The 898,069-nt window shown below is 70.1% G+C and carries 859 protein-coding genes, 5 tRNA genes, 44 pseudogenes and 3 riboswitches (1 of these 911 only partly in view); of the genes and pseudogenes, 416 read left to right on the plus strand and 492 right to left on the minus strand.

Translation table 11 applies throughout. The features are described 5' to 3' along the window. On the minus strand, positions 1-388 hold the 5' end (the start) of the coding sequence (locus tag QM699_RS06645; RefSeq protein WP_415010382.1) for a hypothetical protein. Its footprint begins 1,151 nt before the window's first position; the window shows 388 of its 1,539 coding nt (coding positions 1-388); its start codon is at positions 386-388; the stop codon falls past the left edge of the window. On the opposite strand from QM699_RS06645, the gene QM699_RS06650 reads away from it, so the two are divergent. Beyond that, positions 354-1,103, plus strand: coding sequence for a CpsD/CapB family tyrosine-protein kinase (locus QM699_RS06650; protein ID WP_415010383.1), 750 nt, complete (start codon positions 354-356; stop codon positions 1,101-1,103). The two genes, QM699_RS06645 and QM699_RS06650, sit on opposite strands and share 35 nt — an antisense overlap. Positions 1,104-1,122: 19 nt before the next feature. Here the strand turns inward: QM699_RS06650 and QM699_RS06655 are convergent, their stop codons facing one another. Further along, a complete protein-coding gene (locus tag QM699_RS06655; protein WP_415010384.1) occupies positions 1,123-1,617 on the minus strand; it encodes a hypothetical protein in 495 nt (164 codons plus the stop codon). Positions 1,618-1,915: 298 nt separating this feature from the next. Between QM699_RS06655 and QM699_RS06660 the strand changes: the two genes are divergently transcribed. Further along, positions 1,916-2,182 carry a DUF2282 domain-containing protein gene (locus QM699_RS06660; RefSeq protein ID WP_415010385.1) on the plus strand — a complete coding sequence of 89 codons (267 nt, stop codon included), beginning with the start codon at positions 1,916-1,918 and terminating at the stop codon, positions 2,180-2,182. 18 nt (positions 2,183-2,200) lie between these two features. Here the strand turns inward: QM699_RS06660 and QM699_RS06665 are convergent, their stop codons facing one another. Then, positions 2,201-2,989: a neutral zinc metallopeptidase gene (locus QM699_RS06665; RefSeq protein WP_415010386.1), complete on the minus strand. Its 789-nt coding sequence runs from the start codon at positions 2,987-2,989 to the stop codon at positions 2,201-2,203. Between the two features lie 104 nt (positions 2,990-3,093). Between QM699_RS06665 and QM699_RS06670 the strand changes: the two genes are divergently transcribed. Next, the gene (locus QM699_RS06670; RefSeq protein ID WP_415010387.1) at positions 3,094-3,675 is read left to right on the plus strand and encodes a YqaA family protein; all 582 of its coding nucleotides are present in this window, start codon (positions 3,094-3,096) and stop codon (positions 3,673-3,675) included. Beyond that, positions 3,672-4,145 carry a disulfide bond formation protein B gene (locus QM699_RS06675; RefSeq protein WP_415010388.1) on the plus strand — a complete coding sequence of 158 codons (474 nt, stop codon included), beginning with the start codon at positions 3,672-3,674 and terminating at the stop codon, positions 4,143-4,145. The genes QM699_RS06670 and QM699_RS06675 overlap by 4 nt, the downstream gene beginning before the upstream one ends. Here the strand turns inward: QM699_RS06675 and QM699_RS06680 are convergent. After that, positions 4,118-4,705 carry an HNH endonuclease gene (locus QM699_RS06680; RefSeq protein ID WP_415010389.1) on the minus strand — a complete coding sequence of 196 codons (588 nt, stop codon included), beginning with the start codon at positions 4,703-4,705 and terminating at the stop codon, positions 4,118-4,120. The genes QM699_RS06675 and QM699_RS06680 overlap by 28 nt on opposite strands. A 256-nt stretch (positions 4,706-4,961) precedes the next feature. Between QM699_RS06680 and QM699_RS06685 the strand changes: the two genes are divergently transcribed. Further along, positions 4,962-5,957 carry an aldo/keto reductase gene (locus QM699_RS06685; protein ID WP_415010390.1) on the plus strand — a complete coding sequence of 332 codons (996 nt, stop codon included), beginning with the start codon at positions 4,962-4,964 and terminating at the stop codon, positions 5,955-5,957. Here the strand turns inward: QM699_RS06685 and QM699_RS06690 are convergent. Then, positions 5,948-6,175, minus strand: coding sequence for a DUF3329 domain-containing protein (locus tag QM699_RS06690; protein WP_415010391.1), 228 nt, complete (start codon positions 6,173-6,175; stop codon positions 5,948-5,950). The two genes, QM699_RS06685 and QM699_RS06690, sit on opposite strands and share 10 nt — an antisense overlap. A gap of 113 nt (positions 6,176-6,288) precedes the next feature. Between QM699_RS06690 and QM699_RS06695 the strand changes: the two genes are divergently transcribed. Together QM699_RS06695 and QM699_RS06700 are read left to right on the plus strand one after the other, a co-directional pair. Further along, a complete protein-coding gene (locus QM699_RS06695) occupies positions 6,289-7,221 on the plus strand; it encodes a DnaJ C-terminal domain-containing protein (protein WP_415010392.1) in 933 nt (310 codons plus the stop codon). Further along, a complete protein-coding gene (locus QM699_RS06700; protein WP_415010393.1) occupies positions 7,218-7,556 on the plus strand; it encodes a hypothetical protein in 339 nt (112 codons plus the stop codon). Before QM699_RS06695 ends, QM699_RS06700 begins: the two co-directional genes overlap by 4 nt. Here QM699_RS06700 and QM699_RS06705 read toward each other — a convergent pair whose 3' ends face one another. The 8 genes and pseudogenes from QM699_RS06705 to QM699_RS06740 all read right to left on the minus strand — a co-directional run bounded on the left by QM699_RS06705 (position 7,557) and on the right by QM699_RS06740 (position 14,103). Beyond that, complete coding sequence (locus tag QM699_RS06705) at positions 7,557-8,213, minus strand: CPBP family intramembrane glutamic endopeptidase (protein WP_415010394.1); 657 nt, start codon at positions 8,211-8,213, stop codon at positions 7,557-7,559. It abuts the gene before it with no gap. Positions 8,214-8,266: 53 nt separating this feature from the next. Continuing rightward, positions 8,267-8,593: pseudogene (locus tag QM699_RS06710) on the minus strand (HesB/IscA family protein); the annotation flags it as partial. A 57-nt stretch (positions 8,594-8,650) separates the two neighbouring features. Continuing rightward, positions 8,651-9,382, minus strand: a complete 732-nt coding sequence (locus QM699_RS06715) for a DUF3307 domain-containing protein (protein WP_415010395.1) — start codon at positions 9,380-9,382, stop codon at positions 8,651-8,653. 63 nt (positions 9,383-9,445) lie between these two features. Next, a complete protein-coding gene (locus tag QM699_RS06720; RefSeq protein ID WP_415010396.1) occupies positions 9,446-10,108 on the minus strand; it encodes a hypothetical protein in 663 nt (220 codons plus the stop codon). Between the two features lie 17 nt (positions 10,109-10,125). Continuing rightward, the gene (locus QM699_RS06725) at positions 10,126-10,491 is read right to left on the minus strand and encodes an SUF system Fe-S cluster assembly protein (RefSeq protein WP_415010397.1); all 366 of its coding nucleotides are present in this window, start codon (positions 10,489-10,491) and stop codon (positions 10,126-10,128) included. Positions 10,492-10,572: 81 nt separating this feature from the next. Next, positions 10,573-11,418 (minus strand): 3-deoxy-8-phosphooctulonate synthase, encoded by an 846-nt coding sequence (gene kdsA, locus QM699_RS06730; RefSeq protein ID WP_415010398.1) that lies wholly within the window; start codon positions 11,416-11,418, stop codon positions 10,573-10,575. A 141-nt stretch (positions 11,419-11,559) separates the two neighbouring features. Continuing rightward, positions 11,560-13,005: an alkaline phosphatase gene (phoA, locus tag QM699_RS06735; RefSeq protein WP_415010399.1), complete on the minus strand. Its 1,446-nt coding sequence runs from the start codon at positions 13,003-13,005 to the stop codon at positions 11,560-11,562. A gap of 222 nt (positions 13,006-13,227) precedes the next feature. After that, positions 13,228-14,103, minus strand: a complete 876-nt coding sequence (locus tag QM699_RS06740; RefSeq protein WP_415010400.1) for a LysR family transcriptional regulator — start codon at positions 14,101-14,103, stop codon at positions 13,228-13,230. Positions 14,104-14,339: 236 nt separating this feature from the next. On the opposite strand from QM699_RS06740, the gene QM699_RS06745 reads away from it, so the two are divergent. Further along, positions 14,340-14,558 (plus strand): DUF1127 domain-containing protein, encoded by a 219-nt coding sequence (locus QM699_RS06745; protein WP_415010401.1) that lies wholly within the window; start codon positions 14,340-14,342, stop codon positions 14,556-14,558. A 25-nt stretch (positions 14,559-14,583) separates the two neighbouring features. On the opposite strand, the gene betC is transcribed toward QM699_RS06745, so the two are convergent. From betC to QM699_RS06770, 5 genes are all read right to left on the minus strand, one after another. Further along, complete coding sequence (gene betC, locus QM699_RS06750; protein WP_415010402.1) at positions 14,584-16,086, minus strand: choline-sulfatase; 1,503 nt, start codon at positions 16,084-16,086, stop codon at positions 14,584-14,586. A gap of 76 nt (positions 16,087-16,162) precedes the next feature. Beyond that, the gene (gene choX / locus QM699_RS06755; protein ID WP_415010403.1) at positions 16,163-17,098 is read right to left on the minus strand and encodes a choline ABC transporter substrate-binding protein; all 936 of its coding nucleotides are present in this window, start codon (positions 17,096-17,098) and stop codon (positions 16,163-16,165) included. A 262-nt stretch (positions 17,099-17,360) separates the two neighbouring features. Beyond that, a complete protein-coding gene (locus QM699_RS06760; protein WP_415010404.1) occupies positions 17,361-17,687 on the minus strand; it encodes an SHOCT domain-containing protein in 327 nt (108 codons plus the stop codon). Between the two features lie 13 nt (positions 17,688-17,700). Next, positions 17,701-18,159 (minus strand): DUF6325 family protein, encoded by a 459-nt coding sequence (locus QM699_RS06765; protein ID WP_415010405.1) that lies wholly within the window; start codon positions 18,157-18,159, stop codon positions 17,701-17,703. 133 nt (positions 18,160-18,292) lie between these two features. Next, on the minus strand, positions 18,293-19,270 hold the full coding sequence (locus QM699_RS06770; protein ID WP_415010406.1) for a GlxA family transcriptional regulator: 978 nt from the start codon (positions 19,268-19,270) through the stop codon (positions 18,293-18,295). A 108-nt stretch (positions 19,271-19,378) separates the two neighbouring features. Here QM699_RS06770 and QM699_RS06775 point away from each other — a divergent pair, with 108 nt between their 5' ends. Then, positions 19,379-20,749 carry a class II 3-deoxy-7-phosphoheptulonate synthase gene (locus QM699_RS06775; RefSeq protein WP_415010407.1) on the plus strand — a complete coding sequence of 457 codons (1,371 nt, stop codon included), beginning with the start codon at positions 19,379-19,381 and terminating at the stop codon, positions 20,747-20,749. A 3-nt stretch (positions 20,750-20,752) separates the two neighbouring features. After that, complete coding sequence (serB, locus tag QM699_RS06780; RefSeq protein WP_415010408.1) at positions 20,753-21,586, plus strand: phosphoserine phosphatase SerB; 834 nt, start codon at positions 20,753-20,755, stop codon at positions 21,584-21,586. A 247-nt stretch (positions 21,587-21,833) separates the two neighbouring features. Here serB and QM699_RS06785 read toward each other — a convergent pair whose 3' ends face one another. After that, entirely contained in the window at positions 21,834-23,102 is a 1,269-nt protein-coding gene (locus QM699_RS06785) for a serine hydrolase (RefSeq protein WP_415010409.1), read from the minus strand. A 273-nt stretch (positions 23,103-23,375) separates the two neighbouring features. After that, a complete protein-coding gene (gene ilvC / locus QM699_RS06790) occupies positions 23,376-24,398 on the minus strand; it encodes a ketol-acid reductoisomerase (RefSeq protein ID WP_415010410.1) in 1,023 nt (340 codons plus the stop codon). Positions 24,399-24,531: 133 nt separating this feature from the next. Here ilvC and QM699_RS06795 point away from each other — a divergent pair, with 133 nt between their 5' ends. The 3 genes from QM699_RS06795 to QM699_RS06805 are packed head-to-tail and all read left to right on the plus strand — an operon-like array spanning position 24,532 to position 26,332. Further along, on the plus strand, positions 24,532-24,993 hold the full coding sequence (locus QM699_RS06795; RefSeq protein WP_415010411.1) for an Lrp/AsnC family transcriptional regulator: 462 nt from the start codon (positions 24,532-24,534) through the stop codon (positions 24,991-24,993). Beyond that, a complete protein-coding gene (locus tag QM699_RS06800) occupies positions 24,990-25,448 on the plus strand; it encodes an Lrp/AsnC family transcriptional regulator (protein WP_415010412.1) in 459 nt (152 codons plus the stop codon). The genes QM699_RS06795 and QM699_RS06800 overlap by 4 nt, the downstream gene beginning before the upstream one ends. Before the next feature lie 41 nt (positions 25,449-25,489). After that, a complete protein-coding gene (locus tag QM699_RS06805) occupies positions 25,490-26,332 on the plus strand; it encodes an urea carboxylase-associated family protein (protein ID WP_415010413.1) in 843 nt (280 codons plus the stop codon). A 53-nt stretch (positions 26,333-26,385) separates the two neighbouring features. Here QM699_RS06805 and QM699_RS06810 read toward each other — a convergent pair whose 3' ends face one another. After that, entirely contained in the window at positions 26,386-27,615 is a 1,230-nt protein-coding gene (locus QM699_RS06810) for an FAD-dependent monooxygenase (RefSeq protein WP_415010414.1), read from the minus strand. Next, a complete protein-coding gene (locus tag QM699_RS06815; protein WP_415010415.1) occupies positions 27,612-28,265 on the minus strand; it encodes a pyrimidine 5'-nucleotidase in 654 nt (217 codons plus the stop codon). The genes QM699_RS06810 and QM699_RS06815 overlap by 4 nt, the downstream gene beginning before the upstream one ends. Positions 28,266-28,477: 212 nt before the next feature. Here QM699_RS06815 and carA point away from each other — a divergent pair, with 212 nt between their 5' ends. Then, complete coding sequence (carA, locus tag QM699_RS06820) at positions 28,478-29,674, plus strand: glutamine-hydrolyzing carbamoyl-phosphate synthase small subunit (protein ID WP_415010416.1); 1,197 nt, start codon at positions 28,478-28,480, stop codon at positions 29,672-29,674. Positions 29,675-29,754: 80 nt separating this feature from the next. Then, positions 29,755-31,620, plus strand: a complete 1,866-nt coding sequence (locus QM699_RS06825) for a glycosyltransferase family 2 protein (protein ID WP_415010417.1) — start codon at positions 29,755-29,757, stop codon at positions 31,618-31,620. Positions 31,621-31,627: 7 nt separating this feature from the next. Here the strand turns inward: QM699_RS06825 and QM699_RS06830 are convergent, their stop codons facing one another. Beyond that, a complete protein-coding gene (locus QM699_RS06830) occupies positions 31,628-32,254 on the minus strand; it encodes a GntR family transcriptional regulator (RefSeq protein WP_415010418.1) in 627 nt (208 codons plus the stop codon). A 323-nt stretch (positions 32,255-32,577) separates the two neighbouring features. Beyond that, positions 32,578-32,776: riboswitch (cobalamin riboswitch) on the plus strand. 41 nt (positions 32,777-32,817) lie between these two features. On the opposite strand from QM699_RS06830, the gene QM699_RS06835 reads away from it, so the two are divergent. The 7 genes from QM699_RS06835 to QM699_RS06865 are packed head-to-tail and all read left to right on the plus strand — an operon-like array spanning position 32,818 to position 40,878. Then, positions 32,818-33,300 (plus strand): DUF1636 family protein, encoded by a 483-nt coding sequence (locus tag QM699_RS06835; RefSeq protein ID WP_415010419.1) that lies wholly within the window; start codon positions 32,818-32,820, stop codon positions 33,298-33,300. Further along, a complete protein-coding gene (gene cobW / locus QM699_RS06840; RefSeq protein WP_415010420.1) occupies positions 33,297-34,340 on the plus strand; it encodes a cobalamin biosynthesis protein CobW in 1,044 nt (347 codons plus the stop codon). Before QM699_RS06835 ends, cobW begins: the two co-directional genes overlap by 4 nt. Then, entirely contained in the window at positions 34,340-37,645 is a 3,306-nt protein-coding gene (gene cobN / locus QM699_RS06845; protein ID WP_415010421.1) for a cobaltochelatase subunit CobN, read from the plus strand. The genes cobW and cobN overlap by 1 nt, the downstream gene beginning before the upstream one ends. Further along, positions 37,642-38,760 carry a hypothetical protein gene (locus QM699_RS06850; RefSeq protein ID WP_415010422.1) on the plus strand — a complete coding sequence of 373 codons (1,119 nt, stop codon included), beginning with the start codon at positions 37,642-37,644 and terminating at the stop codon, positions 38,758-38,760. Before cobN ends, QM699_RS06850 begins: the two co-directional genes overlap by 4 nt. Beyond that, a complete protein-coding gene (locus QM699_RS06855; protein ID WP_415010423.1) occupies positions 38,754-39,380 on the plus strand; it encodes a precorrin-8X methylmutase in 627 nt (208 codons plus the stop codon). Before QM699_RS06850 ends, QM699_RS06855 begins: the two co-directional genes overlap by 7 nt. Then, positions 39,377-40,129: a precorrin-2 C(20)-methyltransferase gene (locus QM699_RS06860; RefSeq protein ID WP_415010424.1), complete on the plus strand. Its 753-nt coding sequence runs from the start codon at positions 39,377-39,379 to the stop codon at positions 40,127-40,129. The genes QM699_RS06855 and QM699_RS06860 overlap by 4 nt, the downstream gene beginning before the upstream one ends. Continuing rightward, positions 40,126-40,878, plus strand: a complete 753-nt coding sequence (locus tag QM699_RS06865) for a precorrin-3B C(17)-methyltransferase (RefSeq protein ID WP_415010425.1) — start codon at positions 40,126-40,128, stop codon at positions 40,876-40,878. The genes QM699_RS06860 and QM699_RS06865 overlap by 4 nt, the downstream gene beginning before the upstream one ends. On the opposite strand, the gene QM699_RS06870 is transcribed toward QM699_RS06865, so the two are convergent. Further along, positions 40,854-41,603, minus strand: a complete 750-nt coding sequence (locus QM699_RS06870; RefSeq protein WP_415010426.1) for a cobalt-precorrin-6A reductase — start codon at positions 41,601-41,603, stop codon at positions 40,854-40,856. The genes QM699_RS06865 and QM699_RS06870 overlap by 25 nt on opposite strands. On the opposite strand from QM699_RS06870, the gene cbiE reads away from it, so the two are divergent. From cbiE to cobF, 5 genes are read left to right on the plus strand one after another with little or no spacing between them, the layout of a single operon-like run. Continuing rightward, positions 41,602-42,852 (plus strand): precorrin-6y C5,15-methyltransferase (decarboxylating) subunit CbiE, encoded by a 1,251-nt coding sequence (gene cbiE / locus QM699_RS06875; RefSeq protein WP_415010427.1) that lies wholly within the window; start codon positions 41,602-41,604, stop codon positions 42,850-42,852. The two genes, QM699_RS06870 and cbiE, sit on opposite strands and share 2 nt — an antisense overlap. Beyond that, positions 42,831-43,235, plus strand: coding sequence for a cobalamin biosynthesis protein (locus QM699_RS06880; protein ID WP_415010428.1), 405 nt, complete (start codon positions 42,831-42,833; stop codon positions 43,233-43,235). The genes cbiE and QM699_RS06880 overlap by 22 nt, the downstream gene beginning before the upstream one ends. Further along, a complete protein-coding gene (cobM, locus tag QM699_RS06885) occupies positions 43,232-43,996 on the plus strand; it encodes a precorrin-4 C(11)-methyltransferase (protein ID WP_415010429.1) in 765 nt (254 codons plus the stop codon). Before QM699_RS06880 ends, cobM begins: the two co-directional genes overlap by 4 nt. 10 nt (positions 43,997-44,006) lie before the next feature. After that, positions 44,007-45,326 carry a cobyrinate a,c-diamide synthase gene (locus QM699_RS06890; protein WP_415010430.1) on the plus strand — a complete coding sequence of 440 codons (1,320 nt, stop codon included), beginning with the start codon at positions 44,007-44,009 and terminating at the stop codon, positions 45,324-45,326. A 4-nt stretch (positions 45,327-45,330) separates the two neighbouring features. Continuing rightward, entirely contained in the window at positions 45,331-46,164 is an 834-nt protein-coding gene (gene cobF, locus QM699_RS06895) for a precorrin-6A synthase (deacetylating) (RefSeq protein WP_415010431.1), read from the plus strand. Here the strand turns inward: cobF and cobD are convergent. From cobD to QM699_RS06925, 6 genes are all read right to left on the minus strand, one after another. After that, positions 46,062-47,054 (minus strand): threonine-phosphate decarboxylase CobD, encoded by a 993-nt coding sequence (cobD, locus tag QM699_RS06900; RefSeq protein WP_415010432.1) that lies wholly within the window; start codon positions 47,052-47,054, stop codon positions 46,062-46,064. The two genes, cobF and cobD, sit on opposite strands and share 103 nt — an antisense overlap. Positions 47,055-47,088: 34 nt before the next feature. Continuing rightward, on the minus strand, positions 47,089-47,934 hold the full coding sequence (locus tag QM699_RS06905) for a propanediol utilization protein (RefSeq protein ID WP_415010433.1): 846 nt from the start codon (positions 47,932-47,934) through the stop codon (positions 47,089-47,091). Positions 47,935-48,199: 265 nt separating this feature from the next. Continuing rightward, positions 48,200-48,276: transfer RNA gene (locus tag QM699_RS06910), tRNA-Asp, on the minus strand. A 307-nt stretch (positions 48,277-48,583) separates the two neighbouring features. Beyond that, positions 48,584-49,228: a cob(I)yrinic acid a,c-diamide adenosyltransferase gene (gene cobO, locus QM699_RS06915; protein WP_415010434.1), complete on the minus strand. Its 645-nt coding sequence runs from the start codon at positions 49,226-49,228 to the stop codon at positions 48,584-48,586. Between the two features lie 16 nt (positions 49,229-49,244). Beyond that, positions 49,245-49,982 (minus strand): CbtA family protein, encoded by a 738-nt coding sequence (locus QM699_RS06920; RefSeq protein ID WP_415010435.1) that lies wholly within the window; start codon positions 49,980-49,982, stop codon positions 49,245-49,247. 9 nt (positions 49,983-49,991) lie between these two features. Next, a complete protein-coding gene (locus tag QM699_RS06925) occupies positions 49,992-50,168 on the minus strand; it encodes a CbtB domain-containing protein (protein ID WP_415010436.1) in 177 nt (58 codons plus the stop codon). 34 nt (positions 50,169-50,202) lie between these two features. After that, positions 50,203-50,387: riboswitch (cobalamin riboswitch) on the minus strand. Between the two features lie 149 nt (positions 50,388-50,536). On the opposite strand from QM699_RS06925, the gene QM699_RS06930 reads away from it, so the two are divergent. Together QM699_RS06930 and QM699_RS06935 are read left to right on the plus strand one after the other, a co-directional pair. After that, complete coding sequence (locus QM699_RS06930) at positions 50,537-50,794, plus strand: hypothetical protein (protein WP_415010437.1); 258 nt, start codon at positions 50,537-50,539, stop codon at positions 50,792-50,794. Between the two features lie 132 nt (positions 50,795-50,926). After that, positions 50,927-51,847 carry a Gfo/Idh/MocA family protein gene (locus QM699_RS06935; RefSeq protein WP_415010438.1) on the plus strand — a complete coding sequence of 307 codons (921 nt, stop codon included), beginning with the start codon at positions 50,927-50,929 and terminating at the stop codon, positions 51,845-51,847. A 35-nt stretch (positions 51,848-51,882) separates the two neighbouring features. On the opposite strand, the gene dusA is transcribed toward QM699_RS06935, so the two are convergent. Then, the gene (dusA, locus tag QM699_RS06940; RefSeq protein WP_415010439.1) at positions 51,883-52,884 is read right to left on the minus strand and encodes a tRNA dihydrouridine(20/20a) synthase DusA; all 1,002 of its coding nucleotides are present in this window, start codon (positions 52,882-52,884) and stop codon (positions 51,883-51,885) included. Positions 52,885-52,953: 69 nt separating this feature from the next. Between dusA and QM699_RS06945 the strand changes: the two genes are divergently transcribed. Both QM699_RS06945 and QM699_RS06950 read left to right on the plus strand, forming a co-directional pair. Next, positions 52,954-54,003, plus strand: coding sequence for a tyrosine-type recombinase/integrase (locus QM699_RS06945; RefSeq protein WP_415010440.1), 1,050 nt, complete (start codon positions 52,954-52,956; stop codon positions 54,001-54,003). Between the two features lie 94 nt (positions 54,004-54,097). Next, complete coding sequence (locus QM699_RS06950) at positions 54,098-54,448, plus strand: hypothetical protein (RefSeq protein WP_415010441.1); 351 nt, start codon at positions 54,098-54,100, stop codon at positions 54,446-54,448. 18 nt (positions 54,449-54,466) lie between these two features. On the opposite strand, the gene QM699_RS06955 is transcribed toward QM699_RS06950, so the two are convergent. The 17 genes and pseudogenes from QM699_RS06955 to QM699_RS07035 all read right to left on the minus strand — a co-directional run bounded on the left by QM699_RS06955 (position 54,467) and on the right by QM699_RS07035 (position 72,596). Continuing rightward, positions 54,467-56,062, minus strand: a complete 1,596-nt coding sequence (locus tag QM699_RS06955; protein WP_415010442.1) for a hypothetical protein — start codon at positions 56,060-56,062, stop codon at positions 54,467-54,469. Then, entirely contained in the window at positions 56,062-57,255 is a 1,194-nt protein-coding gene (locus QM699_RS06960; protein ID WP_415010443.1) for a hypothetical protein, read from the minus strand. Before QM699_RS06960 ends, QM699_RS06955 begins: the two co-directional genes overlap by 1 nt. Before the next feature lie 6 nt (positions 57,256-57,261). After that, a complete protein-coding gene (locus tag QM699_RS06965) occupies positions 57,262-58,017 on the minus strand; it encodes a hypothetical protein (protein ID WP_415010444.1) in 756 nt (251 codons plus the stop codon). A 562-nt stretch (positions 58,018-58,579) separates the two neighbouring features. After that, on the minus strand, positions 58,580-60,121 hold the full coding sequence (locus QM699_RS06970) for a hypothetical protein (protein WP_415010445.1): 1,542 nt from the start codon (positions 60,119-60,121) through the stop codon (positions 58,580-58,582). 1 nt (position 60,122) lies between these two features. Then, the gene (locus QM699_RS06975) at positions 60,123-60,986 is read right to left on the minus strand and encodes a tail fiber domain-containing protein (protein WP_415010446.1); all 864 of its coding nucleotides are present in this window, start codon (positions 60,984-60,986) and stop codon (positions 60,123-60,125) included. A gap of 24 nt (positions 60,987-61,010) precedes the next feature. Continuing rightward, the gene (locus QM699_RS06980) at positions 61,011-61,343 is read right to left on the minus strand and encodes a hypothetical protein (protein ID WP_415010447.1); all 333 of its coding nucleotides are present in this window, start codon (positions 61,341-61,343) and stop codon (positions 61,011-61,013) included. Positions 61,344-61,566: 223 nt separating this feature from the next. Then, complete coding sequence (locus tag QM699_RS06985; protein ID WP_415010448.1) at positions 61,567-61,743, minus strand: hypothetical protein; 177 nt, start codon at positions 61,741-61,743, stop codon at positions 61,567-61,569. 222 nt (positions 61,744-61,965) lie between these two features. Beyond that, entirely contained in the window at positions 61,966-63,051 is a 1,086-nt protein-coding gene (locus QM699_RS06990; RefSeq protein WP_415010449.1) for a DUF5309 family protein, read from the minus strand. Between the two features lie 6 nt (positions 63,052-63,057). Next, on the minus strand, positions 63,058-63,969 hold the full coding sequence (locus tag QM699_RS06995) for a hypothetical protein (RefSeq protein WP_415010450.1): 912 nt from the start codon (positions 63,967-63,969) through the stop codon (positions 63,058-63,060). Positions 63,970-63,971: 2 nt separating this feature from the next. Next, entirely contained in the window at positions 63,972-65,138 is a 1,167-nt protein-coding gene (locus QM699_RS07000) for a hypothetical protein (protein WP_415010451.1), read from the minus strand. Between the two features lie 143 nt (positions 65,139-65,281). After that, positions 65,282-66,013: an IS21-like element helper ATPase IstB gene (gene istB, locus QM699_RS07005; RefSeq protein WP_415009310.1), complete on the minus strand. Its 732-nt coding sequence runs from the start codon at positions 66,011-66,013 to the stop codon at positions 65,282-65,284. Positions 66,014-66,018: 5 nt separating this feature from the next. Then, a pseudogene (gene istA / locus QM699_RS07010) lies at positions 66,019-67,512 on the minus strand (IS21 family transposase); the annotation flags it as partial. A 75-nt stretch (positions 67,513-67,587) separates the two neighbouring features. Then, the gene (locus QM699_RS07015) at positions 67,588-68,508 is read right to left on the minus strand and encodes a hypothetical protein (protein WP_415010452.1); all 921 of its coding nucleotides are present in this window, start codon (positions 68,506-68,508) and stop codon (positions 67,588-67,590) included. Continuing rightward, positions 68,505-69,788 (minus strand): terminase large subunit domain-containing protein, encoded by a 1,284-nt coding sequence (locus QM699_RS07020; RefSeq protein WP_415010453.1) that lies wholly within the window; start codon positions 69,786-69,788, stop codon positions 68,505-68,507. The genes QM699_RS07015 and QM699_RS07020 overlap by 4 nt, the downstream gene beginning before the upstream one ends. Continuing rightward, on the minus strand, positions 69,781-70,104 hold the full coding sequence (locus QM699_RS07025) for a hypothetical protein (RefSeq protein ID WP_415010454.1): 324 nt from the start codon (positions 70,102-70,104) through the stop codon (positions 69,781-69,783). The genes QM699_RS07020 and QM699_RS07025 overlap by 8 nt, the downstream gene beginning before the upstream one ends. A gap of 1,118 nt (positions 70,105-71,222) precedes the next feature. Then, positions 71,223-72,107 (minus strand): hypothetical protein, encoded by an 885-nt coding sequence (locus QM699_RS07030; protein WP_415010455.1) that lies wholly within the window; start codon positions 72,105-72,107, stop codon positions 71,223-71,225. A gap of 297 nt (positions 72,108-72,404) precedes the next feature. Beyond that, positions 72,405-72,596 carry a hypothetical protein gene (locus tag QM699_RS07035; RefSeq protein ID WP_415010456.1) on the minus strand — a complete coding sequence of 64 codons (192 nt, stop codon included), beginning with the start codon at positions 72,594-72,596 and terminating at the stop codon, positions 72,405-72,407. Positions 72,597-73,201: 605 nt separating this feature from the next. On the opposite strand from QM699_RS07035, the gene QM699_RS07040 reads away from it, so the two are divergent. After that, the gene (locus tag QM699_RS07040; protein ID WP_415010457.1) at positions 73,202-74,170 is read left to right on the plus strand and encodes a magnesium transporter CorA family protein; all 969 of its coding nucleotides are present in this window, start codon (positions 73,202-73,204) and stop codon (positions 74,168-74,170) included. A gap of 4 nt (positions 74,171-74,174) precedes the next feature. Here the strand turns inward: QM699_RS07040 and QM699_RS07045 are convergent, their stop codons facing one another. Next, complete coding sequence (locus tag QM699_RS07045) at positions 74,175-74,327, minus strand: hypothetical protein (protein WP_415010458.1); 153 nt, start codon at positions 74,325-74,327, stop codon at positions 74,175-74,177. A 126-nt stretch (positions 74,328-74,453) separates the two neighbouring features. Further along, a complete protein-coding gene (locus QM699_RS07050) occupies positions 74,454-74,660 on the minus strand; it encodes a SlyX family protein (protein ID WP_415010459.1) in 207 nt (68 codons plus the stop codon). Between the two features lie 97 nt (positions 74,661-74,757). Here QM699_RS07050 and QM699_RS07055 point away from each other — a divergent pair, with 97 nt between their 5' ends. From QM699_RS07055 to hisG, 4 genes and pseudogenes are all read left to right on the plus strand, one after another. Next, positions 74,758-75,234, plus strand: a complete 477-nt coding sequence (locus tag QM699_RS07055) for a flavin reductase family protein (RefSeq protein ID WP_415010460.1) — start codon at positions 74,758-74,760, stop codon at positions 75,232-75,234. A gap of 66 nt (positions 75,235-75,300) precedes the next feature. Then, positions 75,301-76,805 (plus strand): annotated as a pseudogene (hisS, locus tag QM699_RS07060) (histidine--tRNA ligase). Continuing rightward, positions 76,805-77,950, plus strand: coding sequence for an ATP phosphoribosyltransferase regulatory subunit (locus QM699_RS07065; protein ID WP_415010461.1), 1,146 nt, complete (start codon positions 76,805-76,807; stop codon positions 77,948-77,950). The pseudogene hisS and the gene QM699_RS07065 overlap by 1 nt, the downstream one beginning before the upstream one ends. Continuing rightward, entirely contained in the window at positions 77,944-78,657 is a 714-nt protein-coding gene (hisG, locus tag QM699_RS07070; RefSeq protein ID WP_415010462.1) for an ATP phosphoribosyltransferase, read from the plus strand. The genes QM699_RS07065 and hisG overlap by 7 nt, the downstream gene beginning before the upstream one ends. A 330-nt stretch (positions 78,658-78,987) precedes the next feature. On the opposite strand, the gene lpxK is transcribed toward hisG, so the two are convergent. The 6 genes from lpxK to QM699_RS07100 form a co-directional block, all read right to left on the minus strand. Then, positions 78,988-79,998 carry a tetraacyldisaccharide 4'-kinase gene (gene lpxK / locus QM699_RS07075; RefSeq protein ID WP_415010463.1) on the minus strand — a complete coding sequence of 337 codons (1,011 nt, stop codon included), beginning with the start codon at positions 79,996-79,998 and terminating at the stop codon, positions 78,988-78,990. Beyond that, complete coding sequence (locus tag QM699_RS07080; RefSeq protein WP_415010464.1) at positions 79,998-81,299, minus strand: 3-deoxy-D-manno-octulosonic acid transferase; 1,302 nt, start codon at positions 81,297-81,299, stop codon at positions 79,998-80,000. The genes lpxK and QM699_RS07080 overlap by 1 nt, the downstream gene beginning before the upstream one ends. Before the next feature lie 43 nt (positions 81,300-81,342). Further along, positions 81,343-81,576 (minus strand): DUF4170 domain-containing protein, encoded by a 234-nt coding sequence (locus QM699_RS07085; protein WP_415010465.1) that lies wholly within the window; start codon positions 81,574-81,576, stop codon positions 81,343-81,345. Positions 81,577-81,775: 199 nt separating this feature from the next. Continuing rightward, positions 81,776-83,182: a phosphomannomutase gene (locus QM699_RS07090; protein ID WP_415010466.1), complete on the minus strand. Its 1,407-nt coding sequence runs from the start codon at positions 83,180-83,182 to the stop codon at positions 81,776-81,778. Positions 83,183-83,210: 28 nt separating this feature from the next. Then, a complete protein-coding gene (locus tag QM699_RS07095; RefSeq protein WP_415010467.1) occupies positions 83,211-84,659 on the minus strand; it encodes a mannose-1-phosphate guanylyltransferase/mannose-6-phosphate isomerase in 1,449 nt (482 codons plus the stop codon). 231 nt (positions 84,660-84,890) lie between these two features. Beyond that, positions 84,891-86,657: a hypothetical protein gene (locus tag QM699_RS07100; protein ID WP_415010468.1), complete on the minus strand. Its 1,767-nt coding sequence runs from the start codon at positions 86,655-86,657 to the stop codon at positions 84,891-84,893. 252 nt (positions 86,658-86,909) lie between these two features. On the opposite strand from QM699_RS07100, the gene QM699_RS07105 reads away from it, so the two are divergent. The 4 genes from QM699_RS07105 to QM699_RS07120 all read left to right on the plus strand — a co-directional run bounded on the left by QM699_RS07105 (position 86,910) and on the right by QM699_RS07120 (position 90,057). Continuing rightward, positions 86,910-87,617: an SIMPL domain-containing protein gene (locus tag QM699_RS07105; protein ID WP_415010469.1), complete on the plus strand. Its 708-nt coding sequence runs from the start codon at positions 86,910-86,912 to the stop codon at positions 87,615-87,617. A 75-nt stretch (positions 87,618-87,692) separates the two neighbouring features. After that, positions 87,693-88,382, plus strand: coding sequence for a response regulator transcription factor (locus QM699_RS07110; protein WP_415010470.1), 690 nt, complete (start codon positions 87,693-87,695; stop codon positions 88,380-88,382). Between the two features lie 212 nt (positions 88,383-88,594). Continuing rightward, entirely contained in the window at positions 88,595-89,257 is a 663-nt protein-coding gene (locus tag QM699_RS07115) for a hypothetical protein (RefSeq protein ID WP_415010471.1), read from the plus strand. Between the two features lie 11 nt (positions 89,258-89,268). After that, positions 89,269-90,057: a TerC family protein gene (locus tag QM699_RS07120; RefSeq protein WP_415010472.1), complete on the plus strand. Its 789-nt coding sequence runs from the start codon at positions 89,269-89,271 to the stop codon at positions 90,055-90,057. A gap of 13 nt (positions 90,058-90,070) precedes the next feature. On the opposite strand, the gene QM699_RS07125 is transcribed toward QM699_RS07120, so the two are convergent. Both QM699_RS07125 and QM699_RS07130 read right to left on the minus strand, forming a co-directional pair. Continuing rightward, the gene (locus QM699_RS07125) at positions 90,071-91,126 is read right to left on the minus strand and encodes an ABC transporter substrate-binding protein (RefSeq protein WP_415010473.1); all 1,056 of its coding nucleotides are present in this window, start codon (positions 91,124-91,126) and stop codon (positions 90,071-90,073) included. Further along, positions 91,123-92,490 (minus strand): sensor histidine kinase, encoded by a 1,368-nt coding sequence (locus QM699_RS07130; protein ID WP_415010474.1) that lies wholly within the window; start codon positions 92,488-92,490, stop codon positions 91,123-91,125. The genes QM699_RS07125 and QM699_RS07130 overlap by 4 nt, the downstream gene beginning before the upstream one ends. Positions 92,491-92,687: 197 nt before the next feature. Here QM699_RS07130 and QM699_RS07135 point away from each other — a divergent pair, with 197 nt between their 5' ends. From QM699_RS07135 to QM699_RS07145, 3 genes are read left to right on the plus strand one after another with little or no spacing between them, the layout of a single operon-like run. Continuing rightward, the gene (locus tag QM699_RS07135; protein ID WP_415010475.1) at positions 92,688-93,626 is read left to right on the plus strand and encodes a Bug family tripartite tricarboxylate transporter substrate binding protein; all 939 of its coding nucleotides are present in this window, start codon (positions 92,688-92,690) and stop codon (positions 93,624-93,626) included. Further along, positions 93,623-94,105 carry a tripartite tricarboxylate transporter TctB family protein gene (locus QM699_RS07140; protein ID WP_415010476.1) on the plus strand — a complete coding sequence of 161 codons (483 nt, stop codon included), beginning with the start codon at positions 93,623-93,625 and terminating at the stop codon, positions 94,103-94,105. The genes QM699_RS07135 and QM699_RS07140 overlap by 4 nt, the downstream gene beginning before the upstream one ends. Positions 94,106-94,121: 16 nt before the next feature. Beyond that, positions 94,122-95,639, plus strand: coding sequence for a tripartite tricarboxylate transporter permease (locus tag QM699_RS07145; RefSeq protein ID WP_415010477.1), 1,518 nt, complete (start codon positions 94,122-94,124; stop codon positions 95,637-95,639). Between the two features lie 61 nt (positions 95,640-95,700). Here the strand turns inward: QM699_RS07145 and QM699_RS07150 are convergent, their stop codons facing one another. Then, entirely contained in the window at positions 95,701-96,792 is a 1,092-nt protein-coding gene (locus QM699_RS07150) for an App1 family protein (protein WP_415010478.1), read from the minus strand. Positions 96,793-96,906: 114 nt separating this feature from the next. Here QM699_RS07150 and QM699_RS07155 point away from each other — a divergent pair, with 114 nt between their 5' ends. Then, positions 96,907-98,196 (plus strand): O-acetylhomoserine aminocarboxypropyltransferase/cysteine synthase family protein, encoded by a 1,290-nt coding sequence (locus QM699_RS07155; protein ID WP_415010479.1) that lies wholly within the window; start codon positions 96,907-96,909, stop codon positions 98,194-98,196. Positions 98,197-98,253: 57 nt separating this feature from the next. On the opposite strand, the gene miaA is transcribed toward QM699_RS07155, so the two are convergent. Then, positions 98,254-99,132: a tRNA (adenosine(37)-N6)-dimethylallyltransferase MiaA gene (miaA, locus tag QM699_RS07160; RefSeq protein ID WP_415010480.1), complete on the minus strand. Its 879-nt coding sequence runs from the start codon at positions 99,130-99,132 to the stop codon at positions 98,254-98,256. Between the two features lie 157 nt (positions 99,133-99,289). Here miaA and QM699_RS07165 point away from each other — a divergent pair, with 157 nt between their 5' ends. Next, a complete protein-coding gene (locus QM699_RS07165; protein ID WP_415010481.1) occupies positions 99,290-101,020 on the plus strand; it encodes an ABC transporter substrate-binding protein in 1,731 nt (576 codons plus the stop codon). A 48-nt stretch (positions 101,021-101,068) separates the two neighbouring features. Here the strand turns inward: QM699_RS07165 and QM699_RS07170 are convergent, their stop codons facing one another. From QM699_RS07170 to aceE, 4 genes and pseudogenes are all read right to left on the minus strand, one after another. Further along, the gene (locus QM699_RS07170) at positions 101,069-103,360 is read right to left on the minus strand and encodes an NADP-dependent malic enzyme (protein WP_415010482.1); all 2,292 of its coding nucleotides are present in this window, start codon (positions 103,358-103,360) and stop codon (positions 101,069-101,071) included. Positions 103,361-103,416: 56 nt separating this feature from the next. Further along, a pseudogene (gene lpdA, locus QM699_RS07175) lies at positions 103,417-105,154 on the minus strand (dihydrolipoyl dehydrogenase). Positions 105,155-105,167: 13 nt separating this feature from the next. Then, positions 105,168-106,745 (minus strand): dihydrolipoyllysine-residue acetyltransferase, encoded by a 1,578-nt coding sequence (gene aceF / locus QM699_RS07180; protein WP_415010483.1) that lies wholly within the window; start codon positions 106,743-106,745, stop codon positions 105,168-105,170. 21 nt (positions 106,746-106,766) lie between these two features. After that, complete coding sequence (gene aceE / locus QM699_RS07185) at positions 106,767-109,421, minus strand: pyruvate dehydrogenase (acetyl-transferring), homodimeric type (protein WP_415010484.1); 2,655 nt, start codon at positions 109,419-109,421, stop codon at positions 106,767-106,769. A 483-nt stretch (positions 109,422-109,904) separates the two neighbouring features. On the opposite strand from aceE, the gene QM699_RS07190 reads away from it, so the two are divergent. Then, positions 109,905-110,918 (plus strand): LGFP repeat-containing protein, encoded by a 1,014-nt coding sequence (locus QM699_RS07190; protein WP_415010485.1) that lies wholly within the window; start codon positions 109,905-109,907, stop codon positions 110,916-110,918. Positions 110,919-110,967: 49 nt separating this feature from the next. Here QM699_RS07190 and QM699_RS07195 read toward each other — a convergent pair whose 3' ends face one another. Both QM699_RS07195 and QM699_RS07200 read right to left on the minus strand, forming a co-directional pair. Further along, positions 110,968-111,840 carry a dienelactone hydrolase family protein gene (locus QM699_RS07195; protein WP_415010486.1) on the minus strand — a complete coding sequence of 291 codons (873 nt, stop codon included), beginning with the start codon at positions 111,838-111,840 and terminating at the stop codon, positions 110,968-110,970. Beyond that, positions 111,837-113,546 carry an alpha/beta hydrolase gene (locus tag QM699_RS07200; protein ID WP_415010487.1) on the minus strand — a complete coding sequence of 570 codons (1,710 nt, stop codon included), beginning with the start codon at positions 113,544-113,546 and terminating at the stop codon, positions 111,837-111,839. The genes QM699_RS07195 and QM699_RS07200 overlap by 4 nt, the downstream gene beginning before the upstream one ends. Positions 113,547-113,744: 198 nt before the next feature. On the opposite strand from QM699_RS07200, the gene tpiA reads away from it, so the two are divergent. After that, positions 113,745-114,476, plus strand: coding sequence for a triose-phosphate isomerase (tpiA, locus tag QM699_RS07205; protein WP_415010488.1), 732 nt, complete (start codon positions 113,745-113,747; stop codon positions 114,474-114,476). A 61-nt stretch (positions 114,477-114,537) separates the two neighbouring features. Here the strand turns inward: tpiA and QM699_RS07210 are convergent, their stop codons facing one another. After that, positions 114,538-115,698, minus strand: coding sequence for a DUF6456 domain-containing protein (locus QM699_RS07210; protein WP_415010489.1), 1,161 nt, complete (start codon positions 115,696-115,698; stop codon positions 114,538-114,540). Positions 115,699-115,890: 192 nt separating this feature from the next. On the opposite strand from QM699_RS07210, the gene QM699_RS07215 reads away from it, so the two are divergent. The 3 genes from QM699_RS07215 (at position 115,891) to otsB (ending at position 118,348) form a co-directional block, all read left to right on the plus strand. Beyond that, on the plus strand, positions 115,891-116,169 hold the full coding sequence (locus QM699_RS07215) for a DUF6477 family protein (protein WP_415010490.1): 279 nt from the start codon (positions 115,891-115,893) through the stop codon (positions 116,167-116,169). 74 nt (positions 116,170-116,243) lie between these two features. Further along, complete coding sequence (locus tag QM699_RS07220) at positions 116,244-117,614, plus strand: alpha,alpha-trehalose-phosphate synthase (UDP-forming) (RefSeq protein ID WP_415010491.1); 1,371 nt, start codon at positions 116,244-116,246, stop codon at positions 117,612-117,614. After that, positions 117,611-118,348 (plus strand): trehalose-phosphatase, encoded by a 738-nt coding sequence (otsB, locus tag QM699_RS07225; protein ID WP_415010492.1) that lies wholly within the window; start codon positions 117,611-117,613, stop codon positions 118,346-118,348. The genes QM699_RS07220 and otsB overlap by 4 nt, the downstream gene beginning before the upstream one ends. A 3-nt stretch (positions 118,349-118,351) precedes the next feature. On the opposite strand, the gene QM699_RS07230 is transcribed toward otsB, so the two are convergent. From QM699_RS07230 to QM699_RS07255, 6 genes are read right to left on the minus strand one after another with little or no spacing between them, the layout of a single operon-like run. After that, complete coding sequence (locus tag QM699_RS07230; RefSeq protein WP_415010493.1) at positions 118,352-118,627, minus strand: hypothetical protein; 276 nt, start codon at positions 118,625-118,627, stop codon at positions 118,352-118,354. Continuing rightward, positions 118,620-119,315: a hypothetical protein gene (locus tag QM699_RS07235; RefSeq protein ID WP_415010494.1), complete on the minus strand. Its 696-nt coding sequence runs from the start codon at positions 119,313-119,315 to the stop codon at positions 118,620-118,622. The genes QM699_RS07230 and QM699_RS07235 overlap by 8 nt, the downstream gene beginning before the upstream one ends. A 46-nt stretch (positions 119,316-119,361) precedes the next feature. Next, positions 119,362-120,801: an APC family permease gene (locus QM699_RS07240; RefSeq protein WP_415010495.1), complete on the minus strand. Its 1,440-nt coding sequence runs from the start codon at positions 120,799-120,801 to the stop codon at positions 119,362-119,364. Then, a complete protein-coding gene (locus QM699_RS07245; protein WP_415010496.1) occupies positions 120,801-120,971 on the minus strand; it encodes a hypothetical protein in 171 nt (56 codons plus the stop codon). The genes QM699_RS07240 and QM699_RS07245 overlap by 1 nt, the downstream gene beginning before the upstream one ends. Beyond that, the gene (locus tag QM699_RS07250; protein WP_415010497.1) at positions 120,968-121,375 is read right to left on the minus strand and encodes a hypothetical protein; all 408 of its coding nucleotides are present in this window, start codon (positions 121,373-121,375) and stop codon (positions 120,968-120,970) included. Before QM699_RS07250 ends, QM699_RS07245 begins: the two co-directional genes overlap by 4 nt. 3 nt (positions 121,376-121,378) lie before the next feature. Continuing rightward, positions 121,379-121,675 carry a hypothetical protein gene (locus tag QM699_RS07255; RefSeq protein WP_415010498.1) on the minus strand — a complete coding sequence of 99 codons (297 nt, stop codon included), beginning with the start codon at positions 121,673-121,675 and terminating at the stop codon, positions 121,379-121,381. Positions 121,676-121,885: 210 nt separating this feature from the next. Between QM699_RS07255 and QM699_RS07260 the strand changes: the two genes are divergently transcribed. The 3 genes and pseudogenes from QM699_RS07260 to QM699_RS07270 all read left to right on the plus strand — a co-directional run bounded on the left by QM699_RS07260 (position 121,886) and on the right by QM699_RS07270 (position 125,783). Further along, entirely contained in the window at positions 121,886-123,004 is a 1,119-nt protein-coding gene (locus QM699_RS07260) for an ISAs1 family transposase (RefSeq protein WP_415010499.1), read from the plus strand. Positions 123,005-123,171: 167 nt separating this feature from the next. Next, positions 123,172-124,671, plus strand: a complete 1,500-nt coding sequence (locus QM699_RS07265) for a CoA-acylating methylmalonate-semialdehyde dehydrogenase (protein WP_415010500.1) — start codon at positions 123,172-123,174, stop codon at positions 124,669-124,671. A gap of 85 nt (positions 124,672-124,756) precedes the next feature. Next, positions 124,757-125,783: pseudogene (locus tag QM699_RS07270) on the plus strand (enoyl-CoA hydratase/isomerase family protein). Between the two features lie 97 nt (positions 125,784-125,880). Here QM699_RS07270 and QM699_RS07275 read toward each other — a convergent pair. The 3 genes from QM699_RS07275 to QM699_RS07285 are packed head-to-tail and all read right to left on the minus strand — an operon-like array spanning position 125,881 to position 127,957. Next, positions 125,881-126,510, minus strand: a complete 630-nt coding sequence (locus QM699_RS07275; RefSeq protein ID WP_415010501.1) for a class I SAM-dependent methyltransferase — start codon at positions 126,508-126,510, stop codon at positions 125,881-125,883. A gap of 9 nt (positions 126,511-126,519) precedes the next feature. Continuing rightward, positions 126,520-127,254: a CDP-alcohol phosphatidyltransferase family protein gene (locus QM699_RS07280; protein ID WP_415010502.1), complete on the minus strand. Its 735-nt coding sequence runs from the start codon at positions 127,252-127,254 to the stop codon at positions 126,520-126,522. A 1-nt stretch (position 127,255) separates the two neighbouring features. Beyond that, complete coding sequence (locus tag QM699_RS07285) at positions 127,256-127,957, minus strand: phosphatidylserine decarboxylase (protein WP_415010503.1); 702 nt, start codon at positions 127,955-127,957, stop codon at positions 127,256-127,258. A 153-nt stretch (positions 127,958-128,110) separates the two neighbouring features. Here QM699_RS07285 and tgt point away from each other — a divergent pair, with 153 nt between their 5' ends. Together tgt and QM699_RS07295 are read left to right on the plus strand one after the other, a co-directional pair. Next, positions 128,111-129,235 (plus strand): tRNA guanosine(34) transglycosylase Tgt, encoded by a 1,125-nt coding sequence (gene tgt / locus QM699_RS07290; protein ID WP_415010504.1) that lies wholly within the window; start codon positions 128,111-128,113, stop codon positions 129,233-129,235. A 120-nt stretch (positions 129,236-129,355) separates the two neighbouring features. Beyond that, complete coding sequence (locus tag QM699_RS07295; protein ID WP_415010505.1) at positions 129,356-129,730, plus strand: hypothetical protein; 375 nt, start codon at positions 129,356-129,358, stop codon at positions 129,728-129,730. 23 nt (positions 129,731-129,753) lie between these two features. On the opposite strand, the gene QM699_RS07300 is transcribed toward QM699_RS07295, so the two are convergent. Beyond that, entirely contained in the window at positions 129,754-130,281 is a 528-nt protein-coding gene (locus QM699_RS07300; protein ID WP_415010506.1) for a hypothetical protein, read from the minus strand. After that, positions 130,278-131,042 carry a 16S rRNA (uracil(1498)-N(3))-methyltransferase gene (locus QM699_RS07305; RefSeq protein ID WP_415010507.1) on the minus strand — a complete coding sequence of 255 codons (765 nt, stop codon included), beginning with the start codon at positions 131,040-131,042 and terminating at the stop codon, positions 130,278-130,280. Before QM699_RS07305 ends, QM699_RS07300 begins: the two co-directional genes overlap by 4 nt. Positions 131,043-131,107: 65 nt before the next feature. Here QM699_RS07305 and ubiA point away from each other — a divergent pair, with 65 nt between their 5' ends. The 8 genes from ubiA to QM699_RS07345 all read left to right on the plus strand — a co-directional run bounded on the left by ubiA (position 131,108) and on the right by QM699_RS07345 (position 141,564). Further along, positions 131,108-132,091, plus strand: coding sequence for a 4-hydroxybenzoate octaprenyltransferase (gene ubiA, locus QM699_RS07310; RefSeq protein WP_415010508.1), 984 nt, complete (start codon positions 131,108-131,110; stop codon positions 132,089-132,091). A gap of 95 nt (positions 132,092-132,186) precedes the next feature. Beyond that, complete coding sequence (locus QM699_RS07315; RefSeq protein WP_415010509.1) at positions 132,187-135,078, plus strand: OmpA family protein; 2,892 nt, start codon at positions 132,187-132,189, stop codon at positions 135,076-135,078. Beyond that, a complete protein-coding gene (locus QM699_RS07320) occupies positions 135,065-135,373 on the plus strand; it encodes a hypothetical protein (protein WP_415010510.1) in 309 nt (102 codons plus the stop codon). The genes QM699_RS07315 and QM699_RS07320 overlap by 14 nt, the downstream gene beginning before the upstream one ends. A gap of 125 nt (positions 135,374-135,498) precedes the next feature. After that, positions 135,499-137,058 carry a cytochrome c oxidase accessory protein CcoG gene (ccoG, locus tag QM699_RS07325; protein WP_415010511.1) on the plus strand — a complete coding sequence of 520 codons (1,560 nt, stop codon included), beginning with the start codon at positions 135,499-135,501 and terminating at the stop codon, positions 137,056-137,058. Then, a complete protein-coding gene (locus tag QM699_RS07330) occupies positions 137,055-137,564 on the plus strand; it encodes a FixH family protein (RefSeq protein WP_415010512.1) in 510 nt (169 codons plus the stop codon). The genes ccoG and QM699_RS07330 overlap by 4 nt, the downstream gene beginning before the upstream one ends. Further along, positions 137,561-139,780: a heavy metal translocating P-type ATPase gene (locus QM699_RS07335; protein WP_415010513.1), complete on the plus strand. Its 2,220-nt coding sequence runs from the start codon at positions 137,561-137,563 to the stop codon at positions 139,778-139,780. The genes QM699_RS07330 and QM699_RS07335 overlap by 4 nt, the downstream gene beginning before the upstream one ends. 10 nt (positions 139,781-139,790) lie before the next feature. Further along, on the plus strand, positions 139,791-140,003 hold the full coding sequence (gene ccoS / locus QM699_RS07340; RefSeq protein WP_415010514.1) for a cbb3-type cytochrome oxidase assembly protein CcoS: 213 nt from the start codon (positions 139,791-139,793) through the stop codon (positions 140,001-140,003). Positions 140,004-140,100: 97 nt separating this feature from the next. Continuing rightward, positions 140,101-141,564 (plus strand): cobyric acid synthase, encoded by a 1,464-nt coding sequence (locus QM699_RS07345; protein ID WP_415010515.1) that lies wholly within the window; start codon positions 140,101-140,103, stop codon positions 141,562-141,564. On the opposite strand, the gene cbiB is transcribed toward QM699_RS07345, so the two are convergent. From cbiB to denD, 5 genes and pseudogenes are all read right to left on the minus strand, one after another. Then, positions 141,548-142,501 carry an adenosylcobinamide-phosphate synthase CbiB gene (gene cbiB, locus QM699_RS07350; RefSeq protein WP_415010516.1) on the minus strand — a complete coding sequence of 318 codons (954 nt, stop codon included), beginning with the start codon at positions 142,499-142,501 and terminating at the stop codon, positions 141,548-141,550. The genes QM699_RS07345 and cbiB overlap by 17 nt on opposite strands. A gap of 214 nt (positions 142,502-142,715) precedes the next feature. Next, the gene (locus QM699_RS07355; RefSeq protein WP_415010517.1) at positions 142,716-143,624 is read right to left on the minus strand and encodes a lytic transglycosylase domain-containing protein; all 909 of its coding nucleotides are present in this window, start codon (positions 143,622-143,624) and stop codon (positions 142,716-142,718) included. Positions 143,625-143,690: 66 nt separating this feature from the next. Beyond that, on the minus strand, positions 143,691-144,650 hold the full coding sequence (locus QM699_RS07360; protein ID WP_415010518.1) for a FliM/FliN family flagellar motor switch protein: 960 nt from the start codon (positions 144,648-144,650) through the stop codon (positions 143,691-143,693). 176 nt (positions 144,651-144,826) lie between these two features. After that, a pseudogene (locus QM699_RS07365) lies at positions 144,827-145,098 on the minus strand (oxidoreductase); the annotation flags it as partial. A gap of 90 nt (positions 145,099-145,188) precedes the next feature. After that, positions 145,189-146,172 (minus strand): D-erythronate dehydrogenase, encoded by a 984-nt coding sequence (gene denD, locus QM699_RS07370; RefSeq protein ID WP_415010519.1) that lies wholly within the window; start codon positions 146,170-146,172, stop codon positions 145,189-145,191. 304 nt (positions 146,173-146,476) lie between these two features. Between denD and QM699_RS07375 the strand changes: the two are divergent. Both QM699_RS07375 and QM699_RS07380 read left to right on the plus strand, forming a co-directional pair. Beyond that, positions 146,477-147,409 (plus strand): annotated as a pseudogene (locus QM699_RS07375) (AGE family epimerase/isomerase); the annotation flags it as partial. A 106-nt stretch (positions 147,410-147,515) separates the two neighbouring features. Then, a complete protein-coding gene (locus QM699_RS07380; RefSeq protein WP_415012711.1) occupies positions 147,516-147,689 on the plus strand; it encodes a hypothetical protein in 174 nt (57 codons plus the stop codon). On the opposite strand, the gene QM699_RS07385 is transcribed toward QM699_RS07380, so the two are convergent. Then, positions 147,682-148,578: a PfkB family carbohydrate kinase gene (locus QM699_RS07385; RefSeq protein WP_415010520.1), complete on the minus strand. Its 897-nt coding sequence runs from the start codon at positions 148,576-148,578 to the stop codon at positions 147,682-147,684. The two genes, QM699_RS07380 and QM699_RS07385, sit on opposite strands and share 8 nt — an antisense overlap. Positions 148,579-148,623: 45 nt before the next feature. Further along, positions 148,624-149,619: an aldose epimerase family protein gene (locus tag QM699_RS07390; protein ID WP_415010521.1), complete on the minus strand. Its 996-nt coding sequence runs from the start codon at positions 149,617-149,619 to the stop codon at positions 148,624-148,626. Positions 149,620-149,783: 164 nt separating this feature from the next. Between QM699_RS07390 and QM699_RS07395 the strand changes: the two genes are divergently transcribed. Further along, entirely contained in the window at positions 149,784-150,251 is a 468-nt protein-coding gene (locus QM699_RS07395) for a hypothetical protein (RefSeq protein ID WP_415010522.1), read from the plus strand. Between the two features lie 36 nt (positions 150,252-150,287). On the opposite strand, the gene QM699_RS07400 is transcribed toward QM699_RS07395, so the two are convergent. The 4 genes from QM699_RS07400 to QM699_RS07415 form a co-directional block, all read right to left on the minus strand. Further along, positions 150,288-150,743 carry a GatB/YqeY domain-containing protein gene (locus QM699_RS07400; RefSeq protein ID WP_415010523.1) on the minus strand — a complete coding sequence of 152 codons (456 nt, stop codon included), beginning with the start codon at positions 150,741-150,743 and terminating at the stop codon, positions 150,288-150,290. Between the two features lie 100 nt (positions 150,744-150,843). Beyond that, positions 150,844-152,586 (minus strand): ABC transporter ATP-binding protein/permease, encoded by a 1,743-nt coding sequence (locus tag QM699_RS07405; protein WP_415010524.1) that lies wholly within the window; start codon positions 152,584-152,586, stop codon positions 150,844-150,846. A 199-nt stretch (positions 152,587-152,785) separates the two neighbouring features. After that, complete coding sequence (locus QM699_RS07410) at positions 152,786-153,505, minus strand: sialate O-acetylesterase (protein WP_415010525.1); 720 nt, start codon at positions 153,503-153,505, stop codon at positions 152,786-152,788. A 1-nt stretch (position 153,506) separates the two neighbouring features. Further along, positions 153,507-155,741, minus strand: a complete 2,235-nt coding sequence (locus tag QM699_RS07415; protein ID WP_415010526.1) for a glycoside hydrolase family 3 C-terminal domain-containing protein — start codon at positions 155,739-155,741, stop codon at positions 153,507-153,509. 212 nt (positions 155,742-155,953) lie between these two features. Here QM699_RS07415 and QM699_RS07420 point away from each other — a divergent pair, with 212 nt between their 5' ends. After that, positions 155,954-157,912: an ATP-binding cassette domain-containing protein gene (locus QM699_RS07420; RefSeq protein ID WP_415010527.1), complete on the plus strand. Its 1,959-nt coding sequence runs from the start codon at positions 155,954-155,956 to the stop codon at positions 157,910-157,912. 56 nt (positions 157,913-157,968) lie between these two features. After that, positions 157,969-159,255, plus strand: coding sequence for a glucoamylase family protein (locus QM699_RS07425; protein ID WP_415010528.1), 1,287 nt, complete (start codon positions 157,969-157,971; stop codon positions 159,253-159,255). Here the strand turns inward: QM699_RS07425 and QM699_RS07430 are convergent. The 4 genes from QM699_RS07430 to QM699_RS07445 all read right to left on the minus strand — a co-directional run bounded on the left by QM699_RS07430 (position 159,252) and on the right by QM699_RS07445 (position 167,091). Next, positions 159,252-162,524: a hypothetical protein gene (locus QM699_RS07430; protein ID WP_415010529.1), complete on the minus strand. Its 3,273-nt coding sequence runs from the start codon at positions 162,522-162,524 to the stop codon at positions 159,252-159,254. The genes QM699_RS07425 and QM699_RS07430 overlap by 4 nt on opposite strands. A 108-nt stretch (positions 162,525-162,632) precedes the next feature. Then, on the minus strand, positions 162,633-165,107 hold the full coding sequence (locus tag QM699_RS07435) for an ATP-binding protein (protein WP_415010530.1): 2,475 nt from the start codon (positions 165,105-165,107) through the stop codon (positions 162,633-162,635). Positions 165,108-165,290: 183 nt separating this feature from the next. Next, positions 165,291-166,379 (minus strand): polyamine ABC transporter substrate-binding protein, encoded by a 1,089-nt coding sequence (locus tag QM699_RS07440; RefSeq protein ID WP_415010531.1) that lies wholly within the window; start codon positions 166,377-166,379, stop codon positions 165,291-165,293. An 88-nt stretch (positions 166,380-166,467) separates the two neighbouring features. Continuing rightward, the gene (locus QM699_RS07445; RefSeq protein ID WP_415010532.1) at positions 166,468-167,091 is read right to left on the minus strand and encodes a DUF1638 domain-containing protein; all 624 of its coding nucleotides are present in this window, start codon (positions 167,089-167,091) and stop codon (positions 166,468-166,470) included. A gap of 199 nt (positions 167,092-167,290) precedes the next feature. Between QM699_RS07445 and QM699_RS07450 the strand changes: the two genes are divergently transcribed. Then, a complete protein-coding gene (locus QM699_RS07450; RefSeq protein WP_415010533.1) occupies positions 167,291-167,950 on the plus strand; it encodes a c-type cytochrome in 660 nt (219 codons plus the stop codon). Here QM699_RS07450 and QM699_RS07455 read toward each other — a convergent pair. After that, positions 167,913-168,620, minus strand: coding sequence for a corrinoid protein (locus QM699_RS07455; RefSeq protein WP_415012712.1), 708 nt, complete (start codon positions 168,618-168,620; stop codon positions 167,913-167,915). The genes QM699_RS07450 and QM699_RS07455 overlap by 38 nt on opposite strands. A 164-nt stretch (positions 168,621-168,784) precedes the next feature. Between QM699_RS07455 and QM699_RS07460 the strand changes: the two genes are divergently transcribed. Both QM699_RS07460 and QM699_RS07465 read left to right on the plus strand, forming a co-directional pair. After that, entirely contained in the window at positions 168,785-169,873 is a 1,089-nt protein-coding gene (locus QM699_RS07460; protein ID WP_415010534.1) for a PA0069 family radical SAM protein, read from the plus strand. Positions 169,874-170,010: 137 nt separating this feature from the next. After that, positions 170,011-170,382 (plus strand): TerB family tellurite resistance protein, encoded by a 372-nt coding sequence (locus QM699_RS07465; protein ID WP_415010535.1) that lies wholly within the window; start codon positions 170,011-170,013, stop codon positions 170,380-170,382. A 4-nt stretch (positions 170,383-170,386) separates the two neighbouring features. Here QM699_RS07465 and QM699_RS07470 read toward each other — a convergent pair whose 3' ends face one another. The 3 genes from QM699_RS07470 to QM699_RS07480 form a co-directional block, all read right to left on the minus strand. After that, a complete protein-coding gene (locus tag QM699_RS07470) occupies positions 170,387-171,250 on the minus strand; it encodes a MipA/OmpV family protein (protein ID WP_415010536.1) in 864 nt (287 codons plus the stop codon). A 272-nt stretch (positions 171,251-171,522) separates the two neighbouring features. Next, positions 171,523-172,662 (minus strand): 3-dehydroquinate synthase, encoded by a 1,140-nt coding sequence (aroB, locus tag QM699_RS07475; protein WP_415010537.1) that lies wholly within the window; start codon positions 172,660-172,662, stop codon positions 171,523-171,525. Continuing rightward, entirely contained in the window at positions 172,659-173,270 is a 612-nt protein-coding gene (locus tag QM699_RS07480; protein WP_415010538.1) for a shikimate kinase, read from the minus strand. Before QM699_RS07480 ends, aroB begins: the two co-directional genes overlap by 4 nt. A 122-nt stretch (positions 173,271-173,392) precedes the next feature. Between QM699_RS07480 and QM699_RS07485 the strand changes: the two genes are divergently transcribed. From QM699_RS07485 to QM699_RS07510, 6 genes are all read left to right on the plus strand, one after another. Continuing rightward, on the plus strand, positions 173,393-173,521 hold the full coding sequence (locus tag QM699_RS07485; protein ID WP_415010539.1) for a hypothetical protein: 129 nt from the start codon (positions 173,393-173,395) through the stop codon (positions 173,519-173,521). After that, a complete protein-coding gene (locus QM699_RS07490) occupies positions 173,518-175,191 on the plus strand; it encodes a hypothetical protein (RefSeq protein ID WP_415010540.1) in 1,674 nt (557 codons plus the stop codon). The genes QM699_RS07485 and QM699_RS07490 overlap by 4 nt, the downstream gene beginning before the upstream one ends. Then, complete coding sequence (locus QM699_RS07495) at positions 175,188-176,129, plus strand: site-specific tyrosine recombinase XerD (protein WP_415010541.1); 942 nt, start codon at positions 175,188-175,190, stop codon at positions 176,127-176,129. Before QM699_RS07490 ends, QM699_RS07495 begins: the two co-directional genes overlap by 4 nt. Before the next feature lie 73 nt (positions 176,130-176,202). Further along, a complete protein-coding gene (locus QM699_RS07500) occupies positions 176,203-177,465 on the plus strand; it encodes an HlyC/CorC family transporter (RefSeq protein ID WP_415010542.1) in 1,263 nt (420 codons plus the stop codon). 15 nt (positions 177,466-177,480) lie between these two features. Beyond that, the gene (locus QM699_RS07505; RefSeq protein ID WP_415010543.1) at positions 177,481-178,053 is read left to right on the plus strand and encodes a hypothetical protein; all 573 of its coding nucleotides are present in this window, start codon (positions 177,481-177,483) and stop codon (positions 178,051-178,053) included. 32 nt (positions 178,054-178,085) lie between these two features. Then, positions 178,086-178,697 carry an HAD family hydrolase gene (locus QM699_RS07510; RefSeq protein ID WP_415010544.1) on the plus strand — a complete coding sequence of 204 codons (612 nt, stop codon included), beginning with the start codon at positions 178,086-178,088 and terminating at the stop codon, positions 178,695-178,697. A gap of 177 nt (positions 178,698-178,874) precedes the next feature. Here the strand turns inward: QM699_RS07510 and QM699_RS07515 are convergent, their stop codons facing one another. Next, positions 178,875-179,906, minus strand: coding sequence for a LacI family DNA-binding transcriptional regulator (locus QM699_RS07515; RefSeq protein WP_415010545.1), 1,032 nt, complete (start codon positions 179,904-179,906; stop codon positions 178,875-178,877). 126 nt (positions 179,907-180,032) lie between these two features. Between QM699_RS07515 and QM699_RS07520 the strand changes: the two genes are divergently transcribed. Beyond that, positions 180,033-181,160, plus strand: coding sequence for a fatty acid desaturase family protein (locus QM699_RS07520; protein ID WP_415010546.1), 1,128 nt, complete (start codon positions 180,033-180,035; stop codon positions 181,158-181,160). A 24-nt stretch (positions 181,161-181,184) separates the two neighbouring features. On the opposite strand, the gene QM699_RS07525 is transcribed toward QM699_RS07520, so the two are convergent. The 10 genes and pseudogenes from QM699_RS07525 to QM699_RS07570 form a co-directional block, all read right to left on the minus strand. Then, positions 181,185-181,796 (minus strand): TPM domain-containing protein, encoded by a 612-nt coding sequence (locus QM699_RS07525; RefSeq protein ID WP_415010547.1) that lies wholly within the window; start codon positions 181,794-181,796, stop codon positions 181,185-181,187. Beyond that, on the minus strand, positions 181,796-182,602 hold the full coding sequence (locus QM699_RS07530) for a TPM domain-containing protein (protein WP_415010548.1): 807 nt from the start codon (positions 182,600-182,602) through the stop codon (positions 181,796-181,798). The genes QM699_RS07525 and QM699_RS07530 overlap by 1 nt, the downstream gene beginning before the upstream one ends. 4 nt (positions 182,603-182,606) lie before the next feature. Further along, positions 182,607-183,209 carry a LemA family protein gene (locus QM699_RS07535; protein ID WP_415010549.1) on the minus strand — a complete coding sequence of 201 codons (603 nt, stop codon included), beginning with the start codon at positions 183,207-183,209 and terminating at the stop codon, positions 182,607-182,609. Between the two features lie 151 nt (positions 183,210-183,360). Then, positions 183,361-183,813 (minus strand): Hsp20 family protein, encoded by a 453-nt coding sequence (locus QM699_RS07540; RefSeq protein WP_415010550.1) that lies wholly within the window; start codon positions 183,811-183,813, stop codon positions 183,361-183,363. Positions 183,814-183,935: 122 nt separating this feature from the next. Continuing rightward, positions 183,936-184,655, minus strand: a complete 720-nt coding sequence (locus tag QM699_RS07545; protein WP_415010551.1) for a trypsin-like serine peptidase — start codon at positions 184,653-184,655, stop codon at positions 183,936-183,938. Beyond that, positions 184,655-185,957, minus strand: a pseudogene (glcF, locus tag QM699_RS07550) (glycolate oxidase subunit GlcF). The gene QM699_RS07545 and the pseudogene glcF overlap by 1 nt, the downstream one beginning before the upstream one ends. Further along, positions 185,957-187,093 (minus strand): FAD-binding protein, encoded by a 1,137-nt coding sequence (locus tag QM699_RS07555; protein ID WP_415010552.1) that lies wholly within the window; start codon positions 187,091-187,093, stop codon positions 185,957-185,959. Before QM699_RS07555 ends, glcF begins: the two are co-directional and overlap by 1 nt. Before the next feature lie 262 nt (positions 187,094-187,355). Next, positions 187,356-188,789 (minus strand): FAD-linked oxidase C-terminal domain-containing protein, encoded by a 1,434-nt coding sequence (locus QM699_RS07560; RefSeq protein ID WP_415010553.1) that lies wholly within the window; start codon positions 188,787-188,789, stop codon positions 187,356-187,358. Between the two features lie 94 nt (positions 188,790-188,883). Beyond that, positions 188,884-189,444 carry an acetolactate synthase small subunit gene (gene ilvN, locus QM699_RS07565; RefSeq protein WP_415010554.1) on the minus strand — a complete coding sequence of 187 codons (561 nt, stop codon included), beginning with the start codon at positions 189,442-189,444 and terminating at the stop codon, positions 188,884-188,886. A 10-nt stretch (positions 189,445-189,454) separates the two neighbouring features. Further along, positions 189,455-191,209 carry an acetolactate synthase 3 large subunit gene (locus QM699_RS07570; RefSeq protein ID WP_415010555.1) on the minus strand — a complete coding sequence of 585 codons (1,755 nt, stop codon included), beginning with the start codon at positions 191,207-191,209 and terminating at the stop codon, positions 189,455-189,457. A gap of 451 nt (positions 191,210-191,660) precedes the next feature. Here QM699_RS07570 and QM699_RS07575 point away from each other — a divergent pair, with 451 nt between their 5' ends. Next, positions 191,661-192,149, plus strand: coding sequence for a TRAP transporter small permease subunit (locus tag QM699_RS07575; RefSeq protein WP_415010556.1), 489 nt, complete (start codon positions 191,661-191,663; stop codon positions 192,147-192,149). 209 nt (positions 192,150-192,358) lie between these two features. On the opposite strand, the gene QM699_RS07580 is transcribed toward QM699_RS07575, so the two are convergent. From QM699_RS07580 to QM699_RS07605, 6 genes are all read right to left on the minus strand, one after another. After that, positions 192,359-193,180, minus strand: coding sequence for an arginyltransferase (locus QM699_RS07580; protein WP_415010557.1), 822 nt, complete (start codon positions 193,178-193,180; stop codon positions 192,359-192,361). Between the two features lie 107 nt (positions 193,181-193,287). Next, a complete protein-coding gene (locus QM699_RS07585; RefSeq protein WP_415010558.1) occupies positions 193,288-193,761 on the minus strand; it encodes an RDD family protein in 474 nt (157 codons plus the stop codon). Positions 193,762-193,899: 138 nt separating this feature from the next. Beyond that, complete coding sequence (gene ppk2, locus QM699_RS07590) at positions 193,900-194,793, minus strand: polyphosphate kinase 2 (RefSeq protein ID WP_415010559.1); 894 nt, start codon at positions 194,791-194,793, stop codon at positions 193,900-193,902. Between the two features lie 189 nt (positions 194,794-194,982). Beyond that, the gene (locus QM699_RS07595) at positions 194,983-195,900 is read right to left on the minus strand and encodes a homoserine O-succinyltransferase (RefSeq protein WP_415010560.1); all 918 of its coding nucleotides are present in this window, start codon (positions 195,898-195,900) and stop codon (positions 194,983-194,985) included. A gap of 27 nt (positions 195,901-195,927) precedes the next feature. Beyond that, positions 195,928-196,962 carry a cation diffusion facilitator family transporter gene (locus QM699_RS07600; protein WP_415010561.1) on the minus strand — a complete coding sequence of 345 codons (1,035 nt, stop codon included), beginning with the start codon at positions 196,960-196,962 and terminating at the stop codon, positions 195,928-195,930. Continuing rightward, positions 196,959-197,825 carry an ATPase gene (locus tag QM699_RS07605; protein WP_415010562.1) on the minus strand — a complete coding sequence of 289 codons (867 nt, stop codon included), beginning with the start codon at positions 197,823-197,825 and terminating at the stop codon, positions 196,959-196,961. The genes QM699_RS07600 and QM699_RS07605 overlap by 4 nt, the downstream gene beginning before the upstream one ends. Positions 197,826-198,025: 200 nt before the next feature. Here QM699_RS07605 and sbmA point away from each other — a divergent pair, with 200 nt between their 5' ends. Then, complete coding sequence (sbmA, locus tag QM699_RS07610) at positions 198,026-199,303, plus strand: peptide antibiotic transporter SbmA (protein WP_415010563.1); 1,278 nt, start codon at positions 198,026-198,028, stop codon at positions 199,301-199,303. Between the two features lie 4 nt (positions 199,304-199,307). Here the strand turns inward: sbmA and QM699_RS07615 are convergent, their stop codons facing one another. Continuing rightward, positions 199,308-200,489, minus strand: a complete 1,182-nt coding sequence (locus QM699_RS07615) for an MFS transporter (RefSeq protein WP_415010564.1) — start codon at positions 200,487-200,489, stop codon at positions 199,308-199,310. A 99-nt stretch (positions 200,490-200,588) separates the two neighbouring features. On the opposite strand from QM699_RS07615, the gene QM699_RS07620 reads away from it, so the two are divergent. Next, positions 200,589-201,341: a DeoR/GlpR family DNA-binding transcription regulator gene (locus QM699_RS07620; RefSeq protein ID WP_415010565.1), complete on the plus strand. Its 753-nt coding sequence runs from the start codon at positions 200,589-200,591 to the stop codon at positions 201,339-201,341. A gap of 22 nt (positions 201,342-201,363) precedes the next feature. Here the strand turns inward: QM699_RS07620 and QM699_RS07625 are convergent, their stop codons facing one another. The 3 genes from QM699_RS07625 to QM699_RS07635 form a co-directional block, all read right to left on the minus strand. Then, positions 201,364-201,768, minus strand: a complete 405-nt coding sequence (locus QM699_RS07625) for a protease inhibitor I42 family protein (protein WP_415010566.1) — start codon at positions 201,766-201,768, stop codon at positions 201,364-201,366. Positions 201,769-201,816: 48 nt separating this feature from the next. Continuing rightward, entirely contained in the window at positions 201,817-202,629 is an 813-nt protein-coding gene (locus QM699_RS07630) for a DUF533 domain-containing protein (protein WP_415010567.1), read from the minus strand. A gap of 85 nt (positions 202,630-202,714) precedes the next feature. After that, complete coding sequence (locus QM699_RS07635; protein WP_415010568.1) at positions 202,715-203,728, minus strand: GlxA family transcriptional regulator; 1,014 nt, start codon at positions 203,726-203,728, stop codon at positions 202,715-202,717. A gap of 322 nt (positions 203,729-204,050) precedes the next feature. Between QM699_RS07635 and QM699_RS07640 the strand changes: the two genes are divergently transcribed. Next, positions 204,051-204,127, plus strand: a tRNA-Met gene (locus tag QM699_RS07640). 215 nt (positions 204,128-204,342) lie between these two features. Here the strand turns inward: QM699_RS07640 and QM699_RS07645 are convergent. The 16 genes and pseudogenes from QM699_RS07645 to QM699_RS07720 all read right to left on the minus strand — a co-directional run bounded on the left by QM699_RS07645 (position 204,343) and on the right by QM699_RS07720 (position 212,241). Further along, a complete protein-coding gene (locus tag QM699_RS07645) occupies positions 204,343-205,320 on the minus strand; it encodes a recombinase family protein (protein ID WP_415010569.1) in 978 nt (325 codons plus the stop codon). 112 nt (positions 205,321-205,432) lie between these two features. Beyond that, positions 205,433-205,699, minus strand: a pseudogene (locus QM699_RS07650) (recombinase family protein); the annotation flags it as partial. Between the two features lie 112 nt (positions 205,700-205,811). Next, a complete protein-coding gene (locus QM699_RS07655) occupies positions 205,812-206,021 on the minus strand; it encodes a hypothetical protein (protein WP_415010570.1) in 210 nt (69 codons plus the stop codon). Continuing rightward, positions 206,021-207,844, minus strand: a complete 1,824-nt coding sequence (locus QM699_RS07660; RefSeq protein ID WP_415010571.1) for a DNA cytosine methyltransferase — start codon at positions 207,842-207,844, stop codon at positions 206,021-206,023. The genes QM699_RS07655 and QM699_RS07660 overlap by 1 nt, the downstream gene beginning before the upstream one ends. After that, entirely contained in the window at positions 207,841-208,077 is a 237-nt protein-coding gene (locus QM699_RS07665) for a hypothetical protein (RefSeq protein ID WP_415010572.1), read from the minus strand. Before QM699_RS07665 ends, QM699_RS07660 begins: the two co-directional genes overlap by 4 nt. Continuing rightward, positions 208,074-208,526, minus strand: a complete 453-nt coding sequence (locus QM699_RS07670) for a hypothetical protein (protein ID WP_415010573.1) — start codon at positions 208,524-208,526, stop codon at positions 208,074-208,076. The genes QM699_RS07665 and QM699_RS07670 overlap by 4 nt, the downstream gene beginning before the upstream one ends. Then, positions 208,523-209,590, minus strand: coding sequence for a DUF5131 family protein (locus tag QM699_RS07675; protein WP_415010574.1), 1,068 nt, complete (start codon positions 209,588-209,590; stop codon positions 208,523-208,525). The genes QM699_RS07670 and QM699_RS07675 overlap by 4 nt, the downstream gene beginning before the upstream one ends. Further along, complete coding sequence (locus tag QM699_RS07680; RefSeq protein ID WP_415010575.1) at positions 209,590-209,799, minus strand: hypothetical protein; 210 nt, start codon at positions 209,797-209,799, stop codon at positions 209,590-209,592. The genes QM699_RS07675 and QM699_RS07680 overlap by 1 nt, the downstream gene beginning before the upstream one ends. Beyond that, positions 209,796-209,927, minus strand: coding sequence for a hypothetical protein (locus tag QM699_RS07685; RefSeq protein ID WP_415010576.1), 132 nt, complete (start codon positions 209,925-209,927; stop codon positions 209,796-209,798). Before QM699_RS07685 ends, QM699_RS07680 begins: the two co-directional genes overlap by 4 nt. Before the next feature lie 119 nt (positions 209,928-210,046). Next, a complete protein-coding gene (locus QM699_RS07690; protein WP_415010577.1) occupies positions 210,047-210,196 on the minus strand; it encodes a hypothetical protein in 150 nt (49 codons plus the stop codon). 2 nt (positions 210,197-210,198) lie between these two features. Beyond that, positions 210,199-210,453 carry a hypothetical protein gene (locus QM699_RS07695; RefSeq protein ID WP_415010578.1) on the minus strand — a complete coding sequence of 85 codons (255 nt, stop codon included), beginning with the start codon at positions 210,451-210,453 and terminating at the stop codon, positions 210,199-210,201. 2 nt (positions 210,454-210,455) lie between these two features. Further along, positions 210,456-211,025, minus strand: coding sequence for a hypothetical protein (locus QM699_RS07700; RefSeq protein WP_415010579.1), 570 nt, complete (start codon positions 211,023-211,025; stop codon positions 210,456-210,458). Between the two features lie 59 nt (positions 211,026-211,084). Then, on the minus strand, positions 211,085-211,399 hold the full coding sequence (locus tag QM699_RS07705) for a hypothetical protein (RefSeq protein ID WP_415010580.1): 315 nt from the start codon (positions 211,397-211,399) through the stop codon (positions 211,085-211,087). Continuing rightward, positions 211,383-211,673, minus strand: a complete 291-nt coding sequence (locus QM699_RS07710; protein ID WP_415010581.1) for a DUF6948 domain-containing protein — start codon at positions 211,671-211,673, stop codon at positions 211,383-211,385. Before QM699_RS07710 ends, QM699_RS07705 begins: the two co-directional genes overlap by 17 nt. Positions 211,674-211,768: 95 nt before the next feature. Next, positions 211,769-211,966, minus strand: a complete 198-nt coding sequence (locus QM699_RS07715; RefSeq protein WP_415010582.1) for a hypothetical protein — start codon at positions 211,964-211,966, stop codon at positions 211,769-211,771. Further along, positions 211,966-212,241: a hypothetical protein gene (locus QM699_RS07720; protein WP_415010583.1), complete on the minus strand. Its 276-nt coding sequence runs from the start codon at positions 212,239-212,241 to the stop codon at positions 211,966-211,968. Before QM699_RS07720 ends, QM699_RS07715 begins: the two co-directional genes overlap by 1 nt. Positions 212,242-213,177: 936 nt before the next feature. Between QM699_RS07720 and QM699_RS07725 the strand changes: the two genes are divergently transcribed. Both QM699_RS07725 and QM699_RS07730 read left to right on the plus strand, forming a co-directional pair. Further along, on the plus strand, positions 213,178-213,522 hold the full coding sequence (locus tag QM699_RS07725) for a hypothetical protein (protein ID WP_415010584.1): 345 nt from the start codon (positions 213,178-213,180) through the stop codon (positions 213,520-213,522). Beyond that, a pseudogene (locus QM699_RS07730) lies at positions 213,519-213,758 on the plus strand (YkgJ family cysteine cluster protein); the annotation flags it as partial. The gene QM699_RS07725 and the pseudogene QM699_RS07730, both read left to right, overlap by 4 nt. A gap of 164 nt (positions 213,759-213,922) precedes the next feature. On the opposite strand, the gene QM699_RS07735 reads toward QM699_RS07730, so the two are convergent. Both QM699_RS07735 and QM699_RS07740 read right to left on the minus strand, forming a co-directional pair. Beyond that, the gene (locus QM699_RS07735; protein ID WP_415010585.1) at positions 213,923-214,144 is read right to left on the minus strand and encodes a hypothetical protein; all 222 of its coding nucleotides are present in this window, start codon (positions 214,142-214,144) and stop codon (positions 213,923-213,925) included. Then, a complete protein-coding gene (locus QM699_RS07740; RefSeq protein WP_415010586.1) occupies positions 214,131-214,397 on the minus strand; it encodes a BrnT family toxin in 267 nt (88 codons plus the stop codon). The genes QM699_RS07735 and QM699_RS07740 overlap by 14 nt, the downstream gene beginning before the upstream one ends. Positions 214,398-214,834: 437 nt before the next feature. Here QM699_RS07740 and QM699_RS07745 point away from each other — a divergent pair, with 437 nt between their 5' ends. From QM699_RS07745 to QM699_RS07915, 35 genes are all read left to right on the plus strand, one after another. Next, positions 214,835-215,056 carry a hypothetical protein gene (locus QM699_RS07745; RefSeq protein ID WP_415010587.1) on the plus strand — a complete coding sequence of 74 codons (222 nt, stop codon included), beginning with the start codon at positions 214,835-214,837 and terminating at the stop codon, positions 215,054-215,056. After that, positions 215,053-215,349 (plus strand): hypothetical protein, encoded by a 297-nt coding sequence (locus QM699_RS07750; protein ID WP_415010588.1) that lies wholly within the window; start codon positions 215,053-215,055, stop codon positions 215,347-215,349. Before QM699_RS07745 ends, QM699_RS07750 begins: the two co-directional genes overlap by 4 nt. A gap of 25 nt (positions 215,350-215,374) precedes the next feature. Then, positions 215,375-215,878 carry a cupin domain-containing protein gene (locus QM699_RS07755; RefSeq protein WP_415010589.1) on the plus strand — a complete coding sequence of 168 codons (504 nt, stop codon included), beginning with the start codon at positions 215,375-215,377 and terminating at the stop codon, positions 215,876-215,878. Between the two features lie 203 nt (positions 215,879-216,081). Continuing rightward, the gene (locus QM699_RS07760) at positions 216,082-219,093 is read left to right on the plus strand and encodes a DNA methyltransferase (RefSeq protein WP_415010590.1); all 3,012 of its coding nucleotides are present in this window, start codon (positions 216,082-216,084) and stop codon (positions 219,091-219,093) included. Between the two features lie 20 nt (positions 219,094-219,113). Beyond that, complete coding sequence (locus QM699_RS07765) at positions 219,114-219,548, plus strand: hypothetical protein (protein WP_415010591.1); 435 nt, start codon at positions 219,114-219,116, stop codon at positions 219,546-219,548. Positions 219,549-219,561: 13 nt separating this feature from the next. Further along, positions 219,562-221,322 (plus strand): DNA primase family protein, encoded by a 1,761-nt coding sequence (locus QM699_RS07770; RefSeq protein WP_415010592.1) that lies wholly within the window; start codon positions 219,562-219,564, stop codon positions 221,320-221,322. Positions 221,323-221,353: 31 nt separating this feature from the next. Then, on the plus strand, positions 221,354-221,584 hold the full coding sequence (locus QM699_RS07775; RefSeq protein WP_415010593.1) for a hypothetical protein: 231 nt from the start codon (positions 221,354-221,356) through the stop codon (positions 221,582-221,584). Beyond that, positions 221,584-221,949, plus strand: a complete 366-nt coding sequence (locus tag QM699_RS07780) for a hypothetical protein (protein WP_415010594.1) — start codon at positions 221,584-221,586, stop codon at positions 221,947-221,949. The genes QM699_RS07775 and QM699_RS07780 overlap by 1 nt, the downstream gene beginning before the upstream one ends. Next, positions 221,949-222,896, plus strand: a complete 948-nt coding sequence (locus QM699_RS07785) for an SNF2-related protein (RefSeq protein ID WP_415010595.1) — start codon at positions 221,949-221,951, stop codon at positions 222,894-222,896. Before QM699_RS07780 ends, QM699_RS07785 begins: the two co-directional genes overlap by 1 nt. Further along, the gene (locus QM699_RS07790; protein WP_415010596.1) at positions 222,787-223,614 is read left to right on the plus strand and encodes a C-terminal helicase domain-containing protein; all 828 of its coding nucleotides are present in this window, start codon (positions 222,787-222,789) and stop codon (positions 223,612-223,614) included. The genes QM699_RS07785 and QM699_RS07790 overlap by 110 nt, the downstream gene beginning before the upstream one ends. Beyond that, positions 223,611-223,886: a hypothetical protein gene (locus QM699_RS07795; RefSeq protein ID WP_415010597.1), complete on the plus strand. Its 276-nt coding sequence runs from the start codon at positions 223,611-223,613 to the stop codon at positions 223,884-223,886. The genes QM699_RS07790 and QM699_RS07795 overlap by 4 nt, the downstream gene beginning before the upstream one ends. 540 nt (positions 223,887-224,426) lie before the next feature. Then, positions 224,427-225,050, plus strand: a complete 624-nt coding sequence (locus tag QM699_RS07800) for a hypothetical protein (protein ID WP_415010598.1) — start codon at positions 224,427-224,429, stop codon at positions 225,048-225,050. Positions 225,051-225,145: 95 nt separating this feature from the next. Further along, the gene (locus QM699_RS07805) at positions 225,146-225,727 is read left to right on the plus strand and encodes a hypothetical protein (protein ID WP_415010599.1); all 582 of its coding nucleotides are present in this window, start codon (positions 225,146-225,148) and stop codon (positions 225,725-225,727) included. Between the two features lie 133 nt (positions 225,728-225,860). Beyond that, the gene (locus tag QM699_RS07810) at positions 225,861-226,478 is read left to right on the plus strand and encodes a hypothetical protein (RefSeq protein WP_415010600.1); all 618 of its coding nucleotides are present in this window, start codon (positions 225,861-225,863) and stop codon (positions 226,476-226,478) included. Beyond that, on the plus strand, positions 226,478-228,475 hold the full coding sequence (locus QM699_RS07815; RefSeq protein ID WP_415010601.1) for a phage terminase large subunit family protein: 1,998 nt from the start codon (positions 226,478-226,480) through the stop codon (positions 228,473-228,475). Before QM699_RS07810 ends, QM699_RS07815 begins: the two co-directional genes overlap by 1 nt. Beyond that, positions 228,472-229,920, plus strand: a complete 1,449-nt coding sequence (locus tag QM699_RS07820; RefSeq protein ID WP_415010602.1) for a phage portal protein — start codon at positions 228,472-228,474, stop codon at positions 229,918-229,920. The genes QM699_RS07815 and QM699_RS07820 overlap by 4 nt, the downstream gene beginning before the upstream one ends. Before the next feature lie 149 nt (positions 229,921-230,069). Next, positions 230,070-230,309 (plus strand): gpW family head-tail joining protein, encoded by a 240-nt coding sequence (gene gpW, locus QM699_RS07825; protein ID WP_415010603.1) that lies wholly within the window; start codon positions 230,070-230,072, stop codon positions 230,307-230,309. Positions 230,310-230,395: 86 nt separating this feature from the next. Next, positions 230,396-231,385, plus strand: coding sequence for a head maturation protease, ClpP-related (locus tag QM699_RS07830; RefSeq protein ID WP_415010604.1), 990 nt, complete (start codon positions 230,396-230,398; stop codon positions 231,383-231,385). A gap of 10 nt (positions 231,386-231,395) precedes the next feature. Next, positions 231,396-231,767 carry a head decoration protein gene (locus QM699_RS07835; protein WP_415010605.1) on the plus strand — a complete coding sequence of 124 codons (372 nt, stop codon included), beginning with the start codon at positions 231,396-231,398 and terminating at the stop codon, positions 231,765-231,767. A 15-nt stretch (positions 231,768-231,782) separates the two neighbouring features. Continuing rightward, on the plus strand, positions 231,783-232,802 hold the full coding sequence (locus QM699_RS07840) for a major capsid protein (RefSeq protein WP_415010606.1): 1,020 nt from the start codon (positions 231,783-231,785) through the stop codon (positions 232,800-232,802). Positions 232,803-232,806: 4 nt separating this feature from the next. Then, complete coding sequence (locus QM699_RS07845) at positions 232,807-233,184, plus strand: hypothetical protein (RefSeq protein WP_415010607.1); 378 nt, start codon at positions 232,807-232,809, stop codon at positions 233,182-233,184. Next, the gene (locus QM699_RS07850) at positions 233,181-233,951 is read left to right on the plus strand and encodes a hypothetical protein (protein WP_415010608.1); all 771 of its coding nucleotides are present in this window, start codon (positions 233,181-233,183) and stop codon (positions 233,949-233,951) included. The genes QM699_RS07845 and QM699_RS07850 overlap by 4 nt, the downstream gene beginning before the upstream one ends. After that, complete coding sequence (locus QM699_RS07855) at positions 233,935-234,402, plus strand: phage baseplate assembly protein V (RefSeq protein WP_415010609.1); 468 nt, start codon at positions 233,935-233,937, stop codon at positions 234,400-234,402. The genes QM699_RS07850 and QM699_RS07855 overlap by 17 nt, the downstream gene beginning before the upstream one ends. Positions 234,403-234,522: 120 nt before the next feature. Beyond that, positions 234,523-234,696, plus strand: a complete 174-nt coding sequence (locus QM699_RS07860) for a PAAR domain-containing protein (protein WP_415010610.1) — start codon at positions 234,523-234,525, stop codon at positions 234,694-234,696. 2 nt (positions 234,697-234,698) lie between these two features. Then, positions 234,699-234,878: a hypothetical protein gene (locus QM699_RS07865; protein ID WP_415010611.1), complete on the plus strand. Its 180-nt coding sequence runs from the start codon at positions 234,699-234,701 to the stop codon at positions 234,876-234,878. After that, positions 234,878-235,210 carry a GPW/gp25 family protein gene (locus QM699_RS07870; protein WP_415010612.1) on the plus strand — a complete coding sequence of 111 codons (333 nt, stop codon included), beginning with the start codon at positions 234,878-234,880 and terminating at the stop codon, positions 235,208-235,210. Before QM699_RS07865 ends, QM699_RS07870 begins: the two co-directional genes overlap by 1 nt. Next, positions 235,207-236,091 (plus strand): baseplate J/gp47 family protein, encoded by an 885-nt coding sequence (locus QM699_RS07875; protein ID WP_415010613.1) that lies wholly within the window; start codon positions 235,207-235,209, stop codon positions 236,089-236,091. Before QM699_RS07870 ends, QM699_RS07875 begins: the two co-directional genes overlap by 4 nt. Then, positions 236,084-236,641 carry a phage tail protein I gene (locus QM699_RS07880; RefSeq protein WP_415010614.1) on the plus strand — a complete coding sequence of 186 codons (558 nt, stop codon included), beginning with the start codon at positions 236,084-236,086 and terminating at the stop codon, positions 236,639-236,641. Before QM699_RS07875 ends, QM699_RS07880 begins: the two co-directional genes overlap by 8 nt. Beyond that, positions 236,641-237,225, plus strand: a complete 585-nt coding sequence (locus QM699_RS07885; RefSeq protein ID WP_415010615.1) for a gp53-like domain-containing protein — start codon at positions 236,641-236,643, stop codon at positions 237,223-237,225. The genes QM699_RS07880 and QM699_RS07885 overlap by 1 nt, the downstream gene beginning before the upstream one ends. An 88-nt stretch (positions 237,226-237,313) precedes the next feature. Next, entirely contained in the window at positions 237,314-237,730 is a 417-nt protein-coding gene (locus QM699_RS07890; RefSeq protein ID WP_415010616.1) for a hypothetical protein, read from the plus strand. A gap of 46 nt (positions 237,731-237,776) precedes the next feature. Then, a complete protein-coding gene (locus tag QM699_RS07895; RefSeq protein WP_415010617.1) occupies positions 237,777-239,369 on the plus strand; it encodes a hypothetical protein in 1,593 nt (530 codons plus the stop codon). Between the two features lie 10 nt (positions 239,370-239,379). Beyond that, positions 239,380-243,552: a phage tail sheath subtilisin-like domain-containing protein gene (locus QM699_RS07900; protein WP_415010618.1), complete on the plus strand. Its 4,173-nt coding sequence runs from the start codon at positions 239,380-239,382 to the stop codon at positions 243,550-243,552. Positions 243,553-243,567: 15 nt separating this feature from the next. Next, the gene (locus QM699_RS07905) at positions 243,568-244,080 is read left to right on the plus strand and encodes a phage major tail tube protein (protein WP_415010619.1); all 513 of its coding nucleotides are present in this window, start codon (positions 243,568-243,570) and stop codon (positions 244,078-244,080) included. Next, on the plus strand, positions 244,080-244,400 hold the full coding sequence (locus tag QM699_RS07910) for a phage tail assembly protein (protein ID WP_415010620.1): 321 nt from the start codon (positions 244,080-244,082) through the stop codon (positions 244,398-244,400). Before QM699_RS07905 ends, QM699_RS07910 begins: the two co-directional genes overlap by 1 nt. Next, positions 244,400-244,528, plus strand: coding sequence for a hypothetical protein (locus QM699_RS07915; RefSeq protein WP_415010621.1), 129 nt, complete (start codon positions 244,400-244,402; stop codon positions 244,526-244,528). The genes QM699_RS07910 and QM699_RS07915 overlap by 1 nt, the downstream gene beginning before the upstream one ends. A 1-nt stretch (position 244,529) precedes the next feature. Here QM699_RS07915 and QM699_RS07920 read toward each other — a convergent pair whose 3' ends face one another. Beyond that, positions 244,530-245,099 (minus strand): hypothetical protein, encoded by a 570-nt coding sequence (locus tag QM699_RS07920; RefSeq protein WP_415010622.1) that lies wholly within the window; start codon positions 245,097-245,099, stop codon positions 244,530-244,532. Between the two features lie 174 nt (positions 245,100-245,273). Between QM699_RS07920 and QM699_RS07925 the strand changes: the two genes are divergently transcribed. The 12 genes from QM699_RS07925 (at position 245,274) to QM699_RS07980 (ending at position 255,579) form a co-directional block, all read left to right on the plus strand. Next, positions 245,274-247,469 carry a phage tail tape measure protein gene (locus tag QM699_RS07925; protein ID WP_415010623.1) on the plus strand — a complete coding sequence of 732 codons (2,196 nt, stop codon included), beginning with the start codon at positions 245,274-245,276 and terminating at the stop codon, positions 247,467-247,469. Then, on the plus strand, positions 247,469-247,906 hold the full coding sequence (locus tag QM699_RS07930) for a phage tail protein (protein WP_415010624.1): 438 nt from the start codon (positions 247,469-247,471) through the stop codon (positions 247,904-247,906). Before QM699_RS07925 ends, QM699_RS07930 begins: the two co-directional genes overlap by 1 nt. Continuing rightward, positions 247,903-248,112 (plus strand): tail protein X, encoded by a 210-nt coding sequence (locus QM699_RS07935; RefSeq protein ID WP_415010625.1) that lies wholly within the window; start codon positions 247,903-247,905, stop codon positions 248,110-248,112. The genes QM699_RS07930 and QM699_RS07935 overlap by 4 nt, the downstream gene beginning before the upstream one ends. A 79-nt stretch (positions 248,113-248,191) precedes the next feature. Next, the gene (locus QM699_RS07940; protein ID WP_415010626.1) at positions 248,192-249,094 is read left to right on the plus strand and encodes a phage late control D family protein; all 903 of its coding nucleotides are present in this window, start codon (positions 248,192-248,194) and stop codon (positions 249,092-249,094) included. 2 nt (positions 249,095-249,096) lie between these two features. After that, the gene (locus QM699_RS07945; protein WP_415010627.1) at positions 249,097-249,762 is read left to right on the plus strand and encodes a hypothetical protein; all 666 of its coding nucleotides are present in this window, start codon (positions 249,097-249,099) and stop codon (positions 249,760-249,762) included. Beyond that, positions 249,763-250,965 (plus strand): pyocin knob domain-containing protein, encoded by a 1,203-nt coding sequence (locus QM699_RS07950; protein ID WP_415010628.1) that lies wholly within the window; start codon positions 249,763-249,765, stop codon positions 250,963-250,965. Positions 250,966-251,014: 49 nt separating this feature from the next. Then, the gene (locus QM699_RS07955; RefSeq protein ID WP_415010629.1) at positions 251,015-251,641 is read left to right on the plus strand and encodes a hypothetical protein; all 627 of its coding nucleotides are present in this window, start codon (positions 251,015-251,017) and stop codon (positions 251,639-251,641) included. Positions 251,642-251,643: 2 nt separating this feature from the next. Beyond that, entirely contained in the window at positions 251,644-253,872 is a 2,229-nt protein-coding gene (locus tag QM699_RS07960) for a right-handed parallel beta-helix repeat-containing protein (RefSeq protein ID WP_415010630.1), read from the plus strand. A 23-nt stretch (positions 253,873-253,895) separates the two neighbouring features. Next, positions 253,896-254,345 carry a hypothetical protein gene (locus QM699_RS07965; protein ID WP_415010631.1) on the plus strand — a complete coding sequence of 150 codons (450 nt, stop codon included), beginning with the start codon at positions 253,896-253,898 and terminating at the stop codon, positions 254,343-254,345. A gap of 32 nt (positions 254,346-254,377) precedes the next feature. After that, the gene (locus tag QM699_RS07970; protein WP_415010632.1) at positions 254,378-255,019 is read left to right on the plus strand and encodes a hypothetical protein; all 642 of its coding nucleotides are present in this window, start codon (positions 254,378-254,380) and stop codon (positions 255,017-255,019) included. Further along, positions 255,016-255,201, plus strand: a complete 186-nt coding sequence (locus tag QM699_RS07975) for a hypothetical protein (RefSeq protein WP_415010633.1) — start codon at positions 255,016-255,018, stop codon at positions 255,199-255,201. Before QM699_RS07970 ends, QM699_RS07975 begins: the two co-directional genes overlap by 4 nt. A gap of 180 nt (positions 255,202-255,381) precedes the next feature. Beyond that, the gene (locus QM699_RS07980; RefSeq protein ID WP_415010634.1) at positions 255,382-255,579 is read left to right on the plus strand and encodes a hypothetical protein; all 198 of its coding nucleotides are present in this window, start codon (positions 255,382-255,384) and stop codon (positions 255,577-255,579) included. A 57-nt stretch (positions 255,580-255,636) separates the two neighbouring features. Here the strand turns inward: QM699_RS07980 and QM699_RS07985 are convergent, their stop codons facing one another. Continuing rightward, complete coding sequence (locus tag QM699_RS07985; protein ID WP_415010635.1) at positions 255,637-255,822, minus strand: hypothetical protein; 186 nt, start codon at positions 255,820-255,822, stop codon at positions 255,637-255,639. Between the two features lie 176 nt (positions 255,823-255,998). Here QM699_RS07985 and QM699_RS07990 point away from each other — a divergent pair, with 176 nt between their 5' ends. Beyond that, complete coding sequence (locus tag QM699_RS07990; RefSeq protein ID WP_415010636.1) at positions 255,999-256,211, plus strand: hypothetical protein; 213 nt, start codon at positions 255,999-256,001, stop codon at positions 256,209-256,211. Between the two features lie 453 nt (positions 256,212-256,664). On the opposite strand, the gene QM699_RS07995 is transcribed toward QM699_RS07990, so the two are convergent. From QM699_RS07995 to QM699_RS08005, 3 genes are read right to left on the minus strand one after another with little or no spacing between them, the layout of a single operon-like run. Then, complete coding sequence (locus tag QM699_RS07995; protein ID WP_415010637.1) at positions 256,665-257,666, minus strand: rhamnose ABC transporter substrate-binding protein; 1,002 nt, start codon at positions 257,664-257,666, stop codon at positions 256,665-256,667. Between the two features lie 48 nt (positions 257,667-257,714). Continuing rightward, positions 257,715-258,701: an ABC transporter permease gene (locus tag QM699_RS08000; RefSeq protein WP_415010638.1), complete on the minus strand. Its 987-nt coding sequence runs from the start codon at positions 258,699-258,701 to the stop codon at positions 257,715-257,717. Further along, on the minus strand, positions 258,698-261,250 hold the full coding sequence (locus QM699_RS08005) for an ATP-binding cassette domain-containing protein (protein WP_415010639.1): 2,553 nt from the start codon (positions 261,248-261,250) through the stop codon (positions 258,698-258,700). The genes QM699_RS08000 and QM699_RS08005 overlap by 4 nt, the downstream gene beginning before the upstream one ends. A 472-nt stretch (positions 261,251-261,722) precedes the next feature. On the opposite strand from QM699_RS08005, the gene QM699_RS08010 reads away from it, so the two are divergent. The 6 genes from QM699_RS08010 (at position 261,723) to QM699_RS08035 (ending at position 267,854) form a co-directional block, all read left to right on the plus strand. After that, the gene (locus QM699_RS08010) at positions 261,723-262,445 is read left to right on the plus strand and encodes a FadR/GntR family transcriptional regulator (RefSeq protein ID WP_415010640.1); all 723 of its coding nucleotides are present in this window, start codon (positions 261,723-261,725) and stop codon (positions 262,443-262,445) included. Next, complete coding sequence (locus QM699_RS08015) at positions 262,442-263,608, plus strand: PLP-dependent transferase (protein ID WP_415010641.1); 1,167 nt, start codon at positions 262,442-262,444, stop codon at positions 263,606-263,608. Before QM699_RS08010 ends, QM699_RS08015 begins: the two co-directional genes overlap by 4 nt. Positions 263,609-263,628: 20 nt before the next feature. After that, the gene (locus QM699_RS08020; RefSeq protein WP_415010642.1) at positions 263,629-264,897 is read left to right on the plus strand and encodes an ABC transporter substrate-binding protein; all 1,269 of its coding nucleotides are present in this window, start codon (positions 263,629-263,631) and stop codon (positions 264,895-264,897) included. Between the two features lie 146 nt (positions 264,898-265,043). Further along, positions 265,044-265,964 (plus strand): carbohydrate ABC transporter permease, encoded by a 921-nt coding sequence (locus QM699_RS08025; protein WP_415010643.1) that lies wholly within the window; start codon positions 265,044-265,046, stop codon positions 265,962-265,964. Then, the gene (locus QM699_RS08030) at positions 265,964-266,788 is read left to right on the plus strand and encodes a carbohydrate ABC transporter permease (protein ID WP_415010644.1); all 825 of its coding nucleotides are present in this window, start codon (positions 265,964-265,966) and stop codon (positions 266,786-266,788) included. The genes QM699_RS08025 and QM699_RS08030 overlap by 1 nt, the downstream gene beginning before the upstream one ends. 4 nt (positions 266,789-266,792) lie before the next feature. Further along, on the plus strand, positions 266,793-267,854 hold the full coding sequence (locus tag QM699_RS08035) for an ABC transporter ATP-binding protein (protein WP_415010645.1): 1,062 nt from the start codon (positions 266,793-266,795) through the stop codon (positions 267,852-267,854). A gap of 44 nt (positions 267,855-267,898) precedes the next feature. Here QM699_RS08035 and QM699_RS08040 read toward each other — a convergent pair whose 3' ends face one another. Next, entirely contained in the window at positions 267,899-269,083 is a 1,185-nt protein-coding gene (locus QM699_RS08040) for an acyl-CoA dehydrogenase (protein WP_415010646.1), read from the minus strand. Positions 269,084-269,172: 89 nt separating this feature from the next. Then, positions 269,173-270,345, minus strand: a complete 1,173-nt coding sequence (locus QM699_RS08045; RefSeq protein WP_415010647.1) for a sialidase family protein — start codon at positions 270,343-270,345, stop codon at positions 269,173-269,175. A 438-nt stretch (positions 270,346-270,783) separates the two neighbouring features. Here QM699_RS08045 and QM699_RS08050 point away from each other — a divergent pair. The 9 genes and pseudogenes from QM699_RS08050 to QM699_RS08090 form a co-directional block, all read left to right on the plus strand. Beyond that, positions 270,784-271,350: pseudogene (locus QM699_RS08050) on the plus strand (ABC transporter substrate-binding protein); the annotation flags it as partial. A gap of 94 nt (positions 271,351-271,444) precedes the next feature. After that, on the plus strand, positions 271,445-272,131 hold the full coding sequence (locus QM699_RS08055) for an ABC transporter substrate-binding protein (protein ID WP_415010648.1): 687 nt from the start codon (positions 271,445-271,447) through the stop codon (positions 272,129-272,131). Between the two features lie 434 nt (positions 272,132-272,565). Continuing rightward, a pseudogene (locus tag QM699_RS08060) lies at positions 272,566-272,982 on the plus strand (ABC transporter permease); the annotation flags it as partial. A 190-nt stretch (positions 272,983-273,172) separates the two neighbouring features. Further along, the gene (locus QM699_RS08065; RefSeq protein WP_415012713.1) at positions 273,173-274,093 is read left to right on the plus strand and encodes an ABC transporter permease; all 921 of its coding nucleotides are present in this window, start codon (positions 273,173-273,175) and stop codon (positions 274,091-274,093) included. Next, positions 274,090-275,694: a dipeptide ABC transporter ATP-binding protein gene (locus QM699_RS08070; protein WP_415012714.1), complete on the plus strand. Its 1,605-nt coding sequence runs from the start codon at positions 274,090-274,092 to the stop codon at positions 275,692-275,694. The genes QM699_RS08065 and QM699_RS08070 overlap by 4 nt, the downstream gene beginning before the upstream one ends. 12 nt (positions 275,695-275,706) lie before the next feature. After that, the gene (locus QM699_RS08075; RefSeq protein ID WP_415010649.1) at positions 275,707-276,831 is read left to right on the plus strand and encodes an iron-containing alcohol dehydrogenase; all 1,125 of its coding nucleotides are present in this window, start codon (positions 275,707-275,709) and stop codon (positions 276,829-276,831) included. A gap of 1 nt (position 276,832) precedes the next feature. Beyond that, positions 276,833-277,738 (plus strand): dihydrodipicolinate synthase family protein, encoded by a 906-nt coding sequence (locus tag QM699_RS08080; RefSeq protein ID WP_415010650.1) that lies wholly within the window; start codon positions 276,833-276,835, stop codon positions 277,736-277,738. Continuing rightward, positions 277,735-278,178, plus strand: a pseudogene (locus QM699_RS08085) (NAD(P)-dependent oxidoreductase); the annotation flags it as partial. The gene QM699_RS08080 and the pseudogene QM699_RS08085, both read left to right, overlap by 4 nt. 43 nt (positions 278,179-278,221) lie before the next feature. Further along, on the plus strand, positions 278,222-279,148 hold the full coding sequence (locus tag QM699_RS08090; RefSeq protein ID WP_415010651.1) for an Ldh family oxidoreductase: 927 nt from the start codon (positions 278,222-278,224) through the stop codon (positions 279,146-279,148). A 110-nt stretch (positions 279,149-279,258) separates the two neighbouring features. Here the strand turns inward: QM699_RS08090 and QM699_RS08095 are convergent, their stop codons facing one another. Continuing rightward, positions 279,259-280,008: a FadR/GntR family transcriptional regulator gene (locus tag QM699_RS08095; RefSeq protein WP_415010652.1), complete on the minus strand. Its 750-nt coding sequence runs from the start codon at positions 280,006-280,008 to the stop codon at positions 279,259-279,261. Then, entirely contained in the window at positions 280,005-281,063 is a 1,059-nt protein-coding gene (locus tag QM699_RS08100; protein ID WP_415010653.1) for a four-carbon acid sugar kinase family protein, read from the minus strand. Before QM699_RS08100 ends, QM699_RS08095 begins: the two co-directional genes overlap by 4 nt. A gap of 186 nt (positions 281,064-281,249) precedes the next feature. Between QM699_RS08100 and pdxA the strand changes: the two genes are divergently transcribed. After that, complete coding sequence (pdxA, locus tag QM699_RS08105; protein ID WP_415010654.1) at positions 281,250-282,242, plus strand: 4-hydroxythreonine-4-phosphate dehydrogenase PdxA; 993 nt, start codon at positions 281,250-281,252, stop codon at positions 282,240-282,242. A gap of 5 nt (positions 282,243-282,247) precedes the next feature. On the opposite strand, the gene QM699_RS08110 is transcribed toward pdxA, so the two are convergent. Further along, the gene (locus QM699_RS08110; protein WP_415010655.1) at positions 282,248-285,106 is read right to left on the minus strand and encodes an adenosylcobalamin-dependent ribonucleoside-diphosphate reductase; all 2,859 of its coding nucleotides are present in this window, start codon (positions 285,104-285,106) and stop codon (positions 282,248-282,250) included. Between the two features lie 135 nt (positions 285,107-285,241). Here QM699_RS08110 and QM699_RS08115 point away from each other — a divergent pair, with 135 nt between their 5' ends. The 3 genes from QM699_RS08115 (at position 285,242) to QM699_RS08125 (ending at position 286,933) form a co-directional block, all read left to right on the plus strand. Continuing rightward, a complete protein-coding gene (locus QM699_RS08115) occupies positions 285,242-285,688 on the plus strand; it encodes a DUF1489 family protein (protein WP_415010656.1) in 447 nt (148 codons plus the stop codon). 2 nt (positions 285,689-285,690) lie between these two features. Next, a complete protein-coding gene (locus tag QM699_RS08120; RefSeq protein WP_415010657.1) occupies positions 285,691-286,131 on the plus strand; it encodes a hypothetical protein in 441 nt (146 codons plus the stop codon). Positions 286,132-286,228: 97 nt separating this feature from the next. Continuing rightward, positions 286,229-286,933 carry a TerB family tellurite resistance protein gene (locus tag QM699_RS08125; protein ID WP_415010658.1) on the plus strand — a complete coding sequence of 235 codons (705 nt, stop codon included), beginning with the start codon at positions 286,229-286,231 and terminating at the stop codon, positions 286,931-286,933. Between the two features lie 10 nt (positions 286,934-286,943). Here the strand turns inward: QM699_RS08125 and QM699_RS08130 are convergent, their stop codons facing one another. After that, a complete protein-coding gene (locus tag QM699_RS08130; protein ID WP_415010659.1) occupies positions 286,944-288,035 on the minus strand; it encodes a zinc-binding dehydrogenase in 1,092 nt (363 codons plus the stop codon). Positions 288,036-288,245: 210 nt separating this feature from the next. Between QM699_RS08130 and QM699_RS08135 the strand changes: the two genes are divergently transcribed. The 11 genes and pseudogenes from QM699_RS08135 to QM699_RS08185 all read left to right on the plus strand — a co-directional run bounded on the left by QM699_RS08135 (position 288,246) and on the right by QM699_RS08185 (position 299,415). After that, positions 288,246-289,184: a sugar kinase gene (locus QM699_RS08135; protein WP_415010660.1), complete on the plus strand. Its 939-nt coding sequence runs from the start codon at positions 288,246-288,248 to the stop codon at positions 289,182-289,184. Then, complete coding sequence (locus QM699_RS08140; RefSeq protein WP_415010661.1) at positions 289,181-290,446, plus strand: D-tagatose-bisphosphate aldolase, class II, non-catalytic subunit; 1,266 nt, start codon at positions 289,181-289,183, stop codon at positions 290,444-290,446. The genes QM699_RS08135 and QM699_RS08140 overlap by 4 nt, the downstream gene beginning before the upstream one ends. A 63-nt stretch (positions 290,447-290,509) precedes the next feature. Beyond that, positions 290,510-290,725: pseudogene (locus QM699_RS08145) on the plus strand (type II toxin-antitoxin system CcdA family antitoxin); the annotation flags it as partial. 19 nt (positions 290,726-290,744) lie between these two features. Further along, positions 290,745-291,044: a CcdB family protein gene (locus QM699_RS08150; protein ID WP_415012715.1), complete on the plus strand. Its 300-nt coding sequence runs from the start codon at positions 290,745-290,747 to the stop codon at positions 291,042-291,044. A 113-nt stretch (positions 291,045-291,157) separates the two neighbouring features. Then, positions 291,158-292,171 carry an ABC transporter substrate-binding protein gene (locus tag QM699_RS08155; protein ID WP_415012716.1) on the plus strand — a complete coding sequence of 338 codons (1,014 nt, stop codon included), beginning with the start codon at positions 291,158-291,160 and terminating at the stop codon, positions 292,169-292,171. Further along, on the plus strand, positions 292,171-293,637 hold the full coding sequence (locus QM699_RS08160) for a sugar ABC transporter ATP-binding protein (protein ID WP_415010662.1): 1,467 nt from the start codon (positions 292,171-292,173) through the stop codon (positions 293,635-293,637). The genes QM699_RS08155 and QM699_RS08160 overlap by 1 nt, the downstream gene beginning before the upstream one ends. A gap of 238 nt (positions 293,638-293,875) precedes the next feature. Continuing rightward, a complete protein-coding gene (locus tag QM699_RS08165) occupies positions 293,876-294,802 on the plus strand; it encodes an ABC transporter permease (protein WP_415010663.1) in 927 nt (308 codons plus the stop codon). Next, positions 294,799-295,737 carry an ABC transporter permease gene (locus QM699_RS08170; protein ID WP_415010664.1) on the plus strand — a complete coding sequence of 313 codons (939 nt, stop codon included), beginning with the start codon at positions 294,799-294,801 and terminating at the stop codon, positions 295,735-295,737. Before QM699_RS08165 ends, QM699_RS08170 begins: the two co-directional genes overlap by 4 nt. Positions 295,738-295,932: 195 nt before the next feature. Continuing rightward, positions 295,933-296,406: a hypothetical protein gene (locus tag QM699_RS08175; protein ID WP_415010665.1), complete on the plus strand. Its 474-nt coding sequence runs from the start codon at positions 295,933-295,935 to the stop codon at positions 296,404-296,406. Positions 296,407-296,525: 119 nt separating this feature from the next. Continuing rightward, the gene (locus tag QM699_RS08180; protein WP_415010666.1) at positions 296,526-298,475 is read left to right on the plus strand and encodes a sigma-54-dependent Fis family transcriptional regulator; all 1,950 of its coding nucleotides are present in this window, start codon (positions 296,526-296,528) and stop codon (positions 298,473-298,475) included. A gap of 127 nt (positions 298,476-298,602) precedes the next feature. Continuing rightward, positions 298,603-299,415 (plus strand): TIM barrel protein, encoded by an 813-nt coding sequence (locus tag QM699_RS08185; RefSeq protein ID WP_415010667.1) that lies wholly within the window; start codon positions 298,603-298,605, stop codon positions 299,413-299,415. 61 nt (positions 299,416-299,476) lie between these two features. Here the strand turns inward: QM699_RS08185 and QM699_RS08190 are convergent, their stop codons facing one another. The 8 genes from QM699_RS08190 to QM699_RS08225 form a co-directional block, all read right to left on the minus strand. Next, complete coding sequence (locus QM699_RS08190) at positions 299,477-301,105, minus strand: molecular chaperone GroEL (RefSeq protein ID WP_415010668.1); 1,629 nt, start codon at positions 301,103-301,105, stop codon at positions 299,477-299,479. Positions 301,106-301,355: 250 nt separating this feature from the next. Next, on the minus strand, positions 301,356-302,174 hold the full coding sequence (locus tag QM699_RS08195) for an iron-sulfur cluster assembly protein (RefSeq protein ID WP_415010669.1): 819 nt from the start codon (positions 302,172-302,174) through the stop codon (positions 301,356-301,358). Between the two features lie 5 nt (positions 302,175-302,179). Then, positions 302,180-303,202 (minus strand): amidohydrolase family protein, encoded by a 1,023-nt coding sequence (locus QM699_RS08200; protein ID WP_415010670.1) that lies wholly within the window; start codon positions 303,200-303,202, stop codon positions 302,180-302,182. A gap of 35 nt (positions 303,203-303,237) precedes the next feature. Then, positions 303,238-304,353 carry an NAD(P)-dependent alcohol dehydrogenase gene (locus tag QM699_RS08205; RefSeq protein ID WP_415010671.1) on the minus strand — a complete coding sequence of 372 codons (1,116 nt, stop codon included), beginning with the start codon at positions 304,351-304,353 and terminating at the stop codon, positions 303,238-303,240. A 69-nt stretch (positions 304,354-304,422) separates the two neighbouring features. Then, positions 304,423-304,806: an MmoB/DmpM family protein gene (locus QM699_RS08210; RefSeq protein ID WP_415010672.1), complete on the minus strand. Its 384-nt coding sequence runs from the start codon at positions 304,804-304,806 to the stop codon at positions 304,423-304,425. A gap of 11 nt (positions 304,807-304,817) precedes the next feature. Continuing rightward, a complete protein-coding gene (locus tag QM699_RS08215; protein WP_415010673.1) occupies positions 304,818-305,873 on the minus strand; it encodes an aromatic/alkene monooxygenase hydroxylase subunit beta in 1,056 nt (351 codons plus the stop codon). 33 nt (positions 305,874-305,906) lie between these two features. Next, positions 305,907-306,977, minus strand: coding sequence for an NADH:ubiquinone reductase (Na(+)-transporting) subunit F (locus QM699_RS08220; RefSeq protein ID WP_415010674.1), 1,071 nt, complete (start codon positions 306,975-306,977; stop codon positions 305,907-305,909). Between the two features lie 106 nt (positions 306,978-307,083). Further along, the gene (locus tag QM699_RS08225) at positions 307,084-308,754 is read right to left on the minus strand and encodes an aromatic/alkene/methane monooxygenase hydroxylase/oxygenase subunit alpha (RefSeq protein ID WP_415010675.1); all 1,671 of its coding nucleotides are present in this window, start codon (positions 308,752-308,754) and stop codon (positions 307,084-307,086) included. A 492-nt stretch (positions 308,755-309,246) separates the two neighbouring features. Here QM699_RS08225 and QM699_RS08230 point away from each other — a divergent pair, with 492 nt between their 5' ends. Then, entirely contained in the window at positions 309,247-309,681 is a 435-nt protein-coding gene (locus QM699_RS08230) for a hypothetical protein (RefSeq protein WP_415010676.1), read from the plus strand. Here QM699_RS08230 and QM699_RS08235 read toward each other — a convergent pair. Further along, positions 309,675-309,938: a hypothetical protein gene (locus tag QM699_RS08235; protein WP_415010677.1), complete on the minus strand. Its 264-nt coding sequence runs from the start codon at positions 309,936-309,938 to the stop codon at positions 309,675-309,677. The genes QM699_RS08230 and QM699_RS08235 overlap by 7 nt on opposite strands. A gap of 79 nt (positions 309,939-310,017) precedes the next feature. On the opposite strand from QM699_RS08235, the gene QM699_RS08240 reads away from it, so the two are divergent. Both QM699_RS08240 and QM699_RS08245 read left to right on the plus strand, forming a co-directional pair. Then, positions 310,018-311,094 (plus strand): WD40 repeat domain-containing protein, encoded by a 1,077-nt coding sequence (locus tag QM699_RS08240; RefSeq protein ID WP_415010678.1) that lies wholly within the window; start codon positions 310,018-310,020, stop codon positions 311,092-311,094. A gap of 12 nt (positions 311,095-311,106) precedes the next feature. Then, complete coding sequence (locus QM699_RS08245) at positions 311,107-311,298, plus strand: hypothetical protein (protein WP_415010679.1); 192 nt, start codon at positions 311,107-311,109, stop codon at positions 311,296-311,298. A gap of 7 nt (positions 311,299-311,305) precedes the next feature. Here the strand turns inward: QM699_RS08245 and QM699_RS08250 are convergent, their stop codons facing one another. The 3 genes from QM699_RS08250 to QM699_RS08260 form a co-directional block, all read right to left on the minus strand. Then, entirely contained in the window at positions 311,306-311,566 is a 261-nt protein-coding gene (locus QM699_RS08250; RefSeq protein ID WP_415010680.1) for a ribbon-helix-helix domain-containing protein, read from the minus strand. A gap of 77 nt (positions 311,567-311,643) precedes the next feature. Then, entirely contained in the window at positions 311,644-312,018 is a 375-nt protein-coding gene (locus tag QM699_RS08255; protein ID WP_415010681.1) for a zinc-binding dehydrogenase, read from the minus strand. A gap of 7 nt (positions 312,019-312,025) precedes the next feature. Further along, positions 312,026-312,697 carry an alcohol dehydrogenase catalytic domain-containing protein gene (locus QM699_RS08260; RefSeq protein WP_415010682.1) on the minus strand — a complete coding sequence of 224 codons (672 nt, stop codon included), beginning with the start codon at positions 312,695-312,697 and terminating at the stop codon, positions 312,026-312,028. A 144-nt stretch (positions 312,698-312,841) separates the two neighbouring features. On the opposite strand from QM699_RS08260, the gene QM699_RS08265 reads away from it, so the two are divergent. Together QM699_RS08265 and QM699_RS08270 are read left to right on the plus strand one after the other, a co-directional pair. Continuing rightward, entirely contained in the window at positions 312,842-313,249 is a 408-nt protein-coding gene (locus QM699_RS08265) for a hypothetical protein (protein ID WP_415010683.1), read from the plus strand. A 366-nt stretch (positions 313,250-313,615) separates the two neighbouring features. Further along, positions 313,616-314,038, plus strand: coding sequence for a DUF3072 domain-containing protein (locus QM699_RS08270; protein WP_415010684.1), 423 nt, complete (start codon positions 313,616-313,618; stop codon positions 314,036-314,038). A gap of 66 nt (positions 314,039-314,104) precedes the next feature. On the opposite strand, the pseudogene QM699_RS08275 reads toward QM699_RS08270, so the two are convergent. Both QM699_RS08275 and QM699_RS08280 read right to left on the minus strand, forming a co-directional pair. Further along, positions 314,105-314,581 (minus strand): annotated as a pseudogene (locus tag QM699_RS08275) (flagellar hook capping FlgD N-terminal domain-containing protein); the annotation flags it as partial. A gap of 24 nt (positions 314,582-314,605) precedes the next feature. Then, a complete protein-coding gene (locus QM699_RS08280) occupies positions 314,606-315,934 on the minus strand; it encodes a flagellar hook-length control protein FliK (RefSeq protein ID WP_415010685.1) in 1,329 nt (442 codons plus the stop codon). Between the two features lie 22 nt (positions 315,935-315,956). Between QM699_RS08280 and QM699_RS08285 the strand changes: the two genes are divergently transcribed. Further along, on the plus strand, positions 315,957-316,433 hold the full coding sequence (locus tag QM699_RS08285; protein ID WP_415010686.1) for a rod-binding protein: 477 nt from the start codon (positions 315,957-315,959) through the stop codon (positions 316,431-316,433). Next, positions 316,430-316,792 carry a hypothetical protein gene (locus tag QM699_RS08290; protein WP_415010687.1) on the plus strand — a complete coding sequence of 121 codons (363 nt, stop codon included), beginning with the start codon at positions 316,430-316,432 and terminating at the stop codon, positions 316,790-316,792. Before QM699_RS08285 ends, QM699_RS08290 begins: the two co-directional genes overlap by 4 nt. Before the next feature lie 158 nt (positions 316,793-316,950). Here the strand turns inward: QM699_RS08290 and QM699_RS08295 are convergent. From QM699_RS08295 to QM699_RS08305, 3 genes are all read right to left on the minus strand, one after another. Further along, a protein-coding gene (locus QM699_RS08295) for an IS630 family transposase (protein WP_415009400.1) occupies positions 316,951-318,008 on the minus strand; the annotation gives its coding sequence in 2 pieces (ribosomal slippage) (positions 316,951-317,528 and positions 317,528-318,008; 1,059 coding nt in all). 102 nt (positions 318,009-318,110) lie between these two features. Beyond that, on the minus strand, positions 318,111-320,018 hold the full coding sequence (locus QM699_RS08300) for a DUF262 domain-containing protein (protein WP_415010688.1): 1,908 nt from the start codon (positions 320,016-320,018) through the stop codon (positions 318,111-318,113). Between the two features lie 141 nt (positions 320,019-320,159). Further along, a complete protein-coding gene (locus QM699_RS08305; protein ID WP_415010689.1) occupies positions 320,160-320,390 on the minus strand; it encodes a hypothetical protein in 231 nt (76 codons plus the stop codon). Between the two features lie 99 nt (positions 320,391-320,489). Here QM699_RS08305 and QM699_RS08310 point away from each other — a divergent pair. Next, positions 320,490-321,484: pseudogene (locus QM699_RS08310) on the plus strand (IS3 family transposase); the annotation flags it as partial. A gap of 87 nt (positions 321,485-321,571) precedes the next feature. Here the strand turns inward: QM699_RS08310 and QM699_RS08315 are convergent. Continuing rightward, entirely contained in the window at positions 321,572-321,913 is a 342-nt protein-coding gene (locus tag QM699_RS08315) for an integrase core domain-containing protein (protein WP_415012717.1), read from the minus strand. Here QM699_RS08315 and QM699_RS08320 point away from each other — a divergent pair. The 6 genes and pseudogenes from QM699_RS08320 to QM699_RS08345 form a co-directional block, all read left to right on the plus strand. Then, positions 321,896-322,366 (plus strand): hypothetical protein, encoded by a 471-nt coding sequence (locus tag QM699_RS08320; protein WP_415010690.1) that lies wholly within the window; start codon positions 321,896-321,898, stop codon positions 322,364-322,366. The two genes, QM699_RS08315 and QM699_RS08320, sit on opposite strands and share 18 nt — an antisense overlap. A gap of 254 nt (positions 322,367-322,620) precedes the next feature. After that, a complete protein-coding gene (locus tag QM699_RS08325) occupies positions 322,621-322,848 on the plus strand; it encodes a helix-turn-helix transcriptional regulator (RefSeq protein ID WP_415010691.1) in 228 nt (75 codons plus the stop codon). Then, positions 322,838-323,155 (plus strand): hypothetical protein, encoded by a 318-nt coding sequence (locus QM699_RS08330; RefSeq protein ID WP_415010692.1) that lies wholly within the window; start codon positions 322,838-322,840, stop codon positions 323,153-323,155. Before QM699_RS08325 ends, QM699_RS08330 begins: the two co-directional genes overlap by 11 nt. A 13-nt stretch (positions 323,156-323,168) precedes the next feature. After that, positions 323,169-323,423: a type II toxin-antitoxin system HicA family toxin gene (locus tag QM699_RS08335; protein WP_415010693.1), complete on the plus strand. Its 255-nt coding sequence runs from the start codon at positions 323,169-323,171 to the stop codon at positions 323,421-323,423. Continuing rightward, entirely contained in the window at positions 323,420-323,752 is a 333-nt protein-coding gene (locus tag QM699_RS08340; protein ID WP_012090880.1) for a type II toxin-antitoxin system HicB family antitoxin, read from the plus strand. Before QM699_RS08335 ends, QM699_RS08340 begins: the two co-directional genes overlap by 4 nt. Positions 323,753-323,793: 41 nt before the next feature. After that, positions 323,794-324,657, plus strand: a pseudogene (locus tag QM699_RS08345) (recombinase family protein); the annotation flags it as partial. 199 nt (positions 324,658-324,856) lie between these two features. Here the strand turns inward: QM699_RS08345 and QM699_RS08350 are convergent. Next, positions 324,857-325,108, minus strand: a pseudogene (locus QM699_RS08350) (transposase); the annotation flags it as partial. Between the two features lie 159 nt (positions 325,109-325,267). Here QM699_RS08350 and QM699_RS08355 point away from each other — a divergent pair. From QM699_RS08355 to QM699_RS08385, 7 genes are all read left to right on the plus strand, one after another. After that, positions 325,268-326,325 (plus strand): IS630 family transposase gene (locus QM699_RS08355; protein WP_415009400.1). Its coding sequence is split into 2 segments (ribosomal slippage): positions 325,268-325,748 and positions 325,748-326,325, totalling 1,059 coding nucleotides; the frame shifts between segments, so codons are not numbered across the junction. Between the two features lie 279 nt (positions 326,326-326,604). Then, positions 326,605-328,050, plus strand: coding sequence for an AAA family ATPase (locus QM699_RS08360; RefSeq protein WP_415010694.1), 1,446 nt, complete (start codon positions 326,605-326,607; stop codon positions 328,048-328,050). A 102-nt stretch (positions 328,051-328,152) separates the two neighbouring features. Continuing rightward, positions 328,153-328,800, plus strand: coding sequence for a hypothetical protein (locus QM699_RS08365; RefSeq protein WP_415010695.1), 648 nt, complete (start codon positions 328,153-328,155; stop codon positions 328,798-328,800). A 466-nt stretch (positions 328,801-329,266) separates the two neighbouring features. Continuing rightward, positions 329,267-329,515, plus strand: a complete 249-nt coding sequence (locus tag QM699_RS08370; RefSeq protein WP_415010696.1) for a hypothetical protein — start codon at positions 329,267-329,269, stop codon at positions 329,513-329,515. Continuing rightward, on the plus strand, positions 329,512-329,754 hold the full coding sequence (locus tag QM699_RS08375) for a hypothetical protein (RefSeq protein WP_415010697.1): 243 nt from the start codon (positions 329,512-329,514) through the stop codon (positions 329,752-329,754). Before QM699_RS08370 ends, QM699_RS08375 begins: the two co-directional genes overlap by 4 nt. Beyond that, positions 329,751-330,443, plus strand: a complete 693-nt coding sequence (locus QM699_RS08380) for a hypothetical protein (RefSeq protein ID WP_415010698.1) — start codon at positions 329,751-329,753, stop codon at positions 330,441-330,443. Before QM699_RS08375 ends, QM699_RS08380 begins: the two co-directional genes overlap by 4 nt. Further along, a complete protein-coding gene (locus QM699_RS08385) occupies positions 330,443-330,751 on the plus strand; it encodes a hypothetical protein (protein ID WP_415010699.1) in 309 nt (102 codons plus the stop codon). The genes QM699_RS08380 and QM699_RS08385 overlap by 1 nt, the downstream gene beginning before the upstream one ends. A gap of 156 nt (positions 330,752-330,907) precedes the next feature. Here the strand turns inward: QM699_RS08385 and QM699_RS08390 are convergent, their stop codons facing one another. From QM699_RS08390 to QM699_RS08400, 3 genes are all read right to left on the minus strand, one after another. Beyond that, positions 330,908-331,330 (minus strand): hypothetical protein, encoded by a 423-nt coding sequence (locus tag QM699_RS08390; protein WP_415010700.1) that lies wholly within the window; start codon positions 331,328-331,330, stop codon positions 330,908-330,910. Next, on the minus strand, positions 331,327-332,037 hold the full coding sequence (locus QM699_RS08395) for a GIY-YIG nuclease family protein (RefSeq protein ID WP_415010701.1): 711 nt from the start codon (positions 332,035-332,037) through the stop codon (positions 331,327-331,329). Before QM699_RS08395 ends, QM699_RS08390 begins: the two co-directional genes overlap by 4 nt. A gap of 188 nt (positions 332,038-332,225) precedes the next feature. Next, positions 332,226-332,315: transfer RNA gene (locus QM699_RS08400), tRNA-Ser, on the minus strand. 126 nt (positions 332,316-332,441) lie between these two features. Here QM699_RS08400 and QM699_RS08405 point away from each other — a divergent pair. From QM699_RS08405 to QM699_RS08445, 9 genes are all read left to right on the plus strand, one after another. Next, positions 332,442-332,885: a hypothetical protein gene (locus QM699_RS08405; protein WP_415010702.1), complete on the plus strand. Its 444-nt coding sequence runs from the start codon at positions 332,442-332,444 to the stop codon at positions 332,883-332,885. Positions 332,886-332,980: 95 nt separating this feature from the next. Next, on the plus strand, positions 332,981-334,132 hold the full coding sequence (locus tag QM699_RS08410) for a D-alanyl-D-alanine carboxypeptidase family protein (RefSeq protein WP_415010703.1): 1,152 nt from the start codon (positions 332,981-332,983) through the stop codon (positions 334,130-334,132). Beyond that, positions 334,132-334,752, plus strand: coding sequence for a dTMP kinase (gene tmk, locus QM699_RS08415; protein WP_415010704.1), 621 nt, complete (start codon positions 334,132-334,134; stop codon positions 334,750-334,752). Before QM699_RS08410 ends, tmk begins: the two co-directional genes overlap by 1 nt. Continuing rightward, positions 334,749-335,834: a DNA polymerase III subunit delta' gene (locus tag QM699_RS08420; protein WP_415010705.1), complete on the plus strand. Its 1,086-nt coding sequence runs from the start codon at positions 334,749-334,751 to the stop codon at positions 335,832-335,834. The genes tmk and QM699_RS08420 overlap by 4 nt, the downstream gene beginning before the upstream one ends. 19 nt (positions 335,835-335,853) lie before the next feature. Further along, on the plus strand, positions 335,854-336,654 hold the full coding sequence (locus QM699_RS08425) for a TatD family hydrolase (RefSeq protein WP_415010706.1): 801 nt from the start codon (positions 335,854-335,856) through the stop codon (positions 336,652-336,654). Further along, positions 336,651-337,451, plus strand: coding sequence for an MBL fold metallo-hydrolase (locus QM699_RS08430; RefSeq protein ID WP_415010707.1), 801 nt, complete (start codon positions 336,651-336,653; stop codon positions 337,449-337,451). The genes QM699_RS08425 and QM699_RS08430 overlap by 4 nt, the downstream gene beginning before the upstream one ends. Further along, positions 337,448-338,392, plus strand: a complete 945-nt coding sequence (locus QM699_RS08435; protein ID WP_415010708.1) for an AEC family transporter — start codon at positions 337,448-337,450, stop codon at positions 338,390-338,392. Before QM699_RS08430 ends, QM699_RS08435 begins: the two co-directional genes overlap by 4 nt. Before the next feature lie 270 nt (positions 338,393-338,662). Next, positions 338,663-339,907, plus strand: coding sequence for an aromatic ring-hydroxylating oxygenase subunit alpha (locus QM699_RS08440; RefSeq protein ID WP_415010709.1), 1,245 nt, complete (start codon positions 338,663-338,665; stop codon positions 339,905-339,907). Between the two features lie 4 nt (positions 339,908-339,911). Beyond that, entirely contained in the window at positions 339,912-340,994 is a 1,083-nt protein-coding gene (locus QM699_RS08445) for a 2Fe-2S iron-sulfur cluster-binding protein (protein ID WP_415010710.1), read from the plus strand. Between the two features lie 3 nt (positions 340,995-340,997). Here QM699_RS08445 and QM699_RS08450 read toward each other — a convergent pair whose 3' ends face one another. The 9 genes and pseudogenes from QM699_RS08450 to acs form a co-directional block, all read right to left on the minus strand. Then, positions 340,998-341,729 (minus strand): 3-keto-5-aminohexanoate cleavage protein, encoded by a 732-nt coding sequence (locus QM699_RS08450; protein ID WP_415010711.1) that lies wholly within the window; start codon positions 341,727-341,729, stop codon positions 340,998-341,000. A gap of 75 nt (positions 341,730-341,804) precedes the next feature. After that, positions 341,805-343,946: an exonuclease domain-containing protein gene (locus QM699_RS08455; RefSeq protein ID WP_415010712.1), complete on the minus strand. Its 2,142-nt coding sequence runs from the start codon at positions 343,944-343,946 to the stop codon at positions 341,805-341,807. Then, positions 343,943-344,308 carry a response regulator transcription factor gene (locus tag QM699_RS08460; protein WP_415010713.1) on the minus strand — a complete coding sequence of 122 codons (366 nt, stop codon included), beginning with the start codon at positions 344,306-344,308 and terminating at the stop codon, positions 343,943-343,945. Before QM699_RS08460 ends, QM699_RS08455 begins: the two co-directional genes overlap by 4 nt. After that, positions 344,290-346,980, minus strand: a complete 2,691-nt coding sequence (locus tag QM699_RS08465; protein WP_415010714.1) for an ATP-binding protein — start codon at positions 346,978-346,980, stop codon at positions 344,290-344,292. The genes QM699_RS08460 and QM699_RS08465 overlap by 19 nt, the downstream gene beginning before the upstream one ends. Further along, positions 346,980-347,168 (minus strand): hypothetical protein, encoded by a 189-nt coding sequence (locus tag QM699_RS08470; RefSeq protein WP_415010715.1) that lies wholly within the window; start codon positions 347,166-347,168, stop codon positions 346,980-346,982. The genes QM699_RS08465 and QM699_RS08470 overlap by 1 nt, the downstream gene beginning before the upstream one ends. Beyond that, on the minus strand, positions 347,165-348,667 hold the full coding sequence (locus QM699_RS08475) for a putative nucleotidyltransferase substrate binding domain-containing protein (protein ID WP_415010716.1): 1,503 nt from the start codon (positions 348,665-348,667) through the stop codon (positions 347,165-347,167). Before QM699_RS08475 ends, QM699_RS08470 begins: the two co-directional genes overlap by 4 nt. A 16-nt stretch (positions 348,668-348,683) precedes the next feature. Beyond that, positions 348,684-350,403, minus strand: a pseudogene (locus QM699_RS08480) (cation acetate symporter). Then, a complete protein-coding gene (locus tag QM699_RS08485; RefSeq protein WP_415010717.1) occupies positions 350,400-350,708 on the minus strand; it encodes a DUF485 domain-containing protein in 309 nt (102 codons plus the stop codon). Before QM699_RS08485 ends, QM699_RS08480 begins: the two are co-directional and overlap by 4 nt. 180 nt (positions 350,709-350,888) lie before the next feature. Then, a complete protein-coding gene (gene acs / locus QM699_RS08490) occupies positions 350,889-352,841 on the minus strand; it encodes an acetate--CoA ligase (RefSeq protein WP_415010718.1) in 1,953 nt (650 codons plus the stop codon). A gap of 184 nt (positions 352,842-353,025) precedes the next feature. On the opposite strand from acs, the gene QM699_RS08495 reads away from it, so the two are divergent. Then, a complete protein-coding gene (locus tag QM699_RS08495; protein ID WP_415010719.1) occupies positions 353,026-354,390 on the plus strand; it encodes a short-chain fatty acyl-CoA regulator family protein in 1,365 nt (454 codons plus the stop codon). A gap of 39 nt (positions 354,391-354,429) precedes the next feature. Here QM699_RS08495 and fcl read toward each other — a convergent pair whose 3' ends face one another. From fcl to QM699_RS08535, 8 genes are read right to left on the minus strand one after another with little or no spacing between them, the layout of a single operon-like run. Next, on the minus strand, positions 354,430-355,389 hold the full coding sequence (gene fcl, locus QM699_RS08500; protein WP_415010720.1) for a GDP-L-fucose synthase: 960 nt from the start codon (positions 355,387-355,389) through the stop codon (positions 354,430-354,432). Continuing rightward, positions 355,382-356,449 (minus strand): GDP-mannose 4,6-dehydratase, encoded by a 1,068-nt coding sequence (gmd, locus tag QM699_RS08505; RefSeq protein ID WP_415010721.1) that lies wholly within the window; start codon positions 356,447-356,449, stop codon positions 355,382-355,384. The genes fcl and gmd overlap by 8 nt, the downstream gene beginning before the upstream one ends. A 47-nt stretch (positions 356,450-356,496) precedes the next feature. Further along, on the minus strand, positions 356,497-357,516 hold the full coding sequence (locus tag QM699_RS08510; RefSeq protein ID WP_415010722.1) for a hypothetical protein: 1,020 nt from the start codon (positions 357,514-357,516) through the stop codon (positions 356,497-356,499). After that, on the minus strand, positions 357,513-358,679 hold the full coding sequence (locus tag QM699_RS08515; protein WP_415010723.1) for a DegT/DnrJ/EryC1/StrS family aminotransferase: 1,167 nt from the start codon (positions 358,677-358,679) through the stop codon (positions 357,513-357,515). Before QM699_RS08515 ends, QM699_RS08510 begins: the two co-directional genes overlap by 4 nt. Then, positions 358,676-359,683 carry an NAD-dependent epimerase/dehydratase family protein gene (locus QM699_RS08520; protein ID WP_415010724.1) on the minus strand — a complete coding sequence of 336 codons (1,008 nt, stop codon included), beginning with the start codon at positions 359,681-359,683 and terminating at the stop codon, positions 358,676-358,678. The genes QM699_RS08515 and QM699_RS08520 overlap by 4 nt, the downstream gene beginning before the upstream one ends. Next, entirely contained in the window at positions 359,680-360,792 is a 1,113-nt protein-coding gene (locus QM699_RS08525) for a DegT/DnrJ/EryC1/StrS family aminotransferase (RefSeq protein ID WP_415010725.1), read from the minus strand. Before QM699_RS08525 ends, QM699_RS08520 begins: the two co-directional genes overlap by 4 nt. Beyond that, on the minus strand, positions 360,789-361,817 hold the full coding sequence (locus QM699_RS08530) for a Gfo/Idh/MocA family protein (protein WP_415010726.1): 1,029 nt from the start codon (positions 361,815-361,817) through the stop codon (positions 360,789-360,791). The genes QM699_RS08525 and QM699_RS08530 overlap by 4 nt, the downstream gene beginning before the upstream one ends. Beyond that, positions 361,814-362,329 carry an acyltransferase gene (locus tag QM699_RS08535; RefSeq protein ID WP_415010727.1) on the minus strand — a complete coding sequence of 172 codons (516 nt, stop codon included), beginning with the start codon at positions 362,327-362,329 and terminating at the stop codon, positions 361,814-361,816. The genes QM699_RS08530 and QM699_RS08535 overlap by 4 nt, the downstream gene beginning before the upstream one ends. Before the next feature lie 104 nt (positions 362,330-362,433). Here QM699_RS08535 and QM699_RS08540 point away from each other — a divergent pair, with 104 nt between their 5' ends. Then, complete coding sequence (locus QM699_RS08540; RefSeq protein ID WP_415010728.1) at positions 362,434-363,447, plus strand: N-acyl homoserine lactonase family protein; 1,014 nt, start codon at positions 362,434-362,436, stop codon at positions 363,445-363,447. A 38-nt stretch (positions 363,448-363,485) separates the two neighbouring features. On the opposite strand, the gene QM699_RS08545 is transcribed toward QM699_RS08540, so the two are convergent. Next, positions 363,486-364,232, minus strand: a complete 747-nt coding sequence (locus tag QM699_RS08545; protein ID WP_415010729.1) for an SDR family oxidoreductase — start codon at positions 364,230-364,232, stop codon at positions 363,486-363,488. Positions 364,233-364,430: 198 nt separating this feature from the next. On the opposite strand from QM699_RS08545, the gene QM699_RS08550 reads away from it, so the two are divergent. Next, positions 364,431-365,210 (plus strand): lytic transglycosylase domain-containing protein, encoded by a 780-nt coding sequence (locus tag QM699_RS08550; protein WP_415010730.1) that lies wholly within the window; start codon positions 364,431-364,433, stop codon positions 365,208-365,210. Between the two features lie 30 nt (positions 365,211-365,240). On the opposite strand, the gene ychF is transcribed toward QM699_RS08550, so the two are convergent. After that, positions 365,241-366,338 carry a redox-regulated ATPase YchF gene (gene ychF, locus QM699_RS08555; RefSeq protein WP_415010731.1) on the minus strand — a complete coding sequence of 366 codons (1,098 nt, stop codon included), beginning with the start codon at positions 366,336-366,338 and terminating at the stop codon, positions 365,241-365,243. A gap of 115 nt (positions 366,339-366,453) precedes the next feature. Beyond that, positions 366,454-366,762, minus strand: a complete 309-nt coding sequence (locus QM699_RS08560; RefSeq protein WP_415010732.1) for a hypothetical protein — start codon at positions 366,760-366,762, stop codon at positions 366,454-366,456. 474 nt (positions 366,763-367,236) lie between these two features. Here QM699_RS08560 and trpA point away from each other — a divergent pair, with 474 nt between their 5' ends. The 3 genes from trpA (at position 367,237) to pth (ending at position 369,585) form a co-directional block, all read left to right on the plus strand. Then, complete coding sequence (gene trpA, locus QM699_RS08565) at positions 367,237-368,031, plus strand: tryptophan synthase subunit alpha (RefSeq protein ID WP_415010733.1); 795 nt, start codon at positions 367,237-367,239, stop codon at positions 368,029-368,031. 115 nt (positions 368,032-368,146) lie between these two features. Next, positions 368,147-368,758 (plus strand): 50S ribosomal protein L25/general stress protein Ctc, encoded by a 612-nt coding sequence (locus QM699_RS08570; protein ID WP_415010734.1) that lies wholly within the window; start codon positions 368,147-368,149, stop codon positions 368,756-368,758. Between the two features lie 128 nt (positions 368,759-368,886). Further along, the gene (gene pth, locus QM699_RS08575; RefSeq protein WP_415010735.1) at positions 368,887-369,585 is read left to right on the plus strand and encodes an aminoacyl-tRNA hydrolase; all 699 of its coding nucleotides are present in this window, start codon (positions 368,887-368,889) and stop codon (positions 369,583-369,585) included. 139 nt (positions 369,586-369,724) lie between these two features. Here the strand turns inward: pth and QM699_RS08580 are convergent, their stop codons facing one another. The 3 genes from QM699_RS08580 to QM699_RS08590 form a co-directional block, all read right to left on the minus strand. Next, positions 369,725-369,961 carry a Fic family protein gene (locus tag QM699_RS08580; protein ID WP_415010736.1) on the minus strand — a complete coding sequence of 79 codons (237 nt, stop codon included), beginning with the start codon at positions 369,959-369,961 and terminating at the stop codon, positions 369,725-369,727. Between the two features lie 375 nt (positions 369,962-370,336). Further along, entirely contained in the window at positions 370,337-371,560 is a 1,224-nt protein-coding gene (locus QM699_RS08585; RefSeq protein WP_415010737.1) for an alpha/beta hydrolase, read from the minus strand. Positions 371,561-371,601: 41 nt separating this feature from the next. Then, a complete protein-coding gene (locus tag QM699_RS08590) occupies positions 371,602-371,865 on the minus strand; it encodes a DUF6324 family protein (protein ID WP_415010738.1) in 264 nt (87 codons plus the stop codon). A 112-nt stretch (positions 371,866-371,977) separates the two neighbouring features. Further along, positions 371,978-372,080, plus strand: a riboswitch (TPP riboswitch). 42 nt (positions 372,081-372,122) lie between these two features. On the opposite strand from QM699_RS08590, the gene thiD reads away from it, so the two are divergent. The 12 genes from thiD (at position 372,123) to QM699_RS08650 (ending at position 382,120) form a co-directional block, all read left to right on the plus strand. Further along, a complete protein-coding gene (gene thiD, locus QM699_RS08595; RefSeq protein ID WP_415010739.1) occupies positions 372,123-372,929 on the plus strand; it encodes a bifunctional hydroxymethylpyrimidine kinase/phosphomethylpyrimidine kinase in 807 nt (268 codons plus the stop codon). Continuing rightward, positions 372,926-373,903 carry an FAD-dependent oxidoreductase gene (locus tag QM699_RS08600; RefSeq protein ID WP_415010740.1) on the plus strand — a complete coding sequence of 326 codons (978 nt, stop codon included), beginning with the start codon at positions 372,926-372,928 and terminating at the stop codon, positions 373,901-373,903. Before thiD ends, QM699_RS08600 begins: the two co-directional genes overlap by 4 nt. Next, a complete protein-coding gene (thiS, locus tag QM699_RS08605; RefSeq protein WP_415010741.1) occupies positions 373,881-374,078 on the plus strand; it encodes a sulfur carrier protein ThiS in 198 nt (65 codons plus the stop codon). The genes QM699_RS08600 and thiS overlap by 23 nt, the downstream gene beginning before the upstream one ends. A gap of 4 nt (positions 374,079-374,082) precedes the next feature. Then, entirely contained in the window at positions 374,083-374,856 is a 774-nt protein-coding gene (locus QM699_RS08610; protein WP_415010742.1) for a thiazole synthase, read from the plus strand. Between the two features lie 196 nt (positions 374,857-375,052). Next, positions 375,053-375,649 (plus strand): thiamine phosphate synthase, encoded by a 597-nt coding sequence (locus QM699_RS08615; RefSeq protein ID WP_415010743.1) that lies wholly within the window; start codon positions 375,053-375,055, stop codon positions 375,647-375,649. After that, positions 375,646-376,623 carry a HesA/MoeB/ThiF family protein gene (locus QM699_RS08620; RefSeq protein WP_415010744.1) on the plus strand — a complete coding sequence of 326 codons (978 nt, stop codon included), beginning with the start codon at positions 375,646-375,648 and terminating at the stop codon, positions 376,621-376,623. Before QM699_RS08615 ends, QM699_RS08620 begins: the two co-directional genes overlap by 4 nt. 9 nt (positions 376,624-376,632) lie before the next feature. Further along, a complete protein-coding gene (locus QM699_RS08625; RefSeq protein WP_415010745.1) occupies positions 376,633-377,580 on the plus strand; it encodes an ABC transporter substrate-binding protein in 948 nt (315 codons plus the stop codon). Next, a complete protein-coding gene (gene tenA, locus QM699_RS08630; protein ID WP_415010746.1) occupies positions 377,577-378,275 on the plus strand; it encodes a thiaminase II in 699 nt (232 codons plus the stop codon). Before QM699_RS08625 ends, tenA begins: the two co-directional genes overlap by 4 nt. Then, complete coding sequence (locus QM699_RS08635; protein WP_415010747.1) at positions 378,272-379,024, plus strand: ABC transporter ATP-binding protein; 753 nt, start codon at positions 378,272-378,274, stop codon at positions 379,022-379,024. Before tenA ends, QM699_RS08635 begins: the two co-directional genes overlap by 4 nt. Beyond that, positions 379,021-379,755 (plus strand): ABC transporter permease, encoded by a 735-nt coding sequence (locus QM699_RS08640; protein ID WP_415010748.1) that lies wholly within the window; start codon positions 379,021-379,023, stop codon positions 379,753-379,755. The genes QM699_RS08635 and QM699_RS08640 overlap by 4 nt, the downstream gene beginning before the upstream one ends. A gap of 507 nt (positions 379,756-380,262) precedes the next feature. Continuing rightward, positions 380,263-381,012 carry a LuxR C-terminal-related transcriptional regulator gene (locus QM699_RS08645; RefSeq protein WP_415012718.1) on the plus strand — a complete coding sequence of 250 codons (750 nt, stop codon included), beginning with the start codon at positions 380,263-380,265 and terminating at the stop codon, positions 381,010-381,012. A gap of 136 nt (positions 381,013-381,148) precedes the next feature. Further along, on the plus strand, positions 381,149-382,120 hold the full coding sequence (locus QM699_RS08650; RefSeq protein ID WP_415010749.1) for a UDP-glucuronic acid decarboxylase family protein: 972 nt from the start codon (positions 381,149-381,151) through the stop codon (positions 382,118-382,120). Positions 382,121-382,150: 30 nt separating this feature from the next. On the opposite strand, the gene QM699_RS08655 is transcribed toward QM699_RS08650, so the two are convergent. Both QM699_RS08655 and QM699_RS08660 read right to left on the minus strand, forming a co-directional pair. Then, entirely contained in the window at positions 382,151-383,533 is a 1,383-nt protein-coding gene (locus QM699_RS08655; RefSeq protein ID WP_415010750.1) for a M20/M25/M40 family metallo-hydrolase, read from the minus strand. Between the two features lie 29 nt (positions 383,534-383,562). Further along, positions 383,563-385,068, minus strand: coding sequence for an AbgT family transporter (locus tag QM699_RS08660; RefSeq protein WP_415010751.1), 1,506 nt, complete (start codon positions 385,066-385,068; stop codon positions 383,563-383,565). Between the two features lie 204 nt (positions 385,069-385,272). On the opposite strand from QM699_RS08660, the gene QM699_RS08665 reads away from it, so the two are divergent. Next, positions 385,273-387,078 carry an SLC13 family permease gene (locus QM699_RS08665; protein ID WP_415010752.1) on the plus strand — a complete coding sequence of 602 codons (1,806 nt, stop codon included), beginning with the start codon at positions 385,273-385,275 and terminating at the stop codon, positions 387,076-387,078. A gap of 81 nt (positions 387,079-387,159) precedes the next feature. Here the strand turns inward: QM699_RS08665 and QM699_RS08670 are convergent, their stop codons facing one another. The 3 genes from QM699_RS08670 to dapD form a co-directional block, all read right to left on the minus strand. Continuing rightward, positions 387,160-387,879, minus strand: coding sequence for a peptidase (locus QM699_RS08670; protein WP_415010753.1), 720 nt, complete (start codon positions 387,877-387,879; stop codon positions 387,160-387,162). Between the two features lie 132 nt (positions 387,880-388,011). Then, positions 388,012-388,359 carry a hypothetical protein gene (locus tag QM699_RS08675; RefSeq protein ID WP_415010754.1) on the minus strand — a complete coding sequence of 116 codons (348 nt, stop codon included), beginning with the start codon at positions 388,357-388,359 and terminating at the stop codon, positions 388,012-388,014. After that, positions 388,340-389,209, minus strand: a complete 870-nt coding sequence (gene dapD, locus QM699_RS08680; protein ID WP_415010755.1) for a 2,3,4,5-tetrahydropyridine-2,6-dicarboxylate N-succinyltransferase — start codon at positions 389,207-389,209, stop codon at positions 388,340-388,342. Before dapD ends, QM699_RS08675 begins: the two co-directional genes overlap by 20 nt. A gap of 124 nt (positions 389,210-389,333) precedes the next feature. Between dapD and QM699_RS08685 the strand changes: the two genes are divergently transcribed. Beyond that, a complete protein-coding gene (locus QM699_RS08685) occupies positions 389,334-390,149 on the plus strand; it encodes an LOG family protein (protein WP_415010756.1) in 816 nt (271 codons plus the stop codon). A gap of 220 nt (positions 390,150-390,369) precedes the next feature. On the opposite strand, the gene QM699_RS08690 is transcribed toward QM699_RS08685, so the two are convergent. The 5 genes and pseudogenes from QM699_RS08690 to QM699_RS08710 all read right to left on the minus strand — a co-directional run bounded on the left by QM699_RS08690 (position 390,370) and on the right by QM699_RS08710 (position 399,081). Next, positions 390,370-392,091 (minus strand): hypothetical protein, encoded by a 1,722-nt coding sequence (locus QM699_RS08690; protein ID WP_415010757.1) that lies wholly within the window; start codon positions 392,089-392,091, stop codon positions 390,370-390,372. Positions 392,092-392,315: 224 nt separating this feature from the next. Continuing rightward, positions 392,316-393,713, minus strand: coding sequence for a sigma-54-dependent transcriptional regulator (locus QM699_RS08695; RefSeq protein WP_415010758.1), 1,398 nt, complete (start codon positions 393,711-393,713; stop codon positions 392,316-392,318). Next, the gene (locus QM699_RS08700) at positions 393,713-395,998 is read right to left on the minus strand and encodes an ATP-binding protein (RefSeq protein ID WP_415010759.1); all 2,286 of its coding nucleotides are present in this window, start codon (positions 395,996-395,998) and stop codon (positions 393,713-393,715) included. Before QM699_RS08700 ends, QM699_RS08695 begins: the two co-directional genes overlap by 1 nt. Before the next feature lie 516 nt (positions 395,999-396,514). Then, positions 396,515-397,967: pseudogene (ntrC, locus tag QM699_RS08705) on the minus strand (nitrogen regulation protein NR(I)). 4 nt (positions 397,968-397,971) lie between these two features. Then, on the minus strand, positions 397,972-399,081 hold the full coding sequence (locus tag QM699_RS08710; protein WP_415010760.1) for a two-component system sensor histidine kinase NtrB: 1,110 nt from the start codon (positions 399,079-399,081) through the stop codon (positions 397,972-397,974). Positions 399,082-399,360: 279 nt separating this feature from the next. On the opposite strand from QM699_RS08710, the gene QM699_RS08715 reads away from it, so the two are divergent. Genes QM699_RS08715 through QM699_RS08725 form a run of 3 tightly spaced genes read left to right on the plus strand, consistent with a single transcriptional unit; the run spans position 399,361 to position 401,503 of the window. After that, on the plus strand, positions 399,361-400,524 hold the full coding sequence (locus QM699_RS08715) for a bifunctional 2-C-methyl-D-erythritol 4-phosphate cytidylyltransferase/2-C-methyl-D-erythritol 2,4-cyclodiphosphate synthase (protein ID WP_415010761.1): 1,164 nt from the start codon (positions 399,361-399,363) through the stop codon (positions 400,522-400,524). Positions 400,525-400,535: 11 nt separating this feature from the next. Continuing rightward, a complete protein-coding gene (locus tag QM699_RS08720; protein ID WP_415010762.1) occupies positions 400,536-401,027 on the plus strand; it encodes a phosphatidylglycerophosphatase A in 492 nt (163 codons plus the stop codon). Next, entirely contained in the window at positions 401,024-401,503 is a 480-nt protein-coding gene (locus QM699_RS08725) for a CinA family protein (protein ID WP_415010763.1), read from the plus strand. Before QM699_RS08720 ends, QM699_RS08725 begins: the two co-directional genes overlap by 4 nt. Before the next feature lie 317 nt (positions 401,504-401,820). Here the strand turns inward: QM699_RS08725 and QM699_RS08730 are convergent, their stop codons facing one another. The 15 genes and pseudogenes from QM699_RS08730 to QM699_RS08800 form a co-directional block, all read right to left on the minus strand. Further along, positions 401,821-405,468 carry a vitamin B12-dependent ribonucleotide reductase gene (locus tag QM699_RS08730; RefSeq protein ID WP_415010764.1) on the minus strand — a complete coding sequence of 1,216 codons (3,648 nt, stop codon included), beginning with the start codon at positions 405,466-405,468 and terminating at the stop codon, positions 401,821-401,823. A 223-nt stretch (positions 405,469-405,691) separates the two neighbouring features. Then, on the minus strand, positions 405,692-407,827 hold the full coding sequence (locus QM699_RS08735) for a hypothetical protein (RefSeq protein ID WP_415010765.1): 2,136 nt from the start codon (positions 407,825-407,827) through the stop codon (positions 405,692-405,694). Between the two features lie 302 nt (positions 407,828-408,129). Then, entirely contained in the window at positions 408,130-409,392 is a 1,263-nt protein-coding gene (gene hflX, locus QM699_RS08740) for a GTPase HflX (RefSeq protein WP_415010766.1), read from the minus strand. A 13-nt stretch (positions 409,393-409,405) separates the two neighbouring features. Next, positions 409,406-409,642, minus strand: a complete 237-nt coding sequence (gene hfq / locus QM699_RS08745) for an RNA chaperone Hfq (RefSeq protein ID WP_184148633.1) — start codon at positions 409,640-409,642, stop codon at positions 409,406-409,408. A 300-nt stretch (positions 409,643-409,942) separates the two neighbouring features. Next, the gene (locus QM699_RS08750) at positions 409,943-411,442 is read right to left on the minus strand and encodes a TrkH family potassium uptake protein (protein WP_415010767.1); all 1,500 of its coding nucleotides are present in this window, start codon (positions 411,440-411,442) and stop codon (positions 409,943-409,945) included. Continuing rightward, positions 411,442-412,824, minus strand: a complete 1,383-nt coding sequence (trkA, locus tag QM699_RS08755; RefSeq protein ID WP_415010768.1) for a Trk system potassium transporter TrkA — start codon at positions 412,822-412,824, stop codon at positions 411,442-411,444. The genes QM699_RS08750 and trkA overlap by 1 nt, the downstream gene beginning before the upstream one ends. A 166-nt stretch (positions 412,825-412,990) precedes the next feature. Next, a complete protein-coding gene (locus tag QM699_RS08760) occupies positions 412,991-414,052 on the minus strand; it encodes a patatin-like phospholipase family protein (RefSeq protein ID WP_415010769.1) in 1,062 nt (353 codons plus the stop codon). After that, on the minus strand, positions 414,049-414,834 hold the full coding sequence (locus QM699_RS08765) for a 3-hydroxybutyrate dehydrogenase (RefSeq protein WP_415010770.1): 786 nt from the start codon (positions 414,832-414,834) through the stop codon (positions 414,049-414,051). The genes QM699_RS08760 and QM699_RS08765 overlap by 4 nt, the downstream gene beginning before the upstream one ends. 93 nt (positions 414,835-414,927) lie before the next feature. Further along, positions 414,928-415,143 (minus strand): formate dehydrogenase subunit delta, encoded by a 216-nt coding sequence (locus QM699_RS08770; RefSeq protein WP_415010771.1) that lies wholly within the window; start codon positions 415,141-415,143, stop codon positions 414,928-414,930. Position 415,144: 1 nt separating this feature from the next. Further along, positions 415,145-415,954: a formate dehydrogenase accessory sulfurtransferase FdhD gene (gene fdhD, locus QM699_RS08775; protein WP_415010772.1), complete on the minus strand. Its 810-nt coding sequence runs from the start codon at positions 415,952-415,954 to the stop codon at positions 415,145-415,147. A 296-nt stretch (positions 415,955-416,250) separates the two neighbouring features. After that, positions 416,251-419,152, minus strand: a pseudogene (fdhF, locus tag QM699_RS08780) (formate dehydrogenase subunit alpha). 14 nt (positions 419,153-419,166) lie between these two features. Further along, positions 419,167-420,219: a DMT family transporter gene (locus QM699_RS08785; protein ID WP_415010773.1), complete on the minus strand. Its 1,053-nt coding sequence runs from the start codon at positions 420,217-420,219 to the stop codon at positions 419,167-419,169. Then, positions 420,216-421,757, minus strand: coding sequence for a formate dehydrogenase beta subunit (locus tag QM699_RS08790; protein WP_415010774.1), 1,542 nt, complete (start codon positions 421,755-421,757; stop codon positions 420,216-420,218). Before QM699_RS08790 ends, QM699_RS08785 begins: the two co-directional genes overlap by 4 nt. Then, positions 421,754-422,227, minus strand: coding sequence for an NAD(P)H-dependent oxidoreductase subunit E (locus QM699_RS08795; RefSeq protein ID WP_415010775.1), 474 nt, complete (start codon positions 422,225-422,227; stop codon positions 421,754-421,756). Before QM699_RS08795 ends, QM699_RS08790 begins: the two co-directional genes overlap by 4 nt. A 53-nt stretch (positions 422,228-422,280) precedes the next feature. Beyond that, a complete protein-coding gene (locus QM699_RS08800; RefSeq protein WP_415010776.1) occupies positions 422,281-423,213 on the minus strand; it encodes a LysR family transcriptional regulator in 933 nt (310 codons plus the stop codon). A 192-nt stretch (positions 423,214-423,405) separates the two neighbouring features. Here QM699_RS08800 and QM699_RS08805 point away from each other — a divergent pair, with 192 nt between their 5' ends. Further along, complete coding sequence (locus QM699_RS08805) at positions 423,406-424,908, plus strand: GMC oxidoreductase (RefSeq protein WP_415010777.1); 1,503 nt, start codon at positions 423,406-423,408, stop codon at positions 424,906-424,908. 60 nt (positions 424,909-424,968) lie between these two features. On the opposite strand, the gene QM699_RS08810 is transcribed toward QM699_RS08805, so the two are convergent. Beyond that, positions 424,969-425,733 carry a DeoR/GlpR family DNA-binding transcription regulator gene (locus QM699_RS08810; RefSeq protein WP_415010778.1) on the minus strand — a complete coding sequence of 255 codons (765 nt, stop codon included), beginning with the start codon at positions 425,731-425,733 and terminating at the stop codon, positions 424,969-424,971. Positions 425,734-425,958: 225 nt separating this feature from the next. Between QM699_RS08810 and glpD the strand changes: the two genes are divergently transcribed. From glpD to glpK, 4 genes and pseudogenes are all read left to right on the plus strand, one after another. After that, positions 425,959-427,554, plus strand: coding sequence for a glycerol-3-phosphate dehydrogenase (gene glpD / locus QM699_RS08815; RefSeq protein ID WP_415010779.1), 1,596 nt, complete (start codon positions 425,959-425,961; stop codon positions 427,552-427,554). A 50-nt stretch (positions 427,555-427,604) separates the two neighbouring features. Continuing rightward, entirely contained in the window at positions 427,605-428,708 is a 1,104-nt protein-coding gene (locus QM699_RS08820; protein WP_415010780.1) for an ABC transporter ATP-binding protein, read from the plus strand. Positions 428,709-428,711: 3 nt separating this feature from the next. Then, positions 428,712-428,912 (plus strand): annotated as a pseudogene (locus QM699_RS08825) (ATP-binding cassette domain-containing protein); the annotation flags it as partial. 201 nt (positions 428,913-429,113) lie between these two features. Then, positions 429,114-430,611, plus strand: a pseudogene (gene glpK / locus QM699_RS08830) (glycerol kinase GlpK). A gap of 73 nt (positions 430,612-430,684) precedes the next feature. On the opposite strand, the gene QM699_RS08835 reads toward glpK, so the two are convergent. Next, positions 430,685-431,212 (minus strand): holin family protein, encoded by a 528-nt coding sequence (locus tag QM699_RS08835; RefSeq protein ID WP_415010781.1) that lies wholly within the window; start codon positions 431,210-431,212, stop codon positions 430,685-430,687. Then, positions 431,212-431,823: a holin-associated N-acetylmuramidase gene (locus tag QM699_RS08840; protein WP_415010782.1), complete on the minus strand. Its 612-nt coding sequence runs from the start codon at positions 431,821-431,823 to the stop codon at positions 431,212-431,214. The genes QM699_RS08835 and QM699_RS08840 overlap by 1 nt, the downstream gene beginning before the upstream one ends. A gap of 267 nt (positions 431,824-432,090) precedes the next feature. Between QM699_RS08840 and pdeM the strand changes: the two genes are divergently transcribed. Then, complete coding sequence (gene pdeM / locus QM699_RS08845) at positions 432,091-432,792, plus strand: ligase-associated DNA damage response endonuclease PdeM (protein ID WP_415010783.1); 702 nt, start codon at positions 432,091-432,093, stop codon at positions 432,790-432,792. On the opposite strand, the gene QM699_RS08850 is transcribed toward pdeM, so the two are convergent. Further along, on the minus strand, positions 432,779-433,831 hold the full coding sequence (locus tag QM699_RS08850; protein WP_415010784.1) for a patatin-like phospholipase family protein: 1,053 nt from the start codon (positions 433,829-433,831) through the stop codon (positions 432,779-432,781). The two genes, pdeM and QM699_RS08850, sit on opposite strands and share 14 nt — an antisense overlap. Before the next feature lie 151 nt (positions 433,832-433,982). Here QM699_RS08850 and QM699_RS08855 point away from each other — a divergent pair, with 151 nt between their 5' ends. The 14 genes and pseudogenes from QM699_RS08855 to QM699_RS08920 all read left to right on the plus strand — a co-directional run bounded on the left by QM699_RS08855 (position 433,983) and on the right by QM699_RS08920 (position 446,686). Then, complete coding sequence (locus tag QM699_RS08855) at positions 433,983-434,486, plus strand: c-type cytochrome (protein ID WP_415010785.1); 504 nt, start codon at positions 433,983-433,985, stop codon at positions 434,484-434,486. Positions 434,487-434,698: 212 nt separating this feature from the next. Then, positions 434,699-436,636, plus strand: coding sequence for an extracellular solute-binding protein (locus QM699_RS08860; protein ID WP_415010786.1), 1,938 nt, complete (start codon positions 434,699-434,701; stop codon positions 436,634-436,636). Between the two features lie 61 nt (positions 436,637-436,697). Next, positions 436,698-437,771, plus strand: a complete 1,074-nt coding sequence (locus QM699_RS08865) for a microcin C ABC transporter permease YejB (protein WP_415010787.1) — start codon at positions 436,698-436,700, stop codon at positions 437,769-437,771. Beyond that, on the plus strand, positions 437,771-438,883 hold the full coding sequence (locus tag QM699_RS08870) for an ABC transporter permease (protein WP_415010788.1): 1,113 nt from the start codon (positions 437,771-437,773) through the stop codon (positions 438,881-438,883). The genes QM699_RS08865 and QM699_RS08870 overlap by 1 nt, the downstream gene beginning before the upstream one ends. Next, the gene (locus QM699_RS08875) at positions 438,880-439,434 is read left to right on the plus strand and encodes a GNAT family N-acetyltransferase (protein ID WP_415010789.1); all 555 of its coding nucleotides are present in this window, start codon (positions 438,880-438,882) and stop codon (positions 439,432-439,434) included. Before QM699_RS08870 ends, QM699_RS08875 begins: the two co-directional genes overlap by 4 nt. Then, on the plus strand, positions 439,434-441,050 hold the full coding sequence (locus QM699_RS08880) for an ABC transporter ATP-binding protein (RefSeq protein WP_415012719.1): 1,617 nt from the start codon (positions 439,434-439,436) through the stop codon (positions 441,048-441,050). The genes QM699_RS08875 and QM699_RS08880 overlap by 1 nt, the downstream gene beginning before the upstream one ends. 115 nt (positions 441,051-441,165) lie before the next feature. Continuing rightward, positions 441,166-441,564: pseudogene (locus QM699_RS08885) on the plus strand (DNA polymerase ligase N-terminal domain-containing protein); the annotation flags it as partial. Between the two features lie 254 nt (positions 441,565-441,818). Beyond that, positions 441,819-442,328, plus strand: a complete 510-nt coding sequence (locus QM699_RS08890) for a tetratricopeptide repeat protein (RefSeq protein ID WP_415012720.1) — start codon at positions 441,819-441,821, stop codon at positions 442,326-442,328. Positions 442,329-442,335: 7 nt separating this feature from the next. Further along, positions 442,336-442,965 carry an alpha/beta family hydrolase gene (locus tag QM699_RS08895; protein WP_415010790.1) on the plus strand — a complete coding sequence of 210 codons (630 nt, stop codon included), beginning with the start codon at positions 442,336-442,338 and terminating at the stop codon, positions 442,963-442,965. A 4-nt stretch (positions 442,966-442,969) separates the two neighbouring features. Continuing rightward, positions 442,970-443,743 carry an exodeoxyribonuclease III gene (locus QM699_RS08900; protein ID WP_415010791.1) on the plus strand — a complete coding sequence of 258 codons (774 nt, stop codon included), beginning with the start codon at positions 442,970-442,972 and terminating at the stop codon, positions 443,741-443,743. Between the two features lie 127 nt (positions 443,744-443,870). Beyond that, positions 443,871-444,617, plus strand: a complete 747-nt coding sequence (locus QM699_RS08905) for an ATP-binding cassette domain-containing protein (RefSeq protein ID WP_415010792.1) — start codon at positions 443,871-443,873, stop codon at positions 444,615-444,617. Continuing rightward, complete coding sequence (locus QM699_RS08910; protein ID WP_415010793.1) at positions 444,614-445,426, plus strand: ABC transporter permease; 813 nt, start codon at positions 444,614-444,616, stop codon at positions 445,424-445,426. The genes QM699_RS08905 and QM699_RS08910 overlap by 4 nt, the downstream gene beginning before the upstream one ends. A gap of 46 nt (positions 445,427-445,472) precedes the next feature. Continuing rightward, complete coding sequence (gene mazG / locus QM699_RS08915; RefSeq protein WP_415012721.1) at positions 445,473-446,279, plus strand: nucleoside triphosphate pyrophosphohydrolase; 807 nt, start codon at positions 445,473-445,475, stop codon at positions 446,277-446,279. Then, positions 446,276-446,686, plus strand: coding sequence for a lysozyme inhibitor LprI family protein (locus tag QM699_RS08920; protein WP_415010794.1), 411 nt, complete (start codon positions 446,276-446,278; stop codon positions 446,684-446,686). The genes mazG and QM699_RS08920 overlap by 4 nt, the downstream gene beginning before the upstream one ends. A gap of 249 nt (positions 446,687-446,935) precedes the next feature. Here the strand turns inward: QM699_RS08920 and gfa are convergent. From gfa to QM699_RS08960, 8 genes and pseudogenes are all read right to left on the minus strand, one after another. Beyond that, a pseudogene (gene gfa, locus QM699_RS08925) lies at positions 446,936-447,512 on the minus strand (S-(hydroxymethyl)glutathione synthase). A gap of 86 nt (positions 447,513-447,598) precedes the next feature. Beyond that, positions 447,599-448,153, minus strand: coding sequence for a hypothetical protein (locus tag QM699_RS08930; RefSeq protein ID WP_415010795.1), 555 nt, complete (start codon positions 448,151-448,153; stop codon positions 447,599-447,601). 30 nt (positions 448,154-448,183) lie between these two features. Beyond that, positions 448,184-449,167 carry a YVTN family beta-propeller repeat protein gene (locus tag QM699_RS08935; protein WP_415010796.1) on the minus strand — a complete coding sequence of 328 codons (984 nt, stop codon included), beginning with the start codon at positions 449,165-449,167 and terminating at the stop codon, positions 448,184-448,186. Between the two features lie 12 nt (positions 449,168-449,179). Then, the gene (locus tag QM699_RS08940; protein WP_415012722.1) at positions 449,180-450,355 is read right to left on the minus strand and encodes an ABC transporter substrate-binding protein; all 1,176 of its coding nucleotides are present in this window, start codon (positions 450,353-450,355) and stop codon (positions 449,180-449,182) included. 101 nt (positions 450,356-450,456) lie between these two features. Next, positions 450,457-450,999, minus strand: coding sequence for a PQQ-dependent catabolism-associated CXXCW motif protein (locus tag QM699_RS08945; protein WP_415010797.1), 543 nt, complete (start codon positions 450,997-450,999; stop codon positions 450,457-450,459). After that, on the minus strand, positions 450,996-451,856 hold the full coding sequence (locus QM699_RS08950; protein WP_415010798.1) for a quinoprotein dehydrogenase-associated putative ABC transporter substrate-binding protein: 861 nt from the start codon (positions 451,854-451,856) through the stop codon (positions 450,996-450,998). Before QM699_RS08950 ends, QM699_RS08945 begins: the two co-directional genes overlap by 4 nt. Continuing rightward, positions 451,840-452,346, minus strand: a complete 507-nt coding sequence (locus tag QM699_RS08955) for a c-type cytochrome, methanol metabolism-related (RefSeq protein ID WP_415010799.1) — start codon at positions 452,344-452,346, stop codon at positions 451,840-451,842. The genes QM699_RS08950 and QM699_RS08955 overlap by 17 nt, the downstream gene beginning before the upstream one ends. A gap of 167 nt (positions 452,347-452,513) precedes the next feature. After that, positions 452,514-454,322: a methanol/ethanol family PQQ-dependent dehydrogenase gene (locus QM699_RS08960; RefSeq protein ID WP_415010800.1), complete on the minus strand. Its 1,809-nt coding sequence runs from the start codon at positions 454,320-454,322 to the stop codon at positions 452,514-452,516. 294 nt (positions 454,323-454,616) lie between these two features. Here QM699_RS08960 and QM699_RS08965 point away from each other — a divergent pair, with 294 nt between their 5' ends. Continuing rightward, positions 454,617-456,863, plus strand: coding sequence for a hypothetical protein (locus QM699_RS08965; protein WP_415010801.1), 2,247 nt, complete (start codon positions 454,617-454,619; stop codon positions 456,861-456,863). Between the two features lie 156 nt (positions 456,864-457,019). Here the strand turns inward: QM699_RS08965 and QM699_RS08970 are convergent, their stop codons facing one another. Together QM699_RS08970 and QM699_RS08975 are read right to left on the minus strand one after the other, a co-directional pair. Further along, entirely contained in the window at positions 457,020-458,147 is a 1,128-nt protein-coding gene (locus QM699_RS08970) for an S-(hydroxymethyl)glutathione dehydrogenase/class III alcohol dehydrogenase (RefSeq protein WP_415010802.1), read from the minus strand. A 195-nt stretch (positions 458,148-458,342) separates the two neighbouring features. Beyond that, positions 458,343-458,555: a hypothetical protein gene (locus QM699_RS08975; RefSeq protein ID WP_415010803.1), complete on the minus strand. Its 213-nt coding sequence runs from the start codon at positions 458,553-458,555 to the stop codon at positions 458,343-458,345. Between the two features lie 120 nt (positions 458,556-458,675). Here QM699_RS08975 and QM699_RS08980 point away from each other — a divergent pair, with 120 nt between their 5' ends. Next, positions 458,676-459,311, plus strand: a complete 636-nt coding sequence (locus QM699_RS08980; protein ID WP_415010804.1) for a hypothetical protein — start codon at positions 458,676-458,678, stop codon at positions 459,309-459,311. A 42-nt stretch (positions 459,312-459,353) separates the two neighbouring features. Here the strand turns inward: QM699_RS08980 and QM699_RS08985 are convergent, their stop codons facing one another. Further along, a complete protein-coding gene (locus QM699_RS08985) occupies positions 459,354-460,361 on the minus strand; it encodes a quinoprotein relay system zinc metallohydrolase 2 (protein ID WP_415010805.1) in 1,008 nt (335 codons plus the stop codon). Positions 460,362-460,448: 87 nt separating this feature from the next. On the opposite strand from QM699_RS08985, the gene QM699_RS08990 reads away from it, so the two are divergent. Beyond that, the gene (locus tag QM699_RS08990; RefSeq protein WP_415010806.1) at positions 460,449-461,249 is read left to right on the plus strand and encodes a quinoprotein dehydrogenase-associated SoxYZ-like carrier; all 801 of its coding nucleotides are present in this window, start codon (positions 460,449-460,451) and stop codon (positions 461,247-461,249) included. An 8-nt stretch (positions 461,250-461,257) separates the two neighbouring features. Here QM699_RS08990 and QM699_RS08995 read toward each other — a convergent pair whose 3' ends face one another. The 29 genes from QM699_RS08995 to QM699_RS09135 form a co-directional block, all read right to left on the minus strand. Further along, on the minus strand, positions 461,258-461,716 hold the full coding sequence (locus QM699_RS08995) for a hypothetical protein (protein WP_415010807.1): 459 nt from the start codon (positions 461,714-461,716) through the stop codon (positions 461,258-461,260). A 129-nt stretch (positions 461,717-461,845) separates the two neighbouring features. Then, positions 461,846-463,513, minus strand: coding sequence for a Na/Pi cotransporter family protein (locus QM699_RS09000; RefSeq protein WP_415010808.1), 1,668 nt, complete (start codon positions 463,511-463,513; stop codon positions 461,846-461,848). Between the two features lie 208 nt (positions 463,514-463,721). Next, positions 463,722-464,744 (minus strand): LLM class flavin-dependent oxidoreductase, encoded by a 1,023-nt coding sequence (locus QM699_RS09005; RefSeq protein ID WP_415010809.1) that lies wholly within the window; start codon positions 464,742-464,744, stop codon positions 463,722-463,724. Between the two features lie 91 nt (positions 464,745-464,835). Continuing rightward, positions 464,836-465,459 (minus strand): CAP domain-containing protein, encoded by a 624-nt coding sequence (locus tag QM699_RS09010; protein WP_415010810.1) that lies wholly within the window; start codon positions 465,457-465,459, stop codon positions 464,836-464,838. Between the two features lie 127 nt (positions 465,460-465,586). After that, positions 465,587-467,491 (minus strand): acyl-CoA synthetase, encoded by a 1,905-nt coding sequence (locus QM699_RS09015; protein WP_415012723.1) that lies wholly within the window; start codon positions 467,489-467,491, stop codon positions 465,587-465,589. A 67-nt stretch (positions 467,492-467,558) separates the two neighbouring features. Further along, positions 467,559-467,804, minus strand: coding sequence for a hypothetical protein (locus tag QM699_RS09020; protein WP_415010811.1), 246 nt, complete (start codon positions 467,802-467,804; stop codon positions 467,559-467,561). Positions 467,805-467,821: 17 nt separating this feature from the next. Continuing rightward, positions 467,822-468,382: a peptidylprolyl isomerase gene (locus QM699_RS09025; protein ID WP_415010812.1), complete on the minus strand. Its 561-nt coding sequence runs from the start codon at positions 468,380-468,382 to the stop codon at positions 467,822-467,824. Then, positions 468,379-468,879, minus strand: a complete 501-nt coding sequence (locus QM699_RS09030; protein WP_415010813.1) for a peptidylprolyl isomerase — start codon at positions 468,877-468,879, stop codon at positions 468,379-468,381. The genes QM699_RS09025 and QM699_RS09030 overlap by 4 nt, the downstream gene beginning before the upstream one ends. A gap of 67 nt (positions 468,880-468,946) precedes the next feature. Beyond that, positions 468,947-469,465 carry a pantetheine-phosphate adenylyltransferase gene (gene coaD / locus QM699_RS09035; protein ID WP_415010814.1) on the minus strand — a complete coding sequence of 173 codons (519 nt, stop codon included), beginning with the start codon at positions 469,463-469,465 and terminating at the stop codon, positions 468,947-468,949. Between the two features lie 106 nt (positions 469,466-469,571). After that, positions 469,572-470,012, minus strand: a complete 441-nt coding sequence (locus QM699_RS09040; protein ID WP_415010815.1) for a CBS domain-containing protein — start codon at positions 470,010-470,012, stop codon at positions 469,572-469,574. Between the two features lie 87 nt (positions 470,013-470,099). Continuing rightward, entirely contained in the window at positions 470,100-471,005 is a 906-nt protein-coding gene (locus tag QM699_RS09045; protein ID WP_415010816.1) for a LysR family transcriptional regulator, read from the minus strand. 48 nt (positions 471,006-471,053) lie between these two features. Continuing rightward, the gene (locus QM699_RS09050; protein WP_415012724.1) at positions 471,054-471,659 is read right to left on the minus strand and encodes a LysE/ArgO family amino acid transporter; all 606 of its coding nucleotides are present in this window, start codon (positions 471,657-471,659) and stop codon (positions 471,054-471,056) included. A gap of 32 nt (positions 471,660-471,691) precedes the next feature. Next, complete coding sequence (gene purU, locus QM699_RS09055; RefSeq protein ID WP_415010817.1) at positions 471,692-472,576, minus strand: formyltetrahydrofolate deformylase; 885 nt, start codon at positions 472,574-472,576, stop codon at positions 471,692-471,694. A 250-nt stretch (positions 472,577-472,826) separates the two neighbouring features. Then, on the minus strand, positions 472,827-474,134 hold the full coding sequence (gene glnT, locus QM699_RS09060; protein ID WP_415010818.1) for a type III glutamate--ammonia ligase: 1,308 nt from the start codon (positions 474,132-474,134) through the stop codon (positions 472,827-472,829). 68 nt (positions 474,135-474,202) lie between these two features. Further along, a complete protein-coding gene (locus tag QM699_RS09065) occupies positions 474,203-475,531 on the minus strand; it encodes an FMN-binding glutamate synthase family protein (protein ID WP_415010819.1) in 1,329 nt (442 codons plus the stop codon). A gap of 10 nt (positions 475,532-475,541) precedes the next feature. Next, entirely contained in the window at positions 475,542-476,225 is a 684-nt protein-coding gene (locus QM699_RS09070; protein WP_415010820.1) for a protein GlxC, read from the minus strand. Between the two features lie 32 nt (positions 476,226-476,257). Continuing rightward, complete coding sequence (locus tag QM699_RS09075; protein WP_415010821.1) at positions 476,258-477,160, minus strand: class II glutamine amidotransferase; 903 nt, start codon at positions 477,158-477,160, stop codon at positions 476,258-476,260. Positions 477,161-477,253: 93 nt separating this feature from the next. After that, positions 477,254-477,904, minus strand: coding sequence for a helix-turn-helix domain-containing protein (locus tag QM699_RS09080; protein WP_415010822.1), 651 nt, complete (start codon positions 477,902-477,904; stop codon positions 477,254-477,256). A gap of 52 nt (positions 477,905-477,956) precedes the next feature. Further along, positions 477,957-478,871, minus strand: a complete 915-nt coding sequence (locus QM699_RS09085; RefSeq protein WP_415010823.1) for a bifunctional 5,10-methylenetetrahydrofolate dehydrogenase/5,10-methenyltetrahydrofolate cyclohydrolase — start codon at positions 478,869-478,871, stop codon at positions 477,957-477,959. 7 nt (positions 478,872-478,878) lie between these two features. After that, positions 478,879-479,364 carry a sarcosine oxidase subunit gamma family protein gene (locus QM699_RS09090; RefSeq protein ID WP_415010824.1) on the minus strand — a complete coding sequence of 162 codons (486 nt, stop codon included), beginning with the start codon at positions 479,362-479,364 and terminating at the stop codon, positions 478,879-478,881. Further along, positions 479,357-482,290 (minus strand): sarcosine oxidase subunit alpha family protein, encoded by a 2,934-nt coding sequence (locus QM699_RS09095; RefSeq protein WP_415010825.1) that lies wholly within the window; start codon positions 482,288-482,290, stop codon positions 479,357-479,359. Before QM699_RS09095 ends, QM699_RS09090 begins: the two co-directional genes overlap by 8 nt. Next, the gene (locus tag QM699_RS09100) at positions 482,287-482,550 is read right to left on the minus strand and encodes a sarcosine oxidase subunit delta (protein WP_415010826.1); all 264 of its coding nucleotides are present in this window, start codon (positions 482,548-482,550) and stop codon (positions 482,287-482,289) included. Before QM699_RS09100 ends, QM699_RS09095 begins: the two co-directional genes overlap by 4 nt. A gap of 7 nt (positions 482,551-482,557) precedes the next feature. Beyond that, the gene (locus QM699_RS09105; protein WP_415010827.1) at positions 482,558-483,808 is read right to left on the minus strand and encodes a sarcosine oxidase subunit beta family protein; all 1,251 of its coding nucleotides are present in this window, start codon (positions 483,806-483,808) and stop codon (positions 482,558-482,560) included. A 350-nt stretch (positions 483,809-484,158) separates the two neighbouring features. Then, positions 484,159-485,088 (minus strand): electron transfer flavoprotein subunit alpha/FixB family protein, encoded by a 930-nt coding sequence (locus QM699_RS09110; protein ID WP_415010828.1) that lies wholly within the window; start codon positions 485,086-485,088, stop codon positions 484,159-484,161. Then, positions 485,088-485,849, minus strand: a complete 762-nt coding sequence (locus QM699_RS09115) for an electron transfer flavoprotein subunit beta/FixA family protein (protein WP_415010829.1) — start codon at positions 485,847-485,849, stop codon at positions 485,088-485,090. Before QM699_RS09115 ends, QM699_RS09110 begins: the two co-directional genes overlap by 1 nt. A gap of 149 nt (positions 485,850-485,998) precedes the next feature. Continuing rightward, positions 485,999-486,673, minus strand: a complete 675-nt coding sequence (gene trhA, locus QM699_RS09120; RefSeq protein WP_415010830.1) for a PAQR family membrane homeostasis protein TrhA — start codon at positions 486,671-486,673, stop codon at positions 485,999-486,001. A gap of 120 nt (positions 486,674-486,793) precedes the next feature. Continuing rightward, positions 486,794-487,366: a cob(I)yrinic acid a,c-diamide adenosyltransferase gene (locus QM699_RS09125; protein WP_415010831.1), complete on the minus strand. Its 573-nt coding sequence runs from the start codon at positions 487,364-487,366 to the stop codon at positions 486,794-486,796. A 13-nt stretch (positions 487,367-487,379) separates the two neighbouring features. After that, complete coding sequence (locus QM699_RS09130; protein WP_415010832.1) at positions 487,380-487,580, minus strand: twin transmembrane helix small protein; 201 nt, start codon at positions 487,578-487,580, stop codon at positions 487,380-487,382. A gap of 59 nt (positions 487,581-487,639) precedes the next feature. Next, positions 487,640-487,789, minus strand: a complete 150-nt coding sequence (locus tag QM699_RS09135) for a hypothetical protein (RefSeq protein WP_415010833.1) — start codon at positions 487,787-487,789, stop codon at positions 487,640-487,642. 190 nt (positions 487,790-487,979) lie between these two features. Here QM699_RS09135 and QM699_RS09140 point away from each other — a divergent pair, with 190 nt between their 5' ends. The 4 genes from QM699_RS09140 (at position 487,980) to QM699_RS09155 (ending at position 492,356) form a co-directional block, all read left to right on the plus strand. Then, complete coding sequence (locus tag QM699_RS09140) at positions 487,980-489,095, plus strand: acyltransferase family protein (RefSeq protein WP_415010834.1); 1,116 nt, start codon at positions 487,980-487,982, stop codon at positions 489,093-489,095. Between the two features lie 152 nt (positions 489,096-489,247). Continuing rightward, positions 489,248-491,650, plus strand: a complete 2,403-nt coding sequence (gene lon / locus QM699_RS09145) for an endopeptidase La (RefSeq protein ID WP_415010835.1) — start codon at positions 489,248-489,250, stop codon at positions 491,648-491,650. Between the two features lie 160 nt (positions 491,651-491,810). Continuing rightward, a complete protein-coding gene (locus tag QM699_RS09150; RefSeq protein ID WP_415010836.1) occupies positions 491,811-492,218 on the plus strand; it encodes a DUF805 domain-containing protein in 408 nt (135 codons plus the stop codon). 63 nt (positions 492,219-492,281) lie between these two features. After that, positions 492,282-492,356 (plus strand) — tRNA-Val (locus QM699_RS09155). A 172-nt stretch (positions 492,357-492,528) separates the two neighbouring features. Here QM699_RS09155 and QM699_RS09160 read toward each other — a convergent pair. The 10 genes and pseudogenes from QM699_RS09160 to QM699_RS09205 form a co-directional block, all read right to left on the minus strand. After that, a complete protein-coding gene (locus QM699_RS09160) occupies positions 492,529-492,849 on the minus strand; it encodes a phosphoribosyl-ATP diphosphatase (RefSeq protein ID WP_415010837.1) in 321 nt (106 codons plus the stop codon). 31 nt (positions 492,850-492,880) lie between these two features. Continuing rightward, a complete protein-coding gene (gene hisF / locus QM699_RS09165) occupies positions 492,881-493,642 on the minus strand; it encodes an imidazole glycerol phosphate synthase subunit HisF (RefSeq protein ID WP_415010838.1) in 762 nt (253 codons plus the stop codon). A gap of 10 nt (positions 493,643-493,652) precedes the next feature. Then, positions 493,653-494,273 (minus strand): LysE family translocator, encoded by a 621-nt coding sequence (locus QM699_RS09170; RefSeq protein WP_415010839.1) that lies wholly within the window; start codon positions 494,271-494,273, stop codon positions 493,653-493,655. 10 nt (positions 494,274-494,283) lie between these two features. Next, positions 494,284-495,006 carry a 1-(5-phosphoribosyl)-5-[(5-phosphoribosylamino)methylideneamino]imidazole-4-carboxamide isomerase gene (gene hisA / locus QM699_RS09175; protein WP_415010840.1) on the minus strand — a complete coding sequence of 241 codons (723 nt, stop codon included), beginning with the start codon at positions 495,004-495,006 and terminating at the stop codon, positions 494,284-494,286. 70 nt (positions 495,007-495,076) lie between these two features. After that, a complete protein-coding gene (locus QM699_RS09180; protein ID WP_415010841.1) occupies positions 495,077-495,925 on the minus strand; it encodes an SHOCT domain-containing protein in 849 nt (282 codons plus the stop codon). 75 nt (positions 495,926-496,000) lie between these two features. Beyond that, positions 496,001-497,734 (minus strand): beta strand repeat-containing protein, encoded by a 1,734-nt coding sequence (locus QM699_RS09185; RefSeq protein ID WP_415012725.1) that lies wholly within the window; start codon positions 497,732-497,734, stop codon positions 496,001-496,003. A gap of 30 nt (positions 497,735-497,764) precedes the next feature. After that, positions 497,765-498,496 (minus strand): annotated as a pseudogene (locus QM699_RS09190) (DUF4082 domain-containing protein); the annotation flags it as partial. Positions 498,497-498,905: 409 nt separating this feature from the next. Continuing rightward, positions 498,906-501,263: pseudogene (locus tag QM699_RS09195) on the minus strand (N,N-dimethylformamidase beta subunit family domain-containing protein); the annotation flags it as partial. A gap of 346 nt (positions 501,264-501,609) precedes the next feature. Continuing rightward, a complete protein-coding gene (locus QM699_RS09200; protein ID WP_415010842.1) occupies positions 501,610-502,755 on the minus strand; it encodes a GTP-binding protein in 1,146 nt (381 codons plus the stop codon). A 105-nt stretch (positions 502,756-502,860) separates the two neighbouring features. Then, positions 502,861-504,366 (minus strand): S10 family peptidase, encoded by a 1,506-nt coding sequence (locus QM699_RS09205; protein WP_415010843.1) that lies wholly within the window; start codon positions 504,364-504,366, stop codon positions 502,861-502,863. 351 nt (positions 504,367-504,717) lie between these two features. On the opposite strand from QM699_RS09205, the gene QM699_RS09210 reads away from it, so the two are divergent. Genes QM699_RS09210 through QM699_RS09220 form a run of 3 tightly spaced genes read left to right on the plus strand, consistent with a single transcriptional unit; the run spans position 504,718 to position 510,401 of the window. Next, the gene (locus tag QM699_RS09210; protein WP_415010844.1) at positions 504,718-505,923 is read left to right on the plus strand and encodes an efflux RND transporter periplasmic adaptor subunit; all 1,206 of its coding nucleotides are present in this window, start codon (positions 504,718-504,720) and stop codon (positions 505,921-505,923) included. Between the two features lie 3 nt (positions 505,924-505,926). Then, positions 505,927-509,031: an efflux RND transporter permease subunit gene (locus QM699_RS09215; RefSeq protein WP_415010845.1), complete on the plus strand. Its 3,105-nt coding sequence runs from the start codon at positions 505,927-505,929 to the stop codon at positions 509,029-509,031. After that, a complete protein-coding gene (locus tag QM699_RS09220; RefSeq protein ID WP_415010846.1) occupies positions 509,028-510,401 on the plus strand; it encodes an efflux transporter outer membrane subunit in 1,374 nt (457 codons plus the stop codon). Before QM699_RS09215 ends, QM699_RS09220 begins: the two co-directional genes overlap by 4 nt. 101 nt (positions 510,402-510,502) lie before the next feature. Here the strand turns inward: QM699_RS09220 and QM699_RS09225 are convergent, their stop codons facing one another. From QM699_RS09225 to QM699_RS09240, 4 genes are all read right to left on the minus strand, one after another. After that, on the minus strand, positions 510,503-510,970 hold the full coding sequence (locus QM699_RS09225; protein WP_415012726.1) for a hypothetical protein: 468 nt from the start codon (positions 510,968-510,970) through the stop codon (positions 510,503-510,505). After that, positions 510,971-511,258: a hypothetical protein gene (locus tag QM699_RS09230; protein WP_415010847.1), complete on the minus strand. Its 288-nt coding sequence runs from the start codon at positions 511,256-511,258 to the stop codon at positions 510,971-510,973. 71 nt (positions 511,259-511,329) lie between these two features. Continuing rightward, positions 511,330-512,799, minus strand: a complete 1,470-nt coding sequence (locus QM699_RS09235; RefSeq protein WP_415010848.1) for a peptidoglycan -binding protein — start codon at positions 512,797-512,799, stop codon at positions 511,330-511,332. Between the two features lies 1 nt (position 512,800). Further along, the gene (locus QM699_RS09240; protein ID WP_415010849.1) at positions 512,801-513,970 is read right to left on the minus strand and encodes a biopolymer transporter ExbB; all 1,170 of its coding nucleotides are present in this window, start codon (positions 513,968-513,970) and stop codon (positions 512,801-512,803) included. A 118-nt stretch (positions 513,971-514,088) separates the two neighbouring features. Here QM699_RS09240 and QM699_RS09245 point away from each other — a divergent pair, with 118 nt between their 5' ends. Further along, positions 514,089-515,006 (plus strand): SPFH domain-containing protein, encoded by a 918-nt coding sequence (locus tag QM699_RS09245; protein WP_415010850.1) that lies wholly within the window; start codon positions 514,089-514,091, stop codon positions 515,004-515,006. After that, a complete protein-coding gene (locus QM699_RS09250; protein WP_415010851.1) occupies positions 515,003-515,437 on the plus strand; it encodes an NfeD family protein in 435 nt (144 codons plus the stop codon). Before QM699_RS09245 ends, QM699_RS09250 begins: the two co-directional genes overlap by 4 nt. A 642-nt stretch (positions 515,438-516,079) precedes the next feature. On the opposite strand, the gene QM699_RS09255 is transcribed toward QM699_RS09250, so the two are convergent. From QM699_RS09255 to QM699_RS09265, 3 genes are all read right to left on the minus strand, one after another. Beyond that, on the minus strand, positions 516,080-516,859 hold the full coding sequence (locus tag QM699_RS09255; protein ID WP_415010852.1) for an ATP-binding cassette domain-containing protein: 780 nt from the start codon (positions 516,857-516,859) through the stop codon (positions 516,080-516,082). A gap of 5 nt (positions 516,860-516,864) precedes the next feature. Then, on the minus strand, positions 516,865-517,938 hold the full coding sequence (locus QM699_RS09260) for an ABC transporter permease (protein ID WP_415010853.1): 1,074 nt from the start codon (positions 517,936-517,938) through the stop codon (positions 516,865-516,867). Positions 517,939-518,052: 114 nt separating this feature from the next. Continuing rightward, the gene (locus tag QM699_RS09265) at positions 518,053-519,081 is read right to left on the minus strand and encodes a sugar ABC transporter substrate-binding protein (protein ID WP_415010854.1); all 1,029 of its coding nucleotides are present in this window, start codon (positions 519,079-519,081) and stop codon (positions 518,053-518,055) included. Between the two features lie 218 nt (positions 519,082-519,299). On the opposite strand from QM699_RS09265, the gene QM699_RS09270 reads away from it, so the two are divergent. After that, on the plus strand, positions 519,300-520,466 hold the full coding sequence (locus QM699_RS09270; RefSeq protein WP_415010855.1) for an ROK family transcriptional regulator: 1,167 nt from the start codon (positions 519,300-519,302) through the stop codon (positions 520,464-520,466). Between the two features lie 152 nt (positions 520,467-520,618). Here QM699_RS09270 and QM699_RS09275 read toward each other — a convergent pair whose 3' ends face one another. Beyond that, positions 520,619-521,131, minus strand: a complete 513-nt coding sequence (locus QM699_RS09275) for a type II toxin-antitoxin system RatA family toxin (RefSeq protein WP_415010856.1) — start codon at positions 521,129-521,131, stop codon at positions 520,619-520,621. 148 nt (positions 521,132-521,279) lie between these two features. On the opposite strand from QM699_RS09275, the gene hpt reads away from it, so the two are divergent. Further along, the gene (hpt, locus tag QM699_RS09280; RefSeq protein ID WP_415012727.1) at positions 521,280-521,789 is read left to right on the plus strand and encodes a hypoxanthine phosphoribosyltransferase; all 510 of its coding nucleotides are present in this window, start codon (positions 521,280-521,282) and stop codon (positions 521,787-521,789) included. 4 nt (positions 521,790-521,793) lie between these two features. Here hpt and QM699_RS09285 read toward each other — a convergent pair whose 3' ends face one another. The 4 genes from QM699_RS09285 to QM699_RS09300 form a co-directional block, all read right to left on the minus strand. Beyond that, complete coding sequence (locus tag QM699_RS09285) at positions 521,794-522,558, minus strand: lysostaphin resistance A-like protein (protein WP_415010857.1); 765 nt, start codon at positions 522,556-522,558, stop codon at positions 521,794-521,796. Positions 522,559-522,565: 7 nt separating this feature from the next. Further along, positions 522,566-523,204, minus strand: a complete 639-nt coding sequence (locus QM699_RS09290) for a biotin transporter BioY (RefSeq protein WP_415010858.1) — start codon at positions 523,202-523,204, stop codon at positions 522,566-522,568. A gap of 123 nt (positions 523,205-523,327) precedes the next feature. Further along, complete coding sequence (locus QM699_RS09295; protein WP_415010859.1) at positions 523,328-524,740, minus strand: bifunctional metallophosphatase/5'-nucleotidase; 1,413 nt, start codon at positions 524,738-524,740, stop codon at positions 523,328-523,330. A gap of 288 nt (positions 524,741-525,028) precedes the next feature. Next, positions 525,029-525,673, minus strand: a complete 645-nt coding sequence (locus tag QM699_RS09300; protein WP_415010860.1) for a TetR/AcrR family transcriptional regulator — start codon at positions 525,671-525,673, stop codon at positions 525,029-525,031. A 155-nt stretch (positions 525,674-525,828) separates the two neighbouring features. Here QM699_RS09300 and QM699_RS09305 point away from each other — a divergent pair, with 155 nt between their 5' ends. Together QM699_RS09305 and QM699_RS09310 are read left to right on the plus strand one after the other, a co-directional pair. Next, the gene (locus tag QM699_RS09305) at positions 525,829-527,037 is read left to right on the plus strand and encodes an HlyD family secretion protein (RefSeq protein WP_415010861.1); all 1,209 of its coding nucleotides are present in this window, start codon (positions 525,829-525,831) and stop codon (positions 527,035-527,037) included. A 13-nt stretch (positions 527,038-527,050) separates the two neighbouring features. Further along, positions 527,051-528,601: a DHA2 family efflux MFS transporter permease subunit gene (locus QM699_RS09310; protein WP_415010862.1), complete on the plus strand. Its 1,551-nt coding sequence runs from the start codon at positions 527,051-527,053 to the stop codon at positions 528,599-528,601. Between the two features lie 22 nt (positions 528,602-528,623). On the opposite strand, the gene QM699_RS09315 is transcribed toward QM699_RS09310, so the two are convergent. The 10 genes from QM699_RS09315 to purD form a co-directional block, all read right to left on the minus strand. Then, positions 528,624-530,051 (minus strand): amidase, encoded by a 1,428-nt coding sequence (locus tag QM699_RS09315; protein WP_415010863.1) that lies wholly within the window; start codon positions 530,049-530,051, stop codon positions 528,624-528,626. Beyond that, positions 530,048-530,359 (minus strand): hypothetical protein, encoded by a 312-nt coding sequence (locus tag QM699_RS09320; RefSeq protein WP_415010864.1) that lies wholly within the window; start codon positions 530,357-530,359, stop codon positions 530,048-530,050. The genes QM699_RS09315 and QM699_RS09320 overlap by 4 nt, the downstream gene beginning before the upstream one ends. Before the next feature lie 121 nt (positions 530,360-530,480). Next, positions 530,481-531,116, minus strand: coding sequence for an SMC-Scp complex subunit ScpB (gene scpB, locus QM699_RS09325; protein WP_415010865.1), 636 nt, complete (start codon positions 531,114-531,116; stop codon positions 530,481-530,483). Next, positions 531,113-531,943: a segregation and condensation protein A gene (locus QM699_RS09330; RefSeq protein ID WP_415010866.1), complete on the minus strand. Its 831-nt coding sequence runs from the start codon at positions 531,941-531,943 to the stop codon at positions 531,113-531,115. Before QM699_RS09330 ends, scpB begins: the two co-directional genes overlap by 4 nt. A 111-nt stretch (positions 531,944-532,054) precedes the next feature. Continuing rightward, positions 532,055-533,053: a beta-N-acetylhexosaminidase gene (gene nagZ / locus QM699_RS09335; protein ID WP_415010867.1), complete on the minus strand. Its 999-nt coding sequence runs from the start codon at positions 533,051-533,053 to the stop codon at positions 532,055-532,057. 1 nt (position 533,054) lies between these two features. Further along, positions 533,055-534,062, minus strand: coding sequence for an SPOR domain-containing protein (locus QM699_RS09340; RefSeq protein WP_415010868.1), 1,008 nt, complete (start codon positions 534,060-534,062; stop codon positions 533,055-533,057). Between the two features lie 76 nt (positions 534,063-534,138). Further along, on the minus strand, positions 534,139-535,884 hold the full coding sequence (gene argS / locus QM699_RS09345) for an arginine--tRNA ligase (protein WP_415010869.1): 1,746 nt from the start codon (positions 535,882-535,884) through the stop codon (positions 534,139-534,141). 65 nt (positions 535,885-535,949) lie between these two features. Next, on the minus strand, positions 535,950-536,132 hold the full coding sequence (locus tag QM699_RS09350) for a type II toxin-antitoxin system RelE/ParE family toxin (RefSeq protein WP_415010870.1): 183 nt from the start codon (positions 536,130-536,132) through the stop codon (positions 535,950-535,952). Next, a complete protein-coding gene (locus QM699_RS09355) occupies positions 536,125-536,418 on the minus strand; it encodes a type II toxin-antitoxin system RelB/DinJ family antitoxin (protein ID WP_415010871.1) in 294 nt (97 codons plus the stop codon). Before QM699_RS09355 ends, QM699_RS09350 begins: the two co-directional genes overlap by 8 nt. Before the next feature lie 52 nt (positions 536,419-536,470). Next, positions 536,471-537,727 (minus strand): phosphoribosylamine--glycine ligase, encoded by a 1,257-nt coding sequence (gene purD / locus QM699_RS09360; protein ID WP_415010872.1) that lies wholly within the window; start codon positions 537,725-537,727, stop codon positions 536,471-536,473. A 73-nt stretch (positions 537,728-537,800) separates the two neighbouring features. Between purD and xseA the strand changes: the two genes are divergently transcribed. Continuing rightward, positions 537,801-539,423 carry an exodeoxyribonuclease VII large subunit gene (gene xseA, locus QM699_RS09365; RefSeq protein WP_415010873.1) on the plus strand — a complete coding sequence of 541 codons (1,623 nt, stop codon included), beginning with the start codon at positions 537,801-537,803 and terminating at the stop codon, positions 539,421-539,423. 45 nt (positions 539,424-539,468) lie between these two features. Here xseA and QM699_RS09370 read toward each other — a convergent pair whose 3' ends face one another. The 8 genes from QM699_RS09370 to QM699_RS09405 all read right to left on the minus strand — a co-directional run bounded on the left by QM699_RS09370 (position 539,469) and on the right by QM699_RS09405 (position 548,168). Next, entirely contained in the window at positions 539,469-540,695 is a 1,227-nt protein-coding gene (locus QM699_RS09370; RefSeq protein ID WP_415010874.1) for an MFS transporter, read from the minus strand. 146 nt (positions 540,696-540,841) lie between these two features. Then, positions 540,842-541,360 carry a CoxG family protein gene (locus QM699_RS09375; RefSeq protein WP_415010875.1) on the minus strand — a complete coding sequence of 173 codons (519 nt, stop codon included), beginning with the start codon at positions 541,358-541,360 and terminating at the stop codon, positions 540,842-540,844. 43 nt (positions 541,361-541,403) lie between these two features. After that, positions 541,404-542,036 carry a TonB family protein gene (locus QM699_RS09380; protein ID WP_415010876.1) on the minus strand — a complete coding sequence of 211 codons (633 nt, stop codon included), beginning with the start codon at positions 542,034-542,036 and terminating at the stop codon, positions 541,404-541,406. 486 nt (positions 542,037-542,522) lie between these two features. Beyond that, positions 542,523-543,566, minus strand: a complete 1,044-nt coding sequence (locus QM699_RS09385; protein ID WP_415010877.1) for an L-idonate 5-dehydrogenase — start codon at positions 543,564-543,566, stop codon at positions 542,523-542,525. 31 nt (positions 543,567-543,597) lie between these two features. Next, the gene (locus QM699_RS09390; RefSeq protein WP_415010878.1) at positions 543,598-544,362 is read right to left on the minus strand and encodes an SDR family oxidoreductase; all 765 of its coding nucleotides are present in this window, start codon (positions 544,360-544,362) and stop codon (positions 543,598-543,600) included. Further along, positions 544,359-545,585 (minus strand): aspartate transaminase, encoded by a 1,227-nt coding sequence (locus QM699_RS09395; protein WP_415010879.1) that lies wholly within the window; start codon positions 545,583-545,585, stop codon positions 544,359-544,361. The genes QM699_RS09390 and QM699_RS09395 overlap by 4 nt, the downstream gene beginning before the upstream one ends. Continuing rightward, positions 545,582-546,658, minus strand: coding sequence for a dihydroorotase (gene pyrC, locus QM699_RS09400; RefSeq protein WP_415010880.1), 1,077 nt, complete (start codon positions 546,656-546,658; stop codon positions 545,582-545,584). The genes QM699_RS09395 and pyrC overlap by 4 nt, the downstream gene beginning before the upstream one ends. A 175-nt stretch (positions 546,659-546,833) precedes the next feature. Beyond that, complete coding sequence (locus tag QM699_RS09405; RefSeq protein WP_415010881.1) at positions 546,834-548,168, minus strand: dicarboxylate/amino acid:cation symporter; 1,335 nt, start codon at positions 548,166-548,168, stop codon at positions 546,834-546,836. 232 nt (positions 548,169-548,400) lie between these two features. Between QM699_RS09405 and QM699_RS09410 the strand changes: the two genes are divergently transcribed. The 3 genes from QM699_RS09410 to QM699_RS09420 all read left to right on the plus strand — a co-directional run bounded on the left by QM699_RS09410 (position 548,401) and on the right by QM699_RS09420 (position 552,226). Then, the gene (locus QM699_RS09410) at positions 548,401-550,161 is read left to right on the plus strand and encodes an ATP-binding protein (protein WP_415010882.1); all 1,761 of its coding nucleotides are present in this window, start codon (positions 548,401-548,403) and stop codon (positions 550,159-550,161) included. Then, positions 550,158-551,543, plus strand: coding sequence for a sigma-54-dependent transcriptional regulator (locus QM699_RS09415; RefSeq protein WP_415010883.1), 1,386 nt, complete (start codon positions 550,158-550,160; stop codon positions 551,541-551,543). The genes QM699_RS09410 and QM699_RS09415 overlap by 4 nt, the downstream gene beginning before the upstream one ends. 68 nt (positions 551,544-551,611) lie before the next feature. Further along, the gene (locus tag QM699_RS09420) at positions 551,612-552,226 is read left to right on the plus strand and encodes a LolA family protein (protein WP_415010884.1); all 615 of its coding nucleotides are present in this window, start codon (positions 551,612-551,614) and stop codon (positions 552,224-552,226) included. Here QM699_RS09420 and QM699_RS09425 read toward each other — a convergent pair. From QM699_RS09425 to QM699_RS09440, 4 genes are all read right to left on the minus strand, one after another. Continuing rightward, complete coding sequence (locus QM699_RS09425) at positions 552,214-553,836, minus strand: NTP transferase domain-containing protein (RefSeq protein ID WP_415010885.1); 1,623 nt, start codon at positions 553,834-553,836, stop codon at positions 552,214-552,216. The genes QM699_RS09420 and QM699_RS09425 overlap by 13 nt on opposite strands. A 3-nt stretch (positions 553,837-553,839) precedes the next feature. Continuing rightward, complete coding sequence (locus tag QM699_RS09430; RefSeq protein ID WP_415010886.1) at positions 553,840-554,856, minus strand: XdhC family protein; 1,017 nt, start codon at positions 554,854-554,856, stop codon at positions 553,840-553,842. 71 nt (positions 554,857-554,927) lie between these two features. Further along, positions 554,928-555,593, minus strand: coding sequence for an outer membrane protein (locus QM699_RS09435; RefSeq protein ID WP_415010887.1), 666 nt, complete (start codon positions 555,591-555,593; stop codon positions 554,928-554,930). Between the two features lie 167 nt (positions 555,594-555,760). Then, entirely contained in the window at positions 555,761-556,396 is a 636-nt protein-coding gene (locus tag QM699_RS09440) for an outer membrane protein (protein ID WP_415010888.1), read from the minus strand. Between the two features lie 243 nt (positions 556,397-556,639). Here QM699_RS09440 and QM699_RS09445 point away from each other — a divergent pair, with 243 nt between their 5' ends. Further along, positions 556,640-557,029: a c-type cytochrome gene (locus QM699_RS09445; protein WP_415010889.1), complete on the plus strand. Its 390-nt coding sequence runs from the start codon at positions 556,640-556,642 to the stop codon at positions 557,027-557,029. Between the two features lie 31 nt (positions 557,030-557,060). Here QM699_RS09445 and QM699_RS09450 read toward each other — a convergent pair whose 3' ends face one another. Further along, complete coding sequence (locus tag QM699_RS09450) at positions 557,061-557,894, minus strand: calcium-binding protein (RefSeq protein ID WP_415010890.1); 834 nt, start codon at positions 557,892-557,894, stop codon at positions 557,061-557,063. A 53-nt stretch (positions 557,895-557,947) separates the two neighbouring features. Beyond that, entirely contained in the window at positions 557,948-558,139 is a 192-nt protein-coding gene (locus QM699_RS09455; RefSeq protein ID WP_415010891.1) for a hypothetical protein, read from the minus strand. Between the two features lie 210 nt (positions 558,140-558,349). Between QM699_RS09455 and rimO the strand changes: the two genes are divergently transcribed. The 8 genes from rimO to QM699_RS09495 all read left to right on the plus strand — a co-directional run bounded on the left by rimO (position 558,350) and on the right by QM699_RS09495 (position 566,940). Then, positions 558,350-559,735, plus strand: a complete 1,386-nt coding sequence (gene rimO, locus QM699_RS09460; protein ID WP_415010892.1) for a 30S ribosomal protein S12 methylthiotransferase RimO — start codon at positions 558,350-558,352, stop codon at positions 559,733-559,735. Between the two features lie 141 nt (positions 559,736-559,876). Beyond that, a complete protein-coding gene (locus tag QM699_RS09465) occupies positions 559,877-561,574 on the plus strand; it encodes a putative bifunctional diguanylate cyclase/phosphodiesterase (RefSeq protein WP_415010893.1) in 1,698 nt (565 codons plus the stop codon). A 144-nt stretch (positions 561,575-561,718) separates the two neighbouring features. Further along, the gene (gene efp, locus QM699_RS09470; protein WP_415010894.1) at positions 561,719-562,282 is read left to right on the plus strand and encodes an elongation factor P; all 564 of its coding nucleotides are present in this window, start codon (positions 561,719-561,721) and stop codon (positions 562,280-562,282) included. Positions 562,283-562,370: 88 nt separating this feature from the next. Further along, positions 562,371-562,904, plus strand: a complete 534-nt coding sequence (locus tag QM699_RS09475) for a hypothetical protein (RefSeq protein ID WP_415010895.1) — start codon at positions 562,371-562,373, stop codon at positions 562,902-562,904. Between the two features lie 80 nt (positions 562,905-562,984). Continuing rightward, on the plus strand, positions 562,985-563,773 hold the full coding sequence (locus QM699_RS09480) for a transporter substrate-binding domain-containing protein (RefSeq protein WP_415010896.1): 789 nt from the start codon (positions 562,985-562,987) through the stop codon (positions 563,771-563,773). Positions 563,774-563,923: 150 nt separating this feature from the next. Continuing rightward, positions 563,924-564,604: a sugar transferase gene (locus QM699_RS09485; RefSeq protein ID WP_415010897.1), complete on the plus strand. Its 681-nt coding sequence runs from the start codon at positions 563,924-563,926 to the stop codon at positions 564,602-564,604. Then, positions 564,604-565,704, plus strand: coding sequence for a glycosyltransferase (locus tag QM699_RS09490; RefSeq protein ID WP_415010898.1), 1,101 nt, complete (start codon positions 564,604-564,606; stop codon positions 565,702-565,704). Before QM699_RS09485 ends, QM699_RS09490 begins: the two co-directional genes overlap by 1 nt. A gap of 157 nt (positions 565,705-565,861) precedes the next feature. Beyond that, a protein-coding gene (locus QM699_RS09495) for an IS630 family transposase (protein WP_415009471.1) occupies positions 565,862-566,940 on the plus strand; the annotation gives its coding sequence in 2 pieces (ribosomal slippage) (positions 565,862-566,369 and positions 566,369-566,940; 1,080 coding nt in all). 44 nt (positions 566,941-566,984) lie between these two features. Here QM699_RS09495 and QM699_RS09500 read toward each other — a convergent pair. Beyond that, positions 566,985-567,302 carry a hypothetical protein gene (locus QM699_RS09500; protein WP_415010899.1) on the minus strand — a complete coding sequence of 106 codons (318 nt, stop codon included), beginning with the start codon at positions 567,300-567,302 and terminating at the stop codon, positions 566,985-566,987. 138 nt (positions 567,303-567,440) lie between these two features. Between QM699_RS09500 and QM699_RS09505 the strand changes: the two genes are divergently transcribed. The 3 genes from QM699_RS09505 (at position 567,441) to QM699_RS09515 (ending at position 573,035) form a co-directional block, all read left to right on the plus strand. After that, the gene (locus QM699_RS09505) at positions 567,441-570,893 is read left to right on the plus strand and encodes a pyruvate carboxylase (protein WP_415010900.1); all 3,453 of its coding nucleotides are present in this window, start codon (positions 567,441-567,443) and stop codon (positions 570,891-570,893) included. A 100-nt stretch (positions 570,894-570,993) separates the two neighbouring features. After that, entirely contained in the window at positions 570,994-572,208 is a 1,215-nt protein-coding gene (locus QM699_RS09510; protein WP_415010901.1) for an NAD(P)/FAD-dependent oxidoreductase, read from the plus strand. A gap of 68 nt (positions 572,209-572,276) precedes the next feature. After that, positions 572,277-573,035 carry a TerC family protein gene (locus QM699_RS09515; RefSeq protein ID WP_415010902.1) on the plus strand — a complete coding sequence of 253 codons (759 nt, stop codon included), beginning with the start codon at positions 572,277-572,279 and terminating at the stop codon, positions 573,033-573,035. A 37-nt stretch (positions 573,036-573,072) separates the two neighbouring features. Here the strand turns inward: QM699_RS09515 and QM699_RS09520 are convergent, their stop codons facing one another. Then, complete coding sequence (locus tag QM699_RS09520) at positions 573,073-573,726, minus strand: glutathione S-transferase (RefSeq protein WP_415010903.1); 654 nt, start codon at positions 573,724-573,726, stop codon at positions 573,073-573,075. 107 nt (positions 573,727-573,833) lie between these two features. Here QM699_RS09520 and QM699_RS09525 point away from each other — a divergent pair, with 107 nt between their 5' ends. The 5 genes from QM699_RS09525 (at position 573,834) to QM699_RS09545 (ending at position 580,698) form a co-directional block, all read left to right on the plus strand. Beyond that, positions 573,834-575,036: a polyhydroxyalkanoate depolymerase gene (locus QM699_RS09525; RefSeq protein WP_415010904.1), complete on the plus strand. Its 1,203-nt coding sequence runs from the start codon at positions 573,834-573,836 to the stop codon at positions 575,034-575,036. 199 nt (positions 575,037-575,235) lie between these two features. Then, the gene (locus tag QM699_RS09530) at positions 575,236-575,886 is read left to right on the plus strand and encodes a Crp/Fnr family transcriptional regulator (protein ID WP_415010905.1); all 651 of its coding nucleotides are present in this window, start codon (positions 575,236-575,238) and stop codon (positions 575,884-575,886) included. A gap of 76 nt (positions 575,887-575,962) precedes the next feature. Next, the gene (locus QM699_RS09535; protein ID WP_415010906.1) at positions 575,963-576,130 is read left to right on the plus strand and encodes a DUF1328 family protein; all 168 of its coding nucleotides are present in this window, start codon (positions 575,963-575,965) and stop codon (positions 576,128-576,130) included. A gap of 48 nt (positions 576,131-576,178) precedes the next feature. Then, positions 576,179-579,637, plus strand: a complete 3,459-nt coding sequence (gene dnaE / locus QM699_RS09540) for a DNA polymerase III subunit alpha (RefSeq protein WP_415010907.1) — start codon at positions 576,179-576,181, stop codon at positions 579,635-579,637. Between the two features lie 41 nt (positions 579,638-579,678). Further along, entirely contained in the window at positions 579,679-580,698 is a 1,020-nt protein-coding gene (locus QM699_RS09545) for a 2-hydroxyacid dehydrogenase (protein WP_415010908.1), read from the plus strand. An 84-nt stretch (positions 580,699-580,782) separates the two neighbouring features. Here the strand turns inward: QM699_RS09545 and QM699_RS09550 are convergent, their stop codons facing one another. Then, positions 580,783-581,103, minus strand: a complete 321-nt coding sequence (locus QM699_RS09550; RefSeq protein WP_415010909.1) for a DUF6280 family protein — start codon at positions 581,101-581,103, stop codon at positions 580,783-580,785. Positions 581,104-581,301: 198 nt separating this feature from the next. Then, the gene (locus QM699_RS09555) at positions 581,302-582,093 is read right to left on the minus strand and encodes a lipo-like protein (protein WP_415010910.1); all 792 of its coding nucleotides are present in this window, start codon (positions 582,091-582,093) and stop codon (positions 581,302-581,304) included. A gap of 210 nt (positions 582,094-582,303) precedes the next feature. On the opposite strand from QM699_RS09555, the gene QM699_RS09560 reads away from it, so the two are divergent. The 4 genes from QM699_RS09560 (at position 582,304) to QM699_RS09575 (ending at position 583,912) form a co-directional block, all read left to right on the plus strand. Continuing rightward, positions 582,304-582,876 (plus strand): sigma-70 family RNA polymerase sigma factor, encoded by a 573-nt coding sequence (locus QM699_RS09560; protein WP_415010911.1) that lies wholly within the window; start codon positions 582,304-582,306, stop codon positions 582,874-582,876. Continuing rightward, on the plus strand, positions 582,873-583,064 hold the full coding sequence (locus QM699_RS09565; protein WP_415010912.1) for an NrsF family protein: 192 nt from the start codon (positions 582,873-582,875) through the stop codon (positions 583,062-583,064). The genes QM699_RS09560 and QM699_RS09565 overlap by 4 nt, the downstream gene beginning before the upstream one ends. A gap of 15 nt (positions 583,065-583,079) precedes the next feature. Then, on the plus strand, positions 583,080-583,508 hold the full coding sequence (locus tag QM699_RS09570) for an NrsF family protein (protein ID WP_415012728.1): 429 nt from the start codon (positions 583,080-583,082) through the stop codon (positions 583,506-583,508). 194 nt (positions 583,509-583,702) lie between these two features. Beyond that, complete coding sequence (locus QM699_RS09575) at positions 583,703-583,912, plus strand: cold-shock protein (protein WP_415010913.1); 210 nt, start codon at positions 583,703-583,705, stop codon at positions 583,910-583,912. A gap of 96 nt (positions 583,913-584,008) precedes the next feature. Here QM699_RS09575 and QM699_RS09580 read toward each other — a convergent pair whose 3' ends face one another. Together QM699_RS09580 and rsmI are read right to left on the minus strand one after the other, a co-directional pair. Then, on the minus strand, positions 584,009-584,362 hold the full coding sequence (locus QM699_RS09580) for a YraN family protein (protein WP_415010914.1): 354 nt from the start codon (positions 584,360-584,362) through the stop codon (positions 584,009-584,011). A gap of 54 nt (positions 584,363-584,416) precedes the next feature. Further along, positions 584,417-585,295: a 16S rRNA (cytidine(1402)-2'-O)-methyltransferase gene (gene rsmI, locus QM699_RS09585; RefSeq protein WP_415012729.1), complete on the minus strand. Its 879-nt coding sequence runs from the start codon at positions 585,293-585,295 to the stop codon at positions 584,417-584,419. Between the two features lie 150 nt (positions 585,296-585,445). On the opposite strand from rsmI, the gene QM699_RS09590 reads away from it, so the two are divergent. The 3 genes and pseudogenes from QM699_RS09590 (at position 585,446) to murJ (ending at position 591,011) form a co-directional block, all read left to right on the plus strand. Continuing rightward, entirely contained in the window at positions 585,446-586,636 is a 1,191-nt protein-coding gene (locus QM699_RS09590; RefSeq protein ID WP_415010915.1) for a penicillin-binding protein activator, read from the plus strand. Further along, positions 586,617-589,458 (plus strand): annotated as a pseudogene (locus tag QM699_RS09595) ([protein-PII] uridylyltransferase). Before QM699_RS09590 ends, QM699_RS09595 begins: the two are co-directional and overlap by 20 nt. Further along, a complete protein-coding gene (gene murJ / locus QM699_RS09600) occupies positions 589,455-591,011 on the plus strand; it encodes a murein biosynthesis integral membrane protein MurJ (RefSeq protein ID WP_415010916.1) in 1,557 nt (518 codons plus the stop codon). The pseudogene QM699_RS09595 and the gene murJ overlap by 4 nt, the downstream one beginning before the upstream one ends. Positions 591,012-591,014: 3 nt before the next feature. Here the strand turns inward: murJ and QM699_RS09605 are convergent, their stop codons facing one another. Beyond that, the gene (locus QM699_RS09605; RefSeq protein ID WP_415010917.1) at positions 591,015-591,212 is read right to left on the minus strand and encodes a hypothetical protein; all 198 of its coding nucleotides are present in this window, start codon (positions 591,210-591,212) and stop codon (positions 591,015-591,017) included. A 368-nt stretch (positions 591,213-591,580) separates the two neighbouring features. On the opposite strand from QM699_RS09605, the gene QM699_RS09610 reads away from it, so the two are divergent. The 7 genes from QM699_RS09610 to QM699_RS09640 all read left to right on the plus strand — a co-directional run bounded on the left by QM699_RS09610 (position 591,581) and on the right by QM699_RS09640 (position 598,081). Then, a complete protein-coding gene (locus QM699_RS09610; RefSeq protein ID WP_415010918.1) occupies positions 591,581-592,549 on the plus strand; it encodes a GAF domain-containing protein in 969 nt (322 codons plus the stop codon). 152 nt (positions 592,550-592,701) lie between these two features. Next, positions 592,702-594,219 (plus strand): aldehyde dehydrogenase, encoded by a 1,518-nt coding sequence (gene adh, locus QM699_RS09615; RefSeq protein ID WP_415010919.1) that lies wholly within the window; start codon positions 592,702-592,704, stop codon positions 594,217-594,219. Between the two features lie 199 nt (positions 594,220-594,418). After that, entirely contained in the window at positions 594,419-595,450 is a 1,032-nt protein-coding gene (gene adhP / locus QM699_RS09620) for an alcohol dehydrogenase AdhP (RefSeq protein WP_415010920.1), read from the plus strand. Between the two features lie 3 nt (positions 595,451-595,453). Then, entirely contained in the window at positions 595,454-595,807 is a 354-nt protein-coding gene (locus QM699_RS09625) for a DUF779 domain-containing protein (RefSeq protein ID WP_415010921.1), read from the plus strand. A 67-nt stretch (positions 595,808-595,874) separates the two neighbouring features. Continuing rightward, positions 595,875-596,414 carry a DUF1993 family protein gene (locus QM699_RS09630; RefSeq protein ID WP_415010922.1) on the plus strand — a complete coding sequence of 180 codons (540 nt, stop codon included), beginning with the start codon at positions 595,875-595,877 and terminating at the stop codon, positions 596,412-596,414. Positions 596,415-596,649: 235 nt separating this feature from the next. Beyond that, on the plus strand, positions 596,650-597,363 hold the full coding sequence (locus tag QM699_RS09635) for a GNAT family N-acetyltransferase (protein ID WP_415010923.1): 714 nt from the start codon (positions 596,650-596,652) through the stop codon (positions 597,361-597,363). Positions 597,364-597,373: 10 nt separating this feature from the next. Continuing rightward, positions 597,374-598,081: a fused DSP-PTPase phosphatase/NAD kinase-like protein gene (locus tag QM699_RS09640; protein WP_415010924.1), complete on the plus strand. Its 708-nt coding sequence runs from the start codon at positions 597,374-597,376 to the stop codon at positions 598,079-598,081. Positions 598,082-598,086: 5 nt separating this feature from the next. On the opposite strand, the gene QM699_RS09645 is transcribed toward QM699_RS09640, so the two are convergent. The 3 genes from QM699_RS09645 to QM699_RS09655 form a co-directional block, all read right to left on the minus strand. Further along, positions 598,087-598,320, minus strand: a complete 234-nt coding sequence (locus QM699_RS09645; protein WP_415010925.1) for a hypothetical protein — start codon at positions 598,318-598,320, stop codon at positions 598,087-598,089. A gap of 76 nt (positions 598,321-598,396) precedes the next feature. Beyond that, complete coding sequence (locus tag QM699_RS09650) at positions 598,397-599,623, minus strand: NAD(P)/FAD-dependent oxidoreductase (protein WP_415010926.1); 1,227 nt, start codon at positions 599,621-599,623, stop codon at positions 598,397-598,399. Further along, a complete protein-coding gene (locus QM699_RS09655; RefSeq protein WP_415010927.1) occupies positions 599,616-599,924 on the minus strand; it encodes a MocE family 2Fe-2S type ferredoxin in 309 nt (102 codons plus the stop codon). Before QM699_RS09655 ends, QM699_RS09650 begins: the two co-directional genes overlap by 8 nt. A gap of 262 nt (positions 599,925-600,186) precedes the next feature. On the opposite strand from QM699_RS09655, the gene QM699_RS09660 reads away from it, so the two are divergent. The 14 genes from QM699_RS09660 (at position 600,187) to acpS (ending at position 615,373) form a co-directional block, all read left to right on the plus strand. After that, a complete protein-coding gene (locus tag QM699_RS09660; RefSeq protein WP_415010928.1) occupies positions 600,187-601,002 on the plus strand; it encodes a TIM barrel protein in 816 nt (271 codons plus the stop codon). A 183-nt stretch (positions 601,003-601,185) separates the two neighbouring features. Beyond that, the gene (locus QM699_RS09665; protein WP_415010929.1) at positions 601,186-602,130 is read left to right on the plus strand and encodes a sugar ABC transporter substrate-binding protein; all 945 of its coding nucleotides are present in this window, start codon (positions 601,186-601,188) and stop codon (positions 602,128-602,130) included. Between the two features lie 67 nt (positions 602,131-602,197). Further along, positions 602,198-603,130, plus strand: coding sequence for a substrate-binding domain-containing protein (locus QM699_RS09670; RefSeq protein ID WP_415010930.1), 933 nt, complete (start codon positions 602,198-602,200; stop codon positions 603,128-603,130). A gap of 154 nt (positions 603,131-603,284) precedes the next feature. After that, positions 603,285-604,232: a sugar ABC transporter substrate-binding protein gene (locus QM699_RS09675; RefSeq protein ID WP_415010931.1), complete on the plus strand. Its 948-nt coding sequence runs from the start codon at positions 603,285-603,287 to the stop codon at positions 604,230-604,232. 65 nt (positions 604,233-604,297) lie between these two features. Then, entirely contained in the window at positions 604,298-605,836 is a 1,539-nt protein-coding gene (locus QM699_RS09680; protein ID WP_415010932.1) for a sugar ABC transporter ATP-binding protein, read from the plus strand. A gap of 22 nt (positions 605,837-605,858) precedes the next feature. Continuing rightward, on the plus strand, positions 605,859-606,887 hold the full coding sequence (locus QM699_RS09685; RefSeq protein ID WP_415010933.1) for an ABC transporter permease: 1,029 nt from the start codon (positions 605,859-605,861) through the stop codon (positions 606,885-606,887). A 61-nt stretch (positions 606,888-606,948) separates the two neighbouring features. After that, on the plus strand, positions 606,949-607,953 hold the full coding sequence (gene iolG, locus QM699_RS09690) for an inositol 2-dehydrogenase (RefSeq protein WP_415010934.1): 1,005 nt from the start codon (positions 606,949-606,951) through the stop codon (positions 607,951-607,953). Positions 607,954-608,146: 193 nt separating this feature from the next. Then, a complete protein-coding gene (locus QM699_RS09695) occupies positions 608,147-608,782 on the plus strand; it encodes an MT-A70 family methyltransferase (protein WP_415010935.1) in 636 nt (211 codons plus the stop codon). 116 nt (positions 608,783-608,898) lie between these two features. Further along, entirely contained in the window at positions 608,899-609,252 is a 354-nt protein-coding gene (rpoZ, locus tag QM699_RS09700; protein WP_415010936.1) for a DNA-directed RNA polymerase subunit omega, read from the plus strand. Between the two features lie 117 nt (positions 609,253-609,369). Then, on the plus strand, positions 609,370-611,028 hold the full coding sequence (locus tag QM699_RS09705) for an ATP-binding protein (RefSeq protein ID WP_415010937.1): 1,659 nt from the start codon (positions 609,370-609,372) through the stop codon (positions 611,026-611,028). 127 nt (positions 611,029-611,155) lie between these two features. Continuing rightward, positions 611,156-613,303, plus strand: a complete 2,148-nt coding sequence (locus QM699_RS09710) for a RelA/SpoT family protein (RefSeq protein WP_415012730.1) — start codon at positions 611,156-611,158, stop codon at positions 613,301-613,303. 7 nt (positions 613,304-613,310) lie between these two features. Beyond that, entirely contained in the window at positions 613,311-614,009 is a 699-nt protein-coding gene (locus tag QM699_RS09715) for a DUF2062 domain-containing protein (protein ID WP_415010938.1), read from the plus strand. Then, entirely contained in the window at positions 614,006-614,767 is a 762-nt protein-coding gene (locus QM699_RS09720; protein WP_415010939.1) for a pyridoxine 5'-phosphate synthase, read from the plus strand. The genes QM699_RS09715 and QM699_RS09720 overlap by 4 nt, the downstream gene beginning before the upstream one ends. Before the next feature lie 144 nt (positions 614,768-614,911). Beyond that, on the plus strand, positions 614,912-615,373 hold the full coding sequence (acpS, locus tag QM699_RS09725; RefSeq protein ID WP_415010940.1) for a holo-ACP synthase: 462 nt from the start codon (positions 614,912-614,914) through the stop codon (positions 615,371-615,373). On the opposite strand, the gene QM699_RS09730 is transcribed toward acpS, so the two are convergent. The 6 genes and pseudogenes from QM699_RS09730 to QM699_RS09755 all read right to left on the minus strand — a co-directional run. Beyond that, positions 615,310-616,254, minus strand: a complete 945-nt coding sequence (locus tag QM699_RS09730; RefSeq protein WP_415010941.1) for a lipid kinase — start codon at positions 616,252-616,254, stop codon at positions 615,310-615,312. The genes acpS and QM699_RS09730 overlap by 64 nt on opposite strands. Positions 616,255-616,323: 69 nt before the next feature. Next, on the minus strand, positions 616,324-618,558 hold the full coding sequence (locus QM699_RS09735) for an RNA degradosome polyphosphate kinase (RefSeq protein ID WP_415010942.1): 2,235 nt from the start codon (positions 618,556-618,558) through the stop codon (positions 616,324-616,326). Between the two features lie 186 nt (positions 618,559-618,744). Then, positions 618,745-619,968: an MFS transporter gene (locus QM699_RS09740; protein WP_415010943.1), complete on the minus strand. Its 1,224-nt coding sequence runs from the start codon at positions 619,966-619,968 to the stop codon at positions 618,745-618,747. Then, on the minus strand, positions 619,965-620,663 hold the full coding sequence (locus QM699_RS09745; protein ID WP_415010944.1) for a chromosomal replication initiator DnaA: 699 nt from the start codon (positions 620,661-620,663) through the stop codon (positions 619,965-619,967). Before QM699_RS09745 ends, QM699_RS09740 begins: the two co-directional genes overlap by 4 nt. A 55-nt stretch (positions 620,664-620,718) precedes the next feature. Next, positions 620,719-620,991 carry an AI-2E family transporter gene (locus QM699_RS09750; RefSeq protein ID WP_415012731.1) on the minus strand — a complete coding sequence of 91 codons (273 nt, stop codon included), beginning with the start codon at positions 620,989-620,991 and terminating at the stop codon, positions 620,719-620,721. Between the two features lie 76 nt (positions 620,992-621,067). Next, positions 621,068-621,796, minus strand: a pseudogene (locus QM699_RS09755) (AI-2E family transporter); the annotation flags it as partial. Between the two features lie 175 nt (positions 621,797-621,971). Between QM699_RS09755 and QM699_RS09760 the strand changes: the two are divergent. Together QM699_RS09760 and zapE are read left to right on the plus strand one after the other, a co-directional pair. Next, positions 621,972-622,685 carry an alanyl-tRNA editing protein gene (locus tag QM699_RS09760; RefSeq protein WP_415010945.1) on the plus strand — a complete coding sequence of 238 codons (714 nt, stop codon included), beginning with the start codon at positions 621,972-621,974 and terminating at the stop codon, positions 622,683-622,685. After that, entirely contained in the window at positions 622,682-623,791 is a 1,110-nt protein-coding gene (gene zapE / locus QM699_RS09765; protein ID WP_415010946.1) for a cell division protein ZapE, read from the plus strand. The genes QM699_RS09760 and zapE overlap by 4 nt, the downstream gene beginning before the upstream one ends. Positions 623,792-623,816: 25 nt before the next feature. On the opposite strand, the gene QM699_RS09770 is transcribed toward zapE, so the two are convergent. Continuing rightward, positions 623,817-624,608, minus strand: coding sequence for a ferredoxin--NADP reductase (locus QM699_RS09770; RefSeq protein WP_415010947.1), 792 nt, complete (start codon positions 624,606-624,608; stop codon positions 623,817-623,819). 401 nt (positions 624,609-625,009) lie between these two features. On the opposite strand from QM699_RS09770, the gene QM699_RS09775 reads away from it, so the two are divergent. The 6 genes from QM699_RS09775 (at position 625,010) to QM699_RS09800 (ending at position 631,755) form a co-directional block, all read left to right on the plus strand. Further along, positions 625,010-626,128, plus strand: coding sequence for an ISAs1 family transposase (locus QM699_RS09775; RefSeq protein ID WP_415010499.1), 1,119 nt, complete (start codon positions 625,010-625,012; stop codon positions 626,126-626,128). Positions 626,129-626,207: 79 nt separating this feature from the next. Beyond that, on the plus strand, positions 626,208-629,012 hold the full coding sequence (locus QM699_RS09780) for a molybdopterin-dependent oxidoreductase (protein ID WP_415010948.1): 2,805 nt from the start codon (positions 626,208-626,210) through the stop codon (positions 629,010-629,012). A 135-nt stretch (positions 629,013-629,147) separates the two neighbouring features. Then, entirely contained in the window at positions 629,148-629,885 is a 738-nt protein-coding gene (locus QM699_RS09785; RefSeq protein WP_415010949.1) for a 4Fe-4S dicluster domain-containing protein, read from the plus strand. A 1-nt stretch (position 629,886) separates the two neighbouring features. After that, entirely contained in the window at positions 629,887-630,759 is an 873-nt protein-coding gene (locus tag QM699_RS09790) for a dimethyl sulfoxide reductase anchor subunit family protein (RefSeq protein ID WP_415010950.1), read from the plus strand. A gap of 29 nt (positions 630,760-630,788) precedes the next feature. Next, the gene (locus tag QM699_RS09795; protein WP_415010951.1) at positions 630,789-631,310 is read left to right on the plus strand and encodes an NUDIX hydrolase; all 522 of its coding nucleotides are present in this window, start codon (positions 630,789-630,791) and stop codon (positions 631,308-631,310) included. A gap of 37 nt (positions 631,311-631,347) precedes the next feature. Further along, entirely contained in the window at positions 631,348-631,755 is a 408-nt protein-coding gene (locus QM699_RS09800) for a cupin domain-containing protein (protein ID WP_415010952.1), read from the plus strand. Here QM699_RS09800 and QM699_RS09805 read toward each other — a convergent pair. Then, positions 631,743-634,211: a penicillin acylase family protein gene (locus tag QM699_RS09805; protein ID WP_415010953.1), complete on the minus strand. Its 2,469-nt coding sequence runs from the start codon at positions 634,209-634,211 to the stop codon at positions 631,743-631,745. The genes QM699_RS09800 and QM699_RS09805 overlap by 13 nt on opposite strands. Before the next feature lie 76 nt (positions 634,212-634,287). Between QM699_RS09805 and QM699_RS09810 the strand changes: the two genes are divergently transcribed. Beyond that, complete coding sequence (locus QM699_RS09810; RefSeq protein ID WP_415012732.1) at positions 634,288-635,205, plus strand: NAD(P)-dependent oxidoreductase; 918 nt, start codon at positions 634,288-634,290, stop codon at positions 635,203-635,205. 123 nt (positions 635,206-635,328) lie between these two features. Here the strand turns inward: QM699_RS09810 and QM699_RS09815 are convergent, their stop codons facing one another. After that, a complete protein-coding gene (locus tag QM699_RS09815) occupies positions 635,329-635,721 on the minus strand; it encodes a DUF805 domain-containing protein (RefSeq protein WP_415010954.1) in 393 nt (130 codons plus the stop codon). 214 nt (positions 635,722-635,935) lie between these two features. Between QM699_RS09815 and QM699_RS09820 the strand changes: the two genes are divergently transcribed. Together QM699_RS09820 and QM699_RS09825 are read left to right on the plus strand one after the other, a co-directional pair. Then, entirely contained in the window at positions 635,936-637,789 is a 1,854-nt protein-coding gene (locus QM699_RS09820) for a bifunctional sugar phosphate isomerase/epimerase/4-hydroxyphenylpyruvate dioxygenase family protein (protein ID WP_415010955.1), read from the plus strand. A 75-nt stretch (positions 637,790-637,864) separates the two neighbouring features. Further along, a complete protein-coding gene (locus QM699_RS09825) occupies positions 637,865-638,830 on the plus strand; it encodes a formylglycine-generating enzyme family protein (RefSeq protein WP_415010956.1) in 966 nt (321 codons plus the stop codon). Between the two features lie 134 nt (positions 638,831-638,964). On the opposite strand, the gene QM699_RS09830 is transcribed toward QM699_RS09825, so the two are convergent. Then, positions 638,965-639,729 carry a Bax inhibitor-1/YccA family protein gene (locus QM699_RS09830; protein ID WP_415010957.1) on the minus strand — a complete coding sequence of 255 codons (765 nt, stop codon included), beginning with the start codon at positions 639,727-639,729 and terminating at the stop codon, positions 638,965-638,967. Between the two features lie 218 nt (positions 639,730-639,947). On the opposite strand from QM699_RS09830, the gene QM699_RS09835 reads away from it, so the two are divergent. Beyond that, positions 639,948-640,622, plus strand: a complete 675-nt coding sequence (locus QM699_RS09835) for an arylesterase (protein ID WP_415010958.1) — start codon at positions 639,948-639,950, stop codon at positions 640,620-640,622. Between the two features lie 31 nt (positions 640,623-640,653). Beyond that, positions 640,654-641,193 (plus strand): RNA 2',3'-cyclic phosphodiesterase, encoded by a 540-nt coding sequence (gene thpR, locus QM699_RS09840; protein ID WP_415010959.1) that lies wholly within the window; start codon positions 640,654-640,656, stop codon positions 641,191-641,193. On the opposite strand, the gene QM699_RS09845 is transcribed toward thpR, so the two are convergent. Next, a complete protein-coding gene (locus tag QM699_RS09845; protein ID WP_415010960.1) occupies positions 641,190-641,390 on the minus strand; it encodes a DUF1127 domain-containing protein in 201 nt (66 codons plus the stop codon). The genes thpR and QM699_RS09845 overlap by 4 nt on opposite strands. Positions 641,391-641,512: 122 nt before the next feature. Between QM699_RS09845 and QM699_RS09850 the strand changes: the two genes are divergently transcribed. Continuing rightward, positions 641,513-642,391: a LysR family transcriptional regulator gene (locus QM699_RS09850; protein WP_415010961.1), complete on the plus strand. Its 879-nt coding sequence runs from the start codon at positions 641,513-641,515 to the stop codon at positions 642,389-642,391. Here the strand turns inward: QM699_RS09850 and msrB (QM699_RS09855) are convergent. Together msrB (QM699_RS09855) and xth are read right to left on the minus strand one after the other, a co-directional pair. Then, on the minus strand, positions 642,388-642,795 hold the full coding sequence (msrB, locus tag QM699_RS09855; protein WP_415010962.1) for a peptide-methionine (R)-S-oxide reductase MsrB: 408 nt from the start codon (positions 642,793-642,795) through the stop codon (positions 642,388-642,390). The two genes, QM699_RS09850 and msrB (QM699_RS09855), sit on opposite strands and share 4 nt — an antisense overlap. Before the next feature lie 70 nt (positions 642,796-642,865). Further along, the gene (gene xth / locus QM699_RS09860; RefSeq protein ID WP_415010963.1) at positions 642,866-643,639 is read right to left on the minus strand and encodes an exodeoxyribonuclease III; all 774 of its coding nucleotides are present in this window, start codon (positions 643,637-643,639) and stop codon (positions 642,866-642,868) included. Positions 643,640-643,734: 95 nt separating this feature from the next. Here xth and aat point away from each other — a divergent pair, with 95 nt between their 5' ends. Then, positions 643,735-644,388 carry a leucyl/phenylalanyl-tRNA--protein transferase gene (gene aat, locus QM699_RS09865; protein ID WP_415010964.1) on the plus strand — a complete coding sequence of 218 codons (654 nt, stop codon included), beginning with the start codon at positions 643,735-643,737 and terminating at the stop codon, positions 644,386-644,388. Here aat and QM699_RS09870 read toward each other — a convergent pair. The 8 genes and pseudogenes from QM699_RS09870 to QM699_RS09905 all read right to left on the minus strand — a co-directional run bounded on the left by QM699_RS09870 (position 644,352) and on the right by QM699_RS09905 (position 649,791). Then, positions 644,352-644,735: a DUF2155 domain-containing protein gene (locus QM699_RS09870; protein ID WP_415010965.1), complete on the minus strand. Its 384-nt coding sequence runs from the start codon at positions 644,733-644,735 to the stop codon at positions 644,352-644,354. The genes aat and QM699_RS09870 overlap by 37 nt on opposite strands. Next, positions 644,732-645,182: pseudogene (gene mlaD, locus QM699_RS09875) on the minus strand (outer membrane lipid asymmetry maintenance protein MlaD). The gene QM699_RS09870 and the pseudogene mlaD overlap by 4 nt, the downstream one beginning before the upstream one ends. A 29-nt stretch (positions 645,183-645,211) precedes the next feature. Continuing rightward, complete coding sequence (locus QM699_RS09880; RefSeq protein WP_415010966.1) at positions 645,212-645,589, minus strand: NADH:ubiquinone oxidoreductase subunit NDUFA12; 378 nt, start codon at positions 645,587-645,589, stop codon at positions 645,212-645,214. 147 nt (positions 645,590-645,736) lie between these two features. Beyond that, entirely contained in the window at positions 645,737-646,921 is a 1,185-nt protein-coding gene (locus QM699_RS09885) for a vWA domain-containing protein (protein WP_415010967.1), read from the minus strand. After that, entirely contained in the window at positions 646,921-647,091 is a 171-nt protein-coding gene (locus QM699_RS09890; RefSeq protein ID WP_415010968.1) for a hypothetical protein, read from the minus strand. The genes QM699_RS09885 and QM699_RS09890 overlap by 1 nt, the downstream gene beginning before the upstream one ends. A gap of 13 nt (positions 647,092-647,104) precedes the next feature. Next, positions 647,105-648,439, minus strand: a complete 1,335-nt coding sequence (locus tag QM699_RS09895) for a DUF2927 domain-containing protein (RefSeq protein WP_415010969.1) — start codon at positions 648,437-648,439, stop codon at positions 647,105-647,107. 125 nt (positions 648,440-648,564) lie between these two features. Further along, positions 648,565-648,870: a hypothetical protein gene (locus QM699_RS09900; protein WP_415010970.1), complete on the minus strand. Its 306-nt coding sequence runs from the start codon at positions 648,868-648,870 to the stop codon at positions 648,565-648,567. A 78-nt stretch (positions 648,871-648,948) separates the two neighbouring features. After that, the gene (locus tag QM699_RS09905; RefSeq protein ID WP_415010971.1) at positions 648,949-649,791 is read right to left on the minus strand and encodes an AAA family ATPase; all 843 of its coding nucleotides are present in this window, start codon (positions 649,789-649,791) and stop codon (positions 648,949-648,951) included. Between the two features lie 201 nt (positions 649,792-649,992). Here QM699_RS09905 and dksA point away from each other — a divergent pair, with 201 nt between their 5' ends. Next, a complete protein-coding gene (gene dksA / locus QM699_RS09910; RefSeq protein WP_415010972.1) occupies positions 649,993-650,415 on the plus strand; it encodes an RNA polymerase-binding protein DksA in 423 nt (140 codons plus the stop codon). A gap of 96 nt (positions 650,416-650,511) precedes the next feature. Here dksA and QM699_RS09915 read toward each other — a convergent pair whose 3' ends face one another. From QM699_RS09915 to QM699_RS09955, 9 genes are all read right to left on the minus strand, one after another. Next, a complete protein-coding gene (locus QM699_RS09915) occupies positions 650,512-652,068 on the minus strand; it encodes a recombinase zinc beta ribbon domain-containing protein (protein WP_415010973.1) in 1,557 nt (518 codons plus the stop codon). 3 nt (positions 652,069-652,071) lie between these two features. Then, positions 652,072-653,129 (minus strand): IS630 family transposase gene (locus QM699_RS09920; RefSeq protein WP_415009400.1). Its coding sequence is split into 2 segments (ribosomal slippage): positions 652,072-652,649 and positions 652,649-653,129, totalling 1,059 coding nucleotides; the frame shifts between segments, so codons are not numbered across the junction. 64 nt (positions 653,130-653,193) lie between these two features. Beyond that, entirely contained in the window at positions 653,194-653,904 is a 711-nt protein-coding gene (locus tag QM699_RS09925) for an SDR family NAD(P)-dependent oxidoreductase (protein WP_415010974.1), read from the minus strand. After that, the gene (locus tag QM699_RS09930; protein ID WP_415010975.1) at positions 653,901-654,965 is read right to left on the minus strand and encodes a Gfo/Idh/MocA family protein; all 1,065 of its coding nucleotides are present in this window, start codon (positions 654,963-654,965) and stop codon (positions 653,901-653,903) included. The genes QM699_RS09925 and QM699_RS09930 overlap by 4 nt, the downstream gene beginning before the upstream one ends. Positions 654,966-654,985: 20 nt before the next feature. Next, a complete protein-coding gene (locus tag QM699_RS09935) occupies positions 654,986-655,909 on the minus strand; it encodes an ABC transporter permease (protein WP_415010976.1) in 924 nt (307 codons plus the stop codon). 9 nt (positions 655,910-655,918) lie between these two features. Further along, on the minus strand, positions 655,919-656,893 hold the full coding sequence (locus QM699_RS09940) for an ABC transporter permease (RefSeq protein ID WP_415010977.1): 975 nt from the start codon (positions 656,891-656,893) through the stop codon (positions 655,919-655,921). A 69-nt stretch (positions 656,894-656,962) separates the two neighbouring features. After that, positions 656,963-658,267 (minus strand): ABC transporter substrate-binding protein, encoded by a 1,305-nt coding sequence (locus QM699_RS09945; protein WP_415010978.1) that lies wholly within the window; start codon positions 658,265-658,267, stop codon positions 656,963-656,965. After that, the gene (locus QM699_RS09950; protein ID WP_415010979.1) at positions 658,164-658,589 is read right to left on the minus strand and encodes a hypothetical protein; all 426 of its coding nucleotides are present in this window, start codon (positions 658,587-658,589) and stop codon (positions 658,164-658,166) included. The genes QM699_RS09945 and QM699_RS09950 overlap by 104 nt, the downstream gene beginning before the upstream one ends. A gap of 35 nt (positions 658,590-658,624) precedes the next feature. Then, positions 658,625-659,056 (minus strand): hypothetical protein, encoded by a 432-nt coding sequence (locus QM699_RS09955; protein ID WP_415010980.1) that lies wholly within the window; start codon positions 659,054-659,056, stop codon positions 658,625-658,627. Between the two features lie 106 nt (positions 659,057-659,162). Between QM699_RS09955 and tnpA the strand changes: the two genes are divergently transcribed. The 3 genes from tnpA to tnpC all read left to right on the plus strand — a co-directional run bounded on the left by tnpA (position 659,163) and on the right by tnpC (position 661,595). Then, positions 659,163-659,555, plus strand: a complete 393-nt coding sequence (gene tnpA, locus QM699_RS09960; protein WP_415010981.1) for an IS66-like element accessory protein TnpA — start codon at positions 659,163-659,165, stop codon at positions 659,553-659,555. Next, entirely contained in the window at positions 659,552-659,899 is a 348-nt protein-coding gene (gene tnpB, locus QM699_RS09965; RefSeq protein ID WP_415010982.1) for an IS66 family insertion sequence element accessory protein TnpB, read from the plus strand. The genes tnpA and tnpB overlap by 4 nt, the downstream gene beginning before the upstream one ends. A 64-nt stretch (positions 659,900-659,963) precedes the next feature. Continuing rightward, positions 659,964-661,595 carry an IS66 family transposase gene (gene tnpC / locus QM699_RS09970; protein WP_415010983.1) on the plus strand — a complete coding sequence of 544 codons (1,632 nt, stop codon included), beginning with the start codon at positions 659,964-659,966 and terminating at the stop codon, positions 661,593-661,595. A gap of 56 nt (positions 661,596-661,651) precedes the next feature. Here tnpC and QM699_RS09975 read toward each other — a convergent pair. Next, a pseudogene (locus tag QM699_RS09975) lies at positions 661,652-662,707 on the minus strand (ABC transporter substrate-binding protein); the annotation flags it as partial. After that, positions 662,704-663,651, minus strand: coding sequence for a Gfo/Idh/MocA family protein (locus tag QM699_RS09980; protein WP_415010984.1), 948 nt, complete (start codon positions 663,649-663,651; stop codon positions 662,704-662,706). The pseudogene QM699_RS09975 and the gene QM699_RS09980, both read right to left, overlap by 4 nt. Between QM699_RS09980 and QM699_RS09985 the strand changes: the two are divergent. The 4 genes and pseudogenes from QM699_RS09985 to QM699_RS10000 form a co-directional block, all read left to right on the plus strand. Then, positions 663,596-663,793 (plus strand): annotated as a pseudogene (locus QM699_RS09985) (IS630 family transposase); the annotation flags it as partial. The gene QM699_RS09980 and the pseudogene QM699_RS09985 overlap by 56 nt on opposite strands. A gap of 3 nt (positions 663,794-663,796) precedes the next feature. After that, positions 663,797-665,037 (plus strand): IS3 family transposase gene (locus QM699_RS09990; protein WP_415010985.1). Its coding sequence is split into 2 segments (ribosomal slippage): positions 663,797-664,052 and positions 664,052-665,037, totalling 1,242 coding nucleotides; the frame shifts between segments, so codons are not numbered across the junction. 39 nt (positions 665,038-665,076) lie between these two features. Then, positions 665,077-665,640, plus strand: a complete 564-nt coding sequence (locus tag QM699_RS09995; RefSeq protein WP_415010986.1) for an HlyD family efflux transporter periplasmic adaptor subunit — start codon at positions 665,077-665,079, stop codon at positions 665,638-665,640. Between the two features lie 414 nt (positions 665,641-666,054). Next, a complete protein-coding gene (locus tag QM699_RS10000; RefSeq protein ID WP_415010987.1) occupies positions 666,055-666,876 on the plus strand; it encodes a thermonuclease family protein in 822 nt (273 codons plus the stop codon). Between the two features lie 8 nt (positions 666,877-666,884). Here QM699_RS10000 and QM699_RS10005 read toward each other — a convergent pair whose 3' ends face one another. Both QM699_RS10005 and QM699_RS10010 read right to left on the minus strand, forming a co-directional pair. Next, complete coding sequence (locus QM699_RS10005) at positions 666,885-668,585, minus strand: FAD-binding protein (protein WP_415010988.1); 1,701 nt, start codon at positions 668,583-668,585, stop codon at positions 666,885-666,887. Positions 668,586-668,697: 112 nt separating this feature from the next. Then, positions 668,698-670,023, minus strand: a complete 1,326-nt coding sequence (locus tag QM699_RS10010; protein ID WP_415010989.1) for an ATP-binding protein — start codon at positions 670,021-670,023, stop codon at positions 668,698-668,700. Here QM699_RS10010 and QM699_RS10015 point away from each other — a divergent pair. Further along, positions 670,022-670,990, plus strand: a complete 969-nt coding sequence (locus tag QM699_RS10015) for an MBL fold metallo-hydrolase (RefSeq protein WP_415010990.1) — start codon at positions 670,022-670,024, stop codon at positions 670,988-670,990. The genes QM699_RS10010 and QM699_RS10015 overlap by 2 nt on opposite strands. A gap of 28 nt (positions 670,991-671,018) precedes the next feature. On the opposite strand, the gene QM699_RS10020 is transcribed toward QM699_RS10015, so the two are convergent. Beyond that, positions 671,019-671,819 carry a YgfZ/GcvT domain-containing protein gene (locus QM699_RS10020; RefSeq protein WP_415010991.1) on the minus strand — a complete coding sequence of 267 codons (801 nt, stop codon included), beginning with the start codon at positions 671,817-671,819 and terminating at the stop codon, positions 671,019-671,021. Between the two features lie 141 nt (positions 671,820-671,960). On the opposite strand from QM699_RS10020, the gene QM699_RS10025 reads away from it, so the two are divergent. From QM699_RS10025 to QM699_RS10035, 3 genes and pseudogenes are all read left to right on the plus strand, one after another. After that, positions 671,961-673,511 (plus strand): hypothetical protein, encoded by a 1,551-nt coding sequence (locus tag QM699_RS10025; RefSeq protein WP_415010992.1) that lies wholly within the window; start codon positions 671,961-671,963, stop codon positions 673,509-673,511. A gap of 162 nt (positions 673,512-673,673) precedes the next feature. Further along, a pseudogene (locus tag QM699_RS10030) lies at positions 673,674-674,901 on the plus strand (argininosuccinate synthase). A 100-nt stretch (positions 674,902-675,001) separates the two neighbouring features. Then, complete coding sequence (locus QM699_RS10035; RefSeq protein ID WP_415010993.1) at positions 675,002-675,289, plus strand: YggT family protein; 288 nt, start codon at positions 675,002-675,004, stop codon at positions 675,287-675,289. 22 nt (positions 675,290-675,311) lie between these two features. Here the strand turns inward: QM699_RS10035 and QM699_RS10040 are convergent, their stop codons facing one another. The 5 genes and pseudogenes from QM699_RS10040 to ruvC form a co-directional block, all read right to left on the minus strand. Continuing rightward, positions 675,312-676,130: an EAL domain-containing protein gene (locus QM699_RS10040; RefSeq protein WP_415010994.1), complete on the minus strand. Its 819-nt coding sequence runs from the start codon at positions 676,128-676,130 to the stop codon at positions 675,312-675,314. Between the two features lie 88 nt (positions 676,131-676,218). Next, positions 676,219-676,434 (minus strand): annotated as a pseudogene (locus QM699_RS10045) (hypothetical protein); the annotation flags it as partial. A 179-nt stretch (positions 676,435-676,613) separates the two neighbouring features. Then, positions 676,614-677,669, minus strand: a complete 1,056-nt coding sequence (gene ruvB / locus QM699_RS10050; RefSeq protein ID WP_415010995.1) for a Holliday junction branch migration DNA helicase RuvB — start codon at positions 677,667-677,669, stop codon at positions 676,614-676,616. Positions 677,670-677,671: 2 nt separating this feature from the next. After that, the gene (ruvA, locus tag QM699_RS10055) at positions 677,672-678,346 is read right to left on the minus strand and encodes a Holliday junction branch migration protein RuvA (protein ID WP_415010996.1); all 675 of its coding nucleotides are present in this window, start codon (positions 678,344-678,346) and stop codon (positions 677,672-677,674) included. Beyond that, positions 678,343-678,849 carry a crossover junction endodeoxyribonuclease RuvC gene (gene ruvC / locus QM699_RS10060; protein WP_415010997.1) on the minus strand — a complete coding sequence of 169 codons (507 nt, stop codon included), beginning with the start codon at positions 678,847-678,849 and terminating at the stop codon, positions 678,343-678,345. Before ruvC ends, ruvA begins: the two co-directional genes overlap by 4 nt. A gap of 393 nt (positions 678,850-679,242) precedes the next feature. Between ruvC and QM699_RS10065 the strand changes: the two genes are divergently transcribed. Beyond that, positions 679,243-679,470, plus strand: a complete 228-nt coding sequence (locus QM699_RS10065) for a DUF1127 domain-containing protein (protein WP_415010998.1) — start codon at positions 679,243-679,245, stop codon at positions 679,468-679,470. A 115-nt stretch (positions 679,471-679,585) separates the two neighbouring features. Here QM699_RS10065 and QM699_RS10070 read toward each other — a convergent pair whose 3' ends face one another. From QM699_RS10070 to QM699_RS10090, 5 genes are all read right to left on the minus strand, one after another. After that, positions 679,586-680,473: a 50S ribosomal protein L11 methyltransferase gene (locus tag QM699_RS10070; RefSeq protein ID WP_415010999.1), complete on the minus strand. Its 888-nt coding sequence runs from the start codon at positions 680,471-680,473 to the stop codon at positions 679,586-679,588. Continuing rightward, positions 680,470-681,117, minus strand: coding sequence for a peptide-methionine (S)-S-oxide reductase MsrA (msrA, locus tag QM699_RS10075; RefSeq protein ID WP_415011000.1), 648 nt, complete (start codon positions 681,115-681,117; stop codon positions 680,470-680,472). The genes QM699_RS10070 and msrA (QM699_RS10075) overlap by 4 nt, the downstream gene beginning before the upstream one ends. A gap of 65 nt (positions 681,118-681,182) precedes the next feature. Then, on the minus strand, positions 681,183-681,797 hold the full coding sequence (locus QM699_RS10080) for a TerC family protein (protein ID WP_415011001.1): 615 nt from the start codon (positions 681,795-681,797) through the stop codon (positions 681,183-681,185). 57 nt (positions 681,798-681,854) lie between these two features. Continuing rightward, a complete protein-coding gene (locus tag QM699_RS10085) occupies positions 681,855-683,018 on the minus strand; it encodes an FAD-dependent oxidoreductase (protein WP_415011002.1) in 1,164 nt (387 codons plus the stop codon). A 44-nt stretch (positions 683,019-683,062) separates the two neighbouring features. Continuing rightward, on the minus strand, positions 683,063-683,803 hold the full coding sequence (locus QM699_RS10090; RefSeq protein WP_415011003.1) for a S1 family peptidase: 741 nt from the start codon (positions 683,801-683,803) through the stop codon (positions 683,063-683,065). Positions 683,804-684,032: 229 nt separating this feature from the next. Between QM699_RS10090 and QM699_RS10095 the strand changes: the two genes are divergently transcribed. Next, positions 684,033-688,418, plus strand: coding sequence for an MBG domain-containing protein (locus tag QM699_RS10095; RefSeq protein WP_415011004.1), 4,386 nt, complete (start codon positions 684,033-684,035; stop codon positions 688,416-688,418). Next, on the plus strand, positions 688,415-690,100 hold the full coding sequence (locus tag QM699_RS10100) for a ShlB/FhaC/HecB family hemolysin secretion/activation protein (RefSeq protein ID WP_415011005.1): 1,686 nt from the start codon (positions 688,415-688,417) through the stop codon (positions 690,098-690,100). The genes QM699_RS10095 and QM699_RS10100 overlap by 4 nt, the downstream gene beginning before the upstream one ends. A 43-nt stretch (positions 690,101-690,143) precedes the next feature. Here the strand turns inward: QM699_RS10100 and QM699_RS10105 are convergent, their stop codons facing one another. Then, positions 690,144-690,824, minus strand: coding sequence for a DUF2270 domain-containing protein (locus QM699_RS10105; RefSeq protein WP_415011006.1), 681 nt, complete (start codon positions 690,822-690,824; stop codon positions 690,144-690,146). A gap of 142 nt (positions 690,825-690,966) precedes the next feature. Here QM699_RS10105 and QM699_RS10110 point away from each other — a divergent pair, with 142 nt between their 5' ends. From QM699_RS10110 to dtd, 3 genes and pseudogenes are all read left to right on the plus strand, one after another. Then, entirely contained in the window at positions 690,967-692,463 is a 1,497-nt protein-coding gene (locus QM699_RS10110; RefSeq protein WP_415011007.1) for a replicative DNA helicase, read from the plus strand. A gap of 129 nt (positions 692,464-692,592) precedes the next feature. After that, positions 692,593-693,090 carry a pyridoxamine 5'-phosphate oxidase family protein gene (locus tag QM699_RS10115; RefSeq protein ID WP_415011008.1) on the plus strand — a complete coding sequence of 166 codons (498 nt, stop codon included), beginning with the start codon at positions 692,593-692,595 and terminating at the stop codon, positions 693,088-693,090. A gap of 51 nt (positions 693,091-693,141) precedes the next feature. After that, a pseudogene (dtd, locus tag QM699_RS10120) lies at positions 693,142-693,586 on the plus strand (D-aminoacyl-tRNA deacylase). A gap of 7 nt (positions 693,587-693,593) precedes the next feature. On the opposite strand, the gene QM699_RS10125 reads toward dtd, so the two are convergent. After that, entirely contained in the window at positions 693,594-694,691 is a 1,098-nt protein-coding gene (locus QM699_RS10125) for an HPP family protein (protein ID WP_415011009.1), read from the minus strand. A 10-nt stretch (positions 694,692-694,701) separates the two neighbouring features. Next, positions 694,702-696,537, minus strand: coding sequence for a dihydroxy-acid dehydratase (gene ilvD / locus QM699_RS10130; protein ID WP_415011010.1), 1,836 nt, complete (start codon positions 696,535-696,537; stop codon positions 694,702-694,704). 340 nt (positions 696,538-696,877) lie between these two features. Here ilvD and QM699_RS10135 point away from each other — a divergent pair, with 340 nt between their 5' ends. Continuing rightward, the gene (locus tag QM699_RS10135) at positions 696,878-698,209 is read left to right on the plus strand and encodes a calcium-binding protein (protein ID WP_415011011.1); all 1,332 of its coding nucleotides are present in this window, start codon (positions 696,878-696,880) and stop codon (positions 698,207-698,209) included. A 71-nt stretch (positions 698,210-698,280) separates the two neighbouring features. On the opposite strand, the gene rpsD is transcribed toward QM699_RS10135, so the two are convergent. Next, a complete protein-coding gene (gene rpsD / locus QM699_RS10140; protein WP_415011012.1) occupies positions 698,281-698,901 on the minus strand; it encodes a 30S ribosomal protein S4 in 621 nt (206 codons plus the stop codon). A 496-nt stretch (positions 698,902-699,397) separates the two neighbouring features. Beyond that, entirely contained in the window at positions 699,398-700,723 is a 1,326-nt protein-coding gene (locus tag QM699_RS10145; protein ID WP_415011013.1) for a DEAD/DEAH box helicase, read from the minus strand. 290 nt (positions 700,724-701,013) lie between these two features. Here QM699_RS10145 and QM699_RS10150 point away from each other — a divergent pair, with 290 nt between their 5' ends. From QM699_RS10150 to QM699_RS10160, 3 genes and pseudogenes are all read left to right on the plus strand, one after another. Continuing rightward, positions 701,014-701,211 carry a hypothetical protein gene (locus QM699_RS10150; protein WP_415011014.1) on the plus strand — a complete coding sequence of 66 codons (198 nt, stop codon included), beginning with the start codon at positions 701,014-701,016 and terminating at the stop codon, positions 701,209-701,211. Between the two features lie 119 nt (positions 701,212-701,330). Further along, a pseudogene (aqpZ, locus tag QM699_RS10155) lies at positions 701,331-702,058 on the plus strand (aquaporin Z). Between the two features lie 133 nt (positions 702,059-702,191). Further along, positions 702,192-703,490 (plus strand): DUF3300 domain-containing protein, encoded by a 1,299-nt coding sequence (locus tag QM699_RS10160; RefSeq protein WP_415011015.1) that lies wholly within the window; start codon positions 702,192-702,194, stop codon positions 703,488-703,490. Positions 703,491-703,498: 8 nt separating this feature from the next. Here the strand turns inward: QM699_RS10160 and QM699_RS10165 are convergent, their stop codons facing one another. Further along, a complete protein-coding gene (locus QM699_RS10165) occupies positions 703,499-704,548 on the minus strand; it encodes a hemin-degrading factor (protein ID WP_415011016.1) in 1,050 nt (349 codons plus the stop codon). A 179-nt stretch (positions 704,549-704,727) separates the two neighbouring features. Between QM699_RS10165 and QM699_RS10170 the strand changes: the two are divergent. Continuing rightward, positions 704,728-705,853: pseudogene (locus QM699_RS10170) on the plus strand (Ppx/GppA phosphatase family protein). Positions 705,854-705,877: 24 nt separating this feature from the next. Then, positions 705,878-706,624 carry an RlmE family RNA methyltransferase gene (locus QM699_RS10175; protein WP_415011017.1) on the plus strand — a complete coding sequence of 249 codons (747 nt, stop codon included), beginning with the start codon at positions 705,878-705,880 and terminating at the stop codon, positions 706,622-706,624. Between the two features lie 231 nt (positions 706,625-706,855). Here QM699_RS10175 and fumC read toward each other — a convergent pair whose 3' ends face one another. Next, a complete protein-coding gene (gene fumC / locus QM699_RS10180; RefSeq protein WP_415011018.1) occupies positions 706,856-708,247 on the minus strand; it encodes a class II fumarate hydratase in 1,392 nt (463 codons plus the stop codon). Between the two features lie 139 nt (positions 708,248-708,386). Here fumC and QM699_RS10185 point away from each other — a divergent pair, with 139 nt between their 5' ends. Then, positions 708,387-708,797, plus strand: a complete 411-nt coding sequence (locus tag QM699_RS10185) for a DUF3775 domain-containing protein (protein ID WP_415011019.1) — start codon at positions 708,387-708,389, stop codon at positions 708,795-708,797. Positions 708,798-708,812: 15 nt separating this feature from the next. Beyond that, on the plus strand, positions 708,813-709,247 hold the full coding sequence (locus tag QM699_RS10190; RefSeq protein WP_415011020.1) for a hypothetical protein: 435 nt from the start codon (positions 708,813-708,815) through the stop codon (positions 709,245-709,247). Positions 709,248-709,266: 19 nt separating this feature from the next. Here QM699_RS10190 and QM699_RS10195 read toward each other — a convergent pair whose 3' ends face one another. Continuing rightward, a complete protein-coding gene (locus tag QM699_RS10195) occupies positions 709,267-709,959 on the minus strand; it encodes a helix-turn-helix transcriptional regulator (protein WP_415011021.1) in 693 nt (230 codons plus the stop codon). 65 nt (positions 709,960-710,024) lie between these two features. Here QM699_RS10195 and QM699_RS10200 point away from each other — a divergent pair, with 65 nt between their 5' ends. Next, positions 710,025-710,159, plus strand: a complete 135-nt coding sequence (locus QM699_RS10200) for a hypothetical protein (protein ID WP_415011022.1) — start codon at positions 710,025-710,027, stop codon at positions 710,157-710,159. Next, a complete protein-coding gene (locus QM699_RS10205) occupies positions 710,122-710,613 on the plus strand; it encodes a glutathione S-transferase family protein (protein ID WP_415011023.1) in 492 nt (163 codons plus the stop codon). Before QM699_RS10200 ends, QM699_RS10205 begins: the two co-directional genes overlap by 38 nt. Here the strand turns inward: QM699_RS10205 and QM699_RS10210 are convergent. Together QM699_RS10210 and ribA are read right to left on the minus strand one after the other, a co-directional pair. After that, entirely contained in the window at positions 710,610-711,131 is a 522-nt protein-coding gene (locus QM699_RS10210) for a L,D-transpeptidase family protein (RefSeq protein WP_415011024.1), read from the minus strand. The two genes, QM699_RS10205 and QM699_RS10210, sit on opposite strands and share 4 nt — an antisense overlap. A 93-nt stretch (positions 711,132-711,224) precedes the next feature. After that, on the minus strand, positions 711,225-712,334 hold the full coding sequence (ribA, locus tag QM699_RS10215; protein ID WP_415011025.1) for a GTP cyclohydrolase II: 1,110 nt from the start codon (positions 712,332-712,334) through the stop codon (positions 711,225-711,227). Positions 712,335-712,452: 118 nt separating this feature from the next. Between ribA and QM699_RS10220 the strand changes: the two genes are divergently transcribed. The 3 genes from QM699_RS10220 to QM699_RS10230 all read left to right on the plus strand — a co-directional run bounded on the left by QM699_RS10220 (position 712,453) and on the right by QM699_RS10230 (position 714,875). Continuing rightward, a complete protein-coding gene (locus QM699_RS10220) occupies positions 712,453-713,139 on the plus strand; it encodes a response regulator transcription factor (protein WP_415011026.1) in 687 nt (228 codons plus the stop codon). A gap of 186 nt (positions 713,140-713,325) precedes the next feature. Then, entirely contained in the window at positions 713,326-714,114 is a 789-nt protein-coding gene (locus QM699_RS10225; protein WP_415011027.1) for an exodeoxyribonuclease III, read from the plus strand. Further along, on the plus strand, positions 714,111-714,875 hold the full coding sequence (locus QM699_RS10230) for an enoyl-CoA hydratase/isomerase family protein (protein ID WP_415011028.1): 765 nt from the start codon (positions 714,111-714,113) through the stop codon (positions 714,873-714,875). Before QM699_RS10225 ends, QM699_RS10230 begins: the two co-directional genes overlap by 4 nt. 103 nt (positions 714,876-714,978) lie before the next feature. Here QM699_RS10230 and QM699_RS10235 read toward each other — a convergent pair whose 3' ends face one another. Next, entirely contained in the window at positions 714,979-715,317 is a 339-nt protein-coding gene (locus QM699_RS10235) for a DUF2794 domain-containing protein (protein WP_415011029.1), read from the minus strand. 100 nt (positions 715,318-715,417) lie between these two features. Between QM699_RS10235 and QM699_RS10240 the strand changes: the two genes are divergently transcribed. From QM699_RS10240 to QM699_RS10260, 5 genes and pseudogenes are all read left to right on the plus strand, one after another. After that, complete coding sequence (locus QM699_RS10240; protein ID WP_415011030.1) at positions 715,418-716,545, plus strand: alanine racemase; 1,128 nt, start codon at positions 715,418-715,420, stop codon at positions 716,543-716,545. A 218-nt stretch (positions 716,546-716,763) separates the two neighbouring features. Then, positions 716,764-716,837: transfer RNA gene (locus QM699_RS10245), tRNA-Gln, on the plus strand. A gap of 300 nt (positions 716,838-717,137) precedes the next feature. After that, a protein-coding gene (locus QM699_RS10250) for an IS630 family transposase (RefSeq protein ID WP_415011031.1) occupies positions 717,138-718,216 on the plus strand; the annotation gives its coding sequence in 2 pieces (ribosomal slippage) (positions 717,138-717,645 and positions 717,645-718,216; 1,080 coding nt in all). A 10-nt stretch (positions 718,217-718,226) separates the two neighbouring features. Continuing rightward, positions 718,227-718,379 (plus strand): annotated as a pseudogene (locus tag QM699_RS10255) (DUF6538 domain-containing protein); the annotation flags it as partial. 172 nt (positions 718,380-718,551) lie between these two features. Further along, entirely contained in the window at positions 718,552-719,070 is a 519-nt protein-coding gene (locus tag QM699_RS10260) for a hypothetical protein (protein WP_415011032.1), read from the plus strand. On the opposite strand, the gene QM699_RS10265 is transcribed toward QM699_RS10260, so the two are convergent. From QM699_RS10265 to QM699_RS10315, 11 genes are all read right to left on the minus strand, one after another. After that, positions 719,062-720,320, minus strand: a protein-coding gene (locus QM699_RS10265; RefSeq protein ID WP_415012733.1) for an IS3 family transposase whose coding sequence is annotated in 2 segments (ribosomal slippage) — positions 719,062-720,047 and positions 720,047-720,320 — 1,260 coding nt in all. Because the reading frame shifts where the segments join, the coding sequence is not laid out codon by codon here. The two genes, QM699_RS10260 and QM699_RS10265, sit on opposite strands and share 9 nt — an antisense overlap. Before the next feature lie 296 nt (positions 720,321-720,616). Beyond that, the gene (locus tag QM699_RS10270; protein WP_415011033.1) at positions 720,617-722,236 is read right to left on the minus strand and encodes a GMC family oxidoreductase; all 1,620 of its coding nucleotides are present in this window, start codon (positions 722,234-722,236) and stop codon (positions 720,617-720,619) included. 131 nt (positions 722,237-722,367) lie between these two features. Further along, positions 722,368-723,156: an N-acyl homoserine lactonase family protein gene (locus tag QM699_RS10275; protein WP_415011034.1), complete on the minus strand. Its 789-nt coding sequence runs from the start codon at positions 723,154-723,156 to the stop codon at positions 722,368-722,370. Between the two features lie 195 nt (positions 723,157-723,351). Then, positions 723,352-724,368 carry a TRAP transporter substrate-binding protein DctP gene (gene dctP / locus QM699_RS10280; protein WP_415011035.1) on the minus strand — a complete coding sequence of 339 codons (1,017 nt, stop codon included), beginning with the start codon at positions 724,366-724,368 and terminating at the stop codon, positions 723,352-723,354. Between the two features lie 72 nt (positions 724,369-724,440). Then, positions 724,441-726,066, minus strand: coding sequence for a GMC family oxidoreductase (locus QM699_RS10285; RefSeq protein ID WP_415011036.1), 1,626 nt, complete (start codon positions 726,064-726,066; stop codon positions 724,441-724,443). A gap of 1 nt (position 726,067) precedes the next feature. Beyond that, the gene (locus QM699_RS10290) at positions 726,068-727,738 is read right to left on the minus strand and encodes a flavin-containing monooxygenase (RefSeq protein WP_415011037.1); all 1,671 of its coding nucleotides are present in this window, start codon (positions 727,736-727,738) and stop codon (positions 726,068-726,070) included. An 89-nt stretch (positions 727,739-727,827) separates the two neighbouring features. After that, positions 727,828-729,114: a TRAP transporter large permease gene (locus tag QM699_RS10295; RefSeq protein ID WP_415011038.1), complete on the minus strand. Its 1,287-nt coding sequence runs from the start codon at positions 729,112-729,114 to the stop codon at positions 727,828-727,830. Next, complete coding sequence (locus tag QM699_RS10300; protein ID WP_415011039.1) at positions 729,111-729,629, minus strand: TRAP transporter small permease; 519 nt, start codon at positions 729,627-729,629, stop codon at positions 729,111-729,113. Before QM699_RS10300 ends, QM699_RS10295 begins: the two co-directional genes overlap by 4 nt. 267 nt (positions 729,630-729,896) lie before the next feature. Further along, complete coding sequence (locus tag QM699_RS10305) at positions 729,897-730,184, minus strand: hypothetical protein (protein WP_415011040.1); 288 nt, start codon at positions 730,182-730,184, stop codon at positions 729,897-729,899. Then, entirely contained in the window at positions 730,181-730,876 is a 696-nt protein-coding gene (locus tag QM699_RS10310) for a DDE-type integrase/transposase/recombinase (protein ID WP_415011041.1), read from the minus strand. Before QM699_RS10310 ends, QM699_RS10305 begins: the two co-directional genes overlap by 4 nt. Continuing rightward, on the minus strand, positions 730,876-731,157 hold the full coding sequence (locus tag QM699_RS10315; RefSeq protein ID WP_415011042.1) for a helix-turn-helix domain-containing protein: 282 nt from the start codon (positions 731,155-731,157) through the stop codon (positions 730,876-730,878). Before QM699_RS10315 ends, QM699_RS10310 begins: the two co-directional genes overlap by 1 nt. 4 nt (positions 731,158-731,161) lie before the next feature. Between QM699_RS10315 and QM699_RS10320 the strand changes: the two genes are divergently transcribed. After that, positions 731,162-731,950: a DDE-type integrase/transposase/recombinase gene (locus QM699_RS10320; protein ID WP_415011043.1), complete on the plus strand. Its 789-nt coding sequence runs from the start codon at positions 731,162-731,164 to the stop codon at positions 731,948-731,950. Positions 731,951-732,000: 50 nt separating this feature from the next. Here the strand turns inward: QM699_RS10320 and QM699_RS10325 are convergent. The 6 genes and pseudogenes from QM699_RS10325 to QM699_RS10350 all read right to left on the minus strand — a co-directional run. Next, positions 732,001-732,153: pseudogene (locus QM699_RS10325) on the minus strand (hypothetical protein); the annotation flags it as partial. 35 nt (positions 732,154-732,188) lie between these two features. Beyond that, positions 732,189-733,433, minus strand: a complete 1,245-nt coding sequence (locus QM699_RS10330; protein ID WP_415011044.1) for a CaiB/BaiF CoA transferase family protein — start codon at positions 733,431-733,433, stop codon at positions 732,189-732,191. Positions 733,434-733,706: 273 nt separating this feature from the next. Next, a complete protein-coding gene (gene msrA, locus QM699_RS10335; RefSeq protein WP_415011045.1) occupies positions 733,707-734,393 on the minus strand; it encodes a peptide-methionine (S)-S-oxide reductase MsrA in 687 nt (228 codons plus the stop codon). Between the two features lie 11 nt (positions 734,394-734,404). Beyond that, positions 734,405-734,884: a peptide-methionine (R)-S-oxide reductase MsrB gene (msrB, locus tag QM699_RS10340; protein WP_415011046.1), complete on the minus strand. Its 480-nt coding sequence runs from the start codon at positions 734,882-734,884 to the stop codon at positions 734,405-734,407. Positions 734,885-735,015: 131 nt separating this feature from the next. Next, the gene (gene gshB, locus QM699_RS10345; RefSeq protein ID WP_415011047.1) at positions 735,016-735,957 is read right to left on the minus strand and encodes a glutathione synthase; all 942 of its coding nucleotides are present in this window, start codon (positions 735,955-735,957) and stop codon (positions 735,016-735,018) included. A 261-nt stretch (positions 735,958-736,218) separates the two neighbouring features. Continuing rightward, positions 736,219-736,971 (minus strand): hypothetical protein, encoded by a 753-nt coding sequence (locus QM699_RS10350; protein WP_415011048.1) that lies wholly within the window; start codon positions 736,969-736,971, stop codon positions 736,219-736,221. A 232-nt stretch (positions 736,972-737,203) separates the two neighbouring features. On the opposite strand from QM699_RS10350, the gene QM699_RS10355 reads away from it, so the two are divergent. The 4 genes from QM699_RS10355 (at position 737,204) to grxD (ending at position 741,341) form a co-directional block, all read left to right on the plus strand. After that, complete coding sequence (locus QM699_RS10355; RefSeq protein ID WP_415011049.1) at positions 737,204-738,133, plus strand: LysR family transcriptional regulator; 930 nt, start codon at positions 737,204-737,206, stop codon at positions 738,131-738,133. Between the two features lie 289 nt (positions 738,134-738,422). Continuing rightward, entirely contained in the window at positions 738,423-740,633 is a 2,211-nt protein-coding gene (gene purL, locus QM699_RS10360) for a phosphoribosylformylglycinamidine synthase subunit PurL (RefSeq protein ID WP_415011050.1), read from the plus strand. An 83-nt stretch (positions 740,634-740,716) separates the two neighbouring features. Next, on the plus strand, positions 740,717-740,959 hold the full coding sequence (locus QM699_RS10365) for a BolA family protein (protein WP_415011051.1): 243 nt from the start codon (positions 740,717-740,719) through the stop codon (positions 740,957-740,959). A 4-nt stretch (positions 740,960-740,963) separates the two neighbouring features. Further along, positions 740,964-741,341 carry a Grx4 family monothiol glutaredoxin gene (gene grxD / locus QM699_RS10370; protein WP_415011052.1) on the plus strand — a complete coding sequence of 126 codons (378 nt, stop codon included), beginning with the start codon at positions 740,964-740,966 and terminating at the stop codon, positions 741,339-741,341. An 89-nt stretch (positions 741,342-741,430) separates the two neighbouring features. Here the strand turns inward: grxD and zapA are convergent, their stop codons facing one another. Further along, positions 741,431-741,862, minus strand: a complete 432-nt coding sequence (gene zapA / locus QM699_RS10375; protein WP_415011053.1) for a cell division protein ZapA — start codon at positions 741,860-741,862, stop codon at positions 741,431-741,433. 2 nt (positions 741,863-741,864) lie between these two features. Further along, positions 741,865-742,119 (minus strand): hypothetical protein, encoded by a 255-nt coding sequence (locus QM699_RS10380; protein WP_415011054.1) that lies wholly within the window; start codon positions 742,117-742,119, stop codon positions 741,865-741,867. A 310-nt stretch (positions 742,120-742,429) separates the two neighbouring features. On the opposite strand from QM699_RS10380, the gene tkt reads away from it, so the two are divergent. The 4 genes from tkt (at position 742,430) to QM699_RS10400 (ending at position 747,019) form a co-directional block, all read left to right on the plus strand. Further along, positions 742,430-744,445: a transketolase gene (gene tkt, locus QM699_RS10385; RefSeq protein ID WP_415011055.1), complete on the plus strand. Its 2,016-nt coding sequence runs from the start codon at positions 742,430-742,432 to the stop codon at positions 744,443-744,445. Between the two features lie 10 nt (positions 744,446-744,455). After that, positions 744,456-745,649 (plus strand): phosphoglycerate kinase, encoded by a 1,194-nt coding sequence (locus QM699_RS10390; protein ID WP_415012734.1) that lies wholly within the window; start codon positions 744,456-744,458, stop codon positions 745,647-745,649. A gap of 21 nt (positions 745,650-745,670) precedes the next feature. Further along, a complete protein-coding gene (locus QM699_RS10395) occupies positions 745,671-746,600 on the plus strand; it encodes a class I fructose-bisphosphate aldolase (RefSeq protein WP_415011056.1) in 930 nt (309 codons plus the stop codon). Positions 746,601-746,707: 107 nt separating this feature from the next. Continuing rightward, positions 746,708-747,019 carry an FtsB family cell division protein gene (locus QM699_RS10400; protein ID WP_415011057.1) on the plus strand — a complete coding sequence of 104 codons (312 nt, stop codon included), beginning with the start codon at positions 746,708-746,710 and terminating at the stop codon, positions 747,017-747,019. 61 nt (positions 747,020-747,080) lie between these two features. On the opposite strand, the gene cysE is transcribed toward QM699_RS10400, so the two are convergent. The 36 genes from cysE to QM699_RS10580 form a co-directional block, all read right to left on the minus strand. Continuing rightward, positions 747,081-747,899, minus strand: coding sequence for a serine O-acetyltransferase (cysE, locus tag QM699_RS10405; RefSeq protein ID WP_415011058.1), 819 nt, complete (start codon positions 747,897-747,899; stop codon positions 747,081-747,083). A gap of 73 nt (positions 747,900-747,972) precedes the next feature. Next, positions 747,973-748,689 (minus strand): DUF2793 domain-containing protein, encoded by a 717-nt coding sequence (locus QM699_RS10410; protein ID WP_415011059.1) that lies wholly within the window; start codon positions 748,687-748,689, stop codon positions 747,973-747,975. Continuing rightward, complete coding sequence (locus QM699_RS10415; protein WP_415011060.1) at positions 748,682-752,551, minus strand: baseplate multidomain protein megatron; 3,870 nt, start codon at positions 752,549-752,551, stop codon at positions 748,682-748,684. The genes QM699_RS10410 and QM699_RS10415 overlap by 8 nt, the downstream gene beginning before the upstream one ends. Continuing rightward, complete coding sequence (locus QM699_RS10420; RefSeq protein WP_415011061.1) at positions 752,551-753,009, minus strand: NlpC/P60 family protein; 459 nt, start codon at positions 753,007-753,009, stop codon at positions 752,551-752,553. Before QM699_RS10420 ends, QM699_RS10415 begins: the two co-directional genes overlap by 1 nt. Further along, positions 752,984-753,874, minus strand: a complete 891-nt coding sequence (locus QM699_RS10425; protein WP_415011062.1) for a DUF2163 domain-containing protein — start codon at positions 753,872-753,874, stop codon at positions 752,984-752,986. The genes QM699_RS10420 and QM699_RS10425 overlap by 26 nt, the downstream gene beginning before the upstream one ends. Beyond that, entirely contained in the window at positions 753,874-754,506 is a 633-nt protein-coding gene (locus QM699_RS10430; protein WP_415011063.1) for a TIGR02217 family protein, read from the minus strand. Before QM699_RS10430 ends, QM699_RS10425 begins: the two co-directional genes overlap by 1 nt. 12 nt (positions 754,507-754,518) lie before the next feature. Then, positions 754,519-755,187, minus strand: coding sequence for a phage tail tape measure protein (locus QM699_RS10435; RefSeq protein ID WP_415011064.1), 669 nt, complete (start codon positions 755,185-755,187; stop codon positions 754,519-754,521). A gap of 14 nt (positions 755,188-755,201) precedes the next feature. Continuing rightward, on the minus strand, positions 755,202-755,393 hold the full coding sequence (locus QM699_RS10440) for a phage tail assembly chaperone (RefSeq protein ID WP_415011065.1): 192 nt from the start codon (positions 755,391-755,393) through the stop codon (positions 755,202-755,204). Continuing rightward, complete coding sequence (locus tag QM699_RS10445; protein ID WP_415011066.1) at positions 755,390-755,686, minus strand: gene transfer agent family protein; 297 nt, start codon at positions 755,684-755,686, stop codon at positions 755,390-755,392. The genes QM699_RS10440 and QM699_RS10445 overlap by 4 nt, the downstream gene beginning before the upstream one ends. A gap of 26 nt (positions 755,687-755,712) precedes the next feature. Beyond that, complete coding sequence (locus QM699_RS10450; protein WP_415011067.1) at positions 755,713-756,123, minus strand: phage major tail protein, TP901-1 family; 411 nt, start codon at positions 756,121-756,123, stop codon at positions 755,713-755,715. A 19-nt stretch (positions 756,124-756,142) separates the two neighbouring features. Then, on the minus strand, positions 756,143-756,565 hold the full coding sequence (locus QM699_RS10455) for a DUF3168 domain-containing protein (protein ID WP_415011068.1): 423 nt from the start codon (positions 756,563-756,565) through the stop codon (positions 756,143-756,145). Beyond that, positions 756,562-756,885 (minus strand): head-tail adaptor protein, encoded by a 324-nt coding sequence (locus tag QM699_RS10460; RefSeq protein WP_415012735.1) that lies wholly within the window; start codon positions 756,883-756,885, stop codon positions 756,562-756,564. The genes QM699_RS10455 and QM699_RS10460 overlap by 4 nt, the downstream gene beginning before the upstream one ends. A gap of 5 nt (positions 756,886-756,890) precedes the next feature. Continuing rightward, positions 756,891-757,487, minus strand: a complete 597-nt coding sequence (locus QM699_RS10465; RefSeq protein WP_415011069.1) for a head-tail connector protein — start codon at positions 757,485-757,487, stop codon at positions 756,891-756,893. 187 nt (positions 757,488-757,674) lie between these two features. After that, entirely contained in the window at positions 757,675-758,865 is a 1,191-nt protein-coding gene (locus tag QM699_RS10470; RefSeq protein WP_415011070.1) for a phage major capsid protein, read from the minus strand. Positions 758,866-758,897: 32 nt separating this feature from the next. After that, positions 758,898-759,458, minus strand: coding sequence for an HK97 family phage prohead protease (locus tag QM699_RS10475; protein ID WP_415011071.1), 561 nt, complete (start codon positions 759,456-759,458; stop codon positions 758,898-758,900). Positions 759,459-759,474: 16 nt separating this feature from the next. After that, a complete protein-coding gene (locus tag QM699_RS10480; protein ID WP_415011072.1) occupies positions 759,475-759,717 on the minus strand; it encodes a GTA head formation protein, RCAP_rcc01685 family in 243 nt (80 codons plus the stop codon). A gap of 3 nt (positions 759,718-759,720) precedes the next feature. Beyond that, a complete protein-coding gene (locus QM699_RS10485) occupies positions 759,721-760,908 on the minus strand; it encodes a phage portal protein (RefSeq protein WP_415011073.1) in 1,188 nt (395 codons plus the stop codon). Between the two features lie 89 nt (positions 760,909-760,997). Next, the gene (locus QM699_RS10490; RefSeq protein WP_415011074.1) at positions 760,998-762,305 is read right to left on the minus strand and encodes a DNA-packaging protein; all 1,308 of its coding nucleotides are present in this window, start codon (positions 762,303-762,305) and stop codon (positions 760,998-761,000) included. Beyond that, positions 762,292-762,582 (minus strand): hypothetical protein, encoded by a 291-nt coding sequence (locus QM699_RS10495; protein WP_415011075.1) that lies wholly within the window; start codon positions 762,580-762,582, stop codon positions 762,292-762,294. The genes QM699_RS10490 and QM699_RS10495 overlap by 14 nt, the downstream gene beginning before the upstream one ends. A 515-nt stretch (positions 762,583-763,097) precedes the next feature. Next, on the minus strand, positions 763,098-764,462 hold the full coding sequence (locus tag QM699_RS10500; RefSeq protein ID WP_415012736.1) for a glutamine synthetase family protein: 1,365 nt from the start codon (positions 764,460-764,462) through the stop codon (positions 763,098-763,100). Between the two features lie 27 nt (positions 764,463-764,489). After that, entirely contained in the window at positions 764,490-765,455 is a 966-nt protein-coding gene (gene speB / locus QM699_RS10505; RefSeq protein ID WP_415012737.1) for an agmatinase, read from the minus strand. A 1-nt stretch (position 765,456) separates the two neighbouring features. Then, positions 765,457-766,257, minus strand: a complete 801-nt coding sequence (locus QM699_RS10510) for an ABC transporter permease subunit (protein WP_415011076.1) — start codon at positions 766,255-766,257, stop codon at positions 765,457-765,459. Between the two features lie 325 nt (positions 766,258-766,582). Further along, the gene (locus QM699_RS10515; protein ID WP_415012738.1) at positions 766,583-767,497 is read right to left on the minus strand and encodes an ABC transporter permease subunit; all 915 of its coding nucleotides are present in this window, start codon (positions 767,495-767,497) and stop codon (positions 766,583-766,585) included. Between the two features lie 11 nt (positions 767,498-767,508). Beyond that, on the minus strand, positions 767,509-768,705 hold the full coding sequence (locus QM699_RS10520) for an ABC transporter ATP-binding protein (RefSeq protein ID WP_415011077.1): 1,197 nt from the start codon (positions 768,703-768,705) through the stop codon (positions 767,509-767,511). Positions 768,706-768,836: 131 nt separating this feature from the next. Then, the gene (cheB, locus tag QM699_RS10525; protein ID WP_415011078.1) at positions 768,837-769,898 is read right to left on the minus strand and encodes a chemotaxis-specific protein-glutamate methyltransferase CheB; all 1,062 of its coding nucleotides are present in this window, start codon (positions 769,896-769,898) and stop codon (positions 768,837-768,839) included. Positions 769,899-769,920: 22 nt separating this feature from the next. Further along, positions 769,921-771,690 carry a methyl-accepting chemotaxis protein gene (locus tag QM699_RS10530; protein ID WP_415011079.1) on the minus strand — a complete coding sequence of 590 codons (1,770 nt, stop codon included), beginning with the start codon at positions 771,688-771,690 and terminating at the stop codon, positions 769,921-769,923. Between the two features lie 109 nt (positions 771,691-771,799). After that, on the minus strand, positions 771,800-772,150 hold the full coding sequence (locus tag QM699_RS10535; protein WP_415011080.1) for a hypothetical protein: 351 nt from the start codon (positions 772,148-772,150) through the stop codon (positions 771,800-771,802). Further along, the gene (locus tag QM699_RS10540; RefSeq protein WP_415012739.1) at positions 772,150-772,998 is read right to left on the minus strand and encodes a CheR family methyltransferase; all 849 of its coding nucleotides are present in this window, start codon (positions 772,996-772,998) and stop codon (positions 772,150-772,152) included. Before QM699_RS10540 ends, QM699_RS10535 begins: the two co-directional genes overlap by 1 nt. A gap of 5 nt (positions 772,999-773,003) precedes the next feature. Next, positions 773,004-773,399 carry a chemotaxis protein CheW gene (locus QM699_RS10545; protein ID WP_415011081.1) on the minus strand — a complete coding sequence of 132 codons (396 nt, stop codon included), beginning with the start codon at positions 773,397-773,399 and terminating at the stop codon, positions 773,004-773,006. A gap of 199 nt (positions 773,400-773,598) precedes the next feature. Then, a complete protein-coding gene (locus QM699_RS10550) occupies positions 773,599-775,593 on the minus strand; it encodes a chemotaxis protein CheA (protein ID WP_415011082.1) in 1,995 nt (664 codons plus the stop codon). Between the two features lie 4 nt (positions 775,594-775,597). After that, positions 775,598-775,963: a response regulator gene (locus QM699_RS10555; protein ID WP_415011083.1), complete on the minus strand. Its 366-nt coding sequence runs from the start codon at positions 775,961-775,963 to the stop codon at positions 775,598-775,600. A 1-nt stretch (position 775,964) separates the two neighbouring features. Further along, positions 775,965-776,246, minus strand: coding sequence for an STAS domain-containing protein (locus tag QM699_RS10560; protein ID WP_415011084.1), 282 nt, complete (start codon positions 776,244-776,246; stop codon positions 775,965-775,967). Positions 776,247-776,251: 5 nt separating this feature from the next. Beyond that, positions 776,252-776,629 carry a response regulator gene (locus QM699_RS10565; RefSeq protein WP_415011085.1) on the minus strand — a complete coding sequence of 126 codons (378 nt, stop codon included), beginning with the start codon at positions 776,627-776,629 and terminating at the stop codon, positions 776,252-776,254. 280 nt (positions 776,630-776,909) lie between these two features. Further along, positions 776,910-778,076: an L-lactate dehydrogenase gene (locus tag QM699_RS10570; RefSeq protein WP_415011086.1), complete on the minus strand. Its 1,167-nt coding sequence runs from the start codon at positions 778,074-778,076 to the stop codon at positions 776,910-776,912. 11 nt (positions 778,077-778,087) lie between these two features. Continuing rightward, complete coding sequence (gene dld, locus QM699_RS10575; protein ID WP_415011087.1) at positions 778,088-779,767, minus strand: D-lactate dehydrogenase; 1,680 nt, start codon at positions 779,765-779,767, stop codon at positions 778,088-778,090. Between the two features lie 295 nt (positions 779,768-780,062). After that, positions 780,063-781,730: an L-lactate permease gene (locus QM699_RS10580; RefSeq protein ID WP_415011088.1), complete on the minus strand. Its 1,668-nt coding sequence runs from the start codon at positions 781,728-781,730 to the stop codon at positions 780,063-780,065. Positions 781,731-782,011: 281 nt separating this feature from the next. Between QM699_RS10580 and QM699_RS10585 the strand changes: the two genes are divergently transcribed. After that, the gene (locus tag QM699_RS10585) at positions 782,012-782,785 is read left to right on the plus strand and encodes an FCD domain-containing protein (protein ID WP_415011089.1); all 774 of its coding nucleotides are present in this window, start codon (positions 782,012-782,014) and stop codon (positions 782,783-782,785) included. 308 nt (positions 782,786-783,093) lie between these two features. Here the strand turns inward: QM699_RS10585 and QM699_RS10590 are convergent, their stop codons facing one another. Then, on the minus strand, positions 783,094-783,738 hold the full coding sequence (locus QM699_RS10590) for an HAD-IA family hydrolase (RefSeq protein ID WP_415011090.1): 645 nt from the start codon (positions 783,736-783,738) through the stop codon (positions 783,094-783,096). Between the two features lie 243 nt (positions 783,739-783,981). Here QM699_RS10590 and QM699_RS10595 point away from each other — a divergent pair, with 243 nt between their 5' ends. Continuing rightward, positions 783,982-785,115, plus strand: coding sequence for an aromatic ring-hydroxylating oxygenase subunit alpha (locus QM699_RS10595; protein WP_415011091.1), 1,134 nt, complete (start codon positions 783,982-783,984; stop codon positions 785,113-785,115). 60 nt (positions 785,116-785,175) lie between these two features. Here the strand turns inward: QM699_RS10595 and QM699_RS10600 are convergent. The 3 genes from QM699_RS10600 to QM699_RS10610 form a co-directional block, all read right to left on the minus strand. Beyond that, positions 785,176-786,233, minus strand: a protein-coding gene (locus QM699_RS10600; RefSeq protein ID WP_415009400.1) for an IS630 family transposase whose coding sequence is annotated in 2 segments (ribosomal slippage) — positions 785,176-785,753 and positions 785,753-786,233 — 1,059 coding nt in all. Because the reading frame shifts where the segments join, the coding sequence is not laid out codon by codon here. 277 nt (positions 786,234-786,510) lie between these two features. Then, positions 786,511-786,741 (minus strand): hypothetical protein, encoded by a 231-nt coding sequence (locus QM699_RS10605; protein ID WP_415011092.1) that lies wholly within the window; start codon positions 786,739-786,741, stop codon positions 786,511-786,513. Positions 786,742-786,824: 83 nt separating this feature from the next. After that, positions 786,825-787,058 (minus strand): DUF6489 family protein, encoded by a 234-nt coding sequence (locus QM699_RS10610; RefSeq protein WP_415011093.1) that lies wholly within the window; start codon positions 787,056-787,058, stop codon positions 786,825-786,827. A gap of 87 nt (positions 787,059-787,145) precedes the next feature. On the opposite strand from QM699_RS10610, the gene QM699_RS10615 reads away from it, so the two are divergent. Further along, a complete protein-coding gene (locus QM699_RS10615; RefSeq protein ID WP_415011094.1) occupies positions 787,146-787,706 on the plus strand; it encodes an NADPH-dependent FMN reductase in 561 nt (186 codons plus the stop codon). Between the two features lie 15 nt (positions 787,707-787,721). Here QM699_RS10615 and QM699_RS10620 read toward each other — a convergent pair whose 3' ends face one another. From QM699_RS10620 to infC, 5 genes are all read right to left on the minus strand, one after another. Next, a complete protein-coding gene (locus tag QM699_RS10620; protein ID WP_415011095.1) occupies positions 787,722-788,096 on the minus strand; it encodes a M10 family metallopeptidase C-terminal domain-containing protein in 375 nt (124 codons plus the stop codon). Positions 788,097-788,266: 170 nt separating this feature from the next. Beyond that, entirely contained in the window at positions 788,267-788,458 is a 192-nt protein-coding gene (locus QM699_RS10625; RefSeq protein WP_415011096.1) for a hypothetical protein, read from the minus strand. 97 nt (positions 788,459-788,555) lie between these two features. Beyond that, positions 788,556-789,431 (minus strand): lysophospholipid acyltransferase family protein, encoded by an 876-nt coding sequence (locus QM699_RS10630; RefSeq protein WP_415011097.1) that lies wholly within the window; start codon positions 789,429-789,431, stop codon positions 788,556-788,558. A 4-nt stretch (positions 789,432-789,435) separates the two neighbouring features. Further along, entirely contained in the window at positions 789,436-790,797 is a 1,362-nt protein-coding gene (locus tag QM699_RS10635; RefSeq protein WP_415011098.1) for an MATE family efflux transporter, read from the minus strand. An 88-nt stretch (positions 790,798-790,885) separates the two neighbouring features. Beyond that, complete coding sequence (infC, locus tag QM699_RS10640; protein WP_415012740.1) at positions 790,886-791,431, minus strand: translation initiation factor IF-3; 546 nt, start codon at positions 791,429-791,431, stop codon at positions 790,886-790,888. 648 nt (positions 791,432-792,079) lie between these two features. Here infC and galE point away from each other — a divergent pair. After that, complete coding sequence (galE, locus tag QM699_RS10645; RefSeq protein WP_415011099.1) at positions 792,080-793,099, plus strand: UDP-glucose 4-epimerase GalE; 1,020 nt, start codon at positions 792,080-792,082, stop codon at positions 793,097-793,099. On the opposite strand, the gene rlmJ is transcribed toward galE, so the two are convergent. Both rlmJ and QM699_RS10655 read right to left on the minus strand, forming a co-directional pair. Beyond that, positions 793,083-793,868 carry a 23S rRNA (adenine(2030)-N(6))-methyltransferase RlmJ gene (gene rlmJ / locus QM699_RS10650; protein ID WP_415011100.1) on the minus strand — a complete coding sequence of 262 codons (786 nt, stop codon included), beginning with the start codon at positions 793,866-793,868 and terminating at the stop codon, positions 793,083-793,085. The genes galE and rlmJ overlap by 17 nt on opposite strands. A 5-nt stretch (positions 793,869-793,873) precedes the next feature. Continuing rightward, positions 793,874-795,058, minus strand: coding sequence for an alpha-D-ribose 1-methylphosphonate 5-triphosphate diphosphatase (locus QM699_RS10655; protein WP_415011101.1), 1,185 nt, complete (start codon positions 795,056-795,058; stop codon positions 793,874-793,876). Between the two features lie 17 nt (positions 795,059-795,075). Here QM699_RS10655 and QM699_RS10660 point away from each other — a divergent pair, with 17 nt between their 5' ends. After that, on the plus strand, positions 795,076-795,753 hold the full coding sequence (locus tag QM699_RS10660; protein ID WP_415011102.1) for a DUF1045 domain-containing protein: 678 nt from the start codon (positions 795,076-795,078) through the stop codon (positions 795,751-795,753). Between the two features lie 70 nt (positions 795,754-795,823). On the opposite strand, the gene QM699_RS10665 is transcribed toward QM699_RS10660, so the two are convergent. Further along, a complete protein-coding gene (locus QM699_RS10665; protein WP_415011103.1) occupies positions 795,824-796,018 on the minus strand; it encodes a CsbD family protein in 195 nt (64 codons plus the stop codon). 652 nt (positions 796,019-796,670) lie between these two features. Here QM699_RS10665 and QM699_RS10670 point away from each other — a divergent pair. The 4 genes from QM699_RS10670 to QM699_RS10685 all read left to right on the plus strand — a co-directional run bounded on the left by QM699_RS10670 (position 796,671) and on the right by QM699_RS10685 (position 801,416). Beyond that, on the plus strand, positions 796,671-797,285 hold the full coding sequence (locus QM699_RS10670; protein ID WP_415011104.1) for a PAS domain-containing protein: 615 nt from the start codon (positions 796,671-796,673) through the stop codon (positions 797,283-797,285). Then, positions 797,200-798,492 (plus strand): sensor histidine kinase, encoded by a 1,293-nt coding sequence (locus QM699_RS10675; protein WP_415011105.1) that lies wholly within the window; start codon positions 797,200-797,202, stop codon positions 798,490-798,492. The genes QM699_RS10670 and QM699_RS10675 overlap by 86 nt, the downstream gene beginning before the upstream one ends. Continuing rightward, positions 798,485-798,847: a response regulator gene (locus tag QM699_RS10680; RefSeq protein ID WP_415011106.1), complete on the plus strand. Its 363-nt coding sequence runs from the start codon at positions 798,485-798,487 to the stop codon at positions 798,845-798,847. Before QM699_RS10675 ends, QM699_RS10680 begins: the two co-directional genes overlap by 8 nt. A gap of 232 nt (positions 798,848-799,079) precedes the next feature. Next, on the plus strand, positions 799,080-801,416 hold the full coding sequence (locus QM699_RS10685; protein ID WP_415011107.1) for a Tex family protein: 2,337 nt from the start codon (positions 799,080-799,082) through the stop codon (positions 801,414-801,416). Positions 801,417-801,536: 120 nt separating this feature from the next. Here the strand turns inward: QM699_RS10685 and QM699_RS10690 are convergent, their stop codons facing one another. Then, positions 801,537-803,801 (minus strand): glycoside hydrolase family 3 N-terminal domain-containing protein, encoded by a 2,265-nt coding sequence (locus QM699_RS10690; protein ID WP_415011108.1) that lies wholly within the window; start codon positions 803,799-803,801, stop codon positions 801,537-801,539. A gap of 184 nt (positions 803,802-803,985) precedes the next feature. On the opposite strand from QM699_RS10690, the gene cobT reads away from it, so the two are divergent. From cobT to QM699_RS10715, 5 genes are read left to right on the plus strand one after another with little or no spacing between them, the layout of a single operon-like run. Further along, complete coding sequence (gene cobT / locus QM699_RS10695; protein WP_415011109.1) at positions 803,986-805,023, plus strand: nicotinate-nucleotide--dimethylbenzimidazole phosphoribosyltransferase; 1,038 nt, start codon at positions 803,986-803,988, stop codon at positions 805,021-805,023. Continuing rightward, positions 805,020-805,796 (plus strand): adenosylcobinamide-GDP ribazoletransferase, encoded by a 777-nt coding sequence (gene cobS, locus QM699_RS10700; protein ID WP_415011110.1) that lies wholly within the window; start codon positions 805,020-805,022, stop codon positions 805,794-805,796. The genes cobT and cobS overlap by 4 nt, the downstream gene beginning before the upstream one ends. Beyond that, a complete protein-coding gene (locus QM699_RS10705; RefSeq protein WP_415011111.1) occupies positions 805,787-806,302 on the plus strand; it encodes a histidine phosphatase family protein in 516 nt (171 codons plus the stop codon). Before cobS ends, QM699_RS10705 begins: the two co-directional genes overlap by 10 nt. 53 nt (positions 806,303-806,355) lie before the next feature. After that, positions 806,356-806,904 (plus strand): nitroreductase, encoded by a 549-nt coding sequence (locus QM699_RS10710; protein WP_415011112.1) that lies wholly within the window; start codon positions 806,356-806,358, stop codon positions 806,902-806,904. 5 nt (positions 806,905-806,909) lie between these two features. Beyond that, positions 806,910-807,611, plus strand: a complete 702-nt coding sequence (locus tag QM699_RS10715) for an EI24 domain-containing protein (RefSeq protein WP_415011113.1) — start codon at positions 806,910-806,912, stop codon at positions 807,609-807,611. Between the two features lie 66 nt (positions 807,612-807,677). Here the strand turns inward: QM699_RS10715 and QM699_RS10720 are convergent, their stop codons facing one another. The 3 genes from QM699_RS10720 to moaA all read right to left on the minus strand — a co-directional run bounded on the left by QM699_RS10720 (position 807,678) and on the right by moaA (position 809,476). Further along, complete coding sequence (locus QM699_RS10720) at positions 807,678-808,103, minus strand: OsmC family protein (protein WP_415011114.1); 426 nt, start codon at positions 808,101-808,103, stop codon at positions 807,678-807,680. Between the two features lie 32 nt (positions 808,104-808,135). Next, a complete protein-coding gene (locus tag QM699_RS10725) occupies positions 808,136-808,357 on the minus strand; it encodes a hypothetical protein (protein WP_415011115.1) in 222 nt (73 codons plus the stop codon). Between the two features lie 105 nt (positions 808,358-808,462). Then, on the minus strand, positions 808,463-809,476 hold the full coding sequence (moaA, locus tag QM699_RS10730; RefSeq protein ID WP_415011116.1) for a GTP 3',8-cyclase MoaA: 1,014 nt from the start codon (positions 809,474-809,476) through the stop codon (positions 808,463-808,465). Positions 809,477-809,630: 154 nt separating this feature from the next. Between moaA and QM699_RS10735 the strand changes: the two genes are divergently transcribed. Both QM699_RS10735 and QM699_RS10740 read left to right on the plus strand, forming a co-directional pair. Beyond that, on the plus strand, positions 809,631-810,359 hold the full coding sequence (locus QM699_RS10735; RefSeq protein WP_415011117.1) for a LuxR C-terminal-related transcriptional regulator: 729 nt from the start codon (positions 809,631-809,633) through the stop codon (positions 810,357-810,359). 256 nt (positions 810,360-810,615) lie between these two features. Then, positions 810,616-810,945 carry a hypothetical protein gene (locus QM699_RS10740; RefSeq protein WP_415011118.1) on the plus strand — a complete coding sequence of 110 codons (330 nt, stop codon included), beginning with the start codon at positions 810,616-810,618 and terminating at the stop codon, positions 810,943-810,945. Between the two features lie 5 nt (positions 810,946-810,950). Here QM699_RS10740 and QM699_RS10745 read toward each other — a convergent pair whose 3' ends face one another. From QM699_RS10745 to glmU, 3 genes are all read right to left on the minus strand, one after another. Continuing rightward, positions 810,951-811,628, minus strand: a complete 678-nt coding sequence (locus QM699_RS10745; RefSeq protein ID WP_415011119.1) for a DNA alkylation repair protein — start codon at positions 811,626-811,628, stop codon at positions 810,951-810,953. Positions 811,629-811,724: 96 nt separating this feature from the next. Continuing rightward, positions 811,725-813,545, minus strand: a complete 1,821-nt coding sequence (gene glmS, locus QM699_RS10750) for a glutamine--fructose-6-phosphate transaminase (isomerizing) (RefSeq protein ID WP_415011120.1) — start codon at positions 813,543-813,545, stop codon at positions 811,725-811,727. Then, the gene (gene glmU, locus QM699_RS10755; RefSeq protein ID WP_415011121.1) at positions 813,545-814,894 is read right to left on the minus strand and encodes a bifunctional UDP-N-acetylglucosamine diphosphorylase/glucosamine-1-phosphate N-acetyltransferase GlmU; all 1,350 of its coding nucleotides are present in this window, start codon (positions 814,892-814,894) and stop codon (positions 813,545-813,547) included. The genes glmS and glmU overlap by 1 nt, the downstream gene beginning before the upstream one ends. A 197-nt stretch (positions 814,895-815,091) precedes the next feature. Here glmU and QM699_RS10760 point away from each other — a divergent pair, with 197 nt between their 5' ends. Then, positions 815,092-816,840 carry a chloride channel protein gene (locus tag QM699_RS10760; RefSeq protein ID WP_415011122.1) on the plus strand — a complete coding sequence of 583 codons (1,749 nt, stop codon included), beginning with the start codon at positions 815,092-815,094 and terminating at the stop codon, positions 816,838-816,840. On the opposite strand, the gene QM699_RS10765 is transcribed toward QM699_RS10760, so the two are convergent. Further along, complete coding sequence (locus QM699_RS10765) at positions 816,837-817,112, minus strand: SemiSWEET family sugar transporter (RefSeq protein WP_415011123.1); 276 nt, start codon at positions 817,110-817,112, stop codon at positions 816,837-816,839. The genes QM699_RS10760 and QM699_RS10765 overlap by 4 nt on opposite strands. A 49-nt stretch (positions 817,113-817,161) precedes the next feature. Then, on the minus strand, positions 817,162-818,337 hold the full coding sequence (gene rnd, locus QM699_RS10770; RefSeq protein ID WP_415011124.1) for a ribonuclease D: 1,176 nt from the start codon (positions 818,335-818,337) through the stop codon (positions 817,162-817,164). 255 nt (positions 818,338-818,592) lie between these two features. Here rnd and QM699_RS10775 point away from each other — a divergent pair, with 255 nt between their 5' ends. From QM699_RS10775 to aroQ, 6 genes are all read left to right on the plus strand, one after another. Beyond that, positions 818,593-819,618, plus strand: a complete 1,026-nt coding sequence (locus tag QM699_RS10775; protein WP_415011125.1) for a substrate-binding domain-containing protein — start codon at positions 818,593-818,595, stop codon at positions 819,616-819,618. Position 819,619: 1 nt separating this feature from the next. Next, entirely contained in the window at positions 819,620-820,993 is a 1,374-nt protein-coding gene (gene pstC, locus QM699_RS10780) for a phosphate ABC transporter permease subunit PstC (protein WP_415011126.1), read from the plus strand. Then, positions 820,990-822,243 (plus strand): DUF3333 domain-containing protein, encoded by a 1,254-nt coding sequence (locus tag QM699_RS10785; RefSeq protein ID WP_415011127.1) that lies wholly within the window; start codon positions 820,990-820,992, stop codon positions 822,241-822,243. The genes pstC and QM699_RS10785 overlap by 4 nt, the downstream gene beginning before the upstream one ends. Positions 822,244-822,277: 34 nt before the next feature. Then, positions 822,278-823,084: a phosphate ABC transporter ATP-binding protein PstB gene (gene pstB / locus QM699_RS10790; RefSeq protein WP_415011128.1), complete on the plus strand. Its 807-nt coding sequence runs from the start codon at positions 822,278-822,280 to the stop codon at positions 823,082-823,084. Positions 823,085-823,095: 11 nt separating this feature from the next. Further along, a complete protein-coding gene (locus tag QM699_RS10795; RefSeq protein WP_415011129.1) occupies positions 823,096-823,377 on the plus strand; it encodes a hypothetical protein in 282 nt (93 codons plus the stop codon). Between the two features lie 192 nt (positions 823,378-823,569). Then, complete coding sequence (gene aroQ, locus QM699_RS10800; RefSeq protein WP_415011130.1) at positions 823,570-824,010, plus strand: type II 3-dehydroquinate dehydratase; 441 nt, start codon at positions 823,570-823,572, stop codon at positions 824,008-824,010. Here aroQ and QM699_RS10805 read toward each other — a convergent pair. Further along, on the minus strand, positions 823,965-824,462 hold the full coding sequence (locus QM699_RS10805; protein WP_415011131.1) for a DUF6314 family protein: 498 nt from the start codon (positions 824,460-824,462) through the stop codon (positions 823,965-823,967). The two genes, aroQ and QM699_RS10805, sit on opposite strands and share 46 nt — an antisense overlap. A 70-nt stretch (positions 824,463-824,532) precedes the next feature. On the opposite strand from QM699_RS10805, the gene purB reads away from it, so the two are divergent. Then, a complete protein-coding gene (gene purB / locus QM699_RS10810) occupies positions 824,533-825,846 on the plus strand; it encodes an adenylosuccinate lyase (RefSeq protein ID WP_415011132.1) in 1,314 nt (437 codons plus the stop codon). Between the two features lie 267 nt (positions 825,847-826,113). Further along, a complete protein-coding gene (locus QM699_RS10815) occupies positions 826,114-826,617 on the plus strand; it encodes a DNA-deoxyinosine glycosylase (protein ID WP_415011133.1) in 504 nt (167 codons plus the stop codon). Between the two features lie 22 nt (positions 826,618-826,639). Here QM699_RS10815 and QM699_RS10820 read toward each other — a convergent pair whose 3' ends face one another. Continuing rightward, on the minus strand, positions 826,640-826,963 hold the full coding sequence (locus QM699_RS10820; protein ID WP_415011134.1) for a DUF1476 domain-containing protein: 324 nt from the start codon (positions 826,961-826,963) through the stop codon (positions 826,640-826,642). A gap of 205 nt (positions 826,964-827,168) precedes the next feature. Between QM699_RS10820 and purC the strand changes: the two genes are divergently transcribed. From purC to QM699_RS10845, 5 genes are read left to right on the plus strand one after another with little or no spacing between them, the layout of a single operon-like run. Continuing rightward, a complete protein-coding gene (gene purC / locus QM699_RS10825; RefSeq protein ID WP_415011135.1) occupies positions 827,169-827,933 on the plus strand; it encodes a phosphoribosylaminoimidazolesuccinocarboxamide synthase in 765 nt (254 codons plus the stop codon). Between the two features lie 12 nt (positions 827,934-827,945). Further along, on the plus strand, positions 827,946-828,185 hold the full coding sequence (purS, locus tag QM699_RS10830; protein WP_415011136.1) for a phosphoribosylformylglycinamidine synthase subunit PurS: 240 nt from the start codon (positions 827,946-827,948) through the stop codon (positions 828,183-828,185). Continuing rightward, positions 828,182-828,862, plus strand: a complete 681-nt coding sequence (purQ, locus tag QM699_RS10835; protein WP_415011137.1) for a phosphoribosylformylglycinamidine synthase subunit PurQ — start codon at positions 828,182-828,184, stop codon at positions 828,860-828,862. The genes purS and purQ overlap by 4 nt, the downstream gene beginning before the upstream one ends. Before the next feature lie 10 nt (positions 828,863-828,872). Beyond that, positions 828,873-830,627, plus strand: a complete 1,755-nt coding sequence (locus QM699_RS10840; RefSeq protein ID WP_415011138.1) for a sensor histidine kinase — start codon at positions 828,873-828,875, stop codon at positions 830,625-830,627. Positions 830,628-830,633: 6 nt separating this feature from the next. Further along, positions 830,634-831,977, plus strand: coding sequence for a sigma-54-dependent transcriptional regulator (locus QM699_RS10845; protein ID WP_415011139.1), 1,344 nt, complete (start codon positions 830,634-830,636; stop codon positions 831,975-831,977). Between the two features lie 78 nt (positions 831,978-832,055). Here QM699_RS10845 and QM699_RS10850 read toward each other — a convergent pair whose 3' ends face one another. The 4 genes from QM699_RS10850 to QM699_RS10865 all read right to left on the minus strand — a co-directional run bounded on the left by QM699_RS10850 (position 832,056) and on the right by QM699_RS10865 (position 834,559). Then, complete coding sequence (locus tag QM699_RS10850) at positions 832,056-832,796, minus strand: SDR family oxidoreductase (RefSeq protein ID WP_415011140.1); 741 nt, start codon at positions 832,794-832,796, stop codon at positions 832,056-832,058. Positions 832,797-832,940: 144 nt separating this feature from the next. Next, a complete protein-coding gene (locus QM699_RS10855; RefSeq protein WP_415011141.1) occupies positions 832,941-833,570 on the minus strand; it encodes a 3-oxoacid CoA-transferase subunit B in 630 nt (209 codons plus the stop codon). Continuing rightward, positions 833,570-833,857, minus strand: coding sequence for a hypothetical protein (locus QM699_RS10860; protein ID WP_415011142.1), 288 nt, complete (start codon positions 833,855-833,857; stop codon positions 833,570-833,572). The genes QM699_RS10855 and QM699_RS10860 overlap by 1 nt, the downstream gene beginning before the upstream one ends. A 3-nt stretch (positions 833,858-833,860) precedes the next feature. After that, positions 833,861-834,559 (minus strand): CoA transferase subunit A, encoded by a 699-nt coding sequence (locus tag QM699_RS10865; RefSeq protein ID WP_415011143.1) that lies wholly within the window; start codon positions 834,557-834,559, stop codon positions 833,861-833,863. 310 nt (positions 834,560-834,869) lie between these two features. Between QM699_RS10865 and argC the strand changes: the two genes are divergently transcribed. Genes argC through ccmE form a run of 3 tightly spaced genes read left to right on the plus strand, consistent with a single transcriptional unit; the run spans position 834,870 to position 837,207 of the window. Beyond that, complete coding sequence (argC, locus tag QM699_RS10870) at positions 834,870-835,901, plus strand: N-acetyl-gamma-glutamyl-phosphate reductase (RefSeq protein ID WP_415011144.1); 1,032 nt, start codon at positions 834,870-834,872, stop codon at positions 835,899-835,901. After that, positions 835,898-836,737: a YihY/virulence factor BrkB family protein gene (locus tag QM699_RS10875; protein WP_415011145.1), complete on the plus strand. Its 840-nt coding sequence runs from the start codon at positions 835,898-835,900 to the stop codon at positions 836,735-836,737. The genes argC and QM699_RS10875 overlap by 4 nt, the downstream gene beginning before the upstream one ends. 8 nt (positions 836,738-836,745) lie before the next feature. Further along, complete coding sequence (gene ccmE / locus QM699_RS10880) at positions 836,746-837,207, plus strand: cytochrome c maturation protein CcmE (protein ID WP_415011146.1); 462 nt, start codon at positions 836,746-836,748, stop codon at positions 837,205-837,207. Positions 837,208-837,341: 134 nt separating this feature from the next. Here the strand turns inward: ccmE and QM699_RS10885 are convergent, their stop codons facing one another. Beyond that, positions 837,342-838,085 (minus strand): cytochrome c biogenesis CcdA family protein, encoded by a 744-nt coding sequence (locus tag QM699_RS10885; RefSeq protein ID WP_415011147.1) that lies wholly within the window; start codon positions 838,083-838,085, stop codon positions 837,342-837,344. A gap of 110 nt (positions 838,086-838,195) precedes the next feature. Between QM699_RS10885 and QM699_RS10890 the strand changes: the two genes are divergently transcribed. Beyond that, complete coding sequence (locus QM699_RS10890) at positions 838,196-838,456, plus strand: sulfurtransferase TusA family protein (protein ID WP_415011148.1); 261 nt, start codon at positions 838,196-838,198, stop codon at positions 838,454-838,456. Here the strand turns inward: QM699_RS10890 and QM699_RS10895 are convergent. The 3 genes from QM699_RS10895 to QM699_RS10905 form a co-directional block, all read right to left on the minus strand. Beyond that, on the minus strand, positions 838,446-839,162 hold the full coding sequence (locus QM699_RS10895; RefSeq protein WP_415011149.1) for a calcium-binding protein: 717 nt from the start codon (positions 839,160-839,162) through the stop codon (positions 838,446-838,448). The genes QM699_RS10890 and QM699_RS10895 overlap by 11 nt on opposite strands. 181 nt (positions 839,163-839,343) lie before the next feature. Beyond that, positions 839,344-840,393 carry a TIGR03032 family protein gene (locus QM699_RS10900; RefSeq protein ID WP_415011150.1) on the minus strand — a complete coding sequence of 350 codons (1,050 nt, stop codon included), beginning with the start codon at positions 840,391-840,393 and terminating at the stop codon, positions 839,344-839,346. 29 nt (positions 840,394-840,422) lie between these two features. Further along, positions 840,423-841,859 (minus strand): Glu/Leu/Phe/Val family dehydrogenase, encoded by a 1,437-nt coding sequence (locus tag QM699_RS10905; RefSeq protein WP_415011151.1) that lies wholly within the window; start codon positions 841,857-841,859, stop codon positions 840,423-840,425. A gap of 268 nt (positions 841,860-842,127) precedes the next feature. Here QM699_RS10905 and QM699_RS10910 point away from each other — a divergent pair, with 268 nt between their 5' ends. After that, positions 842,128-842,478: a hypothetical protein gene (locus tag QM699_RS10910; protein WP_415011152.1), complete on the plus strand. Its 351-nt coding sequence runs from the start codon at positions 842,128-842,130 to the stop codon at positions 842,476-842,478. Positions 842,479-842,480: 2 nt separating this feature from the next. Here QM699_RS10910 and hrpB read toward each other — a convergent pair whose 3' ends face one another. Next, on the minus strand, positions 842,481-844,922 hold the full coding sequence (hrpB, locus tag QM699_RS10915) for an ATP-dependent helicase HrpB (protein WP_415012741.1): 2,442 nt from the start codon (positions 844,920-844,922) through the stop codon (positions 842,481-842,483). A gap of 17 nt (positions 844,923-844,939) precedes the next feature. Beyond that, entirely contained in the window at positions 844,940-845,659 is a 720-nt protein-coding gene (locus QM699_RS10920; protein ID WP_415011153.1) for a DUF3108 domain-containing protein, read from the minus strand. A 102-nt stretch (positions 845,660-845,761) separates the two neighbouring features. Here QM699_RS10920 and meaB point away from each other — a divergent pair, with 102 nt between their 5' ends. From meaB to QM699_RS10955, 7 genes and pseudogenes are all read left to right on the plus strand, one after another. After that, a complete protein-coding gene (gene meaB, locus QM699_RS10925) occupies positions 845,762-846,754 on the plus strand; it encodes a methylmalonyl Co-A mutase-associated GTPase MeaB (RefSeq protein WP_415011154.1) in 993 nt (330 codons plus the stop codon). 100 nt (positions 846,755-846,854) lie between these two features. Then, positions 846,855-847,142 carry a 50S ribosomal protein L28 gene (gene rpmB, locus QM699_RS10930; protein ID WP_415011155.1) on the plus strand — a complete coding sequence of 96 codons (288 nt, stop codon included), beginning with the start codon at positions 846,855-846,857 and terminating at the stop codon, positions 847,140-847,142. A 366-nt stretch (positions 847,143-847,508) separates the two neighbouring features. After that, positions 847,509-848,705: a type III PLP-dependent enzyme gene (locus tag QM699_RS10935; RefSeq protein ID WP_415011156.1), complete on the plus strand. Its 1,197-nt coding sequence runs from the start codon at positions 847,509-847,511 to the stop codon at positions 848,703-848,705. A gap of 327 nt (positions 848,706-849,032) precedes the next feature. Continuing rightward, positions 849,033-849,245, plus strand: a pseudogene (locus tag QM699_RS10940) (endonuclease/exonuclease/phosphatase family protein); the annotation flags it as partial. Further along, the gene (locus QM699_RS10945; RefSeq protein WP_415011157.1) at positions 849,184-849,759 is read left to right on the plus strand and encodes an endonuclease/exonuclease/phosphatase family protein; all 576 of its coding nucleotides are present in this window, start codon (positions 849,184-849,186) and stop codon (positions 849,757-849,759) included. The pseudogene QM699_RS10940 and the gene QM699_RS10945, both read left to right, overlap by 62 nt. Beyond that, a complete protein-coding gene (locus QM699_RS10950; protein WP_415012742.1) occupies positions 849,759-850,034 on the plus strand; it encodes a hypothetical protein in 276 nt (91 codons plus the stop codon). Before QM699_RS10945 ends, QM699_RS10950 begins: the two co-directional genes overlap by 1 nt. A gap of 127 nt (positions 850,035-850,161) precedes the next feature. After that, positions 850,162-850,956: an inositol monophosphatase family protein gene (locus QM699_RS10955; RefSeq protein WP_415011158.1), complete on the plus strand. Its 795-nt coding sequence runs from the start codon at positions 850,162-850,164 to the stop codon at positions 850,954-850,956. Positions 850,957-850,963: 7 nt separating this feature from the next. Here the strand turns inward: QM699_RS10955 and QM699_RS10960 are convergent, their stop codons facing one another. The 3 genes from QM699_RS10960 to QM699_RS10970 are packed head-to-tail and all read right to left on the minus strand — an operon-like array spanning position 850,964 to position 852,238. Beyond that, positions 850,964-851,191, minus strand: coding sequence for a ribbon-helix-helix domain-containing protein (locus tag QM699_RS10960; RefSeq protein WP_415012743.1), 228 nt, complete (start codon positions 851,189-851,191; stop codon positions 850,964-850,966). Continuing rightward, a complete protein-coding gene (locus QM699_RS10965) occupies positions 851,191-851,388 on the minus strand; it encodes a DUF4169 family protein (RefSeq protein WP_415011159.1) in 198 nt (65 codons plus the stop codon). Before QM699_RS10965 ends, QM699_RS10960 begins: the two co-directional genes overlap by 1 nt. 1 nt (position 851,389) lies before the next feature. Next, positions 851,390-852,238: a neutral zinc metallopeptidase gene (locus QM699_RS10970; protein ID WP_415011160.1), complete on the minus strand. Its 849-nt coding sequence runs from the start codon at positions 852,236-852,238 to the stop codon at positions 851,390-851,392. A gap of 269 nt (positions 852,239-852,507) precedes the next feature. Between QM699_RS10970 and guaB the strand changes: the two genes are divergently transcribed. Next, positions 852,508-853,962 (plus strand): IMP dehydrogenase, encoded by a 1,455-nt coding sequence (guaB, locus tag QM699_RS10975; RefSeq protein ID WP_415011161.1) that lies wholly within the window; start codon positions 852,508-852,510, stop codon positions 853,960-853,962. 241 nt (positions 853,963-854,203) lie between these two features. Here the strand turns inward: guaB and QM699_RS10980 are convergent, their stop codons facing one another. Continuing rightward, positions 854,204-854,371 carry a hypothetical protein gene (locus QM699_RS10980; protein ID WP_415011162.1) on the minus strand — a complete coding sequence of 56 codons (168 nt, stop codon included), beginning with the start codon at positions 854,369-854,371 and terminating at the stop codon, positions 854,204-854,206. A gap of 221 nt (positions 854,372-854,592) precedes the next feature. On the opposite strand from QM699_RS10980, the pseudogene QM699_RS10985 reads away from it, so the two are divergent. Next, positions 854,593-855,682, plus strand: a pseudogene (locus QM699_RS10985) (DUF3604 domain-containing protein). A 459-nt stretch (positions 855,683-856,141) separates the two neighbouring features. Here the strand turns inward: QM699_RS10985 and QM699_RS10990 are convergent. From QM699_RS10990 to QM699_RS11005, 4 genes are read right to left on the minus strand one after another with little or no spacing between them, the layout of a single operon-like run. Beyond that, positions 856,142-857,062: an esterase-like activity of phytase family protein gene (locus QM699_RS10990; protein WP_415011163.1), complete on the minus strand. Its 921-nt coding sequence runs from the start codon at positions 857,060-857,062 to the stop codon at positions 856,142-856,144. Continuing rightward, positions 857,059-857,928, minus strand: coding sequence for a penicillin-insensitive murein endopeptidase (gene mepA / locus QM699_RS10995; RefSeq protein ID WP_415011164.1), 870 nt, complete (start codon positions 857,926-857,928; stop codon positions 857,059-857,061). The genes QM699_RS10990 and mepA overlap by 4 nt, the downstream gene beginning before the upstream one ends. Further along, the gene (locus tag QM699_RS11000) at positions 857,925-859,337 is read right to left on the minus strand and encodes an MFS transporter (RefSeq protein WP_415011165.1); all 1,413 of its coding nucleotides are present in this window, start codon (positions 859,335-859,337) and stop codon (positions 857,925-857,927) included. The genes mepA and QM699_RS11000 overlap by 4 nt, the downstream gene beginning before the upstream one ends. Then, entirely contained in the window at positions 859,334-859,870 is a 537-nt protein-coding gene (locus QM699_RS11005; protein ID WP_415011166.1) for an acyl-CoA thioesterase, read from the minus strand. Before QM699_RS11005 ends, QM699_RS11000 begins: the two co-directional genes overlap by 4 nt. 360 nt (positions 859,871-860,230) lie before the next feature. On the opposite strand from QM699_RS11005, the pseudogene gcvP reads away from it, so the two are divergent. The 4 genes and pseudogenes from gcvP (at position 860,231) to QM699_RS11025 (ending at position 864,135) form a co-directional block, all read left to right on the plus strand. Then, positions 860,231-863,069: pseudogene (gene gcvP / locus QM699_RS11010) on the plus strand (aminomethyl-transferring glycine dehydrogenase). A 48-nt stretch (positions 863,070-863,117) separates the two neighbouring features. Then, entirely contained in the window at positions 863,118-863,483 is a 366-nt protein-coding gene (locus QM699_RS11015) for a hypothetical protein (protein ID WP_415011167.1), read from the plus strand. Then, on the plus strand, positions 863,480-863,839 hold the full coding sequence (locus QM699_RS11020) for a helix-turn-helix domain-containing protein (RefSeq protein WP_415011168.1): 360 nt from the start codon (positions 863,480-863,482) through the stop codon (positions 863,837-863,839). Before QM699_RS11015 ends, QM699_RS11020 begins: the two co-directional genes overlap by 4 nt. 5 nt (positions 863,840-863,844) lie before the next feature. Further along, positions 863,845-864,135 (plus strand): hypothetical protein, encoded by a 291-nt coding sequence (locus QM699_RS11025; protein ID WP_415011169.1) that lies wholly within the window; start codon positions 863,845-863,847, stop codon positions 864,133-864,135. Positions 864,136-864,481: 346 nt separating this feature from the next. On the opposite strand, the gene QM699_RS11030 is transcribed toward QM699_RS11025, so the two are convergent. The 11 genes from QM699_RS11030 to QM699_RS11080 all read right to left on the minus strand — a co-directional run bounded on the left by QM699_RS11030 (position 864,482) and on the right by QM699_RS11080 (position 878,491). Next, positions 864,482-866,650, minus strand: coding sequence for a malate synthase G (locus tag QM699_RS11030; protein ID WP_415011170.1), 2,169 nt, complete (start codon positions 866,648-866,650; stop codon positions 864,482-864,484). Positions 866,651-866,761: 111 nt separating this feature from the next. Further along, on the minus strand, positions 866,762-867,838 hold the full coding sequence (locus tag QM699_RS11035; protein ID WP_415011171.1) for a BMP family ABC transporter substrate-binding protein: 1,077 nt from the start codon (positions 867,836-867,838) through the stop codon (positions 866,762-866,764). 26 nt (positions 867,839-867,864) lie between these two features. Then, on the minus strand, positions 867,865-868,788 hold the full coding sequence (locus tag QM699_RS11040; protein ID WP_415011172.1) for an ABC transporter permease: 924 nt from the start codon (positions 868,786-868,788) through the stop codon (positions 867,865-867,867). Then, entirely contained in the window at positions 868,785-869,840 is a 1,056-nt protein-coding gene (locus QM699_RS11045; RefSeq protein WP_415011173.1) for an ABC transporter permease, read from the minus strand. Before QM699_RS11045 ends, QM699_RS11040 begins: the two co-directional genes overlap by 4 nt. Beyond that, positions 869,833-871,386, minus strand: coding sequence for an ABC transporter ATP-binding protein (locus QM699_RS11050; RefSeq protein ID WP_415011174.1), 1,554 nt, complete (start codon positions 871,384-871,386; stop codon positions 869,833-869,835). The genes QM699_RS11045 and QM699_RS11050 overlap by 8 nt, the downstream gene beginning before the upstream one ends. Positions 871,387-871,414: 28 nt before the next feature. Then, positions 871,415-872,716: an NCS2 family permease gene (locus tag QM699_RS11055; RefSeq protein WP_415011175.1), complete on the minus strand. Its 1,302-nt coding sequence runs from the start codon at positions 872,714-872,716 to the stop codon at positions 871,415-871,417. A 65-nt stretch (positions 872,717-872,781) separates the two neighbouring features. Then, positions 872,782-873,597 (minus strand): xanthine dehydrogenase accessory protein XdhC, encoded by an 816-nt coding sequence (gene xdhC, locus QM699_RS11060; protein ID WP_415011176.1) that lies wholly within the window; start codon positions 873,595-873,597, stop codon positions 872,782-872,784. Beyond that, entirely contained in the window at positions 873,594-875,933 is a 2,340-nt protein-coding gene (gene xdhB, locus QM699_RS11065; RefSeq protein ID WP_415011177.1) for a xanthine dehydrogenase molybdopterin binding subunit, read from the minus strand. Before xdhB ends, xdhC begins: the two co-directional genes overlap by 4 nt. Next, on the minus strand, positions 875,933-877,390 hold the full coding sequence (gene xdhA / locus QM699_RS11070; RefSeq protein ID WP_415011178.1) for a xanthine dehydrogenase small subunit: 1,458 nt from the start codon (positions 877,388-877,390) through the stop codon (positions 875,933-875,935). The genes xdhB and xdhA overlap by 1 nt, the downstream gene beginning before the upstream one ends. 442 nt (positions 877,391-877,832) lie before the next feature. Then, positions 877,833-878,060, minus strand: a complete 228-nt coding sequence (locus QM699_RS11075) for a DUF1150 family protein (protein ID WP_415011179.1) — start codon at positions 878,058-878,060, stop codon at positions 877,833-877,835. Between the two features lie 11 nt (positions 878,061-878,071). Next, positions 878,072-878,491 carry an Hsp20 family protein gene (locus QM699_RS11080; protein WP_415011180.1) on the minus strand — a complete coding sequence of 140 codons (420 nt, stop codon included), beginning with the start codon at positions 878,489-878,491 and terminating at the stop codon, positions 878,072-878,074. A gap of 171 nt (positions 878,492-878,662) precedes the next feature. On the opposite strand from QM699_RS11080, the gene QM699_RS11085 reads away from it, so the two are divergent. Next, entirely contained in the window at positions 878,663-878,890 is a 228-nt protein-coding gene (locus QM699_RS11085; protein WP_415011181.1) for a YdcH family protein, read from the plus strand. A gap of 149 nt (positions 878,891-879,039) precedes the next feature. On the opposite strand, the gene QM699_RS11090 is transcribed toward QM699_RS11085, so the two are convergent. From QM699_RS11090 to pcaD, 6 genes are read right to left on the minus strand one after another with little or no spacing between them, the layout of a single operon-like run. Then, positions 879,040-880,365: a lyase family protein gene (locus QM699_RS11090; RefSeq protein ID WP_415011182.1), complete on the minus strand. Its 1,326-nt coding sequence runs from the start codon at positions 880,363-880,365 to the stop codon at positions 879,040-879,042. Continuing rightward, positions 880,362-881,201, minus strand: a complete 840-nt coding sequence (locus QM699_RS11095) for a 3-keto-5-aminohexanoate cleavage protein (RefSeq protein ID WP_415011183.1) — start codon at positions 881,199-881,201, stop codon at positions 880,362-880,364. Before QM699_RS11095 ends, QM699_RS11090 begins: the two co-directional genes overlap by 4 nt. 10 nt (positions 881,202-881,211) lie before the next feature. Then, positions 881,212-881,838: a protocatechuate 3,4-dioxygenase subunit alpha gene (pcaG, locus tag QM699_RS11100; protein ID WP_415011184.1), complete on the minus strand. Its 627-nt coding sequence runs from the start codon at positions 881,836-881,838 to the stop codon at positions 881,212-881,214. Positions 881,839-881,841: 3 nt separating this feature from the next. Next, a complete protein-coding gene (gene pcaH / locus QM699_RS11105; protein ID WP_415011185.1) occupies positions 881,842-882,600 on the minus strand; it encodes a protocatechuate 3,4-dioxygenase subunit beta in 759 nt (252 codons plus the stop codon). Continuing rightward, positions 882,597-882,995: a 4-carboxymuconolactone decarboxylase gene (pcaC, locus tag QM699_RS11110; protein WP_415011186.1), complete on the minus strand. Its 399-nt coding sequence runs from the start codon at positions 882,993-882,995 to the stop codon at positions 882,597-882,599. The genes pcaH and pcaC overlap by 4 nt, the downstream gene beginning before the upstream one ends. Then, entirely contained in the window at positions 882,988-883,782 is a 795-nt protein-coding gene (gene pcaD, locus QM699_RS11115; protein ID WP_415011187.1) for a 3-oxoadipate enol-lactonase, read from the minus strand. Before pcaD ends, pcaC begins: the two co-directional genes overlap by 8 nt. Positions 883,783-883,874: 92 nt before the next feature. Between pcaD and pcaQ the strand changes: the two genes are divergently transcribed. Continuing rightward, a complete protein-coding gene (gene pcaQ, locus QM699_RS11120; protein ID WP_415011188.1) occupies positions 883,875-884,780 on the plus strand; it encodes a pca operon transcription factor PcaQ in 906 nt (301 codons plus the stop codon). 9 nt (positions 884,781-884,789) lie between these two features. On the opposite strand, the gene QM699_RS11125 is transcribed toward pcaQ, so the two are convergent. Beyond that, positions 884,790-886,373: a glycoside hydrolase family 13 protein gene (locus QM699_RS11125; protein WP_415011189.1), complete on the minus strand. Its 1,584-nt coding sequence runs from the start codon at positions 886,371-886,373 to the stop codon at positions 884,790-884,792. Positions 886,374-886,619: 246 nt separating this feature from the next. Between QM699_RS11125 and QM699_RS11130 the strand changes: the two are divergent. From QM699_RS11130 to ileS, 3 genes and pseudogenes are all read left to right on the plus strand, one after another. Then, positions 886,620-888,039, plus strand: a pseudogene (locus QM699_RS11130) (YcjX family protein). Then, positions 888,036-889,037 carry a YcjF family protein gene (locus QM699_RS11135; protein ID WP_415011190.1) on the plus strand — a complete coding sequence of 334 codons (1,002 nt, stop codon included), beginning with the start codon at positions 888,036-888,038 and terminating at the stop codon, positions 889,035-889,037. The pseudogene QM699_RS11130 and the gene QM699_RS11135 overlap by 4 nt, the downstream one beginning before the upstream one ends. Positions 889,038-889,228: 191 nt before the next feature. After that, positions 889,229-892,118: pseudogene (ileS, locus tag QM699_RS11140) on the plus strand (isoleucine--tRNA ligase). An 82-nt stretch (positions 892,119-892,200) separates the two neighbouring features. Here ileS and hspQ read toward each other — a convergent pair. Next, entirely contained in the window at positions 892,201-892,530 is a 330-nt protein-coding gene (gene hspQ, locus QM699_RS11145; RefSeq protein ID WP_415012744.1) for a heat shock protein HspQ, read from the minus strand. 119 nt (positions 892,531-892,649) lie between these two features. Between hspQ and QM699_RS11150 the strand changes: the two genes are divergently transcribed. From QM699_RS11150 to QM699_RS11160, 3 genes are all read left to right on the plus strand, one after another. Next, positions 892,650-893,531: an AEC family transporter gene (locus QM699_RS11150; RefSeq protein WP_415011191.1), complete on the plus strand. Its 882-nt coding sequence runs from the start codon at positions 892,650-892,652 to the stop codon at positions 893,529-893,531. A gap of 75 nt (positions 893,532-893,606) precedes the next feature. Then, positions 893,607-894,206: a lytic transglycosylase gene (locus QM699_RS11155; protein WP_415011192.1), complete on the plus strand. Its 600-nt coding sequence runs from the start codon at positions 893,607-893,609 to the stop codon at positions 894,204-894,206. An 88-nt stretch (positions 894,207-894,294) separates the two neighbouring features. Continuing rightward, complete coding sequence (locus tag QM699_RS11160; protein ID WP_415011193.1) at positions 894,295-895,206, plus strand: LysR family transcriptional regulator; 912 nt, start codon at positions 894,295-894,297, stop codon at positions 895,204-895,206. Positions 895,207-895,395: 189 nt separating this feature from the next. Here QM699_RS11160 and QM699_RS11165 read toward each other — a convergent pair whose 3' ends face one another. From QM699_RS11165 to QM699_RS11180, 4 genes are all read right to left on the minus strand, one after another. Next, positions 895,396-896,109, minus strand: coding sequence for a GNAT family N-acetyltransferase (locus QM699_RS11165; RefSeq protein ID WP_415011194.1), 714 nt, complete (start codon positions 896,107-896,109; stop codon positions 895,396-895,398). Between the two features lie 68 nt (positions 896,110-896,177). Continuing rightward, complete coding sequence (locus tag QM699_RS11170; protein ID WP_415011195.1) at positions 896,178-896,969, minus strand: DeoR/GlpR family DNA-binding transcription regulator; 792 nt, start codon at positions 896,967-896,969, stop codon at positions 896,178-896,180. 123 nt (positions 896,970-897,092) lie between these two features. Then, a complete protein-coding gene (locus QM699_RS11175) occupies positions 897,093-897,311 on the minus strand; it encodes a hypothetical protein (protein WP_415011196.1) in 219 nt (72 codons plus the stop codon). A 91-nt stretch (positions 897,312-897,402) separates the two neighbouring features. Then, a complete protein-coding gene (locus QM699_RS11180) occupies positions 897,403-898,044 on the minus strand; it encodes a calcium-binding protein (protein ID WP_415011197.1) in 642 nt (213 codons plus the stop codon). Positions 898,045-898,069 lie beyond the last annotated feature (25 nt).

Below are 898,069 nucleotides of genomic sequence, written 5' to 3' on the forward strand. Positions count from 1 at the left end.
AACCGCGTCGAACGCCACCGGCCTTGACGAGGCGCGCTCGGAGCTGGCGCGGCTGAACGGCTTCCAGAACCAGCTTGCGGGTCTCAGCGCCACCGCCGAGCGCGAGCAGAAGGCCCTCGACCAGCTCGAGGACCAGCGTCGCGAGCTGCAGCGCCAGGGCGACGTCCCGGTCGCCGAGGTCGAGATCCTGTCGCCGGCCGCCGTGCCGCTGCTGCCGTCGGGCCGGAGCAAGCTCATCTACCTCATCGGCGCGATGGTGGCCGCGGGCAGCGTCGCGCTGACGGTCGCCCTCGTGCGCGAGATGCTCGAACTCCGGCCTGCGCAGCCCGCAGCAGCTGGCGCGTCTGCCCGGCGTGACCAGCGGCGGCCTGGTGCCGGCCCTCGGCAAGGACGAGGTGGCGAATCTGCGCGAGACCCTGCGCAAGCGCCGCGGCGGCATGTTCGCCGAAGCGGTTCGGGGCCTGCTGCACGCGCTCGAGCGCAGCAACGGCGACGTCATGCCGGCCAGCGTCCTCGTCACCTCGGCGCTGCCGGGCGAGGGCAAGTCGACGCTCGCGCTCGCGCTCGCGCTCGAGATTGCCGCCGGCGGGCGCAAGGTGCTGCTCGTCGACGCCGACCTGCGGCAGGGGCGGCTCGCGGAGGTGTTCGGCGCGGCGGAGGCGCCGGGCCTGCTCGACCTGCTCGCGGGCGAGGCGAGCGTCGAGTCGGTGATCCGTCACGATCCGGAGAGCCGGGTCGACTACATCACGCGCGGCAACGCGGAGGGCTTCGGCGCCCTGCGCGAGGCGCGGCAGCTCGCCGATCTCATGCGGCTGGCCGAGGCGCGGGGCGCCGTGGTGATCTTCGACAGCGCCCCGGTGCTCGCCACCACCGAGACGGCGATTCTCGCCGGTATCGCCGAGCGGTCGCTGCTCGTGCTGCGCTGGGGCCGGACGCATCGGCGGGCCGCCGACCTGTCCGTGGCCCAGATCGGCGCCCAGACGTCGGGGCCGATCGTCGCGACGGTGAACGCGGTCGACCTGAAGCGGCACGCGCAGTACGGCTTCCACGACGCCGGCATGTTCGTCGACCGTCTGGCGAAGTACTACCCCGAGCGGCGCTGACGCTCGGGCGGGGCAGGGGTCAGTCGGCGGTGCCGCGCAGATCCCGGCACGCGGCGCGGAGCTTCGGCTCCGCGGCCTTCCTGAGCTCGGCCTCGATTCTCGGCGCGAAGGCGGCAAGGATCGGGCCGAGGCTGCCACCGAAGTCGGTGAGCCGGACGTCGAGGGCGTCGATGGCACAGTCGGCGAGGGCAAGCTCGGCCTCGGCCCGCACGGTCGCGGCCGCGTCGCCGGAGATCGCCGCGCCGGGCGAGGTCTCGCAGGCGAGCCGGCCGTCGAGGTCCATCGACAGCCGGTCGCCTTGCAGGTGGACGGTCGCCGTGTCGAGCCGGACGTCCTTCAGCCGGTCGACGCCGATCGACACGCCGAACTGCTTGGTGCGGAGCCCCTGGCACGGGTTCTGCGCCGCGATCAGCTCTTCCACCACCGTCCGCTCCGACGCGCCGGCCGCGGTCCCGCCGACCACGACCACCGCCGCCAGCGCCACCAGTCCGAGAAGAAATTTCGTGCCGCGCATCCGCCGCCTCCCTGCAGGGCCGCGCCTGCCCGCGGACGTCCGGGCAGCGGTCGGGCCGCGCCGCGACGTTCCGGCCACTGGTCGGGGGCGTCAAGACGCGATCGGGCGAGCGTGATGGCGGACGGGCTTTCGCGGGGGAGGGCGGTTCGAGACCGGACGGGGCCGGCCGGCGGGACCATTGGTCGTGTTGCGGATATGCCGCGCCCCGGGCGCGGCAATCTGTCCCAGGCTTGCCGATCGGGACGACGCACCCAAGATCCTCCGGCAACGGTGGTCCTTGGCGGGTGACACGGCGATGATGCGGTTTGGTCTGGCGGCACTCCTGATCTTCGGACTCGTGGGCACGGGCGCACGGGCGGACGATCGGGAGAAATGCTTCGGCGTCGCGGCGGCCGGCAAGAACGACGGCCTGTCCGGGGGGCCCGGCAAGAGCACGGTGGATTTCCAGGGAAATGCCTGGGTGTGGGTCCCGGCCGGGACCTGCGCCACACGCACCCTGCCGGTGCAGGGCGATGGCACGCCGCGCCGCGGTGCGATCAGGCCGCTCGCGCGCGACCCGGGGTAAGCCCTCCCGGAGGTGGGCTCAGGGCATGTCGAGCGTGACGGGCGCCGGGCAGGCGCTGGCGCTCGCCGCGTCGTAGCCACGCGCGAAGGCCTGCGCCCGGTCCTCGCGGGTGCCCGCGGCGAAGGGGTCGAGTTCCGGCGCAATCGGGTGCCCGGCGTCGGCGAATGCCGCCGCGACGTTGCGGGCCGACTGGACCAGCGCCCCCCAGAAGCCGTTCGGCACCGCGCCGAGGCTCTCCTCCGCCGACCGCGCCCAGGCGCCGGTCAGGCAGTCCGCCTGCAGCGCCAGCCCCTTGGCGATCTCGGCCCGCCGCGCCTTGCGCGCGCCGATCATGTCGAGCGCGGCCGAATCGAGCACGCCGGCCTCGCGCTGGCGATGCTCCGCCGCAAGCCGCGCCGCCACCAGCGCCACGCCGAGCTCGGCGTTGTCGCGCAGCCGCGCGGCGAGAGCGTCGAGATAGCCGAGGTCGACCGCCGCCACCCCGCTCTCCGGGCAGTAGAATACGCCCCGCCCGTCGAGCCCGGTCACGCAGACCGACGAGGTGGCGCCACGAAAGACGACGAATTCGGCGCGCGCGGCCCCATGCACGGCGCGGCCGGTCGCGGCGTCGGCGTCGGTGAATGCCGCCTCGGCCCGACGGGCCAGCGCATCGCTGCTGATCCCGATCGCGACGGGTGGCGGCATCACGCGAAGCGGCGCCGCGACCCATGCCCAGACCAGCCCGAACGCCGCGAGGCCGCCCGCCAGGGCAAGCGCCGACAGCAGGCGCCTCCGGCCGTGGCCGCGCAGCCTGTCGATCCTCTGCATGTCCCGATCCCCTCCCGATGCCGCAAGACGCCAGCGGAACGGTCTTGACGCACCGCACGCTGGCGTGGTGGTTGGGGCAACTCTGACGCAAAGGTCTGAAACAAGTGCTACGACGGCTCTATGACTGGACGCTGTCGCTCGGATCGTCGCGTCATGCGGTCTGGGCGCTCGCGGCGGTCAGCTTCATCGAGAGTTCGATCTTCCCGATCCCGCCCGACGCGCTGCTCATCCCGATGATCCTGGCGGATCGGTCGCGGGCATGGCGGCTGGCGGCGATCTGCACGGTGGCCTCGGTAATCGGCGGCTTTCTCGGCTACGCCATCGGCTATTTCGCCTTCGACGCCATCGGCGAGCCGCTGCTGCGCTTCTACGGCATCACCGAACAGTACCAGCGCCTCGAGGAGCTTTATGCCCACTACGGCGCGTGGCTCATCATCATCAAGGGCGCGACGCCGATCCCGTTCAAGCTGGTGACGATCGCGAGCGGCGCCTTCCACTTTCCGCTGCTCACCTTCGCGATCTCGGCGGTGATCTCCCGCGGCATCCGGTTCTTCCTGATCGCCGGGCTGCTGTGGCGCTATGGCGAGTCGATCCGCGATTTCATCGAGCGCCGCCTCGGCCTCGTGTTCAGCCTCGCCGTTGCCGCGGTCCTTGGCGGCTTTCTCATCGTCGGAGTCCTGCGATGACCCCTGTGCAGCTTCGGACGCTCGGGCCCTTGCTCGGCTCTCTCGCGCTCCTCCTCGGGGCGTTCGGGTTCCAGTATCTCGGCGGCCTGCAGCCCTGCCATCTCTGCCTGCTGCAGCGCTGGCCGCACGGGGTCGCCATCGGGCTCGGCCTCGTCATCCTCGCCTGGCCGGCGCGAGGACTCGCGCTCCTCGCCGGGCTTGCGGTGCTGGTCGGGGCGGGGATCGCCGGCTATCACGTCGGCGTCGAGCAGCACTGGTGGCCCGGCCCGACGAGCTGCACTGCGGCGGCCCCCGGGGCGGGCGATGCGGGCGCGCTGCTCGACCAGATCCTTGCGACGCCGACCGTGCTCTGCGACACCATCGCCTGGAGCTGGCTCGGCATCTCCATGGCCGGCTGGAACGCGATCGCCTCGCTCGTCCTCGCCTGGCTGTGGTTTCGCGCCTACGCCTCCAGCTCGGCGTCCCAGTAGAGGAAATCCATCCAGCTCTCGTGCAGGTGGTTCGGCGGGAACTTCCGGCCGGTGTTCTGCAACTGCTCCGGCGTCGGCCGCATCGGCCTGCGCCGCAGCGTCATCCCGGCCTGCTTCAGCGACTTGGAGCCCTTGTGCAGGTTGCACGGGCCGCAGGACGCCACGACGTTCTCCCAGGTGGTCCGCCCGCCCTTGCAGCGCGGCACCACGTGGTCGAAGGTCAGGTGCTCCCGGCTGCCGCAGTACTGGCAGGTGAACTCGTCGCGCAGGAACAGGTTGAAGCGGGTGAACGCGCTGGTCCGCGCCGGCTTCACGTAGTCCTTCAGCACCACGACCGAGGGGATGCGGAACGCGAGCGAGGGCGAGTGCACCAGCGTATCGTATTCCGCAACCACGGCCACCCGGTCGAGCACCGCCGCCTTCACGGCCTCCTGCCAAGGCCAGAGCGACAGCGGCAGGTAGGAAAGCGGTCGAAAGTCGGCGTTCAGCACCAGCGCCGGGTGGTCCCGGAGCGCGCCGGGATGCCGGACGAAGCTGGGCATGTGCGTGCAGTGCAGCATCGGAGCATCCTCGTCGGGGCCGGTGCGGGCTCGCCGTGGGGTACGGCGCTTCGGCACGACCACCTGCAGGCTACATCTCGTCGCCTTTTGCTGACAAGCCTCTACATAGAGACGATTTTGTGAAATCGAGCAAAGTTCTACCGGATTTCGCCCCCACCGCAGCGCGAGAGAGAGGCATCCGGCCCTTGCCGCGGGCGTCACGGACTGGCTAGCTCTGCATCGTGGCGGCCCGGGCGGACGGGCCGGGGAGGGGCGGATGGAGCGACGCAGGCTTGGGAGCGCGGGGCCGGAGGTTTCGGCAATCGGCGTCGGCGCGATGTCGTTCGGCGGCTTCTACGGCCCGACGACGGAGGCCGACTCCCACGCGCTGCTCGCGGCGGCGCTGGATTTCGGGATCGACCATGTCGATACCGCCAACGTCTATGGCATGGGCGTGTCGGAGAGCGTCATCGGCAGCTTCCTGCGCGGCCGCAAGGGGCCGCCGCCGTTCCGCATCGCCACCAAGGGCGCGATCACCCGCGACGCGGAAGGACGGCGGCGCTTCGACAATTCCGCCGCGCACCTCGCCGCCGAGCTCGACGCGAGCCTGAAGCGGCTCGGCGTCGAGGCGGTCGATCTCTACTACGTCCACCGGCGCGACCCGGCCGTGCCGATCGAGGCGGTGGCTGAGACGATGGCGGGACTGGTCAAGGCCGGCAAGATCCGGGCGGTCGGGTTTTCGGAGATCGCCCCGTCCTCGCTGCGGCGGGCGGCGGCGGTGCATCCGGTCGCGGCGGTGCAGTCGGAATACTCGCTCGCCACCCGGTCGCCGGAGCTGGGCCTGGTGCAGGCGTGCGAGGACCTCGGCGTCGCCCTCGTCGCCTTCTCGCCGGTGGCGCGCGCGCTCCTGACCGACAGCCCGCCCACGCCGGAACGTGCGGCGGCGTCCGACTTCATGGCGTCGAACCCGCGGTTCTCCCCGCCGAACCTCGCCGCCAACCTGGCGCAGACCGAGCGCTTCCGCCGGCTCGCCGCCGACAGGGGCACCAGCGCCGCGGCCCTCGCCATTGCCTGGCTGCTGGCGCGCAGCCCGTCGGTCATCCCGATCCCCGGCACCCGCAGCGTCGGCCACCTGAAGCAGCTCGCGGCCGGCGCCGAGCTGGAACTCGACGCGAGCGACATCCGCCGCATCGAGGCGGCGCTGCCGGTCGGCTGGGCCTGGGGCGACCGCTATTCCGACGAGCAGTCGGTCGGGCCGGAACGCTACTGCTGAGGCGGGTCTTCCGGCGGGCGCGGCTTGTTCCGGTCCGGGTCGAAGTCGAAGAAGAAGCCGTAGGCCGCATACGCGGCCAGCCCGAGAAAGATCGTCCCCCAGAACGGCGACCCGGTGGTGAACTCCAGCACGCCCCAGCCTGCGGGGAGCAGGGTGAAGAGCACCCGTGTCCAGAGCGGCCGGAACCAGGGATGATCGGTGTCGAGAAACTTCTTCACGCGCGGCGGCCCTCTCCCTCGTCGGGGTGCGAGGGTAGCGAGCCGGCCGACGCGTTGACAACCCCGGACGGGCGCGAGACTGTCGCAGCCGGGCAAGCCCCCGGGAGTGCAGGATGAGCGACGACCCCTACGCCGCGCTCGGCGTGTCGAAGTCCGCGACGCAGGACGAGATTCGCAAGGCATACAAGAAGATTGCCAAGGAAAGTCATCCTGACCTGAACCCGGGCGACGCCCGGGCCGCGGATCGCTTCAAGGCGGCGGCGGCGGCGCACGACCTCTTGAAGGACGCCGAGCAGCGCGCCCGCTTCGACCGTGGCGAGATCGACGCGCAGGGCCACGAGCGCCCGGAGCGGCGGTTCTATCGCGAGTACGCCGAGGGGCCGGAAGCGACTTACCGCAGCTCGCGCGGTTACGAGGATTTCGGCGATTATTCGGACGTCTTCTCCGACCTGTTCGGCCAGCGTGCGCGGCAGGGCGGCGGGCAGGGTGGCGGGCGCGGGCAGGGCATCCGCATGCGTGGTCAGGACCGGCAGTATACCCTTGAGGTCGAGTTCCTCGAGGCGGCGAAGGGCGGCACGCGGCGGATCACCCTGCCGGGCGGCGGCGCGCTCGACGTGCAGATCCCCGAGGGGATCGCCGACGGCCAGACGCTGCGGCTCAAGGGCAAGGGCGGCGAGGGCATCGGCGGCGGCGAGGCGGGCGACGCGCTCGTCACCATCATGGTCGCGCCGCACGCCTGGTTCACCCGCGACGGCGAGGACATCGGCCTCGAGCTGCCGATCTCGATCGACGAGGCGGTGCTCGGCGCCAAGGTCGAGGTGCCGACCATCGACGGCCCCGTGGCGCTGTCGATCCCGAAGGGCGCGTCGAGCGGCCGGGTGCTGCGACTGCGCGGGCGCGGGGTGCGCAAGCGCGACCGGACGGGCGACCAGCTCGTCACGCTGCGCATCGTGATGCCGCCAAAGGTCGACGACGAACTGGAGACGTTCTTCAAGGCGTGGCGCGAGACGCACGGCTACGACCCGCGCAAGGGGGTGGTGTCATGATGAGGCTTTATTCCGAGACCGAGGTGGTCGCCCGTGTCGAGGGGCTGACGGTGGCGCGGCTGCGCGCCTTCGTCGCTGCCGATTGCGTCCGTCCCTCCGAGGCGGAGGGCGAGGTCGGCTATGCCGAGGCCGATCTCGCGCGCCTCGCGCTTGCCGCCGAGCTGGCGCAGGATTTCGATCTCGACCCCGACGCCTCGGCGATGGTGCTGGGCCTCGTCGACCAGATCCACGGCCTGCGCCACGCGCTGCGCCGCCTCGGCGATGCGGTCGGCGCCGAGCCGGAGGAGATCCGCACCCGGGTGCGCCTGCGGCTGCGAGAGCCGGCGGGCGGCTGACTACCGCACCGCGCCGTGGTAGAAGAACATGCCGAGGCCCATGGTGAAGATGATGAGCCCGCAGATCGCGTGCATCACCCACGCCTGCGCAAATCCGCCCCGGCCGAGATAGCCCCGCGCGAACAGCAGCCCGCCGACGAAGGTCATCGACAGGGTGACGGGGCTCCAGAACAGCAGGTGCGCCAGCGCGAACACGCCGCCATTCACCAGCACCGCGACCCGCCTGTCGGGAAAGAGCGCGCCGTAGCGGCGGAAGAACAGCGCGCGGAACACGATCTCCTGCGGCAGGGCCGACAGGATCGGATAGAGCACCATCAGCAGCAGCCAGAACCCCGGCACCCGCCGCGGCAGCCGCAGCAGCGACTCCGGCACGAGCCACAGCACGAACCCGAGCGAGGCGACCGCCGTCAGGGCCGCCACGAGCCCGATCTCGCGCCAGTCGAGGCTGCGCCAGCCGTGCCCGAGCTCTCTCCAGCGAAAATCCGGGGTGACGCGCAGCAGGCCGATCGCCGCGGCCGTGACCCCGAGAAACAGCGGGTGCAGCCAGCTCGGCGGCAGGGCCGTGGCGAGAACGACCGGGGCGGCGAGGTAGATCAGCGCGAACTCGACGCCGAGCCGTGCCCGCCGCGTCGGGGCCTGGGGAGATGCGATCGCCAACCCGGCTCCTCGCGCCCGCGCCTCGCGGCTATTGCTCGGAGAACTTGATCGAACTCGCCGCAACCGCAGGCGTCGACCACGTTCGGGTTGTTGAACTTGAACCCGGATTCGATCAGCCCGGCGGCATAGTCGATCTCGGTGCCGAACAGGAACATCTGCGCCATCGGCGCGATCATCACCCGCGCGCCGTTGCTCTCCACCACCTCGTCGTGGGGATTGATCTCGGAGGCGTATTCCATGGTGTATTCCATGCCGGCGCAGCCGCCCTTGCGGACGCCGATCCTGAGCCCCTTGGTCTCTCCGCCCGCCATGAGCCGGGCGATCTGTGCCTCGGCCGCGGGGGTCATCGTCACCGGGGGCTTGCCGGGAATGCCGAACATCGCGCCTCACCTGTCGCTGGTTGTCGTCGCTCTAGGTAGTGCCGTGGGGCCCCGGGCTCAAGGGTGCAGCGCGGCAAGGATCGCATGCGTGCCGAACGCGACCCCGAGGCCCCAGCCGAAGCTGGCGAGCGTGCCGATGATGACGTACTCGCTCACCCGCCGGTCGTGCTCCCGGGCCATCTCGCCGAACCGCAGCAGCGACTTGGCGGCGATCAGGAAGCCGATGCCGTCGGGCTGGCCCACCAGCACGAAGAGCAGGATCAGCGCCCGTTCCAGCCGGCCGATCAGGCGGCCGGCGGCCGCGAGGCTGGCCGGATCCTCGATGGCGAAGTCGCGGGTGATCGCCTGCACGGCAAACCCGCCGGCGACCACCGCGGCGATACCGCCCCCCGCCACCGTCATCAGCGTCGGCAGGAGGCCGAGCGAGGGGGCGAGCACCGGCAGGCCCCACAGCCCGCTGCCATAGGCGGCGGGCCAGAGCGCCGCGCCGAGCCAGATCGCCCCGCCATGCGCCGCCTGGTCCGCGGCGAAACCGGCGAAGCCCGGGCCGCCCCAGGCGAGCTTGGTCCGGTCGATGACGAGATGCAGCCCGGCGGTCAGCGCGATCAGCCCCGGGGCGGGCGCAAGGCCCAGCGCCGCCCAGCTCGCCGCCGCGACGATCAGCCCGTGCAGAAGCAGCGCGCGCCACCGTCGGGCCGGATCGCGCTTGGCCGCCACCAGCCGGTCGGGTTGCAGCACGAAGTCGGCGACCAGATGCGCCAGTCCGAGGGCGATCGCGGTCTCAAGCATGGCGGCGATACACCGTCATTCGGTTGTATCGCCAATAACAACGCCATGGGGTTGTAACCCGCATCACAACACCTCGACGGCCGCCAGCGCCCGCTGCAGCGCCCAGTCGCCGCCGCCGCTCAGCCGCTTGGCGATCGCCTGCTGGCTGACGCCGTGCTGCGCCGCCAGCGCCTCCTGCCGCTCCTCGCCGGGGGCGAGCGCCTCGATCAGCACCTCGGCCTGCCGCGGCGTCCAGAGGCGGGAAATCTCGTCGGCCAGCGCGAACACCGCGCCCACCACCGGGGCCGCGGCGGGCGGATTAGCCCAGGCGACACCAAGCTGCTGCACCCGGGCCATGCGGTCGAGGCCGCGGCCGGAGACCTCGAACGCGGGGCCCGACGCCGCTCCGAGATCGCCCGAGGCCGGCACGCTGCCCGGGCCGATGCCGACGGAGATGCGGGTCTCGACCTCGCGCTCGGCGGCGCGCAGATGCGCCCGCAGGAACAGCGCGGCGCGCAGCGCGCGGGCGGGCGAGGGAGCCAGGCATTGCCAGCCGTCGCCGCGGAACCGGGCGAAATGGTCCGGGCCCGCGTGTTCCCAGCGCGCCATGGCGGCCGCCCCGCGGGCGAGTGCGGCCATCGCGGCGTCGAGGGTCGCGGTGCTGAGGCGGGAGGAGCGGACGATGTCGCCGGTCAGCACCGCGAGCGCGGCCCCGTCGGCGGGCGACTGAGGTTGAGGGTGCGGCATGGGCGCGGGAAGGGCGCCTACATGAAGCCGAGTTCGAGGCGGGCCTCGTCGGACATCATGTCCATGCCCCACTGCGGATCCCAGACCAGATCCACATCGACCTGCCGGACGCCGGGGACGGCGGAAATCGCGTCCTGCACCCAGCCGGGCATGTCGCCGGCGACCGGACAGCCGGGCGCGGTCAGGGTCATCGTCACGGCCACGTCGCCCTCGTCGAGGATCTCGACCGTGTAGACGAGGCCGAGGTCGAAGATGTTGACCGGAATCTCCGGGTCGTAGACCGTCCGACAGGCTTCGACCACCGCGTCATAGAGCGGATGCCCGGTGGTGGAGGGCCGGATGAGCGGTACGCCCTCCGTCGGAGGCTCGACCTCGGCATTCATGCGAAGACCCCTTCCCGCGGGCCAGTAGATACCCGAGCAGTTATATAGAGAATCCCCCGCTCCGGTAAAGGCGTGGCCGCGTCAGAGGTCGAGCGGCCGCCGCTTTGCCAGCCGGTCGAAGGCCACGAGATCGGCGAGCAGCGCAGGCATCGCGTCGAGCGGGATCATGTTCGGCCCGTCGGAGGGCGCGTGGTCGGGATCCTCGTGCGTCTCGATGAAGACCGCGGCGACGCCGATCGCGAGCGCCGCGCGCGCCATGACGGGCGCGAACTCGCGCTGTCCGCCGGAGGAGCCGCCCTGTCCGCCCGGCTGCTGCACCGAATGGGTGGCGTCCATCACCACCGGATAGCCGGTGCGCGCCATGATCGGAAGGCTGCGCATGTCCGCGACCAGCGTGTTGTAGCCGAACGAGGCGCCGCGCTCGCAGAGCAGGATGCGCTCGTTGCCGGTGGAGGCGATCTTCTTCGCGACGTTGGCCATGTCCCAGGGCGCGAGGAACTGGCCCTTCTTGACGTTGATCGCCGCGCCGGTCGCGCCGGCGGCGAGGAGCAGGTCGGTCTGGCGACTGAGAAAGGCGGGGATCTGCAGGACGTCGACGCCGGCATCGGCGGCGGGGGCGCAGTGCTCGGGCAGGTGGACGTCCGTCAGCACCGGGCAGCCGAAACGGGACTTGACCTCGGCGAGGATCGCGAGGCCCTGGTCCATGCCGATGCCGCGCTCCGCCCCGATCGACGTGCGGTTCGCCTTGTCGTAGCTGCTCTTGTAGATCAGGCCGAGGCCGAGGGGGGCGCAGATCGCGGCCAGCCGCTCGGCAACCATCAGCGCGTGGTCGCGGCTCTCGATCTGGCAGGGGCCGGCGATGAGCGTGAAGGGTGCCCGGTTCGACACCTCGAGATCGCCGATACGGACGGCGCGGGCTTCGGTCATCGTCTTCCCCTCCCTTGCGTGCGAGAGAGTCCGTCGCGATCCGCCACTGGCCCTCCGGGCGCATCCCTAGCCCACGCCACGGCGGCCTGCAAACCCCGGCCGGCGCCCCCTCGGGTGGGAGGAGGCGCCGGGGGTCTTTCGTCAGTTCGACACGGTGGCGATGCCGAGGGCGTCGCGGATGGTGAAGAACAGGTCGGTCTGGTCGGTCAGGCCGGTGACGTTGGCCGCGCCCGGCCCGAAGGCGGCGATGCGCAGCTGGGCGCCGGTGTGCTCCTGGTCGTCCTGGTCGTCGGAGTTGCCGTAGCTCACCGACATCACCGTGCCGTCGGCGGTCTTGATCGCCTGCGTCAGCCCCGGCGCCTTGACGTCGTTCGGGATGATCTGGCTGGCGTGGGCGTGATCGGCGGTGACGATGACGAGGGTGTTGCCGTCCTTGCGCGCGAAGTCGAGCGCCGCCTGCACCGCCTCGTCGAGGTCCACCGTCTCGCCGATCTGGCCGCAGGGATTGGCGGCGTGGTCCTGCTTGTCGATCGAGGCGCCCTCGACCTGCAGGAAGAAGCCCTTGCCGTTGGCCTCGAGCAGGTCGATCGCCTTCGTGGTCATCTGCGCCAGCGTCGGCAGGTCGGCGGTGCGCTCCGGGTTCGGCTGGCATTCGACCGCCGCCTGTTCGACGCTGCCGTAGTGGACCGCCTGCGGACCCTTCCAGCGGATCGGCATGTTGCCCGGCGCGAACAGGCCGAGCAGCGGCTGGGCGTCATTGGCGCCGTTCACCGCCTGCAGCTGGTCGAGGGTCTCGACCAGCTGGTAGCCACGGGCCTTGGCCTGTTCGATCAGGGTCTTGCCCTGCCAGTCGCCGGCGCGGGCGGTGTCGTCGAAGTACTTGCGGCCGCCGCCCAGCGTCACGTCCGGGCGGGTGGCGAGCAGCTGCTCGGAGATCGAGCCGAGGCCGCCCTGTTCCAGCACCTCGGTCGGGCACTTCTCGGCGGTCGAGGTCGGGTTGTAGCACTTGCGGCCGGTGACGTGGGCGACCTGCACCGCCGGGGTCGCGTCCTGGATTTCCGCGGTCGAGACGTCGCCGGTGGCGAGGCCCGCGGCCTTGGCCAGCTCGATCAGGGTCTTCTGCGGCTTGCCGTGGATGTCGACGGAGATCGCGCCGTTGAACGTCTTGGTGCCCGTCGCCCAGGCCGAGCCGGACGCGGCGGAGTCGGTGACGTAGATCGGCTTGCCGTCCTTGTCGATCGAGTAGTGGGTGTACTGGCCGGTGACGGGCAGGGCGTCGATGCCCTTGAACGCGTTGCCGGCGCCGAGCGCGACGTTGCGGGCGATGGTGATCTCGGAATCGCCCATGCCGTCGCCGATCAGCAGGATGACGTTCTTCGCCGGGCCGTCCTTCAGCTCGGCGCGGAACGCCTCGGTGATGTCGCCGGACAGGCGGCGGGCGCCGCCCTGGACGCTGATGTCGCCCTTGTGGGTGCGGTCGAGCAAGGCGCTGTCGTCGGCCTGGGCAAGGGCGGCGCCGGCACCGACGCAGAACAGGGGCAGCGCGGCGAGGCAGGTGGTGCGGAGGCGGAAGCGGATCGCGGACATGGGGGGCCCCTTTTTCGATGCGGCGGAGAGGTGCGGGCCGCCTGCGCGAACCGCACCGATCGAGGGTGGAGCTAGGCGTGCGCGGTGACGGCAGAGCGACGGTGCCGCGACAGTTCCGTGACGCGTGCCCTCGGGGAGACCGCCCGGAACCTCTGCGGCTCGATCCGACCGGCTACACACACCGCGGGGGCGCCGACCGCAGGCGGACCCTCAGACAGTCCCTCACGGGTCCGGCGCCTGCCGGCGCAGCCAGGCGACGAAGGTCTTCACCGAGCGGCGCATCACGCCCGGGCGGGTGACGATGTAGTAGCCGGTGCCGGGCTCCACATCCTCGAACAGCGCGACGACCCGGCCGGACGCAAGCTCGCGCTCGACGACAACGCGCGAGGCGAGCGAGACGCCGTCGCCGTTGCGCACGCCCTCGAGCACCAGATGACCGGGCAGGTGGATGACCGAGTCCTTCCGCGGCGCGATGACCCCGCGATCGCGCAGCCAGTTCGACATCTCCGACGTGCCGAGTTCCTGTAGCCACGGCAGCCCGAGGATGTCGCGCGGCTCGCGGATCGTCCGGTCGGCGAGCAGCGAGACGGCGCCGACCAGCACCATCGACGTCGGCACCAGCAGCTCGACGTCGAGCCCGCGCCAGTTGCCCTTGCCGAAGCGGATCGCCACGTCGACCCCGCCGGGCTCCAGCGCCACGAGCTGCGAGGTCGGGTTCAGCATCAGCTCCACCCCCGGGTGCAGATGGCGGAATTCCGACAGACGCGGCATCAGCCAGTTGGCGGCAAAGGCCGAGGTGGTCGTCACGTAAAGCGGCCGCCCGTCGGCGCCGGTCAGCTCCTCGACGGCCTGGGCGATGCCGGCGAACGCGCCGGCGAGCGCCTGCGCCAGCCCCTCGCCCTCGGGCGTCAGCCGGCCGCGGGCGCCGCCGCGCACCACGAGCAGCACGCCGAGCCGCTCCTCCAGCGCCCGCACCTGCTGGCTGACCGCCGCGTGGCTGACGTTCAGCGCCTCGCCCGCCCGGGTGAAGCTGCCGGTCTCGGCCAGGGCCGCGAAGGCCCGCAGCGCACTGAGGGGCGGGAGGCTCTGCCAATGCATGTCTGTAATGTCACCTTACAGGTTGGATTTCTTCCTGAGTGGCCGTGCCGGGTCGAAAGATACATGTTCGTAGCACGAAATCGGAATCGCAGGGAAGGAACCGGCGCCATGGACATCTTCGCAAAAACTTTCATGACCGCCACGCTGCTCGACCCGACCCCTCGCGCCCGCACGCCCCGCGCGACGTCCCGGCACGGGTCGCGCTGGGTTTCGTGGCTGACGCGGAGGGGACGGTGATGGCCTCGATCGCACGGAACCCGAAGCGCCTCTTCCGGCCGGTCCGCTGGCTGCAGGGCCTTCTCGGGCAGGCCAATCACGCGCACGCCTCGCGCCGCTCGGCGCGCCGGCTGGAGGCGCTGGGGGACCACGAGCTGGCCGACATCGGCCTCACCCGGGCGGACGCCGAGATGCTTGCCCGCAATCCCGACGTGCTGCCCGACCGGCTGCGCCGCTGAGCCGGCGGCAGCGGTCTCCCTCGCGTCAACCGCGGGGATACCGCTTCGATGCCTCGAGCGTGTCGAGGTTCATGTGGTTGCGCATGAACCGTTCGCCCGCGTTCCAGCGCGGCTGGTGGTCCCAGGAGGTATAGGCGCCCTGGCGCAGGGCCTCGTAGACCACCCGGCGCCGGGCCTGACTGGCCCGGACGGCGGCGTCGTAGGCCGCGAGGTCCCAGCGCGCCCGGGCCTTGGCGAGCAGCGCGTCGAGGGTGCCGGCGTGGGCCGGATCGTCCGCAAGGTTCTGCGTCTCGCCCGGATCGGCCACGACATCATAGAGCAGCGGCGCGTCGGTCAGCGCGAGCGACAGCTTGAAGCGGCCGTCGCGCAGGCAGACCATCGGGCTCTCCGAGCCCTCGGCGGCGTATTCCATCGGCACCGGCCCGCGGCCGGCAGCACCGGCGGCAAGGCTCTCGCCGTCGACGAAGGGCGCGACCTCGGCAGCCGGGATGCCGGCGAGCGCGGCCAGCGTCGGGCAGATATCGAGCGTCGAGACCGGCTGCGGCTCCAGCCCCGGCGCGATCCCCGGCCCGGCCAGCAGCAGCGGCACGCGCGCGGCCCCCTCGCGGAAGCTCATCTTGAACCACAGGCCGCGCTCGCCCAGCATGTCGCCGTGGTCGGAGGTGAAGACCACCACGGTGTCGTCGGTAAAGCCGCAGCGGTCGAGCACGCCGAGGAGCGCGCCGATCTGCGCGTCGACGTACGAGATGTTGGCGAAATAGCCGCGGCGGGCGGCGCGGATGTGCTCGGGCGTGATCTCGGTCGCGGTGTGGTCGCAGGCGACGAGCAGGCGCCGGGAATGCGGGTCGAGGTCGGCGAAGGCGATGGCGGGCTCGGACGGGTCGAGGGCGGGGCAGTCCTCGTAGAGATCCCAGAAGCGGCGCCGCGCGACGTAGGGGTCGTGCGGATGGGTGAAGCTGACGGTCAGCGCCCAGGGGCGCGGGTCGGCGCGGCGGGCGAGGTCGTGCAGCCGCTGGGCGGCGAGAAATGCAACTTCGTCGTCATATTCGAGCTGGTTGGTGATCTCGGCCACGCCGGCGCCGGTAACGGATCCCATGTTGTGATACCACCAGTCGATCCGCTCGGCCGGGTGCGCATAGTCCGGGGTCCAGCCGTAGTCGGCCGGGTAGATGTCGGTGGTCAGCCGTTCCTCGAAGCCGTGCAGCTGGTCGGGTCCGACGAAGTGCATCTTGCCGGACAGGGAGGTGAGATAGCCGGCGCGGCGCAGGTGATGCGCGAAGGTCGGCAGATCGGGCGAAAACTCCGCGGCGTTGTCGTAGGCGCCGGTGCGCGACGGCAGGCAGCCGGTCATGACCGAGGCGCGCGAGGGGGCGCAGAGCGGGCTGGCGCAATAGGCGGTGCCGTAGCGGCGCGAGCGGGCGGCGAGGGCGGCGAGGTGCGGCGCGTGCAGGAAGGGGGCCGGGCCGTCGGGGAACAGGGTTCCCGCAAGCTGGTCGACCATCAGGATCAGGAAGTTGGGGCGGGACATGCGTGGGCTCGTGACGACTGACGCGGCGGCGGGGCGCGGGTAGGGTGGGTGGGTCAGCCCACCCGCCCGACGGGCGTCAGAGGCCCAGCGACTTCTGGACGGCCGGCAGCCCCGGCTCGCCGGAGAAGGTCGTGACACCGGCGAGCCAGCCGTCGAGCACGTCCGCGTGCTGCCGGAGATAGCTCTTGGCGGCGGCGCTGGGGTCCTCGTCGGCAATGAGCGCCATCATGTCGTTCTCCATCTCGACGGTGAACTTCAGGTTCCGGAAGAACGCCGCGGCGTTGGGGCATTTCTCCGACCAGCCGGTGCGGGCGAGGGTGTAGACCTCGGCGCCGCCGTAGTTCGGGCCGAAGTAGGCGTCGCCGCCGGAGAGATAGGTGATGTCGAACTGGTTGTTCATCGGGTGCGGGGCCCAGGCGAGAAAGACGATCCAGTCGTCCGACTTCTGGGCGCGCTTGACCTGCGCCAGCATCGCCTGCTCGCCGGACTCGACGACCGACCAGCCCTTGAGGCCGAAGTCGTCGGCCGCAATCATCTTCTGCAGGTTCTGGTTCGCCGGCGCGCCGCTCTCGATGCCGTAGATCTTGCCCTTGAACTTCTTGGTATTGGGGGCGAGGTCCTTGAAATCCTTCACTCCGGCCTCGGCGACATAGCTCGGCACGGCGAGGGTGAACTTCGCGCCCTCGAGGTTCCGGGCCAGCACCTCGACGGCGTTGGCCTTGTCGAGGTCGTCGCGGAAGTGCTGCTGCGCGGGCATCCAGTTGCCGAGGAAGACGTCGAGATCGCCGCTCTTCAGCGCCCCGTAGCCGATCGGGACGGACAGCGACTTCACGTCCTGCTTGTAGCCGAGCGCGCTCAGAACCACGCCGGCCAGCGCGTTGGTCGAGGTGATGTCGCTCCAGCCCGGGTCCGACATGCGGATGGTCTGGCAGGCCGCGTCGTCGGCGGCCACGGCCGGGCCGGCCAGGGCGAGGATGGCGGCCGCGAACAGGGCGGCGAGGCTGGATTTCATGGGCTGGGCTCCCGGGCTGGCGTCTGGGGTCGACGGGCGAGCGTGACACTGCGCCGGGCACGGGCGCGCACGCAAGCGGCACTTCCCGGTCAGGGGGCGACATTCCTGGCGGGACACGGATTTGTCCGATGCGCGCCGGGCGATCGAATGTCGCCGCACAGGCGTTTGAAATCCGGGCCAAGTTCACGCGGCTTTCGCGCGCGTGCGGTGGCGGCAGTCGCGGGAGAAGGGGGGTGGGCGAGTGGCCCACCCCGCCAGCGCGTCAGGAGAGCAGGCGCGCCTTCTGTTCGGCGAACTCCTCGGCGGTGAGGATGCCGGACGCGTGCAGATCGGCGAGCTGCTTCAGGCGGGTGATCGCGTCGTCGGTCATCGCGACCGGCGCCTCGGGCACGACGGCGACAGGCACGGCGGCGGCGGCGGGCACGGCGGCGGCGGCGGGCGCGGCGGCAGCTGCGGGCGCACCGCCCATCTGCCGGGTCGAGACCTTGTTCGAGACCGCGGTGGCGGTGGCCGAAATGACGGCCGTGCGGGCGGCGGTCTGGGCGGCGCGTCCGATCAGGCTGGGGCGGCCGCGGCGGGATCCGAGCATCGTTTCAGTCCTTTCAGAAGGAATCGGCGGCGGCGAGGAGGCTCGCGCGGGCGTCGGCGATCACCGCGTGCGGGATCCGCTCCGAGAGGAGCAGCTGGCCGTGTGCCGCGCGCACGGCGCCGGCGAGCCGCGTCGCCCAGACGTGTTCGAAGAGAATCGCCGCCGCGGTGCTGGCGAGCGGCAGGTCGATCGCGATCTCGTCGAGATCGGCCTCGGACAGCAGGCCGCGGATGCCGCCGTCGAGCTTGATGAAGGCGGCCGCGACCTCGGGCGAAAGCTCCTGAATCTCCAGGATCGTGACGGTGCCGTCGGCGTCCTTGGACACCACCGCGATGTCGATGATCCGGACGGTGCCGCTGTCGAGCAGCTCCTGCAGCGCCGGGGCGATCTCGCCGGTGAAGCGGTTGCCGTCGAAGCCGATGACGATGAATTCGACCGGGCCGAGGGCCGGGGTTTCGGATGGAGCGGTCATGCGCGTCCTCGCGTTGCGGGGCGTCGGTGTGGCCCCGAGGCGCTCGATAGGACCCGCAGGCGCGCCGGACAAGGGAGGAAACCTCGGGAGCGGTGAAACACGTTGCCGCGCCTGGGCGTGCCGTCCGCGCGGGTCAGGCGGCGGGTTCCTCGGACGCACCGCGCTCGCGGTAGGGCGTGGTGCGATAGAGCGCCCGGTAGCACTTGGAGAAGTGCGACGGCGAGACAAAGCCGCAGGCCATGGCAACGGAGATCACGCTCATGTCGGTCTGCATCAGCAGGTTGCGGGCGCGGGCGAGACGAAGCTCCATGTAGTACCGCTTGGGGCTGCGGTTGAGATAGCGGCGGAACAGCCGCTCGAGCTGGCGCGTCGACATGCCGGCGTCGCGGGCGAGCAGCATCGGCGAGACCGGCTCCTCGATCGCCTCCTCCATGCGCTGGATCACGCCGGCGAGCTTCGGGTGGCGGATGCCGATCCGGGCGGGGATCGACAGGCGCTGCTCGTCGCGGTCGGAGCGGATCGAGGTGTGGATCATCTGGTCGGCGACCAGCGTGGCGAGCGCCGGCCCGTGGCGCATGGCGATGAGCTTCAGCATCAGGTCGGTCGAGGCGGCACCGCCCGCGGCGGTGTAGCGGTCGCGGTCGATGACGAAGACGTTGTGGGTCAGCTCGATCTCGGGGAACTCCTCCTCGAAGCCGTCGCGGTTCTCCCAGTGGATCGTGCAGCGCCGGCCGTCGAGCAGGCCGGCCTCGGCGATGACCTGCGCCCCGGTGCAGACGGCCCCGACCGCAAGGCCGCGGCGCGCCTCGCGGCGCAGCCAGGTCAGCACCGGCCGGGTGATCGCCTGCCGCACGTTGACGCCGCCGACGACGATGACGGTGGTGTTCGTCTCCAGCGCCTCGAGCCCCGCCTGCGGCTCGATCGCGACGCCGTTCGAGGCCGCGACCGGCCGTCCGTCCGGGGTGACGACCCGCCATTCGTAGAGCGTGCGCCCCGACATCCGGTTGGCCAGCCGCAACGGCTCGATCGCGCCGGCGAAGGCGATCAGGGTGAAGTTCTCGAGCAGCAGGAAGACGAAGCGATCGGGGCGGGTGTCTGGCGATGCGGTCATGGCGATTCGCGGGCTGGCCGAAACAGCAGGCCCCGTGCGAGGGGGTATGGTCAAGCCTCGGCGAAGGCATTAAGAGCGGCGCCACCCTGAAAGCCCGGAGCAAAGCCCATGTGCGCCGACTGGACCCGATCCGCGTGGAGGACGCGCCCGCGGATCCAGATGCCCGACTATCCCGACACCGCCGCGCTCGGCGCGGTGGAGAAGAAGCTTGCGTCGTACCCGCCGCTGGTCTTCGCCGGCGAGGCGCGCAAGCTCAAGGCTCAGCTCGCCGAGGTGGCCGAGGGCCGGGCGTTCCTGCTGCAGGGCGGCGACTGCGCCGAGAGCTTCGGCGAGTTTTCCGCCGACAACATCCGCGACACCTTCAAGGTGATGCTGCAGATGGCGGTGGTGCTGACGTTCAGCGCCAAGTGCCCGGTGGTGAAGATCGGCCGGATGGCCGGCCAGTTCGCCAAGCCGCGTTCGGCCGCGACCGAGACGGTGGGCGGCGTGGAGCTGCCGTCCTACCGCGGCGACATCATCAACGGCTTCGACTTCGACGGGGCCTCACGGGTGCCCGACCCGGACCGGATGCTGCAGGCCTACACCCAGGCGGCCGCGACGCTGAACCTGCTGCGCGCGTTCAGCCAGGGCGGCTATGCCGACATCACCCGGGTGCATTCCTGGACGCTCGACTTCACCGCCGGCCAGCCGGGCTATGAGCAGTACCACAAGCTCGCCAACCGGATCTCGAACTCGTTCGACTTCATGGCCGCCGCCGGGGTCAATCCGCAGACCGCCAACTCGCTGCACCGGGTCGATTTCTACACCTCGCACGAGGCGCTGTTGCTCGAGTACGAGGAGGCGCTCTGTCGCATCGATTCCACGACCGGCGTGCCGGTGGCGGGCTCGGGGCACATGATCTGGATCGGCGACCGCACCCGGCAGGTCGACGGCGCGCATGTGGAATTCGCCCGCGGCGTGCAGAACCCCATCGGCCTGAAGTGCGGGCCCTCGATCACCGACAGCGACCTACTGAAGCTGGTCGACAAGCTTAACCCGCGCAACGAGGCCGGGCGGCTGACGCTCATCGCGCGCTTCGGCGCGGGGCAGGTGGCCGAACACCTGCCGCGGCTGATCCGCGCCATCGAGCGCGAGGGGCGCAAGGTCGTCTGGTCGTGCGATCCGATGCACGGCAATACCGTGAAGTCGGCGACCGGCTACAAGACCCGGCCGTTCGACCGGGTGCTGCGCGAGGTGCGCGAGTTCTTCGCGATCCATGCGGCGGAGGGGACGATCCCGGGCGGCGTGCATTTCGAGATGACCGGGCAGGACGTGACCGAATGCACCGGCGGCGTGCGGGCGGTGACAGACGAGAACCTGCGCGACCGCTATCACACCGCCTGCGACCCGCGGCTCAACGCGGCGCAGTCGCTGGAGCTGGCGTTCCTCGTCGCGGGGATGCTGCACGACCGGCTGCAGGCGCAGCGCGCGGCGGTCTGAGCCTTGGGCGAGGTGCTGGTGCTGACCGCGGCGGCGGGAGTTCCCGACGCCGCGGCGGCAGGTGTGGCCGGCCGGGCGACGCGGCTCGCGCCCGGTGCGATCGAGGTGGCGCTGGACCGGCCGCTGCCGGCGGGGTTCGCGGTGCCCGGGGTCGACGCCAACGTGGTGCCGGCGGAGAGGCGGCGGAAGCGGCTGCTGATCGCCGACATGGATTCGACGATCATCGGTGTCGAGTGCATCGACGAGCTGGCGGATTTCGCCGGGGTGAAGGCCGAGGTGGCGGCGATCACCGAGCGGGCGATGCGGGGCGAGCTCGACTTCGAGGCGGCGCTCGATGCGCGGGTGGCGCTGCTGGCGGGGCTGCCCGAGTCGGTGCTCGGTGAGTGCTATGCCGAGCGGGTTCGGCTCAACCCGGGCGCGCGGACGCTGGTGCGCACCATGGCCGCGCTCGGGGCGGAGACCGCGCTGATCTCGGGCGGGTTCAGCTATTTCACCGGCCGGGTGGCGGCAGACGCGGGGTTCGCGCGCAACCAGGCCAACACGCTTCTGGTCGAGGGCGGGCGGCTGACCGGACGGGTGGCGCGGCCGATCCTCGGGCGGGCGGCAAAGCTGGCGGCGCTCGAGGCGATCACGGCGGAGCGCGGCATCGGGGTGGCGGACGCGATCGCGGTCGGTGACGGGGCGAACGACCTCGACATGGTGCGGGCGGCGGGGATCGGCGTCGCCTATCACGCCAAGCCGGCGCTGGCGGCGGAGGCGGACGCGCGGCTCGAGCACTCGGACCTGACGGCGCTCCTCGCGCTGCAGGGCATCGCGGCCGACGCCTGGGTGGACTGAGACTCTTCGGGGGAACAACGAAGCGGGGGCATCGAGCCCCCGCTCCGTCGTCGCGGGCTGGCGCGCGCGGACGCTCGTCGGCGGCGTTCGGCGAGCGACCGGAACGCGGGGACGCGGGCCTTGCCCGCGATGCGGTGCGCGCGGTGCGCGCTGGTCTTTCTTTGCTGGTTTTCCGGCTGTGGCCGGAAAACGACTGCTCTCCAGGTTTCAAGGCCGTATGAAAACCCGAAGGGACGCGGACCCGGGGTCAGTCGGGAACGCGCTGGAGGGTGCCGGGGCCGTTCGAGTCGAGGGATTCGGCGGTCAGGCTGCTGGCGCGGCCGTCGGCGCCGATGGTGAAGTGCAGGGCGGCGGGGGCCTGCGGCATCTCGGGGTCCGACACGTAGAGGAACAGATCCCGGTCGAGATGGCGCGGCGGGTAGGGGCGTCCCTGCGGGCCGAGGTGCAGGACGAGGCCGGTGTCGCCCTCTGCGGTGATCGTCGCGGTGCCGGCATAGGCGTTCTGGTAGCGGCCGAGGCAGGCGGCCGCGGGCAGGGCGGGCGTCGCCGGATCGGGGGCGTGGGCATACATCGCCTCGGTTGCCGCGATTTCCGGCCCGAACAGTCCGGCGTAGGCGGCATCCCACGGCGTCAGCCAGTCGCGGCTTACCGCGCCGTCGAACACCTGGTCGAAGAAGCTGTCGGCCAGCGCCTCGGGCGCGCCGCTCGGGAAGGCGCTGGCGAGCACGACGATGCCGATGTCGGCATCGGGGTAGAGGGTGACGAGGGTACGGGCGCCCTGGCTGAACGCGCCGGCCTGACCCCACGACAGGCCGTGCCGGCCGAATTCCACGTTCCAGCCGAGACCGTAGAACGAGGTCGCGCCGGTCACGGGGTTCGGGCCGCGGGCAAACAGCGGCGCGTGCGTCGCGGCCAGCGTCTCGGCAGAGATCGCGGGCGGCCCCGCGAAGGTCCCCTGGGCCAGTTCGAGGCGCATCCATTGCGCGAGGTCGCGCACCGAGGAGCAGGCGCCGCCCGCGGGCGCCTGCGGGTCGGCGTCGCGTTCGAGCCTGGCGGTCCAGGCGCCATCGACCCGGATGTGCAGCGCGGCGCGGTTCGGCCGTGCCCGGAAGTCGTCGTAGCGCGAGCTGGTCGCGGTCATGCCGAGCGGGGCATAGAGCGCGGTCTCGGCCACATCGGCCCAGGGCTTGCCGGTGGGGCGGGCCGCGGCCGTGGCGCCGAGGGTGAAGCCGGCGTTGGAATAGGCGTAGCCGGCACGGAAGCTCGATGCCGGCGGGATCAGCGGGATGCGGTCCCGGATCGCCGCCATGTCGTAGCCGATCGACTCGAGGTCGTCGCCAGCGGTGCCGGGCAGGCCGCTGCGGTGGTTCAGGAAGTTGCGGATCGTCACTTCCGTGGTCGGGTAGGCGTCGTGGAGCTGGATGTCGGGCGCGATCGTGGCCACCCGGTCGCCCCACTCCACCACCCTTTGCGTCACCAGCGCGGCGATCACCGTCGAGCTGAGCGGCTTCGACATGGATGCGAGCTGGACACCGTGTCAGCGTCCACCCGCTCGGGCTGGCCCATGGCGCGCACGCCGAAGCCGCCGAGGACCGCGACGCGCGGCACCCGGCCGGCCGAGGCCGGCAGAGCGGCGAAAGCGAGGAGGAAGGCGGGGGCAAACGAAGCGCGCATGTGGGGCTCCCGGGAAGCGACGGTCCGCGGGGAGATCATGCACCGGCGCGGGCGAAACGCCCAGCCGGGTTCGGCGGCAGGCGCGGCGCCGCGAGGGCGCCGCGCCCCTGGCAACTCAGTTGCGCGACTTGTCGACCATCTTGCCCTTGCCGATCCAGGGCATCATGCCGCGCAGCCTCTCGCCGACCTGCTCGATCTGGTGCGCGTCGTTGCGGCGGCGGGTGCCCTTGAAGAACGGCTGGCCGACGGCGTTCTCCTGCATGAAGTCGCGGACGAAGCGGCCGGTCTGGATGTCCTCCAGGATCGCCCGCATCCGCGCCTTGGTCTCCTCGCGCGGCAGCACGCGCGGGCCGGAAACGTATTCGCCATACTCGGCGGTGTTCGAGATCGAGTAGTTCATGTTGGCGATGCCGCCCTCATAGATGAGGTCGACGATCAGCTTCACCTCGTGCAGGCACTCGAAATAGGCCATTTCGGGCTCGTAGCCCGCCTCGACCAGCGTCTCGAAGCCCATGCGGATCAGCTCGACGAGGCCGCCGCAGAGCACGGCCTGCTCGCCGAACAGGTCGGTTTCGCATTCCTGCTTGAAGTCGGTCTCGATGATGCCCGACCGGCCGCCGCCGATGCCCGAGCAATAGCTCTTGGCGATCTCGAGCGCGTTGCCGGAGGCGTCGTTGTGGACCGCCACGAGGCAGGGGACGCCGCCGCCCTTGACGAACTCGCCGCGCACGGTGTGGCCGGGGCCCTTCGGCGCCATCATGATGACGTCGACGCCCGGCTTCGGCTCGATCAGGCCGAAATGCACGTTGAGGCCGTGGGCGAAGGCGATCGCGGCGCCCTCGCGCAGGTTGTCGTGGATGTACTTCTTGTAGGTCTCGGCCTGAAGCTCGTCGGGCATCGTCATCATGATGACGTCGGCCCATTCCGCCGCCTCGGCGATCCCCTTGACCTTCAGGCCCTCGGCCTCGGCCTTCTTCGCCGAGGGCGAGCCCTCGCGCAGCGCGACGGCGACCTTCTTGACGCCGGAATCGCGCAGGTTCAGCGCGTGGGCGTGGCCCTGGGAGCCATAGCCGACGATGGCGACCTTCTTGTCCTTGATGAGATTGATGTCGCAATCGCGATCGTAATAGACACGCATTCGGGTTTCTCCCCCTTCGGTAAGATGGGCGGACAATACGCCGGTGCCGGCACGCCCGCGCGGGTGAAAGTACGGGAAAGCGGCGCTTTTGACGTGGTTTCTATTCGCGACTCGCGCTAAAACTGCAATTCTTATGCAGGCTCTCGATGACACCGACCGACGTATCCTGCGGGTGATGCAGGACGATCCCGACCTTGCGGTCGCGGACGTGGCGAGCCGTGCGCGGCTGTCGGCCGGGGCGTGCGCGCGGCGGATCGAGCGGCTGGAGCGCGACGGGGTGATCCTCGGGCGGCGGGTCGAGATCGACCGGCGGGCGCTCGGCTACGAGGTGCGGGTGTTCCTGCGCGTCACCCTCGACAAGACCGAGCCACGGGCGTTCGACGACTTCCTCAGCGCGGCGCGGGCGCTGCCGGAGGTGGAGGCGATCCAGACGCTGCTCGGGCGGGTCGACGTGCGGATGGACGTGACCGCGCGGGATCTGGCGCACTATCAGGAGATCTATCGCAGCAAGATCCTCGGGCTGCCGCACATCGCCGAGATCGAGGCGCTGATGCTCGTCTCCGAGCTGAAGTCGACGGAGCGGCTGCCGCTGTGATTGATCTCGACGACATAGACCGGGGGATCCTGCGGGCGCTGGCGGCGGACGGCGGCCTGAACGCGAAGCAGGTGGGCGAGGCGGTCGGCCTGAGCCAGCCGGCGGCGTGGCGGCGGATCCGGCGGCTGGAGACGGCCGGGGTGATCCGCGGGCGGCGGCTGGTGCTCGACCGGGCGAAGCTCGGGTTCGGCGTCACCGTGTTCGTCGGGGTGCGGCTGGCGGCGAAGGGCCGGCTCGACCTCGAGGCGTTCGAGCGGGCGGTGACGGCGATCCCGGAGGTGCAGGTGGTGCAGCACGTGCTCGGGGTCTTCGACTACCGGCTGCGGGTGGTGGCGCGGGACTTGTCGGATTTCGAGCGCATCCTGCGGCGGCGGATCATGACGCTGCCCGGGGTCGGGGCGGTCGAGTCGAACGTGATGCTGTCGGAGGAGAAGGACCAGGGGCCGCTGGTGTGACGCGGGCGGCTCGTCTAGGGTCCTGCGCCATGAGCAAGCCGATGTCTTCAGAACCCGAGGATGCCGCCGCCCGCCGGGCGCTGGCGCCGGTCGTGTGCTATCCCGCAGGGACGCTGCCCGAGGTGGATCTCGCCGGCTGTCTGGCCGCGCTCGACGGGGCCGCGCGGGTCGACATGGTGATGGTCCCCCCGCGTGAGGCGCGGTGCTTCATGGCACCGGCCGGGCACTTCTTTCGTATCGTCAGCGTCGGCGGGCCGCAGGTCGGTGACCTGAACCTGTGGAACGCGCGGGACATGGCGGAGCGGTTCTTTTCCGGCAAGACGCGGGCGCTGCATGGATCGCACGTCACCACCGGAGACCGGCTGTGGTCTGTGCTGCCCTATCTGCGACCGATGGCGACGGTGGTGGCGGACAGCCTCGGCTGGTACGGCAAGGACGACTACGGCTGCGGCGTGCACGACGTGATCGGCACGCGGTGCGATCCCTACACCAACCGGCTGCTCAGCGGTGGAGACTACCACCACTGCTGTCATTCGAACCTGACGCGGGCGTTCGCGGAGACGACGGGGATGCCGCTCGGCGAGGCGGAGGGGTACGTCCACGACGTGCTGAACGTCTTCATGTGCACCGGCTTCGACAGGTCGTCCGGGCGCTATATCATGAAGGCGAGCCCGGTGCGGCCGGGGGACGCGCTGACGTGCTTCGCGGAGATCGACCTGCTCGGGGCGCTGTCGGCGTGTCCGGGCGGCGACTGCAGCGCGGAGCATTCGAGCGATGCGGCGGCGTGCTATCCGCTGATGGTGGAGATCCTGAAGCCGGCGGCCGTGCCTGCGGGATGGGAGGCGCCGGAGGTCAACGCCTATCCGCGGAGCCACGGCGTGTGAAATCGAGGGATTTCACACGAGGAATGTGGCGCAGTGCCTTGACCTAGAACGGATCAATCCGCCCCCGGGATTCCTGCACGCGCTTGCGACGTGGCGCCGAGGCCGAGGCGCATGGCGGCGTGCCGCAGCGGCGGCAGGCCGTGGAGCGCGGCGAGGCCGGCGCGGCGGAGGTCGCGCAGGGGGCGCGGCTCCGCCATGGCGGCCCGGTTCAGCGCGTCGATGCCGGCGACGCGGAGCGCGGTCTCGCGGTGGCGTTTGCGGTGGTAGCGGGCGAGAAGCTCGGGGGCGCCGATGTCGGCCGCCCCGACCACGAGGTCGCGCAGCGCCGCGAGATCGGCGAGGCTCATGTTCAGGCCCTGTGCGCCGATGGGCGGGACGACATGCGCGGCCTCGGCGATCAGTGCGGTGCGCGGGCCGTCGAGGCGGTCGGCGAGTTGCGAGATGATCGGCCAGATCCGGCGCGGGCTGGTGAGGCGGATGGCGCCGAGCACGCCGCAGGCGCGGGCGGCGAGGGCAGCGTTGAACTCCGCCTCCGGTAGCGCCGCGAGCGCGGCGGCGCGCGGGCCGGTCTCCATCCAGACGACCGACGAGGCGGGCCCGTCGTCGCGGTCGGGCAGGGGCACGAGGGTGAAGGGGCCGCCGGTGCGATGGATCTCGATCGACACGCCGTCGTGCGGGGCTTCGTGGGCGACGGTGAATACCACCGCCTTCTGGCCATAGCCCCAGCGGCGGGTGCCGATGCCGAGCGCCTCGCGCACCGCGCTGTCGCGGCCGTCGGCGGCGACCACGAGGCGGGCACGGGCCTGGGTGCCGTCGGAGAGCGCGACGAGGGCGGCGTCCGTGCGCGGCGTCAGTCCGGTGACGCGGACGCCCGCGCGCAGCTCGGCGCCGGAGGTCGCGCCGAGGTGGCCGACCATCTCGCGGCGGAGCAGCCAGTTCGGCAGGTTGTAGCCGAACGCCTCGGCGCCGATCTCGGCCGAGTCGAAATCGCCCGAGGTGCGCACGATGCCCGGCGCGCCGCCGGCGTCGGCGAGGCGCATGATGCGAAGGGGCGCGGCATGGGGCGCGAGGCGGTCCCAGAGGCCAGCCCCGGCGAGCAGGTCGACGGCGGGCATGAGGAACGCGGTGCTGCGCAGGTCGGAGCCGTCGGCGTCGGCCGAGGTGACGGGCGGCACCGGGTCGACGCAGAGCGTCCGGAAGCCGGCGCTGGCGAAGGCGGCGGTGGCGGTGAGGCCGGCGACGCCGCCCCCGGCCACGAGGATATCGACATCGGAGCGGGTCATGCGAGCTGTCCGAGGAAATCGGCGAGATCGCCGGTCCGGTGGTGGACGTGGGGGTGGCCCGGGTCGGGGTCGGCGAGCGGGCCGACGAGCACGGTGCGCATCCCGAGGCCATGCGGCACCCGGAGGTTGCGGTGGTCGTCCTCGAACATCGCCGCGCGCCGGACATCGAGCCCGTCGAGTGCGAAGATCGCGCCGAAGGCCGCCGCCTCGGGCTTCGGCAGGTAGTCGGCATCCTCGACGCCGTAGAGCCGGTCGAAGGCGCCCTCGAGACCGACGGCCGCCGTCACCCGGCGCGCGTGCTCGCGCGAGCCGTTGGTGTAGACGATCTTGCGCCCCGGCAGGCGGCCGATCGCGTCGCGCAGGACCTCGGAGGGCGAGACGCCGGTCAGGTCGATGTCGTGGACGTCGGCGAGATAGGCGACCGGGTCGACGCGGTTCTCGCGCATCAGGCCGGCGAGCGTGGTGCCGTGGGTCTGCAGGTAGCGCTGGCGCAGGCGGCTCGCCTCGTCGGCGGGCATCCCGAGGGTCCGCATCATGAAGGCGGTCATCCGCGCCTCGATCTGGTCGAAGAGCCGCGCCTCCACCGGATAGAGGGTGTTGTCGAGGTCGAAGACCCAGGTCTCGACGTGGGCGAAGAGGGTGCGGGGCATGGACCCTTGCGTACTCCCGGGGCGAGGGCGAAGCAAGCCACGCTCCTTGCCCGGACCGGAGCCGCCTGGGTGGGCGCCGTCGCGAGGGGGCCGTCCGCAAGAGGAAGGCCGAAGGCGGGCGAGCCGGCAGAGACGGCTTGCCGCGGGTGCGAAGGTTGACCCTCGCGCCGCGCGCCCTTATCTTCCCGGCAAAATCCCCGGGATTCGACATCATGACCAACCACGCCCCGTCAGACCAGGCGCTGGCATCCGCGCCCGACCGTGCGCTGCGCCCCACCGCGGCGATCGTGCTCGCCGATGGACAGGTGTTCTGGGGCCGCGGCTTCGGCGCCACCGGCGAAGCGGTGGCGGAACTCTGCTTCAACACCGCGATGACCGGCTATCAGGAGATCATGACCGATCCCTCGTATGCCGGCCAGATCGTCACCTTCACCTTCCCGCACATCGGCAACGTCGGCGTCAATGCCGACGACGACGAGACCGGCGAGCCGGTGGCCGCCGGCATGGTGGTGAAGTGGGACCCGACCGAGCCGTCGAGCTGGCGCGCGACCGCCGACCTCGCCGACTGGCTGGCCCGGCGCGGCCGCATCGGCGTCGGCGGCATCGACACCCGGCGGCTCACCCGGGCAATCCGCCTGCAGGGCGCCCCGCACGTGACGATCGCCCATCGGCCCGACGGCAACTTCGACCTCGACGCCCTGCGCGCCAGCGCGCGGGCGTTTCCGGGCCTGAAGGGCATGGATCTGGCCAAGGACGTGACCTGCGCCCAGAGCTATCGCTGGGACGAGATGCGCTGGGCCTGGCCCGAGGGCTATCAGCGCCGCGAGGGGCCGGGACGGCGGGTCGTGGCGATCGACTACGGCGCCAAGCGCAACATCCTGCGCTGCCTCGCGTCGGCCGGCTGCGACGTGACGGTGCTGCCCGCGAGTGCCACCGCCGAGGACGTGCTGGCGCTCGAGCCCGAGGGGCTGTTCCTGTCGAACGGCCCGGGCGATCCGGCGGCGACGGGAGAGTACGCCGTGCCGATGATCCGCGAGGTGCTGGACAAGACCGGGATCCCGATCTTCGGCATCTGCCTCGGCCACCAGATGCTGGCGCTGGCACTCGGCGCGCGGACGATCAAGATGAACCACGGCCACCACGGCGCGAACCATCCGGTGAAGGACCTTGTCACCGGAAAGGTCGAGATCACCTCGATGAACCATGGCTTTACCGTCGACAGCCAGACGCTGCCCGCCGGCGTGGTCGAGACCCATGTCTCGCTCTTCGACGGCTCGAACTGCGGTATCGCGATGACCGATCGCCCGGTGTTTTCCGTCCAGCACCACCCGGAGGCGAGCCCCGGCCCGCAGGACAGCTTCTATCTCTTCGAGCGCTTTGTGGAGTCCATGAGCGCCCGGCAGGATTAACCGTTAAGGATCAACCGACTTAACGGGCTCTTAAACCTCCCGTATCAATTCTCGCGTTCGGCGTAGCGCGAGTATCCGGTATGGCTCAGGTTCTGTCGCTCAAGTCCGTTGAGGCGCCGCGGGCGGTGGCGCCCGCCGCCGCGACGCGGCGGTTCCTCGGCGATGTTCTCGTCAGCTCCGGCCGGCTTGCGCAGTCGCAGGTCGACGCCGCGCTGCGCGCCCAGACGCAGCAGGATTCCCTGCTCGGGACCATTCTCGTCGTCGAGGGCCTGCTCACCCCCGACGCCCTTGCCGAGGCGCTGGCCGAGCAGTCCGGCCTCCGGCGCATCGACCTCGTGGCGGATCCGGTCGACCCGATCGCGCTTCAGGGGGTGGACCCGCTGGTCTGCCTGCGGCTCGATGCGATTCCGTGGCGCCGCAGGAACGACCGGCTCGAAATCGCCGTGGCGAACCCCGCGAGCGGTCCGGCGGCGGTGGCCGCCTTCAGCCGCGACGGCGCGCCCGCCACGCTGGTGCTGGCAGGGCAGGACGCCATCCGTGCGGCGATCTCGCGGGCGTTCGGCGCGCGGATGCGCCGCCATGCCCACGACCTTTGCCCGCGGCGGATGAGCTGCCGAACCCTGCTCCACCGGCATCGCAACTGGCGGCTCGCGGCCGGGCTGGTGGTCCTTGCCGCCGTTGCCGCGATGGTGCCGGGGCTGGCGCTGAACGTCGTCCTTGCCTGGGTGCTGCTCTGCGGGGTCGCCACGCAGGGGTTGCGGCTGTCCGCGCTCGCGATGCGTCTCGTGCGCGGCGCGACCCCGACGGCGAGCGCGCCGCGCTTCGTCGATTCAGGCCGGATGCCCAAGGTCTCGCTGCTGGTGCCGCTCTGGCACGAGGAGCGCGTGGCAGCACAGTTGCTCAAGCATCTGGGAAAAATGGAGTATCCCGCTCCGCTTCTCGACATAAAGCTGGTGCTCGAAGAGGCCGATCTCACGACGCGCGCCGCCATCGCCCGGTGCACGCTGCCGCCGGGCATCGAGATCGTCACGGTTCCCGACGGCCACCTGCGCACCAAGCCGCTGGCGATGAACTATGCGCTGCCGTTCTGCCGGGGCGAGATCGTCGGCATCTACGACGCCGAGGACCGGCCCGACCCGGCGCAGCTGCGTGCCGTGGTGCATCACCTGATGGACGCGCCCGAGGACGTCGCCTGCGTGCAGGGCTATCTCGACTTCTACAACGACCGCGCCAACTGGCTCGCCCGCTGCTTCACCATTGAATACGCCGTGTGGTTCCGCATCTTCCTGACCGGGATCGAGCGCCTCGGCCTGCCGGTGCCGCTCGGGGGGACGACGGTGTTCTTCCGCCGCCGGGTGCTCGAGGAAATCGGCGCGTGGGACGCCCACAACGTCACCGAGGACGCCGACCTCGGCATGCGCCTCGCCCGGGCAGGCTATCGCTGCGAGATGGTGGCGACCACGACCCTCGAGGAGGCGAACTGCCATGGCGCCCGCCGCTGGATCGGCCAGCGCTCACGCTGGAACAAGGGGTACGCGCTGACCTGGGCGAGCCACATGCGCGATCCGCTGGCGCTGTTCCATGACCTCGGCCTGCGAAAGTTCGTCGGCTTCCAGGTGCTGTTTCTCGGCGGCCTCACCTCGTCGATCGCACTGCCGCTGTTCTGGCTGATGGCGCTCGGCTTCGTCGGCATCGGCCCGGCGTGGGAGCACATTCCGCCCCTGCTCGGCTGGGGGCTGATCGGCTCGGGTCTGGTCGGCTCGGTCGCCATGCTCGGCGCCACCGCGTTTGCGTTCCACGACAGTGGCCGCCTGCGCATGTGGCCCTGGGCGCTGACCCTGCCGCTCTACTGGCCGCTGGCCGCCGCGGCGGTCTACCGCGCCCTCGCGGAGGTGGTGACGAAGCCGTTCCACTGGACCAAGACCGAGCACGGCCTGGAGCCCTGAGCCCCCATCAGGGGTAGGCTTCGGCGTCGGCCTTCAGGCGGGTCTCGAAGGCGCGGCTGATGTGGGCGCGGATCGCGGTGTCGGCGGCGTCGCCGTCGCGCGCCTCGATCGCGTCGATGATCGCCTCGTGCTCGGCCAGCGCCTGCGGCCCGCGGCCCGCGGCGGCGAGCGAGGTGGTGGCGACGAGCGCCATCGAGCGGTGCACCATCTCGAGCTGCTGGATCAGGAAGCGGTTGTGGCTGGCCAGGTGGATCTGGTGGTGGAAGCGCTTGTTCGCCCGCGCCAGCAGCTCGGGTCGGGCCACGATCTCGCGGTCGCGGCGGGCGAGGTCGCGCAGGACGCGCACCTCCTCCGGCGCCGCGTGCTGCGCCGCGAGCCGCGCCGCCAGTCCCTCGAGCTCGGCGCGCACGACATAAAGTTCGCCAAGCTCGTCATGGGTCAGCGCCGCGACCATCAGGCTGCGCCCGTCGCGCGCCAGCACGCCCTGAGTCTCCAGCCGTTGCAGCGCCTCGCGGATCGGCGTGCGCGACACGCCCAGCCGGTCGGCCAGCTCCGATTCCACCAGCCGGTCGCCCGGGCGGAACTCGCCCCGGTCGATGGCGTCGAGCACCAGCTCGTAAGGGTCCTTGGTCATTGGTGGCGGCCTGCCCGAAATGCCGGCGCGGACAGCATGCGCCCGGGCCCCCGGCCAGTCTTTCATGAATTTCTCGCGACGCGCAAGGAACCAACTCCCGGCTTGGCCCGGGCAATCTCCCGATCCGGGTGCGAGGGGGGCCGGGCGAGGGGAGTCTCGTCGCAGACGACCGTCAGACCATACGGCCTCGTCGGGAGGGGACTTTCAGCACGAGGAGAGCGGAACGCACGCAGGAGCCGACGGGGGATGCCTTCTGGCCCCGCTGCTCCCGACCGCTGCGTGCGTGCGCGCGGCGCGGCGTTGACTTCCCCGGGCGGGCGGCCGTAGACAGCGGCAGTGACGGTCATCCCCGCGAGGGGAGAGGGAATGTGGTGCGCCGGCCTTCCGGCAAATCCGCAGCTGTACCCGCAACTGTAGGCGGTAGCGACGGCCAGAGCCACTGGGGCATCACTGCGCCCCGGGAAGGCGGCCCGACGCGACGATCCGCGAGCCAGGAGACCTGCCGTCGCCGTGGAGAAATTCCGGCTGCCCGGCGGGTCTACCTGGGCGAGGAGAACGGTCGCGTGACAGGCTCGAATCCGTCCGACGCGGAGGATCCGTCCCCCATGGGGACGGTCGCGGCGGAAATCACCCTGCTGATCTGCTCTTCCTGCCGCCGCCCGGGCGACGGCCCCGAGGTGCCGCGTCCCGGCAGCCGCCTCGCCGACACTCTGGCCACCGACGCGCTGGCCACCGACGCGGGCGCGGCTGACTCGGGCGCAACGGACGAAGGCGCGACGGACGCGGGCGTCAGGGTGGCGGTGCGCCGGGTCGCCTGCCTCGGCAACTGCAGCCGGGGGCTGTCGGCCGCGATGTATCGTCCCGGCAGCTGGACCTATGTTTTCGGCGGGCTCGACGAGGCGGCGGGGCCGGACCTGCTCGCAGCCGCCCGCCTGTTCGCCGGCTCCACCGACGGTTTCCTGCCGTTTCGCGGCCGCCCCGAGACGCTGAAGCGCGGGCTGATCGCGCGTATTCCCCCGATCGAGATGCTGGAGGATCTGCCATGACCGAACGTGCCGCCCCCGCCGGGCGCGTGCCCTGCACCGTCGTCACCGGATTTCTCGGTGCCGGCAAGACCACGCTGATCCGCCACCTGCTCGCCAATGCCGGCGGGCGGCGGCTCGCGGTGCTGGTGAACGAGTTCGGCGACGTGGGCATCGACGGCGAGGTGCTGAAGGGCTGCGGCATCGAGAGCTGCCGCGAGGAGGACATCGTCGAGCTGGCGAACGGCTGCATCTGCTGCACGGTGGCCGACGACTTCGTGCCGGCGCTCGACCGCATCCTCGCCCGCGGCGATGTCGACCATATCCTGATCGAGACCAGCGGGCTGGCGCTGCCGAAGCCGCTGGTGCAGGCGTTCCAGTGGCCCGGGGTGAAGAGCCGGGTCACGGTCGACAGCGTGGTGGCGGTGGTCGACGGGCCGGCGCTGGCCGAGGGGCGCGTGGCACAGGACCCGGCGGCGCTGGCGGCGCAGCGGGCGGCCGATCCGGCGCTCGACCACGACGATCCGGTGGAGGAGGTCTTCGGCGATCAGGTCGCCTGTGCCGATCTCGTGGTGCTGTCGAAGGGCGACCTGCTCGACGCGGCGGCGCGCGACGCGGCCGAGGCACGGGTGGCGCGCCATCTCGGGCGGGCGGTGAAGATCGTGGCGGCCGAACGCGGCCGCGTCGATCCGGCCGTCCTGCTCGGGCAGGGGCTGGCGGTCGAGGACACGATCGACGCGCGCCGGACGGCGCACGACGACGAGCCGGAGCACGATCACGACGACTTCGACAGCTTCGTCGTCGAGCTGCCGGAGGTCGTCCGGCCCGAGGCGCTGGCCGAACGCGTGGCGCGCGCGGCCGAGGCGGGCGACGTGCTGCGGGTGAAGGGCTTTGCCGCGGTCTCCGGCAAGCCGATGCGCCTGCTGGTGCAGGCGGTGGGGCCGCGGGTCTCGCACCACTACGACCGGCAGTGGCAGGCGGGCGAGCCGCGCGCCACGCGGCTGGTCGTCATCGGCCTGAAGGGCGTCGACCGGGCGGCGGTGGAGCGGATCCTGGCGGCCTGATGCACATCCTCAACGTCACCACCGCGTCGCTCGACGACCTGATCGAGCCGGTCGACCTCGGGCAGGCGCCGGCGGAGCTGGTGGCGGCGAGCTTTTCCGACAGCGACCTCGCGGCGCTGGCGGCGGCGTGGCGCCCGGGGATGCCGGAGCTTCGGCTCGCGGCGCTGCGCGACCTGCGGCATCCGATGTCGGTCGACCTGTGGGTCGAGCGGGTGGCGGGCGGCGCGCGGGCGGTGGTGGTGCGCCTGCTCGGCGGGTTCGAGTGGTGGGCATACGGCTGCGAGCGGCTGGCGGCGGTGGCGCGCGAGCGCGGCGTGGCGCTGGCGTTGCTGCCCGGGGAGTGCCGCGACGACGATGCGCGGCTCGCGGCGCTCTCGACGGTGGGCGAGGCGGAGCGGGCGGCGCTGCTCGCCTGCTTTCGTGAAGGCGGCCCGGTGAACATGCAGGCGGCCCTGCTGCAGCTCGCGCGGATCGGCGGGCGCGACGTCGCGGCACCGGCGGCGCAGGCGCTGCCGCGGGTCGGGCTCTACCTTCCGGGCGAGGGAGCGGTGCCGCTCGCGGCGCTGCGGCAGGGCGCGCGGCCGCTGGTGGCGGTGCTCTTCTACCGCTCGATGCTGCTCGCGGGCGATCATGCGCCGGTCGACGCGCTGCTGGCGGCGCTGGCGTCCGAGGGGCTCGACGCGGCGGCGGTCTTCGTGCCGAGCCTGCGGGACGGGGCGGCCTTCGCGGAGATCGAGCCGGTGCTGGCGGCGGCCGGGGTGGCGGCGATCGTCACCACGACGGCCTTCGCGGCGGGTGCGGAGGCGTTCGCGCGGCTCGGGGTGCCGGTGTTCCAGGCGGTGCCGGCGACGACGCGGGCCGAGGCGTGGGAGGGTGGCGCGCGCGGGCTGGCCCCGGCCGACCTCGCGATGCACGTGGTGCTGCCGGAGCTCGACGGGCGGGTTCTGGCCGGGGCGGTGTCGTTCAAGGCGGCGGAGGCGCTCGACGCGCGCCTCGGGCTGCGGCTGCAGCGCAACCGGCCCGAGGCGGCGCGGGTGGCACAGGTGGCGCGGCGGGTGGCGGCCACGTTGCGGCTGGCGGCGACGCCGGTGGCGGAGCGCCGGCTCGCCATCCTGGTGCCCGACTATCCCGCGGCGGCGGGGCGGGCCGGCTATGCGGTGGGGCTCGACGTACCGGAGAGCGTGCGCGCCATGCTCGCGGACCTTGCGGCGGCGGGCTACGACGTCGCGGGCGTGCCGGGCAGCGCGCGGGAGCTGATGGCGGCGATCGTGCGCGCGCGTCCGGCGCTGTCGCTCGCGGACTATACGCGGCTGTCGGCGGAGGTGCCGGCCGACGCGCGGGCGCAGGTGGCGACGGCGTGGGGCGGGCCGGAGGCCGAGGCGCCGGGCGGCGCCTTCCATGTGCGGTTCGCCCGGTTCGGCAAGGTCATGGTCTGCTTCGCGCCGGAGCGCGGCCGCGGCCTCGACCGGCGGGCGGAATACCACGATCCCGCGGTGCCGCCGCGGCACGCGCTGGTCGCGTTCGGCCTGTGGCTGCGGCGGGTCGAGGGGGTGCAGGCGCTGGTGCATGTGGGCGCCCACGGCACGCTCGAATGGCTGCCGGGCAAGACGGTGGCGCTCTCGGCGGCGTGCTTTCCCGAGGTGGTCGCGGGCGCGCTGCCGGTCGTCTACCCGTTCATCGTCTCGAACCCGGGCGAGGCGGCGCAGGCGAAGCGGCGGCTCGGCGCGGTGACGCTCGGGCACCTGACCGCGCCGCTGGTCGGGGCGGGGCTCTCCGACGCCGAGCGGTCGCTGGAACGGCTGGTGGACGAATACGCAGCGGCCGACGGGCTGGACCGGCGGCGGCGCGACCGGCTGGCCGCGCTGATCGTCGAGACGGCACGGCAGGCCGGGCTCGCGGCGGAGGCGGGCGTGGATGCGGCCGACGATCCCGAGGCGGCGCTGGTCCGCATCGACGCCTGGCTGTGCGATCTCAAGGACTTCGCCATCAAGGACGGGTTGCACGTCTACGGCCGGGCCGAGCCGGGCGCGCCGCCGGAGCGCGCGGCCTCGGCCGCGGCGGAGCGGGCGGGCCTGCTCGCGGCGCTCGACGGCCGGTTCGTGACGCCCGGGCCGGCGGGCACGCCGGAGCGGGGGCGGCGCGACGTGCTGCCGACCGGGCGCAACCTCTTCGCGGCCGATCCCCGCACGCTGCCGACGCCGACGGCGTTCGCGCTCGGCGAGGCGGCGGCGGCGGAGACGCTGCGCCGCTACGTGCAGGAGCATGGCGACTGGCCCCGGGCGCTCATCCTCGACCTCTGGGGCAGTGCCTCGCTTCGGACCGGCGGCGAGGCGATCGCGCAGGGGCTGGCGCTGATGGGCTGCCGGCCGGTGTGGGACGACGGCACCGCGCGGGTGACGGCGGTCGAGGTGCTGCCGCCGGCGGCGCTCGGCCGGCCGCGGGTGGATGTGACCTGGCGGATCTCGGGGCTGTTCCGCGACATGTTCGAGACACAGATCGCGCTGATCGACGCGGCGGTGGCGGCGGTGGCGGCGCGCGAGGAGAGCGCGGCGGAGAATCCGCTGGTGGCGGCCGGGCCCCGGCCGCGGCGCATCTTCGGCTCGGCCCCGGGCAGCTACGGCGGCGGGCCGGAGGAGCTGTTGCAGGACGGCCGGTGGCAGGCGCGGGACGAGCTCGGCGCGGCGTATCTCGCCGCCGGATCGCACGCCTTCGGCGGGGCGGAGGGCGCGGGAGCGGTGGACGCGGGCGGATTTGCCGAGCGGATTGCCGCGGCCGACCTGCTTCTCCATGCGCACGATGACCCGGGGCGCGACATCCTGGAGGGATCGGCCGATGTGGCCTTCGTCGGCGGGTTTGCCGCGGCGATGGCGGCGCTCGGCGGCAAGGCGGATCTGGTGGTGCTCGACACCACCGACCCCGACCGGCCACGCGCGCGCTCGCTGGTCGAGGCGGTGACGCGGGTGGTGCGGGCGCGGGCAACGAACCCGCGGTTCATCGCTGGCCAGCTGCGCCACGGACCGCGCGGCGCCGCCGAATTCGCCGAGACGGTCGACCGGCTGGTCGGTTTTGCCGAAACGACGGGGGCGGTGCCGGGCGCGCTGATCGAGGCGGTGCATGCGGCCTATCTCGAGGACGCGGCCGTGCGCGCGTTCCTGCTGCGCGAGAACCCGGCGGCGGCGCGGGCGATTGCCGAACGCTTCACCGACGCCCGCCGCCGGGGCCTGTGGCACCCGCGGCGCAACAGCGTCGACGGCGATCTCGCGGCGCTCCGCGCCGAGGCGGTGGCGCGGGAGGGGCGGCCATGACCGCGCCGCAGCGTCGCGGCGCCTGCCCGAGCCTCGATGCGCCGATGGCGACCGGCGACGGCTTTCTGGCGCGGCTCGCGTTCGACGACGCGCTGTCTGCGGCGCAGCTCGCGGGAATTGCGGAGGTGGCCGCGCGGCTCGGCAACGGCCTCGTCGAGGTGACATCGCGGGGCAGCCTGCAGATCCGCGGCCTTGCCGAGGGCGCGCCGCTGGCGGCGGCGCTCCGGCGCTTCGACCTGCCGCTTGCGGCCGGCACGCGCGTGGTGACGAGCCCGCTCGCCGGGCGCGATCCGGCCGAGCGCGCCGACCCGCGGCCGCTGGCGGCGGGTCTGCGGCGGCAGCGGCTGCCGCTGCCACCAAAGGTCACGGTGCTGGTCGACGGCGGCGGCGCGTTCAGCCTCGACGCGGTGCCCGCGGACGTGCGGCTCGCCGCCACCGGCACGGGCTGGCGGGTGGGGGTCGGCGGGACGGCGGCGACGGCGCGCTGGGGCGACGCGGTGTCCGAGGCTTCGGCGGAGCGCGTGGCGCTGGGGCTGCTCGACCGCCTGTCGCGGGAGCGCCAGCGCGGCCGCGACCTCGACGGCGTGCCGGACACGCCGGGGCCGGCGCCGCGGGTGGGAGAGGCCATCGGCCGGTTCACAACGCGCGACGGCACGGCGCGCGGCATCGGCTTCGCCTTCGGCATCGCCGAGAGCGCGGCGGTCGCCGCGCTGGCAAAGGCTGCGGGCAACGCGCGGTTCTACCCGGCGCCCGGGCGGGCGTTGCTCGCGCTCGGGCTTGGAGACGAGGCGGCGTTCGTCGCCGAGGCGGGGCGCCTCGGCTTCGTGATCGCCGCCACCGACCCGCGCCAGGCGATATCCGCCTGCGCCGGGGCGCCTGCCTGCGGCGCCGGGCGGATCGCGACCCGACGGATCGCGGCGCGGATCGCGGCCGAGGCGCCGGCGGTGGCGCGGGGCGCGCGGCTGCACCTCTCCGGCTGCCCGAAGCGCTGTGCCCAGCCGGCCGGCCCGGCGGTCAGCCTGGTGGCGGACGAGGGCGGCGCGCGGGTCAGCGGCGATGGCCGGCCCGTGCCGGTGGAACTGGAGAGCTATCTGCTGGAGGCGGCGGCATGGTGAGCGGGGACTACCTGCGTGACGGGACGGCGATCTACGAGCGGTCGTTCGCGATCATCCGGGCCGAGGCCGACCTCGCGCGGTTCGGTGCCGACGAGGCGGACGTGGCGGTGCGGATGATCCACGCCTGCGGTGTTGTCGACGCGGCGGCGTCGTTCCGCTTTTCGCCGGGGTTTGTCGCGGCGGCGCGCGAGGCGCTGGCGGCGGGGGCGCCGATCCTCTGCGACGCCGAGATGGTCGCGCACGGCATCACCCGGGCGCGGCTGCCGGCGGCCAACGAGGTCGTCTGCACCCTGCGCGATCCCGGCGCGCCGGCCCTGGCGGCGCGGCTCGGGACCACGCGCTCGGCGGCGGCGCTGGAATTGTGGCGCGACCGGCTGGGCGGGGCGGTGGTGGCGATCGGCAACGCGCCGACCGCGCTCTTCCACCTGCTCGACATGCTGGCCGACGGCGCGCCGCGGCCCGCGGCGGTCGTGGGGATGCCGGTCGGCTTCGTCGGTGCGGCGGAATCGAAGGAGGCGCTGGCGGCGAGCGATCTGCCGCACGCGGTGGTGCTCGGGCGGATGGGGGGAAGTGCCATGACGGCGGCGGCGGTGAACGCGCTGGCGAGGCCAGGGATATGAACGGCGACAGGACGGGCGACAGGACCGGGCGGCTGATCGGCATCGGCACGGGGCCGGGCGACCCCGACCTTCTGACGGTGAAGGCCGTGCGCGCGCTCGGGACGGCCGACGTGGTGGCATGGTTCGCCAAGGCCGGGCGGCGCGGCAACGCGCGCGCGACGGTCGAGGGGCTGCTGCGCGCCGATGCGGTCGAGCTGCCGCTCGCCTATCCGGTGACGACGGAGCTGCCGGTATCGGACCCGCGCTATGGCACCGCGATCCTCGGCTTCTTCTCCGAGGCGGCGGCCGCGGTCGAGGCGCACCTCGCCGCCGGGCGGACGGTGGCGGTGCTGAGCGAGGGCGACCCGCTGTTCTACGGCTCGTACATGCACCTGCACGTCCGGCTGGCCGCGCGCTATCCGGCCGAGGTGATCCCAGGCATCACCGCGATGTCCGGGTGCTGGAGCCAGGCGGGCCTGCCGCTGGTGCAGGGCAACGAGGTGCTGACCGTGCTGCCCGGCACGCTGCCCGAGGCCGAGCTGATGCGCCGGCTGATCGACAGCCCGGCGAGCGTCATCATGAAGGTCGGGCGCAACCTCGCGACCATCCGCCGGGCGCTCGACGGCGCCGGCAAGCTGTCGCGCGCGGTCTATGTCGAGCGCGGGACGATGGCGCGCTCGGTCACGACGCGGCTGGCGGACAAGGTGGACGACGTGGCGCCGTACTTCTCGCTGGTGCTGGTCCCCGGATGGGAGGACCGGCCGCAATGAGCGGGCGGCTGGCGGTGATCGGCCTCGGGCCGGGGCCGGAGGCGCAGCTGACCGGCGCGGCGCGCGCCGCGCTCGAGGCGGCGAGCGATCTCTTCGGCTACGGCCCCTACCTCGCGCGGGTGGTGCTCGGGCCGGGGCAGGTGGCGCATCCGTCCGACAACCGCGAGGAGATCGGGCGGGCCGGCGCGGCGCTGGCGCTGGCGGCGTCGGGGCGTCGGGTCGCGATGGTGTCGGGGGGCGATCCGGGCGTCTTCGCCATGGCGGCGGCGGTCTGCGAGGCGGTGGAGACCGGGCCGGAGGCATGGCGGCGGCTGGAGATCGAAGTGGTGCCCGGGGTGACGGCGATGCTCGCCGTTGCCGCGCGCTGCGGCGCGCCGCTCGGGCACGACTTCTGCGCGCTGTCGCTGTCGGACAACCTCAAGCCGTGGGCCACGGTCGAGGCGCGGCTGCGCGCGGCGGCGGCGGCGGGCTTTGCGCTCGCGCTCTACAACCCGGCGAGCCGCGCGCGGCCGTGGCAGCTGGCGCGGGCGTTCGACGTGCTGCGCGAGGTGCTGCCGCCGGAGACGGTGGTGGTGTTCGGCCGCGCCGCGCTGCGGCCCGACGAGCGGATCGCGGTCACGCGCCTCGGGCGGGCCGATGCCGGGATGGCGGACATGGCGACCTGCGTCCTCGTCGGGTCGGCGGAGACGAGGGTGGTGGCGCGGCCCGGGCTGCCGCCGCTGGTCTATTCCCCGAGGTCCGCGACATGACGCATCACCGCGCGCAGCGCCGCCTCGACGCTGCCGGCGCCCCCGTCGGCCGCGGGCCGCGCCACCATGACGACCGGCAGGCCGAGGGCGCGGGCGGCGGCGATCTTGCCGTAGGTGGCGCCGCCGCCGCTGTTCTTCGCCACGAGGACGTCGATGCGGCGCTCGGTCAGCAGGCGTCGCTCCGCGGCCTCGTCGAAGGGGCCGCGCGCGAGCAGGGTCTCGGCATGCGGCGGCAGGGCGTCGGGGGCGACGGGCTCGATGCTGCGGATGACATAGGCGTGCTGCGGCGCTGCGCGGAACGCCGCGACCTCCTGACGGCCGATGGCGAGGAAGACGCGGGCGGGCGGGCGGCCGAGCGCGATGGCGGCGGCGGCCATGTCGGCGGCGGGGATCCAGCGGTCGCCGGGCCGCGGCTCCCATGCGGCGCGGCCGAGCGGGACGAGCGGGATGCCTGTCGCCCGGGCGGCCGCGGCGGCCGCCCGGGATATCCGCGCGGCGTAGGGGTGGGTCGCGTCGACGAGCACGCGCACGTCCTCCGCCGCGATCCACGCCGCGAGCCCGTCGGTGCCGCCGAAGCCGCCGATGCGCACGTCGCAGGCCGGCGTCTCCGGCGCGCGGGTGCGGCCGGCGAGGGCGTAGGTGACGCGCAGGCGGTCGCGGCCGGCGAGGCGGGTGGCGAGCGCGCGGGCGTCGCCGGTGCCGCCAAGGATGAGGACGTGCGTCATGCCGCCTTCTAGCCTGCCTCTCCCGGCCGCGACAGGCGCGACATGGCTCGCCGTCGTCGGCATCGGCGAGGACGGTGTCGCCGGGCTCGGCGATGCGGCGCGGGCGGCGGTCGCCGGGGCGGCGGTGGTGTTCGGCGGGGCGCGGCATCTCGCGCTCGCGGCACCGCTGATCGCCGGCGAGACGCGGGTCTGGCCGGTGCCGTTCGATGCCGGCGCGGTCGTGGCGCTGCGCGGCCAGCCGGTCTGCGTGCTGGCCTCGGGCGATCCGTTCCGCCATGGCGTCGGCGCGACGCTGGCGCGCAGCGTCGCACCGGCGGAGATGGCGGTCTTCCCTGCCGCCTCCGCCTTCAGCCTCGCCGCCGCCCGCCTCGGCTGGGCGTTGCAGGAGGTCGAGGCGATCTCGCTGCATGGCCGCAGCGAGGCGCTGGTCCGGCCGCTGCTGCACCCGGGCACCCGCATCCTCGCGCTCACCTCGGACGGCGGTGCGCCGGCGCGGCTGGCGCGGCGGCTGACGGGGCTCGGGTTCGGTGCCGCGCGCCTGCATGTGTTCGAGGCCATGGGCGGGCCGCGGGAGCGGCGGCTGGTGGCAAGGGCCGCCGACTTTGGCGACGAACGCTGTGCCGAGTTGAACGTGCTTGCGATCGAGGTCGCGGCCGAGATGGCGGGCGGCGGGGCAGGGGCGGCGGTGCTGCCGCTGGCCGGGCTCGACGACGCGGCGTTCGAGCATGACGGCCAGATCACCAAGCGCGAGGTCCGCGCCGTGACGCTGGCGGCGCTGGCGCCGCGGCGCGGGGAGCTCCTGTGGGACATCGGTGCCGGGGCGGGGTCGGTAGCGATCGAGTGGATGCTGCGCCACCCGTCGCTGCGCGCCGTCGCGGTGGAGGCAGAGCCGGGCCGCGCGGCGCGCATCGGGCGCAATGCCGAGGCGCTGGGGACGCCGGGCCTCGCCGTGCGGCAGGGGCGGGCGCCCGCCGCGCTCGCGGACCTGCCGGTGCCGGACGCGATCTTTCTCGGCGGCGGCGGCAGCGATCCGGGCGTGCTCGACACCGCGCTCGCCGCGCTGCGCCCGGGCGGGCGGCTGGTGGCGAACGCGGTGACGCTCGAGACGCAGGCGCTGCTCGCGACCGTCGCCGGCGCGCGGGGCGGCAGCCTCGTGACGCTCTCGGTGGCGCGGGCCGGGCCGGTCGGCGGGATGACCGGCTGGCGCCCGGCGATGCCGGTGGTGCAATGGTCCTGGGTGAAGCCGTGACGGTGGCGGGCCTCGGCAGCCGCCGCGGCGTCGCGCTCGCCGAGGTGCTGGCCGCGGTCGCGGCCGCGCGCGCCGCCTGCGGCGGCCTGCGGCTCGACGCGCTCGCGACCCTGCCGCTCAAGGCGGCGGAGCCCGGTCTTGCCGCGGCGGCGCGGCATCTCGGCCTGCCGCTGCTGATCGCGAGCCCGGCCGGCGACGACCGGCTCATGACCCGCTCGGCCGCCTCGCGCGCCGCGACGGGCAGCGGCAGCGCGGCCGAGGCCGCGGCGCTCGGCGCCGCCGGGCCGGACGCGCGGCTGGTCTCGCCGCGGCTCGTGCTCGGCCGCGTCACCTGCGCCATCGCCACCTCCCGTGCGATCGCGACCACCGGGGAGAGTTCATGACCGTCCACTTCATCGGCGCCGGCCCGGGCGCGGCCGACCTCATCACGCTCCGGGGCCGCGACCTGCTCGCGCGGTGCCCGGTGTGCCTCTATGCCGGTTCGGTGGTGCCGGCCGCGCTGCTGGTGCATTGCCCGCCCGGCGCGCGGCAGGTCGATACCGCGCCGCTGTCGCTCGACGAGATCGTGGCGGAATGCGTCGCCGCCGAGGCCGCGGGGCTCGACGTCGCGCGCCTGCACTCGGGCGACCTCTCGGTCTGGAGCGCGGTCGCGGAACAGACCCGCCGCCTCGATGCCCTCGGCATCGCCTGGACGCTCACCCCCGGCGTGCCGGCCTTCGCCGCCGCCGCGGCCACGCTGGGGCGCGAGCTGACCGTCCCCGAGGTGGCGCAGAGCCTGGTGCTGACCCGGGTTTCGGGGCGCGCGTCGGCAATGCCGGCCGGCGAGACGCTGGCAGGCTTCGGCGCCACCGGCGCGACGCTCGCGATCCATCTCGCGATCCACGCGCTGCCCCGCATCGTCGCCGAGCTGACGCCGCTCTATGGTGCGGAGTGCCCCGTCGCCATCGTCGCCCGCGCCAGCTGGCCCGAGGAGCGGGTGGTGCGCGGCACGCTCGGCAGCATCGCGGCGGCGGTCGAGGCCGACCCGATCGACCGCACGGCGATCGTCTTCGTCGGCCCGGGGCTCGCGGCGGCGGGATTTCGCGACAGCGCGCTCTACGATGCCGCCTACCAGCGCCGCTTTCGCGGCCGTGACGGGCTGTGAGGGCGCGCAAGTGAGCGCAACGTCGCCCGCACGGGCCTTCATCGTCGGCGCCGCCCGCTCCGGCTCCGGCAAGACCAGCGTGGCGATCGGGCTGATGCGCGCCTTCGCGCGGGCCGGCCTCGTCGTGCGCGGCGCGAAGGCGGGGCCGGACTACATCGACCCGGGGTTTCATGCCGCCGCGACCGGCGCGGCCGGCGTGAACCTCGACAGCTGGGCGATGCCGCCCGACCTGCTCGGCCATCTGGCCGGCGCGCAGGCGCGGGCCGACGTCCTCGTCATCGAGAGCGCCATGGGCCTCTTCGACGGCGTGCCGGCGCCGCCGGGCCGCAGCGGCGCCGCCGCCGACCTCGCCCGCGCCTGGGGCGTGCCCGTGCTGCTGGTGCTCGATGTTTCCGGCCAGTCGCAGACCGTCGCCGCCATCGCCCGCGGCTTCGCCAGCCACGACGCGGGCGTGCGCATCGCCGGCGTCGTGCTGAACCGGGTGGCGAGCGACCGGCACGAGCGGCTCTGCCGGGCCGCCGTCGAGGCGATCGGGCTGCCGGTGGTGGGCGCGGTGCGGCGCGACCCGGACATGGCGCTGCCCGAGCGGCACCTCGGGCTGGTGCAGGCGCGCGAGCATCCCGCGCTCGAGGCGTTCATCGAGCGCATGGGCGCGGTGATGGCCGGGTCGATCGACCTCGACGCGGTGCTCTCGCTCGCCACCCCGCTCGACGTGGCCGGCGACGCCGCGGCCGCGCTGCCGCCGCCGGGGCAGCGGATCGCGCTCGCCGACGACGCGGCCTTTGCCTTCGTCTATCCCCACGTCCTCGCCGGCTGGCGCCGTGCCGGGGCAGAGGTCGTGCGCTTCTCGCCGCTCGCCGACGAGGCGCCGGATGCAGGCTGCGATGCCTGCTGGCTGCCCGGCGGCTATCCCGAGCTGCACGCCGGCCGCCTCGCCGCCGCCGGGCGCTTTCTCTCCGGCCTGCGCGCGTTCGCCGCGACGCGCCCGGTGCATGGCGAATGCGGCGGCTTCATGGTGCTCGGGCGCGCGATCGAGGACGCAGGCGGCGTGACGCATCCGATGGCGGGCCTGCTCGGCCACGTCACCAGCCTCGCGCAGCGGCGGATGAACCTCGGGTATCGCGAGGCCCGGCTGATCGCCGACGCGCCGATCGGGCCGGCCGGCGCCACCGTGCGCGGTCACGAGTTCCACTATGCGCGCGTCACGATGCCAGGCGACGACGCGCCGCTCGCCGGGATCGCCGACGGCGAGGGGCGTCCGCTCGGCCCCTCCGGCGCACGGCGGGGTCATGTCACCGGCACCTTCTTCCACGCCATTTCCCGGGGGTAGGCCCATGCTCGAGATCGTCGTCATCGGCATCGGCGCCGGCAACCCCGAGCACATGACGGTGGAGGCGATCGGCGCGCTCAACGCCGCCGACCTCGTGCTGGTGCCGCGCAAGGGCGCGGCAAAGGCCGACCTCGCCGACCTGCGCCGGGCGATCTGCGCCCGCTACCTCGACAATCCGGCGACCCGGATCGTCGAGTTCGACATGCCGGTGCGCGACCGCGCCGGGGACAGCCGCGCCGACGGCTACCGCGCCGGGGTCGAGGACTGGCACCGGGCCATCGCCGCCTGCTACCGCCGCCTGCTCGAAGGCGAGAGTGGCCGGGCCGCGCTGCTGGTCTGGGGCGATCCCGCGCTCTACGACAGCACGCTGCGCATCCTCGACCTGCTCTCGGCCGACGGGCTCGCATTCACGCGGCGGGTGGTCCCCGGGATCAGCAGCCTGCAGGTGCTGGCGGCGCGCCACGCGATCCCGCTCAACGCCATCGGCGGGGCGGTCGAGATCACCACCGGGCGGCGCCTCGCCGACGGCCTGCCGGAAGCCGGCGCGACCGCGGTGCTGCTCGACGGCGATTGCACCTTTCGCGCGATCGACCCCGCGGGCGTGACGATCTACTGGGGCGCATATCTCGGCACGCCGGACGAGATCGTGCTGGCCGGGCCGCTGGCCGAGGTCGGCCCGCGCATCGTCGAGGCCCGGGCCGCCGCGCGCGCCGCCCACGGCTGGATCATGGACACCTACCTGCTGCGCCGCGACGACGCCGGGCAGAGCGCGGCGGCGAGCCGCGACCACTCCGCCTCCGTCCCGGGCAGCCCGAGGCGCAGCCAGGTGGAGGAATAGGGGAAGGCGCGCGACCAGATCTGCCGTCGGCCGAGCTGCGCCTGTGCCGCCTCCGCATCGCCGGTGTCGTAGAGCCGGAAAAGCCGCGTGCCGCCGACCAGCCGCCAGCCGGCGCCGCCGGCGAGCCCGTCGAGACGATCGGCGTCGGCGGCGAGCCGGGTGCGCGTCGCCGCCGTCCAGGCGGCATCGCCGAGCGCGAGGCGGCCGGCGTGCAGCGCCGGGCCATTGACCGCCCACGGGCCGGCCAGCGCGGCGAGCCGCGCGATCTCCGTGGCGGCACCGAGCGCGAAGCCGAGGCGGAGCCCGGCGAGGCCGTAGAACTTGCCGAACGAGCGCAGCACCACGAAGCCGGGCGCGCCGGTGAGGTGCGGGCAGATCGAGGTCTCCGGCTCGGCGTCGGCGAAGCTCTCGTCCACCACGACGAAGCCGTTCCGCGCGCCAAGCGCGAGCACCGCGTCGGTTGGCCAGCGCCGGCCGTCGGGGTTGTTCGGGTTGACGATCACTGCGGCGTCGAAGCCCGCGAGCGCGGCGATGTCGGGCACCTCGACCACCTGCCAGCCGGCGGCCGCGAACGCGGCGGCGTGCTCGTTGTAGGTGGGCGCGACGACGCCGACGCGTCCCGGCGGGCGCAGGCGCGCCACGAGGCCGATCGCCGCCTGCGCCCCCGCCACCGGCAGGCAGGCGGCCCCCGCCGCGCCGTAGGCGGCGCCCGCCGCCGCGGCGCAGGCCCCGGTCGCCGCGGCAGTGGGCAGGTCGCGCAGGACGGCCGCCGGCAGCGCGGGCATCGGCCAGGGCACGCGGTTGATGCCGGTCGAGAGGTCGAGCCACGCCTCGGGCGCGCCGCCGAAGCGCCGAGCCGCCGCCCCGATGTCCCCGCCATGGTCCCGCATGCAGCCGCGCCTCCGTTGCCCCGCTGCCTGCGCTTTAGCGCCCTGAGGCGGTGCGTCCCAGCCGGAAAAGCCCGACTCCGGTGGCACCGAGCGCGTGCAGGGCGCTCTTGGCCTCGCCCCGGTCGCCGGCGCCGGGCGCGAAGATCAGGCCGCGCGCCGAGCCGGTGTGTGCCGCCACCACCCCGAGCGCGCCGCAGCGCCGCGCCAGCGCCACGAGCGGCGCCAGCGGCGGCCCGCCGCGTCGGGCCGTGTTGCGGCAGGCGGATTCGGTGGCGAGCGCCGCGAGCGCCGGCAGGTCGCCGCGGGCCGCCGCCGGGACCCAGGCGCCGACGAGATCGGCCACGTCGGCGAAATCGAGATCGCCCGGGTCGGTCCTCTGCCCGGGCCCGAGGAAGCCACCGACCACCTCAAGCGCGGGCAGGGGGGGAAGCTGTCCGAGGACGCGGGCGCCGCGCGGGTCCCAGAGCAGGCGGTCGGGGGCCGGGAACATGATCGGGTCGGTCGCCCGCTCGATCGCGAGGCAGAGCCGCGCCAGCTGCTCGGGACCACCCGGCTCGCGCCCGCGCGCCCGGCCGCAGGCGGCTGCCACGGCGAGCAGCCCGGCGGTCGAGGATCCGGCGCCGCCCCCCGCCGGCATCGCCGCCCGCAACGCCAGCACGCCGCGCGGCGGCGGCCACCCGAGGCGGCGGTGCAGCGCCGTGACCTGAGCAGGCGACACGATCCGCCGCCCGTCCGGAAAATGCAGCCGGAACGGCCCGCGCCGCAGCTCGGCGGCGACCCACAGCTCCCGCACCGGCAGAGTGACGAGCGCCAGCGGGCCAGCGGGCCCGAGCCGGCCCTGCAGCATCTCGCCGAAATGCCCGGTGACGACGGCGACCATCGGCCGTTCGTGTGCAAGCGCGGCCCTGACCGCAGGCCGCGCCCATCCGCTCGACCGATCCCTCGCCCGACCGCTGGCCCTCTGCATCGTCGCGTGATCGCCCCTTCCGGACGGCAGGCGCCCGACGCCGGCCAGCCCGGCCGCTTCCCTCGGCACCCTAGGGTGCGGCGGCCCGGGTCCGCAATGCGGTTGCCAAAACGGCGCCCGGCGGACGCGCCATCGGCGCATCCGCCGCAGCGGGCCACACAGGCAGCGATGAAATGAGTGGCGCGGTTGACGGGGCTCGAACCCGCGACCTCCGGCGTGACAGGCCGGCACTCTAACCGACTGAGCTACAACCGCGCATGTGATGTTGGCTTGGCGCCTCGTCACGCGGGCCTTGTAGGGGTGGCGCCGGGGGGCGTCAAGCGGGATTCACCGCTTTTGCAGCAACCGAGATATCTTGGCGGTGCGGTCGGGATTCTTGTCTCGAAGCGGCGAGGGGCGGGCAGCCGCAGCCGCTCGGCGTCGCGTCGGAGCGGGCTCGCGCGGAGCCTCGACGGCGACGTCTCGACGGTTGTGTGGGAATGGCCGAAACGCGGCCGCGGGCCGGCTTGTCGGGCCTCGGGTCGTGGCGGGAGCGCTGGCGGCTGCGGGGGCAGCCGGCGCGTCAGAACTCGATGCCCTGCTGGGCTTTCACGCCGGCGGCGAAGGGGTGCTTCACCTGCCCGAACTCGGTCACGAGGTCGGCGGCGGCGAGGAGGGCGGGCTTTGCATTGCGGCCGGTCACGACGACATGCAGGCCGGGCCGACGGGCGGACAGGGTGGCGAGCACGCGGCCGAGGTCGAGATAGTCGTAGCGGAGCGCGATGTTGAGTTCGTCGAGGATGACGAGCGCGATCGCGGGATCGGCCATCATCGCTTCGGCCCTTGTCCAGGCGCGGTCGGCCGCGGCGATGTCGCGGCGCAGGTCCTGGGTCTCCCAGGTGAAGCCCTCGCCCATGGTGTGCCACACCACCGCGTCGCCGAAGCTGGCGAGGGCGCGGGCTTCGCCGGTCTCCCACGCCCCCTTGACGAACTGGACGACACCGACGCGCCGGCCGTGCCCCAACATGCGGAGCGCGAGGCCGAAGGCCGCGGTGCTCTTGCCCTTTCCGGGGCCGGTGTGGACCATGAGAAGGCCCTTCTCCACGGTCTTCTCCGCCACCTCGGCGTCCTGAACCGCCTTGCGCTTCACCATGCGGGCGCGGTGGCGCTCGGCGGTGGCGTCGTCGACGGCCGGCACGCTGGGAGGGGCGGGCGGGGGCGTGGTCATGGGGTGCGGCCTCTGGTCAGGCGGGACGCGGTGTCGGCGCGGCGAGGTCGGCGGCGAAGCGGGGCCGGAGCAGGGCGACCAGCGTGCCGAGCAGCAGCCAGAACACCAGATTGGTGACGGTCACGGCCACGACGAACCGGTGGTGCAGATCCTCCGGGATCGGTGTCTCGTGGGTCGGCGGCTGCGGCGCGCCGATGAGATGCGGCACGATCAGGAGCGCGGCCCCGAGGGCGGCGAGCGCCAGCGTGCGGCCGTAGGCGATGAGCCCGAGGCCGGTGGCGGTCGCGACCACCGTCCCGAGCCACCAGACCTGTCGCGGCACCAGCTCGGCCGCGGGCATCGCCGGCAGCTCCGGCGGCAGCCCGAGACCCGGGGCGAGGGTGAAGACCGCGAAGGCCGCGAGGCCCCAGAGCATCCCCTCGCGCCAGCCGCGGATGCCGCCGGCAAACTCCGAGGCGGCGACGAGCAGCAGGCCGAAGCCGATCGCCGTGACCGCGTTGGCGACGGCGGTGAAGCTCATGCGCTGGAGGCCGTCTGAGGGCTGCCATTCCGCGGCGTCGTGCTCATGCGCCTCGGGCGCCGCCACGGCGGCCGCGGGCTCGGCGGGGGAAAGCTCCGCCGGGGCCGCGTTTTCATAGACTTCCGCCGCGAGAATCAGCGGCACGGTGGAAAAGATCTGCAGCAGGGTCATCACGATGGCGACGACGATGCCGGAGGCTGCGGCGAGGAGCAGCATGCTGCGCAGGGCGTGCATCTGTCGGCCTCAGTGGCAGGGAAACGCCATCGAGTGGCGATAGTCGTGGCTGGCGTTGTGGGCGACGGTCATGTGGGAAAAGCCGACCATGCCGACGATGAACGCGCCGATCGCCGCCGCGAGCAGCCGCTGGAGCGAGAGGGAAGAGGTCGACGCCGTACCGGCCGCCGCGGACGTCTGGGTCATGTCATGTCCTTTGCCCTCCACCCGAGGGCCGCTGGAGCCAAGTCAAATCGCCGGCAGGTCTCCTGGCTCGCGGGTCACGGCCTGCGCCTCACCTTCCCGGGACGGACGTCCCAGTGGCCGTTGAGGCAGGCTCGCCGCTTACAGTTGCGGGGGCAGCCGCGGTTTCTCACCGCATTCCCTTGCTCCCTTGCGGGAGCGACCGACGCGCGGAGGGTAGTGGAATCCGCCGCGGGGGCAAGCCCATTGTGCCGCCCCGGAACGCAGGCCCCGAATGCCGGAACATGTCGGGGGCGCGGTCGTTGTCGCACAGGTTGCACTGTCGCAGGCGGCGCACCCGATGTAGGCTGTCAGGAGGGGGAGGCTGGATGATGTCCGACACTGCAAGGATGGACTCGCGGCGCCTGGGGACGGTCGGGCTGTTGTGCGCGCTCCTCATGGCGGCCGGCGGCCTGCCGGCGACGGCGCAGGAGGCCAGGATGAGCCTGTCGCAACTGGAGCGGCAGTATCCGCGGATGAGCCCGGTGCACATTCGCAAATGCGACCGGAACGGCGACGACCAGTATACCCGGACGGAGCAGCTCTGCGTTTCGAGCATCTATCAGACGATGTACCTGAACCGGAACTGAGCCGGACCCGTCCGCTGCCGCGATTTCCCGGTTGCCGCCGCTTTCGGCGCCGCTAGGGTCGCAGCGAGGCTGCGGGAGGATCATCGTGCGCAAACCGGGGGCAAGACTGCGGGCAGGGCGGGGAGCGGGGGCGTGACGATCCCGGTCGCCCTCGTCGGGATCGGCAAGATCGCCCGTGACCAGCATGTCCCGGCGATCGCCGCGGACCCGGGCTTCGAGCTCGTCGCGACGGTGTCGCGCCATGGATCGGTGGAGGGCGTTCCGGCCTTCGCCGACCTCGACGCCTTTCTCGCCGATGGACCACAGGCCGCGGTGTCGCTCTGCGTGCCGCCTTCGGTGCGGACGGAGATGGCGCTGGCCGCGCTGGCCGCCGGGCGCGACGTGATGCTCGAAAAGCCGACCGCCGCCACGCTGGGCGAGGTCGAGGCGATGGTGGTGGCGGCTGAGGCGGCTGGCGCGACGCTGTTCGCGACCTGGCACTCGCGCGAGGCGCCCGGGGTCGCGGCGGCGCGCGACTGGCTGAACGGCCGGAGGATCGAGTCGGCGGCGGTGGTCTGGAAGGAAGACGTGCGGCGCTGGCATCCCGGGCAGGCGTGGATTCGGGAGCCGGCGGGCTTCGGGGTGTTCGACCCGGGGATCAACGCGCTGTCGATCCTGACGGCGATCCTGCCCGGTGCGCACCGGGTCGAGGCCGCGACGCTGGTCTTCCCGGAGAACCGCCAGACGCCCGTGGCCGCGCAGGTCAGCCTGCGGGGGCCGGGCGGCTTTCCGGTTTCGGTGGACCTCGACTGGCTGCAGCAGGGGCCGCAGAGCTGGGACATCGCCGTCGAGACGGATGCGGGCCGGCTGGTCCTGTCGCACGGCGGCGCTCGGCTCGCCATCGACGGTGTGGAGCGGGTGGCCGAGGCGGAGGCGGAATATCCGCGGCTCTACCGCCGGTTCGCCGAACTGGTCCGCGCGCGGGAGAGCGACGTCGATGCGAGCCCGCTGCGCATCGTCGCGGACGCCTTCCTGATCGGGCGGAGGGAGATCGCGGCGCCGTTCTTCGACTGACGCCGGCCCGGATCGCGAGCGCAGGCCGGGGCGGCTCAGGCGGCGGCCGGCTCCGGCAGGATCAGCGAGAGCGCGCGCTCGACCAGTTCCGGCCCGGCACCGGGCCTGTGCGCCTCTTCCGAGAGCAGGCGGCGCCAGGCGCGGGCGCCGGGCCGGCCCTGAAACGCGCCGAGCATGTGGCGCACGATGGCGTTGAGCGGCGTGCCTTCCATCCGCTCCGCCTCGATCCAGGGCAGCAGGGCGCGCACCGCGGCCTCGGCGCTGATATCCGGGCCCGGGTCCCCGAAGATCCGCCGGTCCACCGCCCCGAGCAGTGCTGGCGTCTGGTACGCCGCCCGGCCGATCATCACCCCGTCGACGCCGCGGCCCAGGAAATCGCAGGCCGCGTCGAGATCGGCGATGCCGCCGTTGATCGAGATCGAGAGGTCGGGAAACGCGGCGGCCATGCGGACGACGAGCGCGTGGTCGAGCGGCGGGATCTCGCGGTTCTGCTTCGGGCTCAGTCCCTGCAGCCACGCCTTGCGGGCATGGACGGCGACGCGCCGCACCCCGGCATCTGCGAGGGTGGCGAGAAACGCGGGCAGCACGGCCTCGGGATCCTGCTCGTCGACGCCGATCCGGCACTTCACCGTGACGGGCACAGGGCCCGCGGCGTCGATCATCGCCCGCACGCACTCGGCCACCAGGTCCGGCGACTTCATCAGCGCCGCCCCGAAGCATCCGGACTGCACCCGGTCGGACGGGCAGCCGACGTTGAGGTTGATCTCGTCGAACCCGAGCGCACCCGCGAGCGAGACCGCGGCGGCAAGCTCCGCCGGCACCGCCCCGCCAAGCTGCAGCGCAAGCGGCCGCTCGACCGGATCGAACCGCAGCAGCCGCTCCCGGTCGCCGTGCACCACGGCAGCGGCCGTGACCATCTCGGTGTAGAGCAGCGCGCGTCGCGTGAACTGGCGATGGAAGCGGCGACAGAGCCGGTCGGTCCAGTCCATCATCGGCCCGACTGAAAATCGGTGCGCCGGAAACTGATTAAACATCATGCACTTAGATCTCGATCCTGAGTCGTAAATCCACTAGGATTTGCAGTAATCTGAGTGGAGTTACGATAGATGGCAACGGTTGTCCGGCGAGGCCGGAAGTGGAATGTGCAGGTCGCGAGGCTCGGCGTTCGGAAGTCCGCGACGTTCGCGAGCAAGGCGGAAGCGGTCGCTTGGGGAGCGACGGCGGAGGCGGAAACCCTCAATGGGGCAATCCCTACTGAAAGGGAGTCAAATCCGCCGATTAACCGCGTGCCCGTCACCGCCTCCGCTGGCGAGACGTTCGGCGATTTGATTGATCGGTACTCTCGCGAGTTGAAGGGAGTGAAGCGGTGGGGTCGCACTAAGGAATTCTCACTGGCTGCGATCAAGGCGCGGATCGGAAGGGTAAGCATTACTGACCTAAATTCCGATCTGATCGTGGACTTTGCACAGAAGCGGGCGGCGGAAGGCGCCGGGCCGGTCACGGTCCAGATGGACTTAGCTTACATCGGCAACGTTTTGAAGGTTGCGCGGGTCGTTTGGCGGAAGCCTATCGCGCGCGATGTAGTGGCGGATGCTCGGGAGAGCTTGAAGCTGCTCGGGCTGGTGGGGAAGTCGCGGCAGCGGAACCGGATCGCGAAGGACGCCGAGCTTGCGGCGGTCAAGCTCGCGTGGCGGTCGAATGTGCCGACGAGCATCATAGACTTCGCCGTGCTTAGCTGTATGCGGCTGTCGGAGATTGTCGCCCTATCGGTAGGGGATCGGGAGGGGTCGGCGATCTGGGTTCGGGATCGAAAGCATCCGACTGAGAAGTACGGCAACGATCAACTCGTGCCGCTGTTGAACGGCGCTGCCGAGCTTCTGGACGGGCTGGAAGTGAAGGGAGGGCGGTACTTCCCATTCCCGGCCGATACGGTCGGCGCCGCGTGGCAACGCGCCTGCAAGCGCGCGAAGGTGACTGATCTGCACTTCCATGATCTGCGGCACACCGGCTTGACGAGGCTGCGGAAGCAAGGGCTCGGCATTCCCGAGCTTGCGGTCGTCTCGGGACACCGGGATTGGAAGATGCTGCAACGGTACGTGAACTTGAACGCGGATGATCTGCTCTCGTTGCAGCTTGGCAAAGTATCAAGCAAATAGTCGGATTAACTATGTGAAAGATTTCTATTGACTTTCATAGTAAAGTGTAGTATAGTTACTGTCAAATGAAACGCACTGCTTAGGAGATACATCGGTGCTGCTGAGTTATAATGAGGTTCGCAACGGGCTCGCGTCGTTCACGCTTGGCGAGCACGCTTATGTGCTCACTGCCCATCACCGGGAGGATTTTAACTCTCGGTTTGATGAAGTGATCGACCGTATTTTCGGCCAACATGCGTGTTGCGAGGTCGGAGCGGAGGGACCGGTTGACACTCTCCGCCGGACCCTGCTGCGGCAGTGGTCTGAGCGCCAGCTTCCGCAGCGACCGGCTCCTGCCCCAAAGAGGGCCAAGCCCTCCGCTATCGGCACCGCCCTCGGTCTTGGCGTCACTGTGGCAACGTTCCTTCTGCCGGTGCTCGGCGTGCTCGCGCTGTTCGGCCACTAATCCCCTACTGGTAGGGTGTTAGTCGCCGAACAGCCAATCGCCGAGCATCGCAGCGCCTCCCATCCCGGCTAGGTTCTGGCTCCTGCCGAGCGAGTAGAGAAGGCGCTGCGAAGTCCCGCTGTCTGGCTGCACCTTCGTCGTGAGCCAATTCAGCGTCTCCAACTCCGCTTCTAGGTCGCCCCGAGCGCCCCTCACTGCGCGCTTGTAGCGCGGCGTTACTGCTTTGTAGGCGTTGAGGAAGCTGCGAGGGTTGATCTCCCCGGCCGGATCGGTCGTGTTGTGGCGTTCCAGCGCCTTCAAGATGCGCCAGCGTTTGCGGGCGGTGTCTATGTCTCTGAGCGCGCTCGGGTTGTCCTTATACTGCCGCTGCAAAACGTCTTCGACAACCTCGCGCATTTGGTTGAGGTTGCTACCAAGCTCGTAGTTGCCGGCGGCGAACGCCTTCTCGGCGCGGTCCGCAAGCTCGGATCGCTTCTCGGCGATGAAGCCCTGTTGCACGTTCTCCGGGAGGTCGCCGTTTTTCGCCTGCCCGATGGCTTCCTCAATCTGGCTGATATGCCGGGCAATCTCATTCTGAGCGTTCGGCGTGGAAACGTCGTAGATTTCGGTTAGCCGGTCGAGGTCGCGGGCGGTGAAGTCGGTTAGCTGCGTCTTGTCGGCGGCGTCGTCAAAGTAGTGCTTGAACACGTCCTGCACGTCGCCGCGAATGCGCTCTCTCGCTTTCGGCGTGAGATTGGTTGCCAGCGGATCGCCAAGCTCCTGCGCGATCCGCGAGGTAAGCCAAGCCTGTTGCCCCTGCCGAGTGTCCTCAATCTTCGTGAACACTGCATCGGCAAGCTCGGAAGATCGCTGCAATTCCTCGCGCGCTCGGCGCTTGGCTGCGTTCTGGAAGCCCTCGCTGTCCGCAGCGTCCAGCGCCAAGCGGTCGCCCTTGGTTAGCGGGATGCCGACTGCCTCCGCCTCGTCGGCGGTGAGAAAGCCCTCTAGCGGCCGCTGGCCGGGCGGTACATCGGCGTTAGCCGCTGCCGAGAGGGAACGGCGCTCCGCTGCTCGCTGGCCCCTGAGCATCATATCCGCCTGCTCTCGCACCGGGCCGATAACGTGCTCGGCAATGTCGAGGCCCTTGCGTGCGCCGACCGAAAGCGCCCGGCCGGCGAGCACGCCAGCGCCTCCCGCTGCGCCTCCGATGGCGGCTCCCTGCCAAGGGTGATCGGGGTTGCGTGCGGCTCCTAGCACCGCCTCCGTCCCGATAGCGGCGGGGAGCCCACCGGGCACGAAAGCGCCCGCTGCCTCGGGAGCCCAAGCCGGGAGCCCGGCGCGGGGATCGACGTTCCCCATTGCCTCGCTCTGCGCCTGTAGCTGCCTGAGACGGGCGGTGTTGTCCGCTGCGCTCTCGGGAGCCATCGGCCCGCGCATGTCGGGCAGGTATTGGTCGGCGACATGCACGGAGCCACGTAGCAAGCTCTCGGCGCCACGCCCGAGCGAGGACAGCATCCGCTCGCCCCGGTCCATCTGGTAGGCGTCGGCTTCCTCGGGCGTTGCCGCCTTCCACTCGTTGCTGCCGGCGAGCTTGACTTCGTAGCCGCCTTCCGCGTTCTGCCGAACGTCCGCCATTAGCCGCGCGCCCCCAACGCCAGATAGTCGGACAGCCGCGTTCCGTTGCGGTCTGCCGGGTTGTAGCGCCCTGCGCTCGCGAGGAAGCGCCTGAGCCCGGCCTTGCCGCCAAGGTGCGCGACGTTGCGTAGCCCTTGCAGGGTGATCGGCACACCGCCGAGGCTACCGCCCTCGTACTCGTCCAAGCCCTCGTCGGCGATGAAATCGTCAATGTCGTTCCAGTGCCAAGCCTCGGCGGCTTGCTGAAGGCGCGGGCTGCGGAGGAAGTCTTCGCGGCTGAAGTTGACGCCGAGGCCCTGCCGCACATCGTCCAGCCGAGCCGGGGAGAACTGCGCCCGGCCAATCATGCCGTCCTCGTTGGTGGCGCCCCAATTCCCTCCGCTCTCCTGATTGATGAGGCTGGTAGGGCTGCGGCTGGACATTGACACCCTACCGGTAGGGTCAACATTCCCGCCCATCATGGCGCCGGGCAGTTGCAGGTTGTTCTGGTCGTAGGCGTCGAGGCCCCGATAGTAGTCCTGTTCCAAGGCGCGAGCGCGGCGCTGCACTTCCTGCTGCCGGCGCCCGTAAATCTCGCGCACGGTATCCCAGCGCCCGGCGTCAATCAGGTTGCTGATCCCGCCTCCGGTGAACTCCTGATAACGCTTCTGCAAGTCTTCCAGCACGGCAGGCGGTGGCTCGGCGTCTCCGTAAATCTGTCGCTTCCAATCGTAGAAACCCATCGTCTCTAGCTCTTGAAGCTGAGCCCGTGCCGAGCGCCCTTCGACGGTGCCGAGCCATCGGTTGCGCTCCACCGGCGACATGGCCCCGACTTGATCGGCAATGCCGATGATGTTGCCGAGCCCTTCGTACTGGCGATTGAGCGCGTCAAGCTGCGGCTGGAAATTCCCGACAATCTCCTGTCGCGCCTTGAATGCGTCCTGCTGCTGCCCGATCCCGGCCTTGTAGGCTTCCAGCGCATACGGATCGGCGCCGGGGAAGCCGTGCGCGAGGTAGTCATCCGCCGAGAGCAAGCCCGAGCGGATGAGCGCCTGCGCCTGATCGTTCAAGCCCCCGCCTGCCGCGCCGTCGAGGGCGGTGCTGGCACGGTCGCCGAGGTTGTCAGCCGCCATATTGCCGGCCCACTTGTCATAGTAGGGCTTCGCGAGCGCGCTAACGCCGAAGCCAAGCAGTCCTAGCAGCGGAAGCACCATGACGCATTACCTCCCGAACGAGAAACCGAAGTGCTGCTCGCCGGCCTTGCTCCAATTCTGCGAGCCGCCTTGCGAGGTCGCCCCGCTCTTGGAGGTCGAGCCGCCCTTGGAGGTCGAGGTTGCGAGCGCCTGTTGCAGCACGGTCGGGTCGCCGAGGATGGAGGCGAGGGTCGAAAGCTGCCCGAGCCCTGCTGTCGTCGGGAGCATCCCGAGGTTCTGAATGATGCTGCCGAGCGATCCGGCCTGATTGGCGGCGGAGAGGGCGGTGTTGTTCGCGTTCGCGGTAATGTCGCCGAGGCTCGCGGCGTAGGTGTCCGCAAGCTGGCCGGCTGCAACGCCTTCCGCCACTCCCTGCCTGCCGCCTCCGAAGCCTCCTGCGCCGATTGCGTCGGTGCGGATCGCCGGATTGATCTCCGTTCGGAACAGGTCGCCGAGCCCAGCCTTCAGGCTCGCGGCTTGTGCGGCGATTTGCTTCGTCGGGTCGGTGAGCGCGCTGGTCGATTTGAACGCGGATTGCAGCCCCGGCATGATGCCGGCGTTGAGCTTGGTCGCCGCAGCCGTTGCCGCACCGGGGTTCGCGGCCCCCTGTGCGGAACTCCAAAGGTTCTGAAGGTAGCCCGCTTGCGTCGGGTCTACGTAGGAGCCGCTTTGGCTCTGGCTGTTGCTGTTGTTGAAGCTGTTCGCCAAGCTGAAAGCGTCGGACAGATTGAAGCTCTGCCCGTAGCTCGCCGAACTGCTCTGCCCGCCGCTTGCGCCTCCCATTACCGCCTCCTATGCCCTATCAGTAGGGAATTGCCGAATGAGACGCGGCCAACCCTCGCGTCCTTCCCAAGTCAGATTGTTAATCCGCCGAGCCCGAAGCTCTCCGCCGACGAGCGCCATAAGCCGGCCCGCTTCCTCGCTGCGCCACTTCCCGAAGGCGGCGATGATTTCGGCTGTTCCGGCGTGGAAACGGAGAATGACACCGGAACAGCCATCGCAAAGCAGCATCGCCCGGCCCTCGGCTATCCAGCCGACGACTTCGGAGGCGGTGAGAGAGGATTTCCCCCTCCGAAGCGCCAAGCTGATTTGCTCCACGATATTCATTAGGCACGATCCCAAGTATCTGCCGCGTTGATCGCTTCAAGCTCCGTTATGCTGTCAGTAAGCGACTGCAACCGGCTCTCTAGCTCGGCAACATAGTTGGCAATGTCTCGCCACTGGCGAGCGTTCCAGTCCAATTGTGCTTTGTCAGTCGCGTTTGCCGGAACTTGATGTTCCCGGAAGACATGCGGCTCCGTAACGCTCGGATTATCCAAGTGATGACGGGTGGCCCGAGTGACTATCACCATAGCCCGAGCCCCCGAAATTCTACGTCGATAGTGCCGAGCGCCCAAGGTGAGCCGTTCTCGCTGGAAACTTCAAGCGCCAGATACCGCCCTTCAACGAACGTCTCCACCGGAAGCCCGGAGCCGATAACGTAGGGCTGCGCGTCCGACCAAGTGACCGGGCCGTTAGTCGTCTCCTGCCCGCCTGCCCGGATGAGGATTTGGTCGCCGAGCGCCCCGCGCACCTTCGGCCAGATAGCCTTGACCATCTTGCGGCGCTGCGCGTCTCCGAACGCCAAGCCCTGCTTGATCGCGTAGCCGGGGAGCGGGTTTGCCTCAATGTCGCTGTTCTCGAAGGCGAGCAACGAGGCGCCGTCAACTCCGGCAATCACGTCCTCGCCGGTCGAGCCCGAGAGCGAGTAATTCCACACGTTGCGGTCGGTGTTCCAAACCCCGACTGCGCCATCCCAAGAGTTTTGCAGCGTGGCGTCGGACAGCAAGCGCCCGGATGCTGCCGAGAACACCGGCTGCATATCCCGGAAGCTCACTTCCCCGGTTGCCCAAGTGTAGCAGATAGCCCGATTGGCAATCGTTTCCCCACGCATAGGGTAGAACAGCCAAGAGATAGACAGGCGGCTGAGCGTGACGGATGCGAGCTTCCCGAGCAGATCCTCGTCACTCTCGGAATAGAAGGTCTGTTGCGCGATGCCTTCCAGCACGCTCGCATACTGCACGCCATCGGTCTTATACCAATCGCCATCGCTGCCGGCGAATAGCAACTGGTCGCTCGGCCCGTCTGTCACGCCATTGACGCCAGCGAGCCCTACCCCGGTGAACAGTCGCCGAGCGTTGAATACCGTGTTGCCGCCGACAAACACAAATTCATGGATCGACTGCCCTTTGAAGACAAGGAAGGCGTCTCGGCAAGTGTGCCCGTCGATGCAAGGTGAATGGCTCGGGAGGCAATCGACAAAGCCCGCTAGGTTCTCTGCGGTCGCTTCCCACTGCTGCGGCATGGTCCCGGCCTCTGCCGCGTCGGACCACCTGACACGCTGAAAGCCGGCTTCGTTGAGCATACCGACTGCGAACAGAAACTGCTCGTGCGGCCGGATCGACATGCACCGCCAAGTGTTCGGCCAGCCCGGAAGCGGGAGGCACTTACTGGCTGGCGTTCCCGGCCAGTAAACCGGCCTCTCGGTAGTGCAGTTGATGATAACGAAGCCGTTGTAGGAGCTAGACGTGTAGATGCCTGTTGCTTCCGGCGTCCAGCCGGTTGCCGGTGTAATGTCGAAGTGGTTCACGCCATCGGTGCAGTAGATGCCTCCCGGCCCGGCATACACCCAATAGGGCTGACCGGCGGCGTCGGTGTAGAAGCAAACGGTTCGCGGGTCGGTGAGCGGCGTTCCCATAACTGGGAGGTCGCCGGCAACGCGGCGCGTCTCCCCGTTGAGGAAGTAGACGTTATTCGTGTTGTTCCAGCCGGTCGCGGGAGCGTCCTGCGGAATGAGGTCCGGGAAGCTGCCATGAAGCTCGACGGTTTCGCGAACGTAGGTTGCCATTTCACGCGGCCTTAAGCTGCTCGACTTGTGCGGCAAGCTCCTGCACGGCTTTGACGAGGATCGGCACTAGGACCGAATACTTGAAGGAGAGGGTGCCATCCTCGTCGGCCTCGACAAGAGCGGGAAACACCGCCCTCGCTTCCTGCGCGATGACGCCGATTTGCTTCTGGTGCTCGGGATCGTCGGAAAGCGAGAAGTTGACGATGCGGAGCTTAAGCAGGTCGGCGAGCTTCGGCGTGGCGTCGGCAATGTCTTGCTTCAGCCGCTCGTCGGAAAGAGCGCCGTAGCTGTTATTCGCGTTCAGCACATTGCCGGTGCGCCGCACTGCGAAAACGTTGGCCCCGCCGTAGAAGGTTTGAATGGTGTTGGTCGCGGCGCCGGCAGTGGAAACCGCGCTGACCGAAAGCGTGCCGATGCCTGCGGCCATCTGATAGCCGGCTGCGTCCGCTGCGGAGCTATAGGACGGGGTGCCGAGCGTGCTGGTTGTAGCCGTGCCGGTGAGTGTAGTGGTGCCGCCTACGGAGAGATTGCCCGTGAGGTTGAGAAAGGAGCCGTTGAAGGTGTTGAACGACCACACGCCGTTAATCTGCTGCGAAGTGAACGATGCGTTGCCGAGCGTGAGCACGCCGGCTGCCGCCCGGAGGGCTTGGCGCTGCACTCCGGTCGCGTCGGGGAAGTTGAGCGAGATGCCCTCGCCGAAGCTGAGCCCGCCGGCCATGATGCCGCCATCGTCCTTGCTGAGCGCGTCGGCCTTCATAACCGATTTGATGAGCCGGAGGTGATCGTCGCCTTGGCTGCGCGGATCGGTCCCGAGCGGCCAAGCGGCGTTAAGCTGGCTGATCTTAGATGCGGCTTCGAGGCCCATAGCTGTCTCCCTATCGGTAGGGGGTTATCGTGCCAGCATGTCCGGCGTTGTGTTGTCGAGGCTCCACCGGAAATGCTCGGCGGCGGCTGCGGCCTCGAACATCTCTTGCTCGCGCATGAGCCCCTCGTCGTCCTGCGCAAGCTCGTGCAGGTAGACGAGGCCGGCGTGCTGCCACGAGCGCGGCATAGAGTTGATGCAGGCGTTGAGCGCGTCGTCGGTGCTGAGGTCTGGCACCGGCCGCATGAGCCGCTGAGTGATCTTGCTCTTGGCCTGCTCAAAGACTGTATCGAGGTCGGCTTCAACGTCGCGGCGATGCATCCACCGGAGCCAAAGCGCGTAGAGGCCTTCTTTGTTCATGGCGTTTGGCGTCCTAGCGTTGTGATCTTGTCAACCGCCATGTGGCAATCGTTCGTGCATCGCGGCTGGTAGGCGAGACTGCATCCGACGAGGCTAAGCAGTAGGAGAAGCGTCCTCGTCATCGGGTTCGGGCTCCGGCTCGGGAGGCGGTGACGGTTGCTGCTTCGGTCGGTTCGGGGTGATGAGCCGCCCTCGCTTCCGAACGGCGGTGATTGGTCGCTGCTTAAGCGGCGTCATCCGGTTCGCCATCACCGCCTCCCTCGTCGTGGCTGATCGGCTCGGGCTCGGGCTCCGGTTGGCCGATAAGGCCCTCCGCGTAGGCCCGCGCCGAGCGCACATGGAACTTCTTCACGGCGGGCGTTCCGCCGTAGTCTTCAGGGAGTAGGAGTTGACCGGTCATCACCGCCTCCGAAATGCTTTGCCGACTGAGGTCTGAGCGAACGCGACCCACTTGCGGCGCCGGGTCTCGGCGTCCGCATACTCGAACAGGTCTGGCCGAAGCTTCCGAAAGAGCACGTACTGCTCGGGCGTGAACGAGAAGCCCTCGTTAAAAGGGTTGTTCGCGTCTCGGCGTTGTGTCGCTCCGGCCAGTGCCATTCTCGCTGTCCCTACCAGTAGGGGATTAGGCCGCCTCGAACGTGACTTCGGCGGTCGGATCGACGCTCGGGATGTAGCGGTGAGCGTCGGGGTTGAGCGCCTTGACGGTCCAGTCGACGAACATCAGGCGCTTGTCGGTGAGCCCGGTCTTCGCCAGCGGAACCATGCTGTAGCCGGTGAGGAACGACATGCGCGCGAAGGCGGGATCGAGGATGAAGACGCCTGCGCCCCCGGTCTCGACGGCGGCGATTTCATCGACGGCGCCGAGCGTCCAAGTCGCTTCCATCCGCTGAATGCGGTTCGGGAGGAAATCGACGGTGACGCCGAAGTCGGTGATGAACACGTTGACGGAGCCCATCGCCGTGCCGGCGCCACCACTGCCCACGTCCCGCGTCTCGCGCGTGAGCGTCGCGATGCGGCTGGAAGACGTGAACATGTATTCCGAGAGCGCCCGGATGACGCCGGGCACCGACATGAGCACCTGCGGGTCGGCGCCCCCTTCCCATGCCTCCTGCAAGGCGTCCCGCACGTCGGTCTCGGTGAGCGCGGTCGGCGTGCCCGGCGTGAGGCCCGTCCAGTGACCGGCGGCGAAGGCCCCGGCGACGGCGCCCGAGCCGTTGTCGAACATGGTGATTTGACTGGCGAGCCCGGCGGGAATGCCCGGCTCGTCGTCGCCGTTATCGTCCTGGCTCCCCTGATTGGAGAGCGCCGTGGCCTCGACGTTCCGCCGAAGCTCCCGCTGCCGCATCATCACCTGATACGAAAGCTCGTTGGAGCGGCCGATGGTGTCGCTGTCCTGCGCGCGGCGGGAAACCTGCACTTCCTTGGTGAGGATGCCGCAGTGGTTGCCCATGCGCTTCCCGCCCTTGGCGTCGTTCCGGTCGTGGTCGGAGCCGTCCACCACGAAGCCGCCGAGCGCCGGGTCGGCGAGCCGATCCGTGGTCCATTCGGTATAGGAGTTGTCGGCGGTGTCCGAGCCCACGAGGTCCGAGAACGGGAGCGGGATGCGGGAAATGTCGAAAATCTGGTCCATCACATCCTCGCGGATGAGGCCCTGATAATCGACATCCTTCAGGTCTCGGCTCTGCCAATATTGTGCCGGCTTGGCCATTTGGGTTTACCTTCCGTTGAGAAGCGCGGAAACGGCGGCGACTTTCTGGCTGTCGTTGCCGTTCCGTGCGCGGGAGAGAAGCTGCGAACGCTTGGCTGCGCCGGTGATCGGAGGCTTGGAACGCTTGCTGCTCGGCGGGTTCTGGCTCGGCTCGAAGCTGAGAAGCTTGTCGAGCCGGCTTTTCGTCCGCATGAAGTCGCGGAGCACGAGAAGGATGCGATGGTCGGTGATAACCATCTCCTGCGGCTTGAAGCCGTAGCCTTCATGCAGGAACTTCACGAGGTCGCCGCGCCAGTTTTTGAACACGGCTTCGTCGCGAAGCTCCGGGATAGCGTTGAACAGCGCCTGCTGTTCCTTCGCCGCGTGCTGCTGCGTCCTGAGCTTGAGAGCGTTCAGCGTCTCCGGTTTGACGGCTGCGCCAAGTTGGTTGCCGATCTCCTGCCAAAGCTGTTGATCGGCGACTAGCGCGGCCTCCCGCGCGTCCAAAGCAGCCTCTCGCTTGACGGTCTCCCGCGCTGCCTTGCTGCGGTCCTGATAGGCGTCTTTAAGGTCGCCCAGCGTTACCGCCTCACCGTCTCCGGTGTTGAGCTTGATCTTGTAGAGGGCTTCGTCGTCCAGCCCGAGGCTGTCGCGAAGCTCGTCAAGCGAGGAAGGCGGCTTCAGTCGGGCGGGACCGTCACCGCCTTCCTCGTCCGCGTCGTCGCGCGCGGTCCCGAGCAAATCCCTACTGGTAGGGTCGCCCTCGTCCTCGTTGTCCTCGCGGTCGCCGAACAGAAGCTCGCTAACCTTCTCCGCCTTCTGCGTCTCGGTCAGCCTTTGCGGCTTCGTTTCGGATGCGCTGGAAGACTGCGGCGGAAGCTCCGGCTCGCTGGCGGAGGTCGTCAGCGGCTCCTGATCGCCATTCGTCGTAGTGCTCACGATCAATTATCCCCTCTAGAGTTTCCAGCGCCGCTAATGCGTCGTAAATCCTTCGCCGCTCGCTCGCGGTTAAGCTGCGCGGTGCGTTCACTGCTTTCATTGTTCATACGCGCCTTTTCGAGGTCGATTGCGCCGGAGGCGGTGAGCTTCATTTCCTCAACCGCAACGTCGGTGTCGGTCGAGTAATAGTCGTGCTGTAGCTCGGCGCTCTTGATGCGCTCGTTGCTGGCGATCTTCTCGAACTCGATTTGGATTTGCTGACGGATGAGGTCCAGTTGCGCTTGCTGGTTCGCCTGCGCCTGCTGCTGAGCCTGCGCTGCTGCCTGCTGCGCGGCGGGCGAGTTGGGGTCGATAACGAGGCTTTCCGGGTTCTGAATGCCGGCCATCCGCAGCCAAGCCATGCCGGTGCGATAAATGGTGTTGAGGTCGGCGATCTGGCCGGCTCCGCCGCTCTGCATAGCCATGATTTGCAGTTGCAGGTGCTGCGCGAGCGTCTGTTGCAGGTGCCCGCGAGCGCCGGGGCTCATTCCGGTTGTCACGTTGACGCGGGTGCGCTTCGGCCACTGGCGCGGATCAATCTGGACGTACTGCCCGGCGATCCGCACCATGCGCGGCGTCTCCGAGTAGCGGCGGAGAAATTCGTGCGTGAGAAACCAAAGATCGCGGATCATGGTTTCGGAGAGATTGGTTGCCATCATGGAAGCGAGGGCTTCCCGATTGCCCATCTGGCGCTCGGTGCCGAACGCTGTCTCGGAAACCACCTGCCGATCCGGGCGGAGTAGGTCGAGGGAGGAACCACCACGCTCGGCGCGGCGCATATCCTCATAGTTGAGGGCGGCGAGAATGCCGGTCGTCACGTCTGGGATCGGGATCGGCACAACGGAGTTGGCCGGGTTGCGCGCACGAATACCGCCTCCCGCGCGCGGCGTGAGCACGTCTTCCTCGGCGGTCTGCGATGGATCGTAGGCGAATTTCCCGTTGTTGATTGCGGCCACGTTGTTGAGAAGCTGGCGCACGAGCGAGGTCTTCACGTCCTGAGTGGCGCGAAGGTGATCGAACAGGCTCTCTCCGGTGATCCGGTGCGGATTGAGGAACGGGGAGCCGAGCGCGTAGGGGATGAGGTCAACCGGCTCGTAGCGGAGGCACCTGTTGGTCGGCGCGACTAGCACGATGTCAATCGGCGCGGGATCGGGACCCCTGATCGGCTTCCAATAGGGACCCCCGTCGGCGAGGAGCGGGACCCGGCCCGGCGCAGCGGTGCGGGTGGCGGAGACGGGCCGGTTCCCGCTCCGGTGAGGCGGTGAGGGTGGGGTCAGGCGCGGTTTTTGAAGCGCCAGCTCTCGTTGCCGGTCTCGACGATGTCGCAGTGGTGGGTGAGGCGGTCGAGCAGCGCGGTGGTCATCTTCGGATCGCCGAAGACGGCGGGCCATTCGCCGAAGGCGAGGTTGGTGGTGACGACGACCGAGGTCTGCTCGTAGAGCCGGCTGACGAGATGGAAGAGGAGCTGGCCGCCGGCCTGGGCGAAGGGGAGGTAGCCGAGCTCGTCGAGGACGACCAGGTCCATGCGGCAGAGGTGGTCGGCGAGGCGGCCCTGGCGGCCGGCGCGGGCCTCGGCCTCGAGCTTGTTGACGAGGTCGACGACGTTGAAGAAGCGGCCCCTGGCGCCGCCGCGGATGCAGGCGCGGGCGATGCCGACGGCGAGGTGGGTCTTGCCGGTGCCGGTGCCGCCGACCAGGACCAGATTGCGCTGCTGCGCGAGGAAGCCGCCGCCGGCGAGGTCGCGCACCAGGGTCTCGTTGATCGGCGTGGCGTCGAAGACGAACTCGTCGATCTCCTTGGCCATCGGCAGCCGGGCGATGGCGATCTGGTACTTGATCGAGCGGGCCTGCTTCTCGGAGAGCTCGGCGGTCAGCAGGTCGCTGACCACCCGCTGCGGCTCGTGCTGGCGCTTCACCGCCGAAGCGACGATCTCGTCGTAGGCCGCCCGCATGCCGAAGAGCTTGAGCTCGCCCATCGTGGTCATGATCGCGCTGCGCTCCATCATCCGCTCGCCCTCCTGAGGCTGTCGTAGCGGGCGCAGTCGGCCGCGGGCTCGTGCCGCAGCCGCAGCGCCTCGGGGGTCATGATCGTCGCCGGCGGGCCGGGGTCCCGGCGCCGGGACAGGATGTTGAGGATGACGTCCGCCGAGTGGACGCCCTCCCTCAGCGCCTCGGCGCAGGCGGCCTCGACCGCCGGCAGGCCGTCGGTCAGCACGGCGCCGAGCACCTCGACCATCTGCCGGTCGCCGTCGGGCGCGGACTTCAGCTTGCGGCGCACCCGCTCGAGCGCGCCGGGCAGCACCCAGTCCTGAAAGGGCGCGCCGTTCCTGAGCGCGCCGGGTTTGCGCGCCAGAACGGGGACATAGTGCCAGGGGTCGTAGACGGTCTGGCCGCGGCCGAAGACGCGAGAGTGTTGCCCGACGATCCGCCCGTCCTGCCGCAGCTCGATGCGATCGGCATAGGCGCGAACCTCGACCGGCCGGCCGACCGCGCTCGCCATCACCGAGTATTTGTTGTTGTCGAAGCGAACGAGGCAGGTCTTCGACGGCGAGACCGGCGTCGCATGGAAGCCGTCGAACGGGCCGGCATAAGGCACGAGGCTCGGCCGCTCGGTCTCGAACATCTGCCAGATCGTCCTGTCTCGGACCTCCGGATGCGGCTGCGCCTTCGCCCAGGCGACGCAGCGATCGACGAGCCAGGCGTTCAGCTCCTCATAGCTCCGGACCCGCACCCGCGGCGAGAAGAACCGCTGCCGCACCGTCCCGACCTGGTTCTCGACCTGGCCCTTCTCCCAGCCCGACGCCGGCGTGCAGGCGACCGGCTCGACCAGGTAGTGCCCGCACATCTGCTGGAAGCGCCGGTTGTAGTCCCGCGCCTTGCCGACCAGGATCGCGTCCACCGCGGTCTTCATGTTGTCGTAGATGCCCCGGGTGCAGGCCCCCCGGAAGAAGGCGAAGGCGCGGTCGTGGGCGTCGAACACCATCTCCTGGCTCTCGCGCGGATAGGCCCGCACGAACAGCATCCGGCTGTGGCAAAGCCGGACCTGCGCCACCTTCACCGTCACCGTGGCGCCGGCGATCAGCACCACCTCGTGGCTCCAGTCGAACTGGTAGGCCTCGCCGGGCGCGAAGCTCAGCGGCACGAACGCCGCCGCCGTCGCCGCGGCCCGCTCGCGCTGCCAGCCGGCCGCGTACCGCCGCACCGCGTCGTAGCCGCCCTCGTAGCCGAGACCGCGCAGCTCCTCGAACACCCGGATCAGCGTCAGCCGCGCCCGGCTCGCGCGGCCCGCATTCTCCGCCAGCAGCCGGTCGAGCTCCGCCCGCCAAGGCCCGATCTTCGGCTGCGGCTGCACGCTTCGCTCGTAGACGAACGCCGTCTCGCCGCCTCGAACCACCTTGCGGACGACCTTCCGCGAGACCTTCAGCTCACGGCAGATCTCCTTGATCGCCTTCTTCTGGACGAAATAGGCCCGCCGGATCTTGGCGATCGTCTCCACAACCAGCATCCCAATCTCGGCTCCCGATCATCCCTCGGGAGCACTGTGGACCCACTCGCAAAAGGGGTCCCTTTTGGAAGCCGATCACCCCGTAAGCGGGGTCCTTATTCCACGCCGATCCACAAGCACGAGGTAGCGTTCGGAAATGCCGTCGCCGTCGAGGTCAACGAGCATGTAACACTCGTGGCACTCGATAACGTCCTGATCGCGGGTCGCGGCGTCGGAGCCGGGATTGAATGAGACGTTGCGGCGCTGACCGGCGTTGGTCCCGGTTTCCGAGTAGGGCTGAAGCTCGTCAACGAGGGATCGGTCGATGCCCATTTGCACGAGGTCGGAGCGCGTGTATTCGATGCGCTCGGCGAAGAACGGGAGCTTCTGCAACTTGCCGCAGTAAGCTGCGGTGTAGCAGATATTTTCCACAGGCACCGCCTCAACGTAGAACTCGCGCTGAGTGGTCTTTACGATTAGCTCGTTGCCATCGAGGCGGCGTTCCTCGCTCGGCGAGCGCGGCTCTAGGAGCGCGGCAATCTGCTCTTTGGGCAGGATGCTGCTCCCCCTATCAGTAGGGAGTTGGTAGCGGGTAACGTCTTCGGCGTCTTCGATGAAGACTTTCATGCAAGCGTTTTTGAGAAGCAGGCTGTCCTTCACTGCTTCCTGAATTTCGATGAAACCCCGGTTGTCTTCCATGATGAGAGAGTTGACGACTTGGCTTTCCGCCTGCGCCTGCACTTCATCCTGTTCGGAGTTGGGCTCGAAGATGACGACTGCATCTGTCGAAATCATCGGCACGAGCATGGCTAGGGTCGCGTTCACCATGTCCGAAACGTCAGTCGAAATTTCCTGCGAGCGCCCGACGATGCCGTCGCCGCGAGGCTCCTGCGCGAAGTAGTAGGCGAGGGCTTGCTCGCGGTTCGCCTGTAGCTCGTCGCTGTCCGCACCCTCGGCTCGGGCAAGCTCGTCAAAGGCGATCCGCGCCAGCTTCTCTTTGCGCTCGCGTTCGTTCATCGGATGCTCCTGCCCATGCGAGCGTAAAGGTGGCTATTGTCGCCCCAAGCACCGGCCACGCCTGCGGCCGGGCGTCCTACCGCGTAGTAGCGTGCGCTATCGGCCCAATGGGAACTCCAATCGTGAACCGGCGTCATCCGGTGAACCGACTTCACCTCGTCATATTCGGAGCGGTAAGCCAGTAGAGCTTCGCGGAGCGTCTTGGTGTTTTCGTAGTCAAACCATGCGTGCGCGAGCATGTCGCGCGTCTGGCTGATACCTTCGTGCAGGTCGATATTCGGGCAAAGGCTCGTCTCGCAACCAAGCGAGTTGAACACTTCCTGCCGGGTTTTGCCGGTGCCAAGCTCGGTGACTTTGGCGTCGTGCGGGAGCACCACATGGTCAACGGGGAATGATAGCTCGCGCCAGTCCCGGATCATGTCGGCAATCTTGGTCTGCTCGTAGCCGCGCGCGAGCAAACAGCGGTGCTCGGTCCCGGCTTGCTGCCAGAAGCTCGCAACCATGGTATCCGACCATCCGAGGTCGATAGCTGCGATGACGGGGAGCGCGCTGTCGTAGCGAACGGTTGTGATCCGGCCTGCGGCGTCGGCGGCTGCAAGCTCGCGCATGTAGTAGGCGCCACGGATCGCGGCGTTCCAACTGCATTCTAGCTCCTGCGCGAACACTTCCTCGCGCATGGTGCGGCGCATACGCTCGATTTCTTTCGGCTTGATCGCCTGCGTTGCGGTGTAGGGCAGAAGGCTGGCGGTCCATTCGGGATCGCCTTCGTTCGCGGCGTACTGGTAGAGGTCATAAAGCAGGTTCATCCGGCCCATGGGCGTGCCCATGAAGGTTGCCCGGCCCTCGCGGTCGGAGAGCATCGGGTTGAACACTTGCTCCCATGCGGCGGAGGGGATGAGCGCCGCCTCGTCTAGCGCAATGTCGTCGGCGTAGAGGCCCCGGAGGCTGTCGTATTGCTCGGCGCCGAGCAACTGATACCGCCCTCCGTTCCAGAAATCGACGCGAAGCTCTGCCTCGTTGAACTCGATATAGGGCATATGCTTGGTGAATGACTTGATGTAGTCCCAGCTAATGCTCTTGGCTTGCTTGAATGTCGGCGCGCAATAGAATGCTCGGTAGTCGGGCCGGTTGGTCTGCACTAGAGCAATGAGTTGATCTAGGATCGTGTAAAAGGTCTTTCCGGCGCGGCGATGCCACACGCGCACGTTGAAGCGATTGCGGTTGTTGTATTCGCGGAATTGGTGAGCACGGAAAGTAACGTCGAGCACTAGCTCAACCATCACCGCCTCCGCTGTCTTCATTCCCTACCGGTAGGGGGTTCCCTCCGATCTTGACGGTGACGACAACCTCGTTGCTGATCTTGGCTTCGATGCTTTTCAGCTTCGGCCGAATGTAAGGCATGGTTTCAAGCGCGATGCGCTCGGCATTCGGCATATCCTTTTCGGCGATATACTTCGCCATCCGAGTTGCGAGGAAGTCGAGCGGATCGACGCCGGACAGAATTTCAAATTCAGTGCGGCGTCGGCGCGGCTTGTAGTCGGCCGCTGTCGCGCCGGGATTGCCTTCCCCTCCCTTGTGTCCCGGTGGAAACGGCATGTGACTTTTGCTACTTTCAGTTGCCAAAACAGAAACAAACGCCAAATGCCCAGCCGCATTTGTCGTTTCGCATGTATAGTAGCAGGTTGTCGAAGTATTGTCAAGGCTTATTTGCTGGATATTGGAGCCAGTTCAAATGACAGCTAAATATATCCCTACTAGTAGGGGAGCATATTACTGTAAAGTTATTTGGTCTCCGATTAACCTTGTGAAAGATTTTCCTTGACAAATCAATGGGTTAGTGGTAGTGTGTTGTATGTATTTCGGAGAGCTATCTTGAAGGTTGAACGAGCGGGCGAGGCGAGCGACACATGGCCGGCGCTCTGGCAGGACGGGCGATGGCGGCTGATCCGCTGCGCCGGAGACGTCCAATTCATTGCTCAGAAGCGTGCGGGGAGCCGGTGGCGGTCGTTCAGCTACCTCACAACCCTAGCAGGTGCCGAGCGCCTGTCGCATAGGCCCCATCAAGCGCCTGCGGCTATGGCGGCGGCGGCGGTCGCTCTGGTCGAGGCGCGGCAGTGAGAGGGGCGAAGCGAGGTCCGGCGGGCGCGTGGGCCAAGGGTCGAGCTGGCGGCGGCGGGCCGGGGTCGGGCTGGCGGGGTCGGGCTGGCGGGGTCGGGCTGGCGGGGTCGGGCTGGCGGGGTCTGGCTCGGGCCGGGGTCTGGCTCGGACCGGGGTCGGGCAGGTGTCCCGTCACCGCCTCCCCCTCCCCCAGCCTCCCGAGGTCGAGCGCCGGGGCGCCGAGCGCGCGGCAATCCAGTTTAGAATGGTTCCAAAAATCCACGGGCCGAGAGCGCGGGCTGTGGTCGGGGCTGTGGGCTGTGTTAGCGAGCTTGCGTTCGAGCCCTCCCCCCGTAGGGGGGGCTCGACGCTAACACAGAACACAGCCCGACACAGCCCGCCGACCCGTGCTCGCTCGGACCGGTTTTGGGGGGGGCGGTGACGGGCTGTGTTTGCTGTGTTTTCCGGTGTTAACACAGCTTTCACACAGCCCGAACACAGCGCCCGGCGCCGTGTGTTTCTGTGTAAACACTGTGTTAACACAGAACACAGCCAGCCCTGTGTTTCTGTGTTAACACATGTGTTAACGGGTTAAACATTTGAAACCGTTGAACTTTTTATTCTTGCTGCAAATTCCTAGCCAGATTGGCGCTCTCATCACCGATTATGTGAATTTCTTCGCCATCAACGGCAATAACCTGCTTCCGTTCAAGCGATTTGAGCGAGTTATGCACGTTGTTGCGCGCCGTGCTGGCGATGGTGCTCGGATCGGCGCCGGCTTCTCGAAGGAACGCCTTCTCTTTCGCCAGTAGCTCGGCGCGAGTGCAGATGCGGCCTTCGTTGCGAGCGATCTCCCTAACGTAGTCCCAAACCCGTTGTTGAACGGGCGTGAGGCTCGGCATTTCCCTACTAGTAGGGGCTGCGGCTTCTGAGGCGGTACCGGGTTCCCCTCCGTATATGCCTTCCCATAGCCCGAGCTTGAACGTCCTATCGTGCCGGGCAACAAGCTCTAGAAGCTCTTGGATTGTGTAGGGCACGAGTGAAGGCGTTGGGCTGTCGAAGTCGATTGGCCCGGCGTCCTGCACCTTTTGTTTTAGGTAGTCCTCCGGGGATAGCTGTTCGTCTTCGGCAATCATGGCCTCGTCGGTGTGACCGAAATGTTCCCTCCACGTCTCAATCCAACGCAATTCGTAGGCGTCGAGCACGGAAGCTGCCGCAGGATGGCCCGAGAAGGCGATGCCGAGCGCGATGCGCGGGTCGTGCTCCGGGACTGGTAGGAGCGTGGCAAGCGAAGTGAATAGCTCTGCAAGGTTCGGGTCGGGCTTGTTGAGCCAGTGGCGAGAGTTTTCCGCTTGGATCGCAGCAAGCTGCTTGTCTCTGGATTTCTGCGCGAACGTCCTCGCCACCTTGCTTTGTAGACGCTGCGCGACAGTAGGCTCGGGGGATTTGAGCACAGTTGTCTTGGGCGGCTCGGAGCCGCCTGCGCGCTTGATCTTCACCATGTCAGTTGACTTTCGGCTTGGCTTTGACAGCGTGGTAACGAGCTAGAGCATCATCGAAGAAACGCTCTAGGAAGGCGGCGCTGGCTTCTAGGGCGGTAAGCGTCTCTAGCTGGTAAGGGACGTCAGCCGCTCTGGCGTACTGCGCCGCGTAGCAGATGGATTGCACGGTTACGTGCATACAATTCGGGCACAGATGCCGGGTTGGGAGGTCGGGATTGTGAGTGTGGTCGGGCTCGAACTCGGCCGGGCAACCGCACCCAACGCAATGTGACACCGCCTTCCCCCTATGAGTAGGGCTCATTCGCGTGCCATTCGCCAAACGATGCAGCCCGCTTTGCCGTCCTCGACTACACCGCCGCGCATGGTGAAGGCGGTGCCTTCGGCATTGCGGAGGTAGTTGCATACGCTGGCGACTGCGGCGTAGGGCTTCAGGTCTTCGGGAATGAAAACGCTCTCTCCCGGCTTGAGCGCGCGGAGCGCGTCGGTCACGCCCGACTGATCCCGGCGACCTTTCCCGGTGCGCGCCGGAATAGGGCGGTCCTTCCTGATAGTAAGCTGCACGGTTAGTCTCCCTGTTATAAGTGCTTGAATCAACACTATAACAGTAATTAACTGACTTGTCTATTAAATAATCTCGCATTTTCAGAACGGCTTCTAGTATCTTTACAGTAATAGTTAATCACGTAAGTTTGATGGTCGGTTTGATCTTTATAGAAAGAAAGTGCAGTAACGGCCGTAATTGCCGTTTTGGCTGCAAGCACTCAATTTTTACTGGAAAAGGGCTCAGTCCATCATGGGAGCAACGCTCAGGCGCCACGGTGCGCCGGCCGCGACATCTGTCATGCTTTCAGCCATTTGCGTCGATGTCTTCCGTGCTCGGTTCCGCCTGACCGTCAGGGCGTCTCTTCTGACGGGGGAGTCGACGTCCCCCTTAGCACGGCGGGAACGGAAGGACATGCCCATCGTCCGGCACCCGGGCGCTGCGGGCGGCCGACACTGGTCCGCTGAATACGTCGCCGGCCGGTCGTGCCAGCCCTTGCCTGACGGAGTGGAGTTGCGCAGTAGGGCAGCGTGCGCCTGCGAAGGGGACTGCGATGATCTTTGGCTACACCGTGGACGGCGGACGGCTTCGGGCGGCCGAGGCGCCGGAGGCGAACCTTGCCGCACTGGCCTGGATCGACCTGGAAAATCCGACCCGCGAGGAGGAAAAGGCGATCGAGGCCGCGCTCGGGCTCGAGGTGCCGACGCCGGCCGAGATGCACGAAATCGAGGTGTCGAGCCGGATCTACCTCGAGGACGGCGCGATCTTCATGACCGCGAACCTGCCCTCCCGATTCGACACCGAGGAACCGAGGCTCGCGCCCGTCACCTTCATCCTGAAATCCGGCCGGCTGCTGACGCTGCGCTATCACCAGCCGCGGACATTCCGCACCTTCGTCAACCGCGCGGAGCGGGTCGATGTCGGCTGCACCGGCGGGTTGACGGTGATGCTCGGGCTGCTCGAGGTGGTCATCGACCGGGTGGCCGACATCATCGAGGCGATCGGCCGGGAGATCGAAACCTTGTCGCGCACCATCTTCCGGTCCCAGCCGCGCCGGCCGGGCGACGGGCCGGACTACACGGACGTCCTGCGCGGCCTCGGGCGCCAGGGCGACCTGCTCGCGGGCGCCATCGACAGCCTGGTGACGCTGGAGCGGATCATCGCGTTTCTCTCGGTCGGCACTGTGGCGAATGCCGACAAGGACGGGCGCGCACGGCTGAAGTCGGCGGCCCGCGACGCGCGGTTCCTGTCGGACCACGCGACCTCGCTGCTGCAGAAGCTGAACTTCCTGCTCGACGCCACGCTCGGGATGATCTCGATCGAGCAGAACAACATCATCAAGATCTTCTCGGTGGCCGCGGTGGTGTTCCTGCCACCGACACTGATCGCCTCGATCTACGGGATGAACTTCGAGGTGATGCCGGAACTGCACTGGGTCGGCGGCTACCCGTTCGCCATCGGGCTCATGATCGCCTCGGCCGTGGTGTCCTACTGGCTGTTCAAGTCCCGCGGCTGGCTGTGACGGCTCAGGAGTCCTGCGCGGCCGGCGCGGCCGCGCGGGCGAGAGCGCCGCGGCCTTCGATCACCAGCAGGACCATGGCATCGTCAAGCTTTTCCGCGAGTTGCTCGAGTCCATTGGCGGCGGCGTAGATGCGAAGCTCGGTCAGAATGTCGTACATCTGGCGGTGATCTTCGGGAAGGTACATGATCTAAGGTCCCGGGAACGGCGGCTTCCGTTCTAGCTCCGCGCCGCAGCCTCGAACAGAAGATTCTTGAGGAACGGTGAAGGACCGGCTGCGGATGGCTCACCAGTGTGGCGGCGGTGCGTTCGCGGCCGGGGCCTCCGGGCCGTCCTCGGCCGCCGCGAGCCGCCGCGCGAGGAGCGCGAGCGTCCGCTCCAGCCGGTCGAGCCGCTCCGCCTGGGTGCGCACGATGTCGCTCAGTTCCTCGGCCAGGCGTTCCTGATGGGCGAGGGCGATCTCCAGCTCGGTCAGGCGGTCGGTGTCAGGCACGGGACGGGCTCCGGGTTCGGGGAGCGGCATTCTAGCATCGACTCACCGGGATGCAGCCGGTAAACCCGGCGGCTTCAGGCGGACAGGGGGAGAGGCGTTGCCGGAGTTCAGCGACAGGGAGCTGCGCGACGCCCTCGGGTGCTTTGCGACCGGCGTGACCGTGGTGACGACCGAGGGGCCGGACGGACCGCTCGGCATCACCGCCAACAGCTTCGCCTCCGTCTCGCTCGACCCGCCGCTGGTGCTCTGGTCGCCCGCGCGCAAGTCGCGGCGCTTTCCGGCGTTCGAGGCGGCCTCGCACTTCGCCATCCACGTGCTGAGCGGCGGCCAGCGGCTGCTGGCAGAGCGGTTTTCCAGCACGGACCGGGGCTTTGACGGGCTCGACGTGATCCGCGGCATCGGCGGCGTGCCGCTGCTCGCGGGCTGTGCGGCGCGCTTCGAGTGCCGGCATGCGGCCGGCTATGACGGCGGCGACCACCTGATCGTCGTCGGCGAAGTGCTGCGGATCGAACAGGCGGACGTGCCGCCGCTGGTCTTCTGGCATGGCAGCTATCGCGAGCTGTGGCTCGGCTGACCCCGGCTTGCCCTCGCAGGGCCCCCGGGGTAGGAGGGCGCCCGAACGCGAGGGCGAGCCTTTCCCATGGCCAAGGACAAGATCAAGAAGCCCCGCCGGCCTCGCGCCGAGACGCCGCGCGGCTTCCGCGACTACTTCGGCGCCGAGGTGCGGGCGCGTGCGGCGATGCTCGGGCAGATCACCGAGGTCTATCACTCCTACGGCTTCGACCCGCTGGAGACGAGCGCCGTCGAGACGGTGGAGGCGCTGGGAAAATTCCTGCCCGACGTCGACCGGCCGAACGAAGGGGTGTTCGCCTGGCAGGACGACGACGAGAGCTGGCTGGCGCTGCGCTATGACCTGACGGCGCCGCTGGCCCGGGTCTACGCGCAGCACCGCCTGCGCCTGCCGACGCCGTACCGGCGCTATCAGGTAGGCCCGGTCTGGCGCAACGAGAAGCCCGGGCCGGGGCGCTTCCGGCAGTTCTACCAGTGCGATGCCGATACCGTCGGCTCCGGCACCGTGGCGGCGGACGCGGAGATCTGCGCCATGCTGGGCGATGCGCTGGAGGCGGCGGGCATCGCGCGCAGCGACTTCGTGGTGCGCATCAACAACCGCAAGGTGCTGAACGGGGTGATGGAGACGATCGGCCTGCTCGACCCGACCGATCCGGACAAGGACGCGGCCCGGCGCGGCATCGTCATGCGCGCGATCGACAAGATCGACCGGCTGGGCCCGGAGGGCGTGCGGCTGCTGATGGGGCCGGGGCGCAAGGACGAGAGCGGCGATTTCACCCCCGGGGCCGGGTGTGGCACGGGCGAGGCGGAATCTGGTGCTGGCCTTCATGGCGGCGCGGGGCGCGGACGGCGCGTCGACCTGCGCGAGGCTGCGTGAGCTGGTCGGGGCCTCGGCCGCCGGGCTCGCGGGGGTCGAAGAGCTCGAAGTCGATCGCGGAGCTGCTCGCGGCGCGCGGCGCGGCCGGCGTCATCGACCCGAGCGTGGTCCGGGGCCTCGGCTACTACACCGGGCCGGTCTACGAGGCGGAGCTGACGTTTCAGGTGATGGGCGACGACGGCAGGCCGCGGCAGTTCGGATCGGTGGCGGGCGGCGGGCGCTATGACGACCTGGTCAAGCGCTTCACCGGCGAGGCCGTGCCGGCGGCGGGCGTCTCGGTCGGCGTCGACCGCCTGCTCGCCGCGCTCGGCGAGAAGGGGCGCCTCGCGTCGGAGGAGGCGGGCCCGGTGGTGGTGACGGTGATGGATCGCGACGCCATGGCCGGCTATCAGGCGATGGCGGCGGAGCTGCGCGCGGCCGGCATCCGGGCCGAGGTCTTTCTCGGCGGCGGCGGCATGGGCCGGCAGCTGAAGTATGCCGACCAGCGGCAGAGCGCGGTGGCGATCATCGAGGGCGCCGACGAGCGCAGCCGCGGCGTGGTGCAGTTGAAGGATCTCGCCCTGGGCGCGCAGCTCGCGGGCGAGATCGCGAGCCACGACGACTGGAAGGCGCAGCCGGCGCAGGTCGAGGCACGGCGCGCCGATCTGGTCGCGGAAGTGCGGGCGTTGCTGGCGCGCTCCCTGAGCGAGCGGGGCTGATGGTCGCGGATCGCGCCTACCTCAAGGGTGCGCGCATCGGCGAGCCCCTGTCGCGGCTCGACGCCGAGGTGGCGCGCATCGTCGCGGCGCTCGGCACCACGGGGGCGATCCTGGTGGAGCCGGAGGCCCTGCAACCGGCGGACGTGCTGCTCGACCTCTATGGCGAGGACATCCGGGCGCGCGCGTTCACCGTGCGCGACGAGGGCGGCGAAATGATGCTGCGCCCGGACTTCACCGTGCCGATCGTGCGGCTGCACATGGACGCGGGCGCCGAGCCCGCGCGCTATGTCTACTGCGGGCCGGTCTGGCGGCGGCAGGACGCGGGCAGCAGCCGCCCGCGGGAATACCTGCAGGCGGGGTTCGAGATCTTCGAGGCGGGCGACGCGGCGGCACAGGACGCCGAGGCGCTGGCGGTGATCCGGGGCGCGCTCGGCGAGGCGCCGGTGCGGCTGGTGACGGGCGACCTCGGGCTGGTTCTGGCGGCCATCGACGCGCTGCCGACCAGCGCGGCGCGCAAGGCGGCGCTCCGGCGGCATGTCTGGCGGCCGCGGCGGTTTCATGCGCTGCTGCAACGCTATGGCGAGGGCCATGCGGCGGCGACGGCGGCGCGGGCCGGGCTGCTCGCGGCGGAGGCGTCGGGCGGCACGCGGGCGCTCATCGCGGCCGGCGGCGTGGCGGTGGGGGTGCGCGACGCCGACGAGGTGGCGGCCCGGGTGGCGCGACTGGCGGCGGAGGCCGGCACCGCGCCGCTGTCGCCCGGCGACGTGGACCGGCTCGAGGCCGTGCTGGCGGTCGAGGGCGGCGCGGCATCGGTGCTCGGCGACCTGCGCCGGCTGGCGCGTGGGCTGCCGCTGTTCGACGCGGCGGTCGATCGCTACGCCCGCCGGCTGGACGCGCTGGCGGCGCGCGGCATCGCGCCCGAGACGCTGCGCTTCGAGGGCGGCTTCGGGCGCACCACGCTCGAGTACTACGACGGCTTCGTGTTCGGCGCCCTGCCCATCGGCCGCGATGACCTGCCACTGATCGCGACGGGCGGTCGCTACGACGCGCTGACCAGGGTGCTGGGGCAGGGGCGGAGCATTCCGGCGGTCGGCGGCATCGTCCGGCCCGAGGCGCTGCTTGCGCTGACGGAGGGCCGATGCTGAAGCTCGCGGTGCCGTCCAAGGGCCGGCTGCAGGAAGAGACGATCCGCTGGTTCGCCGCGCGCGGGATAAGCCTCGCGCGGGTCGGCGGGGAGCGCGAGTATCGCGGCGCGGTCGAGGGCGTCGAGGGCGTCGAGCTGGCCCTGATCTCGGCGGGCGAGATCCCGGGCGAGCTGCTGGCCGGGCGGCTGCACCTCGGCGTGACCGGGCAGGATCTGATCCGCGAGCAATTGCCGCGCTGGCAGGACCGGGTCGACGAGCTGGCGCCGATGGGATTCGGGCGCGCCGATCTGGTGGTGGCGGTGCCGGCGTTCTGGATCGACGTGCGCGACATGGGCGACCTCGACGCGGCGGCGGGCGCCTTCCGTGCCCGGCACGGCCACCGGCTGCGCGTCGCGACGAAGTATCACCATCTGGTGCGCAGCTTCTTCGAGGGCCACGGAATCGCCGACTATCAGCTGGTCGACAGCCAGGGGGCGACCGAGGGGTCGGTGAAGAACCTGACCGCCGAGGCGATCGCCGACATCACCAGCACGGGCTCGACGCTGCGCGACAATCACCTGCGGATCCTCGACGACGGGCTGATCCTCGCGAGCGAGGCGACGCTGTTCCTGTCGCGCGGGGCCGCGTGGGGCGAGGAAGAGCGCTCGGCACTCAGCGCGCTCTGCGCCCGCCTCGGGGTGCCGCTTCCGCTGGCCGCGACCGCCTGAGCGGCGCGGCCGTCGGTTTCCCTCACCCGTGCCAGCCCGGCCCACCGCCGTAACCGCCGCCGTACCCTCCGCCCGGGCCACCGCCGTATCCGCCGCCCGGGCCGCCGCCATAGCCCCCCCCGGGACCGCCGGGGCCCATGCAGAGGCCCAGGCCCAACGGCCCGCAACCGCAGCCCGAGAGGCTGCCCAGTGCTGCGACGCAGACGATCGCCAGCGCGCACCGCTTGACGAGAGACATGCCTTGACGCTCCTTTGCCCGCCGCTTCGAGGCGGCACGGGCTGAACGCACCGGCCGGGACATCTCCGTCGCGATCGGCGGCACCGCGGCGATCAGCTTGTCGCGAGCAGCCGCGCGGGCAGAAGGCGGCCGAGGGCGTCATCGACCGGGGCCCAGTCGTCGAGCTCCAGCCGGACCGGCAGGACCAGCACCTTCGGGCGGAAGCTCGCCGGCAGGCGCACGGCATCCTTCTCGGTGGTGACGAGCTGCGCGCCGCGCGCGGCGGCATCGGCCTCGAGCCGGGCGAGCAGGCGCGGCTCGAAGGGCTCATGGTCGGCGAAGCTGCGGGTGGCGACGATCTCGGCCCCCAGCCGGGCCAGCGTGGCGTAGAACTTTTCCGGCCGGCCGATCCCGGCGAAGGCGAGGGCGCGGAGGCCGGTCCAGTCCATGCCGGTGGCAAGCGGCGCGAGGCGGCCCTCGGCGACCGGCAGGCCGAGGCCGGGCCAGGCGGCGCGGAAGGCGGCGCGCTCGGCCGGCTCGCCGATCGCGAGCAGGAGCCGGGCGCGGGCGAGGCCAGCGGCAACCGGCTCGCGCAGCGGGCCCGCCGGGATCACCCGGCCGTTGCCGAAGCCGAACCCGGCGTCCACCACCACGATCGAGAGGTCCTTGGCGAGGTCGGGGTTCTGCAACCCGTCGTCCATCAGCACGAGGGCGGCCCCCGCAGCTTCCGCGGCGCGGCCGGCGGCGGCGCGGTCGCGGGCGATCCAGACCGGGGCGAAGGCGGCGAGGAGCAGCGGTTCGTCCCCGACCTCGGCGGCGGCGTGCCGTGCGGGATCGACGCGGATCGGCCCCGCGAGGCTGCCGCCGTGGCCCCGGGAGACGATGTGGACCGCGATCCCCCGGGCGGCGAGCCGCTGGGCAAGCGCGATCGCGACCGGCGTCTTGCCGGCGCCCCCGGCGGTGACGTTGCCGATGCAGACGACCGGCACCCGAAGACGCGCCTCAGGTGGCCGGTTGAGCCGGCGGCGGGTGACGGCGGCCCAGATCCAGGCAAGGGGCATGAGCAGACGTGCCGCGGCGCCCGGCCGCCCGGGCGGATCGGACCAGAAGCGCGGCGCGTGCATCAGGCGAGACGCGGGCGGTCGAGCAGTGTCCCCACGGCGTCGAGCACCGCGTCGGTCACTTCGGCGCCCTCGCTGCAGGCGGCCCAGGCGGCGGCGGCCATCTCGGCCGCCCGGTCGGGCGGCAGGGTGGCGACGACGGCATCGGCCAGCTCCACCTCGGTGCGCACGAGCACGGCCGCGTCGGCCAGCTCCAGCCGGCGATAACCGTCGATGAAGTTGCGCACGTGCGGACCGAACAGGATGGCGCTGCCGAGGAGCGCCGGCTCGAAGGGGTTGTGCCCGCCGACGTCGGCGAGCGAGCCGCCGATGAAGCTGACCGGGGCGATGCGATACCAGAGGCCCATCTCGCCCAGGGTGTCAGCGAGATAGACGTCGGTATCGGCGGTCACGGGCTCGCCCTTGGACCGCTGCGCCACCGTCAGGCCGCGGGCGCGTACCAGCGCCGCCACCTCGTCGCCGCGTGTCGGATGCCGCGGCACCAGCAGGAGCGAGAGCAGCGGCATCGCCGGGCGGGCGCGCAGGTGGGCGCCGAGGACGATCTCCTCCTCGCCGGGGTGGGTCGAGGCCGCGAGCCAGAGATGCCGGCCGGCGAAGGCCCGCGACATCTTCGCCCGTTCCGCCTCGTCATAGGGCAGGGGTGCCGCGCCCTCCTTCAGCGATCCCGCCACCGTCAGCGTGGCGGGATCGGCGCCGAGCGCGGCGAGTTGCTCGCCGGCCAGCGTATCCTGGGCCAGGATACGCTCGTAGCGCGCGAGCAGCGACCGGGCCATGCCGCCCATGATCCGCCAGCGCCGGAAGCTGCGGTTGGAGATCCGCGCGTTGATGAGCAGCAGCGGGATGCCGCGGGCGTGCGCCTCGCAAAGGGTCGCCGGCCACATCTCGCTCTCGGTGAACACCGCGGCGTCGGGTTGCCAGTGATCGAGGAAGCGGCGCACCCACGGCAGCACGTCGATCGGCGAGAACTGATGCAGGCAGTTCTCCGGCAGGCGGTCGGCGAGGAACTGCGCCGAGGTGACGGTGCCGGTGGTGACGAGGCAGGTGAGCCCGGGCCGCGCCTGGCCGAGCCGGCGCAGCATTTCGAGAAGCGATGCCGCCTCGCCGACGCTGGCGGCATGGAACCAGATCAGCGGGCCGTCAGGCCGCGGCTGCGAAGCCTCGCCCATGCGCTCGGGCAGGCGGGCGGCATCCTCCTTTCCGTCGGCACAGCGCCGGTCGAGCCAGCGGCGCGCGATGCCGCCGGCACGGCTGGACGCGGCGAGGTAGAGCCGGAGCAGGAGGGAGCGCGGCAGGGCGGGCGGCATGAGGGCTCGGACGGACTGGGGGCGCCGGAACGGCTGAAGCGAGCTACTCGGTGTCGCTGCCGGGGTTGGTTTCGTCGTGCAGGCGGTGGAGGTGAGCGATGAAGTAGCGGGTGTGGGCGTTGTCGACCGTCGCCTGAGCCTTGCCCTTCCACGCGGAATAGGCGCTCGCATAGTTCGGGAAGACGCCCACCACGTCGATCGCGCCGACGTCGCGGAATTCGGTGCTCTGCGGGTCGACGAGCTCGCCGCCGAAGACGAGGTGGAGAAGCTGGGACATGGGGGTACTCCGGCTTTGGAACGCGACGCAGCGGAACCTTAGCGGGCGCATCAGGGATTGCAAAGCCGCCTGTTGCGCCCGCACACGCCGTCGGGCGCGCGCGCGGATGTCTGCCGTTCCCGTTGCCGGGACGGCGCAGCGCGGGGGAGGGACCGACGACCCGGAGCGGCTGGTCCGCGCCGAGCCGTCAGTGAGCGTCTCAGGCCGCGCGGGAGAGACCGGCGGCGACGCGGCCGAGCACGAGCGCGATGAGATGCGCCGCCGTCCCGGCCGTGGCGGCCTCGGCATAGCAGCGCAGCTCCGGGGCGTTGCCCGAGGCGCGCAGGTGGACGACGTCGCCGGAGTCGAGCGTCATCCGCACGCCATCGCGCGTGTCGATCGCGGCGACCGCGCCGAGGCCGTCGAGCAGCCGGGACCGGGCGGCGGCGTCGGTTGCGAGTGCGGCAAGAAGCGGTCCCGAGGCCGTGTCGGGGAAGTCGGGCAGGCGGTCGCTCGCGGTGATCCGCTGCGGCAGGTCAGCCACCAGCGCCGACAGCGGCCGGCCGGTACGCGCCGCCGCGGCGAGAACCGAGACGATCGGCGCCAGTGCATCGCGCGTCGGCAGGGCCGCCAGCACGCGGCCGTCCGGGCCGCCGGCGTCGCCGCCGAGCAGGAAGCCGCCGTTCGCCTCGTAGCCGACGGGCAGCCGCGCGCCGGCGCCGGCAAGCTCGGCGATCGCCGCGACGACGTAGGGCGACCCGATGCGGGTGCGAACGGTGCGGTCGAACCAGCCGCTGCGCTCCAGCGCGGTGGAGGCGTTGAGCGGGCAGGCGACGGCATCGGCGCCGAGCGCGTGGCCGGCGAGCGCGCCGAGGGCGTCGCCGCGCAGCACCGCGCCGGTCTCGTCGGCAACGAGCGGGCGGTCGCCGTCGCCATCGGTCGAGACGAGCGCGTCGAGGCGATGCGCCGCGATCCAGTCGGCGATGCGCGCGGCATCGGCGGGCGCCAGCGCCTCGGTGTCGATCGGCACGAAGTCGTCGGTGCGGCCGAGCGCCACGACCTCGGCGCCGAGCGCCTCGAGCATGGCGCGGGTCAGGTCGCGGCCGGCGGCGCTGTGCTGCCAGAGGCCGACGCGCTTGCCCGCCAGCACGCCGGCGCCGAAGAAGTCGACGTTGCGGGCCACGTAGGCCGAGCCGATCTCCGCCGCCTGCTCGGTGCCGGCGCCGGTCGTGGGGTGCGGCCGGGAGAAGGCGGCGCGGATGCCGTCCTCGTCGGCCTTGGTGATCTCGTCGCCCGCCCGATAGAACTTCAGGCCGTTGCGGTCGAAGGGGATGTGGCTGCCCGTCACCATGATCGCGGGCAGCCCGCGGCGGGCGGCCTCGAGTGCCAGGGCCGGCGTGGGCACGACGCCGCAGTCGATGGCGGTGAACCCGGCGTCGCGGATGGCGCCGCGGCAGGCCGCGGCGATCCGGGGCGAACTCGGGCGCAGGTCGCGCCCGACCAGGACGGCGGCGGGCGCGCCGCCGGTGCCGAGATGGGTCAGGAACGCCGCGGTCCAGGCGGCCGAGACCGGATCGGTCATTTCCGCGACGAGGCCGCGCAGGCCGCTGGTTCCGAACTTCAACAACTCGCTACCCCCAGGGGAAGGCGCCGGCTCAGAGCCGGCCGAAATCGTCCTCGACGCGCACGATGTCGTCTTCCTCGAGGTAGGCGCCGGTCTGGACCTCGACGATCTCCACCGGGATCCGGCCCGGGTTCTGCAGGCGGTGCATGCAGCCGAGCGGCAGGTAGACCGACTCGTTCTCGCGGAGGACGATCGTCTCTCCTTCGCGCACCACCTCGGCGGTGCCGCGGACGCAGACCCAGTGTTCGGCGCGGTGGTGGTGCTTCTGCAACGACAGCTTCTTGCCCGGCAGCACGAAGATGCGCTTCACGCGAAAGCGCTCGCCGAGGTCCATCGTCTGATACCAGCCCCAAGGCCGGTGCACGCGCGCAGGGGTCGTCGCCTCGGGCAGCTTCTTCGCCTCCAGCTCGGAGACGAGGCCCTTCACCTCCTGCGCCCGCTCGATCGGCGCGACGAGGATGGCGTCGGCGGTGTCGACCACGGCGAGCCCGTCGACCCCGAGCACGCAGAGCAGCCGCCCATCGGAGCGCAGGTAGCTGTTCGTCACGTCCTTTGCATGTACCTTGCCCTCGGCGGCAACGCCGTTGGCATCGCGCGGGCTCTCCTGCCACACGGCCTTCCAGTCGCCGATGTCGGACCAGCCGAATTCGGCGGCGACGACGGCGGCGCGCTGGGTGCGCTCCATCACCGCGTGGTCGAAGCTGATCTTGGCGATGCCCTCGAAGCTCTTGCCGAGCGCCATGGCGCCGAGGTCGTCGGTCGACTCGTCGATCGCCCGCTGTACGGCGGCAAGCGTGCGCGCGGCGTGTTCCTCGATCTCGGCGAGGCCGGCGCTGGCGCTGAAGCAGAACATGCCGGCGTTCCAGAGACAGCCGTCGTCGATCAGCCGGGCGGCCCGCTCGGCGTCGGGCTTTTCGACGAAGCGGTCGACGGTGAAGCCGCCGGCGCCGAGCGGCGCACCCGGCGCGATGTAGCCATAGGCGGTGGATGGGGCGGTCGGCTGGATGCCGAGCACGACGATGTGGCCGTCCTGGGCCAGTCGGGCGGCGGCGGCGGCGGAGCGGGCGAAGGCGTCGGCGTCGGGGATCAGGTGGTCGGACGGCATCACCATGACGATGGCGTCCGGGTCACGCCGGGCGGCAAGGCAGGCCGCCAGCGTGACGGCGGCGAGGGTATCGCGCCCCTGCGGCTCGAGCGCGATGTCGATCGCCACGCCCGCCTCCTTCGCCTGGTCGGCGACGAGGAAGCGCGCGGGGGCGGCGCTGACGACGATGGGGCGGCCGAAGACGGCGGGATCGAGGCGCGAGAGCGTGCGCTGGAACGGCGAGGCGCCGCCGAGCATCGGCACGTGCTGCTTGGCGAAGTCCTTGCGCGAGACCGGCCACAGCCGGGAGCCCGATCCGCCGCAGAGAATGACCGGCACGATGGTCCGCACGGGCGCACCACGCTCGGCCGACCGGATCGGTTGAAGAGAAGTCATAGCCGCCACCACCTCATGCGAACGCCGGTCGGCCCGGCTCCATGTCCCGCGCAGGGACGAACGAAAGGAGCCTCATTTGCCTTAACAGGAAGTGACCGGCACCTGTTCCCCTCTCGCGAGTGGAGCATGGCGGGTGGCGTCAGGTAAACTTCGCAATCCGGTGGATCGTGGGGGTAGGGGGGCTCCCCTCCTTTCGGGCGAGGGAGATGCCCCTCGCCCGCGCCGCGCGCCTCAGTCGGGCAGGCGCAGCATGGTCTCCGAGGCGCCGCTGCGCACCCGAACGCCGTCGGACGTCACCGCGGCGACCTGCAGCCCCGCGACGTTGTCGCCGGAGCGCACGCGCTGGATATCGCCGTTCGGCAGCCGCACCAGGGCGTGCGGCGCGTCGGTGTCGCCGAACACGCCGATCAGCGAGATCTGCCCGCGGGACAGGCCGACCCGCGGAGAGGTGCGGGTGAACGACCGGACCGGCTGCGGCGCGACTGCGGCGACCGGGACGGTCCTGGCTGTCGCGACGGCGCGGGTGATCTTAGGGGTCGGCGTGATGGGCACGATCTTCGGCTGGGGCGCCAAGGCGGCGGTGACGACCGGCACGCGCACCGGCGTCGGCGCCGCGATCGCCGGCGCCGTGGCGCGCGCCGTCACCGGCGTGGTCACGACCGGCAGGTTCGCCGGCGCGGGCGGGGCCAGCGGGCGGGCCGCGATGGCGCCGGCGGTCGCCCCGCGCTGCAGCTTCGGGCCCGCGGCGGGCTCGGGCTTGCGCACGGGCAGCGCCGCGGCAGCGGGCGCCGGCTTCGGCGCCGGCCGCGCCGGCCCGGCGCCGAAGCCGTCCGGCCGGGCGAGGGGTGCGACGGCCGCGGCCGCGAGCGCGCCCACCACCGCATCGGCGGGGGTCAGCGAGGCAACGCGGACGCTCGCCGCCGGACGATGCTCCGGCCGGACGAAATCCTCGGTGTCCGCGGCAGCGACCCGCCTGACGATTTCAGCCACGGGCTCGGCAGCGGGTTGCACCGCGCGTTCGGCCACGCGCTGCGTCTCGACGACCGGCCGGGCGCGTGGGCGATCCGCATCGAGCGGGCTGGCAGCGTCGATCCCGGCCTTTGCCGCCGCCGATGCCGCGGCCGTCTCGCGGGCGATCCGCGGCCGGGGCAGGGGGGCGCCGCTCGACTGGAGCGCGGCGGCGCGGGCTGCCGGCAGGTCGCGCAGCTTCAGGACGGGCTTGCCGTCCTTGTCGGCGGAGACGTCGAGGTTGCGCGTGTTCATGCTGAACGCCGGTGCCGGCAGCTCGACGGGCGCGACGGCGGCCACCTCCGGGCGGGTCGGCGGCGGCGCGGCCCTTGCGATCGTCACCGGCTGCGCCGGCCGCTCGACCTTCTCGGCGCGGGCCTGTTTCGCGGGCACCGCCGGGAGCAGCGTGGCCTCCGCGACGGTGAGGGGACCGCGCGCGACCGAGCGGTGGACCAGCGGGCCCTGCGACATGATCGGCTCGGAGGCGCCGGCGCCGAGGATGGTGACCACCGCCGCGATCGACGCGGCGAGTCCGCCGAGCGCGGCCGCCGCGGGCGGCAGGCGCGAGGGCAGCGGCCGTCCGGCCGGGTTCCACCGCAGGTTGCCCAAGGCGGGGGGCGTCGCGAAGCCGTCGAACCGGCCCGCGCCGCGAATCACCTCGGCGCGCAAGCCTACGGCCGCGAGCATCCGGCGGACCTCGACCAACGTCTGGCGCCGGGTCGCGGCCAGCGGCGTGGTGCCATCGCTGCCACGGCGCCCGACCGAGAGGGCGACCTCGCCCGGAGCGATCTCGAGCGCCTCGGCGGCGAGATCGCGCGCCTCGCGGTGTCGCCGCCATGGCGTACGCGCGCTCAGCCGGCGCCGGTCGCGCCAGACCTCGCGATCCGGCAGGATCACGGTCAGCCGGCCGTTGACCGCATCGACCGCCGCCGCGAGGCGGCGCAGGTCGTCGGGGAACGCCGGATGATCGGGCGACGCCAGTCGCACCATGCCGGGAATGTCGCTTCGGAGGAGTGTGACCTCCGGATAGCCCAAGTGGAGCCGGAAATCCGGCCTGCGGAGAAACGTGCTGCTCATGCCTGCCCCGATCTTTGTCGAGTGTTTGTGATCGTGAGCGTAGCGGAGTTCGTTTCGCCAATCCAGTAAAACGGCATCGCCTCGCGCAAATTTTGGTTGCTGCCCGGCAGCTTGCAGCGCAGATCTGACCTGCCTCGGATTAACCTTTTCCCGGAGTGCCCGAAGATGCGTTCCCTGATGCTCTCGACCGCCGCCCTCGGCCTCGCGCTTGGCGCCAGCCTCGGCGCGGTGCCCGCCCTGGCGGATGCGACGCCGCGCGAGATCACCGTCACCGGGTCGGCGACGGTCGACGCCGCGCCCGACGTCGCGACGGTGACGGCCGGGGTCGAAACGCAGGCGGCAACCGCGGCAGACGCCCTGAAGCAGAATTCCGAGGCGATGACCGCGGTCTTCGCCGCGCTGAAGACGGCGGGGATCGCCGAGGCCGACACGCAGACCAGCCAGCTCACTCTTACTCCGGTGTTCCAGTCCGATCCCGGCAGCTCGCCGGCGGCGCCGCAGGTGGTGGCCTATCAGGCCTCGAACATGGTCACGGTGCAGGTGCGCGACGTGACGCATCTGGGGGGGACGATCGACACGCTCACCGCGGCCGGGGCCAATCGGCTCTACGGCGTGAGCTTCGATGTCGACGAGCCGGGCGCGGTGCTCGACACGGCGCGGCAGAAGGCGGTCGCGGACGCGCAGCGCAAGGCGGCGCTCTTCGCCGAGGCGGCGGGCGTGCGGCTCGGGCCGGTCATCGCCATCTCCGAGGGCGGCGGGGGCGGTGCGGTGCCGTTCCGCGCCAAGATGGACATGGCGATGGCCGCGCCGGTGGCGGCCGGCAGCGTGTCGCTCGGCGCCGATGTCACGGTGGTGTTCGGGCTCGCGGAGTAGCCGCGCCCGCCCCGTGGCCGTTGAAGCGGCGCGCCCCGTCTGAGATAGTCCCCGCCAGCGAGGGGCGGGGGGACGATGCGGCTGCTGCTGGTGGAGGACACGAGCGATGTCGCGGACGCGATCGTCCGGTCCTTCCAGCGCGTCGGCGATGCCGTCGACTGGGTTGGCACCGTCGGCGCGGCGCAGGATGCGGTCGCGGTGAACGACTACGAGGTGCTGATCCTCGACATCAACCTGCCGGACGGTCAGGGCACGGAGGTGCTGCGCCTGTTGCGGCGCCAGCGGAAGACGACGCCGGTGCTGATGCTGACGGCACGGATGGCGGTCGAGGACCGGGTGGAGGCGCTCGACTTCGGCGCCGACGACTATCTGGTGAAACCCTTCGACCTGCGCGAGCTGCATGCCCGGGTGCGGGCGCTCGGGCGCCGATCGGGGACGGACCGCTCGGGATTGATCGAGTTCGGCCCGCTGGTCCTTGACCCCGCAGGACGCGTGGCGAGCGCCGGAGGCGTTGCGCTGCAGCTCACGCGACGGGAGTTCAGCCTGCTCGAGGCGCTCATGGCGAACCGGACCAGGATCATGGCCAAGGAGCGGCTGTTCGACCGAATGTTCTCGATGGACGAGGAGGAGATCGGCATGAATGCGATCGAGACCTACGTCGCGCGGCTCCGGCGCAAGCTCGACGGCAGCGGCGTCGGGATCCGCACGCTGCGCGGCCTCGGCTACCAGCTGGTCCGGACCGCGCAGGGCGAAGAATCGGCCTGACCGGCTGACGTCGCCCCCGCCGGCGAGCCCCGGCATTCCGTCCACGCATCCGGTGCGCAAATGGCCCCGCGGGCGGCGCAGCGCTTCGTGCAGGCAGGGCCAAGCCTGCCGACGGGGCGAAGGCCGCGGCTTTTGCCGCTGCGCGACAGACTGCCGACAGGTTCCCGCGCCACCTTCCCGCCAACGATCAAATCAAGGGATGGAAACAGCGCATGGAACTGAACGGCCTGCTTCAGGGCGCCCGCCTGCCCGGGCACGTGGACTTTCCCACGTCCGAAGTCCTCGGTCCCGACGCCAGCGAGGACGCAATCCAGGACCTCATCGACCGTCACGGCCTGATCTTCATCAAGCCGGTGTTCCGCGGCGGGGTCGGCAAGAAGGGCAAGGCCGGGCTGGTCGGCAAGGCGATGGCGACCGACTTCGCCAGGGCCTATCGCCGCGAGAAGCGGGCCTCGAAGGAGGTCGGGGCCGAGCTGCGCGCCCTGCCGGGCGTGCATCACCCGATCTTCAAGGGCAAGCCGGTCAACTTCGACCCGCGCGAGCGGTTCGTGGCGGACTACATGGCCCGGGCCGGACGCGACAACGTCTTCCACGCCTTCTACCGCGAGCTGGTGCAGGCGCTGCACGAGCAGGGCGCCAGCCCCTATGTCTTCTGCGTCAACGTCGATGCCGTCATCGCGGCGCTGCTCCTTGCGCTGCTCTGGCCGGACTATCAGGCCGGGCGGCTCACCGACCGCGATCTGGAGACGGCGGCCTTCACGGTCTTCCTCTACGGCAGGATGATCGGCTCGGCGGCGGAGATCGACGGCCACCTCAACCGCGGTCGGAACATGGACACCCGGACGCCGGCCTCCGGCTGCGGCTTCGTCGTCTGAGGAGCGAGACAATGCTGGAATCCCTGACGAGCCTTCTCACCCTCACCATCCTCGAGGTGGTGCTCAGCATCGACAACCTCGTCGTCATCGCCGTGCTGGTCGGCAAGCTCCCGAAGGAGCAGCAGGCGACCGCACGCTATACCGGCATGACGCTGGCGCTGCTGCCGCGCCTCATCCTCCTGTTCTTCATCGGCTGGATCATCGGCCTGACCGAGCCCCTGTTCCAGGTGTTCGGGCACGGTGTCTCGGGCAAGGACCTGATCCTCGCCGCGGGTGGCCTGTTCCTGATCTACAAGGCGACGATGGAGATCCACGCCAGCCTCGAAGGCGAGGAGGGCGAGGCCAGCGTCAAGGTCATGTCGAGCTTCACCGCGGTTGTGGTGCAGATCGCGCTCATCAATCTGGTCTTCTCGATCGACTCGATCGTCACCGCGGTCGGCATGGCGAACGAGATCTGGGTGATGGCGGTGGCGGTGATCCTGTCGATGATCGTGCTCATGGTCGCCTCCGGGCCGGTGGCCTCGTTCGTCGAGGCACATCCGACGGTGAAGGTGCTGGCGCTCGGCTTCCTCATCATGATCGGCATGGCGCTCGTCGCCGACGCGTTCGGGGCGCATGTGCCGAAGGGCTACATCTACACGGCGATGATCTTCTCGATCTTCATCGAGGCGATCAACATGATCGGCCGCCGCCGCAGGCGCGACCCGGTGCACCTGCGCAACCCGTACGGCACCGAAACCGACGCGATCGGCGACGAGCGGCGGGCGCTCGAGGAGGCGGGGATGACCGGGCGCAGCTGAGCCCCCGGCCGCTTCAGGATCGTGCGAACACGGCACGCCAGCGGGCGAGGAAACTCGCCCGCTTCTGCTGGTCGAGGCCGAGCAGCAGCGTCGGCGCGAGCGCGATCGGGCGGTAGAGCGAGACCTCGTCGGGGGGCAGGGTGTCGGCGTCGTCGAAGGGAAACAGCAGGTGGCTGGCGGCAAGGGCGACCCGTCCGGCGTCGGACAGCATGAAGTCGACGAGAAGGCCGGCCGCCGCCGGATTCTGCGCCTGCTTCGGGATCATCGCCGCCCGGCGGAGGACGAGGGTGTAGTCTTCGGGCGCGACGACGGCGAGGCGCGGATCGGCGGCGGCGCGGGCCAGCGCGTAGGAGCCGAGGACGTTGTAGGCGACGAAATAGCGACCGGAGGCCACACCGTCGATGATCTCCGCCGAGCAGCAGGTGGCGACGGCGCCGGAGCGGGCGAACGCTTCGATCAGGCTGCCCCATGTCGCCGCCTGCTGGCTGTCGGCGAAGGCGAAGAGGTAGCCGAGGCCCGAGTCCTCGATGTCGTAGGTGGCGACCCGGCCGGTGTAGCGGCCAGTGTCCGGCCGCAGCATGTCGATGAGGTCGAAGCGCGACCGCGGCACCTCCGACGCCGGCACCAGCGTGCGGTTGTAGACGATCACCGCCGGCTCCTCGGTCACGCCGAACAGCTCGTTCCGCCAGTTCGCCGCGTCCGGCAGCGACGCGACCGGCAGCGAATGATGCGCCCGGGCGCAGCCGTCATTGACGAGCTTCACCTGAAGATCGGCAGCGGAGCTGATGACGAGGTCGGCCGCCGGCTCCTGGCCGCCGCAGGCTGCGGCTGCACGGAGGTAGAGCTCGTTCGAGCCCCACTGCTCGTAGGCGACGGCGACCTCGGGAGTGGCGGCGACAAAGGCGTCGAGCAGGGGCGCGAACTGCGCGACATCGGTGGTGCCGAGGACGGTGATGGTCGTCGCCGCGCGCGCGGAGCCGAAGGTGGCGGTGGCCTCCGATCGCGGCTCGGCCCGCGCGGTGGAGGCCGCGAGCACGAGCGCGAAGGCGAAGGAAAAGCACCGCCTCATGGTGCGACCGGCAGGGCGATGCTCGCCTCGAAGGCGCCGGACGGTCCCTGCCCGAACCGCAGCGTGCCGCCGTGCGCGGCAGCGACCGCGGCGACGATCGACAGGCCGATGCCGGCGCTCTGCGGCGTGACCGCGCCGGTGCGGTCGAAGCGGCTGCCCGCGCTTTCCCAGAGCGCCTCCGGCATCCCCGCGCCGCGGTCGCTGACCGCGAGCAACGCCAGGTCGCCCTCGCGGCGAACGGCGAGCACGACGGGCGGAGCCCCGTGGCGCAGCGCGTTGTTGACGAGGTTCTTGCCGGCCTCGACCAGCGACAGCGCGTCGCCCCGACACGCCACGGCGTCCTCGGGAACGTCCAGTTCGAGATCATGCGCGCCGGGGTCGGTTTCGTCGAGGATGCTGATCGCGATCGTTCGCAGGTCGATCGTGTCATGCGGCACCGCGTCCGAGCGGTGGATGATGAGCGCATGGTTCAGCAGCTGGTCGGTCAGCCGGCTCAGGCCCCGGGCGCGCGCGTGGATGCGGGCGACGATGCGGGCCTGGGCGGCCGGGTCAGGCTCGTCCGCGGCCAGCTCCGCCTGGGCGCGCAACGCCGCGACCGGAGTGCGCAACTGGTGCGAGGCATCGGCGATGAGATTGCGCATGATCTCGAACGCGCGGGCCTGCCGCGACATGAAGCGGTTGATCGTCGCGACGAGCTGGCCGATCTCGCGCGGCACGTCGACATCGAGCGGGGTGAGGTCACGCGGCTCGCGCGTTGCGAGGCCCGCCTCGATGCGGCGAAGCGGCGCCAGAGCCGAGCGGACCGCAAAGGCGCCGAGCCCCGCCATCATCAGCCCGAGCAGTCCGACGACCAGCAGCGCGCTGCGGGTGATCTCGCGGGCCAGCGCATCGCGGGCCCGCGTCGTCTGCCCGACCACCACGTCGACCGTCCCGGAAAAGTCGCGCTCGGAGAACGTCCGGCTGATCCGGGCGAGCCGGACCTTCTCGCCCGCGAAGCGGCCGCTGCCGAACTCCCGGACGGGGGAAACCGCCTCGCGGTAGCCGGTGACGAGCCGCCCGGCGGGATCGAAGACCGCATAGATCACCCGGTCGTCCGGCGCGAGCGACAGAAGCTCGAAGGCCGAGGCCGGCATGTCGACGACCACGGCGCCGTCGCGGATCGCCACCGAGCCGGCGATCTGGTCCGCGGCGCCGACGAGCAGCCGGTCGAAGGCGGTCTGCGCCGCCTGTCGGCCATAGGCGAAGGCGGCGAGCGCCACCGCGCTGCCGCCGGCGAGCAGCACGAGCGCCACCGACAGCACGAGGCGGTTGGTCAGCGACGCCGTTCGTGTCGCGCCCGCCGCGGCCTCGTGCGATCGCGTCATGGCGGCCAATCGCGGTTCCCCCCCTTTGTTCGAGGCCCCTTGTTCGGGCCCCCTTGTTCGGGAACGAGCATAGACGGTTACGCGTCGGTCGGAAGCGCCGAGACTGTCAGGCCGGCGCCAGCTTCATCTGCTGAAATCAGGGCCTGCGCCGGAGGATGCCGCAAGCACGGCTCCGCGCCAAAATGGAGGAAACCAGAATGAAACGACTCGCTGCTGTTGCGCTTCTCCTCGCGTCGATGCCGGCCTGGGCGGCGGACTATGCGATCCTCGCGCCCGCCGCGCCCGGCGGCGGCTGGGACCAGACCGCCCGGACGATGCAGAACCTCCTGCAGAAGGAAGGCATCTCCGGCAACGTGCAGGTCACGAACGTCCCCGGCGCCGGCGGCACCATCGGCCTCGCGCAGTTCGTCAACCAGTCGAAGGGCAACCCCGAGGACCTGATCGTCGGCGGCTATGTCATGGTGGGTGCGATCCTGACCAACCACTCGCCGGTCGACCTGTCGATGGTGACGCCGATCGCGCGCCTGACCGGCGAACAGGAGGCGATCGTCGTCCCGGCATCGAGCGACATCAAGACGATGGCCGACCTCATCGCCAAGCTGAAGGCCGATCCCGGGTCGGTCGCGTGGGGCGGCGGCTCGGCGGGCGGCACCGACCACATCCTCGCCGGCCTGATTGCCAAGGCCGTGGGCGTCGACCCGACCAAGGTGAACTACATCGCCTATTCCGGCGGCGGCGAGGCGCTGGCGGCGATCCTCGGCAACCAGGTGACGGTCGGCATCTCCGGCTATGGCGAGTTCGAGAGCCAGATCGAGGCCGGCACCCTGCGCCTCCTCGCCCTGTCCGGCGACGTGCGCGAGCCCGGCACGGATGCCCCGACCCTGAAGGAAGCCGGCGTCGACGTCAGCCTCGAGAACTGGCGCATGGTCGCTGCCGCGCCCGGCATCACCGACGAGGAGAAGGCCGCGATCACTGCGGACATCGAGAAGCTCACGAAGTCCGACGCCTGGAAGGCCGAGCTCGCCAACCGGGGCTGGGACGACCGCTTCCTCGCCGGCGCCGAGTTCGAGGCGCAGCTCAAGGCCGACATCGAGGCGACCAGGGAAATCCTCACCCAGATCGGGCTGGTCCAGTGACGGGCCCGCAGATCCCGGAGCGCCGCCCCGACGTGGCGGCGCTCGTCATCGGCGCCGGTCTCGCCGTCCTCTCGGGGGTGGTGTTCTTCGAGACCCGCGCGATGCCGGTCGCCGGCCAGTATGCCAAGGTCGGGCCGACGACGGCCCCCTACCTCATCGCGGCCTGCCTCGCGCTGCTGGCCATCGGGCATTTCGTCACCGCCTTCCGCCACGGCCTGCCGCCGCGCGAGGCCGACAAGCCGGGGCCGATGTTCTGGATCATCGGCGGGCTGGTGCTGCAGATGCTGTGCCTGAAGCCGCTCGGCTTTTCCGTGGCGACGGGGCTGCTGTTCGCCTTCGCCGCGCGTGCCTTCGGGCGCGGGCCGCTCTGGATGACCATCCCGATCGGTATCGTGCTGTCGCTGGCGATCTGGCTGGTCTTCGCCGGCCTGCTCAAGCTCTCGCTGCCCGCCGGGCCGCTCGAGCAGCTCTTCCGCTGATCGGGGAGGCACGCGCATGGATACCTTCTCGCTCCTCGCCCATGGTCTCGTCGGCGCGCTGCAGCCGACGAACCTGCTCTACGCGCTGATCGGCGTCACCCTCGGCACCGCCGTCGGCGTGCTGCCCGGGATCGGCCCGGCGCTCACCGTCGCCCTGCTCCTGCCCGTCACCTACCAGTTCGACCCGACGGCGAGCCTCATCATGTTCGCCGGCATCTACTACGGCGGCATGTACGGCGGATCGACCACTTCGATCCTGCTCAACACCCCCGGCGAAAGCTCGTCGATCGTCACGGCGCTCGAGGGCAACAAGATGGCCCGGAAGGGCAGGGGCGGCCCGGCGCTCGCCACCGCGGCGATCGGCTCGTTCGTCGCCGGCCTGATCGCCACGATCGGCCTCGCGTTCATCAGCCCGTGGATGGTGAAGTTCGCCCTGTCGCTCGGACCGGCGGACTACTTCGCGCTGATGGTGCTCGCCTTCGTCACCGTCTCGGCGGCGTTCGGCGACTCGGCGCTGCGCGGGCTGACCGCGCTGGTGCTCGGCCTGACGCTCGGGCTGGTCGGGATCGACCTGCAGACCGGACAGGCGCGGCTGGCGTTCGGAATGCCGGACCTGCTCGACGGGATCGAGGTGACGACGCTCGCCGTCGCGCTCTTCGCCATCGGCGAGGCGCTCAAGGTCGCGGCGTCGCCGACCGAGCACGACGAGCAGATCGAGCCGGTGAAGGGTTCGGTCTGGATGACGGCCGAGGACTGGGCGCGGTCGTGGAAGCCGTGGCTGCGCGGCACGTTCATCGGCTTTCCCATCGGCGCGATGCCGGCGGGTGGCGCCGAGATCGGCACCTTTCTCAGCTACTCGACGGAAAGGGCGCTCGCCAAGCACCCGGAGGAGTTCGGACACGGCGCGATCGAGGGCGTCGCTGGACCGGAAGCCGCCAACAACGCCTCGGCCGCGGGAACGCTGGTGCCGCTGCTGACGCTGGGCCTGCCGACGTCGGCGACCGCGGCGATCATGCTCGCGGGTTTCCAGCAGTTCGGCCTGCAACCCGGCCCGCTGCTGTTCGCGACGAACGCCACGCTGGTCTGGAGCCTCATCGCGTCGCTCCTTGTCGCGAACTTCATGCTGCTGGTCCTGAACCTGCCGCTGGTCGGGCTCTGGGTGCGGCTCCTGGCGATCCCGAAGCCGTGGCTCTACGCGGGCATCCTCACGTTCGCGACGCTGGGAACGATCGGGGCCAACCCGTCTCCGTTCGAGCTTGGCATGCTGCTGGCGTTCGGCATCCTGGGCTATGGCCTGCGGCGCTATCACTACCCGATCGCGCCGGTGGTCGTCGGCCTGATCCTCGGGCCGCTTGCGGAGCAGCAGCTGCGCCGGGCGCTGGCGATCAGCCAGGGCGATCCGTCCGTGCTGGTGCATTCGCCGGTGGCAATCGTCCTCTATGTGATCGCGGCGATCGCGCTGCTCCTGCCGCTGGTCCTGCGGCTGCGGGGCAAGGGGCAGGTCCTGACCCAGCTCGCCGCAGACGAGGACTGAGCCGGCACGCCGGCCCTCAAGGATGCGGCCCGGGCGGTGACGCCCGGGCCGCATCACGTTTTCAGGCTTCGCTCGCCTCGCGCTCGGCAACCCGCGCGGCGACCGCATCGACGGCAGCGGGCGCGATGAGCCCGAGGCGGGCCGCGTCCTCGGCGATCGCCACGCTGTCCGGGGCAAGGACGAGATGCGAGCCGATCGCGGCGAGCGTCCGGGCGATCCCGGTCAGCTCGGCCGAGCGCCCGGCATCGCGGGCGGTGACGTTGCGGATGTAGACCGCGCGCACCCGGTCGCCGTGGCGCTCGGCGATGCCGCGATAGAGTTCGGGGTCGTGCTGGCCGCTGTCGCCGATCAGGACAACCGGCATGTCGGCATAGAGTCCCATGATCGCCTCGATCAGCACCGCCTTGTGGTCCTTCGCCCGGCGCGGCAACGGATGGCGCCAGCCGATCCCCCATTCCCGCAGGAACAGGATCGGGCCGACGGGAATGTCGTGAGCCTGAAAGAACTCCTCAAGAATCTCGTAGATCCCCCAGGGCGCGCGCGAGACGTAGAGCATGGCGTTCTGCTCGTCGCCCGAGGCGCCGGCGTGCAGCGCGCGGTAGAGATGCGAGACGCCGGGAAACACCGTCCGGGCCTCGGCGTCCTGCACGAACAGCCGCCAGAGCATCATCACCTTGTTGGCGACGCCGGTGTGCATGACGGTGTCGTCGATGTCGGAGATGACCACCACGCGCGACTGCGGCGGCGGGATGTAGACTTCGGCGGTGGCGGCAACCATCGTCGGAGCCATCATCGCGATCTCGAGCGTGTGCCAGCGCTGCTCGGGCGGCGGCGGGGTGCCCGGCGCCATCTCGATGCGGAAATAGCCGTCGTCGTCGGTCTCGACCTCGACGACGGCGCCGTAGAACCGGGCGCGGATGCGGGCGCCCCGCACCGGCCGCCGGCGGATGCGGCGCAGCACGTCGCGCAGCTCCGATCCCTGGTCCGGCTCCGTGCGCTGCCAGAAGGCGCGGCCGATGACGAAGATCCGCGATTGCGAGCCGTAGCCGCGATAGGGCTGGAGCACGACGCCCCTGCGGCCGCGGCTGCGCCGGACGGGCCGGGCGATGACCTCGAGGGCGCGGCGCAAACCGCGGCCGATGCGATGGGGCAAGCGTCAGTTCCTCCGGCTGGCGCGTCGAGCCTAGGGCGCTTCCGCCGCGGCGACAACGTTGCCACGTCGACCGCGCTCCACTAGCGTCCGCGCGACTTGCCAAGGGAGGGAGCCATGGCGGACACGACCTACGGATTCGACACGCTGCAGATCCACGCGGGCGCGCGCCCCGATCCGGCGACCGGGGCGCGGCAGACGCCGATCTACCAGAACACGGCGTACGTCTTCCGCGACGCGGACCACGCCGCCGCGCTCTTCAACCTGCAGGAAGTGGGCTACATCTATTCCCGCCTGACCAATCCGACGGTGATGACGCTCGCGGAGCGGATCGCGTCGCTCGAGGGCGGGGTAGGGGCGGTGTGCACCTCGTCCGGGCATGCGGCGCAGATCATGGCGCTGTTCCCGCTGATGCGGCCGGGGGACAACATCGTCGCCTCGACCCGGCTCTACGGCGGCACGGTGACGCAGTTCACCCACACCATCCGCCGCTTCGGCTGGGAGGCGCGGTTCGTCGACACCGACGACCTCGCGGGGATCGAGGCGCAGGTCGACGGGCGGACGCGGGCGATCTTCGCCGAGTCGATCGCCAACCCGGGCGGCTACGTCACCGACATCCCGGCGCTCGCCGAGATCGCCCGGCGGGTCGGGGTGCCGCTCATCATCGACAATACCTCGGCCAGCCCGTACCTGTGCCGTCCGATCGAGATGGGCGCGACGATCGTGGTGCATTCCACGACCAAGTTCCTGACCGGCAACGGCACGGTCGTCGGCGGCTGCCTCGTCGACTCCGGCAAATTCGACTGGCAGGCGTCCGACCGCTTCCCGTCGCTGACCGAGCCCGAACCCGCGTACCACGGCCTGAAGTTTGCCGAGACGTTCGGGCCGATGGCCTATACCTTCCACGGCATCGCCATCGGCCTGCGCGACCTCGGCATGGCGATGGCACCGCAGAATGCGTTCCTGACGCTGCTCGGGACCGAGACGCTGAGCCTGCGGATGGCGAAGCACGTGGCGAACGCCGAGACCGTGGCGGCGTGGCTCGAAAAGGACGACCGGGTTGAGTCCGTCACCTATGCCGGGCTGCCGTCCTCGCCGTGGCACGATCGGGCGAAGCGGCTCTATCCGCGCGGGGCAGGGTCGCTGTTCACCTTCGCGCTGAAGGGCGGGTACGAGGCCTGCGTCAAGGTGGTGAACGGGGTCGAGCTGTTCAGCCATGTGGCGAACCTCGGGGATGCGCGCTCGCTCATCATCCACTCCGCCTCGACAACGCACCGGCAGCTGACACCGGAGCAGCAGAAGGCGGCGGGGGCGGATCCGAACATGCTGCGGCTGTCGATCGGGATCGAGGACCCCGCCGACCTGATCCGCGACCTCGATCAGGCGATGACAAAGGCGGTGGGATAGGCAGCGCACTCGTATATCTATCTGAATTATAATTACTTTATTTGCGGTGGTTCGCTCTTAGGGAGGTGGGATCAGCGCAAGGAGATCGGTGGCGGCGGGATCGGCCCAAGTCCAGTCCGCCATCCGGCTGCGCAGCCAGGTGCGCTGGCGCTTGGCGAACTGCCGGGTGGCCGTCGCGGTCGCCCGCAGCGACTCTTCAAGTGTCGTCTCGCCGGCGAGGTGGCGGGCAAATTCCGGCGCGCCGATGGCACGCGCCGCGGGCAGTTCCGGCGCCACGCCGAGTGCGGTGAACCGGCGGACTTCTTCGAGGACGCCGTGCGCGAGCATCACATCGAGGCGGCGGACGATGGCGCGGTCGAGGGCCGCCGTGTCGGGCATCACCACGACGCCCGCGGCGCTCGCGATGCCCGGGACCGGCGGCTGGGCGTGCCACCAGGCAAGCCCGCGGCCGGTTGCCGCCAGGACCTCCCAGGCGCGTTGCACGCGCATCGGATTTGTCGTGTCGATCCGCGCGCGCGTCTCGGCGTCGAGTTCGCCGAGCATCGCCGCGACGCCGTGCGCGAGCATCGCCTCGGAGCGCGCGCGGACCTCCGGCGGGATCGGCGGTATCTCGGCAATGCCGTCCGTGAGTGCGGAGAAGTACAGGCCCGTGCCGCCGACGACGATCGGCCGCACTCTGTCGCGCCGTGCCACCGCGATCGCCGCCAGCGCCTCGCGTCGCCAGTCGCCGGTGGAATAGCGCCGACTGGCCGCGACATGGCCGAACAGCCGGTGCGGCGCGCGGACGAGATCGGCGGCGTCGGGGCGCGCGCTCAGGACGCGCCAGCAGGCATAGACTTGGCTCGCATCGGCGTTGATGATCACGCCGCCGTCGCGTTCGGCGAGGCGGAGCGCCAGCTCGGACTTGCCGCTGGCGGTCGGGCCGGCGATCAGCACCGGATCCAGCGAGTTCTGAATATATCATAATCTCCATTATCCGAACACTGCGCTTCGGCCCAGTCTGGCGCGCCCGCCGCACGCCATCGTCGGTTGACGCGCTGCCGGAAACGCCCTGCTATGGCCGGAACGACTCCCCGATCCGTCGGAATGGTGCATGGTTCAGGATACGATCAACGGCAAGCCCGTGCATGGCGCCGTGCCGCGGCTCCTCGATGCGCACCGGGCTGGCGGGATCGACCGGCGCGAGTTCCTGACGCTCGCGACGGCGCTCGGGATGACGGCAGCGGCCGCCTGGGGCCTGCTCGGGCTGACGCGTCCCGGCGCGGCGCGGGCCGAGCCGGCGGACAAGGCCGGCGGCACGCTCCGGATTGCGATGGCGGTCATGCCGCTGGTCGACCCCCGGCTCTTCGACTGGCCGCAGATGGCCAACGTCGCCCGCGGCACGCTGGAGCCGCTGGTCCGCTATACGGCGGATTTCACCGTCGTGCCGTGGCTGGCCGAAAGCTGGGAGGTGAACGAGGCGGCGACCGAGTATGTCCTGCACCTGCGCCGGGATGCGCTCTGGTCGAACGGCGATCCCTTCATCGCCGAGGATGCGCTCCACAACTTCGCCCGCTGGGCCGAGGCGCAGGTGCCGGGCAACTCCATGGCCGCCCGGATCGCGGCGCTGACCGTGCGCACCGGCGAGGAGACCTATCTCCGCCGGGCGGACGGCGGGCATGCGGAACAGGAGGTCCGGCGCGACACCTACGGGCTGCGGCCCGGGGCGGTCGAGCGGATCGACGACCACACCGTCAAGGTGGTGCTGCCAGCGTCGGACATCAGCTTCATCCCGAGCCTCTGCGACTATCCCGCCCTGATCGTCCATCGCGGGTTCGACGCCGCAGGCGCCGACCTCGGCCGGGCGCCCGTCGGCACCGGGCCGTGGACGCTCGACGCGGTGGAGCCCGGGGTGAAGGCGACGCTCGTCCGGCGCGCCGGCGGCTGGTGGGGCGACGGGGTCGCCGGGCTCGGGCCGGTGCGGCTGGAGCGGATCGAGTATCTCGACCTCGGCACCGACCCTTCGGCCGAGATCGGTGCCTTCAACGCGGACGAGATCGACACGAGCTACGAGACGCCGCCGAGCTTCATCGACAGCTTCGACGCGCTGGGGCTGGTGAAGGCCGAGGCGCTGACCGCCAACACCGTCGCGGTGCGGATGAACGTGACGAAGCCGCCCTATGACCAGCTCGACGTCCGGCGGGCGGTGCAGCTCGCGGTCGACAACCGGGTGGTGCTCGATCTCGGCTATCAGGGGTACGGCCTCGTGGCGGAGAACCACCACGTCGGGCCGATGCACCCGGAGTATGCCCCCCTGCCCCCGATCTCCCGCGATCCGGACACCGCGCGGCGCCTGCTCGAGGCTGCGGGACAGGCGGATTTCGAGTTCGAGATCATCTCGCCCGACGACGATCTGGTGCGCAACACCTGCGATGCGGTGGCCGCGCAGATGCGCGACGCGGGGTTTCGGGTCAAGCGGACGGTGCTGCCCGGCAGCACGTTCTGGGCCAACTGGCGCGAGTATCCGTTTTCGGCGACGGAATGGACGATGCGCCCGCTCGGGGTGCAGGTCTACGCGCTGGCCTATCGCAGCGGCGTGCCGTGGAACGAGACCGGCTTTGCCGACGCGGACTTCGACCGGCTGCTCGACCGGGCGCTCGGGATCTTCGATCCGGACGCCCGGCGCGAGACGATGCGGCAGATGGAGGCGATCGTGCAGGCGGCGGGGATCATCGTGCAGCCGTACTGGCGCAAGACCTTCCGCCACATGACTGCGGGCGTTCACGGACTCGGGATGCACCCGGCGTTCGAAATCCAGCTGGAGGGGGTCTGGGTCGACCCCTGAGGCCGGCCCGGAAGCGGCCGCCCCGGAGGGCAGCCGCTTTCTCCGTCCTTATTCCGCCGCGAGCTGCCGCTCTTCGGGTGCGTCGGTCTGCGCCTCGACCACGGCGATGGCGGTGAGGTTGAGCAGGCCGCGCACCGTCACCGACTGCGAGGCGATGTGGACGGGCTTCGCCGCGCCGAGCAGGATCGGGCCGACCGGCACGGCACCGCCCAGGACCTTGAGCAGGTTCAGCGAGATATGCGCCGCGTCGGCGTTCGGCATGACGAAGAGGTTGGCGGCGCCGGTCAGCGTGGAGTGCTGATAGGTGCGCGCGCGCAGCGTCACGTCGAGCGCGGCGTCGGCGTGCATCTCGCCATCGACCTCGAAGTCGGGCGAGCGCAGGCGCAGGATTTCCATCGCCTCGCGCATCTTGCGCGAACTGGCGCTCGGGCGGTCGCCGAAGTTCGCGTGGCTGACCAGCGCGGCGCGCGGCTGGACGCCCATGCGCAGCATCGTGGCCGCGGCCAGCTCGGTCAGATCGGCGATCTCCTCCGCCGTGGGATCGAGGTTCACGTAGGCATCGGCGATGAAGAACGTGCCCTTGGGCATGACCAGCGCCGAGAGCGTCGCGAGCGAGCGCACGCCGGGCCGCAGGCCGATGATCCCCTCGACGCGGGCGAGATGGTGGCCGAAGCGGCCGTTGGCGCCGCAGATCGCGGCATCGGCCTCGCCGCGCTCGACCATCAGGCAGGCGAGCACCGTCGGGTCGTTCCGCACGCCGCGCAAGGCTTCGCGCGGGTTGACGCCGGAGCGGCCGGCGCGGCGGTGGAGGATCGCGGCATAGCTCTCGACGTCGACCGTGGCCGGGTCGACCACGTCGATGTTGCCGTCCGGGCCGATCTTCAGGCGCAGCTCTTCGGCCCGCTCGGCGATCTTGGCGGCGCTGCCGATCAGGATCGGCCGGGCGATCTTCAGGCTGGCGATCTGCGAGGCGGCGTGCAGCACGCGTTCGGCCTCGCCCTCGGCGAAGACCACGCGCTTCGGGCTGCGCGCCGCCTGGTCGAAGACCGGCTTCATCAGCAGGCCCGAGCGGAAGACGAAGCCCTGGAGCCGCTCGCGATAGGCGTCCATGTCGGTGATCGGCCGGGTGGCGACGCCCGAGTCCATGGCGGCCTGCGCCACGATCGGCGCGACCTCGACGATGAGGCGCGGGTCGAACGGCTTGGGGATGATGTACTCAGGGCCGAAGCGCAGGTTCTCGGCGCCATAGGCCGCGAGCACCACGTCGGACGCCTCGATGCGGGCAAGCCGGGCGATCGCTTCGGCGCAGGCCCGCTTCATCGTCTCGTTGATCTCGGTCGCGCCGCAGTCGAGCGCGCCGCGGAAGATGAACGGGAAGCAGAGGACGTTGTTGACCTGGTTCGGATAGTCCGAGCGGCCGGTGGCGACGATGGCGTCGTTGCGGACCTCATGCACCAGCTCGGGGCGGATTTCCGGGTCTGGGTTCGCCATGGCGAAGACGATCGGCCGCGCGGCCATCCCCTTCACCATGTCGGGCGTCACCGAATCCTTGGCGGACAGTCCGAGGAAGATGTCGGCGCCCTGCATCGCCTCGGCGAGGGTGCGCTTCGTGGTCTTCGCGGCGTAGGCACCCTTGTACTGGTCGAGGTCGGTGCGGTCGGCGTGGATCACGCCCTTGCGGTCACAGACGAGGATGTTGTCCTTCGACGCGCCGAACGACACCAGCAGGTCGAGACAGGCGAGCGCCGCCGCCCCTGCCCCGTTGCAGGCGATCTTCACGGAGCCGATCCTGCGCCCGGTGATCTCGAGCGCGTTCAGGATGCCGGCGGCGGTGACGATGGCGGTGCCGTGCTGGTCGTCGTGGAACACCGGGATTTTCATCCGCGCCTTGAGCTTCTTCTCGATCTCGAAGCAGGCGGGGGCGGAGATGTCCTCGAGGTTGATGCCGCCGAAGGTGGGCTCCAGCCGGGCGATGGCTTCGACGAACTCCTCGACCTTGGTCTCGTCGACCTCGAGGTCCATCACGTCGATGCCGGAGAACTTCTTGAAGAGCGCCGCCTTGCCTTCCATCACCGGCTTCGAGGCCAGCGCGCCGATGTTGCCGAGGCCGAGCACGGCCGTGCCGTTCGAGATGACGGCGACGAGATTGGCGCGGCCGGTGTAGAGCGCGGCGGTGGACGGATCCTCCTCGATCGCCGTGCAGGCGTAGGCAACGCCCGGGCTGTAGGCGAGCGACAGGTCGCGCTGGGTCGCCATCGGCTTTGTCGGCAGGATCTGCAGCTTTCCGCACGGCTCGGCGGCATGGTAGGCGAGCGCTTCGCGCTTCAGTTCTTCCGACATGGCGTTCCCCTTCGTGTCGTGACACGCGCCGCGGAGGTCCGCGGCGCGCGGGTCTGTCAGTGCTTCTTCTTCGGCGGGATCAGGTCGGTGATCGTGCCTTCGAACATCTCGGCGGCGAAGTTGATCGTCTCCGAGAGGGTCGGGTGCGGGTGGATGGTCAGGCCCAGGTCGGTCGCATCCGCGCCCATCTCGATCGCCAGCGCCACCTCGGCGATCAGGTCGCCGGCGTTGGGGCCGACGATCCCGGCGCCGAGCACGCGGTCGGTCTCGGGGTCGAAGATGACCTTGGTCAGGCCCTCGTCGCGGCCGAGCGACAGCGACCGGCCGGAGGCCGCCCACGGGAACACGCCCTTGCCGATCTTGATCCCCTGCGCCTTGGCTTGGGTCTCGGTCAGGCCGACGAAGGCGACCTCCGGGTCGGTATAGGCGACGCCGGGGATGACGAGGGCGTCGAAGACGCGGTTCATCCCCGCGATCACTTCCGCCGCGACCTTGCCCTCATGCACCGCCTTGTGGGCGAGCATCGGCTGGCCGACCACGTCGCCGATGGCGAAGATGCCCGGCACGTTGGTCTTCATCTGCTTGTCGACGGGGATGAAGCCGCGCTCGTCCACCGTGACGCCGGCCTTTTCCGCACCGATCAGCTTGCCGTTCGGCTTGCGGCCGACCGCAACCAGCACCTTATCGAAGACGTCCGAGAACGGGCCGTTCGGCCCTTCGAGCGAGACTTCGAGGCCGGTGGCGAGCGCCTTGACCGCCGTCACCTTGGTCTTGAGGTGGATCGCCTCGAAGCGCTTCTCCATGCGCTTTTGCAGCGGCTTCACCACGTCCGGGTCGGCGCCGGGGATCAGCTGGTCCATGAACTCGACGACAGTGATCTTCGTGCCGAGCGCGTCGTAGACCGTCGCCATCTCCATGCCGATGATGCCGCCGCCGATGACGAGCATCCGCTTCGGGATGTCGGCCAGCGCCAGCGCGCCGGTCGAAATCGATCACGCGCGGGTCGTCGTGCGGGATGAACGGCAGCGTCACCGGCTCGGAGCCGGCGGCGATGATGCAGTTGTCGAACGTCACCGTCTTGGTGCCGTCCTCGCCCTTCACCTCGATGGCGTTGGCGCCGACGAAGCTGCCGACCCCCTTCACCACCGTCACCTTGCGCCCCTTGGCAAGACCGGAGAGACCGCCGGTCAGCTTGCCGATGATGCTCTCCTTCCAGCCGCGCAGCTTGTCGATGTCGACCTGCGGCGCGGCGAAGGTGACGCCGAAGTGCCCCATCTCCTCGGACTCGGTGATGACCTTCGCGCCGTGCAGCAACGCCTTCGACGGGATGCAGCCGACGTTGAGGCAGACGCCGCCGAGCGAGGGATTGCGCTCGATCAGCACCACCTTCTTGCCGAGATCGGCGGCGCGGAACGCCGCCGTGTAGCCGCCCGGACCGGAGCCCAGCACCACCACCTCGGCGTGCAGGTCGCCGCCCGACACCTGCCGGCCCGGCGCCGGGGCCGGGGTGGCGGCCTTCGGCGCCTCTGCCTTCGGAGCTGGCGCGGCGCTCGCGCCATCGGCTTCGAGCGTGAGGATGACGGAGCCCTCGGAGACCTTGTCCCCCGCCTTCACCGCGATCGCCTTGACCTTGCCGGCCTGCGGCGAGGGCACCTCCATCGTCGCCTTGTCGGACTCGAGCTCGACGATCGGGTCTTCCTTGGCAACGGTGTCGCCGACGTTCACCAGCACCGTGACGACAGGCACGTCCTTGAAGTCCCCGATGTCGGGGACCTTGACTTCTACATCAGCCATGACTTCGCCCCCCTCAGAGCAGCAGGTTGCGCGGATCTTTGAGCAGCGTGCCGAGCTTCACGAGGAAGCGCGCGGCCAGAGCCCCGTCGATGGCGCGGTGATCGTAGGAGAGCGAAAGCGGCAGCATGTTGCGCGGAACGAACTCCGAGCCATTCCACACCGGCGCCATCTTCGAGCGGCTGACGCCGAGGATGGCGACTTCCGGCGCGTTGACGATCGGCGTGAAGCTGGTGCCGCCGATGCCGCCGAGCGAGGAGATCGTGAAGGTCGCGCCCTGCATGTCGGGGCCCTTCAGCTCGCCCTTGCGCGCCTTGGAGCTGAGCGTGCCGATGTCCTTGGACAGCTCGATGATGCCCTTGGAGTCGGCGTTCTTCACCACCGGCACCACGAGGCCGTTCGGCGTATCGGCGGCGAAGCCGATGTTGTAGAACGACTTCTTGATCAGCTTGTCGCCGTCCGGGTGGATCGACGAGTTGACCTCCCAGTGCTCCTTCAGCGCCGAGACGCAGGCCTTGATGAGGAAGGTCAGCATCGTGACGCGATAGCCGTCTTCCTTGGCCTTGGTGTCGAGCTCCTTGCGGTACTTGTCGAGCTCGGTGATGTCCGCTTCGTCATTGTTGGTGACGTGCGGCACGTTGAGCCACGACCTGTGCAATGCCGGGCCGGAGATCTTCTTGATCCGGGCCATCTCGACGTTCTCGATCGCGCCGAACTTCGAGAAGTCGACGACCGGGATCGGCGGGATGCCCATGCCGCCCGAGGCGGCCGGGGCTGCCGCGGCGGCAGGAGCGGCCGTCTTCTTGAACGAGCCGGTGATGTCCTCGCGCAGAATGCGGCCCTTGCGGCCCGATCCGGTGACGGACGAAAGGTCGACGCCAAGCTCGCGGGCGAACTTCCGGACCGACGGCGAGGCGTGCGGCTGGCCACCGGCGGCGGCACGGGCCGCATCGTCGGCGGTCGGCTTGCGGTCGGAGGAGGCACCGGCAGAGGCGGCGCTGACCGGCGCGGCGGACTCGGGCGCCGGCGCGGCGGCGGGCGCGCCGCCCGCGGTTTCCAGCGTCAGGATGACGGAGCCCTCGGAGACCTTGTCGCCCTCCTTGACCTTCACATCCTTGACCTTGCCGGCCTGCGGCGCAGGGACTTCCATCGTCGCCTTGTCGGACTCGAGCTCGACGATCGGATCGTCCTTGGCGATGGTGTCGCCGGCCTTGACCAGCACCGTCACCACCGGCACGTCCTTGAAGTCGCCGATGTCCGGCACCTTCACCTCGACGGTGCCGCCCGCGGCGGCCGGGGCCGCCGCGGGCGCCGCCGCCGGAGCCGCGGCGGGCGCGGCCGCAGCCCCTGCCCCGCCGGCGGTCTCGAGCATCAGCACGACGGACCCCTCGGAGACCTTGTCGCCCTCCTTGATCTTCACTTCCTTGACGGTGCCGCCTTCGGGGGCGGGCACCTCCATGGTGGCCTTGTCGGACTCAAGCTCGACGATCGGATCTTCCTTCGAGATCGTGTCCCCAGCCTTCACCAGCACGGTGACGACGGGCACATCCTTGAAATCGCCGATATCCGGCACCTTGACTTCTATGGTCGCCATCTCGTTTCCCCCGTCCCTATCTTACGCCGTGCGCGGGTTGATCTTGGCCGGGTCGATCGCGTACTTCGCATACGCTTTCTCGACGTCGGCGCCGGTGAGCTTGCCCTCCTTGAAGAGGGCGTAGACCGCGGTCGCGGCAATGTGGTTCGCATCGACCTCGAAGTGGCGCCGCAGCGCCACCCGGCTGTCGGAGCGGCCGAACCCGTCGGTGCCGAGCGTGTGGAACGCCTGCGGCACGAACGCGCGGATCTGCTCCGAGTAGTTCTTCATGTAGTCCGTGACGGCGATCACCGGCCCGGTCGCGTCCTTCAGCGCCTCGGTGACATACGGCACCCTGGGCTCGCTGGTCGGATACATCCGGTTCGAGCGCTCCACGTCCTGCGCCTCGCGGGCCAGCTCGTTCATGCTGGTCGCGACCCAGAGGTCGGAGGTGATGCCGAAATCCGCCTCGAGCAGCTCGGCCGCCTTCATCGCCTGCTGGAAAATCGTGCCGGACGACATCAGGTTGACGTGGCGATCGGCCGGCTTCTCCGCCTTCGAGAAGCGGTAGAGCCCCTTGACGATGCCCCGCTCGACGCCCTCGGGCATGGCCGGGTGATGGTAGTTCTCGTTGCAGACGGTCAGGTAGTAATAGACGTCCTCCTGCTCCGCGAACATCCGGCGCAGGCCGTCCTGCACGATGACTGCCAGCTCGTAGCCGAACACCGGGTCATAGGTGATGCAGTTCGGGATGGTGCCGGCGATGATGTGGCTGTGGCCGTCCTGGTGCTGCAGGCCCTCGCCGTTCAGCGTGGTCCGCCCGGCGGTGCCGCCGAGCATGAAGCCGCGCGCCCGGCTGTCGCCTGCCGCCCAGGCGAGATCGCCGATCCGCTGGAAGCCGAACATCGAGTAGTAGATGAAGAAGGGGATCATCGGCACGCCGTGGACCGAGTAGGCGGTCGCCGCGGCGATCCAGTCGGCCATGGCGCCGGCCTCGTTGATGCCTTCCTGCAGCACCTGCCCGTCCTTGCTCTCCCTGTAGTAGGAGAGCTGGTCGGCGTCCTGGGGCGTGTAGTTCTGGCCCTTGGGGTTGTAGATGCCGATCTGGCGGAACAGGCCCTCCATGCCGAAGGTCCGGCTCTCGTCCGGGACGATCGGCACCACGGACTTGCCGACGTTCTTGTCGCGCAGCAGCGTGTTCAGGATGCGGACGAAGGCCATCGTCGTCGAGATCTGGCGCTCGCCGGTGTCCTTCAGCAGCGCGTCGAAGGCGGACAGCTCCGGCACCTGCAGCTTGGCCGCATCCTTGTGCTTCCGCTGCGGGAAGGAGCCGCCGAGCGCTTCGCGGCGCGACAGCATGTAGTCTTTCTGCGCGTTGCCGAGTTCCACATAGGGTGCCTTGGCCACGTCCTCGTCGGAGACGGGGATGTCGAAGCGGTCACGGAAGGCGCGGAGCTGGTCCTCGACCATCTTCTTCTGCTGATGGCTGATGTTCTGGCCTTCGCCGGCATCACCCATGCCGTAGCCCTTGACCGTCTTGACGAGCAGGACGGTCGGCTGGCCCTCGGTCTTCACCGCGCGGTCGAAGGCGGCGTAGACCTTCGCCGGATCGTGCCCGCCGCGGCGCAGCGCCCAGATCTCGGCGTCGGTCCAGCCCTCGACCATCTTCGCGGTCTCCGGGTACTTGCCGAAGAAATGCTCGCGGATATAGGCCCCGTCCTTCGCCTTGAAGGTCTGGTAGTCGCCGTCGACCGTCTCCTCCATGAGCTGGCGGAGCTTTCCGGTCTCGTCGTTCTCGAGGAGCTTGTCCCAGCCCGAGCCCCAGATGAGCTTGATGACGTTCCAGCCGGCGCCGCGGAAGTCGCCCTCCAGCTCCTGGATGATCTTGCCGTTGCCGCGCACCGGGCCGTCGAGGCGCTGGAGGTTGCAGTTGATGACGAAGATCAGGTTGTCGAGGCCCTCGCGCGCGGCGAGGCCGATGGCGCCGAGGCTCTCCGGCTCGTCCATCTCGCCGTCGCCGAGGAAGGCCCAGACCTTGCGGTCGGCCATGTCGATCAGGCCGCGGTTGTGCATGTATTTCATGAACCGGGCCTGATAGATCGCCATCAGCGGCCCGAGACCCATGGAAACCGTGGGGAACTGCCAGTAGTCGGGCATCAGCCACGGGTGCGGATACGACGACAGCCCCTGCCCGCCCGTCTCGGAGCGGAAGTTGTCGAGCGTCTCGGCCGAAAGTCGCCCTTCCATGAAGGAGCGCGCGTAGATACCCGGGATCGCGTGACCCTGGAAGAACACGAGGTCGCCGCCGTGCGTGTCCGACCGGGTGCGCCAGAAATGGTTCAGGCCGATGTCATAGAGCACCGCCGAGGACGCGAAGGAGGCGATGTGCCCGCCGTACTCGCTCGACTTCTTGTTGCGGCGGACCACCGTCGCCATGGCGTTCCAGCGGTTGATGGTGCGGATGCGCCACTCGAGCCCGAGGTCGCCCGGATAGGGCGGCTGCTGGTCCGGCGGGATGGTGTTGACGTAGGCCGTGGTCGAGCCGAACGGCAGGTTCGCGCCGCGCGACCGGGCGGCGGCGACGGCCTGGTCGAGAAGGAAGTGCGCGCGCTCGGTGCCATCGCGGTCGATGACGTCCTCGACGCTCTCGAGCCACTCTCGGGTTTCGGATGGATCGAGATCCGGCGTGTCGGTCATATGTTTCCTCCGTCGACATTGCATTCGTCCGGCCGAGAGTGACCGGCGAAGATCATCTTGCCCCGGCCACGCCGCCGTTGGCGGGCGCGGGGAAAAGCAGTCTTTCACTCGTGGGAAGAAGCCGCAAGCGCGCTCTCGTGCCCCCGACCGGGAACATGTTCGTTGTCGCGCTTGATTGTTCCTCCCCGCGATCTACGACCAAGGTGTTAGGTCCCGGGCTCATTTGACGCAAGGGAAGATGCGGCATAACGGATCCGCACGGCGCGCATGGGTGCGACATCTCGGCATGCGGTGAACGCTTGGAATCATTCGCCCCATGTGATACTGCTTGGCGCATTGTGATTATTCCGCGCTACCTGCGCAAATCACAGATCCTGTCGATTTTTAGCAGATTCTGGATCGCATATTTCGTGCGATCATTAATCACCTCAATAGAGTTCGATTTTTGATCGAGAACTCTTCTTTTTCTCAGAGGATAGTCTTATGCCTGTAGGCACCCTTACACGAAAGCTTTCGATCAGCGAGAACCCCGCGCTTCGCTCGTTTCGCGTGGCCGGTGCGGCGGAGATCGACGCAAGGCGCGCCACTCTGCCCTGGCTCGGCGATGCGATCGCGCCAGCCGCACGCACGCCGAACAACCGCGGTGCGTACCAGCACTTCCAGAACGGCTCGATCTACACCGGCCCGGGCGGTACGTTCGAGGTCCACGGGGCGATCTATGCCAAGTGGGCAAGCCTCGGCTGGGAGCAGGGCTTCCTCGGCTTTCCGTTGACCGACGAGAGCGGAACGCCCGACGGCGTCGGCCGGTACAATCACTTCGAGGGCGGCTCGATCTACTGGACGCCCGCGACCGGCGCGCGGGAGATCCACGGCGACATCCGCCTCAAGTATGCTGCGCTCGGCTGGGAACGCTCCTTCCTCGGCTACCCTGTGTCCGACGAGCACGACGGCCCCGGCGGAACCCGCGTCAGCGACTTTCAGGCCGGCCAGATCGGCTGGTCGCCCCGCTCCGGCGCCGCGGTTGCGGCGACGAGCTTCGTTCCCGGCCCGGGCGGCGGCCTGCAGCCGCAGGGTCTCGGCGGCGACGGCACGCCGGAGGTGCGCCGTCGCGTCACCGTCAACGCCCACATGGAGCTGACCGACGACGAGACGTTCGGATCCGACGAGCACAACTCGGGCGACAAATCCGGCGAGGTGCTCGTCACCAGCGAGAATCCGCAGGAAATCATCAACATGGTGGTGAAGGCCGGCGGCGAGATGCGGGTGGAATTGCCGATCAGCGTTCAGGCGCGCGCCAGCGGCGACACCAAGGCGACCGGCACCGCCAAGCTCTACGAGGGGACGAGCGAGGAAACCGACGACCTCGACGGCACGCTCGATGTCGACTTCCTGATCCCGCGGGATGGCTTCATCTCGAAGGAATACACGATCCGAAACACCGACGAGGGCGGCGACTTTGCCGTCATCAAGCTGACGGCCAGCAACTTCCCGGCCTGATCGCTGCGACAAGGCGGGGATCGCCCTGGTCCCCGCCTTCCCCCGCGCATCACCGTGCAGGGGGCAGGGCATCGAGGAAGGCGAACGCGGCGTCGATGGCGGCGGCCGTCGCCTTCGGGTCGAACTCGAGCGTGCTGAGCGCGGCCTTGTCCTGCTGGTCGAAGCCGTGGTCGGCACCGGCGAGGGTCAGGCTTTCGATCGGCGATCCGCGCGCGGCCATGCGCGCGGCGATGGCGGCGCAGTCGGCGGGGTCGACGATGCTGTCCTCGCCAGCCATCACCAGCAGGGTCGGCACCGGGCGGCGCCAGCCGTCCGGGTTCGCCCGGCTCGCCTCGCCGCAGTAGGGATAGAGCAGCACGACCCCGGCGAGCCCGCGCAGCGGGTCGCCCGAATCGGGCGCCGCGGAGAGGTTGAAGGGCAGCGCCGCCGGCGGGTCGAGCGCCAGCAGATCCATGATGGCCCAGCCGCCGTGCGACGCGCCGAGCAGCACCAGCCGCGTCGGGTCGACGAAATCCATCCGTCGCGCGTCGGCCAGCGAGACCAGCACGTCCCCGGCGCGCTCCGAGCCCATCAGGACCTGCCCGGCGCAGACCAGCCGCCAGCGTTCGAGGTCGTCGAGGCCGCGCGGCGTATGGCTGTCCACGATGATGCTGGCCCAGCCGTGGGAGACCAGCGCCGCGCTCCAGCGGTCCATGCTGTCCCGCGGGCCGTCGCAGCCGGAATAGAGGAGCGCGGTCGGAAACGGCCCCGGCCCCTCCGGCTTTGCCACGCGATACCAGGGCGAGAGCACCGCCGAAAGCTCGGCCGGCGTGCTCTGCCGGACAACGAGGCCGGTATAGTGGCCGACGACGTTCCCGCCGACGGCCAGCGCCGCCAGCACGGCGCCGAGGCCGAGCCAGCGCGCCAGCCGGCGGTGCCTCACCCCTTCGGCTCCTCCCGCTTGCCGGCAAAGTACGCCTTGAGCTGCGCCACCTTGTCCGGGGTCACGCCGGCCGGGTCCGTCACGGCCACCCACGCGTCGATGTAGTGCTCCGGCGCGAAGTAGTGCCCGTGGCCGATCGGCACGGCCAGCGCGATCGCCATGTCGAGGGTGAGTTGCAGGAACGTCACCACCGGATACCAGCTCAGGTAGGGCGAGACGTCCGGCCCGACCGGCGCCTTCATCCAGTCCGGCCGCCGCCAGATCGAACTCGGGTCGAAGAAGGTGATCGGATCGCTGGCGTACTGCAGGTAGACCATGCGCAGCGGGCCCCACGTCGCCCCGGGGATCTGGGTGTGATCCTCCTGGTTGGTGAAGCGGATGACCGAGCCGTCGCCGAAGCGCGGCAGCCACTCCGGCGAGCCGGGCTCGCGCTCGCGCGTGGCCGACCACCACCCGGGCGTCGAGAACGGCGGGCCGCTCCACACCGCGCCGTTGAACGGATCGGCCAGCACCTCATGGAGCCGGAACGACTGGTCCGAGCCATAGGCCCCGAGGCTCAGGCCCTGAAGGTAGAGCTTCGGCCGGTGGTCCTTCGGCAGATGCGTCCAGTGCTGGTAGACCGCGCGGAACAGCGCCCTGCCCGCCTCGGCGCTGTTGCCCGGCTCCACGAGCAGCGAGATCCAGCTGGTCAGATAGGAATACTGCTGGCCGACGATGGCCGTGTCGCCGTTGTGGAGATATTCGAGCGTGTCCATCGCCGCCGGATCCATCCAGCCCGTGCCGGTCGGCGTCACCACCACGAGGACGGAACGGTCGAACGCCCCGACCCGGATCAGCTCCTGAAGCGCCAGCTCGGCGCGGGCGTCCGCCCCCTCGGCTGAGTTGAGGCCGACATAGACCCGGATCGGCTCCTTGGCTGGCGCGCCGGTTTCCGCGGTGATCTCGGCAGCGGTCGGGCCCGAGGCGATGAAGTCGCGCCCGGCCCGGCCGATCCCCTCCCATCCGACCAGCGACGCCGGGCTGCCGGTCTTGGCCGGGTCCGCCGGCTGGGCCACGTCGGGCTCAATCAGCGCATCGAACGCGCGGAACGAGGCGTCGGCCATGTTGAGGAAGCCGCGCACCAGCACGCCGTCGGCGACGAGGAAGAAGACCAGCGCCGCGCCGATCAGCCCGAGGCCGCGCGCGGCGCGCAGCGACATGTGCCGCGCCGCCCGGCGCTCGACCAGGCGGATGAGCAGCAGGAACAGCCGCGAGAGCAGCACGCAGATCAGAAAGACGACGATCGCCACACCCGCGATCTGGAACGGCCCGCTCGATTGAACCGGCGGCATGCCCATGAGCGAGCGGATCGAGTTCTGCCACAGCGTCGACCGCCAGAGGTAGACCAGCACCACCACCACGGCGATCGCCGCGCCTGCCCAGGTGGCCGGCCGGCGGATCCGTTCGGGGGGCACCGGCAGGTGCATCCAGCACCAGATGCCACCGGCGAGATTGCCGATCCCGTAGCCGACGGCAAAGCTCAGGCCGCCGAGCGCGCCCTGCAGCACCGGCGCGCGTGGGATGAGCGATGGGGTCAGAGAGAAGGCGAACAGGATGGCGCCGATGACCAGCCCGATGCCGGAGAACGATTTCCACAGCGCCCCGACGCGCTCCAGAGCGCCGGCGGCGCGGCCCCGCGCCGCGGCGTCCGATCCCGTTTCACTCACTGCCTTGCACCCTCTCGCTGCCTGCGTCGTCGGTCCTCTTAGCAGGCGGCATCGCGCCACGGAACCCGCGGAAACGTCACCGTCGGCCGCACCTGCGCCCGGATGCCGGCCCACGCCGGGGCGGCCGCAAGTCGGCCTTCTCTCCCCGCGACACCTCTGCTAGCGGGTGAGCCCGTGCGCCATAGGGAGGGATGCCAAATGCCGAACCGCAAGCTCGTCGCCGGAAACTGGAAGATGAACGGTCTCGCCGCCGCGGTTGCGATGCTCGACGAACTGGTGGCGGCCCAGCCGGCTCCCGCCTGCGATATCCTGATCTGCCCGCCCGCGACCCTGGTCGCCCGCCTTGCCGGCGGCGCCGTTCCGATCGGCGGGCAGGATTGTCACTGGGCGGTCTCGGGCGCACACACGGGCGACATCGCCGCCGAGATGCTGGCAGACGCCGGTGCGACCGCGGTGATTCTCGGCCACTCCGAGCGGCGCGCCGACCATGGCGAGACCGACATCACCGTGTCGAAGAAGACCCATGCGGCATGGCGCGCGGGTCTGCTCGCCATCGTCTGCGTCGGCGAGACGGAAGCGCAGCGCGATGCGGGCGAGACGCTCGATGTCGTTGGCCGGCAGCTCGCCGCCTCGGTGCCGGACGGCGCGACGGCCGCGACGCTCGCCATCGCCTACGAGCCGGTCTGGGCGATCGGAACCGGCCGAACCCCGTCGATCGCCGAGATCGCGCAGGTCCACGACTTTCTCCGGGCCGCGCTGGTCGACCGCTTCGGGCAGGAGGTCGGCGCCGGTATCCGGCTGCTCTACGGCGGGTCGGTGAAGCCGGGGAACGCGGCGGAGATCTTCACCGTCGGGAACGTCGACGGTGCGCTCGTCGGCGGTGCCTCGCTGACCGCGAAGGACTTCGGCGGCATCATCGCCGCTGCCTGAATACGCGAAGGGCGCCGGCCAACCAGCCGGCACCCTTCGATAATTCCGTCGCTGGGGGAGGTCAGCCGGCGCGGCGCCGCGTCTCCATCAGCGAAATGCCGTAGTGCGCGGCCAGCCGCTCCAGCGCGATCTTGAGCACCACCTTGCCGGAGCGCGCCGACCAGCCGAGCCGCTTTTCCGCCGTCTCGAGCCCTTCGAGGAAGCAGCAGATGCGGAACACGATGTCCGACAGCCCCGGCCCCAGCGCCTCCATGGCCTTCGCGACGCGCGCCCGCGCATCGGCGGGGCCCTCGCCCGGCCCGCACAGGGCCGACACGCCGCGGTCGGAGCCGGCGGTCAGGAACTTTTCCCAGTTCTGCGTCACCCGCGGGCCCATCTGCGCCAGCTCGAAATCCTCGCGCAGCCGCTCCCCCGCCTCGATCAGATCGGCGGACAGGTAGGCCGAACCGCCCTTGTCGCGCTTGCGGCCCAGCACCGACAACGGGCTCTCGGCGAGGTTGAAACGCAGCCGGCGCTCACCCGAGCCGTCGTCGGCCGGCACGGTGCGCTCGGCAAAGAAGCGGTGCTGCGCCTGGAACGGCGTCTGCGCCTCGGCAAAGCCTTCCGGCGCCGGCCGCCCGTGGCGCTCGTCGGTCAGGAGCCGCTTCAGCGCCGCCCGGCCGACCGCCGTGATGGAGTAGCAGGCGATCTTGCCCGCCTTGTCGCAGGCGATCCACTCCTGCAGGGCGAAGGCGTGCGCCACCTCGCGATCGACCACCGCGATGCGATTGGTCCGCCCCGGCACCACCTCGCGCAGGACCACCGCCTTTTCCATCGTCGGCGCCACGGCGAGGAAGGCACCCTTCTCGCAGAGCCGGCGCAGGATGCGCCGCGCCTCGCGCTCGATGCGCGGGTCGGAGCGATCGTCGGTCGCGCGAACGGGTTTGGCCATGAGCACCTCCTTGATATCCGCCGCGGGCGCCGGGGCCGCGGCCAGGGTCTTCGCCACCCGGTCGAGCGCCTCGTCGACGAGCGGGTCGTCGCGCAGCGCCTCGACCCGTCGCACCTGCCGCAGCACCGTGGAGGCGTGGCAGCCCCGGGCGCGGGCAAGCTCGCGCAGCGCGAGACCTTGCGAGACGTGGGCGAGATAGACAGCGGCAGCCTCGGGAACCCAGGCTGGGATCGTGCCGGAGCCCTCGGTCGAGGGCGGGAAGCATGGATCGTCTTGGGAAGACGGGAGCACGCGAGACCGCTCCTTTCACGATAGTTTTCGCAAAACTCTCCTTAAAGTTGATTCATGAACACAACCTTACCCAGCGGAAATGATTCACTTTTCCGAAACAATTGACCGCGCGCTACACGTACTGGTTGTGCAACACCCGGTTTTCCCGACCCACGATGCAGGCACTTCAACGACAGCCTGACAGGGACAATGATGACCGACTTCGCCACCGTGCTCGCCGCCCTCCGCCGTCCGCGCATCCTGGTGCGCGCCGCGCGCTGCGGGCTCTCGGACTACCGCCGCGACCGCGACCTGAAGCGCATCCTGCGCCTGCCCAAGGCCGCCGCGGCGGCCCGCGCCCTCGACACGCTGATCGCCGAGGAGCTGCGCCTCGAGACGATCCGCACCACCGGCGAAGCCACCTACAGCCTGCAGCGCCATGTCGCCGTCCTGACCGCGCTCCTCGCCGAGGCGATGACCGTCCCGGCCTGAGCGTTCCCGCCCCGACACCGCCCCAGGGTGGTTCACGGGTTGTCATTGCCGCCCCGGTCTGGTCAGCATTCCCCGTGACCGGACGCCTCATCATCGCCTCGAACCGCATCGCCCTGCCGGGCGCCCCGAAACCCGGTGGCCTTGCGGTCGCGCTGGCCGATGCCCTCGCCGAACGCGGCGGCGGCGTCTGGTTCGGCTGGTCGGGCGAGGTGGTCGAGCGCGAGACCCGTGGCGTGCGCCTGTTTGCCGAGGGCGCCGTCGACTATGCCGTTGCCGACCTGACGCAGGACGAGCATGACGGCTACTATCTCGGCTATTCCAACCGGGCGCTCTGGCCGGTCTTCCATTACCGCGTCGACCTCGCGCATTTCGACGAGGCCGACTTCGCCGCCTACGAGCACGTCAACCGCCGCTTTGCCCGGCTGCTGGCACAGTTCACCCGCCCCGAGGACGCGGTCTGGATCCACGACTACCACTTCCTGCTCATGGGCCAGGAAATGCGCGCCTCCGGCTGGGATGGCCGCATGGGGTTCTTCCTGCACATCCCGTTTCCCGCCCCGGAGATCTTCTCGGCGCTGCCACAACACCAGCGCCTCGCGCGGGGGCTCTGCGCCTACGATCTCGTGGGGTTTCAGACCCACCGCGACACCGCGAACTTCCGCCGCTACCTGATCGAGACGGCCGGCGCGGTCGAGCAGGATCACCGGACGCTGCGCGTCTTCGACCGCACCGTGCGCATCGAGACCTTCTCGATCGGCATCGACCCGGACGAATTCGCAAGCCTGCCGGACAGCGAGGACGGTCGCGCAGCCGCCGACCGCCTCGGCCGGATCACCGAGAACCGGGCGCTGGTGATCGGCGTCGATCGCATGGACTATTCCAAGGGCCTGCCGCAGCGCATGGAGGCATTCGGCCGCGTCCTCGACGACCACGAGGAGCTGCGCGGCCGGGTGAGCTTCGTGCAGATCGCGCCACCCTCCCGCGAGGCGGTCGATGCCTACCAGCAGTTGCGCGAACAGCTCGACCGTCTCGCCGGGCGGATCAATGCCGACTATGCCGATCTCGACTGGATGCCGATCCGCTACCTCGCGCGGAGCTATGGCCGGGGCAGCCTTGCCGGCCTCTACCGGCTGGCCCGCGTCGGATTGGTGACGCCGCTGATGGACGGGATGAACCTCGTCGCCAAGGAGTTCGTCGCGGCGCAGCAGCCGGACGATCCGGGCGCGCTGGTCCTGTCGGAATTCGCCGGCGCCGCGGAGCAGTTGCAGGCGGCGATTCTGGTCAATCCGCACGATATCGCCGGCACCGCCGATGCGATCGTGCGTGCCCTCTCGATGCCGGTCGAGGAACGGCGCGAGCGCTGGCAGAGCCTCGTCGCCAACGTCCGGGAGCAGGATATCGGCTGGTGGCGCAAGGCGTTCCTCGCCGCGCTTGTCGAGCCGTGAGCCAGCCGGACGATCTCGACGCCTTCCGGCTCGACGCCGGCGATGCGCTGTTTCTCGACTTCGACGGCACGCTCGCCGAGCTTGGCCCCGATCCCGACGCCATCGCGCTGCCCCCCGGTGCGGCGGAGGCGCTGGTCCGCCTCGCCGCCCGGCTCGGCGGCGCGCTGGCGCTGCTGAGCGGGCGCGACATCCGCGATCTGGCCCGGCGCACCCCCGCCCAGGTCTGGCGCCTCGGTGGACACGGGCTCGAGACCCTGCCGCCCGGCGCGCCGGTGCCGCCGCCACCACCGGCGCTCGCAGCGGCCGTGCTCGCGCCGCTCCACGCCATGGTGGCGATGCCGGGCGTGCGGCTGGAGCTGAAGGGCCCCGTCGCGGCGCTGCACTACCGCGCCGCGCCGGATGCCGAGGCCGCCTGTCTCGCCGCCGCGAACGAGGCGGCCCGTCTCGCACCGGACCTCGTGGCGCAGGCGGGCAAGATGGTGGTCGAGGTCAAGCCCGTGACCGCCCACAAGGGCACCGCGCTGCGCCGCCTGATGCAGGCGGCGCCCTTCGCCGGGCGCCGGCCGGTCATGCTCGGCGACGACACCACCGACGAGGACGCCATCGCCGCGGCGCAGGACCTTGGCGGCGTCGGCATCAAGGTCGGCCCTGGCCCGAGCGCCGCCCGCCTGCGCACCCCCTCGCCCGCCAGCGTGCGGGCGTGGCTGGCCCGGGCCGGATCGCCTCACGGCTGAACGTCAGATCTCCCGCCTCCAGATCTCCCGGCGCAGCCGCGCCGTGCGATAGGCGTCGAGGATCGCCATGGCGTAGACAAAGACCCCGCCGGCGAGCTTTCCCACCACCGAAACCGACGGATCGGCGGTGAGCAGCGTCAGCGTGCCGAGCAGCAGGATGAAGAAGACGAAGACCAGCCCGCGCTGCGGCTGCCGGTTCATCACCTGCCCGCAGCCCGGCAGCACGATCGCCACCAGCAGCACCAGCCAGGGATGCGGCGGACGGCGCAGCTCAGGCACGGCGCGCCACCGGAGGCTCGCTCGCCTCCGCAAGCTGCCGCGCAAGCGCGAGCAGCGTGCCGAGGCTCGCGCGCAGCGCCGCCTCCGGCACCGGCGCCCGCCCCAGGTCGGCCTCACGGAACAGAAGGTATCGCCCGCGCGGGGCTTCATCGACCAGCCGGACCAGCCGGATCCCGTTGGGTGACAGCACCACCTCCTTCAGCCGGACATCGGCGAAGAGCGGCGCGAGCCCCGCGAGAAAGCTGGCGGGCGGCAGCAGGCCCGGATCTTCCGCACGGAGCACGGCCTCGGCCGGAAAGCCCGCGGGCAGCGCCGCCTCGGCGGGCAGCGCGGCGAACGTGCTGAACGGCTCGAACCCCGACGGCCGCACGACGATCCGGCATTCGCCCCGAAGCGGCTGCGGCTCGGTCAGGGTGGCAAGCAGCCAGAGCGCCGGCAGCTTGCGGAAGGTCAGCGCGTCCGGCATGGCCCGCACCTCGATCCGCCGCCCTCCGACGCGGCCCGCGATCCGCGGGAAGCCTGCGGGGTCGAGCACGACGCGCGGCGCCGCGAGCAGCGGCAGCGCGGTGTCGAGACACGCCGCCCGCCCGCGGCGCAGCGCGCGCGCCTCGCGCCAGAGCCGGCGCAGCAGGACGGCCAGGGCGATGCCGAGGCCGACGAGCACGAGAAGGAGCAGCCAGCGGATCATCGTCACCTCGTGGCGGACCGGCCCACGCGTGCGGGCCGGTCTCCGGTCAATACCCCTGCGGCTTTGGCCAGGGCATGGTGAACTGCGCCGCCCGACTGACATAGCGGTAGCGCCGGAAATGGAACCAGAGCGACGCGACGATGTAGAAGACGATCATTGCCACGAGCTGCGTGCCGTACCCGAGGAACACCGCGAAGAACGCCACCGCGCAGAGGCAGAGCAACGCGATCGCCGGCACCGGATGGAACGGGTGCTCGTAGCCGCGCTTGATCGAGCCCATCGGCCACTTGCGCCGGAACAGAATGACGTTGAGCGGCATGAAGGTGTATTCCAGCAGCCCCGACAGGATCGAGAAGGTCACCACCTGATCGAGCGGCGCCTTCAGCGCGAAGGCGAGCGCGATCGGCACGAGGAACACGATCGAGCGATACGGTGTGCGGAAGCGCGGATGCACCGCCCCGAACCAGCCGGGCAGGTACTTGTCGCGCCCCATCGCGAACCACGCGCGCGATGCGTCGTTGATGCAGCCGTTCGCGGAGGCGAGCGTCGCGAACAGCGTGCCGATGCCGAGCAGCCAGACGAGCGGCTGGTGTCCCGAGAGCCGCGCCGCGTCGAAGAGCGGCGCCACCGAGCCGTTCACCCCGTCGCCGAGATATTCCCACGGGATCAGCCCGACACAGATGTACCAGGTGAGCGTCGCGGCGATCAGCAGCGTCATGATCCCGGCGAGCGTGCCGAAGGGCAGCGCGCGGGCGGGTGAGCGCACCTCCTCGGCCGCCTGCGTCGTGCCCTCGATCCCGAGATAGAACCAGAGACCGAAATGCACCGAGGCGAGCACCCCGATCCAGCCATAGGGCAGCGCCGCCTGCCCCGCCATCAGCTCGGCATGGTGCATCTCGCCCGTGCCGATGATGCCGGAGGTGGCAAGGAACAGCACGAGGATCGCCACGAAGGCGATGGCGGTGATGACGAGGTTGAAGGTCAGCGTCGCCAGCACGCCGCGATAGTTCAGCCAGGCGAGGAACAGGATGACGAGCACGATGAACGGCCGCTGGTCGAGCTCCGCGGCGTAGCCGGTGAGCCGCGCCACCTCGGACACGAGATAGCCCGCCGTGATCGCGTTCGCCGCCTCCAGCATGGTGTAGGCGAAGACGAGGTAGAGCCCGACGTTGAACGCCATCAGCGGCCCGATGATGTGCTTTGCCTGGGTGTACTGCCCGCCGGCCGCCGCCACGGTGGACGTGACCTCGGAGTCGATCATGGCGACGCAGGTATAGAGGATGCCCGCGAACCAGCAGGCGAGCAGCGCGGCATAGGCGCCGCCCTTCCCCACCGCGAAGTTCCAGCCCATGTATTCGCCGACGAGCACGATGCCGACGCCGAGCGCCCAGACGTGCGCCGGCCCGAGGACGCGCAGCAGGCCGACCTTGGTGCCGTGCGGGCCCATGCCGTCCATGGTCTGCGAGGTGATGTCGATGTCTGCCATCAGTGCACCCGGTGGTCTTCGGTCAGCGCCTCGAGCTCGCCCTCGCGCGAGGAGGTGAGAACCTCCTCGGGATAGCGCGCATCAGTGCGCAGCCAGTCGATGACGATATAGAGCCCGAAGACCGCGGAGAGCGCCCAGGCGGCGTATTCGAGGAACGGCCAGAAGCTCACCGCCGCGCCCTCCCTGCCCGTTCGCCGGGGCCCTCGCCGAACTTCTCGGCGATCACCTCGCGATACTCCCTGTCGGAGAAGCGCAGCATCATCACGTAGTAGCCGATGACCACCACGAACATCACGGCCAGCGCCAGCCACGAGAAGCTGTAGTCATACCGCGCGAGGATGATCGGCGCGGCCGTCGCCGGGTCGAGCCCCAGCGCCTGATACTGCGCCACCTGCGTCGCGTTCTGGCCGAGGGACTCCCAGGTCGGATCCACGATCTCGGGCACGGTCTTCGAGCCGCCGGCGAGGCCCATGTAGAGCGGGGCGTAGAGCGCGCCGAAGGTCATGGCGAGCAGCACGATCACGTCGAAGAGCTGGCTGGCCTTGCCCTGCTTCGGGGGAACGTAACGGGCCATCGCTCACCCCCGCCCGCGCTTGGCGGCGCGGCTGTCGTCGAGGAACCGGATGTCGAGCCCGTACATGAAGTCACGGTCCTCGCGGTAGTGGCGCAGCATGGCGAAGATCGCCGCGGTGTTGAACACGAGGATCACCGCCCCGGCGCAGAGCAGCAGCGTGCGCGCCGCCGGATTCGGCGCGAGGTGCCATGTGGCGGCCGCCACGAAGATGATCGCAAACCAGAGGCCGATCACGAATGCCCAGGCGACCGACATGTCGCGTCTGTGCATGGCCCCAATGCGTTCCTGAAGATCGGGCATTCGACATCTCCCTGAGCCAGCTGCCGGTGGGGTGGCCGATCCCCTTGTTTTACTGTCCGGCAAATTTGATTGCTGACAGGAAACATCGCGAAGGTGTGACTGTCAAGCACGCCGGCGTCGCCCGCCAGGGGGATCGCTTGAACGGGAGGGGGATTCCGGTCCGGGATTTGCTGTGATTCATTGGGGGGCCTCGAAGCAGCGGGGCAATCCATGTCGGGCAAGGCGTTTATCGACCATTTTTCTGCACTGGAGGACCCGCGGCAGGCTTGGAAGGTGGTCTACCCGTTGCCCGAGATCCTGCTCGTCGTGCTCTGCGCGACGCTCGGCGGGGCGGAGGACTTCGTCGAAGTGGCGCGCTGGGGCCAGAGGAAGCTCGACTTCCTGCGCCGGCTGTTGCCGTACGAGCGGGGCATCGCCTCGCATGACACCCTGAACGACGTGATGAACGCGCTGCCGGCGCCGCTCTTCGCCGAGTGCTTCACGGCTTGGGTGGAGAGCCTGCGCGAGCAGGCACCCGACATCGTGGCGATCGACGGCAAGACCTCGCGGCGGAGCCGCGCGAAGGGGAGCGATCCCCTGCACCTCGTCTCGGCCTGGGCGAGCCGGCAGCGGCTGGTGCTCGGGCAGGAGGCCGTGTCGGAGAAGTCGAACGAGATCAATGCGATCCCTCAGCTCCTCGCGCGGCTCGAGCTCGATGGGGCCCTCGTCACCATCGACGCCATGGGCTGCCAGACCGAGATCGCCAGGGCAATCCGCGGCAAGGGCGCCGACTACCTCCTCGCGCTCAAGGACAACTGGCCGGCACTTGCCGAGGAGGTGCGGCGCTACTTCGACACTGCGCCCGCCGACAGCCTCGCCAGCCACGAGACCACCGACGGCGACCATGGTCGCATCGAGGTCCGCCGCGCCTTCGTCAGCCACGACGTTGGCTGGCTCGCCTCCGACCGGCGCTTCCCCGGCGAGTGGCGCTTCCCGGACCTCGCCATGATCGGCATGGTCGAGGCCGAGGTCGAGCGCGATGCCAGAACCAGCCTCGCCCGCCGCTACTATCTTTCCTCCGCCCCCCTCACCGCCCCGGCCTTCGCCGCCGCCGTCCGCGCCCATTGGGGCATCGAGAACCGGCTCCACTGGGTGATGGACGTCGTCTTCCACGACGACCTCATGCGGCTCAGGACCGGCAGCGGGCCCGCCAACATGGCCACCATCCGCCACGCCGCTCTCAACATCGTCAAGGAGATACCCGACAAGGCCAGCCTCAAGGTCCGACGAAAGACCCTCGGATGGGACGACCAATACCTACTCGCCGCCCTCAAGCCCTCCCCCCAATGACCTTCGAGCGATCCCCCTGCGTCGCCCGCGCACCGGCAGCGGGGTTTCGCGCCGGCGAACTTGCGCCGATTCCGCCGTGGCAGCACGCTCGCGCGTTTCCCGCTGCACATGCCGGAATTTGGCGCTAGCCTCCGCGCAACAGCAGTCGAAACGGGGGAAGCAAAGTCATGCGCGAGATCGGGCATTTCATCGACGGCCGGCGGATCGACGGCACCTCGGGCCGCTTCGGCGATGTCTACAACCCCGCCACCGGCGAGGTTCAGGCGCGCGTCGCCCTCGCCTCGACGAGCGAACTCGACGCCGCGGTGGCGGGCGCCGCCGCCGCGCAGGTGCGGTGGGGAGCGACCAACCCGCAGCGCCGGGCGCGGGTGATGATGCGCTTCGTCGAGCTGCTCAACGCCAACATGGACAAGCTGGCCGAAGCCCTCTCGCGCGAGCACGGCAAGACCCTGCCGGACGCGAAGGGCGATGTGCAGCGCGGGCTTGAGGTGGCCGAGTTCTGCATCGGCGCGCCCCATCTCCTGAAGGGCGAATACACCGACTCCGCCGGCCCGGGCATCGACATGTTCTCCATGCGCCAGCCGCTCGGCGTCGTGGCCGGGATCACGCCGTTCAACTTTCCGGCGATGATTCCGATGTGGAAGATGTGCCCGGCGCTCGCCTGCGGCAACGCCTTCATCCTGAAGCCCTCCGAGCGCGCCCCCTCGGTCCCCCTCATGCTCGCCGAGCTGATGCAGGAGGCGGGGCTCCCCGACGGCGTGCTTCAGGTGCTGAACGGCGACAAGGAGGCGGTCGACGCCATCCTGAACCACCCGGAGATCATGGCGGTCGGCTTCGTCGGCTCGACGCCGATCGCGGAATACATCTACGCCAAGGGCTGCGCCGCGGGAAAGCGGGTGCAGTGCTTCGGCGGCGCGAAGAACCACATGATCATCATGCCCGACGCCGACATGGACCAGGCGGCGGATGCGCTGATCGGGGCGGGCTACGGCGCGGCCGGCGAGCGGTGCATGGCGATCTCTGTCGCGGTGCCGGTCGGCGAGGCGACGGCCGACCGGCTGGTGGCGAAGCTGATTCCCAAGGTCGAGAGCCTGAAGATCGGGCCCTATACCGCCGGCAACGACGTCGACTTCGGCCCCGTCGTGACGCGGGCGGCGCAGAAGCGCATCCTCGACCTCGTGGAATCAGGCGTGCGGGCCGGAGCGGAGCTCAAGGTCGACGGCCGCGGCTTTCGGATGCAGGGCTACGAGAACGGATTCTTCGTCGGCGCCTGCCTGTTCGACCGGGTGACGCCGGACATGGACATCTACCGCGAGGAGATTTTCGGGCCGGTGCTCTCGACCGTGCGGGCGCAGACCTACGACGAGGCGATCGAGCTGACCATGAGCAACCCCTACGGCAACGGCACGGCGATCTTCACCCGCGACGGCGACACGGCGCGCGATTTCGCCAGCCGGATCAACGTCGGCATGGTCGGGGTGAACGTGCCGATCCCGGTGCCGCTCGCCTATCACACGTTCGGCGGCTGGAAGAAGTCGGGCTTCGGCGACCTGAACCAGCACGGCCCGGACGCCTTCCGCTTCTACACCCGGACGAAGACCGTCACCGCGCGCTGGCCGTCGGGGATCAAGGAAGGGGCCGCGTTCTCCATCCCGACGATGGAGTGAAGGCCGCGCCGGCGCCGGCGTCGCCGCCCTTGACCCCGTCCCGCCTCGCGCGAAGATGGCGGGAAAGGCGGGACGGGAGGCGGCGGTGGCAGACATCTCGGTGCGGGTCGAGCGGCGCGCGGGGCGGATCACCCTCACCCGGCCGCAGGCGCTGAACGCGATCAACCACGCGATGGCCAGCGGCATCGCCGCGGCGCTCGACGGCTGGGAAAACGACCCCGCCGTCGATATCGTGCTGATCGACGGCGCGGGCGAGCGGGCGTTCTGCGCCGGCGGCGACATCGTCGAGACGTGGCGCGAGGGACGGTCGGGCGACTTCGCCAGCGCCCGGCGCTTCTGGGCCGACGAATACCGCATGAACGCCCGCATCGCCCGCTATCCCAAGCCCTATGTCGCGCTGATGCACGGCTTCACCATGGGCGGCGGCGTCGGGGTTTCGGCGCACGGCAGCCATCGGATCGTCGGCGAGTTCGACGCGTGTCGCCATGCCGGAGTGCACCATCGGCCTGATCCCCGACGTGGGCGGCACGCATCTGCTGTCGCGCGCGCCCGGCCGGCTCGGCGAATACCTCGGGCTCACCTCGGCCCGGATGAGCCCGGGAGACGCGATTCTCGCGGGCTTTGCCGACAGCTTCGTGCCGGAGGCGGCGTGGCCCGATCTGGTGGCCGATCTGGTGCGCACCGGCGACCCGGGGGTGATCCCCGCCCACCCTGCCCCGGCGGCGCCGCTCGCGGCCGTGCGCGAGGCGATCGACGATGCCTTCGAGGGCGCCGATCTCGCCAGCATCGTCGCCCGGCTCGAGGCGAGCGACTGGGGCCACGACGTGCTGAAGGGCCTGCGGCGCAATTCGCCGCTGTCGATGGCCGCGACGCTCGAGCTGGTGCGTGCCGCCCGACGCTGCCCGGGGATCGAGCTGGCGCTGCGGCGGGAGTACCGCTTCAGCTGGCGTTCGGCCGACATGGGCGACCTGCTGGAGGGCATCCGGGCGCAGGTCATCGACAAGGACCGCAACCCGACGTGGCGCGACGACCTCGACCGGGTGCGACCGGAGGACGTGGCCGCGATGCTGGCGCCGCTGGGGGAGGACGACCTCACCCTGCCCGGGCTGTGAGGAAAGTGGGATAGGATCGGTTTCGTCGGGTTCGGTGCGGCCGACGCAGGCTGCGGCGACCGGGTGCGCGCACCGACGGGCGCGCACCCGGCTCGGATCAGGCGTCCGCGTGCGCGCGCCTGGAGAAGCGCAGCAGCGTGAACAGGCCGAAGGGCGGCGCCGTGCGCTTCTCGACCACCTCGAGCGCGCCACAGCCCATCACCCGGTCCATCGGGAAATCCGAGTGCCAGCCGATCTTGTCGGCAAAGGGGGCGAGCGCTCGCTCGATCCGCGCGACCGTGCCCTCGTCCCGGGCAAAGTGGTTCAGCACGATCACCTCGCCGCCGGGCCGGCAGACCCGCGCCATCTCCGACACCACCCGCTCGGGCTCGGGAACCACCGAAACCAGATACATGGCGACCACGGTGTCGAAGCTGCCGTCGGGGAAGTCGAGCGCGCGGGCGTCCATCTCGCGCAGCGCGACCACATGGTCGAGCCCCTGGTCCATGACCCGCTCGCGGGCCTTCTTCAGCATCTCGGCCGAGTAGTCGACCCCCGTCACCTTCAGGTGCGAGCGGTAGGTCGGCAGTGACAGTCCGGTGCCGACGCCCACCTCGAGGACCGAGCCCGTGCGCCGGTTGATGTGCGCGACGGCTCGGCGCCGGCCGACGCCGGTGATCGCGCCGAACGTGGCGTCGTAGACTGGGGCCCAGCGGCGGTAGGAGCTGCGAACGGCATCGATTTCCATGAGTTCTCCTCAGCGGCGCTGCCGCCGCGACACCACCGCCGCATGGACGAGCAGCGCCGCATAAGCGACGTCGAAAACGATCAGAAGCAGCCAGAACCGGGTGAGCGTCAGCCCCACGAGCAGCGCGGCAGCAACGAGGATGAAGCGCGAGCGCTCGCGCGGGATGCGCAGCGCCTTGGGCGAGAAGGTCTTGAGCCGGCTGACCATCAGCAGCCCGATGAGCCCGAGCCAGGCCGCCACCGCCCAGGGCAGCCGGCTTGCGTCGACGACACCGCCCAGCGTCGCGAACACCGGCAGGAGGCCGAGCAGCGCGCCCGCGGGCGCCGGCACGCCGACGAAATGCGCCCGCCCTTCCAGCGGCACGTCGCGGTTCACGTTGAACCGCGCCAGCCGGAGGCAGCAGCAGACCGCGAAGACCAGCGCAAAGGTCCAGCCGAGGTCGCCGATGCCCGACAGCGTGGCGAAATAGACGACGATGGCCGGCGCGACGCCGAAGTCGACGAAATCGGCGAGCGAATCGAGCTCGGCACCGATCGGGCTCGCCGCGTCGAGCTTGCGGGCAAGCAGCCCGTCGAAGCCGTCGATCACCGCCGCGAAGACGATGAGGCCGGCGGCGAGGTCGAAGCGGCCGAGGAAGGCGAAGCGGATCGCCGTCAGCCCCGCGCAGAGCCCGAGGATGGTGACGAGGTTCGGCACGAGCTGCAGGAACGGCAGGTTCTCCGGCGGGCGCCGCAGGTCGGGCATGTCAGCGCACCTCGCCCGCGCGCGCGGCTTCGGTCGTCTCGAGGTCGGCCAGCACCGTCTCGCCCGCGACCGCCCGCTGGCCGACGATGACGAGCGGCGCCACGCCGTCGGGCAGGTAGACGTCGAGCCGCGAGCCGAAGCGGATCATGCCGAAACGCTCGCCGGTCAGCAGCGCGTCGCCGGGCTTCACGGTGCAGAGGATGCGGCGGGCGACGAGCCCGGCGATCTGCACCACGGCGAGCGGGCGGCCGTCTGCGAGGCGCAGGGCGACGGCGTTCCGCTCGTTGTCCTCGCTCGCCTTGTCGAGGGCGGCATTCAGGAACTTGCCCGGGCGATAGTCGACCGCCGTCACCGTGCCGGCGCAGGGCGCGCGGTTCACGTGGCAGTCGAAGACGCTCATGAAGATCGAGATCCGGGTCAGCGCCTCGGGCCCGAGGTTCAGGCCGGCCGGCGGCACGGCCGGCGCGATCATCGACACCTCGCCGTCCGCCGGGCTGACCACAAGGCCCGCACGGGTCGGCGTGACCCGGGCCGGATCGCGGAAGAAGTAGTAGACCCAGACCGTCACCGCGAGGCCGGCGATGCCGGCGATCAGCGGCGCGAAGAGGAACAGCAGGAGCGTGATCGCGGCGGCGATCGCGAGGAACTTCGGTCCCTCGGGATGCATCGGCTTGACGATGCTCGACATCAGACTGGCTGCCATCGGGCCCTTCCACGAACTTTGCAGCGCACATAGGCGATCCCGCCGCAATGCACAACGCGAACGTGCCAGCTTGTGTCGACGCGACGCTTCGTGTGGCACTTGCGACAGGGACGGGGGTTTGCGGGCGGCGGAGCGGGCGGATATGGGAGGGGCATGACGACCGCATTCCACATCGCCGCCCGCGACGGGCGCGCCCGCACCGGGACCCTGACGCTGCCGCGGGGCGAAATCCGCACGCCCGCCTTCATGCCGGTCGGCACCGCGGCGACGGTGAAGGCGATGCTGCCCGGGTCGGTGCGCGCCACCGGCGCCGACATCCTGCTCGGCAACACCTATCACCTGATGCTGCGGCCCGGGGCGGAGCGGGTCGCCCGGCTCGGCGGGCTGCATCGGTTCATGGGCTGGGAGCGACCGATCCTGACCGACTCGGGCGGCTTCCAGGTGATGAGCCTCGCGGCCCTGCGAAAGCTCACCGAGGACGGCGTCAGCTTCAAGAGCCACGTGGACGGGTCGGTGCATCACCTGAGCCCCGAGCGCAGCATGGAGATCCAGCGGCTGCTCGGGTCGGACATTGTGATGGCGTTCGACGAGTGCCCGGCGCTGCCGGCGACGGACGAGGCGGTGGCGGCGTCCATGCGGCTCTCGATGCGCTGGGCGGCGCGCTCGCGCGAGGCGTTCGGCGACCGGCCGGGGCACATGCTGTTCGGCATCGTGCAGGGCGGCGTGACGCGCGCGCTGCGCGAGGAGTCGGCGGCGGCGCTGACCGGCATCGGCTTCGACGGGTACGCGATCGGCGGGCTCGCCGTCGGCGAGGGACAGGCGGCGATGCTCGGCGTGCTCGACTATGCGCCCGGGCTGCTGCCGGAGGATCGGCCCCGCTACCTCATGGGGGTGGGCAAGCCGGACGACATCGTCGGCGCCGTGCTGCGCGGCGTCGACATGTTCGACTGCGTGCTGCCAACGCGGTCGGGGCGGACCGGGCAGGCGCTGACCCGACGGGGCGCGGTGAACCTGCGCAACGCCCGTCACGCCGACGACCCGCGGCCGCTCGACCCCGACTGCGGCTGTCCCGCGTGCCAGGGGTATTCGCGGGCCTACCTGCACCACGTGGTGAAGGCCGGCGAGATCATCGCGGCGATGCTGCTGACCTGGCACAACCTGCACTACTATCAGGAGCTGATGGCCGGGCTCCGGGCGGCGATCGCGGAGCGGCGGCTGACAGAGTTCGTGGCCGCGTTCGAGGACATGCGGGCGGCGGGGGATCTGCCGCGGCTGTAGCCCGAGAGAAGACTCCGCGGGGAGACCGCGCGCCCTCTCCCCGGCGTGCTCCGCCGGGTCAATCATGATAAGCTTCCGGCACTGTGCCCATTTGAGCAATCGCCGGGAGATAATGTCATCATGTCAGATTTTTCGGATCCGTCGAATTGGGACCTGAGCCTCGATGCCGTCGCCGCGGCACCTGCCAATCACAAGGTCCTCTTCGAGAACGAGCGGCTGCGGGTACTCGAAGTGATCCTGGAGCCGGGCGACGAGGAGCCGGTGCATCATCACCGCTGGCCCTCCGTCTTCGTCTTCGACCAGATCGAGGGGCCCATCCATGATTTCAGTCCCGCCGGGGAGCAGCTGCCCCCCAATCGCGATGTCATCAGGGCCCTTGAGGCGTGGGACGGCACCGGCTGCCTCGTGGTGAACATGGCGCCGCAACCGGCCGGGCGCGTGCTGAATGCCTCGAGCAAGGCCCTGCACGGCGTTCGGGTCGAGATGAAGATCTAGGACGTCCCGGGCGCCCGCGCCCGTCACCCCGCCTTGCGCCATACCACCGCGCGGCCGGGGCGGCGGGACAGCACGGCGGCGACGCCGGCGTCGAAGTCGATGCCGGGCAGCGGGCTCAGCGCGTCGAGCAGGCCGTCGGCGCCCTGGGCCCCCAGCGGGATCGTCAGGCGCTCGCCCGCATCCGTGGTGATGATCCAGGCGTGGGCGGACGCGGGAGGGATGTGCGGCCGCGAGACGATCTCGACGCGCGCGACCGACGGCAGGTCGACGAAGCCGCCGCCGCGCGGACCGAGGTAGGCGATGCGCGCCTCGTCGATCACCACCACGCCCTCGGCCGGCGTCTCTGCGGCGAGACGCACCCGGCGCAGCGCCGGCAGCAGCAGCCCGAGCCCGGTCGCGGTGCAGAGCAGGCCGAGCAGGAACGACAGCGGCGCGAGGCCGGCGTAGCCCTCGACGATCAGCACGGCCCCCGCGAGGGCGAGCCCGCCCCAGGCCAGCGGCTCGCGCCAGGTATGGAGCCGCGCCTGCAGCTCGGGGCGCAGGAAGCTCATGCGCCGCCCCCCGGGGGCGGCTCGCCCCCCCAGTCGCCGAGCGCCGCCTGCCAGAGCGCGAGCGCGGCGCAGGCGGCGGTGTCGGCGCGCAGCACGCGCGGCCCGAGCGTCACCGGCAGCACGCCGGGCATCGCCCGCAGCCGCGCCGCCTCGTCGGCCGAAAACCCGCCCTCCGGCCCGATCAGAATCGCCCATGGACCCCGCGGCGCCGCGGCCAGCGCCGCGGCGGCGGGCCGCGCGGTGCGGCTCTCGTCGCAGAACAGGATCCGCCGCGCCGGATCCCAGCCGTCGAGCAGGTGGCCGAGCTTCACCGGCTCGGCCACCTCGGCGACGTAGGTCTCGCCGCACTGCTCCGCCGCCTCGACCGCATGCGCGCGCAGCCGGTCGGGCCGGATCCGCTCGGCGTTGGTGAAGCGGGTGAAGACCGGCTGGATCCGCGCGGCGCCGAGCTCGGCCGCCTTCTCGACGATGAAGTCGGTGCGCGCCTTCTTGATCGGCGCGAAGAGCAGCCAGAGGTCGGGCGGCACCCGCTGCGGCTGGCCCGGCTCGACGAGGGCGAGGCTGCCCGATCGCTTGCCGGCCGCCGCCACCTCGGCCAGCCATTCGCCGTCCCGGCCGTTGAAAACCGCCAGCCGGTCGCCGGCGGCGAGCCGCATCACGGCAAAGAGATAGTGCGCCTGCGCGGGATCGAGCGCGACGGTGGCGCCGTGCCCGAGCGGGGCTTCGACGAACAGCCTGATCTTTCCCGCGACTTCTGCCATAGAGCGCGCCCCTGCATCGTGCGACAGTACGCCGAGCGGGCGGGGCGTGGAAAGGGGCGGTCTCGATGGCGGCGAGCGGAACGAACGGGCAGGACGCGGCCGGAAACGCCTCCGGATCGGTCTCGGACGCGGTGAAGGGCAACTGGGTCGACCGTCTCGCCCCGGCCGCCACGCGCCCATACCTGCGACTCTCGCGAGCCGACCGGCCGATCGGCACGTGGCTGCTGCTGCTGCCCTGCTGGTGGGGGGTGCTGCTTGCCGCGGCGGCGGACGGCGGCCCCTCGCTCTACGATCTGTGGCTGCTCGTCGGCTGCGCCCTCGGGGCGGTGCTGATGCGCGGCGCCGGCTGCACCTGGAACGACCTGACCGATCGCGACTTCGACGCCGCGGTCGCGCGCACCCGCTCGCGCCCGCTGCCCTCCGGGCAGGTGACGCCGCGGGCCGCCGCCGCGTGGATGGTGGCGCAGGCGGTGGTGGCCTTTGCCATCCTGCTGAGCTTCCCGGCGCAGGCGGTGATTCTCGGCGTCGGCTCGCTGGTGCTGGTGGCGATCTATCCCTTCGCCAAGCGCTTCACCTGGTGGCCGCAGGTGTTCCTCGGCCTCGCCTTCAACTGGGGCGCGCTGCTCGGCTGGACGGCGCAGACGCGGAGCCTCGCGCTCGCGCCGGTGCTGCTCTATCTCGCCGGCATCGCCTGGACGCTGTTCTACGACACGATCTATGCCCATCAGGACAAGGAGGACGACGCGCTGATCGGCGTGAAGTCGACCGCCCGCCTGTTCGGCGACCGGACGGTCGGCTGGCTGCGGCTGTTCCTCGTGCTGGCGACGACGCTGGCAGCCTGGGCGGTGATCGCGGCCACGCTGCCGATCCCCGGCCTCGTCCTCGGACTCGCCGGGGTGGCGGGGTTTGCCGCGCATCTCGTCTGGCAGCTGCACCGGCTCGACATCGACGACCCGTCGGCCTGCCTGATGCTGTTCCGCTCGAACCGGGATGCCGGCCTCATCCTCGCGGCGGCGCTGCTCGGCGCGGGTCTGCTCCAGCTGGTGTGACCGCCATGTGATCCGGCGTCGGCTTGATCGCGGAACGGCGGTGGGCTAAAGGCGCCGGGCCTTACCCCCCGTGCGCCGGAGGAGACGACGACCCCATGCGGTTCCGCGCCATCCTCTTCGCGCTCCTGGCCTTTGCCGCGGCGGGTGCCGGGGCCTGGAAGCTCGCCGGCGAGGCGAGCCTCCGGCTCGAGCAGCAGACGGCCGCCGAGATCGCCACCGCGCTGGCCGCCGCCGGCCAGACCTGGGCCCATGCCGAGACCGACGGCCTGATCGTGCGCCTGACCGGCGCCGCCCCGGACGAGACCAGCCGCGTCAAGGTGGTGGAGATCACCCGCGCGGTGGTGAGCGGCCGGCGCATCCACGACGAGACGACCATCGCCGCCGTCGCGCCGCTGCCGCCGCCGCCGTTCGCGCTGGAGCTGCTGCGCAACGACGGCGAGGTGTCGCTCATCGGCCTGGTGCCGGAGTCCGGCGGGCGCGAGGTCATCCGCGCGGGGCTGGGCGCCGGCGGGCTGGCCGGGCACGTCACCGACATGCTCGAGACCGCGGACGAGGCCGCCCCCGACGGCTGGCAGCCGGCCCTCGGCTACGGCCTCGCGGCGCTGGCCGACCTGCCGCGGGCGAAGATTTCCGTGGCGCCCGGCGAGGTCAGGATCGCCGCCGTCGCCGAGAGCGACGCGGCGCGCCGCGATCTGGAGGCGCGCCTGCGCCATGCGGCGCCCGAGGGCGTTCAGCTCAGCCTCGAGATCGGCGCGCCACGGCCGGTGATCGCGCCGTTCGTGCTCGACTTCGCCCTCGACGCCGGAGGCGCGCGGCTCGACCGCTGCAGCGCCGATACCGACGCGGCCGCCGCGGCCATCGTCGCCGCCGCCCGGACGGCGGGCGTCGCGGGCGATCCGGCGTGCGCCGTCGGGCTCGGCACGCCCACCCCGGACTGGTCCTCCGCCATGGTCGCGGGCATCGAGGCGGTGCGGGCGATGGGCGCCGGCCGCTTCGTCGCGAGCGACATCGCCGCGACCCTGACCGGCGCACCGGGCGTCACCCCCGAGGCGCTGAACCGCGCCGTGGCCGACCTGCACGCGCGACTGCCCGATGTCTTCCAGCTCGGATCGGTCGCCGCACCGCAGATGGCGGCCGGCGACGACGGCGCCCCGGTCTATGCGCCCGAATTCCACGCCAGCCTCGCGGCCGACGGCAAGGTGCGGCTGGCCGGGCCGGTGGGCGACGCCGCGGCGCGCGAGGCGGTCACGAGCTATGCCGCCGCGCTCTTCTCCAAGGCGCGGGTGTCCGACGAGCTGGTGATCGACCCGGACGTGCCGGCCGGCTGGTCGTCGCGGGTGCTCGCGGCGATCGAGGGCCTGTCCGCGCTGAAGCAGGGCGACGCCGAGGTGACGCGCGACGCGGTGAAGCTCACCGGGCGCAGCCTCGACCGCGACGCCACGCACACCGTCGGAGACCTGCTGGCCGAAAAGGTCGGGGCGGGCGCGGTGGCGGACATCACCTTCGACGCCGAGGCGGCGGAGGCCGCCGTCCGGGCCACCCGGCCGCGCCCGGAGCTCTGTGCCGCCCAGGTCGACGCCATCCTCGACGCCGAGCAGATCGGCTTCGAGAAAGGCTCGGCGGCGATCGCCGCCAGCAGCCGGGGGGTGATCGCCGCCATCGCCGACGTGCTGCGCGGCTGCCCGGGGGCGGAGCTGGAGATCGGCGGCCATACCGACAGTCAGGGCTCGCCGGAGGCAAACCGGCGGTTGAGCGAGGCGCGGGCGCAGGCGGTGCTGGCGGCGCTCCGGGCCGAAAACCTGCCGCAGGTCGGGCTAGTGGCGCGCGGCTACGGCGCCGACGATCCCGTCGCGGACAACGCGACCGAGCCGGGCCGGGCGAAGAACCGGCGGATCGAGTTCACCCTGGTGGCGCCGGCGTCGATCGGCGATGCGCTGGCGCCCGCCGCCCCGGCTCCCGCAGCGCAGGCGGGACCGGCGGCGCAGGCGGATCCGGCTCAGGCCGACGCGCGCGGAGACGTGGACGCCGCAGCGGCGGGCGCCTGCGCGGCACGGGCGAGCGATCTGACGGCGCGGACGCCGATCGTGTTCGAGCCCGGCTCGTCGACGCTGGCGGACGAGAGCGCGCCGGTCATCGCCGCGATCGCCGACGCGCTGCGGGCCTGCCCGGCAGCGGCGATCGACGTGGCCGGCTATACCGATGCGCAGGGCTCGGAGGCGGGCAACCTGCGGCTGAGCCAGGCGCGGGCCGAGGCGGTTCTCGCCGCCCTGCGCAAGCCGGACCTGCCGCTGCCGAACCTGGTGGCACACGGATACGGCGAGGCCAACCCGGTCGCCGACAACGCCACCGAGGACGGTCGGGCGAAGAACCGGCGGATCGAATTCGTCCCCGTCGCCACGCCGCAGCCGACACCGGAGGACGCGAGCGCCCGCGCCGCGGCCGCCAGCGGATCCGGCGACGAGGAGGCGGCCGACACTGGCGCCGCGGACGCTGGCGCCGCCGATACAGGCGCGGCCGATACGGGCGCGGCCGGGACGGAGGCGGAGGCGAGCGTCGCTGCGGCCTGCGTCGCCGCCGCCGAGGCCCGGCTCCAGACCGCGAACGTCGCCTTCCCGCCCGGCTCGGCGGAGATCGAGGCCGCGAGCAGGCCGGCGGTGGCCGCGGTGGCCGACGCCCTGCGCGCCTGCCCGACCGCGGCCGTCGAGATCGGCGGGCACACCGACTCGCAGGGGTCGGAAAGCGGCAACGCCCGGCTGAGCCAGGCGCGGGCCGAGGCGGTGCTGGCGGCGCTGCGAGCCGATGGTCTGGCGCTGCCAAACGCCACCGCGAAGGGCTATGGCGAGAGCCAGCCCGTGGCCGACAACGCCACGGCGGATGGGCGCGCCCGGAACCGCCGCATCGCGGTCACGCTCCCGGATGCGGCCCCGGACGCCCCGCCGGACTCCGCGGCGAACGACGACAGCGAGGATGACGATGGATCGGAATGAGCTGACCGCGGCAATCGCCGGGGCGCTGGCCGCGGCCTTCCTGCTGGGCTGGGTCGTGCGCTGGGTGTTCTCGCGGCTGAACGCGGGGCCGCGCGACGGGGTGACCGCGACGGCGCAGCTGCACGAGGCCGAGGAGGCCCGGCACCGGGCGGAGTATCGCCGCGCCGAGGCCGAGCGCCGCGCCGCGGAGGTCGAGGCCGAACTCGCCCGCACCCGCGCCGGCCTCGCCGCCACCGAGCGACAGCTCGAGGAGGTCCGCACCGCCTACCGCGAGGCGACCGCCGGCCACGGCTGAGCCGCTGGCGGACGGCCCCGGCGCTTTCCCGGGCGGGACATGACCTGGATCAAGGCGGTGGCGGGCGGTTGCGCCTAGCCGTATCCTCTGCGGGCATAGCCCGTCCCCGGGGGAGCCAGCCAGACTTGACCGCCACGAATGCCACCGAAGAGCCGCCGCCGCTCTACATTGCGCGCGAGCCGATCTTCCCCCGCCGCGTCTCGGGCCGATTCCGCACGCTCAAGTGGTGGATCATGGGCCTGACCCTGGGCATCTACTACGTCTTCCCCTGGCTGCGCTGGGACCGTGGCCCGGCGCTGCCCGATCAGGCGGTGCTGATCGACCTCGCAAACCGGCGATTCTATTTCTTCCTCATCGAGATCTGGCCGCAGGAATTCTATTTCGTCGCCGGCCTGCTCATCATGGCGGGGCTCGGCCTGTTCCTGTTCACCTCGGCGCTCGGCCGCGTCTGGTGCGGCTATACCTGCCCGCAGACGGTCTGGACCGACCTCTTCATTCTGGTGGAACGCTGGGTCGAGGGCGATCGCAACGCCCGGGTCAAGCTGTGGAACCAGGGCTGGACCGCCGAGAAGATCCGCAAGCGCACGATCAAGTGGACGCTGTGGCTGCTGATCGCGATCGCCACCGGCGGGGCGTGGATCTTCTACTTCGCCGACGCGCCGACGCTGCTCCGGCACTTCCTGACGCTGCAGGCGCCGGCCGTCGCCTACCTGACCGTCGGCATCCTCACCGCCACCACCTTCATCTTCGGCGGCTTCATGCGCGAGCAGGTGTGCATCTACATGTGCCCCTGGCCGCGTATCCAGGCCGCGATGATGGACGAGCAGACGATCACCGTCGGCTATCGCGACTGGCGCGGCGAGCCGCGCGGCAAGCACCGGCGCCGGAGCGAGATGGCCGAGAAGGCCGAGGCCGCCATCGCCACCACCCGCGCCGCGGGCTCGATCGAGGGCTCGCGCTCGCCGGTGATGCCGATGCCCGGCCGCAGCACCCCCGCGGCAGGCGCGGGCCCCGAGAGCGAGGCGCTCGGCGACTGCATCGACTGCAACGCCTGCGTCAACGTCTGCCCGATGGGCATCGACATCCGCGACGGCCAGCAGCTCGCCTGCATCACCTGCGCGCTCTGCATCGACGCCTGCGACGAGGTGATGGGCAAGATCGGCAAGCCGCCGGGCCTCATCGGCTATCTGACGCTGGCCGACGGCGAGCGCGAGCGGGCGGGCGGCGAGGACATGCCCGTCTGGCGGCGCATCCTGCGGCCGCGCGTGCTGCTCTACAGCGTGCTCTGGGGCGGCTTCGGCATCGCGCTCGTCGCGGCGCTGCTGCTGCGCACCGACATGTCGATCGGCGTCGACCCGGTGCGCAACCCGGTCAACGTCACGCTGTCTGACGGCTCGATCCGCAACGCCTACGAGGTCCGCCTGCGCAACATGACGGGATCGGACCGGGCGTTCACGCTGTCGGTCGAGACGCCGGATCCGCTGGGGCTGGAGCTGCAGGGCCTGCCCGGCGCAAGCGTCACGGTGCCGGCGAACGCGACCCTGAAGCAGCGGGTCTATCTCACCAGCGCGCCGTCGAGTCCGGCGAGCGCCGAGGCGCTGCTGCCGGTGGCGCTGGTCGCCACCGATGCGGGCTCGGGACGGATCGCGCGCGAGGAAACCGTCTTCCACGGGAGGCAGCCATGACCGATACCCCTGCACCGCACGGGAGCGAACTTCGGGGCGAGCGCATCCTCGGCGGCCGCGGCGTCCTGGTGATCGCCACCGTGGCGTTCATCGTGATGCTGGTCCCGAACATCATCCTCGCCGTCACCGCCACCCGCACCTTCTCGGGGCTCGTGGTCGAGGACAGCTATATCGCGAGCCAGGATTTCGACCGGCTGAAGGCGGCGCAGCTGGCGCTCGGCTGGACCGTGCGGCTCGACCACGATGCCCGCGTGCTGCGCCTCGACATCGTCGATGCTGCCGGCAACGTCGTGCGCCCGGCGACCCTCGCCGTCACCATGGGCCGCCCGACCACCACCCGCGAGGACCGCGTGGTCGCGATGCAGGAGACCCCGGAGGGCTTTGCCGGCGATGCGCCGATGGCTCCCGGACACTGGCGCGTGGAGATCGCCGCCACGGCCGCGGACGGCACCGCCTTCCGCCAGAGCCGCGACGTCTGGGTCGACGCGCCGGCGGCGCAGCCGTGAGCGGCGCCGCCCTCGCCGCCTGCCCGGCGTGCGCGGTCGCGCCCGAGCCGGCCACCATCGCCGCCGCGCCGGCGCGACCCACGACGCTCCGGCGCATCGAGCTGTCGCTGCCGGCGATCCACTGCGCGGCCTGCATCACCGGCGTCGAGCGCACCCTCGAGGCCGAGCCGGGCGTCGCCGCGGCGCGGGTCAACCTCGGCCTGAAGCGTGCCGCCGTCACCGTCGCGGCCGGCGGCATCGAGGACGCGGCCAGCGTCGAGTCGCGGCTGATCGCGGCGCTCGGCGCCCGCGGTTACGAGGCCCACCCGCTCGACGGCGCCGTGCTCGCCGCCACCCGCAGCGACGCAGAGGGGCGCGACCTGCTCGCCCGCATCGGCGTCGCGGGCTTTGCCTCGATGAACGTGATGCTGCTCTCGGTGGCGGTCTGGTCGGGTGCCACCGGCCCGACGCGCGACCTGATGCACTGGGTCTCGGCGGCGATCGCGCTGCCGGCCGTGGCGTTCTCGGCTCAGCCGTTCTTCCGCAACGCGGTGCGCGCGCTGCGGGCCGGCCGGCTCGACATGGACGTGCCGATCTCGATGGCGATCCTGATGGCGCTCGCCGTATCGCTGCGCGAGACCATCCTCTCCGGCCCCCGCGCGTACTTCGAGGCGGCGGTGATGCTGAGCTTCTTCCTGCTCGTCGGCCGCTATCTCGCCCACCTCACCCGCGCCTCGGCCCGGTCCGCCGCCGCCGAGATCGCCGCGCTCGAGGTGCATCTGGTGGAGCGCATCGCTGTCGGCGGGCGCGAGACCGTGCCGCTCGACGCGGTGCGCGCGGGCGACAGGCTCGCGGTGGCGCCGGGCGCGCGCGTGCCCGTCGACGGCACCGTGGTCGCCGGCCGATCCGAGATCGACCCCTCGCTCCTGAGCGGCGAGACCATGCCCGAGGCGGTGGCGCCGGGCTCGGCCGTGCGCGCCGGCATGCTGAACCTCACCGGCCCGCTCGAGGTCCGCGCCGACGCGCTCGGCGACGACACGCTGCTGCGCCAGATTGCACGCCTCGTCGAATCGGCCGAGCGCAGCCGCGGCCGCTACGCCAGCCTCGCCGACCGCGCCTCGGCGGCCTACGTGCCGATCGTCACGCTGACCGCGCTCGCCGCCCTGGCGGTCTGGGGCGTGTGGGGCGGCGACTGGCGGCAGGCGACCAACATCGCCGCGGCGGTGCTCATCATCACCTGCCCCTGCGGCCTCGGCCTCGCGGTGCCGGCGGTGCTGACGGCCGCATCGGGGCGGCTGTTCCGGCAGGGCGTGCTGCTGAAGGATGGCGAGGCGCTGGAAAAGCTCGCCCGGGTCGACACGGTCGTCTTCGACAAGACCGGCACGCTCACCACCGGCCGCCCGGTCCTGACCAACGCCGACGCGATCGGCGCGCGCGAGCTCACCTTCGCCGCGGCGCTCGCGGCGGGGAGCAGCCATCCGCTCTCGCGCGCCATCGTCCGGGCGGCGGCGGCCCGTGGTCTTGTCCCGATCGCGGCCAGCGAAATCATCGAGCATCCCGGGCTCGGCACCGAAGGGCGCGTCGGCGGCGCACCCGTGCGGCTCGGACGCGCGGAATGGGCCGGCGGCGTGCCGCTCGACGTCACCGCTGCCTGGCTGCGTGTCGGCGACGCCCCGGCGACGGCCTTCCGCTTCGCCGACGAACCGCGCCCCGAGGCCGCCGCCACCGTCGCGCGCCTGCGGGCGCAGGGCCTCGGCGTGATCCTGCTCTCGGGTGACGCACCGGCGCCGGTCGAGGCGCTCGCCGGACAGCTCGGCATCGAGCGGGCCATCCCCCGGGCCACGCCAGCGAGCAAGGTGGCCGAGATCGAGGCGCTGGCCGCGGCCGGCCACCGGGTGCTGATGGTCGGCGACGGCCTCAACGACGCCGCCGCCCTCGCCGCGGCGCACGTCTCGATCTCGCCGGCCTCCGCGGTCGACGCGAGCCGCAGCGCCGCGGACCTCGTGATCCTCGGCGACCGGCTCGACCGTGCCGCCGATGCGTTCGCCCTCGCCCGCCTCGCGCGCCGCCGCATCTTCGAAAACTTCGCCTTCGCCTTCGGCTACAACATCATCTCGGTGCCGCTGGCCTTCGCGGGGCTGGTCACGCCGCTCAATGCGGCGATCATCATGTCGACCAGCTCGCTCGTCGTGGCGCTGAACGCGCTGCGCCTCGGCCCGCGGGAGCCGCGGCCATGAGTGTGCAGCCGTGAGCGTGCTCGTCTTCCTCATCCCGGTCGCGCTCATCCTCGGCGGGCTCGGCCTCGCAGGTTTCCTCTGGACCCTGCGCACGGGCCAGTACGACGACCTGCAGGGGCAGGCGGCGCGGATCCTCTCCGACCGCTACGACGACAGGCCCGCCGCGGATCGCCGGCCGGCGGATGCACGAACGGCGGTGGATGAGACCGCCGGGCGCGGGTAAGCAGGGGCACGCCCCGCAGCGGGCAGCCATGATGCGGATCCCGATCGAGAGTGCCCAGAGCCGTCCCTCCCCCGCGACCGACGCCTGAGGCGCGCCGATGACGGCCCGCGTCCTGATGTTCCAGGGCACGGGCTCGGACGTCGGCAAGTCGCTGATCGTAGCCGGCCTCGCCCGCGCGTTCGCCGACCGCGGCCTGCGGGTGCGCCCGTTCAAGCCGCAGAACATGTCGAACAACGCCGCCGTCACGGCAGACGGGGGCGAGATCGGCCGGGCGCAGGCGCTGCAGGCGCGTGCCGCCCGCGTGCCGCCCACCGTCCACATGAACCCGGTGCTCCTGAAGCCGCAGAGCGAGGTCGGCGCGCAGGTCGTCGTGCAGGGTCGCGTCGCCGGCAGCGCCACCGCGCGCGACTGGCAGCTCCGCAAGGCGGCGCTGCTGCCCACCGTGCTGGAGAGCTTCGCCCGGCTGCGGGACGAGGCGGACATCGTGCTCGTCGAGGGCGCGGGCAGCGCGTCGGAGGTGAACCTGCGGGCGAACGACATCGCCAACATGGGCTTTGCCCGCGCCGCCGACGCCCCGGTGATCCTGATCGGCGACATCGACCGCGGCGGGGTGATCGCGAGCCTGATCGGCACCGGCGCCGTGCTCGACCCGGCCGATGCCGCGCTGATCGAAGGGTTCATCGTCAACCGCTTCCGCGGCGACCCGGGCCTGTTCCGCGACGGCATGGCGCTGATCGCCGCGCGCACCGGCTGGGCGCCGATCGGCCTCGTCCCTTTCGCCAACGCGGCGGCGCGCCTGCCTGCCGAGGACGCCGCCGCGCTCTCGCGCGAGCCTGACGGGGCGCGGGGCGGCGGCGTCCTGCGCATCGCCGTGCCGATCCTACCCCACATCGCCAACTTCGACGACCTCGACCCGCTGGCGGCCGAGCCCGCCGTCGACCTGGTGCGGGTCCGGCCCGGTGGTGCGTTGCCCGGCGACGCCGCGCTCGTGCTGCTGCCCGGGTCGAAATCGACGCTGGCCGACCTTGCCGCCCTGCGGGCCGCCGGCTTCGACGTCGACATCGCCGCGCACCTGCGCCGGGGCGGCCGCGTGCTCGGGCTCTGCGGCGGCTATCAGATGCTCGGCCGGACGATCACCGACCCGGCCGGCGTCGAGGGACAGCCCGGCAGCCGTCCCGGCCTCGGCCTGCTCGACGTCGCGACCGAGCTTGCCGGAGACAAGCGCCTCGCCGCCGTGACCGGCCGCACCAGCGACGGCGTGGGGTTCGGCGGCTACGAGATGCACATCGGCCGGACCGAGGGGCCGGACTGCGCCCGCCCGTTCGCGACGCTCGCCGACGGCCGGCCGGAGGGGGCCCGATCCGCCGACGGCCAGGTCGCAGGCACCTATGTCCACGGCCTCTTTGCCGACGATGCCCAGCGGGCCGCGTGGCTCGCCCGCCTCGGCGCGCCGGCGTCGGACCTGCGCTTCGAGGCGGGGGTGGAGGCGGCGCTCGACGAGATCGCCCGACACCTCGCCGCCCACCTCGACCTCGAGCGGCTGCTCAGCCTGTCGCGATGACGACGCCGGCAAGGCCCGCGGCCAGGAGCGCATCCGCCACCCAGTAGAGCCGTAACGCCCGGCGGATGTCGGCCGGCCCGAGCTCGCGCCGCCCGCCCGCGCCCATGACGGCATCCTCGACCAGCACGCCGCCATAGTGCCGCGGGCCGGCCAGCGCGAAGCCGAGCGCGCCGGCCATCGCCGCCTCGGGCCAGCCGGCGTTCGGCGAGCGGTGCCGCCGCGCGTCGCGCCCGATCGCCCGCGCCGCCCCGGCCGGCGAGGCGCCCGGCACCAGCGCCGCCGCGGCGACCAAGAGAACCGATGCGAGCCGCGAGGCGGGCAGGTTCACCAGATCGTCGAGCCGCGCCGCCGCCCAGCCGAACGCCTGAAACCGCGGGCTGCGATGCCCCACCATGCTGTCGGCGGTGTTGATCGCCTTGTAGGCGGCCGCGCCCCCCAGCCCGGCGACCGCCATCCACGCCACCGGCGCGACGACGCCGTCGGAAAAGTTCTCCGCCAGGCTCTCGACCGCCGCCCGCGCCACCCCGGCCTCGTCGAGCGCCTCCGGGTCGCGGCCGACGATCCGGGACACCGCTTCCCTTCCGGCCGCGAGTCCCCCGGTCTCGAGCGCCACGGCGACGGCCCGGACGTGGGCGGCGAGGCTGCGCTGGGCGATCAGGCTGCTCCCGAGGCAGGCGGCAACGACGAGGCCGAGCGTCCCGGGCAGCAGCGCTCCCGCGCCCGCTCCCGCGCCGCCGGCCACCGCCGTCAGAACCGCGATCATCGCCACGCCGCCAAGGCGCCGGCGCCGGGGCGAGCCGCGGTTCCAGCGCCGCTCGAGCGTCGAGATCGGCCGGCCGATCCACACGACGGGATGGCCGACGCGGCGGAACAGTCCATCGGGATAGCCCGCAATCCCCTCGACGAGCATCGCGGCAAGGGCGAGCAGCGCCGGCATCGCCTCAGGCGCCAGCCGGCATCGGGGCCGACCCGGGGGCCGACCCGGGGGCCGATACGTGGACCGGCCGCGGCGCGGCGCTCGACGGCGGGCAGGCTCGACGCATTGCTTCTCCCCTCCGGGGCAGCCGGCGCCCGGGCCCCTGCGCCCGGTTGGGCGCCGGCGGGAGATGACGGGCGTGTCGCGCGCTGTCAACCGCGCGGCCGGCGGCGGCTCAGTTGCGCATCACCAGACAGTCGCCGCCCGCCTCGGTCAGGCGGCCGCACAGCGCCTGCGCCTCGTCGCGGGTCTGCCGCCCGACCTGGGCATAGTGCAGCATCCGCGACATGCCCGGCCGCCAGCCGCTGGTGTAGGCGACGGGCTCGGCCTTCAGCACCTCGGCAAAGCGGTTCTTCAGCCGCGAGACCTGCCGCTCGGCGCCGGCGAGGTCGCGGTTCGAGGCGATGACCACGCCCCACGGCAGCACCGGACGGGCCCGGGTCTGCGTCTTGCCCCGAGTCGCGGCCAGCGCGACACAGGCGGGCTGAAAGCTCTCGCCCTCCAGCGACAGGTCGACCGAGTCGGGCGGCGAATCGCGCCAGGCCTCGACGGAGTAGCCGGTGATCGCCTGCACATAGGCGCGGGTCTCCGCCGGCAGGTCCGACTTCGCGGCAAGGAAGCGCTCCACCCGCGCTTCGCCGCCGTTGTACGCCGCCGCCGCGAGCCCGAGGTTGCCGTAGGTCCGCGAGAGGTCGGCGAGATAGGCGGCCGAGGCCCGGAGCGCCGCCTCGGGCTCGAAGGCGTCGGCGAGGCCGCGCATCTTCGCGGTGCCGGGCATGAACTGGGCGATGCCCTGCGCCCCCGCCGGACTGATCGCGCCGGGCTGGAACAGGCTCTCCTTCCAGAGCAGGCGCGCGAAGAAGCCGGCGTCGAGCGCGCTTTCCCGCGCGGCGGCCTCGATCGTGCGGCAGACCCCGGCGGCGTCGCCCGGCCCCGCCCCGCCAGCCGTCGCGCCGCCGCCGGTGGACACGGGCCGCGCCATCGGCTTCGCCGGCAGCCCGGCGCCGTCGGAGGGCACGGTGCCGCCGCGCGTGGGGGCGAGCCCGAGGCAGGCCGAGAGGACAAGGACGACAAACCACCGCATGGGTCGGGAAAATACCCGGGCCCGGCGCGGGGCGCCATCGGGCGGGGCCGGGATCATTGCGCCTGCTTAACTGCGGCGCAGCGCGCGGCGCACGTGCTCGCCGACCCGCGGATCGGGCGGGCCGTCGAGCTTCACCACCTTGGCACCGCGATAGGCGCCGAGCCGGCCAGCCGCCAGCTGTGCCCGCCGGCCGCCGCGCTGGTCGATGACCAGCTGGATCTCGGCGACGGCGGCGGCCGGCACCTCGATGATGTCGCCGACCTTCAGCGCCAGCGCCGCGTCGACCGACATGCGCTGCGTGTGCAGCACCGCGTCAAGCACCACCGGCGCGAGCGTCGCCGCCCGGCGCATCTGCACCCGCCAGAGGTCGGCCGTCTCGCCCTGCGGCACCTGATCCGCCTTGGCCTGCATCGAGGCGCAGACCACGTCGAGCATCCCGAGCGGCAGCATCAGGTTCAGCACGCCCGCGCGCGCGGCAGAGCCGATGTCGAGCGCGACGCTGTAGACCATCACGTCGACATGCGGCGCGGCGAAGCGCACCTGCCCGATGTCCTGCATCTGGCCGGCGCTCTGGAGGGGGGCATCGAGCGGGCGGCCGAACGCGGCGGCCAGCGCCTCGTCTATCGCGCCGAGCACCGCCGTCTGGGCCAGCGCGCAGAGCGCCATGTCGATCGCGGTGAACGTCCGGGCGATCGGCATCGGCGCCGTGCCCGCATCGCCGCCCAGCATCAGGTCGACCAAGTGATAGGCAAGGTCGCCGTCGATCATCAGGAGCCCCTGCCCCTTGGCGCCCTCCATGGACACGAGGCACAGCATCGCCGGCACCGGGACGCCCTGCAGCGCCTCGGCCACTTTCACGGTTCGCGCGTCGATCACCATGGCGCCCACCGGCGCCTTGACCAGCGGGCGCAGCACCTTCTCGATCTGCCGGGCAAAGGCCTGACCGACGAACTCGCTGTCGGGCAACGGCGAGCGCGCGATCCCCTGCTGCTTGAGCTTGCGCGCGAGGACGCCGCCTGAAGCCATGGAACTCACCACTTGCCTGCCTGCCCGCCGCCGGTCGTCGCGGCTCTCGCCTCTTCTATCCGCAACCTTGGTGAACGAGACCTTAACCGGCGGAACTCAGGCGGTAACGTCTACAGGGATCCGGCCCTGCACGCGCCCAAGCAGGATCTCCGCCCCGAGCGCGGGCACCTCGGCCGCCCGGTCAGCCCCACCACGTCGCCCGGGCGGAAGCGCGGATCCGACGACGCCTCGACCCGCCCGGCGAAGTCGATCCCCGGCACGTGGGGACAGCGGCGCACGCGCCCGCCACCCGAGCCGAGGCAGAGGCCGTCCTTGTAGAGTTCGGCGTCGACTACTCGACAGCGACCGTGACCTCGCCCTCGGGCAGGTCGGCCGTCTCGATCTCCCGCGCGTCCGCCCGGATCTGCCCGTCGGCGTCCTTCTCGACCACGACCGCCCTGAAGCCCATCGCGGCGTCCTCCCCCCGGTCCCGAGGCGCCGAGCCTCCGGCGCAGGCGCACGGAAGTGGACGCGGGGCGGGTCGAGCCGGCCGGTGGGGTCAGCGCGGACCGATCACCCCGCCGAGTTCGTCCTCGACGTGGGCGGCGATGATCTCGTCGAACGAAGTCTCGGCCCGGAAGCCGAGCCCGGTCGCGCGCGCCGCGTCGAAGCGGGTCGGCCAGCCGGCGACGATGCCGCGGATCGTCGCGTCCGGCACGCGCCGGATCAGGCCCGCCGCCTTGTCTCCCGCGACCCGGCGCAGCGCCTCGATCTGCTCGCCGACGGTCGCCGACAGGCCCGGCATGGTCAGGCTGCGCCGCGCTCCGAGCGGGGCGGTGTCGAGCGTCATCGCGTGGCGCAGGAACCCGACCGCCGCCCGCGGGCTGGCGTGCCAGTGCCGCACGTCGTCCTCGACCGGCAGCACCGCCTCCTGCCCGACCAGCGGCTCGCGCAGGATGCCGGAGAAAAACCCCGACGCCGCCTTGTTCGGCCTGCCCGGCCGGATGCAGATCGTCGGCAGGCGGATGCCGACGCCATCGAAGAACCCGCGGCGGGAATAGTCGGCGAGCAGCAGCTCGCCCATGGCCTTCTGCGTGCCGTAGCTCGTCAGCGGCGTCAGGTGGTAGGCGTCGGGAATGGCGTCGGGGAAGGGCGCGCCGAAGACCGCGATCGACGAGGTGAAGACCACCCGCGGGCAATAGTCCGGCTGGGCCCGGATCGCCTCGAAGAGCGTGCGCGTGCCATCGAAGTTGACGGCATAGCCCTTCTCGAAATCCGCCTCCGCCTCGCCCGAGACGATGGCCGCGAGATGGAAGATCACGTCCGGCCGATCCGCCGCCACGGCGGCGACCGCCGCGCCGTCGCGCAGGTCGAGCACGCCGGACGTCGCCGCGATCCCGGCGGCCGTCACCTCGGCCGGCACGGCCGGCGCGACGACATCGACCAGCGCCAGGCCGTCGAGCCCCGGCACCGGATCGGTGCCGAACGAGCGCGCGAGCTTGGTGCCGACCATTCCGGCCGCCCCGATCACCAGAGCCTTCATCGTCTTCCTCCCCAACGGTTTTGCCCCTCGCTAGCACGCCGCGCGCCGCCGCGGCAACGTGACGCCGGAGCGGCCGCCCGCGCGCCCGCACCCCTTCCTGCCTTCCTCTTGCTGAAAAGGATTGCCCGGCTCGCGGCCGGGACTGGTCGGGAAGCCCCTTAGCGGCGCGGCCCCGCGCGATGACCCGCGAACCCGGAGGCACCGCGCCGCCCGGCGCCTCGACTCTCCCCCCTCGACGCGCCGTCCGGTTCGGGACATGGTCCGGCGCGAGACGTTCCCCGCCGCGCGCCCCCCGAGGATACCCATGAGCTCGCTGATCTGGACCGCCCTGCCCTACCACCGCCTGTGGCTCCTCGACCAGGCGAGCGCCCTCTTCGACTTCTTCGAGCCGGAGAGCATCGACCCGCACGGCGGCTTCTTCACCCTCGACGACCGCGGCCGGCCGCTGCCGGACGAGCGGCGCGAGCTGCACACCGCCACGCGGCTCGTCCACTGCTTCTCCGTCGCCCGCCTGCTCGGCCGGCCCGGTGCCGAGCGGTTCATCGACCACGGCATGAGCTATCTCTGGACCGCCCACCGGGACGCCGCGCACGGCGGCTACCGCTGGGGCGCGGGCGCGGCCGGCGACGACACCCGGCAGGCTTACGGCCACGCCTTCGTCCTGCTCGCCGCCAGCTCGGCAAGGATCGCCGGCCACCCGGATGCCGATCGCCTGCTCGACGACGTGTCCGAGGTGATCCGCACCCGGTTCTGGGAGGAGGCGCACGGCGCCGTCGCCGAGGAATTCGCCGGCGACTGGAGCCCGGTCGGCGGCTATCGCGGCCAGAATTCCAACATGCACATGACCGAGGCGCTGATGGCCGCCTTCGAGGCGACCGGCGACTCGCAGTACCTGGGCATGGCCGAGCGCATCGCCACCCGCGTCATCGCCATGACCGCCGCCGAGAACGGCTGGCGCGTGCTGGAGCACTTCGATGCCGACTGGCAGCCCGATCCAGCCTATGCCAACGGCGACGTCTTTCGCCCCTACGGCACGACGCCCGGCCATTCGCTCGAATGGACCCGCCTGCTGCTGCAGCTCTGGCAGCTCGGCGAAGAGCGCCTCGACTGGCTGCCCGACGCGGCCGAGGCGCTGTTCCTGCGCGCGACGACCGACGCCTGGGACCCGCGCGGCGGTTTCGTCTATACGCTTGGCTGGGACGGCGAGCCGCGGCTGCGCAACCGGCTGTGGTGGCCGGCGGCGGAGGGGATCGGCGCGGCGGCCTCGCTGAACGCGCTGCGCCCCTCGGCCGACTACGAGATTCTGGTATCGCAAGATCTGGGACTTCGTCGCGGGCGAGCTGATCGACCGGGCCAGCGGCGGATGGTTCACCCAGCCGCGCGACGACGGCACCGATCCGCTGTTCACCGGCAAGCCGGACCTCTACCACGCGCTGCAGGCGTGCCTGATCCCGCTCCTGCCGGCCACCGGCTCGATCACCCGCGGGCTTATCGACCGCGAGCTTGCGCTCAGCTGACCAGCAGCGCCTCGACCTCGGCGCGGTCCGGCGCGCCGAGCCGGCCGCCGAACTGCCGGCACTTCAGCGAGGCGGCCACGGTGGCAAAGGCCAGCGCCGCCACCTCGCCGCGCCCCTCGGCCAGCGCCAGTGTGAAGGCGCCGTGGAAGACGTCGCCCGCCGCCAGCGTGTCGACCGCCTCGACCGGCGGCGGCCGCAGCTGGCGCACCTCGTCGCCCGCGAGCCAGAAGCAGCCCTCGGCCCCGGCCGTGACCGCGACAAAGCCGGGCAGCCGGGCCGCGAGCGCGCGGAGCGACTCCTCGATCGAGGCGCCGCCGACGCAGACCAGCGCCGCCGGCTCGGAAAACACCGCATGGCTCGCCCGCTCCGCGAGATCGAGGATCACCTCCGGCGGGCCGACGTCGGCGTCGAGCACCGCGAGGCGGCCCGCCGCGCGCGCCGCATCGAGCACCACCGCCGCCCCCTCCGGCCAGCGAACGTCGCAGAGCACCGCGTCCGCCGCCGCCACCGCGTCGAGCGGGATCCACCCCGGATCGGACCCCAGCGCCGGGCTGTAATACGGCACCACCAGCCGCTCGCCCTCCGCGTCGATCAGCACCGAGCAGAGCGGCGTGGGGGCGTCCGCCACCCGGCGCACCATGGCACAGTCAACCCCCGCCGCGCCGATCTCGCGCAGGAACAGCGTGCCGCGTTGGTCGTCGCCGATCCGCGCGATCAGCCGCGCCTGCCCGCCGAGCCGTGCAATCGCCGTCGCCGCACTCGTCGCCATGCCGTGCGCCACCTCCAGCATCGCCGTCGGCAGGATCTTCCCCGGCCCGAGCGGCAGCCGCTCGACCTGATAGAGGAGGTCGTAGGTCGCCGACCCGCAGCACACCACCGTCGTGCCCATTGCCGTCACGTCCCCCGGTCGGGCGGCGCCGTCGCGCGGCCCGCCTTACGCCTGCCCGATCTCGACCACCAGCCGCTGGAAATACGGCGCCTCCGGCGTCGCGATGATCCCGGGCCACTCCGGATGGTGCAGCGTGTCGGGAAAGTGCTGCGCCTCAAGGCAGATCCCGGCGTACGGGCCGTAGGTCTGCCCGTCGAGGCCGGTGCCCGGGATCGTCATGTTGAATGCGTTGAAGACCTGCAGGCCCGGCTCGTCGGTCCAGAGGTCGAGCTTGCGCCCGGTCCGCGGGCAGAGCATCCGCGCCGCCGGCCGCTTGCGGTCGCGGTCGTCGCGCAGCACGAGGTTGTGGTCGATCTTCCGGTCGCCGATCTCGCGTTCCTCGGTGAAATCGAGATCGGTGCCCTCGACCGAGCGGAGCTCGCCCGTTGGGATCAGCTCGGCATCGACGGGGGTATAGCGATCCGCGCCCAGCACCAGCACGTGGTCCTGCACCGTACCCGACCCGCCGAGATTGTAGTAGTTGTGATTCGCTAGGTTCACCGGCGTCGGCCGATCCGGCAGGCCCGACATCTCGCAGACCAGCCGCGGCCCGTCGAGCTTCAGGCTCACCCGGAAGTCCACCGCGCCGGGATAGCCCTGCTCGCCGTCCGGGCTGGCATAGGCGAGAAAAACCGTGTTCGAGGCGCGCTCGACCTCCATGTCCCAGATCCGCCGGCCGAGCCCCATCGTGCCGCCGTGCAGGTGGTTGCGCCCGTCGTTCGCCGTCAGCTCGAACCGCTGGCCGTCGAGCTCGAATGCCGCCCCCGCCGTCCGGTTCGCCACCCGCCCGACGATCGCCCCATGCGACCGCGCGCGATGGAGATAGCCCTCGAGCGTCGGGAACCCGAGCAGCATCGGCAGGCTGCCGCGGGGACCGTCGACCCGCCAGTCGCGCATGATGCAGCCGAGGCTCAGCACCGAGATCGCCGCCGCGCTGCTCTCGAGCACCACCTCGTCCACCGCGTGCCCGTCGTCGGTCCGGCCGAACAGTCGCTTTCTCATTGCGCCCTCCCGTCTTCGCGCCCGGTTGTGGCATGGCCGCCCGGCCCCTCGCCAGCGATTTTCGCTCGGGAACCAAGCGGGCGCGCTCGCGCTTGACGGCTGGGTGCGCCACGCGCACGCAGCCGTCCGGGCGCCTGCCGCGCCGAACATTGGGAGAAGCGTCCGTGGCCATCACTCGCGCCTCAGCGATGATCGGCGTCGCCGCCGCCGCGCCGTTCCTGATCCGGCGCTTCGGCCTGCTCGCAGTCCTGTTCGTCGCCCTGCGCGCCCTGCCCCTGCGCGGCCTGCTCGCGGGCAGCTTCACCGGGTTCTGGGTCGTGCTGCCGGTGCAGGCGCTCGACGGCATCGGCGCAGGCCTGATCGGCATCGTCACGCCGGTTCTGGTCGAGCGGCTGCTCGCCGGCACCGGGCGCTTCAACGTCGGCCTCGCCGCGGTGATGACGGTCCAGGGCATCGGCGCGTCGCTCAGCAACGTCGTTGCGGGCGCGCTCGTCACCCGGGGCGGCCATGGCCTGTCGCACCACGTGGGCGGCGCCGTGGCGCTCGTGGCCGTCGGGCTGCTGCTCGTCTTCCGCCACCGGATCGCACCGCCAGCCCCGCGTCCCGCCGCCTGGGGAGCGTTAGACACCTGAGGATCGGGCGTGCTGGTTTCCCCCGGCGCGCCGGATTCAGCGGAATGCGGCCTTCACCGCCGCGCCCGCCACCGCGAAGTCCATCTTGCCGGCAAACCGCGCCTTGAGGATGCCCATGACCTTGCCCATGTCGCGCACCGAGGCCGCGCCGGTCTCGGCGATCGCCCCGCGCACCGCCGCCTCGACCTCGGCCTCGGTCATCTGTTTCGGCAGATAGGCGCGGATCACCTCGATTTCCGACAGCTCCTGTTCGGAGAGGTCGAGCCGGCCGCCCTCCTCGTAGATCCGGGCACTCTCCTGCCGCTGCTTGATCATCTTGCCGAGGATCGCGAGGATCTCCGTGTCGGGCACGCCGTCGGCATTCTCCTCGCTCCGCGCCGCGATGTCGCGGTCCTTCACCGCCGCGAGGATCAGCCGCAGGGTCGAGACCCGGGTCGGCTCCTTGGCCTTGATCGCCTCCTTGAGGTCGTTCGACAGTCTCTCGCGGATCATCTCGGCGGCTCCCGGCTGCGGCAAGGCGCCCGTGTATAGTCGTTCGCCCCCTGCGTCACAAGGCCGTCATCCCGCGACAAGCCCTTGATCTCGCACCGCGTCAGGCCGGCTCCGCGGCCGGCTCCTCCAGCCCGTCGGCCGTCACCAGCTCCACCACCCGACCGTAGAAGCCCGCCGGCTCGCGCCGCTGCGAGATGTTGACCACCGCGGTCCCGGCCAGTTCCTGCGACAGGATCGAGAGCAGCAGCTGGCGGTTCGGATCGTCGCGCGGATCGAGCCCCTCGTCGGCCACCAGCCACGCCGGCCGCGCCAGCAGCAGGCGGGCATAGCCCAGCCGCTCCTGCTCGCCCGTGCCCAGTTCCACGTCCCAGCGCCCGGCCTGGTCGAGCCGGCCGGAGAGCTGCCCGAGGCCGACGCGCGCCAGCGCGGTCCCGATGGCCGCATCGTCCGGGGTGACCCCCTCCGGCACCAGCGCCTCGCGCAGCACCCCCGTGGGCAGCAGCGGCCGCTGCGTCAGATAGGCGACCTGCGCGCCCGGCGGCATGGTGATGCGCCCCTCGCCGTTGCGCCAGAGCCCGGCGAGCGCCAGGAAGAACGTCGTCCGCCCCGACCCCGGCTGGCCGAGCAGCAGCACCCGTTCACCGGCGCCCACCTCCACCCGGTCGTCGGCCAGCGAGACGGTGCCGTGCCGGCTGCGCACGCGCACCGCGTCGAGCACCAGCGGGCCCGCCTCGGTCTCCTCGCGCGCGATGACGCCGCCCGCCGCGTCCGCCGCATCGAGCCCGACCAGCGCCTCGCGAAAGCTCATCACCCGGAACAGCGCCGCCCGCCAGTCGGCGATGACGCCGGTGTTGTCGACGAACCAGCGCAGCGACGACTGCACCTGGTTGAAGGCGCCGACCACCATCATCAGCTCGCCGAAGCTGAGGCGCCCGGCGAAATAGCCCGGCGCCGCGACGATGATCGGAAACACCAGCGCCACCCAGCCATAGCCCGCCGTCACCCAGGTCAGCCGCGCCCGCGCGAAGGCGACCTGCCGCAGGACGCCGACGAGCGAGGCAAGGCTCGCCTCGAGCACCCGCCGGCTCTCGGCCTCGCCGTTGGCGAGCGCGATCCCCTCGGCGTGCTGCGACGCCTGCACCACGCTGGCGCGAAACTCCGCCTCATGGGCGTAGCGGTCGGTTCCGAGCCGCACCAGCGGCCGGCCGAACCGCCATGAGATGAACGAACCCGACGCGGCGTAGAGCAGCGCCGCCCACACCATGTAGCCGGGAATCGCAAGATCCCGCCCGCCGATCGGGATCACCACGTCCTTCGACAGCACCCACAGCACGCCGATGAAACCGATCAGCAGGATGGTGGATTGCAGCAGGCCGATGCCGAGGTCGGCGGTGTATTCGGTGAGCGTCTGGGTGTCGGCCTGGATACGCTGGTCCGGGTTCACCCCGATCTCGCCCGCGCGGCCGATCCGGGTGGCGCGCCCGGCAGTCATCCAGTTGCCGATGAGATCCCGCGTCGCGAGGTCGCGCAGCCGCACCCGGATCAGCTGGTTCGCCGTCGTCTGCGCCACGTTCAGGATCAGGAGGCCGGAGGCGATCACGAAGAAGACGCCGAGCTGGTGCAGGAAGCCGTGCCAGTCCCGCCGCTCGATCGCGTCGTAGAACGGCTGGTTCCAGGCGTTCAGCCGCACCTGCATCACCGCGGTCAGCACGATGACCACGAAGAGCCCCCCGGCGAGCAGGATCAGCCGCAGCCGCCCCGGCGTGCGGTTGATCTCGCGGGCGATGGCCCGCAGGCGCGCGGTGGCGCCGACGGGACGGGAGGGCTCGGGCGGCGGGCTCATGCCCCCACATGCCACGGCCGCCCGCCGGACGCCATCCACCCTCGCAGCGACCTCCGGTTGGAGGCCGCGGCTTGCTGCGGGCGTTCGAAACCGGCAATAACTATCTGATATTATTATGTACTATCTCGGACGTATACACACCGTTTCACGCGCGAAATCCGCCCGTTCACGCTGCCGTGCCTCTCCCGCCACGGCTCGCTCAGACGCCGGCCTCCGTCCCGGCCGTCGCCTCCGCTGCCGCGAGACCGGCCGCATAGCGGTGGCCGAGCGCGACGAGACCGGCCGTCGAATAGTGCAGCCCGTCGTCCTCGGCCGGCGTCGGCTCGCGGCTCGACACCACGGCGATCCCCGGCCAGCGCTCCGCCGCGAGGCGCACCTCGTTGCGGATCGCCGCGCGCACCGGGTCGTCGCCGACGAAGCCCGGCGGCAGCTCGCCGAAGACGATGGGCAGGCCGGCGCCGAGGTCGGCCCGGATCGCCCGGACGAAACGGTCGATCGCCCGGCGGAACGTGGTGGGCAGCATGGCGTTCGACGCGTCGGTCTCGAACCCCTGGAACAGCAGCGCCCGGAGCTGCCAGTCGGGATGCGCCGCCAGCGCCTGCCGCGTCAGGGAGACGAGCGCGTCGTAGAGGTCATCCCCCGGGTTCCAGCGGTGGTTCCAGAAGCTGGTGCCGCCGACCGCGCCCGCGACGAACACGATCGCGTCGCCCGGATGCGCGGCGAGGAAGTCGGCGGCGAAACACTTGGCGATCAGCACCGGCCCGCCGTTGCCCTCCGGCGCCGCGATCTCGTCGGAGGGGGCGACGAGCCCCTCCGCCGTCATGAAGCGCACCGCCCCGGGCCAGGGCGCCGAGCCGTCGGCGTCGGCCCGGCTCACCATGTTGCTCTGGCCGGCGAGCGGAAACACCCACGTCGTCATCTCAGGGCTCCAGCGTGAAGCTGAGCACGCAGGGCGCGTCGCCGAAGCGCTCGATCGCGTCGAGCGCCTGCCCCTCGTTCTGCACGATGAACAGCCGGTCGGGGTTCAGGCCCGGCGCGCTGTCCGGCCACGGCTGCCGCCCCGTCCGCCAGTCACGGCCGTATTTCGCCAGCATCGCCGGCGTCACGGTGAACCGCACCTCGGCCGATTCCCCCGCGGCCAGCGTCACCTGCGCGTGCCCGAGCCGTTCAAGCAGGCGCGGCACCCGTTCCTCGCAGACCAGATCCTGGTGATAGAGCTGCACCGTCTCGGTTCCGGCCCGGTCGCCGGTGTTCGTCACCCGCGCCGTCGCCGTCAGCACCGTGCCCTCCGCCACCGACATCCGGGCGCCGTCGAGCGCCCAGTCCGACAGCGCGAAGCGGGTGTAGGAATAGCCCTCGCCGAAGGTGTAGGCGGCCGGCCAGCGCGCGCCGAGCCCGAGGTAGTAGGCGCACCAGTGGTGCCGCTGGCGCCGCGAGGCCGAGCCCGCCACCACCGGCACCGCCGGGCGGTCGGTGCGGGCCGCGCGCGAGTCGAACCCCGAGGTGATCCCGTCACCGATCGGCAGCCCGTGCGACAGCCGCCCCGTCGGCTCGGCGCCGGCGAGGATGTCGCCGATCGCCTCGCCGGCGAACGTCCCGGTATGCGCCGTCCAGAACAGCGCGTCCGCCGCCTCGACCTCCGGCGGGAGATGCAGCGCCCGGCCGGCGGTGACGAAGACGACGAGCACCGCGCCCGGATTCGCCGCCCGCACCGCCGCGACCAGCCGGCGCTGCACCTGCGGCAGCCGCGGCTCGGCCAGCGTCGCGGACTCGCCGCTCCACGCGTGCGGCTCGCCGAGGAAGACCACGACATGGCTCGCCGTCCGCGCCAGTTCCACGGCAGCGGCGATTTCCTCCTCCGCACCGTCATAGTCGCAGCCGCGGGCACAGGTGGCCGCCGGCCAGTGCGCCCGGATGCCGGCGAGCGGCGTCGAGACGATCTCGAGGTGCCGGTTGCCATGGCTGGAATAGGCGCCGAGCCAGTCCTCAGGATCCTGCTCCGCCAGCGGCCCGAGCACGCAGACCTGCGCCTCTGCCGGGATCGGCAGCACGGCCGGATCGGGCTCGCGCGGGCGCAGCATCACCACCGAGGCGCGGGCCATCTCGCGCGCGGCGGGCGCCGGCCGGTCGAGCAGGCGCGCCTCGCGGTCGGGCGCGGTGCCGAGCATCGGGTCGTCGAGCACGCCCACCCGGTCCTTCAGCTCCAGCATCTCGGCGGCGCGCACCAGCAGCGCCTCCTCCTCGATGCGCCCCTCCTCCACTAGCGCCGGCAGATGCTGGAGGAACAGGAGCGAGCACAGGTCGATGTGCACGCCCCCGTCGCGGAAGCCGCGCAGCGCCGCCTCCTTCGGGCTCGCGGCATAGCCGAAGCCGCCGTAGAGCTCGTAGATGCCGTCGTAGTCGGACTCGATGATCGCCCCCGGCCCGGCCTTGGCCTTGGCGATGTCGCGCAGGAACGGGTCGGCGTGCGCCGGCACGCCGTTCAGCGCGACGAAGCTCATCATCACCCCGTGCGCGCCGGCCGCGAAACCGCCGTCGTAGCGCGGCAGCACGGTCTCGAGGAACTCGACCCGCTCGATCGGCAGCGCGGTGTAGTCGGGACCGGCCGTGTACTGGTACGGCCCGAGGTGCTTCAGCACCACGGCGAGGCGCCCGGCGCCGAGCAGCCCCTCGGTGCTCGCCCGCGTCACGTCGCTCATGAACACCGGGTCGGAGACGATGCCGCCCTCCTGCGTGCGCCCCTGGTTCTGCGCGAAGGCATAGTCGCAGGTGAGCCGGATCAGCGTGACGCCGGCCAGCCGCGCGTCGCCGGCCGCCTCGACGTGCGCGCGCCGCACCAGATCCATGTCGAAGCAGTAGAGCGGGAACGGCGCGATCTGGTAGAACCCGCGCCGCCCGTCGTCCTTGACCAGCAGCGGCGGGTGGCCGTTCGCCACGGCCGCCTGCTGCAGCTCGGCCAGACGCTCGCCGACGAGGCCGGTGCCGCCGACGTCGCCGCGCGCCACGCCGAGCGCGATGTCCTCGCCCGTCAGCTGCTGGTAGCGGCCCGCGTCGATCGACGTGAGCTGCCCCGCCAGCTGCCGCAGCGTCATGCCGCAGGCGATGCTCCAGGCGCGATTGCCGATGTGCGCGGGCCGCGCAAAGCGTTTCCTCATTGCAACACTTCCCCGGTGTCGTGGGCGTAGAGACCGCCGATTTTACGAATTCCTATCAATCGGTTTACCATGAGTTAACATCGCACTCGGCAGGATCTCGCGCACAGGCGTAGGATTTCCGCGGGGTGACCCCTCGGAGAAGGGGAGATGGAGGACAGTCGGTCAATCATGCCGCCACGCGGCTTCGCGGCGCCCTGCGGAGAGGGGCCACGATGAAGCGTTGCACGACGTTCTGGGGCCTCGTCTCGGCCTACTGGATGTCGGAGCGCTGGCGCGAGGCGTGGGCGCTCACCGCCGTGGTTCTGGCGATCACGCTCCTCGTCAGCAAGGCCGCGGTCTGGACCGCCACGGCGAGCGCCGACTTCATCGCCTCGCTCGCAGAATTCCACCGGCCCGGCGCGGTCGATCCCGGGCGGGTGATCCTGCTCTCCGGCCTCGCCTATTTCGGCATCGCGCTCGCCCGCTCGCTCGGGCTCGCCTTGCGGCACCTCGTCTCGACGACGCTGCACCGCCGCGCCCGGCGCTGGCTCATCGCCCGCTTCGACGCCGAGATCCTCTCCGACCAGCGCATCGCGCTCGACCTGATGAGCGACCGGGGCGCCGCCGGCAACGGCGGGCGGCTGCCCGACTCGATCGACCAGCGGCTCGACATCTGCACCGACCACCTCTTCGGCGGACTGATCGGCCTCGTCATGGGGTTCATCGGCGCCGTGGCCTCGGTCTGGTTCGTCACCGTGGCGCTCGTCGCCCGCAGCGAGCCAGTCGACTTCCTCGACCGGATCGGCGCCGCGGCGAACCGCGGGCTCGAGACCGTGCTCGGGCCGGCGATCGCCGGCCACATCGACCTCGTGCCCGGCGACTATGGCACCGCCATCCTCGCGCTCGGCCTCGTCACGCTCTACATGCCGCTCGTCACGCTCTTCGCCTGGCACGTCGGCCGCGGCGTGCAGCAGCGGACGCTGGAGCGGCAGGAGAGCGACGGCGCCTGGCGTGGCGAGCTGGCCTCGATGCTGAGCCGCGTCGGCCTCGTTGCCGCCTCCCGCGGGCAGTTCGTGCAGCGCGACACCAACGCGCGGCTCTACGGCGCGATCGACCGGGCGTGGCGCAAGCAGAATGTCTGGGTCGCCACCATGCTGATGTTCACCGAGGTGACGAACTTCCTGTCCCAGCGCCTGCTCGCCTACGTGCCCGCGCTGCCGGCGTTCATGGCGGGCAGCATGAGCTTTCGCTCCTACGTCGCCGCCTCGGAGCTGACGACCGAGCTGATCGCCGGCGCGTCGTGGTTCACCAACGTGATGACCGAGATCGCGGTGCTGCGCGCCAACGCCGCCCGCCTGACCGCGCTCGCCGCCGCGGTGGAGCGGGTGCGCGACCGCGACCGCTTCTATGGCGAGACCGGCCGCAGCGCCTTCAAGCGGCGCGAACTGGTCGCCGGGCCGATGCTGGTGCTCGAGGATCTCGAGCTGTGCCATCGCGGCCACGACGTGCTGCCCTTCGTGCGCCTGCCCCGGCTGGTGCTGCGCCGGGGCGACCGGCTGCATGTCAGCGGGCCGAGCGGCTGTGGCAAGAGCTCGCTGCTCAAGGCCGTGGCTGGGCTCTGGCCCTACGGCGGCGGCCGGATCGGCGTCGCGGCCGGCGCCCGCGTCTTCCTCGCGGCACAGGAAGCCGACCTGCCCGACCACCTCAGCCTCGGCCAGCTCGTCGCCTATCCCCGGCGGGTCAGCGACAACTACGACCGGCTCGCCGTCGCCGAGGTGCTGTCGCGCGCCGGCCTCGGCGGCTTCATCCGCGATCTCGACGAGGCGCTGCACGGCGGGCGGCCGTGGCGCGACGTGCTCTCGGGCGGCCAGCGGCAGCGGCTGGTGCTGGCGCGGATGCTGCTGCAGGAGCCCGATATCCTGCTGCTCGACGAATCGACCTCCGCGCTCGACCCGAAGGCGGCGGCGGAGTTCCATCACGCGCTCGAGGAGCGCCTGCCCGACACGGTGATCCTCTCGGTGCTGCACACCGCCGCCGCCCCGACCGACGCCGCCGGCCGGCCGTTCTACAACCAGACCCTGATGCTCACCCCCTCGGTCGCGCTGGCAAGCGCCGTCGCCGACGCCGATCCGGTCCCGGCGCCGGTGGCCGCGCGCCTCGCCAGCGCCGCTCCGTCGCTGCGCCTGCAGTAGCCCGGTGCCGCGGGCTCACGTATAGGATGAGCCGCAGGCGGCAGCGGAGGACCCCCATGCGATCCCACACGACCGGCGGCGCGTGGCGCCCCACGCCCGGCGACGAGGCGCTGCTCGACCGGGTGCAGCGCCAGACCCTGCGCTACTTCTGGGATTTCGCCCACCCCGCCTGCGGCATGGCCCGCGAGCGCAGCAACGTCACCGCGCGCTACGGCCTCGAGGCGGTGACGACCGGCGGCACCGGCTTCGGCATCATGGCGATCATCGCCGGCGTCTCCCGCGGCTGGATCGCGCGCGACGCGGCGGTCGAGCGCCTGTGGACCGTGGCGCGCTTCCTGCTCAAGGCCGACAGCTACCACGGCATCTGGCCGCACTTCCTCAACGGCGATACCGGCCGCACCATCCCCTTCAGCCGCAAGGACGACGGCGCCGACCTCGTCGAGACCTCGTTCCTGCTCATGGGCCTGCTCACCGCGCGGCAGTTCTTCGACGCCGACAGCGAGGAGGAGCGCCGGCTGCGCGCCGCAATCGACTGGATGTGGCGGGAAGCCGAGTGGGACTGGCACACCCGCGACGGCAGGAACGTGCTGACCTGGCACTGGAGCCCGAACAACGGCTGGTCGATGAACCACGAGATCCGCGGCTGGAACGAGTGCCTCATCACCTACGTCCTCGCCGCCGCCGCGCCGCGCTACGCCGTCTCGCCCGAGGTCTACCATCGCGGCTGGGCCGAGGGTCGCGACTTCCTGAGCGGCCGCACGGCGGAGGGCATCACCCTGCCCCTCGGCCCGGACGGCGGCGGCCCGCTCTTCCTGTCGCAGTATTCCTTCCTCGGCCTCGACCCGCGCGGCCTCGCCGACCGCTACGCCGACTACTGGGCGCAGAACGTCGCCCACAGCCGGCTGAACCGCGCCCACTGCATCGCCAACCCGAAGGGCTTCGCCGGCTACGGCCCCGACTGCTGGGGCCTGACCGCGAGCGACAGCGTCAACGGCTACGACGCGCACTCGCCGACCAACGACCTCGGTGTCATCTCCCCGACCGCCGCGCTCTCGGCCTTCCCCTACACGCCGGACGCGTCGATGGCCGCGCTCCGCCACTTCCACGACGACATGGGCGACCGGCTGTTCCGCGACCTCGGCTTCATCGACGCCTTCAGCGAGACCGCCGGCTGGTACGCCGACTCGCACCTCGCGATCGACCAGGGTCCGATCGTGGTGATGATCGAGAACGCCCGCAGCGGCCTGCTCTGGCGCCTGTTCATGAGCGCGCCCGAGATCGCCACCGGCCTCCGCCGCCTCGGCTTCACCAGCCCGCACCTCGAGGCGGCGCCGGTCAGCTAGCCGCCGAGCACCCAGCGCGCCGGTCGCCCGTCGACCTGCCAGCTCACCGTCACCGGCCCCGCACCTTCGGGCAGCACCGGCGCCGGGGTCCGCCGTCCCGCGCGCCGGCCGAGCCCGAGGGCGTGGCAGAGCAGCAGGTTGACTGTGAGCCCCGGCCCGCTCGAATAGACCCGCCACCCGCCGTCCGCCGGCACCTCACCCGCCCGCAGCCGCTCCCAGTCGGCAGTCGCATGCGCCCGGTCGGGAAAGCCCGCGTCCGACGAGCTGAAATAGGCGTTCCGCTGCCGGCGCGTGGCGTTCGGCACCCGCTCCGCGACCACGACCGGGTTCGCGGCGGCCAGCACCCGCCACACGCCCGCCGCGTCGCCGAGTGCGGCCAGCGCCTCGCCGTGACGCAGATGGGCGTGGACGTACATGAGCCCGATCTCGCGCCCGAAGAACGCCGCCGACTCCGCCCGGCGAAGATTCCGCTCGGTGCCGCCATGATAGGCGACCGGCCGGTCCATCAGCCGGAACCCGTCGGGAAAGCCCAGGTGCTCGGCGGCGAGCGCCGCATGATGCGCCGCCGCCCCGGCATCGAACAGCCCCGCCACGATCCCCTGGGTGATCGGCAGGAGCGAATAGCGGAGGCCCGTCCGCCGATCCGACGGATGCAGCAGCAGCTCCGGGTCGCCGCCGCCCGCGTCGAACAGCGCATAGCCCGCCACCGTGCCCTCGCGCACCAGCCAGCGCCGGAAGTCGTCCCGCACCGCGTCTGCCAGCGCCACCAGCGCCGCGCCGTCCCGCCCGGCGCGCGCCAGCAGCGCGGCATAGCGCCCGAGCTGCTGCCAGAGCAGCGCCACCGTCCAGCTCGACACCATCCAGTCGCGCATCCGCGGATCCGCCGGCTGCAGCGAGTCGTTCCAGTCTCCCTCGCCGTAGCGGATCAGGTGCGTGCCCGGGATGAACCGCTCGCGCACGGTGGCAAGCAGCTTCTCCACATGCGCGGCGATCGTGTCGCGCCGCGCCGTCGCCGTCAGGTCGTCGTCGCGCCGCCACGCCACTTCCGCGTCCAGCACCGCGAAATCGTCGGTCGCATCGAGGTAGTCGCAGAGCGCCTTCAGCGGCCAGACGATGACGTCGCCGTGGCTGTGCCGGTCGCGGATCTGGCCGTAGGGGTCGAGCATGAACCACTGCGGCCAGTCGCCGCGCGCCTCGAACTGCTGCGCGAACACGAGCAGCAGGATCTCCCGCACCGCCGCGTCATGCTCCAGCGCCAGCAGGAACTCGACCGGCCCCTGGCAGACGTCGCGCGTCCCCCATGCCGCGCCGCCCGACTGCTCCAGGCCGTGCGGCACCGTCAGGTGGATCATCGCGTTCTGCGCGAGCCAGGGGAAAAACGTATCGGCGGCCGCCACATCGTCGCCCCCCTCGAGGCGCAGCCCGCGGGTCACGTGGTCCCAGTAGCGCGCCGCCGCCGCGCGCCCGTCCGCCATCGGCACCCCGGCCGCATGGCGCGCCGCCAGCCGCTCCGCCGCGTCCGGGTCGGCGAGGGCGCCGACGACCGCCAGCTCCAGCGCCGACGTCGGCGCGGTGCGGATCGCGACGAAGCCGCCGCCACGCGCCACGCCGTCGGGATAGAGCAGTTCGTCGCCACCGATCGCCTCCACGGCCTCCGGGGTGGCGGTGACGAGGTGATAGACCGCCTGCGGGTAGGTCTTGCCCCAGAGCCAGCCCGGATCGGGCCGGAACGCGATCCGCTTGCGGTCGGCGTCGATCTCGACGCGCCCCGCGGTGTCGAGTTCGCGCTCGCCGAGCACCACGCCGGCAAATGCCAGCAGCCGGCAGGGCGCGCCCTCGACGGCCACGCGCCACTGCATCGCCGGGTCGTCGCCCGACGCCGCCGCCTCGACCGTCACCGTCCGGCCGTCGAGCACGTAGATCCACCGCGCCTCCGACAGCCCCATCTCGAACGCCGATGGCTCGGCCAGCAGCCGCCAGCCGCCTTCGACCTCCACAAGGAGGCGCAGACCGCCGGAGCGGGTGATGTTGTAGGGGTCGCGCGACGCCGAGAACAGCCGGTGGAACGAGGTGTTGCCGAGCGAGAGCAGCGAGGCGAACACCCCGTGCATCCAGACCGTCGCGCACATCGTCGTCTCGTCGAGCAGCATCCCCTGCCCGGTGCGCAGGATCGCGCCGTGCCGCCGGGCGAGCGTGCGCTCCTTCTCGCGCAGCACCACATGCCGGCTGCCGCTGCCCGCCCCGGTGAAAAACGAGAGCAGCCGCCCGTCCTCCGTCTCCTCGCCCGCCCGATCGGGATACCGGCCGGCGATCTCGGCCGCCGCCAGTGCGCGCCCGGCGAGCGGCGGAGCCTCCTGCAGGAGGCTCCGCGCCGGTGCGGCGAAGGCCGGATCCTGCGGCACGAAGTCGTCGAGCGCCGCGAGGCCCGCGTCGATCCGGGCCAGATCGTCCGGCCCCGACGCGGCGGGATGATCCGGCTCGAACACCGCGAAGAAGCTCCAGGTGGCCGTCTCGCCCGGCCCGAGCGTCACCGCTGCCGAGCGGATCGTCGGGCAGGCGACCTCGTGCTGCAGGCAGGCGCTCGGCAGCTCGCGGGCCGGGTCGATGCGGCCGGCATCGCGGAATTCCGGCCCGAGCAGGTGCAGCGCGTCGGTAGCGAACGAAGCGGCGCCCTCGCGGCAGCCGTGCGCCACCCAGGGGTGGGCGCCGCCCTGCGCCAGGTTCTGCCGGCTCATCACCACCCAGCCGCAGGCCGGGTGCCGCGTGGGGTGGTGGTCGATGTACTGCGAGGCATACGCCTCGTTGCTGAGGACAAAGCCGCGGCCGCCGATGCCGAGGTCCTGCAGCAGCGTCGCGTCGCACGTGGCGGCCTCTGCGCGCGCATTGGACACCTCGACCCGCCAGAGCCAGACCGCGCGGGCGGGATGCAGCCACAGCGTCACGCGGTGGCGGAGGCCCGCCGTCTCGCCCCGCCAGACGAAGCGGTCGTCCCCGGCGGCGATCTCCACGCGCGCGCCCGGCCCGACCACCTCGACCACCTCCGCACCGGCACCGCCCGGCCCGACCCGCAGGAACAGCCGGCCGATGCCGCCGTCGAGGCCCGAGCCCTCGATCTGGCTGACGAGCGTTCGCGTCGACGCGCCGCGATGCTCGAGCGCGAACAGGCAGCCGTTCGGCAAAAGCGCCGCCGCCACCCCCGACGGGCTCTCGATGCGGCGGAGGCCGAGGCCGCTCTCGCGCGGCGTCTCGAAAGTGCGGATCGCTGCCATGGCGTCTCTCCCGGAAACCCGGCCGGACTCGTGCCGGCTTGCCGGGGAGCGGAGCGCAGCCGGCGGCGCGATGCAACCCCTGCTTGCAGCCGGCCCGCCCATCGGGCGTCAGGAGGTTCCGGTCCGCAGGCTTGGCGCCGGCCCGTCCTCATCGTCGAGCGGTGGCGAGGCCGCCACCTCCCGCAGCGCCGCGCGCAGGTTCGCGGCGTTGATCGGCTTGGTCAGGTGGCCGTTCATTCCCGCCGCAAGGCAGGCCTCGCGGTCCCCCGGCATCGCGCTCGCCGTCAGCGCCAGGATCGGCACCGCGGCGGCCGGGCCATCGAGGGCGCGAATCGCCGCCGCCGCCGCCAGCCCGTCCATCACCGGCATCTGCACGTCCATCAGCACCACGTCGAAGTCGCCGTCGCGCACGGCCCGCACCGCGTCGGCGCCGGTTTCCACCAGCGTCACCGTATGCCCCGCGTCGCGAAGATAGGCGCCGATCACGTACTGGTTCGTCGCATGGTCCTCGGCCAGCAGCACGCGCATCGGCGCCGGACGGGCACTGTCCGACCGCTCCTCGCGCCCGACGTCTTCCGCCGCCACCGCCCGGCACGGGATCTCGACCCGGAACGTGCTGCCCATGCCCACGACGCTGCGCAGCGTCACGCGGCCCCCCATCAGCTCCGCGAGCTGCGACGAGATCGAGAGCCCGAGCCCGGTGCCGCCAGCGCGCCGCGCCAGACTGTCGTCCGCCTGGATGAACCGCTGGAAGATCGCCGCCTGGTGCTCGGGCGAGACCCCGATGCCGGTGTCCTCCACCTCGATCACCAGCTCGCCCGACGCCGCGCCCATGTAGTCGACCCGGACCATGATCTCGCCCTGGTTGGTGAACTTCGTGGCGTTGCTGAGAAAGTTCGTGAGGATCTGCCGCAGCCGCAGCGGATCGGCCAGCACGAAACGCGGCACCGCAGCCGAAACCGCGTGGCTGATCGCAAGTCCCTTGCGGGTCGCATTCGGCGACATCAGCTCCATCACCTCGCCGACCAGCCCGCGGATGTCGACGGGCTCCCGGCCAAGCACGACCTGCGCCGCTTCGAGCTTCGAGAAGTCGAGGATGTCATTGAGAATTTCGAGCAGCGCCTCTGCCGAGGCGAGCGCGATCCGCGCCCGCTCGCGCTGCTGCGGCGGCAACGGATCGTCGAGCATCAGGCCGAGGACGCCCAGGACCCCGCTCATCGGCGTGCGGATCTCGTGGCTCATCGAGGCGAGGAAGCGCGACTTCGCCGTCGTTGCCGCCTCTGCCTCCACCCGCTTCAACTCGAGCTCCTCCTGCCGCTCCACCTCCTCGGTCACGTCCCAGATCAGCCCGACGAGGCGGCGCCGGCCGTCGGCGTCGGCATGGACCCGCGCCATGTCGCGGATGTGCCGCACCTCGCCGCTCGGCAGCACGATGCGGTAGCGTGACGCGAAGAGCCCGCTCTCCTTCACCGCCCGGTCGGCTTCGGCGGTCGCGCGCGCCCGGTCGTCGGGATGCACCACGGCCTCCCAGTCCTTGAAGCCGAAGAACGGACCCGCGTCGTGGCCGTGGCCGAACAGCGCCTTGGCACGCGCGTCCCAGAACAGCTCATCCGTCGCGAGATCCACGTCCCAGACCCCGACGTTCGAGCTGGCCAGCGCAAACTCGAGCCGCCAGGAAAGCCGCGACAGCTCGGCCTCGCGCTCGTGGATGATCGCCACCTGCCGCTGCCGCGCCTCGGCGATGCGCGTCGCCGCGAGGATCGCGCCGACGAGCGCCGCGGCGAGCATCACGAAGACTGTCCGCGTCACCCAGAGCGACGGCGGCTCCGACCAGCCGCCCCGTGGCACCGCCGCAAGAACCCAGGTCCCGCCCGGCACCTTCACCTCGGCCTGCACCGGATCGGACAGGTGCACCGAGGGATTGCCGAACACCGCCTCGGCCCCGTCGCTGTTCCGCGACTCCACCGCCACGTCGAACGGCAGCATCGGGTTGTCCACGCCCGCCACCCGGAACAAGGCCGGCGCGTCGATCACCAGCGAGACGATGCCCCAGAACAACTGGCTCGGACCCACGAAGACCGCAGCCCGCACCGAGAAAACCTGGCCGCCGAAGTGCGCCTCGATCGGCCCCACCAGCGCGATGCTGTGCGATCCGGGCTCGAGGATCTCGGCCGGCAACGTCTCGGGGCGAAACTCGTAGCCGATCCGCACCAGGTCGCCATCCTCGGGATAGACCATCGAGACGATGCGGTCGGGCGCAGCGGTGACCATCCGCGATTCCGGCTGGCCGTTGAGCAGCTCCGCACCGATCCGGTGGAAGCGGTCGGGATCAATTCCGGGGTCGGCGCTCACCACCGCGATGAGGCCGCGGACCAGCTGCGCGTCGGCCTCGATCCGGCCCTGCAGGTCGGACGCAATGAGGTTCAGCCCCTCGCCCACCCGGGCGCGCGACTGCTGCCGCCAGGCCTCCCGCCCCTGGTCGTCGTAGACCTTGCCAAGCAGGCCCACCCCGACCAGCACCGCCGCGATTGCAATGCTCGCAGTCCGCCGGGTATGTCGTCGCGCCACGTCGGACCCGTCCATCTCTCCTGCCGGTCACAGATTTTGCCGCCCGATCTAGAGGCAGCAGGATTAATTCAACCTGAAATAGCACACCGCAAATCACTTGTCGCCCAGGTAGTGTGATCGCGCCGTAAAGCCGCCGGTCTGACACGAAAACCGGCGGCTCGAACTTGATGAAACGCTCACGGCGCGCTGTAGGACGATTTACTGCCCCGTTTGCACCTTGGTCCACAGCCGCGTCATCACGCGATCGAGCTTCGCGTCGTAAACCACGGTTGGAAAAAGCTTCGCCAGGATTTCGGCCGGCGGAAAGATCGCCGGATCGTTCTTGATGTCGTCTTCCACCAGCGGCATCGCCGCCGTGTTCGCGTTCGCGTACCAGACGTAGTTAGTGATGTCGGCGGTGATCTGCGGCTCCATGATGAAGTTCATCCAGGCCAGCGCGCCCTCCGGGTTCGGCGCGTCGGCCGGGATCGCCATCAGGTCGAACCACTGCTGCGCGCCTTCCTTCGGCACCGAGTAGCTGATCTTCACCCCGTTGCCCGCCTGCTCCGCCCGGTCGGCGGCGATGAACACGTCGCCGGAATAGCCGAGCGACACGCAGACCTCGCCGTTCGCCAGATCCGAGATGTACTGCGAGGAGTGGAAATAGCGGATGTAGGGCCGCACCGTCTGAAGCAGCGCCGCCGCCTTCTCCATGTCGTCGGCGCTCGTCGACTTCGGGTCGAGCCCGAGATAGGCGAGCGCGCTCTGCATCACGTCGGTCTGGGAGTCGAGCATCGTGATGCCGCAATCGGCGAGTTTCGCGGCGTACTTCGGATCGAAGATCAGCGCCCAGCTGTCGGTCGGCGCGTCGTCGCCCAGCCGCTTCTTCACCGCATCCTCGTTGTAGCCGAGTCCGGTGGTGCCCCACATGTAGATGACCGAGTGGGCGTTGTCCGGATCATACGCCGTCGCGCCCTTCATGAGACCCGGATCCATGTTCTTCAGGTTCGGCAGCTTCGACTTGTCCACCTCCTGATAGACCCCGGCCTTGAGCTGCCGGGCGAAGAAGCTCGAAGTGGGGACAACCACGTCGTACCCGGAGTTCCCCGCGAGCAGCTTCGCCTCAAGCACCTCGTTGGAGTCGTAGACGTCGTAGACGACCTTGTACCCGGTTTCCGCCTCGAACTTCTTCACGGTGTCTTCGGCGATGTAGTCCGACCAGTTGTAGATGTGGACGGTCTTGTCCTGGGCGAAGCCGGGCGCAGCCAGCAGGCCGAATCCGGCCGCGAGGATCAGGCGATGAAGCATTGACGAATCCTTGAACGATGCCACGTCGCACCGACCCTAACACCCGGACTTCGCTCGCTGCCAGCGCCGAGCGCGTGAAAGCGGCCCCTCACGCCAGAGCGAGCGCGCGCGCAAGGTCGCCATAGCCGGTGAACCGGCGCTGGTAGCCGAGCCCGAGGCGCGCGGCGCACCGCTCCGCCTCCGCCGACAGCACCGGGTCGTCGGTCTGCGCCAGATAGACCAGCCGCTCGTAGTTGCCGAACAGCATGTCGCGCAGCTCCGGATGCCGGTCGAGACCCATGGGGCGCCACACGAAGGCGTCGAATTGCCGCACCAGGAAATCGGTGAGGTAGAACGCCCGCATTTCCTCGTCCGCATGGGCGGCGAACGCCGCGTTGCCCTCGAAGAAGCTGTAGCAGTGCGGGCCGGCCAGCATCTCGACCCCGAGCCCGGCGCAGCGTGCGGCGAGCAAACCGCCGGTGCCGCAATCGGCATAGGCGACGAACACCCGCCCATAGCGCCCGCGCGCCTCCTCGACCGCCGCCGCCACCGCGTCCGGGATCCGGTCGGGCCAGAGGTGCAGCTTGGCCGGCAGGCAGGCGAGGTCCAGATGCTCCCAGCCGTTCATCCGCTTCAACGCGAGGATCTCCCGCGCCAGCGCGCCGCAGGCGATGACCAGCACGCTGTCCAGGCAGCGGGGTCCGGCGCTATCGTTCATGCGAGCGTCTCCCATAGGCCGCGTCAGCACTATCTAGCGCGCGCCGGCGCAATCGGAAGGTCTGAATGCTGTCACGAACCGCTCTCGCCCTCGCCCTGCTCGTCGGCCCGACCGCCGCAGTCGCCGGCCCTCTGGCGCTGCCCGATGCCGACTACGGCCGGCACTCGTCACGGAGACCTTCGCGCTCATCGGCCCGGAGGTGGAAGACGCGGCGATGCGCTACGCCGGCAACAATCTCGCCTGCCAGAACTGCCACATGGACGCCGGCACGCGCAGCCACGGCCTGTCCCTCGTGGGTGTGAGCGCGAAGTACCCGAAGCCGCTGCCGGGCGGCGGCCGCGAGTCGATCGAGGACCGGATCAACGGCTGCATGACCCGCAGCATGAACGGCCGGCCCCTGCCGGAAGACGGCCGCGAGATGCACGCCCTCGTCGCCTATCTCGACGCCCTCTCCGCCCGCCCGGGCAGCTTCGGCGACCCGGCGGAGGATCCCGATGCACTCGTCGCGCCGCCCGCCTCTCCGGCTCCGGTCAGGGGTGCCGCGCTCTACCTCGAACAGTGCGCCCCCTGCCACCGGCCGGACGGATCGGGGATGCGCAATGGCCTGCCGGGCGACGCCGCGGGCTACCTGCACCCCCCGCTCTGGGGCCCGGACAGCTTCAACGCCGCGGCCGGCATGGCGCGCGTCGCGACCGCTGCCGCGTTCATCCATGCGAACATGCCACTCGGCAGCTCTCAGGCCGCCCCCGTCCTCGCCCCAGCGCAGGCATGGGACGTGGCGGCCTATCTCGAAGTCCCGGCCACGCCCTCCCGCGCCCTGATCGGCGCGGGCAGGCTCAGGCGCGCGCCATCTGGTTGTGCTTGCGCGCCATGAATTCCTTGGCGGTCTCCACCGCTACCGCCGCGTCCCGACAATAGGCGTCCGCGCCGATCGCCCGGCCGAATTCCTCGTTGAGCGGCGCGCCCCCCACCAGCACCACGATGTCGTCGCGGACGCCCTTCGCCTTCAGGGTGTCGATCACCACCTTCATGTAGGGCATCGTCGTGGTCAGCAGCGCCGACATGCCGAGGATATCCGCGCCCTCGCGCTCCAGCGCCTCGATGTAGCTCTCGGCGGCGTTGTTGATGCCGAGGTCCACCACCTCGAAGCCCGCGCCCTCCATCATCATCGACACGAGGTTCTTGCCGATGTCGTGGATGTCGCCCTTGACCGTGCCGATCACCATCTTGCCCAGGCGCGGCGCGCCGGTCTCGATCAGCAGCGGCTTCAGGATCGCCATGCCCGCCTTCATCGCGTTGGCGGCGAGCAGCACCTCCGGCACGAACAGGATGCCGTCGCGAAAGTCGATGCCGACGATCCGCATCCCCTCGACCAGCGCCTTGGTCAGCACGTCGTAGGGGGTCCAGCCCCGCCCGAGCAGGATGTTGACGCCCTCGACCACCTCGTCGCGGAGGCCGTCGTAAAGGTCGTCGTGCATCTGAGGCACCAGCTCGTCGTCCGGCAGCTCGCTCAGGATGATCTCGTCGTCGCCGTCGTCGGCCATGCCGCCGCCCTCGCGCATGTGAAGGTCACTCGCCGCCAGCTAATCCCATCCGGGCGGCCGCGCGCCATCCGGAAACGACCTCGCGTCCGCCGTCCCCGACGGCACGTCACGCGCGAGACCGCCCGGCGCTGGCAAATGTTCCCGTCTTGTTCTAGTTTTCCGGTATGTCCAGCGACGAATCGGAGCGGATACCGAAGGACGCCCGCCGCGCGCGCGGGGCGGCGCTCAACATGGCCGGCCGCTTCGAGCGGCTGGAGCATGTGGCGGTGGATGACGGCTGGGGGCGCGACGACGAGATCGCCCCCACCCGGACCGAGGTGGCCGTGGAGCGGCCGCGCTCGATCCTTGCGCACAACCAGAGCCCGGACATTCCCTTCGACCGCTCGATCAATCCCTATCGCGGCTGCGAGCACGGCTGCATCTACTGCTTCGCCCGGCCGACGCACTCCTTCCTCGGCCTCTCGCCCGGCCTCGACTTCGAGACGAAGCTGACCGCCAAGCCCGACGCCGCGCGCGTTCTGGTGGCAGAACTCTCCCGCCGCGGCTACCGCCCGGCGCCGATCGCCATCGGCACCAACACCGACCCCTATCAGCCGATCGAGAAGCGTTATGGCACCATGCGCCAGATCCTATGCGTTCTCAGAGACTTCCGCCACCCGGTTCACATTCTGACCAAAGGCGCGCTGATCGAGCGCGACGCCGACATCCTCGGCGAAATGGGCGCGGCGGGCCTCGCCACGGCCGGTCTGACGGTCACGACCCTCGACCGCCGCCTCGCCCGCGCCATGGAGCCCCGCGCCGCCGCGCCCGAGCGCCGGCTCGCCGCGCTCGGCCGGCTGGCGGCGGCCGGCTGCCCCACCCGCGTCTCGATCGGCCCGATGATCCCCGGCCTCAACGACCACGAGATCGAGGCCCTGCTCGCCGCCGCTGCCGGCGCCGGCGTCACCGGCGCCACCTACATCGTCCTGCGCCTGCCGCGCGAGGTCGGCCCGCTGTTCCGCGCCTGGCTCGAGGAGCACTATCCCGACCGCGCGCGCCGGGTGATGGGGCTCGTGCGCGAGATGCACGGCGGGCGCGACTACGATCCCGCCTGGGGCCGCCGCATGAAGGGCGAGGGCGTCGTCGCCGAGCTGATCGGCCGCCGCTTCGCCGCCGCCTGCGCCCGCCTCGGCCTCAACCGCGGGCTGCGACCGCTGCGCACCGACCTGTTCCGCATCCCCGACGCCGGCCCGCGGCAGCTCGCGCTGTTCTAGCTCCGATCAAATCACCGCGCGCGGCGCCGACCCTCTGGCGCCGCCGGCCGCGCCTCCCCTATATCTCGGAGATGCTCGCAAACCTGCTCCGCCATCTCGTGGCCCCGCCGCCCGCGCACCACCCCGACGAGGCCCGGGTGGCGCTCGGTGCGCTCATGGTCCGCCTGTGCCGCGCCGATGGCCGCTACAGCGATGCCGAGCGCCGTCGCATCGACGCCGCCCTCGCCCGCCAGTACCGCCTCGCCCCCGACGCCGCCGCCCGGATCCGCACGGATGCCGAGCGCACCGAGGCGGCGGCGCAGGACACCGTGCAGTTCACCCGCCTCGTCAAGGACGCCGTCCCCTACGACGAGCGAACCGGCATCGTCGAGGCGCTCTGGCGCGTCGCCGCCACCGATGGCATCAACGCCGACGAGCACGGCCTGATGCGCCTCATCGTCAACCTGCTCGGCGTCTCCGACGTGGAGTCCGGTCTCGCCCGCCAGCGCGCGCTGCGCGGCGAGGGCTGAGCCGCTAGAAATCGAGGCTCAGGCTCCGCGTCACGCCGAGGCGGACCTTGAGCTGATCCTGCGAGCCCGCCTCGGTGATCGGCGAGTCCCCCGCGCTGCCCAGCAGGCGGTTCCAGCTCGCAGCGCCCTCGACGCCCCAGCGCGAGCCCACCATGTAGCGCGCCCCGACCTCGATGCCGGCGGAATAGAGCCCGCCCTTGGCCTCGTGCGGCTCCAGCCCCGAGACCGCCGCCTGCGCGTCGGTGATGCCGAAATAGGTCTGGGTGAAGCGGTCGTCGCCAAAGGCGAGCCGCGGCCCGAGCGACAGCGTCAATCCCTCGATCGGCCGGGCGATGCCATCGGCGCCCACCTCGCCGGTCCAGGCGTTGGTGCCGATCACGCCATAGCGCACGTCGGTGAACACCCGATAGTTCCGCTGCTCGTAGCCGAGGCCGAGGCCCGCCTCGAAGGTCCTGTCGACATCGCCGAGACCGGAGAGCGCGCCGCTCAGGTCGCGGCCGCCGACATAGCGCGCCGAGCCGCGCAGGTCCCAGCCCGAACGGCTGCCTGCGGGGCCCGGACCGGCCGACCCCCAGTCGAAGCCGCCGGGCAGGTGGATGAAATCGAAGCGCACGCCCATGTCCGGCCCGAGCTTGTAGTCGTCCGACCCGAAGTACGACGGGCTGACAGTGATCCCGCCCCGAACGGTCATCAGGACGCGCGGCGCATCGTCCGGCCCGCCGGGCCCGACCGGCAGGCTCGGGTCGGTGTCGAGCGGCGCCGGCATCTCGGTGGTCTGCGCATGGGCCGGCGCGCCGGACCAGCCGACGACGAGCAGCGACGCGAGCGTCGCCGCCACCACCATTCGCATGTTCCAACCGAGGCGCATCGCTCTCCCGGAATAGAATCGCCCGCCACGTGAGCCAGCCTTCACCAACTCCGCTAACAAAGTCTAAACGTTAACGATCGGTTTGCAACCAGCGGCAGCGCAGAGGAGCCGCCGATCCTCCCCAGACGGCCCGCCCGCCCATCCCGCCTTCCTGCCTTCCCCTTGCCGAAAAATACTCGCAGGGGTGGACCGGCCGCAGGCCAGGAGGCGGCGGCAGCCCCCTCGCGACGCCCGTCCGTCGAGACGACGCCCGAGAGGGGCGGCCTCTGCGCTCAGGACACCGCCAGCCGGGCGCGGTCGGCCAGCGCCTCGGCGAGCAGCGCCCGCACCGGCGCCAGACCGACGTCGCGCGCCACGAAGGCCGCACCGATGTCGCGCGCCAGGATGAAGGCGATGCGGCCGTCGCGCACCTTCTTGTCCTGCGCCATCAGGCCGACCAGCGCGTCGGCGTCCGGCAGCGCGCCCGGCACGTCGGCGAGCCGGCGGCGCATCCCCATGCGGTCGAAGTGCGCCGCAACCCGGCTCGGCGCCTCCTGCGGACAGAGCCCGAGCCGGGCCGACAGCTCGAAAGCCAGCACACAACCGATCGCCACGCCCTCGCCATGCAGCAGCCGGTCGCCGTAGCCCGTCGCCGCCTCGAGCGCATGACCGAAGGTGTGGCCGAGGTTGAGCAGCGCGCGGTCGCCCTCCTCGGTCTCGTCGCGCACCACGATCTCGGCCTTCATCTCGCACGAGCGCCGCACCGCGTGGGCACGCGCGGCCGGGTCGCCGGCCGCCAGCGCCGGCGCGTTCGCCTCGAGCCAGTCGAAGAAGGCCGCGTCGCCGAGCAGGCCGTACTTCGCCACCTCGGCATAGCCGGCGCGAAAGTCGCGCTCCGGCAGCGTGTCGAGCAGGCCGGTGTCCGCCAGCACCAGCCGTGGCTGGTGAAAGGCGCCGACGAGGTTCTTGCCCTGCGGAGAATTGATCCCGGTCTTGCCGCCGACCGAGCTGTCGACCTGCGCGAGCAGCGTCGTCGGGATCTGCACGAAGCGCACCCCCCGCCGCAGGATCGCCGCGGCGAAGCCCGCGAGGTCCCCGACCACGCCGCCGCCGAACGCCACCACCACGTCGTCGCGCGCGACCTTCTCGCCGATCAGCCACTCGACCACCGTCTCGAGCGAGCGCCAGCTCTTGGTCGCCTCGCCCGGCTCCAGCGCCAGCGCGGCCATGCCGATGCCGGCGGCCTCCAGCCCCGCCGCCAGCGTCGCACCGTGCAGCGCCTCGACGCGGGCCTCGGTGACGACCGCCACCCGCGGCCGGCGCAGGAGCGGCCCGATCTCGGCGCCGGCGCGGGATAGGAGCCCCTCGCCGATGCGGATGTCATACGCGCGCGCGCCGAGCGGCACGTGGACGGTTGCGGAGGTGCGGGTCACATCGTCTCCTCGAAGGTGCTGCCCCGGGCGAGGCCGCCCGCGAGGTCATAGGCGCGGATCGCCTCGATGATGGTGCGCGCCATGGTCTCGTGGCTGCAGCCGCGGCGGCTGTCCACGGTGACGTCCGCCTCGGCATAGAAAGGGGCGCGGCGGGTGTTGAGATCGGTCAGCACCGCCTTGGGGTCGTCGACCTGCAGCAGCGGCCGGCCCGGGCGGTCGCGCACCCGCTCGAACAGGAGGTCGACGTCGGCGCGCAGCCAGACCGAGGTGCCGAGCGACTTGATCTCGGCCCGGGTGCGCGGCTCGACGAACGAGCCGCCGCCGGTGGCGAGCACATGCGGCCGCTCCGCCAGCAGCCGCCCGATCACCCGGCGCTCGCCGTCGCGGAACGCGGGCTCGCCCAGGCTGGCGAAGATCTCCGGGATGGTCATCCCGGCCGCCTCCTCGATCTCCACGTCCGAGTCGACGAATCCGACGCCGAGCATGCCGGCGAGCCGCTTGCCGACACTGGTCTTTCCGGCCCCCATCAGGCCGACCAGGACAATCGTCCGGGTCAGCTTGAACGGCGCTGGCCTTGTCTCCGCGGTCATCGGCGAACGTTCGATCATCGCAATTGCCGTGCCGACGCGCCCAAGCTAGAATCCCGCGGCAGTCGTCGCCGGCGGATGGTCCCCGTGATTGACGGCTCGAGAACGCGGCGTCAAGCCGGGACTGGGCAGAGCAGGACAGGATGCGGATTTTCGGCCGGATATTACTCTACCTTCTGATCGTCGCGGTTGTCGGCCTCGTGGGGTTTGCGCTCTTCTCGGATCTGCCGGCTCCCCAGCGGGACGTCGAGGTCCCCGTCGAGGCGAAGTGAGCGGGCACGCGGGCCGGCGACGCCCCCGCGGTCCCACACGCGCCCTCGCCGCCCCGGCGGCGCTGATCGCGGCTGCGCTGGCGGCAGCCGCGCCCGCCCGTGCGGCCGAGCCGCGCAGTGCGATCCCGTGGCTCTCCGAGAGCATCCAGAGCGTGGCGCCGCCGGCACCGTCTGCCGCGCCAGCCTCGCCCGGGGCGCCCGCCGGCGGGGACGGCGAGATCACGGTGACGCCGCTGCCGGCGGTCAGCCGCGACGCCATCGGCCTCCTGCCGCCGGAATCGACCGGCTTCTCGCGCCGGCTCTGGGACGGCCAGTCCGCCGAAGCGGTGCGCGACCAGATCCTCGATGCCCCCGGCACCGGCGTGCCGGCGGCGCAGGCGCTGTTCCAGCGCCTCCTGCTCGCCGAGGCCGATCCGCCCGCCGGCGCCGGGGCCGAGACCAGCGTCCTCGTTGCCCGGCTCGACCGCCTGCTCGGCATCGGCGCGCTCGAGCAGGCCGCGGCGCTGGTCGAGGCGGCCGGCCCGGACACGCCCGACCTCTTCCGGCGCTGGTTCGACACCGGGCTCCTGCTCGACCGCGCCGCCGAGCCCTGCGCGGCGCTGCGGCAGAATCCCGCGCTGTCGCCGACCCTGCCCGCCCGGGTGTTCTGCCTCGCCCGCGGCGGCGACTGGGGCGCGGCCGAGATCACCCTCACCCTCGGCCAGCAGCTCGGCCAGATCGACGCCGACGAGCAGGCGCTGCTCGCCCGCTTCCTCGACCCCGAGCTGTTCGAGGAGGCCGAAGAACCGCCGATCCCCGACCCGCTCACCCCGCTCGACTTCCTGATGCGCGAGGCCGTGGGCCTGCCGCGGCCGCCCGGCGCGCTGCCGAACGCGTTCCTCGTGCAGGACCTGACAGAGCACACGCCGATGCGGATGCGGATCGAGGCGGCCGAGCGGCTGGCCCTGACCGGCGCCATCGACGACGGCCCGCTCTTCGCCGCCTATCGCTCCGGCGAGCCGGCGGCCTCGGGGGGCGTCTGGGACCGCGCCGAGGCGGTGCAGGCGCTCGACGCGGCCCTCGACGCCCCGCCCGACGCCCGCCCCCCCGAAGCTCCGCCCACTCAGGCTCAGCCCGCCGAGGCCCCTGCCGGCTCCGCGGCGGTCCTCGCCGCGCCGCTCGCCGCAGCCGACGCCGCGCTCGGTGCCCGCGGCCTGCGCGTCGCCTTCGCCCGCGCCTATGCCGACCGCCTCGCGCAAATCGACGCCGCCGGCTGGCCCGGCCCCGACCGCGACCGGCTGGCGCAGCTCCTGCTCCTCGCCGGCCGGCCCGACGCCGCGGCCGCCATCCCCGATCCCGGCCCGGCGGTCGCCGCCGCGCTCGCCCTCGCCCGCGCCGCGCCCGACGCGCCCCGGCCCGCAACGGAGCCGCCGAGCGAGCTCGCCCGCTTCGCGCTCGCGGGCCTCACCGCCGCCGACGCCGCCGACGACCGCGAGCGCGCCCTCGCCAGCCTCGTCGCCACCGGCCGCCAGGGCGAGGCGCTGCTCGGCGCCCTCGCCCTCGTCGCCGCCGGCCCCGCCGTCGACCCCCAGGGGCTGCGCGCCGCCCTCCTCACCCTGCGCCTCGCCGGCCAGACCGAGGCCGCCCACGCCATCGCCGTCGAGACCCTGCTCGCGGATGCCGCGCCATGAGCGACACCCGCTGGCTCGAGCGCTTCCTCGAGGCGATCCAGGCCGAGCGCGACGCCGCGCGCAACACCACGCTCTCCTACGCGCGCGACCTCACCGACTTCTCCGCCTTCCTCGTCCCCCGCGGCCTCGACCTCTCGACCGCCGGCCGACCCGACATCGAGGCCTACCTCGTCGATCAGGCCGACCGCGGCATGGCCGACGCCACCCGCGCCCGCCGCCTCTCGGCCATCCGCCAGCTCTACCGCTTCGCCTTCCTCGAAGGCTGGCGCACCGACGACCCGGCGGCGCTGATCCGCGGGCCGAGGCGCCGCCGGGCGCTGCCCGCCTCGCTCGCCGAGGCCGAGGTCGACCGCCTGCTCGACGCCGCCACCGCCTTCGGCCGCACCGAGGCCGACCGGCTGCGCGACACCTGCCTCATGCAGATCCTCTACGCCACCGGCCTGCGCGTCTCCGAGCTGGTCTCGCTGCCGGTCGCGGCCGCCCGCGGCGACCCGCGGATGATCCTTGTCCGCGGCAAGGGCGGCCGCGAGCGCATGGTGCCGCTCTCGCCGCCCGCCCGCGAGGCGCTCGCCACCTGGCTCGGCCACCTCGACGCCCGCGCGGAGCCGGGCCGGCCCCGCTCGCCCCACCTCTTTCCCTCGCGCGGGCGGCGCGGCCACATGACGCGCGAGCGCTTCTTCCTGCTCGTCAAGGACCTCGCGCGCTTCGCCGGGCTCGACCCCACGTCGATCTCGCCCCACACGCTGCGTCACGCGTTCGCCACCCACCTGCTCGCCCACGGTGCCGACCTGCGGGTGATCCAGACCCTGCTCGGCCACGCCTCGATCGCCACGACCGAGATCTACACCCACGTCATCGAGGCGCGCCTCCGCGAGCTGGTGCTGGAGAAACACCCCCTCGCCACGCCCGCGGCGGCGCTTGAAGCCGACGAGCGCTGACCGCATAACGGATCCGCGAGCGCCGATACTTCTCGATACTGCCCGAGCCCGACACTCCCCAAGGACGATCCCGATGCAGCCGCCGACCGAGGCCCCGACGCTCGCCCTGCTTCTCGGCTCCGGCGTCGCGATCGCCGTGCTCCTCGCCGCCTCGGCGCTGCTCGCCGCCTTCGGCACCGCCGCCTCGACCGTCAGCCGCACACGCCTGCACCTGCTCGCCGAGCGCGGCCAGCGCGGTGCGCCGCAAGTCCTCGCCCTCGTCGAGGACCGCGAGCGGCTGGTCGCGGCCGTCCTCTTCGGCACCACCGCCGCCAACGTCGTGGCGACGGCGCTTGCCACCGGCCTGCTCGTCCGCCTGCTGCCACGCGGCGGCGTCGCGCTCAGTGCCGTGACGATGACGGTGGTGATCGCGCTCCTCGCCCGCCAGCTGCCGCGTGCGGCGGTCGGCGCGGACGCCGAGGCCGCCGCGATCCGGCTGGTGCGGCCGGTGCGCCCGCTCCTCCGCCTGCTGGCGCCGGTCGCGGGGCTGTTCCACGGCATCGCCCGCCGCCTGCCGCCGGTGCGGGCCGAGGTCGACCCGACGGAGGCCGGCACCGACCCGGGCGAGCGTCAGGCCGAGGCCGACGCCGTGCTCGAGGCCTTCGACCTCGGCGAGCGTCAGGTCGAGGAGGTGATGATGCACCGGCGCGACATCGAGATGATCGACGCCGACGCGCCGCCGGACGAGATCCTCGCCCAGGCGATCGCCTCGCCGCACACCCGCCTGCCGATCTTTCGCGGCGAGCCGGAGAACATCGTCGGCGTCATCCACGCCAAGGACCTGTCCCGCGCCGTCCACGCCTTCGTCCGCGACCAGCGCGGCGCCGGCGCGCTCGACGGCTTCGACGTCATGGACGTGGCGATGGAGCCCTACTTCGTCCCCGAGACCACCACGCTCGAGGACCAGTTGCGCGAATTCCTGCGCCGGCGCGCGCACTTCGCGCTGGTCGTCGACGAATACGGCGCGCTGCAGGGCCTCGTCACGCTCGAGGACATCCTCGAGGAAATCGTCGGCGACATCACCGACGAACACGACGTCGAGGCGCCCGAAGGCATCCACCCGCAGCCCGACGGCTCGGTCGAGGTCGACGGCGGCGTGTCGATCCGCGAGCTGAACCGCACCTGCGACTGGAGCCTGCCCGACGAGGAGGCCAACACCATCGCCGGCCTGGTGATCCACGAGGCGCAGTCGATCCCGAGCACGGGCGAGGCGTTCAGCTTCCACGGCTTCCGCTTCGAGGTCCTCGGCCGGGAGCAGCATCGCCTGACCCGCCTGCGCATCCGAAAGCTCACCTGAGCGAGGTCTCGTCCCATGACCGTCGTCGCGTTCCTGCCGTTCATCGCCTTCGCCCTGCTCACCGGCCCGCTGGGTGCGAGCGGCGCGCTGCTGGTCGCGGCGGTCCTCTCGGCGGTGCTGGTCCTGCGCGGCTGGCGGCGCGGCGAGACGCCGAAAATCCTCGAGGTCGGCACCCTCGCGCTGTTTCTCGGCATCGCCGGCTTCATCCACCTGACCGCCCGCGCGGAGTCGATCGCCGGCGTGAAGCTCGCCGTCGACATCGGTCTCCTCGGCATCGTGCTCGTCTCGCTGCTGGTCGGCCGGCCCTTCACGCTGCAATACGCCCGCGAGCAGGCGCCGCGCGAGGTGTGGGACGACCCGCGCTTCGTACAGCTCAACCGCCGCATCACCCTCGCCTGGGCCATCGCCTTCGCGATCGTCGTGCTCGCCGACGCGCTGCTCGACTTCGCCACCGGCATCCCGAAAGCGGTCGGCATCCTCGCCACCGTCGCCGCCATCGCCGGCGCCGCCGCCTACACGGTGCGCAGCGCCAAGGCAGCGCGCGCCCGCGCCGGGCGCCCGGTTGCCGGCGCCGGGGCGAGCGAGTAGCGTTCGCCGGCAACCACAAGGATATCTCCCTCGTGCCCCGGACGCTCATCTTCGACATCGGCAACGTGCTGCTGCGCTGGGAGCCGCAGGCGCTGTTCGGCACGCTGCTGCCCGACGCCGCGGCGGTCGACGCCTTCCTCGCCGAGGTCGGCTTTTCCGACTGGAATCACCAGTTCGACGGTGGCGTGCCGTGGGACGAGGGCGTCGCCACGCACGCGGCCCGCTTCCCGCACCGGGCCGAGCTGCTCGCCGCCTATCGCGACCGCTGGCACGAGACGATCGTCGGGCCGGTGCCCGGCATGCCGGAACTGCTGGCCGAACTGAAGGCGGCCGGCGTGCCGCTCTACGCCATCACCAACTTCTCCGAGCCGAAGTTTTCCGAGACGCTGGCCCGCCACCCGTTCCTCGCGTCGAGCTTCCGCGACATCGTCGTCTCCGGCGTCGAGCGCATGACCAAGCCCGGCCCGGAGATCTTCCGCCTCTGCCTCGCGCGCAACGGCATCGCGGCGGGGGAGGCGGTGTTCATCGACGACCTGCCGAAGAACGTCGCCGCGGCCGAGGCACTCGGCCTCACCGGCATCGTCTTCACCGACGCGGCCACGCTCCGCCGCACGCTGCGCGACGCCATCGGCCTGCCGGTCTGATCCCGCCTCCCGTTAACCCCCAACCGACCCGTCGAGCTGCGGCCGGGGGTGCATCGCTTGACATATGATTGGTGCATACGTTGTGCATGATCCGTGCATGGCCGGGTCGTGATCGGTTTTGCCATTAACCTCAGGCGTTAACCTCACGACATGCTCCCGTCGCACGAGGTCGGGCGCTCACAGGTTCTCCGGCGTGTACAGGTCCATCGGCAGGACGATCTGGTTCGGCACCCGCGGCCCCTGCTCGTCGAGCGCCTGGGTCACGGCCTCGACCAGACGCTCGGTCAGGCGATCGACCGGCTCGCAGATCGCGGCGGTCAGCACCCCGTCGGCCAGCGCCGCACGCACCTCGGGCTGCAGCGACGGACAGATCATCGCCGGTCGCCGCCCCGGCTCGATCGCCCGCAACGCCGCCACCCCGCCCGCGGCACCACCCCCGGCCAGGTAGATCCCCACGAGATCGCGATGCCGCTCCGCGAGTTGCAGGATCGCCTCCTCCGTCGCGGCATCGGATTCCGAGTTCACCACCGCGTCGAGCACCACGAACTCCGGCGCCACCTCGCGAAAGAACGAGCGGAATCCCATCTCGCGCAGCTCGTGCCCCTGAAAACGCCGGCTGCCGACGATCACCGCCACCTTGCCGCCGCGCGGCGCGCACTTGCGGATCAGCCACGCCGCCGTCCGCCCGGCCTTGCGGCTGTCGATGCCGAGGTACGATGTCCGCGACGCCGGCGCGCAGTCCGACAGCATGGTGAAGACCGGCAGGCCCGTGCCGGCCACGTCGGCGATCGCTGCCGCGACCGCGGGATGATCGGGGCTCACCAGCGCCACCGCCTGACAGCGCCGCGCCAGCCGGCGCAGGCGCGCGGCAATGTCTTCCGGGTCGTCCTTCACCCAATAGTCGAGCCGTGAAACGCCGCGGAATGCCCGGGCGCCGGTGATGGCCCGCTGCAACTGTCGCGTCAGATCGGCATAGAACGGCTCGTCGGGCCGTTGCAGCAGCACGCCGACCGCCACCTCCGGCAGCTGCTCGCGCAACCGAGAGCGGATCAGGCCGACCGCGTGAAAGCTGATGCGCTGCGCCGCCTCCAGCACCCGGCGGGCGGTGTCCTCGCGCACTGGCAGCCGGCCGTTCACCACCCGGTCCACCGTCGCGACGCTCACCCCCGCCTCGCGCGCCACATCCGCGACCGTCGGCCGGCTCACCATGCCATCCCCTCCCGCGGGCTGCCCCCGGACCCAGGTGATAGATGCTGATAGATTTCATGGCAACCAAAATTGCGATTCGCCCCATCCGCGCGTATCCCCTTCCCAACGGGCTTTCGGGAGGCAACCATGGTCGACACCCCCTTCTCCACGCTGGGAACCGCATCCCGCGCCGGCCGCAGACGCGACTACAGCCTGCTCGGGCCCGACGCCCAGCGGGCGGTTGAGAGCGGCCTCAAGGCGGCGGAATGGTATCATACCGACGTGCCCCGCAAGGAAATGAAGGCGTTCATGCAGCGCGCCGACCAGCCGGCGATCCGCGACACCCTCGTCTGGCTCGGCTGCTTGGCGGCCTTCGCCGGCCTCGGCATCACCGTCTGGCTCCTCGGCCACCCGTGGCTGTCGCTGCCGTTCTGGCTCGCGTACGGCGTGCTCTACGGCTCGGCCTCGGACTCGCGCTGGCACGAATGCGGCCACGGCACGGCGTTTCGGACGGCCTGGATGAATGACTGGGTCTATCAGATCGCGTCATTCATGATGATCCGCAATCCCTACACCTGGCGCTGGAGCCACACCCGCCATCACACCGACACCTACATCGTCGGCCTCGACCCCGAAATCGCCCTCATGCGCCCCCCCGCCCTTTTCAAGCTGCTGCTCAATACCTTCGGGTTGATCGACGCCTGGAACGGCCTGAGCCGGATGCTTTATAACGCCACGGGCCGCATCCACCCGGAGGAGGCGACGTTCATCCCCGAGATGGAGCAGCCGAAGGTGATCCGCGTCGCCCGGATCTGGACGGCGATCTATGCCGCGACCATCGCGCTCTCGATCGCGCTGCACTCGATCCTGCCGCTGATGGTGATCGGCCTGCCCCGGCTCTACGGCGCGTGGCACCACATCATGACCGGCCTGCTGCAGCACGGTGGCCTCGCCGACGACGTGCTCGACCACCGGCTGAACTCGCGCACCGTCTACATGAACCCGGTGTCACGGTTCATCTACTGGAACATGAACTACCATGTGGAGCACCACATGTTCCCGATGGTGCCCTATCACCAGTTGCCGGCCCTGCATGCGCGGATCAAGCACGACCTGCCGGCGCCGAACAGCTCGATCGCCCAGGCGTTTCGCGAGATGTGGCCTGCCGTGCGCCGCCAGCTCAGCTACGAGGACTACTTCCTGAAGCGCGAGCTGCCGTCGACGGCGAAGCCCTACCGCGAGGACTTCCACGCCGAGGCGCTCGGCGCCGCCTGACCGCCCGCTCCGGGCCGGCCCGCGTCAGATCAGATAGATCCGGTCGGGCAGCTCGTTCGGGCCACCGTCGGCGCTCGGAAAATGCTCGGCCAGCACCGCCGCGCACATCTCGATCGCCGCGACGAACCCGTCGGCCATGCGCCCCTCGCGGCTGCGCGCGGTCAGGGCGTCCACCGCCCCCTGCCAGTGCGACTGAGGCACCCGCGCCGCGATGCCGTCGTCGGCGATGATCCGGGCATAGTGCTCGGCGAGGGAGACGAAGATCAGGACGCCCGTGCGGTCCCGCGTGCGCGAGACGGAGCGGGTCAGGAACTGCTCGGTCGCAACGCGAAACGCCATCGCCCGCCGGGCCTGCCGCGGGATCAGCGCCACACGGGCGGACGGCAGGGACAGGAGCAGCCCGACGACCACGAACGTCACCGCCTGAAGCGACAGGATCGAGACGACACTGAGCGTGGTGAACGCGATCAGCCCCCACGGCAGCGCGAGAGCAGCGAGCGCCGCGAGCAGGACAGGCAGGGCCTGGCTGTCGGACGACTGCTCCGCGAGCACGCAGACGATCTCGCCGGTGGTCCGTGCCTCGGCGGCGCGGATCGTCGAACTGATCCGGTCGCGATCCTCAGGCGACATCTCCATCACCAGCCCCCCGACGCGCCGCCGCCGCCGGACGACCCACCGCCGCCGGAAAAGCCTCCGCCACCACCGCCACCGCTCCATCCGCCGCCACCACGCGGGAAGCCGCTGCCGGTTCGGCCGCCGCGCCCCGGGCTGACGAGAGCGCCGAGCAGCACGGCGTTGACGAAGCGCCGGAAGCCGGCCGAGACGATGAAAAGCAGCACGAACGCAAAGAACGCCCCGGCGATCAGCCAGTCCGGCGGCCCGGACTCGGCCCGCCGGTCCAGACGCAGCTCCGGTCGGGCCGCCCATTCGGAGGCGTCGGTGGTCAGCACGGTGATGATGTCGTCAACGCCGCGGGCGACGCCACCCGAGAAATCGCCGGCCTTGAAGCGCGGCGTGATGGCGTTGGCGATGATGACCGCGGAGAGCGCGTCGGTCAGCGTGCCCTCCAGCCCATAGCCGACCTCGATGCGCACCCGCCGCTCGTTCGGCGCGACCAGCAGCAGCACGCCGTTGTTCCTGTCCGCCTCGCCCAGCTTCCACGCGCGGAACAGCTCGTTGGCATAGGGCTCGATCTCCTCGCCCTGCAGCGAGCCGACGGTCGCCACGACGAGCTGGATCCCCGACTTCGCCTCGAGCTCGGCGAGCTTCGGCTCGAGCGCGGCCCTTGCCTCCGGCGACAGGATGCCGGCCTGGTCGACGACCCGGCCGGTGAGCGGCGGGAAGCTCAGCGCCAGCGCCGCCGTGGCGACGACGAGCAACGCAAGGGCAAGCGGCCAGACCCCGCGCCACGTGCGCCCGCGTGCCATCGTCGCGGTCGTCACGGCATCAGAACTTCACGGCCGGAGGCGTCTGCGCCGCGTCGTCCGCCGTGAACTCCGCCATCGGCTTGCTGCCGCGGAACACCGTGTTCGCCCAGAGCACGCCGGGGAAGGTGCGCAACGCGGTGTTGTACGCGCGCACCGCCTCGATGTAGTCGCGCCGCGCCACGGCGATGCGGTTCTCCGTGCCCTCGAGCTGCGACTGCAACGCCAGGAAATTCTGGTTCGACTTCAGGTCCGGGTAGTTCTCGCTCACCGCGATCAGCCGGCCCAGAGCGCCGGAGAGCTGGCCCTGCGCGTCCTGGAACGCCTTGATCTTTGCCGGATCGGACAGATCGTCGGCCGACACGGTGATCTGCGTGGCCTTGGCCCGCGCCTCCACCACCGAGGTCAGCACGTCCTTCTCCTGATTGGCATACCCCTGCACGGTGGCGACCAGGTTCGGGATCAGGTCGGCGCGCCGCTGATAGTTGTTCTGCACATCGGCCCACTTGGCCTTCGCCTGCTCTTCCAGCGTCGGGATCGTGTTGTAGCCGCAGGCCGACAGCAACAGCCCGATCAGCGACATCAGCACGACGGCGCGCGCGCGTGGAAGGGAAAGGGTCGTCATGGGGTTGCCTCCTCAAATCACGGCCGAGGATAGGCGGGGATCCGATCCGGTGAAAGGGCGGTGATGGCCCGCCGGAGTTCGAAGGGGCCCGCTCGGTCGAGCGGGCCCCACATTCATCCATTCCGGAACTGGCGGCGTCCGGCGGCCTGCGTCAGGCGGCGGCCTTCGCCTCGATGGCCTTGCCGCTGCCGATCTCGATCTTGCGCGGCTTCAGCGCCTCGGGGATCTCGCGCACCAGGCTGACGTGCAGCAGGCCGTTTTCCGTGCCCGCCTCGACCACACGCACGTGGTCGGCAAGCTGGAACCGGCGCTCGAAGGCACGCGTGGCGATGCCGCGATGCAGGACGCTGGCCTTTTCCTCGGTCTCCGCCTTGCGGCCCGTGACGATCAGCTGGCCGTCCCGCACCTCGACGCTCAGCTCGCTATCGGCAAAGCCGGCAACGGCGAGGGTGATGCGATACGAGTTGTCGCCGGTCTTCTCGATGTTGTAGGGCGGATAGGCGTTCTGCGTCACGTCGGACGAGAGGGCCTGATCGAGAACGCTGGCGAGCCGGTCAAAGCCGACAGTCGAGCGATAGAGCGGGGAGAAGTCAAAGTGGCGCATGGTTGCATCCTTGGTTAAGCGATACATCGACTGGACCTTCCGATGGACAGGCCCTGTTCTTCTGCGTCCGGCCCGATCATCGGCCCCGGACATCGCTTAGCTGGGAATCCCGCGCGGCGGTTTCAAGGGGTGGCCGCCAGCGCCTGCAGCCGGTCGAGCGCCGGCTCGACCTTCGCCGCCAGAGCCACGTCGCGGCCGCCGCCGCCGATGGTGCGCCCCATCGCCGAGATCACCGCCACGAGCCGGCGCGCGTCGCCCTCGCCTTCGAACACCGGGGCGCCGGACACCCCTTCGGTCACCGCGCAATCAAGCGCCAGCCCGGCGCCATAGCCCGAGATCAGGCCGCACGGCCCCTCGATCGACGGCGCCTGCGGCCGGTCCTTGCCATAGGAGACAATGGTGAACGGCCCCGGCCCGAGCGTGCCGGTGGCGAACGGCTCCGCCGCCTTCGCCGGGATCGGCACCGCCAGCACCAGCAGCGCCAGATCCGCGGCCACCCCAGCCGGCCCGGCGCGGCCAAAGGCAAAGTCGGGATCGGCGACCGCGCGGACCACCCGCCGCATCGCCGCCTTCTTCTCGATGCGAAGACCCGCGACGAAGCGGATCTCGTTCGGCGCCACGCGCGCGCCGGTCAGCGGATTGTAGAGGCAATGCGCCGCGGTCAGCACCTGGTCGGGTGCGATCAGCGTCCCGGTGCAGAACCGGCTGCCGGCGATGTTCACCCGCCCGACGCCGCGGAACGGCACCGCCTCGTCCTCGCCCAGCATCCGCCGGCCCGGACCCGCCGCCGCCGCCACCGACGCCCCCGCGAGCAACAGCAGCAGCGCGAGGAGCCCGCGCATCACGCCGCCCCCTGCACCGCCGCAACCGCCGCCGGCCGCGGGCCGCCGGTGGCCCAGTCGAGCAGCTGCGCGGTATGCACCACCGGCAGCGCGGTGCCGGCGCCGATCTGCACCATGCAGCCGATGTTGCCGGCGGCGATCACCTGCGGCGCCAGATCCTCGATCGTCGCCACCTTGCGCGCCCGCAGCTTGCCGGCAATCTCCGGCTGCAGCAGGTTGTAGGTGCCGGCCGAGCCGCAGCAGAGATGGCTGTCGCGCGGCTCCACCACCTCGAAGCCCGCCGCCTTCAGCAGTGCCTTCGGCTGCACCCGCACCTGCTGGCCGTGCTGCAGCGAGCAGGCGGCGTGGTAGGCGACCCGGAGCGACCCCACGTCGACCACCGGCGCCACCCCGAGTTCGGCCATCACCTCGCTCACGTCCCGCGCCAGCCCGGCCACGGTCGCGGCGTCCCCGGCGAGCGGCCCGTCCGCGAACAGGTGGCCATAGTCCTTGACCATCGTGCCGCACCCGGAGGTGTTGACGACGATCGCGTCGAGCCCGCCGGCGCGGACCTCCCGCATCCAGGCCTGCACATTGCGCGCCGCGGCCCCCCGCGCATCGTCCTCGCGCCCCATGTGATGCACCAGGGCACCGCAGCAGCCCATGCCGTCGGCCACCACTACCTCGCAGCCGTGCCGCGTGAGCAGGCGGATCGTCGCCGCGTTGATCTCGGTGTCGAGCACCCGCTGCGCGCAGCCGGTCAGGAGCGCCACGCGCTTGCGCCGGCCGCCGTCCGCCGGGAACACCTGCGGCCGGTCCATCGGGCTCGCCGCCGGCAGCCGCGCCGGGGCGAAGGCGAGCATGGCGCGGACCTGCGCCGGCATCACCCGCGCGAACGGCCGGCCAAGGCGCGCCGCGCGGAGCGCCAGCCGGAACCGCCGCGGGTACGGCAGGATCGCCGCCAGCAACGCACGCAGACCCCGCTCCATCGCCGGCCGGCGATAGGTCTTCTCGATGTGCGCCCGGGCGTGGTCGACGAGGTGCATGTAGTGCACCCCGGACGGACAGGTGGTCATGCAGGACAGGCACGAGAGACAGCGGTCGATGTGCTGCACCGTCCGGGCATCCGCCGGCCGCCCGGCCTCGAGCATGTCCTTGATGAGGTAGATCCGCCCGCGCGGGCTGTCGAGCTCGTCACCCAGCACCTGATAGGTCGGGCAGGTGGCGGTGCAGAACCCGCAATGCACGCAGGTCCGAAGGATTCTGGTTCGAGCGGGCCACGGCGGGATCGCGCAGCTGCTCGGGCGTGAAGCTCGTCTGCATCAGGCCGCCACTCCCACCCGGGCGGCCATCAGCCCCGGGTTGAGAATTCCCCTCGGATCGAACCGCGCCCGCAATCCGTCCGACAGGGCCGCCACCGGGGCGGGCTCCGGCGCGAACACCCCCCAGCGCGCCTTCGCCGCCGCGCTGGCCCGGACGAGGGTGGCGTGCCCCGGTACGCCCAGCCGGGCGCGCACGTCGATCGCCTCGGGCGCCAGCGCCCAGACGAGGCCCCCCGCCCAGTCGAGCACCACCTCGGCCGGCGCCAGGCTCGCCGCCACCCCGGGCCCGTCGGTCGGCTTGACCGAAATACGCCAGAGCGCGCCCTCCCGGCCGGCGAGGGTGCCGGCGTCGCGGATCGCCGCCCACGGTCCCGGCCCGGGCTCGATCCGCGCCGCCCCGAACCGCGCGAGCGCCGTGGCCAGCGCCGCGCCGCGATGCGCCACCGACGCCGGAAACCCCTCGACCCGAAGCAGCGTCCGACCGTCGGCATGTGCCGCTCCCGAAACCCCGTAGGGCGTGGCCAGCGCCGCGCGCATCGCCCGGCCCGCGGTCGCGAGATCATGGCCGTCGAACACCAGCGTCGCGGTCTCGGCCGCCGCCGGCAGCACCTTGAACGCCACCTCGGTCAGGATGCCGAGCGTGCCATGGCTGCCCGCCAGCAGCTTCACCAGATCGAGCCCGGTCACGTTCTTCATCACCCGCCCGCCGTTCTTCACCACCGCGCCGCTGCCATCGACAAAGCGCACACCGATCATGCTGTCGCGCGCCGCCCCGGCCTCGATCCGCCGCGGCCCGGACGCGTTGACCGCGGCCACGCCTCCTACCGTCGGCACGCCGGCGACGCCGAAGACGACCCGGCCGTCCCAGGGCTCGAAGGCCAGCCGCTGCCCCTCGGCCGCGAGCACCGCCTCGACCTCAGCGAGCGGCGTGCCGGCCCGGGCCACCAGCGTCAGCGCCCCCGGCTCGTAGAGCGTGATCCCGGCGATCCGCGCGAGCGACAGCGGCCGCCCCGCCACCGCGCCGCCGATGCCACGGGTGCCACCGCCGCGGATCGACAGCGCCTCCCCCGCCGCGGCCGCCGCCCGCACCATCTCGGCAAGCTCCGCCTCGCTCTCCGGAGCCAACTCCGCGCTCATCGCCTCATTCCCATCCGCCATTCTTCTTCAGGTCTTCATACGGCCTTGAAACCTGGAGAGCAGTCGTTTTCCGGCCACAGCCGGAAAACCGGCAAAGAAAGACCAGCGCGCACCGCGCGCGCCGCATCGCGGGCAAGGCCCGCGTCCCCAAGGAACGGCCGCTCGCCGACCACTGCGGCGAGGCGCCCGCGGGCACCTGCCCGCGACGGCGGCGGGGGGCTCGATGCCCCCCGATGCCGTCCCCCCGGGGCGCCGCGCATCCTCAGGCCGCCCGTCGCGGGGCCGAGACCGCGAGCGGAAACACCTTTGCCGGATTGAGCAGCCAGCCGGGATCGAACACGTCCTTCACCCGCAACTGCGCCTCGAGATCCGCAGGCGCATACTGCACCTCCATCAGGTCACGCTTCTCGACGCCGACGCCATGCTCGCCGGTCAGGCAGCCGCCGACCTCGACGCAGAGCCGCAGGATATCGGCCCCGAGCGCCTCCGCCTTCTCGAGATCCCCGGGCTTGTTCGCGTTGTAGAGGATCAGCGGGTGCATGTTGCCGTCGCCCGCATGGAACACGTTCGCGACCCCGAGCCCATAGCCCGCGGTCAGCTCGCCGATCCGGCGCAGCACCAGCGGCAGCTCGCTCACCGGGATCGTGCCGTCGAGACAGATGTAGTCGGCAATCTGCCCCATCGCCCCGAAGGCCGACTTCCGGCCCTTCCAGATCAGCGCGCTCTCCTCGGCCGACCGGCTTTCGCGGATGACCTCCGGCGCATGCCGCGCGGCGATCTCGACGATCCGCCCGAGCTGGTCGGCGATCTCGGCCTCCGAGCCCTCGACCTCGATGATGAGCAGCGCCTCGACATCCGGATAGCCGGCATGGGCAAACGCCTCGCACGCCTCGATGCACGGGCGGTCCATGAACTCGATCGCCACCGGCAGCACGCCCGCCCGGATGATGTCCGACACGCAGGCGCCCGCCACCTCGTTCGAGCCGAACCCGAGCAGCACCGGCCGCGCCCCCTCGGGTTTCGCGAGGATCCGCAGCGTCGCCTCCGTCACCACCCCGAGCTGCCCCTCCGAGCCGCAGACGATGCCGAGCAGGTCGAGGCCGCCCGGGTCGAGATGGCCGCCGCCCAGCTCCACCACCGTGCCATCCATCAGCACCATGGTGACGCCGAGCAGGTTGTTCGTCGTCACGCCGTACTTCAGGCAGTGCGCCCCGCCCGAGTTCATGGCGATGTTCCCGGCGATGGCGCAGGCGAGCTGGCTCGACGGATCGGGCGCGTAGAAGAACCCGTCCGCCTCTACCGCCGCGGTGACGCTGAGGTTGGTCCGGCCGGTCTCGACCCGGATCAGCCGGTTCTCGGTGTCGACCTCGAGCACCCGGTTCATCCGCGCGACCCCGAGCAGCACCGCGTCCGCGGTCGGCAGCGATCCCCCCGCGAGGCTCGTCCCCGCGCCGCGCGGCACCACCTTCACGCCCTCGGCGTGGCAGTACGCGAGGATCGCCGAGACCTCGGCCGTCGAGGACGGCAGCACCACGGCGAGCGGCGGACAGCGGTAGGCGGTCAGCGCATCGCACTCGTAGGCCCGCACCTCCTCCGGCGCGTGGATCACCGCGCCCGCCGGCAGCAGCCGTTGCAACCCGCCGACGATCTCGGCCTTGCGGGCGACGACGGCGGGGTTCGGCTCGGGCATCTGCATGGCGCCACTCGCATGTCCGGGGGGTGGGTCGGCTGGCCGGAGCCTAGGGCCGGCCAGAACGATTGCCAAGGCGCCGCCGGCCCCCCGCGCCGCGTCAGACGCCGCGCGCGATCGCCGCGACGCCGGTGCGGGCCACGTCCACCACGCCGAGCGGCCGCATCAGCGCGATGAAGGCGTCGACCTTCTCCGGCGCGCCGGTGATCTCGAAGACGAAGCTCTCGAGCGTGGTGTCGACCGCGCGCGCCCGGAAGATGTCCGCCGTGCGCATCGCCTCCACCCGCCGCTCGCCGGTGCCGGCGACCTTGATGAGCGCCAGCTCGCGCTGCACGGCGGGCCCCTCGACCGTCAGGTCGTGCACCTCGTGCACCGGCACCAGCCGGCCGAGCTGCGCCTTGATCTGCTCGATCACCGCCTTGGTGCCGGTCGTCACGATGGTGATCCGGCTCAGGTGGCCCTCGTGGTCGGTCTCGGCCACGGTGAGGCTGTCGATGTTGTAGCCCCGGCCGGAGAACAGCCCGATGACCCGGGCGAGCACGCCCGCCTCGTTGTCGACGATCACCGCAAGCGTATGGGTCTCGAGCCGCTCGTCGAGCGGATTGACCAGATCATAGGCGCTGTGCCGGCTCGCGCCCTTCTGGATGGCAAGTGCGTTCATCTCGGCCCCCTCAGACCAGAACCGCGCCGCCGGCTTCGATCGCGCCCGACGTGGCGTCCTCGCCCAGCAGCATCTCGTTGTGCGCCTTGCCCGACGGGATCATCGGGAAGCAGTTCTCGTGCTTCTCCACAACGCAGTCGACGATGACCGGCCCGGGATGTTCGATCATCTCGCGGATCGCGTCGTCGAGCTTCGCCGGGTCCGTCACCAGAATTCCCTTCGCCCCGAACGCCTCGGCCAGCTTCACGAAGTCGGGCAGCGCCTCCGACCACGACGAGGAATAGCGCTCGCCGTGCAGCAGCTCCTGCCACTGCCGCACCATGCCGAGCCGCTCGTTGTTCAGGATGAACTGCTTCACCGGCAGGCGGTACTGCACCGCCGTCCCCATCTCCTGCATGTTCATCAGCCAGCTCGCCTCGCCCGCGACGTTGATGACCAGCGCGTCCGGGTGCGCGAGCTGCGCGCCGATCGAGGCAGGATGGCCGTAGCCCATGGTTCCGAGCCCGCCGGAGGTCATCCAGCGGTTCGGCTCCTCGAACGCGAGGTACTGCGCCGCCCACATCTGGTGCTGGCCGACCTCGGTGGTGATGTAGCGGTCATACCCCTTGGTCAGCGCCTCGAGCCGCTCCAGCGCGTGCTGCGGCTTGATGACCTTGTCCGAGTTCCGGTAGGCGAGACAGTTCCGCCCGCGCCACAGCTCGATCTGCCGCCACCACTTCGCCACGTGCTCCGAGCGGGTCTTCGAGCCGCGCTCGCGCCAGACCCGCAGCATCTCGGACAGCACCTCCGTCACATCGCCGATGATCGGGATCTGGACGTGGATGTTCTTGTTGATCGACGACGGGTCGATGTCGATCTGGATCTTCAGCGAGCCGGGGCTGAACGCATCCGTCCGCCCGGTGATCCGGTCGTCGAAGCGCGCGCCGATCGCCAGCATGACGTCGCAGTCATGCATCGTCCAGTTCGCCTCGTACGTCCCGTGCATCCCGAGCATCCCGAGCCACGCGGACCCCGAAGCCGGATAGGCGCCGAGCCCCATCAGCGTCGAGGTGATCGGAAACCCGGTCTCCGCCACCAGCTCGCGCAGCCGCCGCGACGCCTCGCGCCCGGAGTTGACCACGCCGCCGCCGGAGTAGATCACCGGCCGCTCCGCCTTCTCCAGCGCCTCGACGGCGGCGAGGATCGCGCCCGCGTCGCCCTGCGTCCGGGGCTGGTAGTGCATCACCCGCGCGTGCTCCGGCGGCGTATAGTCGGCCGTCGCGAACTGCACGTCCTTCGGAATGTCGACGAGGACCGGGCCCGGCCGCCCCTTCATGGCGACATGAAACGCCTGGTGGATGGTCTCGGAGAGGCGCGCGGTGTCCTTCACCAGCCAGTTGTGCTTCGTGCAGGGCCGGGTGATGCCGACGGTATCGGCCTCCTGGAACGCATCGTTGCCGATCAGGAACGTCGGCACCTGGCCGCTGAGGACGATCATCGGGATCGAATCCATCAGCGCGTCCGTCAGCCCGGTGACCGCGTTGGTCGCCCCCGGGCCGGACGTGACGATGCAGACGCCGGGCTTGCCGGTGGACCGGGCATAGCCCTCGGCCGCGTGCGTCGCGGCCTGCTCGTGGCGCACGAGGATGTGGCGGATATCGTTCTGCTGGAAGAGCACGTCGTAGATCGGCAGCACCGCCCCGCCCGGATAGCCGAAGACCGTGTCGACGCCCTGGTCCTTCAGCGCCTGGACGACCATTTCGGCGCCCGTCATCGCTCGCTTCATCTCCACCACTCCGATTCCGCCCCCGTCCCTCTTCGCCGGGCGCCAGCCATAAAAAAAACCCCCGCTCGGGGGGTCATGGCGCGGTTCCGTTCGTGAGCCTCAGGCTCGCGTCCGTTTCCCGCGCCGTCCAACGATGAGTACCGTCTCGAACACTGTCGAAAAACCCTCCGCAGACGGTCCCCATACGCCGGCGCGCGCGGCGCGTCAACCGGGTTATGCGAGGGAAGTTGCCGGAGAGCGCGCGTTTTCGACTTTTTGTTGCGCGCCGCTCGCCAATACTGCGTCAACCGGACGCATCGCTTGTCGCAGGGCCTTGCAGCCGCTGGCAGATTCTCAAAACGCCGACGAAACGTCGCAGGTCGTCTGGGAGGAATGGATAAGGGGCCTGCTCCGCCTCGCAGCAGGAATCGATCGCATCAGCACGGTCTTCGGCTGGGTCGCCGCGTGGCTCGTGCTGCTCAGTGCCCTCATCAGCGCGGGCAACGCCATCTCGCGCTATCTCTTCAACCTCAGCTCGAACGCCTGGCTCGAGATCCAGTGGCAGATGTTCGCGGGCATCTTCCTGCTCGGTGCGGCCGAGGTGCTGAAGCTCAACGAGCATGTGCGGGTCGATCTCTTCTACGGCTCGGCCCCGCATCGGCGAAAGCTCTGGATCGACGCGCTCGGCATCCCGCTGTTCCTGTTCCCTTCCGTGCTCACCATGATGTTCTTCTCGCTGGAGTTCTTCATGTCGAGCTTCCGCAGCGGCGAGCATTCGTCCAACGCCGGCGGCCTGCTGCTCTGGCCGGTGAAGTTCCTCCTGCCCTTCGGCCTGTTCCTGCAGCCGCACCGGATGCCCCCCTGCCGCCAGAAGGCATTCCGGGGCGAGGGCTACCTCTGGTTCCAGGTGGCGGAGTTCTCCTTCGACACCTTCCAGATCCGCAACCGCACCAAGGGCTGACGCAGGCCCCCGCCACCACCCCGCCCGGGCGCCGGGCGGGGCCGTCCAAGGCGCAGCAAACGCCGGCCCGCGGACTTCCGCTTGCAGAAAATACGCCCGCCGGAGGCAACCGACGCCTCCAATCGGGCCCGCCGCCCGCGCAGGTCACGGTCATCGAACCCTCACGCGGAGAATCCGGCCCAAAGCCGCGACCTCACGCGTGAAAAATCCTACTTCGTCGACGGCAGCTCGATCGCCGCGACCTGCTCGCTGATCGCCGGACGGTCGCCCCGTCGCTTGGCCAGCGTCGCCGTGTCGGTCTCGGTCGACAGCGACCAGCGGCTGTCGGCGAAGATCTCCAGCGGCTGGAACCGCTGCTTGTAGTCCATCTTCGCGCTGCCCGGCACCCAGTAGCCGAGATAAACGTATGGCAGGTTCGACTCCGCCGCGAGCCGGATGTGGTCGAGGATGATGTACGACCCGAGGCTGCGCGCATCGAGCGCCGGATCGAAGAACGAATAGACCATCGACACCCCGTCGGACAGGACGTCGGTCAGGCAGACAGCCGTCAGCTCCCGCCGCGCCTGCCCCTCGCGCGGGCGATAGTACTCGATCACCCGGCTGCGCACCGGGCTCTCCTCGATCATCGCCGCGAACTCGTTCATGTCCATGTCGGCCATGCCGCCGGCGGCATGGCGCGCGTCGAGATACCGCCGGAACAGGCCATACTGCGTCTCGGTGGCCCAGGGGCTGCGCGCGATCCGCTCGAGATCGGCGTTGCGCCGCAGCACCCGCCGCTGGCCCCGCGACGGCTCGAAGCCGCTGACCACGATGCGCGCCGACAGGCACGCCGAGCAGCCGGCACACGACGGGCGGTAGAGCACATTCTGCGAGCGGCGGAATCCCTGATGCGACAGCACGTCGTTCAGGTGACAGGCGCCATCCCCCTGCAGCGCCGTGAACAGCTTGCGCTCCACCTTGCCCGGCAGGTATGGGCAAGGCTGCGGTGCCGTCACGTAGAACTGGTGCGACTGCGGCAGGCTGTGGCGCATGACCCGGTTGGTTCCCCCTCTGCGCCGGAGCCTAGCAACAGCGCCGAGCGCCGGGCAACAGGATTCTCCGACACCGTGAACGGCCGGAGGCTCCCGACGACGGCCCCTCAGTCCACCGGCCGGTGCAGCGCCGTCGTCCCGAGGATCAGGTCGGGCAGGCTCTGGCCGTAACGCGTGCCGAGGATCGTCACGCAGCTCAGCACCTGCAGCACGAAGAACCCGAACGCCACCGTCTGGATCAGCGTGTGCAGCGCCGCCGTCATCAGGTCGAAGCGCGTGCCGTCACCCCGCCGGAACTCGATCCCGCAGAACCGCATGCCCCACGTGGCCGATCCGCCCGCGAGCGTCCAGGTGCGATAGCCGACGGCGACCGCGGTCAGGATCGCCGGGAACAGCACGAAGCCGAAGCCGAGGGTGAAGACCCCGAACACCACCGCCAGCGGCACGCCGACCGCCAGCACCACCACGACGTCGATCAGCCATGCAAAGAACCGCCGGGCCGGCACGCCGCGATAGAATTCCGGCTCGCGCGCCGGGTCGGGAAGCCCGGCCATCGGGCCGTGAACGAAGCTCGCATACATCGCTGTCCTCTCGGCGCACATCGGGTCTGGGGTTGGCCGCAAGCCGAAACATGGGAAGCGCAGGACCGGCCTGCAAGGCCGCGGAAGCCGGAGATGGAAAACCGACCGCGGCGCGTGGCAGGCGGCACGCGGGTGCCGTCAGTCCTCCGTCGCCTCCTTGCCGGCGAGAAGCTCCGGCCCGCCGCAGATCGCCGGATCCGGTGCCGCGACGGCCTTGCCCGGATAGTCGAGCCGCGACAGGATCGCCTGCATCGTCGCGAGCCGCGCCCGCCGCTTGTCGTCGGCAAGCACCACGGTCCATGGCGCGCTGGGCAGGTGGCTGCGCCGGAAGCTCTCGGCGATGGACTTGGTGAATTCGCCGAACTTCGGCAGGCCGTCGATGTCGGTCTGACTCAGCTTCCACTGCTTCAGGGGGTCCGACTCGCGCTGCAGGAACTGGCGCAGCTCCTCGGCCCGGCTTATCGCGAGCCAGACCTTCATGAGAATGATGCCGTCCTCGACCAGCGTCTGCTCGAATCCCGGCAACTGGCGGAAGAACCGCTCCCGCTCCTCGTCGGTGCACCAGCCGAACACATGCTCGACGATGCCCCGGTTGTACCAGGAGCGATCGAAGAGCACGAGTTCGCCGCGCGTCGGCAGGTGCGCGACGTAGCGCTGGAAATACCACTGCCCCCGTTCGACGTCCGACGGCGCGGCCAACGCCACGTCGCGCGCCCATCGCGGGTTGAGGTTCTCGCGGATCGCCTTGATCGCGCCCCCCTTGCCCGCCGCGTCGCGCCCCTCGAACAGGATGACGATGCGCTTGCCCTCCGCCCGCAGCCAGCGCTGCATCCGCACCAGCTCGAGCTGGCAGGCCGCGTAGGCCTTTTCATAGGCGGCGTCGTCGAGGTGCTTCTGATAGGGATACGTCGGGTCGAGGATGTCGTGCTTGCCCGCGTCCTCGAGGGCCGCGCGGATCGCCTTGGGCGCGTCCTTGCGGACGTAGCGGCTGACCGCGCCGTCGAACGGCTTCTCTGCATCCTCTTTCGCCACGATCCGCTCCTCCGCTCGTTGATCGCGACTATGCCTGCCGGCCGCGAAGCCCGCAATCGCGTCCGCCGCATCCGGCAAGGACTTGTGCCGAAACGTCTTCGGCTCGGGGCGGCCGCGGCGCGCCTCTCGGCCTGCGGTCGTCTCGAACGGCAGCGTCGAGGTGGTCGGAAGGACGCGGCCGAGGGCCGCTCAGCGGCCGATCTCGGCGCTGTCGTACGGCGTCGTCTGGTAAATCTGGTTGATCCAGTTGCCGTAGAGCAGGTGCCCGTGGCTGCGCCAGCGGTTCTCCGGCGTCCGGCTCGGGTCGTCGTCCGGGAAATAGTCCCACGGCAGCGGCACCGCGCCGCCCGCCGCCACGTCGCGCTCGTACTCCTCGCGCAGGGTGGTCGAGTCGTACTCCAGGTGGTTCAGCATGTAGTACGCCCGCCGACCGCTGTCCTCGATCAGCGCCGGGCCGACGTCCTCGGAGTGCAGCAGCACCCGCAGGTCGGGATGCAGCGCCACGTCCTCGCCGCGCACCTCGGTCCAGCGGCTGACCGGAATGATGACGCTGTCGGAGAACCCCTGCAGCAGCGGCGCCGACGGCGCGACGGCGTGATGGCGGAAGCAGCCGAACGCCTTGGCCGGCAGCGCGTGCTTCGGCACGCCGTGGAAGTGGTGCAGCATCGCCATGCCGCCCCAGCACACCCCCATCGTCGAATGCACGTGCGTCTGCGTCCAGTCGAACACCTCGCGCAGCTCGTCCCAGTAGCTCACCGCCTCGAAGTCGAGATGCTCGATCGGCGCGCCGGTGACGATGAGCCCGTCGAAGCGGCGCTTCCGCGCCTCGGAGAACGGCTGGTAGAACGCTTCCAGGTGCTGGGCCGACGTGTGCTTCGACTGATGCTCGGTCATCCGGATGAGCGTCAGCTCGAGCTGCAGCGGCGTGGTGCCGATCACGCGCGCAAACTGCGTCTCGGTCTGCACCTTCTTCGGCATCAGGTTCAGCAGCCCGATCTGCAGCGGGCGGATGTCCTGCCGGAGTGCCGCATCCTCCGACATGACCATGACGCCCTCGTGCCGGAGCACGTCGAAGGCGGGCAGGGTTTGGGGGATCTTGATGGGCATCGGGCGGGCCTCGGCGGTCAGGAGCGCCTAGATAGGCGCACAGGCGCGCCGCGGCAACTCCCCCTGAGCGTGTGCGTCCCCGGCTTCCGCCGAGATCACCTCGACCGTCGCGTGATCGAAGCCGAAGCGGTCCGCGAGCCGGGCCTTGACCTGCCGGCGGCTCTGCTCGGGATCGGCGCCGGCGACGAGCAGCGCCTCGAGCGTCACGACCGGGCGCTCCTCGCTGATCGACCAGGCGTGCAGGTGGCGCACCTCGCGCACTGCCGGCACCGCGGCGGCGAGGTCGCGGGCGATGGCGCCGGCGTCGAAGCCGGGCGGCGTGCCTTCGAGCAGGATATGACCGCTGTCGCGCACCACGCCCCAGGCGTGCCGCAGGATCAGTACCGAGACGAGCACCGAGAGGAGCGGGTCGATCGGTGTCCAGGCCGTGGCGAGGATCACCAGTCCGGCCACGATCGCGCCCACCGACCCGAGCAGGTCGCTCAGGACGTGCAGCACCGCCGCACGGACGTTGAGGTTGTTCCGATCGCCGCGCGACAGCACCCAGAACGACGCGAGATTGACGAGCAGTCCGAGGGACGCCACCACCAGCACCACCCCGCCTTCGACCGGCTGCGGGGTAGCGATCCGGCGGCCGGCCTCGATCACGATCCACCCGGCGACGACGAAGAGCGCGATGCCGTTGATGAACGCCGCCATCACCGACAGCCGGTCGAAGCCGTAGGTGCGTGTCCCGTCCGCCGGCCGGCGCGCCACCCGGAACGCGAGCCACGCCATCGCGAGCGCAGCGAAGTCGGTCGCCATGTGCCCGGCATCGGCGAGCAGCGTCAGCGAGCCGGCGACAAGGCCACCGGCGATCTCCACGAGCATGAAGCCGCCGGTGAGGAGCGCCGCGATGCCGATCGCCCGGGCGTTGCCGGCGTTCGCGACCGCGTGGTGGCTGTGGCCCGCGTGCCCATGCCCGCCGTGCCCATGCCCGCCGTGGTCGTGTCCGCCGTGGTCGTGCCCGCCGGGCCCATGGTCGTGGCGGTGCCCGCGGTCGGGATGGTCGTGGCCGCTCACGCCGGGCGTCGGGCGATGGCGGCGGCGATCAGCGCGTCGAAGTCGGCGGGATCGCGCACCGATGCGACCTCGGCCGCCTCGACCGTCACCCCCCAGCGGTCGGCCATCGCCTGATAGCGCGGCAGGCGGTGCGCCATCAGCGCGCGAAAGCCGTGCCGGATGAAGTCGTCGGGATCGACCGCGTCGCCGGCGATGCCCCGCTCGGCGCAATAGTCGTGCCAGAGCGAGGTCAGGAACCCCTCCGGGTAGTACATCGGCTTCGGCGCCCGGTCGAACCGGCGGCAGAGTTCCTCCAGGTCGGCCTCGGTGCCGCGGAACCAGACCGGCAGCGTGGCGCCCGAGAGGTCGACCAGCACCGGGTCGGCCGGATCCGTCGGGTCGACCACCTCGCAGAGCGAGCCCGACGTGTCGCAGACGAAGTGATCGTAGCCGTAGATCTCGCGCGCCTTGGCGATGAACGGCACCGCGTCGCGGGTGGCGGCGATCTCGGCGCCGCGGTGCTGGCGCTGGCGGCGCAGGTACTCGTCGAACGGGATGCCGCCCTTGTCCGGGTCGCCCGGCTTGCCGAGGTAGGTCGAGAGCGGCGCGAGGTTGTGGAAGGTGATGTTCGAGGCGATGAAGATCGAGTCCGACCGCAGCAGCTCGCGCAGGAAGCGGTTGCGCATCGCCTCGCGCTTGAAGTTGTCGACGATGTGCTCGCCCATGTAGCGGGTGCCGATGCGGAAATCGATGGAGTAGTGGAACCACTCCGCCTCCTCGCGCAGCATGGCGGCGATCCGGGTCTTGCCGAGCCCGGACATGCCGAAGAGCGAGACGCGCTTGTGCGCGGCGCCGAGCCACTCGTCGGGAGTCGCGTACATCATGGGGACCCTGCCTTCGGTCGTCATCCGCGCATGACCTAGCCGGGCGGCCGGCGCCGCGCAAGCCGTGCGCGCCAAGGGGCCGTCGCCTCACCCTCCGGTGAGCAGACGCAGCAAGGCATTGCAACCGCGACGTTTTGCCGCTCAATGGGAACCGTCGCCCCCGCGCGCCCCCGACAACGGCCGGAGCCAGAAGCCACCCCGTGTTCGTCTCGTTCTTCCCCAACCCGCCCAAGCTCTTCTTCTGGTCCGCCGCGATCTGGGCCGCCCTCGCGGTCGCCGGCTGGTATCTCGGCGGCGCGTCGCTCGGCGACGCCATCGGCCTCGCCGGCCCCTCCGACCCCGACCAGTTCGTCGGCGTCGCCCGCTTCTGGTCCGGGCCTTTCGTCTGGTTCTACCTCTACTACCTCGCGGCCGTCGGCCTCTTCGCCCTCGCCTGGCAACTCTACGCGCCGCACCCGTGGTGGCGCTGGTCGATCCTCGGCTCGGCGCTGATCCTCTTCACCACCTACTTCCAGGTGCAGGTCTCCGTCGCCATCAACGACTGGTACGGACCCTTCTACGACCTGATCCAGGCCGCTCTCGCCAAGAGCCGCCCGGTCGAGATCGGCGAGATCTACGCGGGCCTCTTGTCGTTCCTCACCATCGCCGTGGTCGCCGTCATCATCGGCGTGCTCTCGCTGTTCTTCATCAGCCACTATGTCTTCCGCTGGCGCACGGCGATGAACGACTACTACGTGAGCCACTGGCCCGCCCTGCGGAAGATCGAGGGCGCCTCCCAGCGTGTCCAGGAAGACACCATGCGGTTCGCCGACACCACCGAGTCCCTCGGCAGCAGCCTGCTCGACGCGATCATGACCCTGATCGCGTTCCTGCCGGTGCTCGTGCACCTCTCCGCCGGGATCACCGAGGTGCCGATCCTCGGCTCCATCCCCTATCCGCTGGTGACGGCAGCCCTGCTCTGGTCCGCCTTCGGCACCGGCTTTCTCGCCCTCGTCGGCGTGAAGCTCCCCGGCCTGCAGTTCCGCAACCAGCGGGTCGAGGCCGCCTACCGCAAGGAGCTGGTCTACGGCGAGGACGACCCCGCCCGCGCCGACCCGCTCGCCACGCGCGAACTCTTCGCCAACGTGCGACGCAACTACTTCCGGCTCTACTTCCACTACATGTATTTCAACGTCGCCCGGATCACCTACCTGCAGGTCGACAACCTCTTCGGCTACGTCGTGCTCGCCCCAGCCATCGTCGCAGGTGCCATCACGCTCGGCCTGCTCAACCAGATCCTGAACGCCCTCGGGCAGGTGCGCAACTCGTTCCAGTATCTCGTCAACTCGTGGACGACGGTGGTCGAGCTGCTCTCGATCTACAAGCGCCTGCGCGCGTTCGAGGCGACGATCCACGGCGACGTGCTGCCGAGCATCGACCGCGAGTTCATGGCGGCCGCGCGCGTGCGCGGCGGCGAGGCGCCCGCGGTCGACGGCTGAGGCGTCAGCCGACCGCCTGGGCGGCGCGCGGCTCGGCGCGGCGGCCGAGCGAGCCGCTGGCGGCGAGGCTGAGCGCGACGAGCGGCAGGCCGATGCCATAGGCCCAGCGGATGCCCCAGTGCTCGGCGACGAAGCCGAGCAGCGGCGGGCCGACCAGGAAGATCACGAACGAGATCTGCGCCAGCGCCGCGACGTTGATCGCCGCCGGCCGGTCGGTGCGCTGCGCCGCGGCCGACATGGCGAGCGGGAAGATCGCGCTCGTACCGACCCCGAGCAGCGCAAAGCCCGCGAGCGACAGCGCCGGCCAGGGCGACAGGAAGACCACGGCGATGCCGGCCGTCATCACCCCGATCAGGGTACGCGCCACGCCGGCCGGCGAGTAGTGCTCGACGAAGCCGTCGGCGAAGAACCGGCTCAGCGCCTGCGCCACCGCGAAGCTCGCGACGGCGAGGGCCGAGAGCCACGGCTCGGCGGCGAAGACGTTGCGCATGTAGATCGCCGACCAGTCGAGGCTCGCCCCCTCCATCAGCATCGCCGACAGCGTGACGGCGACGAGAACGAGGATCGCGGCCGTCGGCCGGGCAAAGGTCGGCGCCGCCGTGCCCGTGCCCTCGCCCGCGCGCTTCGGCGCGGGACGATAGCCGCCGAACACCGCCAGCGTCGCCAGCGCCACCACCGGCACGGCCAGCGCCAGATGTGCCTGCGGCGACAGGCCGCTCTGCGCGATGATCCCGCCGACGATGCCCGCACCGAAGAACCCGAAGCTCCAGAACGAATGCGCGCGGTTCATGATCCGCCGGCCGATCAGCGCCTCGGTCCGGTCGGCCTCGACGTTCACGATCACCTCGATGCAGCCGATGGTGATCCCCGCCGGCAGCAGCAGCAGGAACAGCACGCCCGGGTTCGGCGCCCAGGACGCGGCGGCGAAGCTCGCGGCGATGAGCGGCAGGAAGACGAGGATCGCCCGGCGATAGCCCATGCGTTCGAGCAGCGGCGGCGCGAAGGTGAGCGACAGCAGCGTCCCGACCGGTGTGCCGATCAGCCCGAGCCCGAGCGCCCCCTCGCCCACGCCCATCTCGGCCTGGATGTCCGGCAGGCGCGGAAAGATGCTGGCGAGCGCAAAGGCATAGATCGCGAATCCCGCAAACACCTGCCGCTCCGGCGGCAGCCCCAGTCCCGCACGCATGTCCGTCGTCTCCTCTCCGATTTTTGCCGGTGATTGCACAACCGACGAAAACATGCAAGAACGTGCACGAACAGGAAGAGAGCGCCTTCTGACCGCATGTTGACCGAGGAACGCCACCGCATCATCCGCGCCCGCCTCGTGTCGGACGGGCGCGTGCTTGCCGCGGATCTCGCCAGCGCGTTCGGCGTGTCGGAGGACACCGTGCGCCGCGACCTGCGCGAGCTGGCGCGCGCCGGCGCCTGCCGCCGCGTCTACGGCGGCGCCCTGCCGCTCGCGCCCGACCTCGGCCCGGCCCCGGTCCGCGCCCGCCTCGCCCCCGCGGAAAAGGCGGCGCTCGCCGCCGCTGCGGTGCAACTGATCGCGCCGGGCGCCACGGTGTTCATCGACGCAGGCACCACCAACGCCGCCGTCGCCGCGGCGATCCCGCCGAGCCTTTCGCTCACGGTCGCCACCAACTGTCTCGCGGTCGCCGGCACGCTGTCCCGGCATCCCGGCGTGCGCCTGCTGTTGCTCGGCGGCCGCTACGACCCGGCGAAGGACGCCTGCGTCGGCAGCGACACGGTCGACGCGGTGCGGCGGCTGCGCGCCGACCTGTGCTTCCTCGGCGCCTGCGGCCTCGACGCCCACCTCGGCGCCACCGCGCAGGACCCCGCCGAGGCCGAGGTGAAGCGCGCCATGGCCGCCGCCAGCCGTCGCCTCGCCGTGGCCGCCACTACCGACAAGCTCGGCACCGCCGCCGCCTTCGCCGTCGCCGCGCCGGAGGCGATCGGCGATCTCGTCGTCTCGCCCGACGCCCCGGCCGAGACCCTCACGGCGTTCGCGCGCCTCGGCACTGTCATTCACCGCGCCTGATCGGCGCGACCCGACGTGCGCCTCAGCGGCCGACCGTGATGGTCAGGTCATAGCGCAAAGCGCCGTCCGGGCTCACGTCCCACGACCGGCGGTAGACGAAGGTGAGCGTGGTGACGCCCGGCGCGCGTCCCGCGTAAGCGAAGCAGGCGGGAATGGTGACGCCGACGCGGGCATCGCCCTCGGCCCGGGCCGCGGCGCAACGGGCGGTCTGCGTCTCGAGGATCGCCCCATCCGCCGGCCGCGCCTCCCAGGCATAGCCCGTGCCGGCCTGCCCCGGCAGCACCACGAGCAGCGGCTCGCCGATCGCAAGCGAGGCGCTGCCGGCGACGACGCCCGTCTCGGTCGGCGACAGATCCGGCTGAACCACGCCCGCCCCGGCCGGGCCGGTGGCCAGAAGCAGCACCGAAAGGGCGAGAGCGCGCGGCATGGCGTCAGCCTAGCAGGCGGGCGCCATGCCGCAAAGCGTCCCGCGACGTCAGGCGGGGACGCCGGTCATCTTGTGCAGCTGCGCCACCGCCCCGTCGTCGAGGCCGAGGGCCGCGGCGAGCTCCCGCAGATACGCCCGCTCCTGCTCGGTATCGACGTCGATGGCGAGGATCGACGCCGCATAGACCTGCGCCGCCTGCGCCGGATCGCGGGCATCAGCCGCCAGCGCGGCGATGTCGAGCGGCTTGGCCATCTCCTCGAGGACGAACTGCTTCTCCGCCGGGGTCACGTCGTCGGCCGCGATCTTGCCGATGATCTTCTGCATCTCGGCCTGGTCGATCTGGCCGTCGGCCTTGGCGGCGGAGATCATCGCGCGGAGCGCCAGCTTCTCGCTCTCCGGTCCGGTCAGCGCCCGCACCTCGCTCTCGGCGACCGGCGCGGCCTCCGCGGCGCCACCGTCGGCGGCGGCGCGATTGGCCTGCGCCGCCCGCAGCGCGTTGATCGCCAGCGTGCCGAGGATCGCCATGGCGCCGCCCCGCGCCGCCCCGCCCAGCCCGCCGCCGCCGAGGATCGCTCCGGCGAGCGCGCCGATGCCGCCGACCTGCGCCCCGGAGAGCCCGCCCACCTGCTCGCTGCGGGCGAAGTCGCGGGCCCGGTCGCCGATGCCCTGCGCCGTCCCGCCGAGCGCGCCGGTGTCGATGCCGGCGCCCTGCAGCATACCCTGCAGCTGGCCGAGCATCCCGCCCAGCCCGCCGCCCGGGCCGTCGAGGTTGTTCGCGGTGGTCTGCAGCCGATCGCGGGTCTGGGTCTGGCCGCCCAGCCCCTGCTGCATGATCTGGCCGAGAATGTCGCCGAAGCTCATGTCGTTGTCCCTCCCTGTGCGCCGCGCGCCGGCGAAGTCTAGGCGGTTGGGGAACTTTCGTCACGCGCTTCCGCGCGGGCAGCGCTCAGGGCGCGACCCCGCCCGTGCCGCCCACCCGGCGCGCGCGCCAGGCCCCCGGCGGGACGCCGTTCGCGGCGCGGAACGCCCGTGAAAAGTGGCTCGCGCTGGAGAAGCCGGTGGCGAAGGCGACCTCGGCCAGCGAGAGCGGGCTCTGCTCCAGCAGCCGCGCCGCCTGGTCGAGGCGCAGGCGCAGGTAGGCCGCGGTCCACGTGGTGCCGAGCTCGGCCGCAAACAGCCGGTCGAGGTGGCGCGGGCTCACCCCGGCGCTGCGGGCGATCGCGGCACGCGGCAGCGGCGCCTCGACCGTCGCCTCCATCCGCCCGAGCGCGGCCAGCAGCGCGGGGTGATGCGTGCGGTATCGCTCGGCCGCGCTGGCCCGTTGCGGCGCGCCGGGCTCGGCGACGGCGGTGTGCAGATACCAGTCGCTGACCCGCCGCGCGAAGCCCGCCCCCATCCGCTCGGCGATGAGCGCGTGCATCATGTCGAGCGGCGCCACCCCGCCGCCGCAGGTGATGCGGTTGCCGTCGATGACGTAGCGTGCCGGGCGCGGCACCGCCTCGGGATACGCCTCCGCCAGCGCCGGAGCGTGCTCCCAGTGCAGGGTGAAGTCGCGCCCGTCGAGCAGACCGGCCGCCGCGAGCAGGTAGGCCCCGCCCGAGATGCCGCCGAGCCGCACCCCGCGGCGGGCGAGCCGGCGCAGGATCGGCGCCACCTCCGCCACGCGCCAGTCGCCGGGCCCGCCACCGGCGCAGACGAAAAGCGTGTGCAGATCCGGCGCCGGCGGCGCCGCGCAGGGCACCGCGAGCCCGTTCGACGCCCTGACGGCGGCCCCGTCGGCCGAGAAGTCGCTGACCCGGTAGAGCGGCACCCCGGAGAGCAGGTTCGCCGCCCGGAGCGGCTCGGTCGCCGCCGCGTAGGACATGAGCGCAAAGCGCGGCAGCAGCAGGAAGCCGAAATGCTGGGTGGTCTTCGGATCACGGTCGGCCATGCCGCATTCCAGCACCCAAAGTCGGCCCACGGCAATCCCCGCCCACCGGGACGAGAGGCGGGATCACCGGATCGTTCGGCCCGACGCTCGCCACGTCCCCCCGGCGAAAGCCCTCCCGCCGCCAGGCCGCCCCGATGCCAAGCCGCCCCGATGCCAAGCCGCCCCGATGCCGAGCGGCGGCGCAACGCCCGCGCGCAACGCTGCAACCCAGCCCGAAGACCGCACGGGAGACCGCGCCGGCGGCCATCCGATCCCCCGCACGGGCCGCTCTCTCCTCACGTGTCAGCCGCGTTCTTCCAGCGCCGGACGCCTCTTGACGCCCCCCCGCCCCTCCCGTAAAGACCCGCGCGTTGGCGGAGTAGCTCAGCTGGTTAGAGCAGCGGAATCATAATCCGCGTGTCGGGGGTTCAAGTCCCTCCTCCGCTACCACCAGCCCCCCCACCCTGTTTGGTACATCGCCCGTCAGCGCCTCGAGCCAAGCGATTACCTCGACGATCGCCGCATTGGCGCCCGCCGGCGGATGGACGATGACCCGCGCCACGATCCGGCGCAGGCAGGCGATCGTCTCCGCATCGAATGCCGGGTCGGGCGCCGCCAAGCGCGAGCCGAGAGCCTCGAGTGTTCGGCCATAGCGTGCGACCGCGTCAGGGTGGAGCTTCGACCACCGGCACAGCCGTTGCCGCCTCGGCGAGCCTCCCTTTCGCCGCCGTCAGCGAGGCCTGCAGGTCGGCGATCTGCCTCTCCGCGGTCTCGCCGTCGATTACGCTGCGTGTGTAGAGGCCGAGCATCCGGTCGAGCTGGCCCGAGATGGTGGCGACCTCGCGCTCAAGAGCCGTCCTGTCGCGGGTCGCGGCCGCGATCGATGATCGGCGCGCCTCCCGATAGTGATGCAGGTATGCCCGCAGGGCCTCCGGGTGGGCGAGCTGCTCCCGCAGGCGCTCGATGATGGCTCTTTCGATCCGGTCGAGCCGGTAGCGCCCGCCGTTGTCGCAGGCGCCGCTCTCCTTGGCGGTCGAGCACCTGATCCGGACCGCAGAGCCCGATCGGTCGTGCAGTGCCATGCCGCCTCCGCAGACGCCGCAGCGCAGGAGCCCGGAGAACGGTCGCTTCGGCCGCATGTCGCGGCGCTCGGCGTGCAGGTGGCTCTTCGCCGCCTTCCGCCCTTGCACGGCGTTCCAGGTCTCGGGATCCACAATAGCCAGGTGGGTCGCCTCAGCGCTCTGCCACTCGCTCTCAGGGTTCACGCGGCTGATCCTGCGGCCGGTGTCCGGATCGCGCACCATGGTCACCCGGTTCCAGACGATCCGCCCACGGTAGAGCGAGTTCAGCAGGATGCCGTAGCCTCGCTCGGCATTGCCGTTGATCGTGCTGGCGTTCCAGCGTGCGCCGCGTGGCGGCGGCACGCCTTCGGCGTTTAGCGACCCGGCGATTTCGCGGGGCACTCTGCCGGAGATGTACTCCCGAAAGATGCGGCGGATCACCTCCGCCTCGTGCTCGACAATCTCGAGCTCGCCCGGGCGGCCGGGAACAGGACGGTAGCCGTAGGCCCGGCCTCCGGCGTTCCTGCCGTCGCGGATTACCCCCTTCATCCCGCGCCGGACCTTGTGCTTCAGGTCGCGCAAGAAGAGCTTCTCCGACGAGGCCCCGGATACCGATCTGGATCGAATCCGCCTTGCCCTCGTGGACAGCGAGGATGTCGATGCGGGCGAACGTCAGCCGCTTATAGATGCCCGCCAGGTCCTCTTGGTCGCGGCTGATACGATCGATCGCCTCGACGAGCACCACGTCGAACTTACCGGCGCGAGCATCCTCCATCAGCCGCAGCATTCCGTCGCGGCCTGTGAGCGAGGCCGACGTGCGCGCCCGGTCGGAATAGACCGCGGTGACGATCAATCCAGAGCGTGCGGCATGTTCCCGGCATAGTGCCACCTGATCGTCAATGGATCGGTCGGACTGCAGGTCGGTCGAGAAGCGGGCGTAGACCGCGGCCCTTCTTGGCATCCTGTCTCCCCCGCCGAATCGGCGGCATTATCGCGGCGAGCGTCAGCGCGCGCCAATGCGGCTATTAGGTCGAGAAGCAGCGGATCGAGCCCGGGGAACGTGGCGTGCTTTGTCATCGCGCTTTCAGCTCGTCACTGGAAAATGGCGTGAATGCCCGCAGCGCCTCGATTGCGGCGTCATGTCGGGCGATCGCCGCATGGATGCGGTGGTTCACCACAGGGCAGTCGATCAACGCCGCGCGTGCGAGCAGGAGTTCGGCGATAGCGGCCTTCGCGTCGGCCAATTCCTGAGCGGTCTCGCGGGTCACGTCGGATTTCTTCATCACACCACCTCGCGTTCGGCTTGGAAGGCGAGGTCAGCGCAGTTCGCCGCCACCAGCGCCGATGCGAGGGGTGGGCAGACGGAATTTCCACACGCCCGGCCCTGGGCGTCCAGCGTGAGCCGGACGGGCTCGCCATCGGCGCCGATGCCCTCCTCGATCGCGTAGTCGGCTGGGAAGCCCTGCGCGAGGAACCGCTCCCACGGCGTCAGCATCCGCATTCCGATGTCGACGATGGCGTAGGTCGCGCCGTCGATCTCGATGGTGACGAGGCCCATGCGGTCCCGCGTCGTGTCAGTGTGCATCGGCTCGTCGAGCCGCGCGCCGTCGCCGGTGCCATAGTATTTGGTGAGGAAGGCGGCGACGAGGCCTGCCTTTCCGGCGCCGCCGGCGGTGATCGTCCCGACCGGATCGTCAACGGTCGAGCCGATAGAGTTGCCGAACTGGCGTGTGATATGCGCCGCTATCAGCCCGGCATGGTTGCCGCCCGCAGTCACGGTGCGCGCTGGCTCGTCGACGGCGGCGCAGGTCTTGTTCGTGCCGCGCAGGTTCATCAGGCTCGCCGCAACGACCTGCTGCTGCGCACCGGCGGCGGTGACGGTCGAGATCGGCGCATCGACCTCGCGCCCGGAGATGCCCCCGTTGCGAGGCCCCGCATTGTGCTGGGCCAAGAAGGTGGCCACGACCGCGTGCTTCGACCCGCCCGCGACCTGGGTGCCGATCGGTGCCTCGATTTCGAGGGAGCGCGGCGCCTGCCCAGGACGCTCGCCGTATCCGGTCTGCACCATCGTCGCAGCGACGAGCGTGTTCTGATCCTTGGGCGAGGCGCAGAGGGTGTGCAGCGGCGCGTCGGCCGGGCGGTTGCCTCCGCCCTGCTGGGCGTAGCTGATGATCGGCGTGACGATCGCATGCTGCCGACCACCGCTCGTCTGCGTCCCGAGCGGCTCGTCGATCGGATAGTCCCGGCGCCCGCCGCTATCGCCGTGCGCGACGGAGACGATGAACGGCCGCGGGCTGTCGACGACGTAGCGCATGATCCCGCGGGCGATCCGCCGCAGCGTGGCGTCGGCGAGAGGCCGCTTCGCGCGCAGCCCGTGCTTCGCCATGATCTCGGCCGGTGTCTCGAAGATGCTCGGGCACGGCAGTGACCAGTCGATGCACTCGGCCGCTGTGCGCCAAGCCAGGAGCTTGCCGCGCTTCACCGCGTCGCTCTTCGGATCGCCATGCGTCGGCTTCGGCCAGACTATCGGGTTGCCGTCCGACCGGGCGATGACGAAGAGCCGCTTGCGGATCGTCGGCGCGCCGTAATCGCAGGCCCGCAGCTCGCGCCACTGGACCTTGTAACCGGCCGCATTCAGGCGCTTGATCCATGCCTCGTAGGTGACGCCGCAGAACTCCTTCACGGGCCGGCCGTCCTCGCCCACCGGGCCCCAGCCGCGGAATTCCTCGACGTTCTCGAGGATGATGACCCGCGGCTTCGTCGCCCGCGGCAGCTCGGCCCAGCGGCAGACGACCCACGAGAGATCTCGGATGTTGCGGTCTACCAGCGCCGCGCCTTTCGCCTTGGAGAAGTGGGTGCAGGTTGGCGAGGCCCACAGCAGGCCGATCTTTCGTCCGGCGGCGACCGCCGCGGGGTCGACGCCCCAGATGTCCGTTGTCAGGTGGACGGTCTCCGGGTGGTTCGCCCGGTGCAGCGCGATCGCGTTGGCGTCGTGGTTGATCGCCACGTCGGGCGATCGGCCGAGGGCAAGCTCGATCCCGGTCGAGGCGCCGCCGCCGCCGGCGAAGCTGTCGACGATGATCTCGTCGTGGACGTTGTCGGTCACTGGGGAGTTTCCGTGGCCTGCAGCATCAGCGCGAGTGCCACATCGCTGACTTGGTCCAGCATCGCGTGCATCTGCTCCGGAGTGCGCTCGATCATGTGCCCGGAGAGCGCGGCCGCTGTGGTCATCGCGACGAACGTCAGTCGCGGGTCGCCGCCGAGGGCGACGTGCGTGGCGTACATGGCCTGCATCGCCGCCAGCCCGATTTTCGGGTGGGCCGGATCGTCGATCGTCATGCTCCGCTCCAGTTCCAGAAGCCCTGTGCTCCACGGGCAGGCACGGGCGGCTCAAGTGGCCGCACCTCGGTCAGCGGCCATGCCCAGTTGAAGTGCTCGCGGCGGTCGCTGTCGTTCCGCTCGATCCCGAGCGCCGGCAGGCCCGAGCTGGCGTGGATAGGTTCGCCGATGACCGCGGTGCAGACGATCGCGCCGAACCAGAGCGCCTCCGGGTGCTCGAGGATGGGCAGCGCCTTGTCGTCGAAGAGCCCGGCCAGTCGGCCCTTGCCGCCACGGCAGATCAGCCGGAGCTGGTCGATCTCGCCCGGCTTCGGCTTGCGCGCCCCGGCGTGGATCGCGATCCGCTGGCCGATGATCCACGCCGGGGCCGGCCAGCTGCGGAATTCGTAGGGCTTCGCGCCGGCGGCGATCAGGGACGCCCATGGCTGCCAGACGGTCAGGGCCTTCACGACCGCGCCTCCGGCATGTCGTTGTGCTCGCGGCCGTCGAGGAGGCGGCCGGCGGCGGCCTTGCCGACCGGGAATGTCAGGGCGGAACCCGGAGCGAAGACGTCGCGCACGTTGGCGTCGTCGCCCGGCGACACGAAGCTGGTGCCGTCCCAACGCCGGGTGCGGCTGAAGCCGGCCATCGGTATCGGCGGGGAAATCTCGCCATCGCGGCCGACCTCCACCGCGAGCCACGCGCCATTCTGCTTGTGCAGGTAGGCAACCCCAGCGGCGGCGCAGTCGTCCCGGACTCGCCGGAACCAGTCCGGATGCGACGGCCTAGCGTGCCGGCCGCTCTCGCCGCCCGTGATGACCCAGTCGAGGTGCGTCTCCCGGGGGGCGCAGCAGGTGCAGATGCCTTCGGCGCGGAACCGGCAGCCGCTATCGTGCATCCACGGCGCCAAGTCGGCCGGCCCGAGCGCGGGCTCGTAGGAGACGAAGTGAACCGCCGCCGGCGCTGCGACGAGGTGCGGCAGGCGCTCGTCGACCGTCCGCTGGTCCTCAATGCTGGTGCCCAGCCAGACGTTCGGCAGATTCGATCCCCCGTAGGTGGCGAGGGTCTTGCCCGGCGGAATGTGCGCCATGTGCCGCGCATGATGCTCGACGCGACCCCATGGGCCGAAGCCGCCGTCGGCGGTCAGATACTCGTGCGCCCGCGCCGGCCGCTTCGTGAGCACCTGGAACGTATGCTGCGGCGCCAGCGCCATGACGGCGAACACCCGGTCGATCCACTCGTTGGGCACGCTCTCGTGGAAGAGGTCGGAGTGCGCGCAGACGAAGATCTTCCGCGGGCGGCGCCAGCGCAGCGGCTGGTCGAGCCACTGCTCGTTGAACCGGACCTCGCCCGTGAATTTCGCCTCGCCGGCGGCGTTCTTGCGGGCCAGTCCGGCGCGGCTCGGGTGGTTGCGCAGGCGCGTCGTCGCGAGTTCGGCAGCATAGCAGTTGCGGCACCCGTCGCTGACCAAGGTGCATCCCGTGATCGGGTTCCAAGTCGCGTCGGTCCACTCGATCGACGATTGCTCCGCCATCAGATCAACCCCATCTTCAGGAGGAGCCCTTCCGGCGCGGTCACCTTGACGACCACGCCGCGCTCCAGCGCGAGCGCCTCGTTCTCCGGCTCGACTTCGACCGCCGAGATGGGCAGCCAGATGTCGGGACCGTTTTCCACCTCGCGGATACAGACGCCGAGGGGCGTCTCGGCCTGGTAGATCGCGGCGATTTCGGCGATTGCGGTCATGCGCGCCTCGCCAGCGATTGGACGATCGCGTTCGCCTCGTCCGCCCCCTCCGTCGCCGGCTCGGCCGGCGGAACCTCGGGGGTGGTCTCCTGAGCCTCGGTGGTCTCGGTCTGGGCTTCGTCCTGCATGCTGGTCTCCTTGCTGGTTTGCCGGCCTCTGGCCGGGTCGAGGGACGCCCTCGGCGGGCTGCTCCTCGCGGGAGCGGCCGGCGAAGGGCGTCAGCGGATCGCCGGCGGCGGGCTGGCGGTCATGGGCCGAGCGTCGCGATGCAGACGTCGACCTGGTGGGCGCAGCGGCGCAGCTCTGCCGCGCGGTCGGCGGCGACGAAGATGTTGCCGACCAGCCATGCGAGGCCGATGAGGCCGGAGATGCCGATGGCGGTGCGGAGGGCTGCCATCGTCAGGCCCCGTCACAAAGGGTGGCCATCGCCACGTCATGCAGTGGCTCCGGAGCGTCGATCAGCGCGAGCTTGAACAAGGTCGCCGTCGCCTCGGTCGGCATCGTCCGCCGCACCTGGTCATTGACGTGCCATGCAAGAGCCGTCGCGATGAGAACCGGGCTGAAGCCGGCGACGGCCATCTCGGCGACGACGGCTTCGACCATGGAGAGCGCCTTTTCGACATTGGCCGAGGTGATTTCCGTCCCGGAGACCATCGTCAGTGTCCCCGCCGGCAGGCGCCGCGACCGACGGCGAAGATGTCGCCAGACCGCCACTTGCGGCTCTTCTGCTCGAAGAAGGCGACGAAGCGCTGGCCGGCGGCGGCGAGCTTGATCCGCAGATTGTGCACGGTGCCCGTCGCCTCGCGGGCACCGATCTCGTAGGCGCCGAGCGTGCCCCAGACGCCGTGTTCGTCCCGGCCGCGAACGGTCACCTTGAAGCCCGTCGTCGGCCGCTGATCCCACGCGTCGACGAGCGAGAGCCACGCCGTCGTGCTGCCGGGTTCGGCCCGGCCGGAGTAACGCAGGCCGCTGATGCCGCCGGAGTTGACGTAGGCACCGCCCGCGCGATCGCCGGAGTTGAACTGGTTGTTCGGCGTCTCGCCGGAGCGCTCGTGCACGCTGCAGCCCCAGGCACCGCACCGTCCGGAGCGGATGAAGTCCTCGGTCTTCGGTGCGACGATCTCCATGCCGTTGGGCAGGGTCAGCACCTCCGAGAGGGCGCCGGTGCCGGCAACGACGGGGCCGCAGGCGCACAGCGCCACGGCAAACGCAACGCGGCTTACCATGATGGAAAGACTTTCTGCCGAGGATCGGGCCGCCTCGGCTCGGCTGGGGGGGTCGAGTTCTAGTCGCCGGAGCCGGAGCCGTAGCCGTCGCCGGAGCCGTAGCCGTAGCCGTAGCCGTAGCCGGAGCCGGAGCCGGAGCCGGAGCCGGAGCCGTAGCCGGAGCCGGAGCCGTAGCCGTAGCCGGAGCCGGAGCCGTAGCCGGAGCCGTAGCCGGAGCCGGAGCCGTAGCCGGAGCCGGAGCCGTAGCCGGAGCCGGAGCCGGAGCCGTCGCCGGAGCCGTCGCCGGAGCCGTCGCCGGAGCCGTCGCCGTAGCCGGAGCCGTCGCCGTAGCCGGAGCCGTAGCCGTAGCCGTCGCCGTCAGACGCGGTAGACATCGGCGCTCTCGATGGTCGCCCGGGCTACGTCGGTCGCGGGGATGATTTCGATGGCCTCGGTCAGGATGATCGAGGGCAGCGTCTCGCAAACGCGAGACTTGCTGGCGTTGATACCGGCGGTGGCCACCTCGCTGAGGCTGATACCGCGGTCGGCCGTGTGCCAGCGCCACAGGCGGCGGGCGTTGCGCAGCTCGACCTCGCGGCCGTCGCGGCGCATCAGCTCCCCGGCGTGGACGCCGGCGGAGTAGGTGCGGATGATGACATAGTCGGACACCGTTCTTGTCTCCTTCTGCCGAGGACTGTGCCGCCTCGGCTCGGCTGGGGGACTGACCTCGGCGCTGCCGTCCGCGCGGGGCGGCAGCGCCGAGGTCAGGCGGCGGACGCTGCCGCGGGCTGCGAGGGGGCGGCGAGGTGCTGGTCGACCTGGCGCCGCACGCTGGCGCTGGTCGGGCCGAAGAGCGCCTCGCCGTCGGCGGCGATGGCGCGCCAGCCGCGCGCCTCGTTCCCCGGGATCGAGAGCGGGTCGAACTCGACGGCGAAGCCGCGGTAGGTCTCGGCGGTCAGCATCACTCGATCCCTTCGATCAGAGCGGCAGCCGCGTCGTGGCCGGCCTCCCGCAAGGCAGCGCCAAGGGCGAGACAGAGGTAGGGGTGGTGTTCCCAGCCGAACATCGCGCGTGCCAGGCGGAGCGCGGCTTCCACCCGGGTGGGGCCCGTCACGACAGGGTCGTCGATCGGGTCGGCCCCCTCCCCGGCCACCGAAGCGGTGTAGCCGCCGCCCGCGGGAAGGGCCTCGATCGAAATCCGGGGAGCCCCGGCTGGGTATGGGGTCGGCTGGTGCATTTTGGTCTGGCATCCCTTCTTCGCGCGAGCCGCGGCTCTGCGCTGATAGGAACGGACCTTGCGATAATCGCAGCAAACGGTCAAGGATTAAATTGCGTTTATCGCAACAAGCCGTTAACGACAGCTGCGATAAACGCCGAGAACTCCGAGACGGCGGATTGCGCCGAATCGGCTCAACTGGTCGGCTGGTCAGATCGGGCGCGACTGGGGGGCGTGGTAAATGCCGAGGGATCAGATTTGTGCTATACTGGAGCGGCTTGGTGTCAGAGATCTGACTCTGATACTTTGTCTCGCGCTTCGGCTGCGCGCCTTGGACCGGCGAGCTGCCTCGCAAGAGCCGCCAGAATGTCCCGAGACTCCTGATCTAGATAGGGAAGTTCCTCGGCAATAAGTTGGATTAACCCAACGCGCTCAGCCGGACCTATGGCTTCGCCAAAATACAGTAGCAGGCCTGGCATCTCCTCCGGCTGGACATTGCGCTTCCCGTTCAGGATCTTTGACAGCTGGTCAGCCGTGATGCCCATGCATCGAGCTAGCGCGGCCTTTTCTCCGCGCCGCCTAGTAAGCCGTGCATCGATCCATTTGCCGTCGATCACTGTCGTCATGGTCCCAGCAGAATGCTGCGAAATCTCGCAAAACCGGATAGCCATGGAAATCGCAATCTACCGTCTTGCTTAATGCTGCGATAATCGCAATTATACCGCGCATGGAACCGGCACTCACCATCATCAGGATCTGCGGCGGGTACTCGGCGGTTGCCGAAATGACCGACCGGAGCGAAATTCGCGTTCGTCGGTGGACGTACCCTAAGGAGCGCGGCGGGACCGGTGGTCTCATCCCTGCTGACTGCCAAGCGCCTCTCCTGCGCGCGGCACAAGAGCGTGGCCTTCCCCTTCAGCCTGCGGACTTTTTCCGTTGCTCGCAGGGCTCCGCAGCATGAGCATGACCGGCTGGAGCCCGTGGATCGAGCACGACGGGAGCGGGCCGCGCGACCTGCCCTTTCCAGTGCACATCCAGCTCGCGTACCCCGACGACGATCTGATCCGCCCCGAGGCCTGGGCACCGATCGCGTCGGACGCTCCGAACTGGTTCTGGCACTGGACGCGGGTGCGCGTCGGCCGGTGGTGGTGGCCCCGGATCGAGCGCCGCCCGGTTTGCGATGACCCCGCGCACTCGCCGATCCTGTTCTATCGGTACCGCAAGCCGCCGGCCGTGACGATGCTGCAGCGTATTGCCGCCAGTCCCCAGCACGCGCCCGAGTTTCGGAGGATCGGCGCATGACGCGGCCTGCCGACTTCACCTGCGTCCCCGGGTGCGGCGCCTGCTGCAAGGCGAGCCTCGTCCCGTTCTCGGATGCCGAGCGGGCGCGGGTCGATGCGGTTGCGCCGGGTCAGGTCTGGATGCGCTGGGACAAGGACACGTGGGTGCTTCGTCGGCAGTTCGAAACGCTGCGCTGCCCGCTGCTGACCGAGGACGGCCTCTGCTCGGTGCATGCGGTCCGGCCGGGTCCATGCCAGCTCTACGGGCTGGTCGATGCGCCCGGATTTGCCTGCAGGAACGGGGGCGTGGCCAGCCGGAAGCTGTCGGACGCGGAGGCGCGGCGGATGCTGCGGCGATCGGCCGCGCTCGGGCCGCGGGCGCGCGGCGCCGGGAACCTGCCCGGCGCCGCTGCTCGCCGTCCTTACCTTGCCAGCGCCTTGCGGACGGCATCGGTCACGAAGGCGCTCTTGTTCTCGACCGCCTGCAGCGCCTGGGCGACATCCGCGTCGATCATCAGGTTCATGCGGACCTTGCGCTCACCGGGCAGCATCGCGGGGCGCCCGCGCTTCGCCTTCGCGAAGAAGGCGTCGTCGAGCTCGCGGACCTCGCCGCGCTCGTCGATCAGCGGCTCACGCTTCGTCATATCGCTTCCTTTCCCGGGAGTTGGCCTTGCGGAGGCTGATGACGCGCAGGGCGTCGCCGCGCACGCACCACGCCACCACGCAGAGACGGCCGTGGATCGGCACGAGGCTGACGAACCGGTCTTCGCCGTAGGCGCCGCGGGTGTCCTGCTCGGTCAGGGCAGCGTCCCAGTCGGCTTCCCCGACGTGCGCGAAGTCCAGCCCGCGCTCCCGGAGCGTCTTGTCTCGCTTTGCCTGATCCCATTCCGTCTTCATGGGATTGTTATACACACGCTAAATCTTGCTGTAAATAATGTTGTGTATAAAAATGTTGGGGGCCGTCACCTGACCTGCGGCCTCGGCATGCCCATTCCGGTCCACATCCCCCCCCATGGGCCGGAACTGCTGTCGGCGACGGTCCCCGCCGCCAGCCAGGGGAGCGCGACACCCCACATTGCGCTCCCCGATCCCCTTTCAGGCACCGCCGCGCCCGGCGCCTCGCCGCCCGGGCGGAACGACACTGCCACCGCGCCCACTGCCTGTGGGGCCAAGTCCTCCGGGCGCGGCACCTTGCGGGAGGCTCCGGCCCCCGCGCCTTCTCTTGCCGATCCCGCCGCGATTCCTCCTGCGGCGGGCAACTGGGGGTGGCGCGGCCGCCACCCCCGCATTTCCGTCGACGTCGCGCGGCGGCGGTGCAGCCGGTCGGAGGCGGCATGACGGACAATCCGCTCGCGCTGAATCCGCTCGCACTGATCTCGAAGAGCTCGCTCCGGCGTCTCGAGGCCTTCGCGGCCGACCGGAAGATCGACGCCGGCTGCGTCGCGGCCGCGGTCGTCGAGGACTGGGTGCGGCGGGTCCAGAACCTGCACCTGCCGGCGTCGGAGGTCAGCCATGTCGTCGATCGCGCGAAGCACGTGAAAGGGAGGCAGCGATGACGAAGTGGGACGCCCTTCTTGTCAACGCGCTGGCCGCGCTCTGCACCGATCCGATCGGGCATCGCGACGATCAGGAGCGCGTGCTCGGCTTCGCCCTGGTGGCCGCGCCGAAGGCCACCCTGTCAGACCCGCAACTGGCCAAGCTCGCAACCTTCGCGTCGGCATTCCAGGCGGCCTGGCCAGAGCGAGGGTCCGCGCACTGGGCGCGGCTCAAGCTCGAGGCGGGCCTCGAAGTGTCATCGGCGCTTCGGGACCGATGCGCCGACCTCGGCCGGCAGCTGTCGGCCGACTGAACCGTCAATCGGGAGGATAGAACCCATGCCGGATGAGATGTCGCCCGAGGCGCGGGCGCTGAACGATGCTGCCTTGCCGTCGCCAATTCCTCTCGCCCTGCTTCGGCCGGTGCGGGCGCCCGACTTCGTCATAGGAGAGCCTGGCCGGCCCTACATGCTGCGCTGGTATCTCTTGCCGCGGAACGAGACGTTCAATGTCTACTACCATCGCATTCTCCGCGACGACGACGATCGGGCGCTCCACGATCATCCCTGGCCCAGCTTCTCGATCATGGTCGAAGGGCGGTTGCGCGAGGTCACGCATGAGGGCTCACGCACCATCAGGTCGGGGGATTGCGTCTACCGCGGCCCGGAGTTCGCCCACAGGCTGGAGCTGATCGACGGCGAGCCTGCGGAGACGCTGTTTATCACCGGCCCCAAGGTGCGGGACTGGGGGTTTCACTGCCCGAAGGGCTGGGTGGTCTGGTCCGACTTCGTCGACCCGGACAACACTGGCGGGCAGGGCCGCGGTTGTGGTGAGATGGCATGACCGCGCCGGCAGACTACCGCGCCTTCCTTGAGGCGAAGGCGGCCGTGGCCCCGCGGTTCGCCGGCTTCGAGGTCGACCCCGGCGACCTCAACCCTGCCCTCAAGCCGCACACGCGGGCAATGGTCCGCTGGGGGCTCGCGGGCGGCCGGCGCGCCTGGTTCGCCAACTTCGGGCTGCACAAGACCGCGACGCAGATCGAGGCGATGCGCCTGATCCTCGCCCGCGAGCGCCGGCCCTGCCTCATCATCGCTCCGCTCGGCGTTCGCCGCGAGTTTCTGGAGGAGGCGCGACGGCGGTTCCACGGCCCGTTCGCGGTCGACCTGCGCTTCGTGCGCACCACGGCCGAGGTTGACGGACCGGGCATCTACCTGACGAACTACGAGAGCGTCCGCGAGGGCAAGATCGACTGCTCGGGCTTCGTCGCCGTGTCCCTCGACGAGGCGGCGATCCTTCGCGGCTTCGGCGGGACCAAGACGTTCCGCGAGTTCATGGCGGTATTGGCCGGCGACGATCGGCGTGACCGGTCGCAGACCGTCGTCAGCGACGGGATCAAGTACCGGTTCGTCGCGACCGCGACGCCCAGCCCGAACGAGCATCTGGAGCTCCTGAGCTATTCCGGCTTCCTCGGCGTGCTCGACATCGGCGCGGCGAAGACGCGGTTCTTCAAGCGCAACAGCGAGAAGGCCGACAACCTCACGCTGCTGCCACACAAGGCCCAAGAATTTTGGTTGTGGGTCGCCAGTTGGGCCCTGTTCATCACGAAGCCTTCAGACATTTGCGAGCACCCATGCCACAGAAACGGGAAGAAATCGTCGGCCAGAGGTACGGACGGCTCACCGTCGAACGACGGGCCCCCGGCGGTTGGTTCTGTCGGTGCGACTGCGGCGGAGAGCGGATCACCACGGCCGATCGGTTGCGGTCCGGTCGGCATGCCAGCTGCGGATGCTCCCGCGAGTGGCACGGCGGGAGCAGGACGTCAGAGCATCAATCTTGGCGCGCCATGCGCCAGCGCTGCGGCAACCCCCGAAACAAGGACTGGCCCGACTATGGAGGGCGCGGCATCAGAGTCTGCGATCGATGGCAGAACAGCTTCCCTGCATCCCTCGCCGACATGGGCCCTCGACCAGACGGCCACACGCTTGAGCGGAACGACAACGACAGGGGATACGAGCCCGGAAACTGCCGCTGGGCGCCTCACGTCGACCAGTGCCAAAATCGCCGAAGCAGCGTCAAGCTCACCTACAGGGGCCGCGAACAAACCCTCTCCGCTTGGGCAAGGGAACTCGGGGTTAGCTACTGGAGGCTTCACTCCCGGTACAAGCTCGGCTGGCCAGCCGAGCGCATTCTCGGATGACGTCTGCAACTGCGACGACGGCTACGACCTGCCGCCGCTCGACATCCGCTGGCACGAGTTGCCGGTCGACCATCTCGGCGGCGCCGGCCTGGAGAAGAGCGGGCAGATGCGGATGTTCCGCGACGCCGCCCTCGGCCTGGCGGAGGCCGCGCGCGAGAAGCGCGACAGCCTGACGGCGCGGGTGGCGAAGCTCCTCGAGCTGCGCGCCGAGGATCCCGCCGCGCACCGGCTGATCTGGCACGACCTCGAGGACGAGCGGCGGGCCATCGAGGCGGCCATCCCCGGCGTCGCCACGGTCTACGGCGCGCAGGACCTCGAGGATCGCGAGGCGACGATCGGCGATTTCGCCGACGGGCGGGTACCCGAACTCGCCGCGAAGCCCGTGATGCTCGGCTCGGGCGCGAACCTGCAGTGGCACTGCGCCTGGGCCGTGTTCCTCGGGCTCGGGTACAAGTTCGCCGATTTCATCCAGGCGGTGCACCGGCTGCGGCGGTTCGGCCAGACCCGGCCGGTGCGGATCGACCTCATCTACACCGAGGCCGAGCGGGAGGTCCGCCGGAACCTCGAGCACAAGTGGCGGCAGCATGAAGAAATGGTGGACCAGATGGTGGAGCTGATCCGGGAGTACGGGCTGACGGACGCCGCGATGCAGCAGGCGGTTGCCCGGGCGATGGGTGTCGAGAGAGTCGAGGCCCGCGGCGAGGGCTATCGGATCGTGCACAACGACTGCGTGGTCGAGACGGCGGCGATGGCAGAGGGCAGCGTCGACCTGATCGTCTCCAGCATCCCATTCGGTACGCAGTACGAATACACCAACAGTTTCCACGACTTCGGGCACACCGACGACGACACGCACTTCTGGAGGCAGATGGGGTTCCTGATCCCTGAGCTGCTTCGCGTGCTTGCGCCCGGCCGGGCGGCGGCCATCCACGTCAAGGACCGGATCGTTCCGGGTGGGCTCAACGGCTTTGGCTTCCAGACGCTCTCGACCTTCCACTGCGACGCGATCCGGGCCTTTTGCGAGGCCGGCTTCGCGTATCTCGGCATGAAGACGATTGCCACCGACGTCGTGCGCGAGAACAACCAGACCTACCGGCTCGGGTGGACAGAGCAGTGCAAGGACGGGAGCCGCATGGGCTGCGGCGTGCCGGAGTACCTCCTGATCTTCCGCAAGCCGCCCTCCGACCTCTCGAACGGCTACGCCGACAAGCCGGTGGTGAAGGCGAAGAAGGAATGGGACAGCCGCGCGAAGGCGTGGGTGAACGAGGACGGCTACAGCCGCGGCCGCTGGCAACTCGACGCCCACGGCCTGATGCGCTCGAGCGGCGACCGCCTGCTCGCCAGCGATCTCGACGGGCTCGATGCCAGTGCGATCTACAAGGTCTGGAAGGCGCACAACCTCAAGGCCGTCTACGACTTCGAGCACCACGTGGCCATCGCCGAGCGCCTGGAGACGCAGGGCAAGCTGCCGCCGACCTTCATGCTGGTGCCGCCGCATTCGGCGCACCCCGACATCTGGTCCGACGTGGCGCGGATGCGGACGCTCAACATGAACCAGTCCGCGCACGGTCGGCAGATGCACTGCTGCCCGCTCCAGCTCGACATCGTCGACCGGGCGATCATCCAGCTCAGCGAGCCCGGCGAGACGGTCTACGACCCGTTCGGGGGTATCGGCACCGTGCCCTATTGCGCGATCAAGCTGGGCCGGCAGGCGATCGGCTGCGAACTCGATCCAGCCTACTTCCTCGACGCCTGTCATTATGCGGCGGCGGCGACCGAGGCGCGGTCGGTGCCGACGCTGTTCGACCTGCTCGAGGCCGGCGTTGCGGACGGGGCGGCTCCGAGCATGGCGGCGGAGTAGGTATGCCCGGCGAGGCCGTGATGAACTGGCTCGACGTTCCGTTCTGGTTCCCGGTGTTCGGCTCCGGCGAGAACCTGGCTGGAGCCGTGCCTGTACGCCGCCGCCACTGTATCGCGCTCGGGGCAATCCTTGCCGCGATCGAAGGCGGCGGGTCGGTGCCGCTCGCCCTCCAGGTCTATCTGTCAGCGGAGGAGCGGGCCGGGCTCCTCGACCTTGCCGTGCAAGCTGCGGCTGAAGACGAGGGCGTGGGGCAGTTTCTCGAGGATACCTGCCTCGACCTGCGGGCCGGCATGCCGGGCGTGCCGTTCACGACGGTGGCCGCCGAGGCTCGCTGGTGGGTCGAGTGGGCGTCCGAGGCCGAGCGCAAACAGTACCTGCTCGCGTGCTTCCGCAGCCTCTCGCGGGAGGAAAGGGTCAGGTTCCTCGCCGCCGCGCAGCGGTTGGTGCTGGCATGACGGGGCGCTGGTGATGGATTGGGACCGCGAGCTTCGCAGCGCCGAGGGGGACGGGGCCTCGGCCGATCCGCCCCCGCCGGAACCTCCCCGACCCTCCGACGAAGATGACGGGTCGCTGATCGACCGTTCGGCACGCCTGCCCCTGAACGACTACGGCAATGGCCAGCGGCTGGTGCTGCACTTCGGCGACGACCTGATGTTCGTGCCCCGACTCGGCTGGTTCGTCTGGAACGGCAAGGTCTGGGCGCAGGATTTCGACGGGATGGGCGTGCGCCGCGTTGCACACAAGATCCCGTCCCTCATTGCCGAGGAGGCGACGCGGCGGCGGTTTTCGGATCGCGATGCCGCGATCCTGAAGGCGGCCCGCGAGGGCGAGGCCGAGTATCAGCGGCTCCTGCTCCTGCCGGAGCTCGACGAGGCCCAGACGGGAGAGAGGACGCGCCTGCGCGACCTGCTCGAATCTGCCGCCAAGGTGAAGGCGCGGGACGCAAAGCTCAGGGCCGAGCATGCCCGCTTCGCCAAGAGCGCCGGCAACACCTCGAAGATCACGAACATGCTCCTGGAGGCAGAGCCCTACGTCGAGCGCCGCGTCGACGCGCTCAACACCGATTCGATGGTCGCGAACTGCGAGACGGGAACGCTCGCCTTCGGCCGCGACCGGGAGGCCGAGCAGTGGACGGAGGGTCAGGCGTGGCGGGTCGACCTGCGGCCGCACCGCCGCGAGGACATGATCACCAAGCTGATGCCGGTCGAGTTCGATCCGGCGGCGAAGTGCCCCGACTTCGACGCATTCCTGGCCCGCATCCAGCCCGAGATGACGATGCGGGCGTTCTTGCAGCGCTGGTTCGGCTACAGCCTGACCGGGCTCACCAACGAGCAGAAGCTCGTCTTTTTCCACGGCGCGGGCCGCAACGGCAAATCGACGCTGGTCGACATCGTCGCGCGGATCATCGGCGACTACGCGACCAGCGTGCCGATCGAGAGCCTGACAGGCACTGAGCAGCGGAAGGGATCGGACGCCACGCCCGACCTGGTGCGGGTGATCGGCGCGCGCATGGTCCGCGCCTCCGAGCCCGAGGAGGGTATCCGCTTCAAGGAGGCGACGGTGAAGAGCTTCACCGGCAGCGAGCCGCTCCTGATCCGCAAGATGCGCGAGGAGTTCGTCGAGATCGATCCGATCTTCAAGCTGACGATCTCGGGCAACCACAAGCCGAACGTGCGCGGCACCGACGACGGCATCTGGCGCCGCATCCTCCTCGTGCCGTTCGCGGTGCAGATCCCACGCGACGAGGTCGACCCGCTCCTGCCCAAGAAGCTCTGGGACGAGCGGACGGGCGTGCTCAACTGGCTCCTCGAGGGCGCGCGGCAGTTCCTGGCCGGCGGGCTGCAGGAGCCGGCCGAGGTGCTCGACGCGACGGCCGAGTTCCGGGACGACAGCGATCCGGTCCGGACCTTCCTGCTCGACTGCTGCACCGTCACCGGCGACGCCGGCGACTTCGAGGTCGGCCGCGACCTGACCGAGGCCTTTCAGGTCTGGCAGAAGGATCAGGGCGGCGCACCGTGGGGGGCCCGGACAGTCAGCCTCCGCTTCAGCGAGAAGGCTGGCGTCCACACCGATCCGAAGACGCTCGCGACCTACAGCAAGCGGAAGACGGCGGCCACGAGCGGGTACGCCGGTATCGCGCTCAGGAGCGAGATGCGCGCGCGGCTTGACGAGGTCCGCCGCGGGCACGCCGGCGGCGACCGGCGCGGAGACGACGAGGAGTTCGTATGACGCATTCCACACCGTACTGGAGGATCCGCTGATGCCCCATCTCTTCAAGGTCGCCTGCTACCTCGAGCACATTCGCCGCGATCGAGCTGCGGCCGGTGACACCGTCTACCTGAAGTCGCGCCCGGACGTGCCGATGACCGTCACCCGGGCGACGCGCTACAACTCCGCCGCCAATCAGGTCAGCATGGTCTCGGTGAGCTATCTGGGCCCGGACCTGCAGCTGATCCGCGCTGAGTTCCACGCCGAGGAGCTCTCTCTCTGATGCACCCTGTCTTCATTGCCCGCCGGGTGGCCGGCATCATCGAGCGATCGGCGATCGACGTCACCACCGAGTTCGCAGCGCAGCGGGGCATTCGCGAGGCGCTTGAGCGCGACGGGATCGAGGTCGCGGCCGAAGTACAGCTGACCCCACGCGACCGGATCGACCTTCTCGCAGGGCCGGTCGGGATCGAGGTAAAGATCCGCGGCGGCGGGCGGCGCAAGATCCTCCGCCAGCTCGAGCGCTATGCCGAGTCGGACCAGATCGAGGCGCTCGTGCTCGCCAGCGGCGGCGGCTGGCCCCGGGCGATCGACGAGGCCGGCGGCAAGCGACTCTTCTTTGCGTCTTTGACGCTCGGGTGGCTCTGATGGAGCTCGGCCGCGTCGACTATGCCGACGGCCATTGGATCGTGGCGGACCTGAAGCCGCACGTCTCGATGCGGTTCAAGGACGTCTTCAAGGGCATCCGGTTCGGCGACCTGCCGCCCTACATCCTGCAGGACCGCGAGGATCGGGCCGCCGATCTCGACTGGTTCATGTCGCGCTACCCGCTCACGGTCACGGACCGCGCTGCTGGCCGGTTGGCGGCAGGCCTCGCCGCCTACCGGGCCGGCCAAGGTCGCCTCGAAGCGCTGCAGGCGCCCGACTACCGTCCGATGCTTCTCACCGGCTTCCGGCCCGGCGAGAAAGCTCGCCGCCACCAGCTGCGCGCTGCCGAGATGCTGCGCCAGACCGGACGGCTGCTGCTGCTCGACGAGGTCGGGCTTGGCAAGACGGTCAGCGCCCTCGCCGCGGTCTCCGACGGCTGGGGCCTGCCCGCGGCCATCATCGTGCAGCCGCACCTCTCCGGGCAGTGGATTGCTGACTACATCCGGCGCTTCACCGACCTGCGCGCAGAGGAGGTGACGGACCGAAGCCCCCGCACTCTGCCGCCGGCCGACGTCTACGTGTTCCGCTACTCCAATGTCGCCGCCTGGGCGGACTATGCCGAGACGCTCGGCTGCCGGACGGTGATCTTCGACGAGGTGCAGGAGCTTCGGCACGGCCGATCCACGGACAAGGGCCGCGGTTGCGCCGCCTTTGCAGCTGCGGCCAGCTATCGCCTCGGCCTGACCGCCACGCCGATCTACAACTACGGCTCAGAGATTCTGGAACGTCGTCGAGTTCATCGCCCCGGGCGCGCTCGGCACCTGGTTCGAGTTCCAGGTGAACTGGTGCACGCCGTTCGGCTCGCACTGGATCGTCACGGACCCCGAGGCCCTCGGCGCCTACCTGCAGTCCGAGGGCGTGACCCTGCGGCGGACGATCGACGATGAGGAGGTCGGCTACGACATTCCGCCGCTCTACAAGCACCCGTTCGAGGTCGAGTGGTGCGAGGACGACGCGGCGACCGATCGCGAGCTGCAGCTGCGCCTGGCGCAAAAGGTGCTGCGCGGCGACTTCTACCAGCGCGGCACCGCTGCGCGCGAGCTCGACATGCTGGTGCGCCGGGAGACCGGGGTCGCCAAGGCCCGCTCCGTCGCCGCCTACGTGCGCACGCTGGTCGAGGCAGGCGAACCGGTGCTGCTCGGCGGCTGGCACCGCGACGTCTATGCGATCTGGCAGCGCGTCCTCGGCGACCTGAACCCGGTCTGGTACACCGGCACCGAGAGCCAGGCGCAGAAGCTCCGCGCGAAGCGCGACGTGATCGAGGGCCGGTCCGACCTCATCGTCATGTCGCTGCGATCCGGCGCGGGCCTCGACGGCCTGCAGAAGCGCGTCGCCCACGTGGTGATCGGCGAGTTCGACTGGTCGCCGCAGGTGCACCGGCAGTTCATCGGCCGCGCCTGGCGTGACGGGCAGACCCGCGAGGTCACCGGGCACTTCCTGCACGTCGATGGCGGCTCGGACCCGGTGATCCTGCCGACGCTCGGGCTGAAGTCAAGCCAGTCGCACGGCATCCTCAACCCCTACGCCGGGCACGCCGAGGCGACGCCCGTCAACGAGACGCGGATGAAGCAGCTGGCCGAGCGCATCGTCGGGAGGGAAGCGTGACGAGCGGCCATCGCGATCATCGCGGCGCCATCGCCCTCCCGGAGGCCTCGCCTCGCGACCGGGAGGTCCAGCACGTCGTGCTGCAGCTCGTCGAGGCCTATGCCTTTGGCGAGGCAGCTGCCGTGCTGCTGGCGCGCCTCCGCGAGATCGACGAGAGCCGGCGATCACACATCGAAATGCTCTTCCTCGAATGGCGCGAGCGGCCGCCTGAGGACCGCCCAGACTTCCTCACCTACGCCCACCACCGTCGCAATCCGGAACTCAGGTCGTGACGGGCCCGGCGCTCTTGCGGAGGCTCTTCGTCCCCCTTTGGCGAGGGGGCGCGCGCACCTGTACCGCCGACGCTGACCGCATGCCCATGGCCGGCGGCTCTCGCTGTCGCGTGATCCCTCGGTCACCCTTGTGCCTTCGCGGATGGTTTGAGTGGTTCGAAAAGCCGAGGCGATGGTTCGAGACGAACGGGGTCCGGGGCCAAAACGGTAACAGGACCAGTGGCTTTGGTTCGAGTGGTTCGAGTGGTTCGAAATCTCGGGCTGATCCCCGCGCGCGAGGGTCGGGATACCAAGGGAGATTACCCTTTTCTCTCTATGTTAGGCGAGATTTTCGAACCACTCGAACCACTCAAGCCATTCCTTCTAAAAAAGAAGCGAAAGAACAACAGGTTGAAGGCTCGCCTTTGACGGCGAGGCTGAAAATCTCGAACCATTCTCAAACCATCTCGAACCACTCGAACCATCGTCCAGCAGAAGGGCTTCAGCATGTCGTCTGAAAGGAAGGATTGCCTACCAGATGTAGCGTCAGGGTTTGACGGGATGGCGCTGGCGCGGCTGGCAGTGCAGGACGTGGCGGTGAAGGCCGCCCTTTCGACGGCGGCGCGCGCTCAGGGGTACGGGATATGCCCGGGCGCCCGGTCGCCGATCGGTCCGGCGCGCCGCCCGGCCGAGCTCGTCGAGATCGTAGGGGCCCGCGGCGATCACCGAAAGGAGCGGCTGACACCCCTTGGCTACCGGACGGCGCGCGAGCGGCTGCCCCGAGCGCTCGCAGTGCTCGAGGTCGGCGATCACCGGTTGGTCGCGGCCATGCGCTATCGCCACCTGGTCGAGGCGGTGGCGGCTGTGGGTGGCGGCGAATGGCTCGCCGGCGGCGGGTCGGGCCGGATATCCGATGGCGGCGCGGTACACCGCACCGCCATCGCCAGCGAGCTACGCGATTGCAGCGGCGTCCTCGGCGGCACGGCGCTGGTGCGCGGCAACGCCCGGGGCGAGCGTCGGGATATTTCGCTGCGGGCACTCGTCGACGGCGTCGTTCTCCAAGGGTCCGAGATCAAGGGCGTGCTGCGAGCTCATGGGTGGGCGGGCATGTCCTACGTGAAGCCCCTGACCGACGCGCTCCTAGACGCTCTATCTCGTATGTCGAAGGCTCAGGAACCCTATTGACAGTTTAGAACGCTTCGTGAGACAGCTTGCCATACTGAGAGATCGCGCCCGCCGGACACCCCGAGCGGGCGTTTCTCATTCCGGAGGGGCCCGCGATGACCGTGAAGCTCCACTTCCAGAACGATGAGCACGTGCGCTTCGCCGAGGCCGTCGAGAAGCTCGGGAGTGAGCGGGCCGCGACCACGGCCTACCGTCGCGGCATCAACCGCGTCGGTGACACGGCCCGGACCCGGGTCCAGAAGGCCCTCGCCAAGCAGGTCGGCCTGACGCTGGGCGGGATCAAGACCCACGGCAGCTTTGCCGTCAGCCGGGCCAATGCCAGCAGCCTCGCCTACGCGATCACGTCACGCGGCAACCATCTTCCGCTTCGCCTCTTCGGCGCGCGCCAGTTCGCCTATGGTGTCCGCGCCCGGCCGTGGGGCCGATGGCAGCGGTTTCCGGGCGTGTTCATGTTCGCCGGCCACCCGCGCAGCGGCCAGCTGGTCAATGCCCGTGGCGATGCATTCCACCGCAGCACCCTCGCCTCGCTGCCGATCGAGCGCATGTTCGGCCCGGCCGTGCCGGTCGAGATGGTCAAGGGCGTCACCGCCGACACCTTCGAGCGCACCGCGGCCACGCTGCCGAAGCGCATCGCCCACGAGGTGCGGGTGCTGACGGACGGCATCGTCACCGCGTGACCCCCCCGGTTCAGGGACCGTGGCCTTCTGGAAGCCAAATCACGCGGGCCCGCCGCCCCCGGGGTTTATTCACTTCTAAACGAGGCACTTAGCCTAAACGGAGCCAGCGTATAGCGTTGAGCGGGAGGGCCGCGTGCGTGAGTTGAGCGGCGTCGAACTCGCGGGAATGCTGGGGATCACCAAGGGGCGGGTCAGCCAGCTGGTTTCCGAGGGCAAGCTCGCCGGATGCTATCGAGGCGACGGTCGCGACCGGCGATACGATCCGGTGGCGGTCGCCCGGGCGCTCGGCAAGCGGATCGACATGGGCCAGCAGCTCGGCAACGGCGCGCGGACCCAAGCTGCCGCGGCGAGCATCCTGCAGGCCAGCGTCGTCCCGGCCCAGACGCCGTCGCCGGCCGCCGCCATCCCGACCACACAGGTTGCCGAGTACGAGAAGGCGCGGACCGAGAAGGCACAGGAGGAGGCGCGGCGGCTCCGACGCTTGAACGCCGAGGCGGAGGGTACCTTCGTCCTTGCCGAGGAGGTTGCGCGCCAGGTGCGCCGGCAGATCGGGCAGGAGGTGGCAGAGGTCGCCACGTTCATCCGCGATGCGGCCCGGGCGATTGCCGATCGGCACCAGCTCGATTTCAAGGATGTCAGGCAGCAGATGCTCGAGCAGTGGCGGTCGCACCGCGGGTCGCGCGTCGACGCTGCTGAGGAGCGCGCTGGCGCCGCCACGCTGACCGACGCCGAGTCCGCGGGCGACATCTGATGGGGTTTCTCGCGTCGGCCGAGGCCGTCGTGGCGCGGGCGATCGCGTCGGCGATGGCGCCGCCACCGCGGCCGGACGTCACACGCTGGTGTACCGAGAATGTCGTCTTCGACGACCGCTCGCCGATGCCGGGCCCGTTCAACATCGAGCGGTTCCCTTTCCTTCGAGAGATCCACGAGGTCCTGTCTCCCGAGCATCCGGCACGCGAGGTTACGGTCAAGGGCTCCGCGCAGTGGGGCAAGACGGTCTCGGTCATCAACCCCACGCTGGGCGCGTGGTTCGAGTACGCTCCGCTCGACGCGCTTGTCGTGCATCCGACCCAGTCGGCGGCAATGGAGTGGGTCGACAACAAGTGGATGCCGATGCGCCGGCAGGCGCGCGCGCTGATCGAAACCTTTGGCGACGGCCGCGGCGAGAACAAGGACGCGAAGTTCAACCAGGAGACCCTGACCCGAAACGGGTCGCTGAAGGTTGCCTCGGCCGGATCGCCGTCGGACCTGACCGGCACCACCCGCCGGCTGGTCGTCATGGACGATCTGGCCAAGTTCGAAATGACCGACAAGGGCGACCCAGAGGCGCTCGCGGAGAGCCGCGCGTCGGGTTTCGAGGATGCGAAGATCCTGCGGGTCTCCACGACGCTCATCAAGGGCACCTGCCGGATCACTCGGGCCTTCGACCGGAGCGACCGGCGGTTCTACCTGGTGCCGTGCCCGCACTGTGGTCACGAGGCGCCGTTGACGTGGGAGAACTTCAAGCCCTCGATCGACCCCGAGCGGCTGCATGCGGCGCACTTCACCTGCGAGGCCTGCGGCAGCGCCATCGGCCACGAGCACAAGGAAGCGATGGTCCGCGCGGGCCGCTGGCAGCCGACGAACCCCGCAGGCGATCACCCGGGCTTCTTCCTCTGGCGGGCCTATGCGCCGCAGCGCGACTGGGCCTCGATCGCCGTCGACTATGCCCGGATGATGGGGTGGTCGACGGTTCGCGTGTCGGGGAGCACCGAGGCTGCGCTGGCCGACAGCGTCGAGGCGGAGACCGAGCAGACCTTCTTCAACGACGTGCTCGGCCTCGCCTACGAACAGGCGACCGGCGGACACAACTGGACCGCGCTGCGCGACCGCGTCGAGCTCGCCGAGGAGGACACCTACCTGCCCCTGGCGCGGCTGCCGGCGGGCGGGTTCCTGCTGACCGCCGGCGTTGACTGCCAGGAGGATCGCACCGAGGTGCAGGTCGTCGCCTGGGGCCGGAACCGGCGGAGCTGGGCGATCGACTATACCGTCATCCCGCACCACGTCGGAACGCAGGAAGGCCGCGACGCGCTCGACGCGATCCTGAAGGCGACCTGGCGCACGATCGCCGGCCGGTCCTTCGGCCTCGACTGCCTCGCGATCGACTCGGGCTCCTGGAGCGACGATGTCTGGACGTGGGCCGAGCGGTATCCGCGCCACCGCGTGATCGTCGTCAAGGGCGCCTCCGGCCAGAACGGCCCGGCGCTCCTGCCCATGCAGGAGCGTCGCCGCGACGGCCGGCCGAGGCCGCGTCGGGCGAAGCGGGGGTTCCTGGTCAACGTCAGCCAGCTGAAGGCGGACTTCTACGGCCGGCTGGAGCGCGAGGACCCGCACGAGCGCGGCTTCGTCGCCTTCGCTACCGGGCTTGGCGACGAGTACTATCGCCAGGTGACCGCCGAGGTCCGGGTCCTGAAGCGTCAACCGACCGGCGTCGTTACCAGCCAGTGGCAGCTCGTCGAGCCGACGCGGCGCAACGAAGGCCTCGACACGATGATCTACGCCGAGGCGGCCGCGCGACGGACCGGCTGGGCGAGCTTCACCGAGGGGCAGTGGGACGCGCTCGAGGTCGAGCGCGGCGGCGCGCCCGAGGAGCCGCAGGGCGACCTGTTCGACGCGCCGATCGTGGCCGTCGCGCCGGACGCGCCGGCGACGCCGGTTGCGCCGACCCAGCCGGAGCGGCGCCGCGCACGTTGGGGGGCCTACTCTTGACCACGCTTCTCGACCAGCACGGCCGCCCGGTGCGGACCACGGCGCGCTACATGGGCCACGATCGCACCGGCATCCTGTCGATGCGCCGGGCGGTCATGCGGGACATCAAGCGGGACGTGCACGAGAGCGCCGACCGGGCCTTCGCGCTGGCGATGGACTTCATGCACAACTCCGGCTGGATCGCCGGGGCGGCCGACCAGATCATCGCCGACATGATCGGGCCGGAGCTGAAGCTGAACTGCCGGCCGGACCTCTCCCGCCTCGGGTACAGCGAGCAGGAGCGCGCAGCGTGGTGCCGGCTCGTCGAGGGCGAGTGGCGCCGCTGGTCGTGGAACCCGCGGGAGTGCGACCTCGAGGGCAAGGCGACGGTCGCCGAGATGCTCGACGGCGCGGTGCGATACTACCTCGCCGCCGGCGAGGCCGTCGCGATCATCGACTTCATGTCGGCGCGGGAGCGGCTGCGGCACGGGGTGCAGACCGGGACCAAGGTCCGGCTGGTGTCGCCGCATCGGCTGACTCGGCACACCAGCGCCTTCGAGGGCTGGGATCAGGGCATCTCGCATGACGAGCTCGGCCGGCCGGTCGCCTACCGCTTCCGGCGGAGCGAAAGCGGGATCGAGCGCGACGTCGACATCATGGCGCGGAGCGGCGACCTGGCGCAGGTGGTGCACGTCATGGACAGGGGCGCGACCCCGAACAGCCCGCGAGGCATCTCGCCGCTGGCGCCGGCCTTCCGGGTGATCGCGCAGAGCGACCAGCTGGCCGATGCCACACTGACGACGGCGCTGTTGCAAACGGCGTTCGCGGCGACGATCCAGAGCCCGGAGCCCAGCGACCAGGCATTCGAGTCGCTGCGGCAGTTGGTCGAGATGGACAGCGAGCCGCAGTTCTCGGGCGCTGCTGGCCTCGCCTCGGACCTGTTCGACGTCTGGGCGCAGCGGATCGAAGCGCTGAAATCTAAGGCGCTCTCGATCGGCGGCAGCGCGAGCCAGGTCAACCACCTCGGCCCGGGCGAGACGCTGACGCTGCACTCGTCGGCAACACCGGGGCCGCAGTACCAGCCGTTCCAGCTCGGCCTGCTGCGCGAGATGGCGCGGTGCATGGGGATCACGGTCGAGAGCCTGACGATGGACCATTCGTCGGCGAGCTACTCCAGCACGCGGATGGCGGTGGCGTCGGTCTGGCCGACGGTCATCCGGCGCCGGGAGCGGATCGCTGCGCCGTTCGCTCAGGGCATTTACGAGCCGTGGCTCGACGAGATGGTCGGGACCGGGCGCATCCCTTTCAAGGGCGGCTACCGGGCCTTCGCCGCAAACCGGCAGCAGGTGGTCGACTCCGAATGGCGGGGCCCGGCGCGGCCGAGCGCGGACCCCTACAAGGACGCGCTGGCGGACAAAGTGCGGCTCGAGATCGGCGCGGGGACGCTGCAGGAGATTCTGGGCTGAGCGCGGCCTCGACTGGGAAGAGGGCATCGACCAAATGGGCCGCGAGGTCGAGCGCCTGACCACGGCCGGCATCCCGCATCCCTTCGGGCGGAAGACGGGTGGCGACGGCGCCGGCCCGCTGGGCGCCGCGGCAGACGGGAGGCGCGAGGATGCCTGAGCTTCCCGACCCGTGCGAAGAGGCACAGGCGCTTCGCAACGCGCTGCGCGACCTCGCCTTGGGAGGGTCCGTCGCGCGCGTCCGCTTCGGCGAGGACGACGTTACCTATCGGGCCGGTGATGTCGGTCTGCTGCGCCAGCTTCTGGCCGACGCCGAGCGGCGGTGCCGCGAGGCGCAGGGCGACACGCGGCGCCGGCGGTTCGCCCTGGGCGCCCGGTTCAGCCCGTACTGAAAGGACGAACATGGCAGTGATCGTGCAGCCCGGTCGGCTGACGCTGACCGGCTACGTCGGCGAGTTCGAGCGTCGTCTTCGACGGCGTGACCTGGTTCGATGGCTTCACCCACGGGGAGGTGCTGGCCGCGCTCGGCGAGTTCGAGGATGACGAGGCGATCGTCGTGCACATCAACTCCGGCGGCGGCTACGCGACAGAGGGCGCCGCGATCCGGGCGGCGCTGGCGGATCGCGCGGGGCGAACGGACATCTTCGTCGAAGGCATCGCTGCCTCGGCCGCCTCACTGATCGCGATGGCTGGGGAGGCCGTCACGATGGCGACGGACGCCGTCCTGATGATCCACGACCCCTCCGGTTTCACCTTCGGCACCGCCGCGGACCACGAGGCGACGGTGCGCGCACTCAACAGCCTCGCCGGCGCCTATGCCCGAAGCTACGCGCGAAAGTCGGGCAAGCCGGTCGCTGAGTGCCGGGGGATCATGCAGGCAGAGACCTGGTTCAACGCCGCCGAGGCGCTCGAGGCCGGGTTCGCCGATGCCATCGAGGGCGAGGCCGAGCCGGTCGCCGCCTTCCCGTACCAAACCTATGCCCATGCGCCACAGCGCCTCGTCGCGCTGGCGAAAGAGAACGGATGGCGGGCTCCCGCGGTCCGCACCGCGGCCTCGGCCGCCAAGCCGGCGGCAGCATCCGCCGCCCCCCGTGGTCACAAGGAGGAATCCATGACCGACAAGACCAAGGCGGATGATCAGGCCGCTGCCCTCGAAACGGCACGCGCGGAAGCGGCTGCCGGTGCCGTCAAGTCCGACCGTGAGCGCCGGGCTGCGGTCATGGCTCTGGAGGAGGCGAAGGGCCGTGAGGCTCTGGCCGAGCATCTCTACGCCACGACGGAGATGAGCGCCGAGCAGATCAAGGCGACGCTCGCCGCCGCGCCGAAGGCGGCGGACGACAAGCCGGCCGAGGACTACGAGCGCGCTCGCCTCGCTGGCACCGGGCTCGGCGGCTCCCCGAAGGCCGCGCCTGTCGCTGCGGCGGATGGTTGGAAGGCCGCCGCCGCGAAGATCAACGCTCGCCGCTAAGGAGACACCCATGGCGACCATTACCGAAGGGCGTCACGCCTGCGAGGGCCTTTTGAGCGAGGCCAATTTCCACCGCTCGCGCGACAACATCACCGTCGTTTCCGGCGCCGGCAAGCTCGTCCCGGGCACGGTGCTCGGCAAGCTCACCGCCGGCGGCAAGTACACGCCGTCGCCGGCGACTGGCTCGGACGGGTCACAGACCGCAGTCGCGGTGCTGCTCTACCCCGTCGACGCCACCAGCGGCGACGTGCAGGTGGCCGCGATCACCCGCGACGCCGAATGGAACGGCAAAACGCTTACCTACGCGGGGTCGGTCGACGACGACACGAAGAAGGCGGCGAAGCACACGCAGCTCGCGGCCGTCGGCATCATCGTCCGCTAAGAGGGAACCAGACCGATGCTCGACATCTTCAACAACGATGCCTTCAGCGTCACTTCGCTGACCGACTTCGTCAACGCCCTGAAGTACCGGCCCGGCCGTATCGGCGAGATGGGGCTGTTCAGCTCGACGGCAATCACCACGACCTCGATCGCGATCGAGCGTGTCGGCGACGTCCTGCAGCTCGTCAAGCCGACCCCGCGCGGCGGTCCGGGCGAGACCCGCGACGTGCCGCGGCGGAGCATGATCAACCTGACCGTGCCGCACTTCCAGCGGGACTGGTCGGTGATGGCTGAACAGGTGCAGGGGGTGCGCGCGAAGGGCACAGAATCCGAACTCGAGACGGTGCAGCAGGTGGTGGGCGAGACCATCGCGCTGAACACGTCCGACATGGATCTGACCGAGGAGCACGCCCGGCTCGGCGCCGTGACCGGCGTCGTGACCTACGCGGACGCCTCCACCCTCAACCTCTTCACCGCGTTCGGCGTGACTGAGGAGACCGAGGTCGACTTCGACCTCGATGCGGCTTCGCCGGTGGATGGTGCGCTGCGCAAGGCGTCGGTCACCGTGATCCGCAAGATGAAAGCGAAGCTCGGCGCGGTGCCGTTCGCGTCGATCCATGCCTTTGTCGGCGACACGTTCTTCGACCAGCTTCTCGCGCACAAGGAGGTGCGGGACACCTACAAGGGCTGGTCCGACGCGCAGATCCTTCGCGAGAGCTATATCGGCGCAAACCGCTCGGCCAACCCGATGTTCGAATTCGGCGGCATCGTCTGGGAGAACTACGGGGAAATCGACGGCGAGGGCGTCGGCATCGCTCCGACCAAGGCTCGGTTCTTCCCCACTGGCGTTCCGGGGCTCTTCCGGACCTACCATGCGCCGGCCGACTACATCGAGACGGTGAACACGCTCGGCGAGCGGCTCTACGCCAAGCAGTGGCCGATGCCGAATGACAAGGGGATCAACGGCGAGCTGCAGATGAACGCGCTGCAGATCTGCACCCGGCCGTCCGTCCTGATGGGCGCCCGGAACACCTGATCACATGCCCGCGCCCTTCCACGCGCTCCGGGACTCTGCCATCGCCGCCGTCGATGCGGTGATGGCAGAGGATGTCCGGCTGCTTTTCCTGAACGCGCAGGGGCGCGCCGACACATCCCGGGTCGCCGCGACCGTCAAGGGCGTGCTTCGAGTTGGCGCCGCGGACGTCAGAACGCCGACCAACGGCAAGGCGTGGGACGCCCGGATCGCCGCCGGTGAGGCGGCGCTCTATCTCTCGCGCGTGGCTTACGGCACCGCGCCCGCGTTGCGAAAGGGCGACAAGGTCAAGGCGCTGGAGCGCGCAGGCGAGCCGCTGTTCGAGGTGATGCGCATCGACGATCGCCGGCACGACCGGATCGTCGCCCACCTGGGCGAAGCATGAGCCTCGCCCGTCTGGCGCTCCGGGTCGCCACCGTCGAGGCCCTTCGCGGCCGGACGATGGTCGTCGACAACGTCCGCGACAGCGACATGAGCGCGATCGACATCGAGGCGGATGGCTCGCTGCGGACCGGCGAGGACCGGCCCTTCGTGCTGGTCTACACCGACGATGGCCGCGCGACGGAAACGCCGCTGCGCGACCTCCATGCGAACGGCTCAGTCGATCTCGTGCTCGAACTCGGGATCGCCACGCCAATGGTCGAGACCGACCCTGACACGGGCGAGAGCACGATTGCCGACATGACGATCCCGGCGACGGATGCTGCGTTCGAGATGGTGCTCGATATCATCGACCGGCAGATCGCCTCGGCGCTTGCCGGCGGGGGAAGGTGGCCGACGCTCTGGAAGCGCCTGTCGAGCGGCGTGACCAAGGTCGAGCGGCGCAGGGCGGTGAACGCCGAACAAGGGGTGCGCTTTGCGGCGCGGCAGGTCGCGATCACGCTCGAGCTGAAGCCTGATCCGGTCATGGGCGCTCCGCTCGGCGGCGTCTGGCAGGAGTTCGCCGCGGCGATCGAGAGCGACCGGCCCGACCTCGTGCCGATCGTTGCCGGCATGCTCGGCACCGCGACCGCAGCGCTGAGCATGGCGCAGGTGCGGGAGCGGTTCGGGCACACCCCGCGGGAGAGCACCGCCCTGGGCTATGGCCCGTTCCACTCCGGCGGCGAGGCCTACGTGATCGCGGAGCCGGAGATCGATGGCGATCCCGCCTGACGACCTGGCCGGGATCATCGCGCACCTCGCGCGGGAGGTCGACGAGCTCAAGCGCCGCAACCGCGGTCGCATCCGTGAGGGACGGGTGGTCGCGGCGAACGAGACGGCCGGCCGCTACCGCGTCGACCTTGGCGATGGTTTCTTGAGCGACTGGCTGCCGGTCGAGGCGCTTTCGAGCGGCGCTCTGCGCATTCAGGGCGAGCCGGTCGTCGGGCAGACGGTCACGGTGCGCAGCGAGAGCGGCGACATGGCGGACGCGGTGATCGCGCTGTCGAGCTTCAATGCGGCACACGCCCGGCCGCACAACAAGGCCGGCGAACTGGTGATTGACGTCGGGGGCACCCGGATCACGGCGACAGCGACGAAGCTGAGGCTGGCGAGCAACGGCAGCTCGATCGAGATCGATGCTGCCGGCGTCCGGGTCGTCGGCGCCCGGATCGATTTGAACTGATGCCGGCAGTCGCGCGGCTGGGAGACACCTGCACCGGTCATGGCTGCTGGCCGCCGCGGCCGAGCGCCGGCGGCAGCGCCGATGTCTATGTCAACGGGATCGCGGCGCACCGCCAGAGCGATGGATGGGCGTCGCACACCTGTCCCGCGATCCCGGAGACGCACGGGGAGCTCGCTCGCCGCAGGCTCGTCTACCGTCTTCGTCAACGGGCTGCAGCTCGGCCGGATCGGCGATCCGGTCGCGTGCGGCTCCTCCGTCGCGGCGGGATCGCCCGACGTTTTCGCAGGAGGCTGATGATGTACACCGTCCAGGTCGAGGGCTTCATCCTCGGCACCTACCGCTCGTTGGGCGAGACGATCCGCCTGACGGAGGCGCAGGCGAAGACGTTCCTGCGCGAGGGCCGAATCGAGCCGCATGAGGCCGTCACGAAGGCCGCTGGCAAGACGGCTGGCAAGGCGGCGGCCAAGGCCGGCTGATGCACCGGAGCACCGGCCAGCCGCTCGATGGATGGGCGGCTGTCGAGCAGAGCCTCGGCGTCATCCTGACGACGCCGATCGGCTCGCGGGTGATGCGGCGCGAGTTCGGGTCGGAGCTCATGGACCTGATCGGACGGCCGATGACATCCGAGGTGGTGCTCGCGCTCTATGCCGCCACGGCCTACGCCGTGGAGCGGTGGGAGACGCGGTTCCGGCTGACCGGCGTCGAGATGTCGACACCCGCGGCCGACGGATCCATCACCCTCGCCCTGCGCGGCGAGTACGACGGACAGGTGCGGGACGCCGCCGTGAGCCTCGGGTTGGCGGCATGAGCCGGTTCACGCGGATCGACCTGTCAGAGCTGCCGGCTCCGGACGTCGTCGAGCCCCTCGATTTCGAGGCGATGCTCGCCGCGATGAAGGCTGCGCTGCTGGCGCGGTATCCGGCGGTCGACCTGGAAAGCGAGCCGCTGGTCGCGCTCCTCGAGGTGGTCGCCTACTCTCGCATGCTGGATCGGGCGCGGGTGAACGATGCGGCGAAGGCGGTGCTGCTCGCGAAGGCGAGCGGCACCGATCTGGACAACATCGGTGCCTTCTACGGCGCCGGCCGCCTGATCGCGATCCCGGGGGACCCCGACGCGATCCCGCCGACCGTCGATGTCTACGAGGGGGACGTAGCCTATCGCGGCCGGCTTCAACTCGCCATCGAGGCGCAGAGCACTGCCGGGCCAAAGGGGGCCTATCTCTACTGGGCGCTGGCGGCGGATGGGCAGGTGCTCGACGCGTCGGTGTCCAGCCCGAGCCCCGGGACCGTGCGGGTTGTGGTGCTGGCTCAGGATGGCGTTCCGGGCACGCCCCTGCTCGACAAGGTCCGGGGCGCGCTGAATGCCGAGGATGTGCGGCCGCTCTGTGACACGGTTACGGTCGTCGCGGCGACGGTGGTCGAGTATGCGGTCGCCGCGCAGCTGACTTACTACGCCGGCCCTGACAAGGCCCTGGTGGCGGCCGCCGCCCGGGCGGCCGTGGAGGCCTACGCCGCAGCGCACTTCCGGCTCGGTCACGACATCACGCGATCCGGCCTCTTCGCCGCGCTGCACCAGGTCGGGGTCCAGAACGTGACGCTGTCGGCGCCCGCCGCGAATGTGGTGCTCACCGATAGTCAGGCGCCCAGGTTGACGACGATCACGCTCACAGACGGCGGGATCAATGTCTGACAGCCTGCTGCCGCCGAACGCGACGGCCTTCGAGGTCGCCGTCGAGCAGGCAATGGCGACGCCGGCGCTCCCGGTGCCGAACGCGACGCTCTGGAACCCGGATACCTGCCCTGAACCCCTGTTGCCGTGGCTGGCGCACGCCTTGTCGGTCGATCTCTGGAACCCGGACTGGCCGGTGGAGTGGAAGCGCCGCGCGATCCGGGAGTCGGTGCTGGTGCACCGGAAAAAGGGAACCGTCGCTTCGATCCGACGTGCCCTGGCGGCGCTCGGCCTGACCAACGTCAGGATCTACGAGCGGTACGGGACGCCCTACGACGGGTCGCGGACCCACAACGGCGCGATCATCCATGAGGGTGCCGATCACTGGGCCGAGTACCGGGTCTTCATCGACAGCCCCATGACGCTGGCCCGGGGCATCGAGGTCCGCGAGGTCCTCGCCGCCACGGCGCCGGTGCGCTGTCACCTGGTGGGGCTTTTCTTCACCGAGGCCGCCAACGCCCACAACAGGGCGATCCTCTACGACGGCACGTTCGCACATGGAGTGGCCTAGTGGCTGACCTGACGGAAACCCCCGCCTTCCCCGAGGGCATCTACCAGATCGAGCAGACCGATCCGGTACTGGGAGGCCCGCCCAATCTCGGGGCGGGCCTCGGCATCACCAACGTGCCGCTGCAGCAGCTCGCGAACCGAACGCGCTTCCTCAAGAATGCAGTCGCCCCTGCGGCGCTCCTCACTGCACTGAAGACGGTGGACGGGTCCGGGGCCGGTCTCGACGCCGACCTGCTCGACGGCAAGCACGCCTCCGAGTTCCTCGAGGTCGCCGCCTTCGGTGCCGCCACGCAATCCCTGTCGAGCAACGGCTACAAGAAATTCCCGGGCGGCCTGATCCTGCAATGGGGCGGCGCCGGCAGCGACGCGGGGGCGGGGGGCGTTCAGGAGCGGCTGTTCCCAATTCCCTTCCCGACCTCGTGCCTCCGGGTCATCGCCTCCGACGGTGCCGTGTCGGACACAGGCTCGGTCGCGCACATCGTATCCGTTCGCGAGTTCACCGCGTCGGGCTTCCGCTACCTCGTGACCAACCTCAACGGCAACCTGGCCACGAGCGTCATCCACTGGATCGCGATCGGGACCTGACCCCCTCGCATGCCGTGACCTGATCGCAGCACGGGCCGCTGCGACCTCCCCTCTTTGTCCCTTCTCTCTCAGATGGAGCTAGGCTGAAATGGTGGCATTCAACAAATTCAACAGCTTCGTCGAAGCTGTTGCCGAAAAGGTGCACAACCTCGGCTCGGATGTGCTCAAGGTTGCGCTGACGAACGCCGCGCCGACCGCCGCGGTCACCCAGCTTTCGGGGATCACCCAGATCGCCAACGGCAACGGCTACACGACGGGTGGAAACGTCGCGACGATCAGTTCGTCGGCGCAGACGTCGGGCACCTACAAGTTGGTGCTGGCCGATGTGGTGTTCACCGCCACCGGCGCGATGGGTCCGTTCCGCTATGCCGTCCTCTACAACGACACCGCCGCGAACGACGAGGTGATCGGCTGGTACGACTACGGCTCGAGCATCACTCTCGCGTCGGGTGAGACTTTCACGGTCGATTTCGACGCCACGACCGGCGTCCTGACGCTGGCCTGACGCGTAGCGTCGCCGTCGCCCGCAAAATCAACCGGGGAGAGTGTGAATGCCGCGAACGAGCGAAGACGCGTTCAACATGTCAGCAAGAACCGCGGCGGCGCCATCTATCATCCGCGGGTCGGTAGACCTCTCCACCTATCCCGGCGTCGCCGCCGGCGCGCTTGCCGACAATGCGGCCCGTACGGCCAATGGCGTTGCGCTGCAGGCGGCGCTGGATTGGGCGAACACGAACGGGAAATATTCCGAACTCCCTCCGGGCCGCTACGACTATATTGCCACGCGCGTGCAAGACAGCGTGCCGGTCGGACTGCAGGTCGGCAAGGACATCCCCGGATTTGTCGGCGGGGGGACGAAGCTCACCAAGCTGGTACAGTTCGCGCCCACCTCTCACGCACTCACGATCAGCGACGCCGGGCCGAACGACAGCGACGGAGCGACACGTGCTCTCTACGGCGGCTTTTCCACGGGCTATGGTGTCACACCCGGCGCCGGCTCCGTGGGGCTTCTGCTCGGGCGCATTGCGTCGAGCCGTCTCTTCGACCTCGGCGTCGATCGGTATATTTCGGGCGGTGACTACAAGCCCGAGGTCGGCATCAAGGTCAGCCCGGCGCCCGGAAAGACCTGGTTTTACAGCAATGCTGTTGGCGGCCCGGTCGATGTAAATGGTGCCACCGCGAACCTGTTGCTTTATCAGGCAACGGGGACCGGCTCGAACTGGGACTCTCTCTATCTGGGTGGTGGTCAGGCCGGCAACCGGCTGGCGCTCACCGGGCCGGCGATTTCCATCCCCCAGTGCTACAACCGAGAATTCGGCAAGATCCTGCAGCTCAACATCGAATGGGTGTCGCCTCCGGCCGGTCGCCTGATCGCCAACACGGCCAAACTTCTCGTCTGCGCCATGCATGTCGAGGGCGCTCGCATGAACGACTGGGGCGGCGATTTCATCAATAACGACAGCGGCTTCATTCAGATCGAATGCGCTACCTTTCTCAACACCTGGATCGTAGCTGAGAACGCCAGCGGCACGCCGGCCATCTTCAAGCAGTACGGCAACGCCGTCATGGACGTCGACTTCCTGGACATGACCTGGGACGGCGGCGTCGAGCAGGTCGCGTCCATGCCATTCAACATCTACGGCGAGGACACCGCCTTGGTCGGGCGGAGCCCGTCATTCAACATCGGCCGGCGCATGAGCCTGAGCGGCGCCGGCCTGACCGGTGCCGTCAGCCTGGACCCGACCCATACCGGCGCCGCACCGGGCGCGGCTGGGCATATCGGGTCGCTCGGCAGCTATATCTACCATCCGGGCCGCTCGCGCACTGAGGGCGCGATCATCACGATGGCGACCGCCAACATGACCGTCTACGGCCAGCACCGAAATGCGCTGGTCAAGCAGGTCGGCGCGCTCGGATCCAACATCACGCTCACCCTGAGCGATCGGATGGCTCCGAGCGGCGCTGGATCGGCGTCGATCCGGCCCGGGTTCGACGTCACCCGGGTCAAACGTGAAGGCGCGGGCGCTGGCAATCTGATCGTCGTCAATCAAAGCGGCACCACGCTCGCCACCTTCACCGGCGCCAGCTCGGCCGGCACCGAGCTGGGGTTCGAGTGGTCGGCCGGCGCTTGGTCGGCACTCTGAGGCTGGGCTGATGGCTACGCAGCTCACCGATGCCGCGGGCGTCGAAATCACCGATGCCTCGGGTACTCCTATCGAAGTGAGTGGTGCGAGCATGGCGATCAGCTGGGTGGGCAGCAGCAACACGACCTATGCCAGCCGGACCAACACGACAATTTCGGCGCCGGCGGGCATTGCGAACGACGATGCGCTGATCCTCTCGCTATTCACCCTGGGGGCCGGGGGGGCCGAGGCCCCCGACCCTACCGCTGTTCCAGCTGGCTTCACCGAGATCGGCTCCGTCATCGATGTGCTGGATCCGAGCACGTACAACGGCGAGCTGCGCACCTACATCAAGCGCGCGGCAAACGAGAGCGGCGACTACACCGTCACCCACGCTACCTGCTCGTCCCAGGCATCGATTTCCGTTCTTCGTGGCGTCGACTGGACCACCCCGCAGGACGCCACCTCGACCGCGAACAGCGGCACCGGCGCGACCCGCACCTGGTCCGGCCTGACGACCGTAACGCCGGGAGCCATGCTCCTGGCAATCGGCTTCGACTGGGCGGACACCGCCAACAACTTGTCGCCTCCGTCCGGAATGACGGAGCGGCTGGATACCACGCTCCTCTACATCGCGACCGAGACGGTCGCGGCGGCCGGGGCGACCGGCAATCGCGCGAACACGACGAACTCGGCGACCGGCGATCCATGGGGCGCTCGCCTCATCGCGTTACGGCCGGCCGCTGCTACCGGCACCAGCATGACGGCCGCCGTGGGCGCGCTCGCCCTCGCAGGCCAAGCGGCGGAGCTGCGCACCTATCCCTACCGACTGGCGGGCAGCGCCGCCGTCTACGCGCTGACAGGGCAGCCAGCGACACTTCGCAAGGCGACGATCCGTTACGTCAGCAAGACGGGCAACGACACGAGCGGTGCCGGCACGAGCGCGAGTCCGTGGCTGACCATCGGCAAGGCGCTGTCAAGCCGGAGTGCCGGCGACCCCGTCATCGTCGGCGACGGCACCTATGCAGAGGCGCTCACAGTCACCAGCGACCTCTACCTCTGGGCCCAGAACCCCGGGATGGCGCTCATCCGCGCGACCTCTGGCAACGCCATCACGGGCGCGGGGGTCTCCTACGTCGAGATCGACGGGTTCGACATCAACACCACCGCCGCCGGATGCCACGGGCTCGAGATCAAGCAGTCGCACCACATCACGATCAGGCGGTGCCACAGCCACGACAACGCCAACAGCGGCTTCAGCCTCCCGTGGGGCGAATTCTATTTGGTCGAAAACTGCATCGCCAACGGCAACGGCCGCGGCGGCTGGTACTCCGGGATCACAATCTACCAGGCGCGGAACATCACGGGTGACACCACCACGCCAGGCCCGCGGAACATCGTCCGGAACTGCATCGTCTACGACAACTGGACGACCGGCGGATCGACCGACGGCAACGGCATCCTCATGGATGACTGGAACCACACCCAGCACGATCCGGGCATCCCTGACATCGCCATCTGGGCAGACATCCGCTACCCCTTTGGCGGGCTGGTCGAGAACTGCCTTGCCTACGGCAACGGCAACAAGGGCATCGGCCTCGCCTGGGTCGAGAACGTCACCGTCCGCAACAGCACCTGCTGGCGCAACAATATCGACGGCTCGCAGGGCACGTGGCGCGGTGACCTCTCCAACCAGAGCGGCAAGAACTGCAATTTCGTCAATAATATTGCTGTCTGTGACAGCTCTATCGCCGGAACGGGTGCCAATAACACCGCCATCGGCAACTATGGATCGTCCACATCTGACGGATTTACATGCGCTGGCACGACTTGGTTTAATAATATCGCCTACGACATCAATAATCCGTCCAGCACAAGCTGCAACATTAATGGCGGAGCCGCTGTAACACCGACTGCGGGAAACGGCAACAAACTAGCCGTCAACCCCTTGTTTTTCAACGCATCGAGCGGAACGCGCTCCGTCAACCTGGGCGGTCTGGTGCGAACGGTGAAGGATCTGCGGTTGCAGCCCGCCTCCCCCGCGGTCGACGCGGGAACGAGCGCCTATGGCTTTGCCGCCAACGACATGGACGATGTCGCGCGGACGGCGGGTACCATCAATCTGGGCGCGCTCGAGACCGTCGCCACATCTGGGTACGCGATGACGGCGGCGGCGGCGAGCAGTGTGCTGGCCGGGCAGGCGGCGGCGCTGGTGGCGCGCCGGTCGGTCGCGGCAAACACGGCCTCGTTCGTGCTTGCGGGTCAGTCTGCGGCCCTGCTCGACGGCCTGCGCCTGGTCGCGGACGCGGGGTCCCACGCGCTTTCCGGGCCAGCGGTCGCGCTGTCGACCGGCCGCAGGTTGGTGGCTGACGCTGCAGCCTTTTCGATGGCGGGCCAGCCGGCCGCCCTGCTCGGCGGCCGGCGCCTCGTTGCGGACGCGGCGACGCCCGCGCTCGAAGGGCAGGCCGTCGCACTGACGACCGGCCGCGGGCTGGTGGCTGACGCTGCGTCTGTCGCCTTGGCGGGGCCGCCGGCTGCCTTGTTCAGCACTCGGCGCCTTGCAGCGGACCCCTCGGCGCAGGCTGTTGCCGGACAGGCCGTCAATTTGTCGACCGGCCGCGGAATGGTGGTCGACCCCGCGTCCTTCGCCATGGCCGGATCAGCGGCGCAGTTTCTCCGCACCGTCGGCTACGCCATGCCGGCCAATCCTGCGGCCTGCGCCCTGACCGGGCAGTCCGTATCCCTCCGCAAAGAGGCCCGCAGGGGCGCAACCACGAGGAGAAACAGCATGTCCCTTGAGCCGTTCCACGGCGCCCGGGTATTCCAGTCGGCTTCCGACCCCGTCTTCGTCAGCTTCGTCAGCACGTCGACGATCGGTCTGCTTGTTGCGGTCGATCCGGACGACCTGCCGGATGGCGTCGCCCTGAACACGCCGATCCTGATCCAGAGCGCCACCGATGCCGCCGACCTGCCGGCTTCGGCGCGCGAGGAGATCGACAGCATCTTCGATCAGGTCGTCACCAACGTCGTGCTGGTGATGATCGACGAGGGGGCGACAGCCGCCGACGTGACCGCAGCCGCCGTCGGCAACGCGACGACGCTGACCGGCGTCCATGCCTGGCTCAAGGCCGCCTCGCTCGGCCTGCCGAAGCCCAAGCTGCTGGCCGCGCCCGACCTGACTCGGGCCGGGGCGCCGGATGGGATCGCGTCCGTAGCGGTCACCACTCCGGGCACCGGCTACGACGACACGACGACGGTGACGGTGGCCGGCAATACCGGGCAGAGCGCGGTGCTCAAGCCCGTGATCGGCGCGGGTGGGGCCATCACCGCAATCGTGGTCGAGAAGCCCGGCTTCGGCTACACCGGCACGCTCGTCGTCACGATCTCCGGCCCCGGTGCCGGCGGCGCGGCGACCGCGGCCAAGGGCGCGGTCCTGAACCCGGTCATTGCCGAGGCGATCGGCGTCACCGAGAAGTTGCGCGCGCAGTTCTACGCGGATGGGCCGGACGGAACGGACCAACAGGCAGTGCTGGCGCGCCGGATGATCGGTGACAAGCGGGTGTGCTATTCGGACCCGCGGGTGCTCAAGTCGATCGGCGGAGTGCCGGTGCCCAAGTCGAGCTCGACCGTGTTCGCGGCGCTGCAGGCCAAGCAGGACCGGCAGCGCAATATCGCATGGCCGGCGTCGAACATCCTCATCAACGGCATCCAGGGGGTGAACCGGCCTATCGACGACGGCCTGCAGGCGACCTACCTCAACGAGAACGGTGTCAACACGATCATCAATCGCGGCGACGGGTTCCGGGCCTGGGGTCCGTTGACGTGTGCCGTCGGGTCGGTCTGGCGCTTCGTGAACGTGGTACGGGTCGCCGACATGGTGAACGAGAGCATCGAGGCCGCCTTCGTGCAGTTCAACGACCGGCCCCAGAGCCGGATGAACCTCGACCTGATGGTGATGGCGGGTCGCGCCGCGCTGCGGACCCTCGAAGACGAAGGCGTGCTGCTGCCGGGGTCCGACTTCGGCCTCGCCTCGAACCAGAGCGCGGCGGAGGGCGTCCAGGGCATCGTGAAGTTCGCGATGAAGTACGAGCCGCCCGCGCCCATCTACGACATCCGCATCGTCGCCTACCGCAACGTCACCGTCGCCTACGAGCTGCTCTACGACAGCGTGAGCGGCCGGATCGACGTCGGCGACCTTCTCTGATCGGAGACTTTGAACATGGCAAGGCTGCCTTCCTTCATCCTCAAGGACGTCTCGCTGGCCGTCGGCGACGTCGGCAACCGCATCGGGCAGGTGAGCGAGATCACCATCCCGGTCATGGCCAAGACGACGGAGGAGTTCCAGAACGCCGGCATGATCAAGCCGCGGGAGATCGCGATGGGGCTGGAGGCGACGGCCTGCCAGTTCCAGGAGACGGCGTTCGACCCGGCGATGCTGGCCCTCTTCGGCGTCGGTCAGCGCGGCGCGCACGACATCATCGCCTACGGCTACCTCGAGAGCGAGGACGGGCGCGAGCATGCTGCGCGGTTCGAGATGACGTGCATGATCAAGAGCGCCGACGCGGGTGCCTGGTCGCCGGCCTCGAAGTCGAGCACGACCTATGAGGTGGCCGTCCACACCGGCGTGCTCTTCATCGACGACGAGGAGGTCTATGCCTTCGACGACTTCGGCTATCGAGTGGCTGGCGTCGAGCAGCATCCCGGGCGGCGCGCCGCCTTGAGGCTCGGCTGATGGGTTCCGCCGAGACGCCGACAACCGCCGTGGTGCCGCTTGGTGAGCCCGTTACGGTCGCCGGGCAGACCTACGACACCCTCACGCTGCACCGCTGCCGGACCCGGCACCTGCTCGCGATGGACCTGGTCAAGGGCGAGACGCGCAAGGCCGCGGCGCTCTTCGCGAGCATGGCCGGCGTGCCTTTGCCCGTGATCGAGGAACTGGCCGTCGACGACTTCGCGCGCGTCGGGGAGGCGGCGGCTCCGCTCATGGGAAACTCGGGATGGAAGGCGCTCGCGGACGCGCAGCGCCAGGCGGCGGCGGAAGCTTCGCCCTGATGGTGGCGGCGCTCGGCCGGTATCTCCACCAGCCGATCGACCACGTGCTGGAATGGCCGATCGAGCAGTTCTTCCTGATGCATGGGCAGATCGAGGCTCTCCTCGAGGGGGAGCGGCCGAAGGAGTAGACTACTCCGGCTGGATCAGGCGGGGGTCAGCCGCAGTTTTCGGGCAGCCATCGCTCGATATCATTAGCGTGAACGCGATCGGGTCGGACATTAACAACGGGGCCAGGTCGTTCTCGGCAGACTTCTGCGACATCGGTACCGTCATTCCGTGTTCAGTGGCGAGCGCAATGGCCCGGTTCGATATGGCGGCAGCGATTTGGTCGCACTTCGGGTCGGGCTTCGCCGTCTTCACCTGCTCGTCCTTTACACATTGCAACTCGTGCCTTTCGCCGAAGTCGGCGATGGCACGCCCGCGATATGGCTCGTTCTCGAAAGCGGGTGTGTCGTAAGCGTCCGTCACCGCTCGCTCCCAATATCGAGAGGTATGGTTCGGCCATACCGTCTCCACCATGGCGAGGACCTCCAGTACGGGCTTCCTGTCCTGCCGGTAGCCCATGATTTCCTCGGCATTCGCTCGGACCCGTGAGCATTGCTGTGCCAGACTTTCTAAGCCCTTAGCAGGCTCCAGAGCGTAGCAGGCGGTAGAGCCAAAGATGGCAGCAACTAACGCCGCCAGAGTGGCCTGTGACATCATGAACCCCCTAGCTTCTAAGTTTTCAGGAGTACCTGAAATAGCATGGCAGTCCTTTCCTCCAAACTGATCCTTGAGCTCGTCGATCGTGTGACCGAGCCTGCCCGCCGGGTCAGCGAGACGGTCAAGAGCCTCAACGGCCGGATCGAGGCGAACAACCAGCGGATCGCGGAGGTGCGCGGGCAGGCGCTCAATGCGGCCGCGGGGATCGCCGCTCTTGGCGCAGCTCTGTGGAAGCCGATCAGCGGCGCCATCGCGTTCGAGAGCGCGATGGCGGACGTGTCCAAGGTGGTGGACTTCAAGGACGCTGCGGCCTTCCAGACGTTTCAGCAGGCGATCCGCGACCTGTCGGAAATCCCAGGCATGCCGGCGGCGAACGACCTTGCGGCCATCGCTGCGGCGGCTGGTCAGGCGGGTATCGCCGGCGACGACCTGACGCGGTTTACCGAGGTTGCGGCCAAGGTCGGGACGGCATTCGATATCGGCGCCGACGAGGCGGGCGATGCGCTCGCGAAGCTGATGACCGGCCTCGGCCTGACGATCCCGGAGGTGACCAACCTCTCCGACGCGATGAACCACCTGTCGAACGCGCAAGCGTCGAGCGCGGCGGAGATCCTCGACGTGGTGAGGCGGGTCGGGGCGCAGGCCAAGCAGTACGGGTTCACCGCGGAACAGGTGTCGGCGTTCGCGTCAGCGATGATAGCTTCGGGCGCGGAAAGCGAGGTCGCGGCCACGAGCTTCCGGAACATGGGTATGGCGCTCACCCGTGGCGCCTCGGCGACGAAAAGGCAAAGCGCCGCCCTGAAGGATCTCGGTCTCGACGCCGTCGATGTCGCCAAGCGCATGCAGAAGGATGCCGTCGGCACGACAGTCGACGTGCTCGAAAGGATCTCCAAGCTTCCGAAGGAAGTCCAGGCGGCGGTCTCGTCGGACCTGTTCGGCAACGAGGCGCGCGCACTTGGGCCGCTCCTGACCAACCTCGACTTGGTCCGCGACAGCATTGGCCTCGTCTCCGACCAAAGCCAATACGCGGGCTCGGCGTTCAGCGAGTTCGAGCGCCGGGCAGCCACCTTCGGCGAGAAATTAAAGGCCTTCAGCCATTCGCTGGAGAACCTCGGCACTGTCGTCGGCACCACCCTCTTCCCGGTCCTGACGGACCTGATGAACCGGCTCGCCCCGATCATCGCCGCTGTCGGCGACTGGACCGCGGCGAACCCGCGCCTTGTCTCGGGCATCATCGCCACGACCGGTGCGCTGCTCGGCTTCAAGCTGGCGCTCGCTGGCCTGCGGCTGGTCGGGCTGATGTCGATGGGCGGCTACCTCAAGTCGGTCTCGTTTGGTTTCGGGACCATCGGCGCGCAGGCGTCGCGGATCGGCGGCGCGGCTCGGGAGAGCATGCGGCTGAACGCGGCGCTCGCCGGAATGCAGGGCGTGCAGGTGGGGAAGCTCGGCCAGATCGGCGCCGCACTGCGGGGCATCAGCTTTGCTGTGGTCGGCATCTCGGCCGGAGCCTTCGGGATGATCGCAGGCGGGGTCGCGGCGGTCGCGGCGGCGGGCTATCTGCTCTGGAAACACTGGGACCGGGTGAAGGCGATCGCCAGCGGCGTTGGCCGGGCTGTCGGCGAGGCGCTCCAGCCGGCGCTCGAGAAGCTGCGCCCGGTTCTCGAGCCGCTGGCGCCGGCCTTCCGCGCGATCGTCGCCGGACTCGATGCGCTCAGCGACGCGATGCACACGGCGGTCGGGTGGGTCAGCAACCTGTTCGGATCGCTGGGCGAGCGCGAGGTTCTGACGGCGGATCAGGAACAGGCTGCCGAGCAGCGCGCCTACGAGATCGCGCGGAAGATCATCGGCGCGCTCACGGGTCTGCGGGGGCAGCTCGTCGACCTGGGGACGGCCGCGATACAGGGCCTCTGGGATGGGATGACCGCGCGTTTCGCCGGCTTGCTGGAGTGGGTGCGCGGCCTCCCGGCGCGGATCAGGGAGGCGATGCCGAGGATCAGCCTGCCGTTCGGGCTCGGCGGCGGCGGTGGGGGCCCCGAGCAGTCGAAGGCCGCCGGCGGCTGGGTCAGCCCGGGCGGTGTCCGGGTGGGCGAGCGCGGCGAGGAACGCCTCTACGCCAGCCAGGCGGGCTTCATCGCGCATCACCGCGCCGTGCGGCAGATGGCGGCGATGGCGTCCCGCGTGTCGATCCCGCAGCCGCGGGCGCTGGCGGTGGCTGCGGGCGGCCCGCGCGGCGGCGGCCCGGTCAACGTGTCGTTCGGCGACATCGTGATCCAGGGCGGTGCGGGCGCCAGCGCTGACGAGTTGCGCAGCGCGTTCGGCCGCGAGGCCACGGCCGCGCTGCGCAGTGCTTTCGCGGACACCTTCTGATGGCTCGGTCGATCATGGCGCTCGGGCCGTTCCAGTTTCAGGCGCTTGGGTTCGGCTTCACGCGGCGGGCGCGGTCGACCCGCAACGAGTGGGCGCAGATCCCCGTGGCCGGCGGGCAGACGGTGTCGCAATGGACCGGCGGCGACGGATCGACAGAGACGATCAGCGGGGTGCTGTTCTCGGAGTTCGGGGGCATGTCTTCCCTCGAAGGCATCCGGATCGCCTCGGCGGCAGGCACGCCCCTGCCGCTGGTCGACCTCTCCAACGGGCTCGCCAACGTGTTCGGGATGCACATCGTCGAAGTCGTCGAAGAGGACCGGGATGCCTTCGGGGTAGATGGTGCGGCACTCCGCAACGCCTATTCCCTCAGCCTGCGCAGCTATCGCGGCGGGCTGGAGGGGTTTGCACCGCTGTCCGTGCTGTCGCTGTTCCGATGACCACGACGACGACATTGCAGACCGCCGAAGCGCTCGATGCCGTGTGCCGCCGCGTCTACGGCGACGAGAGCGGCTACGTCGAGGCCGTGCTCGATGCCAACCCGGGCCTTACCGGGAGGATCCTGCCCGCAGGTACCGTCATCGTCCTGCCCGATCTGGCTCCGCCGGCCGCCGCCGGCCCGCCGGTCGTAACGCTCTGGACCTGAGATGCATCCTACCTGCGAGATCACGATCGATGGCGCGCCAGCGTCGTCGATCTTCGCTACGCGCGTCATGAGCTGCGAGGTGATCGACAAGGAGGGGCTGGCCTCCGACACCGTGTCGATCGAGCTCCTCGACAGTCCGCCGGCGGCGATCCCGCGCAGGGGCGCCATCATCGGCGTGCGCATGGGCTACGTCGGCCGCATGGCGTTCATGGGCGAGTTCGAGGCCGAAGAGATCGAGGTTCGCGCCTTGCCCTACACGATGCGGATCGTCGGCAAAGCGGCCGGAATGCGCAGCGATGGCAAATCGACCCGCGAACGGCATTGGGACAACAAGTCCGTCGCGGCCATCGTGGCGCAGATCGCCGGCGAGCATAAGCTCAAGGCCGCGGTGGACCAGCGCGTCGGGGCGCGCGTCTATCCGTGGATCGGACAGACGGGCGAAAGCGACTGGGCATTCCTCGACCGGCTGGCGGGGCGGCTCAACGCGATCTTCGCCGTCAAGGGCGGGTCGCTGATCTTTGCCGCCCGCGGCTCCGGCGAGGCGCCCTCTGGCGCGGCGCTGACCCCCGTCATGGTTACACCGCAGATCCTCAAGCCCGACAGCATGAGCGTGCGCTTTGCCGACCGGGCGCGGTTCAAGGACGTGATCGCCGTTTGGATGGACCGCGACGCCGGTCGGAAGAAGGAGGTCAGGGTCACCTCCGACGCCGCCGGAGAGGGCGAGTATCGGATCGGCGAGCCGTTCGCCGACGAGGATGAGGCGCGCCTGGCGGCCGAGGCGAAGGCCAGAGAGCTGCTGCGGCGGCAGTGCGGCTTCGACTGCGAAATCGTCGGAGACCCGGCGGCCAGAGGTGGCGCGCCGCTGCGGTTCGTGGGGTGCCGACCGGGCATCGACGAGCTCGAGTTCATCATCGACACGGCGCGGCACTCGTTCTCGAAGGCCGGCTACACCACGACGCTCTCCGGCCAGCAGAAGGGTTAGCCATGGCCTATACCTTCGGCCGGCTGATCGCGGCCGGCCCGCTTCCGCTTCGGGGGCCACACAACGTCGTACCGCCGTCCATCGTTTCGGCCTTCGTCGGGGTGCCGGTCGTCTACGACGGCGGGGAATGGACCGGCTTCGGGCCGGTGACCATCACGGCGCGCGTGTTCAGCGCAGGCGTCGCGCTGCCCGACGAGGGTGGCATGGCGATCCCGGGCGAGGAGCATGCGACGGTCTACCTGGTGGTGACCGCCACCGACGATACCGGCATAGCGGTCCAGCTCACATCGGAGCCCGCCGAGGTCCGCCCACCGGCGGTGTTCCCGGTCATCGTCGTACCGCCGCTGATCGTCAGCGCCCGGGCCGGGAGGCTTGCCGCCGCGACCTACGGTGCGGCCTCGGTCGGTCAGATCGAGGCGATCAGATGGCTGCTCGGCGACGACGTGATCTCGATCAACGCGGTGCCGTTGCTGTCGGATGAGGCGGCCGGCGCGATCCTCACACTCGAAGTCGTCTGGGAAAACATCGGCGCTCGCACGATCGCACACGCGGCGCCGAAGGTCGTCGACCTGCCGCTGTCGCTTGGGGTGCCGTCCATGGTGCTGGAGAGCGGGGAGCCCCTGCTCCTCGAGTCCGGCGAATACATCATTCTCGAGAGCGAGGCGTGAATGGCCGGGAAGAAGATTTCGGAGATCGTCGCCAATTCCAGCGACGAGGTCGACTACTCGCGCGAGGCCTACATGCATGCCGCGCAGGACAGCCGCGATGTTTGGGCGCGACTTTCGCAGGTGTTTGGTCTCGGCTACGACCCTGCCGCCCGGAAAATCTTCGGCGCGGGCGGCTGGTCGATCACACTCCCCTTCGCGCGATCGGCGAAACCGGAGCTGTCCGAGGTAGGGCTTCCCGGCCTGATCTCGGCAGTCGATCAGGCAAAGCTCGACGGTCGTCCCGAGCCGATGGCGGTCGATCAGGATGCCAATGCCCTGACGACCCGGGGCGCCAGCTACAGGCGGGACGGTGACAGCGGCGCGCCGACCAACGTGCCGTCGAGCGTCTACGGGATCCTGCGGGTCTTCGGCCGAGCCGCGGACAGGCTGGTGCAATACTATGACGAGGTCGGGACATCGGGTCCGGGCCGGCTGTGGCGCCGGACGCTCAATACAGATGACTTCTCGGCGTGGCGCTGGTTCCTGACGAACAGCGACGGGGCGGCGATCCGGGATGCTCTCGGGGCACTGACCGGGGAAAACCGGCTCGATGCCGCGGCGATCAAGAACCTCCAGTCGGTCATCGTCTCTCTGCTGGTCGGCATGGACGCGACGGGTCGAGGCAATTTCTTCGCCTCGATGTCCGCTGGATTGGTCGGCCCCGGCGAGGCCTGGGCCACGAAGCAGGACGGGACCGGCATCGAGGGCCTCGGCCTATCTCTCGACGATGTCGCCAGCCAGCAGGATATCCTCGCGGGCATCGATATCGACAAGGTGCTCACCGCTGCGGCGGTGGGTGGCTTCTACGTCCAGCGCAGCATCCCCTACGCCGCGACGATCACGATGAGCTTCGCCGGCGCCACCCCTGCCTGGGGCGCGGAGAACCTCGTCCCCGACGTGTCCGGCGCCGTCGTGCTGCAGGCCGCGGAGTTCCCCTCCTACATGGAAGGAAAGGAGTTCACCGTGCGTTTCCGACGCGCGAGTGGCGCCGGCAATCTCACGATCCAGAGCCTCTCGGGCGGTGCTGCAGTCGAGTACCGCGGAGGGCTCTCCGCCCTCGACATCCCCCCACTCGGCACCACGGCCGGCGACAGCATTGCGGTTCGCGGAAAGGTCATCTCGACGACAAGCTGGCGCGTGCTCGCGTTCGAATGGAAGCCCTGACGTGCCGGGCCCAAAGCATGCCGGGCTGATCGGGCCCGGTCCGCGGTTTGTGGACAGCCTCGTTACCGCGAGCGGTGTCCTCGATTTCACGGCCACCGGCGGCCAGGGCGGCAAGATGCTGCCGCAGGACTATGGGTTCTTCACTGCGTCGCGCACGCTGGGCGCGCCGCCCGCGATGCCGCAGGCGGCCGTCGACGCAGGATGGACGGAGATCATCGCGCCGTTCGCCTCCGCGTCGCCGTGCTGGCGCATCTACTGGGGCAAATTCCTCGCCCCGGGCGATACTGACCCGCTCCCGGCCGAAACCTCCGCCCGAAAGCGCCTCCGCTTCATCCGTGGCGCCCGTGTCAAGGCGGGCTCCCCGGTCATGCTGGTCTCCGCGACCGCCGTGACCGCAGGGCACATTCCTGCGGCAACGCCGGTCGTCCCGGTCAGGCGCGAGCTCGGCTTCCTCGACCTCTACTGCCGCGCCGCGCAGGCCAGTCTGGACGGCTATCTGCCCGCGGGATCGACCCGCCGCTACGTGGCGGCGAACAGCGTCAACAACGAGATCGGCGCCAGCAGTCGGGACGCGAGCGGCGTCCTCGGTGCGGGATGGGCGGCCTTCGACCCGACCTTCACCGCGGCGACCGTCTACGCCGCCCTCTCCCTCATCTTTGAGCCAAGGAACTCCTGACCATGGCAACCTACTATTGTGCCCCGGCCGGCAACGATACCACAGGTGACGGCTCGAACGGTTCGCCCTTCCGGACGATCGCGAAGGCAGCGAGCGCCAGCGACTGCACCGAAGTCGTCGCCAAGGCAGGCCGCTATGACGAGAAAGTCTCGGTCAAGAACAACATCAGGTATTGGGGCGCCCGGGACCTGAGCGGCGTTCCCCTGGCGATCGTCGGCAACGGCACGCGGTCCACCTGCTTCGAAGCCTTGGGCAAGCACGGCTTCGAAATCAACGGCTTCGAGTGCGATGGCGGTAACATCAACGTCAACCACAGCAACGCGAACAACCTCCCGGCTTCAGGATCATACGACTTCAAGATCTTGGATAACGTTGTTCACGACTGCAACGGGAACGGGATTTTTGTCGGGCACTCCGACAAGTATTGGGTCGAAGGCAATACCACTTACAGCTGCGCGCTGCGCGGCGGTTCGGACGGCAATTCCGGGGTCCAGGGTATTTCGTGCCTGATGGCGCACTTCATCTCGGCGGCAGGCACCGACCCGAGCGACGGCTTCCGCGTTCACGTGCGCTACAATCTCAGCTACTCGAACATTCCCATCCAGAGCGATGAGGGTGGGCCGACGTCGGACGCCTGCGGGATAATCATCGACAAATTCCACAAGTATACGGGTCGCCCTGACAGTAATCCGATGTTCCTGTATGACAACGGAACGCCGTGTCGGACCCTCGTCGAGGGCAACCTCTGTGTCAATAACGGTGGCCCGGGCATCCGGGTCATGGCGTCGACTGCCGTCACGAGCCAGAAGAACACCGCGCACTCCAACATGAAGGATGCCAGGAAGACTGGCACGTGGGGTTGCGAGATGCATGACACCGACTCCCGTGGCAATACTTGGCGATGGAATATCGCCGTGGCGACGGTAACGGTCTTGGAGACGCACGGCTTTCAGATCACCGCGCCAAAGGATACGACGGACTGGAGCGGCTACAACATCGACACCACGTTCGTCCACAACATCTTTACTGGCCCTAGTGGCCGGAATGCCCGAAAGACGAGCGGTCGCTCTCATCCTGCGCCGAGCGCGGCCGACAATAAGCTCGGCGTTGATCCCAAGTTCAGCGACTTGGCGCCGGCGGCATGGAAGGCCAAGGACTACTCGTTGTTGGCGGACAGCCCCGGCATCAACTACGGCGAGGGCGGCAATACGAATGTCGGCTACACCGCGGCCACGGCCGCGCCGAGCACGACCGACGTGGAGCCGCTCGTTGCCGCAGTCATGACGGTGGAGCAGCCGCGGAAGACCGGCTCAGCCTGGAGCTGCACCAGGCCGACTTTCACCGGGTCGCCGAGCTTCGGCACGCCCTACATCCAGCACTACTACGACGGCTGGAAGGCGGTGGCTGGCGCGACGTACACCGGCACGGGCCCCTACATTGGCACGGTGACCGCAGTGCCCGGCAAGGGCGGGTGGCGCATGGCCTTCCCGGTCAGCGGTCAGGGCCTGCCCGCGGGCAAGGAGTACTACTCGAACTGGATCGACGTGGAACCGGCGGACATCCTCGCGGCCCCCACCTGTTCAGTGCCCCCGGCAATCTCCGGCAGCCCCGTCGTCGGGATCGCCAGCACCGCGTCGGATGGCACATGGGCGGGCAACCCGGCGCCGACGCTCGATCCGACTACGCCGCGCCAGTGGTATCGTTGCCTTGCCGCGTCGCCGTTTACGGCCACGGCGATCGCCGGCGCCACCGGCACGGCCTACACGCCGGTGGCGGCGGACCAAGGCTACCGGCTCCGCTACGACGTCAAGATGACCAACTCGCAGGGCAGCCTCGTCTCGCAATCTGCGCTCTCGCCGGTGGTAGCCGCCGCGCAGCCGACGTTGACACTGGAGCAGGTGGTGGCGCGGCTTCTGGCGATCGAGAGCAGGACCGTCACCCTGGAGTCGAACCAGGCGTCGCGAGACACGAGGATCGGCGGCATCGAGGCGTCCTACAAGGCCGCCGACGCCGGCCTTACCACGCGCGTTGGCTACCTGGAGACATCCACTGCGGGCCACGGCGAGCGGATCGAGGCGGTCGAAGATCAGACGGAGAGTTTGACCTTCAGCACCAACGAGATCACGACCGCGATCACGAACCAGAACGAGGTCGTGAAAGACGTCGCCAACCGGGTGACCACGTTGCGGTCAAACGGTCGGCTGCGAGCCTTCCGGAAGGTCGAGGCCTAGAGGCGACTGTGCAGGAGCCTGAAATGTCCTCGTCACCTGACGCGCGAAGCCGGATCGAGTGGAACCTCAACACAATCCTGTCGGGGCTCGGTCTGCTCGTGATGGTCCTCGGCGGGGGCTATTTCATTAACGATCAGCAGCGCGACATCGGCGAACTCAAGGACTGGCGGGTTGATCTCGAAACCGAGCTGAAGGATCGCCGCGGCGAGGTTGAGGGCAAGTTCGGCGGGATCAACGCGCGGGACAACGCCCAAGACGAGCAACTACGTAAAACGGACGCCCTCGCCAACCAGAACGCCTATCGGGTCGCCGAGGTCGAGGCGCGTGGAGAGGCGCTAGACAGCCAGCTCAACGACCTCTCCCGGCAGCTCAACGACCAGTCCGGCGAGCTGAAGGTGATCCGGGAGATCCTCAACCGGATCGAGGCGGCGCAGCAGCGCGGTGAGAGCCAGCCACCGCAGCGGCAACGCTGATCTCCACCATCCATCTTGGAAAGGAAATGCTGATGGATCGCGTCACGCGCGCGGGGCCTATCCTTGCGCTTATCCGCAACCATGAAGCGCCGGCGCGCGCCGCCGCCACGCAGGGCGTCCCCAGCCAGCACGATGTGGTGTGGAGCGGGCTGCGGACGGCCGACCGCCCGCCGCGCAGACTCTCGACCATGACCGTCGGCGAGGTGCAGTCGTGGCAGCAGCGCGTCGTCAGCGGTGGAGCGGCCTCCTCCGCCTGCGGCGGCTATCAGTTCATCCGCAAGACGCTGGCGAGCCTCGATCTGCCGCCGGCGCGGGTTTTCGATGCCGCCTGCCAGGACGAGGCGGCGCTGCAGCTCCTCGACCGCAGGGGCTGGGCGAAGTGCGAGGCCGGGACGATGACGCCTGAGGCCTTCGGCGACCAGCTCGCGCGCGAATGGGCGAGTTTTCCGGTCCTGCGCGACCAGCAGGGCCAGCACCGGCCGGTTCGGCGCGGCCAGTCCTTCTACGCCGGCGACGGGCTCAATGCCGCCTACGTCGAGCCTGATGACGTGCTGGCGGCCATCCGCGAGGCGCTTAGGACGCCAACCGCCATCCCTTCGCCTGCCCGGGAAATGAGCCTGTGGGCCGGCCTCGCGCACCTCTTCGCCATGCTGTTCGGGAGCAAGAAAGCATGACCGGCCCGCTCGTCCGCATCGTCCTCCGCTACCTCTCTGGATACCTCATCGCCAAAGGTTGGCTAGCGCACGGCACCGACCTTGCGGCCGACCCCGACATCGTCCTCGCCGTGGGCGTGGCAATCGGCGCCGTGACCGAAGTCTACTACATGATCGCCCGCAAGATGGGCTGGTCGAAGTGACCGCCGTCCTCGCCACCCTGCTGGCCAAGGCCCTGCCGTGGCTGGCCGGGGCCGCTGCGGCCCTTGCCGGGCTGGCGGGCATCTTCGCCGCCGGCAAGCGCACCGCCCGGACCGAGGCCCGTGCCGAGCGCGCCGAGGCATCGCTCGAGACCCGCACCCGTATCGATGAGGCATCCCGAAATGCGCCGACTGACGCTGATGCTGCTCGCGGCGCTCTCGCTCGCCGGGTGTCTCGCAAGCCGTGAAGCGCCCGGCATCTGCGCCGGGCTGGAGTTGCTCGAGCGGGACCATGCCGCGGCGCTGCTCGCGGACGGTGGCGACCATAGCGTCGTCACCGGCAACCGGCTTCTCGCCGGCATCGACGCGGCCTGCCAATAGTCAGGGCGCGAGCACAGCAAGCCTCGTTGCTGTGCTCGCGCGGCGTCTCCGCTCACATCAATCGCGCGCCGTCTCCCGTTCCCGACGCGCGGCCCCGAATACGAAAAGCACCATCAGCGCGAACAGCGCCACTGCTGCCACCAAGAGAAACCAGCCCCCGAATGTGCGATAGGCACCCCAGAACATACCCCCGGTCAGCGCAGCGCCAGCGGCAATCGCCGCCCACTCGGCTAGTCGTTCCATAGTGACCCCCCGATCCCTAGCGGCAGGATCGCCGGGGATGCGGCTCGGGGCAAGGTTTGTGGGGAGGTAGGGTTAGCAGGCCGGCCACGCGGGCGGGCAGGTTCGGCAGCCAGCTTCTGGCGCCATATAAAAATGGATTGCTTCCCGACTCACGATGTTCTCGTCATGTTCTCCGAATGGCCGAGGGAAAGATCGTGGTCTATGTCCAGTGCAGAGCCTGCCGCCGGCTCGTCACGCTGCCGTATGCCGCGCTGCGAGGCTACTGCGGTCGGGCGCTGTACCGGCGGCTCCGCTGCACCGACTGCGGCGCGCTCGGGCAGGCCGAGGTGCGGGTGACGTGGGTGCTTACCGGGGCGTTCGAGCAGCCGGACGGCTCAGCAGCCAGTTGATCTGCCGGCTGCGCGAGGTCGCCATTTCAGGCCTATCCCAGCGCAAATTTCAGGAGCGGCAGGTGGGGGAGCTGACCAGAACGGTCCTCCGCTACCAATCCCCCCCCACACGCCGCGTTTTCACCCCTTCATGGCCTCGAGCCAACGCGATCGCTCCGACGGCGCCACATGGCGGCTGCGGAGCATGGACGATCATGCGGGCGACGATCCGGCGCGGGCAGCCGCTCGTCTCCGCGTGGCAGTAGGGATCGGGAGAGGTGAGGCGGGGGCGGGTGCCAAGCGAGCCTCACGGCTGCGCTTCAGTCTTCCTGGTGTCGGCACCAACGGCCAGAGGCCCGCAAACACCGGATGTCTCTGGCGCTCGCGCACAGGTCAGCGGCGACGCATCGGAGACATGACTACAGCGTGCGTGCGGACGGGGCCGTCAGGCCCCGTCCGGCGTTCAGCGGAAGCTCAGAACTTGAACTCGGCGAGGTTCGCCGGGGTCACGATCTTCGCCGGGCCAAGGACGACTTCGCCCTGCGCGCCGATCGTGTAGTCACCGAGCCGCCCGGCCGTGAAGGTCTCGCCCTCGGCGCCGGTCAGCTTGCACTGCGCGATCAGCTGGGCGACGTGATAGGTGAGATAGCCGAGGTCGGTGACGTTCCACCAGATGTCCTGCGCCTCGCCGGCGTCGATGTATTTCTTCATCAGCGTGGCGGGGGCGAGGCCGGTCAGCTTCACCTTGTCGAGGGCGCCCGCCTGTTCCAGCGCGCGGGCGGCGGCCGGCAGCCCGATGCCCGACGGCACGATGATGCCCTTGAGGTTCGGGAAGGCCTGGATCAGCGCCAGCGCCTGCTGCTGGTTCGTCTGCTCGCTCTCCTCGCCGAACGCGGTCTGGACCAGCTTCATCTTCGAGAACTTCGGCTCGGAGGCGAGCTTTTCGTTCATGAAGGCGATCCAGGCGTTCTGGTTCGTCGCGGTGGGGGTGGAGGAGAGGATCGCGAACTCGCCCTCGCCGCCGATCAGGTCGTGCATGCTCTCCAGCATCATCTCGGCGAGGCTGTCGCCCTTCACCTGATTGACGAAGGCCTGCCGCGCCCCGGCGGCCACATCGGAGTCATAGGAGATGACCCGGATGCCTTCCTTCGCCGCCCGCTTCAGCGCCGGCGCCACGGCGTTGGCATCATTGCCGGCGATGGCGATCACGCCGACCTTCTGGGCGACGAAGTTGTTGATGAACTCGATCTGCGCCTCGGCCGTCACCTGCGACGGCGCCGCCTGCACGACGCTGCCGCCGATCTCCTTGGCGGCTTCCTCGGCACCGCCCTTGGCGACCTGGAAATAGGGGTCGGTGTCGAGCTTCGGCAGGAAGCCGACAGTCACCGGGCCGACAGCGCATTCCTGCGCGAAGGCGGGCATCGCCAGAGCGATGGCGCCGAGCGCCGTCGCGAGCAGCGTGGTCCTGAGTTTCAAGGGACGTTCCTCCTGTTGTCGTTTGCCGGGGCGTTGGCGGACCCCCGGCTACCCGTTCTCCCGGATCGGCAGGCCGATGTTGCGCAGCCAGCCGACGAGATAGCCCGTGGAATTGCTGACGAGGATCGAGCCGATGAGGAGCAGACCCACCACCATGCTCTGCACGTCGCCACCGATCTGGTTGATGCCGAGGATGTTGCGCAGGAGCGCCACCAGCACCAGCGCCCAGATCACCCCGGTCAGCCGCCCCCGCCCGCCCCAGACGCTCACCCCGCCGAGCAGCACGATGGTGATGACGTCGAGCTCCATCCCGAGCGCGTTGTTCGCCCGCGCATTGGCGAGCCGCGCCGTGTAGACCATGCCGGCGACGGCACAGACGAGGCCCGACACCACGAAGAGGATGAACTGGAGCCGGCGGACGGCGATCCCCGAATAGAGCGCGGCAGCCGGACTGCCGCCCGTCGCATAGACCCGCCGCCCGAAGGGCCGGAAGTGCAGCCACGCCGCGAAGAGCGGAACGAGGATCAGGAACGGCACGATCACCATCGGAATGCGGGTGCCCGGAACATCGTCGATGCCGAAATCCGTCAGGCTGTCGGGAAAGATGTTGACCGACCCGCTGCCGAGCAGGATGTAGCCGAGCCCCCGGAACAGCGCCATCGTGCCGAGCGTCACCACGAGCGAGGGCAGCCCCGCCCAGGCGACGAGAGCCCCGTTGAAGGCGCCGAGCGCCGCCCCCGCCAGCAATACGGTCGGCATGGCCGCGCCGAGCGGGATGCCCGCCCGCACGAGCAGGCCGAAGACCACGCTGGTCAGCGCGAGGATCGAGGCGACCGACAGGTCGATCTCGCGGGCGATGATCAGCATCACCATCGGCAGGACGAGCAGCGCCTTCTCCGCCATGCCGGCGGAGAGCTGCGACAGGTTGAAGGCGGTCAGGAAATTCGGCACCGCCACGGCGCCATAGCCGAGCACGCCGAGGGTGAGGACCGCCAGCAGCAGGTTCCAGGGGTCGATCCAGCGGGTGATGGTCATGTGCGGCGCCTCGTGAGCTTGCGCAGGGTCTCGGCCCGGTGGGTGATCGAGGCGTCGATGCCGATCGCGGCGAGGATCACCAGACCGTAGACCCCCTGCAACCAGAGCGGATCGACCCGCGCGAGCAGCAGGCCGTTGCGGATGACGAGAAGCGTGAGGCCACCGAGCAGGATCCCCGTCACCGTCCCCGCCCCGCCCCGGATCGCGACGCCGCCGACGACCGCCGCGGCGATCACCGTCAGCTCGTAGCCATAGGCGACGCGGGCGTCGATCGTGGCATAGCGCGAGGCCCAGAGCGCCCCGGCCAGCCCCGCCAGCAGGCCCGCGGCGCCGAAGGCGAGCAGGATCAGCCGCCGCGACGGGATACCGATCAGCGCAGCGCCGGCGGGATTGGAGCCGAGGGCATAGAGGTTGCGCCCGGTCTCCGACCGCCGCAGCAGCAGCGCCGCGACGATCAGGATGGCGGCGGCGATGACGACGAGCAGCGGGATGCCCGCCACCCGCGCGCCGGAGAAGTCGAGCCAGGCATCTGGCACCTGATCGGCGCTGATCTGCCGGCCCCCGGCCCAGAGGCTGTTGAAGCCCCGGAGCACCGACATCGTGCCGAGCGTCACCACGATGGCCGGCACCCGCCCGAAGGCGACGATCGCCCCGTTGACGAGGCCGCAGGCCAGCCCGAGCCCACACCCCGCCGCGAGGCCCGCGGCGATGCCGATGCCGGGATCGTGGGTCATCACCAGCGCGGAGCCATAGGCGGCGAGGCCGATGGTCGAGGCGACGGACAGGTCGATGTTGCGGGTGATGAGCACGAGGAGCTGCGCCAGCGTCGCGATGGCGAGCAGGCTGGTGTCGAGGGCGAGCGCGGTCAGGTTGGCCCGGCTCAGCATCGCGGGATTGATGAACGAGACCGGGATGACGACGGCGAGCATCGCCACGAACAGCCCGAACTCGCGGCGACCGAGAAGCCGCGCCAGCGACCCGCCGGCGGGACGCGCCCCGGCGTGGGGATCGTCCGTCGGCGCCATCACCGGCACCGGGGCGTGGTCCGTCGTCGCGGCGCGCAGCACCGCCTCCGGCGTCGCCGCGCCGCGGGCGAAGCTGGCGGTCTGCCGCCCCTCGCTCAGCACGACGATCCGGTCGCACATGCCGATCAGCTCGGGCATCTCCGACGAGACGAGGAGGATCGCCATCCCCTGCGCCGCGAGGTCCGAGACCATCGCGTGCACTTCCGCCTTGGACTGCACGTCGATGCCCTGCGTCGGCTCGTCGAGGATCAGGAGCCGCGGCTTCGTCGCCAGCCACTTCGCCAGCACGACCTTCTGCTGGTTGCCGCCCGAGAGCGCGGACACCGGCTGCTCGTAGCTCTTGAAGCGGAGCTTCAGCCGCTTCAGCGCAGGCCCCACCATGTCGATGACCTTGCGCGGGCTGGAGAAACCGGCGGTCGTCGTCTCGTCGAGAATGGTCAGCGCCGCGTTGTCGACGATGGAGAAATCCATCACCAGGCTCTGCCCGAGGCGATCCTCCGAGACATAGGCGATGCCGGCGTCCATCGCGTCGCCGGCGCCGTGAAACACCCGCGCCTCTCCCGCCAGCCGGATGGTGCCGGCGGTCGGCCGGGTGATCCCGAAGAGCGCGCGGGCGATCTCGGTCCGGCCGCTGCCGACGAGGCCGCCGAGCCCGACGATCTCGCCGCGCCGCACCTCGAAGCTCACCCCCTCGAACTCGCCCTCGCGCGTCAGGCCCTCCACCTGGAGCAGGACCTCGCCGGGCTCCGCCTCGCGCTGGGGATAGAGAAAGGACAGCTCGCGGCCGACCATCATCGAGATGGCCTTGTCCCGCGACAGCGCGGCGGCCGGCTCCACCCCGACCAGATGCCCGTCGCGCAGCACCGCGATCCGGTCGGCGACGCGGAAGATCTCGTCCATCCGGTGGCCGACGAACATCATCGCGACGCCCTGGCCACGCAGCCGCTCCACCACCTCGAACAGCCGCTCGACCTCGCGCTGCGAAAGCGCCGCGGTCGGCTCGTCCATGATGAGGACACGGGCCTTGCGGGTGAGCGCGCGGGCGATCTCGACCAGCTGCTGCTCCGAGGTGCGGAGCCGGCCGAGCTTTGCCTCCACGTCGATCTGCAACCCGATCGAGGCGAGGACGGCCCCGGCCTCCTGCGCCATCGCCGCATGGTCGAGCCCGCCGAGCGCGGTCCGGCGCATGTGCCCCATGAACACGTTCTCGACCACGCTCAGGTCGGGAAAGAGGCCGGGATGCTGGTGCATGACCGCGATGCCGGCATGCTGGGCGTCGAGCGGCGAGGCGAACTGCACCGGCTTGCCATCGAGCACGACACTGCCCGCGGTCGGCTGGTAGACCCCGGCGAGCAGCTTGACGCAGGTGCTCTTGCCCGCCCCGTTCTCGCCGAGCAGCGCCAGCACCTCGCCGGGCCGGAGGCCGAAGCTCACCTCGCGCAGGGCCGTGGTGCCGCCGAACGTCTTCGTCGCCCCGCTCAGGCGGATGGTCTCTGCGGCATCCGCCGCGGCGTGATCGAACACGTGTCCTTCCTCCCGCGCCACCTCGGCAGGCGGCTTCTATCCGGCGACGGCGGGCTGCCGGTGCGGCAGCCACATGTTTCGCCCCGACCTCGGACCACCGCGTGACGGGTCGCCGCGGCGCGGCCGCACCAACCGTGCAACCACAGCGCCGGACAACCCATCGCTCGGGCGGCGCCCCATCCGCACCACGGATGGCGATCAGCTGCGATGCCTCGCGTTTTCCGAGAGAAGCCTCCAGGCAGCGATTCTTGTCAAGGCACTTTTGATAAATAGATTGCACATAAGTCGCATAACCGACTCCCGCCCGCGATCGGCGGGCGGCGCACGCCATTACGGCTACACCCCTGTTGCCCACACGCAAAGCCCGGCGGGAGTCTGGCGCCTTGAGGCGAGGGCATTCGACGTCGGCAAGAAATTCCTTGCATTCTAATTTGGTCTGACGTCTGATGACTTCACGCTTGGGAGAGATCGCGTGACCCGAACCGCGCCGCCATCCGCCGCCCTGCTCGCCCTGCCCCCGATCGGGCGGGCGCGGCAGGTGGCGGAGGTGCTGTCGGCACATATCGAGACCGCCCGCCTCACCCCCGGCGACCGCCTGCCGCCCGAACGTGAGCTGATGGCCGCGCTCGGCGTCGGTCGCTCCTCGATCCGCGAGGCGGTCAGCCAGCTCTCCGCCCTCGGCGTGCTGGAAACCCGCATCGGCAGCGGCACCTATATCCTCAAGCCGGTCTCGGCGCGGACCGTGCACCTGCCGCTTTCGGTCGACGCCCACGACCTCGCCGACGGGCTGCAACTGACGCTGGAGGTGCGCCGCGGCATCGAGATCGAGGCGGCGGCCGCCGCCGCGCGCCGCCGAACGCCCGAGGATCTCGTCCGCATGGAGGCGGCGCTCGACGAGATGGAGCGCACCCACCACCGCGAGGGCACCTCGGGCGAAGCCGACCTCGCCTTCCACCTCACGATCTACGACGCCAGCGGCAACCCGCTGTTCCGCCAGGTGCTGGAGCAGCTGCGCGAGCTGTTCGAGCGCTTCTGGGCAAAGCCCTTCGACCGGCCCGACTTCGCCGCCCGCTCCTTCCCGTTCCACCGCATGCTCTTCGACGCCATCCGCGACGGCGACCCCGCCGCCGCCGCCCAGCACACCCGCGCCATCCTCGATATCGTCGAGGAGGACATCCGAGACATGAGCCGATGACCGCCTTCCCCGACCCGATCGACGCCGCCCGCCTCGCGCTCGCCCACGACGAGACGCACGCCTTCTCCGCCGTCGTGCCGCCCATCGCCCAGACCTCGCTCTTCACCTTCGAGAGCTATGAGGAGATGCTGGCGGCCTATCGCGGCGAGATCACGCGGCCGACCTACAGCCGTGGCCTGAACCCCACCGTGCGGTTCTTCGAGGAAAAGATCGCGGCGCTGGAAGGCGCCGAGGACGCGCTCGGCTTCGCCAGCGGCATGGCGGCGATCTCGGCCGCCACCCTCTCCTTCCTCGCCCCCGGCGACCGGATGGTCGCGGTGCGCAACGTCTACCCGGACGCCTTCCGCCTGTTCGGCACGCTGCTGCTGCGGATGGGGATCAAGGTGAGCTATGTCGACGGCCGCGACCCGGCGGCGGTCGCCGCCGCCCTGCCCGGCGCACGGCTCCTCTATCTCGAAAGCCCGACGAGCTGGCAGATGGAGGCGCTCGACGTGCCGGCCCTCGCGGCGCTGGCAAAGGCCGAGGGGGCGCTGTCGGTCATCGACAACAGCTGGGCGACGCCGCTCTTCCAGAACCCGCTCGCTCTCGGGGTGGATCTCGTCGTCCATTCCGCCTCGAAATACATCAGCGGGCACAGCGACGTGGTCGCGGGCGTCACCGCCGGCTCCAAGGCGCTGATCGACCGGCTGCGCGGCGAGATGTACCCCTATGTCGGCGGCCGGCTCGCGCCCTTCGACGCCTGGCTGCTCGTCCGCGGCCTGCGCACCCTGCCGCTGCGCATGGCCGCGCATCAGGCGTCGGCGCTGGAGATCGCCAGGCGCCTCGCCGCGCGGCCGGAGGTGGCGGTGGTGAACCACCCGGGGCTCGCCCCCCTGCCGCCGGGCCTGCGCGGCACCTCGGGCCTGTTTTCCTTCGAATTCCACCCGGGCGTGGATGTCCGCGCCTTCTGCAACGCGCTCCGCCTCTTCAAGCTCGGGGTGAGCTGGGGCGGGCACGAGAGCCTCGTCGTGCCGGGCGCGGTGGTGCTGGAGCAGAAGGCCCGGCCCAACTCCGCCCACGAATTCGGCATCAGCCCGCGCTCGGTGCGCCTGCACGTCGGGCTGGAGGGCACCGAGGCCCTGTGGTCCGACCTCGACGCCGCTCTTGCCGCCGCAAACGTCTGACGATCAACAGGGAGAAGAAGATGAACCGCCTGCTCGCCTCCGCCGCCGCCCTTTCGGCTCTTGGGGCCGTGCTCCTCGCCGGTCCGGCAGCTGCCGACACCACCCTGAAACTCGTCGAGGTCATCACCAGCCCGGCCCGCACCGAGACGCTGAAGGGCATCGTCGGCCAGTTCGAGGCCGCGAACCCGGGCACCAAGGTCGAGATCATCTCGCTGCCCTGGTCGGAGGCCTTCCAGAAATTCGCCACGATGGTCTCGGCGGGCGACGTGCCGGACGTGGTGGAGATGCCCGACACCTGGGTCTCGCTCTACGCCAACAACCACCTGCTGGCGGACCTGACCCCCTACCTCAAGGACTGGGAGCATACGTCCGACCTCTCGGACCGCGCCGTCACCCTCGGCAAGGTCGGCGACACCCCGGTGATGCTGCCCTACGGCTTCTACCTGCGGGCGATGTTCTACAACAAGGACCTGCTGAAGGAGGCGGGCGTCGAGGCGGTGCCGACCACGCTCGACGAATTTGCCGCGGCGGCCAAGAAGGTCTCCGCCCTGCCGGGCAAGGCCGGCTACTGCATGCGCGGCGGCCCCGGCGGCCTGAACGGCTGGGTGATGTTCTCCGCCACCATGGCCGGCGATAACGCCTTCTTCGACAAGGACGGCAAGTCGACCTTCGACAGCGAGGGCTGGAAGAAGGGCCTCGAGTGGTACATCAACCTCTACAAGGACGGCCTCGCGCCCAAGGACAGCGTGAACTGGGGCTTCAACGAGATCGTCGCCGGCTTCTATTCCGGCCAGTGCGCCTTCCTCGATCAGGATCCCGACGCGCTGATCGCCATCGCCGAGCGGATGAAGCCCGAACAGTACGGCGTGACCACCTTCCCCAAGGGCCCGTCGGGCAAGGCCTTCCCGACCATCGGCTATGCCGGCTGGTCGATGATGGAGCCGAGCGAGCACAAGGATCTGGCCTGGAAGCTCATCTCCACGCTCGAAGGGCCCGAGGGCAACGTGCCGTGGAACAAGATGACCGGCGCCCTGCCGGCGCTGAAGTCGGCCGAGCAGGACCCCTTCTACCAGAGCGACGCCTTCAAGGGCTGGTTCGCCGAGCTTGCCGACCCGAACGTGGTGCCGACGATCATGCCGACCGACCTTGAGGAATTCGCCTTCTTCAAGGACAGCATGGCGATCTCCTCCGGCCAGAAGGCGCTCCTCGGCGAAATCACTCCGGAAGACCTCGCGACCGAGTGGGCCGACTACCTGACCAAGTCCGAGGCGAAGTTCCTCGCGAAGTAGCCGCCTCCCCGCGCGCGCCGGACTCCCGGCGCGCGATGGCCTGACCCGCCCCTGAAAAGCAGGACGTTTTCTCCTCCATCCCAATCGCAGGATCGGATGCGCCGCCCCGCGCGCCCCGCGCCGTGCCCCTCGTGAGAGCCCCGCCCGTGCCCGCCACCCCCGCACCCTCCCGCCCCTTCCTCCGCCGCCTCGGCGACGGGCTCGAGCCCTGGCTCTACACCGCCCCGTCGCTGCTCATCATCCTCGCGGTGATGCTGATCCCCCTCGCCGTCGGCATCTCCTACGCCTTCCGCGACGTGCAGATCCTGAACCCGTTCTCCGGCGGCTTCATCGGGCTCGACCATTTCCGGGCGCTCGCCTCCGACGACGCCTTTCTCGGCGCGCTCCGCAACACCGTCACCTGGACCTTCCTCACCGTCCTGCTCCAGCTCGTCTTCGGCCTGATCCTCGCGCTGCTCCTCGACGTGCCGTTCCGCGGCCGCGGCCTCGCGCAGGCGCTCGTCTTCCTGCCCTGGGCGGTGCCGACCTTCCTGGCCGGCCTCAACTGGGCCTGGCTCTTCAACCCGACGATCGGCCCGATCCCGCACTGGCTCTACGCCCTCGGCCTGCTGCCCGAGCCGAGCAACATCCTCGCCGACCCGAACCTCGCGCTCTGGGGGCCGATCACCGCCGCCGTCTGGTGGGGGATCCCCTTCTTCGCGATCACGCTCCTCGCGGCCCTCCAGTCGATCCCCGCCGACCTCTACGAGGCGGCCCAGATCGACGGCGCCGGCCCCCTGCAACGCTTCCGCTCGATCACGCTGCCCTTCCTCGCGCCGGTGATCGCCATCACCGTCCTTCTGCGCACCGTCTGGGTCGCGAACTTCACCGACCTCATCGTCGTGATGACCGGCGGCGGCCCGGCCGACCGGACGCAGACGGTGGCGAGCTACATCTTCACCCAGGCGTTCAAGAAGCTCGATTTCGGCTATGCCTCCGCCATTTCGCTGGTGCTCCTCGTCCTCCTGCTCACCTATGCGCTGCTGATCCTGCTGATCCGCCAGCGCCTGATCGACGGGGACAAGTGATGCGCCTGCTCGGCACCCTCTCCCACCGCGCCGCGATCCTCGTCTACATCGCCTTCGCGCTCTTCCCGCTGTTCTGGCTGGTGAAGGTCTCGCTCACCCCGAACGACCTGCTCTATTCCGAGGGCGTGCGCCTCTGGCCCTCGCGGATCACCTTCGACCATTTCGCCTTCGTGCTCACCCACTCGGACTTCCCGCGGTTCTTCCGCAACAGCCTGATCGTCTCGGCCAGCACCGCCGCCCTCGCCACCGCGCTCGCGGGCCTCGCCGGATACGCGCTGTCGCGCTTCACCTTCCGCGGCAAGCTCGCGGTGTCGGGCCTGCTCCTCGTCACCCAGATGTTCCCGCTCGTCATGCTGGTGGCGCCGATCTTCAAGCTCCTCGCGCCGCTCGGCCTCACCAACTCGCTGACCGGCCTTGTCATCGTCTACGTCGCCTTCAACGTGCCCTTCGCCTGCTTCCTGATGCAGTCCTTCTTCGACGGCATCCCGCGCGATCTGGAGGAGGCGGCGATGATCGACGGCGCGTCGCGCTTCACCGCCTTCCGCCACATCATCCTGCCACTCACCCTGCCCGGCGTCGCCGCCACCCTCGGCTTCGTCTTCACCGCCGCCTGGTCGGAAATGATCTTCGCGCTCATGCTGATCTCGTCGAACGAGAAGGCGACCTTCCCGGTCGGCCTCCTCTCCTTCGTCTCCAAGTTCTCGGTCGATTTCGGCCAGATGATGGCGGCCGGCGTGCTCGCGCTCATCCCCGCCTGCCTCTTCTTCCTCCTCATCCAGCGGTATCTCGTCCAGGGCCTGACCGCCGGCGCCGTGAAGGGATAAACCCATGGCCAAGATCGACATCCGCGCCGTCTCGAAGGCCTATGGCGGCCACGCGCCGGTGCTGACCGACATCGACCTCTCGATCGCGGACGGCGAGTTCATCGTCCTCGTCGGCCCCTCGGGCTGCGGCAAGTCCACGCTGCTCCGCATGATCGCGGGGCTGGAGGCGATCACCGCCGGCACCGTGGCGATCGACGGGCGGGTGGTGAACGACGTGGCGCCGAAGGCCCGCGACATCGCCATGGTGTTCCAGAGCTACGCGCTCTACCCGCACATGACCGTCGCCGACAACATGACCTATGCCCTGCGCCTGCGCCGGACGCCGAAGGACGCCATCGCGGACAAGCTGCGCGGCGCCTCGGCCAAGCTCGGCCTCGACGCCTTCCTCGGGCGCAAGCCCAAGGCGCTCTCCGGCGGCCAGCGCCAGCGCGTCGCCATGGGCCGCGCCATCGTCCGCGCGCCGAAGGCGTTCCTGTTCGACGAGCCGCTCTCGAACCTCGACGCCCGCCTGCGCGAGCAGATGCGCGCCGAGATCCGCAAGCTGCACGCCGGACTCGGCGCCACCTCGATCTACGTCACCCACGATCAGGTCGAGGCAATGACCCTCGCCGACCGGATCGTCGCCATGCACGGTGGCATCATCCAGCAGGTGGGCAGCCCGCTGGAACTCTACGACCGCCCGGCGAACCTGTTCGTCGCGGGCTTCATCGGCTCGCCCGGCATGAACTTCCTGCCCGGCACCTGGGACGCGGAGGCGCGCGCCGTGCGCCTCGCCGACGGCGCGGCCATCCCGCTCGGTCGCGCCGCACCGCTCGCCCAGGGCGCGCCCGTCACCCTCGGCATCCGGCCCGAGCACATGGCGCTCGCGCCCGCCGGGCTGCCGGCCACGCTCGATCTCGTCGAGCCGACCGGACACGGCATCATCCTGCACCTCGGCGTGCAGGACCAGAGCCTCCGCCTGCTCACCCACGACCGCGCCAACCTGACGCCCGCCGCCAGCCTCTATCTCAGCCTCCCGCCCGCCCATCTGCACCTGTTCGGCGCAGACGGCGCGCGCATCGACTGAGCGCGGCCCGGCGGGCCGCGTCACCGCTGCGTCCCGGATGGACCTCAGAACGCCTGCAGGCCCGTCTGGGCGCGGCCGAGAAGCAGGCTGTGGACGTCGTGCGCGCCCTCGTAGGTGTTGACCGTCTCGAGGTTGAGCATGTGACGCATCACCGGGAAGGCGTCGGAGATGCCGTTGCCGCCGTGCATGTCGCGGGCCATGCGCGCGATGTCGAGCGCCTTGCCGCAGTTGTTGCGCTTGACGAGCGAGATCATCTCCGGCGCCATGCGCCCCGCCTCGAACAGCCGCCCGACCCGCAGCACGGCGTGCAGGCCGAGGGTGATTTCGGTCTGCATGTCGGCGAGCTTGCGCTGGAACAGCTGGGTCTGGGCCAGCGGCCGGCCGAACTGGCGGCGGTCGAGGCCATACTGGCGCGCGGCGTGCCAGCACGCCTCCGCGGCGCCCATCACCCCCCAGGCAATGCCGTAGCGCGCCCGGTTGAGACAGCCGAACGGCCCGGCCAGTCCCTCGGCCCCGGGCAGCAGCGCATCCTCGCCGACCTCCACGCCGTCGAGGACGATCTCGCCGGTGACGGACGCCCGCAGGGACAGCTTGCCCTCGATCTTCGGCGTCGACAGGCCCGCCATGCCGCGCTCGAGTACGAAGCCGCGGATCCGGCCGCCGTGGGCCTCGGACTTCGCCCAGACGACGAGGACATCGGCGATCGGGCTGTTGGTGATCCACATCTTCGTGCCGGTCAGCCGATAGCCGCCGTCGATCCGAACCGCGCGCGTCTTCATGCTGCCGGGATCCGAGCCCGCGTCCGGCTCGGTCAGGCCGAAGCAGCCGATCGACTCGCCCGCCGCGAGCTTCGGCAGATACGTCTGCCGCTGCGCCTCCGAGCCGTAGGCGTGGATCGGATACATGACGAGCGAGGACTGCACGCTCATCATCGAGCGATACCCCGAGTCGACCCGCTCGACCTCGCGGGCGATCAGGCCGTACGCCACATAGCCCGCGCCGATGCCGCCATAGGTTTCTGGAATGGTGACGCCCAGCAGGCCGAGCGCGCCCATCTCGCGGAAGATCTCTGGATCGGTGTACTCGGTGCGGAACGCCTCGCGCACCCGCGGGGCCAGCCGGTCCTGCGCATAGGCGCAGGCGGCATCGCGCATCATGCGCTCCTCCCCGGTGAGCGCGTCTTCCAGAAGCAGCGGGTCGTCCCAGGAAAAGGCGGTCTTGTCTGCCATTGTCGTCTCCTCCGGCCGCGCCTCTGGCGCGTACAGGAAGCCGGCGCCGCGCGCCAGAGGCGCGCCGGCGCGGGGACAGACCACGGACCTCAGATCGCGGCGACCCAGCCCGGGTCCAGGACCACGTGCTTGATGGCGCGGCGATGGAAGGTGAAGGCGAGGTGCAGGGTGCCGTCCGGCGCCTCGATCATCGCCGGATACGACAGTTCCCGGTTGTTGCCGTCGAGGGCGTTGTTGGAAAGGCACGTGCCGGGGCCGTCCTCGACGATGCGCCGCGCCGGGAAGCTGCGCCCGCCGTCGGTCGAGAGACAGAGCGTCAGCGGCGCGCGCGGCACGCCCCAGATCGCCGGCACGCCGCCCGCGGGGTCGGCGCGACCATCATCGCCCTCGCCAAGCTCGTCGTAGAGCGACTCCCGCCGCGCGCCCGACTGCGCCGCGCTGACCGGATTGCAGAGCAGCGCCACCCGGCCGTCGGCAAGCGCGATGGCGGCGATCGACGAGTTGTTGTTGGGCACGTCGGTCGGCTCCGGCACCGACCAGCTCCGCCCGCCATCGACGCTTTCGCTGCGGTAGACGAAATCCGCCTGCCGGCGGCGAAAGAACGCCGCGATCCGCCCGCCGCCGAGCGGCACGAGCGTCATGTGGACGCAGCCCGTCGACTGCGGCACCTCGACCAGCTCCCAGGCCGCGCCCGCGTCGGTGCTGGTCGCCACCGCGGCGACGTCATGGCTGCCCGTCCACCGCGCACCCGGCGAGGTGCGGCAGAGGAACAGCGGCAGCATCCAGGCGCCGTCGTCGCGCAGCGTCACCTGCGCCCGCACGAAGCTGCCCTGCGGCAGGTCCAGCGTGCGCGCCGCCCCCGACCGCACCCCGTCCGTCCCGCGCAGCAGCGGCCGGTGGCGGACGACGCACGCCTCCTGCCGGCCGCCGGGCTGGGCGGTGTGGAAGAGACCGGGCGCGCCGGTCGCCGGGTCGGTGAAGATCACCGGGTTCTGCTCGGAACGGTCGGGATCGTCCGAAACCCGGTCGGCCGGGCTCCACGTCGCGGCGCCCGGGGCGAGCGTCGCGAGATGCACGAAGATGTCCGAGCGCCCCTCCAGCGTGCCGCCGAACCAGGCGCAGGCCAGCGTGCCGTCCGGCAGCCACTGCAGGAACGCCGCATGGTTGTGCACGACCGGCGAGGCGAGGAACGCCTCGGCCCGGCCCGTGCCGGCCTCGGCGATTCGTCCGTCCATCCGCGCGGCGATGTCTTCCGGGGTCATGCTCAAGCCTCCTCCAGCACTGTCGTTCCGGCCCAGATGGACAACTCTCCGAAGCTTGTCAAGTTGAGATATGGGCCGCCAGTCGCCGAAAAAACGATAATATCTACACTATATCAGCATCTTGATATGCCGCCCGTCAGGGCGCGAGCAAAAATACTCGCCCCTAAACTTATCATGTTGACAGGAAAGCGTCCGGCTGACACCTTCGCGCACATCCGGGGGCATCGGGCGGCATCAGGCCGCCGGCGGGCACAACATCGGCCCCCGCAGGGAGGAAATGGGATGAGGCGCACCACTCTGCTGCTGTCCTCGGCGCTGGCGCTGCTGCCGTTCGCGCCGGCCTTTGCGCAGGACAAGGCAGTCACCATCGTCCTTGGCGAGGACATTGATCTCGTCGAGCCGTGCATGGCCACGCGGTCGAACATCGGCCGCATCATCATGGAAAACGTCAACGAGACGCTGACCCAGTTCGACGTCAAGACCGGCGCCGGCGTCCGGCCCCGCCTCGCGGAGTCGTGGACCGACCAGGGCAACGGCACGTGGCGCTTCAACCTGCGCAAGGGCGTCACCTTCTCGGACGGCTCGGCCTTCGACGCCACCGACGTCAAGGCGTCCTTCGAGCGCGCGCTGAGCGACAAGATGACCTGCGAGACGCCGCGCTACTTCGGCGACACCAAGCTCACGTTCAACGTCGTCGACGACCACACCATCGACATCACCGCCAGCCCGGCGCAGCCGATCCTGCCGCTGCTGCTGTCGCTCGTCACCATCGTCCCGTCCGAGACCCCGCTCGAGTTCGTCCGCGAGCCGGTCGGCACCGGCCCCTACAAGCTCGCGTCCTGGACGCAGGGCCAGTCCGTGGTGCTCGAGCGCCGGGACGACTACTGGGGCGAGAAGCCGGCGGTGGAAAAGGCCACCTACGTCTTCCGCAGCGACCCCGCCGTCGCCGCGGCCATGGTGGAAAAGGGCGAGGCCGACCTCGCGCCCGTGATCTCGGCGGTCGATGCGACCAACCCGGCGACCGATGTCTCCTACCTCAACTCCGAAACGCTCTACCTGCGGCTCGAACTCGGCCGTCGCGCCGATCGGCGACAAGCGCGTGCGCGAGGCGCTCAACATGGCGATCGACCGCGACGCCTTCGTCGGCACGCTGCTGCCCGAGGGAACTGTGCCGGCCGTCGCCATGGTGCCGCCGACCACCCTCGGCTGGAACCCGGACGTCAAGGAATATCCCTACGACCCGGACAAGGCCAAGGCGCTGATTGCCGAGGCCAAGGCCGACGGCGTGCCCGTCGACACCAAGCTGCACATCATCGGCCGCTCCAACCTCTTCCCCGGCGTGACCGAAGTGGCCGAGGCGGTGCAGCAGATGCTTCAGGACGTCGGCTTCAACGTCGACCTGCAGATGGTCGAGGTCGCGCAGCAGGAAGAGCTGTATTCCAAGCCCTTCAAGGAAGGCCGCCCGCCGCAGCTGCTGCTCGTCAGCCATGACAACAGCAAGGGCGACCCGGTGTTCTCGATGTTCTTCAAGTACGACTCGAAGGGCAAGCAGTCGGGCATCAGCGATCCGAAGGTCGACGAGATGATCGCCGCCGCCTCGGCCGCCACGGGCGACGAGCGCACGCAGGACTGGCAGAAGCTGTTCGCCTACCTGCACGACGACGTGGTGCCGGACGTGCTGCTGTTCCACATGGTCAGCTTCGCCCGCGTCGGCGACAAGATCGCCTTCACGCCGACGATCGCGACCAACTCGCAGCTCGAGCTGGCCGACATCGCCTTCAAGTGAGGCGCGCGGGAGGCGGCGACGCCTCCCCGATTGAGGACGGGAGGCGGCGCCTCCCCGCTCCCCAGGGCGGGAGGCGGCAGCGCCGCCTCCCCTTTCGAGCCATCGGCAACCGTCGGAGAGAGATCATGCCCAGATACGCCTCGCGTATCCTGTCGAGCCTCGCTTCGCTCGTCCTCCTGCTCGTGATGGTCTTCTTCCTGTCGCGCCTGACCGGCGATCCGGCGGCACTGTTCCTGCCGATCGACGCCACGCCGCAGATGATCGACCAGTTCCGCGAGCTGCACGGGCTGAACGACCCGCTGATCGTGCAGTTCGGCCGCTATGTGTGGGACGTCCTGCACCTCGATTTCGGCGACAGCCTGCGGCAGGCGCGCCCGGCGATCGACGTGGTGCTCGAGGCGTTCGTCTGGACGCTCTGGCTCGCCCTCATCACCATGGCGCTCGTCACCAGCGCCGCCATCGCCATCGGCTCGCTCGCGGCCTTCCGCCCGGGCGGGGTCTTCGACCGGATCGTCACCTTCACCTCGCTGATCGGCGCCTCGGCCCCCGACTTCTGGATCGCCGTCGTCGGGATCACCGTGTTCTCGATCGGCCTCGGCTGGCTGCCCACGTCGGGCACCGGCACGGTCTGGCACTGGATCCTGCCGATCGCCGTGCTCTTCATCCGGCCCTTCGGCCTGATCCTGCAGGTCGTGCGCGGCTCGATGGTCCAGGCGTTCGGCTCGGCCTACGTCAAGACCGCCCGCGCCAAGGGCGTCTCCAACCGCTCGATCATCTTCGTCCACACGCTCCGCAACGCCATGCTGCCGGTCGTCACCGTGATCGGCGACCAGGCGGCGGCGCTGCTGAACGGCGCGGTGGTGGTGGAGACGATCTTCGGCTTTCCCGGCGTCGGGAAGCTGATGATCGAACTCGATCCTGACCCGCGACTTCAACGTCATCCTCGCCGCCATCATGGTTACGGCGCTCGCCATCTTCCTCATGAACCTGCTGATCGACCTCGCCTATGCGCTGCTCGATCCCCGGATCCGGACCTGACCGATGGCCATTGCCACCCTCACCCATCCCGCCGAGCGGGGGCGCCTGCGCACCGTCGCCGCGATGCTGTGGCGCGACAAGTTCGCCACCGCCGCCGTCCTGTTCCTGTTCGTCGTGCTGCTCTGCGCCATCTTCGGTCCGGCCCTCCTCTCGGAGGCGGCGACGAAGCAGAACCTGCGCGGGCGCAACCTGCCGCCGTTCTCGCTGAAGCAGGGCTGGCTCATGGTGCTCGGGGCCGACGCCCTCGGCCGGCCGCTCCTCGCCCGCATCATCGTCGCGGCGCAGAACACGATGCTGATCGCCGCCGGCGCAGTCGCCCTGTCGGCCACCCTCGGCGCCGGGCTCGGCCTCATCGCCGGCTATGGCCCGAAGTGGGCCGGCACCGTCATCATGCGGCTCGCCGACGTCATCATGTCGTTCCCCTCGCTGCTCCTCGCGGTGCTGGTGCTCTACATGCTGTCGCCTTCGGTCGGGAACGTCATCCTCGTCCTCGCGATCACCCGCATTCCGGTCTACCTGCGCACCACCCGCGCCGAGGTGCTGGAGGTCCGCGAGCGCATGTTCGTGCAGGCGGCGCAGGTGATGGGCGCCTCGCCGACCCGCATCGTGCTCCGCCACATCCTGCCGATGGTGGTCCCGACGCTGGTGACGATCGCCACCCTCGACTTCGCCTTCGTCATGCTGGCCGAGAGCGCGCTCTCGTTCCTCGGCATCGGCATCCAGCCGCCGGAAATCACCTGGGGCCTGATGGTCGCGCAGGGCAAGCAGTACCTCGCCAACGCCTGGTGGCTTGCGTTCTGGCCCGGCCTCGCGATCATCCTCACCACCCTCTCGCTCAACCTCCTCTCCGGCTGGCTCCGCATCGCCCTCGATCCGGCGCAGCGGTGGCGGCTCGAGATCAGTCGAAAGGCCGGCCGCAAATGACCCATCTGCTCGAGGTCCGCGACCTGTCGGTTCGCTTCCACACCGCGCACGGCACCGTCGATGCCGTCAAGGGCGTGAGCTGGCACGTCGACCGCGGCGAGACCCTCGCCATCCTCGGCGAGAGCGGGTCGGGCAAGTCCGTCTCGTCCTCGGCCATCCTCGACCTGATCGACTGCCCGCCGGGCGAGATCACGTCCGGCCAGATCCTCTTCGACGGCCGCGACCTGCTCAAGGCCAGCGCAGCCGAGCGCCGGGCGATCAACGGCAAGCGGATCGCGATGATCTTTCAGGATCCGCTCAGCCACCTGAATCCGGTCTGGTCGGTCGGCTGGCAGCTGCGCGAGGTGATGGAGGTGCACGGCGTCTCCCGGGCCGAGGCGGCCGGCCGCGCGCTCGACCTGATGGCCCGCGTCGGCATCCCCGAGCCCGAGGCGTCCCTCGACAAGTACCCGCACCAGTTCTCCGGCGGCCAGCGCCAGCGCATCATGATCGCCATGGCGCTCGCGATGAAGCCCGACATCATCATCGCCGACGAGCCGACGACGGCGCTGGACGTGACGGTGCAGGCCGAGGTGCTGCGCCTGCTCAAGGCGTTGCAGCGCGAGATGGGCATGGGCCTCGTGCTCATCACCCACGACCTCGGCGTGGTGGCCGAGATCGCCGACCGCGCGGTGGTGATGAACGGAGGCGAGATCGTCGAGGCCGGCACGCCCTCGGAGATCTATCACCACGCCAGGCATCCCTACACCCGCAAGCTGATCGCCGCCGCCCCGGGCAAGGGCGAGATGAACACGCCCGTCGGCGGCGCCGAGCCGATCCTCCGGGTCGAACGCGCGACCAAGACCTACGGCACCTTCAAGGCCCTGAACCAGGTCTCGTTCCAGCTGCAGAAGGGCGAAGTCCTCGCCGTGGTCGGCGAAAGCGGCTCGGGCAAGTCCACGGTGGCCAAGGCGATCTGCCGCCTGATCGAGCCCGACGGCGGCCGCGCGCTCTGGAAGGGACGCGACCTCTTCGCCATGCCGCCGCGCGAGCTCTACGCCATGCGCCGCGAGATCCAGATGATCTTTCAGGATCCCACCCAGTCCCTGAACCCCCGCATGTCGATCTTCCAGATCATCTCCGAGGCGTGGGTCATCCACCCCGAGATCCTGCCGAAGCCGAAATGGCGCGCCCGCGTCGCCGAGCTGCTCGCCCAGGTCGGCCTGCAGCCCGAGCACGCCAGCCGCTACCCGCACCAGTTCTCCGGCGGCCAGCGCCAGCGCATCGCCATCGCCCGGGCGCTGGCGCTGGAGCCCGAGCTCATCATCGCCGACGAGGCCGTCTCCGCCCTCGACGTCTCGATCCAGGCCCAGGTCATCGAGCTGCTCGCCAACCTCAAGCGACAGCTCGGGCTCGCCTTCATCTTCATCGCCCACGACCTGCCGGTGGTCCGCGACTTCGCCGATCATGTCCTCGTCATGGAAAAGGGCCGCGTCATCGAGACCGGCACCGTCCGCGACATCTTCGAGCGCCCCGTCCAGCCCTACACCCGCCGCCTGCTCGCCGCCGGTCTCGACCCCGATCCCGAGGTCCAGAAGGCCCGCCGCCTCGCCGTCGCCTGAGGAGATCCCCCGATGACCACCCTGCAAACCCCGATCGAGATGCAGCGCCCCGGCGTCATCCGCTTCGGCGCCGGCCAGGTCGACACCTTCGCCGCGTGGCTCGCCGCCGCCGGCGCCTCCCGCCCGTTCGTCGTCGCCGACAAGGTGAACGCCGCCCGGCTCGACGTCCTCGGCCTGCGCGACCCCGCCCTCTTCGGCGACGTCCAGCCCGAGCCCGACCTCCCGAACCTCGAGGCCGCCGTCGCCGCGGCAAAGGCCGCCGGCGCCGACGCGGTGATCGGCTTCGGCGGCGGCAGTGCGATGGACCTCGCCAAGCTCGTGGCGGTGCTGGTCTCGTCCGACCTCCGCCTGCCCGACATCTCCGGCCCGAACCGCGCCCCCGCCCGCCGCGTCGTCCTCGCCCAGATCCCGACCACCGCCGGCACCGGCTCCGAGGTCGGCACCCGCGCCCTCGTCACCGACCCCGCCACCCGCAACAAGATCGCCACCGAGAGCGTCCACATGCTCGCGGACATCGCGATCATCGACCCCGGCCTCACCGTCTCCGTGCCGGCCTTCGTCACCGCGGCGACCGGGGTCGACGCCATGGCGCACTGCGTCGAGGCGTTCACCTCGAAGCGGTCGCACCCGATCATCGACGCCTACGCGCTGCAGGGCATCGAACTCGTCGGCCGCTACCTCGCCCGCGCGGTCGCCGACGGCACCGACATCGAGGCCCGCGCCGGCCTGTCGCTCGCCGCCTTCTACGGCGGCGTCTGCCTCGGGCCGGTCAACACCACCGCCGGCCACGCCCTCGCCTACCCGCTCGGCACCCGCCACAAGCTCGCCCACGGCATCGCCAACGCGCTGATCTTCCCGCACGTCCTCGCCGTCAACGCCCCGGCCACCCCGGAAAAGACCGCGCTGATCGGCCGCGCCCTCGGCTTCGGCACCGACGCGCGCCAGCAGGTGCTGGGCGGCGCCACCGACTTCTGCCGGCGCCTCGGGCTCGACATGGCCCTCGGTGCGCATGGTGTCCCCCGCGACGACCTCCCCGCCTCGGCGAAGGAGGCGCACGCCATCCGCCGGCTGCTCGACTGGAACCCGGTTGATCTGTCCGAGCACGACATCCTGGAAATCTACGAGGCCGCGTACTGACATGACCCACGACCGCAAGGACGCCTTCGTCGCCCTCGTCACCTGCTTCAACAACGACGAGACCATCAACTTCGCCGCAACCCGCGCCCAGGTCCGCCGCCAGGTCGCGGCGGGCAACAACATCATGTGCGCCGGCACCAACGGCGATTTCACCGCGCTCACCTTCGACGAGAAGGTCCGGCTCTGCGCCGAGGTCGTCGAGGAGGTGGGCGGCCGCGCCCGCGTCATCGTCAACGCCGGGATGCCCGCGACCTTCGAGACCATCCTGCTCGCAAAGGAATTCGCCGCCCTCGGCGTCGACGGCATCGCCGTCATCACGCCGTTCTTCATCCAGTGCACGCAGGACGGCCTGATCCGCCACTTCTCGACCGTCGCCGATGCGGTGGCGACGCCCACCTACCTCTACGACATCCCCGCCCGCACCCAGAACCACATCGAGCCCGCGACCGCGAAGACCCTCGCGGCCCATGGCAACATCGCCGGCATCAAGGACTCGGGCGGTGCGCAGGACACGCTGGAGGCGTATCTTCAGGTCTCCCGCGAGATGCCGGGCTTCGAGGTCTATTCCGGCCCCGACCATCTGGTGCACTGGGCCTTCCAGAACGGCGCCAAGGGCTGCATCTCGGGCCTCGGCAATGTCATGCCCGAGACGCTGGCCGCCATCGTCTCCGCCTTCAACGCCGGCGACGAGGCCGGGGCGACGACGGCACAGGATGCCTTCGGCGCCTTCCGCAAGGATCTCTACACGCTCGGCTATCCGCCCGCGCTGGTGAAGCGGTCGCTCTACCTGATGGATGCCTCCGTCGGTGCCAGCCGCCAGCCGGCGCTGCTGCCCGACGCCGAGCAGGACAGGAAGATCGCGGCGCTCCTCGTCAAGCACGGCCTGATGGCCGACGCCTCGGCCTGACCCGCGTCCTCTCGACCTCGCCGGGCTTCGGCCGGCACGGCAGCGTCCCCGACCGGCTCGCCGCGACCGGCTGGACCCTCGTCCGCGCCCTCGACGAAGCCACGGTCGCCGCACACCTCCCCGAGGCCGACTTCCTCATCGTCGGCCTGCTGCCGGTCACAGCGGCCCACCTCGACGCCGCCCCGCGGCTGAAGGGCGTCCTCAAGCACGGCGTCGGCGTCGACAACATCGACCTCACCGCCTGCACCGCCCGCGGCGTGCCGGTCCTGAACGCCCCCGGCGCCAACGCCGACGCGGTGGCCGAGCTCGCCGTCGGCCTGATGTTCGCCCTCGCCCGCGCCATCCCCGCCGGCCACGCCTCGGTGACGGCCGGCCGCTGGGAGCGCGGCGTCGGCCGCGAACTCGGCGGCAAGACCCTCGGCATCGTCGGCTTGGGCAACATCGGCCGCCGCCGTCGCGACCTATCTCGTCGAAGCCGACCTGATGGGCCACACCACCCACGGCCTCGCCCTGGCCGGCTGGTATCTCCAGAGCATCGCCGACGGCGTGATGACGACCTCGGGCGCCCCCGAGATCGTCTCCGACCGCGGCGCCGCCGTCTGCTGGCGCGGCCGCCGCCTGCCCGGCGCCTGGCTCACCTCCGAGGCGGTGACGCTCGCCGCCGACCGCGCCGCCACGCACGGCACCTGCACCGTCGCCATCGCCGACAGCCACCACATCGGCGCGCTGGCCGCCTATCTCGCGATCGCCACCGACCGCGGGATGATGGTGCAGGTGGCCTCCTCCTCGCCCTCGGGCGCGCAGGTCGCGCCCTTCGGCGGCCGCGTCGGCGTCTACACCCCCGATCCCGTGGCCACCGGCATCCCGACCGACGGCGATCCGATCCTCATCGACATCTCCGCCTCGATCACCACCGTCAACATGGCCCAGCGGATGATCCGGGAGGGCCGGAGCTACGCGCACGACTGGCTCCTCGACCGCGACGGCAACCCCTCGCGCGACCCCGCCGTGGTCCAGGACGGCGGCACGCTGCTGCCGACCGGCGGCCTCGACCACGGGCAGAAGGGCTACGGCATGGCGCTCGCCACCGAGGCGCTGACCCAGGGGCTTGCCGGGTACGGCCGCGCCGACGCGCCGAAGGGCACCAACGCCGCCGTGACGGTGCAGGTCTGGGACCCGGAGGCATTCGGCGGCCGCGCCGCCTTCCTCCGCCAGACCGGCTGGCTCGCGGCAGCGTGCCGCAACACCCCGCCGCGCCCCGGCGTCGCCGCCGTCCGGCTTCCCGGCCAGCACGCCCTCGCGCGCCGCCGCACCGCTGTTGCCGAGGGCGTGGCCCTGCACCCGGGCATCCTCGAGAGCCTCGCGCCCCACGCGGAACGCCTCGGCGTGCCGGCGCTTCTTACAAGTTGATGACTACGCTTCCCCAACCTGCTCCGCACGGGTGGTGCATGATCGGTGCATGATCGGTGCATGGTTTGTGCATACGATGTGCAGGCGCCGGGACCGTCGAAATCGGGTTGTCAGCCCCGGCAGAGATCGACCAGCATCCCGCCGAACAGGCGGTCCCGCGAATGGGTCAGGTGGGCGCGCATCAGCCGCTCCGCGGTGTCGCCGTCGCCCTCCCGGATCGCTGCGAAGATCGCGGAATGCTCGCCGAAGACCGCACGCAGGCCCGGCGCCCCGTCGGTCATCAGCGATTGCCCGTGCAGCTTCATGCCGACGTAGATATGCTCGCGCAGCGCGCGCATCGACGCCTCGAAATACTGGTTGTTCGCCGCCTTGGCGACGGCGAGGTGAAAGGCAAAGTCCGCATCCTCGCGGTGGGTGAGCGAGTCGGTCGCGCCCTCCATCAGCGACAGCGCCGTGCCGATCTCCTCCAGCGCCGTGTCGTCGCGCCGCGCCGCCGCCAGCCGCGCCGCCATCGCCTCGATGCAGATGCGGAATTCGTAGCAGCGCTGGATGTCGGCAATGGTCTCGACCCGGGCAAAGCCCAGCGGCACCGAGCGCATCTCGCGCACGAAGCTGCCCGCCCCCTGCCGCGAATGGATGAGCCCCTGCTCCCGCAGCCGCTCCAGCGCCTCGCGCAGGATCGGCCGCGACACGCCGAACTCCTCGGCCAGCGTCTTTTCCGACGGAAGCTTGCGGTTGGCGGGATAGTCGCCGTTCGAAATCCGGCTGTAGAGCAGGTGATAGACCCGATCCGCCAGGCCCGGCCGCGCCTTCGGGGCGTCGCCGGCGGTCCGCTCGTGCTGCTCGGCCCCGTCCTTCATCGCGTCCGTTCTCCAGCCTCTGCCGCCGCGACCATGGCAACGAGCGCGTCCACCGCGCCAAAGCCGCCAGACTTCGTGACAAGTTGCACGCGGCGCCCATCCACCACCATGCCGGACACCGGCATCCCCGGCAAGACCTCGCCATCAATCACCAAAACCCCCTGACCGAGCGCGCCGAGGATTGCGTCCGCCGTCTCGCCGCCGCAGCCGAGCAGCGTCCCGACGCCTTCTGCCCTGACAAGTTGCGCAATTCCCTCCGCAAACCGCTCTCCAGCCGCCCGCGCATCGAACGCGCCGCCCCCCGCCACCATCCGCAAAACCCCTCTCCCCCCCGCCCCGGCCGGGCAGAGGCCGTCCGGCGCGGGCGTCACTGCCGCCCATCCGGTCGCCACCAGGCGATCCACCTGCGCCAGAGTGATCGGGTCGCGCGAACCGATCGCGAGCAGGACCGGCGCCTGCAGCCGGGGCACCGGCATCGCCCAGCGACCCGGCGACAACCGGCGCGCCAGCGCGGCGGTGAGCCCTGCCGCTCCGACCAGCAGGGTCGGCGGCCCGCCGGCGAGGGCCGCGAGCGCCCCGTCGAGATCCGCGTCGGTCGAGACGTCCGGCACCACGACCTCCAGCCCGCTGCCGGCGAGCGCAGCGGCGACGTCGATCGGCGCGGCAACGCCTGCGCCGATCAGCCGACCCGCCACCACCGTGCGCCCCTGCGCCGGAATCGCGGGGGCGACCAGCGCGTGATGATACCCGGCGTGGCCGGCAAGGACCGCAACCTCGTCGGCGACGTGGCCCTTGAGGCGCGAATCCACCTTCTTTACAACGAGCGGCGGCAGCGGACCCGCGGCGGCGAGTACCGCAGCGACCGCGGCCCGGGCGGCGCCTGCATCCCCCTCACGCGAGGCGGTGCTGACGGAGAGCACGTCCGGCTGCATCGCGAGGGCGGCCGGAACGTCGGCGGGGCGCCGCGCCACGACGCACGTGAGGCCAGCCCCGACCAGCGCGACGGCGCTGTCGAGCGCTCCGGTCAGGTCATCGGCGACGATCAGAACTCGCATGGGTGAATCCGGATTTGATTTCCGCCCACCGTACAGGTAAACATGTTCAGTGTGAACGCGAAAATTGGCAACCAACCCGTCAGGGACTACCATCCAAATAGCGGAAAAGACAAAACATAATTCCGCGGACAGGATCCAGACCAGACTTTACAAACTCGAATCGCCGGCCCCGAGGAAGGACCAGAGATGACCGCTTCGACCCGTCGCCCGATCGTCATCACCATGGGAGACCCCTCGGGGGTCGGGCCCGAGGTGACGGTGAAGGCGCTCGCTGCTCTCGACCCCGCCGAACGCCGGGACTTCGCCGTGGTCGGCGACTCCGCGGTGCTCGCGCGCGCGATGGCCGCGTCCGGGCTCGACCTGCCCCTCACGGCCCCGGGTGGCGACGGCATCGGCGTCATCGACGTGCCCGTCGCCGGCCTGCCCGACCGCTTCGGCGTGCTCAGCCCGCGCTGCGGCGAGGCCGTGTTCCAGTACATCAGCACCGCCGTCGACTGGGCGCGCGACGGCCGCGCCGCCGGCATCGTCACCGCGCCGATCAACAAGGAGGCGCTGAATGCCGCCGGGCACCACTACGACGGGCACACGGGCCTGCTCGCGCACCTGACCGGACAGCGGGCCTCGTGGATGCTGCTCGCCTCGGAGCGGCTGAACGTCATCCACGTCTCGACCCACGTGTCGCTGCAGACGGCCATCGAGCGGGCGCGGCCCGAGCGGGTGCTCGAGACCATCCGCACCGGCAACCGCCACCTGAAGCGCATGGGGCTGGCCGCGCCCCGCATCGCCGTCGCCGGCATCAACCCGCACTGCGGCGAGAACGGCCTGTTCGGCACCGAGGACAGCGAATTCCTCGCCCCTGCCGTCGCCGCCGCGCGGGCAGAGGGCATCGACGTGAGCGGGCCGATCTCGGCCGACACCGTCTTCCATCGCGCCTACAACGGCGCCTTCGACCTCGTGGTCGCGCAGTATCACGACCAGGGCCACATCCCGATCAAGCTCGTGGCCTTCGACACGGCGGTGAACGTCTCGCTCGGATTGCCGATCGACCGCAGCTCGGTCGACCACGGCACCGCGTTCGACATTGCCGGCACCGGTCGCGCCAACCACGTCAACATGCTCTCGGCGCTCTCCTACGCCCGCACGCTCGCGGCCAGCCGGCGCGAGACCTCGCCGGCCTGACAAGCCTAGCCGCAGGCACCGATGTGGCCGCACGCGGTGCAGAAGTCGCAGCCGTCGCGGCGGACGAGGGTCGGGTGGCCGCACTCCGGGCAGGTGCGGCCCGCGACCGGCGTCGGGGCCGCGCCCGGGGCCGGCGCGTCGGTCCAGAGCCGCGTCGAGCCGGCGGTGGGATAGCCGGCCGGGTCGAGCACGCCCAGCATCTCGTAGCGATGGATCAGGAGCCGCGCGACGTAGGCGATGGTCGAGGGCTGCACCGCCTGCTTCTCCGAGCCGGGCACCCGCGCGAAGAAGTCGCCCTGCGCCTCGGGCAGATCCTTCAGCCCGCGCAGCTTCTTGCCGATCCACGCCGGATCAATCACCCGCATGTCGAGCGACAGCGACCTCGTGAGACCGTTGAACTCCAGCGGATAAGCCCCGGACAGCCAGACGGAAAACGGCCGCTTGGTCCCGTCGGGCAACACGCATTCCTTCACGAACATCGCGAAGTCGTCGCCCGTCGTCGGGTTCAGGATGTCGACGGTCCAGCTCAGCGTGCCGTCGACGCCGGACTTCGGCTCCTTGCGCGAGAACATCGCGTCGACCAGCGGCGTCGCCTCGTCATCGCCGTCAAAGACCCCGAGCGCGCGGCAGCGGTATTCGACCACCCGCGCGAAGGCGCTGACCGCGCCCTGCACCGGCACCGTCCGCCCGTCGGGCGGCATCGGCAGGGTGAACGGCGCCCCCGGCGTCTTGGCGAGGCTCTCGAGCTTCAGCGACAGCCACGCCGGATCCTGCGCGCGCATGTCCATTGACAGGTTCTTGGCGAGCGCAGCGAGGCCCCGCGGGGTCTGCTCGCCGTTCACCCAGACCTCGAACGGATGGCGCACGCCGTTCTCGACGTGGCCCACGAACACCGCAAAGCGCCGCTCCGGCGCCTCGACCATGTAGGTCCACGACGGCGAGCCGTCGGTCAGCTTCGGACGGTGCGGCCAGCGCAGCGCGGCCAGCGCCACCTGCGGCGCGGCCGAGATGCGGATCCGCCGGTCGGGCTCGGACTGGTCGAGATCCTGCGGCGCCTCCGCCGTCTCGACCGACAGCACCGAGCCGAGCACGCTGTTCGGACGATAGGTGGTGATCCCCTTCAGCCCGGCCTTCCACGCCTCGAGGTAGAGCGACTCGAAGTCCTCGAAGGGATAGTCTTCCGGCACGTTCACCGTCTTGGAGATCGCGGCGTCGATGAACGGCTGGATCGCCGCCTGCATCAGCATATGGTCGCGCGCCGAAATCTCCAGCGCGTTGACGAAGGCGGACGGCAGCGCGGCGTCGCCGTGGCGCGCGCGCCAGAGCCGCCAGGCGTGATCCTCGACCCGGTACTCGCGCATCGAGCCGTCGGCCTCGCGCTTCTTGCGGGTGTAGAACCACGAATACGCCGGCTCGATGCCGTTCGAGGCATTGTCGGCGAAGGCGAGGCTGATGGTGCCGGTCGGCGCGATCGAGAGCAGGTGGCTGTTGCGCAGCCCGTGCGCCCGGATTTCGTCGCGAAGCACGGCGGGCAGGCGCGCGGCCATGCCCGAGGCGAGGTATTTCTCCGCGTCGAACAGCGGGAACGCGCCCTTCTCGCGCGCGATCGCCACCGACGCGCCATAGGCCGCGTCCCGCATCGTCCGCGCGATCTCGGCCGCGCATCCGCGCGCCTCCGCGCTGTCGTAGCGCAGGCCCATGAGGATGAGCGCGTCGCCGAGCCCGGTGAAGCCGAGCCCGATCCGTCGCTTGCTCTGCGCCTCGCGCGCCTGCTCCGGCAGCGGCCAGACCGTCGCGGCCAGCACGTTGTCGAGCATCCGAACCGCCACCGCCACGACCTCGGCGAAGCGCGCATGGTCGAAGGCCGCGCCCGCGTCGAAGGGGTCGGTCACGAAGCGCGTCAGGTCCATCGACCCGAGGCAGCAGCAGCCGTGGTCCGGGATCGGGATCTCGCCGCAGGGGTTCGTCGCCTCGATCGTCTCGCAGTAATGCAGGTTGTTCTCGCCGTTGATCCGGTCGAGGAACAGCACGCCGGGCTCCGCCGCCTCGTAGGTCGAGCGCATGATCGCCGCCCAGAGTTCGCGCGCGCGGATCGTGGCGTAGATCCAGGCGCCATCGTCGCGCCGGTGGGCCCCCGCGGCGATCTGCGCCGGGCCGGGCTCGGCCTTGTGGACCAGCTCGAAGGGGCCGTCGGCCTCGACCGCGCGCATCAGCGCGTCGGGCACGCCGACCGAGATGTTGAAGTTGTTGAGCCGTCCCGCCTGGCGCTTGGCCCCGACGAATTCGAGGATGTCCGGGTGGTCGGCGCGCAGCACGCCCATCTGCGCCCCGCGACGGGCGCCGGCGGACTCGACCGTGGCGCAGGATTGGTCGAAGACGTGCATGTAGCTGATCGGCCCGGAGGCGGCGCTGTCGGTGCCGTGCACCCGCGCGCCGCGCGGCCGGATCGCCGAGAAGTCGTAGCCGACGCCACCGCCGCGGCGCATGGTTTCCGCCGCCTCCCGCAGGGCGATGTAGATGCCGGGCTTGCCGTCCACCGTCTCCGAAACCGAATCGCCCACTGGTTGCACGAAGCAGTTGATGAGCGTGACCTCGCGGATCCCGGAGCCGGCTGCCGAGTTGATCCGGCCACCGGGGATGAACCCGGCCTCCAGGGCCGCGAGAAACCCGGCCTCGTGCGCCGCGGGAACATCCTCGACCGCAGCCAGCGCCTTCGCGACCCGCGCCCGCACGGCCCGCACCGCAGCGGCGCCGTCGAGCGCGCGCTCCGCCCCCTTGGCGTACTTTTCCCGCAGCACATCGAGGCTGACCTCCTGCCACGGCAGGCTCGCACAGGTCCGGTCAGGCAGGTGCGGCTTGTTCACGCAGGGCCTCGCGGGGCAGCAGGCAGGGGCCTTCAAAGATAGGTGCGAGGGGGTCCCCGGTCAATTGCGGAGCCGCGGCAACCCCGGTATATCTTGGGCAATTCGCGGAAGCGTTCCGCTACACGTAGTGAGTCGATGCCCGTTCACCTGCTCAAGCTCTGCGTCGGGGCCGAGGCCGTCGACGACCTCGCCGCCTGGCAGGCGGAGCGGATTGCCGAGCGCCGCGCCGCGGGGCCCGACCTCGATCCCATCCACCTTCACCCCGTCCACGTCACCCGCATGTGGCCGAAGCGCAGCGACGAGCTGCTCGACGGCGGCTCGCTCTACTGGGTGATCCGCGGGCTGGTGCTCGCCCGGCAGCGCGTGCTCGGGTTCGAGGCGCGCACCGGGGAGGATGGCATCGAGCGTTGTGCGATCCGCCTCGACCCGGAAATCGTGCGCACCCGCCCGCAGCCGCGCCGGCCGTTCCAGGGCTGGCGCTACCTCCGGCCCGAGGACGCGCCGGCCGACCTCGCCGGCCGCGCGGCCGAGGATCTGCCGCCGACGCTCGTCGCCGGCCTCGCCGAGATCGGAGTGCTCTGACCATGCGCCTCGCCATCCTCCTCTCCCTCGCGGGTTCGCTCGTGGCGGCAGCGCCCGCCGTCGCCGGCTCCGCCTTCAACTACGACGACCTCGGGGCGGAGTTCTGCCGGCTGACGACCGCCGGCGACCTCGCCGACCTCCGGCCGCTGCTCTCGCGCCAGCTCGGCGCGGCGCTCGATCGGGTGGCAGGCAACCCGTCGCTGCCGCCGCCGGCACTGCTGTTCCAGACCTACGCGACTCCGGTCGCCAACTGCGCCGCGCGCACGGTCAACGCCGCGCTGGTGCAGATCACCCGCAGTCAGCCGGACGGCACCGGCTGGATGGACTACATCGTCATCGTGCCGGAGCCCGACGGCCAGACCCGCATCGACGACGTGCTCTTCGCGCTGCGCCGCAGCGACACGTTGATGTCGCGCCTCCAGTCGCTCGCCGGACAGGGTTGAACCACGGTCCCCGCGCCGCCGCGACGCGCGCGGGTTTGACCGTCCCAGCCGCGCGGGCCGTTTGTGCGGCGCGGCAGCGCCTGATAGGGTGCGCGTGATGTCGATCTGGACCCGCATCTCCGAGGCCATCGCCGCGCTCGTCGCCCGAGGCGAGAGCCTGATCGCGTTCTTCGACTGGCGCCGCCCCGAGCGCAGCGTCGCCTTCACCATCGCCGTCGTCAGCCTGGGCGCGAAGATGGCCAAGGCCGACGGGCTCGTGCGCCCCGCCGAGGTCGCCGCCTTTCGCCGCGTCTTCCAGCTCGCGCCCAAGGACGAGGCGGCGGCGGCACGGGTGTTCAACCTCGCCCGTCAGGACGTTGCGGGCTTCGAGGCCTACGCCAGCCGGATCGCCCGAATGTTCGAGACAGAACCCGAGGTGCTCGAGGACGTGCTCGAAGGGCTGTTCGAGATCGCCATGGCGGACGGCCGCTATCACGAGGGCGAGGAGGGCTTTCTCCGGCGCGTGGGCGAGATCTTCCGCGTGCCCGCCGCCGCCTTCGACCTCATCGAGGCGCGTCACCTCGAAGGCCGGATTTCCGATCCGTGGCAGGTGCTCGGCCTGCCGCGCGACACCGACTTCGCCACCGCCCGCGCGCGCTGGCGCGAACTGGTGCGCGCGACCCACCCCGACCGGATGATCGCCCGCGGCCTGCCGGTCGAGACGGTGAAGCTCGCCACCACCCGCCTCGCCGCGATCAACCGCGCCTGGGAAGAGATCGCCGCACGCACCGTGCCGGCGAGGGCGGCAGCACCCGGGAACTGAAGGGTGACGCCTACCAGCGGTCGCGGAACACGACGACGTTGCGCAGCGCCGCTCCCTCCCGCGTCGCCGCGATCGCCTCGTTGATCTCGTCGAGATAGTAGCGGCCCGTCACCAGCGCCTCGAGCTTGAGCTTGCCCGACCGCCATGCCTCGATCAGCCAGGGCACATCCCGGGCGATGACCGCCTGCCCCATCCGCGCGCCGAGCACCCGCTGGTTCTGCGCCGCAAGCAGCGTGGGGTCGAGCCGGACCGCCGATCCCGACGGCGGCATCCCGACGATGACCAGCGTCCCCTGCACCGCGAGCAGCGACACGGCCTCCTCGATCGCCGCCGGCGCCCCCACCGCGACGAAGGCGAAGTCGACGCCCCGGCCATGGGTCAGCGCCCGTACCGCCGCGGCCGCCCCGTCGCCCTCGCCGGGATCGACCGCATCGGTGGCGCCGAAGCGGCGCGCCGCCTCCCGCTTGGCCGGCAGCGGGTCGATGGCAATGATCCGTCCCGCCCCGGCGATCGCCGCGCCCTGGATCGCGTTCAGCCCGACGCCGCCCGCGCCCACCACCGCGACCGTCGCTCCCGGCGACACCTTCGCCACGTTCACCACCGAGCCGACCCCGGTCAGCACGCCACAGGCGAGCAGGCACGCCGCCTCCGGCGGCACGTCGAGCGGCAGGCGCACCAGCTGGCTCCGGTCGACGACGACGGCCTCGGAGAAAGCTCCCGTCGCCATGCCCTGCGCCACCGGCGCGCCGCTCGCATCGCGCAGCGGGCTCGACAGGAGTTCGAACGCATGGTCGCAGGACGTCGGCACCCCGCTGGAGCAGGCGGGGCAGGCGCCGCATGAACGGATCAGCGTCACGAGCACCCGCGTGCCCGGCACCATGTCGAGGACGCCCGGGCCGGCGCTCGTCACCGTCCCCGCCGCCTCGTGGCCGAGCACCGTCGGCAACGGCCCGCCCCACGCGCCTGCCGCGTGGGCCACATCCGACTGGCAGATCGCCACCGCGTCGATGCGCACCGCGACCTGCCCCGCCCCGGGCGGCGCGAGCTCCAGTTCCTCGATGAGCAGCGGCTCACCGAAACCGCGGCAGACGGCGGCGCGCATGGTGCCTCCCTGTTTCTGTCGCGCGACAGTAGAAAGCCCGGCCGCCCGCGACAATCTCTCGCAGGCGCAAAAAATGCGATCGCCGGGCCGCCGGCGCCGCGCTGCCCATTCTCGCGGCAGAAGCCGCTGCTGGACACCGCCAGCCATCCCCTGCAATCGTGCCGCCGACAAGCCGGCACCCTGGGGGGCCGGCACCCTGGGGGGAAGGACGTGAAGAAGATCATCACCATCGGCGAGATTCTCGTCGAGATCATGGCGACGGAGCCGGGCGACGGTTTCCTCGAGCCGATCGGCCTCGTCGGCCCCTACCCCTCCGGTGCCCCGGCGATCTTCATCGACCAGGTCGCGAAGATGGGCCAGCCCTGCGGCATGATCGCCTGTGTCGGCGCCGACGACTTCGGCCAGGTCAACCTCGACCGCCTGTCCCGCGACGGCGTTGACGTCTCGGCAATCGTCACCCACCCCGAGCTTCCGACCGGCAGCGCCTTCGTGCGCTATCGCCCGGACGGCTCGCGGCACTTCGTGTTCAACATCCGCCACAGCGCGGCCGGCGCCACCGGCGCCACGCCGGAGGCCGAGCGGCTGATCGAGGGCGCCCACCACCTGCACGTCATGGGCTCCTCGCTCTCGACGCCGGCGATCGTCGCGCTCGCGCTGTCCGCCGCCGACCGGATCCATGCGAAGGGCGGCACCGTTTCGTTCGACCCGAACCTCCGCCCCTCGGTCCTCGCCACGCCCGGCACGCGCGAGACCATGGACGAGGTGCTCGCCCGCACCGACCTGTTCCTGCCGTCGGGCCCGGAGCTGTTCCTGTTCTCCAGCGCCGCCACCGAAGCCGAGGCGGTCGCCGACCTGCTCGGCCGCGGCATCGGCGCGATCGTGGTGAAGGACGGGGCCGAGGGCGCCCGCTACCACGCCGACGGCGCGCTCCTCTCCGCCCCGGCCTTCGCGGTGGACGAGATCGACCCGACCGGCGCCGGCGACACCTTCGCGGGCACCTTCGTCGCGCTCTGGCTGCGCGACACTCCGCCGGCCCAGGCGCTGCGGATCGCCAACGCCTCCGGCGCCCTCGCCGTCACCCGCCGCGGCCCGATGGAGGGCACCTCCACGATGGCCGAAATCGACGCCTTCCTCGGAGCGCACGCATGAGCCTTCTCGCCGATCTTCCCCGCCTGCATGCCGAGGGCCGGACCGCCGGCATCACCTCGGTCTGCTCCGCCCATCCGGTGGTGATCGAGGCCGCGCTCCGCCTCGGGGTAGAGACCGACTCGCCCGTGCTGATCGAGGCCACCTGCAACCAGGTGAACCAGGATGGCGGCTATACCGGGATGACGCCCGCCGACTTCCGGGCGTTCGTCGAACGGATCGCCGACGCCACGGCCTTCCCGCGCGAGCACCTGATCCTCGGCGGCGACCACCTCGGCCCGAACCCGTGGAAGGATCTCCCGCCCGCCGATGCGATGGCCAAGGCCCGTGCGATGGTCGACGCCTACGCCCGCGCCGGCTTCGAGAAGATCCACCTCGACACCAGCATGGGCTGCGCCGGCGAACCCGTCGCGCTGCCTGACGCGGTGACGGCCGAGCGCGCCGCCGACCTCGCCGCCGTCGCGGAAGCATCGGCACCCGTGCCGCCGGTCTACGTCATCGGCACGGAGGTGCCCGTCCCGGGCGGAGCGACCCACGCCATCGACCACCTCGAAGTGACCAGCCCCGATGCCGCGCGCGAGACGGTCGCCGTCCATGCCCGCGCCTTTGCCGCCCGCGGCCTCGACGCCGCCTTCGCCCGCGCCATCGCCGCCGTGGTCCAGCCGGGCGTCGAGTTCGGCAACGACGACGTCATCATCTATCGCCCCGAGGCCGCCCGCGCGCTCTCGGCCACGCTGGGCCAACTCCCCGGCTTCGTCTTCGAGGCCCACTCCACCGACTACCAGCCGACGGAGGCGCTCGCCGCCCTCGTCCGCGACGGCTTTGCCATCCTGAAGGTCGGCCCCGGCCTCACCTTCGCGTTGCGCGAAGCACTCTACGGCCTCGACTACATCGCCGCCGCCCTCGACGGCCAGCCGCCCGCGCTGGCCGCCGCCATGGAGGCGGTGATGGTGGCCAACCCTGCGAACTGGCAGAAATACCTGCACGGCACCCCGGACGACCTGCGCCGCGAGCGACATTTCGGCTATGCCGACCGGATCCGCTACTACTGGCCCGACCCGGCCGCGCAGGCGGCGCTGGCTGCCCTCGAGGCACGCCTCGCCGGCCGGCGGATCCCCGAGACGCTGGTCAGCCAGTACCTCGCGGCCCTCTACCCGGACGTTGCCAGCGGCCAGCTCGAACCGACGCCCCACGCCCTGCAGATCGCGGCGGTGCAGCGCGTCCTGCGCCAGTACCGCGCGGCGACGCATCCGGGGAAGGCATAGCCATTTCGCTACCGGCGAACTTGCGGCAGAGTTCGGCATGGAGCCCATGGGGATGCCACGCCCATGACATATGCCTCGCGACGATCCACCAGCCTGACCCTCGATCGCCATCTTCTCGACGAGGCAAAGGCGCTCGGGGCCAACATTTCCCGCGCCGCGGAGGCGGGCGTCGCGCTTGCGGTGCGGACCGAGCGCGCACGCCGCTGGGCAGAGGAAAACGCGAAGGCCATCGACGACTACAACCGCTTCATTGCCGCCGAGGGCGTCCCGCTCGCTCAGCACCGCAAGTTCCAACGCCGTGCCGAGGCGGTTCGACGTCTTCCGGACCCCCGAGGGAACGCTCGTCACCATCGCTCAGAACGACCTGCTGGACGCGATGAGCACCCGCGTCGTTCTGCCGCTCCTGCCTGCCGGATCTGGAATGCGCCCCGCGCGGACGCTCAACCCCGAGGTCTTGGTCGGCGGGGAGGCATTCGTCCTGCTGCCCCAGCTTGCCGCCACCCTCACGATCGCCGCCCTCGGCGTCCACGTCGGCTCGATAGCGGCGCAGCGCGATGCCGTGACCCGGGCCATCGACATGCTGCTTTCCGGCATCTGAACATCGGCCTTTATTCAGAAAGAACCCCCTTCCCGTTCCGCCCGGCTTCTGCTCAACTGCCATCACGAAGACCTCGGCCGAACCGAGGCCCGAACCCCAGGGAGACCAACCGCATGACCTTCCGCGCCGTCCTCCTCGCCGGCGTCGCGCTCGCCGCCGCCACCGCCGCCCACGCCGACACGTCGGGCAAGAAGATCGCGCTCTCGAACAACTACGCCGGAAACTCCTGGCGGCAGGCCATGCTGCAGAGCTGGGACTCGGTGACGAAGCCCGCCGTCGCCGCCGGCATCGTCGCCGCGGCCGACAGCTTCACCACCGCCGAGAACCAGGCGACCGAGCAGGCGGCGCAGATCCAGAACATGATCCTGCAGGGCTATGACGCCATCGTCATCGACGCCGCCTCCCCCACCGCGATCAACGGCGCGATCAAGGAAGCCTGCGACGCCGGCATCACCGTCGTCTCCTTCGACGGCGTCGTCACCGAGCCCTGCGCCTGGCGCATCGCCGTCGACTTCGAGAAGATGGGCAAGGACGAGATCGAGTACCTCAAGACCCGCCTGCCCGACGGCGGCAACCTCCTCGAGATCCGCGGCCTCGCCGGCGTCTTCGTCGACGATGCCATCCACGCCGGCATCACCGCCGGCGTCACCGAGAACCCGGGCTTCAAGGTCGTCGGCTCCGTCAACGGCGACTGGGCGCAGGACGTGGCGCAGAAGGCCGTCGCCGGCATCCTGCCCTCGCTGCCCGAGGTGAAGGCCGTGGTGACGCAGGGCGGCGACGGCTATGGCGCCGCGCAGGCATTCGCGGCCGCCGGGCGCGACACGCCGATCATCGTCATGGGCAACCGCCAGGACGAGCTCGCCTGGTGGAAGGAGCAGAAGGACAAGACCGGCTACGAGACCATGTCCACCTCCATCGCGCCGGGCGTCTCCACCCTCGCCTTCTGGGTGGCGCAGGCGATCCTCGACGGCAAGGAGGTGCCGAAGGACCTGACGGTGCCGTTCCTGAAGATCGAGCAGGGCGACCTCGAGAAGGCACTGGAAACCACGCCCAAGGGCGGTGTCGCCAACGTCGACTACAGTCAGGACGACGCCGCGAAGGTGATCGCCGCCGCCGGCGGGGCCTGATGCCGCTCGACGCCGCCGACCCGGGCGCGCAGGCGCCCGTCATCGCCATCGCCGGCGCCGCCAAGGCGTTCGGCGCGGTGCGCGCCCTCGATGGCGTCGACTTCGCCATCGCGGCCGGCGAATGCGTCGGGCTGGTCGGCCACAACGGCGCCGGCAAGTCGACGCTCGTCAACGTGCTGAACGGCGGCCTCACCCCCGATCGCGGCCGGATCTCCACGGGCGGCGTGGCCGTGGCGTCCTACGGGGTCGCCGCGGCCCGCGCCGCCGGCATCCGCTGCGTGTTCCAGGAGCTCTCGCTCTGCCCGAACCTCACGGTCGCCGAGAACGTCCGCGTGCTGCGCGAGGGCTCGGGTGGCCTCGGCTGGCGCCGTCGTGCCGCCGGGGCGATCCGCGAGACCCTCGACCGCATCTTCCCCGGCCACGGCATCGCCGGCACCGCCCGCCTCGGCGGGCTCTCCATCGCCCAGCGGCAGATGGTCGAGATCGCCATCGCCTTCCTCGACACCGGCGCGGAGGCCCGGTCGGGACCGCGCCTCGTGATCCTCGACGAGCCCACCTCGTCGCTCGACGCGCGCCGCGGCCGCGAACTCGTCGCCCACGTCCGCCGGTTCTGCGCCGCGGGCGGCTCGGTCGTCTTCATCAGCCACATCCTCTCCGAAGTGATCGAGATCAGCGACCGCGTCGTGGTGATGAAGGACGGCCGTGTCGCCGCCGACCGCCCGACCGCGGGGCTCGACGCCCACGGCCTCGTCACGGCCATGGGCAGCGTCGCCCGCGAGCGCACCGCCCGCCGCGCGGCGCGGGCGCGGGCCGGCGCACCGCTCGTGTCCCACGGGCCGCTCGCCGCCTGGCCGGGAGAGATCGTCGGGCTCGCCGGCCTCGCCGGCCACGGCCAGAGCGAGGCGCTGGCCGCGCTCTATCTCGCCACCTCCGGCGGCTGGCGCACCGGCGCGCCGCGCGCGGCCTTCGTCGCCGGCGATCGCCAGACCGACGGCGTCTTCCCGCTCTGGTCGATCCTGTGGAACACCACCGCCACCGTCCTGCCCGACATGATCCGGGCGGGCGGCCGCGTCGACCGCGCCGCGGAAGCGGCCTTCGGTGCCACGTGGCGCGAGCAACTGGCGATCCGCGCGCCGTCGATGGGCGACGCCATCCTGTCGCTCTCCGGCGGCAACCAGCAGAAGGCGCTCTTCGCCCGCGCGCTCGGCAGTCGCGCGCCGGTGGTGCTGATGGACGATCCCATGCGCGGCGTCGACATCGGCACGAAACAGGACGTCTACGCCCGCATCCGCGCCGAGGCCGAAGCGGGGCGCACCTTCCTCTGGTACTCGACCGAGACCGACGAGGTCTGTCTCTGCGATCGCGTCTACGTCTTCCGCGAGGGCAAGGTGGCGGCAACGCTCGCCGGCGACGAGGTGACGGAGGAGAACCTGATCGCCGCCTCCTTCGGCGGGGGGCACCCGTGATGATCGTCTCGCCCGCCCCGAAGCAGTCCCACGGCGTCCTGCGGGCAGAGACGGTGACGCCAGAGCTGCATCGGCACCCGACCGCAGAAATCTCGCCCCCCGACAGCTGCCACGTGGCCACACGCCCCGGCGCGGCGGGCGCATCGCGTTCGCTCGGCGCGCCCGGGACCCGCGTGCACGAGCGCACGCTTCGATCGCGCGAGGACGCCCCCCTCGCCAGCGCCCACCGGGAGCCCGCATGAAGCCCGACACCCTGCGCGTCCTCATCCCCGCGCTGTCCTTCGCCGCGCTCCTCGCTGCTGTTTTCTGGCTGCAGCCGCGGGCGATGAGCTATCTCGGGCTGAACCTGCTCTTCAACCTCGCGGTCCCGATCGCGCTCGCCACCATCGCCCAGATGCTGGTCATCGCCGTCAACGACCTCGACCTCTCGATCGGCACCTTCGTGAGCTTCGTCGCCTGCGTCACGGCGTCCTTCCTCCACGACACGCCGCTCCTCGGCCTCGCGATCCTCGCTGCCGCGGTCGCCACCTACGCGCTCATCGGGGTGCTCATCCACCTGCGCGAGCTGCCCTCCATCGTCGTCTCGCTCGGCATGAGCTTCGTCTGGGGCGGCCTCGCGGTGCTGATCCTGCCCGCCCCCGGCGGCAGCGCGCCGCCCGTCGTTCGCACGCTGATGACGGCGAAGCCGCCGCTCCTGCCGATGGCCATCGTGGCGAGCCTGGTCATCGCCGCGATCGCGCACCTCATCGTCATGCGCTCGTCCTTCGGAGTGGCGCTGCGCGGCGTCGGCGGCAACGCCCGCTCGGTGCAGCGCGCGGGCTGGTCGGTCCTGCGCCTTCGCGCCGCAACCTACGCCCTCGCCGGCGTCTTCGGCGTCCTCGCCGGCATCTCGCTCGTCGGCCTCACCACCTCGGCCGATGCCAACATCGCCCTGCGCTACACGCTGCTCTCCATCGCCGGCGTCATTCTCGGCGGCGGCGAGTTCACCGGCGGGCGCGTCTCGGCCGTCGGTGCGGTGATCGGCGCACTCACCCTCACGCTCGCCTCGTCGTTTCTCACCTTCCTCCGCCTCTCACCCGACTGGCAGATCGGTGCCCAGGGCGCGATCCTCATCGCCGTCCTCGCCATCCGCCTCGTCCTCAACCAGCGGGAGCGCCAGGCATGACGACGCTGGCCGCCCGTCCGTGGATCTGGTCCTGGATCGCCATGGCCGCAGTCTGGATCGCCACGGTGCTCTTCACCGGCGGCGCGTCCGCCACCGGAGTCACCCAGGCCGCACTGACCTTCGCGGCCTTCTCGGTGATCGTCGGCATCGGCCAGATGTTCGTCATCACGCTCGGCCCCGGCAACGTCGACCTGTCGATCCCGGCGAACATGACCCTCGCCGGCACGCTGGCGCTGAAGGCGATCGACGCGTGGGGCGGGAACACGCTCCTCGGCCTCGGCGTGGCGCTGCTGGTCGGGGTCGGCGTCGGCATCGCCAACTTCGCGCTGATCCGCGCCCTGCGCATTCCGCCGATCATTGCCACGCTGTCGACCAGCTTCATCTTCCAGTCGACGGCGATCTGGGCGAACCGCGGCATCCGGATCAAGCCGCCCGACGCGCTGGCGCAGTTCTCCACCGGCGCGACCTTCGGCATCCCCAACGTCGCCTGGATCGCCGTCACGCTCGCCGTCGCCGCGTGGTATCTGCTCGAGCGCACGCTGTTCGGGCGCCGCGTGCTCGCCATCGGCCAGAACACCCGCGCGGCCCGGCTCGCCGGCATTCCGGTCGATGGCATCCGGCTGGCGACCTACGTGCTCTGCGCCATCCTCGCCGCCCTCACCGGCTTCCTGCTCGCGAGCTTTTCCGGCGGCGCGGCCCTCAACATGGGGGCGGAATACCTGCTCACCTCCATCGCCGTCGTGGTCATCGGCGGCTCGTCGGTGGCGGGCGGAAACTCCAACGTCCCGGGCATCTGGGGCGCGAGCCTCTTCATGTTCCTGCTCGTCACCATGCTCAACACCTACGGCCTCGGCGCGGGCGTCCGGCTGATCCTCACCGGGCTCATCATCATCGCCGTGATCGTCGCCGCCGGCGGCCGGCGGCGGTCGTCGTGACGCAAATCATCCGTCACGACGACCGAATGCTCCGGATCGGTCCCGCAGAATTGACCCCGGCGGTAAGCCGCTACTACCGCCCCGCGCTCCCGAAACGCTACCTTCTGCTTCTGGCTCACCGCATCCAGCTGGAGTAGCGTATGGCCAAGGCCGACCAGGGCAAAGACTCGGGCAGCCACAGGGGAGACGAACGTGGTGGATATCATTTCCCGGCGCGACGGCCCTCGTCCCGAGGACGAGCGCGCCCGTCGCCTGATCGAGGCAAACCGCCCGACGATCGACCGGCTGGCCGACCGGCTCACCAATGGCGCCTGGTCTGCCCGGCAGCAGCAGCCGAAGCCCGCCGCGCCGCAACCGTCGGGCGTCATGATCCACACCGCCCGCGCCAGCACGGCGGCCGAGCCGCCTCGCCCGTTCGTCCGCATCGCGCTCAACGGGCGGGTCAGCATGGTGGACACCAACACCGGCCGGCAGATGCATCACCTCGGCGACGTCCGCCGCCGCGACGGCGTTGACAGCTTCCGCCTTGCCACCCGCGAGAACGGCTTCTTCTCGCCGGTCGACCCGGCGATCGCCGCCGCGCTCGCGGATATCGACGGCACCCCCGTCACCGGCCGCGATGGCGAGCGGGCGCTGCTCGACGCCATCGGCGACCGCCTGCAGCTCTGATCCGCATTCCCGACGACCTTGGAGGCCACGAAGCACCGGATCGATCGAACGCACCCTAGATGACAGAAAAGCCCAACCCAGTCCCGTCAGTGGCAGGCAGGCGCGCCTCCAGACTCGCCGTGTCCGCGACCCAGCCGGACTATGACGAGCGTGTCACCATGGGCGCCTGGGAGCAGTTGCTCGCCGGGTCCACCGACTGCACCCCCACCTGTCAGGTGCGCTCGCTCATCGGCGACTCGTGGCAGCGCTGCGCCCACGGCGGCATCGACGCCATCCAGGGCGAGGCGCCGATGACCGGCGATCGCGATCATCGCGACGCGGTTCGCCAGTCCAGCGCCGACCTGCTCGCCGCCGCGCAACGCTCGTTTGCCAGCCTGGGCAGCCTGCTCGAAGGCACCGGGGCCATGCTGGTCCTCGCCGATGACGAGGGCGTGCTGGTCGATGCGATCGGCGACAAGCGCACCATCAACGACGGCCGCGACATCCATCTCGCCATTGGTGGCAAATGGACCGAGGACGTGGTCGGCACCAACGGCATCGGCACCGCACTCTTCACCGGCGAGCCGGTATTCGTCCACGCGGCCGAGCACTTCTGTGCCGGCATCAAGGGCTGGACCTGCGCCGGCGCCCCGATCCGCGACCCGCTCGACGGCCGCATCGTGGGGGTCATCGACCTGTCCGGCCGCCCGGGGATCTTCCGGCCGCACAACACCGCGCTCGTCGCCGCGGCCGCCCGCGAGATCGAGAAGGCCCTCGCCGAGCAGCAGGCCGAGGAGAGGGCGCGCCTGCTCGAGGCGTTCATCGCCTCGGCGCCGCACTATCGCCGGTCGGACGGCCTGATGATCCTCGACCGGCGCTCGCGCCCGGTCTACTGCACCAACATTCCCTGTGAGGTCGCGGGCCGCTTCCCGCTCAGGACCTGCGCCGCGCACGTGCCCTCGCCCGCCGACTCGACGGGCTTTCTCGACGACGTGACCCGCGCGCTGCCGCCCGACATGAGCGGATGCCACCTCACGCCCCTGAAGCTCGACGGCAGCCTGCGCGGCGCGGCGCTGGTGCTGCCCGCCTCCCGGACGCGCCCGCGATCCGGCCGGGCCGATCCGGTGTTGGAGGCGGCCGCCCTCATCGTGGGCGAGAGCCCGGCGGTACGGGAGGCGATCGAGATCGCCACCCGCGTCGCCCGCAGCCCGGACGTGCCCTCGCTCCTCGTCGAGGGCGAGACCGGCGTCGGCAAGGAGCTGTTCGCCCGCCTCGCCGGCAGCGCACGCCCCTCCGACCGCTACGTCGCCATCAACTGCGGCGGCATCACCCGCGAGTTGATCGGCAGCGAGCTGTTCGGCCATGTCGCGGGCGCCTTCACCGGCGCCAGCCGGGAGGGCAAGCCCGGGGTCTTCGAGCTTGCCAGCGGCGGCGTGCTCGCTCTCGACGAGATCGGCGAGCTGCCGCTCGACATCCAGCCCTTCCTGCTGCGCGTGCTCGAGGATCGGGCGGTGCAGCGGATCGGCGAGGCGCGGTCGCGGCCCGTCGACGTGCGGCTCGTCGCGTCGACGAACCGCGACCTGCGCGCCGAGGTCGAGGCCGGCCGCTTCCGGCGCGATCTCTACTACCGGGTCGGCGCCGTCGCGCTTCGCGTGCCGCCGCTGCGCGAGCGTGCCGACGACGCGCTGCTGCTGCTCGAGCATTTCAACGCGTCGACCGCGGAGCGGACGGGCCGTGACCGGCTGGAGTTCGCTCCCGAGGTGCTTGACGCGCTGCGCGCCTATGACTGGCCCGGCAACGTGCGCGAGCTGAAGAACCTGGTCGAGCGGCTGCATGTTCTGTCCGGCGGCGTGGTCCGGCTCACCGATCTGCCGGCGGACATCCTGCAGCCCGAGGCTGCCCCGACCGCCGTGCCTCTGGCTGCAGCCACCGCGGGCGCGCGGCTCGAGGACGCCGAGCTGGCGGCGCTGAAGGGCGCGCTCGAGGCGGAGCATGGCAACCTGACCCGGGTGGCGCTGCGGCTCGGGATCTCGCGGCCGACGCTTTACCGCAAGCTCGATCACTACGGCATCCGCCGCACGTTCCGCTGAGGCGACGCGGGAATCCCTCAGGGATGATGGATTCCGCCGGCGGCTCGATTGACCGAATCCGGCCTCTGTCGCCACACCGTGCGCGGCGATCGGCGCGCGCTGTCGCGCCATTGGGAGGAAACGCTTCGTGAAGACGGCCCTGAACCAGATGACCACCCCGACGCTGCCCTTCGCGGCGTTCCTCGATCTCGCGGCCTCGCTGGGCTGCGTCGGCGTCGAGGCGCGCAACGATCTCGGGCGACCGCTGTTCGACGGCGCGGCTCCCGCCGAGGCCGGCGCCATGGTGCGCGACCGCGGCCTGCGCCTGCTCGGCGTGAGCCAGGTTTACCCGTTCAACGCGTGGTCCGACGCGATCGCGGCCGAGGTCGCCCAGCTGATCGCGGCGGCCGGGGCCGCGGGGGGCGAGACCGTGAGCCTGATCCCGCGCAACGACGGCACCGAGACCGGCGAGGCGGAACGGCGGGCCAATCTCGCGCGGGCGCTCGCCGGGGCGAAGCCGCTGCTCGCGGACGCCGGCATGGTGGCGCTGGTCGAGCCGCTCGGCTTCCCGCGCTCGTCGCTGCGCAGCAAGGCCGAGCTGGTCGCGGCGATCGACGCGATCGACGGGCGCGGCGTGTTCCGGCTGGTGCACGACACCTTTCATCACACGCTGGCCGGCGGCGGCGCGATGTTCCCGAAGCTGACCGGGATCGTCCACATTTCCGGCGTGGTCGCGGGCCTTCCGACCGACCGGATGGAGGACGAGCACCGGGTTCTGGTCGATGCGGGCGACCGGCTCGGCAACGTGGAACAGATCGCGGCGCTGCGCGCGGCGGGCTACGACGGGGCGTTTTCCTACGAGTGCTTCTCGCCGGAAATCCACGCGCTCGCCGACCCCGCGACGGCGCTCCGGGCGTCCTTCGACTTTCTCGAGGCGCAGCTGACGACGCAGGCGGCCTGAGCACGAAAATGGCCGCGGGTCGGAACCCGCGGCCGGGTCGCCCTCTGGGAGGCTGGGCGTCTTACGGCCGTCCGAGGCGTTCTGCGCCGCCGCCGAGGGCCGGACCGGCGGTCGGATCCTCGTCCTCGTGCAGGTCGCCGACCAGCGTCTCGGTGGTCAGGATGAGCTTCGCGACCGAGGCGGCGTTGGCGAGCGCGGCACAGGTGACACGCACCGGGTCGATGATGCCGGCCTCGTACATGTTCTGATAGGCCCCCTGGGCGGCATTGTAGCCGTAGCCGCCATTCACCGCGGAGACTTCCGCGACCACGCGGTCGGCGTCGCCGCCCGAGTTCTGCACGATCCGCCAGAGCGGGCGCATGAGGACAGCGCGGACGAGCCGGGCGCCTTCGGCGACATCGCCGGTTGCCTCGGCGATCACCTTGTCAACGACCGGGCCGATCTGGGCAAGCGCCGTGCCGCCGCCGGCGACGATCCCTTCCTCGACCGCCGCCCGGACGGCGGAGAGCGAGTCCTCGATGAGCTGGATCGTGCGCTTCTGCTCCACGGGCGTGACTCCGCCGGCGTAGAGGACGGCGGTGCCGCCGGAGAGCTTGGCAAGCCGCTCGCGCAGCTTGTCCTGCTCGATGTTCGGCGGGGCCATGTCGTGCTGGCGCTGCACCTGGGCGCGGCGGGCGGTGACGGCGGCGGGCTCGCCCTCGCCCTTCAGCACCGCCGTATGGGTCGCGCTGGTGCGGACCCGCTCGGCACCGCCGAGGTCGGCGCGGGTGGCATCCTCGATGCGGCCGCCGAGGTCGCGGGCGATGACGCGGCCGCCAGTGACGATCGCGAGATCCTCCATCAGCGCCTTGCGCCAGTGGCCGTACTCCGGGGCGTGGACCACGAGGTAGCGGCCGGGGCCGTCCTTGCCGAGCAGACCGACGACGACCTCGGGCGCGACCTCCTCGGCGATGACGACGAGGGGGCGGCCCTCGGCCGAGGCGATCCTGCGGACGGCATCAAGAGCGGCCGGGTCCTTGATCTTGAGGTCGGTCATCAGGATCAGCGGTCGGTCGAGGACCGCCTCCATCTTCTCCTGGTCGGTCACCATGTGGTGCGAGAGATAGCCGCGGTCGAAGGACATGCCCTCCACCACGTCGAGCAGGGTCTCGGTGGTGACGGAAAAGTCGGTGGTGATGACGCCGTCGGCGCCGACCTTCTCGAAGGCTTCGGCGACCAGCGCCCCGAGCTCGGGCTCGGTGGCGGCGATTGCGGCAACGGAGGCGAGCGCACCGTTCTTCGCGGGCTTGGCGGACGCGCGGAGCGCGGTGACGACAGCGGTGACGGCCAGGTCGATGCCGCGGCAGAGATCGACGGTCTTTGCCCCGTTCTCGGACGCCTCGACGCCCGTCTGGACGAGCGCATTGGCGAGCACGATGGCGGTCGTGGTGCCGTCGCCCGCAACCTCGTTGGTCTGCATCGAGACCTCGCGGACGACCTGGGCGCCCATGTTCTCGAAGCGGTCGAAAAGCTCGATCTCGGAGGCGATGGAAACCCCGTCGCGCGTCACCATCGGGGTGCCGAGCGGGCGGTCGATCATCGCGTTCATTCCCTTCGGGCCGAGGGTCGGCTCGACGGCGGCGGCGAGCTGCCAGACGCCGCGGGCGAGCGCGCGGCGGGCCTCGGAATTGTGGATCATCACCTTGGGCATTGCAGGCTTCCTTCCTCCCCAGTCCCGGATTTCACGCGTGAATGTCCGGGTATGTTGTTGATGATAAAGGGATTAACCAAGATCGTTCGACTATCGGGCAAACGGGAGGCGGTGGGTGCGGGCACCCACCTTTCCGGCAGAGGCCCGCCTGACTGCAGGCGTGGCGCGGGTTGCAGCGCCGGACGCCTCCGGCGGGAGTATTTTCGCCAAGAAAAAGGACGGGCGCGGATCCCCGGGCCCGTCCGCTCGCTCAGAGGCACCCCGACGCTCCGCCGCCGGTACGCGCCGGGATGCGGCCGAGCACGAAGTCGACGAGTGTCGGCTCGCCGTCGACGGTGCCGAGTTCCTTGTAGCGGCTGCCCTGAAGACCGCGGCAGAGCGCGCCCGAGAACTCCATGTTGAGCCTGACCTGGCGCAGGCGCAGCACGTAGTCCTTCAGCCCCTCGGGCGTCAGCGCCTCGCCCTCCCAGGTGCGGAAGGCGAGATCGCCGGGCCAGCGCGCGAGGCCCCGCCGGACCAGCGCCTCGCGGTAACGCGGCCGCTGCGCCGACGCCTCGCCACCGTCGAAATCCACGGCGTCGAGCTGGCGCAGGGTCATCGCCGCGATCGAGCGATCGGACCAGCCGAGCGCGCGCAGGCGGGCCAGTACGCTCTCCTGCCGGCGCTGGAACGCCTTGGCGTCGAAAGTCGCGCGCAACTCCGAGAGGTCGGCGCCGTCGCAGAGCGCGGCGAACACCTCCTCGAACCGGCGGCCGCCGTTGACTGCCGCCATCACCTCCTCGGCGTGCATGTGGTCCTCGAGCCGAACCAGCACGCGGGTGACGCCGGCCACGCCCGCCACCTCGCGCGAGATGCCGTCGGCCATCAGGAAGGCGAAGTTCGGCGAGCACCAGTAGGTGGGCAGGCGGAACACCACGGTGACGATCGCGTCGTCGGGCGGTCCGGCAAACTCCACGTCCTCGATGAAGCCCATGTCGGTCACGGGCTCGTCGAGTTCCGGGTCGGCGACCCGCGCCAGCGCGCGCCAGACGTCGCTGCGCAGGGTGTTGGCCTCGAGCATCTCGCGCATCGACCTCACTCCGCCGCGATCGAGACCGGGGCGGCGCGAAGCTTGGCCTTCTTCGCCTCGATGTCGATGCCGTAGATCCGGGCGGCATTGAGACCGAGGATCTTTTCCTTGATCTCGTCGGTGAGCTGCACCCCGCGCTCCGCGGCGATGTCTTCGGGGATCTGGTAGGCCCAGAACTTTTCCACCAGCCACTTCGGCGTCCAGATCGCGTAGTCGGACGAGAACAGCAGCTTGTCCGGGCCAACCCAGAACAGAAGCTCCGCCATGATCTCGCCGAAGTAGCGCGGGCGCGAGTGGATGAACGGCAGGACCACGGCGAGGCCGCCGAAGACGTTGGTCTCCTGCACCGCGATCCAGCAGAAGTCGTCGATGCGCGGCTGGCCGCAGTGCTCGACGATGAAGTTGAGGTTCTGGAAGTCGGTGGCGCAGTAGTCGACATCGTGGACGTCGAAGGCGTCCTTGTTCAGGGGGATGATCGTCGGCCCCTTGTGGATATGGACGTTCTTGATCCCGAGCTTGTCGAGCAGCTCGAAGCACTTGTAGGCCCACGGGTCGTTGAGCTTCCAGCCCTTGCTCTCGCCCTTCCACTCGGCGGTGTAGAGCTTCACGCCCTGGATGTCGTAGGTTTCCTTCATGTGGTGGATGTAGTCGAGCGCCAGCTCGCCATCGCGCGGGTCGTAGGAGCCGTTGATGATGAAGCGGTCCTTGGCCCGCGATGCCATCTCGTGCGACCGCTTGATGCAGCCGAAGCCGTTCTTGTAGAAATCCTTCAGGACCGTGGTCTGGATGATCGCCATGTCGTCGGGGCCGTCGACGAACAGGTCGCGATAGAGGTCGTCGGCGGAGTACTTCTCGAAGTGCGACTTCTCCCACCGATTTTCCTCCGGCGAGAGGGCGTTGTGGTAGGCGTAGAAGCACTCGACGAACTGCTTGCCGTGGATGTTGCGCTGGTTCTCCGGGCTGCCATCCCAGAAATGGATGTGGCCGTCGACGACGAAGATTTCCTTGCCTTCCGGGGTGATGTACATGGCTGTCCTCCCAAATCCGGGTTCTGGCTTGTTTGTCAGGCCGTGATGGCGACCTTCAGGACCCCGTCGCGCTGGTTGGCGAAGAGGTCGTAGGCCGCTTCGATGTCGTCGAGCTTGAAGCGGTGGGTGACGAGGGGCTTCAGGTCCACGCGGCGGGAGGCGATGACCGACATCATGCGCCGCATCCGCTCCTTGCCGCCGGGGCAGAGCGCCGTCTTGATCGTCTTCTCGCCGAGGCCCGCGGCATAGGCGTCGAGCGGGATCTTCAGGTCGCCCGAATAGACGCCGAGGCTCGAGAGCGTGCCGCCGGGGCGGATGACGCGCAGCGCCGCCTCGAAGGTCGCCTGGGTGCCGAGCGCCTCGATGGCCACGTCCACGCCGCGGCCGTCGGTCAGGTCCATGATGGCCTCGACCGGGTTCGCCTCGCGGAAGTTGATGACCTCGTCGGCGCCGAGCTGGCGTGACATGCTCATCCGGGCGGCGACCGCATCGACGGTAATGATGCGGGTGGCGCCGAGGAGCTTCGCTCCTGCGGTGGCGCAGAGGCCGATCGGCCCCTGGGCGAAGACCGCCACGGTGTCGCCGATCCTGATGCCGCCGTTCTCGGCGCCGGCGAAGCCCGTGGACATGATGTCCGGGCACATCAGGACTTCCTCGTCCGTCAGGCTGTCGTCGATCGGCGCGAGGTTGGCCATGGCGTCGGGGACGCGGACGAACTCGGCCTGGCAGCCGTCGATGGTGTTGCCGAACTTCCAGCCGCCGATCGCCTGCCAGCCGTGCTTCGTGCCAGCGCCGTCCTGGCTGCAGAAGCCGCAGAGGCAGGCGTTGGACCAGCCGGAGGGGGTGATGGCGCCGGCGATGACGCGCTGGCCCTCCTGAAAACCGCGGACCTCGGAGCCGAGCTTTTCGATGATCCCGACCGGCTCGTGACCGATGGTCAGGCCCTTCGCCACGGGATATTCGCCCTTCAGGATGTGAACGTCGGTGCCGCAGATCGTGGTGGTGGTCACCCGGATCAGCGCGTCCCCCGGGCCGATGTCGGGGACGGGCTTGTCGTCGAGCACGATCCGCCCCTTCTCGACGAAGATCGCGGCCTTCATCTTCGATGTCTTGCCTGCCTTCGGCTTGCTTGCGAGGGTCGTGGCTTCCATCATCTTTCTCCCCGTTTTGGTCTTGTTCGGGGGCCGGCGAAGCCGCCGCCCCCGCCGTTTCCAAAGGCGTCAGATGAACTCCATCACCTCGTCCATGTTGCCGAAGAGGATGACGGTGTTGTCGTCGATGCGGACCATGCGGCCGTAGTGGGTCGAGGTGTTCACCTCGAAGATCTCGGCCGTCATCTCGCGGCCGAGGAAGTCCGAGATCTCGTCCATCTTGAAGATCAGCTTGCCGTCACCGTCGATGCGGATCATCGCCGGCTGGTAGGTGACGATGACGCCGTCCTTCTGGCCCATGAATTCGGCGATGGCGCGCGCCTCGACCGAGTTGTTCATCGTGACGCCGCACTGGTGCGAGATCGTCTGCTCGAACGTGATGTCCTTCATCGACTTGAAGATGGTGTTCGAGTGGGTTGCGTTGCGGCTAGCGTCGGTTGCGGTGTCGCTCATGTCCGTGGCTCCTAGTTGAGGCCGAGTTCGCCGAGGATCTGGCTGATCCGCTCCTCGGACTGCGCCCGCACGTCCTCGAACGAGACGGGTTTCGAATGGGGCTCCGACCAGATCGGCTGGAGGCCGCGGGCCGCCTTCTCCGCGAGCGGGCGGTGGATCTTGAGCCAGGCCTTGAAGAGCGAGCGGTTGTGGTCGCCGTGCTTCTCGTCGTTGGCGAGCAGGTAGATGAGGTCAATGGTGTTCGCGAGGTTGCGCTCGTAGTCGGCCTCGGCCGCCGAGATGACCGGCGGAGTCACGAAGTCGTTGTTCGCCGCCGCCACCCGCATCAGGAAGCCGGAGCGGAACAGCTCGCCGACGAGGGGCTCGAAGACGATGTTGGTGGCGAAGTACTGCTCGAGGTAGTCGGTCGTCCCCATGACCGTCTCGACGGCCTCACGGGTGCCCTGCCACTTCTCGTCCGTGAGCCAGTGTTCCTTGCCGGCGGCGTCGTCCCAGCCGGGGATCTCCATGCCGATCTCGGCGAGGTAGAGGGTGATGTCCTGGGCGAGGCGGAGCTTGTACGAGCTGTTGGTCAGCGTCGCGTTGTTGATCATCTGGGTGTAGCCGTAGCGCTGCGCCTGCATCAGCGAGGTGCCGAGGCCGAACTCGGCGTGCTTCCACGCGCCGAGGTGGTTCTGGAGGATCTTCTGCCAGGCGCGGTCGAAGGTCTGCGGCGCGCCGGACTTGCGGGCGTTGGAGATGACCGACTGCACCATCGTCTCGATGCGGGACTGGCGCTGGTAGTGGGTGCGCTCCCACTCCTGGTCGGGGGCGCGGAAGGCGTGCCAGTTGGAGGAAAGGGCGCGGGTGTAGTCCTTCATGTAGGCGCCGTTGCCGTCGGCGAACTCGATGATCCAGTTCTGGATCAGGTAGCGCTCGGGGTCGGGCTGGACGTCGACGGTGACATCCTCGTAGTGGGTCGCGCGCTGGCCGCGCGGCTGGAAGTAGCGGTACTTGCGGCTGTCGCTGTCGGCGAAGATGGCGGCTCCCGCGGCGCCCGATCCGACCGAGCTGGAGATGGCTGGCATGATGGTTCGCTCCCTTAAGGATTTTCTGGGTTTCTACCGGGCCGGCACGAGCTGGCCCGGAGTCGCATTCGTCGAAGTGGTGAAGCGGTCGAAGTGGATGCGCTCGCTCTCGAAGCCGGCCATGAACAGCACCGGCTCCAGCGCGTCGATCATCGGCGGCGGCCCGCAGGCGTAGACGTCGCCTTCGCCGTCGATGCCGAGTTCCTTCAGCCTGTCGGCGACGCGCTCGTGCACGAAGCCGCGCGCGCCCTGCCACTCGGCATCATCGTCGGCATGGGACAGCACGGGGATGAAGTGGACGTTCGGGTTCCCCTCGGTGAGCGCGGCGATCCTGTCCAGATAGAACAGGTCGGCCCGGGTGCGCGCGCCGTAGAAGAACCAGACTTCGCGGTCCTCGCCGCTCGCCAGGTGATCGTGCAGGATCGACCAGACCGGCGAGAGCCCGGAGCCGGCCGCCACCATCACCATCGGGCCCTGCCGGTCCTCGCGTCGGAAGCAGGTTCCGTAGGGTCCGACGACGGTGACGTCGGCCCCGACCCGGATTCCGCCGGCGTCGAGTTCGTTGGAGAACTTTCCGGCGGGGTACTTCTTGATGATGAAGCGCAGGGTTTCGGCTTGCTCCGGCGTATTTGCCATGGAAAACGAGCGCGTAATCGTCTCCCCTTTTTCGGTGGTGACGGTGATGTCGACATATTGCCCGGCCCAGAACTTGATCGGCGCGTCGAGCGCGATGGCGATGCCCCGGATGTCATGGGTGAGATGGTCGATCTCGGTGATGCGCCCCTTGTAGGGCTTCACCGCGATCGCCTTCGCGAGCACCTCCTCGTCGTAGTTGAGAAGCTCGACTTCCATGTCGGAATAGGCGATCGACCGGCAGAGCAGGATGTGTCCGCTCTCGCGCTCCATGTCGTTGAGCGCGAAGGTCGAGTATTTGAGCAGGTCGACTTCGCCCTCGTTCAGGATGCATTTGCACGCCGAGCACTGGCCTTCCTTGCAGCCGTGCGGCAGGGCGATGCCTTGCCGGAAAGCGGCGTTCAGCACCGTCTCGCCGTCCTCGACGTCGAACTCGACCCCGACCGGCTCAAGGCGGACCGTATGGGTCATCCCGGATCTCCTTTCCAATCCCTCTCGGCCAAACCCTTCCAGGTCCCTCCCCGCGGCCGGCGGGGAGGGTGGGCACGCCCCCTTGGGGTCGGGCGCCTTCTGAGGATCAGTTGCAGGGCTTGATGGTGAAGCCGGCGCGGTACTCGGCGAGATGCGCCTCGCGCGCCTCCGGGGTCATCTCGCGCAGGATCGTCAGCGGCGACATGAGCGTGTTGCCGCGCACGTCGTCGAGGGTCCACATCTCCTTGTCGTCGAAGCGCAGGTGCGGCTGCGGGACCAGCGTCTTGCCGTCCTGGCGGACGAAGTTCAGGTCCTTGATCGCGTCGGCGAGATCCCAACCGTGGTAGAGCGTCTCCCACTCGCGCTTGCCGGAGAAGCGGCCCATCGCCGGCGTCGGCCGGCCCTGGTATTCCTCGGCGAAGGCTTCCACCGCCGTCCAGCGGTCGAGTTCGTGGGCGAAGGTGTGGAGCTGCCCGTCGATCTCGTCCACCACCATGTCCTCGCGGATGAGGCAGGGCACGAGGCAGGACCAGCAGCGGTGCGGGTAGACGTAGCCCGTTTCCTCCTGGGCGAAGGTGATGACCTTCTGGCCCTTGTGGCTGAGCTTGTCGTACCACTTCCAGAACTCACCGAACTGCGCGTACCAGCCCGGGTACTTCGACTCGAACCACTCGAAGTCGGCGTCGCGCTGCGCCTCGATCCGCCAGAAGTTCACCGGCCAGCCGACCGCGAAGAACTGCGCGACCTTGTGGACGTAGTGCTTCTTGGTGATGCGGTTCCAGGCCTCATGCACGTCGTCGTGGTGCACCTTCACGCCGTATTTCTCGAGCGGCAGCATGTAGGTCCGATAGTAGTCCTCGAAGATCCAGCGATGCCACATCTCCGCGTAGGATTCCTTGTTCTTGTCGCGGTTGGTGGTGCCGTATTCGATGAACGTGCCGATCGCGGCGTCGACGATCGCGTGGTTCTGCCAGAAGGCGTAGCGCAGGTCGCGCTCCAGCAGCAGGTGGTTCTCCGGCTCCTTCAGCGCGGCCATCAGCAGCGAGTGGCCGTTGCCGATGTGGCGGCTCTCGTCCGACTGGACCGACAGGAACACCGTCGGCAGCGCGTAGTCGCCGTTCCGGGCGGCCTCGGACGGCATGGCGACGAAGAGCGTATTGGTGAACGCGGTCTCCGCGACCACGGTCAGGTACATGCACGCGGCGGTCATCGTGTCGCCGGTGATGAACCCCTCGCCGAACTGCCGGCCGATCGTGGTCGCGTAGCACTTGCCGAAGGCTTCCTCGGTGATGTCGAAGCCCGCGGGGTCGATGTAGTTCTCCATGTACCACTTCTTCAGGTTCATCTGAATCGTGGAATGGCGGAACTCGTCGACCATCTGCATGGTGAAGCCGGTGCGCAGATCCTCGCCCGGCGCCAGCCTTGCCACCATCGCCATCGAGCGGGCGGCGGAGATCTCCGGGAAGGGGATGATCGCGAGGAAGAGCTTCATCCACTCGACCCAGCGCGGTTCCACGTTGCGGAACATGTCGCCGCGGAGCGCCGCGTCGAGCGCGCCGTAGACGCGGTTGTCCTTTTCCTCCTGCATCGGGAAATAGGAGCGCAGGACCTGCTTCATCGGGTCGCGCGGCGCCTTGGCGATCTTGTAGTCGGTCGGGAAGGTATTCGCTTCCTGGACATAGGTGGGCTGCCACCCGAGGTCCGAAATGCGTTTCGTGGCTTCGCCAACGGGAATGCCCCGCTGCGAGGTGATCTTGTTGAGCGTCAGTGACGTCATCGTCGGAAAGCCTCCACCCGTTGCGCCGGGCGCGTTGCCCCGGCCATCGCGGCGCGAACCGCCGCCAGTTTCTCGCTTTCGAGCGGCGACCCCTCGGGGCCGTCGTTCGGTGGATCCGGCAAAGGTGTCGCGTCGCTGGCGGCGGGAGCCGGCCGAGGCCATCGGGGCCTGTGCCGGCGTTCGGAGCCTCTGGCGCGTTTCCTTCGTTCTTTTGGCATCGGGCCAGTGACCCGATGGGCTTCTTCTGACGGGTTACACGCAAGCGGCGTGCCAACTCGGGCCAGCTCGGAAATCGGCTTGGCGGAGTGGCTTTCGGGCATCTCCGGCCGTGCGCGCGGGTGAGGCGTAACGTTTCGTTACAGATGTAAGTTACAGATGTTGCGCAACTGGTTATTTTGCGTACGCAACATTGTATTTGCACATGCGAAATGACCATCTGGACAATATTCGGCAGCGGCGTATTTATTCCGGCGAATTTGGGGAGAGCCCGCCGTGACCGACACGCCACCGCTCCAGGACGTCGCCGCCGACCTCGTGCGGCTCATGCCGCGGGACGCGGTGTTCATGCTGCGCTTCCTCGGCGAGAGCCAGCTGCGGCTGCAGCGGCATTTCCACGATTTCATCGCCACGGAACTGGCCAGTCACGGCGTGACGCAGGATAGCCATCCGATGATCCACGGCTTTATCGAGACCCACGCGCTCACCCTGCGGGATTTCGTGTTCGCCGGCCTCGCCATGGCGCATCAGGTGCGCCTGCCGGAAATGGAGCGGCTGATCGGCGATGTCGCGTCGCTGCTCAGCGTCGACGTCTGGGACGAGCTGCGCAGCCACATCGACCTCGCCGAGCGCCAGTTCCGCGCGCAGGCGCCAGCGCTGCCGGCGGAACTCGACGGCTACCGTGTGCCGGAGCCGCGCGCCGGTCAGTGACCTCGCTTGCCATCCGGCCAGACGGCGAGCCAGGCGGCGGGATCCGTCCGCAGCGCCTGGTGCGCCGCCTGCATCAGGGCGGTTCGGTCGGTGTCCGGCAGCGCGCGAAGCAGGCTCTCGGCAGCGCGCACCGCCTCTGGCTCGGGGGTCCGCGCGGCGGTGGCCAGCGCCCGCGTGCAGGGGTGGTCCGGGCCGAGGCGGGCCTCGGCGGCTGCGTGAAGCGCGGTGAACATCACCCGGCCGGCATTGTCGAACATGGCTTTCTCCAGAGTTGGCCCGCGAATTGCTTGACTCATCCTGCGCAGCCGCGTGCGTGCGCCCCAAGGGGAGACCGCCATGAACGACCAGAGCACCCGGACGCTCACGCTCTTCGACCTGATCGCCCGCCGCTGGCAGACCACGGCGGCGATCGCCGACGTGCGTTTCGCCGCCGACGGCACGGCGGCCTTCGCCACCGAGGCCGGCGCAGTGCTGATCGCCGGCACGCCCGACGAGGAGCCGCCGGACAGCCGGATCCGCGTGACCGGCGACCTCGGGCAGACGACGATCCGGCCGCGCACCCGTGAGCCGGCGCCGCTCGCCGCGGTGACGAGCCTCGCCGATGGCGCTCCGACGCTGGTGGCGGCGGGCACCGGGTTCCTCACCGGCGACGCGGACGGTCGGGTGCGGCGCCTCGATGCCGAGGGGGCGGCGGAGCCGGTGCTGAGCCTCGGCGGCAAGGTGGTGGCGCTGGACCATGCCGGTGGCGTCACCGTCGCGGCCGATGGGCAGACGCTGGCGACGCTGCGCGCGGGCGCCGTCGAGCGCCGGGCGATCCCGGGATTCCGCAGCCTCGCGCTGGCGCCGGACGGCCAGCGCCTCGCCGCGGCCAATGCGGCGCAGGTCGTGCTGTTCGCCGGCGAGGCCGAGGAGACCGTGGCGCTGCGCAACGCCGGGCGGCTCCTGTGGCGCGACGATGGCCGCTGGCTCGCCGTGGCGCTCGGGGTGGACGGGCTGGCGCTCGTCGACGCGGAGACGCCGGCGCCGATCCACCTGCGCAACTTTCCCGCAGCGGTGCGCAGCCTCGCCTGGAGCCGGCAGGCGAACGCCATCGCGGCGTCCGGCGCCTTTCGCATCGCCGCCTGGGACGCGGCGGCACTGCCCTCGACCGAGCGCGCGCTCGTCACCGGCCAGCCGGGGCTGGTGGTCGTCGAGGCGGTCGCGGCGCACCCGGGGCGGCCGCTGATCGCCGCGGGCTACGCCAACGGCCAGGTGGTGCTGGCGCAGGTCGGCGCGCGCGACGAACTCATGCTGCGGCAGGGCGGCGCCGCCGTCACCTGCCTTGCATTCTCGCCCGACGGGCGGCAATTGGCGATCGGTGACGCAAGCGGCACCGCCGCGATTGCCAGCTTTCCGCGGACCATGTTCAAGTAGGAGGAGGAATCCGTGACCACGCAGACCACCACCACCCCCGCCGCCTTGACACCGGAGGAGCTGAGCAAGGACGCGTTCTTCACCCGGCTCGGCGAGATCGCGCAGGAGATGACCGAGGCGCACGGCCGCGACTTCGCCATGGGCGCGCTGGTTCTGGCGGCGCGCTGGATCGGCGAGGGGCGGCTGGAGCCGAAGCCGCACTGAGCCTCTCCTAGCCGCGCGCAATGCCGCGCTGGTAGAGCAGGCAGAGGGTTCGGAGCGTCGACGCGAAGTTGCTCGCTCCGCCCTCGATCTCCACCAACTCCTCGTGCAGCGCCGCGATCAGCTTCGGTGTCGTTACCCCGTCGCGCGCCGCCATGGCGTCGAGCACTTCCCAGAACGCCGCCTCGAGCTGGATGCTCGTGGCGTGCCCGCCGATCCGGAGCGACCGGCTGATCCGCTGGAACGGCTGCACGCCGGCTCTCGATAGCAATCCACACATCCGTTCGCCCCCTCGCACCCGACCCTGCCCGGGCGGCCGCGCGCGCGGCCGCCCCGTCCGTGCGAGGGTCAGGGGATCAGCACGGCCCGGCCGTGGATCCGGCCGGCGTTCAGGTCCTGCAGCGCCCTGTTGGCGTCGGCGAGGGAGTAGTCGACCGTCGTCAGGTTCACGAGACCCCGGTCGGCGAGCGCCATCAGCTCGACGAGCTCGGCCCAGGTGCCGACCAGATTGCCGATGATGTTCTTTTCGGTGATGACCATGTCGACGGTCGGCACCACGATGTTCTCGCCATAGCCGACCACGTAGTAGCTGCCCATGCCGCGGGTCATGGCGAGGCCCTTGGCCGTCATGCCCTTCTCTCCGACGAAGTCGATGACCGCCTCGGCGCCGAGGCCCTGGGTCAGTGCCAGGACGCCCTCGACCTCGTTGCCGTCGGCCTTCACGAGCCTGTCAGCGCCGATCTTCTCCGCAAGCTTCAGCGAGTTCGGCGGACTTGTCGACGACGATGACGTCGGCGGCGCACATCGCCTTCAGGCACTGGATCGCGATGTGCCCGAGGCCACCGGCGCCGATCACCACCACGCTCTCGCCCGGCAGCAGGTGCCGCGTCGCCTTCTTCACCGCCCGATACGCGGTGAGGCCGGCGTCAGCGTAGGGCGCCACCTCCTTCGGCGACAGCGTCTTCGGCAGGGCGACGATATTGCGCTCGGACGTGGCGAGGTACTCCGCATATCCGCCGTTGGAATCGAGCCCCGGGAAGGTGCCCGGGCCGTGCATGTCGTGGCCGCGGCGGCAGGCGAGGCACGTGCCGCCGGAGATCTTCGGGTGGACGATCACCGGGTCGCCGACCTTCAGGCCCTCGACCTCCTTGCCGATCTCCTCAACCCAGCCGGCGTTCTCGTGGCCCATGATGAGCGGCAGCAGATGGTGGCCGTCCGGGTCCATGTGCGGTTTCCACACCCCCTCGATGATGTGCAGGTCGGTGCGGCAGACGCCGGCGCCGCCGATCCGCACGATCACGTCGGTCGAGCGGGTGATCTTCGGGTCCGGCACATCCTGGAGCGTCACCCACGTATCGGCGGTGAGCGTCTCGTCGTAGCGGTTAAGGACCTGGGCCTTCATCACGCGTTTCCTCCATGGCGTGGTCATTGCCAAAGCTTCAAGCAAGCAGCGTGCCAATGGAATCGGCGCAGGCGTCATCGCGCAGGAGTTGCTTGCAATGCCGGAACCCGGCGCTTAGCGTCGGGCGCGACGGGAGGAGACGGTATGGTCCGGTTGATTGCGCAGACGGTGGTGGAGTTGATCGCGAATGCGATCGGGCTCATCGTGGCGGCCCTGCTGCTGCCCGGCTTCACGCTCAGCGTCGCGAGCTTCTTCATCGCGGTGGCGATCTTCAGCGCGGCACGGGTCATCCTCGCGCCGCTGGTTTTCAAGCTGTCGCTGAAATACGCCCGCGCGCTGACCGGCGGCATCGCGCTGGTCTCGACGTTCGTCGGCCTGCTGGTCACGACCTGGCTCAGCACCGGCATCGCCATCACCGGCGCAAGCACATGGGTGATCGCGACGCTCGTGGTGTGGGTGTTCGGCGTCGTCGCGATGCTGCTGCTGCCGCTCGTCGTGTTCAAGAAGACGCTGGCGGCGCGGCCCACCCCGACGATGCCGACAATTCGCTAGGGTCTCGGGCCCCTGCCCCGGCGCGACGGCGCCGAGGCCGCCCTGGCGTCGTCGTCAGATCGACGCCCAGTCGCTGAACTTCACACCGACCGGCGGCTTTGGTGCCGGCTTTTGCGGCGCCGGAGCCGGGCTCTTGTCGCTGCTGTCCATCACTCAGTACTCCCTTGTCCTGCCATTCACCCGCGGTCGCGCCGCGGTATGGCATAGTATACGACTCCCATCCGGCGGTTTCAGGAGGGCCGCGCGCGTTGTAACGAACATCTTATCGTCCTGTGGCACGGCCGCCACGCCCCGGAACCGCCGCCGGGCGCCCGGCGTTGCCCCTGCGGCGCGCAAACAGCCTGACAGGACAAGGATGTACCGACGATGATCGACGATCCCGACGACGCGATCCCCAACAAGACCGGCGACCCCGACCCGGCCGAGTATTCCAACACCTCGAAGGATCCGAAGGACTGGGTGACGGGGGACGAGCCGATGACAGGGGCGCAGGCCGCCTATCTCAAGACGCTCTGCGACGAGGCCGGCGTCGACTACGACGCCACGCTCACCAAGGCCGCCGCCTCGGAGCTGATCGACCAGCTGAAGACGCAGAATCCCGCGACTGGCCGGATAAGTCCGGCCGCGCCGCCGCCAGCCGGGCCCTACTTGACCGCGCTGATGTCGTCGAGCGAGACCTGCGAGCCGTCGGCGACGACCAGCACGGGCGAGCCATCGACGATCCGCACCTCGTCGACGGTGGTGAAGACCTTGCCGGTGTCGCTCCCGAGCAGGTCTTCGTCCTTGTAGCTGTTGAGCGTGAAGCTGTAGCGGCCGTCGGCGGCGGTGGCGCCCGTCGAAATCCTTGCCGTCCCACGTCACCGTGCCCGAACTTGCATCCACCTGCTTTTCCAGCACGGTGTTGCCGAAGTCGTTCTTCACCACCAGCGTGGTCCTGTTCGCGCCATCGGCGGCGGTGACGGCGACGTCGATCGGATCGCCCGAGAAGTCGGCGCTTGCCGGGGCCTGCACCGAGCGGCCGATCCACTCCGCGACACTGGCGTTGCCGGTCGACACCGCGCCGAGGATGCTCTCGAGCTGGTCGTTGGTGCGGATCTGCTGCTCCACCGCCGAGAAGCTCGCGAGCTGCGCCACGAACTCGGTGGAGTCCATCGGCTGCAGCGGGTCCTGATTCTGCATCTGGGTGGTCAGCAGCTTCAGGAAGGTGTCGAAATCGGCGTTGATCGCGGACTTCGCGGCGGTGCTGCTCGACGTGGACGCGGTGCTCGTCGTCGCCGAGGCCGCAGTGGTGGTGTTGGTGGTCGTCGCGGCGCTGGGGCTGGTCACGGTCATCGGGTCGCTCCTTCGCGAATGGGGTCAGAGGCGGATGTCGAGGCCGCCGTCGGCCACCGACAGCGGCCGGGGGACCGCGGCGGGGGCCGCCGTCTCGCCGGTGTCGGTGGCGAGGGCGAAGGCGGGGTCCGGCGAGACCGGCGCGGGAAGGTTGCGTCCGGTCGCGGCGTCGCCGCCCGCGCTGAAGCTCAGGCTCACGCCGGAGTACCCGGCATTGCCCAGCTCGCGCGCCAGCACCTCGCCGTGGCGGCGCAGAAGGTCGTGGGTGTCGGCGCGTTCGGCGACAACCGTCGCGTGCACGCCGCCCTTTTCGGTGGGCGTGAGGTGGATCTCGACGCGGCCGAGTTCGGGCGGGTCGAGGCGCAGCTCGATCTTGCGCGCGGCGCCCGCCTTGCCGACGGCGATCGCGACCTGCCCGGCCACCGCCTCCGGCCGGACGATCGCCGCGGCATCCGCCACGGGCGCAGCGGCGGGGGCCAGCGTCTGCGGCACCAGATGCCAGCCGGCAAGACCGGGGGCGGCCACCAGCATCGGCTGCGGGGCCGGGGCATCCGAAGTCGGTGTCGCGGTTGCGAGCGCCGCAGCCGGATCCGGCACCGACGCCGGCGCGGCGACGGCGCTCGCGTGCCGGTGCGCGGTCGGGGTGGCGCCATCGACCGAGGCGGGCGGCGCATCGGATGCCGACGCGTCGACGTCCGGGCCTTCCGCGCGCGCCTTGCCCTCGACCGGGCGCCCCGCGGCAGGCAGGCCGGCGGCCGGCACCCCCGCGGCGGAAAGATCGGCGGCAGGCAACCCGGCGGCGGGCACGCCCGCGGCGGCGACGCCAGCGGTCGCCGGAGCGCCCGTGGCAGGGTCAGGTCCTGCGAGCGCCGTGGGGGTCCCTCCTGCAGACGCAGGGACCGCCGCTGCCGGGAGCGCCGCCGCGATGGCCGTGGCAGCCGGCGCCGCCCCGGTCGTGGCCCCTGTTGCGCCGACGGCCGGCTGCGGCGTGGCCGCGCCTGCCGCGGTCGGTGCGGCGGCCGGCGTCTGGGGCCAGGCGACCGCGATCGCCGCGGCATTCGCCGCGGGCAGAACGTCGCTCGCGGTGTCGTTCGGCGCGTCGGCGGCGGTCTGGTCCTCGGCCGGCACCGCCGGCCTCCCGCGCGGGGCCAGGGCCTCGCCCGGCTCGGCCGGCGCGTCGGGGCGGGCGCCGGTGTCCTCCGCCAGGTCGAAGGCGGGCCCGCCGGTCGCGGCGGCATCTGACTCGGTGGCTCCCGTCCCGGTCGCCTCGGCCTTGCTGGACGGTGCGGGGGCGCGGGCCGTCGGCCTGACGGCGGGAAGAAGGCCAGCGAGGGCCGGATCCGGGGCGAACATCGCATCTCCGAGCGCGGGGGGCGTGGGTTCCCTGATGCGCCGCAAGCCTTACGATTTCTTTACCGGCCGCCCGCAATGCTCGCTGCGTCGCCCACGCCCCCCGGAGACGCCGATGCAGCTTTCCCCCCTCGCCTTGCCCGGCGCGACCGGATCGAAAACGGCCGCCGGATCGGCGGCTGCCGCGGCGACGACAGCTTCGCCCGGCACGGTCGCCCCGAAGACCGCGGCGGGCACGGCCGCGCCGAAAACAGCGGCCGAGGCCACCCGCGACGCCACCGCCCACAAGGCCGCGGAAGGCTTCGAGGCGAGCTTTCTTGCCGAGATGCTGCAATACACCGGCATCAATGCCCAGCCCGACAGCTTCGGCGGCGGCGTCGGCGAGGAGGCATTCGGCAGCCTGCTCACAGAACAGTATGCCAAGCTTCTGGCCGCCCGCGGTGGCATCGGCCTCGCCGAACGTATCTTCGACGTCATCAAGAACAGGGAGAGCGGCGCATGATCGCCCGAATGCTCACGTCCGCCCGCTATGCGCGCGTCCTCCGGCTGCTCGACCTCGAGCGCCGGCTGATCCTCAACGGCCCGCTGACCGGCCTGAAGGCGATCGTCGAACAGCGCGAGGCGGCGGTGGCGGAGATCCTCGAGATCGAGACCGACCTGCCGGAAGCTTTCCTCGTGGCGCTGAAGGCCCGGGCCGAGCGCAACAGCCGGCTGATCCTCGCCTCGCTGGCCGGGGTCCGCTCGGGCATCGCCCGCATCGGCCAGATCGCCGCCGAGCGCGCCGAGCTGCGCACCTACACCGCCGCCGGCGCCCCGGTCGCGGTGCGCCTGCCCGAGACCACCCGCGACCACCGCGCCTGACCGACACTCCGGGCCGCCCGCGCCTCACCCGCGCGGGCGCCCGCCCCCTCCGTCTGCAACGGTCCCGGTTTGTCAATGGATTGGCGGGCCGCGACCGATAGTGATGATCACTACGCTTACGCTATAGCCCTACCATAGATAATACCAACCCGCATTGATCAGAACCCTTGCGCCCAGTCCCGACGGCCGATGGATCGGATGCGCCAGGGTTGGTCGACGAGGTCGTTCCAAGCGGCGCAGCAGTGGGCGACGATGTCGTCGTAGCCCTTGAAGACCCGGTTCGAGAGCCAGTTGTCGCGCATGAACTGCCAGATGTTCTCGACCGGGTTCAGCTCGGGCGAGCGGGGCGGCAGCGGCAGGATGGTGATGTTCTTCGGCACGATGAGGGCGCGGGCGAGGTGCCAGCCGGCCTGGTCGAGGATGAGGATGGCGTGGGCGCCCGGCGCCACCGCGGTGCTGATCTCCGCGAGGTGCGTCTGCATCGCCGGCGTGTCGCAGAACGGCATGACGATGCCGGCGCCCTTGCCCTCGGCCGGGCAGATCGCGCCGAAGATGTAGGCCCAGGCGGTGCGCTGGTCGTGCGGCGCCCGCGGTCGGGCGCCCCGCCGCGCCCATCTTCGGGTGAGCTTGTTCTTCTGCCCGATCCGCGCTTCGTCCTGGAACCAGAGTTCTATGCGCTTGCCGGGATGCGCGGCGCGGACCTCCGCCACGCGCTCCGGGAGACTTTTTTGAAAGCCGCCGCCGCCTCCGGATCCTGGGCGTAGTGCCGCGGCCGCGCCGAAAGCTTGCGGAAGCCGAGCGCCCGGAGTTCCCGTCCCACCGTCGCCTCGCTCACCGACACCCGGAACGCCTCCCAGAGCCACTGCACCAGGTCGATCCGCCGCCAGCGCACCACCCCGTCGCGCCAGGGCTCAGGTCCCGCCTCCACCACCTGCGCCAGCGCCGCCCGATGCTCTGCCGTCAGTGTCGGCGCCTTGCCGGGGGCATGCCGGTCGATCAGCCCCGACGGGCCTTCCGCGTTGAACCGCAGCACCCAGTCCCGCACGATCTGCAGCCCGACCCCGCCGACCCGCGCCGCCTCCGTCCGCGTGCCGCCCTCCGCGATCACCGCCAGCGCCAGCAGCCGACGCACCTGCTTCGCATCCCGGCTGTCCCGCGCCAGCCGGCGAAGATCGTCACCATCCAGATCACCCCGAAGCCCGATCGCTGCCGCCATGGAAAACCCCTTCGTTCTCCATGATGAATCACGACAACGCCCTCAGGGGAATCCCCCGCGTGAGTCAGGACCTATGCGCGCTGGTATAACGATATTGCCGCGTCAGCCTGTCGAAGGGAGCAAGGCTGCGTCGGCGTCGTCTTCGGTTGTTTCCGTGTCCTCGCCTTCTTCCGGGACGTTGCCGGTATAAGCAGCCTTGCCCATCGCCTGTTCGATCAGACCGAGCAGGCGTTTCTGCCGATCTTCCATGAACGCCTCGAACTTGTCGGCACGGAGAAGGGCGGGATCGATCAAATGAGATTGCAGATAGCTATCCAGCTTCTCGCTGGCGATTGGGGGCGTGGAACTGTTTCCGCTTTCTAGTTTCGCCAGATACTCGTTTGGCGCTACGCCGCCGATGATCCTGTTGGTGCGGTACGACAGCGGCGTCTTGTTTATGATGGAATCGAACACGGCGGGCTTGATGCCCTGCGTCTTGCACCAGTCCTGCGGGAAGATGTGGTGAATATCCACGTTCTCCCCGAAGAACACCGTATGGTCGAACTTCTGGCCTGACCGGAAATCCTGCGCGCCTTCCTTCATCAGCAACGCATTCATGCCCTTGTAGGCCGCTGAAAGCCGCATCCGCATGGTTTTGAGGCGGTCGGAGCGGAAGATGGTTTCACTGACCGTCGAAGGCTCGGGGCCACCGCTCAGCCAGCGGGACACTTCCATGAAATCCTTGGCGATGCGCGTCTCGACGGCGGAGCCGTACAACTCGCCGAACACGCCGTTCCAATACCACTGGGTCAGCTTTGCGCGGTTGGCTTCATGCTCCCAAGCATCGCCAATGTCGGCAAGGATTGCCGCCAGCGGCACAATCTGCGACTGATAGGGCAGATCGAAAATGCGATAGATATGGAGCATGTGCAGGAACTTGGCGGCTTGCACGAACCCGCGTTCCACTTGCGCTTCGTATTTCTTGTACGCTTCAAGAGGCAGATCGAGCAGTGCCTGCCGGTTTCCCGAAACCGCAGGCAATTCCTTGCCTTCCTTGCCCGCCTGCTCGGCGGTGCGTCGCCGGTCGCGAGTGAAAAAGAGTGAAATGGCCTGCAAAAAATCGGTATTGCCGACACCGGCCAGAATACCGGCATCGGAATCCGCAGGGCGTAGCGTATCAGCGAGCCGCTGTTGGCGACCCTTGATACCTTCATCGCCGTACCAGTCCTTGCGCAGTTCATGGCCGGAGGCGGCATACATTGCCGTGACCAGCTCGAAGGCATCGAGCGCCTTGCCGCCCGTATTCACCTTCTCGAACACCACGCAGACGGCTTCCTTTGAGGTGGAGCGGTCGAGGGCGATCACCGGCACGCGATACATCTTGAAGTTTTCCAGCACCTCTTTCTTGAAGGTGCGGAACTGCTCGCGCACCGCCTTGTGCTCATCGCCCGACCAGTGGTCGTTGAATCCGTCCTGCCATGCGTCCCAATCGAACACCTGGCTTACGGGGAACATCAGCGCAGCGTATTCCCTTTCCGGCGCGGAGAGATCAAGGGTGACTTCGCGCCCGAAATCCGTGCGCTCCACGCGATCCTCCGGTACGCCGATCACAGCTTCCTCGCGGTCCACCGTCTCGTCAATCGCCTTGGCAATATCGAGGTAGAACCAGCGCTTCACGCGCTTCTTTTTCGGGGTGACGGTTTCCACGACCTTGCCGCGCAACGTCACCTGATACAGCGAGGTCATGCGTTGCTGACCGTCGAGCAGGAGGGATTGCGGCGCTGTCTGGCGAGCTTCCGCCGGTGCGCCCTCGACGGGGCGGGGCTTGAAATTGACAGGCCCGCCGGTATCCAGCGACATGAGCGCGCCAACAGGAAAGGCGCGCGAGATCGAGGCGATCAAGCTCTTGATCCGATCTTCATCCCAAACCCAGCTTCTTTGGAAATCTGGCAACTGGATAATGCCCCGACGGCACTCATCAAGCAGCCTATGAAGGTCGATAGGATTTGTTTGGAAAGACGCCCCCGTCATTCTCTGTATTTCCCCGTTTAATCTGTAGTTCTACGAATCTGCTCCGTGCTCGATAGCTTTTTCCAGCATATCAAGAAAGTGAGGTTCGTAGCTCTCGTCCACATGTCGTTGGTTCCAAAGGCCGGAGCGGCGAACCCTATCTCAACCCGAGCGGAGACCCAGCCATGATGGGGAAGGCGGATCAATCATCGGTTCGTGCAGACTGCTTGCCAGCGCAATCGTATTCCGCTCGATAAACCCACGCAGGGAATCAGGCCCCGGCTCATCGTCAACAGAGAGCCACAAAAAGGGCAATCGGTCCAAATATTCAGATACGGTGGTTTCAATTGGCGCCTCGGCGGCTACCAACTCGGCCCTTTGCGTGGTCAGCAACTCCGCAGCTTTCCCGATATCGCCTTTTACGCCCCAAGAAGGGCATTCCGACTGACCTGCCCCCTTCCTGATCCCTCGATTTGAGTGAGAGTCCGCCACCTGAAGGAGACGGACGAGAAGAAGAGCAGGTTTAGCGAAGCGCAGATCATTGGCGTGCTGCGCGAGCAGGAGGCGGGCGGGACGACCGACGAGGTCTGTCGTCGGCACGGGATCAGCCAGCAGACCTTCTACCGATGGAAGGCGAAGTATGGCGGCCTTGAGGTGTCGGATGCGCAGAAGCTGAAGGCGCTCGAGGACGAGAACCGGCGGCTGAAGAAGCTGCTGGCCGAGTCGATGCTGGATGTGGCGGCGCTGAAGGATCTGCTGGGAAAAAACTGACCGGGCTCGCAGCGCGCCGGGAGGCCGTGCTCCGCCTGATGGCCGAGCGCGGGCTTTCGCAAAGGCGCGCCTGCGAGCTGGTCCGGATCGATCCCAAGACCGTGCGCCGGGAGCCCGAGCCTGGCGACGGCGACGTGCGCGAGCGGCTGCGGAGCCTGGCGGCGGACCGGCGCCGCTTCGGCTACCGTCGGCTCGGCATCCTGCTCGAGCGAGAGGGCATCACCATGAACCGCAAGAAGCTCTACCGGCTCTATTCCGAGGAGGGGCTGGCGGTGCGCCGCCGGCGCGGCCGCAAGCGGGCGACCGGGACGCGGGCGCCGATGGCGCTGCCGGACGGGCCGAACCAGCGCTGGAGCCTCGACTTCGTCTCCGACGCCCTCGACTGGGGCCGTCGCTTCGCTCGCCATCGTCCTCGGACCGATGGCGGACAATGGCTCGCCCTCGCGGTCGTCGACGACTTCACCCGCGAGGCGCTGGCTCTCGTGGTCGACACCTCGATCGGCGGCGGGCGTCTCGCGCGCGAGCTCGACGCGCTCGTCGCCCGCCGCGGCAAGCCTGCCGTCATCGTCAGCGATCGAGCCATGGGAACGCCACTGGTCCGAGAGACCATGGCGAGGGGCACCGAGATGACCAGCCGCGCCATCCTCGAATGGACCAACCGATCGGGCATTGCCTGGCACTACATCGCGCCGGGAAAGCCGCAGCAGAACGGCTTCTGCGCAACAGCCGGATTTCCGAGAGGGTAGCGTGCTTCTCGGTTTCCCCACCTATTCCGTTTGACGTGCCCCCCTCCGGTCCCTCGATCATTGTGAGAGCCCTTGGTTTTGATAGTGGACCTCCGTCGCCGACGGTAGCGGGCGGCCGGCGGAGCGGTTGGTGTGGCGGAGCCGGCCGGCCGCGGGGTCCTGGCGAACCGCATCCGGTGTCAGGCCGCCGTGCGCCGAGTGGGGCCGGACGAGGTTGTAGTCGAGCCGCCAGCGCTCGATGGTCGTGCGGGCCTCGAGGCGGCGGATCGCGCCGAGATGCACCGGGAGATCGCCCGCAACAATGGCGACAGGATCATTGCCGATCCATCGGTGGCCCTGGACGCGATCACGCAGCAGCAATCGACCTTCACGCGCCGCGACATGGCGATGTTCGCGCATCGCCACAGCGACGGCATCGAGCAGTTCAACGAGGTGATGGGCGCGATGCGCAATGCACCCGATCTGGTCGAACTCGGGCAGGACGGGCGGGGCGACGACAGATTCACCACCCGCGACATGATCGAGACGGAACAACGTCTGCACCGCGCGGCAGAGATGATGGCCGAGAAGGAGCGGCACGAGGTCAGCGACAGGGACAGAGAGGCGGAAAAATCGATCGCGCCATCCGCGCCCTCCAGCTCGAAACTGAAATCCGCACCGGGCGGGGTAACGACTATGGCCTTTCTCCAAATAACCGCGCCGACCGTTTCGTGGAGCGCTTCCAGAAGCTCGACCAGACCAGCCAGCGCCAGTATGCGGCGGGAGATTATTCCGGCTACAGGGCCGCGCGTGCAGAGATGGGCAACATGGCGATGGTCCTCGAACGCGATCCGCAACTGGAATCCATGCTGAAAATCCGCAAAAAAACAACTCGGCATCAATATGGATTTCGACTCAGGCATGAAGCTCAGCCGACAGATTTCCCTCAGTCACGGTCTCGGTAAGGGCCTAGGAATCGGACTATATAACCATCCAATTTACCGCCGCTTCCACGCCATGGCACGATATACTGCGACGTCATCTAAATAGTTATTGAACAATGATAATTTATACTTCCTTCTGGTCTCTTCAGTAGTCAGAAGGAGCCAGAAGGAGGCAGCGCAGCCATGCGTCAACCAGACCGTATCATCCGCTTTGACACCGTTCGCGCCCGCACCGGCCTGTCGCGGTCCACCATCTACCGCAAGATCGCCGAGGGTACTTTCCCGCCTCAACTCAAGATCAGCACCAACGGTGCCGGATGGCGGGAATCTGACATCAACCGCTGGGTTGCCGATCCCGCCGGGTGGCGGCAGCGTTCGCGCAAAGAGTTTGACTTCCTCGATGACTATTGATCGCAGGGACGACGACAAGACTGAGGCGGCATCCCTGTCCCGGCGCGCCAAACGCCCGCCCACGGCATCGGAACAACTTGAGGAGCTGCTGGGCTATCCGTGGCCGTTCCCCGGCAGACCGCCCAAGCACGACCTCAGTACATGGACCGTCACCGACGATTGGCCCGATCCCGTTCCGGTCACACAGGCCGAAATCGAGGTGTTCGAGCGATGGTTCGGCGACCTGTTCGATGAACTGTTTGGCCCCGACATCGGATCGCCCGACATCGAGGCCGAAATCGACCTTGAAAACGGTACTACAAAATGATACTGGATACTCCATGAAAAAGCGGCACAGAGCCACGCTGGAACTGATCTTCGCCCGCCCGGCCAACGGTTCGATCCGCTGGGCCGACATAGAGGCGTTGTTCGTAGCCCTTGGGGCGGAAGTCAGCGAGCGGGAAGGTTCGCGGGTGGGCGTGTTCCTGTTCGGCGAAGTGCGCGTCTTCCATCGCCCGCATCCGTCACCGGATACGGACAAAGGTGCGGTTGCCAGCATCCGAAAATGGCTGGACGAACACGGAGTAAAGCCATGAACAATGTCGTTGAAATCAATGGTGAGAAGGCGGTCATCGCTTTCGACCCCGAGATTCAGATGCTGCGCGGCGAGTTTGTCGGCCTGAATGGCGGGGCCGACTTCTATGCCGAGAGCGTCCACGATCTGATCGAGGAAGGCCGCAAGTCGTTGGCGGTCTATCTCGAAATGTGCCGGGAGAAGGGCATCGAACCGCGCCGGAAGTTCTCCGGCAAGTTCAATGTCCGCCTCACCCCTGACGACCACGCCGCAGCAGTCATTGCCGCCGCAGCATCGGGCAAGAGCCTGAATGAATGGATCGTCGGGACGATCAGGGAGGCCGCTGAATAGCGGCCTCGTTCGTTCGACCGAGTTTGAAAGGAGACATCGCCATGACCGCTTCCACCGTGCCGCTGCGCGCCGCCCTTTATCTGCGCGTTTCGACGGCGCGGCAGGCCGAGCATGACGTCTCCATTCCTGACCAGAAACGGCAGGGCGAATCCTATTGTGAGGCGCGTGGTCTGCAACTGGTCGAAACCTTCATCGAACCGGGCGCATCGGCGACGAATGACCGCCGCCCCGAGTTCCAGCGCATGATCGAGGCGGGCACATCGAAGCCCGCGCCCTTCGATGTCGTCGTTGTCCATTCGTTCAGCCGGTTCTTCCGCGATCACTTCGAGCTTGAGTTCTATGTCCGCAAGCTGGCGAAGAACGGCGTCAAGCTGGTTTCGATCACACAGGAAATGGGGGATGACCCCATGCACGTCATGATGCGGCAGATCATGGCGCTGTTCGATGAATACCAGTCCAAGGAAAACGCCAAGCACGTCATGCGCGCATTGAAAGAGAATGCGCGGCAAGGCTTCTGGAACGGCTCGCTTCCCCCTATCGGCTATCGCACCGTCGCCGCCGAGCAGCGGGGAGCCAAGGTGAAGAAGAAGATCGAGATCGACCCGCTGCACGCCGACACGGTGCGCCTGATCTATCGCCTTGCGCTGGAGGGCGATGGCACCACCGGGCAGATGGGCGTCAAGAACATCGTCTCCTATCTCAACAGCCGCCGTATCTTCACCCGCGACGGCGGGCGCTGGGGCATCGGGCAGGTCCACCGCATCCTGACCCGCCGCACCTATATGGGCGAGCACGAGTTCAACAAGCGGACCAAGGCCAAGGAACTGAAACCAAAGACCGAGATCGTCACCGTCCCGGTTCCGCCGATCATCGACAAGGAGACGTTCGAGGCGGTTCAGAAGCTGCTCAAGGCGCGCAATCCCAAGGTCATGCCCTCCCGCGTCATCAGCGGCCCGACCATGCTCACCGGGCTTATCCATTGCGCCAAGTGCGGCGGGGCCATGACCTGGCTTGCCGCGGCGGGCGACGAGCGCGTCGAGCTCGCGCGCGAGACGCCCGCCGCCGATCGAGGTGTCGACCACGAGAGCCAGCGCCTCGCGGGTGCGCCGCCACATCCAGCATCGACTCGGCCAGCAGCTTCTTCAGCCGCCGGTTCTCGTCCTCGAGCGCCTTCAGCTTCTGCGCATCCGACACCTCGAGGCCGCCATACTTCGCCTTCCATCGGTAGAAGGTCTGCTGGCTGATCCCGTGCCGACGACAGACCTCGTCGGTCGTCCCGCCCGCCTCCTGCTCGCGCAGCACGCCAATGATCTGCGCTTCGCTAAACCTGCTCTTCTTCTCGTCCGTCTCCTTCAGGTGGCGGACTCTCACTCAAATCGAGGGATCAGGAAGGGGGCAGGTCATACCAGCGCGCATAGGTCCTGACTCATACCAGCGCGCATAGGTCCTGACTCACGCGGGGGATTCCCCTGAGGGCGTTGTCGTGATTCATCATGGAGAACGAAGGGGTTTTCCATGGCGGCAGCGATCGGGCTTCGGGGTGATCTGGATGGTGACGATCTTCGCCGGCTGGCGCGGGACAGCCGGGATGCGAAGCAGGTGCGTCGGCTGCTGGCGCTGGCGGTGATCGCGGAGGGCGGCACGCGGACGGAGGCGGCGCGGGTCGGCGGGGTCGGGCTGCAGATCGTGCGGGACTGGGTGCTGCGGTTCAACGCGGAAGGCCCGTCGGGGCTGATCGACCGGCATGCCCCCGGCAAGGCGCCGACACTGACGGCAGAGCATCGGGCGGCGCTGGCGCAGGTGGTGGAGGCGGGACCTGAGCCCTGGCGCGACGGGGTGGTGCGCTGGCGGCGGATCGACCTGGTGCAGTGGCTCTGGGAGGCGTTCCGGGTGTCGGTGAGCGAGGCGACGGTGGGACGGGAACTCCGGGCGCTCGGCTTCCGCAAGCTTTCGGCGCGGCCGCGGCACTACGCCCAGGATCCGGAGGCGGCGGCGGCTTTCAAAAAAGTCTCCCGGAGCGCGTGGCGGAGGTCCGCGCCGCGCATCCCGGCAAGCGCATAGAACTCTGGTTCCAGGACGAAGCGCGGATCGGGCAGAAGAACAAGCTCACCCGAAGATGGGCGCGGCGGGGCGCCCGACCGCGGGCGCCGCACGACCAGCGCACCGCCTGGGCCTACATCTTCGGCGCGATCTGCCCGGCCGAGGGCAAGGGCGCCGGCATCGTCATGCCGTTCTGCGACACGCCGGCGATGCAGACGCACCTCGCGGAGATCAGCACCGCGGTGGCGCCGGGTGCCCACGCCATCCTCATCCTCGACCAGGCCGGCTGGCACCTCGCCCGCGCCCTCATCGTGCCGAAGAACATCACCATCCTGCCACTGCCGCCCCGCTCGCCCGAGCTGAACCCGGTCGAGAACATCTGGCAGTTCATGCGCGACAACTGGCTCTCGAACCGGGTCTTCAAGGGCTACGACGACATCGTCGCCCACTGCTGCGCCGCTTGGAACGACCTCGTCGACCAACCCTGGCGCATCCGATCCATCGGCCGTCGGGACTGGGCGCAAGGGTTCTGATCAATGCGGGTTGGTATCAGCTGTTTCCTCGCCCGGTGAAGCTTGGCGCGAAGTTCGCCGCTTGGCCGATGGACGAAGTTACGGCCGTCATCAACGCCCGCATCGCCGGTAAGACGCCCGACCAAATCAAGTTGCTTGTCGCCGAACTGGTTGCTGCCCGCCAACGCCGTGCTTGAAGCGTCAAGGCGGAGGTATCATCCGCCGCACTAAGTTGAATTTTCAACGAATTTCACGGCCGAATGAAACCTACTAACAATATACTCACGGGGCGCAAGGTGAATGACAAATTTTTCGGCCAATTCGGGAGTGATGCCAGCGCCTAATTTCGGATTTGACGGGCCGTCGCCAGACGAAGAACGGCAAGCGCGGTTGGTCGAAGTTCTCGCGCATATCAGGCCGGACGACGAACATGCGGTGCGAGCGGTCGCGCGCTCGCTCAAGCGTGGTCCCGAAGGCTACCGCAAGGCATACCTTGAATGGGCGAAGCCCTATGGACGGATCAAGGCGGAAAGGGAATGGGATCGGGCGCGGCATGACCCGGATACCCTGCAAGCCCTGCTAGACGACCTAGCCGCCGCTGCCGCCAAGAAACAACCCTTCGTCGTGCTGTCCGCCGCAGCCGTGCAAATCCGGCCCCCGCTGCGCTGGCGCATCAAGAGCGTTTTGCCCGCCGAAGGTGTTGCCGCGATCTACGGCCCTTCGGGTTCGGGCAAGTCGTTTCTGTCGTTAGCCTTCGCCGCAGCCATCGCCGAAGGTTCGCCGGTCTTCGACCACGCCACGAAGCGCGCCGACGTTCTCTATATCGGGCTTGAAGGCGAAGACGGCTACCGGGGCCGCGTAGAGGCATGGCAGCGCCACAATGGCCGCGCAATGCCGGATGGATTGGGCTTCTTGCTGCAACCCTTCCGTTTAACCGATGCGCAGAACGTGACGGACCTTGCCGCCATGTGCCCGAAGGGTTGCGTCGTCTTTATCGACACGCTGAACCGGGCCGCGCCGGACATTGACGAAAACAGCGGCAAGGACATGGGTGCAGTGATCGAAGGCGCGAAGATGCTTCAACGGTTGACGGGCGGGCTTGTCGTTCTTGTCGCCCACACCGGCAAGGACGGCGCGAAAGGGCTTCGCGGTCATTCGAGTCTGTTCGCCGCGTTGGACGCGGGTATTTTGGTCGAACGTGACAACGAAGTTCGGACTTGGAAGACCGACAAAGCAAGGGACGGCGTAGACGACGACGAACATCGCTTCCGCTTGAGCGTCATTGAAATCGGTGAAGACGAAGACGACGAAGCGATTACGTCTTGTATTGCCGTTCCCGACAATTCGTTGCCCACAATCCAAATCAAGCCGCTGCCCCGCAGTCAGCAACGCGGCATGGATGCTTTCTGGCAGGCCGCGAAGGATCACGGACAGCGCGACATGTCGGGCAAGCTAATCGGCGTTCACACAGACCATTGGCGGGAAGCCTTCTATCGAACCATGCCCGCAGATAGCCAAGATGCGAGGAAGAAAGCCTTCCAGCGTGTGCGAAATGATCTTGCCAACGCAAGACGCATATCGGTCGAAGGCGAGCTTAATAAGATCGCCGAAACATTCACGAACCTCGCCGCAGTTGGCAACGAAGCAACGGCCGAAGGGCTGCTTTCAGGGGCGGGACATACGGGACAAAACCGGGACATGTCCCGGTGCAGTAACGGGACAAGGGGTGGGTATATATATCTTTGATATATACCCTCTGTCCCGCTGCACGAAACGACGGCGATTGGAAAAATAGAAATGTCCCGCTCGCCAACGACGTAGTTATGATCGCAGCAAAGTAACTAAACAATGAACAAGGATTGGAATAACGACTTCGTAAAGATGACGATGAGGCTTGAATACGAATTGCTATCGAGGTTCAGCAACGACAATACGACGCTGTTTCTTTGGCGCGTTGCGAATTCGATCATCGCCGTATCACGCGACCTTCGCCTAGAGGCTACCCATGTGGGCATTGTCGAAGCGGGCTTGCGTCGTGCCGTCAAAGACCGGCTCGAATATCACGGCATGTATCGCACCTATACGCATCCCGAATCCTATGAGAATGGGATTGTCGAAGCCTTCATGCACGACATGGGCTTACTTCGCCGGATCGTGCTTCATCGTCTTCACGAAGAACGGAACGAATTGTTCCTGGCGAGCTACTACACGGACCTTGCCGAACCGGCCGTGCAAATAGTTGAATATCCGATGCGGAATTTCGGTCGGTTCCTTGACGAACTCGAATACGTCAAGCACGCGGATAGCGAAGCCTATGGCCGCAGCTTCCACAAGCACCGCGAAGTCATGGCGCTGTATCGCGTCGGACTTGCGATCTTGCCGCCGGACACATGGGAACCGCAAATCAGGCTGTCGCCTCGCACCACGGCCGCGCCTTCGCCGCTCGCAATCGCCTTGAAGGCCGGTGCCCGCAGTAATGGCCCCGCCGCGCCCTGAAATCCGGCCCGCTACGGGCAAGGCGGCCGCGAGATAGCGGACTACCCGCCGACGCGGAAGGGGCTTCTACGGCCTGCCTATCGCCGCTGCGGCCCTATATCTTTATTCGTCTATCATCTGACAAGCAAAGTATTCGAGTGTTTCGAAGGATTCAGCGAATTTTCGCACCGTAGCGTGCAATGGAAGTAGGAAATTAGTAGATCGGACTTTGAGCGAATTTTCATAGTTAAATCAGTCGAAATCGGCGGATGGCTTCTCCGCCGTAGCGTTCGTCAGCGCCGCCGCGCCGAATTGTGGGCATAACAGCCGCTTCCGCGTTCAAGATCACGACACGCACAACGATAGAAAAATACTTCGATATATATGAATATACATTTGTATAATCCAAAAATAGACAGTTGACAAAAGTTATTATACGGCCTTATCGGTCGATAAATATGGGATAAATGGCTGATTTTGGTATCCAATGGCACGCGCAAAGCTCGCAACTGTCGAAGAAAACGACGCTACCCCCGTCGAACGTCGCGTTCGGGCGAAGCTCGATACCCTTGCCGATGTTCGTAGGGAAATGGCGAAGCTCTATCGCATGGCACGCGCCGAAACGTTGGACGTTCAGGACGCCGCGCGATTGGTGAACATCCTCATGCTTATCGGCCGCCTCATTGAAGGCGGCGAATTTGAAAAGCGGCTTGAAGCATTGGAAGGGAGGACATGACCCGAATGCTCGCATTCCGCTTGAGGAAGCTTGAAGACAGGACGGCGAAGGCAATGGCGACAAATCGCGTCGTGTTCGTTGACCAACCATCCGGCCGAATACTTTCGAAGACACCAAGCGGCGTCGGCGTGATGGTTGTTCCGACTTGGGGTGATGATACGCAATGGGAAGAAGAATTGTGCGAACAGCAAATCAAAATTGTGAGCGAAGCCAGAGAGAAAGAAAGGGCGCTGCCGTGAGCCAATACCTTGTGAACTCCGAAAAGGCCGCAAATACGTTGGTCGCACTTCAAACGAATTCCGGCCTGCGGGCACGCTTCGGCGATCCGCAGAAGCTTCCTGCCGTAGCGCACGAACTCACGTCGCTTCATACTCACGTCGGCGCATACGTCGAAAGCGTGGTTGCTCTGGCGAAGGACGCAACCCGAACCGAAGTCGCAAAGCACGCTGCGGCGAAGGAACTGGCGCAACGGACCATTAAGGCTATCGGTGACACGGCCGAAGCCCTGAAAACCCGCGCCGCCATCCTGCAAAGCGACGGACAGTCGAAGGCGGATCATTTTTTCGCACCGCAGCCCGGCTACAGCCATATTGAAAGCGAAATTCGCACATGGGTTCGTGAGCAAGTCAAATCCGAAACCGGATTTGGCAAGGTTCTGTCGCTGGCAAAGGAAGACAAAATTCTTGCATCGGTCATCTATAATAGTCCGTATTATCTGAATGTACCTGCTCCGGACCTTCAAGCCAAGATGCAACTGGACATGACGGAACATTTCATTCCCGAAGCCTTCGCCTTGGTGAAGGAAAGCGTTGAAATCGAAGCGACCGCTTCGCGCTATGACGAGACCGCTCGCGAAATCAACGCCGCATTCTACACGCCCGCACTCGCCGACAAGGCGAATACGCGGGTCGAATTGGGGGCCGTGTGATGCCCACAAGCTCGCGCCTGTTGACGGATCGCCCCGCACGGCTACCGCGCCAGTCGTCGGCCACGATCACCCTGACCGATACCGATGACGTTGCCCGCACAATCATTGTGGGCACCATCGCCTTTGTTGATCGCGGCCCGGACGGCGGCAGCATCGTAGTTTTCAGCGACGGCGGGCAGGAATGGTTCAAGGAAGCCCCCGACGAAGTTTCCCGCCGCATTGACGAAGCGAGCGGCCTTCCCGGCACCATGCCCACACACAACCACGGGCGAACAATCCCTGCGCATCGTCTTGGCTGGAAGGAATGATTTGAGATTGGCCGGGGGCGTTGTGGTTGGCACTGCCTCGCCCCGGCCGATAGCACGACCGTATGCCCTACGGCCGTCGCTTCCTTGCCCGCCAGCCCGCAAAGCTGGCGGGCTTTTTGCTTCGGCGTTGGGCAGCACAATAGGTAGGTTTTGCACCTATTTTGGCTTGCCGGACCACATACGAAATTCGAACGGTTCGTTCGGTCGATTTGGCTTCCTGCCAAGGTCTTCGCGAATAGCGAATATAAGGACAGTCAATAGTTCGTCGTGACGATCCAAGGTTTTGCCGCTGTTCGAATCCGCCGTTTCGTCAAGATAACCGCGAAGGACAACCAACACAGCGGGCGAACCGACAAGGAATATGTCGTTGGCAGCATCGGCGAAGGCAATCCGTTCTGCATCTGTAGGCTTCGGACCAACTATCGCACTTAGCGCCGTCATGAACCGCTTATAGTGCGTGAGCTTCACCGCTCGCCATTCGGCTTCACGGTCTTTCGCCTTGGTCAGATAAGACGTGATCGCAGCAGCAACGATGCTGCCCACAACCGTGATAATCGCGACGATGATTGTTCCGTTCATTGAAACTTCCGCCGTCTAAAGGCCGCAACGTCCTGCGCAGTGAGCTTGAACCATTCGCCGTTTGCCCGACGATCATCGAAGCGACGATGCCAATAAGCTTCAATACCGGACGGGTCGTCGGTTCGGATCGTGTGAAACAGTTCGGCTTTGTCGGGTAAAGCGATGGTGATTTGCTTGAAGCGCCGTTCCGCATCGTCGCTGCGGCCGATCTTATAGAAGTCGCCGGACTTGATGAGATACACGAAGCCTTCGACGGATTTCGATACAGGCTGTCGCTGTAATGCGTCGTTGCTTTGTTCAGGCAACATCACGGCAACGTCGGATAGCGCCGCATCGGTTGCTACATGCTTGGCAAGTGCCGCGATCATGTCGGATCGCCGCCCGAAGCTACTTTTGATGACATTCGGATGCGGGACCGAAGGATCGGTTCGCCGCAACATCTCAAGTTCGGAATTTGTGGGCAAACGTCCGTAGTGGCGGCAAGCCGCAATTAGCCCGGAAAGGACCGCATTCGCATCCGATTTTCCGGTCCAATCGTTCGGCTTGAAACCCGCTTCCGTTAGCGCATCGCCCCATCGCGCCCAAAACCGACCGCGCCATTGATGTTCAGCAATGCCCGTCTCTTTGGCGAACAGCTTTTGCCCCGGAGCCTGCCCATCATTTGCCGAAGCTAGCCGTCGACTCTCTTGAAGAATGAAATCCCGCATTCAGGTGCCGTAGACAGCCTTCCTAGCGGGTGGAACAGCAATTCGGCCGTTCACGTCCGCGTGATCGCAAGGGCCGCGCAAGCCGCCAAGTGTGGGCGTAAAGCCCCGATCCTACCGCCCGATTTCCTGTAGTAGTTCGTGAGTAGGATTTTCAGAAACCGAAAAACTCCAATAAAATCAATGATTTTTGGCGGAAGCGGTGGGATTCGAACCCACGGACGGGTTGCCCCGTCGCTGGTTTTCAAGACCAGAGCCTTCAACCACTCGGCCACGCTTCCGCTGTTGCCGCCTGCGACGGCGAGCGCGGTGATACCGGCCCGGGGCACGCCCGTCCAGCGCCGCGGGGTGCGGCGGGGGCGCGAGGCCCCTTTTCCCGGCGGGGCGGCGCGGCTAAACCCCCCGGCATGAGCCGTCATCGGAACATCGGGTGTGGCGATCGCGGCCGCTCGCGGGTGGCGCGGGTGGCGGCGGTCGGCCTCGTTCTGGCGCTCGCCGGCTGCGCGCAGCTCGGGGCGCCCGGGCCGGCAGGCGACGGGGCGCTCGAACTCAGCTTCGAGGACGCGCCGGCCCCGCAGGTGTTCCAGATCGAGGCGCCGGCGGTGCGCGACGCGAAGGGCGGCGCCGAGGGGATGTGGGCGGCCGTGCACGGCCTCGCCCGGCCGGAGCGCGCCGAGGCGGTGAACCTCGCCAATGGCAGAAGCGTCGATCTCGCGCTCTACCGCGCCGGCGGGAAGGGGCCGCCGATCCGCCTGTCGAACGCCGCCGCGGAGGCGCTGGGGATCGGCGACGACGGGGTAAATGTCCGCATCACCGCGTTGCGCCGCCGCCCGGTGGTTGATACAAGATGAGCGCCGGACTCAACTGCCGGTAGAAAAAGGCGCACGCGCGGGAGCCGCCGCCTCGTGTCGCGACCCGACGGGCGGGCGGCCGCTGGAGTTCGTTCATGCGCCACGGGCCGCGCCTTCTCCCCGCCCTCCTGCTGCCCCTGGCGCTGCTGCCGGTCGGCGCACAGGCGTTCGAGACCAAGGCGCGCGAGGCACTCGTCATCGACGACGGCACCGGCATGGTGCTGTTCTCCAAGGATGCGGACACGCCGATGCCGCCCGCCTCGATGTCGAAGCTGATGACGCTCTACATGCTGTTCGAGGCGCTGCGCGACGGCCGCGTCACCAAGGAGACCGAGTTCCTGGTCAGCCCGCATGCGCAGTCGATGGAAGGCTCGCGCATGTTCGTCGAGGCCGGCACCAAGGTGAAGGTCGGCGACCTGATCCAGGGGATCATCGTCCAGTCGGGCAACGATGCCTGCGTCGTGGTGGCCGAGGGCCTCGCCGGCACCGAGGCGACGTTCGCGGAGCAGATGACCAAGCGGGCGCACGAGCTGGGGCTCGCGCAGTCGCATTTCGTCAACGCCTCGGGCCTGCCCGCCGACGGTCAGGTGATGAGCGCCCACGACCTCGTCCGGCTTGCCCGGCACATCATCGACGACTTCCCCGAGGACTATAAGTACTTCCAGGAGACCGAGTTCACCTGGAACGGCATCCACCAGCCGAACCGCAATCCGCTGCTGAAGCTCGGCCTCGGGGTCGACGGGCTGAAGACCGGCCATACCGCGGAAGCCGGCTACGGCCTCGTCGGCTCGGCGGTGCAGAACGGCCAGCGCATCCTGTTCATGGTCGGCGGCCTCGGCAGCGAGGCGGAGCGGGCGAGCGAGACTCGCGCGGTGGTGCAATGGGCGTTCGGCGCCTTCGACACCGTGCGCTTCTTCGACGAGGGCCAGCAGGTCGCGACGGCCGACGTCTGGCTCGGGACCGCGCCGAGCGTGCCGATCGTGGCGCCGACGGCGATCCAGATGCTCGTCCCACGCGAGGACCGCTCGGGCATGACCTCGCGCATCGTCTACCGCGGGCCGATCGAGGCGCCGATCGCCGCCGGCCAGCCGGTGGCGAAGCTGCTCGTCGACGTGCCGGGAAAGGACGAGGTGGCCTTCGATCTCGTCGCCGGCAGCGACGTGCCGCGCGGCGGGCTGATGACCCGGCTGCAGGCCGCCGCACAGCTGACGCGCGCGCGCGCGGTGAGCTACCTGCCTGGCCACTGATGACCGTGGGGGGGCCGCGTTTCATCAGCTTCGAGGGCATCGACGGTTCGGGCAAGACCACCCAGGTCCGGGCGCTGGCCGCGCGGCTGCGCGCCACGGGCGCCGAAGTGGTGGAGACCCGCGAGCCCGGCGGCGCCGAGGGGGCGGAGATGATCCGCCGGCTGCTGGTGGAGGGGGATCCGTCGCGCTGGTCGCCGGAGACCGAGATCCTGCTCTTCACCGCCGCCCGCCGCGATCATCTTGAACGGACGATCGCGCCCGCGCTCGCCCGGGGCGCCGTCGTGCTGACCGACCGTTTCGCCAACTCGACCCGGGTCTACCAGGGCGTCGGCCGCGCCGACCTGCGGGCGAGCGTCGACGCGCTGCACAGCCTCGCGATCGGCGTCGAGCCCGACCTGACGCTCGTGCTCGACATCGACCCCCGGGTCGGGCTGGCGCGCGGGCTGGCGCGCGGCGGCACGGAAGACCGCTTCGAGCAGTTCGGCGCCGACTTCCAGATCCGGCTGCGCGCGGGCTTCCTGGCGCTCGCCCGCGAGTTTCCCCGCCGCGTCCGCGTCGTCGACGCCAGCGGCGAAGCCGAGACCGTGGCGGCCGCGATCGCCGCGGAGATCGGGCTGTGAGCGACCCGGTGGAGCCCGACTGCCTGCCCGGCGCGCCGCACCCGCGCGAGACCGCGGGCCTCTATGGTCAGGACGCCGCGGAAGCGCAGTTCCTCGCCGCGGCCGGCGCCGGCCGGCTGCACCACGCGTGGCTGCTGACCGGGCCGCGCGGCGTCGGCAAGGCGACGCTGGCGTGGCGGATCGCGCGCGCGCTCGTCGCCGGAGGCCCGGTGACGACGCTGCAGATGGATCCCGGCGCTCCCGCCTTCCGCACCCTCGCCGGCCTCGCCTCGCCACGGCTGTTCCTGTGCCGGCGGCCATGGGACGACAAGGCCGAGCGCCTGCGCGTCGCGATCACCGTCGAGGAGGTGCGTGCGCTGAAGGAGTTCTTCCAGCTCTCCGCCACCGACGGCGGGCACCGGGTGGCGATCGTCGACGCCGCCGACGAGCTGAACGCCTCGGCCGCCAACGCCCTGCTGAAGATCCTCGAGGAGCCGCCGGCCGACGCCGTGCTGCTGCTCGTCTGCCATCGGCCCGCCGGGCTGCTGCCGACCATCCGCTCGCGCTGCCGCGAGCTGCGCCTCGGGCCGCTCGGGCCGGCCGACATGCACAGGGCGCTGGCGGGAGCGGGCGCGGAGGTCGACGCGAGCGCCGCGCTCGCGACGCTCGCCGGCGGCTCGGTCGGCGCGGCGATGCGGCTGGCGGGAGAGAACGGTGCGGCGATCTACGAGGCGATCACCGGCCTCCTGCGCCAGACGCCGCTCGACCGGCGGGGCGCGCTGGCGCTGGCCGACGGCGCGACCGGGCGCGACGCCGCCGGCCGCTACGAGCTGACGCTGGAGCTGATCGGCACCGCCCTCGGCCGCCTCGCGCTCGCCGGGGCCGGCGCGCCGGTCGAGCCGGTGTCGACCGCGGAGGCCGAGATGCTGGCGAGGCTCGGCGCCTCGCCCGCCCACGCGCAGGTCTGGGCGCGCCTCGCGCCCGCGATCGCCGCGCGCACCGCCCACGCCCGCGCGGTCAACCTTGACCCCGGACAGGTGATCCTTGATACCTTGCTGCAGATCGACGCGGCGGCCGCCGAGGCGCGGGCACTCGCTGCCTGAACCCCTCTCGGACGGCCCGATGCCCTTGACTACGCTGGTCGACAGCCATTGCCACCTGGATTTCCCCGACTTCGCCGGCCAGACCGACGCCATCGTCGCGCGCGCCCGCGCCTCGGGCGTCGGCCGGATGGTGACGATCTGCACCCGGCTCGCCAACGCCCCCGCGGTGCAGGCGCTGGCCGAGGCACACGACGGGGTTTTCTGGGCGGTCGGCACCCATCCGATGCACGTCGCCGAAGAGCCGATGGCGACCGTTGAGGCGCTGGTGGCGCTGGCGGCGCACCCGAAGATGGTCGGGATCGGCGAGACCGGCCTCGACTATCACTATACCGCCGAGAGCGCCGGGGTGCAGCAGCAGAGCCTGGCCCTGCACATCGAGGCGGCGCGCCGCACCGGCCTGCCGCTCATCATCCACGCACGCGCCGCCGACGACGACATGGCGCGGATCCTCACCGCGGAGCACGCCGCGGGACCGTTCACCTGCGTCATGCACTGCTTCACCTCGAGCCGGGCGCTGGCAGAGACCGCGATCGGGCTCGGCTTCTACCTGTCGATCTCCGGCATCGCCACCTTCCGCAACTCGGGCGATCTGCGGGCGATCTTCGCCGACGCGCCGCGCGAGCGGCTGCTGGTCGAGACCGACAGCCCGTATCTCGCGCCCCTGCCCCATCGCGGCAAGCGCAACGAGCCGGCCTATGTCGCCGAGACCGCGCGGCTGATGGCGGGCCACCTCGGCATGGAGCCCGAGGACTTCGCCGCGCTCACCACGGCGAACTTCGACCGGCTGTTCGCCAAGGCCGCCGGGCCGGTGCCGGCATGACGGCCCGGCTGCGCGCCACCATCCTCGGCTGCGGCTCGTCGGCCGGCGTGCCGCGCATCGGCGGCGACTGGGGCGACTGCGACCCGGCCGAGCCGAGGAACCGCCGCCTGCGCTGTTCACTGCTCGTCGAGCGGATCGACGGCGACGCGATCACCCGCGCGCTGATCGACACCACGCCCGACCTGCGCACCCAGCTGCTCGACTCCGGCACCGGCCTGCTCGACGGCGTGGCCTGGACGCATCCGCACGCCGACCACCTGCACGGCATCGACGACCTGCGCACCGTCGTTCACAACCGGGGCGGGCGCCTGCCGGTCTGGGCCGATGCCGACACGACCGAGGTGCTGCTCTCGCGCTTTGCCTACGTCTTCGTCCAGCCGCCGGGCAGCCTCTATCCGCCGATCCTCGACCTGCGCGCCATCGACGGGCCGTTCGAAATCGACGGCGCCGCCGGACCGATCGGCTTTCAGCCGTTCCGCGTGCAGCACGGGCGGATCGAGGCCATGGGCTTTCGCATCGGCGGCCTCGCCTACCTGCCGGACGTCTCCGACATCCCGGAGGCCGCGTGGCCCGCGCTCGAGGGCCTCGACGTGCTGATCCTCGACGCGCTGCGCCGCAAGCCGCACCCGACGCACGCGCACCTCGCCCAGAGCCTCGAGTGGATCGCGCGCGCCCGGCCGCGGCGGGCGGTGCTGACGGACATGCACAACGACCTCGACTATGCGACCCTCTCGGCCGAGCTGCCGGCGCATGTCGTCGCCGCCTACGACGGCCTTGTGATCGAGACGCCGGCGTGATCGGCATCATCGTCCTGGTCGTCCTGCCGGTGTTCCTGGTGATCGCCGCAGGCTATGCCGCGACCCGCTCGGGGTTCTTTTCCTCCGCGGCCGTCGACGGGCTCATGGTGTTCACCCAGAGCTTCGCCATCCCCTGCCTGCTGTTCCGCGCGCTCGTCGACCTCAATCTCGGCGAGGTGTTCAACCCGCGGCTTCTCACCTCGTTCTACGTCGGCGCCGTCACCTGCTTCGCGCTCGGCATCCTCGGCGCCCGCGTGCTGTTCCGGCGCCGGCCGGGCGAGGCGGTGGCGGTCGGCTTCTCGGCGCTGTTCTCGAACTCCGTGCTGCTCGGCCTGCCGATCATGCAGCACGCCTACGGGCCGGATTCCCTGTCGCCGAGCTTTGCGATCATCTCGATCCACGCGCCGTTCTGCTATTTCGTCGGCATCACGGTGATGGAGTTCGCCCGCGCCGACGGCCGGGGCTTTGCCTCGACCCTTCATGCCGTGCTCCGCGCGATGTTCCGCAGCGGCCTGATGATCGGGCTCGCGCTCGGCTTCGCCGTCAACCTGTCGGGGCTGGGCCTGCCCACGCCGCTGCGCGCCGCGCTCGACATGATGGCCGACGCGGCGTTGCCGGCCGCGCTCTTCGGCCTCGGCGGGGTGATGACGCGCTACGCCATCCACGCAAACCTCGGCGAGTCGGTGATGATCGCCGTTCTCTCCCTCGGCCTGCACCCGGCGATCGCCTACACGCTGTCGCATCTGGTGTTCGACCTGCCGCCGGAGTTCGTCCGCGCCGCCGTGATGACCGCGGCGATGGCGCCGGGCGTCAACACCTACGTCTTTGCCAGCCTCTACAACCGCGCCCAGGCGCAGGCCGCCAGTTCGATCGTGCTCTGCACCGGCCTTCTGGTCCTGACCGCGGCGTTCTGGCTGACCGTGCTGGGCGGCGCGGGATAGCCCCGTCTCCCGGAAGCGTGTCCGCCCGGTGATCGTGCTTTCGCATTCGCGACATGCCGTGTCGCAAATCGCCGTCGGAGCGCGCGCCGCGCCGCTAATGTCGCGGCCGAACGGACGCTGACTCGCCCCCCGCCGACGCCGAAGACCGGCGATTCCACGCGCACAGCCCTTGCGCGAGGAGCGCCGATTTCCGACGATCCCGGACAGGTCCAGCCGACCCGGCCCGCAACCCCGATCCGCCGCGGCGGAATGACGAAGGAAGCCAGACCCATGGTGTCGCAGGAGACGGCGCTCAACCTGATCGCCCAGCGCAAGCCCGACCATGCCCTCGACCGGCTGCTCTACACCGACCCCGGCACGCTGGCGCTCGATCTCGCGGAAATCTATTACCGCGACTGGCTGTTCGCGATCCCGGCCTGCGAGATCCCGAAGACCGGCAACTACGTCACCGTGCAGGTGGGCGAATACCCGGTCGTCATCGTCCGCGGCGCCGACGGCAAGATCCGCGCGTTCCACAACTCGTGCCGCCACCGCGGCAGCCGGGTCTGCACGTCGCTCAAGGGCTCGTCGCCGAAGCTCGTCTGCCCCTATCACCAGTGGACCTACGAACTCGACGGCAAGCTGCTCTACGCCCGCGACATGGGGCCGGACTTCAAGCCGGCCGACCACGGGCTGCGCCCCGTCGCCTGCGAGGACGCCGCCGGGATGGTGTTCATCTGCCTCGCCGACACCCCGCCGGACAATTCGGCCATGCTCGAGACCGCGCGCCGCTACCTCGCGCCGCACCGGCTGAACGACGCGAAGATCGCCTACGAGTTGACGATCATCGAGAAGGGCAACTGGAAGCTGGTGATGGAGAACAACCGCGAGTGCTATCACTGCGCGGGCTCGCATCCCTCGCTCTGCCGCACCTTCCCCGATCGCCCCGGCTATACCTCGATGGACGAGCACGGCAACGTCGAGCCGCTGATCGCCAAGCACTGGGAGAAGTGCGAGGCGGCCGGGATGCCGTCGCGCTTCCACCTGAACCCGGATCACCAGTGGCGCTTCGTGCGCATCCCGCTGCTCGGCGCGGGCGAGAGCTTCACGCTCGACGGCAAGGCGGCGGTGCCGACCAAGCGGCTCTCGACCGCGCCCTTCGCCGATGCCGGCTCGCTCCTGTTCTTCCACTATCCGAACAGCTGGAACCACTTCCTCGGCGATCATGCGACGGTGTTCCGCATCCTGCCGATCAGCCCGACCGAGACCGAGGTCACGACCAAGTGGCTCGTCCACAAGGATGCGGTCGAGGGCGTCGACTACGACCTGAAGAACCTGACTCAGGTCTGGATCGCCACGAACGACGAGGACCGCGCCGTGGTCGAGGAGAACCAGCGCGGCGTGAACTCGCCCGCCTTCGTGCCCGGCCCCTATTCCCGGATTCAGGAGGATGGCGTGATCCAGTTCGTCGACTGGTACTGCGCCACGATGACGAACCGCCTCGGCGGCGACAGCGCCCGTCTTGCGGCGGAGTGACGGCATGAGCCTCGATCTCGTTCCCCGGCTCGGCGGCGCCCAGCCCTGGAAGGACAGCGAGCCGCTGGAATGCGTCTCGGTGGTGCCAGAGGGGCCGAACACGGTCTCCTTCTCGTTCCGCGCGCCGTCGGGCGCGTGGTTCGACTACCGGCCCGGACAGTTCCTGACGCTGGAGCTGCCGGTGCCGGGCGGCACCGTCCATCGCACCTACACGATCAGCTCCAGCCCGTCGCGGCCGCTGTCGATCACCCTGACGGTGCGGGCCCAGCGGGACAGCATCGGCACGCGCTGGATGCTCGACCACCTGCGCGAGGGGGTGCGGATCCGCGCGATCGGCCCCGGCGGCATCTTCGTCCCGGACGTGCCGGCCGACCGCAAGCTGCTGCTGATCTCCGCGGGCTCCGGCGTCACGCCGATGATGGCGATCACCACCTATCGCTGGGATCTCGGCGGCCAGCCCGACATCTGCTTCGTCAACTGCGCCCGCCGGCCGAGCGAGCTGGTGTTCCGCAAGCGGCTCGAACACATGGCGACCCGCGTGCCCTCGATCAAGCTGCACTTCGTGGTGGAGCAGGACGACCCGCACGATGCCTGGACCGGCTATCGCGGCACGTTCAACCAGCTGATGCTGGGGCTGATGGCGCCGGACTATCTGGAGCGCGAGGTCTACTGCTGCGGGCCGGAGCCGTTCATGCAGGCCGTGCGCGACATGCTGATCGGCTTCGGCTTCGACATGGACCACTACCATCAGGAGACCTTCACGGCCCCGGTGCTGACGCCGGCCGACGCACCGGTGCTCGACGACGTGGTGCCCTCGGCCGAGGCCGCCTCCGAGATCGTCTTCGCCCGCAGCGGACAGGTGATCACCTGCACCGAGACCGACACGATCCTCGCGGTCTCGCGCCTCGCCGGCCTCAACATCCCGTCGGGCTGCACCTTCGGCGTCTGCGGCACCTGCAAGACGAAGAAGCTGTCCGGCGAGGTCCACATGGTCCACAACGGCGGCATCTCCGAGGACGACATCGCCGACGGCTACATCCTCGCCTGCTGCTCGCACCCGATGGGCAAGGTCGAGATCGACGCCTGAGGCTCAGGCGGCGGCCCGCTCCGCGAGGATGCGCGCCGCCGCCGCGACCATCGCGGCGTTGCTCGCCGCCAGAACGCCGCCGGGCAGCACGCAGCTGTCCTCGAAGCCGACGCGCGTGGCGAGGCCGCGCTCGGCGGCCATCTCGACCATCGGCCAGGTGCAGGCATCATCGCCGTGCAGCAGCACGGGCAGCTTCACGCCCGCGGCCGCCAGCACGTCGAGGATCGCCTCGGCCTCCTCGGCCGCGGTCTGTGCGTCCTCGGCGGTCATCTCCACCAAGACGCGCAGGCAGTAGCGCGGCATCCGGCCGGAGACGAAGCGCCGCGCCGCGGCTTCGGTCCAGACGCCCGCCTCGATGCCGACGCCGCGCGCCTGCATCAGCCCGACGATCGCCTCCGCCTCCGGCTCGTGGACGTTGACCGACACATAGTCGGGCAGGACCGTCCAGCTCCGCATCGGCACCAGACGGGCGGTGCCGCCGGGCGGGATCCAGGCACCCGTGGACACCCCGACCGGCATCTCCGGCACCGCGGCCCGCACCGCCTCGATCGCCGCGCCCACGTCGGCCGCCGCCAGCGACTCGCGCCCGAGGGCGTTGCGCGGATGAATGTACAGCGCCTCGGCCCCCGCCTCGCGCACCGCGACGGCATCGCGGGCCAGCGCCTGCGGCGTCAGCGGCAGGGCGGGATGGTAGCGGGCGGATCGTCCGCCATTGAGACAAGCTTGCAGGCGCATGTGGCAATCACACCAGAAGGCGCGTTGATCGGCAAGACGCCCGCGTGCCCGGCCGCCCCGCCACGGCGGCAAGGCCTAGTAGCGCAGCCGGGCGAATGGGGAGCCCGCCGAGGCCGCCCGAGCCTCGCCGAGCGTCACAATCCCCCGTTCGCGGAGCAGCGGCAGCAGCTTGAGGAAAACCGCCGCGGTGGTCCGCGCGTCGCCTGCGGCGGAATGCCGCGCCACCACAGGCACCCCCAGCCGGGCCGCGATCGCCTCGAGCGCATGGCTCTCTGCGTCGGGCTGCGCGACGCTGGCGAGGAGCAGCGTGTCGAGGACGGGCTGGTCGAAGCGGACGCCGGTGGCGGCCTCCTTCAGCGCGAGGAAGCGCATGTCGAAGGCGACGTTGTGCCCGACCAGCACGGTGTCGGCGGCAAAGGCGTGCAGCGCCGGCAGCACCTCACCGATCCGCGGGGCGCCGCGCAGCATCTCCGGCCGGATGCCGTGGAACGGGATCGACGCCTCGGGAATGCTGCGGTCCGGGTCGACCAGCTGGTCGAAGGCCTCTCCGTCGAGCAGGCGGCCGTTCAGGATGCGGACGGCGCCGAGCTGGATGATCTCGTCGCCTCCCGCCGGATCGAGCCCGGTGGTCTCGCAGTCGAACACCGTGCAGGCCAGCCGGTCGAGCGGGCAGGCATCGAGCCCGCGGTGGCCCTCCGTCCCGGACAGGAGGTCGAAGTCGTAGTAGACGGGCCGGTCGCCCGTCGCCGCCTCGTCGCCGCCGGCCGCCGCGACGGGCAGCATGAAGCGGAAGAGCGGGTCCCCCGCGGCGTCGCGCGCGAGCCAGAGGCCGCCGCCGTGGCGCTCGGCAACCTCGCGCGGCGTCGGGGTGCCGGGGCCGGACATCGGCGCGTCCTGCCAGCCGGCGGCCGTGACCTCCCCGCTGCCGTCGCTCCAGGCCAGATCGAGATGCGCCCACGCCCCTGCCGGCGCCAGCCGCAGCTCCACCCCGGCCCCGACGGCCGCGAGGCGCCGGGCGAAGCCGGCGAGCGCCTCGGACAGGCCGAAGCTGTCGGCCCGAAGCCAGATGCCCGCGTCGACCGGCCCGCGCCCGGGCGCCCGGCCGGTCGCCACCTCGATCCGGCGCGCGGCCGCCTCGATCAGGTCGGTGCCGAGGATGTCCTGCAGCGGCCAGCGGCCGCCCCTGTCGCGCTCGGCGGCCCCGGCCAGTTCGGCGAGGCGGCTCCCCATCGCCGCCACCTCCTCGCGCACCACTGCGTGAAACCGCGCCCGGTCGGCGGCGGCGAGGTCGGGATAGTCGAGCATGTCGAGCGCCGCCTGCACGCTGCCGAGCGCGGCGCGGCTGCGCTCGGTCAACGCGAGCAGATGCTGGTCGCGCCGCTCTTCGGCGGCCTGCTCGGCGGTGATGTCGGTGAGCATCAGCACGAATCCGGTGGCGGCCCCGTCGTCCGGCCGCACCGGCGCGAGGCTCGCCTGCAGCAGCGTTCCCTTGCCCGCCTGGGTGACGAAGCGCGCCACCGGCCGCGCTTCGCCGCGCGCCACGCGCCGCTCCACCGCGTCGCGGGCGTGGGCGATGACCGCCCGCTCGATCGCGGCATGAATCGATCGGCCGAGCCCGATCAGCTCGCTGCCGCCCGCGATGTCGGGCGCTGACGACAACCGGCGAAACAGCGCGCGGGCCCGGTCGTTGTAGAGCAGGATCCGGCCGTCGAGATTGCAGACGACGACGCCCTGCTCCAGCTCGGCCATGAGCGCGGCAAGCTGGTCGCGGTCTTCCGCCGCCTTGCGGCTCGCCGCCTCGACCATCCGGGCCATGTCGTCGCGCAGCGCCAGACGCTCGGCCGCGATCGCGTTCACCGCCGCTGCCAGTCCGCCGGTCGCCGCCGGCAGCGCCGGCGCATCCGGGTCGGCCGCAAGCAGCCGCGCGGCGTCCGCGGCCTGCCGGACCGGCGCGAGGCGGGTGCGGTCGAGCCGCACGACCGCCCAGGCCCCGAGGCCGGCCGCGACCAGCCACCAGCCGAAGACCAGCGCGCCGTGGCTCGCGGCGAGGGGCGCGAGCGCGGCATCGACCGCGGCCCGCGCCGGCGCATCGAGGCTCGCGCGAAGCAGCACCACGCCGAGGCCCAGCCACACCGCGAGCAGCGCCCCGGGCAGAAGCGCCGCGGCGGCGAGCCGCGGCCCCGCGCCCATGGCGGCAAGCCGCTGCCCCGGGCTCACGCCAGCATGTCCCGCACCTTGGCCACCAGATCGCGCGTGGAGAAGGGCTTGGTCACGTAGGCATCCGCCCCGGCCCCAAGCCCGCGCGCCACGTCGGTCTCGCGCCCCTTCGCCGTCAGCATCAGGATCCGGGTCTCGCGCACGCCCGCGTCTGCGCGCACCGCCTCGCACACGTCGAAACCGGTCATCCCGGGCATCATCGCATCGAGCAGCACCAGCGACGGCCGCTCGCGGCGGATCATGTCGAGCGCCTCGATGCCGTCGCGGGCCACCAGCACGTCGTAGCCCTCGCGCTTCATCATGAAGCTCAGCGACACGACGATATTCGGCTCGTCGTCAGCGATCAGCACCTTTGTGCCCATTCTTGTCCCCCCCCGGGCCGCAGTGGCAGCCGGAAGGCGAAGCATGCGCCGCGCCCCGGTTCCGATTCCAGCCACATCCGCCCGCCGAGATGATCCACGATCTGCCGGCTGATCGGAAGGCCGAGTCCGGTCCCCGCCGGACGGGTCAGCGCATCACCCCCCTGGCGGAACTTCTCGAAGACCGTCGCCTGGTCGGCGAGCGGCACGCCGGGGCCGTTGTCCGCCACCTCGACGACGAGAGCGTCAGGCTCCGGCCGCAGCCGGACCTCGACGCGGCCCCCGGCATCGGGGACGAACTTCGCCGCGTTCGAGAGCAGGTTGAGCATCACCTGGGTCAGCCGGTCCGGATCGGCGCGCAACGTCGGCACCGTGTCGGGCAGGGCCAGATCCAGACGGGCGCCGCGCTCGCGGAACAGCTCCGAGACGGCGCGCGCGGCGTCGAGGATGATCGTGCGCAGGTCGACGTCGGTGCTGTGCCATTCGGCGTGGCCCGACTCGATCTTCGCGAGGTCGAGCACCTGATTGACCAGCCGCCCCAGCCGCTCCGTCTCGGACACGATGATCCGCAGGAACTCGTCGCGCTCCGCCGGCCCGATGTCCGGGGTGTCGCGCATCACCTCCGACAGCGCTCGGATCGAGGTCAGCGGCGTGCGCAGCTCGTGCGTGACCGACGACATGAAGTCGTCCTTCAGGTGGTCCAGCGACTTCAGCGCCTCGTTCGCCTCGCGAAGCTCCACCGTCGCCGTCTCGAGCGCCCGGGCATAGCCGCGCAGCTGCGAGGACTCGCTCACGATCTCGAACACGTCCTCGACGGAGAGCGGCTCCTCCTGCGCGACCGAGGCCACCATCACCCGGGCGGAGGCGGTGCCGACGGCGCCGGCGATCTGCCGTTCCACCCGGTCGACCAGCCGCGCGTCCGCCACCAGATCCGGCACCGGCACCCCCGCCTCCGCCGCGTGCTCGTCGAAGATCGCCTCGGCCCGCGCCGGCCCGAGGAAGCGGCCCGCCAGCGCGCGCAGATCGTCGAGCCGCGCGCGCCCGCGCCAGAACACCGGCTCCGCCCCCGGCCGGCGGAACACGTCGACATAGAGCAGCGCCTGGCTCGCCTCCCGCGCCGACGGCTCCCGGGCGAGCGACAGGCCGACATAGAGCCCGACGTTGGCGAACAGGCTCCAGAACAGCGAGTGCGTGAGCGAGTCGAGCCCGGTGAGACCGAACAGCCGCTCCGGCGCAAGCAGCCCGATCCCAAACGGGCCTTCCGTGACGAAGCCGGCCGGGATCCACCCCGACTTTGCCACCGACGGCAGCATCAGGGTGTAGGTCCAGACCGCGAAGCCGGCGACGAGCCCCGCGATCGCCCCCGCCCGCGTGCCGCCGCGCCAGTAGATGCCGCCGATCAGCGCCGGCGCGAACTGCGCCACCGCCGCGAAGCTGATGAGCCCGATCGAGACCAGCGCATAGGCTTCGCCCGCCACGTGGAAATAGAGATACCCGAGCATCAGCACGGCGACGATCGCCGCCCGCCGGACATTGAGGATGACCCGCGTCAGATCCCCCTCGCCCAGCCGGCCGACCCGCAGCAGCCCGGGCATGACGAGATCGTTGCACACCATGGTCGAGACCGCCACCGTCTCGACGATCAGCATCCCCGTCGCCGCCGACAGCCCGCCGAGGTACGCGAGCAGCGCCAGCGCGGGCGCCCCCTGCGACAGCGGCAGCGACAGGACGAACGTCTCCGGGTCCGCGTCACCGAGCAGCAGCAGCCCGCCGATGGCGATCGGCAGCACGAAGAGGTTGATGAGCAGCAGATAGGCCGGGAACAGCCACGCCGCCCGCCTGATGTGCCGCTCGTCGACGCACTCCACCACCATCACCTGAAACTGCCGCGGCAGCAGCAGCACCGAGACCGCCGAGAGCGCCGTCAGCGCGAACCACTGGGCGTGATCGAAGCCCGCACCGCCGAGCTGCATCAGGCGGGCGAGATCCGGCACCGCCTCCGCCCGCGCCCAGATATCCGCCATGCCGCCGAACAGCCCCCAGGTCACGAAGCCGCCGACCACGAGGAACGCCACCAGCTTCAGCGCCGACTCGAAGGCGATCGCCGCGACCATGCCCTCGTGCCGCTCCGCCACGTCGAGGTGTCGCGTGCCGAAGATGATCGCGAAGGCCGCAAGCGCCAGCGCCACGTAGAACGTCCCGTCGCCGAGCCAGCCCGCCGCGTCGCCGCCGTGCCCGGTCAGCACGCGATACCCGGCCTCCACCGCCTTCAGCTGCAGCGCGATGTAGGGCACGATCCCGACCACGGTGATGAGCGTGACCAGCGCCGCGAGGCCCGGGCTCTTGCCATAGCGACCGGCGATGAAGTCGGCGATCGAGGTGATCCGGTAGGTCCGCGCGATCCGCACCATCTTGCGCAGGACGACCCACGCCACCAGCATCGCGAGCATCGGCCCGAGGTAGATGGGCAGGAACCACACGCCCCCCGTCGCCGCCCGCCCGACGCTGCCGAAATAGGTCCAGGCGGTACAGTAGACCCCCCAGCTCAGCGCATAGACCGCGGCGCTGTCGATCACCGAGCGCCCGTCGGCCGCACGCCGGTCGCCCCAGGCGGCAACGAGGAACAGCGCCAGCAGATACCCCGCCGAAGCCCCGAGCACGAGCGCCGGCGACATCACCGCTCGCTCACCAGCGCGAGCAGCACGACGAGCCCGGCCCAGATCCCGAACAGCGCCACCGGCAGCAGCGGCAGCCCGAACACCGTGGCGTCCTGCCCCCAGACCGCCAGCAGCGGAAAGTTGAAGAGCGCGATCCCCGCGCCGCAGAGCGCGACCAAGACCTGCGCCCGCGGCCGCTCGCTCACAGCGCGTCCAGCCGGTAGTGCGTGGCGAGCCACGCCTTGAACTGCCGGACGATCCCGAGCGACTCCTTCAACGCCTGCCGCTCCAGCGTGCCGAGCTGGCCGAGCCGCACCAGATTGTCCGGCGGCCGCCCGCCGGCGATCTGGGTGAGGTTGCTCGCGAGCTTCAGCCGCATGAGACAGTGCAGCGCGTCCAGGAGGTCACGGGCGAGATCATGGCCGATCCGCCCCGCCGCTTCCAGCGCCTCGAGCCGGGCGGCGGTGCCGAGCGCCTCGATCCCCGCCTCGAGCGCCAGCGCGCGCACCCCGTGGACCACCGGGAACAGCCCGAGCTTCTTCAGGTCGACCTCCGCCGCATCACGGCCGCGCAGTCCCGGCAGCCGGCGCCACCAGCCGCCGCCCTCGGACCCGAACTGCTCGATCGCCGCGGCGAAGCGCGCGTTGAACGTGGCGCTGCCCGCGACCAGCAACCGCAGGTGCGCCCGCAGCTCCGACAGGAGCTCCGGGTCGCCCGCCACCACCGCCGCGTCGAAAAAGATCGCGAGGTTCATCGGGCCATCGCCGTCCGCCCCTTGCGTCCAGTCGAACAGTGCCCCGCGGAACCCCGTCACGCTCTGGCACCACAGCGGCCGGCTCAGCATGATCCCGCCCGGGCAGGGCGGATAGCCGAACTCGACCAGCGCCGCGGTGAACGCCGCCGTGACCGCATCGATCTGCGGGCAGGCGAACCCGTCGCGCAGGATCAGCGCGTTGTCCTGATCGGTGCGGATGATCTGCTCGCTGCGCCCCTCGCTGCCCATGACAATGAGGCAGCTGTTGCGCTGCAACTCCGCGGGCGCCAGCAACTCCCAGAGCCGCCGGAACACGCGGCGGTTCAGCCGGCCGACGAGCCCCGCGATGTTCTCCACCCGCACGCCGTCGGCGTGAAGCACCTGGATCATCGCCTCCACCTGCCGTGCCGCGCTGGCCAGCTCGGAGACGTCCTCCGCCTGGTCGACCCGCAGGACGATCAGCTCGGAATGGTTCGCGATCAGCCCCATCAGCTCCAGCTGTCCGAGCACGCCGACGATCTCGTCACCGTCCTTCACCAGCACCCGGTGAAAGCCGTGACGCAGCATCAGGAGCAGCGCGTCGAACAACTCGTCGTCCACCGAGACCGCGAGCGGCTCGAACACCGCCACCTCGCGCACAGCCACCTCTGCCGGCGGCCGCCCGAGCAGCAGAGCGTCGCGCAGGTCGGTCGTGGTGAAGATGCCGATCCGGCCGGCGTCGCGCACCAGCGCCCCGGTGCGGCCGCGCTCCGCCAGCATCCGGCAGAGCGTCACGAGATCGGTGCTGCCGTCGACGTAGACCGGCATCCGGAGCGCCGCCTCGCGCACGCGGCTCGCCATCAGCGCCAGGAACTCCCGCCGTTCCGGCGGCAGGAGGCCCGAAGCGCCTCCGGCCCGCCCCGGACGGGACGGGCCATCGGCGATGCGATCGGGCGGATTCGTCGGAGACATGATCCGCCCTCTCCCTTCAGTGCGACGAGGCCTGCGCCGCGCCGATGCCGGTCTCGGATCGGACCTGCTGGGCGACGAAGCCTGCCCGGTCGATCTTCGCCCGCGGGCTGTTGTCCATCTTGGACACCAGCCAGATCGCGAGGAAGGCGAGCGGCATCGAGAAGATCGCCGGCGAGGTGTAGGGGAAGGGCGCCGAGCCGACCGGATGGCCGAGCGTCGCTTCCCAGACCGACGGCGACAGCACCGTCAGCACCACCGAGGAGATGAGGCCGAGGAAGCCCCCGACGACGGCGCCCTTGGTCGTGCAGTCCTTCCAGAGCACCGACATGAACAGCACCGGGAAGTTGGCGGACGCGGCGACCGCGAAGGCCAGCGACACCATGAAGGCGATGTTCTGCTTCTGGAAGGCGATGCCGAGGACCACCGCGACGATGCCGAGGCAGATCGTGGTGATCCGCGAGATGCGGAGCTCGCTGGCGCTGTCGGCCTTCCCCTTCTTGATGACCGTCGCATAGAGGTCGTGGCTGACCGCCGAGGCGCCGGAGAGCGTCAGGCCCGCCACCACCGCGAGGATCGTCGCGAAGGCCACCGCCGAGATGAAGCCGAGGAAGACGTTGCCCCCGACCGCATGGGCGAGATGGACGGCCGCCATGTTGTTGCCGCCGACGAGCTTGCCGTCCGCCGTCAGGAACTCCGGGTTCGTCAGCACGAAGGTGATGGCGCCGAAGCCGATGATGAAGGTCAGCAGGTAGAAATAGCCGATCCAGGTCGTCGCCCACATCACCGACTTCCGCGCTTCCTTGGCGGAGGGCACGGTGAAGAAGCGCATCAGGATATGCGGCAGGCCGGCGGTGCCGAACATCAGCGCCATGCCGAAGCTGATCGCCGAGATCGGATCCTTGATGAAGCTGCCCGGGCCCATGATCGCCTGACCGGCGGCGCTTGCCTCCTCCGGCGTCTTGCCGGCGGCGGTGGCGATGTCGGTCTTCACCTTCACCGCGTCGGCGAACATCGCCTCCGGGCTGAAGCCGTAGTGATAGAGCACCATGAAGCCCATGAAGCTCGCGCCGGCGAGCAGCAGGCAGGCCTTGATGATCTGCACCCAGGTGGTGGCGGTCATGCCACCGAAGAGCACGTAGACCATCATCAGGATGCCGACGAGCACGACCGCGATCCAGTAGTCGAGCCCGAACAGGAAGCTCGATCAGCGAGCCCGCGCCGACCATCTGTGCGATCAGGTAGAAGGCGACGACGACGAGCGTGCCCGAGGCCGCGAAGATGCGGACCGGCGTCTGGGCAAAGCGGAAGGCGGCGACGTCGGCGAAGGTGAACTTGCCGAGGTTGCGCAGCCGCTCCGCCATCAGGAAGGTGAGGATCGGCCAGCCGACGAGGAAGCCGATCGAATAGATGAGGCCGTCGAAGCCCCCGGTCATCACCGCGGCCGAGATGCCGAGGAAGGACGCGGCCGACATGTAGTCGCCGGCGATGGCGAGGCCGTTCTGGAAGCCGGTGATGCCGCCGCCGGCGGTGTAGAAGTCGGCCGCCGACTTTGTCTTGGCCGCCGCCCACTTGGTGATGAACAGCGTCATGGCGACGAAGGCCGCGAACATGACGATGGCGGTCCAGTTCGTCGCCTGCTTCTCGACGCCCTGGATGACGTCGGCGGCAAAGGCCGCGCCGGGCGCGAGGCCGAGGGCGGCGAGGCCGCCGGCCCGAAGGATGGTCGTCCGGCTCACTTCAGCGCCTCCCGCTTGATCTTCTCGTTCAGCTCGTCGAACTCGCTGTTGGCCCGGCGCACGTAGATGCCGGTGACGAGGATGGTGAAGACGATCACCCCGAAGCCGATCGGAATGCCCCAGGTCATCACCCCCTCGCCAATGCGCGTGGCGAGCAGGCCCTTCTGGAAGGCGATGAGCAGGATGAAGCCGTAGTAGACCACCAGCATGGCGATCGTCAGCGTCCAGCCGAAGCTCGAGCGCCGACTTTTCAATGTCTGATAATTCGGGTCTGCGACGATGCGCTCTACGAGGGGGGTTTCCATCTTCCATCCTTCTGTCGGGTACTTGTCGGTCTGGCCGCCGGGAACGCCAGAGTACACGTGCCCCGGCGCGTTCACGAAGATTTCGAACTCGTGAACGCCAGATTCTTTTATTATGTTCTTTCAGTGTCCTGCCCATGATTTCACGCGTGAAATCATGGGCAGGGTCTCAGGCACCGCGCCTCACGCCCGGTTCATCCTGTTGTCGATGAGGTCGTCGACGACGGTGGGGTCTGCGAGGGTCGAGGTGTCGCCGAGGGCGGCATAGTCGTTTTCGGCGATCTTGCGCAGGATGCGGCGCATGATCTTGCCGGAGCGGGTCTTGGGCAGGCCCGGGGCCCACTGGATCAGGTCGGGGCTGGCGATCGGGCCGATCTCCTGGCGCACCCAGGCGACCAGTTCCCTGCGCAGCGCCTCGGTGTACTCCTCGCCCGCCATCAGCGTGACGTAGGCATAGATCCCCTGGCCCTTGATCGAATGCGGGTAGCCGACGACGGCGGCCTCGGCGACCTTCGGATGGGCGACCAGCGCGCTCTCCACCTCCGCCGTGCCCATGCGGTGGCCCGAGACGTTGATCACGTCGTCGACCCGGCCGGTGATCCAGTAGTCGCCGTCCGCGTCCCGCCGGCAGCCGTCGCCGGTGAAGTAGAACCCCTTGTACTGGCTGAAGTAGGTGTCGACGAAACGCGCGTGGTCGCCCCAGACCGTGCGCATCTGCCCGGGCCACGAGTTGGCGATGCAGAGCACCCCCTCGCACGGGTTCGCGGTGATCTCCGCCCCGGTGCCCGGCTCGAGCACCACGGGCCTCACCCCGAAGAACGGCTTCGTCGCCGAGCCGGGCTTGGTCGGGATCGCGCCGGGCAGCGGCGTGATCAGGATGCCGCCGGTCTCGGTCTGCCACCAGGTGTCCACGATCGGGCAGCGGCCCTTGCCCACCACCTCGTCGTACCAGTTCCACGCCTCCGGGTTGATCGGCTCGCCGACCGAGCCGAGGATGCGCAGGCTCGAGAGGTCGTGGGCGTCCACCCACGCGCGCCCCTGGCCCATCAGCGCCCGGATCGCCGTCGGCGCGGTGTAGAAGATGTTGACCCTGTGCTTGGCGCAGACCGACCAGAACCGCCCCGCGTCCGGCCAGGTCGGCACCCCCTCGAACATCAGCGTCGTCGCCCCGTTCGCCAGCGGCCCGTAGACGATGTAGCTGTGCCCCGTCACCCAGCCGACGTCCGCGGTGCACCAGTAGATGTCGCCGTCGTGGTAGTCGAAGACGTACCTGTGGGTCAGCGCGGCATAGGCGAGATAGCCGCCGGTGGTGTGCACGACGCCCTTCGGCTGGCCGGTCGAGCCCGAGGTGTAGAGGATGAACAGCGGGTCCTCCGCCGCCATCGCCACCGGCGCGCAGTCCGCCTCGACGCCCGCCATCGCCTCGTGCAGCCAGATGTCGCGGCCCTCGGTCCACGCGATGTCGCCGCCGGTGCGCCGGACCACCAGCTGCTTCACGCCCGAAAGCCCGGCGAGCGCCTTGTCGGCGTTGGCCTTCAGCGGCGTCCGCCGGCCGCCGCGCGGCGCCTCGTCGGCGGTGACGACGAGCTTCGCGCCGGAATCCTCGATGCGCGAGCGCAGCGCGTCGGGCGAGAAGCCGGCGAAGACGATCGAGTGGATCGCGCCGATCCGGGTGCAGGCGAGCATCGCATAGGCCGCCTGCGGGATCATCGGCAGGTAGAGCACCACCCGGTCGCCCTTGCCCACCCCGAGGGACAGCAGCACGTTGGCGAGCTTCGAGACCTCGGCGTGCAGCTGCCGGTAGCTGATGTGCTCGGCGACCTCGGGGTCGTCGCTCTCCCAGATGATCGCCGTCTGCTCGCCCCGCGTCGCGAGATGCCGGTCGATGCAGTTCGCCGAAACGTTGAGCCGGCCGTCCTCGAACCACTTGATCGACACGTCCGGATACGCGAACGACGTCTCCTTCACCTTCGTGAACGGCGTCATCCACTCCAGCCGCTCCCCCTGCTCCCGCCAGAACCCCTCCGGATCCTCAACAGAACGACGGTACATCTCGACGTAGCCCGACGCGTCGATGTGCGCGTCGCTCAGCGGCCGCAGGACGGCATCGGTCGATCTCTGGTCATCTGCTAGCATGTGATCTCCTCCGCGAGGTCGTTTTCCGGCGGCACGCCGAGCCTCATTGCCCCCATCGTGGACGCGTGAAGTCAATCAATCAACAAGCATCTGTTATATCTGAATATTTTTGTTAATATTAATACCTTTCGATATGCTATCCTGTTAATTCTTGACAACCCCGCGCCGACAGGAGGAGGGCCGCGTGCCCCGAGCGTTTCTCGGACCGCGCATTCGCGAGCGGCGGCGCGGGCTTGGCGTCACCCAGGCCGACCTCGCGCGGCAGATCGGAATTTCGCCGTCATACCTGAACCTTATCGAGCGCAACAAACGCACGATCGCAGGCCCCCTGCTGCGGCGCACGGCGCAGGCTCTGGGGATCGGCCTCGAGGATCTCGACGGCGCGGCGGAGCGGCGCCTGCTCGCCACGCTGTCCGAGCTTGCCAACGCTCCGGACCTCGCCAGTCTCGGCGTCGAGGCGGCGGCGGCCGGCGAACTGATCGGGCGCTATCCGGGGTGGGCACGGGCGGTAGCCGCGCTCGCCCGCGCCGAGCGGTCGGCAACGGCGGAAGCGCGCGCCCTCGCCGACCGGCTGACCCACGACCCGATCCTCGCAGAGACCGTCCACATGATCCTGAGCCGCATCGCGGCGATCCGCTCGGCGGCGGAGATTCTCGCGGACTATGCCGACGTCCCCCCGGAGCAGCGCGACCGGTTCCTCGGGATCATCGCCGACGAGAGCCTGGCGCTCAGCCACGGTGGCGCGGCGCTGTCGGAGTACTTCGACGCCACGGCGGCGGATGGCCGACGGCTGTCGCCGTTCGACGAGGTGGCGGCGATCTTCGAACGGCGGGAGGAGCATTTCGAGGAGATCGAGGCTGCGGCAGCCAGTGCGCCGGGGCCGGAGGAGCACAGCGTGGAGGCAGCGCGCGGCGCGGCGCTCACCCGCTGCGGCGGGCCGATCGCGACGATCGTCGCCGCCGCGCCGGAGATCGGCACGCCTGCGGCGGAACGGCTGCGCGCCGCGCTCGTCGACTATGCCGCGGCGGCGCTGCTGCTGCCGATGGTGGCGTTTGCGCCCAAGGCGGCGGAGCTCGGCCACGATGCCGAGGCGCTGGCCGACGTCTTCGGCGTCGACGTATCGACCGTGTGCCGGCGGCTGGTGACGCTGCGCGAGGGGCCGCGCTTCGGCTACCTGCGGGTCAACGCGGCGGGCAGCCTGCTGGAGCGGCGCGGCCTGCCCGGGCTGTTCGCCCCGCGCTATGCCGCGGCCTGTCCGCTCTGGGTACTCTATCGGGCGCAGCAGTCGCCGGAGACGATGATCCGCCAGCTCGCGGTGTTCCCGACCGGCGATCGCTTCGTCTTCGTGGCGCGCGCCGGCTCGGTCGGGCCATCCGGGTTCGGGCGGCCGCGACACTACCTGACCGACATGCTGGCGATGAGCGAGAGCGACGCCCGCCGCACGGTCTATGCGCCGGACGCGGGCGCCCGGGCCGAGGAGGTCGGCCCCGCCTGCCGGATTTGCTCGCGCGCCGCCTGCCCGCACCGGGTCGACGACGCGCTCGGCTGACCCCCCGGCTCTGGGCCGAGGGGGTCAGGCCATGGAGGCTCAGGCCGCCTCGGCCCGGTCGAGGATCGGCGCGATCTCGGCGTAGACCCGGGCCAGCCCCGCTTCGAGCGGAATGCCCGGCGCCCAGCCGAGCGCCCGGAGGCGACGGCCATCCATCAGCTTGCGCGGCGTGCCGTCGGGCTGCCGCGGATCCGTCAGGAGATCGCCGCCAAGGCCCACCACCCGCATCACGGTGCGGGCCAGGTCGGCAATCGTCACGTCACTGCCCGAGCCGACGTTGACGTGCAACTCGTCCGACCAGTGCTGCATCAGGTGGACCAGCGCATCGGCGCAGTCGTCCGCATGCAGGAATTCGCGCCGGGCGCTGCCCGTGCCCCAGATCGGCAGATCCTGCCGCCCCGCCTGCTTCGCGTCATGCGCCTTGCGCAGCAGCGCCGGGATCACGTGGCTGGTCTCGAGATCGTAGTTGTCGCCCGGCCCGTAGAGGTTGGTCGGCATCGCCGAGATGAAGTCGCAGCCATGCTGCCGCCGGTAGGACTGGCAGAGCTTGATGCCGGCGACCTTCGCCACCGCGTACCACTCGTTCGTCGGCTCGAGCGCGCCGGTCAGCAGCGCCTCCTCGACGATCGGCTGGTCGGCAAACTTCGGATAGATGCAGGACGAGCCGAGAAACAGCAGCTTCTCGACGTGCGTGCGCCGCGCCGCCTCGATGACGTTCGCCTCGATCATCAGGTTCTGATAGAGGAAGTCGGCCGGATAGGCGTCGTTCGCCCGGATGCCGCCGACCTTGGCCGCGGCGAGAAAGATCGCCTGCGGCCGGGCCTCGGCCATCCACTCCTCGACTTCCGCCTGACGCGCGAGGTCCACGTCGCCCCGTGGGGTGACGATGACGTCGCAGTCCTCGCGCGCCAGGCGTCTCGTGAGGGCCGAGCCGACCATCCCGCGATGGCCGGCGACCCAGATGCGTTTCCCCTTGAGGGAATAGAGCGGCTCAGACATGCCGGCCGATCTGATTGTGCTCGCGGCGCACGTTCGCCACGTCGGCCGTGACCATCTCGGCGACGAGATCGTCGAGCGAGGTCTTGTGGTGCCAGCCGAGCCGGTCGTGGGCACGGGTCGGATCGCCGATCAGCAGGTCGACCTCGGTCGGGCGGAAGTAGCGCGGATCGACCTTGACGAAGGTCTTGCCGGTATCGGCGCAGCGGCCGACTTCCTCGACGCCGTTGCCGCGCCATTCGATCTGCCGGCCGGTCCGGGCGAACGCCTTCTCGACGAAGCTGCGGACCGTGTGGGTCTCGCCGGTGGCGAGCACGTAGTCGTCGGCCTGGTCCTGCTGCAGGATCCGCCACATCCCCTCGACGTAGTCGCGGGCGTGGCCCCAGTCGCGGCGGGCGTCGAGGTTGCCGAGGTGGATGCAGTCCTGCAGGCCGAGGTGGATCGCCGCGACGCCCCGGGTGATCTTGCGGGTGACGAAGGTCTCGCCGCGGATCGGGCTCTCGTGGTTGAACAGGATGCCGTTCGAAGCGTGCAGGCCATAGGCCTCGCGGTAGTTCACCGTGATCCAGTAGCCGTAGAGCTTTGCCACGGCATAGGGGCTGCGCGGGTAGAACGGCGTCATCTCGGTCTGCGGCACCTGCTGGACCATGCCGTAGAGCTCGGAGGTCGAGGCCTGGTAGAAGCGCGTCTTCTCGCCGAGGCCGAGGATGCGGATCGCCTCGAGCAGACGCAGCGGGCCGATGGCGTCGGCGTTGGCGGTGTACTCGGGCGTCTCGAAGCTGACCTGCACGTGGCTCTGCGCGGCGAGGTTGTAGATCTCGTCCGGCTGGACCTCCTGCACGACCCGGATCAGGTTGGTCGCGTCGGTCATGTCGCCGTGGTGCAGGACCAGCCGCGGATCGTCGTCATGCGGATCCTGGTACAGGTGGTCGATGCGGCCGGTGTTGAAGGACGACGACCGCCGCTTGATGCCATGGACGGCATATCCCTTGGCGAGCAGAAGCTCGGCCAGATAGGCGCCGTCCTGGCCGGTGACGCCGGTGATGAGTGCAACCTTGCTCACGCTACGCTCTCCAATGCCGGGCCGCACGCGCGGCCGGCGTCAAACATTCAGATCAGGTGCGCCACGCCCTCGGACGAGGATGCCGCACCACGGAAGATCAGCTCGGCCGCCCGAAGGCCGCCGGTCTGGAGCCGGACGATCGGCTCGTGGCCGAGCGCGTTCAGCAGGATGCCCATGTGTCCTGGCATGGGCGCCTGCGCCGGCACCACCCGGACGCCGGCAGCCGCCGCCGCCGCCCGGTCGATGTCGCCCCAGAACTGCGCGACGATCGCGCGCGGGGCGGCGGCCCGGAGCGCCGCGAAATCGCCGGCGCCGAGCAGCGGGTTCTCCGCCGGATTGAGCGAGATCACCACCGCGTCCCAGCCGTTGGGCCGAAGCGCGGCAATGCTCGGGGCAAGCTCCACCCCGGCGGCGGCCATGGCGAGGCCGTCGCGCAGGAACGGTGCGAACGGGTTGTCGCAGACCACCGCCACGTGGCTGCCCGGCGCGTGGAACCCCGCGTCCTGCAGCAGCCGCAGGCAGAGCGGCCCGAGGAACGGGAAGACCGCGACGTCGCGATGGCGCTCGTTGACCGCGGCAATGCGGATGCCCCGCTCGCGGGCCGCGGCGAGGTCGAGATCCTCGCCGCGAAACTCCCAGCCCTCGAACATCAGGCCGATCACCGCCCGCTCCGGCAGGGCGGCGATCATTCCGGCCGTGATCGGCCGCAGGTGGCCCGAGTTCGTCAGGATATCGCAATCGGCGAGGTGCGCCTCGGTGATCGCGTCGACAACGTCGATCTTCTCGCGCACGCCGGCGAGGCGGGCGAGCCCCAGCGTCTGCAAGGCCGCGTCGCGCGCCGTGCCATGCCGGCGGGTATCCCGGGCCACGGCGGTCACGCGCGCGCCCGCCAGCGCCGCGACGACCGCGGTGCAGGCATAGTCGCCCGTCGCGGCCTCGGTCACGACATGCAGGCCGTGCAGGTCGAGCCCGAGGGCGTCGATCCGCTTCTGGATCGAGTTCGAGCATCGGGTGCTTGACGCGGGGGGGACTGGATCGAAGGCGCTGCATGGACATCCGTCGGTCAAGCGGTGAGGCGGCGGCGCGGACGCTCCGCGGCGACGGCCTCGGCCAGGGCGGCGATGACGGCGTCCTGCGTCGCGTCGTCCATCTGGGCGTAGAGCGGCAGCAGGACGGAATGATCGCGCGCCGCCTCCGAGCGGGACAGATCGTGCGGCAGCGCGAGGTCGGCGTGCGCCGTCTCGAGGTGGATGCACATGATGCCGCGGCGGCTCGCCACCCCGGCGTCGAGCATCCGCTGCATCACCGCCTGCTGGTCGAAGTCCGCGTCGAGTGCGACGCAGTAGCTCTGCCAGTTCGACCGGGCCCAGGCGGGTTCGTTCGGCGCCGTGACGCCCTCGATCCCGGCGAGGAGCCGGCCATAGCGATCGGCCAGCGCCCGGCGCCGCGCGATGATGCCGGGCAGCCGCTTCAGCTGCTCGCGGCCGATCGCGGCCTGCATGTCGGTCATGCGGTAGTTGTAGCCGGGCACGGGGTAGCTCTCGAAGATCACCTTCGCGCTGCCGTGGCGCAGCGTGTCGGGCACCGACATGCCGTGCTGGCGCCAGAGGCGGAACTTCGCGTCCCACTCCGGGTTCGCGGTGGTCAGCATGCCGCCATCGCCCACCGTCAGCACCTTGCGCGGGTGGAACGAGAAGGCGACGACATCGCCCTGCGGCTTGCCGATCCGGGTCCACTCCCCCCCGAGTTCGATCTCGGAGCCCGCGGCACAGGCCGCGTCCTCGATGAGCGGCAGGCCATGGGCGCGCGCAACCGGCACGATCGCCGACAGGTCGCAGGGCATGCCCATCTGGTGCACGACGAGCAGCGCGCGGGTCCGCGGCGTGATCGCCGCCGCCATGGCGGTGGCGTCGATGTTGTAGCCGCCGGCCTCGATGTCGACGAAGACCGGCACGCCGCCGCACTGGCGGATGGCGTTGGCCGACGCGATGAAGGTGTGGCTGACCGTCACCACCTCGTCGCCCTCGCCCACGCCGGCGGCGAGGAGCGCGAGGTGAAGCGCGGTGGTGCAGTTCGAGACGGCGCAGGCGTGCGGCGCGCCGACGAGGGCGGCGAATTCCGCCTCGAAGGCCGCAACCTGCGGGCCTTGCGTCAGCCAGCCGGAGCGGATCACCGCGCCGGCGGCGTCGGCCTCTTCCTGGCCGACGAGCGGGAGGGCGATCGGGATCACGCTGCGGACTCCTGGGCGGGTGTCTTCACCTCGGCGCGCCACCAGTCGACCAGGTCGCGGATGCCCTCGGCGAAGGAGATTTCCGGGCGGAAGCCGAGGTCGGCCGCCGCGGCCGCGCCCGAGGCGAGGCGGCGCGGCACCGGGTTCACGGCGCGCTCGGCCTGATGCTCCGGCACGAGGCCGGGCCGGTTCATCGCGCGGCCGAGCTCGTGCGCGAGATCGAGCAGTGACGTCTCGGTCTCGCTGCCGACGTTGTAGACCGCGTCCGTCGCCGGCGCCTTGGCCGCCAGGATGTTGGCCCGCGCGATGTCACGGACGTGGATCATGTCCATGGTCTGCAGTCCGTCGCCGAAGACGATCGGCGGCAGGCCCGCCTCGATCCGCTCCATCCAGCGCACCATCACCTCGGTGTAGCGGCCATGGATGTCCATGCGCGGCCCGTAGGCGTTGAAGTAGCGCAGCGCCACGTAGTCGAGGCCGTACATGTCGTTGAACGACCGCAGCAGCCCCTCGCCGAACGCCTTCGCCGCACCGTAGAGCGTGCGGTTGTCGTAGCAGTTGTTCGCCTCGGTGGTCGGGAACTCGGTGGCGAGCCCGTAGACCGATGCCGACGAGGCCATCACCACCTTCTCGACCTTCGACGCGACGCAGGCGCGCAGGATGTCGTAGGTCGCATCGACCATCACCTTCATGGCGAGGTCGGGCTCGGCGGCGCAATGCGTGATGCGCAGCGCCGCCTGATGGAAGACGATGTCGCTGTCCGCGACCAGCCGGGCGGTCAGCTCGCGGTCGCAGATGTCGGCCTCGACGACCTCGACCTTGCCGCTCGGCAGGGCGTGGCGGAGGTTCGCCATGCGGCCGCGCACCATGTTGTCGATGACGACGACGCGGGCGACGTCCTCCCCGATCAGCAGGTCGGTGATGTGCGAGCCGATGAAGCCGGCGCCGCCGGTCACGAGGATGCGCTTGCCCTTCAGCTCGTGCGGATGCGTGGTCCTGGTCATGCGGCACCTGCCAGCTTGTCGACGGTGGTGACATTCACCGCCTCGATCACCGTCGCGACGTCCGCGTCGGACATCTCGGGATAGAGCGGCAGCGACAGCCAGTCGTTCGCCAGCGCCTCGGTCACGGGCAGGTCGCCCTTCTTGCCGCCAAGTCCGGCATAGGCCGGCTGGAGATGCACCGGCACCGGGTAGTGGATGCCGGTCGCGATGCCGCGCTCGCCCAGCAACTGCTGCACGTCGGCGCGATCGGAGATCCGGATGGCATAGACGTGGCAGGCGCTGTCCATGCCGATCGGCGCCGGCCGGCGGATGCCGCCCGCGAGGCCCTGCTGGTAGGCGTGCGCCACCCGGCGGCGGCCGGCGTTCCAGGCGTCGAGGTGCTTGAGCTTCACGCCCAGTGCCGCGCCCTGAACCGCGTCCATGCGGAAGTTGAAGCCGTGGCGGACGTGGTTGTACTTGCCTTCCTGCCCCCAGTCGCGCAGGCAGCGCAGCGTCGCGGCGAGCTTCGCGTCGGAGGTGACGATCGCCCCGCCCTCGCCGCAGGCGCCGAGGTTCTTGCCCGGGTAGAAGCTGAAGCAGCCCATGGCGCCGAAGGTGCCGGCGCGCTTGCCGTCGCGCTCGGTGCCGTGCGCCTGCGCCGCATCCTCGATCAGCACGAGCCGGTGGCGGCGCGCGATCGCGGCGATCGCCTCCATGTCCGCGAGGCGACCATGCAGGTGCACCGGCAGGATCGCCTTGGTCCGTGGCGTGATCGCGGCTGCGATCTTGCCCGGGTCCATCGTCCAGGTGTTCGGATCGACGTCGACGAACACCGGCGTCGCGCCGCAGTAGACGACCGCCGCGGCGGTGGCGACGAAGGTGGCGGAGACGGTGATGACCTCGTCCCCGGGCCCGACGCCGGCGGCGAGCAGCGCGAGGTGCAGCGCCGACGTGCCGCTCGACACCGCGACGGCGTGCTCGGCGCCGCAGTAGGCGGCAAAGGCGGCCTCGAAATCGGCGACCGGCTGGCCCAGCACGTAGTTGCAGCTGCGCAGCGCCGCGACGACGGCCGCTTCGATATCGGCGCCGACCGTCTGGTACTGCGCCTTGAGGTCGAGGAACGGGATCATGATGCCCTCTTCAGTTCGCCGATCTCGACGGGCTGGCCCCGGAGGCGGGTGGAGTGACTGGCGGCCGCGAGCAGCTCGACCACACGCAGGCCGCTCTCGCCGTCGTTGTAGGGGGTGGCGTTCGTCTCGATGCAGCGGACGAACTCCTGCACCTCGGAGACCAGCGCCTCCTTGGTCGAGATCGCCGGCGCCCACATCTCGCCGACCCGGTAGGAGACCATCCGCTCGTAGGCCTCCTTCGGATCGTCGGTGAACGCGACGCCGCGGTCGTAGACCTTGACCTTCTCGGAGGTCTGCATGTCGTCGTAGATCACCATGCGCTTCGAGCCGCCGATCAGTGTCTGGCGCACCTTGACCGGCGCGAGCCAGTTGACGTTGAGATGCGCGAGCGCACCGTCCTCGAAGTAGACCGACAGATGCGCCATGTTCTCCTGGCTGTCGGGCACGAAGCCCGCGGCACTGGCGGAGACGGCGACCGGGCGGGCGGTGAACAGGTAATCCATGATCGCAAAGTCATGGACGGCGAGATCCCAGATCACGTTAACGTCGCGCTGGAACAGGCCGAGATTCACCCGCGTCGAGTTGTAGTAGTAAATATCGCCCAAACGCCCATCGGCGATCAGGCCGTGGATGGTCTGCACGGCGCCGGTGTAGATGAAGGTGTGGTCGACCATCAGCACGCGGTTGCGCGCCTGCGCTTCGTCGACGAGCAGCGCGGCCTTGGTCACGGTCTCGGCCATCGGCTTCTCGACCAGCACGTGCTTGCCGGCCTTCAGCGCCGCCATGGCGATCTCGAAGTGGGTCGCGACCGGGGTCGCGATCATCACCGCGTCGATCTTGGGATCGGACACGAGGTCCTTCCAGTCGGAGATGAGGCGGGCCGACGGATGCCGGCGAAAGGCGCGCTCGCGGGCCGCCGCCGAGTAGTCCGCGATCGCCTCGACGACGGCGGTGTCGGTCTCTGCGACCGACCGCGCGAGGTTCGGCCCCCAGTAGCCGTAGCCGACGATGCCGACACGGATCATTGCAGTTCCCCCATGGCCGACGGAATGTTTCGCAGGCTGTTGTGATGATTTGGATTTTCGGTGTGCGTCCGCACGTCGCCGACCACGCGCGCGGGCACGCCCACGACGAGGGCGAAGTCGGGCACGTCGCGGGTCACGACCGCCCCGGCCCCGACGATGGCGCCTTCGCCGATGGTCACGCCGCAGACGATGGTGGCGTTCGAGCCGATGCCGGCGCGGCGCTTGACGAGCGTCGGGGTGCAGTCCCAGTCGCCGTCACGCTGCAGCGAGCCGTCGGGATTGGTCGCCTGGGGGAGCAGGCCGTTGGTGAACATCACGCCGTGGCCGACGAAGACCTCGTCCTCGATTGTCACGCCTTCGCAGACGAAGGAGTGCGAGGAAATCTTGCAGCGGTCTCCAATGGTGCTGTTCTTCTGGATTTCGACGAAGGGGCCGATCCGGGTGCCGGTGCCGATCTTGCAGCCGTACAGATTTACCAAGTCCGGGTAAGCAATGCCGACGTCTTCCGACATCTGGCAGGATTTAATTGGCATGGATCGAGTTCCCCACGTACTCGCGGCCCCTCCGTTGGATGGCCGATGCCCGTTATTACGCGCTTTGGGGGTATTCCGGGAACTTGGCCGTCCGGGTGACGCCGGAGCGGCGCGGACAGGCACGAAAGGATGAGGCCCGCCCTACCCCACCGCCCGCCGCCGCCAACGGCTCGCGCGGGGCGCGCACAGTCCATGCACAACCCATGCACGAAGCACGCATCGGCCGATGCAGCCGGCCCCGCGAAGCTTGCGCCGAAAAAAGTCGGCGCCGCGCCGCGCGGCAACGCCCGGCCGTGCCGGCCCCGGTGTCATCGGGCCGCGACTCGACAATCGAATTCCGATCCGTTTCAGTCGGTGGCGGGCCTCAAGAAGGATCGGTGATGCGTCTCTACCTGCTCGATCTCGGCGTCATGCAACCGGGCAACGTGCCGGTTCCCGGGTATCTCATCCGGGCGGACGACGGCAGGACCATCCTGGTCGATACCGGCTGGCCGCGGTCCTTCGTCGACACCCCGCGCAATCCGCCGGGCCTCTCGATCGAGATCAAGCCGGAGGAGACCGTCGCTGCGCGCCTCGCAGCGCTCGGTCTCGACGTATCGGACATCGACTATCTGATCTGCTCGCACTTCGACGACGATCACTCGGGAAATCATGATCTTTTCGTCAATGCCGAGCTGGTGGTCCAGCGCGAGCACTACGAGCTGGCCAGAAGCGGGCATCCGCGCTTTGCCGCGAACCGGGCCGCCTGGGATCACCCGTCACTGCGATATTCTCTCGTCGACGGCGACGTCGAACTCGTTCCCGGAGTTGAACTGCTGGAAACGAGCGGGCACGTTCCGGGCCATCAGTCCGTTCTGGTGAGACTTCCGGTCACGGGCCCGGTGATGCTCGCGATCGACGCCGTCATGCACAGCTCGATGGCGGACGCCGCGACACGGGAGATGTTTGTCACCGACATGGACGACGAGGCGCGGATCCGCCGAAGCACCCGAAAGGTGTCGGACATTGCCGAGGCCCGCGGCGCCGCGCTGGTGGTCTATGGCCATGACGCGGACCAGTGGGCGACCCTGCGCCGGGCTCCGGCGTTCTACGAGTAGACGGCCGGCCCCGCCTTGCGCCAGCGACCGTGCCGGCGTCAGCCGCGGCCGATGAAGGGCATGTTCGTCGCCATGATCGTCATGAACTGGACGTTCACGTCGAGCGGCAGGTCGGCCATCTGCACGACGGCGCGGGCGACGTGGGCCACGTCGATGCGCGGCTCGGGTGCCAGCGTGCCGTCGGCCTGCGGCACTCCGGCGACCATGCGCGCCGTCATGTCCGAGGCGGCGTTGCCGATGTCGATCTGGCCGCAGGCGATCGAGAAGGCGCGGCCGTCGAGCGAGATCGAGCGGGTGAGGCCGGTGATCGCGTGCTTCGACGCGGTGTAGGGCGCCGAGCCATAGCGCGGCACATGCGCCGAGATCGAGCCGTTGTTGATGATGCGTCCGCCCTGCGGCGCCTGCTCGCGCATCAGGCGGAAGGCACCCGACGCGATCAGGAAGGCGCCGTCGAGGTTGACCGACACGACCTTGCGCCAGTCGGCATAGGAGATGTCGCCGGTCAGCGTCGCGGGGATGTTGGCGCCGGCGTTGTTGAACACCACGTCGAGCCGGCCGTGCTGGTCCCGGATGCGCGCGAAGAGCGCCTCGACGGAGGCTGGGTCGGTGACGTCGGTCGCGACCGGCGTGGCTGCGGGCCCGAGTTCGTCCGCGACGGCCGCGAGCTTCGCCGCGTCGCGGGCGGCGAGCACGACCGCGTGCCCGGCGGCGGCGAACGCGCGCGCCGTGGCGGCGCCGATGCCCTGGCTCGCGCCGGTGACGAGAACGATCCTGCGATCCGGCATTGCGGTTTCCCTCCCTCGCGTCTTTTGCGGCACCCGGCCTTTTGCGCCACTCTGGCGGCGTTGCCGTGCGGCGGCAAGCGGATTGCGGCTTCCCGTTTCGTTCTCTTCGCAATTTGAGCGAGAGTTTACCGGATAACCCGCTGGCAAGTCAGGCATGTTAGGGGTGGCACCGACCCCTCTCCGTCAGGAGCCCGATCCATGTCCCACCGCTCCGGTCCCTGGCCGGCGCTCGCCCTCGGCTTGTCGCTCGCCTGCCTCGCCGCCGCCCCCACCGCCCGGGCCGACAGCCTGGAGGCGGGTGCGGCAACCTGCGAGCGGGCGATCGCCGGCGGCGCACAGCGCGGCCACGTGCCCGAAGGCGTGCTGCGGGCGATCTCGCTCACCGAAACCGGCCGGCAGGTGGGCGGCGCGTTGCGGCCGTGGCCGTGGGCGATCAACCGCGAGGGACAGGGATACTGGTTCGCGACGCGGGACGAGGCCCTCGCCTTCGCGCGGGCGAGCCTCGCGGACGGGCGGCGCAGCTTCGACGTCGGCTGCTTTCAGATCAACTATCTCTGGCACGGCGCCAACTTTTCGTCGCTCGAGGCGATGTTCGATCCCGACACCGGCGCCGACTATGCGGCGCGGTTCCTGACCGACCTCTACGCCGAGCGGGGCGACTGGTCGCTGGCGGCGGGGGCGTACCACTCGCAGACCCCGGACAAGGCCGAGGTCTACCGCGCCCGCTTCGACCGGATCCTCGCCGGGATCGGCGGCCAGCCGCTGCAGGTCGCGGCGCTGGCCGACGCGCCGAGCGTGGTGGTGCCGAAGAAGAGCCGGACCCGGCTGAAGGGGCCGAAGATCATCACCCTGCCGGCCAAGGGCGCCGCCGCCGAGATGGTGCCGATGACCGGGCCGATGACCGGGGACGGCGGTGGCGTGAGCGCGGCGCTGCGCGCATCCGGGGCGCCGCAGATGGTGGCGGAGCTGACCTATTGAGGCGTTCGCACGGCCTGTCCGAAGGCGGCGTCAGGCGTTGAACAGGAAGTGCAGCACATCGCCGTCCTGCACCCGGTAGGCCTTGCCCTCCGAGCGCATCTTGCCGGCTTCCTTTGCCCCGTGCTCGCCGCCGAGCCCGACGTAATCGTCGTAGCCGATCGCCTCGGCCCGGATGAAGCCGCGCTCGAAGTCGCCGTGGATCACCCCCGCCGCCTGCGGCGCGCTGGCCCCCGCCGGGATCGTCCAGGCGCGCGCCTCCTTCGGGCCGACGGTGAAGTAGGTCCAGAGGCCGAGCAGCCGGTAGCCCTCATGGATCAGCCGGTCGAGGCCGGCCTCGTGCAGGCCCATCGACTCAAGGTATTCCGCGCGCTCCGCGTCGTCGAGCTGCGACAGCTCCTCCTCGATCGCCGCGGAGATGACGACGCAGCCCGAGCCCTCGGCGGCCGCCATCTCGGCCACCCGCGCCGACTGGCCGTTGCCGCTCGCCGCCGCGCCCTCCTCGACGTTGCAGACGTAGAGCACCGGCTTCGAGGTCAGGAGCTGCAGCAGCCGCCAGGTGCGGGCATCCTCGTCGGCGACCGTGACCGTGCGCGCAGGCTTGCCGGCCTCGAGCGCCGCCTTCGCCGCCTCGAGCAGGCGCGCCTGATCCGCCGCCTCCTTGTCGCCGCCCTTCAGCTTGCGCTGCAGACCGGCGAGGCGCTTCTCGACACTCTCGAGGTCGGCGAGCATCAGCTCGGTCTCGACCGTCTCGGCGTCGGCCACCGGATCGACGCGGCCCTCGACGTGGGTTACGTCGTCGTCCTCGAAGCAGCGCAGGACGTGGGCCACCGCGTCGCACTCGCGGATGTTGGCGAGGAACTGGTTGCCGAGCCCCTCGCCCTTGCTGGCGCCGCGCACCAGGCCCGCGATGTCGACGAAGGTGATCCGCGCCGGCACCACCTGCCGGCTCTTGCCGATCGTCGCCAGCCGGTCGAGGCGCGGATCGGGCACGTTCACCTCGCCGACGTTCGGCTCGATGGTGCAGAACGGAAAGTTCGCCGCCTGCGCCGCCGCCGTGCGGGTCAGCGCATTGAAGAGCGTGGACTTGCCCACGTTCGGCAGCCCGACGATCCCGATCTTCAACGCCATCTCACCTCTCCCGGCCGGAAACCGCGCCCGTTATCGCGGCGAAGCCGCCGGGGTCAAGGGAGAGCTGTGGCCTCGGCAACCTGATTGCCCCCGGACCGTCCTCGGACGCCGGAGGTCAAAGGCCGACGGGACGGAGCGCGCGCTTGCATTCCTTCGGCACCCTGTCCGTCGTGGTGTAGGCATCGACGCCGCAGTCGGCGCAGATCCAGTGGCGGAGGTTGGTGCCGTGGCGGAATCCGCCGCGCTTCCAGCGGCAGCGGGTCCTGGCGCGCGCGCGGCGGCGAACCGCGAAGCCCGCCGCCAGGACAAGCGCACATGCGGCGGCGAGCACGATGGAGACATCGACGCCGAGCGCGCGGGCCGCGGCCCGAACCGCGGTCTCCGCGTGCGACAGCCACTTGTCTGCGAAGTCCGTCGCGGTCATGCGCGCAGTTTCGGTCCGCCGGCCTGAACGGCGGGTTAATTCCGGTGGACCCCCGCCAAAGGCCCAGGGTGATCGCATTTCGCGGATTTGCGTGACCGGAAAGCGCGGCCCGAAACAGGGCGCCAGCGACCGAAGCGTGCGCCCGGCGCACGCGCGTATCGGCGCGACAAGCGAAAGCACTGCTTTCGCCGCGCCAACGGCTGGAGCACGGGACGTGCGGAGGCCGTCAGGGGCACAGATTTCTGCGGCAGGGCGCCAATCCAGCCGTGGCTGCCCCGGCAGCCGCGGACGGATTTGTCGACGGACAAATCCGTCCGGCGTCACCGTCGCAAGAGGCGGTCCGGCCGGGGCTCCTCGTCATCGTCGCCCTGCGCCACCAAATGCGATCACCCTGGCCAAAGGCCCGACGATGCTTGATTCCGCTTGCCCGTTCCGCCACAGAAGGCTCCGGCCGCCGGGGAGGAACAGCGCGACATGACACGGATCGGAAAGAAGTTCGCCGCGCTCGAGGCTGAAGGCCGAAAGGCGTTCGTCACCTTCATCATGGCGGGCGACCCAGACGCGGAGACCTGCGAGCGGGTGCTCCTCGGCCTGCCCGACGCCGGCGTCGACGTGGTCGAGCTCGGCATGCCCTTCACCGACCCGATGGCCGACGGCCCGGCGATCCAGCGGGCCGGCCAGCGCGCCCTCGACGGCGGGCACACCATGGACCGCACCCTCGCCCTCGCCGCGAGCTTCCGCGCCCGGCACCCGGAGACGCCGCTCGTCCTCATGGGCTACTACAACCCGATCTATTCCCGAGGCGTCGAGCGTTTTCTCGCTGACGCGAAGGCCGCCGGGGTGGACGGGCTCATCGTCGTCGACCTGCCGCCGGAGGAGGACGACGAGCTGTGCCGGCCGGCGCTCGCGGCGGGCCTCGACTTCATCCGCCTCGCGACGCCCACGACCGACGACCGGCGCCTGCCGAAGGTGCTCACCAACACCTCGGGCTTCGTCTACTACGTGTCGATCACCGGCATCACCGGCTCCGCCGCCGCCAGCGCCGCCACGGTCGGCCCGGAGGTGGCGCGCATCAAGGCGGCGACGCCGCTGCCGGTCTGCGTCGGCTTCGGCATCCGCACCGCCGCCGCCGCGCGCGACATCGCGGGCGTGGCCGACGGGGCGGTGGTCGGCTCGGCGATCGTCGAGAAGATCGGCGCCGGCGAGCCCGTGGGGGACATCCTCGCCTTCGTCCGGGGCCTCGCCGACGCGACCCACGCCGGCGCCTGACGAACGGCGCGCGGTTTCGCCCTTTCCCCGGGCCGGGAAATCGTCTATGGACCGCGCCTCGCGGCCTCGCACCCTTGGAGGGAGGCTGCGTCAGACAGTCCATGGAGAAGCCAAGATGGCAGAGACGCCAGTTCTCGAAGCCGTGGCGCGTGGCGGGGTCGGCAAGGGGGCCGCTCGGCAGTCGCGTCGCGAGGGATACGTTCCCGGGGTGATCTACGGTGGCGGCCAGGAGCCGCAGCCGATCGGCGTGAAGTTCAACGTGCTCCTGAAAGAGCTGAAGGCGGGGCGTTTCCTGTCGAAGCTCATCAACGTCAAGGTCGACGGGACGGACAACGTCGTCGTCTGCCGCGGCGTGCAGCGCGACGTGGTGAAGGACCTGCCGGTCCACATCGACTTCCTGCGCCTGACCGAGCGGACGCGCATCGCGCTGCACATCCCGATCGAGTACGTGAACCGCGAGAAGTCGCCGGGCCTGAAGCGCGGCGGCGTGCTGACCGAGGTGCGCCACGACCTCGAGCTGTTCGTGACCGCCGGCAACATCCCGGACAAGGTGACGATCGACCTCGCCGGCACCGAGATCAACGACACGATCCACATCAGCCACGTCGTCCTGCCCGCGGGCGCGTCGCCGGTCATCTCCGACCGCGACTTCGCCATCGCCAACATCCAGGCGCCGTCGGGCCTGCGGTCCGAGGAGAACGAAGGCGGCGAGTCGGCCGAGGGGTAAGCCCTGCCGGGCCGGCGCCCTTCGCTGGCCGATGCCGTTCACGGGCTGACGCCCGACGTCGGCCCATGCTAGACCCGGACGCGCCGCGCCTCACCCGCGCGGCGCGTTCGCATTTCCGGAGGCGGCGGTTGAAACTCTTCGTCGGGCTCGGCAATCCCGGGGCGGGCTATGCCCACAACCGGCACAACGTCGGTTTCATGGCGGTGGACGCCATCGCCGGCGCGCACGGGTTCACGCCGTGGCGGGCGAAGTTCCAGGCCGAGCTGGCAGAGGGGCGGCTCGGGCTCGAGAAGGTGCTGCTCCTGAAGCCGCAGACCTACATGAACCTGTCGGGCGACGCGGTGCAGGCGGCGATGGCGTTCTACAAGCTCGTGCCCGCCGACGTGGTGGTGTTCCACGACGAGCTCGACCTGCCCCCGGAGCGGGTGCGGGTGAAGACCGGCGGCGGACATGCGGGGCACAACGGCCTGCGCTCGATCGCCGGTCACATCGGGCCGGAGTTCGTGCGGGTGCGGCTCGGGATCGGGCACCCGGGCGACAAGCGGCTGGTGACGAACTACGTGCTCGGCGACTTCGCGCGGCAGGAAGCGGGCTGGGTCGAGAACCTGATGACGGGCGTCGCGGCCGGCGCGCCGAAACTCGCGGACGGCGACGCCCCGGGCTTTCTCACCGACCTCGCCCGCCACCTGCCGCAGCCGAAGGAGAAGCCGGCGAAGGCCAAGCCGGCGCGCGAGCCGAAGGCCGCGGCGGCGCCGGCGGCGCCCGCCGAGCCGGAGCCGGTGGACGAGCGATCACCGCTGGAAAAGCTCGCGGATCGGTTCCGCTGAAGGCGCACTGTGCTGACCATTCCCAAGCCGCCCGGTTGCGAGACCGTGTATGACTGCTACCTTCCCGGCCTCGCCTTGAACCAATCGACTAACTCTTCAAATCCCATCCGGCCGTCAGCGACTGCCACCACGAGATCATCTATCGGCTCGTTATCTGGCACGAGTAGAACACATAGCCGCTTCGCGAAATCAGGATCTCAACAAGTAACCACGCGGTTCTCTTGTTGCCGTCTACAAAGCCGTGATTTCCGACCATGCTATGGAGGACCGCGGCGGCCCTGTCGGCAATCGGACGATGGTAGCCGGAATAGGCGCGCGCCAACGCCGACTCGATCAGATGAAGACTGCCGACACCGTCCAGTCCGCCATAGCTCAAGGCTTCATCGTGAGCTGTGAAGGCGTCCGCGAGCGTCAGCCTGTAGTGCCGTCTAGCGATCTGCCAGCCGCTTCAGCGCAGCGCTGCGCTTCGAGGAAGCCTCCCTTACGGCATCTTCGGTCTTTGAGGTGGCCTTGGAGACATTCTTTCCCGTCGTAACCGCAATGAAGCGGCCCGTATCCGCACTACGCTTTACGAACCCGCCGTTAACGGCCGTTGTCCCTGATCGCACCTTTGCCCAAGTCATATCAGCCCCGTGGCAGAAGTTTCCAGCCGCATCTCACTCTCTGTCTGCTAGTGCATACGCAGCGAGACCCAAAGTCCGCAATGCCGAAGGCACGTCAAACTCCTTCTAAGACAAAGCGTAGCACGCCCCTACCCCCGCCCCGCGTCCGGGAGGCGTTGGCGGAGGAGGTCGACCAGCGCCGGCATGTGGGCGGTGTAGTCGGACGGGAAGGTCCAGTAGCCGACGCCCTGCGGCGAGGTGCCGGCGACGAGGCCGCGCTCCCCGGGGGTCAGGTGGAACAGGAGCGTCATCAGCACGTCGTTGCTGACCCACGGGTCGTCGTACCAGAAGGTGTGCGAGCGGGCCGAGAGCCCGTCCATCGCCTCGGGGTGGACCTGCACCACCTGCATCCGGTCGCCCGTCGAAGCGGCGAGCAGCGTCGCGGTCTCGTCGTCGCTCAGCTCGCGCAGATCGGGGCGGCCGGCGCGCGAGGCGCGGTTGACGAGCTGCGCGAGGCGCAGCGCGCTGTCGTTCATGTTGACCGCCGTCGTCACCCGGTCGGCGATGGGGCCGTAGGCGGCGAGATCGGTCGCGAAGGCGCGGAAGTCGGCGTCGGGCGCGGCGTGGTAGACTTCGCCGAGCCGGGTCGCCGCCGCGCCCGGATCACCGGCGAGGCGGGCGAGGCCGTCGCTGCCCACCGTGCCGCCGGCGCTGTAGGTGAAGACGTCGATCTTCTCGGCCCGGGTGTGCGCCGCCAGCAGGCGCACCAGCTCGGCGAGGTGCGGCGCGCCGCCGAAGGCGGTCTCGATGTCGCGCGGATAGCGCAGGAAGTTCTCGGCCGTCGGCCAGGCGAAGAGCACGACGAGCGCGCGGCCCGCGCCGAAGTGCTGCAGCTGCGCGGCCTGGCCGGCGGCGCGCTCCACCGTGGTGTTGGCGCCGTGGACGTAGACGATCAAATCGCGGGCGCCGGTGGCGGCAAGCGCCGCGTCGATGGCGGCGAACCAGTCGGCGGCCTCGGCCGGATCGTCGTCGGGCGCGAGCGCGGCGGTCTCGGACATCGCCTCGAGGTGGATGAACGGCCGGTCGTCGCTGTTGCGGGTGGTCCAGTCCACCAGGTCGTCGAAGCTGGTGCCCTCGCTGCCGACCCGCATGTGCGCGGTGCCGAAGTGCAGGTTGCGGTCGGGGGCGACGGTATAGACGCGCGCGTCGCGCGGGCCGACCGGCAGGCGGTTGGTGGCGTAGAGCACGTCGATGCGGTTGCCCACGAACATCTCGGGCGCGATGCCGACCACCTGCGCGCCGCCCTTCTGGAACAGGAGCGGCGGCGGCATCAGCCGCATCGGCGGATGATAGAGCGCAATCGCAAGCGTCACGCTCGCCACTGCGACGAGACCAACCAAAGCCCAGCGAAACATCAACGGCCCTTTCGGCGCTTTCCCGGCTCCGGCGCCGTGTCCGGCCCCCGGGCGCCCTCGGTTGCGCGGGCGTCGGCGCTGCGCAGGGCGCGCGCGCGCTCGGCTGCGGCGCGCAGCTCTTCGGCGATCTCGTCCGCCTCGTCCGGATCGAAGTCGAGCGGCAGCTCGACCGCCTCGGTTTCGATGTACAGACGCACCATGCCAAGCGAGGTCGGGCCGATCTGCAGATTTGCCGCCACGTCGCTCTCGCGGTTGATCCCCATGCCCCGGCCGTTCCCCTCGCACTGATACGGTTCCAGCTTTGCGGCCCGGGCGCGGCGGGTGCAAGGGGCGATCTCGCGGATTGCAACCGCTGAGTGCCCGCGATAGCGTGCGCGCCATCCGTTGGGGTGCCCCGTCCGGGGGCTGAGAGGCGACAAGCCAACCCATCGAACCTGATCCGGGCAATGCCGGCGTAGGGAACGGGTCAAGCGTCGAAGCGGAAACCCTCCTGTGCCGGCATTCCGATGGGAGTGGACGCATGGCCGTGGCGAAGGCGCTGACGATCGCGGGATCCGACTCGGGCGGTGGCGCCGGCGTGCAGGCCGACCTGAAGACCTTTTCGGCGCGGGGCGTCTATGGCGCGAGCGTGCTGACCGCGGTCACGGCGCAGAACACCCGGGCCGTGACCGCGGTGGCGGAGGTGGCCCCCGCGGTGGTCGCCGCACAACTCGACGCGGTGCTGGCCGACATCGCCATCGACGCGATCAAGGTCGGGATGCTGTTCTCCGCGGCGATCGTCGACGAGGTGGCGGAGCGGCTGCGCGGGATCCTCGCGCCGGTGGTCCTTGATCCCGTGATGGTGGCGAAATCCGGCGACGCGCTGCTCGAGCCGGAGGCGACCGGGGCGCTGGTCGCCCGGTTGGTCCCGGGGGCGCGGCTGGTCACGCCGAACCTGCCCGAGGCGGCGCGGCTGCTCGGCGGGCGCGAGGCCGCCACGGTCGCCGAAATGGCGGCGCAGGGCGCGGCGCTGCGCGCGCTCGGGGCGCAGGCCGTGCTGGTGAAGGGCGGGCACGGGACCGGCGCGGCCTGTACCGACGTGCTGGTGACGGGCACGGGCGACCCGGTGCTGATCGAGGCGCCGCGCCATCCGACGCAGAACACCCACGGGACCGGATGCTCCTATTCCTCGGCGATCACCGCGGAGCTGGCGAAGGGGCTCGACCTGATCGCGGCGGTGCGGGTGGCGCACGCCTGGCTGCAGGGGGCGATCGCGGCGGCGGACCGGCTCGAGGTCGGCGGCGGACGCGGGCCGGTGCACCATTTCCATGCGGTCTGGCCGGCATGACCGTCTCGATCCTCGGGGCCGGCGTGATGGGTCTTGCGCTCGCGAGCGAGCTGTCGGGGCGCGGGGTGGCGGTGCGGATCACCGACCGCGGCGGCGTGCCCGGGCCGCATGCCTGCTCGTGGTGGGCCGGCGGCATGCTGGCGCCGTTCTGCGAGGGCGAGACCGCCGAGGAGCCGGTGGTGCGGCTGGGGCAGCAGGCCGCCGGCTGGTGGCGGGCGCACGGCGCGGAGGTGACGGCGAACGGGACGCTGGTGGTGGCGCCCGGGCGCGATGCGGCCGAGCTGACGCGGTTTGCCCGGCGCACGCAGGGGCACGTGGCGCTCGACGGCGCCGGCGTGGCGGCGCTGGAGCCCGATCTCGCCGGGCGCTTCGCGCGCGGGCTGCATTTCCCCGACGAGGCGCATCTCGCGCCGCGGCAGGCGCTGGCGGCGCTGGCCGGGCGGCTCGCCGCGCGGGGGGGGGCGATCGAGACCGGCACGGACGAGCGCGCGGACGTCGACTGTCGCGGGCTGGCGGCGCGCGACGTGCTCGCCGACCTGCGCGGGGTGAAGGGCGAGATGCTGGTGCTGCGCTGCCCGGAGGTGGCGCTGTCGCGGCCGGTGCGGCTGCTGCATCCGCGGATCCCGCTCTACATCGTGCCCCGGGGCGAGGGCGTGTTCATGCTGGGCGCGACGATGATCGAGTCGGGCGAGCGGGGCCGGATCACCGCGCGCTCGCTGCTCGAGATGCTGAGCGCCGCGTGGGCGCTGCATCCGGCGTTCGGCGAGGCCGAGGTGCTGGAGATCGGCGTCGATGCCCGGCCGGCGTTTCGCGACAACCTGCCGCGGATCCGGCGGCGGGGCGGGACGATCTACGTGAACGGGCTTTATCGCCACGGCTTCCTGCTGGCGCCGGCGATGGCGCGGATGGCGGCGGATCTGGTGGTGGGCGGCGCAAGGCCGGAGGTGATGGATGAGGATCGAGCTGAACGGTGAGGCCCGCGAGGTGCGCGGCGAGCGGCTGGACGAGGTGCTGGTCGAGCTCGGCTATGGCGGGGCGACTGTGGCGACGGCGGTGAACGGCGGCTTCGTGCCGGCGGCGGCGCGGGCGGCGCGGGTGCTCGTCGCGGGCGACCGGGTCGAGGTGCTGGCGCCGCGGCAGGGAGGCTGACGGGATGGCGCGGTTCTATGGCGTGGAGGTCGCCTCGCCGCTGTTCCTCGGGACGGCGCAGTATCCTTCGCCCGCGGTGCTGGCCGAGGCGTTCCGCGCGTCGGGCGCCGGGGTCGCCACGGTGTCGCTGCGGCGCGAGGCGGGCGGCGGCCGGGCGGGGGAAGACTTCTGGGAGATCGTCCGCACGCTCGGGGTGCGGGTGCTGCCGAACACCGCCGGCTGCCACAGCGCGCGCGAGGCGGTGACGACGGCCGAGATGGCGCGGGAGGTGTTCGGCACGCCCTGGGTGAAGCTCGAGGTGATCGGGCACACCGACACGCTGCAGCCCGATCCGTTCGCGCTGGTCGAGGCGGCCCGGACGCTGGTGGCGGAGGGGTTCCAGGTGTTTCCGTACACAACCGAGGATCTGGTGCTGGCCGACCGCCTGCTGCAGGCGGGCTGCGAGGTGCTGATGCCGTGGGCGGCGCCGATCGGGACCGGGCTCGGGATGGTCAATCCCTATGGCCTCCGCGCGCTGCGGGCGCGGTTCCCGGGGGTGCCGATGGTGGTCGACGCGGGCCTCGGCCTGCCGAGCCACGCGGCGGCGGCGATGGAGATGGGGTATGACGCGGTGCTCCTGAACACCGCGGTGGCGAAGGCGGGCGATCCCGTGGCGATGGCGCGGGGCTTTGCGCTGGCGGCAGAGGCCGGGCGGCTGGCCGCGACGGCGGACCCGATGCCGCCGCGGGACATGGCCGCGGCATCGACACCGGAGATCGGGAGGGCGTTTCTGGAATGAGGCGGAGTCTTTCGCACCGGATCGCGCGTGGCTCTTGCACGAAGGCCGCCCATGTTCCCGCCGGTGCGCAAGCACCGGCAGCGCCTGCCTGCCCCCCGGCAGGCGCTTCGCGCCCGCCCAGGCAGGCGCGCCGGTGCCACAGTTCGGGTCAAGTCAGGCTCGCGCAGCTGCCGACGGTGGGAAAGGCCGAACACGCATGAAGCTCGACCGTTTCTATCCGATCTTCCCCGATGCCGACTGGATCGAGCGGATGCTGCCGTTCGGCATCAAGCTCGTGCAGCTGCGGGTCAAGGACCGCAGCGAGGACGAGACGCGGGAGCAGATCGTGCGGGCGCAGGCGGCCTGCACGGTGGCCGGCGCGCTGCTGGTGGTGAACGACTACTGGCGGATCGCGATCGAGGAAGGCTGCGACTTCGTGCATCTCGGGCAGGAGGACCTCGACGACGCGGATGTCGAGGCGATCCGTGCGGCGGGGGTCGGCCTCGGGATCTCGACCCACGACGTGCCGGAACTCGAGCGGGCGCTCGCGCTCGCGCCCGACTACGTGGCGCTGGGGCCGGTCTATCCGACGCGGCTGAAGGCGATGCGCTTCGGGCCGCAGGGCCTCGAGCGGGTGGCGGAGTGGAAGCGGCGCGTCGGCACGGTGCCGCTGGTGGCGATCGGCGGCTTCACCGTGTCGCGCGCGGCCGGCGCATTCCGGTCGGGGGCGGACGTGGTGTCGGTGGTGACGGACATCACCCTCGACCCCGATCCGGAAGCCAGGCTGCGCGCCTGGGTGGAGGCGACGCGGTGAGCCGCTACGCCCGCCAGATCGTCCTGCCCGAGGTGGGTGCCGCGGGGCAGGAACGCCTTCGCGCGGCGCACGCGCTGGTGGTGGGCGCGGGCGGGCTCGGGGTGCCGGTGCTGACGTATCTCGCGGGCGCCGGCGTCGGGCGGATCACCGTCGTCGACCCCGACCGGGTGGAGCGCGGCAACCTGCACCGCCAGACGATCTATGGCGAGGCGAGCCTCGGGCGGCCGAAGGCCGAGGCGGCGGCGGCGGTGCTGGCCGACCTGAACCCGGAGGTGGCGGTGACGCCGCTGGTGGCGCGCCTCGACCCCGGCAACGCCGACGGGCTGGTGGCCGGGGCCGACGTGGTGCTCGACTGCGCCGACAGCTTTGCCGCGAGCTATATGCTGTCGGACACCTGCCTCGCGGCGGGGCGGCCGTTCCTCACCGCCTCGGCACTCGGGCTCGGCGGCTATGCCGGCGGCTTCTGCGGCGGGGCGCCGTCGCTGCGCGCGGTCTTTCCCGACCTGCCGGAGCGGGCGGCGTCCTGTGCCACCGCCGGGGTGCTCGGGCCGGTCGTGGGCCTGCTCGGGGCGCTGCAGGCGCAGATGGCGCTCGGGCTCCTGCTCGGGATCGCGCCCAGCCCGCTCGGGCAGATGGTGAGCTTCGAGGCGCCGGGCCTGCGATTCTCGGGCTTCCGCTTCGATGCGGCGCCGGAACCCGAGCGCGCCCTGCGCTTCCTTGCGCCAGCAGAGATCACCGGCGACGATTTCCTCGTCGACCTGCGCGGGCCGGACGAGGCGCCGGTGCCCGTGGCGCCGCACGCCCGGCGGATGGCGGTGGAGACGATCCTGGACGGCCCCCTGCCCGCTCCGGGCCAGCGCGCGGTCCTCGCCTGCCGCAGCGGCCTGCGCGCCTGGGCCGCCGCGCGGCGGCTCGAACGGGTCTGGACCGGACCGATCCTTCTCGTCGCCATGGGCGACCCGCAACCAGCCTAAAGGGGCCTCATGAAACTCGCTGCACTCCTTCTCGGCCTCTGCCTCGCCGTCCAGCCGGCGCTGGCAGCGGACAAGCTCACGCTTCTCCTCGACTGGTTCGTGAACCCGGACCATGGCCCGATCGTGATCGCGCAGGAAAAGGGATACTTCGCCGAGCAGGGGCTCGACGTCGACATCGTGGCGCCGGCCGATCCCTCCGATCCGCCGAAGATGGTGGCGGCCGGGCGCGCCGATCTTGGCATCACCTACCAGCCGCAGCTGCACCTGCAGGTCGCCGAGGGACTGCCGCTCAAGCGGGTGGGCACGCTGGTCGCGACGCCGCTCAACTGCCTGCTGGTGAAGGACGACGGGCCGATCCATTCGATCGCCGACCTGAAGGGCCGCAAGATCGGCTATTCCGTCGCCGGGGTCGAGGAAGCGGTGGTCGGCGCGATCCTGAAGCAGGCGGGCCTGACCCTCGACGACGTGGAAATGGTGAACGTCAACTTCTCGCTCTCGCCGGCGCTGATGGCCGGGCAGGTCGACGCGGTGATCGGCGCCTATCGCAACTTCGAGCTGAACCAGATGGCGATCGAGGGCGTGCCCGGCCGCTGCTTCTATGTCGAGGAGGCGGGGCTTCCGAGCTATGACGAGCTGATCTACGTGGCAAACCGCGACACGATGGACCGCGGCAAGATCGCCCGCTTCCTCGCCGCGACCGAGAAGGCGACGGAGTTCATCGTCAACCACCCGAGCGAGAGCTGGGACATCTTCAAGGCCACCTCGCCCGAGCTGGACGACGAGCTGAACAAGCGCGCCTGGGTCGACACCATCCCGCGCTTCGCCCCGAGCCCCGCGGGGCTTGATGCCGGACGCTACGCCCGCTTCGAGACGTTCCTGCACGACGCGGGGCTGATCGACTCGGTGCGCCCGGTCAGCGAGCTGGCGATCGACGTCGGCGCCGGGAACGCGGAATGACCCCGGATCCGGGCTACGGCCGCGTCTTCGCGCTCTGGCGCGCGGCCGCGGGACCGGCGTGGGAAAGCTATACCCGGCACGCCTTCGTCGCCGGCCTCGGCGACGGCTCGCTGCCGCGGGCGGCGTTCCTGCACTACCTGCGCCAGGACCATGTCTTTCTTTTCCACTTCGCCCGCGCCTGGGCGCTGGCGGCGGCGAAGGCCGAGACGCTCGGCGAGATGCGCCTCGCGGCGGCGACGGTCGCGGGGCTGGCCGAGGGCGAGATGGGGCTGCACGTCGCGCTCTGCGCCCGGGAGGGCATCGACAAGGCCGCACTCCTCGCCACCGAGGAGGCGCCGGCCAATCTCGCCTATACCCGCTACGTGCTGGAGGCGGGGTATTCCGGCGATTTTCTCGAGCTGCTGGCGGCCTTGGCGCCCTGCGTGCTCGGCTACGGCGAGATCGGCGCGCGGCTCGGGCGCGAGGCCGGCGCCACGCCCTATCGCGAGTGGATCGACACGTATGCGGGCGGCGCCTACCAGGCGATCTGCCGCGACGTCGGTGCGCTGATCGACGGGGCGGTGGAGCGCCGGCTCGGGCCCGGGTTCGCCGCGGTTCCGCGCGCCGGGCGGCTGGCGGAGCGGTTCCTGACCGCGACGCGGCTCGAGGCCGGTTTCTGGGACATGGGGCTCGCCGCGGGACCTCGCGCCGCATGACGGCGCCGTCGGTTCTTCTGTCGGGCAAGGCGACGGTCGACGGCGCCGTGCTGTTCGGGCCGCTCGACGTGGAGCTGGCGGCCGGGCAATGGACCTGCCTGCTCGGGCCGTCGGGCGTGGGCAAGTCCACGGTGCTGCGGCTGATCGCCGGCCTGCCGACGGGGGTGCGCTTCGAGGGCGCCATCGCCGCCGACGACGGCGTGCCGCTGGCCGGGCGGGTGGGATACATGGCGCAGAGCGACCTGCTGCTGCCGTGGCTCGACGTGCGCGGCAACGTGCTGCTCGGGGCGCGGCTGCGGCGCGAGGCGCCGGACGTGGCCCGGGCGGAGGCTCTGGTGGCGCGCGTCGGCCTCGCGGCGCGGGCCGGGCGGCGGCCGCGCACCCTGTCGGGGGGCGAGCGGCAGCGGGCGGCACTGGCGCGCACGCTGATGGAGGACCGCCCCGTCGTGCTGCTCGACGAGCCGTTCTCGGCGCTCGACGCCGGCACCCGCGCGGCGATGCAGGAGACCGCGGCCGAGCTGCTGGCCGGGCGGACGGTGCTGCTCGTGACCCATGACCCGGGCGAGGCCGCGCGGCTCGGCCACCGCATCCTGGTGATGACGGCGACCGGCGTCACCGTGGCCGATCCGCCCGCCGCGCCGGCGACCGACGCGCGGAAGGATGGCACGCCGCCGATCCGGGCCCATGACGATCCCGGCACCCTCGCCTGCCAGGCGCGGCTGCTGACGCTGCTCAGGCGGACGGCGTGAGGCTGCTGTGGGCGGCGGCCGCCACGCTGCTGATGCTCGGGCTCTGGCAGGCGGTGGTGAGCCTCGCCGGCCTGCCGCCGTTCATCCTGCCCGGGCCGGGACGGGTGGCCGCGGCGCTCTGGACCAACCGGGCGCTGATCGCATCGAATGCCGGCGTGACGATGATCGAGGTGATGATCGGGCTCGTCGCGGGCACGGTTGTCGGCGCCGCCGTCGCGATCGGCCTCGCGGCCTCGACAACGGCACGGTCGCTGCTGCAACCGATCCTGGTGTTCTCGCAGGCGGTGCCGGTGTTCGCGCTGGCGCCGATCCTGACGCTCTGGCTCGGCTACGGCATTGCCTCGAAGGTGGTGATGGCCGTGCTCATCATCTTCTTCCCGGTAGCCTCGTCGTTCCTCGACGGCCTGCTCGCCACGCCGCCGGGCTATCTCGATCTCGCACGCTGCATGGGGGCACGGCCGGGGGCAGCACTCTGGCGAATCCGGGTGCCGGCCGCATTGCCGTCGCTCGCCTCCGGATTGCGACTCGCCGCGGTCTACGCACCGATCGGCGCGGTGATCGGGGAATGGGTCGGCGCCTCACGCGGGCTCGGCTACCTCATGCTGCTGGCGAACGGGCGAGCCAAGGTCGACCTGATGTTTGCCGCGCTGCTGGTGCTCGCAGCCTTCACGATCGCTCTTCACGCCGTGATTGATAGATTAGCCACCAAGGCGCAATCCGCAGCCAGTTAGACTGCAATTTTACTTAAATCGCCTCGCAGAGCGCAAAGCGCCTGAGCATTCTGCAAATAGCGAGGACCAGACCTGGCCGGATGGAACCGCCGCGGGTCACAGCATCGGCATTTCGACGATGAGTCGCGCAAACGGATGATATCGAGCGACAAATCCCTGTCCAAACAGTCGTAAACCTAGCCGAAAGGATGAGGCTGGTCACACCGGGTGATGCTCGACGGGCGACTATACCGCCCTTCGGACAGGGGCTCCCAGCCATCGGCGCAGCGCGGCCATTGACCGGCACGCCCCTGATTTGGCTCAAAAATCAGGCACGATCTAGACAATGCGCCACATCTGGGAACCCCTCTCAACTATTGGAAGAACCGGGCATTAAGTTTTACCAGCGAATTAGTTTGCCGACGAGGTGCCGCATGGTAATGTGCCACCGGGGATTGGATGGTTGCGGCGTGGTCCCAGACTTCGACGCCTCCTCCGAACGATGGGGAAGAGTAAACAGTGAATATCATGAAGGGTGACGGCTATATTGCCGAGTCGATTGCTCACGGCCACCTGCAATCCACCAATGCCATCCGAAACATCAAGCGTCCGGGCCGTTTTGTCGAAACGCTCGTGCTGATTGATCGGCGCACACTCGAACGCGAATGCTTCGTACGCAGCATCGAGATGTCGCATCCGCGCGTCTCGGTCGCCGGCTTCGGCAGCGTCGACGAGTGGCGCGAAGGCGTCGTCGGCATGGGTGAGCCGTCGGCGATCCTGTTCAACATCGGCAGCCGTGAGGTTTCAAACCCCGCCGTCGCCGAAGAGCTGCGCAGCGTGCTCGACGGCGTGCGCCCGGTTCCCGTGATCGTGGTCGCCGAGTCCGAGGAACTGCGCGACATGATCGCGGCGATCGACTGCGGCGCCCGTGGCTACATTCCCGCGAGCATCGGCTTCGAATTCATCGTCGAGGCCATGCGCCTGACCGCGGCGGGCGGCATGTTCCTGCCGTCGGCCAGCGTGCTGTCGCTGCGCGACGCGATCCGGCCGAAGGCCGAGACCGCGCCGGGCCTCGACAAACAGTTCACCTCGCGCCAGCTCGACGTGGTCAACGCGCTGCGCCGCGGCAAGGCGAACAAGATCATCGCGTTCGAACTCGACATGTCCGAGAGCACCGTCAAGGTGCACATCCGGAACATCATGAAGAAGCTGAAGGCCACCAACCGCACGGAAGCCGCCTTCAAGCTGAATTCGATCTTCGGTTCCGACGAGAACTGAAGCCACCCGACGCCACCCGACACCCGCAGGGTCTCCGCCACGTGCGGGGCCGGCGGGGGCTCGTGACGTTTCGTCCTGCCCAGTACCATTGTGAGTGTGAAGATGAGCCAGAACTCTGGTTTCCAAGCGCATCCTCGTGACCGGGGGCGCCGGCTTTCTCGGCAGCCACCTGTGCGAGCGGCTGGTCGCCGAAGGCAACGACGTTCTCTGCGTCGACAACTACTTTACCGGCCGCCGGTCGAACGTCGCGCACCTGATGGACGCGCCGAATTTCGACCTGATCCGGCACGACGTCACCTTCCCGCTGTATGTCGAGGTCGACGAGATCTACAATCTCGCCTGCCCGGCGAGCCCGGTGCACTACCAGTTCGACCCGGTGCAGACGACCAAGACCAGCGTGCACGGCGCGATCAACATGCTCGGCCTCGCCAAGCGGACGCGCGCCAAGATCTTCCAGGCGTCGACCTCGGAAGTCTACGGCGATCCGAGCCAGCATCCGCAGACGGAAGAGTACTGGGGCAACGTCAACCCGGTGGGGCCGCGCTCGTGCTACGACGAAGGCAAGCGCTGCGCCGAAACGCTGTTCTTCGACTATCGCCGGCAGCACGGCCTGAAGATCAAGGTCGCGCGGATCTTCAACACCTATGGCCCGCGGATGCACCCGAACGACGGCCGCGTGGTCTCGAACTTCATCGTGCAGGCGCTGAAGGGCGAGCCGATCACCATCTATGGCGACGGCAGCCAGACCCGCAGCTTCTGCTACGTCGACGACCTGATCGAGGGCTTCGTGCGGCTGATGGCGACGCCGGACGACGTGACCGGGCCGATCAACATCGGCAACCCGGGCGAGTTCACCATCCGCCAGCTGGCCGAGACGGTGATCGACATGGTTGGCTCGCGCTCGCAGATCGTGTCGCTGCCTCTGCCGGAGAACGACCCGAAGCAGCGCCGGCCCGACATCACCAAGGCGGGTGAGGTTCTGGGCTGGCGGCCGACCGTCGACCTGAAGATCGGCCTGAAGCGGACGATCAACTATTTCGACGCCCTGCTCGCCAGCGCGAAGTCCAACGACGAAACCCGCGACCTGTTCCTGCGCGCCGGGGAGTGATCCGGACGGGCGCGGGATCGGTCCCGCGCCCTACCCCGCCAGCGCTGCGAGGATCCGCGCCCAGGAGCGGATGCCCTTGTGGAAGCTGGTCAGCTCGTACTTCTCGTTCGGGCTGTGGATGCGGTCATCGGCGAGGCCGAAGCCGACCATCACCACGTCGACGCCGAGCTTCTGCTTGATGAGCGTCGTCACCGGGATCGAGCCGCCACCGCCGACGAAGGCCGCGTCCTTGCCCCATTCGGCGGTCAGCGCGCCCTGCGTCTTCTGGAACACCGGCCCGGACGTGTCGAACGCCACCGCGGTGCCCGAGCCATGCTGGTGGAACTCCACCGTGCAGTCGGCCGGGATGCGCGCCCGCACATGCGCCCGGAAGGCGTCGCGGACCTTGTGCGGGTCCTGGTCGAACACCAGCCGGAACGACACCTTGGCGTGCGCCTCCGCCGGGATCACGGTCTTGAAGCCCGCCCCCTGATAGCCGCCGCCCATGCCGTTCACCTCGGCCGTCGGCCGCGACCACGTCTGCTCCAGCACCGAGCGCCCCGTCTCGCCCGCCGGCACCGACAGGCCGACCTCACCAAGGAAGGCGTCCGCGTCGAAGTCGAGCTTCGCCCAGCTGTCCCGCAGCGCCGCCGGCAGCTCCGGCACGCCGTCATAGAAGCCCGCGAGCGTGACCCGACCGTCGGCGTCATGCAGATCGGCGAGGATCTTCGCGAGCACGTGGTTCGGGTTGGCCGCCGCCGAGCCGTAGAAGCCGGAATGCAGATCCCGGTCGGCGGCGCGCACGATGATCTCCTCGCCGCAGAGCCCGCGCAGGCTGGTGGTGATCGCCGGGGTCGCGGCATCCCACATGTTGGTGTCGCAGATCAGCGCCGTGTCGGCGCGCAGCTCCTCGAGATTGGCATCGAGGAAGGGCGGCAGGTTGACGCCCCCCGACTCCTCCTCGCCCTCGAGCAGGACCGTCACCGGGACCGGCAGGGCGCCGGTCACCTTCTTCCAGGCGCGGCACGCCTCGACAAAGGTCATCAGCTGGCCCTTGTCGTCCGCCGTGCCGCGCCCGACCAGCATCCTGGTGCCGTCGGGGCGGGTGACGATCTTGGGCGCGAACGGGTCGTTGTCCCACAGCTCGATCGGATCGACCGGCTGCACGTCATAGTGGCCGTAGAACAGCACGGACGGGCCGTCGCCGGCGCGGTGGTGGCCGACCACCATCGGATGGCCGGCCGTGTCCCGGACGCTGGCATCAAAGCCGATCGCCGCGAGATCGGCCGCATGCCATTCGGCACAGGCGCGGGTCTCGGCCGCGAAGGCCGGATCGGTGGAGATCGACTTCAGCCGCAGCGTCGCGAACAGCCGTTCCAGCGCAGCGTCAAGGTCGGCGTCGATGGTGGCGAGCACCTTGTCGAGATCGGACATTCTGTCCCCCCCAGGATATGCGATGTGAATCAGGCCGGGCCGAGCGGCAGGCCGAGCAGCGCCCAGACCACGAGCAGCGCCGTCCAGAGCACGGTCAGGATCACCGTGTAGGGCAGCATCAACGACACGACGGTGCCGATCCCGGCGTCCTTCTGGTACTTGGCGGCGAAGCCCACCATCACACCGAGGTAGACGTTGAGCGGCGTGATGACGTTCGCCGGCGAGTCACCGACGCGATAGGCGGCAAGCACCATGTTCGGATCACCGCCAAGGCGCATGAACAGCGGGATGAACACCGGCGCGAAGATCGCCCATTTCGCCACCGCCCCGGTGATGAGAAGGTCGAGCAACATGATCACCAGAACGAAGATGATGATGTAGCTCGTCATGCCGAGCGGCACGGTTTCGAGGAAATCGGCGAGGTTGGCCGCCAGCACGGTGGCGATGTTGGTGAAGCTGAAGAACGCCACGAACTGCGCGATGACGAGCAGCAGGAAGATGAGGCCCGCCATGCCGGCGAAGGTCTTCACCACCATGTTGATCGCGGCGGTCAGGTCCTTGATCGTGCCCGAGCCCTTGCCGTAGCAGAAGCCGAGCGTGAAGAAGAGCGCGCTGATCTGCACGATGAGGCCGGACATGAACGGCGAGCCAGAGAGGATCTCGCCGGTCTCCGGGTGGCGCAGCGGCGCGCCGGGCGGCACCAGCAGCAGGCCCACCACCACGACGTAGCCGAGCAGCCCCCAGCCGGTCCAGCGCAGGCCGCGCGACTGCGACGGGGTGAGCGCCGCCTGCGCCTCGACCGGCACCTCGCCCTCATAGGGGCCGAGGTGCGGCTCGATGATCTTGTCGGTGATGATGGTGCAGGCGAGGCCCATCAGGATCGACGAGGCGATCATGAAGTAGAGGTTGCCGACCAGCGTGACCTCGCGGCTGGGATCGACGAGGCGGATCGCGTCGTTGGTCATCTCGGCGAGCAGGCCGTCGGTCGGCGTGACGAAGAGGTTGACGAGGAACACCGCCGCGACGCCGGAGAACGCCGCAGCCAGCCCGGCGAGCGGGTGCCGCCCCAGGCTGTGGAATGCAGCGGCGCCGAGCGGGACGAGAACGAGATAGCCGGCATCGGCGGCGATCGACGAGACGACGCCAAGCATGACGATGATGAAGGTGAAGACCGAGCGGGGCGCGAGCTCCACGACCTTGCGCACCAGCGTGGCGATCAGGCCCGATTCCTCCGCCACGCCGACGCCGACCATGGCGACGATGATGACGCCGACGGCGCCGAAGTTCTGGAAGTTCGGCACGATCGAGGTGAAAAGGAAGCGGATGCCGTCGGCGGAGAGCAGGCTGCGCACCGTGGTGGTCCGGGTGACGACCGAGTGGGTCGCCGGGTCGATCGCCTCGTAGGTGGCCGACCAGCCGAAGAAGGCGAGGACGACCGACAGGAGAATGACGATCCCGATCAGGATAAAGAAGATGACCGCCGGGTGCGGCACCTTGTTTCCCACCCGCTCGATCGTGGCGAGAAACTGGTCCATGACCCCGGATTCGCTGGACGCCCCCGACGGTTTCGTGGCCAACCCGCATCCCTCCAACTTCGCGCCCGAGCGCAAATTTCTGTCTCGACGGAACGCTCTAGCGTCGTTTGCTCGGACGTTAGCCACGCCGCATTGCGTGGGCAAGGCGTTCGTGCAATCTGACACCCTCGGCGCGAGAAACGCGTGTAAAACGGGCGGGCCGGCATGAACGACATCTGGATGATCTTCGCGATCATCGTGGGCGTGATCGTCCTCTTCATCTGGGACCGGCTGCCGGTGATCGCGATCTGCGTCGGCTGCGCGCTGACGCTCTGGGCGACCGGGATCCTGACGCTGCAGCAGAGCCTCGCGGGCTTCGGCGACCCGGCCACGATCTTCGTCGCCTCGCTGTTCGTCGTGAGCGCGGCGCTGGAGAAGACCGGGATCACCGCATGGACCGGCCAGGTGCTGATGACGGGCGCGGGCGACAGTCGCACGCGGCTGATCGCGCTGATGATGCTGATCGTCGGCGTGCTCTCGGCGCTCATCAGCGTCAACGGCGCCGTGGCCTCGCTGCTGCCGGTGATCGTGGTGATGGCCGTGCGGCTGCGCCGGCCGCCGTCGCAGCTGCTGATGCCGCTGGTGTTCGGCGCGCATTCAGGCTCGCTGCTGGCGTTGACCGGCACGCCGGTCAACGTGCTGGTGCTCGAGGCGTCGCAGGAGGCGGGCCAGCGCGGATTCGGCTACTTCGAGTTCGCGTTGGTCGGGATCCCGCTGGTGCTTGGCGGCATCGCCATTGCCGTGTTGCTCGGCGAGCGGCTGCTGCCGGTGCGGGAGGCCAAGGCGCTGCCGCCGGACCTGAGCGGGCACGCGCGGACTCTGGTCGAGCAGTTCGGCCTGAACAACGATGTTCACCTGCTGCGGGTGCGCCCCGAATCGTCGCTGGTCGGCCTGCTGCGGAGCGAGCTGGCGCTGGCCGATTATCCGGGACTGACCCTGCGGACGGTGCGCGCGGCGGGCGACAGCGGCGCGCTGCGGCTGCGCGTCATCGAGCCCGACGACGTGCTGCTGGTCCAGGGACCGGCCGAGGAGATCGCCCGGCTCTGCGCCGATGCGGGCCTCAGCCTGCGTGACGAGCCGGAGGGCGGCCTCGCCGCGACGCTGTTCAACCGTGGCTCGGGCCTTGCGGAGGTGATCGTGCCGCCGCGCTCCGCGCTGATCGGCCAGCGGATGTTTCCCGGGATGGTGACGCCGAGCGGCGACCTCGTGGTGCTGGCCGTGAGCCGGCAGGGGCTCGACCTCACCGGCAACCGGCCGATCGCTGCCGGCGACACCATGCTGCTGCAAGGCACGTGGGACGCGCTCGACAAGCATCTGTCGCCGCCCGAGGTGCTGGTGGTGAATTCGCCGGACCTCGTGCGCCGGCAGGCGCTGCCGATGGGCCCGGGCGCGCGGGCAGCCATCGGGGTGATCGCCGCCATGGTGGTGCTGCTCGCGACGGGCGCCGTCCCGGCGGCGGCGGCCGGCCTGCTGGCGGCGGGCGCGATCCTGCTGCTCGGCGTCCTGTCGGTGCAGGAGCTCTATCGGGCGATCAACTGGACGACGGTGATCCTCGTCGGCGCGATGATGCCGCTCTCGACGGCGATCACCGCGACAGGCGCCGCCAATCTGCTGGCGGACGGCCTGATCTCGACGGTCGGCGGCTTCGGGCCGCGGGCGCTCGTCGCCGGGCTCTTCCTACTGACCGGCATCCTCGGTCAGGTGATCTCGAACACCGCGACCGCGCTCATCATCATCCCGATCTCGGTGGTCGCGGCGCAGGACATGGGCGTCTCGCCGCAGCCGGTGCTGATGGCGGTGGCGGTCGCGGCCGCCGCGTCGTTCCTGACGCCGGTGGCGACGCCCACCAACCTGATGGTGATGGAGCCCGGCGGCTATCGCTTCGGCGACTACTGGAAGCTCGGCCTGCCGATGATGCTGCTCTACTTCGTCGCCGCCGTCTGGCTGGTGCCGCTGATCTGGAGCTTCTGACGCGCCCTTGCCGAAAATACTCCCGCCGGAGGCTCCCGGACCGTGCAACCGGCGGGACGCCTCTGGCGGGGGCGGGGCGCCCTACCCCGGCAGCGCCTGGAAGCCGTCGCGGAGGGCCTTGCTCCACGCCTGCGACATGGCGTTGAACGTCGGGTCGCCGGCCTCGACCCGCTCGCGGGTCGAGATGCGGTATTCGCCCCGCCGGATGGTGAGCAGGTCGAGCGGCATCCCGACCGACAGGTTGGAGCGCAGCGTCGAGTCCATCGAGATCAGCACCGCCTTGCGCCCGTCCTCGATCGAGGTCTCGGGCGTCACCACCCGATCGAGGATCGGCTTGCCATACTTGTGCTCGCCGATCTGCAGATAGGGCGTGTCGTCGGTCGCCTCGATGAAGTTGCCCTCCTGATAGATCAGGAACAGCCGCAGCTGGCCGCCGAGCCGCTGGCCCGCGACCAGCATCGACGCACCGGCGGAATACTTCGTCCGCTCCATGCGCTCGTTCACCTCGACATGGACGTCGTTCAGCGTGCGCCCGACGATCTCGGCCACGTCGAGCATCGAGGGGGCGCGCATGATCGAGTTCTCAGGGTCGTCCCGGGCGATCGACTGGCGCAGCTTGGCAATCACCGTCTGCGTGACCGACAGGTTGCCCGCGGTCATGATCGCGATCACCCGCTCGCCCGATGCCTCGAACACGAACATCTTGCGATAGCAGGCGATGTTGTCGAACCCGGCATTGGTGCGCGTGTCCGAGAGCATGACGATCCCGGACTCGAGCAGGACTCCGACGCAATAGGTCATTTTCCGCCGCGCTCCACCTGTTCAGACAACGCTTTCAACTTGTTATCTCTCTTCCTCTGGCCCCGCGGCGGCGACGGTCCTAGCACGGGCCGCGGCGGGATGACATCGGAACCGCCCCCGGAGACCGCGGGCCTACTGTGGCGACCCGTCGCCGTAGGTCGGCGTCAGCTCGGCGACGATGACCGCGTTCTCCCGCCGGCATCGCTCGATCAGGCCGCGCTCCTCCTCGCCGACCTCGCCGTCGGCCTCGCGCTCGGCCAGCGAGCCGTAGCCGGTGACGTCGAGCGGGCGAAGTTCGGCGGCGCGGAGCACGTTCACCGTCTCGCGAACCGCCTCAGCCTCGTCGCAGCCGGTGGCGTAGCACAGCAGCTCCGCCCCGGTGGCGTCCGCCGGCAACTCGTCGTTCGGCCATCGGCCGACCACGACGAGCAGGGTGAAGACCTCGGTCTCGCGGGACGCGTCAGTCGCGGAGCAGTTCATTGATGCTGGTCTTCGATCGCGTGCGCTCGTCCACCCGCTTGACGATGACCGCACAGTAAAGGCTCGGGCCAGGCTGGCCGTCCGGGAACGGCTTGCCCGGCAGGCTGCCCGCCACGACGACGGAATAGGGCGGCACCTCGCCATAGAAGATGTCGCCGGTCGCCCGGTCGACGATCTTGGTCGACTGGCCGATGAAGACGCCCATGCCGAGGACCGAGCCCTCGCGCACGATGCAGCCCTCGACCACCTCGGAGCGGGCACCGATGAAGCAGTTGTCCTCGATGATCGTCGGCCCGGCCTGCAGCGGCTCGAGCACGCCGCCGATGCCGACGCCGCCCGACAGGTGGACGTTGCGACCGATCTGGGCGCACGAGCCGACGGTGGCCCAGGTGTCGACCATCGTCCCCTCGCCGACGTAGGCGCCGAGGTTGACGAACGAGGGCATCAGCACCGCGCCCGGCGCGATGAAGGCCGAGCGGCGGACGACGCAGGTCGGCACGGCGCGGAAACCCGCGGCGCGCCAGTCGTGCTCGGACCAACCCTTGAACTTGGAATCGACCTTGTCCCACCAGCCGCCGCCCTGCGGGCCGCCGGACTGCGCCGCCATGTCCCGCAGGCGGAAGCCGAGGAGCACGGCCTTCTTCGCCCACTGGTTGACCTTCCAGAGGCCATCCGGCTGGCGCTCCGCGACGCGGAGCGCGCCTTTGTCCAGCGCCTCGAGCGTGGTCTCGATCGCCGCACGCACCTCGCCGCCGGTCGCGGGCGTGATGCCGTCGCGGGCCTCCCAGGCGGCTTCGACGGCGCGTTCGAGGCTGGCGTGATCCAGGGCGGCAGGCGCGAGGGTCGTCATGGGTCGAGCACTCCGGGAGGCGTTCAGGCGGTGTTCAGACGGATCGAGTTCAGTCTGGCGGGGGTCCGACCGACGCTATAGACGGGCGCCGGACCCGAGGCAATGCGCCGAGAGGAGGATGGACATGAGCCAACCGAGCGAGCCGCCACGCCGCTTTCCCGACGCGCGCGAAGACCTCGCCCGCTGGGACCGGACGCCGGACACGCCGCAGACCCTGTCGCCGAGCTATCGTCTGGCCTGGAACGACGGCGATTTCCTGACCCGCGAGGCGCTGCGCCCGGTCCGGCTGCAACTCGAGCTGCTGAAGCCCGAGATGGCGCTGGCCGAGCGCGGCATCACCTCGACGGTGGTGATGTTCGGCAGCGCCCGCATCCCCGATCCAGCCGCCCCGGGGCCGGCACGGCCGGCGAGCGGGCTGTCGCGGTGGTACGACGAGGCGCGGGAGTTCGCCCGGCTCTGCACCCGCAAGGCGCTGTCGACGGACAATCGGGACTATGTGGTCTGCACCGGCGGCGGCCCGGGCATCATGGAGGCGGGCAGCCGCGGCGCCCACGACGAGGGCGGCGTCTCGGTCAGCCTCAACATCGTGCTGCCGCACGAGCAGAGCCCGAACCTCTACGGCACGCCGGACCTGTCGTTCAACTTCCACTACTTCGCCATACGGAAGATGCACTTCCTGATGCGGGCGCGGGCGATCGCGGCGTTTCCCGGCGGCTTCGGCACGCTCGACGAGCTGTTCGAGGTGGTGACGCTGGTGCAGACCGGCCGGATGAAGCGGCTGCCGATCCTGCTGTTCGGCGATGACTTCTGGCACAAGGTCATCGACTGGCAGGCGCTGGTCGAGGCCGGCACGGTGGCGCCGGCCGACCTCGGGCTGGTGACGCACGTCGCGACCGCGGCGGAGGCGTGGAAGGTGGTGGAGAGCTGGCAGGGCGTGTGACGGACGCGCCCCGCGGGCCGGCGCCTCGACGCCGGCCCCGGTTCTCAGGCGACGCGGTTGTAGCGCAGGAGGATCTCGTAGCGGCTGTCCTCCTCGGAACTGACGTACTCGCGCAGCTCGTGGTACTGGTTCGGCAGCTTCTCGACCGGCGAGATGTTCACCTGGATGTCCGCCTGCGTGCGCGCCGTGGTGGCCGCCGGCAGCGGCAGGTTGACGTTGGTCAGGGCCGCCAGAATCCGGCCGGGTCAGGCCGATCGCATCGACGATGATCGGATCGGCCGGTGCCCACGCCGCGACGAAGATCACCACGGCCAGCACCAGCGCCGCGGCGATCGCGAGCAGGATCGGATGCGCGAGCGCGAGGAGCAGCAGATCCTTCAGCCCGAGCGCCAGCGCCCCGGCCGCGCCGGCGGCAAAGACGGCGGTCGCGGCGATCTTCAGGTAGTGCCAGAAGGCATCGCTGAAGCTGTTGATCTGGTCGCGGTAGGCGGCTTCGCTGTCGATCTCGAAGCCCATCACCGACAGCACGACGCCGTCGATCGGCGCGCTGTTGGCAAAGAGAACCGCGTCCATCGCCCGCATCTCGCCGGAATCGAGATCGTCGAACTCCGGCGAGTTCGAAGGCCTGCTCGTCGCCGAGGACGAGCCCGGTGTCCGAGAGCGTCACCGGATAGGCCCGCACCCGCACGCGCACCTCGTCAGACCCGAAGAAAGCGGGCGAGGTCTCCTCGCGGGCCACGAGTTTCTCGCTTGCGATGGTGTAGAGCGCGCCGGCCGGCGGCACGACGGCGATGAACTCCTGGTTCGACACCAGCGGATCGCCGAGGTTCGGGAAGCCCGAGACGTTCGGCTCGACCACCTGGATGCCATAGACGCCCGCAGGCAGGTCATCAGGCACCTTGAAGGTGATCTGGTCATGCACCCGGCAGTCGCGGATCGTTACGACCTGACCGTCGATCACCTCGGACAGCGGCGTGTCGAGATCGCCGTAGACGAAGGCGTCGACCTCGCGCACCAGAGTGAGCGGCGGCCGCGCTTCGAGTCGCACCTTGGCATCGGTGCTGATGAAGTTCACGCCCTTCAGCACCACCGACCCGCCCGCCTCCACGTCCGGCACACGCAGGCACGCGCCGTCCGCGAGCGACTGGCCCGGACAGTTGCCGGACTGGGTCTGGCAGGAGGCCTGCGTCACACCGTTGACGACGACCAGCGTGCAGGCCTGCTGGAACTCGGTCGGCAGGTAGTCTCCCGGGGTCAGCGGCGGGATGAAATTGACGGTCCGCAGGTCGTTGACGCTGCAGATGCGGAGCTGGACGTCGAAATTCTCCTCGCCGGGCGGCACGTCGAAGAAGCGGTTCTGCCCGGGACGCTCCACCGCGTCGGGATCGTCGAACTGTGCGTCCCTTCCCCGGCGGCCGATCTCGACGCCGAGCGCGGTGGCGAGCGTCAGAGCGTCGAGAGGGCCGCTGCCCGCGAGGATGCCCGGGTCGAGCAGCCGGTTGCGGTCGGCGGTGGGCAGGGCCCGGATCGAGGCATCAGCGCAGCGGAGCAGGCCGCGCATGTCCTCGGGCATCGCCCGAAACAGCGCGAACGCCTCCGCCTCGAACGGGTTGCCGGGCGTTTCGCCGGCGAGGTAGCGCCGGGCGTGGCGGAAGAAGCCGGCGGCGAGCGCCGAGGGCACCTTGCTCGACGCGAGGATCGCATCGCGCTTCGTGCGCGCCGACTGCTTTGGCTTGGCGCCGAGCGTCAGCGGCAGGCACTGGCCGGGCGCGATCGGGTCGCACGATCGCGGCGGGCATTCGGGCGCGGGACTGCCGCCATCGCCCTTGCCCGCAGGGGTGCAGGCGTAGACGTTGACGTCTCCTTTCGCCTCGATGTGGATGTCGACCGAGCAGCAGCACGCGTCGGCGCGCCCGGATAGGCTTTCGTCGGCCTTGGTCATGGCGGATGCTCCCAAGGAGGCAAGGCCGCACGTGCGCGCGCTCGCCCCGGACAAATCTGGAGATCGGCATTTCGGCCGGCTGAAATGCAGCCGGCTCGGCCATGGAGTATGCGCCCCGCCCGTCACCGAGGCAATGGCCAGCGGCGGCGTGTCGCAGGGCTGCCCGCGCGGGGAGCCGCGCGCGGGCGGTGTCAGGCCCCGCCGATGCGACCCGAAGCCCGCCCTCAGGCGTGGGCCTCCGCCTCCTCGGTGCGGTCGTTGCGGCCGGCGGTGATGACGTTCAGCGACTTCAGCTTGCGATGCAGCGCCGAGCGCTCCATGCCGACGAAATTCGCGGTGCGGGAGATGTTGCCGCCGAAGCGGTTGATCTGCGCCACCAGGTACTCCCGCTCGAACATCTCGCGCGCCTCGCGCAGCGCCAGGCCGGCAAAGGCGGCGCCGAGCATGCCGCCCGCGGTGGCACCGTTCGGAGCGGAGTCGAGCACCAGCTCTTCGGGTTCGATCTCGCCCTGATCGGGCCCGAGGATCAGGGCCCGTTCCAGCGTGTTGCGGAGCTGCCGGACGTTGCCGGGCCAGCGCATCGTCTGGAGCTGGGCCTCTGCCTCGGGGGTCAGGCCGCGCTTCGGCAGGCCCTGGGCGCTGCTCAGGTCCTCGAGGAAGCGGGCGGCCAGTTCGGGGATGTCCTCGCGGCGCGCCTCGAGGCCCGGGACGGTGACGGGCACCACGTTCAGGCGGTGGTAGAGCTCGGTGCGGAACCGGCCGGCCTGCACCTCGCGGGCGAGGTCGCGGGTGGTGGCGGAGATGACGCGCACGTCGACGCGCACCATGTTGGCGCCGCCGACCCGCTGAAAGCTCTGGTCGACCAGCACCCGCAGGATCTTCGACTGGGTGCCGAGCGGCATGTCGGCGACCTCGTCGAAGAACAGGACGCCGGTGTGGGCCCGCTCGAAGAGGCCGGGCTCGACGCCGCGGTCGGCGCTCTCGCGGCCGAACAGCACCTCCTCCATCTGGTCGGCGCCGATGGTGGCGGAGTTCACCGTGACGAACGGCCCCTTGGCCCGCTCGGAATTGCGGTGGATGTAGCGCGCCGCCACCTCCTTGCCGGAGCCGGCGGGCCCCGACAGCATGATGCGGCTGTTGGTGCGGGCTACCTTGTCGAGCTGGCCCTTCAGGTGGCGGAAGATCGGGCTTCCGCCCAGCATCACGCTGGTGCCGTTGTCCTTGACCTTGAGCGCGGCGTTCTCGCGGCGCAGGCGCGAGGTCTCGAGCGCGCGGCCGATCACCACCATCAGCTGGTCGATGTTGAACGGCTTCTCGATGAAGTCGTAGGCGCCCTGCTTGATGGCGGCGACGGCGATCTCGATGTTGCCGTGGCCGGAGATGATGACCACCGGGATCGCCGGGTTGTCGCGCTTCACCTTCTTCAGGATGTCGATGCCGTCGAGCCGGCTGTCCTTCAGCCAGATGTCGAGCACGATCAGGTCCGGCGCGGCGCGGTTGATCTCGTTCAGCGCCGTCTCGCTGTCCCAGGCGAGGCGCACGCCGTGGCCCTCGTCGGTCAGGATGTCGCCGATCAGGGTGCGGATGTCGGCCTCGTCGTCGACCACCAGGATGTCGCTCATCACAGGCTCTCCCTCAACTTCTCGGTAATTCTGGTTCTCTCTTCACTCTCGCGGGCGTGTTCCGCCGCGGCCCGGGGCAGCACCATGCGCGCCCAGGCCCCGGGCGGCGCGCCGTCCTCGAACGGGGGCGCGGGCACGAGGTCGAGCGTGCCGTCGTGCTCCTCGACGATCTTCTTCACGATCGGCAGCCCCAGCCCGGTGCCCTTGGCCCGGTGGGTGACGTAGGGCTCGAACAGCCGGGCGGGCTGTTCGGGCAGGCCGATGCCGTTGTCCTGGATGTCGATGCGCAGCTGCCCCGCCTCGGCCATCAGCGACACCCGGATCTCGCCGGCGGCCCCGCCGGGGGTCGCGGCCAGCCGCTCGTCGATCGCCTCGGCGGCGTTCTTCAGCAGGTTGGTGAACGCCTGGTTCATCATCGTGCCGTCGAGATGGGCAAGCACCGCCGGCTCCGGCAGGGCGAGGCGATAGGTCACGTCCGGCCGCGCGGCCTCTTGCAGCAGCACCGCCTCGGACAGCAGCTTGCCGAGGTCGAGCGGACGGCGCTCCGGCGCGGGCATCCGGGCGAACTTGGAGAACTCGTCGACGATGCGCCGCAGGTCGTTGGTCTGGCGCACGATCACGTCGGCATACTGCTCGAGGCCGGCCCGCTCGTCGATCGGCACCATCGGGCCGAACTTGCGGCGCAGGCGCTCGGCCGAGAGCTGGATCGGGGTGAGCGGGTTCTTCACCTCGTGGGCGATGCGCCGCGCCACGTCGCCCCAGGCGGCCATGCGCTGCGCCACCACGAGGTCGGTCACGTCGTCGAAGGACACGACATAGCCCTCGAGGCTGCCGTCGCCGGCGAGGCGCGCGGCGATGCGCACCAGGAGGTCACGCTCCTGTCCGGCGCGGATGAGCTTCACCTCGGCCTGCGCCACGCCGTTGCGCCGCGCGTCGAGCCGGTGCAGCAATTCCGCGAACTCGGGGACGGTGGCCTCGAACGGATCCCCGGCGGACGTCTCCGGGTCGAGGTCGAGCAGGGCGCCCGCGGCCGCGTTCATCACCTCGATGCGGCCGGCGCCGTCGAGGCCGATCACCCCCGCGGTGACGCCCGAGAGCACGGAGTCGAACAGCCGCCGCCGCCGCTCGGTCTCGTCGTTCGCGGCGATCAGCGCGTCGCGCTGGCCCTTCACCTGGCGGGTCATCTCGTTGAAGGTGCGGCCGAGCAGCGCAATCTCGTCGTCGCCCCGCTCCTCGCGCACCTTGACGTCGAGATCGCCCTGCCCGACCCGCTCGGCGGCACCGGCGAGCCGCCCGACCGGCCGCGCCAGCCGCTCGGCGAACCACAGGCCCATCCACATGGCCGCGAGGATCACCACCATGGCAAATCCGAGGTAGACGAGCGCGAACTCGAAGAGCAGCCGGCCGCGGTCGGCCTCGAGCTGCTGGTAGAGCCGCACGGTCTCCTGCGTCTCGTCGAGCAGCGACAGGATCTTCCCGTCGACCTCGCGGCTGACGTAGAGGAAATGGTCCGGGAATGCCGTGAGCTGCAACAGCGCCCAGAACTCGTTGTTTTCCCAGTCCTGGATGATGACCGTCTCGCCGTCCTTGGCGCGGGCCATGTCCTCGGGCGACGGCGGCGTGTACCAGAAGAGATAGCTCCGCTCGCCCCGGGCACGCAGGCCGCCGTCGCCGTCGATGATGTACGCCTTGGGCAGCGCCCGCTGCATCTGCAGCTGGCCGCGGGTCAGCAGGTCCCGGAGCTGGCCGCCGGCGAGCAGCGGGTTGCGCGCCTTCTGCTCGTCGAGAAAGCCGGCAAGCTCCTGCGCGTCGGCCTGCAGCGTGGTGCGATGCTCCTCCTCGTACGCCTGGGCGGCGGCCATCGAGTTCGTCACCACGTCGTGCACCCGGTCGGAGAACCAGCCCTCGAGGCCGAAGTTCAGCGTGACCGTGGCAAAGACCGCGACCAGCACCGTCGGCACCAGCGCGATCAGCGTGAAGAGCCGCACCAGCCGCATGTGCAGCTTCGAGCCCGCCGACTTGCGCCGGCGCGCGGCGATCATCTCGCCGACCCGCTGCGCAACGAAGGTCGCGACCAGGATGGCGTAGACGAAATCCGCCAGCAGGACCGGCCGCAGCATCTTGCCGCCGCCGAGCCACTGCATGTCCGAAAGAACCGCCGTCGTGGCGATGGCCAGCAGCGGGCCGAGCGCCACCATCGTCCAGAACGTCGCCTGACGCAGGTTGTGGCGGTTGCGCCAGCGCGCCAGGCGGAGCCCGGCGTGGGTCAGTTCGTGACTGCGCATTCTTCCGTGACGCTTTTCCGGCTCGACTGTGGCCGTCTTACATCAACTCGGCGCCATGTGTCACCCGAATGTCGCCTCTCGGACTGAAATCCTCGGATTCTCGCCTATTCGTGACCGGCAGAGATAGCGCGCGAGCACCCGGCTTACATTGATCGCTTTCTGGTCCATCACGTCGAGCGCGCCGCCGCGGGAGCCGCTGGGCGCGAACAGAATCCTCGATGCCGGAATAGCCGAGAAACGCCGGCTCCCCCGAAGGGCTTGGCTGCGCAACGTAGAGGAAGGTCTGCCATGCGGCCTGATAGAACGGGCAGTCGGACGCCGGATGTGGCGCGGGCTGGTCGTACGCCGGAAACGGCGTCACCGGCAGCCAGGACTCCGGCCCGCCGCGCATCGGCGCATCGCATCCCGCCGCAAATCCGACACCCCCGGCCGCAAGAACACACACTGCGGCAAAGGCTCCAACACGAAGCACCGTACCCATCCCACACGCACAAACTCACACACCCGGAAACCGGGTTACATCATCCGCTTGCCGCGCGTCACCCGGATGTCGAGATCCTTGATTTTCTTACGCAGAGTGTTGCGATTGATGCCCAGCAACTCCGCCGTGCGCACCTGATTGCCCCGCGTCGCCGACAGCGACAGCGCGATGAGCGGCAGCTCCATCTCCTTCAGGATCCGGTCGTAGAGGCCATCGGGCGGCAGGCCGTCGCCATGCAGGTCGAAGTAGCGGCGCAGGTGCGCCTCGATCGCGTGAGCGAGCCGCTGCGGCTGCGCCGCCTGCGGCGTGGCGGCGCTGCTCGGACGGGCGGAGATCTCCTGGCTCACCACCGGGCCCGAGATCACCTCGTCGGGGCAGAGCACGCAGAGCCGGCGCATCAGGTTCTCCAGCTCGCGCACGTTGCCCGACCATTCCTGCTTCTTCAGGATGTCGAGCGCCTCCTTGGAGATGGTCTTGCGCGGCAGGCCCTCGCCCTCGGCCCGGCGCAGGAAGGCGCGCGCCAAATCCGGCACGTCCTCCAGCCGCTCGCGCAGCGGCGGCAGGCGGATCGGCACCACGTTCAGCCGGTAGAACAGAATCTTCGCGGAATCGCCCCTCGTTGATGAGCGTGCGCAGGTCCTGATGCGTTGCCGCGATGATCCGCACGTCGGCGGTCTGCAGCTCGCGGCCACCGACGCGGGTGAACTCGCCCTCCTGCAGCACGCGCAGGAGGCGGGTCTGCGCGTCGAGCGGCATGTCGCCCACCTCGTCGAGGAACAGCGTGCCGCCCTTGGCCTGGTCGAACTTGCCGGCCATCGCCCGGTCGGCGCCGGTGAACGCGCCCTTCTCGTGGCCGAACAGCTCGCTCTCGATCAGGTCGCGCGGAATCGCCGCCATGTTGATCGCCACGAACGGCCCGGCCTTGCGCAGGCCATAGTTGTGCAGCGCGCGCGCCACCAGCTCCTTGCCGGTGCCGCTCTCGCCGGTGATCATCACGCCGAGATCGGTGTTCATCAGCCGGGCGAGGATGCGATAGACCTCCTGCATCGCCGGGCTGCGCCCGATCAGCGGCAGGTTGTCCTCGCGGCCCGGCGCCTCGTCCTCCGGGGCGGGCGCCCGGCGGGTCTTCTGGTTCAGCGCCTTGGAGACCTGACCCAGAACCTCCTTCAGGTCGAACGGCTTCGGCAGGTACTCGTAGGCGCCGACTTCCGCCGCGCGGATCGCGGTCATCACCGTGTTCTGCGCGCTCATCACGATGACCGGCAGGTCCGGCCGGCGCTTCCGGATCGCGGGCAGCAGGTCGAGCGCGTCGCCGTCCGGCATCATCACGTCGGTGACGACGACGTCGCCCTCGCCCTCCTCGATCCAGCGCCAGAGCGTCGTCGCGGTGCCCGTCGCGCGCACCCGGCAGCCGGCGCGGGTCAGCGCCTGCGCCAGAACCGTGCGGATGGTGCGGTCGTCGTCCGCGACGAGGATCGTGCCTTCCATCCTGCTACCCCCTCGGCTCTTCCGCCACATCGCCGCGCCAGACCGGCAGGCGCACGCGAAAGCGCGTCCGCCCGGGCCGGCTGTCGCATTCCACCACGCCGCCGTGGTCGGCGACGAACTTCGACACCAGCGACAGGCCGAGGCCCGTGCCGTTGACCTTCGAGCTGACGAACGGATCGAAGATGTCGCGGATGATGTTCTCGGGGATGCCCGGCCCGTTGTCGCCGATGGTCACGACCAAGGGCAGGCTCTCGCTCTTGTGCCCCGGCCGGGACAGCTTCACCCCCGGCTGGTACGCCGTCGCGATCGAGATCGCCCCGCCGACCCGCGGCACCGCCTCGGCGGCGTTCTTCAGCAGGTTCTGGAACACCTGGAGCAGCTGGTCCGGGTCGCCGGCGGTCGGCGGCAGCGAGGGGTCGAACTCCTCGGTGAACCGCGCGTGCGAGGCAAAGCCCGCCTGCGCGGCCCGGCGCGAGCGGTCGAGCACGTCGTGGATGTTGAGCGGCTGCCGCTGCGCCGGGCGCAGGTCACCGAACTGCTCGACCCGGTCGACGAGCTTGCCGATGCGCGCCGCCTCGGCCTGGATCAGCCCGGTCAGCTCGCGGTCGCCCTCCTCGAGCCCCATCTCGAGCAACTGCGCCGCCCCGGAGATACCGGCGAGCGGGTTGCGGATCTCGTGCGCCAGCATCGCCGCCATGCCCGTGACCGAGCGCGCGGCCGAGCGGTGCCCGAGCGTGCGGTCCATCTTGTCGGCCATGCCCTGCGGATGCATCAGGATCAGGATCTCGCCGTCCTCGTTGAGCGGCGTGGCGTGGACGTTGTGCAGCTGCGAAGGCTGATCCGCCCACCCGACCATGACGTTGTACTGCGCCACCGAGACGCCGTTGCGTCGCGCCTGGCGCACGACGTCGAGCACGGCGCTGTCCTGCCCGAGAAAGCGACCGAGCGGCCGGCCGGCCATCTGCCGCAGCGATGTGGCGCCGAAGCTTTCCGTGGCGGGATTTGCGGTGACGATGCCGTCGCCGCCGTTCACCACCAGCGCCGGATACGGGATCGCCCCCCAGAGCGCTTCAAAACTCGCCGCCCCCGCCTCCATGCCGCTCTCGCCGTCCATCCCGCACCCGAAAACCTGCGTCTGCCGGAATTTGCAGCGACAGCGCCATCCTGCAGCAGGATGAAACACCACCCGCCCATTCCCTGAGCAGTTCCCGCCGCCTGTTTACCGCGGTGCATCAAAGCTGGCAAGGCGCCGTGCCGGGTTTTCACACCGAAGTCGCGCATTTGCCCATTGAAGCGACATTTGCGCCGCAATCGGCGGCCACCGGCCCGGCGTTGTGGCCGGGCGCGCTTTCGACCTATAAGGCGCCGCGGGGAGTAAAGGGATGGGGCGGACGTGAGCACGCGGGCGGCAGGGCTGATCGTGGCGGCGGGCCGCGGCGAGCGGCTGGGCGGGACGGTTCCGAAGCAGTATCTCGCCGTCGGAGGCCAAACCATGCTGCGCAGAAGCGTCGAGGCGCTGCTCGCGGTCGAGGGCCTCGACGCGGTGCTCGTGGTGATCCATCCCGACGACGCCGGGCGCTATGCCGAGGCGCTGACCGGACTGACCAACGCGCGTCTCCTTGCGCCGGTGGCGGGCGGCGCCGACCGCCCCGCCTCGGTCCGCGCCGGGCTCGAGGCGCTGGTCCCCCGGGCGCCGGAAAAGGTGCTGATCCATGACGCGGCGCGGCCGTTCCTGCCCGCGGCCGTGGCAAACGCGGTGCTTGCGGCGCTCGACACCGCCCCCGCCGCCTTCCCCGCCCTGCCGGTCGTCGACGCGCTCTGGCGGGTCGAGGCGGGCGGCGCCGACGCCCCGGTGCCGCGCGACGGGCTCTGGCGGGCACAGACGCCGCAGGGGTTCCACTTCGCGGCGATCCTCGCGGCGCACCGCACCGACACGACGCCGGGAGGGGCGCTCGACGACGTGGCCGTCGCCCGCGCCGCCGGCCTCGCCGCCCGCGTGGTCCCGGGCAGCGAGGCGAATTTCAAGATCACCACGCCCGAGGATCTCGCCCGGGCCGACCGACTGGCGAGGACAGCGATGGATATCCGCACCGGCAACGGCTTCGACGTGCACGCCTTCGGCCCCGGCGACGGCGTGACGCTCTGCGGCGTGCGCCTGCCCTTTGACCGCGGCCTCGTCGGCCACTCCGACGCCGATGTCGGCATGCACGCGCTGACCGACGCGATCCTCGGCGCCCTCGCCGAGGGCGACATCGGCCGCTGGTTCCCGCCGTCTGACCCGCAGTGGAAGGGGGCGGCCTCGGAGATCTTCCTCGCCGCCGCGGTCGCGCGCCTCGCCGAGCGCGGCTTTGTCCTCACCCACGCCGACGTCACGCTGGTGTGCGAGGCGCCGAAGATCGGCCCGCATGCCGCGGCGATGCGCGCGGAGCTTGCCCGCATCTGCGGCGTCGACCCCGGGCGGATCAGCGTCAAGGCGACCACGTCCGAGCGGCTCGGCTTCACCGGCCGCGGCGAGGGCATCGCCGCGCTCGCCACCGCCACCCTCGTGCAATCCTGAAAGGCGATCCCATGCGACGCATCGTCGGCAGCTTCGGCGGAATCGGCTTCGCCCCGGTCGCGGCCGGCACCTGGGGCTCGCTCGCGGCGCTCGGCCTCGGCTACCTGCTGCACCGGGCGGGCGGCTTCCCGCTGCTCGGCCTCGCCACCCTCGCGGCGCTCGCGGCCGGCCTCTGGGCGGCGCGGCGCGAGGCCGATACCCTTGGCAAGTTCGATCCCTCCTGGATCGTCATCGACGAGGTGGTCGGCATGTGGATCGCGCTCTTCCCGCTGTCGCTCGGCCTCTGGCTGCACGACGCGCCGCCGGCGCTGTTTCCCTGGCCGGGCTGGGTCTCGGCCTTCCTGATCTTCCGCCTGCTGGATATCTGGAAGCCCGGACCCGTCGGCTGGGCCGACCGCCGGCACGGCGCGACGGGCGTGATGCTCGACGATGTGATCGCCGGCGTGCTGACGGCCCTTGCGGTCACGGCGATGGCGGCGATCGCCCACGGGTGGCTGGCATGATCGCCGAGGCCCGCGCCCGGGCGCTGCTCGGCGCCGCCCGTGCCCGCGGCTGGACGGTCGCCACCGCCGAGAGCTGCACCGGCGGGCTGGTCGCGGCGGCCATCACCGACATCCCCGGCTCGTCCGATGTCTTCGACCGCGGCTTCGTGACCTACTCCTACCCCGCCAAGGTCGCGATGCTCGGCGTGCCGCAGGCGATGCTCGCGGCGCACGGCGCGGTCTCCGAGCCGGTGGCCCGCGCCATGGCCGAAGGCGCGCTGGCCGCCTCGGACGCCGACATCGCCGTGGCGATCACCGGCGTCGCCGGCCCCGGCGCCTCGGACTCAAAGCCCGAGGGACTGGTCTGGTTCGCCGTCGCCACCCGCAACGCGACCCGCGCCGAGCGCCGCGACTTCGGCGCCCTCGGCCGCGCCGCGGTCCGCGCCCGGAGCGTCGAGACCGCCCTCGACCTCGCGACCCTCGCCATCGCCACCTGACCGCGCCACCCCAAGGTATTCATATAGGCAGAAACCCTATCGGGCAGTCGCAGGGGCCCCGCCAACAGGCGGGGAGGGAAAGACTCGCCGCGCAACAGCGCGGCTCCTGAGTGACGGGCCGCAACGGCGGCCTGTCACGTAGCGCCGGCCGAGCGGGAGCCCCAAAGGCTCCCCGAGGCCGGCGCTCCCCCTCGTCCGGGCAAACGCAAAAACGCCGGGAGGGGGCCAGTGGCCCCCTCCCGCTTCCTTCTGCGGGCCTTTGTCAGTCTGGTCCTGCTCGACCGGTTCTGCCGCAGCCCCCCAAGTTCCGTTCCCCCTCAGCTGCAGCCGCTGGTGCCGCCGCAGGTGTTGCACTTCAGGCAGGTGCCGTTCCGCACCAGCGTGAAGTTGCCGCATTCGCCGCACGGATCGCCCTCGTAGCCCTGCATCCGCGCCTTGGCGCGCATGTCGAGCGCGACCGTCCCCACGGCCGTCTCCAGGCTGTCGCGCACCGCGAGGCCGGACAGCGGCCCGAGCTCCAGCGTGCCCGACACCGAGGCGCCGCCCTGCAGCACCATCAGCTCCTGCGGCAGACGCTTGCGCAGGTAGCCGGTGGACGAGATCTGCTTGATGACGGCGATGGAGCTCTGCGCCACCTCGCTCTCGACCCGGCGGACGTTACCCTCGCGCTCGCCGCCGCCGACCGTGTCGAAGCTCTCGCCCTTCGGCTGGACGTGGGCGAGGTCGGTGCGGTCGAGATAGCTGACCGCCAGTTCGCGGAAGATGTAGTCGAGGATCGAGGTCGCGCTCTTGATCGAGTCGTTGCCCTGCACCATCCCCGCCGGCTCGAAGCGGGTGAAGGTGAACGCCTCGACGAATTCCTCAAGCGGAACACCGTACTGCAGGCCGACGCTCACCGCGATCGCGAAGTTGTTCATCATCGCCCGGAAGGCCGCGCCCTCCTTGTGCATGTCGATGAAGATTTCGCCCAGCGAGCCGTCCTGATACTCGCCGGTGCGCAGGTACACCTTGTGCCCGCCGACGATGGCCTTCTGGGTGTAGCCCTTGCGCCGCTCCGGCAGGCGCTGGCGGTTGGCCTTCTCGATCTCCTTGTAGATGATCTTCTCGACGATCTTCTCGGCCAGCACCGTCACCCGCTCGGCGACCGGCGCCTCCGTCAGCACCTCCTCCAGATCCTCGTCGTCCTCGATCAGCGAGGCCGAGAGCGGCTGGCTGAGCTTCGAGCCGTCGCGGTAGAGCGCATTCGCCTTCACGCCGAGCGACCACGACAGCTCGTAGGCCGCCTGGCAATCGCCGATGGTCGCCTCGTTCGGCATGTTGATGGTCTTGGAGATCGCGCCGGAGATGAAGCTCTGCGCCGCGGCCATCATGCGGATGTGGCTCTCGACCGAAAGATACCGCGTGCCGATCTTGCCGCAGGCGTTGGCGCAATCGAAGACGGCATAATCCTCAGGGCGCAGGTGCGGCGCGCCTTCCAGCGTCATGGTGCCGCAGACGTGCGCGTTCGCCGCGTCGACCTGTGCCTTGCTGAACCCGAGGTGGCGCAGCAGGTCGAACGCCGGATCGCGCAGCTTCTCCGCCGGGATGCCGAGGATGCCGGTGCAGAACTCCTCGCCCAGCGTCCACTGGTTGAAGACGAAGCGGACATCGAAGGCCGTGGGCAGCGCCGCCTCGATCTTCTCGATCTCGGCCCGGCCGAAGCCGTGGCCGATCAGCGCCGTGGCGTTGATCTCCGGTGCGCCTTCCAGCGAGCCGCGGCCGACGGCATAGCCGATGATGTCCTCGATCTCCGCCGGCTTGTACCCGAGGTTCACCAGCGCACCGGGGACGGCGCGGTTGATGATCTTGAAGTAGCCGCCGCCCGCGAGCTTCTTGAACTTCACCAGCGCGAAATCGGGCTCGATGCCGGTGGTGTCGCAGTCCATCACCAGGCCGATCGTGCCGGTCGGCGCGATCACCGTCGTCTGCGCGTTGCGGAAGCCGTGCTTCTCGCCCAGCTCCAGCGCCTGATCCCACACCGCATGCGCAAGGTTGACGAGCGCGCGGTCCGGGCAGTTCGCGTGGTCGAGCGCGACCGGCGGCACCGCCAGCCCCTCGTAGTCGACCATCAGCCCCTGCGCCGCCCGGCGGTGGTTGCGGATGACGCGCAGCATGTGGCCGGCGTTCTTCGCATACCCCGGGAACGCACCCAGCTCGCCCGCCATCTCGGCCGACGTGGCGTAGGAGGCCCCGGTCATGATCGCGGAGAGCGCGCCGCAGAGCGCCCGGCCCTCGGCCGAGTCATAGCCGTGGCCCATGGTCATCAGCAGGCCGCCGATGTTGGCATAGCCGAGGCCGAGCGTGCGGAAGCGGTAGCTGAGTTCGGCGATCCGCTCGCTCGGGAACTGCGCCATCAGCACCGAGATTTCCAGCGTCACGGTCCAGAGCCGGGTGGCGTGGACATAGGCGCGGGCGTCGAACTTGCCGTTCTTCAGGAACGTGAGCAGGTTCATCGACGCGAGGTTGCAGGCGGTGTCGTCGAGGAACATGTACTCCGAGCACGGGTTCGACGCGCGGATCGCCCCGTCCTCCGGGCAGGTGTGCCAGGCGTTGATGGTGTCGTGGAACTGCACGCCCGGATCGGCGCAGGCCCAGGCGGCATGCCCGACCTTCTCCCACAGGTCGCGCGCCTTCACCGTCTTCGCCGGCTTGCCGTCGATGCGCCGGGTCAGCGTCCAGTCGGCATCGTCGCGCACCGCCTGCAGGAAGGCGTCGGTCACGCGCACCGAGTTGTTGGAGTTCTGCCCCGAGACGGTCAGATACGCCTCCGAGTCCCAGTCGGTGTCATAGGTGCGGAAATCGACCTCGGTCGCGCCCTGCTCGGCCTGCTGCAGCACGCGCTTCACATAGGCCTCGGGGACGTGGCTCTTCTTCGCCGCGCGGATCGCGGCCTTGAGCGAGGGATTTGCCTTGGGGTCGAAGGCGTCCGCCTCGGCACCGTCCCACGCCCGGATCGCCTCGAGGATCGCCGAGAGCTTCTCGCGATGGATCTTCGAGCCCGCGACCAGCGCCGCGACCTTCTGCTCCTCGATCACCTTCCAGGTGATGAAGTTCTCGATGTCCGGGTGATCCATGTCGCAGATCACCATCTTCGCCGCGCGGCGCGTGGTGCCGCCCGACTTGATCGCGCCCGCCGCCCGGTCGCCGATCTTGAGGAAGGACATGAGGCCGGAGGACTTGCCGCCGCCGGCCAGCCGCTCGTTCTCGGCGCGCAGCGAGGAGAAGTTCGTCCCCGTGCCCGAGCCGTACTTGAACAGCCGCGCCTCGCGGGTCCACAGGTCCATGATGCCGCCCTCGTTCACGAGGTCGTCCTGCACCGACTGGATGAAGCAGGCGTGCGGCTGCGGATGCTCGTAGGCGCTGGTCGAGCGGGTCAGCTCGCCGGACTGGAAGTCGACGTAGTAGTGCCCCTGCCCCGGGCCGTCGATGCCATAGGCCCAGTGCAGCCCGGTGTTGAACCACTGCGGGCTGTTCGGCGCGCCCATCTGGGTCGCCAGCATGAAGCGCATCTCGTCGTAGTAGGCGCGCGCATCGGCCTCGGACGAGAAGTAGCTGCCCTTCCAGCCCCAGTAGGTCCACGCCCCGGCGAGCCGGTCGAACACCTGCCGCGCGGTGGTCTCGCCGACGAAGCGCTCCGCCTCCGGCAGGGCCGCGAGCGCCGCCTCGTCGGGCACGGAGCGCCACAGGAACTCCGGCACGCCCTTTTCCTTGACCCGGCGCAGCGCGGCCGGGACGCCGGCCTTGCGGAAGTACTTCTGCGCAAGCACGTCGGACGCCACCTGGCTCCAGCTTTCCGGCACCTCGAGGTTGTCCAGGCGGAACACGATCGAGCCGTCGGGATTGCGGATTTCCGAGCTGGTGCTGCGGAAGGCAAGCGCCCCGTAGGCGCAGGTTTCCTCGGTGGTGAAGCGGCGTTCGATCTTCATGGTCTTTTTTCCCTGGCTCGTTCGGCTGCTCGCGCCTATCGGCGAAGACACCAGAATCTTGTGGCATCCTCACCCGTGAGCCCAACGGACGGGAAACTCGCCCGAGTCGCAACAGATTTATGTCGCTTCGGCGCTAGATATTGTGGTTGACAGACTTATCCACCGCTAGTGGATGTTAACCGATCGGTAAGGTTTGATTCAGGGTCGACCCAACCGGGGGGCGTCACACCAGAAAATCCCCTGCCCCCAGGTCGGTCAGGGCGTGGCCGGCCAGCACCACCCGCATCCCCTGCCCCAGCGCGAACACCACGTCGCTGCCGTCCTCCACGCCGCGCGCCAGTACCTCGGCGCCGCTGCCGAAGTCGAAGGCCGTGACGTCGAGCCGGTCGCCAGTGGCGAAGTCGAGCACGGTGTCCGTGCCGGCGCCGGGCCGGAACTGGAAGACATCGCCGCCGCCGCCGCCGGTCAGCCGGTCGTTGCCGCCGTCGCCCGACAGCGTGTCCCGCCCGAGGCCGCCCGACAGCACGTCGAGGCCGAGGCCGCCCGCGAGCGCGTCGCTTCCCGCCTCGCCGATCAGCTGGTCGGCGCCCGTCCCGCCGCCAAGCGTATCCGCGTCGAGGCCGCCCTTCAGCGTATCCGCCCCGTCGCCGCCGGCCAGCACGTCGGCTCCGGTCCACCCGAGCAGGCTGTCGTTGCCAGACCCGCCGAGAAGCCGGTCGTTGCCGGTGCCGCCGGACAGGTAGTCGTCGCCCGCGCCGCCGACCAGCGCGTCGGCGCCGGCACCGCCGAACAGCCGGTCGTTGCCGCCATAGCCGAGGATCGTGTCGTTGCCCGACAGGCCCGACAGCACGTCGGCGCCCGCCGTGCCCTCCAGCCGCTCGGCGCCGTCGAGGCCGTGGCCGTAGATGACGTAGGTCTGGCCGGAAAACAATTCGCCCCGCGTCGTCGCCAGCCACGACCCGACCAGCAGGTCGTCGAAGCCGTCACCGTTGATGTCCCCCGCCCAGCCGGTGCCGAAGCCGGTCGCGTCGCCGGGCGCGAGGCCCGCGAGGCTGAACCCCGCGCTGTCGTCGAGCGCCGCGAGGTCGATGCTGGCCGGAAAGCCGCCGCTCCTGCCGAAGACCACATAGGCCGCGCCGGTGCGTGCGGTGTCGCCGAACGCGCCGACGATCAGGTCGTCGAGCCCGTCGCGGTTGAAGTCGCCGCCGCCGTCGACCGACCAGCCGCTGCGGTCGTCGGCCTCGACCCCGCCGATGCGAAATCCGTTCGTGCCGTCGAGCGCCCCGAGGTTCAGGATCGGGGCGAATCCCGCCTTGCTGCCGAACACCACATAGCTGGCGCCGGCCTGCGCGCGGCCGTCCGGGTCGGCGTTCCACGCACCGATCACCAGGTCGTCGATGCCGTCGCCGTTGACGTCGCCCGCGCCGGCAACCGACCGGCCGCTCTGGTCGCGCGCCTCCGCCCCCTGGATGCGGAAGCCGTTCGTGCCGTCGAGCGACGAGAGGCCCATGTCCGCGTCGAAGCCCGCACGGCTGCCAAAGACGACGTAGGTCTCGCCCGCGTTGAACCGCCCGCCCGAGTCCGCCTCCGAGGCGCCGATGACGAGATCGTCGAGCCCGTCGCCGTTGAGGTCGCCCGCACCGTCCACCGACCAGGCGCTGCGATCCTCCGGCGCGATGCCGCGCAACCGGAAGCCGTTGGCGCCGTCGAGATCCGACAGCTCCAGCTCTGCCGGAAACCCGGCGCTGGTGCCGAACACCACGTAGGTCTCGCCGGTCCAGCCGTAGGGGCGGAACGCACCCATGACGATGTCGTTGAAACCGTCGCCGTTGACATCGCCCGCGCCCGCCACCGTCCAGCCCACGTCATCCTTCACCCGGATGCCGTTCATGCGAAAGCCGTCGGTGCCGTCGAGGTCGCCGAGCGAGAGGCTGGCGTCGAACCCATCGCGCGACCCGAACACGACATAGGTCTGCCCCGCCCGGTCCTTGCCGTGCACGTCCGTCGTGTCGGCCCCGATCAGCAGGTCGTCGATCCCGTCGCCATTGAAGTCGCCGACGCCGTCCACCGACACGCCGCTGGAACTGTCGGGGATCTCTCCGTGCAGCGCGAAGCCGTTCGTCCCGTCGAGCGTCGTCAGGTCGAAGCTGGCGCCAAAGCCCGCCGTCGTGCCAAAGATGACGTACGTGGCCCCGCGACGCGCATCGACGCCGAAACCCGCCACCATGAAGTCGTCGAGGCCATCGCCGTTGACATCACCCGCGCCCGCCACCGCAAAGCCGGTCTGGTCCCAATTGTCGATGCCGTCGATGGTGAACCCATCCGTTCCATCCAATGCATCAAGGTCGATCGCCGCCACGATATACCCCCCAAATTCTTAGTACCTCCGAAGTTGTATTCGGAGGCCATATTGCTCAATTGGTCGGACGTCCCTGATTCAATATTTGCCAGTGGCCTCACGTTGTCAACGCGGCACTGAAGCTGTCGGCCGGAGATTGTAGACGGTGGCATCCGGCAAATTCGTCCGGGATGGGTCCAGCGATCACGGCCAAAATGGCGGGCTGCCGCAGAGCGACGACCAGACGGATGTGGAAATATACCGGATTCAAGCCCCTGTCAGACGGTCTTTGCACGAGATCGCTCGACCTCGCGCCGCGCGCCTCAGTCCGACGCCTTCTCTCCGAGCGCCAGCCAGCGGCTGCGGTCGCGGTCCGTCCAGCGCACGTCGAGGTCATAGCCGTCGTCGGTCGCGTGCTCCGCCCGAACCACCTTGTGATCGAACAGCCAGGCCCGCCGCCGGCCGTCGCCGTAGACCACATGCACCGTCTCCTCGGTGGTCGGCTCGGCCAGATCGTCGGCGACCGCGCGCATCAGTGCGAGCGTGCCCTCGCCGGTCAGAGCCGAGATCACCCGCACCTCCGGGCTGCGTGCCGCCACGGCGCGCGCGGTCTCGGCGCTCTCCGGGTCCAGCAGGTCGACCTTGTTCCAGACCTCGACCACGGGCGCCTCGGCCCCGACGCCGAGATCGGCCAGCGTGGCGCGCACGCTCTCGGCCTGCACCTCGGTCTCCGGGTGGGCGATGTCGCGCACGTGCAGGATCAGGTCGGCCTCGAGCACCTCCTCGAGCGTCGCGCGAAACGCCGCGACCAGCTGCGTCGGCAGGTCGGAGATGAACCCGACGGTATCCGACAGGATCGCCCGGCGACCGTCGGGCAGCGCGATCGCGCGCATCGTCGGGTCGAGCGTGGCGAACAGCATGTCCTTGGCCAGCACGCCCGAGCCGGTCAGCCGGTTGAACAGCGTCGACTTGCCGGCGTTGGTATAGCCGACCAGCGCCACCACCGGATAGGGCACCCGCTGCCGCGCGCGGCGATGCTCGCCCCGGGTCCGCACCACGCGCTTGAGTTGTTCCTTGATCCGCTGGATCCGCTCGTCGAGCGCCCGCCGGTCGGCCTCGATCTGGGTCTCGCCCGGACCGCCGAGAAAGCCGAAGCCGCCCCGCTGCCGCTCGAGGTGGGTCCACGACCGCACCAGCCGCGACTTCTGATAGCTGAGATGCGCCAGCTCGACCTGCAGCACGCCCTCGCGGGTCTGCGCGCGGTCGCCGAAGATTTCGAGGATCAGGCCGGTACGGTCGAGCAGCTTGACCTTCCAGACCCTCTCGAGGTTGCGCTGCTGCACCGGCGACAGCGCCCCGTCGACGATGACGAGCCCGGCCTCCAGCTCGGCGATCCGCGCACCCAGTTCCTCGACCTTGCCCTTGCCGAACAGCATGCCGGCCCGCGCCTTGGCGAGCGGCACCACATCGGCGCCCACCACATCGAGGTCCAGCGCGCGCGCAAGGCTCACCGCCTCGCCGAGGGCATCCTGCGGCGAGCGGTGTCCATCCCGGGATCTGACGGGATGCAGGACCAGCGCCCGCATCCGCCCCTCATCGTCAGTGATCTTCGGCCTCGTAGAGTGTGATCGGCTGCGACGGCATCACCGTCGAGATCGCGTGCTTGTAGACGAGCTGCGACTGGCCGTCGCGGCGGAGCAGCACGCAGAAATTGTCGAACCAGGTGATGACTCCCTGCAGCTTGACGCCGTTCATCAGGAAGATCGTGACCGGAACCTTGGACTTCCGGACGTTGTTGAGGAACGCATCCTGCAAGTTCTGTTTTTCGGCAGCCATTTTTTCTCCGCCTTAAGTTGTATGGCGACGCGCCGATTCGACGCGCCTCTGTTCTCGTTGCGCCCCACTATGTGGGCCGGACCGGCGCAATTCCAGCCCGGGGAGCGCAAATATCCGGAAGGGTGGCCGGGCGTTGCGGAAAGGCCGCACCTGCAGAATACGCGCGCCACAGTCCGCGACCGCGCCCGGAAGCCCTGTTATTCTGTAACGTCTTCGCACGATGGGCAGGCTGACCCGGCGCGCAGGCGGGCCGGGTCGTCCGCGACAGGCTCCATACTCCGGCCGGATCGGCCGAGGCCGTCAGCCGCGCCAGCGCAGAAGGCTGACGAGCGCCACGACCACCAGCGTTTCCATGCGGCCGACGATCATCGCGAGCGACAGCACGCCCAGCGCCGGCGCCGGCAGCGCGGCATAGCTCGCGCCGCCGTCCAGCACGTGTATCGCCTGGCCACAGGTCGTGAGGGCGGCGACGGCGATCGCGAGGCTCTGGTTGAAGCTCATGCCGGTCGCCGCCAGCGCCATCATGGTCAGCGACAGCGCGATCAGGAACAGCATCAGGAAGATGAAGGCGATCCGCGCCCCGCGCCGCGAGATGAGCTTGTCGCCGCGCCCGCGCCGGCCCACGCCCGAGGGATGGATCAGCCGGTCCATCTCGCGCAGACCCAGCCGGTAGAGCGCATAGACCCGCAGCAGCTTCACGCCGCCCGCCGTGGTGGCGACCCCGCCGCCGATCACCGCAACGGCGAGCAGCAGCGGCCCGGGGCTCGGCAGGTCGGACCAGAGCTGCAGGGTGCGCCAGTCGTGGCTCTCGAACCCGGTGGTGGTGAGAAACGACAATACGGTAAAGAGCCCGCCCCAGATCGCCCGCCCGGCGGTGGCCAGATCGTCCGACCGCTCGATCGCCGCCGCGCCGACGAAGGCGCGCAGGAACAGCACCAGCGTCACCGCCAGCACGGAGATCAGCATGAGCTGCACCTCGGGATCGCTCCGCCCGGGCAGCGGCCGGCCGGCCAGCGCCCCCAGCACGCGGTGCGACACCGCCGGCAGCAGGAAGATCGCGATGGCGAGCTCGCCCGGCATCCCGGATCGCCCTCCCGCCAGCCCGCCGACCGGCGAGATGCCACTGGTCGAGAGGGTCGACATCGCGTGACAGACCGCCACGAACGGCCGGTCGCCCGCAACGATCAGGATGAGCGCCAGCAGCCCGGTCAGGCCGACGTAGAGCGGCGCGACCAGGCGGAACACCCGCACGATCCGCGCCCGCGCCTCGTCGATCGTGCCGCTGCGCTGCCGCTCGCGCCGGGCGCTTTCCTCGGCGATCTCGAACCCGCCGAGGTTCAGCGGCTCGAGGATGCCCCAGGCCAGCACCAGCACCATGCCGCCGCCGAGCCAGCCGACGATGGCGCGCCACAGGTGCAGCGGCTCGGCCAGGCTCGCCGGCCGGTCGAACAGCGTCGCCCCGGTCGTGGTGAGGCAGGACAGCATCTCGAAGTACGCCCGGCCGAACCCGAGCCCCGGCACCGACGCCGCGAACGGCGCGGCGAGCAGTGCCGGCAGGATCAGGTAGGCGAGCAGGATGGCGAGCAGCAACGCACGCGCCGGCACGCGCGGCGGTGGTCGCCCCGTGGCCGCGAGCCCGACCAGCGCGGCGACGAGCGCGAACAGCACGGCGTGGTCGAGAAATGCCCGCGCCACGTCCCAGTCGCGCAGCCGGGCCGCATGCAGGGCCGGCGCCAGCATCGCGGCCGCCGCGACGAGCACCAGGACGACCAGCGCCGGGAACTGGCGGATCAGCCGCATCAGAAGAAGTCGAGACCGACCTGGAACAGCCGCTCCACCTCGGCGACCGCCTCGCGCACGGCAAAGATCGTCAGCACGTCGCCCTCGGCGAGCCGGGTGTCGCCCCGCGGCACGATCAGCTGGTCGCCCTTGCGAATCAGGCCGATGATCGCCGCCTCCGGCATCTCGCTGTCGCGCACCGTGCGGCCGGCGAGCGCGGAGGTGCCGAGCACCTGCGCCTCCATCACCTCGGCCTCGCCGTCGCCGATCGAGTAGACCGCCCGGATCCGCCCGTGTCGGACGTAGCGCAGGATCGACGATACCGTGGTCGACCGCGGATTGACGTAGGCGTCGATCCCCATCGGCGCGATCAGGCTGATGAGCGACGGGTCGTTGACCAGCGCCACCACCAGCTTCGCCCCCTCGGTCTTGGCCCGGACGCAGGCGAGGATGTTGGTCTTGTCGTCGTCGGTCAGCGCCAGCACCGCATCCATCGCGGTGATGTTCGCCTCTTCGAGCAGGTCGACGTCGAGCCCGTCGCCGTTCAGCACCACCGTGCGGCGCAGCGCATCGGCCGCCACCTCCGCGCGCGCGCGGCTGCGCTCCACGAGCTTCAGGCGGATCCGCCGGCTGTCGGCCTCCAGCGTCTGGGCGACGTGCAGGCCGATGTTGCCGGCGCCGATGATGAGCACCCGCTGCACCTCGCGGTGCGGCTTGCCGAACACCTCCATCAGGCGGGCCATGTCCTCGGTCGCGGTGATGAGGTAGACCTGATCCTCGGCATAGAGCTGGTCCCCCGGCTCCGGCACGAACAGGCGCTCGCCCCGCCGCACCCCGACGACCACCGCCCGCAGCGTCGAGAACAGCTCGGAGAGCTGGCGCAGCGGGGTGCGCAGCACGGCGCAGGCGCTGTCGAGGGTGATGCCGACGAGCTGCGCCCGGTTGTCGAGAAAGCCCTCGATATCGAAGGCGGCGGGCGCGGCGAGGCGCTGCATCACCGCGTCGGCGACGGCGTACTCGGGCGAGATAACCACGTCGATCGGCAGGTGGTCCTGCCGGTAGAGGTCGGAATAGAGCGCATTGAGATAGGCCGGCGCCCGGAGCCGGGCGATCTTGCGGGGCACCGAGAAGATCGAGTTCGCCACCTGGCAGACCACCATGTTGACCTCATCGGACTGGGTGGCGGCGATGATCATGTCGGCGTCCCGTGCGCCGGCCTTCTCGAGCACGTCCGGGTGCGAGGCGAAGCCGGCGATGCCGCTGACGTCGTAGGCATCGGTCAGGCGCCGGACCAGGCCCGCGTCCTTGTCGATCACCGTCACCTGGTTGGCGATCTCCTCTCGGGCGAGATGGCGCGCGATCTGGCCACCGACCTGCCCGGCGCCGCAGATGATGATCTTCATGGCGACGCTCCCCCCGGGGCGGATCTATAGCGGCGGCGCCGGGGCCGTACAATCGGGCAACCGCAGGCCCGCATCGCGCCCGACAACGGGCCGTCGCCTCCGGCGCGCGGGCGCGGGCGAGAGGCCCCTCGCGGCCCCGCGAGCGATGCCCCCGCCGGGGATCCTCTCAGACGAGGGAGCCCGCCGAGCTGACCACCGCCTTCAGGTCCACCGAGGACCGCTGGCCGATCTTGTCGCGGTGCTCGTCGAGAAACGTCGACATCGCCACCCGGCCGGCATCGCGCAGCTGCAGCAGCAGCGTGCGGCTGATCGTCATCTTGGTGACGATGCCGAGCATGTTCATCAGCCGGTCGTCGCTGACCGAATGCACGTGGTTGCGCCGCATCGCCTCTGGGGCGATGACGCCACGGTCGATCAGGCGGTTGACGAACTCGATGTTGCGCAGCTCGCGCAGCAGCGAGGCGTTGAAACTGATCTCGTTGATCCGCGTGGCGATCTCCGACGCCGTGGTCGGCAGGTCGTCGCGGTAGAGCGGATTGATGTGGACGATGAGGATGTCCGTCGCCCGGGTCCGGTAGAACAGCGGATAGAGCGCCGGGTTGCCGGTATAGCCGCCGTCCCAGTACGCTTCCCGGCGGCCGGTCCTGGGGTCGTCGATCTCGATCGCCTGATAGAGCGACGGCAGGCAGGCGGAGGCGAGGATGGCGTCGGCGGTCACCTCGGCCCCCTGGAAGATCCGCGGCTTGCCGTCACGGACGTTGGTCGCGTTGATGAAGAGCTTCGGCCCGTCGTGCGAGCGCACGGTGTCGCCGTCGAGCATCTCCTCGACGATGCCGCGCAGCGGGTGGAAGTTCGTCGGGTTGAACTGGTAGGGCGAGAACACCCGGGTGATGGCGTCGGCGGTGGCGACCGCCGGGTTGAGCTCCAGCATCCGCGCGGTGAAGGCCGGCGGCGGCGAGACCGTGCGCAGCCAGTCGATCACCGCGTCCCCGAGCGGCCCGTCGAGGCCGGCGAGGCGCAGCCAGAACGTCTCGAGCCACTCGCGCGCGCCCTCGCGGCCGCCGAGCACCCAGCCGCGCTTCAGCGCCGCGGCGTTCATCGCCCCGGCCGAGGTGGCGGTGATGCCGTCGATCGCGATCGAGTCGTCCTCGAGCAGGCGGTCGAGCGCGCCCCAGGTGAAGGCGCCGTGTGCGCCGCCGCCCTGAAGCGCGAGGTTGACCGTGGTCAAAGCGCCGTCCAGCCGCCATCGACCGACAGCGTGGTGCCCGTCACCTGCTCCGCCGCCGCCGAGCAGAGGAAGACGACGCACCCGCCGATCTGCTCGACGGTCGCGAACTGCTTCGAGGGCTGGCGGTCGAGCAGGACGTTGCGGATCACGTCCTCGCGGCTCATGTTGTACTGCTTCATCGTGTCGGGGATCTGCGCCTCGACCAAGGGCGTCAGCACGTAGCCCGGGCAGATGGCGTTGGCGGTGATCGCCTCCTCCGCCGTCTCGAGCGCCGTGACCTTGGTAAAGCCGACGATGCCGTGCTTGGCCGAGACATACGCCGACTTGAACGGCGAGGCGGTGAGGCCGTGGGCCGAGGCGATGTTGACGACCCGGCCCCAGCCGCCCTTGCGCATGATCGGCAGAGCGGCGGCCGTGGTGTGGAAGGCCGAGGTGAGGTTGATGGCGATGATCCGGTCCCACTGCGCCACCGGAAAGTCGGGGATCGGCGCGACGTGCTGGATGCCGGCGTTGTTCACCAGGATGTCGACCCGGCCGAGCTTTTCCGCGGCCTGGGTGACGAGGGCGCGGCATTCGTCGCCGACGCTCATGTCGGCCTTGATGTAGATCGCCTTGACGCCGTGCTCGGCGGCCAGCTTCTCCGCCAGCGCGTGGTCCTCGTCGCGGTCGGTGAAGGAGTTCAGCACGACGCTCGCGCCGTTCTTCGCGAGTTCGGTGGCGATGCCGAGGCCGATGCCCGAATTCGAGCCGGTGACGACAGCGATCTTTCCAGAAACGGGCATGGACTAGCTCCCCCGGGAGGTTGATGCGGTTGCGGGGCAGCATAGATTGTGCCGGCGCGAAGGCAACCGGCGCGGAAGCCGGGAGCGCGCCGGTCAGGCCGGGCGAAGCGCCGCCTCGGCGCCGGCGCGCGCGAGAGGCTCCAGGCCCTCGCCGCCGGCGGCGAGATGCTCCGACATGGCGCGGCGCATGCGCGGATCCCAGAAGTCGCGGATGTGCTGGGCGATTTCCGCCACGGCTTCCTCGTGGGGATAGGCGACGAAGAAGTTGGCGATGTCGTTCGCCATCCGCACGATTTCGTTGTCAGACACGTCAGTCCCCCATCCCGTCGAAGATCACCACCCCCTCGCCCGCGCGGGCCGCCACCGCGAGGCCCGCCTGTCCCGCCACGCGCAGCGCCAGCGCGCTCGGCGGCGAGACGGCGGCGACAAGGGGCGCACGGATCGCCGCGGCCTTCTGCACCATCTCGACGGAGACGCGGCTGGACAGCAGCAGGAAGCCGTCCCGGGCGTCCCGGCCGTCGCGGGCCAGCGCGCCCGCCACCTTGTCGAGCGCGTTGTGCCGCCCGATGTCCTCGCGCAGCAGCGCGATGGTGCCGTCGGCGTCGCAATAGGCGGCGGCGTGGGTGGAGTGGTTGACCGGCTTCATCACCTGCGCCTCGCGCAGACTGGCCAGCGCCCGCAGGATCGCCGCCGGCGTCGGACGGGCGCCCGCGACGCGGCGCGGCGGACGAAGCACGGCCTCGAGGGTCTGGGCGCCGCAGAGGCCGCAGCCGGCGCGTCCGGCAAGGGTGCGGCGGCGGTCCTCGACGGCGGCGACCTTCGCCGGGTCGAGCTTGAGATTCGCGACAAAGCCCTCGCCGGCCTCGGCGAGGCGCAGGCTGTCGATTTCGGAGACGGTCGCGACGATGCCTTCCGTCAGCGCGAAACCAACGACGAAGTCCTCGAGGTCGGCGGGCGTGAGCATCATCACCGCAAAGGCCGTGCCGTTCAGCAGGACCGCGAGCGGGGTCTCCTCGGCAATGCGCCAGTCGATCGGGCGCTCGTCGGCAGCGGTGCAGAGGCGGCCGCGCGCGGTGGGGGAAACGGGGCGCGGGGTGGCGTCGAGGCGGCGGATTTCCATGGCTCAGGCCCGCCGGTGGGAAAGGGCTTCGGCCGGGAGGGCGTTGCTACGAGGGAGAAAGACGGATTTGACGAGTGGCAAATCCGTCCGCGGCTGCCCCTCCGGGGGGCAGACGCGCAAGCGCGTCCGCCGGGGCAGCCACGGACGGATAGCGCCCTGCCGCAGAAATCTCCGCCCCCCGCGGCTTTCGACTGGTCGAAAGCCGCCCGCCCCGGAAAACGCTCCACTGGAGCGTTTTCTTGTCGGGGCGGAACTCGTGGTCGCCTCCGGCCACCACGTCGGTCGACCCGCCTCGATCATTCCGCCGCCGTCGTGTGGATCCGCCGGGCGGCCGGGACCACTTCGGCGTACTCCTCCTGCCAGGCCGAGGGGCGGTTCGTCGGCATCACCTGCACCGCCGTCACCTTGAACTCCGGGCAGTTGGTCGCCCAGTCGGAATATTCCGTGGTGATGACGTTCGCCCCCGAGAACGGATGGTGGAACGTGGTGTAGACCACCCCTTGCGGCATGCGCTCCGAGACGATCGCCCGGAGCGCGGTCTGCCCGACGCGGCTCGTCACCGAAACGAGGTCGCCGTCGCGGATGCCGCGCTCCTCGGCGTCGAACGGGTGGATCTCGAGCGAGTCCTCCGGGTGCCAGCGGCTGTTCTCCGTGCGGCGGGTCTGGGCGCCGACGTTGTACTGGCTGAGGATGCGGCCCGTCGTCAGGATCAGCGGGAAGCGGCGGCTGGCGCGCTCGGCCGTGGGGACGTACTCCGTCACCATGAACCGCCCCTTGCCGCGGACGAAGCCGTCGACGTGCATGATCGGCGAGCCGTCCGGGTGCGCCGCGTTCACCGGCCACTGCAGCGAGCCCTCGGCGTCGAGCCGCGCGTGGCTCACCAGCGCGAAGGTGGGCGTGAGGCGGGCGATCTCGTCCATGATCTCCGCCGCGGAGCCGTAGCTCATCGGATAGCCCATGGCGGTGGAGAGCCGGCACACCGTCTCCCACTCGCTCATGCCCTGGGCCTCGCGCATCGCCGGGCGGACGCGGTTGATGCGCCGCTCGGCGTTGGTGAAGGTGCCGTCCTTTTCGAGGAACGACGTGCCCGGCAGAAAGACGTGGGCGTAGGTCGCGGTCTCGTTCAGGAACAGAATCCTGCACGATCAGCAGGTCGAGCGCGCGGAGCGCCGCCTGGACGTGCTGGGTGTTGGGATCGCTCTGGGCGATGTCCTCGCCCTGCACGTAGAGGCCGCGGAAGCTGCCATCGAGGGCGGAGGCGAACATGTTCGGGATGCGCAGACCCGGCTCGGCCTCGAGCGTCACGCCCCAGTCCGCCTCGAAGAGCGCCCGCACGTTCGCGTCGGAGACGTGGCGATAGCCGGTGAACTCGTGCGGGAACGAGCCCATGTCGCACGAGCCCTGCACGTTGTTCTGGCCCCGCAGCGGGCTGATGCCGGCGCCGTCGTGGCCGATGTTGCCGGTCGCCATCGCAAGGTTCGCCATGGCCATCACCATGGTCGACCCCTGGCTGTGCTCGGTGACGCCGAGGCCGTAGTAGATCGCGGCGTTGCCGCCGGTGGCATAGAGCCGGGCCGCGGCGCGAACCTCCGCCGCCGGCACGCCCAGCATCTCCGCCCGCGCCTCGGGGCTGTTCCGCGGCTCGGCGACGAAGGCGCGCCAGCGGTCGAACTCCCGCGTGTCGCAGCGCTCGGCGACGTAGCCCTCGTTCACCAGACCCTCGGTGACGATGACATGGGCGAGCGCGTTCATCAGCGCCACGTTGGTGCCCGGCCGAAGCTGCAGGTGGTGCTCGGCCCGGATATGCGGCGAGCGCACCAGGTCGATGCGGCGCGGATCGGCGACGATGAGCCGGGCCCCCGCGCGCAGGCGCTTCTTCATCCGGCTGCCGAAGACCGGGTGGGCATCGGTCGGGTTGGCGCCGACCACGAGGATCACGTCCGCCTTGTCGACCGAGGCGAAATCCTGCGTGCCGGCGGAGGTGCCGAAGGCGGTCTTCAGGCCGTAGCCGGTCGGGGAGTGGCAGACGCGCGCGCAGGTGTCGACGTTGTTCGAGCCGAACGCCGCCCGGATCATCTTCTGGACGACGTAGACCTCTTCGTTGGTGCAGCGCGACGAGGTGATGCCGCCGATCGCGCCGCGCCCGTGCGTCTCCCGGATCGCGAGCAGCCGCTCGGCGGCGAAGCCGATCGCGGTGTCCCAGTCCACCGGCCGCCACGGATCGGTGATGCGGTCGCGGACCATCGGCGTCGTCACCCGGTCCTTGTGGGTGGCGTAGCCGAAGGCGAAGCGGCCCTTGACGCAGGAGTGGCCCTCGTTGGCGCCGCCGGCCTTCCACGGCGTCATGCGGATGACCTCTTCGCCCTGCATCTCGGCCTTGAACGAGCAGCCGACGCCGCAGTAGGCGCAGGTCGTGACCACCTCGCGGCGGGGCGTGCCGTGCTCGGCCACCGCCTTCTCGACCAGCGTCGCGGTCGGGCACGCCTGCACGCAGGCGCCGCAGGACACGCAATCGGACGAGAAGAAGTCGTCGGACAGGATCCCGGGCGACACCCGGCTCTCGAAGCCGCGGCCCTGGATCGTCAGCGCGAAGGTGCCCTGCACCTCCTCGCAGGCCCGCACGCAGAGCGAGCAGACGATGCACTTGGAAGGATCGTAGTGGAAGTACGGGTTCGACACGTCGATCGGCGCCTTGTGGGCGGCGTCGAAGTGGTTCTCGCCGTCCATGCCATAGCGCACCTCGCGCAGGCCGACGGCGCCGGCCATGTCCTGCAGCTCGCAGTCGCCGTTCGTCGGGCAGGTCAGGCAGTCGAGCGGGTGGTCGGAGATGTAGAGCTCCATCACGCCCTTGCGCAGCTTTTCCAGCCGCGCGCTCTGGGTGGTGACGCGCATCCCCTCGCGCACCGGCGTGGTGCAGGACGACGGCGTGCCCTTCACCCCCTCGATCTCGACGAGGCAGAGCCGGCACGAGCCCCACGCCTCGACGTTGTCGCTGGCGCAGAGCTTCGGGATCTGGCGGTCGGCGAGCGAGGCCGCGCGCATGATCGAGGTGCCCTCGGGGACGGTGATCTCGACGCCGTCGATGGTGAGGGTGACGGGCACGCCCTCGCGCGCCGGCGTGCCGCGGTCGATGTCCGCCTCGAGCGGGGTAAGCCGGAGGTTGCGGAGCGCGAGCGGGATTTCCTGATGGATGGTCATGTCGAGCCGTCCTTTCAGTGCGCGTGGCGATGGTGCGCATCGGGGAAATGCGCATGGCTGTGAGTCATCGCCGCGTGGCGGTGCCGGTGGAAGTGGCGCACGCCCGGAGCGACCGGCTCCGGGTGTTCGTGAAGGTGGTGCGCATCGTGGATGTGCCAGTGCGCGTGAGTCAGGTCGGGGTGATGGTGCTCGTGCGCGTGACGCTCGCGCAGATGCAGCCAGACGCCGAGCGCCATCAGCGCGCCCGCCGCGAGCAGCCCGGCGGTGAGAGGCTCGCCAAGCAGCACGGCGAGCACGGCCCCAAAGAACGGCGCCACCCCGAAGTACGCGCCGGTGCGCGCCGTACCGAGGTCACGCAGGGCGCAGACGAACAGACTGAGGCTGACGCCGTAGGCAAGAAAGCCAAGCAGGAGCGCCCCGGCGACCGTCCCGATCCCCGGCAGGCTGCTGCCCATGGCGAGGGCGAGGCCGAGGTTGACGGCACCTGCCACCAGTCCCTTCGCGCTTGCGATCCATGTGGCGTCGGAAAGCGAGACCTGCCGCGTCAGGTTGTTGTCGATGCCCCAGGCGAGGCATGCCGCCAGCACGAGGAGCGACGGACCGAGCGCGCCCGGTGCAACGCCGGAGCTGCCTGCGCCGATGACGGCCGCGCCCGCGACGATCGCGAGCATCCCGAGTGCGATCCGGCGGTCGACGTTCTCGCGGAACACCATCCAGGCGATGACGGCGGTGAAGACGCCCTCCGCATTGAGCAGCAACGAGGTCTCGGCCGCGCCGAGATGCGACAGGCCGGAGAGGAGCAGCACGGGACCAAGGACGCCGCCCGCGAGAATCGCTCCCGCAAGCCACGGCAGTTCCGCCCGCGGCAGCCGGACCGGCGCAGCACCAGTGATCCGGCGCCACAGAAACAGACCGATGCCCGAGCCGAGGTAGAGCAGCCCGGCCAGCATCACCGGATCGGCGGCGCCGAGAAGACGTTTCGCGAGCGGCGCGGCCACGCCGAAGAGCAGTGCCGCGGCAAGCGCCGCCCGCACGCCAGGGTGCCGGAGGGCAGCGCGCGCGCTCATTCCGCCGCCATCCTCGGCGCCCGGTCGAAGTCCTCCGGGAACAGCCGCAAGGCCGAGAGCACCGGCATCGGCGTCAGCCCGCCCATCGCGCAGAGCGAGCCGTCGCGCATCACCTCGCAGAGGTCCTCGACCAGGGCGACGTTCTTCGCCACGTCCTCGCCCCGCAGGATCTTCTCCACCGTCTCCTTGCCGCGGATCGCCCCGACCCGGCAGGGGGTGCACTTGCCGCAGCTCTCGATCTCGCAGAACTCGAAGGCGAAGCGCGCCATCGCGCCCATGTCGACGGTATCGTCGAAGACGACGATCCCGCCGTGCCCGACCATCGCGCCCGCCGCGGCGAAGGTCTCGTAGTCCATGGGCAGATCCAGCATCTCCGCCGAGACGTAGGCGCCGAGCGGCCCGCCCACCTGCGCGGTGCGGAACGGCCGGCCCGACGCGGTGCCGCCGCCGAAGTCTTCGACCAGCTCCCGCAGGCTCACCCCGAACGCCTTTTCCACCAGCCCGCCGCGCGCGATGTTGCCCGCGAGCTGGAACGGCAGCGTTCCGGTCGAGCGCCCCATGCCGTAGTCGCGGTAGAACGCCGCGCCCTTCGCGAGGATCAGCGGCACCGCGGCAAGCGTCAGCACGTTGTTGATGACCGTCGGCCGCCCGAACAGGCCGGCGACGGCCGGGATCGGCGGCTTTGCCCGCACCGTGCCGCGCTTGCCCTCGATACTCTGCAGCATCGAGCTTTCCTCGCCGCAGATGTAGGCGCCCGCGCCGCGGCGGACCCTGAGCGTGAACGCCTTGCCCGAGCCGCCGACGCTCGCCCCGAGCCAGCCGGCCTCCTCCATGATCGCGACCGCGCGCTTCATCATCTCGATGGAGCGCGGGTATTCCGACCGGATGTAGAGATAGCCCTCGGTCGCGCCCACCGCGATGCCGGCGATTGCCATGCCCTCGATCAGCAGGAACGGGTCGCCCTCGAAGATCATCCGGTCGGCGAAGGTGCCGCTGTCGCCCTCGTCGCCGTTGCAGCAGATGTACTTCTGCCCGTCGAGCCCCAGCACCGTCTGCCACTTGATGCCGGCCGGGAACCCGGCGCCCCCGCGTCCGCGCAGGCCGCTGTCGAGCACCGCCTGGCAGATCGCGGCGCCGTCCAGCCCCAGCGCCGCGCGCAGGCCGGCGAGGCCGCCGTGCGCCTCGTAGTCGGAGAGGTCGAGCGGATCGGTCACGCCGACGCGCTCGAAGGTCAGCCGCTCCTGCCGCGCGAGATAGGGGATCTCCTCGGTCAGCCCCAGCGCCAGCGGGTGCGCCGCGCCGTCGGCGATGGCGTCGACCACCGACGCGGCGTCCCCGGCCCCGACCGGCCCGAACGCGATCCGCCCCGCCGGCGTTTCGGCCTCGACCAGCGGCTCCAGCCAGAACAGGCCGCGCGAGCCGTTGCGCACCAGCATCGCCTCCAGCCCGCGCGCGGCGATGGCCTTCGCCACGGCGGCCGCGGTTTCCTCGGCCCCGACGGAGGCCGCCGCGGAATCGGCGGGAACGAAAATCCTCACGACCGCGCCTCCGCCACCAGCGCGTCGAGCCGCGCGACGTCGGCCCGCCCGACCAGACGGCCGTTCACCATCGCCGCCGGCGACAGCGCGCAGTTGCCGAGGCAATAGACCGCCTCGATCGTCAGCATCCCGTCCCGCGAGGTCTCGCCGAGGCCGAGGTCGTGCCGCGCGCAGAACGCCTCGATCAGCGCCGACGCCCCGCGCGACTGGCAGGACTCCGCGCGGCAGACCTGCACCCGCACGCGCCCCGCCGGTGTCCGGCGGAAATCGTGGTAGAAGCTCATCACGCCGTGCACCTCGGCGCGGGAGAGGTTGAGCGCCTTGGCGATCGCCGGCAATGCCGTTTCAGCGACGCAGCCCGCCTCGTCCTGGATGTCGTGGAAGATCTCGATCAGCTCGGACGCCGCGTTGCCGTGTGCCGCGCAGACGGCAACGGCGTGCTCCACCTCGGGGCTGGCTGGCTCGGCCATATGCTTGCTCCTCCCGTCGGCTCATCGGCCGCTTGGGGGTGAAATGTAGTCCTCTACCCCCCGCCGTGCAAATTGCCAGATCCTATCGGGTCATCGCCGGCGTCGATGGCCCCGGTCAGCTCCGCCGCCGCCTCGCGCAGCGCGGCGAGCAGCACCGGCTCCGGGTCGGGCGCCAGCGCCACCAGCCCGACGGTGTGCGTCACCTCCGGCTCCACCAGCCGCGGCGCCTCGACCCCGGCCCCGAGGATGCCGCGGAACGAGCCCGGCAGCACACAGGCGACCCGCCCCGTCAGCACCTGCGCGCAGAGCGCGATGACGGAATTGCTCTCGACCACCGGCTCGACCGCCGCGCCCGCCTCGCGGAAGGCCGCGTCGATGATCCGCCGGTTCTGCATGTCCTCGGTCAGCGCCGCCAGCGGGTGCGCCGCCGCCTCGGCCCAGCGCACCGTCTCACGGCCGGCGAGCGCATGGCCGGCCCGCACGAACAGACGGTAGTGCTCGCGGTAGAGTGGCCAGCTGCGCCCCACCGGCACCGGCTCGTTGCCGAGATAGGTGAGCCCGGCGTCGATCTGGAACTCCTCGACCGCCTGCAGGACCTGGCGCGAGGTCATCGAGCGGATCTCGAAGGCGACCCCGGGATAGCGCGCGGTGACGCGCCCGGTCAGCGCCGCGCTGAGCGGCAGCGCCGAGGGGATGACCCCGAGGGTCATCCGGCCCCGCGGCTCGGCGGCGAGCATCGCCACGTCGGCGGTGAGCGCGTCGACGTCCTCGACGATCTTCAGGGCCCAGCGATAGACCCGCTCCCCCTCCGGCGTCAGCCCGTGATACCGCTGGCCCCGCTCGACGATGGCGAGGCCCAGCTCCTCCTCAAGCGCGCGGATCCGGCCCGACAGCGTCGACTGCGTGACGTGGCAGATCTCGGCCGCCCGGGTGAAGTGCTCCGCGCGCACCAGGGCGATCAGATAGCGGAGCTGGCGGATGTCCACGGCCCTTCTCCCCGGCTGACCATCCGTCCCGGAGTGCCAGACGAGCGGGGGCGGAGGCCAGCGGGAAAACGACCCCCGCGCCCGCCCGGCGCAATTCCCCTAGGCTCCCCCCGCGACTTGGCCTAGATCTCGGCCGCTGGCGCCGCGGGGCCGCTCGTGCCGGCGGAATGCCCATGATGCTGGAAATCCGACATGATCCTCGACGCCGCCACCCTCGACCGCAGCCAGCTCGCGCCGAGCTTCGATGTCTGCATCATCGGCGCGGGGCCTGCCGGCATCACGCTGGCGCGACGGCTCGCCCGCACCGGCGCGAGCGTGGCGCTGATGGAGGCCGGCGGGCTCGAGATCAGCGAGGAGTCCCAGGACGTCTATCGGGGCGAGAACATCGGGCGGGACTATTTCGAGCTCGACACCGCGCGGCTGCGCTACTTCGGCGGCACGTCGAACCACTGGGGCGGCTGGTGCCGGGCGCTCGACCTCTACGACTTCTCGCCGAAGCCGTTCCATCCGATGAGCGGCTGGCCGATTGCCGAGCTCGACCTCGATCCCTACCGCGCCGAGGCCGACCGCATCCTCGACATTCCCTCCGCGACCGAAGCCCCGGACCTGCCGATCAAGGAAAGCGACTACTTCTTCCGGCACTTCCAGTTCCGCTTCAGCCCGCCGACCCGCTTCGGCGAGAAGTACCGCGACGAGATCGCCGCCTCGGACCGCATCACCCTGATCCTCAACGCCAACCTCGTCGACCTGCAGCTCGACGGCGTGCTGTCGCGGGTGTCGGGCGCGGTGTTCCGCAGCTACGACCCGGCCGACAAGGGCTTCACCATCGCCGCGCGCGCCTATGCGCTCTGCTGCGGCGGCATCGAGAACGCGCGGCTGCTGCTCAACTTCACCAGCCAGATCCGCGAGGGGATCGGCAACCGCACCGATATGGTGGGCCGCTGCTTCTGCGACCATCCGCACTATGTCGTCGGCGACGTGGTGCTGCAGACCCTGGTGCTGGAGCGCGAGTTCTATTCGCCGTTCGAGACGTTCATGCTGCGGGAGGCGTGCCTGAACTTCGGGATGCGGCTCGAGCCCGGCTGGATCGAGCCCTCCGACCTGCCGGCGCTCGCCGGGCAGGTGACGGACGAGGAATTCGCCATCCACCTGCGCCAGCGGGTGCGCGACTCGGCGGTCGACCTGACGGCGACGCAGCGTACCCGCCTGCCCTCGCCCTCGCCGCAGACCGCGGTGATGCGCATGGCCCAGGAGCAGCAGCAGAACCGCGACAGCCGCGTGCTGCTCGGCGACGAGCGCGACGCCTTCGGCCTGCGCCGGGTGCGGCTCGACTGGCAGCTGACCGACCTCGACATCCACACCATGCGCACGGCGGCCAAGTCGTTCGCGGCGCACCTCGCCGAGCAGCAGATCGGACGCGCCCAGATCCGCCCCTGGCTGCTGCAGGAGCCGCCCGCCTTCCCGCCGTTCCCGGACGAGGAGGTGGGCGGCAAGCATCACATGTGCACCACCCGGATGTCGGCCGACCCGAAGACCGGGGTGGTCGACGCCGACTGCAAGGTGCACGACCTCGCCAACCTGTTCATCGGCGGATCGAGCGTCTTTGCCAGCACCGGCCACGCCAATCCGACCTACACCATCACCCAGCTGGCGCTGCGGCTCGGCGATCACCTGACCGGCTGGCTGCGGGCCTGAGCACGGCGCGGGCCGAGGGCCCGTTCGCCGCGCCAGCGGCGGAGAGCGCGGTGGGCCGCGTCAGACCCCGGCGATGCGCACCTCGGTGCCCCAGTCGTCGCAGCTGCGCGCGAGCGGCGGCGGCGGCGGGCGATCGGTGAACCAGACCGCCATCTGTGACAGCGGCCCGAGCAGCGCCGGCGCCGAGCGGCCGAGCTTGGAGTGGTCGCAGACGAGGAACGCCTGCCGCGCCTGTTTCAGGATCGCCCGCGAGACCCGCACCTCGGCGAGGTCGAAGTCCATCAGGTCGCCGTCCGGGTCGATGGCCGAGACGCCCATGATGGCGTAGTCGACCTTGAACTCGCCGAAGAACTCGCTGGTGAGATCGCCCACCAGCCCGCCGTCCGACCGGCGCAGCGCCCCGCCCGCGACCATGATGTCGCAGCCGGGATTGGCGAGCAGCGTGTTCGCCACGTTCATGTTGTTCGTCACCACCGTGATGTTGCGGTGGAACAAGAGCTCGCGCGCCACCGCCTCGGTCGTAGTGCCGAGGTTCATGATGATCGAGCAGTTGTTCGGGATCGCCGCGGCGCAGGCCCGTCCGATCGCGGCCTTTGCCGCCTCGTTCATGCCGCGCCGTTCCTCGTAGCCGAAGTTCGACACGCCCGTGCGCGGCACCGCGCCGCCATGCACCCGGTCGAGCAGCCCGGCGTTGGCGAGATCGGTCAGGTCGCGGCGGATCGTCTGAAGCGCCACGTCGAAGCGCTGGGCCAGATCCTCGACGAACACCCGGCCCTCGCCACGGGCGATCTCGAGGATCTCGGACTGGCGAAAGCTGAGGGCCATTGAAGCGATTCCGAGCGAGTTTCAGCAGCAGAGTGCGTGATCGAACATGCGCGGTCAACGAGAACACGAAACCACGCGCCTGCTGCGCAAGAGAACATCATAAAGCGCGATTTATGATCGTAATTAGGCGATTTAGACTATTTCGCACATTATCGCATATTGAAGGGTTGACGGACACGCGAGCGTGAGCGTAGTTTCAGGACATCAGGCCGAAAGGGAGCGCGGATGTCCGCGGATGCCGAGACAACCGATCTCTTCGTGATAGGCGGCGGCATCAACGGCTGCGGCATCGCACGGGACGCGGCCGGGCGCGGGCTCTCGGTGGTGCTCGCCGAGCAGGGCGACCTGGCGCAGGCCACCTCCTCGTCCTCGACCAAGCTGTTCCACGGCGGGCTGCGCTATCTCGAGTACTTCGAGTTCCGGCTGGTGCGCGAGGCGCTGGATGAGCGCGAGACGCTGCTCGTCGCCATGCCGCACATCAGCTGGCCGATGCGCTTCGTGCTGCCCTACTCCCCCGACATGCGTTTCGAGAGCGACACGCCGACGGCGCGCCTGCTCGGCACCGTGCTGCCGTGGATGAAGGGGCGGCGCCCGGCGTGGCTGATCCGCCTCGGGCTCTTCCTCTACGACACGCTCGGCGGGCGGACGATCCTGCCGGCGACCCGCACGCTCGATCTCGCCACCGACCCGGCCGGCCGGGCGCTGCAACCGCGCTTTCGCCGCGCCTACGAGTATTCCGATTGCTGGGTCGACGACTCGCGCCTCGTGGTGCTGAACGCCCGCGACGCCGCCGCCCGCGGCGCGCGCATCCTCACCCGCACCCGCGTCGTCTCGGCCGAGCGCGCGGGCGGGCTGTGGCGGGTGGTGGTCGACGGCCCCGACGGCCGCCGCGAGATGCGCGCCCGCGCGCTGGTCAATGCCGGCGGCCCGTGGGTCGAGGACGTGATCCGCACCGTGGTGCGCACCCGCGCCACCGGCGGCGTGCGGCTGGTCCGCGGCAGCCACGTGGTGACGCGGCGGCTCTTCGAGCATGATCGCTGCTACTTCTTCCAGGGGACCGACGGGCGGATCGTGTTCGCCATTCCCTACGAGCGCGACTTCACGCTGATCGGCACCACCGACATGGACCACACGGGGGCTCCCGGCGAGGCGCACTGCACCGAGGCGGAGCGCGACTATCTGCTCGCCTTTGCCTCGCGCTACCTGGCGACGCCGGTGACGGCCGAGGATGTGGTCTGGACCTATTCCGGCGTGCGCCCGCTCTACAACGACGGCGCCAGCTCGGCGACGGCGGCGACGCGCGACTACGTGCTGGCGCTCGACGCCGAGGCCGGGGCCGCGCCCCTGCTCAACGTCTTCGGCGGCAAGATCACCACCTATCGCCGCCTCGCCGAGGGGGCGCTGGCCAAGCTCGCGCCGAGCTTTCCCGCCGCCTCCGGCGCGTGGACAGCGCGGGTGCCGCTGCCGGGCGGGGACTTTCCCTGGAACGGGGTCGCGGCGCTGACCGCGCGGCTGCGCGGGCGCTACCCGTTCCTGAGCGAGTTCTGGGCCGGGCGGCTGATCCGCGCCTATGGCAGCGAGGCCGAGGCGGTGCTCGGCGACGCCGGCGGGGCGGCGGATCTCGGCCACGACTTCGGGGGCACGCTCACCGAGGCCGAGGTGCGCTGGCTCGTCGCCCGCGAGTTTGCCCGCAGCGCCGACGACATCCTCTGGCGGCGGAGCAAGCTCGGCCTCCGGCTCGACCAGGCGCAGGCGGCGGCACTCGACGAGTTCCTCCGCGGGCTCGCGACGACGGCCGGGGCGATGCACCCGGCCGCTTGAACAACGACCGCCCGGGGCTCCGTATCCCGGCGGCAGGTGAAAGGGAGACGATGGCGCTCGCACTCGAGGGGGTGACGCGGCTGGTGCGCGGCCAGGCGCACATCCACCCGACCACCCTCCGGCTGGAGAAGGGCACGATGAACGTGCTGCTCGGGCCGACGCTGGCGGGAAAGACGTCGCTCATGCGCCTGATGGCGGGCCTCGACCGGCCGACGGCGGGGCGTCTGCTCTGGGACGGCGCCGACGTCACCGGCATGCCCGTGCAGCAGCGCCGCGTGGCGATGGTCTACCAGCAGTTCATCAACTACCCGACGCTGACGGTCTACGAGAACATCGCCTCGCCGCTGCGCCTGACGGGCGCGTCGAAGGCCGACATCGACCGCTCGGTGCGCGCCACCGCCGACATGCTGAAGCTGACGCCGATGCTGACCCGCAAGCCGCTGGAGCTGTCGGGCCGGCAGCAGCAGCGGTGCGCGCTGGCCCGGGCGCTGGTGAAGGGCGCGGGGCTCGTTCTGCTCGACGAGCCGTTGGCAAATCTCGACTACAAGCTGCGCGAGGAATTGCGCGTGGAAATCCCGCGGATATTCGAGGCTTCCGGCGCGATCTTCGTCTATGCCACCACCGAGCCGGAAGAGGCGCTGCTGCTCGGCGGCAACACGGCGACGCTGTGGGAGGGCCGGGTGACGCAGTTCGGCGCCACCCCGACCGTCTACCGCCAGCCGCGGGACGCGATCACCGCCCGGGTGTTCAGCGATCCGCCGATGAACTTCGTGCCCTGCGTGAAGCGCGGCGCCACCGTCACCTTCGGCGCCGGACAGGCCGTCGCCGCCTCGGGGCCGCTCGCGGCGATCCCGGACGGCAGCTATCGCGCCGGGTTTCGGGCGAACCACCTCGACGTGGCGGCGCGCCGGGGCGATGCGGTCGCCTTCGACTGCACGCTGACCGGCAGCGAGATCACCGGCTCGGAGACCTTCCTCCACCTCGTCCACGGCGCGGAGACCTTCGTCGGACTGCTGAAGGGGGTGCACGCACTGCCCGCGGGCGAGCGGCTGACGGTGTGGATCGACCCCGCCTATGTCTATCTCTTCGACGCCGAGGGCCGGCTCGCCGCGCCCGCGGCCTATGCGACGGCGGCCTATGCGACGGCGGCCTGACCCATGGCGCAGATCACCCTCTCCCACCTCGCCCACAGCTACGCCGCGAAGCCGACCGCCGACTCGCAGTACGCGCTGAAGGAGCTGGACCATGTGTGGCAGGACGGCGCCGCCTATGCCCTGCTCGGCGCCTCGGGCTGTGGCAAGACCACGCTGCTCAACATCATCTCCGGCCTGATCCGGCCCTCGCACGGCCGGGTGCTGGTCATCGTCGCGTTTTCGGCGGTCATCCCGCTGATGACGGTGGTCAACTACTCGGTCATCTCCTACGACGAGCTCATCAAGTCGTGGAACGTGCAGTAACGGCCTGACGACGGTTCGCCCCCGGCACGCGCCGGGGGCGGCCCCCAAGGCCAACGGGCGGCGCTCTCCGCGCCGCCTCCCTCCGACATCCGCGGGACGCGCATGACCTACATCCTCGCCATCGACCAGGGCACCACCTCGACCCGCGCCATCGTCTTTGGCACCGACCTCGCGCAGGGCGCCCCGGCGCGCGCTACGGCGCAGGAGGAATTCCCGCAGCACTATCCCGCCTCGGGCTGGGTCGAGCACGACCCCGCCGACCTCTGGCAGACGGTGCTGCGCACGACGCGGGCCGCCATCGCCAGGGCCGGGATCGAGCCCGCGGACATCGCCGCCATCGGCATCACCAACCAGCGCGAGACGACGCTGCTCTGGGACCGCGCGACCGGGGTGCCGCTGGGCCGCGCCATCGTCTGGCAGGACCGCCGCACGGCCGACATCTGCCGCACGCTGCTCGAGGCCGGGCACGAGCCGATGCTGACCGAGCGCACCGGCCTGCTCATCGACCCCTACTTCTCCGGCACCAAGCTCAAGTGGCTGCTCGATTCGACCCCTGATGCCCGTGCGCAGGCGGAGCGGGGCGAGCTTGCGTTCGGCACCGTCGACAGCTGGCTGATCTGGAACCTGACCGGCGGCCGCGTCCACGCCACCGACGCGACCAACGCCGCGCGGACGCTGCTCTACAACATCGGCACCGGCCGCTGGGACACCGAGATTCTGCGGCATCCTCGGCATCCCGCTGCCGCTCCTGCCCGAGGTGCGCGACTGCGCCGCCGACTTCGGCACCACCGACCCGGGCCTCCTCGGCGCCGCGATCCCGATCCGCGGAGTCGCCGGCGACCAGCAGGCCGCGACGGTGGGACAGGCGTGCTTCTCGCCCGGAATGCTGAAATCGACCTACGGCACCGGCTGCTTCGCGCTGCTCAACACCGGGGCCGAGCGCGTCACGTCGAGCCACCGGCTGCTCACCACCATCGCCTACCAGCTCGACGGCGTGCCGACCTACGCGCTCGAAGGCTCGATCTTCATCGCCGGCGCCGTCGTGCAATGGCTGCGCGACCGCCTCGGCATCGTCGCGACCTCCGCCGGCACGCAGGCACTGGCCGAGGCCGCAGACCCGGGGCAAGAGCTGATTCTCGTCCCGGCGTTCACCGGCCTCGGCGCCCCCTACTGGCGCCCCGACTGTCGCGGCGCGGTCTTCGGCCTCACCCGCAATTCCGGCCCGGAGGAGATGGCGCGCGCCGCGCTCGAAAGCGTCGGCTACCAGACCCGCGACCTGCTCGAGGCGATGCGCGAGGACTGGGGCGCGAGCGGCACCGAGGTGCTGCGCGTCGACGGCGGGATGGCGGCGAACGACTGGGCGATGCAGTTCCTCGCCGACATCCTCGGCACCGCCATCGACCGCCCGGCCTCGACCGAGACCACGGCGCTCGGCGCCGCCTACCTCGCCGCCCTCGGCGCCGGCGTCGCCCCCGGCCCGGCCGAGTTCCAGCGCAGCTGGGCGCTCGAGCGCCGCTTCGAGCCGCGGATGACGGCCACCGACCGCCACGCCCGCTATGCCCGCTGGCAACGCGCCGTGGCGGCCTGCCTCGCGATATAGAAAAGGGCCGCGGGGATCGTCTCCCCGCGGCCCTCGCGTTCCGCCTCGGCCCGACGCGCGGCCGCGTCCGGCCTCACCGATGGGTGCGGCGCCAGTCCTCGACGGCGGCGTTGCGGTCGGGATCCACGCCCGCCACCGCGGCCAGCGGCACGGGCGAGACGCGGCCCTTCGCGAGCGCCTTCGCCTCGACCACCGCCTGCGCCACGCCGACCGCGCGGTTGCGCTGGTGGTGCAGCTCGCGGGCGCCGAAGTAGAACGACACGATCGCCCCGAGCAGCCACCAGAGCGGCTCGGGCACGGTGTCGAGCCCGCGCATCCGCACGGTGAACCCGTTCGGCGCCGCCATGGCGTAGACGAACAGCCCGAGGGTGCCGAGCGTGAGCAGCGGCCGCGGCAGCCGGTTCAGCCCGTCGACGAAGCCGTCGAACCAGCCGACCGGGGCACGGGCGAACTCCGCGCCGAACTCGGCGACGGCAGCCAGCGCCTCGCGGCTCTCCCCCGCCTCGCGCTCGGCCTGGTTGCCGACGAAGACCTCGGCGACGCCGCCCACCGCGTCACCGATCTGCCGGGCCGCACCACCGGCCCCGAGAATCGCCGTCATCACGCCCATGCCGCCACCCTTGCCGCGTGCTCCGCGGCGCTGAAGTGATACTTCTCGGAGATGAACTCCTCCGCCCGCACGATCCAGCCGCCCTTGCCGCCGGCCTTGGTCCGGGCGAACTTCCGGCTGGCCGGGCGCGCGTCGCCGAGCTTGTAGTAGTAGTTCCGCCGCGCAATCCCGTAGGCGTCGACCAGATGCTCCGGCGCCTTCGCCATCACCCGGCCGACGGTGCGCGCCGTCACCGGCCCGACGACCCCGTCGTCCTTCAGCGGCAGACCGAAGGCCGCCATCAGCCGCTGCAGGATCTTCACCGCATTGGCGCCGGCATTCACCTGCATGTCGAAGACGCTCGGCTGCAGCGGCTCTGGCAGCCGGTCGATCCCCGGCTCGCGGAAGTAGTGCGCGACATAGATCGCCGCCGCCCGGTCCGGCGTCAGCGCCTTTACGTCGGCCACGTCCACGTCGCGGTCGCCGTCCACATCAATCCCAAGACGCTTCAGCGTGGCGAGCGTGACGCCATGCTTGGTCGCCCCGCCCGGATCATCGGGGTCGTTCACGAACCCCCCTTCGCGGCGCACGATCTCCGCCGCGATGCTCTCGACAGAGTGCATCGGATAGAACTCCCGAAATGTTGGGTAAAACTGTCGCGACACTGGCACCGAGCCGCTAAGATTTGATTGATCCCCCCGGCCGGAGCCGCAGACCCGCCGCGGCGGCGCGGCATCGTGGCACGCGCGCCACGGATGGCGGCCGGCCTCGCGCCTGTGGCGGCGAGACATAACTGCGCAATTTAACCTATATTTCAGATGGTTGACCCATTCCGCCCGGGCGAGATTTCCCTTGCCCCCACGCGCGCTTTGCCGCAAAGCCCGTGAGCCATGTCCGCCCAGCCCCTCGTCCTCGCCGGCGCCCCGCTCCTCGCCCTCGCCTCGGGTGCGCTGTTCTGGCCGGCCGAGCGGCTGCTCTGCGTCGCCGACCTGCACCTCGGCAAGTCGGAGCGGCTCGCCCGCCGCGGCGGCACCCTGCTGCCGCCCTACGAGACCCGCGCCACGCTCGACCGGCTGGCCGCGGAGATCGACAGGCTCGCCCCCGCCCGCGTCATCTGCCTCGGCGACAGTTTCGACGACACCGCCGCCGTGGACGCGCTGGCCAAACGCGACCGTCTCGCGGCGCTGACGGCGGGACGCGACTGGATCTGGATCGCCGGCAACCACGACCCGGAGGCCCCCGGCCTGCCGGGCCGCGGCCTCGCCGAGGCGGTCGTCGGCCCGCTCACCTTCCGCCACGCGGCCTGCGCCACCGTCGCCCCCGGCGAGAATTCGGGCGAAGTCTCAGGCCACTACCACCCGAAGCTCCGCCTCGCGCTCGGCGGCCGCGCGGTCTCACGTCCCTGCTTTCTGCACGACGACGCCCGCCTGATCCTGCCGGCGTTCGGCGCCTACACCGGCGGCCTCGCTGCCGACAGCCCGGCGCTCGCCCGCCTGCTCGGCGACGGGGCCCATGCGATCCTGACCGGCGAGCCCTGCGTCACGCTGCCGCTCGCCCCGGTCGTCGCGCGCCGAGCCGTCAGACGTCGCTGAGCTGCGGCGGCAGCCCGGACGGCCGCGGCGCCTCCTCGAACAGCCGGTCGAGATCGAGCGTCGAGGCCACCCCGACCTGCTCGAAGCAGTCGCGCAGCCACACGTCGGCCCAGCGTCGGCCCCGATCGAACAGCGTGCGCAGATAGGCCCACTCGGCGTTGAGCTTGCTCGAGGCCGCCAGATCCTGCACCTCGTCGTTCACGTGGATCAGGTGCAGGAACAGGCCGTCCCCCGCCCGCGGCAGCGACATCCCCGTCCGCTTCACCAGCGCGAGCGTGCGCAGCTCCTTCACCAAGCTGGTGTTGAAGCTGATCTCGTTCATCCGGTTGATGATGTCCCGCGCCGTCCGCGGCAGCGTTCGGCGGATGAAAGGGTTGATCTGGACGATCACGACGTCCGGGCTCTCCTCGTTCATCACCAGCGGATAGAGCGCCGGATTGGCCGAGAAGCCGCCGTCCCAGTACGCTTCCCCGGCGATCTCGACCGCCTTGTACATCTGCGGCAGGCAGGCCGACGCCAGCACCGCGTCGACGCCGATCTCGCCCGTCGTGAACACGCGCGGCAGACCCGTGCGGACGTTGGTCGCCGTGACGTTCACCTGAATGGGCGAGGCATTCACCCGCTCGAAATCCACCTTTGCCGCCAGCAGGTCGCGCAGCGGATTGAGGTCGAACGGATTGAGCTCGTAGGGCGAGAACATCCGCCCCATCGCCTCCATCCAGAGGTAGCCGGGCGAGCGGTCCAGACTGTAGCGCCCGGTCAGCCGATCCGCCCAGCTCCGTTGCGCCGGCGAAAGCCGCGCCGCGTCGCTCACGGCCTTCCAGAACGCCGCCAGAGCCGCGCGCGCGCCGTCGCGACCGTTGGCGGCAAACCCGTCGGCCAGCACCACCGCGTTCATTGCCCCCGCGCTGGTGCCGCTCACCGCGCAGATCTCAAGTCGCTCGTCCTCGATCAGGCGGTCGAGCACCCCCCAGGTCAGCGCCCCATGCGAGCCGCCTCCCTGCAGGGCGAGGTTGATCGGTTTCCGCGCGGCCGCCATGTTGTCGCTCCCCCTGTGCACTGCACCATACTGCGCGCGCCCGCACGCCCGGCGCAAGCGTCTTGCACACCGTTGCGTGAAGCGGCTAGAACGGCGCCAACGAGGCCAGACGGGCCCCCAGCCGGCCCGCGAGCGAGGTGAGCGAGACCCCATGGACACGATGGAAATCACGAAGTTCGTCGGGGCAATCTGCGGCAGTCTCTTGGTCTTCCTGCTGATCCACACGGCTTCGGGGGCAATCTTCAGCGTCGGCACCGATGCGACGTCGTTCGTCGTCCCTGTCGAGGCCGCGACGGGCGGCGGCGACGGCGGCGGTGCCGCGCAGGTCGACGTGGCGGCGCTGGTCGCCGCGGCCGATGTCGCCAAGGGCGAGGCGATCTTCAAGAAGTGCGGCGCCTGCCACAAGATCGACAACACCAACGCCGTCGGCCCGCACCTGAACGGCGTCGTGGGCCGCGCGACCGGATCGGTCGCCGACTTCGCCTATTCCGACGCGATGAAGACGCACGGCAGCGAATGGACGCCGGAGAACCTGTTCCACTTCCTCGAGAACCCGAAGAAGTTCGTTCCCGGCACCAAGATGTCCTTCGCCGGCCTGCCGAAACCCGAGGACCGGGCGAACGTCATCGCCTTCCTCGAGCAGCACGCGCAGTAACACGCGGGCAGCGTCGGCTGGCCCGGCTCCGCGTCGCGGCGCCGCGACGGGCCAGCGCATCTTCGGCTCCGTTTCATGCGCTCGCCGCGACCAGTCGACGCGCCGGTCTCACGAAGCGGTCAGCCCGCACCGGGCCGTGAAATCGCCGCTTTACCGACCGGCGAACGGCGGTAGAGTGGCCGCGCCCGAACCGACCCCCCGGAGCCGCCTTGATGACTGAATGGCCGCGCGCCAGCCTTTCCGCCCCGACCGTCTCCGGCCTCGGCGGGCTGCTCCTCGCGGGATTTCTGGCCGGTGCGGCCCTGCTGGGACTTGGGCCCGCCGCCCGCGCCGACGACCCGGCGCCCGCCACGCCGAGCGCCGCCGCCGAAGGCGCCGTCATCAAGGCGCATGGCATCTCGGCCTTCGGCGACCTGAAGTATCCGGCCGGCTTCGCGCATTTCGATTATGTGAACCCCGACGCGCCGAAGGGCGGCACCATGAGCTTCCGCGGCACCGGCGGCAGCCAGACGTTCGACAGCCTCAACAACTTCATCCTCAAGGGCGAGCCGGCGCAGGGCCTCGGCCTGATCTACGACACGTTGCTCACCGGCTCCGACGACGAGCCCGACTCGAGCTACGGCCTCGTCGCGGACAGCCTCGAATACCCTGAGGATCGCGCCTGGGTGATCTTCAACCTCCGCCCGGAGGCGAGGTTTTCCGACGGCGTGCCGATCACCGCGGACGATGTGGTCTTCACCTACCACGCGCTGCTCGAGAAGGGGGCGCCGGTCTACCAGATCACGCTGCAGGACATCACCGGGGTCGAGGCGCTCGGGCCGCACCGGGTGAAGTTCACCTTCCGCGCCGACGCGCCGAAGCGCGACCTGCCGCAGCTCGCCGGCGGCCTGCCGGTGCTGCCGAAGCACTACTACGACACGGTGGATTTCTCCGCCTCGACGCTGACCCCGCCGATCGGCTCGGGGCCCTACGTCATCGACGCGGTGCAGCCGGGAAAGTCGATCCGCTACTGCCGCAACAAGGACTACTGGGGCAGCGCGCTGCCGGTCAACGTCGGTGCCAACAACTTCGACTGCATCGTCTACCAGTACTTCGCCGACAACAACGCCGCCTTCGAGGCGCTGAAGGTCGGCGACTACATGTTCCACGAGGAGTACTTCTCCGCGCTCTGGGCCACGGCCTACAATTTCCCGGCTCTGGAAAAGGGCTGGGTCAAGAAGGTCGAGATCCCCGACGGCCGCCCCTCCGGGACGCAGGGTTACTGGATGAACATGCGTCGCGAAAAGCTGCAGGATCCGCGCGTGCGCGAGGCGATCGGCCTGATGTTCAACTTCGAATGGACGAACCAGGCGCTGTTCTACGGCCTCTACCAGCGCACGACGAGCTTCTGGGAAAACTCGACGATGATGGCGTCCGGCCTGCCCGAGGGCGAGGAGCTGGCCGTCCTCGAGCCGTTCCGCGACCAGCTGCCCCCGGAGGTCTTCACCGAGCCCGCCTGGACCCCGGCGGTGCAGAAGCCCGACCGCGCCGACCGTGCGTCGATCCGCCGCGCCTCGAAGCTGCTCGACGACGCCGGCTGGAAGGTCGGCCCCGGCGGCCTGCGCGTCAACGACAAGGGCGAGACGCTGACGATCGAGTTCATCGACGACAACCCGGCCTTCGAGCGGGTGACGACGCCGTTCGTCACCAACCTGCGCCAGATCGGCATCGACGCCAGCTATCACCAGATCGACCCGGCGCAGATGCAGGAGCGGCAGAAGACCTACGACTACGACATCATCCCGACCCGCCTCGTCATGTCGCTCAGCCCGTCGATCGAGCTGCGCTCGCTCTTCGGCTCCAAGAGCGCGGCGGCGCCGGGCACCCTCAACCTCTCCGGCGTCGCCGACCCGGTGGTGGACGCGCTGATCGAGCAGGTCATCGCCTCCACCACCCGCGACGAGATGGAAGCACGCGTCCGCGCGCTCGACCGCGTGCTGCGCCAGAAGCAGATCTGGGTCTCGAACTGGCACAAGCCGAGCTTCTGGGTCGCGTACTGGGACGTCTTCGGCATGCCCGATGCGCCGCCGAAGTACGCCCGCGGCGATGCCTACTGGTGGTTCGACCAGGCCAAATCCGACCATCTCAAGGCCGAGGGCGCACTCCGGTGAGCCCGCGCCGCACGTCGCAACGGCCGGGTGCGTCCGCCGCTCATCCCGGGATCCCCGCCTGATGGGCGCCTACATCCTTCGTCGCCTGCTGCTGATGATCCCGACGCTCCTCGGCATCATGGTCGTCAACTTCGCCCTCGTGCAGTTCATGCCCGGCGGCCCGATCGAGCAGATCATCGCCCAGGTGAACGACGATGCCACCTCCGCCACAGGCCGCATCTCCGGCGGCGGCGGCGAGGTGGCGGCCGGCAGCGACTATCGCGGCGCGCAGGGGCTGCCGCCAGAGTTCATCGCCAATCTCGAGAAGCAGTTCGGCTTCGACAAGCCGCCGCTCACCCGCTTCCTGCTGATGCTCCGCAACTACCTGACCTTCAACTTCGGCGAGAGCTACTTTCGCTCGATCTCCGTCGTCGACCTGGTGATCGAGAAGATGCCCGTGTCGATCTCGCTCGGCCTCTGGTCGACGCTGCTCGCCTACCTGATCTCCATCCCCCTCGGCATCGCCAAGGCCACCCGCGACGGCAGCCGCTTCGACACCGCCACCTCCGCCGCGATCATCGTCGCCTACGCCATCCCGTCGTTCCTCTTCGCCATCATGCTGCTCGTGCTCTTCGCCGGCGGCAGCTACTGGCGCATCTTCCCGCTCCGCGGCCTCACCTCCGACAACTGGGCCGACCTCTCGCTCGGGGCGAAGATCCTCGACTACTTCTGGCACATCACCCTGCCGGTGATCGCCTCGACCATCGGCGCCTTCGCCACCATGACGCTGCTCACCAAGAATTCCTTCCTCGACGAAATCAAGAAGCAGTACGTCATCACCGCGCGCGCCAAGGGCCTGACCGAATCGCGCGTACTCTACGGCCATGTCTTCCGCAACGCGATGCTCATCGTCATCGCCGGCTTTCCCGCGGTCTTCATCGCCGTCTTCTTCGGCGGCAGCCTCATCATCGAGACGATCTTCTCGCTCGACGGCCTCGGCCGCCTCGCCTACGAAAGCGCGCTGCAACGCGACTATCCGGTCGTCTTCGGCACGCTCTACGTCTTCGGCCTGCTCGGCCTCCTCGTCGGGCTCCTCTCGGACCTCACCTATGTCTGGGTCGACCCGCGCATCGACTTCGAGACCCGCGAAACCTGATGGCCCTCACGCCCCTCCAGCGCCGCCGCCTCGCGAACTTCCGGGCGAACAAGCGCGCCTTCTGGTCCTTCTGGATCTTTCTCGTCCTGTTTCTCGTCACGCTCGCGGCCGAGTTCGTGGCGAACGACCGGCCGCTCCTCGTCCGCTTCGACGGCGGCTTCTACATGCCCGTCCTGCGCTTCTATTCCGAGGCCGACTTCGGCGGCGAGTTCGAGACCGAAGCGGAATACACCGCCCCCGAGGTGCAATGCCTGATCCGCACCAGCGGCGTCGACGCCTGCCTCGACGACCCCGCGGGCGTCCTCGCCGAGTTCGGGCAGACCGGCGCCGTCAACGGCGTGAAGGTCGAGCGCCCGGGCTGGATCCTCTGGCCGCCCATCCCCTTCTCCTACGACACGATCAACTACGAGGTGACGACCGCCCCCTCGCCGCCCGATCGCACCCACTGGCTCGGCACCGACGACCAGACGCGCGACGTCGTGGCCCGCGTGATCTACGGCTTTCGCATCTCGGTGCTCTTCGCACTGGTGGTGGCCGTCATCTCGTCGCTGATCGGCATCGCCGCCGGCGCGCTCCAGGGCTTCTTCGGCGGCTGGATCGACCTCACGTTCCAGCGCATCGTCGAGATCTGGACGAACATGCCGAGCCTCTACATCATCATCATTCTCTCGGCGATCTTCACGATGAACTTCTGGCTCCTGACGCTGCTCGTCGCGTTCTTCTCGTGGACGAGCCTCGTCGGCGTGGTCCGCGCCGAGTTCCTGCGCGCCCGCAACTTCGAGTACGTCCGCGCCGCCCGCGCCCTCGGCCTCGGCAATCTCACGATCATCGTCCGCCATGTACTGCCCAACGCCATGGTGGCGACGCTCACGCTCATGCCCTTCATCATCACCGGCGCCATCGGCGGCCTCGCCGCGCTCGACTTCCTCGGTCTCGGCCTGCCGCCCTCCTATCCCTCGCTCGGCGAACTGGCGTTGCAGGGCAAGAACCGGCTGAACGCCCCGTGGCTCGGGTTCACCGCGTTCTTCACCTTCGCCATCATGCTCTCGCTCCTCGTCTTCATCTTCGAGGGCGTCCGCGACGCCTTCGACCCGCGAAAGACCTTCCGGTGAGCTTCGACTTCGCCCCCTCTCTCCAGAGCGACAGCCTCGAGCTTCGTCCCCTCGCCGCCGCCGACCGGGACGCGCTGCACGCCGCCGCATCCGACCCCGCGACCTGGGCCGGGCATCCGGCGACCGAACGCTGGAACCGCGCCGTCTTCGACCCCTACGTCGACTTCCTGCTCAAGGCCGGCGGCACCCTCGTCGCCATCGACCGGGCAAGCGGCCGCATCGTCGGCTGCTCGCGGTTCTACGTGCCGCCGGAGCAGCCGGACGGCATCGCCATCGGCTTCACCTTCCTCGACCGCGCGTTCTGGGGCGGGCGGACCAACTTCGAGATGAAGCGCCTGATGCTCGGCGACGCCTTCGCGCATGTCCCCGAGGTCTGGTTCCACATCGCGCCCACCAACATCCGCTCGCAGACCGCCACCGGCCGGCTCGGCGCGACCTATGTCGACACCCGTGAGATCGACCTCGCCGGCTCCGGCACGCCCGTACCGAACATGCGCTTCCGCCTCGACCGCGCGACCTGGGCCGCCAAACTGAAGGAGCGGGCCGCGTGATGAAGGACACCGGCCAGTTTCCCCTGCCCGAGCCGCTGCTCGCGGTCAGCGACCTCCGGGTCGCGTTCCTGCAGGGCGGCCAGCGCACCGAGGCGGTGAAGGGCGTGAGCTTCGACCTCTACCCGGGCGAGACCCTCGCGCTCGTCGGCGAGTCCGGCTCCGGCAAGTCCGTCACCGCGCTCTCCACCGTGAAGCTCCTCGCCGACAACGCCGACGTCACCGGCTCGGTGAAGTACCGCGGCCGCGAGATGCTGACCGCGGCGCCGCGCGAGCTGCGCGCCGTTCGCGGCAACGACATCAGCTTCATCTTTCAGGAGCCTATGACCTCGCTCAACCCGCTGCACACCATCGTGCGGCAGGTCTCCGAGAGCCTCGCGCTGCACCAGGGCCTGACCGGCGCCAGGGCGCGCGCCCGCGTGCTGGAGCTGCTGACCCAGGTCGGCATCCGCGACCCGGAAAGCCGCCTCGACGCCTATCCGCACCAGCTCTCGGGCGGCCAGCGCCAGCGGGTGATGATCGCCATGGCGCTTGCCAACACGCCCGACGTGCTGATCGCCGACGAGCCAACCACCGCGCTCGACGTCACGATCCAGGCGCAGATCCTCGCCCTCCTCGCCGAGGTGCAGCGTGCCGAGGGCATGGGGATGCTGTTCATCACCCACAACCTCGGCATCGTCCGGCGCATCGCCGACCGCGTGGCGGTGATGAAGGCCGGCCAGATCGTCGAGGCCGGGCCGACGACCGCGATCTTTGCCAACCCGAAGCACCCCTACACCCGCAGCCTGCTCGCCGCCGAGCCGACCGGCACGCCCGACCCGGCGCCCGCCGGCGGCGCCGAGATCCTGCGCTCCGAGCATGTGAGGGTCTGGTTCCCGATCAAGCGCGGCTTCCTGCGCAAGACCGTTGGCCACGTCAAGGCGGTGAACGACGCCACCCTGACGCTGCGCGCCGGCGAGACGCTCGGCGTCGTCGGCGAATCCGGCTCGGGCAAGACCACGCTCGGCCTCGCGCTCCTGCGCCTCATCCACTCCGAGGGCCGCATCGTGTTCCTCGGCCGCGACCTGCAGGGCCTCGGCAGCCGCGACCTGCGCCCGGTGCGCGGCGACATGCAGATGGTGTTCCAGGACCCCTATGGCTCGCTCAGCCCGCGCATGTCGGTGGAGCAGATCGTGGCCGAGGGTCTCGCCGTCCACGGGCTCGGCAACCAGCCGGGCCGCGTCGCCGCCATCCTCGCGGAGGTCGGGCTCGACCCGGAGACCGCCGGCCGCTACCCGCACGAGTTCTCCGGCGGCCAGCGCCAGCGCATCGCCATCGCCCGCGCGATGATCCTCGCGCCGAAGCTCGTCATCCTCGACGAGCCGACCAGCGCCCTCGACATGACGGTGCAGGTGCAGATCGTCGAGCTGCTGCGCCGCCTGCAGAAGGCGCACGGCCTCGCCTACGTGTTCATCAGCCACGACCTGCGCGTGGTCCGCGCGCTGTCGCACAAGGTCATGGTGATGCAGAACGGCGATGTGGTCGAGGCCGGCGGCGCGCACGCGATCTTCGAGGCGCCGAAGACCGACTACACCCGCAAGCTCCTCGCCGCCGCCTTCGACCTGCAACTGGCGGAATAGCCGTCCCCCCGTCGCTCGACGGACTGCGGGGCAGCGGGCCTATACCGCAAGGACGCCCCGGGCAATTCCCCGGTGGCGATTGCCGCCGCGGGGCAGCAGCCTATGCTCTACGGTCATGGCGACGGAACCGCTCGGAGACTACCGCGGAAAGCGCGATTTCAGCCGCACCGCCGAGCCGGCCGGACGCGACGCGGCGGGCGGCGGCATGGCGGGCGGCACCCGCTTCGTCGTCCACAAGCACCACGCCAGCCATGACCACTACGACCTGCGCCTCGAACTCGACGGCGTGCTGAAGAGCTGGGCGGTGCCGAAGGGGCCGTCGCTCGATCCGAAGGACAAGCGCCTCGCCGTCCGGACCGAGGACCACCCGGTCGAATACGTCGACTTCGAGGGCGTCATCCCGCAAGGCGAATACGGCGGCGGCGAGATGATCGTCTGGGACACCGGCACCTGGGCGCCGATGGGCGACCCGGCGGCCGATCTCGCGACGGGCGCCTTCAAGTTCCGCCTCGCGGGCCACAAGCTCACCGGCGGCTGGATGCTCGCCCGCCTCAAGCCGCGCCCGGGCGAGACCAAGGCCGGCAAGGTTCGCTCGACGCGGCGATCCGCGACCCGGAGGCGGCGGACCTTTTCGCCCTGCTGGAGCGCCTGCCCGACCTGCGGGCGATCGGCCCGGCGACCTCGCTCACCGCCGCCGCGCTCCGCGTCGACGACGGCCTCGTCTATGCCGAGCACGCCGGTCGCCTCACCGAGCTGGACGGCCAGCTCCTGCTCGGCCTCGACGCGCCGCCCGAGGACGACGACGCGCGCTTCGACGAGGCCGAGGCGGCGGAAGCGGGCGGCGATCTCGCCACCGCCGCCGCGCTCTATGCCCGTGCCCTCGCCGCCGATCCGACCGATGCGGTCGCGGCCTTCAACCGCGCCAACTGCCTCGCCGGCCTCGGCGCGGCCGCCGGGGCCGAGGCCGGCTATGCCCGCGCGCTCACCCTCGACCCCGGTTTTGTCGAGGCCTGGTTCAACCTCGCCAACCTGCTGCGCGACCGCGGCCGCGCCGACGCCGCCCGCGCCCACCTCACGCGCGCACTCGTGATCGACCCAACCTATGCGGATGCTGTCTACAATCTCGCCGCGCTCGAGTTCGATGCCGGGGACCTCGCCGCCGCCGCCAGCCTGTGGCGGCGGTATCTGAGCCTCGACACCGACTCCGAGTGGGCACGCGCCGCCGAGCGGGGGCTGCGGTACGTGGCTCTCGCGACGGCGCGCGGAACGACTGGGTAGGTATGAGATGTTTCTGTTCGATGGTCCCGACGACGCCCCCGCGACGGTCCTGCTCGCGCATGGCGCCGGAGCGCCGATGGATTCCGCCACGATGACCGCCTCGGCGCGCGCGCTCGCCGCCGCCGGGCTGCGCGTGGCGCGCTTCGAGTTCGCCTACATGGCCGCGCGCCGCGACGGCGCGGGCGTCAAGCCGCCGCCGCGTGCCGAGACGCTGGTCCCGGCCTATCGCGCCGTCGTGGCCGCGCTCGACGCAACCGGGCCTCTCGTCATCGGCGGCAAGTCCATGGGCGGCCGCGTCGCCAGCATGGCGGTCGACGAGCTGCGCGCCGAGGGCCGCACCGTCGGTCTGCTCTGTCTCGGCTACCCGTTCCACCCGCCCGGCAAACCGGAGGCGCTGCGCACGGCGCATCTCGCCGGCCTCGCGGCGCCGGCGCTGATCTGCCAGGGCACCCGCGACCCGTTCGGCACCCGCGAGGAGGTGGCCGCCTACACGCTCTCGCCCTCGATCGAGGTGTTCTGGCTCGAAGACGGCGACCACGACCTGCGCCCGCGCAAGGCGGTCAGCGGGCTCACCGCCGCCGACCATCTCGCGAGCACCGCGTCCCGGGTGCGCGACTGGGCCGGGTCGCTCGCCTGAGCGGATGCCCATCGCCACCTTCAACGTCAACAACGTCGTCCGTCGCCTTCCCAACCTGCTTGCGTGGCTGGCCGAGGCCCGCCCCGATGTCGCCTGCCTGCAGGAACTGAAGGCGACCGACGCGGCGTTTCCGGCCGATGCGCTGGCCGCCGCCGGGTACGGCGCGGTCTGGCGCGGCGAGCGCAGCTGGAATGGCGTCGCGATCCTCGCCCGCGGCGCCCAGCCGATCCTCGTGCAGGACGCCCTGCCGGGAGACGACTCCGACGGCCAGAGCCGCTATGTCGAGGCGGCGGTGGCGGGCGTGCTCGTCGCCTCGCTCTACGCGCCGAACGGCAACCCGGCGCCGGGGCCGAAGTTCGCCTGCAAGCTCGCCTGGCTGGAGCGACTGCAGGCGCGGGGCCGCGAGCTGCTGGCCGCCGGCGTACCGGCCGTTCTCGCCGGCGACTGGAACGTGGTGCCGGAGCCGCGCGACGTCTACCCGACCCGCTCCTGCGACGACAACGCGCTGGTCCAGCCCGCCCCGCGCGCCGCCTACGCCCGCATCCTCGCCGATGGCTGGACCGACGCGCTCCGCGCGCTCCATCCCGACGCCACGCTCTACACCTTCTGGGACGACCGGCGGAACCGCTGGCCGCGCGACGCCGGGATGCGCCTCGACCACCTGCTCGTCAGCCCGGCGCTGCTGCCCCGCCTCGCCGCCGCCGGCGTCGACCGGGACGTCCGCGGGCGCGACGACGCCAGCGATCACGCGCCCGCCTGGATCGAGCTGGCGGACTGAGGCATCGGAAACGCGTCGCCCCGGTGCCTCGCGCGCACCCGTGGGCTTCGCTCGGGAGGCGCCATGCGACAGAGGTCCGGTTGCCATCCCGCCCACCCCGACCGATAGTCCCGGCCGGGGAGGAGCCATGACCGACGCCCTCGACGTCGACTCGGTAAGCCACGCGTTCGGCCGGCTGAAGGCGCTCGATGGCGTCAGCCTCACCGTGCCCGCCGGCCGCTTCGTCGCGCTGCTCGGCGTCAACGGCGCCGGCAAGACCACGCTGTTCTCCCTCGTCACCCGACTTTACGACAACGTCTCGGGCACCATCGCCGTCTGCGGCCACGACCTGCGCCGCTCCCCCGGGCCGGCGCTCGCCGAGCTGGGCGTCGTCTTCCAGAGCCGCGCGCTCGACGCCGATCTCTCCATCGCCCAGAATCTCGCCTACCACGCCGCCCTGCACGGGCTCTCGCGGCGCACCGCCCGCGAGCGCGCGCGCGAGACGGTGGCCGCCGTCGGCCTCTCCGACCGCAGCCACACCCGTGTCGCCGAGCTTTCCGGCGGCCAGCAGCGCCGGGCCGAGATCGCCCGCGCCCTGCTGCACCAGCCCCGGCTCCTGCTGCTCGACGAGGCGACCGCCGGCCTCGACGTCGCCTCCCGCCGCGAGGTCGGCCGCATCGTGCGCGAGCTGGCGCGGCGCGAGGGCGTCGGCATCCTCTGGGCCACCCACCTCTTCGACGAGATCGAGCCCGAGGACGGCGTCGTCATCCTGCACCGCGGCCGGGTGCTCGCCACCGGCACCGCCGCCGAGATCGCCGCCCGGACCCCCGGCGACGGCGGGCTTGCGGAGAGCTTCCTCGCCATGACCGGCCTCGACCGCGAGGCGTTGCCATGAGCCTCACCGACCTCGGGCCGCGTGGCCGCGCCCGCGCCTTCCGCGGCATCGTCTGGCGCGAGGCGTTGCGCTTCCTGCGCCAGCGCGAGCGCTTCCTCTCCGCGCTCGTCCGCCCGCTGGTCTGGCTGTTCATCTTCGCCGCCGGCTTCCGCGCGGTGCTCGGCATCTCGATCACGCCGCCCTACCAGACCTACGTCCTCTACGAGGTCTACGTGACCCCCGGCCTCGTCGCGATGATCCAGCTCTTCAACGGGCTGCAATCCTCGCTCTCGATGGTCTACGACCGCGAGACCGGGGCCATGCGCACGCTGCTCGTCTCGCCGTTTCCCCGCTGGTTCCTGCTCACCTCCAAGCTGCTCGCCGGGGTCTTCGTCTCGATCCTGCAGGTCTATGCCTTCCTGCTCATCGCCTGGTTCTGGGACATCGAGCCGCCGCTCTGGGGCTATGTCGCCGTGCTGCCCGCCCTGCTCCTCTCCGGCATGATGCTGGGCGCGCTCGGCCTGTTCCTCTCATCGGCGATCCGCCAGCTCGAGAACTTCGCCGGCGTGATGAACTTCGTGATCTTCCCGATGTTCTTCGCGTCGTCCGCGCTCTATCCAATCTGGCGGCTGCAGGAGTCGAGCCCGCTGCTCGCCAACATCGCCCGCGCCAACCCGTTCACCCACGCGGTCGAGCTGATCCGCTTCGCCCTCTACCTTCAGGTCAACTGGATCTCGCTCGCCGTCGTCGTCGGCTGCACCGCCGCCTTCCTCGGCGCGTCGATCTGGGCCTACGACCCGTCCAAGGGCCTGATCGCCCGCAAGCGGTGACTTGGCCCGGCCCGGTGCGAACGATAGTCTCGCGGCCATGGACGACATGCAAACTCACACCGCCGCCGAGGCCGAGATCTCCCGCCTCCTCGCCATCATGGCCCGCCTGCGCGACCCGGAGCGTGGCTGCCCGTGGGACGTGGTGCAGGATTTCCAGAGCATCGCACCCTACACCATCGAGGAGGCCTACGAGGTCGCCGACGCCATCGACAAGGGCGACATGGGCGAGCTGCGCGGCGAACTCGGCGACCTGCTGTTTCAGGCGGTGTTCCACGCCCGCATGGCCGAGGAAGCGGGCCATTTCGACTTTGCCGACGTGGCCCGCGGCATCGCCGACAAGATGATCCGCCGCCACCCGCACGTCTTCGGCGACGAGAGCCGCGACCGCACCCCCGACCAGCAGACCGTCGCCTGGGAGGCGATCAAGGCCGCGGAACGCGCGGGCAAGCCGAAGGAGGCGGGTGTCCTTGCCGGCGTCGCCGCCGGCCTGCCCGCGCTGACCCGGGCGGTCAAGCTGCAGAACCGCGCCGCCCGCGTCGGCTTCGACTGGCCGGACGCCGGCGAGGTGCTGGCGAAGATCACCGAGGAAACCGCCGAGCTGGTCGAGGCCCGCGATTCCGGCGATCCGGCCAAGCTGGCCGAGGAGTACGGCGACCTGATGTTCGTGCTCGCCAACCTCGGCCGCCACCTCGGCATCGACCCGGAGACGGCGCTGCGCGGCGCCAACGCCAAGTTCACCCGCCGTTTCCAGTCCATCGAGGCCGCCCTCGCCGCCGACGGCCGCACGCCCAGCCAGTCCGACCTCGCCGAGATGGATGCGCTCTGGGACGCCGCGAAGGAGCGCGGGCTGTGACCCGCGCGTTCGCCTTGGCGCTGCCCGCGCTTGCGGTCCTCGCGCTTGCCGGGCCCGTGGCGGCGGAGGACTGCACCACCCTCGCCACCCAGCTCGAGATGAACCAGTGCGCCGGCCGCAACTTCGACGCCGCCGACACCGCGCTGAACCAGACCTGGCGCGCCGTCACCGCCCGGCTGGCCGGCGACGCCGCCGGCCTCGGCAAGCTCAAGGCCGCGGAACGCGCCTGGGTCGCGTTCCGCGATGCCGAATGCACCTTCCAGTCGATGGGCGTCGAGGGCGGCAGCATCTACCCGATGATCTGGACCGAGTGCCGCGAAACCCTGACCCGCGAACGAGCCGCCACCCTCCAAGGCTATCTCGCCTGCGAGGAAGGCGACCTTCCCTGCCCGCTGCCGCCACAGTGACGGGTGCCGCGCCGGCGCCCAAAAGGCCCCTCCGGACGCGGCCGATCCCTCCCTGCCTTCCTCTTGCTGAAAATACTCCCGCCGGAGGCGTTCCAACGGCCGAGGCCGCCGCAGCCCCTGCATCGGCGCAAAACGGCCGCACATCAATGCGCCCGCCCCGGGGGAGGGAGCGGGGCGGGCGCAGCCCGGACCCGTCGGCCCGGGCAAGGCGGGCGGGCGCGGCATCGACCGCGCGCCGCCCCGGACCCGTCAGGCTTCCTTGTACGTGCCCTTGGCCTTCGCCACGTGCGTGGCGATCGCGTCCATCAGCGGCGGCGACAGGCAGTCATAGGGCTCGAGCGTCAGCTCCTTCAGGCGGCCGCGGATGCCGTCCATCTTCGACGGGGGCGTGCCCTGTTCGATGATCGACGACACGAACGCGGCAAACCCCGGCGCCGACCAGCCGCTCTCGCCGGACAGCTCGGTATGCACGAAGTCGAGCCCGTAGAACGGATGGTCCTTGTTCTCGATCCGCCCGTACATGTGCACGCCACAGCCGGTGCAGGCATAGCGCTGGATCGCCTTCGAACTCGTCGACGATCTTCAGCTTGCCGCCGTTCGCCGTCACCGACACCTTGTCGCGCGGAACGACTGCGACCACCGAAAACGGTGCCCCCGCCGGCTTCCAGCACAGGCTGCAACCACAGACGTGGTTGTGCGCCGTGTTCGACGCCAGCGTCACCTCGACCTTGTCGCTGGCGCAGTGGCAGTGCAGCTTGCCGCCGGCCATGTCGGCCCGGCCGGGCTTTACGCCCCCGTCGACCGACGGATGAATTGCTACGGCCATTCTCGTCTCCCTCCTGTGTTATTGGCTGCCGCCGATTTCATCGGTCGCAGGCCCCTCGCGCAATCGCACTTTGGTCTCGTGGGCGGTCACTCGATGATGAACGTCGCCTTCTGCGTGTCGCCGGTGGTGCCGCGGATGCGCATCTCGTAGGTGCCCGGGGTGATCGCCACGAACGAGATCCGCGCCTTTCCGGCATCGTCCCACTCGATCGAGTCGAGGCCGAGCGGCCGGACCTCGACCTCGTTGATGACCACCTCGTTCAGCCACACGTTGCGGAACAGCCCCGGCGCCTCGATCGCCTGCTCCTGCGTGCCGTCCGAGCTGATCTCGATGCGGTAGTATCCGCCCGAGTGCAGCTTGTAGGTGCCGGCGCTCTGCAGCGCCCCCGCCGTCAGCTTGATCGGATCGAGATCGGTGCGGTTCGACCGCTCCATCAGGCCGGCGGCGCCCACCTCGATCGTGCGCATCCCGGGCAGCTTCGCGGCCGGCCGCGCGGGCGCGGGCGCCGCGGCGGCCGGCCCAGCGGGTGCAGTTGCGGCGGCGGGCGCCGCGTCGTCGTCACCGTCGCCGTCGTCGTCGGCCCAGACGGCAGCGCCCGACAGAAGCGTTGCGGTGGCTGCGGCAAGCAGAAGCGTCTTCATTCTCGGATTCTCCCTTCAGGCACGGATTTTTCAGTTCGGCGAGACGGCCACACCCCACGGCTGCTGCCCCACCTGCACCGACTTGATGACCTTGTCGCTGGCCACGTCGATCACGGAAATATCGTTCGATATGCCATTGGTCGTGAAAAGATACTTCTCGTCCGGCGTGAAGGCGAGCTGCCACACGCGCTGCCCCACCAGCAGATAGTCCTTCACCTCCCAGGTCTTGCCGTCGACCACCGCCACCCGGTTCGCCGGCCCCAGCGCCACGTAGATCTTGGAGTCGTCCTTGGTCACGCGGATGCCGACCGGCTGGATCGCTTCGTGTGGCACGCCGGGCACGTCGAAGGTGATGGTCTTCAGCACCTCCTGGCTTGCCGGGTCGATCACCGTCACCGTCCCGCCGATCTCAGCGGAAACATAGAGATACTTGCCGTCGTTCGTAAACTGCGCGAAGCGTGGGCGCTGGTCCACCAGCACGTTGGCAAAGATCTCGTGGCTCGCGGTGTCGATGAAATGCGCCATGTTGGTGGTCTCGGAGGTGTTCACCAGCACCTTGCCGTCCGGGCTGATCCCCATCCCCTCCGGTTCGACCCCGGTCGGGATCTCCGCGAGCACGGTCCCCTTGTCGACGTCGATCGCGGTCACGAGGTTGTCGTCCTCGTTCGCGACATAGAGCGGATTGCCCGAAGGATGCAGCACCCCCAGTTCAGGGTCGGGCCCGGAGGGCAGCGTCCCGGTCACCGTCTTCGTCGCGGTGTCGAGCACCTCCACATGGTCGTCGTCGGAGGTGAGGATATAGAGCCGCTTGCCGTCGGGGCTGATGTTGATGCCGCGCGGACGCTGGCCCACGTCGACCGTGTCCGTCACCTCCAGCGTGTCGCTGTCGAGGATCGAGATCGAGTTGCCGCGCTCGTTGCTGACGTAGACGGTATAGGCCGATGCCGGACCGCCCAGCGAAGCGGCGAGGCAGCCGCCGGTGACGATGGCGGTGGTGACGAGAAGCTGGCGCATGGGGTTCCCTTCTCAGCCGTGGTTCTTGCACGTGGTCTCGGGCTGGTCCGTCCCGAGGGTGTCCAGGGTCGAGACCTGATGGACGAATGCATCCTGCGGCGACACCGACACCATCATGTCGCCCGCAACCAGCAGGATCGGCTGGCGCAGCTGCCCGTCCCAGGCGCGGAACGACACCGGATCGCCCTTGAACGCGCCGAGCTTCAGGTCCGGCCCCTCGACATAGCCGACGATCTTGTCGAAGTCGGTCGAGCGCGCCCGCGTCGCGCCCTCGCCGAGCGCGCGGATCGCCACCCAGGTGTTCCAGTCCTCGGCGCGCATCGGCCGGGCCGCCTGCTTCTCGAAGCGGCTCTGCATCTGCGTCCCCCCCCAGGCCTCCTGCGCCGCATGCCAGCTCATCGGCTCGAGCCCGGCCGAGCCCGCCACCGGTCGCGGCTCCCAGCTGTGATAGGGCAGGTACGCGGCAAACACGTTGCTCTCGTCCGCCGCGATCACCACGTCGTGCTCGGGCGCCGACTGGGTGAAAACCGGCATCTGCTTCTGCACCTGCACCGTGCCGGAGTCGGTCCGCCGCGCCCCGCCGGTGTCCTCGAAGACCCGTTCCTCGACCACCTTGGCGCCGAACTTTGCCGCCGACGCCTTGTAGTGCTCGGCCAGATCCTTGTCCGCCGGGTGCGACCCCTCGATCAGGAACCATTTGTCCCAGCGCATCGTCACCAGATACTGCGCCAGCGCGTCGGTCAGCATCGACCGGCTCGGCGCGGTGTGCAGCAGGTTCGGCCGGCAGTCCGCACCGCGCAGCCGGTCGTCCGGCGCCAGCGCGTTCATCACCAGCGCCTTGTCTCCCACCGCGTCCGCCATCGCCAGCGTCGTATCGGCGTCGGCCATCGTCACGATGAACCGCACGCCCTGCGCCACCATGTCGTCGGCCGCCGAGACGGCCTGCTCCGGCGGCACCGTGGCGGTGGCCAGCGTGAATTCCTGGCCCATGAACCGGCCGGTCGTGTTGTTGTCGGCGATCGCCAGCGCCGCGCCCGCCAGCCCGAGGTCCGGCGGCGGCAGCCGCAGCCGCGACAGGGGCAGCGGCGCCTTCCCATCCACCCGGATGATCCCGATCGCGACCACCTCGGGCGCCTTGCCCGCCGGCGCCGGCGCATCCGCCGCGGCCCCGCCGGCCAGCGCCAGCACGCCCGAAGCCCCGATCGCGGCGCCTCGCAATACCCGCGCCACCTGAGCAAAGTCGGTCAAAGGTCAGTCCTCCCTTGGTGCCGCCTTCTTCGGGCGGTTGCCTATCCGCCGGGCTGGAATGGCTGGACGGTCTCCAGAGACCACCCATTCTCCGCCCACCCGTCAACCCCTCGGGGATACCAGAACACGCGCGTGTAACCGAGTTCGACCGCCCGCCGCGCGGCGTTCCACGACATCCAGCAGTCCCGCTTGCAGAACACCACCAGCGGCGCCGTCGGATCGCCCTGCGTCACCGCCTCGAGCCCGGCGCGCAGGTAGTCGAGCGTCTCCGGCGCCAGATCGGCATACCCGGTGTTGGGCAGCCACAGCGCGCCCGGGATGCTGTCGTGCGGCGCCTCGTGCCACACCGTGCCCGCCGGCAGCTCGGGCTTCGGCGCCCGAGGCAGCGCATCGACGAAGCCGACGACGCCGGTCAGCCACAGCGCGTGCGCCGCCTCGTCGCCGATCACCTCGGCACCGGCGAGCGTATCCGGCACTTCGGCCTGATACGGCTCGCCCCGGTATCCCTCCGGCTCCGGCACCCCTGCGCAAACCGGCGCCACGGCCGCGCAGCACAACGCCAGGGCCAGCGCCGCGCGTCTCATGGCGCCGGCAGCGCCTTCGCCGCCGTGCCGTCGTCGTTCAGCAGCGGCACGCCGGCATCCGCGAGGATCCGGTCGATCTGCGGCTGCAGCTTGCGGATCTCCGAGTTCAGCGTCCGCTTCCAGCGGTCCTCGCCCGGGCGCACCCCCATGGTGATCCGGTAGAACAGTCGCGGCCCCGCCGTCTCGTGGATCAGCGGCGTCACCACCAGCTTGCCGTCGTAGCCCTTGGCGAGCGGCCCGGCGATCGGGCCCCACATCAGGCCGGCGTCGATCCTGCCGGCGGCGAGGTCGGCCAGCATGTCCTCATTCGGGTGATAGCGCCGGGTGTCGACCATCAGGTCATAGCTCTGCGCGTCCGGGATCATGCCGAGCCGCGCCAGATGCGTCCCCGGCGGCGTGTTGGCGACATAGCCGATCCGTCGCCCCTTGAGCCGCGGATCCTCCAGCGTCGTCACGTCGTGCAGGTCGCTGTCAGCGCGGGTGACGATGGTGTAGGCCGACGTGTAGTAGGCGTTGGTGTTCAACACCAGTTCGTCGCCCTGGGCGTAACCGATGATGACGTCGCACTGCACGGCGCTCAGCGTCCGCCGCACGAAGCCCTGCGCCATCGGAAACCACGTGTACTGCAGGTCGCGGCCGAGGCTCTCGGCCATCAGCACGGCGATCCTGTTCTCGAACCCGTCGCCGGCCTTGTCGCTCAGCGGAGGATCGGCAGGATCGGCGCACACCCGGAGCGCGGTCGGCGACACCAGGTCGGCGACCTGCGCCCGGCCTGGACCGGGCAGCACCGCGGCGAGCGTCGCCGCCGCGAGCAGGCTGCGCCGCCCCCACCGTGCGGGCTTACCCCATGCAGGCATTCTCTGCCTCGGTGAAGGAAGCGGGCTTGTCCGCGTGCTTCGCAGGCCGGCCGCGCGGCACCTCGCCCGAGCCGACGCTGCGCAGGTAGATATAGATGTCGTCGAGGTAGCACATGATGTTCTTGTTGGTGCCAAAGCTCGGCATCACGAGGTTGCCCTCCTGCTTGCCGTTCACCACCGTCTCGACGAACTTGTAGTAGTCGATGTTCTGGACCGACTTCGCCAGAGCGGGGGCGTAGCTCGACCCCTGCCCGTCCGGTCCGTGGCAGACGTGGCACTCGGAATGATACCGCCGGAACCCAGAGAACGTGTACCAGTCCACGGTGCCGTCCGCGTCGACGTGGAACGTCGGCGTGCCGTCCTCGGCCTGCCACTTGCCGTCGTCCTCGGACACCGCGGCGGCTGGACCGGGCTTGTCCTGGGCGGCGGCGCTGCCGGCGATCAGCGCGGCGGCGGCCAGTCCGGCCAGGATCGGTCTTGCTAGAGTCATCTGGTTCCTCCCGGTTCCGTCCCGGTTTGCTTGCTGTGTGTCGAGCGGCAGGTGTCCCGACTGCCGGCACCTCGCCCTGCCGCCCGGCTGCGGGCCGTCGCGGGCCTTCTCAACGCAACGGGCGAAACACTGGCGGTGTTTCGCCCGTCGTCAGGCGTGCTTCCGGGTCAGTTCGGCAGCTGGAAGACGGTCAGCTGGCCGCCGAGGGCGGTGTAGTCGCTGAGCGCCGCATAGCCGCCGACGGCGCCGAGACCGTCCGTCGGATTGTCGAGCCCGGCCGCCAGGCCGATGCCCGCCCAGCCGCCGACGCCCGAGAGCACACCGACGAACTGCTTGCCCGCGTGCTCATAGGTGAACACGTTGCCGATGATGCCCGAGGGGGTCTTGAACTTGTAGAGTTCCTTGCCCGTCTCGGCGTCGACCGCCTTCAGATAGCCTTCGAGCGTGCCGTAGAACACCACGCCGCCCTTGGTCGCGAGCGCGCCCGACCACACCGAGAACTGCTCGGGCAGCGACCACTTGATCTCGCCCTTGATCGGATCCCAGGCGATGAAGTTGCCCATGCCGCCGTGGCTGTTCGGCGCCGGGAACATCGAGAGCGTCGCGCCGACGAACGGCTGGCCCGCGGTGTAGCTGACACGGAACGGCTCGTAGTCCATGCAGACGTGGTTGGTCGGCACGTACATGAGCTTGGTGTCGGGCGACCACGCCGAGGGCTGCTGGTCCTTGGTGCCGAGCGCCGCCGGGCAGACGCCCTGCGTGTTCACGTCCTCGCCGTTGTGGTCGGTCGACATCGCCTCGACCACCGCCGGCCGGCCGAAGGTCGGCGACTTCGGGTCCATGTCGACGCCGGTGGTCCAGTTCACCGCCGGGTCGTACTTGCTCGCCACCAGCAGCTCGCCGGTCTCGCGGTCGAGGGTGTAGGCGAGGCCGTTCCGGTCGGGATGGAACAGGAGCTTGCGATCCTTGCCGTCGATCTTGTCGTTGAACAGCACCATCTCGTTGACGCCGTCATAGTCCCACTCGTCGTGCGGCGTCATCTGGTAGAGCCACTTCGCCATCCCGGTGTCGGGGTCGCGGGCGAAGATCGTCATCGAATACTTGTTGTCGCCCGGGCGCTGCGCCGGGTTCCAGGTCGAGGGGTTGCCGGTGCCGTAGTAGACGAGGTTCAGCTCCGGGTCATAGCTGTACCAGCCCCAGGTGGTGCCGCCGCCGGTCTTCCACTGATCGCCTTCCCACGACGCGAGCGAGCTGTCCTTGCCCACCGGCTTGCCGAGAACGGTGGTCTTGTCCGGATCGACGAGGATCTCGTTGTCGGGCCCGGTCGAATACGCCCGCCAGGCCATCGACCCGTCCTTGATGTTGTAGGCGGTCAGGCTGCCGCGGACGCCGAATTCGCCGCCCGAGATGCCGACCAGCACCTTGTCCTTCACCGGCATCACGGTGGCGGTGTTGGTCTCGCCCTTGGTCGGGTCGCCGTTCACCACGCTCCACTTCACCGCGCCGGTCTTCGCGTCGAGTGCGACCAGAGTCGTATCGGCCTGGTGGAGGAAGATCGTGTCGTCGGCATAGGCGAGGCCGCGATAGACGGTGTCGCAGCACATGACCGCGATCACGTCCGGGTTCTGCTTCGGCTCGTAGCGCCAGACGATCTTGCCGTCCTGGTTCAGGTCGAGCGCGTAGACGATGTTCGGGAACGGCGTGTGGACATACATCATGTTGCCGACGACGAGCGGCGAGCCCTCGTGGCCGCGCAGCACGCCGGTCGAGAACGACCAGGCGACCTGCAGGCTCTTGACGTTGTCCTTGGTGATCTGGTCCAGCGTCGAGTACCGGGTGTTGCCGTAGTCCCCGGTCTGGATCGCCCAGTTCGCCGGATCCTTCGTCGCCTCCAGCACGCTGTCGTTCGCGAATGCCGGCAGACCTGCCGTCGCCAGAAGCGCCGCAGTCAGCGACGTGACACAGCGTAGCGTCATTCGTTGTCCTCCCGAAAAGCTTGCCCCGGCTCTTTCATTTGCCGGCTCCACCCCAGGGCCCCAGGCGGGCCGGATCTTTATTTAAGGGGCCGACTATCCCGGCATCCTCCGTTTTGCGTGATAAATATCCCCCCCGACAATTGGACGGTCAACGTAAAACGGCCGAGCCGAGACGAAAGGAGTAGCACCAGCGCTCCACCGGCGCGCGAAGGCCCTGCGGCGCCGCGACCCGAGCCTTGACAGCGTGGTCGCGGCATCCTGAGATGTACGAGGCCCTTCAGACACGGGACCAAAGTGCCCACGTTCAATGTCACCAGCTTTGTCGCCTTCACGAATCTTTGTGTCGCGGGGTGGCGCCTTGCAGCGGGTTCGACGACGGTAGATCGGCTGAAGGCGCTTTCCGACATCGCAAACGGAAAGGTCTCGCTTGATGCCGCCCTCGCCAGCACGGGCCTTGCTGCCGTTGCAGAAGAGATGGCTCGCGTCGGCCAGGAACACACCCAGCACTTCACCCATGCCGGTCCCGCCCGCGACGATGCAATCGCGCTATTTTGGCAGGTCGCCCCGTCGGCCTTTTCCGATCCCGCGACGTTTGCCGCCGGCCACCTGGACCCGACGCTCACCGCCGAGCGGATGATTGCCGCAGTCCGCGCAGGTCCTTACGCCCGCGACTTCTGCGCGTCGCCGCTTGCCGAGCAGCTTTTCCGAACCGTCGCGCTTGCGACCCTCGAAGTGATGTTCACCCGCGCCGCCACGGTCGCCGCACTCTCGCCGGCACTCTGGCGCGAACAACTGACCATGACCTCCGAAGTCAGGGACGCCAGCTCCCAAACGCTGCTTCTCGTACAAAAGCTGCTGGAGGAGAAGGCGACGACGGTCCCCGAGATCACCCTTATCGCGATGGCGCGGAAGATCATTCCACGCGTCGCCAGCCTTGACGAGGCGCTGCGAGCCTTGGACGCCGCCGCCGACCTTGCCGCCGAATCCCGCGCTCGCGGCGAGGCCGGCTCGAACGTCGACGCCTTCGTCGACTCCACCCTTCGCCGCCTCGCCACTCTCACTGACGAAGGCCGCCTCGACGCCGCCGCTCAAGCTGCGGACGACGCGGTCGCTCAGGCCGAGGCCGGTATCGTGCAGCTCCTCGATGCAGCCATCCGCCAACACCTCCTCGCCGCGGACGCCGAGGCGGCTTCCCGACATATCGTGCGGAAGCTTACGCTCGAAGCGTCACATCGGTCGCAGCTAGCGGAGCGTTTGCGCTCGGAGCGCACCGTTTGGTATGAGCGGGGTCGGGACCACGGTCTGAAACTTGATTTGGAAGTTGCAATCGCACTTGCGAGGCAAGTCGTACAACTGGCACGCAACTACGACGAGCGGGGCGCCGCTTTGGACAATCTTGCTTCCGTCCTTGCTGAACTTGGTCGGCGTGAGAGCAGCACATCGCGACTACTTGAAGCAGTCGATGCATGCAAAGCTGCCCTGCAGGAGCGAACGCGTGAGCGCGTCCCAATTTACTGGGCTGCCACTCAAATGAACCTCGGCACCGTGCTTCGGATGATAGGCGAGCGTAAGAGCGACACGGCGCGCTTGGAGCAGGCGGTTGCTGCGCTGCAGGCCTCGCTGGAGGTCTGGACCCGCGAGGGCCAGCCACTCGATTGGGCGCAAGCGCAAATGAACCTGGGAAATGCGCTTCAGACGATCGGAAGTCGCGAAGATAGCACGGAACGATTAGATGCGGCAATCGCCGCCTATGACGCTGCGCTCGAAGTCTGGTCACGAGAGGACCACCCGCAGGATTGGGCATTGACTCAGACAAATCTCGCCAATGCTCTGCGTACACTCGGGATGCGTGAGACCGGGACGGAAAAGCTAGAGCGGGCGGTAGTTGCTCTCAGATCAGTGCTGGATGTGTGGACACGCGAACTGATGCCCTTTCGGTGGGCCGTGGCCCAGCTGAACTTGGGCATAGCGCTCCATGGGCTGGGCCAACGGGAGCAGAATCCCGGGCATCTGCGGGAGGCTATCGTCGCGATCCGTGCTGCGCTGGAAGAGTTCACCCGGGAGCGGGCAACATCCCATTGGGCAAACGCCCACATGAATCTTGGAAACTCGCTTCTCGCACTTGGGGAGAGGGAAGAAAACTCGGAATGCGTGGCTGACGCAGTCATCGCTTTTCGTTCCGCGTTGGAAGAACAGCCGCGCGAGCAAATGCCGTTCGAATGGGCCAGAACCCAAAGCAATCTTGGTGCAGCGCTCACGACGCTCGGACGCATGGAGACCGGAACTGCGCGTCTGGAGGAAGCTGTCGTCGCATTCCGCGCCGCTCTCAAGGAACGGACTCCTGACAGAGCACCCCTCGATTGGGCACGAACGCAGACCAATCTGGCGGACGCGCTCGGCTTGATAGCTCGTCGACTTGGGCAACCCTTAGACGAAGCCCTTGCCGCAATCGACGCTGCACTGGACGTACTTCGAAGCACGGGTTCCGAGCCACACCTGCGCACAGCGGGATCGGTACGTCGCCGGATCATCGACGGCTAGAAGTCTTTGCGTTAAGCCCGTTAAAACTTTCGCCCCTTCGCGAAAACCCGTGCATGATCCGTGCATACCCAATGCCGCGCGTTCATCTCGATTCGATGAATCGACAAGCTGTTCTTGCGGTCGCGCTCCGGGGGCCAAAGCCCCCGGGGCCTCGGGTCAGAACACCACGACCGAGCGGATCGACTCGCCCGAGTGCATCAGGTCGAAGCCCTTGTTGATGTCCTCGAGCTTCAGCAGGTGGGTGATCATCGGGTCGATCTGGATCTTCTTCTCCATGTACCAGTCGACGATCTTCGGGACGTCCGTCCGCCCGCGCGCCCCGCCGAACGCCGTGCCCATCCACGTGCGCCCGGTCACGAGCTGGAACGGCCGGGTCGAGATCTCGGCGCCCGCCGGCGCCACGCCGATCACCACCGACTTGCCCCAGCCGCGATGAGAGCATTCAAGGGCTTGCCGCATGACCTTCACGTTGCCGGTGCAGTCGAAGGTATAATCCGCGCCGCCGATCTGGTCCGCGCCCCGCTTCGTCAGGTTGACGATGTAGGGCACGACGTCGCCGTCGATCTCCTTCGGGTTGACGAAGTGCGTCATTCCGAAGCGCTCGCCCCACTCCTTCTTGTCGTTGTTCAGGTCGACGCCGATCACCATGTCCGCGCCCGCCATCGCGAGCCCCTGGATCACGTTGAGACCGATCCCGCCCAGCCCGAACACGACCGCGGTCGCGCCCTGCTCGACCTTTGCAGTGTTGATGACGGCGCCGACGCCGGTCGTCACGCCGCAGCCGATGTAGCAGATCTTGTCGAACGGCGCATCCTCGCGGACCTTCGCCACCGCGATCTCCGGGAGCACGGTATAGTTCGAGAACGTCGAGCAGCCCATGTAGTGAAAGATCGGCTTGCCCTTGTACGAGAAGCGCGACGTCCCATCCGGCATCAGGCCCTGACCCTGCGTCGCGCGAATCGCGGTGCAGAGGTTGGTCTTTCTGCTCAGGCACGACGGGCATTCACGGCACTCGGGCGTGTAGAGCGGGATGACGTGATCGCCCTTCTTCAGCGACTTCACGCCCGGACCGACCTCGACCACGACCCCGGCGCCCTCGTGCCCGAGGATCGACGGGAAAAGCCCCTCCGGGTCGGCGCCCGACAGGGTGAATTCGTCGGTGTGGCAGATGCCGGTCGCCTTGATCTCGACCATCACCTCGCCTTCCTTCGGCCCCTCGAGATCGACCTCGACGATCTCCAGCGGCTTGCCGGCCTCGAAGGCCACGGCGGCCTTGGTGCGCATATGCTCCTCCCGTCTGAGAAAAAGACCGATTTCCCCTGCTTCGGCAGGGTTTGGCCCTGAAACGCGACGGACCTTAGCGCGTCCGGCTGCTGGCTGAAACTCCGATCTAAGTCGCGGAAGACGCGCATCCCCCGGACGGCTATCCGGCCCGGCCGACGCTTCTGCCGATGTCCACGCGGCCCCGTGTCGGCGCGCTCAGGCCCGGTCGGCGCCGCGTGCCGGATCCTCGCAGTGCCACGCGCCGATCCGGTAGCCGGGATGCTCGACGCTCCAGTTGGCGAGCGTGGGCGGCGCCTCCATCAGGCAGGAGGACATCGCACCGCCGCCCTGCGCGAGGAAGCTCAGCGTCTTTTCCTCGCACGCCTCGGGGCGGCCGATCAGGCAGGCCATGAACACAAGCTCGATCACCGGCGTCTCCCTTCGACCTTGGCGTGGTGGCGCTCACGCCCGCCGCGTCCTATCACTGGGGAAACCATAGCACGGCTCGCCCCGTGGCGATGCCGGTCAAAGGTAGGAGGATCCCCGGAAATGCGCACCTCGCTTTCGCTCGTGCGGTTGGCGGCGCTTCCCGGCCCGGCGCTGGCGCTGGCGCTGTCGATCGCTGCTCCGGCCGTGGCGCAGCCGGCGGTCGATCCCGACTGGCCCTGCGTCCAGCGCAAGGTGCCGGAGCTGAGCATCGGCCAGATGTGGTCCGGGCCGCTGCCTTCCGAGGGTGCGGCGCCGGATGCTTCGGTGGCCGATCTCGCCGGCCGGATTGCGCCGCGCCGGATCGACGACGACGCGGTGAAGGCCGCGGTCTCCGCCTACGCCGCCTCGCTTCCGGCCGGAGAGCGGCCCGAACGGCTGGCGGAGGTATTCTCGGCGGTGCTGGACCGGATCAATGCCGAACGGTCGCAGGTCATCACCGGGATCTCGCACTACTCCCATCGCCAGATCGAGATGGCCGACCGCATCACCGCGCGCGAGGCCGCGCTCGCGGACCTTGCTGCGGTTCCGGAAGACCAGCGCGACATGGACAAGTTCGAGGAGGAGCAGGACGCGATCAAGTGGGACACCCGGGTCTATCGCGACCGGCAGCAGTCGCTGTCCTACGTCTGCGAGACCCCGGTGCTGCTGGAGCAGCGCGCCTTCGCGATCGCGCGGATCCTGCAAGGGTTGATCTGAGAGGGCAGGCTTTCGGACGACAGTCCCGTCGCCCGATGGGCGTCACTCCCATTCGAGTTCCCGATAGGCGGTCGTCGCGTTCCGGGCGTTGAAGTCGTCAAACAACTGCCAGCCGTCGGCGAGGTCCGCGCCGACGTGCCGGCTCGCCGCCCCGAGGCTCTCGCCGGCGTCGAGCGCGGCGCGCGTCTCGGCCACGAGACCGGCCAGATAGGCGGCGGTCGGTGCCGCGCCGGACGGCCAGCCGAGCACCGGCCCGCCGTGGCCGGGCACGACCCGGGCAGCGGGCTCGGCCGCGAGCGCGCGCAGGACCTCGATCCATCCCAGCACCGAGCCGTCGAGCGACGGCGTGTGCCGGTCGAACACCAGGTCGCCGAGAAACCACGTGTCGGTCGCGGTATCGCGCACCGTCAGGTCGTTGTCCGTATGCGCCGTCGGCTCGGCCGAGAGCCGCAGCGCGCGGCCACCGAGGTCGAGCGTCTCGCTGGCGGTGACCGTCTGGTCGGGCAGGACCAGCCGGCTGCCGAGCGCCGACACGGGCCCCACCTGCCGCTCCAGCGCGGCGACATAGCTCTCCGCGCGCGCGCCGAGCGCGGCGGGCAGGCGGTCGCTCGCGACGATCCGCGCGCCCGCCTCGCGAAACACCTCGGCGCCGAACACGTGGTCCGGGTGCATGTGTGTCAGGATCAGCCAGCGCACCGGCAGATCGGTCCGGGCCCGGATCGCGGCATAGAGCGCCTCGCCGATCGCGCGGGTATTGCCGGCATCGACGACGGCCACCGCGTCCTGCCCGATCACGAAGCCGAGATTGGCGATGTCGCCGCCGTTCTCCGGGCTGGCGAGCGCCACGGCGCCGGTGTGGACGAAGACCCCGGGCGCCACCTCCGCGACCGCGAGGGCGGGCACCTCCGCCGCCGTGACGCAGCGGCTGCCGGCCAGCGACAGCCCGGGGTGCGCCGCGACCCAGGCCCCGGCCCGCTCCGCCGCGCAGTCGCCCGGCAGCAGCCTGTCCGAGCAGAATCTCCGGTGCCGCCATGAGGCAGACGCTGGCAAGGAGGCCGATCACCTGCGACCTCCGTCCCCTTTGCCGCACCGCGCGGACGCGCTACCTTCCAAGCAGGCCACCCGCGGGAGGACTCCATGACCGCATTCCGGCGCCTCGCTGCCCTGCTCCTTGCCAGCCTGCTCGCGTGCGGCCCGGCGTTGGCCGACGACCGGCCCAGCCCGCTGCAGCCGAGCGACAGCTGGGACGCGATCCGCGGCGACGTCGCCGCGCCGGGCGAGATTCGCGACGGCGCCGGCCTCTACGCACTCGAGGCGCCGATGCGCGCCGAGGATGCCGCCGCAGTGCCGGTTCGCATCACCGCCGCCCCCGGCGCGCCCGAGGTGAAGCGGGTCACGCTGGTGGTCGACGAGAACCCCGCGCCCGTGGCCGCCACCTTCGAGATCGGCGCCGCGATGCAGCCGCTCGACCTCGAGATCCGGCTGCGGGTCGACGCGTACTCCAACCTTCGCGCGATCATCGAGGCGGCGGACGGCCGGCAGTACATGACCGGACGGTTCGTCCGCGCCTCCGGCGGCTGCTCCGCCCCCGCGGCCACCGACGCCGCGGCCGCCAAGGCGAGCCTCGGCCAGATGAAGGTGCGCTGGTTCGACACCGACCCGGACGGCCGGCGCGAGGCGCAGGTGATGCTGCGTCATCCCAACAATTCGGGAATGCAGCGCGATCAGGTGACGCTGCTGTTCATCCCCGCCGACTTCGTCAACTCGCTTGTCGTCTCGCAGGGGGCGGAACCGCTCTTCACCGTCACCGGGGGCATCTCGATCAGCGAGAACCCGACGTTCCGCTTCCGCTACCTGCCCAACGGTGCGCCCATCTCGGTGCGCGCGACCGACACCGACGGCGGCGTCTATCAGGGCACCTTCCCGGCCGACAGCTGAGGCGACGTCTAGAAGCAGCGCACGCTCCCCTCCGCCTGCGCCCGGCGCAGGGTCTGGACGAACGCCTTGGCCGGCGGCGCGGAGCGCATCGCCTCGACCCGTTCGCCCGTGGTCTGCATCATGGCGAGCACCGTCTCGGCCTCGACGTAATCGTCGTACGGCACGATCGACGCGATCACGTCGATCGAACAGGAGCAGCGGCGCAGCGTGTCGGCACTCCGCCCGTTCGTGGCCATGCATGCAAACACGTATTCGGCCCGCGCCTCGGTCGGGTAGTCGTTGATCGCACTCGCTTCCGGCGCGGCCATGGCGCCGCCCGTCACCCCCGCCGGCCCGATCACGACGGTCGGCGCCACCACCACCGTCCCCGCTGCCGGCCCGTCAGCGCCCCCGGCACCGGGCGCGGCCTGCGCGTGCGCCTGCGCGGCGGCAAACAGCGCGAGCAGGAGTGGAACGACGAGCTTCATGACGGCCTCCCGAAGTCGCCGGCTCCGCGCGGGCCGGTCTTTGCACCGATCCTAGCGCCGCCCCGCCTGCTGGCAACCCGACCTTGGCACTCCCTCAAGCCGTCGCGACGCGGCGGCGCCGGCGGGTGCTCACCGCACGGCGCGCAGCCGCGAGCCGCGCAGCATCCCGCGCTCCTCCAGCACCGGATAGGCGATGGCCGCCAGCAGGGAGTTGATCTGCTTCAGGTCGCGGATGGTGTCGAGGTGGATGGTGCTCGTCTCGATGCTCCGCGGCGTGCCCTCGCTCAGCCGGCCGAAATGCCGGTCGCTCGACGCCCGCTCCAGGTCGCGCAGCCGTTCCTTCTCCTCGACGATCTGCCGCGCGGTCTCCAGGTCGCGACTCACCAGCACGTTGAAGGCGAGCCGCGCGGTGCCGAGCACCGACTGGTGGATCCGCACCAGCTCGTTCCAGCCGTCGGGGGTGAAGTGCAGGTCGTACTTCATCTTCTTGCGCACATGCGCGAGCAGGTTGCGCACCACGATGTCGCCCACCTGCTCGAGCTTCACGCAGGCGCCGAGCAGCTCCTGCGCCCGCATCGCGTCCACCGGATCGAGCGGGCGCGCCGTGACCCGGGCGAGATAGAGCTTGATCGCCGCGTGCTTGCGGTCCAGCCGGTCGTCGAGCGCGGCGAGCGCGCACGTCCGCTCCTCGTCCGGGTCGGCATAGAGGTCGATCACCTGCGCAAGCATGGCCTCGACCAGCTCGCAGGTGCGCAGCACCTCGCGCGTGGCGTTCGCGAGTGCCTGCCGCGGCACGCCGATCACGCTCTCGTCGAGCGCCGAGACGTCGATCTCGGCCGACCGCTCCGGGACGTCCCGCCGCGTGGTCAGCCGGACCAGCCGCTCCGACGCGGCATAGACCAGCCGCGACAGCGGCAACCCGAGGCAGAGGACCAGCACGTTGAAGAGGAGATGCGCATTCACCACCCGCGCCGCGTCGCCGCTGCCGAGGAACGCCAGCGCCGGAGTGGCCGCGGTGAAGGCCGCGAGCAGCGCCAGCGACCCGGCGCCCCGCATCAGCAGGTTGCCCACCGGCACCACCCGGGCCTCCGGCGCCATCGACCGGGTGAGCACCGGCGCGATGAACGAGCTGCCGAGGTTGACCCCGAGCACCAGCACGATGGCCAGATCCTCCGGCACGACCCCGCGGCCGACCAGCGCCGCGAGAAGCAGCACGGCCGCGATCGACGAATGGAACAGCCACGTGACCAGCGCCGCGAGCAGATAGGCGGCCAGCGGATCGCCCGAGAAATATGCCACCACCGCCGGCAGCGCCGGGCTGTCGCGCAGCGGCTCCGACGCCTCGCCGATCATCCCGAGCGACAGCAGCAGCAGGCCGACCCCGATCAGGATCCGCCCGACCTGACGATACTCCCGCCGCTCCGTCACCATGAAGAGCCCGGTTCCGGCGATGAGCGCCACCGGCACCAGCAGGGAGAGATTGAAGCTCAGCAGTTTCGCCACCGCCGCCGAGCCCACCTCGGCGCCGCGCACCGCGAGCTGCCCGGTCAGGCCGCCGACGATCCCCGACCCGGCGAACGACGCGATGAGCAGCGTGACGGCGGTGGAACTCTGGAAGGCGATCGCCAGCCCGGCTCCGACCAGCACCGCGAGCCCCGGCCGGTCCAGCGTGCGGCGCAGCCGCAGGCGCAGCACCTCGCCATAGGCCCGCTCCACCCCGGTCCGCACCATCCGCGTCGCGTAGAGCATGAGGGCGACCGCCCCGCCGAGGTGCAGCAGCACCTCCGACCCGGTCATCGTACCGCCCCGCCGGACACCGTCGCGAGGCCAGATACCGATGTGGGGATCCACGGTCGCATCACAGGATGGTGGCACCCAATGGAAAGCTTGACAACTTACGTGGCGCCGAATGTCGCCAGCACATGGTTAACAATCCGTTATCGCCGACCCGCACGCCCGGCGTCGGGCGTCCCCGTGCGGACTGGCCGACGGACGTCCGGCCGGCTCAGCGCCAGCCGAGGGCCGGGGCGACGTGCGTCAGGATCGCCTCGAGCACGTGGGCATTGTAGTCGACGCCAAGCTGGTTCGGCACGGTGAGGAGCAGCGTATCGGCCTCGGCGATCGCCTCGTCCTTGGCCAGCTCGGCCACCAGCCTGTCCGGCTCGGCGGCATAGGAGCGCCCGAAGATCGCGCGCGTGTTCTCCTCGATGTAGCCGAGCGAGTCGCTCGCCTCGCCCGAGCCGCCGAAATAGGCGCGGTCCTGATCGTTCATCAGCGCGAAGATGCTGCGGCTCACCGAGACGCGCGGCTCGCGCGCATGGCCCGCCGCCTTCCAGGCGGCACGATAGGCGCGGATCTGCTTTGCCTGCTGGATGTGGAACGGCTCGCCGGTCTCGTCGAACTTCAGGGTGGAGCTTTGCAGGTTCATCCCCCGCTCCGCCGCCCAGACCGCGGTCGCGTCCGTCGCGGCCCCCCACCAGATCCGCTCGCGCAGCCCCTCGGAGTGCGGCTCCAGCCGCAGCAGGCCGGGCGGGTTCGGGAACATCGGCCGCGGGTTCGGCTGCGCGAAGCCATTGCCCTCGATCACCTGCAGGAAGACCTCGGCGTGGCGCCGCGCCATGTCGGCGTCGCTCTCGCCCTCGGCCGGCCCGTAGCCGAAGGACCGCCAGCCGTCGATGACCTGCTCCGGCGAGCCGCGGCTGATCCCGAGCTGCAGCCGCCCACCGGCGATGAGGTCGGCCGATCCGGCATCTTCCGCCATGTAGAGCGGATTCTCGTAGCGCATGTCGATGACCGCGGTGCCGATCTCGATCCGGCTGGTCTGCGCGCCCATCGCCGCGAGTAGCGGAAACGGCGAGGCGAGCTGGCGCGCGAAGTGATGCACCCGGACATAGGCGCCGTCGATCCCGAGCGCCTCGGCGGCCACCGCCAGCTCGATCGACTGCGTGAGCGCGTCGGCGGCGCTGCGCGTGCCCGAGCCGCGCGTCGGCGACCAGTGACCAAACGACAGGAACCCGATCTTCTTCACCACACCGCCTCCGCCCGGCCGACCTTCGTGGGCGGCGCTGGCCGGCAACGTATGTCCCGCCCGCCGGGATGCAAGCGGACTCGGCCGGTCGTCAGTCGGCGAAGTCCTGCACGAGATAGAAATCGCCGCACGCCGGGCCGGTCGCATCCGCCGCGATGCCGGTCCCGAGCCGGGTGTAGTTCTTCGACAGGAGCGAGGCGCGGTGCGGCGGCGAGGCGAGCCAGCGGTTCACCACCTGCTGCGCGAGGCTCGCATAGGTGTGCCGCGGCACCGGCGCGCCAGTGTCGCCGTCGGTGAAGCGGCAGCCGTCGTGCGCCACCGAGATCGGCCGCCCGAGCAGCCGGAACACCTTGTCCCGGGCAATGTTCTCGGCGGCGAGCCGGAAGCTCAGGGACTGCCGGTGGATCCGCTGCTTCAGGTCCCGCTGGCCCTTCACCGGCAGGACGTGGGAGTGGGTGCGCAGCCGCGCCATGTTGCGGGCGTGATCGCTCGCGGCCTGCGACAAGCCGGCATCGAGCCGCAGCGGCGCCCGGCCGCTGGCCGCGCGCGCGGCGTTGGAATAGCGCAAGACCGCCTCGCCGAACAGCTGCTGGTCCGGCGCATCCAGCGACACCGCCACGTCGAAGCGCCCGGGCATCGGGCCCGCCGTCGCCGCCGCCAGCGGCAGCAGGGCCGCGACGAGTCCCCACAGGACCATGACGAGGCGGCGAGGCATCGGCGATTCTCCCGGGCAACAGCGGCAGTATGCGCCAGCCTTGGGGTCAGCCGATTGGCGGCGCCTAAAGGCGCCCGACCCGATGAGCGGAGAGTCGCCGACTGGTTGACGAAACCCTCACGGCGGATCAGCCGCCGTGCGGCCCCGTCCATTCCCACGTCACCGCAAAGCCCGCGAGCGCGGCGGTCGCCGCGGGATCGTCAGGGCCGGCGGTGCCGGGGCGGATCCGCGCCACGAGGCCCCGGCGGCGGTCCTCGACCACCTCCGCCACCCGGGCGCCACTGTCCGCCGCGATCAGCGCCGCGTCGAGCACCCGCCCGATCGCCATCCGCCGCAGGTCCGGCTTGAAGATCTTGCCGACCGCGGTCTTGGGCAGCGCCGGCATGATCTCGAGATGCTTCGGCACCGCCGCCGGCTCGGCGACCCGCTCCCGGACGTGCGCCGTCAGGGCCTCGGGCGAGACCGACCGCCCGGCGACCAGCTCGACGTAGACCGCGGGCACCTCGCCGGAGCGCGCGTCGGGCTGGCCGATCGCTCCGGCAAACGCCACGTCGGGATGCTGCATCAGCGCGTCCTCGATCATCGCCGGGTCGATGTTGTGCCCGCCCCGGATGATGAGATCCTTCGCCCGCCCGGTGATCCAGAGATAGCCCGCCGCATCCAGCCGCCCGAGATCGCCCGTCCGCAGAAAGCCGCCCTCGGCCATCATTCCGCGATTGAGCCGCGGCTCGGCATAGACCTCGGCGTGCACCCCCGGCGCCCGGACGCAGATCTCGCCCACCTCCTCGACGTCGCAGGACCGCAGGATCCGGCCGTCGCCGTCACAGTGCAGGATCCGCACCTCGGTATACGGCACGGGCAGCCCGACGCTGCCGATCCGCCGCTCGCCGTACGGCGGGTTGACGGCGACGAGGCACGTCGCCTCCGTCATGCCGTATCCCTCGATCACCGTCACCCCGGCCGCCGCCTCGAACCGGCGGAACAGCTCGACCGGCATCGCCGACGATCCGCAGATCGCCAGACGCAGGCTCGAGACGTCGGCGTCGACCTTGCGCTGCATCAGCGCCGCCACCGCCGTCGGCACCGCCACCATGAACGTCGCCCGATGCCGCTCGATCAACTTCCAGAAGCTGTCGAACACGCCCTCGCCGCGATAGCCCTGCGGCGTCGGCAACACCAGACAGGCCCCGGAGACGAGACAGGCCATGAAGATCGGATAGGCCGCGAGCACGTGGAAGAGCGGCAACGGACACATGAGCACGTCCTCCTCGCCAAAGGCGTAGGACGCGCCGCACCAGCCGTTGTAGAGGATGCCGCCGGCGCGGTGCTGCGCCAGCTTGGGCAAGCCGGTGGTGCCGCCGGTGTGGAAGCGGGCGCAGACCCGGTCGCCGCCCGTCTCGGCAAAGTCGAGCGCGTCGGCCCGCTCGCGCGACAGGGCGGCACGGAAATCGGCGATCCGCGCGTGATGCCGCACCCGCCGCCGCGGCCGGATGAGCGGCACGACCAGTTGCAGCGGCCACGGCAGGTACTGGCGCAGGTCCACCTCGAGCACCACCCGCACCTCGGGCGCGAGCGACACCGCCTCGGCCACCCGGTCGGAAAGGTCGCTCTTCGGGAACGGCGCCAGCGTCACCACCACCTGCGCGCCCGCCTCGCGCAGCAGGTGGGCGATGTGCTCGGGCGCCAGCAGCGGGTTCACCGGCATCACCACGCCCGCCGTCGCTCCGGCAAGCAGCATCACCGCCGCCTCGATGCCGTTCGGCAGCACGAACGCAACGGTGTCCGCGTCGCCCACCCCGAGCCGGCGAAACAGGTTTGCCGCCCGGGTCACGTCCGCCCGGACCGTCGCCCAGTCCAGCGTCACCGCCTTGTCGTCCGGCCCGCCCTGCAGCTGAAAGGTCAGCGCGGGCCTGCGCGGCACGCGGCCGGCCGTCTCGAGCAACTGCGTGTAAAGTGTGGCCGCGCCCAGCCGCGCCGGCCAGGGCATCTCGGCCTCTATCGCGCGGATGTCGTCCGACGTCGCGATCCGGATCAAGACCACCTCCCCGGCCGCGAGAGGCGCCGGCGCGACCCGTCAGAGCCCCGCCGGCCGCCCGCTCTCAGGCCTTCCGCCCGGCGTCCAGCCGGCCGCGCACCGCGTCGAGCCGCGCCTCCAGCGCATCATAGCTGGAATGCGCCCGTGACGGCTCGTCGTGCGTCACTTCCTCGAAGTCGTCGTTGATCGTCTCGAGCAGGTCGCCGATGTCGTCGTTCTCGAAATCGTCGCGGTTCTCGAGCCGCGCCCGCGCCGACTCGATCGCCGTGCCGAGCGCCTTCATGCGTTCGTCGAGCCCGGGTTTCGCCATGCCTCGCTCCTCCCCTGTCAGTCGGCCTTTACCGTGACCTTTGCCATCCAGTCCGGATCGCTCACCGCGCCGCTCGGCAGCGCGCCGCGCCTAATCCGGTCCACCACGTCCTGCCCCGCGATCACCTTGCCGACCACGGTGTACTGGCCGTTCAGGCTCGGGGCCGGGGCGAACATGATGAAGAACTGGCTGTTGGCCGAATTCGGATCCTGCGCCCGCGCCATGCCGACGGTGCCCCGCTCGAACGGGATGTCGGAGAACTCCGCCTTCAGGTCCGGCATGTCCGAGCCGCCCATCCCCGCCTGCGCGATGTCGGGGGAGCCCTTGCGGCCGAACTGCACGTCGCCCGTCTGCGCCATGAAGCCGTCGATCACCCGGTGGAACACCACCCCGTCGTAGGCGCCCGCCTTGGCCAGCGCCTCGATCTGGGCGACGTGCTTCGGCGCGACATCGGGCAGGAGCTCGATCTCGACCGTGCCCTTGACCGAGCCGTCCACCTGGATCTCCAGCGTGTCCGCCTGTGCCGCGCCGGCCGCGATGGCGAGCGCGAGGCCGGCCCCGAGAGCGACCCGCTTCATGCGTCGGCCGCCACGCGGACCTTGACCATGCGGTCGGGGCTGGAAGGCGGCTCGCCGCGGGTGATCTTGTCGACGTGCTCCATGCCCTTCGCGACACGCCCCCAGACGGTGTACTGGCCGTTCAGGAAGTGACCGTCCTTGAACATGATGAAGAACTGGCTGTTGCCGCTGTTCGGGTTCTGGCTGCGCGCCATGCCGACGACGCCGCGGTCGAACGGCAGCTTCGAGAACTCCGCCGGCAGGTCCGGCTGGCTCGATCCGCCCGTGCCGGCGCGGCGGATGTTGAAGCCATCCTCCATGTCGCCGTTCTCCACGTCGCCGGTCTGCGCCATGAAGCCCTCGATCACCCGGTGAAAGGCGACGTTGTCGTACTCGCCCGCGCGCGCCAGCGACCTGATGCGATCGACATGCTTCGGCGCCACGTCCGGCAGCATCTCGATCTCGACGACGCCGCCGTCCTTCAGCTCGATGACGAGCGTGTTCTCGGGATCGGCCATCGTTTTTCCTCCTCGGTTGGTCCGTTCGGGCGCGGACCCTAGGCTCCGGCTCGCGCCGCGGAAAGGCTCAAACGCGCGCCGCGGCGAACTTTTGCGCCCGCAGCCGCTCGACCAGCTCCCCCGCGACCTTCGGCGGCACGAAGCCCGCCACGTCGCCGCCGAGCCGGGCGATCTCCTTCACCAGCCGCGAGGCGATCGCCTGATAGTGCGCATCCGCCATCAGGAACACCGTCTCGATGTCGTCGTTCATCGCCCGGTTCATGCCCACCATCTGGTACTCGTATTCAAAGTCCGAGACGGCGCGCAGGCCGCGCACGATCACGCTCGCCTGCACCTCCTCGGCGCAGTGGATGAGCAGGTTCTCGAACGGATGCGCGACGATCTCGGTGGCGGTGTCGCGGGAGATCGCGGCGCATTCGCGCTCGACGGTCGCAACCCGCTCCTCCAGCGTGAACATCGGGCCCTTGTCACGGTTGATCGCGATGCCGATCACCAGCCGGTCCACCAGGCTGCACGCCCGCCGGATGATGTCGAGATGGCCAAGCGTCAGGGGGTCGAACGTCCCCGGATAGAGTCCGATCCGCATCGCACGCCCCCCCCTGCCCCGCACGGCCGCGAGGCAACAATATTGCGCCGCCCCGGTCAAGGCGCCGTCTGCATCGGCGGCGGCATCAGAGCGGCCGGCCGCGGCGTCACCAGCTGTTGGAGATCATGTCGGTCAGCGCCGCGTTCTCGTGCTGGATCTCCTGGATGCGCGCCTTCACCACATCGCCGATCGAGATCACCGCGATCATGCGGTTCTCCTCGATCACCGGCATGTGGCGAAAGCGGCCCTCGGTCATCTTCTCGAGCACGTCGAGCGCCGGGTCCTCCGGCTTGCAGCCGATCACCACCTGGGTCATCAGGTCCTGCGCACGCTCGTCCAGCACGCTGGCACCGCGGGTGCCGAGGGCACGCACGATGTCGCGCTCGGACAGGATGCCGTCGACGATGTCGCCGTCGCGGCTGACGATCACCGCGCCGATGCGATACTTCGCCAGCAGCTGCGTCACGTCCTGGACCCGGTCGGTCGGCTTCACGCTCAGGATCTGCGTCGACGGCTTCATCCCGACGATGTGACGGACGTTGATCATTCTGGAGCTTCCCCGCGTTCTGGTCGCGTCAAAGTGTCCCAGTGCCGCCCCGGCAAGTCAAGAAAAAGCCCCGGCCCGGCAACGGTTTCACACGGTCGTCCCGCCGCTCAGCGCGTCGCGCACCCAGCTCACCACCACGTCGGCCATCCGGTTGATCCGATCGTCGCGGGCGTCCTTCTGGTGCAGCACCAGATAGAAGCTCCGGGTGAGCCGGATGTCTTCGGCGAGCAGCTCGACCAGCTCGGAATGCCGCCGCCCGATGAACTCCGGCAGGATGCAGATGCCATAGCCGCTCAGGCACCAGCGGATCTGCGTGATGAGGCTGTTCGAGCTCAGCGCCGGCTCGCCCTCGCGGCCGATGATCGAGTAGTAGTCGAGCTCGCGGTCGAAGATCATGTCGGAGATATAGCCGATGCCGCGCGCACCGCGCAGGTCGTCCATGCTGCGCACCGGCCCGAGCGCCGCGACGAGATCCGCCCGCGCGTAGAGGTGCAGCCGATAGTCGGCGATCTTGCGCACCGTCAGCCGCCCGGTGGAGGGCGGCGATACGGTGACGGTCAGGTCCGCCTCGCCCTGCGACATCGAGAACACCCGTGGCACCGCCACCACCTGCACGTTCAGGTCGGGGTTGTCGCGCACCAGCGCCTCGCAGGCGTCGACCAGCAGGTAGTTCGTCACCCCGTCGGGCGCCGCGATCCTGACCGTGCCGGTCAGCCGCTCCGGCTCGCCGGCAGCGGCGCCGGCCAGCGCCATCGCCTGCGCCTCCATGGTCTGCGCCGGCGTCACCAGCTCGCGCCCGGCCTCGGTCGGGACATAGCCGTCGGCCGTGCGCTCGAACAGCCGCTGACCCAGCGCCGCCTCGAGCGCCGCGATCCGGCGTCCGGCGGTGGTCGGATCGAGATCGAGCGCCTTGCCCGCAGCCTGCAGCCGGCCTTCCCGGACCACCGCCAGGAACACGCGCAAGTCATCCCATTTCAACGTGCCTTTTCGCATGCCCTGCCTTAGCACGGCGCATTTCCGTGCGAAATCGCAGAACTACGCTCAGGCGCCGACAACGAGCCTGACCGCGATCGCGCCCATCACCACGGCGATGACCGCCTCAACCACCTGCCACGCGCGGGGCCGGGCAAAGACCGGCCGGAGCCATGCGGCGCTGTAGCCGAGCGCAAAGAAGAACGCGAAGGAGCCGAGCATCGCCCCCGCCGCGAACGATGCGGCAGCGCCGGGAAACTGCGTCGAGACCGACCCGAGCAGGACCACGGTGTCGAGATAGACGTGCGGATTGAGCCAGGTGATCGCGAGGCAGGCGCCGAGCACCGGCGCGAGCCGGCGCCCCTGCCCCGGACTTGCCGGCCCGAGTGCGTGCCGCGTCGACAGCGCCGATCGCGCGCTCCGCGCCGCGTACCAGAGCAGGAACGCCGCGCCGCCGTAGCGCATGGCCGGATCGAGCCATGGCACGCTGCCGGCCAGCCGGCCGAACCCGGCAACGCCGAGCGCGATCAGCACCGCGTCCGACAGCGCACAGGCGAGGCAGACCGCCAGGACATGCTCGCCCGCGAGCCCCTGCCGCAACACGAAGGCGTTCTGCGCCCCGATCGCCACGATGAGGCCCAGCCCCACCGAGAGGCCCGCGAGTGCCGCCGTCAGGTCCACGGGGACGCCGGCTCCGCGGCCGGGGCTCAGCCCATCCGCTCGGAGGCGTAGGATCCGGGCGATGCGGGGAACACCACCGTCTTGTTGCCGTTCAGGAAGGCGCGGTGGTGGATATGCGCGTGCACCGCGCGCGACAGCACCGAAGCCTCCACGTCGCGACCGAGCGACACATAGTCCTCCGGGCTCTGGGCGTGGGTGATCCGCACGGTGTCCTGCTCGATGATCGGCCCCTCGTCGAGATCGGCGGTGACGTAGTGGGCCGTCGCACCGATCAGCTTCACCCCGCGCTGGAAGGCCTGCTTGTACGGGTTCGCGCCCTTGAAGCTCGGCAGGAACGAGTGGTGGATGTTGATGATCCGCCCCGACATCTTCTGGCACATCGCGTCCGAGAGCACCTGCATGTAGCGCGCGAGCACGATCAGCTCGGCCCCGGTCTCCTCGACCAGCGCGAGCAGGCGCGCCTCGGCCTCGGGCTTGTTCTCCTTCGTCACCTTGATGAGGTGGAACGGGATGTCGTGGTTCACCACCACCTTCTGGTAGGTGAGATGGTTCGAGACCACCGCCACGATATCGACCGGCAACGCCCCGATCCGCCAGCGGTACAGCAGATCGTTCAGGCAGTGGCCGAAGTTCGACACCATGACGACGACCTTCATCTTCGCCGCCGCGTCGTGAATCGCCCACTCCATGCCGAACAGCTCGGCGATCGGGCCAAAGCCCGCCAGCAGCGCGTCGTGGGCCGTGCCGGTCTCCGAGACGAAGGTGACGCGCGTGAAGAAGCGGCCGGTCTCGGCGTCATCGAACTGGGCGGCATCGGTGATGTTGCACCCGTTGTCCGCGAGGAAGCCGGAGATCGCCGCAACGATCCCGCGCCGCGACTGGCAGGTGACGGTCAGGACGTAGGTCTTCATTGGTTTACCCTCAGGCTAGCGGCGCGCGCGTCCCGGGCGTCCGGGTCAGCGCCTTGTTCCACGCCCGGCGGCCGGCAGCCAGGACGGATGCGACAAGCGGCCGAACCGATGCGACAGGTTCCACCGGACGGCGCCGGACGGGTGAGGACCCGCGCCGCCACCCTGCCGGCGCCACGCCGGCGCGCGCCGACGGATCCGCCGACGGACACATCCACGCTTGCCGCGAGGGAGGCGCGCCGCGCCCCCCGCCTCACACGTCGAGCGTCGTCGCGTGCTCCCACGCCGTGAACTGCGCACAATAGTCGTTCCACTCGTTGTGCTTCAGCTTCAGGTACGCCGCCGAGAACTCCCGCCCCAGCGCATCCTGCAACCCGGCGTCGGCCTCGTAGGCCCGAAGCGCGTCGAGCAGGTTCAGCGGCAGCTTCGGCGCGCCGGTGATGGTGTGGCCGTCGCGGTACATGTCGATGTCGGAGTGCGGCCCGGGATCGGCCTTGCCGCGGATGCCACTGAGCCCGGCGGCGATGATGATCGCCTGCAGCAGATAGGGGTTCGCCGCGCCGTCCGGCAGGCGCAGCTCGAAGCGGCCCGGCCCCGGAACGCGCACCATGTGGGTGCGGTTGTTGCCGGTCCACGTCACGCTGTTCGGAGCCCAGGTCGCGCCCGAGATCGTGCGCGGCGCGTTGATGCGCTTGTAGGAATTCACCGTCGGGTTGGTGATGGCGGCGAGCGCCGATGCGTGCTGCATGATGCCGCCGAGGAACGTCCGTCCCTGTGCGGAAAGGCCGAAGGGCATCGCCTTGTCGGCGAAGGCGTTGACCTTGCCGTCGAGGTCCCAGACCGAGATGTGCGCGTGGCAGCCGTTGCCGGTCAGGCCCTTGAACGGCTTCGGCATGAAGGTCGCGCGCAGCCCGTGCTTCTCGGCGACCGACTTGACCATGAACTTGAAGAACGAGTGCTTGTCGGCCGTCACCAGCGCGTCGTCGAATTCCCAGTTCATCTCGAACTGGCCGTTCGCGTCCTCGTGGTCGTTCTGATAGGGCTTCCAGCCGAGCTCGAGCATCGCATCGCAGATCTCGGCGATGACGTCATAGCGCCGCATCACCGCCTGCTGGTCGTAGCACGGCTTCACCGCGGTATCGGCCGAGTCCGAGATCGCCTGTCCGTCGGGCGTGATGAGGAAGAACTCCGCCTCGACCCCGGTCTTGACCCGCAGCCCCTCGTCCGCGGCCTCGCCGACCAGCCGCTTCAGCACCACCCGCGGCGTCTGGGCGATGGGCGTCCCCTCCATCGTGCAGTCCGCCGCCACCCAGGCGACATCCCTGCGCCAGGGCAGCTGGATCACCGAGGACGGATCCGGCACCGCGAAGACGTCCGGGTGCGCCGGCGTCAGGTCGAGCCAGGTGGCGAAGCCGGCAAAGCCAGCCCCGTCGGCCTGCATCTCGGCGATCGCCTGCGCGGGCACGAGCTTCGCGCGCTGGCCACCGAACAGGTCGGTGTAGGAGATCATGAAGTATTTCACACCGCGCTCGGCGGCGTAGGCGGCGAGATCTGTCGTCACTTTGGTCCCCTGTCGGTTTGGGAGTCTTGTGAGGCCGGCGTGCTCTCCCCGGACACGCCGGCTCTGGATCAGAACCCGGCCTTGCCGGGATACCAGTCGGTGCCAGCGAGCGGCACCTTCGCCATCGCGGCGGCCTCCATGGTCAGCGCGACCAGATCCTCGGGCTCGAGGTTGTGCAGGTGGTTGTGGCCACAGGCGCGCGCGATGGTCTGCGCCTCGAGAGTCATCACCTTGAGGAAGTTCGCGAGCCGCCGGCCCGCCAGCTCGGGATCGACGCGCTTCATCAGCTCGGGATCCTGCGTCGTGATGCCGGCCGGGTCCTTGCCTTCGTGCCAGTCGTCATAGCAGCCGGCGGTGGTGCCGAGCTTCTGGTACTCGTCTTCCCAGTGCGGATCGTTGTCGCCGAGCGCGATCAGCGCCGCGGTGCCGATCGCCACCGCATCCGCCCCGAGCGCCAGCGCCTTCGCGGTATCGGCGCCCGAACGGATGCCGCCCGAGACGATGAGCTGCACCTTGCGGTGCATCCCGAGATCCTGCAGCGCCTGCACCGCGGGCCGGATGCACGCGAGGATCGGCATGCCGACGTTCTCGATGAAGACGTCCTGCGTCGCAGCGGTGCCGCCCTGCATGCCGTCCAGCACCACCACGTCGGCGCCGGCCTTCACCGCCAGCGCGGTATCGTAGTACGGTCGCGCCCCGCCGATCTTCACGTAGATCGGCTTTTCCCAGTTGGTGATCTCGCGCAGCTCGAGGATCTTGATCTCCAGATCGTCCGGCCCGGTCCAGTCGGGATGCCGACAGGCCGAGCGCTGGTCGATGCCCTTCGGCAGCGTGCGCATCTCGGCCACGCGGTCGGAGATCTTCTGGCCGAGCAGCATGCCGCCGCCGCCGGGCTTCGCCCCCTGCCCCACGACCACCTCGATGGCGTCGGCCCGGCGCAGGTCCTTCGGGTTCATGCCGTAGCGCGACGGCAGATACTGGTAGACCAGCGTCTGCGAGTGCCCGCGCTCCTCGTTGGTCATGCCGCCGTCGCCGGTGGTCGTCGAGGTGCCCGCGAGCGTCGCGCCGCGCCCCAGCGCCTCCTTCGCCGGCCCCGACAGCGCGCCGAAGCTCATGCCGGCGATCGTGACCGGGATCTTCAGCGTGATCGGCTTTTTCGCGAAGCGCGTGCCCAGCACGACGGTCGTGTCGCACTTCTCGCGGTAGCCCTCCAGCGGATAGCGCGAGATCGACGCCCCGAGGAACAGCAGGTCGTCGAAATGCGGCACCTTGCGCTTCGCGCCGCCGCCGCGAATGTCGTAGATGCCGGTCGCCGCCGCACGCCGGATCTCGGCCATGGTGTAGTCGTCGAACGTCGCCGAGCGGCGCGGCGGGGTCGCAGGGTTGTGATAGCTCATCTGTCGCCCCTCAGTACGCGTCGGCGTTGTCGATGTTGAAGTTGTAGAGCTTGCGGGCCGAGCCGTAGCGCCTGAACTCCTCGGGCCTCGCATCCGCCCCGGCTTTCGCGAGCAGGCCGGCAAGGATCTCGAGGTGCTCGGGACGCATCTCCTTCTCGATGCAGTCGGCGCCGAGGCTCTTCACGCTGCCCCGCACGAACAGCCGCGCCTCGTAGAGCGAGTCGCCGAGCGCGTCGCCGGCGTCGCCGAGCACGACGAGGTTGCCCGATTGCGCCATGAACGCCGACATGTGGCCGATCGAGCCATGCACCACGATGTCGATGCCCTTCATCGAGATGCCGCAGCGCGAGGCGGCGTTGCCCTTGATGACGAGCAGCCCGCCCCGCCCGGTGGCCCCGGCGTACTGGCTGGCGTCGCCCTCGATGGTGACGCTGCCCGCCATCATGTTCTCCGCGACCCCCGGCCCGGCCGAGCCGTGCACGGTGACGGCGCCGCCGTCGTTCATGCCGGCGCAGTAGTAGCCGACCGAGCCGCGCACATCGACGCTGAGCGACTTGTCGATGCCGACCGCGAGCGCGTGCGCGCCGCGCGGATTCACCACCTCGAAGGCGGTGTCGTTGTCGCCCTCGGCGACGGAATGCAGCGCGGAATTGAAGTCGCGCAGCGGGGTGACGGAGAGATCGAAGGTCGGCATCACGGTTCCTCGGAGGGGGTCGGGGAAAGGCTTCAGGCGGCCTTCTCGTGGTCCCAGAAATAGACGGTGGAGGGCTCCGGCTCCCACACCCGGGCGGTGTCGATGCCGGGCAGGTTGACGAGCGCGCGGTATTCCGAGCCGAAGGCGATGTACTGGTCGGTCTCGGCCATCACCGCCGGCTTGCAGGCGATCGGGTCGCGCAGCACGCCGAAGCCCGACTTCGTGCCGACGACGAAGGTGAAGAAGCCGTCGAGGTCGTCGAGCGCGCCGGTCAGCGCCTGGCCCAGATCCTTGCCCTCCGCCATCTCGTGGCTGAGATACGCCGCGGCCACCTCTGTGTCGTTCTGCGTCTCGAAGCGCATCCCGGCCTTCGCCAGCTCGCGCCGCAGGTTGTTGTGGTTCGAGAGCGAGCCGTTGTGCACGAGGCACTGGTCGGCGCCGGTCGAGAACGGGTGCGCGCCCAGCGTCGTCACCGCCGACTCCGTCGCCATGCGCGTGTGGCCGATGCCGTGCGTGCCGCCCATCTTCGCGATGTCGAAGCGGTCGACCACCTCCTTCGGCAGCCCGACCTCCTTGTAGATCTCGACGCTCTCGCCGGCGCTCATCACCCGCAGGCCCGGGCGCACGGCCAGCGCTTCCCGCGCCGCATCGAGCTTCTTCGCCGCGACCTCGACCACGGCATGCGTGCTCTTCACCGTCACGTCCGCCTGGATGCCGGTCGCCTTCAGCATGTCCGCAAGCCCGGCGAAATCCGCTTCCGGGTTCGCCGACTGCACGGTGATCTTGGCCCGGCCGTCCGCGCCGCCGCCATAGATCGCGATCCCCGCGCTGTCCGGCCCGCGATCGGTCATCGTGATGAGCATGTCCGCGAGCAGCGCGCCGAGCTGCGGCTCCAGCGCCTTGTCCTTCAGGAACAGTCCGACGATCCCGCACATGGCCACGACTCCCCGTTTTGCGATGCTCGAGGATATACCGCCCGGCGCGCCGACATGTCAACTATCAGGAATAATCTATTCCTGTGGAGAATTTCACTCGCCGCGGGACCGCCGACGATAGCTGATGATCGACAGGTAGCGCGCCGGCAGCTCCACCAGCTTCTCCGGCCCGTGCGGCGCGTCGGCATCGAAGAACAGGCTGTCGCCCGGCTGCATGGGAAACAGCTGGTCGCCGTGGCGATAGACCACCTCGCCCTCCAGCATGTAGAGGAACTCCAGCCCCTCGTGCTGGAAGGTCGGAAACACATCCGACTCGGTCGAGAGCGTGATGAGGTACGGCTCGACCTGCACGCCGGCCGCGGTGGCTGCCAGATGCCCGAGCAGGTTGTACTGGTGCCCCGCCCGCGTGCCGCGACGCTCCAGCTCCACCCCCTCGCCCGCCTTGACCAGCACCGCGCCGCGCCGTTCCTCGAAGCGCTGGAACAGCACGGTCAGCGGCACGCCGAGCGCCCGCGCCAGCGTCTGCAGCGTGGTCAGCGACGGCGAGATGTTGCCGTTCTCGATCTTTGACAGCATCCCGACCGACAGGCCGGTCGCCGCCGCCACGTCGGACACCGTGAGCCCCAGCGCCTTGCGCAGGATCCGCACCTCGTGGCCGATCGCCTGCTCGAGGTTGTTCTCCTTCGGCTCGCGAACCGCGTGCGGGTTCTGCCCCGCCTCGTCGTCCTCGACGAGTCCGCCCATGACCGCCTCCCCGCGACATCACCGGGGCGACGATATTCCCAATGGGAAAACTCTACAACCTATCAGTGAACTCGGCCGCAGGTGCTGCCGCTTCCGCCGCCGCGCGCTGCGCCGCCGTCAGCGTATTCGCCATCAGCATCGCGATCGTCATCGGCCCGACGCCGCCCGGCACCGGGGTGATCCGGCCCGCCTGCCCGCGCACGCCGGCGAAGTCCACGTCCCCGGTCAGCCGCCCGCGCACCGCACCCGCCTCCGGCGGCAGCCGGTTGATGCCCACGTCGATCACCGTCGCGCCGGGCTTCACCCAGTCGGCGCGTACCATCTCCGCCCGGCCGACCGCGACCACCAGGATGTCGGCCAGCCGGCAGATCCCCGGCAGATCGCGGGTGCGGGAATGCGCCATGACGACCGTGGCGTTCGCTGCCAGCAGCAGCTGCCCCATCGGCTTGCCGAACAGGTTCGAGCGCCCGACCACCACCGCGACGAGCCCGGACAGGTCGCCGCCATGCACCGCCCGCACCAGCCGCATCGCCCCGGCCGGCGTGCAGGGCAGCAGTCCCCCGTCGAGATCGCCGCTCGCGAGCGCCCCGGCATTGACCGGATGCAGCCCGTCGACGTCCTTCTCCGGCCGGATCGCCTTCAGGATCGGCGCCGCGTCGAGCGGCGCCGGCAACGGCAGCTGCACGAGGATGCCGTGCACCGCCGCATCCGCATTCAGCGCCTCGATGACCGAGGTGAGCTCCGCCTGCGACACGGTGGCGGGCAGGTCGATCTGCCGCGAGCGAAAGCCGCACTCCCGCGCCATCCGCCCCTTGGCCGCGACGTAGGTTTGGCTCGCCGGATCGCTGCCGACCAGCACCACGGCGAGCCCCGGCACCGTGCCCAGCGCCCCAAGCGCCTTCGTCCCGGCGCGCACCTCGTCGATGACCGCGGCCGCCGCGGCCCTTCCGTCGATGATCCCGCTCATGTCGCCCTCAGTATTCCGCCGCCATGGCGCCCAGATCGTGCCACAGCGCCGCCGCGAAGCTGCGCAGCACCATCAGCTCGAAGGCCGCCGGGCCGGTGCGTGTCAGATGCACGCCGAGCGGCCCGACCAGCGTCGTCACCGACGCGCCCACGGCCAGCCCGTCGAGATCGACCGCCGTGCCCTTCGCGAGCATCGCCGCCGCCTGCGCCCCCGCGACGGCGATCCGCACCCGGCCATGGCTCTGGTCCGACACCGCCACGTCGGGCAGCGCCCGAAGCGCGGCCAGATCCGCCGGTCCGTCGCCGACGACGAACCACTGGCCCGGCCCCGCCGGCCGAAGCTCCGCCGGCCGAAGCCCCGCCACGTCCGGCGCCGGCGCCCCGGCCCGGGTCAGGAGCAGCACCACATGCCCCCCCTCAGGCAGCGCCGTGAGCGTCACGCCACTCCCGAGCGCGGGCCCGAGCGCCGGCCGATGCGAAAACATCTCAGACATGCAGCCTCTCGTTCTCCGGGTCGACGAAGCAGGGCGCGCAGAGCACCGCGGGCGTCATCGCGTCGCGCACCGCGTCCCAGACCAGAACCTCCTCGCCATGCCGCTCCGGCCCGCGCGTGACCAGCGCCAGCCCGATCGTCGAGCCGACATGCGGCGAGTAGATCGCGGAAGACACATAGCCCTGGTCGTTCTCCAGCGTCGCCGCGTCGCCCTTGCGCAGGATATGCGCCCCGGCCTTGAACCCGGTCGCCGGATCGAGCGGCCTCACCCCCACCAGCGCCGGCCGCGCCGGATCCTGCATCCCCTCGCGGCCCAGCATCGCCTTGCCGATGAAATCCGGCTTGGTCGCCGACACCATCTTGCCGAAGCCGAGATCCCCCGGCGTCACCGTGCCGTTGATCTCCGCGTGCGTCACATGCCCCTTCTCCACCCGCAGCACGCCCAGCGTCTCCGAGCCATAGGGGGTGATCCCGAAGGCCGCCCCTGCCGCCAGCACCGCATCGGCCACCGCCTCGCCATACCCCGCCGGCACCGCCAGCTCATAGGCCAGCTCGCCCGAGAACGAGATGCGGAAGAGCCGCCCCGTCAGGCCACCCTTCAGCGTCACCTCACGCGCGGCGAGATACGGGAACGCCGCGTCGGAGAGGTCGTCCTCGACGATTTGCGCCAGCACCTCGCGCGCCTTCGGCCCGGCGACCGCCATCTGCGCCCACTGGTCCGTCGCCGAGGCGAGCCGCACGTCGAACTCCGGCCAGAGCGCCTGCGCGCAGAATTCGAGATGCGTCAGCACCCCGGCCGCCAGCGCCGTGGTCGTCGTCATGAAATAGTGCTGCTCGCCCAGCCGGCTGGTGGTGCCGTCGTCATAGATGCACCCGTCCTCGCGCAGCATCAGGCCGTACCGCGCCCGCCCCACCGGCAGCTTCAGGAAGGCATTGCAGTACACGCGGTTGAGGAATTCCGCCGCATCGCTGCCGAAGATCTCGATCTTGCCGAGCATCGACACGTCGCAGATCCCGACACCGCTGCGCACGGCCCGCGCCTCGCGATCGACGCTCTCGCGCCAATGCGTCTCGCCCGGCCGCGGGAAATACGACGATCGCAGCCACAGGCCGGTCTCCACGAACCGCGCCCCGTGCTTCTCGGCCCAGCCATGCAGCGCCGACCGACGTACCGGCTGGAAGTGCCTGCCGCGATGCGTCCCGGTCAGCGCGCCGAACGACACCGGCGTGTAGAACGGCCGGAACGTCGTCGTCCCCACCTCCGCCGGGCTGACCCCGCGCGCCTCGGCGAGCAGGCCGATCGCATTGACGTTGCCGAGCTTTCCCTGGTCCGTCGCCATGCCGTTCGTCGTGTAGCGCTTGGCGAGTTCCACATGCCCGTAGCCCTCGGCATGGGCGAGCTTGACGTCCTTCAGGTGGACGTCGTTCTGGAAGTCGACGAACGCCTTGCCCTTTGGCGCGCTCACCGCCCAGATCGGCGCCCCCTGCCCGCTGCCGCCTGCCCCCTCGACAGCACCGAAGGCCGCCGCGGCATAGCCCAGCCGCTCCGCCGCCCGCGCCCCGTCGGCAAGGCACGCGGCCAGCCCGTCGGCACCGGCCGCCGCCCCGACCGGCGAGAGCCCGTCGACCTCCGGCGCGAGGAACGCCGCCCGCTCCGCCGACCAAACCGCCCGCCCGCCGCGATGGCAGGCGAGCGAGATCACCGGGCTGAACCCGCCCGACATGGCGAGCGCATCGACCTCGACGCGCTCCTCCCCCGTGTCGCGCCGCACCGTCATGGCGGAGACCGCCTGCCGCCCGTGCGTCCCGGCGACGACACCCCGGATCACCCGCGCCCGGCCAAGCCACTCCGCCCGCGCTGGCCGTGGATCGACGATCGCCGCCACCTCGACGCCCGCCGCCTCCAGGTCGGTGGCGAGCGCATAGCCGGCATCGGTGTTGGTGAAGACGCCGACCCGCCGGCCCGGCGCCACCGCCCAGCGGTTGAGATAGGCGCGCATCGCGCCCGCCATCATCACGCCCGGCCGGTCGTTGCCGCCGAAGACCAGCGGCCGCTCCTCCGCGCCGGTGGCGAGGATCGCCGCCTTCGCCACGATCCGCCACAGCCGCTCCACCGGCACATGCGGGTCGGGCGCCGCGACGTGCTTCTGCACCCGCTCCACCGCGCCGAACACGTTCGAATCGTACCAGCCGAACACCACCGTCCGCGTCAGCACCCGCACGTTGGAAAGCGCGGCCAGCTCCGCGGCCACCCCACGGGCAAACACCGGCCCGGGGGCGCCGCCAACCCGCGCGGTATCGGCAAGCAGCGAGCCGCCGAGCGCCGGACCTTCGTCGGCGATCAGCACGCGCGCCCCCGCCCGCGCCGCCGACAGCGCCGCCGCAAGACCCGCCGGCCCGGCGCCGATCACCAGCAGGTCACAATGCGCCCAGCTCTTGTCGTAGACGTCCGGATCCGCCTCGTGCGTCGCCTTGCCGAGACCGGCCGCCCGCCGGATGAACGGCTCATAGACCTTTTCCCAGAACCCCTTGGGCCACATGAAGGTCTTGTAGTAGAATCCTGCCCCCAAGAACGGCGACAGGAGCCCGTTCACCGCGCCGATGTCGCGCTCAAGGCTCGGCCAGCGGTTCTGGCTGACGGCCTCCAGCCCCTCATAGAGCTCCTGCACCGTCGCCCGCGTGTTCGGCTCCTGCCGCCCGCCGCGCCCGACCGTCACCAGCGCGTTCGGCTCCGCCGATCCCGCCGTCAGGATCCCCCGCGGCCGGTGATACTTGAAGCCGCGCCCGACCAGCATCCGCCCGTTCGCGAGCAGCGCCGAGGCGAGCGTGTCGCCGGCAAACCCGGTCATCATCCGCCCGTCGAAGCTGAAGTTCAGCGCCGCGGTCCGCTCCAGCGCACCACCCGAGGCCAGCCGATACGAGGTCATGGCCGCTCCCCCGCCGCATCTGCCACCGCGGAGACCGCATGCGTCGCCGTATCCCGCGTCACCACCAGCCACCGCCGGCAGCCCCCCGCGTGGTGCCAGTACTCGCGGTAGCTGCCGCGCGGATTCTCCCGCAGATAGACATAGTCCATCCACGCCGCCGCCCCGGCCTCCGGCCCGGGACGCGGCAGCACCGCGCCCTTCACGCCAAACTCCTCCTTCGGGCGGGGCCCGCAATGCGGACAGTCGATCAGGCTCGCCATGATCCCCTCAGTGCAGATTCGCCTGGGCGCCGACGCCCTTTTCGTCGAGCACGTAGCCGCGCGCGAAGCGGTCCAGCCGGAACGCCGTGGCCGTCTCCTGCGGCACGCCCCGCGCGATCAGGTGCGCAAAGCAGAAACCGGACGCCGGCGTCGCCTTGAAGCCGCCGTAGCACCAGCCCGCGTTCAGGAAGAGGTTGTCCTCCACGCGGTCGATGATCGGCGAGCCGTCCATCGACATGTCCATGATCCCGCCCCAGGAGCGCAGGATCCGCACGCGGCTCAGGCCCGGCACCAGCGCCACGCCCGCCTCCGCCACATGCTCGACCAGCGCCAGGTTGCCGCGCTGCGCATACGAGTTGTAGCCGTCGATGTCGCCGCCGAACACCAGCCCGCCCTTGTCCGACTGGCTGAAATAGAAGTGCCCGGCGCCGAAGGTGACGACCGTGTCGACATAGGGCTTCAGCCCCTCCGACACGAACGCCTGCAGCACGTGGCTCTCGATCGGCAGGCGCAGGCCCGCCATCTCGGCGACACGCCCCGAATTCCCCGCCGCCGCCAGCGCCAGCTTGCCGCAGGCGATGAAGCCCCGCGTCGTCTCCACCCCCTCGACGGCCCCCGAGGCCCCGCGCCGGATCCCCGTCACCTCGCAGCCCTGGATGATGTCGACGCCGTGGCTGTCCGCCCCGCGCGCATAGCCCCAGGCCACCGCGTCGTGCCGCACGGTGCCGCCCGCGCGATGCACCAGCCCGCCCATGATCGGGAACCGCGCATCGTCGAAGTTCAGGAACGGCAGCATCTCGCGCACCGCCGTCCGGTCGAGAAGCTTCGCATCCACCCCGTGCAGCCGCATGGCGTTGCCCCGCCGGGCATAGGCGTCGCGCTGCGCATCGGAATGATAGAGGTTGACGATGCCCCGCTGCGACACCATCGCGTTGAAGTTGAAATCCTGCTCCAGCCCGCCCCACAGCGTCATCGAGAGCTGGTAGAACGGATTGTTCCCGGGCAGCAGATAGTTTGCCCGGATGATCGTGGTGTTGCGCCCGACGTTGCCCGAACCAATATAGCTCTTCTCAAGCACCGCGACGTTCCGGACGCCGAACTCCTTGGCGAGATAGTACGCGGTCGCGAGCCCGTGCCCGCCGCCGCCGACGATCACCACGTCATAGGCAGGCTTCGGCTCCGGCGCCCGCCAGGCGGGTCCCCACGCCTTGTTGCCACGCAGGCCGTTCAGAAAAACCGACAGGGCGGAATAGCGCATGGGTCCTCGCCGCGGGAAAGCCCCGCCAGATTATCCCGCACGGCCGCCGACGAATTGCACCAATGGGCCATATCGCTGCAGGAAAGAGACCCCCGAAACCGCACCCGGCGGCCCGGGACGGCGCGCGACGCCCCCGGCTTTCATACGGCCTTGAAACCTGGAGAGCAGACGTTTTCCGGCCACAGCCGGAAAACCAGCAAAGAAAGACCTGCGCGCACCTGCGCGCTCCCTGGTCGCGGCAAAAGCCGCGTCCCCCGGCCGGACGCCCGCGACGCATCGCCGGCCTGTCCCGGGCGGCGACCGCCGGCGGCGGAAGGGGGCTCGATGCCCCCGCCCGCCGCCTTCCTCGATCAGCCGAGCTTCTTCTCCAGCTCGGGCACGAGCTGGAACAGGTCGCCCACCAGGCCATAGTCGGCGACCTGGAAGATCGGCGCCTCCTCATCCTTGTTGATGGCGACGATGACCTTCGAGTCCTTCATGCCCGCGAGATGCTGGATCGCGCCGGAGATGCCGACGGCGATGTAGAGCTCCGGCGCCACCACCTTGCCGGTCTGCCCCACCTGCCAGTCGTTCGGCGCGAAGCCGGAGTCGACCGCGGCGCGCGAGGCGCCCACCGCCGCGCCGAGCTTGTCGGCCAGCGCCTCGATGATACGGAAGTTCTCCTCCGACCCGACGCCCCGGCCGCCGGAGACGACGATCTTCGCACTGGTCAGCTCGGGCCGATCCGAGGTCGCGACCTTGTCCTCGACCCACATCGACTGCCCGCCGTCCGCTCCGGCCGCGGCCGTCTCGACCGGCGCCGCCGCCTGCGCCCCCGTGGCGGTGAAGCTCGCGGGACGCACCGTCACCACCTTCTTCGCGTCGGACGACTGCACCGTCTGGATCGCGTTGCCGGCATAGATCGGCCGCTCGAAGGTGTCGGCGCCGACGACGCCGGTGATCTCGGAAATCACCATCACGTCGAGCAGCGCGGCCACCCGCGGCGCCACGTTCTTGCCACTGGTGGTGCCCGGGAACACGATGTGGTCGTAGGGACCGGCCATCGACACCATGAGGTCGGCCAGCGGCTCGGCCATCCGGTGCCCGTAGGCCGCGCCCTCGACGTGGATCACCTTCGCCACGCCGTCGAGCTGTGCCGCCGCCTCGGCGACCGCGCCCGCGCCCTCGCCGGCGACGAGGACGGTGATCTCGCCGCCCATCGCCTTGGCCGCCGTCACGGTCTTTGCCGTGGCGTCGTTCAGGCTTGCATTGTCGTGCTTGGCCAGGATCAGGACAGCCATCAGATCACCCCCGCCTCATCCTTGAGCTTCGCGACCAGCTCGTCGACCGAGCCGACCTTCACCCCGCCCTTGCGCGTGGCCGGCTCGGTCGTCTTCACCACCTTGAGCCGCGAGGTCACGTCGACGCCGTAGTCGGCCGGCGTCTTCTCCTCGAGCGGCTTCTTCTTCGCCTTCATGATGTTCGGCAGGCTCGCATAGCGCGGCTCGTTCAGCCGCAGGTCGACCGTCACGATCGCCGGCAGCGTCACCGCGATCGTCTGCAGCCCGCCATCGACCTCGCGCGTCACCGTGGCCTTGCCGTCGCCGATCTCGACCGCGCTCGCGAACGTCGCCTGCGGCCAGCCGAGCAGCGCCGCCAGCATCTGGCCGGTCGCGTTCATGTCGTTGTCGATCGCCTGCTTGCCGGCGATCACCAGCCCGGCGCCTTCGGCCTCGGCCACCGCCTTCAGGATCTTCGCCACCGCCAGCGGCTCGATGTCGGTCGCGGCTTCCTCTGCCGCCACCACCAGGATCGCCCGGTCGGCGCCCATGGCGAGCGCGGTGCGCAGCGTCTCCTGCGCCTGCTTCACGCCGATCGAGACCGCGACCACCTCCTCGGCCACACCTTTTTCCTTCAGCCGGATCGCCTCTTCCACCGCGATCTCGTCGAAGGGGTTCATGCTCATCTTGACGTTGGCGAGGTCTACCCCGCTGCCGTCGCCCTTCACGCGAACCTTGACGTTGTAGTCGATCACCCGCTTCACGGGCACGAGGATCTTCATCGGACAAGCCCCCTGATGCCGGCCTTCGGCAGCCGCGCGCCGAGCGGCCTCAACCGCGGTTGGGTCTACGGACTGGGGGCTGGCCGTGCAAGGGAGTTTGCGGCGCTTCTCGGGCCATAGGCGACACCGGCCCGCCCGGGGTGCAGGTTTCAGGCACCGATCCGGCCGGAAACCTCCACCAGCACCGCGGCATAGAGCACGCAGCTCCCCGCCAGCACGAACACATGCCAGATGGTGTTGTGGAACGGCAGCCGCTCCCAGACGAAGAACACGACGCCGAGGGTGTAGGTGAGCCCCGCCGCCAGGATGAGCAGCGCGCCGGTGGGCGAGAGTGCCTCGACGATCGGCCCGCCGATCAATGCGCCGGCCCATCCCATCAGCAGGTAGAGCGCGATGCTCGCCCACTTCAGCCGCGCCCCGCTCCAGAGCCGCAGGGCGGCGCCGGCAAACGCCGCGCTCCACAGGCCGGCGAGGAAAAGCCCCGCGTGGCCGCCGGCGATGACGGCGAACGGGGTGTAGCTGCCGGCGATCTTCACGTAGATCGCCGACTGGTCCATGCGCCGCAGCATCGGCTTCCACGCCGGTCGCCGCAGCATGTTGTTGAGCGCCGAACAGACGAGCAGCACCAGGACCGAGAGGCCGTAGACCACAAGCGCCGCGACCGTGCCGCCATCCGTGCCGCCGTCGCCACGGCGCGACAGGCCGAGCCAGACCAGCGCCGGCAGCGCGACGAGCGCGGCCAGGATGCCGACGACATGCACCACCGCATCGCTCAGCAGCTCGGCGCGCGTGTAGACCATCGGCGTGCGCTCGCGCGTGAACATCTCCCGATCCCCCGGGGGCCGGCGCACCGGCCCCCCCTTGGCCCCATCGAAGCAGAAACGCCGCCGCCGCGATACGCGGACGTGGCGTCAAGGTTTACGTGGGATCGGGGGAGAGGGCCGTCAACGGTTGGCGCCGGGCACCCAGAGAACATCCCCCGCACCGCCCAGATTGGCGGCACGCGCGGCGACGAACAGCCAGTCCGACAGGCGGTTGATGTAGCGCACCGCCTCCGGGTTGACGCTCTCCTCGCGGGCCAGCGTCACCGCTTCGCGCTCCGCCCGCCGGCAGACGGTGCGCGAGAGATGCAGATACGCCGCCAGCGCGCTGCCGCCGGGCAGCACGAAGCTGCGCAGCGGCTGCATCCCGGCGTTCATCGCGTCGATCTCCTGCTCCAGCCGCTCGACCTGCGCCGCCACGATGCGCAGCCGCGGATGCGGTGCGGCGCCGTCCGTCTCGAAACCCGGCGTCGCGAGATCCGCCCCGAGGTCGAACAGGTCGTTCTGCACCCGCGCGATCCCGGCCTCCGCCTCGCCGGTGGCGTGCAGCCGCGCCAGCCCGAGGGTCGCGTTCACCTCGTCGACGGTGCCGTAGGCTGCGACCCGGACCGAGTCCTTCTCCACCCGCGCGCCGTCGCCGAGCGCCGTGGTGCCCTTGTCCCCGGTGCGGGTATAGATCTTGCTCAAGACGACCATGCAGGCGCAGCCCTCAGTGCTTCGACACCCAGACGAAGAGCACGATCAGGATCACCGCGATGAACTGCGCGAGCAGGCGCAGCCGCATGATCTTGTTCGCGTACTTCGCGTTGAATTCGCCGCCGCGCGCAAAGCCGCCCACGCCCACCATCAGGATCACCACCACCGCGGCACAGGCGAGGGCGACCAGAATGAACAGCGGATCGTGGGTCATAGCCTCCCTCCGGGGCAGCATCTGTGCCACCATGCGCCGCCCGCCGGGGAGAGTCGAGGCTACCGGCCGCCGCGGCAACCGGCATCGGCGCTGTCGCACTGGCTCCCGGACATCGCGTGACCACCCTGCCGCCCGGCCTCGCCGGCCGTCACCGCCGACGTGATGGCCTGCAGCATCACCAGAACAAGAACGACTGTGCGAACTGTCATCTGCTTTCCGCCGGCCCCGGGCCGGTGCCCCTCGTCATGAAAAGGAACTTCGTCAAATACCGCCGCCGCAAAAAGGCGGGCGGCCGGCGCATCATACGCGCTTTCGCGCCGCCCGGCGCGGCAATTCCGCCCCGGTCATGTTTCGTTAATCGCTCGGCGGTAGCCCCGGACCAAACGCCGGAGCACGCCCATGACCGTTGCCGCGACCCCGACGATCGGCGCCCGCCTCGCGGCCCGCGGCGGCTTCGGGCCGGGCTTCGACTGGATCCGCATCGTCCTCGCGGTCAGCGTCGCGGCCACGCACATCAACTCGATCGTCCCGCGCGATGCCGGCCATTTCGCGCTGCCGCCGGCCTATCACTTCGGCATCCTCTACGCCTTCTTCGGGCTGTCGGGCTTCCTCGTCACCGCCAGCGCCGAGCGGCTCGGGCTCGCCAACTTCATGCTGAACCGCAGCCTCAGGATCTTTCCCGCCCTGATGGTCGACATCGCCCTTTCGGCGATGCTGCTCGGCGCGATCTTCACCACCCTGCCGCTCGGGGCGTACTACGCCCATCCGATGACGCACCGCTACCTGCTCAACATGGTCGGCGCCGTCCAGCTGCACCTGCCCGGCGTCTTCGAGACCAGCACCGTGCCGGCGGTCAACTACTCGCTCTGGACCGTGCCGTTCGAGCTCGCCTGCTACGCGCTGATCGGCGGGCTCATCGTCACCCGCAGCTTCCGCCTCGCACCGCTCCTTGCGCTCGGGTGGGTCGCGGCCGGCTTCGCGGTCGCGGCGCTCCCCGCCCTCGGCCCGCTCGATCCCGCGCTCAACCACCTGTTCGTGCTCAAGGGTTCGCGTCTCCTCGTCGCCTTCCTGCTCGGCATCGCCGCCTATCGCTGGCGGAACCAGATCCCCCGCGACCCGCGGCTGCTCGCGGCCGCGATTGCCGCCTGCATCGCGCTCGACCTGCTGCTCGCCCCGTCCGAGGACGACGTGTTCTATCCCACGCTCTCGCTCCTGCTCGGCGTGCCCGTGCTCTACGTGACGCTCTGGCTCGGCACCGCCGAGCTGCCGACGCCCGCGCTGCTGAAGCGGGGCGACTATTCCTATGGCATCTATCTCTACCACTGGCCGATCATGCAGGCGCTGGTGCTCGTCCTGCCGAATCTCGGCCACGCCGGGCTCTATTTCCTCGTCATCATGCCTGTCGTCGCCGGCTTCGCCGCCCTGTCCTGGCACCTGATCGAGAAGCCCGTCCTTGCCCAGCGGCGGCGATTCTCCTTCGCCACCCGGCAACGCACCATGGTGCCCGGCGAATGACGACACCGCGATGACAGCTTGCGCCCGCCTTCGGCGCGCCGCACACTCTGCCTTGAAACGGCGCCGGCCCCGCGCCATTTGACCCGGGAGGAAGCGCCCACGTCGCCGAAGCGGTCGGGACCGGGCACTTCGCCAGAAAGGACAATAATCCCATGTCAGACCAGAGCAGCTCGCCCTCCCATCCCGTTCTGCCGCTGCGCGACATCGTGGTCTTCCCGCACATGATCGTGCCGCTGTTCGTCGGCCGCGAGAAGTCCGTGCGCGCGCTCGAGGCGGTGATGAAGGACGACCGCCAGATCCTCCTCGCCAGCCAGCGCGACGCCTCCGAGGACGAGCCGACGGCGGACGGGATCTATCGCGTCGGCGTCCTCGCCAACGTGCTGCAGCTCCTGAAACTGCCCGACGGCACGGTGAAGGTGCTGGTCGAGGGCAAGGCGCGCGTCGCGATCGAGCGCTTCATCGACAACGAGTCGTACTTCGAGGCGCAGGCGCACCGGATCGACGAGACCGAGAAGGACCCGGACGCGATCAAGGCGCTGGTCCGCGCCGTCGCCGAGGAATTCGAGCGCTACGCCAAGCTCAACCGGAACATCCCCGAGGAAGCGGTCTCGGCGGTTTCCGAGACCATGCCCGCGTCCAAGCTCGCCGACACCGTCGCCGGCCACATCGGCCCGAAGCTCGAGGACAAGCAGAAGCTCCTCGAGGAAGCCGACGTGGGCGAGCGGCTGGAGGCGATCTATGGCCTCATGCAGGGCGAGATGTCGGTCCTCAAGGTCGAGAAGAAGATCAAGAGCCGCGTCAAGACGCAGATGGAGCGCACCCAGCGCGAGTACTATCTGAACGAGCAGATGAAGGCGATCCAGCGCGAGCTGGGTGGCGAGGAAGGCGGTCAGGACGACGCGTCCGAGTTCGAGGAACGCATCGCCCGGACCAGGCTCTCCAAGGAGGCCAAGGACAAGGCGCTGGCGGAGGTGAAGAAGCTCCGCTCCATGTCGCCGATGTCGGCCGAGGCCACCGTGGTGCGCAACTACCTCGACTGGATGCTGTCGATCCCGTGGGGCAAGAAGTCGCGGATCCGCAAGGACCTGCCGCACGCCGAGGCCGTGCTCGACGCCGACCACTACGGCCTCGAGAAGGTCAAGGAGCGCATCATCGAGTTCCTCGCGGTGCAGTCGCGCAGCGACAAGCTCAAGGGCCCGATCCTCTGCCTCGTCGGCCCTCCCGGCGTCGGCAAGACCTCGCTCGGCAAGTCGGTCGCGAAGGCGACGGGGCGCGAGTTCATCCGCATCTCGCTCGGCGGTGTCCGGGACGAGGCGGAGATCCGCGGCCACCGGCGGACCTACATCGGCTCGATGCCCGGCAAGATCATCCAGTCGATGAAGAAGGCGAAGACGGTCAACCCGCTGATCCTGCTCGACGAAATCGACAAGATGGGCCAGGATTTCCGCGGCGATCCGGCGAGCGCGATGCTCGAGGTCCTCGACCCAGAGCAGAACGCGACGTTCATGGACCACTATCTCGAGGTGGAATACGATCTGTCCCAGGTCATGTTCATCACCACGTCGAACAGCTACAACATGCCGCGCCCGCTCCTCGACCGCATGGAGATCATCTCGATCTCGGGCTACACGGAAGAGGAAAAGGCCGGCATCGCGCGGCAGCACCTGATCGCCAAGCAGGAAAAGGGCCATGGCCTGAAGCCGGGCGAGTTCGAGCTGACGGCGGACGCGCTCCGCGACATCGTGCGGTACTACACGCGCGAAGCCGGCGTGCGGAACCTGGAGCGCGAGATCGCCAAGCTCTGCCGCAAGGCGGTGACGGAGATCGTCAAGGGCAAGTCGGCCAAGGTGATCGTCACCCCGGAGAACCTCGAGGACTTCCTCGGCGTCCGCCGGTTCAAGTACGGTCTGGCCGAGACCGCGGACTCCATCGGCGTCGTGACCGGCCTCGCGTGGACCGAAGTCGGGGGCGACCTGCTCTCGATCGAGGCGCTGCGCCTGCCCGGCAAGGGCCGGATGAAGACCACCGGCAAGCTCGGCGACGTGATGAAGGAGTCGATCGACGCGGCCTCGTCCTTCGTGCGCTCCAAGGCGCCGGAGCTGGGCCTCAAGCCGACGATGTTCGAGTCGACCGACATCCACGTCCACGTCCCCGAGGGCGCCACGCCCAAGGACGGGCCGTCGGCGGGCATCGCCATGGTCACGTCCATCGTCTCGGTGCTTACCGGCATTCCGGTGCGTCGCGACGTGGCGATGACCGGCGAAGTGACGCTGCGCGGCAACGTGCTGCCGATCGGCGGGCTCAAGGAGAAGCTGCTCGCCGCCCTGCGCGGCGGGATCACCACCGTGATGATCCCGGCCGACAACGTGAAGGATCTGCGGGACATCCCGGATACCGTGAAGAACGGCCTCGCCATCATCCCGGTCTCCTCGGTGATGGACGTCCTGAAGAACGCGCTGGTGCGGATGCCCGAGCCGATCGAGTGGGACGAGGCGGCCGAGGCGGCGGCCAAGCCGCCCGTTCCGACCGAAGGCCCCAGCGCCGCGGCGCACTGACCCTCCCCGAAAGCCCCGGCATCGCCGGGGCTTTCCCGTTTCGGCGACCCGCCTCGCGCGTCGGACACCAACACTGCCTTAAGGATGAGCGCACGCCGCGCTTCTCCATCTCCCCGGGATGATGGCATGATGGGATCGGTCCCGTGTTCCGAGGTGCGCCATGTCCAAGCCGGTGTTCGACGACGTCTTCCGCTTCCACGGACGGCGCAACCGACGCAGCTATGCGCTCTTCACGCTCGCGATCTGGTCGCTGTTTCTCACCGCCACCTTCGTGCTGGTGCTGGTGGGCGCGTCGGCGAGCGAGAACCTCGGGACCGCCGTCGCGGTCCTGTGGCTCGTGGGGCTTCTGCCCTTCGCCTGGGCGAGCTGGTCCGTCTCGGCGCAGCGGTGCCGCGACATCGGCTGGACGGGCTGGGCGGCGCTGCTGGCGCTGATGCCCTACGTCGGCTTCGCGTTCAGCGTCGCGCTCTTCTTCATCCCCGGCACGTCCGGCGCCAACCGCTACGGGCCCGATCCGGTGCAGCCGGTGGGCCCCGCTCTCGGCCGGCTTCGCGTCCACGCCGCCTGAGGAAAATTCCCGGTCGGCGGGCCTTGATGTGCCCGCCGAATGCCGCTATCAGGCGCCCCGGAAGGGCGATTAGCTCAGCGGTAGAGCGCTTCGTTCACATCGAAGATGTCGGCGGTTCGATCCCGTCATCGCCCACCATACCCTCGACGACTTAGCGGCCGCGCGCAAAAGCGCGCTGCGGTTCTGTGAACCGGCGGCACCGCTGTCCGAACGGGCCGCCATGTCCGGCTATCGGGAACTACTGGAGATGAATCCTCTGGATTCATCGGCTTGCCGTCGTTTCACGCGTGACGTCGGCAAGCTCCGAACGTCAGGAGCGCGCCCGGCTCGCCTTTTCCTCGATCCCGGATCGCCCCTCGCGTCGCGCCAGCTCGTCGAGCACCGCTCCCCACGGCACGCCCGCGGCGACCAGCATCACCTGCAGGTGATAGAGCACGTCCGCCGCCTCGTAGGTCAGGCCCGCCGCGTCACCGGAGGCGGCCGCGACGATCGCCTCCACCGCTTCCTCGCCGAACTTCTCGGCGCATTTTCCCCGGCCCTTCGCCAGCAGGGCCGCCGTGTGCGAGCCGGCCGGATCGGCCCCGGCCCGCGCCTCGATCGTCGCCCAGAGGCGCGCCAGAACGTCGCTCACACCAGACCCTCGCTCAAAGCCAGACCCCCGTTCACGTCAGTCTCACCGCAATGCCCGCCGCCGCCATGGCGGCCTTGGCCTCGCCGATCGAATGCTGCCCGAAATGGAAGATCGACGCCGCCAGCACCGCCGAGGCGTGCCCCTCGGTCACGCCCTCCACCAGATGCTCCAGCGTCCCGACCCCGCCGCTGGCGATCACCGGGATCCGCACGGCATCCGCGATCGCCCGCGTCAGGCCGAGGTTGTAGCCAGCCCGCGTGCCGTCCCGGTCCATCGAGGTGAGCAGGATCTCCCCCGCCCCGCGCCGCTCCATCTCCCGCGCGAAGGCCACCGCGTCGATCCCGGTGGCCCGGGTGCCGCCGTGGGTGAAGATCTCCCAGCGCCCCGGCGCCACCGTCTTCGCGTCGATCGCCACGGTGATGCACTGCGCCCCGAATTTCGCGGCCGCCTGCCCGATCACCTCCGGGTTCGCCACCGCGGCGGTGTTGAAGCTCACCTTGTCCGCGCCGGCGAGCAGCAGCGCACGCACGTCCTCGGGCGTGCGCACCCCGCCGCCGACGGTCAGCGGCATGAAGCACTGCTCCGCCGTCCGGCTCGCCAGATCGAGCAGCGTCCCCCGGTTCTCGAGGCTCGCCGCGATGTCGAGAAAGCAGAGCTCGTCCGCCCCGGCCGCATCGTAGGCGCGCGCCGCCGCCACCGGATCACCCGCGTCGACGAGATCGGCGAAATTCACGCCCTTGACCACGCGCCCTTCCTTGACGTCGAGGCAGGGGATCACCCGAACCTTCAGCATCGCCCGCCTCTCACGCCGCCCGCAGCGTCACCGCCGCCGTGCCGGCGGCAATCAGCGCCGTCCCGCCCGCGCGGTTGACGAGCCGGATCGCCCGCGGGCTCGACGCCAGCCGACGGGCCCGCGAGGCGAGGATCGCGTAGCCGAAGGCGTTGGCGAAGGCGAGCGTCACGAAGGTCGCCTCGAAGATCGCCATCTGCGGCCAGAACGGCAGGGTCGGATCGAGGAACTGCGGCAGGAAGGCGACGAAGAACACGATCGACTTCGGATTGAGCACCGTCACCAGCCACGCGTGCGCCAGCATCCGCCCCGGCCGCACCGCCTCGGTCCGCGCGGTGACGTCGAGCCGCGACCCCGCCCGCCACAGCTTCACCCCGAGAAAGATCAGATAGCCCGCGCCGACCCACTTCACCGCGGTGAAAAGCGCCGCCGAACTGGCCAGCAGCGCGCCGACGCCCAGCATTGACAGCGTCATCGCCGTCAGATCGCCCAGCGCCACGCCCGTCGCCACCGGCGCCGCCACCTTCCACCCGCGCCCGAGCGCGTAGGAGACGACGAGCAGGATCGTCGGCCCCGGAATCACCAGCAGAACCGCCGACGCTGCGACGAACGCGATCCAGGTTTCGAAGCTCATGCCGTCCCCCTCACGCCGCCAGCAGCCGGACGGCTTCCGCCAGGTCGATCGCCCCCTCGTAGAGCGCCCGTCCCGAAATCGCCCCGTCGAGCGGCGCCCCGCTCGCCTTCAGCGCGCGCAGATCGTCGAGCGACGACACGCCGCCCGACGCGATCACCGGGATCGTCACCGCGCGCGCCAGCGCCGCGGTCGCCGCCACGTTCGGGCCCTGCATGGCCCCGTCGCGGTCGATGTCGGTGTAGACGATCGCCGCCACGCCCGCGTCCTCGAAGCGCCGCGCGAGGTCGGTCGCGGTCACGTCCGAGGTCTCGGCCCAGCCTTCGACCGCCACCCTTCCATCGCGCGCGTCGATCCCGACCGCGACCCGGCCGGGGTTCGCCCGCGCCGCCGCCCGCACCAGCTCCGGGTCGCGCAGCGCCACCGTCCCGAGGATCACCCGCGCGACGCCCGCCGCGAGCCAGCCGTCAATCGCCGCGCGATCCCGGATACCGCCGCCGAGCTGCACCGGCACGGCGACCGCCCCGAGGATCGCGGCCACCGCCGCGCCGTTCACCGGCCGCCCGGCAAACGCGCCGTTGAGATCGACGATATGCAGCCACTCGCAGCCCGCCGCCGCGAACGCCCGCGCCTGCGCCGCGGGATCGTCGCCGAACACGGTTGCCGCCGCCATGTCGCCGCGCAGCAGCCGCACGCACTGGCCGTCCTTCAGGTCGATCGCGGGATAGAGGATCATCTGCCGATTCCAGAGAGTTGCCGCGCGACTGATAGACCGCCGCCCCACGGATTGCAAAACGCCGCGCCGCTCACAGCCGATCGAGCAGCTCGGCCTTCTTCCGGGAAAATTCCTCGTCGGTCAGGATGCCCCGGGCATGCAGCTCCGCCAGCCGCTCGATCAGCCCGACCGGATCCCCGGCGGCCGCCGGCGCAGCCGCCCCAGCCCCGGCCGCTCTCGGCGCGGCAGGCGCGGACGCGGCGGGCGCGGTCGCGGCGGGCGCGGCTGCGGTGGGCACGGTCGCTGTGGGCACTGGCGCAATCGGTTCGGGCGCGGCGACCGGGGGCACGACGGCAAGGGCCTCGGCCGCCGCCTTCGCCGGTCCCGGCCGGCCGTCGGCCCCGATCACCGCGAGTTCGTCGAGGCGTACGGGACCGAACTGGCTGGTGAAGGTCAGCGACTGCCCGCCAGACTGTGCCTGTGACACGCCGCCGATCGCGTGATCGCCGGTGTCGTAGATCGTGACCGTCCCGCCGTGGGCGACCGCCAGCCGACGGGTGCCCGGGAACACCGCATAGCGCATGTCGTTCTGCCCGCCCGAGGAGGACGCCGCGCCCAGCCAGGCGGGCCAGCCCCCCGGGCCGACGTCACCGGCCTCGGTCGGGCGGAACAGCCCCGGCGCGCCGATCAGCCCGGCCAGCTCTGTGCAGAGCGCGTCGACCCGTGCCTTCAGCGCGGAGTTGAACATGTCGCCGATCATGATCATGCCGCCGCGCGACCACTGGCCCATGCCGCCGAGCTCCGGCGCATCGAACTGCGCCTGGGTGCCGCCGCCGCGCTGCAACGCCCCGAACAGGCCCTCGGCCGTCGCCGGGGAAACCCCGTGGCGCGCGGCGATCCCGTCGATCCGCTCGCGACCCTCCTCGGTCAGTTCCGCCATGCCGGGCCCCTCTCCCCTCGTCCGCTACGTGCCGGCGTAGCACGCAGGCAGGCGGGGGGACAGGGGCGCGGCGGCTCAGCCGAGGACGAAATCCTCGGAGCCGAGCGACAGGGTGGTGACGCCGGCCAGCCGGATGGTGCCGTGCCCGCCGATCTCGTCGAGATTGATGAGCGCCCCGAGCGAGTTGAAGCTGATCGCGTCGGACAGGAAGGTGGTGGCCGCATAGCCGTCGAGGCGGATCACGTCGTTGCCGGAGGCGTCGAAGTCGGTGATCCGGTCGTCTCCCGTCGTGTCGCCGAAGTGGAAGACGAAGGTGTCGTTCCCCGAGCCGCCGGTCAGCGTGTCGTTGCCGGTGCCGCCGGCCAGCGTGTCGTTGCCGGCGAGCCCCGAGATGCTCGTGACGTTGACAAGCGCCATCTTGGAGAAATCGAGCGCGTTCGCCGCCGACGTCCCCTGCAGCCCGACGCCGCCGCCGTTGATCGTCTCGACGCCGGTGATCCGCGAGGAGAGCAGGAGCGTTGCGGTGCCGCCCGTGGCGTCGACCTTGAGGACGTCCTGTCCATCGCCGCCGTCGATCACGTCGGACTGCGCCTCCGTGCCGCGGATGACGATGGTGTCGGCCCCGGCCCCCGCCGAGATCGTGTCGTTGCCACTGCCGCCGTCGATGGTGTCCGCCCCGCCGCTGCCGATCAGGGTGTCGTTGCCGGTCAGACCGTAGATGCCGGTCAGCCCGGTGACGGTGGTGAACCCGGACAGGTCCAGCGTGTCGGCCAGCAAGGTGCCGCGCAGCGCGAGGCCGTTGCCGTCGAAGATCTCGATGCCGCTCACCCGCGACAGCGTGGCCATGATGAGATCGGCGGTGCCGTCGATCTTCAGGGTATCGGTGCCGGCGCCGCCGATCAGCGTATCGCTCTGCATCTCGGTGGTGCGCACCAGGAACGTGTCATTGCCGGCGCCGCCGTCGATCGAGTTGTTGCCCGAGCCGCCGTCGAGAGTGTCGTTGCCGCCGCTGCCGACCAGGGTGTCTTTGCCGGACAGGCCGTAGATGCCGGTCAGCCCGGTGACGGTGGTGAAGCCGGAGAGGTTGAGCGTGTCGGCGGACGACGTGCCGCGCAGCGCCAGGCCGTTGCCGTCGAAGATCTCGATGCCGCTCACCCGCGACAGCGTGGCCATGATGAGATCGGCGGTGCCGTCGATCTTCAGGGTATCGGTGCCCGCGCCGCCGACGAGCGTATCGCTCTGCAACTCGGTGGTGCGCGCCAGGAACGTGTCGTCGCCGGCGCCGCCGTCCATCGAGTCGTTGTTGGCGCCGCCGTCGAGGGTGTCGTTGCCGCTGCTGCCGACCAGGGTGTCGTTGCCGGACAGGCCGTAGATGCCGGTCAGTCCCAGGACGGTGGTGAACCCGGAGAGGTTGAGCGTGTCGGCGGACGACGTGCCGCGCAGCGCCAGGCCGTTGCCGTCGAAGGTCTCGATGCCGCTTACCCGCGACAGCGTGGCCATGACGAGATCGGCGGTGCCGTCGATCTTCAGGATATCGGTGCCAGCGCCGCCGATCAGCGTATCGCTCTGCATCTCGGTGGTGCGCACCAGGAAGGTGTCGTTACCGGCACCGCCGTCGATCGAGTCGTTGCCCGCGCCGCCGTCGAGCGTATCGTTGCCGGCGTTGCCGAGCAGCGTGTCGTTGCCGGCGAGGCCGCTCAGGAGATCGTTGCCCGCGCCGCCGGTCAGCGTGTTCGCCGACGACGTGCCGGTGAGCGTCAGCCCCGGCTCGTCGCGGCCCTCGACGGTGATGGTGGCGGTGTTCGCCACGCCCGTGTGCTGTCCGTCGGTGATCTGGTAGCTGATCGTCACCGTCTCGGACTGGCCCGCGGCGAGGTCGCCGAACTGGGCCGGATCGAGCAGCAGCACCCCGGCCGCCGACAGGGTGTACGCGACGGTGCGGCTGGCGTTCGACGAGGCGACGCTGATCGGCGTGAGCACGCTCAGCGTGTCGCCATCGGGATCGCTCGCCCCGGCGAGCAGGTTGATCTGCGTCGCCGCGGCATCCTCGTTGGTGGTCGGCGCGACGATCGGCGTGATCGTCGGGGCGGCGTTCAGCACCTGCCGGAAGGTGACGTCGAGCCAGTAGTTCGACGCATTGTAGCTCGCGGTCGGGAAGTTGCCCGGACCGACGCCGAAGACGCCGGCAAGGCCCGAGAGTACGCCGTCGCTCGAGGTATGCGTCGTCGCGAACCAGCCGCCGGTGTAGGCGTAGTTGTCGGTGGTGCCATAGGACACGACATACGTGGTGTTGGCCGCCAGGGCGACCGGCGTCGAGAGCGTCGCGGTCTGCCATCCGGTGGCGCCGGAGGCCGACGTCACGGTCGCCTGCCCGAGCTTGGTGCCGCTGGCGCTCCAGAGCGTCAGGGTGCGGGTGTCGGTGTCGCCCGCATCGGCGGCGCCGCGATAGTAACGCAGCTCGGTCACGTAGCCCGACGCGTTCGAGCGGAAGCGCATGCCGAGCTCGTAGTCGGTGGTGTCGCCCGTCTCGACCGCGGCGGGCGCGGTGCCGGACGGGAAGACGTGCGACATGAGGCTCGAACTCGTCCACGTCGGTGACCCCGACGTTGAGCGCCTGGGTGACGGAGGTGATGCCGTCGCTGGCGCTCACCGTCACCTGATAGATGTTGTCGCCGTTGGCATCGAGGGGCAGCTCGAAGTTCGGCGTGTCGAGGAACGAGAGCAGTCCCGTCGCCGCGTCGATGGTGAACTTCGCGGAGTCCGCCCCGCCGGTGATCGAATAGGCGAGCGCGTTGCCATCCGCGTCCTGCGCGATGACGGTGCCGACGCTGGCGCGGTTTTCCGGCGTGGCGAAGGTTGCCGACGAGGTGAACGTCGGCGCGTGGTTGCTGGTCGCGTCGGCCGGCTTGAAGGTCAGGTCGACCCAGTAGTTCGACGCGGCCCAGCTCGAGTTCGGCATGCCGGCGCCATAGCCGTAGACGCCATTGCCCCCGCCCGAGCCGGTCACGGCGGAGCGGATGACACCGTATGGGCCCCAGAACGAGTCGTTGTCGAGGCCGTCGAACGACTCCTCGCGGTCGGCGGCGAAGAAGCCGTTCGAGGCGACGTAGTTGTCGGCGGTGCGGTAGGAGACGATGTATTCCACCCCCGCCTGCAGCGCGACCGGCGTCGACAGGGTTGCCGTCTGCCAGCCGGTCTCGCCCGCGGTCGAGGTGAAGGTCACGGTGCCGAGCAGCGTGCCGTCCGCGCGCCAGATGTGGCCCTCGCGCACGTCGGTGTCGCTGGAGTCGAGGCTGGAGCGCCAGTACTTCAGCTCGTTCACCACGCCCACCCGATCGACGGTGAAGCGCATGCCGAGTTCGACGGGGGTGTTATCGTTGTGCAGCGTCGCGGTGTCGGTCTTCGGGGCGACGCCGTTGAAGAAGCTGTAGTGTTCGGGCGCGCCCACCGTCACGGTCTTCTGGTCCGAAAGGGCGTTCGTGACGTTCAGGCTGTCGTCGATCGCCCGGGCGAGCACGGTGTAGGTGCCCGCCGCCGCCGGCTGCCAGGTATAGCTCCAGTGCGCCCAGCCGTCGGTGGTGCTGGCCACGTGCCAGTTGGCGCCGCCGTCGACCGAAACCTCGACGACCGCCACCTTGCCGTCGGTCGTGGCGGCGTTGTGGTCGTCGTCGGTCGCCGTGCCGGTGAGCGTCACCGCCGAGAGCGCGGCGACCTGGGCGGGCGGCGTGCTGATCGCGGCGGTTGCCGCCACGTGGTCGTTGGACGCGGTGGCCCGCTTCAGGCCCTGGGAGACCAGCATCGCGTCGCTGACGCCCGGCTGGATCCCCATGTCGGCGAACATGTTGATGGTGAACTGCTGCAGGTCGGTGTTGGCGATCTGCGCGCCGTAGGGCGAGCTGTCGTGCTCGTTGCTGAGACCCCAGCTCCAGAACGTGCTGCCGGCGCCGAACACCAGCGCGCCGCTCTCGGTGCGATAGAGCGACAGGTTGTGCGTCGCGGTGCCCGGCGTGACGGTGTTGCCCTGGTCCACCAGGATGCCGTCCCAGGCGATCGTCGTGCCCGAGAGCTTGATGAGGCCGGCCGGCCGCAGCAGGTCGTCGGGCGAGGTGTCCCACTCGTAGCCGAGGATGCCGGGGGCGATGTCGAGCTTGCCGCCGTTCGCGACGCTGGTGTCGCGCCAGACGCGCAGGCCGGAATACTCCGACGGCACGTCGAGTGCGCCGCCGAACTGGCCGGTGCCGTCGGGCCCGAACAGCTGGCCGGTCAGCGCGTTTTCGCCGCAGTGGCAATAGGGGCAGAGGCCGGTGATCGGATCGACGTCGGCGAGGTTGCCGCCCCCGGCGTGCGGGTTGCCGTGGAAGCGCGTGTCGCGCCAGGTGCCGGTCCAGATGTCGGAGGGATCGAGGTTGTAGTAGTCCGCCGGCCCCGCGTCGGGATTGGCGACCGCCACGGTCTCCTTGTAGCAGACGAGGGTGCGGTAGGCGGTGCCGTCAGCGCTGATCGCGGTGTCCCAGCGCGTCTTCCAGTAGCACTCGTTGCCGCTCCAGAACAGCAGGTTCACGCCCGCGTCGCGGGCCGCCTCGACGTTGGCGCGCTGATCGCCGGACCAGTACTCGTCGTGCCCGACCGAGATGAACGACTTGTAGTGCTTGAGATAGCTCGCGCCCAGCCGGTCGGTGTCGACCCCGGTGATGTAGGAGACGTCGTAGCCGTTCTTCTCCAGCCAGTTGACCGCGGCGTAGTCGGCGCCGAACAGGTAGTCCTGGCCGCCGGACGCCCAGCTCTGGCCGGTGTCGGTGATGATCGGGCGGTTGTAGCTGACCGCATAGGCGCGGTCCTCGTTGTACGTGCCGCCGCCCGGGATCGGATCCCAGTTCACCCGGCCGCTCGGGTCGCCGTAGAGGTTCGCGCCGACCGCGCCGTTGTTGCCGCCCCAGCCGTTGTAGGCCTGCCAGGTGGTGTCGGAGGTCTGCAGCACGATGTCGTGCGTCTCGCCGTCGTTGCGGACGATGAACGGGACCTGATTGGTGGCGCCGTCGATCGGGTTGCCGTTGGCATCGAGCCGCTGCAACCGGGCGAGGTAGACGCCGGAGACGGCGTCGTCGGGCACCTGCCAGCTGTCGGTCACCGACCAGTTGCCGGCGTCGACGAGGCCGCGGCTGGCGTCATAGAGCGCCTCCGGCTGGACCTTGGCGTTGGCGTTGGTCCACTCGGCGACCTCGCGCGCGCCGTCGCCGCCATAGTAGCCGAGGCGGAAGATCTCGACCTTGTAGTCGCTTCCGGCGTCGTCGTTGACATTGATCTTGAAATCGACCCGCGTCCCGGCGTTGACGCTCATATCGGTGGCGAAGCCCTCGATCCGGTTGCTGTGCTCCGCATCCCAGTAGGACTTCGGCGCACGCCCTTCGGTCTTGGCGTTCTCGTCGACGATCTTGTTCAAAATACCAGACTCCCCCGCGGCACTCGCGCGAGCGGGACGTCGGCTCCCTCAAACCCAAGGCGGCGATCCATCCCATCGCCGCCAGACCCGCAAATCGCTCACCCGGGAGATATCTCGGATCCAGATAAAATGTCAAATAATTTTCTGGTTAAACTAAACGCTAACCATAGTACATATTAACTATAGCTAGAATTAACGCAAAAATATTCTCGGGATGCAACAGAATTATGGATGCCAACGGCCGTCAATGGGCGGGTGGGTGTACCAGGCAACTGTCGAGCGCGGCACCGATCGCCGCACGGTCGAATCCCGACCCGATGAACACGAGCTCCTGCCGCCGGTCGCCGAACGGCGCACGCCAGTTCGCCCGGATGCGGGCCTGGGCGTCGGCCTCGGGCGGCCAGTGGGTGTGCGGCATCGCCGCCCACCAGCGGCCCATCGGCCGGATGTCGGCCAGTGCACCGGCAAGGCTGAGCTCGAGAATGTAGTCAGGCTGGCTCGCCACCCAGAACCAGCCCTTGGCCCGCATCACGCCCGGCAGGTTGCCGGTCAGCACCTGGCGGACACGCGCAAGGTCGAACGGCGCCCGCGCCCGCCAGACGAAGGACGAGATGCCGTATTCCTCGGTCTCCGGAACGTGGCTCGCGAAGCCGTTCATCTCCTGGACCCAGAGCGGGCGGGTGCGCGCCGCCTCGAAATCGAAGAGCCCGGTGTCGAAGACGCTGGCGAGAGGCACGTCGCAGAAGTCGGTCTCGATCAGGCGTGCGGCCGGGTTGAGGCCGGCGATGATCCGGCGCGCCGCGGCCACCCGCTCCGGCCCGGCGGCCGTCACCTTGTTGAGCACGATGACGTCGGCAAACTCGATCTGATCGACGAGCAGCTCGACAAGCGTCCGCACATCGTCGGAGTCGCGCACCTCGCCGCGATCCGACAGGAAATCACGGCTCTCGAAATCGGCGGTCAGGTTCACGGCGTCGACCACCGTCAGCATGGTGTCGAGCCGGGCCACGTCGGCGAGACGGACCCCGGCCTCGTCGCGATAGTCGAAGGTGGCGGCGACGGGCAGCGGCTCGCCGATGCCGGTCGATTCGACCAGCAGGTAGTCGAAGCGCCCCTCCGCCGCGAGACGCCGCACCTCGGTCAGCAGGTCCTCGCGCAGCGTGCAGCAGATGCAGCCGTTGGTCATCTCCACCAGTTGCTCGTCCCGGCGCAGCACCGCCGGCCCCTCGGCGCGCACGCGGTCGGCGTCGATGTTCACTTCCGACATGTCGTTGACGATGACGGCAATGCGCAGACCCTGGCGGTTGCGCAGGGCGTGGTTCAGCAGCGTCGTCTTGCCCGCGCCGAGAAAGCCGGACAGGACCGTGACGGGCAGGAGCGCGGAAGACATGAAACTCGGAACTCCGGGACGACGGCGGATATTAGGCGGGGAACCCGCCATCTCGCCATTCGACCGAAAGGATAAGGATCCGGTTGACGCGCCGCGCCCGCACGCTCAGCCGGACTGCCCGACGTAGAGCGCCCGCGCGTCCGCGCGGAAGGCCCGGCGCGAGTCGGACCGGGTATAGAACATGTGGCCGCCCGGATACGTCACCTGCCGCAGCCGGTCGCCCGACCCCGAGACGTCGAGCTGGCGCAGGATCAGCTCGGTGCCGAAGTAGGGCGTCACGAGATCGGTGCGCCCGTGGGTGACGAGCACGCGCAGCGCCGGGTCGAGCGACAGGAGATCGGCAAGGTCCGTCACCGCCTCCGGCTGGCCGCGGTGGCTGCCCCAGTCCCAGCCGCGCGTCACGTCGGCGTTCAGCAGCTGGTAGTCCCGGTTCGGCAGCCAGTCGAGCGTGTCGCGGTAGAGGCCGAGCATCGCCGAGGTGAGCGGGGCGGTCATCGCGTCGAGCACCGGGTCGCTGCCCCGGTCGCGCCCGCTGGCCGTGACGGTGGCGTCGTAGACGCTGGTGCGCAGGTGCTCGTCGCGGCGGCTCTCCCGGGCGAACTCGCCGGCGTCGATCCGGCCGTCCTCGCGCGCGACCGCGGCACGGTCGAGGCCGGTCAGCGCCGAAACCCGGTCGACCAGCCGCTCGACCGCCGCCCGGTCGTGGACGCCGCGCAGCAGGTCGGCGAGGAAATCGCCGGCGGCGTAGTCCTCCGCCGCACGCAGAGCCTCTTCGGAGAACGTCCCCTCCGCGTCCATGTGCACCGCCGCGAGCGACGGCAGCAGCGTCACCATCGGCAGCGGCGCATAGTCCGGTTGCTGCCACCAGCCGAAGTCGAGCACCGGCGAGACCAGCGTCAGCCCGGACAGCGCCAGGCCGTGATCGTCGCGCAGGTGCTGGGCGACGATCGGCGCGCGGAAGCCGCCATAGCTCTCGCCGACGAAGTACTTCGGCGAGCCGACGCGATCGTTGTCGACCAGCCAGCGGCTGATCGCCTCGGCCAGCACCTTCGCGTCGCCGTCCACCGAGAGGTAGCGGCTGCGGGTCCGATCGTCCGGGTCGACCAGCCGGCTGAACCCGGTCCCGACCGGGTCGATGAACACCAGATCGGTGAAGTCGAGCCAGGTGTCGGGGTTCGGCAGCAGGTCGGGCGGCTGGGACGGCACGATGCGGTCGCCCCCGAGCGGCAGCAGCCACGGGCCGACGGCGCCGATCTGCAGATAGGCCGAGGCCGCGCCCGGGCCGCCGTTCACCAGGAACGTGACGGGCCGCCGACCGTGCTCCTCCCCGTCGATGGTATAGGCGACGAAGGCGAGGTCGGCTTCTTCCCGGCCGCCCGGCGCGGTGATCGTGATGGCCGAGGCGGTGGCCTCGAACGCCAGCGTCCGGTCGGGCAACACCAGTTCGTGCCGGGTGACGCTCGGCCCCGGCAACCTCGGAGCGGCCGGCGCAGGCGCCTCGGCCGCGGGGGCGGACGGAACCGCCGCGGGCGTGTCGGCGACGGCGCGGGAGACCGTGGCGAGACCGGCCGGCGGAACGGCGAGGCAGACGACGAGGAGCAGGAGGCGCACGATGGACGGCAGCGGCGAGCCGTTCGCCCCCCGCGCGTCCCGGCAGTGCCGACAACGTGACGGAGGCATCGGTCCGGAAGGAGGCGGAGTCAGGGCGAGCCAATCTGACATCCCGTTCACCAATAAGGAGATTTCGCGGCGCGTCAACAATTCATCAACCTTTTCCCGGCGGCACGGATACATTGTGATATATCTTGATTCTCGATATCACCGCGCCACACCGCAGCTTGAACGCCCGGCTGTGCACGATTCCGTCGCGATTTCCGTGGCGCCCGCATGCGGATGAGCCCATCGAGGCGACGGAAAGGCCCCGCGCGGCCGTTCAAGCGCGAAACGAGGGGAGCGATGAGGATGAGAGGTGGTTTCGCCGCCCGGGCCGGCATCGGCCTGCTGATCGCGCTGCTGACGCCGGCCGCCGCCCTGCCCCAGGCGGGCCCGGGCACGCACGCCAGCGGCCCGAAGTCGGTCGGCGTGATCGAGATCACGAAGGAGCCGGTGCCCTATACGGTGGTGCTGCCGGGCCGCGCGGTCGCCTTCGAGCAGGCCGACATCCGGCCGCGCGTCGAGGGCGTCGTCGTCGACATCCCCTATTCCCCCGGCCGGCAGGTCGCGGTCGGCGATGTGCTGTTCCGGCTGGAGCGCGACAGCTATGCCGCCGAGGAGACCGCCGCGGAGGCGGCGGTGTCGCAGGCGGAGAGCGCGCTCGAGGCGGCGCAGGTCACGCTGCAGCGGTATCAGCGCCTCGAAGGCGCCGGCGTCACCCAGGAGACCGTCGACGCCGCGCGCGTCGCCGAACTGCAGGCCGAGGCGACATTGAAGAGCGCGCAGGCGGCGCAGCAGACTGCACAGCTCAACCTCGATCGCACCGAAATCCGCAGCCCGATCGCCGGCGTCGCCGACGTGCCGGCCGTCTCGATCGGCGCGCTCGTCACCGCGGCACAGACCGACGCCCTCACCACCGTCACCCGGCTCGATCCGATCTATGTCGACGTCGCCGAGTCGAGCGCCCGCATGCTGCGCGTCCGCGAGCGCATCAAGGAGGGCAGCCTCACGCCCGGCGAACGGGTGCAGATGACCCTCACCCTCGAGAACGGCAAGGTCTACGACGCCACCGGCGAGGTCGTCACCCCGGGGGTCCTCGTCTCGCAGACCACCGGCACCCTCAACATCCGGGTGAAGTTCCCCAACCCGAACCGCGACATCATGCCGGGCCAGTTCCTGCGCATGGAGGCGACGCTCGGCACCACCGACGGCATCCTCGTGCCGCAGCGGGCCACCAGCCGCAGCTCGACCGGCGTGCTCACCGCCTTCGTGGTGCGCGACGGCACGGCGGTGCAGGTGACGCTGACCGATGCCGGCAGCCACGGCGACGCCTGGATCGTCACCGACGGGCTCGATCCGGGCGACCGGCTGATCGTCGACGGCCTGAAGAACCTGCGCAACGGCGATGCGGTGACGCCGGTGCCGGTCACGATCGGCGACGACGGCCTCACCCACCCGGTCGACGCCGCCAGCGCCCCAGCCCCAGCCCCCGCCGCGCCGGCACAGGCCGACTGACACATGGCCCGCTTCTTCATCCACCGGCCGGTGTTCGCGATGGTGCTCGCCATCGTCACCGTGCTCGCCGGCGCCTTCGCCATCACCCAGCTCGCGGTGTCGCAGTACCCCGACATCGCCCCGACCACCGTCCGGGTCAGCGCGACCTACCCCGGCGCCACCGCCGACGCGGTGCAGAATTCGGTGACGATCGTCCTCGAGGATGCGCTCACCGGCCTCGACGGCCTGCTCTACACCGAGTCGACGTCCTCGGAAGGCAAGGCTTCGATCACCCTCACCTTCGACGAGTCGACCGACCCGATCGAGGCGCAGAACCAGGTGCAGACCAAGGTCCGCCAGGTCGAGAGCCGGCTGCCCACCAGCGTCCAGACCAAGGGCGTCAACGTCTCGCACTCCACCTCGTCGATCCTGCTCGTCGGCACGCTGGTCTCCACCGACGGCACCCGCAAGCCGGTGGAACTCGGCGACATCCTGACGAACAGCGTCGAGGACGCGGTGCGTCGCACGACCGGCGTCGGCGACGTCAACGTCTTCGGCTCGGGCTATGCCATGCGCATCTGGCTCGACCCGCTCGCGCTCGCCCGCTACGCCTTGACCCCGAACGACGTCGTTTCCGCCGTCGAGGCGCAGAACACCACCGTCTCGGTCGGATCGCTCGGGGCCCTGCCGGTGACGAAGGGCCAGCAGTTCACCGCGACGATGACCGCCCAGAGCCAGCTCCGGACCGTCGCCGACTTCGAGGGCATCCTGCTCAAGACCGACGAGGCCGGTGCCTCCGTCACGCTCGGCGATGTCGCCCGCGTCGAGATCGGCCAGGAGAGCTATGGCTCGGATTCGCGCTTCGACGGCCTGCCGGCGGCGGGCTTCGGCGTCAACCTCGCCACCGGCGCGAACGCCGTCGACACCGCCGCGGCGGTGCGCGCCACCCTCGACCGCCTGGCCCCCTCGCTGCCCTCCGGCGTCGAGTTCCGCATCGCGCACGACACCTCGCCGTTCGTGGAGGCGTCGATCAGGAAGGTCTACGAGACGCTGATCGAAGCGATCGTGCTGGTCTTCCTCGTCATTCTCGTCTTCCTGCAGAACTGGCGCGCGACCTTCATCCCGATCATCGCCGTACCCGTGGTGCTGCTCGGCACCTTCGCGATGCTCTGGGGCCTGGGCTTCTCGATCAACACGCTCACGATGTTCGCCATGGTGCTGGCGATCGGCCTGCTCGTCGACGACGCCATCGTCGTCGTCGAGAACGTCGAGCGGCTGATGCACGACGAGCATCTCGGCCCGGTCGAGGCCACCGAGAAGAGCATGGGCCAGATCACCGGCGCGCTCGTCGGCATCGCGCTGGTGCTCTCGGCGGTGTTCCTGCCGATGGCGTTCTTCGGCGGCTCGACCGGCGTGATCTACCGGCAGTTCTCGGCGACGATCATCACCGCAATGCTGCTCTCGGCCTGCGTCGCGCTGATCCTCACGCCCGCGCTCTGCGCGATGATGCTGAAGCCGCACGCGGGCCGCGAGATCCTGCCGGCGCGGCTCTTCAACCGCGGCTTCGACGCGGTCAGCCGGGTCTACGTGCGCGCCGTGCGCGCCATCGTCGCCCGGCCGTTCTGGATGCTGCTCGTGCTCGCCCTCGTCCTGCTCGGCGCGTGGCAGCTCTATTCCCGGCTCACCTCGTCGTTCCTGCCGCAGGAGGACCAGGGGGCGGTGATGGTCCGCATCCAGCTCGTCGAGGGCGCGACCCAGGCGCAGACCATCGCCGCGGTGAAGGACGTGGAGACCTATCTCCAGACCGAGGAGAAGGGCACGGTCGTCTCGACCTTCGCCGCGCTCGGCTTCGGCTTCGCCGGCACGGGGCAGAACACCGCGATGATGTTCGCCAGGCTCGACGACTTCGACAAGCGCACCGACCCCAGCCGCTCGGCCGGCGCCGTCGCGCTCCGCGCCAACAAGCATTTCGCCGGCTATCGCAACGGCCAGCTGCTCTTCATGCTGCCCCCGGCGATCCCCGGCATCGGCAACACCGCCGGCTTCTCGATGTACCTCGTCGACCAGGCGGGCGCCGGCACCGAGGCGCTGATCGACGCGGCCCGGCAGCTCGAGTCGCTGGCCGCGGGCGACTCGCGGCTGCAATCGGTGGTGGCCGAGGGCGTCGATGCCGAAAGCGCGCTGAAGCTCGAGATCGACCAGCAGAAGGCCGAGAGCTTCGGCCTGTCGCTTGCCGAGCTCAACGCCATGCTGTCCGTGGTCTTCGGCGGCAGCGAGGTGAACGACTTCATTCTCGGCGACTCGCTCCGGCCGGTGCTGGTGCAGGGCGACGCTCCCTACCGCATGCAGCCCGAGGACATCGACGACTGGTATGCCCGCAACGCCTCGGGCGAGATGGTGCCCTTCCACGCCTTCATGACGACCACCTGGGCCCCCGTCGCGCCGAGCCTCGCCCGCTTCAACGGCCAGGCCGCGCTGCAGGTCTCGGGCCAGCCCGGGCCCGGCGCCTCGTCCGGCGAGGCGATGGCGGCGATGGAGGAGCTGGCGAGCCGGATCCCCGGCGGCTACTCGGTCGCCTGGACCGGGATCAGCTATCAGGAGCAGCAGTCGGGCAATCAGGCGCCGTATCTCTACGCGCTCAGCGTCCTCGTCGTGTTCCTCTGCCTTGCCGCGCTCTACGAGAGCTGGACCGTGCCGCTCTCGGTCATGCTCGCGGTGCCCGTCGGCGTGCTCGGCGCGCTCGCCGCGGCCTATTTCCTCGGCCAGTCCAACGACGTGTACTTCAAGGTCGGCATCCTCACGACCATCGGCCTCGCCGCCAAGAACGCCATCCTGATCGTCGAGTTCGCCGCCGACAGCGAAAAGCGCGGCAAGCCCCTCCTCGAGGCGATCGTCGAGGCCGCCGCCCTCCGGCTCCGGCCGATCCTGATGACGTCGATCGCCTTCACCCTCGGCGTGCTGCCGCTCGCGGTCGCCACCGGCGCCGGTGCCGCGGCGCAGAACTCGATCGGCATCGGCGTGCTCGGCGGTGTGTTGACCGCGACCTTCATCGGCATCTTCATGGTGCCCGCCTTCTACGTCGTCGTGCGCCGGCTGTTCGGTGGCGCCAAAGTCCGGAGCCCCGCGTGAAGCCCGCCCTGCCCCTCCTCCTCGCCGCCGCCTGCACGGCCGGCCTCGCCGCCTGCACCGTCGGCCCCGACTACCAGACCCCGAGCATCGGGATGACCTCGCGCTTTGCCGAAGGCGACGGCGCGAGCCTCGGCGACGTGGCGATGGACCGCTGGTGGCAGGGCTTCGGCGACCGGACGCTCGACGCACTGGCCGACCGCGGCCTCGCCCAGAACCTCGACATCGCGACGGCGGTGGAGCGGATCAACCAGGCCCGCGCCGCGCTGCGCACCACCGGCGCCGCCGACCTCGTCTCGGGCAACATCAGCGCCGACACGACGCGGGCCAAGAGCCAGAGCGGCGCCATCGGCACCTCGTCGTCCGGCTCGGCCAACGCCCAGCTCGTCCTCGATGTCTTCGGCGGCGAGGCGCGCGCGCGCCAGCAGGCGGAGGCCGAGCTGGAGGCGAGCGAACTCGACGTCGGCACCGCCCGCCTCGCCTTCCTGTCGAGCCTCGTCGGCGACTACGTCGACGCGCGCTATTATCAGGAGGCGACCGCGATCACCCGCAGCCTGATCGACGCGCGGCAGCAAACCTTCGAGCTGGTCGAGCGGCAGCGCACGGCCGGCCTCTCGACCGATCTCGACGTGCTGCAGGCCCGCGCGCTGCTCGAACAGACCCGCGCGACGCTGCCGGGGTTCGAGCAGGGCTTCCACAGCGCCGTCTACGCCATCGCGACGCTGCTCGCCGAGCCGGCCCAGCCGCTCCTCGACGCCCTGCAGCGCGGCGCGTCCCAGCCGCGGCCGCCGCGGAGCGGCGAGGCCGGCGTGCCCGCCGACCTGCTGCGCAACCGACCCGACGTGCGCTCGGCCGAACGCGACTATGCCGCCGCGGTGGCCGCGGTCGGTGTCGCGGAGGCGAACCTCTATCCCTCGCTCGACCTCTCGGGCGTCGTCAACGTCGCGAACCCGTCGAGCTGGAGCTTCGGCCCGTCGCTGGTGCTGCCGGTACTGAACCAGCCGCTGCTGCGCGCCAACCGCGACCAGGCGGTCTCGGCGGCGAAGCAGGCCGAACTCGAGTGGCGCTCGACGGTCCTCTCCGCCGTCGAGAACGTGCAGGCCGCGCAGGGCGCGACCCGGCGCAGCCGCCGCGAGGTGGCCGCGCAGCAGGCCGCCACCTCGACATACCGGCAGGCACGCGACCTCTCGCGCGAGACCTACGAGGCCGGCACCACCACCTTCCTCGACCTCCTCGACGCCGAGCGCTCCGCCGGCACCACCGCGCTCGCGCTGGCGCTGTCGATCCGCGGCCTTGCCAACGACTGGACCGCCCTCCAGGTCGCGACCGGCCGCGGCTGGGCGACGGGCCCGACCACGACTGTCCCGGACTGAGGCGCCCGCCGGCCGGGGCGGCCGGCGCCATCGAGGATGAATCCGCGCTAATTCACCCCCCTGCCAACCATTTCCCGTGTCCGCTCACCGCGGCGGCAGCGTCACAGCAGAAGGTCCGCCGCGGTCAGCTCGCCTCCCGAAACCACGAGCGCGAAGTCGATCGCCCCGTCGTCGCCGGCACCGCCGGTCAGCCGCCCGCCGGAAAACCGCAGCTCGCCCGCGGCGCCGCTGAACCAGTCCGCGCCGACGAACTCGAACCCCTGCACCCCCCGCGTGCCTGTGTCCGCGTCGACCCCGCGCAGGTCGATCCGGTCGCCCGTGCCGAGGTCGACAATCACGTCCGAGCCGCCGCCCCAGCCGATCTCCGCCGCCGAGGCAAAGCGGAAGACGTCGCCGCCCGGGCCGCCGCGCAGCTCGTCCGCCCCTTCGCCACCGACCAGCACGTCGCGGCCCCAGTCGCCGGCGAGGGTATCGTCGCCTGCCCCGCCGCGCAGCACGTCCGCGCCGACGGCGCCGCTCGCCCCGTCGTCGCCGGCACCGCCGAGCAGCAGATCGGCGCCCGACAGGATCTAGCCCATCGCGCTTTCGCCGTCGCCATCGAGCAGGAACGCATTGAACGTGTGGACGTCCCGGCTGAACCCGGTGACCTCCCACTGCAGCGCCGAGTCCTCCGAATGGGCGACGCTGCGCAGCGTCCCGCAGACCTCCGTGCCATAGAAATAGATCTCACCGCCGTAGTCGGTACGGCTCGTGCCGCTCGTCACCGTCACGCCATCGTCGGTCACGTCCGACGTGCCGCCGTTGTCGACACCGACCGAACTCATGTCGACTGCCGAATGCGCCGTGTAAGTCGCCACACGGAAAATCCTCCCCCAAAATACGCGCGCTCTGCGCCGTTCGGGAGGACTTGTCAGCGGCGATCTGCCGGCTAGCGCTCGGTCAGCTTCAGCTCGATCCGCCGGTTCCGCGCCAGCGCTTCCGGGGTCGTGCCGGGGTCGATCGGCTGGTACTCCCCGAACCCGGTCGCGGCCAGCCGGTCCGGCGGCAGCCCCTGCTCCTCGGCGATGTAGCGCACCACCGACAGCGCACGCGCCTCGGACAGCTCCCAGTTGTCGCGGAACGGGCTGCCGGGGCTGACCGGCGTGGTGTCGGTGTGCCCGTCCACGCGCAGGATCCACGGAATGTCCGGCGGGATCTGGTCAGAGACCTCGCGGATGACCGTCGCGACGCGGGCGATCTGCGCCCGCCCCTCGTCGTTCAACGTCGCCGAGCCGGGCGCGAACAGCACCTCGGAGGGGAACACGAAACGGTCGCCCACCACCTGCACGCCCTCGCGCTCGCCGAGGATCTTGCGCATCTGGCCAAAGAACTCCGAGCGATAGTTGGCGAGATCCTTGGCCTCGGCCTCCAGCCGCGCCTTCTCGCGCGCGTCCGAGATCGCGAGCTTCGCCAGCGCCGCGTTCAGGCTCGAGCCCAGCGTCTCGATCTGCACCTGACTCGACGCGTCCTTCGCCGCCGAGGCGTCGAGCAGCCCCTGGATCGACGCGAGCTGCGCGCGCAGCTCGGCGGTCTGCTGGTTCAGCAGCGCCACCTGCCGCTGTCCCTCGGCCGAAATCTGCTTCTGCTCGGCAAGGAGCGCATTCGCCTGCGCCAGCTCGGCCATGCGCTTCTGCGCGTCGGTCAGCGCCTTCGACGTCTGCCCCTTCAGGCCGGCCTGCGCCGCCTGCGCCGCGGCGAGCAGCGTCAGCGTGTCCTCGGCCTTCTTGCGCTCGGCCTCGAGCGACAGCGTCATCGCGGTCAACTCCGCGTCGGATGCCTGCAGCCGCTTGCGCAGCTCCTCGGCGGCCGCCGCCTCGGCCAGCCGCGACGCCTCGGCATCGGACAGCTTCTGCGCATCGGCCGCCGTCGCCCCCTTCGCGGCCTCCACGTCCTTCTGCAGCGACGCGGCCAGCGCCTCGAGCGCGGCGCGCTTGGCCTCCGCCAGCCGTGCCGCCGCATCGCTCGCGTCGGCCGCGCCCTGAAGCTCGGTGTTCTGCGCCACCAGACGCGCGACCTGCGCCTCGAAATCGGTGATCTTCGCGTCGGCCGCCGCCTTTTCGCCGGTCAGCCCGGCAATGCGTGCCTGCGCCTCGGTCTGCGCCGACTGCAGCGTCGCCACCAGCGCGTCGCCGCGGTCCGCCCGGGTCCGTTCGAGCCCGAGGGCGTCCGCGAGGTTCGCCACCTGCAGCGACAGCTCGTCGAGTTCCTTGGTCTGGCCCGAGATCGTGTCGCGCAGCACGAACTGCACGATCATGAAGATCGAGATCACGAAGAACAGCACCAGGACCAGCGCCGTCATCGCATCGACGAAGCCCGGCCAGATCGACGGCGGCATCCGCGAGCGGCGGGAGAGCGCCATCTCAGTACCTCGCGCGCGACGCGACGGCGCGCAGCGCCTCGGTCAGCTGGGCGATGTCCTGGCGGATCTCCGTCACCATGTCCTGCCGCCCGGCGGAAAGGTCCTCGAGGATGCGCAGCACCTGCGTGTCGATCGAGCGCAGCCGCGCCCGCGTCTCGGCGTCGAGCCCGCCCGCCTCCTCGTCGCGGTTGCCGAGGATCTCGGCCACCCGTTCCTGCGAGGCGATCAGCCGCTCGAACAGCGCCCGGTCGACCGCATCGGGCTTCGGTGCGGCGAGGAGCTGCATCAGCTCCACCACCCGCGCGTCGGTCGCGGCACTGCGCGCCACGCTCTGCTCCACCGTCTCGCGCAGCGCGTCGATCTGCGCCCCGGTCTCGCCGATCACCGTCAGCACGTTCGCCGCGGTCAGCGCCTCCTCCGGGTCGACCCCGGTGATGCCGAGCTTGGTGATCGAGGAAAGCCATTCCTCCAGCTCGCGGTAGAAGCGATTCTGCGCGTGGCTCGCGAAAAGCTCGAGCAGGCCGACGACCAGCGACCCCGAGAGGCCGATCAACGACGAGGCGAACGCGGTGCCCATGCCGCCGAGCTGGCCCTCGAGGCCGCTCATCAGCTTGTCGAACACCTCGACCGCGGTCTGGCCCTCCTGCGGCGCCAGCGTGCGGATGGTGTTCACCACCGCCGGCACCACCGTCGACAGGCCGTAGAACGTGCCGAGCAGGCCGAGGAAGATCAGCAGGTTGATGAGGTAGCGCGTCAGGTCCCGCTGTTCCTCGATGCGGGTGCCGACGAACTCGAGGATCGAGCGGGTCGAGGTCGAGGTCAGCGCCTTGCGCGCCCGCCGCTCGGACAGCATCGCGGCGAGCGGCACGAGCAGGCGCGGCGGCCGGGCGAAGTCGGCGCCGGGGATGTCGAGCGCGAACCCCTCGATCCAGCTCACCGAGCTGATGAGCGACGCCACCTGCCAGAAGCAGGCGAAAACGCCGACGAGAAACACGAAGACGATGAAGACGTTGAGATAGAGCGAGGCGAGAAAGACCGGCTTCACATGCGGGAAGAGCAGCACGCCGACGGCAGTGACGAGGCCGAGCACGATCAGCATCGAGACGATCTGCCGAACCGGCTGGCTGAACTGGGGATCGCTGGTGTGGCTCAGCACCATCTTGTTGGCCAAGGGCAATTCTCCAAGCCGCCGGGGGATGCCCGGACCTTACGACGGGCCGCGTCGCTTTCCAACCGGCTTCTCTTGCAGCACAATTGCCGCCAGAGGCCCATTGGAGGAAACCGGATCCATGCCGATCTATGCCGCGGCGATCGCCATCCTCGTCTTCGCCGCCATCCTGGTGTTCACCACGGTCAAGTCCGTGCCACAGGGCGAGAACTGGACGGTGGAGCGGTTCGGCCGCTACGTCCGCACCCTGCAGCCGGGCCTTGCGTTCCTCGTGCCGATCCTCGAGCGGGTGGGCAGCCGGATCAACATGATGGAGACGGTCCTCGACGTGGAGGAGCAGGAGGTGATCTCCCGCGACAACGCCATGCTGAAGGCCGACGCGGTGGCGTTCTATCAGGTGGTCGACGCCTCGCGCGCGGCCTACGAGGTGCGAAACCTCGAGCAGGCGCTGAAGAACATCAGCCAGACGAACATCCGCGCCGTCCTCGGCTCGATGGACCTCGACGAGGCGCTCTCCAACCGCGATGCGATCAACCAGCGGCTGCTCGGCGTCATCGACCACGCCTCGACGCCCTGGGGGGTGAAGGTGACGCGCGTCGAGATCCGCGATCTCGCGCCGCCGCCGGACATCACCCAGGCGATGGCGCGGCAGATGAAGGCCGAGCGCGAGAAGCGCGCCGAGATCCTGACGGCGGAGGGGCAGAAGCAGTCGGCCATCCTCAAGGCCGAAGGCCAGCGCGAGGCACAGATCCGCGAGGCCGAGGGGCGGCGGCAGGCGGCCTTCCTCGACGCCGAGGCGCGGGAGCGCGCGGCGGAGGCCGAAGCCAAGGCCACCACGATGGTTTCCGAGGCGATCGCCCGCGGCGACGTGCAGGCGGTCAACTACTTCGTCGCGCAGAAATACACCGAGGCGCTGCGCGACCTCGCCGCCAGCCCCAGCGCCAAGACGGTGCTCATGCCGCTCGAGGCGTCGAGCCTGATCGGCTCGATCGCGGGCATTGCCGAGCTGGCCCGCGCCGCGACGAGGCCGGCGCCATGAATCCGTGGTGGTGGGTGGCGCTCGCCATCGCGCTCGGCGCCGGCGAGATGCTGACGACGACCACGCTGCTGCTCTGGTCGGCGCTGGCGGCGCTCGGCACCGCGGTGGTGTTCTGGGCCAGCGGCCCGGCCGGCTGGCCCGTGCAGGTGGCGACGTTCGCCGTCCTGTCGATCCTCATCACCGTCGCCGGCCGCCTGGTGCTGGCGCGCCGCCGCCCGGCGATCGCGGGCAGTTCGCTCAACCGACGCGCCGAACAGCTCGTCGGCCGCGACGGCGAGGTTCTCGCCTTTGACGGGATCGAGGGGCGAATCGTCATCGACGGCGTTCCCTGGCGGGCGCGGCTCGAAGGCGCTCTGCCGATGCCGGCCGTGGGCGACCGGGTGCGCATCGTGGCGGCAGAGGGGATCGTCGTGGTGGTGCGGCCGCTCTGAGGCACCATCCGCGCTGCACAATTCCTGCTCATTTCGCATCCTGCAAAGAATCATCGGCGGATTATTGCCGATCCGGCAGGGTCGCGGCGGCGCGCGCAGCAATAGGTTAAAATACTGCAATCGCTCGAATTTGCATCACGCTCCACCGCCGCGCGCCGCCTTGGACGGACATTCCGCAACCGATGCGCGCGCGATCAAGTCGCCAAACGACAATCGCGCGCCGCGAAGCCTGTTGCGCCAAACCATCGCATGTCGCTTAATGTCCTCGTGATCCCCTCGAACCAGACGATCACAGGGCCCGGGACAACACACCCCATCCCTCAACCCCGTCCCCGGCCGTTCCAAAGGCGGGTGTTCGCGAAAGCGGACACCCGCCGATCGCTTTCGGAGGCGTTCGCCCCCCGTCAGACACCTTCAACCCAACCGTCTAAGCAAGCGCATTCCGCGAACGGGAAGGCGCAAACCAGAGCGTGCGAAAAACCGGCACGCTGGATTAGACACTGGCCGCCTATCAAAAGCCAATGGCGGCCCTGCGCAACCGCAAAGCCGCCATCGGGACGAAAACCCTGTCGAGTGTAGCCCACATGCCGCACCCCCGGTTTACCCGGGTTTGCCGGCGGATCGCTCCGCCGGCACGCCCGGTCAGGCCGCGATGGCTTCCTGCGGCGGTTCCTTCGCGCCGGTCATGAACGCCACCGCGTCGGACATGCTGTAGTCCTTCGGGTTGATGACGCAGAGCCGCCGCCCGAGCCGGTGGACGTGGATCCGGTCGGACACCTCGAAGACGTGCGGCATGTTGTGGCTGATGAGAACCACCGGCATCCCGCGCGAGCGGACCTCCTGGATCAGGTCGAGAACCTTGCGGCTCTCCTTCACGCCCAGCGCCGCCGTCGGCTCGTCGAGGATGACGACCTTGGATCCGAAGGCGGCCGCCCGGGCCACCGCCACGCCCTGCCGCTGGCCACCCGAGAGCGTCTCCACCGCCTGGTGGATGTTCTGGATGGTCATCAGGCCCAGCTCGGACAGCTTCTGCCGCGAGAACGCCGCCATCGCCGCCTTGTCGAGCTTGCCGAACCAGTCGCCCATCACCCCCTTCATGCGGATCTCGCGACCCATGAACATGTTGTCGGCGATGGACAGCGCCGGCGACAGAGCGAGGTTCTGGTAGACCGTCTCGATGCCCGCATCCCGCGCCTGCATTGGCGAGGTGAATTGGATCTGCTTGCCCTCCAGCTTGATCTCCCCCTCGTCGGGGGTGATCGCGCCGGAGATCGCCTTGATGAGGCTCGACTTGCCGGCCCCGTTGTCGCCGATCACCGCGAGGATTTCCCCGGGCATCAGCTCGAAGTGGGCGTCGTTGAGCGCGGTGACGCGGCCGTAGCGCTTCACGAGACCACGCGCAGTCAGGATGGGTTCAGCCATGTCGATTACCCCGCAACCTTCCGGATCCACTGGTCGATGGCGACCGCGAAGATGATGAGCAGGCCGATGAGCAGGTAGGTCCACTGCGGATCGGTCCCGAGGAGGCGCAGGCCGAGGGCGAAGACGCCGACGATCAGCGCACCGAACAGCATGCCGAGGATCGAGCCGCGGCCGCCGAAGAGCGAGATGCCGCCAATCACCACCGCGGTGATCGACTCGATGTTCGCGAACTGCCCCGCGGTCGGCGAGACCGAGCCGATGCGGCCGATCAGCACCCAGCCGGCAAGCGCGCAGATCAGGCCCGAGATGGTATAGACCGAGATCAGGGTCTTCTGGACCTTGACGCCCGCCAGCTCCGCCGCGTCGGGATCGTCACCGATGGCGTAGACGTGGCGGCCCCACGCGGTCTGCGTCAGCGCGTAGTTCAGCGCGAAGACGAGCACCACCATGGCGATAACGCCGAGGGTGAAGACGGCGCCGCCGAGCTTGATCTGCGCCCCGAAGAGCTGCAGCAGCGGGGCCTGCGCCTCGATGTCCTGGCTGCGGATCGTCTCGTTCTTGGAATAGAGGAAATTGGCCGCCAGCACGATCTGCCACATGCCGAGCGTCACGATGAACGGCGGCAGCTTCACCCGGGCCACCAGGAAGCCGTTGATCCAGCCGATCGCGCCGCCGATGGCAAAGCCGCAGAGGATCGAGATCGGCGCCGGGATGCCGTAGCGGAAGGTGAACTGCCCCATGATGACCGACGAGAACACCATGATCGCGCCGACCGACAGCTCGATGCCCGCGGTCAGCACCACCAGCGTCTGGGCCGCGCCGACGATGCCGGTGATCGCCACCTGCTGAAGGATGAGCGTCAGCGTGAAGGCGGAAAAGAACTTCGTCCCCAGCAGCCCGCCGAACAGCGCCAGCGACAGCACCAGCACGATCAGCGGCACCAGCGCCGGGTTGCCATGCAGCGCGTGCTGCGCCCGCTCGATGAAGGTCTTGCCGTGGTTCTCGAAGGAGGCGACCTCCGTCGAGCTGTCCTTGAGAACTTTCTCGAATTCCTGTGACGGCGCCTTTGTATCGGCCATCGTTTCTCCCCCTAGGATCCCGGCGGCTGGCTCTCCTGGCCCCGCCCGTTCATGTTGGGGGCGGCATTCGCCGCCCCCCTCGTCCGTTGGTTGCCGTTACAGGTCAGCCGGGGATCAACCCCAGCACTTGTCCGTACCGGCCTTGGCATCGATCGACGGCACGCCGGCCGCCGGCTTGTCGGTGACGAGCGACACGCCGGTATCAGTGAACTGCTTGCCTTCAGTCGGCTTCGGCAACGTACCGTCCTTTGCGAACTGGGCAATCGCTTCGATGCCCATGGACGCCATCAGCAGCGGGTATTGCTGCGAGGTGGCGCCGATCACGCCCTCCGAGACGTTCTTCACGCCCGGGCAGCCGCCATCCACGGAAACGATGGTCACATCGCCCTCGCGGCCGACGGACTTCAGCGCCTCGTAGGCGCCGGCCGCGGCCGGCTCGTTGATGGTGTAGACGACGTTGATCGTCGGATCCTTCTGGAGGAGGTTCTCCATCGCGGTCCGACCACCCTCCTCGTTGCCGTTGGTGATGTCGTGACCGACGATGCGCGCGTCGTCCTCGTCACCGATCACGGCCACGTCCTTGGTGTCAATGCCGAAGCCGGTCATGAAGCCCTGGTCGCGCAGCACGTCCACCGTCGGCTGCGACGGCAGCAGGTCGAGGAAGGCGATCTTCGCGTCCTTCGCCGCGTCGCCGAGGGTCGCGGCAGCCCAGGCGCCGATCAGCCTGCCCGCCTCGAAGTTGTCGGTGGCGAACGTCGCGTCGGCGGCGCTGGCGGGATCGAGCGGCGTGTCGAGCGCGATCACCAGGATCCCGGCGTCACGCGCCTTCTTCACCGACTCGACGATGCCCTTGGAGTCGGTCGGCACCAGCAGGATGCCCTTGGCGCCGTCGGCGATGCAGGTCTCGATCGCCTGGACCTGGCCCTCGTTGTCGCCTTCCTGCTTGCCGGCATAGGTCTTCAGCGTCACGCCAAGCTCATTGGCCTTGGCAGCGGCGCCTTCCTTCATCTTGACAAAAAACGGATTCGTGTCCGTCTTGGTGATGAGGCAGGCCGACACGCCCTGAGCAAAGCCCGGCGCCGCACTCATGGCAAGCACGGCGGCAGCCGCAAGCAGCCCGCCCTTGAAGGTCGAGGTCGTCATGGTCGAGATGTCCTCCCAGTCAACGTTATCGATCCGGCTGATTTCGCCGGTAGACGACAGAAGACCGCAAACCCGGCCATCTGTCAATAATTAAATCACTATGATTTATTTTTTGCCCTAGAGTTGGCGAGATGGAGATTTCAGGAAGGGATCGCCGCATGGAGGAACTGCGCGAGATTGCGCCGCTCCCTGCGCAGCGCGGAACGAACCAGGCGGGCATGCGAGCGCATAACGAGCGCCTCGTGCTCAGCCTCGTGCGCCGGCACGGATCGCTGGCGAAGTCCGAGATCGCCCGCATGACCGGCCTCTCGGCGCAGACCGTCTCGGTCATCATGCGCCACCTCGAGGCCGACCACCTGCTCCGCCGCGGCGAGCCGCAGCGGGGCCGCGTGGGCCAGCCGCTGGTCCCCCTCGCCCTCGACCCGGACGGCGCGTTCTTCATCGGCGCCAAGATCGGCCGGCGCAGCCTCGACGTGGTGCTGGTCGATTTCGCCGGCGGGGTGCGGCATCGCGCCTCGACCGGCTACCCCTACCCGATGCCCGATTCGGTGCTGGCGCTGCTGCGGACCGAGGTCGCGGCCTGCGAGGCCCGGCTCGGGCCGCTGGCCGGCCGGATCGCCGGCCTCGGCCTCGCCATGCCGTTCGGGATCTGGGAATGGTCCGAGGAACTGCAGGCCTCGGACGGGCACCTCTCGGCCTGGGTCGGTCGCGACCTTCGCATCGAACTCGCCGCCGACCTGCCCTATCCCGTCTACATCCAGAACGACGCCACCGCGGCCTGCGGCGCCGAACTTGCCTTCAGCGAGAACGCGGGCCTGCAGGATTTCCTCTACTTCTACGTCGGCACCTTCATCGGCGGCGGGCTGGTGCTCTCCGGCGCGCTGTTTGCCGGCCGGACCGGCAATGCCGCGGCCCTCGGCTCGATGCCGGTGCCCGACGGCCGCGGCGGCTCGGTCCAGCTCATCGACGTCGCCTCGCTCGTGGTCCTCGAACGCCGGCTGCGCGCCGCGGGCCTCCCCGCCGCGACGGTCTACGACCCGGAGGCGGACTGGAGCGTGCTCGGCGCCCACCTCGACGAGTGGATCGCGGCCGCAGCACTCGGCATCGCCCACGCCATCGCCGCCGGCGCCGCCATCGTCGACTTCGAGGCCGCGGTCATCGACGGCCCGTTCCCGCAGGCCGTCCGTGCCCGGCTGATCGGCGCCGTCGAGGCCGGGCTCGGGCAGCTCGATCTCTCCGGCATCGACCCGCCGGCGATCCGCAGCGGCGGCATCGGCCCCCTGGCGCGGGCACTCGGCGGGGCGAGCCTGCCCCTCTTCGACCGCTACCTCGTCGACCCCCATGTCCTGGCCGGCGCCAGCCGGACCCGCTCCAGCGACGACTGAGCCCCGGGCCAGCACCGCCGCCCGCCCCCTTTGGTATTCATACTGGCAGAAACCCTATCGGGCAGTCGCAGGGGCCCCGCCCACAGGCGGGGAGAGAGAAGACTCGCCGCGCAACGGCGCGGCTCCGGGTGACGGGCCGCAACGGCGGCCTGTCACGCAGCGCCGTCCGAGCGGGGGCTTGCAGAGCCCCCCGAGGACGGCGCTCCCCCCCTCACGCCATAAAGCACCTCGGCGCGCTTCTCGAAGGCGCGCACGATCCGGTGCATCGCCTCGGTGAACACCAGCCCGATCAGCTTCTGCAGCACGCCCGAGCGAAACTCGAAGTCGACGAAGAAGTCGATCTCGCAGCGCCCGGCGCCGGCGTCGAGGAACCGCCAGTGGTTCTTCAGGTAGCGGAACGGCCCGTCGAGATACTCGACGTCGATCGTCCGCGCCGCCGGCCGCAACGTCACGCGGCTGCCGAAGCGCTCGCGATACACCTTGAACGACACGATGAGATCGGCATCCATCACCTCGCCGGCCCCGTCCTCCAGCGGCCGCGTGCTGCGGACCCGGGCGGCGGCGCACCACGGCAGGAATTCCGGGTAGCGGCCGACGTCGGCGATGAGCGCATACATCTCCTCCGGCGCGTAGGGCACGATTCGCGTCTCGGCGTGGGTCGGCATGGGCGCTTCCCGGATTGTCGGGGTCGGACAATGCCAATAGGATGCACTCGGGCACAAGGCCGAACGGGGCCGAACGGGGCCGGGGCGCCGGCGGGGGGCGCGGGCAGTGACGCAAGCCGACTACGTGGCCGACTACGTGATCGACGAGATGATCTCGGCAAAGGCCGTCGCCGCGCGGGTCGAGGCGCTGGCCCGCGAGATCTCCGGGCATTTCGCCGGCACCGACAAGCTGGTCGTGGTGGGCCTGCTGCGCGGCTCGTTCATCTTCATCGCCGATCTGGTGCGCGAGCTCGACCTGCCGGTGGAGGTCGACTTCCTCGAGGCGTCGTCCTACGGCAACGCCACGGTCTCGAGCCGCGAGGTGCGCATCCTGAAGGACCTGCGCGCCGGCATCGAGGGCCGCGACGTGCTGCTGGTCGAGGACATCATCGACACCGGGCGCACGCTCAGCCACGTCCTCGCCATCCTCAACACCCGCCGGCCGAAGCGGCTCGAAGTCTGCGCGCTGCTCGACAAGCCGTCGCGGCGCGAGGTCGAGGTCCGGGCGCGGTGGACCGGCTTCGAGATCCCCGACGAGTTTGTCGTCGGCTACGGCATCGACTACGCGCAGAGGAACCGCAACCTGCCGTTCATCGGCAAGGTGCGCTTCGTCGCCTGAGCCCTCAGCGCGCGTTTCGCAGCAGGAAGACGCCGTAGAGGCCAAGCGGCAGGATGAAGAGGATCGGCAGCACCGGCGCCCAGAGCGGCATGTCGGCGCCGCCGTCGCCGGCCGCCTCCATCCCAGGCGCGTGGGCGAGAAACGCGAGGAAGGTCGCGAAATCCCAGACCGCATGATAGCCGACCGCCGGCCAGAGCGAGCCGCTGCGGAGGCGGATCGCCGCGAGCAGCACGCCGCTCGCCATCGCCGCCAGCGACTGCGCCACGGCGAGCACCAGGTCGCCGGTGAGGAAGACGTTCAGCACATGAACGACGCCGAACGCCACGGTGGAGATCGCCACCGCCGGCCGCAGCCCGATCCGGCCCCGCAGGCCGGAGAGCAGGATGCACCGGAACATCGTCTCCTCGGACAGGCCGACGAGCAGGGTGTTGACCGCGAGAAAGCCGAGCACCGCCGGCGCCGGCAAAGTCCCGAGGCGCGCGATCCCCAGCATCAGCAGAACGTAGATCGCGGGCAGCCACAGCAGTCGCAGCGCGCGCCAGCGCGGCGCGCCGAGGCCCGCGTCCGGCCAGCGGAACGCCCACGCCGCGGCAAGCGCGAAGGCCGCGGCCAGCGCCACCTGCCGAGCGAGCCCGTGCGTCACCAGTTCGGCGAGCGTCGCGCCGGGATCGAGGCGCGGCGCGGCCGCGATGGTGATCGCGATCCAGCCGGTGAAGACGAGAAGCGCCCGGCCGAGCGTGCCGGCCGGGCGCTGGAATCGGAATCGCACTCGGGGATCAGGCGCGGGCGTCGCCCACGAGCTTCCAGAGGCCGGGCACGACGAGCGCGGCGAGCGCGGCCTTCAGCAGGTCGCCGACAATGAACGGCGTCAGGCCCCAGGCGAGGGTCTGGTCCCATGGCGAGGCATACGTCGTCGCGTCGAACAGTCCGGTTGCGACCAGATAGTTCAGCCAGAGCAGGCCGGGGATGTAGACCAGCACGCTGCCGACCAGCATCGCGGCGGCCATGCCCGGCACGCTGCGGTCCCAGCCGCGACGGGCGAAGGCGCCGAGCGCCAGCGTCGCGAGCGCATAGCCCACCAGATAGCCGCCGGTCGCCCCCATCATGTAGGCCAGGCCGTACTTCTCCGCCGACGAGTTCTGGAACACGTCGAAGCCGAGCGCGCCGACCAGCATCCAGGCCAGCATGGTGACGAGCCCGAGCCGGGGGCCGTAGGCGGCGCCGACGGTCAGCACCGCGAAGGTGCCGAGGCTGATCGCCACCGGCGACGGCCAGACCGGCACCTTGATCTTGGCGCAGATCGCCAGCACGGCAACGCCGAGCACCACGAGCACGGCCCGGCGGATCCAGAGACCGGCGCCATCGGCGGGCCACAAGGCTTCGGTGAGAACGGGTCTCGATGCGGTCTCGGCCATGCGTGCGATCCTCACAACCTCGGAACAATGTCCGATCTCATGACGCAATTCGCCGGGTCTGTCCAGCGATGCGCTTCGCTGGCGCAGCACGGGGCCGCCGCGGGCCCGCCCCGTCCGCGGCGGTCAATGCTCGCGGGTGATCCGCCCGGTCTCGGGCGCGTAGTCCGGGGTCGCCGCCAGGAAATCGGCCAGCACGTCATCGAGCCCCGGGCCGAAGTCATAGGCGTTGGTCGCCCCGTCGCGCAGCGCGACATAGCCGTCGCCGCCGGCCCGCAGGAAATTGTTCGACGCGACGCTGTAGACCTTTTCCGGTTGCAGCGGCACCCAGCCGGTGCCGTCGCGGACCTCCACCGACTTCACCCGCCCCTGCCCCGGCGCCACCGTCGCGTCCCAGCGCAAGCGCAGGCCCGCGACCTGCGGGAAACGCCCGGCACCCTCTTCCACCTGGCTGAGGCCGTTTTCCAGCGCCGCCACCAGATCGGCGCCCTTGATGTTGAAGGTCGAGAGCGTGTTCTGGAACGGCAGCACCGCGATCACGTCGCCCATCGTCACGGTGCCGCCCCGGATCGAAGCACGCAGGCCGCCGCCGTTGGTCAGCGCGATCGTCACCCCCTGCCCCTTCACCCGCGCGAGCATCGCGTCGGTGACGAGATCGCCCATCGGGCACTCGGCCGAGCGGCAGAGCTCGCGCGTCGCGTCGATGTCGCCCTTGATCTCTGCGACATTCTTCTCCTTGAGCGCCGTGATCGGCCCGGCGAGTTCCTTGATCCGCGCCAGCGTCGGCTCGTCCGGCTTGACGCTCGCGTCGAGCAGCACGGTGTCGCCGGTCGCCGAGGTGAGGTTGCCCGCGTCGTCGAACACCAGCGTCTCGTGGCCGAGGTATTTCGAGTAGGCACCCGCCTGCACGATCGGCACGGCCACCCCGCCCGGGCCCGTCACCATCACCGGATAGCGGAACGGCGCCGCCGGATCGGTGTTCGAGAACAGGTCGTGGGTATGCCCGCCGACGATCGCGTCGATCCCCGGCACCCCGGCCGCCACCTTCTCGTCGAGCGGCGTGCCGAGATGGCTGAGCAGGATGACCTTGTTCGCCCCCAGCGCCGTGACCGCCGCCACCGCCTCGGTCAGGTAGGGGACGGGATCGCGGAAGCTCACGGTCGGCCCGGGCGACGAGATCTCGGGCGTGTCGGGCGTGGTGGCACCGAGGATCGCCACCTTCTGTCCGCCGATGTCGAGGATCAGGTGATCGACCGCCAGCGGCGCGAGGTCCTTGTCGCCCGAGACGTCGACGCTGCCCGAGAGCACCGGGAACTTCGCCGCGGCCACGAACTTCGCCAGCGGCGCCGGCCCGAGGTCGAACTCGTGGTTGCCGTAGACCATGGCGTCGAGGCCGACGCGGTTCAGCATCTCGGCCTCGGCGGCGCCGGAGTAGGTGGTGAAGAACAGCGAGCCCTGGAAGGCGTCTCCCGCCATCAGCGTCAGCACGTTGCCACCCCTGGCCTTCACCGCGTCGCGGAGCGCCGCCACCTCCGTCACCAGCCGCGCCGCGCCGCCGAAGCACTTGCCCGCCGTCTCGTCGTCGGCGGAGCAGGTCGAGTTCGAAGGCGTTGATCGACTCGATCCGGCTGTGGAAGTCGTTGAAGTGCAGAATGTCGAGCGTCCAGGCAGCAGCCGGCGACGACAGGCCCGCGGCGATCGTCAGCGCGCCGGCAACGGCAAGGGGTCGGAGCATCGGCGCCTCCAGTCCAGCGGATGAGCGATGCCCCGAGGATGGCAAGGCTGCGGGCGATTGCCAACCCCGCGCCGGACCCCGGCGGGCGCGACTCAGCGCGGGCCGTAGGCCGCGAGGAAGGTGGTGACCGCGGCCTCGGCGTAGTGCTCGATGCGCTCCGCGTCGGGGGGCGGCATCGCGCCGAGCGCCACCCGGACCGTCACCGGATGACAGCACATGCCGATGAACTGCCACGCCGCGTTGTCCGCATCCGGCGCGTTCAGGCGACCGGACGCATGCTGCTCGGCGATCCAGCCGGCGAGCCTCGCCTGGCCATGGCCGGGACCGGCGTCATAGAATTTGCGCGCCAGCTCGGGAAACTTCTCCGACGCCCCCATCACCATGCGCACCATCGAGACATGCATCGGCGCGCTCAGCTTCTCGAGCAACCGCGTTGCGAGCAGCTTCAGGAAGGCCCGCACGTCGGTCATGGTGGCATCGACGTCGAGCAGCCGCTCCGCGGTCTGGCTCCGCGTCTGCTCGATAAGTGCGGCGAACAGCGCCTCCTTGCTGTCGAAATAGACGTAGAGCGTGCCCTTCGACACCCGCGCCTCGCGGGCGATCTCGCCCATGCTGGCGGCCGCGAAGCCGGCGCTCAGGAATACCCGCCGGGCGCCATCGAGGATCTGCCGCCGCTTCACGGACTCCGCCCCGGCCTCCGGCTCGGTGGTGGCAACCTCGTCCAGCTTCGTCTCCATCCTCGTCCTCCCGCCCGCCGGTCTCACGCTCGGCCAGGCTCCGCCAGAAAACTGACCGAACCGTTCGGTCAGCCTTGATCTGGCAATTCCGCTGCGCTATGTCAACCATCGAACCGAACGGTTCAGTCATTCCGCGGCGAACGGAGTCTCAGTCGATGCCGAAGGATTTCGAGGCGAACCCCACGCACGCCCAGACCAAGGCCGAGGCACCGGAAACGCACGACGCCCCGCCGGCCGCGGCATCCCCTTCCGCCGCCGGAACCTTGGACGCGCCCGCCCCGGACACGCCCGCCACGCCAAGGCGCGGCCGCGCGAAATACCTGCTCGGCGGCGTGCTGATCGCGGCGATCGCGCTCGGCGCGTGGTACGGGTACAGCTACTGGACGGTCGGCCGCTTCATGGTCTCGACCGATGACGCCTATGTGCAGGCCGACTTTGCAATCATGGCGCCAAAGATCACCGGCTACGTCGCCGCGGTGCCCGCGGTGGATAACCAGGCCGTGAAGGCCGGCGACCCGCTCGTCGTGCTCGACGACGGCGACTATCGCGACGCCCTCGCCCTCGCCCAGTCGCAGCTCGCCTCCGAACAGGCGGCCGTCGCCCGGATCGACAGCCAGGCGGCTGCCGCCGACGCCGCGACCGCGCAGGCCCGTGCCCGGGTCGACGCGGCACAGGCGCAGCTCGATCAGGCCGCCGCCGACCTGCGCCGCTATCAGGATCTGGCGAAGAACGACGTCGCCTCCGCCCAGCGGCTCGAACAGGCGCAGGCAGCCAGCGCCTCGGCCACGGCATCCCTTGCCGAGGCTCGCGCCGGCGTCGCCTCGGCGCAGGCCAACCGCGAGGTGATCGTCGCGCAGAAGGCCGAGGCCGAGGCGACGCTCTCCGGCCTTTCGGCCTCGCGCGACAAGGCGCAGCGCGACCTCGACGCGACCACCCTGCGCGCGCCGTTCGATGGCACCGTCGGCAATCTCTCGGTCGCCGTCGGCGACCTCGTGTCGCCGGGGAAGCGCCTGCTCGCCGTCGTGCCGCTGTCGCAGGTCTACGTCGAGGCGAACTTCAAGGAGACGCAGATCGGCGAGCTGACCCCGGGCACGCACGTCCGCCTCGAGTTCGACGCCTTCCCCGGGCGCGAGATCACCGGCACCGTCGAGGGCGTGGCCCCGGCCTCGGGCGCGCAGTTCAGCCTGCTGCCGCCGGAGAACGCCACCGGCAACTTCACCAAGGTGGTGCAGCGCGTGCCGGTGCGCGTCGCGGTGCCCGCCGACGTCGCCGCCGAGGGCTGGCTCCGGCCCGGCCTCTCCGTCTCGGCGTCGGCCGATATCCGCACCGCCAGCAGCACCGGCGATCAGGTCGCCGCCAAGTGAGGACGGGCTCGCCATGCAAGAGCCACAGGTCACGCCCCGCCGACTGATCGCGTTCCTCGCGCTGGTCTTCGGCATGTTCATGGCGATCCTCGACATCCAGATCGTCTCGTCGTCGCTGTCGGAGATCCAGGCGGGCCTGTCGGCCAGCCCGGATGAAATCTCCTGGGTGCAGACCAGCTATCTGATCGCGGAGGTCATCATGATCCCGCTCTCGGGCTTTCTCGCCCGGGCGATGTCGACGCGGGTCCTGTTCACCATCTCGGCCGCGGGCTTCACGCTGGCGAGCGTGCTCTGCGCCACCGCGACGACGATCAACCAGATGATCGTCTACCGCGCGTTTCAGGGCTTCATCGGCGGCGGCATGATCCCGACCGCCTTCGCCGCGTCGTACACGATCTTCCCGCGCCGGGTGCAGCCCGCGGTGATGGCGCTGGTCGGCCTCACCGTGACGCTCGCGCCCACGGTGGGCCCGACCGTCGGCGGCTACCTGACCGAGCTCTTCTCCTGGCACTGGCTGTTTCTCGTCAACGTCATTCCCGGCATCGCCGCGACGCTGCTCGCGTGGTTCCTCGTCGACTTCGACGAACCCGACTGGGGCCTGATGCGGAACTTCGACGTGGTTGGCCTCTTCTCCATGGCCGTCTTCCTCGGCAGCCTCGAATACGTGCTGGAGGAAGGCCAGAAGAACGACTGGTTCGACGACCGGGCGATCACCCTGCTGTCGCTTGCCGCGACGGTCGCCGCCGTCACCTTCTTTGTCCGCGTGCTGACCGCCAAGGTGCCGATCGTCGACCTGCGGGCGTTCCTCGACCGCAACTTCGCCGTCGGCTCGCTGCTCACCTTCGTGCTCGGGATCGGACTCTACGGGCTCACCTATCTCTACCCGCTGTATCTCGCGCGCGTCCGCGGCCTTTCGGCGCTGCAGATCGGCGAGACGGTGTTCGTGACCGGCGCGTTCATGTTCCTGACCGCGCCGATCGTCGGCAACCTCGCGCGAAAGACCGATCCGCGCATCCTGATCGGCTTCGGCTTCGCGCTCTTCGCCGCCTCGACCTTCGACCTGACCCGCATCACCGGCGACTGGGCGTTTGCCGAGCTGTTCCTGCCGCAGGCGATGCGCGGCATCGCGCTGATGTGCTGCATGATCCCGATCAACGTCATTTCCCTCGGCACCCTGCCGCCGGACCGGATCAAGAACGCCTCGGGCCTGTTCAACCTGACGCGCAACCTCGGCGGTGCGTTCGGCCTCGCCATCATCAACACCATCCTGCAGAACCGCTCGGTGCTGCACGGAGAGCGGCTGGCCGAGAATGTCGCCTGGGGCAACCCGATCGCCGAGGATCGCCTCGCGGACATCACCGCCTCGCTCACCCCGACCCTCGGGCCGGATGCCGGCGGCGGCGCGCTCGCGCAGCTCTCGGGAATGGTGCAGCGGCAGGCGCTGGTGCTGACCTTTTCCGACGTCTTCCTCATCATCGCCATCCTCTTCTCGGCGATGCTGCTGCTCGTGCCGCTGGTGTCGAAGCCAAAGGGCCCCGCGGGCGCGGGCGGCGGCGGGCACTGAGCCCGGCCGCCTGCCGCACCGCCTACGGCATCCGCCTCGTCCACGCCTGCGCCAGATCGTAGGCGTGGCCGAGGCGCAGCACCGCGAGATCCGCGCGGGGCGGCCCCATCAGCTGCAGCCCCATGGGCAGCCCGCCCGGCCCGAACCCGGCCGGCACCGCCAGCGTCGGCGTGCCCGCCATGCTCGCCGGCACCACCACCTCCATCCAGCGGTGATAGCTGTCCATCACCCGCCCGCCCACCTCGCCCGGCCACCGCTCGAGCGCGTCGAACGGAAAGAGCTGTGCGGTCGGCAGCGCCAGCACGTCCCATCGCGCATGCAAGGCCAGAACCGCGCGATACCACGCCGACCGGAGCGTCGAGGCGCGAAACACCGCGCTCGCCCCGAAGGCCCGGCCCCGCTCGATCTCCCAGACCGCTTCGGGCTTCAGCGCCTCGCGGGTCGCGGGCGCGTCGTAGAGCGGCCCGAGGCTGCCCGCGACCAGAAAGCTCCGCAGCGTCGTCCAGGCGGTCCAGAGCGCATCGAGGTCGAAGTCGACGCGCACCGGCTCGACGACACAACCCATCGCCTCGAACACCGCGAGCGCCGCCTCGCAGGTTTCGAGCACGCCCGGATCCATGGCGAGATGCCCGCCGAGATCGCCGAGCCAGCCGATCCGCGTGCCGCGCACCGCGCCCTCGAGCGGCCCGGCGCACGTACTGCCGTCGCCGTCGAGCGACAGCGGCGCCCGCGGGTCATGGCCCGCCTGCGTCGCGAACAGCGCCGCGAGGTCCGCGACCGAACGTCCCATCGGCCCATCGGTCGAGAGCTGCTGCAGGAACACCTCGGGCGTCGGGCCAGACGGCACCCGCCCGATCGACGGGCGGAACCCGAAGACGTTGTTCCAGCCGGCGGGATTGCGCAGCGAGCCCATCATGTCGCTGCCGTCCGCCACCGGCAGCAGCCGCAGCGCGAGCGCCGCCGCCGCCCCGCCGGAGCTGCCCCCCGCCGACCGCCCGGGAGCGTAGGCGTTGGCGGTGGTGCCATGCAGCGGATTGAACGTGTGCGACCCGAGGCCGAATTCCGGCGTGTTGGTCTTGCCGATCAGGATCGCGCCCGCCGCCACCGTGCGCTCGACGAGGATCGAGTGCGCGGCCGGCACGAATGTCGCCAGCGCCGGCGCCCCCATCGTCGTGGGGATCCCCGCCGTCGCCGTCAGGTCCTTCGGCGCCTGCGGGATGCCGTGCAGCCAGCCGCGGTCCCGCCCGGCCGCAAGCTCGGCATCCGCCGCCGCCGCCTCGGCCAGCAGCGCCGCGCGCGGACGCAGCGACACGAGGGCGCAGGCGTGCGGATTGAGCGCCGCGATGCGGTCGAGGTAGGCCGCCATCACCTCGGCGCACGACACCTCACGCGCATGGATCGCCCGCGACAGCTCCAGCGCCCCGAGCGCGGTGATCGGATCCGGCGTCATCGCTCGGCCCGACGGAGCATCGCGCCAGTCCCGGCATCGGGGGCACGCAGGCTGCCCGGCAGGACCGGCCGCGCAATCGCCTCGCCGAACCTGCCGGCAAAGCCACGGTCGAGCCGCTCCCGAACCACGTCACGCTCTCCATGCTTGAAAGCGCCGATCATCTCCGCCTCGCACCGCAGGTTCACCGGCGGTGCGCCAGGAACGCCCGCGATGAAGGCGTCCGCCGGCCACGGTCGACCTCCATCGGCGGGGCCTGCCTGCGTCATCCGACCGTCGTGAAAGGCGCAGGTCCGCCTGCTCGTCGCCATCGCCTCTCCGTGGGGTCATGGGTGAACTCGATCGTCGTCGCCCCGAGGCGGGCTTGCAAGCAGCTTCGGCGCGGGCTGCATCCAACCCGCGCCGGAACGATGCGCCGACGGCCCCGCGCGCTCAGCCCAGCAGTTCGCCCTGTCCCTCCGGCTCCGTCTCCGCCGGCGCGGCCTCCGGATTGGGACGGTTGTCGAGCAGGCCCGCGGCGCGCAGCTCGGCGATCCCCGGCAGGTCGCGTTCCGAGCCGAGGCCGAAGTGGTCGAGAAAGCCCTGCGTCACCACGAAGGTCATCGGCCGACCCGGGGTCATCCGCCGCCGGCCGAGCTTGACCCAGCCCATCTCCATCAATTGGTCCAGCGTGCCCGCGGACACCGACACGCCACGGATCTCCTCGATCTCCGCCCGCGTCACCGGCTGGTGATAGGCGACGATCGACAGCGTCTCGATCGCGGCCCGCGACAGCTTGCGGGTTTCCTCGACCTCGCGGCTCATCAGGAAGCCGAGATCGGCGGCGGTGCGGAACGCCCAGGCGTCACCGACGCGCAAGAGCTGCACCCCCCGCCCCTCATAGCGCCGGCCGAGGCCGCTCAGCGCCTCGCCCACGTCGCAACCGCGCGGCAACCGCTCTTCCAGCGCCCGCGTCGAGAGCGGCTCGCGGCTCGCGAACAGCACCGCCTCCAGCATCCGTTCCTGCTCGCACAGCGGCGGCACGGCGAATGCGGCCTCGAAAAGCCCCTGTCCTGCCTCGTCGTTCATCCTGCCTCTCCGTCTTTTTGGGAGTCTGCTTCTTGGGGGTCTGCCATGCCGTCTTGTCGCGGCTTCAGCCAGATCGGCGCGAAGGCGCCTTCCTGGCGGATCTCGAGTGCACCGTTCTTCACCAGCTCCAGCGCCGCGGCAAAGCTCGCGGCCGTCGCCGACCGGCGCCGCTTGCCCTCGCGGCGCCAGTCGTCCGGCAGCCACGCGGCCAGCTCGTGCCAGCCGACGCGGTGCCCGAGGATGCCGCGCATCCGCTCCAGCGCCTGCTCCATGGCGTAGACCGGCCCGCGCTGGAAATGCAGCGGCGTGAAGTCGTCCTTGGTCTTGATCCGGGCATAGGCGCGCATCAGGTCGACGAGCGACGCCTCCCAGGTGACGCGCACCTCGCGCCGCACCGTCTCGGTGTCGCCGCGGGCAAAGACGTCGCGGCCGAGCTGGTCGCGGCCCATGAGCTGCGCCGCGACCCCGCGCATCGCCTCGAGCCGTTGCAGCTGATAGGCGAGATGCGCCGCCAGCTCGTCGCCCGACGGCCCCTCGTCGGTCGGGTCGGGCGGCAGCAGCAGCCGCGACTTCAGGAACGCAAGCCACGCCGCCATGACGAGATAGTCGGCGGCCAGCTCGATGCGGAGCCGCTTCGCCGCCTCGACGAAGCCGAGATACTGCTCCGCGAGCTTCAGGATCGAGATCCGCCGCAGGTCGACCTTCTGGCTCCGCGCCAGCGTCAGCAGCAGGTCGAGCGGACCCTCGAAGCCGTCCACGTCGACCACCAGCGCCTCGGCGGCGAGACGGGCTGCTGTGGCGTCGGCGTCGAAGAAGTCCTCAGGCACCCGGGCACCTCCCTGGCCATCCGGGAGAGCCCCCGGCCGGCGATCTCCCTTGAGGCTGATGCCGAACGGATCGAGCGCACCAAACGCATGGCCGGATCGGGGCTTCCCGCCTCATGCCACGCCCGCCGGAGACAGAGCGGCGTACTCCGCCGCCAGCGCCACCGCATCGTCCTCCGGTGCCCGCCGCAGCGCCAGCGCCGCCGCCGCCCGCGCCGCCGGACGCCCCGTCAGCTCCGGGACAACCGCCGCCACCGCCGCCATCTCGCCCGGATCGCCGTTGCAGTGCAGGACCACATCGCATCCCGCCGCCAGCGACGCCCGCGCCCGGTCGCCGAAGCCACCCGCGAGCGCCTTCATCGACAGGTCGTCGGTCATCAACAGCCCGTCGAAGCCGATGTCGTCGCGCATCAGCCCGACCACCGCCGGCGACTGCGTGGCCGGCCGCACGTCGAGCGCGCGATAGACCACATGTGCCGTCATCGCCAAGGGCAGGTCCGCAAGGGCGCGGAACGGCGCGAAATCGTCCTCCAGCTCCAGCCGGTCGGCCGTCACCTCCGGCAGCGCCAGATGGCTGTCGAGCGTCGCCCGGCCCTGCCCCGGCATGTGCTTGACGACCGGCAGCACGCCGCCCGCGAGCAGGCCCTCGGCCACGGCCCGGCCCAGCCGCGCCACGTCGCCGGGAACGCCCCCGAGGCAGCGGTTGCGGATCACCCCGTGGGTGCCGGCCCCGGCCAGATCGAGCACCGGCGCGCAGTTCACGTCGATCCCGACCGCGCGCAGCTCCGACGCCATCAGCCGGGCCCGCAGCCACAGGCCCCGCGCCTGCACCCCGGGCGCCAGCCCTGCCGCCTCGTCGAGCATCGGCCGCCAGTCGCGCCAGTGCGGCGGGCGCAGCCGCTGGACCCGCCCGCCCTCCTGGTCGACGAGCACCGGCGCGTCGCGCCCGACGCTGTCCCGCAGCCCGGCCGTGAGGCGGCGCAGCTGTTCCGGGCTCTCGACGTTGCGCGCGAACAGGATGAAGCCCCAGGGCTCGGCCTCGGCAAAGAACGCCCGTTCGGCGGCCGAGACCTCCGTCCCGCCGCAGCCGAAGATGACAGCGCGCGCCGCCATCCTACTGCAGCGTCACCGGAATGCAGGCAACCCCGCGCCCGCGAAGCGCCTCGCATATCCGCCGGGTGTCGTCCGCCGACTGGAAGCCCGCCACCCGCAGCCGGTAGAAGACGCGGGCGTTCGAGGTGGTGCGCTCCACGTAGAGGCTTTTCGACGCCAGCAGGTCGGGGTTCTTCGCCACCAGCGACGACCACGCCTTGCGGGTGATGTCCTCGCTGTCGAATGCGCCGAGCTGCACCAGCCGCGAGCCGGCCTGCACCGATCCCACCTCGCTCGTCGCCACCGCCTTCGGGCTGGCCGCGGCCGGTCGAACGTCGGCAGGCCGGGCGTCAGCCGGTTTCGCCGCCGCTGGTCGCGCCGCTGCGGCAACGTCTGTCGCGGCCGGAGCGGCGACCGCCGCTGCGCGGGCGACCTGCAGGCCGGCCGGGCGGTTGCGCGGGCGCATGTCGGTCGTGGGCGCCGCGTCGGCGGCGGCCTCCGCGTCCGCCATTTCGCTCGCGCCGCCGAGCGTGGCCTCGTCCTCCTCCGACGTCACGTCGGGCGGCAGGATCGGCTGCACGCCGGCCTCGCCTTCGTCGGGCTCCGCAAGTCCGGCCGTGACCTGACCCATGACCTTCTCGGTCAGCGCCTGCGGCGCCGAAGCGACCAGCTCACCCTGCGGCGCATCCTCGGCCTGCAGAGCGGGCGGGGTCGGCCGCGCGGGTGGCACCGCTGCGGCCTTGGAATGCTCGGGGGCGCCGCCCAGCACCGCATTGACCTCGAGGCCCTGATGCGCCGCCTGCAGGCCGCCGGGGTCCGACGGCTGCAGCCGCGACGGACCCTCCATCGCCCGGATGATCGGCACCTCACTCGCATCGCGGGTGCCGAGGCGCCAGGCCCAGACCCCCATGACGACGATGACGCCGACAAAGACGATCGCGCCGGTGACGCGCCGCATGCCTTCAGGGATCAGCCGGTCGGCACCATCAGCCGCAACCGACTCGAAGTCGTCGCTGTAAAGATCGCGCATGGGGTTCTTGCCTGTTTTGAAAACACCATATCTCGTAGGTGCCTCTGCTCCAACCCCAAAGTGCTCGCCGGATGCGTCAGCGCATCTCTTTCATCGGGGCGACTCCAAGAATACCCAGTCCTGACGCGATGACAACCTGCGCCGCACGTACAAGCGCAAGGCGAGCGCGGGTCAACTCGGCCGCGTCCTCCCGGATGAAACGCAGGGCGGGATCGAGCTTCCCCTGGTGCTGCAAACTGTGAAAATCCGACGCCAGTTCGTTGAGATAGAACGCAATCCGATGCGGCTCATGGTTTGCCGCCGCAATCTCCACCTGCCGCGGCCACTCCGCCGCCTTGCGCGCCAGCTCCAGTTCTCCGGGCGCCCCGAGTTTCGCCAGATCGGCCGCGGCGAGCGCGCCGTCGTCGACCGCGATGCCGGCATCTGCCGCACGATTGAGCACCGACTGCGCCCGCGCGTGGGCATACTGCACGTAAAATACCGGATTGTCCTTCGACTGCTCCAGCACGCGATCGAAGTCGAAGTCGAGCGGCGCGTCGTTCTTGCGAGTCAGCATGACGAAGCGGGTCACGTCGGGCCCCACCTGCTCCACCACGTCGCGCAGCGTCACGAACGTGCCCGCCCGCTTGCTCATCTTGAACGGCTCGCCGCCCTTGTAGAGCTTCACCAGCTGGCAAAGCTTCACGTCGAGCGGCACCCGGTTGCGCGACAGCGCCGCAACCGCCGCCTTCATCCGCTTGACATAGCCGCCATGGTCGGCGCCCAGCACGTCGATCAGCTCGTCATAGCCGCGTTCGATCTTGTCGAAATGATAGGCGATGTCCGGCGCGAAATAGGTCCAGCTGCCATCCGACTTCTTCACCGGCCGATCGGTGTCGTCGCCATAGGCGCTCGAGCGGAACAGCGTCTGCTCCCGCGCCTCCCAGTCCTCGGGCAGCTTGCCCTTGGGCGGCTCCAGCGTGCCCTCGTAGATCAGCCCGTCGGCCTCGAGCGCGGCCAGCGCCGCCTCGATCCGCCCTGTGCCGTAGAGCGACTTCTCGCTGAAGAACACGTCCATCTCGACGCCGAGCAGCGCCAGATCCTCGCGGATCATCTCCATCATCGCCGCGGTGGCGATCTCGCGCACCGGGACCAGCCACTCCGCTTCGGGCTTGTCGAGCAGGCTCTCGCCATACTTCGCCTTGAGCGCCTCGCCGACGGGGATCAGGTAGTCGCCAGGATAGAGCCCCTCGGCAATGGCGGGCTCCAGTCCGCAGGCCTCGCGATACCGCTCGTAGGCCGAGCGCGCCAGCACGTCGACCTGCGCGCCGCCGTCGTTGATGTAGTACTCCCGCGTCACGTCGTACCCGGCAAAGTCCAGCAGCCCGGCCAGCGCATCGCCGAACACCGCGCCGCGGACGTGGCCCACGTGCATCGGCCCGGTCGGGTTGGCCGAAACAAACTCCACGTCGACCTTCCTGCCCGCCCCCATGCGGGACCGCCCGAAATCGGTCCCTGCCGCCAGCGCGGCGGGCACCACCTCGAACCACCGCCCCTGCGCCAGCCGCAGGTTCAGGAACCCCGGCCCCGCCACCTCCGCGCTGGCGATGCCCGGCGCACCCCCGAGCTCGGCGGCCAGCAGCGCGGCGATGTCGCGCGGCCCCATCCGCGCGGGCCGCGCCAGCACCATGGCCGCGTTCGTCGCCATGTCGCCATGCGCCGGATCGCGCGGCGGCTCCACCGTCACCGCGTCATACGCGAGCCCCTGCGGCAGCTTGCCCGCGTCCACGAGCCGGCCGAGCGCGTCGAGCACGCGCGCCTTGACGTCAGCGAAGATATCCATGGTTTCCTCCAGTACGCCGGCGGCGTTACCACAGGAACGCGCGGCCCTCCACGGGGTTTCGCCGGTCAGGGCCACATCTGCGCAGCATGGAGCACCCGGGCGGCAGCGCCTCGGGTGCAGCGCGTCTCGACCTTGCCGTGGATTTCATCCAGCAGAGCGCGGGCCGCGGCGGGATTGTCGCCGGGAATGTAGTCGACAATCCGCGTCAGGTCAGAGACCGCCGCTGCCTTCCATTCCAGGTCAGGCACCGCGCGTCCCGTCGATCCGGGCACGCGCGTCCCGCATCACCTCCGCATGTGGAACCCCAGGCCCCGGATCAGCCAGCGCCTCCTGGACCTTTGCCCGGAACCACGCGTCGTAGACCTCCGGATCCGCGGTCAGGCCAGCCGGCATCCCGCCTTCCACCGCCACGCGTGTCAGCAGGATGCGAATTGCGTCGGAAAGCGTCAGTCCAACGCCGGCAAGCGCATCGGCAGCACGCGCCTTGAGATCGTCATCCAGTCGAACGTGCAGCATCGAGGTACGGGCCGGCACAGCGACTCCTCCGTGAGGTCGCCAGAGTGTATCTCATTCGAGATACACTCTGCTACCCCCGCCCCAGCGCCCGCCAGCCGATGTCGCGGCGGAAGAACCCGCCCGGCCAGTCGACCGCTTCCGCCGCGCCATAGGCGAGGTCGCGCGCTTCGGCGAGGGTCGCCGCCCGGGCCGTGGCGTTCAGCACCCGGCCGCCAGCCGAAACCAGCTGCCCGTCCACCGCCTTGGTCCCGGCGTGGAACACCTTCACCCGCGGGTCCGCCGTCTCCGCGAGGCCGATCGGCTCGCCCCGCCGCACCTCGCCCGGATACCCCTCCGCTGCGACAACGACGGTGATCGCATGATCGTCGGCGAAGTTCGCCCGTGCGCTGCCGAGTTCGCCCTCCGCGCAGGCGAGACAGACGTCGAGCAGCTGCGCCCCGAGCCGCATGGCCAGCACCTGCGCCTCCGGATCGCCGAACCGCACGTTGTACTCCACCAGCCGCGGCGCGCCGTCCTCGATCATCAGCCCGGCGTAGAGCACGCCCTGGTACGGCGTCCCGCGCCGCGCCATCTCGGCCAGCGTCGGCCGGACGATCTCGGCCAGCGCCCGCTCCGTCACCCCGGCCGTCATCACCGGCGCCGGCGAATAGGCCCCCATGCCGCCGGTGTTCGGCCCCTCGTCGCCGTCGAATGCACGCTTGTGGTCCTGCGCCGTGCCGAGCAGCAGCAGCGCCTCGCCGTCTGCCACCACGAAGAGGCTCGCCTCCTCGCCGGACATGAACGCCTCCACGACCACCCGTGCGCCCGGCCCTTCGGCAAAGATCGCGTCGAGCGCGGCCTCTGCCTCGCCCAGCTCCATCGCCACCGTCACGCCCTTGCCGGCGGCAAGCCCGTCGGCCTTCACCACGATCGGCGCCCCCTGCGCCCGGACATAGGCGCGCGCCGCGTCAGGGTCGGTGAAGGTCTCGCTCGCCGCCGTCGGGGCGCCGCAGGCCGCGCAGATCTCCTTGGTGAACGCCTTCGACGCCTCGAGCCGCGCCGCCCCGCGCCCCGGCCCGAACGTCGCCACGCCGGCGGCGCGCAGGACGTCGGCCACGCCCTCGGCCAGCGGCGCCTCCGGCCCGACCATCACGAACTCGATGTCGTTCGCCCAGACAAATTCCAGCACCTTCGCCCCGTCGAGGATGTCGAGCGCCACACAGGTCGCCTCCTCGGCGATCCCCGCGTTGCCGGGCGCGCAGAACAGCCGGTCGCATTTCGGATTCTGCGCAAACGCCCAGGCGAGGGCGTGCTCGCGGCCGCCGCCGCCGAGAATGAGGATGTTCATGTGGGGCGCCCCGCTTGGCCTCGATGCGGCCGCGTTCTATGGTGCCCGGCCCCGTACCGCAAGCGAGCGCCGCATGGACCTGTTCGAAGACACCCGCCCCGGCAGCAACGCGCCCGAGTTCACCGTCTCGGAGATTTCCGGCGCGGTGAAGAAGACGATCGAGGGCCAGTTCGGCCGCGTCCGCGTGCGCGGCGAGGTCGGCCGCGTGTCGCGCCCCGCTTCGGGACACCTCTACCTCGACCTGAAGGACGCCAACGCCAGCCTCGGCTCAGTGATCTGGAAGGGCACCGCCCGCGGCCTCGCGATCCGCCCCGAGGAGGGCATGGAAGTGGTGGCGACGGGGCGCCTCACCACCTTCCCCGGCGCCTCGAAGTACCAGATGATCATCGAGGAAATCGCCCCCGCCGGCGTCGGCGCGCTGATGGCGATGCTCGAGGCGCGCAAGGCCGCGCTCGGGGCCGAAGGACTGTTCGACGCCGCGCGCAAGCGGCCGCTGCCGTTCCTGCCGGAGGTGATCGGCGTCGTCACCTCGCCCTCCGGCGCGGTGATCCGCGACATCCTGCACCGCCTGCGCGAGCGCTTCCCCCGGCCGGTGCTGCTCTGGCCGGTGGTGGTGCAGGGAGAGCGCTGCGCCGCCGAGGTCGCCGCCGCCATCCGCGGCTTCAACGCCATCGCGCCCGGCGGTCCGATCCCGCGCCCCGACGTGCTGATCGTGGCGCGCGGCGGCGGCTCGATCGAGGATCTCTGGGGCTTCAACGAGGAGATCGTCGTGCGCGCCGCCGCCGAGAGCGCGATCCCGCTGATCTCCGCGGTCGGCCACGAGACCGATACCACGCTGATCGACCTCGCCGCCGACCGCCGCGCGCCGACCCCCACCGCCGCCGCCGAGATGGCCGTGCCCGTGCGCCTCGACCTGATGGCCGCGGTGGCTGGCCTCGAGCACCGCCGCCGCGCCGGCCTCGCCCGCGGGATCGAGGCGCGCGGCCAGCGCCTGCGCGACCTCGCGCGCGGCCTGCCCCGGCCCGAGGCGCTGATCTCCGAGCGGGCGCAGAGGCTCGACGGCCTCGCCGCGCGCCTGCCGCTCGCCATGGTCGGCCTGACCCAGCGCCTGCACCTTGCGCTCAGCCGCGGCGCGCCCGGCCGCTTCGGCCCGGGGCTGCTCACGCTGGTCCTGGAGCGTCGCCGCCGGCAACTCGACCGCGCCGAGGCAGCCCTCCGCCCGGAGGCGGCGCTCGCCCGCATCCGGGCCCGCGCGCACGCGATGAGCCAGGGCGCGGCCGGGCGCTTCGGCCCCGGCCTGCTGACACTGGAGATGACCCGCGCCCGGGCCGCCCTCGACCGCGCCGCGCAGGGACTGCGCCCCGACGGCCTCCGCCGCGGCATCGCCCAGCGGCAGGAGCGCCTCGACGCCCGGGCCGAAGGCCTGCGCCGCGCCGGCCCGAGGGCGGTGCGCGAGGCCCGCCCGGCGCTCGACGCGCTGTCGCGCACGCTCGAGAGCCTCAGCCCCGCGCGTGTGCTCGACCGCGGCTTCGCCATCGTCCGCGACCTGAACGGTCAGGTGCTCACCACCGCCTCGGCCGCCGGCAGGGCCCCCGGCCTCGAGATCGAGTTCGCCGACGGCCGCCTCAAGACCCGCCCCGCCGCGCCGACGCGCAAGCGAACGCCAGAGCCGGACACGAGCGGAACGCTTCTCTGAGTCGGCACGGTCCGACGAGGCGGCCCGCCCGATCGGCCCGCCCGATCACGCCCGCCGGGGAAACTCGCGGATCACCAGCCAGATCAGCGCCCCGCCGGCCGCGGCGAGGAACGGCGCCATCGCGATGTTGACCGTCGTCCAGCCGCCCACCGCGTCGCCGCCGATGCAGTTCATCAGCCCGCCCGACGCCAGCGACGCGAGGCAGACCAGCCCGAACACGGCGAAGTCGTTCATCCCCTGCACCCGGCCGCGCTCCTCCGGCGTGTGCGAGGCCGCGAGCATCGCCGTCGCGCCGATGAAGCCGAAGTTCCAGCCGAGCCCCAGCAGCACCAGCGCCAGCGAGAACTGCCAGAGCGCCACGCCCGACAGCGCCACCGCCCCGGCAGCGGCGAGCGCCACGAGCCCGGCGGCGATCACCCGCTCCGCCCCGAACCGGGCGATCAGCGCGCCAGTGAAGAACGACGGCGCGAACATCGCCAGCACGTGCCCCGACACGACGTTCGCAGCGTCCGATGTCCCGAAGCCGCAGCCGACGATGGCGAGCGGGGTCGAGGTCATCACCAGGTTCATCAGCGCGTAGGAGACCATGGCGCAGATCATCGCCACCGCGATCCGGGGCGTCTTCAGCAGCTCCATCCGGGTGCGGCCGCGCGCACTGCCGGGCGCCGGCGGCGGCGGCGCGGGGCTGTCGAGCGCGAGGAACAGCCAGACGCCGGCGAAATTCAGCGCCGCCGCCGCGACATAGGCGCCGGCGAACGGGATCGGCGCCAGCGCGTCGACGGTGTGCTTGACGAGGAACGGCCCGGCGATCGCCGAGACCAGCCCCGCGCCCATGACGTAGGAGATCGCCTTCGGCCGGAACGCCTCGCCTGCCCCGTCGGTCGCGGCGAAGCGGTAGAACCCCTGCGCCGACATGTAGAGCCCGGAGATCAGCGAGCCGAGCAGGAACAGGCCGAACGAGCCCCGCACCAGCGCCAGCGCCGACAGCGCCGAGCCGATGCCGCCCCCCGCCGCGCCCAGCATGAAGCCGAGCCGGCGGCCATGGAGCTGCATGAGCCCGGCGAGCAGCGGCGCCGAAAGCATCGAGCCGAGCACGATCATCGAGATCGGCAGCGTCGCGAGGCAGCGGTTCGGCGCCAGCCCCTGCCCGGCCAGCCCGCCGAGGATGAACGTCACGGGCAGCTGCGAGCCGAGCACGACCTGCGCCGCCACCAGCACGGCGACGTTGCGGCGGACCCGGGGGTCGGAATGGGCGGGCTTCACGGCAACCATCTCCTTACAGGCCGCCGCAGCGGCGACGCCGAGCACTATAAGCCCATTCCCGGCGCGCGGCGCCGCGGGCAACGTCTTCAGCCGCCCCCGAAACCAGTCGCTTGCGCGCCATTCCTCAACCGCGCCCCGCGCCTGAAATCGCCGGCTCAGCCCTTGCGGCCGATCATCCGCCCGAACCAGCCCGGCTTCTTTCCCTCGGCCAGCTCCTCCTCGGAGCCCTCCGGCGCCGGCTCCAGCGCCGCGCGGAAGTTGTCGAAGAACTTGTCGGCCATGTTCTTCGCCGCCCCGTCGATCAGCCGCGAGCCGAGCTGCGCGATCTTGCCGCCCACCGCCGCCTTCACGTCGTAGGTGAGCAACGTCCCGCCCTCGGCGTCCGCCAGCGCCACCGCCGCCGATCCCTTGGCGTGGCCCGCGGCGCCGCCCTTGCCCTCGCCGGAAATCGTGTAGCTCTCGAGCGGCACGATGTCCGAGAGGCTCACCCTGCCGGCGAAGGTGGCGCTCACCGGCCCGACCTTCTGCTTGACCATGGCCTCGAAGCCGTCCTCCGGGCTGCCGGTCAGCTCCTGGCAGCCGGGGATGGCGAGGCGCAGCACCTCCGGGTCGTTCAGCGCGGCCCAGACCACTTCCCGCGGCGCGGCGATCTGCCGCGAACCGGTCATTTCCATTGTCGTCTCGCTCCCCCCGAGGTTGGCTGGCCGGGACGATAGCTCAGTTGTCCCGGAGGGTGAAGCTGATCCCAAGGCTCCAGGTGACGGGCGCTCCGTCCGGCGGCGCCGGCAGCCGCGCATCGCGCACCGCGGCCAGTGCGGCATCGTCGAGCGCCTTCGCCCCCGACGACTGGACGAGGTGCAGCGATATCACCTCGCCCTCCGGCCCGATCAGCAGCGTCACGTGGCTGGTCCCGTAGAGCCCGCGCGCCCGCGCCGTCTGCGGATAGACCTTCGCCCGCTCCACCGCCGCCCGGACCTCGGCCTCGAACGTCTCGATCCCCGCCGGCGCCTCCGGCTCGGGCACAGGAGCCGCCGCGGCGGGCGGGCTCTCTGCGGCGCCGAGAGTGAAGCCGAGCGGCGCACCGGGATCGAAGCGCCCCGCCAGGCCGTCGGCCGGCGCCTCGGTCGGGGGCGCCTGCGCCGGCATGTCGGCATGCGGCACCGTCGCCTCCCGCGGAACGACGGGCGGGGCGGGTGTCGGCGCGGCCCCCGGCATCTCTGGCGGCATCACGGGCGGCATCACAGGCGGCAGCAGGTCGGCCGGGCCGACCAGAGCGACATGGACGACGGGAACGCCCGGGTCCGGGCCGGCACGGAGCCATGGCAGCGCCCAGACCGCGAGGCCGAGCACCGCGGCATGTCCCGCCCCGGATATCGCAGCGCCCCAGCCACCCACGGCCACGCCCCCACCCGGCCGCGCCGCCCGCCCGGCGCCGTTCCTGACTACCAGCTTTCGCCCGGATGAAAAAGCCGCACGGCGGCGACGGAATCCGCCCCTCCCCCCTCGTTCGACGGAACGGTCGCGCCCAGATTGTGCGAATCCGCTCCGCGGCGCCCGTAGCAACGAGCCTCCTGCCGAACCAGGCGTTCACCCCCACACCCGCCCGACGACGCCGCCGGCAGACACGCCCGCCGGACGGCCGGCGCGGCGCCGGCGCCCGGTCATGGGTCTCGCGCTCGCGGCCGCCGCGGGCCTCGGCGGCTGGCTCTGGTGGCGTGCCTTCGGCACGATGGGGCAGACGCGGACGGATTTGTCGACGGACAAATCCGCCCGCCCTCAGCGTTTCAGGCGGTGGGAGGGCCGGAGTTCTTCTCCGGCGCAGCGTGGTCGAGGCGGTCAGGCCGTGCCGAAGGCGAGGTGGACCTTCATCGAGCGGCTGCGGTCGGCCGCGGCCTCGAAGGCCGCGACGGCCTGCTCTGCCGGGTAGCCGCCGGTGACGAGGGGCGAGAGGTCCACCCGGCGGCGATTGATGAAGTCGACGGCGAGGCCGAACTCGGCGTGGAAGCGGAACGAGCCGCGGATGGCGATCTCCTTCGCCGTCACCGCGTTCATCGGCAGCGACGTCTCGGTGCCGGAGAGGCCGAGCTGCACCAGCGTCGCGCCGGGCCGCAGAACCCCGATGCCGCTCGCCACTGCACGGTCGTTGCCCGAGCACTCGAACTGCACGTCGAAGCTGCCCTTGTCGGCGCCATAGGCGGCGAGCGCGGCGGCGTCCTCCGCGACGTTGATCGTGCGGTCGGCGCCGACCTGCCCGGCGATGGCAAGCACCGGCGCCATCACGTCGGTCGCCACGATCTCGCGCGCCCCGTGCGCCCGGGCGGCGATGATGGCGAGCGCGCCGATCGGGCCGCAGCCGGTGACGAGCACCCGCTTGTCGAGGAGTGAGCCCGCCTGCGCCACCGCGTGCAGCGTCACCGCAAGCGGCTCTGCCATCGCGGCCTCGGCGCTCGAGATGCCATCCGCGATCTTGTGGCACTGGCTCGCCGATGCGACGAGCTGCTCGCGGAACGCGCCCTGGATGTGCGGGAACACCATGGCGCTGCCGTAGAAGCGCATGTGGAGGCAGTGGTTGGGCTTGCCCTCCAGGCAGTAGCGACAGGCGCCGCACGGCCGGCTGGGCGAGACGGCGACCCGGTCGCCCACCGCGAGCCCGTCGACCCCCGACCCGAGCGCGACGACCCGCCCCGCCACCTCGTGCCCGAGGATCAAGGGCTCCCTGATGCGCACGACGCCGAAGCCGCCGTGCTGGTAGTAGTGCAGGTCGGAGCCGCAGATGCCGCCGGCCTCGATGGCGACCTCCACCTCCCCTGGGCCGGCGCGCTCGGCCTCGCGGTCCTCGAGCCTGAGGTCGTGGGGGCCATGGATGACGACGGCGCGCATGGTTTCTTTCCTCCCGGCGGCAACGCTTGGTTCAGACGCTCGCCGTGATGCCGCCATCGACGTGGAGCGTGTGCCCATTGACGAAGGACGAGGCGTCGCCGGCGAGGAACACCGCCGCGCCGATCAGCTCGCCCACCTCGCCCCAGCGCGCCGCCGGCGTGCGCTTCTCGAGCCAGGCGGAGAACTCCGGGTTCTCGACCAGCGCCTTGTTGAGCGGGGTGCGGAAATATCCCGGGGCGATGGCGTTCACCTGCAGGCCGTGCCGCGCCCAGTCGGTCGCCATGCCGCGGGTGAGGTTGCGGACGGCGCCCTTGGTGGCGGTGTAGGGCGCGATGCCGGGACGGGCCAGCTCGGACTGGACCGAGGCGATGTTGATGATCTTGCCGCAGCCGCGCGCGATCATGCCGCGGGCGACCGTCTGGCTGACGTAGAAGATGCTGGAGACGTTGGTGCGGAACAGCTCGTCCCACTTGTCGAGGGGAAAGTCCTCGAGCGGGGCTCGGAACTGCATCCCGGCGTTGTTGACGAGGATGTCGATCGGCCCCGCCGCCTCGACCGCCGCCACGCCGGCCGCCACCGCGGCCGGGTCGGTCACGTCGAAGGCCGCGACCGACGCCCGGCCGCCCGTCTCGCGGATCATCGCCGCCGCCGTCTCGAGCCGCGCGACGGTGCGACCGTTCAGGATCACCTCCGCCCCGTGCGCGGCCAGTCCCTCTGCGAGGGCGAGGCCGATGCCCTGGCTCGAGCCGGTGACGAGCGCGCGGCGGCCGGTGAGGTCGAACAGTGGCGAGGTCATCGCAGGGCCTCCATCGCCGCGGCGATCCGGTCGCAGCCCTCGGCGATCACGTCGAGCGAGGTGGCGATGGACAGGCGGAAGTGCGGCGACAGCCCGTAGGCGGCGCCATGGACCGCGGCAACGCCGACCGAGTCGAGCAGGTAGCGCACGAAATCCTCGTCGGTCTCGATCAGCGCGCCGTCGGGCGTGCGCCTGCCGATCGCCCCGGGACAGCCGGGATAGAGGTAGAACGCGCCGTCGGGCTCGCGGCAGGTGAGGCCGGGCACCGCCGAGAGGCGGGCGACGGCGTAGTCGCGACGCGCGCGGTAGGCGGCGCAGGCCTCCTCGACGAAGCCCTGATTGCCCGAGAGCGCGGCGGTGGCGGCGGCCTGGCTGACCGACGACGGGCAGGACGAGATCTGCGACTGGAGCTTGTTGATCGCGGCGACGAGCGGCGCGGGGCCGGCGCCGTAGCCGAGGCGCCAGCCGGTCATGGCGTACGCCTTGGAGACGCCGTTCACCAGCAGCGTGCGTGCCTTCAGCGCCGGCACGGCGGCGGCGATCGTCGTCATCGGCTCGGAGGCGAACCAGATCTGGTCGTAGATGTCGTCGGACAGCACCCAGACGTGCGGATGGCGCAGCAGCACGGCGCCGAGGGCCTCGAGCTCCGCGCGGGAATAGGCGGCCCCGGTGGGGTTCGACGGCGAGTTGAGGATCAGCCAGCGGGTCTTCGGGGTGATGGCGGCTTCCAGCGCGGCGGGCGTCAGCTTGAAACCGCTGGCCTCCGGGCACGCGACGACGACGGGCGTGCCGTCGTTCGCCAGCGCCATGTCGGGGTAGCTGACCCAGTAGGGAGCGGGCACGATCACCTCGTCCCCCTCATCGAGCGTGGCCATCAGCGCGACGAAGAGCACCGGCTTGCCGCCGCCGCCGACCGTCACCTCGGTGTCGGCGTAGTCGAGGCCGAGGCGGCGCTTGAAGTCGGCGCGGATCGCGGCCCGGAGCGCCGGCGTGCCGTTGGTCGCGGTGTAGCGGGTGTCGCCGGCCTCGATGGCCGCATGGGCAGCGGCGCGGACCGGCTCCGGCGTGTCGAAATCGGGCTCGCCGGCGGTCATGTCGACGATGTCGCGACCCGCGGCCTTGAGTTCGCGGGCGCGCGCCGCGGCGGCAACGGTGGGCGACACGCGGATGCGGCCGACGCGGGCGGCGGCGGTGAAGACGGGGGCGTCGAGGGTGTCGCTCATCGCGTGACGGCTCCAAGGGACCAGGGTAGCGCCTCGCCGCCGCGGAAGACGACGACCGTGTCGGTGCCCGCGGCGACGGTATCGGGCGCCGTTTCCGGCCTGCGGTGCAGGGTGACGGTGCCGGTGTTCGGCGCGAGGCCGTGGAAGCGGGCGCCGTTGAGCGAGGCGAAGGCTTCCAGCCGGTCCAGGGCCCCCTCCTCGTCGAAGACCTGGGCGTAGCATTGCAGCGCGACGGGCCCGAGGAAGACGCCGGCGCAGCCGCAGGCGCTTTCCTTCGCGCCCTTCGGATGCGGGGCGGTGTCGGTGCCGAGGAAGAAGCAGGGCTCTCCCCCCGTCGCGGCCTTGCGCAGCGCCAGTCGGTGGCGCTCGCGCTTGGCGACCGGCAGGCAGTAGAGGTGCGGGCGCAGGCCGCCCTGGAAGATCGAGGTGCGGTTGATCATCAGGTGGTGGGGCGTGATCGTCGCGGCCACCCGCGGGGCGTGGGCCCGCACGATGTCGGCCGTCTCGGCGGTGGTGACGTGCTCGACGCAGACCTTCAGGCCCTGATGCCGCGCGAGGAGCGGCAGCAGTTCGGCCTCCATGAATGCGGCCTCCCGGTCGAAGATGTCGATCGCGGGATCCGTCGCCTCGCCGTGGACGAGGAGCGGCATCCCGATCCTCTCCATCCGCTCCAGCACGGGGGCGAGCGCCGGGATATCGGTCACGCCGTGGTGGGCATTGGTGGTGGCGCCGGCGGGATAGAGCTTGGCCGCGATCCAGACGCCATCGCGAAACCCCGCCTCGATCTCGTCGGGCGAGGTCGTGTCGGTGAGGTAGCAGGTCATCATCGGCCGGAAGTCCGCGCCCTCCGGCAGCGCGGCGAGGATGCGCTCGCGGTAGGCGGCGGCGACGACGGGCGTCGTCACGGGCGGCACGAGGTTCGGCATGATGATGCCCCGGGCGAACTGCGCCGCGGTCCACGGCAGCACGGCGGCGAGCATCGCCCCGTCGCGCAGGTGGATGTGCCAGTCGTCCGGCCTGGCGAGCGTGATCGAGTCGACCCTCGCCGGAGCGGGTGCGGTGAGAGTGGTCATCGGTCGGGTCCCCCGTTGCCTCGGAGTCGCGTCTAGCACCGGGACATGGCGGAAGGCAAAGGGGACGCGCGGCGGACCAGACGGCGGGCCGTCGCATCGAGCGCGCCCCGGCCCGGAATCGAGGCGGCCCCGGCGAGATCGCCGGGGCCGCTGTCGTTCGCGATCGAGGCCGGCCTCAGGCGGCGACGGGGTCGTGGACCGGCATGCCCTCGTCGTCCATCGGCACCTCGCCGTTCAGGACGGCGGTCAGGCGGTCCTGGTCGAGCTCGCCTTCCCAGCGGGCGACGACCAGCGTCGCCACCGCGTTGCCGACGAAGTTGGTGAGCGCGCGGACCTCGGACATGAAGCGGTCGACGCCGAGGATCAGCGCCATGCCGGCGACCGGGACCGAGGGCACGACCGAGAGCGTCGCGGCGAGCGTGATGAAGCCCGCGCCGGTGATGCCCGCCGCGCCCTTCGAGGAGAGCATGGCGACGAGAAGCAGCAGGATCTGATCGCCGAGCGACAGGTCGATGTTGCAGGCCTGGGCGATGAAGAGGGCGGCCAGCGTCATGTAGATGTTGGTGCCGTCGAGGTTGAACGAGTAGCCGGTCGGGACGACGAGGCCGACGACCGAGCGCTTGGCGCCGGCGAGTTCCAGCTTCTCCATCACCGAGGGGAGCGCGGCTTCCGAGGAGGAGGTGCCGAGGACGAGCAGCAGCTCTTCCTTGAGGTAGCGGATCAGCTTCAGGATGGAGAAGCCGTTCAGCCGGGCAACGGTGCCGAGAACGACGAGCACGAAGATCAGCGCGGTGAGGTAGAAGGTGCCGACCAGCATCGCGAGGTTCACCACCGAGCCGATGCCGTACTTGCCGATGGTGAAGGCCATCGCGCCGAAGGCACCGACGGGGGCGGCCTTCATCAGGATCTCGACGAGCTTGAACATCGGCGCGGTCAGGGCCGAGAGGAAGTTGTAGACCGGCTTGCCGCGGTCGCCGACGGCCGCGAGGCTGATGCCGAAGAGCACCGAGAAGAACAGCACCTGGAGGATGTCGCCCTTGGCGAAGGCGTCGACGACGGTGGTCGGGATGATGCCGGAGAGGAAGCCGACGACGGTGGTGTCGTGCGCCTTGGCGGCGTAGTCGGCGACCGCCGAGCCGTCGAGGGTCGCGGGGTCGATGTTGAGGCCCGAGCCCGGGGCGATGAAGTTGCCGACGATGAGCCCGACGATGAGGGCGAGCGTGGAGAAGGTGAGGAAGTAGGCGAACGCCTTGCCGGCCACGCGGCCGACCTTCTTCAGGTCGGACATGCCGGCGATGCCGGTGGTGACGGTCAGGAAGATCACCGGCGCGATGATCATCTTCACGAGCTTGACGAACGCGTCGCCGAGCGGCTTCAGGCTGGCACCGATCTCGGGCCAGAAGTGGCCGACGGTGATGCCGAGGACGATCGCCGTCAGGACCTGGAAATAAAGCTGGCGGTAGAATGGCTTGGGCGCAATCGCCGCGCCGGCGTGGTGGGGAATGTGCATCTCTCGCTCCTCCGCTTGTGGCCTTTTGGGGCTCTGCCCCCCGGGCGGCCCTGCCTTCAGCCAAGCAAGGCCCGTGCCAGAAAGGACCAGCCTCGGATTCACGTTTTCCCGCCGCAGGTTGGGCGAGAGGCGGCGGGCGGCGGGCGCGGGGGCCGTGCGGGATGTCGCACGGGTCGGCGCTGGTGCCGTGCGAACTTCCGCACTAGGCTTTGCCCAACGGCGGGAGGCGGAGATGTCGAGGCGAGCGAAGGCGGATCGGACATGGTCACGCCGGACCCTGGCGATGATGGTCGGGCTCGCGGTGGTGCTGGCGCTCGTCATCGCCGCCGGGCGGATGGCGCGCTCCCGCGCGGCGGTCGACCTGACGGATCGCGCCGCGGCGGCGCTGCCGCTGGCGACGGCGGCGCTGACCGGGGTGATCGAGAAACAGCGGCTGATCCCGCTCGTGCTCTCGCGCGACCCCGAGGTCATTGCGCTGCTCGCCGGAACGACCGACGCGGCCGAGCGTCGGCTCGACGCCAAGCTCGACGCCATCGCCACTGCCGCGGGGGCGTCGGTGATCTATCTGGTCGATCGCGACGGCGTGGCGATCGCCGCCTCCAATGCCGACCAGCCCGAGAGCTTCGTCGGCTCCGGCTATGCCTTCCGCGAGTACTTCACCCGCGCGATGGCCGACGGCACGGCGATGCAGTACGCGCTCGGCACGGTCAGCCACCGCCCCGGTCTCTATCTGACGCGGCGGGTCGAGAGCGTGCTGGGGCCGCTCGGCGTCGTGGTGGTGAAGGTCGAACTCGACGAACTCGAGGCCCGCTGGCGGGCGGGCGGGCTGGTCGTGGTGGCGAACGACGCGGCGGGGACGGTGGTGGCCACCACCGAGCCGGACTGGCGCTTCGGCGTCGTGCCCGACGCAAGCCCCGGCGATCGGCTGCCCATCCCGATCGCCGCGCAGCCAGACGGGCTCTATCGCGTCGACCGGCCCGGCAGCGGCGGTCCCGCGCACTATGCCGGCGCGGCGGCGCCGGTCGGTCCGGCGGCGCCCGGCTGGCGCATCGCGCTCTTCCTGCCGGCGGAGTCGGCGCTGGCCTCGGCGGCGCGGACGGGCGGGCTGACCGCGCTGCTTGCCAGCCTGCTCGCCGGGGCGGGGCTGGTCTGGCTGCAGCGACGGCAGCGCTTCGCCCGGGCGCTCGGGGTGATGAACACCGAACTGGAACGGCGGGTGGCGGAGGAGATCGCCGAGCGCGAGAACGCCGAGACCCGCGTGCGTCGCGCGCGGGAGGAGCTGGCGCAGGCAAACCGGCTGTCGATCCTCGGGCAGATCACCGCGGGCGTGGCGCACGAGATCAACCAGCCGGTCGCCGCGATCCGCACCTATGCCGAGTCGGGCCAGCAACTGCTCGACGCGGGCGAGAGCGGCGAGACGCGGGAGAACCTCGGGGCGATCGTGCGCGTCACCGAACGGATCGGCGCGATCACCCGGATGCTGCGCGGCTTTGCCCGTCGCGGCGTGGCCCCGGTCGGGCCGGTGGAGGTCGACCTGGCGATCGCCGGGGCGCTGGCACTGCTTGCCGGGCGGATCCGCGATGCGGGCGTGCGGATCGACCGCGGCCCGCCGCAGCCCGGGCTCGCGGTCGTCGCCGGACAAATCCGGCTGGAGCAGATCCTCGTCAACCTGCTGTCGAACGCCCTCGACGCGCTGCGCGGGCGGCCGGACCCGGTGATCGCCGTGTCGGTGATCGCGGCGGGGAGCCGGGTGACGATCCGGGTGCAGGACAACGGCCCCGGCCTCGATCCGAAGATGCGCGAGACACTGTTCATGCCGTTCAGCACCACGAAGGAGACCGGGCTGGGCCTCGGCCTGGTGATTTCGGCCGATCTCGCGCGCGAGTTCGGTGGCAGCCTCGGGTTCGAGCCCGGCGAGGGCCCGGGCGCCTGCTTCGTGCTGGAGCTGCCGCGGGCGGAGCCGGCCGACGGCGTGAGCGAGGCGGCGGCGTGAGCGGGGCGGGTGTCATGAGCGGGGCGGGTGGCCCGGTGGTCTTCGTCGACGACGACCCGGACCTGCGGCGGGCGACGGCGCAGATGCTGAAGCTCGCCGGCTTCGCGGTGCAGGCGTTCGAGGGCGGCGCGGCGGCGCTGGCGGCGCTGGCGACGGACTTCCCCGGACCCGTCGTCTCGGACATCCGCATGCCGGGGATGAGCGGGCTCGAGCTGTTCGAGCGGGTCCGGGCGATCGACCCGGAGATTCCGGTCATCCTCGTCACCGGCCACGCGGATGTGGATGTGGCGGTGAAGGCGGTGAAGGATGGGGTCTACGACTTCATCGCCAAGCCCTTCGACGCGGCGCGGCTGGCCGGCACGGTGGCGCGGGCGGCCGAGAAGCGGCGGCTGGTGCTCGAAAACCGCCGGCTGCGCGAGGCGGCGGCGGGGGTGCGCGACGACGGGCCGCTGGTCGGCGAGACCCCGGCCTTGGCACGGCTGCGCGACACGATCCGGCAGGTGGCGGATGCGGCGGTCGACGTGCTGGTGCTGGGCGAGACCGGCTCGGGCAAGGAGGTCGTCGCGGCGCTGCTGCACCGCTGGAGCGGGCGGAGCGGCAACTTCGTGGCGCTGAACTGCGGCGCGCTGCCCGAGACGGTGCTCGAGAGCGAGCTGTTCGGGCACGAGGCCGGCGCCTTCACCGGGGCGGCGAAGCGGCGCGTCGGGCGGATCGAGCACGCGAGCGGCGGCACGCTGTTCCTCGACGAGATCGAGTCCTGCCCGCCGGCGATCCAGGTCAAGCTCCTGCGCGTGCTGGAGACGCGCGAGGTGGAGCCGCTCGGCACCAACGAGCGGCGGCGGCTGGACCTGCGGGTGGTGGCCGCCACCAAGGTCGACCTGGGCGACCCGGCGGCGCGGGGGGATTTTCGAGCCGATCTCTACTATCGGCTGAACGTGGTGACGCTGCGCATTCCGCCGCTGCGCGAGCGCAAGGCCGATGCACCGCTGCTCTTCGCGCTGTTCGCCCGGCGCGCGGCGGAGCGGTTCGGCCGGCCGGTGCCGGCGCTGACCCCGGCGATCCGCCAGCATCTCGAACGGCACGACTGGCCCGGCAACGTGCGCGAGCTGATGCACTATGCCGACCGGGTGGCGCTGGGGCTGGAGGCGGACGCCGGCGCCGCGACGGTCGGGGAGGAGCCGGCGGGCACCCTGCCCGAGCTGGTCGACCGCTTCGAGGCGGGCGTCATCCGCGAGGCGCTGGCCCGGCACCAGGGCGACGTGCGGGCGACGGTCGAGGCGCTCGGCGTGCCGCGCAAGACGTTCTACGACAAGCTGAAGCGGCACGGCATCGTGCGCGCGGAGTATGGCGGGGACGGGGGCGGGGGCGGAGACGGGGAATGAAAGCTGACGCCGATGTGAGGCCGCGGGCGCGTGCAACGGGACCGCGGCCGGGCTATACGAGGCGGACCATGACCCGACGCACCCTCCTCGCCGCTCTCCTGCCGTTTCTCGCGCTGCTGCTGGCGCTGCCGCCCGTGGCGATGGCGCAGCAGGTCGACGCCGGCGCGATCAACGCCTATCTCACCGGGCTGCGCTCGGCGCAGGGCACGTTCCGGCAGACCAATCCGAACGGTTCGGTGCAGACGGGGACGTTCTACCTGGCAAAGCCCGGGCGGATCCGCTTCGAGTATGACAGCCCGGCGGGCGCCATGGTGATCGCGGACGGCAGCTGGGTCGGCGTGTTCGATCCGAAGTCGAACCGCAACCCGACGCGCTATCCGCTCAACTCCACGCCGCTCGGCCTGCTGCTACGCGACCGGATCAGCCTGTCGGAGCCGGGGCTGGTGCAGGGCGCGACGCGGGACGCCAGCGGGACGCAGATCACCGTGGTCGATCCGCAGAACCCCAAGGCGGGCCAGATGGTGATGCGCTTCTCGAACGATCCCGTCGCGCTCACCAGCTGGGAGATCACCACCCAGACCGGGGCGCGGACCCGGGTGGACCTGACCAGCCTGAAACCGGGCGCGACACAGGACCGGAGCCTCTTCAACATCGAGCTGGCGGCAACGGCCTACCGGCGCTGAGCCGCCCGCCAGGCCGCCCAGTCCTCGGGCGTGTCGAGATCGACCACCGCCCCCTGCCCTTCGGTCGCCACCTCGGTCACGAACTCGGCCGCGTCGCGGATCACCTCGCGCGCGCCGCGGTCGCCGGTCAGCGCGGCGAGGGTCTCGAAGAAGCGGCGGCCGAACAGGACCGGATGGCCCGGCGTGCCGTCGGCGCTGACCGCGCGGCAAAGCTCGCGCCCCTCCTCCGGGTCGAAGGCCGCGATCAGCCGGTCGATGGCGCGCGGCCCGACCTCCGGCATGTCGGCGAGCAGCACCACCACCGCGTCGGCGCGCGCCTGCACCGCGGCGAGGCCGGCGCGCAGCGAGGCGGCCATCCCCTCGGCGCAGTCGGGGGCCTCGACGACCTCGACGCCGAGGCCCGCCACCGCGTCCCGCCGGCCGGTCGCGCCGGGCGGCAGGACGACCACCGTCTCGTCGGCCTGGCTCTGCCGCGCCGCCCGGGCGACGCGCGCGAGCACCGGCTCGCCGGCGACGGGCTCGAGCAGCTTGTCGGCCCCGCGCATCCGCCGCCCCGCCCCCGCAGCGAGGACCAGCGCCGCGACCCGCGGGCGTCCGGCCGGCACCGCGCGGCCGGCACGGGGCTGCGGCCGGGCGGGGATTTCCTTCAGCAGGCCGCCGACGCCCATCCCGGCGAGATCGGCGCCCGTGACGTCGAGGCCGGCCGCCAGCCGCTCGAGCACCCAGTCGGCACCGTTCAGCGCCGGCGAGCGGGCGCAGCCGGGCAGCCCGAGCACCGGGCGGCCGCCCTGCCGGCCGAGAATGAGCAGGTTGCCGGGATCGACCGGCATCCCGAAGCGCACCAGCTCGCCGCCCGCCGCGACCAGGCCCGCCGGGCAGACGTCGCCCACGTCCGAGGTTGCCGATGCGCCGAGGACGAGCACGATCTCGCCCGCCGCGGCCGCAATGGCCGCCGCGACCGCCGCCGTCTCGTGCGCGACGGTGACGGGCGGGTCGAGCCGCTGGCCGAGCGCGGCAAGCCGGTCCGCGACCACCTGCGCGCCCTTGTCGAGCAGGCTCGGCTTCATCCCCGGCGTCTGCGTCAGGATCAGCGACACCCGCTGCGGCCGGAACGGGTGCAGGCGCAGGACGCCGGCCGATTGCAGCAGCCGGCGCACCGCGAGCCGCACCGTCTCGCCGGCGACGGCGTAGGGAATGACCTTGACCGTCGCCACCATCTGCCGCGGCGCGACCCGGGCGAAGGCCGGCAGGCTGGCGAGCGTGATGGCCGGATCGAGCGCGTTCAGCCCGTCGACCGCGGTGCGGTCCACCCGGAGGACGCCGGCGGTGGTGGCGAAGAGGTTCACCCGCCCGGTGAACGGCGCCGAGACCGACAGCCCGGCCCCCTCGCGCAGCAACGCGGCGGCGATCGCCTCGGCGGCGGCGTCCTCGCCGACGTCGCCCGGGTCGAGCCGGGCGACCGTCACCGTTTCCACCCCCGCCGCGGCCAGCGCCGCGAGATCGGCCGGGCCGAGGACGCGCCCCTTCTTCAGCCGGATCCCGCCCGCGGCGAGCCCATGCGCGAGCACCGCGCCGACCGCATCGGAGAGCGGCACCGGGCCGAAGCGCATGGCCTAGCGCCGCCGCGTTTCGGGACGGCGCAGCCGTTCCGTCACCTGGGCGAGGATCGAGACGGCGATCTCGGCGGGCGACTTCGCGCCGATGTCGGCGCCGATCGGCGCGTGGATCCGGGCGATCTCCTCCGGACGGAAGCCCTTGGCCGTGAACCGCTCGACCCGCTTCGCGTGGGTGCGCGGCGAGCCGAGGCAGCCGAGATAGAAGACCGGCGCGCGCAGCGCCGTCTCGACGGCCGGATCGTCGAGCTTCGGATCGTGGGTCAGCGTCACCACGGCGACGCGCGGGTCGAGGCCCACCTCGGCGAGCGCGGCGTCGGGCCAGTCGTGGGAAAGGTTCACCCCGGGAAAGCGGTCCGCGCTGGCAAACGCGTCGCGCGGGTCGATGACGGTCACGTCGTAGCCGGCGAGCGTCGCCATCGGCACCAGCGCCTGGGCGATGTGGACGGCGCCGACCACCGCCATGCGGAGCGGCGGGTTGTGCGTGCCGAGGAACCAGTCGCCGGCGAAATCCGCCCGATCGGCGAAGAGCGCGGCCTCGGCCTCGGGCCAGAGCGGATCGCCGGGCCCGAGCACCAGCCTGCGTTGCCAGTCGGCGGGGGTGGCGGCGGGACGGACCGCGTAGACCGCCGGCTGTCGCGCGGCGCGGGCGGCGACGAGATCGGCGAGGAGCCCGAGGTCGGGCCCCTGCCCCGTGCCGACCGGCTCGACCATCACCCGGATACGCCCGCCACAGGCGAGGCCGACGGCGAACGCCGCGTCGTCGCTCACGCCATAGTCGAGCAGCCGCGGCCGGCCGTCGGCCAGCGCCTCCAGCGCCTCGGCGACGACGGCGCCCTCGACGCAGCCGCCGGAGACCGAGCCCGCCATCTCCGCCTCGCCCGAGATGGCGAGCTGCGATCCGCGCGGCCGGGGCGCGGAGCCCCAGGTCTCGATGACGGTGGCGAGGGCGACGCCCTTGCCCGCCCGCGCCCAGGCGAGCGCGGCCTCGGGTATCTGGTCGTGTCCTGCGGGCATGGCGCGCCTCCCCTTGCGGCGGCGCGGATCATCCCTGAAGCCGCCGCCGCCCTCAAGAGCGCGCGGCAGGTTCAGAAGCGGTAGGTCGCGCCGACCAGCGCGTCGAAGGTCTGGTAGGTGGTCTTGAAGCTTGCCGTCGCGCTCGACACGTCGTTCTCGCTGGCCCCGAGGAAGCGGACCTCGCCGGACAGCGTCCAGCTCTCGTTCATCTGGTACCCGATGCCGGCGATCGCCTGATAGGCGAACTTGAAGTCGCCGCCGAGCCGGCCGCCGCCGTCCGGGTCATATTTGAAGTCGGCGGCTCCGAGGCCGACGCCGACGAACGGCCTGACCGCGCCGGCGGCGTCGATCGGCGGGAAGGTATAGACCGCGTTCGCCATGTAGGCGTTGACCGTGGTCCCGCCGGAGGCGCTGTCGGTGGCGCTGGTGGTGAGGTCTGCGTCCGCCGCGCGATAGCTGAATTCGAGTTCGATCGCCACGTTCGGCGCGACGTTGTAGCCGCCGGCGATGCCGAAGACGTAGCCCGAGTCGTAGTCGAGGCCGCTCGAGGCCGGGTCGATCGTGGTGTAGACTAGCGTGAAGCCGTCGTCCTGCGGGAGGGTGACGCCGCCGAAGACCTTGACGTAGGCGCGGCTGTTGCCGAGGCCCTGCGCCGCCGCGAAGCCGGTGCCGGCGAGGACGACGCCGGCGGCGGCGACAGCCGCGAGGCCGATGCTGGAGCGGAATGCGGACGACATGGCGGACCTCCCGGGGCTCGATGACCCGCCGATCCTACGCCGGTCGGCCACCGCCCGATGCCCCTGCCTGCGCCGGACCTGGCGATTTGCCGGCGGCTGCGTTCCCCATGCCACGCTTCCCGCGAGTGCCGGCCCTCCCGCGACGGGGGCCGGCACCCGACGGGCCGTCAGAAGTGGTAGGTGGCGCCGACGATGGCGTCGACGGTGCCGTAGGAATTCTTGAAGCCGAAGTCGTTGTTCTCGAGCGTCTGGTCGGTGATGCCGAAGTAGCGGACCTCGCCGTTCAGCGTCCATCTCGGGGTGATGTCGTAGCCGACGCCGGTGATGAACTGGTAGGCGAAGTTGTAGTCGCCATCGAGGCTGCCGAAGCCGGTGGGATTGTACTTCTGGTCGGCCGCGCCGATGCCGGCGCCGATGTAGGGCTTGAACGCGCCGTTCGGGCCGATGCCGTTGAAGGTGTAGATCGCGTTCGCCATGTAGGCGTTCGACTGCACCTCGCCATCCGCCCCGCCGCTGTTCTTCAGCGTCGCGTCGGAGTTGCGATAGGCGTACTCGAATTCCAGCGCCGTGTGCGGGTTCAGGTGGTAGCCGATCGCAGCACCGAGCACATAGCCGCTGTCGTAGTCGAGGCCGGAGCTGCTGCTGGTGCCGAGCGTCTTGTCGTTCAACTGGAAGTCGTTGTTCTGCGGGATGGTCCAGCCGCCGAAGCCCTTGAGATAGACGTCCTGGGCGCTCGACGCGCCGGCTCCGGCCACCAGCGCCGCCGTGGCGGCCGCGCCGATGATGAGTGCTGCACGTGACATCGTGGATACCCCTTCAATCGATGACGCGCCTGAACATAGGCCTGTCGGGCGCGGACGGAAGACACGACCCCGGGAAGTCGACGGGATGTGATCGCGCGCCGTCGAAGGGCGGCCGCGCGGGCCCGAATGCGACCAAATGCCGATCCGGGACCCATTGTGGCGGGGCGCGCGGACCCGGTATGCTGTCGTCCGCACGGCCGGCATCTGCCGGACGGAGGGAACGCCAGCCAAGGAAAGCCCGCAATGCTCATCCGGACCCTGCTCGCCACGGCCCTCGCCGGCCTCGTCGCCCTGCCGGCGCTGGCTCAGGACGACCTCGTCGCCGCGGGCGAAAAGGTCTTCAAGAAGTGTGCCGCCTGCCACGCCGTGGGCGAGGGCGCGAAGGACCGGGTCGGTCCGTCGCTCAACGGCCTCATCGGCCGCACCGCGGGCACCGAGGAAGGCTTCAAGTACTCGCCCGCCATGGTGAAGGCCGGCGAGAGCGGCATCGTCTGGGGGCCCGACACCCTCGACACCTACCTCGCCGATCCGAAGGCCGACGTGCCGGGCAACAAGATGGCGTTCCCCGGCCTGAAGAACGAGGATGACCGCAAGGCCGTGATCGCCTACATCCAGTCCAAGTGCTGCTCCTGACGCCTGCGCCGCCTGCTCGCGCGGGCGCGCGTCACAGGATGAAGTCCGCCGCCGCATAGCTGGCGGCGGCCACCGCGCCGTCGGCGATCGCAAGCTCGAACTCGATCGCAGCGTCGCCGTCGGTGTTGCCCCGGATCACGGTGATGCCGGCGGAGTTGACCGCCCAGACATGACCGCGGCCGGTGCCGCCCCGGACGAACGTCTGGTTGCCGGCCAACGTCGCGTCGGCGTCGATTGCAGACACATCAATCCGGTCGCCGAGCGCCGCTCCCGCCCCCTCGAACGCCGCGGCGCCATCGCCGCCCGCGAGCGTGTCGGCGCCCGACCCCGTTGCCGCGTTCTCGATCGAGGCGAAACGCTCGGTCGCCCAACCCTGACCCGGGAAGCTCGCCTGCGCCGCGGCGAGATCGACCCGCACCGGCGTGGTGTTCGAGGTGCAGAGCACCATGTCGCGGCCATCGCCACCGTCGAACACGTCCTTCCCCGCGCCACCATCGAGCAAGTCGTCGCCCGTGCCGCCGAGGATCGTGTCGACACCACCGGCCCCGTGGATCTCGTTCGATCCCTCGCCGCCGGCGATGAGGTTGGCGAGGGCGGTGCCGGTAACAACGCTGCTCTGATACGAATATACCACGGTCTGGGTATTGTAGTCGTAAAACTGTTCCCGCATGTCGAAAATGTTCATCGTTTCGACGTTATCGGCCATGACATAGACATTATCATAGTAGCTGTAGTGATAGAAATTGATCTCGACGGTATCCTGCCCCTCGCCCGCTGCCTCGATGATGTTGGCATCGTTGGTAATGCGATACACATCGTTGCCGACACCGCCGGCGAGCGTCAGGTGCCCATCACCGCCGGACATCGTGTCGTCTCCGCCCAGCCCGTAGAATGATCCGGCGCCCCACCGCGCCTCCATCACATCCGCGCCCGTGCCGCCAAGAGCGAGTCGTAGCCGCCGCCGCCGTCAATGGTGTCGTTGCCGCCGAGGCCGTGGATCACATCGCTGAGGTCGCTCGGCCGGGCACCGTCGGGATCGGCTGTCACACTGGCGGACACTGTGCCCGGCGTGATCGTCTCGCTGAAATCCGTTCCGGTGAATGTCGCCATCTTTCCCTTCCTCCCCAATGCACGGGGGGCGGAAGAGCGTCGGCATGCCAGGCGAGGTCCACGTGCGGGCGCATCACCCGGCAGGTCGTCGTTCCACCCCTCCGGCCGAGACTACCACGTCGCGGCAACGCCGTCAGGCGCCGTCGCGGGCGGGTCTCGGGGACGCACGCCGCTTGCCCGACACGGGCGGCGCGTGTAGGACGGCCGGCCATGAGCCTCAATCCGCCCGACCTGCGCCCCGACCGGGCGCCCGCGCCCCGTTTCGACGCCGCCGCCCGCCCCGGCCAGCCGCGCGTCGGCATGGTCAGCCTCGGCTGCCCCAAGGCGCTGGTCGACAGCGAGCGCATCCTCACGCGCCTGCGCGCCGAGGGGTATGCGATCTCGCCCGACTATGCCGGCGCCGACGCGGTGATCGTCAACACCTGCGGCTTTCTCGATTCGGCCCGCGCCGAGAGCCTCGAGGCCATCGGCGAGGCGCTGGCCGACAACGGCCGGGTCATCGTCACCGGCTGCCTCGGCGCGGAGGAGCACCTGATCCGCGGCGCGCATCCGACGGTGCTCGCCGTCACCGGGCCGCACCAGTACGAGGCGGTGCTCGACGCGGTGCACGCCGCCGTACCGCCCGCACCCGATCCGTTCGTCGACCTGCTGCCGGCCTCGGCGGTCCACCTGACGCCGCGGCACTACAGTTACCTCAAGATTTCCGAGGGCTGTAACCACAAGTGCAAGTTCTGCATCATCCCCGACATGCGCGGCCGTCTGGTCTCGCGCCCGGTGAATGCGGTGCTGCGCGAGGCGGAGAAGCTGGTGGCGGCGGGCGTGCGCGAGCTGCTGGTCATCAGCCAGGACACCTCGGCCTACGGCGTCGACCGCCGCCACGACGCGCATCCGTGGCAGGGCCGCGAGGTCCGCTCCCACATCACCGATCTCGCCCGCGAGCTGGGGCAGCTCGGCGCCTGGGTCCGGCTGCATTACGTCTATCCGTATCCGCATGTGCGCGAGCTGATCCCGCTGATGGGCGAGGGGGGCGTGCTGCCCTATCTCGACATCCCGTTCCAGCACTCGCACCCGGACGTGCTGCGGCGGATGGCCCGGCCGGCGGCGAGCGCCCGGACCCTCGACGAGATCGCCCGCTGGCGGGCCGACTGCCCGGAGATCACCCTGCGCTCGACCTTCATCGTCGGCTATCCCGGCGAGACCGAGGCGGAGTTCCAGCATCTGCTCGACTGGCTCGGCGAGGCGCGGCTGGACCGGGTCGGCTGTTTCCGCTTCGAGAACGTCGCCGGCGCCCGGGCGAACGCGCTGCCCGACCAGGTGCCGGAGGACGTGAAGGAAGATCGCTGGCAGCGCTTCATGGAGACCGCTGCGGCGATCAGCGCCGAGAAGCTCGCCACCCGTGTCGGCAGCCGGATCGAGGTGATCGTCGACGAGGTGGACGACGAGGCGGCGACGTGCCGGACCAGAGGCGACGCGCCGGAGATCGACGGCCACCTCTACATCGACGAGGGATTCGAGCGGCTCAAGCCCGGAGACATCGTGCCGGTCGAGGTCGAGGAAAGCGACGCCTACGACCTGTGGGGGCGCGTGGCGGGCTGACCTCCCGGTGCCGGAGCCGGAGCCGCAGCCGGCCACAGGACTCAACTTGGCGTTGTTGAGGCGCAGGTCGCGCTTGTTCTGTGCTCCCATAGGTTGTATTCCAAACTGAGAGACGCGCCCATCCGGAAGACGCGAGCCGCGATGACGAAGTTTGACTGCAATCAGTTCGCGGATGCCCTGTTCCGCCTCCTCGGGGACGCCGACCTGCGTGCGGCGGGGATCTTCCTTGCGGGGCGCTCCGGCGCGGAACTGGTTGCCGCCACTCCGGAACTTCGCGCGCTGAGCGCGGTCGATCCGGTGAATGCCCCGCCGTTGCCACCGCCGACCGCGGCCCCCTCGCTTGTCGAGCCCTCGGCCTTCGGCCTCTCATGCGATTTCGCCGCGCTGGTGCCGATCCTGCGCTCGCCCCGGGAAACCGCGGGCTACCTTCTTGTCGCGGATGCCCGCCGCCGCCGCCTCGGCTCGAAGCTCGGTCGCCGCCTGATCGACGCGGCGACGCTCGCGGGGGCCCTCGTCCCCCCACCACCGGATCCCCTCCTCCCCACCGCCCGGGCTTCCGACGCCGACCTCGGCCCGTCTCCCGTCCGCAGTCCGGTGCGCTCGCGCGCACAGGCGCACCGCCTGGTCGAGACCGCGCTGCGCCAGGCCGGCGGCGCCCTGGCCCTGACAGTGATGATCCTCGACATCGACCGCTTCCGGTCGGTCAACGACGCCCTCGGGGCGACGGCGGGCGATGCGGTGCTCGCGGTCACGGGCTCGCGCCTGCAACAGGCGATCGGCCCCGACGACCGGCTGGTCCGCCTCGAGGGAGATCGCTTCGCGATCGTTGCTCAGCGTCCTCCCGACGGGCTGCAGGCGCTCGCCCACGCGCTGCTCGGGGCGGTGTCCGAGCCACTGGTGCTGCGCGGGCGCACGCTGGCGATCCAGGCGCGCATCGGCATGGTCACGGGTGCGCACGGCCCCCGCAGCGCCACGGCCCTGCTCGGGCAGGCGGAGAGCGCGCTGCGCCGCGCCAAGTCGGAGGGCCGGGAGCGCTGCGTCGTCCACGAGCCGACCGAGGCGGCGCTGTCGCTCGACAAGAGCCGGCTCGAGCTCGATCTCGCCCACGCGGCGGAACGGGGCGAACTCTATCTCGTCTATCAGCCCTATGTGGACCTGACGGATGGATCGGTCAGCGGCGCCGAGGCGCTGATCCGCTGGCGCCATCCGACGCGGGGCGAGTTGCAGCCGCTGTCCTTCATCCCGATGGCCGAGGCGACCGGCCTCATCCTGCCGCTCGGCCGCTGGGCCTTGCGCGCGGCACTGGCCCGCGCGGCGGACTGGCCCGCGTCGACCACGCTGTCGGTCAACATCTCGCCGTTGCAGTTCCACCAGAGCGGCTTCCTCGCCGACGTCGACAGCGCGCTGGCCGACACCGGCTTTCCGCCCGAGCGGCTCGAGCTCGAGATCACCGAGACGGTGCTCATGCGCGACAACCCCGACACCACGGGGCAGCTTCGCGCGCTCATCAACCGCGGAATCCGCATCGCCCTCGACGACTTCGGCACCGGCTACAGCGCGCTTGCCTACCTCGCCCGGCTGCCGCACCACCGCATCAAGCTCGACAAGTCCTTCGTCCAGGACCTCGGCAACCCGGCGACCGCCGAACTGATCCGCGCGATCATCTCGCTCGCCCGCGCCCAGGGGATCGCCGTCACCGCAGAGGGCGTCGAGCGGGACGAGCACCTGTCGCTGGTGCGCCGGGCCGGCTTCACCCACGCCCAGGGCTATGCCATGGGGGCGCCGACCGTCGATCCGCCGGCCCTCGCGGCGCCGGCATCGCACGCTTCCGCCTCCTGACGCGCTTCGGATCGCCCGCCGGGGGCGTTCGGCGGTGAACCGAAGGTTCTGCGCCGCAATGCCGCCGAAATTCGCCCCGCTTGCCAGCGGCGCATCCCGCCCCTATAGCACCCGCCAATCCTGCACACGACGGAACCCCTCCCGATGCCCAAGATCAACGGCAACGAAATTCGCCCCGGCTACATCCTCGAGCACGACGGCGGCCTCTGGGTCGCGGTCAAGGTCGCGCACGTGAAGCCCGGCAAGGGCGGCGCCTTTGCTCAGGTCGAGATGAAGAACATCCGCGACAACCGCAAGCTCAACGAGCGGTTCCGCTCGGCGGACAAGGTGGAGCGCGTCCGCCTCGACCAGAAGGACCAGCAGTTCCTCTACGAGTCCGACGGGCTCCTGCACTTCATGGATGCCGAGACGTTCGAGCAGGTGACGATCCCCGCCGACATCTTCGGCGAGCGCCGGCCGTTCCTGCAGGATGGCATGACGATCCTGGTGGAATACTACGAGGACGAGGCGCTGAACGCCCAGCTGCCCGACAAGGTGACCTGCACCATCGTCGAGACCGAGCCGGCGGTGAAGGGCCAGACGGCGGCCAACAGCTTCAAGCCCGCGATCCTCGACAACGGCGTGCGCATCATGATCCCGCCCTTCGTCGGCGAGGGCGAGGCGGTGATCGTCTCGACCGAGACGATGGAGTACGTCGAGCGCGCCTGATCCGGGCGCGCTCCGGCCCGTTGCGGCCCCCTGTCCCGCATGTCACCCTTCCTGCGGCCGGAGGGGCGGCAGCGACGGGGCGCGACGGGTGCAGGACGACGAGACGCCGGGGGGGAAGCTGCTCGCCGAGGTGGTCCGGCTCTGGCTGCCGATCATCGTCTCGCTCTGCGCCATCGGCCTGACGGTGTTCCAGGCCATGACCACCCGGCGACACGCGCGGCTCAGCGTCCAGCCGCGGCTGGAATGGCGCATCGAGCAGGACACCCGCAGCGAGACGTTCGAGGTCTCGGTGGTCAACGTCGGTCTCGGGCCTGCCATCCTGCGCGCCGTGGCGATCACCGTCGACGGCGACCCGAAGCGCCTCGCGGATCTCGCGGCCTGCGATGCGGTCAGCGCGGCGCTCGGGCGCGCGCCGCAGGATTTCGACGCCACCTGCTTCGTGCAGTCGACCCGAGCGCGTCGTGCGGGCCGGCGACGAACTGGTGCTCTACCGGAGCGAGCCCGCGCCCGGGCGCCCGGACACGGGCGGCGACGGCCCGCTGACCGACTCTACCGGCGCTTCGCCGTGACCGGCCGCTACTGCTCGTTCTACGAAGAGTGCTGGCCGATCGAGACGCCCTGACCTTGCCGCCCGGACGCGGTTCACCCATGGTGAGCCCGGCTCTCAGCCGCCAGTTGCAGATCCGACCCGAGGCTATCTCCATGCGCTGCCTTTTCGCCACTCTCCTCCTGGCCCTGTCCTGCGCGACCCTGCCCGCGGCCGCCGCCGATCTGCCCGACCTCGGCGGGCGCAAGGTGGTGGTGGCGAGCGAGAACGCCTATCCGCCGCTGCAGTTCATCGACCACTCCGGCAAGGCGGTCGGCTGGGAATACGACGCGCTCGCCGCCATCGCGAAGCGGCTCGACCTCGAGGTGAGCTTTCGGACGCTGCCGTGGGACAGCATGATTCCGGCCGTCGCCGCCGGTCAGGTCGACGTGGGGATGGACGGCATCACCATCCGCGACGACCGGCGCGACAAGGTGGATTTCTCCGATCCCTACATGCGTTCGGAGATGGTGATGCTGGTGCGCGCCGACGAGACGCGGTTCTCCGATGCCGCCGGTTTCGTGCAGACCCCGGACGCCCTCGTCGGCAGCCAGGCCGGGACGACGGCATTCTATGTCGTGGTCTACGACCTGCTGGACGGCAACGAGGCGAACCGCCGGATCAAGCTCTACGAGACCTTCTCGGACAGCCTGACGGCGCTGGAGGCCGGGACCATCGACATGGTTCTGACCAATTCGGCCGCCGGTCACGGCTATGTCCTCGCCCATCCCGACCGCCTGAAGATCGTCGGCGACGCGCTCGGCACCGAGGACTTCGGATTTATCTTTCCCAAGGGATCCGACCTTGTGGCGCCGTTCAACGCGGCGATCGCGGCGCTGAAGGCCGATGGAACGTTAAAAGGACTGGATCAGACCTGGTTCGTCGAGCGCGAAACAGCCGAGTGACAGGCTGCAGAAATATCCAATTAACGTATTAACTTCATTAACCTTTTATGGTCGTTCATCGACATTTAACCTCCTCGTTGCTTCAAATAGCGCGGACTATCCTGGCCGCAGAATGCCGCGCTGTTTCGTCAGTTTTGAGGAGAGTTTGCGATGATTGCGATTGCCGACGACCTGGACCCCGTGGCGAAACCGGCCGCCGGCCTGCTGTCGCAGAGTGTCCGGGCGCCGCTGAAGCGGGCAATCGACATCGCGGTCAGCCTCGGCTTCGTCGCAGTCCTCGCGGTGGTGCTGCCGGTATTGGCGACGGCGCTCTGGCTCTGCCACGGCGTGGATCCGTTCTACGGACACGAGCGCGTCGGTCGCGGGGGGCGGCGGTTCCGCTGCTGGAAGCTCAGGACCATGGCGCCGGATGCGGACGCGCGGCTGGCGGCGCTGCTGGCCACGTCGCCCGCGGCGGCGCGGGAGTGGGCCGAGACCCGCAAGCTCAGGACGGATCCGCGGATCCTCGGGCGGATCGGCCGGTTCCTGCGGCGCAGCAGCCTCGACGAGCTGCCGCAGTTCTGGAACGTGCTGGCGGGCGACATGAGCCTGGTGGGCCCGCGGCCGGTGGTGAGCGACGAGCTTGGCCACTACGGCGCGCACGTGGACTGGTATCTGGCGGTCCGGCCCGGGCTGACCGGGCCGTGGCAGGTGGGCGGGCGCAGCGAGGCGAGCTATGCCTCCCGCGTGCGGCTCGACGTCGGCTATGCCCGCGGCCCGAGCCTGCGCCGCGATGCCGCGATCCTGGTGCGCACCCTCGCGGTGCCGTTCGAGCAGCGGGGCGCCTGCTGATGCGGGTCGCGCTGGTCCACTACTGGCTCGTCGGGATGCGCGGCGGCGAAAAGGTGCTCGAGGCGCTGTGCGAGCTTTTTCCCGACGCGGATATCTTCACGCTGGTGCTGGACCGGAGCGCGATATCGGAGACGATCGGCCGGCACCGGATCGAGACCTCGTTCCTGCAACGGATCGGCGGGCGGCGGCACTATCAGAAGATGCTGCCGCTGATGCCGCAGGCGCTCGAGTCGTTCGACCTGTCGGCCTACGATCTGGTGGTGTCGAGCGAGGCCGGGCCGGCGAAGGGGATCATTCCCCGGCCGGATGCGCTGCATGTCTGCTACTGCCATTCGCCGATGCGCTACATCTGGGATCTGGCGCCGGAGTACCAGCGCGAGGCGGGGTGGCTGGCCGGCACGGCGCTGCGGCTCGCCGGGCCGCGTCTGCGGCAGTGGGACGTGACGACGGCAGCGCGGGTCGACCACTTCATCGCGAACTCGGCCTTCGTGGCGCAACGGATCGAGAAGTACTATCGCCGGGACGCGACGGTGATCCACCCGCCGGTCGACCTCGGGCGGTTCGCGATCGGCACGCCGGGCGAGGCGTTCCTCTGCGCCGGGCAGATCACGCCGTACAAGAAGATTGATATCGCCGTCGAGGCGTTCACCCGGCTGGGCCTGCCGCTGGTGGTGATCGGCGAGGGCGTGAGCGACCGGCTCCGGGCGCTGGCCGGTCCGAACGTGCATTTCCTCGGACCCGTGGGCGATGCCGAGGTTGCCGACTGGATGGCCCGCTGCCGGGCGCTGGTCTATCCCGGGGTCGAGGACTTCGGGATCGTGCCGCTGGAAGCCATGGCCTCGGGCCGGCCGGTGATCGCCTGCGGCCGCGGCGGGGCGCTCGAGACGGTGGCGCCGGGCGTGACGGGCATCCTCTTCGAGGGACAGACCGTCGAGGCGCTGGTCCACGCGGTGCAGCGCTTCGAGCTGATCGAGGCGCGGCTCGATCCGCGAGCAATCCGCGCGCATGCGGAGAGTTTCGGCCGGGGACGCTTTTTGTCGGAGCTGCGCGGCTACTTCCGCGAGGCGCTGGGAGAGCGACAGCTGCAGGCGGTGGCGTGACTTCCTCAACGCGCACCGTCTCCGGGCTTCGTCGCCGAGCAATCTGATTTTACGTCATCTGGAGTTTCATACCACCGGCCGCGCTTTCTGACTCTCTTGGGATTCCCAATTCGGCTGATCTCTGACTCACTGCGGTCGAGGCAGGAGGAGGCTGGGGATGTCAGCGGCGGTGCAGGTGACAAGAAGGGAGCTGACGGCGGCGGAGCTGAGGCGCGCGGCTGTCAGGAGCCGGGATGCGAAGGCGGCGCGGCGGATGCTGGCGATCGCGCTGGTACTGGAGGGGGTCGATCGGCAGACCGCGGCGGAGACCTGCGGGATGGACCGGCAGACGCTGCGGGACTGGGTGCACCGCTACAATGCCGAGGGGCTGGCGGGGCTCTCGAACCATCGGGGCGGGGCGCAGCCGCGACGGCTGTCGCCGGCGCAGATGGCCGAGTTCGCCTCCTGGGTGGAGGCGGGTCCCGACCCGGCGCCCGTTCCAGTGGGGGACGGGGTGGTGCGGTGGCGGCGGCAGGATCTCGGGCGACGGATCGCGGAGCGGTTCGGGGTGGAGGTGCACGAGCGGACGGTGGGCAAGTATCTGGCGGCGCTCGGCTACCGGCGCCTGTCGGTTCGTCCGCGGCATCCGAAGACCGATCCCGAAGCCCAGGAGGGGTTTAAAAAAGCTTCCCCGACGCGGTAGCCGCGGCGCTGCCCGAGGCGGCACGGGGCAAGCCGCTGGAGATCTGGTTCCAGGACGAGGCAAGGGTCGGCCAGCAGGGCACGCTCACCCGCATCTGGGCGAAGCGTGGCACCCGGCCAAGGGCGCCGCGCGACACCCGCTTCCAGTGGGCCTACATCTTCGGCGCGGTCTGCCCGGATCGCGGCGTGGCGGCGGGCCTCGTCATGCCCTTCGCCGACACCCCCGCGATGAACGCCCACCTCGCCGAGATCGCCGGCGCCGTCGCGCCCGGCACCCACGCCGTGCTCGTCCTCGACGGTGCCGGCTGGCACGGCGGAGGCGGCCTCGTCGTCCCCGACAACATCTCCCTCCTCGTGCTGCCGCCCTACAGTCCCGAACTGAACCCCGTCGAGAACGTCTGGCAATACCTCCGCGCCAACTGGCTCGCGATCAGCGTCTTCGACGACTACGACGCCATCGTCGATGCCTGCTGCGACGCATGGAACCGCTTCGCGACACAGCCAGCAGTCATCGCATCGATCGCATCAAGGGAGTGGGCGAAGGTCAATCCATAAGGCCGGTGGTATCAGTACGTCGTGATCGACGGCCGCATCGCGCGCTACCGGCAGTTCAGATTGCCGAGCATGTCCGGGCGGCAGGGACCGGAGAGCCCCCGCTCGAGGATCATCGTACCGCCAAGGCGGCGGGTCTCGCGCGCGGGCACGAAGGCGTCGGGCCGGCTGCGACCCGCGGCCTCGGCCTCCACCCGGTCAAGGGCCTGGACCGGCGCGCGGTAGATCGGGCGCGGGCGGGGCCGAACGCCGTCAGCGGGACAGCTGACGGTGCCGAGCGCGTCCGGGCGACAGGTCATCGTGTCAGCGCCGGACGCGGGCAGCGACAGGAGCAGCACGGCGGCAAGGGCGAGGACGTGGCGCATGGAGAGGATGTGCGATCGCCGGGCCCGCTCGTCCAGTCCCGCGCGCCCGGGCGACGCGGCCGCAGCGACAGCGTTGCGTTGCAGCAAAGACCATCTTAACACTTTACGGTCAGCCCTCCTCCAGCGAGCTCCGAGCCAATGACAAGCTTCAAGAAGATTTTGGTCGCCAACCGCGGTGAGATCGCCATCCGGGTCATGCGCGCGGCAAACGAGATGGGCAAGCGCACTGTCGCGGTGTTCGCGGAGGAGGACAAGCTCAGCCTGCACCGCTTCAAGGCCGACGAGGCCTATCGCATCGGCGAGGGACTGGGGCCCGTCGCGGCCTATCTCTCGATCCCGGAGATCATCCGGGTGGCGAAGATGTGCGGCGCCGACGCGATCCATCCCGGCTACGGCCTCCTGTCGGAGAACCCGGAGTTCGTCGACGCCTGCACCGAGGCCGGCATCACCTTCATCGGCCCGAAGGCCGAGACGATGCGGATGCTCGGCGACAAGGCGAGCGCGCGGAAGGTGGCGATCAAGGCGGGCGTGCCGGTGATCCCGGCGACCGAGGTCCTGCCGGACGACATGGACGAGGTGCGGCGGATGGCCGACGCCGTTGGCTATCCCTTCATGCTCAAGGCGTCGTGGGGCGGCGGCGGGCGCGGGATGCGGCCGATCATGAAGGCCGACGAGCTGGCCGAGAAGGTACTGGAGGGCCGCCGCGAGGCCGAAGCCGCCTTCGGCAACGGCGAGGGTTATCTCGAGAAGATGATCCTCAACGCCCGCCACGTCGAGGTGCAGATCCTCGGTGACAAGTACGGGCACCTCTACCACCTGTGGGAGCGCGACTGCTCGGTGCAGCGGCGCAACCAGAAGGTCGTGGAGCGGGCGCCGGCCCCGTACCTGACTCAGGAGCAGCGCGAGTATGTCTGCGCGCTCGGCCTGAAGATCGCGCAGGCGGCAAACTACGAGTGCGCCGGCACGGTCGAGTTCCTGATGGACCGCGACTCGGGCGAGTTCTACTTCATCGAGGTGAACCCGCGGGTGCAGGTCGAGCACACCGTTACCGAGGAAGTGACGGGCATCGACATCGTGCGGGCGCAGATCCTCGTCGCCGAGGGCGCGACGCTGGCCGAGGCGACCGGCATGGCGGCACAGGCCGACATCGTGCTGAACGGCCACGCCATCCAGTGCCGGATCACCACCGAGGACCCGCAGAACAACTTCATCCCCGACTATGGCCGGATCACCGCCTATCGCGGCGCGACGGGCATGGGCATCCGGCTCGACGGCGGCACGGCGTACTCCGGCGCGGTCATCACCCGCTACTACGACTCGCTGCTGGAGAAGGTGACGGCCTGGGCGCCGACGCCGGAGATGGCGATCGCGCGGCTCGACCGGGCCCTGCGGGAGTTCCGCATCCGCGGCGTCTCGACCAACATCGCCTTCGTCGAGAACCTGCTGAAGCACCCGACGTTCCTGAACTACACGTATACGACGAAGTTCATCGACACGACGCCCGAGCTGTTCCACTTCAGCCAGCGGCGTGACCGCGCGACCAAGATCCTGACCTACATCGCCGACATCACGGTGAACGGCCATCCCGAGACCGCCGGCCGCGCAAAGCCGCCGGCCGAGGCGCGGGCGCCAAAGCCGCCGGCGGCGAGCCACGACGCCCCGCCGCCGGGCACGCGGCAGCTGCTCGAGGAGAAGGGCGCGCAGGCGGTTGCCGACTGGATGCTGGCCGAGAAGCGGCTGCTGCTCACCGACACCACGATGCGCGACGGCCACCAGAGCCTGCTCGCCACGCGGATGCGCTCCTACGACATGGTGAAGGTGGCGCCGGCCTATGCCGAGATGCTGCCGCAGCTCTTCTCCGTCGAGTGCTGGGGCGGGGCCACCTTCGACGTGGCCTATCGCTTCCTGCAGGAGTGTCCGTGGCAGCGGCTGCGCGACCTGCGGGCGGCCATGCCGAACCTGATGACGCAGATGCTGCTGCGCGCGTCGAACGGCGTCGGCTACACCAACTATCCCGACAACGTGGTGCAGACCTTCGTCGCGCAGGCGGCGAAGTCGGGCGTCGACGTGTTCCGGGTCTTCGACTCGCTGAACTGGGTCGAGAACATGCGCGTGGCGATGGATGCGGTGGTCGAGTCCGGCAAGATCTGCGAGGCGGCGATCTGCTACACCGGCGATCTCAACGACCCCGCCCGCTCTAAGTACGATCTGAAGTACTACGTGAGCATGGCGAAGGAGCTGAAGGCCGCCGGCGCGCACGTGCTCGGGCTGAAGGACATGGCCGGGCTGCTGAAGGCACCGGCCGCCTATACTCTCGTCAAGACGCTGAAGGAGGAGGTGGGCCTGCCCGTCCACTTCCACACGCACGACACCAGCGGCGTGGCCGCAGCCAGCATCCTCGCGGCCAGCGCCGCCGGGGTCGATGCGGTCGATGCCGCGATGGACAGCTTCTCGGGCAATACCTCGCAGCCCTGCCTCGGGTCGATCGTCGAGGCGCTGGCGCGGACCGACCGCGACACCGGGCTCGACATCGAGGCGCTCCGCCAGCTCTCGGACTACTGGGAGGCGGTGCGCACGCAGTACACCGCGTTCGAGGCCGGGCTGAAGGCGCCGGCGTCCGAGGTCTACCTGCACGAGATGCCGGGCGGCCAGTTCACCAACCTCAAGGCGCAGGCCCGCTCGATGGGGCTGGAGGAGCGCTGGCACGAGGTGGCGCACATGTACGCCGAGGTGAACCGCATGTTCGGCGACATCGTGAAGGTGACGCCCTCCTCCAAGGTCGTCGGCGACATGGCGCTGATGATGGTGGCGCAGAACCTGACGCGGTCGCAGGTCGAGGATCCGGGCGTCGAGGTCGCGTTCCCGGACAGCGTGGTCGACATGATGAAGGGCAACCTCGGCCAGCCCCCGGGCGGCTGGCCCGCGCCGCTTCAGAAGAAGATCCTGAAGGGCGAGCCGGCGACGACGGAGCGGCCGGGCGCGGTGATGGCGCCGGCCGATCTCGGCAAGCTCCGCGCCGACGCGGAGAAGCTGACCCGCGAGGGCGAGGCGATCGACGACGAGGACTTCAACGGATACCTGATGTATCCCAAGGTGTTCTCCGACTATTTCAACCGTCACCGTGAATACGGCCCGGTGCGGACGCTGCCGACGCCGGTCTATTTCTATGGCATGGAGCCGGGGCAGGAAGCGTCGATCGAGATCGACCCGGGCAAGACCATCGAGGTGCGGCTGCAGGCCGTCGGCGAGACCAACGAGGAGGGCGACGTGCGCGTCTTCTTCGAGCTGAACGGCCAGCCGCGCATGGTGCGCGTGCCGAACCGCAAGGCACAGGCGAGCGCGCCGAAGCGGCCGAAGGCGGACAGCGGCAATCCGGGCCACGTCGCGGCGCCGATGCCGGGCGTCATCGCCAGCGTGGCGGCGAAGGAGGGCCAGCCGGTGCAGCCGGGCGACCTGCTCCTGACCATCGAGGCGATGAAGATGGAGACCGGCCTCTACGCCGACAAGGCCGGCACGGTGAAGGCGGTGCACGTGACGCCGGGCTCGCAGGTCGATGCGAAGGACCTGCTGGTGGAGATCGACGCGGCCTGATGGAACCCGGGTTCCCGTTCCGGCGTAGCTTGCCGGAACGGGGGGCTTTCAGGATGTCGAGGCAGGGCATGGGCACGCGCCGGGTCGCCGTAGCGATCGCATGAGCCGGCAGCTCGACCTGAGGACCGGCCGCCCGGTCTGGAGCGCCTATCGCGCGCCGAAGGTGCCGGTGACGCCGCTGTCGCGCGATGTGCGGACGGACGTTCTGGTGGTCGGGATGGGCATCTCCGGCGCGATGATCGCCGAGGCGCTGACCGACGCCGGGCACGCGGTGATGGCGATCGACCGGCGCGGGCCGATGCTCGGGTCCACCGCCGCCACCACGGCGCTGGTGCAGTTCGAGCTCGACACGCCGTTGACCACGCTGGTGCGCAGCATCGGCAAGGACGCGGCACAGCGGGCGTGGCGCCGCTCGCGGCTGGCGGTCGGCAATCTCATGGGGCGGATCGAGGCGCTCGGGATCGACTGCCGGCTGTCGACCCGGCGCTCGCTCTACCTGGCCGGCGACGTGCTCGATGCGGAGGGGCTGGCGGCGGAGGCGGCGGCGCGGCGGGCGGCGGGGATCGACGCGCGCTTTCTCGACGCGCGCGGCCTGCGCGAGGGCTATGGGGTGCGGCGGGCGGCGGCGATCGAGAGCGCGGCAAATCTCGCGCTCGACCCGCGCAAGCTGACGGCGGGGCTGTTGCTGGCGGCGCAGGCGCGGGGCGCGCGGCTGCATGCGCCGGTGGAGGCGACGGCGTTCGCCCACTCCGCCGACGGGGTGGACGTCGCGACCGCCGGCGGGCCGGTGATCCGCGCCGGCCACGTGGTGCTCGCCACCGGCTACGAGCTGACCGACCCGGTGCCCGCTGCAGACCACCGGGTCATCTCGACCTGGGCCATCGCCACGCGGCCGCAGCCGCGGGCGATCTGGCCGCACGCGGCGTTCATGTGGGAGGCGTCGGACCCCTATCTCTACCTGCGCGCCACCCACGACGGGCGGCTGATCTGCGGCGGCGAGGACGAGGACTTCACCGACGAGGAGGCGCGCGATGCGCTGATCCCGGAGAAGACCGAGGCGATCGCGCGCAAGCTCGCCCGCCTGTTGCCCGGGATCGACCCGACACCGGAATTTGCGTGGGCCGGCGCCTTCGGCTCGACGGAGACCGGGATGCCGATCATCCGGCGGCTCGCGCGAAAGCCGCGGATGCACGCCGTCATGGGCTACGGCGGCAACGGCATCACCTTCTCGCGGCTGGCGGCCGAGATCGTGACGACGGAAATCGGCGGCGGCGAGGACCGGGATGCGCGGCTTTTCGCGGGCGGCGACGAATGAACGGAACCGGGCAGTTGCGCGACATTCTGTCGCATCCCATGTGCGGCTGACCACAACGAGGGAATCCGATGCTCGAGCTCCTGTCCGATCCGGCCGTCTGGATCAGTTTCGCCACCCTGACGGTCCTGGAGATCGTCCTCGGTGTCGACAACATCATCTTCATCTCCATCGCCGCCTCGAAGCTGCCGGCGGAGCAGCGGCGCAAGGCGCGCGTCATCGGCCTCAGCGGCGCGCTGGTGCTGCGCATCCTGCTGCTCATGTCGATCGGCTGGATCGTCAGCCTGACGCAGCCGTTCATGACGATCGGCGAGTTCGGCCTCAGCTGGCGCGACGTGATCCTGTTCGGCGGCGGCCTGTTCCTGATCTGGAAGGCGACGACCGAGATCTTCAACGAGGTCGAGGGCCACGAGGGAGCCGAGCACGCGATCAAGGGCGTGACGTTCCGCGCGATCATCATCCAGATCATGATGCTCGACGTGATCTTCTCGCTCGACAGCGTCATCACCGCCGTCGGCATCGCCGACCACATCCCGGTGATGGTCGCCGCCGTCATCATCGCCATCATCGTGATGATGATCGCCGCCGGCCCGATCGCGGAATTCGTGCATCAGCACCCGTCGACCAAGATGCTGGCACTCGCCTTTCTCGTCATGGTGGGCATGGCGCTGGTGGCGGACGGCCTGCACTTCCACATCGAGCGGGCGTTCATCTACACCGCGATGCTGTTCTCCGGCATCGTCGAGTTCCTGAACCTCTGGCGCAACAGGAAGCTCACGCGCTCCCCCTCCCCGGCCGTCGCGCCGCAGGGCGAGCGGCAGGGGCACTGAAGATCGGCGGCGGCGGGGAAAACCCCGCCGCCGCGTCTCAGAATTCCACCTCCAGCTCGGCGATCTCGTCTTCCTCGACGAGCGCCCCTTCGGTCCACTCCGCCAGCAGCGGCCACTCGAAGATGGTGTCGCAATACGCCTGCAGCTCCGGCTCGAGCGGCACGGCGTAGGTGCGGAAGCGGGTACAGACCGGGGCGTACATGGCATCGGCCATCGTCGGCTCGCCGAACAGGAACGGCCCGCCATAGGCCGTCAGGCACTCGCGCCAGATGGCGCGGACCCGCTCCACGTCCGGCCGCGCGCCGGAGAAGATCTTGAACGAGGCGTGCCGGGCCTTGAGGTTCATCGGCAGGGCCGACCGCAGGTTGTAGAACCCCGAGTGGATCTCGCCGGAAACCGACCGGCAGTGTGCGCGCGCGCCACGGTCGGCCGGCAGCAGGCCGGCGTCGGGCTTCACCTCGTGGAGGTACTCCGCGATCGCCAGCGTGTCCCAGACCTCGTTCCCGTCGTGCGAAAGCCGCGGCACGAGCACCGAGGGCGACAGCAGCAGCAGCTCCTGCCGCGCGTTCGGGTCGCCCATGTCGACCGGCTTCTCCTCGAAATCGAGCCCGGCCATCCGGCAGAGCAGCCATCCCCGCAGGGACCAGGACGAATAGTTCTTCGAGGAGATCGTCAGTGTCGCTCGTGCCATCCCGCAGGCCGACTCCTTGCTGTGCGTTGCGCCGCACACAATCCTCTCGCACTGCAAAACGAATTGCACTAGTTTTTTGGAATCGTGTCGTGATGGGGGTTCGGCGGATGCTCTATCAGGCCTATCAGGCCCAGGACGATCTCATGGCGCCGATGCGCTCGGCCGCGCGCCTGGCGCAGAACGTGTTCGGCCCGGGGGTCCTTCCGGTGCGTCGGCCGTTCGGCGCGGCGATGGAGATGGTCGCGCGGTTCCAGCTCAGCCACGTCCGGCCCGGCTTCGACATCGCGACCGTCCCGGTCGGCAACCGCGACGTGCCGGTGACGGAAGAGGTGATCCTCGACCTGCCCTTCGGCCAGCTGCTGCACTTCGCCAAGGACATCGACACGCCGCAGCCCAAGGTTCTGGTCTGCGCGCCGCTGTCTGGGCATTTCGCGACGCTGCTGCGCGGCACCATCGCCACCCTGCTGCGCGACCACGACGTCTATGTCACCGACTGGAAGAACGCCCGCGACGTGCCGGTCGAGGCCGGTGACTTCGGGATCGAGGACTACATCGCCTATCTGATCCGCTTTCTCGAGGCGATGGGCCGGCGCGGCCACATCCTCGCCGTCTGCCAGCCATGCGTGCAGGCGCTGGCGGCGGTCGCGGTCATGTCGCAGGACAAGCACCCGCTGACCCCCCTGTCGATGACGCTGATGGCGGGACCGATCGACGTGCGCGAGAGCCCGACGATGGTGAACGAGCTGGCCAGCTCCAAACCGATGTCGTGGTTCAAGCAGAGGCTGATCGGCCGGGTGCCGCGGCGCTATGCCGGCGGCGGGCGCCGGGTCTATCCGGGCTTCGTGCAGCTGACCGCGTTCATGAAGATGAACATGGAGCGCCACCGCGACCAGCACCGCCGCCTCTACAGCCATCTCGCGAAAGGCGAGGTCGAGAAGGCGGAAAAGATCAAGGAGTTCTACGACGAGTATTTCGCCGTGCTCGACCTGACCGAGGAATTTTATCTCGAGACGATCGAGCGGATCTTCCAGAAGGCCGAGCTGGCCAGCGGCGGCTTTACCTACCGCGGCCGCAAGGTCGATCCCGGGGCGATCCGGCACACCGCGCTGCTCACCGTCGAGGGCGGCCGGGACGATATCTGCGCGCTGGGCCAGACCTCGGCTGCGCACGAATTGTGCAGCTCGCTGCGCCCGCACCTGCGCCGGCACCATCTGCAGGCGAACGTCGGGCATTATGGCGTGTTCAACGGCCGCCGCTGGGAAACCGAGGTCTATCCGGTGGTGCGCAACATGATCCTGTCGGTGGAATAGGACGCGTCCCGCATCATGCGCGCCATCGCGAGAGTCTCCTTGTGGAACGCCGGAAAACACCGGAGCATTGCTCCGTGGGGTCGGCACGACCGCCAGGGGAATGAAAGCGATGTCGTCGCGGGAACGCATCCGGTGCGAGAAATGTCCGCTGCGCGCGCTGCCCGCATTCCGCGAGCTGAGCGCGCCGGAAGTCGACTTCATGAATCAGTTCAAGCGCGGCGAGCTGGTGGTCGACCCGGGCGCCACGATCCTCCTGGAGAAGAGCGCCAGCCCGCACGTCTACACCATGCTCGAGGGCTGGGCCTATCGCCACAAGGAGATCGAGGACGGGCGGCTGCAGGTGCTGAACTTTGCCCTGCCCGGCGACCTGCTCGGGCTGCAACTCGCCATCCTGAACGACATGCAGCATACGGTCACGGCATTGACCCGGGTGCGGCTCTGCGTGTTCCAGCGCGACAACGTGTGGTCGGTCTATCGCGACCACCCCACGCTCGGCTTCACGATGACCTGGGTGGCGGCGCGGGAGGAGCAACTGCTCGACGGGCATCTGCTCAGTGTCGGGCAGCGCAGCGCGATCGAGCGCACGGTCTACCTGGCCCTGCACCTCTACGACCGGGCCAAGGCGGTCGGGTATGCGGCAGACGACCTGCTGCCCGCGCCATTCGGGCAGACGCATTTCGCCGACGCGCTCGGGATCACGCCGGTGCATCTCAGCCGGACCTTGCGCAAACTGCGCGACCGCGAGCTGATGCGCTGGCAGGATGGCGTGATCCGTCTTCTGGACCGGCCGGGGCTCGAGGCGCTGGCCGCCTACGAGCGGACAGAGGGCGAGCTTCGGCCGCTGATCTGACGCCCGGGAACAATTGGGCCTCGCGCGCGTTCGGGGGTGTTGGCCTTTCACAAAAATCTTGGATCGGAGAATTCTGATGCTCGAATGGGGCCTGAGTTCGCTCATCGTTGCGATATGTGCCGCAATTCTCGGCTTTGGCGGCAGCGAGGGCGTGACCGTCGAGACGGCCCGTGTCGTCTTTCAGGTCGCGATCGGGCTCTTCGCCATGTCGGCGCTGATCCGCGTGATGCGCGGCAACGGCTGACCCGCCGCCCGCGCTTGCGAAGGGCGGTGCGGCTGCTAGGGTCCGGCCATGGCCGAGCCCCGATTCATCCACCTTCGCGTGCATTCCGCCTACTCCCTGCTTGAGGGAGCCATCGCCGCGAAGGCGCTGCCGAAGCTCTGCGGCAAGATGGGAATGCCCGCGGTCGCGCTCACCGACACGAACAACCTATTCAACGCGCTGGAATTTTCCGACGCCTGCGCCAAGGCGGAAAAGCCGGTGCAGCCGATCATGGGGTGCCAGCTGACGCTCGGCTACGCCCGCCCGGCGCATCCGGGCGACCGCGCGCCGGCACCCGCCCCGGTCGTGCTCCTCGCGCAGGACGAGGCGGGGTTCGGCAACCTGCTGAAGCTGTCATCGTCGGCCTATCTCGACTGCGGCGCCGAGCTGCCGCACGTGTCGCTGGAGACGCTGGCCGACCATGCGGGCGGCATCATCTGCCTGACGGGCGGCGCGCAGGGACCGCTCGGGGCGCTGCTGCGCGAGGGCCATCCAGAGCGGGCGAAGGCGCTGGCCGGACGGCTGGCGGCGATCTTCCCCGGACGGCTCTACGTCGAGGTGCAGCGGCACCCGGAGAACGGCGCGCCGCTGACGCCGGTGGAGGAGGCGACCGAGCCCGGGCTGGTGACGCTGGCCTATGACCTCGACCTGCCGCTGGTCGCGACGAACGACGTGCATTTCGCCGACCGGGCGATGCACGAGGCGCACGACGCACTGCTCTGCATCGCCGACGGCGCCTATGTCGACCAGCAGGAGCCACGGCGGCGGCTGACGCCGGAGCACTGCCTGAAGACCGAGGCCGAGATGGTCGAGCTGTTCGCCGACCTGCCGGAGGCGGTGGCGAACACGGTGGAGATCGCGCGGCGCTGTGCCTATCGCCCGAAGAAGCGCAAGCCGATCCTGCCGCGCTTCGCCGAGGACGAGGTGGAAGAGCTGCGCCGGCAGGCGCGCGAGGGGCTGGACGCGCGTCTCGCGGTGATCCCGCACGCGACGAGCGTCGAGGCGTATCGCGACCGGCTGGAATTCGAGCTCGGCGTCATCGAGAAGATGGGCTTCCCGGGCTATTTCCTGATCGTCGCCGACTTCATCAAGTGGGCCAAGGATCACGACATCCCCGTCGGCCCCGGCCGCGGCTCCGGCGCGGGGTCGCTCGTCGCCTACGCCTTGACGATTACCGATCTGGATCCATTGCGTTACAGCCTGCTCTTCGAGCGGTTCCTGAACCCTGAGCGCATCTCGATGCCGGACTTCGACATCGACTTCTGCATGGACCGGCGCGAGGAGGTCATCGCCTACGTTCAGGACAAGTACGGCCGCGACCGCGTGGCGCAGATCATCACCTTCGGTGCGCTGCTCTCCAAGGCGGCGGTGCGCGACGTCGGCCGCGTGTTGCAGATGCCCTACGGGCAGGTCGACCGGCTGTCGAAGCTGATCCCGATGGACGGGGTGAAGCCCGTGTCGGTGGAGAAGGCCATCGCCGACGAGCCGCGGTTGCGCGAGGAATCCGCCCGCGAGCCGCAGGTGGCCCGGCTTCTGAAGATTGCCCAGTCGATCGAAGGGCTTCTGCGTAATGCCTCAACTCACGCCGCAGGCGTGGTGATCGGCGACCGCCCGCTCGTCGAGCTGGTGCCGCTCTACCGCGACCCGCGCTCCGACATGCCCGCCACCCAGTACAACATGAAGTGGGTGGAAGAGGCCGGCCTGGTGAAGTTCGACTTCCTCGGGCTGAAGACGCTGACGGTGATCCAGAACGCCATCGACCTCTTGAAGCCGCGCGGCATCTCGGTGGACATCAGCGCCATCCCGATCGACGACGCCAGGACCTACGAGGTCTACGCCAGCGCCCAGACGGTGGCGGTGTTCCAGGTGGAATCGACCGGCATGCGCTCGGCGCTGCGGCAGCTGAAACCGAACTGCATCGAGGACATCATCGCGCTGGTGGCGCTCTACCGGCCCGGTCCGATGGAGAACATCCCGAAGTTCTGCAACGTCAAGAACGGCCGCGAGCCGCGCGAGGGCCTGCACCCGACGATCGACGGCATCCTCGACGAGACGCAGGGCATCATCGTCTACCAGGAGCAGGTGATGGAGATCGCCCGCAAGATGGCGGGCTACTCCCTCGGCGGTGCCGACCTGCTGCGCCGGGCCATGGGCAAGAAGATCCAGGCCGAGATGGACGCGCAGAAGCCCCTGTTCCTGAACGGCGCCGCCGAGAACGGCGTGCCGAAGGGCAAGGCGGAGGAGGTGTGGAACCTCCTCGACAAGTTCGCGAACTACGGCTTCAACAAGTCGCATGCGGCGGCCTACGCCGTGGTGAGCTATCAGACGGCGTGGCTCAAGGCGAACCACCCGGTCGAGTTCATGGCCGCCGTGATGAACTGCGACATCCACCTCACCGACAAGCTCGGACCCTACAAGCAGGAGGTGGACCGCCTCGGCATCGAGACCGTCCCGCCGTGCGTCAATCGCTCCGAGGCGACCTTTTCCGTCTCGGAGGGGCGCATCGTCTACGCCCTCGGCGCGCTGAAGAACGTGGGCGTCGAGGCGATGCGGCTCATCACCGACTCGCGCAAGGCCGGCGGGCGGTTCACCGGCCTCTTCGACTTCGCCGCCCGCGTCGACCTGCGCCGGGTCGGGCGGAGGGCGCTGGAAATGCTCGCGCGCGCCGGCGCGCTCGACGTGCTCGACTCGAACCGGCGCAAGGCGATGGAGAGCCTCGACCTGCTCATCGCCTACTCCGCCTCCGCCCACGAGGAGCGGGCCTCGGCGCAGGTGTCGCTGTTCGGCGAGGCGACCGCCAGCCTGCCCGAGCCGCGCCTGCCGCAGCCGGAGGACTGGACGCCGATGGAGCGGCTCTCGCAGGAGCACGCGGCGATCGGCTTCTATCTCTCCGGCCACCCGCTCGACGACTATCAGGGGGCGCTCCGCCGCGAGCGGGTGGTCACGCACGCCGAGCTGGTGCGCCAGTGTGCCGGCATCTCGCAGACCGTGGCGCGGATCGCGGGCACCATCGCGGCGGTCGATCTGCGCAAGTCGTCGCGCGGCTCGCGCTTTGCCTTCGTGCGGCTGTCCGACCCGACCGGCCTCTACGAGACGCTGGTGTTCTCGGACGTGTTCGAGGCGTCGCGCGACCATCTGGAGCCCGGCCACAACGTCGTCCTGACCGTGGAGGCGACGGTCGAGGGCGACGAGATGCGCCTGCTCGCCCGCGGCGTCCAGCCGATCGACGCCGCGGTCGCCGGCGCCGCCGCGGCGGGCCTGCGGATCTTCGTCGACGATCCCGCCGCCGCCCCGTCTCTCGCCGCCCGCCTCGGCCTCGTGACCGAACAGATGACGAGCCGGCGCAAGGGACCGATCAACCTCATCCTGCTGCACCCGGATCTGCCCGGCGAGGTCGAGATCGCCCTGCCCGACCCCTACCCCATGAGCCCGCAGATCCTGAGCGCGCTCAAGACAGTGCCGGGCGTCGTGCATGTGGAGGAATTCTAGGCATCCCCTTCAGTCTCCGTGCCGCCCTCGAAAGGGAGCCCATGCGCACCGCCGTCTTCTCGACCAAGCCCTATGACCGGGAATTCCTGAGCGCCGCCAACGCGGACGGCGCGCATGACCTCGCGTTCCTCGAAGCCCGGCTCGACGCGGCGACGGCCCCGCTCGCCGAGGGATTCGAGGCGGTCTGCGTGTTCGTCAACGACCGCCTCGACGCGGAAGTGATCGCCATCCTTGCGGCCGGCGGTGTGCGGGTGGTGGCGCTGCGCTGCGCCGGGTTCAACAACGTCGACATCGCCGCCGCTGCACGCCTCGGCGTCGTGGTGGTGCGGGTGCCGGCCTACTCGCCGCACGCGGTGGCCGAATTCACCGTGGCCATGCTGCTGGCGCTCGACCGCAACATCCCGCGGGCCTGGGCGCGGGTGCGGGAAAACAACTATGCCCTAGACGGGCTGATCGGCCGCAACCTGCACGGCCGGAGGGTGGGCGTGATCGGCACCGGCAAGATCGGCGCCATCGTCGCGCGGATCCTGAAGCTCGGCTTCGGCTGCGAGGTGGTGGCGAGCGATCCGTTCGAAAACCCGGAGGTGACGGCGCTCGGCATTCCCTACGTGCCGCGGGCCGAGGTGGTGGCGGGCAGCGACGTGGTGACGCTGCACTGCCCGCTCACGCCCGACACCCGCCACCTGATCGACGCCGCCGCGATCGAGTCCGCCCGGCCGGGGTTCTTCCTCGTCAACACCAGCCGCGGCGCGCTGGTCGACACGCGCGCGCTGATCGCCGGATTGAAGTCGCGCAAGATCGGCGGCGTGGCGCTCGACGTCTACGAGCAGGAGGAAAACCTGTTCTTCGAGGATCTCTCGAACGAGATCATCGAGGACGACGTGTTCCAGAGGCTTCTCACCTTTCCAAACGTGCTCGTGACCGGGCATCAGGCGTTCCTGACCGAGGAGGCGCTCGGCAACATCGCCGACACGACGCTCGCCAACCTCGCCGAGGTCGCGTCCGGCCGGATGCCCGCGAACGCCGTCACGCCGACGCGGCGGGCCGGCCCGGCCGGGTAGAGACGCAAAAAGCCCCGCCGGTCGCGCGACCGGCGGGGCTTTTTCTGACGACCCGTGCCGCGGCTGCGGCGCGCGGTCCGCGGCTCAGGCGGCTTCCGCCTCGGCGCGCGCGTGCTGGCGCTCGCTCTCCTCGCGGCTCAGCGCCACCGAGGTGCGCACGCCGCGACGCACGAATTCCATCATGCCCTTCACCGTCCGTTCGTTCGGGTCGATTCCGGCACACATCAGGACTTCGCGCCCGTCGCGCGAGCGCGCCCAGCGAGCGATCACGTCGGGGCCGTTGCCATACTTCTTGTCGTCGGCAATGGCATCGTCCAGCGCCGCCAACACCACGGCCGCGAACAGCTTCTGTGCCCGCGCGCCCTGATCGTTGGTGAACGCCAGTTCGTCCACGTAATCGAACATTACGTCGTCCTTCCTCGAGTCTCTTCTTCTATCCGGTCATGCCGCATACCGGATACCGCCATCCGGCAGGTTTGCGAATTGGGCAATCCAGACATGCGTCAGCCGTATACCGGGTGCCGAGCATATAGAGGCAGCCCAGCCTCAAATCAACAAAACTCGGTCCGGTTCGTTCCGCTTCACGATGGTGTTTTCTCGGGTTCAGCCCGTCGCGCTGCGCGGCACCTCGGCCCAGCGCAGTTGCCGGTAGTCGAAGCCCGATTCGAGGGTCGGCTTCACCACATGGAAGTAGGGCGACACGTCGAAATCGCGCGGCGTGAACAGCGAATGGTGGCGAATGTGCAGGATTTCGCTGCGATGCGCCCGCGCGAGAGGATCGGCGCGGAACTCCCGGGTGATCCGCGGCAGGATCGGATAGCGGATCCGTTCGAACGCCTCGGCGATCAGCGTCGAGCAGATCGCCCGCGTCGGATCGCCGGAGCCGAGCGCCAGCATCCGCCGCCGCCAGCGCGCCGGCACCGGCGGCTCGGGCAGCGCGTACCGCAGCAGATCGGTGATGTTCTTCATGTCGTAGCGCTTGCCGATGCTCGCGACCATGAAGTCGATCACCCGGGCGAGGTCGGCGTCCGACAGGTGGCTCGGCCGACAGATCCGGGTGTTGTGCAGCTCGTATTTCGACAGCGGCGCGGCGACGCAGCCTTCGCCGAGGTTGACCTCCACGAGGATCAGCGGCTCGCCGTCCGCCGAGACCCGGCCGACCGCGTTGCCGACGCAGAGCGCCGCATGGCTCCAGGTCGACATGGTGAGGTACTTGATGGTGTTCGAGACCCGGCTGGTGCCCTCGACGAGCAGCACGTCGCCCGGCTGCAGCGTCCGGCGCAGGGCGGCGACGTTGGCGTGGGTGTAGGGACGCGCGCCGGGCGGCACCTCGTTGAGCCGCCGCGCGAGGAGCCGGCCCAGCCGATCCGCCAGTCGTTCCGCCGAGGCGGTCACAGTTCCCTCTCCCGTCGCACCGCTTCCCTCCACTGCCGACGCCGCGATCCCGCCGGCCCGCCGCGCTTCGGCCGCGTTTCCGGCTGGCGGGCGTCGCGCCACCGTGAGAACGTGGCGTGAGAGCGTGGCGCGGAACCCTTTCGCGCGAGCCTGCCAGAAATTCCTGCATCAGCAATAACGACGCGCCGCACCGGAGCGAACGGAGGAAGAATGCGCTCCAGACCGGGGACGCCCGGCGACGGGCAAGACGCGCCGCCGCTCGAGGACCTGCTTCGCGCCGCCAACCGGGGCAACGAGCGGGCCTATGCGGCGTTCCTGCGGGCGGTGGTGCCGATCGTCCGGGGTGTGGCGCGGGCGCGCGCCTCCGGGATGGGAGACGAGGCGGTCGAGGACATCGTGCAGGAAACGCTGCTCGCCCTTCATGCCAAGCGCCACACGTGGCACGAGGAGCTGGCCGTCCGGCCGTGGCTCTATGCCATCGTGCGCCACAAGGTCGTGGATGCGCTGCGCGTCCGCGGGCGCCGGGTCAGCGTGCCGATCGACGACTTCGCCGGTATGCTGCCGGCCGAGCCCGGCCCCGACACCCTGGCGCGTCGCGATGCGGAGCGGGCGATCGGCCGGCTGGATCCGCGGGCGGCCCGGATCGTCCGGGCGATCGGCCTCGACGGCCAGAGCATCGCCGAGACGGCCGGCGCCCTCGGGATGACCGACGGCGCGGTGCGGGTGGCGCTGCACCGGGCGCTGCGGCGCCTCGCGGCGTTCGGGCTGGGAGCGGCGAAATGAGAACCGACGAGCTTGTCCGCGCCCTCGCCGCCGACCCGACGCCCGGGCGTTCGGTCGCCGCCGGCCTCGGCGTCGCGCTGGTCGCGGGTGGAGCAGTGGTTCTCGCGGCTGTCGTCGGGCTGCTCGGCCTGCGCCCGGACCTGATCCCGGCGCTTGCGACGCTGCCGGTCGCCGTGAAGCAGGCCTAGCCGCTCGGCCTCGCCATCGCCGCCGGGGGCGCGTCCCTTCGGCTCGCGACGCCCGGTCACCGCATCGGGCGCTGGCGCGCGGCCCTCGCCGCCGTCCCCGCGGGTCTCGCGGTGGCGGTCGTTGCCTCCCTCGTGCACCTGCCGGCCGCCGCGTGGCGCGGCGCGATGCTCGGCGGGAGCGCCGCGCCCTGCCTCGTGCTCGTCATCACGCTGGCGCTGCCCGTCCTCGGCGCGGTGCTCTGGGCCCTGCGCCGCGGCGCCAGCCCGCGGCCGCGCCTGTCGGGGGCGCTCGCCGGGCTGCTGAGCGGGGCGACGACGGCGAGCCTCTATGCGCTGCACTGCACCGAGGACAGCCCGCTGTTCTATGCGACGTGGTATGTGCTCGCGATTCTCGCCGTCACCGGGCTCGGCGCGCTTCTCGGCCCCCGGGTGCTGCGCTGGTAGGACACTACCCAAAGTTGCGCGTCCCGGTGTGGACTGCAGAAGTTCTTGCATTCGAGCGGCTTTTGCCGGACGCTTTCACCGCTCTGTTACGACGAACGACCCCTTGTCTTCACGGCTGGCCCGTCGCTTCCTCGATGACTGCGCCAGGCCGCCGCATCGCCGCGGGCGGCACCAACGACGAGGACATGCGACCGATGGCCACCGGCACGGTAAAGTGGTTCAACGAAACCAAGGGGTTTGGCTTCATCCGTCCGGATGGGGCGTCGAAGGACGTGTTCGTTCACATCTCTGCGCTGCAGCGCGCCGGGATCCAGCGGCTGGACGACGGGCAGAAGGTCAAGTTCGACCTCGAGGCCGGGCGCGACGGGCGCGAGTCGGCGTCGAATCTCTCCCTGGTCGACTGAGCGGCGCAGGTTTCGCGCGCATCGAGAGTACCCGAGCGACCGCGGATCAACCGCCGGACGCTCGGGACTGCTGGTTAAAGGCGACCGGGCGGCAACCTACCAGCCGTCGAAGCTGCGCGCGTTCTCGATCCGCTCCAGCCGGCCGAAGCGATCGACCAGCGCGAGGTCGAAGCGGCATGGACGCGTACCGTCCGTGTGCTCGGCGAGGTAGCGGGTCGCGGCGGCCCCGATCCGCGCCCACTGTCGTTCCGTGACGGCACCAGCGTCGTGGCCTCGGCGCGCCTTCACCTCGACGAAGACGATCTCGTCGGGAAGATCGACCACCAGATCGAGTTCTCCCTCGGGGCAACGCCACCGCGACGCCCGAACGGATCCGCCGCCGAGGCGGTAGGCCCGGGCCGCGAGATCCTCGGCGGCGATGCCGGAGTGATAATTTCGAGCCGTGTACATTCCGGGAACATCGCACGCCCCCGCCCCCGTCGCATCCCCTCTTCGCGATCTTGGTTAACGCCGGCCGAGTGCCAGCGCCCTGGCGTAGACCTCGCGCCGCGGCAGGCCCAGCGCCGCGGCAACCTCGGCCGCCGCATCGCGCACCGTCCGCCCTTCGAGCGCCGCCTCGAGCGCCGCGTCCAGCGTCTCGCCGGACGGCGCCTCCTCGACCGGGGGGCCGGCGAGCAGCACCACCTCGCCGCGCGGCTCCGGCTCGGTGGCATAGGCCGCGGCGAGCGCGCCGAGTGTCCCGCGCCGAACCTCCTCGAACCGCTTGGTCAGTTCGCGGCAGAGCGCGCCGTCGCGGGCGGATCCGAGAACCTCGGCCATGTCGGCGAGGCACTCCGCCGAGCGCCGCGGCGACTCGTAGAACACCAGCGTCGCCGGCACCGCCGCCAGCGCGGCCAGCGCCCGGCGCCGGGCCGCCTGCTTCGGCGGCAGGAAGCCCGCGAACAGGAAACGGTCGGTCGGCAGGCCGGCGACCGACAGCGCCGCCAGGAGTGCCGAGGCGCCGGGCACCGCCGTCACCGCGTGGCCGGCCGCCCGTGCCTCTGCCGCCAGGCGATAGCCGGGGTCGGCCACCAGCGGCGTGCCGGCGTCGGAAACGAGCGCGACGCTCCGCCCCTCGGCCAGTGCCGCGAGCAGCCGCGGCCGCACCGTCGCGCCGTTGTGGTCATGATAGGCGACGAGGCCGCGTCCACCGCGCCGCACGCCGTGGATCTCCAGCAGCCGCCGCGCGGTGCGGGTGTCCTCCGCCGCGAGCACGTCGGCCGCGGCCAGCACGTCGAGGGCGCGCAGGGTGATGTCGCGGGCGTTGCCGATCGGCGTCGCGACCAGATAGAGGCCGGGCGCAAGCCCGCCGCCGGCAGACGGCCGCGCGGCGTCCAGCTCCACGGCCGCCTCGTCCGGGGCATCCTGCTCCGGCGGGTTGATGGGATCGCTGTCCATTCCTCGTTTACATCCGGCGGCCAAGATCCTACCACATGGCGACCGCCGCCTGCCGCGCACCCGAATAGTCGCTCCGAAAAGTCACGGTGAGGGATGATGCTGTCAACTCGTTTCTCGGTTCGCGCCCTGCTCCGGGCCGCCGCCGTCGTCGCCGCCGGCGCGCTCATGGCCGGCTGCGCCGCGCAGCCGAAGGTCGCAGCCAACGACGGCATCTCGGTCGACGTCAACGGGCCGGTCAAGGTCGCGCTGCTCCTGCCCTATGGCACCGGCGACCAGGGGCGCGAGCAGATCGCCCGCAGCCTCGAGAACGCCGCCCGCCTCGCGCAGGGTGACGTGCAGAACGCGACGATCGACCTCGTGGTCTATCCGACCGCCGGCACCACCTCGGGCGGTGCCGCGGCCGCCAGCCAGGCCGTCTCCGAGGGCGCGAAGATCATCATCGGGCCGCTGTTCAGCACCGAGACGGCCGGCGCGGCATCCCCTGCCGCCGCCGCCGGGCTGACCCTGCTCAGCTTCTCGAACAATCCCTCGGTCGCCGGCTCGAACGTCTACATCCTCGGCACCAGCTTCCAGAACACCGCCGACCGGCTGATCGCCTATGGCCAGGCGCACGGCCTCGGCCCGTTCGGCGTGATCTATCCCTCGGGCCTCGAGGGCGAGACGGCGCGGGACGCAGTGCGCGAAGCGGCCGCCGGGCGCGGCGCCACCGTGGCCGCGAGCGAGGCCTACAGCCTGTCCGTCGCGGGCATCCAGTCGGCCGCGGGCCCGGCGGCGCAGGCGCTGCTGGCCGCGGGCGCGAACGGCATCATCCTGACCGATGGGCCGACCGGCGGCCTCTCGTTCATCGCCGACGGGCTGCGCAGCAACGGCATCGACCAGGATCGCGGCCAGTTCCTCGGCATGCAGCGCTGGGACATCTCCGCCGAGGCGATGCAGGCGCCGAGCCTGCAGGGCGGCGTCTTCGCGGCGCCCGACCCCACCATCGTCAACGCTTTCAACGGCCGCTATCGCGCGGCCTATGGCGAAAGCCCGCACGAGCTGGCCGGCCTTGCCTACGACGGCGTCGCCGCCGTCGGCGCGCTGATCGCCGAGGCCCGCAGCCAGGGTGGCAGCCCGTTCTCGACCGAGCGACTGACCCAGGCCTCGGGCTTTGCCGGGGTGAACGGCCCGTTCCGCTTCACCGCGTCGGGCCGGGCCCAGCGCAACCTCGCGATCGTCGCCGTCGAGAACGGCGCCGCGGTGGTGCGCGAACCGGCGGCGCGCACGTTTGACACCGTTGGCTTCTGACCGGCGTCCGCGCGCCGCTGCCGAGGCGCCAGCGCCCGACCCCTGGCTTGGGATCGTCGACGATCCCGGGCGCCTGATCGACGTTCCGGCGCTTGCGGCGGCCATCGACGCCGCCGCGGTCGCGGCGCTCGCCGACGGCGGCCGCAGCGCGATCCGCGCCGCCGTGGTGGCACCGCTGCGCGCGGCGCTTGCCGAAGGCCGCGCCGTCATCGCCGCCGCCATCGCCGCCGCGCCGCGCGCGGCGCACCGCGCGATCCACGACTATGCCTGGCTTACCGAGCAGGTGGTGCGGCTCGTCCTCGACCTCGGCGTCCGGCGGATGCACGTCTCGCCGAACCCCACCTCGTCGGAGCGCATCGCCGCGATCGCGGTCGGCGGCTTCGGCCGCGCCGAGATGGCGCCGTTCTCCGACATCGACCTGCTGTTCCTCACCCCGTACAAGCAGACGCCGTGGGGCGAGAGCCTGATCGAGAGCGTGCTCTACGTGCTGTGGGATCTGCGCCTCAAGGTCGGCCACTCGACGCGCACCGCCGACGACTGCCTGCGCCTCGCCCGCACCGACGTCAGCATCCGCACCAGCCTGCTCGAGAACCGCTATCTCTGGGGCGACCGGGCGCTGGCCGACAAGCTCAACTCCCGGCTCTGGTCCGAGCTTTTCGACCAGACCGGGCCGCAGTTCGTCGAGCTGAAGCTGCAGGAACGCGCCGACCGCCACAACCGCCAGGGCAGCTCGCGCTACCTGCTCGAGCCGAACGTCAAGGAGGGCAAGGGCGGCCTGCGCGACCTGCAGACGCTCTACTGGATCGGCAAGTACCTCTATCACGTCGGATCGACCGAAGATTCTGGTGCGCACGGGCGTGTTCACGGCGGAAGAGTACGCGACCCTCGCCGAGGCGGAGGCGTTCCTGTGGACCGCGCGCGTCCACCTGCACCTCTTGTCCGCCCGGCCCGTGGAGCAGCTCACCTTCGACACCCAGGTCGAGATCGCGGCCGCGCTCGGCTACCACGACGACAGCGCGCAGCGCGGCGTCGAGCGGTTCATGCACGACTACTTCCGCCACGCGAAGCATGTCGGCGACCTCACCCGCATCTTCCTCGCCGCGCTGGAGGCGCGGCATGTCAAGTCGAAGCCGAGCCTCGGGGAAAAGCTGCGCACGGTCTTCACCTTCGGGCGCGACCCGACGGGCCCGGGCTTCACCCTGAAGAACGGCCGGCTCGATCTGCTCGACGAGGGCGCGTTCGCGAAGGATCCGGTGAACATCCTGCGGCTGTTCGAGGAAAGCCTCGCCGCTGATATCCCGATCCACCCCGACGCCCTGCGGCGGGTGGCCGCGAGCCTCGATTTGATCAACGACCGCGTGCGCAACGACCGCGAGGCGAACCGCATCTTCCTCGACCTGCTGCTCGGCCACCAGAACCCGGAGCGGGCGCTGCGGCTGATGAACGAGGTGGGCGTGCTCGGCGCGTTCATCCCCGAGTTCGGCCGCATCGTCGCGCTGATGCAGTTCAACATGTACCACCACTACACGGTGGACGAGCACACGATCCGCACGATCTCGACGCTCTCGACGATCGAGCGGAAGGAGCTGGTCGACGATCTGCCGGTGGTCTCGGACATCATGGCGCGCGGCGTCGACCGCCGCGTGCTCTACGTCGCGCTGCTGCTGCACGACATCGGCAAGGGCTCGGGCCGCGATCACTCGACGGTGGGCGCCGAGGTGGCCGAAAAGCTCTGCCCGCGCTTCGGCCTCGAGCCGGAGGAAACCGAGCTGGTGGTCTGGCTGGTGCGGCACCACCTGCTCATGTCCGACGTGGCGCAGAAGCGCGACCTCGCCGACCCGCGCACGGCCCGCGACTTCGCCCGACAGGTCAAGAGCCCGACGCGGCTGAAGTTCCTCGCGGTGCTGACGGTCTGCGACATCCGCGGCGTCGGCCCCGGCATCTGGAACAACTGGAAGGCCATGCTGCTCCGCACGCTCTACGCGGAGACGATCGAGGTGCTGACCGGCGGCAGCCAGGCGCCAAGCCGGCCGGAGCGTGAGGCGGCGGCCAAGGCCGCGCTCGGCGAGGCGCTGGGCGACTGGACCGCCGCCGACATCGAGGCGGAATGCGCCCGGCACTATGCGCCGTACTGGCTTGGATTCGACACGCGGACCCATGCGATCTTTGCCCGCCTCGGCCGCGACCTCGAGGACGACCGGCCCGAGATCGAGATCGAGCTCGACGCGAGCCGCGATGCGACGCAGGTCTGCTTCGCGATGTCCGACCACCCCGGCATCTTCGCGCGCCTTGCCGGGGCGCTGGCGCTCGCGGGGGCGAACGTGGTCGACGCGCGCACCTATACCACCACCGACGGCGTCGCCACCGCCGCCTTCTGGATCCAGGACGCCAGCGGCAAGCCCTACGAGCAGGCGCGCATGACGCGGCTGCGCTCGTCGGTGCAGCGCACGCTGGCCGGGCAGATCAAGGCGCGCGAGGCCCTGCGCGACAAGGACAAGATCAAGAAGCGCGAGCGCGACTTTCAGGTGCCGACCCGGATCAGCTTCGACAACTCCGGCTCGGACATCTACACGATCATCGAGGTCGAGACCCGCGACCGGCCCGGCCTGCTCTACGACCTGACGCGCACGCTCACGGTGAACGGCATCTCGATCTCGTCGGCGATCATCGCGACCTACGGCGAGCAGGCGGTGGACGTGTTCTACGTGAAGGACCTGTTCGGCCTGAAGCTCTACACCGACTCCAAGCGCTCGCAGCTTGAACAGCGCCTGCGCGCGGCGATTGCCGCGGCCGTGCCGGAGCGAGGCGGAGCGACGCAATGAACAAGCCGATCCGGCTGCTTCCCGCCTTCCTCGCGGTCGGCGGATGGACGATGGCGAGCCGCGTCCTCGGCCTGCTGCGCGACATCCTGATGGCGAGCTTCCTCGGCACGGGCCCGGTGGCGCAGGCGTTCCTGATCGCCTTCACCATGCCCAACATGTTCCGCCGGTTCTTCGCCGAGGGGGCGTTCAATCTCGCGTTCGTGCCGATGTTCGCGAAGAAGGTCGAGGCGAACGACGATCCCGAGGGCTTTGCGCGGGACGCGCTGTCCGGCCTCGGCTTTGTCCTCATCGTGCTGGTGGTGCTCGGTATCGCGCTGATGCCGTGGTTCGTCTACGCGATGGCCTCCGGCTTTCACGGCGACGAGCGCTTCGTGCTCGCCGTCGAGCACGGGCGCATCGCGTTTCCCTATATCCTGCTCATCTCGCTGACCGCGCTGCTCTCGGGCGTGATGAACTCGCTCGGCCGCTTCGCGCTCGCCGCGGCGGCACCGATCGTGATGAACGTGGTGATGATCGCGTTTCTCGTCTGGGGCTGGTGGTCGGGCGGCGACATCGGCCTCTGGCAGATCTGGTCAGTGCCGGTGGCGGGTGTTGCCCAGCTGGCGCTGGTCTGGTGGGGCTGCGCCCGGATGGGGATGCCGATCCTGCCGCGCTGGCCGCGCCTCACCCCCGACATGAAGCGCCTGACGGTCATCATGGTGCCGGCGCTGCTGGCCGGCGGCGTGGTGCAGATCAACCTCATCGTCGGCCGGCAGGTCGGCTCGTTCTTCGACGGCGCGGTCGCGTGGCTGTCCTATGCGGATCGGCTGTACCAGCTGCCGCTCGGCGTCGTCGGCATCGCCATCGGCACCGTCATGCTGCCCGACCTGTCCCGCCGCCTGAAGGCCGGCGACGGATCGGGCGGGCGGGACGCGATCAACCGCGCGACCGAGCTGACGCTCGCCCTGACGCTGCCGGCGGCGGTGGCGCTGATGGTGATCCCCGGGCCGATCGTTGCCGTGCTGTTCCAGCATGGCGCCTTCGATGCCGGCGACACCTGGCCGACCGCGCTCGCCGTCGCGGTCTACGGCGCGGGCCTGCCGGCGTTCGTGATGCAGAAGGTGATTTCGCCGCTCTACTACGCGCGCGAGGACACCCGGTCGCCGTTCGTCTTCGCGGTCCACGCGATGATCGTGAACGCCGTCGTGGCGATCGGCCTGGCGCCGGTGATCGGCTTCATCGCCGCGGCGCTCGGCACCACCGTCGCCGGCTGGACCATGCTGCTGCAACTCTGGTGGGGCACCCGCGCGATGGGGACCGCCGCGGCGCCGGACGCACGCCTGCTCCGTGCCGTGCCCCGGATCGTGCTCGCCTGCGTGGCGATGGGCGCCGCCCTCATGCTCGCCGCACATCTGCTCGGTGACGCCCTCGCGCATCGGACGCTGCAGTACGCGGCGCTCGCGGCGCTCGTGCTGATCGGCGCCGGCGTCTACGCGGCGGCCGCACTCGGCTTCGGCGCCCTGCGGATCGCCGACGTGCGGGCCGCCTTGCGCCGGCCCGCCACGAGTCGCTAGGCGCTAGCCGCGGCAGCGATGCGCCGGCGGCTGGCGGCGGCGCCGCCGGGCGCGCTCCTTCGCGTCGGACGCCGTGGACCAGGTCTCGATACAGACCCACTCGGGCATCATGTCGAATCCGCTTTCCCCGACCAGCAGGTTCCGTCCGATCACAGGATCGGATACCGGCGCGCCACCCGCACCGTCGTCTTCGCTGAACATCACCGTTCCCCGTCCCCACACACCGCCCCCGCGGCACCCTGTCAAATCGGCACCCTTCCCAAAGGTGCCGGCCCGGATCGCCTCACCGATCGAGCTTCGCCGTGGCGAAAGAGAACAAGCCGAATGCTGGATGACAAACCCAACTCCAGCAGCCCGCACACGGCAGGATTACTTAACATATACATCCATCCACGTATCACGATCAAGTGAGACTTGCCGCACCGCCCCCTCGATAGATCGATCCATTCGCCCTCACGGGCCGGTGGGGGCGCGACCTATCGCCAGTTGACCGGCGTGTCGCTGGCAAGGACAGTGGGGGGCCGCAGACCCCTGGCCAAAGGGGCGTATCGGTATAACCGGAGGAGACAATGGCCCGACCCACCGCACGGCCCACGGCCGCCCACGTCGCCCGGGTCGAGGCGAGCCTCGCTACCAACGCCCCTGCCCGCTCGGCGCTCGCCGCGTCCTGGCGTCGCTCGTCCGAGCACCACAAGCTCGACCCCGCCGCGACGACCTCGCCGCAACAGCTCGGCGACTCGGAGCTGCGGCACCACCGCGACGCAATGGGACCGCTGCTGGAAGCGGCACGACCGGCGCTCGACCGGCTGTATCAGGCCGTCGGCGGCAGCGGCTGTTGCGTGCTGCTGGCCGATCGCAATGGCGTGCCGGTCGATCGCCGCGGCGCCGCCGTCGACGACCCGGTGTTCCGCGGCTGGGGTCTCTGGACCGGCGCGGTCTGGGACGAGGGGGCACAGGGGACGAACGGCATCGGCACGTGCCTGATCGAGCATCGCCTGCTCACCATCCACCGCGACCAGCATTTCCTCGCAAAGAACGCCTCGCTCTCCTGCTCCGCCGCGCCGATCTGGTGCCCGGACGCCAAGCTTGCCGGCGTGCTCGACGTCTCGTCGTGCCGCGCCGACGTGACGGACGGTTTCGTCGACCTGATCCGCCTCGCCCTCGCCGACGCCGCCCGCCGGATCGAGGCCGAGGTGTTCCGCCGGGCCTTCCCCGATGCGCGCATCGTGCTGACCGAAAACGGCGGGCTGCTCGCCGTCGACCGCGACGACCTGGTGGTCGGCGCCACCCGCGCCGCGCGCCAGACGCTCGGGCTCACCGCCGACCGCCTGGGCCGCCCCCTGCCCGCCCGCGACCTGCTCGAGGCGGAGCGTCCGTGCGAGAGCCTCGACCACGCCGAGCGCGCCGTGCTGGCGCGGGCGCTGGCACGCGCCAACGGCAACGTCTCCGCCGCCGCCGCCGCGCTCGGCATCAGCCGCGCCACCCTGCACCGCAAGCTGAAGCGCGATCCGGCTGCCCGGCCGGCGCGGGCGAACTGACGCGCAACTTCCTTCCGATGTGTCGCACGGGTGCGACACATCGGAACAGCAGACCTTCGGACCCGGGCTGATTCTTCCGCCAGACCCTGCCACCTTCTCCCAAGGCGCCGCGCCGCGGACGCCCCCGACACCCGGGAGGAGGAAAAAACAGAATGAACAAGATCGCATTTCTCAGCGCCGCAAAGTCGCCCTTCAAGACCCGCTACGGCAACTTCATCGGTGGCCAGTTCGTCGAGCCCAGGTCGGGGCAGTATTTCGACAACCGCTCGCCGGTGAACGGGCAGGTCCTCTGCGAGGTCGCCCGGTCCAACGCCGACGACATCGAGGCCGCGCTCGACGCCGCCCATGCCGCCAAGGACGCCTGGGGCCGCACCAGCCCGGCCGAGCGCGCGCAGATCCTGAACAAGATCGCCGACCGCATGGAGGCGAACCTCGAGACGATCGCCCGCGCCGAGACCTGGGACAACGGCAAGCCGATCCGCGAGACGACCGCCGCCGACATTCCGCTCGCCATCGACCATTTCCGCTACTTCGCCGGGGCGATCCGGGCGCAGGAAGGCTCGATGTCGGAGATCGACCACGACACCGTCGCCTACCACTTCCACGAGCCGCTCGGCGTCGTCGGCCAGATCATCCCGTGGAACTTCCCGATCCTGATGGCGGTCTGGAAGCTCGCGCCCGCCCTTGCCGCCGGCAACTGCGTGGTGCTGAAGCCCGCCGAGCAGACCCCCGCCTCGATCCTCGTCGTCGTCGACCTGATCGCCGACCTGCTGCCCGCGGGCGTGATCAACATCGTCAACGGCTTCGGCCTCGAGGCTGGCAAGCCGCTGGCGTCGTCCAACCGCATCGCCAAGATCGCCTTCACCGGCGAGACGACGACCGGACGGCTCATCATGCAGTACGCCAGCCAGTCGCTCATCCCGGTGACGCTGGAACTGGGCGGAAAGTCTCCGAACATCTTCTTCGAGGATGTCACCGCCGAGGACGACGACTTCTTCGACAAGGCGATCGAAGGCTTCGTGATGTTCGCGCTCAACCAGGGCGAGGTCTGCACCTGCCCGTCTCGCGCCCTCATCCACGAAAGAATCTACGACCGCTTCATGGAGCGGGCGCTGAAGCGGGTGGCCGCCATCGTGCAGGACGACCCGTTCGACCCGGCGACGATGATCGGCGCGCAGGCGTCGGGCGAGCAGTTCGAGAAGATCCTCGCCTACATCGACATCGGCAAGCAGGAAGGCGCGGAGTGCCTGATCGGCGGCGAGAAGGCGGCGATGACCGGCGACCTCGCCAACGGCTATTACGTGAAGCCGACGGTGTTCAAGGGCCACAACAAGATGCGGATCTTCCAGGAGGAGATCTTCGGCCCGGTCGTCTCCGTCACCACCTTCAAGGATGACGCGGAAGCTCTCGCGATCGCCAACGACACGCTCTACGGCCTCGGCGCCGGTGTGTGGACCCGCGACATGAACCGCGCCTACCGCTTCGGCCGCGGCATCCAGGCGGGCCGGGTGTGGACCAACTGCTACCACGCCTATCCGGCGCACGCGGCCTTCGGCGGCTACAAGCAGTCGGGCATCGGGCGCGAAAACCACAAGATGATGCTCGACCACTACCAGCAGACCAAGAACATGCTGGTCAGCTACAACCCGAAGAAGCTCGGGTTCTTCTAAGAGCGCCAGCCGCTTCACCAAGGGTCGGGCGCGCCGCCCGCCCTGCCAGTCCGGTGGGTGGGCGATTCACCCACCGGGCGCGCCTTTCTGCACAGGCGCTCCCGACGTGGCGGAGGCGGCGAGCCGGCGCATCCGCGCGGGACGCGCGAGCGCCTGCCCGCGCGACCCGGGACCCAGAGCAAAACCAGGAGGAAAACCCATGGCCAAGACCATGAAGGCCGCCGTCGTCCGTGAGTTCGGCAAGCCGCTCTCGATCGACGAGGTGCCGATCCCCGAGCCCGGCGAGGGCATGATCCAGGTCAGGATCCAGGCGTCCGGCGTCTGCCACACCGATCTGCACGCCGCGGAAGGCGACTGGCCGGTCAAGCCGAACCCGCCGTTCATCCCCGGCCACGAGGGCGTCGGCTTCGTCTCCGCCGTCGGCAAGGGCGTGCGCCACGTGAAGGAAGGCGACCGCGTCGGCGTGCCGTGGCTCTACACCGCCTGCGGCCACTGCAAGCACTGCCTCGGCGGCTGGGAAACCCTCTGCACCGAGCAGCAGAACACCGGCTATTCGGTCAACGGCGGCTTTGCCGACTATGTGGTGGCGGATCCGAATTTCGTCGGGCATCTGCCGGCGAACGCCGACTTTGCCGAGATGGCACCGATCCTCTGCGCCGGCGTCACCGTCTACAAGGGCCTGAAGGTGACGGACACCAAGCCCGGCGACTGGGTGGTGATCTCCGGCATCGGCGGCCTCGGCCACATGGCGGTCCAGTACGCCAAGGCCATGGGCCTCAACGTCGCCGCCGTCGACATCGACGACAAGAAGCTCGAGCTGGCGAAGAAGCTCGGCGCCAGCCTGACCGTCAACGCGATGAACGAGGACCCGGCCACGGTCATCAAGCGCGAGACCGACGGCGGGGCGCAGGGCGTCCTCGTGACGGCGGTCAGCCGCGCGGCCTTCAGCCAGGCGATCGGCATGGTTGGCCGGGGCGGCACCGTGGCGCTGAACGGGCTGCCGCCGGGCGACTTCCCGCTCGACATCTTCGGCATGGTGCTGAACGGCATCACCGTGCGCGGCTCGATCGTCGGCACCCGCCTCGACCTGCAGGAGTCGATCGACTTCGCCGCTCAGGGCAAGGTCAAGGCGACGATCGCCAAGGCCAGGCTCGAGGACATCAACTCGGTCTTCGAGAAGATGCACAAGGGCCAGATCGACGGCCGCATCGTGCTCGACATCGCGGGCTGAGCCATGGTCCGCGACGCCTCCGGAAAGGTGAGCGCCACACCGGAGGCGCTTGTCCTGCTCGCCGAGATCATCGCCGACCACGGGCCGGTGATGATCCACCAGTCCGGGGGCTGCTGCGACGGATCCTCGCCGATGTGCTACCCGCGAGCCGAGTTCCTCGTCGGCGACCACGACGTGCTGCTCGGCACCATCGGCGCGGACACGCCCGTCTATATCGGCGCAGCCCAGTTCGAGACTTGGAAGCACACCGACCTGATCCTCGACGTGGTGCCGGGCCGCGGCGGCATGTTCTCGCTCGACAACGGCCGCGAGCGGCGTTTCCTCACCCGATCGACCGTCTGCACCCCGCGCGGCTGACGGCCGGCTTGTGCAGGGGCGCCGCCCGTGCAAATCCTTCCGGCTCGCGGCACGGGAGGGGGTGCACATGCAGACCTGTGATCTCGCGGCGCCGCCGCTCTGGCGGGCGACGGTGCCGGTGTTCCTTGGCGTCCTCGACCGGCTCGAGGCGACGCTGCGTCAGGCCGAGACGGCGCTTGGCGCCGGCTATGCCGCCGGCCTCGACCAGCGGCCGGAGGCGCGGATGCTGCCGGTCGTGCGGCAGGTCGCGACCGCGGTGCAGTTCACCCTGCGCATCGCCTATCCGCTGGCCGGCGAGCGCGTGCCCGAGGTGCGTGCCCCGCTCGACGCCGGCGGCCTCATCGAACGCATCGAGGCGACCCGCGCCCTCCTGCGCGCCCTCGACCCCGCGGCCTTCGACGGCGCCGAGACCCGCCCCGTGCGCGAGCAGGCGGGCTTTGCCGTGCTGGATCTGACCGGCGAGGCGTATCTGCACGAATTCGGCCTCCCGAACCTCTATTTCCACCACGCGATGGCGCATGTCGCGCTGAAGCAGGTGGGCGTGCCGCTCGGCAAGGCCGACTTCGACGGCAAGCACGACTACCCGGACGGGTTCTCGCTCGGCTGAGCACACCAGTCGCCGGCGCCGCCGAGCGGAACACCAGCCGCGGGAGTGCCGGCGCCATCCGCGCTACCGCCGGCGAAGCCGCACGTCCACGGGCGGGTCTCCCCGCGCCCTGCATGTCCGCGCCGGGGCACCGCGCTCAACTGGAGCGTAAGTCTCGCGCCCGGCTTGCGCGCACGACTTGCGCACGCGCGGGTCGCGTGCGAAGGCGGGACGACGCTCCGGAGGAGCCCCCGAGATGCCCGAGTTCGGAGAGCCATTGCCAGACTGGACGCCGCCGCCCGCCCCCGAGGGGCTGCGGCTCGATGGCGCATTCGTCCGGCTGGAACCGCTCACGCCCGCCCACGCCCCCGCGCTGTTCGCGGCCAACGCCGAGAGTGAAGCGATCTGGGACTACCTGCCCTACGGCCCGTTCGCCGACGAGGCCGCCTATGCCGCATGGGTCGGGTCGGTCTCGGGCTCGGCCGATCCGCTGTTCTTCGCCGTGGTCGATCCGGCGACGGGCCAGCCGGGCGGCGTGATGAGCTACCTGCGCGTCACCCCCGCCTCCGGCTCGATCGAGGTCGGGCACATCTGCCTCGCGCCGCGGCTGCAACGCACCCGCGCGGCAAGCGAGGCGATCTTCCTGCTCGCCGACTGGGCGTTCCGCGCCGGCTATCGCCGGTTCGAGTGGAAGTGCGACGCGCTGAACCGCCCGAGCCGGCGCGCCGCAGAGCGGTTCGGCTTCTCGTTCGAGGGGGTCTTCCGGCAGGCGACGGTGGTCAAGGGCAGGAACCGCGATACCGCCTGGTTCGCCATGACGGACGGCGACTGGCGCTGCCTGCGCCCGGCCTGGGCGACGTGGCTCGATACCGCAAACTTCGACGCCGACGGTCGGCAGCGGCAACGGCTCGGCGATCTGACCGCGCCCTGCCGCGTCACCTCCGATCCGGTCGGGGCGGCGACGGCCTGAGCCCGAGCCGATGTCCAAGGGTCCGATCCGGCGCTGGCAGCGGCGATGGAAGGACGGCTGGACCGGCCGTCTCGACAGCCCGCGTGCCCGCCGCGACGCGACCATCGACATGCTGGTGTTCGACCACGGGCTGATCCGCACGCTCTGGCGCAACGAATCGGAGATCGCGCCCGGCGTCTGGCGCTCGAACCAGCCCGATCCGCGCGCCATCCGCGGGCTGGCCGAACGGGGCATCCGCGCGATCCTGAACCTGCGCGGCGCCACCGAATACGGCTCGTACCTGCTCGAGGCCGAGGCCTGTCGCGCGGCGGGTATCGAGCTTGTCGACTTCAAGCTGTCGTCGCGGGAGCTTCCGACGCGGGAGTGCGTCCTCGACCTCGACGCACTGTTCGCCCGCCTGCCGCGGCCGTTCCTCTTCCACTGCAAGTCCGGCGCCGACCGCTCGGGCTTTGCCGCCGCGCTCTACCTGCTGCTGCACGAGGGCGCCTCGCCCGAGGCGGCGCTGGCAGAGCTGTCGTGGCGACACCTGCATCTCGCCGGTGGCCCGGCCGGGATCATGCGCTTCATGATCGCGCGCTATGCCGCGGACGCCGCGCGCGAGCCGATCGGCTTTCGCGACTGGGTCGAGACGCGCTATGACCCCGCGGCCCTCGCGCTCGCCTATCGCACCGGGCGCACCGCGGGATTCGTCAGCGACCGGCTGCTGCGCCGGGAATAGGCGGATCAGTTGGGGAAAAGGTCGTCGGCGACCCGCACCTTCACCCCGCCCGCGATGGTGAACAGCCGCTCGCCGGCGAGGAACGCCCTTCGCTCGTCCTTGTCGAGCCAGAGCCGCGCCGGCATGGCGCAACCAACGATGTCGCAGGTGACGGCGGTCGAGGGATAGCCGAGCGGCAGGGCATAGCTGACATGCTCCGAGTCGTTCGGCTTGTGATCGTCGCAGCGCGCCGTCGCCATGGTCTTCCTCCCGAGTTGCGCATACCGGGAGGAAGGATGGCGCGCCGCCCGCGTCCGGCAAGGCCGGATCGTGGGCTCAGGCGGCGAGCAGCTTCTTCAGGTTCGCCACCGTCGCCAGCGCCTCCGGGTCCGGGCAGGCACCGCGCGCGATCAGCATCTCGGCGAGGCGGATGTCCTTGGCGATGACATTGCCCGGGCCGACGCCGCTGGCCGCGAGCAGGCGCCCGTCGGGGTCGAGGTGGAACAGCACGAAACCCTCGCCCACCGGCCGCCGCACCGTCGTGACCGCCCCCTCGGCCAGGCCGGCGATCTGCAGCGTCAGGTCGTACTGGTCGGACCAGAACCACGGCACCGCCGAGACCGCCTCACCCGCGCCGAGCATGTTCTTCGCGGCAAGCGTCCCCTGCTCCTGCGCGCTCCGCCACGACTCGAGCCGGATGCGCCGGCCATAGCCGGGATGCAGGAACGCCGCACAGTCGCCGGCCGCGAAGATCGACGGGTCCGACGTGGCGAGCCGGTCGTCCACGACGATGCCGTTATCGACGGCGAGCCCCGCGGCCGCGGCCAGCGCCGTCTCCGGCACCGCGCCGATGCCGACGAGCACCAGGTCGGCCGGCACGTCGATGCCGCCGTCGAGCGCGACCCCCTCGGGCGTGATGCCGAGGATGCGGGCACCGAAGATGAGCCGCACGCCCTCGGACGCGTGCCGCGCGGCGACGAGTGCCGCCACTTCCTCCGGCACGCCGCGTGAGAGCAGCCGCGGCAGCGCCTCGATCAGCGTCACGTCGGTGCCGAGCTTGCGCGCCGAGGCCGCCAGCTCCAGTCCGATGAAGCCACCGCCGATCACCGCCAGCCGACGCCCGGGCCCGAGCGCCGCGCGGATCCGCGCCGCGTCCTCGAGCCCGCGCAGCATCGCGACGTTCGGCCCGTCCGCCCCGGGCACCGGCAGCGGGCGGGGCCGCGCGCCGGTGGCGAGGAGCAGGCGGTCGTACGCAAGGCGGCTGCCGTCGGACAGCGCCAGCGACCACCCGGCCCGGTCGATCGCCTCGACCGCGACCCCGGGCCGGAAGGCGATGCCCGCCTCGGCCAGCCGCTCGGCGCCGCCGATCGGTTTCGGCGCCGGCACCTCGGCGAGGATCGCGTCCTTGGACAGCGGCGGCCGCTCGTACGGCACATGGACCTCGGCGCCGAGCAGCGTCACCGGGCCCGCGTAGCCCGCCTCGCGCAGCGCGAGCGCGGCCCGGGTGCCGCATTCGCCCGCGCCGACGATGACCATGCCCGCGTGCCGGTCCGCGTCAGACATCGACGAACACCTCGCCGCCGTCGACCTTCACCTTGTAGGTCGCGAGGTTGACGCAGACCGGCGCGCCCTTCGCGGCGCCGGTGCGATAGTCGAAGCGGCCGTTGTGCTTCGGACATTCGATGACGTGGTCCATGACCAGACCGTCCGCGAGATGGATCTGCTCGTGGGTGCAGAGCCCGTCGGTGGCAAAGAACTCCCCCTCCGGGCTGTGGTAGATCGCGAACGTCCGGCCCGCGTGGTCGAAGCGGGCGACGTCCTCCTCGTCGATGTCGTCGGTGGAGCAGGCGCGGATCCAGGCCATGTCGGTGATTTCCTCCCCTCTCGAGTGCCGCGTCGTCGCGCGGTGCCTGCCCCACCTGATAGTCGCGGGGACCCTGCGGCTCAATCGGCGGGATGATAGAACCTATCAGAAAACGTCACACCACCGCACCGCTGCGGGCGGGTGGCCCGCGGCCGGCGGGCTATGAAACCGGGGCGCGACATGGTGATCTTGGTTCAGGGGCGGCGCAGACCGCCCGGGAGAGTCGCACCGAGAGGGGTGCGTCGCCAAGGAGGAGAACGCCGTGCCGACCACATCGCCCCGCTTCGCCCTCAACCACATGACCACGCCGGGACTGTCGCCCGAGGCATTCTTCGCGCTCGCCGGCGCGCTCCGGCTCGACGCCGTGGAGATCCGCAACGATCTTCCGGGCAACGCGATCCTCGACGGCGCCCCGGCGAGCCGGATCCGCAGCCTTGCCGAGGCGGCCGGGGTGCGGATCATCTCGATCAACGCGCTGCAGCGGTTCGACGACTGGCGCGCCGAACGGGCGAATCAGGCCGTGGCGCTCGCCGACTACGCCGCCGCCTGTGGCGCGGAGGCGCTCGTGCTGGTGCCGACCAACGACGGCAGCCGGCCCGACCGGCTGTTCGCGGCGCTCGAGGGCCTGAAGGCCATCCTCCAGGACCGCGGCCTGCGCGGGCTGGTCGAGCCGCTGGGATTCGCCGACTGCTCGCTCCGCCTGAAATCCACCGCTGCCGAGGCGATCCGCGCCGTCGGTGGAACGGACACGTTCCGTCTGGTCCAGGACACGTTCCACCATCACCTCGCGGGCGAGACGCGGATGTTCCCGGAGCTGACCGGCCTTGTCCACATCTCCGGTGTCGACGATGCCGGCATCGCGGTCGATGCCATGCGCGACCGCGACCGGGGCCTCGTCACCGAGCGGGACCGGCTGGGAAATGTCCCGCAGATCCGGGAGCTTCGCCGCGCCGGCTATGCCGGATACCTCTCCTTCGAGTCGTTCTCGCGGACGATCCACGCGCTCGAGGACCCCAAGCCCGCGATCGCCACCAGCATGGCCCTGCTCGGCGAGGCCGTCAGCGTCGCCACCGCCTGACAGGTGGCGCCGGAATGAGTGCTTGACGACCGACGCTGAAATGGAATAAATATTCTGAAATTCCGCAGCAGCCGGCGCAGCGTTCCATGGCTGGCCTGCGGAAGGAGTGACCGGGCGAGAGACCCGGAGTCTCCGGGAGATCAAAGGGCGCACCCGGACGCCCGCAGTGGAGGAACAAAGACCATGCGGAAACTGCTCGCGGGCATCGCGCTCTCGACCGTGCTGGCGCAGGGCGCGCTGGCCGCCAACGTCGGCGTCTCGATGGCCGTTTTCGACGACAACTTCCTCACCGTGCTGCGCAACGGCATGCAGGATTATGCCAAGACCGTCCCCGGCGTGAAGCTGCAGATCGAGGATGCCCAGAACGACGTCGGCAAGCAGCTGAACCAGATCCAGAACTTCGTCGCCGCCGGCGTCGATGCGATCATCGTCAACCCGGTCGACACCGACGCCACCGTCGCGATGACCCAGGCGGCCAAGGACGCCAAGATTCCGCTCGTCTTCGTCAACCGCCAGCCGGCGAACCTCGCCGACCTGCCGGACAACCAGGCGTTCGTCGCCTCGGATGAAAAGGAATTGGGCACGCTCGAAGCCACCGAGGTGTGCAGGCTCCTCAAGGCCGCCGGCAAGGAAAAGGGCGCGAACGTCCTCGTGCTCATGGGCGAGCTGTCGAACCAGGCGGCGCGGCAGCGCACCGAGGACATCCACGACGTCATCGCCACGGCGGACTGCAACTTCATGAAGATCGTCGAGGAGCAGACCGCCAACTGGTCGCGCACCCAGGGCTCCGACATGATGACGAACTGGCTCTCCTCGGGCGTGAAGTTCGACGCGGTGATCTCCAACAACGACGAGATGGCGATCGGTGCGATCCAGGCGCTGAAGAGCGCCGGCGTCGACATGAAGTCGGTGGTGGTCGCCGGCATCGACGCCACGCAGGACGCGCTCGCGGCGATGGCGGCGGGCGATCTCGACGTCACCGTCTTCCAGGACGCGGCCGGCCAGGGCAAGGGCGCCCTCGACGCGGCGCTGACCCTCGCGAAGGGCGAGAAGGTCGACCAGAAGGTGTTCATCCCGTTCCAGCTGGTGACGCCGGCGAACCTCGCCGACTTCCAGAAGATGAACTGATGCCCTCCGGCGGCGGGCACGCGCCCCGCCGCCGCTCCCACCCCAATCGTTTCCCCGGAGATCCGTCATGAAGGGCATCCTGTCCGCGACTGCGCTCGCTCTGGTCCTGGCCGGGACCGCCAGCGCCCAGAACATCGGCGTCACCGTCGCCCGCTTCGACAGCACGTTCCTCACGCTGGTCCGCGACGGCATCGAGGCCAAGGCCAAGGAGCTTGGCGGCGGCGTCAAGCTCCAGATCGAGGACGCCGCCAACGACGCCACGCGGCAGCTCGATCAGGTGGAGAACTTCGTCGCGTCCGGGGTCGACGCGATCGTCGTCGTCGCGGTCGATGGCGACGCCACGCCGATGATGACCAAGGCCGCGACCGACGCGGGCATCCCGATCGTCTACATCAACCACCCGCCGGCCGACGCCGCCACCCTGCCGAAGTCCGCCGCCTTCATCGGATCGGACGAGAAGCAGTCGGGCACCATGGAGACCGAGGAAGTCTGCAAGCTCCTCGGCGGCAAGGGGCGGGCCTTCGTGCTCATGGGGCCGCTCAACAACCGCTCCGCCCTCGACCGCACCCAGGACGTCAAGGACGTGCTGGCCCGTCCGGAGTGCGCGGGCATCTCGATCATCGACACCCAGGTCGCGAACTGGGACCGCCTCGAGGCGGTGAACGTGATGACCAACTGGCTCAGCTCCGGCCAGCCGTTCGACGCGGTGATCGCCAACAACGACGAGATGGCCATCGGCGCGATCCAGGCGCTGCAGGGCGTGGGCGCCGATTTCGGCAAGATCGTCATCGCCGGCGTCGACGCGACGCCGGACGGCCTCGCCGCCATGGATCGCGGAGAACTCGACGTGACCGTGTTCCAGGACGCCCACGGTCAGGGCGTCGCCGGCCTCGCCGCCGCGGTCGATCTCGCCGCGGGAAAGCCGCTCGAGCAGAACATCTGGATCCCGTTCCAGCTCGTCACGCCCGCCAACATGGCGCAGTACCGCGCGATGAACTGAGCGCCTCGGCCGCGCGCGACTTTTGTGCTGGCCGCCGGCCGAACTTCGGTAGACCATCCCGGCCCCGCTCCCGGCCGAATCTGCTTGGCCCGGAGCCGGGAACGATCGGCGCCGCCCGCCGTGGGCAGCGTCCGCGACCAGGAAGGAAACCAGAATGGGCAGTCACATCCGCTCGCTCGCCATCGCCGCGCTTCTCGCAGGCGCCGCATTGCCGGCGGCGGCGCAGGAGGTCGGCGTCGCCGTCTCCAACTTCGACGACAACTTCCTCACGCTGCTGCGGCAGGCGATGAGCGACAACGCGGCTGAACATTCCGGCATGTCGCTGCAGTTCGAGGACGCCCAGCGCGACGTCGGCCGGCAGCTGAGCCAGATCGAGAATTTCGTCGCCACCGGCGTCAAGGGCATCATCATTGCCCCGGTCGACAGCGACTCGACCGTGCCGATGACCGTCGCGGCACAGAACGCCGGCATCCCGGTGGTCTACGTGAACAACCGCCCGGTGAACCTCGACCAGCTGCCCGACAACCAGGTCTTCGTCGGCTCGGACGAGACCGAGGCCGGCACCCTCGAGGCCAAGGAGGTCTGCCGCCTGCTGAAGGAGGCCGGCAAGACCGAGGCGACGGCGGTGATCCTGCTCGGCGATCTCTCGAACCAGGCGACGCGGCTGCGCACCCAGGCGGTGAAGGACGTGTTCGCCACCACGGACTGCAGCTTCATCAAGATCACCGACGAGCAGACTGCCACCTGGCAGCGTACCCAGGCGGCCGACCTGATGACGAACTGGCTGACCGCGGGCGTGAAGCCGGATGCCGTCATCGCCAACAACGACGAGATGGCGATCGGCGCCTATCAGGCGCTGAAGGCGGCCGGCGTGCCGATGGACTCGATCATCGTCGCCGGTGTCGACGCCACCCCGGACGCGCTGCAGGCGATCGCGGCGGGCGACATGGACGTGACCGTGCTGCAGAGCGCGCCGGGCCAGGGCAAGGGCGCGATCGACGCGATCGGCTCGCTCATCAGCGGCGAGAAGGTCGAGCGCGAGAACTACGTGCCCTTCGAGCTGGTCACGAAGGACAACTACAAGAACTACCTGCCGAAATAAGTCAGACGACGCACGGGCCCCGGCCCGTGCGTCCCGCAGGCAGCGGCGACGTCATGGGAGGGAACATGCAGGGCAATGCGAAGCTCGCTGCGGCGATCCACCGCCACAAGCAGCAGATGGGCGAGGAAGTGCTGGCCGTCGAGGGGGTTCGCAAGGAGTTCCCCGGCGTGGTCGCGCTCGACGACGTGCAGCTTCGGATCCGCGCGGGAACCGTCCACGCGCTGATGGGCGAGAACGGCGCCGGCAAGTCGACGCTGATGAAGATCATCGCCGGCATCTATACGCCCGATCGCGGCACCGTGCGCCTGCGGGGGCAGGAGGTGACGCTGCGCGGCCCGCTCGACGCCCTCGAGCAGGGCATCGCCATGATCCATCAGGAGCTGAACCTGATGCCGTTCATGACGGTGGCCGAGAACATCTGGATCCGCCGCGAGCCCAAGGGCGCGTTCGGCCTCATCGACCACGCGAAGATGAGCCGGATGACCCAGGAGCTGTTCGACCGCCTGAAGATCCGCATCGACCCCGATGTCGAGGTCCGCACCCTGACCGTCGCCGCCCGCCAGATGGTCGAGATCGCCAAGGCGGTGAGCTACGATTCCGACGTGCTCATCATGGATGAGCCGACCAGCGCGCTGACCGAGACCGAGGTGGCGCACCTCTTCGACATCATCCGCGGCCTGCGCGAGCAGGGCATCGGCATCGTCTACATCACCCACAAGATGAACGAGCTGTTCGAGATCGCCGACGAGTTCTCGGTGTTCCGCGACGGCAAGTACATCGGCACTCACGCCTCGGCCAACGTGACCCGCGACGACATCATCCGCATGATGGTCGGCCGCGAGATCACCAACATGTTCCCGAAGGAGACCGTGCCGATCGGCGAGACGGTGCTCGAGGTCCGGAACCTGTCGCTGCCCGGCGTCTTCGAGGGCATGAACTTCACCGTGCGGGCGGGCGAGATCCTCGGCTTCGCCGGCCTCGTCGGCTCCGGTCGCTCCAACGTCGCCGAGGCGCTGTTCGGCGTCACGCCCGCCGCCTCCGGCACGATCTCGATCCGCGGGCAGGAGGTGTCGATCAAGTCGCCGGTCGATGCCATGCGGCACGGCATGGCGTTCCTCACCGAGGACCGCAAGGACACCGGCTGCTTCCTGATCCTCGAAGTGCTCGAGAACATGCAGATGGCGGTGCTGCAGGACAGCCACGTCAAGATGGGCTTCGTCGACCAGGCCGGCGTCAACAAGCGCTGCGACGAGATGAAGGCGGCGCTCCGCATCAAGACGCCGACGCTCCACGAGCGCATCGAGAACCTCTCGGGCGGCAACCAGCAGAAGGTGCTCATTGCCCGCTGGCTGCTCACCCGGCCAAAGATCCTCATCCTCGACGAGCCGACCCGCGGCATCGACGTGGGCGCCAAGGCCGAGATCCACCGGCTGATCTCGCGCCTCGCCGGCGAAGGCGTCGCGGTGGTGATGATCTCGTCCGAGCTGCCCGAAGTGCTCGGCATGTCCGACCGCATCCTCGTCATGCACGAGGGCCACCAGACCGGCATCCTCGACCGCGCCGAGGCGAACCAGGTCAAGATCATGGAACTCGCGGCCCGCTGAGGCCTGCAAGGGGGAAACGGAAATGGCAACGCAGAACACCGATACCGCGAGCTTCGCGCCACCCGAGAAGAAGGCCCGGCGCGTCCCTCCCGAAGTGAGCATCCTGACGATCCTCGTGGTCGTCGCCGCGGTCTTCGAGATCCTCGGCTGGATCTTCCAGGGCCAGAGCTTCCTCGCCAACCCGCAGCGGCTCACCATCATGATCCTGCAGGTGAGCGTCATCGGCATCATCGCCGTCGGCGTGACCCAGGTCATCATCACCGGCGGCATCGACCTGTCGTCCGGCTCGGTCGTCGCGATGACCGCGATGATCGCGATGAGCTTTGCCCAGGTCTCGACCTATGCCCGCGCGGTCTATCCGGCGCTGACCGACCTGCCGGTGCTCATCCCGGTGGCGGTCGGCCTCGGCATCGGCCTGCTCGCCGGGCTGATAAACGGCAGCCTGATCGCCTGGACCGGCATTCCGCCATTCATCGCCACCCTCGGCATGATGGTGACGGCGCGCGGCATCGCCAAGTGGTACACCAAGGGCCAGCCGATCTCGTTCCCGACCGAGAGCTTCGCCAAGATCGGCTCCGGCGTCTGGCCGGTGGTGATCTTCCTCGTCGTCGCGCTGATCTTCCACATCGCGCTCCGCTACACGCGCTACGGCAAGTTCACCTACGCGATCGGCGCCAATCCCCAGGCGGCGCGGGTCTCGGGCATCAACGTCGGCCGTCACCTCATCAAGGTCTATGCCATCGCCGGCACGCTGGCGGGCCTCGCCGGCATCGTCACCGCCGCCCGCGCCCAGACCGCGCAGGCCGGCATGGGGATGATGTACGAACTCGACGCCATCGCCGCGACCGTGATCGGCGGCACCTCGCTGACCGGCGGCCAGGGCCGGATCACCGGCACGGTGATCGGCACGGTGATCCTCGGGGTGATGACCTCCGGGTTCACCTTCCTGCGGATCGACGCCTACTATCAGGAGATCGTCAAGGGCATCATCATCGTCGCCGCGGTGGTCCTCGACGTCTATCGCCAGAAGAAGCGGACCAAGAAGGTCTGACCCCCACTCCCCGCGGACGCCGCTCGTGCGTCCGCGTCCTCCAGCCTGAATGAGGACTAGAATGACCGTTCGTTTCGCCGTGCTCGGCGCCGGGCGCATCGGCAAGGTACATGCCGGAGCCATCGCCGCCAACCCCGGCGCCCGCATCGTCGCCGTGGCCGACGCCATGGCGCCCGCCGCCGAGGCGCTTGCCGCGCAGGCCGGCGCCGAGGTCCGCACGATCGACGCGATCGAGGCGGCCTCGGACGTGGACGCGGTGGTGATCTGCACGCCCACCGACACCCACGCCGACCTGATCGAACGCTTCGCCCGCGCCGGCAAGGCGATCTTCTGCGAAAAGCCGATCGACCTCGACGTGGCCCGGGTGAAGTCGTGCCTCGCGGTGGTCGGGGAGACCGGCGCGAAGCTCATGGTCGGCTTCAACCGCCGCTTCGACCCGCACTTCCGCGCGGTGAGGAAGGCGATCGAAGACGGCGCGGTCGGCGACGTCGAGATGGTGACGATCGTCTCGCGCGACCCGGGCGCCCCGCCGGTCGACTACATCAAGCGCTCCGGCGGCATCTTCCGCGACATGACGATCCACGATTTCGACATGGCGCGCTGGCTGCTCGGCGAGGAGCCGACGGTGGTCGCGGCCTTCGCCTCCAATCTGGTCGACTCCGCGATCGGCAAGGCCGGCGACTTCAACTCGGCCAACGTCCTGCTTGAGACCCCCTCGGGCAGGCAGGCGGTCATCACCAACTCGCGCCGGGCCACCTATGGCTATGACCAGCGCATCGAGGTGCTGGGCTCGAAGGGCATGGTCGCCGCGGAGAACCAGCGCGACGTGTCGATTGAGATCGCCAATGGCGCGGGCTTCACCCGGCCGCCGCTGCTCGACTTCTTCATGACCCGCTACACCTCGGCCTATGCCGCCGAGATCGCCACCTTCGTCGCCGGCGTCACCGACGGCGGTGCCATCGCGCCGACCGGCGAGGACGGGCTGAAGGCGCTGGCGCTCGCCGAGGCGGCGGTGCGCTCGGTCGCCGAGGGCCGCAAGATCAAGGTCGCCGACGTGATCGGCTGACAAGCCCCGGACGGCGCGGACCTCGCGTGAGAGATCCGCGCCTTCCTTCTGATTCTTCTGGAGAAATTTCCGAACGTGCGCCTGCGTCCCGGCGTGCGTTGCCCGTGATCCGACACCGCGGCGCTTGCGGCCCGCGCAGGTTCCTGCAATGTTCTGATTGTGCGACTCTCGCGCGGTTCGCTAGATGTAGATGATGACGCATGATCCGGCCCAAGACCTGAGACAATTCCTCGGCGCGCGCCGGTTTGCGACCGTCCTGGCGGATCCGCCGTGGCGGTTCGTCAACCGCACCGGCAAGGTCGCGCCGGAGCATCGCCGGCTCAGCCGCTACCCGACGCTGACCATCGAGGAAATCTGCGCCCTTCCGGTCGCGGAGCATCTCGAGGCGACGGCGCACTGCTATCTCTGGGTGCCGAACGCGCTGCTGCCCGAGGGGCTGGAGGTGCTGCGCGCCTGGGGGTTCCAGTACAAGTCCAACCTGATCTGGCACAAGGTCCGCAAGGACGGCGGCTCCGACGGCCGCGGCGTCGGCTTCTACTTCCGCAACGTCACCGAGATTATCCTCTTCGGAACGCGCGGCCGGAACGCCCGCACCCTGCCCCCCGGCCGCCGGCAGGTGAACGTCATCGCCACCCGCAAGCGCGAGCACTCGCGCAAGCCCGACGAGCAGTACGACCTGATCGAGTCGTGCAGCCCGGGCGACTACCTCGAACTCTTCGGCCGCGGCGTCCGCAAGGGCTGGACGGTCTGGGGCAACCAGGCGAGCGAGGATTACCGCCCGGACTGGGAGACCTACGCGTACAATTCCGGGACGCTGGCGGCGGAATAGGCCGTCGCGCGTCCGGTGGCCTGAAGTCCGCGGCTTCGGCCGCCGCCCTTGCAAATCCGTCAACATCGAGCTAGATACGCGCCTTCGCGCGAGACACGTCCCTCAGGAGCAGCCGCATGGCCCGAGTAACCGTTGAAGATTGCGTCGACAAGGTGCCGAACCGCTTCGAGCTCGTCATGCTCGCGGCGCACCGCGCGCGCTCGCTCGCGGCCGGCGTTCCGCTCACCATCGACCGCGACAACGACAAGAACCCGGTGGTCGCGCTGCGCGAGATCGCCGAGGAAACCCTGACCGCGGACCAGCTGCGCGAGTCGGCCATCGAGAGCTTCCAGCGCCAGATCGAGGTCGACGAGCCGGAGGAGGATCAGATGACGCTCCTGCCCGGCAGCGTCGCCGACGCCCCGGCGGAGGACGACATGTCCGAGGAGCGCCTGCTGCGCGCGCTCATGGAGGCCCAGGGCGAAAACTGATCGCTCATCGCGGTATCTGCGCACGCAGTTGTGCGCGGATACCGATGGGCATATGGACTATCTTTACAATCCGTCTCTACTTCAGGTTGAGAAGCTGGTGTTCTGACGGAGGCTCGAGTGCCGGACGCGGAGAATCGCGGGGCTCAGTTCTCGGCGCGGTTTTCCCGCCATGTCAGCGTCGCCCTCGCCATCGGAATCCTGCTGGTTGCAGCCTCGCTCGGGGCAGCGTGGTGGATCGCCCGCTCGCAGGACAAGACGCTGCGAGACACGCTCGGCGCCTCCGTGTCGGCCAGCCTGCAGTCCTTTGCGAATGCGGCGCGGACCTCCGCGCTCGACTATGCGGTCTGGGACGACGCGTTCGACCGTATGACGGCCGGCGACCTCGACTGGATAGAGCGCAACATCGGCGCCTCGATCGGCCTCGGCACCTTCCAGATGGCCGTGGTCGTCCGGCCCGGCGCACCACCGCTCAGCTTCGGTCCCGACGGCGCCGGTCAACCCGCTTCCGCCGTCATTGCGCCTGACCTGCTCGCCACGGTCAGTGCCAGCCTCGACGGCACACCGATTGACGGCCGCGACGTCGCGACCGTCTTTGCCCGCAGCGACGGTGCCGCCTGGCTGTTTACCGTCGCTCGCGTCGTGCCACAGACCACCGCCCTGCCGGCGGGATCCACCGATGCCAACCTGACGCGGCTGGTGTTCGGCCATCGCGTCGACACGACGCTGCTCGACGACATCGGCCGGTTCCACGTCCTGCAGGGCCTCGCGCTCTCCACCGTGGCTCCCTCTGCCGGTCAGGACGGCGAGCCCCTGCCCGGCGTCGACGGCGCGCCGGTGGCGTGGCTCACCTGGTTTCCGCCGGAACCCGGCCACGCGGTGCTTCTCGCGTTCCTGCTGCCGCTCGGCGCGCTGGTGATCGCGCTCGGGCTCGCCGCGGTCGTCGTCATCCGCGAGCTGGTCCGCTCGGCACGGAGTCTCGAGGCGGCCGTCGCGCGCGCCCGCGCTGCGGACGCAGCCAAGACCGAGTTCCTGTCGAATGTCAGCCACGAGCTGCGGACGCCGCTCGGCGGCATCATCGGCCTCGCCCAGCTGCTGCAGATGCACGACCTCGACGCGGAATCGCGCGAGATGGTCGACCTCCTGCTGGCATCGGCCCACGCGCAGCTGCACATGGTGAACAGCCTGCTCGACATCGCCAGGATCGAGACCGGCACGATCCACCTCGCCAGCACCCCCTTCGACGCCGCGCGCGTGCTGGAGGAGACGGTGCGGCTCGCCACCCCGGACATCTCCCGCAAGGGGATCGCGCTGACCCTCGACATCGCGCCCGATGCACGCCGGCCGATCCTCGGCGACTCGCACGCCTTCCGGCAGATCGCCACCAACCTGCTCGGCAACGCCGCGAAGTTCACCGACTACGGCCACATCGACGTCAGCCTGCATGGCGAGCCCGACGGGCTGGCGCTCGTCATCGCCGACACCGGCATCGGGATCGACCCGGCCAACCACCAACGCATCTTCGAGCGGTTCGTGCAGGTCGACGGCTCCCCGACCCGGCGCGTCGGCGGCGCCGGTCTCGGGCTCGCGATCACCGCCGCGCTGGTCGAACTGATGGGCGGGACGATCCGGGTCGAGAGCGCCGTCGGCCAGGGCGCGACCTTCACCGTCACCCTGCCGTTCGCCGGCGATACCTCGACGGAGCCGGGCGAGCGCCGGTCGGCCGAACGCCGGTCGCCGCCCTCCGCCGCTCCGCGCACGTTCGCCGCCCCCGCTTGATTTCCCTACGGCCTGCGCCTCTACTGTCCGAAAGCGGACGCTGCACGCGACAGGGAACGACAGCACGATGAACCGGGAAATTGCCCTCGAAGCCCCTGCCCTCCGGGCGAAACCGGGGCCCGACGGAGTGATCCCGGTCGCGACGCTGACCGAGCTGGTGCGCTCCTACAACCCGCGCTCGGACAGCGGCCTGATCGAGGCCGCCTACGAATACGGCCGGAAGATGCACCAGGGCCAGTTCCGCTCGTCGGGCGAGCCGTATTTCATGCATCCGGTCGCCGTCGCCATGCTGCTCGCCGAGATGAAGCTCGACGACGCCACCATCGTCACCGCGCTGCTGCACGACACGATCGAGGACACGCTCTCCACCTATTCCGAGATCGCGCTGCGCTTCGGCGACGAGATCGCCCAACTCGTCGACGGCGTGACCAAGCTCACCAACCTCGAGCTGTCCTCCTCCGGCAATGCCCAGGCGGAAAACTTCCGCAAGCTGCTGATGGCCATGTCGAAGGACCTGCGCGTGCTGCTGGTCAAGCTGGCCGACCGGCTGCACAACATGCGCACGATCAAGCATCTCCGGGTCGAGAAGCAGGGGCGCAAGGCGCGCGAGACCATGGACATCTTCGCGCCGCTGGCCGGCCGGATGGGCATGCAGTGGATGCGCGACGAGCTGGAGGACATCTCGTTCAGCGTGCTGAACCCCGAGGCGCGCAAGTCGATCATCCGCCGCTTCGTGAAGCTGCGCCGCGAGTCGGGCGACGTAATCCCGAAGATCACCGAGGACATCCGCACCGTCCTCGCCCAGGCCGGCGTCAAGGCCGAGGTCTTCGGACGCGAGAAGAAGCCCTACGCGATCTGGCGCAAGATGGAGGAGAAGAAGGAGACCTTCTCGCGCCTCTCCGACATCTACGGTTTTCGCATCGTCACCCGCTCGGTCGGCGACGTCTACACCGCGCTCGGCGCCGTGCACCAGCGCTGGCGCGCGGTGCCCGGCCGCTTCAAGGACTACATCAGCCAGCCGAAATCCAACGGCTACCGCTCGATCCACACCACCGTCTCCGGCCGCGACGGCAAGCGCGTCGAGGTGCAGATCCGCACCGCCGAGATGCACGCGGTCGCCGAGACCGGCGTGGCCGCGCACTGGTCGTACAAGGACGGCGAGCGCTTCGAGAACCCGTTCGCCGTCGACCCGTTCCGCTGGCTCCGCTCGATCACCGAGCGCTTCGACGATGGCGAGGACTCCGAGGATTTCCTCGAGCACGTCAAGCTCGAGATGTTCACCGACCAGGTGTTCTGCTTCACCCCCAAGGGCGAGGTGGTGAAGTTGCCGCGGGGCGCCACGCCGATCGACTTCGCCTATGCGATCCACACCCGCATCGGCGACAGCTGCGTCGGCGCCAAGCTCGACGGCCAGCGGGTGCCGCTCTGGACCAAGCTCAGGAACGGCCAGAGCGTCACCATCATCCGCGCCGAGGGGCAGCGACCGCAGCCGTCGTGGGAGGACATGGTCGTCACCGGCCGCGCCAAGGCCGCGATCCGCCGCTCGCTTCGCGGCGAGCAGCGCGCCACCCAGGTCCGGCTCGGCCGCGAGATCGCCCGCGTCGCCCTGGAGCGCGTCGGCAAGAAGCCGACCGACAAGGCGCTCGAAACCGCCGCGCGACGTCTCGGCCTCGACGAGGCCGAGGACGTTCTGGCCCGGCTCGGCGCCGCCGAACTGACCGGCAAGGAGCTGGTGGCGGCGCTCTATCCCGAGCTGCTGCGCGACGCGGCGCTGCCGCGGTCCGCCGACAGGACCGCCCCGGTCGTCATCGGCCTCGATTCCGGCCAGGTGGCGCGGCCAGCCCCCTGCTGCAACCCGATCCCGGGCGAGCGCATCGTCGGCATTGCGGTGCGCGGCAAGGGGGTGATGATCCACGCCATCGACTGCGCCGAGCTTGGCGCCTTCGAGGACACCCCCGACCGCTGGATCGACCTGCGCTGGGCCGAGGGCCAGGCGCGCGCCGACCACGAGGTGCGCGCGGAAGTGACGATGGCGAACGACGCGGGCGTGCTCGGCCGCATCTGCACCCTGATCGGCGAGCAGCGGGCGAACATCACCGATATCGTCTTCACCGATCGAAAGCCCGACTTCTACCGGATGGTCATCAACATGGAGGTGCGCGACATGGAGCACCTCACCCACGTGCTGACCGCGATCGACGCGGATTCGGACGTGGCACAGGTGCGCCGCTTCCGACAGACCCCGGCGCAGAAGACCGGCGCCCGGAAGGCCTGATCCGGCGGTGGTCTTCAAGCGCCGCGACCGGCCTCCACTCGGCACGCGCCTGCGCGAGTTCGTCGCGCCGCGCGGCGGCTGGCGGCGCAGCATCGAGTATCTCGGCCACCGCGTCCGGCGGCTGCCCGATACGCCGCACCGCATTGCCATCGGCTTCGCTGCCGGCGTCTTTGCCTCGTTCACGCCGCTCTTCGGCCTGCACGTCGTGCTCGCCGCCGGCCTCGCCCGGCTGGTGCGCGGCAACATGCTCGCCGGGCTGCTCGGCACGGTGGTCGGCAACCCGATCACCTTTCCCTTCATCGCCTCGTCCTCGCTCTGGCTGGGCCGGCAGATCATCGGCTTCGGCGCCACCGGCCGCGACTTCGATCGGGTGTCCGACGCCTTCTCCCAGGCCGCTGCGGCGCTGTGGCAAAGCACGCTCTCCCTCGCCGGGCTCGGGGTCAGCCAGTGGGGCCGGGTCGTGCCGTTCCTGCGCGACGTGTTCTGGCCCTACCTCGTCGGCGGCATCGCCCCCGGGCTCGCCGCGGCGGTGGCGAGCTACTATCTCCTGCTGCCGCTCGTCACCACCTATCAGCTCGCCCGGCGCAAGCGGATGCTCGACCGGGCGCATCAGCGGCTGCAGCAGAAATCCGAAGCTGACGCCGGACCCGCCGGCGCCTATAACCGCGATGGCCGCCCCGTGGCGGAAAAGAGAGCGGACGAATGAGCAACGCACCCGGCGGCCGGCTCCGGCTCGGCCTGAACATCGACCATGTGGCGACGGTCAGGAACGCCCGCGGCGGGCCGCATCCCGATCCGCTGCGCGCCGCGCTCGTCGCCGAGGCCGCGGGTGCGGACGGCATCACCGCGCACCTGCGCGAGGATCGCCGGCACATCACCGACGCCGACATCGACGCGCTGATGGCCCGCCTGACCCTGCCGCTCAATCTCGAGATGGCGGCGACCGCCGAGATGCAGGCGATCGCGCTGCGCCACCGGCCACACGCGGTCTGCGTCGTGCCGGAAAAGCGCGAGGAGCGCACCACCGAGGGCGGGCTCGAGGTGGCGAACGACGAAAACCGCCTCGCCCACTTCATCGCGCCGCTGCGCGACGCCGGGATCCGCGTCTCGATCTTCATCGCCGCCGACCGCCGGCAGATCGAGGCCGCGCACCGCATCGGCGCCCCGGTGATCGAGCTGCACACCGGCGGCTACTACGAGGCCGGGCTCGCCGGCGATGCGGCGGGCGTGGCCGGCGAGCTGGGCAAGCTCGCCGGCATGGCCGCCTTTGCCCACGACCTCGGCCTCGAGGTCCATGCGGGCCACGGCCTCACCTACGACAACGTTGGCCCGGTGGCGGCGCTGCCGCAGATCCGGGAGCTGAACATCGGCCACTTCATCATCGGCGAGGCGATCTTCGTCGGCCTGCCGGCCGCCGTGGCCCGGATGCGCGACGAGATGGACAGGGCGCGTGCGGCCCGCTGAGGGGCGCCTCGGCCCGCCCGCGGCCTGCGGGCGCCCGCTCCGGTCGTCCGGCGCCGGATGCGTCGACCGAGGTTCGATCTCCCTAAAGCCGTCCGATTTCAGGACTTTGCCGGCTATTTCACGCGTGAACCCCGCGACCGTCGCATGATCCTCGGCATCGGCAACGACCTCGCCAACATCGAGCGCATCGGCCGCACGATCGAGCGCTTCGGCCCCCGGTTCCTCACCCGCGTCTTCACCGACGCCGAGCAACGCCTCGCCGAATCCCGCCGGCTGCGCGTCGAGACCTACGCGAAGCGCTGGGCCGCGAAGGAGGCGTGCTCCAAGGCCCTCGGCACCGGCCTGCGCATGGGGATCAAGTGGCGCGACATGGGCGTCGTCAACCGCCGCTCGGGCCAGCCGACCATGCTCCTCGACGGCTGGGCGGCCCGCCGCCTTGCCGACCTCACCCCCGCCGGCCACGCCGCCCACGTCCACCTGACCCTGACCGACGATCACCCCTGGGCCTTCGCCGTCGTCGTGATCGAGGCCCTGCCGCTTGGTCAGCTGCCTCCCGATGTGCCGCTCTCCGGTGCGCTGCTGCCCGGGACGCCGTCCGGGACGTAGACCGTCACGGCCTCGGGGTGGACCTTCACCGCCACCGGCGTCCGGGTGATGAGCTCGCCGTCCGCATTGACCGGCTTCGGCCGCTTGGTGCGGATCTCGAACTCGCTGCCCCGCGCGGTGCGCACCTCGTGCCACGCGCCATGCTCGCCGCTGCGGAAGGTCCGCAACATCAGCGCGAGCTTCAGCACGTCCTCTGTCTCGAGGCTGTAGAGGTCGAGGTGGCCGTCGTCGATCGCCGCGTCCGAGGCCACCTTGGTGCCCCCGCCGTAGAACACGCCGTTGCCGACGGCGATCTGCAGGGTCCGGGTGCGGGTCGTGGTCTCGCCCTCGGTGATCCACGCGGTGAACCGCCGCGCCTTCCAGAGCGCGCGCAGCGCCGCCATGGCATAGCCGAGCCGGCCCCAGCGCTTCTTCAGCCCCGATGACAGCTCGCGCGCGAGATCGCTCGACAGGCCGAGCGAGGCGACGTTGAAGAACGGCTCGCCGTTCACCGTGCCGAGGTCGATCCGCCGCTGCCGTCCCGCAAGGACCACATCGACCGCCTCGGCCGGATCGAGGGGCAGGCCCAGCGTCCGCGCCAGGTCGTTCGCGGTGCCGAGCGGCAGGATGCCGAGCGGCAGGCCGGCCTCCTTCAGCGCCACGCCCGCCCGCGAGATCGTGCCATCGCCGCCGCCGAGGATCACCGCGTCGACCTCGCCGGCCGCCTCGCGGATCGCGATGGCGATGTCCTCGGGCCGCTTCGTCTCGACCCGGCGCACCGCGACCCCGGCCGCGTCCAGCTTCTGCCGCACCACGTCGTGCGCCTCGGCGCCGCGCCGCGCCCTGGTGTTGAGGATCATCAGCACCCGCCGCGGCGGATCGGCCCCGGGAACGATCGACATGGCCCGACTCTCCCTGAACCGCGGCGACAGGGCCGAGAGGTAGGCACCCGACCCGGTGGAGGCAAGGCTTCAAGCCTGCGGAATATCAGCCGAATCCTGCGATGTCCCCGGCAGGCGCACCACCCGGGTCACGTCGCGCACCCCCGCCCGGCCGCGGCCGGAGAGCGACGGGTTCTTCATGAAGAAGCGGTGGCAGGAAAACATCTCCTCGCCCTCGCGCGGCACCTGCCGGGCATAGCTGCCATCGGGCTGCGCCACCCAGCTCTGCGCCTGGTCGGCCATGTTCGCCGCCATGATCTGGTCGAGGATCTGGGCATGGACCGTCGGATTGGTGATCTCGACCAGCGCCTCGATCCGCCAGTTGAGATTGCGCTCCATCCAGTCGGCCGAGCTGATGTAGACCCGCGCCTCGGCCGACGGCAGGCCCTGACCGTTGCCGAAGCAGAGGATCCGGCTGTGCTCGAGGAAGCGGCCGATGATCGACTTCACCCGGATGTTGTCGGAGAGACCGGCAACGCCGGCACGCAGACCGCAGATGCCGCGCACCACCATGTCGATCTTCACGCCCGCCTGGCTCGCGGCATAGAGCGCGTCGATCACCTCGGGCTCGGTCACGGCGTTGAGCTTGATCCAGACCTGCGCCGGCCGACCGGCCTTCGCGTGCGCGATCTCCGCTTCCAGCCCCTCGAGGATGCGCGGCTTGATCATGTGCGGGCTGATCGCGAGGTTCTCGAGACTCGACGGCCGGACGTAGCCGGTGACGTAGTTGAAGACCTTGGTCGCGTCCCGCCCGAGCGCCTTGTCGCAGGTGAAGAGCGACAGGTCGGTGTAGATGTTCGCGGTCCCGGGATGATAGTTGCCCGTGCCGAAGTGGGTGTAGGTGACGAGTTCCGCCCCCTCGCGCCGCACCACGGTCGAGATCTTCGCGTGGGTCTTCCAGTCGATGAAGCCGTAGACCACCTGCGCCCCGGCCCGCTCCAGCCGGCGGCTCTGGCGGATGTTCGCGGCCTCGTCGAAGCGGGCCTTCAGCTCGACGAGCGCCGTGACCGACTTGCCGTCCTCCGCCGCCTCGCAGAGCGCCGCGACGATCGGGCTGTCGCGGCTGGTGCGGTAGAGCGTCTGCTTGATGGCCAGCACGTCCGGGTCGCGGGCCGCCTGCATCAGGAAGCGGACCACCACGTCGAAGGTCTCGTACGGGTGGTGCAGCAGCATGTCCTTCTGGCGGATCGCGGCGAAGATGTCGCCCTCGAAGTCCTGCACACGCTCCGGCATCCGCGGGGTGAACGACGGCCAGAGCAAATCCGGCCGGCCGATCCGGGTCAGCTCGGCGAGATCGGACATGCCGAGCAGGCCGGGGATCTCGATCACCTCCTCCGGGACGACCCCGATCGAGCCGACGATCATCTCGCGCAGGTCTGCGGGCGCGTCGGCGGTCATCGTCATCAGGATGACCTCGCCGCGGCGCCGGCGCTTCAGCGCCGTCTCGAACTCGCGCACGAGGTCCGCGGCTTCTTCCTCGACCTCGAGGTCGCTGTCGCGCAGCACCCGGAAGGCGCAGAGGCCGAGCATGGCATAGCCGGGGAACAGCCGGTCGAGGAACACCTCGAGCAGCCCCTCGAGCGGCAGGAAGCGCCTCTGTCCGGCCGGTCCGTCGGGCAGGCGGACGAAGCGGGCGACCTGGCTCGGCACCGGCAGCAGCGCCTCGAGCACCTCGCCGTCGGCCTCGCGCCGCAGTTGCAGGCCCATGGCGAAGCCGCCGTTGGCGATGAACGGGAACGGGTGCGCCGGGTCGATGGCGAGCGGCGAGAGGATCGGGAACACCTGCTCGAAGAAGTGGGACTCGAGCGCCTTCACGTCGACGGCGCGCAGGTCGGCAGGACCGGGAAACTCGATCCCCTCCTGTTTCATCAACCCCTTCAGGACGCGAAGGCAGTCCTGCTGGCGCATCATCAGGGCGCGGGCGTCGGCGTTGATCCGCTTCAGCTGCTCGGTGGCGGAAAGGCCGTCGGAGGACGCGGTGGTGACGCCCTCGCGCACGATGCCGCGCAGGCCGGCGACGCGGACGGAATAGAACTCGTCGAGGTTGGAGGACGAGATCGACAGGAAGCGGACCCGCTCGAGCAGCGGCACCGCCGGGTTCTCCGCCTCGGCCATCACCCGCCAGTTGAAGGCGAGCCACGACAGCTCGCGATTGATGAACCGCTCGGGTCCGGCAACGTCGAGGTCGGGCATTGCCCGGCCCGACGGGGCGGCGCTGTTGAGAAAGTCTGCGTTCACGTCGGGATGGAGCGGAGTTTCGAGCATCCCAGGGTCTCCAGAGGCGGATTTTTGGCGATCTTAGGGCTCTGGACGGGGCACGCAACCGTCACAGGCAGCGGTTGAGACCAATGGCGGCGAAAATAGGGAACTTTCCCCGCTCGCGGGGTGTGGCCGGAGCAGCTTCCGGCGCAAGTATCTGCGCCGGCCCGCCTGCCGCCTTCGGCTCCCCGGCTATTCCAGCCGCTCGACCTTGCGCAGTGACGGGAAGACCCGCATCCAGAGCAGCGCGACGAGGACCGTGCCGACGCCGCCGATCACCGCCGCGGGCACCGTCCCGAAGAGCGCGGCCGTCATCCCGCTCTCGAATTCGCCGAGCTGGTTCGAGGCGTTGACGAAGAGATAGTTCACCGCACCGACCCGGCCGCGCATCTCGTCCGGCGTGCGCAGCTGGACGAGCGAGGTGCGGATGATGACGCTGATCGTGTCGGCCGCGCCCATCACCACCAGCGCCGCCAGCGACAGCCACATCGCCCGCGACAGCGCGAAGACGAGGGTGGCGAGGCCGAACACCAGCACCGCCTGCAACATGCGCATGCCGACCCGCCGCGTGATGCTGCGGCGGGCGAGCACCACGGTCATCGTCAACGCCCCGACCGCCGGGGCCGCGCGCAGGAAGCCGAGGCCCCACGAGCCGGTGTGGAGGATGTCGGCGGCATAGATCGGCATCAGCGCCGTGGCGCCGCCGAGCAGCACCGCGAACAGGTCGAGCGAGATGGTGCCGAGGATCGCCTGGTCGCTCTTCACGAAGCGGATGCCGGCGAAGAACTCCGACAGCCGTGGCGCAGGCCGCGCGCCGGGCGGGCGGTCGAGCCTGATCGCGCCGTTGAGCAGGCTGCCGAGGATCCAGAAACCCGCCATCATGCCGTAGGGCAACGCCGGACCGGCGGCATAGGCGAAGCCGCCGATCGCGGGGCCAGCGATCACCGCGAGCTGGAACATGCCGTTCGCGAGTGCCGCGGCCCGCTGGAACTGCCCCGGGGGCGCGACGCCGGTGAGCAGTGCCGCCGTGGCCGGCGCCTCGAACGCGCCCGCGATGCCGAAGATCGCGACGGCGCCATAGATGCCGCGGACCGTCATCCAGTCATGGAGCGTGCCCCAGAACAGGTAGGCCGCCGCGCAGGCCTGGACGATCTGGCAGATCTGCACCACGCGCTGCCGGTCGTAGCGGTCGGCGGCGTGGCCGGCGAGAAAGACGAGGATCGCGGTCGGCAGGAACTGCACGAGCCCGATCAGGCCGAGGTGGAAGGCCGAGCCGGTCATCGAATAGACCTGCCAGCCCAGCGCCACCGTCGCCATCTGCGCGGCAAAGCGCGAGAAGCCCCGGCCGAAGAAGTAGAGCAGGAACGGACGGTGCGCGAGCAGACGCTCGTCCCTCGCCAGGTCGGTGTCGGTCATTCTGAAGCCGCCATGGCGTCCCCTCCGGCTGCCAGCACCTCCCCTGCGAGCCGCAGGCTGACCGGCCGGCGCTCGGCCAGGCCGGCGCAGTCGATGGCCGCCACCACCCGCTCGGCCGCCGGCAGCGCGCGGTCGATCCTGAGCGCGAGATAGCGCACCACATCCGCCCCCACAATGAGCTGCCTGTCGGCGAAGAGCTTCGCGAGCACCGCGGCGAGCAGGTCGTCGTCGGGCAGGTCGAGGCGGGCGACCGGCGCCACCGCCAGCCGGCTCGCGAGATCGGGCAGCCGCAGCGGCCAGCGCGCCGGCGGCTCGCGCCCCGTGACGAGCAGGCTGCCGCGGAGCGCGAGGCGGTTGCAGAGGTGGAACAGCGTCTCCTCGGCCGCCGCGCCGAAGAGCCCGTCCGCGTCCTCGACGGCAAAGGCCGCGTCGTCGGGCACGGCGGCGAGGTCGAGCCCGGGCAGCTCCTCCGCGCCGATCAGGCGCGCCCCGGACCGGGCGGCCCAGACGTGGGCGAGATGGGTCTTGCCGCTGCCCTCCGGCCCCGCCACCGCGAGCCGGCGCCCCGGCCACGCGGGCCAGGTATCGACCTGCGCCAGCGCCAGCGCATTCGCCGGCGAGACGAAGAAATCCGACCGCCCGAGCGCGGGGCGGGCGGCGAGGTCGAGGACGAGCTGGCGCGGGGTGGGGGTCATGCGGGTCGGGGCGTCGCCGGCGCGCGCTGGCGCCGGCACCCGCGGGGATCGCGCGTCACTCCTCCCCGGTCTCCGGCAGTTCGACACGGCCGGTGTAGATCGGGCTCTCCTTGTAGCGCTCGACGGCGAAGCGGCCGAGCACGCCCAGCGCGGCGGCGAGCGGCACGGCGACGAGCAGGCCGGTGAAGCCGAACAGCGCGCCGAAGACCGACAACGCGAGCAGCAGCCAGACCGGATGCAGGCCCACCGACTTGCCGATCAGGTTCGGCTGCAGGATGTTGCCTTCGACGAACTGGCCGAACAGGAAGATGCCGAGCGTGACGGCGATCCAGAATCTTCGCGTCCCAGAACTGGAACAGCGCGATGCCGACGGAGAGGGTCAACCCGACCATCGAGCCGACGTAGGGGATGAAGGCGATGAGCCCCGCGGTCATGCCGATCAGGAAGCCGAACTGCAACCCGATCGCCATGAGCGCGATGGCGTAGTAGGCGCCGAGGACCAGGCACACGGTGATCTGGCCGCGGACGAAGCCCGCCAGCACCACGTCGATCTCGCGGGCGAGCCGGCGGATGGTCGGCGCGTGCGCGCGCGGCAGGATGGCGTTGGTCTTGGCCACCATCCGGTCCCAGTCGAGCAGCAGGTAGAAGGCGACGACGGGCGCGACCACCAGCAGGAAGATGAAGCTCAGCAGTTCGAGTGAACTGGCAAGCACCTGGTTCAGCATGGTCATGCCGTTGTCGCGCAGCGCCGCCTCGATCTCGCCGAGGTTGCGCATGAGCAGCGAGTGCTCGCCGAAGATTTCGGGATAGCGCCGGCCGAGCACGGTGGTCAGCTGGTCGATGTAGGTGGGCAGCGCCACGACGAGGCCCTGGACCTGTTCGATGAGCGCGGGGACGGCAAAAAGCAGCACCGCGGCGGCCGCGAGCACGGCCGTGATGGCAATGACCGAGGTGGCAACCACCCGGCTGAGGCCGATGTCTTCCAGCCGGTCGGCGATCGGGTCGAGGAAGTAGGCGAGCCCGGCGCCGAGCAGGAACGGCAACAGCGTCGATCCGAGCAGCCACAGGATCAACACGAGGGCAAGGAAGCCGATCCCCCAGAATTGCGCTTGCCGGCGCGCGCTGACCGCCATTCCCCGTCCTCCCTGAAGCCTGCGACTAGGTGGCGCAGGGGCGTGCCTGTGGCAAGCCCGACCGCGCCCGGCGGAAACGCCGCCCGCACCGGCTGGGTTCCGCAACCTCGCGACATCGGACGGAAAGGCGCGGGCCCGCGTTGACCCCGCCGCCTCGGCTGCCTAGGAACGGCGCATGACCGAGCTTCTCTATCGTGACGACCCGTATCTCACCGAGGCGGCGGCGCGCGTCACCGCCGCGAGCGACGCCGGCGTCGAGCTTGACCGGACGATCTTCTACGCCGCGTCGGGTGGCCAGCCCGGCGACAGCGGGCGGATGGAGTGGCCGGGCGGCGGCGCGGCGGTGACGGACACCCTGCACCCCGACGGCGACCGGACCCGCGTGCTGCACCGCCTCGACGCGCCGGCGCCGCCGCCGGGCACTCCGGTGAGGCTGGTGCTCGACTGGGCGCGCCGGCACCGGCTGATGCGGATGCACACCGCGTTGCACCTGCTGTCGGTGGTGCTGCCCTACGGCGTGACTGGCGGGCAGATCGGCGAGGACAAGGGCCGGCTCGACTTCGACATGCCCGAGCCGCCGGGCGATCTCGCGGCGATCGACGCGGCGCTCAACGCGCATGTGGCGGCCGACATGGCGGTCAGTGCCGAGTGGATCGGCGAGGACGAGCTGGCGGCGCGGCCGGAGATGGTGAAGACGATGAAGGTGAAGCCGCCGGTGGGCCAGGGCCGGGTGCGGCTGGTCCGCATCGGCGAGGTCGACCTGCAGCCCTGCGGCGGCACGCACGTGGCGCGGACCGGCGAGATCGGTCCGCTCAGGCTCGGCAAGATCGAGAAGAAGGGCCGCGAGAACCGCCGGGTCTCGCTGCACTTCGCCGACGGGGCAGCATGACCGCGGGGCCGATGGCGCTCTATCGCCAGCGCGTCGCCGACGGCACCATCGAGGCCGATCCGGCGCAGCGGCTGGCGATCGAGAAGCTGCAGCTGCTGTGGATGCGGCTCGCCGACTACAACCCGGCCAGGCCGAAGCGCGTGGGCTTCGGCCTGTTCGGTTGGGGGCGCGACCGGATCGAGGAGAAGGTCGTCCCCGGTCTCTACCTCTACGGCGGGGTCGGGCGCGGCAAGTCGATGCTCATGGACCTGTTCTTCGAGACCGCGCCGGTGGCACACAAGCGCCGCGTCCACTTCCACGCGCTGATGCAGGAGGTCCACAAGGGGATCGCCGCCGCCCGCGCCAAGAGCGTGAGCGACCCGGTGAAGCCCGTGGCCGACGCGATCGCCGACGGCGCGACGCTGCTCTGCCTCGACGAGATGCAGATCACCGACATCACCGACGCGATGCTGGTCGGGCGGCTGTTCGAGCGGCTGTTCGAGCGCGGCACCGTGGTCGTCACCACCTCGAACCGCGCGCCGGACGAGCTCTACAAGGACGGGCTGAACCGCAACCTGTTCCTGCCGTTCATCGCGCTCATCAAGGAACGGCTGGAGATCCACGAGCTGGCGAGCGCGGTCGACCACCGGCTCGACAGGCTGCACGGCGCGCCGGTCTATTACGCGCCGCTCGGGCCGGACGCGACGGCGGCGCTCGATTCCGCCTGGACCCGGCTCGCCGGCGGCGAGGGGCGGCCGCTGGGGCTGTCGGTGCAGGGGCGCACGGTGACGCTGCCGGAATTCTGCAACGGCGTCGCGCGGGCGAGCTTTGCCGACCTGTGCATGAAGCCGCTCGGGCCGGCGGACTATCTCGCGCTCGCCGAGGCGGTGGAGGTGCTGGTCCTCGACGACGTGCCCGGGCTGTCGCGGGCGCGCAACAACGAGGCGAAGCGCTTCGTGACGCTGGTCGATGCGCTCTACGAGGCGAAGGTGCGGCTGGTGATCTCGGCCGCCGCCGAGCCCGACGCGCTCTACGTCGCGGGAGAGGGGGCGTTCGAGTTCGAGCGCACCGCCTCGCGGCTGCACGAGATGCGCAGCGCCGACTGGCCGCCGCGCAGGGCGGGGTGAGGCTCCACCCCACCCCAAGGCCGCGTCAGTCGACGAAAGCCTTCTCGATGACGAACTGGCCCGGCTCCGAATTCGAGCCTTCGGCCATCCCGGCGCCCTCGCAGAGCGCCTTGTGCTCCTGAAGCATCGCCATGGAGCCACAGATCATCACCCGGTCGCTCGCCGGGTCGAGCGGCCCGCCGGTGGCGGCGGCGAGGCGGCCGTCGCGGATCCAGTCGGTCATCCGGCCCATCGCCGGGCTCTCTTCGCGGGTGGTGGTCGCGATGTGGAGGAGCTTGTCGCCGACCAGCTCGGAGAGCATCTCGTCGCCCTTGATCCGCGCGATCAGGTCGTGGCCGTAGTCCAGTTCCTTCGCCTCGCGGCAGGTCTGGGTGAGCACCACCTTGTCGAACTTCTCGTAGGTTTCGGGCTCGCGGATGATCGAGGCGAACGGGGCGATTCCGGTGCCGGTCGAGAACAGGAACAGCCGCTTGCCGCGCGTCAGCGCATCGTGGACGAGCGTCCCGACCGGCTTCGGCCGCATGACGATCTCGTCGCCCTCGGCCAGATGCTGCAGGCGCGAGGTGAGCGGACCGTCCTCGACCTTGATCGAGTAGAACTCGAGCTCGTCGTCCCAGGCGGGCGAGGCGATGGAATAGGCCCTGAGCAGCGGCTTGCCGTCGACGATGAGGCCGATCATCGCGAACTCGCCGGAGCGGAACCGGAATCCCGCCGGACGCGCGCAGTTGAACGAGAAGGTCCGGTCCGTCCAGTGACGGATGTTGGAGACCTTCAGCAGCGCCATGCCGCGCAGCGCCTTTTCCACTACCTGATTCATGTCAGCCCCGACTCGGAAATCGACCGCGCCTATACACGGCCGCATTGAGAACGAAAACCCTGCCATCCGGCAGGATTTGGTCGCCAGCGCGAATTCCATCCGCCCCGGCGCGGCAGGACGCGACTTCGGTTCCACGCAGCCCGCAGCGCCGGCGCCGCGCGTTCGTGCACCACCACGGCGACCGCGCGAACGACCTTTTTTCTCGGTCTTTCGCAGCCGCGCTCATTCCGGCGTCCGGCACCGTTCGGAAACCCCTCGCCGCGGGCCGAGGCTATGTCCTCTCCCGACCTCACGCAATGCCAGCGAGGCCCTTGCGCAGGGGGATCGCTTGAACGGGAGGGGGATTCCGGTCCGGGATTTGCTGTGATTCATTGGGGGGCCTCGAAGCAGCGGGGCAATCCATGTCGGGCAAGGCGTTTATCGACCATTTTTCTGCACTGGAGGACCCGCGGCAGGCTTGGAAGGTGGTCTACCCGTTGCCCGAGATCCTGCTCGTCGTGCTCTGCGCGACGCTCGGCGGGGCGGAGGACTTCGTCGAAGTGGCGCGCTGGGGCCAGAGGAAGCTCGACTTCCTGCGCCGGCTGTTGCCGTACGAGCGGGGCATCGCCTCGCATGACACCCTGAACGACGTGATGAACGCGCTGCCGGCGCCGCTCTTCGCCGAGTGCTTCACGGCTTGGGTGGAGAGCCTGCGCGAGCAGGCACCCGACATCGTGGCGATCGACGGCAAGACCTCGCGGCGGAGCCGCGCGAAGGGGAGCGATCCCCTGCACCTCGTCTCGGCCTGGGCGAGCCGGCAGCGGCTGGTGCTCGGGCAGGAGGCCGTGTCGGAGAAGTCGAACGAGATCAATGCGATCCCTCAGCTCCTCGCGCGGCTCGAGCTCGATGGGGCCCTCGTCACCATCGACGCCATGGGCTGCCAGACCGAGATCGCCAGGGCAATCCGCGGCAAGGGCGCCGACTACCTCCTCGCGCTCAAGGACAACTGGCCGGCACTTGCCGAGGAGGTGCGGCGCTACTTCGACACTGCGCCCGCCGACAGCCTCGCCAGCCACGAGACCACCGACGGCGACCATGGTCGCATCGAGGTCCGCCGCGCCTTCGTCAGCCACGACGTTGGCTGGCTCGCCTCCGACCGGCGCTTCCCCGGCGAGTGGCGCTTCCCGGACCTCGCCATGATCGGCATGGTCGAGGCCGAGGTCGAGCGCGATGCCAGAACCAGCCTCGCCCGCCGCTACTATCTTTCCTCCGCCCCCCTCACCGCCCCGGCCTTCGCCGCCGCCGTCCGCGCCCATTGGGGCATCGAGAACCGGCTCCACTGGGTGATGGACGTCGTCTTCCACGACGACCTCATGCGGCTCAGGACCGGCAGCGGGCCCGCCAACATGGCCACCATCCGCCACGCCGCTCTCAACATCGTCAAGGAGATACCCGACAAGGCCAGCCTCAAGGTCCGACGAAAGACCCTCGGATGGGACGACCAATACCTACTCGCCGCCCTCAAGCCCTCCCCCCAATGACCTTCGAGCGATCCCCCTGGGCCCTTGCGCCGCGCGTCACACTCTCGCAGCATCCGCCGACAGGAACGAGAGACCGGCCTTGCCCGATTCCGCGCCAGAGACCAGAACCGAGACCGCAGCCGAAATCCGCCGCACCACCTGCTACATGTGCGCCTGCCGCTGCGGCATCGACGTGCACGTCGCGGACAACCGGGTCCGCCACATCGAGGGGAACCGCGCCCATCCGGTCAACCGCGGCGTGCTCTGCGCCAAGGGCGCGGCCGGGGTGATGCAGCACCTCTCCCCTGCCCGCCTGCGCGCGCCGCTGCGCCGCACCGGGCCCCGCGGCTCGGGCGAATTCAGGGAAGTCTCCTGGGACGAGGCGCTCGGCATCGCGGTCAACTGGCTCGAACCGATCCGCCAGAACCACCCGGAGCGGCTCGCCTTCTTCACCGGCCGAGACCAGAGTCAGGCGCTGACCGGCTGGTGGGCGCAACAGTTCGGCACGCCGAACTATGCCGCGCACGGCGGCTTCTGCTCTGTCAACATGGCGGCGGCCGGCATCTACACGCTGGGCGGCGCGTTCTGGGAGTTCGGCGCGCCGGACTGGGAGCGGACGAAGCTCCTGCTGCTCTTCGGCGTCGCCGAGGACCACGACTCGAACCCGCTGAAGATCGGCCTCGGCAAGCTCAAGGCGCGCGGCGCCCGGGTGATCTCGATCAACCCGGTGCGCACCGGATATTCCGCCATCGCCGATCAGTGGATCGGCATCACCCCGGGCACCGACGGGCTCCTGGTGCTGAGCCTCGTCCACCTGCTGCTCACCTCGGGCCGGATCGACCTCGCCTATCTCCTGCGCTTCACCAACGCCGCGTGGCTCGTCGACCAGAACCCCGCGTCGCCCGGCTTCGGCAGCTTCCTGCGCGATGCCGAGGGCCGGGAACTCGCCTGGGACCCGGCCCGCCACCGCGCGGCGCCGGCGGAGAGCGTGGCAAGGCCCGCGCTCGCCGGCGGCTTCAACATCGGCCCGACCCACGCGAAGCCGGTCTTCGCGCTCATCGCCGAGACCTACCTCGACCCGGCGCTCGCGCCGGAGGCCGTCGCCCCCGCCTGCGGCATCGAGGCGGGCGTCATCCGCCGCCTCGCCGCCGAACTCGCCGACGTGGCGTTCAACCAGACGATCACGCTCGAGCGCCCGTGGACCGACCACCGCGGCGAGCGGCACGCCGCGATGACCGGCCGGCCCGTGGCCATGCACGCCATGCGCGGCATCTCGGCCCACTCGAACGGTTTCCAGACGTGCCGGGCGATCCACCTGCTCCAGCTTCTCCTCGGCACCGTCGAGGTGCCCGGCGGCTTCCGCTTCGAGCCGCCCTATCCGAAGCCCGTCGCCGCCCACCCGAGGCCGCACCACAAGGTGACGCCCGGCTACCCCCTCGACGGCCCGCAGCTCGGCTATCCGCGCGGGCCGGAAGATCTCGCCGTCGACGCGGACGGCCGGCCGAAGCGCATCGACCACGCCTTCTCGTGGGAGGCGCCGCTGTCGGCGCACGGCATGATGCACATGGTGATCGCCAACGCCGCGAAGGCTGATCCCTATCCGATCGACGTGCTGTTCCTCTACATGGCGAACATGGCGTGGAACTCGTCGATGAACACGCGCCAGACCATCGAGATGCTGACCGCCACCGACGCGAGCGGCGTCCACCTCATCCCGAAGATCATCGTCGCCGACAGCTATTCCTCGGAAATGGTCGCCTATGCCGACCTCGTGCTGCCCGACACCACCTATCTCGAGCGGCACGACTGCATCTCGCTGCTCGACCGACCGATTTCCGAGCCCGACGCCGCGGTCGACGCGATCCGCTGGCCGGTGATCGAGCCCGAACGCCCGGGCCACGCCGGCGTGCGCGGCTTTCAGTCGGTGCTGCTCGACCTCGGCGCCCGGCTGAAGCTGCCCGGCATGGTCGACGCCGACGGAGAGCCCACCTATCGCGACTACGCCGACTACATGGTGCGCCACCAGCGCCGCCCGGGGGTCGGGCCGCTGATGGGCTGGCGGGGCGAGGACGGCAGCGACACCGGCCGCGGCGCGCCCAACCCCGACCAGCTCGCCCGCTACATCGCGGCCGGCGGCTTCCACGTCGCCCACGTCCCGGAGGAGGCGGCGTTCTTCAAGCCGTGGAACACGGCGTATCAGGACTGGGCCGTGAAGCTCGGGATCTTCGATGCGCCACAGCCCTATCTGTTCCAGCTCTATGCCGAGCCGCTCGCCCGGTTTCAGGCCGCCGCCCTCGGCCATGGCCCCCACCAGCCGCCCGAGCACCTGCGCGAGCGCCTTGCCCAAACCATGGCGCCGCTGCCCGTCTGGTATCCGGCCCTGTCCGACACCGACCCGGACGCCTATCCGCTGCACGCGATCACCCAGCGGCCGGCGGCGATGTATCACTCGTGGGGATCGCAGAACGCGTGGCTCCGGCAAATCCATGGGGAAAATCCGCTCTACATCCCCGGCCACCTCTGGGACTCGCTCGGCTTCCAGCCCGGCGACTTTGCCCGCGTGGTCTCGCCGCACGGCGAGATCCGCGTGCCGGCCGCACGGATGGACGCGCTGAACCCGGCGACGGTCTGGACGTGGAACGCCATCGGCAAGCGGCCGGGCGCCTGGTCGCTCGCCCCCGACGCGCCGGAGGCGACGCGCGGCTTCCTGCTCAACCACCTGATCCCGGAGACCCTGCCGACCGGCCTGTCGAACTCCGATCCGGTGACGGGACAGGCGGCATGGTACGACCTGCGCGTCCGCATCGAACGCATCCCGGCCGAGGCGCGCAGCGCGCCCGCTTTCCCGGCGGAGATGTCTCCCGTGCCCCGCCCGCCCGAACTGGTGAGATTCCGTGCAAGTTAGTCCCGCGCCCCGGATTCCATACTGGCTTGCCAACCTGGAGAGCAGTCGGCTTTCCGGCATCAGCCGGAAAACCGGCAAAGAAGGCTCTGCGCGCGACCCGCGCGCTCCGGATGGCCGCAAAGGCGGCCTGCGCCGATGACCGCCCTGCCACCGCCAACCGGACGCGCCCTTGGCCTCGTCATCGACCTCGACACCTGCGTCGGCTGCCACGCCTGTGTCGTCGCCTGCAAGGAATGGAACTCCGGCTCCTCCCCGGCCGGCCCGCTCTCCGACACCGATGCCTACGGCGCGGAGCCGAGCGGCACGTTCCTGAACCGCGTCCACACCTTCGAGGCCGTTCCCGACGACGGCCAGCCCCGCGTCGTGCATTTCCCGAAGTCCTGCCTGCACTGCGCCGAGGCGCCCTGCGTCACCGTCTGCCCGACGGGGGCAAGCTGGAAGCGGGCGGCGGATGGCATCGTGCTCGTCAACGAGGCCGACTGCATCGGCTGCGGCCTCTGCGCCTGGGCCTGTCCGTACGGCGCCCGCGAACTCGACCCGGTGGCGGGCACGATGAAGAAGTGCACGCTCTGCGAGGACCGGATCGACAACCCGGGCCTGCCGGAGGCCGATCGCATCCCCGCCTGCGTCCGGACCTGCCCGGCCGGTGCGCGGCACTTCGGCGATCTCGGCGACCCGGAGAGCGCGGTGTCGCGGCTCGTCGCCGAGCGCGGCGGGATCGACCTGATGCCGGAACAGGGGACGCGGCCGACCAACAAGTACCTGCCGCCCCGGGCGCGCGACGTCGCGGTGCTCGCGCCCCTGCTCGACCCGCTGCCCGAGGACGCGGGCGGCTTTCTCGGCTGGCTCGACCGGACGCTGGCGCGGCTCTGACATGCATCCCGCCGCCTCGATCATCGCCTTCACCACCCTCTCCGGCCTCGGCTTCGGGCTGATCGCCTGGCTCGGCGTCGGCGCCGCCCCGGACGCGGGGCCGCTGCGGGCGCTGGTCCTGTCCGGGCTCGCCATCGGCCTCGTCTCCTCGGGCCTCGTCGCCAGCCTGCTGCACCTCGGGCAGCCGACGCGGTTCCTGAAGGCGTTCAGCCAGTGGCGCAGCTCGTGGCTGAGCCGCGAGGCCGTGCTGGCACTCGCCACCCTCGCGGTCTTCGCGCTCTACGCCGCGCTCTGGCTCGCGGGTCTCCGCCTGCTGCCGCTCGGCGTGGCCGCAAGTTGCCTTGCGCTCGCGACCGTCGGCGCGACGTCGATGATCTATGCCCAGATGCGCAGCGTGCCGCGCTGGCGCTCGCCGCTGACCCCGGCGCTGTTCCTGCTCGCCGCGCTCGCCGGCGGCGCGCTGCTCGCGGACGCGCGGGACGCCGCGCCCTGGCTGCTCGGCGGTCTCGGGGTCGCGCAGCTGGCCGCTTGGGGATGGGGCGACCGCGCGCTCGCCCGCTCCGGCACCACGCTCGCGACCGCCACGGGCCTCGGCCCGCTCGGCCGCCCGCGCCTGCTCGAGCCGCCGCACACCGGCGAGAACTACCTCCTGCGCGAGATGGTGCACGTCGTCGGCCGCCGCCACGCGCCGAAGCTGCGGCTGATCGGGTTCACCCTTGCGGTGCTGCTGCCGCTCGCGCTGATCCTCGCGAGCAGCGGCGGGCTTGCGCGCTGGATCGCTGCCGATGTCCATATCGTCGGCGTCGTGGTTCTGCGCTGGCTGTTCTTCGCGGAGGCCGAGCATGTGGTTGGCCTTTACTACGGAAGACGCTAGAGACGGCCGCGCCGACCGGAGGAGTAGCCTTGCCTAAGCCCAAGCCAAAGCCAAAGCGCAGCACTGCCGTCACGCTGCCCGGCCAGCCGCCTCGGCTCCAGGTCGGCGCGCTCTGCTGGCGGCGCACGCGCAAAGGGCTGCGGTTCCTGCTCATCACCAGCCGCGACACCGGCCGCTGGATCATCCCGAAGGGCTGGCCGATGCGCAATCGCACCGAGGCGGGCGCCGCCGCCCGCGAGGCCTGGGAGGAAGCCGGCCTGCGCGGCGAGATCTCGAACGACAGCCTCGGGGTCTATACCTATCGCAAGCGTGCGCCGAACTCGGTGATCATGTCGTGCGTGGTGCGGGTCTATCCGCTCGAGGCGCGCGAGATGCTGCAGAAGTTTCCCGAGACCGGCCAGCGCCGCGCCCGCTGGTTCTCGCGCGAGAAGGCGGCACGACGCGTTGCGGAGCACGAGCTGGCCGCGCTGATTCGCGGCTTCGCCCCCGACGCCGCAACACGCGCCCCGGCCGAGCCCGAGCCCGATCCCGCGCGCGCGGTCCCGGACTGACTCCCGCCTGCCCCCGCCCAACGAGAAGGAAGCCCCGATGGAGATCATCCCTGCCGGCAGCCGCCCCTCCGGCCGCGGCCCCGCCGACTGGTTCACCGGGCAGGTCCGCATCGACCCGCTGATGAACCCGTTCGACGCCGCCCGCGTGCAGGGGGCGAGCGTGACCTTCGAGCCCGGCGCCCGCACCGCCTGGCACACCCACCCGCTCGGACAGACGCTCGTCGTCACCGCCGGCCGCGGCCGCGCCTGCCGCTGGGGCGGCACGCCGGAGGAGATCCGCCCCGGCGATGTCGTCTGGTTCGCGCCCGGCGAGAAGCACTGGCACGGTGCCGCGCCGGACACCGCCATGACCCACATCGCGCTGCAGGAGGTCGCGGACGGCCGCGCCGTCGACTGGCTGGAACAGGTCTCGGAGGCCGACTACCTCGGCGGTCAGGGGGCCTGAGCCGGGGTCAGCGTCGTCACGCCGATCGCACCGGCGCGCGCCAGCGCCGGGTCGAGCGACATCGGGATGTACTCCGCCCCCTGCCAGATCGGGGCGAGGTCGTCGTAGTGCCGGGACAGCGGATGGCCGCTCTCTCCCGTGGCGATGACGTAGAGGCTCGAGTCCGGGTCGGAGAAGTCGTAGACCGCGCGGAACCCGGCCGCGTGGACATTGGCGTAGGGCTCCGGTCCCGTGCCAGTCGACTGGCCGCGCAGCAGCGTCTGGTCGCCGCCCGAGGTGCTGAGGCGGATGTTCACCAGGCTGCGCAGCACCGGGATGGTGCCGAGCGTCTGGTGCGCCTGCACCGCCGGATGGGCGTCGCCCCAGCGCCAGCTCCCCAGATGCGGCCCGTACTTCTCGTCCAGCTCGAGCAGCGCGTCGTCGAGCGCCCGGCGGGCCATCTCGGTGCAGGTCTCGACCGCGGTCGTCTGCTTCACGTCGCACCACGCCCCGGCGCCGTCGGTGTTGCGGAACACCCGCTCGATGAACACCGGGTCGGGCTGGGCCATCAGCGGCATGAGCGGACCAAGCTCGTCCTGCGCCAGCCGCCGCTGCAGCGCGCGCACCCACGCGGCATAGATCAGCGGCTCGGGATCGTGCTCGCCCATCTCGCCGTTCCAGTTCGCGAGCCGCTCCAGCGCCACCTGCCGCTGACGCTCGGTGGTGCCCTCCGCCGCCCGCTCGCCGGAATACCAGAGGTCGCGCGCAATGAGCGGCAGCAGCACCCGTGCCGCCTCTGACACGGCGTCGGTCTGGATCTCCACGAAGCTGTCCCGGCTGTGGTACTGCCGATCGCCGAGCAGCCGCCCGGCGCGGACGATGCGGAAGCTGTCGCCCCAGTCGAAGCTCAGGTGATCGGGAAACGCCGCATCGGTGATGCGGTTGTTGGTGTTCACCACCACGCCGCTCGGCGGGTCCTCGACCCAGGGGTTTTCATCGAAGCTGCGCATCCCCTGCCAGTCGTTGACCGCGAGCCAGCCCGGCGAGGGCAGCCGGCCTTTCGACGTGCTGCCCGCCTGCCGGCGCGGCGCCGCGCCGGACATCTGCAGCGCCACGGACTTGGCATCGGCGATGGTGATGTTCTGCGACGGCGCCACCGCGTCGCGCGCCGCCTGCCGCGCCTCCTCGACCGTCTTCGCCCGCATCAGGCCCAGCGCCGCGCCGATCGAGCGGTCGTCGGCGGTCAGCGCCGTCCAGGCGAGCGCCGCGACATGCCCCGGCGGCGTCACGGCCGAGGCCCCGAAGGCATCGCCCGGGATCACCGGCCCGTGGCGGGTCCGGCGCAGCGTCACCGTCACCGGCGCCGCCCCCTTCACGCCGATCGTCGCGCTGCGCGTCTCGAGCGTCTGCCAGCCGGTCGGGGTCAGGTACTGCGTCGGGTCGTCGGGGTTCAGCTTCTCGATATAGACGTCCTGATCGTCGAGATAGCTTGAGGTCAGGCCCCAGCCGACGCTCGGGTTGCGGCCGATGAGGATCGCCGGCATCCCCGGGATGGTCGCGCCGATCACCGGCCCGGTCGAGAGGTCCATGCGCGCCAGCATCCAGATCGACGGCGCGCTCAGGGGCAGGTGCGGGTCGGTGGCGAGCAAGGGTGCGCCGCCCGAGGTGCGCCGCCCGATGGCCGCGAAGGCGTTCGACGCGCCGCCGAAGCCCGGGGCGGGCACCGGGTCGAGCGGATTCCGCGTCGCGTCGGCGACCTGCGTCGGGGCCGGCGCATCGGGGAAGAGCTCGGAGAACTGCGGCAGGGCCATCACCGGCGCCGTCGGCGAATCCGGCAGGATGTCGGCGAGCCGCGCCGCCGGCAGCGCCAGCGACAGCCGCGCGCGCAGCGTCTCCATCGCGGCCTTGTCGGTCAGTTGCAGCGCGATCAGCTTCTGGATCGCGATCGAGTCCGACGGCAGCCACGGCGAGATGTCGGGCGAGAACAGGAAGAATTCCGGCGCGCCGCGGCCGAGCGCCTTTTCCTGCACCACCTTCAGCCAGGCGTTCACCCCGTCGGCGTAGGCCTCGAGCGCCGCACGGGTCTCCGGGGTCTGCGCCGCGACCGCATTCCGCGCATAGCCCGACAGGTCGAGCGCGCGCATCAGCGTGTCGATCGGCAGCGTCTCGGGCCCGAAGATCTCCGAGAGCCGCCCCTGCGCGGTGCGCCGCAGCAGCGTCATCTGCCAGAGCCGGTCCTGCGCATGCGCGAAGCCGAGGCCGAAGAAGGCGTCGTGATCGTCCTTCGCCAGGATGTGCGGCACGGCGTAGCGGTCGCGCACGATGTCGAGCGGCTGCTGCGGCCCCGCGAGGCTCAACTTCGCGTTGTAGTCGGGAAGCGACTGGGACGCGAGGTAATACGCCAGCAGCAGCGCGCCGGCGGCGAGGGCGGCGAGCGCGAGGAAGACGCGCATCAGCCACCGGAACAGAAACGCCATCCGCTCAACCGGTCCTTTCGCCACCGTTTCAGGGCCACCCGCGCCGCAGCACGGTCGTCGCCTTGACCCTGCCGGGATAGCAGGCGATCAGGAGGGGCACAACGCGAGAAGGGTTAACGGGGGGCGGCGCATGGCACGGGTGGCATTCATCGGACTGGGGGTGATGGGCTATCCCATGGCCGGGCATCTGGCCGCCAAGGGGCACGACGTCACCGTCTACAACCGCACGGCGAAAAAGGCCGAGGCCTGGGCGGCGCAGCACGGCGGCCGGACCGCCCCGACCCCCGCCGCAGCGGCGGAAGGCCGGGAGATCGTCTTTGCCTGCGTCGGCAACGACGAAGACCTGCGCGGCGTGACGACGGGCGAGAACGGCGCCTTCGAGACGCTGGCCACCGGCGCCGTCTTCGTCGACCACACCACGGCCTCGGCCGAGGTCGCGCGCGAACTCGACGCCGCGGCGAAGAGCCGCGGGGCGCAGTTCGTCGACGCGCCGGTCTCCGGCGGCCAGGCGGGCGCGGAGAACGGCGTGCTGACGGTGATGTGCGGCGGCGACCCGGCCGCCTATGCCACCGCCGAGCCGGTCATCGCAGCCTATGCCCGCGCCTGCCGCCTGATGGGGCCGGCGGGATCGGGGCAGCTCGCCAAGATGGTCAACCAGATCTGCATCGCGGGACTGGTGCAGGGTCTGTCCGAGGGCCTCGCCTTCGCCGAGAAGGCCGGGCTCGACGGCGAGGCGGTGCTCGAGACGATCGGCAAGGGCGCGGCCGGCTCGTGGCAGATGGACAACCGCGGCAGGACCATGCTGGCCGACAGGTTCGACTTCGGCTTCGCGGTCGACTGGATGCGGAAGGATCTGGCGATCTGCCTCGACGAGGCGAACCGCAACGGCGCGGCCCTGCCGGGGACCGCGCTCATCGACCAGTTCTACAAGGACGTGCAGCGCATGGGCGGCGGCCGCTGGGACACCTCGAGCCTGATCCGCCGGCTGCGCTAGCTGGAGCGGAGCCCGCCCCGCCAAGGGCCGGGCCGCCCGCTCCGGATCGTCGACCCGTTGCGATGCCTTGACCACCGGACGGTCCCGTCCGGTGGATATGGCTGTCGCGCCGGCCCGCAGACGCTAGCCGAAGCGGTTCGGCACCGGATCACGCGAGACCAGCACGTAGATCACGAAGATCCAGCCGATGACCGGCAGGAAGATCATCAGATACCACCAGAAGCTCCAGTCCGCGTCATGGAAGCGGCGGCTGGTGACGGCGAGCGACGGGATGAGCAGCGCGAGGCTGACCAGGGTGCCGAACAGCCCGACGTCGCTCGCGACGTGCAGCCCGCTCAGGTTGTCGGCGATTGCGGCGGCAACGTTCGCCAGCGCGCCGAACAGCGCGAAGAACCAGTATTCCGAGCGCGAGGCACGGCCGCGAAACGTCGCGTAGCCTGCAAAGCATGCCTCGATCGCCGCATTGAATCCCCGCCACGGCGCCGGACCCGCGCTTGTGACCTCTTGATCGACCATCAGGCCCTCCATCCTTTGCGTGCTGTGTGTCTGGCCGGGGGGCGAGGGTCAATCGAAATCGGTGGAGATGAATCCAAATGATTTCAATGCGTTTCCAATCATTCCACGCCGGAGGCCCTCGGATTTCACGCTCGGCCGGCGCTGATCGCCCCCTTGCAAACCCTGCCGCGCCTGCCAGAAGGTACGGCTCGGGCCGGTCAGGGAGTCCCTCCGCATGAAATTCTCGATCGCAACCGTTTCGCTCGGCGGCACCCTTGCGGAAAAGCTCGCGGCCATCGCGCACGCCGGGTTCGACGGCGTCGAGATCTTCGAAGCCGACGTCCTCGCCTACGACGGCCGCCCTGCCGACATCGGCACGATGGTCCGCGACCACGGCCTCGAGATCATCGCCTTCCAGCCGTTCCGCGACTTCGAGGGCATGCCCGAGCCCCAGCGCAGCCGCGGCTTCGAGCGGGCGAAGCGCAAGTTCGAGCTGATGAACGAGCTTGGCGCCCGCGATATCCTCGTCTGCTCCAACGTCTCGCCGCTCTCGCTCGGCGGCATCGACCGGGCGGCGGCCGACCTCCACGAGCTCGGCGCCGTGGCCGAGGGGTTCGACGTCCGGATCGGCTACGAGGCGCTCGCCTTCGGCCGCCACGTCTGGGACTATCGGGACGCTTGGGAGATCGTCCGTCGCGCCGACCATCCGAGGATCGGCCTGATCCTCGACAGCTGGCACGTTCTCGCGCGCAAGCTGCCGGTCGACCCGATCCGCTCGATCCCCGCGGACCGCATCACCTTCGTGCAGGTCGCCGACGCGCCCGCCATGGACATGGACATGCTGCAGTGGTCGCGGCACTTCCGCAACTTCCCCGGCCAGGGCGACATGGACGTCGACGGCTTCATGCGGGCGCTGCTCGCCACCGGCTATGACGGCTGGATCAGCCACGAGATCTTCAACGACCGCTTCCGCATGGCGTCGCCCCGGCGGATCGCCGAGGACGGCGAGCGCTCGCTCGTCTGGATGCGCGACCGGCTGGAGCCCGGGCACCTGCCGCCCCGTGTCACGCCCGAGGCGGTGGAGTGGATCGAATTCGCCATCTCCGAGGAGGACGCCCCCGCGCTCGAGGCGGTGTTCACCGGCATGGGCTTCCGCCTGACCGGCCGGCACCGCAGCAAGCAGGTCACGCGCTGGAGCCAGGGCGCGATCAATCTCGTCATCAACACCGAGCCGGACGGGCTCGCCCACTCGCACCAGATCGTCCACGGCCCCTCCGTGGTCGCGATCGGGCTCCGGGTCGGCGACGCCGCCGCCGCCTTCGCCCGCGCTGCGGGCCTGCGGATGCACGTCTATCGCGGCGAGGTCGGCCCCGGCGAGCTCGACATTCCGGCGGTGCGCGGCATCGGCGGCTCGCTTCTCTACTTTACCGACTCGAAAAGCGACCTCGCGCGGGTCTGGGAAATCGAGTTCGAGCCGGTGGAGGCCGTGCCCGCCGGCCCGCTGTCGCGGATCGACCACCTGTCGCAGTCGATGAGCCCGGACGAGATGCTGAGCTGGCGGCTGTTCTACCTGTCGCTCTTCGACCTCGACCGCACGCCGCAGGTCGACGTGATCGACCCGGCCGGTGTGGTCGAGAGCATGGCGCTGCACACCCCCGACCGGACACTACGGATCTGCATGAACGCCTCGGCCTCCGAGCGGACCCAGTCGTCGCGCTTCCTCGACGAGTTCTTCGGCGCCGGCACGCAGCACATGGCGTTCCTGACCGACGACATCTTCGCCGCGGCCGAGGCGATGCAGGCGTCCGGCATGGCGACGCTGCCGATCCCGGACAACTACTATGACGACCTCGAGGCCCGGCTCGGGCTGGAGCCCGAGTTCGTCGACCGGCTGCGCGACTGCGGCATCCTCTACGACGAGGACGAAAACGGCCGGTTCTTCCAGATCTACACCCGCGCGTTCCGCGAACGGTTCTTCTTCGAGATCGTCGAGCGCGAGGGCTACACCGGCTACGGCGCGCCGAACGCGCCGATCCGGCTCGCGGCCCAGGCCCGCCTCGCCCGCGCGCCGGCGATCCCGCGGCTTTGATCGGCCGCTCGTGATTTGCCGGGCTTGCCTTCGGCCGAGGCCGGGCTCACCCTTGATCGAGGCAGGGAGGGGGCGATGAACCGCCAGATCCGCAAGCCGGCGACGGACGGCATGTGCCGCATTCCCGGCGGCACGTTCCTGATGGGGTCCGACCGGCACTATCCGGAGGAGGCGCCGGCACATCGGGTGCGGGTCGCGCCCTTCGAGATGGACGAGACCTGCGTCACCAACCGGCAGTTCGCCGCCTTCGTCGCCGAGACCGGCTATGTCACCGTCGCCGAGCGGCCGCTCGATGCCGCGACCTACCCGAACGCGGCGCCGCACGAGCTGCTGCCGGGGTCGACGGTCTTTCACATGACGGCCGGCCCGGTCGACACGCGGGACTTCCGCCACTGGTGGGGCTGGGTCACGGGCGCCTGCTGGAAGCACCCGGAAGGGCCGGGAAGCGCGGTCAAGGGGCGCAAGGATCATCCGGTGGTGCACGTCGCCTTCGAGGACGCCGAGGCCTACGCCGCCTGGGCGGGCAAGGCGCTGCCGACGGAAGCGGAGTGGGAGTTTGCCGCCCGCGGCGGGCTCGATGGCGCGGAATTCGCCTGGGGCGACGAACTGGTCCCACGCGGACGGCACGTCGCGAACACCTGGCAGGGGGCCTTCCCGTGGCAGAACCTGGCAGAGGACGGCTGGCCCGGCACCTGCCCGGTGAAGTCGTTCCCGGCCAACGGCTACGGCCTGCACGAGGTCTGCGGCAACGTCTGGGAATGGACGACCGACTGGTTCGCCCCCCGGCATACGGCGGAAAATCCGGAAAAGCCGGGCTGCTGCGTCGCGGACAACCCGCGTGGCCCGGGCAAGGCCGGCAGCTACGATCCGCGGCAGCCCGACATCCTGATCCCCCGGCGGGTGGTGAAGGGCGGGTCGTTCCTGTGCGCTCCGTCCTACTGCCGGCGCTATCGCCCGGCGGCACGGCACGCGCAGATGATCGACACCGGGACGAGCCACATCGGGTTCAGGTGCGTCCGGCGGCGGGCCCCGGAGGCATGATCGCTCGGGGCTCGTTCGCGGCACCTTGAGGTGGTCGCGGGCGCCCGGCCAATCGAGAGTGCGGAAAAAGAGGAGGCCCCGGCGACCTGTCGGGTCGCCGGGGCCTCCTCTCCGCTACGCCTTCGGGGACTGGATCAGTTCCGGTTGCCGAAGAGCTGCAGCAGCATCATGAACATGTTCAGGAAGTCGAGGTAGAGCTGCAGGGCGCCCATGATCGCGGCCTTGCCCAGGAACTCCTCACCTTCCGCGGCGCGCAGGCGCAGGTAGGTGTTCTTGATGTTCTGCGTGTCGTAGGCGGTCAGGCCGGCAAAGATCAGCACGCCGAGCCCGGAGACCGCGAACGTTACCGCCGGCGAGGCCAGCCAGATGTTGATGAGCGAGGCCACGATCAGGCCGATCACGCCCATGATGAGGAACGACCCCCACCCGGAAATGTCCTTCTTGGTGGTGTAGCCCCAGAGCGACAGGCCGGCGAAGGCGATCGCCGTCACGAAGAACACCTGCGCGATCGACACGCCGGTGAACACCGAAAAGATCCACGAGATCGACAGACCCATCAGCGCGGCGAACAGCCAGAACACGCCCTGCGCCGCGGCGACGGACATGCGCGAGATACCGGCGGAGAAGGCAAAGACCACCGCGAGCGGCGCAAACATCACCACCCACTTCAGCGGCGAGGTGAACATCGCCTGCAGCAGGCCGACCGGCAGGACGCGCGTCGGCTCGCCGGCAACGGCGCGGGCGAAATCGGTGCCGACCACATAGGCGACGAGGCCGGTGATGATCATGCCCACGGCCATCAGGCCGTAGACCTTGTTCATGTGCGCGCGCAGGCCCTCGTCGATCGCAGCGGTGGCGGTGCCGGCACCGGCTCGACGAACTGTCCCGTAGTCGGCCATTGATTCCCTCCGTTAGCCCTTGGGTCCGGCGGACGGGCGCCCGCGCGGGTCTCCTGATATCGGCGACGGACCCCGGGTTTTCAACCGCCAGACCGACCGCGCGAGGCAGCAATATTGCAGGAATCCCGATGTTTGTCATCATGCCCCGCCCCGCTCGCACCATGTTGACCACGCGACGGCAAGCGGCGAGGGTCGGGCAGCAGCCGGAGACAGAGACAATGCGCCACGTCCGGACCCTGATCCTCGCCTCTGCCCTGACGCTCCTCGCGGCCGTCTTCCCGGCGGTCTGTCCCGCGCAGGCCGAGGTGCGACTGCTCGCGTTCGGCGATTCGCTGGTCTACGGCTCGGGACTGACCCCGCCGGAGGGGTTCGTGCCGCAGCTCGAGGCCTGGCTCCACGCGAATGGAGCAACCGATGTCGTGGTGCTGAATGCCGGGATCCCGGGCGAGACCACCGCCGAAGGGCTGGCCCGGATCGGCCAGACGCTGGAAGAGACCCGGCCCGATGCCGTTCTGGTGGCGCTTGGCGCCAACGACCTGCTGCGCGGCCTGTCGACGGCACGGATGTTCTCGAATCTCGATGGCATCCTTCACACCGTCTCGACCGAGGACCTGCCGGCGCTGCTGGCCGGCCTGCCCGCGCCGCCGACCTGGCGCCGCGACGACCGGGCAACCTATCGCGAGACGTTTCGCACCCTCGCCGAGGAGCACGACGCCATCTTCGTGCCGACGTTCTTCAGCGGGATGAGCGGACAGGGGATCGCGGGCGTGCGCCGGATGATGCAGCCCGATGGCATCCATCCCAATGCCGAGGGCGTTCAGGCCAACGTTGCCGCCATTGGCCCGAGCGTGCTGGCACTGGTGGACCGGGCCCGCGACCGGGGTGCCAAGTGAGCCGGCCCGCGCTCGCGTCGCGCCACCGGCGATGATTCGCGCCTTTGCCGCGCTGGCGCTGCCCGAGGCGCTGCGCTTCGACCTGATGCTGGTGCAATCGGGCCTGCCCCTGCCCCGCCCGGTACCGCCGGAGAACCTGCACCTGACGCTGGTGTTTCTCGGAGAGGTCGCCGGGCCGACGCTGGCCGACGTCGACGCGGCCTTCAGCAAGGTGCGGGTGCCGCCGTTCGAGCTGGCGCTGTCGGGGCTCGGGATGTTCGGCGGCGCCAGGGCGCGCAGCGTCCACGCCGAAGCGGTGCCGTGCGCGCCGATGCTGCAGCTGCAGGCGAAGCTCGAAACCGCGGCGCGCAGTGCGGGAGTCGCCGTCCCGGGGCGGCGGTTCGCGCCGCACGTCACGCTGGGGCGCGTGCCCGAGCGGTTCGCCGAGCGCCCGCGGCTGGAAGCCGCGGTGGCGGCGCGAGGCGGCTATCGCTCCGCCCCGGTCCTCGTCGAAGACTATCGCCTGTTCCAGTCGTGGCTCGGCCCGGTGGGCTCGACCTACGCCGAGCTCGCCACCTACGCCCTCGGCTAGAGGAGCGGGCGCCGCAGCTCCGCCGCGACGTCCGCGCGGGTGAGGCCCATGTCGCGCAGCATCCGCGCGTCCAGCTCGGCAAGGTCCTGCCGCGAGCGGTAGCGCGCATCGAGATCGAGGATGGCTTTCAACAGGCCGCGCACCGACAGGCGCGGCCGGTCAGTACGGACGTTGCGCGTGGTCGTCAGGGCGGACATCGAACGGCTCCATCATTTTTGGTTGAGGATTGCGGCGAGTACATCACCGTAGTTGATGTGTAGTCGCGGCTGATCTAGATTGAAAACGATGATTTGTGCGATGATCCATCAAGGATGATGATATGCCGCGCCAGCTCGACCTGACCGCCCTGCGCTCGTTCGCGGCCGTCGCCGACTCCGGCGGTGTCACCCGCGCGGCGCTGCAGCTGAACCTGACGCAATCCGCCGTGTCGATGCAGCTGAAGCGGCTCGAGGAGTCGCTGGGTCTGGCGCTGCTCAACCGCTCGGCGCGGACGATCGCGCTGACCGCGCAGGGCGAGCAGCTGCTCGCCTATGCCCGGCGGCTGCTGGCGCTGAACGACGAGGCATGGGGGCGGCTGACCCATCCGGCGTTCGAGGGGACGCTCGATTTCGGCGTGCCGCACGACATCATCTTCCCGCACGTGCCGGTGGTGCTGCAACGCTTTGCCGCGGAGTACCCCCGGGTGAAGCTGCAGCTGCATTCGCTCTACACCAGCGGGCTCAGGGAGATGCTGGCGCGTGGCGAGATGGACATCATCCTGACGACGGAGTCGTCGGTCGATCCGGGGGGCGAGACGCTGCGCCGCGAAGCCTTGGTCTGGGCCGGCGCGCCCGGCGGGCAGGCCTGGCGCGCCCGGCCGCTGCGCTTCGCGTCCTGCGCCCACTGCGTCTTCAAGCGGCCGGCGCTCGAGGCGCTCGAGGCGGCCGGCATCCCGTGGGAGATCGCGGTCGAAATCGATCTCGACGGCGGCGATCGACGCCACGGTCGCGGCCGACCTCGCGGTCAGCGTGCAGATGGAAAGCGGCGTGCCGTCACGCTGCGAGCCGGTGCGCCATGGCGGCGCGCTGCCGCTGCTGCCGGACCACCGGGTCAACATGTACATTGCCCCGGGGCCCCGCGCGGTGCTCGCCGAGCGGCTGGCGGGGTTCCTGCGACAGTCCTACGGCGTGGCGGAAAGCCTCGCGGCGGAGTGAGCTAGTCCGCCGCCGCCTCGGCCGGCTGGAAGTCGAGCGCGACGCCGTTGATGCAGTAGCGCAGCCGGGAGGGCGGCGGGCCATCGGGGAAGACGTGGCCGAGGTGGCTGCCGCAGGTGGCGCAGTGGACCTCGGTGCGCACCATGCCGTGGCTGGTGTCCGTGTCGGTCTCGACGGAGCCCGCGACCGGATCGTTGAAGCTGGGCCAGCCGGTGCCGCTCTCGAACTTCAGGTCGGAGCGGAACAGCGGCGTGCCGCAGCCGGCGCAGGCGAACGTCCCTGCCCGCTTCTCGTGCAGCAGCGCGCAGCTGCCCGGCCGCTCGGTGCCGTGCCCGCGCATCACCGCAAACTGCTCCGGCGTCAGGATCCGCCGCCATTCCGCCTCGCTGTGCGTGACCTTGTAGCCCATGCGCCGGGTCTCCTTCATGCCGCTGTCGCAAGCGAGATATGGGGACAGCCGCGGGCCGTGTCGAGGCGGGTCAGGCCGCCTCGAGCGTCACCCAGATCGGCACGTGGTCCGAGGGCTTCTCGCGCCGGCGGACCTCGGCGTCGATGCCGCAGGTCTCGAGCCGGTCGGCGGCCTGCGGCGTCAGGAGCACGTGGTCTATGCGGATGCCCCAGTTCTTCTGCAGGGCGCCGGCCTGATAGTCCCAGAAGGTATAGACCCCCGGGCTGCGGTCCACGGTGCGGAGCGCATCGGTCAGGCCAAGGTTCATCAGGCGGCGGAACGCGGTGCGCGTCGGCGGCAGGTAGAGCGCATCGGTGGCCCATACCAGCGGGTTCCAGCAGTCCTCGTCCTGGGGGATGACGTTGTAGTCGCCGAGGATCACCGCGGTCTCCTCGGCCTCGACGAGCGCGCGGGCGCGCGCCTCGAGCCGGGCCATCCAGCCGAGCTTGTAGTCGTACTTCGGCCCGGGCGCCGGGTTGCCGTTCGGCAGGTAGAGCCCGCAGATCCGCACGCCGTCGACGGTGGCCTCGATCCAGCGCGACTGCTCGTCGGCATCGTCGCCGGGCAGGCCCCGCGTCACGTCCTCGAGCGGCCGCTTCGACAGCAGCGCGACACCGTTGAAGCCCTTCTGCCCGTGCGTCTCGATGTTGTAGCCGAGGTCCTCGATCTCCAGCCGCGGAAACTGGTCGTCGGTGGACTTGATCTCCTGCAGCGCCACCACGTCGGCGCCTGCATCGCGGAGCCAGTCGAGGAACGCGGGCAGGCGGGCCTTGACGCCGTTGATGTTGAACGAGGCGATCTTCATGGCGCCGGACGCTATCCGCCCCGGCCCGCGTCGGCAAGCGGGCCTGCGCCCGTCTTGATTTGACAGCCCCCGCCGCGAGGCGCCATCTGTGGCACATGCGTGACGACGCCCCGACCGAGATCACCGCCGACCTGCTGCTCCGGGCGTATGCCTCCGGGATCTTTCCCATGGCCGAGTCGGCGGACGCGGACGAGCTGTTCTGGATCGACCCGCAGCAGCGCGGCATCCTGCCGATCGACGCGATGCACGTCTCGCGGCGGCTGGCGCGGAGCTTTCTCGCAGGCGGCTTCGAGGTGGTGGTGGACGGGGATTTCGCCGCGACGGTGCGCGCCTGCGCCGAACGGCCGGAGACCTGGATCAACCCGCCGATCCTGCGGCTCTATGAGGAGCTGCACCGGAGGGGCCACGCGCATTCCGTGGAGATCCGCGAGCGCGGCGCGCTGGTGGGCGGGCTCTACGGCGTGGCGCTCGGCGCCGCGTTCTTCGGCGAGAGCATGTTCAGCCGGCGGCGCGACGCATCGAAATTCGCGCTGATCGCACTGGTCGCGCGGCTCCGCTTCGGGGGATTCGAGCTGCTCGACACCCAGTTCGTCACCGCGCATCTCGCGACGCTCGGAGCCATCGAGCTGCCCCGGGCGGAGTATCGCCGCCGGCTGCGGGCGGCGACCGCGAAAGGGGCGCGTTTCGGCGCGCTGTCCGCGACGGCGACCCGTCAGGAGATGCTGCAGCTCACCACCCAGACGTCGTAGCGCGGGTGATCGAGCGCCGAGAGCGCCGGAGACGACGCGAACATCCAGCCGGAAAAGCGCGGCGTCGGCTCGCGCACGTCACGGATGCTGAGGAACGCCTCGGCGTCGCCCTGCGGATCGTCACGCGGCACCCGGCACGCCTCGGCATGGATTTCGAGCTGGCCGAAGGTCAGCGTCTCGCCGACCCGCACCTCGAGGTCGCGCGAGATGCCGTTGAGGTTGTCGAGGCCGCGCAGGTGGATGACATCGGCATCGACCTGCGCCTCGTCGTTCGTCACCTCGCCGGCCGACAGCGCCGCGGCGGACGGCCCGGCGAGGAACGCGAGCGCGAGCAGCGCGCGGATCATTGGCTGCCGCCGCCTCCGGCAAACTTCATCAGCAGGTTCAGCAGGCTGACGGAGCCCTGTGTGTTGAGGATTCTGGTCGCCCGAAGCGAAGTCCGTCTCCGACGCGCCGGGCGTCAGCTCGACGAAGTTGCCGCCGAGCAGGCCCTCGGACGAGATCTTCACGTCGGAGTCGTCCGGCAGCTTCACCGCGTTCTGCACCGCGAACGTGGCGTTGGCCTCGAAGGTCTGCGGGTCGAGCGCGAGATGGGTGACGCTGCCGACCTTGATGCCGGCGAGCCGGACGTCGGTGCCGACACTGATCCCCTCGGCGCTGCGAAACTTGGCGGTGAGCGGGTAGCTGCCCCCGGTCATCGACGTGCCCCGCACCTGGCCGGCATAGACGACGAAACCCGCCGCCGTCGCCAGCACGACCGCGCCGATCACGGCCTCCGCAACGCTGTTCGCCATCGAAATCGTCCTTCCTGGCCCCGGCTGCCTTATTGCGGCGTCCAGGCCTCGTAGTCCGGCTGAACCCGCGGCCCGGCGGGAGCGAGGATGCTGCCCGGGGGACGATAGGCGAGCGCGGTGCCGGTCATGTTGGGCACATGCGGCTTTTCCCAGGCCTTGCGCGGCAGCGGCGCCTCGGTCGGCGGCTGCTGCCACGTGTGGTGCAGCCAGCCGTGCCACTCCGGGCTGACCTGGCTCGCCTCGGCCTCGCCCTTGTAGATCACCCAGCGGCGGCTGCCGTCGGCGGTCTGATAGTAGATGTTGCCCACCGCGTCCTCACCGACGCGCTGGCCATGACGCCGGGTAAAGAGCGCCGTTCCGATCGTCGCGCCGTTCCACCACGTCAGGATCTTGAGCAGGAAGTTCATTCCGGCCGTGCCTCCGCCTGCAACCGGCCCCGTTATGGCGCAAGCCGCCGGAAGCGTCCAGCCTTTCGCGGCGCAACACCGGCAGCCGAGCCGCTTCCGACCGAAGCGGGCACCTTCGCCCGCGAGTTTAGACAGCCCCCCACTGCCTTACCGCGCCAGATCGCGGATGCCCTCGTCGAGGCCGGCGAGCGTCATCGGGTACATCCGGCCGCCGAAGATCGCCGCGATCATCCCGGTCGACGGCGTGTAGCCCCAGGTACGCGCCGGCGTCGGGTTGATCCAGATCGCGCGGGGCCACGCGGCCACCACGCGGCGCAGCCACGTCTCGCCGGATTCGGTGTTCCAGTGCTCGCTGGCGCCGCCGGGGCTCGCGATCTCGTAAGGCGACATCGCCGCGTCGCCGACGCAGATCACCCGGTAGTCCGGGCCATAGGTGTGCAGCAGGTCGGCCGTCGCGGTCTGCTCGTCCCAGCGCCGGCGGTTGTCCTTCCACACGCCTTCGTACAGGCAGTTGTGGAAATAGAACGGCTCGAGGTGGCGGAACTCGGTGCGCGCGGCCGAGAACAGCTCCTCGACCAGCCGCACGTGCGGGTCCATCGAGCCGCCGACGTCGAGGAACAGCAGCACCTTGACCGCGTTGCGCCGCTCCGGCCGGGTCACGACGTCGAGCCAGCCCTGCTCGGCGGTCTTCCGGATCGTCGCGCCGAGGTCGAGTTCGTCGGCGGCGCCGTCGCGCGCCCAGCGGCGCAGGCGGCGCAGCGCCACCTTGATGTTGCGGGTGCCGAGCTCGACCTGATCGTCGAGGTTGCGGAACTCGCGGCGGTCCCAGACCTTGACCGCGCGCTGGTGGCGGCTCTCGTCCTGGCCGATACGCACGCCCTCGGGGTTGTAGCCGTAGGCGCCGAACGGCGACGTGCCCCCGGTCCCGATCCACTTCGAGCCGCCCTCATGCCGGCCCTGCTGCTCGCGCAGCCGCTCCGCGAGGGTCTCCATCAGCTTGTCGAAGCCGCCCAGCGCCTCGATTTCGGCGCGCTCCTCGGGCGTGAGGTGCTTTTCCGTCAGCTTGCGCAGCCACTCGGCCGGCAGCGGCGCGGCGGTGACGAGCGCCTCGACGGTGATCCACTCGAGCCCCTGGAACACCTGGCCGAACACCCGGTCGAAGCGGTCGATGTGGCGTTCGTCCTTCACCAGCGCGGTGCGGGCGAGGAAATAGAACGTCTCGGGCTCGTACTGCGCCATCCCGGCCTCGAGCCCGGCCAGAAGGTCGAGGTATTCGCGCAGGCTGACCGGCACCCCCGCCTCGCGCAGCGCGGCGAAGAAGCGCCCGAACATCAGAGGAGGCCGAAGGCGCCGCCCAGCACGCTGACCGTCAGGGCGACGAGCACGAAGAGGATGCCGTGCGCCGCGGCGTATTGCAGCTGGTCGAGGCGATCGCCGCCCCGGCGGGCCGCGCGGATCGCGCCGAAGGTGGCGCCGAGGAGGAAAAAGACGAGGAGGAGCACGGGTGGGCGGCTTCTATTTCTGTTCGAGGTGCTGGAGCGCGGCGAGCTGCGCCTGCTCGCGCGCAAGCGCGCCATCGGTGTCGCCGAAGCCATAGCGCGCCCATCGCAGACTGTCGAGGCGGGTCTCCCGCGCCGCGTCCGCCTGCCCGAGCGCCGACTGCGCCTCGGCCTTCACCGACAGCAGGCCGGCGATCAGGATGGCGTTCTGCGCCTTTTCCGCCACCGGGATGTGCCGGTTGGCCAACTGGATCGCCAGATCATACTGGCCGGTGCCGACGGCGAGCGCGGCGAGGTGAACCCCCGCCTGTGCCGTGCGCACGTCCTTCGGCCCGAGCTGGCGGGAGAAGAGGTCGTAGGCATCCGAGAAATCCTGCGCCGCAGCGGCCGGATCCTGCCGCAGGCTGAGCCGGCCGAGGGTGAGCAGCGCGACGCCGAGGCGGTGATCGACCGGGCGCATCTCGGCGGCGATCTGGGCCGCGAGCTGCGCCGCGCCGAGCCGGCGCTCGTGCGAGGCGCCGCGATCGAGCGCCGTTTCGAGCGCGGTGGCGAACGCCTTCGACTCCGGCGCGCGATCGGTGCGGGGCAGGCCGCGGCCCGCCGGGTTCACCCGGTCGAGCACCTTGCCGAGCCGGGCCGCCACCTCGGCGCGGGTCATGCCGGAATGAAACTCCGGCTGATAGAGCGTGCGCAGCATCAGCATGTCGAACGGCGTCGCCATGCCGTGGAAATTGTCGTCGTTCCAGATGGTATCGGGCAGCCGGTACAGGTCGTTCGCCGGCCCCAGCGCCTGGGTCACTTCCTCGTTCAGGCAGTCGCGCAGGTCCTGCGGCGTGGTGTCGGGCGGCAGGAAGATCGCGGCGCGCTGCAGCGTCGTCTGCTGCGACCAGCGCACCTGCTCGCTGTCGCGATCGCGCATGAAGTCGGCCCAGCTGGTTTCCCCGGGCACGATGAAGCAGGCTGCCGTGGGGAAGATCCGGGCGATCTCGGCCGCCGGCACCGCCTCGATGCGGATCTGCGCCGACGCCGGGTCGTCGGTGGTGGCGATGTCGACACCCGCCTCGACCCGGATGCGCTTGAGCAGGGCCGCGAGGTCGGGGGCGTAGGGCGCCAGCGCCGGCGAGCCCATGTAGACCCGCACGGGCGTCTCGTAGCGCAGGATCGTCTTCAGCGTCTCGCCGCTTTCGAGGGCAAAGGTGAGGTCGAGGAAATCCTGGCCGAGGTCGTGGTTGGAGCGGGCAACGCCTTGCGGCAGCGTCACGGCGCCGAAGCGCACGGAGCTCAGCCCTTCGGGCGGCGGATGCGCGACGCAGCCGGCCATGGCGACCACGCCGCAAAACGCCAGCGCCATTCGAACTCATGCCAAGGGGCGAGAGACGGCGCTCGCGGCAGCTTGCGGCGCGGCGGATGGCGGGCGGGGCCGCGCGGTGGGGCGGGGAGCGCCTCACCGCGGGCGCGCCGAGCGGGGCCGCTCGGTCAGCGGCGCAGGCGCCGGACGTTCGAGCGGGTCTTGGCGCTGTAGGGCCGAAGCGCGGCGGAGGCGATGCGCACCGGGTCCGCGCCCGTCGCCGCGGCGACCGCCGCGCGCTCGGTGGCGGTGGCAAAGGCCGTCGCCTTCTCGAGCACCATGCCCACGGCTTCGGGGCCGGTCATCGACCCCTGCGCCATCCGCATGCAGCGTCGGGCGATGATCTCCGCCGAAGCCACGCACATCTGGCCGTAGGCAAAGCTGAAATCCATCCAGGCGGTCGCTGCCTGGATCTGGCTGTAGGCTGGAAACATCGAACACTTCCCGGTTTTGCTGCACCGCACAATAGCAAGGTGACAAACGGTTGTCACGCGGCAACCCGCCCGATCGGCTCACGATCGCCGCCCCCGGGCCATGAATGCGAGGCGCTCGAAGAGATGCACATCCTGCTCGTTCTTCAACAGCGCGCCGTGCAGCCGCGGCAGCGCCGTGGACGGATCGGCGCGGAGATCCTCCGGCGCGAGGTCCTCGGCGAGAAGCAGCTTCAGCCAGTCGAGCACCTCCGAGGTTGACGGCTTCTTCCGCAGGCCGGGGGTGTCGCGAATCTCGAAGAACTGGGTGAGTGCCGCGTGGACCAGCCGCGGCTTCAGCCCGGGAAAGTGGACATCGACGATGCGCGCCAGCGTCTCGGCGTCCGGGAAGCGGATGTAGTGGAAGAAGCAGCGGCGCAGGAACGCATCGGGCAGCTCCTTCTCGTTGTTCGAGGTGACGATGACGACCGGACGCTGGCGGGCACGCACCGTCTCGCCGGTCTCGTAGACAAAGAACTCCATCCGATCGAGTTCCTGCAGGAGGTCGTTCGGGAACTCGATGTCGGCCTTGTCGATCTCGTCGATCAGCAGCACGACCCGGCCCTCGCTGGCGAATGCCTTCCACAACGGCCCCGGCCGGACGTAGTTGCGCACGTCGTGCACCCGCTCGTCGCCGAGCTGGCTGTCGCGCAGGCGGCTGACGGCATCGTACTCGTAGAGGCCCTGCGCCGCCTTGGTGGTGGATTTCACATGCCATTCGAGCAGGGGCATTCCGAGGGCCGCCGCAACCTGTCGCGCCAGCTCGGTCTTGCCGGTGCCGGGCTCGCCCTTGACGAGAAGCGGGCGCTCGAGGGTGATCGCGGCGTTCACGGCGACCGCGAGGTCCGGCGTCGCCACATAGTCCGCCGTCCCTTGGAATCTCATCGCAATTTCTGCCCGTTGCCGTGCACGTCCCGGCGAACGTAGCAGGGAGATGCGCGTTAGCAAGGCAGGATATCTTCACGTGACAAGGGTAGGGAAAGGCTATATCGGGTGCCCAGCGAAAACGTTCGGGGCCAAACGATGTCGGCGCGGACCATTCGGCGCCGACTTCGGGCCCCCGAGTAGATCGAGGTGCGAGAGTCCATGAACGCCGAGGCCAAGTTCGACATCGAGTACGTGCCCTCCGAAGACGAACCCTTCATGAACTCGCGACAGCTGGACTATTTTCGCCGCAAGCTGACCGCCTGGAAGGCGTCGATCCTTGCCGAGAGCAAGGGCACGATCGAGCACATGCAGGAAGGCTCGCGTAACATTCCCGACATCGCCGACCGCGCCTCCGAGGAGACCGACCGCGCGCTGGAGCTGCGCACCCGCGACCGGCAGCGCAAGGTGGTCTCGAAGATCGACGCGGCACTGCGTCGCATCGAGGAGGGCAGCTATGGCTACTGCGAGGAGACCGGCGAGCCGATCTCGCTGAAGCGCCTCGACGCCCGCCCGATCGCAACGCTGTCGCTGGAGGCGCAGGAGCGCCACGAGCGCAAGGAACGCGTCCACCGCGACGACTGACCCGCACGGCCGATCGCAGGCAGTCGGCTGGCGTGCCTCGCAGTCCGGCGCGGTCGAACCCCGCGCGTCGCCGGAACGTTCGTTCCGGGCGGCGGCTCAGCTCGTGACCGGGGGGCCGCAACTGACCGGGGCGTCGCTGACGCCGGTCATTTCCTGGCTCACTGCCGTCTCGACACCGTTCTCGGTCTCGATCACGCGGATCTCGCTGCCGACCCGGGTGTGGCGGAAGCAGGACGTGCCCTGCCCCTCCCAGTGGAAACAGTAGAGCGGTGCCTCGTAGTCCCAGGTGCCTCGCATGCAGGTGCCATCGTAGAGCTGCAGCGCCACGATGTTGCTGCCCGGGAAATAGTGCTCGAGCGCCCAGAGTTCGCCGTTGATCCGATAGGTGAGCGTCCGGCCCATCGCCATCGCGCGCCACTCCTCGACCGGAATGTCGACCGCCTGGGCCGGATCGGCCGGGCCGACCTGCGAGGCCGCCGGCAAGACCGCGGCGGCGGCGAGGATCAGGGCGAGATCAAGGCGGTGCATGGTGGTTCTTTCGGGCGGCATGCCTTGGGGGCGAGCATAGACCCCGCGTCCCGCCGACGCCAGAGCGGCCGGGCAGCTGGTGGGGGGGCCGGGCCCGGCCCGAGTTTTAACCGAGACCGACAAACGGAGCTTGCCGGTTTCTGGCGCGGGTTTATAGCCCGGTTTTCCAGTGCGTTCGATCCAGTCGAGGATCGTGCCGAGTTCACCTTGCAGGGTGACGGAGACGTTCCGGCGCGTCGGGCCGGGGGTGATAATGATACGGTCAATGATCTTGCGGATCGCCTCGGCCGCTTCTCCTGCGTCCTCTGGATGATCGAGCGCCTCGGTTAGCCGCTCGATCCGGCGCCGATAGGTCTCGGCAATGCCAGGATGAATATCGGGGCCGTCCTGGGGAATATCGGAGAGACGGGCGTTAAGAACGTCCTGTTTCGTCTCCAGTTCGGTCAACCGCTCGGACAAAGCACGATGCCAGCCGCCTTGCTCGATGACGCGGACGATCTCGGCAATGGCTTTTGTCGTCTCGGTCAATTCCCTGCGGCTGGCCTCGTTGGTCGCGCGGCGCTCGTGGTTGAGCCGGTTGGTTTCCTGCGCATAGGCGCGCATGGCTTCCGCCGCCATGTCCGGGGCCATCATGTGGTCGCGCAAGCCGGTGAGCACACGAGCCTCCAGCGCCTTGCGGCCGACGGTGCGGGCATTGTCACAGCCATTGCCCAGCACATGATTGGTACAGGCATATCGATCCTGTCCGCGCTTGGCATAGGAACCGCCACAGCAGCCGCAAACCATCAGACCGGAAAGAAGCGTGCGCGGCCTGTGGGTGGCGTTGAGATTGCCGTTTCGGGCAAGGCCGCGCTTCCTCCCTTCGCGCGATGCCTCGACCTGGTACAGTGCGCTTAACTTGCCCTGCCGGACCTTGGCGGCATCCCATAGCTCTTGTGGGATGATACGAAGCGCGGGCGCCTCGGCGCGTATCCATTCGCTTTCGGGATTCATCCGATAGGCGAAATGGCCGGTATCAGGGTTCTTGAGCTTCCTCTGCCGGTTCCAGCGGATGGTGCCGATATACAGCTCGCAATTGAGGATGCCGTAACTGATGGTGCGATTGCCCCTAATACCAACCCGCATTGATCAGAACCCTTGCGCCCAGTCCCGACGGCCGATGGATCGGATGCGCCAGGGTTGGTCGACGAGGTCGTTCCAAGCGGCGCAGCAGTGGGCGACGATGTCGTCGTAGCCCTTGAAGACCCGGTTCGAGAGCCAGTTGTCGCGCATGAACTGCCAGATGTTCTCGACCGGGTTCAGCTCGGGCGAGCGGGGCGGCAGCGGCAGGATGGTGATGTTCTTCGGCACGATGAGGGCGCGGGCGAGGTGCCAGCCGGCCTGGTCGAGGATGAGGATGGCGTGGGCACCCGGCGCCACCGCGGTGCTGATCTCCGCGAGGTGCGTCTGCATCGCCGGCGTGTCGCAGAACGGCATGACGATGCCGGCGCCCTTGCCCTCGGCCGGGCAGATCGCGCCGAAGATGTAGGCCCAGGCGGTGCGCTGGTCGTGCGGCGCCCGCGGTCGGGCGCCCCGCCGCGCCCATCTTCGGGTGAGCTTGTTCTTCTGCCCGATCCGCGCTTCGTCCTGGAACCAGAGTTCTATGCGCTTGCCGGGATGCGCGGCGCGGACCTCCGCCACGCGCTCCGGGAGACTTTTTTGAAAGCCGCCGCCGCCTCCGGATCCTGGGCGTAGTGCCGCGGCCGCGCCGAAAGCTTGCGGAAGCCGAGCGCCCGGAGTTCCCGTCCCACCGTCGCCTCGCTCACCGACACCCGGAACGCCTCCCAGAGCCACTGCACCAGGTCGATCCGCCGCCAGCGCACCACCCCGTCGCGCCAGGGCTCAGGTCCCGCCTCCACCACCTGCGCCAGCGCCGCCCGATGCTCTGCCGTCAGTGTCGGCGCCTTGCCGGGGGCATGCCGGTCGATCAGCCCCGACGGGCCTTCCGCGTTGAACCGCAGCACCCAGTCCCGCACGATCTGCAGCCCGACCCCGCCGACCCGCGCCGCCTCCGTCCGCGTGCCGCCCTCCGCGATCACCGCCAGCGCCAGCAGCCGACGCACCTGCTTCGCATCCCGGCTGTCCCGCGCCAGCCGGCGAAGATCGTCACCATCCAGATCACCCCGAAGCCCGATCGCTGCCGCCATGGAAAACCCCTTCGTTCTCCATGATGAATCACGACAACGCCCTCAGGGGAATCCCCCGCGTGAGTCAGGACCTATGCGCGCTGGTATTAATGCGTGTACCGACGTCCGTCCGCGCACGACCCTCTGCCAAATACATGAAGGCCGGCGCCAGTTTGTCAGGGTCGATCCAGTTCCGTCGAGCGGCTTCGTCATAATTGCGCTCGGACATGGGCGTCCGCATATACATGCCCGGAGTGACGACATGGCACCGGATATTGCGGTCTGCCCCTTCGAGGGTCAGCGATTTGGCGAGCCCCTCGAGCGCGTGTTTGGCGGCGCAATAGGCGGTTTCGTTGGCAAAGCCCTCGATGCCGGAGCGGGACGAGACGAAGATCAGGGTGCCCCCGGTTTCGCTCATGCCCGGCCAGGCGGCGCGGGCCAGCTGGAAGCCGGCCTGCAGGCCCACCTGTACGGTGCGACAGAAGGAGCCGAGCGTCTCGTCTTCGAACGGCCTGGGGTCAAGGATCGCCGCATTGTGGATGACCGTATCGACCCGGCCCAATTGGGCGAAGGCGGCCATGATCGCCTCTTCCGTCGCGGCGGCATCGGAAAGGTCGACCGTAATGCCCATTGCTTCGGCGCCGCAGTGAGCCACCGTTTCCTCGAGGGCAGCCCGATTATAGTCGAGCAGAGCGAGCCAGGCGCCGCGGGCCGCAAAGAGCCGGGCGATCGCCGCGCCGAGGCCCTGGGCGGCACCGGTGAGGATGACGCCCTGGCCGGCCAGCGGTCGGGTCACGGCAGGTCGACCCAGGACCGGCTTTGCGTCGAGCGCTTGACGGCATCGAGCACCTGCTGGTTCTTCAGCCCGTCTTCAAAGGTCGCGCCGCGCTCAAGGCCCCTGCCCCCGCGAATGGCCGAGGTCAGTTCCCGCAGGGCCGCAACCACCGAGACGTTCCAGACGCCCTTGTTGAGCCCCGGCAGCGCTGCATTGGGATCTTCGACGGTGATGTCGGAGAATCCTTCGCCGGCCTTGGCATACATCAGTCGCTCATTGTCATTGTCGAGCGTGATCGTGCCCTTCGACCCAAAAACCTGTGTCAGGTTGCCGATATTGTTGGCGGCGACCCCCGACATGAAGACCTGCGCCAGCGCTCCGCTCGCCATTTCCATGGTGAAATAGGCAAGATCGTCAGCCGTCGCTGTCCAGGCTTCGCCGGTTTTCTTGTCGAGGCGATCGGGCAAGACGGTCAGCGCCTGCCCCACCACCGAACGCACGGGGCCGAGCCACCAGCGCAGCATGTCGACCTGATGACTGCCATTGGCGCCCAGGCGCCCGCCGCCCTGTTCGGCCAGGCTCCACCAGTCGCCCTTGGGCCGGCTGGCCGGATTGGCCCAGGAGGCGCCTATATTGGCGATATTGACGTGGCGAATGTCACCGAGCTCGCCCGAGGCGATCATCTCGGCGACGCGCTGGCGATTGGGATTGAAGCGCAGCTCGTGGTCGATCATGCCGACGCGGCCGAGGGCATTGGCCTTGTCCAGCATGCCCTTGGCCTCGCCCGCATCCATGGCGGTCGGCTTTTCGCACAAAACATGCGCGCCACGCTCCAGCGCCGCGAGCGTGATCGGCGCATGCAGGTCCGTCGGCGTCGCGATCAGCACGAGGTCGAGCTGATGCTTGTCGAGCATGGCCTGCCAGTCGTCATAGGCGGCTGGAATGCCGAATTCTTCCGCGGCACTTCTGGCGCTCTCGATCCGGCTCGAAGCCAGGGCGACGACTTCGGCGCCCTCGACATGGCGCAGGGCCGGCAGATAGGCAGCGCGCGCAAAACTGGCGCCGACGATTCCGATTTTCATTCTGGTCTCACGAAGTTGGCTCAGCCCATGGTCTTGAGGCGCGGATCAAGGAAGTCGCGCAACCAATCGCCGAGGATATTGAAGGAGAGCACGGTCAAGACGATGGCCATGCCGGGGAAGATCGCCAGCCACCACTTGTTGGCCATGAGCTGGTCGCGACTATCGGCCAGCATGGCGCCCCAGGTCGGCACATCGGGCGGCACGCCGAGACCGAGGAAGGAGAGCGAGGCTTCCGAGAGGATGACCGAGGCGACGTTGAACGAGGCGATGACGGTCAGCGGCGCGATGATATTGGGCAGGATGGTGCGGAAGATGATGAGAAGCGTCGGATCGCCCAGCGCACGCGCCGCCTCCACATACTCTTTTTCACGCAAGGATAGCGTTTGGGCCCTGACGATACGGGCATAGGTGACCCATTGGCCAACCCCAAGCACGATGATGATGTTGACGACGCCCGGTCCCAGGATGACGAGGAACATGATAGCGAGGAGGATGAAGGGAAAGGCAAGCTGAATGTCGCCTAGCCGCATGATGATGTCGTCGATCCAGCCGCCAAAGTAGCCGGCGATCAGGCCGGCTATGACGCCGATCGTGCCGCCCACCAGAATGGCGCAGATGCCGACGAGCAGCGAAATGCGCGCGCCGTAAAGGAGGCGGGAACACACGTCGCGGCCGAGTCCATCGGTACCGAGCAGGAAAAACGCGTTGCGGCGCCCCTCGGTCAGGGGATCGGCAAGGCGCATCATGATGTCCTGCCGGTTGGGATCGAGCGGGGAAATCCACGGGCCGAAGATGGCCGCGAAGGTAACGCAGAGCAGGATCAGCGCCGCGACGAGCGGCCACTTGGCCTGCACCATGGAGCGCATGGCGCGGCGAAATTCGCGGCGGCGATGCGACATGGGCCGGGTCACGATCTGGGGCGCCTGGGTCGTTTCGATAGTCATGGCGACCTCCTAGAGTTTCACGCGAGGGTCGATCTTGGCATAGACAAGGTCGACGATGAGATTGAGCGCAATGAAGACCAGCGCCAGGGTCACGACGGCGGCCTGCACCACCGGGATGTCCCGCTGATTGATGGCGTTGAAGACGAGGCGTCCGATGCCGGGCCAGGAGAAGACCATCTCGACGACGACCACGCCGCCGATCAGGAAACCGAATTCGAGGCCGATCATGGTCACGACCGGCAGCCAGGCATTGCGCAGCGCGTGGCGCACGACGACGGCGCGTTCGCTGATGCCCTTCGAGCGTGCGGTGCGCACGAAGTCCTGGCCCAGCACTTCGAGCATGGACGAACGCACAAGACGCGCATTGCGTGAGATCGAATAGAAGGCCACGGCGAAGCCGGGCATGATAAGATAGTAGAGCGTCTGCGGCAGGTTGGTGAAGGCGCGGACGAAATCGCCCTGGATCAGCGGCATGATGAAGGGCACATGGCCCGAGATCGGCAGGATCCGCAGTTGCAGGCCGAAGAACATGATCATCATGATCCCGAGCCAGAAGCTGGGGATCGATTGTCCCAACATGCCCATGGTCATGATCGACCCATCGACCGCGCTGCCGCGATTGAGCGAAGCGAGAACCCCGAGCGGGATGGCGACGACGATGGCGAGGAACATGGCAAAGAGCGTCAGTTCGAGCGTCGCCGGCAGGGCCTCCATGACCGCCTCGATGGCCGGGCGCTTGTAGGAGAGCGAATTGCCGAAATCGCCCTGCATGAGATTGCCGAGGAAACTCAGATATTGCTCGGGCAAAGGCCGGTCGAAGCCGAGCGCTTCGCGAGTGCGCTGGATTTCGGCGTCGGTCGCGCGTTCGCTGACATAGAGGTAAGTCGGATCACCGCTCATCTGCAGAGCGGTGAAGGTAATCAGCGTTACCCCGATGATGACGATGACGCTCTGGATGAGGCGTCGGATGATAAATGTCCACATGCGCGGTCGACCGATTCTGGAGAACAAGGGGATGCGCCACCTGTGGCGGCGCATCCGGTTGGCGTCAGGCTATTGCTTCAGCGTCGCGGCAAAAAGCTCGATCTCTTCGTCGCGGCGCGGCGTCCAGTCGAGGCGATTGCTCACGCCATAGAAATCGGGCTGGAAGTAGAGCTGCAGCCACGGGCCTTCGTCATGGAAGAGTTTCAGCATGCGGTTGATGACCGGGCGGGCCTCTTCCACCGTATCGGCTTCAAGGGCCAGCTTCCAGTCGTCGAACCAGCGCGGATCCTTCCAGCTCTGGTAGTTGGTGGCCGCTTCCGGGGTCGAGAACAGGCTCATGTCGTAGAGCGGGTTCCAGGTGACGCCACCCTGGCCGAGGAAGAACAGCGGACCCATTTCCTTGGTGCGCAGCAGCGGGGAATAGACCGAGGCCCATTCAAGCAGCTCGACTTCAGTCTCGACGCCCACATCGGTCAGATACTGGCCGATGGCCTGCACCACATTGGCGTCATTGAGGTAACGGCCGCGCGGTCCCTGGAGGCGGATGGTTATCCGCACGCCATTTTCGCCGCGCGGATAACCCGCCTCGTCGAGCAGCTTTTCAGCCATGTCCGGATCGTAGGGCACGGGCTCAAGCTCGGGATTGTCATTGGGCGGATTGACGAGGCTCGTCATGCGCGTGCATTCGGTGCCCAGAAGCTGGGTACAGATGCTGGGAACGTCGACGGCAAACTGCAGCGCCCAGCGCACCTTGGGGTCCTGGATTTCAGCAGCACCCGGCATGCCGGCCACGCCTTCGCCGAGGTTGAAGCCGATCTGCATGCGGCGCGTGCCGCTGACCTTGGCCACGGTCGCCGAGCCCGATGCATCGATCGCCGGAACCTGGTCGGGCGCCACATTGGTGATGATATCGACATTGCCCGCGATCAGTTCGGCCGTGCGGGTCGACGCCTCGGGAATGATGCGCCAGATGATGGTGTCGAACGTGCCGGGGTCCTTGACCTTTTCAAGCACGATCTGCGAGCCGCGATCCCAGGAGGCCAGGCGATAGGAGCCCGAGCCGATCGGGTTGGCGGCCGCCTCTTCAAGGCTCATCTTCTCGTAGCTGTCTTTGCAGTGAATATAGACCTGCGCCATCATGCCGAGCGCCAGTGTGGTCTTGGCGCTGAGATTGATCTGGACATTGAGGTCATCAACGACCTCCGCCGACTTGAAGCCGAGCGTCGTATAGACAAAGCTGGGCGTATTGCCGGTAAAGGCATTGGCCGGGTCAGCCGCACGATTGAACGAATAGGCGACGTCTTCCGCCGTCAGCGCTTCGCCGTCGTCGCAGGTCAGGCCTTTCCTTGATGGTGAAGGTATAAGCAAGGCCATCGTCGCTGACCTTGGTGTCGTCAACGAGATAGGGCTCGACCTCGCCCTCGAAGTTGACCTTGAACAGCGTCGCGAAGATGTGCTTGGCGATGTTGGAATTGTCGCGGCTCGAAATCTGCGCCGGGTCGAAGGTCGAGGCATCGGCGCTGAGGCCAACGACAACGGTATTGTCGGGCGGAGCGGCCAGTGCGGTTGTCGATAAGGCGGCTCCCAAGGCCGCCGCAAGCGCGAAGCGTGGCAGTGTTTTCATGGTCATTCCCTCGTTGACCTCCCGGAAGCACTTGTATTTGCCGGCCTGTGACCCGCCGGCTTGATCCGGCACACGGGGTTTCTCCTGCCCCTGCGTGCCGGACGTGATCACTGTGCGAGAGCGGTGTCGAACAGGTAGACCTTCTCGTCGCGGCGCGGTTCGAAGGTGACGCGGTTGCTGACGCCGTAGAAGTCGGGCTGGAAGTAGAGCATCAGCCACGGTGGATCGTTGTAGAAGACCTCGAGCATGCGATCGATGACGACGCGACGTTCTTCTTCCGTCTTGGCTGCGGCAATCTCGGCCCAGCCGGAGAACCAGTCGGGGTTCTTCCACTCGGTATAGTTGGTGCCCGCATCGACGGCCGAGAGATCGGCCATGTCATAGAGCGCGCTCCAGGTGCTACCGCCCGAGCCGAGGAAGAACATCGGGCCCATGTCGTGCTTGGACAGCATCGGCACATAGACCGAAGCCCATTCCATCAGTTCGACATTGGTCTTGACGCCGATATCGTCGAGATACTGGCCAATGGCGAGAGCCACATTGGCGTCGTTGAGATAGCGGCCGCGCGGCGCCTGGAAAGTGATCTGTAACCCTCCGCCGAGGGCCGCCTGACCGCGTTCGGGTGATGGTGATAGGTGCGACCTTATGGTCGACCTTAAGTCCGGACTGGAGATCGAGGTTCTGTCGGCGGCAGATGCCGCGCGGCGCCGGCATTGGAGCGAAGCGGACAAGCTCCGCATCGTGGAGGCGAGCTTCCGGGGATCGCGGATGGCTTCGGCGACGGCGCGGGCTCACGGGATCTCGCGGTCGCTGCTGACGACGTGGCGACGGCAGTTTCGCGAGGGAACGCTCGGGGCGGACAGGCAGCCGAGCTTCGCTCCGGTCCTGATGTCGCCCGCGGTGGCGCCGGGAGCCGAGCCGGCGTCGGGCGGAGAGCGGATCGAGATCGTACTCGGGAACGGCCGGCGGCTGATCGTCGGTGCCGGGATCGAGGCGTCGGCGCTGGCTCGGATCGTCGCAGTGCTGGAACGGGCATGATAGCGTTCCCGCCGGGGGCGAAGGTCTGGCTCGCCGGCGGGGCGACGGACATGCGGAAGGGGATGAACGGGCTGGCGCTCCTGGTGCAGCAGGGGCTCGGGCGCGATCCGCATGGCGGGGAGCTGTTCTGCTTTCGGGGCCGGCGGGGGCAGCTGATGAAGGTGCTGTGGCACGACGGGGTTGGCATGTCGCTCTACGTGAAGCGGCTCGACCATGGCCGCTTCATCTGGCCGACGCCGGCGGACGGGGCGGTTTCGGTGTCGGCGGCGCAGCTTGGCTACCTGCTCGAGGGCATCGACTGGCGGAACCCGCGGCATACCTGGCGGCCGTCCGCCGCCGGGTGACGAAGATCGCTCCACGCGGTCGATTTCTCTCCAACGCATTGGCGAAGCGCGATAAACTCGGAACATGCTTCCCGAGCCGAGCGAGATCGAGGCCCTGCGCACCGCGCTTGCGGCGGCCGAGGCACGCGCCACGGCCGCCGAGGCGGAGGTCGCCGCGGCGGCGCGGGAGCGGGCGGTGCTGGCGAGCGCCGAGGCGACGATCGCGGCGCTCCGGCTCGAGATCGAGAAGCTTCGGCGGGCGCTCTACGGGACGCGGTCCGAGCGCAAGGCGCGGCTGCTCGACCAGCTGGAGCTCCAGCTCGAGGAGCTGGAAGCGACGGCGACCGAGGACGACCTCGCCGCCGAGGCGCTCGGCGCGGCGCCGGCCGCGGCACCCGCGCGGGACCGCCGGCGGACGGGGCGCAAGCCCTTCCCGGCGCACCTGCCGCGCGAGCGCGTCGTCGTTCCGGCGCCCGCGTGCTGCGAGGCCTGCGGCTCGGGACGGATCGTCAGGCTCGGGGAGGATGTCACCGAGACGCTGGAGGTGATCCCGCGCCGTTGGAAGGTTGTCCAGACCGTGCGGGAGAAGTTCACCTGCCGGGACTGCGAGCGGATCAGCCAGCCGCCGGCGCCGTTCCACCCGACACCGCGCGGCCGGGCCGGACCCAACCTCCTGGCGACGATCCTCTTCGAGAAGTTCGGCCAGCACCAGCCGCTGAACCGCCAGGCCGAGCGCTATGCCCGGGAAGGCGTCGCGCTCAGCCTCTCGACGCTCGCCGACCAGGTCGGCGCCTGCGCCGCGGCGCTCGCGCCGCTGCACGACCGGATCGCCGCCCATGTGCTCGCCGCCGAGCGGCTGCATGGCGACGACACCCCGGTGCCGGTGCTGGCGAAGGGCAAGACCGACACCGGCCGGCTCTGGGTCTACGTTCGCGACGACCGGCCCTTCGGTGGCGGCGCCCCGCCGGCCGCGCTCTATCGCTACTCCCGCGACCGGCGCGGCGAGCATCCCGCGGCGCATCTCGCCGGCTGGAGCGGTATCCTCCAGGCCGACGCCTATGCCGGCTTCGGGTCGCTCTACGCCCCGGACCGTTCTCCGGCCCCGGTGACCGAGGCGCTCTGCTGGGCGCACGCCCGGCGCAAGTTCTTCGAGCTCGCCGACATCGCCGCCTCCGCCCGCCGCGGCGCCCAGGCGCCGCCGATCTCGCCGCTCGCCCGCCAGGCCGTCACCCGCATCGACACCGTCTTCGACGCCGAGCGCGCGATCACCGGCCTCGACCCCGGCGCCCGCCTCGCCGCCCGGCAGGCCGAGGTCGCTCCGCTGGTCGCCGATCTCGAGGCCTGGATGCGTCGCGAGCGGGCCGGCCTCTCGCGCCACGCCCCCGTCGCCAAGGCGATGGACTACATGCTGAAGCGCTGGGACGGCTTCGCCGGCGTCCTCGCCGACGGCCGGGCCTGCCTCACCAACAACGCCGCCGAGCGCGCGCTGCGCGGCATCGCCCTCGGCCGGAAGGCCTGGCTCTTCGCCGGCTCCGATCGGGGCGGCGAAAGGGCCGCCCTCATGTACGGCCTCATCGCCACCGCCAAGCTCAACGACGTCGACCCGCAAGCCTGGCTCGCCGACGTCCTCGCCCGCATCGCTGGAACGCCGGCATCGCGGCTCGACGATCTCCTGCCCTGGAACTGGACCTCCGGCGCGGCCGCAAGCGCTGCCTGACGCGGCCCTCGGCGGAGGTTTACAGTGATCTCGAAGCGGGTGCCGTCTTCACCACGCGGATAACCGGCGGCATCGAGCAGTTCTTCGGCCTTGTCCGGATCGTAGGGATAGGGCTCGAGCGAGGGGTTGGCGTTCGGCGGATTGACGAGGCCGGTTGCGCGCGTGCAGTCAAAGTTCAGGAGTTGCGAGCAGATGGCTTCGACATCGACCGCATATTGAAGCGCGACGCGAACATCGGTCTTCTGGATGGCGGCGCCACCTTCCGAACCCGTCGCGAAATCCTCGCGCATGTTAAAGCCGACATAGATGCGGCGCGTGCCCTGCACGCTCTTGACCACGGCCGTGCCCGAATTGTTGATGGCATCGAGCTGGTCGGGAGCGACATTGGTGATGATGTCGACATTGCCCGCGATCAGTTCGGCCGAACGCGTCGAGGCTTCCGGAATGACGCGCCAGACGATGTTCTGGAAATTGCCGTGATCGCCGATCTTTTCCAGCACGACCTGCGAGCCACGATCCCAGGAGGCGAGGCGATAGGAGCCTGACGCAACCGGCTTGGCGGCGGCATCTTCAAGGCTCATCTTCTCGTAGCTGTCCTTGCAGTGGATGAACACTTCGGCGATGAGGCCGAACGACACCGGGTTCTTCTTGCTGAGGTTGATCTTGACCTCGTTTTCGCTGACTTCCTCGGCGCCGTTGAAGCCGATCGAGGAGTAAACGAAGCCGGGCGTGTTGCCGGTAAAGGCATTGGCCGGGTCGGCGGCGCGATTGAACGAATAGGCGACGTCTTCAGCCGTCAGCGCTTCGCCGTCTTCGCAGGTGAGGTTGGGTTTGAGCGTATAGGTATAGCTCAACCCGTCCTCGGCCTCGACATAGGACTCAGCCATCTGCGGCACGATCTCGCCTTCCGGCGTGATCTCATAGAGCGTGCCGAAAATGTGCTTGGCGATGTTGGAGTTGTCGCGGCTGCTGATGGCGGCCGGGTCGAAGGTCGAGGCATCGGCGGAAATGCCAACGACCAGGGTATCTGCAGGCGGGGCGGCATAGGCGGAAGCGAGCGGCAAGATAAGCGCCGCCGTGCCTGCCATGAGAAGATGTCTCACGGTCATCATTGGGACGTCCTTTGCTGGAGTGCAGAGTGGTGGGTTTGGCCGATCTCTCGCTTCGTATGCGTATCGAGATCAGCCGGATTAATCGCTTGGCCCTGTTGCGCGGAAAGAATGCAGGCTTGAACCATGCGAAGCGAATTGAGGTGGTCGCGCCCGGTGCACGGCAGGGGAGCCGTGCCGCGCATAGCGGCGACAAAAGCTGCGAGCAGCGCCTTGGCGTCATTGATCCACTGCTCGTAAGGCGGCAGCGACACCGGGGTCAGTTCGGGATCGGCGTGGAGCGCGTAATTGAGTTCGCCGAACTGGTCGTTCTGGACGACGACGCCCCGCGCGCACTCGCTGCGCCATTGGAAACCCGGTTTCTGCCAGTTGGACTGCCAGAGCCCCTGGTAGTTCACCTCTATTCCATTGGCGAAGCGGATCAGCGCCGAGACATTGGCGTCGTCGCGATACATCGACCAGCTGGGATTGAAGGTCGAACCGAAGACCAAAACCGGCTCCGAGCGATAGACGAAGCGCATCAGATCGAAGTGATGGATCGACTGTTCCCAGAGCATCGGCTGATCCATGGTCAGCGGATACTTGTTGAAATTGGGCTTCCAGCCATCGCGCCAGCGCTCATAGGTGAAGCGTCCAAATTCCGGAGCACCGATGGTCTCGTCGAAAAGGCGCAGGGTTTCCTGCGTCACCGGCAGGAAGCGGAAATTGAGGCCCACGGTCAGCGGCACGCCGGCGTCTTCCGCCATGGCGACATAGTGAGCGGCAAGCTCGACACTGTCGGCCAAGGGCTTTTCGGCAAGAATTGCAAGACCGGCGGAGCAGGCCGCTTCCATTTGCTTCTCACGACCGCCGGGCGGGGTGGCGAGGAGCACGAAATCGGCGTCGACCCGGCCAATCAGGTCGAGATCGCCCGAGCTGAACCCGGTCGAGAACATCTGGCAGTTCATGCGCGACAACTGGCTCTCGAACCGGGTCTTCAAGGGCTACGACGACATCGTCGCCCACTGCTGCGCCGCTTGGAACGACCTCGTCGACCAACCCTGGCGCATCCGATCCATCGGCCGTCGGGACTGGGCGCAAGGGTTCTGATCAATGCGGGTTGGTATTAGCGAAGCGCAGATCATTGGCGTGCTGCGCGAGCAGGAGGCGGGCGGGACGACCGACGAGGTCTGTCGTCGGCACGGGATCAGCCAGCAGACCTTCTACCGATGGAAGGCGAAGTATGGCGGCCTCGAGGTGTCGGATGCGCAGAAGCTGAAGGCGCTCGAGGACGAGAACCGGCGGCTGAAGAAGCTGCTGGCCGAGTCGATGCTGGATGTGGCGGCGCTGAAGGATCTGCTGGGAAAAAACTGACCGGGCTCGCAGCGCGCCGGGAGGCCGTGCTCCGCCTGATGGCCGAGCGCGGGCTTTCGCAAAGGCGCGCCTGCGAGCTGGTCCGGATCGATCCCAAGACCGTGCGCCGGGAGCCCGAGCCTGGCGACGGCGACGTGCGCGAGCGGCTGCGGAGCCTGGCGGCGGACCGGCGCCGCTTCGGCTACCGGCGGCTCGGCATCCTGCTCGAGCGAGAGGGCATCACCATGAACCGCAAGAAGCTCTACCGGCTCTATTCCGAGGAGGGGCTGGCGGTGCGCCGCCGGCGCGGCCGCAAGCGGGCGACCGGGACGCGGGCGCCGGTGACGCTGCCGGACGGGCCGAACCAGCGCTGGAGCCTCGACTTCGTCTCCGACGCCCTCGACTGGGGCCGTCGCTTCGCTCGCCATCGTCCTCGGACCGATGGCGGACAATGGCTCGCCCTCGCGGTCGTCGACGACTTCACCCGCGAGGCGCTGGCTCTCGTGGTCGACACCTCGATCGACGGCGGGCGTCTCGCGCGCGAGCGCGACGCGCTCGTCGCCCGCCGCGGCAAGCCAGCCGTCATCGTCAGCGATCGAGCCATGGGAACGCCACTGGTCCGAGAGACCATGGCGAGGGGCACCGAGATGACCAGCCGCGCCATCCTCGAATGGACCAACCGATCGGGCATTGCCTGGCACTGCATCGCGCCGGGAAAGCCGCAGCGGAACGGCTTCGTCGAGAGCTTCAACGGCCGGCTGCGTGACGAGTGCCTGAATGAGGAGGTGTTCGCCAACCTCGCCGAGGCCCGCACGACCATCGAGCGCTGGCGGCTCGACTACAACCTCGTCCGGCCCCACTCGGCGCACGGCGGCCTGACACCGGATGCGGTTCGCCAGGACCCCGCGGCCGGCCGGCTCCGCCACACCAACCGCTCCGCCGGCCGCCCGCTACCGTCGGCGACGGAGGTCCGCTATCAAAACCAAGGGCTCTCACAATGATCGAGGGACCGGAGGGGGGCACGTCACGAGCTCGGGCGCGTGGTGGCGGCGCTGGCGGAATCGCTGGCAGTAGCAGCTGAGCGTGCCCTTCAGATTGAGCAGATTGAGGATGAATATCTGACCACTGCACTGGCCGAACTTCAGGAAGCGCGCCGGATCATTGCAGAGGCGGGCCAGCGGCGTGTTGCGGATCAGGACCGTCTGGCACGAACCGAAATCCGGGCGCCGCAAGCCGGGGTCGTGCATGAATCGGTGCTTCACACCGTGGGAGGCGTCGCAAGTGCGGGCGAAACTCTAATGCTCATCGTGCCGACTGACGATCCCTTGCTGGTCAATGTGCGGATTGAGCCGATGGACATCGACAAGGTAGTCGTTGGGCAGGAGGCCGTTTTGCGTTTCTCTGGCCTCAACCCGCGAACTACGCCGGAGCTGTTCGCCGCAGTCTCAAGAATCGCGCCCGATGCCACCCAGGATCCGATGACGGGGCAGCAATACTATGCGGCCCGTATCGCAATTCCAGACGGGGAACTGGCCAGGATGCCTGGGAACACGGTTCTTGTTCCCGGCATGCCCGTGGAGGCTTTTTTTGCAGACGGGCGATAGAACCGCACTTTCATATATCATTCACCCTGTTGCCCAGCAGCTCAGCAGGGCGCTTCGCGAAGACTAGGCAGCGCTGGACATTTGGCCATTGGAAAAGTGAGGCCGCGTCAGTTAGCTCGGGAGTCTGTTTGCACTCTATTGGAACGCAGTTTTCAAGGTCTCCCTTGTGAGGGCGCCATTGACAATACACGGCAGCGTCAAACGAAACCCAGATCAGCTCAGTTTCTAGTACAAGCCTAGGCCAGGATAACGTATTCATCCTCTGGTCACTGCGAGAAGAATGGCCCTAGATGCTTATTTCCAGTAAGTGTCGGTCTCAGTTAAAACCCGCCCCGGCCCCGAGGCCCTTCCCCGGGTCGAGTTAACCCGATATTCGCATCCGCCGGCTCGAATGGCCGGGTGACGGAGGCGAAAGTGACGCGACCGCGATTTCCCGCACTGGCGGCGCTGCTGCTGCTGGCGTTGATCGGCCCGCGGGCGCTGCCAACACCGGCCGCCTCCCCTCCCCTTGCGTTCGCCGCGTCCCGCCCCGAGGGCCACAGCCTCCGGGGCGTGGCCGTCGTGACCGATGGCGACACGCTGCGCCTCGGCGGCACCAAGATCCGGCTCTTCGGCATCGACGCGCCGGAATCGCACCAGAGCTGCCCGGATCGCGCCGGCAACACCTGGCCCTGCGGCACGGTCGCCGCCGAGCGGCTGGAGGCGCTGGTGGCGAACCGGGTGGTGGATTGCGAGCTTCAGGACGCCGACCGCTACGGCCGGATGGTGGCGAGCTGTTCGGTCGACGGGCGCGACCTCGGCGCCACCATCGTCGCCGATGGGCTGGCACGGGCCTATGCCCGCTACAGCGACCGCTACCTGCCCGACGAGGCCGAGGCGCGCGCGGCGGGCCGCGGCCTCTGGCAGGCGGAGACGGAAGCCCCGTGGGACTGGCGGCGCGACCGCGGCAAGACCGAGGCCATCGCCTCGCGCGCGCCGGCACCCGTGGCCAAGCCGCAGGCCGAAGCGAGCACGACGTCGAAGACCGCGGCGGCCACGCCCGAACCCGGCTGCGAGATCAAGGGCAACATCGGCGGCAACGGGCGCAAGCTCTACCACACGCCGGAGATGGCCTCGTGGTCGCGCACGCGCATTGATCCGACCCGCGGCGAGCGGTTCTTCTGCGACGAGGCCGCGGCGCTGGCCGCCGGCTGGCTGCCGGCCTCCGGCGGCAGGACCAAGGCCGCGGAGCGCTGAAGCGCGGCTCAGGCCGGGTCGGCAGCGGCGGCGTGGGCGGCGCGCCAGCCGAAGACCATGGCCGGGCCGATCGTCGTGCCCGGGCCGGGATAGGTGCCGCGGAAGATCGAGCTCGCATCGTTGCCGCAGGCGTAGAGCCCGGGGATCCGCCGCCCGGCGGCGTCGAGCACGCCCGCATCCGCGTCGATCCGCAGGCCGCCGCTGCCGGCCAGGTCGATCGGCACGACGCGGAGCGCGTAGAACGGCCCGGCGCCGATCGGCCCGATGCAGGGGTTGGCCGTGCCGGCTTCCGGGTCGCCGTTGAAGCGGTTCATCACCGAGGTGCCGCGCCCGAAGGCGGTGTCGACGCCGGTCTCCGCACAGCGGTTGTTGGCCGCGACCTCCTCCTCCAGCGCCGCGGCGTCGACGCCGATCGCCGCCGCGAGCGCGGGCAGCATCGCGGCGCGGGTCAGGTAGCCCCGGCGCAGCAGCCGCCCGAGGCCGCGGCCGCCGGGCAGCACCATCCCGAGGCCGTAGCGGCGGACGAAGGCATCGTCGACCACCAGCCACGCCTCGGAGAGGCCGGCGCGGATCAAGCCGGTGCAGAAGTCGTGGTAGCTGTCGGACTCGTTGACGAAGCGCCGGCCGTTCCTGCCGACGGCGATGAGGCCGGGTTTCGCCCGGTCGAGCAGGATGTGCGGCCAGATCGACGGCACGTCGCCGCCATTCGGCAGCAGCGAGCACGGCATCCAGAGCGCCGGGCTGTCGCACCCGTCGTCCACCGCCGCGCCGAGCCGGTCGGCGGCGAGGCCGATGCCATCGCCGGTGGTGCTGACAGGCGACTGGGAGAGCGGCCCGATCTCGCGCGGGAAAAGCTGCGCGCGGAGCGCCGGGCTCCAGCCGATGCCGCCGGTGGCAAGCACCACGCCGCGGCGGGCGCGCACCCGGCGCGGGCCGGACGGCGTGGCGATCACCGCTCCCGTCACCCGGTCGCCCTCGCGCAGGAACCCGGCGATCGGGCTGTCGAACCAGACCGGCACCGCGCGCTGGCGCAGGCTCAGGTAGAGCCGGCCGACGAGCGCGTTGCCCATCAGCAGCCGGGTGCCGCGCCGGTGGCGCAGCCGCGCCCGGGCGTGGCCGAGCAACATGCGGAGCGTGGTCCCGAGGTTGCCGGCGCTGGCGAGCGGCCGCAGCAGCGCCGCAAGCTCGGCGCGGCCGACCATCATGCCGCCGAGCCCCATGAAGACGTCGCGCGGCGGCCGGACCCGGGCGAAGTCGGCGCCGAGCCGCCGGCCGTCGAACTCGACCGGGGCGAGCGCCCGGCCGCCGAACGCGGCGCCCGGGCCGTCGAGGTAGTCGGGATGCGCGGCCGAGGCGGTAAAGCGGACCTCGGAGTTCTTCTCGAGCTCGTCGATCGCGGCCGGGCCAGAGGCGAGGAAGGCGGCGCGCAGCGCGTCGCCACCGCGGTTGCCGACGACGTACTGCAGGAAACGGGCCGCGTCCTCGGCACTGTCCGGCACCCCCGCGGCGCGGGCGAGCGCGGTGCCGGGGATCCAGGCGGTGCCGCCCGAAGTGGCGGTGGTGCCGCCGACCATGCCGGTCTTCTCGCAGAGCAGCACGGACAGCCCGGCGATTGCCCCGGTCAGCGCCGCGGTCATGCCCCCGGCGCCCGCCCCGATCACCAGCAGGTCGACGGTCTCGTCGACAGGTTCCGGCAGCTCCGCCTGCATCGTTCCGCTCTCCCGGCGCTCGCTCCACCGCGGGGAATCGCCCGTCGGCCTCGGCTCGACCATGGCACAGGCGCCGGATTATTGGAATATCATTCCAATATAGAAATATATTTCACCTCGGCAGTCGCAGGGTGGCCCGAAGGCCGCCGAGTTCGGAGCTGTCGCCGAGTTCGAGCGTGCCACCGTGGCTGCGCGCCACGTCGAGGGCGATCGAGAGGCCGAGGCCGACATTGCCGCCCGACGGCGTGCGCGCCTCGTCGAGCCGGGCGAAGGGTTGCAGCGCCCGGCCGCGGTCGGCCTCGGCAATGCCCGGCCCGTCGTCCTCGACCACGAAGCTCAGCGTGCGCGGGGCCAGCCGGACGGTGACGAGCACCTCGCGGCCGTGGCGCGCGGCATTGCCGACGAGATTGGTCAGCGCCCGGTCGACCGCGCCGGCCCGCATCGGCACGAGCGTGCCGGCGGGGACCTCGGTCGCCTCGAGCCGGATGCGCGTGCCCGCCCGGCGCGCGGCGTCCGCCACCCGCGCGGCCAGCGCCGCGGGATCGGCCGGCGCCGTCGTCTCGAGCCCGTCGCCCCGGGCAAAGGCCAGGAACTCGGCCAGCATCCGCTCCATCTGGTCGACGTCTTCGCCGAGGTCGCGGGTCTCGTCGGTCTCGTCCATCAACGCGAGGGTGAGCTTCATCCGGGTGAGCGGCGTGCGCAGGTCGTGGCTGACCCCCGACAGCATCTGCGTGCGCTGCTCGATCTGGCGCTCCAGCCGGGCGCGCATGGAGAGGAACGCCGCCCCGGCACGGCGCACCTCCTCCGCCCCCGCCGGACGGAACGGCACCGAGCGGCCCTTGCCGAACTCGTCGGACGCCTCGGCCAGCGCCCGGATCGGCCGTACCTGGTTGCGCAGGAAGATCACCGCCACCACCGTGAGGATGATCGCGACGAGGATCATCAGCACGAGAAGCTGGTGCGGATTGGCCACCGACAGCCGCTCGCGCGGCACCTCGACGTGCAGCATCCCGAGCCGGGTGCCGACCTCGAGCACCGCCACGCGCGGATCGGAGAGATCGACGTTGACCGGCCCGTGCAGCGCATCCGTCAGGGTCTGGACGATGACCGGGCCGGTGAAGTCGAAGAAATCCCGCTGCACCCCCGGCGTCACCTCCACCCCCGGCTCGAAGCGCATGGCGAGATCCAGCGGCCGGGCGAGCGAGACGAGGCGCAGCTCGGCCTCGGCCGGGGTCGCCGACGAGTCGACCTGCGTCGTGGCGTAGGCGAGCGCATAGGCAACGCTGCGCGACATCTGCTCGCTGACGCGCAGATAGTGGCGCTGGAAGAACACCAGCCCGACCACGAGTTGCAGCACGACGATCGGCACCAGTAGGATGGTGAGGGCGCGTCCGAACAGGCTGCGCGGCAGCAGGCGCCGGGGAGACGAGGAAGCCATGGCCGGGACGGTAGCACGCGAGGCCGGCGGAGGCACGGGCGCAGTGGAGCCGGGACCGTTCGACCTGACGCACGCGCCCGCGATCGGGGTGGCCGAGCCGCTGGCACCGGGGCTCCGCGTGGTCACGGCGCCGAACGGCGGGCCGATGACCTTCACCGGCACGCGCAGCTATGTCCTCGGCACGGGCGAGGTAGCGGTGATCGACCCGGGGCCGGACGACCCCCGGCATCTCGCCGCACTTGCCGCCGCCGTCGCGGGGGAGCGGGTGGCGGCGGTGCTCGTCACCCACGCGCATCGCGACCACAGCGCCGGGGCGGCGGCGTTCGCCGCGCGGGTCGGCGCGCCGGTGCTGGCGCACGGCGATCCCGCGGGCGCCCGCTCGCCCGCCATGGCGGCGCTGGCGGCCACGCCGGGCATCGGCGGGGGCGAGGGCATCGACCCGGGCTTTCGCCCCGACGAGCGGATCGGCGAGGGCCGGGTGATCGCCGGCCCGGGCTGGACGCTGACCGCGCTGGCGACCCCGGGGCACACCGCCGACCACCTGAGCTTTGCCTGGGCCGAGGGCGATGCGCTCTTTTCCGGGGATCACCTGATGGGCTGGGCGACGACGCTGATCTCGCCGCCCGACGGCGATCTCGGCGCCTTCCGGGCCAGCGTCGCCCGGGTGATCGCGCGCGGCGACGCGGTGCTCTATCCCGGCCACGGCGCGCCGGTCGGCGATCCCGCCGGCCTCGCGCGGCGTGTCCTCGCCCATCGCGACCGGCGCGAGGCGCAGATCCGGGCGGCGCTGACGGCCGGGCCGTCGACGGTGCCGGCACTGGTCGCGGCGCTCTATGCCGACGTCGACCCGCGGCTGCACCCGGCGGCGGCGCGCAACGTGCTGGCGCACCTGATCGACCTGACGGAGCGCGGCGTCGTCGCGCCGGACGGGCCGGTGGGGCCGCTGTCGGTCTGGGCGCTGGCGTAGCGCCCCCGCGCGCTTCAGCCCGCGCGCTTCAGCCCGCGCGCACCAAGCGGGCGTCTCCCGCGACCAGCTCGCCCTCGGCCCGGTCGAAGCGCAGGTGGGCGAGGCCACGGCCGTCGGCAACGGAGAAGAGCGTGCCCGCGGGCTTGCCCCCGGCGAAGATTTCGGTGCCGGGCGGCGGCGCGGCGCCCTCGACACGCACGGCGACGAGGCCCTTGCGCAGCTCGGTCTTGTGCTTCATCCGCGCCGTGACCTCCTGCCCGACGTAGCAGCCCTTGCGGAAGTCGACGCCGTGCAGCCGCTCGAAGCCCATCTCGAGGATATAGCTGTCGTCGGGGCGCAGCTCGACCCCGGTCTCCGGCACGCCGAGCGCGACCCGCCGCGCCGCGTGCGCCGCCGGATCGAGCGGTGCCATCCCGGCCAGAAAGCCCGGCCCGTCTGCCGGATACGCGCGCCAGCCGAGACCGGGGTCGCGCGGGTCGGGCAGCGCGCCGGCCGGCGGCTCGCCTTCTCCGAGCACCACCGCCCGGCCGTCGGGCTCGATCGCGACCCTTGCCCGCAGGCGGTACACCGCGAGCCGCTGCGCCAGCGCCGCGGCACGATCGGCCTTCACGTCGAGCAGGACCCCCTCGCCGCCGCTGTTCCCATCCGTGTCCGACAACATCAGGAAGTCGAAGAGATACTTGCCCTGCGGCGAGAGCAGCGCGGCGTAGACCGGGCCGGCGTCGAGCCGGCGCACGTCGTTCGTCACCAGCCCCTGCAGGAACTCGCGGGCCTCCGGGCCGGAGACCCGCAACAGGGCGCGGTCGGTGGCGTGATAGCCGCTGGTCATCGTCGGTCTCCTCCGGCCTCGCGACATAGTTCGGGAACGCCGCGCCGGCCACAACGATTCATTGATGGACGCGCGCCGGCGCGCCGGTCACGATGACGCCGGCTCCCGCCGGAGGAGCGGGCAAAGAGGGGAGACGAAGCCATGGTGCGCACGCAGGTCCGGGCGACGGAGTCCGATCCCCGCATCATCGAGATCGACACGCCCCGCGTGCTCGGCCGCGACCAGCGCCACTTCGGGGTGATCGACATCGGCTCGAACTCCATGCGGCTCGTGGTCTACGACGACCTGTCGCGCGCGCCCTTTGCGCGGTTCAACGAAAAGTCGTTCGTGGCGCTGGGCCGGGGACTGGGCGAGGACGGCCGCTTCACCGGGGAGGCGATGGACCGGGCGCTGCGGGCGGTGCGGCGGTTCAACGCGATCGCCCGGGCGATGGGCGTCGAGCGGGTCGACGTCCTCGCCACCGAGGCGACGCGCAAGGCACTGAACGGCAGCGACCTCGTGGCGGCGATCGAGGCCGAGACCGGGCTGCGGCCGCGGGTTCTCTCCGGCGACGAGGAGGCGACCTATGCCGCCACCGGCGTCATCTCCGGCTTCTTCCAGCCGAAGGGCCTCGCCGGCGACATGGGCGGCGGCAGCCTCGAGGTCGCCGAGGTGCTGGGCGACCGGGTGGGCGAGCGCAAGGTCTCGATGCCGCTCGGCGCCCTGCCGGCGAAGGCGCTGATGGCCGAAGGCATCGACGCGGCGAAGGCGCGGATCGACGCGATCCTGCGGGACAGCCTGCCGCCGCTGCTGACCGAGCCGACGTTCTATGCGATCGGCGGCGGCTGGCGCGGGCTGGCGCGGGTCCACATCGCCGAGACCGCGGCGCCGATCGCGGTGGTGCACAACCACGAGATCGCCGCCGGCGAGGCGCGCGCGCTGGCCAAGCGCATCGCGCGGATGAGCCCGGAGGAGGTCTCGGCGCTGCCCGACGCGCCCAGCCGGCGCGGCAACACGCTGGCGGCCGCCGCCCTGGTGCTCTGGCGCGTGCTGAAGCACCTGCAGCCGGAGCGGGTGGTGTTCTCGGTCTTCGGCCTGCGCGAGGGCTGGCTCTATGCCCAGCTCGACGCGGCGGAGCGCTACCGCGACCCGCTGCTCGAAGGGGCGATGGCGATCGGCCTGCCGGCGGCGCGGGTGCCGGCATTCCCGGAGGCGCTCGGCCGCTTCACCAACTCGCTGTTCCCCGCCGAGCCGCAGACCGGGCGGCGGGTGCGCCTCGCGGTCTGCGCCCTGACCGATCTCGCGTGGCGCGACCACGAGAAGGTGCGGGCGCACGAGAGCTTCCGGCGGCTGCTGCAGTTTCCCTTCGTCGGCCTGTCGCACCCGGAGCGCGCCTTCGTCGCGGTGGCGATCATGGCGCGCTACGGCGGCGAGGTGGACGAGACGGTGCGCGCCGTGGTGCGCGACCTGCTGCCGGCGTCCGACCTGCGCCGGGCGGAGATCCTCGGCCGGGTGCTGCTGCTCGGCCACCGGGTATCCGCGAGCGTGCCCGAGATCCTCGACCAGCTCCGGGTGGTGATCGGCACCGATGCCGTGCGCCTGGAGGTCCGCCCGGGCGTGAGCGTGCCGGACAGCGACGCGGTGCAGGCCCGCCTGCGCCAGCTCGCGCGGGTGGCGGGCGTGCCGGGCGCGGAGATCGTGACAGTGGAGTGAGCGCGCGGCGCCGGGCCCCCGCCGACTGCACGCGCTCGCGCGGGTAGCCTTGAGATATCAGGACCTTGGCCCGATGCCCCGGCCCGGGCTCCCCGGCGCGGCGCGGCTTGCCGGCTTGCGCAAAACCCAATAGACCGCAGCCGACAGCGTGGGAGCCTTGACATGACGTCTCCGAAGAAGGTCGTGCTCGCCTATTCCGGCGGCCTCGACACCTCGATCATCCTGAAGTGGCTCGCGACCGAATACGGCTGCGAGGTCGTGACCTTCACCGCCGACCTCGGCCAGGGCGAGGAGCTGGAGCCGGCGCGCAAGAAGGCCGAGCTGCTCGGCATCAAGCCCGCGAACATCTACATCGAGGACCTGCGCGAGGAGTTCGTCCGAGACTTCGTGTTCCCGATGTTCCGCGCCAACGCCCAGTACGAAGGGCTCTACCTGCTCGGCACCTCCATCGCCCGGCCGCTGATCGCGAAGCGGCTGGTCGAGATCGCCGCGGCGACGGGCGCGGATGCGGTCGCGCACGGCGCGACCGGCAAGGGCAACGACCAGGTCCGCTTCGAGCTTCTCCGCCTACGCGCTCGACCCGTCGATCCGGGTCATCGCGCCGTGGCGCGAGTGGACCCTCACCTCGCGCACCAAGCTGCTGCAGTTCGCCGAGGAGAACCAGATCCCGATCGCCAAGGACAAGCGCGGCGAGGCGCCGTTCTCGGTCGACGCGAACCTGCTGCACACCTCCTCCGAGGGCAAGGTGCTGGAGAACCCCGCCGACGAGGCGCCGGCCTATGTCTACCAGCGCACCGTCGCGCCGGAGGACGCCCCCGGCACGCCGACCTACGTGGAAATCGGCTTCGAAAAGGGCGACGCGGTGTCGATCGACGGCGAGCGGCTGTCGCCCGCGGCGCTCCTCACCCGGCTGAACGAGCTGGGCGGCGCCAACGGCGTCGGACGGCTCGACCTGGTGGAGAACCGCTTCGTCGGCATGAAGTCCCGCGGGGTCTACGAGACGCCGGGCGGCACCGTTCTGCTCGCCGCGCACCGCGGCATCGAGCAGATCACGCTCGACCGCGGCGCGGGGCACCTGAAGGACGAGCTGATGCCCCGCTATGCCGAACTCATCTACAACGGCTTCTGGTTCTCGCCGGAGCGCGAGATGCTCCAGGCGCTGATCGACAAGAGCCAGGAGCACGTCGAGGGCACCGTCCGGGTAAAGCTCTACAAGGGCAGCGCCTCGGTCGTCGGCCGCTCGTCGCCCGCCTCGCTCTACTCCGAAAGCCACGTCACCTTCGAGGACGACGCCGGCGCCTACGACCAGAAGGACGCGGCCGGCTTCATCAAGATCAACGCCCTGCGCCTGAAGCTGCTCGCGGCGCGGAACCGGCGGATCTCCGGCTGAACCCTCGCGGGGCGGCGGGCAACGCACCCACCGCCCCGCCCTTGCGCACCGGCGTGCGAGCGTCTACCTAACGCGCGGCCCTGAACCAGACGGAACGCCGATGGGATCGCTCATTCTAGTCCTGCTCTTCATCATCAAGATCGTCTGGTGGATCGTGCTGGCGCACGTCATCATGAGCTGGCTCATCGGGTTCAACGTGCTGAACCGCAACCAGCCGATCGTCTGGAACATCTGGAGCGGGCTCAACCGCGTGCTCGAGCCGATCTATGGCCCGATCCGCCGGGTGCTGCCCGACATGGGCGGGCTCGACCTGTCGCCGCTGGTCCTGATCGTCATCCTCTACGCCCTGCAGACGATCCTGGTCCGAAACGCGGTGTTCTTCTACTGAGGCCGGGCCGCCGCCCCACAGTTCACGCGATGCGCCGCTGCGGCAGCGCGGCCAGCGCCTCGCGACGCTCGTCGGCGAGATCGTCCTCGAACATGCGGATGGCGATCAGATGCCCCGCAGCGACGCCATCGAGCGGCTTCGACAGGAAGCAGCCCTGCCCCACGTCGCAGCCGAGGTCGATGAGCCGCTTCAGCTGGCCCTCGGTCTCGATGCCTTCGCCGATCGTGAGGATGTCGAGGTCGCGGGCGAGGCTCGTCACCGCCCGGATCACCGCGCGCGAGCCGACGTCGTTGAGGTCGGTGTCGACGAAGCTGCGGTCGATCTTGATCCGGTCCAGCTCGAAATCCCGCAGGTGGGCCAGCGACGAGTAGCCGGTGCCGAAATCGTCCATGGCGATGCGGACTCCGAGGGCGCGGATCCGCTTCGGCGCGGCGAGCGCGGCGAGCAGGGCGTCGGCCAGAGCCCGCGCCTCCGCCTCGCTGCCGACGGTGGCGATCACCGCCATCTCGTCGCCTTCCAGCCGGAACAGGCGGTCGCCGGGGCGGCACACCGGAACGAGCCGGTCGGCCACCTGGGTGAGCGCGGCATCGCCGGCGAGCTGGCCCAGCGTCTCGTTGACGGTCTTGAAGTGATCGAGGTCGAGCATCACGATCGCGACGCCGCCGGACCACGAGGACAGGCGCTGGATCTCCTCGCGAAAGCTCCGCCGGTTCGGCAGCCCGGTCAGCGCATCGTGATAGGCCATGTGAACCATGGCGTCCTGCGCAGCCCGGTAGTCGGTCACATCGTCGTAGGACAGGATCGCCCCGCCCTCCGGCATCTTCTGGCAGCAGCTGGCCATGAGGGGCCCGCCGACGCCGAGCACGCTGATGCAGGCCGAGGCGAACGTGATGACAGGGGTCGTAAGCGACAATAGCGTCAGGCCGAAAGCCGAGTATCGCCACGAAGTGCGTCGTCCAGACGCCGATGCCGACGACGACAGCGAGAAGAAGCCCCCACAGCACCCGCTCGTTTCCCCGCGTCATGGTTGCCCGTCGCGCCAGGATGACAAGGGTCGCTGCCATCGAGGTGGCAACTACAAGGGCGGTAACGACAAAGCCTATCGCATTGTCCGTCAGAGTTTGCAGCACGGAAGAGGCGATCATACGTTCCACCGGGCCAGATTACAGCCGCGTGTTGCAAGCAAGAAGGTTGGCATGGTTCGAATAAATCAGATTGCAGTCTAGTCATGACCGGCGCAGACGGCGCGCATTACCGTGATGGTTAGCGATGAATTTTGATAGTGCACGACCGCACTTCTGAACGGAGCACTATCGCACCACCGTCAGCCTTCGAACAGGTCGTCCATCGTCCCCGCCTGCCGCGGCGCGGCCAGCCCGAGGTGAGTCCAGGCCCGGGGCGCGAGCACCCTGCCCCGCGGCGTGCGGGCGATGAGGCCCTGTTGCAGGAGGAAGGGCTCGACCACCTCCTCGATCGCGTCGCGGGATTCCGACAGCGCGGCGGCGATGGTCTCGATCCCGACGGGCCCGCCCCCGTAGTTCTCCGCGAGCAGCCCGAGATAGCGCCGATCGGCGGCGTCGAGGCCAAGCGCGTCGACCCCGAGCCGCGTCAGGGCGCGGTCGGCCAGCTCTTCGGTGACGCGGCCGTCGCCCTCGACCAGCGCGAAATCGGCAACCCGGCGCAGCAGCCTGCCGGCGATCCGCGGGGTGCCCCGGGCCCGGCACGCGATCTCGTGCGCGCCCCCGGGCGTCGCCTCCGCCTTCATCAGCCGCGCCGCCCGGGTGACGATCGCCACCAGCTCGTCGACCTCATAGAATTCCAGCCGGGTCGGGATGCCGAAGCGGTCGCGCAGCGGCGTCGTCAGCAGGCCGAGCCGCGTCGTCGCGCCGACCAGCGTGAACGGCTGCAGCTCGATCCTGACCGTGCGCGCCGCCGGCCCCTCGCCGATGACGAGATCGAGCTGAAAGTCTTCCAGCGCCGGATAGAGGATCTCCTCCACCACCGGCGAGAGACGGTGGATCTCGTCGATGAACAGCACGTCGCGGGCGTCGAGGTTGGTCAGGATCGCCGCGAGGTCGCCCGCCTTGGCCAGTACCGGCCCGCTGGTCATGCGGAAGTTCACCCCCAGCTCGCGCGCCATGATCTGCGCTAGCGTGGTCTTGCCGAGCCCGGGCGGGCCGTAGAACAGCGTGTGGTCCATCGCCTCGCCGCGGCGGCGGGCGCTCTCGATGAACACCTTTAGGTTTGCCCGCGCCGCGCGCTGTCCGATGAACTCGTCGAGCGAGCGGGGCCGGAGCGCGCGGTCGGCGTCGTCGGGCAGGCTCTCGGGGCGGACGGTCGGGTCGGGCTTTGGACTCTGCGTCGGATCTGGCGGCGCCATGGTCATCCTTTCGGGGCGAGGACGCGCAGCGCCGCGCGGATCAGCGCCGGCACGTCGCCTGCGCCATCGTCGACCTGCGCCACCGCCGCCGCCGCATCACCCTGACCGTACCCGAGGTTCAGCAGCGCCGACAGCGCATCCGCCCGCGCCTGCGCGCCGGCATGTGCCGCCGGTGCGGGGGCCGGGACGGCGGCGGGCGCCGGCTCGGCGGCGAGCGCCGGGGCCGTGCCCGTCATCGCCGGCGCCGCCCCGGCCGCACCCATCGCCATCACCGCCGGCGCCTTCGCCTGCAGCTCCAGCACCAGCCGCTGCGCGAGCTTGGGGCCCACACCGGGCGCCGCGCGGATCGCGCCCGCGTCGCCGAGCGACAGCGCGCGCGCAACCCCCGCCTCGCCCAGCGTCCCGAGGATCGCGAGCCCGGCCTTCACGCCCACCCCCTGCACCGACGTGAGCAGCCGGTGCCACTCCCGCTCGGCCAGGGTGCGAAAGCCGATAAGCTGCATCAGGTCCTCGCGCACCACCAGCTCGGTGAAGAGCGCCACCGCCTCGCCGACGCCCGGCAGCGCGGCGAGCGTGCGGTCCGAGCACATCACGAGATAGCCGACGCCGCCCGCCGTCTCGACCAGCACGTGCTCGCCGTCGACATAGCCGACCCGCCCCGTCACCTTGCCGATCACGCCCGGATCCCCGCGATCGCCGCGGCGAGCCGTCCCTGAAACCGGGCGTGGTGCGCATGGCAGAGCGCGATGGCGAGCGCGTCGGTCGCGTCCGGCCCGGCCAGCTTCACGCCGGGCAGTTGCAGCTTCACCATGTGCTCCACCTGCGCCTTCTCCGCATGGCCGACGCCGACCACCACCTTCTTCACCGCGTTCGGCGCGTATTCCGCTACCGGCAGGCCCGCCTGCGCCGGCACGATCAGCGCCACCGCCCGCGCCTGGCCGAGCTTCAGCGTGCCGGCGGCATCCTTGTTGACGAACGTCTGCTCCACGGCGGCCGCCTCTGGCCGCTGTGCCGCGACCACGGCGGTCAGTGCCACGAACAGGCTGAGCAGCCGGGTGGCGAGATCGTCGCCCTCCGACTGGCAGACGCCATTCGCGACGTGGCGCACCCGCGTGCCCTCCACGTCCACGACGCCCCAGCCGGTGCGCCGGAGCCCCGGGTCGATGCCGATGACGCGCATGTTCCTGCGCCTCTTGCCTGCCGCCTCGCCCTTCCTGCCTAGCACGAAGCGGGAACATTCGCCAAGCGCCGCGTGCATCTTCTCCCCTGACGCGCCGCGACCACCTTATGCCCGGATAATGAGCACGCGCTGCCTGCCTGCTCGGCATCGGGCAGTTTTTTCCCGATCCGGGCTCTTCCCGGTCCAAATCGAGTTGACCCCGGCCGCAGGACATGGGTTCTGGCTTCGAAGGCCCGCCGGCATCGTCGGGCGAGGTCTTAACGATGGGTTGACGCCCCTGCGCCGGACGCATGGCTGTATTGCAGCCTTAGCGTTTGTGGGTTTTTGCGCGTGCGCCTACATCTCTGCCAGCAACCGGGTGTTCCGGTCCCGCCAGAAATCGCAGAGACGACGATGACCATGTCCGCCACGTTCAACAGCAACCGCTCGGTCCCGCTCGGGTCCGTTTCGATCTTCCGCGCCACCACCGGCGTCGAGTTCGCCATGCGCGCCTTCGCCTCCTGGCGCCGCGCCCGGACCACCCGGCTCGCGCTTGCCAACCTGTCCGATGCGCAGCTCGCCGACATCGGCGTCACCCGCGGCGACATCGCCATGGTGTCGGACTCCCTCTCGCAGCGCTGAGCGACCGAAGCCGGCGGGGCCGACACCTACAGAGTACCGAGTTCTTGAGTGAAGGACGGTCCCGCAAGGGGCCGTCCTTCGACGTTTCAGCGCCCCGAGGCTCAGTGCCCCGGCGTCAGCGTCCGAGTTCGAGGACGAGCGTGGTCCATCCGTCGATCTGCACCCGGTCCCGCACCCGATACCCCCAGCCGCGATAGACCGCGGCAACCCCCGGCGCCTGCCGCGACAACAGGCCCGAGAGGATGGCGATCCCGCCCGACCGCTGCGCCGCCGCCATCTGCGGCGCGAGGCGCTTCAGCGGTGCGGCGAGGATGTTGGCGAAGACCAGATCGAACGGCGCCGCCGCGTGCACGCGCGGGTGGCGAAAGCCGGCCGCGGTCAGGCACGACACATGCGCGGCGAGGCCGTTCGCGGCCACGTTCTCCCGCGCCGTCACCGTCGCCACCGGGTCGATGTCGCCGGCGATCGCCGCCGCCGGCCAGATCGAGGTCGCCGCCATGGCGAGCACGCCGGTGCCGCCACCGATGTCCGCGACCCGCCGGGCGACGAGGCCCCGCCGCACCATCCGGTCCAGCGCCAGCAGGCAGCCGCGGGTGGTCGCATGGTGGCCGGTGCCGAACGCCTGCGCCGCCTCGATCTCGAGGCCGATGCGGTGCGGCCCGATCTTCGCCCGGTCGTGGCTGCCGTAGACGACGAAGCGCCCGGCCTCGACCGGGGTCAGCTCGGCACGCACCTGCGCCACCCAGTCGCGATCCTCGATCCGCTCGACGCGGAAGGCGGCGCCGCCGTATGCCTCGGCGAGGAGCGCGAGGCCAACCTCGTCGGGCGCCTCGCCGAAGATGCCACTCACGTCCCAGAGGCCCGAGCCGTCGTCGTGGTCGTTGATGTCGCTCGCGAGCGGCGCGGGGTCGAGCTCGTCGAGCGCGTCGCGCAGCGCCACCGCCGCCGGCAGCCCGGGGATGGCGGCCGTGGCCCGCCGGAGGACGGGGACGCCGGTCGTCACGCCGAGAGCCCGATCGGGCAGCTCACGCCGGTGCCGCCAAGCCCGCAGTAGCCACGCGGGTTCTTGGCGAGGTACTGCTGGTGATGGTCCTCGGCATGGTAGAACGTCGGGGCGTCGACGATCTCGGTCGTCACCGCGCCGTAGCCCGCCGCCTTCAGGCGCTGGCCGAACGCCGCCTTCGACGCCTCGGCCGCCGCGCGCTGTTCGGGCGTGGTGGGGTAGATGCCGGAGCGGTACTGCGTGCCGACGTCGTTGCCCTGCCGCATCCCCTGCGTCGGGTCGTGACCCTCCCAGAACGCCTTCAGCAGCGCGTCATACGAGATGACCGCAGGATCGTAGACCACGCGCACCACCTCGGCATGGCCGGTGCCGCCGGAGCAGATCTCCTCGTAGGTCGGATTGGGCGTCTCGCCGCCGGCATACCCGACGATCGTGGCGTAGACCCCCGGCAGCTTCCAGAACAGCCGCTCCACGCCCCAGAAGCAGCCCATGGCGAACATCGCCTCGGCCATGCCCTCCGGCACCGGCTCCTCGAGCGGACGTCCGGTGACGTAGTTCGTCGCGGCCGTCGGGATCGGTCCCGGCCGGCCGGGCAGCGCCTTGCCGCGCGCCGGCATCTCGGCCTTCTTCAGCAGTCCGAACATCTGATCCTCCGCACTGGCTCGCTCGCGGATCTAGGCGCGGCGCCACGGGTTTCCAAGGCCGGAGGTCAGGCCGCGACGTGGCCGGCGACGTCGAGCCATCCCTCGTAGATCATCGTGACCGCCACGTACAGGATGACGGCGAGGCCGATCCAGGCGATCCAGCGGTGCTTGTTGAGCAGCCGGGCGATGAAGGTGGCCGCGAGGCCCATCAGCGCGATCGAGAGGCCGAGACCGAACACCAGCACGACCGGATGGTCATGCGCCGCGCCGGCCACCGCGAGCACGTTGTCGAGCGACATGGAGACGTCGGCGATGACGATCTGCGTCACCGCCTGGCGCAGGGTCTTGCGCGGCGCGCCGCCGGCCGCCGGATCTGTGGCGGCGTCCGCGTCGTGCGCCCCATGTGCCCGGATTTCCTGGTACATCTTCCAGCAGACCCAGAGCAGCAGCAGGCCGCCCGCCAGCAGCAGGCCGGTGATCTGGAGGAGCTGCGTCGCGATCAGCGCGAAGCAGATGCGGAGCACCGTCGCCGCGACGATGCCGATCATGATCGCCTTGCTGCGCTGCTCCGGCGCGAGGCCCGCGGCGGCCATGCCGATCACCACCGCGTTGTCGCCCGCGAGGACCAGGTCGATCATGATGACCTGGAGGAAGGCGCTCAGCACCGATGAATTGATCATGCCTCGACGCGTCCCCTCTCTGCCGCCGGGGCCAGAAGCCAGTAACGGCCGCGTGTGTCAACCCGCCCGGGTCACGTCGCAGCCATAGAGCCAGTCGAAGCGGCCCGCGAGCAGGCCGGGCGCGAGGGCCGAAGCCGCCCGCAGCGCCGCGTGGACCGGCCCCCGCGCCGCCGTGCCGAGGTGATAGACCCGGGCGTTCTGCGCCGAGGCCCGCTGCACCCGCGTTGCCCGCACCTGCCGCAGCCGCTCGTAGGTGGCGAGGCCCGCGGCCGGGTCCGGCGCCGCGTCGAGCGCCGTCGCGAGCGTCCAGGCGTCCTCGAGCGCCATCGCCGCCCCCTGCGCCAGGAAGGGCAGCATCGGGTGGCAGGCGTCGCCGAGCAGGACGACGCGCCCCGCCTGCCAGCGCGGCAGCGGCGGATGGCCGAAAAGGCCCCAGAGGAAGCAATCCGACACCGCCGCGACCAGCGCCCCGGCGTCGCCGCCGAAATCGGCGAAGGCGCGCCGCAGCTCGGCCGGATCGCCCGGCTGGCGCCAGCCCTCGTCGGCCCACGCCGCGCGCTCCTCGACCGCGACGAAGTTGACGAGCCGCCCGTCGCGCAGCGGATAGCTCACGAGATGCCGCCCCGGCGCCATCCACACCCGCGCCGCCGGCCGCGCCAGCACCGGCGGCAGCCGGTCCGCCGGCACCAGCCCGCGCCACGCCACTTGTCCGGTGAACCGCGCCCCGCCGTCCGCACCCGTCGCTGCCCGCAGCCGCGAGCGCACACCGTCGGCGGCGACCACCACCTCCGCGCCCGCCAGTTCGATATCGTCCGCAGCCGCGATCTCGTGGCCCAGTCGCAGGCGCACCCCCGCTGCGACCGCGGCGTCAGCCAGCGCCGCCAGCAGGTCGGCGCGGTGCAGGTGCCAGTAGGGCCGGCCGTAGCGCGCCCGCGCCGCCGCGCCGAGCGGCACGCGCGCCACCAGCCGGCCGGAGCGATGCTCCCGCAGCTCGACCGCCTCCGGCAGGCTCGCCTGCGCGGCGAGGCGCCCGGCGACACCCAGCGCCTCGAGCACCGCGACGCCGTTCGGCCCGATCTGCAGGCCGGCGCCCACCTCGCCCAGCTCCGGCGCCCGCTCCCAAAGGGTGACGTCCGCCCCCCGACGCGCCAGCGCCAGCGCCGCTGCCAATCCGCCAACGCCGCCGCCGACGACGGCGATCGTCCGCCCCGCCAGTGCCATCCCCGCGCTCCCCGTCCCGGTCTTTCGCGGGGAGGTGTGGCACGTTACCGGCCGTCGCGGGAAGCCCCGAGCAGCCGCGCCACTTCCGCACGCACAGCTTCGGCCCGCAGCGCGTAGGCCTCGGTCTCGGGCGACCCGACACGCGCGCCGCCCGACGCCGGCGTGATCGCGCCGCTCGCGGTGCGCAGCGCCGTCACCATGCCGACGAGCCGCCCCTGCCGGTCGAAGAGCGGCCCGCCGGAGAACCCCGGCCGCCCGTCCGGCAGGCGGGCGATCAGGCCCGGCCCGAACGCCGCGATCTGGGCGGCGGCCTGCACGATCTCGCCCTCGGCCTCATAGCGCGGCCCGCCGGGACCATCGCTCGCGTCGACTCCGGCGGCGACCACCGCCGTTCCGGCCGACACCGACGCCGGCGCCTCCGGCACCACCGGCAGCACGCCGTCCGGCACGCCCAGCACCGCGAGATCCATCCGCGGGCTCACCGCCAGCAGCGTCGCGGCGGCGACGACGTGCCCCGGCCCGGACGCGAGCAACCGCACGCGGGCGCCGGGGGCGAGCCCCTGCACCACATGCCGGTTCGTCACCGCGATCCCGTCCGCGATCGCGAAGGTCGAACCCACGATCGGCCCGTTCAGCACGACCGCGTGCGTGTCGAGCGCCCGCAGCGACGCCGCCGCGCGCATCTCGGCCGTCGGCATCCCGAGCAGCACCAGAAGCAGCAGAAATCCCGCCCATTGCCCGAGCCGCGCGCCCCGCGCGCGGCCGGTCCCCCGTCCGTTCCCCATGCAGTCCCCCACCCGAAGGGCGCGCACGGTCCCCACCGCGCTCGCGACCCGACGCTAAACCGCCCGGCGTTGCGGAAACGCTAAGCGGCGGCGGCCGATACTTCAAATGCTTCGCATCTCGTCGCCCCCAACACCCCGATCAGGCCGGCGTTCCGCTTGCATTTGCAACGAATGCCCGAAATACAACCCTTAGTTGTTCATTTCAGGGTGCGACATGAGAATAGAGACAGTGACCGCGCGTCCGGCCCGTGCCTTGCAGCTGCTCGGCGTCTCGCTCCTCGCCCTTTCCCTCGCCGATGCAGCCCACGCGCAGGCCGTGCCGAAAGGCGGCGCCGTCGTCCGGGGCTCGGCGCGCATCATCGGCGGCGCCGATCGCACGGTGATCCGCCAGTCCACCCGCCGGGCCGTGATCGACTGGCGCCGCTTCGACGTCGGCCGCGACCACACGGTCGTCTTCGACCAGCCGGGCAAGACCTCGGCGACGCTCAACCGCGTCACCACCGCCCGCCCGAGCGTGATCGAGGGCGCGATCCGCGCCCCGGGCACCGTCGTCATCCAGAACGGCGCCGGCGTCCTGTTCAGCGAGGGCGCCACCGTCGACACCGGCGGCCTGGTCGCCACCAGCCGCACCGTCGACGCCGGGCGCTTCCAGAACACCGGCGCGCTCTCGCTCGGCGGCACCGGCGCCGGCGGCGCCGTCACCAACCGCGGCACCATCACCGTCAGCGACGCCGGCCTCGCGGCGCTGGTCGGCGACACCGTCGAGAACGCCGGCACGATCGTCGCGCGCCAGGGCGCGGTGGTGCTCGCCGGGGGCACGACCGGCACGCTCGACCTCGCGGGCGACGGCGTGCTGCAGATCGCCGGCACCGGCAGCGTCAGCAACAGCGGCGCCATCGACGCCGAGAACGTCGTGCTTAGCGTCGACGAGGCCAGCTCGGCCCTCGACGCCGCGATCAACGTCACCGGCACGGTGCGGGCGCGGGACGGCGCCGACGGCGGCAGCATCGAGGTGCACGCCGGCAGCGGCAAGGCGCGCATCGCCGGCACGCTCGATTCGAGCGGCCGCGCCAAGGGCGGCAAGGTCACCGTCACCGGCCGCCACATCGAGGCGACCGCCGACGCCCGGCTCGCGGCGCGCGGCGGCGACGCCGGCGGCATCGTGCGGGTCGGCGGCAATCGCGGCGGCAGCGGCACCCTGAACCGTGCGCGCGAGGTCACGGTCGCGGCCGGCGCCGAGATCAGCGCCGATGCCACCGACGGCACCGGCGGCGTCGTCATCGCGTGGTCGGACGGCAATGCGCAGATCGACGGCAGCATCTCCGCGACCGGCGGCAGCGATGGCGGCTTCGTCGAGACCTCGGCCCTCGCCGCCCTGCAGCTCGGCTCGAACGCTGCCGTCACCGCCGGCGACGGCGGGCGCTGGCTGCTCGACCCGCGCAACGTGGTGATCGGGGCGAGCGGGGCCACCGTGGGCGGCGGCACGGTCACGCCGCCCGTGGGCAGCGGCGCCTACACCGTCAGCCTCGCCACGCTGCAGGCGGCGCTGAATGCCGGCACCGATGTCACCGTGACGACGGTGCAGCCGGCCGCGAGCATGGCGGGCGACATCACGGTCAACGGCGCGCTGTCGTGGACCGGCAGCGGCGACCTCACCCTCGCGGCCGAGCGCGACATCCTGATCGCCGCCCCGGTCAGCACCGCCGCGGGCGACTTCACCGCCAGCGCCGCGCGCTCGGTCACGGTCGCGGCCAACATCACCGCCACCGGCGCGGCCGGCGTCAACCTGACCGCGGGCACCGGCGACATCCGGCTGGCGCGCGGCAGCACCGGCAACCTCGCCGTCACCACCGCGGCCGGCGACCTGACGCTCGCCGCCGGCAACCAGGTGACGCTGCGCAACTGGTACGGCGGCCTCGACGTCGCCACCGGCTCGGGCGATCTCGACATCACCGCCGGCTCGATGATCCTCGCCCGCGGCGGCGCGGGCTCGAGCCAGTGGGTCCGCGTCGGCAGTGCCGCCTCGAGCGGTGACGTCCACCTCGAGGCACCGCTCATCGACGTGGTGGGCGGCATCGGCTCCGGCAGCCCGGCCGAGGTGCTCGCGGGCAGCGGCGGCTCGCTCTCCATGTCGGCCGCCGAGCGCATCCTGATCCAGGACTGGACCGGCGGCTCGCGCGCCCGGGTGGCCAGCCTCGGCGGCGCCCCCCTCACCCTCGAGGCGGCGATGCAGTGCTGGTTCGGCACCGTGCAGTCCGGCACCGGCAGCGCCGACGGCGGCCCGGTCAGCCTGTCGGGCTCGATCGCCGCCACCGTCGAGCCGATCTTCAGCCTCGCCGCCGGCAACGACTTCACCCTCGCGCCGACGACGCCCGCGGGCGACGCCTCGTCCTACGAGGCAGAGCTGCCGCTCGCCGTCACCACCACCGGCGGCGGCACGATCTCGATCGACGCGCCGGTCACGGCCTCCAGCCTCACCCTCGTCTCGGCCGAGGGGATCACGCTCGGCGCGAACACCACGCTCACCACCACCGACCCGGGCGATTCGCTCGTCGTCTCGGCCGGCGGCAGCTTCTCCAACGCGTCCGGTGGCGACGTCTTCGCCTCCGGCGGCCGCTGGCTGCTCTACATGGACCGCTTCGACAGCCCCTCGGGCACGCTGCCCACGCCGGACGGCTTCGACCTCTACGGCCGGACGCTGGCGGGCGACCCGCCGGGCGCCCTCGGCTTTGCCGGCAGCCGCATCATCTACGCCGAGCAGCCGACCCTGACGCTCACCGCCGACTCCGCCAGCAAGACCTACGGCCAGGCGGGGCCCGTCATCGGCTACACCGCCGCTGGCCTGCGCAGCGGCGACAGCTTCGCGACCGCGCTCGACGGCACGCCCACCGTCACCGCCGGGGGCACCGCCGCCAACGCCGCGGCCGGCAGCTACGCGACCAGCGTCGCCGCAACCGCCTCGGCGCAGGGCTATCGCCTGGTCCTCGTCGACGGCAGCGTCGACGTGGCGAAGGCCGCGCTCACCGTCAGCGCCGACGACGCGACCCGGCTCTACGGCGCGGCGAACCCGGGGTTCACCGCGAGCTACGCGGGCTTCGTGCTGGGCGAGGATGCCTCCGTGCTCGGCGGCACGCTCGCGCTCGCCACCCCCGCCACGACCGGCACGAACGTCGGCAACTACGCGATCACCGCCGCCGGGCTAACCAGCGGCAACTACACGATCAGCTACGCGCCCGGCACGCTCACCGTCACCCAGGCGCCGCTCACCGTCACCGCCAAGGATGCGACCCGCCGCTACGGCAGCGCCGACCCGACGTTCACCGCCACCTACCGCGGCCTCGTCGCGGGCGACACCGCCGCCTCGCTCGGGCCCCTCGCGCTCGCCACGACCGCGACCGTCAACTCGAACGTCGGCAACTACGCGATCACCCCGTCGGGCCTCGCCAGCGGCAACTACGCCATCACCTATGCCGCCGGCACGCTCTCGGTGACCAAGGCGCCGCTCACCGTCACCGCCAGCGACGCGACCCGGCGCTACGGCGCCGCCAACCCGGCCTTCGGCGTCAGCTACGCCGGCTTCGTCGCCGGGGACGACGCGTCCGACCTCGCCGGCCGCCTCGGCTTCGCCACCGGCACGACCACCGCGACCGGCGTCGGCCACTACGCGATCACCGCGTCCGGCCTCAGCAGCGGCAACTACGCGATCAGCTGGCGGCCGGGCACGCTCACCATCAACCCCGCGCCGCTCACCGTCACCGCCACCGACTCGCGCCGGACCTACGGCAGCGCCGGCCAGGCCTTCGGCGCGACCTACGACGGCTTCGTCAACGGCGACGACACCGGCGACCTCGCCGGCACCCTGCGCTTCGAGACCGTCGCGACGCAGGCGAGCCCGGTCGGCACCTACGGCGTCACCCCGACGGGCTACACCAACGGCAACTACGCGATCTCCTACATCGCCGGCTACCTGACGGTGGATCCCGCGCCGCTCACCGTCACCGCCAACGATGCCTCGCGCATCGAGGGCGCCGCCGACCCGGACTTCACCGCCAGCTACGACGGCTTCGTCCTCGGCGAAGGCACGGGCGTCCTCGAGGGCGGCCTCACGATCGACGCCGACGCCGATGCCGACAGCCCGGCGGGCAGCTACGCGCTCACCCCCGGCGGGCTGGCCAGCGGCAACTACGCCATCACCTTCGTCGACGGCACGCTCACCGTCCTGCCCGCGCCGCTGCCGGGGGCCGAGCAGCTGACCGGCGGCGAGGACCGCATCGACGCGGTGCGCGGCGTGCCGCCCCTGACCCCGGGCGACGCCAGCTTCCGCACCACCACCGCCGAGGCGCCGCCGGCGCTCGACAACCCCTTCGCGCTCACCTACTCGCTCGGCGAGGTGGTGCAGCTCTCGTCCGGCGACGGCGCGACCCAGGCAGCCGCCACCGGCGCGGACACCCAGGGCTTCGTCCCGGCGTCGGGCGGCGGCACCGCCGCGGCGGGCCGGACCTCCGGCGGGGCCACCGACGCCGCCTGCAGCGGCAGCGTCGGGCTCGGCAGCGACACCACCTGCGGGCGCAGCACCACCCGCGAGAACTACTGGACCTCGAGGACCTCCCTGTGACACGCCCGCTCGCACTCGCCGTCTCCCTCGGCGCGGCCCTCGGCGCCGCCCTGCCCGCGGTCGCCCAGCCCGCCGCCGACTTCATCCCGCGCCCCGATCTCGACGCCCGCCCGCGCGCCGAGGCCCCGCCGCGGCAGCCGGCGCCCGCGCCGCTGGCCCCGGCCGCCCATGGCATCGTGCTGAAGCGCGTCATCCTCGACGGCGCGACGGCCGTTCCCGAGGCCGAGCTGGCGCCGATCTGGACGCCGCTCCTCGGCCAGACCGTCTCGGCCGACACCCTGAGCGCCCTCGCCGCGCAGGTCAGCGCCGCCTACCGCGCCCGCGGCTATGTCCTGTCGCAGGCGATCCTGCCGGAGCAGAGCCTCGCCGACGGCACGCTCCACATCGCCGTCATCGAGGGCTTCGTCGACCAGGTGGCGGTCGATGGCGGCACGCCCGCGCAGCAGACGACGCTGCACCGCCTGTTCGGCCCCGTCGCCACAGACCGGCCGCTGCACATCGAGACGCTGGAGCGCAGCGTGCTGCTCGCCCGCGACACCTACGGTGCCGGCATCGACACCGTCGTCGCGCCCTCGCCCACCACCTTCGGCGCCGCCGACATGACGGTGCTCGCCAGGCCCGACCGCTTCACCGGCTTCGCCTCGGCCGACAACCGCGGCTCGCGCCTCTACGGCGCGTTCGGCGTCACCGCGGGCGTCAGCGCCTACGACCTGCTCGGCCTCGCCGAACGCCTCGACGGACTCGTCGCCCTCGCCCCGCAGGACGGCGCGCTCAGCTACATCGAGGGCGTCGCCGACGTGCCGCTGCCGTGGTTCTCCGGCACCTGGCTCGACGGCGGCCGCTTCGAGTTTCACGCCGACACCTCGCACGGCAAGCCCGACCTCGGCCGCAGCGGCTCGCCCGACGGCCTCAGCCTCACGTCGGACGAGACCAACCTGCGCGCCGGCCTGATCGTGCCGTTCATCCGCACCCGCTCGATGAACCTGTTCGGCCGGGCCGGCCTCGACTGGCAGGAAGCGACCTCCGTCACCGGCTTTGCCGGCGGCTCGGCCGAGCAGACCGACCGCCTCACGGTCGCCCGCATGAGCCTGTCCTGGGACGTGGCCGACCGGCACGGCGGCGTGACGCTGCTCGAGGCCTCCGTCCGCCACGGCGTCGGCGCCTGGAGCGACATCGGCGGCACCGGCCCGGCCGCGGGCGATCCGGACTTCGTGCTCGCCACCCTCGGCCTCACCCGCCTGCAGCGCCTGGGCGCGAGCCCCTATTCGCTCTGGCTCGAGGCGACGGGCCAGATGGCGGCCGACGTGCTGCCGAACTCCGAGCGCTTCGCCCTCGGCGACAGCACGATCGGCCGCGGCTTCGCGCCGGGCAACACCACCGGCGACTCCGGCTGGGGCGGCCGCGTCGAGCTGCGCCGCCAGGTCGAGATGCCCGAGAAGATGGCGCAGGCGATGGAGCTCTACGCCTTCGCCGACTACGGCCGCGCCTACGACCGCAGCGCCGCCCGCGACGGCATCAAGACTGAGCGCCTTGGCTCGTTCGGGCTCGGCGCCCGGATCGACCTCACCAACTGGCTGACCCTGACGCCCGAGATCGCCCGGCAGTCGACCGGCACCGCCAGCGACACCACCGATCCCGACTACGAGACCCGGTTCTACGTGAGCCTCGTCGCCCGGTTCTGACGCGCCCGCGGCGCTCCGGGTGCCCTCGCCCGGGGGGGGGCGCTCACATGCTGATCGGCCGCCCCGACCGCTGCCGGCGGTCGACGAGGTAGGTCACCACCGCCACGACGATCCAGCCGCCGTGGAACAGCGCCCCGGCGGCCACGACCACCGATCCCGGGACCGGCCCGACCGCAGCGCGCTGGAAGAACGTCGACCACGTTCCGACTGGTGTCGGGTGGATCGCGAGCTTGCCGAAATAGGCGAGCGCCTGGATCCCGAGGATATAGGCGTAGTTGCTGCGCAGGCGCCGGCCGATGGCCCGCCAGTAGCTCATATGGAAGCTCGGGTGGTCATAGTCGTCGGCGAGCAGCGTGTTCCATTTGCCGTTGAGCGTGATCCCCTCGCCCCGCAGCATCGGCACGTAGAGATCGGTCTCCAACAGCCGGCATCGGGCGCGCCACACGCTGAAGTAGCGATAGCGCCGCGACTCGAGCAGCAGGAACACCACCACGAGCAGCCCGACGACGATCAGCGGCAGCGGCGAGGCATAGGGGCCGGCGAAGGTCAGCGACATGGCGAGGCCCGTCGTCACCACCGCCCAGTTCGTCGTCTGGTCGAGCCGCGTGCGCCAGACGGTGCTGCGGTAGACCTCGCCGCGGTAGAGATGCGCGACGGCACCGATCTCGGCGATGTCGAAGCGGGTCTTCACTGTCGGCGGCGCCGCGTCGCTCGGCTCGGTCATGCTCTTTCCCCCGGTTTTCAGCCACTATGCGACGGACACGGGCCCGGGCCAAGCCGTCCCCGCTATCCCCGTTGTCCACAGGCCGCAGGGGGCAGCGTCCGGCGCACCGGCCGGCTATAAGCAGGCTCCAGGGAGATTCTTGATGGCCGATGGAAACACCCAGGGGCTCGACGGCGAGACCCGCGAGCTGCCGCACAACATCGAGGCGGAACAGGCGCTGCTCGGCGCCCTCCTCGTCAACAACGAGGTCTACGACCGCGTTGCCTCGATCGTGCAGCCGGGCCACTTCTTCGATCCGGTCCACGCCCGCATCTTCGACGTGGCCGGAGAGCGCATCCGGCGCAACGCGCTCGCGACGCCGGTGACGCTGAAGGCGTTCTTCGAGGACGACGCGGGCCTCAAGGAGCTGGGCGGCGCGACCTACCTCGTGCGCCTCGCCGGGGCCGCGACCTCGCTCTTCATGGTGAAGGACTACGCCCAGCTCATCTACGACAACGCCATCCGCCGCGAGCTGATCCTCATCGGCCAGGGCATCGCCGACAAGGCCGGCCGCGCCACCGTCGACAGCGAGCCCAAGGACCAGATCACCGAGGCGGAGCAGGCGCTCTATCAGCTCGGCGAACAGGGCAAGGTCGATCGCGGCTTCCAGACCTTCCGGCGTGCGGTCATCGACGCGGTGAAGGTGGCGAATGCCGCCTACGAGCGCGACGGCGGCCTTGCCGGCATCTCGACCGGCCTCGCCGACCTCGACAAGCGGCTCGGCGGCCTGCACCCGTCCGACCTTCTGATCCTCGCCGGCCGCCCCTCGATGGGCAAGACCTCGCTCGCGACCAACATCGCCTTCAACATCGCCAAGGCGTACAAGAAGGGCATGCGCCACGACGGCACCGAGGGCGCGGTCGAGGGCGGCGTCGTCGGCTTCTACAGCCTCGAGATGTCGGCCGAGCAGCTCGCCGCCCGCGTGCTGTCCGAGACGAGCCGCGTCCCCTCGCACCAGATCCGCCACGGCGACATGACCGAGGAGGAGATGCGCCGCTTCATCGAGGCGGCGAAGACGCTGGAGAACTGCCCGCTCTTCATCGACGACACCCCGGCGCTGCCGATCTCGACGATCGCCGCCCGCGCCCGCCGGCTGAAGCGGCAGCACGGCCTCGACGTGCTGTTCATCGACTACCTGCAGCTCGCCAAGCCCGCCTCCTCGCGCTCCGAGGGCCGGGTGCAGGAGGTGTCCGAGATCACCCAGGGCCTGAAGGCCATCGCCAAGGAACTGAACATCCCGGTCGTTGCCCTCTCGCAGCTCTCCCGCGCCGTCGAGAGCCGCGAGGACAAGCGCCCGCAGCTCTCAGACCTGCGCGAGTCGGGCTCGATCGAGCAGGACGCCGACGTGGTGATGTTCGTGTTCCGCGAAGAATACTACAAGGAGCGCGAGAAGCCGGGCGACCACGACGTCGAGGCGATGGTGAAGTGGAAGGACGCGATGAGCGCGCTCCACGGCCGCGCCGAGGTCATCATCGGCAAGCAGCGCCACGGCCCGATCGGCACGGTGGACCTCGCCTTCGAGGGCGAGTTCACCCGCTTCTCCAACCTCGTGCAGGCATACCAGCAGGGTGCGGTGGCAGACCGGGGGGACTTCGGGTGACGTCCGTCCAGAAGCGCGCGTCAGCCGCGTGAAATCGAGCGAGCGAGGCGCTCCCGCGTGAGATCCTCGTCCCCCAAGGAACCCAACCCCCTCCCCCGGGTTTCCCCTCCGAACCACCGGAGGATCCCCATGTCCGACAAGACCCTTTCCCGCAAGGACGCCATCGACTCCGTCTGGAAGCTCGCGGATTCCATCGACTTCTGCTTTCTCATCACCTGGGATGGCGAGCGGCAGCGGGCCCGTCCGCTGTCGGCGCGGCCGGATCGCGACGAGAACCGCATCTACTTCCTGATCGGCGTGGAGGGGGAGAAGGACGACCAGATCGCGAAGTTTCCCACCGTCTCGCTCGCCTTCGCCGACGTGCGCAGCCACGACTATCTGGCGCTGACCGGACAGGCCGAGGTCACGAACGACCGCGAGAAGATCAGGGAGCTGTGGAGCGGCGCCGACAGGGCGTTCTGGGACGATGCCGACGACCCGTCGATCCGCCTGCTCAGCGTCACCCCGGAGGATGCCGAGCTGTGGCTCGGCCCGAACCGGCTGATCGCGGGGGCCAAGATGCTCGGCGCGGCGCTGACCGGCGCCAAGGCCGACTTCGGCGAGAACGTGAAGGTCGACCACCTCTGAGCCTTTGACCGGGCGCCCCCTGCCGGCTATCCCGCCGGCGGGGGGATTGTCATGCGCGCACTCATTCAGCGGACCACCGGAGCCGACGTTGCCATCGCCGGCGAGACGGTGGGCAGAATCGGCCCGGGTCTCGTCGTTCTGGCCTGCGCGATGCGCGACGATACCGAGGCCGAGTTCGACGTGGCTCGCCCGCAAACTGGTGAACTTGCGCATCTTTCGCGACGACAATGACCGGATGAACCGCTCGCTTCTCGACACCGGGGGCGAGGCGCTCATCGTCAGCCAGTTCACCCTCGCGGCCGAAACGAAGGGGAACCGCCCCGGATTCTCGACGGCAGCCGCACCCGACAGCGGCGAACGGCTCTACCAGCACTTTGCCGACGCGGTTCGCGGCCACGGCGTGCGCGTCGCCACCGGCGTCTTCGGCGCCGACATGGCCGTTTCGCTGGTGAATGACGGCCCGGTGACGATCTGGCTCGACACCGCCACCCGCTGACCCAAGATTATCCGGCCGGCCCCCTGGCTGCCAGTCGGCTCGCCATGGCGGCCACCAGATCGGTGCGCGTGGTGATCCCGACGATCTCGTTGCCGCGCAGCACCGGCACCGCGTCCACCTCACCCTCCGCCAGCAACGGCAGCAGCGCCGCGGCCGGCGTCCCGAGGCTCACCGCCGGCAGGTCCCGCGCCATCAGCGCCGCCGCCGTCGCCGCCCCGGCATCGCGGATCAGGTGGATCTGGAAGATCGCCCCCAGATAGTCGCCGTCCCCCGCCACCACCGGCAGCGACGTGAAGCCATGCGCCGAGAACAGCGCGGCGACCTCCGCCCGCATCGCCTCCGGCAATACCGTCACGAGGTCGCGCGACATGATGTCGGCGCAGCTGAGGCCGCCGAGCTGGTGCCCCGCGCGCCGCAGTTCCGCCCCGACGACAAGCCGCGCCAGATCCTCGACGCCGAGGTTCGTCGACTGGCGAAACTCGGTCAGCAGCCCGCGCAGCTCCGCCTCGCTCAACCCGACGCGCTCCATCGCCGGGCGATCCGCCGTCCCCTGCGGGCTCGACGCGTCGATCTGGCGGAACGGATACTTCCGTCCGGTGGCGCGGGTGTAGACGATGGACGCGATCACCAGCGCCGCGGTGCCGAGCGTGACCGGCGCGAGCGCAAAGCGGAACCCCACCTCGCCGATCACCGCCGGATTGAGCGCCACCGTCAACGCGACCGCACCGCCCGGCGGATGCAGCGACCGCGTGAGCCCCATGGCGAGGATTGCGAGCCCGGTCGCCAGCGGCGCCGCCACCGCCGCACCTGGCACCAGCTTCACCACCGCGATCGCCACGACCGCCGACACGCTGTTCCCGATGATCGCCGACCACGGCTGTGCCAGCGGGCTGTTCGGCACCGCGAAGACCAGCACCGCGGTGGCCCCGAACGGCGCAATCATCACCAGCGCCAGGTGCAGGTCGGCCCTGGGCACCAGCAGCAGCGCGGCGAGCCCCAGCCCTGCGACCGCACCAAGGGACGCCCGCAGGCCCTCCGGGCCGGCGACCTGCGCCATCGCCGGGCCAAGCGCGTGGAGCGCCCGGCGCAACCGTCCCGAAACCATGGGGGTGGTCTTACTCCGGCACCACCCGCACCGCGCCGCGCGCCGCACTGGTGGCGAAGGCGGCATAGGCCCGAAGCGCCGTCGTCACCCGCCGCTTCCGCGGCGCCGCCGGCTTCCAGCCCGCCTCGGCCTGCTGCGTGCGCCGATGCGCCAGCTCGGCATCGTCGACGGCGAGATGGATGCGCCGGTTCGGGATGTCGATTTCGATCGTATCCCCCTCGCGCACCAGCCCGATCGTGCCGCCCTCCGCCGCCTCGGGCGAGACGTGGCCGATCGAGAGACCCGAGGAGCCGCCGGAGAAGCGGCCGTCCGTGACCAGCGCGCAGGCTTTGCCGAGGCCCTTCGACTTCAGGTAGCTGGTCGGATAGAGCATCTCCTGCATCCCCGGCCCGCCGCGCGGCCCCTCGTAACGGATGAGCACGATGTCGCCCGGCACCACCTTGTTGCCGAGGATGCCCGACACCGCCGCGTCCTGGCTCTCGAACACGCGGGCGCGGCCGGTGAACTTCAGGATCGACTCGTCGACGCCGGCCGTCTTCACGATGCAGCCGTCCTCGGCGAGGTTGCCGTAGAGCACCGCAAGGCCGCCGTCCCGGGAGAACGGGTGCTCGGCGGAACGGATCACGCCCTTCTCGCGGTCGAGGTCGAGATCGTCCCACCGGCGGGACTGGCTGAAGGCGGTCTGCGTCGGCACGCCGCCCGGCGCGGCCATGTAGAAGTCCCGCACCGTCTCGGACGTGGTGCGGACGATATCCCATTGATTGAGCGCATGTCCGAGAGTCGGCGCGTGGACGGTCGGCAGGCTGGTGTCGAGCAGGCCGGCGCGGTCGAGCTCGCCGAGGATCGCCATGATGCCGCCGGCACGGTGGACGTCCTCCATGTGGACGTCCTGCTTGGCGGGCGCGACCTTGCAGAGCACGGGGACGCGGCGGCTGAGCCGGTCGATGTCGTCCATGGTGAAGTCGCACTCCGCCTCGTGGGCGGCGGCGAGGATGTGGAGGACGGTGTTGGTCGACCCGCCCATGGCGATGTCGAGGGTCATCGCGTTCTCGAAGGCGCCTTTCGAGGCCACCGAGCGCGGCAGGACGGAGGTGTCGTCCTGCTCGTAGTAGCGGCGGGCGATGTCGACAGAAAGGTGGCCCGCCTCGACGAAGAGGCGCTTGCGGTCGGCGTGGGTCGCGAGCGTCGAGCCATTGCCGGGCAGCGACAGGCCGAGGGCTTCCGTCAGGCAGTTCATGGAGTTGGCGGTGAACATGCCCGAGCACGATCCGCAGGTCGGGCAGGCGGAGCGCTCGATGGTCGCGACGTCGGCGTCGGAGATCTTGTCGTCGGCGGCGGCGACCATGGCGTCGACGAGATCGAGCGCGAGCTCCTTGCCGGCGAGCACGACCTTGCCGGCCTCCATCGGGCCGCCGGAGACGAAGACCGTGGGGATGTTGAGGCGGAGCGAGGCCATCAGCATGCCCGGGGTGATCTTGTCGCAGTTCGAGATGCAGACCATGGCGTCGGCGCAGTGGGCGTTCACCATGTACTCGACGGAATCCGCGATCACCTCGCGCGAGGGCAGGCTGTAGAGCATGCCGTCATGGCCCATCGCGATGCCATCATCGACGGCGATCGTATTGAATTCCTTGGCAACACCGCCCGCCGCCTCGATCTCGCGCGCGACGAGCTGGCCGAGGTCCTTGAGGTGGACGTGGCCGGGGACGAACTGGGTGAAGGAGTTGACGACGGCGATGATCGGCTTGCCGAAGTCGCCGTCCTTCATGCCGGTCGCGCGCCACAGGCCACGGGCGCCGGCCATGTTGCGGCCGTGGGTGCTGGTGCGTGAGCGATAGGCGGGCATGGCTGGCCTCCGTTGACCCCCTCGGGCGCGGGCACCCCTCGAGCGCGGGGCGCCTGCATCCATCGAAGAGCGGCCCATCGGCCCTTCGGCGCCGCGAGTCAACCCCCCGCGCGCCCTCGTTCGCCCGCGGGCGAGGACGGCGGCACGGCGTCGCAGCGCCGGCGATCCCGGGCTGCACGAGGCTGGCATAGTCGCGAAGGACGTACCAAGGTTCTTCCTTGGGGAACGGGGGGATTCGGGGGGATCGGACGTCTTCGCCGGGGATGGCGGACGTCCTTCTCGCGCTCCGCCAGGCCTCGGGTGTGACCATATCCGAAACAGAACGTGCTTGGAGCGTAGGATGGCAGCGGAAGTAAACGAGAGCTGGACCGGAACCGGCAGGAACGACAGCCGGTTGACGACGGCGGAGGCCTTGAGCACCAGCTCGCAGGACGAGGCGAGGGCGACGGTCGTCCAGAGGGCGCTCGGCGGCAACGACCGGATCGACGCGATCGCCAAGGCCACCGCCCAGTACGGAGCCTATGCGGTGACCGACCAGGACGGCGGCAACGGCAACGACGTGCTGACGGGCACGGCGACGGCCTCCTCGTCCAGCCCCGCTTCGGCGTTCGCCCGCCTGGTCGGCGGCAACGGCAACGACGTGCTGACCGGGACGGCCCAGACCACCGGCTTCGGCCTTCTCGAGAGCAAGACCCTCCTCGACGGCGGCTGCGGCAACGACACGATCGTTGCGAACAGCCTCGCGAACGGCGCGCGCGCGTCCAACACGCTCAACACCGTGTTCGGCGGAGCCGGCAACGACCGCATCACGGCGACCGCGATCTCCATCGGCTTCGTGCCCAGCGCGGAAAACGTCCTGAGCGGCGGCAGCGGCAACGACGTCATCGTCGTCAAGGCCGTCGGCGGCGTCAACGCAACGACCGGCGGCGACGCGTTGAACACCGTGGACGGCGGCGCGGGCAACGACCAGGTGACCGCCACGGCCGAGTCCAGTTCCATGACCGCCGCGGATACCGGCAACACGCTCCACGGCGGCGCCGGCAACGACGTGCTGACGGCCTCGGCGACGAGCGACGGCCTCGGCGGCGGATACGCCATCAACGAGCTGGACGGGGGAGCAGGGAACGACGTCCTCGTGGCGACGGCGATCGTGCCCAAGGGCGGCGGCTACCGCGTCTCGGCCAGCAACACCCTGACCGGCGGCGCCGGCAACGACCAGCTGACGGCGACGGCGAGCGGCGTCACCGCGGCAGTCGGCGTCATCGACAACACCCTCGACGGCGGCGCCGGCAACGACGTGCTGACGGCCACGATCCTGCGCGACGGCGCGAGCAGCCTCTCCGGCGGGGCGGGCAACGATGTCCTGACCGTCCAGGGCGGGTCCGGCAACGTGCTCGACGGCGGCGCCGGCAACGACTGGCTGTTCGCGGGCACCGGCATCGACCGGCTGGCCGGCGGCCGCGGCCGCGACACCTTCGTCTTCGCCGCCTCGGCCGGAGCCTCGGGCGCGGACGTCATCACCGACTTCGCGCACGGCACGGACATCGTGCGGCTCGAGGGCTATGCCGCGGGACCGACGATCGCGGGCAACGTCGCGACGCTGGACGACGGCACGACGATCACCTTCGAGGGCCTCGGCACGATCGGCGCCGACGACTTCCTGCTCGTCTAGCCGCGCCGGCAGAAAGGTCGCCGGTCCCGCGACCGGCGGCCCCGAGGCCACTGAAACGCCTTATTCCGCGGTCAGTTCTTCGCGTAGTACTCGACGACGAGGTTCGGCTCCATCATCACCGGGTAGGGGACGTCGGTGAGCGCCGGGGCGCGGACGAACTCGGCGGTGAGCTTCGAGTGGTCGACGTGGAGGTACTCCGGCACGTCGCGCTCCGGCGAGCCGACCGCCTCGAGGACGATGGCGAGCTGCTTCGAGCGGTCGCGGACGGAGACGACGTCGCCTTCCTTCACGCGGTAGGAGGCGATGTTGACCCGGCGGCCGTTGACCGCGACGTGGCCGTGGTTGACGAACTGGCGGGCGGCGAACACGGTCGGCACGAACTTCGCGCGGTAGACCACCGCGTCGAGGCGCCGCTCGAGGAGGCCGATCAGCAGCTCCGAGGTGTCGCCGCGCTGACGCTCGGCCTCGTCGTAGATCTTGCGGAACTGCTTCTCGGTCAGGTCGCCGTAGTAGCCCTTGAGCTTCTGCTTGGCGCGGAGCTGGGTGCCGAAGTCCGACATCTTGCCCTTGCGGCGCTGGCCGTGCTGGCCGGGGCCGTACTCGCGCTTGTTGACGGGCGACTTCGGGCGGCCCCAGATGTTTTCGCCCATGCGGCGGTCGATCTTGTACTTCGCACTCGTGCGCTTGGTCACGGGTTCGTCCTTCCATAAAACATGTGCGGCGTCTCCTTTGCCGGGCTTCCCCGGCCGACAGGGTTCCCCTTGCGGGGTCCACGAGCGCCAAGTTCACCGCCCCAACCGGACGGTCGGGCGCGCTTAGACGGAACGGGAGCGGGTGTCAACCTCGGTGGAGGCTACGTTGAAGGAAAGCCCTCGCCAGACACGGGTCGCAACGGTGACGAAAGACGGATTTGGCGAGTGACAAATCCGTCCGCGGCTGCCCCTCCGGGGGGCAGACGCGTACGCGCGTCCGCCGGGGCAGCCACGGCCGGATGGCGCGGTACGGGAAAATCTCGACCCCTCGCGGCTTTCGACCGGTCGAAAGCCGCCCGCCCCGGAAAACGCTCCACTGGAGCGTTTTCCGGGGCGGACCTCGCGGCGGGCCTGCGGCCCGCGCTTCGGTAGCTCGGTGCGCGGGGGCAGGTGACGGGCGTCAGGCGACTCCGCCGCTGCGCACCAGTGCAGGCCCTCAGGCCGCGCGGGTCACGCGCGGGCGGCGGGGGCGGCGACGTTCGGGGCCGGGCTTCGGGGCGTCGCCCGCGTGGGCGGGCTTGGCCTGCGGCTTCTGGCCCTGGGGCTTCTGGCCTTGCGGCTTCTGGCCCTGCGGCCTCGGCGCGTTGCCGCCCCTGCCCTGCCCGCGGCCCTGCGGCTTCTTCGGGGCGGGCTCGCCAGGGACGTCGGCGGAGAGCAGGCGGGTGCGGGTGATCTTTTCCACCGCGCGGAGCTTGTCCACCTCGTCGGGGGCGCAGAGCGTCACGGCGATGCCGGCCGCGCCGTTGCGGCCGGTGCGGCCGATGCGGTGGACGTAGGACTCCGCCTCGTCGGGCAGGTCGTAGTTGATGACGTGGGTGATGCCCGGCACGTCGATGCCGCGGGCAACGATGTCGGTCGCGACCAGCACCCGGACGCGGCCGGCGCGGAAGGCGTCGAGCGCGCGCTGGCGGGCATTCTGCGCCTTGTTGCCGTGGATCACCTCGGCATCGACGCCGTCCTTCTCGAGGTTCTCCGCCACGCGGTCGGCGCCGCGCTTGGTGCGGGCGAAGACGATGGCGCGGCCGACCTCCGGGTCGCCGACGAGGGCGAGCAGGCGGGCGCGCTTCTCGGCAGTCGGGATCAGCTCGACGGTCTGGTCGATCTTCGGAACGACGGTCGACTGCGGCGCCACCTCGACGCGGAGCGGGTCCTTGAGGAACTCGCGGGTCAGCTCCTCGATCTCCGGCGGCATGGTGGCCGAGAAGAGCAGCGACTGGCGGCGCGGGTGGAGCTTGGCCACCAGCGAGCGGACGGGCTTGATGAAGCCCATGTCGAGCATGCGGTCGGCCTCGTCGAGCACGACGAAGCGGGTCTCCTCGAGGCGCAGGTCGCCCTCGTCGACCAGATCGACGATGCGGCCGGGGGTGGCGATCACCACGTCGACGCCGCGGGCGATGCCGCGGACCTGGGCGCTGCGCGACATGCCGCCGAGCACGAGCTGGGTCGAGAGGCGGCCGGCGGCGTAGCTCTTGAGCGACGCCTCGATCTGCACGGCCAGCTCGCGGGTGGGGGCGAGGATCAGCGCGCGGCAGGTCTTCGGGCTGGGGCGGCCCTTGAGGGCCTGGATCGCCTGCACCATCGGCAGGCCGAAGGCGGCGGTCTTGCCGGTGCCGGTCTGGGCGACGCCGAGCACGTCGCGGCCCTCGAGCTGGGCGGGAATGGAGGCGGTCTGGATCGGGGTCGGGCGGGTGAGGCCGGCGCGGGCCAGCGCGTCGATGAGCGGCCGGGCGATCCCGAGATCCGCGAAGGTCTTGTCGGTCAAGTCAACTGTCCTTATCCCGCGGCACCCCTGCCGGGGGCGGCGGGCCATGGGCCCTCGTCAGGCGCATGTGACGAAAATCCGGTTTCCGGTGCGGCGGGACCCCATGGCCCTGCCCTGCGCCACCGTTCAGGTCCGGCGTGACACGCCGGCTCCCGGTCCCCTTAGCCGATTTGCCGCAGCGCGGCAAGACGGTCACGACTGCGCGCGTGAACGCCGGGGCGGGGAGCGCGCCGGGCCGTCGGCGCGTTTCGCCGGGTGGGCACCGCACGCCCATCCGAAGGAGACCCGAGATGTCTGCCGGCTTCACCTCCACCTGCCTCGCCGCCGCGCTGCTCGCGCTCGCGGCCTGCGGCTCGAGCCCCACCACCCGCGCGGCCACCGGCGGCATCGGCGGCGCGGCCGTCGGAACCCTCGTCGGCGGGCCGGTCATCGGCACCGCCGCCGGCGCCGTCACCGGCGCGACGCTGGGCGTGGCGACGGGCAACTGAGCTGCGCCGCTCGGGGGGCGGCTCCGGGGTCGGCAACTCTCGCCACCCCGCGCGCAGGCGGGTATACGCTCGTTCTTCCGGGGCCCCGACGCGGGCCCGAGACGAATCGAGGGACGACAGTGATTAACAAACTTGCTGCCGAGTTTTTCGGCACCTTCTGGCTGGTCTTCGGCGGCTGTGGCAGCGCCGTGCTGGCGGCAGCGTTCCCGGAGCTCGGCATCGGCTTTGCCGGTGTCGCGCTCGCCTTCGGCCTCACCGTGCTGACCATGGCCTACGCGGTCGGCCCGATCTCCGGCGGCCACTTCAATCCGGCGGTCTCGCTCGGCCTCGCGGTCGGCGGGCGGTTCTCGTGGGGCGAGCTCTGCCCTACTGGGTCGCGCAGGTGCTCGGCGGCTTCGCCGCCGCGGTCATCCTCTACGCCATCGCCTCGGGCAAGGCCGACTGGGTGCCGGGCGGCTTTGCCTCGAACGGCTACGGCGCGAACTCGCCGGGCGGCTACAACCTGTTCTCCTGCTTCCTGATCGAAGTGGTGCTGACCGCGGGCTTCCTGCTCGTGATCCTCGGCGCAACCAGCCCGAAGGCGCCGGCGGGCTTTGCCGGCATCGCGATCGGCCTCGCGCTCACGCTCATCCACCTCGTCTCGATCCCGGTGACGAACACCTCGGTCAACCCGGCCCGCTCCACCGCGGTCGCGTTCTTCGCGCAGACCGGCGCGGTCAGCCAGCTCTGGCTGTTCTGGGTGGCGCCGCTGATCGGCGCGCTGATCGGCGGGGTGATCTGGAAGGCGCTGTTCGCGCCGGTCACCGACATCCCGCAGGAAGGCAACTCTGCCGGCAAGCGGGCCTGACACCGCTTCTGCCCGCCGCGAGGCTGCTTCGCGGCGGGCACCCGAGCTTGTGATGCGCCGGGGATCGACGGGGGCACGGCACGATCCTACGTCTGGCGTCGGGCGCCTTGCCCGCTCCACAGGTTCCCGGATCATGCGCTCCCTCACCTCCGCCATCGCGCTCGCCGCCACCCTCGGCGCGGCGCTGCCGCTCGCCCCGCTTCCCGGTCCCGCCAGCGCGCAGGACGTGAGCCCCGCCCTCGCAGAGCGGCTGCACGACGCCGTCGGCGACGCCGAGCCCTCGGGCGGCACGAGCTTTTCCACCGCCGAACTCGACCATCTCGTCGCGCCGATCGCGCTCTATCCCGACGCGCTGCTCGCGCAGGTGCTGGTGGCTGCGACCTATCCCGATCAGGTGAGCGCCGCCGGCGCGGTGATCGACCGGGCAGCGGGGATGAGCGACGACGCCCTCTCCGACGCGATCGCGTCCGGGCACTGGGACGAGAGCATCCTCGTGCTGCTCTCCGGCTTTCCGAGCGTCCTCGACCGGATGGCCGCGCAGCCCGACTGGACGCGCGACCTCGGCGCGGCTGTCACGGCCGACCATCCGGGCATCATGGCCGCGGTCCAGACCATGCGCACGCAAGCCGCGGCGCAGGGCAACCTGACCAGCAACGCCGCACAGGTGGTGAGCCGCAGCAGTTCCGGGATCAGCATCCGGCCGGCCGACCCGAAGGTGGTCTACGTGCCGGAATACGATCCGGACACGGTCTACGTGACCCGCGACGTGACCTATGCCGGCCCGAAGCCGGCCGCCTCCGGGGTCAATCCGATCGTGGCCGGCGCGCTCGGCTTCGGCGCCGGCCTCGTCGTCGCGAACCTTTGGCACGACAGCCACCACCACGACAGCAATCCGGGCTGGTCGGACTACTGGCAGCGACAGAACGTCTTCGACTGGCAGGGCGGCAACTTCTACCCGCAGCCGGGGCCGCAGCCCGCGCCGTGGGCACCGCCTCCGGTCGCGCATCGGCCCGGCCCGCCGCCGGCGCCGCCAGTTCCAGCCGCACATCGGCCCGGCCCGCCGCCCGCTGGCCAGCCGGACGGCCAGTCCCCGGGCCATCGCCCCGCTGCCACCCCGGCTGCCAATCCCGGCGCCGACACCGACGCCGCGCCACCGCGGACCGCCGCACCTGACCACCGCCGTCCGCCCGAGCCGCAGCAGCCGCAGCAAGGCCAAGGTGTCCCGGCCCCGCAGCAGCAGGCGCGGCCACGCCCGCAAGCCCACCCGGACACCCAGGCGGGGAAACCGGCGAACCCCAACGCGCCGGGGCCACGCGCCGGTCAGGGCCCGGGCGCCGGGCAGCGGCCGCAGCAACAGCAGCAGGCAGGGCAGCGGCACCCGTTGCCCGCGGTGTGCAAGAAGCACCCGGACGACCCCGCCTGCCGGCCGTAGGCGTCGGCTCAGGCCGCGAGGCCGGTGACGAGCGCGCGCCAGTCGTCGCGCTCGACGCCCCCCGCGACGCGGTGGCCGAAGATCTGGCAGACGAGTTCGCCCGCGGCATCGCACAGCTCGAGCGAATGGATCTCGCCGTTGACCGAGGGTTTGCGCACCACCCACGCCGAGGCGACGAGATCGGTGCGCAGGTGCAGGTTGAAGCCCGGGTCGAGCACGTTGAGCCAAGCCCCCACCGGCTCGATGCGCACGACCGGCCCGGCGTGGATCTGCACGCAGCCGCGGTTCGAGACGAAGACCATGACCGGCATCCCGACGGTGGCGGCACCGTCGAGCAGCGCCCGCACCGCCGACACCGGCACCGCCCGCGCCCGCCCGTCCCCCGCGAGCCGCATCGCCTGCCCCCGGCTGATCCCGAAGCGGCCGAGCAGGAAGAAGAATTCGTGGGTCATCTGCAGCCCGTCCCACGCGGCGCGGAAGCCGGCAACGTCGACCTCGCCGTCCGGCCGCTCTGCCGGACGCGCCGCGGGCGCCGCGAAGGCCGCGGCCGGCGCGTCCGGGGCGGCGAACGCCGCCGCCAGCCGGTCGAAGGCGGCGCGGTCGGTGCCGGCGGTGGCGTAGACCTTGAGGATCGCGGTGCCGGCCGCATCGAAGAACTGCAGGCTGCGCCGCCATCCCGAGCGGGTCTCCTCGTCGAGGCAATAGCCGTAGCGCCAGTGCTGCAGGAACAGCCGCAGGTCGATCTGGCCGACGAACTGCCCGACCGGGCCGTCGATCGCCGGCTCCGACGGACGGCCGGTCAGCTCGTGGACGCAGACCTCGTTGCGCACCAGCGTCATCACCTCGCCGCAGCCGGGCAGGCCGGCGAGGATGGTGCCGAACCCCTCCGGCGCCTCGGGCCGGAGCAGCCGCACCGCCTGCCCCTCGTCGCGGCGCGCTTCGAGAAGCGCCGCCTCCGGCACGCCCAGCGTGGCGGCGAGATCGCGCATGCGCGGCGGCGTGGCGCCCGAGGCCCGGAGCGCGGCCTCGCGGGCGCGCAGATCGGCGGTGGCGGACATGACGAACCCCTCTCTCCCCGAAGCAACCGGCGCGAGGCTAGGGGTGGGGCGGGCCGGCGGCAAGGCCCGTACCCGACGCCGGCCTGCCAGCATGTTGCCATGCGCCTGCCCGTCATGTAACATTCTTGCAAAGGCCCGCGGAAAGGTCCGCCGGGCGACCGACATTCTGGTATCAACGCATGGCGCACGACTTGACGGAGTCTGCGCAGGAGTGTGTCGCATTCGCGCCGAGGCGCCGCGATGACGTGGCGGCGCCGGAGCCCGATCTCTATGCGGCCCTCGACCTGGGCACGAACAGCTGCCGGATGCTCATCGCAACCCCGGACGCCGGGCGGTTTCGCGTGGTCGACGCCTTTGCAAAGTCCGTGCGGCTCGGCTCCGGGCTGGAGCGCACCGGGCACCTGTCGCGGGGCGCGATCGGCCGGACGCTCGCGGCGCTCGAGGTCTGCGCGGCGAAGCTCGCGCGCTACCACGTCGGCAACGTCCGCCTGGTCGCGACCGAAGCCTGCCGCCGCGCCCGCAACGGCAACCACTTCCTGAGCCTTGCCGCGCGCGAGACCGGCCTCGTGCTCGAGGTGATCCGGCCGGAGGAAGAGGCGCGGCTCGCGGTCATCTCCTGCGCGCCGCTGGTCTCGCCCAACGCGGAGCAGGTGCTGGTCTTCGACATCGGCGGCGGGTCGACCGAACTGGTCTGGCTCGACCTCTCGGAGGTCGAGCCCAGCCGCCGGGCGCAGGCGATCGTCAGCCTCGAGATGTCGGGCGGCCGGCAGGGGCCGGACTCCGCGCGCATCGTCGACTTCATCTCGGTGCCGCTCGGCGTCGCGACGCTGCACGAACGCTATGCCGACGTCACCGACGACAGCGCCCGCTTCGCGCTGATGTCGTGGTACTTCGAGGAGCGCATCTCCGGCTTCAAGCCCTATCTCGAGAGCCTGACCGGCGACGATCCCGAGACGTTCCAGATGATCGGCACCTCGGGTACGGTGACGACGGTGGGCGCGGCGCACCTCGGGCTGCGCCGCTACGACCGGCGCAAGGTCGACGGCATGCGCCTGTCGGCGCGGGCGATCGACGAGGTGATCGGCCGCTTCCTGCGGCTCGGGCCGGAGGGGCGGCGGGCGGACATCGGCCTCGGCCGCGACCGCTCGGAAGCTCATCATGTCGGGGGCGGCGATCCTGCAGACGCTGCTGCGGATCTGGCCGACGGAATCGATGCGCGTGGCCGACCGTGGCCTGCGCGAGGGGATGCTGTTCGCGATGATGAACGCGCGCGGTGCGTTCGGCGATGGCATCTGGGCGGAATAGGCGCCCGGGAGAGGATTGGATCCAATGACCGAGAAGCCGGGACCGGGGAAACCTGGGGCGGGGAAACCCGGATCGGGGAGGGGCCACCGCGAGCTGCGCGTGCGGGTGAAGACCGCCAAGGGCCGCAAGCTCAGCTCGACCCTCTGGCTGGAGCGGCAGCTGAACGACCCCTACGTCGCGCGCGCCCGGGCCGAGGGCTATCGCAGCCGCGCGGCCTACAAGCTGATCGAGATCGACGACCGCTTCCGCCTGCTGCAGCCGGGGGGCCGCGTGGTCGATCTCGGCGCGGCGCCGGGCGGCTGGACGCAGGTGGCGGTGGCGCGCACCAACGCCCTCGGCGAGCGCCGGAGCAAGGCGCGCGGCCGGGTGCTCGGGCTCGACCTCACGCCGGTGGAGGCGATCCCGGGCGCCGACCTGATCGAGGCCGACTTCCTCGAGGAGGGCGCCGACGACGCGGTGCGCGCCTGGCTCGGCGGCCAGGCGGACGTGGTGCTGTCCGACATGGCCGCGCCCGCCTCCGGCCACCCGCAGACCGACCACCTGCGCATCACCGCACTGGTCGAAGCGGCGGCGGATCTGGCCATGGACGTGCTGGCCCCGGGCGGCGCCTTCGTCGCCAAGGTGCTGTCGGGCGGCGCGGACGCGAGCCTCGTCAAGTGGCTGAACCGCGGCTTTGCCAAGGTGCAGCACATGAAGCCGCCGGCAAGCCGCAAGGACTCGTCGGAAAAGTTCCTGATCGCCACCGGCTTCCGCGCCCGCCCGGACGCCTGAACCACGCCTCTTCAGGTCTTCATACGGCCTTGAAACCTGGAGAGCAGTCGGTTTTCCGGCCACAGCCGGAAAACAGGCAAGGAAAACCTGCGCGCACCGCGCGCGCCGTATCGCGGGCAATGCCCGCGTCCCCGGCCAACGGCCGCTCGCGCGCCGCCGCCCCGGGGCGCCCGCAGCGGATGCCGCGCCGGCGGAGGGGGGCTCGATGCCCCGCTCCGCCGGCACCCAGCTTCACTTGGGCCCGAGCATGTCCTTGGGCTGCACCACGCGGTCGAAGGTCTCCGCGTCGACGAGGCCGAGGGCGATCGCCTCGTGCTTCAGCGTCGTGCGGTTCTTGTGCGCGGTCTTCGCCACCTTGGTGGCGTTGTCATAGCCGATCGTCGGTGCCAGCGCCGTCACCAGCATCAGGCTCTCCCACATCAGCTTGGAGATCCGCTCCTCGTCCGCCTCGATGCCCACGACACAGTTGTCGGTGAAGGCGCCGGCCGCGTCGCCGAGGAGCTGCATCGCCTGCAGCACGTTGTAGGCGATCATCGGCTTGAAGACGTTGAGCTCGAAGTGGCCCTGGCTGCCGGCGAAGCCCACCGCCGCATCGTTGCCCATGACATGCGCGCAGACCATGGTCAGCGCCTCGGCCTGGGTCGGGTTAACCTTGCCCGGCATGATCGACGAGCCCGGCTCGTTCTCCGGCAGGATCAGCTCGCCGAGGCCGCAGCGCGGGCCGGAGCCGAGCAGGCGGATGTCGTTCGCGATCTTGAAGAGCGAGGCGGCGACCGTCTTCAGCGCGCCCGACATCTCGACCATGGCGTCGTTCGCCGCCAGCGCCTCGAACTTGTTCGGCGCGGTCACGAAGGGCAGGCCGGTGATCTCGGCGATCTTGGCCGCCACCGCCTCGGCGAAGCCCACCCGGGTGTTGAGCCCGGTGCCGACGGCCGTGCCACCCTGCGCCAGCGGATAGATGTTGTGGAGCGCGGCCGTGACGCGCTTGATGCCCTGCTCCACCTGGAAGGCATAGCCGCCGAATTCCTGGCCAAGCGTCAGCGGCGTCGCGTCCTGGGTATGGGTGCGACCGATCTTGATGATGTCCTTGAACGCCTCGGCCTTCTCGACCAGCGCGCCGTGCAGCTTGCGCAGGCCCGGCAGCGTCACGTCGCGGGCGGTGATCGCCACCGCGATGTGCATGGCGGTCGGGAAGGTGTCGTTCGAGGACTGCGCCATGTTGACGTGGTCGTTCGGATGCACCGGCGTCTTCGAGCCCATCACGCCGCCGAGCATCTCGATCGCCCGGTTCGAGATCACCTCGTTGGCGTTCATGTTCGACTGCGTGCCCGAGCCGGTCTGCCAGACGACCAGCGGGAAGTGGTCGTCAAGCTTGCCGGTGGCGACCTCTTCAGCCGCGGCGGCGATGGCGTTGCCGAGCTTTGCGTCGAGGACGCCGGCCGCCATGTTGGCCTGCGCCGCCGCCTGCTTGATGATGCCGAGCGCGCGGACGACGGCGACCGGCTGCTTCTCCCAGCCGATGGGGAAATTCAGGATCGAGCGCTGGGTCTGCGCGCCCCAGTAGCGGGTGCTCGGGACTTCGAGCGGGCCAAAGCTGTCGGTCTCGGTGCGCGTCGCCGTCATCGGAAGGGCTCTCCTCGAAACATGGTTGGCGCCGTCTTAGCGAGGCGCGGCCACGAGGTCCAACGCGGATTCGTGCCCGTAGCAGAGCGAACGCGACGCGTGTAAGCTCGCGGGGGACGGGAAGCGGCAAGGACAGGCCATGGACGAGCTCGACCTCAACCCGGAGATGCTTCAGGAGCTGATCTTCAAGCTCCGGGCGGTGATGGCGCAGGAGGCGCTGGTCTCGCCCGACTCCGGCTCGAACCCGACCGACGACGAGGGGCCGGCGACCCTGCAGGAAGACGCGGGCGACCTGACCCGGACCGAGCTCGAGACGCTGATCGACGATCTCGAGCCCGACCAGCAGGCGCAGCTGGTGGCGCTCATGTGGCTCGGGCGCGGCGACGTGGAGCCCGAGGAGTTTGCCGAGGCGCTGACGCTGGCGGCCGAGCGGCACGAGGGCGCGACCGCGGCGTACCTGCTCGCGCATCCGCATGTGGCGGACTATCTCGACGAGGGGGTCGAGCGGCTGCTGGACGGCACCGACCTGATGGAAAGCGGCGAGTACTGACGAAGGGAGCAGCCCATGGAGCGGGAGATCGACCTCTCCGCCCGGCACCTCATGGACTGGCTGAGGTCGGCGCCGCCGGGCATCGAGGCGCGCGCGACCCGGGAATTCCTGTGCGAGGGCGCGCCGGTCGCGACCGCCGGAGTGGACGCCGAGGACGAGCTTGAAGTGGCGACGACGGTCGGCCTCGTCGAGGTGCGGCCGCTGCGCGAGGCGGGCGAGGCGTGGGTGCTGCGGCTGCGGGTGGAGAACCCGCTCGCCTGCCACCTGCCGGACGACGGCTCGGTGCCGGACGATCCCGAGGAGATCGGCCTCGACGAGTTCGAGGCGTGCTTTCTCGAAGACGAGGCGGGCGATGCCGCGGTGACGGTGGAGGCCGACCGGGCCGCCTGCGCGCGGGCGTTCGACGAGGTTCTGGCAGGGATCCTGAGGGCGGGCCAGGGAGCGACCTGAACGGAGTGTGGCGAAGGCGTCAGCGCGGCTGGCAAGACAGCCGGAGCATGTAGTCCCGCATCAGCGCCACGCGCTGCGGGCGGAAGCTTTCGGTCGTCGCCTCCATCGTGGTGATCCGGTTGACGTGGAACAGGCGGTAGTCCATCCGCAGCCGGCAATGCGCCAGCAGGATCAGGGTGCGGTCGCTGTAGGACAGCCCCAGCGGCCAGATCAGCCGCTCCGAGCGATTGTCGTTCAGGTCGGTATAGCCGATCCACACCGCCATTTCGTCCCAGCAGGAGCGTCGGAGGGCGGCGAGGTCGATCACCGGCGGCGCCCGCTCCGGTCCCCTGGAAAAGCTGCGCATGACGGCGTGGAGGGCGTGGCGCGGCTGTTCGCCGGGCAGCGTCGCGACGATCCGCGACAGGGCGGCGCGCGCGGCCTCGGTCAGCTCGGGATCGCCGATGCGGTCGAGCGACTGCACCGCGAGCAGCAGCGCCTCGATCTCCAGCCGCGAAAAGCTCTGCGGCGGCAGGGCCGGATCCTCGGTCAGCACGTAGCCGACGCCCGCCTCCCCGTCGATCAGCGCGCCTCCGCCCCGCAGCGTCGCGATGTCGCGGTAGAGCTGGCGCCGCGACACGCCGGTCTCGGCCGCGAGGCGCTCGGCCGTCACCGGCGGGGGGAAGCGCCGCAGCACGTCCATCAGGCGCATCAGCCGGTCGGTGCGAGCCATCCTGTCATCTTCTGTCAGCAGCGCCGGCGTAGGGACGTGGCAGCAGACAGCGAGGGAGTCAAATCATGCTGACCTTCTACCATTCGCCCAGCAGCCGCTCGACCTCCGTGCGGGAGCTGATCATCGAGCTTGGCGTCGCCGACCAGAATCCGCACGGTCGAGGTGACGATCCCGCGCCAGGACGGCTCGGGCGCCCGTGATCCGGCGAACCCGCATCCCGAGGGCAAGGTGCCGTATCTGACCGATGGCGGGGACTCGGTGCGGGAGCGGGCGGCGATCATCCTCTACCTGACCGACCGCTTTCCTGATGCCGGTCTGGGGCGGCCCGTCGGGCACCCGGAGCGGGGGCGCTATCTCTCTTGGCTGGTGTGGTATCAGGGGGTGTTCGAGCCGGTGGCGATCCTCGGCTGGGCCGGGGTGAAGCATCCGGCGATCGAGGCGTCGCTGCGCGACTACGACACGGCGCTTACCCGGCTCGACGAGGTGCTGACGACGCAGCCCTATCTTCTGGGCGAGACCTACAGCGCCGCCGATCTGCTCTGCGCCGGGCCCTTCGCCTGGTTCGGGGACGCGCTGCCGGCGACGCCGGCGGTGAAGGCGTGGGTCGCCCGCTGCATGGACCGCCCGGCGGTGCGCGAGGTCGGCGGGCGCTAGGACTCCCAGCCGCGCACCACCACCCGGGCGCGCCGGCCGAGATGGGCGAGCAGGAACGCGAGGTCCGCGCGCCGCACGGCGATGCAGCCGGCGGTCGGATGGCGCGGCCGGCGCCAGACGTGCAGGAAGATGGCGCTGCCCCTGCCCGCCACCGGCGGGCAGCGGTTCCAGTCGAGCACGGCAACGATGTCGTACTGAGGATCCGCCCGGCGCAGCGCCTCGTGACCGAAGCCGTGCGGACGGAGGACGGGGCGGTTGTAGGCGGGATCGGCCGGGTCGTCGGACCAGCCGTCGCGCGGGCCGATGGCGCGGCCCGGCTGCGCCGCGGGACGGGCGACGCGATCCGGGCGATGGAGCACGGCCTCGATCCGGTGGCGGCCGACGGGCGTCACGCCGTCGCCCTCGCGCAGCTTCACACCGATGCCGCCGCGGCCGGTGGCGCAGGGAAAGCGGCGGTTGCCGAGCCGTGCGCCCCAGCGGGTCACGACGAGATCGCCGGGCCGGGCGGCATCAGGCATGAGACGGACGCCGGTATGCGGCGGGACGCTCGGGAGCGGCGGGTTGCGGAACCGTCCGGCGCTGCCCCGGATCGTCGCGGCGGTCGCTCCGCGTCACAGCAGGTGGCCGCTCTTGGCCGCCTTGGTGGCGAGATACCCCGCGTTGAAGCGGGTGCGGCCGACCTTGAGCGGCACGCGCTCGACGACGCGCAGGCCGCACCCCTCCATCATCGCCACCTTGCGCGGGTTGTTCGTCATCAGCCGCACCTCGCGGAAGCCCATGGTGCGCAGGATGTTGGCGCCGAGACGGAAATCCCGCTCGTCGTCCTCGAAGCCGAGGCGGTGGTTCGCCTCGACGGTGTCGAAGCCCTGGTCCTGCAGGGCATAGGCGCGCATCTTGTTGGCGAGGCCGATCCCCCTGCCCTCCTGGTTCAGGTAGAGCAGCACGCCCTCGCCGCCCGCGCCGATCTGCTCCAGCGCCGCATGCAGCTGCGGGCCGCAGTCGCACTTCAGGCTGCCACACAGGTCGCCGGTGAAACAGGCGGAGTGCAGCCTGCAGAGCACCGGCCGCGCCCGGTCGGCGGCGCCCACCTCCACCGCATAGTGCTCCTCGGTGCCGTCGCGCGGGCGAAACACCCGCACCCGGCCCGCCTCGCTGACCGCGAGCGGCACCCGTGCCGCGGCGATCTCCACCAGCACCGGCGCCACCGGCTCGGGCGGCACGTCGGCAAGCGCCACGCACGACAGGCCGTGCGCCGCCGCCAGCGCCGCCGCCTCCGCCACCGGCAGCACGACGACGAGCGCGGCGGGCAGCAGGTGCGCCCCCTTGAGCAGCGCGATCGCCGCCCGGTGCAGGCTGGCGTCGCCGCCGCGGCGGGTGAGATAGGGCCCCTTCATCGGCCAGTCGAGATCGGCCGCCGGGTTCGCCGTCGCGCGAACCCACTCGATGCCCGCGTCCGCCGGCAGCGCGACGCGGGCGAGGTCGCGGTCGTAGGCCCGCGCCTTCAGCGTCTCGGCCCGCCAGTCGGTGATGGCGAGATCGACCGGACCGAGCCCGCGCAGGTCGTCGAGCCGCGCCGCCGGCGCCGTCTCGGCCGCGAGGACCAGCCCGCCGCCGGCCTCGCCCGGCGCCGGCTCCGGCCCGAGGATGACGATCCCGGCGCCCATGCGCAGGTCGGAGCGCGCCCGCGCGAGGCGCTCCACCGCGTCCAGCCCGAGGCCCATGCCACCCTCCCCTGAAACATTCCCGTGTCCGGAGACACACTGCCGTGAGGCCAAGGAGGGAAATATTGCGGATGGACGGGAAAACCAACAGGTCGATCGGGCAAAAAGGAGGCGAGCCATGGGCGTCGTGAAGAAAATCCTGATGGTGGACGACGATCCGGACCTGCGCGAGGCGCTGGCGGATCAGCTCGTGGCGACCGAGGAGTTCGACGTGTTCGAGGCCGGCGACGGCGAGGGCGGCCTGTCCCGGGCCCGCGAACAGGTCTACGACCTCGTCATCCTCGACGTCGGCCTGCCGGACATGGACGGGCGCGAGCTGTGCCGGCTGATGCGCAAGCAGGGGGTGAAGTGCCCGATCCTGATGCTGACCGGGCATACCACCGACAGCGACCAGATCCACGGGCTCGAATCCGGCGCGAACGACTACATCTCGAAGCCGTTCAAGCTGCCGGTGCTGCTCGCGCGGATCCGGGCGCAGCTGCGCCAGCACGAGCAGTCGGAGGACGCGGTGTTCGGGGTCGGGCCGTACAGCTTCCGCCCGGCGGCGAAGCTGCTCGTCGACGAGCACGAGAAGAAGATCCGCCTGACCGAGAAGGAGACGAACATCCTGAAGTTCCTCTACCGCTCGGGGGCGAGCGTCGTGCCGCGCGACACGCTGCTGCACGAGGTCTGGGGCTACAACGCCGGCGTCACGACGCACACGCTGGAAACCCACATCTACCGCCTGCGCCAGAAGATCGAGCCCGATCCGGCAAACGCCCAGATCCTCGTGACCGAGCCCGGCGGCTATCGCCTCGTCCCCTGACGTGCCCCGCCCCCCGGGCCAGGGACTTTTTCTTGGCGACAAATACTCTCGGGGGTGAACTGGCCGAAGGCCAGGAGGGGGCGGAAAGCCCCCTCCGCGACGCCGGGCCCCCGCACCGCGGCGCCCCGCACGGACCCGGTGGAGCGCCGCTTGCCCCGCGGCCGGCGACGCGGTAGCTGCGAACGCATGACGGTGACGATCGCCAGCTGGAACATCAATTCGTTCCGCCTCCGCGAGGAGACGGTGCTGCGCCTCCTGCGCGAGGAGGGGCCGGACGTGCTCTGCCTGCAGGAGACGAAATCGCCGGTGGACAAGCTGCCGCTCGCGGCGGCCTGTGCGCTCGGCTATGCCCATGTCGTCGCGCGGGGACAGCCGGGGTACAACGGCGTCGCGATCCTGTCGCGGCTGCCCCTCGACGAAGCGCCGGCGCTCGACTTCGGCCTGCCGCAGGACGCCCGGCACGTGGCGGCGCGGCTTCCCTCCGGGGTGGTGGTGCACAACCTCTATATCCCGGCGGGCGGCGACCTGCCCGACCCGGTGCTGAACCCGAAGTTCCGCCGGAAGCTCGACTTTCTCGACGCGGTGCGCGCCGCCTTCGCAGAGGCGCCGCGCGACGGCGCGATCCTCGTCGGCGACTTCAACGTGGCGCCGCGCGAGGACGACGTCTGGGACCACCGGAAGCTCCTGCGCGTCGTCACCCACACCCCGGTCGAGGTCGCGGCGCTCGAAGCGATCCGCGGCGCGGGCGGCTTCGTCGACGTGACGCGGGCGCACCTGCCGACGGGGCGGCTCTACTCGTGGTGGTCGTACCGGGCGGCGGACTGGTCGGCGGCGGACAAGGGGCGCCGGCTGGATCACATCTGGGCGACACCGGATCTCGCCGCGCGTTCGGGCGGCAGCCGCATCGCCCGCGCGGTGCGGGGATGGGACCGGCCGAGCGACCATGCGCCGGTCTTCGCGGAGTTCGAGGCATGATCGAGGCGGAGCTGGACGGGCCGGACGGGAACGGCGCCGTGGGGCGCATCGTGCTGAGCCGGCCGGAGGCGCACAACGCGCTCGACCGGGCCGGGATCGCGGCGCTCGACGCGGTGCTCGCCGACTGGGAGGACCGGGAGGCCCTGCGCGTCGTGGTGCTGACCGGGCGCGGCCGGTCGTTCTGCGCCGGTGCGGCGCTCGGCGAGGTGGCGGGCGGCAGCTTTGGCGGCGCAAACCCGCTCGGCGCGCTCTGCGACCGGCTCGACGCCTTTCCCGTGCCGGTCGTCGCGGCGCTGAACGGCGGGGTCTACGGCGGCGGCGTCGACCTGGCGCTCGCCTGCGACTTCCGCGTGGGGGTCGAGGGGATGCGCGCCTTCGTGCCGCCGGCCCGGCTCGGCATCCACTACGAGCCGGCGGGCATCGCGCGGGCGGTCGACCGGCTGGGGTCGCAGGTGGCACGGCGGATGTTCCTGCGCGCCGAGAGCTTCGACGCGGCGGCCCTGCTCGCGGCAGGCTTCGTCGACGAACTGGTGGCGCCCGACCGGCTGTCCGCGCGGGCGGAGGAGATCGCGGCGGAGATCGCCGGTCTCGCACCGCTCGCCGTGCGCGGGATGAAGCGGACGCTGCGGGAAATCGTCGCGGGGACGCTGGACGCTGACGCGGCCCGGGCGCGGATCGCGGCGTGCTTCGCCTCCGAGGACCACGCCGAGGGGCTGGCGGCGCAGCGGGAGAAGCGGGCGCCGCGGTTTCTCGGGCGCTGACACCGGCCGAGCGTGGAGCGCGCTGCGCGTTCGGATGCCTCCGGCGGGAGTATTTTCCGCAGGAGGAAGGCCGGACGGCGTGGTCGGGCGGCGTGCGTCGGAGTCAGACCGAGCGGATCAGCGCGCGGTCCAGCACGCGCAGGACGTGGGCGAGGTCGTTGCCGCGGCGCAGGATGCGGCCGTCCATGGCGACGACCATGTACTGTCCCTGTCGGCCGGCAAGCCGGGGGTGCTTCTCGATCCGGTAGAGCGGCCGCTCGGCGCTGTGGCGGAAGATCGAGAAGATCGCCTGTTCCTTCAGCATCGAGATGCCGTAGTCGCGCCAGACGCCGGCGGCGACCGCCCGTCCGTAGAGGCCGAGAATGAGGGAAAGCTCGGTGCGATGAAAGGCGACCGCGTCGGGAGGGCTCGGGAACTGGGCGATCTCGGAGCTGCCGATCATGACGCGAGCATGACCGGGCGCCGGAGGTTTTGCAAGCGCGCGCCTGCGATTGCTTGACCGTCTTGAGGATGACGCCCCGCGGCGCTAGCATCAGGGCATCATGCAGGGCCTCGACACGCTTCCCACCCCGTGCCTGCTCCTCGACGAGGCGCGGATGCTCGCAAACATCGCCCGCATCCACGGCCGGCTGGCCGGGACCGGCGTCACCTATCGCGCGCACCTGAAGACCGCGAAGTCGGTGGAGGTGGCGCGGCGGCAGATGCTGTCGCCCGCGGGCCCGGCCATGGTCTCGACGCTGAAGGAGGCGGAGCGGTTTGCCGACGCCGGCGTCACCGACCTCCTCTACGGCGTCGGCATCGCGCCACAGAAGCTCGACGAGGTGCTGGCGCTGCGCGCGCGCGGGGTCGAGCTGGCGGTGATCCTCGACAGCGTGGCGCAGGCCGAGGCGGTGGCGCGGGCCTCCCGACCGGGCGACCGGCTGCCGGCGCTGATCGAGATCGACTGCGACGGGCACCGCTCCGGGGTCCGGCCCGGCGACGCCGGCCTGCTGCGGGCGATCGCGGCGGCGCTCGAGCCCGCGGCCGAGCTGCGCGGGGTGATGACCCACGCGGGCGAGAGCTATGGCGCACGCGGGCGCGCGGCGCTGGAGGCGGCGGCCGAGGCCGAGCGCGCGGCGGTGGTCGGGGCGGCGGCGACGCTGCGGGCGGCGGGACACCCCTGCCCCGTGGTCAGCGTCGGCTCGACGCCGACACTGATGAGCGCCACGGGCTTCGACGGGCTGACCGAGTTTCGCGCCGGGGTCTGCGTGTTCTTCGACCTGTTCCAGGCGGGGGTCGGGGTCTGTGGCACCGACGACATCGCGCTGAGCGTGCTCGCGACCGTGATCGGCCACCAGCCGGAAAAGGGCTGGATCATCACCGATGCCGGCTGGATGGCGATGTCGCGCGACCGCGGCACCGCGACCCAGGCGGTCGACCAGGGCTATGGCGTGGTCTGCCGGCTCGACGGCTCGCCTTACGACGACCTGATCGTGATCGGCGCGAACCAGGAGCACGGCATCGTCGCGCCCCGCCCGGGCAGCGGCGCCCCGACACCGGAGCTGGCCATCGGCGCGCGGCTCCGGGTGCTGCCGAACCACGCCTGCGCGACCGCGGCGCAATACGATCACTACGAGGTGCTGCGTGCCGGCGCGGTCGCGGAGAAATGGCCCCGGTTCAGCGGCTGGTGACGCCGTGAGCCTCCGGGCGCAGGTCTGGATCCACGCGCGGGATGCGTTTCGCGACCGTCGCACCCGGCCCTTGGGGCGTGTCAGCGCGATCGGGACCAGCGCCCGTGGCTCGGCGGGATGCCGTCCGCACTGCGGATCCTTTGGCCCGAAGTTGTCGTCAAAATCGCGGGAAACCGCCCTTGATCTCACCCCGGCGAGGCGGTATGCAGCCCGGGCACTGGGGAATAGGTTAACGGTAGACCCGCAGACTCTGACTCTGTTAGTCCTGGTTCGAATCCAGGTTCCCCAGCCATTTTTACCGAAAATTCAGCGATTTCTGCGAGTTATGTCCCCGACTCGAGGGGTGGCTCGCGAATCCGGCGCCGTGTGACAAAGGCTGCAGCACAGACTGTAGCACAAGCGGCGATGCGGCAGCCGCGGGACAGGTCGGACGGCGGGGCGACTCGTCGCGTGCCGCAGCGCCCGCCCAACAGAAAAAGCACATCTCCTCGATCCGGCATCTGATACCACCGGCCGCGCTTTCTGACTCTCTTGGGATTCCCAATTCGGCTGATCTCTGACTCACTGCGGTCGAGGCAGGAGGAGGCTGGGGATGTCAGCGGCGGTGCAGGTGACAAGAAGGGAGCTGACGGCGGCGGAGCTGAGGCGCGCGGCTGGCAGGAGCCGGGATGCGAAGGCGGCGCGGCGGATGCTGGCGATCGCGCTGGTACTGGAGGGGGTCGATCGGCAGACCGCGGCGGAGACCTGCGGGATGGACCGGCAGACGCTGCGGGACTGGGTGCACCGCTACAATGCCGAGGGGCTGGCGGGGCTCTCGAACCATCGGGGCGGGGCGCAGCCGCGACGGCTGTCGCCGGCGCAGATGGCCGAGTTCGCCTCCTGGGTGGAGGCGGGTCCCGACCCGGCGCCCGTTCCAGTGGGGGACGGGGTGGTGCGGTGGCGGCGGCAGGATCTCGGGCGACGGATCGCGGAGCGGTTCGGGGTGGAGGTGCACGAGCGGACGGTGGGCAAGTATCTGGCGGCGCTCGGCTACCGGCGCCTGTCGGTTCGTCCGCGGCATCCGAAGACCGATCCCGAAGCCCAGGAGGGGTTTAAAAAAGCTTCCCCGACGCGGTAGCCGCGGCGCTGCCCGAGGCGGCACGGGGCAAGCCGCTGGAGATCTGGTTCCAGGACGAGGCAAGGGTCGGCCAGCAGGGCACGCTCACCCGCATCTGGGCGAAGCGTGGCACCCGGCCAAGGGCGCCGCGCGACACCCGCTTCCAGTGGGCCTACATCTTCGGCGCGGTCTGCCCGGATCGCGGCGTGGCGGCGGGCCTCGTCATGCCCTTCGCCGACACCCCCGCGATGAACGCCCACCTCGCCGAGATCGCCGGCGCCGTCGCGCCCGGCACCCACGCCGTGCTCGTCCTCGACGGTGCCGGCTGGCACGGCGGAGGCGGCCTCGTCGTCCCCGACAACATCTCCCTCCTCGTGCTGCCGCCCTACAGTCCCGAACTGAACCCCGTCGAGAACGTCTGGCAATACCTCCGCGCCAACTGGCTCGCGATCAGCGTCTTCGACGACTACGACGCCATCGTCGATGCCTGCTGCGACGCATGGAACCGCTTCGCGACACAGCCAGCAGTCATCGCATCGATCGCATCAAGGGAGTGGGCGAAGGTCAATCCATAAGGCCGGTGGTATGACCCGCCGCGGCGCGGTCTGGTACTTCCGCAAGCGCGTCCCGGAGCGCTTCAGGATCCTCGGGGTCCGGGCCGTCTGCTGTCTGTCTTTGCGGACCACCTCGCTCGCCGAGGCGGCCGCGCGGAGCCTCCGGCTGCTGCCTGCCCTCGAGACGGCATGGAGGTGGGTCGACATGAACATGATGAGCGGAAGGCCCCTGCCGGCCAGCGCCATCGAGCAGATCGTCAACGAGGTGCTGATCCGGGAGCTTCTCCCGGATCATCCACGAGGCCGAGGGCAGCCTGGCCCGGACCAGGGAAGAGGCGCAGGCTGTCCTCGAGCGGATGGAGCAGGCAAAGTCCGGGCTGAAGGAGGACGCTGCGCGCCGGGACCACGCGCGTGCGAAGGCGCCGGCGGCCGAGGCGGCGTTGGCGCTCGGCTACCATCCATCCCCGGATGCGGACGTCCGGCAGCGGCTCTACGCCCGCTCCTTCGCAGCGGTCCGGCAGGTGAACGCCTTCGAGAAGCGCCTGGAGGAGGGCGACACCGTCGAGGAAAGCGCCGACCGCGCCGGCATCCCGCCGCAGATCGTCAGCGAGGCGCGGCAGCGGATGACCGGGCGCGGCGTCACGGTCGAGGCTGCCTTCGACGCCGCGATCGAGCGGAAGTACGCGGGGTCGCGGGACAACCAGAACCATGCGCGCGCCGCGAAGCGGATGGCGCTGGATTTCTGGGGCAACGTGTCGTTGTCGTCGCTGACCGAGGCAGATTTCGTCGACCTTCTCCTGTTCATGCGGCGGCTGCCGGTCAGGCACGGGCGAAACCACGTGACGTGCCCCCCTCCGGTCCCTCGATCATTGTGAGAGCCCTTGGTTTTGATAGCGGACCTCCGTCGCCGACGGTAGCGGGCGGCCGGCGGAGCGGTTGGTGTGGCGGAGCCGGCCGGCCGCGGGGTCCTGGCGAACCGCATCCGGTGTCAGGCCGCCGTGCGCCGAGTGGGGCCGGACGAGGTTGTAGTCGAGCCGCCAGCGCTCGATGGTCGTGCGGGCCTCGGCGAGGTTGGCGAACACCTCCTCATTCAGGCACTCGTCACGCAGCCGGCCGTTGAAGCTCTCGACGAAGCCGTTCCGCTGCGGCTTTCCCGGCGCGATGCAGTGCCAGGCAATGCCCGATCGGTTGGTCCATTCGAGGATGGCGCGGCTGGTCATCTCGGTGCCCCTCGCCATGGTCTCTCGGACCAGTGGCGTTCCCATGGCTCGATCGCTGACGATGACGGCTGGCTTGCCGCGGCGGGCGACGAGCGCGTCGCGCTCGCGCGCGAGACGCCCGCCGTCGATCGAGGTGTCGACCACGAGAGCCAGCGCCTCGCGGGTGAAGTCGTCGACGACCGCGAGGGCGAGCCATTGTCCGCCATCGGTCCGAGGACGATGGCGAGCGAAGCGACGGCCCCAGTCGAGGGCGTCGGAGACGAAGTCGAGGCTCCAGCGCTGGTTCGGCCCGTCCGGCAGCGTCACCGGCGCCCGCGTCCCGGTCGCCCGCTTGCGGCCGCGCCGGCGGCGCACCGCCAGCCCCTCCTCGGAATAGAGCCGGTAGAGCTTCTTGCGGTTCATGGTGATGCCCTCTCGCTCGAGCAGGATGCCGAGCCGCCGGTAGCCGAAGCGGCGCCGGTCCGCCGCCAGGCTCCGCAGCCGCTCGCGCACGTCGCCGTCGCCAGGCTCGGGCTCCCGGCGCACGGTCTTGGGATCGATCCGGACCAGCTCGCAGGCGCGCCTTTGCGAAAGCCCGCGCTCGGCCATCAGGCGGAGCACGGCCTCCCGGCGCGCTGCGAGCCCGGTCAGTTTTTTCCCAGCAGATCCTTCAGCGCCGCCACATCCAGCATCGACTCGGCCAGCAGCTTCTTCAGCCGCCGGTTCTCGTCCTCGAGCGCCTTCAGCTTCTGCGCATCCGACACCTCGAGGCCGCCATACTTCGCCTTCCATCGGTAGAAGGTCTGCTGGCTGATCCCGTGCCGACGACAGACCTCGTCGGTCGTCCCGCCCGCCTCCTGCTTGCGCAGCACGCCAATGATCTGCGCTTCGCTAAACCTGCTCTTCTTCTCGTCCGTCTCCTTCAGGTGGCGGACTCTCACTCAAATCGAGGGATCAGGAAGGGGGCAGGTCAAGCGCATGACGGAACGCAACCGCGGCAGGATCGGGCGTGACTGATGGCGGGCGTCGCGGAGATCCCGCATATCGCAGCGCCGACCACTCTATTCCTGCCTTGCGGTGGCAACCTCGGTGGATACCCATAATCTCAGCCGCATAAAAGCCTCGCCTGAGGGACGATTACATGGTGATCCGGCACAAACGTTGCTCTCCAGTTTGGCTAGGTCTTTTGAACTTGCCGCGCCCGGATACTTTCTTCCCCTATTCACAGGGCCTGTCTTTCCTGGCTTTCGCGCAGGACCATGTCCGCGCCCTTTTCCCCAATCATGATGCAGGGGGCGTTGGTGTTGCCGGTGGTGATCGTCGGCATGATCGAGCCATCCACCACCCGCAGTCGCCCGATTCCATGCACGCGCAGTTGGGCATCGACCACAGCCTCGGGGTCGCGGCCCATCTTGCAGGTGCCAACTTGGTGCCAGCCACAGGCGCCGTTATTGGCAGTATGCCCCAAAAGCTGCTCGTCGCTATTGACGTCCGATCCAGGAAGTATCTCACGTTCGACATGCGAGGCCAACGGATCGCAAGCCAGGATCTTTCGCATCTCTCGGATCCCCGCAATCGTGCGCATGCCATCGCGCGGTGCCGAGAGATAGTTGGGCTGCATCAGGGGCGGAACCAGCGGATCGGGGGATTTCAATTCGATCCAGCCGCGCGATTCCGGGTTCAGCAGCACAACCCCCGCACTGATGCCCGGATAAGGATCAATATGCATCTTGCTGGCATTCACATCGAAATGATACGAAATCGGCCGCATCGAGAATTGCAGATCCGGAATGACCTCCTGCTCGGAACTGCGCACAATGACCGAAACCTGCGCGGGCGAGATCCCCAACGCTCCCTTCCGGGTCAGCAGATAGCGTGCACCCTCGACATATTTCCGCCAGCCCGACAGGGTCGAATTCAGCGAGAAACCTGGTTTGACCCGCCAGACCATCGGCGCGAACCAGTGATCTTGCAGATTTCGGCCCACGCCCGGCAGATGCGCGACGCTTTCGATGCCGAAGCCGCGCAACTTTTCGGCGTCCCCGATCCCGGACAACAGCAGCAGTTGCGGCGTGTTCAGCGAGCCCGCCGCCAGCAGCACCTCGCGGCCGGCCGCGATGATCCGGCGGGCGCCGTCCTGCTGGATCTCGATCCCGGTCGCGGCCTTGTCCTTCAACATTACCCGCAGCACCTGCGCGTTCATCAGGATCGTCAGGTTCCTGCGATGCCGGATCGGTTCGATGAACGCCTTGTAGGTGCTGGCGCGGCGTCCACCCGCGATGGTGAACTGGTGGAACGAGACCCCTTCATAGGGCGGCGCGTTGATATCGTCGATCTTGTGGATTCCGGCTCTTTCGGCAGAATCGCAATACTCCTTCAGAACAGGCGCATGGATCACCGGATCGGAAACCGTCAGCGGACCCCTGTCGCCGTGATATTCATTCCTGATCCGGGTATTGCTCTCGGACTTCTTGAAGAATGGCAGTACATCGTCCCAACCCCAGCCTTCATTTCCCAGATCCCGCCATTCATCGAAATTCGCCGGGTTGCCGCGAATATAGACCATGCCGTTCAGCGAGCTGGTCCCGCCCATCATCCGCCCGCGCGGCCAGTAGATGCTGCGTCCGGCAGCATTCGGGATCGCCTCGGTGTGATATTTCCAGGTCAGCTTCTCATCGTCGAAGATCGCAGCGGTGCCGAGCGGCGTGTTCACCCAGAATTTTTCGGCAGAGCCGCCCGCCTCGATCAGCAGCACGCTGTTATCGGAATTTTCCGATAGCCGGTTGGCAAGTACGCACCCCGCCGATCCGGCCCCCACGACGATATAGTCATACTGTTCCATCTGGACCTCTTCCGGTTCCAATCGTGACATTCCCGGGCCATCCCTGGAAAATATTCCAAACCGATCACTCGATCCGCAGGCCGAAAAAGATACTGGAAAGGTGAGCGATCGGGGTTTCTTGAAGATCTGGATTAATCCCAATAGACCCCATCCTTGGAAAGCTCATCGAAATGAGCCATCTCATGCGCGAAATATACGGGTATGCCCGCGTTCTTCAACCGCTTGACGATCATATGCGATCTTTCGTTTGCCGTCAGGTCGTGATCGAAGGGCATCGGGGCGGCCAGGCTGAAAGCTTCGATGGTATGCGCAACATCCGCGCCAAGGCACACCCTCCCTCGGTTCTCGAAATCGAGCAGCAGCATCTGATGCCCGGGCGCATGACCTGGCGTCTTTATCAGCTTCATCGAACCATCTTCGAACAGGTCCACGTCGCCATCCACTTCCAGGATGTCCAGGTTTCGGGCGATTGATACATCGCCAGGGTAATAGGCAAACCGGGTCCATCTTTCAGGCCAGTGAGCGTAACGAATTTCATCGTGCTGGACGACGTGGCAAGCATCAGGGAAATACGTCATGCCGCCGGCATGATCGACATGAAGATGCGAGTATACCACATATTTCACATCGCTGCATTTATACCCGAATTTTTCCAGCTGGCGGTCGATCGCATCATCACGCGTTACCCGGCTTGCGCCAAATGCAGAGTGCAGGTCCAACCCATAGCGCTCGACCGACAGCTCGCTATCGGAAATCGCGTGATTAAGACCTGTGTCAAACAGGATCAGCCCATGCTTGTGGTGTTCGATTATATTGACGGGTGAGGGAATATCTATCATCCCCTCGGCCATTTCATACATATGGGCCTTGGGAACGCGACATCTGCCGGTATCCACTGTCAGCATTCGCAGTTTCGGCATCAAAATCTCCTTTCAGCTCCATCAACGGCAAACTCGTCGTTCCCGGATGAGGGTCGCGCCCTGACCATGTGGGAAAGAATTTGCACCAGTGTCGCGCAGATGCATCGGGGCCCATGCGCTCGTGTTTTGCGGCCGATGCGATACAGGATTGCCGGCGTAACCCATTTTGCACTGGATTACGCCATTTCCAGCCGATCAAAACTGCTTGGAAGCTGCGCGATAGGCTTCGAGCACCTCGGTGCCCGGCCGGCCGGTGCCGTTCAGAATCTCGGCCCATTCGTCCTGGACCGGAAGCCCGATCGCGTTCCAGCGTTCGACCTCCTCCGGCGGCATGATCGTGATTTCCATTTTCCCCGCGGCGACGAGTTCCTCGCGCACGGTTTTCTGCTTTTCGTCGAGGAAGGCGCAGAGATGTTTCTGCGCCGTCATGCCGGCATCGGACAGCGCCTTCTGGGATTCCGCATCCAGCTCCTGCCAGGTATCCTCGCTGATGACGAAGACGAGGCTGCCACCGCCCAGCATGGTCGGTTCGGCCGCAAAGCGCAGAAGCTCGGCCATGCCCTCCATGACGATGGTGCCGATGGGCTGGAAGGTGCCATCCACGGTGCCCTTCTGAAGGCTGTCGTAGATTTCACCCTGCGTCGTGGAAATCGGAACGGCGCCGAGCGCGGTCAGCGTTTTGGTCAGTGCCCCGCCCGAGGAACGGACCTTCAGTCCGCGCAAGTCTTCCAGCGAGGTGACCTTCTTGCGGCTGGTCATCACCTCATAGGGCGCCATCACGGCGACGGAGAGGGGGCGCAGGCCCTGCGGCTTGTATTCGCTCTCATAAAGGACGCCGCCCTCTTTCACCGCGTTCCAGAACCGCGCCGTTCCTTCGCATGAGGTGCTGTGAAAGCCCGGCAGTTCGACCACGGCGGTCAGCGGCATGGCTTCGACCTCATAAGAGGGCGGAATGATCCCCGCAGTGGCAAGCCCGGTGTCGATGACGGTGGTGGTCTGCTTGCCCAGTTGACCGGCCGGAAAAGTCGTGAACGTCAGCTCGCCGTTCGAGTTCTTGGTAGCCTCGTCCACCAGGACCTTGCCCCATTCCACCCAGTGCCACAGATCGGCGCCGAATATGTGGGTGACCTTGATCTCGGTCTGTGCGGTGGCGGTGCCGGACAGCATCGTCGTGACGGCCAGCGCGACCGCGATGCCTGACAGATGTTTCATCGGGTTCTCCTCCTGTTGACTTGATTTCTGCTACGCATGTCCCGCCTGCGCTCGTGAAGGAACATGGCGGTATCAGTTCAGACCGGGCCTGCGCGGTGCGGCGTCTTGCCGGATCATGTCCGCGCCCTTTTCGCCGATCATGATGCAGGGAGCGTTGGTATTGCCCGCGACCAGCAACGGCATGATGGAGGCGTCGGCGACCCGCAGGCGGCGGACGCCCCGGACGCGAAGCCGCGCGTCTACCACCGCCATCGGATCGTTGCCCATCTTGCAGGTGCCGACCGGATGCCAGGCACTGTTGCCCTTGGCCTTCAGGTAATCCAGCCATTGATCGTCGCTGGTCACATTCGCGCCGGGCGAAATCTCGCTGACGATGCGCGCGCTCAGCGGCGCGGTTTCAGTGATCTTGCGCAGCATCCGCAACCCGATCAGCGAACGTTCGATGTCGCGCGGATCGCTGAGGTAATTCGGGTGGAACAGCGGCGCCTGCAACGGATCGGCCGAGGCAAGCTCCATATGCCCGCGCGAATCCGGGGTCAGCAGCACCATCGAACCGTTGACTCCGGGCAACGGGTCGATGACCGGATTGCCCGAGGCGTCATAGACGTAGGTCATGGCGCTGAAGGCCAGCTGGATATCGGCCTCGGCGCGGTCATCGCCGCTGCGGATATAGGCGCTGACCGGCGAGGCGCCGATCGCCAGGCAACCGCTGCGGGTCAGCAGATAGCGGATGCCTTCCAGATATTTGCCGATGCCGCGCAGCCGGGCGTTGTAGGAACTCTCCTCGGTCGAGCGCCAGGAACAGACCGCATGCCAGTGATCCTGCAGGTTCTGCCCCACACCCGGCAGGTCCAGCCGCGCCTCGATGCCCTGGCGCGCAAGCATGGCGGGATCGCCGATACCGGACAGCATCAGGATCTGCGGCGACCCGAAGGCGCCGCCCGACAGGACGACCTCGCGCGCGGCCAGGATCTCGCGCCGGGCGCCGCCCTGCTGCACCTCGATGCCGGTCGCCTCGTCGCCCTCGAACAGGACTCGGCAGACATGGGCATCGGTCAGGATCTTCAGGTTGGCGCGCTGGCGCACCGGCTCAAGGAAGGCCTTGTAGGTGCTGTGCCGGCGGCCGTTCCTGATCGTATACTGGCGATAGGCGACACCGGGCAGCGGCGATGAGTTCAGATCGTCGACCCGGGGGATGCCCGCATTCACCGCGGCCGCGATGAAATCGTCCGAGGTCGGATGCCGGAATTCGGGGTCGGTGACGCTCAGCGGGCCGTTGCTGCCGTGAAAGGTGTTGGCACCTTGCTGGTTCGCCTCGGAGCGGATGAAATAGGGCAGGACATCGTCCCAGCCCCAGCCCTCGTTTCCGAGATCCCGCCAGCGGTCGAAGTCGCAGGGTTGGCCGCGCATGTAGATCATGCCGTTGATGCAACTGGTCCCGCCCAGGCCCTTGCCGCGCGGCCAGTAGATCTTGCGACCGCCGACACCGGGGTCCGGCTCGGTATGAAAATACCAGTTGAACTTGCGGCTCGCGAACAGCTTGCCGATCCCGGCCGGCATGTTGATCCAGAAATCGTCGGTCTCGCCCCCGGCCTCGACCAGCAGCACCTTTGTGGCGGGGTCTTCGGACAGGCGGCTTGCCACCACCGCGCCCGAGGATCCCGCGCCGACGACGATATAGTCGTAGGCCTCGGCCATTTCAGGCACCGCCTGCCAGTTCCGACCGCCCGGCCTGGGTGGAGAGGAATTCAAAGCCCGCATAGCCGTCGGCCTGGATCTCCTGCCATTTCTTGCGGTAGTCGCCGGCGCTGCCGATGAAGATCATGACCCGCGGCTTGTCCTTGCCCTCGACGTTGCTGTTGACCCCGGTGATCCAGGATTCGACCTTGGCCGACAGCAGCTTCTCGGCCATGCCGCGCACCAGGTCGGTCCATTCGCTCTCGGCCTCGGCGGTGGCCTCGACCCGGTCGCTGCCGGTATCACGCGCGTGGCACAACAACTCGGTGATCAGGTTCGAGCTGTATTCCAGCGCCGGCGGGAAGTTCCCGATCGAGGCCAGCGGCCCGCCGACCATGAACATGTTGGGAAAGCCGTGGACCTGAATGCCGATATAGGTGATGGGACCGTCATTCCACTTGTCCTTGAGGGCGCGGCCGCCCTCGCCCCGGATGTCGATCCGGTCGTAGCTGCCGGTGACGGCGTCGAAGCCGGTCGCATAGATGATGGCGTCGAATTCGTATTCCCGTTCGGTGGTGCGGATGCCCTTGGGGGTGACCCGCTCGATCGGCGTTTCCAGCAGCGAGACAAGCTTCACGTTGGGCTTGTTGAAGGTCTCGTAATATTTCGTCTCCAGGGGCACGCGGCGGGTGCCATAGCCGTAATCCTTGGGGATCAGCCGTTCCGCCGTCTCGGGATCCTCGACCCGTTCGCGGATACGGTCGGCGACGAAGTTCGAGATGATGGCATTCGCCTCGGGGTTGCTACCGATGTCGCGATAGGTGCCGTAGCGGAAGTTCATTCCGCGCCCGTGCCAATAGGCCTTGCCCAGGGTCTCGTTGCGGGTTTCCTCGTCGACGCCGATGATATCCACGGGCGGGGCGTCATGCAGGAACCAGCCCGAGGTCTGGCGGCAGCGGGCGATGATCTCGGGATAGTTTTTCCTGATCTCCTCCATGTCGCTTTCGGACAGCGGGCTGTTGTTCAGCGGAGAGCACCAGTGCGGCCGGCGCTGGAGGACCACCAGTTCCTTGGCGTATTTCGACACTTCCTGGATGACCTGCACGCCGGTCGCGCCGGTTCCCATGACGGCGACTCGCTTGCCCTCCAGATCGACCGGCGTCGTCGGCCAGCGCGAGGTGTGATAGGATTCGCCCTCGAAGCTTTCGCGGCCCGGGATGTTCGGGAAGACCGGCTCGGACAGCGGGCCGACCGCCAGGCACAGGAAGCGGGCATGGAATTCCCGGCCGTCGGTGGCCGTTACGGTCCAAGTCGTCGAAGCCTCGTTGAAGCGGGCGCTGGCGATGCGGGTGTTGAAGGAGATGTCCTTGCGCAGGTCCAGCCTGTCGGCAACGAAGTTGAAATACCGCTGCAATTCGGGCTGGGTCACGAAATGCTCGGACCAGCTCCATTCGTCCAGGAGGACCTTCGAGAACGCATAGCCGTAGGTATAGGCCTCGCTGTCCAGCCGCGCGCCCGGATAGCGGTTCCAATGCCAGACGCCGCCGACGGTCTCCGCCGCCTCGATCCCCAGCACGTCGAAACCCTGCTCCCGCAGCTTGTAGAGCTGGTAAAGCCCTCCGACGCCGGTGCCGACAACGATGGCGTCACGGATCTTCCGCGCGGGCGGGGCCGGCTGGTTCGTCTCGGACATGTCTTCCTCCCTCTGGATGTATCGCAGCGCCATGGGCTACCTGCGGCCAAGGCATGCCTCGGCGTGGCGCGCACGCCGGGTCATGGGATTCAATTCATCTGGTTCGGCAACCACAGGCTGATCGCCGGGAATGCCACCAGGATCGCGATGATGATCAGGTGCGCGATCACATGCGGGACCGACCCCCAGAACACATCCCCGACCTTCACCTTGGAATATTTCGCGACGACGAAGCAGTTCAGCCCCAATGGTGGTGTCACGAGGCCGATCTCGGCGGTCACGATCTTGATGACGCCGAACCAGATCAGGTCGAAGTTCAGCGAGCTGAGCAGCGGCGCCACGACCGGAACGGTCAGCACCAGGATCGCCATCTGGTCCATGAAGAAGCCCAGGATCAGGATCACGAAGATGATGATGATCGCGATGACCCAGCGGTTCACATCCAGCGAACCGACCCAGGCGACCATGTTCTGCGTGGTCTGGGTGAGGGCGAAAAAGGTGGTGAAGAGATGCGCCGCCATGATGATGAAGGCCAGCATGCAGGACGTGCGCGTCGCGCGTGCCAGCACGGCATAGACCTCGACCCAGGTCCGGCGTCCACGCAGGAAATACAGCACCGCGGCACAGAAGGCGCCGAGCGCCGAGGCTTCGGTGGGCGTGGCGGTGCCGGTGTAGATCGCGCCGCTGACCGCCGCCATCAGGATCACCATGGGGGCGATCCCGCGCAGGCTGACGATACGCTCGCGCCAGCTGACCGGCTCGCTCAGGGGGGCATGCTCGGGGTTGCGCACGGCCAGGACCCAGACGGTCAGGGCGATGGTGAACGTCACCAGGATGCCGGGGATGACCCCCGCGATCAGCATCCGGCCCACGCTGACATTGGCGAGGAGCGCATAGACGACCATGGCGATGCTGGGCGGGATCAGCATGGACAGCGTCCCCGAGATCGCCACCACGCCGGAGGCCATGCGCGTGTCGTAGCCATAGCGCAGCATCGAGGGCAGCGAGGTCGAGGACAGCGTGGCCGCCGAGGCCGTGGAGGAGCCGCAGATCGCGCCGAAGCCGGCCCCCGCCAGCGCCGTGGCGATGCCGAGCCCGCCGCGCACCCGCCCGAACCAGTTGGCGGCGGCCTGGAAAAGATCGTCCGCGACCCCGGACCGCAGCACGAATTCGGCCATCAGCAGGAACATCGGGATGGCCAGGAACTCATAGGCGCCGCCGCTTTCCTTGGGCACATGCGACAGGACCCCGACGACGGCGGTCAGGCCGCCGATCCAGAAGATCCCCGCCGCGCCCGCGACGATCATCGCGAAGGCGATCGGCATCCCCAGCGCCATCAGCAGGAACAGGAGCAGGACAAAGGTAAGGGCGGTCATTCCACGAATTCCCCGTGCTCTCCGCTGACATCTTCGTCCCGGCCATGGACCAGCATCCGTACGGCGTGCAGGATCATGCGCAGCGTCATCAGGCCGCAGCCGAGGGCGATCGGCAGATAGCTAATCCAAGCGGGCCAGACGATATCGCCGGGAAGGAACTGATTGCGCTGGATGGCCTTGCCCATCGACTTGTAGGCGCCATAGGCCATGACGGCGAAGGCCAGTGCCGCCAGAAGCGACCAGACCGCGTCCAGCCGGGCGCGCAGCGGCTTCGGGATCTTGTCCCGAAACAGTTCGATCTGGATGTGGTCGCCATGACGGAAGGTGGCCGACACCGCCAGGTAGACGGTGGCGATCAGGACGTAATACCTGACCACGTCAAACACCCACAGCTGCGGATGGTTGAAAAGATATCTTGATGCCGCGTCATAGCTGACCGCGAGCATGAGGAAAACGACGCAGACGACCGCGATCGCCAGCGCCGCATCCTCAAGCCGGTTGATGATTCGCCCCATGTTACGCCCTCGCTCCTCCCTGACCGACGGAGACGTATTCGCCCGCTCCCTGCCCTTGGAGACGGTCATGCGCTGGCCAGCGTCGCCTTCTCCAAAGCGGCGCTTCCGGCGCCTCCTAACCCAACAGCCGTTCGGTTGTTCATTTTTATGTATACAGGCAAGATCAGCGCGGGATCTCGGTTTCTGCAAAGGCCAGATTTGAGAACCCCATAGGACGATCCTATATTTGACATGGGCATCAATCGGCCCTCTAGCCGAGGGCCGCGGTCAGGCAGCGCTTGCGGCCGCGCCCGAGGTCCGGTTCCAAGGCAGGAGATCGCCGGTCCGACGCCGTGGAATTTCGCGACCGGCAGCGCCGCGACGAAGGCCGGCCCTCGGGCCGGGGTGATGATCGCCTGGCCGTTCGGCTTGTTGAGGTCGCTCGCCATCTTGGCTGGGAAACTTGTTGTAGGAGATGCCGGCGGAGGCGTTGAGGCCGGTGACCTCCTTGATGCTGGCGCGGACCATCTCGGCGATGCTGGTCGCGATCTCGATGCCCCGCTTGTTCTCGGTCACTGCGCGGCGCCGCCACGGCGGTCCCGCGCACCATCTTCTCGACCGGAAACTTGCACGACGACCTGGCGGTGGCTTCGTCCTCCCACTGTCCCGTTGAGCCGGCCGATCGACGGCGACCAAGGCCCCATGGAGCCGACGAGGCCGGCGGCTGCGAGGCGTTCACGACAGGCGAGAGCTGCATACTGGGACCCGCGATCCGAATGATGGATGCAGCCCGGCGGTGGATGCCGCGCGCCGATCGCGGCTCCGAGGGCAGCCAGCGCCAGGCGGGCGTCGATCCCGCGGCCGATGGCGTAGCCGACGATGCGGCGCGACCAGGCGTCCATGATCGGCGCAACGCAGACGAAGCCCGCGGTGACCGCGACATGGGTGAGGCCGGACACCCAGGGCCGGTTCGGACCGCAGGTCGGTGCGAGCCCGCGCGTCCGGTCGGGAAAGACCGGCTGGTCATGGTCGCTGCTGGTGGTGGCGACGAAGCGGCGCCGGCTCACCGGGTGCAGGCCGTGCTCGCGCATCGACCGCTTGGCCTTCTTATGGTTCACCACCCACCCGACCTGCCGCAACGCCGCCTGCATCCTCCGCCAGCCATCGGCCTCGAACTCGTCCCTGATGGCGTGCATCGCCTCGACCAGAGCCGTGTCGTCGGCGGCAGCGGCAGGATTTGCATAGAAGCCCGACCGCGCGATCCCCATCAGGCGGCATCCTTCGGCGACGGAGAGGCCGTCGGGCCGGCGATCACGCACATGACCTCGCTTCCCGGCAGGCGTCCTTGCCGCAGAGCCCCCTCGACGAACTCGAGCTCCAGCGCCTGCCGGCCGACCAGCCGCTCGAGCGCCTCGATCCGCGCCGCGATCCGCGCCTCGTACTCCTGGATCAGGTCGGCCGCCTGTGCGTCCTCGTCGAACGCGCCCGCCTCGTACTTCCCGATCCAGACCCGGATCAGGTTGCGCGAGAGGTCGTGGCGCTTCGCCAAGCCCGTGCAGCGTCTCGCCCGCCAGGAATTCCTGGGAGACCTGGCGCTTGAACTCGATGCTGTGAGATCGGTGCTTCACCATGGCTTCCATCCTTCGAAAGCCCGGCGTACCGGTCAATTCACTTCAGCCAATCTGTCCGCACGCCTCGGCATCCTGCTGCGGCGTGAGGGCATCACCATGAACACAAAGAAGCTCTACCGGCTCTATTCCGAGGAGGGACTGGCGGTACGGCGCCGCCGCGGCCGCAAGCGCGCGACCGGGACGCGAGCGCCGATCGCGCTTCCGGACGGGCCGAACCAGCGCTGGAGCCTCGACTTCGTCAGCGACGCCCTCGACTGGGGCCGGCGCTTCCGCATCCTGGCGATCGTCGACGACTTCACCCGCGAGGCGCTGGCCCTGGTCGTCGACACCTCGATCGGCGGCCGCCGCCTTGCGCGCGAGCTCGACGCGCTCATCGCCCGCCGCGGCAAGCCCGCTGTCATCGTCAGCGACAACGGCACCGAGATGACCAGCCGCGCCGTCCTCGAATGGACCAACCGGACCGGCGTCGCCTGGCACTACATCGCTCCTGGCAAGCCGCAGCAGAACGGCTTCGGCGAGAGCTTCAACGGTCGACTGCGCGATGAATGTCTCAACGAGGAGGTCTTCGCCAACTTGGCGGAGGCCCGTACCGTCGCCGTGCAAGACCGCCCGGCCATCGCCGCGACGGGCCGGGCGCCTGCGACGCCGGGGGCGGCGCGTGATCGTCGCCGGACAGGCGCGGTTCGGCGGCACAGCACGTCCCCCGCATAGACGAAGCCGTGGTTCTCGAGGTGGTCGTCGGTGTTGGTGACGAGGACGGTGGAGAGCATCCGCGCCCAGAGTTCGTGGAGCTCGGCGCGCACGTCCCTGCCGACGGCGCGGATCGCATCGGCGATCCCGGTGCAGGATCGCTGCCCGGCGCCGCGCCGCCCGGGCCCGGAGGGAGCGTTTCGCGGCCCGTCGTGTCGGGCCATTCGCCCCGCTCCGGGCTGGCTGCTCCTGTCCCCGGTCAGATCACGCCGGCCGCCTTGAGGCTGGCGATCTCGGCGTCGTCGAGGCCGAGCAGGTCGCCATAGATGCCGGCGTTGTCGGCGCCGAGCTTCGGGGCGGGACGGTCAAGGCCGACGGTCGAGCCGGACATGCGGATCGGGATGCCGCCGCCGACGGCGGCGATCTCGCCCGCGTCGGGGTGGACGAGCGGCTGGATCGCCCCGGTCGCGCGCAGGTGCGGGTCGGCGATCACCTCCGCCGCCGTGCGCACCGCAGCGGTCGGGACGCCGCGCTGCGTCGCCAGGGCGTCGATCACCTGCGCCGTGGTGAGGGTGCGGGTCCACGCCTCGATCATCGCGTTCACCGCGTCGGCGTTGACCGCGCGCGGGCCCCGCGTGGCGAAGCGGGGATCCTCGATCAGCTCGCGCCGGCCCATCGCCTCGAACACGCGCTCTGCCCAGGCGTCGGTGGCCGCGGCGATCGAGACGTGGCCGTCGGCGGTCGGGAAGACGCCGAACGGGGTGAGGCGGGTGTGGTGACTGCCGGTGCGCGGCGGAAAGCCATGGCTCTGGAAGACGTCGACGTGCTCGAACGGCAGCAGGGACGCGAGGGCGTCGAGCATCGAGATCTCGACGTGCTGCCCCACCCCGGTCGCCTCGCGCTGGCGCAGCGCCGCCTGGATGCCGATGATGCCGTAGAGCGGCGCCAGCAGGTCGGCGATCGGCAGGCCGAAGCGGAGGGGCGGCCCGTCCGGCTGGCCGGTCGTGTCCATGACGCCGGAGAGGGCCTGAATCGTGATGTCCATCGCCTTCACCCCGGGCATCGGGCTCGGGCGGCCCATGCCGGTGATCGAGCAGTAGACGATGCGCGGGTTCACCGCGGCCACGCGCGCGTAGTCGATCCCGAGGCGTTCCATCGTGCCGTCGCTCATGTTCTCGACGATGATGTCGGCGGTCTCGGCGAGGCGCAGGAACAGGTCGCGCCCGCGTTCTGCCTTGAGGTCGAGCGAGATGCTGCGCTTTGCGCGCGACCGGGCGAGGATGGTCAGCGAGATGTCGCCTTCCTGCATCTTGCCGACGTGGATGCCGTCGCGCCCATAGAACGGCGGGTTGAAGCGGGCCATGTCGCTGCCCTGCGGCGCTTCGATCTTGATGACCTCGGCGCCGAGACCCGCGAGGAGCAGCGTGCCGTAGGGACCGGCGAGCGCGACCGTCAGGTCGAGCACGCGCAGCCCGGCGAGCGGCCGGGGCGCCTCCGGGCTCATGCCGCAGCGGACCCGGCGGGCGCCTCGGCGGACGGCGCGGGGTCGTCGGGGATCGGCGTCCAGGAACCCGGCAGGAGCAGGAGCGGTTGGATCGGCTTCATGGCGGCTCTCCCCCAGGGCGTTTCGGCAGGGCTCCGGCAGCCCGAACGTGCCCCGTCCGGCCTATACTGCCCGGGACGGCCGCGGTCGCAATGGGTGAGGCGTCGGAAGAACGCTGGCGCCGGGGTCTGACGCTGGCCGGCGCGCGGTCGAGGCGCGCGCCGGAAGGGGCGGTCAGTTCGACAGGCTCGCGTCGGTGACGAGGACCGGATCCGCGCGGTAGAGGCCGGGGAACAGACGAGCGAGCGTGGCGATCTTCGGCAGGTCGTTCACCACGATGTAGGGCTGGGTCGGGTTCAGGGTCAGGTAGTTCTGATGATAGCCTTCCGCCGGGTAGAACGTCGCGCCCGGCTCAACGGTCGTCGCCACGTCGGCAGCAAACACGTGGGCCTTGTCGAGCTGATCGACGTAGGCGCGGGCGACCTGTTCCTGCGCCGCCGATTGCGGGAAGATCGCGGAGCGGTACTGCGTGCCGGTGTCCGGGCCCTGGCGGTTCCGCTCGGTCGGATCGTGCGCGGCGAAGAACACCTGCAGGATCTGGCCGTAGCTGACCTGCGCGGGGTCGAACGTCACCTCGACAAACTCCGCGTGCCCGGTGCGCCCGGAGCCGACCGCGTGGTAGTGCGCCGTATCGGCATCGCCACCCGCATAGCCGGAGACGGCGCTCTCCACCCCCTTCACGTGCTGGAACACGCCCTGGATGCCCCAGAAGCAGCCGCCGGCGACGACGGCGACCTCCTGCCCCTTGGCCGCGGGCTCGTCGAGCCGCGGCGCGGGGACGGCGACGCCCTCCTCCGCAAATCCCGGGACGGCCGCCCCGCCGAGCAGTGCCGCCGCCAGTCCGATCGTCCAGAGTCGCATCGCTCGCCTCCTCATGCGGTGGCCGGCCGGAAGCCGAGCGCCACGCCGTTCATGCAGTACCGCAGCCCGGTCGGTTTCGGGCCGTCGTCGAAGACGTGGCCGAGATGCCCGCCGCAGCGGCTGCAATGGACCTCGGTGCGCACCATGCCGAAGGTGCGGTCCTCGGTGGTGCCGACGGCGCCGTCGAGCGGCTGCCAGAAGCTGGGCCAGCCCGTGCCGCTCTCGAACTTCGTGTCCGAGGAGAAGAGGTCGAGCGCGCAGCCGGCGCAGGTGAAGACACCGGCCCGGTGCTCGTCGAGGAGCGGGCTGGTGAACGGCCGCTCGGTCCCCTCGTGACGCAGAACGTCGTAGGCGGCGGGCGAGAGCAGCGTGCGCCACTCGGCGTCCGTGTGCGTCACTGCGAAGCCGGTGGCGGCGCGGCCGGCGCGGGGCGCCACCGCGAGGAGCGCCGCGCCCGCCGCGGCGCATCTCAGAAGAAATCGTCTCGTCATCGCGCCTTCCGCATCAACCCGTCCTGCTCCAACGGTACGCGGAGGGGGCGGGATCGTTACGCCACGGCCGGCGCCGCTCACGGCTTCTTGAGAAGGCCGGGCGGCGCCGTGGCGTGCGCGAGGAGGCGGGATCAGCCGCGGCGGCGCTCGATCGCCTCCCAGATCTTCGCGGTGGCATTGATGCCGTCGAAGCGCTCCAGCTCCTGCAGGCCGGTGGGCGAGGTGACGTTGATCTCGGTCAGCCAGTCGCCGATCACGTCGATGCCGACGAAGATCTGGCCCTTGTCGCGCAGCAGCGGGCCGATGGCGGCGCAGATCTCGCGGTCGCGCGCGGTGAGGCCGACGGCCATCGGGGTGCCGCCGGCGTGCATGTTGGAGCGGGTCTCGCCCTCGAGCGGCACGCGGTTGATGGCGCCGACCGGCTCGCCGTCGACGAGGATGACCCGCTTGTCGCCCTTCTCGACCGCCGGCAGGAACTTCTGGGCGATGAGCGGCTCGCGGTTGATGCCGGTGAACAGCTCCCAGAGCGAGGTGAAGTTGCGGTCGTTAGGGTCGAGGCGGAACACCCCTGCCCCGCCGTTGCCGTAGAGCGGCTTGAGGATGATATCGCCATGCCGCGCCTTGAACGCCTTCAGGGTCGCGAGGTCGCGGGCGACCATCGTCGGCGGCGTCAGGTCGGGAAACGTGGTGACGAGCAGCTTTTCCGGGTAGTTGCGCACCCAGAACGGATCGTTCACCACCAGCGTCGCCGGCATGAGCTGCTCGAGCAGGTGGGTGGTGGTGATGTAGCCCATGTCGAAGGGCGGATCCTGGCGCAGCCACACCACGTCCTGTGTGGCGAGGTCGATGGTCGCCTCCGGCCCGAGGGTGAAATGGTTGCCCTTTTCCCGCCGCACCTCGATCGGCCAGCCGGTGGCGGTGACGCGGCCCTCGTCGAGCGCGAGGCGGTCGGGGGTGTAGTAGAACAGCCGGTGGCCGCGCGCCTGCGCCTCCTCCATGATGCGGAAGGTGGAGTCGGCGGCGATGTTGATCCGCTCGACCGGGTCCATCTGGACGGCGACGTTCAGGGGCATTCTGTTGGCTCCGCTCCGGGTTGGCGCGAACTCTTGGCCGAGGGCCGGGGTCGGCGCAAGCCCGGGGAGCGGGCGCGATCCGCGTGGGATCGGCGGATGTCGTGCGCGAAGTCGCCAGACTCTCGTTGAAGTCATGGACCACTCCTCCTCGCTGAGGGCACCTTTTCTTGCCACGCTGCCAACGCGGGGCGGGCTCGCGGCGGGGGAGCCTCCGGCGGGCGTATTTTCAGCAAGAGGAAGGCCGGGCGCGGCGGCGCGGCCCTACCCCTTTGCCGGGTGGAGCGTCACGTCGATGTCGGGATAGCTGCTGATCGGAAATCCCGGGCCGGACCAGCCCCAGGGGCCGGGGCCCCAGCCGGGAGGACCCCACGGCCCGCCCCACGGCCCGCCCCACGGCCCCATGAACGGATCGCCCCAGCCGCCCGGGGCCTGCTGCCAGCGGGTAACGATCCGGGCGGAGGCGGTGCCGCTGCGGTCGGGGGTGTGGCAGGTGACGGTTATTTCCGGCGACTGCGGCCCGAAGTTCGGCACCACGACCCGGGCGGGCGTCACCAGATCGGTGCGGTAGAGGCTCGTCACCAGCTCGCACTGCGCGCCGATCACCTCGCGCCGCTGGTCGCCTTCGGGCGGCAGGAAGCTGCGGACGACGAGGCGCGCCTCGCCCTGGACCGCCTCGAACTGGCCGCCGGGGACGACGACCTGGCGCGAGACCGGCACCCCGGCGGCGCAGGCGGCGAGGAGGAGTGGGAGCGGGAGGAGCGCGGTGCGGGTCATTCGGCAGCCCTCGGTTCGGTGCCCCCGGCCGGCGAGGGCGTGGCGGAGCCCGGTGCGTCGGATGCCGGCGGCCTCTGCCGCGCGCGCCCTGACCGGACCGAAGCCGCGGCACTCGACGCCCGGCCGCTCGCCATACCAGAGGCCGAACACCCTGTCGACGCGGCCCTCGCCGCGCAGGCCGACCTGCCGGCGCTTCGTCAGATCGAAAAGGTCGGCGAGCAAGACGTCGTGCAGCGACATGCGACCACCTCCCGGTATCCGGGCAATCGCCCGTCAGCCGGGGACATAGGGGCCGCGCGGGCTGAAACGAGTGAAACCTACCCCGGAAACCACAGCCGCGAAACGACCTGTCGCAGAACCGTCATCGCAGCGGAAAGAATGACATGCCTGCGCGCAAAGAACGGAAATGTATGGTAATGCGCGTGGAAACGCTTACATCGGCTCGGATGCCAATTCGAAGACGCGGGACGTTATGGACTGGGACAAGCTGCGAATCTTCCATGCCGTCGCCGATGCGGGCAGCCTCACCCATGCGGGTGAGACGCTGCACCTGAGCCAGTCGGCCGTCAGCCGACAGATCCGCGCGCTCGAGGAGAGCCTCAACACCACGCTGTTCCGCCGCCATGCGCGCGGCCTGCTGCTGACCGAGCAGGGGGAGCTGCTGTTCGACGCGACGCGGACGATGACCAAGCGGCTGGAGGCGACGGCGGCGCGGATCCGCGACTCCGAGGACGAGGTGCATGGGGAGCTGCGCGTCACCACCACCATGGGCTTCGGCACGCTGTGGCTGGCGCCGCGGCTGTTGCGGCTGTTCGAACGCTATCCGAACCTGAAGATCGAGCTGATGCTCGAGGAGCGCATCCTCGACCTGTCGATGCGCGAGGCCGACGTCGCGATCCGCCTGAAGGAGCCGAGCCAGGCCGAGCTGATCCGGCGGCGGCTGATGGATGTGCATATCCGGCTCTACGCGTCGAAGGACTACGTGGCGAAGCACGGGCTGCCGCGGACGGCGGCGGAACTGTCCGGGCACCGGATGATCACCCAGAGCCCGCACTCGCCGCAAGTGCGGGCCGGGGCGGACTTCGTGCAGCCGTTCCTTGCGATGGCGCCCATGTCGTCGCTGACCGTCAACAACTACTTCGGCATCCTGCAGGCGGTGCGCGAGGGGCTCGGCATCGGCTCGCTGCCCGACTATCTCACCGGCGACTTCCGTGATCTCGTGCATATCCTGCCGGAAGAGCACAGCGCCTCGATCCCGACCTACCTCGCCTATGTGGAAGAATTGAGGCACAGCAAGCGCGTGACGGCGTTTCGTGACTTCATCATCGAAGAGATCAGCACGTTCAAGCGCGAGATGGAAGCCGGCGAGCGCCGCGAGGCGAGCCATGCATCGGCGCCATGACAGCCATGCTCAACAATTGAGCATCGGGCCTTGCCGAACGAGGGGGTTGCAGCTATATTACAACTCGAAGTTGGGCAGGCGCCTCGCGCAGGCCGACTTCGACCTCCCTGTTGGACTTGGGCCGAGCTGACGCTCGGCCTTTTTTTTGGCGTCGGTTCTTGCGGGTGCCAGTCTTCGTCGGCATCAGGTGCCCGGTCTTTCCGGCGGGACCACGTGCGGTCCGGGCTTTCGCTCGCGCCGCGCCCGGCCTAAATGGGGCGCAGTCCCCTGCCCCGGAGCCGCTGCCGTCATGTCCGACACCGCCCTCGCCCGCGAGCCCGAGATCACCGACGCGCTGGTCGCCGCACACGGCCTGAAGCCGGACGAATACCAGCGCATCCTCGATCTGATCGGCCGGGTGCCGACGCTGACCGAACTCGGCATCTTCTCGGCCATGTGGAACGAGCATTGCTCCTACAAGTCGTCGAAGCGCTGGCTGCGCACGCTGCCGACGAGCGGCGCGCAGGTGATCTGCGGCCCCGGCGAGAACGCGGGCGTGGTCGACATCGGCGACGGCCCCGACGGCCGGAAGCAGGCGCTGGTCTTCAAAATGGAGAGCCACAACCACCCGTCCTACATCGAGCCCTATCAGGGCGCGGCGACCGGGGTCGGCGGCATCCTGCGCGACGTCTTCACCATGGGCGCACGGCCGATCGCGGCGATGAACGCCCTGTCGTTCGGCGAGCCGTCGCACCCGAAGACACGGGCGCTCATCAACGGCGTCGTCGCGGGCGTCGGCGGCTATGGCAACGCGTTCGGCGTGCCGACCGTCGGCGGCGAGCTGCGCTTTCATGCCGCGTACAACGGCAACTGCCTGGTGAACGCGTTTGCCGCCGGGCTCGCCGACGCCGACGCGATCTTCTACTCCGCGGCGTCGGGCGTGGGGATGCCGGTGGTCTACCTCGGGGCCAAGACCGGCCGCGACGGGGTGGGCGGCGCGACGATGGCCTCCGCCGAGTTCGACGACACGATCGAGGACAAGCGGCCGACGGTGCAGGTGGGCGATCCCTTCACCGAGAAGCGGCTGATGGAGGCGTGCCTCGAGCTGATGGCGTCCGGCGCGGTGATCTCGATCCAGGACATGGGCGCGGCCGGCCTCACCTGCTCGGCGGTGGAGATGGGCGACAAGGGTGATCTCGGCATCGAGCTGGACCTCGACCGGGTGCCGGTGCGCGAGACGCACATGACCGCCTACGAGATGATGCTGTCGGAAAGCCAGGAGCGGATGCTCATGGTGCTGCGGCCGGAGAAGGAGGCCGTGGCGAAGGCGATCTTCGACAAGTGGGACCTCGACTTCGCCATCGTCGGGCGAACGATCCCGGAGGATCGTTTCCGCGTCCGGCTCAACGGCGAGGTCAAGGCCGAGCTGCCGCTGAAGGCGCTGTCGGGGACCGCGCCGGAATATGATCGGCCGTGGGTGGAGACGCCGGCCGCCGCACCGCTCGGGCCGGTGCCGGAGGTGGTGCCGATCGAGGCGCTGGTGGCGCTGATGGAGCGGCCGAACCTCGCGAGCCGGGCCTGGGTCTGGACGCAGTACGACCAGATGGTGATGGGCGATACCGCGGTGGTGCCGGGGTCGGACGCGGGGGTGGTGCGGGTACACGGCACCAACAAGGCCATTGCGTTCACGTCGGACGTCAACCCGCGGTATTGCCGGGCAAATCCGGAGCGGGGCGGGATGCAGGCAGTGGCGGAGGCGTACCGCAACCTGACTGCCACGGGGGCACGGCCGCTCGCCGCGACGGACAACCTGAACTTCGGCAACCCGGAGAAGCCGGAAATCATGGGCCAGTTGGTCGGCTGCATCCGCGGCATCGGCGCGGCGTGCAAGGCGCTCGACATGCCGATCGTCTCGGGCAACGTCAGCCTCTACAACGAGACCGACGGGCGGGCGATCCTGCCGACGCCGACGATCGGCGGGGTCGGGCTGCTCGGCTCGCTCGACGAGCTGATCCGCATGGCACCGACCGCGGGCGACGTGTTGCTGCTCCTCGGCGAGACGACGGGCCATCTCGGGCAGTCGGCGCTGCTGGCCGAACTCCATGGCCGCGAGGAGGGTGACGCCCCCGAGGTCGACCTGGCGGCGGAACGGGCGGCGGGCGAATTCCTGCGGGCGGCGAAGGTCGAGGCGCTCGTGTCGGCGGCGCACGATCTGTCGGACGGCGGTCTGGCGGTCGCGGCGGCGGAGATGGCGCTCGCGGGCGGGGTCGGGGTCGACCTGCTGGCCGAGGACGGGATGGGCGCCGCGGAATGGTTCTTTGGCGAGGATCAGGGGCGCTATCTCGTCGCCTGCCCCGCCGTCGACGTGGACCGTCTGCTGGCGCGCGCGGTGGAGGCCGGCGTGCGGCTGCGGGTGGTCGGCTCGGCCGGCGGGTCGGAGGTTCGCCTCGGCGCGGGAGCGGTCGATCTCGGTCGGCTGCGGGCGAGCCGCGAAGCAACCCTGCCCCGGCTCTTCGACTGACACCGCTCGTGTTGCCCTTGCGGGCGGGGGGAGGCGCCTCTAGATTCCCCACCGGAGCGAAGTTCACTGGAGGCGGCGGCCGGATGGCGATGGAAGCTCAGGAGATCGAGCGGCTGATCCGGGAGGCGTTTCCCGGCGCGCACGTCGAGATCACCGACCTAGCGGGCGACGGCAACCACTATGCCGCCACCGTCGAGACGGAGGCGTTTCGCGGGATGAACCGCGTGAAGCAGCATCAGATGGTCTATGCTGCACTCAAGGGAAAGATGGAGGGGTCGCGGGGCGAGCTGCACGCGCTGGCGCTGACGACCCGGGCACCGGAGTAGAGCCATGAGCGAGACAGTAGCGGACCCGGCCCACGAGGCGATCCGCAAGGACATCAGCGAGAACGACGTGGTGCTGTTCATGAAGGGCACCGCGTCGATGCCGCAATGCGGCTTTTCCAGCCGGGTGGCTGGGGTGCTGAACTACATGGGCATCGCCTACAAGGACGTGAACGTGCTGGCCGACGAGGCGATCCGCAACGGCATCAAGTCGTTCTCGGACTGGCCGACGATCCCGCAGCTCTACGTCAAGGGCGAGTTCGTCGGCGGCTGCGACATCATCACCGAGATGACGCTGTCGGGCGAGCTGGACACTCTGCTCGAAGAAAACGGCATCGCGTTCGACAAGGACGCGGCGGCGAAGATCCGGGAAGCCAACGCCTGACGCACGAAAGGCAAGCCCATGTGGCTTGCCTTTCAAATTTCCGGAGCGCGGGATCGGTTCGTGCCGGCCCGACGGGAATGACGGCAGCCCTACTGTTCCAGCCCATCCGCCAAGGCGTTGATCTCGGAGATGACCTTGCCGAGCAGGGCGCCGGCAAATTCGTTCTCCTCGCGAAGCTCGGCGACCTCGGCGGGCGAGAGCTTGTGCGAAGCCTCGGTCTCGAGTTTCAGCGCATTGGCGGCGAGCATCGCGGACTTCGCCTCGGCAATGCGGGTGCGCTCTTCGGCGTGGCGGATGCGTTCCTCAGCGTGGCGAAGCTGCTCGTGCAGGCCGGTCATCGTATCGCCGAGCATCAGGCCCGCGAGCAGCAGCATGCGCTTTTCGGTGGAACGGCCGGCGTCGCCGATCCGGGTGGCCTCGGCGTCGAGCAGGCGCGCGGCGCGTTCGAGCGAGACTTCCTCGCCGGGCTGGCAAGCGACCTCGAAGACGCGGCCGCCGATTTCCAGGATGAGCTCGGGCATGATCAGACCTCCGCGATCAGCGGCTTCAACTGGGCGATGAGGTCGTCGAGGGCCGCCACATCCTTGTCGCGCTTGGCCTCGAGCCGCGCGAGTTCGTCGACCAGCTCGGCCTTCTCCGCCTCGAGCGCGTCGATGCGCTCGCGGAGCACCCGTTCGTCCGGCCGCTCCTCGGTCGCGGCGGCGCGGGCGGCGACGGCAGAACGGAGACGGTCGAGCGCCTGCGAGAACTGGGCTTCGAGTTCGGCGAATTGACTCATCCGTTGGCCTCTTCGATACGGATCTTCGTTTTACGGGTGAGTTTGGGGGATTGCAATCTGCCGATGCCGGCCAATACCTGATCGGCGCGCCCTGGCGGACCACGCTGCACAAAGGGGCCGGGATGCGCGTGTAGATGATCCTATATCATGTTGTATTTATTGAAATATACATCAACATCGCCGTTCGGCGCAGACTGCCTGCGAACGCGGCAGTCTCCGCGTTCCGGCCTTGACCCACGAACCGGGCCTGTTATCAGTGCGCGCGGCGCCTGATTGTCAGGCAAGCCCACGTGCCGAAGAGGACCTCCCGGTGAACATTCCCGAGCTCCGCGAGCGCCATCCCGATCATTGGAAGAAGGCCGCAGCGATCCGGATGCTTGCGATGGACGCGGTCCAGCAGGCGAATTCCGGGCATCCAGGCATGCCGATGGGCATGGCGGACGTGGCGACGGTCCTGTTCGAGAAGCACCTGAAATTCGACCCGACCGATGCGAAGTGGCCGGATCGCGACCGCTTCGTGCTGTCGGCCGGGCACGGCTCGATGCTGCTCTACGCGCTGCTCTTCCTGACCGGCTATCCCGACATGACGATCGAGGACATCCGGCGCTTTCGGCAGCTCGGCTCGCCGGCGGAGGGGCACCCCGAATTCGGCCACGCCGGCGGCATCGAGACGACCACCGGGCCACTCGGCCAGGGCATCGCCACCTCGGTCGGCATGGCGATCGCCGAGGAGAGCATGGCGGCGCGCTTCGGGCGCAAGGTGGTGGACCACCACACCTACGTCATCGCCGGCGACGGCTGCCTGATGGAGGGGATCAGTCAGGAGGCCATCGGGCTCGCCGGGCGACAGGAGCTGTCGCGGCTCATCGTTCTCTGGGACGACAACGGCATCTCGATCGACGGGAAGGTGAGCCTTTCCGACAAGACCGACCAGAAGGCACGGTTCGTCGCCTCGGGCTGGTCGGTCCATGAGTGCGACGGGCACGACCCTGACGACATCGATCGGGCGATCCGCGAGGCAAAGGCGACGGCGCAGCCCTCGCTCGTCGACTGCCGCACGCACATCGGCTACGGCGCCCCGACGAAGCAGGACACGAAAGCGGCGCACGGCTCGCCGCTCGGGGCCGAAGAAATCGCGAAAATCCGCGAAATCTACGGCTGGCCCTATCCGCCGTTCGAGATCCCGAACGACGTGCTTTCCGCCTGGCGCGGCATCGGCGAGCGCGGCAAGGCGGCGCGGGCGGACTGGGCGGCGCGCTTCGACAAGCTGGGGCCGGCCAAGCGAGCCGAGTTCGAGCGTGTGGTATCGGGTGCACTGCCGAAGAAGCTTGCGCCGGCGCTGATGGCGTTCCGAAAGGGGATTTCCGAGAGCGCGCCAAAGGTTGCGACGCGGAAGTCTTCCGAGATGGTGCTCGAGGTCATCAACGCGAATACGCCGGAGACGATCGGCGGATCGGCGGATCTCACCGGCTCGAACAACACGCTGACGAAGGACCTCGGCACCTTCGACGTCGGCACCCGGGGTGGCCGGTACGTTCACTACGGCATCCGCGAACACGGCATGGCGGCGGCCATGAACGGCCTCGCGCTGCACGGCGGCTGCATTCCCTACGGCGGCACGTTCCTGGTGTTTTCGGACTATGCCCGAGGCGCGATGCGGCTCTCCGCGATCATGGGCGCGCGGGTGGTCTATGTGCTGACGCACAACTCGATCGGGCTGGGGGAAGACGGACCGACGCACCAGCCCGTTGAGCATCTGGCCGCGCTGCGCGCCATGCCAAAGCTGAACGTGTTCCGGCCGGCGGATACCGTCGAGACGGCAGAGGCCTGGGAACTGGCGCTTTCGGCGGACGGGCCGAGCGTGCTGGCACTCACGCGGCAGAACCTGCCGACAGTGCGGACTCGACACACGCGGCAGAACCTCTCGGCCCGCGGCGCCTATGTGCTCGAGGAGGCCGTCGCCCGACGCAAGGCGATCCTGCTTGCCACCGGCTCGGAGGTGGAGATCGCCCTCGAAGCCCGGACGCTTCTGGAGCGCAAAGGCATCGGCACGCGGGTGGTTTCGATGCCCTGCTGGGAGCTTTTCGCGGCGCAGGACGAGAAGTACCGCAAGAGCGTGCTGCCGGCCGGGCCGGTGCGGGTCGGCGTCGAGGCGGCGCTGGAGTTCGGCTGGGAGCGCTGGCTCTGCGGCGAGCGCGGCGCGGAAAAGAAGGCCGGGTTCGTCGGGATGACGGGCTTTGGTGCATCGGGGACGATCGAGCAACTCTATCCGCACTTCGGCATCACCGCCGACGCGGTGGCAGCAAAGGTCGAAGCGCTGGTCTGAGGAGGCGACGATGGGGTGGAAGACGCTCGACGATATGGACCTTCAGGGCAAGGTCGTGCTGACCCGTGTCGACATCAACGTGCCGGTCGAAGGCGGCAAGGTGACGGACGCGACGCGGATCGAGCGGATCGTGCCGACGGTGAAGGACATCCTGGCGAAGGGCGGCAAGCCCGTGCTGCTCGCGCACTTCGATCGGCCGAAGGGCAAGGTCGTGCCGGAGATGAGCCTGAAGGTGGTGCTGCCGGCGCTGGAAGAGGCGCTCGGGGTCAGCGTCGCCTTTGCCGAAGACTGCATCGGATCGAAGGCGGCGGACGCGATCAAGCGGCTACCCGCGGGCGGGGTTCTGCTTCTGGAGAACACCCGGTTCCATAAGGGTGAAGAGAAGAACGATGCCGATTTCGTCGCCGAGTTGGCGGCGGAGGGCGACGTGTTCTGCAATGACGCTTTCTCCGCGGCTCACCGCGCGCACGCGTCGACCGAGGGGCTGGCGCATCATATGCCGGCGTGTGCCGGGCGGCTGATGCAGGCCGAACTCGGCGCGTTGGAGAAGGCTTTGGGGAAACCAGTGCGGCCGGTGGTTGCGGTGGTCGGCGGGGCGAAGGTCTCAACCAAGCTCGAGCTGCTCGGCAATCTGATCGCCCGGGTCGACACGCTGGTCATCGGCGGCGGCATGGCAAACACGTTTCTCGCCGCTCAGGGTATCGACGTGGGCAAGTCGCTCTGCGAGCATGACCTGACCGGCACGGCCAGGGAGATTGCGGAAAAGGCGGCAGCGGCGGGCTGTACCATCCTGCTGCCGTCCGATGTCGTGGTCGCTCGGGAGTTCAAGGCGAATGCGGCGAGCGAGGTGGTGTCCGCGGACGCCTGCCCGTCCGACGCGATGATCCTCGACGCAGGTCCGGAGGCCACACGTGCGGTGATCGCAGCGTTCGGAGCAGCGAAGACACTGGTCTGGAACGGCCCGCTTGGCGCCTTCGAGATTACGCCATTCAACATGGCGACCGACGCGGCCGCGCGGGCGGCGGCAGCCCTCACGCGCGAGGGCAAGCTTCTGTCTGTCGCCGGCGGCGGCGACACGGTCGCTGCGCTCAACGCCAGTGGAGCTGCCAGCGACTTCACCTATGTCTCCACGGCAGGCGGCGCCTTCCTGGAGTGGCTCGAAGGCAAGACGCTCCCCGGCGTCGCGGCGCTCGAGCAAGCCTGAGCTGTAACAAGAGGGAAACCGATGAAGGCGACGCGGACCGTCCAAAAGATCCTGAGCTACTATGAATCGGACAACCCTGGCGTGAAAGGCAATCTCTGCCGCATGCTGATGCAGGGTCGGCTCGGCGGTACGGGCAAGATGATCATCCTCCCGGTGGACCAAGGCTTTGAGCACGGGCCAGCTCGCAGCTTCGCGCCAAACCCGCCAGCGTATGACCCGCACTATCACTATCAGATCGCGCTCGATGCCGGGCTCAACGCCTACGCCGCGCCGCTCGGCATGATCGAGGCGGGCGCCGACACCTTCGCCGGACAGATTCCGACGATCCTGAAGATGAACTCTTCAAACTCGCTGGTTCCGAAGATTGCGGGCTTTGACCAGGCGATTACGGCTTCGGTGGATGACGCTTTGCGCCTGGGCTGTGCGGCGATCGGGTTCACGATCTACCCGGGCTCTGCGCATGGACTTGACATGTTCGAGGAGATCTCGTCGCTGCGCGAGGAGGCCGCTGCAAAAGGCCTGCCGACCGTGCTGTGGTCGTATCCGCGTGGCGAGGACATCAGCAAGGATGGCGAGACAGCAATTGACGTCGCGGCATATGCCGCTCAGATCGCGGCCCTTCTGGGTGCCCATATCATCAAGATCAAGCTGTCCACTGACTATCTGGAGCAGGCCGAAGCGAAGAAGGTCTACGAGAAGCAGAGTGTCAGCATAGCCTCTCAGGCGGAGCGCGTCCGGCACTGCATGCAGGCTTCCTTCGGTGGCCGGCGGATTGTGGTTTTCTCCGGCGGTGCCGCCAAGGGCGCAGACTCGGTCTACGACGACGCGCGGGCGATCCGCGACGGGGGCGGCAACGGATCGATCATCGGCCGGAACACCTTCCAACGCTCGCGCGAAGACGCATTGGCCATGCTCAACACGCTCGTTGATATCTACAAGGGCCGCGCCTGAGCACGTGAAGCCTGAATCCCTCGCGCGTTCGGCGCGCGGGGGATATCCAAAGTCGTCGACTTCTGGCAAGCTGCTGCAAAACGAGCAGAGAACAGGCGGATCGGACTTTGGCTTACCCGGAATACGAACCCCGGCGTCGGAGCTTCACTGGCGGTATTTTTGCGATCGTGGTCATTGCGCTCACAAGCTACCTGACTTTTGCCGCGCTGCAAGGCGAGCATGGGCTCTTCAGCCTGTTTCAGGTTCAGGCTGACGAGAGCACGCTCCGCGGTGAACTGGCCGACCTTAAGGCCGAACGCGCATCTATCCAGAACAAGACATTACGTCTGTCGTCGAAAACACTCGATCCTGACTTGCTCGACGAGCAGGCGCGCAAGGTTCTGGCTTTCGGGCGCCCAGACGAAATCATGATACGTTGACCTAGGCGCCCGGAGCGCCGCCTACCGATCATCCACGAGTCATACGACGACTAACGGAATTTCAGGAGTCCGACACCACGGCCTCGCCCAGCAGCTGGTCCATCGACTTCGACGGCTCCGCGCATCCCGCCTCCCCGACGATGCGCGCCGGTACTCCGGCCACCGTCTTGCAAGCAGGTACGTCTTGCAGCACCACGGAACCTGCAGCAACTCTACTGCACCCGCCCACACGAATGTTGCCGAGCACAGCAGCACCCGCACCGATCAACACGCCATCCCCGATCTTGGGATGCCGGTCGCCGTCCTCCTTGCCCGTTCCGCCAAGCGTCACGGAATGGAGCATCGAGACATTGTTTCCGACGGCCGCCGTCTCACCGATCACGATGGAATGCGCATGGTCGATCATGATCCCGTTGCCGACACGCGCCCCCGGATGGATGTCGACACCGAAGGCTTCAGACGTCCTCATCTGAATGAAATACGCCATGTCGCGCCGACGGTGCTCCCAGAGCCAATGGCCGATCCGATAGCACTGGATCGCCTGGAAGCCCTTGAAGAACAGCAACGGCTGCAAATAGCGATGGCAGGCCGGGTCGCGCTCGAACACCGCCAGAATGTCCGCCCGCGCTGCGAGGCCCAGCTTGGGATCCGCCTCGTAGGCTTCATCCATGATCTCCCGCAGGATGAGTTCGCTCATTTCCTGCGACGCGAGCTTCTGGGCAAGCCGAAAGCTGAGGGCGCTCTCCAGACTGCCATGATGCAGAATGCCGGCGTGGACAAGACTGGCCATGAGCGGCTCGTCCCGCACGACCTGCTCCGCTTCGTGGCGTATCGTCGTCCAGACAGGATCCACACTGGCGACGTTAGGCTGGGACCGCATTGCCATCTCCTCCGCGACCAGCGGTTGAGGTGGACCGATATGCGCCAAAAATCAAGGGCGAGCGTTTGCCAGCTCAAACGGCGCGCGGCGGAGAGATCTCGACAAGATGAACCGCGAGCCGAACCGTGCCAGACGAGAAGGTGCCTCCTTCGGCGGACAAGAGCAGAGGCGTTGCGGCGTAGTACGTGACGGGTGATCCGCTGAGCCCTGCGAGGTATGCGTTACGTGCCAGTCCAAGTCCCGACCCATATCGATTGTCCGATCCAGCAACGCCTATGCGCCACCCGGTGAGCGCCGTCCCGGTAAGCGCTGCCTCCACGCGGCTGGAAATCCCAAGGACCTGCGCACCCGCGGGAATGAGCACCGTTGTGAGGTTGGTTGCGCCCGCCGCGATCTGATGGTCGAACTCCAGCACGCGGGCGACAATACGAGCGCCGCCGGCCGAAACAGCCAGAGCATTCGGAACCCACGCCGTTCCATCGTAGAGCTGCCACCCCGACAAACCCACGTCCCATGCCCGCCATCCATGCCGCGGCTCCAGGAACGTCCACCCGCCGTTGCTCCAGACCGCGACGGAATCCGCTTGGTCTACCCAGGCACCCGTCGCACCCGCGGGGACAATGTAGGCGTCTCCACCCGTCGCCCCGTCCGGCGGCGTGCTCGTGTTAGAGCCGTTCACCCGAAGCTGCGTAACCGTGTCGAGGATTGCGAGGGCTTGATTGACCGTGACATGCTTCTGCGCCTGTGCCGGCATCACGAGCGGAAGCGAGAGCTGGGCGGTGCTAGGCATTCAGGAGCATCCTCTGGAATGGTCCCACCCCGAAGCGGGACGAAATCTGTGCGACGGAGAACGCTGTTGCTCTACGCCCGTCGCTTGCCTGGTCGGCCGACGAATAGATGAACTCGGGGGAGTCCACCGTCTCCTCTCGAAGGACCGTCTCGTCGTCGAGAAGTCGCACGAGGTACTGCTCCCGCTCCTCTCCGAGCGGCACGTCGAGCCCGAGCCAGCTATCGCCGTCGATCCGCGTCCGGCGCACCCAGCGAAGACGGAGCCCGACACCAGACAGTTGCAGCGTGCTCAGATGCGTCGGCGCATAGGGACGCAATCCGACGCCCGAGAAGGCCTCAACGAGATGAACATAGCTCGGATCGTCGTAGCTCCGCTTCGCGGGCCCGATGCGATAGTGGCGCTCCACGCCGCGCATCGACGATGGGACAACGAGCTGGCCAATCGCCTCGTCCAGCGCGACGAAGCTCGTCCCGGCGGGCCATGCCTCGGGGATCAGCCAGTCGGTTCCAGCCTGCCCGCGCAACAGCCCGCCGAGTTTGTAGACCTGCGGCGAAATCAACGTGGCCGTCCGGAACTGCAGGACCTCCCAGTCGCCCGACTCGCCGTTTCTCAGCGCCGCTGCATTCGCTCCTCCAAGCACGTCGGCCTCCTCTCGGCTCTGCAGGCTCCCGACAAGCAGACGGACGCGCACTTCGCACGGCATCCAGAGCCCCGGCTGCCCGGCGGAAAGAGGGTCGAGCAGCGTGCCGATGGTGGCCGGCCGCCGCACGTCCCGCTCAAACGCATAGCCCGCGTCGCTCTTCGCCGAGAAAACCGCGACGGGGCCGGCCCAGGGCGACCGGGAGACCGCAAGGTGGGGCGAGACCGGGTCCTCGTCTCCGCGCAGCAACGGCAGGTCAAGGAAGGTTGCCGTGACAGGCAGCGGCGGCGCCACGTAGACCTGACGCTCGATCCGCGTCGCACTGAGCGATCGAGCACCCGCGTCCTCGATCCTGTCAATACGAAAGCGGTGCTCCGCCTCCCCGCTCCGTACAGCGACCACATCGCCAAGGGTGAGGCCAAGTGCGGATGGAGGCAGCGCACAGCTCAGCCCATCTCGGGCAACCCGTCCTTCGCTCAGGATCCGTGCGGCCAGCGCCCCCGCCTCATCCTCCCGCATCACGAGGGAGATTGAGGTCTGCTCGGATCTCGGCTCACCGGCCTCCGGCGCAAGCGCCGAAGCGGCGCCTGTCTGGTACTCATTGTCAGCTCGAACGTAACCGACCGTCACTCGATCAGCAGTCTCGACCGTCGGAGCGCGACTGAACGATACCACCGGCTGGCCGTCAATCGCCACGCAGGTGTCGGCAGAGATGCTGCGCGCGACTTCGCGACCGCGGCTCGCAAAGGTCATCGACTCGCCAACCGCAAAGCTGTCGAACCCATGAGCGACGATGAGCGGCTGCAGGCTCTGGCGACCGCTTTCGACTGCCTCGATCAGATAGCCCGTCACCGCCCCGTAGAGACGCGACACATCGATCGCGTCGACGCCCGACCGGGCACAGATTTCGGCCACGACTTCTGGCAGACTGGACGCGCTCGCTCGACCATTGAGCCAATGCCCGCAGGTGTAGTTGTCGCCATCTACCCACGTCTCGAGCCGATCGGGAAAATCTGGCCAAGGGCGCGCATCCCAGGCCCAGACGTGCGCGCGCGACATGTCGACCATGCGGCCCGAGTAGACGCTCGAAACAGGATTGTGCGCAGCATCGGCCCAATGCCGAAACGTCGCCTGCAGATAGGCGCGCTGAACGAGGTCGTCCCGTGCTCCCGACGAGTAGTACGGGAAATAGCTTTCCGAGGACTTGGGGTCGTGGAAGACGTTGGGTTGGTTCGTACCCTTATCGACGGCAGGACACCCGAGTTCCGTGAACCAGATCGGCTTCGACTTCGGGACCCAGGTCGTTGCCGACGCAGACCGGACGCCGCCAACCCGATCATGATGCGGCAGGGACCACCAGCTCACCAGGTCCTTGTAGCGGAAAACCCAGTCTTCGCCGTAAGCGCCATCGACGATGGGCGTCCTCAGCTGATCGTCGCGGGCATCGGCGTCCGCATAGTACCAATCGAAGCCTTCGCCGCCCGCGACGTTCTCTCCAAGGTAGTCGAGATTGTAGATTGCGCCCGCGCTCGCATCTGCGTGGGTGTCACCGTCTCTCCAATCCGAGAGGGGCATGTAGTTGTCGATGCCGACGAAATCCACGTCATCGGACGACCACAGCAAATCCAGATTGAACAGCACATCACCGGATCCGTCGGCCGGCTGATGGCCGAAGTATTCCGACCAGTCGGCAGCATATCCGATTTTCGTCCCCGCGCCGAGGATCGTCCGGACGTCCGCAGCAAGGGTGCGAAGGGCCTCGACCGCCGGATACGCGTTCGCCGACCGCCGGATCTGCGTGAGCCCGCGCATCTCGCTGCCGATGCAGAATGCCTCCACGCCCCCTGCCACAGCGCACAGGTGCGCGTAGTGCAGGATGAATCGGCGATAGGACCATTCCTCCGGCCCGCTGTAGCGCACCGTGTCTTCCTGCTGGAGGAAATCACTGACCCGCGCCTTGCCGAAGAATGCCTCCACTTCAGCCGCCGCCGCGGACGTCTTGTCAGAGCTTCCAGCAGTCCCCGGAGCGCGAGCCAGAGTGATCCGGCCGCGCCACGGCACGGCGGCTTGGCTTTCCGCACCTGTCCAGGGATCTCGCAAACCGTTCCCTGCCTGGATATCCATCAGGATGAACGGGTAGAACATCACGCTCAGCCCCTGCTCGCGCAGATGAGCAATCGCCTGCAAAATCGATTGGTCGGATGGCGTTCCGCCGAAGATCGGCCGACCGTCGACGAGACTGACAGTTCGCGCTTCGTCACGAGTTTGCCCACCCACGACCCAGGGCATCGGATCGCCTTCTTCCCCACCCTGCTCGACAGCTGGTGCAAGCTGACAGCGATCACAGCGCAGGTCGGTGCCGAACCAGGTGGCAACCAGCGAGACCGACTCGACCGACGGAAGCTCGGCAGTCAACTGCGCCGTCGACGCCAGCAGGTCCGGCACACCCATGTCGTTGTGCACGTTGGCGACAGAGCTATCGGGCTTGCCGCGTCGCAGATACACCGGCTCGGTCGCGAGCGCATACTCGCCCGTGCCGGGCACGAGAGCGACGCCACGAATGTCCAGAGCCGGCGAGCGCACGCCGCCGTCGACCGCTTCCGGCGGCCGGCGGAAAACCTCGAAATTGAACTGCGGGATTCGACTGCCATAGGGAGTCAGGTCCAGGTTCTCGATGACCACATACGCGGTCCCCCGGTACGCGGGAGCAAGGCCCTGCCCTTCGATCGCTTCAATCAGCGGATCGGGCTGCTGATCCTCCGTGCCCGGGTGCAGCCGGATGGTCATTCCAGACTGGTCGACAGGCTGCCCGTCCGCCCAGATCCGCCCGATCCGCGACAGCACGCCTTCCGACAGAGCGATGCCAAGGCTGATCGAATAAGTGTACTGCCGGACGCTGGCGCCGCCGCCCTTGCCGCCGACGCTCTCCGTGCTCACGTGCTCGAGAAACCTGCTCGACCAGATGATCTGGCCGGCGATGCGATTGCGACCAAAGACCCGCGGCAGGGCAGTGCCCTCGCTGGACCCCATCACCCGGAACTGGTCGACGTGTCCGGTTTCCACCGGAGCGGACCCGCCGCCGAGGATTCGCTGATCTATTGCCGAGCCGAGCAGCGCCCCAGCCGCCTTCCCGACTGCCATCGCCCCGAGGCCGGCGACCGAGCCGCCGACGGCGCCGCCGCCGAGAGCGGAACCCGCCGCAGCGAGAACAAGCGTCGCCATCAGACACTCCTGTCAGGAAATCGGAATACGCCCGCGATCCGCCTCGACCAGGCCGGAGTCAGCGTCGACTCCACGACGCCGCAGCCGGAATACGCATGCACCATGGTCAGCGCTCCGGCGGCAGTCGAGGCGAGGATCCCGACGTGCTTTGCCACGCCAGTGTCGCGCATGCGCAGCACCAGGACATCGCCCGGTCGCATCTCCGCGCGCGCCACCTCGACGAGATTGCGCCGCGCGGCGTCGAGCAGATCCTCGCTTCGACCGGGCTCGGACCAGTCGGCGGTGTAGCTCGGAACGCGCTCGGGTTCCGGCCCGAGCGTCTCGCGCCACACGCCCCTCAGCAGGCCGAGACAGTCCGTTCCCGCACCGCGGCAACTGGCTTGATGCCGGTACGGCGTCCCGATCCACTGCCGAGCTTCGGCGACGATCGCATCAGCTTTGCTGGCTTGATCCGTCATTGATTGCTCCGTCGGTCGGATAGGCAGTGACCCAGTCATCGCCGGGAAGGTGCGGGAACCCTCGGAAATTCAGAAAGTTGCCGAACTTGCTCCGACACGTCGTCGCGGTTTTGTCGCAGCCTGCGACCACCCGGAAACGATCCCCGACGGCCACCGCACGTCCGGGCGCCTGCCACGGCCAGAGCTCGCGACCCGCCGCCACCGTCCGGTCAAGCTTGACCGCTTGCCGCTCGCCGGCATTCTCGCCCGTGATCCAGGTCAGGATGCCGTGCGTGAACCAGCCGTCCGCAAACGCCTCGAGCCCCGTGGCAAGCAGCGCTCCCCAGGTTCCGCCGCCAAGGACCACCCCTTCGCCCGTGAACCCCGGCGCGCTTGCATCGAACGCGCAGCGTGCATCGCCGAGCGAGCGATCGCACGTCCGCAGGATCGAACGACCGACCGGCGAATTCAGCGGCTCGGCCAAGCCACGCAATTCCACCTCGAAGGCATGATCCTGGCGTTTGATCTCGCCGAAGGTGCCCGCGAACATGAGCACCCGAAGGTCGGGCCGCTCCCAGTCTACCAGCCAGTGCCGAATGCGCGCGCCGTCATAACGCCCGGCAAGCACGTCGGCCTCGCCGATCGCGGCATCGCTCAGCGCACCCGTCGCCTGGGCGTTGTCGACGCTGAGCCCGGTCGCGGACTGCAACGCGCTGGCGTTCATCCCTGTGCCCGCGCGAAAGGTCAGCCCGTCAAAGGTGACGTCAGCATCATGGTCGGTGAAGCCGAGTGCCGTGCCGTCACGACGATCCACCCGCCAGCACCGGCAGATCCGCGTCGCCCCGCCATCCAGCCGTGCCTGAAGCTCGGAGTTGATCTCGCGCATCAGACCCGAAGCTCCACGACCGGGACAGAGGGGACGTCGCCCGCGGCAAAACCGGCCAGACTCGTCGTAATCCGGTCGGTGTCGAAGCGAACCGGGACGTCGAACTCGTAGCCCGCGGTCACGACAACCCCCGCCTTCGGCGCAACCGTGAGCGTCACCGCGCCCGAGGTCGCGTCGACGAGATACCCCTCGCCCTCGGCCAGCTCGACACCACCAATCGCGATCCGCACGCTGCCGGCGACCGGCTTGGCGATCGGGCGGACGTAGGACTGTTCGCCCGAGGCATAGGCCTTCCGCAACCCGAAGCTCCGCGCGGTGCCATCCCCGCTTCCGAGCACCTGGTCGAAAGCCCCGACGGGGGCCGAAGGAAGGCACGACTTGAAGTCCGTCCAGTCCTTCCAACGAAACCCGTGCAGCTGCCCGTGCCGCGCCTCGAAGAACGCAATCACCTCCGCCAGGTCGTCCAGAGAGCGCACTCCAAGACCGGCATCGTAGCGCCGACGCGAATGCGCCCAGGGCGAATTCCGTTCCTCGAACCCGTTGTTCAGGGCAACGATCTCCGTCCGCCGCTCCGGCCCACCGCTCGAACCGACCGACAGCGCCGCCGGAAACCGAACCTCATGAAAGCTCATGTCCGCCTCCGCTCAGAGGTTGCGCCGACCGCGCTGGATCGCGCGGCTCATCTCCGCCGCGATCTGCGTCTGCGACCGCTGAAAGCCCGCGGCGTCGGGCGTCGAGATGTTCATCGTGACGTGAACCGCGCCGCCGGAACCCCCGGCGCCGCGCACGCCCAGCTTCCCGTCCGCACCGCGTGCCAGCGGCATGATCGCTTCCGGCCCCGCCTCACCCATCAGCCCAAGTCCGCCGCGTGTCGGAAAGTGCGTCGGCCCGTCCACAACGCCGCCGCGGGCAAAAGCCGCCACGCGCCCGCCCGAAAACGCCGCGCCCTTGGCAAATGGAAGGAACCCGCTCAGGAGCGAAGAAATCCCGCCACCGACCGCCGAATTCATCGCGCTCTGTATCGGCTGGAGCGCCGAGGTCAGCACCGAGGACGACAGGCTCCTGCCCACACTTGCAAGCGCGTCCGACAGGCGTTCGCCATCGAACATTACGCCCTCAAAGGCCTTGCGGATCGAGGTCGTCACCGACGTCGACATCCCGGTCGCCTCGCGACCGGCCGACTTCATGCTGCCCTGCACGCCGTCAAGCTCGCGCTGGAAAGCGCCCGTTACGCCACCCAGCCCGGACAGCGCGCTCTGCAGCCCGAGAAACTGTCCCTCGATCTGCGTCAGGTCGTCGTCGAATTCCGCCATCGCGCGCTCCCTCCTTAGTTTCGTCCCTCGTCGGGGAACCGTGCCGCCAAGTCCGCGAACGTCGCACGCGTCATCGACCGCGGCCCCTCATCCTCGCCGGCAAGCAGCATCAGCTCCGCCGGCGTCAGGTCCCAGAACACCTCGGGCGTCAGCCCGAGGCGGAGGAGGCCGAAACGCATCAGCCCAGCCCAGGCGATCCGCCTCATGTCGCGTCGCCCGGCAGCGAGAAGGTCAGCTTCAGCAACCGAGCCGCAGCCTGCGCCGCAGCCAGCGGACCGCCCTCGATGTCGGCGCCGGCCAGGTCCCGCTCCGCGATCCGCCAACCGCCGCCGTTCAGCCCGGCGCAGAGCAGCGAGATCAGATCGCCCACCCGAAACGCGCCGGTCTCGAAGCGCTCGATCAACGCGACCAGCGACTCCGTCCCCAGCCGCGCCTCGAGCCCCGCAAGCGCCGCCAGCGTCAGGCGCATCACCCGCGCCTTGCCATCGACGACGATCACGACCTCTCCGCGCCAGGGATTGCCCATCAGATCGCCGAGAAGCTCAGCGCACCGGCCGACGACAAGGCAATCTCGTAGACCGCCTCCCCATCGTGCTGGCCGGAGTACTCGAGCGAGGTGATCTGGAACGGCCCCTCGACTACGCCGAAGTCCGGCACGATCACCTGTGCCCGCGGCGTCTCGCCGGCGAAGAACAGCGCCCGCGCCCGCTCGTCGGTCGCCCCGTCACGAAAGACGCCCGACCCGCTGATCGCTGCACTCCGCACGCCGGCGCCGGCAAGAAGCTCGCGCCACTGCCCCTCGCTTCCGAGGTTCGTAACATCCACGGTATCCGCGTTGAAGGTGAGCCGCGTGGCCCGAAGGCCCGCAACGGTCTCGAACGCTCCGCTCCCCATATCGAGCTTCAGGAGCAGATCCTTGCCTCTCTGGGCTGCCATCGTCTCGTCCTCTCCGAAATCAGTCCGCCGCATCCACGACGGCGCGGAAGCGCATCGAAATCTTTCTCTTCTCGGGCCCCGGGCCACGTTCCGCGCCCGCGCGCAGGAAGCGCAGGGCCACGAGCCGGCCGGCCTCGATCGTCAGCGGCGCGTCGACGAGAGCGGCGCAGACGGCCGCCGCAATCCGCTTTGCGGTGTCGAAGCCGTCCCGCGCCGAGTGCACCGTCACCGTGAAGTCGTGAATCGCGCCCACGCTGGTGTTGGTGTCATTCGCTCGGACGCTCTCCTCGCCGAGCGTCACGTAGTCCCGCGCCGCGCCCTCGGGGCCCGGCTTCAGAGGACCATCGTGGATTGCGCTCCCGACCAGACTCGACAACGCGGCATCCGCGGCCAGCCGCTCATAGACACGGGCCTGCAGGCCCGCCCCGAACAGGTAGCTCATTGCGCAAGCCCTTCCGCGGCCAGGATCTCCAGGAAGCGCTCGTCCCGATCCGCGACGGTCAGGATCTCGAAGGCCCGAAGACCCTCGCGAAACCGCTGGTCCGGCCGCGGCCGCGACGGCGCCCCGACCGGCGCCGAGCGCACGACGATCTGGTAGATCACCCGGGCGCGCGGCTGTTCGCCGACGAAGGTCTCGCTGGCCGAGCGCGGCCGCACGTCCGCCCAGATCGACCCGAGCGCCCGCCACTCGACGGCGTAGCCCCCGGCGCCGTCCGGCGCGGTGATGCGCTCCTCCAGCACCAGCTGCCGCGACAGCGCCACGACGCTCAAGATGCGCCCCCGATCCGCGTTGCGCGATAGGCCTCGATCAGCACCAGCACACCGAACGGCATCGACCCGCCCTGCGCGGTAGCCTCGGCCCGGTTCGCGTAGTAGTGCGCCGCCAGCAGGAAGGCGGCCTGCCTCAGGTCCGCGGGAACTTCGTCCCAGGTCGCGCCAAAGCCCGCGACCAGCCGCACCGTCGCGGTGCCACCGCGCGGGATGCGCGGCAGGCTGCGGCCGAACCGCCCGACCAGCCGGGGCCGCTGCGTGTCGCGCAACACCGACCACGCCACCGGATCGACAGCCGTCTCCGTGCCGTCGGCGTCGGTGAGCGCGACGCTCTCGATCGACCGGACGGGCGCCACCGGCAGCGCCTGGCTCGAGTCCTCGCGCCAGCGTTCCACCGTCCAGACGAAGCTGCGCGCCAGCAGGACGCGCGCCAGCCGCGCCTCGATCGCCGCAAGAGCCGCGCGAAGGTAGAGCTCGAGCACCGCATCCTGCGAGCCGTCGTCGGCAAAGCCGGTTCCGAGCCGCAAGTGCTCGGCAAACGCCCGCACCGGCAGCGTCGCCGCCGGCACGGCAGCGACTTCGGTCAAGATCATCGCTCACTCCTGCTGTTCGCCCTGCGGCGGAACCGGGGGTCGGACGCGCGGCTGCCTCGACGCCCGACGAAAACTCGAGAAACACACCCCCGCACCGCCCGAGCGGAGGGAGGAGCAGCAAACTGGAAAGGTACGGGGGTGTGCCCACCGGCCCCGGTCGCCCGGAGCCGGATCCCTGTCGCCGGCCTCAGGCCGTCGCGAACTTGAGGAGCTTGATCGCCGCGAAGTCGGACACGTCGCCGCCGATCCGCTTGGTCGCGTAGAACAGCACGTGCGGCTTCGCCGAGAACGGATCGCGCAGGATGCGCAGGTCCGGACGCTCCGCCACGGTGTAGCCGGCGCGGAAGTCGCCGAAGGCGATGGCAAAGGCGTCCGCCGCGATGTCCGGCATGTCCTCGGCGATCAGCACCGGATAGCCCATGAGCCGCGCCGGCTCGCCGGCGGCGAGGCCGTCGGACCACAGGAAGCGCCCGTCGGCATCCTTCATCTTCCGAACGGCGCCGGCGGTCTTCGAGTTCATCACGAAGCTCGCGTTCGCCCGATAGCGCGCACCCAGCGCATAGACCAGGTCGACGACCGCATCGGCCGGCTCGGTCGCGTTGAAATCGCCAGCCGCGCCGGTCGGCACGTAGCCGAGCGAGCCCCAGGCGAAGAGATCGTTGTCGATCTTGGGATAGTTCAGGAAGCCCGTCGGCTTGTCGACGCCGTCACCCTTGACGAAGGCCTCGGCCTCGGCGCGGCTGAACTTGTCGGCGATGCGCTGCGCCAGCCAGCCCTCGACGTCGAACGCCGAGTCGTCGAGCAGCCGCTGGCTGGCCTTCGGCAGCGCCGAGAGCTCGTGCAGCGGGATCGAGATGCGATCGACCTGCGGCGTGCCGGTCTCGGCGGCGGAGGTGGTCTCCGTCGCCCAGCCCGAACCGATGTCGGTGTGGTCGACCAGCACATCGAAGGCGCTGGCCTCGACCGTCACCACGTTCGCAATGGTGCGGATCGAGGCCGACGAGCGCAGCACGCCGACGATCTCGGCCGCCGTCTGCGGATCGACGAGATATCCGCCGTCCGCCGCGACGGCGGTCGACATCGCCTTCTCCTCGACGGTCAGGCCGCGCAGCGCACCTTCGTCACCGGAGCGGAGATAGGCAGCAAACGCCTTCTTGTGCGGCGCATCCTCGGAGGCGCGGGCGAGCGGCGGGCGGGACATGGCAATGGATTTGCGGTCGAGCATGGCCAGACGGGTTTCCTGTTCCTTGAACTTCGCTTTCATTTCGGACTGAAAGGCGTTGAAATCGCCAAGGAAACTGGCAATGGCCGCCTTGACCTCGAGGGCGCCGTGACCGGCGATGGCGTTCGCCTCCGGCTTCGCGTCAGCTTTCTGCATCGATGACTTTCCTTGAGCTTCTAGATGGCGTTTCACGCCAGCATCTGCCTCGCCTCGCGGAAGCTCTCCGCCAGGGTCCGCGCCAGGTCGGGATCGAGGTCGAATGGTTCGGCCCCTACCCGCGCCTCGGGGAGCATCGGGAAGGTGACGAGCGACACCTCCCAGAGCTCGATCTCGTGCAGCAGCCGCCGCCCCCCGGCCGCCTTTTCCGACCGCACCGTGCGGTAGCCGATCGACAACCCGTCGATCGCCCCCGCATCGAGCAGCACATGCGCCTCGCGCCCGGCCTGCACGTCGAGGAGCAGCCGCCCCTTCACGTACAGGCCGCGTCCGTCCTCGCGCACCTCGTCCCACACCCCGATCGGTTTCGTCGGGTCATGCTGCCAGAGCATCTTCACGCCCGACCGCGCCGTCGCGAGCCGCTTCAGCGACGCCGCATAGGCACCCGCCTGCACCACATCACCGCCTTGGTCAGCCGCGCCGAACAGGCTCGCATAACCGGCGATCTCCGCGCCCTCCGTCAGCGCCAGAGCGCCGTCGAAGCTGCAGAACTTCGTCTCGAGCGGGCATGGCCCGCCACTCCGATAGCTCATCCCTTGAAACCTTCCCTCAGGACGCGGACATCGACAGCAACCCGTAGGCGATGTCGGCGAGGATCAGCGACGCGGCGCCATAGACCGCGAGCCAGATCCGCTTCTCCAGCCGGTCGAGCGAAACCTCGATCTGCAGGAGCCGCCGCTCGAGTTGCCCCCAGCGCTCTTCCTGGATGCGCTCATGCACCTCGATGCGCGCCGAATTCACATCGAATGGCTCATAGAGGAAGCGCGAGCCGCCGCCGCGAACCGCTGCCACCCATCACTCCCCCTGAAATTTCGGCAACCCGAGCAACTGCCGCTTCTCGGCGTCGCTCAGGAAGTCCGCATCGCTGATCCGCCGCCACAACGCTTCGCGCTCTTCCGCGAGCGCCGGCACGTTGTCGAAGTCGACCTTCAGCTGGAATGCCGTGCCGTAGAAGGCGGGCAACCAGCAGGACAGCGCCGCCAGCGTCTTCGCAACCAGCGGCAGCACCGTCAGGCGATAGAACGCCCGGTGCGCCTCGGAGTAGTTTGCATAGGTGTTGTCACCCGGCAGCCCGAGCAGCATCGGCGGCACGCCGAAGGCCAGCGCCACGTCGCGCGCCGCCGCCTCCTTGGTCTTCTGGAACTCCATGTCGCTCGGGCTGAACCCCATCGGCTTCCAGTCGAGCCCGCCCTCGAGCAGCATCGGCCGCCCGGCGTTGCGCGCACCCTGATGGTGCGTCTCCAGTTCCTCGACCAGCCGCGCGTACTGGTCGCTCGCGAGCGACCCCTGCCCGTCCACGCCGCGGTAGACGATGGCGCCGGACGGCCGTGCCGCGTTGTCGAGAAGCGCCTTGGACCAGGCGCTCGCCGAGTTGTGGACGTCGATCGCCGAGCCGGCCGCGGCCATCGGCGTCAGCCCGTAGTGGTCATCCTGCGGATGGAACGACTTGACGTGCAGCACCGGCACCCGCTCGGCCCGCATGTCGAAGACGTGCCGACGCCCGCCGGCGCTGTACTCGTAGGCCACCGGCCAGCCGTCGGAGCCCGGCACCACCTTCATCCGGTCCGAGCGCAGCACGTAGAGCTCCCTCGGCCCGCCGGACTCGACGATCCCCGCTGCCTCGAGATAGCCGTCCCCCGAGAGCAGCAGGTTGCCGTAGAGGCCTTCCATCAGCGCCGCGCCGCCCTGCCCGGGGTTGGGCGCAGCGAGCAGGTCGATCACCGGATGGATGTCGAACCGCCGGTCGGCGTCCTGCACCACCACCGGCACCGCCGCGGCCGCCTCGGCGATCACCTTGACGCAACGAAACGCCACGGGATTGCCCAGAAAGCCGACCCGGGTCAGCGTTCCCACGTCGCGCGACGACCAGGTCGCCCGCCCGGCGCCCTGAAATGCCACGACCGGCGAAGTCACCGCGGCGGCGGCCGAAGCCTTCCGCTCCGGCGGCTCCGCCTGCGCGGACCGGAATAGTCGCAACACCATTGGCTTGGCTCCTGATACCTGTGAAGGGTCGCGCTCGGAGGCTGTTCAAGCTCGCGAGAGCGACGCGTCCGAGCGCGCAAGACAGTCTGTCAGAGCGCCCGGATCCCCGGCGCCGCGTTCGCCCGAGCCGGCTCGATGATGAGTTCGGTCAGCGCCCAGACCAGGGCGTCCACCCGATCCGGACTGCCCTTCCCGAGGAAGCCCTTCACCGTCATGGCCGTCATCTGGTCCTCGAGTTCGCGGAACACGTGCCGATGCCGGACCCGTCCCTGCTCATAGAGCAGCGCCACGGGCTCGGCCCGGACCGCCTTGCCGCGCGTCGCCCGCACCGGCGCGACCCGAACCGAAGGATCGGTTCCCCGCACCATCGTCGTCACCATCTCGCCGCCCTGGTTCACCTCGGCGACCATCCGGTCGGCGCCGTACTCGTGATAGACCGCGATGGCGCGATCCACCCAGTCCTGCGGCGACGCCGGCAGGCTGTGGTCGGCGATCACCTCCGCGGTCCAGTGGTGCGGCGTTCCCTGCCGGCGCACACCCACGACGACGATGCCGCAGGTGTCGCCGCCCTTCGTCACCGAAGGGTCGACGGCCACCACCACCTGATCGGGCTCGCCCTCGAACGGCGCGCGCGCCGCCTCGATGGTGGCCCAGGTCCACAGCGCCCCGTCGATGTCATGCACGAATTCGCCGTCGAGTTCCTGACGCGCGAGGCGGCTGCCGGCATACCGCCCGAGCACCGTCTCGAGAAACCCCTTGGCCAGGTGCATCCGGTTGGCCGAGGTCGAGGCCCGCGTCAGCACCGTGCCCCGCGCCGCGACCAGCGATTGCAGGAACGGCGTCGTCCGAGGCGTAGTGGTCACGAGGGCCTGCGGCCGCTCGCCGAGCCGCAGGCCGAGCTGCAGCATGTCCCAGGCATCATCCGGCTTCTTCCACTTGCCCACCTCGTCGCACCAGGCGCAGTCGAACTGCGGCCCGCGCAGGCTCTCGGGGTTCGACGCGGAAAACACCTGCGCCACTGCCCCGTTCGGCCAGACGAGCCGCTTGCGGCTCGCCTGCCATTCCGGCCGCCGGTCAGGCGGCAAGCACGCGAGGATGCCTGATGGCCCGAAGACCATCACCTCGCGTGCGTCGTCGATCGTGTCGCCAATAAGGGCGACCCGGGACATTCGCCCCGGGTCGCCCGGCTTGCCCCCTTCGACCATCGCGCGGATCCATTCCGAACCCGCGCGGGTCTTGCCTGCCCCCCGGCCGCCCAGGATGACCCAGGTCGTCCAGTCTCCCTCGGGAGGCAGTTGGTGCCCCTCGAGCGCCCAGTGCTCGAAGAGCCAGGGCAACGAGAGGAGGGCATTCGGACTCAAGCCGTCGAGAAACGCCTCCAGCTCACCTTTCGGCAAGCCAGACAGCAAGTCTCTCAGCGATCTCTGTGCGTGCGGCGCCGAGGTCGAGCTCGCTCGCCCCGTCGGCCCACGCCTGCTTTCGCTTTCCAAAACTCGCCTCGAGATCAAGAACCGTCTGAAGGGCTTTCCGGTGAGAGGCGAGAGCGGACTCCACCTCCTTGCCGGCTTCCTTCGCGTCGCCGGCGGTCATGCCGGCGTCCGCTTTCAGTCTGGTAATCAACCCGCGCAACGCCACGGACAGATCACGGTACAACTCGAGGGACGTCTCCAGCATGCTGGCAGACGGTCCCCGGTCTGAGGCTGCGGTCGTCATGTAGAGTGAGAGTGCCCTGGCTGCTCCGCCCGGGTAGGAAAAGGAAAAGGCAGGCCACGTTGCCGCGCCTGCCGACCCACTTCTTCCAGCTTGCCTGACGTATACTTTGAGGCGAGCGCTGTGTCAACAGCTAAATCAATGCGTGCATCAAGATTGCTCCGACGAGCCGCCAGCCCCGCCCGAGCCCTACGGATTCAAGGTATTCATACAGGCAGAAACCCTATCGGGCAGGACGCAAGGGGCCCCGCAAAAGCCGGGAGAACGAAGACTCGCCGCGCAACGGCGCGGCTCCCGAGTGACGGGCCGCAACAGCGGCCTGTCGCGTAGCGCCGGACGAGCGGGAGCCCGTTCACGGGCTCCTCGAGGCCGGCGCTCCCCCTTCGCCATTCCAGCGGCCAGACGAGTTCACGCGCGAAGTCCCCCGGTTCCGCGCCCGCACCGCACTTCGCGGAGCTTCTCCGGGCGACTCGCCCTCCTCACACGTTCAGCAGCAGGTGCGCCCGCTCCCAGGGCGAGATCACCCGCAGGAAGGTCTCGACCTCGTCGCGCTTGATCGCCTTGTAGAGGTTGCAGAATTCGACGCCGAGCACGTCGGCGATCTCCGGGTCGCCCTGGAAAAGGTCAAGCGCGGCCAGCAGGTCGCGGGGCAACGCACGGGGCCGGTGATAGGCTTCGCCCGCCACAGCCTCGCGCGGGCGCAGGCTCGCCTTCATCCCGAGATAGCCGCAGGCGAGCGAGGCCGCGAGCGCGAGGTAGGGGTTGCAGTCCATGCCGACCACCCGATTCTCGATTCGCCGGGCGTGCGGCTCGGCGATCGGCACGCGCAGGCCGGTGGTACGGTTGTCCGGCCCCCACTCGAGGTTGATCGGCGCGGCACCGCCCGGGACATAGCGGCGATAGCTGTTCACGTAGGGCGCCAGCATGCAGACCACGGTCGGGATGTGCGCCTGCTGCCCGGCGAGGAATCCATAGAACGCATCGGTCGGCGCACCGTTCTCGTCGGAGAAGATGTTGCGGCCCGTAGCGGCGTCGACGACCGACTGGTGGATGTGCATGGCCGAGCCGGGCTCGTCCTGCATCGGCTTGGCCATGAAGGTGGCAAAGCAGTTGTTCCGAAGCGCCGCCTCGCGGATCGTCCGCTTGAAGAAGAACACCTGGTCGGCCAGCTTCACCGGGTCGCCGTGCAGCAGGTTGATCTCCACCTGCCCGGCGCCGCCCTCCTGAATGATCGTGTCGATCTCGAAGCCCTGCGCCTCGGCAAAGTCATAGATATCGTCGATCACCTTGCCGTATTCGTCGACGGCGCTCATCGAGTACGCCTGCCGGCTCACCATCTGCCGTCCCGTCCGGCCGACTGGCGGCTCGATCGGCTCGTTGGGGTTGAGGTTCGGCTTGATGAGATAGAACTCCATCTCCGGGGCCACCACCGGCTGCCACCCTTCGGCCTCGTAGAGCCGGACCACGCGCTTCAGTACGTTCCGCGGCGCCACCTCGATCGGCCGGCCGGACAGGTCCTCCGGGCTGTGGATCACCTGCAGCGTCACGTCATCGGCCCACGGGCTCGCGGTCGCGGCCTCGTAGTCCGGCTTCAGCACCATGTCTGACTCGGTCCACTGGTTGGCGATGTCCATGTCAACGTAGTCGCCGGCGATGGTCTGGTGAAAGACGGAGGTCGGCAGGAACATCCGGTCTTCGCGCATGAACTTCGCGAACGGCATGGCCTTGCCGCGCGAGATGCCGGCGATGTCGGCGATCACGCACTCCACCTCCTCGATGCGGCGGCCCGCAAGCCACTCGCGGAAGGTATCGGGCAGGCGGTCGACGAACTCGGCAGGGGAAATCGTCACGGCAGGGTATCCTCGGGTTGGTCAGAGCCGGCCCACCGCCTGCCCCGCGGCGCCGGCAGCGGCGGCAAGGACACAGAGCCAGTCGTGGGCAAGGTGGGCGGCGGCAAGCGCGGTGATCTCGGCATGGTCGAACGGGGGCGAGACCTCGACCAGATCCATGCCGACGAGCGAGAGGCCGGCGAGGCCCCGGACAAGCTCCAGCGCCTGCCACGAAGCGAGCCCGCCCGGCACGGGCGTGCCGGTGCCGGGCGCAAACGCGGGGTCGAGGCCGTCGATGTCGAACGAGAGATAGACCGGGGCGGACCCGGCCCGGCTGCGCACCACTTCGATCGCGGCGGCGATGCCGTGGCGATGGATCCACGGCGCGGTGAGGATCTCGAGGCCCATGGCGTCGTCGTGGTAGGTGCGGATGCCGACCTGGGTGGAGCGGCTGGCATCGACGATGCCCTCGCGGATCGCCCGGCCCATCATCGTGCCGTGGTCGATCCGTCCAGGGTCATCCGGCCAGAGATCGCCATGGGCATCGACCTGGACGAGCGCAAGGGGGCCGTACTTCGCCGCATGGGCGCGCAGCAGCGGCCAGGCAATGAAGTGGTCGCCGCCGAGCGACAGCAGGCGCGCGCCCGACGCGATCACTTCGGCGGCCGCCGCCTCGATCGCCGGCGCAACCGTCTCCGGATGATGCGGGTCGAGCAGCGCGTCGCCGCGGTCGACGATGGCGAGGCTTTCCAGCAGGTCGAAACCCCAGGGGAACGCCTTCAGCTCGGCAAGCTGCACCGAGGCGGCGCGGATCGCACGGGGACCAAGGCGGCAGCCGGGACGATAGGTGACGGAGGCATCGTAGGGGAAGCCCATCACCGCGACATCGACGCCATCGAGATCGCGGGAATAGCGGCGGCGCAGGAACGACAGCGCCCCGCCATAGGTCATCTCGGTCCAGTGCTCGGCATTGCCGCGGGCACGGAAGGCGCCGTCGCCCTCTCTCAGCTCAGGCACGGGAGGGTTTCCTTCGCATGACGGCAGACGCGACGAACACGCCAAGCGCGACGATGGCGATGATGATGGTCGCGAGCGCGTTGATGTCGGGGCTGACGCCGAGGCGGACCTTGGAGAAGATCACCATCGGCAACGTCGAGGCGCCGGGGCCGGTGACGAAGCTCGCAACCACCAGGTCGTCGAGCGACAGGGTGAAGGCGAGCAGCCATCCGGCGACGAGGGCGGGCGCGATCACCGGGACGGTGACGTCGAAGAACACGCGCACCGGCCGGGCACCGAGGTCCATCGCCGCCTCCTCGAGGCTCTGGTCCATGTCGGAGAGCCGGCTCTGCACCACGACGGTGACATAGGCCATGCAGAAGGTGGTGTGGGCGATGATGATCGTCGTCATGCCACGGCTGGCCGGCCAGCCGAAGAGCTGCTGCATCGCGACGAAGAGCAGGAGCAGCGACAGGCCGGTGATGACGTCGGGCATGACGAGGGGCGCGGCCGACATGCCGGTGAGAAGCGAGCGGCTGCGGAAGCGGCCGAACCGGACGAGCACATAGGCCGCGAGGGTGCCGAGGATCGTCGCGAGGGTGGCGGAGACGACAGCGACCTTCAGGCTGATCCAGGCGGCCCCGAGGATCTGGGTGTTCTGGAACAGCGCAACGTACCACTGGGTCGAGAAGCCGCTCCAGACCGTGGCGAGCTTGTTCTCGTTGAAGCTGAAGACGATCAGCGAGATGATCGGGGCGTAGAGGAAGACGAAGCCGGCGATGCAGAAGGCGAGCAGCAGGGTGGAGGCGCGCATCAGGCGGCCCTCCCGGGGGAGCGCCGCCCTCGGAGGGGCGAGACGCCCCCCACTCGAACGGCGCTTGTCGGTCGGCCGCCTTTGCGGCCTCCCTTCAACGGCAGCGGGCTTGCGCCCGCCGGGTTGATTTCATCCCCGCCTTTGCGGGGCCCCTGCGACTGCCCGATAGGGTCTCTGCCAGTATGAAAACCATGGGTGCGCGCGGCGGACGCGGGCGGAGTGCGGTGCCGGCCGCGGGAGCCGCAGCGGGAGACGGGGCGCGCGAGCGGGCTGATGGCCGGGGCGGGTGTGGCGGTCGCGAGTGTGGCGGTCGCGGGCTGGGCGGTCATTGCGCTTCCTCCCTGGCCTGGGCGCGGCGGAAGATCATGATCGGCACAACGAGGATCACCAGCATGGCGATCGCGACGGCCGAGGCGACCGGCCAGTCGCGGTTGGAGAAGAACTCGTTCCAGAGCACCCGGCCGATCATCAGCGTGTCGGGACCGCCGAGCAGCTCGGGGATGACGAACTCGCCGATCGCCGGGACGAAAACCAGCATGAAGCCCGCGACGACGCCCGGCATCGAGAGCGGCAGCGTCACGTGGAAGAAGGTGGCGACCGGCTTCGCCCCGAGGTCGGCCGAGGCCTCGAGCAGGCTCTCGTCGAGTTTCACGAGATTGGCGTAGAGCGGCAGGATCATGAACGGCAGGTAGGTGTAGACGATGCCGAGGTAGACCGCGAAGTTGGTCTGCAGCATCACGAGCGGCGTGTCGATGATGCCAGTCCAGAGCAGGAAGTTGTTGATGACGCCATTCGAGCGCAGGAAGCCCTGCCAAGCGTAGACACGCAGCAGGAACGACGTCCAGAACGGCAGGATCACCAGCATCAGCAGCACATTGCGCCGGCCTTCCGGGCTGCGGGCGATGTAGTAGGCGATCGGATAACCGACGAGAAGCGCGATCGCTGCGGAGACGAATGCGATCCTGAGCGACGAGAGGTAGGCGTTCACGTAGAGCGGATCGTCGAGGAGGAAGGTGAAGTTGCCGAAGTTCAGCGTGATGGTCGCCATGCCGTCTTCCCACTCGACGAGCGGCAGATAGGGCGGCAGCGCGATCGCCGACTGGCTGACCGAGAGCTTGGCGACGACGAGGAACGGGATCAGGAAGAAGACAACCAGCCAGACCACCGGCACCGCGATGACGAGGCCCCGGCCCGACAGGCCGAGTCGCGCGAGCAGGCGTCCGGTGCGGCCCCGCGACAGGGCGGCGGCGGTCATTGCGTCAGCACCACGCCCGCGGTGTCGTCCCACGACACCCAGGCGTCTTCGCCCCAGCCGATGGTGTCCTCCTCCCAGCGGGCGAGGTTCGCCTTGCTGGCGAGCAGATAGCGACCCCCCGGCAGCTTCAGGCGATAGACCGACAGATTGCCCATGTAGGCCACATCCTCGACGTGGACCGGGTAGGCGTTCCGCGCGTCCGGCTGGGCACGGGTGAGGCGCATCTTCTCCGGGCGCACCGCATACCAGAGCGTCTGGTCGAGGGTGCAGGAGACACCGTGACCGACGAAGATCTCTCCGAGCCCGCCGGTCTCTGCCGCCCCCGATCCCTCCCCCGCGGGCAGGTCGGCGACCGCGAGGCGGATGAAGTCGGGCTCGTCGTCGACGACCCGGCCCTCGAACAGGTTCACCGTGCCGACGAAGTCGGCGACGAAGCGCGAGCTCGGGTATTCGTAGATCTGTGGCGGCTCCCCGACCTGGACGATTCGACCGGCGTTCATCACCCCGATGCGGGTGGAGAGCGTCATCGCCTCCTCCTGGTCGTGGGTGACGACGATGAAGGTGACGCCCACCGTCTCCTGGATCTTCACCAGCTCGAACTGGGTTTCCTCACGGAGCTTCTTGTCGAGGGCGCCGAGCGGCTCGTCGAGGAGCAGGAGCTTCGGCTGCTTCACGAGCGAGCGGGCAAGGGCGACGCGCTGGCGCTGGCCACCCGAGAGCTGGTGCGGCTTGCGCCCCGCGAGGCCGGAGAGCTGCACCATCTTCAGCATCGCCGCCACGCGATCGCGCACCTCGTCCCTCGGCACGCCGTCGCGCTGCAGGCCGTAGGCGACATTCTTCTCCACGGTCATGTGGGGGAACAGCGCGTAGGACTGGAACATCATGTTGGTCGGGCGATCGTAGGGCGGGATGCCGGCCATGTCCTGGCCGTCGATCTCGATCCGGCCGGAGGTTGGTGTCTCGAAGCCGGCAAGCATGCGCAGCAGCGTGGACTTGCCGCAGCCCGAGCCGCCGAGCAGGCAGAACAACTCGCCCTTGTAGATGTCGAGGCTCACCTGATCGACGGCAGTGAAGTCGCCGAACTTCTTGGTGATGCGGTCGATGCGGACGAAGGGCCGATCGGTGCCCGTAGTCCAGGGCTTTGTTGCGCAGGCCGATTGGGCGGCGGTGGCCGCGGTCAGGGTGTCGGTCATGCGTGCTCCGCGGCTGGTTCCCAGAACGGAGCCGAGCTTACGAGCCCGGCCGCGCGCCTGTCCAGCCGCCTCGCGTCGCGAGCGGACCCGCGGCCTGCGGCTGCCCACGGCGCAGGCAGTCCGTCCAGAGATCAGTCGGCCGCCACCGAGCAGAGCGCCAGGGCGGCGGAAGCGATGGCGGCGAGCGGCAGCTGGCGCTCGACGGCGCCCGCTTCAAAGGCTGCGCCCGGCATGCCGTAGACGAGACTGGTGGCGGCGTCCTGCCCAAGGGTGTGGCCCCCGGCGGCCCGCAGCAACGCGAGGCCCGCAGCGCCGTCGCGGCCCATGCCGGTCAGGATGACGCCGACCGCCCCCGCCCCGAGCCGGGCGAGAGAGCCGAACATCACGTCGCAGGACGGCCGATGGCCGGAGACCGCCGGCCCGTCGTTCAGCCGGCAGATCGGGTGGGTGCGGCCGGAAACCTCGAGATGGGCGTGGCCCGGCGCAAGGTAGATCCGCCCGGGGACCAGCGGCGCGCCGCCGCTCGCCTCGCACACCTCCGCCGCGCAGTGGCCGTCGAGGCGGCGGGCGAACCCGCGGGTGAAGCCGGGCGGCATGTGCTGGGTGATGAGAGTCGGTGGGCAGTTGGCCGGAAAGCCCGAAAGCAGCCGCAGGATCGCATCGACACCGCCGGTCGAGGCGCCAATCCCGAGCACACGTGCGCCGGGCGTGTAGGCGAGAGGCGCAGCGCGCGGGGTGCGCGCTGCCGGCGACCGGACCGCCAGCGCCACCGCCGGGGCCTGTGCCGCCGCGCGGACTCGCGCGGCGAGGTCGGGGAACGGATCGCTGCCGACCTCTGACGGCTTCACCACGCAGTCGACGGCGCCGATCTCAAGGGCAGCGAGCGCGGCGGCGGTGCCCGCCGCCACCCCGCTCGACACCATGATGACCGGGATCGGGCGCAGCCGCATCAGGCGCTCGAGAAAGGTGAGCCCGTCCATCTTCGGCAGGTTGACGTCGAGCAGGATGACGTCCGGCGTGGTGGCCTTGATCGCGTCGCGCGCCTCGAACGGATCTGCGGCCTCGGCAACCACGTAGATGCCGGCGTCGCGCTCGAGGCAGCTGCGGATGAGCGCGCGCATCGCCCGCGAGTCGTCGACCACGAGGACGCGAACCGGCCGGAGGCGGCCAGGTGGCAGGTAGAATGGGGGCATAAGGGCCTCGCCCCGTTCGCTGTCAGAACTCGATCCAGTCGTCGTCGGCCGGCGCGGCGGCGGCGGCGGCGCGGCGCGAGGCGGCGAGGCGCAGCGGCGCCGTGCGGCGTGCGGTGGCGACGGGCTCGTGCGGCGGCGCGCGGCGCGCCTGGAACTGGCCGACCAGCTGGGCGAGCGTCTCCGCCTCAGTGCGCATGGCATGGCTTGCCACGGTCGAGTCCTCGACCATCGCCGCGTTCTGCTGCGTCACCTGGTCGAGCTGGCCGACGGCAGAGTTGATCTCCGAGAGGCCGACCGACTGCTCGCGCGAAGAGTTGGCGATCTCGGCGACGAGGCCGGTGATGCCCGTGACGGCGTCGACGATCGTCTCGAGCGAGCGGCCGGTCTCGCGCACGAGGTCGACCCCGCGGCCGACGTGCTGCGAGCTGGTCGAGATCAGCGCCTTGATCTCCTTGGCGGCATCCGACGACCGCTGTGCCAGCGCGCGCACCTCGGAGGCGACGACAGCGAAGCCGCGGCCCGCCTCGCCGGCCCGGGCGGCCTCGACACCGGCATTGAGCGCGAGCAGGTTGGTCTGGAAGGCGATATCGTCGATGACGCCGATGATCTGGGCGATGTGGTCGGCGGACTTCTCGATCTCGCTCATGGCGCTGATCGCATCGCGCACCACGCGGCCGCTCGCCTCGGCGTTGCGCCGCGCCGCGTCGACGTCGACGTTTGCGCGCTCGGCGTTCTTCGCGGCCGCCTTGACGCTCGCGGTCAGCTGCTCGAGCGAGGCAGCGGTCTCCTCGAGCGCGGCGGCCTGGTTCTCGGTGCGCTGCGACAGCTCGTCGGCGCCGAGGCTCACCTGCACCGCACAGGTCTGGATGCCCTCCGCAGAGGCGGTGACGGCCGCGAGCGCAACCTCGAGCTTCTCGATCGCCACGTTGAAGTCGCCGCGCAGCGCGGCGTAGTCCTCGGGAAAGGCCGCATCGAGCCGGACCGACAGGTCGCCGCTGGCGAGAGACGCCAGTGCCCGGGTCAGCGCCTCGACCGCGCGCTGCTGCTCGTGCTCCAGCATCGAGCGGTGCTCGATCATGTCGCGCCGTTCCAGCTCGGAGGCCGTCACGTCGGAAGCGACGAGACCGATGCGCAGCACCGCGCCGGTCTCCGGGTCGCGAACCGGGCCGTAGGCGCCGAAGAGGTAGACCGCCCGGCCGCCGCGGGCCAGAAAGCGGAAGAGGCCGACCCGGCCTTCGCCCCCCCGCAGCTTGTCCCACATGCGCTGCGTGTCCGGCGATTCGGCGGTGGCCGGGTCGAGCAGCATGGTGTGCTGCCGGCCGATCAGCTCGGCGCGCTCCCAGCCGAGCACGCGCACGAAGTTGTTGTTCGCCCTGAGGATACGCCCCGTCGGATCGACCTCGAGCACCGCCTGCGCGGTGCCGATCGCCTCGAGCACCGCGCCGTGGTCGCGCGCGGTCGTCTGCGCGACGGAAAGCTCGGCCTGCAGGCGGGCCGCACCGCGGGCGACGCGGCCGATCTCGTCTGCGGGATCGGAGTCGGAGACCGTCACCGTTTCGTTGCGGCCAATCGTGTCGGCAAGCCGTCCGAGCGGCCGCACCGCCGAGCGGATGGCAATGAGGCCCGGCACCAGCGCGATCGCGGTGGCGAGAAGCTGCGGCAGCCAGGGCGACGGCAGCGGCATGACGAGCCGGCCCGGCAGCAGCGTGGCGGCTCCGGCAGCGATCAGGCCGGTGGCGAGCAGGATGACGGAAAGCTTTGCGGTCAGCGGAATTTGGGCGAGGCGGCGCATGGTCGACCCTTCGACAGCGGCGCGCGGGCTGCGCGGGGATTGGCCCTTCGGAACGTGCGTCATGTATTCGGCGAGAGAATGAAGGAGGTACTAACGCCGTGGCACGGGATCAGAAGTCCCACAGCTCGTCCGTGCCGGGAGGCGCCTCGCTGCCGGCCAGCCGGGCGGCGACATCTCCGCTTCGCACCGTGCCAAGGGCCCGGGCAAGGTCGCCGATGCCGGTGGCGCTGCCGGCCAGCGATCCGGCGTAGGCCGCGAGGTCGCCGAGCGTCTGGCGCAGCCGGTCGAGCCCCTGCAGGCCGAGCGCGGCCGTCTCCCCCGCCCCGCCGGCGACAAGCGCACCGGCGAGCTCATCCAGCTCGGCGACCGTTGCCTCGGCCCGGGCCAGCTCGGCTGCAAGCGCCACGAAGGCGTCGCTGACATCGCCGCCCGTGCCGGTGCGAATGAAGTCGTCCGGCATCATGCCACCCTCCGATAACTCGACACGCCGTCGCTCTCGAGTTCCGGCAAGGCGCCGGTGTCGATGCGCTCGGAGTGCCCGATGAACAACCAGCCCCCGGGCAGCAGCCGCTGCGAGAGGCCGCACCATACCTGCCGCTCGGTCGCCTCGTCGAAGTAGATGACGACGTTGCGGCAGAAGATCGCGTCGAAATGGCCGCGGACAGGCAGCGGCCGGGCGAGGTTGAGCTGGCGGAACGTGACCAGCGCGCGAAGCGCCGGCCCCGCGGCATAGCGTGTCCCGTCTTCGCTTGCGACCCGGCGGAAATGCCGCGCGAGGGATGCCGGCGGGATCGACTGCGCCGCCCGGGCCGCGTAGAGGCCGGCGGTGCCGGTGGCGAGCACCCGGCGATCGAGATCGGTCGCGAGAATGCGCACGTCGAGCGTCGCCGCCTCCGGCAACGCCTCGAGCACGGTCAGGGCCAGCGAATACGGCTCCTCGCCCGTGGAACAGCCGGCCGACCAGAGCCGCACCCTGCCTCCGGCCCGCGCCCGCGCCGCCAGCGCCGGCAGAAGCCGCTCGCGGAGCGTGTCGAAGTGGTGCGGTTCGCGAAAAAACCGGGTGACGTTGGTGGTCAGCGCCGAGAGCATCTCCTCGCGTTCCCGCGCCGCGGCGTCGCCGGCGCCCTCGACGACATCGGCATAGGCCGCGAACGATCGGAGGCCGAGCGCGCGAAGCCGGCGCACCAGGCGCGTCCGGACCAGCACCGCCTTCGCCTCGGGCAGGCTGATGCCGCCCTCGGCCTGTACCAGCCGGGCCAGCCGGACGAAGTCTTCAGGTTCGAGGCGGAACCGTCCCGCCCCTGGCATGCTGCTCACGCAAACCTGCCCTTCGCGGCCTGCGCCGGCTGCCCCTCGCCGCCGTCGGCCTGCGCGCTGCCCGTTTCGAGGCCAAGCACGCGCTCGAGGTCGAGCAGGCGGATCATCCGACCGCCGAACGCGGCGATCCCCTTGACGAGCCCGGCATCCGCGACGTCGCCGATCGCCGGCACCGGGCGCATCGCGTCCTCCGGCACGCTCAGGATATCGGAGACCGCGTCGACCATCAGACCGAACACCCGCTCGCCGAGCATCGCGACGATCACCACCTTGCGGTCCGGCCCCAGAGTGGAACCGGGCGCTGGTCCGGCCCCCGGCCCGGCGCCGCTCGCCGCGAGGCCGAGCCGGCGGGCAAGGTCGATGACCGGCAGCACGGCGCCGCGCAGGTTCACGAGCCCGACGATGTACGCCGGTGCGTGCGGCAGGGCGGTCGGCGACGACCAGCGCCGGAATCTCGCGGACGTTCATGATGTCGATGCAGAAGTCCTGATCGCCGAGCCGGAACGACACCATCTCCCGCGGCGGCACGTCGCCGGCCCGCCTGCGACGGCGCGGGGGCTCCTCGCGCGCTGGCTCCATCCTCGTCCTCCCTCAACCTGCCAGCGCCAGCGCTCCGGGCGCCGGGCCGGTCTGCGTTCCGTCCACCAGGGCGTCAGTGTCGAGCACCAGCGCCACCCGGCCGTTGCCGAGGATCGTCGCAGCCGCGACGCCCGCGACCGGGCCCCAGCCGGAGCCGAGGCTCTTCATCACCACCTGCCGCTGGTCTTCGATGGCATCGACCGCCAGCGCCCGCCGCTCGCCGTCGCTCGTTTCGATCACCAGCACGACTCCCGGGCCGGCGGTCGATGCGCCGCGGAAGCCCAGCCGCTCGGCCACGTCGATCACCGGCAGGAACTCGCCGCGCACCTGCACCACGCGGCCGTGCTCGCCGATCCGGTGAATCTGCTCCGGCGCGGGCTTCAGCATCTCGAGGATCACCGCGAGCGGCACCACCAGCGTCTCGCCGCCCGCACGCACCACCATTCCGTCCAGGATGGCGAGGGTGAGCGGCAGGCTGATCGAGAACGTCGTGCCGCGCCCAGACGTCGACGCGATGACGATCCGCCCGCCCAGCGCCGCGATCGAGGCCTTCACCACGTCCATCCCGACCCCGCGCCCGGAGAGATCGGAGACCTGCCGCGCGGTAGAAAAGCCCGGGAGGAACAGAAGCCCGTCGATCTCGGCCTCGCCAAGCACCGCGTCCGCCGGGACGAGGCCGCGCTCGACGGCAATTGCCCGCACCCGCGCCCGGTCGATGCCGGCGCCGTCGTCGGCAATCTCGATCAGCACCCGCCCCGAACGATGCTCGGCCGCGAGCCGCACCGTGCCGACCTCGGGCTTGCCGGCCGCACGCCGCGCTTCCGGCATCTCGAGCCCGTGGTCGACGGCGTTGCGCAGCATGTGGGTGAGAGGATCGGCCAGCCGCTCGATCACCGTCTTGTCCACCTCGGTCAGCTCGCCCGAGGTGACAAGCTCGACGGTCTTGCCTGTCAAGGTTGCCGCGTCCCGCACCACGCGCGCCATGCGCTGGAACAACGGCTTCAGCGGCTGTGCCCGGACGGCCAGCACGCTCTCCTGGATCTCGCGGGTCAGGTGGCGCAGCGCGTCGAGCCCCTCGGCCGCTGCACCGCCCGCCTCGGTCAGCGACTGCGACAGCACCGACTGGCTGATGACGAGCTCGCCCACCAGGTTGATGAGCCGGTCGACGCGGGCGAGGTCCACCCGCACCGTCGGCGACGGGGCGGCGACGGGCGTGGCCACCCCGGTGGCAGCGGGGACCGCCGGCGCCACCGGCACCGCGACGGCAGCGGGAGATGCGACGGGCGCCTCCACAACGGGCGCCTGTGCCGCAGGCGCGACCGCGGCAGGCACCGCGGCGTCGGCCTTCCCGGCGGGCCTGCCATCCGGCTCGGCGATCGGCTCCACCACCAGCTCGCAGTCGCCCTCGGCGAACTCGAAGATCTCGCGTACCGCGGCCTCGCCACCGGCGGCGGCGATCTCGACGGTCCATGCGAGATAGACACTCTCCGGGTCGAGGTCCTCGAGCCCCGGCACCAGCCGGAGGTTGCATGCCGTGCGCATCGGCCCGAGTCCGCCGAGCGCGCGCAGCAGCACGGCGGGCTCGTGGCCGCGCTCGTAGAGCGTCGGGTACGGGCGAAAGCGCACCCGCAGCCAGCCCGGCTGGTCGGACCCGGGCTCGGACCCGGGCTCGGGCTCGGACGCAGCGTCAGAGCGCGCAGCGGCAACCAGATCGGCCAGCCGGTCGGCCGAGGCGACCATCTCGACCAGCCCCGCTGGCGTCAGCGCGACCCGTCCACCGCGCAGGTCGTCGAGGTGGCTCTCGAAGCCATGGGCAAACTCGACCAGCTCGGCCAACCCGAAGGCCGCGGCACCGCCCTTGACCGAATGCACCGCCCGGAACACGGTCGCGATCACCTCGGCGTCGCCGGGGTTCAGCCGGAGCGCGGCAAACCCCTCGTGCAGCGCCTCGAGATGCTCCTCGCATTCGACGAGGAAGAGCGCGCGGATCTCGTCGAGCGCGTCCATGGCGTCAGCCCGCTACCCGCCGCACCGCCGCCACCAGCGCGGCGGCGTCGAACGGCTTCACGATCCAGCCGGTCGCCCCGGCCGCCCGGGCCCGCGCCTTCAGGTCCGGCGCGCTTTCGGTGGTCAGCACCAGCACCGGCGTCGCCCGGTGCGCGTCGGAGCGCCGCACCGCGGCGATCACGCCGAAGCCGTCGAGCCGCGGCATGTTGAGGTCGGTCAGGATCACATCGGGCGACAGCGACGTCAGCGCCGCCACCCCGTCCTCGCCGTCGCTGGCAAGGCGCACGTCATAGCCGGCGGATGCGAGGGTCGAGGCAATCAGCTCGCGCATCGTCCGGGAGTCGTCGATCGCCAGCACCGTCCGGCCCATGTCATGCCTCCGGAGACTGCAGCGCGGCGGGATCGACCGCGAGATGGTCGAGCACCGCCGCCATCTCGTCCGACGGTCCCACGAGCGCCAGCCCGAGCCCGTCCTCGCGCCAGCTTCGCGCCGCGGCCAGCAGCACCTGAACGCAGGGCGTCGAGAGCTGTGCCACGCCGCCGGCATCGAGCGTGACCGGACGCCCCCGCAGCCCGAGCAGGCTCGCCTGCAACGCGGCCGCATCCTGCGGCAGCAGCCGCGTTGGCAGGCGATGGCAAAGCGGCTCGGCCATGGCGGTCAGCTGAGCGCGCCGAGATGCGCCTCGAGGGCGTCGCGCAGTTCGGCCACGACGAACGGCTTGGCCACGAAGCGGTCGACCGCCGTGCCCGCCTGGTCGCGGTAGGCGTTCGATGTGGCGAGAAACACCGGCACGCTGCGCAACTCCGGGTGCGCCTTGATCCGCTCGGCCAGCTCGGCGCCGTTGGTGCCCGGCATGTTGAGATCGGAGATCACGACGTCGAAGCGCCGGCCCAGCATCTGCTCGAAGGCGGCATCGGCGCTTGCGGCCACCGCGACATCAATAACGCCGATTTCCTTCAGGACGAGGCGCGCCATTGCCCGCATTGAATGCTGGTCATCAACCACCAGGGCGGCGATGGTTCTGGCTGCGGGCATCTGGCTCGGTCTCCTCGCATCGGCGCCGCCACCATGGCGAGCGATCCTTAACAAGAGACGAACCCGCCACCGCGGCCCGGCCGACACGAAACCAGTCGGCGCCTAACCCCGCTGCCGCGCCCTTTCCCCCAGGGTTATCAAACGGCCTCGAACCTGGAGAGCGGTCGTCTTCCGGCAACGGCCGGAAGATCGGAAATGGAAACGATGCGCGCGATCCGCGCGCATCGTGTGGCCGTGAGCCGGCCAGCGGCCACCCCCTGCGGGAGGTGGGCGTCGGCCTTCAGGCCCGCAGCTCGTCCAGCCGCGGCGCGCGGTCGAGGATGTCCGGGCCGATCGTCCGGATGTCGCGCCGGCCGCAGAGCGCCATGGTGATGTCGAGTTCGCGGCGGATGATCTCCAGCACCCGCGCCACCCCCTCGCGCCCGCCGGCGCCGAGCCCATAGAGGAACGGCCGCCCGATGTAGGTGCCCGTCGCACCCAGCGCCACCGCCTTCAGCACGTCCTGCCCCGAGCGGATGCCGCCGTCGAGATGCACCTCGATCTGTCCGTCGACCGCCGCGACGATGCCCGGCAGCGCCGAGATCGACGAGCGCGCGCCGTCGAGCTGCCGCCCGCCGTGGTTCGACACGACGATCGCGTCCGCCCCGGTGCCGATCGCCATCTTCGCGTCCTCGGGATCGAGGATGCCCTTCAGGATCAGCTTGCCGCCCCAGAGGCTCTTGATCCACGCGACGTCTTCCCACGACAGGCGCGGGTCGAACTGCTCCGCCGTCCAGGACGACAGCGACGACAGGTCCCCGACATTCGAGGCATGACCGACGATGTTGCCAAAGGTCCGCCGCTTGGTCTGCAGCATCTCGAGGCACCAGAACGGCCGGGTCGCCATCTGCCAGACATGCTTCGGCGTGAACTTCGGCGGGGCGGAGAGGCCGTTCCTGAGGTCCTTGTGCCGCTGCCCGAGGATCTGCAGGTCGAGCGTCAGCACCAGCGCCGAGCAGCCGGCAGTCTTGGCCCGGCCGATCAGGCTCTCGATGAACGCCCGGTCCCTCATCACGTAGAGCTGGAACCAGAACGGCTTCGTGGTGTTCGCCGCGATGTCCTCGATCGAGCAGATCGACATGGTGGAGAGGGTGAAGGGCACGCCCGCCGCCTCGGCCGCCTGCGCCGCGAGGATCTCGCCGTCCGCGTGCTGCATGCCGGTGAGGCCGGTCGGCGCCAGCGCCACCGGCATCGACACCGGCTCCCCGACCATCTCGGAGGCAAGGCTGCGGTCGGTCATGTCGACCAGCACCCGCTGGCGCAGCAGGATGTCGGCGAAATCCGCCTCGTTCGAGCGATAGGTGCCCTCGGTCCAGGCGCCGGAGTCGGCGTAGTCGAAGAACATCTTCGGCACGCGCCGCCGCGCCATCTCCTTCAGGTCGGCGATCGTCAGGGCGTTCTGCAGCATGGTCCCCTCGTTCAGCGCCAGTGGGCGCACTTGGAAGTGTGGCCGATCCCCGGATTCAGGGCATTGGTCGGGTCGATGGAGCGATAGAAACCGGCGAGCGCGGGCTTGGCCGGGTAGAGATGCCCGACGTTGTGCTCCGCCGGGTATTCGGCGCCGCGCGCGTCGAGCAGATGCCACATGGCATGTTCGAGCGCGAGGGTGTCGACGCCCTTCCTGGCCACGTAGTCCTGATGGAACACGTGGCAGAAGAAGTGGCCGTAGTAGAGCTTGCGCTCGATCTGGCTCTCGATTTCCGGCGGCAGCCGCTCGAACCAGTCGGCATCGTTGCGCCGGAGCGCGATGTCGAGCGCCACGATGTCCTCCACCGTGTCGGGATGCACCTCGCGATACCTGATCGCCGCGCCCGCCACCGCAAAGCGGTGCAGGAACGCGGCCGTCCCCTCCTCTGGGGTGCACTCGAAGAAATCGCCGGCCGCGCTCGGAAAGATCGAGCCGAGATAGGCACGCGCCTCGTCGATGCCGTCCGCACCCATCCGGATCAGCAGGTGGTGCTCGTAGCGGTCGCGCCAGTCGTTCATCCGCTTCGGCAGGTGCTGCGGAAAGAACCGGCTCGCCGCCTGCGCGATCCGGTCGGCGAGGCCGGGCCGGAAGCCGACGCGCTCGGCCACGGCGTCGACGCGCGCCTTGGTCGCGAACACCTGCGGCATCCGGTCGGTGCCGAGCCGGCGGATCGTCAGGAACGTGTCCTTCCCGTAGACCGCGGCGATATCGTAGGCGTCGCGGTGGATGTACTCTCCGGCGATCGGCAGGCTCTGGAACGCGCTCAGCATGTGCCGGCGGATCGCCGTCAGCTCGGCGGTGTCGTTGGTACCGACGTAGAACACCCTGGTCGCGCTCTCCGCCTCGAAGGTGTCGAGGCGCACGGCAAAGACCGCGAGCTTGCCGGCGCAGCCGGACGCTTCCTTGAGCCGCCGCGGATCGGCGTTGAACCGCGCCGGCGTCGGCGCGTCGACCTCGCGGACATGGCGGCCATAGTCCGGGTCCGACGCCGCCCGTCCGGTGTCCCAGGCGACCGCGGAGTCGTCGAAGCTGCCCGCTTCGATCCTGCCGAGGATCTCCTCGGGGTCGTTGCCGAGGGCGATGCCGAGGTGGTTGACGAGCTCGACCTCGCCGCTTTCCGTCACCTGCGCGTAGAGCGCCATCTCGGTGAACGCCGGCCCGCGCCGGATCAGCGCGCCGCCGGAGTTGTTGCAGATGCCGCCCAGCACCGACGCGCCGATGCAGGACGAACCGATCACCGAATGCGGCTCGCGCCCCATCGGCCGCAGCGCCTTCTCCAGCAGGTCGAGCGTCGCGCCGGGCAGGCAGACCACCTGCCGGCCGCCGCCGATCAGGTGGATGCGCCGGAGCCGCCGCAGGCTCACCACCACCACCTCGCGGTCGTACTCGCCCCAGGGCGTCGAGCCGCCGGTGAGCCCGGTGTTCGCCGCCTGGAAGATGACGATCCTGCCCGCGGCGACGCAGGCGTTGAGCACGCGCCACTGCTCGACGAGGCTGCCGGGCCGGACGACGGCGAGCACGCGCCCCTCGCCATAGCGGAAGCCCTTGGCGTAGGGCCGGGTGTCGCGGTCGCCGGTCAGCACGTGACCCTTGCCGACGATGGCGGCGAGCTGGCCGAGGAGGTCAGCCATCAGACGACGCCCCCCAACCAACCGATGCCCGAAGCCTCGGCGCCAAAGGCATGGTGCGAATGACGAATTCGTCCACGCTCACCGGGCCGCCCCCGGACGGATCGGCGCCCGTCCGCAGAAATCTCTCCCTCCGACGGCTCACGCGCGTCCCCGCGCTCCCTGCCGTCGCCCCGGCGCACGCAGCGCGTCTGCTTGTCGGGGCAGGACTCGCGCGCAAGCGCGCTTCGGTCAACAGACTGTCGCATCATTTCCCCCCTCGAACGACGGGGGCCACGGACGGCCCCCGTCTCGCGCCTTACGGCGTCGTTGTGATGACTTCGGCCGGCACCATCCGCGTGAACGGATCGACGTAGGCCTGCGCCATCACCAGGACGCCGACGAGGCAGGCAAGCGCGATCGAGTGGAAGAACACATAGCGCAGGATCGCCTTCTCCTGCCCGTACCACTTGGTCGCGGTCGAGGCGACGACGATCGACTGCGCGTCGATCATCTTGCCCATCACGCCGCCCGACGAGTTCGACGCCGCCATCAGGATCGGGTTCAGCCCCAACTGCTGCGCCGTGATCTTCTGCAGGCCGCCGAACAGCACGTTCGACGCCGTGTCGGAGCCCGTCACCGCCACGCCCATCCAGCCGAGCAGCGTGCCGAAGAACGGATAGATCCAGCCGGTCTGCGCGAAGGCGAGGCCGAGCGTCGCATCCGTGCCCGAGTAGCGGGTGACGTAGCCGAGCGCCAGCATCGCGGCGATCGTGAGCAGCGAGAAGCGCACCACGTAGGCGGTCTGGAAGTACTCCCGCACCAGCTTCACCGGGCTGAACCCGAGGATGAGGCCCGAGATGATCGCCGAGAGCAGGATGCCCGTCCCGGTCATCGACAGGATGTTGAAGGAATAGACCGCGGCCTCGGCGTGCGGCGCGGCAACCACCGGCGGCACCTTCTGCACCAGCTGGTCGAGGCCGGGCACGCTGATCTTCCAGATGTAGATCGAGTCGAGCCACACCTTGATCTGCGGCGTCCCCCAGGCGAACACGAAGATCGACAGGATGATCCACGGCAGCCAGGCGCGGAAGACCGTGCCGCTCGAATGGCTGTGCTTGGCCTCGACCGGCGGCGCCTCGGCGTCGTCCAGGCCGGTCTTCGTCCAGATCCGCTTCGGCTTCCACACCCGCAGGAACGCGGCAAGGCAGCCCATCGAGACCAGCGCGGCCACCACGTCGACGAGCCACGGCCCGTGGAAGTTCGAGACGAGATACTGCGGCACCGCGAACGCCACACCCGCGACCAGCAGCGCCGGCCAGACTTCCATCATGCCGCGCCGTCCGGCAAACGCCCAGACCAGCCAGAACGGCACGATGAGCGAGAAGAACGGCAGCTGCCGCCCGATCATCCCCGAGAGCTGCAGCAGGTCGAGCCCCGTCACCGCCGAGAGTGCGATCACCGGCGCACCGAGCGCACCGAACGCCACCGGGGCGGTGTTGGCGATGAGCGACAGGCCGGCGGCCGCGAGCGGCGCGAAGCCGAGGCCGATCAGCATGGCCGCCGTCACCGCAACCGGCGTGCCGAAGCCGGCCGCACCCTCGAAGAACGCGCCGAAGCAGAAGGCGATGAACAGGAGCTGCAACCGCCGGTCGGGGGTCAGCCCCGCGATGGAGTCGCGCAGGATGTCGAACTGCCCCGTCTGCTCGGTCAGCCGGTAGAGAAAGATCACGTTCAGGATGATCCAGCCGATCGGCATCAGGCCGAACGCCGCACCGTAGGCCGCGGACGCGGCCGCCATCTTCGCCGGCATGCCGAAGCCGGCGACGGCGACGGCGATGGCGACGAGGAGCGCAAGGAGCGCGGCCTTGTGCGCCTTCATGCCGAGGATGCCGATGCCGCCGAGCAGCGCGACGATCGGCAGTGCCGCCAGTATCGTCGACAGCGCCATGCTGCCGAGCGGATTGTAGACTTGAGACCATATCATGTCGGGACTGTCCCCCAAAGATCGCGGAAAGCCGTCCCGGACCTTCTTGCGGGCCCGGAGCGTTCGATAGTCGACTTTCAGGAACCTCGCGCCCGAGTGGCCGGTTGCGCCGGCGACCCTCACGGCCGCGATCTCCCCCTCATCCCCGGTCAAGACTCAGCGCCGGAGTGAATCACATGGTAAAACATTTTTACCAAATTTACACAACAATAAATTCATCTTTCCGTCACGGTCCGATCTGGTAGCTTGCCTTTCCACTGATGAGGAAGGGAGCGGCGACGGTGACAGAGATCAAGGGCGGGAGCGCCGCGGAGCAGGTGGCTCGCCACATGGAAGATCTGATCCGCGAGGGCTCGCTCCGCCCGGGCGTGCAACTGCTGGCCGAGCGCGAGCTGGCCACCCGGCTCAGCGTATCGCGCCCCACGCTGCGCCAGGGCATCAAGCTGCTCGAGGAAAAGGGCCTGCTGGAAAGCCATGCAGGCGGCGCCACCGTGGTCGCGCCGCTCGGCACCTCGATCACCGACCCGCTGATCACGCTGATGAGCGAGCGGCCGATAGAGACGATCGACGACTACCTGGAGTTCCGCGCCACCGTCGAGCGCATGGCCGCCGCGCTGGCCGCCGAGCGTGGGAACGACGTGGACCGCGCCGCCCTGACCGCGTGCATGGAGCGCATCGACCGCGCCCACGCCCCGGCCGACGCGGCCCTCGAGGCCGAGGCCGACGTCGACCTGCACGTCACGGTCTACGAGTCGAGCCACAACATCGTGCTGCTGCAGATCATGCGCGCACTTGCCGGGATGCTGCGGACGGGCGTCTTCTACAACCGAGACCGGCTCTATTCCCGCCCCGAGGTGCGCGACGTGCTGCGCGACCAGCACCGCGACATCGTCGAGGCGATCCTCGCGCGCGATCCGGAGGCAGCCGGAGAAGCCGCCGCCGCGCACATGTTCTACACCCGCCACGCGCTCCGCGAGATCCACGCCGCCGAGGCCCGCCTCGAGATATCGCTCCGCCGCATCGACGGCGGCAACCTCAGCGCGCCGAGGCGGTGAGGGTGTGGGGGGCCATGCGTCGGCTGGCACCCCATCGTCAAGATTTCTACGGAATGTAGAAACTACCCTCGACGATAAAAATACCTGTCATCTGCGCGCTCTCAATCCATTTTCCAAAGATCTTTCCGCTCTCTCGGCTCTTCCAGCGTATGGTCAGAGTGTACGTCTAGGGCTACGGCTCGGCATCCTTTGAAGGGCGCAGAGCGGTCAAATGCGACGGACTGCAATCCGTCGGAGCAATCCTGACCTAGTGCTCCACTGCCCGGGCAGAAAATCTGATAGCCGCACCCGATCCAGACTAATTCCCCTCACGCCCCCGGCACCAGCCGCTCCAGCACCGCCGGCAGTTCATCGAAATGCCCGATGACCGCCTCGGCCTCCAGTGACGCCACCTCGCCCGGCCCGAACCCCACCAGCACGCAGGGCACAAAGGCGGCGCGCGCCGCCTCACGATCCGTCACGGTATCACCGACCAGCGCCGCCCGCGCGCGCGTCCCGCCGGAGCGCGTCACCGCCTCCAGCAGATGCCGCGGATCGGGCTTCTTCCACGCCAGCGTGTCCGCGCCGAGCAGGACCGGAAACCGCCCGAGCACGCCCAGCGCGTCGAGCAGCGACCGTGCCAGCCCTTCGGGCTTGTTGGTGCAGATCGCGAGCCGCCAGCCCTCCGCCTCCAGCCGGTCGAGCGCCGCCTCCGCCCCGTCGTAGAGCCGCGTCTCCACCGCGAGCGCCTGCGCGTAGGCGTCGAGCAGCACCGGATAGAGGCGCTCCACCTCGTCCTCCCGCCCCGGCCCGAGCCCGGCGCGCAGCATGGCCCTCCCGCCGGCAAAGGCCGTCGCCCGGTCGCGCAGCGGATCGAGCAGCGGCGCCCCCAGCGCCACATTCGCGGCCGCGATCAGGTCTGCCCCGGTGTCGGCGAGCGTCCCGTCGAGATCGAAAACCGCAACCCGTACCATTCCGCCCTCCTGCCGACGGTCCCCAGATGGCCGACCCGACGGCCGGAGGCAACGCCGAACGCCCCGCTGGCGCGCGCCGATCGTCGGATTTTCCGACGCAGCACTTCGCGAGGTCATGCTTGGCCCGATGCCGCCGGTGCAGCATCCTGCCTGCGCGGGCGCACGAAACCTCTCGACTCCCCTCGTCCGAGCACCGATCTTTCGTCGACGCCCCGTCGGGGCCAGAGGCAGCGGAGAGCCACCATGACCCGGATGGACCAGATCGACCCCATCGCCGCGTTGCAGGCGACGGCCGCGCGTCCGTTCGACCAGGCGACGGCGATGCCGCCCGCGATCTACACCTCCGAAGCCGTCACCCGCGCCGAGATCGACCGGATCTTCGCCCGCGACTGGCTCTGCGTCGGCCGGGCGGAATCGCTGAAGAAGACCGGCGACTACCTCACCTACGACCTCGCCGGACAGCCGGTGATCGTGCTGCGCGACAACGCCGGGCAAATCCGTGCCATGTCGAACGTCTGCCTGCACCGCATGTCGACGCTGCTGACCGGAACCGGCCGCCGCAAGGTCATCACCTGCCCCTATCACGCCTGGATGTACGATCTCGACGGCCGGCTGAAGAATGCGTCCTACATGGACAAGAACCAGTGCTTCCACGCGGAGGACATGCGCCTGCCGCAGATCCGCTCCGAGGTCTGGCTCGGCTGGATCTTCATCACGCTCAATCCCGACGCCCCGCCGGTCGCCGAAACGCTGGCCGGGCTCGCGGCCGAAATCGCACCGTTCGGGATGGAGACCTATACCGAGCTGTTCCGCGAGGAACACGTCTGGGACACCAACTGGAAGGTGCTCGCCGAGAACTTCATGGAGAGCTACCACCTGCCGGCGTGCCACGCGGCCACGATCGGCGGCGTCTCCTCGATCGCCGACGCCGAGATGCCGGAGGGGGCCCCGGCCTACAACATCCACTTCATCACCAAGGACCCGTCGTTCACCCTGTCGGTGGCGCATCGGACCAACACGACGCTTGAAGGCGAGTGGCGGCTCAAGACCGCGGTCTTCGCGGTCTACCCGTCGCTGATGATCACGCTGACCCCGGGGTACTTCTGGTATCTCTCGCTGCACCCGAGGGGCCCGGGCAAGGTCCACATCACCTTCGGCGGCGGCCTCTCGCCCGACTTCCTCGCCGACCCGGAGCACGAGGCGCACATGGCGGCGACGAAGCGCCTGCTCGACGAGGTGAACGAGGAGGACAAGGGCTGCACCGAGCGGGTGTTCCGCGGCGTCTCCTCGCCTCTGGCCGCCGCCGGCCCGATGAGCCATCTGGAGCGGCCGCTCTACGACTTCTCACGCTACCTCGCGGAACGGCTCGCCGGCTGATCTGCGCTGAACCAAGCCAGACATAATAACTTCCGCGATACTAATACCAACCCGCATTGATCAGAACCCTTGCGCCCAGTCCCGACGGCCGATGGATCGGATGCGCCAGGGTTGGTCGACGAGGTCGTTCCAAGCGGCGCAGCAGTGGGCGACGATGTCGTCGTAGCCCTTGAAGACCCGGTTCGAGAGCCAGTTGTCGCGCATGAACTGCCAGATGTTCTCGACCGGGTTCAGCTCGGGCGAGCGGGGCGGCAGCGGCAGGATGGTGATGTTCTTCGGCACGATGAGGGCGCGGGCGAGGTGCCAGCCGGCCTGGTCGAGGATGAGGATGGCGTGGGCGCCCGGCGCCACCGCGGTGCTGATCTCCGCGAGGTGCGTCTGCATCGCCGGCGTGTCGCAGAACGGCATGACGATGCCGGCGCCCTTGCCCTCGGCCGGGCAGATCGCGCCGAAGATGTAGGCCCAGGCGGTGCGCTGGTCGTGCGGCGCCCGCGGTCGGGCGCCCCGCCGCGCCCATCTTCGGGTGAGCTTGTTCTTCTGCCCGATCCGCGCTTCGTCCTGGAACCAGAGTTCTATGCGCTTGCCGGGATGCGCGGCGCGGACCTCCGCCACGCGCTCCGGGAGACTTTTTTGAAAGCCGCCGCCGCCTCCGGATCCTGGGCGTAGTGCCGCGGCCGCGCCGAAAGCTTGCGGAAGCCGAGCGCCCGGAGTTCCCGTCCCACCGTCGCCTCGCTCACCGACACCCGGAACGCCTCCCAGAGCCACTGCACCAGGTCGATCCGCCGCCAGCGCACCACCCCGTCGCGCCAGGGCTCAGGTCCCGCCTCCACCACCTGCGCCAGCGCCGCCCGATGCTCTGCCGTCAGTGTCGGCGCCTTGCCGGGGGCATGCCGGTCGATCAGCCCCGACGGGCCTTCCGCGTTGAACCGCAGCACCCAGTCCCGCACGATCTGCAGCCCGACCCCGCCGACCCGCGCCGCCTCCGTCCGCGTGCCGCCCTCCGCGATCACCGCCAGCGCCAGCAGCCGACGCACCTGCTTCGCATCCCGGCTGTCCCGCGCCAGCCGGCGAAGATCGTCACCATCCAGATCACCCCGAAGCCCGATCGCTGCCGCCATGGAAAACCCCTTCGTTCTCCATGATGAATCACGACAACGCCCTCAGGGGAATCCCCCGCGTGAGTCAGGACCTATGCGCGCTGGTATAATATCTTGCGGGTATGTCTTCGACTTCAACTCATACGAGAATACGTCGTTCTCACGGCAATGTCCGCCAAGAAAAAGCGGCCGACGCGATGGCGCCGGCCGCAAGTTCGAGGGACAGTGAGACCCGATAAACGCCGCGCATGACGGATCGTTCCGCCCCGTCTTCGCTTTTCGCGCGAAGCGGCCGCACTCATGCCACCGCAGCGAGAAAGCCGAGCAGACGGCGCTCGACGCTGCGCAGCCGGCCCGGACCGGCGGGGCGCACCCCGACGCGCCACTCGGCCCGCTTCTCGGGCGCGATCCCGGCCAGCGACAGCACCGCGGGGTGGATGCAGGACGACCGGCTGATCGCCGGCGTGTCCCGCAGCCGGGCCGCCGCCTCGACCAGCACCTTGATCCCGAGCCACCCGCGCGCGACCACTGCCGCCCAAAGTGCGGCAAGCGTGCCTGCCCCCCGGCAGCGGTCGAACGCGCGGACCCGGAGCCGTGTTCTCGCGCGCGGTCTCAGCCCTTGCCGGAGGCCATCCGGCCGAAAAACTGCTGCATCTGCTCGAGACCGGCCATGCCGTCAGGCAGCCAGGCCTTCATCATCTCGTCGGGCGACATGGAACGGACGGTGGCGAGCATCCGGTCCTGCAGCTCCTGCATCATCTGCTCCTGCATCGGCTTGACGTCGGGCAGCCCGAGAAAAGTCCGGGCCTCGTCCGGCGTGCAGTCGATGTCGATCGTGACCTTCATGGCGGACGCTTGTCCTCTGTCGGATTTCGCGGTCAGGATGGGTCGCCCACCGCGAGCTGGCAACCCGGAAACCGGCGAGGGGGAAAGATGGCGAAACTGCTGGGGATCTCGGGCAGCCTGCGCCGCGGCTCGTTCAACACCGCCCTGCTCCGCGCCGCGGCCGAGGTCGCGCCCGAAGGCACTACGCTGGTTGTGGAGACGCTGCACGGCATTCCGCTCTATGACGCCGATCTCGAAGCCGCCGACGGCATCCCGGAAGCGGTCACCCGGCTGAAGGCCGCGATCGTCGCGTCGGACGGCCTGCTGCTGGTGACGCCCGAGTACAACAACGGCATCCCCGGCGTGTTCAAGAACGAGGTCGACTGGCTGAGCCGGCCGTCCGACGACAGCGCCCGGGTGTTCGGCGCCCTGCCGGTGGCGGTGATCGGCGCCTCGCCCGGCGGCTTCGGCACGATCCTCGCGCAGGCCGCGTGGCTGCCGGTCCTGCGCACCCTCGGCACGAACCCGTGGTTCGGCGGCCGTCTGCAGGTCTCGGGCGCCGGCAAGATCTTCGCCGACGGCGCCCTGGCCGACGAGACGACCCGCAGTCGCCTCGCCGGTTTCATCGCAGGCTTCGCTGCGTTCGCCGAGCGGACATCGCGGCTCTGAGCGAGCCGCGTGCCGTCACGGGACGAAGTCGCCGGCGCCCAGGCTGTTGACCCCTGTCACGTCGATCGCGAAGTCGATCGTCCGGTCGCCATCCACGTCGGCGAGCACCGTGACGCCATGCGCGGTCACGTCGTAGCGAAGCGCGCCGGCCAGCCCGTCGAAGGCGCCGCGATCGCCGAGGAAATGGAACGCCTGGTCCTCCGTCGTGCCCGCATCGGTGTCGATCGCCGAAAGGTCGATCGTGTCGCCGCTCTGGAAATCGGCGATCGTGTCGCGCTGCGTCCACACGCGGCTGTCGGTCGCGTCGGCGTAGACGAACGTATCGTCGTCGGCACCACCGAACATCTTGTCGCCGCCCGCGCCGCCCGCCAGCGTGTCGGCTCCGTCCATCCCGCCTGATCAGATTGTTATTGGAGTCGCCGACAATGACATCGGCGCCTGACGGACCATAGATATTCTCAATATCCTTAATAATACTCAACAATACATTCCAGGATCTCGAAAAATTCCCCAATACATATGTACATTTATTTGATACGATCCGATCACATGAAGGCTATCTACACCAGCCCCGCCACAAAATGATCCGTTGGTAATATAAACGGAGAGAAACCCATTCCCGAGATACAAATCGTCCGCGCCAGCGTCAAGATTAACGGTGTCGAGCGTATAGGCACCGTTGCGGTGAGATCTGCGATATCCGCGTCGGTCGTTCCGGTTATCACGGCGCTTGAACCGTCGTAGTAGGCCATTCTTTTCTCGTCCGATCGCTGAGGGATGCGTCCGAGTTCAGACAGCAGTCCCTCGTAGCCGGCATGCCCCGGCTAAAGGCTCGACCGGAAAATCGCATCAGAGTTTCTTTTTCCAGCGGCGGTGAAACCAGTAGTATTGCCCCGGATGCTCTCGGATGCGTGCCGAGAGACTGTCCGCCGCCGCCTGCGTCATCGCCTCGGGCGTGCCGGGATCGAGCGGCACCTCGAAGTCGATGGCGATCGTCACGCCGTCCGGCTGGCGCGTGCCGTAGGCCGGGATCATCGGCACGTTGTAGCGCGCGGCCAACGCCGCCACCGCCGTGCCGGTCGGCGCGGGTTGGCCGACAAACTCCACCATGTCGCCGTCGAGGACGTACTGGTCGAGCAGCACCGCGACCACGCCGCCCCGCTTCAGGTGACGGATCAGGTCCTTCATCCCCTCGCGGCCGCGCGGCAGCATCGGCGAACCGTGGGTGCTCATGTTGCCCAGATAGACCTGCTGCACCCACGGGTTGTTGAGCGGGCGATAGAGCGCGCCGACCTCGATGCCGCGCGCCTTGAGCGCGCCGCGCACCGCTTCCCACTGGCCGAAGTGACCGCCGACGAGCAGCGCGCCCTTGCCCTCGGCCAGCGCCGCCTGCAGCGCCGGCCAGCCGGGCCCCGCGGGCTCGGTCCACGGGGCCCGCGCCTGGAAGGCCCGGGCGGTGAAGGTCTCGGTGAAGCTGCGCCCGAAGGTGTCGGCGGTCTGCCAGCGGATCGCGGTGCGCTCGGCCTCGGACTTCTCCGGGAAGATGAAAGCGAGGTTGCGGTCGACGCGGCGCCGGAGCCCGGCGGAGCAGGCGACGGCCGTCCGGAGCAGCGCCGAGCCGGTGGCAAGCCGCGCGCGGTACGGCAGTGCCCGCAGGAGCGTGAGCACGGCGCCCTGCGGCAGCCACGTCAGGAAATCGACGACCCGGTTGCGTTCGCTTGCCATGCGGTCAGACCCGGGTCAGCAGATGACGGAAGCGCAGGCCGAGCAGGCCGGCGGCGGCGATGCAGCCGGCGGCTGTGCCGATGAAAAGCCCGCTCTCCGCCAGCGGCGTCCAGAACGCGAGACCGAGCCCGAGCGGCACCATCACCCCCCAGAACGCGCCGACGTAGCAGAGCGTCGTGCCCCAGCCGTCGCCGAGCGCGCGCGTCGCCTGGCCGAACGCTACCTGCCCCGCATCGAAGGTCATCGACAGGGCGAGGATCGCCATGATCGGCGCGGCGCGGGCGATGAGCGTGGGGTCGGAGCTGTAGAATCCGACGACCGACGGCGCGGCGGCGAAGAGGACGATGCCAATCACCGCCGCAAGCGCGATCGCCGCCGACGCGCCGGCAAAGCCCGCGAAGCCCGCCGCCGGCCGATCGCCGGCCCCGGCCGCCTGCCCGATCCGCACCGCGGTGCCGACCGAGAGGCCGAGCGCTACCATGAAGACGGTCGTCTCGATGTTGTGCAGGATCGAATAGGCCGCGAGCGGCGTCTCGCCAAGCAGGCCCGCCGCCTGCGCCATGGTCGCAAAAGCCATGGTCTCGAGGAAATACGAGGCCCCGCCAGCGACGCCGATCCGCCGCATCTCCACGCCCGCCGCCCAGCCGCCCGGCCCCCACAGCCGGAACCGGCCACGGAACGGCGCGAACTCCGGCAGGCGCAGCAGCCAGCCGATGAAGCCCACGATCATCACCGCGCGCGCAAGGGTGGTGGCGAGGGCCGCACCGGCGGCGCCCATCTCGGGCGCCCCGAGCCGGCCACCGATCAGGATCCAGCTGAGCCCGAGGTTGACCACATTGGCCCCGGCCATGGCGACCAGCCCCGGCCGGGTGCGCCCGGTGCCTTCGAGCCAGAAGCTCGCGGCGACGAAGACGAGGTGCAGCAGCACGCCGGGCGCAAGGAACACCGCGACCCGCGCCCCGGCACTGACCAGCGCCGGCTCCTGCCCGATCAGTCCGAGGATCGGGCCGGCGAACAGCGCCGCCAGACTGCCGGCGACACCGACCGCGACCGACCAGTGCAGCCCGCGCAGCGCCACCTCCGCCGTTCCGGCACCGCCGCCGCCGTGCTCACGCGCGGTCACGGCGATCACGCCGACAAGGCAGCCGATGCCGGCGACGAGCAGCGGCATCACCACCGCGTTGCCGAGTGCAAACCCCGCGAGCGCCCCGGTGTCGTAGCGGCCGACCATGACGACGCTCACCACGCCCATCAGCACGAGCCCGGCACGGTTCAGCACCACCGGCCACGACAGCCGGAACAGGGCCAGCCAGAAGCGCAGCAGGCGCGCGCCGAGGGACTCGGCGGAGGGCGTGAGAATCGTCATGATACCGCGGATCCTCCCCGAGCCGCGTGTCAGCGCCGCCGCCCCGCCACTGCGGGCGCGGGCGGCATCATCCCCCCGGCGGCTGGGGTCAGTGCTTCACCGGGTTGATCATCATGACCATCTGCCGGCCCTCGAGTCGCGGGATCGCCTCGATCTTGCCAAGCTCGGTCACGTCCTCGGCCACCCGCTCCAGCAGCTTGCGGCCCAGCTCGGCATGCGCCATCTCGCGGCCCCGGAAACGCAGGGTGACCTTGACCTTGTCGCCGCCCTCCAGGAACTTCATCACCGAGCGCATCTTGACTTCGTAGTCGTGCGTGTCGGTGTTGGGGCGGAACTTGATCTCCTTGATCTCGATGACCTTCTGCTTCTTCCGCGCCTCGGATTCCTTCTTCTGGGTTTCGTACTTGTACTTTCCGAAATCCATGATCTTGGCCACCGGGGGCGTGGCGTTCGGCGAGATCTCCACGAGATCGAGGCCGGCCTCTTCGGCCAGCGTCATGGCCCGGTCGGGCGTGATGACGCCAATGTTCTCGCCGTCCGCGCCGATGAGACGGATCTCCGGCGCGCGGATGCGCTCGTTGACGCGGGGGCCGGTGTCGCGCGTCGGGGGCGCGTTGTGCGGTCTGCGGGCTATGGTCGTGCCGTCCTTCTGATCGTTGCAAAGGATGAGGAAGCCGGAGCAGCCGCCCCGGCCCGGGTGCGGGACAATAGGGCACTTCGCGGCACAAGTGAAGATCCGCGCCGGGATCTGCTGCGCAAAGTCCGGCCCGTCGCTGTCGTTTCCGGCTTGCCGAGGGGAGAACGACTGCACACTCTGCAACCCGCGACCCGGGTTGGCCGTTGCCCGGTGCGCGGGGGTACGTCGCCCCTCAACCTTCGGTGGAGGAAACCGCATGAAAACGTGGCACTGGGTCGTCGGCGTGATCGTCGTCGTCCTTGGGATCTATTTCTTCATGGGCTCGCGGCACGCGCCGCCCCCGCCGCCGCCAGCGACCGCGCCGGCTCCGGCTCCCGCCGCCCCGGCTCCCGCGCCCGCCCCGGCCCCGGCTCCCGCGCCGGCACCCGCTCCGGATCCGGCCCCCGCGACTCCGCCGGCGACGATGGCCCCGGCGCCCGCCGAGCCCGCGGCTCCGGCTCCCGGCGCCGCCCCCGAAGCGCCGAAGCAGCCCTGACGTCCGCCTCGGCCCCGGAGTTGGGACTTCCCCGACGTGGCCGGTTCGGCTAACGATTGGAGCGCGCATCCGCGAGGGTGCGCGCTCCTTTATTTGCCGAGTGAGGTGCGATGCCGACCGTTCTTGCAACCGGCGGTGCCGGGTATATCGGATCGCATGTGGTCGCCGAGCTGCTCGGCGCCGGCTGGCAGGTGGTCATCCTCGACGACTTTTCCAACGCGGACTCCGGTGTGCCGTCGAGGATCGCCACGCTCGGTCTGGGCGAGGCGGCGGTCGTGGCCGGCGACATCCGGGATGCCGCGCTGCTCGACGGGATCTTCCGCGATCACCGACCCGACGCGGTGGTCCATCTCGCCGGCCTCAAGGCGGTCGGCGAGTTGGTGGAGCTTCCGCTCGCCTACTATGACGTGAATTTCGGCGGCGCGACGGCGCTGCTCGCCGCCATGCAACGGCACAACGTGCAGCGGCTGGTGTTCTCCTCGTCCGCCACCGTCTACGGCACGCCCGAGCGCAATCCGATCCCCGAGGACGCACCGATCCGGGCGACCAGCCCCTATGGCCGGACGAAGCTGTTCACCGAGGCGCTGCTCGACGACCTCGCGGTGGCGTGGCCGGACTTCGCGTCGATGTCGCTGCGCTATTTCAACCCGGTCGGCGCCCATGCCTCGGGGCAGATCGGCGAGAACCCCCGGGGGGTGCCGAACAACCTCTTCCCGTTCATCGCCCAGACCGCGGCGGGCCGGCGCGCGCAGCTGCGCGTCTTCGGCAACGACTACCCGACGCCGGACGGGACCGGCGTGCGCGACTACATCCACGTCGTCGACCTGGCGCGCGGACATCTCGCGGCGCTCGAGTACCTGATGCAGGGCGAGGGTCGCGGCCGGAACCTGCCGCTCAACCTCGGCTGCGGCCGCGGCTACAGCGTGCTGGAGGCGGTCGCCGCCTTCGGCCGGGCCTCGGGGCGGGAGATCCCGTGCGAGATCGTCGGACGGCGGCCGGGAGACGTGGCGGAGTGCGTCGCCGATCCGCGGCGGGCCGAGGCCCTGCTCGGCTGGCGCGCGACCCTCGGCCTCGACGCCATGTGCGCCGACCACTGGGCGTTCCAGAGCCGGCTCATGCCCGCCGATTGACCGGCACCAGCACGGGCGCGGCCTGGGCACGGGCGGCGGCGAACGCCGCCTCGGCGCCGTGCGGCGCATTCAGCAGCACGAGGCCCGAGCCGGTCATGCCGCGCGCCGGTTCCGGGTCGAAGGCCACCTCGTCGACCTTTGGCACCAGCGGATGCAGGCCCGACAAAAGCTCTGCGTGGCGTCCGGCGGGCAGCAGCGGATACCAGACCAGCACCGCCACCTCCGGCCATTTCGCCAGCAGCCGGCGGACGAAGGCCGCAACGGCGGCATACTCCGACTTCACCTCATAGGACGGATCGACCAGCACCAGCCCGCGCCGCGGCGTCATCGGCGCCAGCGCAAGCCCGCCCTCGAGCCCGTCGCGGCGATGGATGGCAACGCCCGGCCCGGCAAGCGCCGCCCGCAGGCCCGCGTGCTCGCCCGGGTGCAGCTCCAGGAGCGTGATCCGGTCGTCGGGCCGCAGCAGCACGCGCGCGACGGCGGGCGACCCGGGATAGGCCGTCGGGCCCACTTCGTCGCGCACCTCGGCCATCACCCGCCCGAACGGTGTCGCCGGGTCGGGATCGAGCCGCGCAATCCCCTGCGCCGCCTCGCCGGTCTTCAGGCTTTCCGCCGCGCCGAGATCGTAGATTCCCCGCCCCGCGTGGGTTTCGAGGTACGAGATCGCCCGCGCCGTCGCCGTCAGCCGCGCCAGCAGCTCGGCCAGCACGATGTGCTTGTGCAGGTCGGCCGGGCCACCGGCGTGATAGGCGTGCTGGTAGGACAGCATCGGGCTCAGGCCACCCGGTCGCCGGCGACCCAGACGCCGCACGGCAGCGGCAGGCCACCCGCGAGCCGCACGCGCAGCAGATCGGCGCGCAGACCCGGCGCGATCCGGCCGCGATCCGCGAGACCGGCAGCCATGGCCGGCGCTGTGGTCACTGTGGCAAAGCCCGCCGCGAGATCGCCCTGCGCCTCGCCGAGCCGCACCGCCGCGAGCAGCAGGCTCGCCGGCGCGTAGTCCGACGACAGGATGTCGAGCAGCCCGGCCTCCGCGAGGTCCATCGCCGCGGCATTGCCGGAGTGCGAGCCGCCGCGCAGCAGGTTCGGCGCCCCCATCATCACCGCGATCCCCATGCGCCGGCAGGCAAGCGCCGCCTCGGTCGTGGTCGGAAACTCGGCAATGCGGCTGCCATGGCCGGCGGAGACCGCCACCTGCGCGGGCGTCGTGTCGTCATGGCTTGCCAGGGTCGCGCCAAGCCGTCGGGCCGCGGCGACCGCCGCCGCCTCGTGCGCTTCCCGGAAGCGCGCCGCAACCTCGAGCCGCTCGGCGACCAGCGCATCGAACTCCGCATCCGTGACGGTGCGGCGGCCCCGGGTGTAGACCCGCAGGGCGGCAAGATCGCGAAACTGCCGCTGTCCCGGGGTGTGGTCCATCAGGCTGAGGATCCCCACCTCGTCCTCCGGCCCGAACGCCGCCAGCTCTTCCGTCAGCGTCTCGGAGCAGGTCTCGGCCCGCAGGTGCAACCGATGCGACAGGCGCAGCGCCCCCGCCCGGCGCAAGGCGTCGATCTCGCTCGCCAGCGCACGGGCATAGGGCGCATAGCCGCGCTCGCGGCCCGAGACGAGCGAGCCGACGCGAAGGGCGTCGAACACCGTCGTGATGCCGCAGCCGGCCAGCTCGGCGTCATGCGCGGCGATCGCCGCGCCATGCGGCCAGGCGACGCCGGGCCGCGGCTCCAGATGGCGCTCGAGATTGTCGGTGTGCAGCTCGATCAGCCCCGGCACCAGCAGGTCGCCCTCGCAGTCGAGCGCGCCCCGCGGCACCGCGGCACCGGAGTTGACCGCCACGATTTGCCCGTCGCGCACCAGCACGCTGCCGGGCCGGGTCTCGCCCGCCAGCACGAGGCGGGCGTTGGCGAGCGCGATCTCGCCCGGTTGCGCGGTACGGCTGTCGTATGGCATGGCTTCGCTCGTCATCACCTTCGGGCGGCAGCATGGGCGAGTGGCGGCGGCATGCAATCTATTTCGCGCCGCCGCAAGGCAGCGCGCTCGCGCGTTTCGGCGCCGCATGGCTCGGCTGGGACCCTGAGGCCGGGGCTGAAGTCTCAAGACCGGCCGACGCGCCGCTTGCCGCCACCGCCGTGGCCGAGCCGGCCCGCTACGGCTTTCATGCAACGCTGAAGGCGCCGTTCCGCCTCGCCAACGCGGAGGCGCTGCCGGACCTCGACGCCGCCACCGCGCGCCTCGCGCTGGCGCTGCCGGGCTTTGCGCTGCGGCTCGATGTCGCGGTGATCGGGGCATTCGTGGCGCTGGTGCCGGCCGCCGCACCGACGGCGCTCGCGACGCTCGAGGCCGGACTGGTGAAAGGGCTCGACGGCTTCCGCGCCCAGCTCACCGACGCGGAGACGGCCCGCCGCCGACCCGAACGGCTCGACGCGACCGGGCGGGCGCATCTTGCGGCGTGGGGCTACCCTCACGTGCTCGATCGCTTCCGCTTTCACATGACCCTGACCGGACCGCTCGGCACCCCGGAGGCCGCCCGATCCGCCCTCGCCGACAGGCTCCAGCCGCTTCTGGCAGAGCCGATGCCCGTGCGAGAGATTTGCCGGTTCTCCGAAGCGCCAGATGGCCGCTTCCACCTTGTCCGGCGCTTTCCACTCGCACCCGCGTAGGCACCGCACCGCCGCAAGGAAAAAGGGCCGCCCCCACGGGACGGCCCTCGGATCGGGCGATGGTTCGCAATCAGACCTTGTCGACCATCCGCTTCACGGCATCCTTCGCCTCGCCTTCGGCTTTCTGCAGCTTGCCCTTGCCTTCCTGGGCGAGACCATCGGCCTGCATCTCGGGATCGTCGAGAGCCTTGCCGGCAGCCTGGCGCGCCTTGCCAGCCATCTCGTTGGCAGTGCCCTTCACCTTGTCCATCGTGCTGTTGCTCATTGTCTATCCTTTCGTTCTTCCCGAAGGGGTTACGTCAGTGACTTGCAGATCTGGAACGCCCGCGCCGGGGAATGGTTGCAATCCAGCAATGCGAGCGGCGCCCGGCACACCCGCCCGCCAATCCGGGCGGGTGTGCCGGGCTTGCATGGTCGGAGAAGATCGACTTACCTCGCAGTCCGGGGGCCCGGCTGCGCCCAAGGGCGAGGACCGATGTCCGGCGACGATCTCACCTTCCTGACCGGCGGTGGCGAGGCCGGACGGCTGATCGCCGCGTTCGACTGGGCCGCAACCGCGGTCGGGCCGATCGCCGACTGGCCGGACGCGCTCCGGGTCGCGGTGGCGACCGCCCTGCGCGCCCCGGTGCCAATGGCGCTGTTCCTCGGGCCGACCGGGGTGATGGTGTACAACGACCCGTACATCCCGATCGCCGGGCGCAAGCATCCCGGCTGCCTCGGGGCTTCCGTCCTGGCCGCGTGGCCCGAGGTGGCGGCGTTCAACGCGGAGGTGCTGCGCACCGTCTTCGCCGCCGGCACCCTCAGCTTCCGCGACCAGGAGCTGACCCTGATGCGCAACGGCAGCGAGGAGCAGATTCTGGCTGAACCTCGACTACTCGCCCATCGTCGATGGCCGCGGTCAGGTCCTCGGCGTCTGGGTGCTCATCACCGAAACCTCCGACAAGGTGCGCTTCGAGCGCGCGGTCGTCGACGACCGCACCCGGCTGCGCCAGATGTTCGAGCAGGCGCCGAGCTTCATGGCGCTGCTCCGCGGCCCGGATCATGTCTTCGAGCTGACAAATGCCGCCTATCGCCAGCTCATCGGACATCGCGACGTCCTCGGCCTCGGAGTCCGCGAGGGCCTGCCCGAGATCTCCGGACAAGGCTTCTACGAGCTGCTCGACCAGATCTATGCGTCCGGCGAGCCGGTCGTCGGCCGCGGCGTGCCGGTACTGCTCCGGTCCGCCCGCGGCGGCGCCGCCGAGGCGCGGACGCTCGACATCCTCTATCAACCGCTCCGCGACGCCACAGGCGCCGTGTCGGGCATTTTCGTCGAAGGCGTCGACATCACGGACCGGATCGCCGCGGAGCAGGCGCGCGCCGCAAGCGAGCTGCAGTTCCGCACCTTTTCCGACAAGATGCCGAACCATGTCTGGGTCGCCGGGCTCGACGGCGGGCAGATTCTGGGTGAACAGCCGGATCGACGACTACACCGGGATCGCCATCGACGTGCTGCACGGGTCCGGGTGGCGCGTGATCGTCCACCCGGATGACCAGCAGGAGACCGAGGCGCGCTGGCTGCGATCGGTTGAGACAGGCGAGCCCTACGAGCGCGAGCAGCGCCTGCGCCGGAAGGATGGCGCCTGGCGGTGGCACCTGTCCCGAGCCGTGCTGATCCACGGCCCGGACGGCGCACCCCATCGCTGGATCGGCACGAACACCGACATCGACGACCAGAAGCGGGTCGAGCAGGCGCTGCGCGACAGCGAACTCAGGCTGCGGCTGTCGCAGGAGGCGGCGGGCATCGCCTCGCTCGAGGTCGACATCACCGCCGGCGAGGTGTTCGGCTCGGACACGCTCTGGCAGCTCTGGGGACTTCCGCCGGCCCGGAGCGTACCGACCAGCGTGCTCGAGGCGATGGTGGTGCCGGAGGATCGCAGCCTGCGCTCGTGCGAGGCCAGCCGGCGGGACGGCTCGGCCGCGAGAAGCGTGGAATACCGCATTCGCCGCGCCGACACCGGCGAGGAGCGCTGGATGGCCCGTCACGTCGAGTTTGTCCGCGACGACGCCGGCCGGCCGGTGAAGATGTTCGGCGTGATGCGCGACGTGACCGAGGCCAAGCAGTCCGAGTTCCGCCAGCAGATCCTGACGCACGAACTGGCGCACCGCATCAAGAACATCCTTGCCACCGTCTCGGCGATCGCCGCGCAGACCCTGCGCGACACCGACCTCGCTTCGGCCCGCACGGCGTTCGACGCCCGCCTGCAGGCTCTCGGCCGCGGCCACGACATCCTCAACGCCGCACGCTGGACCGCCGCCTCGCTGGCCGGCGTGGTCGAGGCTGCGCTCGACCCGTTCCCGCGCGAGCGAATCACCGTCACCGGACCGGATGTCGCCCTCGGGCCGCGCCGCGCGCTCACGCTCGCGCTGGCCGTCAACGAACTTGGCACCAACGCGCTCAAGTACGGCGCACTCGCTGTCGACGGCGGGCGGGTGGCCGTCCACTGGCGGATCGAGACGACAGACGGCGCGCCGCGCCTCATCTGGAGCTGGACCGAGACCGGCGGCCCGGCCGTGGCGCCGCCGGAGCGCCGCGGCTTCGGGCGGTTCCTCATCGAACGGGTGCTCGCGGCGGATTTCGGCGGGTCGGTCGGGATCGAATTTCCTTCGGGAGGAGTTCGGTGCTTACTGACGGCGCCCTGGCCCGCGACGGCCAAGCCAGCGGAAGAGGCGGATTCGAAAGGAAAGATGGGTGGCTGAGCGTGAGACGGTGCTGGTGGTCGAGGACGAAGCCCTCATCCTCTTCACCATTGCCGACGAGTTGCGCCAGGCCGGGTATCGTGTGGTCGAGGCTCAGGATGCCGATCAGGCCGTTCGGCTGCTCGAGACCGATTCGCGGATTCGCCTCGTCTTCACCGACATCGACATGCCGGGCTCGATGGACGGCCTGCGCCTCGCTGCGCTGGTCCGCGACCGCTGGCCCCCCGTCCACATCATCGTAACTTCGGGCAAGCGCGTTCCCGACGCCGCCCTGCTGCCCTGCGGCAGCCGCTTTCTGGCAAAGCCCTACACCTCGACCAGCGTTCTCGACGCCGCCCACGGCCTGCTGCACTGAGCGGGCGCGGCGCACGGGCGAGAGCCGCACCGCCCGCCGTCGCGTCTTTTTCTTGGTGACAAGTACTCTCGGGGGTGAACTGGCCGAAGGCCAGGAGGGGGCGGAAGGCCCCCTTGCGACGCCACTGCCCGAAACAACGACCGGAAGCCGCGAGGGCCCCGCCGCCCGCGGCTTGCCCTGCGGCGGCGGGCGGCTATGGTGCGCCTCCCGATCAACGTGCCCGCGAGTCGCCATGGCCCTGCAAACCGAAGCCCACGTCGCCCGCGCCATCGCCGCCAGGATCGGGGCCGAGATCGGCGCGCGCCCCGAACAGGTGGCCGCCGCCGCCGGCCTGCTCGACGAGGGCGCCACCGTTCCCTTCGTCGCGCGCTATCGCAAGGAGGTGACGGGCGGCCTCGACGACACGCAGCTGCGCACCCTGGCCGACCGGCTCGTCTACCTGCGCGAGCTGGAGGCGCGGCGCGCGGCGATCCTCGGCTCGATCGGCGAGCAGGGGAGGCTCACCCCGGAGCTGGAGGCGCAGATCGCCGCCGCCGACACCAAGGCGACGCTCGAAGACCTCTACCTGCCCTACAAGCCCAAGCGCCGGACCAAGGCGATGATCGCCCGCGAGCGCGGACTCGGGCCCCTCGCCGAGGCGATCCTCGCCGACCGCGCCGCCGCACCCGAGACCCACGCCACCGGCTACCTGAGCGAAGAGGTGCCGGACGCGAAGGAGGCGCTCGCCGGCGCCCGTGACATCCTGACCGAGCAGCTTTCCGAGGATGCCGCGTTGCTCGGCCGGCTCCGCGCGTTCCTGCAGCGCGAGGCGATGCTCACCGCGCGGGTGGTCAAAGGTCAGGAAGAGAAGGGCGCGAAGTTCTCCGACTATTTCGAGCACACCGAGAAGTGGGCCGGCGTGCCGAGCCACCGGGCGCTCGCGATGATGCGCGGCGCGAACGAGGGCGTGCTCACCCTCGACATCGCCCCCGACGAGACCGCCCTGCCGCAGGTCGAAGCGATGGTCGCCGCGGTATTCTCCACCACAGGGGACGCCCCCGGCGACCGCTGGCTGCGCGATGTCGCCCGCTGGGGCTGGCGGGTGAAGCTCGGCCTCTCGATGATGCTCGACCTGATGGCCAGCCTGCGCGAGCGGGCGCAGGAAGAGGCGATCCGCGTCTTCGCCCGCAACCTGCGCGACCTGCTGCTCGCCGCCCCGGCCGGCGCGCGCCCCACCATGGGCCTCGATCCCGGCATCCGCACTGGTGTCAAGGTCGCGGTGGTCGACGCCACCGGCAAGCTCCTCGCCACCGAGACGGTCTATCCGTTCCAGCCGAAGAACGACGTGCGCGGCGCGCAGGCGGCGCTCGCCGCGCTCGTCGTGCGCCACAAGGTCGAGCTGATCGCCATCGGCAACGGCACGGCCAGCCGCGAGACCGAGCGACTGGTCGCCGACCTGCTCGGGCAGCTGCCGGGCGCGAAGCCGACCAAGGTCGTCGTCTCCGAGGCGGGCGCCTCGGTCTACTCGGCCTCCGAGCTGGCGGCGAAGGAGTTCCCCGGCCTCGACGTCTCGCTGCGTGGCGCCGTCTCCATCGCCCGCCGGCTGCAGGATCCGCTGGCCGAGCTGGTGAAGATCGAGCCGAAGGCCATCGGAGTCGGCCAGTACCAGCACGACGTCGACCAGCACCGCCTCGGCCGCTCGCTCGAGGCGGTGGTCGAGGACGCGGTGAACGCGGTCGGCGTCGATCTCAACACCGCCTCCGCGCCGCTGCTCGCGCACGTCTCGGGCCTCGGGCCGTCGCTTGCCGACGCAATCGTCGCCCACCGCAACGACAAGGGCGCCTTCGCCAGCCGAAGGGAACTGCTCGCCGTGCCGCGCCTCGGACCGCGCGCCTTCGAGCAGTGCGCCGGCTTCCTCCGCATCCGCGACGGTGCCGAGCCGCTCGACGCCTCGTCGGTCCACCCGGAGGCCTACGACGTGGCGCGTCGCATCGTCGCCGCCTGCGGCCGCGACCTGCGCGGCGTGATGGGCGACGAGGCGCGGTTGCGCGCGGTCGACCCGGAGGACTTCGTCGATGGCCGCTTCGGCCTGCCGACGGTGCGCGACATCCTCGCCGAACTGGCGAAGCCCGGCCGAGACCCGCGCCCGGCCTTCGTCACCGCAAGCTTCAAGGAGGGGGTCGAGGCGATCTCCGACCTGAAGCCGGGGATGCTGCTCGAGGGTACGGTGACGAACGTCGCGGCCTTCGGCGCCTTCGTCGACATCGGCGTCCACCAGGACGGCCTCGTCCACGTCAGCCAGCTCGCCGACCGCTTCGTGAAGGATCCGCACGAGGTGGTGAAGGCGGGCGACGTGGTGAAGGTGCGGGTGGTCGAGGTCGATGTCGCCCGCAAGCGCATCGGCCTCACCATGCGGAAAGAGGCCACGGTCGAGGCCCGGCCGCAGCCGGCGCGGGGCGACCGGCCGGCGGGAAAGCCTGGAGGCGGAAAGCCGGGGCCGGGCAAGCGCGAGCCGTCGCCGAAGTCCGAGCCGGCCGCGCAGACCGGCAGCTTCGGCGCCGCACTGCTCGATGCGATGAAGGGGCGCTGACCTCTCTCCCCCGGTGGCGGAAGGTCGCCGCCGACGAGGTACGACGCCGGAGAGGGACGGATTTTGACGACCGGCAGGATCCGTCCGCGTCGGGCTGGCGCCTTGCTGCGCGCCCGCCCCCTACCCCACCAGTTCGAACGCCACCGCCTCACCCGCCTCCGCGTCCGGCGCGAGCCAGAGGTCGAACATCCCCGGCTCCGCCCGGGGCGCGAGATCGGTCCCGACAAACGTCAGGTCCTCCCGCCGCACCGTGAAGCCCACCTCGACCTCGCCCCCCGCCGGCACCTCGACGCGGCGAAAGGCGCGCAGGCGGCGCACCGGCTGCACCACGCTCGCCGCCCGGTCGCGGACGTAGAGCTGCACCACCTCCTCGACCGGCCGCGCACCGGCGTTCGCGAGCCGCACCGAGGCGGTGATCTCGCCCTCCCACGGCAGGGTCGCCGACGACAGCCGCACCGCGCCATAACGCACCGCCCCGTAGGTCAGCCCATGCCCGAACGGATAAAGCGCCCGGTTCGGCGCCTCGCGATAGCGCGCCTTGTAGGCGCTCGACTCCGGCGTCTCCGGCCGGCCCGTCGCCGGATGCGCGTAGTGATAAGGCTCCTGCCCCGAGCGGAACGGAAAGCTGACCGGCAGACGCCCGGCCGGCGCCGCGTCGCCGAAGAGCAGGTCGGCGACGGCGTTGCCCTCCTCCGAGCCGAGGAACCACACCAGCAGGAGCGCCGGAGCCGCTCCCACCGCACCGGAAAGCTCGATGCCCCGCCCGGTCTTCAGCAGCACCACCACCGGCTTCTCCGTCGCGAGGAGCGCCGCGGCCAGGGCCTGCTGCGGCGCGGGCACGTCGATCGTCACCCGCGACTGTGCCTCGCCCGACATCAGTGCGTGCTCGCCCGCCACGAGGACCACGACGTCCGCCACCTCGGCCGCGGCCACCGCCTCGGCGATGCCGCCCGGCCGCTCCGCCTCCGCCTCGCACCCGCGCACGACGGTCAGCCGGTCGCCGAGCACGGCGCGCAGGCCCGCCTCGATCGTCACCGCGCGCGACTGGTCGGCAAAGATCGACCACGGGCCGACCGCGTTCACCGGCTCTCCCGCCAGCGGCCCGACGAGCGCGACCCGCGCGTCGCGCCGCAGCGGCAGCACGTCGCCCTCGTTCTTCAGCAGCACCGCCGAGCGGCGGCCGGCCTCGCGCGCCAGCGCCCGGATCGGGCCAGAGCCCACCGTCGCCCGCTCGACCTCCGGGTCGCTGCCGCGATAGGGGTCGTCGAACAGGCCGAGCGCCACCTTCGCACCCAGCACGCGCGCCACGGCGGCGTCGACGAATGCCTCCGGCACCGCCCCGTCGGCCACCAGCCCGGGCAGGTAGCGCACGTAGAGATCGCTCATCATCACCATGTCGACGCCGGCGAGCAGCGCCAGCCGCGCCGCGTCCCGGTCGTCCGCGGCGAACCCGTGCGCCACCAGTTCGCGGTCGGCGGTGTAGTCCGCCACCACGTAGCCGCCGAAACCCCACTCCTCGCGCAGGATGCCGGTCAGGAGCCGGCGGTTGCCGGTGGCCGGAACGCCGTCAATCGCGTTGAATGCCGACATGACCGACAGGGCGCCGGCATCGAGCGCGGCCCGGAACGGCGGCAGGTAGACCTCGCGCAGCAGCCGCTCCGAGATGTCGGCACCGGCATAGTCGAGCCCGGCCTCCGCCGCGCCATAGCCGGCGAAATGCTTCGGCGTCGCCAGCAGCGAGGCAGGGTCGGCGAGCGAGCTGCCCTGAAACCCGAGCGTCCGGGCGTGGGCGAAGATCTCGGCGAGCAGCACGTCCTCGCCCGAGCCCTCGACCACCCGCCCCCAGCGCTGGTCCCGCCCGACGTCGACCATCGGCGCGTAGGTCTGGTGGATGCCCGAGGCGCCCCCCTCCATCGCCGCGCCGCGCGCCGTGCGCCGGGCGAGATCGGCGTCCCAGCTCGCGGCCTCGGCCAGCGGCACCGGAAACGCCGTCCTCAGCCCGTGAACGATATCGGCGGCGAAGAGCAGCGGGATGCCGAGCCGGCTCTCCTCGACCGCCATCCGCTGCACCGTGCGCGCCCCCCGCGCGCCCACGCCGTTGAACAGCGCCCCGAGCCGCCCGGCGCGGATGTCGGCCGCCACCCGCGCCTCGTCGACGTTCATGTCGTCCGGGTTGACCCCGCCGGGGCGCCAGCGGAACGGGTCGGCCATCACGGTCAGCTGGCCCGCCTTCTCCTCCAGCGTCATCCGCGCCACGAGGCCCGCGATCCGCTCCGCCTCCGCCGCCGCCCGCGCCGGCGGCAGCGCCGCCGTGGCGGCGAGTGCCAGAAAGCCGCGCCGCGACACCGCGGGCAGGCGGAAGGGCCGGGGTTCGTCGTCGTCCATGGTGCCTCCCGGATTCGCCGGCCTGCCTCTCCCGACGGCCGGCCTTGTCCGCTGGCCAGAGCTTTGAGCCAGCCGGAGCGCCGGTTCAAGCCGCGTTTCCCGGCCCGCCCGGCCGGCGACCCGCTTGCATTCCCGGCCGCGCGCCTGTCATCTCGCGGTCGGGGAATGGCAGACGGGGTGGGTGATGAACGAGAGCACGACCGAAGCGGCGCCGGCATGGGACGCGGCAATGGAGGCGGAGCTGCTGCGCCGCATCGACGGCAAGACGAAGCCGGTGGGCGCGCTCGGCGGGCTCGAGATCCTCGCCGCCGCCGTCGCCCGCACGCAGCGGAGCCTGACGCCGCGGCTCGAGACCTGCTGCCTGACGATCTTCGCCGCCGACCACGGCATCGCGACCGAAGGCGTCTCGGCCTATCCGCAGGCGGTCACGCGGCAGATGGTGCTGAACTTCCTCGGCGGCGGCGCCGCGGCGAACGTGCTGGCGCGCTCGCTCGGCGTCGCGCTGCGCGTGGTCGACGCGGGCGTCGCCGGCGAGCCTGTCGTCCACCCCGCGCTCGTCTCCAGCCGCATCGCAGCCGGCACCCGCAGCTGCCTCGATGGCCCGGCGATGACCTCGACCGAACTCGACGCGGCGCTCGGCGTCGGCCGCGCCCTCGGCGCCGATGGCGACTGGCATGCCCGCTGTTTCGGCGAGATGGGCATCGGCAACACCTCGTCCGCCGCGCTCGTCGCGCACAAGCTGACCGGCCTGTCGCTCGACCCCCTGGTCGGCCGCGGCACCGGCCTTGCCGACCCGGGCCTCGCCCGCAAGCGCGAGATCCTCGGCCGGGCCGCCGCGCGCACCGTGCCGTGTCTCGGCCCGCACGACGCGATGGCCGAGTACGGCGGTTTCGAGATCGCGATGATGACCGGCGCGATGCTGGGCGCCGCCGCGGCGGGGCGGGTTGTGATCGTCGACGGCTTCATCGCCTCGGTCGCGGCCCTCGCTGCCGTCGGGATCGAGCCCGCGGCCCGTGGGGCGATGGTTTTCGCCCATCGCTCCGCCGAGCGCGGCCACGGGGCGGTCCTCGCGAGCCTCGCCGCCGAGCCGATCCTCGACCTCGGCCTGCGGCTCGGCGAGGGGACGGGGGCGCTGCTCGCCTGGCCGATCATCAAGGCCGCCGCCGCCATGCTGACCGAGATGTCGAGCTTCGAGAGCGCAGGCGTCAGCGGCCCGGCATGACCGGCCTGCGCCACAGGCTCGCGCACGAGGCGGCGGCGCTCGCCCTCGGCTGGCAGTTCCTGACCCGGGTGCCCCTGCCCGTCGCGGTCCGCTTCACGCCCGGGCGCATGGCCGCGTCACAGGCGTGGCTGCCCGCGATCGGGCTTGCCATCGGCGCGATCGGTGCCGCCGTCCTCGCGGCGGCGGCGGCGCTGCTGCCGATCGGGCCCGCGGTGCTGCTCTCCATGGCCGCCACCGTCGCGCTCACAGGTGCGTTTCACGAGGACGGGCTCGCCGACACCTGCGACGGCATCGGCGGCGGCCCCGACCGCGCGCACCGCCTCGCAATCATGCGCGACAGCCGCCTCGGCACCTATGGCGCGGTCGGCCTCGGGCTGGTGCTGGCGCTCAAGGCGACGACGCTCGCGGGCCTCGCCGGCCTCGCCCCCGCCGCGCTCGTCGCCGGCCATGGCGCCAGCCGCGCCTCGGCGATGCTCGTGGTGATGACCAGCGCCTACGTGCGCGAAACCGGCACCGGACGCTTCACCGCCCGTGGCCTCGGCCGGCGCGGCCCGCTGCTCGTCGGCGCCGCCACCCTTGCCGCGGCCATGATCCTGCTCGCCACCGCCGGCCCGGGCGGCGCCGCGGCGGGCCTCGCGGGCCTCGCGCTCGGGCATGTGCTCGCCCGCGGCCTGTTCGAGCGGCAGCTCGGCGGCTACACCGGCGACTGCCTCGGCGCAACGCAGCAGCTGAGCGAACTCGGCCTCTATCTCGGCCTCCTCGCGTGGACCTGATCCTCCTGCGGCACCTCGCGCCCACGGGCGGCGAGGGGCGCTGCTATGGCCGCACCGACCTCGCTCCCGGCCCCGGCCTCGATGCCGGCGCCGCGCGGCTCGCCCGCCGCCTGCCGCGGCCCGCGCGCATCGTCACGAGCCCGCTCCGCCGCTGCCGCACCCTCGCCCGCCGCCTCGGCGCCCGCTTCCGCGTGCCGGTGACGGTGGCGCCCGGATGGACCGAGATCGACTTCGGCGCCTGGGAGACGCTGCCGTGGGATCAGGTGCCGCGGGCGGAGCTGGACGCCTGGGCCGCCGACCTGCTCCACGCCCGGGCCCATGGCGGCGAGAGCGTCGCGATGCTGCTCGCCCGCACCCGCCGCGCGCTCGTCCGCACCCCGCGCGGCAGCCTCGTCGTCACCCACGCCGGCCCGATCCGCGCGGCCCTGGTCGCCACCGGCGCGGGCGCCTCCGGCTGGTCTCGCCGCATCGGCTTCGGCGAGGCCGTCGCGATCCTCCGGGGTTGACGCGGCCCCTCCCCCGGCACATCTCCGGCGCGGCAAATGGGAGACCGCGCATCATGGACGCCCTCGAGTTCCTGCTCACCCGACGCTCGCGCCCCGCGAAGCTCCTGACGGCACCGGCGCCGGGCCGCGACGAACTGCTGCGGCTGCTGACCGCCGCCGCGCACGTGCCCGACCACGGCAAGCTCGAGCCCTGGCGCTTCGTGGTGATCGAGGGCGCGGGGCGCGACCGTTTCGCCCGCGCCATCCGCGCCCGCGCCGCCGAGACCGGACAGGACGCGGACAAGGGCGCCCTCGCCTTCGAGCAGGCGCCGCTTGCGGTCGCCGTCGTCGGCGTGCCGAAGCCGAGCGACAAGGCCCCGCCGATCGAGCAGACGCTTTCCGTCGGCGCCGCCGCGCTGTCGCTCGTCAACGCGGCGCTCGCGGCCGGATGGGGCGCGAGCTGGCTCACCGGCTGGCCCGCCTACGACCGCGACCTGCTGGCGCGCGAGCTGGGGGTGGCGGGCGACGAGTGGCTCGCGGGCTTCGTCTACATCGGCACCTGCAACACGGCGCCACCGGAGCGGCCGCGGCCGGACGTGCCCTCGCTCGTCACCTGGCTCTGATCCGCATGGGCGTTCTCGTCGACTTCGGCCGGGCGCTCGGCCAGCTCGGCGACCCGCGGTTCCTGCGGATCCTCGGGTGGTCGCTTCTCGTCACCCTCGCCGGCCTCGCGGCGCTGTTCTGGGCGGTGATGACCGGCCTCGGCGCCGTCCTGCCCGAGACGGTGACGCTGCCCTGGCTCGGCTCCGTCACGTTCATCGACACTCTGGTCGACTGGGCCGCCGTCGCGCTCATGCTGGCGCTTTCGGTCGTGCTCATGGTGCCGGTCGCCGCCGGCGTCGTCGGCTTCTTCCTCGAAGGCGTGGCCGAGGCGGTGGAGGCGCGGCACTATCCGCACCTGCCACCCGCCCGCAGCCTCGGGCTGGCCGAGCAGGTTGGCGATGCCCTGCGCTTTTTCCTGATCGTCTGCGCCGCCAACCTCGTCGGGCTGGTGATCTACTTCTCCGTCGCGCCCCTCGCCCCGGTGATCTTCTGGGTGGTCAACGGCTTCCTGCTCGGGCGCGAGTATTTCCAGCTCGTCGCCACCCGCCGCCTCGGACGCGCCGCCGCGGCAGACCTCGGGCGCAGGCATTTCTGGCGGACCTGGGTTGTCGGCACCGCCATGGCAATCCCGCTCAGCGTGCCGATCCTCAACCTGATCGTGCCGATCCTCGGCGTCGCGGTCTTCACCCACCAGTATCACCGGCTGGCGGGCGACGCGGAAACGTAAGGCGCCCGCCGGACGATCCGGCGGGCGCTCGTTCAGGCTCCGCGGCTCAGGCCGGAATGCCCGGCGTCAGCTCACCAGCGTCGCGTCCATGGTGATTTCCGCGTTCAGCACCTTTGAGACGGGGCAGCCCGCCTTCGCGCCCTCGGCGGCCTTCTGGAAGTCCGCGTCGCTCGCGCCGGGGATCTTCGCCTTCACCGTCAGGTGAACCGCCGTGATCGCGAAGCCGCCGTCGGCCGGCACCACCGTCACCGCCGCCGAGGTCGAGATCTCGTCCGCCGTCATTCCCGCCTCGCCCAGCACCGCCGACAGCGCCATCGAGAAACAGCTGGCGTGCGCCGCGCCGATCAGCTCCTCCGGGTTGGTCCCCTTCTCGTCGCCGAAGCGCTTGCCGAAGCTGTAGGGCACGGACGAGAGCACGCCGCTCTCGGTCGATACGGTGCCCTTGCCGTCCTTCAGCCCGCCCTGCCAGACGGCGGATCCGGTTCTCTTCATTCTCTCAGTTCCCCTTGCAGATTTCAGGTCTCTCACGCGGTCGGCGCCTCCGACTCCCCCGCCGGCTCGTCGTGCGCCTCCACATCCTGCGACGGCGCCGGCCGGCGGCGCCGCGGTCCGGTGCCTGGCCGCTTCTCGGTCGAGGGCGGCAGCAGGATCACCGGCGAGCGGTTTTCATGCGCCTCCCGGACGATCGCCCGGACCAGCAACACCACCGTTCCCAGCGCGCCCCATCGGATCAGACTGCCCACCATTGCCCTATTGCCTCCGTACCCGGTTGTCGAATTGGTCAACGGTCGGAACCCGGCGTCGTTCCCCGCCGGTTGCCCCGCCCTTGCGTCCGACTCGTGCGCCCGCGCTCATCCTCCCGTGTGGCTCATGTGGCGGGGCACCTGCCCGCTCACCGCCTGCCGGGAATAGTCGAAGTCGTGGCCCTTCGGCTTGCGGGCGATCGCCCGTGCGATCGCCGCCTCGAGAGGCGCGTCGTCGCCGGGGTGCGCCCGCAGCACCGCCCGCAGGTCCGCGTCGTCGGTCTGCCCGAGGCACATGTAGAGCTGCCCGGTGCAGGTCAGCCGCACCCGGTTGCAGCTTTCGCAGAAGTTGTGCGTGAGCGGCGTGATGAAGCCGATCCGCCCGCCGGTCTCGCCGACCCTGACATAACGCGCCGGCCCGCCGGTCCGCTCCAGCGTATCGGTCAGCGTCCAGCGCGTCGCCAGCTCCGCCCGCAGGTCGCGGAGCGAAAGGTACTGCTCCAGCCGGTCCTCGTTGCCGAGGTCGCCCATCGGCATCACCTCGATGAACGTCAGGTCGAACCCGCGCGCCCCGCACCAGGCGACCAGGTCGTGAACCTCGTCATCGTTCACCCCCTTGAGCGCGACGGCGTTGATCTTGACGGCGAGGCCGGCATCTGCGGCGGCGTCGATGCCGTCCATCACCTGCCGCAGGCGCCCCCACCGGGTGATCCGTGCGAACTTGTCCGGGTCGAGCGTGTCGAGCGAGACGTTCACCCGCCGCACGCCACAGGCGGCCAGCTCCGCCGCGAACCGCCCGAGCTGGCTGCCGTTCGTGGTGAGCGTCAGTTCCTTCAACCGGCCGCTGTCGAGGTGGCGCGCCATGGCCCGGAAGAAGGTCATGATCCCCTTGCGGACGAGGGGCTCTCCGCCCGTCACCCGCAGCTTCTCGACCCCCAGGCCGATGAAGGTCGAGCACAGCCGATCCAGCTCCTCCAGGGTGAGCAGATCTGCCTTGGGCAGAAACTCCATGTGCTCGGACATGCAGTAAACACAGCGAAAGTCGCACCGATCCGTGACCGACACGCGCAGATACGTGATGGCCCGGCGGAACGGATCAATCAGTCGCGGTGTGGCTGCCAAGCGTTTCTCCCCGGATAAATCTTAGAAGGCCCCCCCCTTGCTTTCAAGGCCCGGGCAAAAACTCGGATGAAACATGCTGCCCCGAAGGCTTGACCCGCGATCCTGCGGGGGGTACGCGATCGTGATGCTCGCGTGACGGTTGCGAGGCCGCCCAATGGACCCCATCGCCTTCGCGTTCAAGATCGAGAGCCTGACACGGCTCGAGGATGTCTGGCGCGCGCTCGTCGCGTCGGTTCGCCCCGTCGGCATCAGCCGCATCGGCTACCACCACCTGCCGCCGCCGGGAGCGCCGGATGCCGGCCTGCTGCGCGTCGAGAATGCCGGGTTCGGAGAGGCGCTGCTCCAGCAGTACCTGAGCGCCCGGGCGCGTGGCATCGCGGCGCTGGCGGCGCTCCTGCAGAACACCGTGCGGCCGATCTATCTCGACGAAATGGGCTCGCTCGACGCCCTTACCCCGCGCGAGGCCGAGCACCTGTCGGAATACCGGCTGCACGGCGTCGAGAACGGCCTCGGGATCCAGGTCTTCGGCCCGAACGGGCGCAACGGCATCCTCGCCATCGACCTGCACCATTCGGTTCGCCTGCGGCCCGAGGTGCTCGAGACGCTGCGCTGGGTCTGCCAGGCGATGCACCTGCGCTATTGCGAGCTGCTGATCCCCGCACTCGGCAAGATGCCGAGCCTCTCCTCGCGCGAGGCCGAGATCCTCGGCTGGGTCGCGCGGGGCAAGAGCAACGTCTCGATCGCGGAGATCCTCGGGATCTCCGCGCACACGGTCGATGCCCACCTGCGGCGGATCTACCTCAAGCTCGGCGTCTACGACCGGATGTCGGCGGCGCTGCGCGGCCTCGGCTTCGGCCTCCTTCCCGCCGACGCGCTCAGCTGACGCGATTTTTTCGACGACGGGTCCGTCTCACCTATAAGATATTGATATGAATTGCTTAATCTGCGGAATTCCGCCGATTTTGCCCAGGCTCGCCCCGCCTCCCGGAGCCAGGTGTCACGTAAACACGTTACGGGAGGAGGTTGATTGTCGCAGTCAACGATCAGCCTTATCTGCCCCGGAGACCTGACGGGAGCGTGGCGTGTGCATTGACCCGAAATTGGACGTGCAGCTGGTTCGGGCCCTCAGGGAGGGCTCCGTGGCGCTGCCGGCGGACCTCGATCGGCTGCGCGGTTATCTCAGCCTGATCGAGGGCCTCCTCGAGGAAAAGGCGAACGAGCTGGAACCGAGCTGGGATGCGGCCTGCACCGCCGCCGCCGAGATCGAAACGCTGCAAAAGCTCGAGTCGACCGTGGTCGAGCGCGCGATCGGCACCAGCGCCGACACGCTGCTCGCCGTCCGCAACAAGCTCGCGATCTGGAAGGCGTTGTCGCACGGGTCCGAAGACGACCATGACGCGATCCGCTATCGGCTGATCCTCTCGGTCGAGGACGACCTGAACCGCCTGGCGGCGCAAGCCGCGCTCTGAGGCTATCAGATCCGGCGCAGCGCCTCGCGGCGGGCAAAAGACTTGAGGCCCGCGCCGGGGCCCTCGACAAAAGCGGTGACCCGGGCGGCATCGTGGCGCGAGAGGGTGCGCAGCCACCAGCCGATCGCCTTCTGGATGAACCAGTCGCGATCCCCGACCAGTGCCGCAGCCCAGCCAAGGATACGCTCGCGCTCCGATACCTCGGCAGCCGACGGATGGGTGAGCTTCGCCCATGGCAGCGTGGCGACCAGCGCCGCGCGCCGGACCCACATCGCCGGATCGGCCGCCCACCCCTCCACCTCGTCGAGGCGGGCGGGCTCGGCGGCCAGGCGGCGCTCGATCGCCTTGCAGGCGTGGTCGGCGATCGCCCAGGCGTCGAACTGCGGCACCCAGCGCCGGACCTCGGCCCAGACCAGCGCCTCGTCCTCGCGGATGCGCGCCTGGGTCAGCAGCTTTGCAGCGGCGATGCGCGCCTCATGGACGTCGCTGTCCCAGAGCCCGGCGGCAAGCGTGACGCGGCCGGCGACGTCCATCCCCGCGCGCCACTCGGCGACCAGCGGCTCGACGTCGGGCAGCGCGATCCCGAGGTAGACCCGCGGCGCCTTGTGATACGCCGCCATCTCGGCGGCCTTCGCCGGATCGGCGAGGGCCTGCAGGGCGGACAGGGCAGCGGTTGAGTCCATGGCTGAGTTCACGCGTGAGATGACCGGCAAGTGACTGATACCACGCGGATTAGCCGAGGTTAACCCCGGGCGCCCGCCTCGCCCGTCGGGTCGCCCTTACTCCACCGTGACGGACTTCGCGAGGTTGCGTGGCTGGTCCACGTCGGTGCCCTTCAGGATCGCGGTGTGGTAGGCGATGAGCTGCGCCGGCGCGGCATAGACGATCGGCGCGACGAACGGGTCGAGCGTCGGCAGCGCCAGACAGCGCCAGGCCCCCTCGCCCGCAGCGGCAATGCCCGCGGCGTCGGAGAGCAGCAGCACCTTGCCGTCGCGGGCCATCACCTCCTGCATGTTCGAGACGGTCTTGTCGAACAGCGGATCGGTCGGAGCGAGCACGATCACCGGCACCGTATCGTCGACCAGCGCGATCGGCCCGTGCTTCAGCTCGCCCGACGCATAACCTTCGGCGTGTATATAGCTGATTTCCTTAAGTTTCAGCGCACCTTCGAGCGCGAGAGGATACATGATCCCCCGCCCGAGGAACAGCACGTCCGACGCCCGCGACAGGTCGCGCGCCAGCTCTGCGATCTCCGGCTCCAGCGTCAGCGCGCGCGAGATGAGGCCGGGGGCGGCGGCCAGCGCCGCCGTCAGGCGCGCCTCCTCGCCCGCATCGAGCGTGCCGCGCTGCCGGCCGGCGGCGATCGCGAGGCTGGCGAGGACCGCGAGCTGGCAGGTGAACGCCTTGGTCGAAGCGACGCCGATCTCCGGCCCTGCGAGGATCGGCAGCGCCGTTGCGCTCTCGCGCGCGATCGTCGAGGTCTCGACGTTCACGACGGCGATCGTCCGCCCGCCCGCCGCCTTGACGTAGCGCAGCGCCGCGAGCGTGTCGGCGGTCTCGCCCGACTGGCTGACGAAGATCCCGAGCGTGCCCGCGTCGAGCGGCGGCTCGCGATAGCGGAATTCGGACGCCACCTCGATCTCGACCGGCAGGCGGGCCAGCCGCTCGAACCAGTACTTCGCCACGTGGCAGGCATAGTGCGCCGTGCCGCAGGCCACGAGCACCACCCGGTTCGCGTCGGTGAAATCGACCGGCACGGGCAGGCGCACGCCGGTCCGGTCCGGCGTCAGGTAGCGGGCGAGCGCATCGGCCAGCACGCCCGGCTGCTCGTGGATCTCCTTGGCCATGAAGTGCTTGTAGAGCCCCTTCTCGGCCTGGAAGTTCTCGAGCTGAACGGTGTGGAGCACCCGTTCGGCGGGGGTTCCGGCGGCATCGAAGATCTCGATCGCCGCGCGGGTCAGGACGGCGTGGTCGCCCTCCTCCAGATACGCGATGCGGTTGGTGAGCGGCGCCAGCGCCAGCGCGTCGGAACCGACGAAGCTCTCGCCGTCGCCATAGCCCACCGCCAGCGGCGAGCCGCGGCGGGCGGCCACCAGCAGGTCGTCCTCGCCCTCGAACAGGAAGCAGAGCGCAAAGGCGCCCTCGAGCCGGCGCAGCGTCGCCCGGGCCGCCTCGACGGGGGGCAGGCCGCGCGCCAGCTCGCGGGCGCAGAGCTGCGCCACCGCCTCGGTGTCGGTCTCGGTCTCGAAGACGCGACCGTCGGCCTCCAGCTCGGTGCGGAGCGCGCGGAAGTTCTCGATGATGCCGTTGTGGACCACCGCGACGCCGCCCGCGACGTGCGGGTGGGCGTTGCGTTCCGAGGGACCGCCGTGCGTCGCCCAGCGGGTATGACCGATGCCGGTGTGGCCGCGGATCGGCTCGTGCACCAGCAGGTCGGAAAGCGCGATGAGCTTGCCCACCGCGCGGCGCCGGCCGAGCCGGCCGTGGTCGACGGTGGCGATGCCGGCGCTGTCGTAGCCGCGGTATTCCAGCCGCTTCAGCGACTCGAGGATCAGCGGCGCCACCTCGTGCCGCCCGAGGATCGCGACGATGCCGCACATCAGTTGGTCGCCTTCTTCTTGAGGGCGCGCAGCCCGTCCATCAGCCGCCCGCCGAGCCCCGGCTTCACCTCCTGCTTGCCGCGGGCGACGGCCAGCGCGTCGGCCGGCACGTCCTGGGTGATGACCGACCCTGCGCCGATCAGCGCGCGCTCGCCGATCCGCACCGGCGCGACGAGCGCGCTGTTGGAGCCGATGAAGGCGTGGGCGCCGATCTCGGTTCGGTGCTTGAAAACGCCGTCGTAGTTGCAGGTGATGGTGCCCGCGCCGATGTTGGCGCCCGCGCCGATCCGCGCGTCGCCGATATAGGTGAGATGGTTCGCCTTGGCGCCCTCCTCGACGATGGCGTTCTTCACCTCGACGAAGTTGCCGATGTGCACGTCCTCGGCGATCTCGGCCCCCGGCCTCAGGCGGGCGAACGGCCCGACGCTGGCGCCACGGCTGATGTGGCAGCCCGCAAGGTGCGAGAAGCCGAGGATGGTGGCGCCCGACTCCACCGTCACCTCCGGCCCGAAGAAGACATTCGGCCCGATCGTCACGTCGCGGCCGACGTGGGTGTCGAGCGCGAACCAGACGGTCGCGGGATCAATCAGAGTCGTGCCGTTCGCCAGAGCGTCCACCCGCGCCCGCGCCTGGAACGCCGCCTCGGCCGCGGCGAGATCGGCCCGGCTGTTCACCCCCAGCGTTTCCGCCTCGTCGCAGGTGATCGCCCGTGCGTCGAGGCCGCGCGCCCGGGCCAGCGCCACCACGTCGGTCAGGTAGTATTCGCCCTTGGCATTGTCGTTCGTCACCTCGGCGAGCAGCGCGACCAGAGTCTGCGCATCCGCCGCCATCAGCCCGGAGTTGCAGAGCCGGATCGCCCGCTCGCCGGGCGTCGCGTCCTTCGCCTCGACGATCGCCTCCAGCGCCCCGTCGGCGACGACGAGCCGGCCATAGCCGCCGGGATCCGCCGCCTCGAAGCCGAGGACGACGACCGCAGCACCACCCGCGCGGGCCTCGAGCATCGCGGCCAGCGTTTCCGCGCGGACCAGCGGCGTGTCGGCGTAGAGCACGACCACATCGCCCTCGAAGCCCGCCAGCTCCGCCTCGGCCTGTCGCACGGCATGCCCGGTGCCGAGCTGCTCCTCCTGGTGGACGACGCGGATCTCGGGGTCGATCCCGCGGGCAACCTCGTCCACCGCCTCGCCGCCGTGCCCGGTGACGAGGATGGTCCGCTCGGGATCGAGCGCCCGCGCGGCCGCGAGCGCATGTGCAAGGAGCGGCGCGGAGGCGAGCGGGTGCAGCACCTTCGGCAGGTCTGAGTTCATTCGCGTGCCCTGGCCGGCGGCGAGAACGATGACGGCGACGGGCATGAAGCCTCCGGGCAGCACTCGGGTCGCCCGGGTTCTAGCAGCGGGCGAGTCCCGGCGGAAGGGCGCGGCGGATCAGTTTCGGTTTCGGCATCTTGCAACGGCGGGGAGCGAGCAGGGCGCACCTCGTCCCCAGCCTGCGCGGCGGAGCGCCCACCCGGCCGGATTGCAATTGCCCGTCGCCGCCGGCACTGAGGGGCATGGACGAGCGCCTGCCCTTCTCCGCGCCGAAACGCCTGCGCGCGCTGGTGCGCTCGCGGGAGTCGAGCATCATCGTGCTCGCCGCGGTGGTGGGCGCCGTGGGCGGGCTGGTCGTCGCCGGAATGGGGGCGCTCGTCGGGTTGATGCACGCCGGGCTCTTCGGCATCCCGTTCCGCCAGCGGCTCTCGGCGCTGCCCGAGATCTGGCCGTCGCAGGCGCTGATCCCGGCGGCCGGCGGCATCGTCCTCGGCCTTGCGTTCCTCGCGCTCGCCCGCTGGCGGCCCGAGCCGCCGGTCGACCCCATCGAGGCCAACGCCCTGCGCGGCGGCCGCATGTCGATCCGCGACAGCCTCGTCGTCGCCGGCCAGACCGTCTGGTCGAGCGGCGTCGGCGCCTCCGTCGGGCTCGAGGCCGGTTATACCCAGCTCGCGAGCGGCCTTGCCTCCTGGCTCGGGCGCCTGTTCCACGTCCGCCGAAACGACCTGCGCCTGCTCGTCGGCTGCGGCGCGGCGGGAGCGATCGCCGGCGCGTTCGGCGCACCGCTCGGCGGCGCGTTCTACGCCTTCGAGCTGGTCATCGGCGCCTATACCCCGCTCGGCCTCGCGCCGGTCGGCATCGCCGCGCTGAACGGCTGGCTCGTCGCCCGCGCCTTCGAGCCGCACGCGATCGAGCTCTTCACCCTCAGCGCCCACACCATCACCGGCCATGACCTCGTGACCGCCAGCCTGCTCGGCCTGACGGCGGCGTTCTTCGGCATCGGGCTCATGCGCGGCGTCGAGCTCTGGGAACGGCTGATGCGCGCGCTGCGCCTGCCGCCGCCGATCCGGCTCGGGATCGGGGGGGTGCTGGTCGGGGGCCTGGCGCTCGTCACGCCGCAGGTGCTCGCCTCGGGCCATGGCGCGCTGCACGTGAACGCGATGCTGGCGCTGCCGCTCGACCTCGTGGCGACGATCCTAATCTGCAAGGCGGCGGCCTCGATCGTCTCGCTCGGCTCGGGCTTTCGCGGCGGCCTGTTCTTCGCCTCGCTGCTGCTCGGCGCGCTCGGCGGGCGGCTGTTCGCCGCGGCGGGCAACTGGCTCTGGCCGGGCGCGGGCCTCGAATCCGACGTCTATGCCGTGCTCGGCCTCGGCGCGCTGTCGGCCTCGGTGATCGGCGGGCCGCTCACCATGACCTTCATCGTGCTCGAGACCACCGGCGACTTCTGGCTGGCCGCCGCGGTGCTGATCGGCGTCATCGTCGCCACGGTCGTCACCCGCGAGCTGTTCGGCTACACCTTCGCCACGTGGCGCTTCCACCTGCGGGGCGAGACGATCCGGAGCGCGGCCGATGTCGGCTGGATCCGCGACCTGACCGTCGGCCGGATGATGCGCCCCGACCTGAAGACGGTGCCGCGCAACACCGGCCTCGACGATTTTCGCAGGCTCTACCCGCTCGGCTCGGCGACCCGCGTCGTCGCCCTCGATCCCGAGGGACGCTATGCCGGCATGGTGATCGTCGCCGACGCGCACGGGATCACCGATCCCGGGATCCGCGACATCGCCCCCCTCCTGCGGCTGACCGCGACGATGCTGAAGCCGACGATGAACATCCGCGAGGCGGCGCTGCTCTTCGACCGCGCCGAGGCCGAGGCGCTCGCCGTCACCGACATGCAGAACCGCCCCGTGGGCCTGCTGACCGAGGCGTACGTCCTGCGCCGCTACGCCGACGAATCCGAGCGGCGCCGCCGCGAGATGCTGGGCGAGGGTTAGGGCCGCGGCGCCGGGCGGCGCGCGCCCCGGAGCTTCACGATCAGGATGTATCCCGCGAGGCAGAAGGTGACGCCGTTGCCGAACCAGATTGCCGGCGCCGCGCGCAGGATGCCGTAGACCATCCAGAGCCCCACCCCCGCCTCGAGCAGCAGCAAGGTCGCCAGGCTGAAATCCTGCGCGCTCTGCGTGCGCCAGGTCTTCGCCACCTGCGGCAGGAAGGCGACCGTCCCGAAGATGCTCGCGATGAAGCCGAGGTATTCGGTTGAGTCCATCCGGGGCCCCCTTCGCCCGTCAAGCCCGCGCGCAGGGCCGTCGACCCGGCTAGTCCTGGGTCAGCGGCACCACGCGCACGCTGTTGCCCTGCGCCGCGAGGGCGATCTCGCCCCGCTTCAGCCGCAGCGCATCGGCGCCGAACACCTCGAGCCGCCAGCCGTGCAGCGCCGGGATCTCGTCCTCCGGCGTGCCGTTGGCCAGCGCGTCGAGATCCGCGCTCGACGCAATCAGCCGCTGGGCGACACCGGCGCTTTCGGCGCGCGCCTTCAGCAGCACGCGCAGCAGGTCGGCGAGCGCCTCCGAACCGGGCTTGCGCGCCGGCGGCTCGGCGACGTGCGGCACTTCCGAGGCCGGCAGGGCCTCGGCCGTGGCGATGGCGGCGAGCAGGCCGTCGGCGACGTCGCCGCGCCGCCCCTCGCGCAGCAGCAGGCGCGACTTGCCGAGCTCCTCGACGGTCTTCGGCCGGTTCGCGGCCAGCTCGAGCAACGCGTCGTCCTTCAGGATCCGCGCGCGCGGCACGTTCTTCGACTGCGCCATGGTCTCGCGGAACCGCGCCAGCTCGCGCAGCGCGGCGAGAAACCGCGGCGCGGTCGAGCGCGTCTTGATCCGGGTCCACGCCTCGGCCGGGTCGGCGCGATAGGTCGCCGGGTCGGTGAGGACGGCCAGCTCCTCCTCCACCCACGCCGCGCGCCCGGTCTCCTCGAGCTGCCGGGACAGCACCTCGTAGATCCGGCGCAGGTGCGTCACGTCGGCGAGCGCATAGGTCATCTGCGCCGGGCTGAGCGGCCGCCGGCTCCAGTCGGTGAAGCGCGACGACTTGTCGATCGACGCCCGAGCCACCTGCCGCACGAGCGTCTCATAGCCCACCTGATCGCCATAGCCGCAGACCATGGCCGCGACCTGGGTATCGAAGAACGGGTCCGGCAGCGTGCCGGCCTCGACCTCGAAAATCTCCAGATCCTGCCGCGCGGCGTGAAAGACCTTCACCACGCCCCGGTTGCGGAACAGCTCGTAGAGCGGTTCGAGCGACAGGGTATCGGCCAGCGTGTCCACCAGCACCGCGCCCTCTTCCCCCTTGCCCGGGCGGGCAAGCTGCACGAGGCAGAGCTGGGCATAGTAGGTGCGCTCGCGGAGGAACTCGGTGTCGACAGTGATGTAGGGATACGCGGCGGCCTCGGCGCAGAAGCGGGCGAGCGCATCCGTGTCGGTGATCGGCGGCGTCACGCCGAGGCTCCGGCCGGCCGGGATGCAGCGATCCGAAGGGGTCCGTGCAACGGGAAATCAGGCACTCGCAAACGCCGGCTCCACAAAGGTTGGCGACGGGTGTGTCACACCCTCGCGGGCATGGCAAGCGCCGCTCCGGCGCTCGGGGCGCGCGGCACCCGGCCGCCGGCGGCTTGTCGCGCGCGCGCATCGCCGGCACGGTCTGGCCAGCCTCGCGGCGGGCCGAATCGCCCGCCGCCCTCGACAGGATCGCCCGTGCGCCGCGCCGCCCGCCTCGCCCTCTGCCTGCTCGTGCTGCCGGCCGCCGCCGCGGCCGGTGCGACGCGCGAGCAGGTGCGGGTGGTCGGCTCGTCGACGGCCTTTCCCTATTCCCAGGCGGTCGCGGAGGAGTTCGCCGGCGAGACGGGCCAGCCCTCGCCCGTGGTCGAGGCCACCGGCACCGGCGGCGGCCTGCGGATCTTCTGCGCCGGCGTCGGGCCGCGCACACCCGACGTCACCGTCGCCTCGCGCCGGATCCTGCCCTCCGAGCGGGCGCTCTGCCGCCGCAACGGCGTCGCCGACCTGACCGAGGTGCGCTTCGGCGAGGATGCCGTCGTCATCGCCCAGTCGCGCGACGCCGTGCCCACCGACTTCAGCCGCGCCGAGCTGTTCCAGGCGATCGGCGCATCGGTGGAGGTCGACGGCGCCATCGTGCCGAACCCCTATCGCCGGTGGCGCGACATCGACCCCCGCCTGCCCGATGCGCCGATCGAGGTCTTCGGGCCGCCGCTCACCTCGGGCACCCGCGACGCGCTGGTCGCGCTGATCCTTGACCAGGGCTGCCGGGCGTTTCCCGCCATCGCGGCGCTGCCCGAGCCCGAGCGTGCGGGCGTGTGCGGCCGGATCCGCCAGGACGGCCCGTTCATCGCGGCGGGCGAGAGCGATACCGTGACCGTCCGCCGCCTCGCCGCCGACCCGGGCGCCGTCGGCATCTTCGGCTATTCGCTGCTCTACGAGAATGCCGACCGGCTGCGCGGCGCCGCCCTCGACGGTGTCGAGCCGACGGGCGAGGCGATCGCGTCGGGCGCATACGGCGCGATCCGCCCGCTTTACCTCTATGTGAAGAACGCCCACCGCGGGGTGATCCCCGGGCTCGACGGCTTTCTCGCGGAATATGTCTCGGAAGCCGCGATCGGCCCGGACGGCTACCTCGCCGAGCGCGGCCTCGTCCCGCTCGCCGCCGCGGAGAGGGCGCACCAGCGGGCAGTGATGGCGGCCGGCACGCCGCTTTCGGACGACTGAGATGGCCGGCTCGCTCGTCCTCGCCACGCTGCTCTTCGCCGCCGCCGCGTTCTTCACCGGGCGCGCCGCCGCCCGGGAGTACGGCGTCGGCCCGCGGCGTACCCGTCCGGCCTACCACGGCGCGCTTCTCGCCCTCGCCGTGGCGCTGCCCGGGCTCGCTGCGATCACGGCCTGGTCGGTGCTCGAGCCCGTCGCGCTCGACCGGCTGCTGCTCGCCGGCCTGCCGCACGGGCTGGTGCAGACCGCGGACACTGGCGGGCGCGCGCTGATCCTGGCCGAGAGCCACGCCATCGCGGCGGGCCGCGCGCTGCCGCACGCCGATCCGGCCGTGGTCGAGGCCGGCCTGCGGCTCGCGCGCTGGCGCGGCATCGGCCAGCTCGGCTTCTTCGCCATCACCGCCGCCGCGATGCTCGCGGGCTTTCTCGCGGTGCGCGCCCGGCTCGGACCCCGGCTGCGGGCGCGCACCGCGGTCGAGCGGGTGCTGACCGCGGGGCTCGTCGCCTGCGCCTCGGTCGCGCTGCTCACCACGCTCGCGATCCTGCTGTCGCTGGCCGGCGAGGCGGTGGCGTTCTTCCGGCTGGTCCGCCCGGGTGCATTCTTCCTCGGCACCACCTGGGATCCGGACGTGGCGCTGCGCGCGGATCAGGTGGCGGGCGATGCCGCCTTCGGCGCGCTGCCGGTCTTTGCCGGCACGCTGCTCGTCGCCGGCATCGCCATGGCGGTCGCGGTGCCGCTCGGCCTGCTCGTGGCGATCCACCTCGTCGAATACGCCCGCGCCGACACCCGGGCCTGGGCACGGCCCGCGCTCGAAATCCTCGCGGGCGTCCCGACGGTGGTCTACGGCTTCACCGCGCTGCTCGCCGTCGCCCCGGCGGTGCAGCGGGCCGGGATGGCGCTCGGCCTCGAGGTCTCGCCGAACTCGGCGCTCGCGGTCGGGCTCGTCACCGGCGTGATGATCCTGCCGCTCGTCTCCTCGCTCGCCGACGACGCCCTCGGCGCGGTGCCGCGCGACCTGCGCGAGGCCTCGCTCGCGGTCGGCGCGACCCGGGCCGAGACGGTCCTGCACGTGCTGCTGCCCGCGGCGATGCCCGGGATCCTCGGCGGCATCCTGCTGGCGCTGTCCCGGATCGTGGGCGAGACGATGATCGTGCTCATGGCCGCGGGCCTCGTCGCCACCGCCTCGCTCGACCCGCTCGGCACCACCACCACCGTCACCGTGCAGATCGTCACCCTGCTGGCCAGCGACGCGCCGCTCGACGACCCGCGCACGCTGGCCGCCTTCGCACTCGGGCTCACGCTGTTCGCCGCGACCTTCTGCCTCAACCTGCTCGCGCTCCGCCTGATCCGGCGCGCCCACCGGGCAGAACCGCGGTGAGGTCCACGCGCCCCGAAGACCCGCGCCGCCGGCGGCGCGCCGCCACCGACCGCTGGCTCTACCGCCTGGGCGCCGGCGCCGTGGCCCTCGCGCTCGGGCTGCTCGGCCTGATGCTGGCGGCAATTCTCATCGCCAGCGTGCCCGCCTTCACCCAGACCACGGTGCGGGTCGAGTTCTACATCGACCCGGCGCTCGTCAGCGCCGCCGACCCGGCGGCGGGCGACTTTCGCGCCGTCGTGGCGCGCGGCGCCGCCGGGCTGCTGCCCGACGCACCGCCGCGCGAGGCCCGCGCCGCCGCGCGCGTGCCGACGCCCGCCGCGCCCCACCTCGTCCGCCGGGCCGTGCTGGCCGACCCGGGGATGATCGGCCGGCACGTCGTCCTCACGCTCCCTGCCGCCGACGCCTTCGACCAGCTCGCGCGGGGCCACGTCGACCGCGCGGCCCCTGAGGCGGCGCGCCGCCTCAACGACGCCGAGATCGCCGCCTTCGACCAGCTCGTCGCCGCCGGCAAGGTGGCGTGGGCACTGAACGTCGGGCTCCTCACCAACCACGACAGCCGCTTTCCCGAGATGGCCGGCCTCGCGGGCGCGCTCGCCGGCTCGGCGATGGCGCTCGCGATCTGCCTCGCGCTCAGCCTGCCGATCGGCATCGGCACGGCGATCCTGCTCGAAGAGCTGGCGCCGCGCACCCGGCTCACCGCGGTGATCGAGGCGAACATCAACAACCTCGCCGCGGTCCCGCCGATCGTCTTCGGCCTGCTCGGGCTCGCGATCTTCATCGCCGGCCTCGGCCTGCCGCGCTCGTCGCCGCTGGTCGCCGGGATGGTGCTCGCACTCATGACGCTGCCGACCGTGGTGATCGGCACCCGCCTCGCGCTGCGCCGGGTGCCGTCGGCGATCCGCGAGGCGGGCTTTGCGGTCGGCGCCTCGCGGCATCAGGTCGTGCTGCACCACGTCCTGCCGCTGGCGCTGCCCGGCATCCTCACCGGCGCCATCGCCGCGGTGGCGCAGGCGCTCGGCGAAGCCGCCCCGCTGCTCATCATCGGCATGAGCGCCTTCCTGACCAGCGGCCCGTACACGCCGACCGACGCCGCGACCACGCTGCCCACCCAGATCCTGCTCTGGGCCGACGGCCCGGAGGCAGGCTTCGTCGCCCGCGCCGCCGCAGCGATCCTCGTGCTGCTCCTCCTGCTCGTCGCGCTGAACGCCCTTGCGGTGCTGCTGCGCCTGCGCGCCGAACGCCGCCGGTAGACATCCGGGGCGGCGCACGGCACATGATGCCTCGATGGCGCACTCAGGCCTCCTCTCGTCGGTCCCCGCGGCCGAGCCCAGCCCGCCGGTGAAGATCTCCGCGACGGGCGTCTCGGCTTGGTACGGCCCCATTCGCGCGCTCGAGGATGTCAGCCTCGAGATCCCCGCCAACCGCGTGACCGCGCTGATCGGCCCCTCGGGCTGCGGCAAGACCACCTTCCTGCGCTGCCTCAACCGGATGAACGACATCATCCCCGGCACCCGCGTCACCGGCACCATCCGCCTCGACGGCGCCGACATCATGGCGCCCGAGGTCGACGTGGCCGAGCTGCGCACCCGCGTCGGCATGGTCTTCCAGAAGCCGAACCCGTTCCCGAAGTCGGTGTTCGAGAACGTCGCCTACGGCCCGCGCATCCACGGCCTCGCCCGCAGCCGCGCGGAACTGCGCGTCATCGTCGAGAGCGCGCTGCGCCACGCCGGCCTCTGGGACGAGGTGAAGGACCGCCTCTCCGGCCTCGGCACCGCGCTGTCCGGCGGGCAGCAGCAGCGGCTCTGCATCGCCCGTGCCATCGCCACCCAGCCCGAGGTGCTGCTGATGGACGAGCCGGCGGCCGCGCTCGATCCGATCGCCACATCGCTGATCGAGGCGCTGATCGACGCCCTGCGCGAGACCTACACCATCGTGGTCGTCACCCACTCGATGCAGCAGGCGGCGCGCATCAGCCAGCACACCGCCTTCCTCGACCACGGCCGCCTGGTCGAGACCGGCCGGACCACCGAGATCTTCTCGACCCCCCGCGAGAAGCAGACCGAAGACTACATCACCGGCAAGATCGGCTAGCGAGGAGCGACATGGCAGACAGCGGCAACCGCGGGATCGACCACCACACCCTCGCGGCCCTCGCCCGCGAGGTGGAGGACGCCGACCCGATCGCCTGGGGCGGCCTCGCCGTCGACCGCGAGACGGTCTATGACCTCATCGCCTCGCAGATCGCCGAGATGTTCCGCGGCTACGAGGCCGGCGGCGTCCCGCGCGACCGCCAGATGCTGATCGCCCTCGCCACGGTGGTGAAGCTCACGGTCGAGAACTTCGTCCTGCACCAGCGGGTCCTGCGCAACGAACGCGGCGAATAGGCCGCTGCCCCACCGGCCGCGGATGAACCCGATGTTCCTCCCGGCGCCAACTCGGAATTTGACGCTGCCATGCGCGGCGACGATAGTCGCGCCGGAAAAGCGAGACGTGCGCCGGGAGGGAGGCCGCCGAGCACCGCCAGCACCCGCCCGTGCGCGCCGCACCCGTTCCTGCCCTCTCCCAGCGAGACCCCGATGCCAAACCTCGTCTACGTCCTGAACGGCCCGAACCTGAACCTGCTCGGCAAGCGCCAGCCGCAGATCTACGGCCACGAAACCCTCGCCGACATCGAGCGCGACTGCACCGCGCTCGCCGCCGAGCTGGGCCTCGAGGTGCGATTCCTGCAATCGAACTGGGAGGGCCAGCTCATCGACTGGATCCACGAGGCCCGCGAGACCGCGGCCGGCATCGTGATGAATCCCGGCGCCTTCACCCACACGTCGGTGGCGATCCTTGACGCGCTCAACACCTTCGAGGGGGCTGTGATCGAGGTCCACATCTCGAATGTCCACAAGCGCGAGAGCTTCCGCCACCACTCCTACATCTCGCTGCGCGCCGATGGCATCATCGTCGGCTGCGGCACGCAGGGCTACCAGCTCGGCCTGCGACGGGTCGCGGCGCTCGTGACAGCCTGAGCCCCGGGGGAAGCACCGGCCTCGCCGAGGGGCGCCCCTCGCGCCGGCGCGTACCGGCTCACCATCGCATAGTCCTTCCGCGGCCCGCTGACCCGCCACTCGGCGAGCCAGCGCGGCCAGCCGCGAAAGTCGTAGCGCACCCGGTAGAGGTCCGGCGCGCAGGCATGCACCGCGCCGGACGTCGGCTCCTCCGCGTCGATCCGGTGAAAGAAACGGCCGTCCTCGAACAGCACCTCGATCGTCCCCGGGCCGCCGGCGCGCCAGAGATAGCGCCGGCTCGCCGCCATCGGCGCCGCGCCCTGAAGCGTGAGCGTGCCCGTCTCGACGTAGGCGAGCCCGTCGAGCACCGGCGCGAACACCGCCTCGCCGGCAAAGCGCCCGGTTCGCCCCGCCTTCACGTCCTCGATGTCGCGCTCGATCCGCCAGCGCCCCTCGAAGGCCCGCAGCTCCATCTCCGCCTCGCTTGTGCCGCCCCGCGGCCTTCAGTATCAGACCGCCGATCCGAACCGAAAGGCCACGCCGATGATCCCGCGCTACTCCCGCCCCGAGATGGTGAAGATCTGGGATCCCGCCACCCGGTTCCGCATCTGGTTCGAGATCGAGGCCCATGCGGCGGACGCCCAGGCGGAACTCGGCGTCATCCCGAAGGAGGCTGCCGCCGCAATCTGGACGGCGCGCGACGTGGAGTTCGACGTCGCCCGCATCGACGAGATCGAGGCGGTGACGAAGCATGACGTCATCGCCTTCCTCACCCACCTCGCCGAGCATGTCGGCGACGAGGCGCGCTTCGTCCATCAGGGCATGACCAGCTCGGACGTGCTCGACACCTGCCTGAACGTGCAGCTGGTGCGCGCCGCCGACATCCTGCTCGCCGATCTCGACGCCCTCCTCGCCGCCCTGAAGCGCCGCGCGTTCGAGCACAAGGACACCGTGACGATCGGCCGCAGCCACGGCATCCATGCCGAGCCGACGACCTTCGGGGTCAAGCTCGCGCAGGCCTATGCCGAATTCGCCCGCAACCGGGCCCGCCTCGTCGCCGCCCGGGCCGAGGTCGCGACCTGCGCGATCTCCGGCGCGGTCGGCACCTTCGCCAACATCGACCCGGCCGTCGAGGAGCACGTGGCAAAGGCCATGGGTCTGGCGCCGGAGCCGGTCTCGACCCAGGTCATCCCCCGCGACCGCCACGCGATGTTCTTCGCCACCCTCGGCGTCATCGCCTCGTCGATCGAGCGGCTGGCGACCGAGATCCGCCACCTGCAACGCACCGAAGTGCTCGAGGCCGAGGAATACTTCTCGCCCGGGCAGAAGGGCTCGTCCGCGATGCCCCACAAGCGCAACCCGGTGCTGACCGAGAACCTGACCGGCCTCGCCCGGCTCGTGCGTATGGCGGTCGTCCCGGCAATGGAGAACGTCGCCCTCTGGCACGAGCGCGACATCTCGCACTCCTCCGTCGAGCGCGCCATCGGCCCGGACGCGACGATCACCCTCGATTTCGCCCTCGCCCGGCTGACCGGAGTCGTGGAAAAGCTCCTCGTCTACCCGGACAACATGACCCGGAACATGAACAGGTTCCGCGGCCTCATCCACTCCCAGCGCGTGCTGCTCGCGCTGACCCAGAAGGGCGTCAGCCGCGAGGACAGCTATCGCCTCGTGCAGCGCAACGCGATGAAGGTCTGGGAGAAGGGGGCGGACTTCATGCAGGAACTCGAGGCCGACGCGGACGTGACCGCCGCCCTCTCGAAGCAGGAGATCGAGGCGCTGTTCGATCTCGGCTACCACACCAAGCACGTCGACACGATCTTCGCCCGCGTCTTCGGCGCAGCGCCCGCCGCCTGACCGGCGCGCCCGGAGGCGCGGGCGGGAGCCTCCGGCGGGAGTACTTTAACCAAGAAAAAGCCGGGTGCGTGCAAATCGACTTCGGATCGTGCCAGATACCCCGGCGGTACAGGCGGGAGCGCCGATGACCGCCCGAGGAAAAGGGGCAGGCGTCCCTGCCGCATGGCCGGACGCCTGCCCTGACCTGGGTCTTTTTCTCGGCGAAAGTACTCCCGCCGGAGGCCCCGGCTTCCCGGCCTCGGTCCGGCCGGGGGGGAGGCGCGACCCGTGACCGGGCGACACCGGCAGTTTCCCCCCGTCGTGGATGGCCGTACCCGCGTGCTGATCCTCGGCAGTCTGCCCGGCAGCGCCTCGCTCGCCGCGGGCGAATACTACGCCCACCCGCGGAACGCGTTCTGGCACCTGCTCGCCGGGATCGTCGGCACCGACCTGCCCGCGCTGCCCTACGCCGAGCGCCTCGCCGCCCTGCGCCGCGCCCGCATCGGCCTCTGGGACACGATCGCCACCGCCCGCCGGCAAGGTTCGCTCGACGCGGCGATCCGCGACCCGGAGGCGGCGGACCTTTTCGCCCTGCTGGAGCGCCTGCCCGACCTGCGGGCGATCGGCTTCAACGGGGCGACCGCCGCCCGTCACGGACGACGGTCGCTTGCCGGAGCGGGCCGGCTGCCGGAGCTGATCGACCTGCCGTCGTCCAGCCCGGCGCACGCCCGAATGACGCTCGCGGAGAAGCGCGCGCGCTGGGAGACGCTCGCCCGCCATCTCGGCGACTGAGCGCGACCCCGGGCGCGGCGGGCTATTCCTTCGGAAGCTCGGTCATCAGCTGGCTCTTCGCCAGCGCCAGCAGCTCGACCATCTTCGTGCGGATCTGCGTCTCGGTTGCCTTGTCGCCGAGATCGCCCGCGACCTTGCGATAGACATCGTGATCGCCGCTCTCGGCGAAATCCGACTTCACCACCTCATGGGCATAGGCGTCCGCCGCGTCGCCGGTCTTGCCGAGCAGCCCCGCTGCCCAGAGGCCGAGCAGGCGGTTGCGCCGGGCAACGGCCCTGAACTGCATCTCCTCGTCGTGGGCGAACTTGTTCTCGAAGCCCCGTTCCCGGTCGTCGAACGTCGTCATCGCGTGCTCCTCACGTGGCGCTTGAAAGCGGAGATAGACAATCGGCGGGCATCCCACAACCCGCTGGGCACAACCTAGCTGGCCACAACCCGCCGGCACAGGAGCAACGGCGCTTGCTCCCGTCGCCCCCGGGGTATAGTTACCCTGTAACCGGGAGGGACGGGCATTCCGCCCAGTCCTCCCTTGCGCGTTTCTGGAGACAGGTATGGCCCGACGCAGGCTGGTTTACGAGGGCAAGGCCAAGATTCTTTACGAAGGGCCCGAGCCGGACACCCTGATCCAGTACTTCAAGGACGAGGCGACCGCGTTCAACGCCCAGAAGAAAGCGGTGATCGAAGGCAAGGGCGTGCTCAACAACCGCCTCAGCGAGCACTTCATGACCGGGCTGAACGCCGTCGGCGTGCCGACCCACTTCATCCGCCGGCTGAACATGCGCGAGCAGCTGATCCGGCTCGTCGAGATGATCCCGCTCGAGGTCGTGGTGCGCAACTACGCCGCCGGCTCGCTCTCGAAGCGCCTCGGCATCCCCGAGGGCCAGCAGCTGCCGCGGCCGATCATCGAGTTCTACTACAAGGACGACGCGCTCGGCGATCCGCTGGTCTCCGAGGAGCACGTCATCGCCTTCAACTGGGCGAGCCAGCAGGACATCGACGACATGATCGCGCTCGCGCTCCGCGTGAACGACTTCCTGTCGGGCATGTTCCTCGGCGTCGGCATCCGGCTCATCGACTTCAAGATCGAGATCGGCCGGGTCTATGACGGCGACTTCCAGCGGCTGATCGTCGCCGACGAGATCTCGCCCGACAGCTGCCGGCTCTGGGACATCGAGACGGGGCGCAAGCTCGACAAGGACGTGTTCCGCCAGGATCTCGGCAACCTCTCCGATGCGTATACCGAGGTGGCAAAGCGCCTCGGCGTCATGCCCAAGACCAACGGCCGCGCCCATTCCGGCCCGAAACTCGTCAACTGAGCTGGTGAACCCATGAAGGCGCGCGTCCATGTCACGCTGAAGCCCGGCGTCCTCGATCCCCAGGGCGAGGCGGTGCGCCACGCGCTCGGCTCCCTCGGCTTCGACGGCGTGGGCGAGGTCCGCATCGGCAAGGTCATCGAGGTCGAGCTCGACGGAGCCGATGCCGGCAGTGCCGAGACGCGCGTCCGCGAGATGTGCGAGAAGCTGCTGGCGAACACGGTGATCGAGAATTACGCGGTGGAGATTTCATGAGCTTCAAGGCCGGCGTCGTCGTCTTCCCCGGATCGAACTGCGACCGCGACCTCGCCGTGGCCCTGCGCGGGGCGGGCGCCGACGTGGCGATGGTCTGGCACAAGGAGACGGCGCTCCCCGCCGGCCTCGACCTGGTGGCGGTGCCGGGCGGCTTCTCGTTCGGCGACTACCTGCGCTGCGGTGCGATCGCCGCGCGCTCGCCGGTCATGCGCGCGGTCAACGCGTTCGCGGGCGCGGGCGGCCATGTGCTCGGGGTCTGCAACGGGTTCCAGGTGCTGATCGAAGCCGGCCTGCTGCCGGGCGCGCTCATGCGCAACGCCGGCCTGCGCTTCGTCTGCGCCCCCGCGGCGCTCCAGGTGGCGACGACCAACAGTCCGTTCACCCACGGCTATGGCAAGGGCGAGATCGTCACCTTTCCGATCGCCCACCACGACGGCAGCTTTCTCGCCGACCCCGCCACCCTCGCCCGGCTCGAGGGCGACGACCGCATCGCCTTCCGCTACGCCGCGAACCCGAACGGCTCGGCGGACTCGATCGCCGGCATCCTCTCGGCGAACCGCCGCGTGCTCGGCCTGATGCCGCACCCGGAGCGCGCGGTCGATCCCGCCCACGGCGGTACGGACGGCCTGCGGCTGTTCGCCGGCCTCGGAGCCCTGGCCGCCCTGGCGGGCGCCTGAAGGCACGGCGATGGCCGCCGCCGAAACGACCGCCCCCCGCCACCGGCCCAGCCGGCTCTGGATGCGGTTCGGGCTGCTCGCCTCGGCGGTCGTCATGGCGCTCGTCATCTGGGCGAGCAACGCCTATCTCACCACCGCGTTCAGCGAGGACCAGAACGCCGACGCCACCGTCCGGGCCACGCTCTACGCCGGCTCGATCCAGTCGACGATGCAGCGGCATTCCGTGGTGCCGCTGCTGCTTGCCCGCGACCCGATCCTCATCACCGCGCTGCACACGGGGGAGTATCAGGGCGCCGAGGACCGCCTGCGCAACTTCAAGCAGGAGATCGGCGCCGGCTCGATCTTCCTGCTCGATGCCGACGGCCGCATCGTCGCGGCCTCCGACGCGCGGCCCCGGGAGCAGTACGACGGCGACAAGGCGTATTTCACCGCGGCCAAGGCCGACACCGGCACGGTCTTCTCGATCATCGAGAACGACGATGGCGCCTATTCCTTCCACTACGCCCGCCGCATCGTCGAGGACGAGAAGCTGCTCGGCGTCGTCGTCGTCACCGTCGACCTCGGCGCCCACGAGGAAGGCTGGCGCCGCGCCGGGGTGAAGGTCGTCGTCACCGACAGCGACGATCAGGTGCTGCTCGCCTCCGAGCCGAACTGGCGGCAGAAGACCCTCTCGAACCTGCTCGCCCCGGGCCCCGACCCCTCGCGCGTGCTGCGTGCGCTGCAGGAGGCGCGCAAGAGCTTCGGCTCGCCCGCCTATGTCTACATCGCCGGCACGCCGCACCTCGTCGCCGAGGTGCCCGTCGGCTTCCGCAACTGGCGGCTCACCTACTTCGCCACGCTCGAGGACGTGCGCGTCCGGGTGAACGCGGTGCTCTCGCTCATCATCATGGTGCTGGCGCTGCTGCTGGCGCTCGGCTTCTACCTGCTGTCGCGGCGCACCCGCGCCGAAAGCCGCCGCATCCAGCGCGAGTCCGAGGAGCTGCGCGTGCTGAACCGCCGGCTCTCGGCCGAGATCGGCGCGCGCAAGCGGGTGGAGAAGGACCTGAAGGAAGCCGAGCAGAGCCTCGAACAGGCGTCGAAGCTCGCCGCCCTCGGCCAGATGTCCGCTGCCGTCTCCCACGAGCTGAACCAGCCGCTCGCGGCGATGAAGACCTACCTCGCCGGCGCCCGCCTGCTGCTCACCCGCCGGCGGCCGGAGGAGGCGCTGACCAGCTTCCAGCGCATCGACGACCTGATCGACCGGATGGGCAGCATCACCCGGCAGCTCAAGTCCTACGCCCGCAAGGGCGACCTCGACGTCGAGGCCGTCGACCTGCGCGACAGCGTGCGCACCGCGCTCGCCATGATGGCGCCGCAGCTCGGCAAGATGGCGGTGTCGATCCAGACCACCCTGCCGTCCGAGGCGGCGGTGGTGATGGCCGACCCGCTCCGCATCGAGCAGATCATCGTCAACCTGCTGCGCAATGCCCTCGACGCGGTGCGGGTCCGCGACACCAAGGAGATCAAGATCCTGCTCGTCGCCACCGGCGAGACCATCCTGCTTTCGATCGAGGACAACGGGACCGGGCTGCGCGATCCCGACAAGCTCTTCGAACCCTTCTACACCACCAAGAAACCCGGGGAGGGCCTCGGGCTCGGCCTCGCGATCTCCGCGGGCTTCGCGGCGGAGCTCGGCGGCCGGCTCGTCGCCCGCAACGCACCCGACGCGGGCGCGGTGTTCGAGCTGGTCCTGCCGCGCGCCCGCGCCGCCCAGGCTGCCGAGTGATGGAACATGAGTGAAAAATCCAAGGTCGCGATCATCGACGACGAAGCCGACATGCGCGAGAGCGTGTCGCAATGGCTCGAGCTGTCCGGCTTCGAGACCGTCACCTTCGAGGCGGCCGAGCCGGCGCTGAAGGTGATCGGCCCGGACTTCCCCGGCGTCGTCATCACCGACATCCGGATGCCGGGCATGGACGGCATGGCGCTGCTCCGCCGGCTGCAATCCGTCGACCCCGGCCTGCCGGTGATCCTGATGACCGGCCACGGCGACGTGCCGATGGCGGTCGAGGCGATGCGCATCGGCTGCTACGACTTCATGGAGAAGCCGTTCGACCCCGACCGCCTCGCCGATCTCTGCCAGAAGGGCGGCGAGGCCCGCGCGCGCACGCTTGAGACCCGGGCGCTGCGCCGCGAACTCTCCGACGGCAACGTGGTGATGCGCCGCCTGATGGGCTCCTCGCCGCTGATCGAGCGGCTGCGCGAGACCATCCTCGACGTGGCGCAGGCCGACGGCCACGTGCTGATCCTCGGCGAGACCGGCACCGGCAAGAGCCTGATCGCCAAGGCGCTGCATGCCTCGGGCCCACGCGGCGGCAAGCCCTTCATCACGCTCAACTGCGCCTCGATCGCCCCCGACCTGATCGAGCCGATCCTCTTCGGCGGCCCCGACTGGCCCGAGAAGCCGTTCATCGACCAGGCCGAGGGCGGCACGCTCTGCCTCGAGGACATCGAGGCCCTGCCTGCCTCCGCGCAGGCCCGCCTGCTCGACGCGATCAACGCCAACGACACCGTGACCGGCGGCGCGCGGCACAACGTGCGCATCACCGCCGTCTCCAGCCGGCTCGCCAACGGCACGCCGCCGGCCGAGGTGCTGCGCGACGACCTCTATTTCCGCCTTGCCGGCCTCGTCATCGAGGCCCCGCCCCTGCGCTCCCGCGGCGAGGACATCCTGACGCTCTTCTCGCACTTCACCGTACAGTTCGCCGAGGAATACGGCTGCGAGCCGCCGACACTCGGCGCCGGCGACGCCGCGAACCTCGTGCAGGCGCCCTGGCCCGGCAACATCCGCCAGCTCATCAACCTCGCCGAGCGCGCGGTGCTGCAGGCGCGCCGGGGCGAGAGCAACATCTCGGCGCTCCTGATCGACGACGGCTTTCAGGCCCCGGCGATCGCGCTCGACGCGGAGAAGCCGCTGAAGGAGCACGTCGATGCCTTCGAGAAGATGCTGATCGACCACGCCCTGCGCCGCAACTCCGGCAACGTCTCGGCCGTCATGGCCGAGCTAGCGCTGCCGCGCCGCACGCTGAACGAGAAGATGGCGAAGTACGGCCTGAGCCGGCAGGACTATCTCTAAGCGACGGGCAGCGGAGGCGCCTGCTCAACGTCGCCATCGGATGCGCGCAGCCGCTGGATCCGCCCGGCGGCCCGCCTGTCAGTACGTCGCCCGGCCCCCGGACAGGTCGAAGACCGCGCCCGTGGTGAACGAGTTGTCCTCCGAGGCGAGCCACGCGATCATCGCCGCCGCCTCGTCCACCTCGAGGAACCGGCCGCGGGGGATGCGGGAGAGCATGTAGTCGATGTGCTCCTGCTTCATCTGCTCGAAGATCTTCGTCCGCGCCGCGGCGGGCGTCACGCAGTTGACGGCGATGTTCTTGCCCGCCGTCTCCTTGCCCAGCGATTTCGTCAGCGCGATCACCCCGGCCTTCGACGCGGAATAGGCGGCGGCGTTCGGGTTGCCCTCCTTGCCGGCGATCGAGGCGACGTTGACGATGCGGCCATAGCCCGCGGCGATCATGTGCGGCACCACCGCGCGGCAGACGTGGAAGACGCCGTTCAGGTTGATCGCGATCACCCGGTTCCACTCGGCCAGATCGTAGTCCCACAGCGTCGCGTTGGCGCCCGCGATGCCGGCGTTGGCCACCGCGATGTCGATGTGCCCGTCGGCCGCCACCACCTCGGCCGCCGCCGCCACCACCGCCGCGGCGTCGGTCTGGTCGACGACCAGCGCGCGCGCGCCGATCGCGGCGGCGGTCTCCTCGACCAGGCCCGCGTCGCGATCCCAGAGCCAGACCGTCGCGCCGCTGTCGATGAACCGTTCCGCCACCGCCCGGCCGATGCCCTGCGCCCCGCCGGTGACGACCGCCACCCGGCCCTCGAGGTCGATCCGGTTCATTTCCATCCCCTTTTGCCGTTGAGTGCAGAAAGCCCGGAGGACGGCACCCCCGGGCTTGCCAAGTCCTGCAGACGGACCACCGCGTGAAATCTAGCCGGGCACCATCAGGTGCCTGCCAACCGCTTCCCGCGGGAGTCCCCTATCTCACGCCACCAGCGTCGCTTCGGTCGAAGCCTTTACCTCGTCCTCGGTCACGCCGTCGGCGATCTCGACGATCTTCAGGCCGCCGTCCACCACGTCGAACACCCCGAGGTTGGTGATGATCCGGTCGACCACCGCCTTGCCGGTCAGCGGCAGCGTGCAGTCCTTCAGGAGCTTGCTCTCGCCGTGCTTCGAGGCGTGGTCCATCACCACCACCACCCGCTTCACCCCGGCCACGAGGTCCATGGCGCCGCCCATGCCCTTCACCAGCTTCTTCGGGATCATCCAGTTCGCCAGGTCGCCCGTCTCGGAGACCTCCATCGCGCCGAGGATCGCCATGTCGATCTTGCCGCCGCGGATCATCGCGAAGCTGTCGGCCGAGGAGAAGTAGGAGGTCCGGTCCAGCTCGGTGATCGTCTGCTTGCCGGCGTTGATGAGGTCGGCGTCGATGTTTTCCTCGGTCGGGAACGGTCCCATGCCGAGCATGCCGTTCTCCGACTGCAGCGTCACGTCGACGCCGGCGGGAATGTAGTTCGAGACCAGCGTCGGGATGCCGATCCCGAGGTTCACGTACATCCCGTCCTTGAGTTCCTGGGCCGCCCGGGCGGCCATCTGGTTGCGATCCCACGGCATCAGCGACGCTTCCCCTTCTTGTTGCGCGGCTCCAGCTCGATCTCTTCCTCGAAGGTTACGAGTTCTTCCTCGTACGCCCCGCCGTCGATCGAAGTCGCCGCCAGCATGAACGAATTGAGATTGCTGGCACAGGCGGCCATGTAGGCCGCCAGCATCTGCGGATTGGCGCGCGCATAGCCGGCGCCGAACAGCGCGTCGAGCTTCACGACGCCGGCGTCGATGAACTCGTTCGAGAACGCGATCGCCGTCTCGGCCGGGCCCTGCTCCTCCGTCTCCTCGGGAAACATCGCTCAGGCCGCCCGGATGGTGCGCTGCTCGATGCGCTTCTCGTGCGGGCCCTGGATGATCCGGTGCACGAAGATCCCGGGCGTGTGGATGTTGTCGGGGTCGAGGCTGCCCACCGGCACGATTTCCTCGACCTCGGCGACGCAGACCTTGCCGCAGGTGGCGGCGTTCGGATTGAAGTTCCGCGCCGTCTTGCGGTAGACGAGATTGCCCTGCGCGTCGCCCTTCCACGCCTTGACGATCGAGAGATCGGCGACGATGCCGCGCTCGAGGATGTAGGTCTGGCCGTCGAAGACCTTTTCCTCCTTGCCCTCGGCGATCACCGTGCCGACGCCGGTCTTGGTGTAGAAGCCCGGGATCCCGGCGCCGCCCGCCCGCATCCGCTCGGCCAGCGTGCCCTGCGGGTTGAATTCCAGCTCCAGCTCGCCGGACAGGTACTGCCGCATGAACTCGGCGTTCTCGCCGACGTAGGACGAGATCATCTTCCTCACCTGCCGCGTCTGCAGCAGCACGCCGAGGCCGAAGTCGTCGACGCCCGCGTTGTTCGAGGCGACGGTCAGCTCCTTCACACCCGAGTCGCGGATGGCCGCGATCAGCAGCTCCGGGATGCCGCAAAGGCCAAATCCGCCGGCGGCGATGGTCATTCCGTCCTTGAGCAGCCCGTCGAGCGCGTCAGCCGCCGTCTCATAGACCTTCCGCTTCATGCCAAGCATCTCCCCCGTGGTCGCGCGTCCGGATCTTCCTTCCGGAACTGCCGGGGGGTGTCAAGGGTAAGGGACAGCCCCGCGCCGGGCGGCGGAATCGCGTTCGAAACAGGAAAAGCGCGCCACTGGCGCAGCTTGGCCGAAGCGGCCTGCCGGCCGCGGCCGCCGTCTCGGGTGCGCGCGTCCGACCGATGACGCCACGGCAGTCGTCCGCCTTCGCACCCGCGCGCGCGGGGTCCAACGGGCCGCATTGATCGCCGTTGCGCTTTCCCGTAAACCGGCGCCGCAGCGCGAGAGGGGACCGCGAGCCATGACTGAGACCTGCAACGTCGCGATCCTCGGGGCGAGCGGCTACACCGGCGCCGAGCTGGTCCGCCTGATCGCCACGCACCCGCGGCTCCGCATCCGGGCGATGACCGCCGACCGCAAGGCCGGCCAGAGCTATGGCGACGTCTTCCCGCACCTGCGCCACCTCGACCTGCCGACGCTCATCCCCATCGACGCCGTTGATTTCTCCGGCATCGACCTCGCGTTCTGCGCCCTGCCGCATGCGACGAGCCAGGAGGTGATCGCCAAGCTGCCGCGCGACCTCAAGGTCGTCGACCTCTCCGCCGACTTCCGCCTCCGTGACCCGGCGGTCTACGAGACGTGGTATGGCCACCCCCACCTCGCGCTCGATCTGCAGGCCGAGGCGGTCTATGGCCTGACCGAGTTCTACCGCGACGAAATCCGCGCGACACGGCTCTGCGCCGGCACCGGCTGCAACGCCGCGACCGGGCTCTACGGCTTGCTGCCGCTGCTCAAGGCCGGCGTCATCGACCCGGACGACATCATCATCGACCTCGCCACCGGCGTCTCCGGCGCCGGCCGCTCGCCCAAGGAGGGCTCGCTGCACGCCGAGGTGTCGGAAGGCTTCCACGCCTACAACGTGGCCAAGCACCGCCACCTCGCCGAGTTCGACCAGGAATTCTCCAGGGCCGCCGGCCGCGAGGTCGAGGTGACGTTCGTCCCCCACCTGCTGCCGCAGAACCGCGGCATCCTCGCGACGATCTACGTCCGTGGCGAGGCGCAGGCGATCCACGCGGCGCTGGCCTCCGCCTACGCCGACGAGCCGTTCCTGGTCGTCCTGCCCTTCGGCGAGGCGCCGGCCACCCGGCACGTCCGCGGCTCGAACTTCGTCCACCTCGGTGTCATTCCCGATCGCCGGCCCGGCCGCGTGATGGTGTTCTCCACCCTCGACAACCTGACCAAGGGCTCGTCCGGGCAGGCGCTGCAGAACGCGAACCTCATGCTCGGCCTGCCCGAGACCATGGGCCTGATGGCGGCGCCGCTCTTCCCGTGAAGCGCGTCCTCGTCCAGCTCCGCCGCTGGTTCCGCGTCCTCTGGGTCGCGGCCGACCGGTTCAACCGGAACGACGGCTCGCCGATGGCGGGCTTCATCGCGTTTTCCTGCCTGCTGTCGCTGTTCCCGTTCCTGATCTTCGCCGCGACGCTGACCGGCATCCTGGTCGGCGCCGATCGGTCGGACTCGATCATCGAGGCGATCTTCGACATCGCGCCGGAGCACGTCGCCATGACGCTCGCGCCGGTGGCCGAGGAGGTGCTCTCGAAGCAGTCGAACGAGGTGCTGACCCTCTCGGCGCTCTTCGCGATCTGGGTCGCGTCCGGCGCGGTCGAGGCGTTCCGCATCGCCTTCGACCGCGCCTATGCAGTGCCGGACCCGCGCGGCTTCATCCAGAACCGGGCGCTCGCCATCGGCCTCGTCTTCATCGGTGCCATCGTCGCGGCCCTGCTCGGCGTCTCGATCCTGTTCAGCCCGCTGATCCTGCACTTTCTCGACAATGTCCTGATGATCCCGGTGCCGCCCGCGGCGGGGCTCATCACCTACATCTTCGGCGTGCTGGTCTTCATCGCCTTCCTGCTCATCATGCACAGGGTGCTGCCCGGGCGGCACATGAAGAATTCGCGCCTCTGGCCGGGGGTGCTCGTCTCGACCTTCCTCTGGCTTGCCATGGCGATCGGCTTCTCGATCTACCTCAGCTACACCCCGACCTATTCCGTCACCTACGGCGCGCTGGCCGGCGTGATGATAACGCTGATGTTCTTCTATATGACCGGCGCCACGATTATATACGGCGCCGAGGTCAACGCCGCGCTGAACCACTTCGGCGACCAGTGAGAGGCCAGATGGCTGTCGGACTGAAAAAGCGACGCCGCATCCAGCTCGTCATCGCCGCCGCGGTCCTGCTCGCGGTGGCGACCGGGCTCGTCGGCTATGCCATGCGCGATGGCATCGAGTTCTTCCGCTCCCCGAGCCAGGTCGCAGCCACCCCGGTGCCGGAGGGCGAACGCTTCCGCCTTGGCGGGCTGGTGGCCGAAGGGTCGGTCGTCCGTGACGGCGGCGAGGTCCGCTTCACCGTCACCGACGGCGGCGCCAGCCTGCCGGTGATCTTCAAGGGGATCCCGCCGGACCTGTTCCGCGAGGGCCAGGGCGTCGTCGCAACCGGCCGCATCGAGGGCGGCACCTTCGTCGCGAGCGAGATCCTCGCGAAGCACGACGAGAACTACATGCCCAAGGAAGTGGCCGACGCCCTCAAGGCACAGGGCCTGTTCCACCCCGACGACCCGGGCAGCAAGCCGGACAGCTGACCGAAGCCGCACCGCGCATCAGCCGCGTGCGCCTTGCCGCGGGTGGGACGAACTCGCAGGCGCGAGCGCGTGCTCCGGTCGTCTGGCGCCAGTCTGCGCTCGTCAGGACAGTGGTGCGCCTCGCGCGACGCCGCTCATCCCACCCGCGCCAGCCACGGAAACGTCTCGAGCAGCCAGAAGGACAGGCCGCTGAACCCGCCCGTCAGCATCAGCACGCCGACCAGCACCAGAAGCGCGCCCATCACCCGCTCGATCGTGCCCATGTGCCGCTTCATCCCGCGCATCAGCCGCATCGCCCGGCCGAGGAACACCGCGGTCAGCACGAAGGGGATGCCGAGGCCGAGCGCGTAGGCGCCCATCATGAGCAGGCCGCGGCCGGTCGAGCCCTGCTGCATCGCCACCGACAGGATGGTGCCGAGCACCGGCCCGATGCAGGGGGTCCAGCCGAAGGCGAAGGCGAGGCCGAAGACGTAGGCGCCGAGCGGCGTCCCGGGCTCGCCTCCCGCCTCCAGCCGCGCCTCGCGCGCAAGGATCGGCACGCGGATCACATGCAGGAAATGCAGGCCGAAGACGATGATGACCAGCCCCGCGGCGATGCCCAGCTCGCGCTGCCAGTCGAGCAGCGCCCGCCCCAGCGCCGAGGCGGCGAAGCCCATCATCAGGAACACGGTGGCGAGCCCGAGGACGAAGAAGATCGCCGCCATGACCACCCGCCCGTCGCGCCGCTCGGCCTCGTCGAGGCTCGATCCCGCCATGAACGCCAGATAGGGCGGCACGATCGGCAGGACGCAGGGCGAGAGAAAGCTCAGGAGCCCCGCGACGACCGCCACGAGCAGCGCAGGGGCGAGCGAGGCGTCCCAGAGGCTTATTCCGAACATGCGAGGCAATCCCGGCCGAGGTCGCCGGCACCCTAGCCGCTCGCCCCGCCGCCGTCATCCCGCACTCGCCGCAAATTGACCTCGGCGCCCGGCGGCGGTAGCCCGACGGCATGGACCCGGATGCCTCCTCCGACGCCGCAGTCGAGATCGACGCCCGCGGGCTGCTCTGCCCGCTGCCGGTGCTGCGCCTGCGCCGCCGGCTCGTGCCGCTTCGCCCCGGCGCGCTCGTCCGTCTGCTCGCCGATGACCCGGCGGCCATCCTCGACGTGCCGCACTTCTGCGCCCAGTCTGGGCACGACCTGCTCGACGAGACGCCGCTGCCCGATGGTGGCAACGCCTACCTCGTGCGTCGCGGCCCGGTCACAGGATGAAGCCCTGCATCCGATAGGCGACCCGCACCGGCGTGGTGTTCGAGGTGTAGAGGATCGTGTCGTTCAGGTCGCCGCCGTCGAAAGTGTCGTGCCCGGCGCCGCCATCCAGCGTGTCATCGCCATAGCCGCCGAAAATCGTGCCGGCTCCCGCCAGGCCGCGTATCAGGGTGTTGCCACTCCCGCCGACGATGACATTGTCCAGCCCGTTCCCGACCCCGGTTACGGAGGCTTGGATCGTCATGTTCTCGAAGTTGCCTCCCAGCGTGCAGTCGATCATCGCGGTGATCGTGTCGGTTCCGCCGTCTGCGCCTTCGACCAGCACGTCGGACTCGTCGCCAACCGTAGTCATATAGCCGTCGTCGCCGGCGCCGCCGATCAGGGCGTCAATGCCCGCCTGGCCTTGCAGCCGGTCGTCGCCGTCCCCGCCCACCAGCGAGTCCCTTCCCTCGCCGCCGCGCAGCCCGTCATTCCCGACATCGCCGAAAAGCCGGTCGTTGCCAGTCATGCCATACAGGGCGTCATTGCCCTCGCCGCCGAAGAGGCTGTCGTTGTTCCCGCCCGACAGAATATAGTCGCCGCCGCCGTTGCCATAGATCGTGTCGGCGCCGGGTCCCGGAAGCGCCCCCACGGGGTCGGCGACGACACCCGGGCTGTTGCCGCTGGACTGGATGTAGTCGGACTCGTTGGTCCCCGTGAACGTCGGCATCGGCTTCTCCCCCTAAAGTGCATCCGAAGAAAAGAGGGATATGGCGCTGAACACACCCGAATAGAGAGATATATCACAAATGAAATCGCTAACGGCCCCCCCCAAGACCGTTAGCCTAAGTTAGCACGACGTCGGCTCAAGGGCAATCCAACTGTCGGAATAAGGCCGATCCGGCAGGATTTTACATCGTCCTTTCCGGTGCAACGAACTTGATGTGCAGACGGGTCTCCTCCGGTTGCAGCGCCATCGGGCTGATGATGCCGGGCAGGGCCACCACGTCGTAGAGTTCCTGAACCGGCCCGCGGATCGCCAGGCGGTGCTCGATGTCGCCGGTCGTCAGGTTGACCACCGCGAGATGGCAGAGCGGCGGCACGCCTTCGCGCTCCAGCCGCTCCTTCAACGCCAGGCCGTCGAACGTGCGATCCTCGCGCGGGCACGATACCCCGATCACCGCGTGGTCGCCGACGAAGGCCATGCCGCGCGCGAAGCCCTGCAGGAAACAGACCGGCTCGAAGCGGCCGGTGTCGAGCGCCACGTGGCCGAGCTCGCCCGTCCCGGTCTGCAGCACCCAGAGCCGGCCGCGGTGGAGGCGCGGCGAATGCGGCATGGAAAGCCCCGTCGCCACCGCCTCGCCGCTCGCCACGTCGAGCACCACGCCGCCGTCGCCGCGCCGCTCGCGCCAAGCGTCGACGAGGTTGGTGCGCGCGACGCAGGTGACATAGGCCGGGCGGCCGTCCCGCATGGCGAGGCCGTTCAGGTGACAGCGATCCTCTGCCGCCAGCCGGTCGATGAACGGCGGCTGCCAGACCGGCGCGAAGCTCGCGCGCTCGGCGAACGTCGCGAGACAGTTGAACCGCGTGGCGACGAAGATCGGCCGCCCCGCGGCGTCGGGGTGGATGTCGTGAATGTCGATGTCGCCCGTCGAATAGCCCGCGACCGGCGACAGCACGGCGTCATGGCCGTTCCGCGTCTGGCCCGCTTCGAGAAAGTTCTCGAAGCGCCAGAGCTGGTAGAGCGAGGACATCCAGAGGGTGCCGCCCGGTCCCGTGCCGAGGCCCATGCAGCGCGGAAAGCTGCGGGTCTGGATCGTCAGGCGCCGATCCGGCCCGACCCCGATGAGAAAGAGCTTGCCGGCCCGATAGGTGGTGAACGCGAGGCTCGTCCGCGCCTCGGCGAGCCACGGCGCGAAGAGCCGCGACGCGACCAGCTCGGTTGCGGTGCCCTCGCCCACCGACGCGCCTCCCGCCGGATCTGCCGCCACTACAGCCCCTTCGAGCGATAGCTCGCCGCCACCCGCTCGATCGACACGAGATAGGCCGCGACCCGCAGGTCCTCCACGTCCTTGCGGGCGTGCCAGACCTCGCGCATCGACTGGTAGGCGGTGCGCATCGTGTCGTCGAGGCCCGAGCGGACCAGCTCCAGCTCGCCCGCCCCGTGCAGGTACTCCGACTTGAAGCGGTCGGTGAAGCCGAGCTTGTCACCCGTCGCCTCCTTCAGCAGGCGGTCGAGCTCGGAGACGAGCAGCGCGTGCTGTGCCTCCTCCTGCCGCCGCTGCATCCGGCCGAAGCGGATGTGGGAGAGGTTCTTCACCCACTCGAAATAGCTCACCGTCACGCCGCCGGCGTTGGCATAGAGGTCCGGGATGATGACCGTCCCCTTGGCCCGCAGGATGTCGTCGGCGCCGGCGGTGATCGGCCCGTTCGCCGCCTCGATGATCAGCGGCGCCTTGATCCGGTCGGCGTTGGCCAGGTTGATGACCGACTCCATCGCCGCCGGAATCAGGATGTCGCAGGGCTCTTCCAGCACCGCGGCGCCGTCGACGGCATAGGTGCCGGCGGGGAAGTCCTTCACGCCGCCGGTTGCGCCGACGTGGGTCTTCAGGAACTCGATCGGCAGCCCGTCGGGGTTCATCACCGCCCCGTCGCGCTCGACCACGGCGACGATCCTGGCGCCGTCCTCCTCCGAGAGGAACTTCGCCGCGTGATAGCCGACGTTGCCGAGGCCCTGCACGATCACCCGCTTGCCGTCGAGCCCGCCGGAGAGGCCGGCCCGCGCCACGTCCTCCGGGTGGCGGAAGAACTCGCGCAGCGCGTACTGGATGCCCCGCCCCGTGGCCTCGACCCGCCCGGCGATGCCGCCCGCGTTCAGCGGCTTGCCGGTCACGCAGGCGCCGGCGTTGATATCGGTGGTGTTCATCCGGCGGTACTGGTCGGCGATCCACGCCATCTCGCGCTCGCCCGTGCCCATGTCCGGGGCCGGCACGTTCTGGCTCGGGTTGATGAGATCGCGCTTGGCCAGCTCATAGGCGAAGCGCCGGGTGATCTGCTCCAGCTCGTGCTCGCTCCACTCCCGCGGGTCGATCCGGAGACCGCCCTTGGAGCCGCCGAACGGCACCTCGACCAGGCTGCACTTGTAGGTCATCAGCGCCGCCAGCGCCTCGACCTCATCCTGATGCACGGTCATGGCATAGCGGATCCCGCCCTTGACCGGCTCCATGTGCTCGGAATGCACGCTGCGATACCCGGTGAACGTGTGGAGCGCGCCGCGCAGCCGCACGCCGAACCGCACGGTGTAGGTCGAATTGCAGACCCGGATCTTCTCTTCGAGCCCGGGCGACAGATCCATGAGGCACACGGCCCGGTTGAACATGACATCGACGGATTCGCGGAAACTCGGTTCGCGAAGCGGGGCGTTCATTCTGGCGTCCTCCCCGGACACGCGGCCTTCTCCGGCCGCCGTCGGGAGCTTAAGCGGCGCAACGCAGTCCGGGCAAGCCGCGAAGGACCGCCCGGGGAATGCGGCGAAAAGTGCGGCGCAGCAAGTCGTATGCCTTTGTATTCTATACTAACAACTTCGCCTGACGCATGGTAGCCATGCGAAATGCTGCATTGCAATGCGACCGCCCGAGGATCATCCTCTCTCTGAAGGCGCGAACCGTCGCGCCAAGGGTTCAGGAGTTCCAGTCATGCTGAAGACCGCGCTCGCCGTTGCACTCGCGACAGCCGCCCTGCCCGCCTTCGCGGGCGACGTGCGGACCTCGACGCCGATCGAGGCAAAGACGCTCACGACCGACAACCTGCAGATGGTCGCCTACTTCGTGCCGAAGGCCGGGGACCTCTACGAGGTGACGGCGACCTGGGTCGATGCCGACGGCGACTCGCCGCACCGGCTGGTGATGGGCCTCGACGATGGCGAGCGGGTGAGCTTCTCGCTGCCCGGCCACAAGGAGACGCTGTTCACCTTCGCCCGCGAGATCGACGCCCTGACGATCTCGACGACGCCCACGGACGGCGAGATCCGCAACGCCAGCCTCTGACGTCAGGTCCCGCGCGGCTTTGCCCGCCGGGTCGCCACCGCCTCGGCCGGATTCTCCGGCCACGGGTGCCGCGGATAGCGGCCGCGCAGATCCCGGCGCACGTCGGCGTAGGACGTGCGCCAGAAGCCCGGCAGGTCGGCGGTGGTCTGCACCGGCCGCTGCGCCGGGGACAGCAGTTCGATGACGACCGGAATGCGCTCCGGCCCGAGCGTCGGATGCTCGGTCAGCCCGAACAGCTCCTGCAGCCGCACCGACACCCGCGGCGCCGCGCCCGAGTAATCCACGGCCAGCGTCGTGCCGGTCGGCGCGGTGAGGCTCGGCGGCGCCAGCCTGTCGAGCCGCTGCCGCCCGTCGCGCCCCAGCCGCGCATCGAGCGCCCCGGCGAGGTCGACGCGACCAAGGTCCGCCGCCCGGCCGATGCCGGCGAGCCAAGCTCCCAGCCAGTCGTCGAGATCGCCGAGCAGCCCCGCGTCGGAAAAGTCCGGCAGCTCCGGCGCGCCGTGCGCCCGCAGCCACTCCACCCGCCCCGCCAGCCGCCGCAGCGCCGGGGTCCAGGGCAGCGCCTCGAGCCCGAGGTCGCGGATCCCGGCCGCGAGGGCCCGCGCCACCGCCTCGGGCGGCGCCGCGCGCCACGGTCGGTCCTCGAGCACCAGCGCGCCGAGCCGCAGCCGCTCGCGCGCGACCACCGCCTTCTCCCGCCGCGACCACTCGCACACCGTTTCCGCAGTCAGCCGCCCGGCATGGAGCGCCCGCAGGTCGCTCTCCGCCAGCGGCAGCGCCAGCCGCACCACCGCCTCGCGCGGGTCGCCGTCGAGGTCGGCCGCGACGAGAAACGGCGCGAGCCCCAGCGCATCGTCTGGCGGCAGCACCGCGCCCTTGCCGTTCGCCAGCAGATAGCGCGGCGCCTCGCCCGGCCGCCGCTGGCCGATCCGGTCGGGAAAGGCCAGCGACAGCGCCGCTCCGGGCGACAGCGCCGCGCCGGCGGGCGACAGCGCCCGGAGCCGCTTCGCCTCGATCCGCACCGCGGCGACGGCTGCCGGATCGGCGGGGCGGCGCCCGGCCAGCGCATCGAGCCGGAGCGTGAGGTCGACCGGCGGCCGCCGCCCCTCGCCGCGCAGCGGGTCGCGCGCCTCGACGAGCGCCGCGAGGTCCGCCGCCGGCTTGCCCGCGACCAGCAGCATGTGCCCGACCCGCGGATGCGCCGGCAGCGCGGCGAGCGCCCGCCCGTGCGCCGTGATCCGCCCGTCGGCCCCGAGCGCGCCCAACGCCCCGAGCAGCGCCCGCGCTTCGGCAAAGGCCGGCGCGGGCGGCGGGGTCAGGAACGCGAGCCCGTCCGGGCTCGCCGCGCCCCACGCCGCCAGCTCCAGCGCCAGCGGCGCGAGATCCGCGCTCGCGATCTCGGGCGGGGCGTGCAGCGGCAGCGCGCCTTCCTCGCCCTTCGTCCACAGCCGATAGCAGCGCCCGGGCGCCACCCGCCCCGCGCGCCCGCGCCGCTGTTCCGCCTCGGCCCGGCTCACCCGCTCGGTGACGAGCCGCGCCATGCCCGAGCCGGGATCGTACCGCGATCGCCGCGCCCGGCCGGCGTCGACCACCACGCGCACGTCGGGGATGGTGAGCGAGGTCTCGGCGATCGCCGTCGACAGCACCAGCCGCCGCCCGCGCTCGAGCGGCGCCAGCACCGCGCGCTGCGCCGCGAACGGCAGCCCGCCGTGCAGCTGCTGCAACACCACCCCCGCCGGCAGCCGCCCGGCCAGCCTCGCCGCCACCCGTCCGATCTCGCCCTGCCCGGGCAGGAAGACCAGCACGCCGCCCTCGCTCTCTTTCAGCGCGTCGAGCGTCACCACCGCCACCGCGTCCTCCAGCCGGGCCGCATCGGCGCTCCACGGCCGGCCGAGCCAGACCGTCTCGACCGGAAACGCCCGGCCCTCCGCCGTCACCACCGGCGCCCCGATCATCCCGGCCACTGGGCCGGCATCGAGCGTCGCCGACATCACCAGCAGCTTCAGGTCGGGCCGCAGCGCGCCCTTCGCCTCCAGCGTCAGCGCGAGGCCCAGGTCGGCCTGCAGGCTGCGCTCGTGGAACTCGTCGAAGATCACGCAGCCGACGCCGGGCAGGTCGGGCGCCGACTGCAGCATCCGCGTGAGGATGCCCTCCGTCACCACCTCGATCCGGGCGCCCGCGACGGCTTCGCCGCGCATCCGGTAGCCGACCGATGCGCCCGGCCGTTCGCCCAGGCCCTCCGCCAGCCGCTCCGCGGCCGCCCGCGCCGCCACCCGCCGCGGCTCGAGCATCACCACCTTGCCCACGACGCCCGCTTCGATCAGCGCCAGCGGCACCCGCGTGGTCTTGCCTGCCCCCGGCGGGGCCTGCAGCACCGCCGCGCCGCCCGCAAGCGCCGCCACGAGCGCCGGCAGAACCGGCTCGATCGGCAGCGCCGGCTCGATCGGCAGCGCCACGGGCCTCAGCCCTTGCGGGCGACGACCGCCGTGCCGAAGTTCGTCGGCGCCTCGATCCGCTGCGCCCTCGCGATGCCGTCCGCGCCCACCGTGAAGGTGAGGGTGAAGGGAAAGCTCGTCTTGTCGAGCGTGCCGAGCGACTCGCCCTTCATCCGGGTGTACGTGCCCTTGCAGGTCAGCGTGGACCCTTTCGCCTGCGCCGGCCCCACCTTCAGCCGCGAGCGCCGCGATCCGTCGAACATGTCGACCGTGACGTTGCACGCCTGCGCCTTCGGCATGTCGCGCAGCAGCCGGAACGTCGCCGACACCGGATCGAGGGTGCCGCCCTGCTCCGCCGGGTCGGCGTTGTCGTCGCGCGGCGGCACGATCGTGACCTTGGTCGGCGTGCCGCCCTTCCAGTCGATCGTCGTCTCGCGCACCGCCCGCGACGACTTCGACTTGGCCTGGAACCACGCCGGGACCACCGTCCCGTCCGCCGCCACCGTGCCGTTCGCCTTGCCGTGGAAGAAGAAGCTGGTGAAGAACCCGACAAGACCCGTCGCGTCCACGTCCGCCGTCGCGCTGTAACTCGTCCCCGAGGTGGTCGAGCTCATCGCCATCGTGCCGACCGGCAGGCCCGCCACGCTGAAGCTGAAGCTCGCTGCCTCCGCCGGCACACCGCTTGCGCCGGCCAGGCACACGGCTAAGGCGACGAGGCCGCCACGGACACGATTGGACAACGGCATCGGGTTTTTTCCTCGCGTTCAACCGGGACAGCCGCAGCGAGGTATGCCAAAGAGGCCCCGCGAGGTGAAGGCCCGTAAGGCTTGGTTCGGCGGAGGTGACGCTTGCGTGAGGCGGAGGCGGAGGCACAGGCGCTCGGCGCCCGGGTGGCGGAGGGCGACCGCCGCGCGCTCGCCCGCGCGATCACGCTGGTTGAATCGACCCGTGCCGACCATCGCGACGCCGCGCGCGCCCTGCTCGCCGCCCTGCCCGCCCGCCCGGCGCTCCGCGTCGGGCTGACCGGCACGCCGGGCGTCGGCAAGTCGAGCTTCATCGAGGCGCTCGGGATGCAGCTCGCCGCCGCCGGGCACCGCCTCGCCGTGCTGGCGGTCGACCCCTCGTCGGGCCGCTCCGGCGGCTCGATCCTCGGCGACAAGACCCGCATGTCCGAGCTTGCCCGTCAGCCGAACGCCTACATCCGGCCGTCGCCGAGCCAGACCACCCTCGGCGGCGTCGCCCGCCGCACCCGCGAGGCGATCCGCGTGGTCGAGGCCTGGGGCGCCGACGTGGTGCTGGTCGAGACCGTCGGCGTCGGCCAGTCGGAGACCATGGTCGCCGAGATGACCGATGTCTTCGTCCTGCTCATCGCGCCCGCCGGCGGCGACGAGCTGCAGGGGGTGAAGCGCGGCATCATGGAGATGGCCGACCTCCTGCTCGTCAACAAGGCCGACGGTGCGCTCGAGCCGCAGGCGCGGCGCACCTGCGCCGACTATGCCGGCGCCCTGCGCCTGATCCGACCGCGACCGGGCGACCCGGCCGGCTGGCCGCGCGCGATGACCGTCTCCGCCGCCACCGGCACCAGCCTGCCGGAGGCGTGGGCGGCCATCGACGGGCTCGCCGCCGCCCGCCGCGCCGCCGGCACCTTCGACGCCCGCCGTCGCGCCCAGGCCGAGGCCTGGTTCGCCCACGCCCTCGAGACCGGCCTCCTCGCGCGCCTCGCCGCGCACCCCGGCATCGGCGATCTCCGCCGCCGGCTCGCCGCGCAGGTCGCCACCGGCGCCCTCGCCCCGGAGGCCGCCGCCGACGCGGTGCTCGACGCATGGGTGCGTGGCGGCTGATGTGGTCTTGACGCGCGGCACCCCAGCCTGTATGCGGCGCCCTCGACAATTGCCCCGGCTCGCGTCGTGGGCCACCCCGAGATCTGCAAGGACCGAACCCATGTCGCGCCGCTGCGAACTGACCGGCAAGAGCCCGATGGTTGGCCACAATGTGAGCCACGCCAACAACAAGACCAAGCGGCGCTTCCTGCCGAACCTCAACGACGTCACGCTGACCAGCGAGACCCTCGGCCAGGCCCACCGCTTCCGCATCTCCGCGTCGGCGCTGCGCACCGTCGACCACCGCGGCGGCCTCGACGCCTTCCTCGCGGCGGCGCCCGACGCCGAGCTGTCGACGAAGGCGCTGAAGCTGAAGCGCGAGATCGCCAAGGCGCAGACGGCCGCCTGATCGACGCACCCCGGTTTTTCCAGTGACGCCGCCGCGGCTCCCCGCGGCGGCGTCACTGATTCGCGCGCTCTGCCGGCTCCGTCAGATCCGCCGCGCCGGCCAAGATGAGCTCCCGCGATTATGGTTATGATTTAACAGAATTTTAATGAACTCGGCCCCCACCGGGCCAAGATACCGAAAAAATGTGCCGGCCGGTCCGTTTTACGCTTGATTGCGACGGACGCTGGCCTCATATGCGGCTCACGACGCCAACGCACGCGCCTCTGTAAGGTCCCCTCGCGGGAGAACTCACGTAGCGACGGTAACGTCTCTTTTGGGAACTCCGGGGTTCATACCCCCCGGGACTGATGGAGATGCGCATGCGACATGCTGCCGCTTTTGCGGGCAAGCCCGCTCGAACTCTTTTCCGACAACCACCCGTCCGTGTCCGCGGTCAGCGCGGCGCAGGATGCGTGCATCCGCGCGACCGACTTCGACCGCCCGACGGTCGTCTTCGATCTCGACATGCTGCGCGCCAAGTACCGCGCCCTCGACACCGGCCTCGCGACCGCGTCGATCCACTATGCGGTCAAGGCGAACCCGGCCCCCGAGGTGATCGCCGCCGTCGCCGCCGAGGGCGGCCGCTTCGACTGCGCCTCGCGCGGCGAGATCGACCTGTGCCTGTCGCTCGGCATCCCGGCCGACCGCATCGCCTTCGGCAACACCATCAAGCGGACCGGCGACATCGCCCATGCCTTTGCCGCCGGCGTGGAGCAGTTCGCCGCCGACGCCGAGGAAGAGATCTACAAGCTCGCCGAGCACGCGCCCGGCGCGCGCGTCATCATCCGCATGCTGGTGGAGGCGTCGGAGGCCGACTGGCCGCTCAGCCGCAAGTTCGGCTGCTCGCGCCGCGAGGCGCTGCGCCTGATGGATCTCGGCCGCTATCTCGGCCTCGACATCGCCGGCATCTCGTTCCACCCGGGCAGCCAGGTGCGCGAGCCGCGCATGTGGGCCTCGGCGCTCGACGCCGCGCATGCCCTGTGGACCGCGGCGGCGGACGTCGGCCATGAGCTGCGCATCCTCAACATCGGCGGCGGTTTCCCGGCGTTCTACGGCGAGCCGATGCTGCGCACCGAGGCGTATGCGGCCGAGGTGATGAGCATGGTGCGCCACCGCTTCGGCACCGACGTTCACGTCATGGCCGAGCCGGGCCGCGGCCTCGTCGCCGAGGCGGGCGTCATCGTCGCCGAGGTGCTGCTCGTCGCCCGCAAGGACGCCGACGACCTCGCGCGCTGGGTGTTCCTCGACATCGGCAAGTTCTCGGGCCTCGCCGAGACGATGGACGAGGCGATCCGCTACCAGTTCGAGACGCGCCACGACGATGCCGAGACCGGCTCGTGCATCCTCGCCGGCCCGTCCTGCGACTCCGCCGACGTGCTCTACGAGAAGCGCCCAGTGCAGCTGCCGCTCGACCTGGAGGCGGGGGACAAGATCCGCATCCTCTGCACCGGCGCCTATACCACGAGCTACTCGTCGGTCGGCTTCAACGGCTTCCCGCCGCTCGCCACTGTCTTCGTGAACTGACCATCCGCGCCGGCGGCCCGATCCGGGCCGCCGGGCCCTCCAGCCGCCGCCCGCCGGGGCCGCGGCCTGTGGTCAACGAAGATTGACCGCACCTTACCCGCCAGAACTATAGCCTTGCATTTCAGCGTGATACCAGCCGCATCACGCGTGAAGTCCACGCCTTGCGGCGGGTGCGCCCTCTGGACTCCTCCGCCTCGGCCGGCCCATTCTCCGCGCGCAACCCGGGAGACCTTCATGGCGACGGACGCCGCGCGCCCAACGCTCTTTGCCTCCTACAACATCCACAAATGCGTGGGGATCGACCGGCGCTTCGATCCCGGTCGCGTCATGGCGGTCATCGCGGAGATCGCGCCCGACGTGATCGCGCTGCAGGAGGCGGACAAGCGGTTCGGCGACCGGGCTGCGCTGCTCGACCTCGATCAGCTGCACCGCCAGACCGGCCTCGTCCCCGTGCCGGTCGAGAACGGCCACGCCGGCCATGGCTGGCACGGCAACCTCGTGCTGGTGCGCGAGGGGCTGGTCCGGGCGCTGCACCAGAATCCGCCTGCCCGGCCTCGAGCCGCGCGGCGCGCTGGTCGCCGACCTCGACCTTGCCGCCGGCCCCGTCCGCGTCGTTGCCGCCCACCTCGGGCTGCTGCGCCAGTCGCGGCTGCTCCAGATCGAGACCCTGCTGCACCATGCCCGCGCCGCGACCGACCGGCCGGTGGTGTTCATGGGCGACCTCAACGAATGGCGCCGGCAGGGTCGGTCGTCGCTGATGCACACCCAGACGGTCTTCGGCCCGCTCGGCCACGGCGTGCCGAGCTTCCCGGCCTACTACCCCGTGCTCGCGCTCGACCGGGTGTTCGTGCTGCCATCCGGGCGCGTCGAGAGCTTTGCCGCGCACGACTCTCCCCTCGCCCGCGTCGCCTCCGACCACCTGCCGGTCAAGGCGCGCGTCCGGCTCACAGCCGAACCGCTTGCCACCCCGCGGCCGACCGCCGCCCACCCGCTCCCCGCCCCGCGACCGCGCCTCTTCGCCCGCCGGCGCTCTCTGGAAGGTCCCCGACCGTGATGCTCTACACCCGCCTCGGCCTCACCGCCTCGCTCGTCGCTGCTGCCGCGGCGGCCGCCGTCCTCGTCACGCCCGGCCCGGCAATCGCCAAGGTCGCGTTCTCGCGCGCCGACCTGAACCGCGACGGGGTCGTCACCTTCGACGAGGCCGAGCGCGCCATGCCGCGCCTGAAGCATGTCCAGTACCTGAAGGCCGATGCCAACGGCGACGGAGTGATCGACAAGGGCGAGTACCCCCTGCTCGACACCTTCTATGGCTACGTCGTCGACAACTGAGCGGCCGTCCAAGCCCGTTTGCCGGACCGCCCCGCCGGCCGTTCCGAGCCGTCTCTGAACCCTTGCCGGCGGGGGGCGAAGCGGCCATAAGGCCCCGTCCGCTCTCCAACCGTCCGAGCCCTCCCCAATGGCCACCGCTTCCGCCAATATCAATATCATGATCAAGGCCGCCCGCCGCGCCGCCCGCGGCCTGCTGCGGGATTTCGGCGAGGTGGAGCAGCTGCAGGTCTCCTCCAAGGGCCCCGGCGATTTCGTCAGCCGCGCCGACCTCAAGGCCGAGCAGGTGCTGAAGGAGGATCTGCTCGAGGCGCGGCCGAACTACGGCTGGCTCGGTGAAGAAAGCGGCGCGGAGGTCAAGGGCGCCGATCCGACGCGCCGCTGGATCGTCGACCCGCTCGACGGCACCACGAACTTCCTGCACGGCCTGCCGCACTGGGCCGTGTCGATCGCGCTGGAGCACAAGGGCGAGATCGTCGCGGGCGTCGTCTACGACCCGGCCAAGGACGAGATGTTCGTGGCCGAGAAGGGCGCGGGCGCCTGGCTCAACGACCGGCGCATCCGGGTCTCCGGCCGGCGCGAGATGCTCGAGATGATCTTTGCGACCGGCGTGCCGTTCGGTGGCAACCCGGAACTGCCCCGCACCCTGCGCGGCATCGCGGCGCTGACCCCGCGCACCGCCGGCATCCGCCGCTGGGGCGCCGCGGCGCTCGATCTCGCCTATGTGGCGGCGGGACGGCTCGACGGCTACTGGGAACGGGGGCTGAACCCGTGGGACGTGGCCGCGGGCCTGCTGCTCGTCCGGGAGGCCGGCGGATTTGCCGGCGGCATCGGCGAGGACGAGCACATCTTCGACGACCGCTCGCTGGTTGCCGCCAATGCCAACGTCTACGAGTCGCTGCGCTCGATCCTGCGGGACGCCTGACCGGCCGTCACTCCGCCGCCCGCTGGCTCAGGTGCGCGAGGATGCGCACCCGGATTGCCGAGGCGAGGTTGCGCTCCGTGCCCCGCGCCGCGTCGATGTCGGCGGCGAGTTCGTTCAGGCCCCGCCCCTCCGCCGCGGCGAGGGCGCGGAACGCCTGCCAGAATTCGGGCTCGAGCGACACCGAGGTGCGATGGCCGCGCAGGGTCAGCGAGTGCTTTTCCGGCCGCAAGGGGATCACCCTTCGTCGTCAGGACTGCGACCGTCTGAAAGGCCGCCCTCGTCCCGGCGATGACCGTCGATCCGGCGCCGCTCCAGCGCCGCCTCGGCCCGGGCCCGCTCGGCCTCGTCGCCGGTCCTGACCGCCACGCGCCGCCGCGCCTCGGCCCGCTCGCGCTGCTTGCGGGCGGTGCGCAGGTTGACGACCTCCGCCACCTCAGAGGCTTTGCGCGCTGAAGGTGTCGCACTGGCCGGGATCGCCGCTGCGATACCCCTGATAGAACCAGCGCTGCCGCTGCTCGCTCGTGCCGTGGGTGAAGCTGTCGGGCACCACCACCCCCTGGCTCTTCTGCTGCAAGGCGTCGTCACCGATCCGCGCGGCGGTGTCGAGCGCGCTCTTGATGTCCGCGTCCGTCAGCTTCAGCCGGTCGCGCGCGGCGTTCGCCCAGACGCCGGCGTAACAGTCCGCCTGCAGCTCCACCTGCACCGAGATGGCGTTGGCCTTGGCCTCGCTCGACCGCGCGCGCACGGCCGTGGTCTGCTCCAGCACGCCAAGCTCGTCCTGCACGTGATGCCCGACCTCGTGGGCGATCACGTAGGCCCGGGCAAACTCGCCGCGCGAGCCGAGCTGCTGCTCCATCACCCGGAAGAAATCGGTGTCGAGATAGACGGTCTTGTCCACCGGGCAATAGAACGGCCCCATCGCCGACTGCGCCGCGCCGCAGCCCGAGCGCGTGGCCCCGCTGAACAGCACCAGCTTCGGCTGATGATAGGTCAGGCTCGACGCCTTGAAGATCGCGCCCCAGATGTCTTCCGTCTCGCCCAGCACCACCGCGACGAACCGCTCGCTGTCATCGTCGACGGTGTTCGGTCCCGACGGCGCCTGCGAATAGCTGTCACCGCCCGAGCCGTTCAGCATCGGCGTCAGGTCGACCCCGAAGAACATGCCGATCAGCACGACGGCCAGGACGCCGATGCCCCCGACCCCGCCGACCCGGACCATGCCGCCGCCCTGTCCGCGCCGATCCTCGATGTTGGAGCTTTCCCGCCGCCCTCGCCAATCCATCCGTGCGTTCCTTCCTCGCCCTGCCCCCAGCATAGCAGCCTGTCCCCCACCGGGAAATGCCTCGCTGCCGCGCAGGTTACGATGCGGCCCCCGCATCCGGGCGCCGTCGGTGAAAACGACCCCGGCGGGCAATGCGGCGCATACGGCGGGTCGCGAGGACGTGTCGTCTCCCGTCGTGCCGGACCGGCCGGCACCGGCGAGGCCCCTTCCCTTTCCCGCAACTGCGTGAAATACGACGGCCCTGTCCCCCAAGGATCGGAGTCTCGGCGATGAACCTTCGCGAAGCCCTCACGTTCGACGACGTGCTCCTCGTGCCCGGCGCCTCGGAAGTGCTGCCCGCGACCGCCGACACCCGCACCCGCCTCACCCGCGAGATCAGCCTGCAGATCCCGCTTCTCTCCGCCGCGATGGACACCGTGACCGAGGGCCGCATGGCGATCGCCATGGCCCAGGCCGGCGGCATCGGCGTGATCCACCGCAACCTGACGGTCGAGGAGCAGGCGGCCGAGGTGCAGCGGGTCAAGCGCTTCGTCTCGGGCGTGGTCTATGCGCCCGTCACGCTGCGCCCGGAGCAGACGCTGGCCGATGCGAAGGCGCTGATGGAGCGTTACCGCATCACCGGCTTTCCGGTGGTGGACTCCCAGGGCGTCGTCCTCGGCATCGTGACCAACCGCGACATGCGCTTCGCCGCCGACGACCGCACCCCGGTCTCCGCGATGATGACCAGCCAGAACCTCGCCATGCTGCGCGAGCCCGCCGACCTCGGCGAGGCCAAGGGCATGATGCAGGAGCGGCGCATCGAGAAGCTGCTCGTCGTCGACGACGGCGGCCGGCTGACCGGGCTCCTCACGCTGAAGGACACCGAACAGGCGGTACTGAACCCGCACGCCGCCAAGGACGACCTCGGCCGCCTGCGCGTCGCCGCCGCCTCGACGGTGGGCGACGCGGGCTTCGAGCGCTCCGTCGCGCTGGTCGAGGCCGGCGTCGACGTGGTGGTGATCGACACCGCGCACGGCCACTCCAAGGGCGTCGGCGAGGCGGTCGACCGGCTGAAGCGCTATTCCAACCGCGTCCAGATCATCGCCGGCAACGTCGCGACCGCCGGCGCCACCCGCGCGCTGATCGAGGCGGGCGCCGACGCGGTGAAGGTCGGCATCGGCCCGGGCTCGATCTGCACCACCCGCATCGTCGCCGGCGTCGGCGTGCCGCAGATGACGGCGGTGCTCGACTGCGCCGAGGAGGCGGAGCGCACCGGCCACACGGTCATCGCCGACGGCGGCATCAAGTTTTCCGGCGACTTTGCCAAGGCGATCGCCGCGGGCGCGAGCTGCGCCATGGTCGGCTCGATCCTTGCCGGCACCGACGAGGCGCCGGGCGAGGTGATCCTCTACCAGGGCCGCAGCTACAAGTCGTATCGCGGCATGGGATCGGTCGGCGCGATGGCGCGCGGCTCGGCCGACCGCTACTTCCAGAAGGAAGCGTCGGCGGAAAAGCTGGTTCCCGAGGGCATCGAGGGCCAGGTCCCCTACAAGGGTCCGGTCGCGGCCGTCCTGCACCAGATGGTCGGCGGCCTGCGCGCCGCCATGGGCTACACCGGCCACGCCACGATCGACGGGATGCGCGGCAACTGCGGCTTCGTCCGCATCACCGGCTCCGGCCTGCGCGAAAGCCACGTGCACGACGTGCAGATCACCCGGGAGAGCCCGAACTATCGTATTGGATAGGCGGGGTTTTCGGTTTTGGCGGAAGCGGGAACGGCGCGGAATACCTAGAGCCGTGCGAGAACGATCCGGATCGACCGAAGCAAAACAGAAGCAGGTTGGGCCTGCTTCTGTTTCTGACTGCCGTCGGAAATCCCTTGTCGGGATAGGCGCGATCGACAGAAGCTCGGGTTTGCTGGCGCGTCCTCTTTCCTGGCAAGGCGCTGGCCTGCGCCATTGAGTTGGCCGCGTCGCGCGATGCCCATCATTCCAGCGGATGGCCGATATCGTGCTGCGCGACGATGAGATCGGTCGAGGCCGTTGCGAAACGAGCGGTCAGCCGGACAAGGTGGAAGACAGCCATGCGGCCCGGGACGATGCCCGGCCGGAGCACGTCGGGGGGCCGGCGCGACAAGATGCGCAGGACAGACATCCTCCGCTTCATCATCGGCTGAACGGGCGTTCACGGCGGCGTCTGGCTGAGCCTGGAAGGATCTCTTTGCCCGTCATTCGCAGGCAGGCTCCCCGCCCCCGTGCTGGGCCGATTGGCCCTGCGCGCCCGCCGCCGGTCACGAAATCGAGCTAAGCCCCGCCTGACGATGGCCCGCCCCGCTCCTCGCCATCCCGCACAACGGCAATGCCTCGAACGGGCTGATGTTTCCCGAGGAGACGAGCTATGGCGGCTCGAAGCTGACGCGGGACTACGCGGAGACCCGGATGCGCAACGAGCCGCTCTACGAGATCACCAGATCAAGGGCACGTCCGAGGTCTGCCCTGCCCTCGCCCCGAACGACGAGTTCGCCAACTTCGAGATCTGGGACTATACTCTCGGCGTCGACGCGGTGCCGCCCGAGCACAAGATCGGCGGCTATATCCGCGAGGCGATGGGCCGTGGCCTGAAGCTGGAGGCCGAGGGCGTCGGCAATCCGTTCAAGTACGGCTTCATCGGCGACAGCGACACCCACAACTCCGCCTCGCCGATCGAGGAAGACAACTACACCGGCAAGTTCGGCGCGGAATCGACGCCCGCGCACCGGCTGATCGGCGTCGAAGGCGTCGACGAGAAGAACGCCAGGCAGGTGCGGGAGTTCTCCTCCGCCGGCGTCGCCGCGATCTGGGCCGACGCCAACACCCGGCCGGCGCTCTTCGCGGCGGTGGAGCGCAAGGAGACCTATGCGACCTCCGGCCCGCGCATGACCCTGCGCGTCTTCGGCGGCTACGACTTCGGCGCCGATCCCTTCGTCGCGGCCGACTGGGTGCATCGCGCCTATGCCGCCGGCGTGCCGATGGGGGGCGATCTCGCGGCGTCGGAGGCAAGGCGCCCACCTTCCTCGTCATGGCGATGAAGGAGGCGGACGGGACCAATCTCGACCGCATCCAGATGGTCAAGGGGTGGGTGACGCCCGGCGGCGCGCCGCAGGAAAAGATCTACGACATCGCGCTCTCCGGCGGTCGTGTCCCCGGTCCGGATGGCAAGGCGCCGCCGGTCGGCAACACGGTGGACGCGGCGAGCGCCAGCTATACCAACGCCATCGGCGCACCCGATCTCTCCGCCGTCTGGACCGACCCGGACTTCGACCCGGCCGCGCATGCCTTCTACTACGTGCGCCTGCTGCAGATCCCGATCCCGCGCTGGTCGACCTACGACGCGAAGACGCTCGGCATCCCGCCCCGCCCCGACCTGCCGGTGGCGATCCAGGAACGCGCCTGGTCCTCGCCGATCTGGTACAGGCCGAAGGCGTAAGGCCCGTGCCCGCCGATCCTCTCCCCGACAACAGGGCGCGCCCCGGCTGGCTCCGGCGCGCCCTGCGCGAGCCGCTGCTGCACTTCCTGCTGATCGGCCTCGTTATCTTCGCCGCCGACGTCGCCATCGGCGGCCGCGGCGTCGCGCGCCCCGACGTCATCACCATCACCCCCGCCGACGTCGAACGCGTCACGGCGCAGTTCGAGGCGGTCTGGCGCCGCCCGCCGACCGAGGCCGCCACAATGATCCGCCCGACGAGCAGCGCGATCATATGGCCGACGATCGGTCGTATGCCTTCATGCCGGGTGGATGCGGCTGATCGCGCAGGCTGCGTCGTAGCCGACGCCGAAGCGCGGCGCGAAGACGGCCGAGGCCCATCGGGCGAGCCGGCCGCGCGCGGCTCGGGACGTCCTCTCGCGGGAGGCCCGTCGTCGCACGGCGGCCGGGCCGGGCCGGTCCTCAGCCCTCGACGACGTACTCGACGAAGAGCGTCTGCTGCAGCGGGAAGAAGTTGTCGTCGGAGACGAGGGTCAGGCGGGTGCGGCCCTCGGGGTCGCGCCAGGCGGCGAGCCCCTCCATGTTGTCGAGATCGCCGAAGCGGGTCTGCAACAGCTCGGTCTCGTTGACGAGGCCCTCCGGGGTCACGTCGAAGCGGCGGATCCGGGTGGCAAAGCCGCCGAGCCACTTGAAATCCCGCTCGAGCAGGTAGAATCGGCCGTCCGGACCGAAGTCGGCGTCGACCGGCACGAAGGTGCCTTCCCGCGGGATGGTCCACGACTTGTCCCAGGCGTCGCCGATCAGGCGGTAGACCGGGAACGGCCGCCGCAGCCCCCCCGACCGCTCGGGAATGGCGTAGAGCGTGCCGGCCGCGTCCATGGCGAGAGTCTCGATGCCCGAGTTCTGCTGGAACCGGGCGAAGTCCGGGTGGCTCGGCACCGATGCCGCCGGGCCGCGCAGGTCGTCGTAGCGCCGGACCCGGTGGAAGTTCTCGAACGAGACGTAGGCGCGGCCGTCGCGGTCCAATGCCAGCCCCTCGGCGTCGACGTCCGGACCCTCGAGGCGCACGCCGTCGATGCCCCGGAGCCGGGCGTGGCGGCCCATCACCGCGGCGTCGATCTCGCCGTCGGTGCGCTCGAAGTGGCCGTCGGCGAAGGCGCCGCGGTCGGAGATCACCGTGAAGCGGCTGCCGTCCGGGCTGACCCAGAGCGCGGAGAAGCCGCCGAAATGCACCCAGCCGTCGCGCCAGGCCGTGCGGCTCATCTCGACGAGATGCGGGGCCCCGGCCGGGACCGCCGCCTCGGACGCGGGCAGGACGACCGGGGCGATGCCGGGCAACGCGAGCGCCACGAGCGCCACGCAAAGGCGGAACCGGCGTCTCATCGCGCGTTCAGCACCTGGGTGCACTGCGCCGGCAGGTCGGCGAGCATCAGGGGCGGCGTCGGCTTCGGCTTGGGCGCATTGGGGTCGGGCGGCTTCAGCGCGTCGGTCACCCACCAGACGGCATCCTTGCAGCCGTCGCCGGCCGGCACCGGCTCCTGCGGCACGCAGCCGGCGGCACCGCGCGGGCAGTTCAGCCGGACGTGGAAGTGATCGTCGTGCCCCCACCACGGGCGGATCTTGCCGAGCCAGGCCCGGTCGCGCGGGCCGGCGTCGGCGCACATCTGCAGCTTCACCGGCGCGGTGACGAAGATGCGGTTCACCCGCGGGTCGCGCGCGGCGGCTTCGAGGATCGCGGCGTTCTGCGGCGTCCAGTTGGCGTTGACGTGGCGGTCGTCGCTGGCCTTGACGGAGTTGGCCGAGATGCGCTCGCGGTCGCGCGCGCTCAGGTCGAGGCGGGTGGGCCGGAGATACCAGATATCGGCGTCGAGCCCGATCTGGTGGCTGGCGTGGCCATCGACCGGGCCGCCGCGGGGCTGGGCGATGTCACCGACGTAGAGGCCGGGCCAGCCCGGCTGCTGCGCGGCGATGCGGCTCAGGTCCTCGATGAAGGCGATCATCGCCGGGTGGCCCCACTCGTGGTTGCGGCTGAGCCGCATCGCCTGCCAGGTCGGGCCGCTCTCGGGCAACTGCACCGCGCCGGCAAGGCAGCCGTTGCCCGCCGTGCCGATGGCATAGGCCGGCGGGGCGGTGGGATCGTCGGGCCTGGCGAAGAGCTGCTTCGCGGTCTCGAGCGCGGCCGCGGGCGCCGCGAGGAGCGCGAGCGCCGCCAGGGCCGCGGCCAGTGCCTTTGGCCGGCGTGGGATCATGCCGTCGGGTCCATGGGCTGCTCATCCTCGGTTTTGACCCAATATAGCAGCCCGAGGCCGAGCAGGAAGAGCAGGATGACCGGGCTCACCCCCAGGCGCTGTGAACCTGACAGGGTTGTGACCGCGGCGATCGCCGCCGGGCCGAGAAATGCGGTCGCCCGGCCGGACAGCGCGAACAGGCCGAACGCCTGCGCCGGCGCCATCCGCCCGTGGGAGAGGTGGACGAGCAGCGTGCGCGACGCCGCCTGCACCGCGCCGCCCGCGGCGCCGAGCAGGCCGCCCGCGGCGAGGAACGCGAGGTCGGGCAGGCGCGAGCCCTCGGGCACCGGCACGCCGAGCACCGAGGTGCGGGTGGTGAGCAGCGCGAAGGCGCCGACGGCGATCAGCACCCAGATCGAGCCGACGATGACCGGGCGCGGGCCGAAGCGCTCGTCGGCGCGACCGGCGAGATAGGTGCCGATCGTGCCCACCGTCGCCGCGACGATGCCGAAGACCCCGAGCTGGAAGGCGCCCCAGCCGAGCACGCCGGCGGCATAGATGCCGCCGAAGGCATAAAGCGCCGCCAGCGCGTCGCGGTAGATCATCGACGCCACGAGGAAGGTGAAAAGGCTGCGATGCCGCCGCGCCGTGCGCGCGGTGCGGCCGAGGTCGGCGAGGCCGTCGCGCACGGCACGGCCCTCGCGGCGGCGCGGCACGTCGGGGGTGTAGAGGAAGAGCGGGACGGCAAAGACGACGTACCAGAGCGCGGAGAGCGGCCCGGTCGCGCGCTCCGGCTCGCCGAGGGCGGGGTCGAGGCCGAGGATCGGCGCGATGCCGAGCAGCGTCACCTCGCGGCCCGGCGCGGGGGCGAGGAAGAGCAGCACGAAGACGAGCGACACCAGCCCGCCGAAGTAGCCGAGCGCCCAGCCGGAGCCGGAGATCCGGCCGATCTTCTCGCGCGGGGCGAGGTCGGGCAGCATGGCGTTGGTGAAGACGACGCCGAGTTCCGAGCCGACGAAGCCGAGGCCGAAGGCGACGAGCACCACGGTCGGGTCGGCCATCGCCGGCGTGGCGAGCCAGAGCCCGAGGCAGCCGAGAACGTAGGGCACCGAGGCCGCGAGCACCCACGCCTTGCGCGCGCCCGTGCGGTCGGCCACCGCGCCGAGCACCGGGGCGAGGAGCGCCGCCACCGCGCCGGCGAGGGCGGAGGCCCAGCCCCAGAGCGCCTGTCCCGCCACCGGGTCGCCGATCGCCTGGGCGACGAACCACGGGCCGAAGACGAAGGTCACGACGAGGGTCTGGAACGGCTGGTTCGCCCAGTCGAACAGCATCCAGCCGAAGATGCCGCGGCGGGCGGCGGGTGTATCGGGAGCGGGTGTATCAGGCGCGGGGGTCTCGGGCGGGAGCGTATCGGGCGCGGGGGCGGTCATTGGGGAAACTCCGGCGGCCAGGGGCGCAGGGCGTCGGCCTCGGCCCAGGCGGCGGCCCAGGCGGGCAAGGCAGGCAGGTGGTCGCCGTGGCCCATCGCCGCGAGCACGCGGTCGGTCGGCACGATGCCCTGCGGCGCGGTGATGGCGCCGCGGATCAGGACGGAGGAGAGCGCCTCGGCGCCGGTGAACATCGCCTGATGCACATAGAGGAACCGCGCGTCGCGCCCGAGGAAGGCCGAGCGCAGGGTGATCGGCTGGAAGGCCCGGACCCGGCGGCGGTAGCGCACAGAGGCGCCGGCGACGGTGATGCCCCAGTGATTCGCCCGGAGCGTGTGCGCGAGCCCGGTACGGATCGCGAGCGGCATCCGCCCGAGGTCATAGAGCGTGAGGGTCCGGCCGTTGTTCAGCTCGCGCCACGGGTCGAGGTCCCACGGCCAGCAGCGATGGTGCGAGACGTGCGTGCCGTCGAGCGGCAGCGGCCCGGCCCGGCGGGCCAGCAGCGTCTCGAGGCCGAAGCGGAAGAACGGATACATCTGACCTCGACCGCGCAGTCACCCGTTCCCGTGTGCCCGGAACGGGTGCGGGGTGCAAGGCTCGGGGGGGCAGACACGGCGAGCGCGTCCCGCCGGGGCAGCCACGGACGGATTGGCGTTCTTCCGCAGAAATCTCCCCCCTGACGGCCTCCGCGCGGTCCCCGCGCTCCCCGCGTCGGCGCGACCGAGGCAATGCCTCGGCTTGTCGCGCCGGTGACTCTCATGCGCGAGCGCATGTGTCGGTCGCCGGGGTGTCTCTCGAGCGGCTATCGAGCGTGCCGCTGGCGTTGCGCCCGGCCCGGTCGCGGGGGATAACGGCCGTGGGTGCGGCCCGCGGCCGCTCAGCGAGCATCGAGACCCATGGCGTTCCAGGAATCCGAATACCACCCCTACGATTTCGCCAACCGCCGGCACATCGGACCGTCGCCCGCCGAGATCGCGGAGATGCTGGCCGCGACCGGCGCGCCGAGCCTCGATGCGCTGATCGACGAGACGGTGCCCGCGGGAATCCGGCAGGCGGCGCCGCTCGACTGGGGGCCGGCGCTCAGCGAGCAGGCGGCGCTGCACCGGCTGCGCCTGACGGCGGGCAGGAACAAGGTGCTGACCAGCCTGATCGGCCAGGGCTATCACGGCACGGTCACGCCGCCGGTGATCCAGCGGAACATCCTCGAAAACCCGGCGTGGTACACCGCCTATACGCCGTACCAGCCGGAAATCAGCCAGGGGCGGCTCGAGGCGCTGCTCAACTTCCAGACGATGGTGTGCGACCTGACCGGGCTCGACGTGGCGAACGCCTCGCTGCTCGACGAGGCGACGGCGGCCGCCGAGGCGATGGCGCTGTGCCAGCGGGCGGCGAAGTCGAAGGCGGCAGCGTTCTTCGTCGACCACCACTGCCACCCGCAGACGATTGCGGTGATCCGCACCCGCGCCGAGCCGCTGGGCTGGCCGGTGGTCGTCGGCGACCCCTTCGCCGAGCTCGACCCCGCGGCGGTGTTCGGGGCGATCTTCCAGTATCCCGGGACCTTCGGCCACTGCGCCGACTTCACCGCGCCGATCGCCGCGCTGCATGCCACGGGCGCGCTCGCCTGCGTCGCGGCCGACCCGCTGGCGCTGACGCTGCTGACGCCGCCGGGCGAGATGGGCGCGGACATCGCCGTGGGCTCGACGCAACGCTTCGGCGTGCCGCTGGGCTATGGCGGGCCGCATGCGGCCTACATGGCGGTGCGCGATCCGCTCAAGCGGTCGATGCCCGGGCGCATCGTCGGGGTGTCGATCGACGCCCGCGGCAACCGGGCGTACCGCCTGAGCCTGCAGACGCGGGAGCAGCACATCCGGCGCGAGAAGGCGACGTCGAACGTCTGCACCGCGCAGGCGCTGCTCGCCGTCATGGCGTCGATGTACGCGGTGTTCCACGGGCCGGAGGGCCTGAAGGCCATCGCGCAGCGGATCCACCGCAAGACGGTGCGGCTGGCCAAGGGATTGCAGGGCCTCGGGTTCACGGTCGAGCCGGCCGCGTTCTTCGACACGATCACGGTCGAGGTGGGCGCGTTGCAGGGCGTCATCCTCAAGGCGGCGGTGGCGGAGGGCCTCAACCTGCGCAAGGTCGGCGAGACGCGCATCGGCATCACGCTGGACGAGCGCACCCGGCGCGAGCACACGCAGGCGGTCTGGCGCGCGTTCGGCGGCGACATGCTGGACCGGGAAGCTCGACCACGACATCCGCCTGCCGGAGGGGCTGATCCGCACCAGCGCCTACCTCACCCACCCGATCTTTCACATGAACCGGGCCGAGGCGGAGATGACACGCTACATGCGCCGGCTCGCCGACCGGGATTCGGCGCTCGACCGGGCGATGATCCCGCTCGGCTCCTGCACCATGAAGCTGAACGCGACGGCGGAGATGATGGCGCTCTCCTGGCCGGAGTTTGCCGACATCCATCCGTTCGTGCCGTCGGACCAGACGGAAGGCTATCAGGAGGTGATCGGCGATCTCTGCGCCAAGCTCTGTGCCGTCACCGGCTATGACGCGGTGTCCATGCAGCCGAATTCCGGCGCGCAGGGCGAATACGCCGGGCTGCTCACCATCCGGGCGTATCACGCGAGCCGGGGCGAGGCGCATCGCGACGTCTGCCTGATCCCGACCTCGGCCCACGGCACCAACCCGGCGTCGGCGCAGATGGCCGGGCTCCGGGTGATGCCGGTGCGGGCGGCGGAGAACGGCGACATCGACCTCGACGACTTCCGCGCCAAGGCCGAGGCGGCGGGCGACCGGCTGTCCTGCTGCATGGTGACGTACCCCTCGACCCACGGCGTCTTCGAGGAGACGATCCGCGCCGTCTGCGAGATCACCCACGCGGCGGGCGGGCAGGTCTACATGGACGGGGCCAACATGAACGCGCTGGTCGGGCTGGTGCGGCCCGGCGAGATCGGCTCGGACGTGAGCCACCTGAACCTGCACAAGACCTTCTGCATCCCGCACGGCGGCGGCGGCCCCGGCATGGGGCCGATCGGGGTGAAGGCGCACCTCGCGCCGTTCCTGCCCGGGCGGCCGGAGGGCGCGGGGCGGGTCAGCGCGGCGGACTTCGGCTCGCCGTCGCTTCTGGTGATCTCGTGGGCGTACTGCCTGATGATGGGCGGCGCCGGGCTGACGCAGGCGACGCGGATCGCCATCCTGAACGCGAACTATCTCGCGGCGCGGCTGTCCGCAGCCTATCCGATCCTGTTCTCGCGGAACGGGCGGGTGGCGCACGAGTGCATCGTCGACACGCGCGTCTTCAAGGATGCGGGCGTGACGGTGGACGACGTGGCGAAGCGGCTGATCGACTGCGGCTTTCACGCGCCGACGATGAGCTGGCCGGTGGCGGGCACGCTGATGATCGAGCCGACCGAGAGCGAGCCGAAGGCGGAGCTCGACCGGTTCGTCACCGCGATGCTCGCCATTGCCGCCGAGGCCGAGTTGATCCGCTCGGGCGAGATGGATGCGGAGAACAACCCGCTGCGCAACGCGCCGCACACGGTCGAGGATCTGGTCGGCGCGTGGGACCGGCCGTATTCGCGCGAGGCGGCGTGCTATCCGCCGGGGGCGTTTCGGGTGGACAAGTACTGGTCGCCGGTCAACCGCGTGGACAACGTCTGGGGCGACCGCAACCTCGCCTGCTCCTGCCCGCCGGTGGAGAGCTATCAGGAGGCGGCGGAGTAGCCCTTGGATATGTGGTTGAAATAATATGATTCACACGCTATATTCCCGATGACGGTGCGGCGGCGGGTCGCGCCGGTGCCCGGCGTCGAGGAGGCGGTGTTGCAGGATTTCGTGGCGGCCCCGGTGGATTGCCTCGACGGCGCGCACCTGCTGCTCGAGGAGCTGGAGATGCAGGAGCCCGACCTCGACGAGCGCTGCGGGCTGCTCGACGGCGCCCATGAGGTCTATGCCCTGCGGGTGCCGCGTTGTGCCCGGCTGCGGCTGGCGATCTCCATCGACCGCCGCGCCGACGCCTTCGGCCCGGTCACGGTGCACGGGCTGGTGCCGAGCACCGCCCGGCCGTGCGACGCCAGCCGGCGCCTCGCCGAGGCGCACTTCCACCTGATCGCCCCGGTCTGGGAGGCCGCGAGATGACCGAAACGACGCCCCCCCCGACCTTTCGCGAGCGCATCGAGCAGGCCCGCCCCGACGTGGCCGGGCGCGCGACGGGCAATGAGGTGAAGCGCAAGCTCGCGCTGGCGCTTCGCGCGCTGCGCAAGGAGCGCGGCCTTACCCAGAAGGACATCGAGGCGCGCTCCGGCCTGTCGCAGTCGATGGTCTCGCGGCTGGAGGCACCGACCGGCGCGCTGCCCAACTGGGAGACCGTGACGCGCTATGTCGCCGCCTGCGACGGCCACATGCTGCTCGGCTTCTCGTTGCAGCGCATCGACGAGGCGGCCTTTCTCGGGCGCGCCGACGCGCCGAGGGCGGTCTCTGCCGTGGCGGTCTGATCCGCGTGCCCGCCGAGTGGTGGCTGAACCTCGCCGCCTTTCTCGGGGTCGCGGTTCTGGCCGTTCCGGTCTGGTCGCTCAACCTTCGCAAGAAGCGCCTGCAGCGGATCCGCGACGCCGACGCCGCCGGCGACACCGACGAGAGCTTTCGCCGGCGGGTCCGGGCGATCCTGCGGGACAGGCGCGAGCGCGACGTGGCCGAATGGCGGCGCGTCGACGAGATTCGTCTCGCCGGGGGCTATCTGCTGGTCTTCGGCAGCGCCGGCCTCCGCCTCGCGCTGCCGCTGGTGGGATAGGCGACGTCGCACCCCGCAAAGAAGCGCCTCGGCGGGTCGCCCCTCGAAACGACGGAGAAAGACGGATTTGGCGGGTGACAAATCCGTCCGCGATCGCCCCTGCGGGGGGCGAGCGCGCTTCCGCGCTCGCCGGGGCGATCCCGGCCGGATGGCGCCGGACGGAGAAATCTGCACCCCTCGCGGCTTTCGACTGGTCGAAAGCCGCCCGCCCCGGAAAACGCTCCACTGGAGCGTTTTCTTGTCGGGGTGCAACTCGCGGGCGGGCCCGCTTCGGTCAATCGGAGCCGGGCTTCGTTACACCCGACCAGACGGAAGCTTCTACCCCCGCACGTTCACCCCTGCCCCGTCACCGATCGAGCGCCTTCCGCTCCCGCCGCCGTGCGTGCAGGATCGGCTCGGTGTAGCCGCTCGGCTGCTCGGTGCCCTTGAACACGAGGTCGCGCGCGGCCTGAAACGCGATCGAGGCGTCGAAGTCGGCCGCCATCGGGCGATAGGCCGGGTCGTCGGCGTTCTGCCGGTCGACGACCACCGCCATCCGGCGCAGCGTCTCCTCCACCTGCTCGGGGGTGCAGATGCCGTGGCGCAGCCAGTTCGCCATGTGCTGCGCCGAGATCCGCAGTGTCGCCCGATCCTCCATCAGTGCCACGTCCTCGAGGTCGGGCACCTTGGAGCAGCCGACGCCCTGGTCGATCCAGCGCACCACATAGCCGAGCAGGCTCTGGGCGTTGTTGTCGAGCTCGCGGCTCACCACCTCCGCCGACCAGTTCGGGCGCACCACCACGGGCGGCGTCAGGATGTCGTCGAGGCGCGCGGGCGCCCGGCCGCGCAGACCCGCCTGCACCGCGGGCACGTTCACCCGGTGATAGTGCGTGGCGTGCAGGGTCGCCGCGGTCGGTGACGGCACCCAGGCGGTGTTCGCGCCGGCCGCCGGCTGCGCGCCCTTGGTCTCGAGCATTCCGGCCATCAGGTCGGGGGCCGCCCACATGCCCTTGCCGATCTGCGCGCGGCCGGGGAAGCCGGCGGCGAGGCCGACGTCGACGTTCTGGTCCTCGTATGCCTTGTACCAGGCGGCGCCCTTCATCTCGCCCTTCGGGATCGCCGGGCCCGCCTCCATCGACGTGTGGATTTCGTCGCCCGTGCGGTCGAGGAAACCAGTGTTGATGAAGACGATGCGCTCCTTCGCCTCGCGGATCGCGGCCTTGAGGTTCACCGTCGTGCGGCGCTCCTCGTCCATCACGCCCACCTTCAGCGTGTTGCGCGCGAGGCCGAGCGCGTCCTCGATGCGGCCGAACAGCTCGACCGCGAAGGCGACTTCCTCCGGCCCGTGCATCTTCGGCTTCACGATGTAGACCGAGCCCTCGGGCGAGTTCGCCCGCCGGCCCTGCGGACCGACGTCGTGCAGCGCGATCGCCGCCGTCACCATGCCGTCCATGATGCCCTCGGGGACCTCGCGGCCCTCCGGGTCGAGGATCGCCGGGTTGGTCATCAGGTGGCCGACGTTGCGCACGATCATCAGCACGCGGCGGCGCACCTCGACCGTCGAGCCGTCGGGCGCGCGATACGGCGTGTCGGCGGCGAGGCGGCGCACGAAGCTGCGGCCCGCCTTCTGCACTTCCTCCGAGAGGTCGCCCTTCATCAGGCCGAGCCAGTTGCGATAGACCACCGTCTTGTCGTCGGCGTCGACCGCGGCGACGGAGTCCTCGCAATCCATGATCGCGGTGATCGCCGCCTCGACGAAGACGTCCGATATGCCCGCCGCGTCGTCCCTGCCGGTGGGCGTCGAGGGGTCGACGACGATCTCGATGCCGAGGCCGTTGTTGCGCAGCAGGATGCGCTTCGGCGCCGCCGGATCGTCGAGGGAGCCCGCGAACTGCTCCGGCCGGCGCAGGCCGGTCGAGCCACCGGCACCGAGCGCGAGAACGAGGCGGCCATCCGCGACCGAAAGCCCCGTCACCGCCCGCCAGTCCGCATCCTCGAGCGGCGCGGCGGTGTCGAGGAACTCCCGCACCCAGTCGATGACCGCACGGCCGCGGGCGGGATTGTAACCCCTGCCCTTCTCGCGGCCCTCGGTCTCGGGGATCGCGTCGGTGCCGTAGAGCGCATCGTAGAGCGAGCCCCACCGGGCGTTCGCGGCGTTCAGCGCATATCGCGCGTTCATCACCGGCACGACGAGCTGCGGGCCGCAGATCGTGGCGATCTCCGGGTCGACGTTCGCCGTTTCGATCTCGAAATCAGGGCCGGGATCGACGAGATAGCCGATCTCGGTCAGGAAGGCCTTGTAGGCCGCCATGTCCGACGGCATGCCGTTCGACCGATGCCAGTCGTCGATCGCCGCCTGGAGGCGGTCGCGCGTCGCGAGCAGCGCGCGGTTCTTCGGCGAGAGGTCCCGCACGATCTCGGCGAACGCCTGCCAGAACCGATCCGCGTCCACCCCGGTGCCGGGCAGCGCCTCGGTCTCGACGAAATCCGCCAGCACCGACGCCACCGCGAGCCCCGCGCAACTCACCCTCTCCATGTCACGACCTTCCAAGATTGCCTCGGCGCCCTTAAGCCGCAAGCGTCCGGCGAGGTCAATTCGCGGTCGACCATGGTCGACCGCGAAGCACCTTCAGCCCTGCGCGCCAGCTCAGCTCTGCACGCCGGCGACGTACCAGTCGAGCGCCAGCAGCGTCGGATCGTCGAGCGTCGAGCCGGCCGGCAGCTTTTCCGTGCCCTTCTGGTCGACGATCGGGCCGGAGAAGATGTTGACCGATCCGTCGGCCTGGCCGTCGCGCATGGCCTCGGCCGCCTTCACCACCTCGGCGGGGATGCGCTCGTTCCACGGCGCCATGCGCACCATGCCGGCCTTCAGCCCGCCCCACACCGAGCCGGTCTGCCACGTGCCGTCGAGCACCGCCTGGATGCGGTCGATGTAATAGCCGCCCCAGTGGTCCTCGATCGCCGTCAGGTGCGCCTTCGGCGCGAAGGACGACATATCCCAGGCCTGCCCGAACGCCATCAGCCCGCGCTGCTCCGCGGCCTGCAGCGGCGCCGGCGAATCGGTGTGCTGCGACAGGATGTCGGCGCCCTGGTCGAACAGCGCCTTGGCCGCGTCGGCCTCCTTGGCCGGATCGTACCAGCTCGACACCCAGACGACCTTGGTCTGGAAGGCCGGATTGACCTTCTGCGCGGCGAGCGTGAAGGCGTTGATCCCCATCACCACTTCGGGGATCGGGAACGACGCGACATAGCCGCCGATGCCGGTCTTCGACATGTGCCCGGCGATCGTGCCGCAGACCGCGCGGCCCTCGTAGAAGCGGGCGTTGTAGATCGCGAGGTTGGGTGCGGTCTGGTAGCCGGTGCAGTGCTCGAACTTCACGTCCGGGTAGCGCTTGGCCACCTTCACCGTCGGGTTCATGAACCCGAACGACGTGGCGAAAATCAGCGTGTTGCCGTCGTCCGCAAGGTTCTTCAGCACCCGCTCGGCGTCCGGGCCCTCGTCAACGTTTTCGACGTACGTCGTCAGAACCTTGTCGCCGAAGTGCGCCTGCGCCTCCTTGCGGCCCTGCTCGTGGGCGAACGTGAAGCCGAAGTCTCCGACCGGCCCGACGTAGACGAAGGCGACCTTCAGCGGATCGGCCGCGAGGGCGCGCCCGGCGAACGGCAGCGTCGCTGCCGCTGCGCCACCGGCCTTGAGCAGGCCCCTCCGGGTGATGAGCGTCATGCTGTTTCTTGTCTCCCTGTTGTCGTTCATGCGCTCGGCCGGAACGGTTGGCCGAGGCAGGCCGGTGCCGCCGCTCCGATCGACCGGCGCGCCGAGATCAGGGCGAGCACGAGGATCGTCGCGAGGTAGGGCAGAGCCGCGAGGAACTCCGGTGAAACGATATTTATGCCCGCCGCCTTGGCGTGCAACTCGAAAGTCATCACAGCACCAAAGAGATAGGCCCCGGCCAGCAACCTCCACGGGCGCCACGCCGCGAATACCACCAGCGCGAGAGCAATCCACCCGCGACCGGCCGTCAACTGCTCGGCCCACATCGGCGTCTGCACCATCGAGTAGTAGCAACCCGCGAGCCCGGCCATCGCCCCGCCGAAGGCCACCGCCGCGTAGCGCGTGCCGATCACGGAATAGCCGATGGAATGGGCCGAATGGTCGTTCTCCCCCACCGCCCGGAGGATCAGGCCCGCACGCGAGCGGGAGAGGAACCACGCCACCGCCGCCGTCATCGCGAGCGAGGCATAGACCAGGATCGAGTGTCCGAATACCAGCCGCAGCAGCGGGTCGCCGGCCAGCATCGGCGGAAACACCGGGCCGAGCGGGGCGATGGTCTTTCCGACGAAGCTCTCGCCGATCATCGACGACAGGCCGATGCCGAAGATCGTCAGCGCGAGCCCGGTCGCCACCTGATTCGACGCGAGCGTGATCGTCAGCACCGCGAAGATCATCGACGCCGCCACCGCCGCCAGCATCGCCGCGACGAGCCCGAGCGCCGGCACCCCGGTCGCCGAGGTCACGGCAAAGCCGGTGACGGCGCCGACCAGCATCATCCCCTCGACCCCGAGGTTCAGCACGCCGCTCTTTTCCACCACCAGTTCGCCCAGCGCGGCGAGGAGCAGCGGCGTCGCCGCGCCGATGACCGTCATCAGGATCGAGACCGCCAGCGCCTCGGTCATGCGCCGGCCCTCCGTCCGAAGCGGAATCGCCAGCCGACGAGGATGTCGGCCGCGAGCAGGAAGAACAGCATCATCGCCTGAAAGACCCCCGTCGCGGCGGAGGGCAGCCCGAGCGAGGACTGCGCCGCCTCGCCGCCCACGTATGTCACCGCGAGGATGACGCCGGCCGCGAGGATGCCGAGCGGGTGCAGCCGGCCGAGGAAGGCGACGATGATCGCGGTGAAGCCATAGCCGGTGGGAAACGCCGGCACCATCTGGCCGAAGGGCCCCGCGGCCTCGAAGATGCCCGCAAGTCCGGCCAGCCCGCCGCCGGCAAGCAGCGCCAGCCAGATCGTGCCGTTCCGGCTGAACCCGCCGTAGCGCGCCGCCATCGGCGCCGCCCCCACCACGCGCACCTGATAGCCCACCACCGTCCGGGCCATGACGAACCACGCGACGAGCGAGACGACGAGCGCCAGCGGCACGTTGAGATAGCCGATCCCCGGCAGCAGCGGCAGCATCTGCGCGTCGGTGAACAGACGGGTCTGCGGGAAGTTGAAGCCGTCGGGGTCCTTCCACGGGCCGTTCACGAGATAGTAGAGCAGCTGCACCGCGACGTAGGTGAGCATCAGGCTCGACAGGATCTCGTTGACGTTGAGCCGCGTCCGCAGGAACGCCGGGATCGCCGCCCAGGCCATGCCGGCGAGGACCCCGGCGAGGCACATCGCGGGCAGGATCCACCAGCCCGTCATCTCCCACGTGGCGAGCGCGACGCCGGTGCCGGCGAGGCCGCCGACGATGTACTGGCCCTCGGCGCCGATGTTCCAGACGTTGGCCCGGAAGCCGATCGAGAGGCCGGTCGCGATCATCACCAGCGGCGCGGCCTTCAGGCCGAGGTCCTGCCACTTGCGCGGCGTGACCAGCGGATCGACGAAGATGGCGCGCACCGCCGCAAACCCGTCGTAGCCGAGGGCGGAGAACACCAGCCCGCCCACCACCATCGTCGCCAGCACCGCGAGGACCGGCGCGAGCCAGACCATCGTCCGGCTCGGCTCCTTGCGCCGTTCAAGCACGCTCTACCTCCCGGCCAGTCTCGTCTTCGCCTGCCCCGCCATGCACCCCGCCCATCAGCAGGCCGATCTCGTCGATGGAAATCTCGCCGACCGCGCGCTTCGGCGACAGCCGGCCCTCGTTGATGACGGCGAGCGAGTCGGAGATCGCCAGCAATTCGTCGAGGTCCTGGCTGATGACGACGATCGCCGAGCCGCGCGCCGCGAGATCGACGAGCGCCTGATGGATCGCGGCGGCCGCGCCGGCGTCGACGCCCCAGGTCGGTTGCGCCACCACCAGCACCTCCGGCACCTGCAGCACCTCGCGGCCCATGATGAACTTCTGCAGGTTGCCGCCCGAGAGCGAGCCCGCCGTCGCGCGCGGCCCCGTGGCCTTGACCGCGAAGGTGCGGATCACCTCGTCGGCGTAGTCCCGCGCAATGCCGCCGAGGATCACCCCCTGGCGCACCATGCCCTTGCGATAGCGCGCGGTCAGCACCGCGTTCTCGGCCAGCGTGAAGCCCGGCACGGCGGCGTGGCCGTTGCGCTCCTCCGGCACCGCCGCGAGGCCGAGACGGCGGCGCGCGGCGATCGGCAGGCTGCCGACCGGCCGGCCGTCGAGGCGGATCGCACCCGCATCCGCGACCGGCGTCTCGCCGGAGAGCGCGAGCAGCAGCTCGTTCTGGCCATTGCCGGCGACGCCGGCGATGCCGAGGATCTCGCCGGCGCGCACCGCGAACGACACCTGCTTCAGCGCCACATCGAAATCGCCGCCGCCCGCGAGGTGAAGGCGCTCGACCACCAGCTTTTCCGCCCCGAAGCCCGTGCCCGGCGCCTTTCGCACATCCTTCAGGCTGCCGCCGATCATCATCTCGGCCATCGAGCGCGGCGTCTCCTGCGCCGGCACACAGCTGCCGACCACCCGCCCACCGCGCAGGATCGTCGCCGCGTCGCAGAGCGCGCGGATCTCGTGCAGCTTGTGGCTGATGTAGAGCACCGCGCAGCCGCTGGCGGCGAGGCTGCGCAGCGTGCCGAACAGCTGCTCGACCTCCTGCGGGGTCAGGACGCTCGTCGGCTCGTCCATGATGAGCAGCTTCGGCTCGAGCAGCAGCGCGCGCACGATCTCGATGCGCTGCCGCTCGCCGACCGAGAGGGTCGAGACGGTGCGGTGCGGATCGAGCGCCAGGCCGTAGCGCGCCATCACCTCGCGGACCCGCGCCTCGAGCGCCGCGGCCGACAGCCGCTCGTCGAGGCCGAGAGCGATGTTCTCGAGCACGGTCATCGGCTCGAACAGCGAGAAGTGCTGGAACACCATGCCGATGCCCATCGCCCGCGCCGCGCGCGGGCTGGCGATGCGCACCGGCGTGCCGTCGAAGACGATCTCGCCGGCGTCCGGCTGCTGCACGCCGTAGATCATCTTCACGAGCGTCGACTTGCCCGCGCCGTTCTCTCCGAGCAGCGCGTGCAGTTCGCCCGGGCGAACCCGGAAGCTCACGTCGTCGTTCGCGAGCACACCGGGAAACGCCTTGGTCACACCGCGCAGCTCGAGGCGATTGGGGTCCGCCGTCATCCTCGAGCTCCCGCGTTTGCCCCTGCCGCTACTCCGCGAAGAAGGCGAAGCGGATCAGGAATAGCCCGGCCACGAGCCAGGTTGCCAGATGAACCTCGCGCGCCCGGCCCGTCGCCGCCTTGATGACGGCATAGCTGATGAAGCCGAAGGCAAGGCCGTTGGCGATCGAGTAGGTGAACGGCATCATCAGCGCGGTCAGCGCCGCGGGCGCCGCGTCGGTGATGTCGTCCCAGTTCACATCCACCAGCTCGCGCATCATCAGGCACGCGACGTAGAGCAGCGCCGGCGCCGTGGCGAAGGCCGGCACCGACCCTGCGAGCGGCGCGAAGAACAGCGCGAGCAGGAACATGGCCGCGACGGTGACGGCGGTGAGCCCGGTGCGCCCCCCCGCGAGCACGCCCGAGGCGCTCTCGACGTAGGCGGTGGTCGACGACGTGCCGAGCAGCGAGCCCGCGACGATCGCCGTCGAATCCGAGAGCAACGCCTTGCCGAGCTGCGGGTTGGCGTGGCCGGGGCCCTCGGTCAGCAGGCCGGCGCGCTTTGCCACGCCGATCAGCGTGCCGGTGGCGTCGAACACCTCGACCAGCACGAAGGTGAGCACGACGTGCAGGATGCCGGCCGAGAACGCGCCGACGATGTCGAGCTGGAGGAACGTCGGCGCGATCGACGGCGGCGGCGCCATGATGCCGCCGAACGGGCTGATCCCCGTCACCATGGCAACGACGGTGATGGCGAGGATGCCGATCAGGATCGCGCCCTTCACCTTCAGCGCATCGAGCGCCGCGATCAGGAAGAACCCGACCATGGCGAGCAGGGGTGCCGGCGCCGTCATGTGCCCGAGGGTGACGAACGTCGCCTCACTCGCCACGACGATGCCGGCGCTCTTCAGCGCGATGATGCCGAGGAACATGCCGATACCGGCCGCCACCGCGCTTCGCATCGAGTGCGGGATGCCCGCCACCAGCCAGCGCCGCACGCCCGTCACCGTCAGGATCAGGAAGATGCAGCCCGAGATGAACACCGCGCCCAGCGCCTGCTGCCAGGTGAAGCCCATCGCGCCGACGACGCCGAAGGCGAAGAACGCGTTCAGCCCCATGCCCGGCGCCATGGCGATCGGCCAGTTGGCATAGAACCCCATGATCGCCGAGCCCAGCGCCGCCGCGAGGCAGGTCGCCACGAAGACCGCCGAGTGGTCCATGCCGGTCGTCGACAGGATCTGCGGGTTGACGAAGATGATGTACGCCATCGTCAGGAAGGTGGTGATCCCCGCCACCACCTCCGTGCGCACGCTGGTGCCGTGCGCCTTCAGTCCGAAAAGACCTTCGAGCATTCTCAACCTCACTGTCGCTGTCTGTTGCCGCGCCGCCCTTGTCCCGAGGCGGTCGCGCTCTCGTCTCAGGCCGTTACCAGCGTGCGTGCCATCAGCGCGGCGAGGATTTCCGCCGCGACGAACGCGGCGATCACCTCCGGCCGCTTGTCGGGTCGCCCCGCGGCGCCGATCGGCGACACCAGCTCCGCGGGCGACGGCGCGTCCTCCGTCCTCGCCAGCCACCGCTCGAACGTCACGCGCTTGGTGCGCGAGCCGATCATGCCGACATAGCGCGCGTCCCGCCGCGCCAGCGCCTCGCGCGCGATCAGGAAATCGAGCGCATGGTCGTGGGTCAGGATCACGAACGCCGACCCCGGCGCCGCGCCCGCCACCTCCGCCTCGGGCAGCGCCGTCTGCACCGTCTCGACCCGGGGTGGTGCCAGCGCAAGCTCGCCCGCCCGCTGGTCGATCAGCACCGGCCGCACCGGCAGCAGCGCCAGGGCCGCGGCGAGCGCGCGGCCCACATGTCCCGCGCCGAAGATCAGCACCGCGGGCAGCGCGCGATACTCCCGCTCCGCCATCGCCGCGAGCCCGGCCCAGCCGGACGGGTCGAGCCGGCGGCAGCCGAGCACCGTGCGCCCGCCGCAGCACTGGCCGATCTCCGGCCCGAGCGGAATGTCGAGCGTCTCGGCGTCCGCGCCGCGCGCCAGCATCGCGCGCGCCGCGTCGATCGCCATGTATTCGAGCTGTCCGCCGCCGATCGTCCCGAGGGTCGTCTCCGGGGTGACGACCATCCAGGCGCCGCTCTCGCGCGGCGTCGATCCCCTTGCCTCGGCCACCTCGACGAGCGCCGCGGCCGTGCGCGCGCGAAAGCCCGAGACCTCGCCCGGACGGACGGTCACGCCTCCCTCCCCGCCAGCCGGTCCATCGCCCGGAGCACCCGCTCCGGCGTCGCCGGCGCATCGAGCCGCGGGCACTCGGCATAGCCGGCCAGGCTCGCCACTGCCATCGACAGCGCCTCGAGCACCGAGATCCCGAGCATGAACGGCGGCTCGCCCACCGCCTTGGACCGGCGGATGGTCGGCTCCTTGTTCACCGACCACTCGGCGAGGCGCACGTTGAAGATCGCCGGCCGGTCGCCCGCGAGCGGGATCTTGTAGGTCGACGGCGCGTGCGTCCTGAGCCGGCCCTTGTCGTCCCACCACAGCTCCTCGGTCGTGAGCCACCCCATACCCTGCACGAAGGCGCCCTCGACCTGCCCCTTGTCGACCGCCGGGTTCAGCGAGCGCCCGACGTCGTGCAGGATGTCCGTCCGGTCCACCACGTACTCGCCCGTCAGCGTATCGACCGAAACCTCCGAGACCGCCGCGCCATAGGCGAAGTAGTAGAACGGCCGCCCCTTGCCCGCCGCGCGGTCCCAGTGGATCTCCGGCGTCTTGTAGAAGCCCGCGGCCGAGAGATGGACCCGCGCCATGTAGGCTTCCTTGACGAAATCGTCGAACGCCACCCGCCGGTTGCCGACGAGCACGGCGTTCGGCTGGAACACCACCTGGTCGCGGTCGACGGAATACTTCTCGGCCGCGAAGTCGATGAGCCGGTCCTTGATCTGCTGCGCCGCGTTCTCGGCGGCCATGCCGTTCAGGTCCGACCCCGACGACGCCGCCGTGGCCGAGGTGTTCGGCACCTTCGCCGTCGTCGTCGCGGTGATCTTCACCCGGTCGAGGTCGATCTGGAACACGTCGGCCACCACCTGCGCAACCTTGGTGAAGAGGCCCTGCCCCATCTCCGTGCCGCCGTGGTTCAGGTGGACCGATCCGTCGTTGTAGACGTGCACCAGCGCGCCGGCCTGATTGTACCAGGTCGCGGTGAAGCTGATGCCGAACTTCACCGGCGTCAGCGCGATGCCCTTGCGGATCACCCCGCCCTTCGCGTTCCAGTCGATGACCGCCTGCCGCCGCGCGGCGTAGTCGGTGCTCTCCACCAGCTCGTCCACCACCCGGTCGATGATGTTGTCCGTCACCGTCTGGTGGTACGGCGTGACGTTGCGCTCGCCCTGCCCGTAGAAGTTGGCACGCCGCACCTCCAGCGGGTCCTTGCCCAGCGCGTAGGCGATTTCCTCCATGATCCGCTCGGCGATGATGAGCCCCTGCGGGCCGCCGAAGCCGCGGAAGGCGGTGTTGGAAACCGTGTTGGTCTTCATCGGCTTCGACCGCAGCCGCACCGCCGGATAGAAATAGGCATTGTCCGCATGGAACAGCGCCCGGTCCGTCACCGGCCCGGACAGGTCCGCCGAAAAGCCGCAGCGCGCCGCGAACGTGCCGTCGACCGCGAGGATGCGCCCGTCGTCGTCGAAGCCGACCTCGTACTCGTTCAGGAAGTCGTGGCGCTTGCCCGTCGCCACCATGTCGTCGTCGCGGTCGGGGCGCAGCTTCACCGCGCGCCGCCACTTCTTCGCCGCGATCGCCGCGACGGAGGCGAAGATGTTCGGCTGGGTCTCCTTGCCGCCGAAGCCGCCGCCCATGCGCCGGACGACGATCGTCACCGCGTTCGACGGCACGCCGAGCACGTGGGCGACCATGTGCTGCACCTCGGAGGGGTGCTGCGTCGAGGAATAGACCGTCACCTCGTCGTCCTCGCCGGGCACGGCAAAGGCGATCATCCCCTCGAGATAGAAGTGATCCTGCCCGCCCACGCGCATCGCGCCCTTGAGCCGGTGCGGCGCGGCCGCCATGGCCGGCTCCACCTCGCCGCGCTCGAGCTTCAGCGGCTCGGTCACGAAGGGATAGTTGGCCTTCATCGCCTCGGCGACGTCGGTCACGAACGGCAGGTCGCGATAGTCCACCTTGGCGAGCTTGGCCGCGCGCCGCGCCTGGTCCCGCGTCTCGGCGATCACCGCGAACATCTGCTGCCCGTGGAACTCGACCTTGCCGGTGGCGAACAGCGGGTCGTCGTGCTTGCCGACCGGGCTGATGTCGTTGTGGCCCGGCACGTCGGCCGCGGTCAGCACGCCGATGACCCCCGGCGCCGCGCGGACCGCCGCGAGGTCCATCGAGACGATCTCCGCGTGCGCCCGGTCGGAGAGCCCGAGATAGGCGTGCAGCGTCCCCGCCGGCTCGGGGATATCGTCGGTGTACTCCGCCAGCCCCGTCACGTGCTTGTGCGCCGAGTCATGCCGCTGCGACAGGTGAACCCCGCCGCGGATCGCCTCCGCGCCGATCTTTTCCGCGATCTTCTGCATCACGCCGTCTCCCGCACGAGCCGCACCGTCTCGCCCGTGCTCTCCAGATAGAACCGCCGCAGCAGGTTCGCCGCCACCCGCGCGCGATAGCCCGCGCTCGCCCGCCAGTCGCTCAGGGGCGCGAAGTCCTGCGCCATCGCCGCCTCGGCCGCCGCCACGGTTTCGAGCGTCCACGGCCGCCCGACCAGCGCCGCCTCCGCCGCCGCCGCCCGCTTCGGCGTCGCGGCCATCCCGCCATAGGCGAGCCGCGCCACCTTCACCAACGTGCCGTCGAGTTCGACATGAAAGCCGCAGGCGACCGCCGAGATGTCCTCCTCGCGCCGCTTCGACACCTTGTAGGCGGCATTGAGCGTGCCGGCCGGCGGCTTCGGCACGTGGAGGCTCTCGACGAACTCGCCCGGCTCGCGGTCCTGCTTGCCGTAGGCGATGAAGTACGCCTCGAGCGGCACCGTCCGCCGCGCCGCGCCCTTGCGCAGCGTCACGCTCGCGCCGAGCGCGATCAGTGCCGGCGGCGTATCGCCGATGGGCGAGCCGTTCGCCACGTTGCCGCCGACGGTCCCCATCACCCGGACCTGCCAGCCGCCGATGCGGCGCCAGTACTCCGAGAGATGCGGAAACTCGGCGTCGAGCACCGACTGGAACTCGTCGTAGCTCACGCCTGCGCCGATCGTGACGCCTGAGTCCGTCACCTCGACGCCCTTCAGGCCGGTCAGGTGGGCGATGAACACGGCCGGGCTGATGTTGCGCATGAACTTGGTGATCCAGAGGCCGACGTCGGTCGAGCCCGCGACCACAGTCGCCTTCGGCCGCGCGGCCAGCACGTCGGCGAGGTCGTCGACGCTCGCCGGCACGATCACCTCGTCGTCGCCGCTGCGGATCTCGACGCGCGCGCCGTCGTCCATCGTGGCAAGCCGCGCCAGCACGTCGGCGCGCTCGGCGGCGAGCTTGTCTTCGGCCGCCGATCCCTCGATCGACTGCGCCGCCTTGATGATCGGCAGATAGCCGGTGCAGCGGCAGAGGTTGCCCTGCAACGCCTCCTCGATCTCGGCGACACCCGGCCGCGCCTTGCGCATCCAGAGCGCGTAGAGCGACATGACGAACCCGGGCGTGCAGAAGCCGCACTGGCTGCCGTGGTAGTCGACCAGCGCCTGCTGCACCGGGTGCAGCTCACCGTTCGCTCCGGCCAGATGCTCGACCGTCACCACATGCGTCAGGTCGAGCGAGCCCATGAGCCGGATGCAGGCGTTCACCGGCTCGTAGACCAGCCCCTCGCCCACCCGCCGGCCGACCAGCACCGTGCAGGCGCCGCAATCGCCCTCGGCACAGCCCTCCTTGGTGCCGCGCAGGTGCCTCGCGAGGCGCAGGTGATCGAGCAGGCTGTCGGAGGACCTGACGGCGCTCAGCCGCTCCTCCCGGTCGTTGAGAAGAAATCGGATCTCGTTGCGTACCGCGGTCAAGCTTGGGCCTCCTTGCAGTCCAGCGGGCACCCTCCGGCGCGAGCGCGGGATCCGGTGCGGTCAGTCAACTGCGGAAATCCTGCACACCGCAACACCGAACCTCGCCCGGCGCCCGAAAAAGCGCCGTTGTGCCGCAGGTGCGCGCAGCGTGAGCAGACGCCAAAGGCGTGCTCCCAAATTTCCGCCATTTCCGACCTCCCGGGCGATCTGCCGTCGCCGTCAAACCGCTCAATTCTGCCACAGCGGGCGCAGAGCGATAGCCGGAAGAACCCGGGGAGTGTTTCAAACCCAGTTTGAAAATGAGGCCGTCACGCCCACGTGCGCGACGCCAATGTCGTCCAGAAAGAATGCTGCCGCCGGAAACTCTCCGGCGGCGACTTCACCTCGCGCTCGCCAGATCAGGCGGCGGGCCCGGACGCTCCCGCGCCCGGGCCTCTGCCCGTCAGTGGACGCTGACCGGCGAGAACTCGTTCTGCCGGGCGACGACGAACGCCTGCGCGCGGTCGGGGACCAGCGCCAGCACCTCGCCGGTTGCGGCATGGATCGCATAGAGGTGGTCGACGCCGACGGTCTGCGCCCGGATCTTCTCCGGCAGATCGGCGGTCTTCACCTCGCGGACGTAGACGATGCCCTTGCTCGCTTCGGCGGGAAGGCTCGGAAAATCGGTCATGGTGGCCTCCTTCAGGGTTTCTTGCCGTTGATCGCAATCGTGCGCACGACGGTTTCGGGCACGGACCGGGCCAGGTCGATGTGCAGAAGCCCGTTCTCCAGGGCCGCCCCCACCACCTCGACGCCGTCTGCCAGCACGAAGCTGCGCTGGAACTGGCGCGCCGCGATGCCGCGGTGCAGGAACGTCCGGCCTTCGCCGTCGTCGCCCTGTCTCCCCCGGATCACCAGCTGGTTGTTCTCGAGGGTGATTGCCAGATCATCCTCGCCGAACCCGGCCAGCGCCAGGGTGATGCGATAGGACGCGTTGCCGCGCTGCTCGATGTTGTACGGCGGGTAGCCGTCGCTCCCGGATTTCGCGGTCCTTTCCACCAGCCGGTCGAGGTTCTCGAACCCGAGCAGGTGGGGATGCGAAGCGAAAGTCACCTTGGTCATTCTCGATCGAGCCCTTGTTCTCAAGCGACTTGGTCAGCGGGGTCCCGGATCGGCGGCCCCGTCCTGCAAGACATGGGGGCCAGCGGGCAGCGAGACAAGGGCCTCGACGCACTAGCCGCGGCGCGGGTCGGTGCGGTATAGAAGGGCGAGCCAAGGGGAGACGCCGAGCCGATGAACCGCCCCCAGACCCCGCAGACCATGCCGCGCGACGAGGTTCTCCGGGTGAAGCTCGAGCTTCTGCAGCGCGAGCATCGCGACCTCGACGACGCGATCACGGCGCTGCACACCGAGGGCCGGGCCGACCAGCTCACGCTCCGGCGCCTGAAGAAGCGCAAGCTGGTGCTGAAGGACGAGATCCAGCGGCTGAGCGACGAGATCACGCCCGACATCATCGCCTGACGCGGCCGTTCGGACACCCGGCAGGCCGGACCGGCCGGCACTCGACACGACACGAAGTCCGACGCCCGGCGGGAGGCGTCAGGCGGCCGATGCCTGCGCTCGCACGTGCAAGGACCGGGCGCGACATGCCCCGGCGCGCGGAAGCGTGCTCACCCCCTGCCCGAGGCGACGATTTCCCCCGCCGCATCCGCGATCCGCGGCGCGTCGCCGACGCCGTGCGCCGGATCGAGCAGCGCCGGCCAGTCCCGGCCCGGCGCGGCAGCGGCGAGCGCGGCCGCCAAGGTGCCGTCGCGACCGGCGGCCTTCACGGCGGCCGTCACCAGCGCCTGCGCCTCCGGGCGCGGCATCTCCCCGGCCAGCGCGAACACCGCTGCCTCGGCCATCATCATGCCGCGGTCGCCGGCGAACGTGCGGGCGATGCGGTCGGGGTGGGGCTTCAGCGTCTCGGCCAGCGCGAGGCCATGGCGCAGGGCGGCGCCGGCGGCGACGGCCATCTGCGGCAGCGTGAACCATTCGAGGCCGAGCGCGGTGCCGTCGCGCTCCTCGGCGTGAACCATCGCCTGCGCCAGCGTGCCGAGATTGCCCGCGGTGACGCGGGCGAGCGCGACCAGCGCCTCCGGCACCACCGGGTTCGCCTTGTGCGGCATGGTGGACGAGCCGCCGCCGCTGCCGGCCGTGACCTCGCCGATCTCACTCTGCCCGAGCAGGATCAGGTCCATGCCGATCTTGCCGAGCGAGCCGGTGACGAGCGCGAACCAGCTGCCGAGTTCCAGCATCGTGTCGCGCGCGGCGTGCCACGGCACGGGCGACGCCCCGAGGTCCAGCGCGTCGGCAAGGCCGGCCACGACCGCCTCGCCCTTGCCCTGCAGCGCGGCGTTGGTGCCGGACGCGCCGGCCAGCGACACGCGGAGAAGCCGCGGGCGCAGCTCGGCCAGTCGCACGCGATGCCGCACCAGAGGCGCGGTCCAGACGGCGAGCTTGGCGCCGAGCGTGGTCGGGGTCGCGACCTGAAAGCGGGTACGCGCCGGCAGCACCGTATCGCGGTGCGAAGCCGCGGCACGCGCCAGCGCCCGGGTCAGCGCATCGAGGCGGGCGTCGAGCAGGTCGAGCAGCGGGCGCAGGCGCAGCACGAGGCCGGTGTCGACGACATCCTGGCTGGTCGCGCCCCAGTGCACCCACTGGCCCACCTCGGGGGCGAGCTGCGCGCGGAACTCCTTGACCAGCGCCGAGACGGGGACGCCGGCCGAGGCAAAGCCCGCCGCGAGGCTCGCGGGCGGGATGATGACGGTGCCGGCCGCCGCCGCGATGGCGCGGCCGGCCTCGTCGGGGATGATGCCCAGGGCCGCCTCGACGGACGCGAGCGCGCCCTCGACACGGAGCATGGCGCGGACCTCGGCCTCGCTGGCGAAGAGCGCCGCGACCTCGGCGTCGCCGTAGAGGCCGGCGGTGATCTCGCCGTCGAAGGGAGAGATCATGCCGCCGCCTTCACCTTGAGGCCGAGGATGTCGCGGGCCTGCTGCCAGGTCGCGACCGGGCGCTGGTGCTTCTCGCAGAGCTCGACGGTCTTCCTGACCAGCGCGGCGTTCGACGCGGCCAGCTCGGTCTTCGAGATCCGCAGGTTGTCCTCGAGCCCGGTGCGGCAGTGCCCGCCAGCGGCGATGCACCACTCGTTCAGCACGATCTGGTTCGGGCCGATGCCGGCCGCGCACCACTGCGCGCCGGGCGCGATGCGGTTCACCGTCTCGATGTAGAAATCGAAGGTCGGCCTGTCGACGGGCATGGCGTTCTTCACGCCCATGACGAACTGCACGTAGAGCGGCCCCTTGATCCGGCCGTCCCGCGCCATCGCCGCCGCCTGATGGATGTGGCTGAGGTCGAACGCCTCGATCTCCGGCTTCACGCCGTACGTCAGCATCTCGGACGCCAGCCAGTCCACGAGGTCCGGCGAGTTGTCATAGACGCGCGTCGGAAAGTTGTTCGACCCGACCGCGAGGCTCGCCATGTCGGGCGCGAGCGACAGCATCCCGCCGCGCTCGCGCTCGGCGCCCGAGCGCCCGCCGGTCGAGAGCTGGACGATGAGGCCCGGGCAGTGCTTGCGCAGCCCTTCGAGTAGGCGGCCGAACTTCTCGGGGGAGGAGGTCGGCGTCTCGTCGTCGTTGCGCACGTGGCAGTGGGCAATGGACGCCCCGGCCTCGAACGCCTCGTGCGTGCTCTCGATCTGCTCGGAGACGGTGATCGGCACGGCGGGGTTCATCGACTTCCTGGGGAGGCTGCCGGTGATCGCGACGCAGATGATGCAGGGGTCGGCCATGGCTCGCCTCTCAGATGTCCAGGAACACGGTTTCGTTCTCGCCCTGAAGGCGGATGTCGAAGCGATAGACCGGGCTGCCGTCGCGCAGCTCGCGCCTGGCGATCAGGGTGCCGCGGCGGTTCTTCTGCTCGATGAGGTTCAGCACCGGGTCCTTGTCGTTCGCTTCCGTCTCGTCGTCGAAGTACATCCGGGTGTTGAGCCCGATGTTGATGCCGCGCGCGACGATCCAGAGGTTCAGGTGCGGCGCCATCGGCCGGGCGTTGCGCCCCGAGACCACCCCGGGCTTCACCGTGTCGAAGGCGAACAGGCCGGTGTCGAAGTCGGAGATGATCCGGCCCCAGCCCCGGAAGCCATCCTCGACGCCCTCGGCGCGCAGGTCGGCCGGGCTCGCGTAGACGCCGGCGGCGTTGGCCTGCCACACCTCGATCAGCACGTCCTTCACCGGGGCGCCGGCCCCGTCGATGACCGTGCCCTCGACGCGGATGCGCTCGCCCGCGGCATTCGGTCCGGCGATGTCGGTGCCAAGCTCGGTCTCGAAGATCTTGAAGCCGGCGGCGCCGGGCGCGAGGCCGATGTGGACGTAGGGTCCGGCCGTCTGGGAGGCGGTTTCCTTGAAGTAGGTCAGCGGCTGCGGCATGGCTCAGTTCCCTTCCAGCCGGTTCTCGAAGAGCGTCGAGCGACGCCCGCGGAGCACGATGTCGAACTTGTAGGCGAGGCAGTCGAGCGGGACCGCGGCGTTGAGATCGAGCGGTGCGATCAGGCGCTCGATGGCGTCCGCGTCGGGGATCGACGCGACGATCGGGCAGTGCGGGATCAGCGGGTCGCCCTCGAAGTACATCTGGGTGATGAGCCGCTGGGCAAAGCCCGAGCCGAACACCGAAAAGTGGATGTGCGCCGGCCGCCAGTTGTTCACCCAGTTGCGCCACGGATAGGCGCCGGGCTTCACCGTGCGGAAGTAGTAATAGCCGCTCTCGTCGGTGAGCGTCCGGCCGCAGCCGCCGAAGTTCGGGTCGATCGGCGCGAGGTAGGTGTCCTTCTTGTGGCGATAGCGGCCGCCGGCGTTGGCCTGCCAGAACTCCACCAGCGTGTTCGGGATGCCCCGGCCGGACTCGTCGAGCACGCGGCCGTGGACGATGATCCGCTCGCCGACCGGCTCGCCGTCGTGGGCGTAGTTCAGGATCAGGTCGTTGTCCAAGGGGCCCAGGTCGGTGTGACCGAACGTCGGGCCGGTGACTTCGGAGAGCGAGTTCTGCAGGCTGAGCAGCGCGAACTTCGGCGACCGGCCGACGCTGGTCTTGTAGTTGGGGGTGAAGGCCGGCGGATGGATCGTCCGGTCCCGCTGGAAGAATTCTCCCGCGCCTTGCGGCGCGTTGGCTCGGAGAATTTCACCTTGCTTCATAACTCCACTCCCATCTCCCGGTAGGTTTGCTTGATCAGTTTCAGCGCATGGTTGGCGGCCGGGACGCCTGCATAGATTGCCACGTGCAGCATCGCCTCGCGCACCTCGTCCGGCGTGGCGCCGGTGTTCGCGGTGGCGCGGACGTGCATCGCCACCTCGTCCCACTGGCCGAGGGCGGCGAGCAGCGCGAGGGTGATGAGCGAGCGGTCGCGCCTGGTGATGTCGGGGCGCGACCAGACCGATCCCCAGGCCGCTTCCGTGATGAGCGTCTGGAACGGCTCGTCGAAGGCGGACTTCGCGGCCTCGGCCCGGTCGACGTGGGCGTCGCCGAGGACGCTCCTGCGGGTCGCCATGCCGGCGTCGTGGCGCGGCGTCGGCGCGAGGGACTCAGCCAAGGCCGTTCTCCTTCAGGAACCGGGTGAGCAGCGCCGCATAGGCGGCGGGCGCCTCGACGCAGGGGATGTGGCCGGCGCCGCGGATCAGCTCGAAGCGGGCGTTCGGGATCGACTCCGCCGTCTCGCGGACCAGATCGGGCGGCGTGGAGCCGTCCGCGTCGCCGCCGATCGCGAGCACGGGCTGGCGGATCGCCGGAGTCGACTCGCGCAGGTCGGTATGGGCGATGGCGGCGCAGCAGCCGAGGTAGCCCGCGAGCGGGGTGCGGGTCAGCATGTTGCGCCAGCCGGCCAGCTCGTCGGCCCGTTCGGCATGGAACGCGCGCGAGAACCAGAGCTTCATCACGGTGTCGGCGATCGAGCCGATGCCGTTGGCGCGCACCGCGGCAATCCGGTCGCTCCAGCTCGCTTCCGTGCCGATCTTGGCGGCGGTGTTCGACAGGACGGCGGCGCGCACCAGATCGGGGCGCTCCACGGCGAGGCCCTGGGCGACGACTCCCCCGATCGAGAGGCCGACGAAGACCGCATCCTTGAAGCCCGTCGCGTCCATCAGCCCGGCGACGTCGGCGACAAGCTCCGCCATCGGATATTCGCCGTCGGGCGCATCGGACAGCCCGTGGCCGCGCATGTCGTAGCGCAGGATCTTCAGTCCGGCAGGAAGACCGGCGATCACCTTGTCCCAGATACGGAAATCGGTGCCGAGAGAGTTGGCGAAGACGAGCGGCAGGCCGTCCGGGTCGCCGGTGACGACATGGTGCAGGCGCACCCCGTTGATCTCGCGCATGTGCATTGTTGTTGTCCTCCCCTTGCCCGATTGATCGCTCATTGCCGCGGTTATGTAAAATGATATGTTTCGCGAAATACATAACCTATAGGCTATGAATGGTCCCCGTCACCTATCGTCACGTGCGCTGCTTTCTGGAGGTCGCCCGGCTCTCGAGCGTGCAGCACGCGGCGGACACGCTGGCCATCTCGCAGCCGGCGGTGTCGAAGACGCTGCGGGAGCTGGAGGAGCGCGTCGGCGCGGAGCTGTTCGAGCGATCCGGCCGCCGCCTGCGGCTGACGCCGGCCGGGCGGGTGTTCCAGAAGCACGCCGGCCTGTCGCTGACCGAGCTCGACCGCGGCATCCGCGCGATCCGCGGGCCGGTGGCCGGCGGCACGGTCTCGGCGGGCGTGCTGCCGACGGTGGCAACGCGGGTGCTGCCGCGCGCCGCGCTGGCCTTTGCCCGGCTGATGCCGGAGGCGTGCCTGCGCGCCTCGACCGGGCCGAACCACTACCTGCTGTCGCAGCTGCGCGAGGGGCGGCTCGACCTCGTGGTCGGCCGTCTTGCCGCGCCGGCCGAGATGGCGGGGCTGGTGTTCGAGCAGCTCTATGCCGAGGAGGTGGTGGCGGTGGTGCGGGCCGGCCACCCGGTGCTCGCGACGCCCGGCGCCGACCTCGCCGGCTGGCCGCTGATCCTGCCGCCGCCCGGCGCGATCATCCGGCCGGTGGTGGAGCAGTACTTCCTGACCCACGGCCGCGAGCTGCCCCGCCCGCAGGTCGAGACCGTCTCGCTCGCCCTCGGCCGCGGCCTGGTACGGGGCTCGGATGCGGTCTGGTTCATCTCGCGCGGGGTGGTCGCGGAGGAGATGGCGAGCGGGTCGGTGGTCGCGCTCGACCTCGGCGGCCTGCCGCTCGCCGGGCCCGTGGGCCTGACGCTGCGCTCGGGGCAGACGGTGCCGGACGCGCTGACCGTGCTGATGCAGGCGCTGCGGGACGCGGCGCGGGCGGAGGCCGCGCCGGCCTGACCGCCCCCCTCAGACCGCGTGGAGGCGGGCCTCCCAGGGCCGCATCTGCCGGCCCTCTGGGCCATCCTGCGTGCCGATGAGCAGCGCGCCGGGCTCGATCCCGGCGGGCAGCGCCGCCGGGGCGCCGGACAGGTTCAAGAGCACGAGCACGCCCCGCCCGTCGATCAGGCGCGTGTAGCAATAGAGCTGCGGATGCTCGGGCGCGAGATCGCGGAAGTCGCCATAGACCAGCTCGGGGCGGGTTTTGCGAAGGGCGATGAAGCGGGCGTAGTAGTGGTAGATCGAGCCCGGGTCGCGCAGGGCTGCCGCCGCATTGATCCGGCGGGCATCGGGATGCGGCGCGAACCACGGATGGCCGGCGGTGAAGCCGCCGTTCGGGCCGTCGTCCCACGCCACGGGTGTCCGGGCATGGTCGCGGCTGGTGCGGTTCATGTGCCAGAGGAAATCCCCGGGCGACACCTGCCCCGTCGCAACCTCGCTCGCCCAGGCGTTGCGCGCCTCGATGTCGTCGAACTGCTCGATGCGCTCGAAGGGGAAGTTGGTCATGGCGATCTCGTCGCCCTGATAGACGAACGGCGTGCCCTTCAGGGTCAGGAGCAGGGTCGCGAGCGCCTTGGCGGACGGCTCGCGCCACGGCTCGGCGTCGTCGCCGAAGTGCGAGACGAGCCGCGGATTGTCGTGGTTGGAGAGCGCGATGGTGCGCCACGTCCCGGGCCCCATGGCCGCATCCTGACCGTCGAACACCGCCTTGAGTTGCGGCAGCGTCCACTCCTGCCAGCGCCATGCCACGCCGCGGTCGACGCGCACCGCATCGAAGTGGATCAGCATGTCGAGCTCGCCCCGCGCCTCGTCGGTGAGCAGGCACGCCTGCTCCATCGTCACGCCGAAGGCTTCGCCGATCGTTACCGCGCCGTAGGGATCGAGCACCTCGCGCCGCAGCTCCGCGAGATGCTCGTGCAGCCGCGGGGTGCCGGCGTGGTAGAATTCCGGCCGGCTCCGCAGCGCCTCGGGATAGTCGGGAAAGGCCGGATCCTTGGCGATGAACGGGATGACGTCCATGCGAAAGCCGTCGACGCCCTTGTCGAGCCAGAAGCGCATGAGGTCGTGGACCTCGCGGCGGACCTCCGGGTTCTCCCAGTTCAGGTCGGGCTGCTGCTCGGCGAAGAGGTGCATGTAGTAGTCGCCGGTCGCGTCGTCGCGCGTCCAAGCCGAGCCGGAGAAGAACGAGCGCCAGTCGTTGGGCGGCCCGCCGTCCCGGCCGGGGCGCCAGATGTAGAAGTCGCGCTTCGCGTTGTCCCTCGACGCGCGCGACTCGACGAACCAGGCGTGCTGGTCGCTGGTGTGGTTCACCACGAGGTCGAGGATGAGGCGCATCCCGCGGGCCTTGATCGCGGCGAGAAGCGCGTCGAAGTCGGCCATCGTGCCGAACTCGGCCATCACCTTGCGATAGTCGCGGATGTCGTAGCCGTTGTCGACGTTCGGCGAGTTGAAGTGCGGGCTCAGCCAGATCGCGTCGATGCCGAGGCCGGCGACGTGGTCGAGCCGGGCGATGATGCCCCGCAGGTCGCCGATGCCGTCGCCGTCGGAGTCCATGAAGGACCGCGGCCAGATTCTGGTAGATCACGGCCTCCTTCCACCAGCGCCGCGTCTGGCCGTTCACCCGCGCTTCCGCTTGCTCGCTCATCTGCCCCTCCCCCCGGTGTTGCCTCCCTCATGGGACACCGGCGCACCGGCTGACAAGGGAATGGGGCGTGCCGCCCCGGCGCAGGCAGCGGTGGTTGCCGCCGGGCGGTCGAACGCATACCTGTCGCGGACCGGCGGCAGGAGGCGGGCAGCGGCATGGATCTCGACCGATGGACTGGCGGGCTGGCCTCGACGCTCGGCAACATGGCCGAGGACATGGCGGGCGTGTTCCGCGAGCCGGTCGTGCGGCTCGGCGTCACCGGACTCAGCCGCGCCGGCAAGACCGTGTTCATCACCTCGCTGGTCGCGAACCTGCTGGAGCGGGGGCGGATGCCGCAGCTTCGCGCCGCGGCCGAGGGACGCATCCTCGCGTCGTTCCTGCAGCCGCAGCCCGACCCGACGATCCCGCGCTTCGCCTTCGAGGACCACCTCGACTCGCTCTCCGGCCCCACCCCGCGCTGGCCGGAGAGCACCCGCTCGATCTCCACCCTGCGCCTGTCGCTGCGGGTGGCGCCGACGGGGATGTTCTCCGGGCTTGCCGGGACCGGGGCGGTGCACGTCGACATCGTCGACTATCCCGGCGAATGGCTGCTCGACCTGCCGCTGATGAGCCAGAGCTTCGCCGGGTGGTCGGCCGGGGCGCTCGCGGCCGCGCGCTCGCCGGCCCGCGAGCACCATGCGGCGCCGTGGCTCGCGCAGGTCGACGCGACCGACGCCGGCCGGGCGCTGACCGAAACGGCGGCGCGCAAGCTCGCGGGCACCTTCACGGCCTACCTCTCGACGGCGCGGCTGGCCGGGCTCTCGAGCGTGGCACCCGGGCGGTTTCTCATGCCGGGCGATCTCGAGGGGTCGCCGGCGCTCACCTTCTCGCCGCTCCTGCCCCCCGAGCGCGCGGGGGCGGATTCGCTCTGGCGCGCGTTCGAGGCGCGCTTCGAGGCATACAAGCGGGTGGTGGTGGAGCCGTTCTTCCGCAACCACTTCGCCCGGCTCGACCGGCAGGTCGTGCTGGTCGACGCGCTCGGCGCCATCGCGGGCGGGCCTCGGGCGGTGGACGACCTGCGGGTCGCCATGGCCGAGATCCTCTCCTGCTATCGCCCCGGGGCGCGGTCCTGGCTCGCCCCGCTCCTCGGGCGCAAGATCGACAGGATCCTGTTCTGCGCCACCAAGGCCGACCATCTGCACCACAGCCAGCACCCGCGCCTTGCCGCCTTCACCGAGGCGCTGGTGCGCGAGGCGCGCGACCGGGCGCAGTTCTCCGGCGCGGCGACCGGCGCGCTCTCCATCGCCAGCGTGCGGGCGACGGTCGAGCAGACGGTCACGCGCGACGGAAAGAGCTTCGACGTCGTGCGCGGGCGCGCGCTCGACGGCGGCGAGGAGGTGGCGCTCTTTCCCGGCAACCTGCCGGGCGACCCGGCCGAGCTGCATCGCCGCGGCGCGGCAGGGGGCGGGCGAGTGGGTGGATGCGGCCTACGGCATCACCCGTTTCGCGCCGCCGCGGCTGACCGGCGGCGAGGGGCTGCCGCACATCCGCCTCGACCGGGCGGCCGAGTTCCTGATCGGAGACCGCCTGCGATGAGCCCGCCGGACAAGCCCTTCGTGATCCCCGCCGATGCGCTCGGCCCGGCGGCAGTGACGCCGGGCGAGGCACCGCCGCCGCCCGACGACGATCTCGCCCCGCAGGGCGACGCGATGCTCACCGTCACCCGGATCGCGGCGCGCAAGCGGCGCGGCGGGCTGATCTGGACGGTAGCGGGCAGCCTCGTGACGCTGATCGTCAGCGTCGCCGCGTATGACTACCTGACCGGGCTGATCGAGCGCTATCCCACAGTCGGCATGGTGGCGCTGGCGCTGACCGGCCTGCTCGGGCTGCTGGTGGTGGTGCAGCTTTTCCGCGAGGCCTGGGCCTTCCGGCGGCTGGCGCGGATCGACTCGTTCCGGGCGGACGCGGCGGCGGCGCTGGCCGACGCCGACCGGGACAAGGCGCTGGCGCTGTCGCGGCGGCTGGCCGGCTTCTATGGCAGCCGGACGGAATTGCGCTGGGCGCTGGCCCGGCTGGAGGAGACGCGCGCCGAGGTGCTCGACGCCGACGCGATCCTCGAGCTGACCGAGCGCACCCTGTTCGCGCCCCTCGACGAGGCCGCCCGGCGCGAGATCGAGGCGGCGGCGCGCACCGTTGCCGCAGCGACGGCGGTGATCCCGCTCGCCCTCGTCGACGTGCTGGCGGCGACCAGCCAGAACATGCGGATGATCCGGCACGTGGCGGAGGTCTACGGCGCGCACGCCGGCTTCTTCGGCTCGTGGCGCCTGCTGCGGACGGTGGCGACGCACCTGCTCGCGACCGGGCTGGTGTCGGCGGGCGACGACCTGATCGGCTCGGTCGCGGGCGGGCACGTGCTCGCGCGGGTGTCGCGGCGCTTCGGCGAGGGGATGGTGAACGGCGCGCTGACCGCGCGGGTCGGGATCGCGGCGATGGACGTCTGCCGGCCGATGCCGTTCGGGGCGCTGCCGAGGCCGAAGGTGTCGGCCGTCGTCGGGCGGGCGCTCACCGGGCTGTTCGGCAAGGCGGGCGCGTGACGCCAGGCTGCGGCGCGTCTCGTGCATAACACATTGATGCGGTGCCGGCGCGGCGCTATATCCCGCGGCCATGTCCTGGGGTTTCGGCATCCATCGAATTACCGTCCCGGCGCTCTGACCGTTCAGGGCGGCCGGGTTTCGCGCGTCTGGCGCCCCCTTCTCCCCGCAATCGCTTTCAGACGGATGTCGAGATGACGACCGAGTCCACCGATACGAGCGTCGACTACAAGGACACGCTGTTCCTGCCGAAGACCGACTTTCCGATGCGCGCCGGCCTGCCGCAGCGCGAGCCGGAGTGGCTGGCGCGCTGGGCCGAGATCGGGATCTACCAGCGGCTGCGCGCGGATGCGCATGGCCGGGTGCCCTTCGTGCTGCACGACGGGCCGCCCTATGCCAACGGCCACCTGCACATCGGACATGCGCTCAACAAGGTGCTGAAGGACTTCATCGTCCGCAGCCAGCAGATGCTGGGGCGGGACTTCGCGCTATGTTCCCGGCTGGGACTGCCACGGCCTGCCGATCGAGTGGAAGATCGAGGAGCAGTATCGGGCGAAGGGCAAGTCCAAGGACGAAGTGCCGGTGAACGAGCTGCGCGCCGAGTGCCGCCGGTTTGCCGAGCACTGGGTCGGCGTGCAGCGCGAGGAATTCAAGCGGCTGGGCGTCACCGGCGACTGGGCCAATCCCTATCTCACCATGGACTTCCACGCCGAGGCGGTGATCGCCGAGGAGTTCATGAAGTTCGTGATGAACGGCTCGCTCTATCTCGGGTCGAAGCCGGTGATGTGGTCGCCGGTGGAGAAGACCGCGCTGGCCGAGGCAGAGGTGGAGTATCACGACCACCAGAGCCCGACGATCTGGGTGAAGTTTCCGGTGGTCACGGGGCCGGAGGCGCTGCAGGGCGCGAGCGTCGTCATCTGGACGACGACGCCCTGGACCATCCCGTCAAACCGCGGCGTCGCGTTCTCGTCGCGTATCGCCTATGGGCGCTACCGCGTGACGGCGGCGGCTGCCGACAACTGGGCCGTGGCGGGAGACGTGCTGGTTCTCGCCGATCCGCTGGCGGCCGAGGTGATGAAGGCCGCGCGCGTCGATGGATACGAGCGGCTGGGAGACGCCGGGCCGCTCGACGGCGTGGTGCTGCGCCATCCGCTCACCCCTCTCGATGCGTTCTGGGACTACGATGTGCCGATGCTCGAAGGCGACTTCGTGACTGACGACGCCGGCACCGGGTTCGTGCACACCGCGCCGAGCCACGGCCTCGACGACTACGAGCTGTTCGTGAAGGCCGGGCTCGTGGAGCGGATGACTCACAACGTCACCGAGGACTCGTCCTTCGCCGCGCATGTGCCGTTCTTCGCCGGCCTTCAGGTGTTCGACCACAAGGGCAAGGAAGGCAAGGCGAACAAGGCGGTCATCGAGAAGCTCGTCGAGGCCGGCGCGCTGCTCGCGCGCGGGCGGATGACGCACAGCTATCCGCATTCCTGGCGGTCGAAGGCGCCGGTGATCTATCGCAACACGCCGCAGTGGTTCGTGGCGATCGACGCGGCCCTCGACGACGGGATGGGCACCTATGGCGACACCATCCGCCAGCGGGCGCTGACCTCGATCGACCGGCTGGTGAGCTGGACGCCGCAGACCGGGCGCAACCGGCTTTACTCGATGATCGAGGCACGGCCCGACTGGGTGCTGAGCCGGCAGCGCGCCTGGGGCGTGCCGCTCACCTGCTTCGTCAAGCGCGCGCCCGACGGCACCGTGGAGCTGCTGCGCGACCCGGCGGTGAACGCGCGGATCAAGGCGGCGTTCGAGGCCGAAGGTGCGGATGCCTGGTTCGAGGCGGGCGCGAAGGAACGCTTCCTCGGCAACGACCATCCGCACGACGCGTGGGAGCTCGTCACCGACATTCTCGACGTCTGGTTCGACTCCGGCTCGACGCATGCCTTCGCGCTGCGCGACCGGCCGGACGGCATCTGGCCCGCGTCGGTCTATCTCGAAGGCACCGACCAGCATCGCGGCTGGTTCCACTCCTCGATGCTGCAGGCCTGCGGCACGCGCGGGCGGGCGCCCTACGACGCGGTGGTGACGCACGGCTTCACGCTCGACGAGAACGGCATGAAGATGTCGAAGTCGCTCGGCAACACGGTCGCGCCCGCGGACGTGGTGAAGCAGTACGGCGCCGACATCCTGCGGCTCTGGGTGGCGCAGACCGACTTCACCGTCGACCAGCGGATCGGGCCGGAGATCCTAAAGGGCACGGCCGACAGCTACCGTCGGCTGCGCAACACGCTGCGCTATCTGCTCGGCGCGCTCGACGGGTTCACGCCGGAGGAGCGGGTGGAGCGGGCGGCGATGCCGGAGCTGGAGCGCTTCGTGCTGCACCGGCTGGCGGAGCTGGACGCGGCGGTGCGGAAAGGCTTCGCCGCCTTCGACTTCCAGGGGGTGTTCCAGGCGGTGTTCCAGTTCGCCACCGTCGACCTCTCGGCCTTCTGGTTCGATATCCGCAAGGACTCGCTCTATTGCGACGGGCTCGGCGATCCGCGCCGGCGGGCGGTGCGCACGGTGATGGATGCGGTCTTCGCCCGCCTCGTGACGTGGCTCGCACCGATCCTGCCGTTCACCATGGAAGAGGTCTGGCTGTCGCGCTTTCCCGGCGAAAGCTCGTCGGTGCACCTCGTCGACATTCCCGCGACGCCGGCCGAGTGGCTCGATGCGGGCCTCGCCGCGAAATGGGAGGCGGTGCGCCGGGCGCGGCGCGTGGTCACGGGCGCGCTGGAGCTGGAACGGCGCGAGAAGCGCATCGGCGCCAGCCTCGAGGCGGCGCCGGTCGTGCATGTCGTCGACCCCGGCCTGCGGGAAACGCTGTCGGGGATCGAGTTTCAGGACGTCTGCATCACCTCGGCGCTGGCGCTCTCGGCGGCGGCGGCCCCGGCCGGCGCGTTCGCGCTCGAGGACGTGGCCGGCGTGGCCGTGGTGCCGGCGCCGGCCGAGGGCGGGAAGTGCGCCCGCTGCTGGAAGATCCTGCCCGATGTCGGCCGGCACGCGCACCCGGGCGTCTGCGCCCGCTGCGACGCGGCGATCGCCTGAGGGCTCCGAAGGATGGCCTGCCCGCTCCGGTCAGCGGGCGGGCGGTCGTGCATGCGGAACGCTGGCCTGCGGCGCCGCTGATCTAGTGCAGCCGGCCGTCGAGATCGTACCGGCCGCCCTCGCGCAGGGCGCCGAACATCGCCGAGACCTCCGGGTGGTCCACCGGCTCGCCGCTGTCGTCCATCACCAGGTTCTGCTCCGAGACATAGGCGACGTAATACGACGTCTCGTTCTCGGCGAGCAGGTGATAGAACGGCTGGTCCTTGGACGGGCGGCTGTCCTCCGGGATCGACTCCCACCACTCGTTCGTGTTGTTGAACGTCGGGTCGACATCGAAGATCACGCCACGGAACGGATGGACACGGTGGCGCACCACCTGCCCAAGGGAAAACTTGGCTGCTGCCTGCAACATGGCCCGGATACCCACGAACTCCGCTCTCCCGGATGATAGGCCGAGGTTGACATCGTGTCCACGGCAGGGGCACTGCCCGATGGTGCCATGCGGTAAAACTGCAACGCCGGAGCCCGCCGATGCACCTTGTCCTCCAGGTCCTTGCGATCATTGCCCCCGTCGCGCTTCTCGCGACGATCGGCTTTGCCTGGGTGCGTCGCGGGCTGGCCTACGACGTGGCGTTCGTCTCGCGGCTGTCGATGACATTGTCGACACCCTGCCTGATCTTCATGGCGCTGGTGCGCTCCAAGGTCGACCCCGGCCTGCTGCGCGACACGGTGCTGGCGGCGATCGTCGCCTATGTGCTGGTCGGGGCGCTGGCCTGGGGACTGGTGCGGCTGCTCCGGCTGAACCTCGCGGCGTACTGGGCGCCGCTTGCCTTCGGCAACACCGGCAACATCGGCCTGCCGGTGGCGCTGTTCGCCTTCGGGCAGGCCGGGTTCGATCTCGCGGTGGTGGTGTTCGCGGTGATGGCGATCCTGTCGTTCACCTTCGGGGTCTGGGTGGTGGCGGGTGGCGGCAGCCCGGTGAGCGCGCTGCGCGAGCCGCTGGTCGGCGGCACGCTGCTCGGGTCGCTGTTCCTCGTGCTGGGCTGGAGCGTGCCGGCGTGGCTGGCCGCGAGCCTCGACCTGATCGGACAGATGGCGATCCCTCTCATGCTCATCACCCTCGGCGTCGCGATCGCCCGGTTGCAGCCGCGCGCGCTCGGGCCAGCGCTGGCACTCTGCCTCGCCAAGCTCGCCATCTGCACGGCCGTCCCGCTCGCCGTAGGGCTCGCCTTCGGGTTGCCGCGCATGACGCTCGGCGTGCTGGTGCTGCAGCTCGCCACGCCGGTCGCCGTGACCTCGTACATGCTGGCCGCGAGGTACGAGGCGAACCCGGACGAGGTGGCGGGCCTCGTCGTGGTGTCGACCCTGCTGTCGGTGCTGGCGATCCCGGCAATTCTTGCGTTTTTTATCTGAGGTTTCCCTTGGCTTGCTGACGCGATTGCGGCACACTCCGAGGTACGACGTGCGGCAAGACACGCGAGCAGTGAGATGAAGGCAGGCAAGGGACGGGGGCGCCCGCTCGCCCTTCTGGCGTTTTGTTCGATCCTGAGCGCGTGCGGCGGTGGCGATACACCTCCGACCACGGTGGCGGACGCATGTCAGATGCAGGAAGAGAAGCCGGGGTGGTTCGCCGCCATGCGCAAGACGGAAGACAAGTGGGGCGTGCCGGTGGCGGTGCAGCTGGCGACGATCGCGCGCGAATCGAGCTTCCGCGCCGAAGCCCGCCCGACCAAGCGCGTCGGCAGCGGCCTGTTCTCCCGCGACGTGCCGCTCTCCTCGGCCTACGGCTACGCCCAGGCGATAGACGGCACGTGGGAGGGCTACATGTCCGACACCGGCCGGTACAGCGCCGACCGCGACGACTTTTCCGACTCGTCCGACTTCATCGGCTGGTACATGAATTCCAACGCCCGGGTGAACGGCGTGGCGGTGACTGACGCCTACAACCAGTACCTCGCCTATCACGAGGGCAAGGCCGGCTTTGCCCGTGGCACCTACCGCGACAAATCGTGGCTGCCGGGCGTCGCGCGCGACGTCCAGAACTGGGCCGCGGTGTACCAGCGGCAGCTCACCGCCTGCCCCGGCTGACCGAAGGCCGGCCCGTCGGGCGCGGTGCGTTGACGATGCGCCGCATTGCTCCATATCGTTCGCAAAGCGGAAACGGCGGCAGGGGCCGATGGACCGTCTGACGGAAATGGAGGCGTTCGTCTCCGTCGTGGACCACGGCGGGTTCACCGATGCCGCGCGCAAGATGGGCCTGTCGAAGTCGGCAGTGTCGAAGCACGTCTCGGCGCTCGAGGCGCGTCTGGCGGTGCGGCTGCTCAACCGCACCACCCGCCGGGTCAGCCCGACCGAGGTGGGGCTTGCCTACTATGACCGCGCCCGTCTGGTTCTGACCGAGGCGGCCGAGGCGGACAGCATGGTGACGGCGATGCAGGCGACGCCCAAGGGCTCGCTGCGGATCTCGGCGCCCGTCACCTTCGGCGTGCGGCAGGTGGCGCCGGCTGTGGCGGCGTTCCTCGGCGCCTACTCCGAGGTCGACGTGAACATGGTGCTCGACGACCGGTTCGTGGAGCTGGTGGCCGAGGGGTTCGACCTCGCCATCCGCATCGGCACGCTGGCGGACAGCTCGCTCAAGGCCAAGAAGCTGGCCGAGACGCGCACGGCGATCGTGGCCGCGCCGGCCTATCTGGCGGACGCCGGCGCGCCGCGGACGATCGACGACCTGAACGACCACCGGCTGCTGCACTATTCCAACCTCTCCACCGGGAACTTCTGGCGGCTGCGGGCGCCCTCGGGCGAGGAGCGGCAGATCCGGGTCGGCGGCCGGCTGACCGTCAACAACGGCGAGGCGCTGATGAAGGCGGCGGAGGCCGGGCTCGGCATCGCGCAGATCCCGAGCTTCATGCTGGGCGACACGCTCGTCACCGGCCGGCTGGTCGAGTTGCTCGCCGACCGGCCGCGCGAGCTGCTCGGCGTCTACGCGGTGCAACCCCAGGGCCGCTTCCCGCAGCCGAAGCTTCGGGCGTTCATCGACTTCCTGAGCGAGCGCTTCAAGGGCATCGGGCCGGAGACCTGGCCCGCCTGAAGCTTCACGAAGCCGCGAGGCGGCGGCGTGTGGCGGGGCGCCGGATTTCGTCCGCAAGATGCGTCGCCGGCTGCGGTCGCTGGTCTTGCCGATGCTGATCCGGGGCACCGGCTTCGCGCTCCTCGGGTTCGCGGTGGCGCGGGGCGCGGGGCGCGGGAGACAAGGCCGGTTTCCTGCCGGCCTGAGCCGTCAGGCCGGCGCCCGGCGGTAGTGATAGGCCGTGGCCTCCTCGAACCCGAGGCCGCGGTAGAGCGCGAGCGCGCCGACGTTCGCCCGGGTGACGGCAAGGAGCACCTGCGTTGCGCCCTGCTCGGTCCCCCAGGCGGCCGCGGCGCGCAGCAGCGCCGATCCGATGCCGGTGCGCCGGGCGGCGGGCGCCACCTCGACCGCATGGACCACGACGGCCGCGCCGTCGAGCGCGGCGAAGCCCGCGCCCGCCACCCGGTCGCCCTGTCGGCCAAGCAGATAGATCTTGCGGCCGCGCACGCGCTCCATCACCGCCAGCCGCTCCGGGCCGATGCCACCGGCGGCCCAGACATCGGTGATCGCCCGGAGCGGCACGTCGCCGAACAGCGCGCGCTCGACGTCCGCGCCGGCCAGCGGTGCCGCCGCGGCGGCGAGGACCAGCGTGGCGTCGTATGCCTCATAGCCGCGGGCGGCCAGCTCGGCATCGAGCGCGGCCTCGCCCGGGCGGATCATGAACACCGGCCGCTGGCCCCACGCGCGCATCCCGGCCTCGGCCACGCCGATGTCGCCCGGGCCGTCGTCAAGCGTCGCGGCCGAGGTGCGGTTGCCGCCTCCGGCGCCGCGCCGCAGGGTGAAGCCGCCGGCCGAGACCCGCCCGGCCGGCGGCCAGGTGGCAAGGATCGCGGCAACGGCCGGATGGCAGTCGGGGTCAGACACGAGACAAACCTCGCCGGTAAGCCGCGGCGCCTCTGCGCCTTCGCGGCGGTGAGCGCCGGCCACAGCCGTCAGCGGCCGCGGCCGGCGTTCTCCACGGTGCGGATGAAGACGTCGTTGTCGGCGCAGAGCTGGAGGATCGACTTCGGCGGCTGGATGTCGGTGAAGAAGCCGTGCAGGTCGGCGAGGCTCGCGATGCGGACGGGCGCGGCCATCTTGAACTTGGTGTGGTCGGCGGCGAGGTAGCTCTTGCGCGCGTTCTTGATGATCGCCTGCGCCACCCGCACCTCGCGGAAGTCGTAGTCGAGGAGCGAGCCGTCCGGGTCCACCGCCGCCGAGCCGATGATGGCGTAGTCCACCTTGAACTGACCGATGAACTCCGCCGTCACGTCGCCGACCAGCGCCCCGTCCGAGCGGCGCAGGATGCCGCCCGCGACGATCACCTCGGAGTTCGGGCTGGTGGCGAGGATGTTCGCCACGTTGAGGTTGTTGGTGATGACCATCAGGTTGCGGTGCTTGAGCAGCGCCCGCGCCACTGCCTCGGTGGTGGTGCCGATGTTCATGAAGATCGAGACGCCGTCGGGGATCTGCTCGGCGACGAGCCGGGCGATCGCGTCCTTCTCCTGGCTCGCGAGGCTGCGGCGATCCTCGTAGCCGAGCGCGATCACCCCCGACGGGATCATCGCGCCGCCGTGGACCCGGGTCAGCTGCCCGACGTCGCAGAGTTCGTGCAGGTCGCGGCGGATCGTCTGCGCCGTGACGTTGAAATGCGACGCCAGCCCCTCGACCGTCACCTTCCCGGCCTCGCGCGCAAGCGTCAGGATCTCGGAATGACGGAAGTTCTGCGCCATGGCCTCGCTCAAGCTGGGATGCTCGCAGATTAGTGATCCGGGGCGACACGCGCAAGCCGGCTTGATTCTGCAAGCAAAAGGGCCGGCCCGGCGGCCGGCCCCACAGCTCCATGTTCTCGACGCGGAAGGCGGCGTTCAGAGGATGAAGTCCATGCCCGCGCAGTCGCTCGCCCGGACGCCCACCCCGTCGTTAATCGCAAGGTCGAACTCCGGCGCGGCGCCGCCGGAGACGTTGCCGCGGATGTGGGTCACGCCGCCGACGTCCTCCGCCCAGAGGCGGCCGAGGGCGTGCGACGTTCCGAAGACGAAATGCTGGCTTCCCGCGAGACTTTCGTTCGCATTGATCGCAGACACGTTGATCCGGTCTCCGCCCACGGCGCCGGCGCCCTGAAGGCGAGCGTGCCGCCCGACGCGACGATCGCGTCCCCGGCGGACTCGCGCGCCGTCAGGAACAGGAACAGGTCGTCCCCCTTGCCGCCGGCCAGCCGGTCGCTCCGGTCAGCCTGTCCGCGCCCGCGCCGCCGGTCAGAGTGTCGTTGCCGCTGCCGCCGGAAAGGGTGTCGGCGAAGCCTCCGCCGACCAGCCGGTCGTCGCCGGCCTGCCCCCAGACCGTACCCCTGACGACGCACCCCGCCTCGCCGTGATACACGTCATCGCCATCGCCGAGCGTCGCCATCCCGTTGAGGATGCCGTTGTTGGCGATCGTGTCGTTATAGTCGTAGAAGAGCTTGATCGACGCCCTCGCGCCGTGGATGGTGCCGTCATTGACGATGTGCGTGGTGCCGGCAGAGGAGCAAAGCGCCTCGCGATAGCTCTCCACCTCGCCGTGGTTGATGAACGTCGCGGTGCCCGACCCGTCGGGGCCGCTGAAGAACGCGCCTGAAAAGAACCCGGTGATCGAGCCCCAGTTCTCGATCGTCGAGTCGGTGACGTCGTCGACCCCGACGCCAGTCATCGACTGAATGATGCCGTGGTTGGCGATCGAACTGTCATAGGACGCGACCAGTGCGGCGTCGTCGGTGCCGATCAGCCGACCGGCGGCGCCCACCGTCAGGTCGATGGACGACCCCACGGCATAGACCGCCACTACCCCCTGAAGCGTGCCATTGATG

Source organism: Amaricoccus sp. (assembly GCF_047602525.1).
Classification (GTDB): domain Bacteria; phylum Pseudomonadota; class Alphaproteobacteria; order Rhodobacterales; family Rhodobacteraceae; genus Amaricoccus.

Excerpts from the sequence above, each read along its gene's own strand:
- QM699_RS06655 (WP_415010384.1), bottom strand. The coding sequence starts at position 1,617 with ATGCGCGGCACGAAATTTCTTCTCGGACTGGTGGCGCTGGCGGCGGTG.
- QM699_RS06660 (WP_415010385.1), top strand. The coding sequence starts at position 1,916 with ATGCGGTTTGGTCTGGCGGCACTCCTGATCTTCGGACTCGTGGGCACG.
- QM699_RS06665 (WP_415010386.1), bottom strand. The coding sequence starts at position 2,989 with ATGCAGAGGATCGACAGGCTGCGCGGCCACGGCCGGAGGCGCCTGCTG.
- QM699_RS06675 (WP_415010388.1), top strand. The coding sequence starts at position 3,672 with ATGACCCCTGTGCAGCTTCGGACGCTCGGGCCCTTGCTCGGCTCTCTC.
- QM699_RS06680 (WP_415010389.1), bottom strand. The coding sequence starts at position 4,705 with ATGCTGCACTGCACGCACATGCCCAGCTTCGTCCGGCATCCCGGCGCG.
- QM699_RS06685 (WP_415010390.1), top strand. The coding sequence starts at position 4,962 with ATGGAGCGACGCAGGCTTGGGAGCGCGGGGCCGGAGGTTTCGGCAATC.
- QM699_RS06695 (WP_415010392.1), top strand. The coding sequence starts at position 6,289 with ATGAGCGACGACCCCTACGCCGCGCTCGGCGTGTCGAAGTCCGCGACG.
- QM699_RS06700 (WP_415010393.1), top strand. The coding sequence starts at position 7,218 with ATGATGAGGCTTTATTCCGAGACCGAGGTGGTCGCCCGTGTCGAGGGG.
- QM699_RS06715 (WP_415010395.1), bottom strand. The coding sequence starts at position 9,382 with ATGCTTGAGACCGCGATCGCCCTCGGACTGGCGCATCTGGTCGCCGAC.
- QM699_RS06720 (WP_415010396.1), bottom strand. The coding sequence starts at position 10,108 with ATGCCGCACCCTCAACCTCAGTCGCCCGCCGACGGGGCCGCGCTCGCG.
- QM699_RS06725 (WP_415010397.1), bottom strand. The coding sequence starts at position 10,491 with ATGAATGCCGAGGTCGAGCCTCCGACGGAGGGCGTACCGCTCATCCGG.
- kdsA (WP_415010398.1), bottom strand. The coding sequence starts at position 11,418 with ATGACCGAAGCCCGCGCCGTCCGTATCGGCGATCTCGAGGTGTCGAAC.
- phoA (WP_415010399.1), bottom strand. The coding sequence starts at position 13,005 with ATGTCCGCGATCCGCTTCCGCCTCCGCACCACCTGCCTCGCCGCGCTG.
- QM699_RS06740 (WP_415010400.1), bottom strand. The coding sequence starts at position 14,103 with ATGCATTGGCAGAGCCTCCCGCCCCTCAGTGCGCTGCGGGCCTTCGCG.
- QM699_RS06745 (WP_415010401.1), top strand. The coding sequence starts at position 14,340 with ATGGCCTCGATCGCACGGAACCCGAAGCGCCTCTTCCGGCCGGTCCGC.
- betC (WP_415010402.1), bottom strand. The coding sequence starts at position 16,086 with ATGTCCCGCCCCAACTTCCTGATCCTGATGGTCGACCAGCTTGCGGGA.
- choX (WP_415010403.1), bottom strand. The coding sequence starts at position 17,098 with ATGAAATCCAGCCTCGCCGCCCTGTTCGCGGCCGCCATCCTCGCCCTG.
- QM699_RS06760 (WP_415010404.1), bottom strand. The coding sequence starts at position 17,687 with ATGCTCGGATCCCGCCGCGGCCGCCCCAGCCTGATCGGACGCGCCGCC.
- QM699_RS06765 (WP_415010405.1), bottom strand. The coding sequence starts at position 18,159 with ATGACCGCTCCATCCGAAACCCCGGCCCTCGGCCCGGTCGAATTCATC.
- QM699_RS06770 (WP_415010406.1), bottom strand. The coding sequence starts at position 19,270 with ATGACCGCATCGCCAGACACCCGCCCCGATCGCTTCGTCTTCCTGCTG.
- QM699_RS06775 (WP_415010407.1), top strand. The coding sequence starts at position 19,379 with ATGTGCGCCGACTGGACCCGATCCGCGTGGAGGACGCGCCCGCGGATC.
- QM699_RS06785 (WP_415010409.1), bottom strand. The coding sequence starts at position 23,102 with ATGTCGAAGCCGCTCAGCTCGACGGTGATCGCCGCGCTGGTGACGCAA.
- ilvC (WP_415010410.1), bottom strand. The coding sequence starts at position 24,398 with ATGCGTGTCTATTACGATCGCGATTGCGACATCAATCTCATCAAGGAC.
- QM699_RS06795 (WP_415010411.1), top strand. The coding sequence starts at position 24,532 with ATGCAGGCTCTCGATGACACCGACCGACGTATCCTGCGGGTGATGCAG.
- QM699_RS06805 (WP_415010413.1), top strand. The coding sequence starts at position 25,490 with ATGTCTTCAGAACCCGAGGATGCCGCCGCCCGCCGGGCGCTGGCGCCG.
- QM699_RS06810 (WP_415010414.1), bottom strand. The coding sequence starts at position 27,615 with ATGACCCGCTCCGATGTCGATATCCTCGTGGCCGGGGGCGGCGTCGCC.
- QM699_RS06815 (WP_415010415.1), bottom strand. The coding sequence starts at position 28,265 with ATGCCCCGCACCCTCTTCGCCCACGTCGAGACCTGGGTCTTCGACCTC.
- carA (WP_415010416.1), top strand. The coding sequence starts at position 28,478 with ATGACCAACCACGCCCCGTCAGACCAGGCGCTGGCATCCGCGCCCGAC.
- QM699_RS06825 (WP_415010417.1), top strand. The coding sequence starts at position 29,755 with ATGGCTCAGGTTCTGTCGCTCAAGTCCGTTGAGGCGCCGCGGGCGGTG.
- QM699_RS06830 (WP_415010418.1), bottom strand. The coding sequence starts at position 32,254 with ATGACCAAGGACCCTTACGAGCTGGTGCTCGACGCCATCGACCGGGGC.
- cobW (WP_415010420.1), top strand. The coding sequence starts at position 33,297 with ATGACCGAACGTGCCGCCCCCGCCGGGCGCGTGCCCTGCACCGTCGTC.
- cobN (WP_415010421.1), top strand. The coding sequence starts at position 34,340 with ATGCACATCCTCAACGTCACCACCGCGTCGCTCGACGACCTGATCGAG.
- QM699_RS06850 (WP_415010422.1), top strand. The coding sequence starts at position 37,642 with ATGACCGCGCCGCAGCGTCGCGGCGCCTGCCCGAGCCTCGATGCGCCG.
- QM699_RS06855 (WP_415010423.1), top strand. The coding sequence starts at position 38,754 with ATGGTGAGCGGGGACTACCTGCGTGACGGGACGGCGATCTACGAGCGG.
- QM699_RS06860 (WP_415010424.1), top strand. The coding sequence starts at position 39,377 with ATGAACGGCGACAGGACGGGCGACAGGACCGGGCGGCTGATCGGCATC.
- QM699_RS06865 (WP_415010425.1), top strand. The coding sequence starts at position 40,126 with ATGAGCGGGCGGCTGGCGGTGATCGGCCTCGGGCCGGGGCCGGAGGCG.
- cbiE (WP_415010427.1), top strand. The coding sequence starts at position 41,602 with ATGCCGCCTTCTAGCCTGCCTCTCCCGGCCGCGACAGGCGCGACATGG.
- QM699_RS06870 (WP_415010426.1), bottom strand. The coding sequence starts at position 41,603 with ATGACGCACGTCCTCATCCTTGGCGGCACCGGCGACGCCCGCGCGCTC.
- QM699_RS06880 (WP_415010428.1), top strand. The coding sequence starts at position 42,831 with ATGGTCCTGGGTGAAGCCGTGACGGTGGCGGGCCTCGGCAGCCGCCGC.
- cobM (WP_415010429.1), top strand. The coding sequence starts at position 43,232 with ATGACCGTCCACTTCATCGGCGCCGGCCCGGGCGCGGCCGACCTCATC.
- cobF (WP_415010431.1), top strand. The coding sequence starts at position 45,331 with ATGCTCGAGATCGTCGTCATCGGCATCGGCGCCGGCAACCCCGAGCAC.
- cobD (WP_415010432.1), bottom strand. The coding sequence starts at position 47,054 with ATGCGGGACCATGGCGGGGACATCGGGGCGGCGGCTCGGCGCTTCGGC.
- QM699_RS06905 (WP_415010433.1), bottom strand. The coding sequence starts at position 47,934 with ATGGTCGCCGTCGTCACCGGGCATTTCGGCGAGATGCTGCAGGGCCGG.
- cobO (WP_415010434.1), bottom strand. The coding sequence starts at position 49,228 with ATGACCACGCCCCCGCCCGCCCCTCCCAGCGTGCCGGCCGTCGACGAC.
- QM699_RS06920 (WP_415010435.1), bottom strand. The coding sequence starts at position 49,982 with ATGCACGCCCTGCGCAGCATGCTGCTCCTCGCCGCAGCCTCCGGCATC.
- QM699_RS06925 (WP_415010436.1), bottom strand. The coding sequence starts at position 50,168 with ATGACCCAGACGTCCGCGGCGGCCGGTACGGCGTCGACCTCTTCCCTC.
- QM699_RS06930 (WP_415010437.1), top strand. The coding sequence starts at position 50,537 with ATGTCCGACACTGCAAGGATGGACTCGCGGCGCCTGGGGACGGTCGGG.
- dusA (WP_415010439.1), bottom strand. The coding sequence starts at position 52,884 with ATGATGTTTAATCAGTTTCCGGCGCACCGATTTTCAGTCGGGCCGATG.
- QM699_RS06945 (WP_415010440.1), top strand. The coding sequence starts at position 52,954 with ATGGCAACGGTTGTCCGGCGAGGCCGGAAGTGGAATGTGCAGGTCGCG.
- QM699_RS06955 (WP_415010442.1), bottom strand. The coding sequence starts at position 56,062 with ATGGCGGACGTTCGGCAGAACGCGGAAGGCGGCTACGAAGTCAAGCTC.
- QM699_RS06960 (WP_415010443.1), bottom strand. The coding sequence starts at position 57,255 with ATGGTGCTTCCGCTGCTAGGACTGCTTGGCTTCGGCGTTAGCGCGCTC.
- QM699_RS06965 (WP_415010444.1), bottom strand. The coding sequence starts at position 58,017 with ATGGGAGGCGCAAGCGGCGGGCAGAGCAGTTCGGCGAGCTACGGGCAG.
- QM699_RS06970 (WP_415010445.1), bottom strand. The coding sequence starts at position 60,121 with ATGGCAACCTACGTTCGCGAAACCGTCGAGCTTCATGGCAGCTTCCCG.
- QM699_RS06975 (WP_415010446.1), bottom strand. The coding sequence starts at position 60,986 with ATGGGCCTCGAAGCCGCATCTAAGATCAGCCAGCTTAACGCCGCTTGG.
- QM699_RS06980 (WP_415010447.1), bottom strand. The coding sequence starts at position 61,343 with ATGAACAAAGAAGGCCTCTACGCGCTTTGGCTCCGGTGGATGCATCGC.
- QM699_RS06985 (WP_415010448.1), bottom strand. The coding sequence starts at position 61,743 with ATGACCGGTCAACTCCTACTCCCTGAAGACTACGGCGGAACGCCCGCC.
- QM699_RS06990 (WP_415010449.1), bottom strand. The coding sequence starts at position 63,051 with ATGGCCAAGCCGGCACAATATTGGCAGAGCCGAGACCTGAAGGATGTC.
- istB (WP_415009310.1), bottom strand. The coding sequence starts at position 66,013 with ATGATGGAGCGCAGCGCGATCATGACCACGATGGGCGAGCTCAAGCTC.
- QM699_RS07015 (WP_415010452.1), bottom strand. The coding sequence starts at position 68,508 with ATGAACGAACGCGAGCGCAAAGAGAAGCTGGCGCGGATCGCCTTTGAC.
- QM699_RS07020 (WP_415010453.1), bottom strand. The coding sequence starts at position 69,788 with ATGGTTGAGCTAGTGCTCGACGTTACTTTCCGTGCTCACCAATTCCGC.
- QM699_RS07025 (WP_415010454.1), bottom strand. The coding sequence starts at position 70,104 with ATGCCGTTTCCACCGGGACACAAGGGAGGGGAAGGCAATCCCGGCGCG.
- QM699_RS07030 (WP_415010455.1), bottom strand. The coding sequence starts at position 72,107 with ATGGTGAAGATCAAGCGCGCAGGCGGCTCCGAGCCGCCCAAGACAACT.
- QM699_RS07040 (WP_415010457.1), top strand. The coding sequence starts at position 73,202 with ATGATCTTTGGCTACACCGTGGACGGCGGACGGCTTCGGGCGGCCGAG.
- QM699_RS07045 (WP_415010458.1), bottom strand. The coding sequence starts at position 74,327 with ATGTACGACATTCTGACCGAGCTTCGCATCTACGCCGCCGCCAATGGA.
- QM699_RS07065 (WP_415010461.1), top strand. The coding sequence starts at position 76,805 with ATGGTCGCGGATCGCGCCTACCTCAAGGGTGCGCGCATCGGCGAGCCC.
- hisG (WP_415010462.1), top strand. The coding sequence starts at position 77,944 with ATGCTGAAGCTCGCGGTGCCGTCCAAGGGCCGGCTGCAGGAAGAGACG.
- lpxK (WP_415010463.1), bottom strand. The coding sequence starts at position 79,998 with ATGCACGCGCCGCGCTTCTGGTCCGATCCGCCCGGGCGGCCGGGCGCC.
- QM699_RS07080 (WP_415010464.1), bottom strand. The coding sequence starts at position 81,299 with ATGCCGCCCGCCCTGCCGCGCTCCCTCCTGCTCCGGCTCTACCTCGCC.
- QM699_RS07085 (WP_415010465.1), bottom strand. The coding sequence starts at position 81,576 with ATGTCCCAGCTTCTCCACCTCGTCTTCGGCGGCGAGCTCGTCGACCCG.
- QM699_RS07095 (WP_415010467.1), bottom strand. The coding sequence starts at position 84,659 with ATGACTTCTCTTCAACCGATCCGGTCGGCCGAGCGTGGTGCGCCCGTG.
- QM699_RS07100 (WP_415010468.1), bottom strand. The coding sequence starts at position 86,657 with ATGGTGCGACTGGCGTCGCCCGATCATCCGGCGTTCCCCGACGACCTG.
- QM699_RS07105 (WP_415010469.1), top strand. The coding sequence starts at position 86,910 with ATGCGTTCCCTGATGCTCTCGACCGCCGCCCTCGGCCTCGCGCTTGGC.
- QM699_RS07110 (WP_415010470.1), top strand. The coding sequence starts at position 87,693 with ATGCGGCTGCTGCTGGTGGAGGACACGAGCGATGTCGCGGACGCGATC.
- QM699_RS07115 (WP_415010471.1), top strand. The coding sequence starts at position 88,595 with ATGGAACTGAACGGCCTGCTTCAGGGCGCCCGCCTGCCCGGGCACGTG.
- QM699_RS07120 (WP_415010472.1), top strand. The coding sequence starts at position 89,269 with ATGCTGGAATCCCTGACGAGCCTTCTCACCCTCACCATCCTCGAGGTG.
- QM699_RS07125 (WP_415010473.1), bottom strand. The coding sequence starts at position 91,126 with ATGAGGCGGTGCTTTTCCTTCGCCTTCGCGCTCGTGCTCGCGGCCTCC.
- QM699_RS07130 (WP_415010474.1), bottom strand. The coding sequence starts at position 92,490 with ATGACGCGATCGCACGAGGCCGCGGCGGGCGCGACACGAACGGCGTCG.
- QM699_RS07135 (WP_415010475.1), top strand. The coding sequence starts at position 92,688 with ATGAAACGACTCGCTGCTGTTGCGCTTCTCCTCGCGTCGATGCCGGCC.
- QM699_RS07145 (WP_415010477.1), top strand. The coding sequence starts at position 94,122 with ATGGATACCTTCTCGCTCCTCGCCCATGGTCTCGTCGGCGCGCTGCAG.
- QM699_RS07155 (WP_415010479.1), top strand. The coding sequence starts at position 96,907 with ATGGCGGACACGACCTACGGATTCGACACGCTGCAGATCCACGCGGGC.
- QM699_RS07165 (WP_415010481.1), top strand. The coding sequence starts at position 99,290 with ATGGTTCAGGATACGATCAACGGCAAGCCCGTGCATGGCGCCGTGCCG.
- QM699_RS07170 (WP_415010482.1), bottom strand. The coding sequence starts at position 103,360 with ATGTCGGAAGAACTGAAGCGCGAAGCGCTCGCCTACCATGCCGCCGAG.
- aceF (WP_415010483.1), bottom strand. The coding sequence starts at position 106,745 with ATGGCGACCATAGAAGTCAAGGTGCCGGATATCGGCGATTTCAAGGAT.
- aceE (WP_415010484.1), bottom strand. The coding sequence starts at position 109,421 with ATGACCGACACGCCGGATCTCGATCCATCCGAAACCCGAGAGTGGCTC.
- QM699_RS07190 (WP_415010485.1), top strand. The coding sequence starts at position 109,905 with ATGCCTGTAGGCACCCTTACACGAAAGCTTTCGATCAGCGAGAACCCC.
- tpiA (WP_415010488.1), top strand. The coding sequence starts at position 113,745 with ATGCCGAACCGCAAGCTCGTCGCCGGAAACTGGAAGATGAACGGTCTC.
- QM699_RS07215 (WP_415010490.1), top strand. The coding sequence starts at position 115,891 with ATGACCGACTTCGCCACCGTGCTCGCCGCCCTCCGCCGTCCGCGCATC.
- QM699_RS07235 (WP_415010494.1), bottom strand. The coding sequence starts at position 119,315 with ATGATCCGCTGGCTGCTCCTTCTCGTGCTCGTCGGCCTCGGCATCGCC.
- QM699_RS07240 (WP_415010495.1), bottom strand. The coding sequence starts at position 120,801 with ATGGCAGACATCGACATCACCTCGCAGACCATGGACGGCATGGGCCCG.
- QM699_RS07250 (WP_415010497.1), bottom strand. The coding sequence starts at position 121,375 with ATGGCCCGTTACGTTCCCCCGAAGCAGGGCAAGGCCAGCCAGCTCTTC.
- QM699_RS07255 (WP_415010498.1), bottom strand. The coding sequence starts at position 121,675 with ATGCCCGATCTTCAGGAACGCATTGGGGCCATGCACAGACGCGACATG.
- QM699_RS07260 (WP_415010499.1), top strand. The coding sequence starts at position 121,886 with ATGTCGGGCAAGGCGTTTATCGACCATTTTTCTGCACTGGAGGACCCG.
- QM699_RS07265 (WP_415010500.1), top strand. The coding sequence starts at position 123,172 with ATGCGCGAGATCGGGCATTTCATCGACGGCCGGCGGATCGACGGCACC.
- QM699_RS07275 (WP_415010501.1), bottom strand. The coding sequence starts at position 126,510 with ATGGAAATCGATGCCGTTCGCAGCTCCTACCGCCGCTGGGCCCCAGTC.
- QM699_RS07280 (WP_415010502.1), bottom strand. The coding sequence starts at position 127,254 with ATGCCCGACCTGCGGCGCCCGCCGGAGAACCTGCCGTTCCTGCAGCTC.
- QM699_RS07285 (WP_415010503.1), bottom strand. The coding sequence starts at position 127,957 with ATGGCAGCCAGTCTGATGTCGAGCATCGTCAAGCCGATGCATCCCGAG.
- tgt (WP_415010504.1), top strand. The coding sequence starts at position 128,111 with ATGACGACCGCATTCCACATCGCCGCCCGCGACGGGCGCGCCCGCACC.
- QM699_RS07295 (WP_415010505.1), top strand. The coding sequence starts at position 129,356 with ATGTCAGATTTTTCGGATCCGTCGAATTGGGACCTGAGCCTCGATGCC.
- QM699_RS07300 (WP_415010506.1), bottom strand. The coding sequence starts at position 130,281 with ATGAGCTTCCTGCGCCCCGAGCTGCAGGCGCGGCTCCATACCTGGCGC.
- QM699_RS07305 (WP_415010507.1), bottom strand. The coding sequence starts at position 131,042 with ATGGCAGAAGTCGCGGGAAAGATCAGGCTGTTCGTCGAAGCCCCGCTC.
- ubiA (WP_415010508.1), top strand. The coding sequence starts at position 131,108 with ATGGCGGCGAGCGGAACGAACGGGCAGGACGCGGCCGGAAACGCCTCC.
- QM699_RS07315 (WP_415010509.1), top strand. The coding sequence starts at position 132,187 with ATGCGGTTCCGCGCCATCCTCTTCGCGCTCCTGGCCTTTGCCGCGGCG.
- QM699_RS07320 (WP_415010510.1), top strand. The coding sequence starts at position 135,065 with ATGGATCGGAATGAGCTGACCGCGGCAATCGCCGGGGCGCTGGCCGCG.
- QM699_RS07330 (WP_415010512.1), top strand. The coding sequence starts at position 137,055 with ATGACCGATACCCCTGCACCGCACGGGAGCGAACTTCGGGGCGAGCGC.
- QM699_RS07345 (WP_415010515.1), top strand. The coding sequence starts at position 140,101 with ATGACGGCCCGCGTCCTGATGTTCCAGGGCACGGGCTCGGACGTCGGC.
- cbiB (WP_415010516.1), bottom strand. The coding sequence starts at position 142,501 with ATGCCGGCGCTGCTCGCCCTTGCCGCGATGCTCGTCGAGGGGATTGCG.
- QM699_RS07355 (WP_415010517.1), bottom strand. The coding sequence starts at position 143,624 with ATGCGGTGGTTTGTCGTCCTTGTCCTCTCGGCCTGCCTCGGGCTCGCC.
- QM699_RS07360 (WP_415010518.1), bottom strand. The coding sequence starts at position 144,650 with ATGGCTTCAGGCGGCGTCCTCGCGCGCAAGCTCAAGCAGCAGGGGATC.
- denD (WP_415010519.1), bottom strand. The coding sequence starts at position 146,172 with ATGAAGGCTCTGGTGATCGGGGCGGCCGGAATGGTCGGCACCAAGCTC.
- QM699_RS07385 (WP_415010520.1), bottom strand. The coding sequence starts at position 148,578 with ATGGGCACGACGGTGGTGTGCTGCGGGTCGGCGACCTACGACCTCCTC.
- QM699_RS07390 (WP_415010521.1), bottom strand. The coding sequence starts at position 149,619 with ATGAGAAAGCGACTGTTCGGCCGGACCGACGACGGGCACGCGGTGGAC.
- QM699_RS07400 (WP_415010523.1), bottom strand. The coding sequence starts at position 150,743 with ATGATCCGCGAGAGACTGTCGAACGACCTCAAGGAGGCGATCAAGGCC.
- QM699_RS07405 (WP_415010524.1), bottom strand. The coding sequence starts at position 152,586 with ATGAGCCCGCCGCCCGAGCCCTCCCGTCCCGTCGGCGCCACCGCGCGC.
- QM699_RS07410 (WP_415010525.1), bottom strand. The coding sequence starts at position 153,505 with ATGACGACGTGGGTGTTTCCGCTCGCCGGCCAGAGCAACATGGTGAGC.
- QM699_RS07415 (WP_415010526.1), bottom strand. The coding sequence starts at position 155,741 with ATGAGGAAACGCTTTGCGCGGCCCGCGCACATCGGCAATCGCGCCTGG.
- QM699_RS07420 (WP_415010527.1), top strand. The coding sequence starts at position 155,954 with ATGAAGCGTTGCACGACGTTCTGGGGCCTCGTCTCGGCCTACTGGATG.
- QM699_RS07425 (WP_415010528.1), top strand. The coding sequence starts at position 157,969 with ATGCGATCCCACACGACCGGCGGCGCGTGGCGCCCCACGCCCGGCGAC.
- QM699_RS07430 (WP_415010529.1), bottom strand. The coding sequence starts at position 162,524 with ATGGCAGCGATCCGCACTTTCGAGACGCCGCGCGAGAGCGGCCTCGGC.
- QM699_RS07435 (WP_415010530.1), bottom strand. The coding sequence starts at position 165,107 with ATGGACGGGTCCGACGTGGCGCGACGACATACCCGGCGGACTGCGAGC.
- QM699_RS07440 (WP_415010531.1), bottom strand. The coding sequence starts at position 166,379 with ATGCTTCATCGCCTGATCCTCGCGGCCGGATTCGGCCTGCTGGCTGCG.
- QM699_RS07445 (WP_415010532.1), bottom strand. The coding sequence starts at position 167,091 with ATGGGAGACGCTCGCATGAACGATAGCGCCGGACCCCGCTGCCTGGAC.
- QM699_RS07450 (WP_415010533.1), top strand. The coding sequence starts at position 167,291 with ATGCGCTACGCCGGCAACAATCTCGCCTGCCAGAACTGCCACATGGAC.
- QM699_RS07455 (WP_415012712.1), bottom strand. The coding sequence starts at position 168,620 with ATGGCCGACGACGGCGACGACGAGATCATCCTGAGCGAGCTGCCGGAC.
- QM699_RS07460 (WP_415010534.1), top strand. The coding sequence starts at position 168,785 with ATGTCCAGCGACGAATCGGAGCGGATACCGAAGGACGCCCGCCGCGCG.
- QM699_RS07470 (WP_415010536.1), bottom strand. The coding sequence starts at position 171,250 with ATGCGCCTCGGTTGGAACATGCGAATGGTGGTGGCGGCGACGCTCGCG.
- QM699_RS07480 (WP_415010538.1), bottom strand. The coding sequence starts at position 173,270 with ATGATCGAACGTTCGCCGATGACCGCGGAGACAAGGCCAGCGCCGTTC.
- QM699_RS07485 (WP_415010539.1), top strand. The coding sequence starts at position 173,393 with ATGCGGATTTTCGGCCGGATATTACTCTACCTTCTGATCGTCGCGGTT.
- QM699_RS07495 (WP_415010541.1), top strand. The coding sequence starts at position 175,188 with ATGAGCGACACCCGCTGGCTCGAGCGCTTCCTCGAGGCGATCCAGGCC.
- QM699_RS07500 (WP_415010542.1), top strand. The coding sequence starts at position 176,203 with ATGCAGCCGCCGACCGAGGCCCCGACGCTCGCCCTGCTTCTCGGCTCC.
- QM699_RS07505 (WP_415010543.1), top strand. The coding sequence starts at position 177,481 with ATGACCGTCGTCGCGTTCCTGCCGTTCATCGCCTTCGCCCTGCTCACC.
- QM699_RS07515 (WP_415010545.1), bottom strand. The coding sequence starts at position 179,906 with ATGGTGAGCCGGCCGACGGTCGCGGATGTGGCGCGCGAGGCGGGGGTG.
- QM699_RS07520 (WP_415010546.1), top strand. The coding sequence starts at position 180,033 with ATGGTCGACACCCCCTTCTCCACGCTGGGAACCGCATCCCGCGCCGGC.
- QM699_RS07525 (WP_415010547.1), bottom strand. The coding sequence starts at position 181,796 with ATGGAGATGTCGCCTGAGGATCGCGACCGGATCAGTTCGACGATCCGC.
- QM699_RS07535 (WP_415010549.1), bottom strand. The coding sequence starts at position 183,209 with ATGACGACCCTTTCCCTTCCACGCGCGCGCGCCGTCGTGCTGATGTCG.
- QM699_RS07540 (WP_415010550.1), bottom strand. The coding sequence starts at position 183,813 with ATGCGCCACTTTGACTTCTCCCCGCTCTATCGCTCGACTGTCGGCTTT.
- QM699_RS07545 (WP_415010551.1), bottom strand. The coding sequence starts at position 184,655 with ATGCGCGGGCTCCTCGCGCTGCTGCTGTTGCTCGCGGGGGCGTCGGTG.
- QM699_RS07555 (WP_415010552.1), bottom strand. The coding sequence starts at position 187,093 with ATGAGCGCGGAGTTGGCTCCGGAGAGCGAGGCGGAGCTTGCCGAGATG.
- QM699_RS07560 (WP_415010553.1), bottom strand. The coding sequence starts at position 188,789 with ATGCAGATGCCCGAGCCGAACCCCGCCGTCGTCGCCCGCAAGGCCGAG.
- ilvN (WP_415010554.1), bottom strand. The coding sequence starts at position 189,444 with ATGAACGCACTTGCCATCCAGAAGGGCGCGAGCCGGCACAGCGCCTAT.
- QM699_RS07570 (WP_415010555.1), bottom strand. The coding sequence starts at position 191,209 with ATGAAGCGAGCGATGACGGGCGCCGAAATGGTCGTCCAGGCGCTGAAG.
- QM699_RS07580 (WP_415010557.1), bottom strand. The coding sequence starts at position 193,180 with ATGCGCCACAGCCTGCCGCAGTCGCACCAGTTCTACGTGACGGCACCG.
- QM699_RS07585 (WP_415010558.1), bottom strand. The coding sequence starts at position 193,761 with ATGTATGCGAGCTTCGTTCACGGCCCGATGGCCGGGCTTCCCGACCCG.
- QM699_RS07595 (WP_415010560.1), bottom strand. The coding sequence starts at position 195,900 with ATGCCCATCAAGATCCCCCAAACCCTGCCCGCCTTCGACGTGCTCCGG.
- QM699_RS07605 (WP_415010562.1), bottom strand. The coding sequence starts at position 197,825 with ATGATGTACGCGACTCCCGACGAGTGGCTCGGCGCCGCGCACAAGCGC.
- QM699_RS07615 (WP_415010564.1), bottom strand. The coding sequence starts at position 200,489 with ATGCGTGCGGGACTGGGGCTGCCGCCGGAGCGGCAGGTGTTTGCGGGA.
- QM699_RS07625 (WP_415010566.1), bottom strand. The coding sequence starts at position 201,768 with ATGCCGCGCGCTCTCGCCCTTTCGGTGCTGCTTCTGGCCACCGGCCCG.
- QM699_RS07630 (WP_415010567.1), bottom strand. The coding sequence starts at position 202,629 with ATGAGCTTCGGCGACATTCTCGGCCAGATCATGCAGCAGGGGCTGGGC.
- QM699_RS07655 (WP_415010570.1), bottom strand. The coding sequence starts at position 206,021 with ATGAAGAAATCCGACGTGACCCGCGAGACCGCTCAGGAATTGGCCGAC.
- QM699_RS07665 (WP_415010572.1), bottom strand. The coding sequence starts at position 208,077 with ATGACGATCGACGATCCGGCCCACCCGAAAATCGGGCTGGCGGCGATG.
- QM699_RS07675 (WP_415010574.1), bottom strand. The coding sequence starts at position 209,590 with ATGGCGGAGCAATCGTCGATCGAGTGGACCGACGCGACTTGGAACCCG.
- QM699_RS07680 (WP_415010575.1), bottom strand. The coding sequence starts at position 209,799 with ATGACCGCAATCGCCGAAATCGCCGCGATCTACCAGGCCGAGACGCCC.
- QM699_RS07685 (WP_415010576.1), bottom strand. The coding sequence starts at position 209,927 with ATGCAGGACGAAGCCCAGACCGAGACCACCGAGGCTCAGGAGACCACC.
- QM699_RS07690 (WP_415010577.1), bottom strand. The coding sequence starts at position 210,196 with ATGGCAGCCCTCCGCACCGCCATCGGCATCTCCGGCCTCATCGGCCTC.
- QM699_RS07695 (WP_415010578.1), bottom strand. The coding sequence starts at position 210,453 with ATGGTCTCCGGGACGGAAATCACCTCGGCCAATGTCGAAAAGGCGCTC.
- QM699_RS07700 (WP_415010579.1), bottom strand. The coding sequence starts at position 211,025 with ATGGTAAGCCGCGTTGCGTTTGCCGTGGCGCTGTGCGCCTGCGGCCCC.
- QM699_RS07705 (WP_415010580.1), bottom strand. The coding sequence starts at position 211,399 with ATGTCTACCGCGTCTGACGGCGACGGCTACGGCTACGGCTCCGGCTAC.
- QM699_RS07715 (WP_415010582.1), bottom strand. The coding sequence starts at position 211,966 with ATGCTGACCGCCGAGACCTACCGCGGCTTCGCCGTCGAGTTCGACCCG.
- QM699_RS07720 (WP_415010583.1), bottom strand. The coding sequence starts at position 212,241 with ATGCACCAGCCGACCCCATACCCAGCCGGGGCTCCCCGGATTTCGATC.
- QM699_RS07725 (WP_415010584.1), top strand. The coding sequence starts at position 213,178 with ATGAGCATGACCGGCTGGAGCCCGTGGATCGAGCACGACGGGAGCGGG.
- QM699_RS07735 (WP_415010585.1), bottom strand. The coding sequence starts at position 214,144 with ATGACGAAGCGTGAGCCGCTGATCGACGAGCGCGGCGAGGTCCGCGAG.
- QM699_RS07740 (WP_415010586.1), bottom strand. The coding sequence starts at position 214,397 with ATGAAGACGGAATGGGATCAGGCAAAGCGAGACAAGACGCTCCGGGAG.
- QM699_RS07745 (WP_415010587.1), top strand. The coding sequence starts at position 214,835 with ATGACGGACAATCCGCTCGCGCTGAATCCGCTCGCACTGATCTCGAAG.
- QM699_RS07750 (WP_415010588.1), top strand. The coding sequence starts at position 215,053 with ATGACGAAGTGGGACGCCCTTCTTGTCAACGCGCTGGCCGCGCTCTGC.
- QM699_RS07755 (WP_415010589.1), top strand. The coding sequence starts at position 215,375 with ATGCCGGATGAGATGTCGCCCGAGGCGCGGGCGCTGAACGATGCTGCC.
- QM699_RS07760 (WP_415010590.1), top strand. The coding sequence starts at position 216,082 with ATGCGCCTGATCCTCGCCCGCGAGCGCCGGCCCTGCCTCATCATCGCT.
- QM699_RS07765 (WP_415010591.1), top strand. The coding sequence starts at position 219,114 with ATGAACTGGCTCGACGTTCCGTTCTGGTTCCCGGTGTTCGGCTCCGGC.
- QM699_RS07770 (WP_415010592.1), top strand. The coding sequence starts at position 219,562 with ATGGATTGGGACCGCGAGCTTCGCAGCGCCGAGGGGGACGGGGCCTCG.
- QM699_RS07775 (WP_415010593.1), top strand. The coding sequence starts at position 221,354 with ATGCCCCATCTCTTCAAGGTCGCCTGCTACCTCGAGCACATTCGCCGC.
- QM699_RS07780 (WP_415010594.1), top strand. The coding sequence starts at position 221,584 with ATGCACCCTGTCTTCATTGCCCGCCGGGTGGCCGGCATCATCGAGCGA.
- QM699_RS07785 (WP_415010595.1), top strand. The coding sequence starts at position 221,949 with ATGGAGCTCGGCCGCGTCGACTATGCCGACGGCCATTGGATCGTGGCG.
- QM699_RS07800 (WP_415010598.1), top strand. The coding sequence starts at position 224,427 with ATGGCGCTGGCGCGGCTGGCAGTGCAGGACGTGGCGGTGAAGGCCGCC.
- QM699_RS07805 (WP_415010599.1), top strand. The coding sequence starts at position 225,146 with ATGACCGTGAAGCTCCACTTCCAGAACGATGAGCACGTGCGCTTCGCC.
- QM699_RS07815 (WP_415010601.1), top strand. The coding sequence starts at position 226,478 with ATGGGGTTTCTCGCGTCGGCCGAGGCCGTCGTGGCGCGGGCGATCGCG.
- gpW (WP_415010603.1), top strand. The coding sequence starts at position 230,070 with ATGCCTGAGCTTCCCGACCCGTGCGAAGAGGCACAGGCGCTTCGCAAC.
- QM699_RS07835 (WP_415010605.1), top strand. The coding sequence starts at position 231,396 with ATGGCGACCATTACCGAAGGGCGTCACGCCTGCGAGGGCCTTTTGAGC.
- QM699_RS07840 (WP_415010606.1), top strand. The coding sequence starts at position 231,783 with ATGCTCGACATCTTCAACAACGATGCCTTCAGCGTCACTTCGCTGACC.
- QM699_RS07845 (WP_415010607.1), top strand. The coding sequence starts at position 232,807 with ATGCCCGCGCCCTTCCACGCGCTCCGGGACTCTGCCATCGCCGCCGTC.
- QM699_RS07850 (WP_415010608.1), top strand. The coding sequence starts at position 233,181 with ATGAGCCTCGCCCGTCTGGCGCTCCGGGTCGCCACCGTCGAGGCCCTT.
- QM699_RS07855 (WP_415010609.1), top strand. The coding sequence starts at position 233,935 with ATGGCGATCCCGCCTGACGACCTGGCCGGGATCATCGCGCACCTCGCG.
- QM699_RS07860 (WP_415010610.1), top strand. The coding sequence starts at position 234,523 with ATGGATGGGCGTCGCACACCTGTCCCGCGATCCCGGAGACGCACGGGG.
- QM699_RS07865 (WP_415010611.1), top strand. The coding sequence starts at position 234,699 with ATGTACACCGTCCAGGTCGAGGGCTTCATCCTCGGCACCTACCGCTCG.
- QM699_RS07870 (WP_415010612.1), top strand. The coding sequence starts at position 234,878 with ATGCACCGGAGCACCGGCCAGCCGCTCGATGGATGGGCGGCTGTCGAG.
- QM699_RS07875 (WP_415010613.1), top strand. The coding sequence starts at position 235,207 with ATGAGCCGGTTCACGCGGATCGACCTGTCAGAGCTGCCGGCTCCGGAC.
- QM699_RS07880 (WP_415010614.1), top strand. The coding sequence starts at position 236,084 with ATGTCTGACAGCCTGCTGCCGCCGAACGCGACGGCCTTCGAGGTCGCC.
- QM699_RS07890 (WP_415010616.1), top strand. The coding sequence starts at position 237,314 with ATGGTGGCATTCAACAAATTCAACAGCTTCGTCGAAGCTGTTGCCGAA.
- QM699_RS07895 (WP_415010617.1), top strand. The coding sequence starts at position 237,777 with ATGCCGCGAACGAGCGAAGACGCGTTCAACATGTCAGCAAGAACCGCG.
- QM699_RS07900 (WP_415010618.1), top strand. The coding sequence starts at position 239,380 with ATGGCTACGCAGCTCACCGATGCCGCGGGCGTCGAAATCACCGATGCC.
- QM699_RS07905 (WP_415010619.1), top strand. The coding sequence starts at position 243,568 with ATGGCAAGGCTGCCTTCCTTCATCCTCAAGGACGTCTCGCTGGCCGTC.
- QM699_RS07910 (WP_415010620.1), top strand. The coding sequence starts at position 244,080 with ATGGGTTCCGCCGAGACGCCGACAACCGCCGTGGTGCCGCTTGGTGAG.
- QM699_RS07915 (WP_415010621.1), top strand. The coding sequence starts at position 244,400 with ATGGTGGCGGCGCTCGGCCGGTATCTCCACCAGCCGATCGACCACGTG.
- QM699_RS07920 (WP_415010622.1), bottom strand. The coding sequence starts at position 245,099 with ATGTCACAGGCCACTCTGGCGGCGTTAGTTGCTGCCATCTTTGGCTCT.
- QM699_RS07930 (WP_415010624.1), top strand. The coding sequence starts at position 247,469 with ATGGCTCGGTCGATCATGGCGCTCGGGCCGTTCCAGTTTCAGGCGCTT.
- QM699_RS07935 (WP_415010625.1), top strand. The coding sequence starts at position 247,903 with ATGACCACGACGACGACATTGCAGACCGCCGAAGCGCTCGATGCCGTG.
- QM699_RS07945 (WP_415010627.1), top strand. The coding sequence starts at position 249,097 with ATGGCCTATACCTTCGGCCGGCTGATCGCGGCCGGCCCGCTTCCGCTT.
- QM699_RS07950 (WP_415010628.1), top strand. The coding sequence starts at position 249,763 with ATGGCCGGGAAGAAGATTTCGGAGATCGTCGCCAATTCCAGCGACGAG.
- QM699_RS07960 (WP_415010630.1), top strand. The coding sequence starts at position 251,644 with ATGGCAACCTACTATTGTGCCCCGGCCGGCAACGATACCACAGGTGAC.
- QM699_RS07965 (WP_415010631.1), top strand. The coding sequence starts at position 253,896 with ATGTCCTCGTCACCTGACGCGCGAAGCCGGATCGAGTGGAACCTCAAC.
- QM699_RS07970 (WP_415010632.1), top strand. The coding sequence starts at position 254,378 with ATGGATCGCGTCACGCGCGCGGGGCCTATCCTTGCGCTTATCCGCAAC.
- QM699_RS07975 (WP_415010633.1), top strand. The coding sequence starts at position 255,016 with ATGACCGGCCCGCTCGTCCGCATCGTCCTCCGCTACCTCTCTGGATAC.
- QM699_RS07980 (WP_415010634.1), top strand. The coding sequence starts at position 255,382 with ATGCGCCGACTGACGCTGATGCTGCTCGCGGCGCTCTCGCTCGCCGGG.
- QM699_RS07985 (WP_415010635.1), bottom strand. The coding sequence starts at position 255,822 with ATGGAACGACTAGCCGAGTGGGCGGCGATTGCCGCTGGCGCTGCGCTG.
- QM699_RS07990 (WP_415010636.1), top strand. The coding sequence starts at position 255,999 with ATGGCCGAGGGAAAGATCGTGGTCTATGTCCAGTGCAGAGCCTGCCGC.
- QM699_RS08000 (WP_415010638.1), bottom strand. The coding sequence starts at position 258,701 with ATGACCATCACCCGCTGGATCGACCCCTGGAACCTGCTGCTGGCGGTC.
- QM699_RS08015 (WP_415010641.1), top strand. The coding sequence starts at position 262,442 with ATGACCGCCTTCCCCGACCCGATCGACGCCGCCCGCCTCGCGCTCGCC.
- QM699_RS08020 (WP_415010642.1), top strand. The coding sequence starts at position 263,629 with ATGAACCGCCTGCTCGCCTCCGCCGCCGCCCTTTCGGCTCTTGGGGCC.
- QM699_RS08030 (WP_415010644.1), top strand. The coding sequence starts at position 265,964 with ATGCGCCTGCTCGGCACCCTCTCCCACCGCGCCGCGATCCTCGTCTAC.
- QM699_RS08035 (WP_415010645.1), top strand. The coding sequence starts at position 266,793 with ATGGCCAAGATCGACATCCGCGCCGTCTCGAAGGCCTATGGCGGCCAC.
- QM699_RS08040 (WP_415010646.1), bottom strand. The coding sequence starts at position 269,083 with ATGGCAGACAAGACCGCCTTTTCCTGGGACGACCCGCTGCTTCTGGAA.
- QM699_RS08045 (WP_415010647.1), bottom strand. The coding sequence starts at position 270,345 with ATGACCCCGGAAGACATCGCCGCGCGGATGGACGGACGAATCGCCGAG.
- QM699_RS08065 (WP_415012713.1), top strand. The coding sequence starts at position 273,173 with ATGGCCATTGCCACCCTCACCCATCCCGCCGAGCGGGGGCGCCTGCGC.
- QM699_RS08070 (WP_415012714.1), top strand. The coding sequence starts at position 274,090 with ATGACCCATCTGCTCGAGGTCCGCGACCTGTCGGTTCGCTTCCACACC.
- QM699_RS08075 (WP_415010649.1), top strand. The coding sequence starts at position 275,707 with ATGACCACCCTGCAAACCCCGATCGAGATGCAGCGCCCCGGCGTCATC.
- QM699_RS08080 (WP_415010650.1), top strand. The coding sequence starts at position 276,833 with ATGACCCACGACCGCAAGGACGCCTTCGTCGCCCTCGTCACCTGCTTC.
- QM699_RS08090 (WP_415010651.1), top strand. The coding sequence starts at position 278,222 with ATGGGCCACACCACCCACGGCCTCGCCCTGGCCGGCTGGTATCTCCAG.
- QM699_RS08095 (WP_415010652.1), bottom strand. The coding sequence starts at position 280,008 with ATGAAGGACGGGGCCGAGCAGCACGAGCGGACCGCCGGCGACGCCCCG.
- QM699_RS08100 (WP_415010653.1), bottom strand. The coding sequence starts at position 281,063 with ATGCGAGTTCTGATCGTCGCCGATGACCTGACCGGAGCGCTCGACAGC.
- pdxA (WP_415010654.1), top strand. The coding sequence starts at position 281,250 with ATGACCGCTTCGACCCGTCGCCCGATCGTCATCACCATGGGAGACCCC.
- QM699_RS08115 (WP_415010656.1), top strand. The coding sequence starts at position 285,242 with ATGCCCGTTCACCTGCTCAAGCTCTGCGTCGGGGCCGAGGCCGTCGAC.
- QM699_RS08120 (WP_415010657.1), top strand. The coding sequence starts at position 285,691 with ATGCGCCTCGCCATCCTCCTCTCCCTCGCGGGTTCGCTCGTGGCGGCA.
- QM699_RS08125 (WP_415010658.1), top strand. The coding sequence starts at position 286,229 with ATGTCGATCTGGACCCGCATCTCCGAGGCCATCGCCGCGCTCGTCGCC.
- QM699_RS08130 (WP_415010659.1), bottom strand. The coding sequence starts at position 288,035 with ATGCGCGCCGCCGTCTGCCGCGGTTTCGGTGAGCCGCTGCTCATCGAG.
- QM699_RS08140 (WP_415010661.1), top strand. The coding sequence starts at position 289,181 with ATGAGCCTTCTCGCCGATCTTCCCCGCCTGCATGCCGAGGGCCGGACC.
- QM699_RS08155 (WP_415012716.1), top strand. The coding sequence starts at position 291,158 with ATGACCTTCCGCGCCGTCCTCCTCGCCGGCGTCGCGCTCGCCGCCGCC.
- QM699_RS08160 (WP_415010662.1), top strand. The coding sequence starts at position 292,171 with ATGCCGCTCGACGCCGCCGACCCGGGCGCGCAGGCGCCCGTCATCGCC.
- QM699_RS08165 (WP_415010663.1), top strand. The coding sequence starts at position 293,876 with ATGAAGCCCGACACCCTGCGCGTCCTCATCCCCGCGCTGTCCTTCGCC.
- QM699_RS08170 (WP_415010664.1), top strand. The coding sequence starts at position 294,799 with ATGACGACGCTGGCCGCCCGTCCGTGGATCTGGTCCTGGATCGCCATG.
- QM699_RS08190 (WP_415010668.1), bottom strand. The coding sequence starts at position 301,105 with ATGCCCAAGGTGATGATCCACAATTCCGAGGCCCGCCGCGCGCTCGCC.
- QM699_RS08195 (WP_415010669.1), bottom strand. The coding sequence starts at position 302,174 with ATGCGCGAGATGCTCGAGGCCAACACCCTGCGCAGCGACGTCTGGCGC.
- QM699_RS08200 (WP_415010670.1), bottom strand. The coding sequence starts at position 303,202 with ATGTACATCACCCCGGAAGGCAAGGAAATCTTCGTCGTCGACGGCCAC.
- QM699_RS08205 (WP_415010671.1), bottom strand. The coding sequence starts at position 304,353 with ATGGAAGCCACGACCCTCGCAAGCAAGCCGAAGGCAGGCAAGACATCG.
- QM699_RS08210 (WP_415010672.1), bottom strand. The coding sequence starts at position 304,806 with ATGAGCGACACCGCAACCGACGCTAGCCGCAACGCAACCCACTCGAAC.
- QM699_RS08215 (WP_415010673.1), bottom strand. The coding sequence starts at position 305,873 with ATGCCAGCCATCTCCAGCTCGGTCGGATCGGGCGCCGCGGGAGCCGCC.
- QM699_RS08220 (WP_415010674.1), bottom strand. The coding sequence starts at position 306,977 with ATGACCCATACGGTCCGCCTTGAGCCGGTCGGGGTCGAGTTCGACGTC.
- QM699_RS08225 (WP_415010675.1), bottom strand. The coding sequence starts at position 308,754 with ATGACGTCACTGACGCTCAACAAGATCACCTCGCAGCGGGGCATTCCC.
- QM699_RS08235 (WP_415010677.1), bottom strand. The coding sequence starts at position 309,938 with ATGTTCGACAATGCCGGCCGGGTGATGTTCACCGCGCTTCACGCAGCC.
- QM699_RS08240 (WP_415010678.1), top strand. The coding sequence starts at position 310,018 with ATGAACGACCAGAGCACCCGGACGCTCACGCTCTTCGACCTGATCGCC.
- QM699_RS08260 (WP_415010682.1), bottom strand. The coding sequence starts at position 312,697 with ATGAAGGCCCAGGTCCTTAACCGCTACGACGAGACGCTCACCGCCGAT.
- QM699_RS08265 (WP_415010683.1), top strand. The coding sequence starts at position 312,842 with ATGGTCCGGTTGATTGCGCAGACGGTGGTGGAGTTGATCGCGAATGCG.
- QM699_RS08270 (WP_415010684.1), top strand. The coding sequence starts at position 313,616 with ATGATCGACGATCCCGACGACGCGATCCCCAACAAGACCGGCGACCCC.
- QM699_RS08280 (WP_415010685.1), bottom strand. The coding sequence starts at position 315,934 with ATGTTCGCCCCGGATCCGGCCCTCGCTGGCCTTCTTCCCGCCGTCAGG.
- QM699_RS08290 (WP_415010687.1), top strand. The coding sequence starts at position 316,430 with ATGATCGCCCGAATGCTCACGTCCGCCCGCTATGCGCGCGTCCTCCGG.
- QM699_RS08300 (WP_415010688.1), bottom strand. The coding sequence starts at position 320,018 with ATGACGGGGGCGTCTTTCCAAACAAATCCTATCGACCTTCATAGGCTG.
- QM699_RS08320 (WP_415010690.1), top strand. The coding sequence starts at position 321,896 with ATGGCGATGTTCGCGCATCGCCACAGCGACGGCATCGAGCAGTTCAAC.
- QM699_RS08315 (WP_415012717.1), bottom strand. The coding sequence starts at position 321,913 with ATGCGCGAACATCGCCATGTCGCGGCGCGTGAAGGTCGATTGCTGCTG.
- QM699_RS08325 (WP_415010691.1), top strand. The coding sequence starts at position 322,621 with ATGCGTCAACCAGACCGTATCATCCGCTTTGACACCGTTCGCGCCCGC.
- QM699_RS08330 (WP_415010692.1), top strand. The coding sequence starts at position 322,838 with ATGACTATTGATCGCAGGGACGACGACAAGACTGAGGCGGCATCCCTG.
- QM699_RS08335 (WP_415010693.1), top strand. The coding sequence starts at position 323,169 with ATGAAAAAGCGGCACAGAGCCACGCTGGAACTGATCTTCGCCCGCCCG.
- QM699_RS08340 (WP_012090880.1), top strand. The coding sequence starts at position 323,420 with ATGAACAATGTCGTTGAAATCAATGGTGAGAAGGCGGTCATCGCTTTC.
- QM699_RS08360 (WP_415010694.1), top strand. The coding sequence starts at position 326,605 with ATGACAAATTTTTCGGCCAATTCGGGAGTGATGCCAGCGCCTAATTTC.
- QM699_RS08365 (WP_415010695.1), top strand. The coding sequence starts at position 328,153 with ATGAACAAGGATTGGAATAACGACTTCGTAAAGATGACGATGAGGCTT.
- QM699_RS08370 (WP_415010696.1), top strand. The coding sequence starts at position 329,267 with ATGGCACGCGCAAAGCTCGCAACTGTCGAAGAAAACGACGCTACCCCC.
- QM699_RS08375 (WP_415010697.1), top strand. The coding sequence starts at position 329,512 with ATGACCCGAATGCTCGCATTCCGCTTGAGGAAGCTTGAAGACAGGACG.
- QM699_RS08385 (WP_415010699.1), top strand. The coding sequence starts at position 330,443 with ATGCCCACAAGCTCGCGCCTGTTGACGGATCGCCCCGCACGGCTACCG.
- QM699_RS08390 (WP_415010700.1), bottom strand. The coding sequence starts at position 331,330 with ATGAACGGAACAATCATCGTCGCGATTATCACGGTTGTGGGCAGCATC.
- QM699_RS08395 (WP_415010701.1), bottom strand. The coding sequence starts at position 332,037 with ATGCGGGATTTCATTCTTCAAGAGAGTCGACGGCTAGCTTCGGCAAAT.
- QM699_RS08405 (WP_415010702.1), top strand. The coding sequence starts at position 332,442 with ATGAGCCGTCATCGGAACATCGGGTGTGGCGATCGCGGCCGCTCGCGG.
- QM699_RS08410 (WP_415010703.1), top strand. The coding sequence starts at position 332,981 with ATGCGCCACGGGCCGCGCCTTCTCCCCGCCCTCCTGCTGCCCCTGGCG.
- tmk (WP_415010704.1), top strand. The coding sequence starts at position 334,132 with ATGACCGTGGGGGGGCCGCGTTTCATCAGCTTCGAGGGCATCGACGGT.
- QM699_RS08425 (WP_415010706.1), top strand. The coding sequence starts at position 335,854 with ATGCCCTTGACTACGCTGGTCGACAGCCATTGCCACCTGGATTTCCCC.
- QM699_RS08430 (WP_415010707.1), top strand. The coding sequence starts at position 336,651 with ATGACGGCCCGGCTGCGCGCCACCATCCTCGGCTGCGGCTCGTCGGCC.
- QM699_RS08440 (WP_415010709.1), top strand. The coding sequence starts at position 338,663 with ATGGTGTCGCAGGAGACGGCGCTCAACCTGATCGCCCAGCGCAAGCCC.
- QM699_RS08445 (WP_415010710.1), top strand. The coding sequence starts at position 339,912 with ATGAGCCTCGATCTCGTTCCCCGGCTCGGCGGCGCCCAGCCCTGGAAG.
- QM699_RS08450 (WP_415010711.1), bottom strand. The coding sequence starts at position 341,729 with ATGCGCCTGCAAGCTTGTCTCAATGGCGGACGATCCGCCCGCTACCAT.
- QM699_RS08460 (WP_415010713.1), bottom strand. The coding sequence starts at position 344,308 with ATGGGCACAAAGGTGCTGATCGCTGACGACGAGCCGAATATCGTCGTG.
- QM699_RS08465 (WP_415010714.1), bottom strand. The coding sequence starts at position 346,980 with ATGTCGCCGGCGCTCGTGCTCGGGGCTTCGGCGGGGTATCTGCTGGCG.
- QM699_RS08475 (WP_415010716.1), bottom strand. The coding sequence starts at position 348,667 with ATGTCTCCGACGAATCCGCCCGATCGCATCGCCGATGGCCCGTCCCGT.
- QM699_RS08485 (WP_415010717.1), bottom strand. The coding sequence starts at position 350,708 with ATGGAAACCCCCCTCGTAGAGCGCATCGTCGCAGACCCGAATTATCAG.
- acs (WP_415010718.1), bottom strand. The coding sequence starts at position 352,841 with ATGCTAGCAGATGACCAGAGATCGACCGATGCCGTCCTGCGGCCGCTG.
- fcl (WP_415010720.1), bottom strand. The coding sequence starts at position 355,389 with ATGTCTGAGCCGCTCTATTCCCTCAAGGGGAAACGCATCTGGGTCGCC.
- QM699_RS08520 (WP_415010724.1), bottom strand. The coding sequence starts at position 359,683 with ATGACCAGGACCACGCATCCGCACGAGCTGAAGGGCAAGCGCATCCTC.
- QM699_RS08525 (WP_415010725.1), bottom strand. The coding sequence starts at position 360,792 with ATGATCCCGTTCCTCGACCTCAAGGCGCAGTACCAGACGGTCGGCGCC.
- QM699_RS08530 (WP_415010726.1), bottom strand. The coding sequence starts at position 361,817 with ATGATCCGTGTCGGCATCGTCGGCTACGGCTACTGGGGGCCGAACCTC.
- QM699_RS08535 (WP_415010727.1), bottom strand. The coding sequence starts at position 362,329 with ATGTCGGAAGACGTCGGCATTGCTTACCCGGACTTGGTAAATCTGTAC.
- QM699_RS08545 (WP_415010729.1), bottom strand. The coding sequence starts at position 364,232 with ATGCCGGATCGCAGGATCGTTCTCGTCACCGGCGCGAGCCAGGGCATC.
- QM699_RS08550 (WP_415010730.1), top strand. The coding sequence starts at position 364,431 with ATGTCCCACCGCTCCGGTCCCTGGCCGGCGCTCGCCCTCGGCTTGTCG.
- ychF (WP_415010731.1), bottom strand. The coding sequence starts at position 366,338 with ATGGCGTTGAAGATCGGGATCGTCGGGCTGCCGAACGTGGGCAAGTCC.
- QM699_RS08560 (WP_415010732.1), bottom strand. The coding sequence starts at position 366,762 with ATGACCGCGACGGACTTCGCAGACAAGTGGCTGTCGCACGCGGAGACC.
- trpA (WP_415010733.1), top strand. The coding sequence starts at position 367,237 with ATGACACGGATCGGAAAGAAGTTCGCCGCGCTCGAGGCTGAAGGCCGA.
- QM699_RS08570 (WP_415010734.1), top strand. The coding sequence starts at position 368,147 with ATGGCAGAGACGCCAGTTCTCGAAGCCGTGGCGCGTGGCGGGGTCGGC.
- QM699_RS08590 (WP_415010738.1), bottom strand. The coding sequence starts at position 371,865 with ATGGGGATCAACCGCGAGAGCGACGTGGCGGCAAATCTGCAGATCGGC.
- thiD (WP_415010739.1), top strand. The coding sequence starts at position 372,123 with ATGGCCGTGGCGAAGGCGCTGACGATCGCGGGATCCGACTCGGGCGGT.
- QM699_RS08600 (WP_415010740.1), top strand. The coding sequence starts at position 372,926 with ATGACCGTCTCGATCCTCGGGGCCGGCGTGATGGGTCTTGCGCTCGCG.
- thiS (WP_415010741.1), top strand. The coding sequence starts at position 373,881 with ATGAGGATCGAGCTGAACGGTGAGGCCCGCGAGGTGCGCGGCGAGCGG.
- QM699_RS08610 (WP_415010742.1), top strand. The coding sequence starts at position 374,083 with ATGGCGCGGTTCTATGGCGTGGAGGTCGCCTCGCCGCTGTTCCTCGGG.
- QM699_RS08615 (WP_415010743.1), top strand. The coding sequence starts at position 375,053 with ATGAAGCTCGACCGTTTCTATCCGATCTTCCCCGATGCCGACTGGATC.
- QM699_RS08625 (WP_415010745.1), top strand. The coding sequence starts at position 376,633 with ATGAAACTCGCTGCACTCCTTCTCGGCCTCTGCCTCGCCGTCCAGCCG.
- tenA (WP_415010746.1), top strand. The coding sequence starts at position 377,577 with ATGACCCCGGATCCGGGCTACGGCCGCGTCTTCGCGCTCTGGCGCGCG.
- QM699_RS08635 (WP_415010747.1), top strand. The coding sequence starts at position 378,272 with ATGACGGCGCCGTCGGTTCTTCTGTCGGGCAAGGCGACGGTCGACGGC.
- QM699_RS08645 (WP_415012718.1), top strand. The coding sequence starts at position 380,263 with ATGAAGGGTGACGGCTATATTGCCGAGTCGATTGCTCACGGCCACCTG.
- QM699_RS08655 (WP_415010750.1), bottom strand. The coding sequence starts at position 383,533 with ATGTCCGATCTCGACAAGGTGCTCGCCACCATCGACGCCGACCTTGAC.
- QM699_RS08660 (WP_415010751.1), bottom strand. The coding sequence starts at position 385,068 with ATGGACCAGTTTCTCGCCACGATCGAGCGGGTGGGAAACAAGGTGCCG.
- QM699_RS08665 (WP_415010752.1), top strand. The coding sequence starts at position 385,273 with ATGAACGACATCTGGATGATCTTCGCGATCATCGTGGGCGTGATCGTC.
- QM699_RS08670 (WP_415010753.1), bottom strand. The coding sequence starts at position 387,879 with ATGACCTATTGCGTCGGAGTCCTGCTCGAGTCCGGGATCGTCATGCTC.
- QM699_RS08675 (WP_415010754.1), bottom strand. The coding sequence starts at position 388,359 with ATGAACTGCTCCGCGACTGACGCGTCCCGCGAGACCGAGGTCTTCACC.
- dapD (WP_415010755.1), bottom strand. The coding sequence starts at position 389,209 with ATGACGACCCTCGCGCCTGCCGCCCTGGATCACGCCAGCCTCGAACGC.
- QM699_RS08685 (WP_415010756.1), top strand. The coding sequence starts at position 389,334 with ATGAGCCAACCGAGCGAGCCGCCACGCCGCTTTCCCGACGCGCGCGAA.
- QM699_RS08690 (WP_415010757.1), bottom strand. The coding sequence starts at position 392,091 with ATGACCAAGGCCGACGAAAGCCTATCCGGGCGCGCCGACGCGTGCTGC.
- QM699_RS08695 (WP_415010758.1), bottom strand. The coding sequence starts at position 393,713 with ATGAGCGACATCCTGGTGGTCGACGACGAGGCCGACATCCGCACCCTG.
- QM699_RS08700 (WP_415010759.1), bottom strand. The coding sequence starts at position 395,998 with ATGCGCAGTCACGAACTGACCCACGCCGGGCTCCGCCTGGCGCGCTGG.
- QM699_RS08710 (WP_415010760.1), bottom strand. The coding sequence starts at position 399,081 with ATGGACGGCGAGAGCGGCATGGAGGCGGGGGCGGCGAGTTTTGAAGCG.
- QM699_RS08720 (WP_415010762.1), top strand. The coding sequence starts at position 400,536 with ATGCGACGCATCGTCGGCAGCTTCGGCGGAATCGGCTTCGCCCCGGTC.
- QM699_RS08725 (WP_415010763.1), top strand. The coding sequence starts at position 401,024 with ATGATCGCCGAGGCCCGCGCCCGGGCGCTGCTCGGCGCCGCCCGTGCC.
- QM699_RS08730 (WP_415010764.1), bottom strand. The coding sequence starts at position 405,468 with ATGAAGATCGAACGCCGCTTCACCACCGAGGAAACCTGCGCCTACGGG.
- hflX (WP_415010766.1), bottom strand. The coding sequence starts at position 409,392 with ATGCGGGCGCTGGTCCTGCATCCCGTCAGATCCCGGGATGGACACCGC.
- hfq (WP_184148633.1), bottom strand. The coding sequence starts at position 409,642 with ATGGCTGCCGAAAAACAGAACTTGCAGGATGCGTTCCTCAACAACGTC.
- QM699_RS08750 (WP_415010767.1), bottom strand. The coding sequence starts at position 411,442 with ATGCGGCTGATCCGCCAGTTCCCGGCGCTGGTCGTCCTGGTGCTCGTC.
- trkA (WP_415010768.1), bottom strand. The coding sequence starts at position 412,824 with ATGAAGATCATCATCTGCGGCGCCGGGCAGGTCGGTGGCCAGATCGCG.
- QM699_RS08765 (WP_415010770.1), bottom strand. The coding sequence starts at position 414,834 with ATGCCCGTTTCTGGAAAGATCGCTGTCGTCACCGGCTCGAATTCGGGC.
- fdhD (WP_415010772.1), bottom strand. The coding sequence starts at position 415,954 with ATGGAAATCCGCCGCCTCGACGCCACCCCGCGCCCCGTTTCCCCCACC.
- QM699_RS08785 (WP_415010773.1), bottom strand. The coding sequence starts at position 420,219 with ATGAGCGCGCGCGCTGCCCTCCGGCACCCTGGCGTGCGGGCGGCGCTT.
- QM699_RS08795 (WP_415010775.1), bottom strand. The coding sequence starts at position 422,227 with ATGGCCGAGCCAGCCAGCCCCGAGGTGGAGCACGCCGTTGCCGTCTGC.
- QM699_RS08805 (WP_415010777.1), top strand. The coding sequence starts at position 423,406 with ATGATCCTCGACGCCGCCACCCTCGACCGCAGCCAGCTCGCGCCGAGC.
- QM699_RS08810 (WP_415010778.1), bottom strand. The coding sequence starts at position 425,733 with ATGGCCCTCAGCTTTCGCCAGTCCGAGATCCTCGAGATCGCCCGTGGC.
- glpD (WP_415010779.1), top strand. The coding sequence starts at position 425,959 with ATGTCCGCGGATGCCGAGACAACCGATCTCTTCGTGATAGGCGGCGGC.
- QM699_RS08820 (WP_415010780.1), top strand. The coding sequence starts at position 427,605 with ATGGCGCTCGCACTCGAGGGGGTGACGCGGCTGGTGCGCGGCCAGGCG.
- QM699_RS08835 (WP_415010781.1), bottom strand. The coding sequence starts at position 431,212 with ATGACGGCGATTCTCGGGGCCGGTGGTGCGGCCCGGCAGATCGGTGAC.
- QM699_RS08840 (WP_415010782.1), bottom strand. The coding sequence starts at position 431,823 with ATGCACTCTGTCGAGAGCATCGCGGCGGAGATCGTGCGCCGCGAAGGG.
- pdeM (WP_415010783.1), top strand. The coding sequence starts at position 432,091 with ATGTCCGCCCAGCCCCTCGTCCTCGCCGGCGCCCCGCTCCTCGCCCTC.
- QM699_RS08850 (WP_415010784.1), bottom strand. The coding sequence starts at position 433,831 with ATGGCGGCCGCGCGGAAACCGATCAACCTCGCCCTGCAGGGAGGCGGC.
- QM699_RS08855 (WP_415010785.1), top strand. The coding sequence starts at position 433,983 with ATGGACACGATGGAAATCACGAAGTTCGTCGGGGCAATCTGCGGCAGT.
- QM699_RS08860 (WP_415010786.1), top strand. The coding sequence starts at position 434,699 with ATGACTGAATGGCCGCGCGCCAGCCTTTCCGCCCCGACCGTCTCCGGC.
- QM699_RS08865 (WP_415010787.1), top strand. The coding sequence starts at position 436,698 with ATGGGCGCCTACATCCTTCGTCGCCTGCTGCTGATGATCCCGACGCTC.
- QM699_RS08870 (WP_415010788.1), top strand. The coding sequence starts at position 437,771 with ATGGCCCTCACGCCCCTCCAGCGCCGCCGCCTCGCGAACTTCCGGGCG.
- QM699_RS08880 (WP_415012719.1), top strand. The coding sequence starts at position 439,434 with ATGAAGGACACCGGCCAGTTTCCCCTGCCCGAGCCGCTGCTCGCGGTC.
- QM699_RS08895 (WP_415010790.1), top strand. The coding sequence starts at position 442,336 with ATGTTTCTGTTCGATGGTCCCGACGACGCCCCCGCGACGGTCCTGCTC.
- QM699_RS08900 (WP_415010791.1), top strand. The coding sequence starts at position 442,970 with ATGCCCATCGCCACCTTCAACGTCAACAACGTCGTCCGTCGCCTTCCC.
- QM699_RS08905 (WP_415010792.1), top strand. The coding sequence starts at position 443,871 with ATGACCGACGCCCTCGACGTCGACTCGGTAAGCCACGCGTTCGGCCGG.
- QM699_RS08910 (WP_415010793.1), top strand. The coding sequence starts at position 444,614 with ATGAGCCTCACCGACCTCGGGCCGCGTGGCCGCGCCCGCGCCTTCCGC.
- mazG (WP_415012721.1), top strand. The coding sequence starts at position 445,473 with ATGCAAACTCACACCGCCGCCGAGGCCGAGATCTCCCGCCTCCTCGCC.
- QM699_RS08930 (WP_415010795.1), bottom strand. The coding sequence starts at position 448,153 with ATGAAGACGCTTCTGCTTGCCGCAGCCACCGCAACGCTTCTGTCGGGC.
- QM699_RS08935 (WP_415010796.1), bottom strand. The coding sequence starts at position 449,167 with ATGCGCCAGCTTCTCGTCACCACCGCCATCGTCACCGGCGGCTGCCTC.
- QM699_RS08945 (WP_415010797.1), bottom strand. The coding sequence starts at position 450,999 with ATGAGACGCGCGGCGCTGGCCCTGGCGTTGTGCTGCGCGGCCGTGGCG.
- QM699_RS08950 (WP_415010798.1), bottom strand. The coding sequence starts at position 451,856 with ATGCCTGCATGGGGTAAGCCCGCACGGTGGGGGCGGCGCAGCCTGCTC.
- QM699_RS08955 (WP_415010799.1), bottom strand. The coding sequence starts at position 452,346 with ATGACTCTAGCAAGACCGATCCTGGCCGGACTGGCCGCCGCCGCGCTG.
- QM699_RS08960 (WP_415010800.1), bottom strand. The coding sequence starts at position 454,322 with ATGACGCTACGCTGTGTCACGTCGCTGACTGCGGCGCTTCTGGCGACG.
- QM699_RS08970 (WP_415010802.1), bottom strand. The coding sequence starts at position 458,147 with ATGCGCACCAAGGCCGCCGTGGCCTTCGAGGCCGGCAAGCCGCTGGAG.
- QM699_RS08980 (WP_415010804.1), top strand. The coding sequence starts at position 458,676 with ATGCGCACCTCGCTTTCGCTCGTGCGGTTGGCGGCGCTTCCCGGCCCG.
- QM699_RS08990 (WP_415010806.1), top strand. The coding sequence starts at position 460,449 with ATGACCGCATTCCGGCGCCTCGCTGCCCTGCTCCTTGCCAGCCTGCTC.
- QM699_RS08995 (WP_415010807.1), bottom strand. The coding sequence starts at position 461,716 with ATGAAGCTCGTCGTTCCACTCCTGCTCGCGCTGTTTGCCGCCGCGCAG.
- QM699_RS09000 (WP_415010808.1), bottom strand. The coding sequence starts at position 463,513 with ATGACCGGGTCGGAGGTGCTGCTGCACCTCGGCGGGGCGGTCGCCCTC.
- QM699_RS09010 (WP_415010810.1), bottom strand. The coding sequence starts at position 465,459 with ATGCCTCGCCGCCTCGTCATGGTCCTGTGGGGACTCGTCGCGGCCCTG.
- QM699_RS09020 (WP_415010811.1), bottom strand. The coding sequence starts at position 467,804 with ATGGCGAAACCCGGGCTCGACGAACGCATGAAGGCGCTCGGCACGGCG.
- QM699_RS09025 (WP_415010812.1), bottom strand. The coding sequence starts at position 468,382 with ATGAAGCGGGTCGCTCTCGGGGCCGGCCTCGCGCTCGCCATCGCGGCC.
- QM699_RS09030 (WP_415010813.1), bottom strand. The coding sequence starts at position 468,879 with ATGGCCGATCCCGAGAACACGCTCGTCATCGAGCTGAAGGACGGCGGC.
- coaD (WP_415010814.1), bottom strand. The coding sequence starts at position 469,465 with ATGCGGATCGGACTCTATCCGGGGACGTTCGACCCCCTGACGCTTGGC.
- QM699_RS09040 (WP_415010815.1), bottom strand. The coding sequence starts at position 470,012 with ATGATCAACGTCCGTCACATCGTCGGGATGAAGCCGTCGACGCAGATC.
- QM699_RS09045 (WP_415010816.1), bottom strand. The coding sequence starts at position 471,005 with ATGCGAAAAGGCACGTTGAAATGGGATGACTTGCGCGTGTTCCTGGCG.
- purU (WP_415010817.1), bottom strand. The coding sequence starts at position 472,576 with ATGAAGACCTACGTCCTGACCGTCACCTGCCAGTCGCGGCGCGGGATC.
- QM699_RS09065 (WP_415010819.1), bottom strand. The coding sequence starts at position 475,531 with ATGAGCTATCACAACCCTGCGACCCCGCCGCGCCGCTCGGCGACGTTC.
- QM699_RS09070 (WP_415010820.1), bottom strand. The coding sequence starts at position 476,225 with ATGCCGACCTTCGATCTCTCCGTCACCCCGCTGCGCGACTTCAATTCC.
- QM699_RS09075 (WP_415010821.1), bottom strand. The coding sequence starts at position 477,160 with ATGTGCGGGATCGTCGGACTGTTCCTGAAGGACAAGGCGCTGGAGCCG.
- QM699_RS09080 (WP_415010822.1), bottom strand. The coding sequence starts at position 477,904 with ATGGGCGGACTCGTCGAGGACGACGAGGCGGGGCAGAACCCGCACGCG.
- QM699_RS09085 (WP_415010823.1), bottom strand. The coding sequence starts at position 478,871 with ATGAGCGGGATCATCGACGGAAGGGCCGCGGCGGCCGCGGTCATCGAC.
- QM699_RS09090 (WP_415010824.1), bottom strand. The coding sequence starts at position 479,364 with ATGTCTGAGATGTTTTCGCATCGGCCGGCGCTCGGGCCCGCGCTCGGG.
- QM699_RS09095 (WP_415010825.1), bottom strand. The coding sequence starts at position 482,290 with ATGACCTCGTATCGGCTGGCCTCGGGTGGTGCGCTGGAGCGGACCGCG.
- QM699_RS09100 (WP_415010826.1), bottom strand. The coding sequence starts at position 482,550 with ATGGCGAGCCTGATCGACTGTCCGCATTGCGGGCCCCGCCCGAAGGAG.
- QM699_RS09105 (WP_415010827.1), bottom strand. The coding sequence starts at position 483,808 with ATGCGCTATTCCGCCCTGTCGGTTTTTCTGAACGGCCTGCGTGGCAAC.
- QM699_RS09110 (WP_415010828.1), bottom strand. The coding sequence starts at position 485,088 with ATGGCTGTCCTGATCCTGGCCAAGCACGACAATGCAAGCCTGAACGAC.
- QM699_RS09115 (WP_415010829.1), bottom strand. The coding sequence starts at position 485,849 with ATGAAGATCCTCGTGCCCGTGAAGCGGGTGATCGACTACAACGTCAAG.
- trhA (WP_415010830.1), bottom strand. The coding sequence starts at position 486,673 with ATGTTCACGCGCGAGCGCACGCCGATGGTCTACACGCGCGCCGAGCTG.
- QM699_RS09125 (WP_415010831.1), bottom strand. The coding sequence starts at position 487,366 with ATGGTCGTCTTGAGCAAGATCTATACCCGCACCGGGGACAAGGGCACC.
- QM699_RS09130 (WP_415010832.1), bottom strand. The coding sequence starts at position 487,580 with ATGACCCACGATCCGCTGTTCATTCTGGTCGCCCTCGCCTGTGCCGCG.
- QM699_RS09135 (WP_415010833.1), bottom strand. The coding sequence starts at position 487,789 with ATGACAGTTCGCACAGTCGTTCTTGTTCTGGTGATGCTGCAGGCCATC.
- QM699_RS09140 (WP_415010834.1), top strand. The coding sequence starts at position 487,980 with ATGACCGTTGCCGCGACCCCGACGATCGGCGCCCGCCTCGCGGCCCGC.
- lon (WP_415010835.1), top strand. The coding sequence starts at position 489,248 with ATGTCAGACCAGAGCAGCTCGCCCTCCCATCCCGTTCTGCCGCTGCGC.
- QM699_RS09150 (WP_415010836.1), top strand. The coding sequence starts at position 491,811 with ATGTCCAAGCCGGTGTTCGACGACGTCTTCCGCTTCCACGGACGGCGC.
- hisF (WP_415010838.1), bottom strand. The coding sequence starts at position 493,642 with ATGCTGAAGGTTCGGGTGATCCCCTGCCTCGACGTCAAGGAAGGGCGC.
- QM699_RS09170 (WP_415010839.1), bottom strand. The coding sequence starts at position 494,273 with ATGAGCTTCGAAACCTGGATCGCGTTCGTCGCAGCGTCGGCGGTTCTG.
- hisA (WP_415010840.1), bottom strand. The coding sequence starts at position 495,006 with ATGATCCTCTATCCCGCGATCGACCTGAAGGACGGCCAGTGCGTGCGG.
- QM699_RS09180 (WP_415010841.1), bottom strand. The coding sequence starts at position 495,925 with ATGGCGGAACTGACCGAGGAGGGTCGCGAGCGGATCGACGGGATCGCC.
- QM699_RS09200 (WP_415010842.1), bottom strand. The coding sequence starts at position 502,755 with ATGTCTTCCGCGCTCCTGCCCGTCACGGTCCTGTCCGGCTTTCTCGGC.
- QM699_RS09210 (WP_415010844.1), top strand. The coding sequence starts at position 504,718 with ATGAGAGGTGGTTTCGCCGCCCGGGCCGGCATCGGCCTGCTGATCGCG.
- QM699_RS09215 (WP_415010845.1), top strand. The coding sequence starts at position 505,927 with ATGGCCCGCTTCTTCATCCACCGGCCGGTGTTCGCGATGGTGCTCGCC.
- QM699_RS09235 (WP_415010848.1), bottom strand. The coding sequence starts at position 512,799 with ATGGCGCTCTCCCGCCGCTCGCGGATGCCGCCGTCGATCTGGCCGGGC.
- QM699_RS09245 (WP_415010850.1), top strand. The coding sequence starts at position 514,089 with ATGCCGATCTATGCCGCGGCGATCGCCATCCTCGTCTTCGCCGCCATC.
- QM699_RS09250 (WP_415010851.1), top strand. The coding sequence starts at position 515,003 with ATGAATCCGTGGTGGTGGGTGGCGCTCGCCATCGCGCTCGGCGCCGGC.
- QM699_RS09255 (WP_415010852.1), bottom strand. The coding sequence starts at position 516,859 with ATGGCTGAACCCATCCTGACTGCGCGTGGTCTCGTGAAGCGCTACGGC.
- QM699_RS09260 (WP_415010853.1), bottom strand. The coding sequence starts at position 517,938 with ATGGCCGATACAAAGGCGCCGTCACAGGAATTCGAGAAAGTTCTCAAG.
- QM699_RS09265 (WP_415010854.1), bottom strand. The coding sequence starts at position 519,081 with ATGACGACCTCGACCTTCAAGGGCGGGCTGCTTGCGGCTGCCGCCGTG.
- QM699_RS09270 (WP_415010855.1), top strand. The coding sequence starts at position 519,300 with ATGCGAGCGCATAACGAGCGCCTCGTGCTCAGCCTCGTGCGCCGGCAC.
- QM699_RS09275 (WP_415010856.1), bottom strand. The coding sequence starts at position 521,131 with ATGCCGACCCACGCCGAGACGCGAATCGTGCCCTACGCGCCGGAGGAG.
- hpt (WP_415012727.1), top strand. The coding sequence starts at position 521,280 with ATGATCTCGGCAAAGGCCGTCGCCGCGCGGGTCGAGGCGCTGGCCCGC.
- QM699_RS09290 (WP_415010858.1), bottom strand. The coding sequence starts at position 523,204 with ATGGCCGAGACCGCATCGAGACCCGTTCTCACCGAAGCCTTGTGGCCC.
- QM699_RS09300 (WP_415010860.1), bottom strand. The coding sequence starts at position 525,673 with ATGGAGACGAAGCTGGACGAGGTTGCCACCACCGAGCCGGAGGCCGGG.
- QM699_RS09305 (WP_415010861.1), top strand. The coding sequence starts at position 525,829 with ATGCCGAAGGATTTCGAGGCGAACCCCACGCACGCCCAGACCAAGGCC.
- QM699_RS09310 (WP_415010862.1), top strand. The coding sequence starts at position 527,051 with ATGCAAGAGCCACAGGTCACGCCCCGCCGACTGATCGCGTTCCTCGCG.
- QM699_RS09315 (WP_415010863.1), bottom strand. The coding sequence starts at position 530,051 with ATGACGCCGGATCCGATCACCGCGCTCGGGGCGCTGGAGCTGTCGCGG.
- QM699_RS09320 (WP_415010864.1), bottom strand. The coding sequence starts at position 530,359 with ATGGCGACGAGCAGGCGGACCTGCGCCTTTCACGACGGTCGGATGACG.
- scpB (WP_415010865.1), bottom strand. The coding sequence starts at position 531,116 with ATGAACGACGAGGCAGGACAGGGGCTTTTCGAGGCCGCATTCGCCGTG.
- nagZ (WP_415010867.1), bottom strand. The coding sequence starts at position 533,053 with ATGGCGGCGCGCGCTGTCATCTTCGGCTGCGGCGGGACGGAGGTCTCG.
- QM699_RS09340 (WP_415010868.1), bottom strand. The coding sequence starts at position 534,062 with ATGCGCGATCTTTACAGCGACGACTTCGAGTCGGTTGCGGCTGATGGT.
- argS (WP_415010869.1), bottom strand. The coding sequence starts at position 535,884 with ATGGATATCTTCGCTGACGTCAAGGCGCGCGTGCTCGACGCGCTCGGC.
- purD (WP_415010872.1), bottom strand. The coding sequence starts at position 537,727 with ATGAACATCCTCATTCTCGGCGGCGGCGGCCGCGAGCACGCCCTCGCC.
- xseA (WP_415010873.1), top strand. The coding sequence starts at position 537,801 with ATGGACCTGTTCGAAGACACCCGCCCCGGCAGCAACGCGCCCGAGTTC.
- QM699_RS09370 (WP_415010874.1), bottom strand. The coding sequence starts at position 540,695 with ATGGTTGCCGTGAAGCCCGCCCATTCCGACCCCCGGGTCCGCCGCAAC.
- QM699_RS09375 (WP_415010875.1), bottom strand. The coding sequence starts at position 541,360 with ATGGAAATGACCGGTTCGCGGCAGATCGCCGCGCCGCGGGAAGTGGTC.
- QM699_RS09385 (WP_415010877.1), bottom strand. The coding sequence starts at position 543,566 with ATGCGCGCCGTCGTCATCCATGGCCCCCACGACCTCAGGCTCGAGGAC.
- QM699_RS09390 (WP_415010878.1), bottom strand. The coding sequence starts at position 544,362 with ATGACCTCGCCACTGTTCGACCTCACCGGCCGCCGCGCGCTCGTCACC.
- QM699_RS09395 (WP_415010879.1), bottom strand. The coding sequence starts at position 545,585 with ATGAGCGACACCCTCGACGCCCCCGTCTTCACCGCCGCCGCCCGCGTC.
- pyrC (WP_415010880.1), bottom strand. The coding sequence starts at position 546,658 with ATGACCACTCTCACCGCACCCGCTCCGGCGAGGGTCGACTCGATCACG.
- QM699_RS09405 (WP_415010881.1), bottom strand. The coding sequence starts at position 548,168 with ATGCACATTCCCCACCACGCCGGCGCGGCGATTGCGCCCAAGCCATTC.
- QM699_RS09410 (WP_415010882.1), top strand. The coding sequence starts at position 548,401 with ATGTCGAGGCGAGCGAAGGCGGATCGGACATGGTCACGCCGGACCCTG.
- QM699_RS09420 (WP_415010884.1), top strand. The coding sequence starts at position 551,612 with ATGACCCGACGCACCCTCCTCGCCGCTCTCCTGCCGTTTCTCGCGCTG.
- QM699_RS09425 (WP_415010885.1), bottom strand. The coding sequence starts at position 553,836 with ATGCGCTTCGGCCCGGTGCCGCTCTCCGATGCGGTCGGCGCGGTGCTC.
- QM699_RS09430 (WP_415010886.1), bottom strand. The coding sequence starts at position 554,856 with ATGCCCGCAGGACACGACCAGATACCCGAGGCCGCGCTCGCCTGGGCG.
- QM699_RS09435 (WP_415010887.1), bottom strand. The coding sequence starts at position 555,593 with ATGTCGTCCGCATTCCGCTCCAGCATCGGCCTCGCGGCTGTCGCCGCC.
- QM699_RS09440 (WP_415010888.1), bottom strand. The coding sequence starts at position 556,396 with ATGTCACGTGCAGCACTCATCATCGGCGCGGCCGCCACGGCGGCGCTG.
- QM699_RS09445 (WP_415010889.1), top strand. The coding sequence starts at position 556,640 with ATGCTCATCCGGACCCTGCTCGCCACGGCCCTCGCCGGCCTCGTCGCC.
- QM699_RS09450 (WP_415010890.1), bottom strand. The coding sequence starts at position 557,894 with ATGTCCGGCGGTGATGGGCACCTGACGCTCGCCGGCGGTGTCGGCAAC.
- QM699_RS09455 (WP_415010891.1), bottom strand. The coding sequence starts at position 558,139 with ATGGCGACATTCACCGGAACGGATTTCAGCGAGACGATCACGCCGGGC.
- rimO (WP_415010892.1), top strand. The coding sequence starts at position 558,350 with ATGAGCCTCAATCCGCCCGACCTGCGCCCCGACCGGGCGCCCGCGCCC.
- QM699_RS09465 (WP_415010893.1), top strand. The coding sequence starts at position 559,877 with ATGACGAAGTTTGACTGCAATCAGTTCGCGGATGCCCTGTTCCGCCTC.
- efp (WP_415010894.1), top strand. The coding sequence starts at position 561,719 with ATGCCCAAGATCAACGGCAACGAAATTCGCCCCGGCTACATCCTCGAG.
- QM699_RS09480 (WP_415010896.1), top strand. The coding sequence starts at position 562,985 with ATGCGCTGCCTTTTCGCCACTCTCCTCCTGGCCCTGTCCTGCGCGACC.
- QM699_RS09485 (WP_415010897.1), top strand. The coding sequence starts at position 563,924 with ATGATTGCGATTGCCGACGACCTGGACCCCGTGGCGAAACCGGCCGCC.
- QM699_RS09490 (WP_415010898.1), top strand. The coding sequence starts at position 564,604 with ATGCGGGTCGCGCTGGTCCACTACTGGCTCGTCGGGATGCGCGGCGGC.
- QM699_RS09500 (WP_415010899.1), bottom strand. The coding sequence starts at position 567,302 with ATGCGCCACGTCCTCGCCCTTGCCGCCGTGCTGCTCCTGTCGCTGCCC.
- QM699_RS09505 (WP_415010900.1), top strand. The coding sequence starts at position 567,441 with ATGACAAGCTTCAAGAAGATTTTGGTCGCCAACCGCGGTGAGATCGCC.
- QM699_RS09510 (WP_415010901.1), top strand. The coding sequence starts at position 570,994 with ATGAGCCGGCAGCTCGACCTGAGGACCGGCCGCCCGGTCTGGAGCGCC.
- QM699_RS09515 (WP_415010902.1), top strand. The coding sequence starts at position 572,277 with ATGCTCGAGCTCCTGTCCGATCCGGCCGTCTGGATCAGTTTCGCCACC.
- QM699_RS09520 (WP_415010903.1), bottom strand. The coding sequence starts at position 573,726 with ATGGCACGAGCGACACTGACGATCTCCTCGAAGAACTATTCGTCCTGG.
- QM699_RS09525 (WP_415010904.1), top strand. The coding sequence starts at position 573,834 with ATGCTCTATCAGGCCTATCAGGCCCAGGACGATCTCATGGCGCCGATG.
- QM699_RS09530 (WP_415010905.1), top strand. The coding sequence starts at position 575,236 with ATGAATCAGTTCAAGCGCGGCGAGCTGGTGGTCGACCCGGGCGCCACG.
- QM699_RS09535 (WP_415010906.1), top strand. The coding sequence starts at position 575,963 with ATGCTCGAATGGGGCCTGAGTTCGCTCATCGTTGCGATATGTGCCGCA.
- dnaE (WP_415010907.1), top strand. The coding sequence starts at position 576,179 with ATGGCCGAGCCCCGATTCATCCACCTTCGCGTGCATTCCGCCTACTCC.
- QM699_RS09545 (WP_415010908.1), top strand. The coding sequence starts at position 579,679 with ATGCGCACCGCCGTCTTCTCGACCAAGCCCTATGACCGGGAATTCCTG.
- QM699_RS09550 (WP_415010909.1), bottom strand. The coding sequence starts at position 581,103 with ATGTTCGATTACGTGGACGAACTGGCGTTCACCAACGATCAGGGCGCG.
- QM699_RS09560 (WP_415010911.1), top strand. The coding sequence starts at position 582,304 with ATGCGCTCCAGACCGGGGACGCCCGGCGACGGGCAAGACGCGCCGCCG.
- QM699_RS09565 (WP_415010912.1), top strand. The coding sequence starts at position 582,873 with ATGAGAACCGACGAGCTTGTCCGCGCCCTCGCCGCCGACCCGACGCCC.
- QM699_RS09575 (WP_415010913.1), top strand. The coding sequence starts at position 583,703 with ATGGCCACCGGCACGGTAAAGTGGTTCAACGAAACCAAGGGGTTTGGC.
- QM699_RS09580 (WP_415010914.1), bottom strand. The coding sequence starts at position 584,362 with ATGTACACGGCTCGAAATTATCACTCCGGCATCGCCGCCGAGGATCTC.
- QM699_RS09590 (WP_415010915.1), top strand. The coding sequence starts at position 585,446 with ATGCTGTCAACTCGTTTCTCGGTTCGCGCCCTGCTCCGGGCCGCCGCC.
- murJ (WP_415010916.1), top strand. The coding sequence starts at position 589,455 with ATGAACAAGCCGATCCGGCTGCTTCCCGCCTTCCTCGCGGTCGGCGGA.
- QM699_RS09605 (WP_415010917.1), bottom strand. The coding sequence starts at position 591,212 with ATGTTCAGCGAAGACGACGGTGCGGGTGGCGCGCCGGTATCCGATCCT.
- QM699_RS09610 (WP_415010918.1), top strand. The coding sequence starts at position 591,581 with ATGGCCCGACCCACCGCACGGCCCACGGCCGCCCACGTCGCCCGGGTC.
- adh (WP_415010919.1), top strand. The coding sequence starts at position 592,702 with ATGAACAAGATCGCATTTCTCAGCGCCGCAAAGTCGCCCTTCAAGACC.
- adhP (WP_415010920.1), top strand. The coding sequence starts at position 594,419 with ATGGCCAAGACCATGAAGGCCGCCGTCGTCCGTGAGTTCGGCAAGCCG.
- QM699_RS09625 (WP_415010921.1), top strand. The coding sequence starts at position 595,454 with ATGGTCCGCGACGCCTCCGGAAAGGTGAGCGCCACACCGGAGGCGCTT.
- QM699_RS09630 (WP_415010922.1), top strand. The coding sequence starts at position 595,875 with ATGCAGACCTGTGATCTCGCGGCGCCGCCGCTCTGGCGGGCGACGGTG.
- QM699_RS09635 (WP_415010923.1), top strand. The coding sequence starts at position 596,650 with ATGCCCGAGTTCGGAGAGCCATTGCCAGACTGGACGCCGCCGCCCGCC.
- QM699_RS09640 (WP_415010924.1), top strand. The coding sequence starts at position 597,374 with ATGTCCAAGGGTCCGATCCGGCGCTGGCAGCGGCGATGGAAGGACGGC.
- QM699_RS09645 (WP_415010925.1), bottom strand. The coding sequence starts at position 598,320 with ATGGCGACGGCGCGCTGCGACGATCACAAGCCGAACGACTCGGAGCAT.
- QM699_RS09650 (WP_415010926.1), bottom strand. The coding sequence starts at position 599,623 with ATGTCTGACGCGGACCGGCACGCGGGCATGGTCATCGTCGGCGCGGGC.
- QM699_RS09655 (WP_415010927.1), bottom strand. The coding sequence starts at position 599,924 with ATGGCCTGGATCCGCGCCTGCTCCACCGACGACATCGACGAGGAGGAC.
- QM699_RS09665 (WP_415010929.1), top strand. The coding sequence starts at position 601,186 with ATGCGGAAACTGCTCGCGGGCATCGCGCTCTCGACCGTGCTGGCGCAG.
- QM699_RS09670 (WP_415010930.1), top strand. The coding sequence starts at position 602,198 with ATGAAGGGCATCCTGTCCGCGACTGCGCTCGCTCTGGTCCTGGCCGGG.
- QM699_RS09675 (WP_415010931.1), top strand. The coding sequence starts at position 603,285 with ATGGGCAGTCACATCCGCTCGCTCGCCATCGCCGCGCTTCTCGCAGGC.
- QM699_RS09680 (WP_415010932.1), top strand. The coding sequence starts at position 604,298 with ATGCAGGGCAATGCGAAGCTCGCTGCGGCGATCCACCGCCACAAGCAG.
- QM699_RS09685 (WP_415010933.1), top strand. The coding sequence starts at position 605,859 with ATGGCAACGCAGAACACCGATACCGCGAGCTTCGCGCCACCCGAGAAG.
- iolG (WP_415010934.1), top strand. The coding sequence starts at position 606,949 with ATGACCGTTCGTTTCGCCGTGCTCGGCGCCGGGCGCATCGGCAAGGTA.
- QM699_RS09695 (WP_415010935.1), top strand. The coding sequence starts at position 608,147 with ATGACGCATGATCCGGCCCAAGACCTGAGACAATTCCTCGGCGCGCGC.
- rpoZ (WP_415010936.1), top strand. The coding sequence starts at position 608,899 with ATGGCCCGAGTAACCGTTGAAGATTGCGTCGACAAGGTGCCGAACCGC.
- QM699_RS09720 (WP_415010939.1), top strand. The coding sequence starts at position 614,006 with ATGAGCAACGCACCCGGCGGCCGGCTCCGGCTCGGCCTGAACATCGAC.
- acpS (WP_415010940.1), top strand. The coding sequence starts at position 614,912 with ATGATCCTCGGCATCGGCAACGACCTCGCCAACATCGAGCGCATCGGC.
- QM699_RS09730 (WP_415010941.1), bottom strand. The coding sequence starts at position 616,254 with ATGTCGATCGTTCCCGGGGCCGATCCGCCGCGGCGGGTGCTGATGATC.
- QM699_RS09735 (WP_415010942.1), bottom strand. The coding sequence starts at position 618,558 with ATGCTCGAAACTCCGCTCCATCCCGACGTGAACGCAGACTTTCTCAAC.
- QM699_RS09740 (WP_415010943.1), bottom strand. The coding sequence starts at position 619,968 with ATGACCGACACCGACCTGGCGAGGGACGAGCGTCTGCTCGCGCACCGT.
- QM699_RS09745 (WP_415010944.1), bottom strand. The coding sequence starts at position 620,663 with ATGACCCCCACCCCGCGCCAGCTCGTCCTCGACCTCGCCGCCCGCCCC.
- QM699_RS09760 (WP_415010945.1), top strand. The coding sequence starts at position 621,972 with ATGACCGAGCTTCTCTATCGTGACGACCCGTATCTCACCGAGGCGGCG.
- zapE (WP_415010946.1), top strand. The coding sequence starts at position 622,682 with ATGACCGCGGGGCCGATGGCGCTCTATCGCCAGCGCGTCGCCGACGGC.
- QM699_RS09770 (WP_415010947.1), bottom strand. The coding sequence starts at position 624,608 with ATGAATCAGGTAGTGGAAAAGGCGCTGCGCGGCATGGCGCTGCTGAAG.
- QM699_RS09775 (WP_415010499.1), top strand. The coding sequence starts at position 625,010 with ATGTCGGGCAAGGCGTTTATCGACCATTTTTCTGCACTGGAGGACCCG.
- QM699_RS09785 (WP_415010949.1), top strand. The coding sequence starts at position 629,148 with ATGACCGCCCTGCCACCGCCAACCGGACGCGCCCTTGGCCTCGTCATC.
- QM699_RS09790 (WP_415010950.1), top strand. The coding sequence starts at position 629,887 with ATGCATCCCGCCGCCTCGATCATCGCCTTCACCACCCTCTCCGGCCTC.
- QM699_RS09800 (WP_415010952.1), top strand. The coding sequence starts at position 631,348 with ATGGAGATCATCCCTGCCGGCAGCCGCCCCTCCGGCCGCGGCCCCGCC.
- QM699_RS09805 (WP_415010953.1), bottom strand. The coding sequence starts at position 634,211 with ATGGCGTTTCTGTTCCGGTGGCTGATGCGCGTCTTCCTCGCGCTCGCC.
- QM699_RS09815 (WP_415010954.1), bottom strand. The coding sequence starts at position 635,721 with ATGGTCGATCAAGAGGTCACAAGCGCGGGTCCGGCGCCGTGGCGGGGA.
- QM699_RS09820 (WP_415010955.1), top strand. The coding sequence starts at position 635,936 with ATGAAATTCTCGATCGCAACCGTTTCGCTCGGCGGCACCCTTGCGGAA.
- QM699_RS09825 (WP_415010956.1), top strand. The coding sequence starts at position 637,865 with ATGAACCGCCAGATCCGCAAGCCGGCGACGGACGGCATGTGCCGCATT.
- QM699_RS09830 (WP_415010957.1), bottom strand. The coding sequence starts at position 639,729 with ATGGCCGACTACGGGACAGTTCGTCGAGCCGGTGCCGGCACCGCCACC.
- QM699_RS09835 (WP_415010958.1), top strand. The coding sequence starts at position 639,948 with ATGCGCCACGTCCGGACCCTGATCCTCGCCTCTGCCCTGACGCTCCTC.
- thpR (WP_415010959.1), top strand. The coding sequence starts at position 640,654 with ATGATTCGCGCCTTTGCCGCGCTGGCGCTGCCCGAGGCGCTGCGCTTC.
- QM699_RS09845 (WP_415010960.1), bottom strand. The coding sequence starts at position 641,390 with ATGTCCGCCCTGACGACCACGCGCAACGTCCGTACTGACCGGCCGCGC.
- QM699_RS09850 (WP_415010961.1), top strand. The coding sequence starts at position 641,513 with ATGCCGCGCCAGCTCGACCTGACCGCCCTGCGCTCGTTCGCGGCCGTC.
- msrB (WP_415010962.1), bottom strand. The coding sequence starts at position 642,795 with ATGGGCTACAAGGTCACGCACAGCGAGGCGGAATGGCGGCGGATCCTG.
- xth (WP_415010963.1), bottom strand. The coding sequence starts at position 643,639 with ATGAAGATCGCCTCGTTCAACATCAACGGCGTCAAGGCCCGCCTGCCC.
- aat (WP_415010964.1), top strand. The coding sequence starts at position 643,735 with ATGCGTGACGACGCCCCGACCGAGATCACCGCCGACCTGCTGCTCCGG.
- QM699_RS09870 (WP_415010965.1), bottom strand. The coding sequence starts at position 644,735 with ATGATCCGCGCGCTGCTCGCGCTCGCGTTCCTCGCCGGGCCGTCCGCC.
- QM699_RS09880 (WP_415010966.1), bottom strand. The coding sequence starts at position 645,589 with ATGAACTTCCTGCTCAAGATCCTGACGTGGTGGAACGGCGCGACGATC.
- QM699_RS09885 (WP_415010967.1), bottom strand. The coding sequence starts at position 646,921 with ATGTTCGGGCGCTTCTTCGCCGCGCTGCGCGAGGCGGGGGTGCCGGTC.
- QM699_RS09895 (WP_415010969.1), bottom strand. The coding sequence starts at position 648,439 with ATGGCGCTGGCGTTTTGCGGCGTGGTCGCCATGGCCGGCTGCGTCGCG.
- QM699_RS09900 (WP_415010970.1), bottom strand. The coding sequence starts at position 648,870 with ATGTTTCCAGCCTACAGCCAGATCCAGGCAGCGACCGCCTGGATGGAT.
- QM699_RS09905 (WP_415010971.1), bottom strand. The coding sequence starts at position 649,791 with ATGAGATTCCAAGGGACGGCGGACTATGTGGCGACGCCGGACCTCGCG.
- dksA (WP_415010972.1), top strand. The coding sequence starts at position 649,993 with ATGAACGCCGAGGCCAAGTTCGACATCGAGTACGTGCCCTCCGAAGAC.
- QM699_RS09915 (WP_415010973.1), bottom strand. The coding sequence starts at position 652,068 with ATGCGGGTTGGTATTAGGGGCAATCGCACCATCAGTTACGGCATCCTC.
- QM699_RS09930 (WP_415010975.1), bottom strand. The coding sequence starts at position 654,965 with ATGAAAATCGGAATCGTCGGCGCCAGTTTTGCGCGCGCTGCCTATCTG.
- QM699_RS09935 (WP_415010976.1), bottom strand. The coding sequence starts at position 655,909 with ATGACTATCGAAACGACCCAGGCGCCCCAGATCGTGACCCGGCCCATG.
- QM699_RS09940 (WP_415010977.1), bottom strand. The coding sequence starts at position 656,893 with ATGTGGACATTTATCATCCGACGCCTCATCCAGAGCGTCATCGTCATC.
- QM699_RS09945 (WP_415010978.1), bottom strand. The coding sequence starts at position 658,267 with ATGGCCTTGCTTATACCTTCACCATCAAGGAAAGGCCTGACCTGCGAC.
- tnpA (WP_415010981.1), top strand. The coding sequence starts at position 659,163 with ATGGTCGACCTTAAGTCCGGACTGGAGATCGAGGTTCTGTCGGCGGCA.
- tnpB (WP_415010982.1), top strand. The coding sequence starts at position 659,552 with ATGATAGCGTTCCCGCCGGGGGCGAAGGTCTGGCTCGCCGGCGGGGCG.
- tnpC (WP_415010983.1), top strand. The coding sequence starts at position 659,964 with ATGCTTCCCGAGCCGAGCGAGATCGAGGCCCTGCGCACCGCGCTTGCG.
- QM699_RS09980 (WP_415010984.1), bottom strand. The coding sequence starts at position 663,651 with ATGAACTGCCAGATGTTCTCGACCGGGTTCAGCTCGGGCGATCTCGAC.
- QM699_RS10005 (WP_415010988.1), bottom strand. The coding sequence starts at position 668,585 with ATGCAGGCGGAGCTGCCGGAACCTGTCGACGAGACCGTCGACCTGCTG.
- QM699_RS10015 (WP_415010990.1), top strand. The coding sequence starts at position 670,022 with ATGGCCGGGACGGTAGCACGCGAGGCCGGCGGAGGCACGGGCGCAGTG.
- QM699_RS10010 (WP_415010989.1), bottom strand. The coding sequence starts at position 670,023 with ATGGCTTCCTCGTCTCCCCGGCGCCTGCTGCCGCGCAGCCTGTTCGGA.
- QM699_RS10020 (WP_415010991.1), bottom strand. The coding sequence starts at position 671,819 with ATGACCAGCGGCTATCACGCCACCGACCGCGCCCTGTTGCGGGTCTCC.
- QM699_RS10025 (WP_415010992.1), top strand. The coding sequence starts at position 671,961 with ATGGTGCGCACGCAGGTCCGGGCGACGGAGTCCGATCCCCGCATCATC.
- QM699_RS10035 (WP_415010993.1), top strand. The coding sequence starts at position 675,002 with ATGGGATCGCTCATTCTAGTCCTGCTCTTCATCATCAAGATCGTCTGG.
- QM699_RS10040 (WP_415010994.1), bottom strand. The coding sequence starts at position 676,130 with ATGGCCAGCTGCTGCCAGAAGATGCCGGAGGGCGGGGCGATCCTGTCC.
- ruvB (WP_415010995.1), bottom strand. The coding sequence starts at position 677,669 with ATGGCGCCGCCAGATCCGACGCAGAGTCCAAAGCCCGACCCGACCGTC.
- ruvC (WP_415010997.1), bottom strand. The coding sequence starts at position 678,849 with ATGCGCGTCATCGGCATCGACCCGGGGCTCCGGCGCACCGGCTGGGGC.
- QM699_RS10065 (WP_415010998.1), top strand. The coding sequence starts at position 679,243 with ATGACCATGTCCGCCACGTTCAACAGCAACCGCTCGGTCCCGCTCGGG.
- msrA (WP_415011000.1), bottom strand. The coding sequence starts at position 681,117 with ATGTTCGGACTGCTGAAGAAGGCCGAGATGCCGGCGCGCGGCAAGGCG.
- QM699_RS10080 (WP_415011001.1), bottom strand. The coding sequence starts at position 681,797 with ATGATCAATTCATCGGTGCTGAGCGCCTTCCTCCAGGTCATCATGATC.
- QM699_RS10085 (WP_415011002.1), bottom strand. The coding sequence starts at position 683,018 with ATGGCACTGGCGGGGCGGACGATCGCCGTCGTCGGCGGCGGCGTTGGC.
- QM699_RS10090 (WP_415011003.1), bottom strand. The coding sequence starts at position 683,803 with ATGGGGAACGGACGGGGGACCGGCCGCGCGCGGGGCGCGCGGCTCGGG.
- QM699_RS10105 (WP_415011006.1), bottom strand. The coding sequence starts at position 690,824 with ATGACCGAGCCGAGCGACGCGGCGCCGCCGACAGTGAAGACCCGCTTC.
- QM699_RS10110 (WP_415011007.1), top strand. The coding sequence starts at position 690,967 with ATGGCCGATGGAAACACCCAGGGGCTCGACGGCGAGACCCGCGAGCTG.
- QM699_RS10115 (WP_415011008.1), top strand. The coding sequence starts at position 692,593 with ATGTCCGACAAGACCCTTTCCCGCAAGGACGCCATCGACTCCGTCTGG.
- QM699_RS10125 (WP_415011009.1), bottom strand. The coding sequence starts at position 694,691 with ATGGTTTCGGGACGGTTGCGCCGGGCGCTCCACGCGCTTGGCCCGGCG.
- ilvD (WP_415011010.1), bottom strand. The coding sequence starts at position 696,537 with ATGCCCGCCTATCGCTCACGCACCAGCACCCACGGCCGCAACATGGCC.
- QM699_RS10135 (WP_415011011.1), top strand. The coding sequence starts at position 696,878 with ATGGCAGCGGAAGTAAACGAGAGCTGGACCGGAACCGGCAGGAACGAC.
- QM699_RS10150 (WP_415011014.1), top strand. The coding sequence starts at position 701,014 with ATGTCTGCCGGCTTCACCTCCACCTGCCTCGCCGCCGCGCTGCTCGCG.
- QM699_RS10160 (WP_415011015.1), top strand. The coding sequence starts at position 702,192 with ATGCGCTCCCTCACCTCCGCCATCGCGCTCGCCGCCACCCTCGGCGCG.
- QM699_RS10165 (WP_415011016.1), bottom strand. The coding sequence starts at position 704,548 with ATGTCCGCCACCGCCGATCTGCGCGCCCGCGAGGCCGCGCTCCGGGCC.
- QM699_RS10175 (WP_415011017.1), top strand. The coding sequence starts at position 705,878 with ATGACCGAGAAGCCGGGACCGGGGAAACCTGGGGCGGGGAAACCCGGA.
- fumC (WP_415011018.1), bottom strand. The coding sequence starts at position 708,247 with ATGACGGCGACGCGCACCGAGACCGACAGCTTTGGCCCGCTCGAAGTC.
- QM699_RS10185 (WP_415011019.1), top strand. The coding sequence starts at position 708,387 with ATGGACGAGCTCGACCTCAACCCGGAGATGCTTCAGGAGCTGATCTTC.
- QM699_RS10190 (WP_415011020.1), top strand. The coding sequence starts at position 708,813 with ATGGAGCGGGAGATCGACCTCTCCGCCCGGCACCTCATGGACTGGCTG.
- QM699_RS10195 (WP_415011021.1), bottom strand. The coding sequence starts at position 709,959 with ATGGCTCGCACCGACCGGCTGATGCGCCTGATGGACGTGCTGCGGCGC.
- QM699_RS10200 (WP_415011022.1), top strand. The coding sequence starts at position 710,025 with ATGCTGACCTTCTACCATTCGCCCAGCAGCCGCTCGACCTCCGTGCGG.
- QM699_RS10210 (WP_415011024.1), bottom strand. The coding sequence starts at position 711,131 with ATGCCTGATGCCGCCCGGCCCGGCGATCTCGTCGTGACCCGCTGGGGC.
- ribA (WP_415011025.1), bottom strand. The coding sequence starts at position 712,334 with ATGGGCCTCGGGCTGGACGCGGTGGAGCGCCTCGCGCGGGCGCGCTCC.
- QM699_RS10220 (WP_415011026.1), top strand. The coding sequence starts at position 712,453 with ATGGGCGTCGTGAAGAAAATCCTGATGGTGGACGACGATCCGGACCTG.
- QM699_RS10225 (WP_415011027.1), top strand. The coding sequence starts at position 713,326 with ATGACGGTGACGATCGCCAGCTGGAACATCAATTCGTTCCGCCTCCGC.
- QM699_RS10230 (WP_415011028.1), top strand. The coding sequence starts at position 714,111 with ATGATCGAGGCGGAGCTGGACGGGCCGGACGGGAACGGCGCCGTGGGG.
- QM699_RS10235 (WP_415011029.1), bottom strand. The coding sequence starts at position 715,317 with ATGATCGGCAGCTCCGAGATCGCCCAGTTCCCGAGCCCTCCCGACGCG.
- QM699_RS10240 (WP_415011030.1), top strand. The coding sequence starts at position 715,418 with ATGCAGGGCCTCGACACGCTTCCCACCCCGTGCCTGCTCCTCGACGAG.
- QM699_RS10260 (WP_415011032.1), top strand. The coding sequence starts at position 718,552 with ATGGAGCAGGCAAAGTCCGGGCTGAAGGAGGACGCTGCGCGCCGGGAC.
- QM699_RS10270 (WP_415011033.1), bottom strand. The coding sequence starts at position 722,236 with ATGGAACAGTATGACTATATCGTCGTGGGGGCCGGATCGGCGGGGTGC.
- QM699_RS10275 (WP_415011034.1), bottom strand. The coding sequence starts at position 723,156 with ATGCCGAAACTGCGAATGCTGACAGTGGATACCGGCAGATGTCGCGTT.
- dctP (WP_415011035.1), bottom strand. The coding sequence starts at position 724,368 with ATGAAACATCTGTCAGGCATCGCGGTCGCGCTGGCCGTCACGACGATG.
- QM699_RS10285 (WP_415011036.1), bottom strand. The coding sequence starts at position 726,066 with ATGGCCGAGGCCTACGACTATATCGTCGTCGGCGCGGGATCCTCGGGC.
- QM699_RS10290 (WP_415011037.1), bottom strand. The coding sequence starts at position 727,738 with ATGTCCGAGACGAACCAGCCGGCCCCGCCCGCGCGGAAGATCCGTGAC.
- QM699_RS10295 (WP_415011038.1), bottom strand. The coding sequence starts at position 729,114 with ATGACCGCCCTTACCTTTGTCCTGCTCCTGTTCCTGCTGATGGCGCTG.
- QM699_RS10300 (WP_415011039.1), bottom strand. The coding sequence starts at position 729,629 with ATGGGGCGAATCATCAACCGGCTTGAGGATGCGGCGCTGGCGATCGCG.
- QM699_RS10310 (WP_415011041.1), bottom strand. The coding sequence starts at position 730,876 with ATGGGGATCGCGCGGTCGGGCTTCTATGCAAATCCTGCCGCTGCCGCC.
- QM699_RS10330 (WP_415011044.1), bottom strand. The coding sequence starts at position 733,433 with ATGAGCCCGGAGGCGCCCCGGCCGCTCGCCGGGCTGCGCGTGCTCGAC.
- msrA (WP_415011045.1), bottom strand. The coding sequence starts at position 734,393 with ATGCGACTCTGGACGATCGGACTGGCGGCGGCACTGCTCGGCGGGGCG.
- msrB (WP_415011046.1), bottom strand. The coding sequence starts at position 734,884 with ATGACGAGACGATTTCTTCTGAGATGCGCCGCGGCGGGCGCGGCGCTC.
- gshB (WP_415011047.1), bottom strand. The coding sequence starts at position 735,957 with ATGCCCCTGAACGTCGCCGTCCAGATGGACCCGGTCGAGCGGATCAAC.
- QM699_RS10350 (WP_415011048.1), bottom strand. The coding sequence starts at position 736,971 with ATGTCGCTGCACGACGTCTTGCTCGCCGACCTTTTCGATCTGACGAAG.
- QM699_RS10355 (WP_415011049.1), top strand. The coding sequence starts at position 737,204 with ATGGACTGGGACAAGCTGCGAATCTTCCATGCCGTCGCCGATGCGGGC.
- purL (WP_415011050.1), top strand. The coding sequence starts at position 738,423 with ATGTCCGACACCGCCCTCGCCCGCGAGCCCGAGATCACCGACGCGCTG.
- QM699_RS10365 (WP_415011051.1), top strand. The coding sequence starts at position 740,717 with ATGGCGATGGAAGCTCAGGAGATCGAGCGGCTGATCCGGGAGGCGTTT.
- grxD (WP_415011052.1), top strand. The coding sequence starts at position 740,964 with ATGAGCGAGACAGTAGCGGACCCGGCCCACGAGGCGATCCGCAAGGAC.
- zapA (WP_415011053.1), bottom strand. The coding sequence starts at position 741,862 with ATGCCCGAGCTCATCCTGGAAATCGGCGGCCGCGTCTTCGAGGTCGCT.
- QM699_RS10380 (WP_415011054.1), bottom strand. The coding sequence starts at position 742,119 with ATGAGTCAATTCGCCGAACTCGAAGCCCAGTTCTCGCAGGCGCTCGAC.
- QM699_RS10390 (WP_415012734.1), top strand. The coding sequence starts at position 744,456 with ATGGGGTGGAAGACGCTCGACGATATGGACCTTCAGGGCAAGGTCGTG.
- QM699_RS10395 (WP_415011056.1), top strand. The coding sequence starts at position 745,671 with ATGAAGGCGACGCGGACCGTCCAAAAGATCCTGAGCTACTATGAATCG.
- cysE (WP_415011058.1), bottom strand. The coding sequence starts at position 747,899 with ATGCGGTCCCAGCCTAACGTCGCCAGTGTGGATCCTGTCTGGACGACG.
- QM699_RS10410 (WP_415011059.1), bottom strand. The coding sequence starts at position 748,689 with ATGCCTAGCACCGCCCAGCTCTCGCTTCCGCTCGTGATGCCGGCACAG.
- QM699_RS10415 (WP_415011060.1), bottom strand. The coding sequence starts at position 752,551 with ATGGCGACGCTTGTTCTCGCTGCGGCGGGTTCCGCTCTCGGCGGCGGC.
- QM699_RS10420 (WP_415011061.1), bottom strand. The coding sequence starts at position 753,009 with ATGACGGATCAAGCCAGCAAAGCTGATGCGATCGTCGCCGAAGCTCGG.
- QM699_RS10425 (WP_415011062.1), bottom strand. The coding sequence starts at position 753,874 with ATGCGCGAGATCAACTCCGAGCTTCAGGCACGGCTGGATGGCGGGGCG.
- QM699_RS10430 (WP_415011063.1), bottom strand. The coding sequence starts at position 754,506 with ATGAGCTTTCATGAGGTTCGGTTTCCGGCGGCGCTGTCGGTCGGTTCG.
- QM699_RS10435 (WP_415011064.1), bottom strand. The coding sequence starts at position 755,187 with ATGGCGGAATTCGACGACGACCTGACGCAGATCGAGGGACAGTTTCTC.
- QM699_RS10440 (WP_415011065.1), bottom strand. The coding sequence starts at position 755,393 with ATGAGGCGGATCGCCTGGGCTGGGCTGATGCGTTTCGGCCTCCTCCGC.
- QM699_RS10450 (WP_415011067.1), bottom strand. The coding sequence starts at position 756,123 with ATGGCAGCCCAGAGAGGCAAGGATCTGCTCCTGAAGCTCGATATGGGG.
- QM699_RS10455 (WP_415011068.1), bottom strand. The coding sequence starts at position 756,565 with ATGAGCTACCTGTTCGGGGCGGGCCTGCAGGCCCGTGTCTATGAGCGG.
- QM699_RS10465 (WP_415011069.1), bottom strand. The coding sequence starts at position 757,487 with ATGATCTTGACCGAAGTCGCTGCCGTGCCGGCGGCGACGCTGCCGGTG.
- QM699_RS10470 (WP_415011070.1), bottom strand. The coding sequence starts at position 758,865 with ATGCAGAAAGCTGACGCGAAGCCGGAGGCGAACGCCATCGCCGGTCAC.
- QM699_RS10475 (WP_415011071.1), bottom strand. The coding sequence starts at position 759,458 with ATGAGCTATCGGAGTGGCGGGCCATGCCCGCTCGAGACGAAGTTCTGC.
- QM699_RS10485 (WP_415011073.1), bottom strand. The coding sequence starts at position 760,908 with ATGGTGTTGCGACTATTCCGGTCCGCGCAGGCGGAGCCGCCGGAGCGG.
- QM699_RS10495 (WP_415011075.1), bottom strand. The coding sequence starts at position 762,582 with ATGCTGGAGACGTCCCTCGAGTTGTACCGTGATCTGTCCGTGGCGTTG.
- QM699_RS10510 (WP_415011076.1), bottom strand. The coding sequence starts at position 766,257 with ATGCGCGCCTCCACCCTGCTGCTCGCCTTCTGCATCGCCGGCTTCGTC.
- QM699_RS10520 (WP_415011077.1), bottom strand. The coding sequence starts at position 768,705 with ATGACCGACACCCTGACCGCGGCCACCGCCGCCCAATCGGCCTGCGCA.
- cheB (WP_415011078.1), bottom strand. The coding sequence starts at position 769,898 with ATGCCCCCATTCTACCTGCCACCTGGCCGCCTCCGGCCGGTTCGCGTC.
- QM699_RS10530 (WP_415011079.1), bottom strand. The coding sequence starts at position 771,690 with ATGCGCCGCCTCGCCCAAATTCCGCTGACCGCAAAGCTTTCCGTCATC.
- QM699_RS10535 (WP_415011080.1), bottom strand. The coding sequence starts at position 772,150 with ATGCCGGACGACTTCATTCGCACCGGCACGGGCGGCGATGTCAGCGAC.
- QM699_RS10540 (WP_415012739.1), bottom strand. The coding sequence starts at position 772,998 with ATGCCAGGGGCGGGACGGTTCCGCCTCGAACCTGAAGACTTCGTCCGG.
- QM699_RS10550 (WP_415011082.1), bottom strand. The coding sequence starts at position 775,593 with ATGGACGCGCTCGACGAGATCCGCGCGCTCTTCCTCGTCGAATGCGAG.
- QM699_RS10555 (WP_415011083.1), bottom strand. The coding sequence starts at position 775,963 with ATGGGCCGGACGGTGCTGGCGATCGACGACTCCCGGACGATGCGCGAG.
- QM699_RS10560 (WP_415011084.1), bottom strand. The coding sequence starts at position 776,246 with ATGGCCGAGCCGCTTTGCCATCGCCTGCCAACGCGGCTGCTGCCGCAG.
- QM699_RS10565 (WP_415011085.1), bottom strand. The coding sequence starts at position 776,629 with ATGCCCGCAGCCAGAACCATCGCCGCCCTGGTGGTTGATGACCAGCAT.
- QM699_RS10570 (WP_415011086.1), bottom strand. The coding sequence starts at position 778,076 with ATGCTGCAGAACGCCCTGACGATCGCCGACCTGAAGGAGATGGCGCGG.
- dld (WP_415011087.1), bottom strand. The coding sequence starts at position 779,767 with ATGGCTGACCTCCTCGGCCAGCTCGCCGCCATCGTCGGCAAGGGTCAC.
- QM699_RS10580 (WP_415011088.1), bottom strand. The coding sequence starts at position 781,730 with ATGATATGGTCTCAAGTCTACAATCCGCTCGGCAGCATGGCGCTGTCG.
- QM699_RS10590 (WP_415011090.1), bottom strand. The coding sequence starts at position 783,738 with ATGGTACGGGTTGCGGTTTTCGATCTCGACGGGACGCTCGCCGACACC.
- QM699_RS10595 (WP_415011091.1), top strand. The coding sequence starts at position 783,982 with ATGACCCGGATGGACCAGATCGACCCCATCGCCGCGTTGCAGGCGACG.
- QM699_RS10610 (WP_415011093.1), bottom strand. The coding sequence starts at position 787,058 with ATGAAGGTCACGATCGACATCGACTGCACGCCGGACGAGGCCCGGACT.
- QM699_RS10615 (WP_415011094.1), top strand. The coding sequence starts at position 787,146 with ATGGCGAAACTGCTGGGGATCTCGGGCAGCCTGCGCCGCGGCTCGTTC.
- QM699_RS10620 (WP_415011095.1), bottom strand. The coding sequence starts at position 788,096 with ATGGACGGAGCCGACACGCTGGCGGGCGGCGCGGGCGGCGACAAGATG.
- QM699_RS10625 (WP_415011096.1), bottom strand. The coding sequence starts at position 788,458 with ATGGCCTACTACGACGGTTCAAGCGCCGTGATAACCGGAACGACCGAC.
- QM699_RS10630 (WP_415011097.1), bottom strand. The coding sequence starts at position 789,431 with ATGGCAAGCGAACGCAACCGGGTCGTCGATTTCCTGACGTGGCTGCCG.
- QM699_RS10635 (WP_415011098.1), bottom strand. The coding sequence starts at position 790,797 with ATGACGATTCTCACGCCCTCCGCCGAGTCCCTCGGCGCGCGCCTGCTG.
- galE (WP_415011099.1), top strand. The coding sequence starts at position 792,080 with ATGCCGACCGTTCTTGCAACCGGCGGTGCCGGGTATATCGGATCGCAT.
- rlmJ (WP_415011100.1), bottom strand. The coding sequence starts at position 793,868 with ATGCTGTCCTACCAGCACGCCTATCACGCCGGTGGCCCGGCCGACCTG.
- QM699_RS10655 (WP_415011101.1), bottom strand. The coding sequence starts at position 795,058 with ATGACGAGCGAAGCCATGCCATACGACAGCCGTACCGCGCAACCGGGC.
- QM699_RS10660 (WP_415011102.1), top strand. The coding sequence starts at position 795,076 with ATGGGCGAGTGGCGGCGGCATGCAATCTATTTCGCGCCGCCGCAAGGC.
- QM699_RS10665 (WP_415011103.1), bottom strand. The coding sequence starts at position 796,018 with ATGAGCAACAGCACGATGGACAAGGTGAAGGGCACTGCCAACGAGATG.
- QM699_RS10685 (WP_415011107.1), top strand. The coding sequence starts at position 799,080 with ATGGCCCTGCAAACCGAAGCCCACGTCGCCCGCGCCATCGCCGCCAGG.
- QM699_RS10690 (WP_415011108.1), bottom strand. The coding sequence starts at position 803,801 with ATGGACGACGACGAACCCCGGCCCTTCCGCCTGCCCGCGGTGTCGCGG.
- cobT (WP_415011109.1), top strand. The coding sequence starts at position 803,986 with ATGAACGAGAGCACGACCGAAGCGGCGCCGGCATGGGACGCGGCAATG.
- cobS (WP_415011110.1), top strand. The coding sequence starts at position 805,020 with ATGACCGGCCTGCGCCACAGGCTCGCGCACGAGGCGGCGGCGCTCGCC.
- QM699_RS10710 (WP_415011112.1), top strand. The coding sequence starts at position 806,356 with ATGGACGCCCTCGAGTTCCTGCTCACCCGACGCTCGCGCCCCGCGAAG.
- QM699_RS10715 (WP_415011113.1), top strand. The coding sequence starts at position 806,910 with ATGGGCGTTCTCGTCGACTTCGGCCGGGCGCTCGGCCAGCTCGGCGAC.
- QM699_RS10720 (WP_415011114.1), bottom strand. The coding sequence starts at position 808,103 with ATGAAGAGAACCGGATCCGCCGTCTGGCAGGGCGGGCTGAAGGACGGC.
- QM699_RS10725 (WP_415011115.1), bottom strand. The coding sequence starts at position 808,357 with ATGGTGGGCAGTCTGATCCGATGGGGCGCGCTGGGAACGGTGGTGTTG.
- QM699_RS10735 (WP_415011117.1), top strand. The coding sequence starts at position 809,631 with ATGGACCCCATCGCCTTCGCGTTCAAGATCGAGAGCCTGACACGGCTC.
- QM699_RS10745 (WP_415011119.1), bottom strand. The coding sequence starts at position 811,628 with ATGGACTCAACCGCTGCCCTGTCCGCCCTGCAGGCCCTCGCCGATCCG.
- glmS (WP_415011120.1), bottom strand. The coding sequence starts at position 813,545 with ATGTGCGGCATCGTCGCGATCCTCGGGCGGCACGAGGTGGCGCCGCTG.
- glmU (WP_415011121.1), bottom strand. The coding sequence starts at position 814,894 with ATGCCCGTCGCCGTCATCGTTCTCGCCGCCGGCCAGGGCACGCGAATG.
- QM699_RS10760 (WP_415011122.1), top strand. The coding sequence starts at position 815,092 with ATGGACGAGCGCCTGCCCTTCTCCGCGCCGAAACGCCTGCGCGCGCTG.
- QM699_RS10765 (WP_415011123.1), bottom strand. The coding sequence starts at position 817,112 with ATGGACTCAACCGAATACCTCGGCTTCATCGCGAGCATCTTCGGGACG.
- pstC (WP_415011126.1), top strand. The coding sequence starts at position 819,620 with ATGGCCGGCTCGCTCGTCCTCGCCACGCTGCTCTTCGCCGCCGCCGCG.
- pstB (WP_415011128.1), top strand. The coding sequence starts at position 822,278 with ATGGCGCACTCAGGCCTCCTCTCGTCGGTCCCCGCGGCCGAGCCCAGC.
- QM699_RS10795 (WP_415011129.1), top strand. The coding sequence starts at position 823,096 with ATGGCAGACAGCGGCAACCGCGGGATCGACCACCACACCCTCGCGGCC.
- aroQ (WP_415011130.1), top strand. The coding sequence starts at position 823,570 with ATGCCAAACCTCGTCTACGTCCTGAACGGCCCGAACCTGAACCTGCTC.
- QM699_RS10805 (WP_415011131.1), bottom strand. The coding sequence starts at position 824,462 with ATGGAGCTGCGGGCCTTCGAGGGGCGCTGGCGGATCGAGCGCGACATC.
- purB (WP_415011132.1), top strand. The coding sequence starts at position 824,533 with ATGATCCCGCGCTACTCCCGCCCCGAGATGGTGAAGATCTGGGATCCC.
- QM699_RS10820 (WP_415011134.1), bottom strand. The coding sequence starts at position 826,963 with ATGACGACGTTCGACGACCGGGAACGGGGCTTCGAGAACAAGTTCGCC.
- purC (WP_415011135.1), top strand. The coding sequence starts at position 827,169 with ATGGCCCGACGCAGGCTGGTTTACGAGGGCAAGGCCAAGATTCTTTAC.
- purS (WP_415011136.1), top strand. The coding sequence starts at position 827,946 with ATGAAGGCGCGCGTCCATGTCACGCTGAAGCCCGGCGTCCTCGATCCC.
- purQ (WP_415011137.1), top strand. The coding sequence starts at position 828,182 with ATGAGCTTCAAGGCCGGCGTCGTCGTCTTCCCCGGATCGAACTGCGAC.
- QM699_RS10840 (WP_415011138.1), top strand. The coding sequence starts at position 828,873 with ATGGCCGCCGCCGAAACGACCGCCCCCCGCCACCGGCCCAGCCGGCTC.
- QM699_RS10845 (WP_415011139.1), top strand. The coding sequence starts at position 830,634 with ATGAGTGAAAAATCCAAGGTCGCGATCATCGACGACGAAGCCGACATG.
- QM699_RS10850 (WP_415011140.1), bottom strand. The coding sequence starts at position 832,796 with ATGAACCGGATCGACCTCGAGGGCCGGGTGGCGGTCGTCACCGGCGGG.
- QM699_RS10855 (WP_415011141.1), bottom strand. The coding sequence starts at position 833,570 with ATGCCGTGGGATCGCAACCAGATGGCCGCCCGGGCGGCCCAGGAACTC.
- QM699_RS10860 (WP_415011142.1), bottom strand. The coding sequence starts at position 833,857 with ATGTTTCCCGAGGAGACGGAGGAGCAGGGCCCGGCCGAGACGGCGATC.
- QM699_RS10865 (WP_415011143.1), bottom strand. The coding sequence starts at position 834,559 with ATGAAGCGGAAGGTCTATGAGACGGCGGCTGACGCGCTCGACGGGCTG.
- argC (WP_415011144.1), top strand. The coding sequence starts at position 834,870 with ATGACTGAGACCTGCAACGTCGCGATCCTCGGGGCGAGCGGCTACACC.
- ccmE (WP_415011146.1), top strand. The coding sequence starts at position 836,746 with ATGGCTGTCGGACTGAAAAAGCGACGCCGCATCCAGCTCGTCATCGCC.
- QM699_RS10885 (WP_415011147.1), bottom strand. The coding sequence starts at position 838,085 with ATGTTCGGAATAAGCCTCTGGGACGCCTCGCTCGCCCCTGCGCTGCTC.
- QM699_RS10890 (WP_415011148.1), top strand. The coding sequence starts at position 838,196 with ATGGACCCGGATGCCTCCTCCGACGCCGCAGTCGAGATCGACGCCCGC.
- QM699_RS10895 (WP_415011149.1), bottom strand. The coding sequence starts at position 839,162 with ATGCCGACGTTCACGGGGACCAACGAGTCCGACTACATCCAGTCCAGC.
- QM699_RS10905 (WP_415011151.1), bottom strand. The coding sequence starts at position 841,859 with ATGAACGCCCCGCTTCGCGAACCGAGTTTCCGCGAATCCGTCGATGTC.
- QM699_RS10910 (WP_415011152.1), top strand. The coding sequence starts at position 842,128 with ATGCTGAAGACCGCGCTCGCCGTTGCACTCGCGACAGCCGCCCTGCCC.
- QM699_RS10920 (WP_415011153.1), bottom strand. The coding sequence starts at position 845,659 with ATGCCGTTGTCCAATCGTGTCCGTGGCGGCCTCGTCGCCTTAGCCGTG.
- rpmB (WP_415011155.1), top strand. The coding sequence starts at position 846,855 with ATGTCGCGCCGCTGCGAACTGACCGGCAAGAGCCCGATGGTTGGCCAC.
- QM699_RS10935 (WP_415011156.1), top strand. The coding sequence starts at position 847,509 with ATGCTGCCGCTTTTGCGGGCAAGCCCGCTCGAACTCTTTTCCGACAAC.
- QM699_RS10945 (WP_415011157.1), top strand. The coding sequence starts at position 849,184 with ATGGCTGGCACGGCAACCTCGTGCTGGTGCGCGAGGGGCTGGTCCGGG.
- QM699_RS10950 (WP_415012742.1), top strand. The coding sequence starts at position 849,759 with ATGCTCTACACCCGCCTCGGCCTCACCGCCTCGCTCGTCGCTGCTGCC.
- QM699_RS10955 (WP_415011158.1), top strand. The coding sequence starts at position 850,162 with ATGGCCACCGCTTCCGCCAATATCAATATCATGATCAAGGCCGCCCGC.
- QM699_RS10970 (WP_415011160.1), bottom strand. The coding sequence starts at position 852,238 with ATGGATTGGCGAGGGCGGCGGGAAAGCTCCAACATCGAGGATCGGCGC.
- guaB (WP_415011161.1), top strand. The coding sequence starts at position 852,508 with ATGAACCTTCGCGAAGCCCTCACGTTCGACGACGTGCTCCTCGTGCCC.
- QM699_RS10980 (WP_415011162.1), bottom strand. The coding sequence starts at position 854,371 with ATGTCTGTCCTGCGCATCTTGTCGCGCCGGCCCCCCGACGTGCTCCGG.
- QM699_RS10990 (WP_415011163.1), bottom strand. The coding sequence starts at position 857,062 with ATGAGACGCCGGTTCCGCCTTTGCGTGGCGCTCGTGGCGCTCGCGTTG.
- mepA (WP_415011164.1), bottom strand. The coding sequence starts at position 857,928 with ATGATCCCACGCCGGCCAAAGGCACTGGCCGCGGCCCTGGCGGCGCTC.
- QM699_RS11000 (WP_415011165.1), bottom strand. The coding sequence starts at position 859,337 with ATGACCGCCCCCGCGCCCGATACGCTCCCGCCCGAGACCCCCGCGCCT.
- QM699_RS11005 (WP_415011166.1), bottom strand. The coding sequence starts at position 859,870 with ATGTATCCGTTCTTCCGCTTCGGCCTCGAGACGCTGCTGGCCCGCCGG.
- QM699_RS11015 (WP_415011167.1), top strand. The coding sequence starts at position 863,118 with ATGACGGTGCGGCGGCGGGTCGCGCCGGTGCCCGGCGTCGAGGAGGCG.
- QM699_RS11020 (WP_415011168.1), top strand. The coding sequence starts at position 863,480 with ATGACCGAAACGACGCCCCCCCCGACCTTTCGCGAGCGCATCGAGCAG.
- QM699_RS11030 (WP_415011170.1), bottom strand. The coding sequence starts at position 866,650 with ATGGAGAGGGTGAGTTGCGCGGGGCTCGCGGTGGCGTCGGTGCTGGCG.
- QM699_RS11035 (WP_415011171.1), bottom strand. The coding sequence starts at position 867,838 with ATGACGCTCATCACCCGGAGGGGCCTGCTCAAGGCCGGTGGCGCAGCG.
- QM699_RS11040 (WP_415011172.1), bottom strand. The coding sequence starts at position 868,788 with ATGACCGAGGCGCTGGCGGTCTCGATCCTGATGACGGTCATCGGCGCG.
- QM699_RS11050 (WP_415011174.1), bottom strand. The coding sequence starts at position 871,386 with ATGACGGCGGACCCCAATCGCCTCGAGCTGCGCGGTGTGACCAAGGCG.
- QM699_RS11055 (WP_415011175.1), bottom strand. The coding sequence starts at position 872,716 with ATGCTCGAAGGTCTTTTCGGACTGAAGGCGCACGGCACCAGCGTGCGC.
- xdhB (WP_415011177.1), bottom strand. The coding sequence starts at position 875,933 with ATGCAGAAGATCGCGGAAAAGATCGGCGCGGAGGCGATCCGCGGCGGG.
- QM699_RS11075 (WP_415011179.1), bottom strand. The coding sequence starts at position 878,060 with ATGACCGATTTTCCGAGCCTTCCCGCCGAAGCGAGCAAGGGCATCGTC.
- QM699_RS11080 (WP_415011180.1), bottom strand. The coding sequence starts at position 878,491 with ATGACCAAGGTGACTTTCGCTTCGCATCCCCACCTGCTCGGGTTCGAG.
- QM699_RS11085 (WP_415011181.1), top strand. The coding sequence starts at position 878,663 with ATGAACCGCCCCCAGACCCCGCAGACCATGCCGCGCGACGAGGTTCTC.
- QM699_RS11090 (WP_415011182.1), bottom strand. The coding sequence starts at position 880,365 with ATGATCTCTCCCTTCGACGGCGAGATCACCGCCGGCCTCTACGGCGAC.
- QM699_RS11095 (WP_415011183.1), bottom strand. The coding sequence starts at position 881,201 with ATGGCCGACCCCTGCATCATCTGCGTCGCGATCACCGGCAGCCTCCCC.
- pcaG (WP_415011184.1), bottom strand. The coding sequence starts at position 881,838 with ATGCCGCAGCCGCTGACCTACTTCAAGGAAACCGCCTCCCAGACGGCC.
- pcaH (WP_415011185.1), bottom strand. The coding sequence starts at position 882,600 with ATGAAGCAAGGTGAAATTCTCCGAGCCAACGCGCCGCAAGGCGCGGGA.
- pcaD (WP_415011187.1), bottom strand. The coding sequence starts at position 883,782 with ATGCACATGCGCGAGATCAACGGGGTGCGCCTGCACCATGTCGTCACC.
- pcaQ (WP_415011188.1), top strand. The coding sequence starts at position 883,875 with ATGGTCCCCGTCACCTATCGTCACGTGCGCTGCTTTCTGGAGGTCGCC.
- QM699_RS11125 (WP_415011189.1), bottom strand. The coding sequence starts at position 886,373 with ATGGACTCCGACGGCGACGGCATCGGCGACCTGCGGGGCATCATCGCC.
- QM699_RS11135 (WP_415011190.1), top strand. The coding sequence starts at position 888,036 with ATGAGCCCGCCGGACAAGCCCTTCGTGATCCCCGCCGATGCGCTCGGC.
- hspQ (WP_415012744.1), bottom strand. The coding sequence starts at position 892,530 with ATGTTGCAGGCAGCAGCCAAGTTTTCCCTTGGGCAGGTGGTGCGCCAC.
- QM699_RS11150 (WP_415011191.1), top strand. The coding sequence starts at position 892,650 with ATGCACCTTGTCCTCCAGGTCCTTGCGATCATTGCCCCCGTCGCGCTT.
- QM699_RS11155 (WP_415011192.1), top strand. The coding sequence starts at position 893,607 with ATGAAGGCAGGCAAGGGACGGGGGCGCCCGCTCGCCCTTCTGGCGTTT.
- QM699_RS11160 (WP_415011193.1), top strand. The coding sequence starts at position 894,295 with ATGGACCGTCTGACGGAAATGGAGGCGTTCGTCTCCGTCGTGGACCAC.